Origin of the sequence: Flavobacterium faecale (assembly GCF_003076455.1) — a bacterium.
GTDB classification, from domain to species: Bacteria; Bacteroidota; Bacteroidia; order Flavobacteriales; family Flavobacteriaceae; genus Flavobacterium; species Flavobacterium faecale.
Genome location: NZ_CP020918.1, coordinates 3,851,101 through 4,621,116 on the forward strand (window position 1 = coordinate 3,851,101; position 770,016 = coordinate 4,621,116).

The 770,016-nt window shown below is 34.6% G+C and carries 610 protein-coding genes, 4 tRNA genes, 1 other RNA gene, 5 pseudogenes, 1 CRISPR repeat array and 2 riboswitches (1 of these 623 only partly in view); of the genes and pseudogenes, 290 read left to right on the forward strand and 330 right to left on the reverse strand.

What is annotated here, in order from left to right; all coding sequences use genetic code 11:
- The 3 genes in view from FFWV33_RS16120 to FFWV33_RS16130 are tightly spaced (each overlapping or abutting the next) and all read left to right on the forward strand, a layout consistent with a single transcriptional unit that may run on beyond the window.
- Window positions 1-58: the final stretch of a DUF6371 domain-containing protein gene (locus FFWV33_RS16120; protein WP_159086058.1), read on the forward strand. The gene continues 827 nt to the left of window position 1, outside the view; only the last 58 of its 885 coding nucleotides appear in the window; the start codon falls outside the window, past its left edge; its stop codon occupies window positions 56-58.
- Window positions 36-365, forward strand: coding sequence for a hypothetical protein (locus tag FFWV33_RS16125; RefSeq protein ID WP_108741849.1), 330 nt, complete (start codon window positions 36-38; stop codon window positions 363-365). Before FFWV33_RS16120 ends, FFWV33_RS16125 begins: the two co-directional genes overlap by 23 nt.
- Window positions 355-642 carry a hypothetical protein gene (locus tag FFWV33_RS16130; RefSeq protein ID WP_108741850.1) on the forward strand — a complete coding sequence of 96 codons (288 nt, stop codon included), beginning with the start codon at window positions 355-357 and terminating at the stop codon, window positions 640-642. Before FFWV33_RS16125 ends, FFWV33_RS16130 begins: the two co-directional genes overlap by 11 nt.
- Window positions 643-761: 119 nt before the next feature.
- Here the strand turns inward: FFWV33_RS16130 and FFWV33_RS16135 are convergent.
- The 3 genes from FFWV33_RS16135 to FFWV33_RS16145 all read right to left on the reverse strand — a co-directional run bounded on the left by FFWV33_RS16135 (window position 762) and on the right by FFWV33_RS16145 (window position 1,151).
- A tRNA-Arg gene (locus tag FFWV33_RS16135) sits at window positions 762-835 on the reverse strand.
- Between the two features lie 110 nt (window positions 836-945).
- A tRNA-Pro gene (locus FFWV33_RS16140) sits at window positions 946-1,020 on the reverse strand.
- 47 nt (window positions 1,021-1,067) lie between these two features.
- Window positions 1,068-1,151: transfer RNA gene (locus FFWV33_RS16145), tRNA-Ser, on the reverse strand.
- Between the two features lie 245 nt (window positions 1,152-1,396).
- Between FFWV33_RS16145 and FFWV33_RS16155 the strand changes: the two genes are divergently transcribed.
- Entirely contained in the window at window positions 1,397-2,575 is a 1,179-nt protein-coding gene (locus FFWV33_RS16155) for an acetyl-CoA C-acyltransferase (RefSeq protein WP_108741852.1), read from the forward strand.
- 69 nt (window positions 2,576-2,644) lie between these two features.
- The gene (locus FFWV33_RS16160; protein ID WP_108741853.1) at window positions 2,645-3,406 is read left to right on the forward strand and encodes a C40 family peptidase; all 762 of its coding nucleotides are present in this window, start codon (window positions 2,645-2,647) and stop codon (window positions 3,404-3,406) included.
- A gap of 915 nt (window positions 3,407-4,321) precedes the next feature.
- Here the strand turns inward: FFWV33_RS16160 and FFWV33_RS16165 are convergent.
- The 4 genes from FFWV33_RS16165 to dnaK form a co-directional block, all read right to left on the reverse strand.
- A complete protein-coding gene (locus tag FFWV33_RS16165; RefSeq protein ID WP_108741854.1) occupies window positions 4,322-5,500 on the reverse strand; it encodes an acetate/propionate family kinase in 1,179 nt (392 codons plus the stop codon).
- A 183-nt stretch (window positions 5,501-5,683) separates the two neighbouring features.
- Complete coding sequence (pta, locus tag FFWV33_RS16170) at window positions 5,684-7,777, reverse strand: phosphate acetyltransferase (protein WP_108741855.1); 2,094 nt, start codon at window positions 7,775-7,777, stop codon at window positions 5,684-5,686.
- Window positions 7,778-7,804: 27 nt separating this feature from the next.
- Window positions 7,805-8,872: a magnesium/cobalt transporter CorA gene (gene corA / locus FFWV33_RS16175; RefSeq protein WP_108741856.1), complete on the reverse strand. Its 1,068-nt coding sequence runs from the start codon at window positions 8,870-8,872 to the stop codon at window positions 7,805-7,807.
- A 257-nt stretch (window positions 8,873-9,129) separates the two neighbouring features.
- Window positions 9,130-11,013: a molecular chaperone DnaK gene (gene dnaK, locus FFWV33_RS16180; protein ID WP_108741857.1), complete on the reverse strand. Its 1,884-nt coding sequence runs from the start codon at window positions 11,011-11,013 to the stop codon at window positions 9,130-9,132.
- Window positions 11,014-11,701: 688 nt separating this feature from the next.
- Between dnaK and FFWV33_RS16185 the strand changes: the two genes are divergently transcribed.
- The 9 genes from FFWV33_RS16185 (at window position 11,702) to FFWV33_RS16225 (ending at window position 21,962) form a co-directional block, all read left to right on the forward strand.
- Window positions 11,702-12,091 carry a DUF1398 domain-containing protein gene (locus FFWV33_RS16185; RefSeq protein ID WP_108741858.1) on the forward strand — a complete coding sequence of 130 codons (390 nt, stop codon included), beginning with the start codon at window positions 11,702-11,704 and terminating at the stop codon, window positions 12,089-12,091.
- Window positions 12,092-12,348: 257 nt separating this feature from the next.
- Entirely contained in the window at window positions 12,349-12,786 is a 438-nt protein-coding gene (locus FFWV33_RS16190) for an acyl-CoA thioesterase (protein ID WP_108741859.1), read from the forward strand.
- A 136-nt stretch (window positions 12,787-12,922) separates the two neighbouring features.
- Window positions 12,923-13,222, forward strand: coding sequence for an HPF/RaiA family ribosome-associated protein (locus tag FFWV33_RS16195; RefSeq protein WP_108741860.1), 300 nt, complete (start codon window positions 12,923-12,925; stop codon window positions 13,220-13,222).
- Window positions 13,223-13,389: 167 nt separating this feature from the next.
- On the forward strand, window positions 13,390-14,208 hold the full coding sequence (panB, locus tag FFWV33_RS16200; RefSeq protein ID WP_108741861.1) for a 3-methyl-2-oxobutanoate hydroxymethyltransferase: 819 nt from the start codon (window positions 13,390-13,392) through the stop codon (window positions 14,206-14,208).
- Window position 14,209: 1 nt separating this feature from the next.
- Window positions 14,210-14,902: an RluA family pseudouridine synthase gene (locus FFWV33_RS16205; protein WP_108741862.1), complete on the forward strand. Its 693-nt coding sequence runs from the start codon at window positions 14,210-14,212 to the stop codon at window positions 14,900-14,902.
- A gap of 165 nt (window positions 14,903-15,067) precedes the next feature.
- Window positions 15,068-15,823: a hypothetical protein gene (locus FFWV33_RS16210; protein WP_108741863.1), complete on the forward strand. Its 756-nt coding sequence runs from the start codon at window positions 15,068-15,070 to the stop codon at window positions 15,821-15,823.
- Window positions 15,824-16,624: 801 nt separating this feature from the next.
- Window positions 16,625-19,981 carry a PAS domain S-box protein gene (locus tag FFWV33_RS16215; protein WP_159086059.1) on the forward strand — a complete coding sequence of 1,119 codons (3,357 nt, stop codon included), beginning with the start codon at window positions 16,625-16,627 and terminating at the stop codon, window positions 19,979-19,981.
- Window positions 19,982-20,011: 30 nt separating this feature from the next.
- Window positions 20,012-20,869: a KPN_02809 family neutral zinc metallopeptidase gene (gene ypfJ, locus FFWV33_RS16220; RefSeq protein WP_108741865.1), complete on the forward strand. Its 858-nt coding sequence runs from the start codon at window positions 20,012-20,014 to the stop codon at window positions 20,867-20,869.
- Between the two features lie 157 nt (window positions 20,870-21,026).
- Window positions 21,027-21,962 carry a phosphatase PAP2 family protein gene (locus tag FFWV33_RS16225; RefSeq protein WP_108741866.1) on the forward strand — a complete coding sequence of 312 codons (936 nt, stop codon included), beginning with the start codon at window positions 21,027-21,029 and terminating at the stop codon, window positions 21,960-21,962.
- A gap of 7 nt (window positions 21,963-21,969) precedes the next feature.
- Here the strand turns inward: FFWV33_RS16225 and FFWV33_RS16230 are convergent, their stop codons facing one another.
- A complete protein-coding gene (locus FFWV33_RS16230; RefSeq protein WP_108741867.1) occupies window positions 21,970-22,821 on the reverse strand; it encodes an NAD(P)H-hydrate dehydratase in 852 nt (283 codons plus the stop codon).
- Between the two features lie 173 nt (window positions 22,822-22,994).
- Between FFWV33_RS16230 and gcvT the strand changes: the two genes are divergently transcribed.
- The 4 genes from gcvT (at window position 22,995) to FFWV33_RS16250 (ending at window position 27,869) form a co-directional block, all read left to right on the forward strand.
- Window positions 22,995-24,077 carry a glycine cleavage system aminomethyltransferase GcvT gene (gene gcvT, locus FFWV33_RS16235; RefSeq protein WP_108741868.1) on the forward strand — a complete coding sequence of 361 codons (1,083 nt, stop codon included), beginning with the start codon at window positions 22,995-22,997 and terminating at the stop codon, window positions 24,075-24,077.
- The gene (locus FFWV33_RS16240; RefSeq protein ID WP_108741869.1) at window positions 24,078-26,120 is read left to right on the forward strand and encodes a S41 family peptidase; all 2,043 of its coding nucleotides are present in this window, start codon (window positions 24,078-24,080) and stop codon (window positions 26,118-26,120) included.
- A gap of 89 nt (window positions 26,121-26,209) precedes the next feature.
- Complete coding sequence (locus FFWV33_RS16245) at window positions 26,210-26,923, forward strand: YebC/PmpR family DNA-binding transcriptional regulator (RefSeq protein WP_108741870.1); 714 nt, start codon at window positions 26,210-26,212, stop codon at window positions 26,921-26,923.
- Between the two features lie 85 nt (window positions 26,924-27,008).
- Complete coding sequence (locus FFWV33_RS16250) at window positions 27,009-27,869, forward strand: DMT family transporter (protein WP_108741871.1); 861 nt, start codon at window positions 27,009-27,011, stop codon at window positions 27,867-27,869.
- Window positions 27,870-28,195: 326 nt separating this feature from the next.
- On the opposite strand, the gene FFWV33_RS16255 is transcribed toward FFWV33_RS16250, so the two are convergent.
- The gene (locus FFWV33_RS16255) at window positions 28,196-29,644 is read right to left on the reverse strand and encodes an IS1182 family transposase (RefSeq protein WP_108739214.1); all 1,449 of its coding nucleotides are present in this window, start codon (window positions 29,642-29,644) and stop codon (window positions 28,196-28,198) included.
- A 683-nt stretch (window positions 29,645-30,327) separates the two neighbouring features.
- On the opposite strand from FFWV33_RS16255, the gene FFWV33_RS16260 reads away from it, so the two are divergent.
- Complete coding sequence (locus FFWV33_RS16260) at window positions 30,328-30,969, forward strand: DUF4919 domain-containing protein (protein ID WP_108741872.1); 642 nt, start codon at window positions 30,328-30,330, stop codon at window positions 30,967-30,969.
- A 124-nt stretch (window positions 30,970-31,093) separates the two neighbouring features.
- The gene (locus tag FFWV33_RS16265) at window positions 31,094-32,083 is read left to right on the forward strand and encodes a hypothetical protein (protein ID WP_108741873.1); all 990 of its coding nucleotides are present in this window, start codon (window positions 31,094-31,096) and stop codon (window positions 32,081-32,083) included.
- 167 nt (window positions 32,084-32,250) lie between these two features.
- Here FFWV33_RS16265 and FFWV33_RS16270 read toward each other — a convergent pair whose 3' ends face one another.
- From FFWV33_RS16270 to FFWV33_RS16295, 6 genes are all read right to left on the reverse strand, one after another.
- Complete coding sequence (locus FFWV33_RS16270) at window positions 32,251-32,454, reverse strand: hypothetical protein (RefSeq protein WP_108741874.1); 204 nt, start codon at window positions 32,452-32,454, stop codon at window positions 32,251-32,253.
- 1,215 nt (window positions 32,455-33,669) lie between these two features.
- The gene (locus FFWV33_RS16275; RefSeq protein ID WP_108742584.1) at window positions 33,670-33,864 is read right to left on the reverse strand and encodes a hypothetical protein; all 195 of its coding nucleotides are present in this window, start codon (window positions 33,862-33,864) and stop codon (window positions 33,670-33,672) included.
- A 95-nt stretch (window positions 33,865-33,959) separates the two neighbouring features.
- Window positions 33,960-34,382: a DoxX family protein gene (locus FFWV33_RS16280; protein ID WP_108741875.1), complete on the reverse strand. Its 423-nt coding sequence runs from the start codon at window positions 34,380-34,382 to the stop codon at window positions 33,960-33,962.
- Between the two features lie 11 nt (window positions 34,383-34,393).
- Complete coding sequence (locus FFWV33_RS16285) at window positions 34,394-35,377, reverse strand: alpha/beta hydrolase (RefSeq protein WP_108741876.1); 984 nt, start codon at window positions 35,375-35,377, stop codon at window positions 34,394-34,396.
- 37 nt (window positions 35,378-35,414) lie between these two features.
- Window positions 35,415-35,927 carry a DUF421 domain-containing protein gene (locus tag FFWV33_RS16290; protein ID WP_108741877.1) on the reverse strand — a complete coding sequence of 171 codons (513 nt, stop codon included), beginning with the start codon at window positions 35,925-35,927 and terminating at the stop codon, window positions 35,415-35,417.
- Window positions 35,928-36,019: 92 nt separating this feature from the next.
- The gene (locus FFWV33_RS16295) at window positions 36,020-36,463 is read right to left on the reverse strand and encodes a hypothetical protein (RefSeq protein ID WP_108741878.1); all 444 of its coding nucleotides are present in this window, start codon (window positions 36,461-36,463) and stop codon (window positions 36,020-36,022) included.
- Window positions 36,464-36,730: 267 nt separating this feature from the next.
- Between FFWV33_RS16295 and FFWV33_RS16300 the strand changes: the two genes are divergently transcribed.
- The 18 genes from FFWV33_RS16300 (at window position 36,731) to FFWV33_RS16385 (ending at window position 58,225) form a co-directional block, all read left to right on the forward strand.
- On the forward strand, window positions 36,731-37,528 hold the full coding sequence (locus FFWV33_RS16300; RefSeq protein WP_108741879.1) for a DUF1853 family protein: 798 nt from the start codon (window positions 36,731-36,733) through the stop codon (window positions 37,526-37,528).
- Between the two features lie 473 nt (window positions 37,529-38,001).
- Window positions 38,002-40,326: a type IA DNA topoisomerase gene (locus FFWV33_RS16305; protein ID WP_108741880.1), complete on the forward strand. Its 2,325-nt coding sequence runs from the start codon at window positions 38,002-38,004 to the stop codon at window positions 40,324-40,326.
- Window positions 40,327-40,475: 149 nt separating this feature from the next.
- A complete protein-coding gene (locus tag FFWV33_RS16310) occupies window positions 40,476-41,012 on the forward strand; it encodes a hypothetical protein (RefSeq protein WP_108741881.1) in 537 nt (178 codons plus the stop codon).
- A gap of 243 nt (window positions 41,013-41,255) precedes the next feature.
- Window positions 41,256-42,836: a glycoside hydrolase family 10-like protein gene (locus FFWV33_RS16315; protein ID WP_108741882.1), complete on the forward strand. Its 1,581-nt coding sequence runs from the start codon at window positions 41,256-41,258 to the stop codon at window positions 42,834-42,836.
- On the forward strand, window positions 42,823-44,091 hold the full coding sequence (locus tag FFWV33_RS16320) for an MFS transporter (RefSeq protein ID WP_108741883.1): 1,269 nt from the start codon (window positions 42,823-42,825) through the stop codon (window positions 44,089-44,091). The genes FFWV33_RS16315 and FFWV33_RS16320 overlap by 14 nt, the downstream gene beginning before the upstream one ends.
- Before the next feature lie 562 nt (window positions 44,092-44,653).
- A complete protein-coding gene (locus tag FFWV33_RS16325; protein ID WP_108741884.1) occupies window positions 44,654-46,252 on the forward strand; it encodes a glycoside hydrolase family 3 protein in 1,599 nt (532 codons plus the stop codon).
- Between the two features lie 32 nt (window positions 46,253-46,284).
- Window positions 46,285-47,760, forward strand: coding sequence for a Na+/H+ antiporter NhaC (nhaC, locus tag FFWV33_RS16330; RefSeq protein ID WP_108741885.1), 1,476 nt, complete (start codon window positions 46,285-46,287; stop codon window positions 47,758-47,760).
- A gap of 457 nt (window positions 47,761-48,217) precedes the next feature.
- Window positions 48,218-48,856 carry a peroxiredoxin gene (locus tag FFWV33_RS16335; protein ID WP_108741886.1) on the forward strand — a complete coding sequence of 213 codons (639 nt, stop codon included), beginning with the start codon at window positions 48,218-48,220 and terminating at the stop codon, window positions 48,854-48,856.
- 176 nt (window positions 48,857-49,032) lie between these two features.
- On the forward strand, window positions 49,033-49,341 hold the full coding sequence (locus tag FFWV33_RS16340) for a thioredoxin family protein (protein WP_108741887.1): 309 nt from the start codon (window positions 49,033-49,035) through the stop codon (window positions 49,339-49,341).
- Window positions 49,342-49,483: 142 nt separating this feature from the next.
- Complete coding sequence (locus FFWV33_RS16345; protein WP_108741888.1) at window positions 49,484-49,741, forward strand: DUF6952 family protein; 258 nt, start codon at window positions 49,484-49,486, stop codon at window positions 49,739-49,741.
- 121 nt (window positions 49,742-49,862) lie between these two features.
- Complete coding sequence (tpx, locus tag FFWV33_RS16350) at window positions 49,863-50,360, forward strand: thiol peroxidase (RefSeq protein ID WP_108741889.1); 498 nt, start codon at window positions 49,863-49,865, stop codon at window positions 50,358-50,360.
- Window positions 50,361-50,370: 10 nt separating this feature from the next.
- Entirely contained in the window at window positions 50,371-50,745 is a 375-nt protein-coding gene (locus FFWV33_RS16355; RefSeq protein WP_170111552.1) for a diacylglycerol kinase family protein, read from the forward strand.
- Between the two features lie 18 nt (window positions 50,746-50,763).
- A complete protein-coding gene (locus FFWV33_RS16360; protein ID WP_108741891.1) occupies window positions 50,764-53,205 on the forward strand; it encodes a DNA translocase FtsK in 2,442 nt (813 codons plus the stop codon).
- A 49-nt stretch (window positions 53,206-53,254) separates the two neighbouring features.
- Window positions 53,255-53,899, forward strand: coding sequence for an outer membrane lipoprotein periplasmic chaperone LolA1 (gene lolA1 / locus FFWV33_RS16365; RefSeq protein WP_245891738.1), 645 nt, complete (start codon window positions 53,255-53,257; stop codon window positions 53,897-53,899).
- A 9-nt stretch (window positions 53,900-53,908) separates the two neighbouring features.
- Window positions 53,909-55,357 (forward strand): LptF/LptG family permease, encoded by a 1,449-nt coding sequence (locus FFWV33_RS16370; RefSeq protein ID WP_108741892.1) that lies wholly within the window; start codon window positions 53,909-53,911, stop codon window positions 55,355-55,357.
- An 8-nt stretch (window positions 55,358-55,365) separates the two neighbouring features.
- Window positions 55,366-56,499 carry a 3,4-dihydroxy-2-butanone-4-phosphate synthase gene (gene ribB, locus FFWV33_RS16375; protein WP_108741893.1) on the forward strand — a complete coding sequence of 378 codons (1,134 nt, stop codon included), beginning with the start codon at window positions 55,366-55,368 and terminating at the stop codon, window positions 56,497-56,499.
- A gap of 157 nt (window positions 56,500-56,656) precedes the next feature.
- Window positions 56,657-56,744: transfer RNA gene (locus FFWV33_RS16380), tRNA-Ser, on the forward strand.
- Between the two features lie 260 nt (window positions 56,745-57,004).
- Window positions 57,005-58,225 carry a site-specific integrase gene (locus FFWV33_RS16385; protein ID WP_108741894.1) on the forward strand — a complete coding sequence of 407 codons (1,221 nt, stop codon included), beginning with the start codon at window positions 57,005-57,007 and terminating at the stop codon, window positions 58,223-58,225.
- 77 nt (window positions 58,226-58,302) lie between these two features.
- Here the strand turns inward: FFWV33_RS16385 and FFWV33_RS16390 are convergent, their stop codons facing one another.
- On the reverse strand, window positions 58,303-58,608 hold the full coding sequence (locus FFWV33_RS16390; RefSeq protein WP_245891550.1) for a MerR family transcriptional regulator: 306 nt from the start codon (window positions 58,606-58,608) through the stop codon (window positions 58,303-58,305).
- 33 nt (window positions 58,609-58,641) lie between these two features.
- A complete protein-coding gene (locus tag FFWV33_RS16395) occupies window positions 58,642-59,085 on the reverse strand; it encodes a hypothetical protein (protein ID WP_108741895.1) in 444 nt (147 codons plus the stop codon).
- 936 nt (window positions 59,086-60,021) lie between these two features.
- Between FFWV33_RS16395 and FFWV33_RS16400 the strand changes: the two genes are divergently transcribed.
- The gene (locus tag FFWV33_RS16400) at window positions 60,022-60,414 is read left to right on the forward strand and encodes a single-stranded DNA-binding protein (protein WP_108741896.1); all 393 of its coding nucleotides are present in this window, start codon (window positions 60,022-60,024) and stop codon (window positions 60,412-60,414) included.
- Window positions 60,415-60,459: 45 nt separating this feature from the next.
- Window positions 60,460-61,527 carry a DUF932 domain-containing protein gene (locus tag FFWV33_RS16405; RefSeq protein ID WP_108741897.1) on the forward strand — a complete coding sequence of 356 codons (1,068 nt, stop codon included), beginning with the start codon at window positions 60,460-60,462 and terminating at the stop codon, window positions 61,525-61,527.
- A 356-nt stretch (window positions 61,528-61,883) separates the two neighbouring features.
- Here the strand turns inward: FFWV33_RS16405 and FFWV33_RS16415 are convergent, their stop codons facing one another.
- The 19 genes from FFWV33_RS16415 to FFWV33_RS16505 form a co-directional block, all read right to left on the reverse strand.
- Entirely contained in the window at window positions 61,884-63,599 is a 1,716-nt protein-coding gene (locus FFWV33_RS16415; RefSeq protein WP_108741899.1) for a HAMP domain-containing sensor histidine kinase, read from the reverse strand.
- The gene (locus tag FFWV33_RS16420) at window positions 63,599-64,726 is read right to left on the reverse strand and encodes a histidine kinase (RefSeq protein ID WP_108741900.1); all 1,128 of its coding nucleotides are present in this window, start codon (window positions 64,724-64,726) and stop codon (window positions 63,599-63,601) included. Before FFWV33_RS16420 ends, FFWV33_RS16415 begins: the two co-directional genes overlap by 1 nt.
- A gap of 134 nt (window positions 64,727-64,860) precedes the next feature.
- Complete coding sequence (locus FFWV33_RS16425) at window positions 64,861-65,421, reverse strand: potassium-transporting ATPase subunit C (RefSeq protein ID WP_108741901.1); 561 nt, start codon at window positions 65,419-65,421, stop codon at window positions 64,861-64,863.
- Between the two features lie 118 nt (window positions 65,422-65,539).
- Window positions 65,540-66,622 carry a porin gene (locus FFWV33_RS16430; protein ID WP_108741902.1) on the reverse strand — a complete coding sequence of 361 codons (1,083 nt, stop codon included), beginning with the start codon at window positions 66,620-66,622 and terminating at the stop codon, window positions 65,540-65,542.
- Between the two features lie 65 nt (window positions 66,623-66,687).
- Window positions 66,688-67,248, reverse strand: a complete 561-nt coding sequence (locus tag FFWV33_RS16435) for a K(+)-transporting ATPase subunit C (RefSeq protein WP_108741903.1) — start codon at window positions 67,246-67,248, stop codon at window positions 66,688-66,690.
- 14 nt (window positions 67,249-67,262) lie between these two features.
- Window positions 67,263-69,272 carry a potassium-transporting ATPase subunit KdpB gene (kdpB, locus tag FFWV33_RS16440; RefSeq protein ID WP_108741904.1) on the reverse strand — a complete coding sequence of 670 codons (2,010 nt, stop codon included), beginning with the start codon at window positions 69,270-69,272 and terminating at the stop codon, window positions 67,263-67,265.
- 12 nt (window positions 69,273-69,284) lie between these two features.
- Window positions 69,285-70,973, reverse strand: a complete 1,689-nt coding sequence (kdpA, locus tag FFWV33_RS16445) for a potassium-transporting ATPase subunit KdpA (RefSeq protein ID WP_108741905.1) — start codon at window positions 70,971-70,973, stop codon at window positions 69,285-69,287.
- A gap of 118 nt (window positions 70,974-71,091) precedes the next feature.
- Window positions 71,092-71,169, reverse strand: coding sequence for a K(+)-transporting ATPase subunit F (kdpF, locus tag FFWV33_RS16450; protein WP_108742587.1), 78 nt, complete (start codon window positions 71,167-71,169; stop codon window positions 71,092-71,094).
- Window positions 71,170-71,276: 107 nt separating this feature from the next.
- A complete protein-coding gene (locus FFWV33_RS16455; RefSeq protein WP_108741906.1) occupies window positions 71,277-71,546 on the reverse strand; it encodes a DUF7674 family protein in 270 nt (89 codons plus the stop codon).
- Window positions 71,547-71,708: 162 nt separating this feature from the next.
- Window positions 71,709-73,049: a sigma-54-dependent transcriptional regulator gene (locus FFWV33_RS16460; protein WP_108741907.1), complete on the reverse strand. Its 1,341-nt coding sequence runs from the start codon at window positions 73,047-73,049 to the stop codon at window positions 71,709-71,711.
- Between the two features lie 99 nt (window positions 73,050-73,148).
- Window positions 73,149-73,418 (reverse strand): molybdenum ABC transporter permease, encoded by a 270-nt coding sequence (locus FFWV33_RS16465; protein WP_108741908.1) that lies wholly within the window; start codon window positions 73,416-73,418, stop codon window positions 73,149-73,151.
- Window positions 73,419-73,593: 175 nt separating this feature from the next.
- On the reverse strand, window positions 73,594-74,535 hold the full coding sequence (gene traN, locus FFWV33_RS16470; protein WP_108741909.1) for a conjugative transposon protein TraN: 942 nt from the start codon (window positions 74,533-74,535) through the stop codon (window positions 73,594-73,596).
- A gap of 26 nt (window positions 74,536-74,561) precedes the next feature.
- On the reverse strand, window positions 74,562-75,824 hold the full coding sequence (traM, locus tag FFWV33_RS16475; protein ID WP_108741910.1) for a conjugative transposon protein TraM: 1,263 nt from the start codon (window positions 75,822-75,824) through the stop codon (window positions 74,562-74,564).
- Window positions 75,825-76,067: 243 nt separating this feature from the next.
- Complete coding sequence (gene traK, locus FFWV33_RS16480; RefSeq protein ID WP_108741911.1) at window positions 76,068-76,691, reverse strand: conjugative transposon protein TraK; 624 nt, start codon at window positions 76,689-76,691, stop codon at window positions 76,068-76,070.
- Between the two features lie 20 nt (window positions 76,692-76,711).
- Window positions 76,712-77,704, reverse strand: a complete 993-nt coding sequence (traJ, locus tag FFWV33_RS16485; protein ID WP_108741912.1) for a conjugative transposon protein TraJ — start codon at window positions 77,702-77,704, stop codon at window positions 76,712-76,714.
- A 2-nt stretch (window positions 77,705-77,706) separates the two neighbouring features.
- Window positions 77,707-78,339: a DUF4141 domain-containing protein gene (locus FFWV33_RS16490; RefSeq protein WP_108741913.1), complete on the reverse strand. Its 633-nt coding sequence runs from the start codon at window positions 78,337-78,339 to the stop codon at window positions 77,707-77,709.
- Between the two features lie 24 nt (window positions 78,340-78,363).
- Window positions 78,364-80,868: a TraG family conjugative transposon ATPase gene (locus tag FFWV33_RS16495; protein WP_108741914.1), complete on the reverse strand. Its 2,505-nt coding sequence runs from the start codon at window positions 80,866-80,868 to the stop codon at window positions 78,364-78,366.
- Entirely contained in the window at window positions 80,865-81,197 is a 333-nt protein-coding gene (locus tag FFWV33_RS16500; RefSeq protein ID WP_108741915.1) for a DUF4133 domain-containing protein, read from the reverse strand. The genes FFWV33_RS16495 and FFWV33_RS16500 overlap by 4 nt, the downstream gene beginning before the upstream one ends.
- Window positions 81,198-81,207: 10 nt before the next feature.
- Window positions 81,208-81,510 (reverse strand): DUF4134 domain-containing protein, encoded by a 303-nt coding sequence (locus tag FFWV33_RS16505; protein ID WP_108741916.1) that lies wholly within the window; start codon window positions 81,508-81,510, stop codon window positions 81,208-81,210.
- 359 nt (window positions 81,511-81,869) lie between these two features.
- Here FFWV33_RS16505 and FFWV33_RS16510 point away from each other — a divergent pair, with 359 nt between their 5' ends.
- Window positions 81,870-83,951, forward strand: a complete 2,082-nt coding sequence (locus FFWV33_RS16510) for an ATP-dependent endonuclease (protein ID WP_108741917.1) — start codon at window positions 81,870-81,872, stop codon at window positions 83,949-83,951.
- A complete protein-coding gene (locus FFWV33_RS16515) occupies window positions 83,933-85,864 on the forward strand; it encodes a UvrD-helicase domain-containing protein (RefSeq protein ID WP_108741918.1) in 1,932 nt (643 codons plus the stop codon). Before FFWV33_RS16510 ends, FFWV33_RS16515 begins: the two co-directional genes overlap by 19 nt.
- 33 nt (window positions 85,865-85,897) lie before the next feature.
- Here the strand turns inward: FFWV33_RS16515 and FFWV33_RS16520 are convergent, their stop codons facing one another.
- The 4 genes from FFWV33_RS16520 to FFWV33_RS16535 are packed head-to-tail and all read right to left on the reverse strand — an operon-like array spanning window position 85,898 to window position 88,664.
- Window positions 85,898-86,530 (reverse strand): conjugal transfer protein TraD, encoded by a 633-nt coding sequence (locus FFWV33_RS16520; RefSeq protein ID WP_108742588.1) that lies wholly within the window; start codon window positions 86,528-86,530, stop codon window positions 85,898-85,900.
- 7 nt (window positions 86,531-86,537) lie between these two features.
- Window positions 86,538-86,963, reverse strand: a complete 426-nt coding sequence (locus FFWV33_RS16525; protein WP_108741919.1) for a DUF3408 domain-containing protein — start codon at window positions 86,961-86,963, stop codon at window positions 86,538-86,540.
- 4 nt (window positions 86,964-86,967) lie between these two features.
- On the reverse strand, window positions 86,968-87,735 hold the full coding sequence (locus FFWV33_RS16530) for a ParA family protein (protein ID WP_108742589.1): 768 nt from the start codon (window positions 87,733-87,735) through the stop codon (window positions 86,968-86,970).
- A 35-nt stretch (window positions 87,736-87,770) separates the two neighbouring features.
- A complete protein-coding gene (locus tag FFWV33_RS16535; RefSeq protein ID WP_108741920.1) occupies window positions 87,771-88,664 on the reverse strand; it encodes an IS1595 family transposase in 894 nt (297 codons plus the stop codon).
- 753 nt (window positions 88,665-89,417) lie between these two features.
- Here FFWV33_RS16535 and mobA point away from each other — a divergent pair.
- From mobA to FFWV33_RS16560, 5 genes are all read left to right on the forward strand, one after another.
- Complete coding sequence (mobA, locus tag FFWV33_RS16540) at window positions 89,418-89,858, forward strand: conjugal transfer protein MobA (protein WP_108741921.1); 441 nt, start codon at window positions 89,418-89,420, stop codon at window positions 89,856-89,858.
- Window positions 89,855-91,171, forward strand: a complete 1,317-nt coding sequence (gene mobB / locus FFWV33_RS16545; RefSeq protein WP_108741922.1) for a conjugal transfer protein MobB — start codon at window positions 89,855-89,857, stop codon at window positions 91,169-91,171. The genes mobA and mobB overlap by 4 nt, the downstream gene beginning before the upstream one ends.
- Before the next feature lie 104 nt (window positions 91,172-91,275).
- Window positions 91,276-93,282, forward strand: a complete 2,007-nt coding sequence (gene mobC / locus FFWV33_RS16550) for a conjugal transfer protein MobC (RefSeq protein WP_108741923.1) — start codon at window positions 91,276-91,278, stop codon at window positions 93,280-93,282.
- 86 nt (window positions 93,283-93,368) lie between these two features.
- A complete protein-coding gene (locus FFWV33_RS16555) occupies window positions 93,369-93,659 on the forward strand; it encodes a helix-turn-helix domain-containing protein (RefSeq protein ID WP_108741924.1) in 291 nt (96 codons plus the stop codon).
- A 14-nt stretch (window positions 93,660-93,673) separates the two neighbouring features.
- Window positions 93,674-94,924 carry a type II toxin-antitoxin system HipA family toxin gene (locus tag FFWV33_RS16560; protein WP_108741925.1) on the forward strand — a complete coding sequence of 417 codons (1,251 nt, stop codon included), beginning with the start codon at window positions 93,674-93,676 and terminating at the stop codon, window positions 94,922-94,924.
- A gap of 430 nt (window positions 94,925-95,354) precedes the next feature.
- Here FFWV33_RS16560 and FFWV33_RS16565 read toward each other — a convergent pair whose 3' ends face one another.
- The 9 genes and pseudogenes from FFWV33_RS16565 to FFWV33_RS19610 all read right to left on the reverse strand — a co-directional run bounded on the left by FFWV33_RS16565 (window position 95,355) and on the right by FFWV33_RS19610 (window position 101,985).
- Complete coding sequence (locus FFWV33_RS16565) at window positions 95,355-97,436, reverse strand: type IA DNA topoisomerase (protein WP_108741926.1); 2,082 nt, start codon at window positions 97,434-97,436, stop codon at window positions 95,355-95,357.
- Between the two features lie 21 nt (window positions 97,437-97,457).
- Window positions 97,458-98,816: a DUF3945 domain-containing protein gene (locus FFWV33_RS16570; protein ID WP_108741927.1), complete on the reverse strand. Its 1,359-nt coding sequence runs from the start codon at window positions 98,814-98,816 to the stop codon at window positions 97,458-97,460.
- A gap of 83 nt (window positions 98,817-98,899) precedes the next feature.
- Window positions 98,900-99,205, reverse strand: a complete 306-nt coding sequence (locus FFWV33_RS16575; RefSeq protein WP_108741928.1) for a helix-turn-helix domain-containing protein — start codon at window positions 99,203-99,205, stop codon at window positions 98,900-98,902.
- A 270-nt stretch (window positions 99,206-99,475) separates the two neighbouring features.
- Window positions 99,476-100,321 carry an RteC domain-containing protein gene (locus FFWV33_RS16580; protein WP_108741929.1) on the reverse strand — a complete coding sequence of 282 codons (846 nt, stop codon included), beginning with the start codon at window positions 100,319-100,321 and terminating at the stop codon, window positions 99,476-99,478.
- Window positions 100,322-100,582: 261 nt separating this feature from the next.
- On the reverse strand, window positions 100,583-100,708 hold the full coding sequence (locus tag FFWV33_RS19700) for a hypothetical protein (RefSeq protein WP_281261790.1): 126 nt from the start codon (window positions 100,706-100,708) through the stop codon (window positions 100,583-100,585).
- A gap of 108 nt (window positions 100,709-100,816) precedes the next feature.
- On the reverse strand, window positions 100,817-101,023 hold the full coding sequence (locus FFWV33_RS19600) for a hypothetical protein (RefSeq protein ID WP_245891553.1): 207 nt from the start codon (window positions 101,021-101,023) through the stop codon (window positions 100,817-100,819).
- Window positions 101,024-101,041: 18 nt separating this feature from the next.
- Window positions 101,042-101,101 (reverse strand): annotated as a pseudogene (locus FFWV33_RS19795) (hypothetical protein); the annotation flags it as partial.
- 156 nt (window positions 101,102-101,257) lie between these two features.
- Window positions 101,258-101,680, reverse strand: a complete 423-nt coding sequence (locus FFWV33_RS19605; protein ID WP_245891555.1) for a transposase — start codon at window positions 101,678-101,680, stop codon at window positions 101,258-101,260.
- Window positions 101,680-101,985 carry a DUF4372 domain-containing protein gene (locus tag FFWV33_RS19610; protein WP_245891556.1) on the reverse strand — a complete coding sequence of 102 codons (306 nt, stop codon included), beginning with the start codon at window positions 101,983-101,985 and terminating at the stop codon, window positions 101,680-101,682. Before FFWV33_RS19610 ends, FFWV33_RS19605 begins: the two co-directional genes overlap by 1 nt.
- A gap of 1,456 nt (window positions 101,986-103,441) precedes the next feature.
- Here FFWV33_RS19610 and FFWV33_RS16590 point away from each other — a divergent pair.
- Window positions 103,442-103,834 carry a helix-turn-helix domain-containing protein gene (locus FFWV33_RS16590; protein WP_108741930.1) on the forward strand — a complete coding sequence of 131 codons (393 nt, stop codon included), beginning with the start codon at window positions 103,442-103,444 and terminating at the stop codon, window positions 103,832-103,834.
- A 22-nt stretch (window positions 103,835-103,856) separates the two neighbouring features.
- Window positions 103,857-104,432, forward strand: a complete 576-nt coding sequence (locus tag FFWV33_RS16595; protein ID WP_159086060.1) for an IS630 family transposase — start codon at window positions 103,857-103,859, stop codon at window positions 104,430-104,432.
- Window positions 104,433-104,632: 200 nt separating this feature from the next.
- Here the strand turns inward: FFWV33_RS16595 and FFWV33_RS16600 are convergent, their stop codons facing one another.
- From FFWV33_RS16600 to FFWV33_RS16625, 6 genes are all read right to left on the reverse strand, one after another.
- Window positions 104,633-105,925: an OmpA family protein gene (locus tag FFWV33_RS16600; RefSeq protein ID WP_108741932.1), complete on the reverse strand. Its 1,293-nt coding sequence runs from the start codon at window positions 105,923-105,925 to the stop codon at window positions 104,633-104,635.
- A 106-nt stretch (window positions 105,926-106,031) separates the two neighbouring features.
- A complete protein-coding gene (locus tag FFWV33_RS16605; RefSeq protein ID WP_108741933.1) occupies window positions 106,032-106,259 on the reverse strand; it encodes a hypothetical protein in 228 nt (75 codons plus the stop codon).
- Window positions 106,260-106,269: 10 nt separating this feature from the next.
- Window positions 106,270-109,089 carry a T9SS type A sorting domain-containing protein gene (locus FFWV33_RS16610; protein WP_159086062.1) on the reverse strand — a complete coding sequence of 940 codons (2,820 nt, stop codon included), beginning with the start codon at window positions 109,087-109,089 and terminating at the stop codon, window positions 106,270-106,272.
- A 298-nt stretch (window positions 109,090-109,387) separates the two neighbouring features.
- The gene (locus tag FFWV33_RS16615; protein ID WP_108741935.1) at window positions 109,388-111,757 is read right to left on the reverse strand and encodes a GumC family protein; all 2,370 of its coding nucleotides are present in this window, start codon (window positions 111,755-111,757) and stop codon (window positions 109,388-109,390) included.
- Window positions 111,758-111,762: 5 nt separating this feature from the next.
- Complete coding sequence (locus FFWV33_RS16620; RefSeq protein ID WP_159086063.1) at window positions 111,763-113,640, reverse strand: polysaccharide biosynthesis/export family protein; 1,878 nt, start codon at window positions 113,638-113,640, stop codon at window positions 111,763-111,765.
- Between the two features lie 206 nt (window positions 113,641-113,846).
- On the reverse strand, window positions 113,847-114,590 hold the full coding sequence (locus tag FFWV33_RS16625) for a LytR/AlgR family response regulator transcription factor (protein ID WP_108741937.1): 744 nt from the start codon (window positions 114,588-114,590) through the stop codon (window positions 113,847-113,849).
- Window positions 114,591-115,339: 749 nt separating this feature from the next.
- Here FFWV33_RS16625 and FFWV33_RS16630 point away from each other — a divergent pair.
- The 36 genes and pseudogenes from FFWV33_RS16630 (at window position 115,340) to FFWV33_RS16805 (ending at window position 156,061) form a co-directional block, all read left to right on the forward strand.
- The gene (locus FFWV33_RS16630) at window positions 115,340-115,603 is read left to right on the forward strand and encodes a hypothetical protein (RefSeq protein WP_108741938.1); all 264 of its coding nucleotides are present in this window, start codon (window positions 115,340-115,342) and stop codon (window positions 115,601-115,603) included.
- A gap of 126 nt (window positions 115,604-115,729) precedes the next feature.
- Window positions 115,730-115,846 (forward strand): hypothetical protein, encoded by a 117-nt coding sequence (locus FFWV33_RS19800; protein WP_425433146.1) that lies wholly within the window; start codon window positions 115,730-115,732, stop codon window positions 115,844-115,846.
- A 355-nt stretch (window positions 115,847-116,201) separates the two neighbouring features.
- Window positions 116,202-116,747: pseudogene (locus tag FFWV33_RS16640) on the forward strand (NAD-dependent epimerase/dehydratase family protein); the annotation flags it as partial.
- Between the two features lie 4 nt (window positions 116,748-116,751).
- Entirely contained in the window at window positions 116,752-118,140 is a 1,389-nt protein-coding gene (locus FFWV33_RS16645) for a nucleotide sugar dehydrogenase (protein ID WP_108741941.1), read from the forward strand.
- A gap of 155 nt (window positions 118,141-118,295) precedes the next feature.
- Entirely contained in the window at window positions 118,296-119,306 is a 1,011-nt protein-coding gene (gene pseB / locus FFWV33_RS16650) for a UDP-N-acetylglucosamine 4,6-dehydratase (inverting) (RefSeq protein ID WP_108741942.1), read from the forward strand.
- 3 nt (window positions 119,307-119,309) lie between these two features.
- Window positions 119,310-120,488 (forward strand): UDP-4-amino-4,6-dideoxy-N-acetyl-beta-L-altrosamine transaminase, encoded by a 1,179-nt coding sequence (gene pseC, locus FFWV33_RS16655; protein ID WP_108741943.1) that lies wholly within the window; start codon window positions 119,310-119,312, stop codon window positions 120,486-120,488.
- Window positions 120,481-121,170: a pseudaminic acid cytidylyltransferase gene (gene pseF / locus FFWV33_RS16660; RefSeq protein ID WP_108742590.1), complete on the forward strand. Its 690-nt coding sequence runs from the start codon at window positions 120,481-120,483 to the stop codon at window positions 121,168-121,170. Before pseC ends, pseF begins: the two co-directional genes overlap by 8 nt.
- Entirely contained in the window at window positions 121,157-122,170 is a 1,014-nt protein-coding gene (locus FFWV33_RS16665; RefSeq protein WP_108741944.1) for a GNAT family N-acetyltransferase, read from the forward strand. Before pseF ends, FFWV33_RS16665 begins: the two co-directional genes overlap by 14 nt.
- On the forward strand, window positions 122,170-123,210 hold the full coding sequence (gene pseI, locus FFWV33_RS16670) for a pseudaminic acid synthase (protein ID WP_108741945.1): 1,041 nt from the start codon (window positions 122,170-122,172) through the stop codon (window positions 123,208-123,210). The genes FFWV33_RS16665 and pseI overlap by 1 nt, the downstream gene beginning before the upstream one ends.
- Before the next feature lie 51 nt (window positions 123,211-123,261).
- Window positions 123,262-125,058 (forward strand): ABC transporter ATP-binding protein, encoded by a 1,797-nt coding sequence (locus tag FFWV33_RS16675; protein WP_245891560.1) that lies wholly within the window; start codon window positions 123,262-123,264, stop codon window positions 125,056-125,058.
- 36 nt (window positions 125,059-125,094) lie between these two features.
- A complete protein-coding gene (locus tag FFWV33_RS16680) occupies window positions 125,095-125,997 on the forward strand; it encodes a glycosyltransferase (protein WP_108741946.1) in 903 nt (300 codons plus the stop codon).
- 24 nt (window positions 125,998-126,021) lie between these two features.
- Entirely contained in the window at window positions 126,022-127,017 is a 996-nt protein-coding gene (locus FFWV33_RS16685; protein ID WP_108741947.1) for a hypothetical protein, read from the forward strand.
- A gap of 15 nt (window positions 127,018-127,032) precedes the next feature.
- Window positions 127,033-127,911 carry a glycosyltransferase gene (locus FFWV33_RS16690; RefSeq protein WP_245891561.1) on the forward strand — a complete coding sequence of 293 codons (879 nt, stop codon included), beginning with the start codon at window positions 127,033-127,035 and terminating at the stop codon, window positions 127,909-127,911.
- A 32-nt stretch (window positions 127,912-127,943) separates the two neighbouring features.
- Complete coding sequence (locus FFWV33_RS16695) at window positions 127,944-129,242, forward strand: EpsG family protein (protein WP_108741948.1); 1,299 nt, start codon at window positions 127,944-127,946, stop codon at window positions 129,240-129,242.
- 10 nt (window positions 129,243-129,252) lie between these two features.
- Window positions 129,253-130,416 (forward strand): glycosyltransferase, encoded by a 1,164-nt coding sequence (locus FFWV33_RS16700; protein WP_108741949.1) that lies wholly within the window; start codon window positions 129,253-129,255, stop codon window positions 130,414-130,416.
- Between the two features lie 9 nt (window positions 130,417-130,425).
- A complete protein-coding gene (locus FFWV33_RS16705; protein ID WP_108741950.1) occupies window positions 130,426-131,535 on the forward strand; it encodes a polysaccharide deacetylase family protein in 1,110 nt (369 codons plus the stop codon).
- Window positions 131,536-131,539: 4 nt separating this feature from the next.
- A complete protein-coding gene (locus tag FFWV33_RS16710; RefSeq protein ID WP_108741951.1) occupies window positions 131,540-132,622 on the forward strand; it encodes an acyltransferase family protein in 1,083 nt (360 codons plus the stop codon).
- Between the two features lie 319 nt (window positions 132,623-132,941).
- Window positions 132,942-134,072, forward strand: coding sequence for a hypothetical protein (locus FFWV33_RS16715; RefSeq protein ID WP_108741952.1), 1,131 nt, complete (start codon window positions 132,942-132,944; stop codon window positions 134,070-134,072).
- Window positions 134,065-135,207: a glycosyltransferase gene (locus tag FFWV33_RS16720; protein ID WP_108741953.1), complete on the forward strand. Its 1,143-nt coding sequence runs from the start codon at window positions 134,065-134,067 to the stop codon at window positions 135,205-135,207. Before FFWV33_RS16715 ends, FFWV33_RS16720 begins: the two co-directional genes overlap by 8 nt.
- Before the next feature lie 238 nt (window positions 135,208-135,445).
- Window positions 135,446-136,612: a glycosyltransferase family 4 protein gene (locus FFWV33_RS16725; protein ID WP_108741954.1), complete on the forward strand. Its 1,167-nt coding sequence runs from the start codon at window positions 135,446-135,448 to the stop codon at window positions 136,610-136,612.
- A 4-nt stretch (window positions 136,613-136,616) separates the two neighbouring features.
- The gene (locus tag FFWV33_RS16730) at window positions 136,617-137,735 is read left to right on the forward strand and encodes a glycosyltransferase family 4 protein (RefSeq protein WP_108741955.1); all 1,119 of its coding nucleotides are present in this window, start codon (window positions 136,617-136,619) and stop codon (window positions 137,733-137,735) included.
- A gap of 157 nt (window positions 137,736-137,892) precedes the next feature.
- Window positions 137,893-138,102 (forward strand): acyl carrier protein, encoded by a 210-nt coding sequence (locus FFWV33_RS16735; protein ID WP_245891562.1) that lies wholly within the window; start codon window positions 137,893-137,895, stop codon window positions 138,100-138,102.
- An 11-nt stretch (window positions 138,103-138,113) separates the two neighbouring features.
- Window positions 138,114-139,172 carry a ketoacyl-ACP synthase III gene (locus FFWV33_RS16740; protein WP_108741957.1) on the forward strand — a complete coding sequence of 353 codons (1,059 nt, stop codon included), beginning with the start codon at window positions 138,114-138,116 and terminating at the stop codon, window positions 139,170-139,172.
- The gene (locus FFWV33_RS16745) at window positions 139,172-139,933 is read left to right on the forward strand and encodes an SDR family NAD(P)-dependent oxidoreductase (RefSeq protein WP_108741958.1); all 762 of its coding nucleotides are present in this window, start codon (window positions 139,172-139,174) and stop codon (window positions 139,931-139,933) included. Before FFWV33_RS16740 ends, FFWV33_RS16745 begins: the two co-directional genes overlap by 1 nt.
- A gap of 53 nt (window positions 139,934-139,986) precedes the next feature.
- A complete protein-coding gene (locus FFWV33_RS16750) occupies window positions 139,987-140,613 on the forward strand; it encodes an MBL fold metallo-hydrolase (RefSeq protein WP_108741959.1) in 627 nt (208 codons plus the stop codon).
- Window positions 140,614-140,768: 155 nt separating this feature from the next.
- Window positions 140,769-141,416 (forward strand): acetyltransferase, encoded by a 648-nt coding sequence (locus tag FFWV33_RS16755; protein ID WP_108741960.1) that lies wholly within the window; start codon window positions 140,769-140,771, stop codon window positions 141,414-141,416.
- Window positions 141,417-141,566: 150 nt separating this feature from the next.
- Window positions 141,567-142,292 (forward strand): sugar transferase, encoded by a 726-nt coding sequence (locus FFWV33_RS16760; protein WP_245891564.1) that lies wholly within the window; start codon window positions 141,567-141,569, stop codon window positions 142,290-142,292.
- 76 nt (window positions 142,293-142,368) lie between these two features.
- Window positions 142,369-143,076, forward strand: coding sequence for a YdcF family protein (locus tag FFWV33_RS16765; protein ID WP_108741961.1), 708 nt, complete (start codon window positions 142,369-142,371; stop codon window positions 143,074-143,076).
- 44 nt (window positions 143,077-143,120) lie between these two features.
- On the forward strand, window positions 143,121-144,272 hold the full coding sequence (locus FFWV33_RS16770) for a LegC family aminotransferase (RefSeq protein WP_108741962.1): 1,152 nt from the start codon (window positions 143,121-143,123) through the stop codon (window positions 144,270-144,272).
- Window positions 144,273-144,380: 108 nt separating this feature from the next.
- Window positions 144,381-145,496, forward strand: coding sequence for a polysaccharide biosynthesis protein (locus tag FFWV33_RS16775; protein WP_245891566.1), 1,116 nt, complete (start codon window positions 144,381-144,383; stop codon window positions 145,494-145,496).
- 4 nt (window positions 145,497-145,500) lie between these two features.
- Window positions 145,501-146,172: a sugar transferase gene (locus FFWV33_RS16780; RefSeq protein ID WP_108741964.1), complete on the forward strand. Its 672-nt coding sequence runs from the start codon at window positions 145,501-145,503 to the stop codon at window positions 146,170-146,172.
- A gap of 17 nt (window positions 146,173-146,189) precedes the next feature.
- Window positions 146,190-148,040, forward strand: coding sequence for a glutamine--fructose-6-phosphate transaminase (isomerizing) (gene glmS / locus FFWV33_RS16785; RefSeq protein ID WP_108741965.1), 1,851 nt, complete (start codon window positions 146,190-146,192; stop codon window positions 148,038-148,040).
- Window positions 148,041-148,269: 229 nt separating this feature from the next.
- Window positions 148,270-150,579, forward strand: coding sequence for a PAS domain-containing sensor histidine kinase (locus tag FFWV33_RS16790; RefSeq protein ID WP_108741966.1), 2,310 nt, complete (start codon window positions 148,270-148,272; stop codon window positions 150,577-150,579).
- A gap of 11 nt (window positions 150,580-150,590) precedes the next feature.
- The gene (locus FFWV33_RS16795; protein WP_108741967.1) at window positions 150,591-151,562 is read left to right on the forward strand and encodes a response regulator; all 972 of its coding nucleotides are present in this window, start codon (window positions 150,591-150,593) and stop codon (window positions 151,560-151,562) included.
- Window positions 151,563-151,741: 179 nt separating this feature from the next.
- Entirely contained in the window at window positions 151,742-155,806 is a 4,065-nt protein-coding gene (locus tag FFWV33_RS16800) for an ice-binding family protein (protein ID WP_108741968.1), read from the forward strand.
- Complete coding sequence (locus FFWV33_RS16805; protein WP_108741969.1) at window positions 155,807-156,061, forward strand: hypothetical protein; 255 nt, start codon at window positions 155,807-155,809, stop codon at window positions 156,059-156,061.
- 184 nt (window positions 156,062-156,245) lie between these two features.
- On the opposite strand, the gene FFWV33_RS16810 is transcribed toward FFWV33_RS16805, so the two are convergent.
- Window positions 156,246-157,313 carry an ATP-binding response regulator gene (locus tag FFWV33_RS16810; protein ID WP_108741970.1) on the reverse strand — a complete coding sequence of 356 codons (1,068 nt, stop codon included), beginning with the start codon at window positions 157,311-157,313 and terminating at the stop codon, window positions 156,246-156,248.
- A gap of 445 nt (window positions 157,314-157,758) precedes the next feature.
- Between FFWV33_RS16810 and FFWV33_RS16815 the strand changes: the two genes are divergently transcribed.
- Window positions 157,759-158,517, forward strand: coding sequence for a response regulator transcription factor (locus tag FFWV33_RS16815; protein ID WP_108741971.1), 759 nt, complete (start codon window positions 157,759-157,761; stop codon window positions 158,515-158,517).
- Window positions 158,518-158,634: 117 nt separating this feature from the next.
- On the opposite strand, the gene FFWV33_RS16820 is transcribed toward FFWV33_RS16815, so the two are convergent.
- The 6 genes from FFWV33_RS16820 to FFWV33_RS16850 form a co-directional block, all read right to left on the reverse strand.
- The gene (locus FFWV33_RS16820) at window positions 158,635-158,994 is read right to left on the reverse strand and encodes a response regulator (RefSeq protein ID WP_108741972.1); all 360 of its coding nucleotides are present in this window, start codon (window positions 158,992-158,994) and stop codon (window positions 158,635-158,637) included.
- A 195-nt stretch (window positions 158,995-159,189) separates the two neighbouring features.
- Window positions 159,190-162,774, reverse strand: coding sequence for a PAS domain S-box protein (locus tag FFWV33_RS16825; RefSeq protein ID WP_108741973.1), 3,585 nt, complete (start codon window positions 162,772-162,774; stop codon window positions 159,190-159,192).
- 933 nt (window positions 162,775-163,707) lie between these two features.
- Window positions 163,708-164,553 carry an IS3 family transposase gene (locus FFWV33_RS16835; protein ID WP_245891567.1) on the reverse strand — a complete coding sequence of 282 codons (846 nt, stop codon included), beginning with the start codon at window positions 164,551-164,553 and terminating at the stop codon, window positions 163,708-163,710.
- 50 nt (window positions 164,554-164,603) lie between these two features.
- On the reverse strand, window positions 164,604-164,915 hold the full coding sequence (locus FFWV33_RS16840) for a transposase (protein WP_108741976.1): 312 nt from the start codon (window positions 164,913-164,915) through the stop codon (window positions 164,604-164,606).
- A 1,241-nt stretch (window positions 164,916-166,156) separates the two neighbouring features.
- Entirely contained in the window at window positions 166,157-166,732 is a 576-nt protein-coding gene (locus FFWV33_RS16845; protein WP_159085952.1) for an IS630 family transposase, read from the reverse strand.
- Between the two features lie 22 nt (window positions 166,733-166,754).
- Entirely contained in the window at window positions 166,755-167,147 is a 393-nt protein-coding gene (locus tag FFWV33_RS16850; protein WP_108739144.1) for a helix-turn-helix domain-containing protein, read from the reverse strand.
- 699 nt (window positions 167,148-167,846) lie between these two features.
- Between FFWV33_RS16850 and FFWV33_RS16855 the strand changes: the two genes are divergently transcribed.
- Complete coding sequence (locus FFWV33_RS16855) at window positions 167,847-168,095, forward strand: hypothetical protein (protein WP_159086064.1); 249 nt, start codon at window positions 167,847-167,849, stop codon at window positions 168,093-168,095.
- Window positions 168,096-168,175: 80 nt separating this feature from the next.
- Here the strand turns inward: FFWV33_RS16855 and FFWV33_RS16860 are convergent, their stop codons facing one another.
- Window positions 168,176-168,700, reverse strand: coding sequence for a DUF4252 domain-containing protein (locus tag FFWV33_RS16860; RefSeq protein WP_108741978.1), 525 nt, complete (start codon window positions 168,698-168,700; stop codon window positions 168,176-168,178).
- Between the two features lie 16 nt (window positions 168,701-168,716).
- The gene (locus tag FFWV33_RS16865; protein ID WP_159086065.1) at window positions 168,717-168,959 is read right to left on the reverse strand and encodes a hypothetical protein; all 243 of its coding nucleotides are present in this window, start codon (window positions 168,957-168,959) and stop codon (window positions 168,717-168,719) included.
- Between the two features lie 103 nt (window positions 168,960-169,062).
- On the opposite strand from FFWV33_RS16865, the gene FFWV33_RS16870 reads away from it, so the two are divergent.
- Window positions 169,063-170,454, forward strand: a complete 1,392-nt coding sequence (locus FFWV33_RS16870; RefSeq protein ID WP_108741980.1) for a S41 family peptidase — start codon at window positions 169,063-169,065, stop codon at window positions 170,452-170,454.
- 62 nt (window positions 170,455-170,516) lie between these two features.
- Here the strand turns inward: FFWV33_RS16870 and FFWV33_RS16875 are convergent, their stop codons facing one another.
- From FFWV33_RS16875 to FFWV33_RS16885, 3 genes are all read right to left on the reverse strand, one after another.
- Window positions 170,517-171,575, reverse strand: a complete 1,059-nt coding sequence (locus FFWV33_RS16875) for a YncE family protein (RefSeq protein WP_108741981.1) — start codon at window positions 171,573-171,575, stop codon at window positions 170,517-170,519.
- A gap of 4 nt (window positions 171,576-171,579) precedes the next feature.
- Window positions 171,580-173,409, reverse strand: coding sequence for a TonB-dependent receptor (locus FFWV33_RS16880; RefSeq protein ID WP_108741982.1), 1,830 nt, complete (start codon window positions 173,407-173,409; stop codon window positions 171,580-171,582).
- Between the two features lie 32 nt (window positions 173,410-173,441).
- Window positions 173,442-173,739, reverse strand: a riboswitch (cobalamin riboswitch).
- Between the two features lie 53 nt (window positions 173,740-173,792).
- Complete coding sequence (locus FFWV33_RS16885; RefSeq protein WP_108741983.1) at window positions 173,793-174,083, reverse strand: hypothetical protein; 291 nt, start codon at window positions 174,081-174,083, stop codon at window positions 173,793-173,795.
- A 98-nt stretch (window positions 174,084-174,181) separates the two neighbouring features.
- A riboswitch (cobalamin riboswitch) is annotated at window positions 174,182-174,404 on the reverse strand.
- 301 nt (window positions 174,405-174,705) lie between these two features.
- Between FFWV33_RS16885 and FFWV33_RS16890 the strand changes: the two genes are divergently transcribed.
- The 5 genes from FFWV33_RS16890 to FFWV33_RS16910 all read left to right on the forward strand — a co-directional run bounded on the left by FFWV33_RS16890 (window position 174,706) and on the right by FFWV33_RS16910 (window position 180,128).
- Window positions 174,706-175,845 (forward strand): ABC transporter substrate-binding protein, encoded by a 1,140-nt coding sequence (locus FFWV33_RS16890; protein WP_108741984.1) that lies wholly within the window; start codon window positions 174,706-174,708, stop codon window positions 175,843-175,845.
- A 71-nt stretch (window positions 175,846-175,916) separates the two neighbouring features.
- Window positions 175,917-176,870 (forward strand): iron chelate uptake ABC transporter family permease subunit, encoded by a 954-nt coding sequence (locus FFWV33_RS16895; protein WP_425433147.1) that lies wholly within the window; start codon window positions 175,917-175,919, stop codon window positions 176,868-176,870.
- A gap of 411 nt (window positions 176,871-177,281) precedes the next feature.
- Complete coding sequence (locus FFWV33_RS16900) at window positions 177,282-177,695, forward strand: GxxExxY protein (RefSeq protein WP_108741986.1); 414 nt, start codon at window positions 177,282-177,284, stop codon at window positions 177,693-177,695.
- 670 nt (window positions 177,696-178,365) lie between these two features.
- A complete protein-coding gene (locus FFWV33_RS16905) occupies window positions 178,366-179,151 on the forward strand; it encodes an ABC transporter ATP-binding protein (RefSeq protein WP_108741987.1) in 786 nt (261 codons plus the stop codon).
- A 116-nt stretch (window positions 179,152-179,267) separates the two neighbouring features.
- Window positions 179,268-180,128 (forward strand): DUF5602 domain-containing protein, encoded by an 861-nt coding sequence (locus FFWV33_RS16910; RefSeq protein WP_108741988.1) that lies wholly within the window; start codon window positions 179,268-179,270, stop codon window positions 180,126-180,128.
- A gap of 304 nt (window positions 180,129-180,432) precedes the next feature.
- On the opposite strand, the gene FFWV33_RS16915 is transcribed toward FFWV33_RS16910, so the two are convergent.
- Window positions 180,433-180,885 (reverse strand): tRNA (cytidine(34)-2'-O)-methyltransferase, encoded by a 453-nt coding sequence (locus tag FFWV33_RS16915; protein WP_108741989.1) that lies wholly within the window; start codon window positions 180,883-180,885, stop codon window positions 180,433-180,435.
- A gap of 25 nt (window positions 180,886-180,910) precedes the next feature.
- Window positions 180,911-181,501, reverse strand: coding sequence for a pseudouridine synthase (locus FFWV33_RS16920; RefSeq protein WP_108741990.1), 591 nt, complete (start codon window positions 181,499-181,501; stop codon window positions 180,911-180,913).
- Window positions 181,502-181,713: 212 nt separating this feature from the next.
- On the opposite strand from FFWV33_RS16920, the gene FFWV33_RS16925 reads away from it, so the two are divergent.
- The 5 genes from FFWV33_RS16925 to cas2 all read left to right on the forward strand — a co-directional run bounded on the left by FFWV33_RS16925 (window position 181,714) and on the right by cas2 (window position 191,488).
- Window positions 181,714-185,115, forward strand: coding sequence for a T9SS type A sorting domain-containing protein (locus FFWV33_RS16925; RefSeq protein WP_108741991.1), 3,402 nt, complete (start codon window positions 181,714-181,716; stop codon window positions 185,113-185,115).
- A 305-nt stretch (window positions 185,116-185,420) separates the two neighbouring features.
- Complete coding sequence (gene cas9 / locus FFWV33_RS16930; protein WP_108741992.1) at window positions 185,421-189,482, forward strand: type II CRISPR RNA-guided endonuclease Cas9; 4,062 nt, start codon at window positions 185,421-185,423, stop codon at window positions 189,480-189,482.
- A gap of 179 nt (window positions 189,483-189,661) precedes the next feature.
- A complete protein-coding gene (gene tnpA / locus FFWV33_RS16935; RefSeq protein ID WP_108741993.1) occupies window positions 189,662-190,093 on the forward strand; it encodes an IS200/IS605 family transposase in 432 nt (143 codons plus the stop codon).
- A 123-nt stretch (window positions 190,094-190,216) separates the two neighbouring features.
- Window positions 190,217-191,110 (forward strand): type II CRISPR-associated endonuclease Cas1, encoded by an 894-nt coding sequence (cas1, locus tag FFWV33_RS16940; protein ID WP_108741994.1) that lies wholly within the window; start codon window positions 190,217-190,219, stop codon window positions 191,108-191,110.
- A gap of 30 nt (window positions 191,111-191,140) precedes the next feature.
- Complete coding sequence (cas2, locus tag FFWV33_RS16945; RefSeq protein ID WP_108741995.1) at window positions 191,141-191,488, forward strand: CRISPR-associated endonuclease Cas2; 348 nt, start codon at window positions 191,141-191,143, stop codon at window positions 191,486-191,488.
- Window positions 191,489-191,603: 115 nt separating this feature from the next.
- Window positions 191,604-193,996: direct repeats of the CRISPR family, unit length 46 nt; unit sequence GTTGGGAATTATAAGCTAAAATACAATTTTGAAAGCAATTCACAAC.
- Window positions 193,997-194,281: 285 nt separating this feature from the next.
- Here the strand turns inward: cas2 and FFWV33_RS16950 are convergent.
- Window positions 194,282-195,316: a lactonase family protein gene (locus FFWV33_RS16950; RefSeq protein ID WP_108741996.1), complete on the reverse strand. Its 1,035-nt coding sequence runs from the start codon at window positions 195,314-195,316 to the stop codon at window positions 194,282-194,284.
- A 376-nt stretch (window positions 195,317-195,692) separates the two neighbouring features.
- On the opposite strand from FFWV33_RS16950, the gene FFWV33_RS16955 reads away from it, so the two are divergent.
- Both FFWV33_RS16955 and FFWV33_RS16960 read left to right on the forward strand, forming a co-directional pair.
- The gene (locus FFWV33_RS16955; protein ID WP_108741997.1) at window positions 195,693-197,093 is read left to right on the forward strand and encodes a DNA recombination protein RmuC; all 1,401 of its coding nucleotides are present in this window, start codon (window positions 195,693-195,695) and stop codon (window positions 197,091-197,093) included.
- A gap of 63 nt (window positions 197,094-197,156) precedes the next feature.
- The gene (locus FFWV33_RS16960) at window positions 197,157-197,747 is read left to right on the forward strand and encodes a YceI family protein (protein ID WP_108741998.1); all 591 of its coding nucleotides are present in this window, start codon (window positions 197,157-197,159) and stop codon (window positions 197,745-197,747) included.
- Window positions 197,748-198,138: 391 nt separating this feature from the next.
- Here FFWV33_RS16960 and FFWV33_RS16965 read toward each other — a convergent pair whose 3' ends face one another.
- From FFWV33_RS16965 to FFWV33_RS17005, 9 genes are all read right to left on the reverse strand, one after another.
- Window positions 198,139-199,047 carry a TIGR01777 family oxidoreductase gene (locus FFWV33_RS16965; RefSeq protein WP_108741999.1) on the reverse strand — a complete coding sequence of 303 codons (909 nt, stop codon included), beginning with the start codon at window positions 199,045-199,047 and terminating at the stop codon, window positions 198,139-198,141.
- Between the two features lie 70 nt (window positions 199,048-199,117).
- The gene (locus FFWV33_RS16970; protein WP_108742000.1) at window positions 199,118-200,413 is read right to left on the reverse strand and encodes a cryptochrome/photolyase family protein; all 1,296 of its coding nucleotides are present in this window, start codon (window positions 200,411-200,413) and stop codon (window positions 199,118-199,120) included.
- Window positions 200,413-200,874: an SRPBCC family protein gene (locus FFWV33_RS16975; RefSeq protein WP_108742001.1), complete on the reverse strand. Its 462-nt coding sequence runs from the start codon at window positions 200,872-200,874 to the stop codon at window positions 200,413-200,415. Before FFWV33_RS16975 ends, FFWV33_RS16970 begins: the two co-directional genes overlap by 1 nt.
- Before the next feature lie 239 nt (window positions 200,875-201,113).
- Window positions 201,114-201,815 carry a lycopene cyclase domain-containing protein gene (locus tag FFWV33_RS16980; RefSeq protein ID WP_108742002.1) on the reverse strand — a complete coding sequence of 234 codons (702 nt, stop codon included), beginning with the start codon at window positions 201,813-201,815 and terminating at the stop codon, window positions 201,114-201,116.
- A gap of 45 nt (window positions 201,816-201,860) precedes the next feature.
- Window positions 201,861-202,301 (reverse strand): sterol desaturase family protein, encoded by a 441-nt coding sequence (locus tag FFWV33_RS16985; RefSeq protein WP_108742003.1) that lies wholly within the window; start codon window positions 202,299-202,301, stop codon window positions 201,861-201,863.
- 34 nt (window positions 202,302-202,335) lie between these two features.
- On the reverse strand, window positions 202,336-203,175 hold the full coding sequence (locus FFWV33_RS16990) for a phytoene/squalene synthase family protein (protein WP_108742004.1): 840 nt from the start codon (window positions 203,173-203,175) through the stop codon (window positions 202,336-202,338).
- Between the two features lie 14 nt (window positions 203,176-203,189).
- The gene (locus FFWV33_RS16995) at window positions 203,190-204,647 is read right to left on the reverse strand and encodes a phytoene desaturase family protein (protein WP_108742005.1); all 1,458 of its coding nucleotides are present in this window, start codon (window positions 204,645-204,647) and stop codon (window positions 203,190-203,192) included.
- A gap of 35 nt (window positions 204,648-204,682) precedes the next feature.
- Window positions 204,683-205,582, reverse strand: coding sequence for a MerR family transcriptional regulator (locus FFWV33_RS17000; RefSeq protein WP_108742006.1), 900 nt, complete (start codon window positions 205,580-205,582; stop codon window positions 204,683-204,685).
- Window positions 205,583-205,762: 180 nt separating this feature from the next.
- On the reverse strand, window positions 205,763-206,734 hold the full coding sequence (locus FFWV33_RS17005; RefSeq protein ID WP_108742007.1) for an ion channel: 972 nt from the start codon (window positions 206,732-206,734) through the stop codon (window positions 205,763-205,765).
- A 647-nt stretch (window positions 206,735-207,381) separates the two neighbouring features.
- Here FFWV33_RS17005 and FFWV33_RS17010 point away from each other — a divergent pair.
- Window positions 207,382-208,035 (forward strand): dienelactone hydrolase family protein, encoded by a 654-nt coding sequence (locus FFWV33_RS17010; RefSeq protein ID WP_108742008.1) that lies wholly within the window; start codon window positions 207,382-207,384, stop codon window positions 208,033-208,035.
- 82 nt (window positions 208,036-208,117) lie between these two features.
- On the opposite strand, the gene FFWV33_RS17015 is transcribed toward FFWV33_RS17010, so the two are convergent.
- Both FFWV33_RS17015 and FFWV33_RS17020 read right to left on the reverse strand, forming a co-directional pair.
- Window positions 208,118-209,512 (reverse strand): di-heme oxidoreductase family protein, encoded by a 1,395-nt coding sequence (locus tag FFWV33_RS17015; RefSeq protein WP_108742009.1) that lies wholly within the window; start codon window positions 209,510-209,512, stop codon window positions 208,118-208,120.
- A gap of 67 nt (window positions 209,513-209,579) precedes the next feature.
- Window positions 209,580-210,749 carry an imelysin family protein gene (locus tag FFWV33_RS17020; protein WP_108742010.1) on the reverse strand — a complete coding sequence of 390 codons (1,170 nt, stop codon included), beginning with the start codon at window positions 210,747-210,749 and terminating at the stop codon, window positions 209,580-209,582.
- A gap of 206 nt (window positions 210,750-210,955) precedes the next feature.
- Between FFWV33_RS17020 and FFWV33_RS17025 the strand changes: the two genes are divergently transcribed.
- From FFWV33_RS17025 to FFWV33_RS17045, 5 genes are all read left to right on the forward strand, one after another.
- Window positions 210,956-212,176 (forward strand): DUF4856 domain-containing protein, encoded by a 1,221-nt coding sequence (locus FFWV33_RS17025; protein WP_108742011.1) that lies wholly within the window; start codon window positions 210,956-210,958, stop codon window positions 212,174-212,176.
- A gap of 124 nt (window positions 212,177-212,300) precedes the next feature.
- Window positions 212,301-213,413 (forward strand): imelysin family protein, encoded by a 1,113-nt coding sequence (locus FFWV33_RS17030; protein WP_108742012.1) that lies wholly within the window; start codon window positions 212,301-212,303, stop codon window positions 213,411-213,413.
- A gap of 39 nt (window positions 213,414-213,452) precedes the next feature.
- Window positions 213,453-214,811 carry an HTTM domain-containing protein gene (locus FFWV33_RS17035; RefSeq protein WP_108742013.1) on the forward strand — a complete coding sequence of 453 codons (1,359 nt, stop codon included), beginning with the start codon at window positions 213,453-213,455 and terminating at the stop codon, window positions 214,809-214,811.
- A complete protein-coding gene (locus tag FFWV33_RS17040; protein WP_342748661.1) occupies window positions 214,750-217,215 on the forward strand; it encodes a TonB-dependent receptor domain-containing protein in 2,466 nt (821 codons plus the stop codon). Before FFWV33_RS17035 ends, FFWV33_RS17040 begins: the two co-directional genes overlap by 62 nt.
- A 247-nt stretch (window positions 217,216-217,462) precedes the next feature.
- Window positions 217,463-217,672: a hypothetical protein gene (locus FFWV33_RS17045; protein WP_108742015.1), complete on the forward strand. Its 210-nt coding sequence runs from the start codon at window positions 217,463-217,465 to the stop codon at window positions 217,670-217,672.
- Window positions 217,673-217,677: 5 nt separating this feature from the next.
- On the opposite strand, the gene FFWV33_RS17050 is transcribed toward FFWV33_RS17045, so the two are convergent.
- From FFWV33_RS17050 to FFWV33_RS17075, 6 genes are all read right to left on the reverse strand, one after another.
- Entirely contained in the window at window positions 217,678-218,478 is an 801-nt protein-coding gene (locus tag FFWV33_RS17050; protein ID WP_108742016.1) for an ABC transporter substrate-binding protein, read from the reverse strand.
- A 26-nt stretch (window positions 218,479-218,504) separates the two neighbouring features.
- Entirely contained in the window at window positions 218,505-219,326 is an 822-nt protein-coding gene (gene pyrF / locus FFWV33_RS17055) for an orotidine-5'-phosphate decarboxylase (RefSeq protein ID WP_108742017.1), read from the reverse strand.
- A 306-nt stretch (window positions 219,327-219,632) separates the two neighbouring features.
- Complete coding sequence (pdeM, locus tag FFWV33_RS17060) at window positions 219,633-220,271, reverse strand: ligase-associated DNA damage response endonuclease PdeM (protein WP_108742018.1); 639 nt, start codon at window positions 220,269-220,271, stop codon at window positions 219,633-219,635.
- A gap of 10 nt (window positions 220,272-220,281) precedes the next feature.
- The gene (locus tag FFWV33_RS17065; RefSeq protein WP_108742019.1) at window positions 220,282-222,744 is read right to left on the reverse strand and encodes a ligase-associated DNA damage response DEXH box helicase; all 2,463 of its coding nucleotides are present in this window, start codon (window positions 222,742-222,744) and stop codon (window positions 220,282-220,284) included.
- Between the two features lie 5 nt (window positions 222,745-222,749).
- The gene (locus FFWV33_RS17070) at window positions 222,750-224,351 is read right to left on the reverse strand and encodes an ATP-dependent DNA ligase (RefSeq protein WP_108742020.1); all 1,602 of its coding nucleotides are present in this window, start codon (window positions 224,349-224,351) and stop codon (window positions 222,750-222,752) included.
- A gap of 11 nt (window positions 224,352-224,362) precedes the next feature.
- A complete protein-coding gene (locus FFWV33_RS17075) occupies window positions 224,363-225,385 on the reverse strand; it encodes a ligase-associated DNA damage response exonuclease (RefSeq protein ID WP_108742021.1) in 1,023 nt (340 codons plus the stop codon).
- Between the two features lie 247 nt (window positions 225,386-225,632).
- Here FFWV33_RS17075 and FFWV33_RS17080 point away from each other — a divergent pair, with 247 nt between their 5' ends.
- The 13 genes from FFWV33_RS17080 (at window position 225,633) to FFWV33_RS17140 (ending at window position 234,751) form a co-directional block, all read left to right on the forward strand.
- On the forward strand, window positions 225,633-226,100 hold the full coding sequence (locus tag FFWV33_RS17080) for a Dps family protein (protein ID WP_108742022.1): 468 nt from the start codon (window positions 225,633-225,635) through the stop codon (window positions 226,098-226,100).
- Between the two features lie 15 nt (window positions 226,101-226,115).
- On the forward strand, window positions 226,116-226,340 hold the full coding sequence (locus FFWV33_RS17085) for a hypothetical protein (protein ID WP_108742023.1): 225 nt from the start codon (window positions 226,116-226,118) through the stop codon (window positions 226,338-226,340).
- Between the two features lie 38 nt (window positions 226,341-226,378).
- Complete coding sequence (locus FFWV33_RS17090; protein WP_108742024.1) at window positions 226,379-226,564, forward strand: CsbD family protein; 186 nt, start codon at window positions 226,379-226,381, stop codon at window positions 226,562-226,564.
- Window positions 226,565-226,670: 106 nt separating this feature from the next.
- Window positions 226,671-227,744 (forward strand): AI-2E family transporter, encoded by a 1,074-nt coding sequence (locus tag FFWV33_RS17095; protein ID WP_108742025.1) that lies wholly within the window; start codon window positions 226,671-226,673, stop codon window positions 227,742-227,744.
- A gap of 118 nt (window positions 227,745-227,862) precedes the next feature.
- A complete protein-coding gene (locus FFWV33_RS17100; protein WP_108742594.1) occupies window positions 227,863-228,429 on the forward strand; it encodes a helix-turn-helix domain-containing protein in 567 nt (188 codons plus the stop codon).
- Between the two features lie 10 nt (window positions 228,430-228,439).
- Window positions 228,440-228,886, forward strand: a complete 447-nt coding sequence (locus tag FFWV33_RS17105) for a response regulator (protein WP_108742026.1) — start codon at window positions 228,440-228,442, stop codon at window positions 228,884-228,886.
- A 3-nt stretch (window positions 228,887-228,889) separates the two neighbouring features.
- Window positions 228,890-231,097, forward strand: a complete 2,208-nt coding sequence (locus tag FFWV33_RS17110; protein ID WP_108742027.1) for a PAS domain-containing protein — start codon at window positions 228,890-228,892, stop codon at window positions 231,095-231,097.
- Between the two features lie 132 nt (window positions 231,098-231,229).
- A complete protein-coding gene (locus FFWV33_RS17115; protein ID WP_159086066.1) occupies window positions 231,230-231,778 on the forward strand; it encodes a hypothetical protein in 549 nt (182 codons plus the stop codon).
- Window positions 231,779-231,783: 5 nt separating this feature from the next.
- The gene (locus FFWV33_RS17120) at window positions 231,784-232,743 is read left to right on the forward strand and encodes a YihY/virulence factor BrkB family protein (RefSeq protein WP_108742029.1); all 960 of its coding nucleotides are present in this window, start codon (window positions 231,784-231,786) and stop codon (window positions 232,741-232,743) included.
- 181 nt (window positions 232,744-232,924) lie between these two features.
- On the forward strand, window positions 232,925-233,575 hold the full coding sequence (locus tag FFWV33_RS17125; protein ID WP_108742030.1) for a porin family protein: 651 nt from the start codon (window positions 232,925-232,927) through the stop codon (window positions 233,573-233,575).
- A 26-nt stretch (window positions 233,576-233,601) separates the two neighbouring features.
- Window positions 233,602-233,754 carry a lmo0937 family membrane protein gene (locus FFWV33_RS17130; RefSeq protein ID WP_108742031.1) on the forward strand — a complete coding sequence of 51 codons (153 nt, stop codon included), beginning with the start codon at window positions 233,602-233,604 and terminating at the stop codon, window positions 233,752-233,754.
- Between the two features lie 19 nt (window positions 233,755-233,773).
- The gene (locus tag FFWV33_RS17135; protein ID WP_108742032.1) at window positions 233,774-234,049 is read left to right on the forward strand and encodes a YtxH domain-containing protein; all 276 of its coding nucleotides are present in this window, start codon (window positions 233,774-233,776) and stop codon (window positions 234,047-234,049) included.
- Between the two features lie 54 nt (window positions 234,050-234,103).
- A complete protein-coding gene (locus FFWV33_RS17140) occupies window positions 234,104-234,751 on the forward strand; it encodes a DUF6565 domain-containing protein (RefSeq protein ID WP_108742033.1) in 648 nt (215 codons plus the stop codon).
- A 63-nt stretch (window positions 234,752-234,814) separates the two neighbouring features.
- On the opposite strand, the gene FFWV33_RS17145 is transcribed toward FFWV33_RS17140, so the two are convergent.
- Both FFWV33_RS17145 and prfA read right to left on the reverse strand, forming a co-directional pair.
- Window positions 234,815-236,845, reverse strand: a complete 2,031-nt coding sequence (locus FFWV33_RS17145) for a DUF5723 family protein (protein WP_108742034.1) — start codon at window positions 236,843-236,845, stop codon at window positions 234,815-234,817.
- A gap of 176 nt (window positions 236,846-237,021) precedes the next feature.
- Window positions 237,022-238,098 carry a peptide chain release factor 1 gene (prfA, locus tag FFWV33_RS17150; protein ID WP_108742035.1) on the reverse strand — a complete coding sequence of 359 codons (1,077 nt, stop codon included), beginning with the start codon at window positions 238,096-238,098 and terminating at the stop codon, window positions 237,022-237,024.
- Window positions 238,099-238,949: 851 nt separating this feature from the next.
- On the opposite strand from prfA, the gene FFWV33_RS17155 reads away from it, so the two are divergent.
- Window positions 238,950-239,456 carry a hypothetical protein gene (locus FFWV33_RS17155; RefSeq protein ID WP_108742036.1) on the forward strand — a complete coding sequence of 169 codons (507 nt, stop codon included), beginning with the start codon at window positions 238,950-238,952 and terminating at the stop codon, window positions 239,454-239,456.
- A gap of 225 nt (window positions 239,457-239,681) precedes the next feature.
- Window positions 239,682-240,533, forward strand: coding sequence for a formate/nitrite transporter family protein (locus FFWV33_RS17160; RefSeq protein ID WP_108742037.1), 852 nt, complete (start codon window positions 239,682-239,684; stop codon window positions 240,531-240,533).
- Between the two features lie 152 nt (window positions 240,534-240,685).
- Here the strand turns inward: FFWV33_RS17160 and FFWV33_RS17165 are convergent, their stop codons facing one another.
- Complete coding sequence (locus tag FFWV33_RS17165; protein WP_108742038.1) at window positions 240,686-241,546, reverse strand: glycosyltransferase family protein; 861 nt, start codon at window positions 241,544-241,546, stop codon at window positions 240,686-240,688.
- 304 nt (window positions 241,547-241,850) lie between these two features.
- Between FFWV33_RS17165 and FFWV33_RS17170 the strand changes: the two genes are divergently transcribed.
- From FFWV33_RS17170 to FFWV33_RS17195, 6 genes are all read left to right on the forward strand, one after another.
- Window positions 241,851-243,128 carry a mechanosensitive ion channel family protein gene (locus FFWV33_RS17170; protein WP_108742595.1) on the forward strand — a complete coding sequence of 426 codons (1,278 nt, stop codon included), beginning with the start codon at window positions 241,851-241,853 and terminating at the stop codon, window positions 243,126-243,128.
- A gap of 183 nt (window positions 243,129-243,311) precedes the next feature.
- On the forward strand, window positions 243,312-243,731 hold the full coding sequence (locus FFWV33_RS17175; RefSeq protein ID WP_108742039.1) for a MarR family winged helix-turn-helix transcriptional regulator: 420 nt from the start codon (window positions 243,312-243,314) through the stop codon (window positions 243,729-243,731).
- Complete coding sequence (locus FFWV33_RS17180; RefSeq protein ID WP_108742040.1) at window positions 243,728-244,150, forward strand: organic hydroperoxide resistance protein; 423 nt, start codon at window positions 243,728-243,730, stop codon at window positions 244,148-244,150. Before FFWV33_RS17175 ends, FFWV33_RS17180 begins: the two co-directional genes overlap by 4 nt.
- 36 nt (window positions 244,151-244,186) lie before the next feature.
- Window positions 244,187-244,822 carry a nitroreductase family protein gene (locus FFWV33_RS17185; RefSeq protein ID WP_108742041.1) on the forward strand — a complete coding sequence of 212 codons (636 nt, stop codon included), beginning with the start codon at window positions 244,187-244,189 and terminating at the stop codon, window positions 244,820-244,822.
- Between the two features lie 261 nt (window positions 244,823-245,083).
- Window positions 245,084-246,100 carry an LLM class flavin-dependent oxidoreductase gene (locus tag FFWV33_RS17190; protein WP_108742042.1) on the forward strand — a complete coding sequence of 339 codons (1,017 nt, stop codon included), beginning with the start codon at window positions 245,084-245,086 and terminating at the stop codon, window positions 246,098-246,100.
- An 8-nt stretch (window positions 246,101-246,108) separates the two neighbouring features.
- The gene (locus FFWV33_RS17195) at window positions 246,109-247,164 is read left to right on the forward strand and encodes an L-dopachrome tautomerase-related protein (RefSeq protein ID WP_108742043.1); all 1,056 of its coding nucleotides are present in this window, start codon (window positions 246,109-246,111) and stop codon (window positions 247,162-247,164) included.
- Between the two features lie 91 nt (window positions 247,165-247,255).
- Here the strand turns inward: FFWV33_RS17195 and FFWV33_RS17200 are convergent, their stop codons facing one another.
- The gene (locus FFWV33_RS17200; protein ID WP_211316275.1) at window positions 247,256-248,032 is read right to left on the reverse strand and encodes an SHOCT domain-containing protein; all 777 of its coding nucleotides are present in this window, start codon (window positions 248,030-248,032) and stop codon (window positions 247,256-247,258) included.
- A gap of 209 nt (window positions 248,033-248,241) precedes the next feature.
- Window positions 248,242-248,688: a hypothetical protein gene (locus FFWV33_RS17205; RefSeq protein ID WP_108742044.1), complete on the reverse strand. Its 447-nt coding sequence runs from the start codon at window positions 248,686-248,688 to the stop codon at window positions 248,242-248,244.
- Window positions 248,689-249,049: 361 nt separating this feature from the next.
- Between FFWV33_RS17205 and FFWV33_RS17210 the strand changes: the two genes are divergently transcribed.
- Window positions 249,050-249,781 (forward strand): YoaK family protein, encoded by a 732-nt coding sequence (locus tag FFWV33_RS17210; RefSeq protein ID WP_108742045.1) that lies wholly within the window; start codon window positions 249,050-249,052, stop codon window positions 249,779-249,781.
- Between the two features lie 278 nt (window positions 249,782-250,059).
- Here the strand turns inward: FFWV33_RS17210 and FFWV33_RS17215 are convergent, their stop codons facing one another.
- Window positions 250,060-252,684: a TonB-dependent receptor gene (locus FFWV33_RS17215; RefSeq protein WP_108742046.1), complete on the reverse strand. Its 2,625-nt coding sequence runs from the start codon at window positions 252,682-252,684 to the stop codon at window positions 250,060-250,062.
- 416 nt (window positions 252,685-253,100) lie between these two features.
- On the opposite strand from FFWV33_RS17215, the gene FFWV33_RS17220 reads away from it, so the two are divergent.
- The 5 genes from FFWV33_RS17220 to FFWV33_RS17240 all read left to right on the forward strand — a co-directional run bounded on the left by FFWV33_RS17220 (window position 253,101) and on the right by FFWV33_RS17240 (window position 258,667).
- Entirely contained in the window at window positions 253,101-253,682 is a 582-nt protein-coding gene (locus FFWV33_RS17220) for a DUF1572 family protein (RefSeq protein ID WP_108742047.1), read from the forward strand.
- Between the two features lie 161 nt (window positions 253,683-253,843).
- Window positions 253,844-254,212 (forward strand): DNA topoisomerase IV, encoded by a 369-nt coding sequence (locus tag FFWV33_RS17225; RefSeq protein WP_108742048.1) that lies wholly within the window; start codon window positions 253,844-253,846, stop codon window positions 254,210-254,212.
- Window positions 254,213-254,280: 68 nt separating this feature from the next.
- Window positions 254,281-255,051 carry a TerC family protein gene (locus tag FFWV33_RS17230; RefSeq protein ID WP_108742049.1) on the forward strand — a complete coding sequence of 257 codons (771 nt, stop codon included), beginning with the start codon at window positions 254,281-254,283 and terminating at the stop codon, window positions 255,049-255,051.
- Window positions 255,052-255,371: 320 nt separating this feature from the next.
- Window positions 255,372-256,829 carry a PhoX family protein gene (locus tag FFWV33_RS17235; RefSeq protein ID WP_108742597.1) on the forward strand — a complete coding sequence of 486 codons (1,458 nt, stop codon included), beginning with the start codon at window positions 255,372-255,374 and terminating at the stop codon, window positions 256,827-256,829.
- 86 nt (window positions 256,830-256,915) lie between these two features.
- Window positions 256,916-258,667 (forward strand): cytochrome c peroxidase, encoded by a 1,752-nt coding sequence (locus FFWV33_RS17240; RefSeq protein ID WP_108742050.1) that lies wholly within the window; start codon window positions 256,916-256,918, stop codon window positions 258,665-258,667.
- 245 nt (window positions 258,668-258,912) lie between these two features.
- Here FFWV33_RS17240 and FFWV33_RS17245 read toward each other — a convergent pair whose 3' ends face one another.
- From FFWV33_RS17245 to ychF, 7 genes are all read right to left on the reverse strand, one after another.
- Window positions 258,913-261,624, reverse strand: a complete 2,712-nt coding sequence (locus FFWV33_RS17245) for a DNA gyrase/topoisomerase IV subunit A (RefSeq protein ID WP_108742051.1) — start codon at window positions 261,622-261,624, stop codon at window positions 258,913-258,915.
- Window positions 261,625-261,636: 12 nt separating this feature from the next.
- A complete protein-coding gene (locus FFWV33_RS17250) occupies window positions 261,637-261,915 on the reverse strand; it encodes a nucleotidyltransferase family protein (RefSeq protein WP_245891569.1) in 279 nt (92 codons plus the stop codon).
- Window positions 261,916-261,950: 35 nt separating this feature from the next.
- Complete coding sequence (locus FFWV33_RS17255; protein WP_108742053.1) at window positions 261,951-262,361, reverse strand: nucleotidyltransferase substrate binding protein; 411 nt, start codon at window positions 262,359-262,361, stop codon at window positions 261,951-261,953.
- Window positions 262,362-262,484: 123 nt separating this feature from the next.
- Window positions 262,485-264,347 (reverse strand): DNA topoisomerase IV subunit B, encoded by a 1,863-nt coding sequence (locus FFWV33_RS17260; RefSeq protein ID WP_108742054.1) that lies wholly within the window; start codon window positions 264,345-264,347, stop codon window positions 262,485-262,487.
- Between the two features lie 200 nt (window positions 264,348-264,547).
- A complete protein-coding gene (locus FFWV33_RS17265; protein ID WP_108742055.1) occupies window positions 264,548-265,069 on the reverse strand; it encodes an NADPH-dependent FMN reductase in 522 nt (173 codons plus the stop codon).
- A 7-nt stretch (window positions 265,070-265,076) separates the two neighbouring features.
- On the reverse strand, window positions 265,077-265,742 hold the full coding sequence (locus FFWV33_RS17270; RefSeq protein ID WP_108742056.1) for a hypothetical protein: 666 nt from the start codon (window positions 265,740-265,742) through the stop codon (window positions 265,077-265,079).
- 489 nt (window positions 265,743-266,231) lie between these two features.
- Window positions 266,232-267,326: a redox-regulated ATPase YchF gene (gene ychF / locus FFWV33_RS17275; protein ID WP_108742057.1), complete on the reverse strand. Its 1,095-nt coding sequence runs from the start codon at window positions 267,324-267,326 to the stop codon at window positions 266,232-266,234.
- A gap of 273 nt (window positions 267,327-267,599) precedes the next feature.
- On the opposite strand from ychF, the gene FFWV33_RS17280 reads away from it, so the two are divergent.
- Window positions 267,600-270,272: a TonB-dependent receptor gene (locus FFWV33_RS17280; protein ID WP_108742598.1), complete on the forward strand. Its 2,673-nt coding sequence runs from the start codon at window positions 267,600-267,602 to the stop codon at window positions 270,270-270,272.
- Window positions 270,273-270,463: 191 nt separating this feature from the next.
- Here FFWV33_RS17280 and FFWV33_RS17285 read toward each other — a convergent pair whose 3' ends face one another.
- Window positions 270,464-270,814 carry a 4Fe-4S dicluster domain-containing protein gene (locus tag FFWV33_RS17285; protein ID WP_108742058.1) on the reverse strand — a complete coding sequence of 117 codons (351 nt, stop codon included), beginning with the start codon at window positions 270,812-270,814 and terminating at the stop codon, window positions 270,464-270,466.
- A gap of 136 nt (window positions 270,815-270,950) precedes the next feature.
- Between FFWV33_RS17285 and FFWV33_RS17290 the strand changes: the two genes are divergently transcribed.
- From FFWV33_RS17290 to FFWV33_RS17335, 10 genes are all read left to right on the forward strand, one after another.
- Window positions 270,951-272,009 carry an acyl-CoA reductase gene (locus tag FFWV33_RS17290; protein WP_108742059.1) on the forward strand — a complete coding sequence of 353 codons (1,059 nt, stop codon included), beginning with the start codon at window positions 270,951-270,953 and terminating at the stop codon, window positions 272,007-272,009.
- 93 nt (window positions 272,010-272,102) lie between these two features.
- Window positions 272,103-273,173 (forward strand): 3-phosphoserine/phosphohydroxythreonine transaminase, encoded by a 1,071-nt coding sequence (serC, locus tag FFWV33_RS17295; protein WP_108742060.1) that lies wholly within the window; start codon window positions 272,103-272,105, stop codon window positions 273,171-273,173.
- A gap of 199 nt (window positions 273,174-273,372) precedes the next feature.
- Window positions 273,373-274,323, forward strand: coding sequence for a D-2-hydroxyacid dehydrogenase (locus FFWV33_RS17300; protein ID WP_108742061.1), 951 nt, complete (start codon window positions 273,373-273,375; stop codon window positions 274,321-274,323).
- Window positions 274,324-274,438: 115 nt separating this feature from the next.
- Window positions 274,439-274,993: a DUF937 domain-containing protein gene (locus FFWV33_RS17305; protein ID WP_108742062.1), complete on the forward strand. Its 555-nt coding sequence runs from the start codon at window positions 274,439-274,441 to the stop codon at window positions 274,991-274,993.
- A gap of 126 nt (window positions 274,994-275,119) precedes the next feature.
- Window positions 275,120-275,554 carry a DUF6146 family protein gene (locus tag FFWV33_RS17310; RefSeq protein WP_108742063.1) on the forward strand — a complete coding sequence of 145 codons (435 nt, stop codon included), beginning with the start codon at window positions 275,120-275,122 and terminating at the stop codon, window positions 275,552-275,554.
- Between the two features lie 31 nt (window positions 275,555-275,585).
- Entirely contained in the window at window positions 275,586-275,888 is a 303-nt protein-coding gene (locus FFWV33_RS17315; RefSeq protein ID WP_108742064.1) for a DUF6787 family protein, read from the forward strand.
- Between the two features lie 164 nt (window positions 275,889-276,052).
- Window positions 276,053-277,675: an OstA-like protein gene (locus FFWV33_RS17320; protein WP_245891739.1), complete on the forward strand. Its 1,623-nt coding sequence runs from the start codon at window positions 276,053-276,055 to the stop codon at window positions 277,673-277,675.
- Between the two features lie 90 nt (window positions 277,676-277,765).
- A complete protein-coding gene (locus FFWV33_RS17325) occupies window positions 277,766-278,953 on the forward strand; it encodes an aspartate aminotransferase family protein (RefSeq protein ID WP_108742065.1) in 1,188 nt (395 codons plus the stop codon).
- 124 nt (window positions 278,954-279,077) lie between these two features.
- Complete coding sequence (locus FFWV33_RS17330; protein ID WP_108742066.1) at window positions 279,078-280,475, forward strand: tetratricopeptide repeat protein; 1,398 nt, start codon at window positions 279,078-279,080, stop codon at window positions 280,473-280,475.
- Window positions 280,475-281,227: a shikimate dehydrogenase family protein gene (locus FFWV33_RS17335; RefSeq protein WP_108742067.1), complete on the forward strand. Its 753-nt coding sequence runs from the start codon at window positions 280,475-280,477 to the stop codon at window positions 281,225-281,227. Before FFWV33_RS17330 ends, FFWV33_RS17335 begins: the two co-directional genes overlap by 1 nt.
- Window positions 281,228-281,298: 71 nt before the next feature.
- Here FFWV33_RS17335 and FFWV33_RS17340 read toward each other — a convergent pair whose 3' ends face one another.
- Together FFWV33_RS17340 and gyrA are read right to left on the reverse strand one after the other, a co-directional pair.
- Complete coding sequence (locus tag FFWV33_RS17340) at window positions 281,299-282,573, reverse strand: tetratricopeptide repeat protein (RefSeq protein ID WP_108742068.1); 1,275 nt, start codon at window positions 282,571-282,573, stop codon at window positions 281,299-281,301.
- Between the two features lie 47 nt (window positions 282,574-282,620).
- Window positions 282,621-285,269, reverse strand: a complete 2,649-nt coding sequence (gyrA, locus tag FFWV33_RS17345) for a DNA gyrase subunit A (protein ID WP_108742069.1) — start codon at window positions 285,267-285,269, stop codon at window positions 282,621-282,623.
- 254 nt (window positions 285,270-285,523) lie between these two features.
- Between gyrA and FFWV33_RS17350 the strand changes: the two genes are divergently transcribed.
- The 3 genes from FFWV33_RS17350 to FFWV33_RS17360 all read left to right on the forward strand — a co-directional run bounded on the left by FFWV33_RS17350 (window position 285,524) and on the right by FFWV33_RS17360 (window position 290,133).
- Window positions 285,524-288,070, forward strand: coding sequence for an ATP-dependent Clp protease ATP-binding subunit (locus FFWV33_RS17350; RefSeq protein WP_108742070.1), 2,547 nt, complete (start codon window positions 285,524-285,526; stop codon window positions 288,068-288,070).
- Between the two features lie 158 nt (window positions 288,071-288,228).
- On the forward strand, window positions 288,229-289,602 hold the full coding sequence (gene rimK / locus FFWV33_RS17355; protein WP_108742071.1) for a 30S ribosomal protein S6--L-glutamate ligase: 1,374 nt from the start codon (window positions 288,229-288,231) through the stop codon (window positions 289,600-289,602).
- A 21-nt stretch (window positions 289,603-289,623) separates the two neighbouring features.
- The gene (locus FFWV33_RS17360) at window positions 289,624-290,133 is read left to right on the forward strand and encodes a DUF421 domain-containing protein (RefSeq protein ID WP_425433140.1); all 510 of its coding nucleotides are present in this window, start codon (window positions 289,624-289,626) and stop codon (window positions 290,131-290,133) included.
- Window positions 290,134-290,207: 74 nt separating this feature from the next.
- Here the strand turns inward: FFWV33_RS17360 and FFWV33_RS17365 are convergent, their stop codons facing one another.
- Window positions 290,208-291,548 carry an inorganic phosphate transporter gene (locus FFWV33_RS17365; RefSeq protein WP_108742073.1) on the reverse strand — a complete coding sequence of 447 codons (1,341 nt, stop codon included), beginning with the start codon at window positions 291,546-291,548 and terminating at the stop codon, window positions 290,208-290,210.
- Between the two features lie 34 nt (window positions 291,549-291,582).
- Window positions 291,583-292,227, reverse strand: a complete 645-nt coding sequence (locus tag FFWV33_RS17370) for a DUF47 domain-containing protein (RefSeq protein ID WP_108742074.1) — start codon at window positions 292,225-292,227, stop codon at window positions 291,583-291,585.
- Window positions 292,228-292,608: 381 nt separating this feature from the next.
- Here FFWV33_RS17370 and thrA point away from each other — a divergent pair, with 381 nt between their 5' ends.
- The 8 genes from thrA (at window position 292,609) to FFWV33_RS17405 (ending at window position 302,895) form a co-directional block, all read left to right on the forward strand.
- On the forward strand, window positions 292,609-295,059 hold the full coding sequence (gene thrA / locus FFWV33_RS17375) for a bifunctional aspartate kinase/homoserine dehydrogenase I (RefSeq protein WP_108742075.1): 2,451 nt from the start codon (window positions 292,609-292,611) through the stop codon (window positions 295,057-295,059).
- A 121-nt stretch (window positions 295,060-295,180) separates the two neighbouring features.
- On the forward strand, window positions 295,181-296,101 hold the full coding sequence (locus FFWV33_RS17380) for a homoserine kinase (RefSeq protein ID WP_108742076.1): 921 nt from the start codon (window positions 295,181-295,183) through the stop codon (window positions 296,099-296,101).
- 78 nt (window positions 296,102-296,179) lie between these two features.
- Complete coding sequence (thrC, locus tag FFWV33_RS17385) at window positions 296,180-297,472, forward strand: threonine synthase (protein ID WP_108742077.1); 1,293 nt, start codon at window positions 296,180-296,182, stop codon at window positions 297,470-297,472.
- Window positions 297,473-297,700: 228 nt separating this feature from the next.
- Window positions 297,701-298,009: a hypothetical protein gene (locus FFWV33_RS17390; protein WP_159086067.1), complete on the forward strand. Its 309-nt coding sequence runs from the start codon at window positions 297,701-297,703 to the stop codon at window positions 298,007-298,009.
- 55 nt (window positions 298,010-298,064) lie between these two features.
- A complete protein-coding gene (locus tag FFWV33_RS17395) occupies window positions 298,065-298,832 on the forward strand; it encodes a phosphatase PAP2 family protein (protein WP_108742079.1) in 768 nt (255 codons plus the stop codon).
- A gap of 8 nt (window positions 298,833-298,840) precedes the next feature.
- Window positions 298,841-301,249: a TonB-dependent receptor gene (locus tag FFWV33_RS17400; RefSeq protein ID WP_108742080.1), complete on the forward strand. Its 2,409-nt coding sequence runs from the start codon at window positions 298,841-298,843 to the stop codon at window positions 301,247-301,249.
- Between the two features lie 308 nt (window positions 301,250-301,557).
- Complete coding sequence (locus FFWV33_RS19350) at window positions 301,558-301,698, forward strand: hypothetical protein (protein ID WP_159086068.1); 141 nt, start codon at window positions 301,558-301,560, stop codon at window positions 301,696-301,698.
- A gap of 156 nt (window positions 301,699-301,854) precedes the next feature.
- On the forward strand, window positions 301,855-302,895 hold the full coding sequence (locus FFWV33_RS17405) for a tetratricopeptide repeat protein (protein WP_159086069.1): 1,041 nt from the start codon (window positions 301,855-301,857) through the stop codon (window positions 302,893-302,895).
- Window positions 302,896-303,177: 282 nt separating this feature from the next.
- Here FFWV33_RS17405 and FFWV33_RS17410 read toward each other — a convergent pair whose 3' ends face one another.
- Window positions 303,178-304,374, reverse strand: coding sequence for an NAD(P)-dependent oxidoreductase (locus tag FFWV33_RS17410; protein ID WP_108742082.1), 1,197 nt, complete (start codon window positions 304,372-304,374; stop codon window positions 303,178-303,180).
- A 261-nt stretch (window positions 304,375-304,635) separates the two neighbouring features.
- Here FFWV33_RS17410 and FFWV33_RS17415 point away from each other — a divergent pair, with 261 nt between their 5' ends.
- The 11 genes from FFWV33_RS17415 (at window position 304,636) to FFWV33_RS17465 (ending at window position 316,252) form a co-directional block, all read left to right on the forward strand.
- Entirely contained in the window at window positions 304,636-305,832 is a 1,197-nt protein-coding gene (locus FFWV33_RS17415) for a serine hydrolase domain-containing protein (protein WP_108742600.1), read from the forward strand.
- A gap of 82 nt (window positions 305,833-305,914) precedes the next feature.
- Window positions 305,915-306,311: a transfer-messenger RNA gene (gene ssrA, locus FFWV33_RS17420) on the forward strand.
- A gap of 505 nt (window positions 306,312-306,816) precedes the next feature.
- The gene (locus FFWV33_RS17425) at window positions 306,817-307,302 is read left to right on the forward strand and encodes a hypothetical protein (protein ID WP_108742083.1); all 486 of its coding nucleotides are present in this window, start codon (window positions 306,817-306,819) and stop codon (window positions 307,300-307,302) included.
- A 75-nt stretch (window positions 307,303-307,377) separates the two neighbouring features.
- Entirely contained in the window at window positions 307,378-308,088 is a 711-nt protein-coding gene (locus FFWV33_RS17430; RefSeq protein ID WP_108742084.1) for a tetratricopeptide repeat protein, read from the forward strand.
- A 678-nt stretch (window positions 308,089-308,766) separates the two neighbouring features.
- Window positions 308,767-310,935 (forward strand): cbb3-type cytochrome c oxidase subunit I, encoded by a 2,169-nt coding sequence (locus FFWV33_RS17435; protein ID WP_108742085.1) that lies wholly within the window; start codon window positions 308,767-308,769, stop codon window positions 310,933-310,935.
- 5 nt (window positions 310,936-310,940) lie between these two features.
- The gene (locus tag FFWV33_RS17440; RefSeq protein ID WP_108742086.1) at window positions 310,941-311,954 is read left to right on the forward strand and encodes a cytochrome c; all 1,014 of its coding nucleotides are present in this window, start codon (window positions 310,941-310,943) and stop codon (window positions 311,952-311,954) included.
- An 11-nt stretch (window positions 311,955-311,965) separates the two neighbouring features.
- Entirely contained in the window at window positions 311,966-312,226 is a 261-nt protein-coding gene (locus tag FFWV33_RS17445; RefSeq protein WP_108742087.1) for a hypothetical protein, read from the forward strand.
- A gap of 1 nt (window position 312,227) precedes the next feature.
- Entirely contained in the window at window positions 312,228-312,626 is a 399-nt protein-coding gene (locus FFWV33_RS17450; RefSeq protein ID WP_108742088.1) for a cytochrome C, read from the forward strand.
- A 6-nt stretch (window positions 312,627-312,632) separates the two neighbouring features.
- The gene (locus tag FFWV33_RS17455) at window positions 312,633-313,499 is read left to right on the forward strand and encodes a helix-turn-helix domain-containing protein (protein WP_108742089.1); all 867 of its coding nucleotides are present in this window, start codon (window positions 312,633-312,635) and stop codon (window positions 313,497-313,499) included.
- A gap of 229 nt (window positions 313,500-313,728) precedes the next feature.
- On the forward strand, window positions 313,729-314,109 hold the full coding sequence (locus FFWV33_RS17460; protein WP_108742090.1) for a hypothetical protein: 381 nt from the start codon (window positions 313,729-313,731) through the stop codon (window positions 314,107-314,109).
- Between the two features lie 46 nt (window positions 314,110-314,155).
- Window positions 314,156-316,252 (forward strand): TonB-dependent receptor domain-containing protein, encoded by a 2,097-nt coding sequence (locus tag FFWV33_RS17465; RefSeq protein WP_108742091.1) that lies wholly within the window; start codon window positions 314,156-314,158, stop codon window positions 316,250-316,252.
- A 19-nt stretch (window positions 316,253-316,271) separates the two neighbouring features.
- Here the strand turns inward: FFWV33_RS17465 and FFWV33_RS17470 are convergent, their stop codons facing one another.
- The 5 genes from FFWV33_RS17470 to FFWV33_RS17490 are packed head-to-tail and all read right to left on the reverse strand — an operon-like array spanning window position 316,272 to window position 318,897.
- Window positions 316,272-316,736: a methyltransferase family protein gene (locus FFWV33_RS17470; RefSeq protein WP_108742092.1), complete on the reverse strand. Its 465-nt coding sequence runs from the start codon at window positions 316,734-316,736 to the stop codon at window positions 316,272-316,274.
- The gene (locus FFWV33_RS17475) at window positions 316,733-317,332 is read right to left on the reverse strand and encodes a class I SAM-dependent methyltransferase (RefSeq protein ID WP_108742093.1); all 600 of its coding nucleotides are present in this window, start codon (window positions 317,330-317,332) and stop codon (window positions 316,733-316,735) included. Before FFWV33_RS17475 ends, FFWV33_RS17470 begins: the two co-directional genes overlap by 4 nt.
- Complete coding sequence (locus FFWV33_RS17480) at window positions 317,325-317,534, reverse strand: DUF6132 family protein (protein ID WP_108742094.1); 210 nt, start codon at window positions 317,532-317,534, stop codon at window positions 317,325-317,327. Before FFWV33_RS17480 ends, FFWV33_RS17475 begins: the two co-directional genes overlap by 8 nt.
- A gap of 1 nt (window position 317,535) precedes the next feature.
- Entirely contained in the window at window positions 317,536-317,913 is a 378-nt protein-coding gene (locus FFWV33_RS17485; protein ID WP_108742095.1) for a rhodanese-like domain-containing protein, read from the reverse strand.
- Window positions 317,914-317,916: 3 nt separating this feature from the next.
- Window positions 317,917-318,897, reverse strand: a complete 981-nt coding sequence (locus FFWV33_RS17490; RefSeq protein WP_108742096.1) for a Tll0287-like domain-containing protein — start codon at window positions 318,895-318,897, stop codon at window positions 317,917-317,919.
- A gap of 231 nt (window positions 318,898-319,128) precedes the next feature.
- Here FFWV33_RS17490 and FFWV33_RS17495 point away from each other — a divergent pair.
- Window positions 319,129-319,443, forward strand: a pseudogene (locus FFWV33_RS17495) (redoxin domain-containing protein); the annotation flags it as partial.
- 9 nt (window positions 319,444-319,452) lie between these two features.
- On the opposite strand, the gene FFWV33_RS17500 reads toward FFWV33_RS17495, so the two are convergent.
- Both FFWV33_RS17500 and FFWV33_RS17505 read right to left on the reverse strand, forming a co-directional pair.
- Window positions 319,453-320,028, reverse strand: coding sequence for an IS630 family transposase (locus FFWV33_RS17500; RefSeq protein ID WP_159085952.1), 576 nt, complete (start codon window positions 320,026-320,028; stop codon window positions 319,453-319,455).
- Window positions 320,029-320,050: 22 nt separating this feature from the next.
- Window positions 320,051-320,443, reverse strand: a complete 393-nt coding sequence (locus FFWV33_RS17505; RefSeq protein WP_108739144.1) for a helix-turn-helix domain-containing protein — start codon at window positions 320,441-320,443, stop codon at window positions 320,051-320,053.
- A gap of 70 nt (window positions 320,444-320,513) precedes the next feature.
- Between FFWV33_RS17505 and FFWV33_RS17510 the strand changes: the two are divergent.
- The 9 genes and pseudogenes from FFWV33_RS17510 to FFWV33_RS17550 form a co-directional block, all read left to right on the forward strand.
- Window positions 320,514-320,843: pseudogene (locus FFWV33_RS17510) on the forward strand (thioredoxin domain-containing protein); the annotation flags it as partial.
- Between the two features lie 424 nt (window positions 320,844-321,267).
- Window positions 321,268-321,564 carry a hypothetical protein gene (locus FFWV33_RS17515; RefSeq protein ID WP_159086070.1) on the forward strand — a complete coding sequence of 99 codons (297 nt, stop codon included), beginning with the start codon at window positions 321,268-321,270 and terminating at the stop codon, window positions 321,562-321,564.
- Between the two features lie 346 nt (window positions 321,565-321,910).
- Complete coding sequence (locus FFWV33_RS17520; RefSeq protein ID WP_108742098.1) at window positions 321,911-322,171, forward strand: hypothetical protein; 261 nt, start codon at window positions 321,911-321,913, stop codon at window positions 322,169-322,171.
- A gap of 244 nt (window positions 322,172-322,415) precedes the next feature.
- Window positions 322,416-322,793, forward strand: a complete 378-nt coding sequence (locus tag FFWV33_RS17525; RefSeq protein ID WP_108742099.1) for a hypothetical protein — start codon at window positions 322,416-322,418, stop codon at window positions 322,791-322,793.
- Between the two features lie 128 nt (window positions 322,794-322,921).
- Entirely contained in the window at window positions 322,922-323,989 is a 1,068-nt protein-coding gene (locus FFWV33_RS17530; protein WP_108742100.1) for a mechanosensitive ion channel family protein, read from the forward strand.
- Window positions 323,982-326,012, forward strand: coding sequence for a sensor histidine kinase (locus FFWV33_RS17535; RefSeq protein WP_108742101.1), 2,031 nt, complete (start codon window positions 323,982-323,984; stop codon window positions 326,010-326,012). Before FFWV33_RS17530 ends, FFWV33_RS17535 begins: the two co-directional genes overlap by 8 nt.
- A complete protein-coding gene (locus tag FFWV33_RS17540) occupies window positions 326,005-327,075 on the forward strand; it encodes a response regulator (RefSeq protein WP_108742102.1) in 1,071 nt (356 codons plus the stop codon). Before FFWV33_RS17535 ends, FFWV33_RS17540 begins: the two co-directional genes overlap by 8 nt.
- 492 nt (window positions 327,076-327,567) lie before the next feature.
- Entirely contained in the window at window positions 327,568-328,332 is a 765-nt protein-coding gene (locus tag FFWV33_RS17545) for an RNA polymerase sigma factor (RefSeq protein ID WP_108742103.1), read from the forward strand.
- A gap of 87 nt (window positions 328,333-328,419) precedes the next feature.
- On the forward strand, window positions 328,420-328,779 hold the full coding sequence (locus tag FFWV33_RS17550; RefSeq protein WP_108742104.1) for a hypothetical protein: 360 nt from the start codon (window positions 328,420-328,422) through the stop codon (window positions 328,777-328,779).
- A gap of 85 nt (window positions 328,780-328,864) precedes the next feature.
- Here the strand turns inward: FFWV33_RS17550 and FFWV33_RS17555 are convergent, their stop codons facing one another.
- The 11 genes from FFWV33_RS17555 to FFWV33_RS17605 all read right to left on the reverse strand — a co-directional run bounded on the left by FFWV33_RS17555 (window position 328,865) and on the right by FFWV33_RS17605 (window position 338,282).
- Complete coding sequence (locus tag FFWV33_RS17555; protein WP_108742105.1) at window positions 328,865-329,761, reverse strand: 3-hydroxyacyl-CoA dehydrogenase; 897 nt, start codon at window positions 329,759-329,761, stop codon at window positions 328,865-328,867.
- Window positions 329,762-329,850: 89 nt separating this feature from the next.
- Window positions 329,851-330,519, reverse strand: a complete 669-nt coding sequence (locus tag FFWV33_RS17560; protein WP_108742106.1) for a BON domain-containing protein — start codon at window positions 330,517-330,519, stop codon at window positions 329,851-329,853.
- A 233-nt stretch (window positions 330,520-330,752) separates the two neighbouring features.
- Window positions 330,753-331,229, reverse strand: coding sequence for a Dps family protein (locus tag FFWV33_RS17565; RefSeq protein WP_108742107.1), 477 nt, complete (start codon window positions 331,227-331,229; stop codon window positions 330,753-330,755).
- Window positions 331,230-331,466: 237 nt separating this feature from the next.
- The gene (locus FFWV33_RS17570) at window positions 331,467-331,967 is read right to left on the reverse strand and encodes a hypothetical protein (RefSeq protein ID WP_159086071.1); all 501 of its coding nucleotides are present in this window, start codon (window positions 331,965-331,967) and stop codon (window positions 331,467-331,469) included.
- A gap of 11 nt (window positions 331,968-331,978) precedes the next feature.
- Window positions 331,979-332,689 carry a 2,3-bisphosphoglycerate-dependent phosphoglycerate mutase gene (locus FFWV33_RS17575; RefSeq protein WP_108742109.1) on the reverse strand — a complete coding sequence of 237 codons (711 nt, stop codon included), beginning with the start codon at window positions 332,687-332,689 and terminating at the stop codon, window positions 331,979-331,981.
- Window positions 332,690-332,711: 22 nt separating this feature from the next.
- Window positions 332,712-333,530, reverse strand: coding sequence for a DUF1269 domain-containing protein (locus FFWV33_RS17580; protein ID WP_108742110.1), 819 nt, complete (start codon window positions 333,528-333,530; stop codon window positions 332,712-332,714).
- 465 nt (window positions 333,531-333,995) lie between these two features.
- Entirely contained in the window at window positions 333,996-334,382 is a 387-nt protein-coding gene (locus FFWV33_RS17585; RefSeq protein WP_108742111.1) for a hypothetical protein, read from the reverse strand.
- 172 nt (window positions 334,383-334,554) lie between these two features.
- Complete coding sequence (locus FFWV33_RS17590; protein ID WP_108742601.1) at window positions 334,555-335,232, reverse strand: ABC transporter ATP-binding protein; 678 nt, start codon at window positions 335,230-335,232, stop codon at window positions 334,555-334,557.
- A 1-nt stretch (window position 335,233) separates the two neighbouring features.
- Entirely contained in the window at window positions 335,234-336,490 is a 1,257-nt protein-coding gene (locus FFWV33_RS17595) for an ABC transporter permease (protein ID WP_108742112.1), read from the reverse strand.
- Window positions 336,487-337,578 carry an efflux RND transporter periplasmic adaptor subunit gene (locus tag FFWV33_RS17600; protein ID WP_108742113.1) on the reverse strand — a complete coding sequence of 364 codons (1,092 nt, stop codon included), beginning with the start codon at window positions 337,576-337,578 and terminating at the stop codon, window positions 336,487-336,489. Before FFWV33_RS17600 ends, FFWV33_RS17595 begins: the two co-directional genes overlap by 4 nt.
- Before the next feature lie 284 nt (window positions 337,579-337,862).
- A complete protein-coding gene (locus FFWV33_RS17605) occupies window positions 337,863-338,282 on the reverse strand; it encodes a winged helix-turn-helix transcriptional regulator (protein WP_108742602.1) in 420 nt (139 codons plus the stop codon).
- 89 nt (window positions 338,283-338,371) lie between these two features.
- Between FFWV33_RS17605 and FFWV33_RS17610 the strand changes: the two genes are divergently transcribed.
- The 4 genes from FFWV33_RS17610 (at window position 338,372) to FFWV33_RS17630 (ending at window position 341,836) form a co-directional block, all read left to right on the forward strand.
- Window positions 338,372-339,064, forward strand: a complete 693-nt coding sequence (locus FFWV33_RS17610; RefSeq protein ID WP_108742114.1) for a hypothetical protein — start codon at window positions 338,372-338,374, stop codon at window positions 339,062-339,064.
- Window positions 339,065-339,607: 543 nt separating this feature from the next.
- On the forward strand, window positions 339,608-339,874 hold the full coding sequence (locus tag FFWV33_RS19615) for a hypothetical protein (protein ID WP_245891570.1): 267 nt from the start codon (window positions 339,608-339,610) through the stop codon (window positions 339,872-339,874).
- A gap of 100 nt (window positions 339,875-339,974) precedes the next feature.
- Window positions 339,975-340,751 carry a hypothetical protein gene (locus FFWV33_RS17620; protein WP_108742115.1) on the forward strand — a complete coding sequence of 259 codons (777 nt, stop codon included), beginning with the start codon at window positions 339,975-339,977 and terminating at the stop codon, window positions 340,749-340,751.
- Window positions 340,752-341,578: 827 nt separating this feature from the next.
- Window positions 341,579-341,836, forward strand: a complete 258-nt coding sequence (locus tag FFWV33_RS17630; RefSeq protein ID WP_108742116.1) for a hypothetical protein — start codon at window positions 341,579-341,581, stop codon at window positions 341,834-341,836.
- 14 nt (window positions 341,837-341,850) lie between these two features.
- Here FFWV33_RS17630 and FFWV33_RS17635 read toward each other — a convergent pair whose 3' ends face one another.
- The 3 genes from FFWV33_RS17635 to FFWV33_RS17650 all read right to left on the reverse strand — a co-directional run bounded on the left by FFWV33_RS17635 (window position 341,851) and on the right by FFWV33_RS17650 (window position 343,670).
- Window positions 341,851-342,696 carry an IS3 family transposase gene (locus FFWV33_RS17635; protein WP_245891521.1) on the reverse strand — a complete coding sequence of 282 codons (846 nt, stop codon included), beginning with the start codon at window positions 342,694-342,696 and terminating at the stop codon, window positions 341,851-341,853.
- 50 nt (window positions 342,697-342,746) lie between these two features.
- Window positions 342,747-343,058, reverse strand: coding sequence for a transposase (locus FFWV33_RS17640; RefSeq protein ID WP_108739487.1), 312 nt, complete (start codon window positions 343,056-343,058; stop codon window positions 342,747-342,749).
- A 300-nt stretch (window positions 343,059-343,358) separates the two neighbouring features.
- Window positions 343,359-343,670, reverse strand: coding sequence for a transposase (locus FFWV33_RS17650; protein WP_108742117.1), 312 nt, complete (start codon window positions 343,668-343,670; stop codon window positions 343,359-343,361).
- Window positions 343,671-343,738: 68 nt separating this feature from the next.
- On the opposite strand from FFWV33_RS17650, the gene FFWV33_RS17655 reads away from it, so the two are divergent.
- On the forward strand, window positions 343,739-343,918 hold the full coding sequence (locus FFWV33_RS17655; RefSeq protein ID WP_211316276.1) for a hypothetical protein: 180 nt from the start codon (window positions 343,739-343,741) through the stop codon (window positions 343,916-343,918).
- A 344-nt stretch (window positions 343,919-344,262) separates the two neighbouring features.
- On the opposite strand, the gene FFWV33_RS17660 is transcribed toward FFWV33_RS17655, so the two are convergent.
- The 33 genes from FFWV33_RS17660 to FFWV33_RS17820 all read right to left on the reverse strand — a co-directional run bounded on the left by FFWV33_RS17660 (window position 344,263) and on the right by FFWV33_RS17820 (window position 401,156).
- The gene (locus FFWV33_RS17660; protein WP_108742118.1) at window positions 344,263-349,110 is read right to left on the reverse strand and encodes a P-loop domain-containing protein; all 4,848 of its coding nucleotides are present in this window, start codon (window positions 349,108-349,110) and stop codon (window positions 344,263-344,265) included.
- A gap of 557 nt (window positions 349,111-349,667) precedes the next feature.
- Window positions 349,668-350,864 carry an endo-1,4-beta-xylanase gene (locus FFWV33_RS17665; RefSeq protein ID WP_108742119.1) on the reverse strand — a complete coding sequence of 399 codons (1,197 nt, stop codon included), beginning with the start codon at window positions 350,862-350,864 and terminating at the stop codon, window positions 349,668-349,670.
- Between the two features lie 70 nt (window positions 350,865-350,934).
- Window positions 350,935-351,873 (reverse strand): SMP-30/gluconolactonase/LRE family protein, encoded by a 939-nt coding sequence (locus FFWV33_RS17670; RefSeq protein WP_108742120.1) that lies wholly within the window; start codon window positions 351,871-351,873, stop codon window positions 350,935-350,937.
- Window positions 351,874-351,887: 14 nt separating this feature from the next.
- Entirely contained in the window at window positions 351,888-352,652 is a 765-nt protein-coding gene (locus tag FFWV33_RS17675; protein WP_108742121.1) for a ThuA domain-containing protein, read from the reverse strand.
- A gap of 344 nt (window positions 352,653-352,996) precedes the next feature.
- Window positions 352,997-354,277 (reverse strand): sugar phosphate isomerase/epimerase family protein, encoded by a 1,281-nt coding sequence (locus FFWV33_RS17680; RefSeq protein ID WP_108742122.1) that lies wholly within the window; start codon window positions 354,275-354,277, stop codon window positions 352,997-352,999.
- A 5-nt stretch (window positions 354,278-354,282) separates the two neighbouring features.
- Window positions 354,283-355,296, reverse strand: coding sequence for a glycosyl hydrolase (locus FFWV33_RS17685; protein ID WP_108742123.1), 1,014 nt, complete (start codon window positions 355,294-355,296; stop codon window positions 354,283-354,285).
- 1 nt (window position 355,297) lies between these two features.
- Window positions 355,298-356,413, reverse strand: coding sequence for an endo-1,4-beta-xylanase (locus tag FFWV33_RS17690; protein WP_108742124.1), 1,116 nt, complete (start codon window positions 356,411-356,413; stop codon window positions 355,298-355,300).
- A gap of 5 nt (window positions 356,414-356,418) precedes the next feature.
- Complete coding sequence (locus FFWV33_RS17695; protein ID WP_159086072.1) at window positions 356,419-357,672, reverse strand: hypothetical protein; 1,254 nt, start codon at window positions 357,670-357,672, stop codon at window positions 356,419-356,421.
- A gap of 65 nt (window positions 357,673-357,737) precedes the next feature.
- Complete coding sequence (locus FFWV33_RS17700; RefSeq protein ID WP_211316277.1) at window positions 357,738-358,673, reverse strand: SMP-30/gluconolactonase/LRE family protein; 936 nt, start codon at window positions 358,671-358,673, stop codon at window positions 357,738-357,740.
- A 119-nt stretch (window positions 358,674-358,792) separates the two neighbouring features.
- Window positions 358,793-359,914 (reverse strand): alkaline phosphatase, encoded by a 1,122-nt coding sequence (locus FFWV33_RS17705; protein WP_108742126.1) that lies wholly within the window; start codon window positions 359,912-359,914, stop codon window positions 358,793-358,795.
- A gap of 426 nt (window positions 359,915-360,340) precedes the next feature.
- Window positions 360,341-361,360, reverse strand: a complete 1,020-nt coding sequence (locus FFWV33_RS17710) for a glycoside hydrolase family 43 protein (protein WP_108742127.1) — start codon at window positions 361,358-361,360, stop codon at window positions 360,341-360,343.
- A gap of 6 nt (window positions 361,361-361,366) precedes the next feature.
- Window positions 361,367-362,842: an MFS transporter gene (locus FFWV33_RS17715; RefSeq protein WP_108742128.1), complete on the reverse strand. Its 1,476-nt coding sequence runs from the start codon at window positions 362,840-362,842 to the stop codon at window positions 361,367-361,369.
- A gap of 42 nt (window positions 362,843-362,884) precedes the next feature.
- Window positions 362,885-363,892, reverse strand: coding sequence for a Kelch repeat-containing protein (locus FFWV33_RS17720; RefSeq protein ID WP_108742129.1), 1,008 nt, complete (start codon window positions 363,890-363,892; stop codon window positions 362,885-362,887).
- 185 nt (window positions 363,893-364,077) lie between these two features.
- Window positions 364,078-365,199: an endo-1,4-beta-xylanase gene (locus tag FFWV33_RS17725; RefSeq protein WP_108742130.1), complete on the reverse strand. Its 1,122-nt coding sequence runs from the start codon at window positions 365,197-365,199 to the stop codon at window positions 364,078-364,080.
- 38 nt (window positions 365,200-365,237) lie between these two features.
- Window positions 365,238-366,878 carry a glycoside hydrolase family 43 protein gene (locus tag FFWV33_RS17730; protein ID WP_108742131.1) on the reverse strand — a complete coding sequence of 547 codons (1,641 nt, stop codon included), beginning with the start codon at window positions 366,876-366,878 and terminating at the stop codon, window positions 365,238-365,240.
- Window positions 366,875-367,990 (reverse strand): hypothetical protein, encoded by a 1,116-nt coding sequence (locus FFWV33_RS17735; protein ID WP_108742132.1) that lies wholly within the window; start codon window positions 367,988-367,990, stop codon window positions 366,875-366,877. The genes FFWV33_RS17730 and FFWV33_RS17735 overlap by 4 nt, the downstream gene beginning before the upstream one ends.
- A gap of 10 nt (window positions 367,991-368,000) precedes the next feature.
- Window positions 368,001-370,628, reverse strand: coding sequence for a glycoside hydrolase family 3 protein (locus tag FFWV33_RS17740; protein ID WP_108742133.1), 2,628 nt, complete (start codon window positions 370,626-370,628; stop codon window positions 368,001-368,003).
- A 568-nt stretch (window positions 370,629-371,196) separates the two neighbouring features.
- Window positions 371,197-372,546, reverse strand: coding sequence for an endo-1,4-beta-xylanase (locus tag FFWV33_RS17745; RefSeq protein ID WP_245891571.1), 1,350 nt, complete (start codon window positions 372,544-372,546; stop codon window positions 371,197-371,199).
- A gap of 79 nt (window positions 372,547-372,625) precedes the next feature.
- Window positions 372,626-373,792 (reverse strand): IPT/TIG domain-containing protein, encoded by a 1,167-nt coding sequence (locus tag FFWV33_RS17750; RefSeq protein WP_108742134.1) that lies wholly within the window; start codon window positions 373,790-373,792, stop codon window positions 372,626-372,628.
- An 18-nt stretch (window positions 373,793-373,810) separates the two neighbouring features.
- Window positions 373,811-375,343, reverse strand: coding sequence for a RagB/SusD family nutrient uptake outer membrane protein (locus FFWV33_RS17755; protein ID WP_108742135.1), 1,533 nt, complete (start codon window positions 375,341-375,343; stop codon window positions 373,811-373,813).
- 12 nt (window positions 375,344-375,355) lie between these two features.
- Entirely contained in the window at window positions 375,356-378,487 is a 3,132-nt protein-coding gene (locus FFWV33_RS17760; RefSeq protein ID WP_108742136.1) for a SusC/RagA family TonB-linked outer membrane protein, read from the reverse strand.
- A 644-nt stretch (window positions 378,488-379,131) separates the two neighbouring features.
- Entirely contained in the window at window positions 379,132-382,407 is a 3,276-nt protein-coding gene (locus tag FFWV33_RS17765; protein ID WP_108742137.1) for a VCBS repeat-containing protein, read from the reverse strand.
- Window positions 382,408-382,427: 20 nt separating this feature from the next.
- The gene (locus FFWV33_RS17770; RefSeq protein WP_108742138.1) at window positions 382,428-383,897 is read right to left on the reverse strand and encodes a vanadium-dependent haloperoxidase; all 1,470 of its coding nucleotides are present in this window, start codon (window positions 383,895-383,897) and stop codon (window positions 382,428-382,430) included.
- A 263-nt stretch (window positions 383,898-384,160) separates the two neighbouring features.
- Window positions 384,161-384,700, reverse strand: coding sequence for a hypothetical protein (locus FFWV33_RS17775; RefSeq protein WP_108742139.1), 540 nt, complete (start codon window positions 384,698-384,700; stop codon window positions 384,161-384,163).
- A gap of 110 nt (window positions 384,701-384,810) precedes the next feature.
- On the reverse strand, window positions 384,811-386,292 hold the full coding sequence (locus FFWV33_RS17780) for a RagB/SusD family nutrient uptake outer membrane protein (protein ID WP_108742140.1): 1,482 nt from the start codon (window positions 386,290-386,292) through the stop codon (window positions 384,811-384,813).
- Window positions 386,293-386,310: 18 nt separating this feature from the next.
- Window positions 386,311-389,328 carry a SusC/RagA family TonB-linked outer membrane protein gene (locus FFWV33_RS17785; protein ID WP_245891572.1) on the reverse strand — a complete coding sequence of 1,006 codons (3,018 nt, stop codon included), beginning with the start codon at window positions 389,326-389,328 and terminating at the stop codon, window positions 386,311-386,313.
- Between the two features lie 633 nt (window positions 389,329-389,961).
- Window positions 389,962-394,119 (reverse strand): two-component regulator propeller domain-containing protein, encoded by a 4,158-nt coding sequence (locus FFWV33_RS17790; protein ID WP_245891573.1) that lies wholly within the window; start codon window positions 394,117-394,119, stop codon window positions 389,962-389,964.
- A gap of 362 nt (window positions 394,120-394,481) precedes the next feature.
- Window positions 394,482-395,465 (reverse strand): Gfo/Idh/MocA family protein, encoded by a 984-nt coding sequence (locus FFWV33_RS17795; RefSeq protein ID WP_108742606.1) that lies wholly within the window; start codon window positions 395,463-395,465, stop codon window positions 394,482-394,484.
- A 159-nt stretch (window positions 395,466-395,624) separates the two neighbouring features.
- Window positions 395,625-396,596 (reverse strand): transketolase family protein, encoded by a 972-nt coding sequence (locus FFWV33_RS17800; RefSeq protein WP_108742143.1) that lies wholly within the window; start codon window positions 396,594-396,596, stop codon window positions 395,625-395,627.
- Between the two features lie 121 nt (window positions 396,597-396,717).
- A complete protein-coding gene (locus FFWV33_RS17805; protein WP_108742144.1) occupies window positions 396,718-397,560 on the reverse strand; it encodes a transketolase in 843 nt (280 codons plus the stop codon).
- A 2-nt stretch (window positions 397,561-397,562) separates the two neighbouring features.
- Window positions 397,563-398,216 carry a fructose-6-phosphate aldolase gene (gene fsa, locus FFWV33_RS17810; RefSeq protein ID WP_108742145.1) on the reverse strand — a complete coding sequence of 218 codons (654 nt, stop codon included), beginning with the start codon at window positions 398,214-398,216 and terminating at the stop codon, window positions 397,563-397,565.
- A 121-nt stretch (window positions 398,217-398,337) separates the two neighbouring features.
- Window positions 398,338-399,663, reverse strand: a complete 1,326-nt coding sequence (gene xylA / locus FFWV33_RS17815; RefSeq protein ID WP_108742146.1) for a xylose isomerase — start codon at window positions 399,661-399,663, stop codon at window positions 398,338-398,340.
- Between the two features lie 8 nt (window positions 399,664-399,671).
- Window positions 399,672-401,156 (reverse strand): xylulokinase, encoded by a 1,485-nt coding sequence (locus tag FFWV33_RS17820; protein WP_108742147.1) that lies wholly within the window; start codon window positions 401,154-401,156, stop codon window positions 399,672-399,674.
- A 463-nt stretch (window positions 401,157-401,619) separates the two neighbouring features.
- Between FFWV33_RS17820 and FFWV33_RS17825 the strand changes: the two genes are divergently transcribed.
- Window positions 401,620-402,630 (forward strand): LacI family DNA-binding transcriptional regulator, encoded by a 1,011-nt coding sequence (locus FFWV33_RS17825; RefSeq protein WP_245891574.1) that lies wholly within the window; start codon window positions 401,620-401,622, stop codon window positions 402,628-402,630.
- A gap of 17 nt (window positions 402,631-402,647) precedes the next feature.
- On the opposite strand, the gene FFWV33_RS17830 is transcribed toward FFWV33_RS17825, so the two are convergent.
- The 3 genes from FFWV33_RS17830 to FFWV33_RS17840 form a co-directional block, all read right to left on the reverse strand.
- A complete protein-coding gene (locus FFWV33_RS17830) occupies window positions 402,648-403,106 on the reverse strand; it encodes an OsmC family protein (protein ID WP_108742149.1) in 459 nt (152 codons plus the stop codon).
- A 180-nt stretch (window positions 403,107-403,286) separates the two neighbouring features.
- Entirely contained in the window at window positions 403,287-404,729 is a 1,443-nt protein-coding gene (locus FFWV33_RS17835) for an arylsulfatase (RefSeq protein ID WP_108742150.1), read from the reverse strand.
- A gap of 23 nt (window positions 404,730-404,752) precedes the next feature.
- Window positions 404,753-406,648 (reverse strand): right-handed parallel beta-helix repeat-containing protein, encoded by a 1,896-nt coding sequence (locus FFWV33_RS17840; protein WP_108742607.1) that lies wholly within the window; start codon window positions 406,646-406,648, stop codon window positions 404,753-404,755.
- Between the two features lie 381 nt (window positions 406,649-407,029).
- Between FFWV33_RS17840 and FFWV33_RS17845 the strand changes: the two genes are divergently transcribed.
- The gene (locus FFWV33_RS17845) at window positions 407,030-408,478 is read left to right on the forward strand and encodes an IS1182 family transposase (protein WP_108739214.1); all 1,449 of its coding nucleotides are present in this window, start codon (window positions 407,030-407,032) and stop codon (window positions 408,476-408,478) included.
- Window positions 408,479-408,749: 271 nt separating this feature from the next.
- On the opposite strand, the gene FFWV33_RS17850 is transcribed toward FFWV33_RS17845, so the two are convergent.
- The 4 genes from FFWV33_RS17850 to FFWV33_RS17865 form a co-directional block, all read right to left on the reverse strand.
- Window positions 408,750-409,904: a hypothetical protein gene (locus FFWV33_RS17850; RefSeq protein ID WP_108742151.1), complete on the reverse strand. Its 1,155-nt coding sequence runs from the start codon at window positions 409,902-409,904 to the stop codon at window positions 408,750-408,752.
- A 33-nt stretch (window positions 409,905-409,937) separates the two neighbouring features.
- Window positions 409,938-410,936 (reverse strand): FAD:protein FMN transferase, encoded by a 999-nt coding sequence (locus FFWV33_RS17855; protein WP_108742152.1) that lies wholly within the window; start codon window positions 410,934-410,936, stop codon window positions 409,938-409,940.
- 1,104 nt (window positions 410,937-412,040) lie between these two features.
- Window positions 412,041-413,981 (reverse strand): FAD-dependent oxidoreductase, encoded by a 1,941-nt coding sequence (locus tag FFWV33_RS17860; RefSeq protein ID WP_108742153.1) that lies wholly within the window; start codon window positions 413,979-413,981, stop codon window positions 412,041-412,043.
- Between the two features lie 166 nt (window positions 413,982-414,147).
- On the reverse strand, window positions 414,148-415,749 hold the full coding sequence (locus FFWV33_RS17865; protein WP_108742154.1) for a sulfatase: 1,602 nt from the start codon (window positions 415,747-415,749) through the stop codon (window positions 414,148-414,150).
- Between the two features lie 171 nt (window positions 415,750-415,920).
- Here FFWV33_RS17865 and FFWV33_RS17870 point away from each other — a divergent pair, with 171 nt between their 5' ends.
- Entirely contained in the window at window positions 415,921-417,537 is a 1,617-nt protein-coding gene (locus FFWV33_RS17870) for a helix-turn-helix transcriptional regulator (RefSeq protein ID WP_108742155.1), read from the forward strand.
- A gap of 561 nt (window positions 417,538-418,098) precedes the next feature.
- Here the strand turns inward: FFWV33_RS17870 and FFWV33_RS17875 are convergent.
- From FFWV33_RS17875 to FFWV33_RS18140, 53 genes and pseudogenes are all read right to left on the reverse strand, one after another.
- A complete protein-coding gene (locus tag FFWV33_RS17875; RefSeq protein WP_342748663.1) occupies window positions 418,099-420,129 on the reverse strand; it encodes a glycoside hydrolase family 127 protein in 2,031 nt (676 codons plus the stop codon).
- Window positions 420,130-420,161: 32 nt separating this feature from the next.
- Window positions 420,162-421,178 (reverse strand): L-rhamnose/proton symporter RhaT, encoded by a 1,017-nt coding sequence (locus FFWV33_RS17880; RefSeq protein ID WP_108742156.1) that lies wholly within the window; start codon window positions 421,176-421,178, stop codon window positions 420,162-420,164.
- Between the two features lie 31 nt (window positions 421,179-421,209).
- On the reverse strand, window positions 421,210-422,664 hold the full coding sequence (locus tag FFWV33_RS17885) for an NAD-dependent succinate-semialdehyde dehydrogenase (RefSeq protein WP_108742157.1): 1,455 nt from the start codon (window positions 422,662-422,664) through the stop codon (window positions 421,210-421,212).
- 19 nt (window positions 422,665-422,683) lie between these two features.
- On the reverse strand, window positions 422,684-423,838 hold the full coding sequence (locus FFWV33_RS17890) for a mandelate racemase/muconate lactonizing enzyme family protein (protein WP_108742158.1): 1,155 nt from the start codon (window positions 423,836-423,838) through the stop codon (window positions 422,684-422,686).
- A gap of 132 nt (window positions 423,839-423,970) precedes the next feature.
- The gene (locus FFWV33_RS17895; protein ID WP_108742159.1) at window positions 423,971-424,609 is read right to left on the reverse strand and encodes a bifunctional 4-hydroxy-2-oxoglutarate aldolase/2-dehydro-3-deoxy-phosphogluconate aldolase; all 639 of its coding nucleotides are present in this window, start codon (window positions 424,607-424,609) and stop codon (window positions 423,971-423,973) included.
- A gap of 13 nt (window positions 424,610-424,622) precedes the next feature.
- Entirely contained in the window at window positions 424,623-425,579 is a 957-nt protein-coding gene (locus FFWV33_RS17900; protein ID WP_108742160.1) for a 2-dehydro-3-deoxygalactonokinase, read from the reverse strand.
- Window positions 425,580-425,798: 219 nt separating this feature from the next.
- Window positions 425,799-429,032 carry a glycoside hydrolase family 2 TIM barrel-domain containing protein gene (locus FFWV33_RS17905; protein WP_108742161.1) on the reverse strand — a complete coding sequence of 1,078 codons (3,234 nt, stop codon included), beginning with the start codon at window positions 429,030-429,032 and terminating at the stop codon, window positions 425,799-425,801.
- Window positions 429,033-429,403: 371 nt separating this feature from the next.
- Window positions 429,404-429,760: a hypothetical protein gene (locus tag FFWV33_RS17910; RefSeq protein WP_211316278.1), complete on the reverse strand. Its 357-nt coding sequence runs from the start codon at window positions 429,758-429,760 to the stop codon at window positions 429,404-429,406.
- A gap of 28 nt (window positions 429,761-429,788) precedes the next feature.
- Entirely contained in the window at window positions 429,789-430,781 is a 993-nt protein-coding gene (locus FFWV33_RS17915; protein WP_108742163.1) for a family 16 glycosylhydrolase, read from the reverse strand.
- A 2-nt stretch (window positions 430,782-430,783) separates the two neighbouring features.
- The gene (locus tag FFWV33_RS17920) at window positions 430,784-431,104 is read right to left on the reverse strand and encodes a VOC family protein (protein WP_108742164.1); all 321 of its coding nucleotides are present in this window, start codon (window positions 431,102-431,104) and stop codon (window positions 430,784-430,786) included.
- A gap of 21 nt (window positions 431,105-431,125) precedes the next feature.
- A complete protein-coding gene (locus FFWV33_RS17925) occupies window positions 431,126-432,574 on the reverse strand; it encodes an arylsulfatase B (RefSeq protein WP_108742165.1) in 1,449 nt (482 codons plus the stop codon).
- Between the two features lie 221 nt (window positions 432,575-432,795).
- Window positions 432,796-434,736, reverse strand: a complete 1,941-nt coding sequence (locus FFWV33_RS17930; protein WP_108742166.1) for a sulfatase-like hydrolase/transferase — start codon at window positions 434,734-434,736, stop codon at window positions 432,796-432,798.
- 377 nt (window positions 434,737-435,113) lie between these two features.
- Window positions 435,114-435,971 (reverse strand): AraC family transcriptional regulator, encoded by an 858-nt coding sequence (locus tag FFWV33_RS17935; RefSeq protein WP_108742167.1) that lies wholly within the window; start codon window positions 435,969-435,971, stop codon window positions 435,114-435,116.
- Window positions 435,972-436,270: 299 nt separating this feature from the next.
- On the reverse strand, window positions 436,271-436,774 hold the full coding sequence (locus tag FFWV33_RS17940) for a hypothetical protein (RefSeq protein ID WP_108742168.1): 504 nt from the start codon (window positions 436,772-436,774) through the stop codon (window positions 436,271-436,273).
- Window positions 436,775-436,790: 16 nt separating this feature from the next.
- Window positions 436,791-438,614, reverse strand: coding sequence for a RagB/SusD family nutrient uptake outer membrane protein (locus tag FFWV33_RS17945; RefSeq protein WP_108742169.1), 1,824 nt, complete (start codon window positions 438,612-438,614; stop codon window positions 436,791-436,793).
- A gap of 11 nt (window positions 438,615-438,625) precedes the next feature.
- Entirely contained in the window at window positions 438,626-441,751 is a 3,126-nt protein-coding gene (locus tag FFWV33_RS17950) for a SusC/RagA family TonB-linked outer membrane protein (protein ID WP_159086073.1), read from the reverse strand.
- Window positions 441,752-442,308: 557 nt separating this feature from the next.
- Entirely contained in the window at window positions 442,309-444,393 is a 2,085-nt protein-coding gene (locus FFWV33_RS17955) for a hypothetical protein (RefSeq protein ID WP_245891576.1), read from the reverse strand.
- A 183-nt stretch (window positions 444,394-444,576) separates the two neighbouring features.
- Entirely contained in the window at window positions 444,577-446,922 is a 2,346-nt protein-coding gene (locus FFWV33_RS17960; protein WP_108742171.1) for a glycoside hydrolase family 2 TIM barrel-domain containing protein, read from the reverse strand.
- Complete coding sequence (locus FFWV33_RS17965) at window positions 446,915-448,435, reverse strand: sulfatase family protein (RefSeq protein ID WP_108742172.1); 1,521 nt, start codon at window positions 448,433-448,435, stop codon at window positions 446,915-446,917. Before FFWV33_RS17965 ends, FFWV33_RS17960 begins: the two co-directional genes overlap by 8 nt.
- 8 nt (window positions 448,436-448,443) lie before the next feature.
- Window positions 448,444-449,802, reverse strand: coding sequence for a sulfatase (locus tag FFWV33_RS17970; RefSeq protein ID WP_108742173.1), 1,359 nt, complete (start codon window positions 449,800-449,802; stop codon window positions 448,444-448,446).
- A gap of 31 nt (window positions 449,803-449,833) precedes the next feature.
- The gene (locus FFWV33_RS17975; protein ID WP_108742174.1) at window positions 449,834-450,721 is read right to left on the reverse strand and encodes a sialate O-acetylesterase; all 888 of its coding nucleotides are present in this window, start codon (window positions 450,719-450,721) and stop codon (window positions 449,834-449,836) included.
- A 4-nt stretch (window positions 450,722-450,725) separates the two neighbouring features.
- Entirely contained in the window at window positions 450,726-452,312 is a 1,587-nt protein-coding gene (locus FFWV33_RS17980) for a sulfatase family protein (RefSeq protein ID WP_108742175.1), read from the reverse strand.
- A 303-nt stretch (window positions 452,313-452,615) separates the two neighbouring features.
- On the reverse strand, window positions 452,616-453,530 hold the full coding sequence (locus FFWV33_RS17985; RefSeq protein WP_108742176.1) for an alpha/beta hydrolase: 915 nt from the start codon (window positions 453,528-453,530) through the stop codon (window positions 452,616-452,618).
- 96 nt (window positions 453,531-453,626) lie between these two features.
- Entirely contained in the window at window positions 453,627-457,772 is a 4,146-nt protein-coding gene (locus FFWV33_RS17990) for a hybrid sensor histidine kinase/response regulator transcription factor (protein WP_159086074.1), read from the reverse strand.
- Window positions 457,773-457,961: 189 nt separating this feature from the next.
- Window positions 457,962-459,512 (reverse strand): sulfatase family protein, encoded by a 1,551-nt coding sequence (locus FFWV33_RS17995; RefSeq protein ID WP_108742178.1) that lies wholly within the window; start codon window positions 459,510-459,512, stop codon window positions 457,962-457,964.
- 1,745 nt (window positions 459,513-461,257) lie between these two features.
- A complete protein-coding gene (locus tag FFWV33_RS18000; protein ID WP_108742179.1) occupies window positions 461,258-462,667 on the reverse strand; it encodes a carbon starvation CstA family protein in 1,410 nt (469 codons plus the stop codon).
- 65 nt (window positions 462,668-462,732) lie between these two features.
- Window positions 462,733-464,670 carry an FAD-dependent oxidoreductase gene (locus tag FFWV33_RS18005; protein WP_108742180.1) on the reverse strand — a complete coding sequence of 646 codons (1,938 nt, stop codon included), beginning with the start codon at window positions 464,668-464,670 and terminating at the stop codon, window positions 462,733-462,735.
- Between the two features lie 501 nt (window positions 464,671-465,171).
- Entirely contained in the window at window positions 465,172-468,210 is a 3,039-nt protein-coding gene (locus tag FFWV33_RS18010) for a glycoside hydrolase family 2 TIM barrel-domain containing protein (protein ID WP_108742181.1), read from the reverse strand.
- Window positions 468,210-468,464: a hypothetical protein gene (locus FFWV33_RS18015; protein WP_108742182.1), complete on the reverse strand. Its 255-nt coding sequence runs from the start codon at window positions 468,462-468,464 to the stop codon at window positions 468,210-468,212. Before FFWV33_RS18015 ends, FFWV33_RS18010 begins: the two co-directional genes overlap by 1 nt.
- Window positions 468,465-468,978: 514 nt before the next feature.
- Window positions 468,979-470,781: a right-handed parallel beta-helix repeat-containing protein gene (locus FFWV33_RS18020; protein ID WP_108742183.1), complete on the reverse strand. Its 1,803-nt coding sequence runs from the start codon at window positions 470,779-470,781 to the stop codon at window positions 468,979-468,981.
- Between the two features lie 264 nt (window positions 470,782-471,045).
- Window positions 471,046-472,524 carry a sulfatase family protein gene (locus FFWV33_RS18025; RefSeq protein WP_245891578.1) on the reverse strand — a complete coding sequence of 493 codons (1,479 nt, stop codon included), beginning with the start codon at window positions 472,522-472,524 and terminating at the stop codon, window positions 471,046-471,048.
- 456 nt (window positions 472,525-472,980) lie between these two features.
- Window positions 472,981-474,741 (reverse strand): T9SS type A sorting domain-containing protein, encoded by a 1,761-nt coding sequence (locus FFWV33_RS18030; protein WP_108742185.1) that lies wholly within the window; start codon window positions 474,739-474,741, stop codon window positions 472,981-472,983.
- Between the two features lie 49 nt (window positions 474,742-474,790).
- Entirely contained in the window at window positions 474,791-476,170 is a 1,380-nt protein-coding gene (locus FFWV33_RS18035; RefSeq protein ID WP_159086075.1) for a glycoside hydrolase family protein, read from the reverse strand.
- A 52-nt stretch (window positions 476,171-476,222) separates the two neighbouring features.
- Window positions 476,223-476,408 (reverse strand): hypothetical protein, encoded by a 186-nt coding sequence (locus tag FFWV33_RS19355; protein ID WP_159086076.1) that lies wholly within the window; start codon window positions 476,406-476,408, stop codon window positions 476,223-476,225.
- 674 nt (window positions 476,409-477,082) lie between these two features.
- Window positions 477,083-477,580, reverse strand: a pseudogene (locus FFWV33_RS18045) (PIN domain-containing protein).
- A complete protein-coding gene (locus tag FFWV33_RS18050) occupies window positions 477,558-477,806 on the reverse strand; it encodes a UPF0175 family protein (RefSeq protein WP_108742189.1) in 249 nt (82 codons plus the stop codon). Before FFWV33_RS18050 ends, FFWV33_RS18045 begins: the two are co-directional and overlap by 23 nt.
- 423 nt (window positions 477,807-478,229) lie before the next feature.
- Window positions 478,230-479,486 carry an SIR2 family protein gene (locus tag FFWV33_RS18055; protein WP_211316279.1) on the reverse strand — a complete coding sequence of 419 codons (1,257 nt, stop codon included), beginning with the start codon at window positions 479,484-479,486 and terminating at the stop codon, window positions 478,230-478,232.
- A 1,031-nt stretch (window positions 479,487-480,517) separates the two neighbouring features.
- Complete coding sequence (locus FFWV33_RS18060) at window positions 480,518-482,035, reverse strand: sulfatase family protein (protein WP_108742190.1); 1,518 nt, start codon at window positions 482,033-482,035, stop codon at window positions 480,518-480,520.
- A 184-nt stretch (window positions 482,036-482,219) separates the two neighbouring features.
- The gene (locus tag FFWV33_RS18065) at window positions 482,220-485,057 is read right to left on the reverse strand and encodes a PQQ-binding-like beta-propeller repeat protein (RefSeq protein ID WP_108742191.1); all 2,838 of its coding nucleotides are present in this window, start codon (window positions 485,055-485,057) and stop codon (window positions 482,220-482,222) included.
- A 629-nt stretch (window positions 485,058-485,686) separates the two neighbouring features.
- A complete protein-coding gene (locus FFWV33_RS18075) occupies window positions 485,687-487,414 on the reverse strand; it encodes a DUF2326 domain-containing protein (protein ID WP_108742193.1) in 1,728 nt (575 codons plus the stop codon).
- Complete coding sequence (locus tag FFWV33_RS18080; protein ID WP_108742194.1) at window positions 487,407-487,646, reverse strand: hypothetical protein; 240 nt, start codon at window positions 487,644-487,646, stop codon at window positions 487,407-487,409. Before FFWV33_RS18080 ends, FFWV33_RS18075 begins: the two co-directional genes overlap by 8 nt.
- 3 nt (window positions 487,647-487,649) lie before the next feature.
- A complete protein-coding gene (locus FFWV33_RS18085) occupies window positions 487,650-488,576 on the reverse strand; it encodes an SMEK domain-containing protein (RefSeq protein WP_108742195.1) in 927 nt (308 codons plus the stop codon).
- Between the two features lie 489 nt (window positions 488,577-489,065).
- Window positions 489,066-491,636 carry a VPS10 domain-containing protein gene (locus tag FFWV33_RS18090; RefSeq protein ID WP_108742196.1) on the reverse strand — a complete coding sequence of 857 codons (2,571 nt, stop codon included), beginning with the start codon at window positions 491,634-491,636 and terminating at the stop codon, window positions 489,066-489,068.
- A 189-nt stretch (window positions 491,637-491,825) separates the two neighbouring features.
- Window positions 491,826-493,427, reverse strand: a complete 1,602-nt coding sequence (locus FFWV33_RS18095; RefSeq protein ID WP_108742197.1) for a sulfatase — start codon at window positions 493,425-493,427, stop codon at window positions 491,826-491,828.
- 12 nt (window positions 493,428-493,439) lie between these two features.
- Complete coding sequence (locus FFWV33_RS18100; RefSeq protein WP_245891580.1) at window positions 493,440-494,570, reverse strand: glycoside hydrolase family protein; 1,131 nt, start codon at window positions 494,568-494,570, stop codon at window positions 493,440-493,442.
- Between the two features lie 118 nt (window positions 494,571-494,688).
- On the reverse strand, window positions 494,689-496,803 hold the full coding sequence (locus FFWV33_RS18105; RefSeq protein WP_108742198.1) for a glycosyl hydrolase 115 family protein: 2,115 nt from the start codon (window positions 496,801-496,803) through the stop codon (window positions 494,689-494,691).
- 62 nt (window positions 496,804-496,865) lie between these two features.
- The gene (locus FFWV33_RS18110) at window positions 496,866-498,257 is read right to left on the reverse strand and encodes a sulfatase family protein (protein WP_108742199.1); all 1,392 of its coding nucleotides are present in this window, start codon (window positions 498,255-498,257) and stop codon (window positions 496,866-496,868) included.
- A 72-nt stretch (window positions 498,258-498,329) separates the two neighbouring features.
- A complete protein-coding gene (locus tag FFWV33_RS18115; RefSeq protein WP_108742200.1) occupies window positions 498,330-499,715 on the reverse strand; it encodes a sulfatase-like hydrolase/transferase in 1,386 nt (461 codons plus the stop codon).
- Between the two features lie 7 nt (window positions 499,716-499,722).
- Window positions 499,723-502,185 (reverse strand): glycoside hydrolase family 2 TIM barrel-domain containing protein, encoded by a 2,463-nt coding sequence (locus FFWV33_RS18120; protein WP_108742201.1) that lies wholly within the window; start codon window positions 502,183-502,185, stop codon window positions 499,723-499,725.
- 181 nt (window positions 502,186-502,366) lie between these two features.
- Window positions 502,367-503,842 (reverse strand): RagB/SusD family nutrient uptake outer membrane protein, encoded by a 1,476-nt coding sequence (locus tag FFWV33_RS18125; protein WP_108742202.1) that lies wholly within the window; start codon window positions 503,840-503,842, stop codon window positions 502,367-502,369.
- A 12-nt stretch (window positions 503,843-503,854) separates the two neighbouring features.
- Entirely contained in the window at window positions 503,855-506,980 is a 3,126-nt protein-coding gene (locus tag FFWV33_RS18130; RefSeq protein ID WP_108742203.1) for a SusC/RagA family TonB-linked outer membrane protein, read from the reverse strand.
- 723 nt (window positions 506,981-507,703) lie between these two features.
- Window positions 507,704-509,173, reverse strand: a complete 1,470-nt coding sequence (locus tag FFWV33_RS18135) for a RagB/SusD family nutrient uptake outer membrane protein (RefSeq protein ID WP_108742204.1) — start codon at window positions 509,171-509,173, stop codon at window positions 507,704-507,706.
- A gap of 11 nt (window positions 509,174-509,184) precedes the next feature.
- A complete protein-coding gene (locus tag FFWV33_RS18140; RefSeq protein WP_108742205.1) occupies window positions 509,185-512,313 on the reverse strand; it encodes a SusC/RagA family TonB-linked outer membrane protein in 3,129 nt (1,042 codons plus the stop codon).
- Between the two features lie 519 nt (window positions 512,314-512,832).
- Here FFWV33_RS18140 and FFWV33_RS18145 point away from each other — a divergent pair.
- Window positions 512,833-514,281: an IS1182 family transposase gene (locus FFWV33_RS18145; RefSeq protein ID WP_108739214.1), complete on the forward strand. Its 1,449-nt coding sequence runs from the start codon at window positions 512,833-512,835 to the stop codon at window positions 514,279-514,281.
- Between the two features lie 244 nt (window positions 514,282-514,525).
- Here the strand turns inward: FFWV33_RS18145 and FFWV33_RS18150 are convergent, their stop codons facing one another.
- The 7 genes from FFWV33_RS18150 to FFWV33_RS18180 form a co-directional block, all read right to left on the reverse strand.
- Window positions 514,526-516,001: a RagB/SusD family nutrient uptake outer membrane protein gene (locus FFWV33_RS18150; protein WP_245891582.1), complete on the reverse strand. Its 1,476-nt coding sequence runs from the start codon at window positions 515,999-516,001 to the stop codon at window positions 514,526-514,528.
- Between the two features lie 12 nt (window positions 516,002-516,013).
- Window positions 516,014-519,145 carry a SusC/RagA family TonB-linked outer membrane protein gene (locus FFWV33_RS18155; protein WP_108742206.1) on the reverse strand — a complete coding sequence of 1,044 codons (3,132 nt, stop codon included), beginning with the start codon at window positions 519,143-519,145 and terminating at the stop codon, window positions 516,014-516,016.
- 1,057 nt (window positions 519,146-520,202) lie between these two features.
- A complete protein-coding gene (locus FFWV33_RS18160; protein WP_108742207.1) occupies window positions 520,203-521,525 on the reverse strand; it encodes a T9SS type A sorting domain-containing protein in 1,323 nt (440 codons plus the stop codon).
- Between the two features lie 524 nt (window positions 521,526-522,049).
- Complete coding sequence (locus FFWV33_RS18165) at window positions 522,050-522,505, reverse strand: hypothetical protein (protein ID WP_159086078.1); 456 nt, start codon at window positions 522,503-522,505, stop codon at window positions 522,050-522,052.
- Window positions 522,506-522,608: 103 nt separating this feature from the next.
- A complete protein-coding gene (locus tag FFWV33_RS18170; RefSeq protein WP_108742209.1) occupies window positions 522,609-524,375 on the reverse strand; it encodes a RagB/SusD family nutrient uptake outer membrane protein in 1,767 nt (588 codons plus the stop codon).
- A 104-nt stretch (window positions 524,376-524,479) separates the two neighbouring features.
- A complete protein-coding gene (locus FFWV33_RS18175; protein ID WP_245891590.1) occupies window positions 524,480-527,590 on the reverse strand; it encodes a SusC/RagA family TonB-linked outer membrane protein in 3,111 nt (1,036 codons plus the stop codon).
- 742 nt (window positions 527,591-528,332) lie between these two features.
- Window positions 528,333-529,829 (reverse strand): sulfatase, encoded by a 1,497-nt coding sequence (locus FFWV33_RS18180; protein WP_108742211.1) that lies wholly within the window; start codon window positions 529,827-529,829, stop codon window positions 528,333-528,335.
- Between the two features lie 187 nt (window positions 529,830-530,016).
- On the opposite strand from FFWV33_RS18180, the gene FFWV33_RS18185 reads away from it, so the two are divergent.
- The 17 genes from FFWV33_RS18185 (at window position 530,017) to FFWV33_RS18265 (ending at window position 545,534) form a co-directional block, all read left to right on the forward strand.
- Window positions 530,017-530,508 carry a rhodanese-like domain-containing protein gene (locus tag FFWV33_RS18185; protein WP_108742212.1) on the forward strand — a complete coding sequence of 164 codons (492 nt, stop codon included), beginning with the start codon at window positions 530,017-530,019 and terminating at the stop codon, window positions 530,506-530,508.
- Complete coding sequence (locus FFWV33_RS18190) at window positions 530,498-531,091, forward strand: TIGR04282 family arsenosugar biosynthesis glycosyltransferase (protein ID WP_108742213.1); 594 nt, start codon at window positions 530,498-530,500, stop codon at window positions 531,089-531,091. The genes FFWV33_RS18185 and FFWV33_RS18190 overlap by 11 nt, the downstream gene beginning before the upstream one ends.
- On the forward strand, window positions 531,092-531,964 hold the full coding sequence (locus FFWV33_RS18195; RefSeq protein WP_108742214.1) for a sterol desaturase family protein: 873 nt from the start codon (window positions 531,092-531,094) through the stop codon (window positions 531,962-531,964). It abuts the gene before it with no gap.
- Window positions 531,965-532,032: 68 nt separating this feature from the next.
- On the forward strand, window positions 532,033-532,788 hold the full coding sequence (locus tag FFWV33_RS18200; protein WP_108742215.1) for a DUF547 domain-containing protein: 756 nt from the start codon (window positions 532,033-532,035) through the stop codon (window positions 532,786-532,788).
- Window positions 532,781-533,473 (forward strand): TIGR04283 family arsenosugar biosynthesis glycosyltransferase, encoded by a 693-nt coding sequence (locus FFWV33_RS18205; RefSeq protein ID WP_108742216.1) that lies wholly within the window; start codon window positions 532,781-532,783, stop codon window positions 533,471-533,473. Before FFWV33_RS18200 ends, FFWV33_RS18205 begins: the two co-directional genes overlap by 8 nt.
- A 14-nt stretch (window positions 533,474-533,487) precedes the next feature.
- Window positions 533,488-534,252: a hypothetical protein gene (locus FFWV33_RS18210; RefSeq protein WP_108742217.1), complete on the forward strand. Its 765-nt coding sequence runs from the start codon at window positions 533,488-533,490 to the stop codon at window positions 534,250-534,252.
- 63 nt (window positions 534,253-534,315) lie between these two features.
- Complete coding sequence (locus FFWV33_RS18215; RefSeq protein WP_108742218.1) at window positions 534,316-535,608, forward strand: NAD(P)/FAD-dependent oxidoreductase; 1,293 nt, start codon at window positions 534,316-534,318, stop codon at window positions 535,606-535,608.
- A gap of 5 nt (window positions 535,609-535,613) precedes the next feature.
- Window positions 535,614-537,206: a 4Fe-4S binding protein gene (locus FFWV33_RS18220; protein WP_108742219.1), complete on the forward strand. Its 1,593-nt coding sequence runs from the start codon at window positions 535,614-535,616 to the stop codon at window positions 537,204-537,206.
- A 316-nt stretch (window positions 537,207-537,522) separates the two neighbouring features.
- On the forward strand, window positions 537,523-537,915 hold the full coding sequence (locus FFWV33_RS18225; protein WP_108742220.1) for a toxin-antitoxin system YwqK family antitoxin: 393 nt from the start codon (window positions 537,523-537,525) through the stop codon (window positions 537,913-537,915).
- Window positions 537,912-538,601 carry a glycosyltransferase family 2 protein gene (locus tag FFWV33_RS18230; RefSeq protein WP_108742221.1) on the forward strand — a complete coding sequence of 230 codons (690 nt, stop codon included), beginning with the start codon at window positions 537,912-537,914 and terminating at the stop codon, window positions 538,599-538,601. Before FFWV33_RS18225 ends, FFWV33_RS18230 begins: the two co-directional genes overlap by 4 nt.
- Before the next feature lie 4 nt (window positions 538,602-538,605).
- Window positions 538,606-540,087, forward strand: a complete 1,482-nt coding sequence (locus tag FFWV33_RS18235) for a cellulose synthase family protein (RefSeq protein WP_108742222.1) — start codon at window positions 538,606-538,608, stop codon at window positions 540,085-540,087.
- Window positions 540,084-541,427 (forward strand): MptA/MptB family glycosyltransferase, encoded by a 1,344-nt coding sequence (locus FFWV33_RS18240; RefSeq protein WP_108742223.1) that lies wholly within the window; start codon window positions 540,084-540,086, stop codon window positions 541,425-541,427. Before FFWV33_RS18235 ends, FFWV33_RS18240 begins: the two co-directional genes overlap by 4 nt.
- 22 nt (window positions 541,428-541,449) lie before the next feature.
- Window positions 541,450-542,031 carry a sigma-70 family RNA polymerase sigma factor gene (locus FFWV33_RS18245; RefSeq protein WP_108742224.1) on the forward strand — a complete coding sequence of 194 codons (582 nt, stop codon included), beginning with the start codon at window positions 541,450-541,452 and terminating at the stop codon, window positions 542,029-542,031.
- A 36-nt stretch (window positions 542,032-542,067) separates the two neighbouring features.
- Window positions 542,068-542,319, forward strand: coding sequence for a hypothetical protein (locus FFWV33_RS18250; RefSeq protein WP_159086079.1), 252 nt, complete (start codon window positions 542,068-542,070; stop codon window positions 542,317-542,319).
- Between the two features lie 29 nt (window positions 542,320-542,348).
- Window positions 542,349-543,335, forward strand: a complete 987-nt coding sequence (locus tag FFWV33_RS18255) for an aldo/keto reductase (protein ID WP_108742226.1) — start codon at window positions 542,349-542,351, stop codon at window positions 543,333-543,335.
- A gap of 97 nt (window positions 543,336-543,432) precedes the next feature.
- On the forward strand, window positions 543,433-544,383 hold the full coding sequence (locus FFWV33_RS18260; protein WP_108742227.1) for a patatin-like phospholipase family protein: 951 nt from the start codon (window positions 543,433-543,435) through the stop codon (window positions 544,381-544,383).
- Between the two features lie 128 nt (window positions 544,384-544,511).
- Entirely contained in the window at window positions 544,512-545,534 is a 1,023-nt protein-coding gene (locus tag FFWV33_RS18265; RefSeq protein WP_108742228.1) for a glycoside hydrolase family 113, read from the forward strand.
- 61 nt (window positions 545,535-545,595) lie between these two features.
- On the opposite strand, the gene msrB is transcribed toward FFWV33_RS18265, so the two are convergent.
- Both msrB and msrA (FFWV33_RS18275) read right to left on the reverse strand, forming a co-directional pair.
- A complete protein-coding gene (msrB, locus tag FFWV33_RS18270) occupies window positions 545,596-546,132 on the reverse strand; it encodes a peptide-methionine (R)-S-oxide reductase MsrB (protein ID WP_108742229.1) in 537 nt (178 codons plus the stop codon).
- Between the two features lie 68 nt (window positions 546,133-546,200).
- The gene (msrA, locus tag FFWV33_RS18275) at window positions 546,201-546,818 is read right to left on the reverse strand and encodes a peptide-methionine (S)-S-oxide reductase MsrA (protein ID WP_108742230.1); all 618 of its coding nucleotides are present in this window, start codon (window positions 546,816-546,818) and stop codon (window positions 546,201-546,203) included.
- Window positions 546,819-547,471: 653 nt separating this feature from the next.
- Here msrA (FFWV33_RS18275) and FFWV33_RS18280 point away from each other — a divergent pair.
- The 11 genes from FFWV33_RS18280 to FFWV33_RS18330 all read left to right on the forward strand — a co-directional run bounded on the left by FFWV33_RS18280 (window position 547,472) and on the right by FFWV33_RS18330 (window position 557,959).
- The gene (locus FFWV33_RS18280) at window positions 547,472-547,810 is read left to right on the forward strand and encodes a P-II family nitrogen regulator (RefSeq protein WP_108742231.1); all 339 of its coding nucleotides are present in this window, start codon (window positions 547,472-547,474) and stop codon (window positions 547,808-547,810) included.
- Window positions 547,811-547,826: 16 nt separating this feature from the next.
- Window positions 547,827-549,059: an ammonium transporter gene (locus tag FFWV33_RS18285; RefSeq protein WP_108742232.1), complete on the forward strand. Its 1,233-nt coding sequence runs from the start codon at window positions 547,827-547,829 to the stop codon at window positions 549,057-549,059.
- A gap of 272 nt (window positions 549,060-549,331) precedes the next feature.
- Entirely contained in the window at window positions 549,332-549,592 is a 261-nt protein-coding gene (locus FFWV33_RS18290; protein WP_108742233.1) for a heavy-metal-associated domain-containing protein, read from the forward strand.
- Window positions 549,593-549,815: 223 nt separating this feature from the next.
- Window positions 549,816-550,076: a heavy-metal-associated domain-containing protein gene (locus FFWV33_RS18295; RefSeq protein ID WP_108742234.1), complete on the forward strand. Its 261-nt coding sequence runs from the start codon at window positions 549,816-549,818 to the stop codon at window positions 550,074-550,076.
- A 91-nt stretch (window positions 550,077-550,167) separates the two neighbouring features.
- Entirely contained in the window at window positions 550,168-550,500 is a 333-nt protein-coding gene (locus tag FFWV33_RS18300; RefSeq protein WP_108742235.1) for an ArsR/SmtB family transcription factor, read from the forward strand.
- Between the two features lie 257 nt (window positions 550,501-550,757).
- On the forward strand, window positions 550,758-551,225 hold the full coding sequence (locus FFWV33_RS18305) for a DUF6428 family protein (RefSeq protein ID WP_108742236.1): 468 nt from the start codon (window positions 550,758-550,760) through the stop codon (window positions 551,223-551,225).
- Between the two features lie 234 nt (window positions 551,226-551,459).
- Complete coding sequence (locus FFWV33_RS18310) at window positions 551,460-552,071, forward strand: arsenate-mycothiol transferase ArsC (RefSeq protein ID WP_108742237.1); 612 nt, start codon at window positions 551,460-551,462, stop codon at window positions 552,069-552,071.
- Between the two features lie 255 nt (window positions 552,072-552,326).
- Window positions 552,327-553,397, forward strand: a complete 1,071-nt coding sequence (arsB, locus tag FFWV33_RS18315; RefSeq protein ID WP_108742612.1) for an ACR3 family arsenite efflux transporter — start codon at window positions 552,327-552,329, stop codon at window positions 553,395-553,397.
- Window positions 553,398-553,935: 538 nt separating this feature from the next.
- Entirely contained in the window at window positions 553,936-555,207 is a 1,272-nt protein-coding gene (locus FFWV33_RS18320; protein WP_108742238.1) for a PAS domain-containing sensor histidine kinase, read from the forward strand.
- A gap of 179 nt (window positions 555,208-555,386) precedes the next feature.
- Window positions 555,387-556,844, forward strand: a complete 1,458-nt coding sequence (locus tag FFWV33_RS18325) for an FAD-dependent oxidoreductase (RefSeq protein WP_108742239.1) — start codon at window positions 555,387-555,389, stop codon at window positions 556,842-556,844.
- Between the two features lie 218 nt (window positions 556,845-557,062).
- Window positions 557,063-557,959 (forward strand): mechanosensitive ion channel family protein, encoded by an 897-nt coding sequence (locus FFWV33_RS18330; RefSeq protein ID WP_245891591.1) that lies wholly within the window; start codon window positions 557,063-557,065, stop codon window positions 557,957-557,959.
- Between the two features lie 74 nt (window positions 557,960-558,033).
- Here FFWV33_RS18330 and FFWV33_RS18335 read toward each other — a convergent pair whose 3' ends face one another.
- A complete protein-coding gene (locus FFWV33_RS18335) occupies window positions 558,034-560,205 on the reverse strand; it encodes a tetratricopeptide repeat-containing hybrid sensor histidine kinase/response regulator (protein ID WP_108742240.1) in 2,172 nt (723 codons plus the stop codon).
- 482 nt (window positions 560,206-560,687) lie between these two features.
- On the opposite strand from FFWV33_RS18335, the gene FFWV33_RS18340 reads away from it, so the two are divergent.
- Both FFWV33_RS18340 and FFWV33_RS18345 read left to right on the forward strand, forming a co-directional pair.
- Window positions 560,688-561,263: a DJ-1/PfpI family protein gene (locus FFWV33_RS18340; protein ID WP_108742241.1), complete on the forward strand. Its 576-nt coding sequence runs from the start codon at window positions 560,688-560,690 to the stop codon at window positions 561,261-561,263.
- Between the two features lie 190 nt (window positions 561,264-561,453).
- Window positions 561,454-562,335: an alpha/beta fold hydrolase gene (locus FFWV33_RS18345; protein WP_159086080.1), complete on the forward strand. Its 882-nt coding sequence runs from the start codon at window positions 561,454-561,456 to the stop codon at window positions 562,333-562,335.
- 105 nt (window positions 562,336-562,440) lie between these two features.
- Here the strand turns inward: FFWV33_RS18345 and FFWV33_RS18350 are convergent, their stop codons facing one another.
- A complete protein-coding gene (locus FFWV33_RS18350) occupies window positions 562,441-563,730 on the reverse strand; it encodes a sensor histidine kinase (protein WP_108742243.1) in 1,290 nt (429 codons plus the stop codon).
- Between the two features lie 304 nt (window positions 563,731-564,034).
- Between FFWV33_RS18350 and FFWV33_RS18355 the strand changes: the two genes are divergently transcribed.
- The 3 genes from FFWV33_RS18355 to FFWV33_RS18365 all read left to right on the forward strand — a co-directional run bounded on the left by FFWV33_RS18355 (window position 564,035) and on the right by FFWV33_RS18365 (window position 568,620).
- A complete protein-coding gene (locus FFWV33_RS18355; protein WP_108742244.1) occupies window positions 564,035-564,871 on the forward strand; it encodes a helix-turn-helix domain-containing protein in 837 nt (278 codons plus the stop codon).
- A gap of 185 nt (window positions 564,872-565,056) precedes the next feature.
- Window positions 565,057-566,559: an aldehyde dehydrogenase family protein gene (locus FFWV33_RS18360; protein ID WP_108742245.1), complete on the forward strand. Its 1,503-nt coding sequence runs from the start codon at window positions 565,057-565,059 to the stop codon at window positions 566,557-566,559.
- Window positions 566,560-567,273: 714 nt separating this feature from the next.
- Window positions 567,274-568,620, forward strand: a complete 1,347-nt coding sequence (locus tag FFWV33_RS18365) for a PAS domain-containing sensor histidine kinase (protein WP_159086082.1) — start codon at window positions 567,274-567,276, stop codon at window positions 568,618-568,620.
- Between the two features lie 245 nt (window positions 568,621-568,865).
- Here the strand turns inward: FFWV33_RS18365 and FFWV33_RS18370 are convergent, their stop codons facing one another.
- Window positions 568,866-569,453, reverse strand: coding sequence for an NUDIX hydrolase (locus FFWV33_RS18370; protein WP_108742247.1), 588 nt, complete (start codon window positions 569,451-569,453; stop codon window positions 568,866-568,868).
- A 7-nt stretch (window positions 569,454-569,460) separates the two neighbouring features.
- Here FFWV33_RS18370 and pyrE point away from each other — a divergent pair, with 7 nt between their 5' ends.
- Together pyrE and FFWV33_RS18380 are read left to right on the forward strand one after the other, a co-directional pair.
- Window positions 569,461-570,114 (forward strand): orotate phosphoribosyltransferase, encoded by a 654-nt coding sequence (gene pyrE / locus FFWV33_RS18375; protein ID WP_108742248.1) that lies wholly within the window; start codon window positions 569,461-569,463, stop codon window positions 570,112-570,114.
- A gap of 6 nt (window positions 570,115-570,120) precedes the next feature.
- Entirely contained in the window at window positions 570,121-570,513 is a 393-nt protein-coding gene (locus FFWV33_RS18380) for an orotate phosphoribosyltransferase (RefSeq protein ID WP_108742249.1), read from the forward strand.
- A gap of 68 nt (window positions 570,514-570,581) precedes the next feature.
- On the opposite strand, the gene FFWV33_RS18385 is transcribed toward FFWV33_RS18380, so the two are convergent.
- Window positions 570,582-571,313: a biotin--[acetyl-CoA-carboxylase] ligase gene (locus tag FFWV33_RS18385; protein WP_108742250.1), complete on the reverse strand. Its 732-nt coding sequence runs from the start codon at window positions 571,311-571,313 to the stop codon at window positions 570,582-570,584.
- 100 nt (window positions 571,314-571,413) lie between these two features.
- Here FFWV33_RS18385 and rsfS point away from each other — a divergent pair, with 100 nt between their 5' ends.
- The 7 genes from rsfS to FFWV33_RS18420 all read left to right on the forward strand — a co-directional run bounded on the left by rsfS (window position 571,414) and on the right by FFWV33_RS18420 (window position 577,190).
- Window positions 571,414-571,785 carry a ribosome silencing factor gene (gene rsfS / locus FFWV33_RS18390; RefSeq protein ID WP_108742251.1) on the forward strand — a complete coding sequence of 124 codons (372 nt, stop codon included), beginning with the start codon at window positions 571,414-571,416 and terminating at the stop codon, window positions 571,783-571,785.
- An 18-nt stretch (window positions 571,786-571,803) separates the two neighbouring features.
- Window positions 571,804-573,732, forward strand: coding sequence for an ATP-dependent zinc metalloprotease FtsH (ftsH, locus tag FFWV33_RS18395; RefSeq protein WP_108742252.1), 1,929 nt, complete (start codon window positions 571,804-571,806; stop codon window positions 573,730-573,732).
- Between the two features lie 303 nt (window positions 573,733-574,035).
- Window positions 574,036-574,638, forward strand: coding sequence for a lactate utilization protein B/C (locus FFWV33_RS18400; RefSeq protein ID WP_108742253.1), 603 nt, complete (start codon window positions 574,036-574,038; stop codon window positions 574,636-574,638).
- Between the two features lies 1 nt (window position 574,639).
- Complete coding sequence (locus FFWV33_RS18405) at window positions 574,640-575,485, forward strand: phosphatidate cytidylyltransferase (protein WP_108742254.1); 846 nt, start codon at window positions 574,640-574,642, stop codon at window positions 575,483-575,485.
- Window positions 575,475-576,125 (forward strand): phosphatidylserine decarboxylase family protein, encoded by a 651-nt coding sequence (locus FFWV33_RS18410; RefSeq protein ID WP_108742255.1) that lies wholly within the window; start codon window positions 575,475-575,477, stop codon window positions 576,123-576,125. Before FFWV33_RS18405 ends, FFWV33_RS18410 begins: the two co-directional genes overlap by 11 nt.
- A gap of 2 nt (window positions 576,126-576,127) precedes the next feature.
- Entirely contained in the window at window positions 576,128-576,424 is a 297-nt protein-coding gene (locus tag FFWV33_RS18415; protein WP_108742256.1) for an acyl-CoA-binding protein, read from the forward strand.
- Entirely contained in the window at window positions 576,411-577,190 is a 780-nt protein-coding gene (locus tag FFWV33_RS18420) for a superoxide dismutase (protein WP_108742257.1), read from the forward strand. Before FFWV33_RS18415 ends, FFWV33_RS18420 begins: the two co-directional genes overlap by 14 nt.
- A 45-nt stretch (window positions 577,191-577,235) precedes the next feature.
- Here the strand turns inward: FFWV33_RS18420 and FFWV33_RS18425 are convergent, their stop codons facing one another.
- Window positions 577,236-579,026, reverse strand: a complete 1,791-nt coding sequence (locus tag FFWV33_RS18425; RefSeq protein ID WP_108742258.1) for an alpha-amylase family glycosyl hydrolase — start codon at window positions 579,024-579,026, stop codon at window positions 577,236-577,238.
- A 290-nt stretch (window positions 579,027-579,316) separates the two neighbouring features.
- Here FFWV33_RS18425 and FFWV33_RS18430 point away from each other — a divergent pair, with 290 nt between their 5' ends.
- A complete protein-coding gene (locus FFWV33_RS18430) occupies window positions 579,317-580,183 on the forward strand; it encodes a DUF808 domain-containing protein (RefSeq protein ID WP_108742614.1) in 867 nt (288 codons plus the stop codon).
- A gap of 116 nt (window positions 580,184-580,299) precedes the next feature.
- Here FFWV33_RS18430 and FFWV33_RS18435 read toward each other — a convergent pair whose 3' ends face one another.
- The 5 genes from FFWV33_RS18435 to FFWV33_RS18455 all read right to left on the reverse strand — a co-directional run bounded on the left by FFWV33_RS18435 (window position 580,300) and on the right by FFWV33_RS18455 (window position 585,719).
- Window positions 580,300-581,643 carry a DEAD/DEAH box helicase gene (locus tag FFWV33_RS18435; RefSeq protein ID WP_108742259.1) on the reverse strand — a complete coding sequence of 448 codons (1,344 nt, stop codon included), beginning with the start codon at window positions 581,641-581,643 and terminating at the stop codon, window positions 580,300-580,302.
- A gap of 236 nt (window positions 581,644-581,879) precedes the next feature.
- Window positions 581,880-582,365 carry a hypothetical protein gene (locus FFWV33_RS18440; RefSeq protein WP_159086083.1) on the reverse strand — a complete coding sequence of 162 codons (486 nt, stop codon included), beginning with the start codon at window positions 582,363-582,365 and terminating at the stop codon, window positions 581,880-581,882.
- 236 nt (window positions 582,366-582,601) lie between these two features.
- Window positions 582,602-583,366 carry a TIGR02757 family protein gene (locus FFWV33_RS18445; protein ID WP_108742261.1) on the reverse strand — a complete coding sequence of 255 codons (765 nt, stop codon included), beginning with the start codon at window positions 583,364-583,366 and terminating at the stop codon, window positions 582,602-582,604.
- Window positions 583,363-584,997, reverse strand: coding sequence for a DUF8201 family protein (locus FFWV33_RS18450; RefSeq protein WP_108742262.1), 1,635 nt, complete (start codon window positions 584,995-584,997; stop codon window positions 583,363-583,365). Before FFWV33_RS18450 ends, FFWV33_RS18445 begins: the two co-directional genes overlap by 4 nt.
- Before the next feature lie 59 nt (window positions 584,998-585,056).
- Entirely contained in the window at window positions 585,057-585,719 is a 663-nt protein-coding gene (locus tag FFWV33_RS18455; protein ID WP_108742263.1) for an ABC transporter ATP-binding protein, read from the reverse strand.
- 192 nt (window positions 585,720-585,911) lie between these two features.
- Between FFWV33_RS18455 and msrA (FFWV33_RS18460) the strand changes: the two genes are divergently transcribed.
- Together msrA (FFWV33_RS18460) and FFWV33_RS18465 are read left to right on the forward strand one after the other, a co-directional pair.
- A complete protein-coding gene (msrA, locus tag FFWV33_RS18460) occupies window positions 585,912-586,460 on the forward strand; it encodes a peptide-methionine (S)-S-oxide reductase MsrA (protein WP_108742264.1) in 549 nt (182 codons plus the stop codon).
- 136 nt (window positions 586,461-586,596) lie between these two features.
- Window positions 586,597-586,899, forward strand: coding sequence for a hypothetical protein (locus FFWV33_RS18465; RefSeq protein ID WP_108742265.1), 303 nt, complete (start codon window positions 586,597-586,599; stop codon window positions 586,897-586,899).
- Here the strand turns inward: FFWV33_RS18465 and FFWV33_RS18470 are convergent.
- The gene (locus FFWV33_RS18470; protein ID WP_108742266.1) at window positions 586,896-588,005 is read right to left on the reverse strand and encodes a lactonase family protein; all 1,110 of its coding nucleotides are present in this window, start codon (window positions 588,003-588,005) and stop codon (window positions 586,896-586,898) included. The genes FFWV33_RS18465 and FFWV33_RS18470 overlap by 4 nt on opposite strands.
- Window positions 588,006-588,249: 244 nt before the next feature.
- Between FFWV33_RS18470 and FFWV33_RS18475 the strand changes: the two genes are divergently transcribed.
- The 4 genes from FFWV33_RS18475 to FFWV33_RS18490 are packed head-to-tail and all read left to right on the forward strand — an operon-like array spanning window position 588,250 to window position 592,434.
- Complete coding sequence (locus FFWV33_RS18475) at window positions 588,250-590,178, forward strand: vWA domain-containing protein (protein ID WP_108742267.1); 1,929 nt, start codon at window positions 588,250-588,252, stop codon at window positions 590,176-590,178.
- Between the two features lie 17 nt (window positions 590,179-590,195).
- Entirely contained in the window at window positions 590,196-591,452 is a 1,257-nt protein-coding gene (locus tag FFWV33_RS18480; RefSeq protein WP_108742615.1) for a dihydroorotase, read from the forward strand.
- Window positions 591,453-591,779, forward strand: coding sequence for a hypothetical protein (locus tag FFWV33_RS18485; protein WP_108742268.1), 327 nt, complete (start codon window positions 591,453-591,455; stop codon window positions 591,777-591,779).
- A 4-nt stretch (window positions 591,780-591,783) separates the two neighbouring features.
- Entirely contained in the window at window positions 591,784-592,434 is a 651-nt protein-coding gene (locus FFWV33_RS18490) for an alpha/beta hydrolase (protein ID WP_108742269.1), read from the forward strand.
- A gap of 369 nt (window positions 592,435-592,803) precedes the next feature.
- Here FFWV33_RS18490 and FFWV33_RS18495 read toward each other — a convergent pair whose 3' ends face one another.
- The 3 genes from FFWV33_RS18495 to FFWV33_RS18510 all read right to left on the reverse strand — a co-directional run bounded on the left by FFWV33_RS18495 (window position 592,804) and on the right by FFWV33_RS18510 (window position 595,542).
- Window positions 592,804-593,352, reverse strand: coding sequence for an REP-associated tyrosine transposase (locus FFWV33_RS18495; protein ID WP_108742270.1), 549 nt, complete (start codon window positions 593,350-593,352; stop codon window positions 592,804-592,806).
- A gap of 77 nt (window positions 593,353-593,429) precedes the next feature.
- Window positions 593,430-593,672 carry a hypothetical protein gene (locus FFWV33_RS18500; RefSeq protein ID WP_108742271.1) on the reverse strand — a complete coding sequence of 81 codons (243 nt, stop codon included), beginning with the start codon at window positions 593,670-593,672 and terminating at the stop codon, window positions 593,430-593,432.
- 568 nt (window positions 593,673-594,240) lie between these two features.
- The gene (locus FFWV33_RS18510) at window positions 594,241-595,542 is read right to left on the reverse strand and encodes a HEPN domain-containing protein (RefSeq protein ID WP_108742272.1); all 1,302 of its coding nucleotides are present in this window, start codon (window positions 595,540-595,542) and stop codon (window positions 594,241-594,243) included.
- A gap of 450 nt (window positions 595,543-595,992) precedes the next feature.
- Between FFWV33_RS18510 and FFWV33_RS18515 the strand changes: the two genes are divergently transcribed.
- Window positions 595,993-598,101, forward strand: coding sequence for a thioredoxin domain-containing protein (locus tag FFWV33_RS18515; protein ID WP_108742273.1), 2,109 nt, complete (start codon window positions 595,993-595,995; stop codon window positions 598,099-598,101).
- A gap of 87 nt (window positions 598,102-598,188) precedes the next feature.
- Here FFWV33_RS18515 and FFWV33_RS18520 read toward each other — a convergent pair whose 3' ends face one another.
- The 11 genes from FFWV33_RS18520 to FFWV33_RS18575 all read right to left on the reverse strand — a co-directional run bounded on the left by FFWV33_RS18520 (window position 598,189) and on the right by FFWV33_RS18575 (window position 617,355).
- Entirely contained in the window at window positions 598,189-598,704 is a 516-nt protein-coding gene (locus tag FFWV33_RS18520; RefSeq protein WP_108742274.1) for a GNAT family N-acetyltransferase, read from the reverse strand.
- 104 nt (window positions 598,705-598,808) lie between these two features.
- On the reverse strand, window positions 598,809-599,387 hold the full coding sequence (locus FFWV33_RS18525) for a hypothetical protein (RefSeq protein ID WP_245891592.1): 579 nt from the start codon (window positions 599,385-599,387) through the stop codon (window positions 598,809-598,811).
- A 667-nt stretch (window positions 599,388-600,054) separates the two neighbouring features.
- Window positions 600,055-600,642, reverse strand: a complete 588-nt coding sequence (locus FFWV33_RS18530) for a hypothetical protein (RefSeq protein ID WP_108742275.1) — start codon at window positions 600,640-600,642, stop codon at window positions 600,055-600,057.
- 692 nt (window positions 600,643-601,334) lie between these two features.
- Window positions 601,335-602,378, reverse strand: a complete 1,044-nt coding sequence (locus FFWV33_RS18540) for a TIR domain-containing protein (RefSeq protein ID WP_108742277.1) — start codon at window positions 602,376-602,378, stop codon at window positions 601,335-601,337.
- A gap of 353 nt (window positions 602,379-602,731) precedes the next feature.
- Window positions 602,732-604,186: a RagB/SusD family nutrient uptake outer membrane protein gene (locus FFWV33_RS18545; protein ID WP_108742278.1), complete on the reverse strand. Its 1,455-nt coding sequence runs from the start codon at window positions 604,184-604,186 to the stop codon at window positions 602,732-602,734.
- Between the two features lie 22 nt (window positions 604,187-604,208).
- Window positions 604,209-607,385 carry a SusC/RagA family TonB-linked outer membrane protein gene (locus FFWV33_RS18550; RefSeq protein WP_108742279.1) on the reverse strand — a complete coding sequence of 1,059 codons (3,177 nt, stop codon included), beginning with the start codon at window positions 607,383-607,385 and terminating at the stop codon, window positions 604,209-604,211.
- A 108-nt stretch (window positions 607,386-607,493) separates the two neighbouring features.
- The gene (locus FFWV33_RS18555) at window positions 607,494-610,826 is read right to left on the reverse strand and encodes a VCBS repeat-containing protein (protein ID WP_108742280.1); all 3,333 of its coding nucleotides are present in this window, start codon (window positions 610,824-610,826) and stop codon (window positions 607,494-607,496) included.
- 136 nt (window positions 610,827-610,962) lie between these two features.
- Window positions 610,963-612,603: a RagB/SusD family nutrient uptake outer membrane protein gene (locus FFWV33_RS18560; RefSeq protein WP_108742281.1), complete on the reverse strand. Its 1,641-nt coding sequence runs from the start codon at window positions 612,601-612,603 to the stop codon at window positions 610,963-610,965.
- Window positions 612,604-612,636: 33 nt separating this feature from the next.
- Window positions 612,637-615,672, reverse strand: a complete 3,036-nt coding sequence (locus FFWV33_RS18565; protein ID WP_108742282.1) for a SusC/RagA family TonB-linked outer membrane protein — start codon at window positions 615,670-615,672, stop codon at window positions 612,637-612,639.
- Window positions 615,673-616,077: 405 nt separating this feature from the next.
- Entirely contained in the window at window positions 616,078-616,578 is a 501-nt protein-coding gene (locus tag FFWV33_RS18570) for a hypothetical protein (protein ID WP_108742283.1), read from the reverse strand.
- Window positions 616,579-616,590: 12 nt separating this feature from the next.
- Window positions 616,591-617,355, reverse strand: coding sequence for an MBL fold metallo-hydrolase (locus FFWV33_RS18575; RefSeq protein WP_108742284.1), 765 nt, complete (start codon window positions 617,353-617,355; stop codon window positions 616,591-616,593).
- A gap of 98 nt (window positions 617,356-617,453) precedes the next feature.
- Between FFWV33_RS18575 and FFWV33_RS18580 the strand changes: the two genes are divergently transcribed.
- The 3 genes from FFWV33_RS18580 to FFWV33_RS18590 all read left to right on the forward strand — a co-directional run bounded on the left by FFWV33_RS18580 (window position 617,454) and on the right by FFWV33_RS18590 (window position 620,540).
- On the forward strand, window positions 617,454-618,914 hold the full coding sequence (locus FFWV33_RS18580; RefSeq protein ID WP_170111553.1) for a TonB-dependent receptor: 1,461 nt from the start codon (window positions 617,454-617,456) through the stop codon (window positions 618,912-618,914).
- Window positions 618,915-619,014: 100 nt separating this feature from the next.
- Window positions 619,015-619,914, forward strand: a complete 900-nt coding sequence (locus tag FFWV33_RS18585) for a hypothetical protein (RefSeq protein ID WP_159086084.1) — start codon at window positions 619,015-619,017, stop codon at window positions 619,912-619,914.
- Window positions 619,911-620,540, forward strand: coding sequence for a hypothetical protein (locus FFWV33_RS18590; RefSeq protein ID WP_108742287.1), 630 nt, complete (start codon window positions 619,911-619,913; stop codon window positions 620,538-620,540). Before FFWV33_RS18585 ends, FFWV33_RS18590 begins: the two co-directional genes overlap by 4 nt.
- Before the next feature lie 77 nt (window positions 620,541-620,617).
- Here the strand turns inward: FFWV33_RS18590 and bcp are convergent, their stop codons facing one another.
- Complete coding sequence (bcp, locus tag FFWV33_RS18595) at window positions 620,618-621,070, reverse strand: thioredoxin-dependent thiol peroxidase (protein ID WP_108742288.1); 453 nt, start codon at window positions 621,068-621,070, stop codon at window positions 620,618-620,620.
- Between the two features lie 374 nt (window positions 621,071-621,444).
- On the opposite strand from bcp, the gene FFWV33_RS18600 reads away from it, so the two are divergent.
- Window positions 621,445-622,095, forward strand: coding sequence for an endonuclease III domain-containing protein (locus tag FFWV33_RS18600; RefSeq protein ID WP_108742289.1), 651 nt, complete (start codon window positions 621,445-621,447; stop codon window positions 622,093-622,095).
- Window positions 622,096-622,153: 58 nt separating this feature from the next.
- On the opposite strand, the gene FFWV33_RS19405 is transcribed toward FFWV33_RS18600, so the two are convergent.
- From FFWV33_RS19405 to FFWV33_RS18635, 8 genes are all read right to left on the reverse strand, one after another.
- A complete protein-coding gene (locus FFWV33_RS19405) occupies window positions 622,154-622,297 on the reverse strand; it encodes a hypothetical protein (protein WP_170111554.1) in 144 nt (47 codons plus the stop codon).
- Between the two features lie 52 nt (window positions 622,298-622,349).
- Window positions 622,350-622,937 (reverse strand): RNA polymerase sigma factor, encoded by a 588-nt coding sequence (locus tag FFWV33_RS18605; protein WP_108742290.1) that lies wholly within the window; start codon window positions 622,935-622,937, stop codon window positions 622,350-622,352.
- A gap of 262 nt (window positions 622,938-623,199) precedes the next feature.
- Window positions 623,200-623,952, reverse strand: coding sequence for a glycoside hydrolase family 16 protein (locus FFWV33_RS18610; RefSeq protein ID WP_108742291.1), 753 nt, complete (start codon window positions 623,950-623,952; stop codon window positions 623,200-623,202).
- Between the two features lie 4 nt (window positions 623,953-623,956).
- The gene (bglX, locus tag FFWV33_RS18615) at window positions 623,957-626,257 is read right to left on the reverse strand and encodes a beta-glucosidase BglX (RefSeq protein ID WP_108742292.1); all 2,301 of its coding nucleotides are present in this window, start codon (window positions 626,255-626,257) and stop codon (window positions 623,957-623,959) included.
- Window positions 626,258-626,324: 67 nt separating this feature from the next.
- Complete coding sequence (locus FFWV33_RS18620; RefSeq protein ID WP_108742293.1) at window positions 626,325-627,971, reverse strand: family 16 glycosylhydrolase; 1,647 nt, start codon at window positions 627,969-627,971, stop codon at window positions 626,325-626,327.
- 12 nt (window positions 627,972-627,983) lie between these two features.
- Window positions 627,984-629,609 carry a hypothetical protein gene (locus tag FFWV33_RS18625; RefSeq protein ID WP_108742294.1) on the reverse strand — a complete coding sequence of 542 codons (1,626 nt, stop codon included), beginning with the start codon at window positions 629,607-629,609 and terminating at the stop codon, window positions 627,984-627,986.
- A 15-nt stretch (window positions 629,610-629,624) separates the two neighbouring features.
- The gene (locus FFWV33_RS18630) at window positions 629,625-631,103 is read right to left on the reverse strand and encodes a RagB/SusD family nutrient uptake outer membrane protein (protein WP_108742295.1); all 1,479 of its coding nucleotides are present in this window, start codon (window positions 631,101-631,103) and stop codon (window positions 629,625-629,627) included.
- An 11-nt stretch (window positions 631,104-631,114) separates the two neighbouring features.
- Window positions 631,115-632,200 (reverse strand): TonB-dependent receptor domain-containing protein, encoded by a 1,086-nt coding sequence (locus tag FFWV33_RS18635; RefSeq protein WP_108742296.1) that lies wholly within the window; start codon window positions 632,198-632,200, stop codon window positions 631,115-631,117.
- An 83-nt stretch (window positions 632,201-632,283) separates the two neighbouring features.
- Between FFWV33_RS18635 and FFWV33_RS18640 the strand changes: the two genes are divergently transcribed.
- A complete protein-coding gene (locus tag FFWV33_RS18640) occupies window positions 632,284-632,676 on the forward strand; it encodes a helix-turn-helix domain-containing protein (protein WP_108739144.1) in 393 nt (130 codons plus the stop codon).
- Window positions 632,677-632,698: 22 nt separating this feature from the next.
- On the forward strand, window positions 632,699-633,274 hold the full coding sequence (locus FFWV33_RS18645) for an IS630 family transposase (RefSeq protein WP_159085952.1): 576 nt from the start codon (window positions 632,699-632,701) through the stop codon (window positions 633,272-633,274).
- Here the strand turns inward: FFWV33_RS18645 and FFWV33_RS18650 are convergent.
- Both FFWV33_RS18650 and FFWV33_RS18655 read right to left on the reverse strand, forming a co-directional pair.
- On the reverse strand, window positions 633,271-635,229 hold the full coding sequence (locus FFWV33_RS18650; protein WP_108742297.1) for a SusC/RagA family TonB-linked outer membrane protein: 1,959 nt from the start codon (window positions 635,227-635,229) through the stop codon (window positions 633,271-633,273). The genes FFWV33_RS18645 and FFWV33_RS18650 overlap by 4 nt on opposite strands.
- A gap of 238 nt (window positions 635,230-635,467) precedes the next feature.
- A complete protein-coding gene (locus FFWV33_RS18655) occupies window positions 635,468-638,272 on the reverse strand; it encodes a triple tyrosine motif-containing protein (protein WP_342748664.1) in 2,805 nt (934 codons plus the stop codon).
- Between the two features lie 202 nt (window positions 638,273-638,474).
- Between FFWV33_RS18655 and uvrA the strand changes: the two genes are divergently transcribed.
- From uvrA to FFWV33_RS18670, 3 genes are all read left to right on the forward strand, one after another.
- On the forward strand, window positions 638,475-641,267 hold the full coding sequence (gene uvrA / locus FFWV33_RS18660) for an excinuclease ABC subunit UvrA (RefSeq protein WP_108742298.1): 2,793 nt from the start codon (window positions 638,475-638,477) through the stop codon (window positions 641,265-641,267).
- The gene (locus FFWV33_RS18665) at window positions 641,267-641,914 is read left to right on the forward strand and encodes an HAD family hydrolase (protein WP_108742299.1); all 648 of its coding nucleotides are present in this window, start codon (window positions 641,267-641,269) and stop codon (window positions 641,912-641,914) included. The genes uvrA and FFWV33_RS18665 overlap by 1 nt, the downstream gene beginning before the upstream one ends.
- Window positions 641,915-642,024: 110 nt before the next feature.
- Window positions 642,025-643,446 (forward strand): SDR family oxidoreductase, encoded by a 1,422-nt coding sequence (locus FFWV33_RS18670; RefSeq protein ID WP_108742300.1) that lies wholly within the window; start codon window positions 642,025-642,027, stop codon window positions 643,444-643,446.
- A gap of 16 nt (window positions 643,447-643,462) precedes the next feature.
- Here FFWV33_RS18670 and FFWV33_RS18675 read toward each other — a convergent pair whose 3' ends face one another.
- Genes FFWV33_RS18675 through FFWV33_RS18690 form a run of 4 tightly spaced genes read right to left on the reverse strand, consistent with a single transcriptional unit; the run spans window position 643,463 to window position 649,063 of the window.
- Window positions 643,463-644,926: an oligosaccharide flippase family protein gene (locus FFWV33_RS18675; protein WP_108742301.1), complete on the reverse strand. Its 1,464-nt coding sequence runs from the start codon at window positions 644,924-644,926 to the stop codon at window positions 643,463-643,465.
- 25 nt (window positions 644,927-644,951) lie between these two features.
- Entirely contained in the window at window positions 644,952-646,286 is a 1,335-nt protein-coding gene (locus tag FFWV33_RS18680; RefSeq protein WP_108742302.1) for a glycosyltransferase family 4 protein, read from the reverse strand.
- Between the two features lie 2 nt (window positions 646,287-646,288).
- On the reverse strand, window positions 646,289-648,733 hold the full coding sequence (locus FFWV33_RS18685) for a YfhO family protein (protein ID WP_108742303.1): 2,445 nt from the start codon (window positions 648,731-648,733) through the stop codon (window positions 646,289-646,291).
- Between the two features lie 48 nt (window positions 648,734-648,781).
- The gene (locus FFWV33_RS18690; protein WP_108742304.1) at window positions 648,782-649,063 is read right to left on the reverse strand and encodes a DUF4834 family protein; all 282 of its coding nucleotides are present in this window, start codon (window positions 649,061-649,063) and stop codon (window positions 648,782-648,784) included.
- A 125-nt stretch (window positions 649,064-649,188) separates the two neighbouring features.
- Here FFWV33_RS18690 and FFWV33_RS18695 point away from each other — a divergent pair, with 125 nt between their 5' ends.
- Together FFWV33_RS18695 and FFWV33_RS18700 are read left to right on the forward strand one after the other, a co-directional pair.
- Window positions 649,189-650,142, forward strand: a complete 954-nt coding sequence (locus tag FFWV33_RS18695) for a transporter (protein WP_245891594.1) — start codon at window positions 649,189-649,191, stop codon at window positions 650,140-650,142.
- 18 nt (window positions 650,143-650,160) lie between these two features.
- On the forward strand, window positions 650,161-651,279 hold the full coding sequence (locus FFWV33_RS18700; RefSeq protein ID WP_108742305.1) for a GTP cyclohydrolase: 1,119 nt from the start codon (window positions 650,161-650,163) through the stop codon (window positions 651,277-651,279).
- 196 nt (window positions 651,280-651,475) lie between these two features.
- Here the strand turns inward: FFWV33_RS18700 and FFWV33_RS18705 are convergent, their stop codons facing one another.
- The 4 genes from FFWV33_RS18705 to FFWV33_RS18720 form a co-directional block, all read right to left on the reverse strand.
- Window positions 651,476-651,952 carry a hypothetical protein gene (locus FFWV33_RS18705; RefSeq protein WP_108742306.1) on the reverse strand — a complete coding sequence of 159 codons (477 nt, stop codon included), beginning with the start codon at window positions 651,950-651,952 and terminating at the stop codon, window positions 651,476-651,478.
- A gap of 103 nt (window positions 651,953-652,055) precedes the next feature.
- Window positions 652,056-653,330 (reverse strand): cysteate-C-fatty acyltransferase, encoded by a 1,275-nt coding sequence (capB, locus tag FFWV33_RS18710; protein WP_108742307.1) that lies wholly within the window; start codon window positions 653,328-653,330, stop codon window positions 652,056-652,058.
- Between the two features lie 298 nt (window positions 653,331-653,628).
- On the reverse strand, window positions 653,629-654,012 hold the full coding sequence (locus FFWV33_RS18715) for a DUF3037 domain-containing protein (protein ID WP_108742308.1): 384 nt from the start codon (window positions 654,010-654,012) through the stop codon (window positions 653,629-653,631).
- Window positions 653,990-654,784: a HipA family kinase gene (locus tag FFWV33_RS18720; protein WP_108742309.1), complete on the reverse strand. Its 795-nt coding sequence runs from the start codon at window positions 654,782-654,784 to the stop codon at window positions 653,990-653,992. Before FFWV33_RS18720 ends, FFWV33_RS18715 begins: the two co-directional genes overlap by 23 nt.
- Window positions 654,785-655,006: 222 nt before the next feature.
- Between FFWV33_RS18720 and FFWV33_RS18725 the strand changes: the two genes are divergently transcribed.
- Window positions 655,007-655,795 (forward strand): NYN domain-containing protein, encoded by a 789-nt coding sequence (locus tag FFWV33_RS18725; RefSeq protein WP_108742310.1) that lies wholly within the window; start codon window positions 655,007-655,009, stop codon window positions 655,793-655,795.
- Between the two features lie 27 nt (window positions 655,796-655,822).
- Entirely contained in the window at window positions 655,823-657,334 is a 1,512-nt protein-coding gene (locus FFWV33_RS18730; protein WP_108742311.1) for an FMN-binding glutamate synthase family protein, read from the forward strand.
- A gap of 114 nt (window positions 657,335-657,448) precedes the next feature.
- Here FFWV33_RS18730 and FFWV33_RS18735 read toward each other — a convergent pair whose 3' ends face one another.
- The 3 genes from FFWV33_RS18735 to FFWV33_RS18740 all read right to left on the reverse strand — a co-directional run bounded on the left by FFWV33_RS18735 (window position 657,449) and on the right by FFWV33_RS18740 (window position 662,486).
- Window positions 657,449-659,818 (reverse strand): hybrid sensor histidine kinase/response regulator, encoded by a 2,370-nt coding sequence (locus FFWV33_RS18735; RefSeq protein ID WP_108742312.1) that lies wholly within the window; start codon window positions 659,816-659,818, stop codon window positions 657,449-657,451.
- Window positions 659,819-660,074: 256 nt separating this feature from the next.
- On the reverse strand, window positions 660,075-660,422 hold the full coding sequence (locus FFWV33_RS19620; RefSeq protein WP_245891596.1) for a response regulator: 348 nt from the start codon (window positions 660,420-660,422) through the stop codon (window positions 660,075-660,077).
- Window positions 660,423-660,476: 54 nt separating this feature from the next.
- The gene (locus FFWV33_RS18740) at window positions 660,477-662,486 is read right to left on the reverse strand and encodes a sensor histidine kinase (protein ID WP_245891598.1); all 2,010 of its coding nucleotides are present in this window, start codon (window positions 662,484-662,486) and stop codon (window positions 660,477-660,479) included.
- A 240-nt stretch (window positions 662,487-662,726) separates the two neighbouring features.
- Between FFWV33_RS18740 and FFWV33_RS18745 the strand changes: the two genes are divergently transcribed.
- From FFWV33_RS18745 to FFWV33_RS18755, 3 genes are all read left to right on the forward strand, one after another.
- Window positions 662,727-663,302 (forward strand): non-canonical purine NTP diphosphatase, encoded by a 576-nt coding sequence (locus tag FFWV33_RS18745; protein ID WP_108742313.1) that lies wholly within the window; start codon window positions 662,727-662,729, stop codon window positions 663,300-663,302.
- Between the two features lie 205 nt (window positions 663,303-663,507).
- Window positions 663,508-665,433: a DEAD/DEAH box helicase gene (locus FFWV33_RS18750; protein WP_108742314.1), complete on the forward strand. Its 1,926-nt coding sequence runs from the start codon at window positions 663,508-663,510 to the stop codon at window positions 665,431-665,433.
- An 89-nt stretch (window positions 665,434-665,522) separates the two neighbouring features.
- Window positions 665,523-666,293 (forward strand): carboxypeptidase-like regulatory domain-containing protein, encoded by a 771-nt coding sequence (locus tag FFWV33_RS18755; protein WP_108742315.1) that lies wholly within the window; start codon window positions 665,523-665,525, stop codon window positions 666,291-666,293.
- Window positions 666,294-666,718: 425 nt separating this feature from the next.
- Here FFWV33_RS18755 and FFWV33_RS18765 read toward each other — a convergent pair whose 3' ends face one another.
- From FFWV33_RS18765 to FFWV33_RS18775, 3 genes are all read right to left on the reverse strand, one after another.
- The gene (locus tag FFWV33_RS18765) at window positions 666,719-668,968 is read right to left on the reverse strand and encodes a hypothetical protein (RefSeq protein WP_108742317.1); all 2,250 of its coding nucleotides are present in this window, start codon (window positions 668,966-668,968) and stop codon (window positions 666,719-666,721) included.
- Window positions 668,928-669,977: a glycoside hydrolase family 18 protein gene (locus tag FFWV33_RS18770; protein WP_108742318.1), complete on the reverse strand. Its 1,050-nt coding sequence runs from the start codon at window positions 669,975-669,977 to the stop codon at window positions 668,928-668,930. Before FFWV33_RS18770 ends, FFWV33_RS18765 begins: the two co-directional genes overlap by 41 nt.
- Before the next feature lie 123 nt (window positions 669,978-670,100).
- A complete protein-coding gene (locus FFWV33_RS18775) occupies window positions 670,101-671,567 on the reverse strand; it encodes an aminoacyl-histidine dipeptidase (protein ID WP_108742319.1) in 1,467 nt (488 codons plus the stop codon).
- 813 nt (window positions 671,568-672,380) lie between these two features.
- Between FFWV33_RS18775 and FFWV33_RS18780 the strand changes: the two genes are divergently transcribed.
- From FFWV33_RS18780 to FFWV33_RS18790, 3 genes are all read left to right on the forward strand, one after another.
- The gene (locus FFWV33_RS18780) at window positions 672,381-674,033 is read left to right on the forward strand and encodes a T9SS type A sorting domain-containing protein (protein WP_159086085.1); all 1,653 of its coding nucleotides are present in this window, start codon (window positions 672,381-672,383) and stop codon (window positions 674,031-674,033) included.
- 147 nt (window positions 674,034-674,180) lie between these two features.
- Complete coding sequence (locus FFWV33_RS18785; protein ID WP_108742321.1) at window positions 674,181-674,666, forward strand: DNA-deoxyinosine glycosylase; 486 nt, start codon at window positions 674,181-674,183, stop codon at window positions 674,664-674,666.
- 23 nt (window positions 674,667-674,689) lie between these two features.
- Window positions 674,690-675,832, forward strand: coding sequence for a DUF3810 domain-containing protein (locus FFWV33_RS18790; RefSeq protein WP_342748665.1), 1,143 nt, complete (start codon window positions 674,690-674,692; stop codon window positions 675,830-675,832).
- 174 nt (window positions 675,833-676,006) lie between these two features.
- On the opposite strand, the gene FFWV33_RS18795 is transcribed toward FFWV33_RS18790, so the two are convergent.
- From FFWV33_RS18795 to FFWV33_RS18805, 3 genes are all read right to left on the reverse strand, one after another.
- Window positions 676,007-677,311: an NAD(P)/FAD-dependent oxidoreductase gene (locus tag FFWV33_RS18795; RefSeq protein WP_108742322.1), complete on the reverse strand. Its 1,305-nt coding sequence runs from the start codon at window positions 677,309-677,311 to the stop codon at window positions 676,007-676,009.
- A 104-nt stretch (window positions 677,312-677,415) separates the two neighbouring features.
- Window positions 677,416-678,225, reverse strand: coding sequence for a lysophospholipid acyltransferase family protein (locus FFWV33_RS18800; protein WP_108742323.1), 810 nt, complete (start codon window positions 678,223-678,225; stop codon window positions 677,416-677,418).
- A 137-nt stretch (window positions 678,226-678,362) separates the two neighbouring features.
- Window positions 678,363-679,019 carry an NUDIX hydrolase gene (locus FFWV33_RS18805; RefSeq protein ID WP_108742324.1) on the reverse strand — a complete coding sequence of 219 codons (657 nt, stop codon included), beginning with the start codon at window positions 679,017-679,019 and terminating at the stop codon, window positions 678,363-678,365.
- Window positions 679,020-679,111: 92 nt separating this feature from the next.
- Here FFWV33_RS18805 and FFWV33_RS18810 point away from each other — a divergent pair, with 92 nt between their 5' ends.
- Entirely contained in the window at window positions 679,112-679,546 is a 435-nt protein-coding gene (locus FFWV33_RS18810; RefSeq protein WP_108742325.1) for a DUF4268 domain-containing protein, read from the forward strand.
- 126 nt (window positions 679,547-679,672) lie between these two features.
- Here the strand turns inward: FFWV33_RS18810 and FFWV33_RS18815 are convergent, their stop codons facing one another.
- The 5 genes from FFWV33_RS18815 to mnmA form a co-directional block, all read right to left on the reverse strand.
- Complete coding sequence (locus FFWV33_RS18815; RefSeq protein WP_108742326.1) at window positions 679,673-680,626, reverse strand: gliding motility protein GldB-related protein; 954 nt, start codon at window positions 680,624-680,626, stop codon at window positions 679,673-679,675.
- Window positions 680,627-680,811: 185 nt separating this feature from the next.
- Window positions 680,812-681,231 (reverse strand): hypothetical protein, encoded by a 420-nt coding sequence (locus FFWV33_RS18820; protein WP_245891599.1) that lies wholly within the window; start codon window positions 681,229-681,231, stop codon window positions 680,812-680,814.
- On the reverse strand, window positions 681,231-682,178 hold the full coding sequence (locus tag FFWV33_RS18825; RefSeq protein WP_108742327.1) for an NAD(P)H-dependent flavin oxidoreductase: 948 nt from the start codon (window positions 682,176-682,178) through the stop codon (window positions 681,231-681,233). Before FFWV33_RS18825 ends, FFWV33_RS18820 begins: the two co-directional genes overlap by 1 nt.
- Before the next feature lie 11 nt (window positions 682,179-682,189).
- Window positions 682,190-683,824, reverse strand: a complete 1,635-nt coding sequence (locus FFWV33_RS18830) for a S8 family serine peptidase (RefSeq protein WP_170111555.1) — start codon at window positions 683,822-683,824, stop codon at window positions 682,190-682,192.
- A 110-nt stretch (window positions 683,825-683,934) separates the two neighbouring features.
- Window positions 683,935-685,122 (reverse strand): tRNA 2-thiouridine(34) synthase MnmA, encoded by a 1,188-nt coding sequence (gene mnmA, locus FFWV33_RS18835; protein WP_108742328.1) that lies wholly within the window; start codon window positions 685,120-685,122, stop codon window positions 683,935-683,937.
- 284 nt (window positions 685,123-685,406) lie between these two features.
- On the opposite strand from mnmA, the gene FFWV33_RS18840 reads away from it, so the two are divergent.
- Window positions 685,407-685,937 (forward strand): putative periplasmic lipoprotein, encoded by a 531-nt coding sequence (locus FFWV33_RS18840; protein WP_108742329.1) that lies wholly within the window; start codon window positions 685,407-685,409, stop codon window positions 685,935-685,937.
- A 39-nt stretch (window positions 685,938-685,976) separates the two neighbouring features.
- Here the strand turns inward: FFWV33_RS18840 and FFWV33_RS18845 are convergent, their stop codons facing one another.
- From FFWV33_RS18845 to FFWV33_RS18875, 7 genes are all read right to left on the reverse strand, one after another.
- Entirely contained in the window at window positions 685,977-686,681 is a 705-nt protein-coding gene (locus FFWV33_RS18845) for a toxin-antitoxin system YwqK family antitoxin (RefSeq protein ID WP_108742330.1), read from the reverse strand.
- A 291-nt stretch (window positions 686,682-686,972) separates the two neighbouring features.
- A complete protein-coding gene (gene yidC, locus FFWV33_RS18850; protein ID WP_108742331.1) occupies window positions 686,973-688,868 on the reverse strand; it encodes a membrane protein insertase YidC in 1,896 nt (631 codons plus the stop codon).
- Between the two features lie 68 nt (window positions 688,869-688,936).
- Entirely contained in the window at window positions 688,937-690,550 is a 1,614-nt protein-coding gene (locus FFWV33_RS18855; protein WP_108742332.1) for a CTP synthase, read from the reverse strand.
- A gap of 152 nt (window positions 690,551-690,702) precedes the next feature.
- Window positions 690,703-690,936, reverse strand: a complete 234-nt coding sequence (locus FFWV33_RS18860; RefSeq protein ID WP_108742333.1) for a DUF3820 family protein — start codon at window positions 690,934-690,936, stop codon at window positions 690,703-690,705.
- Between the two features lie 134 nt (window positions 690,937-691,070).
- Complete coding sequence (locus FFWV33_RS18865; RefSeq protein WP_108742334.1) at window positions 691,071-691,439, reverse strand: hypothetical protein; 369 nt, start codon at window positions 691,437-691,439, stop codon at window positions 691,071-691,073.
- Window positions 691,440-691,515: 76 nt separating this feature from the next.
- Window positions 691,516-692,694 (reverse strand): AIR synthase related protein, encoded by a 1,179-nt coding sequence (locus FFWV33_RS18870; protein WP_108742335.1) that lies wholly within the window; start codon window positions 692,692-692,694, stop codon window positions 691,516-691,518.
- Between the two features lie 228 nt (window positions 692,695-692,922).
- Window positions 692,923-694,182 carry an NAD(P)/FAD-dependent oxidoreductase gene (locus tag FFWV33_RS18875; protein WP_108742336.1) on the reverse strand — a complete coding sequence of 420 codons (1,260 nt, stop codon included), beginning with the start codon at window positions 694,180-694,182 and terminating at the stop codon, window positions 692,923-692,925.
- Window positions 694,183-694,412: 230 nt separating this feature from the next.
- On the opposite strand from FFWV33_RS18875, the gene FFWV33_RS18880 reads away from it, so the two are divergent.
- From FFWV33_RS18880 to FFWV33_RS18895, 4 genes are read left to right on the forward strand one after another with little or no spacing between them, the layout of a single operon-like run.
- Window positions 694,413-695,072 (forward strand): TetR family transcriptional regulator C-terminal domain-containing protein, encoded by a 660-nt coding sequence (locus FFWV33_RS18880; RefSeq protein ID WP_108742337.1) that lies wholly within the window; start codon window positions 694,413-694,415, stop codon window positions 695,070-695,072.
- Complete coding sequence (locus tag FFWV33_RS18885; protein WP_108742338.1) at window positions 695,072-696,376, forward strand: ABC1 kinase family protein; 1,305 nt, start codon at window positions 695,072-695,074, stop codon at window positions 696,374-696,376. Before FFWV33_RS18880 ends, FFWV33_RS18885 begins: the two co-directional genes overlap by 1 nt.
- On the forward strand, window positions 696,373-696,651 hold the full coding sequence (locus FFWV33_RS18890; protein ID WP_108742339.1) for a TIGR03643 family protein: 279 nt from the start codon (window positions 696,373-696,375) through the stop codon (window positions 696,649-696,651). Before FFWV33_RS18885 ends, FFWV33_RS18890 begins: the two co-directional genes overlap by 4 nt.
- Window positions 696,648-697,331 carry an SDR family NAD(P)-dependent oxidoreductase gene (locus FFWV33_RS18895; protein ID WP_108742340.1) on the forward strand — a complete coding sequence of 228 codons (684 nt, stop codon included), beginning with the start codon at window positions 696,648-696,650 and terminating at the stop codon, window positions 697,329-697,331. Before FFWV33_RS18890 ends, FFWV33_RS18895 begins: the two co-directional genes overlap by 4 nt.
- 114 nt (window positions 697,332-697,445) lie before the next feature.
- Here FFWV33_RS18895 and FFWV33_RS18900 read toward each other — a convergent pair whose 3' ends face one another.
- On the reverse strand, window positions 697,446-699,635 hold the full coding sequence (locus FFWV33_RS18900) for a glutamine synthetase III family protein (RefSeq protein ID WP_108742341.1): 2,190 nt from the start codon (window positions 699,633-699,635) through the stop codon (window positions 697,446-697,448).
- 272 nt (window positions 699,636-699,907) lie between these two features.
- Here FFWV33_RS18900 and FFWV33_RS18905 point away from each other — a divergent pair, with 272 nt between their 5' ends.
- Window positions 699,908-700,924, forward strand: coding sequence for a glutamine synthetase beta-grasp domain-containing protein (locus FFWV33_RS18905; protein WP_108742342.1), 1,017 nt, complete (start codon window positions 699,908-699,910; stop codon window positions 700,922-700,924).
- Window positions 700,925-701,062: 138 nt separating this feature from the next.
- Entirely contained in the window at window positions 701,063-702,016 is a 954-nt protein-coding gene (locus FFWV33_RS18910) for a TerC family protein (protein WP_108742343.1), read from the forward strand.
- A gap of 45 nt (window positions 702,017-702,061) precedes the next feature.
- On the opposite strand, the gene FFWV33_RS18915 is transcribed toward FFWV33_RS18910, so the two are convergent.
- Window positions 702,062-702,553 (reverse strand): hypothetical protein, encoded by a 492-nt coding sequence (locus FFWV33_RS18915; protein ID WP_108742344.1) that lies wholly within the window; start codon window positions 702,551-702,553, stop codon window positions 702,062-702,064.
- A gap of 191 nt (window positions 702,554-702,744) precedes the next feature.
- On the opposite strand from FFWV33_RS18915, the gene FFWV33_RS18920 reads away from it, so the two are divergent.
- On the forward strand, window positions 702,745-703,452 hold the full coding sequence (locus tag FFWV33_RS18920) for a DUF4197 domain-containing protein (protein WP_108742345.1): 708 nt from the start codon (window positions 702,745-702,747) through the stop codon (window positions 703,450-703,452).
- 22 nt (window positions 703,453-703,474) lie between these two features.
- Window positions 703,475-704,329 carry a formyltetrahydrofolate deformylase gene (gene purU / locus FFWV33_RS18925; RefSeq protein WP_108742346.1) on the forward strand — a complete coding sequence of 285 codons (855 nt, stop codon included), beginning with the start codon at window positions 703,475-703,477 and terminating at the stop codon, window positions 704,327-704,329.
- A 622-nt stretch (window positions 704,330-704,951) separates the two neighbouring features.
- Here the strand turns inward: purU and FFWV33_RS18935 are convergent.
- The 4 genes from FFWV33_RS18935 to def all read right to left on the reverse strand — a co-directional run bounded on the left by FFWV33_RS18935 (window position 704,952) and on the right by def (window position 707,733).
- A complete protein-coding gene (locus FFWV33_RS18935) occupies window positions 704,952-705,737 on the reverse strand; it encodes an alpha/beta fold hydrolase (protein ID WP_108742348.1) in 786 nt (261 codons plus the stop codon).
- Between the two features lie 34 nt (window positions 705,738-705,771).
- Window positions 705,772-706,545: a nucleoside triphosphate pyrophosphohydrolase gene (gene mazG, locus FFWV33_RS18940; RefSeq protein ID WP_108742349.1), complete on the reverse strand. Its 774-nt coding sequence runs from the start codon at window positions 706,543-706,545 to the stop codon at window positions 705,772-705,774.
- A gap of 105 nt (window positions 706,546-706,650) precedes the next feature.
- The gene (locus FFWV33_RS18945; RefSeq protein ID WP_108742350.1) at window positions 706,651-707,094 is read right to left on the reverse strand and encodes a DUF5606 family protein; all 444 of its coding nucleotides are present in this window, start codon (window positions 707,092-707,094) and stop codon (window positions 706,651-706,653) included.
- Between the two features lie 51 nt (window positions 707,095-707,145).
- Entirely contained in the window at window positions 707,146-707,733 is a 588-nt protein-coding gene (def, locus tag FFWV33_RS18950) for a peptide deformylase (RefSeq protein ID WP_108742351.1), read from the reverse strand.
- Between the two features lie 203 nt (window positions 707,734-707,936).
- Here def and FFWV33_RS18955 point away from each other — a divergent pair, with 203 nt between their 5' ends.
- Window positions 707,937-710,159, forward strand: coding sequence for an FUSC family protein (locus FFWV33_RS18955; protein ID WP_108742352.1), 2,223 nt, complete (start codon window positions 707,937-707,939; stop codon window positions 710,157-710,159).
- Between the two features lie 315 nt (window positions 710,160-710,474).
- Here the strand turns inward: FFWV33_RS18955 and FFWV33_RS18960 are convergent, their stop codons facing one another.
- Window positions 710,475-711,968: a malate:quinone oxidoreductase gene (locus FFWV33_RS18960; RefSeq protein ID WP_108742353.1), complete on the reverse strand. Its 1,494-nt coding sequence runs from the start codon at window positions 711,966-711,968 to the stop codon at window positions 710,475-710,477.
- 146 nt (window positions 711,969-712,114) lie between these two features.
- Between FFWV33_RS18960 and FFWV33_RS18965 the strand changes: the two genes are divergently transcribed.
- Both FFWV33_RS18965 and FFWV33_RS18970 read left to right on the forward strand, forming a co-directional pair.
- On the forward strand, window positions 712,115-712,507 hold the full coding sequence (locus tag FFWV33_RS18965) for a helix-turn-helix domain-containing protein (protein ID WP_108739144.1): 393 nt from the start codon (window positions 712,115-712,117) through the stop codon (window positions 712,505-712,507).
- Between the two features lie 22 nt (window positions 712,508-712,529).
- Window positions 712,530-713,105, forward strand: a complete 576-nt coding sequence (locus FFWV33_RS18970; RefSeq protein ID WP_159085952.1) for an IS630 family transposase — start codon at window positions 712,530-712,532, stop codon at window positions 713,103-713,105.
- 41 nt (window positions 713,106-713,146) lie between these two features.
- On the opposite strand, the gene ruvX is transcribed toward FFWV33_RS18970, so the two are convergent.
- From ruvX to FFWV33_RS18995, 3 genes are all read right to left on the reverse strand, one after another.
- Entirely contained in the window at window positions 713,147-713,566 is a 420-nt protein-coding gene (ruvX, locus tag FFWV33_RS18975) for a Holliday junction resolvase RuvX (RefSeq protein WP_108742354.1), read from the reverse strand.
- Between the two features lie 505 nt (window positions 713,567-714,071).
- Window positions 714,072-714,353: a type II toxin-antitoxin system RelE/ParE family toxin gene (locus FFWV33_RS18990; RefSeq protein ID WP_108742355.1), complete on the reverse strand. Its 282-nt coding sequence runs from the start codon at window positions 714,351-714,353 to the stop codon at window positions 714,072-714,074.
- On the reverse strand, window positions 714,343-714,576 hold the full coding sequence (locus FFWV33_RS18995; RefSeq protein ID WP_108742356.1) for a hypothetical protein: 234 nt from the start codon (window positions 714,574-714,576) through the stop codon (window positions 714,343-714,345). Before FFWV33_RS18995 ends, FFWV33_RS18990 begins: the two co-directional genes overlap by 11 nt.
- 97 nt (window positions 714,577-714,673) lie before the next feature.
- On the opposite strand from FFWV33_RS18995, the gene FFWV33_RS19000 reads away from it, so the two are divergent.
- On the forward strand, window positions 714,674-715,501 hold the full coding sequence (locus FFWV33_RS19000; protein ID WP_108742357.1) for a 2,3,4,5-tetrahydropyridine-2,6-dicarboxylate N-succinyltransferase: 828 nt from the start codon (window positions 714,674-714,676) through the stop codon (window positions 715,499-715,501).
- A gap of 59 nt (window positions 715,502-715,560) precedes the next feature.
- A complete protein-coding gene (locus tag FFWV33_RS19005; RefSeq protein ID WP_108742358.1) occupies window positions 715,561-716,625 on the forward strand; it encodes a glycosyltransferase family 9 protein in 1,065 nt (354 codons plus the stop codon).
- Here FFWV33_RS19005 and FFWV33_RS19010 read toward each other — a convergent pair.
- A complete protein-coding gene (locus tag FFWV33_RS19010) occupies window positions 716,612-717,451 on the reverse strand; it encodes a glycosyltransferase family 2 protein (RefSeq protein WP_108742359.1) in 840 nt (279 codons plus the stop codon). The genes FFWV33_RS19005 and FFWV33_RS19010 overlap by 14 nt on opposite strands.
- Window positions 717,451-718,218, reverse strand: coding sequence for a lipopolysaccharide kinase InaA family protein (locus tag FFWV33_RS19015; protein ID WP_108742360.1), 768 nt, complete (start codon window positions 718,216-718,218; stop codon window positions 717,451-717,453). The genes FFWV33_RS19010 and FFWV33_RS19015 overlap by 1 nt, the downstream gene beginning before the upstream one ends.
- Before the next feature lie 387 nt (window positions 718,219-718,605).
- On the opposite strand from FFWV33_RS19015, the gene FFWV33_RS19020 reads away from it, so the two are divergent.
- The 3 genes from FFWV33_RS19020 (at window position 718,606) to FFWV33_RS19030 (ending at window position 722,071) form a co-directional block, all read left to right on the forward strand.
- Window positions 718,606-719,712, forward strand: a complete 1,107-nt coding sequence (locus FFWV33_RS19020; RefSeq protein ID WP_211316280.1) for a glycosyltransferase family 4 protein — start codon at window positions 718,606-718,608, stop codon at window positions 719,710-719,712.
- An 82-nt stretch (window positions 719,713-719,794) separates the two neighbouring features.
- Window positions 719,795-720,766 carry a WaaS/CpsH family glycosyltransferase gene (locus FFWV33_RS19025; RefSeq protein ID WP_108742362.1) on the forward strand — a complete coding sequence of 324 codons (972 nt, stop codon included), beginning with the start codon at window positions 719,795-719,797 and terminating at the stop codon, window positions 720,764-720,766.
- A gap of 105 nt (window positions 720,767-720,871) precedes the next feature.
- Window positions 720,872-722,071 carry an LETM1-related biofilm-associated protein gene (locus FFWV33_RS19030; RefSeq protein ID WP_108742363.1) on the forward strand — a complete coding sequence of 400 codons (1,200 nt, stop codon included), beginning with the start codon at window positions 720,872-720,874 and terminating at the stop codon, window positions 722,069-722,071.
- A gap of 34 nt (window positions 722,072-722,105) precedes the next feature.
- Here FFWV33_RS19030 and can read toward each other — a convergent pair whose 3' ends face one another.
- From can to FFWV33_RS19050, 4 genes are all read right to left on the reverse strand, one after another.
- Complete coding sequence (can, locus tag FFWV33_RS19035; protein ID WP_108742364.1) at window positions 722,106-722,741, reverse strand: carbonate dehydratase; 636 nt, start codon at window positions 722,739-722,741, stop codon at window positions 722,106-722,108.
- Window positions 722,742-722,796: 55 nt separating this feature from the next.
- Window positions 722,797-724,455 carry a SulP family inorganic anion transporter gene (locus FFWV33_RS19040; protein ID WP_108742365.1) on the reverse strand — a complete coding sequence of 553 codons (1,659 nt, stop codon included), beginning with the start codon at window positions 724,453-724,455 and terminating at the stop codon, window positions 722,797-722,799.
- An 81-nt stretch (window positions 724,456-724,536) separates the two neighbouring features.
- Window positions 724,537-724,824, reverse strand: a complete 288-nt coding sequence (locus FFWV33_RS19045; protein WP_108742366.1) for a hypothetical protein — start codon at window positions 724,822-724,824, stop codon at window positions 724,537-724,539.
- A gap of 121 nt (window positions 724,825-724,945) precedes the next feature.
- Window positions 724,946-725,416 carry a Dps family protein gene (locus FFWV33_RS19050; protein WP_108742367.1) on the reverse strand — a complete coding sequence of 157 codons (471 nt, stop codon included), beginning with the start codon at window positions 725,414-725,416 and terminating at the stop codon, window positions 724,946-724,948.
- A 104-nt stretch (window positions 725,417-725,520) separates the two neighbouring features.
- Here FFWV33_RS19050 and FFWV33_RS19055 point away from each other — a divergent pair, with 104 nt between their 5' ends.
- A complete protein-coding gene (locus tag FFWV33_RS19055) occupies window positions 725,521-726,462 on the forward strand; it encodes a LysR substrate-binding domain-containing protein (RefSeq protein WP_108742368.1) in 942 nt (313 codons plus the stop codon).
- Window positions 726,463-726,533: 71 nt separating this feature from the next.
- Here the strand turns inward: FFWV33_RS19055 and FFWV33_RS19060 are convergent, their stop codons facing one another.
- The 3 genes from FFWV33_RS19060 to mnmC2 all read right to left on the reverse strand — a co-directional run bounded on the left by FFWV33_RS19060 (window position 726,534) and on the right by mnmC2 (window position 727,917).
- On the reverse strand, window positions 726,534-726,731 hold the full coding sequence (locus tag FFWV33_RS19060) for a hypothetical protein (RefSeq protein ID WP_108742622.1): 198 nt from the start codon (window positions 726,729-726,731) through the stop codon (window positions 726,534-726,536).
- A gap of 210 nt (window positions 726,732-726,941) precedes the next feature.
- The gene (locus FFWV33_RS19625) at window positions 726,942-727,139 is read right to left on the reverse strand and encodes a hypothetical protein (RefSeq protein ID WP_108742369.1); all 198 of its coding nucleotides are present in this window, start codon (window positions 727,137-727,139) and stop codon (window positions 726,942-726,944) included.
- Window positions 727,140-727,251: 112 nt separating this feature from the next.
- Window positions 727,252-727,917, reverse strand: a complete 666-nt coding sequence (gene mnmC2 / locus FFWV33_RS19070) for a tRNA (5-methylaminomethyl-2-thiouridine)(34)-methyltransferase MnmC2 (RefSeq protein WP_108742370.1) — start codon at window positions 727,915-727,917, stop codon at window positions 727,252-727,254.
- 297 nt (window positions 727,918-728,214) lie between these two features.
- Between mnmC2 and FFWV33_RS19075 the strand changes: the two genes are divergently transcribed.
- Window positions 728,215-729,285, forward strand: a complete 1,071-nt coding sequence (locus FFWV33_RS19075) for a branched-chain amino acid aminotransferase (protein ID WP_108742371.1) — start codon at window positions 728,215-728,217, stop codon at window positions 729,283-729,285.
- Window positions 729,286-729,458: 173 nt separating this feature from the next.
- Here the strand turns inward: FFWV33_RS19075 and FFWV33_RS19080 are convergent, their stop codons facing one another.
- The gene (locus FFWV33_RS19080; RefSeq protein WP_108742372.1) at window positions 729,459-729,845 is read right to left on the reverse strand and encodes a pyrophosphohydrolase domain-containing protein; all 387 of its coding nucleotides are present in this window, start codon (window positions 729,843-729,845) and stop codon (window positions 729,459-729,461) included.
- A gap of 80 nt (window positions 729,846-729,925) precedes the next feature.
- Between FFWV33_RS19080 and FFWV33_RS19085 the strand changes: the two genes are divergently transcribed.
- Window positions 729,926-730,114, forward strand: a complete 189-nt coding sequence (locus tag FFWV33_RS19085; RefSeq protein ID WP_108742373.1) for a hypothetical protein — start codon at window positions 729,926-729,928, stop codon at window positions 730,112-730,114.
- A gap of 70 nt (window positions 730,115-730,184) precedes the next feature.
- Here FFWV33_RS19085 and FFWV33_RS19090 read toward each other — a convergent pair whose 3' ends face one another.
- On the reverse strand, window positions 730,185-731,060 hold the full coding sequence (locus tag FFWV33_RS19090; protein ID WP_108742374.1) for a PPK2 family polyphosphate kinase: 876 nt from the start codon (window positions 731,058-731,060) through the stop codon (window positions 730,185-730,187).
- Between the two features lie 313 nt (window positions 731,061-731,373).
- Window positions 731,374-732,258, reverse strand: coding sequence for a L,D-transpeptidase (locus FFWV33_RS19095; RefSeq protein ID WP_108742375.1), 885 nt, complete (start codon window positions 732,256-732,258; stop codon window positions 731,374-731,376).
- Window positions 732,259-732,594: 336 nt separating this feature from the next.
- On the opposite strand from FFWV33_RS19095, the gene FFWV33_RS19105 reads away from it, so the two are divergent.
- The 5 genes from FFWV33_RS19105 to FFWV33_RS19125 all read left to right on the forward strand — a co-directional run bounded on the left by FFWV33_RS19105 (window position 732,595) and on the right by FFWV33_RS19125 (window position 741,572).
- Window positions 732,595-733,311: a 3-ketoacyl-ACP reductase gene (locus FFWV33_RS19105; RefSeq protein ID WP_108742377.1), complete on the forward strand. Its 717-nt coding sequence runs from the start codon at window positions 732,595-732,597 to the stop codon at window positions 733,309-733,311.
- Window positions 733,312-734,028: 717 nt separating this feature from the next.
- Complete coding sequence (locus tag FFWV33_RS19110; RefSeq protein ID WP_108742378.1) at window positions 734,029-734,529, forward strand: RNA polymerase sigma factor; 501 nt, start codon at window positions 734,029-734,031, stop codon at window positions 734,527-734,529.
- 2 nt (window positions 734,530-734,531) lie between these two features.
- The gene (locus FFWV33_RS19115; protein ID WP_108742379.1) at window positions 734,532-735,455 is read left to right on the forward strand and encodes a hypothetical protein; all 924 of its coding nucleotides are present in this window, start codon (window positions 734,532-734,534) and stop codon (window positions 735,453-735,455) included.
- A gap of 39 nt (window positions 735,456-735,494) precedes the next feature.
- Entirely contained in the window at window positions 735,495-737,639 is a 2,145-nt protein-coding gene (locus FFWV33_RS19120) for a VWA domain-containing protein (protein WP_108742380.1), read from the forward strand.
- A gap of 177 nt (window positions 737,640-737,816) precedes the next feature.
- On the forward strand, window positions 737,817-741,572 hold the full coding sequence (locus FFWV33_RS19125; protein WP_108742381.1) for a DUF3857 domain-containing protein: 3,756 nt from the start codon (window positions 737,817-737,819) through the stop codon (window positions 741,570-741,572).
- Between the two features lie 86 nt (window positions 741,573-741,658).
- Here the strand turns inward: FFWV33_RS19125 and mtaB are convergent, their stop codons facing one another.
- Complete coding sequence (gene mtaB, locus FFWV33_RS19130) at window positions 741,659-742,990, reverse strand: tRNA (N(6)-L-threonylcarbamoyladenosine(37)-C(2))-methylthiotransferase MtaB (RefSeq protein WP_108742382.1); 1,332 nt, start codon at window positions 742,988-742,990, stop codon at window positions 741,659-741,661.
- Between the two features lie 318 nt (window positions 742,991-743,308).
- Here mtaB and FFWV33_RS19135 point away from each other — a divergent pair, with 318 nt between their 5' ends.
- Window positions 743,309-744,313 carry a PDDEXK nuclease domain-containing protein gene (locus FFWV33_RS19135; protein ID WP_108742383.1) on the forward strand — a complete coding sequence of 335 codons (1,005 nt, stop codon included), beginning with the start codon at window positions 743,309-743,311 and terminating at the stop codon, window positions 744,311-744,313.
- A 290-nt stretch (window positions 744,314-744,603) separates the two neighbouring features.
- Here the strand turns inward: FFWV33_RS19135 and FFWV33_RS19145 are convergent, their stop codons facing one another.
- The 10 genes from FFWV33_RS19145 to hisS form a co-directional block, all read right to left on the reverse strand.
- The gene (locus tag FFWV33_RS19145) at window positions 744,604-745,401 is read right to left on the reverse strand and encodes a Cof-type HAD-IIB family hydrolase (RefSeq protein ID WP_108742385.1); all 798 of its coding nucleotides are present in this window, start codon (window positions 745,399-745,401) and stop codon (window positions 744,604-744,606) included.
- Between the two features lie 166 nt (window positions 745,402-745,567).
- Window positions 745,568-745,786, reverse strand: coding sequence for a DUF2007 domain-containing protein (locus FFWV33_RS19155; protein WP_108742387.1), 219 nt, complete (start codon window positions 745,784-745,786; stop codon window positions 745,568-745,570).
- Window positions 745,787-745,810: 24 nt separating this feature from the next.
- Window positions 745,811-746,626 carry an alpha/beta hydrolase gene (locus tag FFWV33_RS19160; protein ID WP_108742388.1) on the reverse strand — a complete coding sequence of 272 codons (816 nt, stop codon included), beginning with the start codon at window positions 746,624-746,626 and terminating at the stop codon, window positions 745,811-745,813.
- 77 nt (window positions 746,627-746,703) lie between these two features.
- Window positions 746,704-747,381 carry a DEAD/DEAH box helicase gene (locus tag FFWV33_RS19165; protein ID WP_108742389.1) on the reverse strand — a complete coding sequence of 226 codons (678 nt, stop codon included), beginning with the start codon at window positions 747,379-747,381 and terminating at the stop codon, window positions 746,704-746,706.
- A 332-nt stretch (window positions 747,382-747,713) separates the two neighbouring features.
- Window positions 747,714-748,877 (reverse strand): sigma-54-dependent transcriptional regulator, encoded by a 1,164-nt coding sequence (locus FFWV33_RS19170; RefSeq protein WP_108742390.1) that lies wholly within the window; start codon window positions 748,875-748,877, stop codon window positions 747,714-747,716.
- A 376-nt stretch (window positions 748,878-749,253) separates the two neighbouring features.
- Window positions 749,254-750,576: an ABC transporter permease gene (locus FFWV33_RS19175; protein ID WP_108742391.1), complete on the reverse strand. Its 1,323-nt coding sequence runs from the start codon at window positions 750,574-750,576 to the stop codon at window positions 749,254-749,256.
- Between the two features lie 74 nt (window positions 750,577-750,650).
- Window positions 750,651-751,568, reverse strand: coding sequence for an ABC transporter ATP-binding protein (locus tag FFWV33_RS19180; RefSeq protein ID WP_108742392.1), 918 nt, complete (start codon window positions 751,566-751,568; stop codon window positions 750,651-750,653).
- Window positions 751,569-751,836: 268 nt separating this feature from the next.
- Entirely contained in the window at window positions 751,837-752,958 is a 1,122-nt protein-coding gene (gene dnaJ / locus FFWV33_RS19185) for a molecular chaperone DnaJ (protein WP_108742393.1), read from the reverse strand.
- 47 nt (window positions 752,959-753,005) lie between these two features.
- Window positions 753,006-753,581, reverse strand: coding sequence for a nucleotide exchange factor GrpE (locus FFWV33_RS19190; protein WP_108742394.1), 576 nt, complete (start codon window positions 753,579-753,581; stop codon window positions 753,006-753,008).
- Between the two features lie 1,019 nt (window positions 753,582-754,600).
- On the reverse strand, window positions 754,601-755,971 hold the full coding sequence (hisS, locus tag FFWV33_RS19195) for a histidine--tRNA ligase (RefSeq protein WP_108742395.1): 1,371 nt from the start codon (window positions 755,969-755,971) through the stop codon (window positions 754,601-754,603).
- 912 nt (window positions 755,972-756,883) lie between these two features.
- Here hisS and FFWV33_RS19200 point away from each other — a divergent pair.
- From FFWV33_RS19200 to FFWV33_RS19220, 5 genes are all read left to right on the forward strand, one after another.
- Entirely contained in the window at window positions 756,884-757,561 is a 678-nt protein-coding gene (locus FFWV33_RS19200) for a vWA domain-containing protein (RefSeq protein WP_108742396.1), read from the forward strand.
- Between the two features lie 9 nt (window positions 757,562-757,570).
- Window positions 757,571-758,422 carry a protein phosphatase 2C domain-containing protein gene (locus tag FFWV33_RS19205; protein ID WP_108742397.1) on the forward strand — a complete coding sequence of 284 codons (852 nt, stop codon included), beginning with the start codon at window positions 757,571-757,573 and terminating at the stop codon, window positions 758,420-758,422.
- A gap of 2 nt (window positions 758,423-758,424) precedes the next feature.
- Complete coding sequence (locus FFWV33_RS19210) at window positions 758,425-760,467, forward strand: protein kinase domain-containing protein (protein WP_159086086.1); 2,043 nt, start codon at window positions 758,425-758,427, stop codon at window positions 760,465-760,467.
- Between the two features lie 2 nt (window positions 760,468-760,469).
- Window positions 760,470-761,861: a DUF4407 domain-containing protein gene (locus tag FFWV33_RS19215; RefSeq protein WP_108742399.1), complete on the forward strand. Its 1,392-nt coding sequence runs from the start codon at window positions 760,470-760,472 to the stop codon at window positions 761,859-761,861.
- A 316-nt stretch (window positions 761,862-762,177) separates the two neighbouring features.
- Window positions 762,178-762,393, forward strand: a complete 216-nt coding sequence (locus FFWV33_RS19220) for a YqaE/Pmp3 family membrane protein (protein WP_108742400.1) — start codon at window positions 762,178-762,180, stop codon at window positions 762,391-762,393.
- Window positions 762,394-762,589: 196 nt separating this feature from the next.
- On the opposite strand, the gene FFWV33_RS19225 is transcribed toward FFWV33_RS19220, so the two are convergent.
- Window positions 762,590-763,552 carry an IS30 family transposase gene (locus FFWV33_RS19225; RefSeq protein ID WP_108739654.1) on the reverse strand — a complete coding sequence of 321 codons (963 nt, stop codon included), beginning with the start codon at window positions 763,550-763,552 and terminating at the stop codon, window positions 762,590-762,592.
- A gap of 402 nt (window positions 763,553-763,954) precedes the next feature.
- Here FFWV33_RS19225 and FFWV33_RS19230 point away from each other — a divergent pair, with 402 nt between their 5' ends.
- Window positions 763,955-765,196 carry an ABC transporter permease gene (locus FFWV33_RS19230; RefSeq protein ID WP_108742401.1) on the forward strand — a complete coding sequence of 414 codons (1,242 nt, stop codon included), beginning with the start codon at window positions 763,955-763,957 and terminating at the stop codon, window positions 765,194-765,196.
- Window positions 765,197-765,930: 734 nt separating this feature from the next.
- Here the strand turns inward: FFWV33_RS19230 and prmC are convergent.
- The gene (gene prmC, locus FFWV33_RS19235; RefSeq protein WP_108742402.1) at window positions 765,931-766,806 is read right to left on the reverse strand and encodes a peptide chain release factor N(5)-glutamine methyltransferase; all 876 of its coding nucleotides are present in this window, start codon (window positions 766,804-766,806) and stop codon (window positions 765,931-765,933) included.
- A 114-nt stretch (window positions 766,807-766,920) separates the two neighbouring features.
- Here prmC and ribD point away from each other — a divergent pair, with 114 nt between their 5' ends.
- The 3 genes from ribD to FFWV33_RS19250 all read left to right on the forward strand — a co-directional run bounded on the left by ribD (window position 766,921) and on the right by FFWV33_RS19250 (window position 769,396).
- Window positions 766,921-767,967 (forward strand): bifunctional diaminohydroxyphosphoribosylaminopyrimidine deaminase/5-amino-6-(5-phosphoribosylamino)uracil reductase RibD, encoded by a 1,047-nt coding sequence (gene ribD, locus FFWV33_RS19240; RefSeq protein WP_108742403.1) that lies wholly within the window; start codon window positions 766,921-766,923, stop codon window positions 767,965-767,967.
- Window positions 767,960-768,562, forward strand: a complete 603-nt coding sequence (locus FFWV33_RS19245) for an HAD family hydrolase (protein WP_108742404.1) — start codon at window positions 767,960-767,962, stop codon at window positions 768,560-768,562. Before ribD ends, FFWV33_RS19245 begins: the two co-directional genes overlap by 8 nt.
- 201 nt (window positions 768,563-768,763) lie before the next feature.
- Window positions 768,764-769,396: an IMPACT family protein gene (locus tag FFWV33_RS19250; protein WP_108742623.1), complete on the forward strand. Its 633-nt coding sequence runs from the start codon at window positions 768,764-768,766 to the stop codon at window positions 769,394-769,396.
- Window positions 769,397-769,413: 17 nt separating this feature from the next.
- Here FFWV33_RS19250 and FFWV33_RS19255 read toward each other — a convergent pair whose 3' ends face one another.
- On the reverse strand, window positions 769,414-769,821 hold the full coding sequence (locus FFWV33_RS19255; RefSeq protein ID WP_108742405.1) for an acyl-CoA thioesterase: 408 nt from the start codon (window positions 769,819-769,821) through the stop codon (window positions 769,414-769,416).
- Window positions 769,822-770,016 lie beyond the last annotated feature (195 nt).

Here is a 770,016-nt window from a genome sequence, read left to right on the forward strand (position 1 = left end):
CCCAAAAGGAAGTGATTTTGCAGATGTTTTAATAAATGAAACAAAAAATAGTAAATAACAATCAAAATACAATTATAATGGCAGGATTTAAAGGAACAAGAAACGAAAACGGAAGACCAAAAGGAACACCTAATAAGAATACGGCACAAATTAGAGATAGTTTTCAATTATTAGTAGAAAGCAATATTTCAAAGTTAAAAGAAGACATTGACAAACTAGAACCTAAAGACAGAATTAGAACAATAATTGATTTAGCAAAATTCGTACTACCTACTTTAAAGGCAATCGAATATAATGACAGTATAGACGAGAGTAGATTTAAACCAGTTACTATAAATATTATACAGCCAAAAGATGACAATTAACAATTATGATGAGTTGGTTCTATTTGCAGAAAGCAACAAACTAACAAACGAACAATTAGCCGAATTAATAAAAATCTGTCTAGGAATATTCACTATTATTGAGTATGAAAGCAATGTTTTATTGGATTTAAAAGAATATTGGTTCAAGTTTGGACATTTAGCCAAAAATGAAAGACCTATGTTTTTATTTCAAACCCAAAGAGATTTTAATATAAATGACATCTACAAAATCCCCGAACTAAAAGAGATAATCGATAAATTAGAAGAAGATTACTAACCTTTCAGAAATGAGAGGTTTTTTTATGGTCAAAATAGTTATTAACAACTCGTTTTGTTACCTAAATTGTAACCTAAAAATAAAAACCCTTGTAAATCAGCGACTTACAAGGGTTTTAGTGAAGGCAGAAGGATTCGAACCTTCGACCGCCTGCTTAGAAGGCAGGTGCTCTATCCAGCTGAGCTATGCCTCCATTTTTTTTGTAACTTTCAGGACCGTCCCGATTCGTAATCGGGATGCTCTATCCAGCTGAGCTATGCTTCCATTTTTCTTTTAAAACTTAAATGGAAAAAGTTTTTACTGTCGGGGTGGCAGGATTCGAACCTGCGGCCTCCTGCTCCCAAAGCAGGCGCGATAACCGAGCTACGCTACACCCCGTAACAATATTTTCAATAATAATTTTAAAACCTAAGCTTTAAAATCTGCGGAGGGACAGGGACTCGAACCCTGGCACCGGTTACCCGATGACAGTTTAGCAAACTGCTCCATTACCACTCTGGCACCCCTCCTAAGCTCAGAAAAACTTGTTTCGTTTTGCGGTTGCAAATTTAAGACATCTTTACGTTTCCCACAAGTATTTTGGCGCTTTTTTTAAAAGTTTTTTAATAATAATTACAAAACCATTCACTATCAAATATATAGACATTACTTTTTTTAAAAAAAATTTTCACAATACTACAATCCCTAAATCAAAACCAAAAAATTGTCTAAAAAACAGTAAATTTGCTTTACTAATTCAAAAAACCAAACAAGTATGAAGTCAAGAATAGTGATTGTATCGGCAGTTCGAACTCCAATAGGTAGTTTCATGGGAGGCCTGTCCTCTATTCCAGCACCCGAACTAGGGGCAATAGCAATCAAAGGCGCATTAGCCAAAATTAATTTAGATCCTACATTAGTTGACGAAGTCTATATGGGCCAAGTCGTTCAAGCAGGCGCAGGACAAGCACCCGCAAGACAAGCCGCAATTTTAGCAGGATTACCTGCAACCGTTCCTTGTACAACCGTAAACAAAGTATGTGCCTCAGGAATGAAAGCTGTTATGTTTGCTGCACAATCCATTGCTTGCGGAGACGCAGAAATAGTAGTAGCTGGCGGAATGGAAAACATGAGCCTAATTCCGCACTATGCACATCTACGTAACGCCACCAAATTTGGTCCGGCTACCTTTGTTGACGGAATGCAGAAAGATGGCCTTACAGACGCTTACGACAATCAAGCGATGGGAGTATGTGCTGACTTATGCGCTACAGAATACCAAATTAGTCGTGAAGACCAAGATGCATACGCAATCGAATCCTACACGCGCTCTGCTACCGCATGGGCAAACGGAAAATTTGATAACGAAATCGTTCCTGTTGCTGTAAAACAACGCAAGGGTGACCCTATAATCATTACCAAGGACGAAGAATTCTCAAACGTAATGCTCGAAAAAATTCCGTCACTAAGAGCCGTTTTCACGCCTGATGGAACCGTAACAGCAGCCAATGCATCAACAATCAACGACGGAGCCGCTGCATTAATTTTAATGACAGAAGAAAAAGCAGCAAGTTTAGGAATCACTCCTCTAGCCTATATTAATGGTTATGCAGATGCGGCCCAAGAGCCAAAATGGTTTACAACAAGCCCTGCCAAAGCATTACCAAAAGCATTGGCCAAAGCAGGAATTACCCAAGACCAAGTAGATTTTTTTGAATTTAACGAAGCTTTTGCAGTCGTAGGACTAGCCAATGCCAAAATTTTAGGAATTGACACCAAGCAAGTAAATATCAACGGAGGTGCCGTTTCTCTAGGTCATCCACTAGGTTGTTCTGGTGCTCGAATTCTAGTAACATTACTAAATGTCTTAGAGCAAAATAAAGGTAAAATTGGTGCCGCTGCTATTTGTAACGGTGGTGGAGGTGCATCAGCAATGGTGATCGAAAAAATTTAAATAAAAATTAGTACTACCGCTTTTTCGAACAACAAAAAGCGGTAGCATTCAACTTATAAATTACAGTACATGTTCGGAATTTGCAATCTGGCTATAATCCCCCTTCGGTTTGAACCGTCGGATCGATCTGAAATCGTTTCTCAACTCCTCTTTGGAGAACACTTCAAAGTCTTAGAACAAAACAAACAGTGGTATCGTATTCAATTGCAATATGATGGGTACGAGGGCTGGATTGACTCCAAACAGTGCCAACCAATTTCCGAAACCAATTTTAATCAACTATCCAATGACACCATCATTCTAAATGCTGATCTCATTGAATACATAAGCACACCCACCAATCAATTGATCCCAATTCCGCTTGGAGCATCACTTTCGTTTATATACAATAGCGAAATAAACACTGCCAACTTCCAGTTTGAAGGAACCAAAGTCAATGGCATCAAAAACAAGTCCAACCTCATCAACTCAGCCTATTTATACCTTAATGCACCCTATTTATGGGGAGGAAAAACCCCTTTTGGAGTAGACTGCTCAGGCTTTACCCAAATGGTGTACAAATTAAATGGCTACAAACTCCTTCGCGATGCATCTCAACAAGCCGCACAAGGCGAACCACTAAGTTTTATCGAAGAAAGTGAACCAGGTGATTTAGCTTTTTTTGACAATGAAGAAGGGAATATCACCCACGTAGGCATCATCATGGAAGACAATTACATCATCCATGCCAGCGGAAAAGTGCGAATAGATCGCTTGGACCATCTCGGAATATACAATCCCGAGACCAACAGGCACACACACAAATTGAGAGTCATCAAAAAAATAATATAAAGAAAAGCGGAAACACTAGTTTTCGCTTTTTTTGTGCCTATTCCTGTTGTCCGCTTTAGCCTTCCCTCAAAAGCCTTTTTTTACTAGGTCATTGCAGGAGCTTCCTGCGGTCGCTCTGCAATTCCCGTAAAAAATAGTCTTTTTTCAGTCAGGGCTGCCACTACCACCAGGGGCAAATCCGTAATCAAGAACCATTCGATAAAAATTACAAAAGCTTTTTCCAAAACCCATTTGAACTAAAAAAGGAACACCAATTGATTCAATTCAATCTGTGTTCCTTTTTTTTATAGCAATACTTTGAAATTCTTTGCGTGAGATCCTTTCAGGATGACAAACTGTACGGCTTTGCTTTGTGTAAAGTTGAGTTCTTTCAAGCGTACCAAAACTTATATGCTCTTCAATTTCTAATATGGTTTAAAAATTCAGCACAATATACTTAAATGCCTCATATGGTAAAAAACCTTTTGCGAATCTCTGCATAACAAAACCTAGAGATTCTTTCAGAATGACAGAAGTCGCGGCTTTCCTTTGCACATAGTTGGGTGCTTATAAGCGCCCAAAACTTATATGCTCTTCTATATCTTATAGGATTTAAAAATTCAATACAAAAAACTTAAATGACTCATATGGTAAAAAATCTTTTGTAAATCTCTACATAACTAAACCTTGAGATTCTTTCAGAATGACAAAAGTCGCGACTTTACTTTGCACATAGTTGGGTGCTTATAAGCACCCAAAACTTATATGCTCTTCTATATCTTATAGGATTTAAAAATTCAACACAAAAAACTTAAATGACTCATATGGTAAAAAACATTTTGCAAATAGTTGGGCGCTTTTAAGCGTACCAAAACTTATATGCTCTTCTATTTCTTATATGGTTAAAAAAAGTTACTTATATTTTACATCCAAAAACTATAGTAATTCATACACCTGATTAGCAATCTCCAACTCTTCATTCGTCGGAATAACCAAGATTTTAGTCCTAGAACTTGCAGTATTTATCTCCCTAGTATCTTTTGAACGCAAGTCATTTTTGGCATCATCTAAGTCCAACCCAAAGAAATCCATATTTGCACAAACCGATTTACGAATATAAGAGGAGTTCTCCCCTATTCCAGCCGTAAATACAATAGCATCCAAACCGTTCATCGCAGCGGTATAAGCACCTATATACTTCTGAATACGGTACACGTTCATATCCAACGCCAATTGACACTCTCTATTTCCTTTACCAGCAAGCTCTTCAATATCTCTTAAATCACTATAACCCGTAAGACCTAACATGCCACTTTTTTTCAAGAGCAACGAACTCACCTCATCCATGGCATACCCTAACGTTTTGACCAAATAAAATATAACCGATTGATCAATATCACCTGCACGAGTACCCATAATCAAACCGTTTGATGGCGAAAAGCCCATACTATGATCAAAACTTTTCCCGTCTTTGACAGCAGTAATACTGCAACCATTACCCAAATGAATGCAAATTATTTTTTCGCTTTTATCCAAATATTTAATTGCTCGTTCCGATACATACTTCACACTCGTTCCATGAAAACCGTACAATCTTATTTTATGTTCGTCTAACATTTCATTTGGAATCGCAAACTTATAGGCCACTTCAGGAATAGTTTGATGAAAAGCCGAATCAAAAACAACCACTTGTTTTGCTTCTGGAAAAATCTCCTCAGCCACAACAATTCCTTCTAAATGTGCTGGATTGTGCAGCGGTGCTAATTGTGATAAAACACCTATTTCTTTCTTCACTTCTTCAGTAACCTCAACCGTTTTTGAGAAAGTCGCTCCCCCATGCACCACGCGATGCCCAACAGCTACAATCTCAGATTTAGAGGTAATAACACCCACTTTATCATCCAATAACAATTGGGCAATTTTTTCTAACCCAATTTTATGATTGGCAATAGCCACCACTTCTTCAATAGTATGATGATCTGTTTTATAGGTGAAATTTGAACTTTCGAGCCCAATTCTATCAATCATTCCTGAACACAATACCTTTTGCTCTGGCATCGTCATTAATTGATATTTGATAGAAGAACTCCCCGAATTTATAATTACTATTTTCATTTTGTATTTTTTTTAAAAATTCTAAGAAGTTAAGTTTCTTAGAATCTAAGTTTTTACTACTTTCTGCAAATTAAAATACTTACAACCTTGACTACCTAGTGATCAGCAATTTTTTAAAACAAATACTTTCTACAAAAAAAAGACTTAAAATCTTAGTCACTTAGTATTCAGTAGCTTTTTTCATTATAATCCCTGCGCTTGAATAGCAGTGATAACCACAGTGTTAATAATATCATCTACAGTACAACCACGGCTCAAGTCATTTACAGGCTTGTTCAATCCTTGCAACATTGGTCCAATTGCCAAGGCGCCTGTTTCTCTCTGTACGGCTTTATAGGTGTTGTTTCCTGTATTTAAATCTGGAAAAATAAGTACACTTGCTTGTCCAGCTACTTCAGAATTTGGCATTTTGCTCAATCCAATCACTTTGTCAACTGCAGCGTCATATTGAATCGGACCTTCAATTTTTAAATCAGGGCGTTTTTCACGCACAATTTCAGTTGCTTTTCGAACCTTGTCTACCTCATCCCCTTTTCCTGATGAACCACTTGAATAGGATAGCATAGCCACTTTTGGATCGATTCCAAATGCTAAACTAGTATCTGCAGACGAAATTGCAATTTCGGCCAACTGTTCAGCAGTAGGATTTGGGTTAATGGCACAATCGCCAAAAATAGAAACGCGATCTTCCAAGCACATAAAAAATACCGAAGATACCACAGACGATTCTGGTTTGGTTTTAATAAATTGTAACGCTGGCAAAATAGTATGCTGGGTTGTATGCGCAGCACCTGATACCATTCCGTCTGCATGACCTTTATACACCATCATTGTTCCAAAATACGAAACATCCTCCATTAAATCTTGTGCCATTGGCAAGGTGACGTTTTTAGCTTTACGCAATTCATAATACGTATTGGCATAATCCTGATAATTTGCTGATTCAATTGGATTGATGATTTTAATTTTATCAAAGTCAAAATCGATCCCCAATTCAATAGTTTTTTGTTCAATCTGTTTCTTGTTACCAATTACCGAAATGTCCACGACATCCATCGCTAGTAATCGTGAGGCAGCAATAAGGATTCGATCATCATTCCCTTCTGGCAAAACGATATGTTTACGATGCTGTTTGGCTCTTTTTACCAAATTATATTGAAACATTTTAGGCGTCATCCCTTCTACTTCAAAGGCACTTAAATTATTTGACAAGGCATCAACATCAAAATATTTTTCGAAAGTATTAATTGAGGTTTCAATTTTGTTGGTGTTGTCTGCGTATATTTTAGAATTTATGCTTCCAATTTTATTCGTAATCATATAGGTACCTTCACTCACCGCGATGATAGGCACGATACTAGTCAGTCCTTCAATTAATTTTAAGATACTGTCTTCTGGAATAATATTTCCGGTTAAAATAATTCCCGAAATCGAAGGATAATTTGCCGATTCATTGGCTTGTAAGGCTCCCATGATAATATCTGCACGATCTCCAGGAGTTATCACTAAGCCTTTATCTTTTAAGTGACGCAAATAGTTGTGCAGTTGCATTGCCCCTACACTGAAGGTTCCAACCTCATTATTCAAATATTCTTGGCCAAACAAAACGGTGGCGTCCAATTCTTCAATAATTTCTCTTATCGAAGGATTTTTTAAACTCGAAATTAACGGAATCGCATTCACCAAGACCTCGGCAGGCAATACAGCTTTTAATCCACTTATTGCTAAAGTTAAATTTTCGGGTTGTACTTTATTGGCGACCACAGCAAGAACTTCAACATCTTTTACTTTAAAAGTATTGTAAGCCAAATACATACTATCTACAAACTCCTCCAATGTTTTTCCAACTCCAGAGCTTACAATTACAGTAGGGATACCGAGATTTTTAGCGATTAAAACATTCATATCCAATTCGATCGCTGTTCCTTCTCCACTAAAACTAGTTCCTTCTACTAATACAAAATCGAATTTTTCTTCAAGTCGTTTGAATTTTTCGATAATCAAATCCAAAACCTCTCCGATTTTACCGTTATTTTTTTTCTTGATTAATTTGCTTTTTGTGATAGCATAAGCATCCTCAAAAGCCATATCCAAATTAAAATGAGAAAGCACAGTCTCGATGTGATTATCTTGTTTACCATCTTCAAAATCTTCGATAATGGGTCTAAAATAACCCACCTTTGCTGTTTTACCTATCAGCATACTCATCAATCCAAGAGTGACAATAGATTTTCCGCTATTAAATTCACTCGTTGCTACATAAATTGCTTTATTCATTTTTATTTAATTTTTATATGTACGTAATCAAAACCATTTTCTTTTCTTAAAGTAGAAAACCATCAACAAACCAATCACAAACATGATGCTAATGATGGTATAATAGCCGTTGTGGTATTTCAACTCGGGCATATTTTCAAAATTCATTCCATAAACTCCAACTATGAAGGTCATCGGAATAAATATTGCCGAAATGACCGTTAGTGTCTTCATAATTTCATTCATCTTATGTGCCTGAGATGAAAAAAAGAAATTAGAAGCACTTTCTAGCATGCCCATATCCGATTCTATTTGTTCCAACAATTCTATACTTTTTTGACTGAGACGAGAAAAATAATGAAAAGATTCTTTTTCGATCATCATATATCCTTCATTACCTTTCAGATTTTTGATGGCTAACAAAGAGTCTCGCAAGGGTACAATTGACCGTTTCAAAAAATTAAAATTGTCACGATGCTTTTCAATTCGTACCAATATATCCGGATTAGAACTCGACTTTGATATAGAAATTAATTCTTCCACCTTATCCTCTTCATTTTCTATGGTGATATAAAAATTTTCCATAATCGCATCCAATAGTAGGAACAACAAATAATCAGTACATTTTTCTCTCACTAATCCCGTGTGGGAACGAATTCTTTCGCGAATGTGAGTAAAAAAATCACTCTTCTTTTCTTGAAACGAAATCAAAACACCTTTCTTTAACAAAAAGCTAATTTGCTCCACATGAATATTATCGGTTCCCTTTGTAGGCAAAAGTGACTTGATATTAAAGAATAATGTATCTTCAAATTCTTCGTGCTTTGTCCTACGATTGGTATTCACAATATCTGAAAGTATGAAATGGTCAATCTTAAAAAAATGTCCAATATCCTCCATCAAAGCCATATTATTAAGACCGTGGAGATTAAGCCAATTGTTCTTAGAAAAATCAATCTTTTTAAAATCGGTTACTGTAAAATCTGGATCTTCTTTGTAGGTTCGATCATCATATACAAACAATTGCAAAGCCGACTCTAACTGCTTGTGCGTACCTGTGTACTCTAGCGGATTCGGTTGTGTTTTGCGTGCTTTTTTGTATTTTATCTTTCGCATTAAATTATATATTTACAGTAATATTACAAAAAAGAACGTTACAAATAGCCTAAAAATCTCCGTAGGCGAAAGAATAATGCATCTACAATCAATCGTTATAAAATTCGATTCAAAGATACTTTCAAATTAAAAGATAGATCATGAGAAATATCATATTGCGATATAAGTTTCATTTTTGGGAATAAAAAAACCGAGCCATTACTGACTCGGTTTTGATATAAAAAAGAGAGACGTGATAAATCACGTCTCTACTCAAATTATTTTACTTCTTCGAATTCAACGTCTTCAACGTTATCTCCTTGAGCTTCAGCTTGTGGTTCAGCACCACCTTGAGCTTGTTCTCCTTGAGCATACATTGCTTCAGTAGCTTTTTTCCAAGCAGCGTTGATGTTATCCAAAGCAGTTTGGATAGCTGGAATGTCTTGAGATGCGTGAGCCATTCTCAATTCAGTCAAAGCATATTCAACAGCAACTTTGTTATCATCTGTTATTTTATCACCTAATTCTTTCAACTGAGTTTCAGTTTGGAAGATCATTGAATCAGCTTCGTTTAATTTCTCAGCTCTAGATCTAGCAACTTTGTCAGACTCAGCGTTAGCTTCAGCATCTTGTTTCATTCTTTCGATTTCTTCAGAAGTTAATCCAGAAGAAGCTTCGATACGGATGTCATGAGATTTACCTGTTCCTTTGTCAGTAGCAGATACTTTGATGATACCATTTGCATCAATATCAAAAGAAACCTCGATTTGAGGAACTCCTCTTGGTGCTGGTGGAATACCATCTAAGTTGAAACGTCCGATAGTTTTGTTATCAGCAGCCATTGCTCTAGCTCCTTGAAGAACGTGTAGTTCAACAGTTGGTTGAGAATCTGCAGCTGTAGAGAAAACTTGAGATTTTTTAGTTGGGATAGTCGTGTTAGCCTCGATAAGGATAGTCATGATTCCACCCATAGTTTCGATACCTAAAGATAAAGGTGTAACGTCTAATAACAATACATCTTTTACATCTCCAGAAAGTACACCACCTTGAATAGCTGCTCCAATTGCAACAACCTCATCAGGGTTAACTCCTTTAGACGCTTTTTTACCGAAGAATTTTTCAACTTCTTCAACAATTCTAGGGATACGTGTAGATCCACCTACCAAGATAACTTCGTCAATATCAGATGTAGATAAACCTGCATCTTTCAACGCTCTTGCTACTGGAGCCATAGAACGTTTTACTAATGAATCAGCTAATTGCTCAAATTTAGCACGAGATAATTTTTTTACTAAGTGTTTTGGTCCTGAAGCAGTAGCCGTAACATATGGTAAGTTGATTTCTGTTTCAGCAGAAGCAGACAATTCAATCTTAGCTTTTTCAGCAGCTTCTTTGATACGTTGTAATGACATTGGGTCAAGACGTAAATCAATACCTTCTTCAGCTTTGAATTCGTCAGCTAACCAGTCAATAATAACTTGGTCAAAATCATCTCCACCTAAGTGAGTATCTCCATTTGTAGACAATACTTCAAAAACTCCGTCTCCTAATTCAAGAACAGAGATATCAAATGTACCACCACCTAAATCGTAAACTGCGATTTTTTGATCTACTCCTTTTTTATCCAATCCGTAAGCAAGTGCCGCAGCAGTTGGCTCATTGATGATACGCATTACTTTAAGACCTGCAATTTCACCAGCTTCTTTTGTAGCTTGACGTTGTGCATCATTAAAGTAAGCAGGAACAGTAATAACCGCTTCAGTAACTGTTTGACCTAAATAGTCTTCAGCAGTTTTTTTCATTTTTTGCAATGTCATTGCTGACAATTCTTGTGCAGAGTACAAACGACCATCAATATCCACACGTGGTGTATTGTTGTCTCCTTTTACTACTGAATAAGGAACTCTTTTTGCTTCTTCTGTAGTTTCAGCAAAAGATTGTCCCATAAAACGTTTGATAGAAGCAATAGTCTTAGTTGGATTAGTTACCGCTTGTCTTTTTGCAGGATCCCCTACTTTAATTTCTCCACCTTCAACAAAAGCGATGATAGATGGTGTTGTTCTTTTTCCTTCTGCATTAGGAATTACAACAGCTTCATTACCTTCCATTACAGAAACACAAGAGTTTGTAGTACCTAAATCAATTCCGATTATTTTACCCATTTTTAATATATTTAATTTTATTATATACTCGTTTTAATAACTTATTGACTCTAAAGCAATCATTGTGCCAACAAAAAACCCTATTGTAAATTGTCAGTTTTTGCAAATATGGCGGAAATACGGCTGACAAGATGACATTTTGCATGCACTGACAATAGCATTCTTGTACATGATTGGCTGTCATAGGATATGGAGGATTTTTAGATTTTTGGATTAAGGAATTAGGATTTGGAAAATGGGATTAACGATTGGGGAAATGAGATTAACGATTTTTGATTAACGATTGCTGATTTTTGATTTGGTATTGGTGAAATAGGATTAAGTAAATGGGATTAACGATTTTTGATTAACGATTGCTGATTGTTGATTTGATATTGAGGAAATGAGATTAACTATTGCTGATTTTTGATTTGGTATTGAGGAAATGAGATTAACGATTGTTGATTAACGATTGCTGATTTTTAATATGAATTGAGGATTCTATAAAATTGTTTTTTTTTGAAATTTGTAATTTCTTTTCGAAATTGATTTTTGAAATTGATTTTTGAAATTGTTTTTTGAAATTGATTTTTGAAGTTGATTTTTGAAGTTGATTTTTGAAGTTAATTTTTGAAATTGACTTTTGAAATTGACTTTTTAAATTGACTTTTGACTTTTAATAATTACAGTATATTTGCTAAAAAAAACTATGTTTACCCTACAACAAATTCAAGCAGCACATGATAAAGTACAAACTGGTGCTGATTTTTCTACCTATATACAAGATTTAATTCAGCTCGGGGTCAAAGGATACGATACTATTGTTGCCGACGGCCGTGTGTCTTATTATGGTGCAGATGATTTTTCGACGGCTACCGATGCGAAATACGAAACCTTGGCTACGGCAACTATCCCCAATAAGGAGCGCTTTATTGAATATTTGGTTATGCACCAAGATGGACAAACCAATTATTATACTTTTTGTCAACATGCGGCCCAGTGCGGAATTGCAAAATGGCGTATTAATATTATCGAGATGACTTGCACCTATCTTGATGCTAATAACAACCCGATCGTTATCGAAAAAATACCCGTTTAATTATGGTTTAATTTTCTAAAACCATTTATTGTTTTTGGAATTACACCTAAATAGGAATGCTGAAGCAAGGAAAATAATTGCTTCAGCATTTTTTTTTGTTCGGTTAAAAACAATATTGCATTTGTTTCTAGCCTTTTAGAAGAGATTGATTTTCTTTTTCTGATTTATTATCAAAACAACTTTGAAAACTACCATTGTATTTACTATTTTTACTAAACGACCAATTTCTATTTACTAATAAAATACAATAAAACAATATGACTTCTTTTAGCAAACAAATATCTTTTCGTTGGGCAGACCTTGATCCAAATTTTCATGTAAGACACAGTGTATATTATGATTTTGGAGCACAACATAGAATTGAAATCTTGGAAGGTCTTGGATTAACAATGAGAACTATGCAATCACAATTCTTTGGCCCGATCATTTTTAGAGAAGAATGTGTTTTTCGAAAAGAAATAAAATTATCCGATGCCATTTTTATTCATACCAAAGTAGCAAAAATGACTGCCGATGCATCACGATGGACTATTGTACACGAATTGAAAGATGGAAACGATACATTATGCGCAACTATATCTGTAGATGGCGCCTGGATGGATACCAAACTACGTAAACTTGTAAACCCAGTTCCAGATTCTGTAATGGAAGCACTTTCAAACATGCCAAAAAGTGATAATTTTGTTCAACTTTAATTTCGAATTACAATCTCCGTTAGGATTAAATATGTAAATTTGAGGATAACCACCTTACTATCGTCTTTGGAAACATACACAGTGCCGAATACCAAAACTATCTTTTAACCAATATCAAACCTAAATTTAACAATATATGGAATCAATCATTCAATTTGTACATGCTGAAACAAACAAAACTGCCGAACATATTGTGCTCAAAAAATTAGATTCATTAACGAATCATTTTGATTGGGTTATTCGTGCCAATGTAATTTTTAAAGAAGAAAAAGATTCTCATGGAAAAGGAAAAATTTGCGAAATAGCATTAAGTTGCCCTGGACCTCGCATTTTCGCTGTTTCGAATGAGTCTTCGTTTGAAATAGCGGCTGCTGAAACCATAAAAGACATAGAAGCACAGCTTAATAAACGAAAAAGTGAAATGAAAGCGCATTAATAACTTCTATTTATATACAGAATAAAAACAATGAACTTTGTTAAACTTTTGGGTTTGATAAAGTTCATTTGCTTTTTGAGCCTCACATGAAAATATTTGCTTAATTTTACAGGCTCAAAAATAAAAATGACCCTTTTTTATAAGGTTTCAATTAAAAACATAACAGAATGTCTGTAGCAAAAAAAGATTATAAAAGAATTACCACGAAGTCATTGATCGAAATGAAAGCCAATGGAGAAAAAATCTCGATGCTTACTGCTTATGACTATACAATGGCAAAAATTGTAGATAGCTCAGGTGTAGATGTGATCCTTGTAGGGGACTCTGCGTCGAATGTGATGGCGGGTCATGAGACTACATTACCTATTACATTGGATCAAATGATTTACCATGCTTCATCTGTTGTGAGAGCTATCGAACGATCTCTTGTAGTGGTAGATTTGCCATTTGGTAGCTACCAATCTGATCCTAAGGAAGCTTTGCGCTCTGCTATTCGAATCATGAAAGAAAGTGGTGGTCACGCCGTAAAACTTGAGGGTGGAAAAGAAATTAAGGATTCTATCAAAAAAATTCTTAACGCAGGTATCCCTGTGATGGGACATTTGGGTCTTACGCCACAATCTATCTACAAATTCGGAACCTATACAGTACGTGCCAAAGAAGAGCAAGAAGCAGACAAATTGATCGAAGATGCTTTATTACTCGAAAAATTGGGTTGTTTTGCCATTGTAGTCGAAAAAATACCTGCACATTTAGCTGAAAAAGTAGCACAAAGTATTTCGATTCCGGTTATAGGAATTGGTGCTGGTGGTAAAGTTGATGGACAAGTTTTGGTTATACACGACATGTTGGGTATGAACAACGAATTCAGTCCTCGCTTTTTGCGTCGCTACATGAATTTGTATGATGACATGACGGCTGCCATTGGTCAATATGTTGATGATATAAAGTCAATGGATTTCCCTAACGAAAAAGAACAGTACTAAATTGAAAATACTATCTACCAAAGATAATTTGCAAGTCTTGCACGAAGACAATCACATTATTGTGATAAACAAACGTGTTGGTGATTTGGTCCAAGGTGACAAAACTGGTGACAAACCCCTACCCGATGTTGTAAAAGAGTATATCAAAGACAAGTACAACAAGCCCGGAGAAGTTTTCTTGGGCGTTGTACACCGTCTTGATCGACCTACAACGGGTATTGTCGTGTTTGCGCGTACAAGCAAGGCTTTGACCCGCTTGAACGAACTTTTTAAAAACCGTGAAACGCAAAAAACCTATTGGGCTGTAGTAAAAAACAAACCACCAAAACAGCAGGACAACTTGGTTCATTACCTAAAAAGAACCGAGAAAAACAACTCTTCAAAAGCACATTTGAAAGAAGTTCCAGATAGTAAAATGGCCAGTTTGGATTATACAATTATTAAAGAACTGAATAATTATTTTGTTCTCGAAATAAACCTTCATACTGGGAGGCACCACCAAATTAGAGCCCAATTATCGGCAATTGGTTGCCCTATCAAAGGTGATTTGAAATATGGTTTTGATCGCAGTAATCCAGATGGAGGCATCCATTTGCATGCTCGAAAACTCAGTTTCATTCATCCTGTGAGTAAGGAACCTATCACATTGCTTGCACCTGTGCCGCAAGACACCATCTGGTCTGCAGTGGACTAAAAATTCAATCTCAAAATCAATTCTAATGGCAACGTTTATATTGATTTTGAGATTTTTTTATTTCAGATACTATCTACTGCCATTTGAAAGCATTTTCAGGCTATTAGAACTTGGAAGGTATTACCAAAATAGTCGTTCTTTATACCCTAAAAAACGAATTACAAAATGAATACGCAAAAATCTAGAATAGAGCAATTAAAATTGAATGGGTACAAACTAAACTTTGAAACCTCAATCACTCAGATATTTGAAAATTATAGAAAAATAGCGCTTTACGCAGGTTTATCGTTATTTGTATTTGGTATTATTTTGATTACCTTAATTTATGGTGGATTGCTCTCTTATTTCGGAATAGAAACTATTACCGAAATGACAAAACCAGAAAATCTACGTCCAGAGAATTTATCGAAAGAGTTCTTGATGTGGTACACCATTTTTGCTATTTTGTTTACGAGCTTTGTCAGTCCATTTTCTGCTGGGTTTATCAAAATGGCCTATTGTGCCGATCGTGATGAAGAATTTCGTCTCTCTGCAATATTCACTTACTACAGCTCTAGCAAATTTTTTACTTTGTTTACGGCTACCCTCATTATTTCATTGACCAATACTGGCCTGGCTACCATAGCAGAACAATTAGGCAATGGAGCTGCTGGATCAGTTGCATCTTTATTCATATCTTTTTATACGATTTTGACTGTTCCGTTGATTATTTTTGGTGATCTAGGTGTGTTTTCTGCTATACAGACTAGCGTTGCTCTTATTGCTAAGCAGCCCCTACTTATTTTGGGACTCCTTTTGATATCCCTCATTGCAACCCTACTAGGATTGATGTTTATCATAGTCGGAATTTTGTTTACTATGCCTTTTATTTACTCCTTTTACTATATTTTGTACAAAAACATTGTAGGCTTTGAAGAATAGCACTACATAATAGACAATAAAACACAGTATATTGTGATTATTAAGTAATTTTCATTACTTTCAATCTTTATAATTTCTATTTTTCTTTAAACGAAAAAACCAATTATGTCCATAGATCAATTGCTAAATACTATAATTATTTTTATAGGAGAAATCATTCCTATAAAAATCAATTATTTTTCGCCTCTGGATGTGATTAGTACCGATAAAAGTTTAGTACGAACAGTGGCTATATTTTTTATAGTATTGCTGCTGACTTTGATCTACAGTTATTACAGACCAAAGGCAGTATTAAGGCCTCAGTTTTCGACTAACTATTTATCAAAAAAGGCTCAAAATCAAGAATACCAAACTTTATTTCTATACATAGGCTTATTTTTTATCTTCGTTGAAACGACTTTGGAATTATTTCAAATTCGACCACAAAGTTTACTTTACCAGAATCTATTGGTCGGTATTTCATTAGTATCTATCTATTTTATTAGTAATAAGGTTCGATATGTTTTTGATAATTTACATATGATTTTCAAAATAATATTTTGCCTTTTTCTATTAATAGTAACTCGCAATCTAATTATCACTCCTACTGACAGTATCCCGTTTATAGGTTTTACAATATTGTTTTTATTTTCTTATAATGTATTAAAACCAGTTAAACTTTACTGGATGTTCTGTGGCCTAATATTTTCGATTCTGGGCTTTTTATTCAGTTTTGATTTGATTCCCGATCGATCCTTTATTGCTTTATTGAATTATTCCTTAATAGTATTTTGCGTTAATTTTGTCAGACACATTTCATTTTTGAACATTCGAAACGAATTTAAATTTTCGAATGAAATTCTAAACAATGGTAACTCGATTACCTTGGCTATCAATACACAAAAGCAAGTAGTATTTTGCAGTCAAAGTATCACCTCAATTCTAGGATATAGCAGTACCGAAGTAATGGGGTCTAACTTTTTGGAGATCACAAAAAGTAGTGATTTAATTGAAGAAATTTTCAGTGAAGATTTTATCGAAAACAAATTGTATCTCAAAAAAATAAAATGTAAAGACGGGAATTTCAAGCATATTCAATGGAGTTGTCAAAGATATTCTGAGAGTTTATTTATCGTGGTAGGACAAGACATTACAGAACAAATAAACATTCAAAAATCTTATGAAAATTTGGTTGAATCTGCAAGTGACCTTATTTACGAATTGGATAGTAAAGGGAATTTTATTTTTATAAACAAGACATCCGAGAAATATACCGGTTTCAAGATTTCAGAACTTGCTCAAGCTCCCTTTACAAAGTTAGTTTGTCCCGAATATAAAGAAAGTGTCTTGAATTTTTACAGAGATGTACACGAAGATTCTTCAAGCTTCCCGATTTTAGAATATCCAATTATTACAAAAGCCGGCGAAAAAATTTGGCTGTCGCAAAAAGTAACTATCAATAGAGATGACCTTAACCAGATTGTTGGTTACTATGCAATTGCACGTGATATTACTTATTTAAAATTTAATGAAAAAGAGAAATTAGATCGACAAAACAAAAATCAAAAGTACAGTACGGTTCTGAAACATTTTACTGAAATAAGTTATTCTAATAAGATTTCATTAAATAACAAACTCAAAAAAGTTCTCAAAACGATTGCGCAAACTACCGAAATAGAGCGTATTAGTTTTTGGGATTATAGCGAAGACCAACTAAGTTGCTCCAACTTATATCAACTAAGCAATGATAGTTACATCAATAACTTGTCCATCACAAAACAGCAAAACCCAAACTATTACACGATTATAAACACCAAAAATCAAGTTGTAATTTCGGATGTTTATCAAAACAATCTAAAATTAGAATTTAACCAAGATTATTTTCCGACCAATAACATTACCTCAATTTTGGATACTCCAGTAATGCTTAACGGGAAATTGAAAGGTATACTTTGTTTTGAGGCTACTCAAACCCCTCGTAATTGGGACAATGAAGACATCAACTTTGCTAGATCTGTATCTGATATTCTGTCCATTATTTTTGAATCTCGTATGCGCTACGATATCGAAAAAAAATTAAGATACAAGAGTGATCTCTTGGCTGCGATGACTCTATGTACAGAAAAATTTTTAAAAAGTAATGATCTCGATGCCATTTTTGAAGACGTATTGATCACAATGGGTAAAGCAACCAAATCTGACCGTGCCTATTTTTATCGAAAATCACCAATCGAAAATACCATCAGTCAAAAATACAGATGGATGATAAATAATACTACACTAACCGAGATTAATCCGAATCTCGAAAATTTACCGTTTGAGTATTTTGAAGATTTATTGATACCACTTTTAAATAATAAAATTTATAAAACGACGGTTTCAAATATAAAAAACGAATCGGTAAGGTCAAAAATTCAACAACTCAAAGTAGTCTCTTTAATTCTTTTCCCTGTTTTTGTTCGAAATGAATTTTATGGTTTTCTAGGATTCGACGACACTATTGAAGAAAGACATTGGTCTGAGGATGAAATACTAATCCTTCAAGCTTTAGCAGGTAATATTGCATCTGCCGTAGAGCGAATCGATGCCGAAATTGCCATTTATGAAAGTGAAGAAAAATTCAGACTGCTAGCCAATAATATTCCTGGAACAGTTTACTTATCTGAAAACGATCGAAACTTTACCAAAATTTATTTAAATGATGAAATAGAAAAGCTAACAGGTTATTCTAAAAGTGATTTTCTGGACAAAAAATTAGTATACACCGAATTAATCCATCCAGAAGACTTAAATAAGGTGCGACAAATTTCGTCTGAAAAACTTTCAAAGGGTGAGCCTTTTCATTTTAAATATCGCCTCATCAAGAAGGACAAAAAAATTGTTTGGGTCGAAGAGTTTGGCGATGCCGTAATCAAAAACGGAAAGATTACTTATATCGAAGGAATCATGCTAGATATCACCAAAAAAGTAGAATCGGATACCGCTATCGAACGTCAAAAATATGCCGAAGCAGCCAATGTAGCTAAGTCTGAATTTTTGGCAAATATGAGTCATGAAATTAGGACACCGCTAAACGGTATTATTGGTTTTACCGATTTGTTGATGAAAACAAGTTTAACAGAAAGCCAACAAAAACAAATGAATACCGTTAATTTATCTGCTCATACCCTACTCGGTATCGTGAATGATATTTTGGATTTTTCTAAAATTGAAGCAGGTAAATTGGAACTTTATATCGAAAAAACAGAAGTTAGAGACTTATTCAAACAGATTATCGACTTAATTTCTTTTGAAGCAAATGTAAAAAATCTAGATCTGCAATTGAATATCGCTGATAATGTTCCCGCCTTCTTTTGGATTGATATAGTACGTGTGAAACAAATTTTAATCAACTTATTGTCTAACGCTGTAAAATTTACAGATCATGGTTTTGTCAAACTTGAGATTGAAGCCATAGACACTAAAGCCGGTCCAAATTTCCCAATTAAGTTTGCAGTAATTGATTCGGGTATAGGAATATTAGAAGCCAACAAGGAACGAATCTTTAAGGCTTTTTCACAAGAAGACAGTTCGACAACCAAAAAATTTGGAGGTACTGGTTTGGGGTTAACCATTTCAAACAAACTATTAGGTCTTATGGGAAGCCACCTAAAACTAGAAAGTGAAGTCGATAAAGGAAGTACTTTTTATTTTATTCTAAATGTTCAAACTAGTAATGAAATAGATAAGAATGTAAAGTCATCCAATCCTATTTCTGAGGCGGAAGTTATTTCTCAATTTCAAGCAGTTCGTAACCTACAACCAAAAATCATGTTGGTCGAAGACAATAAAATTAATATGTTGTTGCTTAAAACAATTATTAAAAATATTTTTGCAAAGGTTACAATAATCGAAATTCCGAACGGACAAGAAGCTATTGACCATTATGAGGAGATTCAACCCGATCTTATTTTTATGGATATTCAGATGCCAATTGCCAACGGTTATGAAGCAACAAAGGCGATTCGTACCTTAGACACAGGCAAAAAGGTTCCTATTATTGCTATTACAGCAGGAGCCGAAAAAGAAGAAAGAGAAAAATGTATTAAAGTAGGAATGAACGATTATATTTCGAAACCAATCGTAAAGGGAGCTATCGAAGAAAAATTAGTCAAATGGCTAAATCAAAATGACAACTAAAACCAATTATAAAATTAAAACCAAACAGTAATGAAGTGGAAAGGTAGAAGACAAAGTGATAATATTGAGGATCGAAGAGGAATGTCTGGCGGTGGAAAAGCAATCGCTGGTGGTGGAGTAATCGGTATTATTATTTTGCTGCTCAATGTATTTGGTGGCGAAAATGGACAAATGGTCGGTAACATTTTGCAACAAACACAAGGACAATCGGCACCTACTGAACAAAGAGACTTGACTGCAGCAGAACTTGAAGAACAACAATTTGTAAAAACAATACTTGCCGATAATGAGGATGTATGGACAAAAATATTTCAAGAAAACAACCTTACCTACCAGAAACCAAAAATAATTTTGTTTGAAGGTGGCGTAAATACTGCCTGCGGATCTGCAACCTCTGCATCGGGTCCTTTTTATTGTCCTGGTGATCAAAATGTTTATATGGACTTAAAATTCTTTGAAGAGTTAAAGACCAAGTTTGGCGCACAAGGTGGTGATTTTGCTACGGCCTACGTAATTGCACACGAGATAGGACACCACGTACAAACGCTTTTGGGTACCTCTGCCAAAATGCGAGAAATGCAAGAAGGAAAAAGTAAAGCCGAAGCCAATAAACTGTCGGTAGCTTTGGAATTGCAAGCTGACTTTTATGCTGGGCTTTGGACCAACTACAATCAAAAAATGAACAACGTTTTGGAAATTGGTGACATAGACGAAGCCTTGAGTGCAGCTCATGCTGTTGGTGATGATGCTATCCAAGCCAAAATGCAAGGTCATATTGTACCCGAATCCTTTACCCATGGTACCTCTGAACAACGTAAATATTGGTTCATGAAAGGATACAAATCGGGAGATATCAAACAAGGAAATACATTTGCCGAAATACGATAGGTGATTTTAAACAGCATGAAGAGCCACTAGTTCAAAACATAAAAGTTTTTGACTAGTGGCTTTTTCGATTAAAAAAAGGTTTAGAATTAAAAATAAGAGAGTCAGCGACCAATAAAATGTATATTTGCACCATTGTTTACAGTAGCGCCTTAACAAAATGAAAAACTTTACTTTACTCCTTATTATTCTACTTTCTATCAATTGCTTTGCACAGACAGACAGCATTGCTAGCCCGAAACAAGGTCGTTTTAAAGTTGCATCGACCGTTTTAAAAAATAGTATTTTGAGTGTTCCTGGAGATTTTTCAGAAATGGGCCATACCGTTTCAAGCAACTGGAAACGTACCGCTATGTACGCAGGTGGAATCGTTGGTTTGATTGCTGTTGACAAAATCACAACTGGTTATCTTCATGACCATATAGAACCAACCATCGATTATCAATTACCCAAAATTGGTATTCAAGGAAGTACAAATCCAATTTTTCAAGGAAATGATCCGTACATCACCTACCCAATCATGGGATTGTATGCTGGCTCGGTTCTCTTCAATCATGAAAAAGGACAAGTTGTGGCTTTAAATGCTATCAAAACTTTGACTTACTCATATGTTATTTCACACCTTATATTAAAAACTTTAATCCCAAGACAAAGACCGCAGCGTCCGTTGAACGGAGATGAACCAGCTGTAGCGCCATGGACAAAAGACAATTGGGATTTTGGCAATTACCATAAACCCTATTTCAGTCCTGTTGCTGATGGAACTTCTTTTCCGTCGTTTCATTCCACTGCCTTTTTTGCCGTTGCAAAAGTTTTTCAAATGGAATATGATAACTATTGGATTCCGTATACCTTTGTTACTGCGGCATTTTTGGCGGATATAAAAGGACATAACCATTGGGTTTCTGATTTATTGGTAGGTGGACTTGTGGGTACCATTATCGGAAAATCAGTTGTGATTAGTAGTCGAAAGCAAATTGAAAAAAGTAAAAATACGGCCTTCAACAACACACCAAAAAAATTCAGAATGACCAAGCAACTCATCCCTCAAATTTCGACCAGCATGATCGGATTTCATTTTGTAGGTAGTTTTTAAGTTGCTCTCAACTCTTTTCTAAAGTTAAAAAAGCCTTACCTAGATAGTCTATGCAGTCAGAAGCTGTAAAAAAATGTGTTCCTGTTTCGGGTACTGCAATATCAGCCGATAACCCATGAAGATATACACCCAATAAAGCTGCATCAAGTGCATCATACGACTGCGCCAGTAAGCTCGTGATAATTCCTGTCAAAACGTCTCCACTACCCGCGGTTGCGAGTGCTGCATTACCAGTTGTATTCTGGTAAACCGTTGCTCCACTGATTACATGAGTAGGAGCTCCCTTCATGACTATGATCACTTTATGCTGCAGTGAAAAATCAATTGCTTTCTGCATCTTTTCGTCTTCTGTTTCCCATTCTCCAATTAATCGTTCTAGTTCTTTTTGATGGGGAGTCAAAATAGTATTTTCTTTTAACGAGCAAATACTATCCATATTTTCAGCCAATATATTCAAACCATCTGCATCGATCAGCAGCTTACAATTGCACTTACTCAAAAATTTCAAAACTGCCTTTTGCGTTTGCATTGCCGTACCAATTCCTGGTCCCAATCCTACAGCATCGGGTTTAAACATGAAGTGAATGTCGGATATTTGTTTTTCAACATCATCTGTATACGTCATGACCTCGGGGTTCGAAGCCTGTAAAATTTGGTAACCACATTTGGGGATGAAGGCAGTAACTAAACCACATCCTGATTTTAAACACGCTCGAGAGGATAAAACTGCAGCCCCTATTTTACCGTAACTCCCCGCTACAATTAAGGCGTGGCCTTGAATACCTTTGTGGGTATCACAAGGAACAGGTTTGTATCGTGCCAAAGCTTCCTTTCGATCAAAAAATTTAATCGTATTCATAGTGTTAATTTTTACTTAAAATTACAAATTATATTTCAATAACCTACAAATTGTATGTAGAAAATAACGGTGCCTTATAAAAAAAATATAACGTCTAATATCAGATGGTTTTGACTTTGGTCAGTCCATAAAAAAACAATAAATTAGCACCAACAAAATCATAGCAATACAAGATGAAAAATACTGCGCTTACACATATACACGAAGGTTTGGGAGCAAAAATGTTGCCTTTTGCAGGCTACAATATGCCAATATCATACGAAGGAATCAATATTGAACATGAAACGGTGCGTACTGCCGTAGGTGTCTTTGACGTCTCACACATGGGAGAGTTTTTATTATCTGGACCAAATGCTTTGGCTTTGATTCAAAAAGTAACTTCAAATGATGCCTCTGTTTTAATAGATGGAAAAGCACAATACTCTTGCTTGCCAAACGCAACTGGCGGTATTGTTGATGATTTGTTGGTTTATAAAATAAAAGACGAGCAGTATTTATTGGTTGTTAATGCATCAAATATCGATAAAGATTGGAATTGGATTTCGAGCCAAAATGATTTGGATGTCGACATGAAAAACCTATCCGAGGACTATTCGCTATTGGCAATTCAGGGACCAAAAGCTGTTGAAGCGATGCAATCTTTGACCTCTGTAGATTTGTCTTCAATTGAGTATTACAACTTTGTAGTAAGTGATTTTGCCGGAATCGAGCATGTAATCATCTCGGCTACGGGTTATACTGGTGCCGGTGGATTTGAAATTTATTGTAAAAATAACGAAGCAGAACAAATTTGGAACAAAGTATTTGAAGCAGGAGCTGCATTCGGAATCAAACCTATTGGTCTTGCCGCACGTGATACCTTGCGATTGGAAATGGGATTCTGTTTGTACGGAAACGATATCAACGACACCACCTCGCCTCTAGAAGCAGGATTGGGATGGATTACCAAATTCAGCAAAGATTTTACCAACGCTGCAAGTTTAAAAGAGCAAAAAGAAGCTGGAGTTACTCGCAAACTTGTAGCTTTTGAGATGCAAGAGCGCGCCATACCAAGACACGACTATGAAATTGTAGATGCAAACGGTACCGAAATCGGAATTGTAACGTCTGGAACCATGTCACCCTCTTTGAATAAAGGAATCGGTTTGGGGTATGTAACCATTGATAGTAGTAAAGTAGACAGTGAAATTTTTATTCGTATTCGAAAAAAAGATGCCCTTGCCAAAGTGGTTAAATTGCCATTCTATAAAATATAAATGAAAAAATTCACACTCTTATGTTGCCTTTTATCTGTTTTTGCTTTTGGACAAAATAGTTCAAAAACTTGCGAAACATTATCCAAGATAAACACCTTAATACAAAGTGAACATTTTCATCCAAAACCGGTAGATGACAGTCTATCGGTTTATGTTTTTGATACCTTTATCAATGATCTATACCAAAGTAGTACGTTGTTTAGCAAAGCTGAATACCAAAAACTACGAAAACATCGTTTATTATTGGACAATCAAATCTTGCAGCACGATTGTTCTTTTTTAATAGAATTTGTATCGACCTATCGAACTGCTTTAGAAAGAAAAAAAACGGCGATCGAAAAATTGCAAAAAGCAAATTTAAAGTATGATGGCTTAGATACTATACATTTTTCGAACAAGAAAAATCAATACGACTTATCTATAATTGGATTACAAAAGGTATGGGAAAAGAAACTGAAATTTGATATTTTAGAAGATATTTCAAAAAAAAGTACCGATATAGATTCCTTGAAATCCCATTTTTCTACCTTAGAAAAAATTGCTAAAAGCGATGTAACCGATCATAATTTATGCAAACTTGCAAGCATCTTAAACAGCCCAAAAGGATTGGATTATGATCTACAAAATGCATTCTACAATGTCTTCTGCAATTATTTTGACCCACACACCAATTATTTTACTACAGATGCGAAAGCAAATTTTATGGCGAGTTTGTCTAGCAGTGAACTTTCTTTGGGATTAAATGGTGAATTGAATGAAAAAAACGAAATTCAAATTACAGACTTAATACCAGGTGGTCCTGCGGCGAAATCAAAACAATTAGAAAAAGGTGATATTATTACAAAGGTTTCGAACAAAAAAGGAGAAGAACATATTATTTCCTGCACGCCATTTGAGCAGATTAGCCAAATGATGTTTTCGGATTCTAATTTAGAAATAGAATTAACTGTTCAGAAAAAAAGCGGAAAAATTATTGTGCTTACACTTCAAAAACAATTGGTTGCAACCACATCACATAGCGTTTACAGTTTAATAGCAGAAAACGAAACAAAAGTTGGCTATATCAACATCCCCACTTTCTATTCTGACTTTGATAGCAATGACAACACAGGCTGTGCACATGATGTAGAGGTAGAGCTTAAGAAACTTAATGCCGATGGTATAAAGGGATTGGTTATTGACCTACAAAATAACGGTGGTGGTTCGATGGAAGAAGCCGTCAAATTAACAGGTTTGTTTATCAATGCTGGACCGGTAACCTTATTAGTCAACAATAAAAAAAGTGTCACTGTCTTGAAAGATGACCTTGACAAAATTGCTTACAGTGGCCCTATCGTAATTTTAATCAATGGCAATTCTGCCTCAGCTAGTGAATTTTTTACAGCGGCTATGCAAGATTATAATCGAGCAATTGTAGTAGGAAGCACATCAGTAGGAAAAGCATCTATGCAAACCATACTCCCACTCGATAAATCAAAAGATGAATTTGTTAAGCTAACTATCGAAAAATTTTATCGCATCACAGGACAAAGTCACCAAATAAAAGGTATTGTACCTGATGTTATTTTACCAATGTTGTTCGAAGATATCAGCTTAAGGGAGTCAAGCTATAAAACAGCTTTGGTAAATGATTCTATTCCGGTAAGAGCCAATTACAAGCCGTTTCCAAAGGCTTTATTTGCCACTCCACTAGAGTTAAGCCGTTTTAGACTCGAAGATAATATACGATTTAAAGATATATCAAATTTGAATAAAGAAATAGATGCCGTTTTTACTAATCCAAAAGTAACGCTCGCACTCACTTTTGATTCCGTTTTTAAACATTGCAACACCATAACCGCTTTAAGGAAAAAAGTACAAAAAGCAGCTGTAATAGAAACCAACTGTCGTATTACAAATAATTCTGCTGATGCCTTAACGTTAAAAGAAGACGAAGCAAATTTAGAAATTAATGCTGTAAAAATAAGCGACCTTAAATATAGTCCCTATTTGCAAGAAGCAATTACGATCATAAATGATTTTAATATCTCAAATAGAGAATAATCAGCATAATAAATAGTAATTGATTACAAAAATATTTGATAAAATAACTAATAGCTGTATTTTTGCAATCGTTAAAACAATAATTAGAAATGGGAAGAGCATTCGAATTTAGAAAAGGAAGAAAAATGAAACGTTGGTCAGCAATGGCAAAAGCGTTTACACGTATAGGAAAAGATATCGTAATGGCCGTGAAGGAAGGTGGACCAAATCCTGAAGCCAACTCCCGATTAAGAGCCGTAATCCAGAATTCAAAGGCAGTCAATATGCCTAAGGATAACGTAGAACGTGCTATCAAAAAAGCAACCGACAAAGATACTGCCAACTACAAAGAGGTACTTTTTGAAGGTTATGCACCTCACGGAATCGCCCTTCTTGTAGAAACTGCTACCGACAACAACAACAGAACCGTTGCCAACGTACGCAGCTATTTTAACAAATGCAACGGAACATTGGGGACACAAGGTTCTGTAGAATTTATGTTTGACCACACGTGTAACTTCCGTATCCCGGCAGAAGGACTTGATCCGGAAGAATTGGAATTGGAACTTATTGATTTTGGTGCCGAAGAAGTTTTTGAAGACGAGGACGGAATCTTAATCTATGCTCCTTTTGCTAGTTTTGGAACCATCCAAAAAGAACTTGAGACACGTAATCTCGAAATTTTATCATCAGGTTTTGAAAGAATTCCGCAAATCACTAAAAAATTAACCGAAGCAGAAATGGCTGACGTTGAAAAATTGATCGAAAAAATGGAAGAAGATGATGACGTTATGAACGTGTATCATACCATGGAAGAAGCTTAATTCTTCACTCCTACTTATATACAAGAACTCTAGCGAAAGCTAGAGTTTTTTTCGTTTCTGATTTTACAATATAAAATATCCTGACATGTTATTTCTTATCCTTAGCATTTTATGCAGCGTTACCATTGGTGTTATTTTTAAAATAGCACGCAACTACTCCATAAATACCACCCAAATAGTAGCATGGAACTATGTTTTTGCCTTGCTCCTATGCTACCTTATCTTCAAGCCCGATTTACAATTTGTAGCAGCAAACGCACCGTGGCGTATATATATTCCGCTAGGTATTTTACTACCTACTATTTTTTTGTTTTTGGCAACTTCGATCAAGTACATGGGAATCGTAAAAACCGATGCTGCTCAGCGTTTATCGTTGTTTATTCCGCTGCTCGCCGCTTGGTTACTTTTTGACGAAGAATTCAGTAGCCTAAAACTAATCGCCTTTCTCATCGCACTACCTGCGCTTGTGCTTATACTCTCCAAAAAAACAGACAACACCAGCAGTAAATGGATCTATCCAGCAGTAGTGCTAGTTGGATTTGGTATTATTGATATCTTATTCAAACAAATTGCAATTGCTACAAGCCTGCCCTTTACCACCTCTTTAATCATTGTATTCAGTATCTCGTTTTCAATTATTACAGTGGTCGTACTGTATAATTTACTATTCAAAAAAGTCAAAATCACCGCACTAAACCTAGTCATTGGTGCCTTAGTAGGACTGTTTAATTTCGGAAACATATTATTTTACCTCAAAGCACATCAAGCCTTCGCCAAAAACCCTTCTACCGTATTTGCATCGATGAACATGGGTGTTATTATTCTAGGAAGCCTCATCGGATTAGTAGTATTCAAAGAGAAACTAAGCACCAAAAATTACATCGGTTTACTATTTGCCCTCGTTGCTATATTATTAATTACCTTATCGCAATTACAACAATCCTAACATAAATTTGCATTATAATCAATTCCACACAATATATTTTAGGACCTATTTCTAGCCGCCGAAACTTTGGTGCGTTCCCGCTTTTTTTATCTTACTCAATAAAAGCAAAACAAAAAAGAGCTCCACTGCTATCGAGGGCACTGAAAAACATCGCATATTTTGATTATCATCGTTTTTTAGACAATAAAAAAACGCTTGTAACAGGAGTTATATAATCCGTTGCAAGCGTTTTCCTTTTTAATCTTGATTTTTAATGTTGGTTCAATAAGGCTATTTTGAGTTTAGCTAGAGTCATTTTGAGTAATGCAGCAGTAGCTTTCATTTTTCTACATTAATTTGAGTATTCTTTTTAAGTTGACTGCGAAAATTGCTATTGCACCTTGCATTTGCATATTGGTAATGCCATATGATATTGCTCTATCATAACCATGTACATTTTTCAACTCACTATTTTTCGCTTCTATTTTATATCGATGTTTTGCTTTTTCTTTGTAATAGTCAGTTTCTTGAAAGCTGATTTGTTCTTGGTGTAAGTCCGATTTTATCGACACCGAATATGTTTTTGTCTTGGATCCTTCTTTATAACAACCCTCTTTTAAAGAGCAGGTCTTACATTTTTCCACATCAAAATAGTAGGTTTGTATTTGATTGGTTCCAACATTTTTTTTACCTTGGCGAGCCTTTCGTATGGCCATATGACCAGCAGTGCAAACAAATCTATCGGCATCTTTATTATAGTCAAATTTATCTTCGTCTTTTCTAGCTCCTTGTGCTATTGTAACATTTAGTCTGGCTACCACTTTAATATTTTGCTCCCTTGTGAGTTTGAGATTTTCTTTTCCTGTATAAGCTCCATCCCCAATAATAGTATCAACATCAATTCCGTTTTTTTGACTAATCGCTAAAAGTCTAGGTAATTCTGGTCCATCCCCTTTTTCACCTGATGTGACTACAGCCGCTGTAATGATGCGCTCCTCGGTCATAGCTAAGTGAGTCTTATATCCAAAGAAAGAACTATCAGCAGATTTATGACCCGTTTTAGCATCTGCATCTTTTGATAAGGTAAAATTTTCTTGAGTGTCTTCTACAGTTTCTTTGAGTAGATTTAATTTCTCTTTCACAGCTGGAATCGAACTTATTGACGGCTCATTTTCAATGCGTTTTTCCAACTCTTTACAATAAGCAAGTTCCTTCTCTAAGTCATTGTCTGTATTTTTTTCAGGCATATGTTCTTTGAATTCCTGCTCAAAGCTGTATACTGTTTTTCGCAGTAGCTTGGAACGTTCTCTCAATACATCGATGGCTAAAAATGGATTGGATCTTGATAAAGTATGTGTGGCATCAACGATGATAGACTTCGAACGAATAATACCTTTTTCGATAGCAATGGTGACTGTTTTGTTTATCAACAGATTTAATAGGTCGGTATCCTTTAGACGTAGTTTTCTAAATTTTGTTAACGAACTCGGATTGATAACATCGTCTTCTGGATTCATATCCAAAAAATATTTGAAGGACATATCGTATTGAGAACGCTCCACGACATCAATATCGGAAACAGTATAGATTGTTTTAAGTAGTAAATACTTAAACATACGAACGGGACTTTCTGCCATTCGCCCATTATTGGGACAGTACTTATTTAACAACTCATCGTAAATGAATGAAAAATCAATCAAATCATTAATTTTTCTTAATAGATTTTCTTTTGGAACTATTAAATCATACAACGAAGAATACTCGCTGAATTGTATTGTTTGTTGTTGTACTAACATCTAAAAAACACTTATAATTAGATTTAAATATAAGAAAAAAGGAGTAGAAATCCATAGATATCTACTCCTTTTTATGTGTCAATTTATTAGAAAGACTTTTTCAGTGCCCTCCTGCTATCTGGGCTACTGATTTTGAGAAGTAATAAAGTCCTATTAAATACTATCATAGCAAAGCATTTCTCGGAGGCGATTTAGATAAAAAAAAGCAATACTAAGGAACTGTAAGGAAGTCGAAATCAAAACCTTAAGTACAGCCATTATACAAATCATTCGGCAGGCTCAATTCCTAGACTTGAGATGAATAAAAGAACGTTCTGCTCGAAATAAAACAATAAATACACCAAAGAATCATGATTATACATGGTGTTGATGCATCAATTTTTTGGTCGATCGCATGATTATGATCACCACGGGTCCCTGTGCATGAATTGGGGATGTAAAGGATTGCAAATCTATTGCCTCGACAAAAGCATATACAAAGCGAACGTGACTATCAGGTAAAATAGTTTTCTCCAAACTAGAAAAAAACAGTTGATTACGTGGTATTCCTGTGATATGTCGCATACTTAAACATACAGCTTTTCTTTCAATTGCATTAATTAATTACTTATATTTGGGAGAAGTAAACGGAGTTTTTTTCACAGACTTATGTTGGCGGTAATTTTAAACACAAATACCTAAATATGGGACAATTAAGCCAGATATTTATTTTTTTTACTTCAGTTTTATTTGCTCAAGAAAATCAAGGCTCAATAACATTTGAAGAAAAAATTAAATTAGAAATAGAAAATCCATCTTCACAATACTTCTATCCTAATTTATTAACCAAAATAAATGAACTACCTGAAAGTACCTCGCAAGAAGAACTTAAGTTTTTATATTATGGTCAAATCTATAAGAAAGGAAGTGGATTATCTTTTTTAGACAATCCAAACGAAGACACTTTCAGAAAAGCAGTAATGCAGAAGAATTGTAATAAAATCTTGAAATTTGTATACTTAAATTTAAAGCAAAATCCAGTTCTACTTACTACATTAATGCCAGTTTGCGACTGTCAATCAAAAATAAAAGCAACAGAAAAAGATTACTTAAATACTAGGCTAAAAATATTAATAGAATTAATTTTAGATACCGGAAATGGATATTCTAAAGAAACTGCAATAAAAATAGCAAACATTGAAGATGATTTATTATTAAAAGAAATTTTAAAATTTAAAGACGGAAAAGAAACATTTGAAACTTTGAACAATAGAACATTCAGTGTTTGGAATAATGGAATTGAAAAAATTTACTTTGAAGATAGTTGGAATTATAAATACAACTGATTAAAAAAGGAAAAACTACCGCTAACAGCAAAGATTTCGTTGGACTTGAAAAGCCAACACTCGAGTGGTAACAAGCAGACGAAGTAATAAAACCTTTACTGATGGAGGTAATAAAAAAAACAAAATGTGGTTTGAACAATTAACTGGATTTAAAGAAGAATCCGCCGAGAATGTTAGGAACAATATTAAGATTAGTGGAAGCGAATTCATTTCATTAGTAAATTCTAAAAAGTTTTGTTTTGGTAAATTAGAAATACCAACACTATCAGAACTGAAAAAGCAAAACGAAGATATCAAAGGATACATTGGCAGGATTCAAGTAAAAGAAATTGTTGATGATGTGCAGAAATTACATTGCTTGGTTGAAAATTCAGATGTACTATTTCAAGCTGCTTCACAATTTAATTTGCTTGAAATGGTTAGCCCAGCCATAACCCCTGAACAAGGGATCGACAGCTATGAATTTGATTACACACAAGGTCCAGCTTGTGCAATTTCTTGTGGTGCTGGTACAATTTATCGAAATTATTTCGCAGATGTGAATGGGCAAATTGGACAGACAGAAAACAACCAAATAGATTGTCTAGATCTAATAGGTAAAGAATTTGAAAATGATAAGTTGAAGCTATGGAAAATGCAAAATGGTTATGCTTTGGTCAATCAAAACGGGCTTTTAGCTATCAATAAAAAGATTGCTCAACTATCTGAAGCTGGCAGAGAAAAACTGAAAGAAAAACTTAAAATTGGTATTCAATGGAATACCGAAGTTACTAAATCGGACACAAAGCATACAGTTTCTCAAATTTATTGTTCAGCTTTGCCAGTAGCATACAGCCAAACAGAATCATTTTATTGGGAATATTTTGCAAGAATCATTTTGGAAGCTACTTATGAAGCAACGCTATACGCTGCTGTCCTAAATATGAAAAATAATAAATCAAATAAAGTTTTTCTAACTTTAGTTGGTGGCGGAGCATTTGGAAATGAAGAACATTGGATTTTAGAATCATTACAAAAAGCAATCAGAAAATTCAAAAACGTTCCTTTGGATATTAAAATTGTAAGTTATGGCAAGTCTAATCCAAATTTGATAAAATGCATCAACGAGCTCTAGAATAATTACTAGCAGTTGGGTAAATAGGTTCGTTTACCGCAATGAATTTAGTTTAGATTATGCTTTCAGAATGACAAACTGTGTAGATATGCATTACGCATAGTTTGGCGCTCCCAAGTTTTATATGAGCTTCTATTCTAACCTAATAATTATTATTTATTTCATTTTTATTTGTGCTGATAACAATAAAAATCACCTGAATTCGAAACACAGTGCATACATTGATTTCCCGTGCTCTTGGCAGTTGCTCGACATTGTCCATAATTACAATCTAATTCAGATTTCTCCTTTACATTTTGATCTGCAGGTACTTTGACCGTAGTAAAGCTTAACAAACCAGTTGCTATTGCAAGTAAAAGTATTTTTTTCATGTGTTATATTTTTTCTCGAAACAAAGAGACAACTAATATACTGGTATAACAATACCCAATTTTAGGTATATTTAGAATATTTTACCTGCGCAAGGTTTGGCGCTCTTGAGCGTTCCAAAGCTTATATGAACTTCTAATGAATCCAATTATAGAGCCGCTACAACTTTATCGACAAAGAAAAACTTATATGCCTAATATGGATTAAAAAATTGCAAAGCATTCGATAATAAAGAAAATGATCTACTGTACGTGATTGCTTTCCCGAAAACGGGACAAGCACTTCGTCGCAACAGCCTTATTTTGCGTCCGTTTTTTATCTAGAGAATCTTTCAGAATGACAAACTTTGTGAATTTACTTTGCGCATGGTTTGGCGCTCTTGAGCGTTCCAAAGCTTATATGAACTTCTATTGAATCCAATTATAGAGCCGCAGTAAATTTTAGCGACAAAGAAAAACTTATATGCCTTATATGGTTTAAAAAATTGCAAAGCATTCGATAAAGAGCAAAATGATATACCGTAAGTGATTGCTTTCCCGAAAACGGGACAAGCACTTCGTCGCAATGACCTTATTTTGCGTCCGTTGTTTGTCTAGAGATTCTTTCAGAATGACAAACTTTGTAGATATGAATTGTGCATAGTTTGGCGCTCTTGAGCGTTCCAAAACTTATATGAACTTCTAGTGAATCCAATTATAGAGCCGCAATAAATTTTAGCGACAAAGAAAAACTTATATGTCTTATATGGTATAAAAAATTGCAAAGCATCCGATAAAGAGCAAAATGATATACCGTAAGTGATTACTTTCCCCAAAAGCTGGACAGGCGCTTCGTCGCAAGGACAAACTTTGTGGATTTACGTTGCGCATGCTTTGGCGCTCTTGAGCGTTCCAAAGCTTATATGAACTTCTAGTGAATCCAATTATAGAGCCGCTACAACTTTAGCGACAAAGAAAAACTTATATGTCTTACATGGTTTAAAAAATTGCAAAGCATTCGATAATAAACAAAATGATATACTATAAGTGTTGCACTTTTGAGCGTACCAAAAATTATAATAAAGTTCAATATCCTTAAATATCACCCCCCTAAAAATCGACAAAGAAATACTTAATTCGTTCAAAACGCAGCCTACCCAAATTGAACCTAAAAACAACTTTATTTAACCAAAAAAAAGCGCCCCAATATTTAATTATTGAGGCGCTTAGACTTTTAAACTATTTCTTTTCTTCATTGTTTAATTTATCATCAAAATCAGGTTCTTCACCTTTAAATTTTTGAGTATCAACATCGTAATTTTCATCGTTTGTTAATATCTCATCGTGATCTTTGTATTGATGTTTTCTCATATCACTTCTGTTGTCTCCTCCTTTGTGATTTTGATTTTGCGGATTGTGGTTGTTTGCGCTCATAATTTTTTGTTTTAATGTTTCCATAAAATTACTACAATATCAAAGGAATGCTGTTACGAAATTTCCTTTCAATATTACAGAATTTTAAACAAGCCTTATATGCGCTCACGATATGCCTTCCACGCGCCTGTTGACCAAATTGCCCACGCAATTAAAACGGGTTGAAAGAACAAACGCATCAATCGTGCTTCATCTGAGTTCAAGGAACCAAAAGCATCTTTATGATCCATATACTGAGCAATATTTCCCGGAAACACAAGGATAAAAAACAGTCCTAGAAACCATCCTATGTTGACACGTTGTGTTTTCCAGAACATTAAAGCCAGTCCTAAGGCAATTTCGACAATACCTGATAAAATAACGACTAGATCCTTACTCACAGGAACCCAATCGGGAACTTGAGCCTGAAAATCTTCTCTAAAAAAGGTTAGGTGACTGTAGCCTGCAAATATCATAAACGAGGCTAGCACGATGCGAAATATATCTTGTATCGTTGTTGTGTGTATGTAATTTTTCATAATTCTTACTTTTAGTTTTTATATTGTGTATTAATCCAACCAAAAATTTCGTTGTATACCTGCTGTCTCACTTCTAATTTTGACAACACAAGATCGTGCATTCCTTCTTTAATTTCAACCACTGTTACGTTCCCTTTTATCAGCTTTCCGTATTTGGCAATATGCTCTACGTCAAGAACTGCATCGCTCACTTTTAATTTGTCGGTCCAATTACTAACCATTATTGACTTATCACTGTGCAGTACCAATAACGGTACGGTTACGCTGCAATTGTTCTGTATGTTTTGCTGTGCCTCATATATAGCGTGTAAGAAACCTAGATTTACTTTTGAGATACTAATAGGTTTCCAGACCATAGAATATTCCCACTCCCCAAAATAATCTTTGTGCAAACTTTGCCCATACATATCGTTGAAGCCCGCAGGTAAAAGCGGATTTGGGAATTTCTCTCCTATCCAGGACAGTATTGGAATAGCAAATTTTCTTTCGAAAAAACTTAAATTATAAGCATAAAAAGGGCTGTTGCATATTAATCCCTGAAACAAAGTACTATTTGGGTTTCTTGAAGCGAAATAAGTAATGATTAATCCACCCGTAGAGTGCCCATTCAGCAAAATTTGCTTATTCCATTCTTCCTTTATAATGTCTAAGGCCAAAATAAGCTCTTCGTCATACTCGAGTAAAGAACGTACATTATTCAGTTTTTGATGTGGCAGATGCGAGCGGCCGTACTTACGTAAATCTAAGGCATAAAAATTATACCCTTTGGTATTGAAATTAGTGGCCAATTCTTCTTGAAAAAAATAATCGTTAAAGCCATGAATATACAATACGGCTTTGTTGGAAGTACTACTGCACAAGCTTCTAACTAAAGTAGCAATCGCTTTGCCCTCATAATCATTTTTTAAAGTAAGAGTACGATTTTCGAAATTTCCTCCAAGAACATCTCTTTTATAGGCAGTATTCTTAGGATCGCTATGTTGGTTATGTTGCATCTATTTTTTTTATTTATCGAAAGTAAATTACTTCCTTTTATAGTAGTTTTTCAATTGGTGGCGCTTTGGGGTCTTTTATGTTTTTGATTACGGATAAACTTCCATCGGTTTCTAAAATTACGGCATCAATATCTTGCAATGTAGCATAACCCGACTTTCGAATTACTCCCCAAATTTCGTCCTCGTCTATTCGTTCTTTGAGCATATTTGCTTTGATTAAACTGCCACGATAGACCATTAAAATGAGTGCAGATTTCACCAAATCACTTACTGCTTGACTTCGAGAAGACAGAAAGGTAATACCATATTGAAGAAAAATTAATAAACTAAAGGCTAAAACACCTTCAGATATCGAAATACTCTTCGTTAAAATCACCGACGCAAATATAGAACCTAATGCAATAGTAACGATAAAATCAAAAGCATTCATTTTTGACAATGTACGTTTCCCAGATACTCGCAACAAGACTATTATCGAAGGGTAAGCAATCACAGTGACGACGAAAATTCGTAGCAGTGGTTCCCAACCTGCAAAAAATATATTTTCCATTTTTAATCTTTTTAGTTTCGAATAATTTCTACTTAAAGGTTATCACTTTCGAATGAAAGCTATTTAGCAAACAAATACTGTTGTCAGCTTAATCATAGCAAACAATAGGTATAAACTGCAATGACGGTAAAAAGGATGTGAACCAAAAAAATCTGGATAAAATATCCCATATAATCCATTTTTGGTTTGTACCTGCAGATACTAAAAATTACTATCCATGACACAACACCAATTAAACCCGTACAAATGGCCAAAAAGACAAGATTCAATGCCATCTTATCAAGACCAATAGACTGCCATAACAAATGATAGGCTGTGACCAAAGCAATACCTATAATATAATGCAACGACCACGAAATGTAAATACGCATCGTTGGTGTTTGACCTATTGCATAAGAATCTAATAAATACCCCAACAATACAGGTTCACGATACTGCTTGTTTAATACATTTGATAACGCATAACTTACCAAGGTCATTACTGATGTGGCAACAACCGAAGCAAATACTACCTTAAATAGAGTATAAATATCCATAGCTGCTTTTTATACAAAAATAACTTTTTAACAACTGTTTCATGTTATAGCTTTAGGTCAATGATTTATAGTATTTTCATATTCTAAAATTTATTTTAATTATGGGACATCCTGTTTTGGAACTTTCTACAGAATTTACCCTTAAAATAAAGACGATAAGTACTAATGAAAATAAATGAGTATCATGGTTTAAAGGTAGAAATTCATCCTCAACTCCATTGATAAATAATACCTTTGCAGGCCCAATCATCAATAGAAAGTAATTAAATGCAAACCCATCCAAGAATAGCCTCAATTATAGAAGCAGATATTCTCGACTTTTCGGTTACGGGCGTACCTTCTTTTGATTTATCTGCTTTAGATCTTCCAACAGCATTGGATTTTGATTTACCAACAAATCTTAGGTTGGGGCATTTAGTCGAAAAGGCAGTATCAAAATTAATCCAATCGTCTAGCATTTTTGCGCTATTGCATGAGAATATTCAAATTATCGAAGACAAAAAGACTATTGGAGAACTCGATTTTATAATCGAAAATAAGCAAACACAAGAACTAGTACATTTAGAATTAGCGTATAAATTCTATCTACTTGACCCTACCCTTTCGACAGAAACTATACATAATTGGATCGGCCCTAACAGAAATGATTCTTTGAGTGAGAAATTAAACAAACTTAAGACAAAGCAATTTCCCTTACTATATAATGACTGCACCAAAGCCACACTTCACGATTTGCAAATCGATACAATTTCACAAGCACTCTGCTTAATGGTTTCTTTGTTCATTCCGTATCGCTTTGAAGGCAATTTAAGTTCTAGTTATCAAAAAGCGATTAAAGGGTACTACATCAACTTTCAAACCTTTATCAATCATCATAATGAGAGCAAAACTTATTATTTACCTGCAAAAAAAGAATGGGGAATTGATCCCGAGGAAAACAACAACTGGAGTGACTTTGACACTATTCAAAAAGCAGTAGGTAGTGCAATGGTCGAAAAACAATCTCCTTTGTGTTGGCAAAAATGCAATGATACCTACGTTGCATTTTTCATTGTGTGGTGGTAGCTGGAACCGTTTTTTTTTGAATGAGTAGGTAGCTAACTGTAAATTTTGAAACTTTTTAGAAATCTTTTATAAATTAAATCAGAACACAATCTGGATCTTTACAGTATTATTTTTATAAAACAAAAAAACCAAGTAGTACTTAAAAACCAACGATTATGAACAATTTATTTAAAGGATTATTAGCAGGTTACGGAGCAAAAAAATTAGGTGGTGGATGTTTCAGTACCGTCTTAATTTTTATCATTATTTGGGTAGTTTTAGGACAATGTAGTTAATCTTACGCTATACGAAAATGGATTACAGTTCTTTCTAATTAAGGATACGCCTCTATTGTAGATTTTTTTTATTCGAAAATGAAACTGTCTCTTAGAACTGAAACTATTTATGTTAACAAAAATCAGGCAAAGGACCGCTTTCTATTTCGATACCAATTTCTAAATTCCTAATTTGCGCCCTCAAAACAGAAGGAATAAATGAAGGTTTGTATTGCCGAAAAGCCCAGTGTAGCACGAGAAATTGCATCCGTTTTAGGAGCCAACACCAAACATGATGGCTACTTTGAAGGCAATGGCTATGCTGTAACCTATACTTTTGGCCACCTATGTACTCTCAAAGAACCCAACGATTACAAACCCTATTGGAAAAGTTGGGATTTGAACAACTTACCCATGCTTCCGGAAAAATTCGAAACTAAAGTTGTCGAGAATTCCGGAATCCAAAAGCAATTCAAAATCATTAAAAGTCTATTTGACAAAGCCACCTTGGTCATCAATTGTGGGGATGCTGGACAAGAAGGAGAATTGATTCAGCGATGGGTTATGAACGAAGCCAAGTACAAAGGCGAAGTCCAACGACTATGGATATCGTCTCTTACCACCGAGGCGATTAGAGAAGGATTTGACAATTTAAAACCCTCTGCAAACTACGACAATCTATACTATGCCGGATTTTCACGGGCCATAGGCGACTGGTTATTGGGTATGAATGCCACGCGCTTGTACACGGTCAAACATGGCGGATACAAACAAGTTTTGTCAATTGGTCGCGTGCAAACGCCTACACTTGCTATGGTGGTTGATCGCTGGAAAGACATTGAAAACTTTAAACCACAACCGTACTGGGAACTTCAAACCTTATACAGAGAAACCCTTTTTGCTTACGAAGAGGGTCGTTTCTTGAAAAAAGAGGACGGAGAATTGCTCGCAAATAAAGTCAAGGAAAGTGAGTTTGAAATCGTCTCTATCGAAAAAAAGAACGGAAACGAATATGCTCCCAAACTTTTTGACCTTACAGGGTTGCAAGTATATTGCAATACCAAATTTGGCTTTTCTGCAGAAGAAACGCTGAAAATTGCACAAACATTATACGAACAAAAAGTAATTACGTACCCTAGAGTTGATACTACCTTTTTACCAAACGATATTTATCCAAAAGTACCTGGTATTTTACAAAAACTAACCAATTATGCGGCTTTAACAGCACCGCTTTTGGGGAAGAAAATAAAGAAATCGACTAAGGTTTTTAACGACAAAAAAGTTACCGATCACCACGCTATCATTCCCACGGGAGTGCAATCAAACTTGCAATTCAATCAGCAACAGGTGTATGACATCATTACCAAACGTTTTATCGCTGTTTTTTATGATGACTGTTTGGTGGCCAACACCACGGTAATCGGTAAAGCGGCCGAAGTACTATTCAAAACCACAGGAAAAGTAATCTTGAAAAAAGGTTTTAGAGTAGTGTTCGAATCTTCGACAAAGAACGGTCCAAATGGTAAAGAAAAAGAAGCTGACTTATTACCCAACTTTGTTATTGGCGAAAAAGGACCGCACCAACCTTCTTTTTTAGAAAAAGAGACCAAACCACCCAATCAATTTACAGAGGCTACCTTACTTCGTGCTATGGAAACCGCAGGAAAACAAGTCGATGATGAGGATTTACGAGAATTAATGAAAGAAAACGGCATTGGGCGACCGTCTACTCGCGCGAATATTATCGAAACACTTTTTAAACGGCAGTATATTGTTCGAAATAAAAAACAAGTACTCCCTACTCCAACTGGAATTCAGTTGATTGATACGATTCAGAGTGATTTAATCAAATCGGCCGAATTGACCGGATCTTGGGAAAAACAATTAAAAGACATTGAAAAAGGAACCTATTCTGCTGCTGCGTTTATCAAAAACATGAAGCAAATGGTCGATGCGCTCGTGTATGAGGTACGTAGCGAGTCGGTACGTGCCAACATTTCGCATGCAGGAACAGTTCAAAAAGAAAAAGCAGTTGTTGAGAAAAAGAAAGCCGCTGGAATTACAGCGGAAACTTGCCCAAAATGCAAAAAAAACACCTTGATCAAAGGTAAATCGGCCTACGGTTGTGGTAATTACAGTTCGGGCTGTGACTTTGTATTGCCGTTTACTTTTGCTGATAAAAAAATATCCGAAAACCAATATCTACGATTGCTACAAAAAGGATCCACCGTAAACTTAAAAGATTTTAAAACCGAAGCCGGGACTGTAGAAGGATTGTTGCGCTTTGACGAAGAATTTAAAATTAAATTAGAACCTAAAAAAAACGCTGCTCCATCGCCAAAAGCAAAACCAGCTTCGGATGATTTGCCTTGTCCAAAATGTGGCAAAGGAATTGTAATGAAAGGCAAAACCGCTTATGGCTGTAGCAATTACAAACAAGGTTGCGATTTTAAAGTCCTTTTTGAAGTGGTTCGAGAAAACCTAAAAGATCAAAAACCTACCAAAGAATTGGTTTATCAGATCATGAAAGATCAAGTGCAATAAAGCTACGCTTGTTTTAGTAGATTGATTTTGAGTTTTCATCAGCGTTGCCTAAATTTGTAATTAAGGCAATCAATCGTACCTTTTTTCGTTACAATTGTACCTTTAGTAACTTTTTAATCACATAAACTTTAAGCTTAAAATTATATAGAATGAAAAAATTAGTCCTTCTCTTCTCATTAACACTATTAGTCGCTTGTAAAACCAGTAAAGTCGTTACTAAAGAAATACCGCTAGATCAAACCACTACGCCAACCGAGGAGGTTATTGAAGATTCAAAAAGCGAAGAACTTACTGAAATAGAAAAAGTTGAATTTATAAAACTAAGACCTGCAACAGTTAATGCGGCTCAAAAGCAAAAAGCATACGAGCTTGGAAAAAGAATTTTGATGACTTGCAATACGTCCAAATTCAAACCGTTTACCACAGCCGAAGCCACTCATTCGGTAATTAACAACATCACGATTGACAAACTTTCGACCATTTGCAATCGCTACCGTACTTACTATGGTACCTTCAACGATATTGAATTGGTAGAAGTGTTGAAGAGTACAAAAAATAGTTCAACCATATATAGGTATAAAGCATTGTATTCAAAAAAGGTAGCAAACAAGGAACTTAGAGTGACTATGAATGCCGCCAGCAAAGTGTCTGCTATACAAACGATGGACTGGAACAATAGTTTGTAAATTTTATTTTTCGAAAGTAAACAAAATTGTCGTCTTATTATTTTTCGAAATGAATTATTGCAACCTTTTTCCCTTTCAATAAAGAACATATTACTTCTAAAAAGTAGCGACTAAGTAATAGTACTCTTATTATTTTTTTGGCAAAGATATTGCGTATACATTTTTTCGAGAATTATATTTAGAAATTAACTCGTAAACTACAATAAAAAACTAATTTTGATTTTGATAATAAACCATTCGAAAATGATCCGCAATTTTTCTTTAGCTGTTGTAACGTTCTTCATAACAGCCCTTTTTTCAATGACCTATGCACAACCAAATCCTATGCACCCTAAAAACGAATTTAGAGCCGTATGGATTGCGACCGTTGTAAATATTGACTGGCCCAAAACGAGTACAGATGCTGTAGCCAAACAAAAAGAAGATTACATTGAAATTTTGGATGCCTACAAAAAACTAAATTATAATGTAGTGATTGTGCAAGTACGTAGTGTGGGCGATGCTTTTTACCCGTCAAAATTTGCGCCTTGGTCACGTTACTTGACCGGAAAAGAAGGTAAAGCACCCGACCCGTACTACGACCCGCTCGAATGGATGATTACACAAGCACACATGAGAGGTTTTGAGTTTCATGCTTGGTTTAATCCCTTCAGAGCCACTTTCGATCTAAAAAAAGAAACATTAAGTCCGAATCACGACATGGTCAAACACCCTGAATGGATGATCAAGTACGGCGAAAAATACTATTACAACCCAGGATTGCCAGAAGTGCAAAGCCAATTGGTTGCTGTGGTCGAAGAAGTAGTAAGGAATTATGATATCGATGCGGTGCACTTTGACGACTACTTTTATCCATACAAAATTGCAGGCTTAGATTTTAACGATACCGCTGCTTACAAAAAGTACGGTAACGGTTTATCTTTGGCCGATTGGCGCCGATTGAACACCAATAACTATGTTAAATGTACCAATTACGCCATCAAAAACATCAAACCATGGGTACAATTCGGAATTAGTCCATTTGGGGTTTGGCGTAATAAATCGGTAGATCCAAAAGGTTCAGACACGCAGTCTGGGCAAACAAACTACGACGATTTATTTGCTGATCCAATGGCGTGGATGGAGTACAAATGGGTAGATTACATTTTGCCACAATTGTATTGGAGTATCGAACACAAAACAGCATCCTATTCCAAACTATTAAAATGGTGGTCTGAAAACTCAAACGGAAACGCTGCGGTGTATATTGGGAACAGCTCGTACAAAATCAATACGGACTCAGACAAAAAATGGAACAATCCTACTGAGATTCCGAATCAAATTAACCTAAACAGAAGCTACAAAAACATTCAAGGGAATGGTTTCTTTAGCGCAAAATGGTTTTTGAATAACAGCAACAAAACCGTAACATCTATTTTGGCCAACAACCAATACAAATATCCTGCGTTACCAAATGTGGTACCCGGTTTCAGGTTCAAAGTCGAAGATATTCCAGTGGTTTGGGACATTACCACCGATGCCGACATCGCTGATATAATCTTGAAGTTCCCCGAATATGACAAAATGAGATACGTAATCGTGTATGGCGCAAAAGATAGTACTAAAATCGATGTAAGTAATCCAGCCAACATCATTGACAAAATAACAATTATAGAGAAAAAAGGTTCTATTGGTATCAGTGTACCAAAAATCTATTTGGAAAAGCATAGTAGTTGTGCTATCTCTTATATCGATTATTATGGTAACGAAAGTGAAGCAACCTTGCTATCAATGACCAAAAATTCTAAAACGATTTTAAACCAAATCACAAATGACAAAAAATAATAAACCTTGGTATTGGATACCCGTACTTAATTTTGCTTCGGGATTTCCTTATGCTATTATCATTGCGGTTTCGGTTATTATGTACAAAAACCTTGGGATTAGCAATGAAGATATTGGTGTTTATACCAGCTTACTCTACTTACCTTGGGTAATTAAACCACTTTGGAGTCCTTTTATTGACTTATACTCCACCAAAAGGAAATGGTTTATAGCCATGCAATTTTTGATTTCGATCGCTTTTACCATTGTTGGATTTACGATTCCGATGAATCATTTCTTCAACATCAGTTTAGCGTTCTTTTGGATGGCTGCCTTCGCATCTGCTTCCAATGATGTTGCTAGTGATGGATTTTATATGATCGCTTTAGAAAAAGACGAACAATCTTTTTTCTTAGGAATCAGGAGTACTTTTTATCGCCTTTCGATGCTGACTGGAAACGGATTAATTGTTATCATCGGTGGCTATTTAGAGCAAGAATATGGAGACAAACAAAAAGCGTGGTCGTATACCATGATTATCGTGGGAGTTATCATGGCTGTTTTGGCTGTTTATAATTTTTTCGCCACTCCAAAAACGGAGATTGCAACAAAAACTACTGTAGAAACTGCTACTTCAGACAAAAGCTTCTTCGTGGTATTTGCCTCCTTTTTTAGAAAAAAACAAATCGGAATCGTTCTTACCTTTATTTTACTCTTCCGTTTAGGAGAATCTCAGTTGTTAAAAATGCTAACGCCGTTTTTGATAGATGATGTTGCAGTAGGCGGGTTGGGATTAACCACACAAGATGTTGGAATCATTTACGGGACATTTGGAGTACTCGCATTGACTATTGGCGGAATTTTGGGCGGAATGGCCATTTCAAAAGATGGTTTAGGCAAATGGATGCTTCCTATGATATTAACCATGCATTTACCCATCATTGGTTTTATATTATTGGCTCATTTTCACCCTGCCTCAATCGTATATGTGTATGCGACAGTTATTGCAGAACAATTTGGTTACGGTTTTGGTTTTGCTGCCTTTATGATGTACCTCATATATGTAGCCGATGGCGAATCAAAAACGTCTCACTATGCTTTGGCAACTGGTTTTATGGCCTTAGGAATGATGCTTCCAGGAATGCTAAGCGGCTTTATTCAGGAATATTTAGGATATGGCAACTTTTTTATCTGGGTTTTTCTAGCCACTATCCCAGGACTAATTTTATCTCGATTTTTAATTTTCCCAAAAGATTTCGGAAAGAAAATAGATTAGAGGAAGTGAAAATTTCCTCCAATATCATTAAAATTTGATTCAAAATAAAGTTTTAATAATTGAATATTTAAAATTTAATGCAAAAACTCGAAAGTAATTCAATCAAATTTATATTACTATTCATCTTGTCAATTACCTTGTTATTTGTAATGAACAAAATTAATATTGGTATCGAATGGCTTTCAGTGATAACTATTCTAGCACTGATCGTACTACTTTGTTGCATCATAGCAAACCTGATTTTAATCACACTTTATAAAAGTGAATTAAGAAGTAAGATTCTAGCACTCACTTTAAGCGTTATTCCTTTAGTTATATCTCTTTATTATTTTTCTCTTATGTTAAGAAGCATTCGATGTTGAAAATAATCAAGAAAAAAAATCATTTAAATTCACCTCCAAAACTATAAGATCTATATAGTGCTATTTTTAAGCGAACTTGGAAATTTAACAGAATTACCATTTTAAATTACTATTTTCGTTTGGTCGCAAGCGCTCGATTTCTTAGTTTAAAATAAAACGAAGCAAAGGACGCAGTCTCAACACAATATTCAACTTTGGTAATGACATTAGAACAAAAAATAGGACAATTCTTTTTTCCTGCAGTATTCATTAACGATACTGAAGAAAATATTCAGGCCACCGAAAAAATGATCCGAGAGCACCACATCGGAGGGTTAACTTTTTTTCATTCCCGCGCTAGTGCCGCTACCAATTACGAAAGTAAAAAACCTATTGTCTATAATGACGATAGTTACAAACGCTTAAAGACATTGATCATTCGATATCAAAAAGCGGCCACTACTCCCCTTTTAATGAGTATCGATGCCGAATGGGGATTGGCGATGCGTGTCGAAAAAACACCGCAATATCCATATGCAATTACACTGGGTGCTTTACCAAAATCAAAAGCACACTTAGCTTTTGAAGTAGGAAGGCAAATAGGATTGGACTTAAAATCGGCAGGGATTCAGTATAATTTGGCACCCTTGGCTGATATCAACAACAACCCAAATAATCCCGTGATTGGTTACCGTTCTTTTGGCGAAGACAAAGACAAAGTGGCTTTGTTTGCCGTTGAATATCTCAAAGGGATGAACAGCGTAGGTGTTTTGGGCTGCCTGAAACATTTTCCAGGACACGGAAACACAAATGTAGATTCGCATTTAGGATTACCCATTCTTCAAGAGTCTTTGGACGAACTTCTAGAAAATGAATTGTATCCTTTTATCGAAGGTATTAAAGCAAATGTAGACTCGATTATGATAGGACATTTGGCTGTTCCCGCTCTCAATGATGGCAAAAATACCTCGGCCACCTTATCTAAACCTATAATTGAAACACTTTTACGAAAAAAACTGGGCTACAAGGGTTTAATCATTTCTGATGCTTTGAATATGCATAGCGTATCTAAACTATATACCACAAAAGGCCAACTAGAATGGGAAGCCTTCAATGCCGGAAATGATGTATTGTGTTTTGCAGAAAATGTCCCTGAAGGAATTCAAGCCATCATGCACCATGCAACGCCCGAGCGTATAGAAGAGAGTTATAACTGCATTCTTGCTTGCAAACAAAAAGCAGGACTTTTTGACTCAGAACCAGTAGTAGCAAATCAATTTGACTTTGAGGCAACATCAGACTTAAATAAAAAAATAGCACAAAATAGTATCACCACGATCAAAGACACGGCTAACTACCAATCCGTCCTTGATGCTTCAGAAAAAAATTCATTAGGACTTCTAACTATTTATAAAGAGAGTGATACACCATTTTCAAAAACACTGAACAAGCATTTTAGCACTCAAAAATTTTCGATAAAAGCGACAGAAAAAGTTCCAAACAATGACTTTTCAAAAAAAATCACTACTTTAGACACCATAATAATTGCCTTATTTGTTCCGAAAGCAAAACCAATGCAGAATTTTGAAATCGAAGATGCTGTTTTAAACTTGCTATCTGAATTATTCGAAACAAAAAAATGTGTTTTGTACCTATTTGGTAATCCGTATGCACTGCAAGTAATTCCGAAGCTCCAATTGGCAAACGGAATTGTACAAGCATATCAGGATTTTGAAGAATTTCAAGAAACTGCAGCAACACTTTTGGCAACCAACACAGCAACTATTGGGAGTTTACCCGTAGTTATTCAAAATATATAAATTAAAAAAATACCACATTACCCCTATAATTTATGAATACAAAAATACACAGAAACAAAGAGTTATCTATTGGCGAAGCGCTAATTCCAGTACTCGCTATAGTGATACTTTTAGGGTATAACGTTTATGTTTTTGGAGACGAAGCCCTCAGCGGCAGCAACCAGTTTGTATTATTACTAGGTGGTGCTGTAGCTGCAATTGTTGGTTTTTTCAATAAAGTTACCTTCGAAAAAATGATGGAAGAGGTAGCCAACAACATCAAATCAACAGTAGGTGCCATTTTGATTCTATTGATGGTTGGTGCACTAGCAGGAACATGGCTTGTGAGCGGTATTATTCCAACAATGATTTATTACGGCCTCCAAATTCTAAGTCCGTCCATATTTTTGCCAGCTACACTTATTATTTGTTCCATAATCTCCATCGCCACAGGTAGTTCTTGGACCACTAGCGCCACAGTAGGTATCGCGCTTATTGGCGTAGGAGGAGCACTTGGATTTGATTTGGGTATGGTTGCTGGAGCAGTAATTTCGGGTGCCTATTTTGGAGATAAATTATCCCCAATGTCCGACACTACAAATCTTGCACCAGCAATGGCAGGTACCGATTTGTTTACACACATACGTTACATGACCCTCACCACCATACCTACATACGTAGTAACTTTAATCATTTTTATCGTCATGGGACTTTCAGTAGACGTAAAAGGAGATGTGAATATTGATACCCTTTTACAAGATATCGAAGGAACTTTCAATGTATCATTATGGCTGTTCGCAGTACCAATTATAGTGATTGGACTAATTATTAAAAAGACAGAACCCTTAATTGCCTTACTTGCAGGAACACTTATGGCAGCTATTTTTGCTATAATTTTTCAACCACATATCATTAATGAGATTGCAGGAGTAAAAGAGATGACTTTTCAATCAGGATATAGAGGCGTTATGAACGCTATTACCCGAGACGTTGTAATTCCTACCGAAAACAAAACCCTAGCAGACCTTTTCACCTCAGGCGGAATGCAAAAAATGCTTGGAACCGTTTGGTTAATCATCTGTGCGATGGTTTTTGGTGGTATCATGGATGCCATTGGTGCTTTGGCCCGCATTAGTCAATCTTTATTAAAAATGGCTAGCAGCACATTTGGTCTTTTTGCCTCAACAGTGGGTAGCTGTTTAGCAATCAACGTTACCGCTTCCGATCAATATTTATCGATAGTTGTCCCTGGAAAAATGTTTGCAAAAGCCTACGAGAAAAAAGGTTTGGCACCCGAAAATTTGAGTCGTACCCTAGAAGATGCAGGAACCGTAACCTCGGTATTAATCCCTTGGAACACTTGTGGAGCCTATCAATCGAGTACATTGGGCGTCGCAACAGTAGACTATTTACCCTACGCCGTTTTTAATATTTTGAGTCCAATAACAACCTTGATTTTTGCTGCCTTTCAAATAAAAATCAAAATGATTCTCAATCCCGAATTAAAAGAAGATACCGTTACCGTTTAAAAAATTGGCCGTGCCACCAGCACCAAAAAAGGGCTACTATTGCAATCGCATAGTAGCCCTTTTTCGGTCCTGCTGTCGGGTGATCCATGCTACTTCGGTAGCTTATTCCTCCCCCTCACGCAAACCCCCACTCCATCCATTACATTCTGTTTTTATTTGATTGTTCAGTTTATAAAATCTCAGAAAATTTGTTTGATTTAATTTTCCTTAATTATAAAAAAACACACCTATCAATTACCTAAAAAATCAACAACTATACTATTTTACAATCCATTACCTAAAAAAAGAAAGAATAAAACATACCAAACTTAAATCACACATCCTAATAATCAACAATATAGCTTCTACAATAATCAAATACTATTGATATATAAATTTTTATAATCGAATGTGATACCTACAACCTCTTGTTATAGATTACTTTTGCAATCAGAAAAACAAATTAAATAAATATATTATGTCTTTAGTAGGAAAAAAATTCCCAAGTATTGCAGTTGACGCTATCTCAGAAATGGGCGATAATTTGAAAATTAACATTTTTGAAGAAGCTACCAAAAACAACAAAAAAGTAGTTTTGTTCTGGTACCCAAAAGATTTTACTTTTGTATGCCCAACAGAATTACACGCTTTTCAAGCTGCTTTGCCAGAATTTGAAAAAAGAAACACTATCGTAATTGGAGCATCATGCGACACTAACGAAGTTCACTTTGCATGGTTGAACACAGCAAAAAACAATGGTGGAATCGAAGGAGTAACTTACCCAATCCTTGCAGATACAAACCGTAACTTATCTTCTATCTTAGGAATTCTTGATATCGAATCTTCTGAGTACAACGAAGAAACAGATTCTTTAATCATCGAAGGATCAAACGTAACTTACAGAGCTACTTACTTAATTGACGAAACTGGAAAAATTTTCCACGAAAGTGTAAACGATATGCCATTAGGTCGTAACGTAAACGAGTACATCCGTATGATCGACGCATACACACACATACAAGAAAAAGGTGAAGTTTGTCCTGCTAACTGGGAAGCTGGTAAAGAAGCTATGTCTGCTGACAGACTTAGTACTGCAGCATACTTGAGTTCAAACTAATTAGTATAGAAGTCACTAAGATTCTAAGCTACTAAGTCAATACCATTTAAAGCTTGAATCGAATATTCTAAAATACAACTTATAAATAATTAAGTAAAAAGATTCTTAGTTGCTAAGTAATATAATTAAAAAAACTTAGCAACTCTGAAACTTTGAAACTTAGAAACTCATAAAATATGTTAATCGAATTAAACGAAGATACCTTAGCAAACTTAGTAGCTGAGAATAACAAAGTAGTAGTACAATATTCAGCTTCATGGTGTGGTAACTGCCGAATCATGAAACCAAAATTCAAAAAACTAGCAACAGAAAATGAAGCAGTAACTTTTGTAATCGTAGATGCTGAAAACTTTCCAGAATCAAGAAAATTGGCCAACGTAAGCAACTTGCCTACTTTTGCAACTTTTGTAGATGGAAAATTGGTAAACGAAACACAAACTAATAAACAAGAAGTTTTAATTGAATTGGTAAACGAAATTCTTTAAAAATTCAGGAACAAGGATTTTTAGATTTAGAATTTAACGCAAATCGTCTTCGATTATTAAAATCGTTTTAAAACTAAAATCAAAAATCGTTAATCTCAAATCGTTAATCCTAAATCAAACATTCCCAAATCCTAAATCAACTATGAAACTACCAGTAATAAAACACCTTACCCAATTTATTGAAGAAAATGACCAAGATTATATCATAGAAACAATTGAGGTATTGGAGGCAATGACCGTAATCAGTTCTTTAAAAGATGAAGAATTGGATGTAATTGGTGAACTAATCTCTAATATGTATGGCGCCCTTGAAGTTCAAAAATTGATCAAAAGTGGTTCCAATCAGAAAGAAGCTTTAAATACCTTCATGAAACGTGTTATGGGTTCTATCGATAAGTAATTGATAGTTCTTAACGGTTTTCACAAAGAAACGCATACTAGTTTTAGATGCGTTTTTTTTGTTTTAAATCCCAAGTCTTAAATAATTTTCATACTTTTGAACCTCAATAAAAATAAAAATTATGGCGGCAATTACATTAAAAGGAAATGCAATAAACACAAATGGTGAATTACCAGCTGTGGGTTCAAAATTAGCAGATTTTAAATTGGTTCAATCAGATCTTTCTGTAGCAACATTGAGCAATTTTACTGGAAAAAAATTGGTTTTAAACATCTTTCCTAGTGTAGATACAGGTACATGTGCTGCATCTGTTAGAAAATTTAACGAAAAAGCAGCCGCTTTAGACAATACTACTGTTTTGTGTATCTCTAGAGATTTACCATTTGCTCAACAACGTTTTTGTGGTGCTGAAGGAATTTCAAATGTAGTTAACCTATCTGATTTTGTAGATGGTAGCTTTGGAACTTCAAATGGATTACAAATCGTAGACGGACCATTAGCTGGTTTACTATCAAGAGTAATTATTGTTGCCGATGTTGATGGAACAATCCTTTATACTGAACAAGTTGGCGATATCGTTGACGAACCTAATTATGAAGCTGCATTAGCAGTACTTTAATCTCATTTTAATGGAGTTTCAAAAAGACAATTCATTTGTTACCGGAAGATTAAAAAGTGTGACTTATGCAGTCAAAGGTGCTATAAAATTAATCACCACAGAACACAGTGTGATGGTTCAATTTTCAATAGGACTAGTTTTGACAATTGCAGGTTTTTATTTTGGCATCACCTCCACGCAATGGCTTTTTCAAACACTAGCAATAGGATTAGTTCTAAGTATTGAAGGACTAAATACGGCAGTAGAGAAAATTGCCGATTTTATTCATCCTGATTATCATGAACGCATAGGTTTTATAAAAGACATAGCTGCTGGATCTGTATTTTTTGCAGCAGTCACCGCAGTAATTATCGGTTTAATCATATATCTACCCCTTTTTCTATAGGCAATAGAACAACCCATAATGGCAAAATCAAGAAAAGAAACTTTAGACAAGAAAAACGCTTCAGACCCTAAAGAGACAACACAATGGAAATTAACTAGACAGCACAAATTTGTTTTGGGCTGTCTTTTTCTGTTATTCTCAATCGCTTTATTACTAGCATTTATTTCCTTCTACATTTATGGTCAGGAAGATCAAAGTGCAGTAAACGAACTCGCTGATCGCTCTGAAAATGTGCAGAATTGGTTGGGTAAATTTGGTGCTTTCCTATCCAATTTAATCGTGTACAATGGTTTTGGACTTGCATCCTTTATCTTCGTACGGTTGTTTATGCTTACAGGTGCCTATTTAGTATTAGGTATTAAAGTGAGTAAGTTAAAAAACACTTGGTTTTGGGACCTATTTGCATTAATAGTTCTTTCGGTCTTATTTAGTTTTGCTGCCACTTCATTGCCAGAATTAGGTGGTGTTGTTGGTTATGAATTAAACTTATTTTTACAAGATTACATTGGAAAAACAGGAACTTTATTGACCTTGATTTTCGGGTTGATTGTATACCTTATTTTCAAATTAAAAATTTCTCCAGAGAAGATTCAAACCTTTTTCGAAAAAACAAAATCAGACCTAAAAAACAATTTAGCAGAAGCTGAAGCGGCCAAGAATAGCGAAGCCTACAATCTTGAGGAGTTTGCGGTTCCTGATGAAGATCTAAAAGAAGAAGAAATGGTACTTACAACCAAGCCTTCGCAATTTGAAATTAAAAAAGAAACGCTAAAACCTACCATTCAGCATTCTTCTGAAATTAAACTAGAAAAAGATACGCCTCCACCCTATGAGAAGAAAGCAGTCGTAGAACCCGTAGCCGCTGCAGCAGATTCATTTGTAATCGAATCAGCCCCAGAGGAAGATCTTATTGTCGAAAATCTAGCCTCAAAATTGGTGTCTGATTTCGGTCAGTTTGATCCTACCCTAGATTTATCAAATTATAAATTCCCAACCATTGACTTATTAAAAGAATATTCAACGGGCGGAATCACAATCAATCAAGAAGAACTAGAAGAAAATAAAAATAGAATTGTGGATACGCTCCGCAATTACAAGATCGAAATTGCACAAATCAAAGCCACCGTAGGACCATCGGTAACCTTATACGAAATTGTTCCAGAGGCAGGTATCCGTATTTCGAAAATTAAAAGTCTTGAAGATGATATCGCTTTATCACTTTCTGCACTTGGTATTAGGATTATCGCACCAATTCCTGGAAAAGGAACTATTGGTATTGAGGTTCCAAATAAAACGCCAACCATGGTCTCTATGAAATCTGTGATTGGATCGGCTAAATTTCAAGAAGCCGAAATGGAATTACCAATTGCTTTAGGTAAAACAATTTCTAACGAAACCTTTGTTGTCGATCTAGCAAAAATGCCTCACTTATTGATGGCAGGTGCTACAGGACAAGGAAAATCGGTGGGATTGAATGCTGTATTGACCTCATTATTGTACAAAAAACATCCTGCAGAGGTAAAATTTGTCTTGGTCGATCCTAAAAAAGTGGAATTAACTCTTTTCAATAAAATCGAAAGACATTACTTAGCAATGCTTCCGGACTCTGAAGATGCCATCATCACAGACAACACTAAAGTAGTAAATACACTGAATTCTCTTTGTGTCGAAATGGACAACCGTTACTCTTTATTAAAAGATGCAATGGTTCGAAATATAAAAGAATACAATGATAAATTTAAAGCAAGAAAATTAAATCCTGAAAACGGCCATCGCTTTTTACCGTATATCATTCTCGTTGTCGATGAGTTCGCCGATTTGATTATGACAGCTGGAAAAGAAGTTGAAATTCCGATTGCTCGTCTAGCACAATTAGCACGTGCCATTGGTATCCACTTGATTATTGCAACGCAGCGTCCGTCGGTGAATGTAATTACCGGTTTGATCAAAGCCAACTTCCCCGCACGTATTGCTTTTAGAGTTACCTCAAAAATTGACTCACGAACTATTTTGGATGCACAAGGAGCAGATCAATTAATAGGACGAGGAGATTTATTATACACCAACGGAAATGATGTTGTACGTGTACAATGTGCGTTTATAGACACCCCCGAAGTCGAAAAAATCACTGATTTCATTGGTTCGCAAAAGGCATACGCAACCGCTTATTTGCTCCCAGAATTTGTAGGAGAAGAAACTGGCATCAATCTTGATATGGATATCTCCGAAAGAGATACTCTGTTTAGAGATGCAGCCGAAGTAATTGTTACAGCGCAACAAGGTTCGGCTTCCTTGTTACAGAGAAAACTTAAATTAGGATATAACCGCGCCGGTCGTTTAATAGACCAACTGGAAGCAGCGGGAATTGTTGGCCCTTTTGAAGGCAGCAAGGCTCGAGCGGTACATATCCAAGATTTAACCTCTCTTGAGCACTTTTTAAACAATGAAAAAAACAGTTAAAACCATGCAAATCAAGATTAAAAACCTACAAAAAAACACAAGTCCAACAATGTCAAAAAGAATTATTCCTATATTATTTACACTTTTTTTAAGCTTCAGTAGTCAAGCACAAGATGCCAAGGCTAAAGCTTTATTAAATGACGTTACTGCTAAGGTTAAAAGTTATTCGAATATCACTATCGATTTTCGATACAGCCTAAACAACGCGAAAGAAAACATAAATCAAGATAGCAAAGGAAACGTAACAATGAAAGGCAATCAATATGTATTGAATTTCATGGGTATCACAAAGATTTTTGACGGAAAGAAAACGTACACTATTGTCCCAGAAGATGAAGAGGTTACAATTTCCAACTTTAACGAAAAGGACGATAGTGCCATTACTCCTTCAAAAATGTTAACTTTCTTCAACAGCGGATACAAATACTCAATGAATATCCTTCAAGACGTACGAGGAAGAAAAATTCAGTACATCAAATTGGTACCTACAAATTCACGTGATCAACGTAAAGAAATCATGTTGGGAATTGATGTAAAAACAAAACACATTTATAACCTCATCGAAATTGGAAAAAATGGAACAAAAACAACATTAACCGTTAATTCTTTTAAAACCAATCAGCCTTTATCAAAAAATCAATTTACCTTTGCACAAAGTAAATACCCAAATTACTACATCAACAAATTAGATTAAACCAGGTTAGTGAAGATACTTGATAGATATTTATTAAAAACATTTTTGGTTACGTTTACCACGGTATTTGTAATCTTATTTTTCATATTCATCCTGCAAACCATTTGGCTATTTATTGCCGAGTTAGCAGGTAAAGATTTAGATGCCGGAATGGTACTTAAATTTATTACTTTTTCAATGCCTAGAATTGTACCCTTGGTACTACCCCTGTCGATTTTATTAGCATCGATCATGACTTTTGGTAATCTTGCTGAAAATTATGAATTCGCAGCCATGAAATCAGCAGGGATTTCTTTGCAAAGAGCCATTTTTCCTTTATCCATATCCATTGCCTTATTAAGCATTGTTGCATTTCTATTTGCCAATAATGTGATTCCGTATGCCGAATATAAATTCATCAATTTTCGAAAAAACATTGCGCAAGTACAACCTGCCCTTGCCATTACCGAAGGACAATTTAGCGATGTTGGACTGTATAATATTAAGGTAAACAAAAAATCTGGCGAAAACGGTAACGTATTAACAGGAATCACAATTCACAAAAAATCGACTACGGGTGATGGTAGTAAAACAGTAATCAAAGCCAAAGATGGTGAATTGATCAGTAGCGAAAAATCAAGTATCTTGAAGCTCGAATTGAACAATGGTAATTACTACGAGGACGTTACACCGAAGAAGTATGAAGATCGCGAAAAATTACCTTTCGCAAAAAGTTCTTTCAAAAAATACACCATCAACATTGATCTATCCGAATTAAACAAAGTAGACGTAGACGAAGAGAATATTTCGAACACGAATACCATGCTTAATGTCAATGAGTTAAATTACACCTTGGATTCTTTGCATAAAAGTTTTAAGAATGAGGTCATTTCGTTTTCGGAAAATATAAATATTCAAACCGGTTTCACCTCTTTCGTCAACGATCAAACACATAAGAAAGATACCATCAAGAAATTGAAAACGATTCCTAAAGACCTATTATCCATCTTTACAAAAAAGGAACAACAAGCAATACTAACCAATACTCTGAGTAATTTGGTTAGTACAGGTTACAATATAGACGCTACACAAGTCAACCTAGCGACCAAACAAAAAACAATCAACACACATTACTTAGCGCTTTATGACAAATTTGTCATTGCTTATGCTTGCTTTTTGATGTTTTTCATAGGAGCACCACTAGGCGCTATTATTCGAAAAGGAGGACTTGGATTACCAATCGTTTTTGCGGTATTCATCTTTATCACTTTCCATTTCATCAATACGTTTGGAAAAAGAATTTCGCAAGAAGATGGTCTTACCCCTTTTCTAGGTGCATGGATGTCCTCTATTGTATTGACACCACTAGCATTACTGCTCACTTATAGAGCAACAAATGACATTGGATTGATCAACTTGGATGTGATCTTTAGCCCAATCCAAAAATTATTTAAAAAATTAATAAAAAAACAAAAATAAACGCCACTATGGACTCAAATACTATTGTACTCAACACCATTGAAGAAGCTATCGAAGACATTCGTCAAGGAAAAGTAATCTTGGTTGTTGATGATGAAGACAGAGAAAATGAAGGTGATTTTCTAGCTGCTGCTGAGAAAGTCACTCCCGAAATGATCAACTTTATGGCGACACACGGGCGTGGATTAATATGCGCACCTTTGACAGAAAGCCGTTGTAAAGAACTTGGCCTACATGCGATGGTGACTAATAATACAGATCCAATGGAAACTGCTTTTACAGTATCTGTGGATTTAAAAGGAAATGGCGTTACTACAGGTATATCTGCAGGCGATCGCGCTAAAACGGTTATTGCATTAACTGAGAAAGGTACTAAACCGCATGATTTAGCACGCCCAGGACACATTTTTCCGCTTATCGCAAAAGAAGGTGGTGTTTTAAGAAGAACAGGCCACACTGAAGCTGCTATTGACTTTGCAAGGCTTGCTGGTTTTCAACCTGCCGGAGTTATTGTAGAAGTAATGAACGAAGATGGAACAATGGCACGTTTACCTCAATTGATTACCATTGCAGCAAAATTTGATATTAAAATTGTTTCTATCGAAGCTTTGGTTGCTTATAGAATGCAACACGATAGTTTAGTAGTTAAAAAAGAAGATTTTGAAATCAATACTCGTTTTGGATCTTTCCGCCTACGTGCTTACGAACAAATAACAAACAAACAGATTCATATTGCACTTACTAAAGGTACGTGGAACCTGGGTGAGCCTATTCTAACGAGAATTCACTCCTCACAAGTAAACAACGATCTACTAGGTACATTAACCAATAATGTAGACCAACAATTGGACGCAATGTTTAAAGTGATTAATGATCATGGTAAAGGTGCTGTAATTTTTATCAATCAAGATATGCAAGCTGTAAATCTATTGAGCAGAATTACAGAACTTAAATCAATACAAGCGGCTGGCGAAATGAAAGCACCAAAAATTGTTATTGATAGTAAAGACTTCGGAATTGGAGCACAGATATTACATGATATCGACATTTCAAAAATACGTTTAGTATCCAATTCGCAACAAGGACCACGCGTTGGAATGGTTGGATACGGCCTTGAAATAACAGAATACGTAAATTACTAAATTAGGACGCTATTGATTCTTCTTCTATAAAACAAAGAGAATGAATCATTTAAAAAATACTTTCAAGAACAGTCGAAATTTTTATTAAAATTGTTTTTGAAAACCAAAAAAGCTCCTTACATTTGCAGTCGCAATCAGATAATGATTGTCGCTCACTGGAGAAATGGCAGAGCGGTCGAATGCGGCAGTCTTGAAAACTGTTGACTGTCACAGGTCCGGGGGTTCGAATCCCTCTTTCTCCGCCAGACTAAGTTTCAAAAGAAACTTTATGAATCAAAAGCCTCTAAATGCTAGCATTTAGAGGCTTTTCTCTTTTATGTGAGATGTCAAAATACACCTGTAATGTCAAAGTACAGTTACCCTATTGGTTACCCTGTGCTTTTTTAAAGACTGTGAGATAAAATAGGGTAACTAAAAATTTCGAATTCCCTGGGAATTCCCTATGGACACTAGGTTCTTAAGTGGTTTTAAATCAATTTTAATTATTAATTTAAATTCACAAACCATGTTAAAAGTAAATTTTTACCTCAAAGCAGACAAAGCCAACAAAAGTGGACTTTCTCCTATTTTCGCTAAAGTAATCCTCAATAACAAATCCACAACAATAAGCACAGGAAAGATGATTAGCCGTGAAAGGTGGCAAGCAACGAACAACCTACGGACCTCCTTACGACTCGAAAATGAAAAAATAATCCGAAATGCACTGGAAATATTCAAATTAAATTTAGAACGTAGAGTGAATGATCTGTCGAAATTCGGATCAGAAGTTTCTCTAGAAATACTAAAGGCGGGATTACGAGGAAAATTACCACCTAAAAAAAAGTCAGTAGGAATTAAAGAAATTATTGAAAAACACAATGTGTATTTTAAGAAAAAAGCTGATGCCGGTGACCGAGCTCCAGCATCACTGCAAAAGTACGAACGTGCAAAAACACTGCTTTCCACATTTTTAAAAAAACATTATCAAAAAAATGAAATGGATCTCAACACAATCGACGAAGCATTTATCTTCTCTCTAGAATCTTTTCTTCGGTATGATAGTGAATTTAAAGGTGTCGTAGGAATAAAGAATAATTCAGTTGTAAAGTACATGAGGATGTTTAAAACCGCTTGTAAACATGCTATTAGGACAGGATCAATTGAGAAAAACCCCTTTGACGTTTATGAAGGTAAGCTTAAAGTTTGTGATTCCGTATTTCTCACTCAGGAAGAATTGAATGCAATAGAATCAAAAGAGTTTGGCACCGAACGCCTGCAAAGAGTTAAGGATATATTCCTATTTAGCTGTTATACAGGATACGCACCTACAGATGCAACCTCACTTAATGAAACAAACATTATTAAAGATTCATCTGATAGTCTTTGGATAATGACCAAACGGGCAAAAACAGACATCAGAGCAAACGTTCCATTATTGCCACCAGCTATCAAAATAATCGATAAATACCGAGGAAAGCAAACGGCATTACTTCCATCAATATCTAATCAAAAAAGGAATGCCTATCTAAAAGAAATTGGTGATGTTTGCAACGTCCAAAAAAAACTAACATGGTATGTAGCCAGACATACCTTCGCAACAACGGTTACCCTTGGAAATGGAGTTCGCATTGAAAATGTATCCGCAATGATGGGACACACCAACATTAAACAAACCCAACATTATGCAAAAGTCATGGATCAGAACGTTTTACATGACATGGAAATACTTAAAGGTATCTACCAATAATAACGTAAAAAATAAAGAAGCCACAAAAAATATATCTTGTGGCTTTTTCATTAAATACAAATAGGATAAGTTTTAAATTATCCGTTTGTGCTTTCCTTGAGGCTTCTCTCAATCTTGGCTGCATCATATAAGAATATGTCCCCCATCTTTGTAAAAGGTAGGATACCTGTCTGACGATACTTGATTATGGTATTACTAGAAAGTCCAAATATGTTTTTTAGATCCTCATTTCTATAATACTTTGGAAAATTGTTCTTCTTATTTGTATCTATCTTGGAATCAATTTCATCAATCTTCAAATATAGCGGGGAAAGAGCTTTTTTTAATACTAAAACCAATTGTTCAAATTGCATTTCTTTTTCATCAATTTCTTTTCTTTCCATGGCTGTCAGATTTTAATAATTTAATTGTAAATACTATGTCCTATTAAGTTTTTCCTTCTTTGAATTTAACAATCTAATAAACTTTTCAAGATAGCGGATTTGTTTTTCCTTATAGGTAAATCCTCTACATTCCGAAAAATGCCTACTTGTACCCATTATATTATGCTGCACCTTCCCTTCTCCAGAGTAGGTAAAATGTCGCTCAATAAAATATTGAAATTGGCTTCTGTTCTTTTTCTCATCTATGTTATCAAAAAACCATATCCCTTCCTCCATCAAAATATGAAAAAGATAAATCAGTTCCCCTTTTTGCAAATTTGAACTGCATTTGGTATTTGTAGAACTTTCTACACCAATTGCCAGACTTCTACACCTACCTCCTTTACCAAGCAAAAATTCCTCAATACGAGTTATCCTCTCATTTAGAATCTGCATCTCGTATGGAGCTTCATCATTGTCGCTTATTTTATTTTTCATGATTTCTTGATATTATGGAAATAACAAATACAATCCTGTTTATCTTGTAAACACTTTAATTTTATAAAAATAGATTAAGCTCATAATATTCAGCTCAGTTAAAATTTGTTTGTCAGCACAAAATCATATAATATTAGACTAGTAAAACTCTCCATTTCAAGGTTAATATTAAAATTAGTCTAAACTATTATTAGTAATAACAAGTGTCACTATTTGGTCGTTTTTGGCATCAAAATGCTATCTATAAACTAAGAAACGGATAAACAATATATTAAAAATTTCGGCTAAAATTAGTTTCGAAATAAAATGAGCTTTTCCATAATTTTCCTTTTTTAACCCATTCAGATCCTCAAAGCACATTTATACCTTCGCTATGCTTCAGTATAAAAGAGCTTTAAGGATACTCAATAAAAAAATCTTAAAAATTAAAGCCACTAACTACGCATAATTTTCAAGATCCTTTTCCATGGCTTATTTAGCCATAATATTACTTCAAACTATAAGCTGATTAGTACCATCAAACAGTACTTTTAGTCGAGTACCTTCTTTCTTTACCATCACACATAATACACAGGACAACCTTGCTTCCATCCTATCTGTATTCAAAAGCCAGTATGCTAATTGTCCCATTTCAAGAGCAAAGGTATACTAGTGTTTTTAACGCAAAAAAAAGGTCTTGCCCTACGGGTTTATCAAAAAATCTCCATCCGCCGCGACGAATAGTATTTATTTGATAAAACCTTGTTTTTGCTAAACACTAACCTTTTATGCTCTCGAAACGAAACATAGCATACTCCGACTCTTTGGACGAATAAAAAAAATGTCAACAATGAAATGTAGTACTATTTATATTGGATTTAGAGTGAAACAAAACAGCTCCTCCTCTCATTACCGAATAAATTAATTTAAAAAAAATAACCCTAAAAACGGAAAATCATGAACATCCTCGGAAGATTAACAAAGGATGCGGAAATACACAGAACCCCGCAAGACAAACAAGTAGTAAATTTTTCAGTGGCTATCAATGATAGCTACAGAAATAAGCAAGGCGAACGCATAGAGCAAACAAGCTATTTTGATTGCTCCTACTGGAGAAGTCCAAATATTGCAAAAATACTAAACAAAGGCGCTTTAGTTGAGCTTACAGGCAGAGTAAGTGCAAGAGCCTGGACAGCTATTAACGGAGAATTAAAATCAAGTTTGAATTTTCATACATCGACTATAAAATTGTACGGAGGTAGCAAGAAAATTGAATTTAAACAAGGAATTACAAAACAGAATAATACAAAGATCATCACACCAGAACCTGTTGAGGATTTACCCTTTTAACACTAAGTATTTAATCATTTTTTCAACTTTTAAAACTTTAATATTATGGCACACAATTTAAATTTCAATGAAAGAACGGGACGCTATTCATTTTTTAGCGTACAACAAAAAGCTTGGCACGGCTTAGGGCAAATAGTAACAGACTATCCGACAAGTGCAGAAGCAATTAAACACGCAGGACTTGACTATGAAGTGATAAAAAGTCCTCTTTATTCCAAGGTATCAAACGTAATTGATTCTAATGACAGTATATCAATTAGAGACAATGAACTAAAAGTGCCTAATTATTTTGCTACTACCCGTACTGATAACAATACTGTTTTGGGTGTAGTCGGTAAAGAGTATCATATTGTACAAAATTGTGAAGCATTTAGTTTCTTTGATGCTATTGTAGGTGGTACAGATGGAATTATGTACGAGACTGCAGGCGCATTAGGTAATGGAGAACGCATTTTTATTACAGCAAAATTACCTAACTATATTCGTGTTGGTAATGGTGATGATATTACAGAAAAATATATTTTTCTCACTACTTCGCATGATGGTAGCGGCAGTATTACTGCAGCTTTTACACCTGTTAGAATTGTTTGCCAAAATACACTAAATGCTTCTCTTCGAAATATGAGTAATGTGGTGAGAATTCGTCACACTTCAGGAGCAAAACAACGTTTGGAAAATGCGCACAAAGTAATGGGATTAGCAAACGAATTTAGCAATCAATTAGAGGGTATTTTTAATAATTGGGCAAAAGTAAAAGTGAATGATAATGAGGTTAAGAAAATGATACAATTCGCACTATGCCCTAATAAGGAAACCTTACAGTATCTCAAAACTGGAAATGATGCTGAATTGTCCACCGTATTTAAAAACACGGTTGAAGATGCTTTTGCCTATGCTATGACAAGCGACTCACAACAAATGAACACCACAAAAGGAACTTTGTTTGGAGCTTACAACGCTGTAACAGGATACTATCAAAATGTGCGAAGCTATAAGGACAATGAAGCAAAATTGCAATCTATTATTTTGGGAGGTACTGCACAATTAAAATCTCAAAAGGCATTTGAAATCTGTACAAATTTTCAAAATATGGGTACCAATTGCTTTAATTAATATTCCCTTTTAAAACTATAGACGGCCCACTTTGATAGTGGCCGTCTATTTTTATTTGTCTAATTTTTTTGTTTTACTAAATACATTTGTTGCAATTTCGAACTTCAAAAAGACCTTCCCTTCCAAATGGTCGGGAAAGTCTTTTTGAAGAAACTAGTTGAACCACTTCAGAAAAAAGTAATCAGTACGCAACGCTTCCTTCTATTTTTTCTGAAAAGGTTCGAGTTAAATGATAGGATATTCTTTATCCTATTTATTTTAGTTGATTTTTTTTTTTCAAAAGCTAAAGTTATAATTACAATTTTAAACTTTAAACTATTTAAATTAAACAACTTATATATTTTAATTTAGTACAACTAAAGCAAGTTCATCACTATACTAAAAGTACTCCCAAAACCAAGTTCGCTGTCCACTGTGATCTTTCCTTGTTGTGCTTCGATGAATTCTTTACTGATTGCTAATCCCAAGCCAGTTCCAGATTTACTACTTCCTGGTATTTGAAAATACTTATCAAAAACTCTATTTTTATATCTAGAATCAATTCCTTTGCCTGTATCGATAACTTTGAATATAACTTGATCAACTGATTTTCTTACTTGTACAATAATTTTACTTTCTGTAGTAGAATAAGTAATGGCATTGGTTAAAAAATTGATTAATACCCAGGACGTTTTTTCACTATCTGCATTTATAAACGGTAAATTTTCTTCTTCATCAAGAACAATTTCAATTTGTTTATTTTCTGCTTGCATTTTTACAGCTTCAACAGCATAGTGAACTATTGAATAAGGACTTGTTTTCTCAATTTTCAAATTTATTTTTCCAGTTTCTAACTGTGAAATATCTAACAGCTCTCCCGTTAATTTAAGTAGTCTTTCACTATCCTCTTTTATACTGTCTAAGAGTTGCTTTTGCTCCTTGTTAATTGCTCCTGTTACTTCTTTTTCTAAAAGCTGTAAACTAAATTTTATAGAGGATATAGGCGTTTTTAGTTCATGTGATACGGTCGCTATAAAGTTGGTCTTAGCAAAATCTAATTCTTTGAAAAAAGTGACATTTCTTAGAATAATTACATTTCCAATAGCGATCTCTTTCTCCTCCCCTGTTGGCGTAATCGTAATATCGACCACTTCTTTTTCGAAATAGCTTTCTCTATCATCAGCAAAAATTTTTATTGGTAATACCTTTTCATTAATTTCTGAGGTGATTAGCATTCGTATTAAATCATTATTTACAGCCAAAGAACCTACATTTTTACCTACAACCTCACCTTGTTTTAAGCCAAATATAGCCAAAGCTTCATCATTAACAAATAATATAGTATTGCTCGTGTCTAATCCTATAATAGGATCATGCATTTTGTTAATTAATGTTTCTAATCTTTTCTTTTCGAAAGACAAACTATACAAATTGCTGTTGTTATACTCTTCTAACTTTTCGGCCATCACGTTAAAGGAACGAGCCAAGTCACCAAATTCATTGTGTTGTAAAAAATGTACCCTTTCTGAGTAGTTTTTATTGGCTATTTCTTGAATACTCGTTGTTAATTCTTTGATGGGATTAGCGATATTATTGGGTAAATTCACTAATAAGTTAAAGGCTATCAGGAAACACAAAGTTCCCAATATCATGATATAAAAATTTGCTGTTTCGGCAGTCTTCTGAGCGATATCGCTCTTTAGTTTTATGGCATCGGTATTCAGTTTCATGATCTGTAAAATTGCATCATTCATCTCCGCTTTAGCTTCAGCTGATCCATTTTCCTCCTTTAATGATTGAAAAGCTGTTTTAAGCTTATTGGTCATATTCGCTTCGTTTTTCTCCGTAATATTCAGAAGCTGTAAATCTAAATTTTTACCAAAAATCACAATAGCATCCGTATTATTCTCACCAATGCCCTCCATTGCCATTAACATATTCCTAGAATACTCTAAGGAATCATAATTGGCTTTAAGGATATTTTGGGTATCTTGTTTTATCGAATTGATATAATAGACACTAACAACTGAAAGTAAAATTATTAATGCAAATAATAAGCCTACACTTAAGTTTAATTTAGTTTTAATTCTCATTAGGATAAAATTATAAGGTCGACATTTGATGAAGCCAACTTATTTAATAATTTATTAAATATACTTGAAGACAAAATTACTTTAAATAAATTGAAATGTGGTTTTCCTATGCAAACCGTTGTAATCTGTTTTTGCTCTACTACTTCGAGAATAGCATCGGTAATTTTATTGCTTTCTTTTTTAATTACTTCGGCGCCTAATTGAGTTGCTAATTTTAAATTATTTATAAGATAGCGCTGCTTAGCAAGCGGAATTCTAATACTACTTTCTTTTGGTGTTTGCACATACAAAACCATCCACTTACTATTGTAATAACTTGCTAAACGCGCCGTTTTTCTGATAACAATTTTAGCCGTTTTGTCGTTACTACTAATACAAGCCAATAATTTATCTTGTCTAAAATTGGTATTTCTAGGCTTTTCATGCTCTACTTTTCGCACTACTTGACTCGCAACTTCTTTAAGTGCTAATTCACGTAATTGAAGAATCTGATCTGACTTAAAAAAATTAGTCAGAGCCAATTGTATTTTGTTCTCCGTATAAATTTTCCCTTCCTTTAATCTGTTTATCAATTCCTCTGCGGTTAGATCAATATTGACTACTTCATCTGCCATACTTAAAACCTTATCGGGTACCCGCTCTTGCACTTCAACGCCAGTCACCTCCTTGACAACGTTATTTAAACTTTCTATATGTTGAATGTTTACAGCAGAAATAACGTTAATACCAGCTTCTAAAACTTCCAAAATATCCTGCCACCGTTTTTCATTTTTACTACCCTGAATATTAGAGTGTGCTAGTTCATCTATAATTACGACCTCTGGCCTCAGATTAATTATTGCTTGAACATCTAGTTCCTCTAGTTCTTTACCTTTATAGAAAATTGTTCGCCTTGGTATTATAGGCAAACCAGTTAGTAATTCCTGAGTTTCTTTTCTAGCATGTGTCTCTATATAACCTATTTTGACATCAATTCCTTTTTTTAATAAAGAGTGAGCTTCTTGTAGCATTCTATACGTTTTACCTACTCCGGCACTCATACCAATGTAGATTTTAAACTTTCCTTTTCTGGATTTTTGAATCAAATCCAAAAAATACTGTGCATTATTCTGTCTTTCTTGTTCCATATTCGTTTTAATGCTTCAAATGATTTGAGCTGCTATCCTTTTTATTTTTTAGTAATGATTCATCTTTTGGATTGTACAATTCTCTTTTACAGAGATTTTGGTACCCCAATCAATTAGAGATAATGCCGCTGCTATTATTTATTTAATTTGTCTAGTTCTGAATTCAGCATCACTATGTTAATAGTTTTAGGCCCTAGACATGTAATTAATCTTTTTTCGGTATGGTCTACAATGATAGAGTCAATAATTTTTGTCACAATATTTCTAGCTCTCGCAATTCGTACCACTTGTTTTTTTGCACAATCTATAGTAATATTTGGATTCATAAACCTAGATTCGGTCGCGATAGATTGTGATTTTCCTTTTCTATGCAGCGTTAATTTTTTTTCAGAAATTAGTTTTTCTTTTACTGTAACGGGATAAAACAGTTCTGAATGCTGCACTACTTTACTGCTATCTATAATCCCTACTTCATCAACCACGTCACACAAAGCAGTATTCCTAAAATAGATGTCATCACTGTATTTCTTTTCTAGTGTAGGAGCGGTAATTTCACCTCCATGAATCGAATGAGGTTCTGATGAAGATTTGACTATTTTTTTTTTCTGACATCCTAAAAAGAGTACTAAACTTGCTATTCCAGCAACTAGTACACTCAGAAATGTACTCCTTTGTTTTAAAATTATTGTTTTCATAATAATTATTATATTTAGACAACAGCCTGCCTGCGCTTGTTCTCGTAAAAACTAAATTGATGGCTATTGCATTAGCTTTTGAAAAGCACTATTACTTATTATAAGCTATTTTAAATTTTTAGAATTTCATTGCTAAAGATGTCGAAAAAACCAAACTGTCATCAGCAGTTTCTCCTCCTCTTTTAATATAAATACCCTCTTTACTAGAATAATTTTTCACTTCCGTTCTCCAAACTAAATTGGAACTTATCTTATAATCTGAATTCACAGAAGCACCATACGTTTCAAAACCGTTTGGGGTTCCTATTGCGATAATTACTCCTTTTTTATCTTGGTAATATTCTGCCCTTATAGCCAAATTTAATTTATCCGTTACCGCAATTTGTGTCATTGCCGATGCTCCGTACCATTTGTTATAATGATTACTTTGAGCAATATCTTGTTCCCAGCCTAGATCGAAACCTGCCATCAATTTTACGCTGCTTGTTAGATCAAACTGACCGTAAAAATCATGAAAGTAACGCCTTTGACTAACATCGTTTGGTTTGTCATTTCCAATAAAAGAACTACTGTTCAAGGTTATTTTATTTGTTGGTTTATAAATTAGTTGATGCCCAAAAGCAGGAGAAGTATTCCCATCCACGCGCTGAATTCTTTGCCAACCATTTAAGTACAATCCTGACAATTCCCATTGTCCACTTGGCGAAACATAAGTAATTTTGGCTCCGGCCTCAAAATAAGGAGAATTCTCAGCCATTATACTTCTAGTTAAAGTAATACAGTCTGCACCAACAGCACTTTCAAAACCAATATGTGAAGGCATAATCCCAGCGGTAATCCATAGATTTTGATTTTTTAAAACTTTAAAACCCACATTTGCTTCATAAATATTTTTTAGAACTCCAGGCTCAGCGGAATAATTAGCATTCATATACGACCCAGCTCCTAAGGCCAAATTCGCGCGGACCATTCCTGTATCGTAGGTAGCTTTTAGTAAACCTAAATTTAAACTTACCTCATTATTACGGTTATGACTGTAAATAAAGCTCGGTCGTGAATTAGTTTCAGGGTTATTTGTATCGAATTGATAGTACGTTTCAACATATCCAGAAAAGGTTAACGGATTTTTTTTCTCTTCTTGCGCAATAGCAGCATTCGATAAAACAAGTGATAAGAACACTATTATTATTTTAGTATGCATGATAATATATTTTTTAGATTGAAAAAAGGGAGACAACATTACGTCTCCCTGATTTTATTATTTTCTTATTTGAGTTGGTCAAGCGCAATATTTAGTTTTAAAACATTCACTTTTTTAGGTCCAAAAGCGCCTAGAAAGGGCTGCTCTGCATTTGCGTCAATCAAATTATTTAATTTTTCACTACTAATTTTTCTTGCTTTTTGAACTCGCTCGATCTGTACTTTAGCACTTTCTACAGAAATATTTGGATCCAATCCGCTTGCACTAGCAGTCACCAAATCAACTGGAATTTCTGATTTTTTTACCGTAGGATTCTTTAGTAAAAAAGTATCAATACGGCTTTGTACTACTGCTAAATATTCTTGGTTAGAAGCACCTTTGTTACTTGCTCCTGATCCTGCAGCGTTGTAGTCCACAGCAGATGGTCTTCCCCAAAAGTATTCGTCTGCAGTAAAATCTTGACCAATGTTGGAGTATCCCTTACTTTGTTTGTAGGCTACCACTTCTCCTTTACCATTATTTGGTGCTAATTGAGCAACTGCCCAAACCGATATTGGATAAATTACCATGAAAAGTACAAGAAGGACAACGGTCATTCTAAGTCCTATTATTAAATTATTTTTCATAATTTCTATTTTTTTTAAATAAATAATGCAACTACAATATCAATCAATTTGATTCCTATAAACGGTACTATGATTCCACCTACCCCAAAAAGCAATAGATTTCTTCTCAGTAAAGCACTGGCACCAATTGGCTTATAACTCACTCCTTTTAATGCTAATGGTATCAAGAACGGAATAATGATCGCGTTGAAAATTACTGCCGACAGTATGGCACTTTCAGGACTGTGCAAATGCATAATGTTCAAACCCTGAAGCGCTGGAATTGCAGTAATAAATAGAGCTGGAATGATGGCAAAATATTTGGCTACATCATTAGCGATACTAAAAGTAGTAAGCGTACCGCGAGTCATTAATAGCTGTTTCCCAATTTCTACAATCTCAATTAATTTGGTTGGATCATTGTCTAAATCGACCATATTTCCTGCTTCTTTTGCTGCTTGCGTTCCGCTGTTCATAGCCACACCAACATCTGCCTGAGCCAAAGCCGGTGCATCATTTGTACCATCTCCCATCATGGCCACTAGCCTTCCTGCTAATTGCTCTTGTATAATGTAATTCATCTTATCTTCAGGTTTGGCTTCAGCAATAAAATCATCTACCCCTGCTTTTTCGGCAATAAATTTGGCTGTCAAAGGATTATCTCCCGTTACCATCACCGTTTTTATACCCATTTTACGAAGGCGTTCAAATCTTTCGAACATGCCCGTTTTGATGATATCTTGTAATTCAATCACTCCAAGTGCTACTTCATTTTCACAAACTACTAAAGGTGTTCCTCCATTTTCAGCAATCTTTTTTACTTGATCTAAAAGCTCGTTGGGAAAAGGATTTCCTGCATTGACAACCATACTTTTGATAGCATCAGTTGCGCCTTTTCTAATTCGAGTTCCGTCAAAATTGATACCTGAACTTCTCGTCTCGGCTGTAAACTTGATAAATTGTGGGTTACTCACTTGCAGTGTTAAAGGATCAATTTGAGCCAACTCTATAATTGATTTCCCCTCAGGAGTATCATCTGACATAGAACTTAAAACGGCTGCTTTAATCAATTGCTCTTGTGAAATACCTGGAGCAGCATAAAAATGAGTCGCTTTCCTGTTACCAATGGTAATTGTTCCTGTTTTATCTAGCAGCAATACATCAATATCTCCTGCAGTTTCTACTGCTCTACCGCTTTTTGTAATGACATTGGCTCTTAAAGCTCTGTCCATACCTGCTATACCAATGGCTGACAATAACCCTCCGATGGTAGTGGGTATCAAGCAAACAAATAATGCAATAAATGAAGCTATAGTAATAGTTACATTCGAATAATCAGCAAATGGTTTTAATGTTATACAAACGATTACAAATACTAACGTAAATCCAGCAAGCAAAATCGTTAAGGCAATTTCGTTAGGCGTTTTTTGGCGCGAAGCACCTTCTACCAAAGCAATCATTTTATCTAAAAAACTCTCTCCTGGTTCATTGGTCACTTCTACAACAATACGGTCTGACAATACTTTAGTACCACCAGTAACTGAACTTTTATCACCTCCAGACTCGCGGATAACTGGTGCCGATTCGCCTGTTATAGCACTTTCGTCTATTGTTGCGAGCCCTTCTACGATTTCCCCATCTGTTGGAATGGTATCACCTGCCTCGCAAACAAATAAATCTCCTTTTTTAAGTTGCGAAGAAGAAATTATTTCTCCACTTTTTAATCTTGCAGGTGTTTCTTCTCTTGTTTTTCGTAAACTGTCAGCTTGTGCTTTTCCTCGAGCTTCGGCGATCGCTTCGGCAAAATTGGCAAACAACAATGTAAATAACAATACTAGAAATACAACAAAATTATACCCAAAACTACCTTGCGATGTTTCACCCGTTAATGTCCAAATGGAGACAAATAGCATAACAATTGTTCCGATTTCTACCGTAAACATCACTGGATTTTTAAACAGTAACTTCGGATTCAATTTCACAAAAGACTGCGCTAATGCTTCTTGCACAATCTCCTTTTGAAATAATGATTGATCTTTATTCATTTTAAATTCTTTTTAGTAAATAGTAAAATATTCAGCGATAGGACCTAATGCAAGCACTGGAAAGAAAGCCAAGGCGGCTATAATAACAATAACAGTTAAGGTCACTACACCAAATGTGGCCGTATCTGTCTTGAGCGTTCCGTCGTTTTCAGGTATGTACTTTTTTTCTGCTAAGAGTCCTGCAATGGCTACAGGCCCTATGATTGGTATAAAACGTACAAGAAGCAGTACTATTCCTGTCGAAACATTCCACCAGAAAGTATTGTCTCCTAATCCTTCAAACCCGCTTCCGTTATTTGCTGATGCAGATGTGAATTCATATAACATTTCGCTCAGTCCATGAAATCCAGGATTATTTAATGTTGCAGTACCATACTCAGGCATGGCGGCCGTTATTGCAGTTCCAACTAATATAAAAAATGGGTGAATCAAGGCAATGATCATCGCTATCTTCATTTCTCTAGCTTCGACTTTCTTTCCAAAAAATTCAGGTGTCCTTCCTACCATTAATCCACTTATAAAAACCGCTAAAATTATGAAGATAAAGAAGTTCAAAATTCCAACTCCCACTCCACCATAAAAGCTATTAATCATCATCGCTAATAATTCATTCATACCAGAAAGTGGCATGGTACTGTCGTGCATGGAGTTGACCGAACCCGTCGAAATCACAGTAGTAGCAATACTCCAGTATCCGGTTGCAGCGGCACCTATTCGAGTTTCTTTTCCTTCCATGGCACCTAAAGTGGTATCTATTCCCATTTTTTGAATCATCGGGTTTCCTTGCATCTCTGAGATAACATTCGGAATCGTTAATACCAAGAATCCAACGGTCATCACGCCAAAAATCATCCACGAGAATTTCTTTCTTTTAATGAAATATCCAAAAGCAAATATCATTGCAAATGGAATCAACATTTGAGCAACCATTTCGACCATATTGGATAAATAGGTTGGATTTTCGAAAGGATGCGCCGAATTGGTTCCGAAAAATCCGCCTCCATTGGTACCGATATGCTTTATCGCTACAAAAGCAGCAACAGGTCCGCGAGAAACCTCTTGAGAACTACCTTGTAGCGTAGTAATCGTATCTTTTCCTTCAAAGGTCATTGGGGTTCCTTGAAAAGTCAATATAACTGCCACCACAAACGAAAGCGGTAGTAAAATACGTGTACAAGATTTCAAGAAGTAGGTATAAAAATTCCCTAATTCAGTTGTTGTTTTATCTCGAAAAGCTCTAAAAATGACAACAGCAGCAGCCATTCCCGTTGCTGCACTTACAAACTGGAGAAACATTAAATAGAACTGACCTAGGTAACTAACTCCTGTTTCACCTGAATAATGTTGCAGGTTGCAATTCACCACAAAAGAAATCACAGTATTAAAAGCTAAATCGGCAGACATACTTGGGTTTCCGTCTGGATTCATGGGCAAACTTCCCATACTCATCATAATGATCATTCCTATGAAAAACCAAACTATATTAATTGTTAGCAAAGCTTTCATGTGTTGTTTCCAATTCATTTCTTGCCCTCGGTTGACACCGCTTACTTTGAAAAACATTATTTCGATTGGGTTGAATATAAAATCCAGCCAAGTTTTCTCGAGTCCGTAAACATTGGAAATGTATTTCCCTAATGGAATTGCGAGTGCTAGCGTAAGCAGGAACATGACTATAATTCCAAATATTTCTGTATTCATTGTTATGTATTAAGGGTTAAATAAATTTTGGTTATAAAAGAGGTTAGAACGAAACTGTAGTAATAAAATCTATTATGATACAATTTGCTGTTATTACCTATTTCTTACCTTGATCATTTTAGAATTTTTCTGGTTTAAGTAAGACGTAAACCATATAGCCAAAAACAGCTATTGCGACAATAAAAAGTGCAGTCATAATTTTAGATTTTTTCGAATAATTCGATGGTTAAAAAACAGAGGCCAAATAGTAAAATGGCTAAGCCAAGTAATAAAATTGTTGCTATCATAATAATCGTAATAAGGTTAATGACATTGCTTTGCATATTCAATTTTCAAAACTTCAGGAAATAGGTTCGAAATAGTGCAGTGCTTCACGCTTAAAAAAGAAGCAATAGAATAGAGATACACATTGGTAATGATGCCCTTGGTTTCGGTACTGCCTGTAACAAATAATTTTTCGGCAATACGGATACATTTTTTTGCCCTTTGTACGTTTCCTGCGATTAGTGCTTTTTTAGTAACTTCAGCAAATCGTTCTGCATTTTTGAAAACATTGGTGACTTGATTTTTCATTTGAATGTTATTTATTTTCTACTGCAATGCCAAAAGACATTCCAAAAAAGCAACAAACTAATTAATCGTTTAGTTATCAACTAATTAATACATAAACGTGATTTTAGTCCACAAAAAAAGCCTATCAAAATGATAGGCTTTTTATTAAAATGATAGGTTTTGTTAAATTTTATATTCTTCTAGCTTTCGGTATAAAGTAGCTATTCCAATTTCTAACAATCTGGCAGCTTCTGCTTTATTGCCATTAGTGTAGTTCAATACTTTTTGAATGTGCAGTTTTTCCATACTGTTTATAGCAAAGGCAGATAGTACAGTATCCCCACTATTCTCTTTATAATTTACAATCTCATAAGGTAAATCGGCAGACGTTAAAGAATTTGAAGAGGCCAAAATTACGGCTCTTTCTATTACGTTTTTAAGTTCCCGTACATTCCCTGACCAATTGTATTTTTCTAGATGCTCTAAAAAATCGTCCTCAATTTTTAGTGTCTGCTTATTGATTGCAAGTGAAAATTTTTCGACAAAAAAACTCGTAAGCGCACGTATATCCTTTACACGAGCACGCAAAGGCGGCAAGTTTATTTCGAAAATATTCAATCTATAATATAAATCAGAACGAAAACGATGGGTCTCACTTTCTGTTTTTAAATTCCGATTAGTGGCTGCAATTAACCTGAAGTTGGATTTTTTTGGACTACTATCTCCAACCGTTATATATTCATTGGTTTCTAATACTCGTAATAATTTTGCTTGCAAATCAATTGGCATCTCTCCTATTTCATCTAAGAATAGTGTACCTCCATTTGCTTCTTCAATAAAACCTTTCTTATCTTTTACAGCTCCTGTAAAAGCACCTTGACGATGTCCAAACAATTCACTCTCTAGTAATTCTTTACTGAAAGTGCTACAATTTAAAGCCACGAATGACTTTCCTACTCGAGTGCTATTTTCGTGTATCGCTTGGGCAAAAACCTCTTTACCTGTTCCTGTTTCTCCTGTTAACAAAACAGTAGAATCAGTTATTGCTACTTTTTTGGCCAAGTCAATTACTTGTAACAATGCTTTGGATTTTCCTATAATAGCGTCAAAAGAATACTTGTTCATAATGCGCTTTTCCAACTGCTTCACTTTCTTTTGAAGTTGGACTTTTTCTAAGGCTTTATACAAAAGCGGAATTATTTTATCATTGTCGTCCCCTTTCACAATATAATCAAAGGCGCCATTTTTCATAGCTTGAACACCATCAGATATGTTGCCATAAGCAGTTAACAAAATCACTTCTATTAAAGGGAAATTAGTTTTTATCTTTTCAAGAAAATCTACTCCATTACCATCAGGAAGCTTTACATCACAAAGTACAACATCTATATCATTCTGTTCAAGTTTCTTGAATCCTGACTTCAAATCTGGAGCTTCAACGACCTCAAATCCCTCTGATTTTATAATCCTAGCGAGTAATCCACGAAGTTTTTCTTCGTCATCAATAATTAAAATATTTTTCAAAAGGTCCTGTGTTTTATTGATGTAAAATTAGCTATTATTTACTTGCAATAAAATTAAATAACAATACACCAATACGTAAAAAAATTATCTCAATCAAAATCACTTTTTAATTTCTTTTTGAATTATTAGGTTTTTATTCTTGGTATGATTCGAATAACTCCATAACATAAATAGTCCAAAAACTATTATTATAAAAGATATCCATTTTATCACTCTTTCAAAGAATGTTATTACTACTGCTTTTTCGTAACTCGAAAAACCTTCCACTCCCATTGGACTTCGTCTGTAAAACTTTCGTCTATTAATCCAATAACGAAGACTTCCACCTATAATTAGAGCAATTACACCTAAAAACAATGCAGGATTCATATTTAAATATTTAAAAATTCAACAGTGCCAATGTACAAAAAAGCAACAGAAAATACCCTAATTATTTCATTATTAAATAGTTAAATAAACAACTATCATTTAAAAACGAAAGTGATTGTTAAACTATAAATAGTAAAACAATCACTTGGTCATTCGTTTTTAAAAACAAGGGAAATCAATCGTTAAACCGTTTTGATCCTCTACCGTTTTTTTTAATTGGCTCCGTATTCTCCTGCTCGATTAGTTTAGATTTAAGTAAATCTGAATTCTTAATTTCTACTATTTGCAATCGGCTGCCATTCTTCTCATGGAGTTCAATTCGAAGTACTTTATCATCTGCAATCGTAAATTGATCCAAAACAAAAACATTTCTTGAGACTGTTTTTCCTAACACCTCATCTATGGATTTATAAACTCTTATTGGATGTTTTGTTACTTCTTGTATGACGGTGCGCTTTGCTTTCTTTTTATCTACTATTTTAAAATTAATAAAATCAATAGGAAATGAAACGAAGCTTGAATTCTTAATTTGTGTATGAAAATAATATTTGTCACCATTAATATAAATGCCTTTCAATAGAAATTCTATTCCAAATTTTCTTGCACCAATCTGCTTTATAAAATGCTTGTCTTTATTGTAGATGTCCTCCATAATTTCGTCAACCTGGTAGGGTGAACTTTTCCCTAGCTCTTCAAAAAGAACTTGATTTGAATAATACTTCCAATCGTTTTTCTTGTTTTTTGATAAACTATAATTGGTAACTATCGGACAAGAATTGTAGAAGACATTAAAGCTATAGAAGGTGCCATCTTCGGTAATTACTGAAAAATTGGTTTCTTCTTCAAAATCTCTAGTGGATGCTTTAACTCGTAAAACATTACCAGCATCATCAGCTTTACTCGCAACCAAGCTGTTGCTACCTAAATCGACATATCGAATAACAGAAGGAAACAGTAGATGACAAGTTTTATCGAATGTCACTTCTATAGTGTAGGGTTCTATTATACTTAAATTTTTCTTTTCGCTCGTACACAAAGAACCTTGTGCCTGTGTAATTGATGTGATTCCTAACATTAGAATTAGGATCATTAAAATATTTTTTACAGCTGTTTTCATTTTTATACAATTTAGTTTTTAAACAATTATTTTTTTGATACTAGCAACACTTGCAGTCCTGCTTTGATGGTAACTTTTGGAGTCTTGATTTTTTTCGAAAAATAATTTGAAACTCCTTGGACTAATCCTCGGCTTAAATCACCCGCAATCTGTTGTCCAGCTGAAGTTGACAGCATGATACTACTGCCAGAAGTCTGTCCCATATTTGCTGCCATATCGGTCATAGCAGTACGTTCTGGAGAATAAGGAACTGTTAATCCCTGTTGACCGTCCAAACCATAAACAGTCAATTCTATAGGCAAAATATTTTCCTCAAATGCAATAGAGGTAATTTTCAACTGCAATCTTCCTTGCTGAAACCTGGAATTTGCCGTTACTACAGTTCCGCTTGGGATAATCTTACCCTGTATCCTAGCGGACTCCAACAATCGTAAGCTAACACTGCTTTCCTCGGTTACAACTTGTGTTTCCTGAATAACAGCGCGAATACTATTCTTTGCTAGTTGTTGATTATTGCTATTGAAATTAGTACCAATCAGCGGTAAAAAGGGATCTGCTTCAATTTCTTGATGCAAAGTCGAAACAACATTGTGCTTTTCTGCAATTATGGACACAAAGGCTTCCTTAGATGGTGAAGAGCTGGTAATAGTTTTGTTTTCTGTATCAGCTGAATGGGTAGGCAAGTATTTAGCGGCCATCTGATAGGATTTTTCCATTAGCTCTAACTGATTGTCAACAATATTGGTCGGTGTTTCTTCCTTTCTTGCTAATTCTTTTTTCACCTCATCTAATTGTTTGCGTAATTCCTGCGTTTCAGAATTATCCTTATTATAAAAACTACCTAATGTATTTTGTGCATTGCGATAGCTATTCAACGATGCATTATTAGTAACTTCATCTTGCTTTTCAGGTACCTCCTGCAAAGATCCTTCTGTACTACCTTCATTCCAGTAATCCGATAGCGACGTGAGCGCATTTTGTTTCTCTTGATTTTTATGATCTAATATTTCCTGTTCATAGGCTTTTTGCTTATCCGTTTCTAAACTGATAGTTGTAGCTTGTGGAACAGAATCATTTAACCCTAGAATCTGAATGTTTTTTAAGTTTTCAGACGGTTTAAAGATCAAATACATACAGCCAAAAAACAGTATGCCCATCAGCGCAAAGATGATTGGCTTTTTCATTTTTTCTACTTTAGTCTCCCTGCTTTCTACAATCTCGTCAGAAGCAGTATTCATTCCAGCATCTGTAATAAAAACTGGATTATCAACATTTTCATTTTTTTTCATCTCTTCTATTATTTAGTTATTTACCAACACTACTCTTTACAATGATTTTGAGGCTCACATATCTTGCTCCACTAATTCAGATTAAACTAAAAATTAAACCTAGCAAGGTTGCTATTAGATATCCTACAAAGCCAATTACTATGTATCTATTTTGTTTTCGTGCGGGTAACTTTTTCCATTTTTGCTCAACTTCATTGATCCATAAATCAATTGTTATTCGAATTGCTTTCATCTTTTCAATAGTTAACGTTCGATAATTTCCAAATCCTTATTTTCCAAAACTGTAAATTTCTCGATGTTAAACCCTTGTGGATTGTTATCGGAACGAACAGAATTCACAAGGAAACAAGAAGTAACAAGATTCCGCTTGGTTACATTACTTGACCGAATGATGAACTGTTTTGAATACGTTTTAACAGCATAAGGATAGGTTTCGAAATCACATACCACACTATCAACTTCAAGTCGTTGTTGTACGTTACCAGAAATGATCCTGTTGTAATATCCTTTTTCCGCTAAGTCTTTGTAATAATCAAAAGCACTTTTATCTGCTAGATTAAATGCTCTTTTCATATTATTCTCAATCGCATTTTTGTCTGGTGCTAGTGTAAAGAAAAGATCGTGAAATCGTCGTACATGCTCTCGCGCTTCTACTGGTCGATTGATAGAAGCGTCTTGAGCAAGAGCCAACATTAGCGATTTTCCATTGTCTAATACATACACTTTCTGACGTTGCAATTCAGCGAATCTGTACGATTCCCAAACAGCATAACCTGATATACTAATACACAACACTGCAAAAACGAGTGCATAAAGTCTAATTTGCCTGAAACTATTTTCGATGTTTCTTAAAGTTTTAAATTCCATTTCACCTTAATTTTAAATTGTTATTTCATTAGTCTTCCACCAATATTCCCAGCGACAGAACCTGTACCAGCTCCAACAATATTTCCAGTTTTTGAGGTCGTTTGATTTATATTTCGAACAAAATTCCCTGCACCACCAGCCTGAATAATCCAGCCAGTCACGGTAGGAATAGTAAAATAGCCTATGATACCAATAATCATAAAGATGATGTAGACCGTACTGGAAGAATCAGGTATAAAATTGGGATCAGCCAAACTGTCAATATCCTTTTGGAGTATTAACGATTGGATCTTAGACAACATCGCACTAAACAGATCTGAAACTGGCAACCACAGGTACACACTAATGTATCGGGTTAACCACTGCGTCAAAGTAGATTGGAACCCATCCCAGACTGAAATAGCAAATGCAATGGGACCAAGTATGGAGAGCACTATTAAGAAGAATGTTCGAATCGTATCTATGACGAGTGCAGCCGCTTGAAAAAGCACTTCTAAAAATTCACGAAAACTATCCCGAATCATTTTCTTTACCTCGTACATTTCTCTTTCGATGTACATACCCGATATGGTTGCCAAATCGGAAGGTGTCCATCCGAGTTCCTCTAGTTTTTTATCAAATTCTTCATCAGATGCTAAATAAGCCGTCTCTGGATTTCGAAGCATAGCCTCTCTCTCCAGTAGGTCTTTTTGCTGTTGCAACGCATTCAAATCTAAAACTTGACTTTCTAATATGCTATGTGTTCCTTGCACTACTGGACTCAATACTCCATTAAGCGTTCCTAAAACAACGGTTGGGAAAAATGTAATGCACATGCCTATAGCAAATGGTCTCAGTAACGGAAAGACGTCTATCGGTTCGGCACTACTCAGAGCTTGCCACACTTTTAACGCTATATAAAACAAAGCACCCAATCCAGCCAACCCTTTAGCAATTGCAGCCATGTCTGCCGATAAGGACATCATTTCGTCATACAACGAACGCAATACTTCATGAAGATTACTAAATTCCATGATTACCAATATTTCTGATTAGCCGTTCCGTATAAATCCAACACTCTTTGGCTGTTATTGGCTTTCTTAGCTCGCAGATAACTAACCGAAATATTTTTATTCGTGAAGTAGCGAACCAAGTTATGGTACTCTTTTACTTTTACATACACTTGGTCAATAATGTCCATTCGCTCTTTATCATTGAGCGACAAACTAGAAGAATTTACAATTTGCTTTAGCTCTTTCAACAATTCTGTACTTTCATTGAGTAAGATCGAATACCCATTGGCAATGGCTGTTAGTTCTTGTTCATTGAAATTTGGATCGTTCAACATTTTACCAAAATTATTTACATACATCTCAGAAACATCACCAACAAGTAGCACAGTCTGCTGCACTTTTCGAGCATCTTTTACCAGATTGTTGACCGCCTTTAGCTTGTCATAATATTCCTTTCCTTGATTATACACTTTTTGCACTTCTTTAAAGTTGTTAATCATATTGGTCGCTGTGGTCGAAGTTTGAATAATCTGTCTTGCTGAATTGACTATTCCTTGCGCTAAATTGGTAGGATCTGTTACCACCCACTGTGCTTTAACGCTCGGCATGACAGTAACTAATAGTACCATACATACCATGATTTTTAAATTTTTCATTTGTATTCGTTATTAAAATGTTTACTAATTATTTTCTTTTTCTCTTTTATCAAGAGCTAACCTTTTAATAGCTTGCTCTACATTTCCATCCAGTTCTCCCGCAAGACGCATCACTTCCATCTTTTCCGTTTCTTCTGTGGTATAGGCTAAATATTCTTCGAAACTAACTTCTGTGGCATATACTGCAGAATGCGTTCCCCCTAGCCCAATCCATACTTCTTTGTAAAGTCTATTAGGATCATTGTTCATATTAATCGAAAGTACCTGCGCTTTCTCTTTTTCAGTAAGACCAAGCATAGCCTGTATGTCATCAAATTTGTTCATGTATTTACGCTGGTCAAGGAGTATTTTACAATCTGAATTATTGATAATACTTTCCTTTACAATTGGTGATTGAATAATATCATCTACCTCTTGAGTTACCACTATCGCTTCTCCAAAAAACTTCCGCACCGTTTTAAAAAGGTATTTGATGTATTCCGCCATTCCTTCTTTGGCGATCGCTTTCCAAGCTTCTTCAATCAGGATTAGCTTTCGTATTCCCTTCAAACGACGCATCTTATTGATGAAAACCTCCATAATAATGATCGTCACAATTGGAAAAAGAATTTTATGATCCTTGATGGCGTCAATTTCGAAAACAATAAATCGCTTAGAAAGTAAGTCCAATTGCTTCTCTGAGTTCAGCAGGTAATCATATTCTCCACCTTTGTAATAGGGTTCTAATACATTGAGAAAGTTGTCAATATCAAAGTCTTTTTCTCGTACCTTTTTATCTTCCAATACCTTTCTATATTCTCCTTGCACAAATTCATAAAATCCGTTGAAGGAAGGAAATTCATCCTTCTGCTTAATCCTTTCAATATAACCGCTCACGGCATTTGAAAGTGCCACTTCTTCGGACCGTGTTGGCGGTTCATCATCCCGTTTCCATAATGTGAGAATCAAAGTTTTGACACTTTCTCTTTTCTCAATATCGAATATGCCATCATCGGTGTAGAAAGGATTAAAAGCAATTGGATTATCTTCGGTGTACGTGAAATATACCCCATCTTCTCCCTTGGTTTTTCCTTTGATGAGTTCGCACAAACCTTGATACGAATTTCCCGTATCCACTAATAACACATGCGCACCTTGCTCGTAATATTGTCTGACCATGTGATTGGTAAAAAATGACTTTCCCGAACCTGAAGGGCCAAGAATGAACTTATTCCGATTCGTAATAATACCTCGTTTCATCGGCAAATCTGAAATGTCCAAATGAATTGGTTTTCCTGTAAGTCGGTCAGCCATTTTAATTCCGAAAGGAGACGGTGAACTTTTATAATTCGTTTCCTCCGTAAAAAAACAAAGGGCAGGTTCTATGAAAGTGTAAAAACTTTCTTCACTAGGAAAATCTCCTGCATTCCCTGGCATTCCTGCCCAATAAAGCGTAGCAACATCGGTTGTGTTGTGCCTTGGTTTGCATTCCATCAACGCCAAAGCACTACCTGTATCGTTCTTTAACTGTTTTAGTTCTGCTGGATTATCAGACCACGCCATTACATTGAAATGTGCTCGAATAGAAGCATGACCGAAAGAATGTGCTTCGTTCAAATAGCGTTCTATCCATTCTTTGTTGATTTGATTAGCTCTGCTATAGCGTGCCAACGAATGCATGTTTCGTGCGGACTTCTCAAACTTACGCAGGTTGTCCTCACTGTTATCCAAAAAAAGATACTGGTTGTAAATGTGATTGCAAGACAACAATAATCCGACAGGTGCGGCAAAAGACAAGAGACAATCACTCCTATCGGTGGACAGTTTTTCGTAACGAGTTTTTGCAGATACAGAACTTGGCAAATCATCGGTATCGGACAACGTATGCAAACACAATCTTTTGTTTCCAATACGAACTTCTTCCGCTCCCAAACCAATATCCTGCATTGGTGTTCCCTCCTCTCTTGATAGACTTAGGTATTGCTCCAATAATCCTTGTTTGTCATTTGTTCCTATGATGTCTTCTTCACTTAATCGCTCCAATTTTATAAAACCGGAATCATTGACGATACGCTCAAATTGCGCCACCGATTCCATAAAACGAGAAATGGTTTCCTTATCTCTTATTTCTTTTGGAATAAGTACCCCTTTGCAAAGCGATGAGAAATTACTCTGCATTCGCATGCGCTCTTTCGTAGTTTTTGTTAAGAACAGATAGCAATAATGATTGAGAAACGGACGTTCATTAAAATGTTGCTGGTACGATTTTGCCAAAAAACTCAAATCTTCTTTTGCAATTTCAGGAGCATAATTTTCCTTGATGTACCAATCCTGTTTGTGTACCACCGTATAATCAGGCAACGTTTTTATAGCCTTGTGCCAAGCGGAATGAATCGCTTCATATTCCGCAGAGGCTACTGTGAAAAGTTCTGGTAGCTGTACTCGAAAACATGCGGTGATATCAGCATCCTTGGAGATAATGCAATTATGTTCTACTGCCAACAACGGAAACTTAGATTCCAATGTCGTTGCTTTTGATTTATTTCTCATAGCTGGTACAATTTGGAGTTGAACTTGAAATAACGATACACAGGCTTAGGACAGATGATGTATCGTGGATGTCGTTTATTGGCTCCCACTTTCATCAAGCCATGTTCACCATACTTTTTATTTAGTGAAAAAGTTTGCCACACCAATAGCGATCCCCCACCGATTCCGATAAACAGACACAGATAAGAATTGACTCCAGTCATGTACAAGATCATTATCAGGATAAGCATCCCGAGCAGTCCACCTGCGAATAGGAACAAGTACTGTGCTTTAAGTCCTTTAAATTCTACCGTTCTTCCAATGCCTTTATTAATATTATACGTATTCATACCGCAAATACTAAAGGAAGAAAGAACGTAAAACAGTTGCCGCTACAATCAAAAAGATGCAAGCTCCAAACCAACTCGCCGCCGTCTTGCTCGTATCTGGATCACCACTACTAAATTTATTATATACTTTAACCCCACCAATAAGTCCTACCACTGCTCCAATAGCATAAATAAGCTGGGTAGCAGGATCAAAATAAGAGGTTACCATTTGCGTCGCTTCTGTGATTCCTGCAGTTCCGTTTCCTTGTGACATTGCACCAATTGTTGATAGTACAGTAGCTACCAGCATTACTTTTTTTCTTTGATTTCCCATGATTTGAAAAAATTAAATTGTTCTTTATTCCTGCACTTTGCAGGACTACGGAACAAAGGTGTTATAGAAAAAGAGGCGTTATAATAATTTGGCAGTGTGTGGAATCACTTGGTTGTGGCTGGCTATTACAACTTTGATTTGAAGGTGAATTTTGAAATGTTCTTGCTCAATTGTATTGAAACTTATTTAAGAAAATATGCTCTTGTCAAACTTGTGATTTATTATCCAATTTTGTTTAATTTTGAATTATTAAGACAAGTCTTAATATTCCAAATATCACTAGGAAAGCGCATAAAAGAATTAAGAGCAATCAAGGGTGACCATTTAGAATAATGGATAAGAAACTATAAACAGCGATTATGAAAATAAAAAAAATAGAAGTTGAGAATTTCAGATTGCTGAAGGATTTTTCAATAGATCTGGAAGACGAGCTTTCACTTGTCATTGGAAAAAATAATACTGGTAAAACTTCAATTCTTACGATCTTGGATAAATTTTTGAACGAAAAAACCAAATTTTCTTATGATGATTTTAATATTGATTTTAAGAATGAATTGGAAGGTTTAATATTATCTGCTGAAACGCCCCCAGATTTTTTGGATAAAGGTGTTAAACTAAAATTATTTATTGAATATAATGAAGCCGATGATTTGTCGAATGTTAGTAGGGTTTTAATGGACTTAGACCCTGATAATAATATAATTGTTTTGGGCTTCGAACATAAAATCAATTATGACGATTTTTTAAAAATAAGACGTGAGTTTAAAATTTTTTCTGTAAACGAGATAGCCAAGAATGCAAAAAAGAAAGAATACAAACCACGAGAACTAAAAGACTTCTTAAAACAAGAGTTGGACAAATATTTCCGCACTCATAAAATGTCTTTTGAATATAATATTAGCAACGATACAGTTAATGAAATGAATTTCATTAATCTTGACAAAGAAGGTATTGCTATAAAGGATATAATTAGCTTTAAATATATCAGCGCAAGAAGAGATGTAACCAATAAAGAAAAGGAAAATACACTTTCAAAACAAACTTCAAGCTTGTATAAAAAAGAAGAAGATAGTAATGATAAAACTCAGGCTACAGAAGATTTTAAAGACCAACTATCAGAAACAGATAGTACATTAAGTGATATCTATAAAGACATATTCAAAGGTGTTATAAAAAAAGTTCAAGATTTTGGTGGAATTAAACTCAACGATACGGAAATCGCTATAATATCAACTCTACAGCACAGAGAATTGTTGGAAGGGAATACCACGGTTGTTTATACGCACGATGACCATAAGTTGCCAGAACACTATAATGGCTTAGGTTATATGAATCTCATAAGTATGATTTTTGAAATTGAAATTCTTGTACAAGACTTCAAAAGAGGTAAAGACAAGAAACCAGCAGATATCAACTTATTAATTATAGAAGAACCCGAAGCGCATACCCATCCACAAATGCAATACGTGTTTATTAAAAATATCAAGAAGCTCCTTGGCGAAGGTGTAATTAGAGAGGATGGTATAAATAGACCTCTGCAATATATAATTACTACGCATTCATCACATATTGTTGCAGATAGTGATTTCGATGATATAAAATATTTGAAAATAATAGCAAAGAATAATGTAACTGCGAAAAATCTTAAAGATTTAAGAACTCAATATGATGCCGACCCAAAACAATATCAATTCTTAAAACAGTACCTAACAATTAGCAGAGCTGAAATCTTTTTTGCTGATAAGGCTGTTCTTATTGAAGGAGATACAGAAAGGATTTTAATACCAACCTTTATGCGAAAAGTTGACTTAGAAGAAGCTGCACGTTTAGAATTGGAAGGAAACGAGGATACATTCTTACCGCTTCTATCTCAAAATATATCAACTATCGAAGTCGGTGCATATTCACAAATTTTTGAGAAGTTTATTGACTTCTTGGGCATTAAATCATTGATATTAACAGATATTGATGCGATGAAGGTCGTGGGGAAAAATGACAAAGAACAAGATGTTTGGGGAGCGTGTTCTGTCAATGAAGGTACCAAAACAAGCAATTCTGCAATAAATCATTTTCTAAAAGCTGTAACGTGGGACGATTTAAAAGTCTTAGCAGTTAGCGATCGAACAATTACAGTTGGGAGTTCTACAATTTGTATATGTTACCAACAGGAAGAATATACTTATCACGCAAGAAGTTTTGAAGATGCTTTTATACATCTGAATAGAGAATTTGTAAAAGGAAATAAAGCTACTTTTCAAGGAATAAAAAATGCTTCTGATTTTGATGATGACACGAAAAGCCCCTATGTCTTAGCAGACAATTGTATTAAAAAGAAAACCCATTTCGCTTTAGATATTTTATATCACAGTGATGAAAAATTTAGTAATTGGAATATTCCGGCTTACATTAAAAATGGCTTGTTATGGTTGAAGAAAGATTAAATTTAGAACTCGAAGTAAAAGAAATATTTCAATCAATTGATGAAGGTAGAAATTTCCTTCTTAGTGGTGGAGCTGGTAGTGGCAAAACCTATTCTTTAGTAAGTGTAATTCGTCAGGCAATTTTAGAAAATCCAACTGCTAAAGTTGCTTGTATGACTTATACAAATGCGGCTGTTAAAGAAATTGAAGAAAGGGTTAATCATAATAACCTAAACGTATCTACAATCCACGATTTTCTTTGGGATAATATAAAACACTTTCAAAAAGAGCTTAAAGTAGCTATTATCTCATTGGCTAATGATGAAGAGGTTAGTAGAATTTCCATTGATGATGCAAACCCTATTCCTAATACTTACTATGAGGGTCTAAAAGATGGAATACAATACAAGGAATATGTCAAGTTAAGAGATGGTATTATATCTCACGATGAATTGCTTTTGGTTGCAAACTATCTTTTTGACAAATACCCAAAGCTTAGCCGTATAGTAAAGGATAAATTCCAATTCATCTTTATTGATGAATACCAAGATACAAGCAAAACTGTCGTAGATACCTTTCTTACTCATTTCGAGAAAAGCGAAAGGAAAAATATTATTGGTTTCTTTGGCGATGCAATGCAATCAATTTATGAAGATGGTATTGGTAATTTAGATGAATACAAAGGTCTAGATGCACATAAAGTAAAAGAAATTCCAAAGAAACAGAATAGAAGAAATCCTCAGCTTGTTATCAATCTTGCGAACAAACTACGGACAGATGGTATTCTGCAAGAACCTTCTATTGATACTAATGCACCTAATATGGCTGGAGGTTTGGTGAAACAAGGAACAGTTTTGTTTTTACATTCAACCGATGGAGATATTGACAAAGTAGAAAAGTTCTTAGCTAAAAATTATGCTTGGGATTTCAAAAACACAAAGCAAACTAAAGAACTGAATCTTACACACAATTTAATAGCTGGAAAAGCCGGGTTTAGAGCATTAATGAATATTTATGATAGTGATCCTATTATTGGATTAAAGACCGATATACTTAAAAAAATAAAGGATAACAAAAAAAATAATAAACCTGAAATTATAATAGATGATAATGACACTTTTGATGTTGTAGTCGATAAATTTCAGTTGAAAAATATACAAAAAAAATTAAAGAAAGACCTTCTATTAGCAGACCCAATAAAGGCAGAATTGTACAATCAATTAAAAGACAAGCTGTTTTCTGATGTAAGCAAAATTTATATGAATAAGGATGCTTTAACTGATGATAAAAAACAAGATAAAGATGATGTAAATAAAAAAGGATCAAAAAGAGATAATTTGATTAAGCATTTATTCAAAATTCAAAATATTATATCTCTTTATAAAAACAAGCAGTATAATGAATTTTTGAGAATAACAGATTATAGAATACACATAAGAAGTATTGCTAACAAAATATTGTTGAAAGAGAATATCGACAATCTTATAAATGTTGGAGAAAAAACAATTGAGGAAGTTATTACCGATGCTCACGAAAAAGGTATTTCCTTGATAGACGACAGATTACTTGTGTTTAAGGAGAAAAATGAATATTTATATAATCGTGTGAAAGATGTCAAATTTAATGAATTTCAGAAGTTGTACGAATACTTAGAAGGCCAAACTCCATTTTCTACGCAACATAAAACAAAAGGTGCCGAATTCGATAATGTCTTAGTCATTCTTGATAATGGAGGATGGAATAATTACAATTTTGAAAAAATGTTCTTAGGTACAGCTACTCAAAGTGTACAAGAAAGAACTCAAAAATTATTTTACGTGTGTTGTACAAGGGCTAAGGAAAGTTTAGCTGTATATTTTCATAATCCAGACGCAACGGTAACTTTAAAAGCCAAAGAATGGTTTGGAAACGATAACGTAATTAATATTGATTAGTTAACTCTTATTAATTTAAAGACAAAGGGGAGCCTATACAAACTCCCCAATATCAAACCCCTCCAAATCATTTTTATGCAAAGAAGAAGAACCAAAATCCGTTTCTGAAGAAAGTGTACCGTCTAGCAGCTTGGCTATTTTTTGAGAAGCATCTTCGATAGAATTTTCCAATAGGTCGAATAATTCGGTTCCTTGTATTTTCTGAAGTAGAACTGTTGCTGTTTCCTTTTGAGAGGGTCTCATTTTCTCTTTTTTTAACAACTTTTTTACAGTGCTTAATTCTTCAAAGGTAACCCCCTGGGTAAAACCATTTTCGCCATCGGATATTCCATAACTATTCCATTCTTCTTCTTCATTCTCAAAATCAGGTACATTTCCAAAAACTTCACCCAGTTCTTCTGGTAACATTTGTAATTCGACTTTTTCTTCGTCGATTTCAATATCAAAATTATCACTAATTTGTTCCTCTTTTTGCTCTTGACTTTCATTGTCGCTTTTTGGCACAGCAAGGCTTCTTTGAGGCTTGGGTTGCCCCATAATATCAGGTAGCTTTGGATTTCTTTTTTCTTGTACTGGCTTTTGTTCCTGATATTTTTTAATAACAATTTTATCTTGTAACAGCAGTACTATTATGATAAGCAAGCAAATTACGATCACTGTTTCCATAATTTCATTATAAAATGGGTTTGTATTTATCATTAAAACACTTGGTAATCTGCTCACCAAATTCCTGAAAATGGTAATCCAGTAAATTATCCAAATAAGCATAAATAGAGATCTTGTCTTCGCCTATCACCTGAACAATACGGGAAAGTTTTTCATGAAAATCGGGTCTGATATAGACCGTTTTTCCATCCCGTGCATTGGTGTCAATTCTTTTGAAAAAGATGCTTTCGTAATCCCCTTCGTTTGCCCGTTTGCCCCTACTCTTTTCTTTAATCGTGCTTTTCTCTTTGGGAGGTTCTTTATAATTCTCGTTTTCCCTTTCCTTTTCTATTGGAACTTGTAAACCTTCTTTTTTTATACCATCCACCATCAAGTTCATCATCAACTCTTCGTTGATATCAGGAGCATTTTTTTTCTTGTTTTCTTTCTCCATAATTCTATAATTGAATGATTTTTAAAAATTCGTTTATAAATTGATCTAACTGACAAGCTTTCATCAAACGTTCATCGGGAGGTATTACAGTAGATCGAAATACAGTTTTGCTATGTTCTTCACTTTCTTTACGAAAGCGAGTGCTGTTCTTAATTTGGCTTTGCATTAAACTTAATCCCAATTGCTCGATTAGTTGGTTGTAAACTTTGTACAAAGGCGTACTTTCCCTGCCATCGACCTGATTCCAAAACAGGTTAATCGTTTCTATAGAAGTTGCTCCTTTTTTCATAATTACATCTTGCAATAGCTGCGTAAAAATGAGCGTGCTTTCCATAACCAAACGATCAGCTGTAATGGGCGTAAAAATGTGGTGCATTCCTGCCAAAGCTTTTAAAATACCAGGTGTATTTACCGTTCCAGGGAGATCAAAAAACAGAACATCAATTGGTACAATAGCATTATTTAAAAATTCCTGAGCCGCTTCCAATACGCTTTCCGCTTTGTGTTGTACTATTGGATACGCTTTTTTGTTGATGGTGGTAAATTGTTTGTAGGCTAGTTTTTTCAAATGCTCATTTTCCATAACCATGGACAGATCACGAGATTTCATTTTGATTAAACTGTGCTGAGGAAAATCGGCATCAAAGACGGCTACGTTGTAACCCAATCGATAGTGCAATGTACTTGCAACTAATGTCGTAAAGGTACTTTTTCCGACACCGCCTTTTTGAGAAGAAAAAGCGATAAATTTTGTGTTGTGATTTGCATTCATAGTTCCATTGTTTTTAATTATTTTGAGGTCAGTAGTTACGAACATATGATTTTAGACTGATATATTTTATCCGACTTAACCATTCGTACTATTAAATTATTGAATATTGTGTCTTTGCTTTGAGAGCGATTAATTCGATAGCAAAATTCATCAAGATACCTGTTTATATTAAAATCACTTACTGAAGAATATGTTGTTCTAACCCATGATTTTACTTGATGTATCATCGTGTGTAATGCCATAAAATTCATCCCATTATTACTTTCTATTTGTGTGATATTGTAATGCTCAAATAAAGGACGATAGCCTTTCCATTTATCTGTAGTTATTTTTGCGCTTTTATCAATGTGCTTGTTAAATATTGTCTGTAATTCTTGAGCTGAATAATTATCAATTTTTAAGGCATACATCCTTTTAACTTTCCCCTTATCTGTTAATTCTACTGCGGTTACAATCTTTTTCTTTTTGCTGTCATAACTCCTTCCTACTTTGCCTTTTTCCTTTCCACCAATAACAAATTCATCAACATGAACGGCTCCATCCATTGGATGATTCTCACTAGACTTCATGGCTTCTCTAACTTTATGCATAAATAAACGTGCTGTTTTTTCTGTAACTCCAAAGCGAACTCCCATATAGCTAGCAGATAAACTTTTAGTTGTGGTTGACATCTCAAAACATATAAAAAAGGCTTTACGTAAACCAAACTTAACCTTATGAAATAAAGTATTTGCAGCTGCGGTTTCTGTATGACTACAAATATTACAAGTTCTGGAAAAATCTTTACGGATTTGACTCTTTGTATGCTTACATTTTAAACAATTAAATCCTTGTTCCCATTTATAATTTGCTAAATATTCCTTGCAGTTTTCATCTGTTTTAAACCGTTCAGCAAAATCTAAAAGGTTTTGTCCTGTAAATAAATCCATAATTCGCTTGTTTTATTGACTTCTAAGATATGAAATTATCTACTGACCTCAATAATTATTTATATCGGTAATTACTTGTATTTGTACTTCTTTAATTAGTTAACTACAGCAATAGGTGTGTACCTCTTTATCTATGATTTTATGTAGTTAAGTAGGCATTTAACAAAATATCTGCACATTTCGTTATGTATGTATATCTGTGGGCAATTCCATGAATATTTATCCACAGAAGTAAGTGCACCTGTACTTAATCATATAACTATCTAGTTCAATTCCTATCTAGTTATAACTATATGACTGTACTTTTCTACAGTGATACTTATATAATTATGTTGTTACGTACATAGCTAACTAGGTATTCTTGTTTGTTTATCAGTACAAAGAAACAGAGCGATATAAGTGCTTTTAACAGTGTGGTTGTTCTTGGCTTTTAGTGACACGATTTGTCCAATCCTTTAACCTCAACATTAAGACATTCAATAGCTTACTTTGTAAAAGGAGAAAATCAATGAACCAATGAAAGGATCAAATCAATTTCTGGATAACAACTGGAACGGCCTAAAGCCGTTTTTTCCCTGCTATAATAAATCCTGTTCCGCCGACAGGCGGACGGATTATCTGTTCACCAGAACAGAGCAAGTTGTGTTTTGAGGCACTCGAAATGAATTCCGTGCCTCAAAACAACTTGCCCTTGCAGGGGCTTAAAACTCCCTCCGAAGTCGGGGTTTTCTAAAAATTACAAATGGAATGATGATGGAAGATCAAGAGAACAAAAAACAACACAAAGGCGGTAGGAACCCCAAAAAGGATCCTAGCATACACCGTTATGTTTTTCGTTTAACGGATCAGGAAAATGCTAAATTCCTATCTCTTTTTGAAGCTTCTGGATTAGACAATAAAGCTCGTTTTATTACTTCAGTACTATTTGAAAAGCAAATCAAAACGGTAAAAGTCGATATGGCAGCAATGGATTATTATATGCGCTTAACCACTTTGTATGGTCAATTTCGTTCAGTTGGTGTCAATTACAATCAGATTGTCAAGATACTATACCGCAATTTTTCTGAAAAGAAAGCAGCAGCTTACCTCTTTAGATTGGAAAAACAAACAATAGAATTAGCCCAGTTGTGTCACGCTATCACTCAATTAACAGCTGAGTTTGAATTGAAACATTTGAAAAAAGAAGAAAAATGATAGCTAAAATTGGTCGTGGAGCAAATATAATTGGCGCGCTTTATTATAATCAACTAAAAGTTGACCAAGAAAATGGAGCAATACTAGCGACCCATAGAATAAGAGAAACAGTCAATGGACAGTTTACAGTTAACCAATTATACAGTTCATTTGAACCCTATTTAATGGCAAATAGACGAACAGAAAAACCTGTTTTACATATCTCACTTAATCCAAATCCAAAAGATAGTGTGACTGATGAAGACTTTAAAAAGATCGCGAAAGACTACATGGATCTTATGGGATATGGAGATCAGCCTTATGTAGTATTTAAACACACTGATATTGAACGAACGCACATTCATATCGTTTCGACTTGTGTAGATCGTTACGGTAAAAAATTACCTGATTCCTATGAGAAATTGCGCTCTATGAATGCTTGTCGCGAACTGGAACAAAAATATCAATTGCTTCCTGCTACTGAAAAGAACCAAAATTCAAAAGAAGTTATTTTTAAACCCGTTGACTACAAAGAAGCCAACGTAAAAAGTCAAATAGCATCGGTAATTCGGCATTTACCTAAGTATTATAAGTATCAAAGTTTAGGAGCTTATAATGCTTTACTTTCACTATTCAATATCACTGCCGAACAAATAACAGGAGAAATTCAAGGTCGGATTAAGCTAGGACTCGTTTATTTTGCATTGGATGAAAAAGGAGAAAAACCAACAAATCCGTTTAAATCATCTCTCTTTGGTAAACAGGCTGGCATGGAAAGTTTACAAAATCATTTTGAACAATCAAAAGTTAAAATGAAAACAGAGCCTTCGAAAGAGATTTTAAAAAATTCAATTGAAGTTGCCATGAACACCACTACCAATGAAATCGATTTTAAGAAACAACTAGTCGATCAGGGAGTGAATACCGTCGTTCGACGAAATGATAAAGAACGAATATATGGAATGACTTTTATCGACCACGAATCCCGCACTGTTTGGAATGGATCACAACTGAGTAAAAATTTATCTGCCAACATTTTTAATGAGTTATGGAAAAAGGATGGAACTCAAAAAGTTCCGAATCCTATTAAAATTGAAAATACAGTTTTACCTAAAAATAAAGAGAATGATTCAAAACCAGAAAATGAAAAACCACACGCTCTTTTCGATTTTCTTAATGGAAATAATTCAACCCATTCTAATATTGATTTTGGCCTTGTAGAAAGCCTTGGAAGTTTGCTGCCAAATGGACAAGGTGAAGATTATGAAGAGCAAGCATTTGCTAATCAAATGAAGAAAAAGGCGAAACGAAACAATCATCGCGGCAAGAAATAGTTTCAGCGAGACAAACAAGGTCAATTGATGCCAACGGAAGTCAATTAACTTAGATTCTTTAACGTTCGATCTATTTTCGCTCGTTACATTTTTAACTTTTCAATATGCAAGGAGAAGACGATTTAAGAGGACTCGCCAAAATAATGGCTTTCATGCGTGCGGTAAGTATCTTATTATTATTGATGCACTTTTACTGGTTTTGTTATAGTTTTTTCTTAGAAAAAGGTTGGACGCTAGAAATCATAAATAGAATACTAGGTAATTTTCAGCGTACGGCAAGCCTGTTCTCTCATACCTTATACACCAAGATTTTTGCTTTGATATTGTTAGCTTTAAGCTGTTTGGGAACAAAAGGAGTTAAAAACGAAAAAATTAGTTGGACAAAAATATACATTGCCTTAATCATTGGATTTATACTTTTCTTTCTCAATACACCTTTGTTGAAGTTGCCTGTTGCAAACGCTATCTCCTTGTACATCTTGACTACCTCAGCGGGCTATATTTCATTAATGATGGCCGGTGTTTGGATTAGCCGTCTGCTTCGTACCAATCTCATGGATGATGTTTTTAATAATGAGAATGAAAGCTTTATGCAAGAAACTACATTGATGCAAAATGAATATTCTGTTAACTTGCCAACCAAATTTTATTTCAAAGGAAAATGGAATGAAGGATGGATAAACGTGGTAAATCCTTTCCGAGCCTCGATTGTTTTGGGAACACCTGGTTCTGGAAAAAGTTACGCCATCATAAACAACTATATCAAACAGCATATCGAAAAAGGATTCTCGATGTACATCTACGATTTCAAATTCGATGATCTTTCTACAATTGCATATAATCATTTATTAAAGCATAGCGACAAGTATATTGTTAAACCAAAGTTCTATATTATCAACTTTGACGATCCTAGCAGAAGCCACCGTTGTAATCCCATCAATCCAGATTTCATGACTGACATATCAGATGCTTATGAATCTGCCTATACCATTATGTTGAATCTTAATAGGAGTTGGATCCAAAAACAAGGGGATTTCTTTGTTGAATCTCCAATTATATTACTAGCCGCTATAATCTGGTTTCTTAAAATTTATGATAATGGAAAGTACTGTACTTTTCCGCATGCCATTGAATTATTGAACAAGAAATATGTTGATGTATTTACCATCCTTACTTCCTACCCTGATCTCGAAAACTATCTTTCGCCGTTTATGGATGCTTGGCAAGGTGGTGCACAAGATCAATTGCAAGGGCAAATCGCTTCCGCAAAAATCCCTCTGTCACGCATGATTTCGCCTCAACTCTATTGGGTTATGACCGGAGATGATTTTTCGTTGGACATTAACAATCCTAAAGAGCCTAAAATTCTATGCGTTGGTAATAATCCAGATCGTCAAAATATTTATTCAGCGGCAGTGGGTTTGTACAATTCGAGAATTATAAAACTAATCAATAAGAAAGGAAAATTAAAAAGCTCAGTGATCATTGATGAGTTGCCAACCATCTACTTCAGAGGATTGGATAACCTAATAGCTACCGCTAGAAGTAACAAAGTAGCCGTTTGTTTGGGATTTCAAGACTATTCGCAATTGACTCGTGATTATGGCGATAAAGAAAGTAAGGTTATCCAAAATACAGTAGGTAATATATTTAGTGGCCAGGTTGTGGGAGAAACAGCCAAAAGCTTATCAGAACGGTTTGGAAAAGTGCTACAGAAACGCCAGAGTTTAACGATCAATCGAAATGACAAATCAACTTCGATATCGACTCAATTAGACAGTTTGATACCCGCTTCTAAAATCTCCACGCTTACCCAAGGGATGTTCGTGGGAGCAGTTTCGGATAACTTTGACGAACGCATCGAACAGAAAATTTTCCATTCGGAAATTGTCGTTGATAATGATAGAGTATCTGCAGAAACCAAGGCCTATAAAAAAATTCCCGAGATTTTATCATTCACGGACGACAACGGACAAAACAATATGAAGATCGAAATTGAAGCTAATTACAAACAGATAAAACGCGATATTGTTTTAATTATCGAAAGTGAATTAGATCGTATTAAAAATGATCCTGACTTACAGCATTTGGTTCAGGAGGTTAAAGATTAAAACTGTAGTTAAATAAATCATTATGTAATGTTTGTTATTATGTACATATTTGTTATTTTTGTTCATATTAATGAACATTTATAAAAATGAGCGCAAAAAAACAAATTGTCTTCCCTAAACACCAGCTCCTTCTAGAGCAAATGGGTGAGAATATTAAATTAGCTCGAAAAAGAAGAAAACTAACCGCCATACAAGTTGCTGAAAGAGCCGATATTGCTAGAACCACTTTATACCAAATAGAAAAAGGAAATTCAAGTGTGGCAATAGGTGCTTATTTCAATGTCCTTAGGGTATTAGGCTTACAAGATGACTTTCTAAAACTAGCAGCCGATGACGAACTAGGAAGAAAACTCCAAGACCTTGACCTCTTAAAATAATCAAAACATGCAATATGTCACCATCTAAAACCGATATTTACGTTTATGCCCATTGGCAGGAAATGAAGGAACCTAAATTGATAGGTGTCTTATCTGCACAACAAGCCAAAGGGAAAAAAGCTTTCAGTTTTGAATACGATAAAAATTGGCTTAAAACAGAACAAAAATTTCTTTTGGATCCGGACATCCAATTATACGGTGGTCCACAATACCCAAACCAAAAAGAAAACTTCGGTATTTTTTTAGACAGCATGCCTGATACTTGGGGACGTACCTTAATGAAACGTCGAGAAGCCCAACAAGCTAGAGAACATAATGAAAAACCAAAAACTCTCTATGATATAGATTTTCTGCTTGGAGTATATGACGAAAGTCGAATGGGAGCATTACGATTTAAAACCGATCCAAATGGAGATTTCGTAGATAACAATAAAACCGCTTCTACCCCACCCTGGTCTTCTATTCGAGAACTGCAAAACGCTGCAGCAAATTTCGAAAATGACAACAACAATGGAGAAGTGAACAAATGGTTATCAGTACTTATGGCACCTGGATCTTCATTAGGTGGTGCAAGACCAAAGGCGAATATTTTAGACAGTGACAAAAGTCTTTGGATTGCCAAATTCCCATCTAAAACAGATACTATTGATAAAGCAGCGTGGGAGTTTCTTGCCTATAAATTAGCTATCAGCGCCAGAATCAACATGGCTCCCTGTCGAATCGAGAAAATAATGGGAAAACACAATACTTTCTTTACCAAGCGCTTTGATAGAAAGAACGGTGAAAGAATTCATTTTGCATCGGCTATGACTATGACAGCTAACAATGAAGATACTATAAGAGACAATCCCGCAAGTTATTTAGATATTGCCGAATTCATTAGCAATTATGGCGCAAAGATAGAAGAAAATCTACACCAACTATGGCGTAGAATAATCTTTAATATTGCTATTTCTAACACCGATGACCATTTACGTAACCATGGATTTATATTGACCAAAGAAGGTTGGATCCTCTCCCCTGCTTACGATCTTAACCCCTCCATTGACAAAGATGGTTTGGCACTAAATATAGATATGGATAATAATGCACTAGATTTTGAATTAGCTAGAAGTGTCGGTGCGTATTTTAGATTGAACACTTTGCAAATGGATGATATTATTCAAGAAGTTACACAAATTACAAGTAACTGGAGAACGATTGCTGCAGAAATAGGAATTGCTAGAAGCGAGTTAGAATTGATGGAAAACGCTTTTATTTATTAGAGATAGTTTAAATAATCCGTCTCACTCCAGTCATTCTCTTTGCTCCGTTCGGCTGCTTCAGTCGGTATGCTTTCAATAGTAAGGTGTAAACGAAATTTGTTTTTCGGCATACCTACCCTACGCAGGCACTTCACAGCCAATAAAAAAACAGCCTCTTAAAAATAAGAAGCTGTCTTTTTACGCTGTTCCGTTCCTCAGCTGCACACGTTCATTCCTTATATTCGGTCAGGCTAAATCAACTGGATAAAGCTTCATTTCGTTATGCTCCGTTCCTACGCTCCACTGCATTCCAGCCCTATCCAATTGATAGCCTTCCTTTTTACAATATGAGTTGATACTCAAATAATTTGCCTCTTATTGTTTTACGTGAAGTACAGCTTTCATTCACAGTTACATTTTGCTAAAAACAAAGAGAACTAATTCAATGACTCTATCTCTTTTTCTTGTTATCCGGAAATACGAATGATGTTTCTCCACTTACATTCATTACAATAAAAGCGTCAAATTTTTTACCTGATTTACTAAATAATCCTTTAAGAAGACTTGTCTTTCCATTTGTAATCAGTGCTTCCAAATCTACTAGACTGAGTTGCAACCCACAGATATTTCGGAACTGGGTCCAATTGCATTTTTCATCCTTGCATTTCACTAGCTTGTCCCGAATAAATACTTTTTCGACCTTACATTTTGGACAAATCAGATTAGGTACTCGCTCTACTTCTATAGCTAGATCTAGAATCTCCTGTGTTAAACTGACTGTAAAATCCTCAATTTCCTTCTCGAAGGTGACTAAATCTGACTCACTATTCTCTATTTTTTGTAACGCTAGTTCCCACTTGGAGGTTAATATCACATTGGCAATATTTTTGTCTTTTACCAATTCATAAACCTTTAATCCTTTTTCTGTAGGTAGTAATAGTTTCTTATCACGTTTGACGTATTCTCTCTTAAAAAGGGTTTCAATAATAGCTGCTCTTGTTGCTGGTGTTCCAATCCCTACATTTTGAATTGCTTTACGCTCCTGCTCATTTTCAATCTGACTCCCTGCATTTTCCATTGCAGAAAGCAAACTTGCTTCTGTATAAATAATTGGAGCTTTGGTTTTCTTTGCTACTACTTTTGCTGCTTTAATTTTAAGTTCATCACCAATTTTTAGAGTTGGTAATTCCTGAATAGGATCTTTATCTTCATCACTAAAATTACCTTTGACAATCCTCCAACCTGCATCCAGAATTTTAACTCCTTTTAAGGTAAAATCGTAGTGAGAAACTTGTACCACAACGTTTGTTATTTCTTTAGTACAGATAGGAGAAACAGATTCTAATAACCGATAAACTATCATTTCGTAAATTGCATTCTCTTTGGCTGATAATGCAGATGGAATCTTATCGGTAATCAAGATACCATGGTGATCGGTGACTTTTAAATCATTGACGATTCGCTTATTCAAGCGACCTATTTTCATTTTAGCCACTGCAGCTTTAAATTTGTCCATCTCTTCTGTTATCCTTATTAACTTCGAAATTTCTTCCCACATGTCTTCAGGAATATATTTACTGACAGTACGTGGGTAACTAATGAACTTCTTCTCATAGAGACTTTGAGCAATTGTAAGCGTTTCTTCAGCTGTTAGATTTAGCTTTATATTAGCCTCTTTCTGCAATGCTGTCAAATCAAATAATAATGGTGGTTGTTCATTTATAACTTTAGTTTCTACAGCAGTTACTGAAGCCAAACCGTATTTATGAATTGTTTTCAATACATAATCTGCTTTTTTAGCTTCATCCCATTTCATGGTCGAAAGACTTTTAAAATCAAGGTATTCTTTGTTATGTTCCAGTTCTATTTGCCAATATTGCTCAATGGCAAACGCCTTATTTTCCAAAAAGCGTTTACAAATTAATGCAAGCGTTGGCGTCTGAACCCTACCTAACGAATAAACACCTCCTCTACTGGTAACCGTTAGTGCTTGCGAAGCATTAATTCCTACTAACCAATCGGCACGACTTCTGCCTAATCCTGCATGATATAGACTGTCAAAATTGCTTCCTGATTTCAAATTATCAAGTCCTCTAAGAATTGCCTTTTCAGTTAATGAGCTGATCCATAAACGTTCAAAAGGCTTAGTGCAGTTCAAATACTCGTATATGTAACGAAAAATAAGCTCCCCCTCACGTCCTGCATCTGTGGCTACAATAATACTTTCGCAGTTTTTAAATAGTTGATCAATAATGTTTAGCTGCTTCAAAGCACCTAGGTCACGGACATAACTTTTGTCTTTTTTGACCTTACGTACTGTCAATAAAAATGGTTTAGGTAATATAGGCAAAGTCTCCCTTTGAAAACCATTAATGCCATAATCATCTGGCATGGCCAAAGACACTAAATGTCCAAACGCCCAGGTTACCTGATATCCATTTCCCATCAGGTAACCTTCCTTCTTTTCTTTAGCTCCTAACAAGAGAGCAATCTCTCGAGCAACACTTGGTTTTTCTGCAATTACAACTTTCATTTGGACTTGTCTTAATAGTAATTACATTTTTCGACCTTTCGATTTAGCAGCTGCTTTTGGCTTCTCCTGTTCCTCTTGCTGCTTTGAGCTATCAGGATTAGTCTGTTTGCTTTTCAAGGGCTCTTTGCTGTTTTTAGTAGCCTCGTTGGTTTTACCTTCAGAGTTTACAGCAACCTGTGTTTTACTTTCTTCTTTAGTTTGCGCTTTTTCCTTTACTTTATTCGGATTATCAAATGAGAAACCTGTTTTACCACTGTCTTTATCGAATGTGATATAGCCTTGATATTCTTTTCCTTTTTTATCAAGCAAACCACTTACATAAACTGTTTGTCCTTCTTTGAATTTTTCAAATTGTGCAGCATCTAGTTCTTTCCCACGAAAGTTTTTAGGAGCTTCAATATTTTGATTTTCAGTTTGCTTGTTGATGCTTCCTCTGTCGAATAGAAACTCAACATATCGTTTGTCTGCGTTAAACTGTACTGAAGCGTTAAAAGGCTCTCCTGTTTTAGAAATCATACCTTCCAAATACAAAGGTTTTCCTTCCGATAATATATTTTTTTGTTGATCATCAAGTTTAACACCCTTGATTTCATTGGGTATCTTGATTAATGTTGTTCGAAGTGCGATAAGTTCGTTAGTCAGTTTATCTATACTAATAATCGACGGAATTTTTTCACCTGTCTTAGGATTTGTTAAATCAACTATTCTCCCCATATTTCCATTTTTCAACAAATTATCTTTGTCTTCTTTTGTAAATTCATGACCAAAGAACTTAAATTGTAATTGGGGTTCTTTTCGAATTCCGTGAATGGCTAGAACAACTTGTCCATCCTCTTTAGCTTGGAGAGAAAGTCTTGCATCCATTCGTGTAACTGATGTTCCCAAATCAAGACTTACGGGAACCAATTCATTGGTCTTAAATCCTTTTAACAGCGGGTCTAATAAGTTCATTTTTTCGAGACGCTCTTTGCTTAATCCCAGATTAGTCATTGCTTTCCAATCTATTTGCTCTACTTTATAGCGATAGTCGCTAGTTTCTGGGGTTGACTGTTTTGTTTCCATAATCGTATTGTTTTCTTGTTTATAATCTGTTATAGTTTTTACTGTTTCAATCATTCCTTTAAAAAAATGAAAATGTATTGGATCTTTAAGCTGTGAATAAAAATTGGAAAAAAAATTAGAAAACAAATCGCCTTGTTTGTCAACACGCATGAATTGATTTTCATTTTTTTTATTAGAAATTAAGGTTTGCAAATCTTTATTTTTACCATTTTCCTTTGAAGTCTCAATTTTCTTTTTGTTTTTATCTATTAGCAATGAAACATCTGAAAACTGTCCTTCTACTGGTACATTATCAATATATTTTTCGCTCGGCTCCATCCTATTTTTCAATTTGATTATTCGAAAATAAATAGATGAATAAGTACTATTTGAAAACTGACTTTTAGTGGAACAATTTGTCTTTAATTGACTCTTATGTAATGGCAAGGAGCGTTAAAACTATCTCGAATAAATTGATGAACATCTGATAATTTATAATAGATTTTTCCACTAATTGTGTAATAAGGTAATTTACCTGAAGATCTGTAACGTTGAAGTGAACGATTACTAATTTTTAACATCTGAAGTAGGTCTTGATTATCTAGCAGTTCTTCTCCGTCAATATTATTTCGATTCTTTTGAACATTATTAACTTGTTCATTTAAAATATCAAAACGATCCATGATACGCTCCATCCAGGCTATAAATTCAATTCTATCTATATTCATATGAGCTTAATTTTAAGATTAGTACAACAACTTACTGGTCTGGTACAAATTTGAATATGATTTTATAGTTATTCCGCCAATGACAACCAATTGAAAAAAAACTTTTTATGGATTAATAATAGTAAAAACGTTTATTTGTTCTAGATTTAAGTCCTATTAGCAAGTCAGTATCTAATGGAAATAGATACTGACTTGCCTACAGAGCAATTGGCGTTTATGGGTAAAAAAAACAGCGTAGAGACACGCTGTTTTTTTGAAGAATTGCATGAGTCATAAATTCTTATTCATATAATCTTCAAGTGATAATTTTAGCTGGTCTATGAAAGCTGTTCTCGAACCTGTTCTTTCTTTCATCCGGTGAAATGCATGGTGAATATCACCCAAATGAATTTTAAATAAAACGAAAAAAGCTAAATTGATTTTCCGAATACTTACTTTCCCATGAGAGATAGCTCCGCTAGCATGGAGCGCATAAATCAATTCTATAAGTGAATTTTTTGAATCAGTCCAAAACAAATCTTTGACCGATTCTGAATTTTGAAGTGTTTGATTAATCGTATGGTCAGTATCTGTTTTCGATAATAAGTAATGATAGAGTAATTCATTAGCTATTATTTTAGCCACTTTATAATCGTAATAAGTTGAAAAGCTAGAATCTATTTCGAATACTATACTACTAAGTCCGTTGTGATAATTGATCTTCCCTAATGTATAGTACTCATTATCTTTATCATTCCTACCCGACCGGTAGTATCTATAAAAATCCGAATTACGAATATGCTCATTGAAATCTTGCTTAAGTTCTTCTAATTCATTGATGAAATAGGCCTCATACATTTTTCCATTATATACAGGACAGGATGTTTCAATCCTAAATACTTTGTTGTAAAAAATTAACTTCCCTAATATTTGAGGCTTTATATTTTTAAAGAAATTAATTTCTTCGGACTCATCTTCAAATCCTTCTTCAAATATTTTGTCTTTTGTATCTTCTAAAACTTTACGTAAGTAGGTTGTTAATTTATACGATTCATCTATCAAGCAACAGTCACCTTCAACAAAAACTGACTCAACTTTCTTAATATCATCTAGTAAATAATTTAATGAGTTTTTCATAGCCTAATTTTTAAAAAAATTATATCCACTAAGAAAAAATTAATTGTACCGAGTAATCTTACTAATCTAAATTAAGAAATAAAGAGAAAAATAATACAACGGATAATAAATCTTTTCGATTATTTAATATTTAGTTAACAATGCGGTCAAGGTTTAAAAAATTAAATTTATTAAACTCGGAAGCTGTTTTTCCAAAAATAAAGATTAATAATCCCTCGCTTCACCATACTTAACTTTCTATTTAAATATCATTATTTTTAATTAACCAATAAATGGCGGTTCTATAGGTTGTCGAATCCTTCTTACTACTACTGAAAGCAAATCATCAGCTGCTTTGTCCCTATTTTTTTGAAATTCATATTTAAATCCTTTTAATGGAGTCATCATTATTGAGTTTTTTTTATTTTCCTTATCAATCCTGTCCTAAATAAAATTGGAGCATACTAAAGCCGACCATTTCATTTCATTTAGTTTAAGTAATAAAATACTAATTTTTTAAAACAGATCCCCTTGTATGTAACCAGGAGGAGGTTCTATATGATATTGAAATGGTCTATCTAACCATTTTTGCAAGTCAATTTTAACAAAAAGATTCAATCTGATGAAAACTACTAGATTGGACAAGTACCAATCAAATTTTGATTGTGCTTTTAACGCTTTTAGAATTAAAATGGTAATCAAGGCTGTCCATATTTGAATCATAACTGCATTTTCAGATGTTCATATAAATGATTTGATATGCAGTAACAGTTTGATGTCTCTAAAAAAAATTTCCACTTGCCATCTACTCTTGTATAATTCACTGACAGTATTGGGGGACCAACGAAATTAATTAGTAATCAGCTCGATTACTTGTCCATTTTCATCATTCCATGCAGATACTCTTCTTAAATTATTAGAGTATTTTAATTTTGAAGGGGCCTATGTTAATTGAATCTAAGATTCGATAATTTCATCTTTGATAATATGGTGATGACGATATTCGGGTACCTCATTTTCTTTGACTGTTGTGAATTGCAAATTTTCCTTATGTCTAATTACTAAAAATACCTCATTACTGTCCCAAATATTTAATAGTGAGAAATCATTATAAAATCTATTAGCAACAATAACTCTGCCCTTTAGTAGAGGAATCTCGTAATCCCCTTTGTTATCTGCCGTTTTGCCATTAGTAATGTTAATATAAGCTAGGAGATTACCCTCAAAATCGAATAATGTGTGCATTTTTATAGCTCCTTTGGCTCTCTTATATTTTGCCCAATCAAACAAACTTATTGTAGTTGAATGTAGTAAAAAAATCTTTGACTTAATTGTAAATTTAACTTGCTTAAATCTAGGATGCTGTCCTAAACTTTGCATCAGTTCAAAATAATAATCTCTAAAAGTTCATGAGAGCGATTTTTGTTTTGATAACTTATCGAAGACTTTGATGGAGCTTTATTTATTCCAAGATGATTTAGTTTCCCTGTTGCAGATCGAAGTCCATTGTTAATATATCGAACAGACTGACTCTTTGCAAATTGACAAAAAAGCATTGAAACTAAGTGATTCCAGCTGTTGAATCCTTTAATATGCTTGTCTGTTTCTATCTTGGAAACTATTTTATTGAATTTCGAACGGTCTAACTTTGAGATTATTTGAGAAAACAGCGTTATATTCGCCATAAGAGGGCGGATTTTTGTTATGCAACTTAAAGATAATTTGAGATACAAAATTCAACCCTCTTTTTTGCGCTTATTTTTTTAACTTTTAGGACACTATTGCTTCCATATCCAAAAAAAAAGTCTTGATTGATGTAAATTTTGTCTTCAAAAAAAAAATATTTGTTTTATTAGACCAAACCTCTTTAAATAGTGTTAAGTTATTTACCGAAACTGATATTATTTAAATTTCTTCTGCAACATAAATCATTTTATCAATCCAAAAGGCCATTTCGTGTAGCTTTTATCCAAAATAAGACAATCATTTATTAGAACAATTTCCTTTATTTGTAAGGCCCTTAACTATTTTAGCTAATCGTTTTTGAAAAAAAGTAATTATCTGCATACTATCGAGTAAACTCTGGTCTACGTGACGAACTTGAGGCATAAAATCTTCAAAAAGTGAACTCGAAATATTTCTAAATACTTCAAATAATTGATTTAGTTTATTTGATGAACTTGAATAAGAATCTAAATTGGAAACTAAGAATGCAAATAATACGATGCAAATCCATATGTTTTCTTTATCGTGAATTGATGTCCTTCTTCAATGAAAAATAAAAATATGGTCATAATATTTTGGTGCTTTAGATCTTGTAATGTCTAGTTACTAAATTTTTCACAAATCGTTAAATAGATATCTACTAATTTTAACACTTTAGACATAATAATAATAATATGTTAAAATGCATATCAAACATATTTTAATTATATTGAATTTTAATTTTTTAACATAATAATCTAAAAGATATTTTTTTTAATTTAATTTTCTCAACCGTTGATTAGTATAAATAATGAATTATGACCAATTATTCTAATTATATGCTCAGATCAAATGCGCTTACAGAATTAAAATTATATTACATAAAACAAAAAAACTTGCAAAAATGTTCCTGCAAGATTTAATTAATTAATTATGTGAGTCCAACACTATATCTTTTTTTTCAGAACTAGACAGACTAATTGAATACTTTGAGATTGCTTTATTTATTCCAAAAAGAATTAGGTTTCCTGTTACCAAGCGAAGCACATTGCAAATTTATCGAACAGACTACTCTTGGTGAATTGACAAAAAGCATGTTAACTAAGTAATTACAGCTATTGATTCCTATATTATATTTATATGATTCTTTTTGGGAAACTCTTTTGTTAAATTTTCGATCGGTCTAACTTTGATATTTTTCGATAAATTATGATATATCTAGCTTAACAGAGCATTTTTTTGTAGTCTAGCTCAAAAATGATTTAAAGATAAAAAATTCAAAACTCTTTTTTGTAGTAAGTTTTTAAACGTATAGGACATTATTGATAATTTATCTTTTAATTAAATTTTACAACATTATTCTAACTAAGTAATAAGAATAAAATAATGTCGTATTTTATTGTTAATACATAAAAAAATTACTATATTTATCTCATTATGAGATATGTAACACTAAAAGAAGAAGAGGTTTTGGTACTAGAGCACCTTTACCAAAATAGCCCTAATAATACCGTTAGAAAACGTAGTCAATGCCTTGTTTTATCACATCAAAGACACAAGATTAATGACTTGGCTTCTATTTTTAAAGTCAGTCGCAGAACGATTGAACGTTGGTTTGATAGTTGGGCTAGTATTGGGGTTGATTCTCTTGCTATATTAGAAGGAAGAGGAGCAAAAACTCTTTTAAAAGACTATACGGAAGAAGTTTCCAAGCAATTAGAACTTCACAATAGAAATTTAAAAAATGTATTAATTTACTTTGAGGAGCAACACAATATTGTCATCTGCAAAAAGACTTTGCAGAATTTTTTAAAAGTTACTGGGCTATAAGTGGAAAAGAGCTAGGCTCTCTTTGAAAGGCAAACGCAACGAAGAACAATTTAGATTTAAACAAGAGCAGATAGAAACATTAAAGAGTTTGGAAGATAGCGGTTATATTGATTTATATTTTGGAGACCAAAGTCATTTTGGACTCTCTCCTAATGTGCCTTATGCTTGGCAAACAAAGGATAATCCAATTTTGTTACCCGCTGCTAAAGGTAAATATCAGAATGTAGTTGGATTAATGACCCGTAAAAATAAACTCTATTTCGAAACACTTGAAACAACCTTTAATTCAGATAGAATCATCAGTTTTATGAATCGATTTGTGGAGCAAACCATTAAAAAAACCATTGTAATTCTTGACAATTCTCCCATACACAAATCAAAGAAGTTTATGGCTAAAATAGAAAAATGGAAAGAAAAAGATGTTTTAATTTACTTTTTGCCACCTTATTCTCCAGAGTTAAACCTGATTGAAATTCTATGGCGGAGAATAAAATATCAATGGTTAGATTTTGATGCTTATAAATCATTCGAAAACCTCAAAGAAAAATTAAATTTTGTCCTTACTAATTTTGGAACAAAATACGACATTAAATTTTAACCATTACTTATACAGTGAGCACAGGCCAAATAATAACTTATAAAATAAAAAACACTTACAAAAATATTTTTGCAAGTGTTTAAGTGACAATTATATATGTCACCAATTATCTACAATAAGATATTATTATAGCACTAAGATTACTATTTAGTTTATATATTTAATTAATCAGTGATAACAAGTTGAATTTTGAAACATACTTAATTAATTTTAAAAATAACCCTTCTAACTAATTGTCTGGCAACTTCTGACTCTTTAGGCACTGAATCATCTTCTCCCTTTGCAATAATAGTTAACCTACTAGCATCAATACCTGATTTTATAATAATGTCAGCTACATTGTTAGCTCTAATTTGTGATAATTTTTTGTTATAACTAGTGTCTCCCAATTCATCAGCATATCCAATTACATCTAATTTTGATTCAGGATTTTCCTTAAGGTATTTGAGTAAAAAGTTAATAACAGATATTGAACCTGTAGATACTGTACTTTTGTCAAAGTCAAAGAATACATTTACATATTGCGAATTTATCATATTACGTGCTTGTACATTGGTAACATTTTCATTCCCAGAAACTGCATTATTAATAATCTTTGAATTATCTACTTTAACATCTTTTGACTGCTCTAATTTAGCAGCAGTTACATTTTTACTTACATCCCTAAGTTTTGATTCCAGAATGTCTAATCTTGCCAACAAATCGTCCGTTTTTTCACTTTTACTCTCATTAAACCAATCAGCATGAATGTCTTTTTTACCCAAGTAGAAGGTTATGCCAGCTCCTGCAGAATAAATTATACCAGTTGCATTATTACTAAGATCTGCATTAGTTTTCCCGTCAAAGTTTAGCTGCTGTGAAAAATTCTTATTAATAGTATAATCTATATTAAGAGCTAAATGATCGGAAACTTTTACTAAAATCGTAGCTCCAGTAACTATACTATACATATTATCTACCGAAAAATCCTTTGCTTTATAAAAACTACTTGAAGACTGAACTACTTGACTTTGCAAAAAAGACAGTCCAGGGCCAAAATGTAATTGTAATCCAAAAGTATGTGTAAATTCTTCCCAGTTTAGCACTTGATGTACATTTATAACCGCTTGCAAATTTGAACTATACAAATTGTTACTGAATGGCATACTTTTACCAGTATTAGAAATATGGTCATAACCTAGTCCTAACATTAAGCCAAATTTTGTATTAAACATCTTTCGCAAGTTGATATCAAAATGATTGACCATTGGACTAGTAATATAATTTGATTTAGCAGAATAGTATCCTACTGTAAAAGGACCAGCAGGCATATTATAACCACTATTTGCACTTAATGACCATGTATTGAAACTTTTGCTATTTAAATCTGAATTTATTGATTTCTCATTAAATTTCCTATCCTTATGTAAAATAATATCCTTAGAAAATTCTTCTTGAGAAAATCCGTTTATAATGGTCATTGTTATTAGAAAAAGGGTAATAATATTTTTCATGTTCTTCAACTATAAGTTAAAATTCTTAGCTTGAATTATTTTTTTAAAATAGAAAGCAATACTCTCTGGTAGTGTCTTCTTGTACTAAAAAATACAAGAACATTTATTAATATATTTCTACTTCTCGGTTTTTTCTAATCAATACAATCGCTATAATTATACCTGTAATCAATAAAGGAAATTCTATACCATCAATGGGTAAAGGTACCGGATCCTCTGCCGGGTCTCCAGATCCACCACCAAATCCTGGGTCAGGACCTGGATCCCAACCTTGAGAAAAACATAGAGTAGAAAACAAAATAGAATACATTAAAATGAGTTTTTTTAAATTCATAACTAAATATTTATTTAATAATTATTTTTGTAGTAGATCGATCACTATTTTTTAAATTGTATATTTCAATAAAATATAGTCCAGCACCTAATTTACCATCAAGTTTTATTGATCCAACACCATTATCTATTAAAAAATCACCGTTACAAACTAACTGTCCTACAGTATTATATATCTTATATAAATAACTATCTGATGATTTTCCTTCTTCAAGATTTACCATAATAGCATCCTGACTATTGGCAGGATTTGGATATACACTGAAATTTGTAGTAACTACGTCTGCAGTTTTTAAAGATGACTCCTGCTGAAATACAACTTCAAAACGATTTCCAACACTTTTCGCATCAGTAGTAACTTGAAAAATATATTCAAAAATTGATCCATCTAAGGGTAATTCAGTTTTTGAACCGTTAAATAAATCTTTCAAATAGGCCTTCCCAGAGTAAGTGAAATTAGTACCATATAACTTCAACTTGTAATTAATTCCTACTAGAGCATCTGTTATACGGACTGTTAAAAAATCATTATCTACTATTGAAGCTCTGTGTTCAATTGACAATGAAAAATTATTTGTAAATAAGGCTAAGTTTTCACCTATATTACTAATTTTTCTACCATCATTAATATCTAAACCATTATTACCACCATCATAAAAAGCAGCTACACAACCATCCCTATTGGAATAAATATCATCAACTTGTTTTTCTAAAATTACTCTAAATAAAGCTGGTGATGCATTAATTTTAGTCGAACTAAACTTATTTAAGGTCGTATTAGCTACGGCACTACTTTTATGTGATTCTTTAATTGTTAATGAGGTTGTTGTAGAAGATGCCCTAACAAAAAAAGCTTGTCCTGATTGTAAAATTGTGCTTCCATTAAACACCGTACCCGCGTTACTATAACCTACGATAGGATCCCACGCAACATAGCTTCCTAATCCAATTGTTGGATCGATTACCCAAATCTTATTAACACCATTATTTTCAGGTTCATCTAAAACGGATTTAAAATCAATCGGACTAGCGTAAGGATTACCTATTAAATAAAATTTGTTGGAACCAATATTATTATAAGATACATCACCAATATTGAGTGTACCAGAAGCACTAAGTAAAGCTTGTGTGCTTCCAGTATTTGCAACACCTTCTAAATTACTTGATAATAAAAAGGAATTTGAAGCAAATAATAAAAACCCTTGGTTTATAGAAGCTGTAAATAAAGGTTGGGACAAAGTATTTGTTACATAAGACCAAGTACCTAGAGTATTATCAAATTTTCGTAAATTGTAACTTGAATTATTAATATAAGTTAAACCATTTCCAACAGAACTTACTTGTAAGGAAGATCCAGTATCTTCCGCAGTTAACGTACCGTCAGGCCCCCAAAGATCTACACCGTGATCTAATCCTGTATACGTTCCATTATTTTGCCAATTTTCCCAAACTGAATTCCCTGTACTACCTTTAACTGGTGCAGTCAAAAGCCTCCAACTTCTTTGATTATTTGGTAGATATCGTTCGACCATAACCTTTCCCTTTAATACTGTACCATTTAATAACGTTGCTACCCGTGCAGTTTTGAGTTCATTTGATGTTAAATAGATAAAATTATCTGCTATATTTACAGTTGAACCATTTGGAATATCTAGAACATCTGTTACACTGACTCTTCCTGTTCCACTTATCGTACAATTAACATTAATAATTAAATTTTCTACAACAATAGTGTTTGTATTTAAAACTACTCCATTAGTTGAATTAACCTGAACTGTTTTTATAGAATTTAATAAAGTACTTCCTGGATAATATGCAGGTAAATCATTTATAACTGTCGGAATAGAATTCTGTTCGTAAACAACGTTGTATTGAGCTGATTTTGTAGCCAATCTTAATCGGGAATTAGTACCAGATGCAAAAGTACCAACTGACCTATAAATAGTAGCACCATCGTTCAGTCTCATCTGATTTGCTGCTGACGAAGAAAAGACTCCTAATTTCAAATTCATACTTCCTCCGCTTACAATTGAAGTACTTGACCCCCCAGATATAAAAGTTCTGTTTGAATTTAGAATTAAATCTTTGTAAGCTAAACTCGGAAGTGTATAATTAGTAGTTGCGGTAGATCTAAATTCTACACTACCCCCAGTAAAATTAGGCCCCTTCTGAACATCTGTAGGAATTGTTGGATTGGTATTCCTGAATATTATAAATGGTGAACCTTGATTATCATTATCTGTTCTATATCCTAAGGCAGTCGGTCCTGAACCAACGGCTGGTATGGATAAAATACCATCAAGATCGATCACTCCAGAACGATGTCTAAGTCTTGACTCGTTATATAAACTTCCCTTTACAGGAGTCGTAGAAACAATATTTCCTGTAATTTTAAATAAGGTAACATTATCCACATATAGCGTAGTTAACTTGGTGCTAGTAGGGTAAGAATTATCCATCTCATCAAGTCCTATTATAACATTTAAAACTTGAAGACTACCTCCTCCAGAGATATAAGTATTATTGTTAACTATATTACTAGGCCTAACTGAAAAATTACCACTTACTATTAATGAGAAACCTTTATTTATAACTAATTGAGCTAGTGCAGTACCAGACAATGAATTAATAGAGGAACAAGCAGCATTAGCTGTGACGGTAACGGTGTGATTACCAATATTAACAATGTCCCCCGTGGTTGGCACACCACTTGGCGACCAAGTGGAAGAACTATTCCAATTTCCAGAAGCAGAACTTGTATAAGTAGCTGCTAACATGATGTTTGAACTACACAGCAATAAAGTAAAAAGTAAAGTGTAAAGTATTTTCATTCCATTTAAAATTTAAAAAAATTGACAATTTATAAAATATGGTAATTAATATAATTACTAAAAAAACTTTTTTACGGTATTTTATTTATATTATAATAGTTATAAGAACATTTAAAATACTTCAATAACCAAGCAAGCTCTAGTAAAATTACGATAATAGGATGTTCAATTTTGACCCTTGTAATAAGTGTTGCACTGGAGTAATAAGTGAATTTATAATTATTTTCGCTACATTATTTTCGATAAATAACTACTTAATATACTATAAGAGAAATATATAGTGCTCTGCAGCCTTTTATTAAGATCTATTATTATGTAAATAGGATTTAATAAATAAAAATGGATTTTTGAAGAAATTTCTACTACTCTCGATTTCATTATTATAACCATATCCATATCCATAATTATAGCTGTACCCGCCTTTTTCTTGAATTCCATTGAGTATAAAAACCATATTTTTAATTTTAGCACTCTCACTTAAAGTAGCTGCATAGGCAATTAACTGTTTTTCTGTATAGTTTTGCATAGTTACATACAAAGTTAAGTCTGCACTACCTGTAATCAAAAAAGTATCATTTACATATATGGTTGGAGCAGTATCTACTATAATATAATCGTACTCTTTTTTGGCCTCATTTATAAATTCTTCAAACCTACCATTTGAAATAATATTCGAAGGATTTGGTGGAATACTTCCTGAAAAAATGACATCCAAGTTTTCATTATAAGGGTTTCTATCTACTACCACCTCTTTCCATGACACATTTTTATTATGCAAGTAAGTCGACAAACCTTTATCTACATTAGCCATATCCAAAGAAATATGGAGCTTAGGTTTACGCAGATCTGCTCCTACAAGTAATACTTTTTTATTATAACTCGCAAAAGCAAGACTTAAATTTGTTGCGATAAATGTTTTGCCTTCGCTCATGATAGAAGAAGTTACCAAAATCACTTGCCCCACATTATTATCTTTTGACGGTAGTGAAAAATTAACATTAGAAGATAAAATTCTAAAACTTTCGGCGTGAACAGAACGGTCATTTTTATCTTTAAATAATTTAAAATCTTTAAAAAATGGAATCTCTGCAACAACTGGAATCTGAGATTTTCTAAAAAACAAATCTTTGGCATCCTTAACTTTAGTATCTAGTAAATTATAAATAAAAATAATACCAAATGGGAGGCCTAAACCTAGAAATAATGCCACCAATAGCGTTATATTTCTTTTAGGTGCAATAGGTCCTAGACTTGCATTAGCATATTCAATAATTTTAATCGAAGGAGCTGTTACAGCATAAGCTATTGCAGATTCTTCTCTTTTCTGAAGTAATAACAAATATAAATTTTCTTTGATTTGTTGTTGTCTATCAATACTCCTAAGTGTTTTCTCATTCGATGGAATTTGAAAAACTATCTCCGAAGATTTTGAAAAATCAAATTGCTGTTGTGATAAACTAACTTTTAGTTGTTTGTTGTAGGTAACCACAGATTCATTTATACTATTTTTTAACACAATAATTTGTGCATCCAATCCATTCAAAACTGGATTATCATTACCAGCAGTTTTTATCAATCTTTCTCTTTGTATAACTAATGTGTTATATTCATTTACTATGCTATTAATTATTTCATTATCAAGACCTATATTTGCTGGTAAAACAGAATATTTTGCACTATTTAGCGCATCTTTTAATATTTTAGATAGCTGTATCTGCGTTTCTATTCTAAATAAATTCTCGTCAGACTTTGACTTTCTAGAAATATCAATTGCTGCATCAGCCTCAATATAACTGATATCGTTAGCTTTTTTAAAATCTCTTTTATGACTTTCTATACTATCCAGTTCAAATTTTAAATTTTTAAAACGATCATCGATAAATTCTACAGTTTTTTTATTTACTAATCTGCGGTCATTTATTCCATCTTGATTAAATACCTCTACTATTTTATCTATTATAGCTATACCTCGATCTGTATTGACATCCTGTACTTTTATAGAGAGTATATCGCTATCTTTCCCTACGTTACCAATGGCAATCTTTCCAATTAATGATTCTAAAGCCGATCTAAATGTAACTATTTTTACCTTTATCTCTCTGCTATCTAATGTCGCCTTGGAATTTAAATTTGGTTCGATACTAATTTCAACATTATTAATTTTAGTTTTAACGTGGGTACCCTTTACGTAAAAATCTCTCTTATTTTCCTGCTTTATTGAATAACCGTCTTTTTTTAATGTAATAGATAAATTGATTGAACTAAATAAGACATCATCTGCCACTAGTGCAACTACACTTATCGGTGAATTCCAAAGTTGAGTATCTCTAAATCGACCAGTAGTAGAATAGGAAGTCATAAGGTTTAGCTGCGACACAACAGGTGCAAATAACCGTCTCGATTTCATCGTTTCAATTTCATTATCGAGGTTAATCCCACTCCTACTCGCCATCATCCCCAAAAGCTCTGAGGGTAGTTTCAATCCTTTGTTACTTTCTTCAAGAATCTTGATTTTGGATTCAATAGCGTACACAGGGCTTGTATAATGTAGATAAAAATAGGCTACAAATAGCGTAAATATTGCACTGAGTAAAAAATATTTCCAGTAGGATAAATAGCTAAATATTTCCTTCTTAAGGTCGAATTGTTCTTCAAATGTATTATCCAATGGTATTATTTTTTTATTAGTAACAATGCAGTGAGTAGAAAGGATATAACAGAGACAAAGGTTCCAGTATTTCCGATTATACCTGAGGATTTTATTTTGGACTCATTCGGGTTTACTATTATTACATCGTTTTTTTTTATGTAATATAATTGAGTATCCATCCAATTTTTAGAAGTTAAATCTATATGGTAAATGGTTTTAGTGTCATTTTCATTTCGTATTAACAAAACATCTTTTCTTTTGCCATTAATTGTCAGATCTCCAGCCAAACCAAGCGCTTGAAAGATGGTCAAATTCTTTTCATAAAAAGTATACATTCCTGGTGATCTAACTTCTCCTAAAATTGTAATTTTTGAGTTTAAAATTCGAACCTTAACAATAGGTTCTTTTAAATGCCCTTCGCCTATCAATTTATTTTTTAGATATGCTTCTAACTCTAAAGTACTTTTATTGTTTACCATTAAAGTCCCTAACACTGGCATTGTGATATCTCCTTGATCCGATACCAAATAACTTTTAAGTTTGATGATCTCAATACTATTTGCACTTGTACTACTTTCAAGTAAATCAATATTATATATTTTGGAAGACTCCGGGTCTAATGAATAAATTTTAATTGATAAAATATCATTAGATTCAATTTTTTGATTATTTAGTTTAATGTCACTAATAGCATTACTATTATTGTCATTTAAATATAGAATATCTTTTTTTGTAGCACAAGACTGCATTAGACCAATAGACAATACTATTACAAATGGTAAAATAGCATCCCCTAAAAAATTAAAAGTCATCGATCTCATTTTTTCAAGAATAAGAGGTAAAGAAAAGAGCAACATGCCTATAAGTATGATACTAAACAATTGAAAATAGATAGTTTCATTTATCATTAGTAAACTGATAAAAGCCAATACAAAAGTAAATAGCCCTACAAAAATAGATATTTGACAATGGTTAAACCCCAAAGCTAATAGCCTATGATGAATATGATTTTTATCAGCATTAAATGGACTTTTCTTCAAAATTACAAGCCTGACAAAAAATATCCTAGCCGTATCTACCAGTGGATAGAATAATAAAGCTATTAATAAAGTTGGACTGGTCGTATATGAAAAAAGTCCGAAATTTATTTCCTTTAAATTAAGAATATTAATTACCAAAAAAGATATTAAAAAACCAACAATCATAGAACCAGTATCGCCCATAAAAATTTTCTTTCTCCTAGAAAAATTGTATTGCAAAAAAGCTAATATCGACCCCATTAAAGTTATAGAAATGATGAGCAGTGTGATTGAATGGGAATTATAAAATAAAATGCTGCTAACACTTAGAAAACAAATAGCAATTGTTCCTGCCAACCCATCAATTCCATCAATAAGATTATATGAATTAATAATGAGTACATATACAAATGTTGTTAGCGCAATAGCAGGAATAATTCCTATTTTGTAGATGCCAAAAAGGCCAAAAAGGCTATTAATTGAAATACTAGAGTTCAAAGTAATTAATAAGCCTATGCCAAACTGAACTATAAATTTTGTTTTTGCTGATAAAACTAATATATCATCTTTTAACCCCAAGAAAAATAGAACAACAAGAGAACCTATCAAATTATAATTGGAACCAATATCAAATATGGAACCAAAACATGTAAAAGCTAATATAAATCCTATAAAAATACCTACTCCTCCAAGATTAGGTGTTTGTACAGTATGTGAACTTCTGTCTGATGGTATTGCAGTTAGCCCCTTTACTTTAGAAATATTGATAATTACCGGAAAACTAACATAACTAATTGCCCAAGCAATAATAAAAAAAAACAAGTACATGTTATCTGATGAAAAAAATGAGGTTATAAAAAATTTTGGTATCGTATCTTCCACTTTAGTTTAATTTAAGTTGTAAAAGTACTCTCCTACAACAATGTTTGATTTTGATTAGTAATAAGTGAACTTTAATTATTAATAAGTGGTCCTGATAACCATTTAATAATAATTTACACTACCTGTAATTACATAAATGCTATGGAATTGTTGATTTCATATTAATATATTCTAATAAATAAGAGAATCATAAAATCAATCTATCTTTAACTAAGGGTTTTTCCTAAGTTCAAAATAGAGTTCAAATTTTCAAGTTTTCTTTTCGAAACTGGAATATTTTTGTTGTTCGTCATTTCACAATAATATCCATCCGATTTCAAAATAGTAAGGAGGTTATTCATATTAATAATAAATTTGTGATGGATTCGGCAAAAAACATCCGGATTTAATAATTTTTGAAACTCACCAAGATTTTTACTAGCCATTTTACTCATACCATTGTTTAGATATACAATAGTATATCTGCCATCTGCTTCAAAATGACTAATGTCATCTATTTTGATTAATTCTATTTTTTGTACCGAATTTATTGAAACAAATTTTTGAAATTTCTTTTCAGCCAGTTGTACTTGATGAACCTCATTCTCTCCCGCAATCTTGTTTATGCATCTATTTATAATTGTTAGTACTAGCACCGCGTCAAGAGGATATGGTAAAAAGCCAAAAACATTAAAGTTGATGAATTCAAAAGCATCAATTTTAGTAGATGAAAAAATAATTAACTTAGAATTTGTTAACGCTGTTTTTTTTAACAACTCAATAATTTCATCCTTATTCTGACTCGGATCGATAATAATAATATCAAAAAAGTTCTTCTCATACAAAGTCTTAAATTCATCAACGTCATCTGTTGTCTGAAAATTTATTTTTTCACTAGAAGAACTTACTGCAAAATTTTCTATTTGCTCCCTAAGATGTGGTCCGATTCTAAAATAAAGCAGGTTTATCATAATTTTAGTGTTTGATTATCTCAAATTCTTAAAAGCTTTTATTTTCAGAATACATCTTCAGTAAAAACGAACAAGTGCAAAGAATATGTAATATGTGTTTTTCTAAGTATTTCGGAAACTTGTAATAAAAAAAATCTTTCTATAATTTTTTATCCTGCAGCAAATCTATTTTTAAAAAACGTTAAGTGATCTTTTAGTACTTATAAGTTAAAATAACTGAGTAATAATTTAAAGTATTCTCAATTAATTAATTAATTACATATTCGATTAACAAAGAAAAAAATCTTATCTGCTTCAAATGATTTGACTATCTATACTGTCAAAATTGAATTCTTCATTTTAAAATCTTTTATCAGAGAAAATATAAAAAACTAAAAGGAGAATTTGATGTTAGATAGTCTCTTTTAGCTAAAAAAACTACATAATATAAGAGCAGGTATTTACTTTATACTTTTTTATTCTTTTATTCCAAAAAACGAACATTAGAAAAACAACGCCATTAATACATCATGAACAACTTACATGCAATAGTGATACTACTAACATTTTTTGAAGACTCTTCAAAAAATAAATTTTATCTCTTAAAGTTTATTCCATAAAATCATAAATTTTTATCCCTTAAAATACTTGTACGCTATCACATTTACACCTATTACAATTTTCCATCCACTTACTACATTTCGTCTTATTACACTCCAAACATTACTCACTTTTGCACACTCAAGTTCCCTAACAAAAAAGTGATAGAAATGAATGATGTGAACCTATTATCGAAAGACCACTTCGCCGCACATCAACAAGTAGTTTCAGATTACAAATTACTTTTAATATGTGAGAATGAATTAACCACCTATTCAGGTAGGGAAAAAAACCCAATTTATGCGAGGCTTAGAAATGAAATGATTGTGCTACTCCAGCGAATAATTCTCAATAAAAATATAATAGCAGAGAATACAAAAGCAGATCAAGATTACCTACAGACCTTAACAAATGTTAAATATAGCAATTTGTAGCTGATGCTAAAATCTAATAAACAAAATTGGCCTAGTCCTTACTAAATGAAAATTAACAATAAAAAATAGTACATATTATGTACAAAACCACAACAAGAATTAAAGATTGCCGAAAGATTACAAAAAATCGAATTAGAATTTTATTGCCCTTATAAAGAGGAAATGCGGCAGTGGTCACATCGCAAAAAGAAAATTAAAGTACCCTTGTTAAAGTCTTATGTATTTATAAGGCTAAATAGTTAGGAACGATCAAATGTTTTCGAAATCCCTGGCGTAGTCCGGTACTTATTTTGGTTAGATCAGCCAGCGATAGCAACAGATAAAGAAATTTATGAATTAAAAGAATCGCTATCCCTGCCCTATTTAGCAGTAAGCATTGACAAATTAGGTGAAGAATAACGATTGGTTATTCCATCTGGACCATTTAAAGAGAAAGAAGGAATAATTATAAATGCTAATAAAAAATACGTGAGAGTTGCTTTAGAGCAACTAGGATTTTTATTGACTTTAGAATATTAAAAAAAACTTTTTCAAAAAAAACTTTATGAACACATTATGTGACTCATAGCGGCGAAGCCGTTTAAAACCTTCAATCAAGTCTCCTTACGCTATAACTAAGTACGTCAATGAGATGTATGCTGAAATTTTCAGTAACTCGTATGGACTACAAACGATAGGATTGCGTTATTTTAACGTCTTTGGAAGAGGACAAGATCCTAATGGAGCCTATGCTGCCGTAATTCCAATATTTGTTAAAAACTTGATAAATTATCAAAGTCTTATAATAAATGGTGATGGCAACAACACAAGAGATTTTACATATATAGATAATGTTATTCAAATGAATGAATTGGCAATGCTTACAAATAATCCAAATAGTATAAATACAATCTATAATACTGCTTACGGTGAATGTAACACGCTAAATGAGTTAATTATCATGCTCAAAAGTTGCTTATCAACTTATGATCCAAAAATAGCAACAGTTGAAATAATTCATGGTCCTAACAGAGCTGGTGATATTCGTCATTCTTTGGCTAGTATTGATAAAGCAAAAGAACTATTAAAGTATAAACCAAAGTTTTCTATGGAGCAAGGACTTGAAAAAGTTGTAGCATGGTATTGGAAAAATTCAAAAAAATAATTTCATGATAAAAAATATTTGCTGTATAGGAGCAGGTTATGTAGGTGGTCCAACTATGGCTATTATTGCACAAAAATGCCCTCATATAAAAGTTACTGTTGTTGATTTAAATGAAAAAAGAATTGCAGATTGGAATGATCCAAATGTAGATAATATTCCAATATATGAACCTGGTTTAAGTGCAATTGTTGCTGAATCAAGAGGACGAAATTTATTTTTTTCTACTGATGTTGATAGTGCGATTGATGAAGCAGATATGATTTTCATTTCTGTAAATACACCTACTAAAACCTACGGTGTTGGAAAAGGAATGGCCGCTGATTTAAAATACATTGAATTGTGCGCTAGGCAAATTGCTAAAATTGCTAAATCAGATAAGATAGTTGTTGAAAAATCAACATTACCAGTTAGAACTGCCAGTGCAATCAAAAATATCCTTGAACATACAGGAAATGGCGTAAAGTTTCAGATTCTTTCTAATCCTGAATTTTTGGCAGAAGGAACCGCTGTAGCTGATTTGTTGAATCCTGATCGAGTTTTAATTGGAGGGGATACCGATGCAGAAGGTCAAAAAGCAGTTCAGAAATTAGTTGATATTTATTCAAATTGGGTTCCAAAAAATCAAATTTTAACAACTAATATTTGGTCGTCTGAATTATCGAAGCTTACGGCAAATGCTTTTTTAGCGCAAAGAGTTTCATCCATAAATTCCATGTCTGAGCTATGTGAAAAAACAGGAGCTGAAATAAGTGAAATAGCTAAAGCCATTGGCATGGACAACAGAATAGGATCTGAATTTTTAAAATCTTCTGTAGGTTTCGGAGGTTCCTGTTTTAAAAAAGACATACTAAACTTGGTATATATTGCAAAATCATATGGGTTAAATGAAGTGGCTGATTACTGGGAACAAGTAATTATTATGAATGACCATCAAACAGCTCGCTTTGCAAAAAATATAGTTAAAAAATTATATAATACTGTATCAGGTAAAAAAATAGCTATACTCGGATGGGCTTTCAAGAAAGATACCAATGATACTAGAGAATCAGCAGCTATATATGTAGCAGATAATTTACTAGCGGAGCAGGCCAATTTAGTTGTTTTTGACCCAAAAGTTAAAGAACATCAAATATATACTGATTTAAATCATTTAGCAACAAGACCTCATGGAGAAAATATAGAAGGAGTAACCGTTGTAGATAATCCATATGAAGCTTGTAATGAAACTCATGCAATTGCAATTTTAACAGAATGGGAAGAATTCAAAACATATGATTGGGAAAAAATATACAATCATATGCAAAAACCAGCTTTCATTTTCGATGGAAGAAATTTATTAGACAAGAATGAATTGGAACGAATTGGATTTGTATATCAGGCAGTAGGTTCATGATGTTTAGTTAATACCTTCTTTGAATAACTAGCTATTATTAATTTAAAAATACACTATAGAATTCATCCGTATAATAAATTAATAATCTATAGTTCAGAAAAAATCTGGAAAACTAGCACATTAATAATATAAAAATAAATCATAATCAAATATTTATGTTAAACAATAAATCAATTTTAATTACCGGAGGAACAGGTTCTTTAGGTAAAGCTTTAACAGCTCATATCCTAAAAAATTATCCTAATGTACGAAAATTAGTTATTTATTCCCGAGATGAGCAAAAACAATATCAAATGGCTCAAGATTTTCCTTCTCATAAATACACCCAAATTCGTTTTTTAATTGGAGATGTACGTGATAAAGAACGTTTAATACGAGCTTTTAAAAATATTGATTATATAATACATGCCGCTGCTATGAAGCATGTTCCTATTGCAGAATACAATCCTGACGAATGCGTTAAGACTAATATTCATGGTGCACAGAATGTTATTGACGCTTGTTTACAAACAAGTGTAGAACGTGTAGTAGCACTTTCTACCGATAAAGCATGTGCACCTATTAATTTGTATGGAGCTACTAAATTAGCCTCTGATAAACTATTTGTTGCAGCTAATAACATTACGGGTTGGAATCCTATTCGATTCTCAGTTGTAAGATACGGAAATGTAATGGGTTCTAATGGGTCAGTGATTCCATTTTTTATCAATAAGAAAAAAGAAGGCATATTACCGATCACTGATCCAGAGATGACTCGCTTTAATATATCTCTTGAGGGAGGAGTTGATATGGTTATGCATGCACTTGAACATGCGTGGGGTGGTGAAATTTTTGTTCCGAAAATCCCCTCTTATAAAATTATGGATGTTGCAGAGGCCATTGGTCCTGACTGTGTACATAAGGTAATTGGTATCAGACCAGGAGAAAAGGTACATGAAGAAATGATTACTCCATCAGACTCATTTTACACCTATGATTTAGGGAAATATTTCACTATTCTTCCTTCACATCCTAAATGGAAATTGGAAGAGTTTGTAAAAGAATTTTCTGCAGACATCGTCCCTCACGGATTTGCATACAACTCTGGTACTAATACTGAATGGGAAACGATTGATTCCTTAAGAGCTTTAATCACAGAACATGTAGATGCAAATTTTATAGCTTAAACAATGAAAAATATTCCCTACGGACGACAAAATATTACCACAGAAGATATTGATGCGGTAATTGAGACCTTAAAGTCGGATTATTTAACTCAAGGTCCAAAAATCTTAGAATTTGAAAAAGCATTTGCAAATTATATTGGTTCAAAATATGCTGTGGCAGTTGCAAACGGAACGGCAGCTTTACATCTATGTACATTAGCATTAGACGTAAAAAAAGAACAAAAAGTAATTACCACACCCATCACTTTTGCCGCTTCTGCAAATTGCGTAAGATATTGTGATGGAGAAGTTGTTTTTGCAGATATTGACCCTGAAACGTATTTAATAGACTATAATGCAGTTGAAAAACTGCTCAAAGCATCTCCAAAGGGAACTTATAATGGGATTATTCCAGTAGATTTTGCAGGAAGAGCGGTTGATTTAGAAAAATTTAGAGCATTGGCTGATGAGTATAATCTTTGGATTATTGAAGATTCTTGTCATTCGCCAGGAGGTTTTTTTGTAGACTCAAAAGGGAAAGAGCAAAATTGCGGGAATGGAAACTTTGCTGATTTAGCTATTTTCTCCTTTCACCCTGTAAAACACATAGCATCGGGTGAAGGTGGTATGGTAACCACGAATGACGAAGCTTTATACCATAAGTTATTACAACTTAGGACACACGGCATCGTAAAATCTGAAGATGCATTTACAAATTCTATAGAATTTGCGGGAGGTGATACACAATACCCATTATGGTATATGGAAATGCAACATTTAGGGTTTAACTACCGCCTAACAGATTTTCAAGCAGCATTAGGCTTAAGTCAATTAAGCAGAGCTGATCAAGGACTTGCAAGAAGACGAGATATTGCGGCAACCTATTTAGAGGCTTTTAAAAATCAGTCTTTTGTCAAAGGGCAATCTGGAGTAATTGAAGGACACGCTTATCACTTATATATTCTTGAAGTCGAAGACCGTTTGGGTTTGTACAATTATTTACGAACTAAAAACATTTTCGCTCAAATCCATTATATCCCTTGCCATTTAATGCCCTATTACAGACAATTTGGGTGGAGAGAAGGAGATATGTCTCAAGCAGAAAAATATTATAAAAATTGTATTAGTTTGCCAATGTATCCCACATTAACAGCCGAAGAACAACAATTTGTAATTACATCCATACATGAATTTTATGACTAATATTTGTATCATTCCTGCACGAGGTGGCAGTAAACGTATTTTTCGAAAAAACATTAAAATTTTCTTAGGTAAACCTATTATTGCGTATTCAATTGAAGCTGCTATTGATTCCGGTATCTTTGATGAAGTAATGGTGTCAACAGATGATGCGGAAATAGCCGAAATAGCGCTACAATATGGAGCAAAAGTTCCATTTATGCGTAGTAATAAAAATGCAAATGATTTCGCTACTACTTATGAAGTAATAGAGGAGGTAATAGAGAGCTATAAAAAAAGAGGACAATCTTTTGACCAAGCCTGTTGTATTTATCCATGTGCTCCTTTCATTTCAACAAAAAAATTAGTTGAAGCAGCTAGAAAATTAGATAAATTCGAAACCGTCTTACCCATAGTACAATACGGATTTCCTATACAAAGAGCATTAAAAAAAAACGAAGCAGATAGCGTATCATTTATTCAACCAGAATTTGAACTTTCCCGTTCTCAAGATTTAAATGAAAGTTTTCACGATGCAGGACAATTCTATTTTTTCAACCTCAAAAGCTTGTTTAAAAATAAAAGTGTTTTATCAGAAAATACAGGGTGTGTAGTGTTATCTGAAATTGAAGTGCAAGATATTGATAATGAAATTGACTGGAAATTAGCGGAATTAAAATATAAATTACTGTATGGAGTTTCCTAAAAGATATAAAGTTTTAGAAAAAAAAATATTTTCAAAAGGCATTTTTTCACTTATTCCTATTCGCTTTGAGGATAGGATAACAATCATGCATTGGCGCAACGAACAAATTTATCATCTTCGACAAAACCAACCTCTTACCTTAGAAAATCAAGAAAGCTATTTTAAGAATATAGTTTCAAAATTATTTGAGCAAGACCAACCAAATCAGATCTTGTTTTCTATTTTAGAAAATGGAGAATGTATTGGTTATGGAGGATTAGTGCACATTAATTGGATAGATAAAAATGCGGAGATTTCATTTATCATGCAAACAAATTTAGAGCAAAATCGATTTGATGAAATTTGGAGTGAATACTTAAACTTAGTTGAAAAGGTAGCCTTTAGCGATTTGAAATTACATAAAATATTTACCTATGCTTTTGATTTAAGACCCAAATTGTATAGCATCCTATCGAAATCAGGGTATACAGAAGAAGCACGCTTAAAGGAACATTGTCTGTTTAATGAAAACTATATTGACGTATTAATTCATTCAAAAATAAATCATTCTCTTACCCTACGGCTAGCTTCTCTGGAAGATGAAAACATTACATATGATTGGGCATCGAATAAGATCGTACGCCAATATGCAATTCAAAAAGAAGAAATTTATTTTGAAGATCACAAAAACTGGTTTTCAAATAAAATAACAGCAGCAGATTGTATCTATTTTATTGCTGAAGTAAATAACACTCCAATTGGTTCTATCCGTTTTGATATAAACAATATTAAAGAAGCATTGCTGAGTTTCTTGTTAGACCCTCAATTTCATGGTAAAGGATATGGCAAAATAATTTTAGAAAAAGGGATTGAGGAAGTACTTAAATTAAAAGAATTATATAAAATAATTGGTGTTGTCAGTATTGAAAACATTCCGTCGTTAAAAACCTTTAAATCATTAGAGTTTCAACAAGTGAGTGAGATAGACGCATACATTACTTACGAAAAAAAATATAAATAATGAAAATAGGTACATACGAAATAAATAATAGCTCTAAAGTTTTTATCATTGCAGAACTTTCTGCAAATCATAATGGCAGTATCGAAGTAGCTCTGGAAACTATTAAAGCAGCAAAACGTGCTGGTGCTGATTGTATAAAACTACAAACCTATACCGCGGACACTATTACTTTAGATTCTGATAAAGAAGATTTTAAGATAAAAGGAACCATTTGGGAAGGACAAAATTTACATAAATTGTATCAGGAAGCCTATACACCATGGGAATGGCACAAACAATTATTTGATGCTGCCAACGCAGAAGGTTTAGTTTGCTTTTCTTCTCCATTTGATAAAACGGCAGTAGATTTACTGGAGTCCTTAAATACCCCAGCTTATAAAATCGCTTCTTTTGAAATTACCGATATACCATTAATTGAATATGTAGCTTCCAAGGGGAAACCTATCATTCTTTCAACAGGAATAGCCACTATTGAAGATATTGAATTAGCATTAGATGCTTGTAGAAGAGTGGGTAATAATGATATTGCTTTATTAAAGTGTACCTCAAGCTACCCTGCCCCTATTGAAGAAGCAAATATGTGTATGGTAAAAGATTTAGCAGAACGATTTAAAGTCATTTCAGGTTTATCAGATCATACTATTGGAAGTACAGTACCTGTGGTGGCAACCTGCTTTGGTGCAAAAATTATTGAAAAGCATTTTATCTTAGATCGTGCTATTGGAGGACCTGATGCATCGTTTTCAATGAACGAAGAAGAATTTACAGCAATGGTAAAAGCAGTACGAGAAGCAGAATTGGCTATTGGTAAAGTTGATTACACCTTGACAGATAAACAAGCTAAAGGAAAAGATTTTTCAAGATCCTTGTATGTAGTAAATGACATAAAAAAAGGCGAGCTATTTACCGAAGAAAATGTGCGTTCTATCCGACCTGGTTTTGGATTACATCCACGATATTTACCTGAAATATTAGGTAAGCAGGCAAGTACAGATATGGAAAAGGGAGACCGTTTTGAATTGCAAATGATTGCCAAATAAATATTTTTTTACTCAACTGTTATTTTAAAAGTTTTAAATTAAAAGCTACAAATGAATTTGATAAAACAACTTCTCACTAAGTATTTTGAAAACCTAGCCTATTTTTTTAAGCAACTGCGTTATCGCTTGCTTCTAATGATAATACTAGGTGTAGTAGTTGGTGTTCTAGATGGTTTTGGACTAGCGATGTTCATGCCGTTACTAGAAATGGTAAATAATACTGCACAATCTAACGGATCCTCTTTAGGGAACTTAAGCTTTTTAGTAGACGGGATAAAAAGTATGGGGCTTTCTTTGAACCTTGCTACAGTATTATCAATGATGGTGTTTTTCTTTATAATTAAGGGAATTGTTAAATATATCGCTGGTGTCTATAATGCTCTTTTACGCAGATTTTTCATCGACAAATTACGAAACAATTTGCTTTCCGCTTTCAATAAAATAAAATTCAAATATTTTGTTACCTCAGATGTTGGTCGGATTCAAAACACTATGTCTGTAGAAATTGAAAGAGCTTCTGCCGCCTTTTACAATTATGCCAATACATTGCAACAATCAATTATGGTATTGGTTTATGTCAGTTTTGCTTTTTTTGTAGACATACGGTTTGCACTACTTGTCACTATTGGAGGTGGTTTATCTAATTTTTTATACAAGTCTATTTATAAAAAAACAAAAGGGGCTTCTAAAGATTTTTCTACCGATTCTCATACATACCAAGGGCAAATAATCCAGTATGTAAGCAACTATAAGTATTTAAAAGCTACTGCTATTTTAGACATTTATGCTAATCGACTTCGAAAAAGCATTGATGCTATCGAGCAGAGTCGTTTCCGAATCGGAAAATTAGGTGCCATTTTAGAGTCTGCTCGTGAACCTATATTAATTGTAGTTGTTGCAAGTGTAATTTTGATTCAGACTAGGTTACTAAATGCTACATTAGGACCAATATTAATCAGTTTATTGTTTTTTTATAGGGCTTTATCTTCCTTAATGAATTTGCAAAACTCCTACAATCGTTTTTTGGAACTTTCCGGTTCATTGGATAATTTAATGGACTTCCAAAAAGAAATAAATTTAGAAAAAGAGCAAAATGGTAAAGAAATTATCAAGACCGTAAACAGTTCGATAGAACTAAAAAATGTTTTCTTGGCTTATGATAAGGTTGACATACTAAAAAATATTAATTTAAAAATTGATAAAAATGAAACGGTAGCTTTTGTTGGAGAAAGCGGCAGTGGTAAAACAACAGTAGTAAATATTTTAGCTGGTCTTATTCCTGCAGACAAAGGAAATGTATTTATTGATGGTATTGATCGCAATGATATAGACATCAAAACGTATCAAACAAAAATTGGATACATTACGCAAGATCCCGTTATCTTTAATGATACAATTTTTAATAATGTCACTCTTTGGTCAGAACAAAATAAGACGACGTTCAAACGTTTTGAAGAAGCATTGCAAAAGGCGGCAATCGCTGATTTTGTAGCCGAACAAACGATGGGGGCAGAAACGATTTTAGGAAATGATGGCGTTAACTTAAGCGGCGGTCAAAAACAACGGATTTCGATTGCCCGAGAATTGTATAAAGACATTAACATACTGATAATGGATGAAGCAACTTCTGCTTTAGACAGTGAAACTGAAAGAGCCATTCAAGAAAGTATAGATGCCTTAAAAGGAAAATATACTATATTCATGGTGGCGCATCGTTTATCTACTATTCGCAATGCCGACAGGATTATCGTAATGAATAAAGGAGAAATACAACAAATAGGTTCCTACCAATCGCTGATGGAAACTTCTTCATTGTTCAAGAGAATGGTAGACTTACAAGATTTGTAGCTTTTGCAAAATTATAAATATATTAAAAACTAAGTCATGTATAAAATTACAATTGGAATCCCCACATATAGGCGTTCCGAAGCATTAGTGAATCTATTAGAAAATATTAGTAGCTTATCCGGTTTAAAAATTGATTTTGATATAATAATTATTGACGATAGTGGTACTAAAGAATACAATCTAAAGAATAAAGAAGTTATTGAGTCATTTAAAGACTTAAAAATTAATTTTATAATCAATCAATTAAATTTAGGTTTCCCACGGACATTCTTAAAACTTCTAAAAGAATGTAATACTAAATACTTGATTTTAATGGCTGACGATGATCTACTTATAAAAGATAATTTAATAGAAATTTTTGATTTTTTGGAGAAAAAAAATCCTGATTTATTAAGTCCTCAGTGGTTGTATAAATCAGGTAAGTATGGTAGAGGTATAAATTCAACAAGAAAAGTAATACCAGAAGAACATAGACTTTGTTGTGGACATGCACCAGGTGTAATTTTTAATGTCATAAAGGGAAGAGAGTTTATTAGTGTTATTGAAGACAGAATTAATCAATCTTGTAATGCAACTTTAACTTATCCTTTAGTGTCATTGAGTATTGCTTTAATGCTATTTTATGATAATTGCTACTGGTATGCGAAACCAATAGCAATGGAAGGTCAAGCTTGTGAGAGCGGAATAAATGATTCGAAAGGCAATCATTACAGTAGTACAGCCTCTAGAATTCAACAAATCGCTGCTTTTGATGATTATATTTTAACATTCGCAGAATGTGAAAATAGGGAAAAAATATTATTGGCATCGCGCAGTTGGTCTTTTCAAAAAGTTTTAAACTCAAATAAAACCTTAAGAGAAAAAGTTTTACAATATATAAATCCATCTTTAAGTTTTAGAATACATAGAAAGATAAATTTATTATGTAATAAAAAGTAGTCCCTCATTTAATTAAAATCTAAATTGATCAATTCCATAATTAAATTTATTACAGGTAAAGAAATTATTCTTTGTGATAAGCACAGACAAATTGAACCTTTAGCTAAAAATTCTTCTAATAAAAAAAACTATTATTTCTTTGATATAGGTTTAATTTGGAGATACATTCCTTTTAAAACTTCAGATAAAAAAAAACATAAAATAATGTATTTTATTTTATCCTGTATTCAGCCAAAGTATATTATAAGCATGAATTGGCAAACACAAAGAGAAAGTTTATACAAAGTTTGGACTGCTAAACGCAATAATAGTAAATTTATCGTGATACAACATGGAGTCTATGTCGGGGGTACTGTGACTGATGTCCCTCATAAATATACAAAGTGTGACATTTTTTTAACTTGGGGACCCTATTTTACAACTGAGTTTAGCAAATTTAATTCCTTAAAAAAGGTAGAAGTTTTCAACTTCGGTAATTCAATTTACAACAACTTTAATAGAGATAACTATAAATATAAGAGTACTAGAACCAACAAAATACTAATACTTCCTACTGCTCTGGACGCTAAAAACATACTTTATGTAAATGTTTTGATAAAGAAACTTCAAGAGTTAAAGTTTGAAGTGTTTGTAAAAGAACATGGAAAGCAGGGAGTAGAAAAAGATAGAAATGGTCTTTTAAAATATCCAAACATAGAAGCTGTTACCAAGATAACAGGACAATTATATTCCATATTACAAAATAATGACTATGATTTCATTATTGCTGACCACTCTAGCTCGCTTTTAGATGCAATATTCTTCAAAAACAAAGTGCTTTATTGTGACCCTAATAATAAAAGTAACGGCTATACAACTCAGTATTCAAAGTATTTAGCTAATGTGTTTCTAGATAATTACAGTTTGAAATATAAAAATTATTTCGAAGACTTACTTAACATATCAAATCAAGAAGCACTATTAGCTGAAATGATATCCACAGGAAATAATGAGTTAGACAATAAATTTCATTCTAATTAAAAAAAAAAAAAAACAGTGATAGTAACTATCAAACAAAATATCGTCATAGCAAGAAATTATCTCATTTACAAAAGATTTGATATTTTATCCAAAATAAAACAGCGTAAATTCCGCATTAATCCACAAGCTAATTTTGTGGTCTCAATAGCTAGTTATCCAAAGCGAAGCCACTTATTGCCTGCTGTTTATGAAGCCTTAAACCAGCAGACTACCGTTCCTAAAAAGTGGAATTTAGTCTTATCTGAAGAAGAATGGCCGAAATTAATTTTACCTAAATTTTTAAAAAAATTAGAACAAAGAGGTCTAGAAATCATATGGGTTAAAAGCAATACCTATGCAGTAAAAAAACTAGTTCCTGTATTGATAAAATATCCAGATTTAGGGATTATAACTCTTGATGATGACATTATTTATGAATCCAATTTAATAGGCAACCTAGTCAATAATACTTATGCGAAAAAAGGAAATATAGTAGGACATGTGGGCAAAACATTAATAAAAAAGAATAATGAATTGAATATGATGTTTAGAGATACAGCTCCAACAAATATAAACACTAGTACCAATCAAGTATTTTTGATAGGTTGGGGCGGAATTTATTATCCTAATAATTCACTATCACCTAAAGTTAAAGACGCTGATGCAATAAAAAAAATCGTACCAGGAAGAGGTTCTGATATTTGGTTTTGGGCAGCAGCTCTTGCCCAAAACACAAAGCAATATTGTATAACACCACACAGTGCTAAAAATTTAGGAATACCAATACCTACAAACGATAATACTAAACCAAAAGATACACCCGCTTCTGATTTGCTTGAGCGACGTTTTCAGATGGCTATTGACTATTTTGAAATTCGTGAAAAACTATTAACCAACTTACCTAATAGAGCCTAACATAATGAGAATTACATACAATTACGAAATGAATGGATAGAGAGCAAAAAGGTTATCTGATATTATTATTTCTTTTTTCTCCCATTTTAGGTTTATTTAAACTATTGAAATTAAAAAATGAAAAGGACATCACCTTTTTTGGAACCTTTTTTTTTGGGTTAGTAGGGAGTGTATTTGTTTATATAGTAGGAACTGATGGGCATTCACACTTAATGAAAGCTAAAGAGTTCTACTTAGATATGTCTTTAGTAGAGTTTTTTAAGAAATCATACGAAATACTAACGTTTAATTCTACAGAAGGTTCTACAGATATATATTTACATTGCATTTCCTTTATTTCAGCCTCTCTATTACAAACACCAGAGTTAATTCACGTATTTGCGGGTTTAGTATTTGGTTATTTTTTCACAAAATCGGTATTACTTATTTTAAAAAATAATTTAGATATAAAGAAAACCTACATTCTAGTTGGTTTTATCATATTGTTACTTATCATTAGAAGTATTGGCGCACTCAATTCTATTAGAATGTGGACTGGAATGTGGGTACTATTTTATGGTACTTACAGTTGGGCAACAACAAAAAAAAGAAAGTATATATTAGTTATTTTATTTTCAGTACTGGTCCATTTTTCTTACGCGTTAATTTTACTGCCTGTTACGGCAGCCTATATCTTACAAAAAAATAAAAAAATTCTGGTAGCTCTTTACATTGTATCTTTCTTTACGACAGTAGGTTTTTCATTTGTTAAAGCTTATATACCACAATCTGATTTAATAGAAAAAAAACAAAACACATATGCTGTCGATTCTGATCAAGATGTGAAACGGTATGAGAAAAATAGCATAAATGCTAAAAAAGAGTCTGAAAATTCAAATTTTTATAAGGCATCTGGCGAAACAAATTATTTGAATTATAGCATTGTCGGTTTATCTATAATTTTAATTTTTTTTTACTTAAAAAAAGAGAGTGATAGGAACCTAATTTTTTTGGTAGCAGTTGGTATAGGAGTATATGCTTTCTCCAATTTAGTAGCATTTTCACCTTCACTTCAAGGTAGAACAAAAATGATTGCAGCTACTTTTATTTTGGCAGCAGCTATACATTTACAGCTTACTTTGAAAAAGTATAATTTAAAAATAAAATCAATAAAGAGATTAAATACAGCACTATTATTTTTTTTGATTTCATCAATTCCGATGTTTTTGTTTCAACTCTCTTATATACTACAATCCTTCAGTTTCTTTCTACTATTTCTACCTCAAGTATCATGGCTATTAGGTGATGGAGATTATTCCATAAGAGGAGTAATAGGATTATTTATCGATTAAAAAAAACTATATGAACATAGCTTTATTCTTAGAACAATCCTTTGATCCTGACGCAGGTGGAGTCCAAAGGAGTACATCAAAACTGGCAAAAATTTTTAAAGATGAAGGTCACAACGTAATTGTTATTACTTCAAACTACCAATCTTCAGAAATAGAATTGTGGAATCAAATTCCAATTATTTCTATAGATTTTAAAAAAAGAAAATCTGAATTAAAAAAAATATTAGAAAAAAAACAAATTTCGATTATCATTAATCAAGCTGGATATTCTTTAAAATTGACAAAAAACTTAATACATAGCAGCAACGACGGTATAAAGATTATAAATACACTTCGAATCAACCCATTAAATTTTTACACCAATTACAAACAGTTTATAGGATTGTTTTTAAATAGTAATAAACTGGGATTTTTAAATAATAAAATCGTACAGAAAATTATTCTGAGATATCATATTATTAAACAACGATCTGATCTTAATTACATTATAAAAAACACAGATGCGTTTGTAATGCTATCTAAAGGATTTACACCAGAACTTTATTTTTTAGCCCCCAATTTAAAGAAGTACAATCACAAGATACATAGCATCAGTAATCCTTTTGAAAAACCAATATTAAATATTGCTCAAATAGAGAAAGATAATATAATTCTATTTGTAGGTAGACTTAATATCTTGCAAAAAAGAGTGGATTTACTTCTCGAAATTTGGAAAAAACTACATAAAACATTACCCGATTGGAAATTCTGGGTAGTTGGTGAAGGCGAAGATCAAGTTTTTATGGAGAATTATTGTAAAGAAAACAATTTAAACAGAGTTACTTTCTTTGGCAAAAATAATCCAAATGAATACTATAAAAAAGCTAAAATATTTCACATGACATCTGCTTTTGAAGGTTTTGGCAATGTATTGGTAGAAGCACAAAGCTATGGTTGTGTCCCCATTTTATTTAATTCCTATGCAGCCGCTCAAGACATTGTAACTCATAATGAAAACGGACTGCTTGTAGCCCCTTTCAATAGTGATGAATACGTTGATGTAACAACTACACTAATTAATAATCCTGATAAACTTTCACAAATGGCTCTGAATGGGTATGAAAATGTAAATAGATTTTCATATGATGAAACATATAAAAAATGGGAAGAAGTTTTTAATAGTCTAAAAAAGTAATCAACAGTAATGCTAAAATCCATAATAAAAAACCTTTCCAATCTACCTGGTTGGCGAACCGATAGAAAAATTGTAATCATCGAATCGGATGATTGGGGAAGTATTAGAATGCCTTCTAATATAGCAAGAGAAACACTCCAATCATGCAATGTTTCGATGGGAGATTTAGAACGTCAACGTTATACAAATTTTGATACTCTAGCAGATGAAGCAGATTTTGAAGCACTTTATGAAACACTAACACAATTTAAGGATATAAACGGAAAACATCCTGTGTTTACGGCTGTGAGTGTGGTTGCAAATCCTGATTTTGATAAAATTAAGGAAGCTAATTTTGAAAAGTATTTTTACGAACCTTTTAATACCACATTAGAAAGGTACGGACATAAAAACACTTTCAAAATGTGGCAAGAGGGTATAGCACAAAACCTCTTTGTACCACAATTTCATGGTCGTGAACACTTGAATGTACAAGTCTGGATGAGACAATTGAGAGACAAAGAAGAGAGTACAATGGAAGCATTTAAACTCAATTGTTGGGGTTTTGAAAATAAAAATAAATTTAATATCGATTATCAAGCGGCTTTTGATTTGGAATTCGTTTCCGATATAGAATACCAAAAATCAGTTATTAAAGAAGGATTGCAATTGTTTGAACAAATCCATGGCTATAAAGCTGACTTTTTTGTGCCTCCTAACGGACCTTTCAATAATGAATTAGAAAAAACCGCAGCAGAGGCAGGTATAAAATATATGTCAACTTCAAAAATACAGTCAGAACCTCAAGGACAAGGAATACAAAAAAAGCGAATTCATTATTTAGGCAAAAAAAACGCTAGTAGACAACTTTATATTACCCGAAATTGTTTTTTTGAACCTAGTGCTCCAGGTAAAGATTGGGTGAGCAGTTGTATGAATGATATTGAAAATGCCTTTAAATGGGGAAAGCCCGCAGTAATTAGTTCACATAGAGTAAACTTTATTGGACGTTTGATAGAACATAATCGTACAGAAAGTTTAGCAGCCTTAACAACTTTATTGACTCAGATACAAACACAATGGCCTAACGTTGAATTTATGACATCTTCCCAATTAGGAGATCTAATTAACAGAAAATAATAAAATGAATATTAGCAATAAATTTGACATCTCTTTAAGCCAAAAATTAAAAGTTCTTTCATTTATATTAATGATATTTGTTGTATTTATACACTCCTATAATCTTGGTTACTCAACTACTAATCAATTAAATAGTATAAATTCACAAGTAAACCACTTTATTCAAAACTTTATTTCGCAAGGAATAAACAGAGTTGCTGTTCCTTTATTCTTTTTCATATCAAGTATTTTGTATTTTTATAAATTTGATTTATCATTAAGTACTTACCGAAAAAAAGTTCAAAGAAGGGTAGTAACTTTATTAATACCGTATATAGTATGGTCATTAATTGGAATATTTCTATATTTAATATTACAGGTCAATCCATTAACGAGCAGGTATTTTTCTGATAATAATCAATTAATTGTCAATTACTCTTTAATTAAAATACTTGACACAATTTTTATCGATCCTATACCATTTCAACTTTGGTTTATTCGTGATTTATTTATACTTGTATTAGTCTCACCAGTAATAGAATTATTAAATAAGTATTCTAAAGGTTATTGGTTAATCATTTTATTTATCGCATGGCTTTACCCATTATCTATAATTATTGTTAAGACTGGATCATTGTTGTTTTTTTCATTTGGAGCTTTCATAGTTAAAAATAGATTTGAATTACTTTTAAAGAAGGTTCCTTTTAGATTAGTATTTATTTCATCTATTATTTGGATTTTATTCAATATTTTATATGCAATAAATTACTTACATCATTCAAATTATATTTTTGCAATGATAAATAAGATTTTTATAATAATAGGCGTCTTTTCTATTTGGTCAATATATGACTATATAAGGAATAAAAATCTATTAACTCTTTCGGATTCAATTTTAAAAACGACATTTTTCTTATTCGTTATGCATGAACCTTTTCTTACGTTTTTAAGAAAATTAATGTTAGTATTAGTTGGTAAAAATGAAATACAATTATTAATGATATATTTTCTAAGTGCAATCACAGTAATAATAACTAGCATATGTGTTGGCTTGTTATTTAAAAAATATTTGAAAAAAATATACTTTATTTTGACTGGAGGTAGATGATTTTTGGTGCGAGAAATTGATAGTATACAACTAAATTTAAATTTTAACTAATATAGGTAATTTTAAAAAAAATACTCTTTTTAAGATGCTGAACTATTTAACAAATGCAATTTAAATATTTAAAAAATTGGATAGCATATTAAGGCAATAAATCAATACTATCCAAATCATAAAAAATAAATTAGATCAAAAACTTAGTATGCAAAATCGATATGATTGCTAAAAACTATTTGTATAATAAATTTAAAAAAAGTGAAAAAACTAAAATATATAACTACTCCTGAACTAGGAGATTTGATAACAAAAAATAGAAATTAAAATGTTTGAAAATCTAAATAAAAATTTAAGACGAAATTTACTTAACATTCCTGGAGCTCGTTCTAAAAAAAAAATTATTGTATTTGAAAGTGATGACTGGGGAAGTATTCGCATGCCTTCACGTAAAGTTTTTGAAAAAATAAAGAAGGAAAATTTAGCACCAGAAGAAGATCCTTATTTAAAGTACGATACCCTAGCAAGTGTAGATGATTTTAATGCATTGTTTGAAACTCTTAAAAGCGTAAGAGATAAAAATAATAATCATCCAATTATAACCGCTAATGCAGTTATGGGAAATCCCGATTTTGAGAAAATAGAGCAACATAATTTTGAATCTTATTTCTGGGAACCTTTTACAACAACATGGCAAAAATATCCACATTGTGCAGGAGTAGAAACTGCTTGGAATTATGGACAAGAAAATGAGTTCTTAAAGTTTCAATGTCACGGGAGAGAGCATTTAAATGTAGATCAATGGATGCTTAGTTTACAAAAGGGTGATAAACTTGTTAGAAAAGCGTTCAACAATCAAATGATAAGTATAAGTTCTCAACCCAGCAGCTTAAAATTTAATTATATGGAAGGTCTTGATTTTTTTTCCATATCTGAAAAGAAAAACAAAAAAAAGGTAGTAACAGAAGCTTTGCTAGAATTCAAAAATTATTTTGGGTTTGATTCAAAGTCATTCATAGCAAACTGTTATATATGGGATGAATCTATAGAAGAGGTATTAGCAAATTTGGGAGTTCTTTACTTGCAAGGAATGGCTAATCAAGTAATACCCGTATTAAATAAAAACACACATAGTTATCATTATAAAAAGCACTATTTAGGGCAAAAAAATAAATTTGGACAACAATATCTAGTTCGTAACGCTTTTTTTGAACCATCGTTAATGCCCTATACAGAATGGGTAAGCGATTGTTTGCAAAGAATTAATATTGCTTTTAGATGGAATAAACCTGCTATCATTGGAATTCACAGATTAAATTTCATTGGTTCAATTCACGAAGAAAATCGAACCAAAAATCTTAAAATGTTCAAACAATTATTAAAGGAAATTATTAAACGCTGGCCTGATGTCGAATTTAGATCTTCAGATCAAGTACTTAATGAAATGAGAGATGAATAATAATAAATCAAAGAAAAAAATCATTTTCTTAATCCCATCATTAACAGGAGGCGGAGCCGAAAGAACATTAATTAATCTATTGCAAAAACTAGATTATACTAAGTTTGAAGTTGACCTAGTAGTTGTGTTAAAAGATGGAATCTATCTAGAAAATGTTCCTAATGAAGTAAAATGTATTTTCTTGTTTCATAACAAGATGCTAGTACGAATTTTAGCATGGATGCAAAAGAAAATAGGTTTTAATTATCTTCTAAAAAAAACTACCCAAAATAAAATTAGAGGACAATATGATTTAGGGATTTCATTTTTGGACGGAAATTTTACGGATTTACTCTTTTTTATGAAAGGGCTAAAGAAAAGATTTACATGGGTTCATAGTTCGTACCAGACCAATCGAAATTTTGCTAGGTTCTATGAAAACACAAAATATGTTCAAAAATTAAAAGAGGAGCGATACGGAGCTTTAGACGGAATATATTTCGTTTCAAATGATGCAAAAGAAGAATTCATCGAAGTTTTTGGCGAATATCCTAAAATGGAAGTGATTTATAATTTCATTGATACCAAATCTGTTTTAAAAAAGGCAGAATTAGAAACCTACCCAAAGAGCAATTTATTTGAATTTGTTGCATTGGGAAGTTTATTAACAGTAAAAGGATTTGATAGGTTAATTAGAGCCTCAAAAATTGTTAAAGAAAAAGGGTTTAATTTTAAAGTATCAATTCTTGGAAGTGGTGCAGAGAAGAACAACCTAGAATCACTTGTAAAGGAAAATAATTTAAAAGATAATATTGATTTTTTGGGATTTGTTAGCAATCCATACCCTCTATTAAAAAATGCAGATGTTTTCATTATGAGTTCAGTCTCTGAGGCACTTCCTACTGTACTTTGTGAAGCAATGATTTTAGGAAAAGCTACTTTGGTTACAAATTGCAGCGGATGTAGAGAAATTGTTGCAAATGGCCAATTTGGACTAATGGCGGAGCAAAGTGATCAAAGTCTTGCAGAAAATATGATTAAATACATTTCCGATCCAAACCTAGTGATTCATTATGAACTTCAGTCTCTTAAAAGGTCCGAACTTTTTGATGATAAATTAGTACTAGCAGCTTATAATGAAATTCTAAGTCAATAAAGTTTAAAAGATCTTAGACCCCAGAAATAAATCGTCTCCTATTCTTCAATAAATTTTCTTTTTAGCCAGCGATAGACAAGTTTTCAGCATCGAATTCTAAGCATTAAAATCTAAAATAAAAAAAAGTAGTAGTCGTAACAAAAAAACCTATAGCATATTCATATCAGGAATTTGATATGAAAAATATCGATACTGAAATTCAGTTTATTAAGTTCATAAAAAAAAATAAAAAACAAAGATGAAAAAAGTTTTATTTGTGCATGATGGACCAATTTATACTAATGATGATAAATCCATTTTTTATGGTGTACATTATAACGATACTTTAATACAGCGCTATTCTTATTTTGGAAATTCCGTAAATTTCTTAATGAGACGTGCCGTAGTAAGCGAAAAAGATGGACAGAATTTCTCCATTATTAAGCATCCTGCTTTTTCGTTTATTGAAGTCCCAAATTTTAAGTCTATCAAAGCTTATTTTAAGAAAACTGAAGCAATAGCTATCATTAAAAAAGCAGTAGATGAACACGATGTAATTATTTTGCGTTTACCCAGCGCTATTGGAACAATAGCTTTTGAATACGCTAGCAGCATCAATAAACCTATCCTTATAGAAAAAGTAGCTTGTGTGTATGACGCCTTATGGAATTACGATTGGCGAGGGAGATTAATCGCTAGCCAAAAAATGAAAAAGTACCAAGACATTTTACAGAAGGCTTCTCATACCATCTATGTAACCGACCATTTTTTGCAAAGCAGATATCCTACAGAGGGTAAATCGATAGGATGCTCTGATGTAATTGTAACTGACTTAGATGATGCTATTCTAAATAAAAGGATAGTTAAAATTGTAAATCTTCCTAAAGTACTAACAATAGGAACTGTCGCGGCCATTGATGTTCCATATAAGGGTCAAGCCGATGTAATCCAGGCAATAGCTATTTTAAAGAAACAAAACATTCTCTTTAATTATAAAATCGTAGGTCAAGGAGATGCAAGCAGACTAAATAAAATTATTGAACAATGTCAAGTGGCTGATTTAGTGGAAATAGTAGGTCCTTTAAAGTCAGCTCAGGTTTTTGATTTTTTAGATACCATCGATTTATATATACAACCAAGTAAAACAGAAGGATTGCCAAGGGCTGTTATTGAAGCCATGAGCAGAGCTTGTCCCATTTTAGGATCTGATATAGCTGGAATTCCCGAGTTAATTAATAAAAACTCTTTATTTCAGGCTGGTAATATTTCCGAAATCGTAGAATTTCTGAAACAACTGAACAAAAGTACTTTAGAACAATGGGCAAGAGAAAATTTTATAAAAGCTGCAACGTTCAACATGGAAACCTTAAATATTAAAAGAGAAGAATTTTATAAAGAATTTAAAAAAGATTTTAATTTATTATAAAATAATGAAAAAGAAAGTTCTTTTTACCGCTTCTATAGCCAAGCATTTATTAAGATTTCATTTACCCTATTTAAAATGGTTTAAAGAGGAAGGTTATGAAGTACATATTGCGTGTGAAGGCGATGAAGAAGTCCCGTTTACAGACAAAAAATGGATGGTTCCTTTCGTAAGAAGTCCTTTTTCTATCGGACATATCACATCTTTCAAAATTTTAAAAGGAATAATTGAACGTGAACAATATAGTTTAATTCATTGTCATACACCAATGGCAAGTATCGTGACTAGAATCGCTTCAAAAGACGCGAGAAAAACAGGCACTAAAGTAGTATATACTGCTCATGGCTTTCATTTTTATAATGGAGCTCCTCTTTTAAACTGGCTAACCTATTATCCAATAGAAATTTTTACAAGTGTTTATGCAGATGCAATCATAACAATCAATAAGGAAGATTATGAGCGTATAAGTAAGAAAGGAAATAAAAAAACAAACTATTTTTTGATTCCAGGCATAGGTGTAGATAATAAAAGATTTAATCTCATAAGCAAGGACGAAAAAAATAAACTAAGAGAAGAAAAAGGCTTTAGTCAACAAGAGTTTATAGCCATTTACGCCGCTGAGTTTATTAGCAGAAAGAATCATCAATTTCTAATTGAAGCGATAGCGGATCATAAAGAAGAACTTTCGAACCTTAAAATTTTATTTTGCGGTAGAGGCAAATTGAAGAATCAAATGGAAGTCTTGGTCAAAGAGAAAAATTTAGAATCCATAGTTCAATTTATGGGTTTTAGAAACGATATTGATGAAATCTTTAAAATGTCGGATTTAGGAATTTCTTCAAGCAAACAAGAAGGACTTCCCATAAATCTTGTAGAGGAAATGATGTGTGGATTACCTATTCTAACTTCAAAAGGGAGAGGTCATAACGATTTGGTCATTGATGGCAAAAGCGGTTATTTATTTGAACAAGGAAATAAAAAAGAATTTATAAATTTCCTTAAGCATCTGTATGATAATCCAGAATTGAGGGAGAAAATGGGTGAAAATGCATTTGCTGTTTCCCACAAATTTGAAATTACCAATTCTCTTAAAGAGATGGCAATAATTTATAAAAAATTTATATAAATAAAATTAGAGACTTAAGGTATCTGTAACCTTATTTAACTACTTTTTTTAAAATAAAAGTGAAATTTTATTTTAAAAAACCAATCTTAATAAAGTAAAACCCTTATTTAAAAACATAATAATATAAATAAAAAACATGGAAGCAAAATTTTTAGAAATGATTTCAGAAGTATTTGAACTAGAAGATAAAACTATAGCAATGAGAGATACCTTTCGTGATTATGACGAATGGGATTCCTTAACAAGGCTTTCGTTAATTGCTGAAATTGACGATGTTTATGATACTGTCATTGAAGAGGACACATTCAAACACTTAACTACATTAGGTGATCTATTTACCGAAATTCAAAAAAGAATAAACTCTTAAATTGCAATCAAATGGCAACACTTTCCTTTAAAAACATAGGTATTTCAGGAATATCAGCAGCAGTACCAAAAAACACTATTGATAATTATGCCTACACAGAATTTTTCCCAAAAGAAGATGTTAAAGCTATTGTAGACAAAGTAGGCATTAAAGAACGACGATTTGCTACAGAAGGAATGTGCGCATCTGATTTGTGTTTTTCTGCGGCAGAACAATTAATTAGCGACTTACAAATAAACAAAGATGAGATTGATTTGCTAGTTTTTGTATCACAAACTCCTGATTATCGTATGCCTGCAACATCCATTATTTTACAACATCAATTGGGTTTAGGGAAACACACCGCTGCTTTTGATATTAGTTTAGGTTGTTCCGCATTTATTTACGGTTTATCTATAGTTTATGGATTAATGCAAAGTGGTGGTTTTCGAAAAGCATTACTGTTGGATGGTGAAACCCGATCTAAAGTCTATTCACCAAAAGACAGGAAGACCGCATTTCTTTTTGGAGATGGTGGCGTTGCTGCTATTATCGAACAGAATGAAAAATTTGGTAAAAGCTTTTTTTCTTTAAATTCTGATGGATCAAAAGCTGATTTAATAAAAATGGACGCAGGCGGTTATCGAAATCCCTCTACAACAGAAACAACTACGGAAAAGGTAGTAGATGAGCATGGAAATATTAGAACCGATGAACACGGCTACATGAATGGTGCCGATGTATTTAATTTTGTTTTGAAAGAAATTCCTAAAAATTTTAAATCGGTTTTGGAACAATCTAATAATACGAATGAATCAATTGATTTTAATATCTTTCATCAAGCCAACGATTATATGAACAATTACTTGGCAAAGAAATTAAAATTAGAGGAAAAAAAAGTTCCTTCAAGTATCGCTCAATTTGGGAATACCTCATCGGTATCAATTCCATTAACTATCGTGAGCCAACTACAAAATCAATTACAAGGTTCGAAAAAGTTAATGTTATGCGGCTTTGGAGTAGGAATGTCTTGGGCTACCGCCCAAATTAATTTAGTAGATTGTAAAATTAGTAATATAGTAGAAATTTAATGAAAAGTAACCCTTTTAGCCTTTCTGGAAAAAAGTTAGTAATTACAGGTGCTTCATCTGGTATTGGACAACAATGTGCGATTACGGCAAATGCTTTAGGTGCCTTCGTAATTCTCATAGGACGTTCGCAAGAGCGATTAGAAAAAACAGCTTGCCTGTTAAGTAATATGGATTATTTGATACTAGCAACTGATATTACTGATTATGAAACTACTACAACTCGTCTAGAAGAATCAATTAAAAACATGAAAATTGATGGCATCATTCACGCAGCAGGAATTTCTACTACTCTACCCCTACGCAACATTACACCACAAAAACTACAACCCTATTTTGAGACCAATGTTTTTGCAGCAATAAACATTACCAAGTTGTTAACCAAAGTAAAGTTTGCTCATCCACAAGGAATGAGTATTGTATTTATTTCTTCTGTTATGGGAATAGTTGGTGAATTAGGAAAAACAATCTACAGCCTAACAAAGGGAGCACTTGTAGCAGGAACAAAATCATTAGCTCTAGAATTGGCCAGTAAAAAAATTAGAGTGAATTGTGTGTTACCAGGCGTAGTCGAAACGCCAATGAGTGCAAGTGCCGTTTATTCACAAGATACGGAAGCGTATGACAAAATAAAAAGTTTCCATCCTATTGGATTAGGAAAACCCGAAGATGTAGCGAATGCCTGTGCTTTTTTAGTTAGTGATGGCTCCCGCTGGATTACAGGAACTAATTTAATAGTTGACGGTGGCTATACAGCCAGATAAAAATCATTAACATTCTTCATAGAAGCGCAAGCAATTATCATTATATACATCATATGTTAATAAAAATCCATGCGGTAACCAACAAACATTTTAAAGCCAACACCTACATAATAAAAAGTATTGACAATGAAACTGCTTGTTATTTAATTGATATAGGGAATTATGATGGTGTAATGAATATATTAGAAAATAATCAATACATAAAAGGTGTTTTTTTGACTCATGCACATTATGACCATATTTGCGGAATCAATGAAATCGTAAATCAATTCCCAGAATGCACCATTTTTTGTTCGAAATATACCAAGGAAGCACTACAAGACAGTAAAGTGAATTTATCTTTTTATCACAATACTCCTGTCACTTATAAAGGAAACAATATAAGAATTCTCACTGAAGAAGATACTTGTGACCTATTTGTCGATGTTAAGATTACAACATTAGAAACTCCTGGCCACAATGAAGGAAGCCTAACCTTTAAAATTGAGCAAGCGATTTTTTCAGGCGATTCCTTAATTCCTGAAACAGCTGTAATTACCAAATTAAAAAGTGGCAATAAAGCTGATGCAAAAAAGAGCATTATAAAAATACGAGACAATGCAAGTAAAAATGATGTCATCTATCCAGGACACGGAAATTTTTTTGAGGCTAATAAAATAAATTGGAACTTTTATCTATAGTTTATTCAATAATTGATAAAAGACTACAACCATTTGTAGTTAAAGCTATTTAACAAAAACTAACCTCCATTCTAAAGTCAAATATTTGAATAAAAAGTAAACAGCATTTTTTTTTCAAATCACAAAATTTAGTTTTAAAGAACAAATACAGTACAATGAAAAACATAATTATTATTGGCTGCGGTTCCCATGCCTCAGAACTTGTTGATTATATTGAATATATAAACAATCATTCCACCACCAAGCAATTCAATATTAAAGGTATGATTGATAATACAAATACTCATTACCTGCACTATAATTACAATTATACATTTTTAGGAAATATTGATGATCACCTAGTTGATTTTGATGTTTATTATCTACTTGGTATAGGAAATGTTTCGATTAGAAATAAGGTTTTGGAAGAATTTAAATCTAAAAACGCAAAATTCACAGGTATCATACATCCAACCGCATTAATTTCAAAATCAGCTGAAATAGGTGAAGGTACAATCATATCTCACAATGTTTCAGTAGGACCTAAAGCAAAAATCGGTTCATTTAATGTTATTAATTCTAGATGTACAATAGGCCATGATACCAGAATTGGTGATAGTAATTTTCTAAGTCCTCAGGTAGTATTAGGTGGATATGCAAAGATTGGGAATTCAAATTTTTTAGGTACAAACAGCTGTTTACTCCCTGAAATCGAAATTGAAAATAATAATAAAATAATGGCCGGTATGACTATCACCAGCAAAGTAAATAACGATGAAACGGTATTCTTTAGGTATAAGGAAAAGCTTATTATTAGACAGTAAAAACTTCTAAATATGCAAATGAAATAAAATTAGAAATAGTACCTAATTTAATATTATTTATCCTGCCCAACTTCAAATATTCATCAACTTAAAAACAGAAGTCAAACAAACTTAATTAACTGACATTAAGATTGATTAATTATAAAATTTATGAAAAAAACTGCAACTAATAGTATCTATTTTATGTTAAAAAGGTCTTTTGATTTACTAGTGTCGCTATTGGGAATAATAGCCCTTTCTCCACTATTAATTATCATTATATTGATCCTTAAGTTTAGTGGTGAAGGCGAGATATTTTACTTGCAAGAGCGCATGGGGCTCAATAAAAAGCCTTTTCATATTTATAAATTTGCAACAATGCTTAAAAATAGTCCAAATCTGGGCAATAAGACTTTGACCGTAAGAAATGACCCGAGAATTACAAAGACAGGTCAGTTTTTACGAATGACTAAAATCAATGAATTACCTCAGATCATAAACGTAATCAAAGGAGATATGTCGCTTGTAGGTCCAAGGCCGTTACTATCAAAAAGTTTTGAAAAATATGCTCCAGAAGTACAAAGTGTTATTTACAAAAATAGACCCGGTATAACAGGACTTGGTTCTCTGGTTTTCAGAGATGAGGAGCTATTGGTAACAATGTATAAGGAGCTGGGCAATGATCCCGTAGAATATTACAAAACCAATATTTTTCCACATAAAGGAGCACTTGAGGTATGGTATTATAACAATTGTTGTGTATTGATAGATCTCAAAATACTTTTTTTAACATTTTGGTCCTTGGTCAATCCTAAATCTCAATTAGTGTACATAATATTAAAAAATCTACCAATCAAGCCTACTTCATTAACTGTTGCAGGACTTAAAAACCTATAAAAAATTAAAAATAAACTTCTATCAGTAAAATATTAGAATACTTGTTTGCTGATAGTATTTTATACTGTTAATCATTATGGACCAAATAAAAAACAAAAACTATAAAATGTTTGTAGCTTATAGTCTAATAGGAATTGTACTTTTCTTAGTTTGTTCAACAAGCTATATCCCAAAAAAATTAATTAATTCTATAGAAATAAAATTCAAACCTATCGCTACCAGTACATTACACTCTTCCAGATTGTACTATGTATACGTGCTAGGTGCAGGGGCATCTGCAGACAGTAGACTTCCCCCCACTATGAACTTATCCTCCACTACCCTAACCCGCTTAGTTGAAGGAATAAGAATATACAATAGGTTACCACATGTTATTTTGGTGACGTCAGCAGCCATGAAAGGGCGAAGAATAAGTCAGGCTGAATTAAGTAAAGAAGCAGCAGTTTCACTGGGAGTAAAAAAACAAAATATTTTAATGTTGGAAACACCAACCTCAACTTTGGAGGAAGCCATGGCCTTCAAGCACAGATTTGGTACCAAAAAAAACATAATTCTGGTTACAAGTGCTATGCATATGCCAAGAGCTGTTGAAATATTTTCTGATCAAGGTATTAAAGTAATACCCGCACCTACCGACTATTTATACAAGGAGTTTGGCTCTATTCAAAGTGGTATAACATTTCCGTCTTTTAACTCAATAAATTTATTAACCATTTACCAAACTACAGTACTCAAACACCTGTATTATAAATGGATTAAAAAACCTAAAGACACAATATCTTAATAGACATTAAAAAAACTTTCCATTCACATTTTAATTTACAATTTATGATCCCATTATCAGTCCCTTTCCTAAATGGAAACGAGTGGAAGTATGTTAAAGATTGTCTCGACACGGGCTGGATTTCATCTGCCGGTTCCTACGTTAATCAATTTGAACAACAAGTAGCACATTATGCTGGAGCCAAATACGGAATTGCTTGTATGAACGGTACCGTAGGTTTGCATATCGCTCAAATTCTTTCTGGAGTAACAGCTGACGACCACGTTATTGCGCCCAATATTACTTTTATTGCCACATTAAATGCAATCAAATACACTGGAGCTTCCCCTATCTTAATTGATGTAGATCCTAAAAATTGGCAAATGGATTTGGACCTTTTAGATGCTTATTTAGGAGACAATACAATTGAAAAAGAAGTAGACGGTATATTGTATTCATTTCATAAATCTACTAACAAATGTATTAAAGCAATTATGCCTGTTCACGTTTTAGGAAATATTGGTGATATGAATCGCTTACAAGAAATTGCCACTGCCTTTCACCTTGACGTCATTGAAGACAGCACAGAAGCTCTTGGAACATTATTCCAAGGAAAACATGCTGGAAGTTTTGGGAAATTTGGTGTTTTTAGTTTCAACGGTAACAAAATTATCTCTACCGGTGGCGGTGGTGTTATAGTTACAGATGATGAAGAACTTGCCAAAAAAGCAAAACATTTAACAACGCAAGCAAAAGCTAGTGCGATGGAATACCTTCATGACGAAATAGGATATAACTATAGATTAGTAAATGTTTTAGCAGCAATTGGCGTTGCGCAAATGGAAGAATTCCCAACACTTTTAGAAAATAAGAAGAGAATGGATAGCTATTACCGTTCTCAACTTTCGGCAGTTGGTGATATAGAATTTCAATATGTTTCACCTGATGTGGAAGCCAATTGCTGGTTATTCACTTTTAGAACGAAACACATGCGAGAACTCTTAGCATACCTCAACGAAAACGGAGTACAATCGCGTCCATTTTGGGTACCGATGAATCAATTAGAAATGTTCAAAGAAGACATTTACGTATCTACCGATGACCATTCTAATCAAGTTTATCAAACCTCTATTAGTATTCCAAGTTCGGCAGGAATCTCTTTATCCCAAATGGAAACAGTAGTACAAACAATTAAGGCATTCTATACAACACACTAAACTTTATAAAAAATGAATATAATTGACATTCCAGAATTTATTAAAGGATATATTACTAAAAGACCAAAAAGCTTATTCGCTCTAGATATTGACAAATATAGCGATTTATTGTCTGACAAAATAAAAGGGAAAAATGTACTTGTAATTGGTGGAGCAGGTACAATAGGTTCCTCGTATATTAAAGCGATTTTGGCTTATGAGCCAGCAAAACTAGTTGTTGTAGATACTAATGAAAATGGACTAACGGAGTTAACAAGGGATTTAAGAAGTACACCAAATCAATTTGTTCCTGAGGAGTACATTACATACCCTATGAGCTTTGGTGACGCTGTGTTCGAAAAAATGTTTTTGTCTCACAGCCCATTTCATATCGTGGCAAACTTTGCAGCACATAAACATGTACGCAGTGAAAAAGATCAGTTTTCAATTGAAGCAATGATTGAAAACAATGTTTTTAAAGCAAAAGCCTTTTTAGATTTATTACTAAAAAACAAACCAGAACATTTTTTCTGCGTATCAACAGATAAAGCTGCTAATCCTGTAAACGTTATGGGCGCTTCCAAAAAATTAATGGAAGAAGTAATTATGGCCTATAGTTCAGAAATACAAATTACAACTGCTCGTTTTGCCAATGTCGCCTTTTCAAACGGTTCCTTGCTGGCGGGTTACATAGAGCGTTTGTTAAAAAAACAACCTATCTCCTGCCCTGCTGATATCAAACGATTTTTTGTATCACCAGAAGAAAGCGGCCAAATCTGTATGCTAGCTTGTATGCTAGGTCAAAGTGGAGAAATCTTTTTTCCCAAATTAGAAGAAGAAGAACAAGTATATTTCAAAACCATAACACAGGATTTTTTCAAAGCATCTAATCGCGAAATAGAAATATGTAATTCTGATCAAGAAGCGCGAGAAAAGTCATTATTATTATCAGAATCAGGTCCTTATCCAGTTTATTTCTTTAGTTCAGATACATCAGGTGAAAAGCTATATGAAGAATTTTACACTGATACTGACGAAGTCAATCTACTACAATTTGAAAGTTTGGGAGTGATAAAAAATGCTCGAAAACTTGCTGTTGCAGAAATTGAAATGTGCTTAAAGGATTTACAACAACTTATGAATTCGGGCAATTATGATAAACAAACTATAGTAGAAAACTTAAAAAAATATCTGCCTGATTTTGAGCATATAGAAACAGGTAAAAGTTTAGACCAAAAAATGTAAAACTATGTATTTAATATTCAAACGTTTATGCGATATCGCGCTTTCATCCCTTTTAATAATTATTTTTTCTCCATTATTAATACCTATAATTATTGGACTAAAACTAACGGGAGAAGGATATGTTTTTTATAAACAAGATCGAGTAGGTTTTAAAAATAAAAGTTTTCCTATCCTCAAATTTGCTACTATGTTGAAAGACAGTCCAAATATGACAGGTGGAGTTCTTACAACCAAAAAAGATCCTAGAATTACGCCTATGGGTGGTTTTTTACGAAAAAGTAAAATTAATGAATTACCACAATTATTTAATATTTTCCTAGGAGACATGAGTTTTGTAGGGCCACGTCCATTAATGGATGTGAGTTTTAAAACATATCCAATAAAGATTCAAAAAGAGATATACAACGTTAAGCCTGGTCTTACAGGTATTGGCTCTATAGTTTTTAGAGATGAAGAAAAATTAATAACAGATGCTAAAATTAGAGGAGAAGACATTTGGGATTTTTACTCAAACAAAATATATCCTTTCAAAGGTGAATTAGAAATTTGGTATCTGTCTCATCATAGTTTTCTCGTTGACTTCAAAATTATGGTGATTACAGCATGGGTTATTCTTAACTCAGATAGTCAACTGGTTTATAAGGCATTTAAAACGTTACCAAAAAGAAAATTTTAATTACTAAAAATAAAAATATGTGTGGAATTGTAGGATACATTGGTTTTAGAGAAGCTTATCCCATTGTCATAAAAGGATTAAAACGTTTAGAATATAGAGGCTATGATAGTGCAGGAATACTACTTTATGATGGAGCAGATTTAAAAGTTTCTAAAACTAAAGGTAAAGTTGCCGATTTAGAAGAAAAAGCATCAACTAAAATTACTACCAACGGTACTATTGGAATGGGGCACACACGTTGGGCAACACATGGGGTTCCAAATGATTTAAATTCGCATCCACATGTTTCTAATTCAGGTGATTTAACGATTATTCACAACGGAATTATCGAGAATTATGCACCATTAAAGAAAGAATTAATCAACAGAGGATATACTTTTTCATCAGATACTGATTCTGAAGTTTTGATTAATCTTATTGAAGATGTACAGAAAAAAGATAAATTAAAATTAGGTAAGGCCGTTCAAGTTGCTCTAAATCAAGTCGTGGGAGCTTATGCCATTTGTGTCTTTGATAAAAAAAAACCAAATGAGATTATTGCAGCACGATTAGGTAGTCCGCTTGCAATTGGAGTCGGTGAAGGTGAGTTTTTTATAGCGTCTGATGCTTCACCATTTCTTGAATATACTTCAAATGCAATTTATTTAGAAGATGAGCAAATGGCTATTGTTCGTTTGCATAAACCTTTAAAAATAAGAAAAATAAAAGACGATTCATTAGTAGACCCTTACATACAGGAATTACAAATGAATTTGGAACAAATAGAAAAAGGAGGTTATGATCACTTTATGCTCAAAGAAATATATGAGCAGCCAAGTGTAATCAAAGATACTTATAGGGGGAGGCTTCATGTAAACAATGGAATTATCCAAATGGCAGGAATTGAAGATAATCTTGAAAAGTTTCTCAATGCGGAGCGAATTTTAATTATTGCTTGTGGAACATCATGGCACGCGGGATTAGTAGCAGAATACATTATAGAAGAATTTGCTAGAATTTCAGTAGAAGTTGAATATGCTTCTGAATTTAGGTACAGAAATCCAATTATAACTAATAAAGATGTTGTAATTGCTATTTCTCAATCTGGTGAAACTGCAGATACATTGGCTGCAATTAAGCTAGCTAAGGAAAATGGTGCATTTGTATTTGGAGTTTGTAATGTTGTAGGTTCATCGATTTCAAGAGAAACGCACGCTGGAGCATACACACATGCCGGACCAGAAATTGGAGTTGCCTCTACAAAAGCATTTACGACACAAATAACTGTTTTAACAATGATTGCACTTCGATTGGCTAAAGCAAAAGGAACAATGTCTAACACAGAATTTCATACACATTTGCAAGAATTAGAATTGATTCCAGAAAAGGTAACCGAAACATTAGCATTAAGCGAGGTAATAGCCAAAGAGATTGCTGCTATTTACAAAGAAGTGCCCAATTGCTTGTATCTTGGAAGAGGTTATAACTTCCCCGTAGCCTTAGAGGGAGCATTAAAATTAAAAGAGATATCGTATATCCATGCAGAAGGGTATCCAGCAGCCGAAATGAAACACGGTCCAATTGCACTCATAGACGAAAAAATGCCTGTGGTTGTTATTGCGCCCAAACAAGGTCACTACGATAAAGTGGTTAGCAATATTCAAGAAATAAAGTCTAGAAGTGGTAAAATTATCGCAGTAGTATCCAAAGGCGATACTCAAGTAAAAGCACTTGCAGATCATTTTATTGAAATACCAGAAACTTTAGATGCCTTTACACCTCTGTTAACTACAATACCCTTACAATTATTGTCCTACCACATTGCTGTTATGAGAGGATGCAATGTAGACCAACCCCGAAATTTAGCAAAATCGGTTACAGTAGAATAAGTATTAATATTTATACTATGGCAACGAAATAAGTCTCAAATAAGAACAAGGTTCCTATAGTTAAAAGAGCTTTTTATTATCATAAGTTTTATAGTAAGAAAATAGTTTTTTGGCTAAACATATCTTTGTGTCTGACCTGTTGGAGTCGATGAGACGCATTATCTCACTTCGACTCCGGTGTGGTGGATTTGGCTAAACGCAATACAATTTGCCTATTAAGAGAATATATATGATAGAATTGGAATCTAAGAAGATAATAGAGGAACTAAGAATTCAAAATTCAGAACTTATACAGCAAAACAAAGCACTTCAATTTTCCAAAAACTATGCAGAGAAAGATCTAGAGCAATTAAACTTGCTCTGTGATTTCTCTGTTCTTGGTTATATTATTTTAGGATTGGATAAAAGAATAGTATCCATTAATCATAGTGGTAGTAAAATAATGGGGTTACGTAATGCTGAATTGGTGAATTTTAAATTTAAATTTAATCAATTTATACCATTGGAGTATCTCCCCACTTTTGATGACTTTTTAAAAAAGGCTGTAGATACAAAAAGTAAGCAAAATTGTGAAATCGAAATAATAACAAAAGATAATTTGCAAATCTTTGTTCAATTATTTGGCCTGTATCTTGAAAATGAAAATCAATACGCCATATCAATAAAGAATATTTCCAAAAAAGTAAACTTTAGAAATAAATTGAAAGAAAATATATTTTTTTTTAATGCAACGCAACGATTTGGAGTTATTGGTTCCTATAAAATAAACTTCACCACCGATATATGGGAAGTATCTGATGAATTAAAAACTATATTAGGATTAAAAATAGATGATTCTATAAATTTAGAATCTTGGATGTCTTTGGTTCATCCTGAAGATAAAAAAGATATAGAATTGTATATCTTAGAAAAAATTAAAAATAAAACACCTTGGAATATTGAATATAGAATTATTCGAAGATCCGATGGGAAAATAAGGTGGATAAATACTAAAGGAGCGACCATATATTATAAAAAAACAAAGGATTTTTTTTCCTTGGGATTAATGCAAGACATTACAGTTCGAAAGTCAGCAGCGGAAAAGTATAAAAATATTGAAGTCCATTCTAATAGTATTTTTAAATCTTCAAAAGAAGGAATATTAATTTTGGATGCTTTAACTGGACAAATAACAGATGCTAATCCCTCCTTAATCGAAATGATTGGCTATAATTATGTCGAATTAGTCGGAAAAGAGCTTTGGGAAATAGGAGTTTTTAAAAATATAGCAACTTCTAAAGAAGCTTTTATAAAATTACAAAACAACAAACATATTAGGTTTGATAACATGCCTCTCGAAACTAAAGCAGGCGCATCATTAGATGTTGAGTTTGTTAGTAATGTATATGTCGTAGGACAAAAAAAATTTATTCTGTGCCTTATCCGTGATATATCTGATAGAAAAAAAATAGAAGAAGCACTTACAGTAAGTCGCCAGTTTTATTTTGCAATGTTCGAGAAAAACCAAGCAGTACAGTTACTCATTGATCCTCTTAATGGTAATATTATTGATGCTAATTCTGCAGCAGCAAAATTTTATGGTTATTCATTAGCACAATTTAAATCAATGAACTTATCTGACATTAGTACCTTTCCTCCAGAACAAGTAATAGAGGAACTAGGAAAATTTGGATTAGCAGGCCAATCATATTTTCAGTTTATTCATAAGTTAGCTTCGGGTAAAATTTGCGATATTGAAATTTATACTAGTCCAGTACTAATTGAAGGTAAACCTTATTTAATATCCACAATTAATAACATAACAAAACGAATACTTAAAAAAGAACGACTAATCCAGTTAAACCATAAATTAAAGGAAGTGAACGCTTTAAAGTCACAATTTATATCGACGGTATCACATGAGTTTAGAACACCGTTGGCAGGAATACTATCTAGCGTTCAGTTATTAAAAATATACCATGATTCTTGGGACGAGGAAAAGAAAGAAAAAAAGTATAAACAAATATTTGACGCTATTCAACAAACAAAATCGTTACTTGATGATGTGTCTTTAATTGATGAAGCGCAAAATAGTAAATCTTTCTTTAGACCTGAGCATATAGATTTTGTAACTCTATTGAATGATATAATCCAAGAGAATTTAGTTATCTCAGATACCAATCATAAGGTAGTTTTAAAAAATAATTTGAATATTAAAAATTATTTCATGGACCCAGTTATGATTCGTCATATTTTTAATAACCTTATTTCAAATTCAATAAAATATAGTCCGAAAGAAAAACTAATTAATGTAGGTCTTGATAGAATAAACGATACTGAAATTAAAATAACGCTTAAAGACAAAGGAATTGGAATTCCACAAAATGAAATTAAATTTTTATTAGAACCTTTTTATCGCGCTTCAAATATTGGTGTAGTTAAAGGAACTGGTTTTGGATTATCCATAGTAAAACGATTTGTAGAACTTCACAATGGTACCATACTTATTAAGTCAATAATTAACAAAGGAACAACAGTTACCATTACATTACCTTTTTGAAAACAAATGATATGAAAAAAATTCTTATCGTTGAAGACGATACCTTGTTAAGAGAAAATATAGCCGAATTTATTGAAGGAGAAAAATTTCAAGTATTTGTAGCTAAGGATGGATTAGAGGGCATTCAACAAACATTACAGCACCTACCCGATCTGATATTATGTGATATTGAAATGCCTAAAATGAATGGTTATGACTTTTATAAAACAATTAAGCAGATTAAAGCTACATCCACAATTCCCTTAGTTTTTCTTTCAGCAAAAACTGAAAATGAAGATATTAGAGCAGGAATGCAGTTAGGCGCAGATGATTACATTCTCAAACCATTTGACTTATTTGATTTATTAAAAGTTATAGAGACGCGGCTTGCGAAATACGAAACGATTCAAAAATATAATGATGAAAAACTGCAGGCGCTAATAAAGCATCCTACCTTAGGAATGTTTATTTATCAAGAAGGTAAATTTTTACTATATAACGAAACACTAGCCTCTATATTTGGCTATACAAAAGAAAACTTCTCAAATATTACTTTTAAAGAGCTATTGGCAGAGGACCGGTTAAGTCAAACAAAAAAAATGACTGAGATAGATCAATATTTAAAAGACATTAATTCTACTATTTCTTTGAGATTATCAGCAAATCATAAAAATGAAGGGGAAATCAAAATTGAATTATTTGGAACTACAATTATTTATAATGGTATGCCAAGTATCGTTGGTAATATAATAAAATTGAATACTATAAAATCTACCATTAGTAATACCAAAGCAACTATTGAATCTAAATTAAGTAAGCGAGAATTGGAGGTCCTTGAATTGATCTGTGAAGGGAAATCTAATTTAGAAATGGCAGAACACGTTTTTTTAAGTCAGCGAACAATCGAAACCTACAGAGCAAGATTACTTTCTAAAACAGATAGTAAAAATAGTGCTGAACTTATTATTTATGCAATAAAGAATAACTTAGTAACATTAGAATAATCAAACTTCAATTATAAAATCACTTTTCTTAGCTTCCATCACAAAAAATTAATTCAACAACTGTATATGTCGGTATAAATACGGACATTTCCCATAGAGTATCTTTTAAAAAAGCGTAAGTATACTGACAATGAATAGAATATAATAAAGGAAATTTGCCCTTTATTAAATTCTCAATAATGTCATCAAAATTAAACGTTCTTATTTATACTATTTTTTGTACTCTTTTACCAATAGTGAGTTTTGCACAAATAAATCCTGCACCAATCACTGGTACTACAACTGATTTCCTTTTATTTACTGGAGCTGGAGCCATCACAAACGCAGGAACAACCTCTACTTATTTTGGGAGTATCGGTACTAATGCAGGAACTTTAGTAGGATTTGAAAGTTTAATTACACAACCCACAAATTTATATAGTGTTACAAAAGAAACTGCTCAGTGCGCAGTAGACCTAAATATACTTTACACAGATCTAGCTTCAAGAACAGGTACTAACAGAGTTGGTGTTTATGGTTCTGAAACTTTAGCTCCCGGGGTCTATACGACCGTTGGAGCAATTAGTGTTGCTACCGATTTGACGTTAGACGGTAATGGTGATCAAAATGCACGTTTTATCATCAAGACGGGAGGAGCATTCACCATGGCAGCAACTGCAAAAATTATTTTAACGAATGGTACGCAGGCCAAAAATGTATATTGGGTTATAGCTGGTGCTGCTAGTGTAGCTGCAAATTGCGAAGCCCGAGGAATATTTATTTGTCTAGGAGGTGCCATAAGTATGGGAGCAAATGCTACTATGCAAGGTAGCGCAATGACCATGGCTGGAGCAATAACTACTGTAGATGGAATGCATTTATCCATAGCATCACCTCCTGCATCCAATACTATGGTTTTATTGGGAAACCAAGAGATAACTTCAGGTACAACACCTGCAGATTTAGTGTTAGCTGGAAATATCAGTCCTGTCATAAAATGGCAAAGCGCATCAAATAGTACTTTTACTAATCCTATAGATATACTCCATTATTCAGAAATTCTTTCATTTTCTTGTACTGAAAATATTAATTCTACAACCTTTTACAGAGCTGTTATAGCTGTTGATGGGATTGATACTTATTCTAACAGCATCAAGATAACCGTTAATTCTATACCTAATTTAGCAGCTGCAGGTCCGTTTGTTCTTTATTCAGGAGCTGGTGCAATTACTAATACTGGATCTTCTTCTTACCTAAGCAGTATAGGAACTCAAGTAGGAGCCCTTACTGGGTTTCCAAATCCTACAGACCCTTTACTCCATACTTCTGATCCTTTGACACTTAAAGCTAAAGAAGACTTACAAGAGTTGTTTACTACTATTAATGCTTACCCTACCACTAATTCTTCACATCCAGTCGCATTTGGATCTAGCGAAATTTTACTTCCAGGTGTTTATTCAATTGGTGGAGCTGCAACTTTAAGAGGTAAGTTAACGCTCGACGGACAAAATAATATACAATCACTTTTTATTATTAAAATTAACGGCGCATTTGCTTTGGCTGCCGCTACTGAAATTATATTAATAAATGGAGCTGCAACTGATAGTGTGTTTTGGCTTATCGATGGGGCATTATCACTAGGAGTAAATTCTATAGCAAATGGAACTTTTATTTGTAAAGCTGGAGCTATTGCTATTGCTAATAATTGTTTAATTCATGGAAGAATGTTTACTTTGGCTGGTGCAATAACCTTGGCAAATAGCAAACTTACTTATGCACCAAGCAATACCTACACAGACTCCACCATCATCACTTCTGGAAATCAATCACTTACACCCAACACCATACCATCAACTCTAACTATTACAGGAAATATATATCCAGTAGTAAGATGGGAAAAATCTTCAAATATTCTATTTACAAACCCCACTGTAATACCTAATCCTTTAACAACATTGACGGGGTTAGAGATAGGAGCTATTACAGAAATAAACTATTGCCGAGCAGTAATGGAAGATGGAACTATTACAATTTATTCACCCTTGATTACCTTGTCTGTTTCTGCAATTACTATTCCGGGAATTCTAGAATCTAATCAATTACTGTGTGCAAATTCTCAACCTCATGATTTAGTATTAACTGGTAATACTGGTTCAATAACTAAATGGCAAAGCGCCCTGAGTCCAGATTTCTCAACGCCGATAGACATTGTGTCCAGCAATGCAACATTAACAGGGATAGAAATTGGCGCAATAAAAACTACAACTTATTTTAGAGCAGTAGTTCAAAACTGTACCTCTTCGATTGCGTACTCAAATATAGTTACACTTGCTGTTACCTCTCTACCTTCTGGAGGAATAATCTCATCAAATCAAGATTTTTGCTCGCCCTCTCAACCAAGTACTTTAAATTTATCAGGCAATACAACAACGGTAGTAAAATGGCAAAGTTCCTTAACATCAGATTTTTTACTTACAACCGACATCATTAATACAACATCAACTTTAACTGGAAGTTCAATTGGAATTATATCTTCAACAACCTATTTTAGGGCAGTAACAAATGACTGTAACTTGTCTTTCATTTATTCTTCTCCAGCCGTAATTACAATTGCAGCTGTCACAATCTGGAATGGAAGCAGTTGGAGTAATGGACTACCTTCTTTTTCAAATTCAGCTATTTTTAATGGAAATTTCACAGCAAGTGCTGACATACAGTCCTGCAGTATAACTGTAAATAGTGATGTTGCAGTAATTGTTGATTCAGGCCATAATATTACTTTAAACGGAGGTCTTACAATTGATCCTTCAGGTAGTTTTACACTAAATAATGACGCTAATCTATTGCAACCAGAAGGAGCCATAAATAATGGAATCATCACAGTAAAAAGAAATAGTGCACCACTCTATCGCTTAGACTCTACTTTATGGTCATCACCTGTTTCAGATCAAAATTTAAAAGATTTTTCAAATGGAACTTTGACAAATAGATTTTATTTTTATGACAGTACAGCATCTGTGAATGGAGCTTATGCACCAGTATTCAATAACAGTTTTTTTCCTGAGCAAACAGTAGCTAGCTATAGTTTTGAAACTGGCAAAGGATACCTTATTAGATCTCCCAATACTTTTGCAACATACATTCCCGCAATTTTTCCCGCAACTAAATCGGCAGTACCTGGTATTTCTTATCAAGCTCAATTTACAGGAACACCTAATAATGGAACTATAAATAGTTCACTAAGTACTGCTTTAAATGGATACAATTTAGTAGGTAATCCTTACCCATCATCCATTTCAGTAGAAACTTTTCTTAAAAGTAATAGCGCAGCTATAGATGGAACTATTTGGTTATGGCGAAAAATAAATGATTTAGGAACAGGAGTAGGTTATGCGACACTTACAAATGCTGGTCTTACAAGTGTTCAGCCAGACGTTAATGAAGGAATTTCAACTGGAACTGTTGCAATAGGACAAGGTTTTTTTGTCAAAGTTAAAAGAGGTCTACTTGCAGCAAACTTACAATTTAATAATTCGATGCGGTCTAGAGACGTTACACATACCTTCTTCAAAAATATAAATGCAGCTGTTTCAGAAAAGCATAGAATATGGCTGAATTTAGCAAATACAAAAGAAGTAATAAGTCAAAATCTAATAGGATACATTACTGGAGCTACAAATGGGGTCGATTATAGCTTTGAAGGTAAAGTTTTTGAAGGAATTCCAACTAGCTTATCGTCTATTGTAGACAATACTGAATACAATATTCAGGCAAGAAGTTTACCTTTTGATCCAAATGATGTGGTTCCCTTAAATTTCAGAACAAATGTAGCTGGAATGTATACGATTAGCATTGATCATGTTGATGGTCTTTTTGAAACCAATCAAGCAGTCATACTAAGAGACAATCTTACTGGTAATTTACAAAATTTAAAATTAGCTGCTTATTCATTCGACTCACAAGTTGGAAATTTTAATACTCGTTTTGAAATTATTTATCAAAAACAATTAGTACTAGATGAGCCAAGTTTTGATGCCAATAATGTTATCGTATACAAACAAAATAACACGATGAATATTAATTCCGGAAGTGAAATAATGGATAAAATTGAAATTTATGATATAATTGGACGCTTGCTTTATAGTAAAGATAACATTACTAGTTCCTCTATAAAATTACAAATAGACATAGTTGAAAAACAAATACTTATCATGAAAATTACGACTATTAACCATAAAATTATAAATAAAAAATTACAATACTAAATGTTTAAAAAGAAAAATATAAACAAAATCAAAAAAGATGTTTTTTATTTTGTTTTACTGGTATTATGCTCAACATCTACATTTGCACAAGAAGATCCATCGGGCTGGGACCCTAGTAGTGCAAGATACTACAATCCGGAAGGGGCTCCTAGTGATGATGATCCAGTAGGACTACCTATTGATGATCATATTTGGGTTTTACTAATGCTAGCCTTGAGCTTAGGTGTTTATAAAGTAAAATTAGAAGAAAAATAATACAAAACTTGTATTAAATATTTAATGCATTCAATATCAATACCAATAAAAGTTTTAAATACTTTTAACATATTAGAATGGCAGTAAAAAAATCAGTCATAATTAAATTTATAAATTTAATTATGACTGATTTTTTATTTAATCTGATTATTTTGTCAAGAAATTACACCCTGATACTACTGCTCTAAATAGGGAAATATAATGTAATTTCCGTCCCCATATTTACAGTTGAAATAATTGTAAAAACACCACCCAGCTTCTTTAATATCGCTCTAGTTAAAAAAATCCCCAATCCCAATCCCTGTTGTTCTCTTTTTTCACGATTAAATTGCTGTCCAGCATCTATTTTTTTTAATTCTTCCTGAGAAAAACCAATTCCGGAATCCTTAATAACTACCCTATAATATTTATCGTCAAAAGGCTTACCTATAACTGAAACAGACTTACTATCAGAGAATTTTAAAGCATTTTCCACAATCTCATAAAGAATAAAATATAAATACTCTTCACTAACTTTTATAGTAGCCTTTTTTATTCTGAAAAAAATTCTTTCGTCCGCATCATTATATGCTATTTGAATTGTATTTAAAACATTTTCAAACGTATCGCCGATATTACTTTTATCCTTTTCTGAATATCTTACTTCATTATTAATAACATTTTGATAAAGGAATAAGTTGAACATAGTTCTATTTAAATGGTAACCACATATTTTAATAATATCATGAAATTCTTTAATATTATCCTTTTCTAAATCATCTCCTCCATCTATTAACAAATTTATACTTCCTAAGATACCATTAAGAGAAGTATTGACTTCATGCAATAAATATTTTTTTTCTCCCACAAATAAATTACCAACTGTATTTTTTATTTTCTTGAATCTATTAATTTTTACCTCTACAATTTTTACTAATTCATTAATAATAAAAGGTTTAATCAAGAAATCATCTGCTCCCAGAAGCAAGCACTTTCGCATTAAATTATCCTCCTTTTTTGCAGTTAAAAATATAAAAGGAACAGCAGATAAAGGTTTGACTTCTTTCAATATTTCATAAAACATAAATCCATCCATTACAGGCATCATGATATCACAAATTATTAAATCTGGTACCCAATTATCTAATAAATCCAATGCTTCTTGTGCACTCGACAAAGAGACAACTTCATAATTCTCATTAGCAAGAATTTCATGTATTGTTTCTCGAAGGGTTATCTCGTCATCAATTAGTAGTATTTTACTTTTATACATTTAATTTTTAGTGTTTTTTTGTTTCATAAATCTGCAATACAAATTAATCATACGATTCTAATTTAAATTCTAAGAAACTCCAAAATAATAAAAAATATTTTTTTTTATATATAAGAACGATTCCTTACCTTTTAAGAATTATCGTACGTAAATTACAACTGCTTATCAATCCATATTTATACAACATATATACTCACAATCAATTAAAACTATCATTATTTAAATAGAAAATCACTTGATATACAGAACATACTTATAATGCTGGCTGACTATTATTATTTTTGACTTTAAAATAATGAATCGAATAGCTATTACAATTTGTACTTTTTAAGTATAAATTAAAGTCTCACAAAAGTATTTGTTACCGTCTCTAATCAATGAGCTTTTGTGTAAAAATTAAAAAAAAATACTTATAATTTAAAATACGAATCATTAATTTTACTAAATGAAAGTTAAAAAAAAAATAGTTTTAATTGAAGATGATTTAGCCTTGGGAATTTCTATTGTAGAGATATTGGCTTTCAATAATTATGATGTAGAGTGGTTCAAAGATGGTGCTGAAACAATAACTTATTTTAAAAAAAATATATGTGATCTCATCATAAGTGATTTTATGATGCCTACTATGAATGGCGAAGAATTATTTTTAAAGATTCACAAAGAAATAAAAAAAAACTCTATACCATTTATCATCATTACTGCTAATATTGATGAAGGTATTAAGTATAGACAGCTAGAAAATGGTGTTAATGACTATTTAACAAAACCTTTTAAGACAAAAGAGTTACTTTATAAAATCAAAAATATATTAGATTTCAAGCAAAACATTGTTAAAAAATTCACACCAGATCCATTTTCAAAAGTTACCATAAAATTGTCTCAAAAAGATTTTATTTTATCCCTAAATGAAATATTATTAAAAACAATGAAGTCAAAAATTGATACTACTGAATTATCAAAAAGACTTTTTATGAGTAAATCAACATTAGACAAAAAAATAAGAAAACATACGAATAAAAATACCAGCCAATATATAAGAGAATTCAAACTTGAATATGCAATTAAACTAATCAATCTGGGAGAAAAGAATATTCAGTTTTTAGTTGACGAAACAGGTTTTAATTCATTCTCATACTTTTCTACAAGTTTCAAATCATACACTAGAATATCTGCTCGAGAATACATCAAAGCATTAAAAGTATAATGTGAGTTGTGATTTTGTTACTAAAATAAAAACTAAATTATTAATTAAATATTTATCTGTCATCACAATTTGTAGACCCGATTCTATTTGCCTAAAAATAAATATACAATGAAAGTACTAAAATATATTGGCTTTAATAATTTGCTTTAGCTGTTCAAAGTTAAAAGGTTTACCAATATAACCTTTAACATTAAGTTTGCTACTAATTAACTCGTAATCCAGATTGACCATGGCTGTCATTACTATGACAGGAATATGTGAATGCTGTGAACAGTTATGCTGCTCTAGAAAACCATATCCATCAAGTTTTGGCATCATTAAATCACACAAAATTAATTCTGGAAGTTCTTTACGGACTTTTTCTAATCCGTCTTCTCCATCAATTGCCTCAACAACTTCAAACCCCAATAGAATAAGAAATTCTGAAACTAATATTCTTATTTCAGCCTCGTCTTCAATAAACAAAATTTTAGCCATTTTATAAACTTATAAGAAATTAAATAAAAAAACATGAAATTAATACAATAACTTGGTTTAATTTTCTTTTTTTTTTAAAATTTACAGTAACATTTAATAAGCTTATTAACAAGAATAATGCCAGTACGCTTTACAAACTCAATTACACATAGCTACCTCTTAAGTAAATTATAATATAAATATGCTAATACTTCATTAATTATTCGAAATATAAGTTGTTTTCAACTTTGGAAACTGCAATGTTATTTTGGTACCTTCTCCTAATTTACTTTCCAATTTTATCAATCCTAAATTTCTCTCCGTAAAGACTTTAACGATATAAAGACCTAGGCCTGTACCTTCTACACCGTAAGTATTACTTGCTCTGAAAAAAGCGTTAAACAATTTATCTTGATCTTTTTCGGGAATTCCAATACCGAAGTCAATAATTTCAACAATAACAAAATCTTTATTTGAAAGGAGATTAAAAATAACATCTTCGCAACCCATGGAATATTTAAATGCATTATTTATTAAATTAATTAACGTGTACTCCATTAGCTTTACATCAATAAATACAGGAAAATTATTTCCTTGAAATGATGTAATTAAATTTCTTCCTTTTTTTTGATCAATATCATATAATTCAAATACATCACAGCAGATTTTCTTTAAATCAGCAGAAACGGGGACAAAACCTGTCTTTCCTAAATTATCTTTGGAAATAATTAGTACTGTATTCATCAGCTCCACAAGACGGTCGATCTCGCCTAAAATAGTTTTTATCCTCTTATGTACAAGTATCTGATTTTCTATCTTCTGATTTGCAAGATACATTTCGATTAACTCAGCACTTGCTCGTATAGTCGTCATAGGAGTCCTGAATTCATGGGAAATTGTAGAAACTAAGTTTGACTTTAAATCGTTCAATTCTCTTTCTTTTTGCATAGTAATTTCCACTTTTTTTTCTGCAGTTTTTCTAGCTGTAATATCCCTAGTTGCAGAATGAAAACTTGTATCCCCAGAATCTTCTAACACCAAATTGGCTTTGGTCTCACACCAAACATACTCCCCTTTTTTATTTCTAAATCGAACTTCAACTGCTGTATCTTGTTTACCTGCTGTAAAATTCACTATGCTTTTTTGCAGTTTTTCTACATCTTGTGGATGAACGAAATAATCAGGAGACAATCCTACTAAATCTTCAGGAACGTACCCCAGTATACGATATATTGATGGTGAAACATATTTAAACCTACCATCTAAACTGTGTGTACAGACCAAATCAACCATGTTAGAAGCCAAAATACGATACATGGTTTTAGCTTCGTCCAATTGTATTATCTTTATTCTATTATTTTCTTCTACTAATAACCTATTTGTTTTTTCTAATTCTTGTTTTTTAGTAATATCTACAAACTGACTTATAAAGTGGATTAAATCACCTAAACTATTTTTTACTATCGCAACAGATAAATGTATCCAAATAATACTTCCATTTTTATGGATATATTTTTTTTCTCTATTCAAAATAGATATCTCCCCTGTCATTAACAATTCTAAATTAACCTGATCTTTTTCAATATCATCAGGATGTGTTAAATCTAAAAAATTTCTCACTTTAAATTCATCGCCTGTATATCCAAATATTTCTTCCATTTGGTTGTTTACGATCAACCAATTGCCTTTTAGGTCAATAATAGCCATTCCGACTGGTGAATTAATAAATGCTCCTTTGAATCGCTCTTCACTTTGTATTAACTCGTCTTTCAGTATTTTTTCATTAGTGATGTCTTGCTGAACACCAATCATACGAAAAGCTTCGCCATTATTATTTCTTAAGATTACTGCTTTATCTTTCACATAAGCATATGTATTATCAGATTTTAGATAACGGTATTCACATGACCATGTAGTATCTCCTTCTTTAATAGCCTTTTCAAAACTATAAATGACAGCAGATCTATCTTCAGGATGAAGAAAATCTAAACTTTCAGGAATCATTAAAGAATTATTTTCAAATTTATGTCCAAATAAAGTAGTACCCCTTCCTCCAAAAAACACAGAACTTGTTACAATGTTCCAATCCCACACAGCATCTGAGGTAGCTTTACTAGCATACTCAAATCTTTCGATACTGATTTTCAAAGCATCTTCTGCCGCCTTTAAAGACGTTATATCACTAAAAGAACATATTACATAAATTAATTCTTTGTTATCATCGAATACAGGAATTGCATTGACTAGCAACCAAACTAAAGTACTGTTCACAGGACGATAGACACCCATGACTATATTATTGCATGGTTTTAATTGTTTAATAGCTTTTGGGACGGGGTGATCCTCAGCTTTAAAGATAGTCCCATCCAAATGTATTACACTCCAGTCTTTGTCAAAGGAAGTCTTACCTACTAATTGGTCCTGTGTAAGACCCAACATTTCACAAGCAGCATCATTATTTTCTACTATTTCTGATTGTGGGCCTTGAACCAAAATTCCAACTCCTACATTCTTAATAACACTACTGGTAAGTTGTTTACTTTTAAGTAACTCCAATTGAGCATTTTTACTTTCCGTAATATCAACTCCAAAACCTATTAACATATCAAGTGTCCCATCTTTGTGAAATAGGGGGGATATTTTTCGACTATGATAGGTTTTTTGTCCAAGCTTGTCACAGAGTACTTCTTCCCATACTATTGTTTGTTTTTTTAGTATTGCTTCTTCATATTTACTTGTTCGATTTATTGCAAATGTAGCTTCTCGATTCGTTTTTTTAGCATAATCGAAGTCGTTTTTTCCAACAATAAATTTTCGGAGTCTTTTATTTACAATAGCATTAGGGTTCAAGTATATATATCTAAAATCACCATCAAATACCGCTACACCAGAGGGGATTCCCTTTATGATTTTTTCATAAAATTCTTTTTGCAGAACTAGTTTATTTTGACTTTCTACATAATCCGTTATATCTCTCGAAGCGCCAATAAAAAAGGTGCCTTTATTATTTTCTAGTAATTCTATCTTACATGAAAACCAAATATAATGACCATCCTTGTGCCTGATTCTGTATGCGTGCTCATTTACCACATTTTTCTTTTGCCCCACCTTATTTAAAAACTCCGAACTTGAATCAAGGTCATCTGGATGGATAAATTTACTGTAACTACTTCCTACAAGATCATCATTCGAATAACCAAGTGAACTGCTCCAGTTTTTCGAAACATAAATGACATTTCCTTCTAAATCAAATTGGTAAAAAACCTCTAACGAATTTTTGATAAGCAAATCAAAATTATTTTCCTTTTGATATACCGTTTCCTGCAGCATTTGATTATCAAGATTCAACTGAAGCAAGGATTCGATTTGAGAGATAGTCTGTTGAAGTGTTTTTAATTCAATTGAAGAAAGTTCTTTAACTTCTCTATTGAAAATGCAGACTGTTCCTGGTACTAAACTACCTGGAATATTTATAGGAAATCCTGCAAAAAATTTAAAGGTATTATTGACATCAATAGATTGGAATTTTGGATCTTTTTCTAGATCTGAAATTATTAAAAATTCATTGCCATTAACAAGCTCCTGAAAACAAATAATATCATTTAGATTAATCAAATAATCTAAACCAATTTTAGATTTTATGGAGTTCCCTTGAACATCTGCCAATGAAATAAATGCGTCTTTAACAGCACATATTTCTGTTACAAAGAGTAACATCCTAGCAAAATCATTATCTAATTTTAATAAATTTAAATCAATAACATTTGCTATATTATTTTTATTTGAAAAGGCATTATTCATTTAATTTTATTTTTTAGTAAATAGGATATTGCTACAAGGTAACTTTTGTTCACCTAATAAACCTCTAATTCATAAGTTAAAAAAAAATATAGGTTAACTATTTTAACTTATAGGTTAAATCAATATAAAAACGATGTTCATTATATATTTTTGTTAAACAATTTGGGGGATTTCTTGTTATACAGCTAAGTTAAATTTATTTTAATGATAAATTTTATGTCTTTTTTGTAGGTTATCAAAGACTATTAGCTGTATATACAAGATGCTTAAAAAATATTATGTGAATAACATTAATTTAATGTATAATAAACTTATAGAAATCGAAAAAAATAATAAGGAATTTTCATTAACAGAGAAAACGCTAGTAATTACAGCGAAAATTAGTACTACAACAATTGCTTTGAATAAGATTACTAATGTTAGGATTACAAAATGTAGATCGTTATTAATCAATTATCTTTTAGGCTTCCTTATATTACTATTCTATTACTTTTTGGAATCATTCATAGAAAACTATTCCACTTTACTTTTACTACTGAAAACAATATTTCTAATTGCGTTTGTGGGTTCTTTTAATATAAAAAACTATTCATATTCAGTATTAATTAACACCATTAATTTGAACTATGTAAAAGTTAAAATAAATACAAAAAAACAAAAACTTAAGTCTTATTTTATCCCGAAAACAGATTACTAAATATTTATAACCTTTCGTAAATTTATGAAGGAATGAAGAAAGTACAAAATAATTTGATTAGGGTATAACTGTGAAAACTATGATAAATTCAATCCGGCCGCTTCGTTATTAAATTTCTCACTTTAATTTGCATCACTAACGGAGAAATTTAATATGAAAAGGAATGTAATCTTTTTATATTGTAGCTGTTTTGACCCCTGTAAAACAAGAGTATTATTCTAAATTTCGATTATTAATTATGCGGTTAATTTTTCCATTAAAATTAGATCTTTATCCTGATTCCATTTTTCCATTGGTGTAATACGTCCTAATAGCCCATGCAGCCTATTATTGTTATAGAAAATCACATACCTTTTTAATATCTGTTCAATTTCTCCAAAAGTTCTATAATCAACCCTTTGGAACACTTCTTTCTTTAGGATTCCATGATAAGCTTCAATATGTGCATTTTCTTCAGGTGTGGCTACATGTGTAAATTCCTGCTGAACACCTATTATACCTAGGTATTCACGAACACTTTTAGCAATAAATTGACTTCCATTATCACTTCTAATAACAACGTTTTCAGGGTATTGGTATTCTAAAAATAAATCAGAAAGAAAAGTTATTACTTTGTTCTGTTTTATTGAAAAAGAAAAATAATCTTTTAAAATTCTACGAGTATGAACGTCTATGATTGATAGTAAATAGGCATTTTTACCTACACTAGGAATCCAAACCATCTTAATATCCATTTCTATACACTGAAACGGCCTAACAGTAATAACCTTTCTATATTTTACAAACTTACGCCCAGAACCACTCCTGTTTATCCTATTTTCGAGTTTTAACAAGCCTTCTTCTTTCATAATTCGGTAAAGCTTTTTGTGATTAATCTTATATCCATCTCGATGTAAGTAAGAAGTCATTAAGCGGTATCCGCAGTCTATAAACTCATGGCTTAAAATCTCTTTAACCGATGCTATAACAGTTTCTTGACTCACCATTCCCTTGGACTTATTATAAGTAAAGACACTAGGCTTATTACCTTTTTTGCCAAGACTTGGCCTTCGGTAATAGCTGCTTTGATTCATACCTAACATACAAATGACTTTGCTTTTACTGATTTTATGTTTACTACAAATACTATCAACTAAATCTTTCTTGGATCGGATGTCCCAATCTTTTTTTTTAAAAGTTCACGTCCAATCTCTAGTTCAATTTCTTTATTAGTTAATAATTTGCGTAGAATTCTGTTCTCTTCCTCTGCTTGCTTTAACTCTTTGCTACGATCGTCATAAGTAACTTTTAAGCCTGCCTCTCCTTGTTTTTCATGCTTCTTCTTCCAACTATACAAACTTCCTGTACTAACACTGTATTTACGACAGGTTTCTACAACGCCTAATTCTTCGCAAGAAGATAAAATTTCTAACTTCTCTTCTAAACTCCATTTCTTGTATTTCATATCTCAAATGTACTATTTGAAATTTAGAATATCACTCTGAACTTATAAGGGGCTAAAATAGTAGCAATCTACATCCTATTTAATTCCTCATTTAAGTGTTGAAAAGAACAAAGATGATAAGTGTACTAACATTCACAATTATTAGTTTTGCAAAACTTTATGCAAAAGTATTATCCCAGTAATTTCCTCGTCAACTTATACTATGCATTATTTTTCTATAATAAATAAATAGTTTTGTCATTTAATTATATGCATAATTGGCAACTCTGTCTGAATCAAAAACAAATCAATATGAACTTAAACTTCATAAATTTGGTTGTCAGAATTAAAGTCTGCATGTTATTAGCGTCAATTACGAAGTTATCATTATTACTTTTATTCGGATTTTAATCATGCTCCAAATATTGATTTACCATTTAATTTGTAATAATACCTGTACTGCAATACCCAAAACCTATTGCCCAATAATGTTCTGCCTCAATATCTTTTTTTAAAATCTGGAAGCTCACTTCATACATGTCTTGAAGAACGTCCTTTCATAGATTTAACCAAATAATTAATATCTTGAAAAGGTCGTTTTTAAAATGTGCATGTGAACATGATCATTTGAGACAACCGCTTTTAATTATTCAACTTATTTACATTCAAGCATATGCATTAAAATAGTTCTACAGCGAATTTTTATATCTCCCTGAAAAACTGCATATCTTTATTTTATTGAACAAACCTTATAAACAATTAATATCGATACTATATATACATTTATTCCTTGAAAATCCATATTTCACATGTGCATTTTTAGAAACTAAAGTTGAAATGCACTAAAGTGCATAGTTTTACCTTTTTTCGGGATCAATAAAATATTCCAAAAAGTTATAAATAATATGAGGCATTTTTTATAGAAAGTATCACAAATAAATAGAAGGTATCGATTTGGTTATATAGAAACATTATTCGAATGTTCTTAGAACCAATATTTAGGATTAATATTCAGTCACAATAATAGGGGCATTATTATAATCTTGATAATATCACAAAATAAAGCAGTTTAAATAAAAAAGCATTATGTGGTAAAAACATCTTCAAAAGTATTAGTCCCTCTTAATAAAATACCGACCACACAATAAATATTTTCTAAAGATTTATTTACAAGTAATTGGTCGTCTTGAATTTATTAAAATCAAATAACTAAAATATTGAATAATTAAATAATATTTATTGTACCTTGTAATAAGTAATGGTTAAAATTTAATGTCGTATTTTATTCCAAAATTAGTCAGGACAAAATTTAATTTTTCTTTGAGGTTTTCGAATGATTTATAAGCATCAAAATCTAACCATTGATATTTTATTCTCCGCCATAGAATTTCAATCAGGTTTAACTCTGGAGAATAAGGTGGCAAAAAGTAAATTAAAACATCTTTTTCTTTCCATTGTTCTATTTTAGCCATAAACTTCTTTGATTTGTGTATGGGAGAATTGTCAAGAATTACAATGGTTTTTTTAATGGTTTGTTCCACAAATCGATTCATAAAACTGATGATTCTATCTGAATTAAAGGTTGTTTCAAGTGTTTCGAAATAGAGTTTATTTTTACGGGTCATTAATCCAACTACATTCTGATATTTACCTTTAGCAGCGGGTAACAAAATTGGATTATCCTTTGTTTGCCAAGCATAAGGCACATTAGGGGAGAGTCCAAAATGACTTTGGTCTCCAAAATATAAATCAATATAACCGCTATCTTCCAAACTCTTTAATGTTTCTATCTGCTCTTGTTTAAATCTAAATTGTTCTTCGTTGCGTTTGCCTTTCAAAGAGAGTCTAGCTCTTTTCCACTTATAGCCCAGTAACTTTTAAAAAATTCTGCAAAGTCTTTTTGCAGATGACAATATTGTGTTGCTCCTCAAAGTAAATTAATACATTTTTTAAATTTCTATTGTGAAGTTCTAATTGCTTGGAAACTTCTTCCGTATAGTCTTTTAAAAGAGTTTTTGCTCCTCTTCCTTCTGATATAGCAAGAGAATCAACCCCAATACTAGCCCAACTATCAAACCAACGTTCAATCGTTCTGCGACTGACTTTAAAAATAGAAGCCAAGTCTTTAATCTTGTGTCTTTGATGTGATAAAACAAGGCATTGACTACGTTTCCTAACAGTATTATTAGGGCTATTTTGGTAAAGGTGCTCTAGTACCAAAACCTCTTCTTCTTTTAGTGTTACATATCTCATAATGAGATAAATATAGTAAATTTTTCATATATTAACAACAAAATACGACATTATTTTATTCTTATTACTTAAATAAACCATTTTAAATTTAGTTACCCTATTAGTTACCCCAATTTAATTACCACTTAGCAAAGCTTTATATTTATTGGCGTTTTCATAAAGGTCGCGGAGCCTCTTTCTCCGCTCAAAAGCCCGAAACGAAAGTTTCGGGCTTTTTTTATGCCTATAAATTATCCCAAAAGGCTACTATATTTTACACCTATTGCAGTAGTATAACTTTATTAGTCATTTAATACTAATTACCTAATGCCTCGCCAGTTTCCATATTCAGGCTCGGGTCAATATAATCCAATTACCTTATACTGTTTTAATATTGCATTGGCATTATACCAATAGGTATTGGAGCAAAAAACAAATTCATTTGGCACAACATAAAACTCATTTATCCCTAAAGAAAAACCGTAAAAATAACCCTATCCAATGTAAGAAATAGCGAATAATAAACATTAATTTTTATACTTTGTATAAAAAAAAGCATAAATAATTTGTAAAACAGCAACAATCTCGTATATTCGAACTGGAATAAGTTTTGAATACACAAATTACACGCATATCAACATGATTAAACCTTATTCTGCTTACAAGTTTGAACTACCAAGTTTCATTTTTGTCTGTACCGTGATGTTATATTCAAGCATAATGCAAGGTCAAGAAGTAAAAGTGGATTCGGTTACAAAAAAGAAATACATAACCGTAGATGTTGTAAAAACATACGAACGTATTGTAGCAAAAGGTTCATACAATCCTGAATTATTAGAATATTTAGGAAATCATTATTACAACGTTCATAATATAGTTAAATCGAAAATATACTTTGACCTCCTTTTTACAAAGTGTCAGAGATCCAAAATCTCAGCAAAAGCCGTTGCGATTTACAAAACCCTATAATACCAAAAAACCAAAATAACCAACCATTAAAAAAGGCCTCAGAACATTTCTGAGGCCTTTTTTTTATCTGTAATTGCTTATTATTTTTTTGTCGCTTTCTTAAGCTCATTCCCACCTGGGATTTTCATTTTGTCTGTTAGAATGGCAATTTCGTTTAAAGTAAAATTACCCGTCAAAGACATTAAAACCGACTCATTATCGCGACCACTCCCTTCGATAAACATCAAAAGTTCTTTTATTTGTGCTGCTCCGTCTGCCGATTTTACAACAATCTGAATGTTTTTACCTCCATCATTAACTTTCATTAACTCTTCCAAACCATTTGCTTTGGTGTACTTGTCAGCAGTGGCTTTCATGTCTAGAGCTTGTTTTGCATTGGTAGTTGTGAAAACTTTTAAATTGTCCAACTTTTTGATCAAGGCCATATATTGTTGTGTCTCTTTGTCAGAAGCATCAACTTTTACTTTACTCATCAATTCAAACATTTTTTTATTGACTACCACCGCAGTGATGCCATCTTGATCATTGAACTTGTCAAAAGCCGTTTGAGCAAAAATTGTGCTTGATATAAACATTACGAGTAGTACAAGTAGCTGTTTTTTCATTCTTTTTGAATTTTAATTATTGTTTTATAAAAATTTGGGCTTCGGTAACTTTGCATTCCTCTATATACAGTACACTTTTCATGCCAAGATTAAGTGGAGCCGCAATCACCTTTAGTGCTTTCTGAGTTTCTTTAAACGCAACTTCTGGATCTTCATACGTACCCAAATCATTGGTTTGCTTTTGGTTGTTATAAAAAACATACCCTCCTACCAATATCACCATACCAATCACAACTAGTAAGAGCTTTTCTTTATTCATTATCATATCGATGTTAAACTTATATAGTATTGCAAAATAAACCGCCTGTATTAAAACTAAAGATAGTATTTTTACGTTAATTACCTAAATCAAATTCCTTTTTATGAAACGCTATACCACACTCTTCTGCTTGCTAGCAGTACTCACTTTTGGATTTCAAAGCTGTACTGATAATGATGATGTCGCTACTCCCAAAGACCTTCAAATTAATGATTTTATATGGAAAGGTCTAAATGTGTACTACTTATGGCAAGATCAAGTTCCAAATTTAGCCGATAATCGCTTTAATAATACCAATGAATATAATGCGTTTTTGGGTAATTATACACCCGAAGCATTATTTGATGCTTTGCGAGTTTCAAAAACTATTGACCGTTTTAGTTGGATTGTAAGTGATTACACAGTGCTTGAACAAGAATTTCAGGGCACGACCAAAAATAACGGAATCGAATTCAAACTGACTTTAGATCCTACTGATAACACAAAAGTTTTAGGTATTGTAACCTATATTATTCCAAACTCTGATGCGGCTTCCAAAAACATTAAAAGAGGGGAAATCTTTAATGGAATTAACGGAACTACGTTAACGCTTTCTAATTACAGCTCATTATTATTTAGTTCTGCAGTAAATTATACAATCAATTTTGCAGATTACAATGGAATTGCAGTTACCAACAACGGGAAATCAATTGCATTTACCAAAACTACTTTGGATGAAAATCCGATTTTGGTGAATAAAGTTTTTGTTTCTGGTGGACACAAAATTGGGTATTTAATGTACAATGGCTTTTATTCTAACTACGACAGCTTATTAAACGATGCTTTTGGATCTTTAAAGTCAGAAGGGATCACCGACTTCGTTTTAGATTTACGTTACAACCCAGGAGGATCTGTATTATCTGCCACGAGATTGGCAAGCATGATTACGGGGCAATTTACAGGACAAGTTTTTGCAAAACTTACCTACAACAGTAAAAAAAGTAAAAGCAATTCAACCTATACCTTCCCTGACAAGATAGGAACAAGTACCATCAACAGTTTAAAACTAACTACTGTATATATTTTAACCACAAGCAGTACTGCATCGGCAAGTGAATTAATTATAAATGGTTTACAGCCATACATTCAGGTGGTTCAAATTGGTGACAAAACAGTTGGTAAAAATCAAGCCTCGACTACATTGTATGATTCGGCAGACTTTAGAGCAACCAATAGAAATCCTAATCACAAATATGCAATGCAACCTATCGTTGCTTATACGGTTAACAAAAATGGTTTTGGAGATTACCAAACCGGTATAGTGCCAACGGTAACTCAAAAAGAAACAGCGAGTACCTATGGCGTTCTTGGTGATTCATCTGAACCATTACTTAAAACGGCAATTTCAAAAATAACAGGCACGACCAAATTTGCCCAACAAAAGGCTGAGAAACCCTTTGAAGAAATTAGCGATTCTAAATCACAAGATAACAGAGGCGGAATGCATTTCGAATAAAACCAAAAAAAAATCTCGTTCTACAATTTAGAACGAGATTTTTTAATTTAAAAGAAACTCTTTTAGTTATTAAAGAAGAATCCACTAGGAATAATTCCAACCGTTGTCTCAAATTTTGAAACTCCAGTAGTATCATAAACTGCGATTTTTCCACTTGAAGCGTAATCTCCTGCATCTGCTAAGTACACTAGTGACCCATTTACAGCAAAACCATAAGGGCTAAAAGTCGCAGTAAAGATAGAGGTAGATGGCAAAGCAGTATCTGTCGTATTCATAGCGTATACCAGCTTCCCTTGCGTAAAGTAAATTTTATTATTTTCAATATCCATCTTACCAGGATGTGTTGTCAATGCAAAATTAAAAGTTGTGGTAACTTTATCTGTAGCTGGGTTTATTTTTTGCAATTTACCCGCAGACTCAGCCTTTGTCCATGCCGCTTTACCTTGACTTAAAACATAGATTACACCTTGATTTTCCTCAATTGATGAAGGGCTATCTCCTACTGCAATGGTAGTAGACAATTTATTGGTACTAGCATCAATAACCGATACCGTGTTACCAATACCGTATCCACCTTGATGTGCTACATAAATTTTATTATTGTACACAGTCAATTTTTCTGGACCTTCAGCAACAGCAATTTTTGATTCAACAGAATTGGTTGTAAGATTTATTACAGCAATATAATCATCTGTAGCTATGCCAGCATCACCCCAATTAGAAACATATCCTTTTCCGTTTGCAAAAACGATATATCTTGGGTTTTTTAAATCTGTTGAAATGGTTGCAATACTTTTTAAAGAATAGCGGTCAACAACTTTGATTGCATTTGAACCATTTAAAACAACATAAGCCGTCGAACCATTTGCATTAAAGTCTTGTGCTGTATCTCCAAGTAAACTTCCAGAATTAGCTGCTGAAAACAACTTGTTTACAGCCATAGTTGTATTATTTGCTATAAAAGAAATTTCTGCATTTCCTTTCGTGAAATTTCCTTCGTTCAATACAATCACTCCTTTATCATAGGTACCCATTGATTTATTTTCATTATCATCATTCGTACATGATGTAAGCGCCATAGCACTCGCTACGCAGGCAATTGTAATTTTTTTAAAGTTCATTTGTTTAGTATTTAATTGTTAAAGATAAATTATAATTAATTCCAGGCATTGGCCTAATTTCTACTGTTTGATAGCTCTTATTGAATATGTTCATGATCTGAAAACCAAGTTTATAATGCTCCTTCTTCCCTATTTTGTAAAAAGTACTTAGGTTTGATACTTGATATTCTTTCAATCTTGTCAAATTGTCTGTCGTGGTAAAAACAGCTCCGTTAAATAAAAGTTGGTAATTAAACGACCAATTCTTAATGCTATAATCCAATGCGCCCGTGACTTTATGGTACGGCACATAGGTTAATTGTTTGTCTCGCGCTTGATCAACCGCCGATGTATAGGCATAAGCAAGGTCAAAATCAAATTGTTGTTTGTTGATTTTTTTTCGAAAATGCCCTGTAATTTCAGCCCCTTTATTCTTAACGTGATCGGTATTAATTGGTTTCCAAATACCATTTTCATTGGGTAACCAGCGAATCATATCTCTCGTATCGATATAAAACACAGTTGCCGATACGTTAAAATTACCAAATTGTACTTCTTGCCCTAATTCTATCTGTCTCGAAAGCTCTGGTTTTAAGTCCAAGTTGCCACTACCCTGCCAATACAAATCATTAAAAGTGGGTACTCTAAAATTCTTTGAGGTGTTTACTCTTATTTTATAATTCTTTAAAGGGGTATAATAAATTCCTGCTGCATACAAAAAAGGAGTACTGTAATTTGATGTAACTTCTTGTCGTGCTGTAGCTTCTATTTTCACTTTCGAATCAATGGCATATTTCAGCAACATACCTGCTGAGGCGACTTCTCGTTTGGCATTGTTGATCGAACTCCCGTAGCCACGAATTGAGGTATACGATAAGATAGGATTTACCGAAAATACAGCTGAAGGAACATATTCGAAATCGTATTTAATCAATTTTGTTTTAGCGCCACCATTGGTATGATTGTCATTATTTTTGTTTTCGAAATACTTATAATCTTCCGTAATATAGGCCGCTTTCAAGCTCGAAGTATAAAAGTTTTTCTTATTAATCCATTCTAGCAAATTCCTAGAATTTAAATCTTTATACTTACTGTTCGAATCAAAAGCTAATGTACCCGAGAAATTTCGGTCTCCATCAAACAACTGACCGTAAAAATTTATGGTATTTGTCGCATTCCATCTGTAGCCTGCATTGGCACTGAAAGTCATATTTTCATATTCACCATTTTGATTCCGTTGATTTTGGTTCAGGTATTGGTAGTTGTTTGACGAACTATTTCTTGAAACATTAGCCTGCACAGTCCAGTTACGATCACCCGCTTGCAACCCATAGAAGTACCCTTGCGTATTAAAGCTACCAATGTTAATGCGTGCGGTATTTGTAAACTGTTTTTTAAATTGCAACTCATTGTTCAAATGGACACTACCGCCAATGGCCGCCGAACCATAAATTCCACTACCACCACCACTTCTCACGGCTATGGAGGAATACCCCACAGGAGTAATGGTATTGAAATCCGTCTGCCCCAATAGTTGCGAATTGATCGAAATTCCGTTCCAAATCACCGCTGTTTGTGAAGCCGTAGTCCCTCGGAAAGAAACAGAAGATACCATTCCGTTTCCGTTTTCTTTAAAATACAGCAAACTATTATAACGTAAAACGTTGGTAAGCGAATTGTAGTTTTTTTCGAAAACAGAATCAGACAAGGCTTTTACTTGTAAGCTATTGGAATATTTGGTCAATGCGGGATCCGTCACCAGAACTTCTTGCAAAGCAATTGGAGATTTTGATTGAGCGCTAGCACTATGCAAGGTCCAAAAAGAAATAATACAGAGAATTATCTTTACTTTCATACTATTGCAACCCCTTATTCCCGAGCGGTTGATGTTTGTTAAGTAAAAAGGCAGGTCTCCTGGCTTGCGTCTTGTTGCTTACCTTCCCATTTTTTAAAAGTGTTTGCAAACGAAAGAAATTCTCTCCCTTTACAACTTTTTTCAAAACAGTGGTTTTGTAGATAGCAACAAGCTTGATAGCTCACAGTTGCGGGAACAGCTTAGGATTAATTTGATTAACAAAGTTTTGATTGTATACAACCATCACTACTTTTTGCACAACTACCTAATTCCCATTTAATGCTATTTTCTTTTATTCGAAAAATAGCAACCTCAATACAGCGGCAAAGATAACGTAAATTAAAAGAGAAATAAAAATGAGTTTTAAAATATAAACCGACCCATTACTTTGATGGCATCTTTAAAAGGTAAAGATGATTAGTTTGTGATTTCTTAGGACTAATTACGATGGCAGGAAACCAACCGAAGACAGAATCTGTTAAATCTCCAGTTTTCACAGGAGTACTTGTATGTACAGTTCCCCATACATAAGGCTTCTCGATTTTAGTGGTATCCGCTACCATTAATTCGTTCAACTGAATTGCAGTTGCAACTATTCCTTTTTTTTGTTGGGAATAAGCAGCAGCAGCTGTACATAGGCAACAACCAACTGCAAAAATAATTTTATTTCTCATTGTGATAAATATTTAAATTGTGACCAAAATCACAATGTTGAATACTTGGGAGAAAAGCATAGAATGACCCATACCCAAACCTTTTTTCCCGAAAGTCTGATATTGATATGTAAAAGGCAGGTCTCCTGGCTTGCGTCTTGTTACTTATTGCGTTGCTCTTTCTATATTCTAATAAAAAAAGCACTACTACAAATAGTAACAATCTTGACTGCTTACAGTTGCGGGTACAGCTCAAGTTTTTACTCCAATGCTTAATTGGATCTTGATTCCCTTTTAATGTTTGTTGTAATTTCTAAACAAACAACCTAAATACGGCAGCAAATATAAATATTTTATATGCACGCACACTATTTAACTTAGTTTTTTATGAAAGACACAAACTATTCGCTAATTTTTGCGAAAGTCAAAGTTTATCATCTTTTTTTTTCGAAAGTTTAAATGCAAGCCATATAAAGCCCAGTGTAAACTGTAATATTATAACTGCCGCAACGGCATTTATAAAAAATTTGAACGCTCTCTGAAGTAGTCTTTTTGAAGTAAAGAAACATTTAATACTATATCAAAAGGCACACAAGAACAATTAAATAAAAACAAAACAATACTTTTGTAAAAAATATCTACTATGGTTTTAGCCAATAAAATGCTACTTTGCTCTTTTATCCTCCTCCTTTTTGTTCAATGCAAAAAAGAACCGAGTCAAGTAGCTACCTCCAACCCGACCCTTAATACAGTGCAGTATGCTAGCAGTTTGTCCATCTATAAAAATGAAGGCTATTCGATCATAAAAGTAAGCACACCTTGGCCAAATGCGACGCAAGCCTTAACTTATATACTGAAGGAAAAGCAAGGTACTATTCCCGACAGTTTACAAAAATACCCCTTGATAAATGTTCCACTGAATAAAATTGTAGTAACATCTACAACCATTATTCCCTATCTCGAAATACTGGGAGTAGAAGATAAACTGGTTGGTTTCCCTCATACAGATTACATTTCGTCACCAAAAACAAGATTACTAATTGATCAAAATAAAATACAAGATGTTGGACAAAATGAGTTATTAAACACGGAACAAATTATCGATTTGTCACCCGATTTGATTGTCACCTTTAGTATGGATGATCACAATCCAACCATCAAAAATTTAGAAAAAAGTGGTTTAAAAACCTTAATACAAGCCGATTGGATGGAACAATCGCCTCTTGGAAAAGCCGAATGGATCAAGCTCTACGGAGCACTTTTTGGTAAAGAAAAAGAAGCTAAGAAACAATTTGACAAAATAGTATCGGATTATAAAAATGCGATGGCACTTACTCAAAACACCCGTGCAACTGCCACAATACTCTATGGTTCAATGTATGAAGATCAATGGTTTGTACCCAAAGGAAACAGTTGGTCTGCCCAGTTCATGAAAGATGCTAAAGCCAATTATTTGTGGGCAGAAACAGAAGGTAGCGGTAGTCTTGCCTTGTCATTTGAGGTGGTGCTAGACAAAGCACAGACAGCTCAATTTTGGATCACGAGCAGTTCATTCAAGAATTTGAAGGACATGAGCACTGCTAATCCACATTATGCTCAATTTGACGCTTTCAAACACAAAAACGTCTATACTTTTGAGGCGAAACTCGGTGCTACAGGTGGTGCTATTTATTATGAATTAGCACCAAGTCGTCCTGATTTAGTTTTAAAAGATTATATCAAAATAGTGCATCCCGACTTACTTAAAGACTATACTTTTACCTTTGCACAAAAACTTCAATAACATTGGAAAGTAAACAACATACCACCTTATTATTTGCTACAATAGGTATTGCACTCTTAAGCTTATTTTTCATGAACCTCAGCTTAGGATCAGTGCAGATTCCGCTTCGTGATATTTTTCAAAGTTTGACCGGCGGGCAAGCAAGCAAATCAACTTGGGAGTACATTATCATTAATTACCGCTTACCCAAAGCCATAACGGCAATATTGGTCGGCATGGGACTTTCAATAAGTGGCTTACTGATGCAAACACTTTTCCGAAATCCACTGGCAGGCCCGTATGTATTAGGGCTAAGCTCAGGAGCGAGTTTGGGTGTTGCATTTGTAATTTTGGGAGCTGGATTATTACCTCCTTTTTTGTCTAGCATTCTGTTGTCCTCTTACGGAATGGTTTTGGCTTCAACTGCAGGAAGCACCTTGGTCTTGGTCGCTGTTTTGGTAGTAGCGCAACGCCTGCGCGATACGATGGCCATTTTGATTGTGGGCTTGATGTTTGCTAGCTTTACCTCAGCAATAGTAAGCACTCTTACCTACTTTAGCACTGCAGAACAATTACAAAAATTCACTTTCTGGTCCATGGGAAGCCTTGGCAACTTATCTTGGAATGCTATAATTATCTTAACTATTTCGGTACTGATTGGTTTGCTTCTTAGTTTGTACAGTATCAAACCCCTCAATGCTTTATTATTAGGAGAAAACTATGCCAAAAGCATGGGGCTGAATTTTGATAAAACGCGTTTTGTAATTATTCTGTCTACAAGCATTTTAGCCGGAAGTATTACTGCCTATGCTGGACCAATAGCCTTTGTTGGACTTGCTGTTCCGCACATTGCCAAACTTCTTTTTCAGACTAGCGATCATACTGTATTATTTTGGAGTACGTTACTTTTAGGAGCTAGCATCATGCTGTTGTGCGATAGTTTATCGCAGCTTCCTGGTTTTGAAATTACGTTACCTATCAATGCTGTAACGTCGTTGTTTGGAGCACCAGTGGTTATTTGGTTATTGGTACGAAAGAGTAACTAGATATTTATTTAAAAGGTTTTTAAACACATAGATTCATAGATTTTTTTTAAATGTAATAGTAACTATAGAGTTCATAATGTAAAAACTAAAGTTTTTCATAGAGGTGGTAAATAGAAAAGTTCTTAGGTACTTTATGTTTTGCTGAAACTGTCAAAATATTCTTTTTTTAAACACATAGATTCATAGATTTATTTTTATGATTTTAGTAGAGACGAAAGAGTTCATAGTACAAAAACTAAAGTTTTTCATAGAAATGGTAAATAGAAAAGTTCTTAGATAATTTTGAAACTGTCTCTTTTTTTAAACACATAGATTCATAGATTTTTTTTTTAAAATATAGTAGTGACGAAAGAGTTCATAAGATAAAAACTAAAGTTTTTCATAGAGGTAGAATTAAGACACAATAATGGTATGATAACACAGAAATATTTAGATGAACTGACCTACGAAGTAATTGGAGCGTCGATTGAGGTACATAGAATAATTGGACGTGGTTTGCTTGAAACGGTGTATCATCAATGTTTAAAGGAAGAATTGTCAATCCGAAATATTAATTTTAAATCTGAAATTAAAATTCCGTTAATTTATAAAGGAAAAGAATTGGTAACTGACTTTAGGTGTGATTTCTTCATCGAAAATTGTTTGGTTGTAGAATTAAAATCAGTTACTCAAATGATTCCGATCTATGAAGCTCAATTGCAAACCTATATGAATCTCTTAAAAGCACCAAAAGGAATTCTACTAAATTTTAATTGCTTTAATCTCTTCAAAGAAGGACAAAAAACATTTGTAAATGAACATTTTAAAAAGCTACCTTTAAAATAATAAGTTGATTTTGAAAACTTTAAGCCAATAAAAAGCTATATCCACTATGAAAGTAAATCGCCTAAAATAAACACAAACAATTCTATGATTCTATGTGTTTAAAAAATATGCTTTTTAAAATTTAACATAACGCTATGTAACCTATGTAAGTGAAACGCCTAAAAATAAACACAAACAATTCTATGATTCTATGTGTTTAAAAAAACTGACTCAAATAAGCAAACACAACACTATGTAACCTATGAGAGTGAAACGCCTAAATTTAAACACAAACAATTCTATGATTCTATGTGTTTAAAAAAAATGCTTTCTGAGATTAAACAAAACGCTATGTCACTTATGAGAGTGAAACGCCTAAATTTAAACACAAACAATTCTATGATTCTATGTGTTAAAAAAATTAAAAGTGATCAATTGAAAAATCAATTACAGAATAGCAAACACAACACTATGTAACCTATAAAAGTGAAACGCCTAAAATAAACACAAACAATTCTATGATTCTATGTGTTTAAAAAATTCTAAGATTAAACAAAACGCTATGTAACCTATGCAAGTGAAACGCCTAAAAATAAACACAAACAATTCTATGAATCTATGTGTTTAAAAATAACGCCTAAAAATAAACACAACCAATTCCATAAATCTATGTGTTAAAAAAAAGATAATAATGACAAATAAAACCATCCTCAAAGCAGCCAACCTCGGCATTGGATACATCCACAAAAAGGAAACCAAAACCATTGCCACAAACATCAACCTAGACTTAAAGCAAGGTTCACTAATCGCTTTAGTGGGTGGTAACGGAATCGGTAAATCGACCTTATTACGAACATTAACCGGAATTCAAAAACCGATTGATGGTAAAGTACTGCTAAACGATCAAGCAATTAGTAGCTACAGTCCGCTGGAACTAGCGCAAAACCTCAGCGTTGTTTTAACCGAAAAACTTCCGCCTAGCAACTTATCCGTTTATGAATTAGTAGCACTCGGTAGACAGCCTTACACCAACTGGATCGGAAAACTTACGGCAACCGATGTTCAAAAAGTACAACACGCCATGGAACTGACTCAAATAGACCATTTGGCAACAAAAAAACATTTTGAAATAAGTGATGGACAATTACAAAAAGTTTTGGTAGCCCGTGCTCTAGCGCAAGACACACCGCTGATTGTACTAGACGAACCAACCACACATCTAGATTTGCTTCACAAAGTCGCTTTGTTCAAACTTTTGAAAAATCTTAGCAAAGAAACACAAAAGTGTATACTATTTTCTACACACGATATTGATATGGCCATCCAATTAAGTGACGAAATGATTATTATGACCCCAGACAATTGCGTGCAAGATCAACCTTGCAATTTTATTGCAAACGGAACCTTTGATACTATTTTCAAAGACGATCATATTGCTTTCGATTCAGAAAAAGGGAAATTTATAATTCGAAATTGATAATACCTTTCAAAATCACTTCCACTATAATCTTCATGTAATTCTTATTAAGTTTCTATTTCATTTTGGATATGTATAATGTTTCACTAATTTTACGCCCCAATCTTAAACTTAATATGAAAAGAAACTTTACCTTATTTACCAAAACAGTTGTCCTTTTTGGTGTGCTACTAATACAATCTTGTACAGATGATGTCGTAGTACCAAACAACATTACCTACCTATTAAAAGGAAAAATTACAGAAACCAAAATGCGCATTTATGCAGGACCGGAAGTGGCTGTAGGAGATGGTCTAGCGCGTACTTGGGTTACCCTTGACTCCAAAGGATATCCAATGGAAATTGCAATCGAAATTAGTGAAGATGCGATAAAAAACCCTGGTGAAGATTCTGAAATGGACATGGCCGACGGAGCTATGGAAATGGAACACGGTCAAATGATTATGTTGCCCTTACATTCACAAGCACAAAAATCGACTCCTTTTAACCACGTAGGTATCAACTGGAACCCGCACGGACATCCGCCTGCACAAGTGTTTGACAGTCCTCATTTTGACTTCCACTTTTACACCATTCCACTAGAGGAGCAATTGGCCATCCCTGGTTGGTCTACCGCTACAGATGCACTTTTTAACACCTATCCAGACGCTGCTTTTTTACCTGCCAACTACTTCACGCCTCCAGGTGCCGATACCGCCGAAGCGCAAATGGGAAAACATTGGATCCCAACTAATATTGGCGATTACCTTCCTTTTTCAAAAATACTAGTTTACGGTAGCTATAACGGAAAAGTGAACTTTATTGAGCCAATGGTAACACAAGCGTATCTACTTCAAAAAATCAATACGAGCGAAAGCTATTCACAACCTTTAAAAGTACAGACAAAAGGAAACTACCCTACAAAATATAACATCTACCACGATACAAAAACTGGAAAAACCCAAATTACTTTGAGTGATTTTGTTACAAGAAACTAGTTAGTATTCGAAATAAAAAAAAGAGGAAGTCACCACTTGTGCTCCCTCTTTTTTTTTGAATACGATTTTCTACTCAATATAATTCACTCTCAAAAACTAGGAAGTTTTCATTGCCTCTTCATCTAGCAGCTCGCTAAAGTATTTTAGACCAAAACAGTAGCTTTCGAATAAAACTTCTATTTTTAGGAGCATTTTCCAGCTATCCGCTATATTCCCAATTAACAAAAACTACGGCAAAAAAGCCTTGTTTTTCTAAATCGAGAGATGCCGCTTCTATCTGGGCTAGGCACTAGCATACAATGAACTATCGCACTCCTATTTGACGTTTTGCCTCTCCTATCACAAAAGCAACCGAGTTAGCGATATTAAAACTTCTAATATTCTTTGACATGGGTATGGTTAAATGATTCTCAAATTGTGCTAAGACATCAGCACTCAAACCTTTACTTTCTTTACCAAAAACCAACCAATCACCATCCTGGAATTCGATATCCAAATACGACTTTTCAGCATGCGAACTCATTAAAAACACTCTCGAAAGATCCGGAATTTGTGCTTTCCAATCCGCAACAGTATTATATTCTGTTACATCAAGGTGTACCCAGTAATCCAATCCTGATCGTTTCAAATTTTTGTCATTTATCACAAATCCAAAAGGATGTACCAAGTGCAAGCGGCTTTCTGTACCCACGCACAAGCGACCAATATTACCAGTATTGTTTGGAATTTCAGGTTCTACTAAGACGATATTTAACATTTTAAAAAAGTTTAGGGTTTAGGGTTTAAAGAGACTTTTGGTCGTCCGCAGAAAAATTAGCTACTTCGATAACATCACCTGCCTTTAACGATTGCAAATGTACGTTTCCTATTCGAACTCTAACCAATCGCAATGTTGGAAAACCAACAGCAGCCGTCATTTTACGAACCTGACGAAACTTGCCTTCATTAACCGTAATTGCTGCCCAAGTTGTTGGTCCATGACGCTCATCGCGAATTTTTTTCCCCCTAGGACCAAAATCCGGAATTTCAGTAATCAAACGTGCTTCACATTTTTTAGTGGTGTACTTTCCGCCATCAAAGCCTATTTCGACTCCTTCCTTAAGTAAATCAATCGCTTCTTGCGTTATAATGCCATCCACTTGCACATAATATTCCTTCTCCACTTTTTTAGACCTAATCTCTTCGCTTACCTTTCCGTCAGTAGTTAGCAACAATAAGCCTTCAGAATCTTCATCGAGCCTGCCAATCGCCATAGTCCCAACAGGAAAATCATGAAGCTCGCCCAATAGCTTTTTCTTTCGTTTCAATTCGTATATAAATTGACTCAAATATCCGTAGGGTTTGTGGATAATAAAATGATGATGATCAGACATAAAAAAAATTTGATTGCAAAGATAGTGTTGTTTTAGAACTTGCTTCGCATACAACTTTCTTTTTTCACAAAAGCTGTTATTAAACAGTAAAAACCGCATATCTACTGGTCATTCGCACCAATAAAATTGGCATCCAAATTGACGTTTTAATAATACTTGCTTAACTTTGAACAATGTAAATTTGGATCCTAAAACAAAATTTTTTACCGCTTATGAAACTTCATTACACATGCAAAACTGCGTGGACAATTTTTGCATTTTTTGCAACTATTGTCGCCACCGTGCAAGCACAAGCTACAATGCCAACTGCACAAACAATCCCTTTTAGTCAAAATTTTGATGGCTTAGCAACTAACGCTACTGTCTATCCAGCAGGTTTTCAAGGCTGGAATACCGATTCTTCACCAGGATCTACCTATAACACTAGTGCTATACCTGCTGGTGACAAACCTTTAGCCCTTGGATCGGCATCTTCTTCAGCAGGAGCACTTTATAATTATAATGGAAAAATTGGTTTTCTGAATACTACTCCTCTTGATAATACAATTGCCTTTGCGTTTACAACCGCTGGCAAAAGTGCAATTCAAGTTCAGTACGATGCAATGACCATACGCAACCCGTACAGCGGATCTAATACTCGAATCAACGAAATGGTCTTGCAATACCGAGTAGGCAATTCTACCGCTTTTATCTCATTGCCAGATACTGCCTATAGTAACAACACAACTTTAGAAAATACCAGTGGAGGCACTACCCCACAAAATCTTCAAACGATTAAGGTTACACTTCCTTCGGAATGTGACAATAAAAGTCTTGTACAAATACGATGGATTTCTAGGCAAGTATCTGGTGCTGGCTCACGACCATCATTTGCAATCGATAATATATCGGTAATAAATGATATAACACCACCTGTTACAGCTGCTAGTTTCCCAAAAGCGTCATCTATTCTATCAGATGGTTTTGACTTTAGCAACCAAATTAATGAAATTGGAAAAACCTATTATGTGGTTGTACCTAGTGGCAGTGCAGAGCCAAGCAAATTACAATTAATGAATGGTCAAGATGCTAATGGCAATGCAGCCTTGAGCGCAGGAGTACTAACGGTTGCCAACGCAAACCAACCCTATACTGCTACCATAACAGGTTTGACAATTGGCACGGCTTACATTGTATATTCGGTATCTGAAGACGCCTACCAAAACTTACAATTAACTACTAATAGCCTAAATGTAAGTACGTCAAGTACCTTAGTTCCTTCCATTAAAATCACAACAGCTGCAGTAGCTTTTGGATTTCAAGAACAAGGATTTGACTCTAGTGCTATGACCTTTACCTTCAAAGGATCGCATATAACAAGTAACGTTATTGTAACTGCCCCTGCGAACTTTAACGTGTCAAAAGACAATATTACTTTTGACTCCACTGTTCTTTTTTCTGCAGCCGAATTTTTATCGAATGCAACTCCTACTGTTTACGTTCGATTTAAACCGACAAATACGTTGGCATACGCTGGCCAAATTTTGATAGAAAGCGATGGTGCAACCAGCAAAAATATTGCTGTATCAGGAAAAGGAATCAACCCTTACTTACAAGACTTTAATGATCCCGAAGTATTAACCAACAGCGGATGGACGAGCTACAATGAGCAAGGAACAAACAATTCTTGGTCAACTACAACAACTGCCCGCAACCTAAACAGTGCTCCTGGTGCGGTAGTGATGAACGGTTATTCTGATAATGGTGCAAGCAGTGACTGGTTTATATCGCCAAAATTGCATTTGGACAGCTTCAGTCAGTTTGCCCTTTTGTCTTTCTATAGTCGAAAATATTATAGTGGACCAAGTTTAAAGCTAAAGGTTTCTACAGATTATGATGGCGTAAGCAGTCCATCAACAGCTACTTGGACCGAGATTCAAGGTAACTTCCCAACAACTACTGATATTTACACAAAATCAGAATTCATTAATTTGAATGCGTTCAAGACATCACACACCTACGTAGCGTGGGTATATGAGACTACTGCTGGAGGTCCAAACAATGCAGCCGAGTGGTCTGTTGATGATATTGCAATCACTAACAATGCAGCCTTTTTAGCAGCCAATCCAGAACTGGATTTTGAAGATGTTACGGTAAACACGATTTCTACTTCAAAATCATTTACAGTTGTAGCAGGTGGATATGGTCCAATTACTGTAGCCGCACCAGCTGATTATCAAGTATCCCTAGATAATTCTACATTTACAAGTTCAGTACTTATCAGTGAATCAGATGCATTAGCCGGAAAATTGGTTTATGCACGCTTTACTCCTACATCAAAATCTATTGCGATCACAGGACCTATTACCGTTACAGGAACTGGATTAAACCAAGCAAAAGGGTTCTTAAAAGGTTCTTCTTTACCAAAATCAGAAACTTTTGATATTGTAACTTACAACTTAGAGTTTTTTGGTAGTGAAGTAATTGGTTCTACTGGAACCGAATTTGGCCCTGTAGATGATCCATTGCAAATTGACAATGTAGCCGCAGTAATGAACAAACTTGATGCAGATATTTATTGCGTACAAGAAGTATCAGATGATGCAGCTATGGAAACGCTACTTACAAAAATTAGCATCAACGGTAAAACGTTTGCCAAGTCGATTTCAACCTCATGGTCGTACTCTTTCAATGCACCAACTGCCGACTTTCCGCCGCAAAAATTGGTTGTACTCTACAACACTCAAACGGCTTCGGTAAAAAGCACCAAAGTACTTTTTAAAGATTTTTATGACCAAGTACGTGCCGGTACAGCAACATTACCAAATTATCCTGATAGCCCTTCAAGCTTCTTTTCGTCTGGAAGGTTACCTTATATGGTTACAATCGAAACCAATCTTGGTGGCGTGAAAAAAGACATTAGCTTAATCGATCTTCATGCTCGTGCCAATAGCGGATCTGACATTAACAAGTACAACATGCGTAAATACGATGCCGAATACCTAAAAGATGCTTTGGATGCCGAATATCCTAACGACAACTTAGTGCTACTTGGTGATTTTAATGATGACGTAAAAACATCTGTAATTGCGGGTAACGACTCATCTTACAAAAAATTTGTTGATGACACCACAAACTACAATGCATTGACATTAGGAATTAGCCAGCAAGGTGCCTTCAGTTACTTGAGTTCAAACGGTTTCTTAGATCATATCATTATTTCGAATGAATTAACAGCGGACTATATTCCGAATTCGACTGCTGTTTACGATCCACGTAATGATATATCCAATTATGTAAACACAACCTCTGATCATGGACCAGTGATTGCTCGTTTCAACCTTCAAAATACACTTTCAACAAAAGCATTTGGTACGGAGGTAAACTATGCAAAACTTTACCCGAACCCAACCAAAGATGTTGTAAACTTCACTCTTACCACACCTACTTCTGCAACTGTAACGTTCAAATTATATGATAGTTTAGGTAGAGAAATCGGAACTGATAAAGCTATAAATGCAAACGCTAGCAAACAAGCCTCTGTAAGTTTGAGCACTGTACCTGCTGGAACTTATTTTTATACTTTGACTTCAGCCAACAAAATAGTTCAAAAAGGAAAGCTGATCAAGGAGTAAAATCTTTTTTTATATTTGCTTAAAAAGCCAGATTCTTCGTTTAGAGAATCTGGCTTTTTTGTTTTTAAGCAAGGCGAAATATTAATTAGCTGAAATAAAAAAAGCGACACCAGTTAAGATGCCGCTTTGAATGTTTTCACAACGGAATAATCCTTATTGTGAATTGCTTCAAAATTGTAGTACAATAATACAACAAAAATTTTAATATTGGTTTGCGGTTTCCCGTAAGGATAGTAATTTTCTTTTCATTATTTTTAGAAAATTAAAATAAAACAGAAAAACCATCATAATTACAACTATAAAAAATGAAAAAAATATTAGGATTGGATTTGGGGACTACATCAATTGGATGGGCTTATATTAACGAAGCAGAAAATGAAAGTGAAATTTCTTCAATTATAAATTCTGGAGTTAGAATCGTACCATTGACTACAGATGAAGAAGCCGATTTTAAAAAGGGTAATACTATATCGATAAATGCAGACCGAACTTTAAAGCGTGGCGCTCGAAGAGGATTACAACGTTTTAAACAAAGAAGAAATGCTTTATTACAAACTTTCAGAGGAAACAATTTTATAACTTCCAATTATGTTTATGCCGAAACAGGCAAACAAACTACTTTTTCATCTTATAAATTACGAGCCAAATCTGCCACAGAGCAGGTTTCAAAAGAAGAATTAGTTCAGGTTCTACTAATGCTCAACAAAAAAAGAGGCTATAAAAGTAGTCGAAAAGCAAAAACTGCTGAAGAAGGAGATGCAATTGACGGAATGAAAATTGCCAAAGAATTAAATGATAAGAATCAAACACCTGGCGAATGGATTTATAATTCACTTTTGAATGGAGGTAAATTTGTTCCCGAATTTTATCGCTCGGATTTGCAAACAGAATTAGAAAGAATTATCCGTTTTCAAAATCAATTTTATCCAGAAATTTTCAATTCCAAACTACTTGAAGAAATCCAAGGTAAAACAAGAACCGCAACTTCACAGCATTTTACCAAAATCTTAAAAATTGAACTTTCCGAAAATAAAGGTACTAGAGAACAAACTAAATTACAACATTACAAATGGAGGAATGACAGCCTATCTTGTGCATTAGATCTAAAAGTTATAGCGTTTATTCTAACCGAAATCAATAATCAAATTAACCAATCTAGTGGCTATTTAGGAGCGATAAGCGACCGAAGTAAAGAATTATATTTTAACCAAGAAACGGTTGGTCAATTCCAATTTAAGCAATTGGAGCAAAATTCACATGCAAAACTAAAAAATCAAGTTTTTTACAGACAAGATTATGTAGATGAATTTGAGCAAATTTGGGAAACACAATCAAAATTTTATCCTGAATTAGATGAAAAATTGAAAATTGAAGTTCGTGACATAACTATTTTCTACCAACGAAAATTAAAATCACAAAAACATTTAGTTAGTTTTTGCGAATTTGAGAAAGGACATAAAGCTATTCCTAAATCGTCTCCTTTATTTCAAGATTTTAGGATTTGGCAAAATTTAAACAATATTGTTGTAAAAAACGAAACCACAAAGGAGCCTTTCCTTTTAGGTGAAGAGTTAAAAAATAATATCGCTCAAGAATTACTATTTAAAGAAAGTATGACCGATATTCAAATGTTAACTTTTTGTGAGCTAAAAAAAGGAACTCATACTGTTAATTTTAAAAAAATTGAAGGAAACAGGACAAACACCGCACTTTTTAAAGCTTTTGAAAAAATTTTAACAATAGAAGGTTATGATTTAGATTTTACTAAAATGTCACATTCAGAGATAAGAAACGCAATATCTCCTTTGTTTGAAACAATAGGAATTGATACTAGTTTATTATATTTTGACAATTCAATTGAGGGTAATGACTTTGACAAACAACCTTATTATCAATTATGGCATTTATTATATTCAGCTGAAGAGGATGAAGTTTTAAAACAAACTTTAATGAAAAAATTTGGTTTCAAAGAAAACCACATCCCTTTTCTTTTAAATATAAATTTACAAGCCGATTATGGTAGTTTGAGCGCGCGAGCAATCAAAAAAGTACTTCCTCATTTGATGGATGGTCATATTTATGACAAAGCTTGTTTACTAACTGGGTACAATCACTCTTCTTCACTGACTACAGAACAAAATGAGAGTCGAATTTTAAAAAATCAATTGGAATTATTGAAGAAAAACAGTTTACGTAATCCTGTGGTCGAGAAAATTCTCAATCAAATGATAAACGTTATCAATGCGATCATTGAAGACCCAAATATGGGTAAACCTGATGAGATTCGAGTGGAACTGGCTAGAGAACTCAAAGCCAATAATGAACAACGTAATGAGATGACTAAAGCAATAAACAATGCTACAAAAACTCATGACGATATTCGTAAATTATTAGCTGTAGAATATGGGATTGCTAGAGTTACCCGAAATGACATCATTCGATACAAACTTTGGAAAGAAACTGGTGGAATTTCTTTATATACCGGTAAACCAATCGAGCCCTCAAGATTGTTTACCAAAGATTATGATATCGAACACATTATACCAAAATCCAGATTATTTGACGATAGTTTCTCCAATAAAACTTTATGTGAAAGAACTTTAAATATCGAAAAGAGCAATAAAACTGCTTATTCTTTTCTACAAGAAAAATTGACAGAAGAAGAATTTGATCAATTTGAAAAAAGAATAAAAGGAATGTTCGGTAAAATTAGTAGAACGAAGCAAAATAAATTATTGATAGCTGACAATCAAATCCCTGAAGGTTTCATTGATCGCCAACTAAGAGAAACGCAATATATAGCCAAGAAAGCAAAAGAAATTTTACTAGAAGTCTCACGAAATGTAACCGCTACTATCGGAAGTGTAACCGACAAACTGCGTGAAGATTGGGAATTGATTGATGTTATGCAAGAACTCAATTGGAATAAATATGACACCTTAGGTTTGACCTATGAGGAGAAAGGAAAAAATGGGGAACGCTTGTATAAAATTAAAGATTGGACGAAACGCAACGACCATCGCCATCACGCTATGGACGCCATTACAGTAGCTTTTACCAAACCAGCTTATATTCAATATTTAAATAATTTGAATGCCAGAACAAATACAGATAAAAAAGGTAATTCAATAATTGGAATTGAAAACAAATACTTAAAAAGAGACAAGAATAACAAGCTACGTTTTATAGAACCTATGCCTAACTTTAGAAGCGAAGCAAAAAAACAACTTGAAAGTATTTTGATTTCGTACAAAGCCAAAAATAAAGTAGTTACCAATAATAAAAATATCACTAAGAAAATTGGAGGTACCAATCAAAAACTTCAACTTACCCCCCGTGGTCAATTACATAAGGAAACTGTTTATGGTAAAATGCAGCAATATGCCACAAAAGAAGAAAAGGTAAATGCTAATTTCACTCAAGATTACATAGCCAAAGTAGCTAAAAAAGAATATCGCGAAGCCTTATTGAAACGTTTATCAGAAAATGACAACGACCCGAAAAAAGCTTTCACTGGTAAAAACTCATTAGCAAAAACACCCATTTACATTAGTTTGGAAGATAACATTGTAGTTCCCGAAAAAGTGAAAATAGTTTGGCTAGAAGACAATTATACTATTCGTAAAGATATTACTCCAGATTTAAAATTAGAGAAAGTAATTGACGTTGGTTTAAGGCAAATTCTTCAAAATCGCTTGAATGAGTTTAAGGGAGATGCAAAAAAAGCTTTTGTAAACCTTGACGAAAATCCTATTTGGCAAAACAAAGCCAAAGGGATTGCTATGAAAAGAGTAACCATTAGCGGGGTAAGTAATGCGCTGGCTTTGCACACCAAAAAAGATAATTTTGGAAATGAAATTTTAGATAAAGACGAAAACCCTATTCCTGTTGATTTTGTAAGTACTGGAAACAATCATCATGTTGCCATTTATAGAGATGAAAAAGGAAATTTGCAGGACGAGGTTGTTTCTTTTTATGATGCTGTGGTTCGTAAAAACCTTGGCTTATCTATAATAAATAAAACGCATAAATATGGGTGGGAATTTCTATTCACAATGAAACAAAATGAATATTTTATTTTCCCATCAGATTCTTTTGATCCGCAAGAAGTTGATTTATTTAATCCTGCAAATTATCATTTGATTAGCCCTAACATGTTTAGGGTGCAGAAGTTTTCAAAAGTTGAATATGGAAATAGTTCTGTTAGAGATTATGTGTTTAGGCAACATTTAGAGACCACTTTAAATGATAAAAAAGAATTAAAAGACATTGCATTTAAATCAATCAAAAGCTTACCCTATTTTTCAAATATAATTAAAATACGAATTAATCATCTAGGACAAATCGTCCAAATAGGAGAATATTAGTTTAAAAACGATTAATTGAATAGGATTGGGTTTTAACCCATTCAACAAAATACAAACACACAGAACAGGCTTTAGCCAAAACACTTGGCTAAAGCCCTTTCTAAAATCAAATCTTTAATCCATCCATTTAAAAATAGAAGCAATTCAAGAAAAATTTAAATCATTTAAAATCTCGATTTATGCCTTATATCAAAACCTATATCCATTTTGTTTGGAGTACAAAAAATAGAGTTCCCTTTTTAGACAACAAAGAATTAAGACAAAAAGTTTGGCGTCATATCAAAGAAAATGGTGATAAGAAAGGAATTTACATTGATTTTGTTAATGGGTATTCTGATCACTGTCACTGTCTGGTTTCTTTGGGAGCAGATCAAACAATCCAAAAAACCATGCAATTAATTAAGGGAGAATCTTCTTTTTGGATTAATCAAAGTAAACTGTGTTTGAATAAATTTGAATGGCAAGATGAATACTTTGCAGTTTCGGTATCAGAATCGATACTTGACAAAGTTAGAAACTACATTAAAAATCAAGAGGAGCATCATAGCCAACATACTTTTGCAGAGGAATACAATGAATTCATAACCAAATATAAATTTCAAAAGGAATAAATTTTGGCTAAAGCCATTGTTGCACTTTCACATTTCACCTCCAGCTAAAGGTGGAGGCAATTCAAAAGCTAGAGCCACTTCACTTTATCCAAAATATTTTAAATGAATTTTAAATCTTAAAAAATGATAAAACGCACCCTATTTTTCGGTAATCCAGCTTATTTAAGCACCAAAAATGAGCAATTAGTCATTTCTTATCCTGACAAGAGCCTAGAAACCAAAACGGTAGCTATAGAAGATATTGGTGTAATTGTTCTTGAAAACCAACAAATCACCATTACAAATGGTTTATTAGAAAAACTAACCAATAATAATGTAGCACTGATCAATTGCGATCAATATCATTTACCAATTGGTTTGTTAATGCCTTTGAGTGGTCATACAGAACAAACAGAAAGATTTAAGAACCAAATTAATGCTTCTGTACCGCTAAAAAAGAATTTATGGCAGCAAACCATTAGTTCCAAAATTTCCAACCAAGCAGGTTTGCTTAAGGAAAAAGGTATTCCTTGTCGCAAAATGGAAATCTGGGCCAAAGAAGTAAGTTCTGGAGATGCTCTCAATCACGAATCAAGAGCAGCTGTTTTCTATTGGGCTAATCTGTTTACAATCGAAAATTTCACCAGGGGCCAAAAAGAAATAGCACCAAACAATTTACTTAACTACGGATATGCTATTCTAAGAGGAATTACAGCTCGGGCATTGGTGAGCTCGGGAATGTTACCCACACTAGGTATCTTTCACCGCAACAAATACAATGCTTATTGCTTAGCCGATGACATCATGGAGCCCTACCGCCCGTATGTAGATTTAATTGTGAGTAATATTATCGAAAATGAAGATACTATAGAAGAACTTACCATAGATATGAAAAAACAATTATTGAGTATTGCCTCTATAGACGTTTGTATAGATGGTAAAAACAGTCCATTGATGGTTGCAATGAGTCGAACAACAAATTCTTTAAATGAATGTTTTGAAGGCTCCTCACGAAAACTTTTATACCCTGTTTTTTAATTTAATATAAGGAATGTTAAATAACGTATTATGTATGATGAACATTACACACGTTTAAACCAATATAGAAGTTTGTGGATATTAGTATTTTTTGACCTGCCAACAGAAACCCGCAAGGAACGTAAAATAGCTTCTGGATTTAGAAAGAAATTATTAGACGATGGATTCTCTATGTTCCAATTTTCTATATACATGCGCTTTTGCGCTAGTAGAGAAAATGCCGAAGTACATACAAAACGTATAAAGAGCAACCTCCCAGAACACGGCAAAATAGGAGTCATGCAAATTACTGATAAACAGTTTGGAATGATGGAACTATTTTACGGCAAAAAACCGGTTGATCCAGAAAAACCATCTCAACAATTAGAATTATTTTGAAAGTAGGACTTAGAAAACAGTAACCCCCTGATAACTAATACTATAATTATCATCTTTTTTTGAATTCAAAATAAAGCCATAACTCACAACATATCAAACGATTAAACCGCGGTATGTTGGGAATTATAAGCTAAAATACAATTTTGAAAGCAATTCACAACGTATTCTGATATATGTATAAATCCATGATTGTTGGGAATTATAAGCTAAAATACAATTTTGAAAGCAATTCACAACATATCTTTCAATTGTCTAAAAGTAACTAAGGTTGGGAATTATAAGCTAAAATACAATTTTGAAAGCAATTCACAACATGTTCGTCCAGATAATTGGATTAGTATTAGTTGGGAATTATAAGCTAAAATACAATTTTGAAAGCAATTCACAACAGTAAATGAATCCTTAACAGTATCAATTGGTTGGGAATTATAAGCTAAAATACAATTTTGAAAGCAATTCACAACATTAGGGGGTTATTCTTATTGGCTATTCGAGTTGGGAATTATAAGCTAAAATACAATTTTGAAAGCAATTCACAACCTAAAGTTAATCGTATATTCCGATAATTTTGTTGGGAATTATAAGCTAAAATACAATTTTGAAAGCAATTCACAACACTACACCTACTTCTATCCTTGTTATGTCAGTTGGGAATTATAAGCTAAAATACAATTTTGAAAGCAATTCACAACTGTTCAGCAAATATACAAATAACAATTGGAGTTGGGAATTATAAGCTAAAATACAATTTTGAAAGCAATTCACAACTGTTCAGCAAATATACAAATAACAATTGGAGTTGGGAATTATAAGCTAAAATACAATTTTGAAAGCAATTCACAACACTGCATGAGTATCGCATCCTTGCGGTAACGTTGGGAATTATAAGCTAAAATACAATTTTGAAAGCAATTCACAACTTCCCTCTATACCTTTCATCAGCATATTCTGTTGGGAATTATAAGCTAAAATACAATTTTGAAAGCAATTCACAACATTATACCTACTTCTATCCTTGTTATGTCAGTTGGGAATTATAAGCTAAAATACAATTTTGAAAGCAATTCACAACTTCTATAAAGAAGAAGAAAGTACAAAAACAGTTGGGAATTATAAGCTAAAATACAATTTTGAAAGCAATTCACAACCCATATTGGGATGCAAACGGAGAAGGATTAGTTGGGAATTATAAGCTAAAATACAATTTTGAAAGCAATTCACAACTCAGCAGTTATTTTATTTAATGCTTCATTGTTGGGAATTATAAGCTAAAATACAATTTTGAAAGCAATTCACAACTAAAAACAATAGAACCCGTAGTTAAGGGCGGTTGGGAATTATAAGCTAAAATACAATTTTGAAAGCAATTCACAACTATCAATTAGCTCTGGTGTTAAAATATCCGTTGGGAATTATAAGCTAAAATACAATTTTGAAAGCAATTCACAACTTTTTCGTCTCCCCTTCTTACCCAATATTGTTGGGAATTATAAGCTAAAATACAATTTTGAAAGCAATTCACAACTGATAATGAAATACTATTAATATCTGTTACGTTGGGAATTATAAGCTAAAATACAATTTTGAAAGCAATTCACAACCTATTTTCACAAAGAAAACTTTCTATTTTAGTTGGGAATTATAAGCTAAAATACAATTTTGAAAGCAATTCACAACTATCAATTAGCTCTGGTGTTAAAATATCCGTTGGGAATTATAAGCTAAAATACAATTTTGAAAGCAATTCACAACTTTTTCGTCTCCCCTTCTTACCCAATATTGTTGGGAATTATAAGCTAAAATACAATTTTGAAAGCAATTCACAACTGATAATGAAATACTATTAATATCTGTTACGTTGGGAATTATAAGCTAAAATACAATTTTGAAAGCAATTCACAACCTACATTTACAATCTCATAATTTTATTTTGTTGGGAATTATAAGCTAAAATACAATTTTGAAAGCAATTCACAACATAGAAAAGAATTATGTCAAGAGAAATAAGTTGGGAATTATAAGCTAAAATACAATTTTGAAAGCAATTCACAACAATCCATTACAAACATGGTCTGAAGTATTCGTTGGGAATTATAAGCTAAAATACAATTTTGAAAGCAATTCACAACTATTTTCGCCTACCACAACACCTGCAACCGTTGGGAATTATAAGCTAAAATACAATTTTGAAAGCAATTCACAACAGAAGCTCCTGAACTAAAAGCAGAACCTAAGTTGGGAATTATAAGCTAAAATACAATTTTGAAAGCAATTCACAACAGTACGCTTAAAGCAATAATAAGTATAAATGTTGGGAATTATAAGCTAAAATACAATTTTGAAGGCAATTCACAACTTGTTACGTCTAAAATTTATGCTCCGGATAGTTGGGAATTATAAGCTAAAATACAATTTTGAAAGCAATTCACAACATATTGCACTAAATTCAATGGCTAAAATTAGTTGGGAATTATAAGCTAAAATACAATTTTGAAAGCAATTCACAACGGAAAAGTACGTCGCCTTTAACCAGCCTCAATACTTTTCCGTTGTGAATTGGATGTTTAAGAGGCCAAAATGGCTTTAATCCTACTTCGGTGGGATTTTTTTATTCTACACAATTACCTTTTTTAACAACTGTACCCCTAGCCCTGATTAAAACGGAATTCCTTATGCAATAGAATTGTATTTTTTCTTGACTATAAAGAGCGACTGAAAGAAGCTCCTTTATGGTCGTAGAAAAAAACAAGGCTATAAATAAGAATGAAGTGGAAAGCAGGAAATAGCTCCTTATCACTTCAAAAAACAAACGCAAACCGGTGAAATCAGGCTGTCTGTTTGTGAAATTAGTTCGCAACTACCGTCTTCTTGGATTTTGAAGGTCATAATTTGATCCGAAATTTGATGGCAGGCGATTAGGAATCGACCATCGGGGGTGATGTTGAATTCGCGTAGTTCTTCGCCATGGGTTTTAAAATGGTGTTTGAGTTGTAGTGAATTAGCTTGTACTTCAAAAACTGTAATACCATCATATCCGCGGTTGGCAGCATACAAAAAACGTTCGTTTGGGTGCAAACGTATCGCAGAAGCAATTGGAGTTCCTGCATAGGAAGCGGGCAATGATTCGTGGAGTTCTACAACTTCCCAATTTAAATTCTGCTGCTCCAAAACCGACACTTGCCCTGTTAGTTCGTGCGATAGGTACCCTAAAGTTCCAGCTTTGTTAAAAACCAAATGGCGCACTCCGCCACCTGCCACGGTTGTAATATCGAGATCTGGTTTTGGCTGTAGATAGCTACTACCTAACTCGTACACTTTTACAGTATCGATTCCGAGGTCAGGTACAAACAAGGTTTTTTGGTCGGGATGAAGCACGGCTTGATGTGCATGCGGTGCCTCTTGCCTACTCGCATTTACACCTTTACCTGTATGTATGTGGTGACTGGCGTGAGGCATAATTTTCCCGTCAGCTTGTGTTTGGTAGTGTAAAACATTGCCTGAACCATAGCAGGCCACTACAATATGACCATTGCAATAAACCAAATGGCAAGGTAAACTGCCCGGAATTAATTCTTGATTTAAAAACGAAAGTGAAAAGTCAGCATGAATAGTAAATGCTTTTACAACTGCATCCTGTTCTTTTTCGGTGATGGTATACAAAAACCGATTGTCATCACTAATTGCTAAGTACGCTGGATTTTCAGTTGGTACCGTATGAACCAACTCAACGGTGCCCTGCTCATCGATATGAACAACATAAATTCCGTCACCGCGACCACCAAAAGTAGGCGTAAGCATATGTGTATATGATCCTATAAAAAAATGCATGTGCAAACGGTACTTGGTGAGACAATATTTTAAAGCTAAAATATAACTTCTCTCTCAATTTCCAAAATTTAGTTGTTTACACAAAAGCGAAACGAAATAGCGGGAATTTAGTAGCTCCGTAACAACTTTTAACATTTCTTTTTATCTATATCAAGCTATAAAATCAACTTTCAGCAGGCTGAAAAGAGTATAGCGACTACATTTTAGTACGATAGCGACCATTTCTTTTACTAATAATAATAATAATAATGTCACTTATACTTTAAATAATAATCCCATCGTCCAACTCATAATTTAAAACTCATAACTCATAACTCCCACCCTCTCTATCAATTTAATTTTTACGTACTTTTACGATTCTAAAATCTCATCATACATGTCGGCACTTGTTATCAACTCTCTTATTTTTTTCATTGCTATTTTCCTTGGATTTATTATTGGTAAATTGCTTTCGTCTGCAAACTTTCGATCCGCAAAAAGCAGTTTAGACGAGCGCATATTAGGATTGCAGGCACAAGTTCAACAAACTAAAGAACAATTGGCAAGCGACAGACTCTCTTTCGAAAAAAAGCAAGAAAAAGTACAGTACGAAAAAGAACAATTACGTCACGAAAAGGAAAGTTTGGTGATTCAGTTATCCAAGAAAGAAGCTGATTTTGACAATTTATGGGAGCGCAACAAAGAGCAAAAACAAGAAGTAGAACAGTTACAAGAAAAATTCACTAAAGAATTTGAAAACCTAGCCAATAAAATCTTAGACGAAAAGTCAACCAAATTTACCGAACAGAATAAAGAAAACATGAAAAACATCTTGTCACCGTTGCAAGAAAAGATTCAGTTATTCGAAAAAAAAGTAGATGATACCCACAAAGAAAGCATTGACTATCATGCCGCTTTGCGCCAACAAATTTTGGGACTTAGAGAAATGAATTTGCAAATGAGCAAAGAAACCTTGAATTTGACCAAAGCATTAAAGGGTGACAGCAAGATGCAAGGCAACTGGGGCGAATTGGTTTTGGAGCGTGTGCTTGAAAAATCGGGTTTAGAAAAAGACCGTGAATACCATGTGCAGCAAAGTTTTACAACTGCCGAAGGCAACCGTGTATTCCCAGATGTGGTGATTAATTTACCCGATGGCAAGAAAATGATTGTAGACTCTAAAGTATCGCTTACTAGCTACGAACGTTTTGTGAATGAAGAAGATGATGCATTAAAAGCTAGCTATTTGCGTGAGCATGTACTATCGATCAGGCGACATGTGGAGCAATTGGGCGAGAAAAATTATCATGATTTATACCAAATTGAAAGTCCCGATTTTGTTTTGCTTTTCATCCCGATTGAGCCTGCATTTGCTTTAGCATTGAACGAAGACAATTCGCTGTACAATAAAGCTTTCGAAAAAAATATTGTGATTGTAACTCCTGCTACCTTGCTTGCTACTTTGCGTACTATTGATAGCATGTGGACCAACCAAAAACAGCAAGAAAACGCTTTTGAAATTGCTCGCCAAGCGGGTGCGCTATACGATAAATTTGAAGGTTTTGTAACAGACTTAATTAAAATCGGAAAGAAACTCGAAGAAACCAAAACAGAATACAGCGGTGCGATGAATAAATTAGTAGAGGGAAAAGGTAATTTGATTACAAGTGTCGAAAAACTGAAAAAGATGGGGGCAAAAGCCAAAAAGTCATTGCCCGAAAACATCATCAATCGCGCAGTAGCGAGTAACGATATACAGCCCGAAATTGAAGCATCAAATAGTTCAAATTCGAATTGATTTCACTTTCTTTTGACTTAAAAAAAGCGTAACTTTAAAGGAGCCCCCAAAAACTCTTTTATCATGAAAACAAATCTACTCCTACTCACGCTCCTACTCTCCCAAATCTGTTTTTCGCAAAAAACATTGACCGTATCCAATGCAACTGCTCAATTTGAAGCTTCTGTTCCCATTTTTGAACCTGTTGCAGCCAAAAACGAGCAGGTCGCCGTTGCGCTCAATACCAAACGAGGCTACATAAGCTTCTCTATCCCGATGACTAAATTTAGATTTGCAAGCAGTCTCATGGAGCAGCATTTTAACGATCATTATTTAGAAACAGATCGTTATCCAAATGCAAATTTTAAAGGTATTATCGAAAACTTCGATCTGAATGCCATAACTGATTATCCGACTAACTATTTGATAAAAGGTAAACTAAAAATTCACGGACAATCCAAAAACATTACGGCTACGATTCGTTTGCAACGTACTATGATAGGTTTTGTACTGACATCAAATTTTAGTGTTTTGACAGATGATTATAGAGTTGAGATTCCGTTTCTAATTCGAAATAAAATTTCAAAAACGGTAAATATAAGCATTGAAGTTCCCTTTCAAACCGAGGCCACGAACTTGGGAGCCATCACGGTACAAACAAAACCAACAAATTAATAATTTTGAAGAAAAGTTAATGAATTTGAAAAGTCAACTATTACCAAATAGAAATGAGCTGCTTTTGCACAAAAACACTTTTAAGCAGGTTCAATTAAGCTATATTCTATAGTGAAATTGCAATTATTTATAATGTTAAATCCTTGCATTTAAGGTTGATTTATAAAATTGTTACATTGAACTTGTCGCAATGTATACTAAAAGAAGTTTAGACTCCTGTCCCGAAGCTTTAATTCGGGACAGACTGCCTCTTTATTTGTACATGACTTTTAATTTAGATTATAATCGCTAATTTTTAGCGATTATAACTAATTTCATCCAATGTATAAAGTTCAGCACTTATACAGTGCTATTTTTATTTTTTTTCGAAAGTGAAATAGTAATTTGAGGATTATAAGCAAGAACGAATTGCTGAATCAAGATTGATATATTTAAAGCGGAAGCCTAACTTTTCGACTTTGCTTGCTGATACTCTCCTGCCTTCTAAAACGATCACTGCAATTTTCCCCAACAGAAGACGCAATACAAAAGCGGGCACCGCAGGAAACCACATTTTGTATCCTATAATCGCAGCCAATGTTTTCGAAAATATTTTGTTTGTGGTACTGTCTTGTATAGCCGCATTGTAAGCACCTTCCATTTCTGGTTTTTGAAGGGCTAGTAAATACATGGCACACAGATCGTCAATATGAATCCACGGCATATATTGCTTTCCGGAACCTAATGGAGATCCTATTCCCCATTTAAAAGGAGGAAGCATCTTTTTTAAGAAACCATCATTTTTGCCTAGAACCAGTCCAGTTCGTATTTTTACGATTCGGTTGGCATTGAGATGCATAGCATCTGCGGCAGCTTCCCATAGTTGGCAAGTTGTACCCAAAAAATCATTTTCGGGATCTGTGCTTTCTTTGCATATTTTAGCATCAGTAATAGCACCGTAATAGCCCACTCCCGAAGCTGAAATAAAGGCTTCCACCATTTTTCCATTCGCAGCCAAAACTGATTTGATCAATTCTACTGGTTCTACCCTACTGGCAATAATCGTTTTTTTTCTGCTCTCAGTCCAACGTCCACCAGCTATATTTTCACCAGCTAAATGGATAATGTAATCAGCTTCGAGCACTGCTTTATTGTCTATATATTGCGTTTCTAAGTCCCATTTGTAATACGATACTGCTGGTGTGTTTTTTCTTTTCGAACGACTTAATATACTTATTTCAAATCCGTTATCTACCAACAACTGCGTTAAGTGCTGTCCCACAAAACCTGTTCCTCCTGTTATTAAAACTTTCTTTTTCATAATCAAATGTATTTAGTGCATTCCCATTTATCCTAAGATTAACTAAAAGTAGCTGATCGATTATTATTTTTTACTTGACAATTCCGGCCTTGTATGTAGCAATAGCACGGTCACGTGCAAAGGCATGCTCCACCATTGGCCCTACGTAGCCAAGATCAAATTCTGGAATCCATTTGCGAATATATACCCCTTTTTCATCAAACTTTTTCATTTGAATTTCAGGATTAAAAACCCTAAAGTACGGTGCTGCATCACAACCAGTCCCTGCTGCCCATTGCCAGTTACCTACATTGGCAGACAAATCATAATCCAACAATTTTTGAGCAAAATAAGCTTCGCCCCACTGCCATGAAATCATCAAATGTTTACACAAAAAACTCGCTACGACCATACGTACACGGTTGTGCATATAACCCGTTTCATTAAGCTCGCGCATACCTGCGTCCACCATGGGGTAACCTGTAGTACCTGAGCACCACCTTTTAAAATCTTCTTCATTATTACGCCATTCGATTCCGTCATAGGCGCTTTTAAAATTATTCGTAACCACTTTGGGAAAATGAAACAAAATTTGCATAAAAAACTCTCTCCATATCAATTCTGACAAGAAAACAGCATTTGTTTTTTCTGCCCACACTGCCAGTTTACGAACGCTTACGGTTCCGAATCTTAAATGGGGAGACAAATACGAAGTTCCGTCAACAGCTGGAAAATCTCTCAGGTCTTGGTAATTTTTAATTTTGGTAAGATTGTGTGTTTTTACCTTTATACTGCTTTCCTCGAACCCGATAGTTGACAAGGTAGGAAACTCAAAATTAGAATTGAAGAAATTTGAAAAGTGTTTCTCTGTATCATAAATAGCCAATGGGCCATCGGTTTTGAACTTGGCCAACCATTTATTTTTGAAAGGCGTATAAACCGTGTACGGCAAACCATCGGCTTTGGTGATATCGCTTTCTTCAAAAATTACTTGATCTTTGAAACTAAAGCTTTCTATTCCGTTGTTTTTTAATTCGCTACTAATTGACAAATCTCGGGCAATGGCAAAGGGCTCATAATCTTTGTTCCAATATACGCCCTGAATATCATACTCAAGCATCAATTCTTGCCAAACCGCCACTGTATTTCCATGTTTGACGAGTAACGAGGTACCGCTGGTTTTCAAGGCTTCGTTTATTTTCTGTAGCGATTCGTGAATAAAAGTCACACGAGCATCATTTTTGGGCAAATTTTCTAAAATTGCCTTATCAAAAATAAAGATTGGAATCACAGGAACATCAGAGGTTAGTGCATTAAAAAGCCCAACATTATCTTCGAGTCGTAAATCCCTTCGAAACCAGAAAAAAGAAACTTTAGCTTTACTCATTATTTTGAATTAAATAGTTTATTAACTGCCATTTCGCGGTAGGCAAAAATTTCGTTTAACTTTGCTTTTACGACTAACGTATTCATTATTCGACCCAAAAAACCTAGTGGAAGTCCGTAGTGGACGACATCTGTCATTTTTACACCTGTGGCTGTAGCTTCAAAAAAGTGTTTGTGGTGCCAAATTACGTAAGGACCAAAACGCTGTTCATCAATAAAGTAGCTCTTATCTTTTACAGCAGTAATCTCGGTCACCCAAGATAATTTTAATCCCAATAATGGTGATACTAGGTACTGAATAATTTGACCTGGGTACATACTTTTTCCATCATAATCGGTGATTTGAAAGCCCATGTCTTGAGGCGTGATTTTTTGTAAATTTTTTGGACTCGAAAAAAAAGCCCAACATTCGTCTAATGTTGCATCAACATATTGAACAGATTCTTTTTTATATAATTTCATGATCGTAGGATTAAAATTGAACTTATGGATAGGATGTGAAGTCTCGGATTCTAATAATCTAGAATCACAAAACATATTTGAACACTCTTTACTTGGGTGTTCCAAATTATATGATAGAACAAAATAGGATGGTAATGCTATTTTGTGTGAAGGATGGTAGTGGAGCTCTTTTTTATCCGCCGCGGCGGATAAAAAAAGCGGGAACGTACAGCCTGACCCGCTCTAACCACAAAGAACTTTTAGCGGGGCACACCCAAATTATTTGGCTTGCGCTCGATCTTATCCATGATTACTAATGACATTAATAACATGGAAAAAGCGTATGCTACGTCCTCTACCGGAATGGTTCCTAATCGAATGCCTAAATTTTCGAGGTCATTGTAATACACCACAGGTTCATCGATAAAACTACCTGTTAGGATTCCGTTGACCAAAGCAAAAGGCACTAAAATAAGTAAGAACGTGATGAAAAATGTTTGTAAAACATGTGGCGCTTTTATAACGGTATAGGTCAACAAAATAATCAATAGACTGTAATTGACGGTTGTGTACCACTTACCAAAATTAAGCACTAAAATAGGTAAAACTATTGCTATAATTACCGCATAGATTCGAAAAACAGCCTTTGGGCTTAACGCTACTTTGGGTAAAAAATAATGAAACGCAAAGTGAATAAACAAACTCGCGTAGGGTATGCAAAAGAAAAATAACCACTCCTCTATGGGTAGGCCAAAAATCTCTAAACCTGTATGATACCTAGGATTGAAATGCCAGACACCTACTTTGGTGAAAAATATATCCCAACCGATAAAAAAAATGGCTGTGATGGCCAAAGATGGAATAAATGCTTTCCACCGATTGCTGAAACGCATTCGTTTTTCAAAACTGTATAAAAACGGAATTATAAACGATGCGATATTTAGAATAAGGTAAAGAGACATTTTCTTGGTATAAATTACGGTTTTTGAACTTAAAAATTGCGTTGCTTAGATCTTCCAATATTTAAAGGGAACAAATAGCATCCCGAAGCACTCCCCTTCTTCTTTGCCCAAATGTTTGTGGTGTACTTTGTGTCCTTTTCTTAGACCGATTAAATATTTATTTTTGCTGTTTTTGAACCATTTGAAACGTTGATGAATTAAAACATCATGAATCATAAAGTAGCAAAAACCGTAGATTGTGATTCCTAAACCTATGAAAAACAAATGATTAAAACCTGCTTGAGCACCAAGATAAAATAACACAATACTCGGAATGGCAAAAATCACAAAAAAGATATCGTTGCGCTCAAAGATTCCGGCATATTTTGGTTGGTGGTGATCGGCATGAAAATACCACATAAATCCATGCATAACGTATTTGTGTGTCAACCAAGTCACACACTCCATGACTAAAAAAACAGCTAATGTGATTAAAAATGAAATCATCTTATTTTATATTTTTATTTAATTCTAATCCTTGTTAAACCAACTTCAACTTATAAGATACAAACGATTTGGCTAGCAACCCCATTTTGGAGTAATTTGAAACCCTGATTCTTGTATTTCCGATTTGGTGCGAAGGTGTTTTTTCTAATTTATGAAGCAGTTTTTTGTAATACACATAGGCAGTGTACACACCAAACTTTGCCTCGATTGGTAACTTTTTGATTCCTTGGTGGGCAATTCTAAAATCTTCTTCGATCTCGGCAATAATTGCTTGCTTGCTTTTTTCGTCAAACGATTTTAAATCTACACCTGGAAAATAATTACGATTCAAAATCAAATTATCATCTTTTAAATCTCGCAAGAAATTTACTTTTTGAAAAGCAGATCCCAAACGCATGGCTTCACCCTTTAAAGCCTCATACTTGGCATTGTTTCCTTTTACAAAAACCTTCAAACACATCAAACCAACCACATCGGCAGAGCCATAAATGTATTCGTTGTAATCTTCGACCGTATCATAATTACCTTTGACTAAATCTAACTTCATACTTTTTAGAAAAGCCTGAATCAAATCATCAGAGATATTGTTCTCTTTTACGGTTTGCTGGAAAGAGTTTAGAATTGGATTCAAACTTATACCTGCTTTGAATGCTTTGTAATATTCTTTTTCGAAATCATTAATGAGGTCTTCTTTGTCAAATCCATGAAAAGAATCTACGATTTCGTCTGCAAAACGGACAAATCCATAAATACTATAAATATCATTCCGGATGCTCGGCGATAGCATGTACACCGCCAATGAAAAAGAAGTACTATAATTTTTGGTAACCAACTTGCTACACTTGAACGATACGGTATCAAATAAATTCTTCATATCTACGCTACTTACTATTGATTAATAATTAATTCTGAAACCAATTTTCCAGAAATTAATGCCGGTGGTACTCCTGGGCCCGGAACTGTTAATTGCCCTGTAAAAAACAAATTATCTACTTTACTACTTTTTAACTTCGGGCGTAAAAATGCCGTTTGTAATAAGGTATTTGCCATTCCGTAAGCATTTCCTTTAAAGGAATTATACTCTGATACAAAATCATTTTTGCAAAACGATTTTTTGTAAACAATGGCGTCTTTTACCTTCTGCTGTGTAATCTTCTCAAATCTAGTGATAATTTTATCAAAATAAAACTCTCTTAACTCATTGGTATCGCTTATACCTGGCGCAAGTGGAATCAAGAAAAACCCAGCTTCCATTCCGTCTGGCGCAGCCGTTGGGTCTGTAATCGATGGAAAATTAGCATAAAACAAAGGATCTGCTGGCCATTTTGGCTTATCATAAATATCTTTTGCGTGTGCATCAAAGTCAACGTCAAAAAACAAATCATGGTGTGCAACGTTCTTTATTTTTTTGTTAAATCCAACATAAAACAACAAAGACGATGGAGCAAACACTCTTGTTTCCCAATATTTTTCAGAGTAGGCTCTGTATGGTGCATCCAAAAGCGTTTCGGTGTGGTGGTAATCGGCGCCACTTAATACCACATCTGACAGTATTTTTTCTCCATTGACTACGATTCCTTTTGCAACCCCAGCTTCAACGATTATCTTGTCAATATTCGAATTGGTTTTAAAAACCACGCCTAGTTCTGTTGCTAAACTTGACATGGCTTTGACCACATCATACATCCCTGTTTTTGGATGCCATGTACCTAGACCAAAATCGGCATAATTCATGAAACTATAAAACGAAGGCGTATCTGAAGGTTTTGCACCTAAAAACAATACCGGAAACTCTAAAATCTGAACCAATTTTTGATTCTTGAATTTTTTACGAACATCTTTTTTGATGGTACTAAAAAATTGACCCAGCTTTTTTGTTGTTTCTATAGTTACCAACTCCAAAGGTGAAACTCCCGGACGATATACCAAATCTTTGATTGCAATATCATAATTGCTTTTTGCTTTGCCTATAAAATCACGTAATTCTGCGCCACTGCCTTTTTCTATGGATTCGAAAGTAGTTACGATGTCTTCCAAATTATCTGCTATGGCTATAAAATCTTGTTCTCCGTAATATACGTTATATGCAGGAGAAAGTTTTATTAACTCATAATAATCGGTTGTTTTCTTCCCGAAATCAGCAAAGAAACGTTCAAATACATCTGGCATCCAGTACCAACTTGGCCCCATATCAAATGTAAAACCCGCAGCTTTAAACTGTCTAGCTCTACCACCTATGCTATCATTTTTTTCAAAAACAGTCACTTTGTGACCCGCTTTTGCCAAATAACTAGCAGCAGACAATGCCGAAAATCCCGAACCTATAATGGATATACTTTTTTTCATGTGTTTAACTATTACTTAATGCTTACAAAAAAGCACTATAACTTTTGAATTAATTCTAATGCCGAATCAAATACGGTAATCTTTGAACTTAATTTTTCTCGATTAAGATTTTGTGTCATTCGACCTAAAAGCCAAAGTTGAGAATCATCTTCTAACAATTGTGTGTTCATTTCGTTCACATAGTCCTCCAATTCGTCAACAACAGGCTGTACGGTAAAGTAACTAATAAAAACAATATTTTTATAATGTGTTTTAAGATCTTTTAAACTTTCAATCGGCATACTCTCTCCCAAATAAATTACTTGATACCCCAAGTGAGCAATATCGTAATTAAGATACAACAAACCTAAATCATGTATCTCATTTAAAGGTAAAGCCAATACAAATGTTTGGTCAAATTTTGTGCGATCTTGCAGCTGTGCGTTGTGAATATTTAGAATGATTTTTTGTCTAATCAAATGACATACAAAATGTTCGTGTGCAGGTGTGATGGTATCCGTTTGCCATAAGTGCCCGATCTCTTCCATAAACGGAATAAAAACTTCGGTAAATATTTGACGAAAGGTTTTTTCTTGCGTCAACCAATCATAGGTTTTGGCAAATAATTGATGATCAAAATTCATCATTGCAATCTTGAAAATATTAATTGCATGATTTTTCGCATTTTTCTCAGATACAATAGTGCGCACCATTGCCGGAATTTCATCCTCTGCGTAAGTGGCTATTTTTGAAATCTTATATCCGTATTGATGCAAAAAATTGATATTTAAAAGTTTCTGCAAACTCTTTAAATCATAAATTCGAATATTAGTATCTGTTCGAAGCGGTTGAAAGACATCGTATCTCTTTTCCCAAATTCGAATAGTATGTGCTTTGACACCTGAAAGATTTTCAAGATCCTTAATACTGAAGGTTGTGTTTACTTTGTTTAACATAACTGGTTTAAATATTAAACAAATATAAGCTTTTATTCTATATTAAAAACTATTAGACTATAATTTTGTTTAAAGTTTACATATAATAGGTAAACAAAACCAAACAATTGGGATTTCTATACTGTTTCCGATGGTTTGAATTGAGAGCACAGCTAGTTTAACACCTTTTCAAAATACAACCTATGCCTGCGTTTCTATCTCAACAGGGACAAAATCATTCAGTTTATCCAAGTCCAAAATAGTTTTGGAATCATCAAAACTACGTTGGTACATAGGAACAAATTTGGCTCCGTAAACAATTTCACCAAAAACATAAGAAGTTCTCGCTGCCACAGTGCTACTAAACATATCATCGAAAGTTTTGATATAGACTAGTATTTCACCACTGATAGAGGCAAAATCTTCTTTTGTGAATTTGTATAGCGGACTCTGCTCATTAATAGGATGCACTAGTGTCCAACTCAAAATTAAGAAATTTATTTTTTGCAACTCTAAATCTAAGGTATAAAAACGATTGACCATTTGCCCGTTTTCTTCAATTCGCATACCAATAGTCATTTTGGCCTCAGCATCGGTGAAATTGGTATTTTTAAAAGGAACAAGTCGTACCATTAATCCTGTTCCACCTTCATAAGGTGTGATTAGAGCGTTGTGCGAAAACTTCAAGAATGCAGTTGGCTTACTAAAACGCCCAAAAAACAAACCAGTTGCAATTGCAAAACTCAACAAACCTATCAAAGCCTCGGCCGCAGAAATTGCGCTTGTCATAAACCCTACCGGACTTATATGCCCATAACCGACTGTAGTAAATGTTTGTGCACTGAAAAAGTAGGCCTTACCAAATTGCTCCCAAAAAGAATCGGACTTTGAAATCCCATCAAGATGCTCTACCCCGATAACAAAATAAATCATTGCAAAAAGCAAATTTATCGTGATGTAAAAGGTCAAAACTACCGTGATAAATTTCCAAACTGCCATATCAATCATGGTGTGAAACCATGAAATGCGCATCAAACGGTGCATACCTCTTTTCTCAATGTTGGCAACGCCATTTTTATTAATGAAACGTCCTCCGTAACTACTAGAATTGCTTCCGAAACCAGTATTTTTATCTGTCTTCGCTTTTAAATTGATATGATCGAATAATGCCATTGCCTTTTTATTTGAGGTAAAAATAGTCAATTAAATCAAAGCCGAAGGAGATTATATGCAATCACCAATCGATCTTTTATTCGAACTACTCTTTTAGAAACCTGATTTGACCTTTGTATGCATTCTTTTATTCGAAAGAAAAAATATCAGTGAGGATCCTTTTCGAAAACAATACCTTTTAAATGACTATAATTCTCTTATTTCTCCTTTCCTTTTTATCTAAAGTAAAAAAGATGGGAGTACTCTTTAAAAATTAGTTTGAAATCCAGAAGCTTAGTGTATTAAGTACAACTTCAAACTATTCCTTCAAATAAGAACCGTAACTAGCCGATTAATATTCGAGCAAAGAAAAAAATACATCCTTACGTTCACAAAATGAAGCTCTCATGCCAATTAGCCACTGATTTTCAGTATCTTTATAACATCAAAATCTTGGTACACCAGCAATTTCTAAATACCACCTTAGTCTGAATTGCGTAATCTGCCCTCTTAATTACAGCCCCCAAAGCCTTAGTTGCGACTAAAAATCAGTGTATCACAGATTGAATCTGCCTCAACACTTTCGATAAAAAACCAACAGCATTTCTTTTTTAAAGTGTACAACCTACCTGTACTGCCATTTTTTTAACCATAAAAAATAAACTAGCATGGGAAAACATGACATTAAAATACCATTAGAATCCGTTACCTTAAAAGGCAAACTGATGATACCACCAAAAGCAACAGGCATTGTCGTGTTTTGCAATTGCAGTAGTAGTTGCACGACCGATCCAAAAAATATCCAGTTAGCCGAATTGCTTCAAAAAGACAACCTTGGCACATTGATATTCAATTTACTTACCACTACCGAAGCAGCAAATTGCGAGAATAAGTTCAATATCGATTTACTCGTGGGCCGATTAATCAAAACTACCGATTGGTTACTTTTGAATCCCGCTAACAATGAATTGCCGATTGGCTATTTGGGTGCAAAAACAGGAGCGGCAGTGGCAATGCGAGCCGCAGCCTATTTTGGGACAGACATCAAAGCAGTAGTTTCAAGAAGCGGTCGCCCCGATATGGTAATGGATACGCTTAATCAAATTACAGCGCCTACCCTTTTGCTGGTCAATGGTATCGATATTCCTATTATTAGTTTAAACAAAATAGCTTACGACAATTTAGTTAGCGAAAAAGAGATGAAAATCCTGCCGCGAACACCCGCCGTAATGAACGAAGCCAATAAACTAAAGGAAGCTGCAGAAGTAGCTATCAGTTGGTTTCAAAAATATTTTGGCAGTAAAAATACTTACTCTTTCTAATATAGTTTACTTATTTTAATCCAATAAAAAAACCGTAAACAAATGTTCACGGTTCTCTTTCTAACTTTAAATTCTTTTAACTTTAAAGGGAATTTATAAAGGTTAAAAGTGCATCACGCTCTTTTTTTGCCAATTTCTTAAATTCTGATTTGGCATAAGTAGCTTCACCTCCGTGCCACAAAATAGCCTCCTCAACATTTTTGGCTCTACCATCATGCATTAAAAAAGTATGTTTGTTTACTGTATTTATTAAACCAATTCCCCACAACGGCTGCGTGCGCCACTCTGTTCCTGTAGCTAAATAATCAGGAGCATTATCTGCTAGGTTTGTGCCCATGTCATGCAAAAGCATATCTGTATACGGACGAATCACCTGACTACGCAAGGCTGCAATAGCATGTGTAGTACCTGTGGTCATTTTTGGAATATGGCAACTTGTACACCCAATGGTTTCAAAAGTTTTCTTACCAGCCAAAACGGTCGCATCGTTATAATCACGACGGGCAGGAACAGCCAATGTACTCGAGTAAAACACAACCTTATCAAAATTTGCATCTGAAATTTCAGGTTCACCACCATTCGGAATTCCACTTCCATTTACAGAAGCAGGAATATTTTCGGTTGGAAACAATGAACTAGTAATCCCCATATCTCCAGAAAAAGCAGCTGCAGCTTGTTGGCGAATAGTTGGTTGGTTGGCTTTCCACCCAAAACGTCCTAATACATTTGAATTGGAAACGATATCGTAAACATAATTTGCTTTACCTGATACACCATTTTTGGTATTTTGGTAAGCAAAGGCTAGAATAGTAGCTTCGGGAATCGCCTCTAGCAAACCTAAACCAATGACTTGATTGGCAACTCTTGGTGACACCTTAACATTGCTAGATAAGGCTCCAAAACCTAGATTACTAATAGTATAGATTGGTTTTTGTAAAGTAACTGTAGAACCATCTGCGTAGGTTTCGACTATAGGTGTGTAGGCAATAGTATACGTACCTTTTGTCGTTTGCCCCAAAATGGCATTGTCTTGCAACTGTCCTCCATAAATAGGATCTGGCAACGATGCTCCATGTGCATCCACGCCTGCAATACTCAATCGGAGCAAGAGTCCGTGACCTGTTTCATTGTCGGCATATTGGGGTCTTCCACGTCCATCTTTAAAGTGACAACTAGAGCAAGAAATAGCATTGAAATAAGGTCCTAAACCATCTCTAGCAGTTGTAGATGCAGGTGCAATGACCCAATTTTGTCTAAAGAAAGAATTTCCGATTCCGAAATTTGACTGCTCATCGTAAGTCAAATTGGGTGCAAAAAATCCGAAGGCTTCTTCTGATGTATTAAAAACGGTAACATCTCCACCTGAAAATTGTTCGTTGTCCTCTGCTTTCAAGTCCTCATAATCTGCATCTGATGAACTACAACTTACAAGAAGTGTAGCAGCCAAAACGAAACTTAATTTTATATAATTTTTCATGATATTTTAAACAGTAAAAGTGCCTCTTTTTAAGGAAGCACTTAGAGATTATTAGAAATAAAGAGATTTAGCTATTTACCAAAATTCCAATTTTTGTAGCACCATCTAATATATTTTTAGCTAGATTTTTGATCGCCACTACTGCAACTTTTACTTTAGCACCTTCTACAGAGCTTGCTCCACCAGAAATAGCATAATCAAACGGAATAGCCATTGCTGCTACAGATGATGTTGCTAGTGCAATTTGTGCTTGCGTTTCTGTGTAGGTTGTAGTATTTGCTTGTTGTACTAAATCTTCAAGAGACGGTCCGTCGATTGTACCGTAGGTTCCTTGATAAATATTAATAGCTCCTTGTAAATTCAATGCAATATCACGGTGCGTATTATCGCTAAAACATGAATGCTCATCTTCTTGATCTTCATTACCCAAAGCCACTTCCATACGCTCAGATGGTAATTCTGCAGAAATTAAAGTAGTAACACCTCTGTACATATTCTTAATGGCGTCATCTTCATTCATAGCCAAAAAGGTTGTACGATAAGCTCCGCCTGTTTTCCATTGATTAGCAACGTATAATAAGTGATCTGTTAGTAAATCAGCACACACCTTTAAATAGGTTGCACGCCTAGATTGATTAAGCGCTGTACCACCAACAAGAACATAGTCTGTATAAGGTCTTTGCCCAGGTAATTTAGCTGAAGGAGCAGTTAAATCTTGTCCCCAAAGTAAAAATTCGATTGCATGGTAACCAACTGTAACATACTTTTCGTTATCATTTTTTCCGTTTTCACCTTCCAAAACATCTTTACTGATGATCGGAAAACTAACCAGACTATTGATGATTCCTGCAGTTGGATTCCCTTGTACATAGTCAATATAGTTTTCGTCCAATGGCCATGAATTAATAAACCCTTCTGGACCATCTGCATTATCAATAGGTCCATCTGCAAAACGGAACGCCTCTGTAGTACCGTAACTCTCACGCGACTGTTTCCAAGAATTTTTTGCTGCTGTAAAAGTAGTTTCAGAAGGATTAGCTGTAAAAGTATTGATTGCTGTTTCCAAGACTACAGCATCTTCATACGCTTTTTGATAATTGGCATACGCTATATCAGCATAAGTTGTAATTACCTCTTTTTTAGAAACGGTTTGCCCATTAGTATCGTCTTTATCACAAGAGATAAAAAAAGCTAGTGCCCCTACAATTAATCCACTTTTAAAAATTGAAATCTTCATTTTATAGTATATTTATTATTTAGAATGATTTTACGCAGCGCAAAACTATAAGATACTTTTTATATTTCCAAAGATTATTTAGATTTAATTTAAATAAAAATAAAAGTTAAATATTATTTATAAATAATCTAAATAAAATTTGCGTGTGTTAAATTCGATGCTATCTTTGCAGAAAATTATTCTTATTCATTCTAAATAAATAAAAAATGACACGTTCGAATTTACTTTTATCAGCAATTGCAATAGCAAGTTTGACTTTTACTTCTTGTTCGAAAGACAATGACGACACTTTGACAAGTTATACCGTTCCTACCGACTACACCTTCGAAAGAAATAGCAGTACATCTGTAGATTTTTCAGGGCAGTCAAGTCGTTTGTTAATGTTGGGCGAAATGGGAACGTATATTAGTAATGCTGCAAAAAACAAAACATTAGCAAGCAATACGGTCTTGTCTAATATGTATTCAAATACTAATAATCAGTTTTCTACAACAGACCTTAATACCTCTGGAAAACAATTAAAAGATAAAACAGCGGCTTCAAAAGATTACTTTTCTACTTTTTTAGGTGGAGGAACTACTGCAGAAAAAATTGCTGTTCAAACCTTTTTCGAAAGTCAGTTGATAAATGCTTCATCTGCGAGTACATTAAAATCAGATAACACACAAGTACAAGCGTCTGCAGGAGTTGCAGGAGCCTACTTAGACGGTACATCTACACGATTGTTTGCTGCAAATGGTTTAGAGCCACAGCAAGTATTACTTAAAGGTATGATGGGTGCTAGCTTTATGGATCAAATAGTAAACAACTATTTGAGTACAGCAAAATTGGATGATGCCATGAACAGAGACAACAACACAAACAAAGTAGTTGAAACTGGAACAAACTATACTACTATGGAGCACAACTGGGATGAAGCTTATGGCTACATTTATGGTGCTGGTGGTGGAAAATATTGGGACAGCTACATCAATCAAGTTAACGCAGATGCAGATTTCAACACACTAACGGTTGATATAAAAAATGCCTTCATTAAAGGTAGAGCTGCAATTGTAGCTAATGATTACACTACAAGAAACGCACAAATTGACATTATCAAAGCTAAATTGGCAATAGTGCCTGCAGTACGTGCCGTATTTTATTTGCAAGAAGGTAAAGGAAAGTTGACTACCAACAAAGGAGCTGCTGCATTCCACGCACTTTCTGAAGCATATGGTTTCATCATGTGTTTACGTTACACAAACAAACCAGGAACAAATGCACCTTATTTTTCAAAAACAGAGGTTGACACCATATTAGCGACTTTAACAAAAGGAACTAACGGTTACTGGGATGTTGATTATTTGAATGCAAATTTAGATACGCTTTCTACTCAAATCGCAACTAGATTTGGTTTCACAGTGGCACAAGCTGTAACAGTAAACTAAAAAATAATTCAAAATCAAGAGTAGGCAACTACTCTTGATTTTAATGTACTTTTGCAAAAAAATTATAAACAGAAAATCAATTGTATTCTCTGTTTTGTTTTATTCGAAATAAAAATAGCAGATCATGAAAAAAATATTCTTTTTATTCAGCATTATAGCACTTGCAGCCGCATGTTCTTCTTCTGACGGAGAAACTTCTACCACTAACGATGGGTACGATAGAAAAGCATTGCTGACGCATTGGGCTAACAACATTATTATCCCTTCGTACACTAACTACCAAGTTAAATTGCAAACCCTTACAACAGATGTAAATAACTTCACTGCTACGCCTACTGTTGCAACTCTTGCTACAGCACGTGCTTCATGGGTAGAGGCATACAAAGCGTTTCAATATGTTGCTCCTTTCTCTTTTGGAAAAGCAGAGGATATTTATTTTAAAGAAAAATCAAATACGTATCCAACAGATGCTAGCGGAATCAATGCAAACATTACTGCAGGAACTTACGATTTTACTTTAATTTCGCAATTTAGCAAGCAAGGTTTGCCTGCTTTGGATTATGTGTTAAATGGATTAGGAACTACTGACGAAGCTATTGTAGCTTTTTATACTGGAGCATCTGCTGCAAATTATAAAAAATATGCGACCGACTTGGTAAGCAACTTAAAAACAAACAACGATACCGTACTTAACGACTGGACTGGAAGTTATAAAAACACCTACATTACAAACGATGGCAATACCATCACGAGTTCAGTAAGTATTACTGTAAATATGTTTATCAAAAACTTCGAGAAAAATGTTCGTGCTGGTAAAATAGGTATTCCTGCAGGAGTATTTTCTGGTGGAAAAACATTACCTGCAAGTGTTGAAGCATTTTATAAAAAAGACATTTCAAAAACGTTATACACTACTGCTATCCAAGCATCACAAGACTTTTATAACGGTAAAACTTTTGGAAGTACTGCTACAGGACCTGGATTAAAAGCGTATTTAGACTTTTTGAAAACGGTGCGTAGTGGTCAAAATTTGAGCGATGTCATCAATGATCAATTCACGACCATCTATGCAAAAGTAGATTTATTAAATGCTAATTTCAATACTCAAATCACTACTGATAATAGTAAAATGATTACTGCTTATGATGCTACACAACAAAATGTAGTGTACATGAAGTTGGATATGATGCAAGCCTTGAAAATTACTGTTGACTATGTTGATAGCGATGGTGACTAGAAAATCATATTAAAACTATTCTTCTTTAATTACAAATTTATGTTTCAAACGTATTTTAAACAATATACATCAGCCGCGACGCTAGCCTTTTTTAGGCTAGCGTTTGGTTTAATGATGCTTTTGAGTTTGATACGCTTTGCTAGTTACGGTTGGATCAAAAAGTTCTATATTGATCCTGCTTTCCACTTTACTTATTATGGTTTTGAATGGGTGAAACCAATCGGAATTTACACCTACCTCATCTTTATAATTTGCGCCGTTGCGGCCATTATGGTTGCTATAGGGTACCAATACAAATTGGCTATCGTTAGTTTTTTTCTGAGTTTTACCTACATCGAACTTATGGACAAAACTACCTACCTCAACCACTATTATTTCATAACGATTGTGAGTTTGGTTCTCTGTTTTTTACCCGCCAACTGCTATTTTTCAGTAGATGCTTATAAAAATGAGAAGCTCCGTTTTCAATCCATACCACGTTGGACTACTGACATTTTAAAAATACTACTCGCCATTGTGTACATCTACGCAGGACTGGCAAAATTAAACTCAGATTGGTTGTTGGAGGCTATGCCATTAAAAATATGGTTACCCGATAATACTAAGATTCCGGTTTTGAGTTATTTTATGAATCAAACTTGGGTACACTACGCCTTCAGTTGGGTGGGCATGATTTACGATCTTGGCATCGTATTTTTAATGCTAAATAAAAAAACCCGTAATTTTGGCTTTTTCTTGATTGTAGTATTCCATTTATTGACTCGAATATTGTTTCCTATCGGTGTGTTTCCATATGTGATGATTGTCAGTTCTTTGATTTTTTTCGAACCTTCGTTACATAAAAAAATACTCGGCCTAGCTGCCAAATTATTTTCATCTAGCCTTATATTATTCGAAAATGGAAAAGATAAAGTACAAAGCTTCTCTCCTATTAATCGATTGAAATTGGGATTTTTAGGTTTGTTTTTAGCTTTTCAGTTGTTGTTTCCTTTTCGTTACCTCTGTTATCCGGATGAATTATTCTGGACCGAAGAAGGCTTTCGTTTCTCTTGGCGCGTGATGCTGATGGAAAAAGCAGGTTATACCGAATTTATAGTCTCAGACAAATTAAATAACAAAAGTATTCGGGTAAATAACACACAATTTTTAACTCCGTTTCAAGAAAAGCAAATGTCTTTTCAACCCGATTTTATATTAGAATACGCACATTATTTAAAAGAATATTACCAACAACAAGGGTTTATAAATCCCGAAGTTCATGTGTCGAGTTACGTCGCATTGAACGGAAGATTAAGCAAACAATATATAAACCCAAACATCAATTTAGCAAAAGAAAATGAAAGCTTTACACACAAAACTTGGATTCTCCCGTTTAATGACGCTATCAAAGGGCTATAAAGTAGCACTCCTATTATTGTTTTCGATTACTAGTTTTGCGCAACACAAAATTGCAGGAACAGTGACTGATAATAAAGGGAACAAATTAGCACAGGTTGAAATATTCAGCAAAACAACTGGCATCAAAGAATTTTCTAATTCAAATGGGCAGTTTGAATTCAATTTTAAATCCCAAGGGAGTCACGATTTAGTGTTTTTCAAGAACGGATACAGCATCGTAGAACAAATTAGCATCACAACAGGAAGTGATTTGACAGTTGTTTTGACTAAAATCAATAATCTGTCTGAGGTAATTATTCGAAAACAAAATGACAGGCTACAGTCGATTCGAAAACTAAATGATATTGAGGAAACTGCTATTTATGCAGGTAAAAAGACCGAAGTAATCAATGTCGAAAAATTGACTGCCAATAAATCAACTAACAATGCGCGACAAATTTTTGCTCAAGTAGTTGGTTTAACGATTAACGAAAGCTCTGATGGTGGTTTGCAATTGAGCATTGGAGGTCGCGGATTAGATCCCAACCGAACCGCTAACTTTAATACACGTCAAAACGGTTACGACATAAGTGCCGATGTTTTGGGGTATCCTGAGAGTTATTACACTACACCAACAGAAGCCTTAGAAGAAATTCAAGTGATTCGTGGTGCAGCATCTTTACAATATGGAACACAGTTTGGTGGTATGATTAACTTCAAATTAAAAACTCCTTCTTTAAAACCGATTGAAGTTACAACCCGAAATACTATTGGTTCCTACGGATTGTACACCAACTTCACTTCATTAAGTGGTACTAAAGGCAAATTTAGCTACTACGCCTTTTTTAATTACAAACAAGGAAATGGGTACAGACCTAATTCTGATTTTGATAGCAAGAGCTATTTTGCCAATCTAAATTACAAATTCAACGAAAAAACATCCTTGCATTTTGACTATACCTATTATAATTACTTGGCGCAACAACCAGGTGGTTTGACAGACGAGCAGTTTAATGAAAATCCAAAACAAAGCAATAGAACTCGAAATTGGTTTGCTGTGAATTGGAATTTATATGCCTTACGTTTAAAACATAAGTTTGACGAAAACTCTGATTTCTCATTGCAATTATTTGGACTGGATGCCACTAGAAAAGCATTAGGTTTTAGAGATAACCGCATCACCACGCCCGATCCTATGGGTGCACGTGACTTGATTCTGGGTGATTTTGTTAACTGGGGTGCCGAAGCGCGCTACCTAAAACGCTATTATATTGGAGAACAAAAAAGTGCGTTTTTAATTGGTGCCAAATATTACCAATCCCGTAATACACAACAGCAAGGTCCAGGTAGCTCAAGTTCTGGCGCCGATTTTACGATCGCAAATACCGAATATCCTTTTTATGCCAATCAATCAAATTTTACTTTTCCGAATCTAAATCTTGCCATTTTTGGTGAAAATATTTTTAAAATCAATGCTAATTTTACAATTACACCTGGTTTTAGAATCGAAAAAATACGAACGCAAGCTAAAGGAACTTACCAGAAAATCAATCAAGATTTGGCAGGTAATGTTATCTTGAATGAAACCGTTTCAGAAGATATTGTTAAGGACAGAAACCTATACCTGCTAGGTGTAGGATTGAGCTATAAACCTAAAAAAGGAATGGAAATCTATGGTAACGTCTCTCAAAACTATCGTTCGGTAACTTTTAGCGATATTTTTACCGTTAATCCTAGTCAGGCAGTAGATCCCAATATAACAGATGAAAAAGGATATACATCAGATATTGGAATACGAGGAAATCTTGGTCAGAAACTAACCTTCGATTCTAGTATTTTTGGATTGTACTACAACAATAAAATCGGGCAATATGACGGTACCAATGCTTCCAATAACATTGTAAAAATCACCGCAAATACTGGAACTGCGTTTACGTATGGATTTGAAACGTTATTAGATTGGAACATTGCCAAAACCTATTTCCCTGCTAAAGAAAATTTGAGTTGGAATGTATTTACCAATTCCTCAATTACAGGATCTACTTATCTAAAATCAGATATACCGACGGTGAAGAAAGGCTACAAAGTAGAATTTGTGCCTAGATACAACATCAAAACCGGAACGAGCGTAGGGTACAAAAACTTTTTGTCAAGCGTGCAGTTAACGTATGTGTCCTCGCAACTATCGAGTGCGGGTAGCAATACATCCAACAATGTGCTAACTGGAATTTCAGGATCGATTCCTTCTTATTATGTAGCCGATATTTCGACTTCTTATAAATGGAAAAATTTTAAGCTGGAAGCAGGTATCAATAACTTTACAGACAACAGCTACTTTACCCGTAGAGCGACTGGATATCCTGGCCCTGGAATCATTCCTTCAGATAGAAGAACATTTTATACCACACTGCAGTATATGTTCTAGCTCATAGACGAACAGCATTTTAAAACCCATTTAGAAAAAGCAATCAACCGCAGTTTCTGAATGGGTTTCTTTTTTAAATAGGTTTAAACTTTGAAAGCAGTCTGGCAAATTGTATAAAAGTTATCCCATAAGACAGCTTTATATTTGTAACTGTGAACATCACGACTTTTCGAATGTAATATAGGTTGAAAACACAACTAATCGCTTTTTATTCGAAAAATAAAATAAAAATAAAAAATTAAATAGTATGAAAATGACAGGAATAGTACTCGTAATTATTGGAGCAGTAATGATGTTTTATACCGGTTTTAATGTAGTAACCAAAGAAAAAGTGGTTGACATTGGACCCATCGAAATCAACAAAGAAAAAAACAACCCAGTGAGTTGGTCTCCAATTTTAGGAGGTATTTTGTTGGTGGGCGGTATCGTTATGTACACGACCTCAACTAAAAAATAAATTGTTTACTGTATTTGAGAACGCAACATTTTGAAGTATTCAAATGCTTTTAATAATCGTGTTCCGTACCATGAAAACATCTCGCCATCAACCAATACGATGGGTGCTTTAAAATTATCTTCTTGCAGTTCGTACCCGTCTTCTTTTTTGAAAGGATAGGGTTCTGATGACAAGAATACTGCTTCAGGATTGGCCTCTTTTAATTGGTCAATAGTGATTTCGGGGTAGCGAATGGCTTCCCCGAAAACATTTTCGAACTTATTCAAAAGTAATAGTTCGTTGATATATGTTGAAGACCCAGCTACCATATATGGATTTTTCCAGATAAAATAGGCTACTTTTTTGGTGGATAGGTCTTTTACATTTTCTTTAAAATTCTTCAAACCGAAAGCCAACTTATCATTCCATTTACGAGCTTCAACACGACGGTTGAAGAGCTGACCAAAATCGGTTATCATTTGAAAATTATCTTCAATAGTCACGATATCAGTGACCCAAACTGGGCATATTTCACTCAATTGCGCAACCATTTCTTTGGTATTTTCCTCCTTATTACAAATTATAATATCTGGTTGGAGCAATTTTATTTTTTCGAAATGTATTTTTTTCGTCCCTCCTACTTTGGTCTTCACTGATTTCAAATGGTACGGATGAACACAAAATTTGGTGATGCCCACAAGTTGCGCTTCCAAGCCCAAATCATGCAGCAACTCCGTTTGTGAGGGTACCAACGAGATAATACGTTGTGGCGTTTTCAAAAAAAAATGTGCTTGTCCTATTTGGTCAATCAAAGTAGTGTCTTTCAAATCTAAAGAAATTTATTTTTCGAAAATTAAAATTTATCCGCCATGATTGTTTGCATTTCTTGTTGCATTTTCAAAGCTTCTTCTCTTGCTTTTTCGGCAAAATCGGCTTCTTTGGATGCATAAATTATTCCTCTTGAAGAATTAATTAACAAACCTATTTTATCATTCATTCCGTATTTGCATACCTCAGAGAGACTACCGCCTTGAGCACCAACGCCAGGAACAAGTAAAAAACTGTCTGGAACAATTTGACGAATGGCCGTAAAATATTCTGCTTTGGTCGCTCCTACCACATACATGAGGTTTTCGCTGTTTTTCCAAGATTTTGAAGTTTCTAGAACCTGCTTGTACAATTCGTTCCCGCCAACATTCAAGGTTTGAAAATCAAAAGCCCCTTCATTGGAAGTCAAGGCAAGCATGATGGTGTGTTTGTTTTCGAACGCTAAAAATGGCTCTACCGAATCCTTACCCATGTAAGGCGCTACTGTCACACTATCAAAATTTAAATCTTCAAAAAAAGCTTTGGCATACATTGATGATGTGTTACCAATATCGCCACGTTTTGCATCTGCGATGGTAAAAATATCAGGGTAGTTTTCATTGATATAATTAATCGTTTTTTGCAAAGCCACCCATCCTTTGATTCCGTAGGCTTCAAAAAAAGCAATATTAGGCTTGTACGATACACACAAATCGTGTGTAGCATCAATAATCGCTTTGTTAAACTCAAAAATAGGATCTTCAAGTGCTAATAAATGTTGCGGAATTTTGTTCAAATCGACATCTAGACCTACGCATAGGAACGATTTTTTTAGTTTGATTTGTTCTAATAGTTGTTGTGTTGTCATGAAGTAGTTTTCTTGTGGTGCAAATTTACAAAGTTTAATCGTTTTATAAATGCATTCTTCAATTATTCGAAAAATAAGACAATTGAAATAGTACAACATTATTTCTTGATCGAATAACAACTCAATTCATACATGAATAACACGGAAGTTCAAAATTTCTTACTGAACTAGTGCTAAAATATTGAGATAAGAATTTGAGACCTCTTTTTAACTATATTTCGAAAGCGTAATTTGCCATTTAGCTTTAAGACTAACTGTTTTCTAATATTCCCCCAGCTAAATTTGATTTCAAGTCTTTAACGGTTATTAGGTTTTAGCAATCTCAAAAACAGTAGTATCTGCAATGGCGTAGATGGTGTTTTTTGTTGTTGGCTTGATAAAGTACTTTCCGGTAAACGAGCCGAAAGCGGGCAATATCATTTGATTTTCGGATTGAAAGAAGCAAGCTAACTTCAGAAACTGTCTTCCAATCCCTTTCAATTCCACTCCCGGATGCAAGTGTCCACAAAAGTTGAATAAGGCTATCGTTTCTTCGGGATGGTGTGTGAGTAAGAAGTCATCTATAACCATTTGTGGGAGTACTTTAATTTGCAAATCGGTATAATAGTCGCGACCAATCACGTCATGATTCCCTTCGATCAATACAAACGAACAATTAACTTGGTTCGAAATCCATTCTTCAAACATGTTCCATTCATTATTGATTTTGCTATGAAATAAATCACCCAAAAAAACCACCTTTTCTGGAGTATAGGTGGCTAATAAAACATCCAAATTAGCGAAATTCTCCTTAATTATTGCGGTGGGAATCGCGATACCATATTTCCTGAAATGCATTACTTTTCCGAAATGAACATCTGAGACCAAGAGGATTTTCTTTTCTACCCAATACATGGCGCCCAGATGGTGGAGTATAAAATTTTGTTTTCGAATCGTAATTTGCATTCTTTTCTAATTATACCTTCAAGTAACTCGCTGTCATTTTGGCTATGCGTTCGGCAAGGCTTTCACTTGACAATTTTTCTCGCAGTCTGTCTGTGATGATCGGAAAACTAAAAGGTGTTGGTTTTTGGCATTTTCGAATAATGATCTCCTGCGAATTGATGCGCTCGAGTGCTTGGCGCAGTCGACCCTCTTCTAACTGGTGTTCAAATGTTTCGATATATGCTTGTTGCAAAAGTAAGTTATCGGGTTCATAATCTCTAAAAACTTCAAACAATAACTGTGACCCATTTTGCAAATGCTTGGTTTTGATAAATTTACCAGGCATACCCGTAAACAATAAACCTGAAATAATGGCAATATCCCTAAATTTTCGTCTTGCCATTTCGGTAGCATTTAGACTTTGCTGTAAATCTTCATGCACGTAGGAGGTCGAAAACAAATTGTTATCTATCACCAACTGCAAATCAATTTCTTGATCAGATAGCAATTCAAATCCGTAATCATTGTATGCCAACGAAAAAGTAATAGGAGACAACAACGAAATGCGATAGGCCATAATACTCGCCAAAGCTTCATGTACAAAGCGCCCTTCAAACGGATAAAACAAAGTATGGTAGCCCTCGCGCGTTTTGAAGGTTTCGATTAAAAACTCATTTTCGTTTGGTATGCAGCTTTCTAACTTTTGTCTTGTAAAAACAGGCTCCAATGCTAGTAGCTCGGGCGAAAGCGAATTGTGATTTACAGCATATAATTCCTCACGAAGCAAGGTACTCATTTGGGCAGAAAATGCCATTCGGCCACCCATCCAACTTACTGTTTTGGCTGTTTTTTTGGGTCCTGCTTTTCGAACATAAACTTGCATATCCTTAATAGCATAAAACTCCAACTTTTTTCCGGCGAAGATAAAGATATCGCCTTTACGCAATTTGGCTGCAAACCACTCTTCGATAAAACCAATATAGCCGCCACTGACAAACTTTATATTCAAAACGGCATCACTCACAATGGTTCCAATTTGCATGCGGTGCTGCATTGCCGTTTTTCGACTATTAATTTTGTACAAGCTATTCTCGTCAATTTCGACTTTTTTGTATTCATCGTATTTTTCTAAACTTTGACTACCGTTGGTGATAAAATTCAGAATCCATTGCCAATTCTCTGGTGTAATACTCTGGAAACAGAAGGTCGCTTTGATTTCATCATAAATAATTTTTGAATCAAAACCATTCGATACCGCAAGTGTATTGAGATACTGAATCAAAACATCGTAACTGTTTAGGTACGGAATTCGGTCTTCGACTATTGCTTCTTTTGTTGCTCTTTTTAGGGCTGATGCTTCGATTAATTCCATGGCGTGCGTGGCCAAAAAATAAATGACGCTTTCTTTGCCCGGTTGGTGTCCACTCCTACCCGCACGCTGCAAAAATCGAGCAACACCTTTGGGGCTACCTACTTGGATAATGGTCTCAACAGGCGCAAAATCGACTCCCAAATCGAGACTTGAGGTACAAACGACTACTTTGAGTTCTTCGTTTTTTATAGCATTTTCGACCCAGGCTCGGGTCTCGCGTGCAATGCTCCCGTGATGCATCGCCATCTCGCCAGCAAACTCAGGATATTTATCTAATAAAGCTTGAAACCAGATTTCGCATTGTGACCTGGTGTTGGTAAAAATTAAGGTTGTTTTACTACCTCGGATGATCGTTGCAACTTCTTTTATAAGGTGTAGTCCCATGTGACCGCGCCAAGGGTATGAATCTACCTTTTCGGGCAAGATCGATTCTACTTTTATCTTTTTGTTAATCTTGGCTTTAATCAAAACCGAATTGTTCAACGCTTCGGTATTATGACCTAGCAAAACGGTTTGTGCTAGTTCGAGATTTCCAATCGTGGCAGATATGCCCCAAACTTTCATTTTCGGGGCAACTGTTTTCAAACGTGACAAGGAGAGTTCCATTTGCACGCCACGTTTTGTCCCCATAAGTTCGTGCCACTCATCAACTACAATAGCCGAGCAGGATTCAAAAATTTTATCGTATCCCTTGGTCGCAAGAAGTAATTGCAAACTTTCGGGTGTGGTAATTAGCAAATCGGGCATGTTATTTTTCTGCTTTGCGCGCTCTTGCGAGCTAGTGTCACCTGTGCGTACCCCAACAGTCATCAAGGTTCCAAGATCTGCCGCAACACGCTCAGCTGCTTGTTGTATATCTGCAGAAAGTGCTCTAAGGGGTGTGATCCAAATGGCCTTCAATCCCTTTTTATGCTTGAATTTATAATCCTTATTAGATCGTATGTATTGTAAAATGATCGGCAACCACAAAGCATAGGTTTTCCCGCTGCCTGTTGGGGCATTGAGCAAACCGTTCTTCCCTTGCAAAAAGGCTTCCCAGGTTTGCTTTTGAAACGGAAAAGCTTTCCAATCTTGTTTTAAAAACCAATTTTCTGCTATTTCTATCTGTTCTTTCCTTGTCATTTTCGCTAGATTATCATGTTTTTTAAATCATCAATGGAATTCGCATCTTCTATTTTTTTGTCTTGTCGCCATCTCAAAATTCTTGGAAATCGTGTAGCAACACCGCTTTTATGTCGGCTGGACAAGGCGATACCTTCAAATGCAATTTCAAAAACCAATTGTGGTTTTACGCTTCGAACAGGACCAAATTTGTCCATTGTATTTTTCTTTATAAAATCATCTACCTTTCTAAACTCAGCATCCGTCAACCCTGAATATGCTTTTGCAAAAGTCACCAACTCTGGCTGACCATCGGCATTGTTTTGCCAGAGCGCAAAGGTATAATCGGTGAACAAATTACTTCGCCTACCCGAGCCTCGCATGGCGTAGGTAAGCACCGCATCTATGACCAAGGGTTCCAATTTCCATTTCCACCAGTCGCCTTTTTTTCGTCCTACTTGATAAGTGGAATCTAATCTTTTGATCATCAAACCTTCACTTCGTTTTTCTCTGGCCAATTGACGTTCCTTTGTCACCTCCTCCCAATCGTCAAAAACCATTCGGTCCGACAATTGAAATGGAATACCACTATCTTTAATTTTTTCGAATAAAAATTCTAAGATTTCTCTTCTGTCTTTATAACTTTTAGATCGAATGTCTTTGCCTTCCCATTCCAGAATATCGTAAGCTTTCAAGATTACTGGATTACTCTGCAAAAGTTTGGCTGAAACTGTTTTTCTACCAATACGTTTTTGCAAATCATTGAAAGTGCCTATTTCGCCCTCCCGATAGGCCAAAATTTCGGCATCAATCACGGTACCATTTGGAATAACACCTAGCAAGGACTGAAATTCAGGATATTTATCGGTTACCAACTCTTCTCCACGAGACCACACAAAAAGTTGATCGTCTCGTACAATGGTTTGTGATCGAATGCCATCCCATTTATGTTCTACTGACCACTGCCCTACATCGCCTAAATTTGAAACCTGACCTTCAATAGGATACGCGAGATAAAAAGGATACGGTTTTGAAACATAATCGCCACTTTTCTCCTCCAAAACCAACTCTTGAAAACTGATGGTATTAGGATCCCAATTCCCCATCAATTTGTAGGCGAGCACATTTTCATCAACTCCTGTTGCATTTGACAGTGCTCGAGTCATTAATTTTTGACTAACTCCAATTCTAAAACTTCCTGTTATTAATTTGGTAAACACAAAGCGTTCGTAATAATTCAGCGCTAGCCAATTGGTTTGTAAATAAGCCTTTTTCTCTTCCTCTGTTTTCTTTTTTAGGGCAATTATTTCTTGTAAAAAATTAGAAAGACTTTTATCAGAATGGTCTTTTGTTGTCGGAATGATTAAGGCAATGGTCTCCGCCAAGTCACCTACAATATGGTAACTTTCTTCAAATAGCCACATGGGTATAGCTGCCAATTCATTTGCCCAAACGCGCAGTAAAGTGGTATTAACTGGCCTTGGTGGTCTACGATGTGACAAAATAGCGATGGTCCACACTTTGTCCTCCGGACTAGCAACTGTGAAATAGTGTGCTAATGCGGCCACTTTAACAGTCGTTTTGTTGGTGCTATCTAAGCTTTTGATTAAATTGGCAAAAAGTTTCATAAAGCAATCATTTAGGTAAGCGTGTTTTCGTCTTTTTTATCCATTTCTGAAAGTTCGCCTTCGTATTGTGTTTTTTCAGTGCGAGCATCATAGCCCAACTCTCTCAAATATTTGGCAAAAATATCGGTGTAGCCATGGGTACAAATAATTTTTTCGGCACCCGTAGCTTTTATGCTGTCAAGAAGTGAGTACCAATCGCAGTGATCGCTCAGGACAAAACCTTTGTCAACAGCTCGCCTACGTCTCGCTCCCCTAAACGCCATCCAGCCACTAGCGGATGCTGTGACAAATGGTGTCATTTTCCGAATCCATGTAGTGCCGTGTGCGCTTGGTGGCGCAAGCACGATATTCCCTAGCAACTCTTCTTTTTTGGTTTCTCGAGTGATGAGTGTCGTAGCAGGAAATTCCATCATAGGGCGTAATACATTGGTCATATTCTCTATTGCACCATGGGTAAAAATGGTGCCAATTTCTGGATTTAAATGTTTGAGTAAGCGCTGGGCTTTTCCTAAGGAATACCCAAATAATATTGATGTTTTTCCTTCGGATTGGTTTTCTTGCCACCAATTATTTACGTCTGCCATAACTTCTGCTTGTGGAGTCCATTTGAATGCAGGCAAACCAAAGGTACATTCGGTAATGAATGTGTCACATTTGACTACTTCATAAGGAACTGCTACACCATCATCTTCTGTTTTGTAATCTCCGGTAAACACCCAAACTTCGCCCTTGTGCTCCACACGTACTTGTGAACTACCTATAATATGACCCGCTGGATGCAATGAAAATTTGACATTATTGATTACAAATGTTTCATTCCATTCGACACCATAAACCGAAATATCGCCCAATCGGTGCAAAATAATGGGCACATTGGTCACATGTGTAATGTAGCTCGCATGACCATAACGGGAGTGATCGGCGTGCCCATGTGTGATAATGGCATTTTGTACGGGTTTCCAAGGGTCCAAATATACGTTGGCAGCTGCACAGTATATTCCGTTTTCATTAAAAGCTAAAAGTGGCACTGACATAAATAAGTATTTAGTTCAAAAATAAGGCAAGAAGCACTTTTTTACTTACAGGATTAATTCAAAATATTATCAAATTCCAATGTCCTTTCAAAAACAGTAAAAATAAAATATAAAACATTAATAACCAGTGTTTTAAATACTAACATAGGAATTCTGTAAGTATCATATAAAATTGTGTAAGAAGAAATATCTACATCCACAATATCTTTGTAGAGAACATTAACAACAAATCAAAAATATATACAAGATGGATACTAAATTAGGAATGCCTCAGAAAGAAATGACAGCAAATGTGAAAAATTTATCTATTGTTTTGGCAAGCGAAATGGTGCTATATGTGAAAACAAGAAAATTTCACTGGAATGTTGCCGGATCTAGTTTTATGGAAATGCACAAATTATTTGAAGCACAATATAACGAGTTAGAATTAGTGATTGACGAAGTTGCAGAACGTATTGGGAAACTAGGCGAAAAAGCAACTGGAACAATGGCTGAGTTTATTGAAAATTCAGTTTTAGAAGAATGTCACAAAGACGAAACTAAGGAAGCTATGGTAGCTGAATTATTGGAAGATTATAGAACGATGATTACAAAAATTCGTGAAATGATCAAAGAAACTGAAGAAACTGACGATTTTGGAACAGCTGATTTCTTAACTGCCATTATTCAGAAACATGAAATGCAAGCTTGGATTTTGAGAAGATACAACAGTTAACCTAACACTTAAGTTATGATTTTGCAACTTGATCCATCCATATTAGTAAACACACCGCTAGGTGTTGGGCAAGCATTATTTTTAATTGATTACGGTATGCACCAAAACACCTGCTGGGTGGTCGCAATGCAAGAAAACGGAATCATAAAACATTTTGATTGCAATGACGTCATTCTAAGTACCAATTATACTTATGGGATGAATTTGAGAAAGAATAACTTCAAAACAAGCGAAAAATAATTACACTATAACATTTATTAATATTAAATTTAAATATCATGAACAGTACAGAAATCAAAGGAAATTGGAACGAAATGAAAGGTAAATTAAAACAACAATATGCTGATTTAACAGATGATGATTTGTTATTTGCCGAAGGTAAAGAAGATGAGATGCTTGGAAAACTAGAACAAAAACTAGGTAAATCTAAGGATGAAATCAAAAAAATGATTGCTGATTTGTAATATAAACATATCAGAGCAATAATCTAGAGGCCTATTGGTTTTTAATTCCTATTTTTAGGGATTTAAATCCGATAGGCTATCTTATCATTTACTAAACATTGGCATTATGGCTAAAAAAAATTACTTAGGATTACAGTTATTGGCGATTGTTTTAATCGTTTTTATCGCTTCGGTTTTACGAGACTTTATTATTCCGCTCCTTTTTGCTATTATTTTGAGCGTACTTATTTATCCTATAGTTCAATTTTTTGAGGCACGTTTGCGTATCAATAGAATTGTTTCGATAACGATGGCTATTCTAATATTTTCGATTATTATTTTTGCTGTATTTGTATTGATCGGGATACAGTTTGAAGATATAATGAGTCAGAGTGACAAATATGCTGTGCAAATTCAACAAAAGGTAACCCCACTATTAAAGCAGCTAGAAAGTACGATAGGAATAAAAAGTACAGATATTGTTGGTGGAGATAACATGAAAGCAAAAGAGATCGTAAAAAAGAACTCTAGTAAAATCTTGCAATTCTTGTCCTCATCAGGAGCTATTTTAAGTGATTTTATGCTCTCCCCTTTGTACATGTTTTTATTTTTACTGTATCGCAATTTTTTGGTCAGCTTTATATACAAAGCTACAGCAAAGGTGATGTCAAGATCAAAAATGAGAACCATGCTAGCCGAATTGTACAAAGTACAACAAAACTACCTTTTGGGACTGGTAAGCGTTATGTTTATTGTTGGTGTTATGAACAGTATCGGACTCTTATTGCTTGGTATTGATAATCCGTTTTTCTTTGGTTTTTTGTGTGCATTACTTTTATTGGTTCCTTATATAGGTATCATTATAGGCTCGATGTTGCCTGCCCTAGTTGCACTGGCTACCAAAGATTCGTATTGGTACGCAGTTGGAGTAATTGGTATTTTTGCTTTTATCCAATTTCTTGAAGGAAATTTTATTACACCAAAAATTACTGGGACCAAGGTATCACTTAATGCTTTTGTATCCATTTTGTCAATCGTACTGTTCTCGATGTTATGGGGTATTCCAGGAATGATTTTGGCATTACCAATAACAGCCTCTTTAAAAGTTATTTTTGATCATACAAAATCAATGAAATCAATTGGTTTCTTGCTAGGTGAAGCAAACGATAAATATTTTAAAACCAAGCCAAAAACAGAATAGCGTCCAAAAAAAGTGACTATGTTGAAAATGAAGCAGATGCTCTTATTCTACAAAAAACAAAATCGTGAGCAATGAATGTAAAAATAAATTTGACTAATTTAGTAACAAAATAATGCATATGAAGGTTTTTATAAAATTTGATTTCAATCGTATTTGCAATAAAATACTCCAAGAGAAATTGGACGAGTCCAACCTAAAATATCGAGTTTTAGGTTTTGGTGAAGTCGAATTTTTAAACGTGGTTTCAGAAGATCAATTAAAAGATTTTTCGAACTCACTTTTTCCATATGGTGTCGAAATTGTAGAAAATCAAAAAACAATTTTAGTACAGAAAATAAAAGACTTAATTGTCGAAATGATCTTTACGGAAGATGTAACAGTGAACGTAAAAAGCTCGGTATATTTGGCCGACAAATTAAATCATAGTTACGGCTATTTGTCCAACTTATTCTCGGAGGTAACCTATACTTCTATCGAGAATTTTATCATTTTACAAAAGATCGAATATACCAAGCAATTAATCATCAGTGGCCAATTGTCATTGACAGAAATTGCTTTTAAACTTAACTATTCAAGTGTGGCCCATTTGAGTTCACAGTTTAAGAATACCACCGGAATAACCCCTTCGGCATTTCAGAGAATTATAAAAAAACGTAGAGAAATAGCTTCTCAAAACCTTAACTAAACCCCCAATTATGCAAAACGATTCGATACTTATAACCCTGGCTGACGATGATGAAGACGACAGGTTATTTTTTACCGATGCCTTTGATGAACTCAAAATAAATACCATCGTAAATACCGTGAATGACGGAAAAGAATTGCTCAACTATTTGAACGATCCTGATACCATTTTGCCAAATATTATTTTTCTGGATTTAAATATGCCGATTCTAAATGGTGTAGATTGCTTAGAAATTATTAAAAAAAATAGTGCTTTCAAAGATATTGCCATTGCTATTTATTCGACTTCTTCCTCTGAAAAAGATATTGAAAACACCTTTGTACTAGGTGCCAATATTTATATCAAGAAGCCAAGTAATTTTAATGACCTTAAAAAAATATTATCTGACGTTGTGGTAACCAATTGGCAATTCCACACCAATGGACTTAATAAAGACAACTTTTTACTTCGAATGTAAATTATGAAAAATATCAAATATAAATCTTCCGTTTATCACAAAATTATATTTGCTATCAGTTTGATGGTATTGCTATTTATTGGCGTGATTACCATTAAGCACATCAAAAACATATCCGACTCTTCCAAGTTGCTCATGCATACCTATGAGGTCAACTTGGAGTTGGAACATTTATTTTCGTCAATTAAGGATTCCGAAAACAGTATGCGCGGTTTTATCATAACAAAAGACAGCATCTACCTAAAACCTTATCAAAAAGCAACTACAGATGTCAATACGTCATTTGTAATATTGAAGAAGTTAGTCGAGGACAATCCTATTGAACAAAAAAAGCTTCAATCTTTGTTCGAAATCATCAACAAACGCTATGAATTTATTTCGAATTACATCGAAGGAAAGGACCGCATAAATATGGATGAAGATTATTTTTTCAAGAAAAACTTTAGAGAAAGTAGTGAACTACTTGAACGAATAAGAAACAAGCTCAACGAAATGATTGCGTTGGAAGAAATGTATCTTAAAAACAGAAATGAACTTTATAGAAGTCAAATATTCTTGACCCCAATTTTGACGTTAAGTATTTTGTTTATCACACTGGTTGTTTTAATTTTTGCTTATTATAAAATTAATAAGGATGTAGAGAAATTACAAAATGCCAATTTATCCCTCAGCAAATCACAGTTTTTAAGTTACCAAGCAGAAATTTTATCTGAATTTGGAACTTGGGAATGGGAGATGCACGATAATAGTTTAATTTATTCTGATAATTTATATCGAATTTTGGGAGTTGAGCCACAGTCATTTGTTGCTACCAATGAGAAATTTTTAGAATTTGTACATCCCGAAGACATAAAACATGTAGATGACATTATTCAAAAAATAATGGACAATCATGAACTACCATATTCCTATTTTAGAATCATAAGAGCAGATGGTGCTATTCGAAATTTAAGGGCAACCGGAAAGTTGTTTGTTGACGAAAGAGGCAATAAATTAATTTTAGGTGTTACGGAAGACATCACCAATGAAAGTAATAAAACCGACCTATTAAAAACCAATTATGACGACTTGATTAAAGTCAATAATGATTTAAAAATCTTTGATCAGTCAAGTAAGCAAGCTGAAATATTGGGTAATTATGGAAGTTGGATTTTACATTTCGATAACTTAGAAGTTAGCTATTCAGATAACCGTTTTCGATTGTTGGGTCACAAACCGCAATCTTTCAAGCCATCAATAGAGCTATTCATTGATTTTGTTCATCCAGAAGATAAGCAAACTGTTGAAGAAGCTTTTATCAAAGCAAAGGCCGACAAAATATTTCCTGAAATCGATTATAAAGTCATTCGAAAAGACGGGAAAATTCGTCGATTTAAAACTAGCGGAACCTCGTTTGTAGATTTATCAGGTCGTCAAAGCATGATTGGAACCACGCAGGACGTAACAGAAGACTACAATAAAAGTTTACATATTAAAGAAAGAAACAAAGAACTGGAACAAAAAATAAAGGAACTTAATGAATTTAACCACGTAGCGAGTCATGATTTACAAGAACCACTACGAAAAATTCAGACATTCATTTCGAGAATAAACGATAAAGAAAAAGAAAACCTATCCGATTTTGGAAAAGAATATCTTTCTCGCATAGAAAGTGCATCCAATAGAATGCGTGTGCTTATCAATGATTTGCTTCAATATTCTAAAACCAGTCGATCAGAGGCGCAATTGGTTCCTATTGATCTTAATATTGTATTTGCAGATAGTTTACTTGAACTATCGCAAAATATTGAAGATACAAATGCTGAAATTACAAACACAAATCTACCGATCATTAATGGTGTAGATTTTCAAATGCAGCAGTTGTTTTCGAATTTAATAAGCAACTCTTTAAAATATTCGAAACAAGAAATCGCTCCTATTATTTCACTTTCGTATAAAATTGTAGTGGCAAAAGATGAAGAATTAATTAAAGATTATAGTCAGCGAAAATTCTTTAAGTTCGAATTTAAAGACAACGGAATTGGATTTGAACAAGAGCATGCCGAGAAGATATTTTTATTATTTAATCGTTTGCACGGAAAAACAGAATACCAAGGAACAGGCGTAGGATTGGCCATTTGCAAAAAAATTATTGAAAACCACAATGGTTTTATTTATGCTACGAGTGCGCTCAATGTAGGAACTACGTTTACGTTTTATATCCCCGTATAATTGCTTTTTTCCATTAGTAACTTGGATTAATTTTAGATTTACCCCTCTAACATGGGAATTATATAAAATTGACTACGGATTTTGTAAGTGTTTAAGTGGCTACATTTTCTAATTTTGTTTGAAAATTTAGCCATGAAACGCACTCTCCATACCATAGCAATCCCATCCAGTTTATTACTGATTGTAATAAGCATTATAGCCTCTTGCAGTCAAAAACGGCAAGACTACAGCAGCTTTGTAATTCAAAAAATGAGCCCTGATGTTACGGCCAGTTTAGATTTTAATAGCTTATCATCTTTAAACGAATCGAATAAAAAGGTCATTGATATCAGTTCGATTATTTATAAGCAAAACAAACGCATTCCTAATTTAGATTTGATTTTGAAGGTAAAAGAAGATCACCAGGAAAACGATCGCGACCTTAAAGAACTAAGCAAAGAAAATCTAATTGTAATTCCGAAACCTTTTTATCAGTTAAAATTAAACAAGGATTCTCTTCGAAATAAAAACTCTACAAAATATTTAGTAAAGTTAATGATACGAGAAATTGATGTACAAATTGATTTGCTCGAAACAATAAAAGATACCACAACCAATGCCGATTTTAGGTCTTTTGCAGCAAAATCGTCAAGCACTCTTAAGCAAAATCATGAAGATTTGGCTATGAGTTTCAATCTATAAAAAACATGAAAATATCAAAACAATATACCAAAGCATTGTGGGAAGTAATTAAACAAACCATTACAACTTTTTTGGAACATAAAGTTTTGAAGATGAGCGGTTCCTTGGCTTACGTAACTATGTTTTCTCTAGGACCATTATTATTAGTTATTTTATACTTATCTGATTTATTTTGGGGACGCGAAGCCGTTGAAGGAAAAATGTTTAGCCAAATTAAAAGTTTTGTTGGTCCATCTAGCGCACAGCAAATTCAAACCATTATTGAAAATTTATCATTATCACAAAGCAGTACTGTTGCTGGTATAATTGGAGTTGTGACATTACTTATTGGAGCGACCTCTGTATTTGCCGAAATTCAGGATTCAATTAATACCATTTGGGGCATTAAACCCAAAAAGCAATCAGGATTCTGGTTGTATCTTAAATCACGCTTATTATCCTTTGGAGTTATTGGTAGTTTCGGTTTTATATTATTGGTATCTCTCGGAGTATCTGCCATTATGGATGGACTAAGCACCCATTTTTTCTCCATGTTTTCTGATACCTTTTATTATGCTGTTTACGCAATCAACACCTTTATTACTTTTAGCATCATATCTTTACTATTTGGAGCCATATTCACCATACTTCCAGATGCCGAAATAAAGTGGAAACAAGTACGACTTGCCTCGTTTGCAACAGCCATTTTGTTTATGATCGGAAAATTTTTGATTTCATTTTATATAGCCAATTCAAATCTACAAGATGTCTATGGTACAGCAGGTTCTTTTGTGATCATAATGGTTTGGGTATACTATTCTTCTGTAATATTATACTTTGGAGCAGAGTTTGCAAAAAATTATGCAGTGCAGTTTTCATCTCCAATACAGCCGTCTAGATTTGCAGACATTGTACATAATGTAGAAGTTATTTCGAAAGAAAGAAATTTGCAAGACGCCAAAAAAGAACGCGACGCAATGATTTAAAGCACTACAATATAGTTACTTAACAATAAAAATAAATTAAACTCTTCAGCTATGGAGAGTTTTTTTTTGCTTTATTTTCATCAAAATGGTAATTCTATAAATCATCACAAATATCTTATAACAGCAAATCTTGACAACTGTCGCATCTTTGTAATGTAGAAACAAACAAACAATTTATCATATGAAAAAATCAATCAAAACAGTAGCAGCTCTTGCACTACTTATCGGACTAGGATCTAACAGTGCACAGGCACAAATCAATGACGGAACAGCACAATTTGGTGTAAAAGGAGGAGTTAATTTCTCTAACATGTACACAAACGATGTAAGTGACAACAATGTTCTTACTAGTTTTAATGCCGGTGTTTACGCAATGCTTCCTATTACTGATTTTGTAGCCATCCAACCAGAGGTTTTATACAGCCGAAAAGGATCTGAGCTTACGTATGACAACGCTTTTGCAACAGGAAAAGCAAAATTTAAATTAAACTACATTGAGGTGCCAATTTTGGTAAAAGCCAATTTGACCAAAAATGTAAGTGTACATGCAGGACCCTACTTTGCTTACCTAGTAGATGCGCAAGTAACCAACGAATCAAGCGGAGGTTCATTAAACTTTGAAGATACGTACAACAATGACGACTTTAACAAATTTGATGCAGGTTTGTCTGCAGGAATCGGATTTGACTTTGAGTCAGTTGGAATCGGAGCTCGTTACAACTATGGTTTGACCACAGTAGGTAAAGAAAGAACAGTTGCAGGCGCAACCTACACAGTACCAGACGGAAAAAACAGTAATATAAGCGTTTACATGACTTTAAAATTAAACTAATTATTCACCAATAAAAAATAGAAATTATGTCAAATTTATTATATCTAATCGCAGTAATATTGATTATCTCATGGGCACTTGGAGTGTTTGTATATAGTGCAGGATCATTAATCCATGTATTATTGGTAATCGCATTGATCGCCATCATTTTGAGAATCATCAAAGGAAGAGGAATTTAAACCCATAAAAAGAAACATCATGAGCACTAATAAAACAGTTATCGTAGTATTGGCAGCAACTGCCATTGGAACAGCGTTAGGAATCTTATTTGCACCTGATAAAGGATGCAATACACGCAAAAAAATTGCCAAAAAATCGGCACAAAAATCAGATGAGATCAAACATAAAATTGATCAATTGAAAGATACGTTGAATGATAAATACCAAACTGCTATTAAAAAAGGAGAAGATTTGGTTGATCAAGCAAGCAACGACATCCACAACATCAAAGACATGAATAAGCAGGTATTGTAATATTTTCTAAAGAGAATAGTACTTGTTTTTTATTAAATTCTAAAATACAAAATTATGAAAAAGATATCAGTAGCGGTAATGATCGCATCAACAGCATTGTTCTTTACATCATGTAAAAACGAACAGCAGGAAAATGCAGAGAAAAAAGTAGAAGCATACAATCACTATATCGACTCAGTAAGTACTATTGCAGAAGCAGAAGCAAGCAAAGACTGGGAAGCAATTGATGCGCGATACACCACCATGAAAGCAGATGCCGACATGGCGATTACTACCGCATCAGACAAAGACAAAATTCAAGCTAAATTGGATGAGGCTTCAATGAAATATGATGCTTTTAAAATGAAAGTAGTAGAGCAGCAAGAAAGTGTAAAAAATGAGTACAACAAAACGCTTTTTGGATCTGCATACGTGAGTGATGATATGCAATTCAACTGGGTAAACAAAGACAATATCCTATCGGTATATCAAAACTTTGTAGATACAGTACAAAAGAACAAGGATTCTTACTCTAGAGAAGATTGGGACAAGATAAAACTTGCCTACGAAGCTTTGGATAGCCGCAAGAATACTGTTGAAAACGAAGGTTTAACAGGAGCAGACAACAGAAAAATTGCATTATTAAAATTGAAATTTGCACCAATGTACACGGTAAACCGTATGGGAGCAAAGTCAGAAGAGAATGCTGAAGCTAAAAAATAATTTTAGGTTTAGAGCATAAAAAATGGGACCATTCGGTCCCATTTTTTTGTTTCTATATTTTTCTTATTTCACAAGAATAATTTCAACTCTACGATTTTCAGCTCTTCCTGCAACTGTTTTGTTTGATGCAATTGGCTTAATAATTCCGTATCCTTCAGATGAAAGTCTGTCAGCACTTATTCCTTTAGCAATCAAATACTCTTTTACAGCAGCAGCTCTTTCTTTCGATAATTGTAAATTTTTGGCAGCAACACCAGAGCTATCTGTGTATCCTTCTAATTTAAAATTAGTAGCGCTATATTCGTTCATCACTTTTACAATCTCTTCCAATTTAGCATTAGATTCTGTTCTGATAGTTGCTTTTCCTGAGTCAAACAATACCGCTTTCGAAAAAGTATTCAAACTTTTGATAACCTCAGCAGTAACTTCTGGACATCCTTTGTTTGCAGCAGTACCTTTTACTTTCGGACATTTATCATCTTTGTCCAAAACACCATCTCCATCAGTATCTGGCCAAGGACAACCTTTGTTTGCAACTGGACCTGCTACCTCTGGGCATTTGTCATCTTTATCCAAAACACCATCTTTGTCAGTATCCAATATCGGGCATCCGTTGTTTGTTGCTGGACCAGCTACGTCTGGACATTTATCATCTCTATCCAAAACACCATCACCATCAGTATCAACAGCGATAACTTCTTTTACAACAGTTTCTGTAACTTCAACTATTTGTTTTACTCTCTTACTCTTCTTTTGGTATACCGGAACTTTGATTCCTAAATGAAAGTCAGCTCCTCTTGAATTGTCTGAAACTATATTTGAAATCACAGACCCTGATCCAATAAAGAAAACTCCTGTACGTAGACCTACACCCACTTGTGTTTGCTTGCTATAATCCATGTATGATACAGGAACATAGAAACTAAACCATTTTGACTCAAAACGAGGCGTCATACTTACTCTATTGGCAATACTATTTTGGCTTAATTTGTCTTTGTCAACAATACCAAAATCTCCGTTTACGTTTAAGTAAAATTTGTTGTGAATATTCCAATCTACATCTGCATGTAGCGCAGTTGGCAAATAAGCCTTAACTGTTCCGTTGATTGGTGATCTTGTATAATTATTTTTCATGAACTCATCAAAATTATCAGCATTGTCATAGTTCGCAGCTGTAATTGTTTTGTTCAAGTTGTAACTGTTTACAATTCCTTTTTCATATTTCATAGAACCTAAGTCGGTTACCGAAACACCAAAACGAATTTTGTATTTGTTTACATATTTAAGGTTATTAATGTCTACTCTAGACGCATCATAGTCTGGTCTCCACTCGTACACCAAACCTAAATCAAGACCGTAACCCCTTGATTTACTATCAAAATCTATTTTATCATTGGTAGCAAAATCCTGGCTAGAACCATAAGTTGCAGTACCTGTTGTAGTATAGGTATCTAATAGAGGGTTTCCTCTATCGTCATAACGAACTGTGATGTTGTTTCCTTGTAAGTGGTAGTTGGCTACACCTTGCAAATACTTGGCAGTAATACCTCCTTTTAAGAAATGTTGGCCCCTTTGCATCAATACAGCTGCATAAGAAACTCCTAATTCTCCCCAAGAGTTACCCGCTGCATTTGGACTACCCAAAGTACCCGTTGGAAAACTGCTTGAGTTATCTTTGGTAATATCATTAATAACTTGACCGTTTACGTTCAAAACATTTACAAAAGCTCTCGCTCTAGTAAAAATGGCCAAAGAATGTTTTGGCGCAATGTTAAACATAACCGATGGTCCCATAATATCGGTATTCAAAACAGCGTTATTATTGGTAGAAAAGGACTTTTTTGCTTGAGTATCAAAATCGTAGTTTGATTTTAATGCATCAGATATACTTACTCCATAAGCGTCATTGTTTAAAGATGTACTGATCGAAAACAAATTAATATCTGTTTTAAAACGTGAATCTACAATTGAGGCTGGATTAAACAAAACGCCTTGTACACCCGCATAATTATCATGAGTGTACCCAAGATACGACTGCGCATTTGCAGAAACAAAACTTGTAAAAACAAGAATTCCTAATAAACTTTTTTTCATTTTCTTCGAATTAAATTCTATTTAATTAATCTTTAATTTGTGGCAAAAATAACAAAAATTTAAGAAAATTTAACTACAAATTTCTTGTAATTTATAACTTAACGATTTGGTTACATTAAAAAAAAATGCCATACTGAAAAACAGTATGGCATTTAGCACTATATCAACAGCTTGGTTTAAAAAACTTCGCTTGCCTCTTTTAATTTCTCCATGTTGTTAACCAACTGTAGTTCTTCAACAATTTTCTGAATATCACCATTCATGATGTTACCCAAATCATACAACGTCAATCCCACACGGTGATCAGTAACACGACCCTGTGCGTAGTTATAGGTACGAATCTTAGCCGAACGGTCACCCGAACTTACTTGAGACGTACGTTTTGTAGCGTCTTCTGCTTGTTTTTTGGCCAATTCTTGTTCGTATAAACGAGAACGCAATACAATAAAAGCTTTATCCTTATTCTTGTGTTGTGATTTTTGATCTTGACATTGTGCTACCAATCCAGTAGGAATGTGTGTCAAACGTACTGCTGATTTGGTCGTATTCACCGATTGTCCACCAGGTCCTGACGAACAAAAGAAATCCACACGTACATCATTCATATCAATTTGCACATCAAACTCCTCCGCTTCTGGCAATACCATCACCGTCGCAGCCGATGTATGCACACGACCTTGCGTTTCTGTTTGTGGTACACGTTGCACACGGTGCACACCAGCCTCAAACTTCAACGTTCCGTACACATCTTCACCAGTAACTTCAAAAATCACCTCTTTGAAACCTCCTGATGTCCCTTCGTTCATATCCACTACTGAAGTTCTCCAACCTCTATTTTCGCAATATTTAGTGTACATACGGAACAAGTCACCAGCAAAAATACTTGCTTCATCTCCACCCGTACCTGCACGAATCTCCACCATGACATTTTTAGCATCCTCGGCATCTTTAGGGATCAACATAAATTTAATCTCCTCTTCCAATTCCACCAATCTCTCTTTAGATTCATCCAATTGCATCTTGGCCATTTCGGTCATATCTGCATCACTATTATCGGCAATTATTTCATTTGCCTCTTCAATATTAGCCATTAAGAGCACATATTCGTCTCTCTTTTCAGCCAATGCTTTAAGGTCTTTGTATTCTTTATTAAGTTGTACATAACGTTTTTGATCCATGATCACGTCGGGTTGAATAATCAAATCCGAAATCTCATCAAAACGTTGCTTTACTATTTGAAGTCTATCTAACATATCCTTAGTCCTTTATTTGGAGTGCAAAAATACGAAAAACTATTCAAGTTTCCACTTTCCAAATTTTAGTTTTTTTGAGGAGCTATTTGTAACTAAAATTTTCCCATAGGAACAATTAAAATCTTTAGGGCGTGCCTGCCAAAAAAAGACAGCTTCGGTATGTTACAATCTTTTTATCAGGTCGCTACCGCTTCATGATAAAAAGGGGGTCGCCCAACAGTTGGGACTATTATTCAAGCAGTATTGAATTTTCAGTTTATACTTTCCTATACATTTATATTCTCACTAAAAATAGCCCAATTTTGTCAAGCAGAAAGCGTCTCAAATAAGTTACTCACATTTTTAGAAATACCCGATAAATGAGAAATTGCAATTTTACTTTGTGTTGAACTAATGCGGCATCATAAAAACAAAATTTCACTTCACTTTAAATATACTCAGCTTTCCTTAATCCATTTTTGCTCTTGAAGTATGCAGTGTTCCGCTTTAATGAAACTCTTGGAGATTGACAAGATTGGGTAAAAATCGTGAATGGTAAGTAGTAAGTCATCATCAGTACGTAAATAGTTCTAACAACTAAATAGTTTTACTACATTAGGCTTTCTCCTTCGATCAGCTAAAGGTGTACGCTATTTTAGTATGCTTCTCAGCATCTCTGTCTCTTGATTATTTGAAATGCTCAACTGGCGTTTTCAACATTGTGCCGATTTGTAGTAAGATTCAAATGCTTGTGCACTTTTATCAGCTATTATATTTAAATTTGTAGCTATCAATTACTATTCTTAAATTGAGACTTTAAAAAATAAACGTAGAGCATGTATATCTGATGCTCTTTTAAGCGATACTACATTATGGAAAAATATTTGCGCCAATTGATTTCGATTGAATTTGAAGATAAGAAAGACATTTTTACAGGTTTTTTAATTGATTGGACAGAGGATTGGATTCTGCTCAAAAACAATCCTGTAGATTTTATTATTGATGGTTTTACTATTTTGAAAAATAAAAATGTCAAAGCCATTATTCAGGATAAAGACCACGAGTTTACAGAGAAAGTAATTAAGCTAAAGGGACTTAAAACAAGTGCTGAAGAAATTATTCCGTTAACTAACTTGGAGTCTATCATTACCTTTTTGGCAAATAAATACCAGATTTTTCAGGTGGCTAAAAAATCGGATAAGGCGGTTTATCTAGGGAAATTAATGGAATTCACCGATAAGGAATTAGTAATGGATTTCTTGAGTCCTGAGGGTGAATTTGAGGGTGTGATGAGTTTTAAACACAGCAAAGTAAGAGTAATCGAATTTGATACTGATTACATTAATTCCTTAAAGTTGTTGATCAACGAGGATAACTAGCGTACAGTTCTCTTTGTGCGTAAATAGAAAATAAAAACGGACTTCCCTAGCCCTGATGGCAGCGGTATCGCCCGATTTAGTAAACAAGGCTTTTTTGCCGTAGTTTACTTAGCGGGAATATAGCGTACAGCAGGACGGATGGTTTTTTGAATGCACAATTGTTCTGCTGCTACTAATTGAGATTCCGTGCTTGTTATTAGCGACAAATTAAAATAACACCGTCGTATGAAAGCCGAGGAAAAGGACCAAGAAAAATATCAAGAGGAATTAGAGAAGACTTCAAACGAGGTTGGTGGTGTCAATGAATATCGTGACATTATTAGCAGGGTGATTCATGAAGGAGAAGAGATTTTTAAGATTAAAAATAGGGCGATTGCGCTAAGTGCCGTTATCGCTGGACTCGAAATTGGTTTCAGTTATATGTTGCTATGTGCGCTGCATCATGTGCTTAAAGGCAAGGTTGAGGAGAATACTATTTTTAAACTTTTTAGTTTTGTGTATCCTGTGGGTTTCATTTTGGTGATTCTAGGTAAATCGGCTTTGTTTACAGAGCAAACCTCGGTCCTAGCACTGCCTGTTTTGAATGGGCAACGGTCTGTTAAAGAACTACTGCGTATATGGGGTTTAGTGATTGTTGGAAATGTTGTTGGTGGGATTTTGTTCACACTATTCATAGGTTTCTTAGCCCCTCACCTCGACTTGTTTACTCCCGAAACGATGATTACTATAGGTAGTCATGTACTGCATCATGAGAATTGGGTGATTTTTTTGAGCGCCATTGTTGCGGGTTGGCTCATGGGATTACTAAACTGGTTATTGAACAGTACTAAGAACTCATTAACGCGAATCTTTTTGATTTTTATGATTACGGCTGTAATTGGTTTTGGAGGTTTCCACCACAGTATAGTTGGTAATATTGAAGTATTTGGTGCTTATGTGTTATCGGACTCAATAGGTTTAGGTGACTATTTATGGTTTTTGGTATTGGCTCTATTAGGAAATAGCATTGGGGGTGCTGTGGTAGTTGGTTTGTTTAAATACCGAATATTTGAATCTAATTATAGCAAAGAAAACTAAGATTACTTTAGAAATTTCTTGTGTGGAATGATAGCATAATGTCTTGACTTTAGATTCTTATTTGACAAATAGAAAAGACAATAGCTCACTAACCAAGTTTAATCTTAGCTTCCATTGGATATAAGGACGGTCAACATTAGTACTTTATCACATTAGAGTTCAATTTTTCCCATTTTTCCTGCTTTAAAATCTTTTTTTGCTTTCGAAATAAATTTCAGAATCGGAAAAAATTTTCTTGAATACAGAAGATTCGATTCTATTTGACTGGCATACCTCTTGGACATTTTTTGAACAAGTTCTGGAAAAACGTCACCAAACTTATCCTGTAAATACAGCAGATTTCTCTTGATGTAATAAATTCGAATGGGAGAATGAAGTTGCTTTTCTTTTTTAATTAAAAAAAGTGTTTTAATGGATGCAACCTTGGTCTTTTCGCCAAAGGAGTGATTGAAGTAATTATTCTTAAAAATTATATTCTTATATCCTGCTTTCATGGTCGAAAAAGAAAAATCATAATCGACACCATCAATAAAAAGTTTCTCATCAAAGCCTCCAATTTCTTGATAATTTCTTAAATTTAAAACAGAGCCAGAAGTTATTAAAAGGTTTGTTTCTTGGGGCACAACTTTTGCTGGCTGTACAACTTTTGCTTCTGTACTATAATCCAACCCAAAGCTTCCTACTTCGTGTAGCAAGGCATATTCTTGAATATTTATTAGGTACTGCTTGAAATTTTCTGGAATAAAATAAGAATCCTGGTCCATGGTCAACAAAAAGTCGAAGCCTTCTTCTAGCGCCAAATTGCAAGCATAGTTCAGCCTAACTGACAATCCTTTATTCTGATTATCGGACACATACAACACTTTATCATTATCTTCAAAAGGTAAAATAGTCTCAGCATTTTCAGTATTGTCATAAACATACAACCTATCCACATGAGGCAAGTAACTCAAAATATTATGTAAGTCCTTCTCTTTAGGATGGTATAAAATGACACAAGCGGCTATTTTCATTTTTGACAATTTTGCTCAAAAATAGACTTTTTTAGTTAATATTAACAAAATTTAAGGCGAAATAGTACTAAATAATGTTAAAATAAACATAGAGGATTGTTTGAAATTTTCTCTCAATTTGAACTCTTATTAGTTTTGCTATTTTCTTTGTAATCTCCTTCATTTTTTGAACCCTTATTTTTAGAGAAAATTAGTCACAAGAGGAGTTCGAATCTCCATGTTTGTTAACAAAAGGCAAAACCCTCGAGATCTTCTTTGTCTTTGCATAGGAATGTTACCTTTGTACAAACAAATTACAATAACAATGCAAATTTCTCCTAAGTACTCTTCGATACAAATAGAACCAAAATGGCTAGCAGATTATCTAGGTATCGATCTTTATTTGGCCAAATTAATTAGTCTTCCAATTGTTATTCTAGGCCTTTTGGTATTTTGTTTTTTTGCTTGGTACTTGACCAAAATGGTGATTGTGAGCAGCATTCATAACTTTTTTTTAAAAACCAAAATCACTTGGGACGATATCTTAGTGGAGAAAAGAATATTTGACAAACTCGCTCTTGTGGTCCCTGCCTTAATCATTACGTTTGCAGTACCTTCTATCTTAGCCGAATATCCCATTGTAGCAAAATATTCGGTAACACTATCCTCTTTGGTTCTACTACTAGTTATCATCTGGACAATAAATGCTGTACTAGCCATTTTTAATGAGATACTATCCCATTCCGCTATTTTCAAAGACAAACCTATTTCTAGCTACATACAAGTACTTAATATTGTTGTGTATTTTGTGGGTGGCATTCTTATTCTCTCCCTGCTTTTAGGTAAGAGTCCGTTTTACTTTTTGGGAGCGATGGGTGCCATGACAGCTATTTTGCTACTTATTTTTAAAGACACGATTTTGGGGTTTGTAGCCAGCATACAAATGTCTGTGTACGATATGGTGCGTGTAGGCGATTGGATTGCTATGCCCAAGTACGATGCAGATGGCGACGTATTATCCATCAATTTGAGCACTGTAAAAGTCCAAAACTGGGACAGAACCATTACTACGATTCCGACCTACGCTTTTATCAATGACTCTTTCAAAAACTGGCGTGGTATGAGTAATTCTGGTGGTCGTAGAATCAACAGATCGATTTATTTGAAGGTTAGTAGTTTTTGTTTTTGTGACGAAAAAATGCTGGAACGTTTCAAGAAATACACTTTAATCAAAGACTACATCTTAGAAAAGGAAGAGGAAATAAAAAAACTTAACGCTGGTCTAGCCGATGGAGAGGCAAACCCTGTCAATGCCATTAGTTTGACCAATGTAGGTGTTTTTAGAGTTTATGCAGAAAATTACATTCGAGCAAATCCACATATTAATAAGGAGATGACCTATATGGTTCGTCAATTAGATCCTACTTCCAAAGGGCTTCCTTTAGAAATTTATTGCTTTACTTTCGAAAAAGAATGGGTGCAATTTGAAAAAGTGAAATCAGATATTTTTGATCATTTGTTCACGATCACTTCTCAATTTCAACTTGAGGTCTTTGAAGAACCTACCGGACAAGATTTTAGAAGTCTAACTGCCATTCGATAATTATTTTTCGAAAATAAACACACAAAACATTAATTATCAGTATTTAAAAACCTTAAAACAGTTATAAAAGTCGCTGAATTCGTTAGGAAATAATCCCCAAATAGTTAAATAATTACTAAGTTTTCCTAAATAGATTGTACACAATTTAATTGTGCGCTATCTTTGTACAAGAAAATAATTACCATGAAAGACCAACTACATATTAGCGAGCAAGTTTGCTTTCCGGTTTACGTCTTCGCAAAGGAAATAATTAATCATTACCGCCCTTTGCTTGAAGCCGTGCACCTCACCTACCCGCAGTATTTGGTTATGATGGTTTTATGGGAACAAGATGAACAAGCTGTCAATCAAATTGGTGACAAATTGCAATTGGATAGCGGTACACTTACTCCTTTATTGAAGAGAATGGAACAAAAAAATTTTGTAGCCAGAATTAGAAGTAAAATTGATGAGCGATCAGTCAATATCATCCTTACCGAAGAAGGAAAGGCTTTGAAAGAACAAGCCGCTTCTATACCAGGACAATTGATGGAGTCGATGCATTTATCGCTAGAAGATTTATTAGTATTAAAAAACATAATTTTAAAAATTACACAAAAATGAAAACATTATATACAACACAAGCTACTGCTACGGGTGGTAGAAACGGTCAAGTAAAAAGCGAAAACGGAATTGTTGATTTAGAAGTAAGAATGCCAAAAGCTTTAGGTGGTAGTAACGATGATTTTGCAAATCCTGAGATGCTTTTTGCAGCAGGATACTCTGCTTGTTTTGATAGTGCATTAAACTTGGTTATCAAAAAAGAAAATATTGAAACTGGAGCAACTACTGTTTCTGCAAAAGTAAGCATTGGTCAAAACGACAATGGTGGTTTTGGATTGGAAGCGGAATTACATGCTAACATTCCTGGTGTAACAATAGAAGTAGCGCAATCGTTGATTGAAAAAGCACATGAAGTTTGTCCTTATTCTAATGCGACAAGAGGAAACATGCCAGTTAAATTGACTGTTTCAAACGACTAAAAAAATAAATTACAAGTACCTAAAATAGAAAAAAAAATGGCATTATTAGAAGATTTAAACTGGAGACACGCGGTTAAAGCATACGATGCAACCAAAAAAGTGAGTCAAGAACATGTAGATAAAATTGTTGAAGCAGCACGTTTAGCGCCAACTTCATCAGGTTTGCAAGCTTTTCAAGTGATTGTTGTTGAAAACCAAGAGTTAAAAGAAAAATTGGTAAAAGGAGCTCTAAATCCAGAATGTATGAGAGATTGCTCTCATGTAATTATTTTTGCAGGTTGGGATCGTTATACAGCTGAGCGTATTGACAAAGTTTACAACCATACAACAGATGTACGTGGTCTTGAAAGAGGACGTTTTAGCAGTTATACAGACATGTTAAAAAAAATGTATTTGGCACAATCTGCTGAAGAGAATTTTGCTCACATTGCGAGACAAACCTATATTGCTCTTGGACTTTCATTGGCACAAGCAGCAGAATTAAAAGTTGATACTACTCCTGTTGAAGGTTTTGATAATGCAGTAGTTGACGATATTTTAGGTCTAGAAAAATTAGGTTTAAAAAGTGTTTCTCTTATGTACGTAGGTCACGCAGATGCACCAAACGACTGGATTGGACAAATGAAAAAAGTTAGAACTCCAATGGAGGAATTTGTAATCGAATTGAAATAATTCTTTACAAGGCAAATAGAACCTTTTCTTCGTTTGCGTCTTCTTTATATAGTTAAAGAACCTGGATCAAAACCCAGTTTTGATTCAGGTTTTCTTATCTCTAAGCTACACTTCTTTTTACACCTACTTCGTTACCCTTTTTACAAATTCTTTTGCTCTTTTAAAAGTAGTACTTCTATTTCTTTTTAGATTATTTTAATATATCCTTATAGTTCTTATTGGGATACCAAAGTTACCTTTACACCTATAAATAACATTATCATGAACGACAAAAACATTGCTTATTCTATCTTGGATCTTGCGATTGTAACTAAAGGAAGTTCAATTAAAGAGACCATTGACAATACTGTTCACCTAGCACAACAAGCCGAAAAATTTGGTTACAATCGTTATTGGCTAGCGGAACATCACAATATGCCTGCTGTAGCAAGTAGCGCAACAGTAATTTTGATTGACCGCGTAGCACAAGCTACTTCTACTCTAAAAGTAGGATCTGGCGGTATCATGTTACCCAACCACTCCCCCTTAATTGTTGCCGAGCAATTCGGAACTTTAGGAACAATGTATCCCAATCGAATTAATTTGGGACTAGGTCGAGCACCTGGTACGGATCAAGAAACAGCTCGTGCCATTCGATCTGATTTTATGGATGCAGCCCATTCTTTTCCGGATCAAATCGAAAAAATACAGACTTATTTTTCGTCTAATAATGAAAACGGAAAAGTAAGAGCACCCATCGCAGAAGGAATAGATGTTCCTATTTACATTCTTGGTTCAAGCACTGATAGTTCTCACTTGGCGGCTAGAAAAGGATTGCCTTATGCTTTTGCAAGTCATTTTGCAACTGCACAGCTATTGCCCGCTTTGGCCATTTATAGAAAGGAGTTCATGCCTTCGCCAGAGTTAGCAAAACCCTATGTGATGACAGGAATTAATGCGTTTGTAGCCGACACAGATGAAGAAGCAGAGCGCATGGCGACCTCTTTTATCAAAATGATTATAAGCCTTTTGACAGGAGCTAAACGAGAATCACTTGATGAGCCCGCTGAAATGACAGATGATTTGCGTGAAACGATGGAACATCCAGCAGTGAAGCAAATGACATATTACACGTTTATTGGTTCGAAAGCGAAAGTGAAAAAAGAAATCGAAGCCTTTATCGAAAAAACTGCTGTGGACGAATTGATCATTACGACCAATTGCCACAACCAAGACGCACGTGTACATTCATACGAGTTGATGGCTGAAATAATGAACGAAATAAATAGTTCTAAATAAATATAAAAATGAAAAACATACTAGCTTTTTCAGTAATCCTACTAAGTTTAGCCGCTTGCAAGGGAAGAATTAATTCTAAAGCGGAACCAAAGACCGCACACCAAGTCACGCAAGTTGCGGAATTTAAAGGACAACAAGTAACCGGAATTGCCATAGCAAATTCAGGTCGCATGTTTGTCAATTTTCCACGATGGAGAGAAGGTGTCGAAAGTGCAGTAGTGGAAATTGACGGTAACAAAAACAAAAGCTACCCTAATCAAGAGTGGAATTCTTGGGAAATTGGCCAGCCGGTAGTTGCTGACAAATTTATTGCTGTACAGTCAGTTTTAGCGCATGATGACAAACTATATGTGTTAGATACTCGCAACCCACAATTTAAAACCGTGCTTGATGCACCAAGAGTATTTGTTTTTGATCTAAAAAGTAATACACTAACGGCAACGTATATACTAGAAAAAAATAGTTTTCATCCTGATTCGTATATCAACGATTTACGTGTAGACGGTGATAAAATTTATTTTACAGATTCTGGTCATGCTGGTTTGGTAGTGTATAATATTGCTACTGGAACATCAAAACGAATTTTGAATGATCACTTTTCAACTTCTGCAGAAGTGGCTTATTTGACATTTGCTGGGACGCAATGGAAACGATCTGTACATTCAGACGGAATTGAACTTGATGTAAAAAACCAAAGATTATTGTACCACGCTTTGACGGGTTATAGTTTGTATTCCATTCCAACCGCATCTTTTGACCTTGACAACAAGACAGAAATTGAAAAAACGGTTCGACTAGAGTCGAAAACAGCTGCGCCTGATGGGATGATTTTTGACAACAAAGGTTTTCTCTATTATGCAGATTTAGAAAAAAATAAAATTGATTATCGAAAACCAGATGGAACGATTCACACCTTGATTGAAGGAGTAGATGTACGATGGGCAGACAGTTTTAGTATTTACAAAGATGATTTATACTATACCAATTCTAGAATAAACGAAGTAACTGGACCAATTGATGAAATGGTTTTTACCATTAATAAAATCAAATTGCCTTTAAATTAGCAACCATCGACTGGGGACTTTCCATTCGATAAAAAACAAAGCCACTATTTTTTTAAAAACAGATAGTGGCTTTTTTTATTCTATTTGAAATTTACAATCTACTTAATAGTTCTGCTTTTTTATTTTCAAATTCTTCTACAGACAAAATATTTTTATCTTTCAAAGCTGCTAATTTTTCGATTTTCATAAAAATGTCTTCTTCAAAAGCAGTTGTTACCGGAGTAACTTCAGGCATCTGTACAGCTGCTACCTCATGTGGCATAGGGTTGTTTTGAGGAACAATTTGTTCTTGAGGTCTGTTTTCACCGCCAGATACAATAGGCAAACTATTCAAATTTACGGTACCGTATTGACTCGTAAATGTTACTGAATAACCACCACCTTGTTGTTGCCCAACACCACCAATTTGATTGTCAAGCGTATCAAAAACGGTAACTTTTCCATTTTCTTGAATCGCTAAGCGGCCAATATTTGAAAAAACTGCATAATTGGTATTGTTTTGACTCCCAGTAGAATTTGGTACACCCAAATCACCCCACCAGTTCCCTGATTGAGATCCATTTTGATTGGTAGTCTTAGGTAATGGTACATATTGTATAGCTCCTTGATTGATCAAATTTGACAATTCGATACAAAGACCATTGACTGTATTTTTCAATTGACTGTTGAACATATCACCAACCATCGTCATTCCGCCCTGCATCCATTGCCCACCGCCACCAAGTTCTGGAATATAAAATTGCGCCATAGTTCCGTTAGTTCTTATTAGAGCATGAGTCAATTCGGAAACCGCATTGGTGCTTACACCATAACGATTGGCAATCGCAACCATATTTTGAAAACTTGCATCTGTAAAAATTGCATTCATATTGTTTTGTCCTTAAATTATCTGAATCGTTATTGTAACAACACTTGTGCAAAGGTAGTCCAAACCAAATGCAATAGTGCGTCTTTTAATTTAAGTTTTTGATTTCCATGTTACTAAAACATTTTTAACTGAATGCGAAATAAAAATTTAGAATCTGACAACCTAATAACAATCCTACAAAGAATCTCATACTGATACTACTCTTGACTTTAGTTAATATCTTTAATCTCATACTCTGTTTCATTGAATTTAAAAGATTGTCCTTTTTCTAAACCTCTCATCGCAGCATATATAGGTGCTCGCGTAGAAATTCCAAAAATCGTATGTCCATCTACTTCTATTTGTTCGATGGACACACATATATACAAAGTCAGTTTATCAGTGATTACCAGCGCCCCAGGCTCTACAATTGTACATTGTTTTTCGGGTTGCAAGGTTTCTAAAAAATCCATTTCTCGAATCGCAAAATCAAGCTCTTTCCCTACTGCGTTAAAGAGTTCTACTTTGCCTCCAATGCGATCTTCTGTTTGACTAGGCGACTGATTGGCTTCGAGCACATCTGCCTGCATGGAGTCAACACGATTTTGAAAACTCTCTATTAGTTCCGTTTGTTTTTGAATGCAAGCTTGCTGAATATTTATTTTGGAGAACGTCATACAATTTAATTTAATGGTTAGATATAGTATTCTTATAAATATAAAGTATTTTACTCCAATAAAGTCGATTTTCACTAACAAACATATCTTTTCAGACTGTGACTTTGTCTGTAACAGATAAAGATTTTAACTCAATAATCTTTTTAAAATCAAAAAGACATCACTCTATTATAAAAAATGGAAATAATATGGAATAACAGGGCAATTTCCATCATCAAATCAAAGTTTACTTTATTGTATTTACATGGTATTTTCATTGTTAAACAGTCCTAGTTATTTTATAAAACCAAAAAAAAGACCTAACCTTGTATAGAATTACAAGTGATAAAAGGACAAAACTAGAACTTGACCCAAAAGAATCATGTTTAGACATCAAGGAAAAACAAGAACTTTAGAACACAATAAAAAAATTGCTTCTTTACTCTCATTTGTGGCAGGAATTGTAAATGTGGTCGGTTTTTTATCGGTACAGCGCCTTACCACTAATGTAACAGGGCATTTTGCGTTTTTTATAGATGAAGTTTTCAAACTCCATTTTTCAGAAAGTTTTATTTACTTTTTTTACATCTTATTTTTCTTCTTAGGTTCTTTTTGCTCCAGTCTATTGATAGAAATTATGACGCTTAAAAATGAGCGATACATATTTATTATTCCGACCATTATCGAAAGTATAATACTTTTTTGTATTGCCTTACTGGGACACTTACTCGTAAAAGAATACTCTAATTACATTGCTTTTAGTTTGCTTTTTGCCATGGGTTTACAAAATTCATTAGTAACCAGAATATCTAATGCAATTGTAAGAACTACCCATCTGACTGGTCTTTTTACAGATTTAGGAATTGAGCTTTCACAATTATTTTTTTATAAACAGAAAGAACAACAAGTTAAGTTACTTTCTACTATTAAACTTAGGTTCCGGATTATTACCTTCTTCTTTCTTGGTGGCTTTTTTGGCGGTACTTTTTATTCTTATTTTCATTTTTACTTACTGCTAATTCCTGCATCAATGTTAATTATTGGTCTGTATTATGACCACTTAAGATTTCAACTTCTAAACTGGAAGCATCAGTACGACATGAAAGAAAAATAAGTCTTCAAGCGAGAGTAAAAAAAGGTTCATTCCTCTTTACTATTTTTTTTTTCTGATGACAAAATAGTGAGAAATTTAAATTGTTAAAAACTGCAGATTATCATTTTCTCTTGTTTATTATTTTTTGATAATTATACCAACTTCCCCTAAGAATACAGTTTTTCAGCTACTTTATACACTTTCGTAAATTAGACGGCATCCCTACTTCACTTGTGTCTAAAGCAAAAAAAAACGGGAATACATCCCGTTTTTAATTTTATGCTGTATGATATACTTCTTTAGAATTTAAAGTTCAATCCTGCTGTAAATGTAGTACCGTTGATACCAAATTGACTTACTTCCCAAGGGTATTTGAAACGACCACCTAAGTTGGTCACAACATCTCCTTTTGGATCGATTTCATCTGGATAAACATTAAATAAATTGTTCACCATTACGTTAGCAGCAATTGTACTTGTGAATTTATAAGAGAAACCAAAATCGGTAATTACTTTTCCAGAGAATTTTTGATCTTTTGTTGGGTCAGTAGCATGTTGCCAGTTTACACTTCCAAAATAAGTGTTGTTCATGATAACACTCAATTTATTGATATCGTAGTTCATACCAAATAATACCTTTGTATTTGGTCTTGCATTCAAAATTCTTCCTTGTTCTTTTCTATTAAAAATATCGTATCCGTTTGCTTTCAAGATTGCTGGTGTAGCAATTTGACCTTGAATTTCATTTTTCGAAATATTGCTAGACAAGTTGAAAGTCATTTTACCAGCTCCTAAATCTAGATTTTTGTAGCTTAATACTATATCAGCACCTCTTGATACAGTGTTTACTGCGTTGATGAAGAATTTCATACTAGTAACGTTGTTAGCTAATAAAATTTGCTCTACAGGGTTTGTCGTAGAATTGTCGGCATCAAATCCAACTTCTCCAGAGAAAAGCACACGATCTTTAACTTTAATATGGTAGAAATCAAGAGAGGTTGAAAAGTGTGAACCAGATCTTAATGTAATACCTGTAGAAATATTTTGTGATCTCTCTGCATGTAGTTTAGGCACTCCAAGACCTATTACAGCAGGATCCACGTTGTTAAACGTTCCTTGGTTTGAAATTGTATTTCCAGATACCAATGTTTGAACATTACTCAAATAAATTTGGTGTAAAGCAGGAGCTCTAAAACCAGTACTGAAAGATCCTCTCACAGTAATATCTTTGGTTACTTTGTAACGAGAATTTACTTTGTATGAAAAATTATCACCAAAATCAGAATAGTTCTCATAACGTAATGATCCACCAATTAAGAAAGCATCAGAAACATCATAATCCAAAGTAGAATAAACCCCTACGTTAGTTCTATCTTTCTTTAATGCGTTTGCTGGCTGTAAACCAGGAAACGATTGTGCACCACCATTTATATATGATTCTTCTTGTCCAGCACGCGCTTCATATTGCTCTCTTCTTAATTCAGTACCAAAACCCAAAGTCACTTTATCAAAACTTCTCGAAAAATCAGCATTACCCACTAATTGGCTAAAAGTATATCCACCTGCATTAAATTCAGTCGGGCTATTAGCACCTAAGCTTGGATTCAAAGTGTTTGCAATAGTATAATCGACTTTATTAGAACCAGCAGTTACACTGAAATCAGAACTAAAACCAAGTAATGTAGATTTGATTCCAACACTTCCTAAGTTATCAAAAACGTCAGTATTAAATGTTGGTTGAAAACCGTTATAGGTTGTTCCAGCAGCATGCAATAAATTAAAAGGATCTGATACACCTGGCCAGTAAGGAACTCTGTACAAAGCAAAACTAGTTCCTTTTCTGATATTCAAATCTCCAAAAGCGTAAAGAGTTGTTTTTTCAGACAATGGATATTCTGCGTTTACAACCAAAGCACCCATTTTTGTATCCGGTTGCCCAATATTCATTCCTAATGTTGGATTATTTTTCAAATACTCTCCCCAAGTTGGGTCATCTGCAGCTACACCAAACAAATCATCTTTACCTGGCGATCCTGGTCTATTTGTTTTATTTTGATCTAAATAAGATACGTTGAAATTTACAAAACCTTTGTCTGCAAATTTAAATCCTGAATTTAAATCAGCTCCAAAATTAAATCCATCTCCTTGCGAAGTGATTCCAGAAGTCATACTAACCTCTGTAAAATTGGTTTGTTTTTTAAGGATGATGTTTACTACACCCGCAATGGCATCAGAACCATATTGAGATGATGCACCATCACGCAAAACCTCTACTCTTTCAATAGCAGAGAACGGAATACTTTTCATATCTGTTCCTACCTCTCCTTTTCCAGGAGTATCGTTAACATACACCAAAGCACTTTGATTTTTTCTTTTTCCGTTTACCAATACTAAGGTACGGCTTGGTCCTAATCCACGTAAATCTGCCGGATCAAAATGTGCAGTCGCATCTGAGATTGCTTGTGTACTTGAATTAAACGAAGGGATTTTGTAAGCCAACATTTTATCAAAGGTTACTTGTCCACTAGACTTTAGGTCTTCAGCATAAATTTTGTCAATCGGCACAGCAGAACTTAGTACAGTACGTGTTTTTGCTCTGTTACCTGTTACAACAACCTCGTCAAGACTATTGTTAGGAGCTAAATTTACTACCACTGCAGCAGCTTCTGTAGCAACGGTAAACGTTTTATTTTGGTAGCCTACATATTTTGCGATCAAAGTTGCAGGTAATGCTTTTACTTTAATTACAAATTTCCCGTTGGCATCTGTGGTTACTCCATTTGAAGTTGCTTTGTCCATTACATTGGAAAAAGGCATCGGTTGACCATTTTCATCTTGCACAACTCCCTTGATTGTCTGTGCATTCATTGCTAAAGGCATTATTAACGTCAATAATACGCCTAAAATAAATTGTTTCAGTTTCATAAATAGTAAATTCTAGTTATTCTTTTTAATTCGTTAACAAAACTAGAATTTTAAGTTAATATTATGCCAACATAGCAACATTTTTACACATATCTTGATTATTATACTACAATTGGCGCTTCGTTTACGATTTAGCTATATATGACCAACTAATTATGCTAATATCGCATAAATCTAAAGTAATAAAACGTGGTTCTCCATGCTAGCTTGTGCTATAAATCAACCATTTAATCGACAAAAAGCACCTAAAATCGGTATAATAACTAAATATCAATAGTAAAATGACAAGAAATACTGCTCCTATATTGAGGGAATTCTATCATGACTAAACTATAAGCAATACTACTTTTTTTTAAGTTAAATCAACTGCTATACATCAGACTAATGCGTATTTTTGTTACCATATACTTTTTAATATGGATCCTACTACAGTCTACCTCGAATCTAGCATCAAGCAATTTTTGTATTATAAAACAATTGGTGAAAAAGCAATGAAACAATTGCAACCAGAACAATTGTTTATACAAACTAATGCCGACTGCAATAGTATTGCAACGATGGTTAAGCATTTGTCTGGAAATATGCGCTCTCGTTGGACCAATCTGCTAACTAATGACGGTGAGAAGGAATGGAGAAATCGAGATGCTGAATTCGAAAACCATCCCGCAACCGTTGAAGAAGTCTTTGCTTGTTGGAACAATGGTTGGAATTGTTTGTTTGACACACTACAATCATTACAAACCAGTGATTTAATGAGCATTGTTTATATTAGGAATGAAGGGCATACGGTGCTTGAAGCCATAAATAGGCAATTGGCGCATTACCCATATCATGTGGGGCAAATAATTTTTTGTGCCAAAGAATTGAAGAATTCACCTTGGGAAAGCCTCTCGATTCCGAGAAATAATTCTAAAAATTATAACACCGATAAATTTGCAAAAGCGAAAGAAATTAAGAACTTTACCGAGGAAGAAATAAAACGATTGAATAACAAATAATGCCTTTTGCCCCTGATGGCAATGGAAAGCCCGGACGAGATTACCCTATTTTTTCTTGGCATAAAAGAGCGACTGAAAGAAGCTCCTTTTATGACAATAGAAAAAAAGGGGAAGCACGGAGGACTTGAAATGTACAGCAGGATTAGGCCTAAATTATAAAAATGACGAAATATATTTTAATAAGCAGCGTACTCCTATTGCTGTCATGTAAGGAACCCGAACGTAACTGTGCCGACTTTAAAACGGGGAAATTTAAGTTTGAAACTAAGATTGATGGTGTACTGAAAACTACTGTTTTTGAACGTACAGACAAAATTGAAATTGAAACCTATGAGGGGAAAACGGATACTGCCTCTGTACGATGGGTGAATGATTGTGAGTATATTTTGAAAAAATTGCACCCGAAGAATATGGCCGAAGAAAAATCGATCAGCATGCGTATTTTGTCAACAACCAAAGACAGTTACACTTTTGAATACGGTATTGTTGGAATGCCAGATAAACAAAAAGGGACTGCTTTTAGATTATAAAAAACAGTACACAATATCGACAGCATTAGACTGTTGACACTGAAAATTAAAACTAATTACTTATATATATGGAAGTGTTTTTGAATCCGGATGCTTGGATAGCCTTGGTCACTTTGACTTTTCTCGAAATTGTTTTGGGAATTGACAATATTATCTTTATCTCGATTGCCACGGGAAAATTGCCTGAAGAGAGCCGAAAAAAAGCGACAAAATTGGGAATGTTTCTAGCTATGTTTATGCGTATTGCATTATTGATGGGAATTAATTTTCTTATCCAAATGAAAGAGCCTTGGTTTACTGTGGATTGGAGTTGGTTTAAGGCCGGAATTACAGGCCAAAGTTTGATTTTGTTGGCAGGTGGATTGTTTTTAATCTACAAAAGTACCAATGAAATAAGAGAAAAAGTAGACCACAAGGGTGAAGAAGAGCACGACTTAGGAAAAGCCGCGGCAAAATCATTTCAATCGGTGATTATACAAATTATTATGATTGACTTAGTATTCTCCTTTGACAGTATTTTGACTGCTGTGGGTATGACCAATGGCGTACAAGGTGCGTTGTACATTATGATCACAGCCGTAGTAATTTCGGTTTTTATTATGATGCAGTTTGCTGTACCTGTTGGAACATTTGTAAATAAAAATCCATCAATTCAAATTTTGGGACTTTCGTTTTTGATCTTAATCGGAATGATGTTACTAACCGAAAGTGCACATTTATCAAATGCCGAAATTTTTGGTAGTCACGTAACGCCTATTCCTAAAGGATATTTGTACTTTGCCATAACGTTCTCCTTGTTTGTAGAAGTGTTAAATATGAAAAGTAGTAAAAAGAAATAGCACCAAATTTTATGCACATTTGAAAGCCCGTTTTGACAAAAACGGGCTTTTTTTGGTTTAAACCCAAATCGGTAGTTTACATTTTGATAACGATTGAAGATAATAAGAAAAACAAATAACCAACTCATAAACAATAACTTACGCTATAATTATGGCTTATACAAAAATAGTTATGTACGAAAAACAAACTACTTATGTAATGAAATTGTTGTCTTACAAAATTTTTGAAGCCATTCGTTAAATATTTCATAATATAGAATAAATCTTTCATTAATATTTGAATTCGTTCTTTGTCAAAAATAGTAAACAACAAAAACAAAATGAAAAAATTTATTTTACCAGCACTTTTGGCAATGGCAATTGTGTCATGCAACAAGGAGGAAGCAAGCGATACTTTTGTAGCAAACGCAGATGTAGTTTTGAAAAACCAATCGGTAACTCCTGCCTTATTAATTAAAAAACCAGGATTTGAAAATCTTGAATTATTTTCGTTGTTCAGCTCTGATGATGTATTTGAAAAAAGCCCAAACTATGTATTTGGTGGATCGGCTGATGGATCTGGATTATTGAAAAATGCAGATGGTACTTTTACTTTTTTAGTAAATAACGAAGACAACTTCTCTGTATCGAGAATCACACTTGACAAAACATTCAAACCAGTAAAAGGAGAATATTTATTGAACTCAAGCGGTAGCACATGGAGATTGTGTGGCGCTACGATGGCTACACCTGCAGAGCACGGTTACGGACCTTACTATTTAACTTGTGGAGAATCTGGGGAAGAATCAAGAACACACCGTTTAGATCCTTATGCAGATGCTGCTGGAGCTGCAGTTTCTAAAGAATTGGCTTCATTTGGTCGATTAAGTGCCGAAAACGCTTTACCGTTAAACAAAAATGCTTTTGCTGGAAAAACAGTAGTGGTAATTGGTGATGATGATTCTGGAACCTATGGTGGACAATTGTTCATGTATATGTCTGATAAACTGGGTGATCTTGAAAACGGTTCTCTTTATATGATGAAAAGAAACGATGACAATCAAAGAGAAAAAGATATGGTTGTTGGTCAAGACTACGCTGTATCATTTGCAAAGATTGTTAATCATACTACCTTGACTGGTGCTCAAATAAATGCATCGGTAAATACATTGAAAGCAATTAAATTTGGTAGAGTTGAAGACCTTGATTATAGAAAAGGTGGTCAAGCAGCTTCAAGCAGAGAAATATACTTCAACGTAACGGGACAAAACACTACAGGTAACAATACTGATGCTTCTAGAACTAAATACGGAAGAGTATATCAATTGAACTTGGACGAAAAAGATCCTTTAAAAGGTACTTTGAAAGTGATTCTTGATGGTGATGACAGAAATGGAATTGCTGGAAAATTCCAGAATCCTGATAATATTTGTGTGACTACCAATTACGTATACGTACAAGAGGATGCAAACGGATATGGAGACGAAACGCATGACGGATACATCTACCAATACGATATTGCAAAAAAATCATTAAAGGTAGTGGTTGAACTTGATCACCAACGTACAGCAGCAAATGCAGCTAAGTACAATGTAGGTGGTATCTCTAAATTTGGAGATTGGGAATATGGCGCTTTAATTGACGTATCAGATATTATTGGAGTTAAAGATGCATTTATGTTATCTGTACAACCACACACTTGGACGGGTACAAAATACAAAGGAGTAGATGGAGGATTACTTAGAACAAATGAGCAACAAGCTTCTCAAATTGTAGTAATCAAAGGTTTACCTAGATAGTACACCACTCAAATAGTTACAAATTCCACGATCCATAGGGGTCGTGGAATTTGCTTTTAAGTTTCACCACGGTTTTTATATTTATCATGAAAAAATATTTTTTACTATTGCTTACCCTCGCTATTGTTTCCTGCAATACAATGCCACCCAAACATACCCAAGTAAGCCAATTACTTCAAGAGAATATCAAGCAATTGGTTATAAATACAAAAAAGCTAAACGATTGCGTTGTAAGCAATAAAAGCACAGCCGAAATTCAGAAACAATTCAGTATCGCACATCAATCGTACAAAGAAGTAGAAGCTTTTAGCGAATACTATTTTCCCGAAGTCTCTAAATCTATCAATGGACCTGCCATCCCCGAGTTTGAAGAAAATGATGGAAAGATTCTACCGCCCCAAGGTTTTCAAGTAATAGAAGAGATGCTTTATCCTCAATACGACATCAACAACAAAGAAGAGTTGATACAGCAGTTGGATATGATGTCTGGAAACTTAATACGTTTAGAAAAAATAGCCGCCAACTCCGAACTCACAGATGCTCATGTATTTGATGCCTTGCGATTAGAGATGTTCCGAATTATCACAATGGGCATCACTGGTTTCGACTCCCCTATTGCACAACAATCCATACCAGATGCTAGGGTTGCTACTCAAAGTGTAGCCGATTATTACAGCTTTTATAACGATGACAAAGAGGACAAGACCTTATTATTATTCAAAAAAGCAACCGCTTATCTACAATCACACAATAACTACAACGCTTTTGATCGCGCCGATTTTATAAAAAATTACGCCAACCCACTTTGTGAAGCCTTGCATCAAAAAAAAATAGATTTAAAGATTCCGAATTTCGACGAAGTTCGTGGACTTAAAACCACTGCGGCCACACTTTTCGAAAAAAATGCTTTTGACCCAGAAGGCTTTTCAGGCTTTCCGGATTATAAAACAACTCCTCAAAAAATTGCCTTGGGTAAAATGCTTTTCAACGATTCCATTTTATCTGGAGACAACACACGTTCTTGCGCTTCTTGCCATTATGAGGACAAAGCATTTACAGACGGACTACAAACCGCCAAAGCAATGAACGGCAAATCCAATTTAAAACGAAACACCCCTACCCTAAAAAATATCGCTTACCAACGCAGCTTCTTTTCAGATTCTCGTGTGAGCTATCTCGAAGATCAAGCCGTAGCCGTTATAACTAACGAAGACGAAATGCACGGTGACCTAGACCAAGCGGCAAAAGAGATTCAAAAAACCAAAAAATACGATGTTGCTTTCAAAAAAGCTTTCCCAAACAAAAACATCAATGCCTTCGGAATCAAAAATGCCTTAGCATCATACATCCGTTCCCTTAGTAATTATGATTCTAAATTTGACCGCTATATGAGAAATGAAATCCCTTTTACAGCCGAAGAGAAACAAGGGTTTAACCTATTTGCAGGCAAAGCAAAATGCGCCAGTTGCCATTTCATCCCATTGACCAACGGAACAGTACCTCCAAAATTTGACAAGTCAGAGAGTGAAGTTTTAGGGGTTCCCAACACGGCAGGCAAACTAGATTCCGATCTAGGAAAATACAATTTAACCCAAGCCATTATTCACCGCAACTCTTTCAAAACGCCCACCTTACGCAACATAGCGCTTACGGCGCCCTACATGCACAACGGCGTTTTCAAAACCTTAGAAGAAGTTGTAGATTTCTACAACAAAGGCGGTGGCATAGGACTTGGCTTAGCGGTACCCAACCAAACCTTGCCAGCTGATCAATTGAACCTAAGCGAAAAAGAGAAAAAAGCACTAATTGCCTTCATGAAAACCCTAAACGATATTTAGTACTTCTATTTGGGCGTGCCACCATTGCAGCAAAAGGGCCCATTACTTTACGGTGATGAGCCCTTTTGCTGCAATGCTGTCGGGCTTTCGGTGCTACTTCGGTAGCTTACCTCTATCCCTAACGCAAAGCTTCACTGAAGTGCAATACAAATATTATAGTTCTAAAATACTCCTTCACAATTCCTTGCGCAACAAAAAAAAGGTCGTTCTCCTTGAACGACCTTTTCTATATATTCAAAAATATTTTAAAACAAAATAATCTGACCATCATCATCCAGCTGTACATCGCCGTCTTCATCATCACCTTCTTTGCGCTCTGGCTTTTCAGGAACAACCTCAACTGGTGGGTCATACGGTAAAGATTCTAATAAATTTACCTGCTTCAACTTATCCGTTGTCAATTGATTTCCGAGTGCTTTAAAACCTTTAACGGCGATAAAATCTTCCACATCAATAGTAATACTTTCTTTTTGTACTCCTTTTATTTTCGGAAAAACCAATTCGGCCAAGGGTCTGTAATCTGTCGAAACTATTTCGAGTTGCGAATTAGGATGTTCTGTTATAAATATCTCCTCTTTATTTTCGGTCTCCACCAAGAAACGCTTCAAATAATAACGTTCTTTTTCTCCATCATAATAAATCGCAGATATCGGTTTCTTCGGAATCCATTTTTCCAACACAATCATATCCGATTCAAAATGCGTAGTCAACTCAGGCGTTATCACTTTCAATTTCCCCGATTGCTGAATAATTAAGATCTTATCACTTGGTCTAAATTCACCTAGCAATTCACCTCTTGCATCCACATTCAGTCGTTGTACTGTTTCATCATACCAAACCTTACGTGGCAATAATGTCGAAATTCCTTTCTCCTTAATCTCAATTTTCTTGATTGGGTATTTACTAGCAATATTTCCTTTTGAAGAACGGCCTTTAATCGCCATTTTCGCAAAGTCAATATCAAATTTCAGTTTCTTAATACTTCCTATTTGACGCAATAGTATGGTTATCACCTCAGCTTCTCCATTTGGATTGTGTGAAAAATACAAAATTTGAGATCCTTTGGTTCCATTTGTCAAATCGTATGCCTTATCACGAGTCACGGCCGTTACATTAAAACGCTTAATATACGAAGGTCCCGATTTACCGTCTCGATAAATCAAGTTATAAATTGTGCGCTTATCACTTTTGTCAAAAATAGAAATATGAATAATATCTTTCCCAACAAAAGTTTTAGCATCTACTTTGGTAATCATCATGGTACCATCACGCATAAAAACGATTACGTCATCAATATCGGAACAATCGGTTACGTATTCATCACGTTTCAAACTCGTTCCCACAAAACCTTCCGCTTTGTTTACGTACAATTTTGTGTTTCTAAGGATTACTTTGGTAGCCTCAATATCATCAAAAACACGCAATTCTGTTTTACGTTCACGTCCTTTCCCGTATTTCTCTTTTAATTTTTGAAAGTAAGCAATAGCAAAATCGGTTAAATGTGCCAAGTGGTGTTCTACTTCACGCATTTCGTCTTCCAATTTCGCAATTAAATCATCTGCTTTATCCGAGTCAAAACGCGTAATACGAATCATTGGGATTTGCGTCAAACGCTGTAAATCCTCATCATTTATTGCTCGCACAAATGATTTCGAAAAAGGTTCAAAACGATCATACATATATTTGTAAAGCGCTTCTCTATCGGAGTACAATTTGAAATCGATATACATTTCTTCTCGAATGAATATTTTTTCAAGCGTAGAAAAATGCCATTTATTTTTTAATTCTTCCAATTGAATTTCGAGTTCTTGTCGCAACAAGTCCTGTGTTCTTGCGGTCGAAATTTTTAGCATGTGTGACACTCCAATAAACAATGGTTTATTGTCTTCGATCACACAGCCCAAAGGTGCAATTGATGTTTCGCAAGCCGTAAAAGCATACAAGGCATCAATAGTCTTATCTGGAGAAATACCTGGATACATATGAATTAAAATCTCCACATTTGCCGCCGTATTGTCCTCTATCTTTTTGACCTTGATTTTACCTTTTTCATTCGCTTTCAAGATACTATCAATCAAGGTAGTCGTATTGGTCGAAAACGGAATCTGGCTAATCACCAAGGTATTCTTGTCTAGCTGCGCAATCCTCGCACGTACACGTACACGACCACCGCGCAAACCATCGTTGTAGTTTGAAATATCTGCAATACCTTCCGTCAAAAAATCGGGATACAGCGTAAACGGTTTTCCTTTTAATATTTTAATCGAAGCATCAATTAACTCATTAAAATTATGAGGCAACACTTTGGTCGAAAGTCCTACCGCAATTCCTTCTGCTCCTTGTGCAAGCAACAACGGGAATTTAACCGGAAGGTTATTCGGTTCTGCACGACGACCATCATAGGAAACACCCCAGTCGGTAATTTTTGGTGAATACAATACTTCCAATCCAAATTTAGACAAACGTGCCTCGATATATCTCGATGCAGCCGCGCTATCTCCAGTCAAAATATTCCCCCAGTTTCCCTGGCAGTCAATCAACAAATCTTTTTGACCAATTTGTACCATAGCGTCACCAATACTCGCATCCCCGTGTGGGTGATACTGCATGGTGTGCCCAACAACATTAGCTACTTTATTGTAACGACCATCATCTAGCTCTTTTAGTGAGTGCATGATACGACGTTGTACAGGTTTAAACCCATCCTCAATCGCAGGAACTGCACGCTCCAAAATAACATACGAGGCATAATCCAAAAACCAATCTTTGTACATTCCTGTAACTTTGGTTATGGTATCAGCATCGTCATTAGTATTATCATAAAAGTGACCGCCTTCAAAATTCTTGGCATCAACTTTTATGATTTCCTCCTCTTGACTTTCTTCCGCAGATTGCTCTTCGGCGTTGTTCTCGTCGTCTGAGTTGGGGATGATATTTTCTTCTTCTTCGTCTTTCAAAATTATTTAAATTTATTTCAGAGATTCCGTTTTTCTTTTATAAAAAACTTGACCTACCCTATTTATGTGTTCTTTTAAACTTTCCGATTGTAATTCATTATAAACTGAGATATCAAATTTATATGGAATATAACTATCATCTAAGGCGTGCCATAATTTATTAATATCCGCTTTTTCAGGTTCACCTAAAATGGTAATATCAATATCGGAACCTTCTCTGTAATTTCCTTTAGCACGTGAACCATAAATAATTACTTGGTCAATCGACAAACAATTGTCAATAATTTCCATGATTTCTATATGACTTTTCGGGTATAATCCAAACATTATAAAAAACTAATCATTTTATTTTCAAAATCTGAAAAAACAGCTATATAATCATTTAATATCACCTCTAGGATTTTCAAAATTTCATTCTCGTCATAGATATGTGAAGTCAAGTTTCGACTTTTAATCATATCAAACCAAATTGCTCCATCAGTTATAATCCCGACATTAAAAGCTTCCTTTACAGCATTCTTACTCCCAAACAAATCAGTTTTCCCTTGCTCCTCCAGAAAGTCTTTCATCACCTTCCAAGACAATTCTTGTGAAACCTCAAAAGCTTGGATAACACCTTGAAGTTCTAATTCAGAAAAATCTCTTTCTTTTTGAATGGCCTTGGCATTTTTTAATTGTCTAAAGGCATTTCGAAAATGTTCAAACCTTTGTTTCCAACGTATGTCTTGATTTTCCATGCTGTAGGCTATCTATGATTTCAAAAATTTTATTACAAAATAGGCAACCGTAAATCCACCAACAAAAGCAGCGATCACATAAATAATTTGTTTTTTACTTAGCATACAATTTATATATAAAAATTATTCTTTATCTGCAACATCCAGTTCCACTTTCAAATTTCTGATGATGAACTCTTGACGGTCTGGGGTGTTTTTACCCATATAAAACTCCAATAACTTTTCGATCGAAGTTGCTTTATCAAGCATTACAGGTTCTAATCGAATGTCTTCTCCAATGAAAAACTGAAACTCATCTGGCGAAATCTCTCCCAATCCCTTAAATCGAGTGATCTCTGGTTTTGGCTTCAACTTTTCTATGGCATTGCGTTTCTCTTCATCAGAATAACAGTAGATCGTTTCTTTTTTATTTCGAACCCTGAATAATGGCGTTTGCAAAATATACAAATGTCCGTCTTTTATCAACTCAGGAAAAAACTGCAAGAAAAAAGTAATCAACAACAATCGAATGTGCATACCATCGACATCGGCATCCGTTGCGATTACAATGTTGTTGTAACGCAAATTCTCCATGTCATCCTCGATATCCAAGGCTGCTTGTAACAAGTTGAATTCTTCGTTTTCGTATACAATTTTCTTTGACATTCCGTAGGAGTTCAAAGGCTTACCACGCAAACTAAAAACGGCTTGCGTATTCACATCACGTGATTTGGTAATCGACCCCGAAGCCGAATCTCCCTCAGTAATAAACAAGGTACTTTCTAGGTAACGAGGATTTTTTATATCGGCAAGATGCACACGGCAATCTCTTAATTTCTTATTGTGTAAACTCGATTTTTTGGCTCTGTCTTTGGCTAGTTTTCGAATACCCGACAGTTCTTTACGCTCTCTCTCTGCCTGTAAAATTTTGCGCAATAGCAAATCAGCAGTTTCTGGGTTTTTATGTAAAAAGTTATCCAATTTTGTTTTCACAAAATCATTTACAAAAGTTCGTACCGAAGGCATCCCTTCCTCAGAACCCATATCGGTTGAACCTAACTTAGTTTTGGTCTGGGACTCAAACACAGGTTCCATTACCTTTATGCTCACAGCACTAACTATCGATTTACGAATATCAGATGGTTCGAAGTTTTTATTATAAAACTCACGAATGGTTTTCACAATCGCCTCTCTGTACGCTACCAAATGCGTCCCCCCTTGCGTTGTATTTTGTCCGTTCACAAAAGAGTGGTATTCTTCACTGTACTGCGATTTGCTGTGTGTCATCGCAATCTCAATATCTTCTCCTTTAAGGTGAATAATCGGATATACTTTGTCTTCTTCCGCTATATTTTCATCTAATAAATCACGTAAACCATTGTCTGAAAAATATTTTTCGCCATTGAATATAATGGTCAAACCTGCATTTAGGTAGCAGTAATTTTTCAGCATTTTGATCACATACTCATATCTGAATTTGTAATTCTTAAAAATCGCTTCGTCCGGAATAAAAGTAACTTTCGTTCCTTTGCGTTTGGTGGTATCAATAATATCTTCTTCGGCAACCAAATTACCAGCTGAAAATTCTGCTGCTTTTTGTTTCTCTTCACGAACCGATTCTACTCTGAAATAATTGGACAAAGCATTTACCGCTTTGGTACCAACTCCATTCAAACCCACCGATTTTTTAAAGGCTAGCGAATCGTACTTCCCACCTGTATTCATTTTCGACACTACGTCAATGACTTTCCCAAGCGGAATTCCACGACCATAATCACGTACAGCAACGGTTTTGTCTTTTATCGAAACTTCAATCGTTTTTCCTGCACCCATGACAAATTCATCGATACAGTTATCCATCACCTCTTTTAATAAGATATAAATACCATCATCTGGCGATGAACCATCTCCAAGCTTACCAATATACATCCCAGGACGCATACGGATATGTTCTTTCCAGTCGAGTGATCGAATGTTATCTTCGGTATATTGATTTTGATCTGACATTTTGGAATTTTAACGATTTGGTGCTAATGTAACACTTCTCGAACTATTTTGAAAGTAGCACGAATCAAAGTTATTAAGAATGATATTGACAACGAAAAATTTAAGAATTAAAGGAAATGGGATTAAGGAATTAGGATTGAGGAATTAGGATTTGGAATTGAGGATTTGGGATTGAGGATTTGGAATTTGGGATTGCGTGCTTAAAAATTAGCTACAATGTCTTTTAGTTCCTTATCGAATTCGGGATTTGAAATAACTCCATTTTCTTCGTTAAAATTATCATTAAAATTTGGTAACGAAAAAACACCTTTCAATTCGGTTCCAAAACGAGGGAAAGCAGCTTTTGCAATTTCTAAAACTGAAGCTCCTCCTCTACCACCTGGCGATGTAGCCATTAAGAGCATTGGTTTATGTTGAAAAACTTCTTTCTGAATTCGGGTGCACCAGTCGAATATATTTTTGAAAGTAGCGGAGTAATTCCCGTTATGTTCAGCCATTGAAACTACCAGAACATCAGCAGATGCAATCTTATTCAAAAAAGCTTGTGCCATTTGATGCTGTCCTATCTGTACCTCAACATCTACACTAAAATTAGGCATCTCAAAATCATTTAAATCCAAGACTTCAACTTGGGCGTTATCGAACAAACTAGCGGCATAGGTTGCGAGTTTTTTATTAATCGAATTTTTACTTGAACTGGCTGCAAAGGCTATTATTTTCATAGTTTTTTTATTTTTTGACTTTTATATATTCAGTACTTTCTCCAAGATTTTTCAAATTCAAAATTCGTTTAAATTCGTTCCTAGAAGGTTTAATAATAAATGACAAAGAATCAATCATTTTTGATTTCACTTTGGTTAATGAATCTATTCTTTTTAAATCGTTTTCCGAATAAATATATTGAATTTTGAGTTTGTTTTTTTCTATACTAATAGATTTTATCCTCCAAAAAATAGAATCTTTGTAATTAAGAATTAATTTACCATCAAACCTTGTAGCTTTCTGAAGATCTGAAAAAATAAAAAAAGTATCAATTTGTTTGTTTGAAAACTCGATAGAATCTTTCAAATACTTAACTTCAAATATTTCCTTATTCAATTTTGATATATAATTATTTCCAACAATATCAAAACTCTCTTTAATCGAATCTAATTCCTTGTTATGGATCCTAAATCTATTGTAATACTTTTTTATAATAAGGTTTTCTTTCACATTAACAAAAACGGAGTCTGAATTCATAAACAATCCCTGAAATTTATTAGGGATTTTATCTAATTCCGAATCATTTGATGGCTGTGGGATTTCGAAATAAAAACCAAGTCCGACGGGTTCTGCTTCAGTTCTTTTACATGAAATAGCAATAAATACCACTAGTACTAAAAAGCATTTTCTCATGTTTTTTTTTATAAAAATAGTAAAATTAACACTTACTTTTTCACCCTAGAGAAATTTCAGCTTTCAAAAACAAATAGCTGAAATGTTTTCGGTTTGGCAAACTGGGCTTGCTTGGCTTTTGTGGGACGCTTTCAGCGTGACAAACTTTGAGGCTACAACAGCTTTTTCATATTAAATCCCTACACCTTGTTCTCTTCTCTCTTTTCTCTTTTCTCTTTTCTCTTCCTACCCCCGATTGAAACGAAAAGCATTTTGAATGGATTGCCTATTTTTTCTTGGCTAAAAAGAGCGACTGAAAGAAGCTCCTTTTTTGACTTAGAAAAAAAGGTAAGACGGCAAAATCTTGTAGTGAAAAGCGGGAAATAGGTCCTGACGAAAGTTAGCAGTGTACAATTTTCAGTATTCAGTTTTTGATAGACGCCAAAAAACCCGCAAAATCACTTTTGCGGGTTCTCAATATATTCTTTGTTCTTTTCTCTTAGCTAAGAATTACACGTTAAAACGGAAGTGCATTACATCACCATCTTTTACGATATATTCTTTACCCTCTACTTTGAATTTTCCTGCTTCTTTACATTTTGCTTCAGAACCGTAATGAACGAAATCTTCGTAAGCGATAACTTCGGCACGGATGAATCCTTTTTCGAAATCGGTATGAATTACTCCCGCTGCTTGTGGCGCAGTTGATCCAATGTTGATTGTCCAAGCACGAACTTCTTTTACACCTGCTGTAAAATACGTTTGTTGTTTCAATAATTTGTAAGCAGCACGAATTAAAACTGATGCTCCTGGCTCTGTTAATCCCATGTCTTCAAGAAAAACTTGACGCTCTTCAAAACTTTCCAATTCTGTGATATCTGCTTCAGCACCTACTGAAAGGATGATTACTTCGGCATCTTCGTCTTTAACTAATTCTTTAACTAGGTCAACGTATTTGTTTCCGTTTACTGCAGAGTTCTCATCAACATTACAAACATACAAAACTGGTTTTGCTGTAATTAATTGAAACGATTCCATTAAAACCTCTTCGTCATTGCTTTGTGGTGTAATAGTACGAGCTGATTTCGCTTGTAATAATGCCTCACGTACACGATCCAGTAATGCTTTTTCGGTAATTGCTTCTTTGTTTCCTGTTTTTGCAGCACGGTTTACTTTTTCTAAACGCTTGTCTACTGTTTCTAGATCTTTTAATTGTAACTCGATATCAATCGTTTCTTTGTCACGAATTGGATTTACATTTCCGTCTACGTGAACTATGTTATCATTGTCAAAACAACGCAAAACGTGAATAATAGCGTTACACTCTCTAATGTTTCCAAGAAATTGATTTCCTAATCCTTCTCCTTTACTTGCACCTTTTACCAAACCTGCAATATCTACGATATCTACCGTTGCCATTTGCACACGCTCAGGCTTAACCAATTCTTCCAATTTATTGATACGTGGATCTGGTACATTTACTACACCAATATTAGGCTCAATAGTACAGAAAGGAAAGTTGGCACTTTGCGCTTTTGCATTTGATAAACAATTAAAAAGGGTTGATTTTCCAACATTAGGTAATCCTACAATTCCTGCTTTCATGGTTTTTATATTTTATAGTCCATATCCAATAATAGATATGCTTAGAAAAATTCAATTTAAAAAGTGCAAATATACCATTTAATAAATGTTTTATATAGCATTATTTTCAGTTTAAAGCAAATTATATCTATTTTTTACGGATTTGATAGTTTTCATGTATTTAAAGATTAAATTAACATTTAGAAGCCCCTATTGCCATTTTTAACAGTTTAAAACCAAAAGAAACGTTAAAATTACAGTATCTTGCGCAACAAAAACAACAAAACTAAAACAATGAAAAAAATCTATCTGTTATTTTTATTCTTAACGACAACTTTCTTGTTTGCTCAAAAAAGCATAACGGGAGTAGTAAAAGATCAAAACGGAGGCAGTTTGCCGGGTGTAAACATTATCGAGAAAGGAACCAACAAAGGAGTCTCTACTGATATTGACGGAAAATACAAGATTACAGTTGGCGATGGCGCAACATTGGTTTTTAGCTACATTGGCTATTCATCTATTGAAAAAGCGGCTACGGCTAGCGTGATTAATATTACATTAAAATCGGAAGGCGGAGAAGTTTTGCAAGACATTGTAATTGTAGGATCTAGAAATTCTAAAAGAACGGTTGTAAACTCAGCTGTACCAATTGATATTATTAATGTAAAAGATATCACCACTCAAAGTGGTAAAATGGAGATTAACGAATTGTTGCAATACGTTGCTCCATCCTTTAACGCCAACAAACAATCTGGTTCTGACGGATCAGATCACGTTGACCCTGCATCGTTAAGAGGACTAGGACCTGACCAAACCTTAGTTTTGATTAACGGAAAAAGAAGACACCAATCGTCATTAATCAACCTTTTTGGTACTCGTGGACGTGGAAACACAGGAACAGATTTAAATGCTATTCCGGCGAGCTCAATAAAAAGAATCGAAATTTTGAGAGATGGTGCTGCCGCACAATATGGTTCTGATGCTATCGCGGGTGTTGTAAATATTGTATTGAACGACAATGTTGACGAGTTTACAGGATCTGTAACTTATGGTGCCTACAATACAAATGCAAAAGGAGATTTTCCTGCAGGAACTGCTAATACAGATGACAACCGTTTGGACTTGAACGGTAACGGAAACTCAATTGGGAACAACCAGTCTTTTGATGGTGGATCGGTAAAAGTTGGAGCAAATTATGGTGTTGCTATTGGTGACAAAGGTGGTTTTGCCAATTTTACAACTGAATATATCAACAAAAATAAAACATTACGTCCTGGATTTGATTTTAGAAAAGGTTTTGGAGAAGCTGCAATACAAGGATTTAATTTGTTTGCCAACATGATGATTCCAGTATCAGACAAAACAGAATTCTATGCTTTTGGTGGTAGAAATTTTAGAGATACAGACGCATACGCTTTTACACGTAATGATGGAGCGAGAGTAGTAGAATCAATTTATCCAGGAGGATACAGCCCAAGAATTACTTCAAACATTTTGGATAATTCACTTGCAGTTGGTTTTAGAACGACTACAACGGGTGGTTGGAAACTAGACTTTAGTAATACGAACGGGAAAAACCTTTTTCACTATTATGTAAAAGGAACTTTAAATGCTTCGTTAGAAAATGCTTCGCCTACTGACTTTGATGCGGGTGGACATAGTTTGACTCAAAACACAACCAATCTTGACATCTCTAAAAATTATGACATACTAGAAGGTTTCAACGTTGCCTTTGGTAGTGAGTACAGAACAGAGAAGTTCACCATTTTTGCTGGAGAAGAAGGATCATATGCTACATACGACACCAACGGAAAGGTAATTACTGATCCAATAACGCAATCTGCTCCTATTGATGCCATCTCAGGTGATCCAAGACCAGGAGGTTCTCAAGGTTTCCCTGGATACAGCCCTGCAAATGCCGTTGATAAAACGAGATCTAACGTTTCATTGTATTCTGATTTAGAGTTAGACGTAACCAAAGCATTTTTAGTAAGCGGTGCCGTTCGTTATGAGCATTACAGCGATTTTGGAAGTACTTTGAACGGAAAATTGGCTGCTAGATTGAAAGTAAATAACAATATCAACCTTAGAGGTTCTGTAAGTACAGGATTTAGAGCACCATCTTTGGCTCAAGTATATTACAACTTACGTTTCACCAACTTTAATGCGGGAGGTGCATCTGAAGTTCTATTATCTCCTAATAGTAGTCCAGTAACCAAAGCATTTGGGATTAACAAATTAAATGAAGAACGTGCATTAAATGCTTCGTTAGGATTCACTGCTAATTTTGGTGACTTTACTGCTACAGTAGATGGATATTACATCAAAGTAAAAGACCGTATTGTATTGACTGGTTATTTTGACGCAACTGCATTCAATCTTGGAGTTGACAAAGCTCAGTTTTTTGTAAACGGTGCAGATACTAAAACAAATGGATTGGATTTGGTTTTTGCTTGGAAAAAGAAAATTGGAGCTCAAACTTTAGGCGCTACTTTGGTAGGAAACATCAATGACATGAAAATAGCTAAAGTAAAAAATGGAAGTCTAGACGAGCAAATTTTCTTTGGAGAAAGAGAAAAAGCATTCCTTTTGGCGTCTGCTCCAGCTAGTAAATTTGGTTTAAACCTTAGCTACGAAAGGAACAAACTAAACGCTGGATTAGCTTTCACTCGTTTTAGCGAAGTGAAATTATTAGATTATCAAGCTACAGAACCTACTGCAGATTATGCTAGTTTTGATGACAAAATTCAAAAAGCAACCGATTTGTACACAGCAAAAATCACTACTGATCTAACTGTAGGATACAAATTATCTAAAACAACCAAATTAAGCCTTGGAGCCAACAACTTATTCAACATCTACCCCGATCAACAAGATGACTGGGTTGAAGGTGGTGGATATTGGGATGCCGTTCAAATGGGTTTTGGAGGCGCATACTACTATGCTAGATTAGGTTTCAACTTCTAGTCCATACTCAGCATAATAAAATGTCATTTAATAATACGTATTTGTATTATTAAATGACATTTTTTTTGGTCGAAATATCAAATACTGAATAATTATTTCATCACTATGAATAATTATTAGAGAAGATTTCAAACAAAAAAATCCTGAATGAAAATTCAGGATTTTTTTGTTTTATACGAAATCGTAGAATACTAATCGTTATGTAAAAATGCTTGTCTGTTTAACAATGTTTCTTCATCTTCTACATGATTATCATCTGGAATACAACAATCAACAGGACAAACAGCAGCACATTGAGGTTCATCGTGAAAACCTTTACACTCTGTACATTTTCCTGGTACAATATAGTATACTTCATCAGAGATTGGAGTTTGAGCATCTTCAGCATCAACTTCAGTTCCATCAGGAAGCACTACTTTTCCACTTAATTTTGTACCATCTTTATATCTCCAATCATCAGCTCCTTCATAGATTGCTGTATTTGGACATTCTGGTTCACATGCACCACAGTTGATACATTCGTCTGTTATGATAATTGCCATTTTCTTATGTTATTGGTTTATCTAAGTTAAAAGATTAGAATCAAAAAAAACATTTGACACTAGACTTTTGACTTTCGACTTATTAAATCTTACTTTTGTGCAAAATTACAATCAAAACATTTCATAAACAAACATTATGACATTAGAAACTAAAAAAAATGCTTTTATTGAACTAGGAAAATTCTTGTCTCAGTTTACTGAAGCCGGAAACGCCCAAAAAGAAGATGTTTTGGGTAACGACATTTTTTTCGATTCTTTTGTAGATTTGATTCTGCTCACGCAATCCCACAATGGTTGGTATACGCCCGAACAAGTGTACTTTGCTTTGCAATCATGGTCTGAGGCGCTTACCCAAGAAAACCTTAATACTTGGCTAAATGCTTATGATCTAAATGCTGTTTCAGAAAAAACGGTGGCATTGATATTAGCAGGAAATATTCCACTAGTTGGATTTCATGATTTTTTATCCGTTTTGATTTGTGGCCATCGTGCATTGATCAAATTATCATCAAACGACCAACACTTGTTGCCATTTTTAGCAAAGTACCTTATACACGTACAAGCTGAATTTTCGAAAAAAATTATATTTGCTGAAGGTAAATTAGAAAATTTTGATCTTGTAATTGCAACGGGGAGCAACAATACTGCACGTTACTTTGAATTCTACTTTAAAGACAAGCCTTCTATTATTCGAAAAAGTAGAAACTCTATTGCTATTTTAAATGGCGGAGAAACTAAAGAACAATTAACAGCTTTGGGAGAAGATATCTTTAGGTACTTTGGCCTTGGTTGCCGTAATGTTTCGAAACTATTTGTACCTAAGGGCTACGTATTCGATCCTTTCTTTGAGGCTATGTTTGCTTACCAAGGTGTAATCCATTATGAAAAGTATGCGAACAACTATGACTACAACAAAGCGGTGTTTTTGATGAGTAATTTCAAATTGCTCGATAATGGCTTTTTAACAATAAAAGAAGATGCAAGTCACGCCTCACCTATCTCTAGCGTGTTTTATGAATTTTATGATAATTTGGCTGATTTAGATCAAAAACTACAGCAAGAGGAAGAAAACATTCAATGTATCGTAAGTAATAATCTAATTGCAAACAGTATTGCTTTTGGACAAACGCAAAAACCTAATTTATGGGATTATGCAGATAATGTAGATACTATAACGTTTTTGTTAATAACATAAGGAAAATTTTAAAAATTATTATGAATTATTTAATGCTTATTCCCGTGCGATTGCCGAAATTTGCATTTTAATTTTTTGGACATATACTACACCATGAAAAAACACAACTACAGCGCAGGACCATCAATTTTACCTCAAGAAGTTTTTGAAAAATCAGCTCAAGCTATTTTAGATTTCAACAACTCGGGATTGTCAATTTTAGAAATTTCACACCGTAGTAAAGATTTCGTTGCTGTAATGGACGAAGCTAGAGCTCTTGCATTAGAGTTACTAGGACTTGAAGGCAAAGGATATCAAGCACTTTTTCTTGCTGGCGGAGCTAGTACAGAATTCTTAAGAGCACCATACAACTTGATGAAAGAAAATGGTAAAGCGGCATATTTAGATTCAGGAACTTGGGCAACTGCAGCAATTAAAGAAGCTAAGCTTTTTGGAGAAACGGTTATCGTAGCTTCATCAAAAGATGATAATTATAATAATGTACCTAAGGGATATGAAATTCCTGCAGATGCAGATTATTTTCACTGTACCTCAAACAATACGATTTTTGGAACACAAATGAAATCTTTCCCACAAACGAACGTACCAGTGGTATGTGACATGAGTTCGGATATTTTTTCTAGAGTGATTGATTTTAGCAAATTTGATATTATTTATGCTGGTGCTCAAAAAAACATGGGACCTGCAGGAGCTACTCTAGTAGTTATCAAAGAAGAAATTCTTGGTAAAAACGGAAGAAGCATTCCAAGTATATTAGATTATGCAAAACATATAAAAGCAGACAGTATGTTTAATACTCCTCCTGTTTTTCCAGTATACGTTTCATTATTGACAATGAAATGGATCAAGGAAAAAGGTGGTGTTGCTGCTGTTGAAAAACTAAACAACGAAAAAGCAGCTTTGATTTACGGAGAAATTGATAGAAATCCTTTATTCAAAGGAGCTGCAGTTAATGAGGACCGTTCAAACATGAACGCAACCTTCTTATTAACAAATCCAGAGCATGCTGAAACATTTGATAAAATGTGGAAAGAAGCTGGAATTTCAGGTTTGCCTGGTCACCGTTCAGTTGGTGGTTACAGAGCATCTATATACAATGCTATGCCAATTGAGAGCGTACAAGTATTGGTAGATGTGATGCAAGCTTTAGAAAAAAACGTTTAAGACCTTATAGACTCATCTATAGAAGGGTCTTTGCAATCAAAACGTATTTCACTAGCAGAGGCTCTAGCCCCGATAGAAGTGGAAATCCTTGTGGCGGCAGACATCTACGCCGACACAAGATTGAAACGGATAGCGGGAAATAGCTTCTAAAACATTCAATTAATTTGTGGAGCATATCCTCGTAATTTAATAAAAGAACATGAAAGTATTAGCAAATGATGGGATTTCAAAAAGTGGAATCTTAGCTTTAGAAAAAGGTGGTTTTGAAGTAATCACTACAAAAGTCGCGCAAGAGCAAGTAGCAAACTACATTAATGAAAATAATGTAACTGTAATTTTGGTTCGTAGTGCTACTAAAGTTCGTAAAGACATTATCGACGCTTGTCCTGGTATCAAAATTATTGGTCGTGGTGGTGTTGGAATGGACAACATTGACGTAGAATACGCAAAAAGTAAAGGAATCAACGTAATCAATACACCAGCATCATCATCAGAATCTGTTGCTGAATTGGTATTTGGTCACTTGTTCTCTGGTGTACGTTTCTTGTATGATTCTAACAGAAACATGCCATTGGAAGGAGACACTAAATTCAATGATTTGAAGAAAGCTTATGCTGACGGAATCGAATTGAGAGGTAAAACTTTGGGTATTGTAGGTATTGGTCGTATTGGTCAAGCTACAGCAAAAATGGCTCTAGGTTTGGGTATGAAAGTGATCGCTGCAGATAGTTTTATTCCGCAGGTAGATGTTAAAGTAGAATTCTTTGACGGACAATCTATCACAACTACAATTGTTTCTCAATCATTGGAATCAGTTTTTAAAGAAGCTGACTTCATCACATTGCACGTACCTGCACAAGACGGATACATCGTTTCTGCAAAAGAATTTGCAATAATGAAAGATGGTGTTGGTATTGTAAACTGTGCTCGTGGTGGTGTAATCAACGAAGTAGACTTAGTTGCTGCTTTGGATAGCAGAAAAGTTGCTTTTGCAGGTTTAGACGTTTTCGAAAACGAACCAACTCCAGCTACTCAATTATTGATGCACCCAAACATCTCTTTGACTCCACATATTGGTGCAGCAACAGGTGAAGCACAAGATAGAATTGGAACAGAATTAGCATCTCAAATCATTGCTTTGATTGGATAAGCAACGTTAATTTATCATAATTTAAGGAGGATTAGTTACTATTTATTAGCTAATCCTCTTTTTTTTTATTAAATTTGAGATATAACTTAATAATAACAATAATTCGATATAAACTATGTTTGAACAATTAACACAATTAGCACAACAATTTGGAGTAGATTCAGTAGTAAATAATGCAGCTGTTCCTAATGAAAAAAATGAAGCAGTAATAGGAGAAGCAAGCAACTCGGTAATTAGCGGATTGCAAAAAATTGTAGCCGATGGTGGTATTGATCAACTAGCTGGTTTGTTTCAAGGTAACAATGCAAAAGACGCAAGCAACCCTGTAGTACAACAATTAACACAACAACTGTCTGGAAACTTAGGTTCTAAACTTGGATTGGATAGTGGCGCAGCATCTGGTGTTGCTGCGAGTTTGATTCCGCAAATCTTAGGTTCATTAGTAGGTAAGGCTAAAGATCCAAATGACTCAAGTTTTCAAATCTCAGATATTATTGGTGCAATCTCTGGTGGTGGCGATAATAGCGGTATCATGGATACCATTTCTAAATACGGAGGTCAATTTGGACTGGATCAAAACGGAGACGGAAAGGTTGATGTTTCTGATGCAATGGACTTGGCTTCAAAAAATGGCTTAGGCGGTGTTCTAGGTGGTTTATTCGGAAAATAATCTTTCGGAAAACGATACAAAAAAGAGCAACTTTATACGAGTTGCTCTTTTTTTTTGTTCGAAAATAACTTCAGTTACCATCCAATTATTTTTTTGTAACTTTATAATCATTACAAAAGATCAAAAATGAAAAAGGGATTAGTTCTATTTGCAATCATTTTGTTCCTGCAGTACAGCTGTACGGGAACCAAATCTGCTGTAGTGAATAATAATACAACGGGTCAGGTTCTCAATGATACCGTCAAAATTGTTAATGACTCCTTACAATATGAAGTAATCATAATTGACAACGGCTACAGCACTTGGCTTGCCAGCCGAGCCCTTCCTCGTAATTATCACTCCCAGCAATTTTTAGAATTAAAAAATCAGCTTTACGTTAACGAATGGAACAATCGCGTATTACAGCCGCAACGATACAGCCCTAGTTTGTACGAATTGACCATAAACTACGACCCCTCAATAAATTATGGTTATGAGGTAAATTACCTAATTTACAACTACATGATTTTTTTTCAAAATACCTACAAACAAAAACTTTATGGTTACGTTCCTCTAAGATAATGTTCTTATATTTGTATTCATTATAAATAAAATGAAGAAATTAAAAGAACGCTGGGGCATTGAATCAAACCTTCAATTAACCATAATATTTATCGTTTTTGCTATCACTGGCTCTGCCTCTGCTTGGCTGTCTCGCTTTGCTGTGGACTGGTTTGGGCTGACCAAAGCCATGTTGGGCTTACTATACACACCTGTTCGTTTGATTTTAATCTTTCCTATTTACCAAGTATTATTAGTCTTGATTGGCTTTCTTTTTGGGCAGTTCAAATTCTTTTGGGCATTCGAAAAAAAGATGCTTCGAAGCATGGGTTTGGGATTCTTATTCAAATCATAAGTTAGTATTAAACACTAACTGTACAGCAAAAAAATCAAAAGACAGACCAACCTTCCCAATAGAATCCTAAAATTGAAGTAGTCTACCAAAAACTTGAAAGCGTTTGCGGTGTGAATTGCTACCTTTTTCCTAAATTTGACCAAAAAATAAATCCCTTGACACGAATTTTTCAAATTATAACTTATTTGCTTATTGCCTTCAGCGCCACTTCTCTATCGGCTCAAGCTCCTAAGAAAATTATTATCGAACATTCTGATTTTGCAGATGTTAACGAAGTTGAATTACCCGATGCTTTTTTACTAACCGGAAATGTTAGTGTGAACCACGACGGAATTGTATTGACTTGCAACAAAGCGTACTTCTTTAAATCAGAGAATTACATCAAAGCTTTTGGAAACGTACAAATTGTTCAAGGTGACACCTTGTTTCTAAATAGTAAATACGCCGAGTACAACGGAAACATGAAACAAGCATTTGCTACTGGAAACGCTGTGATGAGTTCGCCAGACGCTACATTGGCGACAGACACAATCAACTTTAATCGAAACACTCAAGAGGTTTATTACAACACTCTCGGGACAATAACAAATAAAGAAAATGTATTAAAATCAAAATCGGGTCGCTATTTTGTAGCGCAAAAAAAGTTTCAATTCCTTACCGCTGTAACGATTACCAACCCCCAATATGTCATCAAATCCAACCATTTGGATTATTACAGTAACTCCGGTCACTCTTACCTTTTTGGGCCTTCGACCATTACTAGTAAAGAAAATTTTATTTATACAGAAAAAGGATTTTACGATACAAAGAAAAACCTAGCCCATTTTTTGAGAAAATCATACATTAAATATGATGATCGAAGGATTGAAGGCGATAGTTTGTATTATGATCGAAATAAAGAATTTGCATCGGCTACGCGTAACGTAAAAATTACTGACACCATCAATAAAGGAATCGTAAAGGGTCATTACGCAGAAATGTTCAAGAAGAAAGACTCCCTTTTTGTAACCAAAAGAGCTGTTGCAATTAATTTGGTCGAAAAAGACTCTGTTTACATTCACGGAAAAAAATTAATGGTCACCGGTCCAGAAGGCAATCGAATCATTCGAGCATTTAACAATGTTCGTTTCTTTAAGGTTGATATGAGTGGGAAATGTGATTCGCTACATTCGAGCTCAAAAGAATCTTTGACCAAACTCATTGGAAATCCGATATTATGGAATGGTGAAAATCAAATCACGGGTGACATCATGCATCTCATAGGTGATAATAAAACGCAGAAATTAGATTCCTTAAAAGTTTTAAACAACACTTTCATGGTCTCACGGGACACGCTTGGCACGGGGTACAACCAGGTAAAAGGATTAAACCTCTATGGAAAATTCTTTGAAGGTAAACTACATGAAGTTGATGTGGTTAAAAATGCAGAGGTGATTTATTACATGCGAAACGACACCCAAGAGTTAATCGGAATTAATAAAAATGTGAGTAGCCGAATCAACATGATACTCGAAAACAATACTGCCGAGACTATTACTTTCTATAAACAAGTGGACGGAACCATATTTCCAGAAGAAGACCTTTCGCCCTATGATCGGGTACTCAAAGGAATGAAATGGCGAGGTGACGAACGAATAAAAAGTAAAGACGACATCTTTTCAGACGAAGACAATGAACTCAATGCTAAGCTAATTAAAGAAGGTCAAATAGACGAAGCAAAGGTGAATGTACCGATGAAGGTGAGAAAAGAAACTTTGAACTACGATAAAAAGAAGAAGAAAAAATAAGTATCGTTATTACGAAATTTATAAAAAACACTTCTTTAAAGCTGTCTCGAAATAAAGCGGCAGCAACGTTTAATTACCAAGAATAAAAAAATGAATTCAGATTTTATAAAATACCAAGCGCAAACATCGCCATACCCATTAGGAATGGAAGTTTCGCATGCAAAAGGATCATACATTTATGACACCAACGCAAAAAAATATTTGGATTTTGTAGCAGGAGTTTCTGCTTGCACCCTAGGCCATCAACACCCTAGAGTAAATCAAGCAATAAAAGATCAACTAGACAAATATTCTCACGTGATGGTCTATGGAGAATATTCCCAAAGTCCTGCAGTTGAATATTGCAAATTGATGGCCTCACTCCTACCTGAACCTTTAAATAAAACATATCTCGTAAACTCTGGCACAGAAGCCATTGAAGGTGCTTTGAAATTAGCAAAACGTGTCACTGGAAGAAGTCAGTTGATATCGTGCCACAATGCTTATCACGGGAACACCATGGGATCTATGAGTGTAATGGGTTTTGAGGAAAGAAAACAAGCGTACAGACCATTATTACCAGACATTGACTTTATTACGTTTAATAACGAAGCAGATTTAGAAAAAATTACCACTAGAACTGCCGGAATCTTACTTGAGACTATTCAAGGTGGTGCTGGTTTTATTGAACCCCATAATGATTTTTTGAAAAAAGTTCGCCAACGCTGCACAGAAGTCGGTGCTATGCTAATTCTTGACGAAATACAACCTGGTTTTGGAAGAACAGGAAAATTGTTTGGTTTTCAAAATTATGATATGGTTCCAGATATCCTAGTAATGGGAAAAGGAATGGGAGGCGGAATGCCAGTAGGAGCCTTTACCGCTTCATCTGAAATGATGGATTTACTAAGTCATAGTCCGAAATTGGGTCACATAACGACCTTTGGCGGTCACCCTGTCATAGCGTCAGCCTGTTTGGCAACTTTGCAAGAATTAGTTGAAACCAACTTGATGCAAGAAGCCTTAGACAAGGAAAAGCTCTTCCGTTCTCTTTTGGTACATCCTTTGATAGAAGAAATAAGAGGAAAAGGGTTAATGCTTGCAGCGATGACAAAAGATGCAAACATAACAAATGAAGTGATTTTGAGATGCCAAGAAAAGGGACTTATATTATTTTGGCTATTATTTGAAGGTTGCGCCATTCGTATTACACCACCACTAACAATTTCTGAAGACGAAATTAGAGAAGGATGTGCTATTATAAAAGAAGTAATGGACGAGGTTTCATTACTGCACTAATCAAACTGCAATGGTTACTCCTAACCGATTGTTAATTAAATTGTTCAAAACAATATTTAGTTTTCTTCCTCATAAAAATAAGGATGCCTAACTTTAAATAGGCTAAATTCTAAAAACAAAAAGTATGCAATTAAGCGAAGAAGAAGAAGATTATAACTTATCGCTATCTAAATTTGAGTCGATGCTAAAAACGAATAAAGTTTTATTCTTCGACTCAGAGGAATTTGAAGAAATCATCCTTCACTATTTAGATATGGGCAAAACTGCTCTAGCAAAAAAAGCACTTAAATTAGCATTAGACCAACACCCGAAATCGACTGGATTGAAATTGGTTCAAGTAGAAATGCTGATTTTTGAAGAAAAGCTAGAAATTGCCGAAAAGTTATTAAATGAGTTGTATGCTATAGAACCAAACAACGAGGAAATATACATTCAAAAAGCAAATATTTGCAGTAAAAGAGACCAACACGAAAAAGCGGTTGAATATCTTAATTTGGCACTAGAATTCACAGAGGATTATGCAGATGTGTATAATTTGATGGGGATGGAATACCTTTTTATGGACAATCTAGAAAAAGCTAAAGATAGTTTTATCAAATGTCTCGAAGAAGATATTGAAGACCAATCTGCATTGTATAATGTTGTGTATTGCTTTGAATTTTTGGATCAAAACCTAGCTGCCATCACTTATCTTGCGGAATATATTGAAAAGAATCCGTATAGTGAAATTGCATGGCATCAAAAAGGACGTTTGCATTACGGTCTTAAAGATTATCAAGAAGCTATAAATGCTTTTGAATATGCTACTTTGATCGATGATGAGTTCTTGGGCGCACACATGGAAAAGGCCAAAGCATACGAACGTTTGAGAAAGTATGAGGAAGCTATAGAAAGCTATAACCGTACCATTGAGCTAGACGATGCAACTTCCTATGCCCTTTTACGCATTGGAAAATGCAATGAAAGACTGGGAAACACAGCCTTGGCTTTACAATTTTACAATCAAACAGTTCATGAAGATCCGTTGTTGGATAAAGGATGGATTGCAATTACCGATTTCTACGTACGCCAAAACAATTTTCAGAAAGCATTGTTTTTTGTCAATAAGGCGCTAGCTATTGACAATCAAAACAAACAATACTGGAAAAGATTTGCAACGATCAATAAACAAATGAACCTTTTTGAAGAAGCAGAATTTGGATATAGAAAAGCAGTAGAATTTGGCGACACAGAATTAGATACCTGGTTATTTTGGGTAGATTTATTGTTGTTTCTAGGCGAATTTGATGGTGCTATCCTAACCTTGCTTCAAGCAACTGAGTTTTATCCAGAATCAAACGAAATTGAATACCGTTTAGCGGGTCTGTATTTCATGACTCAAGACACTACGAAAGCAAAATTTCATTTAAGTAATGCTCTTCGACTGAACTTCGAAAATTACATTTTACTTGAAGATACTTTTCCAGTAGTATGGGCAAAAAAGAGCGTTCGAAACTACGTTGAAAAACATAAAAAACAATAATGAGTACAGTTCATAAAAAACGATTTGGTTTATTAGGAAAAAATATTAGTTACTCTTTTTCAAGAGGCTACTTTGCAGAAAAATTTAAAGAAGGAAATTATGATGGCTGTAGTTATGAAAATTTCGATTTAGCTGAGATTACTTCCTTCCCTGAAATTATATCAAATGGCAAAGAGGAAATCAAAGGTATCAATGTAACAATTCCATACAAAGAAGCAGTTATATTTTACCTTGATAAATTATCTAAAAAAGCAGCAAAAATTGGTGCTGTAAATACAATTAAAATCACCAAAAAAGGCAAACTAAAAGGATACAATACAGATTATTATGGTTTCAAGAAATCATTGCAACCGATGTTAAAGCCTCAGCACAAAAAGGCTTTGATACTTGGTACCGGAGGTGCGTCAAAAGGAGTTGCATTTGCATTGGGCGAGCTCGGTATTGATTATACTTTCGTTTCTAGAAATAACAAAGACAACACCATTGATTACAGCCAGTTAAATGAAGATGTATTTAAACATTATCATATTATCATCAATTGCACTCCCGTAGGAACAAGCCCAGATATCGACGCTTGCCCTGACATACCATACGAATACTTTACTAGCGAGCACATTGCTTACGATTTGATCTACAACCCTGCTGAAACAAAATTTTTACAACAGGCAAAAGAAAAAGGTGCTCAAATTAAAAACGGATTACGAATGCTAGAATTACAAGCTGAAAAATCTTGGGAAATCTGGAACAAGTAAAAAAATTATACCGCATAAAAAAACCGCTTAGATCAAATCTAAGCGGTTTTTTTATGTGGTAAAAAATAGGATTATAGTCCCATTTTTTCTTTTAATGCTTTTTTCTCTGCAGACATTTCTAATGCACCGTACACACTAATTAAAGTATTTGCTACATCTTTGTTATCTTTTTCAATCTCTAATGATTTTGTCAAGTAAGGAATAACACTTTGATACAGCTTTTTCTTCTCTGCTTTCAAAACTTCATATCTCTTGTTGTCTTTATCAGAAGTACCTAATTTGTTCATTTCAGCATTGATTGGAGTTTCAGCTTCCAACTTCACACCAACTAGATTAATGTAAGCATTCATGTAATTAGGATCAACCTCGATTGCTTTTTTATAATACATTTCAGCATCAGCTTTATTTTTAGCAGTTGCACTTACAACACCTAGGTTGAATAACAAATCGGCATCGTTTGGTTTTTTAGCTAAAATCTCAGTAACCAGCTTTTTGTATGAATCAAAATCTTTTGTTTCTAGGTACAAATTAGCTTCTGTCATTGCCAAAGAAGTATCCTCTGGATTCAATGTTCTTGCTTCAACAATTACTTTTTTAGCTTCTTCGATCTTCTTTTGCTGTACTAAAATAAGAGCAATATTTTTCACAATCTCACCTTCTTTTGAAGCAACTACTTCAACTCTTGGGTTTGTATGTGTTTTCAATTTTACCATTCTATCTCTGTCTTCCTTGGTAGGAAAACCTTCTTCTTTATTCGAAACCAAACTAGTAGCAACATAGGTTTTTGATTTTCCAGTAAAGCGAATTTTTCTTAGTTCTTGTAAATCAGCTAGAGCACCATCAAAATCTTTAGCATTCAATCTAAAGCTTGAAGCATAATACAAGTTCAAAGTATCTTTTTTATCTAAATGGTAAACTTCAGTCAGTTTTTCAGCACCTTCTGCATATTTTTCCGTTTTAGAATCAGCAATAGCACTGTTAAGTAATTTGTCCTTAACTTTAGAGATTACTTTAGTCACCTCTGCAGTATACTGTTGTTTTCCAGACGCTTTTTCGATAGCAATTACTTCTTTCGCTGCTTTTGCCGCTAATAATAAATTTTTATCAGTATCAACATTTTTCTCTACTGCATCCATGTATACCGTTTCTCTTAAGTAATAGTACTGTGCTTTTTCAGCATCAGAAGCATTACCCAAAACAGATTCTACTTGACTTAATAAAGCAGGAACTTCAGTCATGTTCCCTTTTTTAATCGCTTTTTCTGCTGCTTTTAATTGATCTTTTTGAGCAAAAGTAGCTACCGATACCAACAAAGCTGATGTTAATAAGACATTTTTAGCTTTCATAAATAAATTATTTTAAAAAATTAGTTAGTTTGTTTTCTTTTTAAATATTAAGATTCATCCTCTTCATCAGATTCATCGTCTCCCTCTTCATCATCTACCACCTCTTCATCGTCGTCTTCGTCATCCTCTTCTCCGCCTTCATCTTCTAAGACTTCCAATACTGGTTTAACACGCTCTATAGCTTCCACTTCAATTACATTTCCGTCTTCATCAACAACTACTTCTTCAGCATCGTCTTTCATCACTTTTGTAACTGCAGCGATAGAATCTTTACCTTTAAGGTTAATCAACTTAACCCCTTGAGTTGCGCGTCCCATAACACGTAGATCTTCAATTGCCATTCTAATTGTTAATCCAGATTTGTTGATAATCATTAAATCATCAGCATCTGTAACAGCATTGATCGAGATTAACTGTCCTGTTTTTTCAGTGATATTCAAAGTTTTCACTCCTTTACCACCTCTATTTGTAATACGGTATACATCTTCACCATCTTCATCAACAAGCTTGGTACGTTTACCGTAACCATTCTCCGTTACAACTAAGACTTGTGTATCGTTTACAGCATCTTTATCTACAGTAATCATACCAATTACTTCATCAGTATCATCTTTTAGCGAAATTCCACGTACTCCAGAAGCTGTTCTTCCCATAGGACGAGTCTTCGTTTCTTCAAAACGAACTAACTTACCAGACTTCACAGCCAAGATAATTTGACTTTCACCATTTGTTAATTTAGCTTCTAACAATTCATCACCATCTTTAATAGTAATCGCAGCTACACCATTTACTCTAGGTTTAGAATATTTCTCTAAAGAGGTCTTTTTAACTTGTCCTTTTTTGGTCACCATCACAAGGTTGTGAGAAGTGATATAGTCTTTATCTTTTAAATCTTGTGTACATATAAAAGCTTTTACTTTATCATCGCTTTCAATGTTTACCAAGTTTTGGATTGCTCTACCTTTTGCTGTTTTGCTTCCTTCTGGAATTTCATATACACGCATCCAGAAACATTTTCCTTTTTGAGTAAAGAACATCATATATTGATGGTTTGTAGCCACAAACATGTGTTCCAAGAAATCTTGATCCCTTGTACCAGCACTTTTCTGTCCTACTCCACCTCTATTTTGAGTTTTATATTCTGTTAGATTAGTACGTTTGATGTATCCTGCGTGTGAGATTGTAATTACTACATTTTCATCAGCAATTAAATCTTCGATACTTACATCACCACCAGAATATTCAATTTGAGAACGACGTTCATCACCGTATTTATCTCTAATTTCAACTAATTCTTCTTTAATCAAAGCAATTCTTAAGTTAACATCAGCCAATAAAGCTCTTAAATGATCAATCACTTTCATGATTTCTTCGTACTCCGCTCTTAACTTGTCTTGCTCCAGACCTGTTAATTGACGCAAACGCATCTCTACAATTGCTCTAGCTTGAATATCTGACAATTTAAATCTTTCGATCAATTTACCTCTCGCTTCTTCTGTGTTGCTAGATGCTTTGATCAAGGCAATAACTTCATCAATATTATCCGAAGCAATTATCAAACCTTCTAAGATATGCGCTCTTTCTTCCGCTTTACGCAATTCGAATTTTGTTCTTCGAATAACAACATCATGACGGTGCTCCACAAAATGATGAATCATATCTTTTAGATTCAACATCTCAGGACGACCCTTTACTAATGCAATATTGTTTACACTAAAAGAAGATTGTAATTGAGTATACTTATATAAGGTATTCAACACCACATTTGGAGTTGCATCACGTTTTAAGATATACACGATACGCATACCATTACGGTCAGATTCATCACGAATATTTGCAATACCTTCAATTTTCTTATCATTTACCAAATCAGCCGTACGCTTGATCATGTCGGCCTTATTAACTTGGTATGGAATTTCGGTTACAATGATACTTTCTCTTCCATCAACCTCTTCAAAACCAACTTTAGCACGCATAACCACTCTACCACGACCGGTTTTGAAGGCCTCACGAACACCTTCGTATCCGTAAATAACTCCACCTGTAGGGAAATCTGGTGCTTTGATATGTGTAATTAATTCGTCAATATCAATATCATTATTATCGATATAAGCGAGTGTACCATTTACAACCTCAGTAAGGTTGTGCGGTGGCATATTGGTTGCCATACCTACAGCAATACCCGTTGCTCCATTAATTAATAAAGTAGGAACACGTGTAGGCATTACTTTTGGCTCATATAAAGTATCATCAAAGTTCAATTGAAAATCAACTGTTTCTTTTTCGATGTCTGCCATAATATCTTCAGAGATCTTGCGCATTCTAGCCTCGGTGTAACGCATTGCAGCTGGACTATCACCATCTACAGATCCAAAGTTACCTTGACCATCAACTAATAAATAACGCATACTCCATTCTTGTGCCATACGAACCATGGCATCATATACGGATGTATCTCCGTGTGGGTGATACTTTCCTAAAACCTCCCCGACAATTCTCGCGGATTTTTTATGGGCTTTATTTGAAAAAACTCCTAAATCATACATTCCATAAAGAACTCTTCGATGAACTGGTTTTAAACCATCTCTAACATCTGGAAGCGCTCTGGATACAATTACCGACATCGAGTAATCAATGTAAGCAGATTTCATTTCATCTTCTATGTTAATAGGAATTAACTTTTCTCCTTCAGACATAAGTTGTTATATTAAATATTATATTAGTTTCAAAACGTGCCAATATACGGCTTTTTGAATTTTTTATGCACTTTTTTGACCGCTAATTTAAACGATTTATCAACAATACCAACTAGTATTTGTTTACTAAATTAACAATTGTTTGACGAAATTTGGTTATTTTTTTTGTCTATTAGCTGACAAGACTATACAAAGGAATGATTTTTGGATTTAAAATTCTAAATCACTAAATTTACTGATACCAAATTAAAAATATGGATGATAATTTTTCACCTAGAGTAAAAGACGTCATTACCTACAGCAAAGAAGAAGCTTTGCGATTAGGGCATGACTTTATAGGAACTGAGCATTTAATGCTTGGGATCCTAAGGGATGGTAACGGAAAAGCTATAAAAATATTAAATAATCTTTCTGTAGATTTAGATCATCTGCGGAAAAAAGTAGAAATTTTAAGCCCTGCAACCCAAAGTACAGAGACAAATATCGAGAAAAAAAACCTACACCTAACACGTCAGGCTGAACGTGCTTTAAAAACTACCTTTCTAGAGGCTAAGGTTTTTCAAAGTACCTCTATTAGTACCGCTCATTTGTTGCTTTGTATACTGAGAAACGAAAACGACCCTACAACCAAGTTACTGAATAAACTAAAAATAGATTATGATGTAGCTAAAGAACAATATTTAAATATGACACCAAACGAAGAAGAATTTTTAGAAAATTTGCCTAGAGCGACTGATTCATATAATGACGATTTAGGACAAGATGACAGTCTAAAAGAAGGAAATTTCAATAATCCCGCCAATAAGTCTAACAAAAAATCAAAGACTCCGGTCTTGGATAACTTTGGGAGAGATTTAACAGAGATGGCAGAAGAAGGAAAACTAGACCCTGTTGTTGGACGTGAAAAGGAAATTGAACGTGTAAGCCAAATTTTGAGCCGACGCAAAAAGAATAATCCATTATTAATTGGAGAACCAGGTGTGGGGAAATCTGCTATTGCAGAAGGTCTTGCACTTCGTATCATTCAAAAGAAAGTGTCACGTATCCTTTTCAACAAACGTGTCGTTACTTTAGATCTAGCAAGTTTAGTTGCTGGTACAAAATATAGAGGACAGTTTGAAGAGCGTATGAAAGCAGTGATGAACGAGTTAGAAAAAAATGATGATATCATTCTATTTATTGACGAAATTCATACCATCGTAGGTGCTGGTGGAGCTACTGGCTCACTTGACGCATCCAACATGTTCAAGCCTGCTCTTGCAAGAGGTGAAATTCAGTGTATTGGTGCTACTACTCTTGACGAGTACAGACAGTACATTGAAAAAGATGGTGCATTGGAGCGACGTTTTCAAAAAATCATTGTTGAACCAACATCTGTTGAAGAAACAATTTTGATTTTGAACAATATCAAAAACAAATACGAAGACCACCATAATGTGACGTATTCACAAGAAGCGATTGAGGCTTGTGTAAAATTGACTAACCGCTATATGTCGGAGCGTTTTTTACCCGACAAAGCTATTGATGCTTTGGACGAGGCAGGATCAAGAGTACACATCACCAATATTGAAGTTCCAAAACAAATTTTAGATTTGGAGCGTCAATTAGAAGAGATTCGCGAGCTTAAAAATGTTGTTGTCAAAAAACAAAAATATGAAGAGGCAGCGAAACTAAGGGATGACGAGAAAAAATTAGAAAAAGACCTTGCAATTGCTCAAGAGCAGTGGGAAGAAGATGCCAAAAATAACCGCATCGAGGTTACCGAAGATAATGTTGCCGATGTTGTCTCTATGATGACTGGAATACCAGTAAATCGTATTGCGCAAACAGAAAGTAATAAATTAGCCAAATTACCGCAATTAATCGAAAGTAAAGTAATTGGTCAAAACGAAGCGGTTACAAAAATAGCACGTTCTATTCAGCGTAATAGAGCTGGTTTGAAAGACCCTAATCGTCCGATTGGATCGTTTATCTTTCTAGGTCAAACTGGTGTTGGTAAAACACAATTGGCAAAAGTACTGGCCAAAGAATTATTCGATTCTGAAGATGCACTAGTTCGAATTGACATGAGTGAATACATGGAGAAATTCGCAATTTCAAGATTAGTTGGAGCACCTCCGGGATACGTTGGATACGAAGAAGGTGGGCAATTAACAGAAAAAGTGCGTCGCAAACCTTATGCTGTTGTATTATTGGATGAGATTGAAAAAGCACATCCAGACGTATTCAACATGTTATTGCAAGTTCTTGATGATGGTTTCTTGACTGATAGTTTAGGTCGAAAAATTGACTTTAAGAATACCATTATCATCATGACATCAAATGTTGGTGCACGCCAATTGAAAGATTTTGGACAAGGTGTAGGATTTGGTACTGCTGCTAAAGTAGCTCAGGCCGATGACAATTCGAAAAGCATTATTGAAAACGCTTTAAAGAAAACTTTTGCTCCTGAATTTTTGAATAGAATTGATGATGTAATTGTATTCAATGCACTTGAAAAAGAAGATATCAATTTGATTATCGAAATTGAATTGCAAAAGCTATACGACAGAATAACCGAACTTGGATACAGTTTAAAACTATCTGACAAAGCAAAAAGTTTTATTGCTGATAAAGGATTTGACAAGCAATTTGGTGCTAGACCACTAAAAAGAGCTATCCAGAAATATGTTGAAGACAGTCTTGCTGAGGAAATAATTACCTCAAAAATAAATGCTGGTGACGATATTTTCATGGATATTGAAGACGGTGCGCAAGAATTAACAGTTGCTATTCATAAGGCCGATGAAGCTGCTAAATAATCAAATATTTTAGTCTTTAAATAAATGACAAACCCGTTACGTTTTCTTAACATAACGGGTTTGTTTATTTTAATCATTTTCACTTTGAATTACCGAAACAATAACTACTTTTACCCTCTACATACGCAGTAAAAAATTCAATACAAAATAACAATTATATGTCTCAAAACAAAGTCATACTCGGAAGCGAAGAATGGTGCTCCTTCCCAGAATTAGGAATTCCTACTATAAAAGCTAGAGTTGATTCTGGTGCTAAAACATCTGCACTACATGCGGTTAACATTGCTCCTTTTATTAAAAATGAAGCCAATTGGGTCAAATTTGACATTAACCCAATCCAAAACAATCAAAAAACTGTAATTCATTGTGAAGCTCCACTGATTGATAAACGTATTGTTAAGAGTTCAAGCGGTTTTAGAGAACAACGCTACGTTATTCAAACCACTCTAGAGATAGGTGGTGACAAATGGGAAATTGAAATGACTTTGACCAATCGTGATTCCATGGGATATCGCATGCTTTTGGGACGCGAGGCTATGAGCGGAAGAGTGTTGGTTGATCCAGAACAACAATACCTATTAGGCCAACCAACAGCTGAAAATTTAAAAGAGTTATATAAAAATTCTGAAAAAGCCACTACAGGATTACGTATTGGGGTTTTGGCAAGTAACCCAGAACTATACAGTAACAAACGTATCATGGAAGCCGGTGAAATGAGAGGACACGAAATGCACTTTTTAAACATCAAAGAATGCTACATGAAACTCGATGCCGAAAAACCAGAAATACACTACCGTGGAGGTATTATATTAAATCAATTTGACGCCATTATTCCAAGGATACGTCCTAGTGCTACTTTTTACGGATGTACATTAACACGTCAATTTGAAGCACTGAATGTGTATTGTTTGAACTCCTCGATGGCAATCACACAGTCACGTGACAAATTGTATTCACTACAGTTACTATTGCATAGTGGTATTGGAATTCCAACAACAGGATTTGCAAATTCACCATTGGACACCAACGACCTGATTAAAATGGTAGGCGGACCACCTTTGATTGTAAAATTATTGGAAGGTACACAAGGTAAAGGCGTAGTATTAGCTGAAACAAAAAAAGCGGCAGAAAGTGTTATTAATGCTTTCAAAAGTTTAAACGCAAATATACTTGTACAAGAATTTATCAAAGAAGCTAACGGAAAAGATTTACGTTTGTTTGTTATTGACGGAAAAGTTGTAGCAACTATACAAAGAGAAGCAATGCCAGGAGAATTCAGAGCCAATATTCACCTTGGAGGAACAGCATCTGTAATCAAAGCTACTACAGAAGAGAAGCGTATTGCAATTAAAGCCGCAAAAGCAATGGACCTAAAAGTTGCTGGAGTAGACATTATTCGTTCAGCTAAAGGGCCGTTATTATTAGAAGTAAACTCGTCTCCGGGTTTAGAAGGAATTGAAGGAGCTACAAACAAAGACATTGCGGGAGAAATGATTAAAGCTATTGAAAAAAACTTTATCAAGTCAAAATAAAAAATTTTATACCTTAAAGAAGTGAACCAATACCTTGATATTATTATTCGATCCGGTGCGGTTTACTTTTTTATGGTTATTGCACTTCGCCTTTTTGGCAAAAAAGAATTATCCCAGCTTAACACCTCCGATGTTATTCTGATACTTCTCATCAGTAATTCAGTTCAAAATGCAATGGTTGGCAACAATACCAGCTTATTGGGCGGACTATTAGCAGCAGCTGTACTATTCTTGATCAACTTTATTCTAAAGAAGCTGATGTTTCATTACAAAGACTTTAGTACTTTATTGCAGCAAAAACCCGAGATTTTAATACATGATGGAACTTTAGATTTCAAAATCCTTAGCCGTTTAAATATTACTTCAGACGAATTAAGAGAAGCAATGCGAGAACATGGTATAGAATATTTTAGTCAAGTAAAATTAGCTATGTTAGAGGTCGATGGTAATATTAGCATCATATCGGGGGATAAGAATCTAAAACAAACGCACTACAAAAGAGTGAAAAAACTTAAAAAAACAGTTTCATAAAAAAATTAATCATACAAAAAAACCCATCCTATTTTGAAATAGGATGGGTTTTGTATTTAAAAGCATTTGTACTATTAGATAAATATATTAAGTATATAGTAGACAATTGCAGCTAACAATGCCGAGATCGGAATTGTTAAAACCCATGCCCATAATAAACTCACTGTTACTCCCCAACGTACTGCAGAAACTCTCTTTGTCATTCCAACACCGATAATAGATCCTGTGATGGTATGCGTAGTACTTACTGGAATTTTTAAATGCTCAGTAAAATATAAGGTTAAAGCACCGGCTGTTTCAGCAGCAACTCCTTCAAATGAGGTTACTTTGGTAATTTTAGACCCCATTGTTTTTACAATTTTCCATCCACCACTTAATGTTCCTGCTGCAATAGCACTATAACAAGCTAACGGAATCCAAGCTGGCATTCTAAAGGCTCCACCTTCAGACGGTAATACAACATCCAACCAAGAATCCATATGTATACCTGGATTAGCATTGATATATACTGCAACAGCAGCTGCAATAATACCCATTACTTTTTGAGAATCGTTACCACCATGTCCTAAACTGAAGGCAGCAGAAGAAAGTAATTGCATTTTCTTCAAAGCAGCATCTGCTTGATGCAGATTTAAGCTACTGAATATCAAACAGAAACAACTTACTGTTAATATAATGAAAGCAACCAAGAACCATTTGATATTATGTGGTTCAAACGCAACACTCCAAAATACAGAAGTAGCGAATCGAGGCGCTTTACCATCTTTTATAATCTCCTCATAAGGGATCATTTGCACCCATACAAACCAAATCGTCGCGATCATTAAAGCGATAGTAAACAATTTTGGATAGATACTTTTTCGAGAAGCATTAAGCAACCAAATAGAAATTAAATAAGAAGCGATAGCTCCCATAAGCGGTGCTAAAACAATAAAAGCAATAATGATAAGAACCCCAGAAGGCACTCCTCCATCTTTACCTGCTTTGTACCAACTTACAATCTCGTACCAGTAGTGAGTTGCTCCATCTGCTCCTAAGTATCCTGCAAATCCGTGCTGAGCGATAGAATGCGCCAAAGCCGCACCTGCAAAACCACCAATCAAGGTATGCGAAGAACTCGAAGGAATACCGAGCCACCAGGTTAGTAAATTCCAACATATTGCTGCAATAACTCCCGCAAGAATTACAACAAGCGTAATCTCCATCGAATTTGCTGTCTTGGCAACGGTATCAGCTACACCAAAACCAAAAACCCAATAAGCTAGAAAGTTAAAAAAGGCTGCCCATAGAACAGCTTGAAAAGGCGTCAAAACTTTTGTAGCAACAACGGTTGCGATTGCATTTGCAGCATCGTGAAAACCGTTGATGTAATCAAAAATTAAGGATAATACTATAATAACTATAAGTAACGTCATAAACTTTGAACTTCAGAATGAAATTAAATTGAATTTAAGAATGCTTAACAGAGATTGACTCCAATACACTAGCTACACTCTTACACTTATCTGTTGCTGTTTCCAAAACAGATAATACTTCTTTGTATTTAATGATGTTTTTGGCATCTGTTTCATTTTCGAAAATTTCAAAAACAGCTTTGTTATAAACGTTATCTGATTTATTTTCTAATTTGCTAATTCTAGCACATGCTTCAGCAATACTTTTTAGATTCTTTAAATCCTTCAATTCTTTTACTGCAGCATCGATATGCTGACATGCTTCAAGATTGATTTCAGTTAATTTTCTGATTGATTTTGTGATTTTATCAACTTGATACAAACGCATAATGCTTGATGCACCGTGCAATTTATCTGCTACGTTATCTATCGACGTAATTAATGAGTGAATATCTTCTCTGTCAAAAGGAGTAATAAAGTTTCTGCTCAATTCTAGATTTGTTTGACGAGTAATGTCCTCACCTCTTTGCTCTAAAACATCTATTTTTTGAAAAAGTGCTTCTCTTTCTTTCAATGGTAGATTAACTGCCTCATGTAAATCAGAAGCCAATTCAATTAAATTGCTTGATGCCTCTTCAAAAAGTGGAAAAAACTTTTTGTCTTTCGGAACTAAAAACTGAAAAATACTATTTAATGACATTTTTTATCTAAGATTAATTATTTTGTGGGCAAATTTAAATTAATTTTCACACCCTTTCACAGCCGAAACATTAAATTCATATTAACTTAACCTTATGATTACATTATAAACATTTAGCAAAAAAAAGAATTGAAGACCATATTGTTTTCAAAAAAATACGTACTTTTGGTCTTATCGTTATGAGAACTACTAGAAATCAACATACTTCATTATTAACAACTTCACCTGAAGTTGTGATTTCTGCTACATTTACAACAACCACCACCCCTTTGGGGTAAACTTTTCACATATAATCTTATATTTGCATTTTCCTTACTTTTTTTTCAGGAAAGTCTTGGACGTATAAAACATAATACCCTTTTTTTTAATAAAACAAACAGAATGAAAGTATTAAAATTCGGCGGAACTTCCGTTGCCAATGCTCAAAATATAAAACTAGTTTTAGATATCGTTGCCAACAAAGCCAACCAAGATAAATTAGTTGTAGTAGTCTCTGCCCTTAGTAAAGTAACTGATCTTTTACATTTGGCAGCGACCAAAGCAGCAGCTACTGACGAAAGCTATAAAGAAATCATTGCCGAAATAGAAAAAGCCCATTTAGATACGTTAAAACAACTTATCCCTGTTGGAGAGCAAAGTGGTTTATTGAGTCATATAAAAAGGATTATCAATCACCTTGAAACTTTGCTTGACGGTTGCTTCTTATTAGGTGAATTATCTGCAAGAACCTTAGACACTATTCTTAGTTTTGGTGAATTACTTTCTTCCTATATCATAGCCGAGGCTTTAAAACAAAATTTAAAAAACAGCGGTTACAAAGACAGTCGTGAAGTAATCAAAACAAATAGCAACTTTGGTAGAGCAAATGTAAATTTTGAAATCACCAACTTGCTACTTAAAACGTTTTTTGATGCCAATGAAAATCAAGTTGTTGTAATGCCTGGATTCATTTCGTCATCAACAGAAGGAATTAGCACTACATTAGGTCGTGGAGGATCTGATTATACTGCAGCCATTGTTGCCGCGGCTCTTCATGCAGATGACTTAGAAATATGGACTGATGTAAATGGAATGTTTACTTCAAATCCAAAAATTGTAAAGCAAGCTCAACCAATTGCTACAATATCCTATCAGGAAGCGATGGAATTGTCTCATTTTGGTGCCAAAGTATTGTACCCACCGACTATTCAGCCGGTATTGAGACAAAACATACCTATATATATTAAAAACACTTTTGCTCCAGAGGCAGAAGGAACTTTTATATCCAATAATCCATTGCCAAGTGCCAATCCTGTGAAAGGAATTAGTCATATTGGCGGGATTACATTAATTACATTGGAAGGACCTGGAATGATTGGAGTATCTGGTTCTTCAAAACGCTTGTTTGAGGTATTGTCTCAATCGCAAATCAATGTAATTTTCATCACACAAGCTTCATCAGAGCATTCGATCTGTATTGGAATTATGAATGAGGATGCAGACCAAGCAGAAAGTGCGATTAATAAAGCATTTGAAATCGAAATTGTTCAAAATAGAGTTGATCCTTGTATTGTTGAAAAAAACTTGTGCATCATTGCGCTCGTGGGCGAAAGCATGAAAAATCACCAAGGATTGAGTGGAAAAATGTTTAGCACATTAGGAAAAAATAACGTGAACATTCGCGCTATTGCTCAAGGTGCTTCAGAGAGAAACATTTCGGTAGTAATTAACGAAAGAGATGTGAAAAAAGCGTTAAACACTTTGCATGAACGTTTCTTTGAAGACAACACCAAACAATTGAACCTATTTGTGATGGGAGTTGGTAATGTTGGTGAAATCTTCATTTCTCAAATTGCACAGCAAAAGAAGTTTTTGAAAGAAAACCTAAAAATCAATTTGCGCGTTATTGCTGTTTCTAATTCGAGAAAAATGCATTTTGACGAAGACGGAATCGATCTTAAAAAATGGAAAGAAGCACTGGACGAAAAAGGAGTACCTGCAGATCAAGAAACATTTGTATCGAATGTAAAAGAGCTAAATTTACGTAACAGTATTTTTGTAGACATTACAGCAAATGAAGGAGTATCTAAGTTGTATGAAAAGTTCTTAAAACAAAGTGTAGGAGTTGTGACTTGTAACAAAATTGCATGTGCCTCTGAATACAGCAATTATATTCATTTGAAGAATTTGTCTCGTCAATACAATGCTCCATTTTTGTTTGAAACAAATGTTGGTGCCGGATTACCAATTATAGATACAGTAAAAAACTTAATCGCATCTGGTGATAAAGTAAACAAAATACAAGCAGTCCTTTCGGGAAGTTTAAACTTCATCTTTAATAATTTCGACGAAAAAAATTCTTTTCACGATGTTGTTAAAGAAGCCGGCATACAAGGATTTACAGAACCTGACCCTACAATTGATTTGAGCGGTGTTGATGTAGCTAGAAAAATATTGATTCTTATTCGCGAAAGCGGAAATAAAATGGATATCGAAGAAATTGCAAACGAGTCGTTTATGCCAGCAGCTTGTTTGGAAACAACGTCAAACGAAGCCTTTTTTGCGTCACTTATCGAACATGCCCCTCACTTTGATGCTATCTATCAAGAAGCATTGAGTAAGGATTCACGATTGAAGTATGTGGCTCAATTTGAAAACGGAAAAGCTAGTGTAGGATTGCAATTCATACCCAAAGACCATCCTTTTTACAACTTAGAAGGAAAAGACAATATCGTTCTATTTTATACGGATCGTTATGTTGACCAACCATTATTGATAAAAGGTGCTGGTGCAGGAGCAGCAGTAACGGCATCAGGTATTTTTGCAGATGTGATTCGAATTGGTAATGTTTAACCCCTAGCCTCTATTGGGAAAATATACAAGTTGCTAAGATTCTAAGTCCCTAAGTTTTTTTTAGAAACTTTAGAAAATTAGAATCTTAGGAACTATAAAAGCACTTAGAAACTACACAAAAATGAATGAAATAAAAGTTTTTTGTCCCGCAACAATTGCTAATCTATCGTGTGGATTTGATGTTTTAGGTTTATGCCTAGACAATGTTGGAGACGAAATGATTATTCGAAAAACAACTGAAAAAGGGGTTAAAATCGTAAAAATCGAAGGAGCAAATTTACCTTTAGAAACGGAGAAAAACGTAGCTGGAGTAGCTTTGCTTGCGATGCTTGAAGAAGTAGAAGCAGAATTTGGTTTTGAAATCGAAATATACAAAAATATCAAAGCAGGAAGTGGTATTGGAAGCAGTGCAGCAAGTTCTGCGGGAGCTGTTTTTGGTGCCAATGAACTATTGGGACAACCTTTCAGCCGAAAAGAATTGGTGAAATTTGCCATGCAAGGAGAAAAGCTAGCCTCGGGCAATGCTCATGCAGATAACGTAGCTCCTGCCCTTTTGGGTGGATTTACGCTTGTACGCAGCTCAACTCCTCTAGATATTATCAAGATCGAAAGTCCGTCCTTATTATATGCAACGGTGATACACCCACAAATCGAATTGAAAACGTCTGATGCGCGTTCGGTCTTGAAGCAAACCGTTTCGCTAAAAAGTGCTATTACCCAATGGGGAAATGTTGGTGGATTGATCGCAGGCTTGTACACACAGGACTATGAACTTATCGGTCGCTCATTGCACGATGAAATCGTAGAGCCTTTGCGCTCTGTTTTGATTCCGGGTTTTGATTTAGTGAAGCAAGCCGCATACGAACAAGGTGCTTTGGGATCTGGAATATCAGGTTCTGGACCCTCTATATTTGCTTTGAGCAAAGGAGCAGAAACAGCCGAAAAAGTAGCGAAAGCAATGTGTGCTGTGTATGATAGCATCAATTTGCCATATGAAATTCACGTTTGTAAAGTGAATGATGAAGGAATGAGAGTAATTTAAAAAAATTAAGGAATTACGATTTGGGATTTTAGATTTTCTAAATCCTAAATCACAATTTCTAAATCCTAAATAATAAAGATGAAGTATTACAGTTTAAACCATAATGCCCCAAATGTTTCTTTTGAAGAGGCAGTAATTCAAGGATTGGCATCAGATAGAGGTTTGTATTTTCCAGAAAATATCAGTCCTTTACCAGCATCCTTTTTTGATACTATAGAAAATCTAAGCAATGAAGACATTGCATTTGCTGCGATCCAACAATTTGTAGGGGATGAAATTCCGACAGAAAAACTAAAAGAAATCATCGCTGAAACATTGTGTTTTGATTTCCCGGTAGTTCCTGTTGAGAACGGAATTTATTCTTTGGAGTTATTCCATGGTCCAACAATGGCGTTTAAAGATGTTGGAGCACGCTTCATGTCGCGTTGTTTAGGCTACTTTAACAGAGATAAAAAAGACAGCAAAAATACGGTGCTTGTCGCTACATCTGGAGACACAGGTGGCGCAGTTGCAAGCGGATTCTTAGCCGTACAAGGTGTAGAAGTAATCATTCTTTACCCTTCTGGAAAAGTTAGTGATATTCAAGAAAAGCAGTTGACGACTCTAGGACAAAATATCAAAGCGCTCGAAGTTGATGGTGTTTTTGACGATTGTCAGGATATGGTTAAGAAAGCATTTTTGGACCAAGATTTAAAACACAAAGGATTAACATCTGCCAATTCGATCAATATTGCCCGTTGGTTACCACAAATGTTTTATTTTTTCTTTGCTTATAAAGCTCTGAAAAGCCAAAACAAAAAATTAGTTTTCTCTTGTCCTAGTGGTAATTTTGGAAATATCTGTGCTGGTATCATTGCTAAGAAAATGGGATTACCAATTCATCATTTTGTAGCTTCGACCAATGTAAATGATACCGTTCCTAGATTTTTGGTAGATGGAGAATACGATCCTAATCCTTCGATTGCAACCATCTCGAATGCGATGGATGTTGGAAACCCGAGTAACTTTATTCGAATTCAGGAAATGTACCAAAATGATTTGGCACAATTCAAGAAAGATTTCTCATCGTATAGTTTTTCTGATGCTGAAACAACGGTTGCAATGCAGCACATCTATAAAAACAACGGCTATATCGCAGAACCGCATGGTGCTGTTGGCTACTTAGGTTTGAAAAAAGAATTGGAAAAGCAAGACGAAAATACGATCGGAATATTTTTGGAAACAGCACATCCTATCAAATTTTTGGATGTTGTAGAACCAGCTTTGGGTGTAACTTTACCTATTCCTCCACAAATTCAAGCAGTTATGCACGATGAAAAAGTAAGCACCAAAATCAAAACATACGAAGAATTAAAAGCCTTTTTAGATTAATATCTCTTCTCAATTAGTAAATCGACTACCTCTATCTTTGAAGCGTAGTCGGTTTTTATTTTAAACCTTATTGATTCTTTAACGTCTAAACTGTAGAAATACTTTATTTTAGCCTAAACTTTTATAATTCTGAGACAAATCTCTTACATAACATTGTTGATTTACTACACATTAGGAGTGATTTGCCTTCCACTAGGCAACTTTTCTACTTTGGTGAGACTTCCTGCTATGTATGATCATTGTCAAGCTACAGAAGATCCTGATTTGGATTTAGCTGATTTCGTTTTTGAACATCTTATGAACTTGGATGGCATTTTCGAACCACATGAACAAGAAGAAGACGGCGACAAGCCCCACCAAATCGTTGATTATTATCAAAGTAATTCGGTTACTCCATTAAAAGAAAAAATACCGGTTTTTGAATTTAAAAATACATCTGTTGTTTTTTCATTCGATAAAAAACCAACCTCTATTTACAAAAACCAGCTGTACTCCTACCATCCTGGTTATTCGATATTTCGACCTCCAATAGTATAATTTCATTTGTTCGTTTTTAGATTATAATTAAGATAATTATCTATTTTACAAAAAAATGAAAAAACAACTTTATATATGGGCCTTATTGCTAACTGCAATATGCCAGAATAGTTGTGCGCAGGTGATAACAGCAGTTGATAGTATGGTCGTGGTTCCAACCAAAAGTAAACCATTCAATTACAAACAATTCATACTGCCCGTTACTTTGATGACCTACAGTATCATTGGTTTGGAAAGTGAATCGATCAAATCTATCAATTCAGGGCTGAGAGAAGAGATTACAGAACACATTGATAAGAAAATCACAATTGATGATTTCTCACAATATGCACCTGCTCTAACCGTATATGCGCTCAACAACCTAGGAATAAAAGGTCAACACAATCTGAGAGATCGCTCTATAATTTTGGCTACCTCCTATTTACTGATGACTTCGGTGGTTTTGCCTCTGAAGAACATATCGCACATTGAGCGACCGGACGGAAGTTCGTATAATTCTTTTCCATCAGGACATACTGCAACAGCCTTTGTTGGTGCCGAATTTTTATGGCAAGAATACAAAGACGTTTCTGTTTGGTATGGGATATCGGGCTATATTGTAGCGGCAGGAACAGGAGCTTTTCGGATTTATAACAACCGTCACTGGTTAACGGATGTCACAATGGGTGCCGGAATCGGTATTCTATCCACCAAAATTGCGTATTGGACTTTTCCGTATATTAACCGAATGTTCCAAAGGAAAAACAGTCAAAATACTGGAATGATTTCGCCATTTTATAATGGAAAACAATTAGGAATCGGAATGATTCTAAACACAAAATAAAAACAAGTATGAAAAATATATTTATAAAAACAATGCTGCTCCTGTGTCTCCTGACACAATTTTCATGGGCACAAACCAAAACCGCAACTGTCTCGGGATTAATCAAAGATGGTACATCAAAAAGCAGTTTACCCTTTGCAAATGTAGTGCTCAAGACCAATAAGCAAGCCTTTGTTATGGGAACAATCAGCAATGAACTGGGACGTTTTACGTTGACAAATGTAAAAAGCGGAAATTATGTACTCGAAATATCATCAATAGGCTTCAGTACACACCAACAAGAACTGTATATAGGTACTTTGTCTGATTTTTTAGATTTAAAAAGTATCGAATTGGTTGAAAACGTTAACTCTTTGAATGAAGTAATTGTAACATCAAAAGCGCCAGCCATTAGTAATGCAATGGATAAAAAAACCTTTTCGGTTGCAGATAATATTTCGCAATCCGGAAGTTCTGTTTTACAGGCGATGTCAAACTTACCGAGTGTAACCGTTACAGATGGAAAAGTACAACTGCGCGGAAGTGACAAAGTGATGGTGTTGATTGACGGTAAACAAACTGCTTTGACAGGATTTGGTAGTCAAAGTGGCTTGGACAACATTCCAGCTTCGGCAATTGAAAAAATCGAAATCATCAATAATCCGTCTGCGAAATATGATGCTAACGGAAATGCCGGAATAATCAATATCATCTATAAAAAGAATAAGAAAGAAGGGTTTAACGGAAAAGTTGGTCTAACGACAGGTCTTGGTGCTTTGTGGGTACGTAAAGAAAATTTACCTACCATTCGGCCACAGTATACCATGACGCCAAAGATCAACCCTTCCGTTTCTTTAAATTATAGAAAAAATAAAATTAATGCATTCTTTCAAGGGGATTATTTGTACACCGAAACATTAAATAAAAATGAGTTTATCACCCGTACCTATGATAACGGTGATATTATCAACTCCCAATTAAAAAGAAACAGAAACACCCATTTTACTACTATAAAAACGGGACTAGATTACACGATTGATGACCAAAATACATTGACCGTATCTGGAATGTTTGGTAGCGAAAAAATTATTGACCGCGGAGACCAGCCCTTTTTTAACGCCGATTTCTCTGAGAGAAGAAGGCTGTGGCAATTTTTGGAAGACGAACTAAAGACTACCGTTATGGCATCTGTAGCGTACCAACATAAATTTAAAGAGGCTGGAAGGTTGCTGAATGTTGGTCTGAATTATACCTTTCACCGTGAGGACGAAAAATATTTTTATGATAACATTTTAATCGGATCTACAGGAACCGATTCGTTCAAACTCCTGTCAGATGAAACGGTTTACGACTTTAATTTGGATTATGTAGAACCATTAAAAAATGGACGTATTGAAACTGGAATCAAATTTAGAAAAAGAGATATTCCGACCAATATGGATTTCATGCCTGGGCAAAACTCTGTAATTGATGCCAATGCCGGAGGACCTGCTACATACAAAGAATTGATTCCTGCCGTTTATGGAAATTATGTTTTTGAGAGTATAAAATGGGAAGCCGAATTGGGATTGCGATTGGAATATGTAGATTTGAATTATGAAGTGAATCCAAATCACAATACGTATAAAAGTGATGGCTACCATTATACACAACCATTTCCAAATATGAGGTTGGCTTACAAAATAAACGATAACAATAAGGTGTCGGCTTTTTTTAATCGAAGAGTAGATCGTCCTAGTGAAGTCGATATTCGAATTTTCCCGAAGTATGATGATGCCGAGATTATCAAAGTCGGTAACCCTGCTTTGAAGCCACAATTCACCAATTCCCTTGAATTAGGTTTTAAAACCACATGGGAAAAGGGAAGTTTGTACAATGCGTTGTACCACCATTTTGCAGATGGTACCATTACCAGAATTTCGAGCACCGTAGCAGGTAGCGATATTATTTATGCTACTTTTCAGAATGTAAATAAAAGTTACAATACCGGAATCGAAATGGTACTGTCGCAAGAAGTAAGTAAATTGTACCGCTTTAACGTGAACGTGAACGCCTATCGCAATCAAATTAATGCCTTTACGGTGGAGAATAAATATCCAACTACGCACTTATTTTCGGCGGACAAACAAGTGTTATACTCTGGTAATTTGAAATGGAATAACAACTTTCATTTTGGCAAAAAAATAGATGCACAACTTACTGCCGTTTATTTAGCACCAGATATTATTCCGCAAGGAAAAATAAAGTCGCGTTATTCTGTAGATTTTGGAATTAAAAAATCGGTTCAAGATGGAAAAGGAGAATTTTTCATCAACGCCACCGATTTATTCAACACCATGGTAATCAAGAAAAAAGTACAAGGAGACGGATTCTTCTATACAAGCAATGATTATTTTGAAACTCAAGTAATCAGGCTAGGATACAATTATAAATTCTAATCTTAATTAATTAGTAACAAAGCCTTTAGAACAATAGTTTTAAAGGCTTTTTTTATATAAATTTGCAAAATATAATGGTTGTTTTCAAAAGCAAAATAAATACCACTTCAAATTAAAAAGTACTACAGTTTATCTTTCGATAGAAATACTACTACTTTTTAGATCTCATTCTGAAGAGACACCTACAACATCTTTTTCGAATAAAATTTTGCACTCCCCAGATCGCACTAATTACAATTGACCGAGTTTTTTGACTAGGCTCTGCTGTAGTTTCAATTTTGAATTTAATTATTATATTCTTATTCACTATGAAAAAGGCAATCAAAATAGTATTGATCAGCATGACGGGTTTGGCTTGTAGCGAATTATACAGTCAAAACAATAAAGCTATTGTTACCACAGAAACTCGAAAATTACTTTATTATCAAGTTGAAGAATATGTCAATTAAAGTTTTGGTGGTACAAAAACAAGTTATACTGTCTCTGATTTAAGTTTAATCAGTAGTGACGAACTTGGTCCCAATAATGTGCGCACCATCACTCCCGTGTATAAGAAAGAAACATTTACCGAAAAAAAATATCCCACTCTAGCTACTACAAATTCTGTGATAATAGATCCAGACGCTAAAGAGGAATCCAGCGGAAACATATCAACGGCAGTAAGTTATGAACCGAACAAAGTTTCCAAAACTGTCGTAACTCCTGTAGAAAATAATAGTAGCGAATCTACTCCAAAAAAGGCAGAAGCAATCAAGACAGCTGTTACAGAAAAACCAAAAGTCATTGTTGCGAACAAAACTGTTGCAGAACCTAAAAAGACAGCAGTAACTAAGACTGCGACTGAAGCTAAAAAAGAAGTAATCATTGCCACAAATAGCTCGCAGAAAACAACTCTTTCTCCTAGTATAAAAAAAGAAGCAGTTACAAATACAACTGAAACGACCAAAGTTGCAGAGCAAAAACCATTACCTTCAATTTCAAAACCTACCTTAACAGCTGTTGTTTCAAAACAAGAAATGGTTCAAACTACCTCAAAGCCTATTGAAGCTGCAATTGAAAAACCAACTTCTAAAAGCAGTCCAGTAATCGAAGAAAAGAATGTAGTAACGACTGAAGTTGCAAAACCGAATGTTCGTAATTTGACTCCTGTTTTGAAGCTAGGTGATAAAGGTGCAAAGAATGGTGCAAGACCAGTTTTTACACCTGTTGGAAAAATTGAACCAACTGCAAAACAAATTGAAGAAAAAAAGGTAAATGAATATGTTCAAACAAATGAAAAGTACAATGAAGTTGATGAAGAGGCTGAAAAAGCAGCATTAAATGTATTAATTTCGAATATTAAAAAAGAAGAACGCAGAGAAAACGGAGAGAAAGTTACCGCTGTGTATGTGAACATTATTGAGACTTATGAACGAGTAGCTGAAAAAGGATACCGTTCTGCCTACTTGTTTAGAGTTATTGCCGATTCCTTTTACTTTAGTGGAAAAATGGACAAAGCTGCGAGATGGTACAACGAATTGTTTGGAATAAAAACTAAGCTAGAGCCCGTGTATTATTATCGATATGGTGCTACATTGATAAAGACAGGAGAAACCGAAAAAGGTAATGCCATGATTGAAAAATTCAGTGAACTTGAACACCAGTAATAAAAAAATAATTGGAGAATCTAAAATAGCGCCTTTGTAACACACTACTAGGAGAAAAATGACCAATTAAAAAAACAAGTCTTTCAATCCTGTATGAAGTATGCCTTACTTAAGTTCGAGTGAAGTCGAAAACCGCATATTACAGCTCGACTACACTCGATTAAACCCTGCTTCCACTTCCTTTTGATTAATTTTCGAGAACTAAATATCCCTGTAAAACCCTTTTTTGACTACTCCTCTACTATGTCGCAATAGGTGAAAAATATTCGCTCTAGTATTCTACTATTTACTGTACTCTTCTAAAAAAGTAAAGCGAGGCATCAATTTTCCTTTTTGTGTAATTTGAGCACATTCTAGAATTCCGTCCTTATCCTCATTAAAAAAGGCTGGCATAATATGCTGAATAAACATTTCGCCAAAACCTACGCTAGCATCCCTAGGCAGTTCACTTGGTAAATTACTAACTGCCATGACAACAATTGCAGCAGGATGAAAAACGTCCACTTCTTTGTTCTCTGATGGCAAATAACCATAAAAAGGTTCATCAACCGTTGAAGATCGTATTGTGCTTGCGATTGGTCCGTCAATATCACAGGAAATATCACCAATCACTTTAATATTGCTGTTTTTTGATTGTAACATTTCTCGAGACAAAATCTCTGGAGAACCCGGTGCATGAAAATGCCCCGAAACATACATTTCTGCTACCTGGCTGTATTTTTCAAAATCAGATTCGTGTGCCGATGGGTTCTCTTTAAAATCTAAAAAATCAAATGCATTACCCTCTTTATGCTTGTAATAATCTGAGACTGCCAATTGCGTAAAGACAGACTGCGCGTATTTTTTGGTTAAAAAATGATCTGGAGCTACTTCCTTAATTTTGATTTCTTCTAGGATTTCTTTTATTCCGTTGCTCACTTTTCCTTTACCTGTGATTACGATTTTTAACGGAGGTAATACCAATCGTTTTAAATGTCTAATGAGCTCCTCTTTACCGCTCAAAGTGGATGCTTTTGGTAATTTAAACAGTTCGAACTTTTGACCAAAAGCACGAAAACTATTGTAGATACCCACATAACCCGCGTATTGCCCAAAGCCAATTAACCTTCGATTATTTGCATCTACCATGGTCTCGAAATCAAACAAATTTATGTTTTTTCGAATAATAGACTGTAGCATTTCACGATTGTGCGCTTGCTTTTTTATCGTGTGAGAGAAAAAGATATAGGATTTATAGGCCATCAAATCATCAGCTGGAATTTCCTTGACACCAATCAAAGTGTCGCAGTCGCTTAGATTATCCACTACTTCAATACCTGCAAATTGATATTCTTCGTCTGTAAAAACTCTGTCTTTGGAGCTTTCTACAACAACAGAAAAATTTGGATACGCTAACTTAAGCTGCGCCAAAGCATCTGGTGAAAAAATAACTCTTCGGTCTGGCGGATTCTTTCTTTCTTTTAATATTCCAAATTTCATATATAATAGTATTGTATCATTAATTTTATTATCCTTTCATCACCTTTTAAAGTATAATAGGATCTTGTCTTTTTTTTTATTCGAAAATAATATCCAAAATAGGCCTCCAAACCAATTTTCAGCTCACAAACAGTGAAGTATTGAACCTCAACTCAATAGCTTTTTACAAATTTGTTTTCGAAAATAAAAACTTAAATGTAACCTAAATAATTATATCAAAAGATATCGATTCTTTATATTTGTGACTCTAGCACCATTATGATGATTCTTATAAAAAAAACAAATATACCACAATTACTTTTGCTCTTTTTCCTTTTTACATCATGTAAAGGAAAGAATGATGGTGATTATGACACAGCTGAAGGAGCAAATATAAAAAAGGAATTCGCTTTGAAGGAAGGTCCAAAATTAACTTCCGAATTTATCAACAATAAAAAAGCGGCTATTGATCGTTTTTACAACAAAAACTGGCCCAATAACAGTATGAATGGTGGTTTTTTGGTAGCCAAAAATGGTCAGATTATTTATGAAAAATACGAAGGAATAGCCAATAAAAAGACCAATACTGCTATGACTAGCACAAGTGCGCTTCATGTAGCCTCTGTATCAAAGGTTATTACAGCTACTGCTATTTTGAAATTGGTAGATCAAAAAAAACTGGCTTTAGATCAAAAAGTAACCACGCTGCTGAAAGGTTTTCCTTATCCAGATGTTACGATAGAAACATTATTAAATCACCGTTCTGGTATTCGAAAATATTCCTATTTTACAGATAAAAAAGAAGTTTGGGACGGTCACAAAATTTTGACAAACCAAGATATCTTGACGCTTTTAAGTTCAAAAAAAATAACTTTAGAATACAAAACAAATACTCATTTTAGTTATTGCAATACTAATTATGCGCTTTTGGCTTTGATTATCGAAAAAGTGACAGGACAGAAATATAAAGATGCCATGAAAACCATCATTTTTAAACCCTTGGGAATGAATGATAGTTACGTATTTGATTATGACAAGGATCGTCAAACCGCAAATCCGTCGTACAAAGGCAATCTTGTACTCTATGGTTGGGATTTTTTAGATGCTATCTATGGTGATAAAAACGTGTACTCTACACCTCGAGATTTATTGAAATTTGATATGGGCCGAAATGATCTCGAATTTTTTAATCCTGCATTATTAAAAAAAGCGTTTACCGGATATAGCAACGAACGTCAAGGAACTCGTAATTATGGTTTAGGAATGCGCATGATTAATTGGCCGACAGGTCAGAATTTTTATTTCCATACAGGCTGGTGGCATGGTAACACGTCTATGTACGTCACATTACCGCCAGAAAAAGTAACCATTATTGCTTTGTCTAATAAATTTACAAGAACTACTTATCAAATTAAAAATTTAGCACCTTTGTTTGGCGATTATCCGTTTGATGTGGCTAAATCTGAAACTGAGGAATGATTTTTGCTAAATAAAAAGTAGAACTAATTTGTAGTTCGGTTAAAAAGAATATCTTTGCACACGCAATTTTTTGCATCATACTGGGGTCGACTGGTTTTGACAGCAAGTCGAATTGAAAAGTAAGCAGGCCGAGCATTGAGACCTTGCTCGTTAATATAAGATCTCACCATTTTAAACGGCGAAAATAACTACGCTTTAGCTGCATAATCCGAATTATAGTACGATTACGCCACGTTCCTATCAGATAGGAAAGCTGGATTCTCCTTGAAAGCCTTGGTTTGTGGCGTTCTATTCAGGAGAACCGTAAAAATAAACCTAGATTTCCATGAGCTTCGGGTGGATTTCAAAATTAAGAAGATAAGTAATAAGTGGCTGTTTCTGGCCTAGCTTGTTATCGAAAATCCAATCAGGAAATAAGCCCGTAGAAAGCCTTTTAGTTGCTTGTTTGGACCCGAGTTCGATTCTCGGCGACTCCACAAAAAACCCTGTAAACAGCTTGTTTACAGGGTTTTTTATTCATAACATACTAAATAAATACTGCTCAATATACCTATTTATGCTTTTCTTGTCATCTCGAATCAAGCATTTATCGCACCTATTGCATCTAAGATATACGGAAACTCTCAAGCCATTGTTATTAACCTTTATACTGATAGCAAGAGTAACTCTAGCTTTTGCTATAAAATAGTGCAATGGACCTGTTCTTTAGTAAATAATTCCAAGTAGATACCACCTATTTCACTACTATTGGTATAAAATTTCACTCTTATTTTTATTGTTTCAGCTTCTAATAAGTTACGAATTTTGGCAAACTATCGTTTTTTATTCAAATTATGTACTATTTTTATGGGATCGATATGCTAGCAATTAGATAAAGAATTATAATGGAAATGGTAGCTACAAATGCACAACAATAACATGTTTAAATCTTATTTTATACTACTTTATTTTTTAGTTAGTTGTCATGGAGTCAAAAGGTCTACTTTGCACAATTCCAAAGGAAATAAACAAGAAAAATATAAAGACGTCAATTTAGATTCAAATTTGCTTTTAAAAACTAATGGTATCTATATTGCCTCTTCTGATGAATATTTCAAATATGAAGCAGCAAACTATTCCAAAATTTATTCTTCAAGAGGTCATCCAGCACTTAAGGGATTAATACCTGCAAAAGACACAATCGTCTACTTTACCAGATATTTTTATTATCATTTTTTTAAGAATGGAACTTGGAGTAATTCTGGAGGTTTTTATAGCAAAGAAGAAATGATAAATTTTTATAAAGGTAAAATTAGCGAAAGCTCTCCAAATATTTATAAAATTTGCGAAGATACATTAAAATTAAAAAGTTATAATTCTTATCGAAGAAAAAAAGAATTTTTCAAAGTAATTGTTAGAAAAGACACAATATTAGTATCTGGATTTAAAAATAGACATAGCTTTACCACATACACTTTTTTAGAGCTTTAGGTTCTAACCAACTTTCTATTTTTGATAAAATGTTAGCATAAAAAAAATTAAAATTTAAAGAAATAATTTTATATCATGAAGAAATCAATTTTATATTTTCTTTTATTCGTATGTATTTATAATCAAAAAACATACAGTCAAATTTTAGAATTTAAAGATTTTGACGATGTTTTCAAACAAGAATTATTACAAGAAAACAATGCTCTAAAAGAAAGAATTAGTCATTTTCCACAAGCAGCCAAGGATATTAACGCTTCCATTTCCTCTGCAGTAAAAATGAAGGATTTTGATAAAGCGATACTCTTAGCCAATCAATTAGATCAATTAATGCCCAAAAACGCAGATGTAAAAAATTTTAAGGCAAAAATGTTCCTAAGAGTTCAAGATTATGATGATGCAGTACATTTATTTTCAGAGGCGATAGCTTTAGAACCAAAAAATAAGTGGTTTTATGTAAGCAAAATAGGAGTATTATCGCAAATAAATAATTTTGATGATGCAGTTAAAACAGCAGATGAATTGATCAAATTATATCCAAATTGGAGTTTTGCCTATTTTTTAAAAGCAACTATTTTCGCAAATAACAATCAGGATGATTTAGCCGAAAAAGAATTTGATACCGCCTTGACTAAAGAGCCAAAAAGTGCAATGATTTATGTTAATCGAGGTGATTTATTTTTAAAAAAATCTAATATCAACTTAGCAATAGAAAGTTATCAAACCGCTTTAAAATTACAGCCTACATATATTTTGGCCTCCGATAGAATTACCTCTGTATCGAACTAATTTTAATCGAACTAAATATTAAAACTAGAGTAAGTATTTTTGGTGATGAATTTCCTCGTTTATTCAAACTTGTAATTCAATAATAAGCATAAATGCAGTCTACTTTTTCAGTGTTGAATTCTTTGCCTAAAGAATTTGTAAATTTCCCCATCTGTAAAGAAAAATTAATCCTATTAAGTCCATAGCCGTTTGAATATTAAACATTCTCAATAGTATCGAAGTTAATTTCGAAACATCCTGCGATCACCACTTAATATTATGTTGATCGATCTCAATCAGTTATTTGAACCTATAAACAAAAACGCAGATTTTAGTCAATCGCTACGACTGATTCACCACCTTGAAAAGCTAATTGACAAGTAGTATAAGGAGAAGCATTTTGTTAAAGATTATGCTTCACTTTTACATGTTAGACCTAACTACCTCAATGCTATTTGCAACGAGCTAACTAGCAGTTCTGCTGGTTGTTTTGACCCCACCAATTCTTCATATGTTTTCTGAATAAAATGGGTTCTAGCATTTCATTCATTAAACAATTCTTAAAATTTATTATTAAAAAAATGATATATCTCATGTTTTTATCTAAAAAGTAAAAAGTACCATCAATACGTCTTTTATCACCATTATAAAAGTCTCTTTTAGTTTCAAATTTGCATAATCATTTAAATAAGGATCATTATGAAATTCAAGACTAAAAAGCTTTTTTTTAAACCTAAAGTAAAGTTAATTACTCTCGCTCTGCTATTTTTTTTGCAGCCCATTATAACCTTTGCTCAAACAGATGAGGGTGTTAGTTTTTTCCCAAACAAGTCTATCGGTTTTATCGGAATATTAACAGGACTTGTTATTATAGCAGTTGTGTTGGTTCTTTTTTTAGTAGTAAAACTTTCTTCGAATACAAACTATTTTTTGGATCAGAAATCACAAATTCAAAAAGAGAAATTCAAAAAATACATCACTAATTTGAATGAATCTGATATTGAGGTATTGAAGAAAAAACGCAACCAAAATAGTAACCGAACTTCATTTTTGGTGCTTGGTTTTCTATCATTAGTACCACAAATAATGTCTGCTGAAACTGCTCCTGCAAAAAGGGAAGATCTTTTTTCGCAACCAGGAGTATTAATTACGTTGGTATTGATTTTTATTCCGTTGTTTTTGGCATTGGTTTATCTAGCTGCAAAGGTGTCTACTGGCTTTAAAAATTATGTCAATAATCAAAAAATAAACGAAGCGAAAGAGTTTGCTGCCTATATTTCTGAAACAGAAAATATTCCAAGTGATGCCGATTTAGATGAAATCAAAAATAAACTAGAATACACCATTAAACCAAATGAATTATCCGGTAATGAGACTGCAAGCGATTCAAAAGGGTTATTGAAAAATATTAGTACCGAAACTAATTATCGCTTTTTTGCCTCAAAAAGACCGCCAATTAAACGTCCTAAAATTGATCCCGAATTAACTCGATTAATTTTATGGTATTTGGGTACTGCCGTTTTTTGGCTTTTCGTTGGTAGTAGTGTTGGAGAATATGTTGGTATAAAATTTATTGTTCCAGATGCTGACAATTATAGTTGGTTGAGTATTGGTAGACTTCGTGCCGTGCATACGAACCTCGTTTTTTGGGCATGGTCAACGATAGGTATTATGGGATTGGGTTATTACATCGTTCCTATGGTTAGTAATGCTCCATTAAATAGTATTAAAAACGGATGGAAAGCACTTATTGCTGTCAATTCAGCTATGTTTGTAGGTGCTATTTCGATTATGGCCGGAATCAATAATGGTGGAGGTGAATACCGTGAAATCATTTGGCCAATTATGGCAGTGTGGGCCTACGGATTGTTGCTTACTGTGATAAACTTTATTAAAACTATAGCAAAACGTACAACGCACGAAATTTATATTTCGAACTGGTTTATAGTAGCTTCTTATATTTTCATCCTGATTGTAGCTACAATAGCATACATCCCGATGGGGCAAGACGGAATTGGTGAAACAATCGTACAGGGATACTATATGCATCAAGCGGTGGGAATGTGGTTTATGTTTTCTATGCTTGGTGTACTCTATTATCTATTGCCTCAGCAAGTCAACAAACCTATATATTCGTATAGTTTAGGTGTATTGGCTTTTTGGTCACAAATTTTATTTTACACCGTTATTGGAACACATCACTTTGTCTTTAGTGCCTTGCCATGGTGGTTGCAAACAGTAGCAATTGTTGGTAGTGTTGGGATGCTAATTCCGGTTACTTCTGGAACCATTAATTATTTGATGACTATGAAGGGATCTTGGAGCAAGATTAGTAATAGTTACTCATTGCCATTCTTTTTTGTTGGAATTATCTATTATTTCACTGGTTCTTATCAAGGAACAGCCGAAGCCTTTCGATCTACCAATTTAATTTGGCACTTTACTGACTTTACCATTGCGCACTCGCACATTACGATGTACGGAATTATAACTTTTTTACTTTTTGGTAGTATCTATGCTATTGTACCACGTCTTACAGGAAAAGAACCACCACAATTGGGAGTTGGTGCTCATTTTTGGTTGGCATTAATAGGATTACAATTTTATACTATTCCGTTGATGATTGGTGGTACTTTAAAAGGATTAATGTGGGCCGAAGGAAAACCATTTATTGATAGCGTTGTACTTATGGGACCTTACTGGTTATGGAGAGCTATTGGCGGAACATTGATGTGGTTGTCTCATATCGTTTTGGCTTATAATATGTACAAAATGATGCGCCCTTCTACTGATATAGATGTAAAAGAAAAAGCATTCGAAATAATCAATCAAGATTTAGAAGCTAATTCAGTTGAACCTAAAATTTAAATACGATGAGTATATTTCACGATCATAAAAAACTTTTTACGTTAGCTACTGCCCTATTTGGCACATTAACGCTATTTGTAGCCGTATTTCCATCATTATACAATCAAGAAAATAGCGCGCCTTTATATGGAAGTGTGCCACTTACAGAGCAGGAAGAAGCAGGAAGGCAAATATACATAAGCAATGGCTGTGTAGGTTGCCACACGCAACAAGTACGTAATGTAGATATGGATAAGACGTGGGGAAGTCGCCCCGGGATTGCCTCCGACTATGCTTACAGCACTAGAAAAAGTATTTGGCAAAATTCAGGTACTTTGATGGGAACTGAACGTACAGGTCCTGACTTAACCAATATTGGAGACAGACAACCGAGCCAAGACTGGCATTTAGTCCATTTATTCAATCCTAGAACGGTAATGCCTCAATCAATCATGGCGCCATATCCTTGGTTATTTGAAATCAAGGATAAAGCTGAAAAAGGCGATATCAAAGTTAATGTTCCCGAAGAATTTCTACACGGTCAAAAAGGAGTTGTGGTAGCTACTCAAGACGCATTGAACTTGGTGGCTTATTTAAAAAGTTTAAGACAAGTTAAATTACCTGACGGAACACCAGACCCTATCTTTTTATACAAAATAGAAAAGGCAGAAGCTACTGCAGCAGCTACGGGTGCTCCGGTAGAATTAAATGGAAGCGACTTATATGGTGCAAATTGTATGGCGTGTCACCAACAAAACGGAGAAGGGCTTCCGGGTGCTTTCCCTCCTTTGAAAGGAAGCAAAATTGTATTGGATGACAATCCTGAAATCATGGTTGGTATTATCATGAACGGTTACAATGCTAGAGAAGATTATGGCGAAATGCCAGCCGTGGGAACCAATGCTAATCTATCTGCAGAAGAAATTGCGGCCATTATGAATCACGAAAAAACAAGCTGGGGAAATAATGCTAAAAAAGTAACTCCGGATCAAGTTAAAAAATTGATGGAACTTGCCAAATTAAGCGCACCAAAACCTTAAATAAAACAAAGATGAAAAAGTCAATATACACAACACTACTACTGGTATTTTCGGGTATCACCTACGCTTGTCCGATGTGTGATAAACAGCAACCAAAGATTTTGAAAGGAATTGCTCATGGAGCTGGTCCAGAAAGTAATCTAGATTATGTAATTGTTTGGGGCATGGTTGCCTTTGTAGCTCTAACACTGTTTTATGCGGTGAAATACTTGGTAAAACCAAAAGAAAACAACGATAATCATATTAAAAGAACCATTATAAATTTTGAATAATATGGACCATAAAAGTAAAGTGATTATATTTGTTGATGATGATATTCAGCCAATAGGAGAGTTTGAAGCACCTGTAAATTTTGAATTAGATACTCGCAAATTAACCGATGGATTACACCAACTAAAAATAGTTAGTAAAGACCCTACTGGAAAAGAAGGAATTAGAGTGATCCCTTTTAAAGTTAGGAATGGTCCCGCAATTGCTGTTGAGGGATTAAAAGACAATGACGAAGTTGATGGTGTTTTACCGTTGATGATTAATGCGTACGGAAAAGGGAATCAAAAATCATTTTTGATCGATGGTAGCGAAACGCCTAAAAGTGTTCCTTCTTGGTTAATTTCTGGTATCATAGCTTTTATTGCTTGGGCGATCTATTATTTAATAACATCATTAGGATAAATAAATATGTGCGAAATAAAAAATGTCAGTTGTAGTGAAGTTGCTCAAAATGAGCTGAAATTTGCTGTTTATACTACTGCAGATTTTTTAAAATTTATGCATCAATTAAACACTCCACATCGTCATAATTATTATATGATTTTGCTTAACAAAAAAAATCATGGATCTCAATTAATAGATTTCAAAGAATTTGACATTGCCCCTTTTTCAGTAACTTGTCTGCATCTTGGGCAAGTACATCAATGGCTTAATTATGAAAGCATCGAAGGCTATGTTTTGGTATTCGAAAGTGACTTTTTTGCTTTAAGATATCAGAATTATCAGCTTAGTGAATTTTCATTTCTAAGCTATCGACATACTCAGCCATACCTAACCATATCTGAAGAAAAATTTAATCATATTGAGTCTATAGCCGTTTGGATGTTACGGGAGTTCAATAGTATTGAAGTTAATTTCGAAAAATCCTTGCGTTCGTTACTTAATATTATGTTGATTGATCTTAATAGATTATTTGAACCTGCAAACAAAAACGCAGAATTTAGTCAATCACTCCAACTGATTCACCACTTTGAAGAGCTAATTGACAAGTATTACAAAGAGAAGCATTTTGTTAAAGATTATGCTTCTCTTTTACATGTTAGACCTAATTACCTAAATGCTATTTGCAACGAGGTAACTAGCAGTTCTGCTGGTGATTTAATTCGCAACCGAATTCTAATTGAAGCGAAACGCTTGCTCATTCACGAAAAAAAGACAGCCTCTGAAATTGCATACGAATTAGGTTTTGTAGACAATTCTTATTTTGGACGCTTTTTTAAAAAATATGAAAATTATACCCCAGACGGTTTCAAGAAAAAGTATTTAAAAAATTAGCCTTTTGATCTAAACGAGAACCACAATTAAAGAGCTACACTGTAACAAATGTCACAGTACAATCTATCTTAACGATCTATCTTTACAATATATTAGCTATATCGATTTATAAGTAAAACAAACTATTGTTTTTACTCAAAAGAATCTGATTTTAGCAATATATACTCCTTTCATGTTGCTTATATTAAAGAGCAAAACAACCTTGAAAATCGCATAACTTTCAACAGGAATGAACAAATTAATTCAAAATAGTCTTCTCTTTTTAATCCTAATTAGCATTGTATGTTTTAATTTGAAAACGACCATTTTACAATTTGAATATTCATTTTTCAACGAAAGTTTTACAGAGCAATTTTGTGAAAATAAGGCAAAACCAGAACTGAAATGCAACGGTAAATGTCATTTAAAAAAAATTAGTAAAGAACAAGACAATCAGGACTCATCAAAAAAATCATTTGCAGACAATGAAGTTTTGTTTTTATGTCCTTTGACTGCCTATGCAAGTACTGATTTGATTCATTCACAAAAGAAAAAGATCTATTCTAAAAAAGATTTATTTCAGGTTCACATAAACTATCCGCCAGAACATCCTCCTCAAAATTTGGTCTAACAACGCAACAGCTTAATAGCTAGAATGTTTAATCAAATTTATTAAAATGAAAAAAATTATCTGTGCCTTAACGATATTAGGCGCGCTAAACGGTTATGCTCAAAAAGCACCACAAAAAATAGACTCTATCAAGGTCACGCTGCTTAACGAGGTCCTAGTTAGTGGTTCGTCTATAAAAAATCCCGCTCAAGTTATTGTAAAACAAGACTTCTCTGAAAAAGTCGTACAGCCTAAAAATTCAGGTGAATTGTTTGAAGATATCAATGGTTTTCATCTCATAAAAAGAGGCAATTATGCGGTAGACCCTGCTTTTAGAGCGTCACAATACGAGCAACTCAATGTTCAGATCGATGGCGGAACTAAAGCATTTCATGCTTGTCCCAACCGTATGGATCCTGTGACTACCTTGGTTAATCCTGAGGAAATTACTAAAATCGAAATCATAAAAGGCCCATTTTCTGTTCGCTACGGAAACACTTTTGCAGGACTTATTAATTTAGTTTCAAAATCTCCAGCTAACAACACTAAGCTGCTTAGTGGGAGTCTTTCTTCAGGATATGAAAGTAATGGGAACTCTATGGTAAACATGTTTACTTTAGACAGTAAAATTAAAAAGTTTGACTTTTCTGGAAACTTCAGTTATCGCGATTATGGGAACTATGAAGACGGAAATCAAAACGAAATTCCGTCCTCGTTTAGAAGTATTAGTTATGGCTTAAAAACGGGTTATCAAATCACAGACAACCAGCGTCTACAAGCAACATTACGTCAAAATTTTGGTCGTGATGTGCTACATGCTGGCTTACCAATGGATACAGATGAGGACAATAGTACGATGGTTAATCTAGATTATAAACTAGAAACAAACAGCAATTATTTCAAAGGATTAACTTCTAAGGTTTACTACTCGTGTGTAGATCATATTATGACCAATTCAAGAAGAGCTAGTTTTGCGAATTCAGAAGCAGTCTCAAAGGTAAATGCTCTAACCTATGGCGGGAAAATTGAAACAGAATGGAATTTTGGTTCCAAAGTGCAATTATTTACTGGTATCGATATGGTCAATTTGTCTCGAGAAGGCGGTAGAGATCGTTTGGTTAAAGTTGATATGATGGGAAATACGCTTGCTACTCCTATTGCTTTCTTTGATAAAGTTTGGCAAGATAGTTACTCGAATGACTTTGGTTATTTTGCAGAAACAAAAATTAAAGCTTCTGATAAATCTTGGTTGACTATTGGTTCTCGCTTGGATTTTATTACTTCAGATGCTAATGATTTAGACCCAACTTTTTCTGCTTTGTATCCATCTTTAGAAAAAAGAAATGAGACCATTTATAGCGGAACAGTTTCGTACCAATACCTTTTTAATCCCAATTATAAAGTAGAAGCTTCTTTTGGTCGAGGAACTAGAGCAGCCAATATAGAAGAACGCTTTATTGCCTTTTTCAACATTGGAAGAGATGCTTATGAATACGTAGGGAATCCAAATTTAAAACCTGAAGTCAACAATCAATTTGAACTGAGTTTTGACGGAAAAACAAACTTAAAAGGTTTCTTTAATTCGGTTCAATATGGAACATCAGTATTTTATTCTATTTATGAAAACTATATTCTAGGCGTTGTTGATGCCTCTTTAACTCGAAAATACAACTCGACTACGCCACCTGTAAATCCTAAGGTTTTTAGGAATATAGACAAGGCCTTGAAGACAGGTTTTGAAGCCTACGGAAACATTGCATTCCATGAGCATTTTAATTTTGGAACAGAGGTTTCATACACCTATACCGAAAATAAAGATTTTAATGAAAGCTTGCCACTAACTCCACCATTAGTAACGCGAATAAAATTGGGTTATGAATACAAGAAGTTCTGGGCCAAAGCGTTGTACACCTTGACAGCCAAACAAAACAAAATTTCGACTAGTTATGATGAAATTACTACCGCAGGTTATGAAGTGATGGATTTAAACATTGGTTACAAGCCTATAAAATCAGTCTCTATTGGAATGGGACTTTTAAATGTGTTTGATCAGTATTACAACAATCATTTAACCTTTGCTTTCAACAATGTAGCCGGTTTTGGAAGAGTTCCTATTACGGAGCCTGGTCGAAACTTTACACTCTTTGTAAACTATAAATTTTAAAACACAATAAAGCCTCAAGTTATTCTTGAGGCTTTATGATTTTAGGAAAAAATAGGTTTACTTTTTTCTGGTACTCTTTATAATCAGAAAATTTTTGAAGTAATTGTTGCTCTTCATATTTTGTTTTGAAATAAAATAAAAGCAATAGTACGAAAGCAATGACTAATTTTAAAAATGAAACTTTATAAAAGGCATATCCAAACGTAAACAAGATAAGTCCTGTGTAAATAGGATGTCGACTAAGTTTGTACATTCCAAAAGTGATTAACTCAGAATCAGTTTTAGGCGTTGGAAAAACGGTTAAATTTTTGTTGAGCTGCAAGACCGAAAGTGCTGAGATAATAAAACCTATAATGGCAAATAGCAATCCAATGTATTTTACTGATTGTGGAAGGTCAAAAGAGGGTAAAAAATCGAAAGCATACAATCCAAATAATAGGAATTGTATGCTTACAAATAAATAATCTTTCCAAGTTTTTATCATTTTTTCTTGCCTATAAATCGAACAACTGATCCTTTACCTTGATGATAAGGCCCTTCACTTAATTCGATAATTTCTGTTTTTAAGAAATCGAACTCAATGTTTTTAAATTCATCCTTGATCTCCTCTTCAGAAAATAACATCTCAAGATCTTTTGGTCCGCCAGAAGGATATTGCAATTGTTCTTTGCTAAATGCCTCAAAAATTAGTACTCCATTCGGTTTTAACAATTCTTCAATTTGCTTGTGAATCGTTGCACGAATAGATTTTGGAAAATGAGCATAAATAAAAACCGCTCCATCAAAAGAAGCGGGTTCAAAATCTAATTCTTCTAGTATCCTAACGCGATAATCAATCTTTACACCTTGATCATTAGCTAGCTTGTCTGCCTTTTTTTTACCTTCAATACTCGTATCAAAAGCAAAAACTTCAAATCCGTTTTTTGCTGCAAAAACGGCATTGCGACCTTCTCCTTCGGCAGGAAATACTATTTTTCCGTTTTCAGGCAATTTAGAAATCGATTCTGCAAAAAATTGATTGGGCTTAATTCCGTAAGCATACTCGTTTTCAGCATATCGTTCGTTCCAAAAATCACTCATTGTTTTCTTTCTTTTTTGGTGAAGTTACAAACATATTAAATAACAAACCACCCATTAAACCACCATATAAAGTACTATTTATCGGCTTTGAGGTAATGGCACAAGTACCTGAAGCGCAGCCTACAAAATGATAATAAGCATACCCCGCAATCAGACCTACCACTACTCCAACTCCTGTAAAAATATATTGTTTTTTCGTCATTTTAATTGCATTTTGATTCGCCTCCACAGCAGGACTTTTTTTCAATAGTAGTTTCCCCTTTTATAGGATAACCTTTTTGAGCCCATTTTGAAAGGCCCTTCTTCATTTGTAACAAATTAGTAAAGCCATAATCACTTAACAATGTTACTACTTGCAAACTACGCTCACCTAATAAAGACGCCACAATTACTTTCTCCTCTTTTGGGATTTCGTTCATTCTTAAAGCCAATTGACTCATTGGAATGTGTAAAACACGCGGAATATCAAACGAAAACTGATCAAATTCCTTTTCTTCACGAACATCGAGCAATAGATAATTTCGTTTAATTAATTCTAATGTGCTTGTTGGGCAAACCTCTTTTATTCTTAACTCTTCCATAACTTACTTTTTATCAAATACAATACTCCAAATTCCTCTTACTTCATTCTCACTATAACCCGTTGCCAAATCATTTGGATACAATCCTTTTATTTTCATTTGTACTTCTGGTTTAATATTATCAGACGTACCATGACATTGCAAACACATAGCATTAGTTGGTATAGGGTAGTAAAAATGTACTTTATCGCCTTTCTCTACGACGACTGGTTTAAGTTCTTTATTTGCTGCCAAATCTTTCTTGAATTTCTCGATATAAATCAATTCTTCGGCATTTGCTTTATTGTTTGGATTTCTATTTTTATCAGAAACACGTTTGATTTTTGCGTTGTAATTCACGGACATACTATCTGTTAATGGAATGGCCTGAATATTACAAAAAGCCATTGCTTCTATAGTTCCTTTCTTTTGGATGGTTCCCATTAGATTTTTACCTAAAACCTTTTGGGTTCCCAATGCGTATTCTAAACCTATATCTGCATAAGTTTTTTCTTTTGCAGCAGCAACAAACTCTTTACCTGATTGTTCCCAATCTGTATTTCCGTGACCTTGCCAATGCTCCTTGAACCATGCCGGCGCTTCCACTTTATAATCATACATAAATGCGGCAATTTTTACGGTAGCACTATCAGGGAAAACTTGTTTTGGCATCACGCCAAATTTTCTCACTGCTCCATATAGTAAAGCATTATCATCTGTAGGATTTGCTACAAATTCAGAAATTGCTTTTATAAATTCGGCTTTGTTATATCCTTCCTTATCAATATAACGTGCTTTAATAGCAACAAATGGCGGTGCGATTCTCCCTTCATCCTCAGCTGCAGTAGGACTATGGCAGGTGTAACAGTGCTTCTCCATTAAATCTTTGGCCTCTTGGGGTTGATAAACAAAACTAGTAGCGTTGTCAATATCTTGATACGAATGCTTCTTCATATTACAAGAGAAAAGTAGAACTACCGAAAAAAGTATAACGATTTTTTTCATGATGCGTTTTTAAGTTTTTGTAAAACTATTTATTAATAGCCAAAAGAAGTGTAACATTTATCACAAGAGTCTCTTTTTACTAATAGAGTATATTAATACAACTATAATTAGAAACTATTAATTACAATTTTACGATAAATTTAATTACTACAACATGACTCTTGTCACATAACATTAATTAAATCTACACTAAATTTGAAATGTAAAATAATCAACTAAATACATACAAAAATGGAAGATCAAATAATTTCAATGCCGAGAATTGGTGATATGGCTCCAGATTTTGAAGCGGTAACCACTACAGGAAAAATAAAATTTTCAGAATATAATAAAGGAAGTTGGGTGGTGTTTTTTTCACATCCTGCTGATTTTACTCCAGTTTGCACCACCGAAATGAGTGGGTTTGCTCTAGAAAAAGAGTTCTTTGCAAAACACAATACCAAATTAATGGGATTAAGTATCGATAGTATTCACTCGCACATTGCTTGGGTAAATGCCGTGAACGAAAAAACAGGTGTTTTATTCGAATTTCCGATTGTTGCAGATAAGTAATGGTTAAAATTTAATGTCGTATTTTATTCCAAAATTAGTCAGGACAAAATTTAATTTTTCTTTGAGGTTTTCGAATGATTTATAAGCATCAAAATCTAACCATTGATATTTTATTCTCCGCCATAGAATTTCAATCAGGTTTAACTCTGGAGAATAAGGTGGCAAAAAGTAAATTAAAACATCTTTTTCTTTCCATTGTTCTATTTTAGCCATAAACTTCTTTGATTTGTGTATGGGAGAATTGTCAAGAATTACAATGGTTTTTTTAATGGTTTGTTCCACAAATCGATTCATAAAACTGATGATTCTATCTGAATTAAAGGTTGTTTCAAGTGTTTCGAAATAGAGTTTATTTTTACGGGTCATTAATCCAACTACATTCTGATATTTACCTTTAGCAGCGGGTAACAAAATTGGATTATCCTTTGTTTGCCAAGCATAAGGCACATTAGGAGAGAGTCCAAAATGACTTTGGTCTCCAAAATATAAATCAATATAACCGCTATCTTCCAAACTCTTTAATGTTTCTATCTGCTCTTGTTTAAATCTAAATTGTTCTTCGTTGCGTTTGCCTTTCAAAGAGAGTCTAGCTCTTTTCCACTTATAGCCCAGTAACTTTTAAAAAATTCTGCAAAGTCTTTTTGCAGATGACAATATTGTGTTGCTCCTCAAAGTAAATTAATACATTTTTTAAATTTCTATTGTGAAGTTCTAATTGCTTGGAAACTTCTTCCGTATAGTCTTTTAAAAGAGTTTTTGCTCCTCTTCCTTCTGATATAGCAAGAGAATCAACCCCAATACTAGCCCAACTATCAAACCAACGTTCAATCGTTCTGCGACTGACTTTAAAAATAGAAGCCAAGTCTTTAATCTTGTGTCTTTGATGTGATAAAACAAGGCATTGACTACGTTTCCTAACAGTATTATTAGGGCTATTTTGGTAAAGGTGCTCTAGTACCAAAACCTCTTCTTCTTTTAGTGTTACATATCTCATAATGAGATAAATATAGTAAATTTTTCATATATTAACAACAAAATACGACATTATTTTATTCTTATTACTTATTAGTATGGAAGTTTCAAAAAAATACGGAATGCTGCAACCAGGTGAAAGTGAAACAGCAGCAGTAAGAGCTGTTTTTATCATGGATCCAAAAGGTAAAGTGCGCTTAATGATGTATTATCCCTTAAATGTGGGTCGAAATATGGCCGAAATCAAGCGTTCTCTACTCGCATTACAAACATCAGATGAGTATAAAGTTGCAATGCCTCTCGACTGGCAACCTGGCGACAAAGTAATTGTACCCGCTCCAAAAACAGTAGAGGAACTAGCAGAAAGAAAAAACAGTGATTTAGAAATGGTAGATTGGTATCTGGCCAAAAAATCTATTTAATAGTAGTAAATAAACAATTTGATTAAACCGTCTCAATAGTATTTTGAGACGGTTTTTTTGTTCGTCCTACTTACTACTATTCTACATCGCAATTGAAAAACATCGCCATTAGTTTTTTCTCAAGAAAAGAAGCAGAAAATTTTTAATCGAAATATAAAATATCTCTCTTGCTTGTTAAGGGTAAAACACCTACTTAAAGAACAAGCAATTTAACAGCGATAAAATTTATTCTTTTTATTATCACAAATCTTTATACTAACTGATCAAGATCATTTTCAATTTCAAAGTATTTGCTCAACTTTGAAAGATGATCAACACTTACAACATCAGTTATACAATTAGTAAAATAAACGATTTGTAATAAGGTAGTTCGTAAATGAAAATTGGAAGAAGTAAAAATTAATTTATCATGGAAAAAATAAAAATGGATAGTTTAATAACAGTATTAGCCTATGTAGAAAAGTTAGGATTTACATCTCAATTTGAAGTTAATGGAGACCTATTAACTTCGCTTAAAACAAAGAAAAAGTATAAGCCTAAGCAAATAAAAATAATACATTTTTATCGCTTTGAAGGAACATCAAGCCAAGACGATAGCGCTATTATGTATGCTATTGAGACTGACGATAATGAAAAAGGAACTTTGGTAGATGGCTATGGAAGTAGTGCTGACACAGCAACTTCTGATTTCATGCGTGCAGTAGATGACATTCATAAATAACATAATATTGAGTATAAACACTATAGTATTACGGCATTTAAGCTTGTTTGCAACATAATTTAGTGGTTGTCTATTGTAAGTACTATTTTCTGTCTAAAAATCAGGCCCAGAATTGACCACTGTTATTGGTAATAAAAGGACAAAAATGTAGATATCTTGATAAATAAACTTAGCTGACATATTTGTTAAGTAGTAGTTTTCAAATTTAAATATAAACTGTTTAAAATCAATTTTATAACTGATCTAGGTCATTTCTTCTTTTGTTATAATATTGGAACTTAGCTGTTATTCTCAGGAGAAACCTTTCACTCACCAATCCTGATAATTAACCATTTAAAACAAAGTTATGAAAGCAAAATCTAAAAAAATGACGGGCGAAATTTCTGCCGCTCTTACTAATGCAATTCTAGCAAAGGCTAGCACTAAGAAAATAATAAAGAAAATTGATTCGGCTGCTAAAAAATTAGCGAAAAAAATCAATAAAGAAACTAAAGGAACCATCACCAAAATTAAAAAAAAGAGTGCTAAAAAAGTCAAGAAAGTCAAAAAGGAGTTAAAAAAAGAAATCCTAAAAAACGAACCCATTCTTGAAGGTGCAGTTCTTTAATAAAGCATTAGTACACTTAGCATCATTTTAGCTTGATAATCGAGGATGTATCATAGCAGTACAAAACAGAATCTTTGTTTTATACTCTAATGCAATTCCTGAATGTTCAATTTTTAAAAAATTTTTTGGCAACAGCCAGAAACAGTTGTTTATGTAATCAGCATTTAGCAAGCAATCAAGCTGATAACGGTAAAAAAACAAACTGTACCACTACCCTATAATTAATCAATAAATAAAAAATAAAATGGAACTACATAAAAACTTAGGCATTTGGATGGATCATGAAAAAGCGTATTTAATTGATTTACATGATAAAGAAAACACCCATACGATCGTTTCTAACTTTACTTTTGAGACTAAAGAAGCTGCATTTAGTGACAGCGAAAAAGGAATGCACAACAAGCGTCAACAAATGCATGAGGCCTATTACAAAGAAATTGCCAAAGCCATATTAAACTACAATCAGGTCCTATTATTTGGTCCTACCAATGCCAAAGCAGAGCTACATAATTTCTTGAACAAAGATTTACATTTTAAGGAGATTAAAATCGACGTACAAGCTGCCGATAAAATGACCGATAATGAAAAAGATGCTTTTGTGAAAAATCATTTTAAAAACTAGAGAAATCCGAGTTTGAAATACTAAAAACCTTCAATTTCAATTGATTTTGGAGGTTATTTGAAATAAATAGAAAAGATGACCAATGTCATACTTTCTATTTAAACATTACTTTATTTTTGTTAGATCATATGAATCTCAACAAGATAATAACATCACTCCCTTACGAGCCCATTATTACTTACAGCGTAGTAATTTTAGGCAGCATTTTATTGGGATTACTTGTAAGGTGGGGATTATTTTGGCTTCTTACATTTAGTAACACAAAGAAACCAACCATTTTAAAAGCACAATTACTCAAGCATTTAAAAAAACCAGCTAAATTCCTGTTACCATTTCTATTCATCTACTGCTCTTTTGCTATTATTGGCTTGGCATCTTACTGGCAAACAATCGTCGAAAGTTTAATTATCATCAACTTCTCATGGATCTTAATTGCTTTATTAAATGCCGCCGAAGAAATTGTACAGCAAAAATTTACTATTGATGGCTTCCATCAAGCTAAAGAAAGAAAGGTCTTGACGCAACTGCGCTTCATGAAGAGTTTTTCAATTATCATTATTATCACTATTGCCATTGCTGTTGTTTTATGGAATATTCCTGCAGCAAGAAAATTAGGTACAACCATACTAACTTCAGCAGGTGTAATTGGTATTATTGCGGGTGTTGCCGCCCAAAAATCACTTGCCAATCTTATTACTGGTTTTCAAATAGCCTTTACTCAGCCTATAAAAATTGATGATGAAGTGGTCATTCAAGGTGAGTTTGGTACTGTTGAAGATATCACACTTACCTATGTTGTGATCAAAACCTGGGATTGGAGGCGACTCGTTATCCCTCTTAATTTTTTTAATGACAACTCCTTTGTAAACTGGACTTTTAGTTCTAGAGAATTAATTGGCAGTGTTTTTATCTCTGTAGATTATACTTTTCCTGTTGCTAAACTAAGAACAAAACTAATAGCACTTTTAAATGACAACCTGCTATGGGATAAAAAAATAGGGGAACTATTAGTTACAAAAAGCGATGATCGAGCAATGGAATTGCGTTGTACGTTTAGTGCTAAAAACGCCTCAGATGTTTGGACCTTACGCTGTCAAATGAGAGAACAACTCATAGGTTTTATACAAGAAAACTATCCTGATTCTTTACCAAAATTAAGACAAGTAGACGAATTTAAAAAAAGTAAAAATGAGTGATAGCGCCAAAGAAAACCTGCTTTTTAAAAATATTTTCCACTCCTCTGTGGAAGGAATTTTAGTCATTGATGAAAATGGAATAATAATTAAAGCAAATCCAGCTGGTGAGCAAATGTTTGGTTACAGTTCACAAGAATTAATTCATGAAGATGTAGAGAATCTTATTCCTTCTCGCTTTAAAAACAACCACCATTCTCATAGAGCTAACTATAATTCAAAACCCAAGGCAAGACGCATGGGACATGATTTGGATTTATGGGGATTAAAAAAAGATGGTACGCAATTTCAACTAGAAATAAGTTTAAGCCCTACAGAAATAGATAATAAAAAAGTAGTAATTGCTTTTATTATTGATGTTACAGAGCGTATGGCTGCAAAACATGCCTTAATCGTTAGTGAAAGCCGAATGGCTGAAGCACAGCAAATTGCACATGTAGGTAACTGGTATTGGAACTTACAAACAAATGAACGAAGCTGGTCAAACGAGTTCTATAGAATTTACGGTCTTGAACCTGGTGATGTGCGACTCAATAAAGACACTTTAAGTAGTTTTATTCATCCAGATGACAGAGAAAATACTTTAAAAATAGTGGCTATTGCTATCGAAAATCAAACAGATTATCAATACGAGAAAACAATTATTAGACCCGATGGTTCTTTAAGATATGTTTTAACCAAAGGAAAAATTGTATCTGATGCGAATAGTAATACAAAAGAAATGTATGGTACTATTCAAGATATTACTAAGCAAAAAAAAGCCGAAGAACAACTAAAAGATAGTGAAGAAAATTTACGGAATTACACCATTGAATTAAAAGAGAAAGTAACAGAACGCACTACTGAACTCAATGCTATAGTTCAAAAATTGACCAAATTAAATGTAAATCTCAATAACCAAATTCATGTCACCAAAGAGGCCGAAAAAAAAGCCTTAAGCAGCAAGCAATTGCTAGATAATGTTTCTCATAATTTCCCTAAAGGTTTTATTGCCGTTGTTGATTCAAAATTGAGGATCGTATTTATCGAAGGGGAAGAGGTTGTAGCATTGGGTTTTGAAAATTTGGTGGAGAACAAGACCGTACTTGGCGATGTTGTTGGAGTCTCAGATGAAATAAAGAAAATCACCAGAGAAAAAATTATAAAAACGCTTAAAGGGGAACATCTCTCCTATGAGATCGAATTTAGAGAAAATCATTACCTAATTAACACCACCCCTTTGTACAATGAAAATAATACTATTGAACAAGTTTTATTAGTTTATAATAATATCACTTTACAAAAGAAGACTGAATTTGAAATGTTTAATACCTTAAAAAAAGAACAAGAATTGAGCGAGTTAAAATCGCGTTTTATTTCTATGGCTTCCCATGAGTTTAGGACTCCGTTGAGCGCCATTTTATCTTCGGCTATTTTAATCGAAAAACAAAATGGTGTTGGAAAAGAAGCTAAAAGAATAAATTATGTGTCTAAAATAAGATCAAATGTGAAGAATTTGGTCGTAATTCTAAATGATTTTCTATCCCTAAGCAAACTACAAGAAGGAAAAATAATTGCTCAGCCTGTATTATTTGATTTGGTTGCATTCACAAAATCATTACTCGAAGAATTGGAGGACATCAAAAAAAAGGGGCAAACAATATGGCTACAGTCTGAAAATTCAATAATTGAAGCTTTTTTAGATTTAAAATTATTCAAGCATATTATTTATAATCTTGTTTCTAATGCCATAAAATACTCAGAAGAAAATAAAGAGATAATTATCAAAATAAAAAGGAATAATGAGCATGTAAACATTGAAATAATTGACCAAGGAATAGGAATTCCTATCGAAGATCAAAGCAATATATTTCAAAGGTTTTATCGTGCCAACAACGCATCAAATATTCAAGGAACTGGTTTAGGTCTCAATATTGTGAAACAGTATACTGAATTAATGGGTGGTACTATTACTTTTAAAAGTGAATTAAAAGAAGGCGCTACTTTTTATATTGAATTTCCATTAGATACTAAAAAAAATGAGTAAAATACTTATAATTGAAGACAATCAGGACGTACGAGAAAATACTGCAGAAATTCTTGAACTAGAGAATTACGTTGTTATTACTGCAGAAAACGGTAAAATTGGTATTCAAAAAGCCCTAGAGCATATTCCTGATATTATTATCTGCGATATTATGATGCCTGAAATAGATGGGTATGGTGTATATGATGCTTTAAGCAAAAACACGATAACTGCTCCTATTCCCTTTATATTTCTCACCGCTAAATCTGGACAAGCAGACATCCGAAAAGGGATGAATTTAGGAGTAGACGATTATCTAATCAAACCATTCGAAGAGGATGATTTATTAGGAGCAATAGCATGCCGCATTAAGAAAAAGAAATTTTTAGATAAGGAATATTCAAAAAGTATTCATGGTGTAAGTGAGTTTCTTAATGAAGCATCAGCTTACTTAAACCTTGAGGAACTTTCTAAAAACCGAATCTTAAAGAAATATAAAAATAAAGAAAATGTTTTTACAGAAGGTAGTGCTGCCCATCACTTATATTTTCTTGATAGTGGTAATGTAAAAACATACCGAACGACCGAAAACGGGAAAGAATTTGTGACAGGAATGTATGGACCGGGTGATTTTATTGGTCAGTTGTCTCTTCTTAATTCTACTGGCTCTTATATAGAAACAGCTAGTGCGCTAGAAGATGCTTCAATTTGTACTATTCCAAAAGCCGATTTTGTACAACTCTTATATAGTAATAAAGAAGTCTCTAATAAATTTATAAATATGATCTCTAACAATGCAATTGGCTTGCAAGATCAATTAGTAAACATGGCATTTTCGACCGTACGTCAACGCACTGCCAAAGCACTATTAGACCTTGATGACAAAGGAATGATGAAGGATGAAAACCATAAGGGAATGTCTATTTGTAGAGAAGATTTTGCGGGACTTATTGGAACTGCTACTGAAACAGCTATTAGAATGTTGACGGAATTTAAAAACGAAGGACTGATTGCTGTAGAACCAAACAAAAGACTAGTTTTAAAAGATAAAAATAGATTAAAACAAATTGCAGAAAATTATTAATAAACTAATATTCTAATTGTAAATTAATTTGGTTTTATACTACTTTATATAAAAAAAAGGAACTAAGACAACCATTAGCCTTAGTTCCTTTAAAGATAATAGTCCTACTTTATAATTGCTGCTTTTAATTAAGAACAACAAATAGCCAAAAACATTAATAACATAGCAATTACAAACAACTTCTACTACCTACAAGATTTTCAATACCACAACGAAAACCTATATTTTTAAATCTCTTTTCTCAATTTTAATAATGCAAATTTAGCTGCTATTTGGGTACTACTAAATGACCTAGATCAGTTTAACTTTAATTGAATGTAATATTGCATTATTATTTCATTTACTGTTTTGTTTATTTCTACAAAAGAGCACTTCAATAGCAATTAAAGCACTGAAAATCAAAATAATAATTCTACAATATACTGACCTCAGTCATTTTACAAGAATAAAGGAGTGTCTATCTTTACTATAAACTTATTAAAGTAATCACTCATGCAAACAAATATTTCTTATTATCAAGACAAAAAAGAGTTCCGTTTATTCGTAAGCAATACGTATCCGGATCTTATTAAACTAAAAAAAGAAGACGATAAACCTTCTTTCAATGCATTGGTGTTAAAAATAATGCCTGAAATAAAAAAGTATGTAAACGGGCAACTCAATATTGCAATTAAAAAAGGCCATTTCCCCAAAAATAAAATCAAAGCCGACGATATTATTGACCAACTTTTTATCGAAATCTATGATCACATTGATGAGGTAAAACAAGAAAAGGATTTTTATCTCTGGTTGTTTAAAAAAACCAATGAACTTCTAGAAGATAGCACTGTAGAAGAAGAGTTTGATGAATTATTCTTTAAAAACATAGATGATTATTCTAAGCCAGAATGGGATGCCATGCAAGAAAATTTTAGCACAGATGGAGATGGACATCTCTTGATGATAGAAGAACTTGATGATATTTCATACAATCATAACGACTATACTTTAAATCATGTATTTATAGAGGACAATCAAAAAGCATTGATCGAAAAAATAGACAAAGAATTAAGTGCCGAAGAAATACAAAATCACATTCAAATGGTACTCTACAATTTACCTTATTCCATGCGCAATGTATTTGAATTGTTCGCTATTGAACAACTAGAACTAGAAGAAATTGCCAAAATTAGAAACAATACGCTAAAAGAAGTTTCCCAACTTTTGAATGACGCTAAACAAGCATTACAGGCAAGTTTCCTTAAAAGATTTGCTTAAATTCTAATGTTGATGGTTCAAGTCATAAAAAATATAGTGCAGCAGTAAATAAAATCTCATTACATAATAATCTAGAAACTACAATCCATGGAACTATTACTATACAAGAGAAAATACAAAGTAAATAACAATATTCAAAATTTCATGCATTTTTACAATGCTAAAAACATGAAACATTTGGCTAGTGATTTATTAGATAAGGGATTATCGCCAGATCAAATTGCTAATGCATTTACAACGGCTATCAAAGTCGCAAATGTTTCAGGAATTGAAGTCGAAAAACATTTTATGCCTATTTATAGCGGCATCAATAACGAAATAATTCAAGATTGCAAACTGTCTGATTTAGGTTATGGTTTGGTACTAATGAACGCCGATTCCAATTTATCTACTGTTGGCGCATTCCAAATAGATATTTTAAAAGGATACCTTAAAAAACGTTCCTAACTCTTTAAATTAAAAGAGGATAAACAGCATTAAATCTGTTTATCCTCTTTTTTTACTTGAATTAGTAAGCTTAAATTAAATAAACCTACTTCAAAAAATCAGGATTTTCATATGCTGGATTAGGGTATTTATAAAACCCCTCACCTGTAGCAACACCTAGTTTATTTTTATCAATAAAATGCTCTTTTAAGTATTTTACCGTTTTTATTTTTAACTCATCTTCCGTTTTCTCCGCTGCAATTACATTGACATTATATGCCGTTGTAATGCCTATAACATCTAGAATTCCAAAAGGTCCTACAGGTGCACCCGTTGCTTTTATCCATGTTTTATCTATCGTCTCCACATCAGCAACTTCGTTCACTAGCAAGTTAGTGGCAGCAGCCAATAAAGGTACCAATAAAGAGTTAAGAATGTATCCAGGTTGTTCTTTAAGTACTGGCAAAGCGAGCATACCAATAGCCTTAGCAAAAAGCACGACATCTTTAAAAACGTTAGAATCTGTTCCAGCATGTCCCATGATTTCGGCTGTGTTGTGAATCCAAATCGTATTGGCAAAATGTAACGCCAAAAACTTTGCTGGTCTTCCTGTAGCGTCTGCAAAATCACTTGGTAAAAGCGTTGATGAGTTGGTCGCAAAAATTGTTTTTTCGGGAGCCACTTTGGCTAATTTATGGTAAAAATCAATTTTTATCGCTGGACTTTCTGGAACCGCTTCAATCAGTAAGTCGGCATTTGCAACTGCTGCGCCTAGATCTGCATTATAACTCAAGTTTTTAAAGGTTTGATCTAACTGTTCTTGTGTTGCCTTCAAATCTTTTTTATAGGATTCACTCAAGTCTTTGAATTTTGCTTTAGCTTTTTCTAATACAGCATCATTGATGTCATAAACGGTTACATTAAATCCATGAAATGCGGTTTGAAAAGCAATTTGGTATCCTAAAACACCACTTCCTGCTACGGTAATATTTTTATAGTTCATATCTATAGGTTTTAATTGTTTTCTATCGTGCTATATTTTTTTGTTCATTCTTAAGTAGCATGACGTTTTTCTTTAATAATTTCTTATTTTTACAGGTAAACAGGAACATATTCAACCTGTATTTCATTCTTAACATTAGTAATGCCTTTTGCCAAATAAGCCGCAACAAGTGCATCATCTTTTTCTTTAATTGAGTTTACTTTACCTTGTAAGATGGCAGTATTGCCTTCAATAATGACTGTGATTTTTTTGGAATCAATGCTGGCGGAACGTTCAAAAGCTCTATTAATATTTTCTCTAATGTTAGTAGGTGTTACATTTTCAGAAGTTATGCTAATCGTATTGGTAATACTTTTGATCCCATCGATATATTGTAAACATTTTTCGGATTCACTTTTTTGATAGGCCCACTTTACGCTACCTAATAAAAAAACATTTCCCTGTTCTACTTTTACACTAATTTTATCTTGAGGCACAGATGCATTCCATTTTAAATCAGAATTAATTTTTTCAGTAAGATCTTCATCACTAAAATTATTCTTGATTTTAACTTCAATTTCATCCACAACATCTATAACGCCAATTATTTTCTTTGCGGCATTTTCGGCAACTACTTTCTCAGCCAAATTACTAACAATACCTCTTAGCCAAACAACTCCTTCTTTAACCTCAACATTTAATTGTGTTTCATTGATAATTGGTTGCCAAGCTAATTCATCTGCTACATCTTGTTTAATTTCTACATCTGTTCTCATCATTTATATTATTTAAATTATGAATAATTATAGAACAAATATATAACGACTATAAAGTACTAACACTGATCTACATCAAAGCATTGATAATTTATAAAACTTTAACAAAAGATGAAAATCATTGGACATTATTCTATTATCGAATATAAAACTAGCCTATCAAAAAACAAAAACCCAAACAGAGCAAATCCATTTGGGTAAAAAAAAATTAATTAGTAAGCATTTATACAGCCTTTTTAATTTAAATGAGAACGCAACATCCAAGCTGTTTTTTCGTGTTGTTCCATTAATCCTGTAACATAATCGCTAATTCCATCAGCCTTCATTTGGTCGGCAATTGGTTTTATCTCTTCTCTGATAAAAATAATAATGCTTTCGTGATCTTGCAATAGTTCAGCAAAGATGCTTTGACTATCATTTTTACCCTGTGTTTCTTCCGTAAGATGCGTTAGCTCTAAATATTTCTTCAAAGTAGCAGGTGCATAATGACCTAATGCACGTATTTTTTCGGCAACGGTATCAACAGTTTCTTGTTGTTCTTGGTATAAAGTTTCTAAATATAAGTGTACAGAGTGAAAATCAGCTCCTTCAATATTCCAATGGAAATTAAGTGTTTTTGAATACAATATAAATTCATCCGCCAATATCTTTGACAATTGGTCTGCGATTGCTTGTCTGTTTTCAGTTGAAATTCCGATGTTTGGAGTTTTCATTATTTTTCGTTTTAAATTTATAATTACTCAAAGGTATTACTGTTCCAAAAAAAATAAAATGACCTAGATCAGTCTCCCCTATTTTATGATTTTTTTATAAAAACAACTGCGCAAAACTTACCCTATAAATATTTCTCAGCTAACTACTATTGACGTATTCACCAAAGTTTTATTCTATTACTACAAAAGACTCCCTTGCATTTAAAATTAAAATCGGCATAATTATCACTGTCTACGTTATTTCACATTGTCTTTGAAAAGATCTTTTAAAGCAGTCCCTAATTCATCCATATCATGAGTAAACTCTCTCTCAAATTCTTGCTCCTTTTCTTTGGTTGATTGGTTAATTTCATTAACATCCTCTTTGAACGCTGCGCCTCTTTTTTGTAATTTCTCTTTTAACTCTGCATTCTTTTTTTCCAGCTCATCTAATTTCGCCGTCAATTTTACTTTTTCTGCTTTGTCTACTGTTGCTACTTTAGTTCTAAGTTCTTTAATCTGAGCTTCTGAACTTTCGATCGCTAATTTTGAGGTTGCTTCAAACTTTTTCCAGTCTGCCTCTACCGCATCTTTGGTTTCTGTACCTGTATCTTTTGCTCCTTGTACTAAATCTTTGTTCAGTTCTGTTACATCTTCTTTTACGGCAGATGCGTCATCTTTTGTTGTTTTTCCACAGCTTGTTAAAATAGTTCCTGCCATCAATGTTATCATGGTTAAGGACAAAAAATTTGTTTTCATAGTTGGTTGTATTAAAGTTTAATTTTACTTTTTTCTTCTAGTTTGTATTTCTTTTTCAAAATCATATTAGTGTCAAACTCGTACACTTGCAGCACTCCTGTTGGCACAGTTACTTTCGGAATTTCTGAGGAGTTAATATTCTCAATATGCGCCATTAATCCTCTAATTGAATTTCCATGTGCAGCTACCAAAACAGTTTTTCCTTTTACCAATTCAGGTATAATAACCTCAAAAAAATATTCAACTACTCGCACTTCGGTTTGTTCTAAGGATTCTGAGGCTGGTAAATAGCTACTATTGACAGTATCATACAAATGATCAAATTTGGGGTGTCTTTCATCAGTAAGTTGCAAACTGGGTGGCGGAGTATCAAAGCCTCTTCGTACTTTTAAAAAAAGGTATTCTCCAACTTCTCTTTTTACCTCGTCTTTATTTCTTCCTTGCCAAGCACCGTAATTGCGCTCATTTAGTTTCCAACTTTTAATAAAATCTACATGCATCTTATCAGCATGTTCCAAAATGATTAGTCCTGTACGTATGGCTCTTTTTAGATAAGAGGAATAACAAATATCAATAGCAATTTCATGCTCTTTAATAATTTCACCCGCTATATTTGCTTCCTCTATCCCCTCTGGAGCAAGGTCTACATCTGTCCAGCCAGTAAATATGTTGGCTATATTCCACACACTTTTTCCGTGCCTTACCAGTATCAGTTTTCCCATTGTAGTTTAATTTATGATTTGCTTAATCTGTAATTTCTTCAACGAAATCGCCTAGCAACTGCCCCATTTTTTTTTTTTGCTTTTTCAACCTTGTTTCCAGTCTGTGTATTTTTGCTTTGGAATAGGCATCTTCAATAGCATTTTCATATCCTTCGAGACGGGATTGTAGTTTCTTAATTCTATCTTTTGTTTTATTTTTTATTTCTTTAAATACCGACTTCTTTTTGTTTTCGAACGCTGTGATTCTTGATTTTCTTTTTTCTTTTAAATCTGAAATCTTATCTTTAATTCTATCTTTTTCTTCGGCAGTTGCTTTTCTCAGTTTATTGCGTTGTAATTCAATTTTTTCTTCGATCTTTTCGATTTTTTCATCGATATAATCATCAAATTCGAGTCCGGCTTCACCTCTGATAATTTCTGAAGTAAAAGGTTTCAATGCGTCGTCAATAAATATAGAGCTGTCTTCGCCAACCTCAGCAATAATTGCGATGGTTCCAATGTTCATTTTATTACTCACTTTCTGGATGAGCTCTTCTTCAAAATCATGACGACTCACGTCCCATGCTGCTCCTGCGACCGTACCTGTATACAATCCTACGACGAGTCCTATGGGCCCTGCTAATGCGCCAACTAAGCCACCAAGAGCCATCCCTGTTACTGTACGCCACCCTTCCCCTTGTTCTTTGTAAAATAAAATTTCGTAATGATCGTGTTCTATTTTACGAATCATCATGTGTTCATAGAGCGTGATATCTCCATACCCATCTAGTTCTTTAATTTTATGTAAAGCTGCTATTGCATTTTCTTCTTCTGTAAACGGAATCACTATTATATTTGCCATGACTAGTATTTTATAATGTTATTGTTTTTTATTTACTACTGATGAAAACCATGTTATAGAATTACTATTCAATTATTTAAAATGCCTTTTACAATTATCGAATACTACCCTTGACAAGTTTTCAAAGCACAAAATTAGATTGATATTTAGACTACTGCACTGATCTAGATCAGCCTCACAAAAAAAAAAAAATTAATTAAATGCAACATCTCGACAAAGGTGCTGCGTGAGGGATTGAAGTGGAAATCCCACAGCAAACTCCCGATTTTTTTCGAGAGTGCAGCGAGGAATTGCAGCGGAAAGCCCGTTCGCCGCGGCGAACACGCCCAAACAATTTTTATAATTTAACCGCAGCACTATTTCTAAAAGTAGTGCTACAAAAAAAGGTTGGCTACCAAATTAAAATTAGTAGTCAACCTTTGTTTTTATTCTTCTTTTTCGAAAAACAAAATAGTACTTTTAGTATTACATGTACTTTTCAAGGAATCTAAAAAACTCTTTTTTAAGCTCGGCGTAAATATGTCTTTGCGTTTCTATTTTTTCTCTAAAGGCTAAATGCTCTTTGGTAGAAGCCATATCTAAGGCATCCTCACCCGTCATGCTTTGTCCAGCGATACGCTCCTCGTGTTTTTCGATAATTTCTTGTAGATCTTCGATTACAGCTCCGTGCAACACAAATTCGTTTTGATAATGCTCTAATTGAGCCAATACATCCTTGTCTGTCCAGCGTGTCACGAGTTCGCTCAATTTGTTATTGAAGAATACTAATTCGTCTTTCCAAAAGGCAAGTTCCCCTTTCCATTGTTCGTGTTCAAAATGCATATTGCTGTTGTATAAAACTTCATTTTTCATGATTTAGGATTTTAATGTTACTACTAGGTATACTATATATTCATCAAAAGTATCTCAATATGGCACTGTTTGAAATGACCTAGATCAGCTAGCAGAATTTATTCATTAATTTAGCACTATAGATTTTAAAAATTAAAAAAAAATGTAGAAACACTAGAATTAGATCTCATCTTTAAGAGATTATTTTACCATCTTCCATAGTAATAATTCGATCCGTTTTGTGGGCAAAATCGGGATCATGAGTAACAATTAGGATTGTTTGATTGAAATCGGTAGCTAATTTTTTGAAGATATCAAATACAACATCCCCGCTTTTTCGATCCAAGTTCCCCGTAGGTTCATCGCCCATGATAATCAAAGGATCGTTTATTAAGGCACGAGCAATGGCAACGCGCTGTTTTTCTCCACCGCTCAATTGATTAGGCATTTTTAAAGCATGCTGATCAATTTCCAGCGTTTTTAAATGCTTCAACGCTCTTTGCTCTAACTCTTTCTTAGAATACTTTCCTAGTTTTAAGCCCGGAAGCATCACATTGTTGAGCACATTATATTCGGGTAATAAGTAGTGAAATTGAAATACAAAACCAATTTTTTCATTTCTGATTTTCGCTAAATTTTGATCTGATTGTCCAGTGATTAGTTGATTATGAATGAATAATTGCCCTTCATAATCGGTATCCATGGTCGATAACAAATACAATAAAGTGGATTTACCGCAACCTGATTTCCCAACAATCGAAACAAACTCTCCTTGCTGTATCTTTAAATCAACACTTTTAATCACCTGAAATTTGCTGGGATTATAGAAATATTTAATTAAGCCTTTGGTTTCTAATATTGTTTCTTTCATCTTATTTTCCTCTAATAATTTCAACTGGATCTACTCTACTCGCTTTCATGGCTGGAAAAAATCCAGAGATGAGGGTTGTGAAAAGCGCAAATACAAGTCCGATAACATAGTAAATACTATTATAATCAATGGGGTACGTGGTTACCGAAGGGACTGATGGTGATGAAAAAGGAATCACATCAATTATACTCGAAAAAATAAAGCCAAAAATTAACCCAAATACACCTCCCGTAACACCAATAATTATAGAAAGGGATATAAAAATCCATTTTACATCACTACCGGAAAATCCTGTTGCTTTGAGAATTGCAATGCTATCCATTTTTTCGTAAATCATCATGTTTAAAATATTATAAATCCCAAAACCAGCCACGATCAATAAAACAATCCCAACTGCATACGATATAATGCTTCGGACTGTACTTCCAGTTTCAAATTGCACATTTGCCGCTAAATAATCTATAGTATCGACATCAAAAACGGTATGAAATTCGTGGGCAATAGCCACTGCATTTTCTTTTTTATATAAATTTACTTGTATATCGGTGATATAATTTTTAGGCTGACCAACTATTTTTTGGGCTGTAGCCAAAGAAGTATAACTCGCCATATTATCAATATCGGCGATGCCGGTCTCAGAAATTCCGACAATTTTCAAAGAGGATAAAGTACCGTTGGAAGTAGAAACTTTGATTATATCTCCAACCGAAAGCAACATTTTGTCCGACAATCCCTTGCCTATAATGATGCTATTATTCTGAAATAAATCTGATAATTTCCCTTCTTTGATGTAATCGCTAATCTTAAAAAGAGTATTCTCTGCCACCACATCGATTCCGTTCACCATACCAGAAATCTCAATAGTTCCCGAATTATATAAAACCGAAGCCATTACCTTTGGTGCGACATCAATTATGCGTTTGTCTTGCTTCAAAGTCCTAATAATCGACATGCTGTTGTAGATCGATTTCCCTCTGTCTTTTGGTTTTATCGAATGAATGAAAACAGCATTCCCTTTGTAATCTTTCGACAAAGACAAAGGTTGATTATCCGATGGTTTTACTTCATTAAACATTCGGATATGTGGCGTTCTATTGAGCATTAAGCCATCAAGTAAGCCATTCAAGCCGCTCATAAAACTGACCAAAGAAATAAACATAGCAATACTAAAAGTAACCCCAACTGCGGCAACAATAGTTTGTTTCAGTCTGGCTCTAAGCAAGTGAACAGCGATATCTAAAATTAGTTTGTAATTCACTTTTTGGGAGTATAAATAGTTTCTTCTTTTTTCAATCCTGCTACTATCTCTACTTTTTCGTAATCGCTCAATCCTATTTTTACTTTTCTTTTTTCATCCTCATTCACCAGTACATATTGGTTATCTATCAAATAACTTCTCGGAATAGTTATGGCGTTCTTCTTGGTTTTGATAACGATATTGGCTTCGGCCGTGAGGTTTGGATATAGTTTTTGAGGTGGATTTACAAAGTGCGCTTCGATTTTGAACGTACGGGAACGCTCGTCCATGATGGGATAAATTTTATCGACCGTAGCGTCAAAAGTTTGTCCTTTGTAACTGTCCATCGTTACCACCACTTTTTGACCAATAGCTACTCGAACCATATCATTTTCATCTACCTCTAATTCCAATAAAAACGAATCAGATTTACCAATAATGGCAAGCGGAGTCTGATTGGTCACCAAACTGCCTTCTTTGACCAAAACATCAAATAAACGTCCTGTAAAAGCACTTTTTATATTGTAATCACTCTGTGAATTTTGCGAGTATTTCAGTCGATTACTATTGCGGTTTTGATCGTTTTCTAATTGTGCTTTGAGTTGAGCCAATTGTTTTTTGGTGCTTTCGTAATTAATTTTAGAACTTTTATAGGTCAGTTCGATTTTTTCAAAATCAACCTCAGAAATTCCTTCGAGAGCCCTCACTTTTTTATTTCTGTTCAAAATAGATTCGTCAAGAGTGAGTTTGTCTTTTGCAGCCTGCACCTTCATTTCTATTTCCGCAATTCGATCCTGAATATATCGACTATTTTCTGTGCTCAATTGGTATGTCAATTGTGCGTTTTGGGTATCAAGGTCGGCTTTTTTGCTTTCTATTTCGAATAATAGTTGCCCTTGACTTATTGATTGTCCAGCGGTGACTTTTATAGCTTGTAGAATTCCATTTACGGTAGAATAAACGGTATATTGATCGTCTGCCTTAATGACTCCCGATGCATAGACACTTTCGGTTACGTCACTAACGGTGGGTTGTATTCCTTCTGCTTTTTTCGAACAAGAAAACACCACAAACAAAATGGTAAAATAAGAGCAATATCTGGATTTCATTCTCATGTATTTAATAAAAATCAATAATTAATGATACTATAAATTTACCGCTTTTTTCTGTTTTTTAAGGAGGCAACACTGATTTATATTCAAATAATCAGATCTGTTTTTTTAAACTATCCTACTTCTATTTGGAGAAAATAGTTTTGGGTTTACAAAATTAGCATCGTCATCTGTGGCATTGCGCCTGTAGCGGATAATTATAACATCCTATACCTAGGTATTCACTTTCAACTTTGATTAGGGGTTTTATAAAAAGGCAGACACGAATTTCACCTGGCACCTCAACAATGAGCAGTCACCATAGCACTATAACAATCCTGCACTGATTTTATAATATCCGACTTGTCTAAATTTAGTCCGTCGATATTATCAATGGTAGTGAACTCGCGCATATTATCAGTTCCCCACAAACTGAATTCGACAATAATCGGCGTTAAACTAATGCCTTTTGGGGTTAACAAATAAATGTTCTCTTTCTTATTTTTAGGAAGTTTTATTTTGAAGATTAACTTATAGGTTTCTAATAATTTTAGTCGGGCAGATAAAATACTCGGTGCAATTTTCTCATCAGAATCTGATATTTCTTTGAACGTCTTCTTGTGTTTAACGAGCATATCTCTTATAATTAACAAAGACCATTTGTCGCCTACAACATCAAGCGTAGAAGAGATTGGACAGCCTGAACGAAATTCTTTTTCCATTTTTTTTAAAATTATTACTATTGATTCGATAGTAATTGTTATTTTTGCTTTCGATTCGATAGCAAAAATACAAAATTTAAACAACAAATATGTTAGCAGGACATTTCACAACAGCATTAATAGCGAAGCAAAAGTATCCAAAAGGAGCTTTATTATATTTTTTAATCCTATCACAATTGCAGGATTTACTCTGGTTTACCTTTCATTATCTGGGATTGGAAACCACTACACCAAGTGATGCCTTTGATGCCACATTAAGCAATATGGCGGTAGATATGTTGTATAGTCACGACTTGTTACCACTATTGTTCTGGTTGGCTATTGTTTTCATCATAGGGAAATTAGTATTCAAAAGTACCCAAATAGGAATAGTCAGTATGTTTTTAATCGGAATTCATTTTGTTTTGGATTTCTTCTCTGGTCATATGCATCATGTATTTGGCGCAGGCACTACTGAGGCGGGTCTTGGTTTGTACGCTGCTTCTCCATACATTGCTATTTTGATAGAAGCCCTTTTTAGCGCTGTTGCACTCTGGTATTTCTTTACTGAAGAAACGAAAAATGGCGTTACACGAACTGCTACCAACAAAATAGCGATTATTGCCGTTTTTGGCTATGGATTAATTTTTATGTTACTGATCGCAACACGTTCTTTTAGAGAATTGTTGGGTATTCCAGAATTTGATTTGGGTTTTAATACCAATATGCCCACCTTAATTTTGACGTATGGCGCGATGCTATACTGTTTGAATTATTTTGTGCCGAGATACAAAATTGCCTAAATAATTACATGATGATAGAAGGTTTTATAGGTTTTATAAAAGAATTAAAAGTCCGTAACGACGCCTTGTTTTACTTTGGTTTGTTCTGCTTACTACTTTCAGTAATTTGTATTGTATTAACTAAGACAACAGCAACACAAATTCACGGAGTAAATGCTTGGTTCAAACCTTTCAAATTTGCAGTCTCATTAGGATTGTACTCGTGGACTATGGCTTGGTACTGCTACTATATATCTGATTTTAATACTTCCCCTTTTAACTGGACAGTCATTATATTGTTTAGTCTTGAACTGCTGTATATTATTTTTCAAGCATCAAAAGGGCAATTATCGCATTACAATATTAGCACACCAACCTATTCGCTGCTGTACTCACTAATGGGTTTAGTAGCCGCAGTAGTTACCTTGTATACTGCTTATATTGGATTGCTGTTTTTTACACAGTCTTTTCCCAAATTTACCATCCTATTATGTTTGGTCCATTCGTTTAGGAATTTTAATTTTCGTGGTTTTTTCATTCGAAGGAGGTTTAATGGGGTCGCGCATGAATCACAGTGTCGGTGCAATCAATGATAATTCAAATATGTGGCTGATTGGTTGGAGTAAAACGGTGGGCGATTTGAGAGTTTCTCACTTTATAGGCATGCATGCTTTACAGCTACTTCCACTACTTTCCTTTTATATTTTTAAAAACACCAAAGCAACAATAGTTGTTTCAATTCTATATGGACTTCTTGCAGTATCAACATTAGTTCAGGCATTAAATGGCAAACCGCTTATTACTGAAAAGAAAATAGAGGAACTGAAATAAAAAGGGCATCAATATTGTATAAAAGCAGTATAAATGTAGATCTAAACACAAAGCGTTATAAAAGCTTTTATCAAATTAACAACACAGAATAAATTATACTATGAAACATTTTATAAGTTTAGCCATACTAATTAGCTTCTTTTCATGTAAAAATTCAGAAAACAAAAATAATATTACTCAGAAAGAAACCGAATTAACTCAAAAAGAGAATAAGCTCGAAACGAAAACAAAAGAGATCACCGCAGAAAAACAAATGCTAAAACTCAATTCAGAAGTGGAGAATACTATTATCTACTGCGAAAATAAAAAGTTCATTATAAAAATAGACAATCTCAAAAATGGAGATTTAAGATACAGTTCTTGGGATAAACCAAAATCAATCGCTACCAAACCAACCCTTGTCCTCTACGACGGAAAAGTTGAAAACCAAGGAACAAGCGGAGGATCCCATTATATATTTAAAACCGGAGAATGGAGTTATATCATAGAAAATAATCTTGTGGGAGAAACTGCAGAATCAACGGGAGTTTTTCTAAAGTTGATTAATAACGGGAAACAACAGGAATATTCTAAAATGATAAATTTGACTGCAAAAAAAGATTATGACCTGGCGTCTTATTCGAAAGGTAATTTAATTGGAAATTGGATTACGCCACATTATGCAGTAAGAAAACTGAGCTTCTTCGATAATGGAAGATTTACATTCGATGAAGGTGATGGAAAAAAAATTGAAGGAAAATTTAAATTAATTGCAAAAACAGTAACCCTAAATTTCGATAACGGAACTGCTAAAATATTGAAAATTGGAAGTGGAAGAGCTAATACAAGCTTTTCATTAGTTGGTGAAGGGGAGAGTTTTTCTAAACAAAGGAAATAACAAAAACATTTTACAAAGTTGCGTGTATGCAGCTCGAGGGTTGATCAAAAAGTGTATTGGAGATTTCATTACAAGTGCGGAATGTAAAAGTACTGCTGTGACTAAAAAGGAAGAAGTTAATTAGAGAAAATAAGGATTTTATAGTATTCAGAATCTATCGCAAATTTTATATTGCTAACTATTCGGCATCATGAAGAATGAAAATCTATATCCTACAAACTATTACCAATTAACGCCAAATCACTTTAAAGCATCTCTCTGACTACTTTTGAATTGCAGATAATAATTCTACACCTTATGAGTAACATTTACTCGAGTATTGCGAGAATCAATTTATTTATTGACTTAGGTCAAATGGTTTAGCTCAAAACAAAGCTATTTTTGCTATTGTGAAAATTAGTAACAAGCGATCTAGAATTAGGAGAGTCAAATAGAATACCAACCACTGTTATTGGAAGGTAGCAACAATTAGAAACATCAGCAACAAAGCTGCAAAAAGGAAATCGAGTAATCTTACCTGATGCCAAAAACGGAGCAAATGAAGAATATTTACTATTTACAGCTCATGAAATGACCAATAAACAAATGGCATACATGATAAGAAATTGAAGTAGTAATGATTACCTTTGATAGACAAGCGAAAAAACCTATTCTCTTGAATTCCAAAAACATAAAAGCAAAGTACTAAAAATTTAAAGCCCCTTTTACAATGACTGTACAGGCAAAGGAAGGTTTGAATCTGGGCTTTTCTATTAACTATAGATTGACAACTATAAAAATAACTTGCAATTAAAATGCTAAAAACAAAAACTTAAAAAATTTAAAATATGAAATACGCATTAGTAATCGGACTCTTTTTAGTCCAAATCCTTGGTTATGCTCAATCAAATAAAGAAACTGTTCCTACTCCAAAACCCGATGACAAGTTGTTGTTGACCATTTTTCTTAAACATGATCAAAGCATGAATTTGAATGAGATCGAAAAGATTAGAACCGATCAAGGTTTTTATAAAAATTTCCCACCCGAGGGAGTTTCTGTAGTAAACTGGTGTTTTGACCCCTATAAAACAAGAGTATTATTCTAAATTTCGATTATTAATTATGCGGTTAATTTTTCCAATAAAATTAGATCTTTATCTTGGTTCCATTTTTCCATTGGTGTAATACGTCCTAATAGCCCATGCAGCCTATTATTGTTATAGAAAATCACATACCTTTTTAATATCTGTTCAATTTCTCCAAAAGTTCTATAATCAACCCTTTGGAACACTTCTTTTTTTAGGATTCCATGATAAGCTTCAATATGTGCATTTTCTTCAGGTGTGGCTACATGTGTAAATTCCTGCTGAACACCTATTATACCTAGGTATTCACGAACACTTTTGGCAATAAATTGACTACCATTATCACTTCTAATAACAACGTTTTCAGGGTATTGGTATTCTAAAAATAAATCAGAAAGGAATGTTATTACTTTGTTCTGTTTTATTGAAAAAGAGAAGTAATCTTTTAAAATTCTACGGGTATGAACGTCTATGATTGATAGTAAGTAGGCATTTTTACCTACACTAGGAATCCAAACCATCTTAATATCCATTTCTATACACTGAAACGGCCTAACAGTAATAACCTTTCTATATTTTACAAACTTACGCCCAGAACCACTCCTGTTTATCCTATTTTCGAGTTTTAACAAGCCTTCTTCTTTCATAATTCGGTAAAGCTTTTTGTGATTAATCTTATATCCATCTCGATGTAAGTAAGAAGTCATTAAGCGGTATCCGCAGTCTATAAACTCATGGCTTAAAATCTCTTTAACCGATGCTATAACAGTTTCTTGACTCACCATTCCCTTGAACTTATTATAAGTAAAGACACTAGGCTTATTACCTTTTTTGCCAAGACTTGGCCTTCGGTAATAGCTGCTTTGATTCATACCTAACATACAAATGACTTTGCTTTTACTGATTTTATGTTTGCTACAGATACTATCAACTAAATCTTTCTTGGATCGGACGTCCCAAACTTTTTTTTTAAAAGTTCACGTCCAATTTCTAGTTCAATTTCTTTATTAGCTAATAATTTACGTAGAATTCTGTTCTCTTCCTCAGCTTGCTTTAACTCTTTGCTACGATCGTCATAAGTAACTTTTAAGCCTGCCTCTCCTTGTTTTTCATGCTTCTTCTTCCAACTATACAAACTTCCTGTACTAACACTGTATTTACGACAGGTTTCTACAACGCCTAAATCTTCGCAAGAAGATAAAATTTCCAACTTCTCTTCTAAACTCCATTTCTTGTATTTCATATCTCAAATGTACTATTTGAAATTTAGAATATCACTCTGAACTTATAAGGGGCTAAAATAGTAAGTAAGAAGTCATTAAGCGGTATCCGCAGTCTATATACTCATGGCTTAAAATCTCTTTAACCGATGCTATAACAGTTTCTTGACACACCATTCCCTTGTGCTTATTATGAGTAAAGACACTAGGTTTATTACCTTTCTTACCAAGACTTGGTCTTCGGTAATAGCTGCTTTGATTCATACCTAACATAAAAATGATTTTGCTTTTACTGATTTTATGTTTGATACAGATTCTATCAACTAAATCTTTCTTGGATCGGATGTCCCAAACTTTTTTTTTAAAAGTTCACGTCCAATCTCAAGTTCAATTTCTTTATTAGCTAATAATTTGCGTAGAATTCTGTTCTCTTCCACTGCTTGCTTTAACTCTTTGCTACGATCGTCATAAGTGACTTTTAAGCCTGCCTCTCCTTGTTTTTCATGCTTCTTCTTCCAACTATACAAACTTCCTGTACTAACACTGTATTTACCACAGGTTTCTACAACGCCTAATTCTTCGCAAGAAGATAAAATTTCTAACTTCTCTTCTAAACTCCATTTCTTGTATTTCATCTCTCAAATGTACTATTTGAAATTTAAAATATCACTCTGAACTTATAAGGGGCTAAAATAACTGGTATGTGGTTATGGGGATTGGACAAATGGTGGTCTTAGAACTTCCTGCTTCCAAATTAGCAGCTGTCAATCTAGCCATTGAAAGAACCGCTTGGAAGGCTTTCAAAACCGAAATTTATCCAACCTACAACTTGTACCCTATTGTAGAACCTAAGTTGGAAAATAAAGCGAAAGTAGCTTATTAGAGAACATAAAAAAATAAGATAGTGCAAATTTGAGTTTGTACTATCTTATTTTTTTTTTACTATTGACAATATTGCTATTGGCGCTAATTTTGGGTCGAAAATGTTGTTGTTGTTGTTGTTGTTGTTGTTGTTGTTGTTGTTGTTGTTGTTCAAAAGTTGGTAATTTGTTTTATTGAGAATTGGATAGTCCTTCCTACCACACGAAAGACCTCGTGCAGTAGCTGAGACATTTACTATAAAAGAAACTATAAGGCTTAGAATTAAAAAATTACAATGGTTTACTTACAACACATTAACAAATACATTTATGCTAGTTGCTAATTTATGTAATTTGTCAAAATTACTTAAAATTGAAATGTGTCATAATTTATTCTTTCTTTATTAATAGTCCTATTTTTATCTATAATAAAATTTTGAACAATAGTATTATAGATATGCTGATATTCACTTCCTTCCAGTTTAGAAATTTCTGTTGCTTTTCTTATACCCATTTGATTATAAGAAGTGCCTAGTCTAAGAGCTTTTTTATTTTCCAACGAAAAAATATATCTATCATGAAAAGGAGATGTTTTGTCCTGTTTCGAAGCAAAAATAAACTCACTAATTGGGAAGTCTTCAGAAGATATTATTTTCCATTTTTCTAAAATTGTATTTTTGTCCGTTAATTTATTACCAAGCACAATTAGTTCCGTATCGTTATTTATTGAAGTTATTAATTTTATCAACTCAAGATCATCATAACTAAAATATGAATCAATAATAATGATGTTATTTTTAGCTTCATTTAGAATCCAGTCCTTTATATAATTTTTTCCTTTTTCACGTTCTCCAATCTCAATACTTAAGTTATTACTATTTATTAATTCAAATGTGATTTCAGTTTTTTCTTTAAAATTTTGCACATGCAGTCTTTTTAAGAACTCAAAATTATCGAATGTACACTTCAGGTTTTCTAATAGTAAGTCTTTAATTTTCAACTCTTCCGCTTTTGGATATTTTTTCTTCGATATATTTTCTAAATAATATAGATAAATGATTATTGATTTATCTATCGGAATACTATATGAGATATCAAGTATTTTGTTAATATCTATAATTTTCTTTGGAGATATTTTACCTGAATTTAAAAGCATTAAAGAGTTATAAATTGCATACAGTAAATTATTTTGATTCTCCTTTTCTTTTTCTTCAATTGTTTGATTGTTTTTAACTTTTTTAAGTAATTCTAAACGAGAAAGGTGCTTCTTAATAATATCTTTATTATCGATTTTGTCCAAACAATCTACAGACTCTATTAATTCATTACACAATTTTTCATCTATTTTATGAATAGTGTCAATAAGATTTCTTTGGTACTTGTAAATTTCATATTTGTCATCTAAATTATTTGAAAAGGTCAGAGCTGATTTTACTACTTTACTCCATGCTGAATTATTGACAGAATACATGGTTTCCGATATTTCATTTATGCGCTCAATATATTCAAAAGTAATATTGATTTCTTCTAAATCGTTTATTATATCATCAAATAATTGTTTTCGTTCAATTGGCGTTTTAGTTAAATCTCTTAAAATTATTGATTTAATAAAGATTCTGTCTGAAATATTTGCAACTTTGGAGCACTCAATTAGTGCATCTTTAGAATTTAAATAATTTTTATTTATTCTATTAAGTTGTACTTTACTTATTATTTTATAACCTTCATGTTGAATATTTATGCTGTCTGGTAATTTTGTTTCTATAATTGTGTCTAATTCATCAACAATATAACTTATTTGAGTAGTATTTAAATTAGCTTCTTTGTGGGAAATCTTATCAGCTATTTTTTCAATTACTCTAAATATTTCTAAATCCCTATCAACATTTTTAAAGGCTGATATGCATTTAGATAAATCGTTATAACTAAAATTTGAAATTGTTACTTTGTCTTCATATAATTTATATGGATTGTTATTGTCTAAATAAAATAAAGCAATTTTATAAAATGTTTCATTACGATAATGGTATGAAAATTTACTGATTATCTTTTTGGCATAGTCTTCATTATTGATATATAAAAATATAATAATATTGGAATCTTCTAAACTAATTTTTTCATTAGTTAAAAGAGGATAGATGTTCTTTTCTAATAATTGTTTACTATGGTTACTTTGATTGTGTAAATAAAAGATAAAACCTAATTTTGAAAAATAATCTAACTTCACCAAGTCAGAAGGTATTTTATTTATGGTTAAAATAGTCTGTTCAACATATACATCAACATTTATTTTTTTCTCAATTAAACTCTCTAAAGAGAAAATTAAATATTCCATGTTGTAATGAAAACTTTTGCAATAGAGTTCGGAATAGAAGATATCCTTGTCTTTTTTGTTTTTAATGATACTATAAATATCTTTTGAAAAGTTTAAATCATACTCAGTTAACTCTGAACAAATATTATTTACAACTTCATATTTAGTCCAATCATCAGAAAGATAAGAGATAAGAGTTTTAATTTTAGACTTAATATTTATTAAATCTTTGTTGTTTTTTAATTCTGCATTTTTTTTAAATATTTTAAACATTAAAATATTTAAAAAAATCAATGAAGTTGTGGAATTTATAACCTTTTCAATCGAAAAATAAATTTCTTTTATTTTCTTTAGAAAATAATTATTTAGCACATCCTCTTCTGAAAATTTTTCAAAAATAATAGATATCGCGAGATTCCTCAAATATATTTCTTGAAATGAATCCAAATAAATAATAATATTATCAATATTTATATCTTTCAAATCTACATTATAAAAATAATTTTCTAGAGCAGATAGTAGTGATTTATCTCTATTTAAAGTATTGTTTATTTTGGAAGATATTTCTACAGCAAACTTTATATCTACGGAGCTGATATTTTTGATTATATTTCTAAAAATAGAGTATTGATTCGCTGATGAATATATTAATAAATCGATACTTTTATTTAATAAGTTATAATTTTTTGATTTTAAACTTTTAAGTATATAGTTTGAGTTTTTATGTAAAGACTCGTAAACCAACGAGAAAGCTTCAGTTTTAATTAATAAATCATCTTCTTTTTCAATGTCCTGAATAATTTCATCTAATATTTCAAAAGATCTGTCTGGTGATTTAGAAAACTTGATACTAAAAATATTTATTTTATATTTTATTTTATTTATAAATAAACCTTTATCAACTATTAACTGATCAATAGAACTTAATTTTTTCAAAAGTGACTCCTTTTCCTCTAAGGAAACTACTAAATTAATTTTTGAAGACAAAAGAATTAGAATCTCTAAATTTATCAAATTATTAACATTTGTTGATAGTAAAATATCAAATGTTCGATCAATTAATTGTCCTAATCCTTCAGTGGATTTTTTGATGTTTTCTAAGTATAAACGAATAAGTTTGATTTTTTCTATCGAATCTTCTATTTTTTCTATCTCTGTTAAGATTTTATCTATTGAAAAATCGCCTAAAATTAGTGATAATGCCCTTGCAATCTTTCGAGACTTAGAGTTAGCAAATTTTTCTAATTTTTCATTAGTGGATTCTTTTTTATCATTATCGATTTCGTTGTTTAAAGACATAATTGAAAGTTTAGCAACAATCATATCATTAATGTTGGTACTACTATTCAACTCACTATTGTCAACTATTTTTAAAGCCATGGCGGGATCAATAATCAACATGTCAGATATTATATCATAAATTATGTCTCCCGCATTTGAGAAGTCGCTTTTCTCAAATAACTCTTCAATGTCAGAAAGTAAATTTTCATCAATTACATTATTATCTTTTTTCTGTTTTTTTGCTATTAAGCAGTATAATCTTAGTCGTTCAATATTAATAAATGATTTATTTGCAATATTTAAGGCTCCCTCGTAGTCTTTAAAAGCTAATTTTGTCACTACATCCGAAACTAATTCTAAGTTATTTTCAAGGTAATTAATGTAGCTACCTTTTAACGACAAATGAACTAAATTGTTCTGCGATTTCAATTGATTGGAAGCATTATTACCAATTTTTATAATTGAATTAATTTTATTCAAACTTCCAGTGTGTTTGAATGAATTTATAAGTAGATCATCATTTACTTCATTGCTAATGTCGGTCCATTTTTTCTTCTCAAATAATAATTTTATTAATTCAATTTTTTTGTCTAAATCATTAGTTTTGTTAAATAGTATGATCAAAGAATTTTCTACAGAATCGATATTTTTTTTGAATTTATCTGCAACATATTTCTTATAGGAATTTGAAATAAATGCTATTTCATTCTCTTTAATAATAATAAATTCCAGTGAATTGATTAGTACACTTATCTCTTCTAGTTCAATGTCCATTATAAATGAGATATCTTCGAGACAAAGTCTGTTTGGACTTAATGAAAGTATTGAAAGTATTTTTATGATTGATTCATTTGTTAAATCGATCTTATCTAATTCAATTTGTATCCATTCACTATAATCTTCAGATTCCATAATTTTGGATAAAAGAACTCCTTTTTCTAATTGTCGTTTAATAACAAAAAGTCTAGAAAAAAGACCTTTAGTTATTTTATATAAATCATTTTCATCATTACTGGTAAGATTAGTTAAATTTAAATAATGTTTTATCTCATAAATTGAAATTCCAACTACTTTTATATTCGTTGTAATCAGTCTACTAAAATCCTTTATCTCTTTTTTATACAGTTTTTCATCTCCTATTATGATATACTTAAATTCAGCTTGACCTAAATTTAAGTACTCTACAATTTCTTTCATCAGATTAATGTTTTCAGATAAACCATCAATAATGAAGTATATTCTCTTGTTTTTATATTTGTTTCTTAATTTATTAATTAAAGCTCTGTATCTATCTATATTAACTTCCGTATTTTCTATATCTCCAAGAAGAAATGAAATTTGATTGATAATATTATCCAAGAAATAATTTAGCGTATAATCCAACTTATTATTGGGGTTAAAAAAAACTGACAATGCAATTGTGTCATTTTTTTTAACAAACTCTTGGCATATTATTGTTTTTCCAGAACCTTCCTCACCATTTAAAAAAACTACTTGGTTTTCTTCGAGAAGTTCTTCTAATTCTCTAACATAGTGCTTTCTATTAATTGAAGGAATAATATTACTATTAAATCCTATCGAGTAATCGTATGTTCTTATTATTTTAGCTTCTTCAGACATATGTTTAATTTTATTATAACCAGTATTGCTGATTTTATTAAGTTTTCCCTCAAACCCTAACTATTCTTATTGAAAACAGCTCATTGAAATCTCATATATTTATCAGGCATTTCTACACCTTTAATAACAATCCTCTTATTTCATTTAGTACTAAATTTCCTTTTATAACTCGACCATTCAAACTGTTAAATAATTCGGTTAGACTTTATTTTATAAAATGTACTTACTAGTCAAGTATAAAAAATACTATTTCATGGATTTTGTTCTTCTTGATATATCTTGTTTTCCATTATTTATGATTATAATTCTGTAAGATTGTATTCCCTGCTAAGATATTGAAAAAAAATTCACACAGATTACGGAAAACCGCAAAGTGGATTTTTTTTAAAATTTAATCTTTAATTCAAACGTAAAAAACCCCGAAAACACTAAGATTTTCGAGGTTTATTAATTTGGAAATAAATATAAAACTGTAAACCACTTTATCATTAATTCAACCATTGTTGAATATTATGAGGCTAAAAACTTTAATTAAAATTTCCACCAACAATTAAATTTTACTTTACAGTCTCCAATACAGCCTGTCTCGCCAGTTTAGGTTGAAAATTTCTGTTGTACAAAAGTGGGTAATTTGTTCTATTGGGAATTGGATAGTCATTTTTCCAAGACATACCATCTTGCAGTCCCCACAATGTGACTCTGCTAATTTTATCTTTGTTCTTTACAAAAATTTCAAAGAATTCTTTGTAACGATTTGCTAGTTGCTGTTCTACAGATTGCGGCAAACCATTTTTGTAAGGGTCTAAAAAGGTTTCGAACTCCTCTAATTGATACTGAGGCTCCATCATGCTTTTCCCTGTTATTTGACCTTCCTTAGTGATTGGTAACACATCCACATCTAATTCTGTAATCATCACTTTAATTCCTAGGGCCGCATAAGCATCAATCGCTTGTTGAATGTATTCTGTTTTAGGGAAATTCAATCCCCAATGTGCTTGAATCCCAACACCATCAATTCTGACTCCGGCATCTTGAAGCATCTTGATCATGCGAACGATTCCGTCTCTTTTTTCTGGACGCCAAGCGTTGAAATCATTATAATACAATTCGGTGTTAGGGGCATATTCACTTGCATATTTGAAGGCCAATCGAACCATTTCATCGCCATCACCAATTCCATTTACCCATGTTGTAGGTCGGTATTTACCATTATCATCTATAACCTCATTTACTACGTCCCATGCTTGTACTTTCCCTGCATAGCGACCAGCAACCGCTTTGATGTGGGTACGTAATTGCTCTTTTTGTTCTTCTGGTGAATTTGGCGCTCCTTTATCATTCGTAAAAAACCATGCAGGCGTTTGGTTGTGCCATATCAAGGTGTGACCCATAACGAACATCTTGTTTTCTTTGGCGAAAGCAACATAGGCATCAGCCAATGTAAAATCATAAACTCCTGGTGACGGACATACAACTTCCGCTTTCATACAATTTTCGGGAGTTACGGTATTGAACTCCCTTTTTATAATTGTTTGTGAGGCGTTATCCTTACCCGAAACGATAGCATCATTTATGGCACTACCTAATAAAAAGTAGTTTTTAAAGGCGTCTTTTAATGTTACATTTTCAGTAGTTGTTACTGTTTTAGAAACAGCGGTAGTTTTCACTTTTTGAGCAGTACAAGCTGTAAATGATAGTGATAAAACACCCATAATTATGGCCATTTTATTTACTGTGAACTTTGGTTTTTTCATGGTTTTTTGTTTATTAATAGAAAAATGTATTGAAATTAACTACTTCAAATTTTTGGTTACTTACTTATACTTATCGCACTCCATGTACTGCCATGGCTAAGGTATATACCGAATCCAAGGCTGTAATAAAAAGAGTTATTTGCTTTGGCCCGCCAAAAGTGACATTGGCAGTCCAGTCTTTAGGCACAGCAATATGGTCTATTTGTTCCCCTTTTTTATTGAAAACAGTAACGCCTTTTCCGGTTAGATACACATTCCCTAGGTTGTCAATCGTCATCCCATCCGAACCCATATTGGCAAACAATTTTTTATTCGAAAGTTGGCCATTTTTCCCAATTGTATAGGAGTAGGTTTTTTTACCAGATTCGTCTGCAACATAAAGGGTTTTGCCATCGGGAGTACCTATAATTCCGTTGGGTTGATTGAAGTTGTCGTCGGCTACTATTGTTGGTATTTTTGTGTTTGGTGCTAAATAATACACCCTTTTTGATGCTTGCTGTGGCTCTTGATGTTGCCACCAAGCACGTTGGTAATAAGGATCCGTAAAATAAATACCATCTTTGGCATCGACCCAAAGATCATTGGGACCATTGAACTTTTTACCTTCAAAATTAGCAAGTATCACGGTTACTTTTTTATTTCCATCAATAGACCATATCTCATTTCTTTCATCGGCAACAGCCAATAAATTTCCTTTGTTATCAAAATAAAGTCCGTTAGAACGACCGGATGGTTTCATATAATCTGCAACCTTATTGTCACTGGCATTCCATTTCAGGATGCGGTCATTGGGCTGATCTGTAAAATAGACATCGCCATTTTTGTCTGCAGCAGGACCTTCGGTAAATTCGAATCCATCAGCAACCAAAGTAAGTTGAGCTCCATTAGCAATTATAGCTTTGTTTAGGTCTTTCTGCGCCTTGCAAGACATATTCATAATCAGTAGAAAACTGATGCCCATTAAATTTAGACAATTATTATAAATCTGTTTTTTTGATTTAGTTCTCATATCGTATTGTTAGTTTATTTTTTAATTGAATCTCCTTTAGCCCAGTAAATAGCGCCAAAAATGTGGTTTAAAAAGTTTTTGTCCTTAAACGATTCTGGTTTATGCCCCATAGCCGTATAAAACGATCGCCCTCCTTCATATTCTTGATACCATGAAATAGGATGTGCCTTTCCCATCCCTTTCAACGGAATCGCATCATAACCGGCAGTGAAATCATAAGAAGCTTCATCAACCGTCAATAGAATATGAAGTTTATCAAGGTTCATATTTTTAAAGTTGTACCACTCATCAGAACGAAGCCATTTATTGGGTAAATGCCATGTTGCTGGAAAATCATGATTGGCGACGTTTACAATAGCTGCTTGTAATTTTGGATGATTTACAAATTTCGCTCCTACTAGACCATCAAACCAAGCGTTATCGTTTTCACCATCTGCCGTACCGTGTATGCCTACAAAGCCACCGCCTCGTTTCATAAATGCTTTTAAAGCATCCATGTGTTTTGGCAGTAAAAAATTGGCATTGGCATTCATGAATATCACCACATCATATTCGGGCAATTTGGCTATAAGATCATCGGGTCTTTGGGTCCAATCAAACTTAAACTGATTTTCAGCTGCCATTTCTTTGAATGCTTCAACAGCGACAGGAATGGTGTTGTAATGCCAGGTATCATGCTGGGTAAACAATAAAACACGAAACTGATCTTGTGCATTTGTTTTTATCATTGTAAGGATACATAGGGTTAGCAAAAAGTATTTCATTTTAAATGGTTTCATAATTTAATTTTATTGGTTACATGCACAACTAAAACGATATGCTGTAGTTCATTTTGATTCTGTTTGAAAAAATATAGCCACAGATTATATACTGATTAATTATTGCTACCATTGTTCACTCTAGTTTACTCTTTTAAAATCTGCTACATCTGCGAAAATCTGCGTGATAAAAAATTGCACGCAGATTTGGCAGATTTTCGCAGATAATAATTTAGGTTTTAATCTAAATTAAAGCTAGCATCGCTTTGTCAAAGTGCCACTACTTTCTTATAATCTGTGGCAAAAAAAAGTTAATACAGCTTGCGTAAAATTTTTTCGATAGCAAACTTTCAGTCGGTGGTGGATTATTTCAATAGTTCATAATAAATATATTCCCAAGCCAAGTCGACACTATACAAAGGCGGAAAATTATAGTCTTCCACTTCCGCCAAGATGTATTGCACTCCAGCTATTTTTTGATAGTTGAAAATATCCTTGAAATATATTTTTCCACTTTCGCCTAATTCTTTATAATCTTTTACATGCCAACTAATAAATCGGTTCGGATAGGTTTTAAAATAATCGATAGGATTAACTCCTCCCCTGTGCATCCAATACAAATCCGATTGAAAATAGACATAGTCCGGATTGGTGTTTTGAAGAAAATAATCATAAATGGTTACGCCTTTTACCTTTAAAAATTCATCGGCATGGTTGTGATACACAAACTTAAGTCCGTTCTTCTTGCAGAGTTTTCCAACTTTATTGTAATAATTGCAATACTCTTGCAATTCTTTGATCGTCTTGATGCCTTTTAATTTACTATTTGAAGTCGATAGGTATTCAACACCAGCTATTTTATGGTCTTGTATCGTTTTGTTCCACCACGCATTGATTGCAGCATCATCGTTTTTGTCTTCGGGATCGAAAAAGGTCATTGAGCCTAAAAATTTCAACCCTGCTTTTTCAACCATCGCCCTAAACTGCATTGGACTTTGACCGTAAAAACCACCGTCTTTGTATACAAAAGTCTCCACATAGCTATACCCCATTCTGCCTAATTGAATTAGGGTTTGTTCTGGATTTTTAAGCATTTCTTTGTGAACAGAAACGAGCTGAATACCAATGTTTTTGTCTTTAGGATTGTTTTTAATGTATCTCGTTTTCCATAAACTCTTTTCATTAGTATCAAAGCCTTCCAATATAACATCCGTATAATTTTGAAAGTTAAAATCAACCTTCATTGTTTTATTACCATTGAGGTCTTTGTCTTGCATTGTCCAATGATTTTCTGAAGAAAATATGCCTTTTCCAGTAAAGAATGCGCCTTTTGCATTATGACCAGCAGCAAAAATTGACTTGGTACTCGTATCATAACCTATAATTTCATGCAATATTGGGTTGTATTTATTGGTATTTTCTTTTTGTAAAACTTCAACCGTGAGCGAATGATTATCGAAATTGGTCAAACTACTCATTTTTATTTCTGGATATTCTGCAACACTATCTGTACTAGGATTTATAGCACTTACCCATTGGCCCGAATATTGCCTGAGTCGGTCTTTTTGAGAAGAAATACCGTAGTTTTCTTGAGCAAAACCGACGAATGATTTTAGAAAAATAACTAAAAAAAGAACTCTTTTCATTTTTATTATTTTTTATCAAGGTGAATAAACAACGGACTTTCCATTTCTTTTTTATACGCTTCTAATACAAATGGATTTTTTTCGATACGGGCGTCTTTCCAATCGTGCCAAGGGAAACCATTTCTATTCGACCAATATTCCCAATCCCAATTGATGTAGCAAAATGCTTTTATCCCTGCATTGTCGTGCAGCATCTTGAAAAAAGGTTTGAACCATTTATCCCAAGAAACTTCACCATCCATTACACCCACAAATCGTGGTGTACACTCGCCTATCATCACTGGTTTTTTATGCTCATGAGCACCATCAAAAAAGTTTTGCAAACCATTGTTATCAAATTCTTCAGGGCTAAAAATATCAATACCCCACCAATCTACATATTGGTCACCAGGATAATATTCCATCAACTTTTCTGTACTTATAAAATCTGCCGAGCCACCACCTGAGCACCAAACTGTAGCCGATTTTATATTTTTCTCTTTAAAAGCTTTTGAAATAGTAATAAATATTTTTTTATAACTCTCAGGAGAATAGCCATTCCAATCGCCTTCAAATTCGTAACCAATTCTGGTAAAAGAGGGTCTGTCTAATTCCAAAAGCACTTTATAGAATGCTTGTAATTGTTGGTCATATTTTCCATCAGCAACTTCTTTATCCAAACCTGCTCCTGTATCTTTTCCACCCGTAAATCCCAAACCTATTTGAGGTATCATTCCTTTTGGTAAACTATCCAAGGCATATTTTAAATCTTTCCCCCAACGTTGAATCTTTTTCACGGATGACGTTACGTTAACATACGTCATATAAATTGCTGGCATTTTATCTTGTCCAACGGCATTAACATAATCATTAAAACCCTTTTTATCCTGACCAGCACCGTGGTAAATTCCGGTTTGGGGTTCGTATTTGGCATTGTAAAATTCACGGTTACCCTTTGTTTCTTGGCCATAAGACTTTACAACCAATAGCAAAAAAACTAGGGTCGAAAACTTCACAATATTATTTTTGATATACCTCATATTATTTGTTTTCTATTTTCATTTTTAGTCCTTCAAGAAAACCAAAATAAGCAGGTTTTGGTTTTAAATTTTCATCATAAATGGTAGGCCAATCTTTCATATTAAAAAAACCTTTAATCCAAGAATCTCTATCTGTAAAATCCCAAACTGTAATTCCGAATTGCTGATTCTTAGGAACAATGCTACGATACATTAAAACTAGATTTTTATATTTTTCAGCCTGTGCTTGCTTCATTTCATCGGTTACCGAAGTATATTTTTCGATACCACCTAATCTTTCGTCATTGTGCGAATTAAAAATAATATCAACTTCCGACAAGTGAATTTGCAAACCTGTTGCTGCCGCTTTTTTCAAAGAATAGGCAATGGCTTCATCTGGCGTATCCATACGAATGTGCATTTGAAAACCAATACCATGAATGGGTACACCCTCTTTTTTAAAGTCTTCGACCATTTTCAAAACAGCATTTAATTTTGTAGTATCACGCTCAATGTTGAAGTCATTATAAAACAACACGGCGTCTGGATCTGCTTCATGTGCATATCGAAAGGCATTTGCTATATATTCTTTACCCAAATTATTGTACCAGAACGTTTTTCTATATTCACCTCCTGCAGATTCAAAAGCTTCGTTAACAACATCCCATCCAGCTACTTTTCCTTTGTATCGGCCGACATATTTTTGAATATACTCTTTCATAAATTTGCCCAACCAGATGTTGTCTTTGGCCCCTTTTTCTTCAACCCATTTAGGTGTACTGCTGTGCCAAATAAGGTTATGACCAAAAAGACGTTGGTTGTGCTTGGTGGCGTAATACAATAAAGTGTCGGCCTTTTTCCAATTAAACTGGTTTTCAGCAGGTAAAATCGACTGCATTTTCATATCGCTAGTAGCGGTGATACTATTGAAATTTGAAATCTGCAAAGCCATTAACGCTTGGTCATTTATCAACTTATTGACATTAATTGCTGTACCAATTGGAAATTCTGAAGCATTTTTCAAACCTGCTTCAGACGAAGTTTTTTGGCTTACACTTTTACAACTTGTAAAGGCAAACACCGTTGAAACGAAAAGAATCGTAGCAATTTGAGGATAACGTTGTTTTTTATGTATCATGTTTTTTATTTTTTGACATTAGTTACAGATCCACTCACAATAGTTTCCGATCCGACGTTTTTCTTTATAGAAAATGCTTTTGAATTTTTAAGAACATCTTTTCCCTTTGACTTTGGAGCAAATACAATTCCTCCCCAACGTCCACGAGTAAATTCAGCTCCATCAGTTCCTACAGTAGCAATTACCGTTATTTTATCGCTTTTTTTGAGTTCAATGTTTTTCCATAATTTGTTGTATTCAATGCTTTCTTCGAAGGAATTCTTACTCAAAGGAGCAGAATATTTACCCACTTCTTTTCCGTTTACTAACATTTGAAAACCTGATTGTCCATCATTTTCTCCAACACCTATAAAAATGATATCGTATACCCCATTTTCAAAAGGAAAATCTGTTGTGACCGTAGCCTCTTTATGTTTTTCAGGATTTATTGCCAGCCATACATTATCCACATAAAAACTGGTATTTTCAATAGGAAAATCAATAGCTTTCATGATTTTCGTTCCATTCACAGTTTTTCCAATTTCGTCAATATAAGAAAGAGCTGTAAGTTGTTTTTTTATTTCTGTGGGACCTTCTCCATTTGGAACATAATCAATGTCTTTCGTTAGGAGAAATTTATCCAGTTCGACACCATCTTCGCGCATACTAAACTGGATATCGTGTATCCCTGCCTTTTCGATATCCAAATAAATTTCTTTGGCAACACCACAATGAATCAACTCTTTACGTTGTGCGCTTCCCCAAGTCCACTCATTCTTCCCTTCGCACCATTGCATGCGTTGTCCGTGTTCTGGCCAAGTACCATCAATGCCTACGTGTAGTCCATTGTCTTCTGCACCCATACTAAATATTCGCGCCCAAACATAATAGCGTCCGGGACTACTGATATTCACTTTATAATGAAGAATCCCCATCTGACCGGCTTCATTCGAAAAATTTTCGCCTACAATAAGTTCATCTTCAGCAGTTACTCTTGTGTCGGGTAGGATTTCTAAATAAGCATTGTTACTCGCTCCAAGATTATGTTGTTCATCTTCATCTCTACCTACTTTCGGAGCTTCTGTTGATGTTGTTCGGTACCACTGTCTGATTTCGTTTTTGCTTTGTTTATAGAAATGCTCTGCTTCTACCGCAATTGTTTCCTTATTTCCTTCGAAAACCGTTTTTTCGTTTACAGTTGGTTTTTCGAACTGCTGTGCTGTACTACTTAAAGAAATTGACAGGAATCCCGCCATCAGAATACTATTTTTAAACTTCATATTATTCGGTTTAGTTACTAGATTTATTAATCAATTCGGATATTAAAAAGTCAAATATTTAGTTTTTACTTCTCAATACTAACGGCATATATCATCCCTGCTAGCATATCAGGAACTAATAGTCGCCCTTTGTCCTCTTCTAAATAAAAGTCTGCAGCCGATTTTAAACCCTCAATTAATACCGTTGCTTTTTCGGTTTTTCCATCAATTTTCCAAACTGTTCCTGCCGTCCAACTACTAACATAATAATTGCCTTTACTATCTTGCTCTACTCCATCAGCACCTCGGAATTGCCCTTTCAATGGAGTTAATTTACCCTCGCGTTTCACTAAAAAATTACCAAGAAAAAAAGCACCCACCATAATATTACCCTTGTTGTCCACGCCTACTCCATTTGGGTTCAACATCAAGGGAGACGTATCTTGCGTTATGGATATATGTCCATCCAAATCAACATGATAAATTCGACCCAATTGCGGAATCAGCTTTGCCTGTTCACTATCAAGCGGCCAAAGCACTTTATTTGCGTCACGCATGTATTTTACTGCTCCCATATCTGCTACGTAAATTCCTTTACTTTCAGCATCAACTGCAACATCATTTAAATACAAAACTGCTTCGGGGAAATCCTCTTTTTTTACAAAGACATTTGCATGACCAGTACTATCGACTTTCCAAATTCGAGTTAGGTCCGATAAATACAAATGACCTTCTAGAAAGACAATACCTTTGGGTTCATCAAAGCCTTTTGCAAATACTTTTACGCCATTTTTAGAAATTTCAAGTATTTCGCCATCACCTATCTCTGCCCCGTTCATAAGGGTAACATAGTAATTGTCATTAAAACCTTTTGTAATACTTTCTGGTTTTACCCCCACTTTTAGAGGGAATTTAATTTCAGATTGTTGCGCATATCCAGACCATGAAAACATGGCCGTCATACATATACTAATAAGAATTTGTTGTACCCTTTGTTTAATAAAAATTGTAGATTTTTTCATTTTATGTGTTTTCGAAATTAATCCTTGTGAACATTTTATTAAACAAAATTGCTTAATGAATAATAAGAATTCAAGCGTATGTCTATTATGCCGACTAAATTATAACTGGTATTATTAGTTTACTTTTTAGAATCCCAACCTGTAAGTTTTACTATTTTCGAAAAAATTTCATTGTTTTCATAAATACCATTAAACTCTTCTGATCCTGGTCCAAAAGCAAAAACAGGAATTAAAGTAGCAGAGTGTCCGCCTGTAGAAAATGAAGTTCCTACCTTGCTATAATCATCATATTCCGTTCCGTCTGCTTTCTTTTTTCTTTTTGCAGATAGTGTGAAACCACCTGTTTCATGGTCAGAAGTTACCACCACTAAAGTATTACCCTCTTTCTCGGCGTAATCCAATACTTTACCAATTAGATTGTCAAAGTCTAATAATTCGGCAATTAAATAAGGAGCATCGTTATCGTGCCCGCCCCAATCAATTTGAGAACCTTCTGTCATTATAAAAAAGGGTGCATTGTCTTTACTTAAAAATTGGATTCCCAATTCGGTTGCATCCGAAAGAAAATCACCTCTACATTGAGACATTTTAGGCATCTGATCTTTTGCTAAAAGAAAACCCGCTTTTTGGCTTGATTTAATTTGAGCAAATTTCCCTAAAGCCGTCGTGTCAATTTTATAGTTTAGTGCTGTTAATTCAGTGACTAAATTTCGTTTGTCTTTTCGCTTTGTGAAATATTTCAATCCTCCAGCAGCAAAAAAGTCGACTTTACCACCTAATAAGTCTACTGCTATTTCGTCCCCCATACCGCGATTAATTTGGTGACCAAAAAAACTTCCGGGTGTTGCATGCGTAATTGCCGAAGACGCTATTAAACCCGTCTTCACATTTTTTGACGAAGCCAATTCAACAATTGTTTGTACTGCTGTAGAATCATTTGCAACTCCTATCGCGCTATTAAAAGTTTTGACACCACAGCTAAATGCAGTTGCACCTGCGGCCGAATCGGTTATATCCTGACCTGCAGAAGATGTTTTTATCAGTCCAATATTTTTAAATCGAGTATAATTGGGTTTTGAATCTTTGAAGAAAAATGCGGACGAAATTTGCGACAATCCTGTTCCGTCACTAATTAGCAGAATTACATTTTTGGGTTTTGGAGACTGCGTAGTTTTTTTGGTAGTGGAGCAAGAAAATAGTGTAAATGCTATAAAAACTGCCGAGATATTTTTATAATTCATAACGTTGTAATTATTATGGTTAGTACTCCTTTTAATAACTATTCAAGTTATAGTAGCTTTCATATAAGCCAAAACAGTAGTTGTTTTTGGCTACGAATTACATAAATTAGTCCCAATTATTGAGGATCTAAATTACAAATACACTAATTTTTTAGTAATTTTATGATTTGTGAAATTGTATACTTCCCCAAATTTATGTAGTTGCTTATCCTCATCGCTTTCGCAAGGATCTTGGTTGTTTTATTTTTAAAAACTCATGGGTTTACCCTCAGCTTTCGTATTAAAAACTGTCAGTATTGCTGAATTAAAACCCAACGCATACTGACAGTACCAACCAAATTGTTTTATTCGAACCAAAAGATGCGTACAGCAAATAGGCTCAAAAAATTGATCAACTTAAAAAGTTGAGACATTCGTATTTACTTTTTATTCCAAATACGGATCTAACGTCTGGATTTTACCATTTTCATCATAAGTGATTTCCGCTACTTTTACCGATCTTAAGTGGGTAACTCCTTCAGACAAACTAGAATCATGGTAGAACAAATACCATTTATTTTCGAACTCACAAATAGAATGGTGTGAAGTCCAACCAATTACTGGATTTAAAATACGACCTTGATATGTAAACGGCCCGTAAGGATTGTCTCCCGTAGCGTAGCAGATAAAATGTGTATCTCCTGTTGAATAAGAGAAATAATATTTACCATTATATTTGTGCATCCACGAAGCTTCAAAAAAGCGACGGTCGTTGTCACCAGCTAAAAGCGGTTTTCCGTTTTCATCCAAGATTACGAGCTCCTTTACCGATTCGTCAAAACTTTTCATGTCAGATGAAAGCTTTGCCATAATTGGATTTAGAGCCAACTCATTTCCTACTGGTTCTTTGTGGTTTACATCATAACTATTGTTTCTATAGTTTTGCAACTGACCACCCCAAATTCCACCAAAATACATATAATAACTACCGTCATCATCACAAAAAACAGCTGGATCGATAGAGTAACTACCTTCAATCGCTTCTGGTTCAGCAATAAATGGCCCTACTGGAGAATCGCTAATCGCAACACCAATCTGGAAAATTCCGTTGGCTCTTTTGGCTGGGAAATACAAATAATACTTTCCATTTTTAGTAGCAGCATCAGGCGCCCACATTTGTCTTTCGGCCCACGGCACATCTTTTACGTGTAGTGCTAATCCGTTATCTTTTGCTTCACCTGTTGGGCTATCCATAGAAATAACGTGGTAATCTTCCATCCCAAAATGGTCTCCATTGTCATTAAACGGAATTCCCGCTTCGATGTCATGAGAAGGATAAATGTATATTTTTCCGTTAAAAACATGTGCCGAAGGATCTGCGGTGTACATGTGTTTGATTAGCGGTTGTGAAATTGCTTTTTTGTTTATTTCGTCAAAATTGATATGACTGATATTTTCTTCTGGCATAATAATTTAATTTATATTTTTACTTCTTCTTTCTTTTAATTCACTTTCTAGCTGCACTTCCATTTTTTTATCGATCATATAAAAACATACCAAACCGGCACTTGCGATAAAAAATAATCCTGGATAAACACTTACGGCCAATTTAATTCCGTCAATTGCTGATTGTGCTTGGTTCGCTGCTTCGGCTACATAACCGTATCTCGACAATAAAAAAGCACCCAATGCACCACCAATACTCAAACCTACTTTTAGACCAAAAATCATAGCAGAAAAGATGATCGCAGTAGCGCGTCGGTTGTTTTTCCATTCGCTATAATCAGCTACATCAGCAATCATCGCCCATAGTAACGGAATCGTAATTCCGTACAAAAATCCATGTACGATCTGCGTAACAAAAACTAACGTTATAGAGGTAGGCGCATAAAAATTGAACTGCACCAAGCTTAAAGCAGACAAGAATATAAAGGCAATAAAAATGTTTCTTTTTCCAAATTTATCAGCCAATCCTTTTGAAAACATAATTCCGAAAATCATGAACAAAATCCCACCAGAATTAAACAAACTAAAGGCAGATGTAGGTGCATCTTTTGGCCATTGAAACTCGGTAAGTCCCATTCCGATTAATGAATCATTTAATCCAGCAATCATATTATTAAATCCGATATCCTGCAAAAACGTCGCTTGAGCAACAGGATCTAAGTAATATTTAAAGTAATAAATGTACATTCCGCCTTTTAGCGAAAGCGTAACAAAAATCAAAATTGTAACAAAAAGCATGATTACCCAAGGCTTGTTTTTAGACAAATCGAGTAAATCTTGTTTTACTGATGATTCTTGTTCTTTTTTAGGAACAATACGTTCTTTTGTAGTCAAGAATGTGATTATAAAACATATAACCCCCGCAATGGCAAAAATCATCATGGTTGTTTTAAAACCAGCTGCTTTGTCACCATGACCCAATATTAAAACCAAAGGCAACAACAATCCTTGAATGATAAATTGTGCAAACATTACAGCAACAAAACGATACGAAGACAAACTGTTACGTTGTCCCATATCTCCTGTCAAAACCCCGCTTAGAGCTGAATACGGTAAATTATTGGCCGAGTACACTAAAATCAACAAGAAATAAGTCACTAAGGCGTAAATTACTTTTCCGTCTGGACCAAAATCTGGTGTTGAGAAAGCCAAAATAGCGATGATTCCAAATGGCAAAGAAGTCCATAAAATCCAAGGTCTGAATTTTCCCCAACGGGTTCTTGTTCTATCGGCAACTGCACCCATTATAATATTAAAAAAGGCACCAATAAAACCTCCAAAAAAGATAATTGCACTGGCTGTTCCTGCTGGAATCTTATACACATCGGTGTAGAAAAATGCCAAAAAGGTCATCAAAGTTTGGAAAATTAAATTGGCTGCAAAGTCGCCTAAACTGTAACCTACTTTCTCTAAAACCGAAAGTTTTTGGGATGTATTATTCATTTTGTAATTTTATTTATGGTTATTCTTTCTAAACGTTTCCTATTATTTAATCGTTTTATCACTAAAGCGCTCGATCGATTTCAACTCTGGTTCGCCACCTCTTTGGCCACAGCCCGAAGCGATATACAATTCTTTTTTGTACCAAATAAATTGTGTACCATGTCTACCTCGCTCCAAAGAGGGTAGCGTACTCCAAATTCCGGTTTTTGTATCTAAAACTTCAACTTCATTATGTGCTAGTAATTGATCTGCATTTTCACCACCAGTAACTAAAATTTTATCACCAATACAAATTGATGCAATACCAGCACGCTGTGTAGGAACAGGATTGGCAAATGTGCTCCATTGTCCAGTTTTGAAATCAAACATATCCACCTCTGGAATTGTTAATTCAAAAACCTTGTCGATAGCGCCTGATGAAACCCTTCCTCCCAATACATATAATTTTTCTTTACAAACTACTGAGGTAGCATGATCACGAGCTCGAGGTGTATCAGTAAGTTTATCCCATTTTCCTGTTTTGAAATCGTAAACATCAAACCAGCTTACGTGTCCATCCCAGTGACCGTCAATAATACCACCCGAAATATAAAGTTTGTCCTTATAAACATTGGTGGTTGTAGAGGATCTTAATCTATTCTCTGGCATCGAAAACCCTTTTTCCCAACTGTCCTTTGCAGGATCATAAACATAAGCCGTAGCTACTGGCGTTTCGTGTGGGAATTGCCCCGTAGCAGCGCCAACGATATAAATTTTCCCTTTATAAGAAAAACTTTGAAAATGGTGCAATTCAATTGGCGGTTTGGCACCTGAGGTCCATGTATTTGTTTCAGGATTAAAAATGGACACTTCCTGAATACGTCGACCGCCAAGCAGATAAAATTTACCGCCAACTTCAGCAAATGCTGCTTCATGTCGTGCTGCAGGTTCTCCTGTACAGGCCAAGGTTTCCCATTTATAATTATCGAAAGATTGTGCAATTCCTTGTTGACAAAATAAAGTGAACAACGATAAAACCAATATTTTCGAAAGTCTAGAAAGTCGTATCATAATCTCTTTTAATTTTATTTAATTTGATTGTTAGCTTTACATACTAGAAAAAAAATTACACGCAGATTAGACAGGTTAATTACAGTTAATCAATTTTAAATCTGCGTGCTTTTTTAATTTTAGTACAAGTAACAAATAGTCCCATAATTTTAAGGCAGTTTGCACTACTACTAGTTACAATCGCTCTATTTTTTCTTCAAAGCCATTACTTGATCGTATGCTTTGTTGGTCTTATTATTTCGATCGAAAAGCAATGGATAGTTTGTTCTGTTTTTGATAGGCCAATTGTTTAACCACGACTGACTGTCATTTACTCCCCAGAAAGTAACACGACTAATTTTGTCTTTATGCTTCAAGAAAACTTTGAATAAATCTTCATATCGTTGCGCAAGTTTCACTTGGATACTGTCTGGAACTCCATTAGTGTATGGATTCATTTTGGCATCTTCTTCAAAATTCTGATCTACATTGGCACCTACTAACTTCTCCGGAACTGGTAAAACAGATATATCTAGTTCCGTAATCATCACTTTCAATCCTAATTTAGAATAAGCAATTATACTTTCTTCAATATCTTTTAATGGCAAACCATCAAGGCTCCAGTGCCCTTGAATTCCAACTCCGTCAATGCGAGCACCACTATCTTTTATTTTCTTTAATAATCGAATAGCACCTTGTCTTTTTACCGGTTGCTCGATATTAAAATCATTATAATACAATTCCGTATTTGGAGCTGCTTTTTCGGCTAATTTGAAAGCGGTTACTAAGAAATCATCGCCTAATTTTTCGAAAAATATAGATTTTCTATATGTTCCATCTTCGTTTAAAGCCTCGTTAACAACATCCCATCCATCAATTTTACCTTTGTATCTTCCGGCAACAGTACTAATGTGATTTTGCATAAACATGCTCAATGAATCTTTGCTTTTTATTGCAAGTACAAAGGGAGACAATTGCTCATGCCAAATAAGTGCATGACCTACAACAAACATGTTATTCTTTTTTCCATATGCCACATATTTGTCAGCTACATCAAAAGTGTACTCATCCCATTTTGGATGAATCATTTCGCATTTCAAATTATTCTCTGGAGAGATAGCACTAAATTGTGATTTGATCAAGTTATTTACATCAGCATCTTTTTCATTGATTTGGTCCGCACTAAGAGCGGTACCTATGTAAAAATCTTGTTTATAGGCGCTTTTTAATGTTGGTGCAGTACTTACAGCTTCCTTTTTAGCCTGACAACTCATCATTAAAACCCCTGCCAATATAATTGTAGCCGTTTTGCTATTTATTATTTTCATATTTTGTTTTTTAAATCAATTTTTATATTAACTATATCTTACTTTGTGTTCGAATTTTTGAACCAATTAAATTGGGCTTGATTAGCGCTTTCTTGTCCCATTGATGTGGTGTACATGGCATAAAATGCACCTACAAAACCACCGCCAACTTGCGTACTTAAAAATTTGGCATCCACTTGATCTGCCAGCGTAATCCATTTTTTATTATCGAATGAATATTCGAAACTATAAACCGGTCCATTGGCAACTATCTTCAAAAATAATTTTTCCTTACTATCAATTGTAACCGATTTGATTTCATCAACGGCTTCTCCATTGGATTTGTACAGTTGCACTACGTTTTTATCATTCTTTACCGACTGGCAGAAATAATAAAAATGAGATTCATTTTGGAAAGCAAGTAATCCTGATTTTTCATTTTCTTTCTTAGTCGAAAACTCCATTTCGGTGCTTACTTCGCCTACTAGATGTTGTTGTCTAAAGCCTATGAAACTAGGATTTCCAGTTCCCGAAACTGTTTCTGGTCTTGTTTTTAAAGTAAGAGCGCCTTTTTTAGAATCTAAAGAATACCATTTTTCATGTGGTGTTCTTAAAAACATCCATTGATAATCTAAAGACGTTCCATTAAATTCATCTACAAACAGATCGCGATTGCTTTTGATTGCTGTAGCAGGTTTCGTTTTTAGAGTGTAATTCTTTTTAACGACTTCACCTTCTAAGTTAATTTTTGGCCAACCCATTTCCCAAGATACAGGCGCCATAAATGTTTCTCTTCCGGTATTAAAAAATCCTCCCTCATATGGACGACAACCAAGGAAAACCGCATACCAATTGCCATTAGCGTCTTCAACAAAATCAGCATGACCTGTTGATGTTACAGGATCTTTGCGATTAGGATCTAAATTTCGTTGTGTCAAAATTGGATTTTGAGCATAAGATTCATACGGACCTAAAACATTTTTACTTCTAAAAACTACTTCCGAATGGTTAACGTCCGTTCCGCCTTCAGCAGCGATTAAATAATAAAAACCATCCTTTTTAAAAAGATGAGGGCCTTCAATCCAAACTGGTTTTTGACTTATATCAGCTCCTCCATTAACAATAATTTCAGGACTGCTGATTACTTTATTTGTGGCAACATCAAATTCCACTATTTTTATCGAGCGATGCCCGTCATAAACGTAAACCTTATTTGGAGGATCACTGTTGTAAATGATGTACCCACGATTTGTATCGTCAAAAAATAAGGAAGGATCAATCCCTTCGACTTCTGGAAGCCAAATGGGATCACTCCAGCCTTTGGATAAATCTGTAGTCGTAATCACAAAATTATTTCCGTTATCAATTAAAGTACAAGTGATGTAAAAAGTCCCGTTGTTGTAGCGGATCGCTGGCGCAAACAAACCTCTTGAGATTCCTAAACCATCTAGATTTAATTGCGTAGTTCTGTCCATTGCATTTCCTATTTGTTCCCAATGCGCCAGATCTTTCGAATGAAAAATAGGCAGTCCCGGGAAATAAGAAAAGGTAGAATTGACCAAATAGTAATCCTCTCCCACTCTGCAAATACTTGGATCTGGATAAAACCCTTTTAGAATAGGATTTTGAACCACCGTCGTATTTTGAGCAAGAATTACATTGGTACAAAAAAGAACTAATACAATTAAATATTTTTTCATTCTGCGCTATTTACAATGATTTTCACGTACTCAAAAAATGCTTTCTTTCGAACTGAACTCACTTTCCAATCTACAGGTACACTTTGAAATCCTTCTTCAATATTTGTTTCTCCTTCTCTTCTAAAATCAAAGAAACCCCAGGAAGCTTTGTTCTCGATTGCTGTTTTGAAATTGTTTTCCTCTTTATCAAATTCATAATGGTCATCTTCATTAAAAACAAGAGGTTTTAAACTGTAACCTGGTACTTGTTTCGTTTTTTCGATCATTGTTGCCACCCCTTTTGGAACTTCAACAGCGTTCGCATGAAGTAGAATATAATCAGACGCTTCTATCACACTAGAAGTTGGAATCGAAGCACCTTGAAAACTTGTGGATACTAAATACCTAAAGTTTCCTCTTTTGTTATTTTTTACTCTATTAATCAATGTCGCCATACCACTTTCCGTTAAGATTTTGTGGTCGTAATACGGTAAATCACATTCATTCACAACTTCGATAAGGATGTTTTTATAGCCCGTATCATGAAGTCCGTTTATTGTATTGTCCACAGCATTGATTACTGCTTTTTCATCTGCTAAAAGTTGGTCTTGTCCAAAATAAAATAATCCTATCATTACGACCATTTCTAACTCATCGGCCTTTTTAAGCACTTTTGTCAATCGATTCCAGTAGGCTGGTTTAATCGAACCATCTGCAGTAAAAGCCGAGTTGATCCAATTTTTATTACCATACCCTGTTGGACTACCACCTTGTAAATTCACGGTAATCGCGTTTAATCCATACGATTTCCATTCTGACATGGCAGCAACAAACTCGTCTGTATTGCGATCGGCACTCCATTTTTGAGTGTCGGGATATTTCCATAAAACAGCTGTTTCTGGATTCTCATCATCAAAAGTCGCTTGCACCATTCTGGAATTAAACAACAATCCTTCGATAGGTTTACCTTTCCAAGTTTTGCCCTTATTGATTATTTTACCGTTGATTAAAAAATTATCTTTTTCGATAGAAACAACGGTATGCGCTTTAGTTTTTTTAGTACTAACTTGACCATTGGTCGCTATACTATAAAGAAATAATGCCGTAATTGATAGACTATAAACTATTTTCATAATGTTTTAATTAAATTTTGAATGGGTTTCCTTTTAAAGTAACTGTGCTAACAACCACATTGGCTTCTTTTACTCTTTCCTCATTTGGTTGTGCTCCTCCTACAGAAAAAGTGTAATCGCCTGGACTTACTTCCATTTTTACATCAGCATTGATTTGTGCCAATTGTTTTGGTTGCACTTTAAACGAAATAGTCTTTGTTTCACCTGCTTTTAGAAAAGTTCTTTCAAAACCAACCAATGTTCTTATGGTATTTTGAAAATCGTCTTTGGCACTTTTCATATACAATTCCGTTACTTCGTCACCATCTACTTTTCCGGTATTAGTAACATCAACTGAAAGTAGAATTTCTTTGTTGGTTGCTTGTTTTTTGTCTAAAACCAAATTGCTGTATTTAAAGGTGGTATAACTCAACCCAAAACCAAATTCATACAAGGGTTTTCCTTGAAAATAACGATAGGTTTTGCCTTTCATGTTGTAATCATCAAAAGCTGGAATATCATTAATGTCTTTATAAAAAGTAAGAGGCAAACGTCCTGATGGATTGTAATCACCAAATAAAATATCGGCAATTGCAGTTCCTCCCGCTTGTCCAGGATACCAAGCTTCTAGAATTGCTGAAATATTATCGTTTTCCCAATTGATGGCAAGCGCACTACCATTTAGCAAAACCAAAACCATTGGTTTCCCTAGTGTGCTTATTTTTTTCATCAAATTAGTTTGAGAAGCTGGTAGTTTGATATCTACACGATCACCACCTGCAAAACCGTCTACTTTCACTTTCATTTCCTCTCCTTCTAAAAGCGGACTCAACCCCATACAAAAAACGACAACATCAGATGCTTCAGCCAACGCCATTGCTTCTTTTTCAAGATTTTCATTAGGCGCTTCCCATAAAAAACGCATTATAGCATGCTCTGAATTATCTTGTTTGTACTCTAATTTAATTTTATAGGCTTTGTTTGCTTCTAAATCTAAATACTCGTATTCTGTTTTAGGCTCGTAAACATTGTCACTTTCGACAATTAATTTGTCATCAACATACAATTTCATTCCAGAATAAGATTGTCCTCCTATCGCATAGCGACCTGATTTTGGAACCGAAAGATAGCCCGTCCAGCGAACTGAATATTTATCGTACGTCATTTCTGGAAATGGCGGTGTTGTTGCCCATAAAAAGTCAACGTTTTTATCGATTTGTTTGTGTGATGGGTTTCCTTTTAAAGTGGTATTCGAAAAATACTCGGCTTTCAAACCTTTATTTTTCAATTTGCTATCGGTATATAAAACAGCCTTAGGAACCGCTTCTAAAATTGGCAAACCATCTGCAAGTCTACATCCTTGTGCAAAACTCACATTGGCATTGGGTAGTTTGTTTTTAATCCCTTGTAAAGGTGTGATTGGTTGTGATGGAAAACCGTTGTAGTTCCCAAGCAAAACGTCTGCATCGTTTGCATTTGGACCAATAACCGCTACTTTTTTCAAGTTTTTGCTTAATGGCAGTAGATTATTATTTTTTAATAAAACCATTGATTTTGTAGCCGATTGCAACGCTAGTAATCGGTGTACTTCTGAATCTACTACTGAATATGGAATATCTTCATACTTCACATCGCCTTTTGGTGCAAACAAGCCAAGTTTTAAACGAGCTTCTACCAATCTTTCTACAGAAACGGTTAGTTCAGCTTCAGAAATCAAACCTTGTTCTACGGCTTTCACCAATGAAGGGTAAGAATCACCACAATTTAAGTCGGTTCCCGCTTGTACGGCCATTGCAGATGCTTGTTCCTTAGTTTGTACTACTTCATGAGCTCCTTTGTTATAGAAATCAGTCACTGCCCAACAGTCAGACACGATATATCCTTTGAAACCCCAATCTTTTCTCAATAAATCACTTAATTGTTTGTTCCCGCAACAAGGCACACCTTTGAAACTATTGTAAGCGCACATTACAGAATACACGCCCGATTCCTTCACCACTTTTTCGAATTGTGGACTGTAAGTATTCAACATATCAAAATCGGATGGGTCTACATTAAAACTATGACGACTCGCTTCTGGTCCGCTGTGTACCACAAAATGTTTGGCAGTTGCGATCAGTTTGTAATATTTTGGATCGTTCCCTTGTAAACCTTTTATAAATTGTACCCCAAGTTCTCCCGTTAAATAAGGATCTTCCCCATAGGTTTCCATTCCGCGACCCCATCTTGGATCTCTAAAAATATTGATATTCGGTGTCCAGAAAGTTAATCCTTGGTGAATACCTCTTTTATTTTTTGATACAAAATCATGATGTTTGGCTCTCGCTTCATCTGAGATTGCATTGGCATTTTCGAACATTTGCTTTCTATCAAACATAGCACTCATTCCGATTCCTTGCGGAAAAACAGTGGCGATTCCTGCACGAGCTACTCCGTGTAAACATTCGTTCCACCAGTTCATTTCAGGAATTTCTAATCTATCTATTGCAGCAGAGTTGTAGGTCATTTGAGAAACCTTCTCTTCCAATGTCATTTTCGAAACCAAAAAAGAAGCGCGTTCTTCAAAAGTTTTTGAGGCATCTTTGTGTACTGCTACCTGTGCACCACAAGTTGTGATGGCAAGTAAAAAGAAAAGACATATCTGTTTAAATGGAGACATATTGTATTTTTTAATTTATAATTGAGTAAATCTTGTTCGACTATTTGGAGCTGTTTTTATTTCGAAAACAGTCCGTTTTTTTTAGGATATAAAACTGAATTTTCAAGACAATTTTGAACTTACTATTCTTAAATTATTAGCTGTTATAAAACCGACTAGTAATTGTAAAAACTGTTTGGTAAAAGTAGTAGGATGTTGCGTGGTCGAATGGTAAAATTGAAGCTATAAATAATACAAATCGTGCGTAATTCACTATTTGAAGCCCTTCGTGAGTGGTAGCAATACAAAAATGTAAATTTTGACCAAGATTACAAGCATTGCATATAGTACCAATAAAGTTCATTATTATTTAGATAATCGTAAAAAAAACTACTTATTAATATTGATATTCATTTTAAAAAAGCTGTAATAAACGTGACCAAATGCACTCTAATGTATCGTTTTACTATTACTTTAAAATAGAATATAAAAAAAACGGACTCATTCAAACAAGGCACAATTTCGATGATAATTTATCAGTGAAAAAATGACTTGAATGTATGAATCCGTAATCTATATAGTGCTTAGACTATTTTAATCCTTCAAGGAAACCAGTATGTGCTTTTTTTGCACTGTAGTCTTCATTGTACATCAAAGGCCAGTCAATATGTCCCCAAAATGATAGTAACCAAGACTCACTATCTCTCATTCCCCAAACGGTAAGTGCATACTGATTGGCTGCAGGAATAGCATTGAAAATTTTCACTACTTCTTTGTACTTGTTTTTTTGAGAAATGGCTCTTTCAGGTGTCAAAGCAGTTAAATCATTGTCTGGATTTGCTTGAATATCTAATTCAGAGAAATGCATTAACAACTTTCTAGAAACCGTTCCATCTACTACCGCTTGAATTTCTGATGCAGCAGGGCCTTTGTAACTAATGTGCATTTGTGCTCCTAGACCATCAATAAGGTTATCTTTTTTCAAATCATCAGCAATTTTAAAGATTGCAGCTCTTTTGGTAGCAGAAGATGCGAAGTTGTAATCATTATAGAACAACTTACATGCAGGATCTGCATCTCTAGCCCATTGGTAACATTTTTTGATATAATCATCTCCCATTTTTTGTTTGAAGATAGAATTTCGCAATGGGTTACCACTACCATCATCAACAGCTTCATTTACAACGTCCCAAGATTTAATTTTCCCTTTGTAACGTGTTACTACGGTAGTAATATAATCTTTGACCATAGCCTCAAACTCAGCATTAGTCCCTACAAAATTAGTCACCCAACTAGGAACTGAATTATGCCAGATTAAAGCGTGTCCGTGAAGGTTTAATTTATTGTCTGTAGCATAGTTCACAATTTTATCCACAGCTGTAAAGTCATACGTTCCCTTACTTGGATACATTTTATCCATTTTCATTTCGTACTCAGAGGTAATATTATCAAATTCTCTTAAGATAATGTCTGAAGTAATTCCCGTCAGTCTGTTTGATCTTACAATCATACCTACATTAAAATTAGCTGCTGATTTTAGCGCCGTTGTAGGTTCAGGTCCCGTACTTATGATTTCTGCAGCAACTGCGTTTGAAAACACCGAAATCGACTCACCACGTACGGCTCTTACTCTATAATAATAAGTGATACCTGCAGTTAATCCAGATACATTTAACGTTAGAGCAGTTACTGGCAATGCTGTATAATTTGGTAAAAGAGTAGAAAAGTCAGCCTTTGTGGCTACATCTACCAGATACTTATCGGCGCGATATACTCGTGTCCAGTTGGCAGTAAAGCCATCATTGGTCAAATTTACTGCACCATATGCAGAAGGTACACCGGCGGTCACCTCTACGGCATCATCACTCTTTGAACAGCTTAGCACAAATAAACTAATGCAGAGTATCCATAAAGCTTGTCTTATTTTTATTTTTTTCATTTTCTTATTTTTTTATAAAAAGGTTGCCAAAAGATTGCAGCAACCTTCTAATTTCTAACACTATTTATTCGAAATTTAATTAACGTAATATCTTAAATTTAATGTTGTCAAATTGTACTTTAGAAGGGGTAACTGTTCCTCCATTTTGATCTATCGTCATTTTAACTTGATTGATTTTTGATGGGTTTACGACTCCTTGCGTAAAATTTGACGAGTTGTAATTAGCTCCAAAATTTGACGTTTTAGCCTCAATTGTTTGCCATCCTGTAGTGGCAATTGTATAAGAATAGGCCCAGTTCCCTCCATCGGTGTCCACAATAAGCAACGTGATTTTGGTTCCTACAGCCCCACCGCTATTTACATCGATTAGGTAAGATACTTTTGTAGGATCGGTTACAGTAGCAGCCATAAACGGACTTCCTCCATCAGATTGGCTTCCGTTGTATCCGTTTACTTTTGAACCCGTCCAAGTTAATTCGGCATAGTTCCCCACAGTACCTCCTACTGAAGAATAAGAAAGTGTAGCTGCATCACCATATTTAACCCAGTTGTTGCTTGTACGCAAACCACCGCCATCAAAATCAGCTACTTTGACTACATCAAATCCTTGATCAATATCCAAGAATCGTTTTACTGTTCCTCCAGGAGTTGTAATTTCGACATCACCTCCAGAAGTTGCATTTGCTGGTACAACAAAAGTTAAAGAAGTAGACGAAATACGGGTAAACGTAACTGCCGCACCTGCGAACTTAACAGAAGAAATGTTGAAAAACCAACTTCCATTTACCGTTACCGTCGTTCCCACTTTTGGGATAATTGGTTCAAATTTTTCAGAAATCGTAACCTTTGGCTGTAATATTTCGAAACTAGAAACGATTACTTCACCGTTTGATTTGGTGATTTTCAGCTCCTGAACGCCAAATCGGCTTCCTTTTTTATCATCAAAAAACACATTAAAGAATAATGCTTTATCAGAGTTCATTGCAGGATTGAAAATAACATTCACTAGGTTATCTAATACAACGCTTTTTACATTGGTCAATTGAGATCCCTCAATCTTTACCAAATCTCCAGGAAAACCTTTATCCTTATTTTCAGTTGGTGGAGAGGTTGTATTGTCTAAACTATACACCCCTTCCAACATTGCTGCAGCACCAGAATCATTGTCGTTTGAACATGATGATAGCACTAAGCAAACAATCAGGAATCCTAGTATATATCTACTATTTTTTATTATTTTTCTCATTGTTTTATATTTTAAAAATTAAAATTGAAAAGGAACTGGAGTCTCTCTAAGAAGTGGATTTGCATCTAATTCCGAAGCAGGGATCTGGATCACAAAAGAACTTGCAGTTGGTGTCACTTTTTTAGAATTTACTTGTAACAAAGAAATATTACTGTAAGTTCCTCTTTCTTGATTTGAAATGATATTTATAGCTTCCGCTCTATCTCTTCTCACTAAGTCAAACCAATAATCTCCTTCCATAACCAACTCGATTCTTCTTTCTTTAAAAATATCATTTTTTGTAATACTTGTTTTCGAAGGTAATCCTGCTCTAGTTCTAACTTTATTGAAAGATAGTAAAGCATCTGCAGATGATGTAGAAGCTGAAGTTCCTAAAATTGCTTCAGCATTAATTAGCAATACTTCGGCATAGCGCAACATTGTTGTATTTTGACCCGTTTGCTGCGGACAATTGTTAGCAAATTCAACAGTCGATCCGATAACATATTTTCTAAAACCTAAAGACCCACCAAAACCACTTGGTCCTACTGTGTAACCTCCTGATTTTGTAACCAATTCAGGATAGAAATCTCCAGGCAACATGATAGTAGCTTTTCTTCTTTTGTCATTTGCTTCATAAGCATTACGTAAATCAATACTAGGTAAAAAAGTTTTCCAACCCGTATAATCTCCTGTAATTGTTCCCGTTGGAGTAATATAAGCTTGAGCCGAATTACCGTATCCGTAGCCTTTACAGCCTACCCATTGCAAAGAAAAAATAGATTCTCTACTATTGTTGTTTGTTGGACTATTGAACATTAATCCATAATCGTCAATTAGAGAATAATCAAGACTTTTTATAACATTGTCAGAATAGATTTTAGCATTCGGATAATCTTTTAATGTAATGTACACTTTAGACAACATTCCGTCGCAAGCACTTTTTATTACTCTACCTTTTTCAGTAGTACTACCACCTGTTGCAAGAGGTAAACGCTTGTAAGCTTCTTTGTAATCGTTGATAATAAACTTGTATACATCGTCTACATTATTTCTATAGGTAGGAACTTTATCTGTGTATTGCTCAATTTTGTTTAAAATTGGAACAGCACCAAAGAGTCTAACCAAATAAAAGTAAGCTGTAGCTCTCATAAAATAAGCCTCCCCTTTTACTCTTTCAACCACTTCGGGAGTAGTTGCTGGTCCTGCATTTTTTTCTAAGTTATACAAAAGCGTATTTGATTGCGCTACAACATCAAACAATGATTGCCAGCCTTCAAAAACAAACTGATTATTTGCAGCTACTGCAAAGTTTTCAAATTGTGCCAAATCAGAATAACCACCTGAGGAGTTACCAGCGTAGGTATCCAATCCGTAAACAAACTTTTCATTAAAGTAGAACCACGGACGACCATATAGCCCAGCACCAGACCCTAAAATTTGCCCATCTGAAGTATAAAAATTATCTAAAACTAACTTATCCTCTGGCGGATTGTCTAAAAATTCTGTTGAGCATGATACTGTAAAAAATACAGCTATCAAAAGCACGAAATATTTAGTTGAATTTTTCATATTATTATTTTTTTAAAAATCTAAGTTTAAACCTAATGTAAACACTCTAGCGACTGGGTAACGACCATTATCAACACCTGATAATAAGGCATCTTGACTAAATGATCCTACTGCAGGATCCAATCCAGAATACTTTGTGATTGTGAACAAATTTTGTCCTGTCATGTACACTCTTAATTTACTGAAGAATTTAGTTCTGCTAATAACGCTCTCAGGTAGTGTGTACCCTACAGTAAGATTTTGAAGTCTCAAATAAGATCCATCCTCAACAAAACGATCAGAAACTCTACCGTTCCCATTAGGATCTCCATTCACGTATCGTGGTATGTTTGTGTTCTCGTTTACACCAGCAATAAAACGATTGTTCACTGCAGTACTTTGGTTTGCATATGGTCCACCTGTACCTCCCAAACTTTCAGTAAGTTTTCTGGTCCAGTTATAAATTTTATTCCCTTGAGTTCCAAGAAAAACAATAGACATATCAAGATTTTTGTATGAGATATTATTGATTACACTATAGGTAAACTTTGGAATTGGGCTACCGATATTCGTTCTGTCGCCAGCATCAATTTTTCCATTACCATTGATATCTTTAAATTTAATATCTCCAATCCAAACTTTTCCATCGGCTCCAACTGCATTATCTGGAGTAGGACTGTCAGCAATATCCTGAGCAGATTTGTATATTCCATCTACTTGATATCCATAAAACTGCCCTACAGGTGACCCTACGCCTGTTCTTGTAAGTGTATTATTAAACTGAAAGTTTCTAAAAATAGCAGAATTACCATCTCCAAACGACGTTAGTTTATTTTTGAATGTTGAGAATATAAAAGATGAATTCCAGTTAAAGTTATCATTAGAGATGTTTCTTGTATTTAAAGTTACATCCCAACCTTTATTTTCGATATCACCAAGGTTAACTACTTTTGCACCAAGACCTAAGTTTCCTTGTTGAGGATTTGTACCTAAGTAAGCTGGCACTGGCTCGCTAAACAAGAAATCACTTGAAACTTTCTTGTAATAATCCACTTCTAAACGGATAGCATCTTTAAAGAATCCCATTTCTATACCAAAGTTTGACGCTTTGGTTGTTTCCCATTGAACCGTTGGATTTTGAATATTTTGCTGTGCAAAACCAGTTCCAAAAGATGTTGGAAAACTCACAATTGAAGCGCCATATTTGTAGCTTCCAATATTTTGGTTTCCTACTTCTCCATAACCTGCTCTGAATTTGGCGTGATTTACTACATCTTTAATTCCTTCGAAAAAAGACTCATTACTAATTACCCAACCTGCAGCAAATGAAGGGAAGTAACCCGTTTTATATCCTTCTCCAAAATTAGAAGAGGAATCAGAACGTAAAGTAGCCGTTAACATATATTTACTGTTGTACGAATAGTTTAAACGAGTAAAATAAGAGTTCAAACTGTTTGTCCCTTTATAATTATCATTTGTTGCAGTTTTAGCATCTCCTAAACCTAGCGTTGTAATGTCATTCGACAAATATCCTGTTCTTGCTCCAGTTAAGCCTTCGTATTTTGACTCTTGAGCTTCTTGACCTAATAAAGCTACTACACTATGTTTACCAAAACTTTTCGAGTATGTAAAGTAATTTTGTATCGTCCAAAAAATACTTTGATTTTGTTGCTTAACAGATGCACTACTCGTAGTTGTTGTACCTATTGTAATATCCGGATAAAATACAGAACCATTTGTTGTATTAAAGTCATATCCTAATACAGATTTAAAAGTCAAATCTTTAGTAAATGAGATTTCGCCAAAAAGGCTTCCTACAATTTTATATTTATCAAGGTTGTTTCCTTTATTGATAGCCGTAGCCACAGGGTTTGATGCAGCTGTATTTCCAAAACCTTCTAAAGGACCACCAAAAGTTCCATCAGAATATCGTACCGGAATATTAGGTGCTTGAGATACAGCAGTACTAATTACACCGTCTTCTGTATCATTGAAGGCGATTTTTTGTTTTGTGTTTGATAAAGTAAGATTGTTACCAATTTTGAACCATTCATTAACCTTAGTATCAATATTCAATCGCATAGAATATCTTTTGAAACCAGAATTGATAACAATACCATCTTGTTCAAAATAATTCATTGATGTATAATATCTTGTATTGTCTTTACCGCCTGAAATAGTCAACTGATGATTTTGCATCTGAGCATTTCTAAAAATTTCTTTTTGCCAGTTCGTTCCTTGTCCTAATATTTCAGGATTTTGAAACTCATAAGGAACTTGTTGTCCTAATTCGTTGCTAACATTTGCTCTGTATTTTGCAAAATCTTGTAAATTAAGAACATCTAAGAATTTAGTAACCTGTTGTACACCTGTATAGGTTTCGTACGAGATTACAGATTTTCCTTTTTTTCCTTTTTTGGTTGTAATCAAAACTACCCCATTAGATCCTCTAGAACCATAAATCGCAGTTGCCGATGCATCTTTAAGAATATCCATAGATTCAATATCTGATGGATTTATTGATGTTAAAGCACTTGACTTTGTTTGTCCGCTTGCCCCACCTAAAGAACTATAACTAAAAGAGTCATTATTATCTCCTCCATTAATAGGTACACCATCAACTACATACAAGGGCTCATTTCCTGATAACGAAGCAATACCACGTATTCTGATAGAAACCCCACCTCCAGGAGTACCTGAGTTTTGAGTAATTGTTACCCCAGAGACTTTACCTTGCAAGGCTTGATCCAATCCTGTAAAAGGTTGATCCTTGATCGATTTAGCACTAACGGTAGAAACAGCTCCTGTTACATCTTTTTTCTTTACAGAACCATAACCAACCACTACAACCTCTTCTAGGTTATTTGTGTCTTCAACAAGACTCACATTTATAGTTTTTTTATTATCTACCGCAACTTCTTTGGAAGTAAAACCTATAAAACTAAAAATAATTCTACCGTTTGCAGGTACTTTATCTAATACAAAAGAACCATCAGAGTTGGTTACAACACCAGTAGGTGTTCCTTTGACTGAAACATTTACACCAGGCAACGGCAATCGAGCCTGATCTGTTACGACCCCTTGAATGGTCTTGGTTTGCGACAGCACCGACTGTGTGCAAATCATTGCCAACGCTATTAGTGCGTATTTTAACTTTATTATCATATTAATTTGGTTTTAACTAGTTCGTTAATTTGTTTTAATTGTCAATTAAAATGCTCATTTTTCATTTGTACAATTTTTAAAAAATAATTTTATTTAATCTGCTATGTCTGCCGAAGATTCTCGTACCAGATAGCCTATTTAAAAACTATATTTTTAGAAAGGTAAAATTTGATTTTTTCCGCATGGTTTGTTTTTTTGGTTTAATTAAAAATGGTTTGTTACATGTAGTTTATTAAGCCAAAATTAGGTTAAGAGAGAAGCTATCTAGTAGTAATAATGATGCAACAAATGGTTCATTTGATGCATCAACCACTTTTAAACCCACTGATTGCGGGACTTGAAGAAAAATCTTAAAAAAAAGTTTTATTAAACTATTAACAATCATTTACGATTTAATTATAGTAAGTAAAAAAAAATCTACTATTTATTATGTAGTATGTAATTATAAAAACTGTAGTATTACAATTTTTTTACCTTTTTTTGCTAGCAATTTTTCGCTCTAAAAACTGCAAATCAAAGGGGAAATTCATGAGTACCCTGCTTTAATTTTAATCGAAAGTAAGATTGCAAATAGGTCTAAAATAATAAAGCCAGGAAGAATAGTTCTTCCTGGCTTCTAATTGTCTTAGTAAAAATAATGCCCTTTAATTGATTTTAATGGACTGTAAAAATGAATTATTTTTGGTAATCAAAAAGTAGTTTTTACCCTTTACTTTTATTTTCTCCATATTCTTGACATCACCTGGCGTAAAAAATCCACTTTGCGTGGGCGGAATTGCTTTAAATTTCCCTTTTCCATTCCCTTTTAAGAATAAGCCGTGTCCTGCATCATTGCGCGGTGTTTCTACCTCAGAATTATACATGTTTCCGGCAATCAACACATCCAGATGTCCATCTTTGTCATAATCTTCTACCATGATCTCATTAATACAGGAAAGCTGGGCCTCAATAGGTAATTCGTGGACGATGAATTTGCCATTTTTATTTTCTAAATAAATACTTGCAAACGATTTCACCTCGTAATGCAGGGCTTCTTTCAGTGACTTTTTGGTATAAACATCTTCAAGGGTGGCTTCTGAGAAGCTTTCATAGTTTTTAAACTTCTTTTTTATCCCTGGAATTTGCTGCGATGAGCAACCTCTACCACGCACCGGATATTGTTTACCATCATTGTAATAACTCAGTACAATATCGTTGTGCTTATCATTGTCAAAATCTTTCACATAAATGTCAAAAGTCTCATCTGGAGTTGCTTTGTATTTATAATTCAAACCATTATTCCCTACAATATAATCCATATCACCATCGTGGTCAAAATCCCCTTGTTTTATACTCCACCACCAACCAACAGTATCATTCGTCAAACCTAAAGCATTCGAAACTTCCTTAAATCCTGTTTTTTTATTTTCAAATACCCGAATTGGCATCCACTCACCTACTACAATGATATCCTCTAAACCATCATTATTGTAATCAGAAATTACGGCACTAGTTGCCATTCCTAACTCTTTGAATTCAGGAGGTGCTTTTTTCGAAATTTCAAATTTTGCATTAGCGGCCGTACTTACATTGTGCAATAAGTAGGTTGTTGCAGGAGAAGGATATTGCCCTGGAATTTGTCGACCTAGCACTAAAAGATCTTTTTTTCCGTCTTTATCATAATCGAATGCATACACTCTTGATCCACTTGTTAACATAATGGGCAAAGAAGTTGTTGCAGCTTTGGTAAAATTACCTTTACCATCATTGAGGTACAATCGATTTTGTAATTTTGGATCGTTTACTAAAAATTCATAGCCACCACTCACTACATATAAATCATTGTCACCATCATTATCAGCATCAAAAATGATAGCACCTGTATCTTCGCTTGCTTGATCATCATTTAATGCAGTAATTGTTTGAGCAACAAAACCGGTTTTTGTTTGGGTGAAAACTTGTCCTGCAAAGCCAGCCGATCCACCTATGAAATAATCATCCAATCCATCATTATTCAAATCTCCTACGGCCAAAGTTGGTCCAAATGATGACATTTTGTGAGGTAATAATACTTGATCTTTGAAATCATCGTATTTATTTTCCTGATGTTTATAGGCTGGAAAAATCGATGTTTCATTCGAAAACAAGGAAGTTTTAACTCCAACCTTCTCACTATTTACAACAGCATCTTTCTCATTTAAAACAAGTTGCTGATTGACTTTTACATTTTTCAAAGTTTGGATTTTTCCAGAAGACCATACCACTTTCAACTCGTCAATCATTTTTATTTTATTCAAACCAAAATGCAGCTCAGGAGCAACAGCCGACTGAAAACCACGAGTTAATGTAAGTTCTTGCATTTGGGTATTCGCGCCAGTTTTTACGTAAACACGGTTTCCTACACCTTTAGTGTTTTTAGCGCTTCCATTAAACCTAACAGTCAGATAGTTATTTGTTTTGGAGCTAGTATTCTCAAAAATAGTGGCATAATCATCAATATTATTTGTGATGATTTCTAAGTCACCATCATTATCCAAATCGGCGTATGCTACCCCATTCGAAAAACCTTCGTACTCAATTCCCCATTGTTTATTGTATTGCTCAAATTTAAGACCACCCAAGTTCCTGTACATAAAATTATCAATCTTCTCAGATGGAATTGTATTTACCTTTTTCAGTAAATCGGTAGTTTCTAATTTTCCGTTTTCTAAACTATGAAAATAATCGTTATTGTTTATTTCGCGTCTAGTTCCATTTGTAATATATAAATCCTTATACCCATCATTATCAAAATCTGCAAACAAAGGTCCCCAACTCCAATCGGTTGATGAAGTACCTGTTAATCGAGAGATGTTTTCAAATTGCGGAATCCCATTTTCGACCATGCCCGTGTTCAACTGCATGCAATTGTGCATGTATTGCACTTGAAAACCGGCATCTATTACGTCATAAAACAACTGCGGATTCATGCTTGACATATTGGCTTTTTTTCGACGATTATCTTTTGCATCCATATCTACTTGAAAAAAATCAAGATTTCCGTCGTTGTTAAAATCAGCAATGTCCACACCCATTCCGTAAAACGAAGTATGTCCCGTTGCCTCTTTTACTGCCTCTCTAAATGTTCCATCTTGATTGTTGATGTACATAAAATCAGGAGAATTAAAATCATTCGAAACATAAATATCTGGCCATCCATCATTATTTATATCACCAACAGTCGCACTTAAGGAAAGACCATAATTTTTGACGCCAGCGGCTGCAGTCACATCTGTAAAGGTGGCGCCATCATTGCGGTATAAATGCCCTGATTCATTATCCTTTACATTATTCATCATTTGTACATACACAAAAGTCATAGAGTTAAACTTTGTAGACGGATAGTTAGCAACAAATAAATCTAAATCACCATCTCTATCATAATCAAAAAAAGTACCTTGAACACTACTACCTATGTCGTCAATTCCATATTCTTTGGCTTTTTCTGTAAAGGTACCATCGCCATTATTCATATACAATTCATTGTTTTTTGGTCCAAATTTACCTGATACGCTACAGTAAATATCCAAAAAGCCATCACCATTAACATCGGCCATAGTTACTCCTGTGTACCAACGCGAATCTCCACCCACGCCTGCTTTCTCGGTTATATCTTCAAATTTTAAATTTCCTTTGTTCAAGTACAATTTATTGGATACTTGGTTGCCTGTAAAAAAGACATCTATCAGTCCATCATTGTTTATATCACCGGTCGCAACACCACCACCCATATATATATAGGAATAGGTGAAATAATTTAGAGAATCATTTTCTGTGAGATTATTGCTAAAATCGATTCCTGAATCGCTGTGTTCGACAACCTTAAAAATCTTTTGGTCCTCATTAGTGGAACAATTCCAAAGGGAAATTGATCCAATGATTAATATTATAATCTTTCTCATTTTATGTATTTTAGAATGAACTACTTAACCGCTCCTATATGTTTGTTGTAAAATTGCCATGCCTCGTGTGCAACATTTCGACCTAATTTCAGCCCTTCAATATTATCACTTTGAATGTGATACCCACCCATTACTCTAGAAATACCTGCCATATTAGCTGTTTCTGTGAAGGTAGGAAACAGCAAAGTGACTTTGTTACCCAAATTATCTGGCTCTGTCATTGCACCTGGAACAACCTCCACTGAACTTCCAAATACATCGCTTCCAGTAAACAATCGTAAAGCTTCGGCGCAGCCGCCACTTATTGTACTGTGTCCTGAAACATAACCTGGAAAAGACGGACATAAAAAAGTATCTGGACTATATGGTCTCCAATTTTCTCCTTTCATGGTAACGATTCCTTTTCCTGGACCACCCCAAGCTTCAATATCTGTGTCTTTGTAATAATGATGTACTAAGGCATAAGGTCGCGCATAGTCATAAAAAAGTTTGGAATCCCAACACGCAATAAAACAATCCATTGCTGTAATTTCGCAAAGAAAATACATCTTTACATCTTGGTCCAAGGTATGTGCATCTCTAACTGAAACTTCCTGAGCTAATGTTAACCAATGTCCAGATTGTTGTACTGATTTTGGTCCGTCTCTCATAAACTCGATCAGTCCCTTTTGTTCACTGGTCAAATCTTCTTGCATTTTCACCACTTCTGCCACTTCTTTTTTTAATTGTTCAGACCCAACTAAGGGTGGAGGAACAGGGCGAAATTGATCAGCAGATTTTAAAGTAATTGGTTTTAATTTGCCCCAAAAAGGAGTCAAGCACGAAGGCGCAAATTTGCCACCTTTCCCATCAGAAAAATATTTAGGTTGCCAGTGATTTATATCAACGTTTGCATCAGGTGTATTGATAGGTGTGTACTTCATATAATTGAAATAAGCCACCCCATTGGATCCAACCGCTTCCCCTTCTTGATTTGAACCGTCATTTAACCTAGACTTTATTACGGCTAATGCAGCAAGATTACCAATTCCTTCTGGAGTATTTGGATCTACAGACTTGTTTTCTGGATCCAATCCTAACTCAATCATGTAGTTAGAAAAAAGCTTTGTATCCGAATAATAATATTTGCACAAAGCACCATAAGCCGCATAGCTTATTGCAATTTCTTTATTCTTTAATGTTGCGTTTTTTTGAGACTGTCGTCCAACCGAATTCAAGTAAACAGGAACTGCTTTGGCATCATATCGTGACCATGCGTCAAAAATAGCAATGAAAGTTAGCCCTAGATAGCGAGAAGTTATTGTTGGTCTTGGTTCAAAACGTTCAGTATCATTTGCCGTAGCTAATAATGCCATTTGACCCCATTTGTATGCTATATTTTCTTTACCAAGTGGCTCTTTTTCAACTGCTTTTTTGAGTGTTTGTGCATTTAAATTCGAAAACAAAAAGAGTACTGCCGCTAGTAAATAAAGGATTTTATATTTTTTCATTTTATTAATTTTTAATTGGTTAGAATAATAGATTCTATTACTTAATTCTGAAAAATAAGCAACAAAATATAGTATCAACAGTCCATATGAAGACTATTGTACGCTTTTTTTGGAAGGATCCAAAAGTTAAAAATTTGATTAATCTAAAGCATGATAAGGAAGTTTATTTTGCAAAATACTGGATGCAAAAAAGATGTACTTTTAAAAGAAAGTAACCTGTAATTAAACCTAATTAAGTAGACACTTTTAGACTAAAGTAAAAATTATATAAAATTGGGAGGAGGATGGTTTACTGTATAGTACCCTGAAAGTAAAATTGATTTTGGTAAAATAGCGTGACTCGCAACTAGCGCTTTCTGGCTATAATTCAATTGATAACAAAGCGTGTCGTTTTGAAGATAATCTTTAATAAAAGATTTTAATATTTTTTTTATTGGACTGTCATTATTTGATGAATGTCCAAAAAGTTGATGATCTACCCAACTCTGTATTTTTGCGCTAATTCCATTTTGCTGTACCTTTTTTAGACAGTACAGTTCTAAAACATTGTTTTGTATTCTATTTTTAAAGACATGAAACGTAGTATTCTTAACCACTACATCTTCATTTACATATTCAAATCCTGAATCTACTATATAGGCGTAGGGATTGATTTTTACTTTAAAAATTTTGAAATCTGAATTTTGAGTATTTTCCATAGCTGCCACCCATGTTTGCTCCTTTTGGTCTGCAAACATCATATAAAAACCAAATACATTATAAAATAATGTAAAGGTTAAAAATAGTGAAGCTAATTTTTTCATTTATTATTTTAATCTAACTTACAACTTGTTTTAATAGTAAAAAACAGCGTAATTTCTTACGCTGTTTAACCACAAAACTAACTAACCTAACCAACTACAGTTTAGGATTTTTAATATTTAGGATTTTGAACTCCTATAATTGGATTCGTTGCATATACTTTATCAGGTATTGGCCATAATTCATGTTTACCTTTGATAAAATTAGTTCCGGCTAAATATTTATCTGATAGGCCCCAACGAATGATATCATCAAAACGAACTTGCTCTCCAGCCAATTCTACTTTACGTTCATGTACAATTGTATTAAAAACAGCTGCTTTGTCCGTTGTGTAAGGCTTTTTTACTGAGAAACCAGCTCTCGCTCTTACTAGGTTCACATAATCAACAGCTTGGTCACGAGAACCAACCTCATTTTCACATTCTGCTTTCATCAACAACACATCTGCCCATCTAATAATTTTTACGTTAATTCCTGACTCTTGTGCTTCATCTGTTTTCTTGTAATAATTTTGATATTTTTTCCAAGCGGCTCTTCTAGTAGCTCCTCCTGCAAGGAAGTTAGCAGCAGTCATAGTACTGTTTCCATTGTTGTATTTGTCTCCTACAACATAAAAACTATCTGCAAATCTTTTATCACCTGCTTCAAATTCATTCAATAAATCGTCTGAAGGATACACATTGAACCAGTTTAAATTACCGTAATCTTGACCTCTAAATGTTGCCTCGTTTAAACCTTGTCCTGTCGTAGCCGAATCCCATTTATTTCCAGTTCCTAGTTTCACTTCATACTCAACTTCATAGATAGATTCTACTCCATGCTCTGTTTCTTCTTTGAAGTTATCATAATAGTTTGGCTCCAATGAATAACCTGAAATTTTATTGAAAGCATCCAAAGCCAGTTTATGTTTATTTTGATACAAATAAGCTTTTCCTAACATTGCTAAGGCAGCACCTTTTGTTGCTCTTCCTTTTTGTTCTACTGACTTGTCCAGTAAATTATCGGCAGCAAATTGAAAATCTTTAATTATCAAATCATAAATCTGCTCTTTTGTAGCTCTTGCTTTGCCAACAGGACCTTCAGGCAACTTTTCCCATAATGGAACACCACCAAAGCGATTTACTAATAGAAAGTAGTAATACCCTCTTAAAAAATGAGCCTCACCAACAAACTTATTTTTTTTAGTTGTCGTAAGTATTGACTCAGGAATAGCATTTATCCTGTCAACATTACTGATCACAAAATTAGCCTTTGTAACTCCTAAAAAACAAGTTGTATAGTAATCCAATATTTGAGCATTACTTGAGTCAAATGAAAATTCACTATAGGTTTTTTTATCTGCTTCAATTTGTGGGTTTACACTATTTTCTTGAGACATATTATCCATCATATAAAATACCATACGACCATATAAACCAAAGGTTTGTAAGTTTGCATAGGCGGCATTTACTGATGATTGCACTTGAGCTTCATTTTGAAAGAAGGTCTCTGGTGCAAGTTCATTTGGATTCGTTTGATCCAAGTCTGACTTACTACACGAATTCATAAGTAAAACTCCGGTTAGCATTAATGCTATATATTTTATTCTTTTCATGTTTTTTTTTATTTTTGATTAAAAGGCTACTTCAAGACCCATTAGAATTGTTTTGGGTTGTGGATATCCTCCTCGGTCTACACCTGCATTAAAATTAGACCCACCAATTTCAGGATCAAGACCAGAATATTTAGTTAAAGTCAATAAATTTTGACCACTAGCATATACTCTTAATTTAGAGAAATACTTACCTAATGCTTTACTTGGCAAAGTGTACCCAATAGTAATATTTCTAAGTCTAGTGTAAGAACCATCTTCTACAAATCGATCATTAACTCCAACATTTTGGATTGCTCCTTGTGCTCTTGGAATAGTAGCTGATGGGTTTGTTACCACATTATTTACAACAATAGCTCTGTCCAAAACGGCTGTACCTGAATTAAACAAACGTGTCATTCCTTCAAGGTCATATAAAGTTGTATTAAAAATTTGATTACCCTCAACACCTGTTATAAAACAATTAAAATCAAAACGTTTGAATGATGCAGAAAGGTTCAAACCATAAGTGAATTTTGGTGATTGATTACCAATTTTTGTTCTATCTGCAGAGGTAATATCTCCATCTCCATTTAAATCCTTGAAACGAATATCTCCAGGTTTAACTACTTGCTGTGTTGGATTTGCTGTAAAAACAGCATTTACTTCAGCTTGATTTTGATAAATTCCATCTGACACCAAACCATACATGTAGAAAGCTGGATCTCCAACAGTAAGTCTTGAAATACTTGCTCCTCCTTGCTTGAAAGCATCTCCTGCAACTACTTGATCAACTCCTGGTGCTAATCGCAATACTTCATTTTTAGTTGTTCCAATGTTAAAATTAGCAGACCAAGTTAAGTCTCCTTTAACGTAATTGTAACCCAAATTCAACTCTGTTCCTTGAGTTTGAACAGAAGCTATATTTCTAACTTGAGTACCTCCAGCAGAACCTAGTGAAGGATCTAATGGTACAGCAAATAGAATGTCTGAACTTATATTGTTGAAATATTCAATGCTACCCGTCAATTTATTGTCCAATACTCCAAAATCCAAACCTAAATTACGTCCCAATTTAGACTCCCACTTTAAACCTGGGTTGGACAAAGATCCTATCGTAGTACCTGCTGCTGCAGCTCCATCAATAGGGTAGATATAATTAGAATTTAAAGTCCCACTGTATTGATAATCACCAATTTTATCATTTCCTGTTGTTCCAACAGAACCTCTTATTTTTAAAACACTTACACCAGAATCTTCCATGAATTTTTCCTTAGCAATGTTCCATCCTAAAGATACTGCGTAAAAATTACCCCATCTAAAATTCGTACCAAAACGAGAAGATCCATCTGTTCTACCAGAAACTTCAAAAATATATTTTTCATCGTAATTGTAGTTTAACCTTGCAACAAATCCTAATTTATTCGTTTTTGAACTACCAGTACCTAAACCTGTAACAGTAGTTGAATTCAATTGATCAATTGCATCTGTAATCAAGTTTCTACTTCCTGCTCCAATATTTTCATATTTAGCCATATTACTTTCAGAAAGTACAAGTGCTTCAATATTATGTTTGTCTGCTATCGTAGTTTTGTAGCTTAAACTGTTGTTGAAAATAATTGTTTGTCCTTGAGCTAAGTTTCGACTTGAGCTAGAGAAAACTTGCCCAAAAGTTGTTACTCCTGGTATATTATCATCTCTAAATGAAGGTATAAAAGACCTGTCATTTGAATTGTAATAATCTAGAGCCACTTGTGACCTGAATTTTAATCCTTTGTACAATTCCAATTCGGCATAAACATTACCAATAATACTTAAAGACTTATTGTATTGGTAACCTAAATTTTGTACACGTACTGGATTTTCAGCATCTTGGCCGTCAACTGAGGTTGTAGGACCTTGGTATCCTCCTAGATTATCTGCATTATATACAGGTAAATAGGGTGCCGATTTAATAGCGTGCTCAATTAGAGTACGACCACCCGATGTACGCTGTTGATCTTGTTTTGAAAAAGAGATTCCGACATTGCTTCCAAGTGTTAGTTTCCCTAATGTTTGACTATTGTTTGCTCTAAAAGAGTAACGCTCAAACCCAGTACCAATAACGGCACCTTCTTGATTAAGATATTCTGCTGAATAACGGCTTGAAGATGTTTCAGTACCGTTAGAAAAATTCAAGCTGTAATCTTTAATAAGACCCGTTTGAAAAATCTCATCTTGCCAATTTGTACTATTATCTAAAAAAGATGCAGGTCTAGTGATTGTAACCCCTAAATCATTAGCAAATTTTAAATATTGTGCAGTATTCAATAAATCATATCTTTTTGTTATTTTTTGAAAACCAGTATAAGTACTGAAATTCATTTGACCAGGACCTCTTTTTCCTTTTTTAGTAGTAACAACAACTACTCCATTAAAACCTTGGGAACCATATAAAGCTGCCGTTGCAGCATCTTTAAGTACCGACATAGACTCAATGTCGTTAGCATTTAAACCAGATAAATTTCCAGTAATAACACCGTCAATAACATACAAAGGTGCACTGTTATTTAATGTTCCCAATCCTCTAATTAATACTGTAGGTGAACTTCCTGGAGAACCGCTACTTACCACAGTAACACCTGGTGCTCTACCTTGCAAAGCCGATTCAGCATTAGTTACTGGGATAGCTGCGATATCCTTACTAGTAACTGTAGCTACAGCTCCTGTTACAGTGGTTCTCTTTTGAGCCCCGTATGCAACCACAACTACTTCACTTAAGGTTTCGCTAGACTCTTGTAATGTTACATTTATAGTAGTTTGACTACCTACCGAAACGGTTTTAGAAACTGTTCCTATAAATGAAAAAACAATCTTGTTGTTTGGTTTTACATTATTCAAACTGTATTTTCCATCTATATCAGTAGAGGCACTATTTTTTGACCCTTCCACGTTTACGCTTGCGCCTGGCAACGGAAACCCCGTTTGATCTTTAACGACACCTTGAATGGTCTTGTTTTGCGATAGCACTGACTGCGTGCAAATCATTGCCAACGCTATTAATGCGAATTTTAACTTCATTATCATATTAATTTGGTTTTTACTAGTTCAATAAATTGTTTGTACTTTTTATCAAAATATTAGTTCTTTAAAATTTTATTGATTCTAAAAACAGTGCTCATGGGCCTCATTTTTCAATACCAATATTGCAATTTTTCTAAGCCGCTATAGACAGCTTTTCTATTGAAATTATAAAATTTTTTTCTCTTTGCATAGTTTGTTTTTTTGTTGGTTTAATTAAAAAAAAGTTTGATTAATACATTAGTTTATTAAACCAAAATTAGAGCAACTGCATCCCTATTTGATAGTAATTTTGATGCAACAAATAGTTCATTTGAAGCATCTACGCCTTTTAAACCCAATGATTTCAGGTCTTTATCCCAATTGGCTCAAAAATAGTATTAATGCGCTATTATCAACCAATGCCGTATCTTTTTTTATTATGCAAAAAAAAGTCCCCAACTAAATGCACTATACGCAATGAGACAGAAAACAAAAACTAGGACGAACAATGATTTGTATCGAAAGATACAACAATGAACAAATAAGTAAAGAGGAATCAATTATCAACGTATTTTTAAGATCAATTCCTAAATAAAAGGCATAAAAAAAGAGCTCCAGTAGCGCTCTTTTTTGTAATAATTAGTTATATTTTTATTCTAAATTAGGTTTATTTTTATCCAGCTGTGTGGGTAGATGTCCGTATTTTGCTTTGTAACATTTTGTGAAATAGGAAGCCGAAGTAAACCCAACCTGATAGCTTATTTCGTTAATACTACTATTTCCCAATTGTATTAATTCTTGCGATTTCTCCAAACGAACATTTCGGATAAATTCATTCACAGTAACTCCCGTTAAACTTTTAATTTTTCGATACAATTGACTACGGCTCAAAAATACATTAGATGCTAAAACCTCAACACTCAAATCGGACTCACTGATATTTTCATGAATGTAACTGAGCGCTTTTTGTATAAATTCATTATCAAGGGTAGTCGTTTTTTCTTTTGCATTTTTACTAATTCCTTTGTAGAATTTGTCAAACATGATTTGTCTACTATTGATCAATTGTCCTAAACTGGATTTTAATATATCCATATCAAAAGGTTTGCTCATGTACATATCTGCACCCGAATCAATTCCTTCTAATTTGTCTTGAACCAAGGCTTTGGCCGAAAGCATCAATAACGGAATATGACTTGTTTTTATATCTGCTTTGACTGCTTTACACAATTCAAGACCATTCATTACGGGCATGATTACATCAGTCAAGATCAAGTCGGGCAATTTTTGTTTGGCCAACTCTACCCCTTTTTGACCATTTTCGGCAACAATTACCTTATAACTTTTCTTTAATTCGTCTTTCAAGTAATTTCGTAATTCAGTATTGTCTTCAACAATTAAAATCGTGTGTGTAATTTCAATTGCAATATCTCCTACGCTACTCTCCTCGTTGTCATCAACCACTCCTTTTTTGATGGATTCCCTCAACACTACTTGATGTTCCTCGTCTAGAATTTCGGCTTCGGTAAAATATTCATTCCCCAACGGAAACACTACTGTAAATGTGGTACCTACTCCTAATGTGCTATCAACTTCAATCTTACCTTTGTGCAATTCGACAAAACCGCGTACCACTTCGAGTCCAATTCCTGTACTACCGTAGTAGGTTTTATTAAGATTGTTGACTTGGTAAAAACGATCAAAAATACGTTTGATTTCTTTCTTGTTCAATCCTGCACCCGTATCTTCTATGGCTATTTCAAATGTCTCAACTTTGCCTAAATTACTTGCCAGCGGTAAAAACATCTTTTTTTGCGAAGCATTAATACTGATCTTTATTTTTCCGTTATCAGCCGTTACTTTGAAGGCATTTGAAATAATATTAAAAATAATTTTTTCGAACATCTTAGGGTCTAACCAGTCCTGCAGCGATTCTACAGTAGATTCAAATTGTAAATCAATAGCGCGACTCGCAGCTTCTTCTTCAAAATAACTCACAATGTTTTTGGTAAAACTCACTACCTCTACTTGCTGTACATGCAAGGCCATTTTATTAAACTGTAGTTTATTAAAATCCATTAACTCATTGATCAATCGAGACAATCGATCTGAACTTTTGTGAATAACAAACAATTTATTCAACACTTCAGCAGGTAAACCAAAGCTTTTATTTTTTAAAATATCTTCTAGCGGATTGATAATTAGAGTCAGTGGTGTTCTAAACTCATGCGAAATATTGGTAAAGAACTGCAATTTCTTTGCATTTAGTTTTTCGATCTGAACGGCCTTATCTCTTTCGAATTGAATAGCTTGTTTTTCCTCAAAACGTCTTTGCAGGTATTTCTTCATGTAAATCGAAACTAAAACAAATGCCAAGATATATAAGAAATAAGCAAAATTTGTGCGCCAGAATGGTGGCAACACTTCAATGTGTAATTGTAAAGGTTTATCACTCCATACTCCGCCTCTTTTGGCTGCTTTTACATTAAAAACATAATCACCTGGAGGTAAGTTAGTATAGGTAGCAGCTCTTTTTCCGCCTACAAAATTCCATTCTTTTTCGAATCCTTCTAAATAATAGGCATATTCGTTTTTACCCGGATGCGAATAATTTAGTCCCACATATTCTAATGTAAAAACAGATTGATCGTGCGTTAAAACTAGGTGATCCGTCTCTGAAATCACTTTTGTAAGTGGCGAATCTGCATCATTGGGACTTACTGACTTATTAAACAGCTTTAAATCACTAAAGTACAATAAGGGTTGCTTGGTACTTTTTAAAATTTGTTTTGGATTGAAATAATTGATTCCTTCATAACTACCAAAATACAAATCACCATTTTGGACTTTTAAAACGGAATTGTTATTAAAATCGTTATCCAACAGGCCGTCGTCTTTGGTGAAATTAACCGCTGATTTTTTCTTCAAATCTACTTTGGTAATTCCCGCTTTACCACTGATCCAAATAGCACCCTCTTGATCTTCAATAATTGCTGCAACTGATTTTTCGACCAAGCCTTCAAAATTATAGTAAAAATCAAACGTATTACCCTTGGGTGTGTAGCTAAAAAGACCTGCTCCATCCGTTCCTATCCAAATTTGTTTGTTTCGAGACTCATACAACGACAAAACCGATTGGTTTTTTTGCATTTTTTTGTCCTTCATCATTTGGTTTTTCAAGGCTACGACCGTAAACTTAAAATTATTGTCATGTGTAACAAGAAATAATCCTAATGTAGACCCCACCCAAATTCTATTATTCGAATCAACCAATACTTTTCTAACATCGCCATTAATCAAACCATTTACCGAAAATGGTTTTGAGTCACAATGGTAGAATTTATTTTCGGACGGAACATAATAGTGAAGTCCCCTCAGATAGGTACCAATCCAGATGATTCCATTCGAATCTTCAGAGAAGCTAAGCATCCTGTTTGACGCGATGCCACTAGTATTGTTTGTATTAAAGTTGACAAAACTAGAAGCGCCTTTTTTTAGAAAATAAATCCCTCCATCCCAGCTTCCTAACCAAACATTTTCTTTGGTATCGACAAAAACAGTTTGAATATCATCACTTTTTAAACCCGATAAAAAGGAAGTGTTTTTACTATTGACATGCTTATTAGCACTCGTAATCGGATCATAATAATCAACGCCACCACCTTCGAGACTAATCCACAATTTACCTGCTTTGTCCTTTGCTATTCCTGTTACAGATTTTGTTTGAAGCGCATTTTCTTTATTATAAAGATTGCTACCTATAGCATTAAACTTACTGTATAATTTATCAAAAACATCAACTCCTTGATTGTAGTAACCCAACCATACTCTATTTTCTTTATCGGCAAATAAAGACCAAACCGAATTTGATTTTAAACTATTATTCTCTGCTTTATTATTGATGTATTTTTTAAGAATTGCGCCTTGCTCATCAACTAGAAACAACCCATCATTTTCTGTTGCGCACAAAATGGAATTGCCTTCTCCTTGCAGTAGCGCCATCACTCTCTTCTTGGTGATTGGAAATGACTTTTGAGAAAAACCTCCTGCATCTTTGCTTACTTTTACCAATCCGTCGTAGAATGTTCCCAACCATATATTTTGCTTTCGATCAAGAACAATTGATTCGATATATTGATTAAAAATAATTTTTCCGGCCTTATCTCGTACTTTTTTTGCAACTGTTGCCCCTGCTTGTAAAGACTTTAAGCCATAACTAGTTCCAATATAAATGGTACCGTCTTTACTCTTGGTCAAACAATTGATTTGATAATTTGTGTAAGTAGCCACTTCCGACTTTAAAAAAGTAACTTTTGCGGTCTTTAAATTGAATTTAAAAATACCTCTCCCGTAGGTACCAATTATCAAATTACCAAAATTATCTTGGATAATACTTTTGACAGCAACATCAACTTTCGCTCCTTTAGAATGAGTTATCTTCAGGTCAAGAGTTTCAAATTTATTAATTTCTCTATTGTAAAAGCAAATTCCTTGGTCTGTACCTATCCATAATTTATTGTTTGCATCGACGTAAGTACAATAGATAATGTTACTTATGATTGAACTTTCTTTTTGCCAGTCATTTTCAAAAACAGTATAACTTATTCCGTCATATTTGTACAAACCAGCACCATAAGTCCCAATCCATATGTAGCCATATTGATCTTGGGTAATGCAAGAAACACCCCTTTTCGATATTCCTTCATTGATATTTATAAATTGATAGCCCTCATACATTTTTTGAGAAAATGCAGCAGTAGAAATTAAACTTATCAGCAGTACTGAAAGCATTAATTTAAAGAAATTCATCGTTTTAATTATTTTCAAGCTAGGTTGTATTTTATTTTATTCGAAAGTGATATTATCCTTTATAATCGACATATTAACTGATGATGAATCAAGTCAAACAGTAACTCACAGCTTCTAATTTACGATAAATATCTCAACAATTTTTAACTAAATTTTAACTTCATAAAAAAAAGCATGTCTAGGCTCCTTATTGAAAGATGAATCCAAAATAAACCTCTCAACTTTAAGCAATAACAAATACTATTTTAAAACATCACCTACTATTTCCTGATTTATTCGAACTCATTTCTTATCTATTCAAATAAAACGAGACCGTTTATCGGATTCTTCCTTTATTTCGAAAAAAAACTTAAATAAAGCGTCTATATATTATCTACCGGATAAATAATTCCCGCCTCTTTGCGCACGTGGTCTGCGATAGTGATTAAGTCCAAACTATTTTGATGTGACCACATTTCGCTTTCAATTTTATTGGCAGCGATACATTTATGACATTCTTCGATTTCATAGGTAAAACCTTTTCCTTTTGTAGGTAAATCAAACTTCGTTTCTACCTCATCTTGAAACAGCGAAAAACTCTGAGCTTCATGCCAAAGAGGATCAATTACAATACGCCCTTTCTCACCGCTTATCGTAGCATGCATGTTGGTTCTAGCTATAAAACTACTATGTAAAACCGCTTGCGCTGTTGGATAATTCAAAAGCATGGTGGTTTGTTTGTCGGCTCCGCCTTCGTAAAAGAGTGAAGATGCCGCAGTGTTTTCGGGTTTTCCCAAAATCATATAGGATAAAAACAAGGGATAAACACCCATGTCTAATAATGATCCACCGCCCAGATTCACATCTTCTAGGCGGTTTTGACCATTGTTCATTATAAAGCCAAAATCAGCATTTATATATTGTATTTTCCCTAATTCACCCGCTCTTATTTTTGATAAAACAGCTGTAAAAGTAGGATTGAATCGGGTCCAGAAGGCCTCCATAAAAAAACGATTGTTTTTTCTAGCAGCTGCAATCATTTCCGAAGCTTGTACAAAGTTGATTGCAATTGGCTTTTCGCAAAGCACATGCTTTTTTGCATTTAGTGCCTGTATGCTCAAACTAGCATGCGAATCATGTGGCGTAGCAATATAAATAATATCAACTTGATCATCGTTAATGAGCGAATCGTAATCTCCGTAGCTTTTTACAGCACTAAATGTAGTACCAAATTCGGTCGCTTTTTCTAGTGATCGAGACGCTACAGCATACAACTGTGCATTTTCAACCAAAGCTAAATCACGCGCAAATTGCTCAGCAATATTCCCCAAACCTATAATTCCCCATTTGATTTTATTTTCGCTCATCTTGACAATTTTTAAAAGTTGAAATGTGTAAGGATTTAGCCAAAGGAACATAAATGTTTTGGCTAAAGCCCTATTGCAATTTAATAAGAACCGTTAACTAAAGTCAACGGCTATTGATGCCAGACTTCACCAGAATCACTGATGATAGTCAACAGCAATTTATTTACGACTCATCACTTTTTGAACGGCTGTTACAATAGCTTCACTATTCAAACCATATTTAGCCATTAATTGTGCTGGAGTTCCGCTTTCACCAAAAGTGTCTTTGGTAGCCACATACTCTTGTGGTGTAGGTGTATTTAAGGATAATAATCCCGCAACACTTTCACCTAAACCACCTAAATAATTGTGCTCTTCACAAGTTACAATACAGCCTGTTTTGGCAACCGATTTTAAAATCGCTTCGTCGTCTAAAGGCTTAATAGTATGAATGTTAATTACTTCGGCACTAATACCCATAGCGTCTAATTGCTCAGATGCTTGTAAAGCTTCCCAAACCAAATGTCCTGTTGCAACAATAGTTACATCTGTACCTTCAGTTAATTGAATAGCTTTTCCAATTACAAATTTATTTTCGTTTGCAACATCGGTATATTTAGGCATAAATATTGGCACCACTGGACGTCCAAAACGTAAGTATACAGGTCCGTGGTGTTCTGCAATTGCAATAGTAGCTGCTTCTGTTTGGTTGTAATCACAGGTATTAATAACAGTCATACCTGGTAACATTTTCATCATTCCGATATCTTCTAATATCTGATGCGTTGCCCCATCTTCACCCAAAGTTAATCCTGCGTGAGAAGCACAAATTTTTACATTTTTATCAGAATACGCAACAGATTGACGAATTTGATCGTACACTCTTCCTGTTGAAAAGTTAGCGAATGTTCCTGTAAACGGAATCTTGCCACCTATAGAAAGTCCTGCTGCAATACAAATCATATTTGCTTCGGCAATACCAATTTGAAAAAAACGTTCTGGGTTTTCTTCAATAAATTTTTCCATTTTAAGCGAACCAATAAGATCCGCACAAAGTGCAACAACATTAGGATTCGTTCTTCCTAATTCGGCAAGACCTGCTCCAAAACCAGAGCGCGTGTCTTTTTGTTCGGTAAATGTATATTTTTTCATTGTTTCCTCCCCCAACCCCTCCGAAGGAGGGGAGTCCCTATTGGGGTAAATAGGGTTTTATATTTTATTTGTTAAATTCTGTAGCTGTCCCTCTTCGCCGCGGCGAAAGTCTAGGTTGGGATTAATAATCCCCCAAAGTTTCTGGGTTTTGTCCTAATGCGTTTGCTAATTGCTCATCACTAGGTGCTTTTCCATGCCATGCGTGTGTATGCATCATAAAATCAACACCATTCCCCATCATTGTATGCAACAAAACACAAACTGGTTTTCCTTTTCCAGTTCTAGATTTGGCTTCTTTCATCCCAGCGATTACCGCTTCGATATTATTACCTTCTTTGATTTCGATCACATCCCAATCAAAAGCAATAAATTTATCTTTCAAACTTCCCATGCACAAAACAGTGTCTGTAGAACCGTCGATTTGTTGCCCGTTAAAGTCGATTGTAGCAATAAGATTATCCACTTTTTTTGCAGAAGCATACATGATAGCTTCCCAGTTTTGGCCTTCTTGCAATTCTCCGTCACCGTGAAGTGTATAGACTAAATTAGTGTCTTTATTTAGTTTTTTTGCTTGTGCTGCACCAATCCCCACAGACAATCCTTGACCCAAAGATCCTGAAGCAATACGTACACCAGGCAAACCATCGTGAGTCGTTGGGTGCCCTTGCAATCTTGAATTTAATAATCTAAAAGTACTTAATTCCGAAACAGGAAAATAACCACGTCGTGCTAGAACACTATAAAAAACTGGTGAGATATGACCATTAGATAGAAAGAATAAGTCTTCATCTTGACCTACCATTTCAAATTCTGGTTTCAATTCCATTAGTTCATTATACAATGCTACTAAAAACTCCGTACAACCCAAAGAAGCCCCAGGATGTCCCGAGTTTACTTTGTGTACCATTCTTAAAATATCTCTTCTGGTTTGAGATACATTATCTTGTAATTGTGAAATTTCCATAATTAGTTTCCTTTTTGGTAATCGGCTAAAAATTGTGCTAATCCGCTATCTGTCAATGGGTGTTTTAACAATCCTGTGATTGAAGATAATGGACCTGTCATTACATCTGAACCAACTTTAGCACAGTTGATTACATGCATTGTATTACGAACAGAAGCAGATAGAATTTGCGTTCCAAAATCGTAATTATCATATACTTGTCTGATTTCGGCAATTAAGCCCATTCCATCGGTACAAATATCATCTAATCTTCCTAAGAAAGGCGATACATAAGTAGCACCTGCTTTAGCTGCTAATAATGCTTGACCTACCGAAAATACAAGAGTTACATTCGTTCTAATTCCTTTATCAGAGAAATATTTACATGCTTTAATTCCTGCAGCAATCATAGGTAATTTAACCACGATCTGTGGGTGTAAAGCAGCCAATTCTCCTCCTTGGCTAATCATTCCCTCATAATCTGTTGCAATAACTTCAGCAGAAACGTCTCCGTCAACAATTTCACAAATTTTCACATAGTGCTTCAATATATTATCTGCACCTGTGATACCTTCTTTTGCCATTAACGATGGGTTTGTAGTCACTCCGTCTAATACTCCTAAGGCTTGTGCTTCTGCTATTTCGGCTAAATTTGCTGTGTCAATAAAAAATTTCATATTAGTTTGTTTTAGTTTATTATTGTTGTTTGTTCAAATTGTATAAAAAAAAAGTAGTAGCAAAAGCATCAAGAATACATGCTCTTACTACTACTCCTTAAGTCAAAAAATAGTGTAAAGACTAAATGTATTGGTTGATAATGTTTTCAAACAATTCTTGTTTACCACTTTGTAAGTTAAGCTCACCATTTTCATGTGCAATTTTGTATAAATCTTGCATAGATAATTTTCCATCTTCAAAAGCTTTTCCGTTTCCAGCATCGAATGAACTGTAACGGTCTGCTCTTAATTTATCATAAGCTGATGATGTGATAATTTTGTCAGCAGTCAATAATGCTCTTGCAAACGTATCTGCTCCACCAATGTGTGCGTGAAAAGCATCTTCCATATCCGTTGAGTTTCTTCTGATTTTTGCATCAAAATTAACTCCACCACCTTGAAGACCACCTGCTTTTAAGAAGACCAACATCGCTTCTGTAGTTTCTTGAATGTTATTTGGAAATTGGTCAGTATCCCATCCGTTTTGGTAATCACCACGGTTAGCATCCAAACTTCCTAACATTCCTGCTTGAGCAGCAACATCAATTTCGTGTTGAAAAGTATGTTGTGCCAATGTTGCGTGGTTTACTTCGATATTGATTTTGAAATCTTTATCTAAACCTTGTGCGCGTAAAAATCCGATTGCTGTAGCGCTATCAAAATCGTACTGATGCTTCATTGGTTCCATAGGTTTTGGTTCAATCAAGAAATTTCCTTTAAAACCTTGTGCACGTGCATAATCACGAGCAGTTCTTAAAAATTGTCCCATATGATCCAATTCTCTACCCATATCCGTATTTAGTAAAGACATATATCCTTCACGTCCACCCCAGAATACGTAGTTTTCACCACCTAAAGCAATTGTAGCATCCAAAGCCAATTTTACTTGACCACCAGCTCTAGCCAAAACATTAAAGTCAGGATTAGTAGCCGCACCATTCATGTAACGTGGGTTTGAAAAAGCATTTGCAGTACCCCAAAGTAATTTTACTCCTGAAGCTGCTTGTTTTTCTTTTAAATACTCAGTGATTGCTGCCAATCTACTTTCTGATTCTCCAAAAGTAGCACCCTCTTGAATCAAATCGTAATCATGGAAACAGTAGTAACCAAATCCCATTTTTGTAGTAAATTCAAATGCAGCATCTGCTTTTTCTTTTGCAGCAGTAAGCGCATCTGTAGGTTGGTCCCAAGGGAAATTTTGTGTTCCAGGTCCAAAAGGATCTGAACCTTGCCCACAGAATGTGTGCCAATATGCGATAGAAAACTTAAAGTGATCACGCATTGTTTTTCCAGCTACTACTTGGTCTGGGTTGTAGTATTTGAATGCTAACGGGTTGTCAGATTCTTTTCCTTCAAATTTAATATCTCCAATTCCTTTGAAGTATTCTTTATTTCCTAAAGTTGCCATGTTATATTTTATTTATTGATTATTAATTCTAATTCTTTTTTCCAAAGTTCGTATGCAGCCAAGTAAGGCGCTTTGTCCTTAAACGGCATATAGGTCATCACGTGGTCATTTTCCATTACCAGTTTGCCATATTGTTCAAAATTTCCTTCGTGTAATCCTGAAGCCCTTGCTGCTCCAATTGCTCCTGTAGTGTTATAAATTTCGATTTCGTGACCGATAAGCGTAGCTACAGTATTCGAAAAAATTTCAGAACGAAACAAATTGTCGTTTCCTGCTCTCATTACATTTACAGCAACGCCATCACCTTTCAAAATATCCATTCCGTATACAAACGAGAAGGCAATGCCCTCAAGTGCAGCTCTACACAAATGGGCTTTATTGTGGTTGTTCAAATTGACATTGACCAATCGAGTACCCACATCTTTATTATTCAACATTCTTTCCGCACCATTTCCAAAAGGCAGGATACAAACTCCATCAGAACCCACGGGAACTTCTGAAGCTAGATTATTCATCTCTTCATACGAACTCACTGCCAAATTGTTTAGCAACCAACGGTACTGAATTCCAGCGCCATTGATACACAATAATTTTCCAATTCTTGGTTCTGCTCCTTTTTTGTAATTCACATGGCCAAAATTGTTGATTCGTGAGCTCTCTTTACTTGACAAACTATCTGTCACCGCGTACACTACTCCAGATGTACCACCCGTTGCAGCTACTTCACCAGGATTAAAAACATTTAGTGCCAATGCATTATTAGGTTGATCACCTGCTCTGTAAAAAATTGGCGTTCCAGCAGCTAGTCCGCTTTCTAGTTCCCCTTTTTCGTCCACTGTCGATTGTAATCCAAACGTATCCACGATATCTGGCACCAAAGACGCATCAATGCCGTAATATTCTAAAAGAAAATCGGCTACAGTATCTTTTTTGAAATCCCAAAAAATACCTTCAGACAGTCCTGAAATTGTAGTATTGATTACGTTTGAAAGCTTGTAAGCGATATAATCGCCCGGAAGCATGAATTTATAGACTTGTTTGTAAATTTCAGGTTCGTTTTCTTTGACCCACTTCAATTTTGAGGCTGTAAAATTGGCCGGAGAATTAAGTAAGTTAGCAGCACATTTATCTTCTCCAATAGCTGTAAAAGCTTCTTGACCTAAAGCTACTGCTCTACTATCACACCAAATAATCGATTTACGAAGCGGATTACCACTTTTATCTACCAAAACCAAACCGTGCATTTGGTACGAAATACCAATTCCTTTGATTTGTGTTCTCGAGATAGCGTATTTCTTTTTTAGTTTAGCAACAGCATTACAACAGTGCAACCACCAGTCTTCTGGTTTTTGTTCTGCCCAGCCATTTTTTAGCGCTAGCATCTCCATTTCCGTTTCTGGTTCTTGGACTACTCCAATACTTTTTCCAGTCGCAATTTCGACAATAGCAGCCTTTACTGATGAGCTTCCTATGTCAAATCCTATGTAATACATATAATTTGTTATTAAATTATTCAATTCCAATATTTATCCATGTAAAAATATAGTATTCGTTAATAAATCAGATTAAAAATAGTGTTTTCTCATTTTGACTATTCGAAAAAGAGCCTAAAAAGCATCACGATCATAAAAATCATAAAACATTGAATACCAATACACTAAACCCTTATTAAGACCTAAAAAGCACCACTTAACTTTTTACGTAAAGGTTTAAGTAACTTTATTGTGAGCGCTATAGGCACAAAGGAATCTCGCCGCTTTATTTCCAATTTTTATGGTAGTATCACTTTGATTACTATTCGAATAAAAAAATCCAACTGGCTATTCTACTTTATTTTCGATACCAATTAAAAGAAGTTATCTTTGCAAAAAATAGCCGAAACTCCACAGCATCGGCAGAATTTTAGTTAAATTAGCCAACAATCACCTTCGTAAAGCCGTAGAAATGACTTCTAAAATGACCCTTAAAAAAATTGCTGCAGAGTTCAATGTGTCGATCGCTACGGTATCAAAGGCATTGAATGACAGTCACGATATAGGCGTAAAGACGAAAGAAAAAATTCAAGCTTTTGCCTTAAAGCACCACTATAAACCAAACAAAATAGCGTTGAGTTTATTGAATAAAAAAACAAAAACATTGGGCGTGATTATTCCCAATATCATGAATAGTTTTTTTACTGAGGTATTTGTGGGTATCGAAGAAAAAGCATCTGCTCTTGGTTACAACCTGATTTCGTGCATCTCCAATGAGTCGTATGAAAAAGAAGTCACCACCATCGAATTATTAAAAAGTGGTACTATCGATGGTTTCTTGGTTTCGATTGCAGAGGAAACGCAGATCAACAAAAACTTCAATCATTTTAATGAGGCTATTAGTGAAGGAATTCCGATTGTCCTTTTTGACAGAGTCACGGACGAAATCGAAAGTGATAAAGTCATCGTCAATGATCTTGAAGGCGCTCGCCATGCCACAGATCACCTAATAAAAACAGGTTGCAAAAAAATTGCCATAGTTTCGATTATTGATAATTTAAGTGTGGGAAAACTTAGGGTCGAAGGCTACAAAAAAGCTCTCACAGATCATGGGATGACTGTTAACGAAAAAATCATAGTACGCCTATCTAAAAATGAAGATCTAGAGACGGCCATGAAAATTGTACTGGCTGATAAGACAATCGATGGCTTACTTTGCCTCGAAGAAAGTTCTGCCATTGTTTGTTTAGAACTGATTAAGGCTATGAAATACAGCATTCCAGACCAAATGTCGATGATTTGTTTTACCAACGGTAAACTGCCACAACACGTGAGTCCAACCATTACCACTATCAGTCAACACGGCAAATTTATTGGAGAAACCGCAACGCTTATGCTCGTAAACCGACTAGAAAGCAAAACTGATTTGGAATTTTCTACTAAAATTATAAAAACGAGTTTGATCGAAAGAGAAACCACAAAGAGACTGCAATAACCTATTTTAAATTGCCACTATTCTACTTCACAACTGCCTTCATGCACTATCTTAAAATTGCACGAATTGGCAATAAAACACAATTCATTTGCTTTGGTATGCAACTCATTTGCCAACGCTATTTGCTCCTTATTTCGAATAACAACCTGCGGAAATAATCGTACCTCAACAAAGCGTCCTGATCCATTTTCTAATACTTCAAGCGTTGCTTCGGCCGCATCAGAATAGGATATGACTTCAATTTGGTGCTGTGCACACACATACAAATACGACATCATATGACAGGAGACCACGCTACTCAACAATAAATCTTCTGGATTGTACAAACTTGGATCACCTTTAAAAGCTTTGGCTGCCGAAACATTCAGAATCTCTTTTCCTTCGATAAAAATCGTGTGATTCTTGACATATCGTGTAGTTTCTTTTTTGTTCGAAAACCACTGTAGCTGCGCTTTAAAAAGATGTTTGAATGACATAGAGTATTATTTTTATCAGTTTAACCAAAATTAGTGTTTTTTGTCACTGATTGAAAGTTTAATTGCAGACATCCTCATTTTTAAATTTCCAATACTTTCTATCCTATAAAACAAAAACGACCCTAAAGGCCAAAGCCATCAGGATCGTCTTAAAGAAACCAAACTACTAATCTCTAACTTTTATTTGAATGGAAACAAAACCGAATCGGTATGTTCTTTTTTCATTATGTCCAACATTTGGGTTACTATTTTTGGGTTTGCTTTCGCAATATTTTTCGTTTCCGCTGGGTCCGTCGATAAATCATACAATTGAAATTCTGGATTTTCTTTTTGAGTCATATCATAGATTACACCTTTCCAATTGCCCAAACGCACTGCCTTACGCCCGCCTGTTTGCGGAAATTCCCAGTACATATAAGGATGCAGTTTTTGTGTTTTTTGTCCCAATAAGGTAGGTAATAAGGATATTCCATCTGTTTTTCCAATTTTTTTCTCTCCAACAATCGCTGCAAAAGTTGGTTTCATATCCCAAAATGCTGAGATCACGTTTGAGCTTGTTCCTCCTTTAATTTTGTTGGGCCAAACAGCCAAAAATGGGGCACGAATTCCACCTTCAAACAAATCTCTCTTTACCCCTCTTAATCCTGCAGTCCCGTCAAAAAATTCAGGATCTGCACCACCTTCTACCGCTGGACCGTTATCACTTGTAAAGATCACTAAGGTATTATCTGCAATTCCTAGCTCTACTAATTTTGACATAATTTCACCCACATAATTATCAAGCCTAGTCACCATCGTTGCGTAAACGGCATGTGGTGCCAATTGCGATGCATATTTGTATTCTACCATATTTGGTCCGTAATCAGACAGATAATTATTAGGCAAAACAAAGGGTTTACCCTCTTTATATTTCCCTTTAAAAGCATTATAAACTGCATCATTTGGCGAAATAATTTCAGCATGTGGTAACACAAATGGCACATAAGCAAAGAAAGGTTTTTTCTTGTTTTTCACAATAAATTCCAAAGTAGCTTTCTGTATTTCATCCGGCGCATAGGTTACTTTTTCAGTATAATCATTTCCTTTCAAGAATATTTTTTCTTTATTATGCCACAAATATGGAGGGAAATAACGGTGTGCTTTCCTTTGACAATTATAACCATAAAACTCATCAAATCCTTGATTCAATGGATCTCCTTCAGAATCTATAAATCCCAATCCCCATTTTCCAAAAGCACCAGTCGCATATCCTGCATTTTTAAAAATGTCTGCAATTGTAACTTCGGTACCATCCATTGCTACTTGTCCTTCAAGGTCATGACCTCTTTCGAGATTCCCACGTATAGACGTATGTCCTGTATGCAAGCCTGTAATCAGGGTAGAGCGCGATGGCGCGCACACTGCAGATCCACTATAATGCTGGGTAAATTTGATTCCTCTAGCCGCTAGTTTATCAATATTTGGAGTAGCAAACTTTTTTTGACCATAGCAACTCAAATCGCCGTATCCCAAATCATCTGCCAAAATATAAATTACATTGGGTTTTGTCTTGCTTTGTGCGTGACCCAAAACTGATACCAGCGAGAATCCAACCAATGTTAAAATTTTTACTATCGTTTTCATGCTTAGGTCTACTTTTCTGGCTATTATTTGAATTTTAGTTCTGGAATTGAACTGTCTACTTTCAAAATTTCTTTTGCCTTTCCTTTGTATTTATTTTTTTCGAAAATAATATTCTTGGATGTTTTAATCGAAAAAGCTGGATTCTCTGGAAACAACATTTTATACGTACCCGAGTTAGTAATTGTATTCCCAATAAACTTAAGTCCATCTGTATTGTTGACCTCCAAAATAGCATTATCAAATTGATTGATCACATTATCTGCAATCACAATATTTTTAAAAGCTACATTTTTACTTTCGTCATCTGTTTCAAACCTAATTATTCCGCGATTTAGACCACTAGTATTACAGTCTTGAAAAACATTATTACGAATAGTCAAATCTTGAGCACTACCCGACTCGTACCAATAGCCACTTTCTACAGGAACCAAAATCGCTTCCATTTCAGTACTAAACGTATTGTTTTCTACCACAATTTTTCTCGGTGTAGATAGCAATAATCCTCTAGCTCTGTTTTTACCAATAGTACAGTTTTGAACCAATAATTCAGGATAAGCAGAAAGGTTTTCAATATAATCGCCTACCTTCAAATTGGCTGGCACCTTCTCATTGAAGGTAATAATTTGATAGCGACTATTTACTTTTTCTATTGATTTCAAAGTCAGTTTTCCATATTCATAAAAAGAGTGGTGCAAGTTTACCAACCCAATTTCATCATTTGGAACCCCAATACTAAAACCTTGTTGTTGATAATGTCCCACTTTAATTCCAATTCTATTACCTCCCAAAAGATCAACTACCTCTTGATAGGTACCGTGTACATTTACAGCATCGTCAAGTTGATTATTAAAAACACAATTTTTAATCTCAATTTTCCCACGACAACCAACAAAATGTGTTGCATCAGCAGTAGTAGACACAATTCTACCGTTTGATGGCGTGATATTAAATTTATTCAACGTTATATTTTCTGTGTTTTCAACTATAATCCCCATTCCGCAAGCGTGATGCACATCAATATTTTCAGCAACAAAGTCTTTGCTCGCAACCACATGAAAGGCAGGTGCAAATCGGTTTTGACCCTGTTCTCCCTTCATGGTTAAAATATTACCCACCTCCGGAATTCTTTTAGTGTGACCAAAAACACGTACCAATCCCGGTTTTAGTTGTTCCACCACCAGCTTATCTTCCATCCCTACTCTAGAATTTTCAGGAGATTTTGGATCAGCTTTATATTTGTATTCAATATTTTTAACTCCAGTCTGAATTTTGGTTTTAGTTCTAGTAGTTAACGACGTGAAAGCTTCGGTGTTATACAAAACGCCTTTTGTTTTTGGATCAAACAAAATTGACTGTCCAATATTATGTTCATAATATTCTTTGATAAAAATCAATTGACCATTTCGTATCTCATATGGGTATTCTTTAGAGATCTGCATGTCAAATGTTTTCTTGGTCAAATCATTTGCCACAATCAAACCTTCACTATGAAAAGACATTCCCCAATCAACAGATAGGTTTTCAATTTTTATATTTGTCGAATTTTCTATAGAAAACGGAATAATAATTCCATGAAAAATAAAAGTAGATCCTTGGCCATCAATAGTCAAATTATTCATGCCAAAAATAGGAAAAGCTGTCTTAACCAACCCATTATTATGATTTGAGATTTGAGCATATATTTCTAACCCCTTGTCCGGATAAAAATGATAAATACCTTTCTCAAATTTAATCTCTGAAAAAGGTCGCTCCTTGGCAGCCATAAATTGCGCCAAAACCGTTGGCGTAGCGTCAGCAGCTATACTCGTATCAAAATAAAGCGTAGTTCCCTTTATAGTTTGACTCGTACCTAGTACCGAAAAGCCTATTACAAACAAAAAAAATATTGCTTTTACAAATGATGGTTTCTTCTTGATCATGTAATCTTTTGTTAATTTTTTAGAATTGTAAAGATTCATATTCACTACAAAAAAAATGTGTGTATCAGTAAATATATTGTCTCCACTAGTACAAATGGCCATTTGATATACAAAAAACAGGAAACACAGCCAAAATCGGATGTTATTCCCTGTTTCAATTTAAAAATTAAAAGTGACAATTTTATACCCTAATCTCAAAAATCTTGTACTAGACCAAAATCATGATAATTGTTTGGGCGTGCCCCGCAAAAAAAGCGGGTCGGGCTTTCCGAGGGCACTGAAAAAGTCTTTCTAATAAATTGACACATAAAAAGGAGTAGATATCTATGGATTTCTACTCCTTTTTTCTTATATTTAAATCTAATTATAAGTGTTTTTTAGATGTTAGTACAACAACAAACAATACAATTCAGCGAGTATTCTTCGTTGTATGATTTAATAGTTCCAAAAGAAAATCTATTAAGAAAAATTAATGATTTGATTGATTTTTCATTCATTTACGATGAGTTGTTAAATAAGTACTGTCCCAATAATGGGCGAATGGCAGAAAGTCCCGTTCGTATGTTTAAGTATTTACTACTTAAAACAATCTATACTGTTTCCGATATTGATGTCGTGGAGCGTTCTCAATACGATATGTCCTTCAAATATTTTTTGGATATGAATCCAGAAGACGATGTTATCAATCCGAGTTCGTTAACAAAATTTAGAAAACTACGTCTAAAGGATACCGACCTATTAAATCTGTTGATAAACAAAACAGTCACCATTGCTATCGAAAAAGGTATTATTCGTTCGAAGTCTATCATCGTTGATGCCACACATACTTTATCAAGATCCAATCCATTTTTAGCCATCGATGTATTGAGAGAACGTTCCAAGCTACTGCGAAAAACAGTATACAGCTTTGAGCAGGAATTCAAAGAACATATGCCTGAAAAAAATACAGACAATGACTTAGAGAAGGAACTTGCTTATTGTAAAGAGTTGGAAAAACGCATTGAAAATGAGCCGTCAATAAGTTCGATTCCAGCTGTGAAAGAGAAATTAAATCTACTCAAAGAAACTGTAGAAGACACTCAAGAAAATTTTACCTTATCAAAAGATGCAGATGCTAAAACGGGTCATAAATCTGCTGATAGTTCTTTCTTTGGATATAAGACTCACTTAGCTATGACCGAGGAGCGCATCATTACAGCGGCTGTAGTCACATCAGGTGAAAAAGGGGATGGACCAGAATTACCTAGACTTTTAGCGATTAGTCAAAAAAACGGAATTGATGTTGATACTATTATTGGGGATGGAGCTTATACAGGAAAAGAAAATCTCAAACTCACAAGGGAGCAAAATATTAAAGTGGTAGCCAGACTAAATGTTACAATAGCACAAGGAGCTAGAAAAGACGAAGATAAATTTGACTATAATAAAGATGCCGATAGATTTGTTTGCACTGCTGGTCATATGGCCATACGAAAGGCTCGCCAAGGTAAAAAAAATGTTGGAACCAATCAAATACAAACCTACTATTTTGATGTGGAAAAATGTAAGACCTGCTCTTTAAAAGAGGGTTGTTATAAAGAAGGATCCAAGACAAAAACATATTCGGTGTCGATAAAATCGGACTTACACCAAGAACAAATCAGCTTTCAAGAAACTGACTATTACAAAGAAAAAGCAAAACATCGATATAAAATAGAAGCGAAAAATAGTGAGTTGAAAAATGTACATGGTTATGATAGAGCAATATCATATGGCATTACCAATATGCAAATGCAAGGTGCAATAGCAATTTTCGCAGTCAACTTAAAAAGAATACTCAAATTAATGTAGAAAAATGAAAGCTACTGCTGCATTACTCAAAATGACTCTAGCTAAACTCAAAATAGCCTTATTGAACCAACATTAAAAATCAAGATTAAAAAGGAAAACGCTTGCAACGGATTATATAACTCCTGTTACAAGCGTTTTTTTATTGTCTAAAAAACGATGATAATCAAAATATGCGATGTTTTTCAGTGCCCTCGGCTTTCCGCTATATCTTTTTGGTCCCGAAAAAAATCGGGCCAAAAAAGGATACCGCTTCAATCCCTCACGCAAGTCCCTATAAACGTTCGCCATTTTTTTTCTGAAAAAGATCCAGTTGCGCTTTTTGACTTTCGGTTACTACTTTATTTTGAAGAAAGTAATAAGACGCACGAGCGATCAAAAATTGAGAATGGCCTAATAACTGTATCGCATTCTCAATTGCAAGGGAAGAAAGTGGTTTTTGCTTGTCCAGTATTCGAAACAACAATTGCAACTCCTGAAAAGAATCTACAGTCACTAATTGATTTGTAGCCCATTCAAAAAAGGCAGCCGAATCTGGTTTTACAAATTGCAATAACGAACTCAAAAAAATCACTCGATACGACTTGTCCGAGCTAACATATAATTTTTTTATCGCATCAAAATAAACATCCGAAGGTGATTTTTCGATATAATCCATCAAAAGTCTAGACAACGATGGTACATTTCCTATCTCTTGCAAAACCACCGCAACTGAAGTTGGATCATACACTTTTCTAGTTATCAATTCATTAATTATAAAACTTCGGTATTTTTCATCCTCCTGATGTAAGGATTGCACCAAGGCATCCGTAGATAATTCTTTGGCAGTTTGTTTTCTAATTACCTCAAAAATTTCTCCATTAGCCCAATGCCAAAGCGTACAACTCGTCCAAGCCGCTCCTTTGACAATCGAATTTTCATCAATACCCGAAGTCGCTCCTGTGGCGCCATCAAGTTCAATTAAGCCTTCGCTTCCGTGAGACGCAAGGTGTCTTTGATTTTGATAATATTCTTTTAAACTCGAATCCCTATCTCCTAAAATATTATCTAGTTTTTTATAGTCGGCTGCATTAAACGAAATCCCATCTGTTTTTTCCAATACAATACCTTTGGCCATTTCATATCGATTGTAAAAACCTAATTTGTCCCAAAACAAGCGTACTTGGACTATTTTACATTTATGATCCAAACAAATCACCGATTCGACATCCATATAATACTGAAAAGCCAAACCTTTTGCGTCTTGCAGTTCGATTAACTTGCCTTTTTGTTTTTCGGTAAAACTCAGCCCTTCGTGAATAATCGCAATATCATGTACAATTTCCTTATACGTTGGCGCTGGATTTTGAGCGTTTGTCACCAATCCAGTTAAAACAAAAAGGATTACTGTAAATAACTTTAGCGCACTATATTTATTTTTATGAAACATATATTTCTTAGTTTTTATATTTACCAACTTCTTTTATCTAAAAAAAGAATAGAAACCAGTGGTTGCGGTATCTTTTACCACGCCATTATCATCTTTGTAAATAAAATAGGCTTCTAGCTTCTTTCTTTTCGAAACAAATTGAAAAGCTTTTTTCAATCCCATAGCCATTAATGCATTATCATAACCATCGGCCGTAATCGCGTCTGGAGCAAAAACGGTTACACTTATCAAATCATTTTGAACCGGATAACCTGTTTTTGGATTCATCAAATGAGCGATTTTCTTTCCCTTACTTTCGTAGAATTTTTGATAGTTGCCCGAGGTCGTAATCGCTCCTTCGGGAATACTCACTATTTTTTGATAGGACTTTGGCAGATGCTCCTGATGGGTTGTCGATTCGATTCCGATTTTCATTAACTCACCACTGGGTTGTCGTTTTCCTTTTATTCGAATCTCACCTCCTATTTCGACCAAATAATTGACAATTTTCTTTTGTTCCAAAAAATCAGCGACCACATCTACCGAATAGCCTTGCGCAATACCGTTAACATCAATTCTTACTTTCGGATTCTTTTTCGAAAGGGAGTTTCCTTTTATTTGCAAAAGTTTACTACCTGTATTTTTCTTAATTTCTTTTATCAATTCTGAATTTGGCTCTGTTGGAACAATTCCTTTTTTACCAAAACCCCATGCTTCCATCAATGGCAAAACCGTAATATCAAAAAATCCATCGGTATCCTGATAAATTTCATGAGAACACTGGATTACATTTTTAAAATGGGTGTCCATTACTATTCCATCTTTCGAATCATTGAATTGACTTATCAACGATCTCTCATCATAAATAGAAAGCGAGGCATCTATTCGAGCAAAAATACTATCCAATTGACTTTCGCTCACTATCCGCTGCTGCGCATAGTAAGTAACCGAATAGGTCGTGCCTTGCGTAAACCCATTAATCTGGTATTTGCTCCAAACTTCTTGCGAGCTTGGAGGAAAAAAAAGAGCGATTATAAGGTTTATAAAAATCATTTTTTTATTTATTTGAACTATTCATTACCATAATAGTTTAAGATAAAGACTAACTACAAACACAGATTTCACAGTTAACTTGGTCCCTTCTATTTTGGAACACCGATTAGAGAAATAAGACAGGCATTCGCTTAGAAAAAAAGTTAAACATAAATTAAACCAATTTGCACGGATAATAATTTTTGAAGATTACGCTAATTCTTAAAATCGATAAAAATTCGAGTAATTCAATTTATGCAGATCAAAATTTGTGGCAATTTGTGTAATTCGTGGCAAAAAAACTTTAAAAACGACTGTTCTGGAATGAAGAGAAATAAAAATAAATTTAAACCCTTTTAATTTCAGACTGTATTAGTTCGTAATTTACATCTAGTCTATGATTCCTATGCAAGTGACACGCCTTTTCTATACGCAAAGAAAGATCTATGAATCTATGTGTTTCAGAAAACTAAGAATAACACCGAACTTCTCAACAAAATAAAAATCAACTTAAATCCTTTCAATTTCAGCCTAAATTCGTCCGTAATTTACATCCTGTCTATGATTTCTCTGAAAGTGACACGCCTTTTCTATACGCAAAGAAAATTCTATGAATCTATGTGTTTCAAAAAACCAAGCATAGCAACGAACTTTTCAACAAAATATTAATCAACTTAAACCCTTTCAATTTCATCCCAAATTCGTCCCTAATTTACATCTAGTCTATGATTCCTATGCAAGTGACACACCTTTTTTATACGCAAAGAAAGATCAATGAATCTATGTGTTTCAAAAAACCAAGCATAGCTACGAACTTTTCAACAAAATAAAAATCACCTTAAATCCTTTTAATTTCAGCCTAAATTCGTCCGTAATTTACATCCTGTCTATGATTTCTCTGAAAGTGACACGCCTTTTTTATACGCAAAGAAAGATCTATGAATCTATGTGTTTCAAAAAACTAAGCATAGCAACAAACTTCTCAACAAAATAAAAATCACCTTAAATCCTTTCAATTTCAGCCTACATGCGTTCGTAATTTACGTCTAGTCTATGATTCCTCTGAAAGTGACACGCCTTTTTTATACGCAAAGAAAGATCTATGAATCTATGTGTTTCAAAAAACTAAGCATAGCAACGAACTTCAAACAACTTCACGCTTTTCTTTCCATAAGTTTCTTTCAGTTTTAATCGAATAGCCGTTGTTTTAACGCTATCAAATTTGAACTTAATCAACCGCCTTTTATTATTATCCAAAGTTCCCAATTTAATCCAAGAACCGTTCACTCTTGCTTCCAAATCAACTGCTTTCAGCATTTCTTCTGGAACAGTGTTAGTGTAAATTTTATCATGGCGCTGGTCTTTTCGCATCATAATATTGCGTTTCACATTGGTATCACACTTGATTTCAACCGTGGATAAATCAATCGGATTATCCCACTCCATTTGCAGTTCGGCATTAAGCCCCTCTGATTCCCAATGATGAATTTTATCATTAATATCACGAGACCAACCATCATTCATCAATTTTGCATCACCAGAAATTGTAGAAGAAGCAAAAATTAAACTCGCTTTTTTGGCCAAATCCAAAGGATCATTAGCAGGACGCATCGGAATAAAGGCATCATCTCGCAACAATTGCTCTTGTAATTCATTTATAAATTTATTTGAAATATCACGCGGACTTACGTTTTTCTTTACGCAAATAGTAGCAGCTGTTCCCACCGCTTGTCCCATCAAAGCGCAAGTTGCCATAATACGGGAGGACGAAAGTGCAATATGCGTTTGACTCACGTTACGACCTGCGAACATCAAATTGTCAATGTTTTTGGAATACAAAGAACGAAAAGGCACTTCATAAATTTCATCAAAATGTGCATGAAAATAACTTGGCGGCTCCGATGGATTTTCTATTCCACCCGGATTGTGCTCGTCTAGCGACCAACCTCCAAAAGCAATGGCATCTTCAAAATGTTTGTGTCCTGTCATATCTGTTTCCGACATAATATAATCACCTATAAAACGACGAGACTCTCTACGACCAGGCAAATTCCCGACCCAATCCAATGCATAATTTGCAGCTTCAGGATGATTTCCGGAGTTTTTAATATAATCCCAAACACCGTGTAAATAGCCCATTAATTTATGGCGATTAATTTCTTGTTCGGCTATAATGTCGTGCTCACTTCCTACTTCGACCCACCAAATCCCTTCATCAAAACCTTTGATATATCTTTTTTTATGTGCTATTTCGGCTTTGTATCGAATGGCGTATGACGGTGCAGTGTATGGCATTGGTTTGCCCATATCTTTGGAAGACATCAATATCGAAGCTCCCATCTGCCAACCATCAGCTACTTTTGGAGCATATTTCTCCCCAAATTCAGATGCTGCTTCACGACCAGTACGATATTCTGCACCAGCAGTTGCAGCCAACAAACCATCACCAGAACAATCAATAAAAATGGGTGCTTTGATGGTAATCTCCGTTTCGGTATTGGATTGCCAGCAACGAGCACTTTTTATCTTATTTCCAGACATTTTTGCCTCTACCGCTTGGGTGTTGAGCATCAATTCTAAATTGGGTTCTCGTACCACAAAATCATACATTACATGATCAAAAACAGGAAACGAAGCTTGCGCATTATCAAAACGATTGAGTAATAACAATTCTTCTATAATTCCGGTTTCACGTTCGGGTAACCCACCCTTAAGATGATTTACACCGTTTAAATGCACACGAATCTCACTAGAAGCATTCCCTCCCAAAACCGAACGGTCTTGCACCAAAACCGTTTTAGCTCCGTTTCGAGCGGCAGCCACCGCCGCACAAATACCGGCAGCACCACCGCCTAGAACGGCAACATCAAATTCTTTGGTGATTTTACGTTGGGGTTTTATTTTTTTTCCACTTGCTACTTCTAGCCAATTGTCTTTTTTTCTATCGCCTAAATCATCTACTTGCAATGGGCTTTCTGTCGGAGTTGCACTAACTCCCAGCGGAATTAATGCCGCTGCTGCAATAGCACCTTGTGTTCCTTTGGTTAAAAAATCTCTTCTTTTCATAATTGTAGTTTGGTTAATTTATTTTATGATTGCTCGCTATGTAAACCAAAAAAAATGTCACGCTGATTTAGCTGATTTTAGCAGATCAGTTAACCTTGATTCTGCAGATACCTGCAAAATCTACGTGCCTTGTATAATTGTAGGTCTAGTAACGGATATTCAGTTTTTATTTAGCTTGGTTTCCTTTCCAACCTTTTTCAAATTGTTTCAAAAGTTGGTTTACTTCTTTAGGATTTGCAGAAGCAATATTGACTGTTTCTGTTGGATCTTTTTTATGGTCGTACAATTCTACATACAAGGGTTTTTCTTTGGGATGCTTCGTGTCCTTCCAAACAATTAATCGGTAGCGTTGGGTTCTCATAGTGTAGCCCATTAAATCATTTTCGAATAAATCTCTATTCCATTTTTCTTTTTGCTGATCAATTATTCTTTGTTCTACTTTTTCGATTAAAGGCTCAAAAAAAGTCTCGCGCATTCCGTCACGCAAAGGATAGGCGCCCCATTCGCGTAAAGCGGGATCGGGAAACTGACTAAAAGCAGCCGCTTTCCATTTTTTATTCGGTTGTTTGAGCAGGGGAACAAAACTTTGTCCTTCTACATGTTTTGGCGTTTCAATACCAGCCAATTCACACAAAGTTGGGTACATATCTACTAATTCAACCAATGCTTCTGAGGTTTTTCCTCGACTTCCTTTCGGCATATCCGGCGTCCAAATCATTAGCGGTACTCTAGTGGCAATTTCATAATCGGTTGCTTTTCCCCAAATACCCATTTCGCCCAAATGCCAACCATGGTCACTCCAGACAATGATAATGGTGTTATCACGAACACCTGCATCTTCTAATGCACCAATCATCTTTCCGATTTGCGCATCGACATAACTCACACAGGCTAGGTAAGCATGTTTTAATTTGATAGCTTGTTCCGGACTTATATCTCCTTCTTTCGGAATATCATAACGGGTTCTTAGTTCAAAAGAAGCATGCAAACCCATAGTAGCACCATCTTTTGGTCCGTTAACTTGCGTACTCAGATGAATGTTTTTTTCATCATACAAATCCCAGTATTTCTTAGGAGCAGTCCAATTCAAGTGCGGCTTATGAAAACCCAATCCTAAAAAGAAAGGTTTATCTTTGTTCTTAACTAGCTCTTTTAACTGTCCGATAGCTAGATTGGTATTAAATCCATCTCCATAACCATCATCTGGAACATCCGCAAACTCATAAGCAGGACCACTACCCAAACCTAATTTCGCTTGGGCGCCATACTTTATAGTCATGTCTTTAAGATTTTTTTTGGACAGCGCTATGTTTTCAGCCAACTGATAACCACCTGGTCCTCTTTCTTTGCTTGAAGGAATACTCCACGATAGTTGATCGTCTAGATCGCCGTGATGAAATATTTTACCAAAATAAACAGTTTCGTATCCATTGTTCTTAAATTGCTGTGGAAGCGTAATCACATCGGGATTCGCTTCCCTGAATTTAATATAATTATGAAAAACACCACTCGTTTCAGGTCGGTAACCTGTTAATAGACTTGCTCGAGAAGGCCCACAAATAGCTTGCTGACAATACGCTTTATTAAACAATAAACCTTGAGATGCTAAATGATCTAAATTTGGACTAATGGCCTCATCAGATCCATAACAACCTAACTCTGGTCGGAGGTCATCTATACCTATAAATAAGATATTAGGTTTTTGCTGCGCTTTAACTGAAAGAAAGGAGCAACTTAAAAAAGAAAATACTAAAACAGCTAATTTCATTTTGGTTCAAATTTAAAATCATAGTTATTGAGTTACAAAGCTACTCTCAACATGACAAACTTTATAAAAAATCGGCTTACAAAAACTTAACATCAATCAATTTTAAGGTAAAAAATTATTAACCTATTACTTATTTTGTACATTCGTAATATAACTAACAAACCCTTATTTATGAAGACCTTAAGTAATGTTAAAACTCCATATACCTCTCTCTATATTACTTTACTCCTCATCATTACCAACCTTACATGGTTAAATGCACAGCAATTTAAAAGTTATACTGCAGAAGGATTAATTAGTTATCAGTCGAATCCAAAAAATGCGATTGATTTACTAAAAAAGAAAAATAAAGAAGCACTTATAAAGAAAGATACTAGCCTTATCATTAAAACTTTAATTTCATTAAGTGCTGCGGATCGAGCAGGTTTAGCCTACAGAGATTCTTTTGTCAATTCTGGTGAAGCATTGTTTATGGCCCAGGAATTTAAAAATCCTTTATTGATTGCAAAAGCACATGAAGAATTTGGAACCCTCCACTTTCTTTTTAAACAAGATGATGAGGCTGGTGAACACTTTAAACAAGCACATGCTTATTATTCTAAAGTTAACTTGAAAGGCGCTGCTAGTTACGCTCAATTGTATCGCTCGCATTACAACTTAGCGATGTATTATCAGCGAATAAAAAATGTATCAGAACTAAAAAAACAAGTAGCCTTTTGTGAATCTCTTGCTGAAAAATTTAAAATTGATCCTATTTACAAAGTATATTTAGATGAAAAAGTAGTTTCTGAACATGAATTTGATTCCCAATTTAAAGAAGCTCTGGATTTATTATTGAATATCTGCAACCGCATGGAAAATTTGAAAGCCAACGGAAACCTAAGCGCTACAGACAATAGCTTTTTTATGATTTTGTATTGTAGGACGGCTATTAATTATGAGCGCCAAAACAACTATTCGGCAGCAAAAAGTTATTTCGAAAAAGCATTACAGATTAAAGACAGCAATGGTGAGAACACCTTTTACCGCTCTTTTATTTTTTTACGTTATGCTGATTTGTTATCTAAAATCAACGATTATAAAAATGCTTATCTTAATTTACAAGAATCCAAATTGATTAATGACACTTATCTTAATCCTCGAAATGAAGACACCCAAGGTTTTTTGACTATTAAAAACAGGTATAAAGATCAGTTACAAAATAAAAATAACCAACTGCGCGATCAAAGTTTAAAAATTGAAAAACAAAATCAGGCTTTATTTCGTTTCCGATTTTTCTTTTTTGGAATTGTTTTGATTGCTATCATTTTAGGATTGATCTTTCGTAGCAAAATGAAAACTATAAAACACGAAAAAGAGGAGGAAATCACCAAAAAGCAAATAGAGCTAAAAAACAAGGAACTGACTGCTAACATGCTTAAATTAATTGAAAAGGAAGAAATTATTCAGACCTTAAAATCGCACCTTGAAAATGCAAACACTGACCACAACACAAAAAAAGTAATTCAGCAGCTCGAAAAAAAATCGGTGAGTTTGTGGGATTCTTTCAATAATCAGTTCATGGAACTAAACGAACATTTCTACGATCGGCTTCAAGAAAAATCTCCAGATTTAAGCGCTGCAGACTTAAAAGTATGCGCTTTGATAAAACTAAACTTTTCGGGCAAAGAGATGGCACATTTATTAGGTATTTCTTTAGGTAGCGTGCATGTTGCTCGCCACCGATTACGCAAAAAAATGAACTTGGAGCGGGATATTAATTTGACTAATTTCATTAATTCCATATAGGGTAGTTTGCCACGAAGACAGTAAGGCTCGAAGGTTAAAATTAGCTAGCAGCTTTTTGGGACACGGATTAGAGAAATTGTAGAAATTTTCAATAATAAAAATCAGTCATTAGATCATTGCGCTAAATCGCATTTTACACACGTCAGTTCGAGTGCTTTTGTCTCCAAATGCGATAGCTTTTGGAGATAGAAGTGTATCGAGAACTTTTGTGGAAACAAAATGACTTATCGATACATTTTTATTCCCTTTCACTACATAAAAAAACTCACATTGGCGCCTTCAATAATAGTCTATGCTCACATTCTAACTATGTGCCCTATGAAAGTGGCACGCCTTCTTTGTGCGCAAAGAAAAATCTGTAAATCTATGTGTTTCAAAAACACAGTTCTTCTTTTTTTTTGCTTGAGGGATAGTCCCGAAGCTTCGGGAGCCGACCCGTCCCCGATAATTATCGGGCTTACGCAGGGTCACGCCCAAAATAGTATAAGCCTATGCCAAAAAAAAACGTTGACAGTATTGCTACTATCAACGTTTTAAAAGTTAAACCAACTTTAAAAAATTTTATTTCCAGATAATTGGTAAGAAAACTGTCATTTCAGAATCACCTCTGTTTGACCATGCGTAATACGGTACAAGTTGTACTTTGGCAGATTCCAAAACTGGTTTTGCAACGGCTTGATACATTGCATCTGTTTTTTTGTCTTTTCGAATCATCATATCTGTAGAAATTGCTGTAACACCACCTAAGAAATCAGGACGGTATTTTACGTCAAATTTAGAATCACCAGAAAGATAAACATCAAGAATACTAGCTCCTTTTGGTAAATCTGAAGATTCAGCACAGTATACCACTGGTCCTCTTTTTACCGCTACTTGGTTGCGTACTTCTTCGATGCGTCCGTTTCCTTCCATGTATTTTACTTCCATTGGCATTTCAAGAGTTACGATATCTCCTTTTTTCCATTTTCTGTTAACTACAGCAAACTCACCTGCCACAATAGTAACTCCAGCGTCAGCTCCGTTTACCATTAATGTACTTCCTTTGGCCCAGTTTGGAATTCTGAACATCATATCGAATGCCTCTTTTTTACATTCGTTAATAGTTACTTTCACGTTTCCATCCCAAGGGTAATTTGATACTTGTTCTAGTTTTAATTTAGAACCATCTACCAATTTAGTATCCAAAATGTTTCCACCATATAAATTCACAGAAACACCATTATTAGACAAACTATATGCCCATCCTGATACTTGTGCAATGGTACGCACTAAGTTTGGAGGACAACAGAAACACTCTAAGTACGATTGACGTGTTGGGTATTCTGTATTCATTTTAGAATAATCTCTGGATCCGTGAATCTTACGTAATGGATTTGAATAATAGTATTTATCTCCTTCAAGGTTGATTCCAGAAAGTGCACTATTGAACAATACATTTTCGATAACATCGGCATATTTTGATTTTCCGTTCAGTCCCATCATACGGTAACTGAACATTGAGTTACAAATATTAGCACAAGTTTCGTTGTAAGCCGTCATGTTTGGCATCATGTATTCATCGATGAAACCTTCTTCAATCATTTGTCTGTTTGTAGAAGCTCCGTAGTGTGTTTGTCCTACTGCTCCTGTAACATACATTTTCTTTTCTGTAACATTTTCCCAAAGTCTGTCTAATGCATCAACAAGTGATTTCTCACCGGTTTCGGCAGCTACATCAGCAGCACCAGCATAGTAGTACAAAGCCAAAACAGCATGTCCTACAGCCTCATTAGACTCGCGCAAAGGTGTAAACTCTTGCACCATATCTCCTACTGGGTAACCTTTGGTAGTTGAATTTTCTTCGATACCATTATGTCCTCTGCGGTTAATGAATTTTTCTGCTAATTCTAAGTATTTTTTATCCTTTGTAGTTCGGTACAATTCTACTAAACCCATAATTTGAGTTTGGTTGAATCCAAAACGAGCGTATTGCTTTGTGTCTTGAAAAAATACCGAATACAAGTTATCTGCATGTTTAATAGCGATATCCAAAAAGTTTCTTTTTCCTGTAACGCGGTTGTGAATACAAGCACTCGTATACAAGTGACCACTATTGTACATCTCGTGATACTTTCTGTTTTCGAAAGGATCAATTTTGTTATCGCTTAACTGAATTGTAGTTTGCAAATAACCGTTTGGCAATTGTGCTTTTGCAATAATAGCGATGATGTCATCTAATTGTTTTAAGATTTTTGGATCTTTATTTTGTGCATACACATAAGAAGATGCCTCCATCCACTTGTAAAAATCTCCATCATGCCATGCAAAACCTTTGTGCTTTCCTTTTTCAAGACCTGCAGTATATTTGAAGTTATTCAAACCATGACCTACATCTCCCATTAAAACCTCGCCCATATAAGGCAACATTTTTTCTTCACAGATTTTAAATTTATCTGCCCAAAATCCGTATGTCCAATGACAATCGCCAATGTTTATGCTCTTTAATTTTACGTTTGGACTATTTGTATTATCAACGATTCCTTTGTTTTGAGCAAAAGAAATCGATGTCAACAAAATCGCACCAAATGCTATAGCTGTTTTTTTCATTTTCATATCTTATTTTATTTAACAGATTCTTTCGAATCTTATCCGTTTAACGTTCCTGAATAACCTGTGATAACTACGGCGATGATTAATACAAACACACCAAACAACAATATACTAAAAGGCTTTTTGGCACCTTCCCATTCGTTGTTCATGTATGCCCAAACATTACCCACAATTAGAGATAATCCAAGCATGATAGGCCAAGCAATAATTTTACCAATATCTCCCATTAAAGTAGCACCTTGACCATATATACCAAGAGCACCAAACCAAAGTAAAGCTGCTACGATAGACCACAAATAGGCTTTGCCAGCATTTGGTGTAGAAAAAGAACTCCAAGTATTATTTTTTGCTAATAAAAACAAAGAATACCCTGCATTTACAACAAATCCACCCCAAAGAACGACAACCCAAATAGCCAAACTACCATTACGCGCAATTGCTCCAGAAGCTTCTGCCAACTTACCGATAGATTCTCCTTTACCAAAACCAATTGCCAAAGCAGCAGATAAAAGACCACTTAAAACGGCGATTATCAATCCAGTAGGAAGATTTACTTTCTCTGTATTTTCGTCTGCATGTGACATTTTATCTTTTTGAATTCCTGCGTAGGCTGTGATAGCAATTGCTACCAACATAACAAGGACTCCAACAATAATGTAAGGAAAAGAAGGTTTCTCTGTTTCTCCAGCGTTCATAAACAACGGAATCAAAGCTCCAGCTGCCGAACAAACTCCCATAACAATTCCGTAAGTCAATGAGATCCCGATATAAGGTACACTTTTCCCAAAAAGAATACCACCTATACCCCACAATCCACCATAAATCATGGCTTCAATAATCACGTCTGTTGGTGCACTTGTCACCACATCAAACAAATTTGGCACCACCATATACGCCCATGCGGTAGGTAATAGAATTAGTGCAAAAGTAGAGTGAACAAGCCACCAAGCTTCCCACTTAAGAGGAGCCATAAACTTCATTCCCAATCCAAAAGAACCTTGAAAAATACTTGCAAAAATCACAAGTAAAAAAGCCAACGTTACTGTATCCATTTTATATTAGTTAGTTAATAGTTAATTGTAATTAAAGTGCGGTTGACACTCTTTTCTTTACCAAATAATCGTCAAGTGCTAAATGTGAACAGTCGTGTCCGATACCACTATTTTTGATTCCTCCATGAGGCAAGTAGATGGCATATTTCACGCCGTTGATCTGAATTTCTCCAAAATCTAAATCCTCTGTAAAACGTTGGATTCTTTTATGGTTATTTGTAAAAATGTAAGAAGCCAATCCGTATTCGGTATCGTTTGCCATTTCTAAAACTTCGTCATCGGATTCAAAAGACATAATACCAGCAACGGGTCCAAAAGTTTCTTCTCTAAACAAACGACAATCGGTTGTGATTCCAGAAACTACAGTTGGCTCCATCCAGTTTCCATTTTCTGGCAAACCAGCAGGTATATTTCCTCCGTACTCTAATTTCGCTCCTTTGCTTACAGCATCGGCCACTAAATCAAACATTCTGTTTCTAGCTCTTCTATCTACTACAGGCCCCATATCAACGGTTTCATTAGGATCAATACTAAACCCTAATTTAATTTTTGAAGCTCTATCAATATAAGCTGCCAAGAATTTATCGTAGATATTCTTGTGTACAAAAATTCTGTTTGCAGCAACACAAATTTGTCCTGAGTTACCAAATTTTAATCCAATTGCTAAGTTCAAAGCCGTATCAAAATCAGCATCTTCAAAAACAATAAAAGGTGCATTTCCACCCAATTCCATTCCTAATTTTTTGATTGATGTTGTACTGTCTGCAATGATTTTCTTCCCAGTTGCTGTAGAACCAATCATGGTCAAAACAGCAGGGATTGTACTAGTTGTCATTGTTGTAGCCACCTCTGCAGATGGACCAGCCAAAATATTGACAACACCAGCAGGAAAATCGATACTGTGTAGTATTTCACCAAGGATATAACTTGACAAAGGCGACATTTCAGACGGTTTGATAATCAATGAACATCCAGCTGCCAATGCAGGTCCGATTTTGAAACCAACATTCAATAATGGAAAATTCCAAGCCAAGTAAGCCACGGCTACACCTGCCGCCTGCTCGACCATCTTATGTGTGTGAGTGTGCTCGTAATCAGGAATTTGCTCTTCTCTGCGGTTTTTCATTGCTGCAGGATACCATTCTAGTGCATTTGTAATTGCCTCAATATCTTCTGCAGATCCAGCATAGGTTTTACCCATTTCGTGAACCATAGCCGAACGTAATTCTGCTTCTCTTTCGAAAATAGCAGTTCTTAATTTGGTCATCCAAGCTGTTCTTTCAGCCAAAGATAATTTCGACCAAAATTTAAATCCTTTTTGTGCAGCGATCAATGCTTTTTCAGCATCTGCTTTTCCTGCTAAGGCAACTTGAGCGATAGATTCTCCAGTAGCTGGACAAATCACTGCTGCTTTTTCACCACTAACAGAATCAACTAATTGACCGTCAATGTATAATTTTTTATATCCGAAATCTTGTGTATTCATGGTAATTGTAATTTGATAATTATAGTACTAACTTAACACTATCCTTTGAAACAGCGTAGGCTCTCAGAACATCTTCATCCACATCTATTCCTAAACCTGGACGATTAGGGACCTCAATATAGCCATCTTTCATAACTATAGATGGGAAAGTTAATTTTTCTCGAAGACCATTTTCAGTCTGATCATATTCCATCAAGAAATTTGGTCGGTACATTCTACCCGGTATACTTTCCAAATTGGCAATAAAATGAAGTGCCACATGAATACCAATAGCTGTACCCCAGGTATGAGGAATAATATCTACTCCGTTTGCACTTGCTAACGCTGAAATACGTTTGGCCTCAGTCAATCCTCCACTAGAACAAATATCTGGTTGCAAAATATCAACCGATTTATTTTGTATCAATTGTTGAAATCCAAAACGCAAATATTCACATTCTCCTCCAGAAATCGGAATCGAAGTTTTTTGTCTTAATTCATTGTATTGACTATAAAATTCTGGCGAGATCGGTTCTTCAAACCAAGCAATATCATAAGGTTCAATCAAACGACACAATTCTATTGCTTCTCTTAATGTGTAAGCGTGATTAGAATCGACCATCAGTTGAATATCTGGTCCAATGATTTCACGCATCTTTTTAACGTTGGCGACATCAGCTTTGATACCTAATCCTACTTTCATCTTCATTGCTTTGAAGCCTTGAGAGATATACAACCTCGCTTCTGCTTCAAAGTCCTTGGATGGATTTTCATGACAGGTAAAATACAATCCTGTTGCATAAGGCTGAATCTTAGTTCTATGAGCTCCACCTAACAAAGTAGAAACAGATTGTCCTAAAATTTTTCCTTTTAAATCCCAAATTGCAATATCAATAGCACTCATCGATGCTACTAATATTCCTCTTCGAGCATAGTCCAAAGTTCTACGGTACATTCCGTTCCAAATAACTTCGTTTTCAAGTGGGTTTTGACCAATAACCATTGGTTTCAAAAACTCAATCCCAGCTTCCAAAATAGTAGCTGGTCCGTAACCTTCTCCCCAACCATGTGTCCCGTCTGAACAGGTAATTTTAACTACGCAAATACTTCTTTCTGCATATTCCCATTGCGAAAAGAAAAAGCTTTGTGAAAGCGTATCTTTTAAAACAAAGGTTTCAATTTTTTCAATTTTCATCTTCTTATTTGGTTTAAAAAGCAACTAGAATGCTGCTCCTATTTGAGTTTAGTTTCTTGTTTAATTGGCCGTATAAAGTTAATTTTTTAATGGGTTATTAGCAGCACTAACTTACCCTAAATCAAGTACATGTTACCTGATTGCGTTTACCTTATCACTTATGGCTTTAAAGTGCGCATATAGTCCTTCGTAATTTTTTGATTCAATAAGTTTTTTATCGAATAATGATCCGCCCATTCCTACTCCAATTGCTCCTGCTTGAAAAAAAGATTGAATGTTGTGAACATCAACGCCACCCGTAGGTAATAATTTTATTGTATTTAATGGACCCAAAATATCTTTTACATATCCTGCTCCCAATTGTGTTGCTGGAAAAATCTTCACAGCAGTAGCTCCCAATTTATTTGCATTGTAAATTTCTAAGGGTGTAAAAGCACCGGGAAATATCGGAATGTTACGCTCATTACAATAATTCATAACATCTACATCCATGATTGGAGTCACGATAAATGTTGCTCCCGCATCCAAGGCCATCATTAAATCGGCCATAGTACAAACGGTACCTGCTCCAACATTGATCTCAGGATGACTCTCAGCTACTGCTTTGATAATCTCACAAGCATTATCCGAGTTCATTGTAATTTCAAGGGTTGTCAATCCTGCTTTTTTATATTGAGGTAATATTTCTTCAATTACTTTCAAAGAAATATTTCTTATAATACCAACAATTGGCATTTTCTCAAACAATTCTGTTTTATAATTTGTTCCCATTTTTAGGTTGTTTTTACAATTGATTTTTTAAAATATTCCATTGTCCTTTTACTACAGACAAATCAACTAAGTTGGCTTGAATAATTTCCGTTTTAGACTCTAAGCCTAATACGCAAATTGCGCTATGATACAACTCAAACAGCTTTCCGCCGGCACACAATTTTATAGAATCACAAGGCAAATCTCTTAAGCTTTGCAATTCTTCTCCGATCAACAAACCACTTAAATAATAGTAGTTTTCAATATTTGTTTTCTCTTTAAATAAGTTATTGGTTCGCACTTTAAAAAGGGTATTCAATAATGATTTTCCCTCCATAGCTTTTTGAACCCCTTCTTCAAAAGCATTCAAAACAGTTTCGTCAAATTCGGTTTTTTCAATCGAAGCTTTCAAAATAGTATACTCAGAGATCACGCTGAAAACTTCACCCGTCATGAAGGTAAAAAAATTGGTTATCTCACCTTTCTCGCAAACTACATGTTTACTATGAGTACCTGGAGTAACAAAAACGACAGAATGATTTTTATCTTCTTCATTTACCAAGCCAATAATTTCGACTTCTTCTCCTCGAATAACATCAGAATCAGATTTGACTCCAGAAATTAAATGAATCATATTCGGAATGATATCAGACCTTATTTTTTCGATATAAAGTGATTTTCCATCTGTTTTGAATGGTAAGCTTGCATAAGGCAATTCTCTTAATCCAATGCTCGAAGAGGCCATTCCTGAAACTACAATGGCAACATCAGAAGTAATCGTATTTGAAAAAAGCGCAAGTTGTTTTTTTAAGAAAGTCAAAAAATAAGTTTCTTTGTCTCCACCACAATTCACCCACTCGTTGTAGATTGTTTTAATCCCTTTTGGAGAGACTACTTCTTCAATAATTTGTAGACTTGGAACTTCTACCAACCTCAAACGCAGGTTTGTAGTTCCCCAATCAACACTCACAAAAGTTTTTATAGTTGCCATTTTTAAATCTGATTAATAGATCCTTACAAATTTAAATGGTCTCTGGAGTATCCTGTATCCCTAATTTACCTAGTACTACCTCATTTTTACCCCAATTGAATCCCGCCATTTTAAACTGAGGTAAAATACAGCTAAAAAAAAAAGATTCAAAATGTAAAAAGCCACTCGATTAACGAATGGCTCTTCACACTTATTTAAACTAAAAACACTTGAACAAAATTATTTTTTTATGGCACTAATATAAAATTCAAAATTATATTTACCTGATTTCAAATCATATTCCGGCAATCTATTTGACAACGTTCCACCTAAAGCCATTTGAACTAAATCTAGATTTAGAGTATAAAAGCCTTGTGGTTTCAAATCATATGGATGTTTTGCTTTGTCAATATTGTCTGCTCCATATTTCCAGATAGAAAAACCAAACAATGGACTTCCGGTAAATTGAAGTCCAGCAGTTCCTTTTTCTTCCTGCAACTTCACCCATCTTGTATCTGTATGATTTCCGTTTTCTTGAGGAAAAATATAGTTATAAAAAATAGCATCTGTTTTGATACTAAACTCATCTACTTCTGCTGCTCTTTTGCGATCAGCATAATTCTCCCATGGTCCATTACCGTAGTAAGTGGTATTTTTCAATTGATCAGAAACCCCCATTGTAACTCCAAAACGAATTAAATTTGGTAATGAAGCCTCTGCATCCATCGTAACACCTACTTTGGTTGTTCCGTCATTTGACAGCGTATAAATTTTATTTAGACTTACTTTTTTATCTACATTCTGTTTCACTACCACTTGAACTCCCTGCTCTTCTTGGGTAACTGTAACCGAATATGTTTTAAGCAAACCATTAACCGTTGACCAAAAGTTTTTTGATTGTGCAAATGGTTTTGCATTTGCACCACGTATATCATTGTCAACTACAGGACGTGTGAAATTTAATTGCAATGGCGCTGCAACTTGCTCAGTACCTTTTATTTTGTACGAAATTAAATTTCCGCTTTCTTTAGCAATTACGACTTGAACCTCTTTAGCATTAAGACGCACCTCTGCAGCCGTTTCTTCATAAGATATTTTTTCTTTCGAAGCATTTACCACCGCTACCACTGTCTTTTTCGGCTGTAATTCGATTTGGTTTTTAGCTATCTCAAAACCTTTTTCTGCCCATAAACGATTTGTTTTCTCGTGCATACTCATTCGGATCCAGTAATCAGAACGGTCGTCAAACTTGTTATTTTTGATTGGTAACTTAACGGTTTTTGCTGCTCCTGCTTCCAACTCCATTGTTGGTAAAACGCCAGATTGAATTACTTTACCGTTTTCTGAAACTTCCCAACGAATTTCATATTTATCTAAATTTGAAAATGAAAAACGATTAATAATTCTAAATTCTGATTGCTGAATATTGGCAGCTTCAAAAACTACAGGTTGAAAAACATACTTAGCTTCAAAAGCATGCGGGTTTGGACTTAAATCTGGTGCAAAAACTCCATTGATACAGAAGTTACCATCGTTTGGAACATCTCCAAAATCACCCCCATAAGCATAATATTGTTCACCTTTAGCATTTTTGGCTACAATTCCTTGGTCTTTCATATCCCAAATAAAACCACCAATCAAATTGGGTCTTTTTCGAATTTGATCCCACATATCTGCAATTCCCCCCATTGAGTTCCCCATAGCATGCATGTACTCACACATGATAATTGGTCGAGTGATATGCGCGTTCTCAGACATGTTGACCAATTGCGCCAAATCTGGATACATTCTACTTAAAACATCTACATAGTTTTTATCATCAGGATTAGCATAAGTTGGCCATTTGGTCATTTCATTTGCAGCTCCTTCAAGATAATGTGGATCTTCAGGATCTCCTTGTGCACCTTCATAATGTATGAAACGTGAAGGGTCAAAATCTTTCACCCATCCAGCTGCCGCAGCAAAGGCTGGTCCTGTTCCACTCTCATTCCCTAACGACCATGAAATTATCGAAGGATTATTTTTGTCTCTTTCGACCATACGAATAACTCTAGTCAAAATTGGTGCTGCCCAAGTAGGTTGTTGCGGAATATAACTCCCTAAATGGTGTGCTTCGATATTTGCCTCATCCATTACATACAAACCATACTCATTGCATAACTCATAAAAATAAGGGTCATTTGGATAATGTGACGTACGTACAGCGTTAAAATTAAAACGTTTCAAGGTTTCAACATCTTTTCTTAAGTCTTCATGACTCAATGCTTTCCCCTTGGTTGGGTGATGATCATGTCGATTTACACCCATAATTTTCACTACTTTACCATTGATTAGCAATTCATTTTTCTTGCTGAATTCTACTTTTCGAAAACCTACTTTTTGACTTCTAGCCTCTACAACATCTCCATTTGCATTGGTCACTTTAAATACCAATTTGTACAAATAAGGATCTTCTGCAGACCATTTTCGTGGCGACTTGATAGTTGCCTCCATAAATGCAAATTTGGTAATATCTCTAGCTGGCCATCTTTCTTTATATACCTTTTCAAGATCTACAGAGAGCGGAGTAGGTAATACTTTATTATTATCTGCATCGTATAGTTCTGCCGAAATCTTATACCCTTTTAATTTTGATTCATCTTCTTGCATCCATAAAAGTGGACGGATTTCAAGTTTTGCATCTTGATAATTAACATCTAATTTGGTTCGAACAAAAAAGTCATTCAAGGCAATCTTAGGTTGTGCCATCAAGAACACTTCACGATGAATACCGCTCAAACGCCACATGTCTTGATCCTCCAAATAACTTCCGTCGCTATAACGAAATACCTGTACCGCAAGACGATTTTGACCCGCTTTTAAATATTTAGTCACATCAAATTCTGCTGCTAAACAACTTCCTTGACTGTACCCAACTTTTTCACCGTTTACCCACAAGTAAAACGCAGAAGTTACACCTCCAAAATGCAAAATAACCGATTGTTCTTTCCAGTCTGTTGGCACATCAAAATCCCTGTAATAACTACCAACAGGATTGTCTCTGTAAATTTTTGGAGGCAATGGCGGTTGAGGCCCTCTCCAATCGTATTTTAAATTTCCGTCTAAAATGTTGGGTGTAAATGGATAAACAATATTTGTATAAATTGCTTGACCAAACCCTTTCATTTCCCAGTTTGAGGGAACTTCAATATCTTTCCAATTACTAGTGCCATTGTAATTAGTACCCATAAAATCTGTAGGACGGTCCTCCGATTTATCAACATAGTTGAACTTCCAAATACCATTCAATGATTTAATTCTAGATTTATCACGATTTCCTTCAAGGGCATCTTTTTCATTTTTATACGAATAAGATGGTACGCGCGATTGCATTTTGTTTTTTTCGAAAACCAATTCGTTTTCCCAATCATTTTGAGAAATAACTAACTGCGAAAAAAACAATAAAAAACTAAGAAAAAGGAAACCTCTTTTCATATCTAAAAATTTATAAAATGTATTATAAGACAATATTAAAATATTCTGAACCAAATACCCCACTTTGCAAATAGACTAAAACTGTACAAAACCTAAAAATACAGCTTTACAATTGCTTATTTGTCAAAAAAACTACAACATGTAATGAAAATAGTAAAACATATGATCAGATACAGATCTAATTGAACAAATAATAATGAGTAGCTAACAAAAATAGCACAAAGGAGAAATAATAAACACAAGATAATTATCCTTCATTTAACCAATTTTACCCGTACTGCTAATCAGTCTTAAAACAAAAAACCAGTATTGCTATAACAGCAATACTGGTTTTACCAAATAAAATAAAACTACCTAAATAGGAAAGTGAATTAAATGCTACTTAACTCATCACGCATTCTTTCAAAAAATGGTTTAAGCTCTGCTTGCGTTTTTCCTGTTACTTTTGAAAATTCGGCATTAAACGCACTATTTACCTCGTTCATTTTTCCTTTTTTATCCTCTGCAGAAAGTTCACCGCTTTTGGCTTTTTTCAATACATCCATAAAATTGGTTATATAGGTATTTCTTGCGTCCAAAAGTTCTTTGGATTTTGATGCATCTAGTTTAAACTCGGTTGTTGCAGCATCTACAAAATACTTAATCTTTTTTTCTTGTGTTTTGTTTTGAGCAAATGCTGCTGAAAACGTAACCATCATCATTAATACTAATACAATTTTTTTCATCATTTTTAATTTTAAAGTTAGTTATAGTTAATTATTTTTTCTTTTGCCACACTCGAACATATTCGATTTCAAAGTCGACTACGCCATCGTCTTTTTTTCCTTCTGGACTGTTCAGTTCCAAATCTTCTTTTGTATCTGGAACGCCATGCCACGGAAACGTTTCTTGATCCAACCAGATAGAGATTGGCTTGGTTGCTACATATCCTTTTTCGAAACCCTTATTTTTTGCCCATGCATCAATTTTCTCTTTCGAAGCTTCGGTAAACAATTTTCCATCAATAAAGTATTTGATTCCGTTCTCATCCCATTCTACACCGTAAGTATGAAAAGCATCTGCTACTCTAAAATCTAAGATATGATGCTCAGTGTAAACACTATTTTCGCCTTTAAGTGTCCAATCGTGGATAGACCACCACAATTCTTTATCTAATTTCAACTTATTAGGTTGTCTATGATCACCAAAATGCTCAAACATATCCACTTCCAAACCTTGTCCCATAGCCCAAAAAGCACTTGTAACTTCAGCATCAGCGGCTTTACTTTTGATTTCCATATAACCATATTGAAAAAACTTTCGACCAATCAAACAGGCTGTTGTTAGGTTTTCAAATTTACTTCTGGTTTTATCTTTCCCCCAAGGTTTGTCTGGCTCTTGACTAAAAGGAAAATCAGGTTCCCATCTTGTCTCAAGCATTAATTTTCCATTCTCTAATCGGTAATTATTTCCGGAAAATTGAGAAGGTGCGCGACCGATCCATACTTTTTTGTTTGGAAAATCAGGGTGTTTGTAGACTGGTTTCCCATTTTCGAACTTACCAACTACAAACCACTTATTTTCATCCAAAGTAGGAGCATCAAACTCATCACTTACCTCGGTATTCAAAACCCATTTTCCACTGTTTGTTGGATCAGAAAGTGGCAGTACAGTAGCCGCTACTTTTCCGTTTGGATCCTTAGTACCTGACGTATGAGTGGAACAAGAGAGCATGGCAAGACTTAGACCTACATATATATACTTTTTCATATTTACTCTTTTACCTCCATAAATTCAACTGGTGAACCGTTGTGCACAATAAAAGCTACACGCACTCCCTCACCTGGAGAAAAAGTTTCAACCAAGATCTCTTTACCCTCTAATGCCTCTTCCATATTATCAACCAAATAAGCAACGTGCGGAATCGTACGCATCATTTCTGGCATAGGACTGTCTGCATCAAACTTAACCCATTCTACTCCGTATTCATCTTTGGAAAAGTCTGTAAAGTGAATCTTTCCTGGTTCGTAAAAACCGTCCCAATTTTTTTCTTCTGTAGTCGGAATTCCGATATGGCTAAATGCGTATTTCATAATTCTGTGGTTTTATTAGGGTTAGTTATCTAATTTGAAAGCTTTATCGTAGTTAGGCATATTGGTATCTTTCCACATTTGCTCTACTTTTTTATTGTCATACCACAGCGGTGTAATATGTGACTCACTCCATTTTTGGGTGCGATGTACCATATCTTTTAATACATCAGGATACTGTGCACTAAGATCTTTGGTCTCAGATGGGTCTTTGCGAACGTCAAATAATTTCCATTTATTTTGACCCGCTTTTACAATTTTAAAATCTTCATTTCGAGCACCTACATCAGAGAAGCCGCTTCTATATCGTACTGCGTAAATCAAATCATCTTTGTGCGTATCTTTTCCTGCTAAGAAGTTGGCCCAAATATCTTTACCATCTAAACTTTTAGACTTTGGAATCACTCCTCCTGCTAGATTAGCAAAAGTAGGATAGAAATCCAATGCAGAAACTACATAATCAAATCGCTTTCCTGCCGGTACAACTGATGGCCAGTGAAAAAACATAGGCACTCTATACCCACCTTCATAGGTATCTCCTTTTGTACCTCGCAACGGATAATTGTTGGCAGCATGTTCAATATTCCCTCCGTTATCACTCAAGAAAATAATTAAGGTATTGTCAAATTGTTTGTTCTCCTTTAATGTTTTTACAATTTCACCTACACCTCTATCCACAGCATAAACCATGGCAGCATACGTTCGACGATCTTTGTCTTTTATATTTGCAAAAACTTTCAAATCTTCCTCTTTAGCTTCAAGTGGAACGTGAGGTGCGTTGTACGCTAGGTACATAAAAAAAGGTTTTTGCTTTTGTTTAGCTTCTTTTACAACACGAACTGCTTCTCTTGAAAGTGCATCGGTCATGTACTCCGTTTCTTCGACTTCAGTATTATTATGGAGCAATGGTGTCAGATAAGCATGAATATGTTTGTTGCCATTTTTTACTTGAGCATCATATTGTGCTTTATATTCCGCAGGGAAATATTTATGCCCACCTCCTAAGAAACCATAAAAATAGTCAAAACCTCTGTTGTTTGGCTGAAATTCAGAACCATAACCAAGATGCCACTTCCCTATTGCGCTTGTGTAATATCCTGCATCATGCATCACGTTACTTATGAAATTTTCTTTAACCGGTATTCCGTCTTCCAAGTTCATTCCCACATCAGGTAAATTATACGGAGCACCTATTTCGTGCGGATAACGTCCTGTCATCAAGGCAGTTCTAGAGGGCCCACAAAATGGATGAGCCACATATGCAGAAGAAAAAATCGTACCAGCTTTGGCCAATTTATCCAATTCGGGAGTAATTATATCTTTCGATCCATTAAAACCGACATCTGCATACCCCAAATCATCAGCAAGAATTACTAAAATATTTGGCTTTTTTGACTGAGCAAAAGTTAATGAAGCTGTAAGTAATACTGCTACTACTGCTATCTTTTTTGTATGAAAGAATCTATTTTTCATTTTACTATATAGTTGGTTAGTTTGTTAGCACTTTCCCAATAGATTAATTTTGATCAAGATGCTACCATACAAACTAAAACAAAAAAAAGACTGAGGTACGGTACTATTTTACCTCATTCAAACGTTATCTTAACCTTAACGAACTGTTACCAAGGTAAAATACTGTTAGTCTAAGTATTCGATTACATCAAAAAACTTAAATTTTCTTAATCAAAGTTGATTTATATTTTGATCATTTTCTCAATGGTGGTTTTCCCATCAGCTTTAACTCGAACAATATAGGTACCCGCTGGAAGACTTCGTACATTTATGCGAGGTTTATTTTCATCTGTTCCTTTAACCGTTCTGACGATCGCGCCTGTAGTTGAAATTATTTGGATTTCGACCACACTAATAGGGCTGTTGAAATTTATATTCAAATAATCAGGAGTTGGATTTGGATACAATGTGTAATTCACTTTCTTTAGATCCTCAAGACCTAAAACCAATTCTGGACTTTCGAATAAAGAATCGTATCCTGGCAATGTTCCATCATCCCACATTCCTGAATGAGGATGCCCCACAGGACCATCAGGACCATCTTCGCCATCATTGTCATACCATGCCGGTTTTACATTTTTAAATTCTTTGCACCAAGCCACAGCCTGATCTAGTAATTTTTGAACAATTTGTTCCCCATCTGGCTCTGCTTTTCGAACATCATTGGTTTCTCCAGGATCATTTACAACATTAAACAAACGCCATTTTCCTTTACCCCCTGTTTTAACGATTTTCCAAGGATAAGACATTACAGCTGCATTATGAAAACCATTTTGTGGTCTCATAATATAAGTTGCTTCTCCATTTGGACGTACATCTTCGCCTGCGATAAGTTTATCCATAATATCTTTTCCGTCGATAATTTTACTGTTCGAAAGTGTTCCTCCGGCTAAATTGACGATTGTAGGATATAAATCAAGAGAACTTACTTGGTAATTATAAATAGATGGCGTTGTAATTTTGTTTGGCCAATGAACAAACATGGGTACTTTATGTCCACCTTCTAAAACACTCCCTTTTAAAGCATCAAGAGGAAAGTTAACAGCACCTTTGCTATAGGTGTACCCACCATTATCACTCAAAAATATAATTACAGTATTATTAAAAACAGTAGGGTCCTTTTTTAATTCGGCAACAAGTTTACCTATGTTTGTATCTAGATTGGTAACCATTGTGGCATAAGTGATCCTATCTTGAACAAACTCTTCGATTTTAGCGGCACGAGCATCAGCATCCTTTATTTTTGTGATGGGGTTGGATTCGGTTATATACGTACTGTTTCTAACCAAATTTTCAAAATCAGGATTATTTTGTTTGAAAAGGGCAATTTCGCTTTGCGGAGCCTCAAGAGGGGTATGCGGCGCATTGTAGGCTAGATACATAAAAAACGGATCAGCCTTCAGCTTATTTTGAGCCACATACTGTATAGCATCATTGGTCAACACATCTGTCAAGTAATCTTCGTCACCTACATTACTAAATTCAGCACGATCAACATAGGCTCTATTACGCTGCAACGGATCTTGATATTCGTTTGTTGTTGGGTTACTCCCTCCTAGTCTTCTATAAAAAAGATCTTCATACCCACTTTCAAAATATCCTTTTCCTCCTCCTAAAAAACCAAAAAAGTAATCAAAGCCTTTATCTAGTGGCTGATACAATCCTTCAGCAAATCCTAGATGCCACTTACCAAAAGCAGCAGTATTGTAATTTGCTTCTTGAACTAATGTTGAAAAATAGGTCTCATTTGTTGGAATACCGAGCGTTGAAGTAATGTCGTTTGGCAAATTGTACTGCGCCCCTATCCTGTGTGGATACATACCCGTTAGGATTGCGGCTCTACTTGGGCCACAAAAGGGATGAGCTACGTGAGCATTTTTACAAATAATTCCGTTATTGGCCAAAGCATCGATATTTGGTGTTGGAATTACACCTCGATCAACAGGAAAAGATGCTGTATTGGTAGCCCTATTAAAACCTACATCTCCATACCCCAAATCATCAGCAAGAATGACTATAATATTTGGTTTGGTAGCTTTTGTTTGTGCCGTTTGACCGTAGTTACAAATGGAAAAAAGCAATAAAAAATTAATCTTAAAAATGGTGTGTAATTTTTTTAACATTTTGGTGGTTTTGGTTGTAATTAATAGTTTGCAAGAAAATGAAATACGTAATAAATTATTTATTTTTAGTGGTATCGATTTAGCACCGTCCGACTATGAAATCAATCAGCAATAAATCTAAAAACAAAAGAATAGGCTACAAAAAAGAATAATTAAAATCAATTTAGATTAATAATCTCGCACGGCTATAATCTATAATACAATGCGTTACATTAACTTGTTTTACAAATAAACACTATTATTAAACCAAAACACCCCTACAAATTACCCTTTACAAGCACTATTATAACATATTGCTGTAAAAGGCAAAATCATCAAAATAAAAAAGAGATCCCTTTCGGAATCTCTCAAATTATATATATGATGCTATTTATTGCTTACAAACTGTATTTATAACTTTTGGGTGTACTCCCCATAATTTGCTTGAATTGCTTATTAAAATTGGTAATTGACTTGTACCCTACCATATGGCTCACCTCTGATACCGGTAAATCTTCTTGTACTAAAAGTCTGGAAGCGTTCCGGATACGAACTTCATTTAAAAACTCGGTAAACGATTTATTGGTCATTCTTTTGAAAAAACGACAAAAAGAATTGGTAGTCATACATGCTATATCAGCTACATGTGCTAGGCTAATATAATCGGCATAATTATCTGAGATGAATTTTATCACCGTATCCAATCTACCAGAGTCATCTGTTGCTAATTGACTCATATCTGAAGAGGATAAAACCTCCCGTTCACTCGTTAATGACAACTTACGCAACAAATCAAGTAATTTTATAGACTGTTCAGCTGGTGATAATTCGACTATATCAATCAATTCTGCATGTAAAGCATCACTAATGTTTTTACCAAAGGATACACCAAATTTGGATTGCTCCAATAAATGATTGATACTTGAAAATTCTGGATTATTAAAAGTGCCTTCTCCTAAGAAGTTTTTGGTAAATTTTAAAATAATTGTTTTCACATGTCGATCTTCATCTTCGTCATAATACGAAGGATCGTTACGCCATAGATGTGGCAAAAAAGGACCGACTAATACTAAATCTCCTGGCAAAAAATGAGAAACATTATCCCCTACAAAGCGAACGCCACTACTTTCTGAAATATACAATAATTCGTACTGAGAATGATAATGCCAAAAGGAATCTTTACACGCCACTAATGCAGCTCGAATGTTCAAACGTGCATTAACAAAACTTTCAGTATTTTTTAAAACTAATTTCATACAACAGGTTTCTTTCTATTATAATTGCTTTTAAAGACTTCAATTAAAGTTTTACATCTAGTAGTTCAAGCTTTTCACATTCGAAACAACTCTCAAATCCATTATAACTTTATTGAAAGTATAAAAATACGACATCTATTGCGATTTTTGTACTATAAATTGTTAAAAAAAACAGATTTGATATTTATACCCCTAAATAAAAGAATATATACAACCCAGCTATAGCAAAAAATTGAGGCTATTTCAAATAAACGAAATAGCCTCAACAAACTAACTACAAAAAAATCATTATTTATTCCTTAAATTACTTTGATTTTGAATGTTTGTTCAAAAACCCAAACGCCATCAATCAAAACTGCTTCAACTGGTACAGAACCTTTGTATGTTACCTTCTCTTTAAAAGTATCTCTTAAAGTTACTGTGTAATCACCTGCCGTAGGAAATAAAATGAATACGGTATAATCTGTTGTTGTCAATCCTTTTGAAGGATCGATGAACGCAGTTAAGTCATTAACTGTTCCTACAGGGCTAGCATTTTTAAAACCTGGAAGTAAAAAACTTGCTCCAGTACTAATTTTCCATTCGTGAGTCAAAGCTCCTTGCGAAAGATCATAGACTGACAATGCCTTGCCTGCAACAATTTCTGTTGGTGGAGGTGTTACGGTTGCTGTTGTAACGTTTAGACCATTACTAGCATACCAAGTAACATCAGAGTATGACGGTGTTCCTGTGATTGATTCTTTCTCACAACCCGTGAAAAAGAAACCAATACTCACTAATACTATTATTATTAATTTTTTCATCTTAATTGCTTTTATATTATTTAAGTATATTCGGATTTCTATTTAACTCACTATTAGGTATTGGTAAATAATCATTTTTACTACCTGCGATGTTATAATTACGAGAAGGGAAATCAAATTCATTCGGAATTAAAGTAGCGCCAGTTGCTGGAGCATTTAAAACAGATGCGTTATTTTTTACTGCAGTACCACCAGTTGATTTTGTATAGGTGAAGTTTTTAACATAATAATTAGTTGCTGCAAGCTCTTCGAAACGAGATTTCAATTTACCCCATCTTCTTAAATCTGAGAAACGTGAAGAACAACCCTCTGCAGAAAGTTCCAGTGGTTTGTCAACATACATTAATTGATCCATTAAAATATTTGCATTCAAGTAATCTTTTGAAGTATCATATGTTTTTCCAGCAAATTCTCCTGAACCTGCAGGTCCTAACAATACCAATCCCCATCTTTCACGAATTCTGTTCATTAACTTTAATGCTCCAGAAACATCTCCAGTTTTGATTAAACATTCAGCTTGCATCAAATACACTTCTGAAAGTCTATTAACCACAACATTTTTTGATGATTTTTGACTTCCTAAGGGTAGTGAATTCTCCCCAGTATAACCCGCTTGATCTGTATTTAAGTATTTTTTGTACAAACTTATGTTCCCAAAGAATCCACCTGTCGCTGTTGCGTTAAAACCAAGATTCAAACTTGGTGATGCAGAGTTTGGAGCTGCTGCTTCAATTCCGTTTGCAAATTTATAAACAGGAGTTTGCAAATCTTCTGGAAGAATAACCATTGCCGAAGCTCTTAAAGAAACCCCACGTAGGTTTACAGGTAGAATCACACCACCTTTGTAATTTCTGCTATCAAGTAAATCCATTTTCTCTGACTTGTATGCATAAGCTACCCAAGCAGGAGGTGAAAACATATTATTACTACTTATTGACAAGAAAGCTAATCTATTTGTAGTTGATTCTTCATCAAACAAACCTAAATCAGGACGTAAACTAATATCGTAGATTACTTCAAAAATAGATTCTTTGTTAAATTCACCCGCTGTAGTAAACATTTTAGACATATCTCTCTCTAAACTGTAGTTCGAATTTGTGATAACTTTGTTAAAATTAATTTTAGCTTTTTCTAGATCATCTCCTTCATACAAATAGCTAGTTCCCAATATAGTTGCTGCAGTAGCTTGATTCACGTGACCTTTCTCTGCATTGATATCTGGTAATAAGTTATCCACTGCATATTGCAAATCTTTTCTAAAGAATTCAATAACCTTTGCAGATGGTGAAACCGATCCAAACAAATCTTCTTTGGTTATTGGAGTATGATCTACAATAAGGACATTTCCGTTGTTATACGAATTATGTATGTAAAAATGGAATAAACCTCTGAAGAAACGTGCTTCAGCCATTTGTTGTTTCCAACGTACTGGATCCGATTTTGCTTCAATTTTATTTAGCGCTTCAATTACTTGATTTGCTCTGTAAATTCCTTTGTAACATCCGTCCCATTTTTGAAACACGGCTTTTACATCTCCATTAAAGGTTTGAGTAAAAAACGTTACCGATTGATCTCCTACAGATGCATTTGCATATGGGCGAGTAGCCGCATAATAACCCATATCTGATCGTACGGTCTCTTCTCTAACATTGAAAATGGTTGTGTTCAACAAGGTTACATACAATGCTGTAATTCCTTGACTGGTTTCATCTAAATTATTCCAGTATGAAGCTGTTGTGGAGTAATTTGGATTTATTTCTGTCAAGTCTGGGTTACAAGAACTTAAGGAAAGTCCAGCAACTAAGGCTAATGATATATATTTATAAAAATCTTTTTTCATCACTAAATAATTTAAAAATTAAAATTCAATCCTACTAAATACGATTTTACAAAAGGATAATTCCCTTTATCCAATCCTCTTCTACTAACATTACCACCTACTTCAGGATCATAACCTGTATACTTTGTAAATGTGAATAAATTTTGTCCTGTTAAATAGATTCTAAATTTATCAACTCCAATAGATTTAAGTGTTTTTTTAGACAAACTATACCCTAAAGTAATATTTCTAATTCTTAAGTAAGAACCGTCTTCTATGAACAAATCAGATATTGGTAAGTAATTGTCATGTGTTAAGAATGTACCTCTGTAGGCTGGCAATTTCCCTGTTGGATTTGCTTCAGAATACGAGTTCAAAATCTCTTCACTTCTTCCTAATGCTACAGCAGTTGCTCTAGAACCATTAACAATCTCCTGCCCTACAGCAGCATATGCATTTACATATAAATCGAAATTGTTATAATCTAAACTTAAGTTGTAACCAATTTCAAATTTAGGTAAACCACTACCACCATAAACTCTGTCTTGATCATCAATTTTCTTATCATTATTTTGGTCGATATAAATTAAATCACCCATTTTAGCTCCCGGTACAATAAGTTGGTAAGCAGCTAATTTTTCTGGAGTATCTACAAGTCCATTTGTTTTTCTGATAAAGAAAGCACCAGCTTCGTAGCCTCTTGCAATTGCAGTAATACTTGTTAAAGTTGAATTTGCACCTGCTCCAGGAACAATTCCTGAATCGGTTGTTAAACTATAAGGTGTATCTGTTGCAGTGTTGGTAACGACATTTTTATTCGTTGTAAATGTACCGTTCATTCTGTATTTCAATTTTCCGATTCTATCTCGGAAACCTACTGCTAACTCAAATCCTTTGTTTGTCATATTACCAACATTCAAAACAACTTGGTTATTGTTCGAAAGTGGTCTTACTGAAAAACCAGCACCGTTTGAAGTATCATTTAACCCTGTTGAACCAGGTAGAGATAATTGAAACAACATATCGTTTTTGTTCGTTTCATAATACTCTGCACTAACTGTTAATTTGTTTTTAAAGAAACCTAAGTCAATACCAAAGTTCTTTTGAACTGAAGTTTCCCATTTTACATCGGCATTACCTAATGCATTTTGAATTGATGCAGTAGAATTGGTAGCGAAAGGATATACTAAATCTCTATAAATTGTATTGGTATATGAATAGTCATCAAATGATTGATTACCCACAGTACCATTACTCAATCTGATTTTGAAGTTGTTGATTACATTACTCAATGGTTTAAAAAATGCTTCATCAGATACATTCCAAGCAGCAGAAACAGATGGAAACAATCCCCAACGGTTTTGAGCAGCAAATCGAGAAGAACCATCTCTACGAATACTTGAACTAATCAAATATTTCCCTTTGTAGTCATATTGCATTCTACCAATGTATCCTGCTAAACGAGTAACATAGTCTGGTCCTGATGTAATATTTGCTACACCGGTTGTACCATTAAAAACCTGAATATCATTATCAACAACTGTTCTTTTATTGGCTGTAAACTGATTGTTTTGATAATGCTCTCTAGAAGTAGCCAACGTCAATGTTAAGTGGTGATCTTCGTTAATTTTTGTATCATAATTCAAAGAAGCATCCCAGTTAATTGAAGTACGTCTCTGATCTTGGTTTTCTACATAACTAGAAATAGGATTGTTTACAGCAACTCCTGTTTGTGCATTAACAAAACTTTGAAACGGAATAAACCTTGCACGGTTAGAATAAAAATCATTAAAACCTGCTCTAGTTGTAAAATTCAATCCTTTTATTAATTCATAACCTAAACTAATATTACCAAAAGATCGTGTAGATTTAGTTATATCACTAATATTTAGACTATTCACAATACTTGTATTCGTATTTTGATCTGCTCCTCCAAAAGTATCTACTTGATCAGCATTTGGATCCAATAAAGGCTGTGTTGGTTGGTAACGGATTAATTGCTGAATAGTATTTGCAGCTCCTCTATTATTAGATTCTTTGGTAATACCAATCCCTAAATCAATCGTCAATTTATCCTTTTTGTAATTTACATTCGATCTTGTATTAAAACGATTAAAATTAGACTTTAAAATAACTCCATTTCTATCATAAAAACCAGCTACCATCGAATATTTAAGATCTTTAGATCCTCCGCTAACATTTACATTATAATTTTGAGTATATGCATTATCAACAAATAGCAATCTAGAAATATCATTGTCATACTGAAATCTATCTGGACTATTTACAAAATTCGAAATTCCGATAGCATTATCTTTTGTCCCATCATTTCTTTGCAACAATACGTCAGTGTACGTTTGATCTCTGGCATTAAGCAACGGAATTGCAGATCCTAAACGGTCAAAACTACGACTTGCATCAACCCTCACACTCATAGTTCCTGCTTTACCTTTTTTGGTAGTAATCAAAATTACACCTGCAGCACCACGCGTACCATAGATTGCAGCCGATGCAGCATCTTTTAATACATCAATAGTTTCTACTTCACTTGGAGCAATTCCAGGGTCACCCTCTTGCGGTATACCATCTACCACATACAAAGGAGTATTTCCTCCAATGATAGAAGTCACCCCTCTGATCAAAATTTCTGAAGGAGTTCCTGGTTCTCCTGAACTCACTACATTTACTCCAGATATTTGCCCTTGCAAAGCATTACCCAAATCAGAGGTTACGATGTTGGCAATATCTTCAGCCTTAACGCTCGCTACTGCTCCAGTTATTTCCTTTTTCTTTTGTGTTCCGTAACCAATTACAACAACTTCTGATAGATCTTGCGCTACCGACTTCATTCTAACGGTCATATTATTGGAAGCTTTCATATTAGTCGTTCTCATACCTACATAAGTAAAAACCAATAAATCTCCTTCGTTTGCTTTCACAGTAAATTTACCGTCAAAATCTGTTGCAGTTCCTTTTGTGGCACCTTTAACAACAATGGAAACTCCTGGAATAGGAAATCCATCCTCTTCCCCAACCACCTTACCTTGTATGGTGTTACTTTGCGCCTGAGCACCTAGCGTACAAAACAATGCAAGTAGGCTAAATAACAAAAAACGGCCCATTGCATTTTTTGACTTATTTATATTTCTAATTTTCATTTGATTCATTTTTATTGGATTCTTTTTTTATTTTCGTCTACTTAAATTGTTGGTTAAGTAGTAGCAGTTATCTTAAAACAATAACAAGGAGCATTTTTCGATATTAACTTTTACCGAAAGTGACTTATTTGTATTTTACACACATCAATCATTTGATTTACTTTTTGCTTCATAATAATTAGTTTTAGTTTGGTTTATACCGACTTTTTAACTTAAAATTTAATTGAATAGAGTTAAAATACTGTCATAAATTAAAAAATGAATATTTGTAATTTATTTTCTTCGAAAAGACAAATTCCACCATAATTCACTACAATCCGTTAATAATTTTATGATTTTAAAATAAATTATTAACTATTTTTACGAACTGCATAATTTCAAAAAAGTCGATTGTACAAATAAAGCCAAATTACACAGATATAATTTTACCTATTTTACCCTCTATTAACACTTTCTTACCTTTATATTACCAAATCATTAGCATTTTTTTAAGAACAAAAAAAAGCTACAAACCTCAATTGAGGTTTGTAGCTTGATTAACTACCAAATGTTTGTTACTAGTGCTTTAGCCCTACCTGAAAACTTCCTTTCGAAACCTTCCCATCTTTATAGGTTACTTCATAGCCAAAACCAGGAACTTCTTTACCTTCTTTTGTTTTTTGTTTCACTGGACCCAAATTTACAAGCACTACTGTACCTGAAGAGAATTTTGATCTTTGTAGATTAAAATCAGGACTTAAGTACTCATGCGATTTCAATTCGGCAAAAAATGTTTCCTTATTTACTGGGCTTACTACTTCGTTGGCCATTTTAATCATGTCTTTCATTCCATCAAATTCATAAGGCGAGAAGAATATAGTTGATCCAACACCAAACAAAATATTACGAAGTGATTTTACAGCAAAATCCCCATTTTCAGATATTTGATTGTCTGGATCCTGGATTTTACCAAAAACACCAATTGCATCATGAAACACCAAATTAAACAATGGTGCTCTATGTGATATTTGAGCCAAACTAGAATTGAGATACGTCATCCCTTCAAACATATCAAAATACGGAATATATTGTTGCTGACCATGTTCTGTTCCATTAACCAAATTTTTTGAATCAAGGTATTTAGCTAAATTAAAGTAGCCCGTATTATCTTCATCTGCAAAGTAAGAGAACGATATGTCGGTAATATCTGCTTCAAGACCTAAAGCAGCAATTTCTTTATCAAGACTTTTTTGCGCTAATCCCAATTGTTTATTTTGATCAATATTCGCCCAACGACTTCCTGTATTTTTCAAATTCCCTTTGTCATTTGTAGCAAACAGGCCAGTGTCAAATTTTGGGTCATTTTCCAATGTTGCCGAATACGCATGATAAGACGAATATAAGTATCCGTATTTTTTAGTTAAATCTACCGCTTCTTTCAAACCAGCAACACCTCCTAAATTCTCATTAATTGGCCAGCAATTTGGCACAAAATTAGAAAAAACACCCCACGCATGGAAAAATGCATTATCAACTTTTAATTCATCATGAGTTGTTTTAATCATATCAGACAATTCTTTGAAGGTAAATGTCATGCCTGGCATCTCTACATAATGAGGGTAACCACCGTACACACCCATATATACAGCACCAGCTAACTTTTTAACATCTGGATCTCTCTTTGCTTTATCCTCCAATGAAACAAAAAAGCCTCTCTTAACAGCTTCTTTTCTATAGACTTTTGCCATATCTACATAATTTCCATTAGGAATAAATTGATAACTCATTAGCTTAAGCTGATCTTCCTTTTTTAAATTCCAAATTGGCTCCAAGTAGGCAATTCGTTTGTTTGGTGACATCTTCCCTTCAGAGTTGTACAAGTATTGTCCATTATTGTTGATATTATAAAACATCTTAGGTCTTGAAGCTTCGTCAACTATACCAATTACAGCCGATTTTTCATTATAAGTTCCCCACCATGGCATTGATAAACCTGAGGCATTGAACAAATCTAGTGTTCCTGTAGATTTTGCAGTATAGGTAGCATCATCCCACATACAAAAAGAACCACCATTCATTGGGAAAATGTAGGACGGGCAGATAACTCCTTGCTTTTGAGGAATGACCGCCGCTCCTTTATCAACATCTGTCTCTAAGCTAAAAGCTCTTGTCGGATATCTTAGATCTGATAATTTGTATTTTCCTCCTTTATATGAAACCACTTCAATATCTAGTTTTGACATCGTTGGGTCCAAACGCAATTCAGTATCAATACTAATTCCTTCAAGTGTTTGACCTTCAAAGACAGGGTCTACAAACGAAATAGCTACAACATCCTTCGATTTCCTTTGCAACTTAATTGTTTTACTTTTCGAAATATTCAAAGTCTCCGATTTGCCATTCACGGTAACTCCCAAAATACCTGCCGCTTGTTCCCATGGATCTGGATTCCATTGTTGACCCGATATTTTTTCTAATACAGTAAAACAGCCATTTTTTTGGTCAACGGTAACTTTCAGATATTTATTTTCCAAAACGATTGATGATTCATCTCCTTTGCTAGTTACCCCTTTTTGCACGCCCGAAAAACTCGAAAACAGTACAATGCAACAAAACGCACCTAGTGCTTTCATCCCCAATATTCGGTTATTTATCTTTCTCATATTTTGATTTTTTTTAAACAAATAAAAATACACCTTATCAAACACTTTTACATTAGTATTTTTACCTTCTTATTCCTCATTTTTATCCCATCACTAAAACCTTTGGTATAAAAAAAGGCAGCAATAAATTTACATTTACTACTGCCTTCCACAAATAAACACTACTTTATTTTATTGATACATTTATTTAGCAGGTTTTAAACAGCTACTTCCTTTTAAGGTACTGCTTGCCGCTTGAAAAGTTATTTTCCCTCTTTTAGTCCCAATTCTTACCAAAGCTGTTGCAATTCCTGCTTCTGCTGTTATAGGGCCAACGTTCATAACTTCAGCATCTCCTTTTATTGAAAAATCTATTTTTTTATCGAAAGCAGGAACCACTGTTCCGTTTTTGTCTACGGCCGCTATGTAAACAAAAATAACATCGTTTACATTTGACTGTGGTTTTTTACCACTTTCGTCAAACCAAATCTTTAATTTATGAGGCGCTTCTGGTGTTTTGACAGACACTTTTTTTACTTCCTTTCCATCAATATAACCTACAGCCTTCAACTCACCTGCTTGAAAAGAAGGGATTTTAAATGTAAAAGGCGCATGGCTAATTTTTGTTGTGTTTTTATCAACATCCGGTTTTTGAGAAGCAACACTTTTTCCGTTCAAGAATAATTCGACTTGATCGCAGTTGCTAAAAACCTTTACATCCAAATTCGAATCGGCATTCCAATAACTAGCAATTTTCAGTACTACTACTTCTTTTGGACTTTTTTGACTAGCATAAAAATCATATCCAAATTTTGGCAACCTAAAAATATCCATGATTCCCGAAGACTCTATTTCGTCATGATAGCCACGGTTGTAATCATACATTACCCAGTATCCATCGCCCATCACGCCCGTTGCAAGATTGTCATTATGAGATTCCTGCAAATTATAAGCTTGCTGTACCAATGCTTTTTCACCTTCGGCTCTTAAATGGCGACTGCTTTTTTCAAGGCGTAAACCTTTAGGCATCTTATCTTGATTCAATCCACCATTAGAGGAATAATATTCCCAATCTCCATATTCGGATACAAAGTAAGGCTTGTCCGCATGGTTTTCGTTTCCATGAATAATTCTGTGTTGTCTTGACTGAAAATAGATATCGTATACTTCTGGCATCCATCCTGATGAAAATGCTTGACTTCCTGGATATTCTTCATGGACTCTTTTATTCAATTCTTCCATAAAAAAGATTGGCATTTTAGTTTCGTTCAATGAAACTTCCCAAGAAACAACCGATGGATGGTTGCGGTCTCTACGAATTAAATCTGTAGCGGCATTGTAGCAAAAATTTCTAAAAGCATCTGTATCTGCATAATATTGCCATCCTAGAATAGCATCAACAACAAAAATTCCTAACTCATCACAAGCGGCTAAAAAAGCGGGTGATTGTGGGTAGTGAGACAAACGAATACAGTTAAAACCAGCCTCTTTAATCTTTTTTGCATCACGGTATTGTGCGTTATCCGAAAGTGCATAACCAATAAATGGATACTCCTGATGACGGTTTACCCCTCTCAAAAACATTTTTTCTCCATTTACATACAATTGATTGTCTTTAAATTGTAAAGAACGAATTCCGAAAGTAGTCATTTCTAGATCTTTCAACTTTCCGTCTACTACAACCTTCGTTTCTAACTGGTATAAATTAGGATCCGTTGGAGACCATAATTTCGCGTTGTTAATACGAATCAAAGCATTCAGCTCAACCGATTTTGTGGCTGCTAAGCCGTTTGAAATTGTTTTATTTTCTGCTACTTTCTTTCCTTTAAGATAAATGGTTTGCACACACTCGATATCTTGCGATGTACTAGTTTCATTTACTATATCTGTTTTAATAGCAACCTCACTTTCGTCAGTTGCAACTTTTGGAAAGGTTACAAAAACACCACCTCCAGCTTTTTTATTTGCCAACATTGGATTCGAAATATAAATTCTATCCTTGTAGCTAATCCATGCATCACGGTACAAACCACCGTACATATTAAAGTCTAATATCTTCAAAGGTTTCGGACCTGAAACTGGATTGTCTGTATTGTCTAATTTTACTGCAATAGTATTACTTTGTCCTATTTTGACAAAATCTGTAGCATCAATAACCACAGGCATATAGCCCCCAAGATGATCTGCAGCCAATTTGCCATTGATCCAAACTTGGGCTCGATTCATAGCGCCTTCTAGCTCAATAAATACCTTTTTATTTTTATTAGCAGAAGCTATTTCAAATTCTTTTCGGTACCAACATATGCCTTGCCATTGGTCATTTACGACCAAGGGTTCAATATTTGCCGTGTGCGGTAAACTTACCTCCAGCCATTTTGAGTCATCAAACTCAGTTTTGCTTAAAGCTTCGTCTGAACTTGTAGCAGCATTGATTTTTGAAAATTTCCAATCGTGATTAAAATTCAATTTTACTGATGGTGATTTTTGTCCTGTGATGATACTAGAGAGTAGCACCGCACAGGTAAACATCAAATTTTTAAATTTATTCATCTGATTTTTTAGTTTGTTTATTTTTTTTGTTTGCTGCTTTGTATTCTTGACCCATTTTATGAAAACCTATTTCAACTCCATCTAGCATTTGTTGGTATTGCTCCGGTTTTTCTTTTTTTACCCATTCCAAAACTTGGACTGCATCTGCAATTTCTGGCTCGTAAACATCACTTACAGGTTTCATTTTTTTGTCAAACCGTAGCGTCTTTTTGCGTAATTTTGTTAAAATAGAAGAATATTTTGTATCCATAGCGAGATTATGTAATTCCTCAGGATCTTTCTCTAAATTATACAATTCCTCGACAGGCTTTTTAGGAGCAAAAAACAATTTCTGAGCTTCATTCAACTTCCCTTCTTCATTCAATCGTCGCATTACATGTATAGCAGGCCTGTAAAATTCAAGGTATGCTTGGTGTGCATCATACGGAATCTCTGGTTTATCATTTCGAATATACTTCCATTTATCCGAAGTTATCGCTCTAGATTTCTCTAAGATTTCGTCCCATAAATCACGTGCAGCATAAACATAATCATTTTTAAATCCTTTTTTCAAGATAGATTTTCCTGTCATAAACGATGGTACTTTTACTCCTGCCAAATCCAAAATGGTAGCCGTAATATCTACCGCCGAAACAATCTCTTTACTCACATGTGGACCTGCATAATTTTTAGGATAATGCATAATAAACGGTATATGCAACCCTGGATCTTCAAGATATCCTTTACCTTTAATATTACATCTACCATTGTCACCAATAAAAATAACGATGGTGTTATCTGCTAATCCTTTATCTTCCAATTCTTTGAAGATCATTCCAACTTCATTGTCCAAAAATTCAATTTGATCCAAATATTTAGCCCAATCCAATCGTATTGCTGGATCATCTGCTAAATACGATGGCAATTTCACTTTGGCTGGATCAACAGGATGCTTTGATTTTGCTCTTACTTCGTTCCACCAATCACCTCTATGACTAGCAACCAACTGTATTTGAGCAAAAAATGGTTTATCATCATTTACAATTGTATCGTATTTATCAAATAAACCAAACTGTGTTTTACCATCCCAAGGACCTATTTGCTCTGACTTAAAATTGACATCCGTTTTACGACCTAGTCCCATCACAGATTGATTTCCTAAAATTGTTGTGTAACCCGCATCTCTAAGCAAAGCAGTAAAAGGTTTAAACTTTGAATCCAAAGGTACTTCTCTATTACTACGGTGATGTTGTGCATTAATTTTTAACTGATGCGTACCAACCATCATTGCAGAACGACTTGGAGAACAGATAGGATTAGTTACAAAACAATTATCATAACGTATTCCTTCTGCGGCCATCTTATTCAAATTTGGCGTTTTTACAGCTTCCATACCGTAGCATTCCAAATCTAGGCTCATATCTTCGGCCATTATCCATATAATATTAGGCCTCTTAATCTCTTTTTGAGCTATTGCCGAAACTGTCAATAATGATACTACAGCAAGAGTAAGTGTTTTTTTAAAATTTATCATTTTTTGATTTATTTTTTATTGTAAGCAGGAACCGCCTTTTTCTCCCATTTTGCTATATCTTTTTTCAATCTAGCAGCTTGTCTTAATTCAATATCAATTAAATCATGTTGTTCTGCTTGATCCTTTTTGATATTGAACAAATGAAATAGCCCGCTGTGGTATTTAATCAATTTCCAATCTCCTGCAATAACGGCAGCATATTGATCCTCATAACTACGGAAAAAATACAAACTTCTATCTTCTTTAAATTTTTCTCCTTTAACAATTGGCAACAAACTTTTACCATTAACTTGTTTGTCTTTGCAAACTTTTCCTCCTGCAATATCAACCAAAGTAGGAAAAACATCTATTGTCTGAATTGGAATTGCAGTACTCGTATTGGCTTTTGTAACTCCTGGGTAATACATTATAAACGGTACTCTTGCTCCACCTTCACCCAAGGTATTTCCACCTGTTTTACCTCCGCTCAAAGGAGCATTGCTAAAAAAACCACCTTGATCTGATGTAAAAAGAATTACTGTATTGTCTGCAATACCTTTTTCGATCAATGCCTTTCTAACCCTTCCTACCGATTCATCAACTGCTGAAATCATTGCAGCATATTCGGCATCTTTTCCTTTTAAACCTTCTTTTTTGTATTGTTCTACCCAGTCTTTTCTACCAATTTGTGGTCCATGTACATCATAATGAAAATAGGACAACATAAATGGTTTGTCTTTTTTATAGTTCGAAATAAAATCTACCGCTTTGTCTGCCAAAACCGTTTCCAAGTACAAATCACTTTTATCAAAACTTGCCAAAGGGTTTACATCTTTAAAAAATGGTGGGTAGTACCCTTTTGGATGTCCGTAATTACAAACGCCATAATCTTCATCAAATCCTTGCTTAGATGGATAATAACGAGCATCACCCAAATGCCATTTCCCTAAGAAAAAGTTGTAGTATCCTAATTCTTTCAATCGTTCAGCATAAGTGATTTCATCCAAAGGCAACATATTAATCGATGGCATTTGCACAGGATCATTTGGCCATAAACTAAAGTTGTTTATTGAATTACTCTTATCGTCAAAATCAATTCCGTTACCGTCATCAATATGTCTCACCATTTGAAAACGAACAGGTTCTCTACCTGTTAAAATTGAAGCTCTACTTGGACTACAAGTTGGCGTAGCAATATAAGCACGGCTAAACTCCATTCCGTCTTTTTTCAATTGATCGATGTTTGGTGTATGGAATTTTGCATTACGATACCCCAGATCGGCCCATCCTAAATCATCCACAAAAAAAAGTACAACATTTGGCTTTTTTTGTCCAAAACTGGTTTGTAGTGCCATTAAAATTACTAAGGCTACGATTGATTTTTTCATTATACTATATCTTAATTTAAACTAATTGTAATTATTGTAAATTTAGTAACGCTTCCGCAAAAGCTGTACCTAATCGATACTGTCCTTCGGCATTGTAATGCACATTATCCGAGTGTTTAGGGTAATCATTATAGGGTGCATCGGCAGTAGTTTTGATTGTCTTTACTTTCGATACTATTTCTGAAACTTTCCACTCTGCTGCTCTTACCGTTGCAGGTCCTGCAGAGAAGTCTCCGTAATGTGAATTAATTTGTCCCAGCACAAAAGGCATGTCTTTTACATTCAAATCAGCACGAACACGTTTGATAAGATTGACCAAATTAGCCTCATAGCTCAAAGCCGAAACTTCTTTGGCTGCATCATTTTCTCCTTGCATCCACCCCATTCCAATAATTTTATACACTTTACCTTCTCCTTCGATTCTTTTTATATTTTCCTTGACATCATCAATAAAACTAGCGTACAATTTCAACTCTCTTTTAAAACCTTCTGCTTCAACTTGAGCTGCTTTTTCGGCAGTCCAATCAGGATTCCAGGCGCCATACAAAGCAGTTCCACCCTGAGCCGTTTTGATTAGCAAAAACTTGTCTTTTGGAAATTTTTCTGCTAATACAATTCCAATCAATAATTCTGGTCCAAAAGCCTCTTCGAAACCATATTTATTTTTATGGCCTTTGGACAAATAAAAAGATAATGGTGTTGGTGCTTTTCCGGAATTACTTATTTGAACTCTATCTACAACCTTAGCCAAACGTTCTTTTACTGATGCATCCAAAGAAGTATAGTCTCCGGCACCAGCCATATTTGACTGACCTGCTAGCAAAACTATATTTACGGTCTTCTTATTTGTTTGCGCAAATGCATTTCCATAACTCAAAATAAAAACAAGAAACGCTACCAGTTTGAATGTACTCTTCATCTTCTTACTTTTTATCCATCATATCCATATCGATATCTTCTGGATTAATTCTAGATTTCTTGTACGGTTTGCCACTCATATAATTGTTATATAAATTTTGAACACCTTCTCCAAAATAAGGGTAATGATCAAACACATCACCATTACCAAGGATTCTAGGGTCATTTTCTTTAATTAATTTTTTCGTCAACTTTTTATTCATATTCGCCATCAATTTCGAATATTTTTCTTCTGAAGCTAAATTAGTAACGCAATAAGGATCTTTTTTTATGTCGTATAATTCATTTTCACCACGCTTACCAAAGTTTAATTCCCAGTATTTCATAATTCCTTCTTTTCGTCTAGAATCTAAAACTGCTGTTTTTGTTGGACTCGAATCACAGTTCAAATACCCTAATTCAGGATTCCCAACTGGCCATCTGTCAATTTTAAAATTGTGTAAGTATAAAAATCCGTCTTTGATAATTCCGCGCACAGGATACCCTTCATCATTTGGTCTTCCAACATCATGACGTTCTTTACCTACCAATTGATAGTCGCGATCTTTACAAACAGTACCAGACTTTTTTGAATATAAAATATCTGTTAGACTTCTTCCTGATAGTTTTTCCATTCCAGACTTTTTTTCTGAGATCCCAGCTAACTCTAAATACGTTGGAGCAAAATCAATAAAGCTCACTAGATCATCTACAACACGACCTGGATTTTTAATCCCGTTTGGCCACATGATCGCTAGTGGCATGTGGTTTGAATATTCGTAAACTTGCCCTTTAACACGAGGAAAAGGCATTCCGTTATCTGAAGTCACGATTACAATTGTATTTTCAAGTTCGCCAATTTCTGCCAACTTATTCAACATATTTTGTAGGTGTTTATCAAAATACTCTACCTCAAATGCGTAGTCCAGCATATCATTTCGTACATCTTCATTATCCGGCCAGAAAGTTGGAACCTCATTGATTTCGTCAATTGTTTTTCCTCCTACTTTGGCACCAGAACGAAATTCATATCCACGGTGTGGCTCCTTACCGCCATACCAAAAACAGAAAGGTTCTCCTTTTGGTCTCGCTTTTAAGAAAGCATCAAAATTTTTGGTGTAGTCAATATTTGCAATTCCCGTAGTAGGTGGTTTCAATTTAAATTCATTGTATTCTGGACCAGCTAATTCACGTTCTTTCCCGTTAATTTCTCCAGGGTTTCCTGGGCCCCAACCTTTTCCTGTAAATCCAACAAAAAATCCGTTTTCACCCAAAACTTCAGCATAGGTTTTAAACTTCGTTGGGAAATCTGGAGAATGGTTTGCGGCCGCTTCCAACTGCCAACTATTGCGACCTGTGATAATACAAGCACGTGAAGGTGCACATTTTCCGTTGGGCGTGTAGGCATTGTTGAACAAGATTCCTTTTTTGGCCACTTGATCAAATCCTGGCGTTTTCACCCATTTGCATCCATAGGCACTGAAATGTTTCCAGCCCGCATCATCTGCGATTGCAAATAAAATATTTGGTCTTTTGGCTTTCTTTTCTTGTGCGATAGTAATTTGACCAAAACCCAGTAACGAACCGATGGCAATTAATAATAGTTTTTTCATTGTATAAATAAATAAAGCTGAATAATTTTAGTTTAACAAAGTTTCAATTTTAATGCTATGTTAATGTCTGTACCCGTTTTTCAATCGTCTCTCTGAGTAAATTTTATGTGTTTTTAATTCAATTTTCATAGCATAACCGCTTTTACTGCTCTAAACCCTTATTTTTTTCGAAAATATAAACTGGAGCTTTACTTTTCCCTTTCGAACAAAATCAATAAAAATAGGCATGCTAATTCTCATGGCATTAAGATAAAATCCCAACACCTTCCTTTTACTCTCATAAAAAAATGGAATAGTTCTTACCTACGGAATCATCTTATTTGCTTCTAACCAAGAAAGCATGGAGTCAAACCAAGAAGCTTTGGTGGTTCTATTATTCAAACCAAACCCATGACCACCTGCTTGGTACACGTGCAACTCGCCCTTTACTCCTTCTTGAATTAACTTGGAATAGAAAAGCATACTATTTTGATACGGTACCGCTTTATCATCTGCAGCATGAACCAAAAAAGTCATTGGACTTTCCTTAGTTACGTGCAATTCATTGGAATATAATTTTATTTCCTCTTCTGATGGGTTGTTACCAATCAAATGTACTCTTGTTCCCTTGTGCTGAAACTCCCCAAAAGAAATCACAGGATAAACCAAAACCATAAAATCCGGACGCAAATTGGTATTCTTAGGGTTATCTATCACCACTTGATTAAAATGAGTTCCTGCTGTCGAAGCCAAATGCCCTCCTGCGGAAAACCCCATAATACCAACCTTATTGGCATCAATGTGGTATTCTGTAGCATTTTCTCTAACCAATTTCAAGGCTTGCTGTGCGTCTTGCAACGGACCTATCGTTTTGTCAACCATAATTTCATCTGATGGCAAACGGTACTTTAAAATGAAAGCGGTAATTCCGTTTTCGTTTAATTTGTTTGCAATCGAATATCCTTCATTCGTCATCGACACAATGCCATAACCACCTCCAGGACAAATAACCACTGCTGTTCCATTGGATTTGCCTTTTTTTGGATAAAAAACTAGCATCTCAGGATTTGTAATATTTTTTATTCGTATATTACCATCTGCAGCCGTATCAGCACTTTCAACGTAACCTGACGTTTGCTTACTGTTTGGAACCTGATCGTATAATTTTACAACTTTATCTTGCGCCATTGTACTACACCATACTAATAGCGACATGAAAATAATTACATTTTTTTTCATACTGACTAATTGATTATTCAAAGAAAATAATTTTCTTAAAAGGTTAATAAATTGTTTTTATCATGTAAGGGTCTAAAATTACCCTCTTTTAGTGTCTTAACTTGGATCAGCATCTTTTGACCCGGAGTATTTACTAACCATTTCGGTAGCATATTTACCCGGAGTACTATCGTATTTCTCCTTAAATAATTTACTGAAATGGGTCCTACTTTTAAAACCAGTCATCATGTAAACTTCATTGACTGACAACTTTCCTTCGACCAAAAATTCAGCAGCTTTTTTTAATCGATAGGCTTTTAATAATTCAAATGGTGTGCAGTTGGTCAACGTTTTTACTTTTTGATAAAAGTGCGTACGATTCAAATATAAATCTTTGGCAAAATGATCTAGATCCAGATCTTGATTATCTAAATTTTCGGCCATCAAACTGTATAATTTCTCTAAGAAAACATTATCGTTACTATTGTCTTTTGTCGTCAATGTTAACGGCAGTTCTATTTGAAAACGTTCTCGTAATTGTTTTCTATTTCGTAAAATAGACTCAATTGTAGATAACAAATATTGCATGTTAAATGGCTTTTGTATGTAAGCATCTGCTCCATCAATCAACCCTTTTACTTGATCATCAATAGTGGTACAAGCAGTCAACAAAACTACAGGAATATGACTGGTTTTAATATCCGATTTGATTCGTTTACACAAATCAAAACCATTTAATTCGGGCATCAATACATCACTCAAAACCAAATCTGGCCAAGTACTGTCTAATGCTTCAGCACATTCTGCTCCGTTTACAAAAACGGCAATATTCATAAATTTAGAAAGTGTAGAGGAAATGTAATTTCGTAAATCAGCATTATCCTCCGCTATAAATATTTTTGCATCGGCAAAACTTTTATCAAACTGCAACGTTTTGTAATCAATAGAACTGAATGAAAAACTGTGCTTTACCATTTGCTCAGCAGACAGTAATTCATATTCTATTTCGCTTTGATCCTCGGTATATTCCGTATGTACAATAGGTAATTTGACATTGATTGTCGTACCGAGCCCTATTTCGCTTTCTGCATCAATGTAGCCATAATGCATTTCGACCAATTGTTTCGAAAAAGCCAAACCAATTCCTGACCCACCGATATAAATATTTTCCTTTTTCTTGGATTGGTAAAATCGTTCAAAAACATGCGGTAAATCTTCTGCATCTATTCCCCTCCCTTTATCAATTACCGAAATAAACAAATCATTTGCAACAGCATGAAAGCGTATTTGAATCGAATCATTTTCTTTGGTATACTTGAAGGCATTGGTTAGTAAATTATTAAATATCTTCTCGAGTTTGTCTTTATCTGCATACACGTACACCTTATCCGTCTCAGATACGGCATCAATTACTTTGTGCTCCATTTGTGCCAAAAACTGATACTCAGATAGCAACTCATTGACAAAGACATTGAAATTAAAATAGGAATAATTCATTTTCAACAAATTAGCATCTGCTTTTTGAAAATCATGCACTTGATCCAGTAATTTGGAAATTTTATGAGACTGTTTCTGAACAATTTTCAAGGTTTCCTCAACTTCTGGATTATTTTTAAAACGAGCATACAAGGTTTCTACAGGTCCTGAAATTAATGTTAATGGTGTTTTGATTTCATGCGAAATATTACTAAAAAAGCGGAGCTTGGCTGCATTGATTTCTTTGATATTGTTTCTTTCTAATTCTTCGATCTGAATGTTGTGGTTCAATCGTTGCATTCTCAAAATAAAATGCAAGGCAAAATACCCACCTACAATGACGGTCAAATAATAGAAAATATAAGCCCAAGAGGTTTTCCAGAAAGGTGGATCTATTATAATTTTTAGCTCTTTACTTTTGGTCCATCTGTTCAAGGTATTGGATGCCTTCACTTTCAGAACATACTCTCCAGGAGGCAAACCATTAAAATAAATATTACGTTGATCTGATGGGATTTCTATCCACTCTTTATTAATAGGCAACAATTGATACTTGATAAAGTGATTGCTTTGGGTGGAAAAATGCAGTGAAGTAACTCCTATTGAGAAAGCATTTTCGTTATAATTTAATTCCAATTCTGATAAATCGCTCAATCGCTTAGTCATCAAAACACGATCATTTAGTGTATCGCCCGCTTTTACGGCATTGTTAAAAATCTTAAGCTCTCCGAGTTCTAATCGGGGTAATTTTTCTCTACTTGGTAACTTTTTAGGGTCAAAATAGCAAATACCATCAAAGCCTCCCAATACTATACTACCATTTTTTAACCTAGCAACTCCATAATTAAAATTCTCAAATGGCAAACCATCAGAGGTGCTGAATTTTTGAAAACGATGTTCTACAATATCAAATTTATTCAGACCAATATTGGTCGTAACCCACAATGACTGCTTACCATCAAATACCATACTTTTTACGACATTATTTGATAAACCTTGTTTTTCACTAAAAGAGATAAATTCTGGATCTTTGTCACTATTTTCAACCTTACATATCCCCCCACGTTCTGTACCTACCCATAATTCTTTGTTTGGCAGTCTGATAATTGAAGTTACAAAACTACTAGGAAGTGATTTTTTATTATTCTTATCATTGGTAAATCGTTCAATTTTGACATTCTTCAAGCTTTTATTTTTCGAAAAATCGAGTCTGAATAATCCATCGGCATTTGTACCAATCCATAAAATATTTTTGTACAAAGGATCAGGATAGATTGCTCGAACCAGAGAAATCTTTAGCTCCTTAAAATAAGGGTTATCATTGAGTCTCTCTACATTAATCACGTTTTGATTAGCATCTAAATTAAAACGGTAAAAATCATCAGACCCGCCAACAAGTAAATTCCCAACTTGATCTTCAACCATTAATTTTACGGCATCGGTATTAAAATTAACTAGATTTTTTGCCTCCACAAAGGTGAGTTGATTACTACCATGCTTTACTCTAAACAAGCCTCTTTTGGCATCTTTCAACCATAAATTCTTTTTTGAATCGACATATATTGCTCCCACACGACTAGATTCTGAGCTCGAAAGCTGAAAAGGCAGGGGTTCAAATTGACTGGATTTGGTATTAAATAAGGATAATCCACCTTGAATAGTGGATATATATACTCGATCATTATCAATTGCATTCAAGGTCATAACCTCATTGGATGCTAGTCCGTAAGCTTGATTTTCACTTTTATTATAATACTTGAATGGGTTTTCATCCAAATCAAATTTAAAAACACCTTTATTAAAACTACCAACCCAACAACTGTTTTTCAAGGGAGCAAAACAACTTGTTCTGAATAAATTGGGCGCCAAATTAAAATCAGAAATTTTATACTTTTTTTGATCTGCAAGGAGTGCAGCATTCTTTATTCGAATAAAACCATCTGTAGCGGTTCCCAACCATAGATTCCCTACGCGATCGAGTGAGGTTGTAACAAATTCATAAGAGTCCAAATCGGTATGTGTAACCTGAAAAGAAGAACCTTTTGGATTTGCCTTAAAATTTATTACGGCTACCCCATGCGCAAGCGTTGCTAAGATTTTGCTACTACTTAACTTTACGATAGATTTACTGAAACTGATTTTTCCTTGACCTATTCTAGTGAATTTTTTGGTTGAAAGATTAAAAGTAATCAAACCAATGGAAGTTGAAAAAATGTAATTTGAATCGTCTAATGCTATTCCGTCAAAAAAAGAAACATTTGCATTACGTTTTTTGAATAATGGAATATACTGATGATTAAAAGAATAATCTTCGTTGAAAATCAAAATACCTTTACGCTCTGTGGCGCAAACTACTACTTTTTTGGAATCGTTAAAAAGTACTTTTCTAACAATGGGACCTGTCGCTCCTTTTTTCAATAAACTATTGGAAAACAAGGTTGTGAACTTTTCTTTGGTATAATTAAAAATAGAAATCCCCTCATCAGTACCAATCCAAAGGTTTCCTTTTTTGTCCTCAGCCAAGGTTCGAATACGATTGTTAACCAAAACATCGGTATCTACTGAATTTTTATAAATTGAAAATTCATAACCATCGTATCTATTTAGTCCGTCATATGTCCCTATCCATATATATCCTTTCGAATCTTCTAAAATAGCCGTAACGCCATTGTGCGCTAAGCCATTCGAAATTGATATATTTTTGGAATAGTTCAATTGATCTACTTGTGCCTGAAGTTGTAAGGCAAACAGTGTAAAAACAAGAGTTCGTAAGATTTTATAAAACATTTGGTGGTATGGTGTGGTTAGTTTTTTGCTAAGGGTAAATATAAACAAATACATCGGAATAACCCTTAAAAAGGCAAACTGATTACGACTCAAATCACAGCCTCAGAATGCTATAAAAAAAGCAACTCTCTATAAGTAGTACACTTGTAGAGAGTTGCTTATCAATCCTTTTTTATTCTTTTATTCTTTTTATTGCAATTTCAATTCTTGTACATTTTGGTAATCGGTACCTCTTAGTTTTTCAAATGTTTCTTTCATCTCCTTTAGTTTATCCGGAAATTGCTTTGCAACATTGTTTTGCTGACCGATATCTTTTTTAGTATTGTATAATTGGTAGTCATCAGATGGCCCCATTTCTATATTAACTTCAGTATTCATTTTAGCAGCACCTTTGTACGGAGGAATCATAATCCAATCACCTTTTCTAAGTAAAGTTTTTGAATTTGCCTCTAAAACCAATGCTTTTCTACCTACCGCACTTTTTCCTAGCAATGTGTTCATTACATTCTGACTATCAGCCAATTTAGTTTCTTTACTACCTACCATTGCTGCCAATGAAGCTAGTAAATCCATTTGGCACACAACAGCATCAGATGTTCCTGGTTTGATATGCCCTTTCCAATAGGTTAAAAAAGGAACTCTTGTTCCACCATCTAGCAAACTGTACTTCCCACCTCTTAATGGACCAGCAGGTTTATGAGTTCCAAGTTTTTCTACTGCATCGTCATAATAACCATCATTTAAAACAGGACCGTTATCGCTAGAAAAAACTATCAAAGTATTTTCTAACAAACCGTCTTCTTCCAATTTTTTCATTAATTCACCAACACACCAGTCTGCCTCAACAATTACATCTCCTCTTGGCCCTAAACCAGATGCTCCAACAAATCTTGGACTTGGTGTACGTGGTACGTGTGGTTGTTGTAATGCATAGTACATAAAGAAAGGCTTATTTTTGTGCCCATTTATATAATTTTTAGCTTCGTCCAAAAAGGTATCTGCCATATCTTCATCATGCCATTTTGCGGCTGTACCACCTTTCATGTACCCAATTCTCGGAATCCCATTTACAATACTTTGATTGTGACCATGATGCCATTTCATCTTCAACATTTCTGGGTTCGAAATCGCCGTTGGTTCTCCAGGAAAATTATTTTTGTAATCTACTTCAATTGGATCTTTTGGATCTAAGCCCACAACATCTCCGTTACGGATAAAAACCGTAGGTACTCTATCCTGAGTAGCAGCCATAATGAAGCTGTAATCAAAACCTACTTCATTTGGACCAGGACTAATGTGCTTGTTCCAATCTGTGTCACCGGTACCAAGACCTAAATGCCATTTTCCAACAATTCCAGTATCATATCCTTCTGATCTAAGCATTTTCGGAATCGTCATTTGTGCTGTATCAATTAACAAAGGAGCTGTTCCTGGAAGAATCTTCGCATCTGAATTGCGCCATGGGTACGTACCCGTTAACAACCCGTATCTACTAGGTGTACACGTAGCCGATGTTGCGTAACCGCTAGTAAAAAGCATTCCGCCATTGGCCAATTTATCAATATTTGGTGTTTTAATTCCTGTACCGCCATAAACTGCCAAATCACCATAACCTAAATCATCAGCATAGATAAATATGATATTTGGTTTTGCCTGTACAACGCTCTCGCTCTGTTTTTTTGGTGTACTTCCACAGCCAACAAAGGCAAAAACAGCCATTACAGCTATAGGTAATTTCATAGTACTAATTGTCTTAGTCATCATTTTAAATAATTTAGTTTAGTAATTTAATTTGTTTTTCCTGCAAAATACTTTTAGTACAAATACTATGAACAATGATACACCATAAACACTTTATATAAGAAACCATATGATTATTATAGCACTACAAATGTTTTTCAGTACTACTATTCACTGAAAATTACTGCTGCATCATCGTTAGTAAGACCGTGTTCATAAAAAAAGGTTTAACCTTCTACTTTCTTTTCGAAAACAATGACTTAGTGCTTACATCATTTATTTGCACCTTATCAACAAAACATTGAGTCTTCATACGAAGACCCAACGAAGTCCTGCAAAAACGTTCTTAGATATTCCTGCAATTAGTTTTGTTTTTATTTTAGTTTCAGAGTACCAAAATAAAGGATTTTGACATAAATATTTGTCTGCAAGGGTTTATCAAATGTCTTCTAGAATATTTTTTTTTACAGTTAAGTTTCTCTTTACGATAAAAGTACTCGTATTTATTTTCATAATCATTCATATAAGCTAAAGCCTAGATACAAAGTAAAATAATATAATATCAAGAAAAGCATTCTTTTCTATCTTATTTAAATACCATTTTACCCCTTATTAAAAAGTTATTTGCTAAAACAAAATTTAGATTATTCTTAAAACAGCTCCACCTGTACTAACAGTAATTTAGAAATTATTACACGACTTTTTGCCACGAATTTCACGAATTGTCACGAATTAGCAGTTATTTATAAATTACATGAATTTTTATTTAAGTGAATAGAATTCGTGTTATCTTTTAGAATCTAGCTTTGTGCTAATTCGTGTAATTTGTGTCTAAACTACTGCACATAGAACTAAAATAAGGTGTGTGTGTTTTTGCCACGAATTTCACTAATTGTCACGAATTAGTAGTTATTTATAAATTGCACTAATTTTTATTTAAGTGAATAGAATTCGTGTTATCTTGTAGAATCTAGCTTCGTGCTAATTCGTGTAATTTGTGTCTAAACTTTTGCGGATAGAACTAAAATAAGGTGTTTGTTTTTTTGCCACGAATTTCACGAATTGTCACGAATTAGTAGTTATTTATAAATTGTATGAATTTTTATTTAAGTGAATAGAATTCGTGTAATCTTGTAGAATCTAGCTCCGTGCTAATTCGTGTAATTTGTGTCTAAACTTTTGCGGATAGAACTAAAATAAGGTGTTTGTTTTTTTGCCACGAATTTCACGGATTGTCACGAATTAGCAGTTATTTATAAACTGCATGAATTTTTATTTAAGTGAATAGATTCGTGTAATCTTGTAGAATCTAGCTCCGTGCTAATTTGTGTAATTTGTGTAATTTGTGTAATTTGTGTAATTTGTGTCTAAACTTTTGCGGATAGAACTAAAATAAGGTGTTTGTTTTTTTGCCACGAATTTCACGAATTGTCACGAATTAGTAGTTATTTATAAATTGTATGAATTTTTATTTATGTGATTAGCATTCGTGTTATCTTCTAGAATCTAGCTTTGTGTTAATTCGTGTAATTTGTGTCTAAACTTTTGCACATAGAACTAAAATAAGGTGTTTTTTTTCCACGAATTTCACGAATTGTCACGAATTAATAGTTATTTATATATTGTATGAATTTTTATTTATGTGATTAGCATTCGTGTTATCTTGTAGAATCTAACTTCGTGTTAATTCGTGAAATTCTTGTCTGCATTTCACTTCCACGAAATCCAACTTTATAACTATACTGTCATTTATTTTTCGAAAGAACAAACCAAACTGATAAAAGCACTGCAACTACAATTCCACTACAATATGATAAAGTGTAATCCAATTTGAACCCTTCGGGAGCTACCAAAATATAGGTTACCACAACTGCAGTCATAAAAGCTGCTGGAGCTAACACAAACCAAGCGGTCTTTCCTTCTTTTTTAATATAAACTGCAGCTGCCCAAAGTACGACCGTTGCCAGCACCTGATTGGACCAACCAAAATACCTCCAAATAATCGCAAAATCTATTTCGGTCAATGCAATAGCAATGGCAAAAATCGGAATCGAAACCATCAATCGTTGGCTTAATTTTTTTTGATCTAATTTTAATGAATCAGCAATGGTTAATCGAGCGCTTCTAAACGCAGTATCACCCGAGGTTATTGGTGCTGCCACCACTCCAAAAATTGCCAGAATACCACCCACTTTTCCAAGCATGGTATTGCAAATAATATTCACTACCCAAGCAGCATTATGACCTTCCTCGGCCATAGTTGCTCCCAATTCTTTTACACCTCCAAAAAAAGCCATCGCCACAGCAGCCCAAATTAAGGCTACAATTCCCTCGGTAATCATGGCGCCGAAAAATACTTTTTTCCCGTGTGCCTCATTGGTGATGCAACGTGCCATCATAGGCGACTGCGTTGCATGAAAACCAGAAATCGCACCACATGCTATCGTAATAAACAATAATGGAAACAATGGATAATCAACAGGGTTGTTATGCATGTTTCTGAAAGTATCAACTGTTATTTCGGGAATTGTGTAACCTTCGAATAATAAAGCACCAAACAAACCCACCGCCATGATTAATAATGATAATCCAAACAAGGGGTATATTTTCCCGATTAATTTGTCGATTGGTAAGATGGTCGCAAGCAAATAATAAATAAAGATAATGACAATAAGAATTGAAGTATCTGTACCTGTTAACTCTTGTAAAATTGTGGCGGGTCCAACAACAAAAACAACTCCTACTAAAATCAATAAAAGTACTGCAAACACACGCATAAATTGCTTAACCGACTTCCCTAAATACACGCCTACTATCTCGGGAATCGAATCGCCACCATGTCGTACTGATAGCATTCCGGACAAATAATCATGAACTGAACCCGCAAAAATACATCCAAAAACGATCCATAAAAACGCAACTGGTCCCCATAAAGCTCCCGCAATGGCTCCAAAAATTGGTCCCAATCCCGCAATGTTCAAAAACTGAATTAAAAAGATTTTCCCCAACTGCAGCGGAACAAAATCTACGCCGTCTTCCTTACTAATCGCTGGAGTTACTCGACTAGAGTCGGCACCAAACTTTCTTTCGACATAATTGCCGTAGATAAAGTAGCCCGCCACCAAAATCAGAATACTAATTAGAAAACTTATCATATTATTATGTTATTAGAACTATTTTGATTTGCGACTACAAGTACGTATTTTTTTCTTTATTAGCATTAAGAATAACAACGAATCTCAAACATCTTTACGTTTTTGGCACCATGAGTATCTGCTAATTTTAAACGAACTGCAGTCGTAGTAATCTCTGGGAAACTAGTTTTCACCAAACGGGTTTTGTTATTAGTTACTTTCGCTACTTCTACCCATTTTCCGCTCACACGAGCTTCAACGGAAAAGTTTTTAATTAACTCTGGCGGAACACCTGAAACCTGACCTAATTCTGTCGCTTTATCTGGATTTTTATGCATCATAATACGACGCTGCAAATTGGTATCAAACTTCATTTCGACTTTTGTTAATTTAATCGGATTATCCCATTCTAATTGCAATTCGGCATTCAATCCGTCAGACTGCCAGTGGTGAATTTTTTCCACTTCGTCTCTACCCACGCCATCCAATAACAGTTTGGCATCACCAGAAGTAGTCGAAGAGGCAAAAATCAAACTCGCTTTCTTTGCCCAATCATTCAAATCATTCGCAGGACGATTGGGGAAATAAGAATCATCCCGTAACAATTGTTCTTGTAATTCGGTAATATGATTGGTTGCTAATTTCCGAGGGGTTATTTCTTTATTGATACAAAGTACAGAAGCCGTTCCTACCGCCTGCCCCATCATAGCACAGGTACTAATGATACGAGTGGATGACAACGCCATATGACTGACACTTACATTACGACCTGCAAACAACAAATTGGAAATATTTTTCGAATACAAACTTCTAAAAGGTACTTCATATATTTGTTTAAAATTCGAATGAAAGAAACTCGCTGGTTCATCCAAATTCTCAATTCCACCCGGACAATGCTCGTCCAAAGACCAACCTCCAAAAGCGACTGCGTCCGGAAAATGTTTGTACTCCTCCAAATCTTTTTGATTTAAGATATAGTCACCCATAAAACGACGTGATTCTCTACGCCCCGGTAAAGAACCTACCCAATCCAAAGCAATATTTTTGGATTCTGGAAAATCTCCCGAATTCTTGATATGATCCCAAACTCCATAAAAATACCCCATCAATTTATGACGATTCTCTTCGCGAGTATCTATAATATCGATATTACTGCCGACTTCAATCCACCAATAGCCTTCTTTGACATTCTTTATTTTTCGATGTTTATCTTTGAAAGCCTTTTTGGAATCAAATGGCAACATATAAGATGGCGGATAAAAAGGCACTGGTTTTCCCATATCTTTTGTACTCATCATAATGCAATCTCCCATTACCCAATTGTCTGGTTGGTCTGGTGCGAAAGATTCACCAAACTCTGCTTTGCCTTCACGTCCCGTACGGAACTCTGCTCCAGCCATTGCCGCCATCAATCCGTCGCCAGAGCAATCGCAGAACATTTTTCCTTCCAAGGTATATTCTGTTTCGCTGGTTAATTGCCAACAAATTACTTTTTTGATTTTGTCACCACTCATTTCTACGTCTACCGCCTGTGTGTTCAACATCAAAGTCAAATTGGGCTGACGAATGACAAAATCATACAAAACATGATCCCATACATGATAGGATTCTTGTGAGTTGTAATATAAATTTTCGATCATGATCTCCTCAATGATTCCCGTTTCTCGGTCTACTTTAAACTTATTTTGTAAACCTTGAACCCCATTTACAGTCACACGAACTTCACTCGACGCATTTCCGCCCAAAACAGGTCTGTCTTGTACCAATACCGTTTTCGCACCCGTTCTTGCAGCTGCCACCGCTGCCGATATTCCTGCCATTCCTGCACCAACCACCACGACATCGTAGCTCATGGTTTTTTTCTTTTTGTTAGGGCGTTTTATTTTTTTATTAGATTCATCCAAATCAAATAAATGTATGTCTTCTTCTTTAATAGGAGTCGCGCTGATATCACCAAATAATGGCAAAAAACTTGCTGCTATCGCTCCCTTTACTCCGGTTTGAAAAAACTTTCTGCGTTCCATAATTTTGTAATAGTTTTGGTTTTGGTTCTTGTAAAGTTAATCACTCACTCACCCATTTTTATAGTGAGGAGTAAATCAATTGTATTTACAGGTTCGTATTTACTGCAATTTTCTTAAAAAATCACCGAAATACCAATAATACGACCTTACAAAAACATTACATTCAATATAATTACGTTTTTCAGGGGTTTTTAGAGCTATTATTACAAATTGTTAACAGGAGAATAATACTTTGGGCGTGTCCCTTCGTTATCCCGAAGTTTCGGGACTACGGGCCGGGCTTTTCGCTATATCTTTTTGGCCCCGAAAAAAATCGGGCCCAAAAAGGATGTCGCTACAATCCCTCACGCGAACTGTGGTGGGATATATGATTTGATTTTTGAAAAGTAAAAATCAGAATACAGATACTAATAAATCCTCTGCTAAAACAAAAAAAAGAACTCCAACCCCAAAATCATCAGGGCTGCAGTTCTTTTTTCTTTTATAAATTAATCCAAACTATTACTTAATCACAATCTCATCAATGGCGAAAGTCGAGCCATCAGCAGGTTCGATTTTGTAGTTGTTGGCACCACGACCCAATTTGATTTTGACTTTTACGATATTCCAATCAGAGCCTAGGTTTTTGGTGTTGGGTAATTCAAGTTTTTCATTCAGTACTTTTCCGTTTACGGTGAGTTTTATAGCACTTGCTGTTTTACCTTCCACTTTGGCACTGTAACGAATCCATATTTCGGCTTTGGCTTCTCCCCCATCATTTTCTTGGCACCATTCTACCGCACCAGATTGCTTTTTATCAAAAAGTAAATAACCAGTTCCGTTGAAATCGGCTCCTTTTGTGACAATTGATACACCCGTAAATTTTGCTTGTTCCGCTTGATCACCAATCACTTTGGTGTTGGTCGGGTTATCGTTCCATACAAAACCTTCGTCTTCTGCAAAACGCTCGCTTAAAATTTCGCTTGGTTTTCCATCAATCAATACCAGTGCTTTGACTGTTGTTCCTAATGTCACAGCAAATGGTGCGCTGTATTTTTGCGACTGTACGGTTGGCGTTGTTCCATCCGTAGTGTAATAAGTTGCTATCGCTAGTTTTGGAGTTGTTCCACGCAATGCCAAAACTTGAGTGTCAATTGAAACCAAATTAGAGGTAATCAATTTCTTTTCGCCCAAAATTGCCGAGGCTACAAGCGTAACAGCTCCTGTCTCCTTAGTTGTTTCTACATATGCACGTGTGAGCCCGTAAAAAGCGATGCGATTAGAAGCTTCAAAATGTTTTTCAACATCTACCGGACTTCCATTGTCTAAGGCTCTTATTTTTCCTGCTCCTAATACCGTAAAATAGGTTCTATTTTCACCATACGGATACATTTCGCCCTTCGCATCTGTTGCCGTAATACGTACTTGCACGATGTCGTTTCCTGATTTCGATAATGGCTCTCCATCAATTGACAATCTATTTTCGGAAGGTGTATCCGCGGTGCGAATAGTTTCTTGACTTACGATTCGTCCGTTTTTGTAGCCCACTGCTTTTAGTGCTCCTGGTTGGTAAGGCACCATCCACTGGCATTGCATTTTGTCCCACTCGGTTCCTGGATTGATTTTCCCTAACGAAACTCCGTCAAAAAACAATTCGACTGTATCACAATTAGAGTACACCCAAACCGGAATCTCCATTCCTAATTTCATTTTTGGATGTGTCCAATGTGGTAAAATATGAACCATGGGTTTAGTTGTCCACTGGCTTTGGTACAAATAAAATAAATCTTTTTCGAAATTAGCCATATCAATTGCACCACCCATAAAGGATTTAAAAGGCCATCCACCATGTACATAACCCGCTTCGCCAAAGTAGTCGTGTCCTGTCCAACGGAAAGAGCCTGCGTAATTGGGAATGTCCCGTATCTGTGCAATATTGTGACGCGACGTCAATCGAACCGTAGCATTATCATAACTTGAATTGAATATTTGTTTTCTAAACTTACGATTCGCTTCTTCGATCCAATCGTGGGTAAAAACCTCTTTCTCGGTCAAATCCGGAATTTCGTACGGTTGTTGTTTTGTGTTGGGATAACCATCACGATACCAAGTTTTCGTTCGATAATACCCTCGTACTTGCCACGTATGTGTATTTTCGGTGGCGATAAAAACACGGTCTTTGGGTAAAGTATCAAACCATCCCATTTTTTCACTGCTTCCATTTACCCCAAAAACATCCATAAACTCAGAACCCGAATGGCCAGAAGTTACTGGTCGCGTTGGATCGTTTACATGACATTCTGCTACCAAATCCTTTCCAACATCGCCATGCGTTTCGTTACCAACACTATAAATCACAATTGAAGGATGATTGTGATCGCGACGAATCCAGTCTGTCAAATCTTTTTTCCACCATTTTGCAAAAGCTTGCTCCCCATAATCATGAGTTGCTTTTTGCTCCCAGCCGTCAAAAATTTCGTCCATGACCATCATTCCTATTTCGTCACACATAGCATAAAACTGTGGCGTTTGCGGATTGTGAGCCGTTCGGATGGTATTTACACCCATATCTTTTAATTGCTGAATTCGAAAACGCAAAATTTTATCTGGAACGGCAGCTCCCAAAGCTCCAGCATCTTGATGGTTGCAAACTCCTTGAATTTTCACGTTTTTTCCGTTAATCCACATTCCTGTTTCGGGAATCCATTTTATATCTCGGATTCCAAAACGGGTTTCGAAACGATCTACCAGTTTTTTACCCTCATAAATTTCGCTTACCGCTTTGTATAAAGTCGGTGTTTCAATTGACCACAATGACGGATTATCTATATGTGTTTGTTGCGCTACTTTTTGTGTCCCATTCGAATGTAACTTTAATTTGCTTTCGATCTTTTGTACCGATTTACCATTGGCATCCAAGAAAGTCGTTTTCAATATCACTTTTGCCTTCTTGGTAGTCGAATTTTTAATTTCTGTATCGATTTTGATTTTATTTCCTTCTGTTCGAACAAAAACACCATCGTTTACTACATGAATATTGTCGCGAATATCAATCCAGGTGTTTGCGTAGATTCCGCTACCGGTGTACCAACGTGCGGATGGTTGCTGGTCATTGTCCACGCGCACCGCAAAGGTGATGGTATTGGAAGTACGAACTTGTTCACTAATATCATAGCCAAAAGTTATCCAACCAAAAGGTCGAACACCTAGTTTCACACCATTGGCATAGACCGTACTATTCATAAAAACGCCATCAAAAATAATTTCGATCTGCTTTCCTTTCCATTCTTTGGGAACAGAAATGGTTTTGCGGTACCAACCAATTCCTGCTGGCAAGTACCCACATTTATCTCCCATCGGATTTTTTTCGTCGTACTCCCCCTCAATACTCCAGTCGTGCGGAAGGTTTAGTTTTCGCCATGATTGGTCGTTATAGCTTGAAACTTCACCACCAACAATGTCTTTCTGGATGAAACGCCACTGGTCGTTGAAATTTATTTTTTGTGTCTGTCCCACTATCCAGAACAAACAACTGGCAATAAGTATGATTCCTTTTTTCATTATAAACTTTTTACTTTTTTATCCTGACTCCATAAATACTCTGGATAATAATTGTGTGCCAATACTTGATCGGTAAATCCATAAAAATGGTCAAAACCTTGCGTCAACGGACTACCCAAATCATCGGCCAAAATGTAGATTACATTTGGTTTTGCTGCTATGGATGCAGTTGACTTTTTACTACCATTACACGACAAACTCAATAATGCTGCAGCTATAATTACTCCTACACTTTTACTTGGTGATATTAACACGCTATCTATTTTGTTATTTATTTTAAATTTAGAAAAGTAAATTTCACTTTAAATATTCTAAAGAATAAAGCTACCAATACATAAATTGTATCTGACAGTTCATTTGCCTAAAATTATAGTTGTACCAATTACTTTTATAAAATAGTCTGATTTGTCAGTTCGAGCGTAGTCGAGAACCCCTTGTACATCTCGACTACGCTCGATGAGACAAAAAATGATTGGACTATATTGAACAGATTTTTGGTATTATAAAATAAAAGGAGCCCGATTGTTCATCGAGCTCCTTTTGTAACTTATGTTCTTTTTGTTTTAACCGCTCTAAAAATGCCTAATTTTCTCCACTTTGGTAAGACCTTTATCAGGGTTTGGTGTTGGAAGTTGCGCCTCAACATATTTTCGCTAGACTTGCAATTATTGTAGCAATTAGTTCGCTTTTTATTCTTCTGTTTTTGTAGTCCAGTTCATTTCTCTATAAATACTGAAACTGACAGCCGAATTAAACAATCGCTATAATTTAAAACCCTTTATTTCCTTTTACTTTTAGATTTTTCTTAGAAGTTTCATCAGCATTTAAGATGTTTTTATTTTCTCCTTTATAGGTATTTTTTGAAATAGCTACGTTATTGCAATTGATCAAATCAAACATTGGAGAATTTGGGTATAAATCTACTGCTTCCTTCGTTTGAATAATGGTGTTTCCGGTGATTTTCAATCCATCCACACGATCTGCCCAAATTATGCGACTACCAAAAGTTTCTATAGTATTGTTTTCGAAAGTAATATTACGGTCAAAAAAAGCTTTATCGTCAAAGTCTTTTCCTAGTCTTGGTGTTACATACAAAATAGCCGATTCAGCTCCACCGTAAGCACAATGAACGAAATGATTGTTTCGAATACTAACATCTTCTACTGCACCAGACTCAAACCAGTAATAGTTATCACCACGTAACTGAATGGCAGACATCATCGAAGAGAAGTTATTGTTTTCGATAATAATTTTCAATGGCGTTTTGATAATCACATTACGCGCTCGGTGGTCATTAATCGTACAACCACGCATCGTAAATACAGGATTCCACGTTTTATTTTCTAAATTATCTCCTAGCTTTAAATTTGAAGGAAGGTTGTTTTCGAAAGTAATTTGAATGAAACGATCGTTAACCGTAAGCACTTTAGCGACTTTGTTTACGGCAACTCTATCAGGACTTGGCTGTTGAATGAACCACATTTCGTCCCCTATTCCAGCAAATTCAAATCCTAACTGCTCAAAATGTTTTAATTCGACCACTACCGTTTTGGAATCAACAATTTTATTGATTTCTACATAAGTACCATGGACGTTTGTACCGTCGTCTAGCATGTGTTGAAATTTACAGTTTTCGATCAAAATATTTCCTTTACAGTTGCTAAAGTGTGTTGCATCTGCAATTGTAGAAACTACTCTATCTGAACCTGGACGGACAAAAATGCCACATTTTGAGATTACAATTTCTTCAGATCTTTCGAATAAAAAACCCATTCCTAAAGCATGGTGAATGGTGATTCCTTCATAAAGAATATTTTGAGAATTCTTCGTTTGAAAAGCTGGTGCATAACGATTTTGCTCGCTTTCACCTTTCGAATTTAACACATTCCCTACAGAAGGATAATTTCTGAATTTATCATATATTCTAATGATTCCGTTTTGTTTTTTCTCTACATAACGAGGACCTACAGACATATCCAATGCTCCGTACGCCACTCTTTTGAGCTTTGGATCAAATTCCAATGTACTTCCTAATTCGAAAAATGAAAATCCGTCAATATCAGGAAACGAAAGTTGGTCTCTGTTTAATGTCCATGAATATCCTTTTGTAAAAGGTTTCACTTCAATCCAACCTTCTTTTTGATTTACAGTCATTACTTCAGATTGGAATAAAAACGGAATATCCCAGTCAATCGTAAAGTTTTTGGCGGTTACTTTCTTGCAATTTTCAATTTGAAAAGGAGCTACTTGACCATGAAAAATAAATTCAGACCCATTCCCTTCGATCGCAACCGAATCATATCCTTCTAATAAAAAAATGATCTTTTTGAGTCCGTTACCGTGATTGGTAATGTAACTGTATTTATCTACGGCATAGTCAGGTAGAAAAAGATACTTTCCTTTTTCGAATACAATTGAAACATCTTTATCGGTATTATCTTCTATAGCTTTTCGAACTATTGGTGTCATATCACCTTCTTGATGTTTAATGTTAATCACTGATTTTGCAGTCGATTGAAAAGATACCAACAGCACTGCGGCTGCCATTATTTTTAAAAAGAATTGATTCATTATTTATTTTTTAAAATTATAGTAATCTATTGCGTGTTGCTATACCAATTGTCTATACAATATAGTGCAATGTAATTTTGTCAGATCGGGCGCAGTCGAGATGCAATGTGTCGTTCTTGACTTCGCTCGAACTGACAGTAGGACTATTATATAAATAGTATTGGTATTGTTCAGTTTCTATCCCGACAATTCGAGACTAAGAATCTGAGTTTTGTATTTAATCTTAGTAGCTTAGTAGCTCAGGAACTCAGAAACTACTAAAAATTATAAATGTACTCCCGTTCCTTGAAAACTGTTGTCGTGGTCACCCCACATGATAATCCATGGATCTTGGGTGTTTTTTTGAAATTCTCGAAGTCTCGTTTTCATGTCATTCAAAACGGGTAGAAATTTATTATCAGTAGCCAAATTGACACTCTCATTTGGATCCTTTTTCAAGTCGAATAATTCAAATTGTGGGTGGTGTAAAAAGTCTTGAATTTTACGTTTTCCATAAAACTGCGCTTTATTTCTGTACACCGCTTGCCAAGTTGACGAATCCCATAAATCTGATGCAAATGGATATTCTAACGGATAGGCAATATTCCAAATCAACTTGTAATCTCCTTTACGTACTACACGCATTGGGTAATACATGGTGATCTCGTGAAAGGTGTGAGAAGCATTAATTTCGTCCCAACCTTTTGGATTTTCTTCGCCAATAATTTTTTCGAAAGAACGACCGTGGAATTTATTTTTTCCAGCATCTACTCCCGCCATTTGTAGAATAGTTGGCGTCATATCTACCCATGAAATCATTGCATTGTTCACAGAACCTTTTTTAGATTCGAAAGGATCTTTGATGATACAAGGCAATTTAATTCCGGGCTCATACACTGTTGTTTTAGCTCCTGGAAATGCCATTCCGTTGTCTGAAATATAGATTACAATCGTGTTTTTATCTTTTCCAGTTTCTTTTAACATGGCCATTAATTTTCCAAAACCTTGATCGATTCTAGAAATACTTTGGTAGTACTGCGCAATTTCCTCTCTACTTTGTTGGGTATCTGGCATAAAATCGGGTACTAAAACGTCTTTAGGATCGTAAACTACTGTTTTTACCCCTGGATAACCATCGGCTTTGTTTCCAAAACTGTTTGGCGTTTTCCAATCTACAGGACGAAAAGGTCCACCACGGTGCGGATCATCTGTACAGAAATACAAGAAAAAGGGTTTGTCAGAGTTTAAAACGTCTGCACATTTTTCTGCCATTTCAAAAGTACTTCTTGGATCAGCTTCTAACACTGTTTGAAAATGATAAACCGACTCAGGAGCTACATGGTATTTACCAATTCTAGCCGTTGCATAACCTGCTTTTTCTAATAAAACGGGTAATGATTTGATGGTATCATAGGTACTAAAGTGATGATAATCATGTACGTGTCCATAGGATCCGGTAGCGTGACCAAATTTACCTGTAAGTATCACCGAACGACTTGCAGCACAACTTGCACTTGTACAATAGGCATTGGTAAAACGAGTTCCCTCAGCAGCCAATTGGTCTAAGTTTGGAGTTTTGATTACAGGATTTCCGTAACAACCAAGTGCATCTATACCGTGATCATCAGCCACAAAAAGGATGATGTTTGGTTTCTTGGATGCTGAATCTTCCTTATCTTCTTTCTTTTCGCCACAAGAAGTCATCACTAGCGCTACACATGAGAGCAGGATCGCAAAACGAAGGATGTTAATTTGTTTTTTCATTATAATTACCTTTTTATTATTTTCGAATTAAAATAAAAAGTGAACGCAAGCTAATTCATAACCAACCTACTATTCTCTTCCTATTTACCCAAGATTGAGTTGTATTTAACTTATAATTTTTAGTACACTTTATTACTGTTAAATTCTAGACGTTGCGCTACTATTTTACATCACAAATTTAAAGTAATAGTTCTCTAAGGTATTCTTTGTGAGTTTATCTACTGTCTCTGTGAGTAAAAAATGTGCAGATTATGAGCATTTTGGCACCATTTTTAAGAAAATTATTTTTTTTTCCCAAATATTTTAGTGGTTGTGGCATGCCTGCTAAAAACTAGAAATGGCCGTGAATTTTAACATCACAGCCATTTTTAGATTCGTACAAAACGCATTATTGGTATTATTTTTAGCTACAATTTGCTTTGTTTTCGATTTTTATAAAATCATAAATCCAAAAGATTATTCTACAATAAGCTTTCTAACCGTTCTTTCTCCTGCCAACGAGATTTCGACAAAGTAGATTCCAGCACTTAAGTCGGATACATTTATTTTGGATTGCAAATTATTACTCTGTACCGACTTCAATAAAGCCCCAAGAGTATTGTAAATATTAATTTTACTATCAATTGGTGCAGTCACGGTTACGGTTGTTGTTGCAGGATTTGGCACTACAGTAATTTTATTACCTAGTTCAAAACTATCTGTACCCAAATTGGAGCAGTCATAATTAAAACCAAAACTAAAATCGTCACCAAAAAGCATGGAAGGATATCCTTCTGCACTATGTAGCATTGCACTACATGCGGCGGCAGGGTCTGTAAATCCTATTCCACTTATGTTGGTCATTTTCATGTAAAACTTTCCACCCATAGGATCACTTCTTGTACCTGTTGCCACTATACTCCCGTTTTCGAATTGCTTTTGTTGTGCCACATTATCTACAGAACGGTGGCCGATTACGGCAATAGAAGGACCTACTTTTAATTTGGGGTCATTATTAAAAAGAGGTAAACTATTTAACGGACTTTGGTTTCTATACACCTGCGGATAAAACTGAAAATCACTTTCTAGTTGTGCAGTAGTACTGCTGTATGTAGCAACAACATCATCTATAGTAATGTCTTTGTAATACCCTTCTATATAATTGGGGTCAGCATCTAACAAATTTTTACCTATATCAGCATCCAAAAATCCAGTTGGAGCATATACCGCAAAAGCAGAACCTATTGAACGAATATTTTTTGCCACTACTCTACCATTTATTCTTGAATGTGGTTGAAATAGCATTGCATTTCGCCCATTAATAGACGTTATACCTTCAGCATAGATATCATTTACAACTCCTAAATCGGCATCAATATTGGATGGCAAAAGTGCAATTGTAGCGCCTGTTTCTAATCGCAAGGTCGAACCTCCTTGAGCTGTACAGTTCTTAAACGAAATATTTCTACAAGATTGTGCTTGTACTAATCCATAACCGGGATGTGCATTCTGGATTTCTAAATCTTTCATTTCACCATTAAGTGGTGACCAACTAACCCCTGTGGGTATGTTATGCATGGCTGGGCTACCATCAGCATTAAAAACCTGAGTACCACTATTGGTATAGAGTTCGATGGAATAAAACCCTTTAAAACTTGGAGAAAAGGTTATGCCTGCAATTTTGGTTGCATTGTCCAAAATCAAAAATTTCGAAATTGAAAAATCTTGAACTTGTGCTATTCCAAATGCTTTATAATTACCTAGCGCACCGTCAGCATCAATGGTAACTTTTTCGTCTGTACCACAGTTAGTACATCCTACTTTTACATTCAGAACAACATCTAATGTTCCGTCATCATAACTATTACCAACATTAAAGATAGTCATGGATTGACTTTTATTACCATTGGAGAAAAAAGGTTTTATGATGGCCGCTTTATCAAATAACAGAAAAACATTTGATTTTAAATAAATATTTTTAAACCTGTAAGTACCCGCAGACACAAGTACAGTCCCACCACCAATATTTGCTGAAACTTCGTTTATAAGCGCTTGCAATGCAGCCGTACTATCGCTATCAACATTGGTTGCAGGCGCTAAGGTTCGTGTAAACGCAACGTTTACTGTACCTGTAAAAACATAAGGAATGAGCGGCGCCTGCCCCATAACTACTGTGAAATTTGCCAGTAATAAAAACAATACTAGTTTGAAGGATTTCTTTGTACTAAAGTTATTCATTTTATTTATTTTTTTAAGTTGTTAGAAGAAGTGCGAAAAAAATAACCAGCTAATTATTGCCCTTTTTCTTTCCTTTTTTACCTTTCCCTTCCTTCGGCTCCCATTGTTTTTTGCTAGACTCTTTTTTTGGGTTTTCTAAACAATCATCGCTTCTTTTGGCTGGTGTTTTATCACAACCGTTTACTGCCATGTTTTTATAAGTGAAATTTTCAGGCATTAAAAAATCAGGATTAGTTTTGGTGATTTTTCCAATAACCACTTCGTAACATCCACCATCACTACCCTCTTTACAACCACTCGCCAAAGTTGCATTAGTTCTTACCACACCAATAGAACGTCCAGGCGTACTCTCAAAATCAGGATTCTGGCATTTTGTTTCCATTTCTGTGCGCTCTTTGCAATCAAAATAGATAAAATCCTTCGATTTTACCTGTGCTCCTTTTCCGCCAGTAACCGTGATATCTCCTATGTACGAACGACTATCAAAAGTTCCTATATTATCTACTCCTGTTTCTTTTCTATCCTTGAAACCTGCGGCGATTTGCACTGCAAAAGAAGAATTTATTGCTGTAATTCCCTCAACATCAACACGACCTTGATCGACTCTATGCGGCGAAACGTTGAAAGCAGCATCACCATTTTTAACTTTAATATTTCGTCCAACAATATCGTCAACTGTTAGTACATTCTCCTTGCCTGTTTCACCACTTCCTGTCTCTACACGCATGGTCACTCCACCAATGCCTTCTAAATTTTTACACAAAATAGATTTCCCGGCTTGAATTTGAATTACTCCATATCCAACATGACTATTGGTTAGCAAAATATTTTTTACTATTCCACCAAAAGCCACTTCGTTACGATCTTTGCTATCTGGCAGATTCAAAGCAATACATGAAAAAGGAGTATAAGAATCTGTTATTTTAAAGCCAGAAAATTTAAAATTACGCACGTTACAACCCGTAATGATTTTCATTCTATAATCTCCCTTTGGAAAATTGACAGAGAACCAAGTCGATTGGTTTTCGTTATCTTCATCAGTATTGGTAATGGCTACATTTTCGACCAAAAACTCTTTACCAACTTCAAAGATATTTGAAGCTGCTTTTTTTGCATTTTTATCGAAATAAGGTTCAATCATCACGTCTTTATCGATTTTGATATGAATGTTTGATTGCAGTATTATATCAATAAGGTAATAAGTTCCTTTTTTGATTTGAATAATTCCACCACCAGCTTTGGACAAAGCAGCTATTTTTGAATTCAGCAATTCGCTATCTGTCCCGTCTTTCCTACCTGTCAATTTAAGTTCTGTTGTTTTATTCGGTATTTTATTGGTGTAAAACCGATTTTCATTGTCTGTTAAACGATCTTGTGCCATTCCAACAAAAGTTGTTAGAAATAGTAGTATTAGTGTTAGATTTTTCATGTTTATTTTTAGTTTGTTAGTTTGTTTTTTATTTAAATTACCGTACCACTTCTTAACTTCTAGCGAATACAAATGACTTTTTATTGTTGAGTGCCGTACACACTTTTGTAATCGTGTAGCCTGTTTCAATACTCAAAATTTCTTTGGGAGGAGCGGTAGAAACTTCTTTTGCGCTTAAGGAAGATCCTTGTATCAACCCTACTAGCACTAGTAAAAACAACGGGAACTTAATTTTCATTGATTCGGAAAATTTGGTTAAAGGTATAATAGTATTCGAACCAAATATAATTAGTTTAAAACAAGGTTATGTATGTATCCGTTTTTTAAATGTCTTTGTCGGTAATTTTATTAATGACAAAAAAAAGGGACTGTCCCGAAGAACAATCCCTTTCAAAATAACCAAATTTTGAAAGATAATATTAGTATTTATAATGTATTAGAATACTTTTTAGTTATTAGTAATTCTTATCCTCTACAACTACAGCCCCAAATAAAAGTAGCCAAACAATCGAAAATCAGAAAGTGTCAATATCGTAAAATGTGCAAATTGCACACCATTCTACTGTTCGACCATTGAGGTCCGCCTGTTTGCTATCTTGGCGGTAGCCAAAAATCACCTGCCTGCAAAAACTAGTTTGTGGTAGGGCAACGTATGCGATGATGTGAAAGAAAACACAATGAAACCAGTCTATTTACGGCTCAAAAAAAAAGAGGGCGCTTTGTCCTCTTAAATAACCTAAACTTGTTTATCGATATCCCCATAGTGGCGGAAATAGAGCGGTGAGCTTGTCCTGAGTGATAGCCGAAGGGTTCAACCGCGGTTTCATTAGTACGTCCGTTCCTATCGCTCAGGTGTTGGCTTTGCAAGCCCAACGAAACCTTAGCTGTTAGGCGACGGCAGATTTACCAGGTCTATTTTTCGTTAGCAAGTTTCAGCGCATTTTCAATAAAACTATCACTTAACCATACGTTTTTTGTTCTTAATTCAAAAAGCAAAGGTTTTAGTTCTGATATATATCCGAGTTGTTTAGCTTTTAGAAGAATTCCAATTGTCCCCGTAACTTTTATTCCAGTATGTTTAGCGTGAAATCTTCCTAAAGATTCATCAAGAATAATTAAGTCAGCTTCTCTTTCAGTAGCCAAAACAATAGCTTCAGCTTCTCCTTTATCTAAATCTAAAAAATATGACAAAGACTTTTCATTACTTATTTTGTCGATTTTAATCCATTCAATTTTGGACAAATCAGTATATTATTCTTTGTTTTTCCCTGCTTCAATTTCATTTAACACTTCTTGAGGAATAATAATTTCGCCATACAATTCTTTAAAAATTTGGAGTTTACCAATTTTTAAAAGGGAAATAACAGGTATGGTATTCGAAACAACTTTAAGCATTTTGAAAATCTTCATTTAAATCTTCAACATTCAAAAATCCAACACTATATTTTGCTAATAACTCCAAAAACTCAATTCTCGACAATTGTAAAACTTTTGAGGCAGTTCCAGATGAAATTTTTCCCAATTCGAAAAGCTTTACAAGACCAGAAATTTTAATTTCTCTTCCAAATTCACTTTTACTCATTCTCATTGAGTTTGCTAAAGAGTCAGGGAATTCTATAGTTATGATTTGTGCCATCTTTTTTTAATTTAATATTCTAAATTTACTAAATTTTTCTGTTGATTTAGCTTTATGGTTGTGAATTCTCAGATTTTCTGACTGCTTTCGCCTACGTCAGGCTGTGAAAAACGGAGTTTATTTCACCGAAACATAAGTGAATAATTGAAATGCTCAACAGAAAAATTGTATGTTTAAGTATGCATCATATCACAGGAATAGTGCGTAATCAGCTGTTTTTCTCTAGTTTAGAGGAAACTATTTTACCTAATAATCCCTAAACTTGTTTATCGAGATCCCCATAGTGGCGGAAGTATAGCGGTGAGCTTCTCCTGAGCGATAGCCGAAGGGTTCAACCGCGGTTTCATTAGTACGTCCGTTCGCTATCGCTCGGGTGTTGGCTTTTCAGGCCCAACGAAATCTTTGCTGTTATGACTCGTTATTTTATTTAATAATTTCAGTTAAAAGTTTTGGAATTTCATCGTAGCCTGTATACCAAATGATTGAAACACCTAGCTCTCTCATTATTTCTTCATTCAAATTATGATGTCTATCTAAAAATTTTTTAGCTCCATCTATATTATCAATTACTTTTTTGCCTTCTTTACTTGTAAAACTATCAATTGTCAATCTTTTCATAAAAGCAAAATGTCTTGTTTTATCACTATTTCGTGAAGAAATATCTAATAATCTTCTTAAGTTTGGATCAGTCATTGAAAGACCAACCATAAGACAATTATTATCTCTCAAGTTAGAAAGTTGGACAAGATTTGACCAGTGATAAGAGTCTGAATACATTAAGTGGTATCCTTCTTCAGAAAAAACCAAAGTAGATTTATCTAGAGATTCATATGCTTTAACATCTTCGGGTAAAAATCCATGGACATGATAAATTAGAAGTTCGTCGGGATCAATAAATTCATTATCAGTATAAATGCTATGATGTCTGATCGATTGTTTTTCGAGTTGTCTTTCTATTAGATCGTCAAAATTATATGTAATGACTGATTTTATTTTTGCTCCAGTTCGAAGTGGCATACACATTTCAGTAATTGATAGTATTAAATCCGAATCTATCTTTTTTGAAACATCTCTTAATTTGTATAAATTTTCCGTAATAGTTTTGTTAAATATTTCTGATTCGGATACACTATTATCTAATCCTTTTCTTAAATATCTTGCAGCCATCAATGCTGAAGGTTCGTCCATTTCATTAAGTCTTTCAACTATTTGATTTATATCAGTGTCTAATATTTTAGTTTCGTTATCGAATTCATTCGTCAAATAGGTTACAAATAAAGAATTAAGAAGTGTATTCCAATCAGGCATTCCTGCACTACTTGATACTCCAGCACCTAAAAAAAATGAAAATTGTCCTTTTTTGTATAAAAGCTTTAATATTTCAATTTTCTCGGTCCTTTCTTTTTCCCAATCTTTTGAAACTTGAACAACAGCAGATTCAATCCGAAGAGAAAATAAATTATTAGCAATATCATTTGCTTCTTTTTTATTTTTTGAAACAATTTTATTTATTTCTTCGGAACCCCATAGAACAACTTTAAAATGTATGTTTTGATCTAACATTCTTTTTTCAAACATTTCTCTAAATCTTGGAGAAATAGGAGTTGAAGTAATAAAAAGAATATTTTCAAATGGTTCTATTTCTGGATTTCTTTGCAGTATTCTTAATACTTGTTCCATTAACATTCTTGGTGGTAATCTCTCTATGTTGATTTTAATTTCAATTTGAGTTCCTCCACTAATGTTTTCAATTCCTTCAGGTGCATAAGCATCAAAACCTATTCTTCTTGGTTGGGATAAAAAAGGTTTGTTATTTTTATCTTGATGAACTTTTAATAAATTTAATACAAAAGTCTCAAATGTATAATATCCTCTGTTAGAGTCTTTAAAGTCTATTTTTTTTTAAAAGGTCGTCTATTAGCATTTCTGTTTTTTATAATGAGGCATAACTTGTATATATGCGAAACAAACCTTAGCCTATCCACTCCTATTTAGGTGCAAAATCGAAGGTTGGTTTCGCTTTAATTTCTTTTTCAAATATACAAAATATTCCTACAAATCGTAAATTAAAATACCAACTTATCCAATTTTAGTCCAGAACTTTTCAGAAGGATCGAATTATTTAAGTATCCGTTTTTAAAATGTCTTTGTCGGTCCTGTAGATTCGTGTAATAATAAACTTATGAATTACCGTCAAGGTTGGTTTTGCGTGAGGGGAAGTTCCGAAGGGTTGGAAGGAAAGCCCACAAACAAATGCAGCGATAGCGGAACTTGTTGAGGACTTATAATGGATGACCCGACCCGTAGTCCCGAAGCTTCGGGATTACGGAGGGGCACGCCCAAAGGATTCTATTTGTAAATTACAACCTCCTTTTCTGGTTTCAATTAATTAATGCAACCAACATTTACTCAACAGTTTTCCGCATCATTATATCTAAAATTTACTTTATTTATAGTCCGTTTTTTTACTCAATATCCATAAACGCAGATAATTTAAAAGGAATAGTTATGGTTGTAATATCGTGTGTAAGCATTTTTATAATGACTATTTTGATAACTTTAAAAATAAAAAAAGGGACTAATCCGTAGAAAAATCCCTTTCATTATACTTTATTCGAAATAAAAAAAACAAACCTTCTAAATACTGAGGATTTAATTGTTCGAATAAAAAAAATTATTGACTATACATCATTAAAACATACTAAAATGTATTATTCTGTAATGTAAGGTTTACTCATTTTTAAACCTGGCTCGTCATATTTCTCTAATTGTTTAAACAACTCTGTTTGCAACTTTTGAGCAATAGCTTTATAGTTTTTATCGTTGTAGAAATTGGTCAACTCGTCTGGATCTTTTGTTAAGTCAAATAAATAAGGACGCTCGTTTTTGTCGATTACCAATTTGTAACGATCGTTGACCGCTGTAACCCACCATCCACCAGATTTGGCATAATAGGTTATTCTATCGCTGTCAATTACTTTTTTATCGTTTAAAAAATCATCAGAACTGTCTAAACCATGAAACTTGGCTTTGGTTTTTATTCCCATAATACTCAAAATCGTAGGCGCAAAATCGACATTGGTATAAGCCGTATTAATCACTTTACCCGCTGGAATTTTATCTGGATAACGGATTACAAACGGAATTCTAGCAGAGGCTTCGTAAGGAACGCCTTTGTTTACACGATTATGTTCAAAAAACATATCCCCATGATCTGAAGTAAAAACGACAATCGTATTTTCTTCTAAATTATTATCTTTTAAAAATTTAAGAATTCGACCGACACTATCATCGATATGGCTTACCATTCCGAAATATTGCTTTAAAGCTTCTTTATCATTAGCGAAGGATTTTTTACCGCTAGCTTCATTAGTATCTCCTTTTGCTCCTTCGTCCTTAGCCCATGATGGTTTGATGGCGGTATATTCTGCGGCCATTGTCTTAGGCGCTTTAATGTTTAGATTTTCATACATGGTTTGATACGGAGGTTTTGCGTAATCAGGTGTATGTGGATCTGGAATAGACACCATTAAGGCAAAAGGTTTCTTTTTATCGCGTTCAAGTATTTCTAGTGTTTTGTCTGTGAAAAAATCGGTTAGATGAATCAGTTCTTCCTTAGGGAATTTATCTATTTGATTTTGATTGACAGCAGATACCTTATCACCTTCTAAATGAAAATAAGGAGCGTGACCGCCGTCCATCATAAAGCGATTATCTTCAAATCCACCATTATATTCAATTCCAAAAGCATACGTTCCATTTCCTGCCAAATGCCATTTCCCTACATAGGAAGTCGCATAACCATTGTCTATTAAAATAGAGGCAAAAGTTGGTATTCCTTTCTTCAAATGAAGTCCGTTTTTGGGTGCACCTGTCGCTTGCGGATACAAACCGGTCACCAAGGATGCTCTAGAGGGCGTACATACAGGCGAGGATGCGTAATAACTGGTACAAATTGCTCCGCCGTCTGCCAATTTATCAATGTTGGGAGTTTTGGAATTATTGCCTTTTCCCCAAACAAAAGCTTGATCTTCTGAAAGTAATTTTTGGTAACAACTTAGCGTTCGAAAATTATGCTCATCGGTATGGATGATAATCAGGTTGGGTAGTTTTTGGCTAGCTACTTTGCTTTTTACCAAGCTGTCTTCTATTGCCACTGGTTTTGCCGCACAACAGGACATCAGAAAAAAGGAAGCTAACGTAAGTGTCAGTGTTGTTTTCAAATTCATTTTATTTTAGTTTTAGTTATAGTTATTACATTAGACCGTCAATAGCTACAATGGTTTAGTCTGCACCTTTAAATACAAGGATTCTTCACGCAAATTATTAGAAAGTAAAAAACATCACTAATTTAGGAGAAGTACCATTATTTATTTTATCTTTTGATTTCTATCTTGACAAACCTAAAATAATCTATAAATTATCTTCTAACTCAATATCGATAAAACGAAATCCTCCCAATGGAATGTCAATTTCAACTGTAGAATTTGCAGTTCCTTTAAACTCTTCATTATTCAAAATATCTTTCATCTTCTTCACTTTGATATTATTGATTTTCACAATTGCTTTGGCATTATTTGGATTGATATATCCATTTTCAACCAATGTTAAACGCAATTGTTTTGGACCAACTTGTGCTACAACCCAACCTACATTTCCAGAAACCGTAATCGGAATCAAGGCAGCACTTTTCTTAATATCGTCTTCAATCACTTTGTAATACTCATTTGGCGCATAAGTCGTTTTTCCGTCAGCAGAAAAATAGTTTTTACCATCCGAATAATATTCTTTAGTGATGTTTTTGTACCAAGGATGAATATTATCGACCAATGGTTTTCTAAAAGCGGTTTTATCTGCAAAAACACCAAATTGTGGTGGCGTAATCAAAACCATCCCGTTACTGTATTTCGGAATAAAATTCAATCTTCTTTCGGTTGCACCGGCAGCATATCTAGAAAAATCCCATTCAGTTAACGGCGCTCCTGGCCATGTTCCGTTTAATCGACTGAAAGCAAAAGGTTCCTTGTCTTTTTTGTCTTTATCAAAAAACGTTAACCACTTTACATTACTGGCATCGTTTAGATAGTCTTCATTTGGATTAGCAATGCTTAAATGTACCGGTGAAAAACTTAAAATATCAGCACGGTTTGGCACATAAATAGCGCCTTCGGCTATTAGATCCCATAGCAAACTCATGTATTCCTGATCTACAGGGAAATTATCAATATACTGTGCTCCACTAGCAATAGAATACACCATTGTTCGTAGAAAATGGTTCGGTAAGGTTTGGTTCGAATGCTGACGCAAACGATCAAAACTAGTATTGTCTCTAGCGCAACGTGCTCCAAAACTATCTACTGAACCAGCTGCCCAAAGTCCTAATCGAGCAGTAAAACTCAGTTCCATAGATTTATCGGTGGTTTCTTCCATGGCAGGTACAAATACACTGGCGTATTTTCCAGAAACCAATGGTTTCCATTTGTCCATATACACGCTCGACTGCCAAAACAAATGCTTGTTACGCAAGTACAAACTACCATTTTTGGTTTTTGCATATTCTGCCAAGGGCAACATTAAGTCGTTCATCACAAAATTAAAGGCCTCCGAATGGTCTTCGACCTCAGGATAGATGATTACCGTTTTATTTCCGTTCGCTAAATCCAATCCTTTTTTGGTTGTTTCTACTTGGTACATATAAGGATCGTTACCATGTCCTCCCCAATAAGAAATTCCTTTTCCGTTGGATTCTTTATGTTTTTTAGCAAGGATATCTAAGACTTGTTCTTGTGATAATACGTATTTCATTCTGCCATCGCGTTTGTTTTTGTACACTTCGCTGGGCATGGCAGAACGGTCCCAATTTTCCTTATCAAAACTACCTCCGTTTAAGAAAACAGGATTTTTATACTTAGCCTCAATTCGGTCTATTGCTTCAGCAGCACCGTCTTTTTTTCGACTTTCGGACATAAAATAAACCGTCGCCGATTCTTTTTGGTAAGAAGGTTTTTCAAACTTCTTTAAATTGTCTTTTATGTTTTTTGTATTTGCAAGTATGTCTTGTATTTTTCCTGGAGGCATTAAGTTTTCAAAATCTTTTCTCCATTTTTTATCATCAAAATCAATAATATGAATGGCACTACCCCCACTTTGAGCACTTGCTAAAATAAGTTTATTCGAATTTGGATCCTTACACATATCATTGAAAGAAAATCTAGTTGGAACCACTTCTCCATCCGCATCTTTTTCACCGACATTGTTAATTATTATGTCACTCCCAAAAAGCGACACATAAGCACGTTTGCCATTATTATTGAACACCTCTGTTTGAATCACACGATACATCCCTCTACTGAGTGACGCCTTATTTTTTACATTTTTAAAATCAACCTGTGTCAATTTCTTAGGGTTTTCAATCTCAATTTTTATATAGCTCATTCCTTTTGCTTGTGCGCCGGTGCGTCCCATTAACACTTCACTTTTTCCGTCTAAATCTACATCGGTAATTTTTAAATCACCATAAGGACCATTCTTTTTTATGACTATTGTTTCATAAGGTAATTTGTCTAATGGGTTGAAAAAATAAACCGAACCATTACCACTCATACTGTTTTGAACTCCATGAACTACCACTATTTCTTTTCCGTTGGCTAGTTTTGCAGGTCTCAAAAAATTGGTAATGTGCAATCCGCTAGGTGGCAACTCCTTTGCCGCCTTGCTAGAAGCTTTTTCTACTGAATACGTTTTGGATGCTATTTCGCTTACCAACACTCCTTTTGGAGATACATAATAAAAACTATTGTCATAACCGCCACAGACCACATACGCCTTACCGTCTTTGTTAACCACACAAACTGAGTACATAGGTGCCTCATTTTGTTGGAACTTCCACAGTAATTTTCCTTTGCTATTCAAACAATAAACAGCACCATCTGCATTAGCAGCAAAAATTTCGTCAACGCCATCATTATCGATATCGCCAGTCCATAAATCATGGTTCATAAAACCAGACAAGGCATTTTTCCACAGAATTTTACCCTCATAGGAAACTCCCATAACTGTTCCTTCATAACTACTAGCAACAATAAATGATTCTTTTTTGTTGAGTGCCGTCCGTACTTTGGTGATGGTGTAACCAGTTTCTATGCTCAAAACTGCCTTGGGAGGAGCGGTAGAAACTTCTTTTGCGTTTAAGGAAGACCCTTGTAAAACCCCTACTAACACTAGTAAAAACAGACTGTAATTGATTTTCATTTATTCGGAAAATTTGGTTAATGGTATAATAGTATTCGAATCAAAAATAAGAAGTTTAAAGCAAGGTTATGTATGTATCCGTTTTTTAAATGTCTTTGTCGGTAATTGTATTAATGACAAAAAAAGGGACAGTCCCGAAGAACAATTCCTTTCAAAATAATCAAATTTTGAAAGATAGTTTTAGTATTTATAATGTATTAGAATACTTTTTAGTTAGTAGTAATTCTTATCCTCTACAACTACAATCCAAAATAAAAGTAGCAAATAAATCGAAAATCAGAAGGTAACAATGTTGTAAAACGGGCAATTTACACACCATAATAGTTTTCGACCTGCGAGGTCCGCCTGCTTGGTATCTTGGTGGTAGCCAAAAATCATCTCCCCGCAAAAAGTAGATTTGTGGTTAGGGCGTGTATGCGATGATGTGAAGGAAAACACAATAAAACCAGACTAATTTACGGCTCAAAAAAAAAGAGGACGTTTTGTCCTCTTAATCCCGAAGCGTCGGGACTAAACTTGTTTATCGATATCCCCATAGTGGCGGAAGTAGAGAGGTTCAGTTTAACCGCGGTTTCATTGTTGGCTTTTCAAGCCCAACGAAACCATTGCTGTTGGGTGCTGGCCCTTTTTTACTTTGTTTCGTTATACTTAAACCCTAAAAATCTTTTTTCTTTAGTATATGAAGATTTTTTAACTTCATCAATCGTAAATAGCAAATTAGCATCTCTACTTGCGGATTCAATTAAATCTCCGTTTAAAGTTACAATATATTGAAATTCATAGGGATTTTTTTTATTATATTCATATAGAAAATTTAAACTTTTTTCAATAGAATCGTCATCTTCAAAAATATTATCGTGAATTAAAAACCCTGGATGATTTTGTCTTGTATATTCGTTTAGCATTAGCGATACGTCATAAATAAAAACTTTCATTCTTTCAGTTGAGTGACTTCCGTCATCATCAGTTCTCATTATAAAATCAACTACATTTTTATTTTTAGTAGTTTTTATTTCAAAATGCGCTTCCCTATTACCCATTATCTTTTCGTGAATTTCAAGAATTGTTTCACGAAAGCTTTTTACTACATCATTTTTTTGATAAAGTTCTTCATCTAGGTCAGCTATAAAAACAGCTTTCTCTCCTTCTAAAATTTTTTTATCTCTTTCTGCAATGTCATATCTCTCAATTAATGCTCGAAGGTTGTTAAGTTCTCTATTTTTTTCATTAAAAATACTAATTGATGTTTTTAAATCTCTAAGTATTTCACCATTATCAATAAGAATAATTTTTTGAGAATATTCGTCATCTATTTTTCGAATAACTTCATTTAATTTTGTTAGTTCAGACTTTAAAGCTATTAACCTTTCATTTACAATGGAATTTCTAAAACCATCTATCTTATTTTTAAAATTCTTTAAATCTTCAAGTGATTTTTCAACTAAATCTCCTAGACCTTGTTTGAATTGATTAAAAATTATTGAAATTTCATTTTCATTTATATTTTCAGGTTTAGGTAAAGAATCAATTTGCTTTAACTCGTATTTAATAGATTGTTGTCTAGTTCTTAATTCAGATAATTTTGTTTCTAATTTTACTAAATCTTCTTGAATGATTTCAAATGATTCAAAACTTTTTAGCTTCTCAATTGACTTATTTACTTTAGTTACTTCACTTTCTAATTCATTTAGATGAGCTTTTGCATCTTGTATTTTTAATTCGTTATTGTTAGTAACTAGTTTTTTTGTTTCTGAAAAGAAAGCATTTTTCTTTTTTAAATCTTCATTTAAGCTTTTAATATCATTATATTTCTCAAGTCCAATATTCAAATAAAATAGATGTGGACTATAGTCTGCAGGTATAGATTTTTTTGTATCAAAACACTGTATTAAGTCTTTAAATTCTGACCTTTCGTCTCTAATAATAGGTTGTAAAAGATTTCTGAAACTCAATCTTTTGGTTTTTACTGGATAAGAGTCAAAATACAGGTTTCCAAGATAATCTGAAGCATCTTCTAATTTATCGAAAATTTTTTCTTCATTGTTAATAAAAATTGCTACTTGATCAGGATTTTGAATTGATCTAGAAATAGTAATTATCTTTGAGTTAAATTCAATGTCTAATTTTATTAGACTATTAATAATATCTTTATTGTTTTTAGGTATTAAACTTAATCTACTATCAGAAATTCTTTTCAATAAGCAAAAATTAATAAATTCAATACAAACAGATTTACCTACACCGATTTTCTTATTGGTACTTTCTGATTTTTCACCCATAATTATGTTTACACCATAATCAAATGATATAGGGTCAAAAATTTCTGGTTCACTATATAACTTATTAATTTTAATCATTTTTGTTTTTGATATAAATAAATGGTTCTTTAAAATCAATAATTCCTGAAGAAAATAAGAATGCAAGACCAAAAAACATATGCCTATATCTTGTGATATTATATTTTTTAAGTTCTTTAGAAATTTCAAAAATTGATATTTTATCAACCTTTTGTTTTTGAATTTTTTTTAGAATTAATGAGGCAACATATACAGCTGAAGTCTTGATATTTTCGTCTTTGGATACTAGCATAATTTATTTGTTTGGAAAAACATTACACATTATTAATTCATCAAGTAAATAATATTTTATAGCTTGCTTATCAAATTTTATCCCATTAGTTGAAAGTTTATTATAAAATATTTCGACTAAAGTTGCTAATGCTAATTTAGCATTATTATTTTCTTTTGTCAAACATAAATCACTTTCATCTCTTAAAAAATCTGAAATTATAGCCACATCAACAGTGTCAATTTTTGCTTTAGCTTCGATTAGAGCATTATTATACCTTCCAAATAAATCAGCATATTGCTGTTTAAGATATTCTGAATGTTCTGAAAATCTGTTTTCAATTTTATTTTTAGGATCAACATTAACGGAGTTATTTGTAATTATTCTATTTTTATTTTGACTTAAATAATCAATAAGAGTCATTATAGTTTCAAATTCTGTTGATTCTGTTTTTTTTCTTTCTTGAAGAATTTGTTTGTCTAAAAAATCAGCAATTTCTTTCGTTTTACTTAACTCTTTTATATCGTTAATTATAATTAAGAGTCGCTTAATGTCAATAACATCATTTTTATGATCAAAGTCATTGCCAAATTTGGTTCTATAAGCTTTGGCTTCTTTAGATATTAATAAAATTTTAAGTTTGAAACCTTTATTATTTGGGTCATTAAAAAATCCATTAATAGAATCTTTTATTTTTGCATTGTCGTTTTGTGAAGTAACTTGAATAGCTAATTTATTTTTTGTGTCAATTAAATCAATATGAGCATAGTTATTAGAGAAGAAGTTTGTATTCTCAAATTCATATCCCAACAAATTTAGGAAATCGCGATAAAAATTTTCAGCATAAACATTTATATCTGTTAAATTTAGTGAATTGAATATTTCAACTTCTGCCTTTAAGTAGGCAAGTCTTCTTCCAATGACCGTTAAGTAAATTTGCTTATTATCCATAGTTTTAAAATAAAGCAAAAATAGTTTTTTGATTCTAAAAAGAACTATAATTTTACTTAAGTTTTATTTTTACGTCGTCGCTTTTCGGCTTGCCACCAACTTGTATATATGCGAAACAAACCTTCGCCTATCCACCTATATTTAGGTGCAAAAGCGAAGGTTTGTTTCGCTTTAATTTCTTTTTCAAATATATAAAATATTCCTACAAATCGTAAATTAAAATACCAACTTATCCAATTTTGGTCCAGAACTTTTCGGAAGGATCGGATTATTTAAGTATCCGTTTTTAAAATGTCTTTGTCGGTCATTTAGGATCGTACAATAACAAACTTGGAAATTATCGTCATGAGTGTTTTGCGTGAGTGTTAGTCCCGTAGTCCCGAAGCTTCGGGATAACGAAGGGGCACGCCCAAAGGATTCTATTTATAAAAACCTGCTTTTGTTAAAATCAAAAAAGCCGATAGTTTGTTATAAACTATCGGCTTCAAATTATTTAGAAAGTATTCCTCTGGCAAAACCACTACCGTGGCAAGAACTCCAAAAAGTATTTTCATCGTAGGGGTCAAATTCAAAACCGGTCATTTTATCAACCTGTCCTAAACCATAATTGTATTTTGTCCAATTTTTTCCGTTGTCATTTGAAATATAGATTCCGCTATTTATTTCTTTGATCACCTTGGATGGTGCAACTACAACTGCAATTGTTTTTGAATCTAATGGCGAGACTTTGACCATTTTAATATGTGGCATATCAAAAATTTGCTCCCAAGTTTTACCGTCATTAGTACTTCTATACACACCACCCTCATTTATTGCCGCCTCACCTTCTCCGCAAGCAATGTAAATGATTCCGTTTTTGTCTACTTCGACAAAATTGATGCTTTTTATTTCCTTAGGTATGCTAACTTTCTCCCAAGATTCGCCATCGTTGATACTTCTATACAAACCACCAACCGACTTTTCGAAACTTCTACCCAAGGCTGCGTAAATATTTTTATACTTATTGTCATAGGTCATTTGGCTAACATTGGGACGATCTGGTAAACCTGTATTATTTGTTTTCCAAGTTTTACCACCATCGGTACTTAAATGAATACCAAAATCGGTAAAATCGGTCATTCTCAAGTAGCCATTCACCATCCAGTGGCTGGTGTGCCAACCTCTTTGTATATGCGACGGAATGGTAAACATCATTCTGTTGGAATCTTTTTTGTCGATTATATGACTAAATGAAAACAGTACTCCATTTGGATTGAATTTTACCATCAGTTTCTCAGAAACGGTAGACCAAGTTTTACCTGCATCTGTAGATTTCCTTAAAGTCCCTTCGTGATTTTGCCTGTTGGGCAAAATATAATAGGTGTTGGCATCATTTGGATCTATTGAAATTTCGGGAGCACTAGTTGCTCTTCTGTCTTTTTCTGTTAGCTCTTGCGTTTGCCCTTCTATTTGCTCTAACGCTACTGCTCCCTTATAAACCTTATCACCATCGGTGGTTGTTCTCCAAATTCCATGTTCTTCTGAGGCGAATAAATACTGTCCTTTCATTCCTGTTTTTACATTCAAACCAAAACCAGGTAAATTACTATTTCCGCGTCCAACCCAATGATTACTTCCCGGACTCGTTTCAATATCATCTCTTTGTTGCCACGTATTCCCGTTATCGACACTTATAAATAATTGCTGATCGTAAACGGTGAACACCTCTCCTTTTCCATTTATTTGTAAATCTCTAAAGGCTTTTGAATTCCCATAAGTATTCGCAGCTGCTTCTAAATGTGAAAAACTCATATTACCTCCCGCTGGATTATTACGGGTATCCCAATACGCTTTATCGACGTTTTTCTTCCAATAATCTCCTGGTCTCGCACATACAATCCATGTTTTTCCGCCATCTTCAGTTTTCATTACTTCTGCAGGTCCAAAACTAAAATCGTGTTTTAAGTTATTAGAAACATAAATAATATCTGGATTTAACGGATTTACAGCCAAACGATTGTAAACAGGTATTGTAGCAGTTGGAAGTTCCGGATATTGCGCTTGTACATCTTTCGCAGAATTTCCAAACCAATAAGCAATCGTTTTATAATACAAACTCTTTGATGAATAGTCGGTGATTTGACTCATATCAAAAGCCAAATTTCCAGTAACAGAAGTCCATTGCTCTCCATTGTCTACACTTTTATACACACCACCTTCTGTTTTAATACTTTTTCCTACCCCTTCGTAATGGGTTTGCATTAGCAGAAACAACTTGAATTCTTTGGTCGATTTGTTGTAATAGCTCTGTAAATCTCTCCCATCGTTATAGGGTAATCCTGATTTTTTTTCTTGCCAAGAACTTCCTTTATCTTTTGAGGTATAAAAACCAAAATTGGTTAAAACATACAATTTATTGGAATCTCTAGGATCAATAATAATTTTTAATACATCTAAATCTTTAGAGATATTATCCATGATTTTTGTCCAAGTCTTTCCTGCATCAATAGTTTTATAAATATAGCCGTACTCGGTATATCTATATTTTGTGCCATTGGGCTCTTTCAGACTTCTATGCACTCCTTTAACTTTCCAATGCTGTCCTGTACCTATATACCAAGTATTTTCGTCTTTTGGGTCTAAAGCTATAGCATCACATTTTTTCTTAGTAGGGAAATTTTCTATTTCTTCCCAACTTCTCCCTCTATTGTGGGTGGTAAAAATAGTCCCAGAGTTTCCGATCATAATCCCATAGTCAGGGTTTTTGGGAGAGAAATCGGTTCTAAAAGGTTTTATTTCACTTCCCAAACCGTCAAAATCGTTCAAAGTTGTCCAAGAATCTCCTTTGTTCCAAGTTCCATAACCGTTCCCCATGTCATAACTCAAAAACATGACATTGCTGTCGTAGGGATGAATGTTTAAATCTTCACTGTAACCCGATGTTCCTGGTCCGATTACCGTCCATTTTAGTTTAGGATCACTTTTGACTTTTGTAGTTTGTAAGGTTTTGAAATAGGCACTGTTTTGAGCAAATCCTATAAATTGAAATAAGACTGCAATAAATAAAAATGATTTTTTCATTGATTTAATAGTGGTTAAATGGTTATTATAGGAAGAGTTATTTAATTAGTAACTATTAAAATTCTTTAATTGCTAATCGAAAACTATTGCATTAGTTCGTAAACTCTTTAGTGTAGATTTGTAAATTGAACCAATTATCTTTTCTATTGTTTAGAAAAGATAATTTGGTAGAGAATTCAATCTTTTGCATCAATCTTTGGTTTGAAAACTTCCCCACCAATTATTTTTTGGATCAAAGTCTGGTGACAAATATAACATTCGCTGTTTTTCTAAACTTTCGAGTTTATTTGTTGCTATATTTTTTAAATATTTTGCCTCCAAATCAGCATTGTACATTGGATCTTCCACAGGAAATTTTGCTCCTACTTCTTTTAAATAATTGAAAAGAGTTGTTTGTAAGCCCGCTACAATTTTTCCGTTTTCCTTTGCAACATCCTTCATTTCAGTGGGGTCATTCTTCAAATTAAATAACTCATTTCGATCATCTTCATAGTAATGAATTAATTTCCAATCGCCCTTTCTAATGATCGAAGAAGGTTCACCTCCTTGATTTCCATAATGGGGATAATGCCAAATCAAGGGACGTTCTGCTATAGTTTGACCTTTTAGAAGCGGAACTAAACTAACGCCGTCTAAATGATTTTGGGGTTTTAATTTTGACCCTACCAAATCTAATAATGTTGGATAAAAATCAGATCCAGTTACAGGAGTATCATTCTCCTTTACCCTATTTTTAAACCAAGGAACTTTTATAAAATAAGGCTCTTTAATTCCGCCTTCGTACTGAAAGCCTTTACCGCCTCTTAACGGTAAATTTGAGGTAGAATATGAATCTCCTGAAGAAACACCCCCGTTATCAGAAGTAAAAACAACAATGGTATTTTTGTCCAATCCTAAATCTTTCAAACTTTTTAATACCACTCCAACAGCATCGTCCATTGATTCTACCAAACCAGCATAAATTGGATTATCCTGCGTTTCTCGCATTGGCAAAAATTTATTCATTTTAAACGAACTAGCTGCTATTCCGTTTTTCTCCGCTTTCAATCGATACTTTTCCCATTTATCTTTTGAAGTCGCTATAGCTCCATGCACAGCATAGAAAGATAAATACGCCAAGAACTTTTTGTCTTTATGCTCTTTCATAAAATTGACGGTTTCTTTTGCCAAACGCATAGTTAGATTTTCACCATCTTTTCCATCTGTCAATTTTTCATTTTCATAAGGTGAAAAATAACCTCCACGCGGTCCACCGGCACTCCAGCCACCCTTATTAATATCAAACCCATGATCTTCTGGCCACGATCCTTTTTCGCCTAAATGCCATTTCCCAGCAAAAAACGTAGTATATCCTGCTTCTTTCAAGGCTTCGGGTAAGGTGACACTTTTAAGATCTAGACTATGGCTATATGTGGCTGGCAGTAATTTTGAATATCTTTTTTGTTTTCTCCATTCCTCACCTTCAGGAGACCCTATCCAGTCTGTAATACCATGGCGTGCAGGAAACTGCCCCGTCATAATGCTTGCTCTTGAAGGACTACAAACTTGACAGTTGGCATAACCATTGTTAAAAACTGTGCTCTCTGTAGCTAATCTATCAATATTTGGAGTTTCATAAAAACTGTTGTTTCTATAACTCAAATCATTATATCCATAATCATCTACTAGGATAAAAAGAATGTTCTTCTGCTTAGGTTCCGGTTCTGTAGTTTTTTGTACAATTTTTTGATTTGCACTACAAGAAACACCTGTTACAATTACAGCAAATAAAAGTGTGGTTATTTTTTTCATTGTTTTATATTTCTAATTTTTATATTCAATAGGAATAGCAATATTTCCGTTTACATTATTATCATACACCGCCACATAAATCATAATGGGTTGTCCTTTTTCATTGGTTAATACAAACGGACGTTCCACACGTTTTGGTTTCCACAGCGTTCCATCTGATAAAATAAATTCTTTTTTCATGAAAATATTTCTTTCGTCTTGTTGCCAATCAAAACCATCTTTCGAATTAAACAATGCCAATTCGCTTTTTCCCATTACATGACAAACCATATAATATTTGTTTATCACTTGGTCAAACCACATACTTGCATCTTCCGTTTGAGCTTCAGCATAGACCGGTTTCTTTTTAAATTCGAAAGGTCCATTCGGCTTCATAGAAGTCCCAACCAATTGAATTCTAAATGGTTCTTCGTGTTTTAAATCATCCCCTTTCATGATCATTACATACTTCTTATCTTTATAAATGACCGCAGGATTAACTGCTATTTTTTTAAATTTAACATCATCTGGCGCTACGACAACATTCTCTGATCTTACAAAAGGCCCAGCAGGAGAATTTGCCACCGCAACACCTATTCGTTGACTGTCTCTTATTTCAGACCTATTTTCATCAAACCAATTGTCTGTTGGATCTGAACTTTTTTCTTTTTCAAGTAACGCTTTAATATCATTTGCAATGTAGTACAAACAAATTTTTCCATCTGCAACAACAGCATATGGGTTGTGCGAATTATTTACATCCCAACCTGAAGTTTTAGCAGCATCCAACACTACATTTACAAATTCAAAAGGTCCTGCAGGATTGTCAGAAACAGCATGTGCAATTTCACAATGAGTCATCCAACCTTTGTGTTCATATGTTTTCTTCCATCTTGAATAATAGGCATGGTATTTTCCTTCCCATTTTACAACACTTAACCCCCAAACAAAATTATCTGGCTCCACCAACACTTGTTTTGATTTGATATTATTTTGAAAACTAGCCACCGTTTCTGGTGAAAGTGGTATGAAACTTAAGTTTTTATAGTCTTTTACTTCTTGAACTAGATTTTTATTGTTCAAACTAGATTTACAAGACACTAAAGCTAAAAAGCTCATAGCAAGGACCATCGTTTTTTGAATCATAATAATATTATTTTTCATATCCATTTATTTCATAAAGTCAATCATTCCTATTTCCTCTACTTCAATAGTTTATTTTATAAAAAAATTGGATTTTTGCCAAATGTGATTTTTTTGATTATCTAAAATCCTTTACAACTTACTCTGCATTTTGCATAAAAATTAGCTCTTTCTGGTATTCGCTTTCGAAAAATGGCTGGTATTTATATTGGATACCTGGAGTTTTTGAATTGCGATTCATATATTCAAGGTTAAAAAATTTAAGGTCTTTTACATGTGAAATATAATTTTCTAAAACTTCCACAATGCGATACGTTAAGGCTGTTTCATCCCAACGGTACCAATCTTTGAATTTACCTGAACCATTTTGTTCTATCCTCTTTTCTATTTCTACGGCTTTTTTGGCATGCTCCAAAGCGGCATAAGCAGCTAATTGACTTTGGTGATAGTCTTTGTTTGCATAGTAATTTAATGACTTCGAAAAATCAGCTGCCATTGCTGTTAAATTGTACATTTTTTCTGTTGGAAGCGCCATGTCAATCGTATAAAAATTCAGTTTACTTCCTTTTAATTCTCCTTTAGCATCCAGCGTACGTTGCACCGAAACAGCCCATTTATCTTCCGTAGCTTCGTAAAGGTTTGCATAAGCATCCATAGCAAAATTCATTTTCGATTTAAAATCTTTCAACTTTAAATACTCCTTTTTGCCATCGCCAGGAAACTCTTTATCAAAAAATTTATCGTCCATTTCTTTTTGATATGCCATGTTTAATAATCGTTCAACATAATAAAAATACCACTCATCACCTGGATTACGTTCTGGATCTCCCAAATCAAACTGATTCGAAAAAAAGTCTTTGTAGGTTTGACTGATTGAAGCGGAGTTTGTATTGTACATTTTCTTTGCATACCAATCAAAGTAATAATCGCCTGTTGCCTGATTTTTATACGAATCAAAATCATTCATATAATTGACCATCTGTTGCACACCAAATATTTTTTCTTTAAAATTCCCAACATTCAGCACAATCATATCGGTTAAATTATGGCTGACGGCTTTCGCCATTTCGCGATGTAACACATTAGGATGAATGGTATTGATACGCAAATGTGTTCTGCGGTTATGATAAGATACGTGTTGATACACCCCTTTCATTAGCGTACATGCATCAGCTGCTTCCCAAGTCCCGTCTGGAAAGGTACCATAGCCTTGGTCTGCAAAAAGTATCATGGTATTTTTTGGATATTTAATCAGCCCTTGACGAAACATACCTCCAAGTTCGCCCCATAAATATCCACAAACCAATGGTTCTTGATTTCCTGTAATTTCACGAATGAGGTCGTACTGCGTTTGAATCACTTCGTTTACGATTTTAGCTTTATCGTTTATAGAGCTTTTATTGGACATACTTGGGTCATCATCCCAAAAAGCACGGTCGAGTAAACCTCTAAAATTTAAAGTCCAAATTACGTTTTTACCTTTTTGTCGCTCAATAGCATCCCTCCAAAATTTAACAAAATGCTCCTTTTGGGTAGACCAAGAATAAGGAATGCCTTTGGGCCAAAAAAGTGGTATACTTCCAACAGGTTCTGCATGATGTTGCGCAATATACAATCCCATGTCTGAAGCTAATTTAAGATGTGGTTCATCTGACAATATCAAAGTAGATGGAATTACACCTGTCATTTTAAGTCGTAACATGGTTTCGTAAAACTTCTCCATGAATTCAGGATTGAAACCATATTGTAATTTTTCCATTTGAAAACCGACAATTAAATCTTCGTCATTTACAAAAAACACACGATGTTTAAAAGTGTACGGTTTTGAACTAATTTTCCCTGTTTTAATTTGAATTGAGTTAGCGATCTCTGGAACTAAATCTGTAAAATAAACATAAGGATCTATTCCTAAATAATCTTCGGAAAAAGTATAGATGGCGTGTATCAATCCAAGTTCATCAGAACCATTAAATATGATTTTATTCTCTAAAATTTCAATCTGGTACTTATCAAAACCCAGCATATCCTTATTGATATTCAATTCAATATTGATGAGCTTTTTCGATGATTTTGTAGTACCAAACTTCAGATTAAAATCACTTTGCAAAGCCCTTGCAGCATAGCTCACCGCTTTTGAATTGCTATTATCATGTACAGAAATATTATTATAAATTGCTATGTTTTTGGCCATTATCCCATTCACCCAAAGGAGAATAGTAAGGAGGGCAATTGTATTTCTTAATCGTAATTTCATTCTATTTCTTGTTTAGAAAAAAAGCCTTTTGCTCATAGAATACAAACAAAAGGCTCTTTTTATTATTTAACCGTTTTTAACAATTCATAGTATTTTGGATCCCATGCAATTGGTGTTTTCATGTCTTTGAACCATTTAGCAAACTCAGTTTTAAAGCTCTTTTCGATTTCGGGATGTTGCTTGATTACGTCTTTGGATTCTGTCGGGTCAGTATCCAAATCATACAACATTGGCGGCCCAACATCCATCATTTGAACCAATTTCCATTTGCCACTACGAACAGCCCATGAAGGTGGTGCATCATCTTTTTTGTATGGAAAATCAGTTGCTGGCCTCGCATCGGCTCCTGGCACGTGCGAACCTGCCCAGAACAAATATGGATGTACGACTTGAGTCTCTTTTCTATTAAAAATAGGCAATAAATTGACACCGTCAAGCTGGTCTTTTTTGGCTGGTTTGATTCCGGCTGCAGCCATACTCGTTGGTAAAATATCCAAGGACGAAATCATTTCGTTACGAACTTGTCCTGCCTTAATCATTTTAGGCCAACGCATCATGTATTGCACATGGTACCCACCTTCCCATTGTTCTCTTTTAAAACCGTTCCATGGGGCATTGCTGCCTTTGTACCAATACGACAATCCACCATTATCACTCAAAAAGTAAATTAAAGTATTGTCTTCTAAGTTTTTTTCTTTTAAATAATCTAATAATTTACCAACGCTATCGTCCAATGCTGCGAGCATTCCTAGCATAGCTTTATCTCCTTTTCCAGCAGATTCGAATTTATCGATATACTCTTTTGGCGCCTGATTTGGGCCATGAACGGCATTATAAGCGAGATACATAAAAAACGGTTTGTCTTTTGCCGCTCCTATAAAATCAATGGCTTCATTGGTAAATTGAAACGTTAAGTAATCGTGTTTCAGTACTTTTGTCTTTCCTTCAAACAAAATGGGAGAATTGAAATAATCGGTTTGTGCACTATTAAAACCGTAGTATTTATCAAACCCACGATCTATAGGATGCTGTCCCGGAAGCTTGTCACCAATATGCCATTTTCCAATCGCAGCAGTAGTATATCCCGCTTCTTTAAAATAAGTTCCCATAACTTTTTCTGATGCGGGAACACCTGGACCTCTTTGGCTATCAAAATTAGCATACGAACCAAAACGCTGTTGGTAACGCCCCGTAAGCAATCCCGAGCGTGAAGGCCCACAAACCGATGCAGTCACATAGGCGTTGGTAAACTGCGCTCCCTCCTTCCCGATTCTATCGATATTGGGTGTTTTGATTCTATTGCCATCTTGTCCGTAAATTCCAGTTGTTGCATATCCTAAATCGTCTGCCACGATGACAATAATATTCGGCTTTTTTTCTTGTGCAAAAGCAGAATGCCCTATAAAAATAAGGCATCCAACTATGGTTTTGAATATAAGATTTGATTTTTTCACGTATCTATATTATTTCATTTTTACTAAAACTATATAACTTTTGCCAAAAGGCATTTCGTCGTAATTCTAAAACTATTTAACTGTTTTCAGTTGCTCATAATAAGCTTTATCCCAAGTAATTGGTGTTACCATATCTTTGTACCAAAAAGCAAAATCTTTGGACATTTTTTTGGCAATAGCGTTATTTTGGCTTATTACGTCTTTAGTTTCTGCTGGATCTTCTTCCAAATTGTATAACATTGGTTCTCCTTCGGCCATCATCTGCACTAGTTTCCATTTGCCACTACAAACAGCCCATGAAGGTGGTGCATTGTCTTTTTCGAAATCTTCATCCATCTTCGCACCTTCCTCACGGGGTACGTGTGAACCTGCCCAAAACAGTGATTCGTGTACCACTTGTTTTTTAGGTTGATTGAAAACGGGTAATAAGTTGGCACCGTCTAACTTATACGATTTTGAATTTTCGATTCCGGCTGCAGCCATACTTGTAGTCAGTACATCCAAAGACGAAGTCAACTCTTGACGTACTTGGCCTGCTTTTATTTTTGCTGGCCAGCGCATCATAAATTGTACGTGGCAACCACCTTCCCATTGTTCTCTTTTGAAACCTCGCCAAGGCGCATTACTCCCTTTCCACCAAGTTGGCAAACCTCCGTTATCACTCATAAAGAAGATTAAGGTGTTTTCTTCCAAACCTTTATTTTTCAATTCGTCCAAAAGTTTTCCAACGCTATCATCCAAAGCGGCAACCATAGCTGCTTTTACTTGATCTGATTTTGACAAATGCTTGAATTTAGCCATATAATCATCCGGAGCTTGATTAGGACCATGTACTGCATTGTAGGCCAAATACATGAAGAATGGTTTTTTCTTAGCTGAATCTATAAAACTAATCGCTTCATTGGTAAATTGAAAAGTCAAGTAATCGTGTTTTTTTACTTTTTCATTACCATCGTATAAAATAGGTGAATTGAAATAGTCCGTTTGCGCACTATTAAAACCATAATATTTATCAAAACCACGATCCAACGGATGCTGTCCCGGTAATTTGACACCTACGTGCCATTTTCCAATCGCAGCTGTTGTATATCCTGCCTTTTTGAAATAATAACCCATCACTTTTTCAGAGGCTGGAACGGCAGATCCTTTCTGTGTATCGGTATTGGCATAGACTCCAAAACGCTCTTGGTACCTGCCCGTAAGCAAGCCAGAACGCGAAGGTCCACATACAGATGCGGTCACATATGCATTGGTAAACTTAGCACCACCGCTGGCAATTTTATCAATGTTCGGTGTTTTTACATGTGTTCCATCACTTCCAAAAGCTCCTGTTGTAGCGTAGCCTAAATCATCGGCTACGATGACAATGATATTTGGTCGCTTCTCTTGTGCCATCAATGACTGTCCAATTAATAGACAGCCAAAGATTGCAACTTGTATTTTGGTACTTATTTTCATTAGAGAATTACTTAGTTTCAATAGTTACTTCCGCACTTTTTAATGATTTTGAAGTCGCCTTCAATGTAATTTTACCACTTGATTTTGAAGATTTCAAAATAGCCAAACACATACCGCTAAATGCTTTACGTTTTGGTTCAATAAAAGATTCCAAACTAATTTGATTTCCGTTATCCACACCAACTAATGTTCCCACTCCGTTAACGGAGAAGTTTACTAAATTATCGGCATCAGGCACTAGATTTCCGTCTTTGTCTTGAATTTTAACCGTTACATAAGCCAAATCTTGACCGTCAGCAGTTATTTTTGAACGATCAACAGACAAACTGATTTTAGCTGGTTTTCCTGCTGTTCTAATCACTTCTTCGTTTACTGCTTTCCCGTTTTTATAACCAACTACTTTAATTGTTCCTGGCTCGTAAGGTACATTCCATGACAAACGGTATTTCGATTGAAAAGTTTTTGGTTCGTATCGAATAAAATTCACTTTAATTTCTGTCAAATCTTTTCCTTTTACTTTTCGACCCATTGATTTACCGTTTACAAAAAGTTCGGCTTCATCCACATTCGTATAACAATAAACCGGAATTTCTTTTCCTTCCATTCCTTTCCAATTCCAATGTGGCAATAAGTGAATCATAGGTTTTGTTGACCAATGACTTTGATACAAAAAGAATCTGTCTTTTGGAAAACCAGCTAAATCTACTGCTCCAAAATAAGAACTGTGTGATGGCCAATCACCATTCCAATGTCCGTTGGTGGAATTATCTCTTCCTCCATAAGGTGTTGGCTCGCCTAAATAGTCAAAACCTGTCCAAATAAATTCTCCCATTACAAATGGGTTTTCTTCTTGAAAATGAAATTCAATATCTGGTGGATAAGCCCATGAAGGTCCAATGATATCGTAACTAGTTACATGTTTTGAGGCATGTTTTTCATATTTTTCAATTGGCAAATGATATACCCCACGACTACTTGTAATACTAGAGGTTTCCGAACCATAAATTGGAAGCTCCGGGTAATTAGAACGAATTTCAGAATATTTACTTGGCTTGTAATTTACACCAGCAATATCTACTTGCTGTGCAAAGTTATTGTCATAAGGATTTGAATAATTATTCATTCCCATCGTCGTTGGACGTGAAGGATCAACCTCTTTGCAGTAATCGTTTAACGTTTTAGCGACTTTCCAACCATTCTTTTTATCACCTTGTTCTAATATTTCATTTCCAGTGCTCCACATAACAATTGAAGGATGATTTCTATCTCTTCTAATCATATCTTTCAAATCACGCTCTGCCCATTCATCAAAAAACATACTATATCCGTTTTCTACTTTTGGCATTTTCCACATATCAAATGATTCGTCAAGAACTAATAATCCTAACTCATCACATGTTTCTAAAAACTCTGTTGAAGGTGGATTATGACTTGTACGGATAGCATTAGTACCCATATCTTTCATCATTTGTAACTTGCGCTGATCAGCTCTTTTATACACTGCAGATCCTAATGAACCATTGTCGTGGTGCAAACACACGCCATTAAAACGCACTTTTTTATTATTTAAGAAAAACCCATCTTTTGTAAAAGCGATAGATCGTAGTCCAATTTTAGTTTCATAGGTATCTACAATTTTTCCATTTTGAGTAATAGTTGTAACCGTTTTATACAAATTTGGAGTTTCTGTATCCCAACGTTCCGGCTTTAGAATAAAACTATACAAAGCGGAAACTTTTGAAGAATTAGGTGCGATAGTAATCGTTTCATCAACTGTTGAAACTGATTTTCCAGCTGGTGAAAAATATTCGTGTTTTACAACTACCGAAACTTCTTTATTTTCCTTATTTACCACCGTCGTTTCATTTTGAACTACCGCTTTTTCTGCAGTCACCGTTGGCGTAGTAATATAACTTCCCCAATGTCCTACATGTACTGTTTCATCAATCTTCATCCAAACCGAACGGTACAATCCCGCTCCTGGATACCAACGTGAAGCTAAATCTTGCGGACGTAAACGAACAGCAATTGTATTATTCGAACCATCATATTTAAGGTATTTCGAAATATCATATTCAAAACCGATATAACCGAAAGGTCTATTGCCAACCAACTGACCGTTTACCCAAACGTGCGCATCGTACATAGCACCTTCAAATTCAATTCGAACCACTTTGCCTTTGGCATCTTGTGGCATTTTGAAGTTTTTACGGTACCATCCAGTTCCTGTAACAGGTAATCCGCCGGTACGGGCGTTGTGTTTGTAATCGAATGGACCTTCGATTGCCCAATCGTGTGGCAAACTTAAATTACGCCATTTGGAATCATTAAAATTTGCTTGCTCGGCGCCATCGGCTTCTGCATTAAAAAATTTCCATGAATCATTAAAATTGATTTCTTGTGCTTGTGCTTTGGTCAGGCCACAACAAACAATTGTCATAAAGCAGACCGCTAAAAATAGTTTTTTCATCTTGAATTCCTACAAATTTTGGTTGTATAGTAAAGTACAAATCTAATGGCTTAATTTAGAAATAGGTCAAACATATGTTTTTTATACTAACATAAATGGGCAATTAGTTATAAAAGATAGTTTAACAAAAAAGGAGTATCAATCTATGATACTCCTTTTTAATTTAATGTAAGTCACCTGACTAATATCCCGTATTCTGAGTTATTACCCCTTGAGAAAGGGACACTTCAGTGTAAGGAATAGGCATTACTTCATTTTTACCTACTACAAAACCTAACGGAGCCAATACTGTACCAGCTCTACCTGTTCTAATTAAATCTTGATACCTATAGCCTTCACCTGCTAATTCTACACGACGTTCATGGTAAATAGCATCTAATAATGGTTTGCCGCTCATAGTATCAGCCAAATCTGGGACGACAGTTATTGGTTGTGTTCCTCGAGCTCTAGTACGCACTTTGTTTACATACTTAACTGCTGTTGCTGGATCCTTATCATAAATAGCTTCGGCGTACATCAAATAAGCATCAGAAAGACGAAGTACTCTAATATTATTTGCACTATTATTAACACCACCGACTGTAGGAAAAGAATAGTCACTATTTGGTGCCCATGAATATTTTTTATTGTACCAATTGGTACCATAATTCCCTGTTACATTATAAAAAGAAGCCATATATCTAGGGTCATTATCTTCAAATTCTTTCCTTAATTCATCTTTAACTTGCATGAAGCCGTATCCTTTCTGATTCCTCGGTGAAATAAAACGTGTTACAGTTGTTCCCAAATTACTGGTATTGGATGAACAAACTATTTCAAATATTGACCCTGAATTCCATTCTCCTACAGAGTTAAAAATTGAAGCATAATTAGCAGCTAATGTATAAGGCAAAGTAAATAATTGGTCTCCGTATTCTTTTACTTGATCCATTTTATTTTGGTATAACGAAACACGCATCATGTAACCTAATGCAGCTCCTTTGTCTGCATGCCCTAAATAAGATGCAGGACTATTAAATCTTGATGGTAGGTCAGCAATGGCTATTTTGAGATCAGCCTCGATAAAAGCATATGTTTCTTGGGTACTCGCACGAGGAATTGTATATTCCCCAAGCTTTAATAATTTATCAATTAATGGAACTCCTCCAAAGCTGTTCACTAAATCAAAATAATAATAGGCTCTTAAAAAATGAGCTTCGGCTAGAATTTGTTTTTTCCTGTTAGTATCTGAAAATTCGATATCTGGTATTTTCTTTATAACTAAATTAGCAAATAATATACCTTGATAATTTAAATCCCAAATATGCTGTAATGATATATTTGTTGTTGTAATTTCGTACGTTTCTTTTTCGTACAATGGAATATTATCTGAAATATTCGCTCCTGCCTTTAAAAAATCATCTGATCCCACGTCACCCATTAAAATATCTGATCCCATTCCTGCCCAAAAATCGCCTGGTCCATACATGGTATTCATAGGAGCGTAAGCCGCAATTAAGGCTTGTTCTGCATCTACTGGTGTTTTATAAAAATTTTCAGTAACAGGAGTTCCGTAGACTCCAACTTCTAGATAATCTTTACTGCATGAAATCATGCTTACAAAAAGAATAAGCGAACAGTATTTAACTTTTTTCGTGAATTTATTATATAATTTCATCTTCAATATTTTTTAAAAATTAACATCTAATCCTAAAGAAATTGTTCGTACCGATGGATATCTACCTCTATCGATACCTATATCCAAAGGACTATTTTGTGTATTATCAACTCCTACTTCTGGATCCAAACCATCATATTTAGTAAAGGTTAGTAGATTTTGTCCCGATACATATAAACGAAGCTTACTTATTGCTATTTTATCTAAAATACTATCTGGTAAAGTATATCCAATTTGAACATTTTTCAGTCTCAAATAAGAGCCATCTTTTACAAAACGACTCGAAATTTGAGCGTTATTCCCAGAGTTATCAAACGTTGCTCTTGGTACAGAGTTAGATGTCCCTTCGCCAGTCCATCTGTTTAAAGCATTAGTATTTGAATTTGATGCTAAATCAGCTTCCAACCAACGATCTGTAGAGTTAAAAATTTTGTTACCTTGACTTCCTTGAAAAAAGGCTGTGAAATCAAATTGCTTGTACGTCATATCTAGATTAATACCGTACGTATATTTTGGAAATGCAGAACCTATAAATGTTTTATCATTATCATTAATCACTCCATCTCCATTTAAGTCCTTATATTTTACATCCCCCGGCTTGGTATTTGGTAAAATTGCACTTGAATTTACTTCACTTTGGTTTTGAAAAATGCCTTCCATTTGATAACCATAAAATGATGCCAAAGGCTGTCCTGCAACAGTTCTACTGATATTATATAATGCATTTGCACTTCCTGTTTGGATAAGACTTCCTTCACCATTAAGACTTAGTACTTTATTTTGAATGAACGAGATATTACCTCCTAAACTAAACGAAAAGTCCTTGATTACTTTTTTATAATTTGCTGTCAACTCTACTCCTTTATTTCGAATATTTCCCGCATTTGTATATGGATTTTGTGAATAACCCGAAATACCAAGTATGGGAGTTGGCATTAACATATCTGAAGTATTTTTAATAAAATAATCTGCAGAAAATGTCACCGAATTATGAAGAAAAGCCAAATCAAGTCCTATATTTGACGTTTTGGTAGTTTCCCATTTCAAGTTTTGATTTCCTGGTTGTAATGGTGCAACACCTAACCCAGTATTTTTAGAATCACCAAAGGGGTAATTATTACCTATGTTTAATGTATTAAATGTAGATGAATTAGGAATGTTTTGATTACCTGTTTCTCCCCAACCTACACGAAACTTAAATTGATTAATAGCATTCGCATGAAAGAATTTTTCATTATGGATGTTCCATGCCAAAGCTAAAGATGGAAATTGTGCCCATCTATTATTTGAACCAAAACGAGATGAGCCATCTAATCTATAGGTACCCGTTAATAAGTAGCGATCATCATAATTATAGTTAATTCGACCAAAGAAAGATAATAACTTCGAATTTGAAATTCCGCCTCCATTTGTTGATGTAGATACTGCTCCCGATCCCAACGTAGGATTAGCAACACTTTCAGGTATTTGATTACGTTGTGCTGTTACATTGTTTGAACTTAAATCTTGAATTTCTTGTCCTAATAGTGCCGTAAAATTATGTTTTTTTGAAAAAGTAGTATTATAATTTAAAGTGTTAGACATAATTAAAACTCTGTCTTCATTTCTTTGCAAATAGTAAGTACTTACAGGTGAATTATAAGATGGAGAAACATTATATGCTGGTTTAAAGTTGTCTACTTTAGAATCATTTATTTGTAAACCATAATTAGATTTAAAAGTTAACCCCTTAATAATTTCGATCTCTAAAAACACATTACCCAAAAAGCTTTCTTTAGTATTAGGTGATTGTCCGAATTGAACTAATCCTAATGGATTGACAGCTAAAGAAGAAACATATTTTGGCTGCCCATAAGAACCATCTGCATTGTATATAGGGGATACAGGATCAATCATATAGCCTACAAATGCACTTTTTGTAAACGAATCTGGACCAAAAGATGGTACCGAATTGGTATTTGAATTTGAGTATTGAATATTGTGACCAACTTTAATTTTTGGCATTATTTGGTAGGTATTATTTACCCTGAAATTTGTTCTTTTATAAGAAGAATTTTGAAGAATCCCTGTCTGGTTGATATAACCGAATGAAGCGTAATAAGTTGTTTTATCTGTACCTCCAGAAACAGCCAGTTGATGACTTTGCATCTGACCAGATTTATATATAGCATCTTTCCAATTATAATTTGGTAGTGCCGAAGGATTAGCTAAAGCTGGATCTGCTGGTTTACCATCATTTGCATTTCCTTCATTATATAAGGTAGCCCATTGTTGTGAATTTAAGACATCTAAATTATCAATTCTATTTTCAACGCCTACATATGTTTTGTAAGTTATAACTGTTTTGCCTTTTGTCCCACCATTTGTAGTAATCAAAACAACTCCATTTGCTCCTCTAGAGCCATATATTGCAGTTGCAGAAGCGTCTTTTAAAACTTCGACTGATTTTGCATCTGCCATGTTAATACTAGAAATATCATTAATGGGAACTCCATCAACTACATACAATGGATCTGCGCCATTTACAGTACCTATACCTCTTATTCGCACTGTTGGTGTAGAACCTGGTCCTCCAGAACCCTTAGTTACTGATACTCCAGCCATTCTACCTTGAATAGCTTGCGCTAAATTTGTATTTTGTGTTTTATTTAATTCTTTTGTATCAGCAGAAGATACAGATCCCGTTAAATCTGATTTTCTTACTGTTCCATAACCAACTACAACTACTTCTTCTAATGCTGCGGCATCATTAGTTAAAATAGCATTAACAACCATTTTTCCATTAATTTTAATTTCTAATGATTTTAAACCTAGATAAGAAAAAACCAATGTTTGTCCTACTCCTTGAACTGCTAAAATATAGTTTCCATCAATATCTGTTGTAGTTCCAGTTGTAGTTCCCTTTATCATTACATTGGCTCCTGGAATAGGCATGCCATCAGTATCCCTTACAGTTCCTTTAACTTGGATTTGTTGTATTTGTTGAATATTTAATACCTCTAATTTATTATTTGCTTTTTTGTTGTCTGCTCTCATAGAATTAATAGTGATTCCAAAAATGATCACAGTTAATTTTAATGCTAAATTAAACCGGTAGTTGTAAGGACTCTTTTGTTCCTTTCGATTAATCTTTTTCATAAAATAATTTTGTTTTATTTCTTAATTTTTTTTTCGATACTAAAGTCAATTTTACAATAGCTTTTACATAGACTTTTATTTTTTTAGGTTAATTAATAGAATAGTTCTTAATAGTTTTCGAGTACAAACATTAATCAACAAAGTTTCATATGTTAATTAAGTTTCTTATTTGAACAAAATTACGGTATTAACAGAACTGCGTATTGCTAAAAAAAGTTAAAAGTTGAATAAAATAATGTACTCTGTTATTTCTCAATATTTAACATCAAAATAGATATATGATGCTATTTAATTAAAAAAATATAAGTTTTTACTACAAATTAAATAAATAGACATTAATAAATGCAGGATCATAAATCAATCATCTAATCGTTAAAATAATCATTATCTTAAATTAAGTTAAAAAAAAAATAAACAAATAAAAAAAATGATGAATTATCACTTTTCATCATTTTAAAGAGTATAAAAAAAGACAATAGCAAAACATCACCTTATTGCTGCCTTAAATATTTTAATTATTAAAATCTAAACACGTTATTAACCATAATCCATTTACTTTTCAGTGCTTTTTTTATCAAACTACCCCCACGCTCGTTATTAAGACCTACAAGAAATTGCATTAGCTAACAAATCATAATTAACTCTTCATATTTCAGTACATAAAAAAAAAGGGACTGTTCCGAAGAACAATCCCTTTTCAAACAACTAACTAAAACCAACTCATTAATAATTATTTTGAAGTAAAACACCTTGTGATAACTCTGTTTGAGAATACGGTATTGGCATTACTTCATTTTTGTTTTCGACAAAACCTAAAGGACTAAGTAGTGCTTTGGCTCTTCCTGTTCTAATGAGGTCTTGAAAACGCAATCCCTCACCTGCAAGTTCCACTCTTCGCTCATGGTATATTGCATCTCGTAGCGCATCACCGCTCAAAGTAGCTATCAAATCTGGAACTACCGTAATAGGTTGTGTTCCTCTTGCTCTTTTTCTTACCTTGTTTACATACGTCACAGCGGTTGCAGGATCAACTTTGTAAATCGCTTCGGCATACATTAAATATGCGTCTGCTAAGCGAATTATACGAATATTATTAGCACTGTTTCCAGTACCTCCTGTCGTAGGTTTTGCATAGTTACTATAGGGAGCCCAAGAGTATTTCTTATTATACCAATCAGTTCCGTAGTTACCTGTAACCGTGTAAAACGAAGCTGCTAATCGTGGATCATTCACTTCAAATTCATTTCTCAATTCTGGTTGTATTTGTCCAAAACCGATACCACCCTTATTTCTTGGCGTCATCATACTTGTTATGTAAGTACCTAAACTACTTGCATTGGAAGACATATTAATTTCAAAAATTGAACCTGAATTCCACTCTCCTTCTTGTCTGAAAATTGTAGTATAATCAGCCAAAACATAAGGTGTTGCAAACAATTGTTCACCATAAGTTTTCACCTGACCCATTTTATTTTGATACAGTGATACGCGCATCATCAAGCCTAATGCCGCTCCTTTGTCTGCGTGCCCCAAATATGTTGCTGGCTTTGCAAAACGAGACGGTAAATCGGCAATGGCAGCTTTTAAGTCATTTTCGATAAAAGTATATGTTTCAGCTTTTGAACTGCGTGCTACATTATAAGCTCCTTGTTCAAGTGGCTTATCAATTAATGGCACACCACCAAAAGTGTTAACTAAATAATAGTAGTAATATGCACGTAAAAAGTGTGCTTCGGCCAAGATTTCCTTCTTTCTATTAGCATCAGTAAAATCAACAGCAGGTACTTTTGCAAGGACTAGATTGGCATATAAAACACCTTTAAAATTGACTTTCCAAATTGCTTCTGCGGCAGTATTTGAAGTGGTTAATGCGTAGGTTTCTTTCTCAAATAATTGTGGTCCATCGTTTGATCTTGCACCACCTTTTAGCAAATCATCTGTTCCTATATCCCCAAATAGTAAAGTACTAGCAGTGGAGGCCAAGAAATTTTCACGCCCATATTGCTCTCTCATAGGCGAATAAGCTGCCGTTATACCTTGTTCAGCATCAACAGGGCTTTTGTAGAAGCTGTCCACTTCTGGTGTACCATAAACACCTACATCCAAATAATCATTATTACAAGATACCAAGGATCCTAAAGCTAGTACAGAACATACTACTATAGATTTTTTTATTTTTTTATATGATTTCATTTCAGCTTTTATTAAAAATTAATATCTAATCCTAAAGAAATAGTTCTAGTCGAAGGATATCTACCTCTATCAATCCCCATGTCCAATGGACTACTTAAGGCTGAGTCAACTCCCATTTCTGGATCCAAACCATTGTATTTTGTAAATGTCAATAAGTTTTGAGCCGCTACATAAAGGCGTAATTGATCTAATGCAATCTTTTCAACAATAGACTTCGGAAAAGTATAGCCTAACTGTATATTTTTTAAACGTAAATACGAACCATCTTTTACAAATCGGCTAGATTGTTGGGTATTGATTCCGTTATTATCGAATGTTGCTCTTGGAACTGAATTTGAAGTACCTTCGCCAGTCCATCTGTTAAGCATATTCGAACTTAGATTGGTTCCTAAATCACTTTCTAAATAATACAAACTAGCATTGAAGATTTTATTCCCTTGACTCCCTTGGAAGAATGCAGAAAAATCAAACTGTTTGTAATTCAAATCAATATTGAAACCGTAAGTAAATTTTGGAAAAGGTGATCCAATGAAAGTTCTATCCTTATCATCTATGACACCATCCTTGTTTATGTCATTATATTTTACATCTCCAGGTTTGGTATTGGCAAATGTGGCACTTTCATCAATTTCTTTTTGGTTTTGAAAAATACCTAACATCTCATACCCGTAAAAAGAAGCTATAGGTTGACCAACTTGTGTTCTACCAATATTACTAAAGCCTTGGGCTGGACCTGACTGAATAATACTCCCTTGTCCTGCCAATGCCGTAACTTTATTTTTTATGAATGAAATATTTCCTCCAACATTAAAAGAGAAATCTTTAATCACTTTTCTATAATTGGCTGTAAATTCCAATCCCTTATTCTCAATATTTCCAGCATTGGTATACGGACTATTTTGGTACCCACCTGTTAATAAAACAGGAGCTGCCAACAACATATCTGATGTGTTTTTGATAAAATAATCAGCAGTAAGCGTAATTGAATTATTTAATAAACCAACATCCAAACCAAGGTTTTTGGTGATTGTAGTTTCCCACTTCAAGTCAGCATTTCCTGGAATCAATGGAGCCACACCTGTAGATGTTGCTTCATCGTTCCCAAACATATAATTTGTACCAATATTCAATGTGTTGTAGGTTGCCGAGTTTGGAATATTTTGATTTCCGGTTTCACCCCAACCTAGACGAAATTTCAATTGACTAATTTGATCAACATGAAAGAAATTCTCTTTGTGAATGTTCCAAGCCGCAGCAACTGACGGGAATTTTGCCCAACGATTATTTGCACCAAAACGAGACGAGCCATCAATTCTATACGTACCTGTAAGCAAGTAACGATCATTATAATTGTAATTTAAACGTCCGAAGAAAGATAAAAGTTTTGATTCTGAAATATCACCGTCATTCTTAGAACTTGAAATATCACCTGCTCCAAGAGTAGGATTTGCAACACTTTCTGGAATTCCGTTACGTTGTGTGTTTACGTTATTCCCACTTAAATCTTGTATTTCTTGTCCCAGCAAAGCAGTAAAAAAATGCTTTTTGGCAAAAGTTTTGTTGTAATTTAAGGTATTCGATAAAATCATTACCCTACTTTCAGAACGGTTTAACGTGTACGTACTCGTTACAGCATTATATGTTGGTCCTACGTTGAATATGGGTACAAAATTATCTACTTTGGTATTGTTTATTTGTAACCCAAAATTAGATTTAAAAGTCAACCCTTTCAGAAGGTCAGCTTCGACAAATACATTACCCAAAAAGCTTTCTTTAATTTGAGGTGTTTTACCATATTTCACAGATCCTGCAGGATTAGTAGCTGAGGAATATCCTGGTACTCCATAGGTACCATCGGCATTGAAAATAGGAGAAACAGGATCAACCAAATACCCCACAAATGCAGACCTGAACCAAGGATTTTGTCCATATTCTGGTACTGAGATTGTTTTGGCAGTTGAGTACTGGATATTATGACCAAATTTTACTTTTGAAGTCAATTGGTAGGTATTATTAACCCTGAAATTTGTTCTTTTATAGGATGATTCCTCAACGATACCTTTTTGATTAATGTATCCAAAAGACACGTAATATGTTGATTTATCACTTCCGCCAGATGCAGATAATTGATGACTCTGCATCACTCCCGTTTGATACACTTGATCTTTCCAATTGTAAGATGGCAAGTTTTGAGGATTCAATAAGTTAGGATCCAATGGTTTTCCATCATTGGCTTTCCCTTCGTTATACAAAGTAGCCCATTGATTAGCATTCAAAACATCTAAGTTATCGATGCGTTCCTGAAAACCTGTATATGTTTTATACGATATAGTAGTTTTATTTTTGGAACCACCGTTTGTAGTAATCAATACTACACCATTTGCTCCTCTAGATCCATAAATTGCCGTAGCCGAAGCATCTTTTAAGACTTCTACAGATTTGGCATCGGCCATATTTATACTCGAAATATCATTAATAGGCACACCGTCAACTACATATAAAGGATCGGCATTATTTACTGTACCCGTTCCTCGTATACGTACCGTAGGTGTAGATCCAGGTGTACCCGAACCTTTGGATACAGTTACACCTGCCGCTCTACCCTGAATGGCCTGTGCGATGGATACATTTTGTGTTTTATTCATATCCTCTGTACTTACAGATGATAGTGAGCCTGTTACATCTGATTTTCTTACGGTTCCGTAACCAATTACGACTACCTCATCCAAGGCAGCAGCATCACTTTTTAAGGATACATTGATTACTTTTTTACCGTTAATAGCTAGCTCGGTCGTTTGCATGCCTAAATAAGAAAAAACTAAAATCTTTGCTGTTTCTGGAACAGAAAGTATATAATTTCCGTCAATATCAGTAGTGGTACCACCAGTTGTTCCTTTTACATTTACGTTTACGCCTGGAATGGGCATTCCGTCTGAGTCTTTGACAGTTCCTTTAATTTGGGTTTGCTGTACTAACTTTGTAGCAACCTCTATCTTATTGTATGCTTTATCATTCTCTGAATAGTTTGTTGCACTTTTGGCAACAACTGTACCCATGCAAAAAATAGCGGTCAATTTCCAAGTAAATTTCATTTGATTACAAAGAAATGTAGTGGTTCTTAAACGAGTAGTTTGTTTCATAAAAGTTTATTTTTGATTTTTTTTTTGTTGTTAGAGTAGTTGTAATTGTTTATTCATTTAGTCTATCATAGGCACTAATTGGTTTAAATTATTAGTAATTAATTATTGCCGTAAAATCACTTCTTACAGCACATATCTTCTACCTCACTTACTTAACCTTACGATCAAAAACGAAACGTGTGTCTGCTATTTTTTTTTTCGAATTATAAAAAAAATAACCCCAATCTTTTTTTGAATAAACTGCAAATTCTCTTGCAATATCTCATTCATTGTATGATCAGGGCTACAAATTTAAGCCGTAACATCGCTTTTTACCTACATCATATGTTTTTTAGAATGAAACATATGAGTTTTTAAAACCCAAATATTGTTAAAGTTTTAAGCAAAAAAAAAAGGGACTGTTCCGAAGAGGGCACTGAAAAAGTCTTTCTAATAAATTGACACATAAAAAGGAGTAGATATCTATGGATTTCTACTCCTTTTTTCTTATATTTAAATCTAATTATAAGTGTTTTTTAGATGTTAGTACAACAACAAACAATACAATTCAGCGAGTATTCTTCGTTGTATGATTTAATAGTTCCAAAAGAAAATCTATTAAGAAAAATTAATGATTTGATTGATTTTTCATTCATTTACGATGAGTTGTTAAATAAGTACTGTCCCAATAATGGGCGAATGGCAGAAAGTCCCGTTCGTATGTTTAAGTATTTACTACTTAAAACAATCTATACTGTTTCCGATATTGATGTCGTGGAGCGTTCTCAATACGATATGTCCTTCAAATATTTTTTGGATATGAATCCAGAAGACGATGTTATCAATCCGAGTTCGTTAACAAAATTTAGAAAACTACGTCTAAAGGATACCGACCTATTAAATCTGTTGATAAACAAAACAGTCACCATTGCTATCGAAAAAGGTATTATTCGTTCGAAGTCTATCATCGTTGATGCCACACATACTTTATCAAGATCCAATCCATTTTTAGCCATCGATGTATTGAGAGAACGTTCCAAGCTACTGCGAAAAACAGTATACAGCTTTGAGCAGGAATTCAAAGAACATATGCCTGAAAAAAATACAGACAATGACTTAGAGAAGGAACTTGCTTATTGTAAAGAGTTGGAAAAACGCATTGAAAATGAGCCGTCAATAAGTTCGATTCCAGCTGTGAAAGAGAAATTAAATCTACTCAAAGAAACTGTAGAAGACACTCAAGAAAATTTTACCTTATCAAAAGATGCAGATGCTAAAACGGGTCATAAATCTGCTGATAGTTCTTTCTTTGGATATAAGACTCACTTAGCTATGACCGAGGAGCGCATCATTACAGCGGCTGTAGTCACATCAGGTGAAAAAGGGGATGGACCAGAATTACCTAGACTTTTAGCGATTAGTCAAAAAAACGGAATTGATGTTGATACTATTATTGGGGATGGAGCTTATACAGGAAAAGAAAATCTCAAACTCACAAGGGAGCAAAATATTAAAGTGGTAGCCAGACTAAATGTTACAATAGCACAAGGAGCTAGAAAAGACGAAGATAAATTTGACTATAATAAAGATGCCGATAGATTTGTTTGCACTGCTGGTCATATGGCCATACGAAAGGCTCGCCAAGGTAAAAAAAATGTTGGAACCAATCAAATACAAACCTACTATTTTGATGTGGAAAAATGTAAGACCTGCTCTTTAAAAGAGGGTTGTTATAAAGAAGGATCCAAGACAAAAACATATTCGGTGTCGATAAAATCGGACTTACACCAAGAACAAATCAGCTTTCAAGAAACTGACTATTACAAAGAAAAAGCAAAACATCGATATAAAATAGAAGCGAAAAATAGTGAGTTGAAAAATGTACATGGTTATGATAGAGCAATATCATATGGCATTACCAATATGCAAATGCAAGGTGCAATAGCAATTTTCGCAGTCAACTTAAAAAGAATACTCAAATTAATGTAGAAAAATGAAAGCTACTGCTGCATTACTCAAAATGACTCTAGCTAAACTCAAAATAGCCTTATTGAACCAACATTAAAAATCAAGATTAAAAAGGAAAACGCTTGCAACGGATTATATAACTCCTGTTACAAGCGTTTTTTTATTGTCTAAAAAACGATGATAATCAAAATATGCGATGTTTTTCAGTGCCCTCGTTCCGAAGAACAATCCCTTTTTCAAACAACTAACTTTAACCTATCAATCCTTAATAATTATTTTGAAGTAAAACACCTTTTGACAAAGTGACCTGTGAGTACGGTATAGGCATTACTTCATGTTTACCAACAATAAAACCACGTGGTACAAGAACAGACTGAATCCTTCCGGTACGAATTAAATCGTGATAACGATAGCCTTCACCTGCCAATTCTACTCTTCGCTCATGATAAATGGCATCGCGCAACGGATTTCCGTTTAAGGTAAGTGGTAGATCCGGAACAACAGTAGCTGCTGCAGTACCTCTTGCACGTTTTCTCACTTTGTTTATGTATCCTACAGCTGTTGGAGCATCGGTTTTATAAATCGCTTCGGCATACATTAAATACGCATCAGATAAACGTAATACTCGGATGTTATTGGCACTGTTATTTGTTCCACCAATCGTTGGGCTTAAATAATTGCTGTATGGTGCCCATGAATATTTTCGAATATACCAGCCGGTTCCATAAGCAGTTGGCTCATTCATTTTATAAAAAGTGGCCGCTTTTCTAGGATCATTCGCTTCAAATTCGTTCAAAAGATCATCTGTAGCTTGCATAAAACCACCCCCTTTTTTTGATCGAGGCGAAATACGTTGTGTAATACCTGTACCCAATATACTTGCATTGGTTGCAAAGTTAATTTCATAAATCGACTCAGGACTCCACTCGCCTTCTTGTTGAAAGATGGTAGCATAATTTTGTAATACATAAGGAATCGCAAATAACTGATCTCCGTAGGTTTTCACCTGATCCATTTTGTTTTGGTACAATGAAACACGCATCATCAATCCTAGTGCCGCTCCAAGATCTGCATGACCGTAGTAGGTAGTTGCATACGTAAAACGAGAAGGCAAATCGGCAATAGCTGCCTTCAAGTCATTTTCGATAAATGTATAGGTAGCCGCTTCGGTTGCACGAGGAATATTGTACGCATCTGGTGCTTGTAGTTTATCAATCAACGGTACACCTCCAAAAGAGTTAACCAAATCAAAATAGTAATAGGCTCTTAAAAAATGAGCTTCGGCTAAAATTGCTTTTTTACGGTTGGCATCAGTAAAAGTAATATCAGATACTTTATTCAAAATCAAGTTTGCGTACAAAATACCTTTGTAATTGGTTTCCCAAGTTTGCTCTATTGCTACATTGGTAGTGGAAAGGGCATAACTTTCTTTTTCGAATAATGGTAAATTATCATTCAACCTATTTCCTCCTTTAATAAAATCATCCGTACCAATATCACCTTGAATGATATCTGTACCCATAACCGCCCAAAAGTTTTCTTTACCATAAATCTCTCTCATTGGAGAATAAGCTGCGTTCAAAGCTTGTTCAGCATCTGCTGGCGTTTTATAAAAATTTTCTACTACTGGCGTTCCAAATGATTCGATTTCTAAATAGTCTTTGCTACACGAGACCGTCAATCCTGCCAATGCAAGAGCCGAAAATGTTATGCTTTTTTTAATTATGTTATATGTATACATCGCTTTTACTTATTAAAAATTAATATCTAAACCTAAAGAAAATGATCTCACAGATGGGTATCTTCCTCTGTCTATTCCAATATCCAAAGGACTATCTTGAGAACTATCTACTCCCAACTCAGGGTCAACTCCATCATACTTTGTAAAGGTCAAGAGGTTTTGGGCAGCAACATATATGCGTAGGTTTTGTAACGAAATTGCGTTAAGAACACTTTTTGTAAAAGTGTATCCTAGTTGTACATTCTTCAATCTCAAATAAGATCCATCTTTGACAAAACGACTAGATTGTAAATTATTATTACCTGCATTAGTAAAAGTAGCTCTAGGCACTGTGTTTGATGTTCCCTCACCTGTCCATCTACCTAATACTGATGTACTCGAATTGGAGGCATAATCCCCTTCTAACCAATAATCTGTAGTATTAAATATTTTGTTCCCTTGAGAACCTTGAAAGAAAGCCGTAAAATCAAATTGCTTGTAGGCTAAATCTAAATTAAGTCCATATGTGAATTTTGGAAATGGAGATCCAATATACGTACGATCGTTATCAGTTATTTGTCCGTCGCCATCGATATCTTTATACTTCACATCACCAGGCTGTGTGTTTAATAAGGAAGGGTTATCGGTAATATCTTTTTGGTTTTGAAAAATACCAACCATTTGATATCCGTAAAAAGAAGCCAATGGATGTCCTACTTCTGTTCTTGAAATATTATAAAAATTATTTCCAAATCCAGTTTGAATAATACTTCCCTCAGAGGCTAAAGCAGTTACTTTATTACGGATAAATGAGATGTTCCCCCCTACGTTAAAGGAGAAATCTTTAATCGTTTTTTTATAATTAAGTGTTAACTCAAGTCCTTTGTTCTGGATATTACCAGCATTTGTATACGGGCTATTAGCATATCCTGATGAATATAAAATTGGAGTCGCCATCAACATATCTGAAGTATTCTTGATAAAATAATCGGCTGTAAGTGTAATTGAATTGTTCAAAAATCCCATATCAACACCAACGTTTGTAGTAATGGTAGTCTCCCATTTCAAGTTTGCATTACCTGGTGTTAAAGGCGCCACTCCAAGAGCAGTAGTTTCATCTTTTCCAGCGATGGAATTTGTCCCAACATTTAATGTGTTATAAATTGCTGCATTAGGGATGTTTTGATTCCCTGTCTCTCCCCATCCTGCACGTACTTTAAATTGACTGATAGCGTCTACTTTAAAAAAGTTTTCTTTGTGTACATTCCAAGCACCTGCCAAGGAAGGAAACTTTGCCCATCTATTATTTGCACCAAAACGAGATGAGCCATCCATTCTATAGGTACCTGTTAGCAAGTATCTGTCGTCAAAATTGTAATTAAATCTTCCGAAGAAAGATAATAACTTCGACTGTGATATAGATCCTCCATTGGTAGAAGAAGCAACATCCCCTGCATTAATGGTGGGTTGACCTACACTTGTTGGAATTGAATTTCGGCTAGCATTTACATTGTTTGTATTTGCATTTTGAATCTCTTGCCCCAATAATCCGGTGATATAATGCTTTTTAGCAATTGTTTTATTATAATTTAAAGTATTCGATAATATAATAGAACGATTTTCTGAACGGCTCAAATCATAAGTACTCACAGGTGAACTGAAAAGTGGCGAAACATAGTAAGCCGGTTTGTAATTATCAACCGAAGTATTGTTAATCTGTAAACCAAAATTAGATCTAAAAGTAAGGTCTTTTATAATATCTGCTTCTACGAAAACACTTCCTAAGAAATTTTCTTTTTTCTCTGGTGTTACCCCAAATTTGGTTAATCCAAGAGGATTGATTGGTTGTGCCGCATATTTAGGAAGAGAGTAACTACCGTCTGCATTATAAAATGGTGTTACGGGATCAATAAAAAAACCACTAAAGGCCGCCTTTGCATTTGAGTTTCCCCCGTAAGATGGAATCGATTGTGTATTTGAAACAGCATATTGAATGTTGTTACCTAACTTAATCTTAGGAGAAATTTGATAGGTATTGTTCACCCTAAAATTGGTTCTCTTGTAGCTCGACTCGTTAATAATACCTTTTTGATTGATGTAACCAAAACCAACATAAAACGTAGATTTTTCGGTACCTCCTGAGGCTGATACTTGATGGCTTTGAATACTACCACCTCTATAAGCGGCATCTTTCCAGTCGTAATTTGGCAATGATGAAGGATTTGCCAAATTGGGATCAGCAGCTTTTCCATCGTTTGCATTTGCTTCATTATACAATGTAGCCCATTGCTCAGAATTTAATACATCCAGGTTATCGATACGTTTGTCAAAACTAGTATACGTTTTATAACTAACTACTGTTTTTCCTTTTTTACCACCATTGGTCGTTATTAAGACAACTCCATTGGCTCCTCTAGATCCATAAATCGCTGTTGCAGAAGCATCCTTTAAAACCTCAACCGATTTTGCATCGGCCATATTTACACTTGAAATATCGCTTATAGGTACACCATCAACCACATACAATGGATCGGCATTATTCACCGTACCCACTCCCCTGATACGCACTGTTGGTGTAGCACCAGGACCACCAGAACCTTTGGCGACTGTAACCCCAGCTGCTCTACCTTGAATCGCTTGAGCGATAGATGTATTTTGCGTTTTGTTCATCTCCTCTGTGCTCACAGAAGACAAAGAGCCTGTAACATCTGATTTTCTAACCGTTCCGTAACCTACCACAACAACTTCCTCCAATGTTGCAGCATCGTTCTTCATCACAGTATTCAAAACTGTTTTTCCGTTAATTGCCACTTCAGTGGTCTTTAAACCCAAATAAGAGAAAACTAAAACCTTAGCCGTATCAGGGGCAGCAAGCGTATAATTTCCGTCAATATCAGTAGTGGTGCCAATAGTAGTTCCTTTTACATTCACATTCACACCCGGAATTGGCATTCCGTCTTCATCTTTAACTGTACCTTTTATAGTAATTTGCTTTAGACTAGGATTCGAAACTTCGGTTTGAATAAAGTTAAATTCCTTTTCGAAATGATCTGTAGCTGCTCGAGACCCTACAGTACCCATGCAAAATAGGGCCGTTAGCTTACACGTCATTTTCAATCTAGAAGAAAGAGCAGAAGCGCTTCTAAAATGTTTACTCTGTTTCATAAATAATAATTTAGTTTGTTTGTTGGTTTAAAAATCCAATTACAACAAGTATTATTCAGCGTATTATCAACTAAAATACCTCTTGTAATTGTCTTTATACTGAATAAAAAAAATCAGAAAATAGTTTTCTTAATTCCCTTTAAAACAGCAAACAAATCTATTTCATCACCATTCTTTTTTTGTATTTGTAGGTTATTTTATTGTCTCTTGAGGTTAATTTCTCACACATAAAATAGGACGCAAGCACTGTAGGGCACCAACATGTACATAAGAAACCTTGTACAAGTAATATAGTAGTCCTTGCAAAATTAATAGTGCTCCTATTGAGGAGAAATATTTTGTTCTTTTTCGAAATAAAAGACAAGATTTGTAACGAGATGTCAACCAAGAATTATCTTTTTTCGAAAAATAGTTAACTGCTTACAATCAAACTTCTGTAATTTCTTATCCTTTTTGATTTGTCAACACGCACACGCTACGGTATTACAGGAGTCGTAACTAGTTGAATATATTAGGTACGGAAGGAAGCTAAGTCATTATCTAAAGAGGATGTGATTTCTTTATTTGAAAGCACCAATTACAATGTATGCCATATCATGCTACCAAGTGGTGAGGGGCACACTTGTAAAACTTTTATAATAGTAAAAACATCTGAACACCACTTTTATGCCGCTTAATTAGGTGTTTCCATTTTATCCCTATTGCAGTAAATCTTTATATCTACTTAGCAAATTAATGATAGACCTTACATTAAAATTTTGATATGATAATTGAAAGGAAGAGGTGAAATATGTACTGCATTAATAAATGGCATTTAAATTTGAAAGAGCGTAATAGGCAACATGATTAAATAAGATTACAGAATAAAATCAACTCTTACATTCTAATAATAATTACAACTGCTAGATATTTAAAGTATATACATTTTGCATAAAACCTAATTAAAAAATTGAACAAAAAAAAACACTTGCAAAAAATTATTGCAAGTGCTTAATTGAAATATAAATCTACCGGTCAGGATTATTAACTCATCACCAGAAATATAGTATCTTTTAAATTATTTAATAACTAATTTAGAAATCGCTGATTTTCCTTCTGAAGTGAATTCTAAAAGATAAACTCCTGAGCTTAATCCTGAAACATTTAATTGATGACTTACAGATGTAGCTTTTTCAGTTAATACCTGTGCACCCAATGTATTGTACACTGAAATTAAACCACCATTTACTGAGTTTACATTTACAACTCCAGTAGCTGGATTAGGATAAACAGCTACCCCTTCTAATGTATTACCTTTTACTGATAATGATGGAGTATGATTTGCAGCTATATCATCAACATAAACAATATCACCAGCCATTAAGTCAGCACCACTAATTCCGTATCTAAACTGAGCATGAGTGTAGGCTGCAGCAGGTGTAAAAGCATATGTAATTTGCTCCCATGAACCATCAGTCTTTGTAGTTGTTTTATTTTGACCTAATGTAACTAATGAAGTTCCTACATCTGTTGTCCCAGTTCTTGCTTGACCTTGAACTGTAATCAATGGAGAAGTTCCCGGAGTTCCTGGTCGTACTACTTTTACCCACATAGTAGCTACTACATCATCAGTAGTAGAGGAACCAATACTATGAACATAATCATTAAAGACAAAATTGGTTACGCCTGCGTCTGGTGCTGAATAAGTACTTTTTAAACTATATGATCCTGTACCGTGACTATCATCAGAGCTAATAACTGTTGCTGCATAAGTTGAACTACTTGGATTCCATGGACTTACAGTACCATCATAATCTTCAAAACTTGGGTTCTTAAGTATTCCAGTTACAGTAGCTGGAGGAATAGAGTTTAAGAACTCGATAGAATCGACATATATTGATCCCGCTTCACCAGAAACCCAACCAACTCTTACGAGAATATCTAGATTATTAACATCAGCAGACCAATTTGCGACACCTGTCATATCTAAATAAGAAGTTGTCCAAACTCCTGAGCCTACTGAGCCAGTACCTGCGGCAATTGGAAATACTGTATTTGCTATAGTCCCTGCAGTACTAGAGCCTTGTACTCTAAACTGTGTTCCTAATGTTTCGTTTCTGTATCTTATTTTAATAAATTTCTTTGTAATTCCGTCAATACCAGGATTTAGTCCTGTATTATATCCAAAGTTTGCATTATTGCTTAACCTTGTAAGTTTTAATGCACCAGTACCTGCTTCGCCACCTGTTGGAGCATGTACAGGCATACCATTTGATGCACCCGAAAATCCATCTGCCCATCCTTCAAGGCCTGAGTTAAATGTAAAAACCTGTGCCGACATACTTGTGGCAGCAAATAATGCAACCAACATCAATAATTTTTTAAGTAATTGTGTTTTCATAATTTTAAATTTTTTGTTAATAATTAAGGTTTAGTAAATGAATACAAGAATAGAAGGTATACTTAATTTTAAAGTATTCGATAATAGAAAATTTTATTTCTAAATCAATAAGACTACAAACAAAGTTCTCTTACTACTAACTTATATCGTTAATACAAAGTAGCCGAAAATGGTACTAACGGCTGTTTCCAGTAGTAAATATTTTGTATCCCTCGGTAAATATTGGCCATAAAGTACCTAAAGAGCACTATTTAAATGAATTATGATAACAAATCAACCTACAGTGAAATAATAATCACAAAGCCAACTACATCTATCTTCTACTATAAATTCTAAAATAAGCGTAAAAGCGAAACTTATACAAGCACATAATTCATACTATTTCCCAAACATAAACATCAAAGGAAGTAAAAAAGCCTATAAAATATATTGATCACAATAGTATTCTATAGGCTCTTTTTATCTAAAGCTATTTTTAAAGTTTACTTTAAAAAATTTTAAAGTATAACCACCAATTGAATACTTTATGGTGTAACCGTAATGGTTACTATCGCTTCTGCTGTCCAAACTCCATTAATTTCTACAGCCCCAATCACCTTGCGACTATAGGTGTTTTTTATCTTGACTTGTTGAACTCCTGCTGTTTGAAACAAGACATAAACCAGTTTATCCGTAGTTACTAAGCCTAATTTAGGATTTATAAAACGCTCATAATTAGCAGTTTCTAATTCTGATAATGTAGTAGTTAAAAAGCTGTTACCGCTAGTAATACTCCATTCATGAGAAAGATCCCCTTTTGAAAGATCCTGAAAAGCGACATAAGTTCCCACAGCAACAGCTCCATTATTACTTGCATCAGGTCTGACTAAAGCATTATAAACTAATTTTGGCGAAGACCACCAAGTAAAGCTATCATAATCATTATACGGTAATTCATAGTCATTAGTACAGCTTCCTGCGAACAGAGCCAACACTAACATCGTGGATATAATAAAATATTTTTTCATCTTTTTACTTTTATTTTTAATAGAATTATAATTCCAAACAGGATAACTTGCACCTGTTTGAAAGTATAGTATTAAATTATTTAATGCTTGAATTATTAAGCGTTTCGTTTTGTGGTATCGGGAAGTAGCCTAAATCTTTTGCTGACCAAGCCGCTGACGATTCAACAAACTCTGTAAACTGTAAATTACCAGCACCTTTGACTAGCAAACTATTCTTTCTTACTGCTGTTTTAGCAGGTGTAGCTGTGGTTTTATAAGTATAATCAGTCACGCTATATACTTCTGTACTTAGCAAAAGTAGCCTTTGAGCTGTAACTCCCCAACGACGTAAATCATTAAAACGGGTATTAAAACCTTCAAATGATAACTCTAATGGATATTCTTTATACATCAACTGATTCATGATCGAAGTCTCATCATTATAAGTCTTACCATCATAATCATTAGCGGCAGTACTTGTAGGACCTAATAATTTCAATCCCCAACGAGCTCTAATTTTGTTTATTAAAGTTACTGCACCAGCATAATCTCCTGTTTTTGCCAAACACTCGGCTTGCATCAAATAAACACCTGCCAAACGATTAACAACAAAGTTTCTAGGCGATTTTTGCGGAGAAGTTCCTGTTTGAAATTCATTGGTAATACCTGGTATAGCATGACTAGTATATTTTTTCAAATAAGAAAAGAAGGTTCCTCCAAAATTAGTTACTTGAGGTCCTTTGAATCCGTAGTAAGGAGATATTTCATCATTTACAACTGCAATACTTTGAGAAGCTCTTAACGGAATGGTTCTCATTGGACCAGTTAAAAGACCATTTGTATGATTACGAACATCTTTGGTATCCATAGGCTCTTTTACGTATTCATAGGTTAACCATGCCGCTGGCAACATCGTGTTTTGACCTCCAAGAGTCTCACCATTTTCTAAATTTTTTCCTTGCGGAGCAGTCCATCTAGCCATTCTATTTGTAAATCCTTCCTCATTAAAGACATTATCTTCTGTTTGAATATTATCTGCATAATTAATTTCTAAGATTGATTCCGAATTAAAATCAGCTAATCCATTGAACATTTTAGAAACATCCTGTTGCAATGCGTATCCGTAATCACCTTTCACATTGTTGATGATATCATTAAAATATACTTTCGCAAGCAAAGGTTTTCCTTCATAAAGGTAACTCGTTCCCAATATGGTAGCTGCTGCTCCTGCATCAGCTCTTGTTTTAGGTAGCATTTGTGCTGGCAAATTGGCATAAGCATATTCTAAATCAGCTCTAAAGAAATCCATTACTTCCTGTGATGTTGACAGTGCCTTAGCATATTCAGCAACTGTAGTAGGCACTTTATCACGAATGATTATTTTTCCTTGATTAAATTCTGAATGCAAGTAAAAGTGCATTAATCCTCTAAAAAATCTAGCTTGTCCCATTTGTTGTTTCCATCTAGGGTTTGCTTTCAAAACATCAGTCATACTGTTTAATCCTTCAATTACTTGATTGGCTCTCCATATCACACGATACTTTGATTCCCAACGTCTTTGTAAATCAGAATCGTCAAACTGTACCGTCTGTTGGTACCACGGTACCCATGATAAATTTATATTCCCACTACCTCTCGTTTGTGGATGCGATATATCACAACGATAGGGCTCACGCTCCAAATCTAATATATAGCTGTCCAACATTCCTCCATAAACCGATGTCAAATTTGACTCTGATTCATCCAAAGTGGTCCAGTAAGTATCTGTTGATAAATTATTTGGATTGGATTCTTCCAAATACTCGGTACACGATTGCATTGATCCAATCAACACAACTATTAGTATTAAAACTATCTTTTTCATAATTTTCTTTTTATTTTTTTTATTGGCTAGTCGAAATTTACTTAGCTTCAGTTTTCCTGACTAGCAGCTCGTAGCTATACACTTTTCAAAAAACTTTTTCTCAGTTAAAACGTAACATTTACACCTAATGAATACAATGATGTCAAAGGGAATCTTGATAAATCTAGACCTCTTTGGGCTACATTATTACCACCAATTTCTGGATCAAAGCCACTATATTTTGTAAAAGTGATTGGGTTTTGTCCTGACACATAAAATCTTAACTTTGAAATACCCATTGCTGTAGAAACACTTTTTGGCAACGAATATCCTAATGTTATCAATTTTAATCTTAAGTAAGATCCATCTTCTAAAAATAAATCTGAGATTCCACTAGAATCTCTGTGCGTTCTTACTTTAGCCAATGGAATATTAGAAGTCGGATTATCCGCAGTCCACATATTTACTAAATCAGCGTGACGAAATCTTGCATAAGCATCTGCTTTGGTACCATTGATTACCTCAGCACCTACTGACGCGTACCAGTTCATTGACATATCAAAGTTTTTGTAATTCCAACTCATATTGAATCCCATCTCAAAATCAGGCAATCCACTACCAGAATACACTCTATCTTGATCGTTCAAAACACCATCACCCTTATCTGCAATTCCGTCGCCATCGCTGTCAACAGTTAATTGGTCTACAAAGCGCAAATCTCCTTTTTGAGAAGGTGTTCCTCCAGTCAAATTATTATAAGCAGTTACTTCTGCATCATTTTTTAAAACACCATCTGTTTGATACAGCCAAAAAGATGCTGCTTCACGGCCTACTTTAAAAACAGTAGCAGGATCACCTAAAACTTGTGAATTCGGATTGTAGATAATGTCTACTCCGTCAACAATTTTTGTAATTACGTTGGTGTTTTTGGTAAAAGTTAAGCCTAAATTAAATTTGCTTTTCCCTATTTTCTGCTGATAGTTTGCACCAATCTCCAAACCTTTATTGGTCATATTACCAATATTCAAAATTACATTTTGAGGCTCTCCATTTACTACACCCGTCGACCCTGGTAGACGCACAGGAAACAACATATCTTGTTTTTTTGTCACGTAATAATCTGCGGTAAGCGTAAATTTATTTTTAAAAAAAGCAAGATCAACACCTATATTGTTAGAAATAGAAGTCTCCCATTTCACTTCGGGATTCGCATAAGATACTACAGCAGATCCAAGCGTAAGTGCAGTATCATTTGTATCAAAAACATAGTTTCTTCTACCTGTAATAACAGATGAATATTGATAAGGATCAAAACTATCATTACCTACTGTACCACGACTCAACCTAATCTTGAAATTATTAACTGTCCCAATTAAAGGTTGCCAAAATTTCTCATCAGAAACGTTCCAAGCTGCAGATAAGGATGGGAATGAACCCCAACGATAGTCTTTACCAAATTTACTAGAACCATCTCTACGACCAAGTACTGAAAATAAGTATTTACCATCATAATTGTATTGGATCCTACCGATGAAACCAGCCGTTTTATTCACATAATTAACTCCAGAATAAGCTCCTGGATCTTGTCCTGCATTATTAAGAACCTCAATTTCATTGGAGATAACCCCGTTTCTTGTCGCGTAAAATTCTTGATAAGAACGCTCCTCAAAAGCAGATGTCACAATGGCATCAAAACCATGTTTTCCTATTTTCTTCTTATAACTCAAAGTACCATCCCAACTAAAAACACTTAATCTAGATGATTGTGCTTCAACCCCACTTTTCAAAGGATCAACTGATGAAGAACCTGTAGTTAAATCAACTAAGGTGTATTTTGGTCTAAATATATTTCTTATTTGACTAGAAGTATTCGCACCTACCCTTGTAGTAAAACTTAATTCTTTGGTAAGGTCTCTAGTAACACTTAAACTAGCATTTATTTTGTCTGTTCTTTCATTGTCTTTACGTTTAAGATCTTGTGCCAACGTATTCAAAGGTGTTTCAACTCCACCTGCTCCTTCTTCAGTATAAAAAACATCCGAGCTTCCATCTATAATAGGAAAATAAGGTTTGTAGCGAATAGCATCTGTAATTAAATTATTGGTAGCTCTATCTCTATCTTCCATTATGAAACCAATACTTGTATTAATTTTCCAATGATCGGTATTATATGATGTACTTGCTCTACCGTTATATCGTTTAAAAGAAGAACCTACCAAAACTCCATCGGCACTAAATAAACCACCCGCAACATTGTAAGTGAAATTTTTTGTACCACCAGATACGTTTAAGTTATATGTTTTACTCTCTGCATCATTTACTAAGATTACATCTCTAAGATCATTATTATTAGTCAACCATTCTGGTCTAGTTGGTCCCGGATCAAAGGCCGCACTGTAATTCTTTTTTTGTTGTACTTCAAAATACAATTGTTGTGAAGCGTCCATCAATGCAATTCCTTGTCCAAGACGTTGTACACCGTAAGTGGTACCAAAATCAACTTTCATTGATCCTTCTTTTCCTTTTTTGGTAGTAATCAAGATAACACCACTCGCACCACGTGTCCCATAAACAGCTGCAGAAGCGGCATCTTTCAAAACATCAATCGTTTCAATTTCATTGGTACTCAAACGAGGATCTCCCTCTTGCGGGATCCCATCGACAACAAATAATGGTGTATTTGAACCCGATAATGACGTGATTCCTCTAATTTGAATGTTTGATTGCGCTCCTGGCTCACCCGAACTTGCAGCGATGTTAACCCCTGCTATTTGTCCTTGCATTGCCGAACCTAAATCGGGAGTAATAAAACGCTCAATATCATCTGCTTTCAATTGTGATACCGCACCTGTTAATTCTTTTTTCTTAACGGTTCCATATCCAATTACTACTACCTCATCTAAATCTTGACTTTTTGATTTCAAAGAGATATTCATAAATTTGCTTGTCACAGGAACATTTTTGGTCAACATTCCGATATAACTTACCGAAATTAAATCACCCATTTTTGCTTTAATTGCATATTCTCCGTCAAAATTGGTAACTGTACCTTTTGTAGATCCTTTTACTATAACAGTCGCTCCTGGAATTGGCATTCCGTCATCGGTACTTTTGATAGTACCTTGTACAGTAATTTCTTGTGCTTGTACGGTATTAAAACAGCAAAACACAAGCATGACAATCATTAGAAAACTGAATGTTTTTCCGTTTGACTTACTTTTTTCTTTTATTCTCATTTGGTTAGTTTTTTATTAATGGCTTGATATTTATTATCGTAAAAATCGAGTCGTATTTTTTTCTTTATACAATGAACAAAATAGCCATCTTAAATTTTAAAAATTAGTTAAAGTAATTGAGAATAAATTCCTTTTTACTTTACATAAAATAACGTTTAATATATTTACGTTAGGTCGAGTTCAAGAACTCCTTCATTGATTGCTTCAACTTCATTGGTTAGTTTTGGTTTAGTTTATATTTATTCTTAGTTCATCGTTTTCAATTCCTATTTATCATTAGCCATATTGCATGGCACTGGTAGCGTGAAAAAAATTAACGAAGTTAGTACTTTAACAATTACTAAAAATCATGATTGCTTAGTAGAATGCTTATACTTGTTACGATAGGATAAAGGTTAAAAAAAACTTAAAACAACTTGTCTCCATGCGTAAAAAAAATGTCTTCATGCGTACAAGCGACTGAATACAAATAAGCAAAAACACTTAAGGTGCTGTAAATGAGTACTCAACAAAGATAAGGAACTATAATCCTTGAATGAAGCTTTTACTAATTTATGTTAAAAAAAATAGCAAATAATCTTCTACACCTTATAAAAGGAATGCATAAAAAAAATAGAGAATGTCTTACTTACCGTAAAACATCCTCTATTTTTTATTTTAATTATAACTAATATGTACTATCTAATTATTTTTCGGATTGTATAATTCCAATGAAACATAAAACATATAAATTGTTTTATTATTACTTCACAATAGCATTAGGAGGCAAAGGCACTTGGTTCGAATGACGCCATTGAACCAATTCAGCCAACAGCTTTTTGGCAACCTTAGTATTACTTTTCACAATATTAGTAGCTTCCAATGGATCTTTAGACAAGTCATACAACTCTAGTTTTCCATCGGCTAAAAACTGTATTAATTTGTATTCTCCCTTTCGAATGACTGAACAGGTTCCATGTTTATACTGACTCGAAACCTGCAAAAATAATGGACGTTTCTCAAAAAACTTAGTGTCTTTTTTAAATTCTGGCGTGATTGAGTTTCCGTCCAAAATACCTTTATAATTCTCAATTCCAGCCACATCCAAAAATGTAGGGAAGAAATCCATAACCGAGATCACAACATCTGTCCTCCTTGGATTTACTTTTCCTATCCAATTAACTAAGGTAGGTACTTTAATTCCACCTTCATAAATATAACCTTTTGAGTCACGCAGTAAGTTATTTGTACTTGGTCCTTCATTTTGACCATTATCAGAGGTCACGATGATCATTGTATTTTCACGCAAATTATTTTTGTCTAAATAATCAATCACACGCTGAATATTTTGATCAACAGATTCTACCATTGTGGCATATTCAACCATCGTTTGACGTCTTTTACCCAAACCTTGCCCCATAATTGGATCCCCTTCTTTCTTTGAATATTTATCCAACATCTCTTGATTTCGTGCCACAATTGGATTGTGTACAGCATAAAAGTCCAAATTTATTAAGAACGGCTCCCCTTTATGCTCATCCATAAATGCCAACGCTTCATCCGTTAATCGATCGGTTAACCATTCATCACCTTTTTTAGGTGCTATAAAAGGATTGCTAAAGGGTGCTTTATACCCCTTTGTTTCACTTTTGTATCCTCCTAACTCAAATGCTGGATCACCTCTAAACGTTCCTCCAACATTTTTCAAAAAACCTCTACCCTCTGGGTAATACTGTTGCACTTCTTTTGATTTGTGCAAAGCTACCCAATCATAATTACCTGCATCAGGTTGCCCCAATCGCTCTTTCAAGGGATAAGACATTTTTAATTCGTTTAAAGGATCAGGTCCTACGATATGCCATTTCCCTAAATGAATAGATTTGTAACCTGCCTCCGCCAACGGCTCAGCATAAATAGGATGCTCTCTTCCTACCGTCCAACGTGAAAATATATTTTCTTGATCTGTACCTTTTTCAAGTACTGGAACGGTATAAACACCAGTTCTAAAAGATTGCTTACCCGTTAAAATAGCTGTTCTTGAGGGAGAGCAAGTAGGATAAGTATACGAATTATCAAAAACCAAACTCTCCTTGGCCAAAGCGTCTAAATTGGGTGTTTCGTAAAACTTTGATCCATTAAACCCCACATCACCATATCCTAAATCATCCACCACAATAAAGACTATATTTGGCTTTTTTACTTGGGATTGCACAATTGTAAAATTCGCAAAAAGACCAATTAAACATATTATTTTATTCATATCACCGTATTTTAATTTAGTTATTCAATCTAGAACCAAAGTAAACCATTGATGGCGTAATTGTTGTTCTTACTAATTAATTGTTTGTATCTCTTGGTAAAAATTGCGTATTTTTATACCTAATTTCAGTCAATCCGTCAGGTTTACCGTTTTGTACGTCTCATTTATAAACTTAAAATCAACAACGATGCGTTTGCTCCTTATTACCTTTCTTTTTGCATTTAATCTAATGTGTAATGCCCAGAGTACTGTTGCTACCGTATTGAAGAAATACAATACACAATCGGTACCTTATATTACGAGCACACAATTGAAGAATAACAATTACATTCTTTTTGATAGCCGCGAATTTTCAGAATATAAAGTAAGCCATATTCCTAACGCTATATTTGTAGGTTTTAATCATTTTAAACCTGAAACAGTAACTAGCGCTGTTAAAAACCGTTCGACTCCAATTGTCGTATACTGTTCTATAGGTGTTCGGTCAGAGCAAATTGGTGAGAAACTACAAAAATTAGGGTACACCAATGTTCATAATCTCTACGGAGGCATTTTCGAATATAAAAATAATGGCGGAACTGTTCTCAACCAAGCCAACAAAAAAACAGACAGCATACATACCTATAACAAGCAATGGAGTGTTTATCTAAAAAAAGGAATTAAAATCTATGAAAACTAATGCCTTACTAATATTTACCCGAAATCCGACCCTAGGAAAAGTAAAAACCAGATTAGCAAAATCTATCGGGGACGAGAAAGCGTTGGAAGTCTACAAAGACTTGTTGCAACACACTATGCTACAAACGCAGTATTTGGACTGTGACAAATATGTTTTTTATGATAGTCAAATTATCGAAAATGATATTTGGGACAATAAAATTTATAACAAAAAGCTGCAAGCTGATGGCGATTTAGGTCAAAGGATGCAAGCTGCTTTTGAGACACTATTTGCACTAGGTCACGAAAAATGTATTATTGTGGGGAGTGATTTATTCGACCTACAAACTATTGATATTAAACATGCCTTTCATGCGATGGACTATAACGAAATTGCCATTGGACCCGCACAAGATGGTGGTTATTACCTCCTAGGATTGCAGAAAATGTTTCCTTCGATTTTTAAAAATAAAAAATGGGGAACTTCCTCTGTACTTGCAGACACCTTGAATGACCTGCCCTTGCATCACGTATACTTACTCAAGACCCTAAATGATATCGATACGATTGAGGATTTAGAACAAAGCAATTATCAGTTAAAATAAATGGAAAATTACGGCCACATACTTTTAGAATCCTACCAAGGATATTTCAATTATTTGAAAAACGAAATACTTTTCCCGAATTGGGACAACTACTTCTATGGATTAATTGTCATTTCATTAACCGTTTGGGCATTGGAATTGCTTTTTCCATGGAGAAAAGACCAAAAAATACTGCGTAAAGATTTTTGGTTGGACTTGTTTTACTTGTTCTTCAATTTCTTCTTGCTCAACCTTATTTTACTCATAGCTTTATCCAATGTAACTGCTCAAGTGCTCAATGATTTCTTGGGACTCGTAGGCCTACAATTGACCTCCATTCAGTTATTTTCAATTTCAGATCTTCCTGCTCCATGGTCACTTTTTATATTTTTTATCATCAGTGATTTTATTCAGTGGAACGTGCACCGCCTATTACACGCGGTCCCTTTTTTATGGAAAATTCATCAAACGCATCACAGTATCAAAGAAATGGGTTTTGCAGCGCACTTTAGATACAATTGGATGGAACCTATTGTGTACAAGTCCATTCTATATATTCCGATTATCATTATTGGTGGTGTAGCCATTCAGGATGTTTTTATTGTGCACTTTATTACCATCGCAATTGGCCACCTTAACCACGCTAATATTGGTTGGGACTATGGCTATTTAAAATACATTCTGAATAACCCGAAAATGCACATTTGGCACCACAGCAAAAAAATGCCAACTAAATATGGTGTGAATTTCGGAATATCATTAAGTCTTTGGGATTACCTTTTTGGCACCCATTACATCCCAAGTGACGGAAAAGATATTGAGCTTGGTTTTGCTAATGACAACCATTTTCCAGACGACTTTTTGGAGCAAGAATTCTACCCTCTTAAAAAATAATATTTTTTTTCTGTCAGGAAAGCCAAACTTCATCGACGGTTCTTACGTACATACTTAAAAACACAATCATGAAAAAAATAATTATAGCCCTGCTTTTTAGCCCTGCTTTCCTTTTTGCAAATGAAATTGCAACTGTTCAAAATAATACTGTAGATCAAGAAGTATCTATCGACGATGCTCGAAATGTAGACCACTCGAAATGGAATACTTTATTGAAGAAAAATGTATCAAGTACAGGCAAAGTAAATTATAAAGGATTTTTAAGAGACAAAAAAGAATTAGAATCTTATCTAGATGTACTTGAAGCCAACACACCAAACTCTTCTTGGAGCCGTAATGCAACTTTGTCTTACTGGATTAATGTGTACAATGCATACACTGTAAAGTTAATTGTGGACAATTATCCTGTAAAGAGTATTAAAGAAATTAGCAATCCTTGGGGTAAAAAATTCTTTAAACTTGGAGGAAAATCATATAGCTTGGAGCAAGTAGAGCACGAAATCCTTAGAAAAATGGGAGAACCTAGAATACATTTCGCTATTAACTGTGCCTCATATTCTTGTCCAAATTTATTAAATGAAGCTTATACTGAAGCAAAGCTAAGCAAACAACTTGCAGCCGTTGCCAAAGATTTCATTAACGACAGAACTAAAAATACAATTACAGCTTCAAGCGTAAATATCTCTGAAATTTTTAATTGGTTTGGTGGTGATTTCAAAACTAAAGGATCTATTGTTGATTTTTTAAACCAATACAGCACTGTAAAAATCAACTCAAACGCAAAAATTACTTTCAAAGATTACAATTGGACTTTAAATGAATAAACTCTCGATCATCATACCCATATATAACGAAGTCAATACAATTGCATCGGCTTTAATCGAAATTGAAAATGCAATTTCGAAAACAATTGGGTACGAAATTATCGTTGTTGATGGAGGCAGCACAGATAGATCGTTGTCCAAAGTCCGCACATCAAATACCATTCAGCTGCTTCATTCGCCGAAAGGCAGAGCGAAACAATTGAATGCTGGTGCAGCAGTTGCTACCGGAAACGTTTTGTACTTTTTGCATTGTGACAGCCTTCCGCCAAAGGATTTTGACTTGGCTATCACCCAGCAAATACAAAAGAATAACAAAGCAGGTTGTTTTCGAATGAAATTCGACTTACGACATCCTGTATTATTAGTATCGCAGTGGTTTACACGTTTTAACCACATAAGTTGTCGCGGTGGCGATCAGTCCTTATTTATCACCAAGGACTTGTTTACCGAAATTGGTGCCTTTAATGAAAACTTCACCATTTATGAAGACAACGAAATCATAGAACGTTTGTACGCCAAAAAGCAATTTACCGTCTTGCCTCATTATATTATTACTTCAGCTAGAAAGTATCAAATAAATGGCGTCTGGCGTTTGCAATTCCATTTCAGCATGATTCATCTCAAAAAAAGAATGGGCTATCCTGTTTCGAATTTGCAAAATTATTATCGAAAAAACATTATTTAACAATCTCTCACAAAATGAATTTATTAAAAAAAACAAGTCTGTCTGTAATCGCTTTATCATTTGCTGTATTAGGATGTAAATCTCCTGAGAAGGAAGAAACTTTTGTACAAAAAGCAGAGAAAGCACACCAAAAAGAAGCGTTTAACAATCAAGAAGCATTACAATTTGATATTAAGCTTGAATTTGGAGGAGCGGAACGAATGAATGGAACAATGACCTTGTTAACCAATTCTAGCAAAGGAATGATCGAATTAAAAAATGGTTCGAAAATTATTTATGATAAAGACAAAGTTTTTTATTCTCCCGATGTACCCTCAGAAAAATCTGTTCGTTTTGATGCGTACACTTGGGCATATTTCTTTATGTTTCCTTATAAAATGAGTGATGGTGGAACGATATGGTCACCATATGACAATAAAGCAACAAATAAAGAACAATTTGAAACACAAAAATTAAACTTTGAATCGGGAACAGGTGATGCACCAGATGATTGGTATGTAGTGTATACGAACAAAGAAACGCATTTGGTGGAACAATTGGCCTACATTGTAACATTGAAATCGAAAAAAGAAGATGCTGAAAAAGAACCACATGGCATCAAATACAAGAATTTTGTACCTGTAGATGGTGTACCCTTTGCAACAGAATGGGAGTTTTGTAGCTGGAACGAGAAAGACGAATTTGGACAAACTATTGGAAAAGCAAGTCTATCAAATATAAAATTCATCACCGTTACAGAGAGTACTTTTACTCCTGGTACTGATTTTAAGTCGATCTAAACCTTCGGCAAAGCCCCTTCAAAAGTAAAAAACTACACTATTAACGCTACTAAAACGAAACATATGGAACATATTGTCATCATCGGAAATGGGATATCGGGCGTTACGCTAGCGCGTCACATTCGAAAAAAATCGCAAGCAAAAATCTCGATTATCTCTGCAGAGACAGATTACTTTTTTTCTAGAACGGCATTAATGTACGTATTCATGGGTCACATGAAATTTGAACATACACAGCCTTACGAAAATGATTTTTGGAAAAAGAACAACATCGACCTTATCCATAGAAAAGTAACACAAGTTTTTGCAAAAGAAAAATCGATTGTACTCGATGGCAATACAACCATGACATTTGACAAACTCGTTATTGCTACAGGTTCAAAACCAAACAAATTTGGGTGGCCTGGTCAAGATTTAGAAGGTGTTACGGGATTGTACCACAAACAAGATCTTGAAAATATAGAAAAATGGGCACCAACCACAGAACGTGCTGTCATAGTTGGCGGCGGGTTAATTGGTATTGAGCTTGCAGAGATGCTTAGAGCGCGCAACATTGAAGTGACGTTTTTAGTACGTGAAGATAGTTTTTGGAACGGCGTTTTGCCTTCTGGCGAAAGTCAAATGATCAATCGTCATATTGTGGAGCACCATATTGATTTGAGGTTGGGCACCAGCATGAAAGAAATCATATCTGATGAAAATGGCCGAGCAAAAGCCATCATAACAGACAAAGACGAACTAATCGAATGTCAGATCGTTGGTTTGACTGCGGGAGTTTCACCTAACATAGATTTCCTAAAAGATTCTGGGATTGAATTGGGTCGCGGTGTCAAAGTGAATCGTTTTCTAGAAACCAATTTCAAACATATTTATGCCATTGGTGACTGTGCCGAACAACATGAAGGCATTGGGGAACGTAGACCTATTGAAGCGGTCTGGTACACAGGTCGCATGATGGGCGAAGCATTAGCTCAAACCTTGACTGGCAACCCAACAGAATACAAACCTGGACATTGGTTTAACTCGGCTAAATTTTTGGACATTGAGTACCAAACCTACGGTTGGGTTTGGGCCAAGCCGAAGGATCACGAAACCCATTTTTACTGGGAGCATAAAAGTGGCAAAAAAGCAATCCGAATTGCATTTGATAGCGTTACACGAACCTTTATCGGGATCAATACTTTTGGCATCAGGATGCGACATGAGTTTTTTGACACGGTACTTACCAAAAAAGAATCGGTGGACTATGTCATTGCAAACCTTACTGCAGCCAATTTTGACCCTGAGTTTTTTAACTCACATAAAAAAGAAATCCAAAACGAGTTCACCAATCAATGTGTGGGTCCTAAAAAATAAGCAATATGAGTAAAGCAATAAAAAATATATCACTAGCATCACACGAGCACACTACTCTTGCAACGATGCAAAAAATAGGAATGGCGATTGGACTAATCGGGTTATTTATCATGGCTCTAGCCTTGTTCAATGTTCATTTTCCAAATAAAACATACTGGCTTGCAGGTGCTATCGTATCCATATTTGCTGGAATTATACTTTATGCAAACAGTTTTTACCTGCACAAACCTGCAGGAATTAGTAATAACAACCTTTGGACTTCAAGCTTAACGCACAAAGGAACTTTGGGTTGGATGGTCGGTATTATTTTGACCTCTTTTTATGTGGCTTTGTATTGGTTTCCAAAATATTTGGGTCTAAACGAAACTGGTGGTGAGAACACTGGAATCGTAGGCTTCTTTGATCCTTTGAGTTATTTTTTGAACGGAAAAGCGGCAACACAATGGTTTGTGTATGGGACTTTGTACACGACCGCTATTCTTGGTTTGGGGTATAAATTTATTTTGAAATACAGACATAACAAGTACCAATTGGTACGAACTATATCTGTAATGTTTTTTCAATTGGGATTTGCATTTTTGATTCCAGAAATTTTGGCCAAATTAAATCCAGATCAAGCTTATTTTGCCAAGGATATCAAGAACATGTGGCCACTTAACTATTACTTTTTTGACGAATGGCATGTAAAAGGAATGTTGGCCGGTGGTAACTTCGGAATGTTTATGTTGATTTTTGGAGTTGCAATGATCTTTATTATTTCGCCAATTTTAACGTATTTCTACGGAAAGCGTTGGTACTGCTCATGGGTTTGCGGTTGCGGAGGATTGGCAGAAACTGCTGGAGATTCTTTTAGACACCTAAGCGATAACTCTGAAAAAGCATGGAGAATTGAACGTTGGATGATTCATTCTGTTTTGGTTTTTTCATTTGTAATGACCATCGCCGTGATTTTTACCTTTTTATCAAACAATCCCGATCTGAGTTTCATAACCAAAGATCAATTTGTTTGGGGTATCGTAATTTTCTTGGGTGTGTTTACCGGAGCGCTATATGCTTTTAAGAGAAAAGATATGGACAAAGACGCCGTGTACACGATGGTATCACTTGTTGCTATTATGATTTTGGCTATCTTGATGAATTACTTCTCTGGGAATCAAAATATATTTTTCTTGGACAGTTACAAATTAAGAGAATGGTATGGTTTTGCAATTGGATCTGCTTTTAGTGGTGTGATTGGAGTGGGCTTCTACCCTATTTTAGGAAACCGTGTTTGGTGTCGTTTTGGTTGTCCAATGGCAGCTATATTGGGACTACAACAACGTTTGTTCTCTAAATTTAGAATTACAACCAATGGTGGACAATGTATCTCTTGTGGAAACTGCTCTACTCATTGCGAAATGGGAATTGATGTACGCAGTTATGCTCAAAAGGGCGAAAACATTGTACGTTCCTCTTGTGTAGGATGCGGAATATGTTCTGCAGTTTGTCCTCGTGGTGTATTGAAACTAGAAAATGATACTCCTGCAGGCCGTATCAATGCTAACGAAATCTTGTTGGGTAATGATGTTGATTTGATGGATTTGATTAATCAAAAATAATAGTTGGACTAAATTAAAATGAAATTATTATAGGCAGAACGCTATTTTTGTGCTTCTACTAGATAATTTCATTTTTCTTTAAATAGCTTTAACTACTAGTTCTTAAAACTAGTTCTACAATTTACTCGTATATACTTATGTTCTGGGTTATGCTTTGCGTGAGGGATTGAAGCGGCATCCTTTTTTGGGGCTTTTTTTGCCCCAAAAAAGATACAGCGGAAAGCCCGACCTGCCATTTTTTTTGGCAGGGCACGCTCAAATTCAATTTTAGAACAAAACAATTTTATTTAAGAACTTTTTTAATAGTAATTTAAAAATGATAAAAGCACTATTTTTTCTGGTATTTATGACTATTTTCGGCAATTCGGAACCAAGAGAATATGCCAAAAATTATTATTCGAATGGGACACTGCAATCGGAAGGTTGGGTTTTACAAGGCAAAAAAGTAGATTATTGGTACTATTATTATTCCAATGGTACCAAAAAAGAAGAAGGCCATTTTGTAGCGAATAAAAAGTGCAAATGGTGGATTTTTTATACGTCTGAAGGAGTTATTATTCGAAAAACTGAATACCTAAATGATAAGGTAAATGGCTTGTCTATCGTGTACAAAGACGGTGATGTTGTCAAGGCCGAAAAATATAAAATGGGTACAAAAACAAATGAATGGACGAGCCTGTCGGCTTACCGAAACGATCAAAATAAATGAAAACTATTGTTGTAATTATACCCGCTTATAATGAAGAAAAAGCTATTGCGCATGTTATCAACGAGATTCCAGATACAGTAAGTGAAATTATTGTTGTGAGCAACAACTCTACTGATAATACTATTGCGGTGGCTCAAAATGCTGGGGCAACTGTTTTGTCTGAAAATAAAAAAGGTTATGGTAATGCCTGTCTAAAAGGTTTGGATTACTTCGCAAACAAAGAGCAAAAGCCTGATATTGTTGTGTTTTTGGACGGAGATTACTCTGATTATCCTGCTGAATTAACCAAATTGATCGCTCCAATTATAGCCGATGATATTGACTTTGTGATTGGTGCACGCGTAGCTGCATTGCGCGAAAAGAACTCCATGACGCCGCAACAGGTGTTTGGAAACTGGTTAGCAACCTTTTTAATGGGGCTTTTTTTTAATGCAAAATTCTCTGATTTGGGTCCGTTTCGAGCTATTAAGTACAAAAAATTATTAGCTTTGAACATGGAGGACAAAACCTATGGCTGGACGGTAGAAATGCAGTTAAAAGTCTTGAAACAAAAAATGACCTATATCGAAATTCCGGTGCGTTACAAAAACCGAATTGGAGTCTCAAAAGTGTCTGGAACCGTAAAAGGAACCGTAATGGCAGGCGTCAAAATAATAGGTTGGATTTTTAAATATACCTTCAAATAACACGATGATTTCACTTTCTTATATTATATTATTCCTTTACTGTTTGGCCATCATTTTGATTTTTTTCTATGGTTTATCACAATTTAATTTGATGTTGAACTATGTAAAAAGCAAAAAACAAAAAGACAACAGTCCCAAATATGACTTTGCCAATGGTGATGCGTACCCGTATGTGACGATACAATTGCCCTTGTTTAATGAAAAATATGTGGTTGAGCGCTTATTGACCACCATTGCCGCGTTGGAATACCCAAAGGATTTACTCGAAATACAGGTGCTGGATGATAGCACAGATGATAGCGTGGTCCTGACTGCTCAAATGATAGAAAAATTGGCACAATCAGGTCTAGACATTAAACACGTATGCCGATCAAATCGTGAAGGCTACAAAGCTGGTGCCTTGAAAGAAGGTTTGGCAGTTGCAAAAGGGAACTTTATCGTGATTTTTGATGCCGATTTTGTACCGCAGAAAAACTGGTTATTGGAGACGATTCCGTATTTTAAAGATCCAAAAATTGGTGTTGTACAAACAAGATGGGGACATTTGAACCGCAATTATTCTACTTTGACCAAAATTCAAGCCTTTGCTTTGGATGCACATTTTACCTTGGAGCAAGTAGGTCGTAACTCGCAATCACACTTTATCAATTTTAATGGAACTGCCGGTGTATGGCGCAAAACCTGCATTATCGATGCTGGAAACTGGGAAAGTGATACCCTAACTGAAGATTTGGACTTGAGTTACCGTGCGCAATTAAAAAACTGGAAATTCAAATACCTTGAAGATGTTGAAACTCCTGCAGAATTACCTGCCATAATTAGTGCAGCCCGTTCACAACAATTTCGTTGGAACAAAGGTGGTGCCGAGAACTTTAGTAAAAATGCCAAACGCGTTATGCAATCTTATAATATTGGTTTCAAGACCAAAGCCCACGGTATATTGCACCTTTTGAATAGCTCTATGTTTTTGGCTATATTTTTAATGTCGGTTTTGAGTATTCCTGTTTTGTACATTAAGCAAGCCATGCCCGAAATACATCAATTGTTTAATATTTTGATGTTTTTTATCCTGACTTCTGTGTTATTTTTTATTAGCTACTGGGTTACTTACAAAAAGATGCACGGCGGCGGATTTAAAAACTTTATCGAATATGTGCTTTTGTTTTTCACTTTTTACACCATTGCCATGGGATTCTCATTTCATAACACTATTGCAGTACTTGAAGGATTGTGGGGTAAGAAAAGTGAATTTGTGCGTACGCCAAAATTAAACATTGAAGGACTGAAAGACCAATGGAAAACCAACAGTTATTTGAATAAAAAAATATCAAAAAACGTAATTTTTGAAGCTGTTCTTATGGCTTATTTTGCCTTTGGGATCGGGAGTGCTTTCTACCTTGGTGATTATAGTATTTTGTTTTTGCATGTGATGCTTTGCCTTGGTTTTGTATACATATTTTCGCAATCAATAGCTGAATCCAAATGAGAATAACGGAATCCAAGAACATTGAAACTGGTATTTATCTCTTGATAAGTATGTTTTGCTATTTGTATTTGGGTTACGAGCTGGAGCGTCAAGAATTTGTTCCGATGGTGGTTGCTTTTATAATGCTATTTTTTTGCAGTTACCGAATCATCTATTTACAAAAGCACAATTTAAAGTTTTTGATTGGGGTGGCGATAGCAGTTCGAGTTGTGCTGTGGAGTGTCATTCCAAATTTGTCTCAAGATTATTTCCGCTTCATTTGGGATGGTAGACTCTTGCTTCAAGGCATTAATCCGTATTTGTATTTACCGGATAACCTGATTAAGCAACAAGGCTTTTTTATGGCCAATGCTCAGTCCTTGTTTGATGGTATGGGTGCATTGAGCGCTGGTCACTATTCTAATTATCCTCCTGTCAACCAAGTTTTGTTTGCTATTGGAGCCTTTTTTAGCAACAATACCATCTTTGGAGCGGTGGTAGGCATGCGCTTCCTTATCATTCTGGCCGATTTGGGAACCTTATATTTTGGTTCGAAATTATTAAACCATTTGGGGCTACATCGGCATCGTATTTTTTGGTATCTCTTGAATCCATTGGTGGTTATTGAATTAACAGCTAATCTTCATTTTGAAGGCGTCATGTTATTCTTTTTTGTTTGGAGTATGTATTTATTATCGAAAGCACATTGGAAAACAGCAGCCATTGTGCTCGCCTTGTCTATTTCGACCAAATTACTGCCACTACTACTACTGCCACTCTACTTGCAAAAGATAGGTTGGAAAAAAATTATTCCGTTTTATTGTATCGTTATTGGACTAAATGTTATTTTCTTTCTTCCGTTTTTATCGTCAACTTTGATCGAAAACTATACGAATACTATTGGTTTATGGTTCACAAATTTCGAATTTAACGCTAGCATATACTACCTAATACGTGCCATTGGTTTTTGGGTAAAAGGATACAACATTATTCAGACCACCGGAAAAATCATTCCTGTTTTGATCTTTTTATTTATTACCTACCAGGCTTTGATGGGGAAAAACAAAAGTACAAGTCAGTTGTTCAATAGTTTTTTATTGGTCCTAACCGTTTACTTTATGACGGCTACCACCGTTCATCCATGGTACGTTATAAATTTGGTATTGATTGGTATTTTTACCCGCTTTTATTATCCTATTATTTGGAGTTTGACTGCCATTTTGAGTTACAGTGCGTACCAAGATGTCGCCTTCAAAGAAAATTTATGGTTGGTAGGACTGGAGTACTTAATTGTTATTTTATGCATAATGTTAGAATTTCGTGATAATTTGCAACTAAAAAAATATGTACATTTGGACTAATCACATTTAGGACAAAAAATACATGAGTGTAACTACCGAAAATTCAAAGAAAGAGCTAGAAAATTGGGTCAATCAATATAGTGATGAACTTTACTCTTGGGCTTTGTACAAAACCTCATCCAAAGAAACGGCAGAAGATTTAGTGCAAGAAACCTTCTTAGCTGCATTTAATAAAATCGAAAGCTTTCAAGGGAAGAGTCAGCCCAAAACTTGGTTGTTTGCCATCCTGAACAATAAGGTAGTTGATTACTATCGCTTGAGCGCACGTACGACCAAAAATAATTTTAGTTTAACGGAAGAAAGTGGTTTTGAACTTTCGGATGGTCTGTTTAATACCACCGAGAATTGGATAAATAAAGATATAAATCCAATTTGGGACCAAGAAGAACAACTACTTGACAACCCTAATTTCAACTTAGTCCTTCAATTTTGTATGGATGACTTACCCGAAAAATGGAAACTGGCCATGACCTCCAAATATCTAACGAATAATAAGGCGGATGTAATTTGTAAGGAACTCGAAATTACAACGTCTAATTATTGGCAGATCATTCATAGAGCAAAATTGCTTTTGAAAAAATGTTTAGAGACCAAATGGGATTAACGGAATTCAACCAAATAAATGAATAAAATTATGCAAATGCTAGTCAAATCTTGCAAAATAACAACCGAATTAATTGACAAACAACAATTAACTCCCTTGACTATTAAAGAAAAATTGCAATTACAAGCACACAAAGCGATGTGTAAAACCTGTAGTGCCTACGAAAATCAATCCAAAACTATTGATAGTTTTATAACTAAATGGTTTGGCACGAATAATTCCGCTCCTCCAGAAAAAATGAGCGAGCAAAAAAAGAAGGCCATTATTGATCATTTACACAAAAAGTAAAAGACCACAAAACTCATATTAAATTACAGATGAACTACAGAAAATTAGGTAAAACAAATTTTGAAATCGCCGAAATTGCTTTAGGTACTTGGCAAGTTGGTGGAAAATGGGGATCTCCTTTTGATGATAAAAATGCTGATCAAATATTGAACGCAGCAATTGATCGCGGTATTAACTTTATTGACACTGCAGATGTTTACGAAAATGGCCTTAGCGAAAGCGCTGTAGGACGATTGGTAAAATCACGCTCAGAAAAAATATATGTAGCCACCAAATGTGGTCGACATATATCACCTCATACTGCAGATGGGTACCAACCCAAAGTGCTACAAAAATTTGTTGAAGACAGTTTGAAGCGCATGCAACTGGAAACCATTGATTTAATCCAACTACACTGCCCTCCTACCGAAGTGTATTTTCGATCGGAGATATTCGAACTTTTTGACCGTTTAAAAGAGCAAGGAAAAATTTTAAATTTAGGCGTTAGCGTCGAAAAAGTTTCTGAAGGATTGCAAGCCATGCAATATGATAATGTAACTACGGTGCAACTTATCTATAACCTTTTTAGACAAAAGCCAGCCGAATTATTATTTGAAGAAGCTAAAAAGAAAAATATCGGAATCATTGCTCGTGTTCCGCTTGCAAGTGGGTTACTTACCGGTTTATTTGATGCCAACACGACTTTTGATCCACAAGACCACCGCAATTTTAACCGTGAGGGTGCTGCATTTGATAAAGGGGAAACTTTTGCAGGAGTTAATTATGAACTTGGGCTGCAAGCTGTGTCTGCTTTAAAAGAATTATTTCCAGATACTACTAACCTAGCACCAATCGCCCTACAATGGATTTTAGCGTCAGATGCAGTTAGTTGCATCATTCCTGGAGCATCACACATACGTCATGTTGAATCCAATCTTTCGATTTATGATTTGCCGCCTTTGACAAAAGAGCAAATTGTAGCCATGAATGCTATTTATCAACGCTATATCGAGTCAGAAGTAGCGCATTTGTGGTAAATTGATACCGCTTCCCTTCGTGGTTTGCCATAGTTTTGCTATGTTTGTGTATACCACGACATAGCAAAACAACTATTAATCCAAAAAACAACCAAGGATGAAAGCATTAATTATTTCTGGAGGCGGTAGCAAGGGCGCATTTGCGGGTGGTATTGCCGAATATTTAATCAATGACTGCTGCAACAAATATGAATTGTTTGTGGGCTGCTCTACCGGTTGTTTGTTGTTGCCTCATTTGGCGTTGGGAGATATCGACAAAATAAAAAAGATCTACACCTCGGTTACTCAAGAGGACATTTTTAGTATTTCACCGTTTACAATTACAAAAAAAGACGATGGTTATGAAACTAAAATTAATCACTTTAACTCGGTTTTATCTTTTATAAAAGGTTCCCCAACTTTTGGCGAAAGCATCAATCTAAAAAAATTAATCCAAAATAAAATTACCGTAGACGAGTACGATCGTTTGCAAAAAGAGAACAAACAAGTCATTGTTACTGTTTCTAATTTAACCTTAAATCAAATAGAATATCACAATTCTAAGGACTGTACGCGAGACGATTTTTGTGATTGGGCATGGGCTTCGTGCAATTATGTACCTTTTATGAGTTTGGTACACAAAAATGGGTACCAATATGCCGATGGTGGTTTTGGTAATTTTGTACCAATATCATGTGCCATCGAAAACGGCGCTACAGAAATTGATGTTATTATCTTAGAAAACGAAAACCAAACGTTACAATTACCCGAGATTACAAATGCCTTTTCGCTTTTATTTCGAACATTCGAATTCATGAAAAATACCAACAATTCGAAAGATATAATTATTGGAAAATTGATTGGTCTGAATCGAAATATCAAAATCAATTTTTACTTCACGCCAGATAATCTTACTGACAACCCTCTAATTTTTGACACCCAAGAAATGACACAGTGGTGGAAAGATGGCTACGAATATGCCAAATCCAAGCAACCTGATAGTTTTTGTCATGTATCGAAAACAGACGACGAAGTGACTATCACTGTTACACAGAATACTACAAATTAATAATAGATCTTCTTCGTTTTGAATTATAACATAAACAATACACACTCTCAATAAGTTCAAACGTTAAAAATCAGCTAATTAAAATTAGAGGCAAATGTTTTCTCTAGCTTATGTTTATATTTGTATTTATGAAAAAAATGCTTCTTATACTTTTCTTTATCTCGCTTTCTATACTTGGATTAGTGGGTTACTGCAATTCTAATACTTTCGATAAAAAACCCAACAAAAAAGAGATTACATATAAAGGAATGAATCTTGTGGCGCCGATCAAAGGGATAAGCAACACTACTTTTGACGAATTGGTTGCTAATAATGTCAATGCAATTTCGCTCATTCCGTATGCATTTGTCAATATTGATGATGCTACAGTTACCTATAATCACAAGCGACAATGGTGGGGAGAAAGCACGGACGGAATCAAAGAATGTATTCAAAAAGCACATGAGCACCACTTGAAGGTGATGATAAAACCACATTTGTGGGTGAATCACCAATTCTACACAGGTGACTTAGACTTTAAAACAGTTGCAGAATGGGAACATTGGGAAGCTGATTATCAAAAATACATTCTTGAATATGCACATATAGCGCAGGAAGAAAAAGTAGATTTATTCTGTTTTGGTACTGAGTTACGTAATCCTATTGCAAAAAGACCGCAGTATTGGACACAGTTAATTACCGAAATAAAGAAGATCTACAAAGGCAAACTTACTTATGCTGCCAATTGGGATGATTATGATAGTGTTCCTTTTTGGAAACAGATGGACTATATTGGTGTGGATGGCTACTTTCCGCTATCGGAAAATAAGAACCCTACCATTGAAGAACTACAAGCTGGATGGAAAAAGCACTTAGCAAAATTGGAAAGCACCCATAAAAAATGGAATAAGAAGATTTTGTTTACCGAATTTGGGTATCGAAATTCAGATTACGCTGCACAAGAACCTTGGAAAGAAAATCACGACACCATAAACAATGAGGCACAAGCAAATGCTTTCGAAGCTTTATTTAATAGCGTGAATCATCAAGATTGGTACGATGGAGGTTTTACTTGGAAATGGTATGCAGACGATTATCATAAAAATAAAACCATCGATTATACACCGCAAGACAAGCCCGCTAAGGCAGTAATTGCCAAATGGTATAAATAATTCTGAACTACATAAGATTGTAAAAAAAGAGCCACAGCTAAAAAACTGTGGCTCTTTTTGTTTATTTAGATTCCTGAAACAACATCGCTCCAGAATTCATGCAGTAACGCAATCCCGTTGGACTTGGTCCATCATCAAATAAATGACCCAAATGTCCTTCGCATCGTGCGCATACGATCTCACCACGCACCATACCGAGGCTTTTATCAACCACTTCTTTGATACGATTTTTGTCTAAGACATCATAAAAACTTGGCCAACCTGTACCCGATTCAAACTTCGTTTTTGAAGAGAACAAAGGTAGTTTACAACCAGCACAAAAATAGTTCCCCTTTTTGTGGTTGTCGTGAAAGGCATTTCTAAAAGGATACTCAGTACCTTTTTCTCTTAGAATATGGTATTGATCTGCAGTCAATTCTTTTTTCCATTCCGCATCCGACTTCACTACTTTCTTAAGATCAGTGTCTGACAACGATAACTTTTCTTGCGTAGGCTCTGTGGTATATTCTTGATCTTGATTGCTGTTTTTGGCTTGCATGCAGGCCATAAAAGAGACCGCCAAAAAAGGCAAAGCCAATAGATATAAATAACGTTTCATAATTTTATTTTTTAAATTTTATACTCTTTACTACAATAAATAATCAAGGATGACTTCATCCTAATTTTTTATTTTAATCTCCCTTTAAATACTTTTTTGAATTTGTTGAATCTTGGTAGTGACACTCCTTGTACATAACCTTGATTTGGATTGTGTTTCACATAATCTTGGTGGTAATCTTCGGCTTCATAAAAAGCAGCAATCGGTTTCACTTCGGTAACAATTGGATTAGCATACACTTTGGCAGCTGTTAATTCAGCAATTTTATCTTGTATAATTTTCTTTTCAGCTGGACTACCATAAAAGGCAATCGAGCGGTACGAAGACCCTTTGTCTGGTCCTTGTTGGTTTGGCGTTGTTGGGTCTTGCGAGGCAAAAAAAGCATCAACTAATTGGGCATAGGATACTTTTTTGGGATCATAAAAAACGGCTACCGCTTCGGCATGACCTGTTTGATTACCTCCAACTTGGTGATAGGTCGGGTTTTTAGTGGTACCACCGCTGTAACCAGAAACGGCTTCGTCAACGCCATATACAGCTTCAAAAACATGCTCGCTACACCAAAAACAGCCTTCGGCAAAAACAGCTACTGCTTTTCCGGGCTTTGGTTTCAAGGACAATTCTTTGGTTTGTGATTGACAACTTAATACAGTCAAAATAATGGCTAAAAATGGTAATGTTTTCATCTTTCAGTGTTTTTACTAATATACGTCGGTTAATTGGGTTCGGTTTTAGAACAAACCCTAAAATTATGTTAGAATCCGCTTGTACTTCGACTGGATATTACAGTTCAATAGATTCAACTTTTATTTCGAAAAAGAAAAAACCAACTTGATCTAAGAAAATAATACTACTTAGCGAAGTCATTCGACATTCTTTTCAATTGAATAGACGATTAATCTTTTGTTTCCTGACTAAGTTCAATAAAAAAAAAATAGAAACCACACAACTATAAATTAAAAACACAAAACACACAGCACCCTTTAAATTTTAGGGGGTATGTACCTAAAATCGAATAAAAACAGATTAAAAAATGCTTTTTAACATACATTAAAACTAAAAACAATAAAAAAATAGGGGTACAAACCAAAAAAAGTCATTATTGATATCCCAATTATCATAGAAAATTTTGGGAAATATCAATTTATCAGGTTATGATTTTATAATATCAATAAAACGACCTGAAAATTAACAAAAAGTTACAAATATTGGCTTTGTCTTTCAAAAAAGTTGATAAATTCGCTCAAATCAAACAAATTATTAACAATTAAATAACAAAAGACGAAATATACTTTTAAAGGATAGTTGTAGTAATAATCATAATTCAAAAAAATTAAACATGAAAAAAATTGAAGCAACAATTAGGAAATCAAAGTTTTCTGATGTAAAGAAAGCATTACATGAAGTTGGAGTAAATTTCTTCACTTATTGGGATGTAACTGGATTAGGAAATGAAAAACAAGGACATGTATACCGCGGGGTTTCTTATAGCACTTCAGATATTCAAAGAAGACAACTTTCTATAGTTGTAAACGATGATTTTGAAGAGGTAACTATTAAAGCTATTCTTGATGCTGCATCAACAGGACTTGTTGGTGATGGAAAAATATTTGTTTCAGATATACAAGAAGCCTACAGAATTCGAACAGGTGCTAAAGGTGGAGATACATTAAAATAATTAAAAATAATTACACATGGATACAGGATTATTGACAACAAACAACGTATGGATGATGCTATGTACAGCATTGGTATTTTTCATGCACTTAGGATTTTCATTTTTAGAAATCGGATTAACGAGACAAAAGAACACAATCAATATTTTATTTAAAAATTTGTTCATTATATGTATTGGACTTTTATTATACTGCCTTGTTGGGTTTAACCTAATGTACCCAGGCGAATTTAATGGTTACTTTGGATTTGCAGGTTTTGGACTTGAGGCACCTATGAAAGATGGCGCACTAGATCTAGCCTATAATGAAGGATATACTTACTGGACAGACTTTTTGTTCCAAGGGATGTTTGCTGCTACCGCTGCCACTATTGTATCAGGAGCCGTTGCTGAGAGAATAAAAATTAACTCTTTCATGATTTTTGCTATCATATATGTAGGACTAGTATATCCTATTGCAGGTTCATGGAAATGGGGTGGTGGATTCCTTGACAAAATGGGATTCTATGACTTCGCAGGTTCTACTCTAGTTCACTCTGTTGGTGGATGGGCAGCATTAGTCGCTATCTACTTATTGGGAGCACGTATTGGTAAATTTGACGAAAACGGAAAACCAAAAGTTATTCCAGGACACAACCTACCGCTAGCTACTGGTGGAGTTTTAATCCTATGGTTAGGTTGGTTTGGATTTAATGGAGGTTCTGTACTTTCAGCTGATCCAGCATTAACATCATTAACTTTAGTTACAACATGTTTGGCTGCTGCAGCTGGTGGAGTTTCTGCTATGATGTTTACACAATTTTTATACAAAAACTTAGATTTATCAATGTTCCTTAATGGTGTATTGGCTGGACTAGTAGGTATTACTGCTGGTGCAGATCAAATGGGACCAACAGATTCTATCTTAATCGGTCTTATTGCTGGTATCCTTGTAGTAGGTGCTGTAGCATTGATTGATAAATTAAAACTAGACGATCCAGTTGGAGCAGTTGCTGTACACTTAGTATGTGGTATCTGGGGAACACTTGCAGTTGGAATCTTTGGAGCTATGGCTAGTGTTGATCAATTTTTGATTCAGTTGACTGGTGTTGCTGTTTATGGAGCATTTTGTGTAACTACTTCATTCATTATCTTAATTGTAATCAAGAAAACAATTGGACTGAGAGTTACTAAAGAAGAAGAAATCGAAGGATTGGATGAGCATGAGCACGGAATGAGCGCTTACCCTGACTATAGAATGAACGATAACTAATATATCTATATTCTTACTCAAAGGCCTATTCAATTTTTTTGAATAGGCCTTTGCTTTTTAAGGCAGGATCTAGATTTATTGATAGCATCCTATTTTAATAAATAAACATAATACAACGAAAACAGAACCGACGTAAACATATCACCGTATTTTAACAGAAAAATTATGTTTTATTTTAGAATAGAATAACTAAAATTTTAGATCTCGTAATCACAAATTGACTAATTTTAGATTAAATAAATAATATAATTAATTAATCTAAATACCGACCTATGTGTTTACTATCCAACAATGTGATTCCTGGTAATCGCGGTACAGCATTTGGCACCAATGCCAAAGAGGAAAAAGACTTACAAAACATTCAAAAAATGATCTTGACCATCGATGGAATCAAAGAGGTGCTGATCAACTTTTCGATCTTTCCGAGAGAAATTCAAGTGTTTTCAAGCAAATTAATTCCAGTACATTTAATCGAAACAAAAGTAAAAGCTACCGGTTTTCATGCCATTAGCAAAGATCCCTTTCATATTTAATAACAAAAATACGTTGGTCTGATAGCAATACAGTCGTAGAAAATTCATTAGGATTCAAATCCAAAAAAAACATCCTTTATCGCAAAAGCAGTAAAGGATGTTTTTTTTTACGTTAAATACAATCATAACTATCTCATTTTCAATATTTATTTGTAACTTTAGACTATTAAAAACCATTAAACTCAAACCACTGAAATATATATTAACTTAAAAAACAACTGTCATGCGTTTACTCACCAACAACATCGTACCCGGAAACCAAGGCCGCATTTTTGGCACCAATGCAACTGAACCAACAGATTTGTCAACCATCAAAAAAAGTATCTTAGCTTTGAGAGGTATCAAAGACGTAATTGTAAATGATCGCGTATACCCCCGAGAGATCACGGTATATTCGACTATAATAGTAACCATCGACAAAATAGAATCATTAGTAAAATCAATGGGCTTCAATGCCCTCCCGATCGAATACGGGCATTTATAAAACTCACTCATAAAAATTTAACGTAAAAAAAACATTCTTTTTACGTTATTTATAGTTTTATATCGTAATATTGCAATATAAATATATAACAATGGGAACTACAAAAGCAGAACACTTTACTACCGAACAAAATGAACTAGCGACTTTGACCAAAGCCATTGGGCATCCAGCACGTATTGCTATTATACAACACCTTATAAAAGTGAACAGCTGCATTTGTGGTGACATAGTAAACGAATTGCCACTCTCACAACCTACCGTTTCACAACATTTAAAAGAATTAAAAAACGCAGGTTTAATAAAAGGTAGCCTCGAAGGAAACACAATTTGCTATTGCTTGGACGAAGAAGGTTTTTCGAAAATAAAAAGCTTCTTCGAAATCATAGACACTTACTTAACCAATAAAAACAGTTCTTGTTGCTAAATATTTAGACACGAATGCCACGAATTATCACTAATTAATTTTTAAATAATTAAACAAAAAAAAAACAGACACAAATATATTAATTACCGACAGCGATGAAATTCGTGCAATTTTTATAAATATACAATTTGTGCTAATTTGTGTAATTAGTGTCTCTTTTTACAAATATAAATCCGCTTTTATCCGTGTCTTCGCGATAGCGAATCCGTTTCATCAGCGGACCATCAAACACTATACAAATTTAAAACTCATACAAAATGAAACTATCAGAAATTAAACCCATCCTAAGCAGCGTAGAAACAGTTGCATTTGTCTTACCAAACGGTAAATACGTGCCAGAACATTTTCACGTAACCGAAGTAGGCCTAATCACTAGAAACTTCATCGATTGCGGCGGAACCGTGCGTAAGGAATCTGTTGTCAATTTCCAATTATGGAATGCCAATGATTTTGAACACCGTCTAAAACCAGCCAAATTAGCAAGTATTATCGCTCTGTCTGAAAAAGTATTAGGTATCGAAGATTTCGAAATCGAAGTTGAATACCAGTCTGAAACTATTGGAAAATATGATCTTGGTTTCAACGGAACTGCTTTTACACTATTAAATAAGCAAACTGCTTGTTTAGCCGAAGACGCTTGTGGAATTCCACCTGCAAAACAAAAAATAAAAATAGCAGATTTGAGTGACGAACCATGTTGTTCTCCTGACGGTAACTGTTGTTAATACAACCACTGTCCGTCTGAGCTTGTCGAAGACCTCGTTTTAAAAAAACACTTCGACAAGCTCAGTGTGACAAACATTTTCAAAACAATAGTCAGTAGCCACCTGTCAGTCTGTCCCGAAATTTCGGGAGTCGAAGACCTCGCTACAACAAAGTACTTCGACTCCCGTCCCGAAGCGTCGGGATCGGGATAGTATGACAAATCGATAAAAGATCACATAAAAACCGAAACTTATATGTTATTCGAATCCATCGAAAATCTAGTCGCTACACTAGACTTTACTTCCATTTCTAAAGAGCGAAAAGCAATTCTACAACCACTTGTTGATTTCATTCAATCCAAGTACAATGAAAAAAAAGAAATCGGTCTAAATTTCATTTGCACGCACAACTCCCGACGCAGCCACTTATCACAAGTGTGGGCACAAGCAGCTGCAGCACATTACAATATTCCTCAAGTAGTTTGTTATTCTGGCGGAACTGAAGCAACAGCTATGTTCCCGATGGCAGCGAAAACTTTGGCAAATGCTGGTTTCCAAATTCAAATGCTATCCGAAGGTACAAATCCTGTATATGCCATCAAATACAATCAAAACCAACATCCTATTATTTGTTTTTCAAAAACCTTTGATGATGCTTTTAATCCGCAATCTGGTTATGCTGCAATCTTAACCTGTTCTAGCGCCGATCAAGGTTGTCCATTTATCGCAGGAGCCGAAAAACGAATTCCGATTGCGTTTGAAGACCCAAAAGCTTTTGACAACACACCGCTACAAGCAGAAAAATACCAAGAACGAAGCATACAAATCGCTACCGAACTATTTTATGTTTTTTCACAAGTCAAATAAAATTAGACACGAATTTCACGCATTAGCACGAACTAAATTGAACACAGATTTTACAGATTTAGTGTAAGCCCGTCACGTCAGTTCGAGTGTTTTTTACGCAGCGGAGCGGAGAAAAAAATGTATCGAAAACCCGTCTGTTTTACCACAAAAGTTCTCGATAAACTTCTACTTCCAAAAGCTATCGCATTTGAAAGCAAAAGCACTCGAACTGACGCTTACAATAACAAATCAGAAAAAATAAACGAATACAGAAAAATGTCAGCAAACAACTGCGCACCAGCCGCCAACCGAAAAAAATTAAGTTTCCTAGACAGCTACCTAACCTTGTGGATCTTTCTTGCTATGGCAATCGGAGTTTCAATTGGGTTTTTTATTCCGTCTAGTAGTGGGTTTATCAATTCGTTTTCCTCAGGAACAACTAACATTCCATTGGCCATCGGACTCATATTAATGATGTATCCACCGCTTGCCAAAGTCAACTACTCACAAATGGGAGCCGTTTTCAAAAATACCAAAATCCTAGGCGCATCCTTACTACTCAACTGGGTCGTTGGACCCATTTTGATGTTTGCCCTCGCCCTACTTTTCCTCAACGGCTATCCCGAATACATGATTGGTGTCATCCTCATCGGTCTTGCCCGCTGCATCGCTATGGTGGTAGTGTGGAATGACCTCGCCGAAGGAAACCGCGAATATGCCGCAGGACTCATCGCCCTCAACTCCATCTTTCAGGTGTTGTTGTACAGCGTATATGCCTATATCTTCATTACCGTTTTGCCACCTTATTTTGGTTACACAGGTTTTGAAGTCAACATCAGCATTGCACAAATCGCCGAAAGCGTCGGTATCTATCTCGGTCTTCCGTTTGCACTCGGCATCATCAGCCGTTACGTACTCATTGCGCTCAAAGGCGAAGAATGGTTCCAAACCAAATACATTCCGTTCATCTCCCCGATCACCCTCATCGCATTGCTGTTTACCATCGTCATCATGTTCAGTCTCAAAGGCGAATTGATCGTACAAATCCCAATGGACGTCGTACGCATCGCCATTCCGCTCGTGATTTATTTCACCTTAATGTTCGTGAGCAGCTTCTTTTTGGGCAAGTACTTCGGAGCCGATTATTCGAAAGCTACCGCAATTGCTTTCACCGCCACCGGAAACAATTTTGAACTCGCCATAGCAGTAGCCATCGGAGTCTTCGGCATCAACAGTGGCCAAGCCTTCGCCGGCGTCATAGGTCCATTAGTCGAAGTTCCCGCCCTAATCGCACTGGTAAACTTAGCCTTCTGGTTCCAGAAAAAATATTACACAGTTAGCTTCTAGAAATTATTTAGGGCTCCCGAGACTTCGGGGCCACTACCAAAAACGGGCTCCTTACTTTACGGTGAGGAGCCCGTTTTCAGTAATGCGGTCGGGCTTTCGGCTATATCTCTCCGTTTCACTGCGAGGATACCGCCTCAATCCCTCACGCGAGATTAGGACACACAGGATATTTATCTTTCATTTTCACACAGATTGTTGCAGCTAAAATCCACACCACAACAATAATTATCTCCACATCAATGTCTAAAATTCTAGTTAAGACAAAATCTCAGCGATACAAATACCTTTGTTAAAAAAGTAGCTTTAGCATAGCAATATCCCAAACACCAACAAAGAGGTGAATAGCTACTAAACTTCTCGTTAATCAATTCTTTTAAATTTGCTTTTTCTTTCCAAATAGCTAGCAAATAAAAAAAACATTGAATAACTCTTAAAATAATAGCATTTGTTTACTATATTAGCATGTCAAACTTTATTTTTCATCCAGATTATAAAAGCCAAATTGATAACACGTTGTTTCACTAAAAAATCTTTTTAAATGGAATATCCAGAAAAAACAAAAGCAGAAATAATTAAAGAACTCCGGCAATTAAAGAAAGATCATGCCATTTTGAAAGCCTCGTTTATCATTAGCACTAATGAAAAGAAATTGGCTCAAAACAACTTTCAAATGCTTTTTGAACAATCACTAGTTGGTATGGCTTTGGCTGATCATGAAACGGGTCGGTTTTTGTCTGTCAACAAAGCTGTATTGCTAACTACGGGCTATACCGAGCAAGAATTTTTAGACCTTAACTATTGGGATATTACTCCACGAGAATATGAATCGCAGGAGATTCAGCAAATTGAGGAACTTAATCTAACGGGACGTTTTGGACCCTACTTAAAAGAGTACATTCGAAAAGACGGAACTCGTTATCCCATTTCAATCAGTGGTGCACTTTATGTAGACCTCCACGGAAAAAAAGTCGTTTGGGGAATTATTCAGGATATCACTGAGCGTATAAAAGCAGAAAAAACAATAGCCAAACAAAATCTCGAATTAAAAAAACTTAACGAAGACAAAGACCGTTTTATTACGATTATAGCGCACGACCTTAAAAGTCCGTTTAGTACCGTATTAGGACTTCTTGATCTATTAAACAGCAATACATCAAAATATTCTTTACCTGAGATTGAAGAGCTGCTTTCCCTTATTACACAAGCAGCCCACAACACATCTCACCTACTCGATGACATTTTACATTGGGTCAAAGCAAATACTGATAACATAGCTTACAAGCCAGAAATAGTGAATTTTGAAAAATTATTTGCAGAGAGTATTAAAAGCTTGCATCCAAATAGTGAAGCAAAAGGCATAACTATAAACAATTTTGCCTCAAAAGAGGCAGTAGTTTTTGGAGACAAAAATATGCTCAAAACCATTGTTCGAAACATTGTATCAAATGCTATAAAATTCAACAATAATAATGGTCACATATCCGCTTTTCTTGAACAAACCAACAACGGACAAACCATCACTATAGCAGATACTGGTATCGGAATGTCAGCTGCCACCCTAAATTCACTATTTGACATTTCGTCAATTATGTCAACGACGGGAACAAACAACGAAAAAGGAAGTGGACTAGGTTTACTTATTTGCAAAGAACTTATTGAGAAACAAGGTGGTACCTTATGGGCTGAAAGTGATTCTAAAACCGGAACAAAAATTAAATTCACGCTTCCCACCGAAGTAACGGTAAGCGAGCAACTTTCGGAGCCAATCACAAAATATATTTCGAACTCAAATGAGTCTATCGAAAAGTGATAATTCTAGATCTTTAAAATCTTTATTTTCGAAAAGAAACCTGCTTACTACGGCCCATATTGTGGTACATTTGCGTTAGAAAGCATATCGATTCGAATCATATTTCATTTATTCCAGATAATAAATCGAATAAAGTTATGACTGAATTGCTATAGAAATATAAAACAATAGAACTACAATTGAAACCCATCGAAAATACTAAAACCAACTGGAGTGTTTGTCCGGATTGTCAAGGTCGAGGAAATATAAGCAGACGCATTACCAAAAAAGTTCGTTTACAGTACCTTCATGAACTCGCTATTTTCGAAAAAAATCCTACTGATGGCTTGGCTCCTATTCGACCAAAAGCACCACTAGACAAATGCGTAAAATGTGCGGGATCTGGATTACAACCCTCAGAAAAAAACACTGCTCCCGATACCGAAAATTTCCCTCATGTGGCTATTATTGGCGGTGGCATTGGTGGCGTAGCATTAGCCGTAGCTTGTTTACATCGTGGGATTCCGTTCACACTATATGAGCGCGACTACGGATTCGAGACCCGTTCGCAAGGGTACGGACTTACATTACAGCAAGCTAGCAAAGCAATTGAAGGTTTTGGAATTTTTACTTTAGAAAAAGGAGTTGTCTCCACCCGACATTTGGTTCACACCACTGATGGTGAAGTTATTGGGGAATGGGGAATGCGAAAATGGATGGGCGCAGCTTCCAATAAAAGTCCAAAACGAACCAACATACATATCGCAAGACAATCACTTAGATTGGCATTACTGGAACAATTGGGTGATACTAACTCTATTAAATGGGGACATCAATTGGTTGCTTTGGACCAAAAAGATAATAGTTCTATCGATTTGACCTTTGAAGTTAATGGCGAATTAAAGTCTCAAACTGCTGATTTGGTTGTTGGCGCAGATGGTATACGCAGTACTGTTCGAAAAATAATCATTGATGATCAACTAACCCCATTACGCTATTTGGACTGTATTGTTATCTTAGGAATTTGCCCAATGGAAAAGCTGGCATCACTACAAACTGATTTATTGGACTCTGCCACTGTTTTTCAAACTGCAAACGGAAATGAGCGCATCTATATAATGCCTTTCGACTCCAAATCTGTGATGTGGCAACTGAGTTTCCCGATGGAGGAAGAACAAGCTAAAAAATTAAGTGCTCTAGGTCCAAAAGCACTCAAAGAAGAAGCCAAACGCAGAACGCAATGGCACTCACCAATACCAGAAATCATCACAAATACAAACGAAACTGAAATTTCGGGCTATCCTGTTTATGACCGTGCCCTACTCTCAACTGATTTATTGAAAAAAAATAAAGGTATAACCTTACTTGGGGATGCAGCCCATCCGATGAGTCCGTTTAAAGGGCAAGGAGCAAACCAAGCTTTACTTGATGCGCTTTCGTTAGCCCGAAAAATTTTTAAAGGTTGCAAGCCAAATTCCAATTGGCGCGAGAAAGGAATTAGACAAAATGTCTTAAATGATTTCGAACAAGAAATGTTGGAACGCTCAGCTATAAAAGTGAAACATTCTGCTGAAGCTGCTCAATTTTTGCATTCTGACGTCGTGCTACATAAAGGAGATGAACCTAGAGGAAGAAATAAAGCAAACAAAGACCTTTAAAATTAGTCTTACTAAAGATTTCATATAAATAAAAGCACTACTTTATAACTGACCATTTGCAGAAACAATCTATAACACTGACTTACAAAGACTTGATACCCAAAGTATAAATATAAAAGAATTACAGGACAGCACAAATTGTAAAAATGGATTTGTAAAATAATAAATCAATAACTATCTTAGAATTTAATAATTACAAACTGACAAACAAATCGAATATGAATATGGATCTTTCTAAAATAACCTTTTTAATTTCTGATAAATTAACCGAATGGTCAGAGGCTGTAATTACCATGTTGCCCAACATTGTGATGGCAGCAATCTTTTTGGTGTTAGGGTTATATATTGCAAAATTTGCCAAAAGAGTAACTTTGAACCTAACCAATAAGGTTTCAAATAACATTACGCTAAATACTTTATTCAGTTCTATAATTTACATTTCGTTTTTGGGAATAGTGATTTTTACGGTTTTAAGTATTCTTAACTTAGACAAAGCAGTAACATCAATCTTAGCGGGAGCAGGAATCTTAGGACTGGCGTTGGCATTTGCATTTCAAGACATTGCTACCAATTTCATGTCTGGAATATTCATTTCGTTCAGAAAACCACTTAAGGTTGGCGATATTGTTCAGATTAAAGATTATATGGGAAAAGTTAAAAGTATTAATTTAAGAGATACCGTTGTGGAGACTTTCCAAGGGAAAACAGTAATTATCCCAAACAAAGAAGTGTTTCAAAACCCTATTGAAAACTATACTATTTTGCAAAAAAGACGTTTTGACTTGAATGTGGGTGTGTCTTATGGTGACGATTTAGAAAAAGTAAGAGAGATAACTTTACGCGCCGTAAGTGATATTGAAGAACTAACAAAAGAGGATAAAGTCAGCGTTTTCTTCAATGAGTTTGGAGATAGTTCTGTGAATTTAACGGTTAGAATGTGGGTCAATACGCCCGAGCAATCTGTGTATAATAAGGTAGGTAGCGAGGCAATTATCAAAATCAAAAAAGCATATGACGCTAATGATATTATGATTCCGTTCCCGATCAGAACATTGGATTTTGGTATTAAAGGAGGAACAACCTTAACAGAGACTCCAATTAATTTTAAAGGATAACTGATAACAAATAGAAATCTATCGAAGAGCAACTCATTATGGGTTGCTTTTTTTTTCGAAAGGAATTCTTTTTACTATAAAAACTTCGAAATTTTAGTGTAAAATTCTTCTGGAATAAAGGGTTTCGTAATAACGTCATTCATACCGAAAGCCATTAAGTCTTCTTTGTTTTCGAATAGTGAAATAGCGGTCAAAGCGATAATTGGAATTTTTATATTGAATTCTCTAATTTTGCTCGTTGCGATAGTCCCGTTTATCCCTGGTAAATGCACATCCATCAAGACCATGTCAAAATTATTATTTCGAACCGATTCTATGGCATCCTCACCATTATCAATTATTTGACAAATTATTCCTTTGCTTAACAACATCTTTTTTGAAACAAGTTGATTGATTTTATTATCCTCAACAATAAGTATGTGTTTGTCCTTTAAAAGTGCTTCATCGTACAATTTCTCTTTCACCTCCATTGGGTTTGTATCTACACCAAATTCCAACTGAAAGTAAAAACGTGCACCTTCTCCAATCTTACTTTCAACTTTAATTTTACCACCTAACAAAGCAACCAACCTCTTAACAATGGTTAGGCCAAGACCGGTACCACCAAACTTTCGATTAATTTCAACAGAGCCTTGTGCAAAACTTTCAAACACAACATTGAGTTTATCTTCTCTAATTCCGATTCCAGTATCTTTCACTTCAAAAAATAACACAACTGCATTTTCCTCCGATGAAATTAACTTTGTAACAACAGCCACCGATCCATTCGATGTGAATTTTAAAGCATTGTTAATTAGATTGATAAAAATTTGAGATAATTTAGTTGGATCACCTATTAAATGGTCTGGTACATCTTGATCAACTGTAACTGTAAAAGCATCATTATTTTTGATTGCCAATTCTTTAAGCGAATTTTTAATATTACAAAGCAATTCCCTAAGGCTAAAATTGGTCTTTTCTACTTCAACATTATTGGATTCTATTTTGTTGATTTCCAGTATATCATTTATAAAAGTAGTCAGATATTCACCCGAAAACTTTAGGGAATCTAAATATTGCCTTTGAGATTCTCTAGGATTTTCTTCCAACAACAAATGTGCAATTCCGTTGATGGCATTTAAAGGAGTACGCAATTCATGGCTCACAGTAGACAAAAATTCGCTACGAGCGTTTGAGGCTTTTTCTATCTTTTCTTTAGCGCGTACTAATTCTTTATTTTTATCTTCTAACAACAAATTTGACTTTCGTTTAATCCTATTATTTTTATACAAAACCAAACTCAAAAGAGACAAAATCCCGATTAAGGAACCTGCCAATACATTAATCAGTTGCGTAAATTCATTTGTTTTTTCTTGCTCCTTTTTTTCTTTGTTTAATTGTGCGATTTCTTTCAAGCGTTCTGTTTCCTTGAAGCTTTCATAATCATCAACTCCCAGTTTCTCATTGTCTGCAATAGAAATACTTTCTTTGAGATTGGTATGTTGTTTCAAATAATTATAGGCATTATTTTTGTCAAGCATTTTTTCGTAAACGGTACTCAGCGCAAATAAAATCCTAGATTTCTGCTCCAAGTTTTTATTCTTTTCGTTCAAATCCAATGACTTATTAAAATAGGTAAGTGCCAGATTATTGCGATCTTGAATCATCTCGATTGTTCCTATTTGGTACAAAGAACCGGCTTTAGTTGTATCAAGTAAATCATCAGTAGTAGACTTGACGATAATTGTATTGAAGATTGTAGATGCCAAATCGTACTTCCCCTCCATTTTATAAATGATTCCTTTTTGAAAATTAATAAGTTCATCGGCATCCTTTATTTTTAATGAATCATATAAGTCCTGCGATTTGTCAAAACTTTCACGAGCTCTTACAATATTTTTACGTCTCATATAACACAAACCCTGATAGTAATAGGCGGAAGCATGAGTTGTTGACATTTTTTGAGATTCAAACAACAGAATACTTTTTTGAAAAGCATCTAAAGCATCTTCATACTTTTTTACTCCAAAATAAATTTGACCCAATTTATAATTACACACCGCTTCGGCAACTTGATCTTTTGTCTCTTTACTAAAATTAATTGCTTTTTGAGTATTTTGTAGTGCTGCTTTAATATTACTTTTTGCAATATTGTCTGCTATGATTTTGTTATAGAAGGTGATACTGTCTTGTTCACCCACTTTTTTTATTTGTTGAGAATATAAAAAGGAACTAATTAAAATAAAGAAAATTATAAGTTGCTTCATTTACTTTGTTGTATCATGTTGAATTTCATAAAGATAACAAATTAATATGAAATACTATTTTTGATAGTTGATAATTCAGATAAAGATAAAATAATTCTGATAATTACATAAAAATAATTAAAATACACTTTTACTATTGCATTATTATTTTATTAGTAAACAACGACTAAAATAGCATTCTATTACACAATTTTGAATAAAAGTATTTATTACTCCTATATAAAGGTAAACAAACCAATTTTTTTGCTACTGAAAAAACAGAACTCTCTTACGATTTTTCAAAAAAAACTATCTTCAAGTTTTTTTACAAAATCTACTAACTACAAGAACTTAAAAATAAATAATTTTGTGTTAAATACAAAATCAACATCCAATAATGTTTAGATAATTGGTTATATTTGATTGTAAAAACGTAGCGTCCTACACACTTATTATCAAACAGATACCTAGTGACAACTATAAATCCTTAACATTTTAAAACAATGAAAAAAGTACTATTCTTAACAGGAGATTATACCGAAGATTATGAAACAATGGTTCCGTTTCAAATGCTAGAAATGATAGGTTATGAAGTGCATACAGTATGTCCAGACAAAAAGAAAGGCGATGCTATAAAAACTGCCATTCATGACTTTGAAGGTGATCAAACCTACTCTGAAAAGCCAGGGCATAATTTTATCCTAAATTACAGTTTTGATCAGGTTATTGTCGAAAATTATGATGGCCTTGTCATAGCGGGTGGTCGCGCTCCAGAATATTTACGTTTAAACGCTAAACTACTCGAAATGGTGCAGTATTTTTTTACTACAAATAAACCTGTTGCTGCCATTTGCCATGGTATTCAGATTTTGACCGCTGCCAATGTGGTAAAAGGTAGAAAATTAACTGCATATCCGGCCGTGGGACCTGAAGTGACGTTAGCAGGTGGTGAGTTTCAATCCATACCAGCAGATGCAGCATATGTAGACGGAAATTTGGTCACCTCACCAGCTTGGCCTGGTCACCCAAGTTTTATCCGAGAATTTTTAAAAATTATGGGGACTACAATTTCAATCTAAATCATATTCTTTTTGATGCTATTGGAAAACAGACAACGCTGCACTAGCTCGTTTTGTGCAGCGTTTTTTTTTCGAAAATAATAAATTGCAAGACCATTTACTCTTCTGCAAGCCAACACGTTATTGTTTTGATATATTTGCCGACAATGATAAAAAATCAGCTCGTACTGACTTTAATTTTCGAAAAAAAATGAAAAGAATCTTTCTAACTACCTTATTATTTATTGGCTTGACTGCCGCAGCACAAGATTTTGAAAAAATTGTAGTTTCACAAACAGATGAAAATGAACTTTATGTAAATGATGACGATGCTACCGAATTGTTTTATTACAAATTTGTCCCAAGCACGGAAATAAAGGGAGTTTTAGTACTTCTTCCGTCTGGTAGTGAACGGGTCGAAAACACTTTGAAAGCAGTCCATTTACATCAAGAAGCGGTAAAACATGGAATTATGGTTATTGTACCATCAATTAATTGGGGAACAGATTCTAGAGAAGCAGAATGTACTTTTCTGGATACTATATTTGATCAAATCGTTAGGAAGCACGCTATATCTAAGGATAAATTTATTTTGAGTGGCCTATCTAATGGAGGTGTTATTTCACTAACCTACGCACAAAAGGCATCCAAAAATCCACAAAAATCATTTTTAAAACCCAAAGCAATTCTTGTAGTAGATGCACCGCTTGACAAAGCTAGATTTTATCATTACTGTGAACGCGAAATTAAAAAAAACACTTTTGCACCTGCTGTCGAAGAAGCAAAATGGTTAAAAAAACGATATGATAGTTTATACGGGGGTTCTCCAGAAAAATATAAACAAAAATATATTGATAATTCTATCTACAGCTACGGTGCAAAACAAGGGGGAAATGCACGTTACCTAAAGGACATGCCTATTTTGATTTTTACTGACTTGGATACCGATTGGCTGATCAATCAACGACATCGCGATTTGACTGACTGGAACGGAATTGATTGTATTGGGATGATAAATGAATTACGCCTATTGGGCAACAAGCAGGCAGAAGTGATTGTATCTCAAGGCAAAGGTTATCGACTTGATGGGTAAAAAAATCCGCACTCATGGTCTATACTGAATACTGAAACAGCTTTGAAATGGATTTTAAAGCTTTTTGAGGAATAACTATAGTTCTTAAAGGAAAGCTTCTCGCTCTTACTTTTCCTTTTTCAAAAAGACAAAAAAGGTGCTTCCTTGGCCAAGTTCACTTTCTACCCATATTTTACCTTCGTGTTTTTGAATAAAATCTTTGCACAACATCAATCCTAATCCCATTCCTTGATTTTTAATAAGCTCTGGATTTGGATCTGTTGCTTTTTTATCTTCAAACAAATTTTTGACTGTTTTGGCACTCATTCCGATACCGTTATCTGAAATTTTGATGGTCGTTCCTTTGTCGTCTGTTGCGCATGAAATAGAGATCACACCATGATTTGAAGTAAACTTCAAGGCATTCGATACTAAGTTTCGAAAGACGGTTTCCATCATATTATGATCTACATAAATAGTTTCGTCATCTGGAATTGTAATTTGAATAGCAATATCTTTGCTCTTAGCGACTTGCAAAGGCGCCAATAAGGCATCTTCAACCAATTTACGTAAATTAATAGTGGTAGGAACAAACTGTAGACCATTTGTTTGTGCTAGCGACCATTCGAGTAAATTTTGCAGTAATACATAGGTCTTTTGCGAAGTTTCATAAATAGCCTCTATATATTCTGCTGTTTCTGCAGGCTCCAAAGTATCTGACTCCTCTTTCAGTATTTGACTTAGACCAATCAAAGCGTTAAAAGGAGACCGTAAATCGTGTGAGATGATAGAAAACAATTTGTCTTTGGTGGCATTGGCTTGCAAAAGTTCTTCATTTTTCTTTTTCAACAATTGCTGCTTTTCACGATAATTAACTTTCAGAAAACGAATGGTTAAGAAAACACTCATTAACAAAACTCCTGTAGTTATCGCCGTATCATAATATCGATAAGAAATTTTGTCATAGTGAACCATGATAATCTCAGGATAATTGTACTCTGCATATAATAAAGCGCAACATAAGGCAATGTGAATCAGTAAATAGACAAACATATGTTCATTCTTGATAATCGCAGCTTGCACCAAAAAGGTAACTCCAAATATCAAAATCATAGGACCATCAATCCCACAATTGAATAGATATCCAAAGATGAGTAGAAAATACATGAAGCTCAAATAAATAACGAGTGTAACTTTAGAATTCTTCTTGAATCTTGAAAAGTAAAATAATCCAAGTAAAAATAGTAAGGTTAGCATTAAAACATAAGCAAAGATGTCTAATCCAAGTAAAAAATTGGTTGGAAAAGTAATAATAAGAATTAAGGAAGTTATCAAACACACGGAGTGGAAAACTCTCTTCTCCAAAGAAAATTCTTCTTGATCACCTATTAAATCACTCCACTTTAATCCAAACATAATTAAGACTTTGTATGCTGTAAATTACAAAATTTTAATTTATAACAATTAAATACAGCCTGATTTTATTTATATATTTTTATTTCAAGAAAATACATATACAAATCGCAATAGCACTTTTGCTTTTATACTACTCCATACTACCAATTATAATTAATTTATTGAGGAAAAATTAGCCGCATACCAATACTACTTCATCTTTAATAGCATCCTGAAAACACAAATAAAACCTAAATGGCATCGAGAACTGTAAAAAAACATATAAACTTGTATCCTCTATTATTGATTCAACAAAGACTTACTTATGCCAATTGAAAACATTCCTGAAATTTATGTGACCAATTTACAACCCTCTCCAGACATTTTTGTTTATGATTTTAAGATGGAAAGTGATGTGGTAAAAAGCAAGGTTAATCTAAGTATGAACATGTTTAGTTTCTTACAAGTAGGAAAAAAACAAGTGCACTTTGCCAATAATGCCATTGCAGTTAACAGTCAACAATCACTTTTATTAAAAAAAGGAAACTGGTTATGGACCGAATTACTTGATACTGAATCCATTTATTACTGCAAACTTTTTTTCTTTTCAGAGAAAACATTAACCGACTTTTTAGGTAAGTACACCAATAATGTGCGTCCGTATCAGGAGGAAGAACCTTATTTTGTCATTGAAAATGATGATTACATTGCTGCCTTCATAACTACATTATCATCCAAAACATTCGAAAATCAACATTTTAGTGCTGCTCTATTAGCATTAAAATTTGACGAAATCATGTTGTACTTATTGAATAAATACGGCAATGCCTTTGAATATTATCTGCATTCTTTAATATCAAAAGAGATTTCACCGTTTAAAAAAATTGTAGAAAGCAGTATTGATTCTAATCTTAAACTTGAAGAAATCGCTTTTTTATGCCATATGAGTCTTTCTACCTTTAAACGTCATTTTGTAACAGAATATCATGAACCTCCTGGAAAATGGTTGCAAGACAAACGATTATTAAAGGCCAAAGAATTGCTACAAGGCGGTGAACTGAAAGCGTCCGATATTTATTTGGAAATTGGATATAATAATTTATCCAACTTCAGTACTGCATTCAAGAATAAATTTGGAATCCCGCCAACTGAGGTAAAATAAACAAAACACAATTAGCTCATTGTTAACTAAAAAAAGACCAGATAAGCCAATATATTTCTATTTGAACTCTTTTCATAAGTTATTGAGCCATATTAATAAATAGCGATCTCCTACTCCAGGCTATCTTTGCAGTGTCGCAAAACAATATTTGTTCTGCATAGTGGTAATCAAAAAAAATAAAAGATATGGCAAATGTAACGAAACCGGACTTTAAAGAAAGATACGGAAATTTTATTGGAGGTAAATTTGTTGCTCCCGTTAAAGGACAATATTTTGACAATATTTCACCCGTAGATGGTAAAGTATTTACGCAGGCAGCACGTTCAACACAAGAAGATGTAGACTTAGCACTGGATGCTGCACACGAAGCTTTTCCGTCATGGAGTACTTCATCAGCAACAGAGCGTAGCAATGCCTTATTGAAAATTGCGCAAGTGATGGAAGATAACGCAGAATACTTAGCAACACTAGAAACAATTGACAATGGAAAACCTATTCGTGAGTCACGTGCAGCAGATATTCCTTACTGTGTAGATCACTTCCGTTATTTTGCAGGAGTAATCCGTGCAGACGAAGGATCAATTGCTGAGCATGATAAAAATACAGTTAGTATCGTATTGCATGAGCCAATTGGTGTGGTAGGAGAAATCATTCCATGGAATTTCCCAATGTTAATGTTAGCTTGGAAAGTAGCACCAGCATTAGCTGCAGGATGTACTGCAGTAGTAAAACCAGCAGAACAAACACCTACAAGTGTAATCATGTTAATGGAATTAATTGGAGACCTATTGCCTCCAGGAGTTTTAAACATTGTAACAGGTTTTGGTGCAGAAGCAGGTCAAGCACTAGCAACTTCAAAAAGAATCGCTAAATTATCTTTTACAGGTTCAACAGCAACAGGACAGAAAGTATACCACAATGCAGCCGAAAATATTATTCCAGTTACAATGGAATTAGGAGGTAAATCACCTAATATTTTCTTCCCATCTGTAGCAGCTCATGATGATGATTTCTTTAGTAAATCAATCGAAGGAGCGTTAATGTTTGCTTTAAATCAAGGGGAAATTTGTACAGCTCCAACAAGAATTTTAGTGCATGAAGACATTGTTGATCTTTTTATCGAAAAAATGAAAGTGAGACTAAAAGCAATCAAAACTGGAAATCCTTTGGATCCAGAAACAATGATTGGCTCTCAAGTATCTAAACCACAATACGAAAAAATCCTTAACTATATCAACATTGGTAAAGAAGAAGGTGCTGAAGTAATTGCCGGTGGTGGAGCAGGAAACTATGAAGGAGAACTTTCTGAGGGGTATTATATCCAACCTACAGTTCTTAAAGGAAATAACAAAATGCGTATCTTCCAAGAAGAGATTTTTGGGCCAGTTGTAGCATTGACAACATTCAGTACTACTGAAGAAGCAATCGAAATCGCAAACGATACTCCTTATGGGTTAGGAGCAGGAGTTTGGTCTCGTGATGCACATGAGCTATACCAAGTTCCACGTGCTATTCAAGCAGGTAGAGTTTGGGTGAATCAATACCACACCTACCCAGCTCACGCACCATTTGGTGGAGTGAAAGAGTCAGGTTTTGGACGTGAGAATCACAAAATGGCATTAGATCATTACCGTGTTGTAAAAAACATGTTGATCTCATACGATAAAAAACCAATGGGTTTCTTTTAATCTAAAAGAACTCAAATACATTTTAAAACCTCGGATTTTCCGAGGTTTTTTTGTTTTTACTCTATAAATACGGCAAAACCTTTAACGACTATATCTATAACTAATTAACTTTCAACTAGAAACACAATTACAAAATAGTATAAGTGCTATATTTACCTAAAGTCCTTAAGGTTTCATTAACATTTCCTTATATTTGTAAATACGATCAGGTTTTATTGTAAGTGAATCTAGTGATTCACTTACACAACCAAAAACTTGTTAAACAGAGCAGTAATTTTAATATCAAACTAACTTATGTTTCCTATTGACATTCGCACTACTTACCTGAGTATTGTCCTCATTAACATCATCAATTTGATATTAATGATTTTGACGTACCTTCAAATCAAGAAAAGATTTCCAGGCACGCTATTAATACTTCTTAGTTTTTTAATGAGTGCCGTGGGTAACATACTAGTTTTTCTACGCACACTCATTCCAGATTGGTTATCAATTCCAGTAGGTAACTTTTTAATAGTTTCCTCTTGCATGATGCTTTTAATAGGATTCGAAAAATTCACAAGTAGAAAAAGTAATCAAATTCATAATTACATCCTCCTTACCCTTTTTGTAGTAGTTCATAGCTATTTTACTTTCGAACAACCTAGTTTATATTTTAGATTGGTCAATCTTGCATCTGTGTATGTGCTGTTTTGCTCACAGATTGCATACCTTATGCTTATAAGAGTATCAGAGGACACAAAAGAAATTACAAGGAAAATTGGAATAATTTTCATTCTAATAACTGCCATTCAATTATACAGATTGATTTATTTGTTAGGAAATCAAAATAATAATGAAAATTACTTTAATGGTGACTCAGCTGAATCGCTTTTTATATTGAGCTGGCAAATTATTGTTATTTTTCTTGCCTATAGCATATCGCTTATGTACAACAAGCGATTAATAACCGAACTAAATACCCAAGAAAAAAAGTTTTCAAAAGCGTTTCATACCACCCCTTTTATAACGATTTTGTCTAAAATATCTGATGGGAAAGTTTTTGAAGTGAACAATAGTATTGAAGAAATTGCTGGATACAAAGCTTCTGATTTGATAGGTCGTAAAGCCAGTGACTTGAAACTGTGGAAAAATGAGAAAGACAGAGAACAATTTATAACGACTCTTTTAAAGAATAAGATTGTAAAAGAACACGAATATGAATTTAAGAAAGCGAATGGTGACTGTTTTTCAGGTTTAATAAGCGCACAAATTATTACTATTAATGAGGAACAGTGCATGATTGCCTCGGTAAATGATATTTCTATTCGAAAAGAAGCAGAACAAAAACTCATTGAAAGTCAAGAGTCACTTCGGGAACTTAATGCTACCAAGGATAAATTTTTCTCCATTATCGCACATGATTTACGAAGTCCTTTTAATGGTATTATTGGCTTTACTGAATTATTAAAGAGTGAAGTTCAGGAAAGCAATTATGATGGAATTTTAGAATATGCCGAAATAATCAATAGCTCATCACATCATGCCATGGACTTGCTTACCAATTTAATGGAGTGGACACGTTCTCAAACTGGCCGAATTGCTTTTCACCCAAAAATGGTTGTTATAGATGATGTAATAAAGGAAACTTTGACGCTTTTTGAAACTTTAACCGAACAAAAAAACATTAAAGTAACCCTAAATTTACACATAAAAACGGAACAATATGTCGATCAATCGATGATTGAGGCCATCTTGCGCAACTTGATATCTAATGCTATTAAATTTACTCCAAACGAAGGTAATTTAATTATTAGCAGTATCGAAAATGAAAATGAATTTGAAATAGCGATAGCTGATAGCGGTATCGGAATTAAAGAAAAAGATATTTCTAATCTCTTCAAAATAGATAACACACACTCTTCTCTTGGCACTAATAATGAAGTAGGTACAGGTCTTGGTCTTATTTTATGCAAAGATTTTATTGACTACCATCAGGGTCATATTTCGGTCAAAAGTACGGTAGGTCTGGGTAGTACTTTTACCTTTTCGATTCCTAAAAAGAATGTACCAGCTTTATAATTTAAAAGATTTTCCAACAGCTAAGTTTTTTAAATAGTTAAAAATTATCTCAAAATAGCCTTTTAATTTAAGTTCAAAAAGCTTCGATAAGATGCTAAATTACGGTAGACCTTTTATGGTAATAATTAAAAGATAAAATTTAAAATTTAAAACAAAAAACAACAATAACACAGTAGTAACCTACAAAAAAGGCAGGCTGAAAAACAAAAAATGTGATCCGTTAAGATCACATTTTTTTATTTATCCTATTCTTCAAACAATAATTTAATGTTTTCGTATGAGTTTTTTAATATTTCTGGTATCTCATTTGGACTAAACCAAGCTACTTTTTCAATACCTTCATCCAACTGTCCAACCGGAATCCCTTCAAAGTCAGATTGCATTTCGAACCAATGCGTAATTTTCAATTTATAAACTCCGTTACGCTTGAAAACATGATACGTTTTTTGAAGTTTCTTGGTCACACGCAGTAAGTTAACGCCAGTCTCCTCCTCCACTTCACGCATGGCAGTATCTTCAATTTCCTCCCCTTTTTCTGTTCCTCCTTTGGGTAAATCCCACTTTCCATTGCGAAAAATAAAGAGTACCTGACCCTTTTTATTATAGACCAAACCGCCACCAGCTTTGTTTACAGGGATTTTTGTCTTTAAAGTCTTCAAAATTTCGCTCTCATCTGGGTGATACAGATACGCCTTTTGAATTTTATTTTGAAAGATTTTTACAATAAGTTGTTCGATATCAATACTTTCGAGTAGAAATAATTGAAAATCGGTTTCTTTTGATATTTTATTTGTCAAAAAAAGTGGTTTGTCGTTCACAAAAACTTTATACATTTGTACTATGATTTTTAATAAAGATACAGCCGAAAAAACAGCCGAATTGCTTTTACAAATAAATGCAATTAAATTGAATCCAGGAAATCCTTTTACATGGGCTTCGGGATGGAAATCGCCAATTTATTGCGATAATAGATTAATTCTATCTTTTCCAGCCATTCGAAATTATGTAAGAGATGAATTTTCTAAGAACATAGAAAAACAATTTGGAAAACCTGATGTTATTGCAGGAGTAGCTACTGGTGCCATCGGGATCGGAATACTTGTTGCTGAAAGCATGGGCCTACCGTTTGTATACGTTCGCCCAGAACCAAAAAAGCATGGTCGCCAAAACCAAGTGGAAGGATTTTTGCAAAAAGGTCAAAATGTTGTGGTTGTAGAGGATCTTATCAGTACAGGTAACAGCAGTTTAATGGCTGTTGAAGCACTGAGAGCTGCCGGAGCAAACATTAAAGGTATGGCAGCAATTTTCACCTATGGGTTTGAAGTAGCTGACAACAATTTCAAAGCCGCTAATATCGATTTGTACACCTTGAGTAACTACCAAAACTTATTGAACCTAGCGGTAGCCAAAAAATACGTAACTGAAAAAGAAGAACAAACATTGAGAGAATGGAGCGTAACACCTTCAACTTGGAATGTTGGAAATGATAAATAACCACGAATGAATTTAGAAAGCCCAAAAACAACCGTTGCTAAATCAGCTCAAGAATTATTCAATTCTTTATCTGATGTAAAGAACTTTGAACAATTAATGCCAGATAATATTGCTAAATTCGAAGTGACAGGAGAAGACTCTTTTATCTTTGGACTAAAAGGGATGCCAGAAATTAAATTGAAGGTGAAAGAAAAAATTGCACCTAGCAAAATAATTTTAGGAGCTGCTAGCGATAAATTACCTTTTACCCTGGTAGCCAATATCGAAAGTATATCTGAAAATTCAAGTGAAATCCAATTTAACTTTGATGGTGAATTTAATGCCATGATGGCAATGATGGTAAAAGGACCCATCAGTAAATTAATTGAAACGTTATCAGCTAACGCTGCAAAATTATAAAAACTCTTACTGAATATATAAACATCCCTTTTGGTTTCTAACTAAAAGGGATGTTTTTTTTTTATTAACTAATACAACATCTGAACTTCTTTAACTCTATACTTTTCGATAGTATCATCTTCCAATAGTACTTCAAGTTCACCTTCCTTATTTACACTTTGAATAATTCCCATAAAATCATGTCCAGTGATTTCTTTTCGAAAAGCCATTGGAATACCCTTTTTAAACAAAAGACTTAAATAACTATCCCACAATAGTTGTGGGTTATTTTTCGAAAGAGCACAATTCTTCTGCATTTCGAATAAAATACTATTTAAAATAGCATCACGATCATATAGTTTTTTGGTAATTACTTGCAATGAAGAGGCTTTGGGTAACGGTCCAAAATCAAGTTGATTTACATTTAGACCCAAACCAATGACGGAATTTATACTGCCATCAGCTTTTATATTATTTTCGATTAAAATGCCACCAACCTTAAAATTGTATGACATAATGTCGTTTGGCCACTTTATGCGCAACCCTGGTATTTCGAACTGCTGTAATGCCTCTATAATTGACACCGCTACAGCTATATTTAAATCAAAAACCGCAGTAATATCCTTAACAGAATTTTTAATAAAAACACTCATTATAAGGTTCTTACCCTCTTCCGTAACCCAAACAGCACCCATTTGACCTCTACCTTTAGTTTGTGATTCAGCAGTTACCACAGTAAAACTCTGCAAATCCTCTTTTACAGCTAATTGTTTTAAATAGTCATTAGTTGAATCTATGGCATTGAGTTTGATTAGTTTCATTCAGTTATTTTTTAGAAAATGCGAACTTAATATTATGTTAAGGTTCAAAAATAATGACAAAAAATGATAACTTTACAAACTTATACATACAAAATAGTTCATGGCGAAAAAAACAGTAAATAATGATGACCTTTTAGCAAACATCATTAAAGGAATAGAAGAAGTAAAAGGAAACGATATTGACATTCTAGATTTAAGAGACATAGATACATCAGTTTGTGATTATTTCGTTATCTGTAACGGTAATTCAAATACGCAGGTTAACGCCATTGTAAACTCCATCCAAAAAACAGTTTCAAAAGAATTAAAAGATAAGCCTTGGCATATTGAAGGGACTGACAATGCCGAATGGGTACTTATGGATTATGTTAACATCGTAGTACATGTTTTCCAAAAACACATTAGAGAATATTATAACATTGAAAGCCTTTGGGGTGATGCAAAAATCACTACAATCGAAAACAAATACTAAAAAGACTATACAAACAGAATGGCAAAAAGTAATAATCCCAACCCTAATAAATTTAAAATCAGTTCATGGTTAGTTTATCCTGCCATTTTGATTATATTTCTATTAATTAGTGTCGCAACAGGAGGTTCCAACATGCAGGAACCCGCTCAACTTACCTCCTCTAAATTCAACGTTTTTTTAGAAAAAGGGCAAATTGAAAAAGTAATTGTTTACAATAAGACAGAAGCAGAAGTATTTCTTAAACCAGATGCTTTAAAACTTCCTGAGCATAAAAAAGTTTCAAAAGATATTTTTGACAGACCAAATACAAAAGGACCACAGTATACTTTTGAAATTGGTAACGATCAAATATTTCAAACAAAACTAGAAGCAGCAGTTGCTGAAGGAAAATTGAAAGATTTCAATTTCCTTGCAAAAAGCAATTGGTCTGATATCTTGATTAGTTTATTACCTATCATTATTTTGATCGGTGTTTGGTTGTTCATCATGAGAAAAATGTCAGGCGGCGGCGGTGGCGGCGGCGGACAAATTTTTAACATCGGAAAATCAAAAGCGAAACTTTTTGACGAAAAGACAGATGTTAAAACAACATTTAAAGATGTAGCTGGACTAGAAGGTGCAAAAGAAGAAATACAAGAAATTGTAGAATTCTTGAAAAACCCTGAAAAATACACCAACTTAGGAGGTAAAATACCAAAAGGAGCACTACTTGTAGGACCTCCTGGAACAGGTAAAACATTACTTGCAAAAGCAGTAGCAGGTGAAGCTCAGGTTCCATTTTTCTCTCTGTCAGGTTCTGACTTTGTTGAAATGTTTGTAGGTGTAGGTGCTTCAAGAGTACGTGACCTTTTTAAACAAGCAAAAGAAAAATCTCCTGCCATCATTTTTATTGACGAAATTGATGCTGTGGGTAGAGCAAGAGGAAAAAACAATATGTCAGGTGGTAATGACGAACGTGAAAACACACTAAATCAATTACTGACAGAGATGGACGGTTTTGGAAGCGACTCAAACGTAATTGTTTTGGCAGCAACCAATAGAGCTGATGTTTTAGACAAAGCATTAATGCGTGCCGGACGTTTTGACAGACAAATATTTGTAGACTTACCAGACATTCGTGAGCGTGCAGAAATTTTCAAAGTACACTTAGCACCCTTGAAAAAAGTAGAAGGATTGGATTTGGACTTCTTGGCCAAACAAACTCCTGGTTTCTCTGGAGCAGATATTGCTAACGTGTGTAATGAAGCGGCATTGATTGCAGCTCGTTACAACAAAACAGCCGTAGACAAACAAGATTTCCTTGATGCCGTTGACAGAATAGTTGGTGGACTAGAAAAGAAAAATAAAATTGTAACACCAGAAGAAAAAAGAGCTATTGCTATTCACGAAGCTGGTCACGCAACAGTAAGCTGGATGCTTGAGCATGCAGCGCCGCTTATCAAAGTAACAATTGTACCTAGAGGTCAAAGTTTAGGAGCAGCATGGTATTTGCCAGAAGAACGTCAGATTGTGCGTCCTGATCAAATGCTTGATGAAATGTGTGCCACTATGGGAGGAAGAGCTGCTGAAAAAGTAACCTTCAACCGTATTTCGACTGGAGCTTTGAGCGATTTAGAAAAAGTAACCAAACAAGCACGTGCTATGGTTACAATCTATGGTTTGAATGATAAGATTGGAAACGTAACCTATTATGATTCTACAGGACAAAGTGAGTACAGTTTTTCAAAACCGTATTCTGAGGAAACTGCAAAGGTGATCGATAGCGAAATTTCATTATTAATCGAAGGTCAATACCAAAGAGCGATAACAATTCTAGAGGAAAACAAAGACAAATTAAACGAATTAGCTAACATTTTGATCGAAAAAGAGGTAATCTTTAAAGATGATTTGGAAACTATTTTCGGAAAAAGAACCTTTGACAAAAATTTAGGAGAAGTAGTTTCTTAAGAAAAACAACATGGCATTTGACCTTATTGTCTTTTGAATCTTCGACACTTGGTATTTCAATATCCTAGATAGTCGCAAAAAAAGGGATTATAAGGTCTCAGCACCAAACAATATATTATTCCGGCAATTTTAGCCCTATTTATGTTGGACTTTATAGTACACTTTTACAAGGATATTATACAAATCTTGTAAAAGTTACTAACATATTTATTTTAAAATCTTAATTCAAAAAAACACTTTTGAATTAAGATTTTTTTATCTTTGAACGTTTTTCAGATAATAAATAAAGCACCTTTTCAACATATGAATATTTTCAGTAAACTTTTTGGCTCTAGTAATGCAACTTCCAAAGAAGAAAATAATAAAGAAAATAAAGCTTCTTTACCTGAAAACAATCTGTCTATAGACGAACAGTTTATTTTTAACTTCAAGAAAAATGGCGGTAAATTTTTATATTGCGAAAATAGTGAAGAAGTAAAAGAGCAGTTCGAAAATATACTTCAAGAAAACGATTGGTACGAAAGTCAAGTTTTGTGCTACGAACCAACTCTTTTCACGCTTTTGGACGAAAACAAATTGGTGTACAATAAAGTAACCAACCCAAAATTTCTTTTCTCTACATGTGAAAATTTAATTGCAGAGGAAGGTTCAATTTTGTTCTCTTCAAAGCAAATCAAACAACACAAACCATACGAGTTACCAACAAACATCATTATCATGGCTAAGACTAGTCAGATTTTGGGTTTCAAAACTGATGGCCTAAGTGCTATCAAAAGAAAATACGAAGGAGACTATCCTACGAACATTACAGCCATTAAGTATTTCGAAAAGGCAAAGGAAGAAGATTTTACTCAATACGGAAGTTCTGCAAAGAACCTATATTTACTGCTTTTAGAAGATCTTTAAGATGAATGAGACCCTCAAGAGATCCATATCTGGCGCTGTTTATATTATTTTACTAATATCCTGCCTCTTATATTCCACCGAAAGCTTTTTTATCCTATTTGGTGCTTTTTTACTTATTGCTACTTACGAGTTTTGCGCTCTAGTACACATAAACAAAATCATTCCTATTATATTAGCATCAGTAACGTACGGTATATTTTGTGCGATTACATTTGCAGTTGACGGACCTTTATTTCTATTAAAATTCAATAGAACATTCGATCTTTCTATTTTATTCTCTACCCTATTTGTATCTGCTAAGTGCATCCATTTGCTGTTTGATACAAAGACAGGTAAAATAGATGCTTTCTCAAAATATGTGTATCTTATAGGATATGTAATTCTACCCTTCATTATCCTAACAAAAATACCTTTTGGAATCGCTGGGTATAATCCAAAGATTCTAATAAGTATCTTTATTTTGATTTGGACCAACGACTCCTTTGCTTATATTGTGGGGAAATCAATAGGGAAGACAAAATTATTTGAACGTATTTCTCCAAAAAAGACTATCGAAGGATTTTTGGGCGGTGTATTTTTTGCCGTTATTGCTAGTTACATTATAGCAGTTTACTACATTCAAATTGCTGAAGCTAAAATTTTCATTTGGATCATAATTGCCCTTATTGTTGGTTTTTTTGGAACCATAGGCGATTTAATAGAGTCCAAATTCAAACGAATTGCTGAAGTAAAAGACAGCGGAAAAATAATGCCTGGCCACGGAGGCGTACTAGATCGACTAGATAGTGTTATATTTGTAGCACCAATTGTATTTTTATTTTATCAAATTTTAAATTATGTTTCATAAAGAAGGAACCAAGACCATTTTATTAGGACTTATTTTTACCGTTGCAGCTTTATTGCTGTCAGATCGTTTTGTAGAAATATTTTGGGTACAAAAACTAATTCAAATCAGTGCATTCTTGATTTTGATCATCATTTTACAATTCTTTAGAAACCCTAAAAGAAATGCAATTCAGAATGAGAATCATGTGCTTGCACCAGTTGATGGTAAAGTAGTGGTAATTGAAGAAGTGTACGAAGGAGAATACTTTAAAGAAAAAAGACTTCAAGTTTCGATTTTCATGTCGCCTATTAATGTACACGTAACGCGCTACGCCATTAGTGGTTTGGTAAAATTCAGTAAATACCATCCAGGTAAATTTTTGGTTGCATGGCACCCAAAAGCAAGTGAAGAAAACGAAAGAACAACCATTGTAGTAGAGAATCAAACCTTTGGAGCTATTTTGTACAGACAGATTGCTGGAGCATTGGCTCGTCGAATTGTAAATTACGCAGTCGAAGGGACACAAGTAGTACAAGGTACAGATGCTGGATTTATTAAATTTGGATCAAGAGTTGATATCTTCTTGCCCATTGGAACACCTATCAATGTAGTTCTTAATCAAAAAGCTATTGGAGGAACGACCATTATTGCTTCTAAATAATAATGAGCACTAAAGATTTAGAAACTCAATTTCAAGAAGCCTTAGAAATTGCCTCAGCTATGACACAAGCCTCATTGCCGCAGGATGTTCAATTACGATTATATGCTTATTACAAACAAGCGACCAAAGGATCATTAAATCCTATGCAATTGAACACAAATAGTTTTCACCTTCGTGATGCTTTCAAAACAAATGCTTGGATGCAAATTAGACATATAAGTGCAGATGAGGCTAAAATATGTTATGTAGAAATTATAAACGCACTTTTAGAAAATCCCAATTCATATGAAAACGAATAAATTTTTTATAGTTAGTACCGCTTTTATACTTGTTTTACTTTCTTGCAACAAAAAAAAATATACAGAAGTAGTTGAAGTACCACTCCCTACTGCTCAAGAAAAAATTACAATCGGAATGCCTGAGGATGTTTCTGCAGCGGAAGGATCATTTTTAATGGACAAATTGCCTTATCCTTATGATGCTTTAGCTCCAACTGTTTCACCTCTTACATTAGAAACACATTATTCCAAACATTATTTAACCTATACAAACAACTTCAATAAAGCAGTTGCAGGTACAGGCTTAGAAAATTTATCGATTGAAGAAGTTCTTGCACAATTGGACTTAAACAATGCCGAATTAAGACAAAACGCTGGCGGATACTACAACCACGGACTGTACTGGAAATCTATGGCACCCAACGCCGGAGGATCACCAACAGATACCATTGCATCGGTGATTAATAGGGACTTCGGATCTTACAATGACTTTAAAACGGCTTTTAAAACGGAAGCTTCTAAACAATTTGGATCTGCTTGGGTATGGTTAGTAGTAGACAAAGCTGGTAAATTACATATAACTAGTACACAAAACCAAGACAACCCATTGATGCGTAATGCAGTGATCAAAGGAACACCACTTATTGCTCTTGATCTTTGGGAACATGCTTATTACTTGGGATACCAATACCGACGAAGAAGTTATATCGATTCCTTTTTTAATGTCTTGAATTGGAAAAAAATAAACGAAATGTACGAGAGTGCTACTCGAAAAAAATATTATTAAAGTATAAAAAAACGGATAGCAATCGCTATCCGTTTTTTTGTACTTTTATTTCAACTCCAGAATTACAGATTCCAAAGGCGACAGTTGCATCGCAATAGCTCCTTCTCCATTGCTGACTTGGAGACTCCATTTTATCTTTTTGTACAGCTGATCAACCACCTTATAAGTACCATCGGCTAAATTCCATTTCTCAATGACGAGTTTTGGTACTTTCAGGTTAAAAGTACTTGTCTGCTCTGCAGAGAAATTAGTAACAACTATTAGCTTTTGATTCTCAGACCAACGCGTGAAACTATAAATTGCTGTATCATATCCTTCTGTATGATATCGATTGGCAAACTGAATTTCTTGAAATTCGCCCATTAAGGCTGTACTTTCTAAGGTGAAATTCAGTAGCCTTTTATAGAAATCTCTTAGTGAGGCTTCCGCCGCTGTCAATTGTCCTCCATCAAACTTACCTTCGTTAATCCAACGTTGGTGCGAAGGAACACCAATATAGTCAAAAATTGAAGTGCGAGAATGCGTACCGAAACCTGCATTTTCGTTGGCTGGCTCGCCTACTTCTTGACCAAAATAAATCATGACAGGTGCACTGCTTATCGTTGCTGACACCACCATCATAGGTTTCCCTTTGTCAGCATCACCGGCAAATTCTGGACTTGCTATACGTTGCTCATCATGATTATCCAAAAATTTCAACATATGATGACTGATATCCCACATGTCATATTGTATCTGTGTCAGTTCATCAGGCCACGAACGTCCTTGTATGACATCTTTCAATTTATCATAGGTACCCACTTTGTCATACAAATAATCCATTTTTCCCATTTTGATATAATTGTAATACAAATCAGGATTATAAACTTCTGCCAATAAAAACGCGTCTGGCCTCTTCATTTTGATTGCTGAATTCATAAAACTCCAAAATTCAAACGGAACAAGCTCAGCCATGTCATATCGAAAACCGTCCACCCCTTTATCAATCCAATACAATGCGATATCTCTAAATTTGTACCAGGAGTCGGGCACGGTTTTGTCTTGCCAAAATTCAAAATGCTTTTCAAAAGATTCCGTATCGTATCCCCATGGCAAATACGGAAAATCAACCTGCCCGTCTGGACGTACACCATAATTTATTTTGGCAGTTTCATACCAATCATTCTTATCTGGACGTGCTTTTCTAGAACCGTTACCTGTCCATTTAGCAGGCATTTCGACAAAAGGGTGATCTAATAAAGGATTGGCTTCACCACCCAGTGGAGGCTCGATATCTGGCAACTCAAAAGCAGTATTAGGAATATAGTAAAAATTATTATTGGCATCATATTCTACTGATGTGTTATCATTCGAACCAAAATCAGTCACTCCTTCTGGATTGGTTTTACCTTCGTACTTGCGTGCTACGTGATTGGGAACAATATCAATAATCACCTTCATACCCGCCTTGTGTGTACGCGCTATCAAAGCTTCAAATTCTTGCAAACGATTGGCAGGGTCAACTGCAAGATCAGGGTTAACGTTGTAATAATCCTTGACTGCATAAGGAGAACCCGCTCTCCCCTTCACCACCGATGGATGGTCATTTGAGATTCCGATATCCGTATAATCATTAATCAAAGCATGATGTGGCACTCCGGTATACCAAATATGGGTAACGCCAAGTTTTTTAATTTCTCGTAGGGCTTTGGGTGTAAAATCATTAAATTTTCCTACGCCATTCTCTTCAATTGTTCCCCAAGGCTTGTTGGTTGTATTTGTGTTTCCAAAAAGTCGTGTAAAAACATGATAAACAACTTTTTTCCCTTCAGTACCCAGTTTTGTATCTTTCTCCATAACTCCTTTGTTTTTGTTTTCGAAAAATTACTATTCAAAAAACATCGCGTGTCTATTTTCAATTGTCTAAATATACAGTTTTCTAAAAAATATTCATTTGTAACAGGATCATTATTTTCAACTTGGCTACCTTTCGATCTAAAACATTTTCATTTTCGAAAAATAAAAAAAGAATCACTACTTAAAAATAGCAATATCCTTTTATTACTCCTTTTCTTGTACTAAATTTGAAACAATTTGATTTTCAAAATTCAAATTATCAGATTAACAATACACGTAAAAAAAACTATATGGCATCGGGATTATTTTTATTATTAGATGATATTGCAGCATTGATGGATGATGTGGTAGTGATGAGCAAAATTGCAACCAAGAAAACTGCTGGAATCTTAGGTGATGATTTGGCTGTAAACGCCGAAAAAGCTTCAGGATTTGTGTCTTCCAGAGAAATTCCGGTATTGTGGGCTATTACCAAAGGTTCGTTACTAAACAAATTAATTATTCTGCCATTTGCATTTATATTGAGTTACTTTCTACCTGACTCGATTACCATCATCCTATCACTTGGAGCGGTATATTTGGCATACGAAGGGGTTGAAAAAATCTACGAATACATTGTCCCTCATCATCATGCTGAAACAAGTACGACAACTATAGCGTTATCTGAAACTGAAATTTTGGCTCTTGAGAAAGACAAAATCAAGTCGGCTATTATTACTGATTTTATTCTATCTATCGAAATTGTAATCATTGCATTAGGTACTGTACTAGAGAAAGACATTGCTACTCAAATCATGGTAGTTTCATTTATCGCTGTACTTGCTACCGTAGGTGTGTACGGAATCGTTGCCATGATTGTAAGAATGGACGATTTTGGTATGTTTTTATCGAAAAAATCGAGTGGTGCTTTGAAGTTTATAGGAACTATTTTAATCAAGGCATTACCATTGGTCATAAAATCGTCGGCTATCATAGGAACAATTGCCTTACTACTTGTTTCTGGTGGAATCTTTAAACACAATATTGCTTACTTTCATCATTTCCTAGAAACTCTTCCGGCAATGGCTAGTGAATTTTTCCTTGGGCTAGCTGTTGGTATCGTTGCATTAATCGTAATTAGTGCTGTTCAATGGGCTTGGAAAAAAGTAAAGTCATAAAAAACAAAATCAGGTCTTGATCTGACTTTCACATACAAAAAAACCATTACAACTAGAAGCATTAATAAATGCTGCGTTGTAATGGTTTTTATTTTTATAAAGAAAAAGCGAATAAATTATTTCTTCTTTTTCTTAGCGGCTCTTGTTTTAAGCATATTTCTATTCACAGAACCATGTGTTTTCTTTTTCGTTTTTGATGGACCACCTAAATTAACTTTGGTGTTCTTCTTGGCCTTATCATGAAAAGCACCATCTCCGTCTGGCTTTTTCTTTTTGGCATATTTAATTACTTGACGGTCTTTTTCTGGTTCGATTAGTTTCAAAGAAATCTCTACTTCTTCAGGGAAATCTTCGATGTCTAACTCCATATTCATCAACACCTCTACCTCAACTTTGGATTCTTCTTCTCTAGGCGTTACAAAACTTACCGCTGTACCCGTAGCATCAGCACGACCTGTACGCCCAATACGGTGCATGTACAACTCACCTGCTTCTGGCATTTCGAAGTTAATTACGTGTGTAATATTCGATATATCAAGACCTCTGGCCATAATGTCGGTCGTTATTAATCCACGTAGATTACCAGCCTGAAACTCAGCCATGGTTGTCAAACGGTAATTTTGCGACTTATTGGAGTGAATCACACCAAACTGCCCTTCAAAATCTTCTTCCATTCTTTCGAAAACCATATCAGAGATTTTCTTATTGTTTACGAACACCAAAATTCTACTCATGTCTTCATTGGTAGCCAACAAATGCTTTAGTAAATTAATTTTGGTATTAAAGTTAGGTACATTATAGGTGATTTGCGTGATATTCTCCAAGGGTGTACCTGAAGCTGAAAGAGTAACCTCTTCTGGATAATCAAAGTAATCGTTCAAAATAGCATCTACCTCTTCTGTCATGGTGGCAGAAAACAATATGTTTTGACGTTTTTTTGGCATCATAGCCAAGATTGATGTAAGTTGAAGTCTAAATCCTAAATTAAGCATTTCGTCAAACTCATCAATAACCAATTTTTGCATCTCTTCAAATCGGATCACATTATCCAATGTTAAATCCATGATTCGTCCTGGCGTACCCACCAAGATATCGCAACCGGTATACACTGTTGTTTTTTGAGTATTGATATTCACACCTCCAAAAATACCAACAGTTCTAACCGACATATATTGGGTTAGTTTCTCTACTTCTTCCACCACTTGAACTACAAGTTCGCGCGTTGGTACTAGAATAACAATTTTGGGTGTATGACCTGGAGTAAATTTATACAATTTTAATAATGGCAACAGGTAGGCAAAAGTTTTACCTGTACCTGTTTGTGCAATCCCCATCATATCGCGACCGGACATGATTACTGAAAAAGATTTTTCCTGAATTGGAGTTGGTGTTACAAATCCCAAGTCATCAATTGCTTTTTGTACTGATTTTGGAAGATTAAATTGCTCAAAAGTGCTCATAAAACGTATATTTTGTGCAAAGATACACTAAAATAACTAGTATGCCCATGCCGTGGTGATTCTAAACCATCAAATTAGAAAGAGGTCATTACAACTTTCTCTTTCGAAAAAAAGAAATGAGGTTTATCTTTAATCAAAAAATGAAGGATCGAAAATAATTAAACAAAAAAAAACTAAATAAATCTCGAAAGATTTATCTAGTTTTTCTAAAACTAAGAACAAAAAACTAATCAAATTTATTTTTTACCAACTGCAATTTTAGACAAATAATCTTCGACTGATGTATAAAATATAGGTAGGAATGCAAATGGAATTAAATAGAAAACTGAGATATTATCGGATGCACCTGCAAATAAATTCTTTGGAGGGAAACCAATTAAATCAGCACCAAAATTTACTACGGATGTAAAATGGTATTTGGCCAAGGTAAATTGCAAGATTACAAGTACTGCAAATACGATGTTGATCATCATTTGAACCAAAGGCATTTTTAAGTAACTAGTTAAGTAGTGAAATGGAAAGATAATAAGTGAAACGATCACTACCGATTCAAAATCTGCTAAAATCTTATAACCAAATTTAAAAACTGAGGTGGAAAAAGAAGCATCGGAAAACAATCCGACTACCGATTCAAAAAAACTAATGAACCACAAGATCATTAATAATGAGGTTACTAAGGTGATGAAACTTGAATTACTGTTATTCTGTAATATTTTTTTCATGATGTTGACTTTTTAATTAATTTTTCGGGGCTTTCTTATAATTATACTTCAAAAGTAAAAAGAAAAACTTTTTAAACTCGTTAAAAAACACAAATAATCGACTAAATACATGTATTAGGTTTTAAAAATAGATTTATCTTACAATAAGAAATCTATCAATTAAGCTAACACAACTTTTTTGGATAATAATAAGGTTGTTAATTCCAAAACTTCAGCTGAGATATACGTAACCAACATCAAAAGCCTTCAAAAACTCCCAAGCCAAACAAAGCAAAATCATATTTTGAAGGATCGTTTGGATCAAGTTCTCTTAATGCTGCATCAAGTTCAGCAAGCGCTTTGGCATCATTTTGCTTGCGTGTAAGGAGTCCGAGCTTACGGGCTACGTTACCCGAATGCACATCAAGCGGACAGGAAAGTGCACGCATCGAAACGGTTTTCCAAATTCCAAGATCAACGCCTTTGGTGTCTTGACGGCACATCCATCTCAGATACATGTGCAACCTCTTGGCCGCAGAACCTTTGAGCGGATCCGAAACATGTTTCTCTGTTCGTACCAAATGCGGAATTTCAAAAAAGGTTCGCTTAAACTCTGATATACTTTTTTGCATCGAATGTGGCTCTTGATGCTTTGCAAAAACGGCTTCCAAACCTTGATGATTTTCGTAAATATTGCGGAGACTTTGGACAAAAAAGGTAAAATCTTGCGCATTAAAGGTACGATGCACAAAACGTTCTAATCGCTCAAGGTCATGATCGGTATGCGTCATCACAAAATCATAAGGCGTACTGCCCATCATCTCCATCATGCGATGACTATTTTTGATAATCATCGTTCGGTTTCCCCACGCAATAGTAGCACTCAAAAAACCTGCAATTTCTACATCTTCCTTTTGGGTAAAAAGATGCGGAATTTGAACGGGATCACTGTCTATGAAATCACGAGTATTGTACTGAATTACTTTTTGGTCTAGAAAATCTTTTAGTTCGTCTTTGTTCATTTTATTTTTTTTGCATAAAATCCGTCAGCTAGGTCTTGGGTGCGCATTTGCGGGACATAACCAAAATACTGTTCAAAATAAGCCAGTTCATATTTATTTGTAGCTGGCAAGGATGCGTTACCAATTTCCCAAAATAGAGAATTCGCATGGGGAGAAAAGTATAATAAATTTCCCTTTTGAATCCTTTCGAAAGAAAGTCCTAAACTACTATTGCTATGTGGATAAATAAGATTCTCGATCGAAAAAACGCGGTTGGTTTGAAAATTTGGATTTGCAGATAAGGATTGTAACGGTATTTTATTACTCAGCATTATAAGTACCAAAAATAGAGAACAAAACTGCAAAGCCATCAATATCCTTTTATTTTTCAGATAATAAACCACAAACAACAAAATAAATACTAGTATAAAATTGATGAAAAATCGGTATTGAGGAGACGTGAAAAACAACAATACTAGTTGGACTGTCATAATGCAATACACCACTCCTATTGCTTTTCTTTTTCGAAAAAAACCAAAAATAACTGGTACGATGAAAAGTAAAAGTACTGCCAAAGCATTAAAAAAACCATGCAAACCCGACAAAGTAATCCAACGATAGAAACGATCTACTGGACTAAAACTAGCAAATTGATCGGAGGTACAATTAAAGGCAACCAATTTTGTTTGTTCAAAATAAAATTGAGCAATGGGGATTGGCATAGCATAATCGACAGACATAAACTGAAATCCAACCACAGGAAAAAAAGGATAACCCGAGACAATGGTATTTTTACTTATAAACAGAAGTAACACCAAACCTCCCAGCACAGTCATCCGTAAAAGCACCGATTTTACTGTTTTAAATTGAGTACAGAGAATGTAAAAAGGGAACAATACCAGTGCAACTGCCGTCGGCTTCAAATAACATGCGAAAACCGCCAGTACAAAAGTTATAATAAAAACTTGTGGATAGCCATAGTTCTCTTTTTCGAAAAAAATATAAACAATTAAAAACGTACAACAATATATAGGTAAATCTGGTGAAGGAGCGCTCACAAACTGAAATAGGAAAAGCGCTAGAAGAGGCAATATTCCTATGAAGTTTAAAACTTTAGTTTCCTTGTTTAGATCTACATTGTATTTATCGAAAGCAAAACCCAAAAGAAGCCACAAACACAGGCCATTCAAATCATTAAAACGATCGTACAAAAACGAAAAATTAAAAGCCGCCTGTGTTACATGCCACCCACTAGAAACCGCCAAAAAAGGATGCAAATTTGCAATGCCCTTGACCAAACCATATTCGTTAAGCCATTTTATGGTTTGTATGTAATAAGATTCATTGTCCACAATAAAAGGTGCCGTAGCTGATTGTGCCAGTAATACAATAGAAAAACCGGCAAATAATACTTGTACAGGCCAATTCAAATTTTTTATTTGATGCAAAAAACGAGTATAAAGCTGTTTACAGTCTGACCATAGAAAATACAGCAGTAAGCCATTCAAAACCAATAAGAAAATATGGAATTCAATATTCAAACGACCAAATAATGACCACAAACTTGCTAAAACTGTTGCACCAAACAGCCCAAAAAAGGCGGTGAAGTAAAAATTGTCGATTTGGATTTTTAGCACTTTCAATGTTGCCATACCTATGTTTAGCAGGCTAAACAAAATGTAGCACCAACTAATCGCGATCAAAAGCATGACTAGCTAATGATTAATCCGTCGGACATGATTAATTTTCTATCTGCCATATTTGCCAGTTCTTCGTTGTGCGTTACAATGACAAAAGTTTGACCAAATTCATCACGTAGTTTAAAAAACAGCTGGTGCAAATTTTCGGCAGAGACTGTGTCTAGGTTCCCAGAAGGTTCATCGGCAAAAATCACAGCAGGTTTGTTAATCAAGGCTCTTGCAACGGCAACACGCTGTTGTTCTCCTCCCGAAAGTTCGTTTGGTTTGTGATTAATACGGTGTCCCAATCCTAAATATTCTAATAGGCGTTTGGCTTCGGCCTCTGTTTCTTTCACCGGTTTGTTGGCTATGAAAGCAGGAATACAGACATTTTCGAGAGCAGAAAATTCAGGAAGCAATTGGTGAAATTGAAAAATAAAGCCAAGATTTAGATTTCTAAATTTAGACAAAGCCTTATCGTTCATGTCCAAAATTGCTTGTCCATTGATGGTTAATGAGGCTTCTTTTTTTGCTGTAGGATGATCCAAGGTACCCAAAATTTGCAAAAGTGTCGTTTTACCAGCACCAGAAGCACCTACAATAGAAACGATTTCACCTTTTTGAATGTGTAAATCAACTCCTTTTAAAACTTGAAGTTGATCGTAGTATTTATGTAAATTTTTAGCATGAATCATAAGAAGCGGTTTCAAGCAAAGAAACAAAGATTTTATATATTTCGCACCTTTTTTGAAGGCTTAAAAGATAAATTTTAGTTAAAAACCCCGAATAAAAACCCCAAAATAGATTAATTTTGAATAAAATTAAAATCAATTACACAAACGTATTAAATACAACAAACAGCCATTGTTTGTAACACACTTACTATCATGAGCGAAAATATAAAAAATGAAGTTGCCATCTTTGGAGGCGGTTGTTTCTGGTGTACAGAAGCAATGTTTTTACAATTAAAAGGAGTACAGTCTGCTTTACCAGGATACATCAATGGTCATACCGTCAATCCTACATACAAGGAAGTATGTACCGGTGAAACAGGACATGCCGAAGCGGTAAAAATAAGTTATAATCCAGACGAAATAGGATACGATAAATTGTTGGAAATCTTTTTTGCAACACACAATCCAACCACTTTGAACCGTCAAGGAAACGATATTGGAACACAATACCGCAGTGAAGTTTTTTATGTCAATGAAGATCAGAAAAAAATAGCTGAAGCCTATATCGAATTTCTAACTGCCGAAAAAGTACATCCAGACCCTATTGTGACTGCAATCTCTGAAGCGGGGACTTTTTATGTTGCCGAAGATTACCACCACAATTATTACAACGGAAACAAAGAACAAGGATACTGCTCTATGGTAGTTACTCCAAAAGTGAATAAGTTCGAAAAATTGTATGCCGATTTATTGAAAAAATAATTCAAGTAATTTAAAACAAATAGCCAGCATTAGAATTTTTAATCAATTCTGATGCTGGCTATTTTATTTTATAAAATTACATTGGCCTGTTTTTTGCATTCGCAAAAGAGAAAAAGCCCCTTAAACTACCACACTCATGAAGACAACTGAAAAAGTAACCGTTCAAGCACCCAATAAAATCACCTATCTCCTTTTGAGTTTAGTTTTTGATGGAATTGGTATGCTGTCATTTAGTATTCCGTTTTTAGGGGAATTTTCAGATGTCATTTGGGCACCGATATCGGGCTTATTGATGGTTAAAATGTACAAAGGCAAGGTTGGAAAAATAGCCGGAATCTTTGGTACCCTCGAAGAATTGTTTCCATTCTCAGATGTGATTCCGACCTTTACATTAACTTGGTTTTATACTTTTTACATCCAGAAACGAAATAAAAATTAGATTTTGGTAAACACCAAACAAACCGGAGAACACAATTCCATTTTTTTGCCTGTAGGTGTTAATTTTCCTGTTTCTTTGTCTCTTTTGAAAATGATAACATTATTGGTATATTGGTGTCCTACCAACAAAAAATTACCTGATGGATCAATAGCAAAATTACGAGGACCATCGCCTAGAGTTGAAACGCGTTCTACAAACTCTAGTTTTCCGTTTTTTAGCATTTTGAAACAGCTTATGTCATTTGAGTCTCCTCTATTGGTTGCGTAGATAAATTTTTCATCTGGCGAAATATGAATATCGGCCGCAGTAAATTTACCTTTAAAACCATCTGCCAAAACAGTTTGCTCTTGGCACAATTTCATTTTTCCGTTTTTATATTTAAAGACTGAAAGGGTTCCATCTAACTCTTGCAACAAGTACATTTTTTTACCGTTTTTACTAAAGGTAAAATGTCTCGGGCCACTCCCCGCTTTGATGTCATTGGTCACTTTTAATTCTAATGGCTTTTCTGCATCAGCAGTCAACTTATAAGAATACACTTTGTCTGATCCTAAATCGGTACCCAACAAATACTTTTGATCTGGTGAAAACTGCACCATGTGCAAATGTGCTTTTTCTTGTCTTTTTTTGTTTGGTCCTTTGCCCTCATGTTGCTCCAATTGTTTCAACGGCGTTAGACTGCCGTCACTATTTTTCCCGAAAGCGCTGATGCTTCCACCTGTGTAATTGGCCGTAAACACGTTTTTGTCATTATTGGTGATATAGCATGGATTGTCGCTAGTTGTTTTTTGTTGGTTCAACAATTTCAATTTACCTGCTTTGGAATCGTATCCAAACGCTGAAACGGAACTGTTTGCACCATCAGAATTAACCGCGTACACAAACTTATTGTCTTTTGAAACCGATAAAAAACTAGGATTAGCTACGTTTTCAGATTCTGATCTAAATTTAAAATCACCGGTTTGGGTATCAAATTCATATACAAAAACACCTTTTTGTGTGCAATCTTGGTTGAATGTTCCTATAAGTAAGTTATAAGTTCCTGACTGTGCCTGCAAGAACATTGTAAATAGTAATAGTATGAGTACAGAAAATTTTGTTTTCATTGTTTTTAGTTTTTTAGAAAATCAAAATTACAGAAATTAAAAGTAAAGCGGACACGAATTTTACGAATTGTCACGAATTTACAAACTCAAAAAAAATTGCACGAATAACTGTTACAAATAATTCATTCGTGCTAATTCGTATAATTTGTGGCAAAAAAAACAGACGCTCTCTACTCAAAACTCTTTACAAATTTGTATTTTTGAACAATCAATACAATTTTCAAATCTATAATTGAAATACTAAATGCAGTTTAAACATCCCGAATTATTATACTTCTTGTTTTTATTGCTCGTACCTATTTTGGTGCATCTATTTCAATTGCGACGTTTTAAGAAAGAATATTTTACCAATGTTCGGTTTTTAAAAGCGCTAACGATTCAAACCCGCAAAAGTTCAACCATCAAAAAATGGTTACTTCTCGCCTGCCGAATGCTTCTCCTTACCTTTATAATCCTGGCCTTTGCACAACCTTTTTTCGAAGCCAAAGACAGTAAAAATAGTAGTAACGAACTGTATATTATTCTCGACAATTCCCTTAGCATGCAAGCCAAGGGGCAAAAAGGGGAATTATTAAAACGTGCTGTACAAGAATTATTGGAGAATATACCAGAGAATACTACCTTCTCTTTATTAACCAATTCTCAAACTTTTTGGAATACAACTAAGAAAGAAATTCAGTCGGACTTGCAAAAATTGCAATATAGTGGCATTCCGTTTCAAGCGGAAGCCTTACTCACACAGGTACAAGCGCACAAATCAGCTTATAAAAAAGACATCATTATTATCACTGATGCTGTAGGATTAGAAAAAAAACTACTACAAAGCATTCGAAAAGAAGATAACGCCTATTTTATAATTCCGAAAGCAGAACAAAAAAACAATGTTGCCATTGACAGCGTTTCGATCCAAGAAACCTTAGAAAATTTCTATGAATTAAATGTCGAATTATCTAGTCAAGGTGATAGCAATCAAAAAAGTTCTATTGCGATTTATAACGGAAACAACCTCATTGCCAAAACCATTGTCACTTTCGATAAAAATAAAAAAACAGTTCCTTTTACAATCCCGAAGCAAGAATTTCATGGTAAGGTTTCTATTGAAGACAACGGGCTCACTTTCGATAATGAATACTTTTTTAGCATTTTAAAACCTAAAAAAACAGCGGTTTTGAGTATTGGAGAAGCCGAAAAAAGCAACTTCTTAGGTAGAATTTATACTTCGGACGAATTTGATTTTATAAAAAGTCCGCTTCCGTCTTTGAACTACAATGCGATCGAAAAACAAAATGCTATTGTATTGAACGAGTTAGAGACGATTCCGACTGCCTTGCAAACGACCTTAAAATCATTTGTTCAAAAAGGTGGCAATCTCATAATCATTCCTGCCCCTACAGCCAATGTAACCAACCTGAACGATTTGCTGAATGCCGTTGGAAATATTCAAGTTAAACCGCTGGAAACTGTTGAAAAGCAAATTACCAAAATCAATTTTGCGCATCCTTTGCTTGCATCTGTTTTTGAGAGTAAGGTGAGTAATTTTCAGTATCCAAAAACGAAAAGTAATTTTGAGATTGTGGGGAATAATTCGGTTGCATTTTACTACCAAGACGGTAGTTCATTTTTGACATCGGTAGTCAATGCAACAAATTCTGTATCGGTATTTTCGTCACCGTTGAATACGACCAATAGCAATTTTCAGCAGTCACCGTTGATTGTGCCTACTTTTTATAACATGGCCACTTTGCACAGTAACAACGGCATTAATGCACGCACGATTGGCGATAGCAACCCGTATTTGGTGGCTACCAACTTATCCAAAGATGCTATTTTGAGTGTTAGAAATAAGGACGAAGAATTTATACCGATTCAGCAAGCTGTAAACGATAAAGTAAAACTGACCTTTAACGATTATCCAGCACAAGCAGGGAATTTCGAAATTTACAATCAAAAAATAGCTGTCGAAAATATCAGCTTCAACTATAACCGAATTGAAAGCCAGCAAAATACTCCCAACGAAGCGAGTTACTCTGACTATGAAACCATAGAATCCATAGCTGCCGTGATCAACCAATTACAAACCGACCGCACAGACAGTCAAATTTGGAAATGGTTTGTTATCTTTGCACTGCTTTTTCTATTGGCAGAGATGGCAATTATTCGATTTTTGAAATAAAAAAACAGCACTTACTTATGCAACTAATCATCCGAAACGCAAAAATTATCGACCCCGAAAGTAGTTTTAATACTCAAATTGTAGATATTTTAATTGAAGATGGCAGCATTTCGAAAATAGGAAATTCACTTTCGAACCCAAAAAATATTGAGGAGCTTAAACTTGACAACCTACACGTTTCTCAAGGTTGGTTTGACTCTAGCGTTTCGCTAGGCGAGCCTGGTTTTGAAGATCGCGAAACCATTGCAAACGGACTAAAAGTCGCTGCCAAAAGTGGTTTTACTGCTATCGCTTTGCAACCCAATTCCTTCCCTGTGATTGACAATCAATCACAAATTTTGTTTGTAAAAAACAAAGCTCTCGGGAACGCAACGCAATTGTACCCGATTGGCGCACTAACCAAAGGAAGCGAAGGAAAAGATATGGCCGAATTATTCGACATGAAAAACTCGGGAGCCATTGCTTTTGGGGATTATAAAAAAAGCCAAGACAATGCCAATTTGTTGAAAATCGCTTTGCAATACGTTCAAGATTTCGACGGACTTGTTATCGCTTTTCCGCAAGACGAAAAAATAAAAGGTAATGGTCTTGTAAACGAAGGAATCGTTTCGACCCGATTGGGATTGAAAGGAATTCCGAACCTAGCCGAAGAACTGCAAATTGCTCGCAACCTTTTCATACTTGAATATACCGAGGGAAAAATGCACATCCCGACCGTTTCAACCGCCAAATCGGTGCAATTGATTCGTGAAGCCAAAGCCAAAGGATTGCAGGTAACCGCAAGTGCAGCCGTGCACAACCTGGTTTTTACCGACGAAAAATTAGAAGAATTTGATAGCCGTTTCAAAGTCTCCCCACCGTTACGTACCGATATTGACCGCAAAGCATTGCTTGAAGGAGTACTTGACGGAACGATTGATATGATCACGACAGACCACAACCCTATCGATATCGAACATAAAAAAATGGAATTTGATGTAGCCAAAAATGGAACTATTGGTCTCGAAAGTGCTTTTGGTGCTTTGTTGACCATTTTACCGCTAGAGGTGGTTATCGAAAAACTAACTGCCGGAAAAGCAACTTTTTCTATTCCGTCACAACCCATTGCCGAAGGAGCAATTGCCAATCTAAGTCTGTTTAATCCCGAAGGAAAAAACACTTTTAGCACAGCAAACATCCTATCAAAATCAAAAAATTCTGCTTTCTTGGGTATGAAAACCAAAGGAAAAGCATACGGAATTTTCAATCAAGGACAATTAATAGTAGCCGAATAAATGGATTCATCAGTAGAAAAAGGCAAATCTGCCGCAATAACAAGTTACATCTTGGGGGTTGGCGTTTTTATCGCCATGTCTATGAATGCCGAAGACAAAAGTAGCTTCGCCTCTTTTCACATCCGTCAAGGACTCGGGCTTACCCTTACCTTCATCTCATTGGGATTAATCATCAGTAATTTTGACAATTTAATGATTTCGTCCTCCATGTGGGTATGCGTATTTGTCCTGTGGTCATACGGAATATTCACCGCCATCAAAGGCGAAACAAAACCAGTTCCATTAGTCGGAAACCTATATCAAAAATGGTTTGCCTCAATCTCATAACAACATGAATTTATCATTAGAATACCTCATCAGAGAACCAAAAACAATTCTGGACAAAAATCCTTTGATCCTATTATTGCACGGTTACGGCAGTAACGAAGCCGATTTATTTTCGTTCGCATCCGAGCTTCCAGATGAATATTACATCATCTCTGCCCGTGCACCTTATGATATGCAATACGGAAGCTATGCGTGGTACGCCATCAATTTTGACGCAGACGAAAACAAGTTTTCAGACTTAGATCAAGCCCGTGAATCCCGTGATTTGATTGCTAATTTTGTCGAAGAGTTGATTGCCAATTTCCCTATTGACAAAGACAATGTAACTTTATTAGGCTTTAGCCAAGGTGCCATTTTGAGCTACGCCATTGCCCTATCACATCCCGAAAAAATCAAAAACATCATCGCTTTGAGCGGTTATGCAAATGAAGATATCATGGAAACTAATTATGCTAAAAATGATTTTAGTAACCTACGCATCTTCCATTCCCACGGAACCGTAGATCAAGTAATTCCAATTGAATGGGCACGCAAAACAGGACCTTTTTTGAAGAATCTAAATATCAACGCTACCTACAAAGAATATCCAGTAGGACACGGAGTTGCGCCACAAAATTTTTACGATTTCAAAAATTGGTTGGTAGAAGGGAAATAATGCCGCTTCACTATGATATTAGTAGATTGTAATTGATATTTATTCAATAGGTAATCGGTATTATTTAAGATTTTTGATTAACGATTTTTGATTTCTGATGGGTTAGACCGATATAAATAAGTGGAATTAATTCTATCATCATTTACCAAAAAGAGTTTTACATTTCAATAAATGTAAAACTCTTTTTTTATACTAAAACATCTGGATTATAATAATCCGGCGTTGCAAACGCTACAATTATTGGATATAATTTAAGTAGCTACTCGACGCAGTCAAGCACCAACCAGGTTGAATGTAAGACTTTTTTTTAGTAAAATATTCCCGCTACATCTTTTCCGCTAGCGCGAGCGTCCCGCTCGTGCCCACAAACTAATTCATATCTATTTCTAAAGTTGTATGATCATTATTTCCATAATTTCTTGCACTGCTATATTTCCAATCTATAGGGTCCGTTACAAATCCAGCTTCAACCGGATTGTTATGTATATAATCTAATTTTTGTTCAAATACTTTCAATGACCAAATGGCAATTGGATTATTGTGCTGTTGCCAGAATTGTTTATTGGTAACATTACTATTCTTTTTGCCTGCTCTCTCAAACATCCAGAGCATCCATTCTTTCCTACTCTCTTGCGCGTTTTCTTCAATAATTTGCAACATTTTCTTTGACGTAAATCCTTTAAAATCTCGTATCAATCCTGAAGGGTCATTTAAAGCTGATCGAAAGATTAAATGAATATGACTCGGCATAATGCAATAACCGTAAATTTCCATTCCTTTGTTTTTTCTGCAAAATTCTAATGATTCTATTACAACCCAAAAATAAGCATCTGTAGTAAATACGTCGATCCAGTTCACAGTAGCAAAACTTATAAAATATGCCCCTGATTTTTCTGCAAATTTGTATTTTCTACTCATTGTGTTTGTGCTAAAAAGGATTTTATTTTGATGGCGGGTACGAGCGGGACGCTCGCACTAGCGAAGATAAACGACCGCTAGTGCCAGCAGGGAATTTTAGCTTTTAAATCAGAGGCTTTTATAATCCGCCCATTTTTAGAATCCTCCATCGCCTGATCAATTTCAACATCATATTGTTCCATTGTCATTGCTTTGAAGTTGTTTTCAGTCAATTCAGCTTTTCTTTTGCGCAATAACTTTTCTAGCCCACTAACGATTTCTTCGTTTTGCAGTCTTAAAAACTCTTGTACAAATGTTATCTTTCTTGCTTTTAAATCCACTGTAATTGATTTTTTTCAAATATACAAAATTAACGATTCAGTTATAAAATTTCATGAATTACCGAACATCATCTTCTTGTAGTCAATGTTTTGGGTATTTTATAAGGTGAGAAATTGAAGATTTAAAGTTGCTTTGATTATAATAATTGCTTTGATTACCAATACTTGTAATTCGCACATATCCATACTCCGCTAGCGCGAGCGTCTCGCTCGTGCCCACAAACTAACTCATATCAATTTCTAAAATTGTATGATCGTTATTCCCATAATTTCTTGCACTGCTATATTTCCAATCTATACTATCACTTACAAATCCGGATATTTCCATTCCTTTATTCTTTCTACAATATTCTAATGATTCTATTATAACCCAGAAATAGGCAACTCTAATAAATACCAGTCTGCTGACAAGCAGGTATCAATCCAGTTTACACTAGCAAAACTTATAAAATACGCCCCTTATTTTTCTACAAATTAGTATTTTCTACTTATTGTGTTTATAATAAAAAGGATCTTATTTTTATGGCGGGTACGAGCGGGACGCTCGCACTAGCGGAGGTCTCTGTTTTTAATAGATAATATTTTGAAAAATAGAATCTACGTACTTTTCCCAATATTTCATCCTCTTGGTTTGATTATTTGTTGTGTCATTTTCAGGAATATTTTTCTCTAGTATTTTCTCAAAGTTTTGATAATTTAAAATTATTTGAGCAATTATCTTTCTTCCTGCTTCAAGAAGTGTCGGCTCTGAATTTTCAAAATTGAAATCAATAGTAACTGATTCTCCACTATGTACAAAATTATTTCTTTTATGATATAATTCATCAAAATCCCTAGAAATTTTACTTTGTTTATTTTTTGGATATTTCATTAATCTTGGAATTATTGCTGAAATTCTTAATCTCTTTTCATTCCTATTTCTTGTCAGAATACTTTCCGCAATTGTCATCGTAATTATCGTTGAAATAGAAGTGTTTTGTTTTATGGAATCATTAAATAAAATCAAAGAGTTTAAAAAGCATACATTAAAATCATCTAAATTTCCATCAAAGTATATTCTTTCGATGAATTTTTTGAATTTGCTTTTCATTTCTTTGCTTTCTAGCCAACTAATATCAAAAGGAACACTTGAATCAAAATTTAAAGGTTTATGGTTTTGCCTCCAAGTTTCTTTAGAGTAAATAGCTAAGTGACTTGCTTCTTTTAGACTACTTTCTTCAAAACTAACCATAATTGATGTTTTGTCTTTTGATGTTTTATTTATGTTTCCATAATAAAAACATCTGATAGCAAATATAATTATTTTAGCAATGTTTAATGAATTGTAATGTACTGTACTTGTTTGATGTGTTTGTTTAATGCATAAAAGTGGATATTTTAAAAAATCTTGAGATCTAGATTTTTCAGTATGTTCAGCTATCCAAGTTGTTTCATCTAAAGTTTTTTTTGCTAATCTTGCTATTATTTTTAGTTTATCTTTTCGAGAATAGTTTTGAGGAATAAAAGATAAGTTATCAATTTTTATTAAATTTTTAAATTGAGCTGATTTTATTGGAATTACAATCAAATGGTCAGCTACATTGCTTTTAAGGGTTTCAACAATTTCTGTAACCATTTCTTCCACATCATTCTCATTAATTTGGACAGGAAGTACTTGATGTTTTTTTAAAATTTCTTTTTCAATTCCATATACTAAAATGTCACCATCATAAATTTCTTTAATCTCTTTAATTTCATATAAAGATTGCATCACATTTTGCAATGGTTTTCCATCATAATCAATTTCAATTTCACCATCTTTTAGACTTGAATTACCAAATGCGTTAATTAAACTAGCTAGTTTCTTTTTTTGTGTTAAAGTGAAATCCATTATAATTATTTATTGAATTAATTTATTGAATTCGAACTCGTTTGGTTAAAATAACATACAACTAGTGAACCCTCACAAGTTTACCCCTTTTACCCCAATTAAAAAAACAATCACTAAAGTTTTTTCTGTCTTTTATCATGTCTTAAAAATGCTGTCGATGACTTGCGTTAGGGATTGACGAGGAAAGCCCGCAAACTAGTGTAGCGATAGCGAAACTAGTTGAGGACTTGTAACATCCCGAAACTTCGGGACCGGTCCACCAAAAAATAAGGGCTATACGCAAACATCGTTGCCCTTATTTTTTTGGGGGAACGCCCAAATAAATAGACTACAAGCGGTTTAACTGATCTTCGCCTAGTATTACGGACTCGAAAAAGAGTTTTGCATTTGATACTTTGTACAAGTCTTTTTTTATACCTTTCCTTTTTTTAATATTGAAAACCAAACCAAATGTTTCCTAAAAAATATTTCTTCCTATTCTTCTGTTTTAGTTTGGCGCTGCTGGGTTGCAAAGAATCCAAAGACGGCGATTTTAAGTATACCAACGAATTGATCAACGAAACGAGTCCGTATTTGTTGCAACACGCGCACAACCCCGTGAATTGGCGTGCTTGGAACCCTGAAACCTTGGCTTTGGCTAAAAAAGAAAACAAATTGATTCTGATTTCGATTGGGTATTCGGCTTGTCACTGGTGTCATGTAATGGAGGAAGAGAGTTTTCAAAATGACTCGGTTGCCAAAATCATGAATGACAATTTTATTTGCATTAAAGTCGACCGTGAAGAGCGTCCTGATATTGATCAAATCTACATGAATGCCGTGCAATTAATGACCGGAAGTGGCGGATGGCCGCTCAACTGCATTGCATTGCCTGACGGAAGACCTATTTTTGGAGGCACCTATTTCCCCAAAGACGATTGGACAAAAATGCTGCTCAAAGTAGCCGATTTCTACAAAACTGATCCTAAAAAAGCAGCGGAATATGCTGATAAACTGACGCAAGGCATCAAAGAATCGGAGCAGATTGTTTTTAATCCGACTAAGGAAGCTTTTAGCGGTAGCGAACTTACTGCTGCTTTGAAAAACTGGCAAAAAAATATTGATGTTACCCATGGTGGATTGGCAGGAGATCAAAAATTTCCGATGCCGAATGCGATGCATTTTTTATTGCGCTATGGCTACCAAAAGAAAGACGCACAATGGCAAAATCATGTCACTACGACACTAAATGCTATGACCAACGGCGGTTTGTACGATCAAATAGGTGGCGGTTTTTCACGCTATACTGTGGATGCACAATGGCATATTCCGCATTTTGAGAAAATGTTGTACGACAATTCACAACTCGTGAGCTTGTATGCAGATGCGTACCTAGCGACCAAAAACTCTGCCTACAAACAAACGATTGAAGAAACGATTACGTTTGTAGAACGAGAATTGATGGCCAAAAATGGTGCGTTTTATTCTTCGTTGGATGCGGACAGCAAAGACAGTAAAAACAAACTCGAGGAAGGTGCTTTTTATGCTTGGACGATTGCCGAATTGAAAGCAGTGCTAAAATCGGATTTTGAACTTTTTAAGGATTACTATAACGTGAACGATACCGGATTCTGGGAAAAAGACAAGTATGTGTTGGTAAAAACAGCATCGGATATTGCTTTTTCCAAGTCGCACAAAATTGCGATTGGAACCTTGCAAACTAAAATCACGGAATGGAAAAAAGTATTGCTAAGCGCTAGATCAAAAAGAAGCCGTCCGCATCTGGATGACAAAACCTTAACGTCATGGAACGCCTTGATGATTAAGGGTTATGTACAAGCGTACAAGGCCTTAAAAAATCCGCATTATTTGGAAATGGCACAAAAAAACGCCGAATTTATTCGCACGACGCAACTACAAAAAGACGGTAGTTTGTACCACAGTTACAAGGACGGAAAGAGTTCGATCAACGGATTTTCTGAGGATTATGCTGCTGTGATTGACGCTTACATTGCTTTATACCAAGTAAGTTTGGACGAAAAATGGCTGAATGAAGCACATAATTTAATGAACTATACTTTGGCTCACTTTTTTGATGCCAAAACGCATATGTTTTATTTTACAGCTAATAACAGTCCCAATATCATCACTAGAAAAATGGAAGTGAGTGATAATGCGATTCCGAGTTCGAACTCTGTTTTGGCTGGCTCTTTGTTTCAGTTAGGTCATTATTTCTCGGATGCGAAATACAGCGCAATCGCCAAGCAAATGCTCAACAATGTTAAAAAAGACGCAATCGCCTACCCGACCGCTTATTACAATTGGTTGAACCTGATGCTCAACTATACAGATACATATTATGAAGTAGCAGTTTCTGGCCCTGCTGCCAAACAAAAAATTGGCGCGCTACAAAACTACTATTTACCAAATGTATTGTACGCAGGTGCAACCAAAGACAGCAAGATTCCGTTGATGGATAGCCGCTTTATGCCTGACGAAACCTATATTTATGTTTGTGTTGAAGGTGCCTGTAAACTTCCTGAATCAGATGTTGTAAAGACGGTGGAGAAGTTGAAGTAAAAAACAAGATGTGCTTGCTGTAGGTACGGGCAAGCACATCTTGTTAGACACCTGCAGCAAAGCAGGGTCAAATACTAATTACTGTTTTTAGCGTTTTTGTTCTAGCACTTTTTCGTATGCTCTTCTAGGCGTACCTCTAAAATAGACTTCACCACAATAGACATATCCCAAGCTATCAAAAATTGCCATCATGGCATGATTATCAAAATTAGTATCGGCTTTGATGCTGTAAATATTATTATTGATTGCAAATGCTTCTATGAACTGCATTAGTTTTTTTGCCAATCCTTTTCCTAATTGGCTTTCAGAAATGGCGACTCTATGAAAAACTACAAAATCATCATTTGTAATCCACTGCCCTTCTATGTTTTGATATTCAGGCTCATCATTAATCAATAGGGCACAATAGCCTATGATGGTTTGTCCTTCGATCAAAACGTAGGCCGCATTTTTGTTAATATCTGACTGAATCACTTCTGGATTGGGGTAACCGTCTTGCCATTGATCACTGCCATCAGCTTTTCTACGCGCAATAGCTTGTTGCAGAATAGTCCATATTTCGGAACTTTGGGTAACATTGGCTTTTTGGAAATGCTGACTCATTTATATTATGTTTGTATACAAAACTACTTTAAATATCCAAAAATAAACAGTTCAAAGCTGCCTTTCGAACTAAAACATTAGGGCCGTTTATAATTGTTAAGTTGTTAAAAACGGTATCCAAGTCGAAGATTTAAATTTACCGTCGTCTGCCCTTCGTTTTTCTGATAGCCCACACTTTTGGCAAAAATATATTGGTAACCAATTCCAATACCCGTTTCATAGGTAAAATGCTTTCCAACATTTCTTCTTATCCCCCAAGTTGGAACGAATGAGATTTGGTCGGCAATTTCTACATTATCATAATTAGAAATCACAAACCAATTGGGATGATAACTCGTTTTAAGTGATAGATAATTACCGCTATTGCCATCAATATTTCGTCCCTTTCTAACTCTTTTATTCAAGTTATAGTACCATCTTGGTTCCAAGGTGATAACAGGAGTCAATAAAAAACCGTTTTTTGGGTAGAAGCTTCCACTCCAAAAACCACCATCAAAACCAATTTCTTCGCGCAACGCAATTTGATTAGTAAGTTTCTCTTCACGGTGCGCCCAGATCCCCAAGAGCCCTGTTTGAATTCCGTACGTAGTTTCTTCAACACTTGCCTCTTGTGCTTTTGCTAGAAAAGTACTGAAGCACACAGCTACCATCAAAATCGATTTTACAGCCTTATTTGTTTTCATAAATCAAATTATTTATCAATGTTCGTTATTTTCCAATTACAGAAATCTCGTATACTATTGTCGAGTGCAAGAATAACGTTTTTTTCTTACTTTAAAAAATTTATAACCAACCTTTTATCTGTCTTTAGTACAGCTTATTTGTGTGAAATAACACAATTTGTCCCCAATTATTGGAGGTCCGATTGCTTTAAAGATATCGTTTATAAAAAGTACAGCTTTCGGTCAAAAAATCGAGTAGGAATCAAGTATAAACAGGAGTTAGAAAAGAGATTACCCTCTTTATTTTGTTTTAATAGCATCATGGGCGTGACCCGCTAAAATACGCGGGTCGGGCTATGCACTACAATCTTTTTTGGGGCAAAAAAAGCCCCAAAAAAGGATTTCCGTTCCTATCCCTCACGCAAAACTGCTGCTGTCAATTCAAAAATGTATTCCCTTTGTATTTCTATATCAGAATAACAATGTACCACAAACTGTCTTATTTACATCCGAAGTCTTCTTTAGCAGGAGCATTGTTTAGGCTGTTTTTTTTCTAACAATCTACTCTACAAACAAAATAAGGCCGTTGATTATTTTCAACAGCCCTTTTTTTTATTTATTTAAAATCTTGAGAAACCTATGATTTTCAATCTTTGTAGTTTTAGCAACACCAGAGAATTCTCGAGAACTATTTTTTCTGCTTATTCAGTTCGTCTTGCAATCTGCGCATCGCTTTTTGTTCGCGTTCTAATGCTTTTTCTTTGTAGATTTCAAATTCTTCTTGAGACTGTTTTAGTGCCAATTTCGATTCTACGGTAATGGCATTACTTCGCTTGTACATGAAAACTAAAAAGAAAACTGTGGCAATTAATCCAATTACGATCAAAAAAAACGATACTTTGAACACCGTTTTTTGGATTTGAATTCCCAAAACTGAAATACTTTCTTTTTCAGAAACCAAGTCAGAAACAATTGTTTGTGAAGCTGCAGATTTATTTTTTAAACTATCTATAGTTTTCTTTTGTGACTCTTGAAAAGCTTCATTTGCTAAAATCTTGCTTTTTGAAACTGCAAGCGAATCTTGAATATTAGTTTGTAACTTCAACAACCCCGATTTACTAATAACTTTATATTCCTGAAAGCTATTTGATTTCTCGATAAGGTTCTCAAATTGAGATTGCAAACTACCCGATTTGGCGGGCTTAACTGAGGTTTGACTAAAAATGTTTGGAGTAAAAAGTAATAAGGCCGTTGCCGTAATTATTATTTTCTTCATGAGGTAAAATCCTTTTAATGTATAACTTATTATTGTTATCATAAACAACGAACGATCAAACAAGTTATTGCTACTATTTAAAGATTGGGGTTTATTTAACGATTGCTTGGTATTTTTTCAGGTCGAAAAACTAACGTATGATAACTTTTGTTGTTCTTATTGTGTATAAGAGAACAAGGGTTCCTACTATTACGTTTACCGCTACAAATAGATAATAGGATAACCACTCTATACTAAAACCATATTCTAAATTTTTCAACAATCCTTGAACTAACTGAATTACCGAAAATGCAAGCAAAAAGAGGGTTGTCCACATGATTATTCCAATTCTTGCATATTTATGTTTTTTCACAATTAAAACTAATAATAAAATTTGCAATAAAACAGGTAAAACTCCAATTAATTGATTTAAAAAAAAAGTTCTAAAAATTGATTTCATTAATTATCCTGCAACTATTAAGATGACTATCCAATAGAAATTTTTATTCTCAAATTTTGTTTCTTTCATGATCGTATTTTATAGTGAATTTTACATCTAACGCATTAACTCCCAAATTAATTTTTACTAAAATGAGCGGATGGATAATTCCATAACCAATAATTTTTTGGACTTAATGAAAACTTGATGCGAAATGTAAACTCTTCTCAAAAATGTACCCAGTTTAAAAATGGTATTTACAGCTAGCCTTTATCTAGAAAGGCAAATCATCAGCTTCCTTTTCAAAATTCCAAGAAGTTTTTTGAGCAATTCTTGGGTTTCTCACCAGAGCTTCTTCAATTTTCAAAATAATTTCTTCTGGTAGCTCCAATAACAAATTTGTCAAATCGGGAACTAAAATAACCTCTCGGGGGTTATTACTACTGGTTAATTCTGTAACTTCCGTTAATTTTTTCAGGTCAAATCGTCGCATTGTTTCATCATATCCATTTGATAAATTTGAATTTAATGAGTGGATCTCTTCCCAAATTTTTATATTATCTATTTCACCGTTACTTTTCCAGCCAACTCCAAGTTTAAATCGTGCGGTATCCATGGAATAATGCAACAATAAAATCTCTTCATCCTTCAATTTTTCTTCCTGAAGATCTTTAAAAAACTTATTAACTTGTGACAAACTACCATTTATTTCAACATATTTTTTTAGAGATTTTTTCACAGAGATTTCTCCTGTTTCTTTTGGCAAATCAATTATGGTTGCGGGTCCAGCTTTATTAAAATTATTGATAATAGATAAACTTGACTTTGCATTAATATTAAACGAATTTACTTTAGCTACAAACTCTCTGATTTTTTGACTTACAAAAACTGTGTTACTGGATATCGGAAACGAACTGCGAAGATTCTCTATGAATTCAGTTATTCTATCTGGATTATTTATTATGAATCCCATTTCCCTGGGATCCAAAGCTCCATTTTGGAATTCAGGGCTCGAAGCCTTAAACTCTGGTGTAAAGACAATAGTATGTTCATTTTCTACAATCCAAGCGGCTCCCATTTCGTTTAAACAGGCTATACTGGAATAATATTCTGAGGAAAGTAAATAGATAACATGAGGTTTCTCAGTAATTCTAGCTTTCAACCAATTGAATATGTTTTGACCTGTGGGAATACCAAATGCATCATTACTTGTAAATATAATTTGTTCACTATTAATACCAACTGCGACCAAAAGATCAACGATTGCTTGTCCATAGTTTAGATTTTTTGAGGAATGAGAAATAAATATTTTCATCATAAATTTTATTAGATAAGCAAATATATATTAATTGATTGGAATTCTCTCTGCACATAATTTAGATTACCACCAACCACCAAATATACATAATATCATACGTTTTTATCTCATTAAAAAAGCAATTAACAATGATTTTTCTGTCTTTCTAAAAAACGTTCTCTATGACTTGCGTCAGGGATAGTCCCGAAGTTTCAGGAGAAAACCCCACAAACAAGTGCAGCGATAGCGGAACTTGTTGAGGACTTGCAACGTCCCGAAACTTCGGGGGCATGACTCCAAAAAAACAAGGGCTATCCGCAAACGGCATGGCCCTTATTTTTATGGTCGAACGCCAAAATTATTGAAGAAATTTGTTAAGGATTTGGAACTATTAATTTATTGGTGGAGATTTCGCCGCTCGGGATAGGCCAAATGTAATTGCTACTAGTAATCAGGACTAAAGGAGCAGTCCCGATGGCGCCTTTTTTGGATGGAATCGTCAAGAGGTTGCGCTGTAAGTCCATTAATCGAATACCTTCGCCTACGAATTCAATACGTCTTTCGTTCAAAATGGTGGCAATCAAAGCGGTTTGACTGTCTACTGTACCCGCAGGAAAAACATAAGCCGGATTGGAGCGGTTTCTAACGGCTTTGAGTAGATTTGTAGCGGTGCTCAAATCGTTGTTTTTGGCTTTTGCTTCGGCATAATTTAGCAAAACCTCGGCATAGCGCAATACAGGTACGTAGTCGCGGAAGGGCGCCGTAATAATATTGAATTTCTTGAGTAATTTTTGGTTGGCGCTGTTGGTTGCAATTAGCGTTGTGCGAGCATCGGCTGTGGTGTTGAGTGCAGGATCTTTGGCGATGCCGTCTGCAGCCAAAACAATGATAGGCTGCCCCACATAATTAAAAGCCAAGCTACTTTGAGAAGCCGGAGTTTCAGTAGTACTGTTGGCAAACGGAATAGAAAGCAGTGCTTCATTACCCATGTAACTGCCCGTAAAAATAGCCGTGAAATTAGGTTCTAACTGATGTGTTAAACTGCCCGAACTGTATTGGTAGGGCGCAGTGAGTGAAACTATTTTCTGCGCCTCCTTGATTACTTTGTCATAGTTTTGTTGTATCAAATAGACTCTTGTCTTAAGAGCTATTGCAGTGCTTTTTTTGGCTCTCGACACATTTAGCAAACTGCTGCTGTAATTGACTGGCAAATTGGTTTCGGCTTGGTCTAAGTCTGTAATGATTTGCTTGTATATCGCATCGATACTGGAACGAGCCAAATCATTGTTGCCAGCGGTCGTTATAGGTGCAAGACGCAAAGGAACACCTAATCCGTTTTTGTCGAGTGTGTAAGGCTTGGCATACGTTTGTACAAGGCTTAGGTAGCACAACGCACGCACAAATTGCGCTTCGGCACGATAATTTTTGGCTACTTGATCGCTCAGTACAGTTGTAGTATTCAGCTTGTCTATCAAAATATTGGACGCATTGATCGCTGTGTAGCAAACCGACCAAACATTATTTACAAAATCATTGGTCGAGGCTACGTTTTGATTCCAAACAGCTGATCCTGCTGCGGCATTTCCGTCGCTTTGGCCAAATTCGTCTGCTCTTTGTTCGTTAAAAACAATAAAACGACCGCCATACAAACTTTGGTTTTGAAGCAGCTTGTACAAATAATTTACTTGAGCTGCCATTTTTCCTGGCGTGCTGTAGGCATCGGCTTCCGGAATACTGGTTTTGGGTGTTGTGTCCAAAAGGTCTTTTTCGCAGCTGGATACTGCAAAAACAAGCAGAACTGTTAGGCTAGATAGGATGAATTTTTTCATTATATTATGCTAAATAAGGTCGTTAAAATCCGACGTTGATACCAAAAGTGATTGTTTGTGCATTGGGAGGAACATTTTGATCTTTGCCCGAATTGATCGAGTTTCCATTGATAGAAACCTCTGGGTCAGACCCTCGGTATTTAGTCCAAGTATACACATTACCGGCTTGCACATACAGGTAAGTGCTCGAAAGATGGTCACGCAAAAACGTTTTCTGAATCGGAAGATGGTATCCTACTGAAATATTTTTCAGTTTTATGTACGAACCATCTTCCACTTTTGACGTGCTAGTAAAAGAGAATCCTGCCGAAACATTGTCACCATAATATAATTTTTGAATATCGGTGATTTGGCCTGGTGTTGTCCAACGGTTTTTGATGAATTCACCATTATTAAAATAGCGCTGATCAGAGTTGGTCGCTCTCGTACCATTGTACAATTTACTACCCGATACAAAAGTAAAATTAAGAGTCATATCAAAATTTTTGTACGCAAAACTGTTGTTCAATCCTCCAAAAACTTTAGGCAATGACGGCCCCTGAATCACACCATCGGTATAATTATCAATTGCTGGAGCGGCTGTCCCGTCAAGAAAGGTCCATTTTGGCGAACCTATATGATTGTACTGCACCTCTTGCCCTTTGCTATTGATAAAAACCATTTGACCGTTGTCTGGATTAACTCCTTTGGTTGGAACAGCAAAAATGGACCCCACAGAATAACCTACACGAGTCATGTTTTGTACTCCAAAAACACTAGGAACAAACACATTTGTAGCGAGTGAAGTTACTTCGTTTTTCAAGGTCGAAAGGTTCAAAGAGGCATTCCACGTAAAATCAGATCCTTTTAAAACCAAAGCATTGATGCCCAACTCGATTCCTTTGTTGTACATTCCACCAATATTGGCATTGATGTAATTGTTCGGAATTCCTGCTGATAAAGCTTGCGGTGCTTTTAGAATCAAATCTTTGATGGTGTTTTTATAATAATCAAATTCGAATGTCACACGATTGTCTAGAATTGCAAAGTTCAGTCCTAGGTCCAGTTTACTACTAGTTTCCCATTTTAAATTGGGGTTGGCCGTTTGCGAATACCCGAGCGTTGGCGTTCCCGCATACGTACTCGAACTGTAGGTTCCGCTGGCAGGATAATCTCCGATTTCGCTATTCCCCACCACACCGTAACTAGCACGAAATTTCAAGGAATTGATTAGCTTACTAATTCTTAATTGCTGATAAAATCGCTCTTGACTTAAGGCCCAACTTACAGATCCACTTCCAAAATTCCCATATTTATTGCCGTCTGCCAGCGCAGAAAGTCCGTCTCTACGGGCATTGACACTTACAAAATAACGTTTATCGAAATTGTAATTTACATTCGAAAAATAAGAAGCCAATCCGTTCTCTCCAAAACTGTTTCCTATTGGCGAAATGTTGGTATAACCGCCTTGAAAATTGGTGTATGATGGATCGGTGATATTACTTTGTGATGCCCCCCAACTGTTGGTAGTGGTTTTAATTTGTTCCTGACCTGCCAAAATACTGATATGATTTTTGTTCGAAAAATCTATGGTATAGGTCAAGGTATTGATCCAATCCTTTCGAAGGTATTTTGTTTCGATATTGGTCGCCACACCATTTGATGAAGCACCACCCCCATGAAGTGGATTCAGAAATGAGCTGTTGGTCACCTGCAAATTATTTAGACCATAGCTGGATTTAAATTTTAAATTTTCCGATAGCGCTATTTCGGCATATACATTACCAAGCAATGCATTATTTTGTGATGAATTGGTGTCCAAATTCTGTACCATCGCCAAATTGTAAGCGTTAATAGTCCCAATCACAGCTGGAATATTAGCTCCATAACCTACACTAGTTCCGTTTTGAATACTGTACGATCCATCAGGAGCATAGACAGGTACGTTTGGCGGCAGTACATAGGTCATACGCCCGATAGGTTCATTGGTGATGTACTCGGTATTGTAGGCAGATGACGAGCTTGTGTTACTAGAAATGGCACCCGTATTTGGACTCTTGTTCAATCCGTTGCTGTAAGATAAGGTAGCTCCAACCTTCAAATACTGATTTACTTTGTGGTTGATGTTTAATCGGGAAGCATAGCGTTCAAAGCTATTGTTTCGAATAAAACTATTTTGATTGCTATACCCTACCGAAAAATAATAGTCGGTAGTTTCATTGGCTCCCGAAATATTCAAATTGTGATTGTTTGAAAAACCGGGTCTATACGCCACATCATACCAATTGGTATCTATTAGGCTACCATCTGGATTATAAGACAAGAAGTAACCTGGCGCTTTTCCAGCATTTACCAAGGCTTCATTTTTGATCATTACATAATCTTCCGCTCCTAATAATTTGGGTAAATTATACGGTTTATTCACACTGTACCAAGAGTCATAGTTGAATTTGGTCTTACCAATCTTTCCTTTTTTGGTCGTGATTACAATTACACCATTTGCTGCTCGTGAACCATATATTGCCGAGGCCGAAGCATCTTTTAAAACATCAATAGTCTGAATATCATTAGGATTAATGTCTGACAGCGGATTGTTTCCTGTCATCCCTCCTATCGAACCTACAAAAACGCTAACTCCATCAACCACAACAAGTGGAAAAAGTCCCGAAGTAATGGTATTCAGTCCTCGTATGCGCATTACGGGGGTAGAATTGAGCACACCACTGGATTGCAAAACATCAATACCTGTGGCTTGCCCTCCTAGCAATTGGTCAAAACTAGTAGTGGGTCTATTTTGAATTTGTTTAGCGGAGATAGACGCTACAGCACCTGAAATTTCTGTTTTCTTTTGGACGATATACCCACTCGAAACTACAACCTCATCAAGTGAATTGTTATTGCTTTCGAGTAAAATTGTAACAAAATCAGCCGACTTCAAAGCAACTTCTTTGGTGGTATAGCCTTCCAAATGAATTTTTAATCGCAATGGGAAGGAAGGTTTTGTTCGAATAGAAAAAATTCCGTTACTGTTGGTCAAAGCAGCATCTTTGGTCCCGACAACAGTGATTAAAACAGACTCTAAGGGTGTATTTTCCTTGTTTGTTATACTTCCTTTAATGACATTTCCTTGTGCAAAAACAACTATAGTGCTACTAAAGAGACAAAAAAGAACAAGAACGAACATAGATCGAGGATCTAAAATGGATTGGAATGCTTTCATTTTATACGAATGAAAAAGGGGTTGGTTAATTTTTTTGGTTTGGTCTAAAAAAAAGCTTCAAAATCTTTTTACAGTTTTTGAAGCTTTTGATTTGAAAGTAAATGTAATTTATTTTTTAGATACAACTTTAAATAAATCGTGCGTATTGTTATTATTTACAACCAAAATATATTTATTACCGCTGTTTTTTATTTCGATACAATTTCTCACGTCCTTGTCTGCAAAAAACCCAGATGTTTTATTCGAAACATAACTAAATTTATTCTTTGCGTTTTTCTTCAAAAAGTAGCCCAAACCAGCATCTGATCGGGTAGTTTCAATTTCAGACTGGTAATTATTCCCTGCCATCACTAAATCTTTTTTTCCATCACCATCAAAGTCATCATAAATAATACTGTTGATTGGAGCCGTTTGCACTTCATTCAAAAAGGGTTCAAAAACAAAATTTTCTGCGCCATTATTTATGAAAATTCCAGATCTAAATTCGGTTACCGTATAATGCAAAGCCGAATTAATACTCTCCCCTACGATTCCTTTTAAATCTGCGTCTGCAAAGTTTTTGTAGCTCGTTATTTTATTTTTCAAATGTGGCATTTGCTGAGCCGTACAGCCTTTTCCGCGCACGGGTACTTGAGTGTTATTGTACTCATTGGCTAGAAAAATATCCTCTACGCCATCATAATCAAAGTCATGCGTGTACACATGGAATGGCTTTTTGGGAGTGGCATGAAATTTATAATTCAGTCCCAAATTCCCTGCAACCAAATCAAGGTCGCCATCATCATCAACATCCGCTACTAGCAGTTTATTCCACCAACCTTTGCTATCGGCTAGTGCTTTGTAATCGTTGGTCGGCACTAAGAATCCGCCTTTGTTTAGGAACACTTCTATCCCCATCCATTCACCACAAACTACCAAATCAAGTTTTTTATCATTATTAATATCAAACCAAACTGCATCAGTCACCATTCCGATGGTTTGCAAAGTACCTGCTTTGGATGGTGTTTCATTTGTGAAGACACCTTTATTATTAGTCAACAAATAACTATTAGGTGCATAAGGATATTTGTTTGGAACTACTCTCCCACCCACAAACAAATCCATGTCACCATCATTGTCATAATCAGCGGCAACCACTACAGAACCTGCAGAAAACAGTTCAGGCAAATTTTTAATAGCGCGTTTGAACTGTCCTTTTCCGTCGTTCAGGTACAAACGATCTTGCAGCAATTTGGGTGTTTTATCAAATTCATAACTCCCACTCACAACATATAAATCTTGATCGCCATCATTATCAGCGTCAAAAAAACATGCACCTACATCTTCAAATTGCTTGTCGTAATTAAAATCTGCAACGTTAAGAGCCGAAAATCCGCCCGTGCTTGTACCCAAAAGCAATTGCCCCGCTTGACCGTGACCTCCGCCTAGGTACACATCTTCGATTCCGTCTTTGTTCACATCCGCTTTGGCTACTGCAGGACCTGTCTGAGATAGTTTATGTGGCAACAAAATTTGATCTTTGTAATCGTTTGTTTTTGGATCAGTATGCTTGTAGCTAAAAGGCATTTTTTTGAATAAAATAGCGCCTGCAACAGCTTTGGTCGTTCCTGCAACTGCATCTTGATACTTCACAACCAATTGCTGATTGTTTTTTGGTGCTTTGATGATTTGCTTTTTACCATCAGACCAAATAACTTCAAGATGATCAATCGTTTCCTCTTTCTTAATACCAAAATGCAATTGATTGGAAACTGCTGACAAAAATCCTTTGGTATTTATTAATTGACGGGTTTGTTTTTCGCCCGATTTCAAGACTAAATTTACAGTTGTTCCAACCCCAAAAGGATTGGTTGCAGGTCCTTTGAAATTAATTTCTAAAAACTCCCCTTTATCCAATTCTCTCGAATTATTTTTCAGCAAAGTCGCAGCTTCATTGATATTATTTACGACTAAATCCAAATCTCCATCGTTGTCCAAATCGGCATAAGCAGCACCATTGGAAAAAGTATTGGTTGCTGTACTCCATTTTTTCGAACTATCTTCAAATGTCAAATCTCCTTTATTTCGATAAAAATAATTGGTCAATTTTTGCTGCGGCAACATTTGTGCAAAGCCCAAGAAATCTTCTTTGGTTGGTTTTCGATTATTAGCTCTTAAAATGGCTAAAATTTCATTGTTTTTGTCCTTGTCAATTACGTCTCTGTAAACGCCGTTGGTCACATAAACATCATTGAACCCATCCAAATCAAAATCGGCTGACAAAATAGACCAGCTCCAATCGGTATTCGCGATTCCAGACATTTTACTGATTTCGCTAAAAGTTCCGTTACCATTATTCAGTTGCAACATATTGTGCATGTATTGGTGGTGGTACCCTTCGTCAACCATTTGATCGAAATTTTCTTTAGAGGTCATTCCCATCGTGGTTTTGGATCGAATGTAATCTTCGGGATTCATATCCAACGTCATGATATCCAAATAACCATCATTGTTGATATCGGCAATATCACCGCCCATACTATTAAAAGACATATGCTTAACCACAGCCTCACGCTGATCGGTAAACGTTCCGTTTTTGTTATTGAGGTAAACAAAATCAGGAATATTAAAATCGTTGCATACATAGATATCCAAATAGCCATCATTGTTCAAATCTCCAATTGTTGGGTTGAGTCCGAATCCTGTATCTGGCCCAATTCCGGCTTTTATAGAAACATCTGTAAAATGTCCTTTACCATCATTTTCATACAAGCGGTCACTTCCTTTTTTGGTGATTGTATTTGGATTTGTTTTTAAGCTCTTGAAATCACCCAACTCTGGTTTGCTAGTCATATCGGGCGTATTCGATACAAATAAATCCAAATCATTGTCATTATCATAGTCAAAAAACACCGAATTGATTCCGCGGTTGGCATCTGCAATTCCGAACTCTGCTGCTTTTTCGGTAAAAGTCATATTACCGTTGTTGATGTACAACATATTGGCAAACTTATTATCAGAGTCGTCCCAACCACCTCTTGTGATATAAATATCCATGAAGCCATCATTATTAACATCGGCAACTGTTATTCCTGCATCAAAACCGGCTCTCTTGGTAATTCCTGCTTTTGCAGTTATGTCTTCAAACTTGAAGTCACCTTTGTTCAAGTACAATTTGTTGTCGTGTGTATTTGACGTAAAAAACAAATCAATTAACCCGTCATTATTGAAATCGGCAGTTGCAACACCGCCACCGATGTACATGTAGTTGTACTGAAAATAATTTAGATCAAGATCTTCTTTGAGTTCGTTTACAAAAGCAACACCCGATTCTTCTGGCGTAATTGTCGTAAACAATACAGAATCATCCTCTGTATTGCCGTCTTTGTTTTTGCAGGAATTAAAAATTGTAGTTACTACTAAAGCAAATAATAGTATTTTATGAGAAGTAGATTTGAACATATGGTTTTAGAAAAATAGTTAGCTTTTGATATGGTTTTAAAAATACAATATTTAGATTTAAAACTAGAATAAAAACCTAAAAAACGGCACTACCCATGAGGCAGTACCGTTTTTAGATTCTATAACTTAATTTGTCCTATTGCTTTAAACTTGGATACAAATCTACTTCAGACTGCGGTATTGGCGCAAAGTAATTTGTATTTGTCAAAGATCCTAAAATTGCATTGACAGGTTTGGTTAAGGCTTGTGGAGTTTTGCTTCCATCAGCATTATATTTTGTACCGATTGTCACCTGCGGATCTCTTGCAGTTCCACCAAGTGCTTCGGCGACTTTTTCTCGTCTAACCAAGTCATTCCAACGTACATACTCTCCAGCAAACTCCCACTTACGTTCTATAAATGCGATATCCACTAAATTACCTGAAACCACATCAATTAGTGGAGCTGCAGTATTTATAGGTAAATTGTTTGCTCTACGACGTACTTTATTTAATGCTTCCCAAGCATCTGGAGGAACAACACCACCGGCTGCACCTGATGCTTCAGCATAGATCAAGTACACCTCAGACATTCTCATCCAGTAATCATTTCTAGAAGTATAAAAGTTTACACCTGCATTTTCAGCCAAAAGACCTACTACTTTTTTGAATACTGGTGTTTGAACATCTTTTGATTCTCTCCAACTCCAAGTCTTGACCGGAGCGCCTACAGCAGCTGCTGTTGGTTTGCCGTTTGCATCCAATGGTAACGTTTCATAATAGGTTGCATTTTTTCTGTAGGAGTTGAAATTGGTATAATTTGCCCCTTTATCGAAATCTTCGTAAAAACGAACTTCTGCAAAAGTCTCTCCCCATCCAAAAATATCTCCTGGAATTCCCAACATACCATATTTAGCATTTTGTAATCCACAAGGCTGACAAAATTCGACTGTAAAAACAGATTCCGTATTGTTTCTACCTGCTTCACTCCAAAGAGAATTTAAATCTGTTACCATTCCAAATCCAAAAGAGGCTTGATTATCAATAACAGCTTTAGCGCTAGATGCCGCATTGGTGTTTTTTGTCGCATCTTTTACTGGGAAACCTGCCCAATCCAAATACAAACGAGCTAAAATTGCTCTAACAGATCCTTTGTTTGGTCTAGCTGAACCTACTGTAGTTTTTGTAGGCAATAATGATTCTGCTAGTAATAAATCTTTTTCAATTTGCTTGTACACGTCTACTGTAGGAGATAAAACTGGATTTTCACTTAATTTGGTATCCAATTTAATTACAATTTTACCGTGGATACGCACTAAATGGTGGAACATAATTGCTCTTAAAAAATACGTTTCTCCTAGTAAAACATCTTTACGTGCTTGACTTGTAGTTGGCAAAGTTGAAGCAGCTGTGTTTTCTAAAACTGTATTTGCAGAGCGAATTAAACCATAAACATTTCTCCAAGTATCTAATGTTCTTGTGTTGTAAGGCGTTAAACTACGTTGGTCAAATTCTCTAAAATCGGCTTTGTTACTTAATGGATGTGTAGTGATATCATCACCTCCCCAACCACTAACATAGAAAGTCGACATTTGTGCCGCATCTCTAAATTTACCGTACATCCCTGTAACAGCTAGTTCCATTTCATTAATTGTAGAATAAGGCGCTACGATGAACTGTGACTCACCTGGATTTTCATTCAGATCAAATTGTTCGCAACTATTGAAGGCTCCTATTACTGATAATGCTACCAAGAAGGCTCCTGTATAGCGTTTTATTTTTTTATATCTTGATTTCATACTTTCTATACTTTATTAAACGAATAATTACTATTACAATTGAAATTTAAGTCCCAATGTATATGTTCTTGGCGTAGGAAATGCTCCTGCATTGATCCCCGCTGTAACATCAGATGTACCTTGTGTAGATCTTGTTGTAGTATTTTCTGGATCGTAACCTGAATATTTAGTAAACAAAAATAAATTTTGTCCAGAAGCATATACCTTAAGAGACGTATTTTTGAATCCTGCAACATCTTTAAAAGTATATCCAATATTTAAGTTGCTCAACCTGATAAAGTTTCCGTTCTCTAAGAATTTAGAGGAGTTTGAAAAAATTGAATTGGTTGGTACATTAGTTTGGTTTGCAGCCGTCCATTGATTTACTTGCTCTGCAGACATGAAACTTCTTGAATCTCCAGCACCTCCATTAATACCTGCTTGTGTCATGTTGTAAATATCAAACCCAGAAACACTTTGAACAAAGATATTACAGTTCCAATTTTTGTAAGTAATAGAGTTGTTCCAACCTAAAAACATTTTTGGTGTTCCATTTCCAATAGCACCAAAGGCTACGTTGTTATTGTCATCCAAAACATATTTTGCTTGTCCTGGAACACCTGCAGGAGTTCCTGTTGTTTTGCTTACTGGAATAACATCCTCTGTTTTCCATGTTCCTAAAAATGTAGCACCGTATAGCTGTCCTAATGATTGTCCTAATTCAATTACGTTTAATACCCTTGATTGACCTCCTGGTGCAACAAAAGTTCCATCAATTTTAGTTCTACCGTCGCTCAATTTTTCAACCTTATTTTTTACATAAGAAACTGAAACATTGGAGTTCCAAGTAAAATCATCATTTTTAAAAATATCGTAACCTAAGTTTACATCAATACCTTTATTACTTACTTCTCCAACATTATTAGTGATAAAACCACGAGCACTACCTCCGGCACCACCACCACCATCTAATCCAGATAATGGATTATTTAACAATAAATCAGTAGTGTTCTTTTTGTAAACATCAACACTTAAATTTCCTCTTCTATCTTGAAAACCTAAGTCAACTCCAAAATTGGATTGTGTAGTCGTTTCCCAATTCAAATCTTTATTTCCGTAATTTAAAAGAAAGATACCTGGCGAAGCCGTTGTTCCATCAAATGAATACGACACATTGTTGTATCTTGTATCCGTAGCATAAGCACCAATATTTTGATTTCCTACTTGTCCCCAACCCAATCGTAGTTTTAAAGCATGTACAAAACTTTCTTTCGGTAAGAATTCGTCAAGACTATACCCAACTGCTGCAGATGGGAAGTACCCAACTCTGTTATCTTTTGCAAAGACAGATGAAGCATCACGTCTAGTGGTTACAGTTACCGATAAGTTATTATTGAAGATATACTCTCCACGAAGCATGAAGGATTGTAACTCTTGTTGTGCAAAATTACTGGCGTACTTTTTACTAGAGGCATCAGCAAATTGATTGAAGTAATATCCTTTTGGTAAAGAAATATTCAAACCAGAAAAAGAGTTGATGTAATTTTTAGAGTTATTATACTCTTGCACTCCTGTTATTTTCAAATCATGTTTACCAAATTCTTTGTGCCATGTCAAGATATTTGACATTTGATACGAAGTGAATTTATTAGTATCGAATCCTGCAGACGGGATATTATTATTATTCTCCACAAAATAGTTTTGTGCACTATTATTGTTAATCGCAGATCCAAGGACTAAACTATACGTAAAATCTTTAGAAATATTATAACTTAAATTAAAAGTCGCATTTAACAGATCTTGTACTTGTTGAAAATCACTATTATCTAAAGTATATACTGGATTTTGATTCAAAGAAGCTACACTTCTAGTAGAACGCAAATTGTATTCTCCGTTTGCATTGTACACTGGCGTAGTAGGATCCCAAGTCAAAGCCTTGTAGATCAAACTTCCTTGATCACTTCCAAAAGTTTCAAAATTATTATGGTTTTGAAAACGATTCACAAACAGGTTCAATCCCACTTTCAACTTATCATTTACTTGTGCTTCTACATTAGAACGTGCTGCAAATTTCTCTGCATTGGTATTAATAATAATTCCTTCTACATTATTGTAATTTCCAGAAATAAAATATCTTAATTTCCCTTCAGAACCACTAGCCGAAATCTGTAAGTTTTTTGAAATTCCAGTTCTCAATATTTCTTTTTGGTAATTTGTACCACCTTGCGCTTCAATTGCAGTAATATCAGCAGCAGTAAAGAAAGCCGTACCTCTACGAGCATTTTCTATTCGAGCAAAATCACCTACATTATCAGCCAATGTTGGCAAATATTTTGGAATTGTTGCTATAGATGTAAAGTAATCTACATTTATTTTTCCTTTTCCCGATCCTTTCTTAGTTGTAATAACAATTACCCCATTTGAACCACGAACTCCATAAACAGCTGTAGCCGATGCATCTTTTAAAACATCCATAGATGCAATGTCATTTGGATTCAAAGAACTCAAGTCTCCTCCAATTAAACCATCAATTACCACTAGTGGATCATTACTACCTGTAATAGAGTTCACCCCTCTCACACGCACTTTGATCTCTCCACCAGGAGCACCACTTGACTTCGATACCATTACACCAGATGCTCTACCTTGTAATGCATCCTCTACACGCACGACTGGTTGATCTGCAAATGATTTTGCGGTTACCTGACTTACAGCACCAGTAACATCTTTTTTCTTGGCAGTACCATATCCAATAACTACAACTTCTTCAAGAGAAGCTACGTCTGGCGCCAATTTTACATTAATAGTGGACGACTTCCCTACCTTAATACTTTGGGGATTATACCCTATAAACGAAACTAATAATACATCTCCTTCTTTGGCAGCGATAGTAAATTTACCATCCAAATCTGTAGAAACGCCTGAGCTAGTTCCTTTTTTAAGTACATTAACTCCTGGAACTCCTTGACTGGTTTCGTCTGTCACTCTACCCGTTACTTGTTGGGCATAAAATTCTTGAACACTCATCAGTGTCAAGAAAAGACCTAAATAGGTACTTTTTTTCAAATACCTTGAAATTCTGTTTTTCATAATTTTTAGTTGTTTTGGTTTGTAATAATGTTTAATCTAAAAGCAATAATTTTGAAACCCTCTTTTGGTTTTAAGAGGTGATAAAAAATTTATATAAATGAACACTGATTTAAACTAAAATACTGATCTAATCTTACCTTGTTTCAAGCTAATTTTAACTTAATTTAACAAAACAAAATACATAAATCTTAATTTTACCCTTTTTAAAAAAAAAGAAATCTAGTCCTTCCTATAAAAATTAAAATTGTTTCAAATAGAAAACTACTTTCAATATTGAACCGTGTAAATATATAAAAAAATGTTAACGAATCACAAAATTCTTATAAAGATTAAAAAAAATCAAAAAAAAAGCAGCAACTATACGCTTGTATAATTGCTGCTTTTATTGCTATTTGATTATTGACCCTATTTCTGGTATAACAACGACTGTATTACTTCAAAAGACAAAGTTTGATCCTCATTTACAAAATATTTAAGCAAGGCCTCTCCCCAAATATCGCCATCGCTGTAGTCCACGATAATCCAACGGTGATTAAGAATTTTTATCTTATTGATGACGAATTTATTAGCTCCAATTTGATCTTGGCCGGTGTATGGATTCCCTTTTGGATTAGCATTTAAATCCATCAGTCGTTCTTTGATCACTGGAATCAATTTTTCGTACTGAATTGTCTTATCTGGATTGGAATCTTCGAAATAGTTTTGAGCATTTTCGTTTTTTTCTAAAGAAAAATAATTAGCATCTGTTAATTTTGAAGAAACAGAACTCAAGCTGTCTTTCAGTTTTTTGGTCACACGTGTGTAGCGCTCTTGTTCGAATTTTACTTCGGCAGAATAATAGGCATAGGTAAAAATATTTACCAAAACTAGCAGGATGAAAGCATAAAGCAAAAATGATCTTTTCATTTTAAATTTGTATTATAGTGTAATTTCTAAATTATCATAAGCCAAAAATACATTTTCTGGCAACTTTTTTTGTACCTCTTCATGAAAGCCCATAATATGACTTATGTGAGTCAGATAAGCCTTTTTAGGTTTAACCAAAGCTATAAAATCTAACGCATCTTGCAAATTGAAATGCGAAAAATGAGGCTCTTCACGCAATGCATTGATAACCAAAACATCCAAGTCATTTAACTTCGCTATTTCACTTTCTTCTATTGATTTTACATCTGTCAAATAAGCAAAACGATCAATTCGAAATCCAAAAACCTGCAAATCACCATGCAAAGCATCAATAGGAATAATGGATTTGTGTCCTAGTTCAAATGGATGGTTGTTGGCGATTTCAATAGTTCGCACTGAAGGAGCGCCAGGATATTTATTTTCTGTTTGAAAAATGTAGGCAAAACGCGACTTAATATTTTCAATTACTCGCGGATGCGCATAGATCGGCATTTCGCCCTGTCGAAAGTTAAAAGGACGAATATCATCAATACCCGCAGTATGGTCTGCATGCTCGTGCGTGAACAAGATACCGTCTACTTTTTTGCAATTGGCACGCAACATTTGCTGCCTAAAATCGGGACCACAATCTATCACATATGAATAGTCATCCCACCGGATCCAAATTGAAACCCGTAGTCTTTTATCTTTACTATCCGAACTCAAGCATACTGGATGATCACTACCAATTATCGGAATTCCCTGAGAGGTACCTGTACCCAAAAAATTTACTATCAAATCAATTTCATTTTTTTACAAAAATAACATTAATTAGCTTTCATTACTTATCAATTTCATTAACTTTGTGACATATAAGCCAATTTTACATAAAAAAAATGGGTACTGAGATCAAATTAAAGGGTGACAAAGTCATCGAGCAAATACCTTCAGTTAAGGATAAGGCGCTTCGCATCAATTTAAACGAAAACATTTACGGGACTTTTGCCGAAATAGGTGCTGGACAAGAAACAGTTAGGCACTTTTTTAGAGCTGGAGGATCTTCTGGAACCATTGCAAAAGCGATGTCGGCATACGACAAAGATTTTAGCGATGCCGTTTACGGAATAGAGCCAGACGGTCGCTATGTGACCGAAAGTCGCCTAAAAAGAATGCTTAATCATGAAGTAAATTTAATTGAACAACGTTTAAATCGTGAAAAACATCCCAATAAGATGTTCTTTAGCTACGCTAATACAGTAGCAACTATCGATTTTGCAAAACAATTTAAAGGACACGGATGGGTCGGGATTAGTTACCAAATTGAACCTGAAGAAGCGTATAACGAAATAATCTTACACATTCGTTTTAAAGAAACTGATGTACGTTTGCAACAAGAAACATTAGGTATTCTTGGAGTAAACTTAATATATGGCGCTTATTACAAATACAATGATCCAAAAAAATTGTTGCGTTATTTGTATGATCACCTTGACAAAGACCAACTTGAAATTGATACCATCAATTTTTCTGGACCTCGTTTTGCCGAAGTAGACAATCGTTTGATGAGTTTGCAATTGGTTAAAAACGGTATGACAGATGCCGTGATGTTTAATCCGCAAGGGAAAAACGTTTTGCCAGCTGCCATTTTGTACAAGAAGAACATCCTTGCTTTGAGAGGAAGTTTTCGTCCTGTGACCAAAGTTAACATGGACATGTACAAGAAATCCTTGGAGATGTTTATCCAAGAAAACAAAGTAGACGAAAAAAACACCTTGGCTATTTTTGAAATTACCTTGTCTAACTTACGTTCTGATGGTGAAATTGACGAGCGTGACTTTATGGACAGAGCCGAATTGCTTTGTGCACTTGGACAAACGGTAATGATCTCAAATTTTCAAGAATATTATAAAGTTGTCGAATATTTCTCTAACTATACCAAAGCCCGCATGGGATTGGCAATGGGAGTAAATAATTTAATTGATATATTTGATGAGAAGTACTACCGCCATTTAAGCGGAGGTATCTTGGAAGCTTTTGGAAAATTATTTTTTAGGGACATGAAAGTGTTTTTATATCCAATGGTGGACGAAAATGGAGAAATTGAAACTTCTCTCAACTTGAAAGTACATCCTAGAATGAAAGAATTGTACAAGTTCTTTAAATTTAATGGTAAAGTAATTGACATCGAAAATTATGATCCAGATAATTTAACTGTATTTTCTAGAGAAGTTCTAAAAATGATAAGCAGCGGAAAAACAGGATGGGAGCCTATGTTGCCAGATGGTATTCCGGAGATTATAAAAGCAGGTAATTTATTTGGTTACGAGCCGAATAACTTTTTAGAAGAAAAAAATTAAGCAGCACACTACAAAAGCAAGAATACATTGTGTTCTTGCTTTTACCATATAATAACTTTTGAACCTCAATAAGGCTTCAAAAAAAAAGAATCGCATTTACTTGAAAACGTACAGCCCCCACCGTCTTTTCACCTCAATTATTACATTGTTGCTCTTTTGCACTACGGCTACTGCTGCAAAACTGTCTCTACCCATTGACAGCTTGGCAACGCGAACTGGAACTACAACCAAGAGTGCCGCCAAAGCTACCTTGTTTAGAAGAAATCCGGACACGACTGCCAACAAACCCAAACTCAATGCAGTTGTAAAGCAAAAAGTAGAAATAGTAACCTATAAAATCTATTTTAACGGAAAGATAATAAAAGTAATACCCAAAAAAGTAAAAGAGGAATTTAAAGGAAAATACCGCTATGTCTACATTGATAAAAAGGGAAAGAAATATGAACTAGGAGATTATAAAATTTACAAAATACAAAAATACCGTGGTGAAGCTGGAGAAATAGTAAATCTAGTCAACCTTGAAGAGGTACCAAAATCATATAAAAATGGGACTTTTCAGTATCATTTTAACATGGACTCTCCACGATCGTATGTAAACGAGCAAACCTTAGCTAGTTTTTTTGGCGCAATGTTGGAGGTAAATTATTTGGATATTGGTTGTAATGGTTTTAGCCACAAAGACGGATCATCAAAACCAAGTCGAAGTCATATTAACGGAAATAATGGTGATTTTAAATATTTAAGAGCCGACAAAACACTAGAATGTGGCGTGGGCACAAGCTTGAACATCAACAAAGCGGCAGATTCTCTAGACTACCGAAGACAAAATAAATGGAATGATGCACTATACAAATTTGGATGGAAAAAAATGCTGGGATGGACAGTTACCGTCAATAAAAAAACAAAGTTTCTGCACCATATCACACACAAGACCACCAATCACCATCATCATTTGCATGTGCAAAATTATGAACCTCATTTTAAAGAAATAAAACTATGAGAAAATTGCTAATCCTAGGTTTGATTGCCCTTAGTTTTTCTTCTTGTAAAAAAGAGGTCAAGCCTACTCCATCTGTACCAACTGAAACGGAAACTAAAGTAGAAGTAGAAAATTTTTATAGTTCGAAAGACGTACAGCCGCATTTAAAATTTAATGCTGAATACAGCGAATATGATTTTATTGGATTACCAAATCCAACGGCATTTACAAAAGAAGAACTTTCTTTTAATGTAAAAGAAAACGATTTTGACTACAATAAAACGGCCGATTTTGATTATTATAATTTAAGCCAATTTGATTTGGATAAAACTAATTTTAAGGTAATAGCGTATCATTCTTTTGGCGAAAATGACTCGAAGGTAGTAAACGTGCAACTTAATAGTTATCAAGCTGGCGTACAAAAAGATGCTTTGTTAGTTGATTGCCGTTTTACCTTTGAAACTGAATATTATCGTAACTTTTTGATCGAAAAAGACGGAACTATAATCGTAAGGAAAACAGCTGTTGATGGTTTGGCATTTAATGAAGCCGGTGATATTGTTGGTAAAAAACAAGTAAGTGATACTACAACCCAAGTGATCAAATATAAAGTTGATAAATCAGGGATATTCAATAAAATAAAATAAAACTTCTCAAAATAAAAGTAAACAACAAAGGTCTGCAATCAAATTGCAGACCTTTTTTTATGAGATGAAGTTAGCGCTTACTTCAAAATTTGAGCAGCGTGTTCTTTTGTTTTTACTTTTTCTATCACCTCATCGATAACGCCTTCTTCGTTAATCACAAAGGTAGTACGGTGGATACCATCATACTCTTTTCCCATGAACTTTTTTGGTCCCCAAACACCAAAGGCTTCTATCACTGAGCGATCTTCATCGGCAAGTAATGGAAAAGGCAGTTCATACTTTTCTTTAAATTTTGTTTGTTTTGCAGCGGCATCTGCGCTTACTCCCAAAAGTGCGTAATTATTGGCTTCAAAACGGGCAAAATTGTCACGTAGGTCACATGCCTCAGCAGTACATCCAGGTGTACTTGCTTTTGGATAAAAGAAAACCACTAGTTTTTTGCCTGCGTAATCTGCTAGCGTATGTACGTTTCCGTCTTGGTCTAGTCCTGAAAAATTGGGTGCTTTATCTCCTTGTTTTAATGTTGTCATATATTTATGTTTTGCGTTAAGACGTATTGGTTAGGTTATTATAATTAACTGTTTAAAATTTATTCCGAAATTTGAATTTAACTATAAACTATAGAATTTGATTTTTTAAAATTGAAATTGAATTTTGAAATTTGATATTTGAAATTGACTTTTGATTCTTGACTTTTGACTTTTGACTTCTGATTCTGCCCCAGATGGTAATGGAAAGCCCGGACTGAAAAAACTTATTTTTTTCTTGTTTATAAAGAGCGACCGGCAGGAAGCTCCTTTATAAACTTAGAAAAAAAAGTTTTTGAGGGAGGACTTGCAATGAACAGCTGGATTAGGCACTAAGTAAAATTTATATTATTTTTACAAGATATAAAATTACACTAATGACTAAGCAAGAGCGCGTAACATTTGTTATAAATACGTTAAAAGAATACTACCCCACCATTCCGATTCCGTTGGACCATAAGGATCCTTATACTTTATTGATAGCAGTTTTGCTGTCTGCACAATGTACGGATGTGCGTGTGAACCAGATTACGCCTTTACTATTTGCCCGTGCGGATAACCCGTATGACATGATTAAAATGAGCGTAGAAGAAATAAAGGAGATCATACGACCATGCGGACTGTCGCCAATGAAATCAAAGGGAATTCATGGGTTGTCGCATATTTTGATCGATAAGCATGGTGGTGTGGTGCCGCAAAGTTTTGAGTATTTGGAAGAACTACCCGCGGTGGGACACAAAACGGCAAGTGTGGTAATGTCTCAAGCTTTTGGGGTACCCGCTTTTCCGGTTGATACGCACATTCATCGCTTGATGTACCGCTGGAATTTGACAAATGGTAAAAATGTGGTCCAAACAGAGAAGGATGCCAAACGTCTTTTTCCTGAAGAAATCTGGAACGACTTGCATTTGCAAATGATTTGGTATGGTAGAGAATTTTCGCCTGCGCGTGGTTGGGATCTTGATAAAGATATCATTACAAAGACAATTGGACGTAAAACAGTTTTGGACGGCTATGCTAAAAAATAAAATTCACTTAACTGACGAATCAGATAAGTGAATTTTACAAAAAAAAATAAAACAAAGTTTAATTTGAAATGATTTCAAATGTATGTTCGTTGCCTTTGATGATGGTTAAGGCTTTTGAGTAATTTATTAAAAAAGAAACGATTTCTTTTTTAGGTTTTAATGCTTTTGAAGCATCATTTTTCTTAGAGTAAATTTTTGCCATAATGTAGGTTATATTATTTTATAATAGAACGGCAAAATGTTGTACTTATTGTTTAATTGGTCAAAACAATTTGATGTTTGTCTATGACTTTTCGTAAGTTCATTAAGGCATATCTCATGCGACCTAATGAGGTATTGATACTAACTCCTGTAACCTCTGCAATTTCTTTAAAACTCATGTCTTGATACATGCGCATTAACAAAACTTCTTTTTGGTCTTGTGGCAACTCGTCTAATAATTTGCGCACATCACATTCTACTTGATCACTGATGATTTGGTTTTCTACATTGAGTGTATCGTCAGACATGATCGAAAAAATTGAAAAGCTCTCTGTTTCTCTAAACATTGGCATTTTTTTATTTCTTCTGAAATGGTCGATAATCAAATTGTGTGCAATACGCATTACCCACGGAAGAAACTTTCCTTCTTCGTTATACGAATCATTTTTTAATGTCTTGATTACTTTGATAAATGTATCTTGAAATATATCGTTGGATATATCGGAATCTGCAATTTTTGAATAGATGAAACCGTATATTCTTGATTGATGTCTTTTGATTAATGTTTCCAAGGCTTTTTCATTCCCTGCTACATAATCTTTGACCAATAAAGCATCTGAGTGTTCTATAGTAGTAGCCATAATAATACCTTTTAGTTTTCTTAATTTTTGTAACTGTCTAAAAAAAAGTATTGTTATGCTATAGGCTTTTGCTTTGTTTATGTTATTGTTAAAACAAATTTAACAAAAATTTATTTAAAATCACAACTAAATGTTGTTAAAATATGTTTGCTAAAATTATTTTTAATACACGCACCTTGGTCTAAAGTGTAGTGTAATAGTGTTTTTTGGGCTTTTTTAAAATAAAAAAAAAGAGGAGCAAAAACTGTTCCTCTTTTTAATATTACTGATAAACTTTTATATAATCTATTTCAAACTTTTGCGGAAAAATAGAGTCATCTACTTCGGGACCACCAAAATCACCACCTATTGCTAGATTAATCAAGAAATAAAACGGCTGATTGTACGGCCATGTCGCTTCTGTTTTAGTTTTTGGCTCAAAGGTATACACCAATTTGTTATCTACAAAGAATGCAATTTTATCTTTGCTCCAGTCTATTGCATACAAGTGGAAACCTTGTTCGATTGTTTCAATCTTGGTTTTCTTTGTATTAATAGTATTGCCATGACTGTCTTGCGTATGCAGGGAAGTAAAAACGATATTAGGTTCCTTACCCACATATTCTAAAATATCAATTTCACCACATTTAGGCCATCCAACTTGCTTGATATTTGACCCCAACATCCAAAAGGCAGGCCATACACCTTGTCCAACTGGTAACTTTGCTCTTGCTTCAAAATACCCGTACTGAAATTCCTTTTTTCCTTGAGTAGTTATTCGAGTAGAACTGTATTTATTACCCTCTTTGGTAGCTGTAATCACTAGGTTTCCCTCAACCAATTTATGGTTTTGATCAGAATACAGTTGGCGTTCATTGTTTCCCCAACCACAATTAGGGCAGCCATCACCTAGCTCAATATTCCAGTTTGAACTTAGTTCCTTACCTGAAAATTGTTCTTCCCATACCAGCTTTTTCCCTTTTGGTTGTGCAATGGCCAGCGTTGAAATCAAAAATAAGAGTGCATACTTCTTCATCTTTCTAGTTTTTTTGGTATTGAAAATCAGCCTCTAATGTTTTTGCAGAACTTCCGCCAACAAACACTTTAAAATCTCCTGCTTCAGCTTCCCATTTAGAATTTGCTGTATAAAACTCAATTGTTTTTTTGTCAATAACAAAAGTTACTTTTTTAGATTCGTTAGGCTGTAATTCGACCATTTCAAATCCTTTTAGCTCTTTTACAGGTCTTGTAATCGAAGCAAAAATATCATGGATGTAGAGTTGAACAACTTCTTTTCCGGCATACTTCCCACTATTTTTCAGCGTAACTGAAACCTCAATTTTTCCGTCATTCGAAAATGAACTTTGATTTAATTCAAGATTCGAATAATCAAATTTAGTATAACTCAAACCATAACCAAATGGATAAAGAGGTGTATTTTTTTCGTCTTGATAATGCGACCAAAAAACGCTTTCTGGTTCATTCATCATTGGGCGACCCGTACTTTTGTAATTGTAATATAACGGTAACTGGCCTACGTTTCTAGGGAACGTCATAGGTAATTTTCCGCTTGGATTGTAATCTCCATAAAGTACTTGTGCAATAGCATTACCACTTTCAGTTCCTAACTGCCAACCTTCAACAATGGCTGGTACATGAGCATCGGCCCAAGGAATAGCCAACGGACGACCATTATTAAGAACTAAAACTACATTTGGATTTACTTTGTACACCTCTTCAAGAAGTTCTTGTTGAACACCAGGCAAGCCCAAATCAGTTCTACTTCTACCCTCTCCAGATTGTAAACCATGTTCCCCTAATGACAACACTACCACGTCGGCATTTTTTGCTGCTGCGATTGCTTCTGCAAAACCGCTTTTGTCAGTCATGTTGATTTTGGTTTCCCATACAAACTCTGTTCTTCCAACAGCTACGTCAGCACCTTTTACATAGGTTAATGCATTGCCTGTATATTTTTTCATTCCCTCAAGAAGAGAAACTGCTGTATTATCATCAGCACCAATTCTCCAACTTCCAAGCGGACTCGTTTTATCATTGGCTAATGCACCAATAAGAACAATTTTTTGCCCTGATTTTTTCAGTGGTAAAAGCTCTTTTTCGTTCTTTAATAAAACGATTGATTTTTTTGCCATGTCCAAAACTGCTTCATGAAAAGCCGGTTTCCCTACTGTTTCTTTCTCATAGTTCTCATCACAATACAAATAAGGATTATCGAATAAGCCCAATTCAAATTTCACTTTTAAGATTCTGCGAGCAGCATCATCAATTAAAGCTTCTTTTACTTTGCCTTCTTTGACCAAAGTTGCTAAGTGCTCAACATAAGCACTAGACTCCATATCCATATCTGATCCTGCATTGATTGCAATCTCTGCGGCTTGCTTACTATCTTTAGCATGACCGTGAGCAATCATTTCGTTGATTGATCCCCAATCTGATACTATAAAACCATCAAATTTCCAGTCACCCTTTAAAATCGTTCTCTGCAAATATTTATTACCCGTGGCTGGAACCCCGTTTAATTCATTAAAAGAGTTCATAAAGGTGCGTACACCTGCATCCAAAGCCGCCTTAAACGGAGGAAAGATAATGTTTTGCAATGTAGATTCGCCTACATCAACAGTGTTGTAATCGCGACCTGATTCTGCAAAAGCATAACCAGCAAAATGTTTGGCACAAGCCAATATTGTATTTCTCTTGGTCAAGTCATCACCTTGAAAACCCGTTACACGTGCGACCGCAATTTGACTTCCCAAAAATGGATCTTCTCCAGCGCCTTCCATCACACGACCCCAACGGGCATCACGTGCGATATCTACCATAGGTGCAAATGTCCAGTTCAAACCAACAGATGCCGCTTCTTCTGCAGCAACAGCAGCCGACTTTTTGATTTCGGCCATATCCCAGCTTGCCGCTTCAGCAAGTGGAATTGGACTGATCGTTTTGTAACCGTGGATGACATCAAAACCAAAAATAAGCGGAATACCTAAACGGGTTTCTTCTACAGCAATTTTTTGAAGTGCTCTTACATCTTTAACACCTTTGACATTTAGCATAGAACCGACCAAACCATTTTTTAAATCGGCATATTTTTTTGCTGCCTGACCATCCTTTGGTGTTGGACCTGTGATTTCCCAAAAGCCGTTGTATTGGTTCAGTTGTCCAATTTTTTCGTCTAAAGTCATCAATTTCAAAACTGAATCTACTCTAGTGTCTAAATTATTTTTAGTTACAAAAGCTGCTTTTGGCTGTGTAATTTTATGACTACAACTAAGCACCGCAACGGCAGACAGGACAAATGATACTGTTTGTAATTTTCTCATTATCTATCGTATTTATAATCAAAAGGTCGAAAATGATTTCGACCTTTTAACTGCATTTTTATATAAATTATTGGTACACTCTTACATAGTCAATCTCCATAGCAGATTGAGCAAATGTTGGATCAACAGATCCTCCAAAAGTTCCTCCCATGGCTACGTTCAATATCATGAAAAAGTCTTTATTGAAAGGTAAGCTACTTGTATTTGCTACGGTGTGAAATAATACATCATCAACATAAATTTTTACCGATGCTGCACTCCACACTGTTTTGTAAACATGAAACTCAGTAGAGGCATTTGTGATCGTAGTTTTGCCTGTATTACCATTCCCACCAGAGTTCCCTGGATAATGAAGCGTTCCATGAATCACATTTGGTTCGTTTCCAATTGCTTCCATTATGTCGATTTCACCACATCCTGGCCATGTATTTGTTGCGTAATCAGAACCTAACATCCAGATTGCAGGCCAAGTACCACCACCTACAGGTAGTTTTGCTCTTACCTCTACTTTACCGTAAGTAAATTTGAATTTCCCTTCAGACTTCAAACGAGCAGAAGTATAACTAGAACCCGATTTTTTAGCTGTTATTTTTAAAGTTCCTGCTGATACGGCAACATTTTCTGTATTGTTAGTATAGGTTTGCAATTCACTATTTCCCCATCCACCTGCACCTAGGTCATAAGTCCATTTTGTTGCATCAGGAGTTCCATCTGTGTTAAACTCATCAGACCAAACTAATTTTGTGTAATCTACAGTGGCTACAGCTTGCGTAGGCTTTGTACTCACAAAAGTATGATACCAAGCTAAGGCAGGATTGTTACCCATAATAGCTCTAACTACCATTCTATTTTCAGTAATAGATAAAATCTCGTATGTACTTTGTCCAACATAATACCCCATAAATCCACCATCAGAGAATGTCATTAAAGTACCTCTTGTCTGAGTTGCAGCATTAGCATTTTTGGTGATAACCGAAGCCGATGGGCTCAAAGAAACCGCTTTTGTTCCAGTTGCCGAATAAGTCAAACAAGAATCATCTGTTCCAGATCCACCAGCAACACTTAAATAAGATGAATTAAAGAAAGTAGTACCACCATTATCCAAATTAAATTTCAATAGTCCGCCAACTTCAGAAAAAGTCAATACATTGTTATACAAACAACTGCTACTTGCTGCTCCCGCTTTTTCCCAAGCTGCTGCTTGGTAATATGCTCCATAGTAATTTTGTGTAGCATCTGAATTGTTAGGTCCTACTCCTAAATGTCCAACCTCTGAAGCAGAAAAGTACCATTTTTTTGATGTACCTCCAGTTAAAAAGGCAACAGCTTCGGCATCACTAAAGGTGCTTAAAACTTTTACATCAACAGTTGTGTTACTAGTTAAACCTGCTTTTCCTGAGGCTAAAACTGTTACAGTATAGGTATTTACACCCGTAGTTGTAAAACGTTTTTCGAAAACACCACTAGGAGAAGATTCTGAAGTACCATCTGTAAACACAAACTTATACGAAATTGCATTATCTGCTTTTACTGTAAATTTTACCAGACCACTACCATCACCATCGGGCATAGCAGCTGTCTTACCGACTAGTTCATAGGTTACCACTATATTTGTTGGTGCTATTAAAGATCCAAAAGAATAATCATCTTTGGCGCAATTTACCATCAATAACAAGGTAAAGAGAGCCATTATTTTTATTAGTATATTTTTCATCTTGTGTTTTTTTTAGTTGGATTGTTTAATATCATCAAAATAATATGTTGATCCTGAACCCGCAACATTAAAATCTGGGAACAATATTACTCTATCATATGCATTTGTAGTTTTGAACGAAGTTGCAGACGTAAGATCGAAAGTAAGTACTTGCCAAGAATTTGCAACTGTAGTAGTAGCTTGTACCTCTACAAAGACTGTTGGATTACCATTACCATCTTTTGTAGATGTAGATACTTCTGTTTTGAATAAAATAATAGCACCCACTTTTGGTGACCATACATTGACTTTTATGCTTGTTCCTTTTGTAAAATCCATTTTGGCATCCAAATCTAAACTTGCTCCTGCCCATACTTGCGCGCCAGCAGATTTTTCTATTTTAACCACTTTGTCTGATACATTATTTCCTGTTTTATCAGGATTGGTCACTATAGAAACTGGAATAGCACCAAAGCTTGCAGATCCAAAACAAGTCCAAGGATACGTTAGAGTAGACGATTCAAAATCTAAAGGCATACCTATAGTAGATGTTGCTGTTTTGTAGAAATAAATATTATCTACAAAGACACTTCCTCCAGCCCATGGCGTTCCTACTAATTTTAATTGTATAATGTCTTTTACAGTAAATCCAGTTTGACTTGTGAAGGCAGAAATAGGAATATCAATAGACGTCCATTGGTTTGCAACTAAGTCTTTTACAACTGGTCTCTCTCCTGTTTTACTAATTAAAGACGTCTCAATTTTTTGCAACTTAGCGGTCCATACATCCATGTGGATAAATTCCATTCCAGAAACATCAATTGAAGTATTGTCTGCTAGCGCAATCCCTTGGTAACTCAAGTTGATATAATTTAGCATTTTATCACCGTTTAAGTCAAACTCTGCCCAACTACTTCCTTGACCAGCTTGTCCCCAATCTGGAAAACAATTTGTACCTGCAACATTTGTATATTTCGATCCATAGATAGAAATCACATCTGAAGCTTGTCTGTTTGGAGGAGTTGCTGCTGATGTAAATGGTTTACTTACTGTTGTAACAGTAAACACTTTTGACAACTCAGTTGTTTTAATCGCTGCACTTTTTGAAACTACTCTAATGGTGTACACGCCTGCCTCTTGGTAGGTGTATGAAACCGATTCGCCATTATTTGCACTAATTGGATTTGGTTTTCCTGCTTCGCCAAAGTAAACATCATAAAACAAGGCAAAATCTGCTGTTGCTTTTACATTCACTTGTTTTGAAGTAGCCAAATCATTGTCAATAGTAACCACCAAGTTTTCTGGTGCTTTGAAAGAAACTGTTACTTTTTGAATTACAGATGTACTTTTTCCATTCACAGTTTTACCAGTAATTGTCGCATCATAAACACCTTCTTTGTAAATGTGATCTACTGTTCCACCTGGGCTTACAATTGCCGCTGTAGTTGTTCCATCACCAAAAAGAATTTCATATTGCGTAACCCCTTCACCGCGAGGCAAAAAGGTAACTTTACCTGTATTATCCTGAGTAACCGTAGTTAGGGCAGAAATATTTGTTGGTGCCGAAAGAGCATCCAAATCAATAAGATCATTCTCGGTAGCACAGCTAAAAACTACTGCAGCTACAATAAGACTTGCTATATATTTTAAATTTTTCATAATAGTTTTTTTTTATTAGTATCCAGGATTTTGTGCCCAGTTTCCAGCAGCAAACTGAATTTCTTCAATAGGAATAGGGAACAATTCATTTTTACCCGTTGTAAAACCAGTAATTTCTTTAGCTGCATTACCTGTACGAACTAAATCAAAGAAACGGTGTCCTTCACCCACTAGTTCTACTCTTCTTTCTGCATAAATAAAATCAGTTAAAGCTGCACCAGATGCAGTTATATCATGATTGTTATCACCAAAAGCTCTTCTTCTAACTTGGTTCAAATATCCTCTAGCAGTTGCATCACTAATACTACCTCTGTTATACGCTTCGGCAGCCATTAATAATACGTCAGCATAACGAATCGCTCTGTAATTTGCAGGGTTGGTTAAGTTTAAATCTCCCGCAGCAGTAGTGCTTCTTTTTCTTGGAATATACTTTCTGTTAAAGTAACCTGTATCCTCATATCCTTTTCCGTAGGTCGCTCCTGTTGCCAATGACCATGCTGGCATATCTAGAATTGCAACAGATTTACGATTATCACCCACTTCAAAAGCATTAACTACTTTGGCAGTAGGAATATTAAAACTAAATCCTGAAGTAAATACCGAACCGACATAGCTTCTAGGTCCGTTAAAACCAACTGCTACGTTACCTTCACTACATTGTAAACATGTAAATCCAGCACCCTCGACATCTGTATATTGAACTTCAAAAATCGATTCCTTACCATTTTCACCAGCTTCTTCAAACAGCGTATTATAATCTGTAACTAAAGAATAGGTTTGCAAACCAATACAACTATCAAATGCATCAGCAGCTTCCTTAAATTTATTTTGATATAAATAAACTTTTCCAAGCAATGCATAAGCGGCACCTTTGGTCGCTCTTCCTTGTTGAGCTGGACTAACACTTAGATTTGCAGCAGCAAAAATTAAATCTTTTTCAACGGTAGCACAAACTTCTGCAGCAGTAGAACGAGCAATAATTTTTTCGTCTCCGATTGTAAAACGAGCATCACCTTTAATTGGAATACCACCAAACCATTTTACCAATTCAAATTGATAATATGCTCTCAAAAAACGAGCTTCTGCAATTATTTGTGTTTTACCATCAAAATCAATTTTATTTTGAAATTCCAAAATGTAGTTAGCTCTACTTATCCCAGCAAACATCCAATTCCAGATATCTCTTAAATTGCTATTTGTTGGAGTATGAATCATGTCATCAATTTGTTGAAAACCGATAACATCCGTTTGACTTTCTCCACCACACAAGGTATTATCAGAAGCAATTTCTCCCAACATTACATTGACATAAGTAGATTGTAACAAATCATAAGCAGCTACAAGAGCGTTATCAAAATCTGTTTTTGAATTGAAATAATTTTCTGAATCAATGGAATAAACTGGCGTACGATCTACGAATTCATCACTACAAGAAACGGTAAGTAATGAAAAGAGAGCAATTGCTGTTAAACCTTTATATATATGTTTTTTCATTTTTGTTTGAATTAGAAGTTAATATTTAGACCAACCATATACGTTCTTGGAACAGGGTAAAAACCATAATCGATTCCACCACCAATTGGACTACCATTTGAAGCACCTGGATCAAAACCTTTATATTTTGTAAACGTATACAAGTTGTTTACACCTGCATACAAACGTAGTTTTGAAATTTTTGCTTTTTGAGAAATTTCAGGATTTAAGGTATATCCTAATTGTATGTTTTGAATACGGATATAAGAAGCATCTTCGACAAAATAATCAGAGAAAACATTGTTTGTAGTTGCTCCTGTAGTCACTCTAGGAACACTATTACTAGTTCCTTCTCCAGTCCAACGGTCTAGCACGTAAGTCAAACGATTAGCATTTGTTACATTTCTTTCATAATTTCTAACCATCTTATTCCCCACTGATGCAAAGGTATACATGGCGAAATCTAGGTTTTTGTAATTCAATTGCATATTAAAACCCATTGTAGCTTTAGGAATAGGGTTTCCTAAATTTGTTTTGTCCTTAACATCAATAACACCATCTCCATTAACATCCACAAAACGAATATCACCAGGTGATGCATTTGCTCCTAATGCCAATTGTGATGGCGCTGCAGCAACTTCTGCTTGATTTTGAAAAATTCCATTGGTCTTGTAACCGTAGAAATAACCCATTGGCAAACCTACTTGCATTCTTGATGGCATTGCCTGACCTACACCAAAGGCTCCTCCTTCAATATATCCTGTACCATTATTAACTTCTGTTACAGTATTTTTAATAAAAGTCACATTATAACCTAAACTCATATTAAAATTCTCTGAGAATTTATTTTTGTAGTTTGTTGCAAATTCTAAACCTGTATTTCTCACTGTCCCTGCATTTACAGTTGGTGAAGAAGACCCTGGTGCGTATACTCCTGTAATACCCGAAACCGGTATATTTTGAATTAATAAATCTTTACGAACATCTCTAAAGTAATCTACAACAATGTTCAGTTTATTATTGAATAGGTTTACATCCAATCCTACATCTAATTTTTGCGATTGCTCCCATTTTAAATTAGGATTAGCCAGTTGACCAATAGCAGTACCATTTACCAAAGAACCATTAAATAAGTAATAAGAATAAAATAATGTCGTATTTTGTTGTTAATATATGAAAAATTTACTATATTTATCTCATTATGAGATATGTAACACTAAAAGAAGAAGAGGTTTTGGTACTAGAGCACCTTTACCAAAATAGCCCTAATAATACTGTTAGGAAACGTAGTCAATGCCTTGTTTTATCACATCAAAGACACAAGATTAAAGACTTGGCTTCTATTTTTAAAGTCAGTCGCAGAACGATTGAACGTTGGTTTGATAGTTGGGCTAGTATTGGGGTTGATTCTCTTGCTATATCAGAAGGAAGAGGAGCAAAAACTCTTTTAAAAGACTATACGGAAGAAGTTTCCAAGCAATTAGAACTTCACAATAGAAATTTAAAAAATGTATTAATTTACTTTGAGGAGCAACACAATATTGTCATCTGCAAAAAGACTTTGCAGAATTTTTTAAAAGTTACTGGGCTATAAGTGGAAAAGAGCTAGACTCTCTTTGAAAGGCAAACGCAACGAAGAACAATTTAGATTTAAACAAGAGCAGATAGAAACATTAAAGAGTTTGGAAGATAGCGGTTATATTGATTTATATTTTGGAGACCAAAGTCATTTTGGACTCTCTCCTAATGTGCCTTATGCTTGGCAAACAAAGGATAATCCAATTTTGTTACCCGCTGCTAAAGGTAAATATCAGAATGTAGTTGGATTAATGACCCGTAAAAATAAACTCTATTTCGAAACACTTGAAACAACCTTTAATTCAGATAGAATCATCAGTTTTATGAATCGATTTGTGGAACAAACCATTAAAAAAACCATTGTAATTCTTGACAATTCTCCCATACACAAATCAAAGAAGTTTATGGCTAAAATAGAACAATGGAAAGAAAAAGATGTTTTAATTTACTTTTTGCCACCTTATTCTCCAGAGTTAAACCTGATTGAAATTCTATGGCGGAGAATAAAATATCAATGGTTAGATTTTGATGCTTATAAATCATTCGAAAACCTCAAAGAAAAATTAAATTTTGTCCTGACTAATTTTGGAATAAAATACGACATTAAATTTTAACCATTACTTACATAAGTAGCTTCTCCACCTAGTAAACCTACATATCCATTATTTGGAATTTGGTCATTACCCAATGTACCGTAACTCGCTCTCAATTTCATGAAATTAACTTTCTTATCTGTCCCGAAGAAACCTTCGTCAGAGATCACCCAACCTGCAGTAAAAGAAGGAAAGTAACCTACTCTATTATTTGGTCCAAATTTGGTAGACGCATCACGTCTTAACATAGCTGACAAAAGGTATTTCCCTTTGAAATCATATTGCATTCTACCAAAATAAGAAAGACGTCTTTCATCATATGCGTACGAAGCATTTGTTTTGGCATCCAAAATACCTGTAGTCAAAGATATATCAGCATAGGCCCATTCATTATTTGGTACATCATATCCTGTTCCAGTCAAACTATTTCCCCATTCTTTAAAAATGGTATTTCCTAGAGTACCTACAAAATTATGATCATTTACTTTTTTGGTATAAGTAAGAAATGCGTCAAAAGAGTAATTATTATCATTAACCGTTTGTTGGGTTACTGAACTTCTAACTACATCAAAAACTTTTCCTCCATAATGTACTTCTTTAGCAAATATTCTCGATTTACTATTTGACGTATTGAATCCAATAGAAGATGCAAAAACTAAACCAGTTGCAACTTTGTAATCCAATCCGAAATTTCCATTTATTTTCTTAAAATTATAACTATTGTAAGTGTTATCAATCTGCGCCAATGGATTAATAATTTCGTTACCAAATCCTGTTGTAATTGGAACCAAAGTAAAATTACCATCTGCATCTCTTGGAGCTATCGTTGCTGGTACATTCAAAGCATTAAATAAAACCGAACCTAAGCCGTTTTCGCTCAATGTTTTACGATCGAATTGTGTATAAATAACATTGGTTTTTAATTTTAAACGATCTGTAACATCTGCCCCTAAAGCAACTCTAGCAGTATTTCTTAAAAATCCTGATTTACTTTCGCCAACAATACCATTTTGATCTAAGTGCGATGCACTTACAGCATAAGTCATTTTCTCAGACCCACCATTAACACTCATATCGTGATTGATGATTGGTACACCTGTACTCATAACTTCTTTTTGCCAATTAGTTCCTTTACCCAATCCGGTTACGTTAGGATATTGTACTGCACCTCCACCATTTGCATAACTTTCATTCAAAAGCAAAGCATATTCGGTGGCATTCAATAAATTCAATTTTTTTGAAGCTTCTTGGAATCCTGCGTAGGTATTATATGAGATTCTTGCTTTAGAATTCTTTTTACCTGATTTTGTAGTAACCAATATAATACCGTTTGCACCAATAGTACCGTAAATAGCAGCTTGTGCATCTTTTAAAACAGTAAGTGATTCAATATCATTAGGATTTAGCAATCCTAATTCTCCAACATAACCATCAATAATAGTAGTTGGCCCACTAGTTCCATTTGTACCAACTCCACGTATTCTAATATCCAAGGCAGCTCCAGGAGACCCTGATTGTGTAGTAACATTTACACCGGCAACAGTACCTTGTAACGCTTGCTCGATTTTTACTGGTTTCAAAATCTCTAGCGTTTTACTGTCTATAACAGATACGGCTCCAGTTACTTCTCTTTTCTTTTGGCTACCGTAACCAATCACGACAACTTCGTCCAAAGTTTTTGCGTCACTGTCCATAATAACATCTAAGTTGTTTTTTGAAGCAGTCACTTTATATTCGAAAGTTTTAAAACCAATAAAGGAAACTACAACAACAGCACCCGAAGGTATTTTCTTTAACGTAAAATTACCATCAAAATCTGTAGATGTACCTATGGCAGTATTCTTTATTTGAACATTCGCTCCTGGTATTGTAAGCCCAGTAGCTTTTTCTTTTACTACTCCACTGAGATCATATCCTTGGGCGAAACCCAAAGTGGATAGCATTAGAAAAACAATTAGTAGATAATTTGATTTCATAATTAGTTAGTTTTTTGTGAATGATAAAATTAACACAGCAAAGTCCGAATTCCTCAAAAATAACCTCTACAAAAAACATACAATTCAAAAATAAACCAGTATTACTGCTAATTACAAGCATATTAAAAGATTTTTCCTATTATTAAAGCTAAAATCTAAATGTTAAGAAAATAAAAAAACCACAACATATTATAAATGTTGTGGTAATGTATAGTTTTTGACCGCTTAATTGGTAGAACTATACAGCCAAAATATACTCAGCAAGCCCTTGTTCATGTGCTAAATCCATTTTTTTACGCAATCGGTATCTTTTTATCTCTACAGAACGTACTGATATATTTAACAATGGAGCAATTTCTTTTGACGATAAATTCAGTCTCAAATAGGCACATAATTTCAAATCATTAGCCGTAAGGTTGGGATGAATCTCTTTCATTTTTTTCAGGAATTCTTTATCTGTTTTAGCAAAAGCATCTTGAAAAACACTCCAGGAATCTTTTCCGGTAATATTTTTATTAATTGTCGAGATGACCGATTTTATGCTTCGACTATCTCCATCTTCCGTACTCTTTTTTAAATCATCTTGAATAAAAGTCAACAACTCATTTTTACTATTTAAGTTCATCTCCGAGGCGGCTAACTCCTTATTAATGTCATCGACATTTTGAGACAGCTTTTCATTTTTTAAACGCATCAATTGTTGTTCATTCTCAAGCTCTTTAATTTCGAGCAAAAGATTATTCTCTTCTATTAATTTCTCCTGTTGTTTACGATGGTACAAATTGTATTGGTCCAACATTAACTTTACCGATATAAAACCTAAGATCAAATACATTATAACTGCAAAATTGGTTCCGTACCAAGGTTTCAAAATTGTAAAATTGTAGACTTGTGTATTTTCTAAATTTGAATTTGCAAACTTGGCCTTTACTTTAAACACATAATCACCGGAAGGAAGATTTTTAAAATTCACCGAAGACTTTACATTCCAATCACTCCACTCCTCTTGAAAACCCTCTAAGGCATATTGATATTCAGCATTAATGTACTTATTGTATTCTGGCACGGTATAATTAAAACTTATATTGTTTTCGTCATGATTAAACTCACCTTCAACATCAATCGGATTATTATGCAGTTCACCATTCAATTCATTCGAACTCACATTTGAAAGCAGAACGCTGTAATTTTTAAAAACGAGATCACTAATATTCATTGTATAATACCCATCTGTAGTTCCAAAAAAATAATTGGAAGGAGACAATTGCGTAATATTTTCGTACCCTAGCATAGAATTTGTCAAGGAAACCGGAATTGGAATACTGTTTTGTTTGAGTTGATTGCCTAGTTTGTTTGGTGCAAAATAACTAATATAATTTTTTGAAAATAGCCAAATACGATTGGAATCATCCACAATCATTTTTCCTGAGGTATATTCGTCTTTTTCAAAAACAGTACTTAGGATAGGCTCTTTTTCAAACTGCTTGGTTTTGGGATTGAGTTTAAAAACTCCTTTTTTATAAGCATAATAAATCGCACCATTAAAAGCGACTAGACTAGCATTCTTTCCTTTTTCTGGTTCTTTGTAGGCGAAAACATTTTTAATTTTCAGCAAATTCGCATCGGTCTGCAACCTGAAAACACCTTTATATTCATGACTAACATAAATTTCAAAATCTGAACTAATTTCAAAATATTTGGTCGAATAATCAAAGCCCATTATTTTATTTCGAAAATGCCATTGCCTATTTTTCTTTTCTAAAACAGATATTCCATAGTAATTTCCTTGTACTAACAAATTACTATTTCCTGGAACTTTCTCAAATTTCCAAGTCCCCGAACTAGAAAAAATAGACTGCGCTTGACCGTTTTGCACAATGAAGGTACCAGTATCATGTCCACAAAACAAAGTGTCGTCTGTTACAAACAAAGACCAAACTTGCCCCTTGGTTCCTTTTACAAACTGAAATTCTTCATTACTTTGAAAATTTTTACAAAACAATCCCTGATTGGTCCCAACATACAATTTACCTCCAAAAAGTTTTGAGGTATAAACCGTCCCCAAAACACCAGAATCATCTACATAACTTTGAATAGGCGATTTTAAATTGATACAATTAATACCATTATCCAATCCTATCCATAGATTTTTCTCATTATCTTCAAATAGTGACAGTGCAGTATTATTGCTTAAGCCCTTCCTTTGTGAAATGTGATACTGAAGCTTTCCTTCTTTCGAAACAATATAAATTCCATTTGAAACTGTTCCTATAGCATACCCGCCCGATACGAGAGCACAGCTATAAACGCTACCATCCTTTAATTGATCATCAATGTCTGTACTTAATTTAGATAAAACACCTCCTAATAATTTGTAAAAACCATTGGATTGCGTCATTAAAACTAAGCTGTCATCTTGCGGAAAAACATTGACTATCCTATTATTTTTTAATTGCGTATTGGAAGCGATTAATTTACTTTTACCGCTTTCTATCTCGTACAAACCTTGCCCGTGCGTTTGAAAATAAAGTGCACCATCGGATCGAAAAGATCGTACAATATTTGAACTAGGTGCTATTATTTTAAAACTCCCAGTCTTTGTATCATAAATATAAATTCGATTCAAGGATTGAAAAATTACCCATTGCTCATAGCTTAGAATATTCCAAAACTGTTCGTCGTCGAGAATTTTACTCTTTATGTAATGACTAATAGAATAATATTTTAAGGTACCATCAGATTTTCTTTTCCAAAAACCAAATTCCATGTAACTTCCTGTATATACACGATCACCAATCACTTTAACAGACCGTATAATTGCTTCGTTCGGTGATGGGTATAACTTCCAGTTTGAGCCATTAAACTCTAGTAAACCATCATTATTTGCAAAAAACACAAATTGATTATCTCCTTGCGAAATCATCCAATTTTGGTTACCTGCTCCATAGCTTATTGGACTATAATTTACAATCGGAGGTAGATCTTGACCAGAAGCAATGAATATTATAAAAACAGTAAATAATAGGTTGAGTTTTGTTTTCAATCTTATAAATTTTTTGAAGTTTTGCTAGTGTAAATTTAAGATTATAAATTAGTAGGACCTTAAAAACAATTAGATAATAACTATACAACAATTAAAAATGGATTTTTGGCTACAAAATCTGCAATTTTTAACCAATTTTATGACTTGTTCACCCCTATTTCTCTGTTTAAAATTACTTACTTTTGTATAAATTCGTTTTTTTATGCAAGTTGACCTTTCTACATTAGATCCCAAGAAAAATATTATCATTAAAGGTGCTCAGGTGCACAATCTTAAAAATGTTGATGTTGCCATCCCAAGAAATAAGTTGGTGGTAATAACTGGACTTTCCGGCTCTGGAAAATCAAGTTTGGCCTTTGATACGTTATATGCCGAAGGGCAACGTCGTTACGTAGAGAGTTTGTCCTCGTATGCGCGTCAGTTTTTGGGCCGTTTGGATAAGCCAAAAGTCGAATACATTAAAGGTATTGCTCCTGCCATAGCAATTGAGCAGAAAGTAAACACTACCAATGCCCGCTCTACAGTGGGGACCTCAACTGAGATTTATGATTATATCAAACTCCTATATGCCCGTATTGGTCGTACCTACTCCCCTATATCTGGGCAGGAAGTAAAGAAAAATACCGTAACCGATGTTGTAAATGCTGTAAAAGCTTTGGAACCAAATAGCAAATGGCTACTCCTAGCTCCTATCTTTTTGGAGAAAGGTCGAAAGCTTGAAGAAAAACTAAATACCCTACTTCAACAAGGTTTTGCTCGTGTTTTGATTGATAACGAAATGGTACGTTTGGACGAACTACCAGCTAAATTAGCTAAAAAAGAAATCCTTTTAATCATCGATAGAATTGTAGTCAAAGACGAAGAAGAGTTTTATAACCGCTTGTCTGATGCCGTGCAAACTGCTTTTTTTGAAGGAAAAGGAGAATGCTATTTACAAGATATAAACACTAAGGAACGTTTGTCTTATTCTAATAATTTTGAGTTAGACGGAATCACCTTCTTGGAACCAAATGTTCATTTATTTAGTTTCAACAATCCTTACGGTGCCTGCCCTGTGTGTGAAGGTTACGGAAACATCATAGGTATTGATGCCGAATTGGTGGTTCCCAATACCTCTTTGTCTGTGTATGAAAGTGCAATTTTTCCGTGGCGCGGCGAGAGCATGAGCTGGTACAAAGAAGAATTAATCAAGCACGCCTACAAATTTGATTTCCCTATCCACAAACCGTTTTTCGAACTAACAGCAGCTCAAAAAGAAGTAATCTGGACAGGAAATAGCTTTTTTCAAGGATTGAATGACTTTTTTCAGGAATTAGAAGCGAAAAATTATAAAATACAAAATCGTGTCATGCTTTCCCGCTACCGTGGCAAAACAAAATGTACCGCTTGTAAAGGGAAACGACTGAGAGTTGAAGCAAATTATGTGAAAATAAACGGCAAAACAGTATCTGAGTTGGTCGATCTACCGATTCAGCACTTGATTACTTTTTTCGAAAATATTGTTTTAGATATCTACGAAAAACAAATTGCCAAACGATTGTTAATCGAAATAAATAACCGTCTCTCCTTCTTGACCGAAGTAGGATTGAGTTATTTAACTTTAAATAGAAATTCATCTACGCTCTCTGGTGGTGAATCGCAACGTATCAATCTTGCTACCTCCTTAGGGAGTAGTTTGGTAGGATCGATGTATATTTTGGATGAGCCAAGTATCGGTCTACACCCTAAAGATTCTGAACGCTTGATTAAAGTACTACTTTCTTTGCGCGATTTAGGAAACACGGTGATCGTTGTTGAACATGACGAAGATATCATGAAAGCCGCTGATATGATTATAGATATTGGTCCCGAAGCAGGGACTTTTGGTGGAAATCTGGTAGCACAAGGAACATATGACGAAATATTAAAATCAACATCACTAACCGCTAAGTATTTAAACGGAGACTTAGCAATCGAAATTCCGAAAAAACGTCGACCTTTTAAGAATTTTATCGAAATTATTGGTGCCCGTGAAAATAATTTGCAAAATATTGATGTCAAGTTTCCATTAGATGTCTTGACTGTTATTACAGGAGTTTCAGGTAGTGGAAAAAGTACGTTGGTAAAGAAAATTCTTTTTCCAGCAATGCAAAAAAAGCTCGATAATGCGGGGGAAAAAGCAGGACAGTTTACCGAAATCAAGGGATCTTATTCGCACATTAAGCATATTGAATATGTGGATCAAAACCCGATTGGTCGTAGTTCGCGTTCCAATCCTGTGACCTACATCAAGGCCTATGACGATATTAGAGATTTATTTTCGAAAGAAAAACTATCGAAGTTACGAGGTTATTTGCCTAAACATTTTTCGTTTAACGTAGACGCAGGACGTTGTGAAACTTGTAGTGGAGAAGGAACAATAAATGTCGAAATGGTCTTTATGGCCGATGTGCAATTACCTTGCGAAACCTGTAACGGTAAACGTTTCAAAAAAGAAATACTCGAAGTACAGTTTGAAGGCAAAAATATCCATGACATTTTGAGCTTAACCATTGATGATGCAGTTGCATTTTTCGAAAAAAACAAGCAAGCCAAAATTACACAGAAACTAAAACCACTTCAAGATGTGGGACTTGGATATGTACAGTTAGGGCAATCCTCTTCAACACTATCCGGTGGAGAAGCGCAACGTATCAAACTCGCTTCGTTTCTAGTTAAAGGGGTTACCAAAGAAAAAGCACTTTTTGTATTTGATGAGCCAACTACGGGTTTACATTTTCATGATATCAAGAAATTAATGGCGTCGTTTGATGCTTTAATCGAAAAAGGGCATTCTATTTTGGTCATCGAGCACAATCTAGATTTGATCAAATGTGCCGATTATATTATCGATTTAGGTCCAGAAGGTGGTGAGCATGGCGGGCAACTGCTTGCGCAAGGTACACCTGAAGAAATTATAAAAAACAAAAAATCGGTTACGGCCAAGTATTTAAAAGAAAAATTAAAATCGAAATAATGACGTACAAAGCAGTAATTTTTGACCTTGACGGCACTTTGGTCAACTCTTTGAGCGATATTGCAACTGCCACAAACACCGTTTTGGCAAACAACAATTTCCCTACGCACGACGACCAAGCCTATAATTTTTTTGTAGGCAGCGGATTGCGTACCAGTGTTGCTCGTGCCTTACCCGCACATGCTCAAACTGAAACTGAAATTGATCGTTGCTACGATGAGATGATGCTAATTTATAACCGCGACTGTACTTTGACTACAAAACCATACAGTGGCATTATATCTCTCCTGGATCAATTGAAGGCGAAAGGAATAAAATTGGCCGTTTTATCGAACAAAGCAGATGCTCTGACAAAGAAAATCGCTGGTGAAATCTTTCCAGATTATTTTGAAATCATTCAAGGTCTAACCACCGAAGAATTTAAAAAACCGAACCCAGTCGTAGCATTGCAAATGGCTGCACAACTTGGCGTACAACCAAATGAAGTCTTGTACGTAGGTGATAGTGGCGTAGATATGGAAACAGCCGTTAACGCACAATTTCATGCTGTTGGCGTGCTTTGGGGTTTTCGACCGAAAGAAGAATTGCTAGCTACGGGAGCACAAACTTTACTTCACAACGCCGAAGAACTTCTGGAATTGCTATAAATTCTAAATCCCGTACTATTTTCTGTTCCTCTTTTTTTATTTCGAAAAGAAACCTATTTCAAGCATTAGATTCGCTATATTTATAAGGATTCATATAAACACACGGAAGCATGAAAATCTTACTAACAGGAGCTACAGGATACATCGGAAAAAGAATTCTACCCGCTTTGGTAGACGCGGGACACGAAGTAATTTGTTGTGTACGCGATGCAAAAAGATTTCACCCACCTGCTTCCTTAATAGATCAAATAGCTATTATCGAAATCGATCTTTTGGACAAAAAATCTTTAGACCGTATTCCAAAAGATATTGATGGTGCTTATTACTTAGTTCATTCTATGTCCGCTTCCTCGGATTATGAAGTACTAGAACAACAATCTGCAGAAAATTTCAGGGATGCACTTGCAAACACAAACGTAAAACATTTGGTCTATTTGAGCGGCATCGTGAATGAAACAGATTTATCTCCTCACCTAGCTTCTCGCAAAAATGTTGAACTTATTTTAAAAAAAGGGTCGTATCACTTTACCACTTTAAGGGCCGGAATCATCATTGGTTCTGGTAGTGCTTCGTTTGAAATCATTCGTGATTTGGTCGAAAAGCTTCCTTTTATGATCACCCCAAAATGGTTAATGACCAAATGTCAACCTATTGGTGTGACGGATGTAATCTTATTCTTGACTCAAACTATTTTTAACGTCAAAACATTCGATCAAAATTTTGATATTGGCGGGCCCGATATCCTTACCTACAAGCAAATGTTACTAGAGTTTGCTCAAGTACGAAATCTAAAACGCACCATCGTTATCGTACCCGTAATGACTCCAAAACTCTCCTCCTATTGGTTGTATTTCGTAACTTCTACCTCTTACAAATTGGCTACGGCCTTGGTGGATAGCATGAAGATAGAAGTCATTTGTCGCAACCACGACCTAAATACCATTTTAAACATTCAACCCCTTACTTACAGACAAGCCTTAAAAAAAGCGTTTCTGAAAATCGAAAGTAATTCGATCGTATCAAGCTGGAAAGACGCCTATGTGAGCAGTGGTAATACGATGACCATATCAGATTTTATTACGGTACCTTCTCATGGTTGTTTTGTTGACCAACGTGAAAAAATTATCCTTGATCGAAAAGCCAGCATTGCAAAAATTTGGGGAATTGGAGGTATTAACGGTTGGTATTATGGTAACTGGCTCTGGAAACTAAGAGGTTTCATGGATAAACTTGCTGGCGGTGTAGGACTACGTCGAGGACGCACCAATCCAGATGCACTTAATGTGGGTGATGCGTTGGACTTTTGGCGAATATTATATGCTGACAAAGAAGAAGGTCGATTGCTGTTGTATGCCGAAATGAAGCTACCTGGCGAGGCTTGGTTGGAGTTTAAAATCAAAGATAACAAACTACAACAAACTGCTACTTTCCGTCCACTAGGTCTTGCAGGCAGACTGTATTGGTATTCAGTACTGCCGTTTCATGGTTTCATCTTCAAGGGTATGCTAAATGCTATTATCAAAGGCAATTAATCATTCGATCTAAAACTTACTTTTTGATTTTTCGTAACAAACCATCAATAACACCATTAATTTCTGGTGAAATGGTGAATTTATAATTGAGATACCAATAAGCGATAGTCACCAAAATCGACTTTAAGGCAATAGCCACTAAAGGATACATTGGGAATTCCCAAAAGTAAAAAGCAAAAAATAGCCCAGCTGTCAAAAGTATAGACCAGACCGTTTGCTTAGAAAACGGATACAAATCCATACGTTTAACCACAAACATCAATTTGGCCAAACTATATAAGGTGATCGATAATAAGGTTGCAAAAGCAGAACCCGTGATACCAAAACGTGGAATAAAAAACATATTAAGCACTACAGTTAAGAACACTAGAAATAGCCCTAAAAATAAGACCATGCGGTAGTATTTGGAGTTGAAGATAATAGCATTATTATTCCCTAAAATCAGATCAAAATACTTTGATAGACCAATCATAAAAACAACTACAATTCCGCCACTGTATGCTTTTGGAACCAATTCATACAATTGATTGATATTTACAAAGATGCACAACATCACAAAACCACCCACAACCTGCAAATTGATACTTGTTTTTTTGTACAAACTGTTCAATTCATCATGCTTGTCTTCATGCATTAATTTAGCCGTGATTGGGTATACAATTTGGTGCATAGCACGACTAGGCACCGAAATCACCAAAGCAATGTAGGTGGCCACAGAGTAGTAAGCAATATTGTCAATTTTCATGTATTGGTTTAACATCAATTTGTCTCCATCTAATAGCAAATTGGCCACACTACCCGACAAAATAATGTAAAAAGTATATTCCAAAATCTCTTTGACGTTGTCTGGAATCACAAATTGAAAATTTGGTTTTTTTATTCGAAAGGCATATAGCATCGTAATTAGCAGCGCTAAAAAGTACAAACCAGCGGTTACATACACAAATTCTATAGGAGAAATGTATCCAAAATAAACGGCTATGGTGGCAAAAAATGAAAATATACGTAAGCCAACTTCTTTTATAAAATTACCAAAAACAGAATGCATGTGCACGCGTGCCCAAGCATAAAAAATCTCAAAATAGGCCATACAAATACCCACAAACGGAATCAACCAAATGAACTCTTTGACAATGGGGTTTTTCTTGGTAACAAAATACACAATGGTATCAAAATAAAACAATCCTATCAATCCTAGCGGAATGCATAAAAGTAGCGGAAACAAAACAGTAAACGACATGAAGCGATCACGTTCCTCCTCCGTTTTATATTGTGAGTAGTACTTGACCAGAGTATTTTGCATACCAATGGCAAACAGTGGCATGATCACATTGGCAGCCGAAAGTACATAATTGGTCACGGCATAATAGGTGGCTCCCAGAAAAACAGGATATAAGTAGAGCGTATTGATTGCTCCTACTCCAAAACCCAAATACGTAATGATGGTATTCTTTAACGACTGATTTAATACTATTCCCATGAAAAAGGTTAGAAATTATGGTTTATTATTGGTTAGAATTCAGCAACGAAGCTAATTCTTTGGTTAGATTTTTTCTAGAATATTGTTGTAATCCAACCGCATTCGATTGAAGTTTACCTTCCAAATACTGATTATAGAAATCTAGAATTTTATTCTTCAAACGCTCTTTTTCCGTGTATCGAAAGAAAACGCCTGTGTTTGTACTAGTGATAATTTCGGCAAAATCTGAATCTTCAGGACCAATCGCCACAATCGGACGGTTGGAAACCATGTATTCAAAAAGTTTCCCAGGTATGATGCTCTTGGTATCTGCTGAATCAATTTCGATAAGCAACAAAACCTGCGATTTTTTTTGGTGCGCAATGGCTTCCTCATGTGATATGTACCCCAAATTATTCAAATAAGAATCTAATTTGTAACTTGAAATAGTTTCTAAAACCTCTTGACTGACTGCTCCAATAAGTTTAATCTCTAAATGCGACTTAAAATTTGGTACCTCAGCAAGAATTTCAACCAAACTCTCCCACAAAATCGCTGGATTGCGCTCTGACAAAAAAGAACCAATATGCGCCAAAGTGAAGGCGATATCCAACTTTTGATTTCCAACCGCTTCATTATCGTAACCGTTGGTTATCACTTTAATTGGTTTTGTAGTAATCGCTTGAAATTCCGTTTTGGTTGTTTTACTAGTAACAATTATAGTGTCAGCAGCATTTAAAACTTGGTATTCTAATTTCTTATGTTTTTTAGCCGCATAAGTAGACAATCTTAACGATTTGTGGTATCCAATAGTAGTCCATGGATCGCGGAAATCTGCAAACCATTTTACCCCTAATTTTTTTTGCAGCTGTAGCCCAATCAGGTGTAAACTGTGTGGAGGTCCAGAGGTTATAATGGTTTTAATAGAATGTTCTGCAATATACTGTTCCAAAAAAGTAACCGAAGGCTTTACCCAATATTTTCGAGCATCTGGAATAAAAAGATTCCCTCGTATCCACAAGAAAACTTTATCCAAAAAGCTTTGCTTCTTTTTATTCGGAATAATTCCGGAGCTAATTTTTTTGGTTTTATTTTTCGAAAAAAAAGAGGCCAATTGATAAGGTTCGAAAATAGGTTGTTTTATGACCGTTACATTATCTGAAACCTCAGCAACCAACTTGTTGTCTACGATTGGATAGGTAGGATTCTCAGGCACATATACAATAGGTTGAAAACCAAAATCAGGTAAATATTTAGCAAACTTCAACCATCGTTGTACACCTGGACCTCCTGCTGGTGGCCAATAATAGGTAATAATTAAAACTTTTGAATCACTAGGCTTTAAAGGGTCATTTGATTCAGTACGGATTTTATTCTCCATAATTACTGTTCAAGACCATTGCTATTGGCTAGATTTTTTTTTCTTTCGATATAAATTCCGCCAATCAATAATAGTAAGATTACACCACAACTAGCCAAGGTAATTGCACTACCAGTTTTTATAACTTGAGGCTCAAATTTGAACTCAATTGTGTGTTTCCCTGGAGGCACCATCATAGCTCTTAATACATAATCTACAGGAAAATGATTGGTTAATTCGCCGTCAACATAAGCATTCCAACCTTTTTCATAATAAATTTCAGAGAATACAGCTAGACCTTCATTTTTAGTTTCAGCGGTATATTTCAAATAATTCGGCTTATAAACGTTCAACTGAATAGTTCCTGTAGTATCTAAATTTCGTTTTAAACGAGCGTTTTTAAATTTATCACCATACATCTGCATATTGAAAACGGCAGCTATTTTTGTATTTAATTGGTCCAAAGTCCTCATTTCGTCATTGGCCTTGTTCACCAACTTCAAATCATGTACAAACCAAGCATTCCCGTTTGCATTAGGGTTACTTGTTGGAAACTCTTTTCCTTCTTTATCCGTTTGAATCACATATTTGACGTTCAACATATTCAAGACTTGCATGTTGTTTTTTGAAATTTGATAATCAAAAAGCTGTTGCATTCTTCTTGGTTTAGCCGCGTGATAACCACCAATTGATTTGTGAAAATAAGATGATCGTGCACTTGAGAAATTCCCGTTAACTTCAAAAACACGATAATGAGACGTATCTTTTAAAATTTCTGCATCAGACGGTGTTTCTTGAAAAGGCACTGCCACTTCACGACCGCTTACAAAATCTTTGGCAGCCACATATCTTTTGTCAACAAAAAACAAATCAGATACCATGAACAAACCTACCAAAATTATTGCTGTATTTTGTGCTAATTTATTTTTTATCACTAACCATAATGCACCCGCAACCAAAAGTATAAAAAATGTAGAACGCAATAGATCGGCGCTATACAAACTTTTTCGATCTATTTTCAAAGCATCTACAAAATCAGGTCCATAAGATTCCATGAAGTAGGCGTCGCTTCCTCCTGAAAATTGAAATAAACCTTTGCACAAGAATAAAATAACCACTAAACCAATTCCGACAGCAGTAGTTCTAATCAATCCCTTTTGTTGTTGTGTTTTATCTGATGTGAAAAACGATTGTAATCCCATGACAGCCAAAACCGGAAAGCATAGCTCCAATAATACTTGTATCGAAGAAACTGCTCTAAACTTATTGTACAAAGGCACAATGTCTATAAAGAAATCTGTCAATGCTGGAAAGTTTTTCCCCCATGACAATAATAAAGCTACAATAGCACCCGATAAAAAGACATATTTAATTTTTCTTTCGTCAATAAACAAAGCCAAAGCAGCCAAAAAGAAAACAACTACACCTATATATGCAGGCGCGGCTACAATAGGCTGATCTCCCCAATAGGTGGGCATGCCTGAAACAAAGTCAGCTGCTTGTGCATCGGGCACTCCCTTGCTAATCATGAACTGATACATATTACTATCCGTCCCTACGTTTTCACTATTTGAACCACCAAATAATCTTGGCACAACCAAATTTAAACTTTCGGCAACGCCATAACTATATTCTGTAATGTAATCTCGTGAAAGAGCGCTTGAACTATTGTTTAATGAACCATCAGGATTGTATGTTAATTCACTTTTTCCTCTAGTGCTAAAGTTGGCATACTCTGCTGTTGCCATCAAGTTGGTTGCATTGGCACCAATAGCCAAAATACCCGCTATCACCAAAACACCAAATGATTGCAATAATGGCTTGAATTCTTTGCGCTTTATTCCTAAATAGGCGTAGTAGCCAGATACAATCAAAACCAAAATCAGTAAATAATACGTCATTTGAAAGTGATTTGCGTTTATTTCTAAGGCTGCTGCAAATAAGGTAAGGAGGCCTCCAACCACATAACGTCGTTGAAAAACCATTAAAATTCCAGCAATTACGAGTGGCATGTATCCTATCGCATGTGCTTTGGCATTGTGGCCAACACCGAGAATAATAATTAAATAAGTAGAAAAACCGAAAGCAATAGATCCAAAGAAAGCTTTTAGCGGATCTACTTTCAATACCAGCATAAGCCCATAAAAACCAAGGAAATATAAAAATAAATAATCGGCTGGACGAGGTAAAAACCGAATAGCATCATCCAATGCGCCTATGTAATCGTGAGGATATTTGGCACCCAACTGATACGTTGGCATACCACCAAAAGCTCCGTCAGTCCAATACGGCTCCGTATGATCTGTAGCTCTAAAATCATTTTGCTCTTTGGCCATACCCGTATATTGAGCAATATCTGACTGAAAGATCTGTTTACCTTGTAATACAGGATAAAAATAAACTAGAGAAACCAAAATGAAACCAAAAATGGCAAGAGCGTGCGGATAAAACTTCTGTATAATTTTCAATGTTCGAGCGTATTTATATAGGGTTAATTCGAAATATTTGAGGCAAATTTAATCTATTTCTTCATAATCCACATAATCACCTACTTTTTTAGTTTCCTTAGGATTTTTGGACTGTGTAGGTTGGTAGTATATATCGTTACTAGATTGCGTTTTATTCCACGAATTATCCTGAGCATTTTGGCGCTGTTGGTCAAAATTTGAACCTGCTTTTTCTACTACTTTCTTTAATACAAGTGGTAAAAACAACTTTACCAAAAATCTAAAAACATAGTAAAAAGCAATTATATATAGTAGGGTTCTAAAAAAACCTGCAAAAGAAGCTGTTTCCATAATTCATTGATTTTAGACAAAATTAGCAAATCCTACTGTCAAAATTAAACTATCTGCCTTAAATTAATGATAAAATATAGTACATTTGGACAGCGCAATGCTTGTAAACACTTAAAAACAACACTATGCACCAGTTCAAAATTGCTATTTTACTTGCTTTTTTAATGGCTCCTTTAGTTCATTACGGACAATACACAGACGAAATCAACTCCAACAGACCCGGAAAGTCCATGTCGGCTTTTTCCGTAGGAAAGTCAATTTTTCAAGTAGAATCTGGTATATATGGTATCAAAGAAAACCATAGTTTACTAAATTATGATGCCAATGGTTTTGGGCTCGACCTAACCTTACGCTACGGAGCAATAGTGGAGCAATTGGAATTTATTGGAGAATTGCAGTATCAAAATGAAAACTTTGTACAGCAAACTATTAGCACCAACAGATCTGCTTTGAAGCAAACCGTTTTTGGAGCGAAATATCTAATTTATGACCCCTTTAAAAACTACCAGAAAAAAGTAAATATTTACAGTTGGAAAGCCAATCGAGGATTTGACTGGCACCAAATGATTCCTGCGGTCTCTATATTTGCAGGAGCTAATTTTACTTTTTCGAATAATCCTTACTCGTTTTCTCCTGAGCCCAGTATTTCGCCAAAAATCATGTTTATTACACAAAACCATTTTGGAGATGGCCGTTGGGTTTTTGTAACCAATGTAATAGCAGATTATCTAACAACCGAGTACCCCAGCTACGGTTATGTATTAACTTTGACGCGTGGTTTTAACAAACAATGGTCTGGTTTTATCGAAAATCAAGGATATAAGAGCGACTTTTATAGCGATGCCATTGTACGAGGTGGTGCCGCTTACTTATTCGGAAAAAATATACAAATCGATGCTTCTATCAGTTCTAGTCTCAAAACTACCCCTTCTATATTGTATGGTGGAGTAGGTTTTTCATGGAGATATGATGGAAATTATAAAGAAGTACATATGAAATTAGATAAAAAAGGCGGATCGAAATCAGAAAAAAAGGCGACCAAAAAAGCAGCCAAAAAATCAAAAAAAGCCAAAATTTAAATAAATTACAGTCAATACATGATTACTATACAAGAAGTAAAAACTAAAAAAGAATTAACTGCTTATATTAAATTCCCTTTCGAATTATACAAAGACAATGAATTTTGGGTACCTCCAATCATTGCTGACGAATTGGAAACGTTTGACAAAACCAAAAATCCAGCATTTGAAAATGCAGAGGCCTACTATTATGTTGCTCTAAAAAACAATAAAATTGTCGGTCGTATTGCTGCTATCATCAATTGGGAAGAAGTAAACAATCAGCACAAGAACAAGGTTCGTTTTGGCTGGTTTGATGTTATTAATGACATTGAAGTAACCAAGTTGTTATTAGAAAAAGTGTATGAATTAGGTCGAAAAAACAAATTGGAATACGTTGAAGGACCTATGGGTTTTTCTAATCTTGACAAAGTTGGCGTACTAACGGAAGGTTTTGATCAAATGGGGACCATGGTTACCTGGTACAATCACCCGTATTATGCAACTCACTTTGAAAAATTGGGGTTTGTAATGGAAAAGGAATATATAGAAAGTAAATTTCCTTTCGAAAATGTAAAATTAGAATACTTTGACAAAGCCCAAGAACTCATCAAAAGAAGGTATCAATTAAAGGAATTAAACTTCAAGAAAACTAAAGACGTTTTGCCTTATGTTGACAAAATGTTTGATTTATTCAACGCTTCTTATGCCAATTTATCCTCGTTTGTAGCTATTACAGACGTTCAAAAAGAATATTTCAAGAAAAAATACATCAGTTTCATTAATCCGGAATACATTAAATTTGTAGAGGATAAGGATCATAATTTGGTTGCTTTTGCAATCGTAATGCCTAGTTTTTCTAAAGCCTTGCAAAAAGCGAATGGAAAGCTATTCCCTTTTGGTTTTTATCATTTGTTAAATGCGAGAAACAATAGCAAAGACGTCACTTTTTACTTAATCGGTGTACATCCTGATTACCAAAGTAAAGGTGCACATGCCATTATTTTTAAAGAATACCATACCACTTTTACTCAAAAAGGCATCCAAAATTGTATTCGTACGCCTGAACTAGCCGATAACCATGCTATTCACGCCATTTGGAAAAATTTTGACCCTAAGATTACCTGTAGAAGAAAAACATTTAAAAAAGACCTATAATAGTAGCTTATTATCAAGGTTGTTGACATTCTATATTGCTATTTTTAATGTATTGGCAAATCTCTGAAAAGATAACAGCAACAACTAGTTTTCGTAGCAGAAAGCGCTGCAACCTGCTAAAGCAGTAGTAATTACTAAAAACAAAAAAAACCATTAGCCCCCACTAATGGTTTTAAAATATTAAATAATCAGAAAGCTATTCTTTACAATCAATTTTATTGTAAACTACATTTCCGTCATATTTAATTTTACTTTTATCTTTGAATGCTACTTTACCGTTCATTTCAACTGTCGGGCCATATCCTTCAATTAAAGTAGTCGCATCTTTTTTCAAAAAAGCAACCTCTTTTATGCTTGTTTTTCCTTCAGACTGAAATTTGTAATCAGCATAAATGGTATCTCCTTTCACATTACCCAGTATAGTTCCAAAACTTTTATCTTTTTGTGCATACGAATAATCCAATTCACCTGTAAACTCATTGATACTGTTAATATCAACTGTTAGTGTGATAGTGTCTTTTTCGATAATAGCTTGAAAACATTCCTTAGTTATTGTTTCCAAGGGCGCTTCGACAACTACTGGTGCGATTACAACTTCTTCTTTTGAACTATTTTTACAAGATGATAGCAAGGCTACAAATGCTACTGTACTTAATAGGTATATCGTTTTCATGGTTATAGTATTATTGGTTTATACATGCAAAGTTATCTATAAACCACAAAAGCCATTCATACAATGAATGGCTTTTGTTATATAATTCCCATGAGGGATACTACTATTCTACTTCGGCAGCGTCTAAATCAACTTTTGTTTTACTTGCAATTTCTTTGTAAGTACCATTTACTAATTTTTCGCGAATAGCTTCAAAAGAAGTTAATGTAAGATCAATATCAGATAAAGAGTGAGATGCAGTTGGAATAACACGCAACAAAATAATTCCTTTTGGAATTACAGGATAGATCACAATAGAAAGAAAGATACCGTAGTTCTCTCTCAAATCATTCACCATCACCATAGCTTCTGGCACACTACCTTCAAGATATACAGGTGTTACACAAGTATTTGTATCACCAATATTAAATCCTTTAGATTTTAATCCGTTTTGCAATGCATTTACGTTTTCCCAAAGTTTGTCTTTCAATTCTGGGTGGTTACGCAACAATTCCAAACGTTTCAACGAACCAATTGTTTGAATCATTGGCAACGCCTTTGCAAACATTTGTGAACGTAAATTATATTTTAGGTAATCGATAATTTCTTTATCTGCAGCAACAAAAGCTCCAATATTTGCCATTGATTTTGCAAAAGTAGAGAAATAAACATCGATTTCATCTTGAACTCCTTGCTCTTCACCTGCTCCAGCACCTGTTTTACCAAGGGTACCAAAACCGTGTGCATCATCAACTAGTAAACGGAAATTGTATTTCTTTTTCATTTCTACAATTTCTTTCAACTTACCTTGTTGACCACGCATTCCAAACACACCTTCAGTAATAAAAAGAATACCTCCACCTGTTTCCGACGCTATTTTGGTAGCACGTTGCAGGTTTTTCTCCATACTTTCAATGTCATTGTGTTTGTATGTAAAACGTTTACCAGCATGCAAACGAACTCCGTCAATAATACAAGCGTGTCCATCTACATCGTATACAATTACATCATTTCTTGTTACCAAAGCATCAATAATAGACACCATTCCTTGGTAACCGAAATTCAATAAATACGCTGACTCCTTCATTACAAAAGCAGCCAATTCATTTTCTAGTTGTTCATGGTATTTTGTGTGACCACTCATCATACGAGCACCCATAGGAGCAGCTGCGCCAAATTCTAAAGCCGCATCAGCATCTGCTTTACGTACTTCAGGATGATTAGCTAGACCTAAATAGTCATTCAAACTCCAGTTCAAAACTTCTTTCCCTTGAAACTTCATTCTTGGTCCTAAATCACCTTCTAATTTTGGAAATACAAAGTAACCCTCTGCTTGTGAAGCCCATTTTCCTAAGGGACCTTTATTGTTCTGAATTCTTTCGAATAAATCTTTTACCATAATATCTCTAGTAATAATTTTAATTTTAAGCGTTTGCAAAAATAAATATTTAAATTTTATTACCACCTTATAACCTCATTTATTTTTCGGTTAGGTACACCTATCACTGCATTTTAAAAGAATCACACTACTTTTTACCTATAATATAAGGAAGAAAACGCACGTTTAAGTTTTAAAAACAGGCACTTCTCTACCGATTTGAGTACCGATTATTTTAAAGCGATGGTGCAAAAACCACAAAACAGAAAATTATTGATTCCACAGCACCTATATATGTAACCTAAAATGCTCCTTTCTTTTATAAAACTAAGTCTTCAAACAAACGCGCTGTTGTTCGATCCAAATCGTCACACAAACCAGGATGTGGTCTTGATGTTTGAATTACAGAACTACGCAAAGCAGTCAACCATCTAAATCGTGACGGAATATCCATCATAGCGATTGGGCCACCGTCTTTGGTACCATGACCTACTTTTTCAAAGGCTGAAATGTTAGCTACAATCTGTTCTACATCTGCTTCTGCAGACATTGCCAAGATTTTTTCGACCGCCACATGATGCAGTACCTTAATATACTTTGCTTTTTTGCAGAAAACTATTATTCCAACATTAAGAAACTCTTCGCGCTCTACCCTTGGTACAACCCGAATTACGGCATACTCATATAAGTTTTTCTCTTGCATCTTGGGCTTCCTTAACAAAGTTATCTGAATGTTTTAATCGAATGGATAGAAACTGAAAATAGACCTCTCTCAATTCTTCTGGGGTAGCTTCTACATCTTCCCATTGCAACCACTCTATCGGAATAAGTTTTACTATTTCGAGCAAAACTTCATCGGTCAATATGGCCTTAAAAGCTGTATCAACGGCGGCAAGTTGCGCTGCTTGTGGCAACAGAACATGATCCTTGATAAGGGCAAACGGACTCTGAGCATGCTTTTCCCAATTGGTCCAAGAATGATGAAAATACAAACTTGCACCATGATCAATCAGCCACAGCTCTTTGTGCCAAATCAACATATTGGTATTTCTAAAAGTACGATCTACATTGGTAATAAAGGCATCCAACCATACTATTTGAGAGGCCATAAGCGGCTCTACCGTTGTAACCACTGGATCAAAATTGATGGCTCCAGACAAAAAATGCAAGGCCAAATTAAGACCTTGACTTCCTTGAAGCAAATCCTGAATTTCTTCGTCAGCTTCAGTACGTCCAAACGCTTCTTCAAGATTAGCATACACCAATTCTGGAATTCTTAATTTCAGCACACGGGCGATTTCACCTCCGATTAATTCGGCAATCAATGCTTTTACACCGTGACCTGCTCCTTTAAACTTAAGAACATATTTAAAATCATCATCAGCCTCGGCCAAAGCTGGCAAAGAACCTCCTTCTCGCAAAGGTGTGATGTACCGCGTCACATTGACGGTACGAAGATTGAATTTGCTTATCATATTCGAAATAAATTGAACTACAAACTTACAAATAAGAAAAGTGGTATTTGATGACTATCGGGATCATTTTTTATTTCAAAAAAAAGAAAAAAGCAAGACTATTACAATGCTAGTAAGAAAATCAGGATTATTTTATAAAAAATTTAAGATTCTAGCCTTTCCAAAAATTTTTATCCTTAGACATTAATCGTGTATCTTTGAGCAACATTCATAAAAAACACAATGTCACAAAGCGATACAGAATTAAAACTAGCCGTACTTATAGATGCCGATAATGTTCCCTACAGCAATGTAAAAGGAATGATGGAAGAAATCACCAAATTTGGTACCCCAACAACCAAGCGTATTTATGCCGATTGGACCAAACCAAATGCCAATGGATGGAAAAGTGTTTTGCTAGAACACGCCATAACCCCCATCCAACAATACAGTTACACCGTTGGGAAAAACTCCTCAGACTCTGCGATGATTATCGATGCCATGGACCTATTGTATTCGTACAAAGTAGATGGATTTTGTATTGTCTCTAGTGATAGCGATTTTACACGTCTGGCCATTCGATTAAGAGAAGGTGGAATGAAAGTAATTGGAATTGGAGAAAAAAAGACGCCAAACTCTTTTATCGTTGCTTGTGATAGATTTGTTTACATCGAAGTTTTGGATGGTGCAATCAAGAAGAAGACGAAAAAACCGGCTACCTCATCAAACAATACAGCGACTGTAAACACCAAAAAACAAGCTCCTGCCAAAACACTTAATACCATTGACATTCAAACTATTGATCTTATCGAAGATACCATTGAGGATATTGGCGATGACAGCGGTTGGGCATTTTTGGGAGATGTAGGAAACCTAATTGTAAAGAAAAAACCTGAATTTGACCCAAGGAACTATGGTTTTTCTAAACTAACTCCGATGTTAAAATCGCTGACCGATATTTTGGAAATCGACGAAAGAGATTCAGATAAAAAAGGAATTAAACATGTTTATGTTCGTCTAAAAATCAACTAAAAATTTGTCAACTTTTATAATTTTCGCATGAGAAAGCAATTTTTTATCCTTGGTTTTACGCTTTTAATTATTACCGCATTGGTATACTATTATTTAAAGATTGGATTTCTACTCCTAGTAATTCTACCAATTCTATTAGTGATAGGTTACTACAATAGTGTTCAAAAAAAGCACGCAATTTTGCGAAATTTCCCTGTATTGGGCTACGCTAGGTATTTATTCGAATTGATTGCACCTGAAATTCAGCAGTATTTTATTGAGCGCTCTACCGATGGAAAGCCTTTTTCTAGAAACGAACGATCGCTAGTGTACCAACGTGCAAAGAATATTGACTCCAATACTCCTTTTGGGACACAATTGGATTTAAACCAAAATCATTACGAAGGTATAAAGCATTCCATTTTTCCATCTGTAGTAAATGAAGACTTGCCTCGTGTGTGGGTTGGAGGCGCAGACTGCAAACAACCGTACCATGCTTCATTACTCAATATATCAGCAATGAGTTTTGGCTCTTTGAGTGAAAATGCTATCATGGCGCTCAACAAAGGAGCGCAAAAAGGACACTTTTATCACAATACGGGTGAGGGTGGTTTGACCGAATTTCATTTGCAAGGTGGTGATATTACTTGGCAAATCGGAACGGGCTATTTTGGTTGTAGAACGGCCGAAGGAACATTTGATGCAGGGAAATTCTCTGAAAAATCAAATTTACCGAGCGTGAAAATGATCGAAATTAAACTCTCACAAGGAGCAAAACCAGGTCATGGTGGTGTATTGCCAGCAGCAAAAAACACAGAACAAATTGCAAAAATAAGAGGAGTACAACCCAATATCACTATTTTTTCGCCACCCTCTCATTCTGCTTTTAAAGATTCGAAAGGATTAATTTCGTTTATAAAAGAACTTAGAACGCTTTCTAACGGTAAACCAATTGGTTTCAAGCTTTGTATTGGTGATACCGCCGAATTTGAGTCCTTATGTATCGAAATGATTGCAGCAGATTGCTACCCTGATTTCATTACAGTTGACGGAGCCGAAGGAGGAACTGGAGCCGCACCTTTGGAATTTTCAGACGGAGTAGGAATGCCATTTGAACCGGCATTAATTTTTGTAAACAAAACGTTGATTGCTTACAAAATTAGAGACAAAATTAGAGTAATCGGAAGCGGAAAAATCATTTCGGGTTATGCTGTTTTACGAGCCATTGCCTTAGGTGCAGACTTGTGCAATAGCGCAAGAGGATTCATGTTTTCATTGGGATGCATCCAAGCGCTACGTTGCCACAATAATCAATGCCCAACTGGTGTAGCAACACAAGACAAAATGCTGATGAAAGGTTTGGTCGTTACTGATAAGTTTGAAAGGGTTTTTCATTTTCATAAAAATACGTTACATGCCGCAAATGAGTTACTGGCAGCAACTGGAAAAACTAGCTTTGCCGATATGGATATTAGCATTTTTATGCGAGGAGACGAATTCAGCCATTTATCTGACTTATATTTTCCTGATAATTTAAGGAAGCATACAACTCTTCAATAATTAAAAGTTATAAGAATAAAAAAAACTGCTGCACTTAATTGTTTCTCTAATTAAGTACAGCAGTTTTTAATTTTAATAGTAGTTCTCTACAACTTTAAAAACTAAAGTTAATTGTTATTTTGCACTAGCGGCTAAACACTTTGTAATGGTTTTGTATAATAACCTTTTGTCTATTGGTTTACTTAGATAAGCATCCATACCTATCTCTACTACTCGGGCTTTTGTCGCCTCCATAACATCGGCAGTAACAGCAATAATTGGTACATCTTTGTTTTCTTTGCCTACACTACCATTTCGAATAGCAATTGATGCTTCATACCCATCCATAACCGGCATTTGTAGATCCATTAAAACAAGGTCTATCTTCTCTTTTGTAAATGCATTAAGCCCTTCCAGTCCATTATTAGCAAAAATTACGTTGGTATTTTTCCATTGTTTAATGATCATTTTAATAATAACTTGATTCATCTTATTGTCCTCAACCACCAAAATCGTTTTCCCTTTTAAATCATAATCAATAGTCTCAACCACTTCTAGCAAAGGCTTTTCTATTTCTACAACTTCGAAGTCTACAAAAATCTCGCAAGATGTACCCTCACCTACTTTACTATCAATTTTAAATTCCCCTCCCAACATATCAACTAGATTTCGAACTAAATACAACCCAAGACCTAAACCTCCAAATTTTCGTTTATTATTTGTTTTATATTGAGAAAAAGAATCAAATATTTTACCCATTTTTTTCTCGCTAATACCTATTCCAGAATCAGATACACCTACAATTATGGTAATCTTACCTTTATTAACTTTTGTAACCGATAGTGACATCGTAACAGATCCAACTGGAGTAAATTTTAATGCATTATCAATTACATGATTAATAATTTGCAGATATTTCTTTTTATCTCCAGACACCAAACTAGGAAGCACATCTGAATGATTGAAAATGAATTGCAATCCTTTTTCTTCGGCTCTAGCCTGTGCAATTTGTTTTAAACTCAAAATAGCATCTAATGGATCAAACGTAACATTTTCCACTTTAAGCTCGTGTTTTTCGATTTTAGTAAAATCTAATATATCATCAATAGAATTTAGTAAATTTTCTGAAGAATTTTGAATACTAATACATTTTTCTAAGATGTCATTATCTTTGGTTTTTTCAAGAATATTTTCGTTGTAATTCATAATAACATTCAAAGGCGTTCGCAATTCGTGACTTATATTACACAACAGGTAACATTTTAAATCTCTCATCTCCTGCGCTTTTGACAGCGTATCTTGAGCAAGCATTTTCTTCGTTTTTCTTAAATTAAAAAGATAGAAAACCTCCTTAATCGTAAACAAGACTATTGTTATTGCAATCCCTATTTTGGTGCTTTCTTCAACTAAAAAACTGGAAGACAATACAGCGTATATTTTTAGAGTATAAATACCATAGCTCATTCCTAATACTGCAATTCCGAGGATGAAGAACAATTCTATCGATCGAAATTTATTTTTGAAGCAAAACATGGCAATTACAATTAAAACAAAAATAAAAAAACCAAGTACATTTGCTATCATCAATAACACGTTTAATGACTGTGGAAACAATAAACCAAGTGGCAGCAGTACTATATTAATAGTATAAAAAAGTTGAAACAGAAAATATAATTTTTTATTATTGCGCCTAACTAGCAGCGTTGACTCAGCAAATTTCCCCAAAAATATACCAGTAAAGACAATTGCCATCAAAAATATTTCAGTCACGATAGCATCATTAAATACAGTAAAATATTTCGAAAAATAACCATCCATTATAAAAGGTAAGAAACCGGAAGCCAAGATGAAACTTGACAAAAATAAGATCTTAACACTACGTAACGCAAAAAACAAGAAAAACATAAAAATCGAAAATTGTAATACTAAACCGTAAAAAAGACCATCTCTAAACTCTAGATGAACCATTTTTTTGTAAAAGTGATTATAACTATGTAATACCAAGGGTACTGCAATTACTTTTCCACCAGATTTGTAATGTACATACAAGCTCAATCGATCAGCTGGCTTGATGACCAAGCTAAAAAGAACCTCCTTGCTTTCTAGTACTTTAGTTGAGCTATGAATAGAAGAACCACTGATTGATTTCACTATTTTTTTTGTCCTTTCATCTACAATATACAATTCTACTTGTTGTGATGATGGCAGTGCCGTTTGAAGCAAATATCTTAATTTATTTTTGGTGTTATTTTGAACTGAAACTTGTGCCCAATAATTATCCTTTGAAAATCCGTAGTACACATCATGTAACAAATGTTGCTTGGACTTAACCGTATCAAATTGCGCAATAGCTGACTGAATATCAAGAGTTAAATCGTTTACGTTGATCACTTTTGCAAATTTTTGCAAGTTTACCATTTCAGGACATTTTTCACCTTCAAATATATATTGAGAAAATCCGCTTAGCGAGAATAATAATAAGGTAGCAAGTACAATTCGTTTCATAAAAAAAATTATCAGTGAACTATTTCAATTTAATAATGAACAAAGATAAACGTGTATTGCAGTTGATAGTAAAACTATCGACGAGACGACAATTAGCTATCGACGAACTGTAAAACACTGTAGATAATACGTTTAATAAACGCTTAAAACCCATTCGGCGAAGGAAAAAACACGACAAACTACATGATTTTAAAAAAAAAATCCCTGTAAACATATACGCATCTACAGGGACAAACCATTATTTTTTAATTAGTTATTAAGCAGAGAGGTCTTTAACATACGTCAACTGCAAACTTTTGGATATAGCCTCAAACAGCGTTTCTTTTTTAATAGGTTTGGTTAAATAATCATTCATTCCAATTTCAAAAGCCCTATTTTTTGTTGATTCCATCACATCAGCCGTAACTGCAATTATAGGTACATTGGCATTATACAACCCAGCAACACCATTCCGTATCGCAATTGTAGCCTCATAACCATCCATAACCGGCATTTGTAAATCCATCAAAACGACATCTATGGTCTGTGTTGCAAAAGCATCCAAAGCTTCTTGACCATTATTTGCAAAAACAACTGTGGTATTACTCCACTTTTTTAGAATCATATTAATCACCATTTGGTTGATCGAATTATCCTCAACGACCAAGATGGTTTTTCCTTACATATCATATAACTGGGGTTGCTCCTGCACAACTTTTATTTTTCCATTTTGTGTTAAAGGAAACTCTAGCGTAATCACACAACAAGTTCCTTTATTGACATAACTTGTCATATTAACAGTTCCGTTTTGCATGTTTACCAATGTTTTCACGATATACAGTCCCAAACCAAGTCCGCCAAACTTCCTTTTATTATCCACATTATTTTGACTGAAGGAATCAAAAATCGTCTCCATTTTATCTTTCGAAATTCCGACACCAGAATCTGAAACCGTTAGAATAAAACTTGCTTTTGAATCTGATTTTTGCACGGCTTCTATTTCGAATTTCACAAAACCTTCTGAAGTAAATTTTATAGCATTACTAATCACATTATTCAATACCTGAACCAAACGTGTCTCATCACCGGAAACCATTTCTGGAAAATTACCTCTCTTTTTAAATATAAATTCCAAGCCTTTATCTTTTGCACGAAGCTTAGCGCTGTCTTTGACTTGCTCCATGACCAACAAGGGATCAAAATCAACCGTATCCATCTTTATTTCTTTCTTTTCTATTTTCGAAAAATCTAAAATATCATTCACAGAGCTCAGTAAACTATGAGAAGAGTATTTGATTACTTGGCAATTCTTTTTTATACTTTCATCAACTACTTCACTAGAAACAGAATCAATTAAATTTAGGATCGCATTCAAAGGGGTGCGCAATTCGTGGCTAATATTCGATAAAAAATAAGTTTTTAAATCGCTCATTTCTTCCGCTCGAACCAAGGCCAAACGGTTTAACTCATTTCGCTCATTGCGGAGATTTCGAATTAAATTGGCCATAGATAAGGATAGAAAGATAACCTCTAGCCCTGTTCCAAATTTCGAACTATTTTGAACCAAGAAATTATTAGGCATCAAACCAAAATTATTCAAAATAAACACCCCAAAACCAAGTATTAAAAACAAAATACCAAAGGCAAAAAAGGCATCTACTTTTATTTTCTTTCGAACTAAAGAAACAATTGAACTAATGATTAAGATTAAAATAAACAGTCCGAGCACATTTGCAATAAGAGAACAAAGTGGCAAAGCAGCAGGCACAAATACAACTACAGCTAGAAGGACAAAAACCAAACCGAAAACGACATTAAAGGCAAGGTATATAAAACGGCTATGTTCTTTAATTTTCAAGAACACTTCGCTATACTTACCTAATAAGATACCGGTTGACATTGCAAAGATCAACACCGCATGCTGAGAAACCCAACCACCACTTGGATCGATATATTTATAAAAAAAGCCATCCAATGACAATTGCATACAGCCTACAAACAAAACATATAGACTATAATATAAAAAAGTACGCTCTCGAAGTGCATAATAAAAGAAGAAGTATATAATGGCAGCAATAAGTAAGATCCCATAAAAAATTCCGAAAATAAATTGCTCAAAAGCAGTAGCATCATTAAAACTATCCGAATCACTCAAAAGTAAAGGCATCTTAATCACCTCACCATCACTCTTGATATGCAAATACAAATCTACCTTTGAATTGGGTTGTATATCGAGTTTAAAAATGGTTTTACGACTACGGTAGGCGCGATCCTTAAACGGCATATTATCACCACTAACTGCTTTGGTCATGATACCGGTTTTGGAGTTCACCACGTACAATTCCACACGATCTGTGATAGGCCTTGCTGTTTCGAAATAATAATTTAAATGGGTATTGGTAGCATTTTGAAGCGGAATCTTGGTCCACCAATAGTGATTGGTGAAACCTAAATCGTCTGATTTTGGATTCATTACAGTAGGTTGTAATGCATCAAAGTCACGAATAACTTGTTTAACATCTAATTGTTTGAGTCCAACATCAACAACAGTTGCATAAGGTTGAAGCGAAATAGATTCTGGTATTGCGTCTTTTTGGAATACATACTGCCCTTGCACCACTGTAAAAAACAGCAGAGCAACAAATAGTAGGATCGTATTACAATTAGTCTTGGGGCTAAATAATTGCATAGATTTGTTTTATGTTTAACTAATCTACGTTAAATGTTTTTCTTAGGTTTTAAGAACCTTAAACTTTAACTAAAAAAACGTTAAAGTGCACACGGCACATACTAAAATTATAGGCGAGCCGTTTGGCTACGCCGTTTTTTGGAACAATTAAAAAAGTGTTCTATTTCGCCATATCGATTAGAATGCCAATCATTTTAAAAAAGACGTACCTTTGATGGTATTCATTTTAAAACTTTACTTATGCAACTTGTTTTTGCTTCGAATAATAAAAACAAAATCAAAGAAATTCAACAACTTCTTCCGGCAACGATCCAAATTCTAAGTCTAAGCGACATAGGCTGTACCGAAGAAATTCCAGAAACGGCAGCCACTATTGAAGGGAACGCCATATTGAAAGCCAATTATGTAACTGAAAAATATGGTTACAATTGTTTTGCAGACGATACAGGACTAGAAGTTGATGCACTTGACGGTGCACCCGGAGTCTATTCTGCACGTTATGCAGGCGAACCGTCAGATTCAAATGCAAATATGGATAAATTATTACTGAATCTAAAAAACACTGACAACCGAAAAGCACAGTTTAAAACCATCATCACACTGAACCTGAATGGCAAACATACCTTATTTGAAGGTATTGCAGCAGGAAGCATCACTACAGAACGATCAGGCTCAGAGGGTTTTGGCTACGACCCTATCTTTCGACCAAAAGGTTATGATGACACCTTTGCCGAGATGTCTGCGAACCTTAAAAACGAGATAAGTCACAGAGGAAAAGCCACACGCTTATTGATCGACCATTTAAACCGACTCTAATTATTGCTTTATGTCACAACATTTTGAAAAATAATTTGATTCATCAGACTATTTTGGGTTGCATAAAACAAAATCAGAAGCGAAATTTAAGGTTACCAAAATATAACATTCTGATTATCAAATGGCAATAAATCATTAAAACTTAAATCTTCATTAGTTTATATCGATTATTAACAGTACTTTTGCACCCTATTTAAAATTACATATGAATAAATTTGAACAATTAGGATTGAGTGAATCGTTACTGAAAGCGATTTTAGATCTAGGATTTGAAAATCCGAGCGAAGTACAGGAGAAAGCGATTCCCCTATTATTGGAAAAAGATACAGATATGGTTGCGTTGGCTCAAACAGGGACAGGGAAAACGGCAGCTTTTGGTTTTCCAGTTATCCAAAAAATTGATGCCAACAACAGAAACACTCAGGCATTGATTTTATCTCCAACGCGTGAGTTATGTTTGCAGATTACCAACGAACTTAAAAACTACTCAAAATACGAAAAAGGTATTAATGTGGTAGCAGTTTACGGCGGGGCTAGTATTACAGAACAAGCAAGAGACATTAAAAGAGGAGCACAAATTATTGTAGCAACTCCAGGAAGAATGCAAGACATGATCAATAGAGGATTGGTAAACATTACCGGTATCAACTATTGTATCCTTGACGAAGCAGATGAAATGTTAAACATGGGATTCTATGAAGACATTGTAAACATTTTATCAACTACTCCAGACGACAAAAATACATGGTTGTTTTCTGCAACAATGCCTGCTGAAGTAGCACGTATTGGAAAACAATTTATGACAGACCCTGTTGAAGTTACTGTAGGTGCTAAGAACTCAGGTTCTGCTACAGTATCTCATGAATTCTACTTAGTAAATGCTCGTGATCGTTACGAAGCATTGAAACGTTTAGCTGATGCTAATCCAGACATTTTCTCAGTAGTATTTTGTAGAACTAAACGTGATACACAAGCTGTTGCTGAAAAATTAGTTGAAGATGGATACAGCGCTGCTGCATTGCACGGAGATTTATCTCAAGCGCAACGTGATGGTGTTATGAAATCTTTTAGAGGTCGCCAAATCCAAATGCTTGTTGCTACTGATGTTGCTGCACGTGGAATTGACGTTGATAACATTACTCACGTAGTGAATTATCAATTACCTGACGAAATAGAGACTTACAATCACCGTTCAGGTCGTACTGGTCGTGCTGGTAGATTAGGTACTTCTATCGTTATTGTAACTAAAAGTGAATTGCGTAAGATTTCTTCAATCGAAAGAATCATCAAGCAAAAATTCGAAGAAAAAACAATCCCTTCTGGAATTGAAATCTGCGAAATCCAATTGTTACACTTAGCAAACAAAATTAAAGATACAGAAGTTGATCACGAAATTGACAACTACTTACCTGCTATTACAAATGTTCTTGAAGATTTGACAAAAGACGAATTAATCAAGAAAATTGTATCTGTAGAATTTAACCGTTTTATTGCTTACTACAAGAAAAATAGAGATATTTCTTCTCAATCTGGTGACAGACGCGAGAGAGATAGCGCTCCAAGAGAAGGTGGAAACGCTGGTGGAGCAACTAGATACTTTGTAAACATTGGATCTAGAGACAATTTTGACTGGATGTCATTGAAAGATTATTTGAAAGAAACATTAGACCTAGGTCGTGATGACGTTTTCAAAGTAGATGTAAAAGAAGGTTTCTCTTTCTTTAACACTGATCCTGAGCACACTGATAAAGTTATGGAAGTATTGAACAACGTACAATTAGAAGGACGTCGTATCAATGTTGAGATTTCTAAAAATGATGGTGGCGGAAGACGTGATCACAACGGAAGAAGTTCTGGTGGTGGTTTCGGCGGAGGTAGATCAGGTGGTGCACCAAGAAGAGAAGGAAATTTTGCCCCAAGACGTGAAGGTTCTGGTGGTGGAGGTTTTAGATCTGATAGAAACTCAGCTCCAAGAGAAGGCGGATTCAAAAGCGAAAGAAGTTCGGCTCCAAGAGAAGGCGGATTTGGCGGAAGAAGCTCTTCAAGATCAGAAGGTTCTTCAGATAGAGCTCCAAGACGTTCTGAAAGCTTCGGTGATGCACCAAGACCAAGAAGACCAAGAAGAGACTAACATTTTTTTGTTAATTTTCTTGTAATTATATAATGAAACTACAAAATATTTAAAGCTAGTTTAGTACTTTTAAAGTCTTAAACAAGTTTATGAAATATTTTGTAGTTTTCTTTTTTTTACTCCTATCCATTGCTACTCAAGCACAGGACAGCCCGCTTTCTCAAAAAGTTACGGGATATATTTATAACGATAATACCAAATTACCTCTTAACGATGCCAATGTCATCAATATAAACAAGGTTCGAGGTGCACAAACAGATATCAAAGGGTACTTTGAAATTGATGTCCAACCCAACGATACACTTCACATTTCACTTTTAGGATTTCAATCCCTTCGTGTAAAAGTTACCAATGACTGGTTAAAAAACAAAGTTGCCAAAATTTTCTTAACAGAACGAGCAATTGCCCTTGAAGAAGTCGTCATTAATCCATTCAATCTTACCGGTTATCTTGAAGTTGATTCGAAAACCATACCTGTAAAAGAGAATTACCGTTACAGTATTTCTGGTTTAACTAGCGGCTATGAAACAGGAGAATATGCTCCAAATGCTTTCAGTAAAATTTTAGGATCTATTTTCAATCCCGCCGATTTACTCTATAATACCTTTAGCAATAAAAGCAAGGAATTCAAGAAACTAAAAGACATGAAAAAGGACGACACCGTACGAAACCTTTTAGCTTCAAAGTTTGATAGAGAAACCCTAGCAGTATTGCTCGGAATCGATAAAAAAGATATTCCCGAAATTTTGCAACGTTGCAACTATTCAGAATCATTTATTCAAACCGCCAATGACCTCCAAATTATGGACGCCATCAGCGGTTGTTATGAAGAATACAAAATATTAAAAAAAGTAAAGTAATTTATTTGCGAAATAGAATCCTCAATTTGCTATTGCATTTTGGGGATTTTTTTTAACCTCTGATGAAATAGGTAAACAACACACATGAATTCTTGCCGTCACTTCAATCTATGACTAACACTATTTAAAAATAGCTATCGAAAAAAAATTTTATATCGCTTTATTAGTTACATTTACTTCAAACCCACTAATACTATATTATTATGTCAAAAGGTCAAGACACTAAGAAAACGGTCAAAAAAGAACCGCTTAAAACAGCTAAAGAAAAGAAAGAAGAAAAAAGAGAGAAAAAAAGTGCTTCGAAAAGAGACTAGAAATTAGTGTTCATTCACAATTTTTAGATTTCAGTTTGCAAACATCTCATACGCTAACACAATAAAAAATGCGCTGTTTACCCAACAGCGCATTTTCTATATAAACTAATGCTATCTTCTGGCATTAAAAAATTCCTTTAGACTCTCACAATACGAGAGATCACCATCAAATTGTGGATACTGTTTTTCAACACTATCAAATGGATCCATATACCCTCCTTTTGCATAGTCTTGCATTCTCAGACATAAAGCTTTAAATTTAGCTGTCTTAGCATTTTCGAATGCTAATTCGTAGTAATGTTGTGCTTTTTGGGCATTTTGATATTCTATTTGATCAATGTACGATTTGCTTCCTGAATCATTATACGAACTAGAAAATCGGCGCATCATCCAAGAATTTCCCGCTTGCGACATATTAAGGTAGCAATTGGCAACCAAAAAATAATAGTAATCACGATCTCTTGTATTTGGATTACTTGCCAAATTCAGATACTTAATCAAGTGTTGCGTCACCGATAATTTCGAAACCAAAAAAGATTCTTTGTGCGCTATAAAGTTGGCTGTATATTTAAAATCATAAAACGGATTTGAATCGAATGCATAATTCTCGTCAAGTTTACCTCTCTCCCATGCATTGTAATTGTCTTGCCAGTAAGCATCACCCATAGCGTTAAAAACAGCGTATGCACGTGTCAAATCATTTTCTCGAATGTATTTTGTACCCAACAAATCCATCAGACTTTCTTTGTTTTTTACTAATGAACGGTAAATTATCTTTTCGAAACTACTAAAAGGCTTTTGACTAATTCTATCTACAATTTTTTGTAAATCACTTGGTGCGTAAACAAAATCAAGATAATCAAAATAAGTATAAAACATTTTCAAATTACCAGAACCTGCCAATCGATTTCCTTGCCATTCAACTTCACTATTATACATTTTACTGTCATAAGGGTTTGCAGAAGCGATCAACGCTATACCATCGACTTTGTTATTTAAGAACTCAAGTTCGCGACCTAAAGCAAAGAGAAAACGGCTGTCTGATTGGTATTTCAAAATTATTGGCTCTACTGCTTGTGGAATTACAGCTTCGTTGTATGCTTGGTTTGAAACCAAACACAAAGCTTTTATTTTTTGAATTTGATCAAATACTTTTTCATTTGGATATTGTGCTTCAAATGGTGTTATCGCAGCAAGACATGCCTCAAATTTTTTAGTAATAAAGAGCAACTGAATTTTAGACGCCGAAACGAGCATTGCATTTTCAACAGCAGAAAGCGATAACGAATCCACAAACTCCAATACTTCCTGCGCATACAAACGATCATTCTCTGAGCGCTCACGTAGTAAATTGGTTGTAGAGATTACCGAACTTTCATAATTAGTGTTAGCAAAAGTAATTGACGGTAAATAGTTGGTATAGTAAGGTGTGTACACCCAATCTTCAATTTTGTTTATTTCGCGAAGCAATAAAAAACTAAAGATTCTAGATTTTGGATCTTTCACATATATTTCACGTAAAAAATCCAAATTCTTATCCACCTTTTGCACAGAGGCGTACGCATACACATTGGCTTGCTCCTGCTCATTTGACGCTTGAGCTAGTGCCTGCTGCAAATCAAAATCCTTATGAAAATAATAGTAGGTAGCTTCTCTTTTTTCAGCAGAGTTCGCCATTACATTGGCAATAGATACCGCTGCATTTTCTTTGCTAAAACAATCAAAATACAAACTCCAATAATACAGATAATCTTTTTTTTCGTTCTTAAATACGGTTTCATAAAGTGAATGAATTTGTTCAAAATCCTTTGCGTAATAGGCCACACGTATCGCTAGGAAAGCATACTTTCGCTTCAAGAAAATAGAGTTTTCTTTTTGATAAAGTTGCATTAATTGCTTAAAAAATGCTTTTCGATCTATTTGTATTTCAGCATCCTTCCGTTCCCAAGCATCATACAATTCGGCCGAATTTATAACTTCGCTTTTTTTGGCCATCGTCAGATACTGTAAAATAGCTGTAGCCTTCGTTTTATACAAATAATCTATAAAGTCATTGTTTGAGTCGGGATGAATATCTGTTATTTTGGCATCATACATAAACTCATTAATTGCATCCACCGATACTTTTTTGCCCACAAAATGGTACCAGTCAGTGACATTTGATTCGTAACCCGGACTGTATGCCGTTTCAAACCCAAACAAATTTGCATTATAGTTAAAAGAAGCGAAATCTTTATAATCAAAGTAGCTAGGCAAAAACAAACAATAGCGCACATCCTCACCATAAGGCGAGTATCCACAAGCAAGTAATTGTTGTAGGCTACTTACTAAAAGCGCTGTAAATACTAGAAATTTCTTCATTGCTAAATTGTTTGAATGTTCCGTCCTTTAAATCAAATAAACTGATAGTCGTTTCTCCATCAAAAACCACCTTCTCTTTAATCACCGCAATAGCTTCTTGCAACTGCCCTATTTTTATTTCTTCACTTTTAATTTGATCACCCGCTTTCAAGTAAGTTTCATAATTAATTGTGGTATCGTTTTGCACCTCATACCACAATGGCTTTACTTCTTTGGCAAAAGATTGCACTTGTTTGGTAGTCAAAGGTAATAAGGACACAAACTGATTATTTTGATACAACTGCGACCAATAAAAAACAGGTAAAGCCACGTCTAACGGAAGCTGATATTTCGTTTTTTGATCCAAATATTTTTTCAGCTCTTCTATATCCAAAATCGAATTTTTTCCACTCTCGCTCAATGGTTTAATCAAATTATAGCACATCAACATGGCTCTATCCACCGGCGGCACTCCCATAATATCAGGATATTTATAAGGATACAATCTCAAGGTACAACTCAATTTTTTACCCGAAAGCGCTTTTATTTTTTTCAATAGATAAAAATACTTGTCCTTTGTTGATTTTGTCCAATCACAGTCAATTTGGATTTCGTCATAATCAAATATAATTTCCTTTTCGTCGTAACTGTCCTTGTGGTATTTATCAATTAGGAAGACAATATTATCAGCCAGTTTGTCCAATTTTTTTTCATCGTTAAACTGAAAGATACCATTTCGAATAAAAATCGTCGGAACAATTTTTACCGAATCCATTTTTTGTAGTTCATAACTATTCAGTTTATTTTTTTCATAAGGAAAATTGCCTTGCACATCATTGTAATCCACCTCAAACATTTTTACATACAATTTATGAACGTTGAGATTTTTTAAATACGTACTTTCTGCTTCTCCCAATCCGCTATTGCTTTTCCAGAAATAAAAAGCAGGAGATACCTTCACTACTTGGTCCTTATCTTTACACGAAAGGAAAAGTGACAACACAAAACTGACTAATATTATTTTTCTCATATACGACATAGTTTACAAAATACCATTCAAAAATACAAAATCACTTTCAATTCGTACAAAAAAACTCGCTTATTTCTAAGCGAGTTGTAAACATATAAATGATGTGATAGCGAGTCGGCTTCCCTATTGTTTTACAGGAGTTGCTGCCAAAACTGCGATCAAATAATTCCAAAATTTCTGTGATGACGAAATACTAGCGCGCTCATCTGGACTATGCGCTCCTAGAATCGTTGGTCCGAATGAAATCATGTCCATCTCTGGGTAATTCACTCCAAGAATACCACATTCTAGACCTGCGTGGCAAGCTGCAACATTTGGTTTTTCGTTATACATCTTTTCATAAATCGGTAACATAGCAGCCAAAATAGCCGAATCTGGGTTTGGTGTCCATCCAGGATATGCACCGTTCATTTCAACCTCACAACCCATCAACTCAAAAGCCGATTGCAAACTCGTAGCCAAATCCATTTTTGCTGTCTCTACAGACGAACGTGTCAGGCATTTTACGGCCAATTTCCCTTGGCCAACAGTAACGATAGCAATATTATTAGAGGTTTCAACCAAGTTATCAAAATCGGCACTCATGCTATACACACCATTGTGCGCCGTGTACATAGAACGTACAAAGTAATATTGTGCCATCGATGGCATCACGCTTGTTGGCGTTTGCTCCAGTTTCTCAAAAACCACCTCAAGAGTTGGCTCCATAGTTCGTAGCTCACTTTTGATCTCATTAACTACCGCCTGCATGTCATACACAAAAGCTTCATCATAAACAGCAGCAATAATCACCTCAGCCACACTTTCTCTCGGAATCGCATTGCGCAAACTACCTCCATTAATAGTCGAAATCTGCAACCCAAAATCATCAAATCCGTCAAACAAAATACGGTTCATAATCTTATTAGCATTCCCCAAACCTTTATGAATTTCCATTCCAGAGTGACCACCTTTCAAGCCTTTTACTGTAATCGTATACCCTACAGAACCTTCGGGAGTTGGCTCCTCATCATATTCAGCAACAGCCGTAATATCGATTCCACCAGCGCAACCAATACCAATTTCGTCATCTTCTTCGGTATCCAAGTTCAACAGAATCTCTCCTTGCAATACACCCGCTTTCAATTCAAAAGCACCGGTCATTCCCGTTTCCTCATCTACAGTAAACAAAGCCTCAATGGCAGGATGCGGAATATCAGTACTTTCCAAAATAGCCATAATCGCAGCAACTCCAAGACCATTGTCAGCACCAAGAGTAGTTCCCTTCGCGCGTACCCAATCTCCGTCCACGTACATGTCGATTCCCTGCGTATCAAAATCAAAAACCGTGTCATTATTCTTTTGGTGCACCATATCTACATGCCCTTGCAACGTGACCATCTTACGATTTTCCATACCCGCAGTAGCAGGTTTACGAATAATCACGTTTCTAATTTCATCTTCAAAAGTTTCAAGACCCAATTTAGCTCCAAAATCTTTCATAAATTCAATCACACGTTCCTCTTTTTTAGACGGACGTGGCACTGCATTCAAATCGGCAAATTTATTCCACAAAGCTTGTGGTTCTAAGTTTCTTATTTCTTGACTCATAGTATAATTTCGTTTAAAAAACCAAAGTTACAAAGATCAAAAAACAATGCCTCGATTAATGACAATTATTTGGGCGCCCCGACACTTCGGGGCCAATATAAAAAGGGGCTAAAGCTACTTTGCACTCACAAAGCCCCTTTCTATACTGCTGTCAGGCTTTCAGCGCTACTTCGGCAGCTTGCCTCAATCCTTCATGCGACATTTGGTGGTCATAGTAGGATCATAGACTGGGTGCGAGATCCATTCACTAGCAAAATATTCGAACAGTTCATACATGACGTAAGTTGCTGATAAGCGACTAAACTTACATGAACTTCCCTTCTATTTTAAGGTATAAGAAAAGCTTATATGACTTAAATGGTAAAAAAAGATGGAGGCCGTGATTAATTTCTTAAAAAGGAGAACAAGCTCTTTGTCTCAATGATTATAATTTCCTTCTTCTAATAAACTCTCTAGCTATTATATATGAAAGAATATTAATTTAAATAAAATATCTAATTACAATAAACTATTCTAAATGTGATTTATACATTTTCATAATATTTCTCACCTCTTTTAATTATGAAAATCTAATAAATCTACTAATCCATAAAAAAACAACCTATAAATGTCATTTTTACAATTTATCCACAAATACATTTTAAGCAAAAACACGAATTATATTTAATTTTAAAAATAAAAAATAAAGTGAAGTCACCAGTAAAATAGAACATTACCCAAAAAACTAAATAAATACTTTAAAAATTATCCACAAAGACACGAAGTTTTTTCTGTTAAATTAAATTGGCCAAACTAACAATAAACAAAAATACAATGAAAACAACCAAATTTTTATTTTCAGCTATTACTTGCCTAATAGTAGGACTAAACACACAGGCCCAAAGAACAGACAGATTCGTAAATCTTGGAGGTACTGGAACTCAAGTTACAGTAAATGGAGGAGTATCTTTTCCAGACAAAACTGCAGAATTACAAAACCTCATTAATACCAACAAAAAAAATATTAAACTAAATGGAAACATGACACTAGGTGAAATTGCTTTAAGTAGTAACGTTCATATTGACATTAAAAAAGGAGTCGTTATTAAACTTAAAACAACAAATGGTAGAGGGCTTATGTTCCGAGGAGGTAAAGAGGTTACTGACGCAGCCATAGAAAATGTTAAGATTTACTGTAGTGAATGTAGTACTCTACCTAGTGATAACAACAAGTCTGCTGAACGATATACAATTGATATGAGTAGTGGTACTCCAGACGAGAACTGTAATTTTGTCTCCTTTGGTAAAGTAACAAATTTTTCACTTTCACAATTTTACGTTATAGACAACTACACTAAAATTAACGCTATAACACTAGCGACTAACGTCAAGGACAATACTGCAACTGGGGATGTATGGACAAGAAGCTATACAGTTCAAGCTGCTCCAACACAGGGGGACATAAAATTAGGTTACTTAAAAAATGGTCATGTAGGGTATGGATTACTGCAAGTACAGGCAGCAAAAAATGTAAATTTCCATAACTTGACCTCACAAGGCGGAGTATCATTACGCTTGGAATCTGGCTCTACAATTGCTGTAGTCCCAACTACAGAAGGATCTGCTGCAAATATGGATAATTTAGAAGGCTATAACATTGTTGGAATAAACGGATGGTCTGCCGTAACGCTATCACCTCATGGAAGAAGACACGGAGCAATTTCTTTAAAAAATATAACTGCAATCGGATGTAGTTCAGCTATTAGAATAATTGGTGGATTTCAAGACAGAGACGTTGAAGGTTTGCCGAACTTCCCTACAGCCAAATATAAAAGAGGTAATTTTGGATCAGTTACAATTACAGGAACAATCAAGCATACCTATGGTACTACAGCTCAACTAGAAGGAAGAGATTTCAGTTACTTCCCTCAATCCCTTATAAAAAATAAAACATTAGAACAGGTATTCCCTAAAGCAGCTCCATACATAGCACCATTTGACGGAGCAGATGCTAGAATAAACACTCCATCAATAGCAACGGTATTATACTTTTCTAAAGATAGTGCTGCTGCTAGCCCAAGAGATATAGATGGACAATATAGTGTGAATTTAACTGGAGCTACATTAGAAAAACCTGGATTTAATTCTTGTATTCCTACCACAATTTATGCAAATGACAAAAATAAAATATGCTCATCAACCTCTAAATTTTCAATAGATTATGATGAAACTGCACTTGATACAAAACGTGAAATTTTTTCTTTTGAAACCTTAGATAATACTATTAGTGTAAGCACTAAAGTTATCACTATTCATTTAACGAAAGATTCAAACATAATCATATACAATAGTATTGGAAAAACTATTAAAACTGTTATTGCATCAGCAGGGATTACTGAAATAAATGCTTCAAATTTTGCCAATGGTATATATATTGTATCAATTCAACAAGAAGGAAATATAATAAAAAAGAAAATCATACTTTAAAATTTTGGAAAAATTAGAAGACAATAAATTATTATTATTTTAAATAGAAGGAACTTAACAAGTTCCTTCTATTAGTTTTATATTAAATCAACGGTGTAGTCTCTTCTGTGTATCTTTGCGTAACCTAGAAACATAAGCGTAACTAAAATGGAAACCACCAAATCATCCTTTGCACCAATTTCAAATCCGGATATCGAAATTTTGATTTTAGGTTCCTTGCCAGGAGACAAATCCATTGAAGTCAACGAATATTATGGTCATCCTCGTAATCGATTTTGGAAAATACTTGCAACAATTTCCGAACAGAATCAACCGGAAAATTACAAGGATAAATTGGCTCTTTTGCAAAAACTAAAAATTGGCCTTTGGGATGTTGCCCAAAATGCCATTAGAAACGGAAGCCTTGACAGCGCTATAAAATCAGTAGAACCCAACGATATTGGAAACTTTATAACCAACCATCCAAAGTTGAGAATCATAGCATTTAACGGAAAAACATCTGAAGCACTCTTCAATAAATATTTCGATAAAAAACCACCAATCCACTACATTGCACTACCAAGTTCGAGTCCAGCAAATGCACGATTTGACTTTGAAACATTACGTGTGGCTTGGCAAAAAGTTTTGGAATAATCGATTTATAAAATCGCATAATTTTGAATTGTGTAGTTGCAACAACCGCTGCAAAATCAATAAAACCCATTATCTTTACCTTAACAAAATTCTTTTTCGTGCAGTCAAAATACTACCTACCCATTTTTTTACTTGTTCAAATAATTTTCTTGAAAACGTTGGCATTTTTTCCAGCGTTTGTAGAAAACTATTACAGTAATGGCTTGTACCAAACAATTTCAAAAACAGCAAGAATCACCTTTGGATTTTTCTCCTTTTCAATAGGTGACTTAGCCTACGGAATTTTAGTAGCATTAATTATCAAATGGTTTTGGAAACGAAGAAAGACTTGGAAACAGCAGTGGAAAAACAATCTATTGACTGTTTTGAGTTTTCTATCGGTTTTGTATTTTGTATTTCACCTTTTGTGGGGCATCAACTATTACCGTGAGCCTTTATTCGAAAAAATGACCATCAGTCGTGACTATACCGATGCCGATTTATTAATTTTCACCAAAAAACTAATCTCTAAAACGAATGCACTACAGCACCAAATTACCAAAAATGACAGCTTAAAAGTGATCTTTCCGTATACGCAAGAGGCAGTGTTTAAGATGAATTTGAAGGGATACGAAAACCTTTCTAAACAACATATTTTCTTTACCTATAAAAACATCAGTACAAAAAAATCACTCTTCAGTTTACCTTTGACCTATATGGGTTTTAGCGGTTACCTCAATCCTTTTACGAATGAAGCACAGGTCAATGACTTATTTCCTATGACTAATTTTCCGCTTGTTACTGCACACGAAATGGCGCACCAACTAGGATATGCCAGCGAGAGCGAGTGTAATTTTGTCGGATTTTTAGCTAGTATTAAAAACGAAGATATTTACATTCAATATTCGGGATATAGTTTTGCTTTGCGCTATTGCTTAAGCAATTGGAATAGAAGAGACGAAAAAACATTCAAAATATTACTAAAAAGCATCAACCCCGGAATTATAAAAAACTACCAAGAAACTGAAGCCTTTTGGGACAGTTATCAAAGCCCAATCGACACCGCTTTTCATGCTTTTTATGATCAATATTTGAAAGCCAACCAACAATCCGAAGGAATTGATAGTTATAGTAAGTTCTTGAATTTGTTGATTAATTATTCTGGAAAAGAGTCCCTAAGTTTCTAAGATTCTTAGCCGCTGAGTTTCTAAGATTTTGCAAAAATAATAACAGGTCACCGCTACTCAAACTGAGACTGATTATTGAGACTAATTACTGAAACTGATCACTGAGACTGATCACTGAGACTGATCACTGCGACTAAAAACTGCGACTAAAAACTAAACACCGAGACTAAAAATCTAAACCTCATCACTAGTAAAAGTCACAAAACTTTTCTTCTTGAAAGGTCGAATAATCAAGCGACTTTCGCGATCAAATCGGATGTAATTGTAGACCCAACTTAGAAATACAACTGCTTTATTTTTGAATCCAATCAATGAAAAAAGGTGGACCAACATCCATACAATCCAAGCGAAAACACCGCTAAAATGGAATTTAGGCAAGTCAACTACGGCTTTGTTGCGACCAATTGTAGCCATCGAACCTTTGTCGTTGTACTCAAAAGCCTCCATAGGCTTGTTTTGGATTAATCGTACCAAGTTCTCCCCTAATACTTTTCCTTGTTGCAATGCTGGTTGTGCCATCATTGGATGCCCTTGTGGGAACGCTTCAGTTTCCATGCAGGCAACATCGCCAATTGCAAATAAATTGCTATACCCTTTTATTTGACTGAACTCATTCACACGAATTCGAGCCGCTCTTTCGATCAATGAGTCCACTGGTAAACCTTGCACCAAAGCTCCTTGTACACCCGCCGTCCAAATTACGGTAGCAGCTTCAAAGGTCAAATCAGTATTTGTGGTTACAGTATGACCATTATAGCTTTTGACACGTACATTTTTCCAAATAGTAACGCCTAAACCTTTCAGAAATTTCTCAGCTGCCAGTGATGATTTCTCGCTCATTGTATTTAAAATATGATCCCCACTTTGAATCAAGTTAATTTGCATCTTGGAAACATCCAAATCGGGATAATCTTTTTGGAGCACAGCCTTTTTCATTTCGGCCAAGGCTCCTGCTAATTCCACTCCAGTAGGTCCTGCTCCTACCAGCACAAAATTGATTAAACTGTTTCTTTCGGCCTCTACTGTAGTCAATACCGCCTGCTCAAAATTTTCGAGAATCAAACTACGAATATTCAACGATTGCGGAATATTTTTCATTGCCATGCTGTTGCGTTCCATTTCTTTGTTGCCAAAAAAATTAGTCTTCGCTCCCGTTGCCATCACCAAATAATCAAAAGACAACTCCCCTATTTCGGTAATTACTTTTTGATTTTTTGTATCAATTTCTTGAACATTGGTCAGCCTAAAATAAAAATTATCATATTCCTGAATCACTTTACGCAGTGGATAAGCAATAGAACCAGCTTCAAGACCTCCGGTAGCCACCTGATAAAGAAGTGGTTGAAAAGTGTGGTAATTATTTTTATCAATCAACACCACTTGTACCGCTTGTTTTTTTAGCTTTTTAGCCAATGCGATTCCGGCAAATCCACCTCCAATGATGATGATACGTGGTAATGTTGTGTTAGGTATATTCATGTTATTTCAAATAAAATTAACGATAATAGCGCAAAAAAAAGTAACAGAATTACTGCAAGCTACATCTAAAGCTAATCACTGGATACTGCAACTGAAAAACTGAACTAAACTTCATATTTTCGCAATTTATCCAATCGCTCTTGCTCTTCTAAATCTTCTATCGAAATGACATTCAGAAAAGAAGGGTGCTGCTCAATGGCATATTCTACTTTGGCCACGATATCATCAATAGAATCGTTATCATAATCAATTTCTAAAGGTTCTTTGATTATAAAGGACTGCAAAATGCCCTTTTTCTTGATTCGTAATCCTTTTTTATCAAAAGATCGGCGAAAACCATCAATTACAATAGGGACAACAATCGGTCGGTGTTCTTTAATAATGTGTGCAGTTCCTTTTCGAACAGGGTTGAAAGACTTGGTTGTTCCTTGCGGAAAAGTGATTACCCAACCATCTTCAAGAGCCATTTTTATATTTTCGGTATCATCTGGATTCACATCTTTCTTTTCGACAACATCTACACCTTTTGCACGCCACGTACGCTCTACCGAGATAGCACCCGCATAGGCCATCATACGAGGCAAAAGGCCCGATTGCATAGTCTCTTTGGCGGCAACATAATAGATATTAAGTTTGGGTTGCCATAAATAGCATACATTTTTAATGCTGTCAGTACGACCACTTAAGCTGGCATTAAAAACATGAAACATCGCCACCACATCTGCAAAATAAGTTTGGTGATTGGAAATAAAGAGCACATTAGTATCAGGTAAATTTTTTATGATTTCCGACCCTTCAATTTGTAGTTCATTGAAGCCACGGTAGCGCCTGTGTGTCATTGCACCAAACAACCGAATCAACCATTTTTTTATAAAAAGGATATGTCCAAAGGGATTTCGTTTCAACAAACCCATAATTTTATTTTCATTTTACAATTACGTCACAATGTAGTGATTTTTTATTAGTATCTCGACGGAATTACTATGGCTCAAGCTAAAAGCAAATTAACCTAAATCTTTGTAGTGCATAAATACTTATTCTTACTTCGTCCCTATTGCCCTCTCTGTGACTGCAATACCGACTTGATTACATCTTTCAATTCGCTCAAAATCATCGCTGTGGCTCCCCACACAATTTGCTCTTCAATTTGAAAAGCGGGAACTTCAATCTCTTCTGCATACGAGGTTGGAATAGTTACGTTTACCAAAATTTCATCTTTCAAAAAAACATCCAATGGCAGCTCAATTATACGGGCTACCTCTGATGGATCTGGTGTAAAATCAAGCTCGGTATTACTAATTCCTAAAAAAGGGTGAACCATAAAGTTACTTGGAGGAATATAGATTGGTGTAAAATCTTTTTTGATTTCGACCAAATCAGGAATTACACCCACTTCTTCGTGCGTTTCTCTCAAGGCAGTAAAAGACAGATCCCGATCTTCAATTTCGTATTTACCTCCCGGAAAAGCGATTTGTCCCGAGTGGACGCCCTCATACACATTACGCACAATGAGAACGATTGTTGTTTGAGTGCCTTTTGGGTAAAACAACATTAATACGGCAGCTTTTCGGGGCATCTTTTTTGAAATATCAATTTTTAAAAGTTCCTCCATACGTTCCATAGGCGCCATTTTTGCATGTGAGGCTGCCGCAGGTAGTGAGGCTGAAACTATATGTGGAACAATTTCTAAAAAATAGCTGAAATCCATAATCAAATCTTATTTTTGCAATTCGTAGCAATGATAAATATAGTTTAGAAAAGTAGAGTTTACAAATTTTCTAGACCCAAAACGCATAACAGATGTATAGTAAAGTAGAGTCACAAAAATTAAAGAGAGAATTTTGGGTAAGTTTTGCCGACAAATACCCCCGCAAATGGGTTTTGTATGACACCAAAATCAAGGATTTTTCGTTTAAGTTTTTTGTTGACAATAAAAAAGCACAAGTTTTAATTGATATCGAGCAACGTAGCGCCGAAAAACGTACCGCCTATTTTGAAAAACTAGAAGCACTCAAAACTATTCTAGATGAGGAGTTTATAAAAGATTTAGTTTTCGAAAAAGAATATGTTCTCGAAAGCGGCAAAACAATCAGTCGTATTTGGGTTGAAAAAGATGGCGTTGGTTTTAGTAATCGTTACCACTGGGATGCTATATTTGATTTCTTTTTCGAAAAAATGAATGCGCTGGAGTTATTCTACTTGGAATATGATGAGTTTATAAAGGATATTGATTAATTTTTTGCTACACAGATATTTGCCAACAAACAAGAACAGAATTCCTTAATTACGGCCTAATCTCGGATCAAAAATAAATCAAGTTACTTATTGACAAATTATACGTTAAGCCTTAAAAAACATTTACTAATTGCTATTATTTTGAGATCGTTCAAAAAATTGCATTACGCTTTTTTGTGTATAATCTAACTCAATTATGTCTTTTAAAGCCTTCTTTTTATCCTTTGACGACTCATAGTATGATTTGCAAATTTTATATCCTATAAAATATCCCAAATCGGCAATACCATATGGAGCATTATCGCCGTTGTATAACCAGTTTTTTGTCTCGTCACCCAACATATCTGCCTGAAATAATTTCCAAATTTCCTCCTCATGTGCATGCCCATAGGTCATATAAGATGCCTTTATAGGTCTCTGTACTACCAATTCTGATATAAAATCGCAAGATCCTTCTCTAATGCATTTACCTAGTAGGTTTGAATTGTCATGATTTTCGTCGTCACTCATTTTTTGTTGCGTATGTCCAGCTTCATGAGCCACCAAACTTACGATATCACCATTTGCACTAAACATTGATTGAAGCCAAGGATTTAGTTCTGAAGCATCTACAGCAGAAGTTGCGCATGCAATTTCTGCACCTATCAATATTTCAGAATTTTTTGTTGTGCCACCAGAATTTAAACAACCAATTGTAAAATAAACATCCGGTTGTTTAAAGCTTGGATATAAGCTTGCAAACCGAAGCATAGCCGTTTCAATCTCCTTCTTTCTTCCTTGAATCTCCGTAGTAAACGATCTAAGCGAAATCCAAAATTTAGGATAATTCAAAATATTATCTAAAAGCAATTCAGCACTATGATTTCTAGACACCATAAAATGTTTTTCGCCTATTGTTGCTTGGTCTAAATATATTTCTTGAACAAAACGTAACTGTTTTACTCTATCGGTGGCTTTTTGAAGACTGTCGTAGGCTTGCCAATAGTGTGTTATATCAGCTGTTGAAATGACAAATTCAGGAGTTTGGCCAAAGGATCTACCAAAAATTAAAACAGTTAATAATAAAAGTAAGTTCTTCATTTTTAAATTAATTTTTTTTTTCAACAAAATTTGAACGGTATGCTATTTGCGGGAGGGATTGAAGCGGCATCCTTTTTTGTCTCTTTTTTTGAGACAAAAAAGATATAGCTGAAAGCCCGACCCGAAGTTGCGAGGAAGAATAACGAAGCAAACTGAGGGGCACGCCCAAATTATTTAATTAAACTTTAAGCGTTGAAAATATTATAAAGAATTATGCGATCGCCATAATTAATGTATAACTGTTTGCGATTGTCTTGATTTTTGCGAGTGATAATAGACAGTGTACATTCCTCTCCATCGATATTTCTGCAAACGAAAGAGTAAACAATGTCAGTAGCATTTTCTTCTACGGGTACAAAAGTGACAATGTCATACACTTGGATGATTCGTGAATAAACAACGATTCGCTTTTTGGTGGTATCTAAGTTAACAACCAAATTTACGAGTTCTAAATTGGACCATTCTCCCCACTTTCCTCTTTCATTTTTTTCTAAAACACTAACGCCAGAGGTAGTAAACTTATACGACTGACCAAACGATTTATGTGTAGCGATTGTGAAGAAAAAGAGTAAACAAATTACTTTAAAAATGGATTTTTTATTCATTATAGGAAACTATTATTTTGAAGTTCTATTCTTGCTTGTTCGTATTCTTTAAGTAGTGATGCTATAATTGCTGCGGCTGGCTTTACTTCGTCAATTAAAGCGGCAACCTGACCTATCTCTAGTTCTCCTTCGTCCAAATCCCCTTCAAACATTCCTTTTTTGGCTCTACCTCTGCCCAATACATCTTTCAATTCTTGAGCAGTTGGATTGTTTTTGTAGACGTTTTGTAGCGATTCGTAAAATTTATTTTTCAACAATCGTACGGGTGTAAGTTCCTTGAGTGTGAGTTCAGTTTGTCCTTCTGTACTGGCAACCACTAGCTCTTTAAAATTTTGATGCGCTGACGATTCGGTTGCAGTAACAAAAGCGCTACCAATTTGGACCGCCTCTGCTCCCAAAGCAAAAGCCGCTAACATACCGCGACCAGTTGCAATTCCGCCTGCCGCGATCAACGGAATAGTAAGTTCTTTGCTAACTAACGGAATTAGGGTAAATGTTGTAGTTTCATCTCGCCCGTTATGTCCTCCGGCTTCAAAGCCTTCGGCAACAACAGCATCGACACCTGCCAATTGCGCTTTCAAAGCAAATGCTAAACTGCTCACCACATGAACCACCGTTATTCCGTTTTTTTTGAGCATTGCAGTCCACGTTTTCGGATTACCTGCAGAGGTAAAAACTATTGGAACCTGCTCTTCTATAATGATTTTAAAAAGTTCTTCAAGATCAGGATATAACAAAGGTACATTGACAGCAAAGGGCTTAGTTGTTGCTTTTTTACATTTTTGAATGTGCTCTCGCAAGACATTTGGATACATAGAACCGGCACCGATTATTCCTAAACCACCTGCGTTACTCACAGCACTTGCCAATTTGTAGCCACTAACCCAAACCATACCAGCTTGAATTATGGGATACTGAATCTTGAAAAGGGCTGTTACTCTATTCATTAAAAACGAAATTATAATTTGACAATCTTACCCGTTTTCGAATAGGTGTCAAATTCAATTTTATACAAATAGGTTCCTGCTGCTAGAGATTCTAGTGAAACGGATTGATCAGAAACTAAATTATCTTTTTCTAAAACCTTGGCTCCAACAGATGAATAAAAAATTATTGAACCCGCTTTCATCGATTCTGGAAAAGAAATACGAACCGAGCTGGCCGTAGGATTAGGATATACTGCAACTTCTTTTTCAGTCTCCGCATCTGCAAATGGATCAGGAAGTTGGATACCTAATGCCAGGTTGAAATTTGGAATTCCGTAACCGTATTCAGAATTTGGGCTTGCGAATTTATCAGAGGATTGTAGTATTAAGTCTTTGATTTGTTGACTGGTTTTATTGGGAAACGCTTGCCAAATACACGCTACCATACCGGCCATGATAGGACCCGAAAATGAGGTTCCGCTTGCCGAAATTATGTTTCCAAATTCATCTGCTAACACATCAGCTTGCCCTTGGGCCATGACATCAGGTTTTATTCGTCCGTCAAAAGATGGACCAATCGAACTAAAGGTCGCTCGTGCACGAGAGGCTGTAACTGCACCTACAGAAAGTACTCCAAAAGCATCTGCAGGAGCACCAATATGCGGCTCTGATTCATTTCCTTCATTCCCTGCAGAAACTACCACTACCATTCCTCTAGAAGATGCCACATTGGCTCCTTTGGAAATGAAGGTAGCGTCACCCGTCATATCTGCATAAGTGAGGTCGTAATTTGGATTGGTATGACCATTCAAATACCCCAAAGAAGAATTTATAATATCAACACCTAAACTATCTGCCATTTCAGCGGCCTCTACCCAATAGGATTGTTCCACTGGACTTTCTTGCGAGTTATCTTCTGTAATGAACAAACAATAGGAAGCATCTGGCGCCGTGCCTACCAAGGCATTCTCTTTGTAACCTCCCATGCTTGACAATACATAGGTACCATGATGATCACCTGCATAAAAATTTGTGCTTCGACCTACAAAATTGTAGCCACCAATTATCTTGTTGTTATCACGCAATCGTTTGAAAGGTTGGGCCGTATTTACCCCAGGAAAACCCGCATCAATAATTGCAATTATCTTTCCGTTTCCTGTATAATTTTGTTGGTGCAAGTAGTCACCATTGAGCATTTTTATTTGATTATCAGAATTACCATAAGCGAAGTTAATATTGGACTGTGTACTAACCTCTATTGATTTTTGCTTAACGGTTTTTGCTGTTTTTGTTGTAGCAGTTGACGTATTCAATGCTTTATTAGCAAAAATCACTTTCGAAACAAAAGACAAACTAGTTAATGCCTTGACCGCTGCAAAATTTCCTTGTATGTGCAAGGCATTCATCCATTTTGACTTGGCCATTACCGTAATACCAGGACTTGATTTTACTTGTGTGATATAAGCAGGAGTGACTGGAATATCTTTGAAATCTAAGGAAATATTTTGGTTTTGACGTCTCTCAATAGCCCTTTGGGAAAGCATCGTAAGAGGAGCGTTGTAATACCCTTGCTCATTTGATTTGGCATTAAAGTATACCCACGCATCTTCTTGACAAAGAGCGCTCAACGAAGTGAGAAGCAGTAGTATGGAGAATAATCTATTCAATTTAAAAAAACAAAGTGTAACATCAAATATAGTAAATTAACATTAAACTTCGCCTTTTTAAATGCATCGTTAAAAGAATATTATTATTTTTTCAAGTTTATGAAAAATATTTAGGATATAACACCAGATCCTAACAACTCTTCCCCTTCATGCCAAGCTACAAATTGCCCTTCGGTAATTGCCGATTGTGGTTCGTCAAAAGAGATGTACATTCCGTTTTCTAATTGATGTAGGGTGGCTTTTTGAAGTGGCTGTCTGTATCGAATGCGTGCCATTACCTCACGTGTTTGTCCGTTGTGTAAACGTAAATCTTCGCGAATCCAGTGTACCTCTGATTGTTCTACAAACAAAGCAGAACGGAACAAACCTGGATGCTGTGCTCCCATTCCGGTATAAATTGTGTTTGTATCTACATCTGTAGCAATTACAAACAGTGCTTCCTTTGTTCCACCAACATTCAAACCTTTACGTTGGCCCACAGTAAAATAATGTGCACCTTGGTGTTTTCCAACCACTTTACCCATAGTTGGACTGTATAAAGTTTTGTTTGAAGAACTGATTAACTCCTCTTCTGGAGAACCAACCTCTGTAGTATCTTGGTTATAAATAGGATCGGCAGCGTCAATTTGAACTATAACACCGTCTTTTGGTTGTAATTTTTGTTGTAAAAACTCAGGAAGCCGTACTTTACCAATAAAACAAAGTCCTTGCGAATCTTTTTTCTCAGCGGTTACTAGCTCCATTTCAGCCGCAATTTCGCGCACCTCAGGTTTGGTCAACTCACCAATCGGAAACAAAGCTTTTGCCAATTGCTGTTGTGATAATTGACAAAGAAAATAAGACTGATCTTTATTGTTGTCTGCTCCCGCTTGCAATTGGTAAACAGTTTCGCCATTAACCTCGATTTCAGACTTACGACAATAATGTCCTGTTGCTACATAATCAGCACCAAGACTCATTGCAATTTTCATAAAAACGTCAAATTTAATTTCGCGATTACAAAGTACGTCAGGATTTGGAGTGCGTCCTTTTTCGTATTCGTTGAACATATAGTCCACAATTTTTTCTTTGTATTCTTCGCTTAAATCTACGGTCTGGAAAGGAATACCTAATTTTTCAGCTACTAACAGAGCATCATTACTATCTTCCAACCATGGGCAATCATTGGAAATGGTAACAGAATCGTCGTGCCAATTTTTCATGAACAATCCAATTACTTCATATCCTTGCTGCTGCAAAAGATAGGCTGCAACACTTGAATCAACTCCTCCAGATAGACCTACTACGACACGTTTCATTATTTCCTGCATTTTTTATGAGGGTGCAAAGATACAATGTTTTTATGGTTATCTTGTTTAACTATTGTTAATTCCAAGCCTTCAAAAATTACATTTATTTCTATAGAACTAAAACAATCGTTTTAAAAATAAACCTTATTTTAGTCTCAAATTATAGAAAAGCTACAACTTTAGTGACCGATAGCTTTAGTCTTGATTACACAGCTAGATTTTTTTTATAAAATTGTAAAAAACCTACGCAACCTTTCCGTATTAAATTCTCTATTATAAAAATAACCTCTACCATGAAAAAAATAATAGCTAGTATTGCACTATTGGGATTACTTACTTCTTGTTCTAATTCAACAATTGATCAAGAACCCTCAAATGAGATGAACTACAGTAAAAGTTTAGCAAAGTGGACAGAATTAAAAGCGGTAAACGGAAATTCATATACCTACAAAAGCAATTTCACCTCCTTTACAGGAAATGGTAACACAACCCAACTAACCGTTAAAAATGGTATTGTAACAGCGAGGGAATACGAATCATTCTCTATCGACAACTCACCTTCAAGAACCAAAACTATTACTTTATACTATCTTGAAGACGAAAAGAACTTAGGAACTCATACGGAAGGTGCTCCTACCATTACAATTGACGAAATATATACTTTGTGCGCTACTAATTATCTAAAAGTGGACGAAACTAATAATAGTATCACTTTCACCACCTTGCCATCTGGACTTTTGAATGTATGCGGTTACACTCCCAAAAACTGCATGGACGACTGTTTTGTAGGCGTGAATATCAGTGATTATAAGTGGGTTAAATGAAATAGATAGAGTATTAAAATTGAGATATTTAATCTTTATCTATTTAGCTTTGACCTTATTTGTATTCAATGGTGCACTCATATTAGTTTCTTTTTGCAGTTTTCCATTTTCGAAAAATTTCCAGATACCCACTTTTTTACCGTTTAAAAATTTTCCATGAGAGACTACTTTTCCATCAGCTTCCTTGTAAATAGCTTCACCGTCGTACTGATCTGCTTTGAACGAAGCCGATTCTAGAATAATATCATTCTCAGAATATTTTTTATATGGGCCTTCTTTTAAACCATCTTTATAATGGGTTTCTTCTGCCACTTTTCCACTTAAGTAGTAGACAGTTCTTAAGCCGTTCAATTTTCCGTTTTTGTAGTTTTCGGTTGTCATTACCACTGCTGATTCTTGGTGGTAATATTTCCATAATCCTTCAAATTGTTTATTTACAACACGTCCTTCACTCACCTTATTTTTCGATTGATCGTAAAATATGGTGTATGCGCTTCCGTCACCAGCACTAAAATCACGAGTCGCAATAACAGAACCGACTTTTGTATCATCAAAAAATTGGAACAAACCTACTTCTTGCCCATGTGCAAACGTACCTTCGTACTTAGGACGTTTTGAATCTTGGTAAAACCCCTTCCACAAACCGTCTTTCTTTCCGTTGGAATCTAACTTATTGTTGTTTTGTGCATTAACACTTAAATTTACGATTAAAAATAAAAAAATAATTCTCTGTACTGTTTTCATTGGTTTTCGCATTGAAAATATATAACTTCTAATTTATAATAAAATAGTATTGATAACAACTTATTTGCCACTGATATATAAAGTAGTCAGGATTGAAAAAAATTATTTTTCACTGGAATAGGAAAGCACATCCGGAAACTACGGGAAAAACTACTTCCTAGACCTAATAAAAAAAGAGATCATCCAATTGGATGACACCCTAAATGCATCCCTTTATAACGCAACTTAAAATTAATTATTTCACACCCTAAAACAAAAAAATCCCGAATGAACGAGATTTTTTTGATTGTATTATTTCTTTTTTTGTTGTGCCTTGGCAGCTTCTTGCTGTTCCATTACTTCTTGTAATTTTTGTTGGAACTTACCTGGTTTCTTAGGCTCTTTCTTTTTGTTTTCTTGAATTTGAGCGTGAATTTTATCTTCGTCCACAATGTAATTCTTAATCACCAATAACAATCCGATAGAGATTAGGTTGGAAATAAAATAGTACAAACTCAATCCTGATGCATAACTGTTAAAGAAAAACAACATCATCAATGGCGATACGTAAATCATGATTTTCATCATTTTGGCCATATCCGGCATTCCTTCTTGCGTTGGAGTAGCCATTTGTTGGTCTCCTGTTGTTAATTTCATATAAAAGAAAATAGCGATAGAAGCTAAAATCGGGAACAAACTAATGTGATTTCCGTACGCTGGAATATGGAATGGTAACTCGTAAACAGAATCGAATGAAGACAAATCTTTTGCCCATAAAAATGGTTTTTGTCTTAACCCAATAGCTGACGGGAAGAATTGAAACAAGGCATAGAATACTGGCATTTGCAGTAATCCAGGTATACAACCTGCCATAGGATTGACCCCGGCTTTGTTGTATAACTTCATTGTTTCTTGCTGTTTCTTCATTGGGTCTTTACTGTATTTCTCACCCAATTCTGCAATTTCTGGCTTCAATACTTTCATTTTTGCTTGTGACAAAAACGATTTATATGTAACCGGAGACATTAATAATTTGATTAAGATTGTAAACAAGATAATTGCCCATCCGTGCTCCATGAAAGCGCTCAAGAACCCGTATAAAGGAATGAATGCGTGACGGTTGATAAAACCAAATATCCCCCAACCCAATGGCACGATAGCCTCAAGGTTTTTGTCGTATGATTTTAATAAGGTATAATCCGTTGGACCAAAGTACCAATTCATTTTCTGATCTATTTCACCGTTTTTGAAAGCCAATGGTACAGTAGCCTTAAATTGTTTGGTGAAAATAGTATCAACTTCTTGGTCTTTTACTAAGTTATTCGAATACAATTCTGCAGAAGCAAAAGGTTCGTCACTTATTAAGATAGAAGAGAAAAAGTGTTGTTTGAAAGCGATATAAGAAACCTTTTCTGGATTATCTGTTTTGTCAGTTCCTTGACCTAAATAATCTGTTTTACCATCTTCGTACTCAAAATACATTTCGGCATAACGGTTTTCATAGGTAATACTTTTTTCATTAGCATAGGTTTTCAAATCCCACTCCAAGTTCAATGGCTTATTACTAACCAAAGTATTATTTAATCCTTGTGATTGAATTTCGAAATCCAACATGTAGTTATCTGCTTTCAATACATATTTAAATTCTAAATACGCATTGTCTGCTGATTTTAAACGCATAGAAAGAATTTGATCTTCTCCATTTTTGGTTAGAGTAGGCTCAAAAAACAAATCTTTGGTGTTTAAAGTATGATTGTCTTTGGTTTGCAATTGAATATTTAAATTCGAATTGTTATCCTTAATCAATTCTACCAATTGACCAGAATCTTTTGAAAATCTAGTGAAATCTTTTAAAGAGGCTTCTACAATATAACCACCTTTGTTAGCGATTTTAAGTGTAACCAATTTATTTTCGATAGTAGTAAAAGACTCGTTTGCTGAAGGAAGTGTTGCTGAATAAGCAAATCCACCTAAAGACTTTTGTAGTTTTGCCATTTGCAAAGTATCTCCAGGTGCAGCAGCCGCCAATGTAATGGTTTTGGCTACTTCTTTAGTCTTTACTGCTTGCTTGGTAACCAACTCTTTTTGTGCTTTTTCGGCAGCGATTTCGGCTTCATTTGGTTTATTTTGGTACATAATCCAAATTAAAATACCAAATATCAATATAAAACCGATTAACGAATTGGGGTCAAATTTTTTTTCTTCCATTATAATTTTTAAAAATGTTTAAAATATAAAAATTCCGTTTCCAATAATAGAAACGGAAGTTTTGGTCATTATTTCTTTTTTGATTGTACTGCTGCCGATACGAAATTCACAAAAAGTGGGTGTGGATTCACAACCGTACTTTTGTATTCTGGGTGGTATTGCACACCGATAAAGAATGGGTGGTTTTCAATTTCGACAATTTCTACCAATCCAGTATCAGGATTTACTCCCGATGCTTTCAAACCTGCACCTTCAAGCGCATCCAAATACTCGTTATTAAATTCATAACGGTGACGGTGACGCTCAGATATAGCAGTTTGTCCATATATCTTGTAAGCCAAAGTATCTGGTTTGATTTCACATTTCCATGCACCTAGACGCATTGTACCCCCTTTTTCGGTTACGTTTTTCTGACTTTCCATCAAATTCACTACTGCATTTGTAGTTTCTGGATTCATCTCTGTAGAATTGGCATCTTTCAATCCCAATACATTTCGAGAATATTCAATAACTGACATTTGCATACCCAAACAAATTCCGAAAAACGGCATATCATTTTCACGGGCATAACGCACAGCAGCGATCTTTCCTTCGATACCTCTTTCACCAAAACCTGGCGCAACAAGAATACCATCTAAGCCTGCAAATTTTTCAGCGATATTATGTTCGTCAATATATTCTGAGTGGATAGAAACCACATTTACTTTAGTTTCATTTGCAGCACCTGCATGTATAAACGCTTCCAAAATTGATTTGTAACAATCTTGCATTTCTACATACTTCCCGATCAAACCAATATTAATGGTGTGTTTTGGATTTTTTATTCTTTTTAAGAAAGTGTTCCATGTTTTTAAATCTGGAGCCGCTTTTTTAGGTAAATCTAGTTTTTTCAAAGCCACAATATCCAATCCTTCTTCAAGCATTAAATTTGGGACTTCATATATAGTAGAAGCATCAATAGATTGAATAACCGCTTCTCTTTTTACATTGCAAAACAAAGCCAATTTGTTTCTGATCTCATCAGAGATTTCATGCTCTGTTCTACAAACCAAGATATCAGCTTTGATTCCGCTTTCCATCAATGTTTTTACAGAGTGTTGTGTTGGTTTTGTTTTCAATTCCCCTGCAGCAGCCAAATAAGGAACTAAGGTTAAGTGAATAACAATTGCGTTGTTCTCGCCCATATCCCAAACAAGTTGACGAACAGACTCTATATAAGGTAAGGATTCAATATCCCCAACGGTACCACCAATTTCTGTAATCACAATATCATAATCACCTGACTTACCAAGCAATTGCATTCTATCTTTGATTTCGTTGGTAATATGAGGAACAACTTGAACTGTTTTTCCTAGAAACTCTCCTCTTCTCTCTTTTTCAATAACCGAAAGATAAATTCTACCTGTAGTAACGTTATTAGCCTGAGATGTAGGAACGTTCAAGAAACGCTCATAGTGTCCCAAATCCAAATCTGTTTCTGCACCATCATCAGTCACATAACATTCTCCGTGCTCATATGGGTTTAATGTCCCTGGATCCACGTTCAAATACGGGTCAAACTTTTGAATAGTTGTTCTATATCCTCTTGCTTGTAACAATTTTGCTAATGATGCTGCGATAATTCCTTTTCCTAAAGAAGAAGTCACACCACCGGTAACAAAAATATATTTCGTTTGATTCATTATGTTATGATTTGTGTATAATTGTCTAAAAAACGATGCAAAAATACGATTATATATTGGGATTATACTAATTTAAAAAAGAGATAATTCATAAAATTAAACCTCTTGCAGACCGTTTGTTTTTACTACAAATTGATGATTTACAATAGGTTTTAGCGAGGTTTAGGATACCTTTTTTTTATATTTCGAATTAAATCTTCTAAACCATTTAGTTTTAATTCATAAATAAGCGCTAGTTGTTGTCCCAACTCCCCCTTTGGAAAACCCTTATTGTGGTACCAAACCACATAAAACTCGGGCAAATCGATTAAAAACCGACCTTCATATTTACCAAAAGGCATTTTGGTGTGCGCCAATTTGATAAGCTGCTCTTGATTATCGTTCATCTTTTTATTCTATTAAAATGCCGTTGACCACTGAGTCAGAACTGCGACATCAGTAAAAAAAAATAGAAGACCAAAATAACTTGATCTTCTAGATTTATAAAAATATTTTTATAGTAAGAACCTAATTTAGGTTACTATTCGTCTTCGTCTTCGTAAAACTCATCATAACGAGCTGGAATTTGTGGATCAAACAACGGACATTTAAACTCTTCCATAATACTTACTAGTTTATCCATGGTTTTTCCTTGCGTACCGTAGCAGTCAATAGAGATACTTTCTGGAGTCGATTTTACTTGAAAAGCACCTTTCCCTTTTGGGTTTTGCCAACTGTCTTCATCTACTTTTTCCCAATCTGAGAAAACGGAACTAATTCTATTGCGAATTACTTGGATCGGAAGCACTTCTAATCCTTCGACAGCTTCGCCGTCAACTAGAGCTTCATAAACCAGTTGATGATTGAGATATATTTCTTCTTGATATTGCCAAAAAACGAGTTCGTACATATTTTTTAAGTTGCTAAGGTTCTAAGTTGCCAAGATTCTAAGTTACTTAGCCACTTAGAATCTTAGAAACTATCTTTTAATACTCGAAAGTACCGTATTCGCTGGTAATTGTTAATTTCTTAGTATCAGCTGCCTCTACTCTACCTACGATTTGAGCTACAACATTGAACGATTTTGAAATTGCAATTATATCTTGCGCTACTGCTTCGGGAACGTAAATTTCCATACGGTGACCGCAGTTAAATACTTGGTACATCTCTTTCCAATCGGTTTTGGATTGCTCCTGAATCAATTGAAATAATGGTGGTACTGGAAACAAATTATCCTTTATAATATGCAAATCATTCACAAAATGCAAGATTTTCGTTTGCGCTCCACCACTACAGTGCACCATTCCGTGAATATCCTCTGAATTGTATTTATCTAAAATAGTTTTAATAATCGGTGCATAGGTACGTGTTGGCGAAAGCACCAATTGTCCTGCATCGATGGGAGAATTCTCCACCGCATCGGTCAATTTCACTTGTCCTGAATAAATTAAATCATCTGGAACAGCAGCGTCAAAACTTTCTGGGTATTTTGTAGCCAAATATTTTTCAAAAACATCATGACGAGCAGACGTTAAGCCGTTACTACCCATTCCACCATTGTATCCTTTTTCATAAGAAGCTTGACCGAATGAAGCCAAACCTACAATAACATCACCTGCTTTGATATTGGCATTGTCAATAACTTTGCTACGTGGCATGCGCGCTGTAACCGTAGAGTCTACAATTATAGTACGAACGATATCACCCACATCGGCAGTTTCTCCACCAGTAGAATGTATGGTTACGCCAAAAGAATCTAATTCTTTAATTAATTCTTCGGTTCCATTGATAATAGCAGAAATAACTTCAGCTGGAATCAAATTTTTATTTCGACCAATTGTTGACGAAAGCAAAATATTATCAGTTGCCCCAACACACAATAAATCGTCAATATTCATGATCAAGGCATCTTGAGCAATCCCTTTCCATACCGATAAATCACCAGTTTCTTTCCAATACATATACGCTAAAGAGGATTTTGTTCCTGCTCCATCGGCATGCATAATCAAGCAATAATTCTCGTCCTGAGTCAAATAATCAGGTACAATTTTGCAAAATGCTTGTGGAAATAATCCTTTATCTATGTTTTTTATCGCGTTATGAACATCTTCTTTGGACGCTGAAACCCCACGAAGGGCATATCTTTTTGAAGTATCTGAACTCATGAATTGTTGTTGTGTAAATGGTTTTGACCAACTTGTTTGCGTGCGCAAAGATAAAAAAATTTATAGATTTTTTATTGTAGAATTAGCATATGCTTCTACAGAAAGACTATTTATAATTGAGATTATTAACAATTGTACCTAATATTGATAAGAAAATAGGATCCTGAACTAGTTAAAATTCTTCAATCCTTCCTTATTAACAGGTACAAGAATTTTTCGATCTATAAATTACAACTCATTAACATCGTTTAAAATCGCTTGTACAACTCCTAACGCTGCTCTTTCGCCTGAAATCATTGCAGCATTTAACGAACCATTCAATAACGTATCGCCAGCGACAAAAATTCCTTTTGACAACATTGTTTCTAAAGGCTCCATCTCGTATTTCAAGTTTTCTAAATTTGGTAATGCTTTTATGATCGAATATTGTTTTATAAATCGTAAATCATTAATACCACAGTATTGTTTGAGTTCTTCTTCTACTTGAATTCTTAAATTTTCTGATGTTAAACCATGATCTTTTACCACCGTTACAGATAACAAATCTTTGGCTCCAGAGGATTTTGTAGCGACACTAGTGTGGTAAAAAATATTATTTACCAAAGCGTCTTTGTCAGCTACTAAACCAATAATAGGTCTGGATAAAACCGCTTTTTCTGTTACAAAATAAAATGTTTCACAGGATTTCCAATCTACTTTATTATCGAGATCATTTTTGATTAAATCGTTTTTCTCTGTTGCAAGTATCACATAGTCACTATTTAATACTTCTCCATTTTCAAGTGTTATTTTTCCATCTTGTACAGAAGAAACTTTGGTATTAAAAAGGAAAGCAGTCTGCTTCAAATTAGCTTTTATTTGAATTGGGATAACCTCCATACCCGCTTTGGGTAGCGCAGCCGAACCTTCGCCAAACATTTTATATACAAATTCAAACATTCGACTAGAGGTTTGTAGCGATGGTTCTAAAAAGATGCCTGCAAAAAAAGGTTTAAAAAACGTAGTTATAATTTCGTCTGAAAAACCAAAATCTTTTAAATATTGCAAAGTAGTTTTCTCTGGCTTAGCAAAAATCACGTCTAAATTAGTCTTCTTTAGTAGTAAATTCAGTTTCAGAATTTTAATCTTATCCGAAAGCGAGCCAATTCCTGAAAAAAGCGTTGGAAACAATAACGAAATGGCACGCAAGGGATCACCAAGTGTTTTCTGTACACCATTTTTAAAAATAGTTGCACCAGGCAACAAATACTGCAAATCTAAATCGGCACTGTTTAAATATTTTTGAACTGCAGGATATGCTGTCAATAGCACCTGAAAACCGTGGTCTAATTGATATCCGTCTATAGTATCCGTCTTTACACGACCTCCTACTTGATCGGTAGCTTCAATAATAGTGGGACAAAAACCATTTTCCTCCAGAACTCTCGCAGCTATAAGTCCGCTAATTCCCGCACCTACAATATATATTTTGTACTCTTCTTTTTTCATCACAACTTTCTACCTTATATCTGTAACAAATATAAGCTATAGCGTAGCAAAGTACAACAAAAAATAAATTGATATTAAGTAAGTTTATTCAGCAGCTATCACAAAATTAGATTGTATCTTTAAGGAGCAAAACAACTTAGATAAAAATATTAACAAATATTTTGTTTAACCTTTTTGATTAATAGTTAAACATTACCTATCTTTACATCATCAATTAAACATTTATTGTTATGACAACTCAAAATAGTACAACAGACAGAGAAGGAATTATTTCCATGTATATGGATTACACTTTAGAAAACAGCAAAAAACCAGATTCAGTTTATCTCTTTGCGAAGGCAAACCATATCACCGAAGCTGACTTTTATAAAGAATTCGGAACCCTAGAAGCTGTTGACAAAGCTATTTTCGGTTTGTTTTTCTCTAAAACTGTTGATTTAATTGCAAAAGACCCAGCCTACCACGAATATGAAACTAAAAACAAATTGTTAAGTTTTTATTTTACATTTTTCGAAATGTTGACAATGAACCGTTCTTACGTGCTTCTTACTTTGAAAGAACACAAGAACATGTTGAAAAACATGTCACAATTGGCACCGCTACGCACAGACTTTAAAAATTATTTCGGCGAAATTTTAGATGATAATTATTTACTTAAACAAGAAAAAATTCAAAAAATTCAATTGAAAGGATTGCAAGAAAGTGCCTGGATTCAGTTTCTATTTACGATGAAATTTTGGATGGACGATGATTCAGCAGCTTTTGAAAAGACAGATATTTATATCGAAAAATCGGTGAAACTAAGCTTTGAACTTATAAACGTTGCACCACTTGATAGTTTGATAGATTTTGGCAAATTTCTTTTTAAAGAAAAAACACAAAAAATGTAATGAAGACACTAGACAGCATCCCCACATCAAAAATTGAACGCGCTACAAAACTGGTCCAAACTGGAGCAAAAATTGGCGTGAACTACATAAAATACTACGGAGAAAAAATCGTTAATTCTGATTTGACGAAAGATAAATTGAACGAAAGTAACGCGGCAGACATTTATGACGGACTAAAAGATCTAAAAGGAAGTGCCTTGAAAGTAGCTCAAATGTTGAGCATGGACAAGAATTTTTTACCGCAAGCTTATGTAGAAAAATTCTCTTTGTCTCAATTTTCTGTGCCACCACTCTCTGCACCCTTAGTTTTAAAAACGTTTAAAAATAGTTTAGGTAAAAATCCCAATGAAATATTTGATGATTTCAATGCCAATTCTGTAAACGCTGCAAGTATTGGTCAAGTGCATCAAGCTACCAAAAATGGTAAAAAATTGGCCGTGAAAATCCAATATCCCGGGGTTGCCAACAGCATCTCTTCTGATTTGGCAATGGTAAAACCTGTAGCGATTCGAATGTTTAACTTACAAGGAAAAGATTCTGATAAGTACTTTAAAGAAGTTGAAGATAAATTAATCGAAGAAACGGACTATAAGTTAGAACTCAAACAAAGTCAAGAGGTTGAAGCTGCTTGCAGCCACATACCAAATTTGATCATGCCACAATATTATCCTGAATATTCTACGGATAAAATTTTGACAATGGATTGGATGGACGGCGTTCATGTATCTGAATTTAAAAACACCAACCCTGAAGTTGCTAATCAAGTTGGACAGGCATTATGGGATTTTTATATGTTTCAATTGCATATTCTTAAAAAAGTACATGCTGATCCGCATCCTGGAAATTTTCTTATCAGTAAAGAGAATAAACTTATTGCACTTGATTTTGGTTGCATGAAAATTATTCCAGATTCGTTTTACACTCCGTACTTTGAATTGGTCGATCCTAAAATAATTAACGATCCCGTAATTTTTGAAGCTAAACTAACTTTATTAGAAATCATTAAACCCGAAGATACTAAAGAAGAGAAAGAATATTTCACTAAAATGTTTTATGACCTTCTGTCTTTATTCACAGAACCTTTTCAGGGAGAGACTTTTGATTTTTCGGATGGAATATTTTTCGGAAAAATTGCTCAATTGGGAGAACGTTTTGCAAAAGATACCAATTTGAAAAAAATGAATGGTAGTCGCGGATCTAAACATTTCATTTATATGAACCGCACCTTTTTCGGATTGTACAATTTACTATTCGATTTAAAATCAAAAATCAATGTTAACCAATATAAAACTTTAGCACGATGAGTATTGAATTAACTCCATTAGAAAGTGACCGCATAATCGAAATGGCGTGGGAAGACAGAACTACTTTTGAAGCCATTTTTATGCAATTTGGATTAAAAGAGCAGGAAGTAATCAACCACATGCGCCAAGAATTGAAGCCGTCTAGCTTTAAGCGCTGGAGAGCACGTGTACAAGGACGTAAAACCAAGCATGCCAAATTAAGAACCTTTATGGAAGGCCGATTTAAATGCAGTAGACAAAGACAGATTACCTTAAATAAAATATCAAAAAGATGAAAAACATCCTAATAATTGGAGGAAGTAAAGGAATAGGAAAAGCGATTCTAGAACAACAAATCGATACCAATACAATCATCAATCTAAGTAGAACCGCGCCAGAGGTTACTCATACTAATTTAACGCACCATACTATAGACATTAGTACCGATGAATTACCTGAAATAGATAGTATCGACACCCTTATTTATTGCCCAGGAACTATTAATCTAAAACCGATTAGTAGTTTAAGTCTAGACGATTTTAGACATGATTTTGAAGTCAACGTAATTGGTGCTGTAAAAGCCATTCAAAAATACTTACCAGCGCTCAAAAAAGGCAATAAGCCATCCATATTATTATTTAGTACTGTTGCTGTAAAACTAGGTATGCCTTATCACGCTAGTGTTGCTGCGTCTAAAGCTGCAATTGAAGGATTGGTAAAATCATTGGGAGCAGAATTAGCGCCAACGATTCGCGTGAACGGAATTGCGCCTACAATCACAGATACAAGCCTTGCCTCAACTATATTACGCAACGATCGCATGAAAGAAAACATGATCGAACGTCACCCGATGAAAGGGTACTTAAACACTGAAGAAGTTGCGTCGATGGCCAACTTCTTAATTTCAGACCAAGCACAATCAATGTCTGGTCAAATAATCCCAATGGATTACGGGATTGTTTCATTCAAACTTTAAACTGTACCACGTTTATTTTCCTTTTTTAGTCAAAAAAACTTTTGATTTTTAAAAACAAAAAAAAATGCTTGTCAATACATTATTGACAAGCATTTTTGATTTAAAAACAATACGCTATTTAGTAAGCAATAATTCTCTATATTTTGTTAAGGTCCACAATTCATTATCAACCAAAAGTTCTAATTTATCACAGTGCTCACGAATCACATCAAAATAGGGTTTCACTTTTTCGCAGTAAGCTTCAGCTATTAATTGCGCATCTTTCAAACCATTCGCCGATTTTCTCTCTTCGGTCATTTCACCTACTTTCGAATTAATTCCTTCGATATGTTTCGAAATGGTTTTTATCAATATAATTTGCTCCTTGGCAATCGATTCAAATTCTGCTCCAAAAATATCTTTTAATCCTTTGACATTTTCGATCAACGTATTTTGATATCGAATAGCAGTCGGAATCACATGATTCGTAGCGATATCACCTAAAACACGACCTTCGATCTGAATTTTTTTAGCATATTCTTCCAACTCTATTTCGTAACGCGCTTCAAGTTCGATTTGGTTCATGATTCCCATTTCCGAAAACAATTCCATTGCCTGTTTTGAAATCCTAGCTTTTAAAGCTTCGGGAGTTGTTTTAAAATTACTCAACCCTCTTTTTGCAGCTTCCTCTTCCCAAGCTTGGCTATAACCATCGCCTTCAAAAAGAATCTTCTTTAATTTTTTGATGTATTCACGCAAGACATTAAAGATGGCGTCATCTTTTTTCATGGCTTTGGCATCGATTAATGAATCTACTTCGATTTTAAAATCCTTTAATTGTTTTGCCACCATCGTATTTAGCGTGGTCATTGCATTAGAACAATTTGCAGACGATCCAACGGCACGAAATTCAAATTTATTCCCTGTAAATGCAAATGGTGACGTTCTATTTCTATCTGTATTATCCAAAATCACCTCTGGAATTTTACCAACTACATTCAATTTCAAATCTGTCTTTTCTTCAGGAGACAATTTTCCTTTGGTCACCTCTTTCAATTCGTCCAAAACCTTGGTTAATTGCTGACCAATAAAAACAGATATTATTGCTGGTGGAGCCTCATTTGCTCCCAATCGATGATCATTACTAGCCGTAGCAATTGACGATCTTAACAACGATTCATAGTCATTAACCGCCTTGATCGTATTGATGAAGAAAGTTAAAAACTGCAAATTGGTCATCGGCGTTTTACTTGGACTCAACAAATTGATACCCGTGTCGGTAGCAAGAGACCAGTTGTTGTGTTTACCCGAACCATTTACACCTTTAAAAGGTTTTTCGTGTAACAAAACTTTAAAATAATGTCTTTCGGCAACCTTTTGCATCACATCCATCAATAAGCAATTGTGATCAACTGCCAAATTGGTTTCTTCGAAAATAGGCGCAAATTCGAACTGGTTTGGCGCTACTTCATTGTGACGTGTTTTCACCGGAATGCCAAGCAACATACACTCCTGCTCCAAGTCTCTCATATACACAAGTGCACGTGTAGGAATAGCTCCAAAATAATGATCGTCTAACTGTTGCCCTTTGGCAGAGGTGTGTCCTAAAAGCGTTCTTCCGGTCATCATGATGTCCGGGCGAGATTCTGCTAAGGCTTTATCAATCAAAAAGTATTCTTGTTCCCAACCTAAGGTCGCAGTTACTTTTTTTACATTTTTATCAAAATATTTACAAACCTCGGTAGCCGCTTCATCGATGGCAGATAAAGCTCGAAGTAATGGAATCTTATTATCTAAAGCTTCTCCCGTATACGAGATAAAAACGGTAGGAATACACAAAGTAGTACCAAATATAAATGCAGGAGAAGTAGGATCCCAAGCGGTATACCCTCGCGCTTCGAAGGTATTACGTATCCCTCCGTTCGGAAAACTAGAAGCATCTGGCTCTTGTTGTACCAATTGTGCGCCTCCAAATTTCTCCACAGGATCTGAACCATCAAAAGATGTTTCAAAAAAAGCATCGTGTTTTTCTGCGGTAGCACCCGTTAAGGGTTGAAACCAGTGTGTATAATGAGTCACTCCTTTATACAAAGCCCACTCCTTCATGCCCATAGCGATATAATCCGCTAGTTTTCTATCAATTTTGGTTCCATGTTGAATAGCACTTTGAACTGCCTTGAAAGCATCAGAAGTTAAATATTGCTTCATTGCCTTTTCATTAAAGACATTGGTTCCAAAAAGGGCTGATTTTCGACCAGATTCTTCAAAATGAACTGGCTTTCTTGATGATGCTTCTCTCAAAGCTTGAAAACGTATTGTAGACATAAAAAGTGCTTTTTTCAAAAATATACTATAAAATACACAAAGATAGCAAACAAACAATGACAGCAATAAGAAACATTACCAAAAAGAACCTTGTTTTACAAAATAATTTGTTTTTAGACCTCAAAATGAAGATTTCTAAAATATACCCCCCAAAAACTACCATTTTCAAAATAATATATGACTCCGTCGCATTTAATACCCCCTTATTTTTGCCACTGAAAAAAAATCTTTATCTTCGCAATGTTTAAAAATCATAAAATATATACAACATTATGGCTAAAATAAAATTAGAATACCTTTGGTTAGATGGTTACGTACCAACTCAAAATTTAAGAAGTAAAACTAAGGTTGAAGAACACGAAAATTTTCAAGGGACTCTAGAAGAAATAGGTAACTGGTCATTTGACGGTTCATCTACTAGACAAGCTGAAGGAGGTTCATCTGATTGCCTTTTAGTACCAGTTGCTATTTATCCAGATCCAGCACGTATCAATGGTTACTTAGTTATGTGTGAAGTTATGAATGCTGATGGTACACCACACGCATCTAACGGTAGAGCTACTATTGATGATGATAATGACGATTTCTGGTTTGGTTTCGAACAAGAATATTTCATCATGGATACTAAAACTTTATTACCATTAGGTTTCCCAATTGGTGGTTATCCAGCTCCACAAGGAATGTACTACTGTTCTGTAGGTGGAAAAAACACACACGGAAGAAAATTAGTTGAAGAGCATGCTGACTTATGTATTGATGCAGGTTTAAACTTTGAAGGTATCAACCAAGAAGTTGCTGCAGGACAATGGGAATACCAATTGTTTGCAAAAGGAGCTAAAAAAGCAGGTGATGAAATTTGGGTATCTAGATACTTATTAGATCGTTTGACAGAGAAACATGGTTACTATATTGAATACCACCCAAAACCACTTGGTGATACTGACTGGAATGGTTCAGGTATGCACGCTAACTTCTCTAACGAAGTTTTAAGAACATGTGGTTCAAGAGAGACTTTTGAAAAAATATGTGAAGCTTTCCGTCCTGTAACTAAAGAGCATATTGCTGTTTATGGTGCACATAACGAAGAGCGTTTAACTGGTAAGCACGAAACTGCATCTATCCACGATTTCTCTTTCGGAATTTCAGATAGAGGATGTTCTATCCGTATTCCTTTGATGGTTGTACAAAAAGGATGGAAAGGATGGTTGGAAGACAGAAGACCAGCATCTAACGGTGATCCATACAAAATTGCTGCTAGAATTATCAAAACAGTTAAATCTGCATTGTAATTTCTATCTCATACATACAAAAATGCCTTCAATTTTATTGAAGGCATTTTTTTTTGACCTTAATTTCGATTTAACATTTTCGAAAGAAAAAAATAAATTCTAAAAAGTATCTTTGAACAGTAATTAAACCAATATATTATGACTGTATGGATCTGTTTTATATGTGCTATTTTGGCTTTCTTAGCCTTAGACTTAGGTGTATTCAACAAAACGCCTCATGAAATAACATCAAAAGAAGCCGGAAAATGGACTGCTATTTGGGTAGCGCTATCATTGATTTTTTCTGGCGTTATTTTTTGGTTGTATGATCAAAAATTGGTCGAAAATCCCGATCAGCTTAAACCTGCTGTTGCATCAATAAAATATATTACTGGCTATTTAATCGAACTCTCCTTGAGTGTTGACAACATTTTTGTCATAGCAATAATTTTTGCTGCTTTTAAAATTCCCAAAAAGTACCAGCACCGTGTATTGTTTTGGGGAATCATTGGCGCTATCGTTTTTAGAGGTGCTATGATCTATTTTGGTGTATTGATTATCAAAAAGTTTTCATGGACAACCTATCTTTTTGGAGCCTTCTTGCTCTACACTGCAATAAAAATGCTGTTCTCAAAAGAAGACGAAGAAACTTTTAATCCAAAAAAATCTTTTGTTTATCGCTACTTACGCAAATTAACACCCATTACTACAAAGATAGAAGGAGAACATTTTTTTGTAAAAAGACGTCACCTCACAGCGGCAACACCTCTATTTGTAGCATTAATTGTTATTGAAGTTATGGATGTAATTTTTGCATTGGATAGTGTACCTGCAATCTTAGCCATTACATCAGATCCTTTTTTAGTATTTAGTTCGAATATATTCGCCATTCTTGGTTTGCGCTCCATGTATTTTTTTCTAGCTAATATGCTCGAACGTTTTAGCTATCTTGAATACAGCCTTATTGCAATTCTGAGTTTTGTGGGAATAAAAATGCTAGCTCATGATTTTATTCACATTCCAGAATGGGGTTCTCTAGTATTTATAGCGTTAGCACTTATTGCCGGTATTGCAGTCTCGTTAATTAAAAATAAAGGAGAAATTGAAGCATAAAAAAAGAGAGCTATTGGCTCTCTTTTTTATTTTAAACGCTTAAGATTAAAATTCGATTTTTTGAATATCCTTCTCTTTGACATTCAAAGCAGCTATAACTTCGTTATAATTATTTTTATCAACTGCAATAGAGAAGTTTCCCGGAACTATTACTATTCTCAGCACTTGATTAACTCTGAAATCTGTTGAAACACTTTGCAAATTATTCCCAACCATATAAACATTTATGTCATTTCTGGTAAAATCAAATCGATATCCAAAATCTAATGTACCATTATCAAAGTAAAAATTTTCTGGAACGAGTGTCCAAACATCCTGTCCTTGAAACACAGCACTCAACCTGTATACCAATACCACATCTGAATCAAAAATAGAAGGATTTAAATCAACAACTGTACTAAAATTATTTGAAGTATTAAAGGACCTTGTTACTTCAAAAACTTCGCTTATAGTATCTGCATCTAGATTATCCTGAACGGTGCAACTTTGTAAGCTTAACAAACCCACAATTGCAAAAAGAGTAATTATTTTTTTCATGATAGTTATTTTTTAATGTTTATCTCTTAAGCTATATTCATTTACTATGCCAAACTTTTTCTAACTACTCCATTATAAACAGATAGAACAGCTAGTTCGAGCAAACAAATCCTTAGAAGGCCAAGTGTTTTCAAATAAAATAGTATTTTTGGCTAAATTCTAATAATCGACAAATACATAATTTTTATATCATGAAAAAAGCCCTCTTAATTTTACTTGTAATTTCTTTCTCTAGCTGTGCCGAATTGCAACAAATCGCCAATCAACTACCCGTAAATCAAGGTACAACCGGCTTAGACATTGCAGGAGGATTAAAAGAAGCACTCAATAACGGAATCACGAAGCAAGTAACTAAATTGACTGCAGCTGATGGTTTCTATAAAAATGAAGCCGTAAAGATTTTGCTACCGGCAGAATTACAAAAAGTAGACTCTGGTTTGCGTAAAATTGGCCTTAGTTCACTTGCAGACGAAGGATTAAAAGCAATAAATCGTGCTGCCGAAGATGCAGTTAAAGAAGCTACTCCTATATTTATAAGCGCAGTTAAAAACATGTCTTTCAATGACGCTACTGGCATTTTGATGGGAAGCAACAACTCTGCTACAGCTTATTTAGAAAACACTACAACAACTGCTTTGTATGCAAAATTCAATCCTGTGGTAAAAAACTCTTTTAGCAAAGTAGGAGCTGATAAAGTTTGGAGCAATATCATTACCAAATACAACAGCATCCCTTTGGTAACCAAAGTAAATCCTGATTTGAATGATTACGTAACCAATCAAGCGATGAGCGGTGTATTCAAAATGATTGCTGTAGAAGAAAAAGACATTAGAACAAACCTTAATGCAAGAACCTCAACTCTATTAAAAAGTGTTTTTGCCATTCAAGATAAAAAATAAGAATACTTAGATAACAAAAAAAATGCAAAATTTCACCTTACTTATTCACTGTTCCGATCAAAAAGGAATTGTAGCTGCAGTAACTAATTTTATAGTACAAGTAGAAGGAAATATTATATACCTAGACCAAAACGTTGTTATTGAGCAAAATGTCTTTTTTATGAGATTAGAGTGCGACCTTAGTAACTCTAAGCATACCGTAGCCTCTGTTAGAGAAGAATTTAGTTCCACCATTGCCACTCAATTCAACATGTCGTGGGAGTTTTACAACCAAGGCACCAAACCAAGAATGGCAATTTTTGTTTCGAAATATACACACTGTTTATTCGATATCCTCGGAAGACATAGTTCTGGAGAATTAAATGTAGAAATACCCGTAATCATAAGTAATCACGATGACTTACGCCCGATTGCCGAGCAATTTAATATTCCGTTTTACCATGTCCCTTTTTCGAAAGATAATAAGATCGAAGGAGAAAAGAAACAAATTGAATTGTTGGCCCAATACGAAATCAATTTTATTGTTTTAGCAAGATACATGCAAATCATTACTCCAAAACTGATTAGTATTTACGAAAACAAAATCATTAATATCCACCACTCTTTCTTACCTGCATTTCCGGGAGCAAAACCGTATCATTCGGCTTTCAAACGAGGTGTAAAAATTATTGGAGCCACAAGCCACTACGTAACCGAAGAGTTGGATGAAGGTCCAATTATCGAGCAAGACATCAGCCGAGTATCACATGTTAACTCTGTAGAAGATTTTATTATGAAAGGTAAAGATCTAGAGAGAACAGTACTCGCTCGCGCTATAAACCTACATGCAGAACGCAAAATTTTGACTTACTGCAATAAGACAGTAGTTTTTCATTAGAAACAAACATTAACGAATATCAAACAAAGTAATAACTAAATATTAACAAGCCAAAAAGCTTTTCTGTTGCACCTTTGTAACATAATAAATTGGTTATTTATTATTTGGTTTTGGTTAGTTAAAAGATGGCCGCTATTCAATGAATAGCGGCTTTTTTTTTGGATTTTTTTTTAAAAGAAAAGCTATACGCAAAACTTTCTATTTTATTGCATTGGCTCACTATGCAACGCACCCTTGTATGCACGCAACTCAACAAAATTATATTGATTTGGACCTTGTAGCTTTTTTGCTCGAAGTAGGCACTCCTACATTATTTTATTCGAAGAAAATAGAAATAGCAATAACAATTGTGATTTACCAACAGACGATATCGCCTCTAAACATAAAAATGAGTACTTTCTAAAATCTCAGTGATTAAAAATCAAACCCTTAAAACATAATCAACTTATTCGCCATCAAAACACACTAATTATTAACGTTAAAACAACACAATACTAACTAATTTTTAACAGCATTACACGTCTTATTGATGCATCTTTGTAGTGTAATAAACTGGTTATTTATTATTTGGTTTTGGTTAGTTAAAAGATTGCCGCTGTTCTGTGAATGGCGGCATTTTTTTTTAGGCTAATTTCTTTAAGTAAGACAACACCACTGAATTAAACACCCCTGGTCGCTCTACATTGACCACATGCCCAGTCTCTGGCACAACGACTAAGGTTGCCGTTTTTGCATGTGACCGAACTACATTTCGTACCGATGGTAAAAACATATAATCCTCCTCACCCATAACATACAAAGTAGGAATATTTAATTCTATTTGTCGAAAGTACCTCAACAATGGATTAACCTCTGCAGTAAGTTTAAACCATTTGATAAATTCTTTTTGGTATAATTTTTTAGCCTCGTTTACAAAGAGGATCCTTGATCTTTTATGATTCTTTTTGGGCATGATAATAAAGGCAAACAAACGGTACAAAATCAAATAAGGCAAAACATATTTGAATATACTACCCAATTTCATTAACAGCTGAGATCTAAAATTCATTTTCAAGATAGCGCCTCCCATAATCATTGAACTTATACGCTCTGGATGCATTTCTGCCAATTGACGAATCAAAATAGTACCCAACGAGATGCCTACAAAATGAGATTTTGCAATTTTTAAATAATCTAAGACCGGCAAAATATCATTGGCTAAATTGGGAAAATTATAACTGAACTTAGCTATTGATTTCGCATTCGTTTTCGAATTACCATGCCCTCTTAAATCGATTAACAGCACATTAAATTCTTTTTGAAAATCTCTAATTTGCTTGTACCATATAGCCGAACTGCCGCCAGCCCCATGAATAAATGTTACCCATTGGAGCGATTGCTTATTTTCATATATTGTATAGCTTAACAAGCTAATTGTAATTTAAAAGTAAAATTGATCATCCTTATAATTTTTTAGCTTCGTTCCAAAACACATCCATTTCTGCCAAGGTCATATCCATCAAAGGTTTTCCTAGTTCCCCTGCTTTACTTTCTAAATACTGAAAACGTTTTATAAACTTTTTATTAGTTCGTTCCAAAGCATCTTCTGGGCTGATATTCAAAAATCGCGCATAATTAATCATCGAAAACAATACATCGCCAAATTCGGCTTCCATTTTATCTTGGTCACCTGCTTTCACTTCAACCTGCAATTCTTCTAACTCCTCTTGCACCTTCTCCCACACTTGATGCGGCTCATCCCAATCAAATCCAACTGCTTTCACCTTGTCTTGAATTCGGCTCGCTTTTACCAATGCAGGCAGACTTTTTGGCACGCCCTCAAGCACCGATTTCTTCCCTTCTTTGAGTTTGAGTTTCTCCCAATTTTGCTTAACCTCTTCTTCATCTTTTACCACCGTATCACTGTAAATGTGTGGGTGACGATGAATCAGTTTATCACATATTTCATTACAAACATCGGCAATATCAAAATCATTGGTTTCACTACCAATTTTAGCATAAAAAACAATATGAAGGAGCACATCTCCAAGCTCTTTTTTTACTTCATCCAAATCATTATCCAAGATAGCATCACCTAACTCATAGGTTTCTTCAATTGTCAAATGGCGCAACGTTTGCATCGTTTGCTTTTTGTCCCACGGGCATTGCGCGCGTAACTCATCCATGATAGTCAACAATCGATCAAAAGCTTGTAATTGATTTTCTCTAGAATTCATAATGGTAGTAAATTTAATCTGTTGTTGCTGTATTGAGGTGTAAAAATAATAAATCCTGCAATCTATAAACAAGATTGCAGGATTTATTTGTGCTAGGAGTGTAAATTACTCTTTTACTTCTTCTTTAGTTTCTTCTGTAGCCTCAGTAGCTTCTTCAGTTGCAGGAGTTTCAACTGCCAATCCTTTTGCTTGCAATGTATTGTACCAGTTTACAATTTTCTTCACATCAGATGCATAGACTCTATCTTCATCATAATCAGGCAAAATTTCTTTGAAATAAGCCAATAATGTTGCATTGTCTTCTTTATGAGAGATTGATGGACCAAAATCATGTTTTGCAGCAATGCTGTTCATAATTTCTGTCAATGGTTTCTCTCCATCGTAAGTATAGATTGAAATTTCAGATAACAAACTTACATTACTCTTTAAACTTACAGTGATTTTTTTTCCATCAGATAATGATTCAGCTACAAATCCTGTACGAGTTTGTACTCTTAAAACATATAAACCTGGCTTACCAGAAATAGATAAAACTTTTTCTAAATTCATTTTAATATTTTTTACTTTTTATTTCTTATTGCTTTTTATTCGAATTAAAAACTACCTTCCTTTTTTACCAAAAAATTTCATTCGGTAATCTTGAAATGTTTTTCCTTCCAATATATTTTTTAATTTTTTCTGAATCAAACGTTTTTTCAAAGAGGATATTTTGTCTGTAAACAAGACTCCTTCAATATGATCGTATTCGTGTTGAATAACTCTTGCAATCAAACCGTCAAATACTTCGGTTTTCATTACAAAATCTTCTTCACAATATTCAATTGTAATTTTTTCTTTTCTGTATACGTCCTCACGCACATCAGGAATACTCAAACAGCCTTCGTTAAAAACCCATTCTTCTCCTTCTTCTTTTATCATTTTTGCATTGATAAAAGTTTTCTTAAAAGCACTCATTTTTGTTTTTTCTTCTTCAGCTAGATCCTCATCATCGCTAAAAGGGGTTGCATCAATCACAAACATACGCAATGCCATACCAACTTGAGGTGCTGCAAGGCCTACTCCAGATGCATTATACATCGTTTCGTACATATTTGCAATAGTTTCTTTCAAATTAGGATGTTCAGGTGTTATATCTACCCCAACTTTGCGCAAAACTGGATCTCCATATCCTATAATTGGTAAAATCATTGTTTTTTTATTTAGAATTCAATCGATTATTTTAGAATTTCCATTTCTAAAATTTAGCACGAATGGCAAAAATAGTAAAAAAATAGACAAGGACTAACCTCTACCAAACAAATGCTATTTTTTAACGTATTATCTAATTTCTAGCCTGAATTGTATGATGATTCTATTTTACAATTCATACTTTTGTGAGCAACCCATATGTTATGATTACAAAGATCCAAAAATTCACCGAAAGCACCGAATTTACCAATGCTTTGAAAATTACCATCGCAGGTGCTTTTCCAGCTTTATTATTTTCTTATTTAGGAGATATAGGCACCGGAATCACGATTGCATTGGGTGCATTTCTTGTTTTTCCGAGTGACATACCTAGTATTTTAAAACACAAAGTAAACGGATTAATCATCACTACTTTGATCATCTCGGGAATTACGTTGCTTATCAATCTCACCTATCCTTATCCGTGGTTGTTTTACCCCATATTTGTTAGCATCCTCTTTTTGGTCTCCATGCTTGCCGTGTATGACCAACGCGCTACAATGGTAGCTTTTTCTGCCTTAGTAGCTGTTTCACTTTCTTTTGCTCATGTATACACAGGAATAGAAATCTTTATACATTCGGGACTTATTTTGGTAGGTGGAATTTTCTACCTATTAGTATCGATTCTCTTCTACTTTATTAAACCCAATCGTTATGTAGAATTGCAAATAGCTGAGTGCATTAAACTTACCTCCCAATATTTAAAACTACGAGGAGATCTATGGAAAATTAATTCTGATCGAAAGGAAATCACCAAGAAACAGTTGCATTTGCAAGTAGAACTCAATGCCATACATGAAAATATTCGAGAAATATTAGTACGCCACCGCACCAACTACGGATCATCAAATCAAAACCGTAAGATGCTGCTATCATTCATGTCTTTGGTAGAGATTATGGAACTGGCTATTTCAACGTCTTTCGACCACAATAAACTGCACCAAAAATTTGATGACCATCCTGTAGTTCTTCATACTTACCAAAACCTTGCTTATAACCTAGCGAAGGTGTTGAAGCAACTTGCAAAAAGTATTTCAGACAAAAAGCCCTACCAATACAAGCACAACATTCTTGAAAATCTTCATGAATTGGAAGATGCCATCGAAGCGTACAAAACTGAACTTGGCCCAATAGATTCTATCGAAGGAGCTTTGATGTTGACTACAATGCTGCGCTATGCCGAGAATCAAGTTGAGAAAATTAAAATAGTAGAACGTGCTTTTACAACTGCAGTACAACTAAAAGATCTAAAGGGAAGGGATAAAGATTTAGAAAAACTTATTCAACACCATTACTATCCTATAAATACTTTGGTTGAGAATTTCCGATTTTCATCCACAATATTTAGACATTCCTTACGAATTACAGTCACCATCCTGATTGGATTTTTTATTGGAAAAATACTGCCCTTTCAAAATGTTTATTGGATTTTATTGACCATCGTTGTGATCATGCGCCCCGGCTACGGACTCACCAAAGAGCGTACGTACAACCGTTTTATTGGTACAGCCATTGGCGGCATCATCGCGTTTAGTATCTTGTACTTTTCTCCAAGCACCACGGTAATGGGATGCATTACAATCGTGTGTATGTTACTAGGATACTCTTTTAACCCTACAAATTATAAAATCGGGACGACCTTCATCACCATGTATGTGATTTTCATCTTTTCGATTCTGTCACCTGGGATAGAAAATTTGATTCAGTACCGAATCCTGGATACCGTTGTAGGTGCCATTTTAGCCATATTGGCCAATCATTTTTTGTGGCCAAGTTGGGAGTTTTTAAACATTCCCGAATATCTTGAAAAGTCTCTTGAAGCAAATCGAAATTATTTAAAAGAATTCTCTGCACTTTACAATAGCAAAAGTGAAGTATCGAGTTCTTATAGATTGGCTCGAAATCAAGCCTTTATAGGAGTAGGGAATTTGATGGCTTCTTTTCAGCGTATGGTTCAAGAACCGAAATCAAAACAGACCAATCTTCAGCTTTTTTACAAATTAACGGTTTTAAACAATGCTTTGCTTTCATCTGCAGCGTCATTGGGAACGTATACTCAATCCAATAAAACAACAGCAGCATCTGATGTTTTCAACTCTGCCATCACGCAAATTACTAAAAATCTAGACTATGCCATTTCCATTCTAAATCAGGAAGACACTAAGAGTACCGACTTTGTAGCTCCAGAGGATATGTCTCGAATTTTTGCCGAATTGCGAAACATTCGTGCTAAAGAATTAAATGAAGATTCAAGCATTAGCGAGGTCGATTTTAAAAACAAAATGCAAGAAGTACAATTGGTCATTGAGCAACTTATCTGGCTTACAAACTTGTCTGACAATATTGTAAAAAGCACCAAACAACTACTAATCAATCCGCAGTCATAAACAGCTAATAGGGTGGTTTTTTATTTTTTATTTTTTATCGAAAATAAATCGGATTTCTTAGTAAGTAAAAAGGTTAAATAGTATATCATAAAAGAAATCATACTTATTCAAAATACTCAAAAACAGCATATTAACCATTTTAGTATACTTTAAAAATGCAACAATTTATATCATTCAATACAAATTAAAATTTCCCAATACAATTGCAAGTTCATAAAAACAAAAAAAAGAGGCTAACCGAAGTTAACCTCTATCTATTATTATTTTCGAAAAGTACTCCAAACTAAATTACGTAACTTGGAATATTATTGTTGATTATTTTAATTTTAAAACTGTAGCAGTTTCTTCTCTAATTTTTTCCAAAAGCTCAGGATTATCATTAAGCTCTTGTCCGTAAGAAGGAATCATTGCTTTAAATTTAGCTTGCCATTCTGGAGTTTTTACTTCGTCTTTAAAACATCTAGAAATCACATCTAGCATGATTGACACAGCTGTTGACGCTCCTGGAGAAGCACCTAACAATACAGATAAAGTTCCATCTTGAGAGGTAATAACTTCAGTACCAAATTCTAATTTACCACCTTCTTTTTCGTCTTTCTTAATCACTTGAACTCTTTGACCAGCTCGCTCGATTACCCAGTCATCATATTTTGCACCCGGTACATATTCTTTCAACGCTTCGATACGATCCTCTGGCGATTGACGCACTTGATCGATAAGGTATTTGGTTAACGGAATATTTTTTACACCCGCAATTACCATTGGTACTATATTATCTAATTGGATTGATTTTGGTAAATCTGAATAGGATCCGTTTTTCAAGAAACGAGTAGAAAAACCAGCAAAAGGTCCAAACAATAATTGTTTTTCGCCATTGATCATACGTGAATCGATGTGAGGAACAGACATTGGAGGTGACCCTACACTTGCTTTTCCGTATACTTTTGATTCGTGTTGTGCAATTACTTCAGGATTAGTACATTTTAGCCATTGTCCACTTACCGGAAAACCACCAAAACCTTTTCCTTCTGGAATATCTGCTTTTTCTAACAAGGGTAATGAACCTCCACCAGCACCAATAAAAACAAATTTCGTGTATGCTTTTCGTTTTTGATCCGTAGCAAGATCTGTAATTTTAATACGCCATGATTTATCGTCACGTTGTTTTAAATCACGCACTTCACAATGAAAATGCAAGTTTACACCTTCCATTTGCGCAAGATGAGAGAACATATCTCTTGTCAAGACACCAAAGTTAACATCAGTACCAATACCCATTGAGGTTGCAGCAACTGACAGATTTTTTTCTCTACCTTCCATAACAAGAGGCATCCACTTTTCTAACTCAGAAAAGTCAGTAGAATAAATCATCTCTGCAAATAACGGATTGGCTTGTAGGGCTTCAAAACGTTTCTTTAAATACGCTACGTTTTCATCTCCCCATACAAAACTGATATGTGGAATTCTTTTTATAAAATGTTCTGGAGAAGATATTTTTTCTTGTTGTACCAAATAACTCCAAAATTGGCGCGACAGTTCAAAAGATTCAGCAATACTTATTGCTTTTTTCGGACTTATTGTTCCGTCTTCTGCTTCAGGAGTATAATTTAATTCACAAAAAGCAGAATGCCCTGTTCCTGCATTGTTCCAAGCGTCAGAACTTTCGGCAGCAGCGTTGTCTAATCTTTCGTAAATATCAATGGTTAATTCAGGTTGTAATTCTTTTAGAATCAAGCCGAGTGTGGCACTCATAATTCCAGCTCCAATTAGAACTACATCACTATTCGAACGTATGGTTGTATCAGGCATAATAATTTTTTATAAAGCACAAAGATACTTTATATTATGAAATTTAAAACACCAAATCATCCCTATTTAGTTACATAAGTAATAAGAATAAAATAATGTCGTATTTTGTTGTTAATATATGAAAAATTTACTATATTTATCTCATTATGAGATATGTAACACTAAAAGAAGAAGAGGTTTTGGTACTAGAGCACCTTTACCAAAATAGCCCTAATAATACTGTTAGGAAACGTAGTCAATGCCTTGTTTTATCACATCAAAGACACAAGATTAAAGACTTGGCTTCTATTTTTAAAGTCAGTCGCAGAACGATTGAACGTTGGTTTGATAGTTGGGCTAGTATTGGGGTTGATTCTCTTGCTATATCAGAAGGAAGAGGAGCAAAAACTCTTTTAAAAGACTATACGGAAGAAGTTTCCAAGCAATTAGAACTTCACAATAGAAATTTAAAAAATGTATTAATTTACTTTGAGGAGCAACACAATATTGTCATCTGCAAAAAGACTTTGCAGAATTTTTTAAAAGTTACTGGGCTATAAGTGGAAAAGAGCTAGACTCTCTTTGAAAGGCAAACGCAACGAAGAACAATTTAGATTTAAACAAGAGCAGATAGAAACATTAAAGAGTTTGGAAGATAGCGGTTATATTGATTTATATTTTGGAGACCAAAGTCATTTTGGACTCTCTCCTAATGTGCCTTATGCTTGGCAAACAAAGGATAATCCAATTTTGTTACCCGCTGCTAAAGGTAAATATCAGAATGTAGTTGGATTAATGACCCGTAAAAATAAACTCTATTTCGAAACACTTGAAACAACCTTTAATTCAGATAGAATCATCAGTTTTATGAATCGATTTGTGGAACAAACCATTAAAAAAACCATTGTAATTCTTGACAATTCTCCCATACACAAATCAAAGAAGTTTATGGCTAAAATAGAACAATGGAAAGAAAAAGATGTTTTAATTTACTTTTTGCCACCTTATTCTCCAGAGTTAAACCTGATTGAAATTCTATGGCGGAGAATAAAATATCAATGGTTAGATTTTGATGCTTATAAATCATTCGAAAACCTCAAAGAAAAATTAAATTTTGTCCTGACTAATTTTGGAATAAAATACGACATTAAATTTTAACCATTACTTATATCACGTTTCATACTGCTTTTAACAAAGAATTATAAAAAGATTTTTCTGGACAAATAGTCCTGCAACATAATCGTAGCTGATATTTCGTCAATCAAAGCTTTGTTCTGTCTTTGCTTCTTTTTTAAACCGCTATCTATCATGGTTTGAAACGCCATTTTTGAAGTAAATCGCTCGTCTACGCGCACTACTTTCATTTCTGGAAAGTGGTTGGTAAAGTGCGTTACAAATCCTTTAATGATCGATGCACTTTCAGAGGGTGTTCCGTTCATTTGTTTAGGTTCACCAATAAGGACCAATTCTACCTTTTCTTTAGAAAAATAATCTTTCAAAAAAGCTATTGCTGTAGCACTCGGAATCGTAGTTAACCCTGAGGCAATAATTTGCATTTCGTCTGTAACAGCTATTCCTGTACGTTTTTGACCGTAGTCTATGGAGAGTATTCTTGGCATTTATAGGGAGTCTTTGTATTTAATAAAACCGAACAGGGTAATCATTTGTATTTCTACATTTACTTCATAAATAGAAACATAATCTTTTACATTTTCATTTTTGATTTAGTAAGATTTTTTGAATGAAATGGATTTTTCAAATATTTTTTGATATTTCGCAGTAAATCTTTCCTGAATTTTAATGTGGCTATTGGTTTATCCTTATAAATATAACGAACTTGGTAAGTCAATAAAACCAAAAATTCATTCGAAATATTAACTATCATATTCTGAAAAAATTTCATCTAAATAGGCATCCGCTTCTTCGACTGTGTACATTTTTTCATTACCACTTTTCATTTTAGCATAAGCTATTTCAACTTTTTTCTTATCACTTTCAAATTCAACATCTTCCTAAACTATTTTAAGCTCATCGGAAGAAAAAGAACTCAATAATTCCAATATTTTGCTTTTAATATTCGAATTAAATTCAAGTCTAATGGTTTCCATCGCTCCTATTTTTTTATTAAAATGAATTTCTATGTTTCAAAATTGCTACTACAGTTACAGTTTCAAGTTCTTCTTCAACAGTAAAAACAACCGTATAACCTTTAAAGACATAATCTCTAATATTTAAATCATCAAAATATATTGATTTTTTAAATAAAAAAGGATGTTTGAAATCTTTTTTGATGTTTTTTATTAATTCTATTTTAAATTTCCTAGCCGCAAGAGGCTTATCTTTAGCAATAAAACTAACTATATCCTTTAAATCGTAATTAAAATCAACAGTTAATTTAATCCTCATATTTTGAAATAGTATCTTCTAATAAAACTTCCAATTCATCAAAAGTAGAATATTTCGCAGTCCCGTTTTTAATTTTATCAATTCTAGCCTGTACCATTTTCTTTTCGGCTTCAAAAGTAGAATGTTCAGTAACTATTTTCAGCTCATCTGAAGAAAACGAACTCAATAATTCTAAGATTTTACTTTTTATATTCGAATTAAATTCAAGTCTAATAGTTTCCATAATTCATGTCATTAATATACAAATATATAACATTTTCAGTATTTATATCTTTTTTGCTATTGGTTAAAAATGGTATATTTGCCAAAAAACATACAAAATGAACGCATTACAAACAATTATAGAGCAAGCTTGGGAAAACAGAGCTTTGCTACAAGAAGAAACTACAACAAACGCCATTAGAGAAGTAATCGAATTATTGGATTCTGGTAAACTACGTGTTGCTGAACCAATTGGCCCCGACGCTTCGGGAGGATGGCAAGTAAACGAATGGGTAAAGAAAGCGGTAGTAATGTACTTCCCTATTCAAAAAATGGAAACTTGGGAAGCTGGAATTTTTGAATACCATGACAAAATGGAATTGAAAAAAGACTACGCTGCCAAAGGTGTTCGTGTAGTTCCAGGAGCATCTGCTCGTTACGGTTCTTTTATTTCTAGCGGTGTAATCATGATGCCTAGTTATGTAAATATTGGTGCTTATGTAGATGCTGGTACAATGGTTGACACTTGGGCAACTGTAGGTAGTTGTGCTCAAATTGGTAAAGATGTTCACTTGAGTGGTGGTGTTGGTATTGGTGGTGTTTTAGAGCCATTGCAAGCTGCTCCAGTTATTATCGAAGACGGTGCTTTTATTGGTTCTCGCTGTATTGTTGTTGAAGGTGTACACGTAGGTAAAGAAGCAGTTCTTGGTGCTAATGTTTGCTTGACAGCTTCTACAAAAATTATCGATGTTACCGGTGATACTCCAGTTGAAATGAAAGGTTTTGTTCCTGCTCGTTCAGTTGTGATTCCTGGAAGTTATACTAAAAAATTCGCTGCGGGTGAGTTTCAAGTGCCATGTGCCTTAATCATTGGTACTCGTAAGCCATCTACAGACTTGAAAACGTCTTTGAACAATGCTTTGAGAGAATATGACGTAGCGGTTTAATTGCTAATCAAAAATATAATACTAATTCCTCCCTTGAACAGGGAGGTTTTTTTTTCGATATGAAAATACTGGTTATACAACAAAAAATGATTGGAGATGTGCTTGCAAGCAGTATTGTTTGCAACAACATAAAAGCGCTTTTTCCTGAGGCCAAAGTAGACTATCTTATTTACCCGTTTACTGCCGCTGTGATAGAAAACAATCCAAATATTGACGAAGTACTTTTATTCAAAGAGGAGTTCCGATCTAGTAAAAAAGCATTTTTCAACTTTCTTCTTTCTATTCGAAAGAGAAAATACGATATCGTTATTGATGCCTACGGCAAATTAGAGAGCAACTTAATTGTTGCCCTTTCTGGTGCTGATAAAAAAATAGGTTTTTATAAAAAGTACACACAATTTATTTATTCTAAAACGATTCATGAGATCGCAGCACCACTTACCCCTGCAGGAACAGCGTTAGAAAATAGAATGAATCTCTTAACTCCCTTATTGCAAAACTCTAATATTACTTTAGACCCTAAACCGAAAATATTCTTAACTGCTGCAGAAATTGAAAACGGAAAAAGACTATTGCAACAATACGAGATTGAACCTTCAAAAAAGATTTTCATGATTGGTGTATTGGGAAGTGAATTCAGAAAAACATATCCTTTTCCCTTTATGGCTACAATTTTGGATGCTATCGTGCAAGAAACGGATGCTACTTTGTTGTTCAACTACATGAAATCGCAACAGCAAGATGCTCAAAATATCTTTGATCTATGTGCACCAGCGACGCAAAAAAATATAAAAATTAAACTTGTGCCCGGAAGCATACGTGAGTTTTTATCAATTACCCATCATTGCAATGCGTTGATTGGAAATGAAGGTGGCGCTGTAAATATGGCAAAAGCGCTCAATGTGCCAACTTTTACCCTATTTTCTACCTGGATTATTAAAGAAGCATGGAATAGTTTTGAAAACGGAACCACAAATGTATCTGTGCATTTAAAGGATTTCAAACCAGAACTGTACGGTGAAAAAACTGCGAAAGAAATGAAAGCCGTTGCATTAGACTTGTACCAAAAATACACTCCTGATTTATTTGTTTTGAAAGTGAAGCAGTTTGTTAGAGAGAATTAGAATTGATTCCGTTTGGAGTAGCAATTACTTTGTTTGCCTTGGTGAAAGCTCTAATGTCATTGTTTTTTTTCCAAATTTCGTCAGATACATACCCGCGAGCGTGATCTAGGTGAATACAAATAGCGCTGTAACGTATTTGCTTTGCAGTCAACCCTTTATTAAACAAGCGTTCACCCAATTCACGGTCTTCGCCTCCGTACTTCATTTCTTCGTTAAAACCATTTACGGCAAGAATATCCTTTTTATAGCATGAGGCATTATGGCCATTCCAAGTGGCTTTTGTTGGTGTAATTTTATTCATTAAGGCAGCCAAAAAAGCAGATTTTGTCAATTTAATAGATTTTGAATTGGTTGTAAATCCGTTTGCGTTCAACCAATTTAAATCAAAACAATTTTGATTGTCAATATCCGATTTAGTAATCAATTCACTCACCGACATTGGCAACTTAAAATAGCCTCCAGACAAAAACGTATCCACAGCTCGATTGGCAAAATGTGCTGCAATAAAATCTTTTCGAGGCACACAATCGCCATCGGTAAAAATAAGATAATCAGCTGAGGACGCTAAAATTGCTTTGTTCAAAATTTTTGTTTTCTGAAAACCATCATCTTCATGCCATACGTGCACGATAGGAAATTTGACTATTTTTTGAAGTTCTGCTATTTTCGCTTTAGTTTCAAGACCTGATCCATCATCGGCAATGACGATTTCAAAATTTGATACCGTTTGACAATTGAAACCCCAAATCACTTTCTCGAGCCAAGCCACTGCATTATAGGTGCTAATAATCACCGAAGCTTCTATTTTATTTTGATTGAAGTCCATTATTTTTTCCAGAATTTAATGGTTTTCTTGAATCGTTTTTTACGCTCAAATTCTTCTTGAAAATTAGTGGTTGCCTCCCACATTTTGGTAAAAATTTCAGTTTCAGATCGATCTGAATATACTTTGGCATATTCATTACTCATTACTGCAATCATTTCTTTTTTGGGCGTCAAACGGCTAAAGTTATTCATGCGTTGCTCGAATGACATCTTATTATGAAAATTCATTCGATTTAAGTCTACTAGAAAAAAATCGTATTGACCATTAGCATTGGTTTTAATCAAGGTGTTTCCTGGAGAATGATCCAAGAATTCTATTCCTTTTTGATGTAAATCGAACGTAAAACGAGTAAAGGCTCTTAAAATCTGTTCGTTATTGGGATAATTTGGTTCTTCAACCAATTCGCGGTAAGTTAGTTCACAAACCAAATGTTCACTTAGATAATAACTTTCTCTTAAACCCAAAGCATTAAAATTCTCAAAATACCCAATTGGAGCTGGTGTTCCTATCCCATTTTTCAGCAATTCGGTAGCAAACTCATACGATCGCTTAGCTTTTGATTTTCGAAAATACTTATAAGCTACTTTGTTGATTAAATTCGGAATCTTAAATGATTTGATATTAACTGTCAAACCGTCTAATTGAAAGAGTTTGATTTTATTGCGTTGTCCATCACCAAAGAGAATCCCTTGGTTATTAAAATTTTCGATAAAAAAAATCAAATCCTTTTCAGATTTTTTGAATTGTGGATGAATGATACTAGTCATTAAAAAAATATTACAAAAGACGCAAAAGCGAATACATTAAAAAGAAAATCCATTATTACTGATAATTGCTTGGCTCGATATAATAAACCGTTCAATTTGTAGTTTTACTTAACCAAAACCTTTCGACAAGACAAAACCGACAAGACTTGGACAAAATAAAGTATAGCAATAGCCAACAAATAATGAGCGTGTAAATATAATACATTTGCTCCGACTTGAACTTTATAGCTCAAAAAACAGTAGGCTAAACTTGCGCACATTCTTGATAAAACCAAATAAAACTATATTTTTACATAAATTGGTACATTGAATAAACAAACTGACATTGCAACGACCATCAAATATAAAGCAAATACTACCCTAAAAAGCAAAAAACTAATATCACTTATGAATATCTTAAATGTAACATCAATACAGAAATGGAGAGGTGGAGAAGCACAAATGTATATGTATTTTGAGTTACTACAGGAGTATAAAGATCTAAACCAAATGATTTTGTGCCCCGAAGATTCTGTGCTTGCGGGAAAATGTAAAGAAAAAATGCAAAAGCATTTTACATACACTATTGAACACAAAGTTTTTTCGTTAATCAAGCCGATTATTAAAATTTGCAAAGCAAATAAAATCAACGTGATTCACGTTCACGATTCTAGTGCATTAACAGCTAGTTTACTTGCCTTGCCGTTTCTCTCAAATAAGGTACAAATAGTTTTAAGTAGAAAACGAAACAACAAGATAAAAGATAAATTCATAAATCGTTTTAAATACTCTCATCCTAGAATAATTAAAATTATATCGGTTTCTAAGGCAGTCGAAAAAATTTTCGATCCCATTATTAAAGACAAAAGTAGATTGACTACCATATATGATGCCATTGACGTTGCAGCATTTGTAGGCTTAGAGAAGCAACATTTAATTCATGAAGAATACAACCTGCCCAAAGAAACCAAAATAATTGGTAATGTAGCCGCACTTACAGTTCAAAAAGACCTTCATACTTTTATTGACACTGCAAAAATCATTCTAGCAAAAACCACAGACAAACAACAAATAAAATTTGTAATCATTGGTGAAGGACCGTTGGAAGATGAGTTGATAGCCTATGCCAAAGACCAAGGAATAGCAGAGCATTTACTATTTATGGGACATCGTAAAAATGTTAATCAGTTATTATCGGACTTTGATGTGTTTTTATTAACCTCCGAAACCGAAGGACTGCCCTTAACTATTTATGAAGCACTCGCATCACAGGTACCTGTTGTAGCTACATGTGCAGGTGGGATAGCCGAAGTTGTAAAAAATGATAGTACCGGCTTTGTAACAGACCTCAAAGACGCCAATAAGTTGGCAGAACATGTGCTAGAATTGCTTATCAACAATGAACTTGCCGACCACATTAAACAAAATGCATACAAACTTGTAAAAGAACATCACGATCTTAAAAACATAAAAGAGAGTTACTACGCCTTTTACAAATCATTGAAAATAAAATAACAAACAAACCTTTTTCCTTATATTCGTTTAAAATATTGCAACAAATGCAGTTATTTTTATCGAAAAACCAACCGCTATTAATATGAAAATTTGCCTTATTAGTTTTGATTTTTACGGATTTGATTATAATATAATTAAAGAATTAAGGAGAAGAGGCATTGACGCGCAACATATTGATATTTCAAAATTCAGATATACCTACCCCTCCACTGCTGCTAAATGTTCTAATTTTTTCAATAAATTAGTGCTAAACAAAAACGTTAAGAACATCGCAATGGAGGAACATATTCTTGAGGAACTTGATAAATTAGGACCGCAAGATATCATACTTTCTATACGCCCAGATCGTATTTGTAAATCAGTCCATTTACAAATCAAGGCGAAATGCAAAAAATACATCTGTTACCTATACGACAGTAGTAATTTGTTCCCGATAAAAAATATCACTACAGCAATTTTTGACAAAATCTATACTTTTGACAAAGACGACGCTGCCAAATATGGCTTCGAATCTATTTGCAACTACATCTATCTCGACAAAACTGAAATATGTCCTAAAAAAACCTTTGGCAATGATTTGTACATAGTGTCTGCCATTGACGAGAGAGTAACGTTACTAAATAAAATTGCAGCTATTTGCACCAAGCAAGAGATTCCTTTTAAATTTGTATTGGTAGGCAAAAAAAAGCCGAACAATTTGCATCCAGGTATTCAGTACACCACCGAAAACATTTCGTTACAACATTTAATTCCTGAATTAGACGATTCCAAAGTTTTTTTAGATTTGATTCGAAAAAACCAAAATGGGTTAAGTTTTAGAGTATTTGATGCGCTAGCTTTTCAAAGAAAAATAATCAGTAGCAATGCATCTATTAAAGAATACCCTTTTTACAACCCAAATAACATACTGGTAATTGACCCCGAAAACCCTGAAATTCCGCGCTCCTTTTTTGAAACTCCTTTTGAGCCTTTGCCTGCCGAATTGTATGGCAAATACACCATTGAAAGTTGGGTAAACACTGTTTTTGAACTGGAGAAAGAATTAAAATCATAAAAAGTAGATCCTTTTATTTTAGATTTCATAAACTAACCAAAATTTAATTCTAAGCGGGCTCATAGAGATGAAAAAAATGTAACTTTGTAGCTTCAATACAACATTATGATTAACCCATCTGCTCCAGGCTGGATCGATAAATATTTTGCAACTCAAGAACCAACAACAACCGTTTTAACTAACGATTTGGATGTTTTTTATCAAAAAATACGCAAGACTGGGTTTATTTATGGTCATGTAATTTCATTCGAAACAGAAACTCCTATCAATACCAAGGGTTGGGTTCAGAACGAAATGCCAAAAGTAGCGTTACTCAACATCTTGCACGCCACGTACAGGCTAGAGGTTTCAGATGACAAAACAGACTTGTTCATACTCAAGGCACTTGATTTTTATAATTCAATGAGTCCACATGGATTCAATTTTTTAAAAAAGATACTACCAAACAGTCCGCCTTCTTTCAATTTAGAAAAAATTATAGATGATCGTGTGCAGACTAATATAGATATGGTGAGCAAAAACTTTTCGCATATTGTGACAAATGCTTTGCTTTTTATTGATGTACTCGCCTTCAGGCAATACCTCATACATGGTGCTTTGCCTGAGAAATATTTAAAAAAGATTGAAGAAGCAGTTATCAGTGTTGTTTCGCTTTCGCTAAAGACCAAAACAAATCAATCTAAATACGATGATTTGCTAATTAAGCTTTTTGAAGCTTCTGTGCGATACAGCAAATTTTCGAACATTAACATTCAAAATATAGACGAACTCAATTTATCTCATTTAAGTTCTAATTTAGAAAAATATTATTTGCTCGACATGGCAGGTATGTCATTATGGAATGATGGAAAAGTCGAGAATGAAGAAGCTTATTTTTTATACAAATTAGCCGAAAAACTGAATATCAATGATGACTTTGTTGAAGAAAGTATTAAAGATACCGATGCTTTTATTTCGCAGTACAAAAAAGACATTCCGTATTTTAATTACTCCAATCCGGTTAAGCATTTTTACGACCAGACAACCAAAAGTGTCGAAACGCTTATTATTCGAAATAAAAATAGGCTGTTTAAAGAAATTTCTGGAAGCAAGGAGCTAATGATTTTATTGGCACATTCTACCACTAGAGATTTGGACGAAAAAGAAAAGAAAAAAGTAAAGAAGCAACTGTTAGACATTTGTAAAACGATTCCCTCTTTAACTATTTTTCTATTACCCGGCGGGAGTTTATTACTGCCTATACTCATCAAATTTATTCCTAAAATGTTGCCCTCAGCATTTAATGAAAATCTGGATAACGAATAAAAAAAAATCGCCTTGATGGCGATTTTCTTTTGTATTAAAACTTCAGTTGGTATACTTCGTCTAATTCTGCATTCGAACTAATATTCACTTCCAAGTCGGTTACATAACCTGAATTCAATCCATACACCCAACCATGTATCATAAGGTCTTGGCCATTTTTCCAAGCCCCTTGCACGATTGATGTTTTGGACAAATCAAATACTTGCTCTTTGACATTGATTTCAACAAAGGTATTAAAGCGAGTCGTTTCATCTTCAATAGAATCTAAATAGTCTTTGTGTAAACGGTATACATCTTTGATGTGACGAATCCAGTTGTCAATAATTCCGATAGAGGAATTACCCATTGCGGCTTTCACACCTCCGCAACCATAATGTCCACATACAATTACGTGTTTCACTTTCAATACATTCACAGCATAATCCAATACGCTAAGCATGTTCATATCAGAGTGTACAATCATATTGGCAATATTACGGTGTACAAAAACCTCTCCTGGTTTTGCACCTATAATTTCGTTTGCAGGCACCCTACTATCAGAGCATCCGATCCATAATAAAGGGGGATTTTGACCTTTCGCCAAATCGGCAAAATAGTTTTCGTCAATGGCTAATTTTGATTCTACCCATTGCTTATTATTTTCAAGTATTTGTTGATAAAATGCTTTCATATCTTTTTATTTGTTTCTTTTATTTCTTGGTATATAAAGGTACTCATTAAAACGATTATTTATCGTCAAAAGCGGTTTCTGCGGTTTCTTTTTTGACTAGTTTTCGCTTAGCAACATCATAATAATGCTCCACTGTCACATGATTATAACTTTCTGTAGCATTTTCTAAATCATAAGCGTCTTTGAACCCCTTCAGTTTCACTTTAATATTTTCTTCTTTTGCTCGAATTTCTTTAAACTCACTTATTAAATCCAAAATATCATGTGCAATGTACACTGTATCATGTGCATTGATGATCACACGCGAATTTTCTGGAATAGCATTTAAAGTTTGTTTTATAGAAGCCTTATTAAGAAACGAAACTTCTTGTGCTAAGTCAATATGAATAACGTCACCATCAACATATTCATCTTTCTTGAAACTGTAAGCTCTTTTCAGGTTTCCTTTCAAGATAAAAATAATACTAATTATCATTCCTAGCATTACCCCTTTTAGCAAATCAGTAGCTACTACAGCTACAAGTGTTGCTATAAAAGGTATAAATTGATATTTCCCTTTGTGCCAAAAATGAACAAAAGTAGCTGGCTTTGCCAACTTATACCCTACCAAAATTAATATGGTAGCCAAAGTAGCCAACGGAATCTTGTTTAGCAAAACCGGTATAGCCACTACACTCAATAGTAACAAAACACCGTGTATGATGGCAGACATTTTTGATTTGGCACCTGCATTATTATTGGCAGAGGTACGAACCACAACGGATGTCATAGGCAAACCACCCAAAAGAGCACTCACCATATTCCCAATTCCTTGGGCTTTTAACTCCACATTGGTATTGGTATATCTTTTTTGCGCGTCCATTCTATCTGCAGCCTCAATACACAACAATGTTTCGATTGATGCAACAATAGCAATGGTTATTCCGGTAATCCACACCTTAGGATTGGTAATTCCTGCAAAATTTGGAGTAACTATGATCTCTTTAAAATCATCAAACGATTTTGGAACTGGTAACGAAACTAAGTGCGTATTGGCAATTGCCAAATCACTACCTGTTAAAATGAAAAATTCATTTAATGCAATTCCAGCCAATACTGCAATCAACGCTCCAGGAATAAGTTTTAATTTTTTCAAAAATGGCACTCTATCCCATGAAATTAAGATAATCAATGAAACTACGGTTACAAGAACAGCACCAAGTTGAATGTGTCCGAAAATTTCGAACAGTGAAGAAAAGGAGTTATCACCATTTCCCTGTACAAACGATTGATCACCTTCAAAATCGGCATCATATCCAAACGCATGCGGAATTTGTTTTAGAATAATAATCACACCAATACCGGCAAGCATTCCTTCGATTACGTTGGTAGGAAAGTAGTTTGAAATACTACCCGCTTTGATAAAACCTAATCCTAATTGTAGTAATCCAGCAATAAAGACTGAGGTTAAAAAGATATCAAACGCTCCAAAGTCGGTGATTGCCGTAAGGATAATAGCAGTTAAACCCGCCGCAGGACCAGAAACACTAATATGCGATTGGCTTAAATATCCCACTACAAGTCCGCCTATAATACCTGAGATAATTCCAGAAAAAAGTGGGGCTCCAGAAGCCATTGCAATACCCAAACACAAGGGTAAAGCCACTAAAAACACGACCAACCCTGCAGCAAAATCTGACTTAAGGTTGGCAAAAAGATTGATTTTTTTTGACATACTACTTTTATATAAATTGAAAATAAAAACGACCGTAAATACAAATTTACAAGCTGTTTTTAACTTATTATTCGAAAGAAACTATGCTAAATCGGGAGGGGGAGAATATATTTTGGCAGAAACCTTATCATGCTTTGACAGGTTTTCAGAAAGAATTAAACTAGAATTATTGATTTTTACAATCAAAAAGTTGGGGTAAAAAACAATCGTATTTTCGACAACTTGAACATCATTATTATGTTCATGCTCCTCTTCTGAAAATTTACAGATAGACGAAATATCGCATTGCTTTTCTAGTAGAATCACCACAGTGGGCGCTAATAGAAAGGCAACAAACAAGAAAAATAAAAGTCTAGCGATTAATTTCATACGTTACAAAAATAAACTTATTCCTGAAAAAAGGACTCTCTTTTTTATAAAGTTAAAAAAAAATTAACACATTTCCTATGTTTTAGACACTAGACTTCTACAAATCAACTCACTATACTTATTATGCTAACCATGCTTTTAGCATCCAAGTTGTTTTTTCTTGTTCAGCGATAAAGTCACTCATCATTGAGTTGGTTCCTTCATCGTTCATTGCAGCCGCATCTTCCAAAACTTTGCGTTCTAACTGCAATAGTAAAGACAAAGAATCAACCACCAACTGTACTGCTTTCTCATCATTTGATATGTCTTTCCCCACTGGGATGATTGATTTCTGAATATAATCTTCAAATGTGTGCAGCGGTGCTCCCTCGAGTGTTAAAATACGCTCGGCTATGCTATCGATTTTTAATTGAGAGTCATTGTATAATTCTTCAAATTTAATATGAAGATCAAAAAAGCGTTTTCCTTTAATATTCCAATGTAAGCCCCTAAGGTTTTGGTAATAAATTTGAAAATTCGATAGTAAAACATTTAAACTTTCTACCATTTTTACTGATTCTTGAACTGCTAAACCTATACTATTCGTTTTCATACTTATTATTTTATTATTTATACCAACAAATTTACAGAGAAAACTAGCAAATAAACTATAAAGTAAATTGATAGTATTTATCTTTGTATCAAATAATACTATCAATGACCATCACACAATTGAAATATGTTCTTGCAGTAGCAGAACACAAAAACTTTACACTAGCTGCCGAAAAATGTTTTGTTACTCAACCGACCTTGAGTATGCAAATTCAGAAAATAGAAGAAGAGTTAAGCATCACCATTTTTGACCGTAGCAAAAAACCCATTCAATTGACTGATATTGGTCAGAAAATTGTAAACCAAGCCAAAAATATAGTAAACGAAGCCGATCGTATTCAGGATATTGTCGAACAACAGAAAGGCTTTATAGGTGGCGAATTTAGATTGGGAATCATCCCGACGATTATGCCAACCTTGCTACCTATGTTTCTAAGCAACTTCATCAATAAATATCCTAAAGTTAAATTGATTATCGAAGAATTGAATACCGAAGAAATTATAACCAAACTAAACAACGGACATCTTGATGCTGCAATTGCGGCTACCCCATTGATGGAAGAAAAAATTAAAGAAGTTGTTTTGTACTTCGAACCATTTGTTGCCTACATTCCCGAAAATCATGAACATTTTCAGAAGAAAGAGATCGAGATCAACGACTTAAACCTTGATGAAATATTACTCCTTCAAGACGGTCACTGTTTTAGAGACGGAATTATAAACTTGTGCAAAAACAGCAACAATAATGATACAAATCGATTTCAAATAGAAAGTGGTAGTTTTGAGACTTTAATCAAACTTGCAGACGAGGGTTTAGGAACCACACTCCTACCGTTTTTACACACACTTGACCTGAAGGAGAAAGACAAACAAAAACTGCGTCATTTTGTAGAACCAAAGCCAGCACGTGAGGTGAGTTTAATTTATCCAAAAAACGAATTAAAAATCCAGATTATTGATGCCTTGCGTAGTACCATAGCGGGTGTAATCAAGGGAGCGATTGTTTTTCAAAACGTACAAATCATCAGCCCATTGCAGAAGAAATAAAAAAAGGAACCTACAAAGGGTTCCTTTTTTTATTTCTTTCAGTATTCTTTTCGATGGGGCAAAAAGAGCGACTATTTGTTTACAATTGTGAGACATTTTTTTAACATGGGTTTCTCACTTGTAAAATATAAAAGCCAATTTCTTAAATGTTCGATCTCATACGGCAGTAAAATATTTGCTGCCTTTCTTAATTCTTTCGAAAAACGAATCGGATCCAAACTTGCTCTTTCGAGCATCCCTTTTGTGTAATCATAAATCATTCTTGACATAACAATTAGGTTTAAAAGATTAATTTTTTTATTCTTCTGCAAGGTACAAAAGAAGACTAGTTTTTACGTTAAAAAACACAAAATAATCGATTAAATACATAAAATATATTTAAATGTAAATTTTTACTTATAAATAAACTCAATCAAATAAGACTTTTAATTAATAAAATAGTAAAAAAAAAGGAACCCGAAAAGGTTCCTGATATACTATTATCGGTTAACGATGAGCAAACATTGTTGTAACTCCGGTTTCTCAACGACAAACACATAGAGCCACTGCTTTAATTCTTCCAATTCGAAAGGTAACAATGTTTTTATTGCTTTCTGTAATTCCTTACCAAACAATAAAGGATCGAAACTAACGCGCTCTAAGATAGACTTCGTGTAGTCAAACATTACTTTAGACATAACTAAAAAAATTGTTGTTTATAAATTACTTGTGAGTAAAAATACACATTTTGTACAATAAAGCGTGTATTTTTAACAATTATTTTTGAAAACGAAATACTACGAATATAATTTATGGCTTTTTAGTGGCCCTAAACATTTCTCTTTTACCAGGAGGACCAGCTAACTTTTCGACGGTAAAACCAACCTCGATCATGCTTCTTTTTACTACACCACGTGCAGCATAAGTGACCAAAACACCATTATCTTTCAAGGCATTATACATTTTTCTGAAAATTTCTGTACTCCATAGCTCAGGTTGCACGCGGTAACCAAAAGCATCAAAATAAATAAGGTCAAATTGTTGTACATCGTCAATGGCTTCAAAAAATTGTTGCCTTTTCTCTAAACTAAAAGAATTGTCTATTTGCACCCTCTCTCCCCAAGCAATTTGATGCATTTGATCATAAACTGGTTTTTGGTCATCTGCATTCAGTTCGGTTACATAATTCATAGCCTCTAACTCTTCCGCAGATATAGGGTAGGCTTCTACGCCGGTATAGGTTATAGTCTGCTCCATCTTTTTACTTTCCAAAAAAGTGATAAAGGCATTCAGACCGGTACCAAAACCAATTTCAAGAATTGAAACGGGCTGTTTTGCAAAAAGTGCTAACCCATTTTTGATAAATACGTGTTGCGCCTCTTGAATGGCACCATGTTTTGAATGGTAGTTTTCATTCCACTCCTTTATATGTATAGTTGTTGAACCGTCTTCAGTCTGTATAATTTCTCTTTCCAAAATAATCGATTGTTTAAATTTCTGCCATTCCTATTTTGGCGTCAAGCAAAATTAACCAAAACAAAAACAAATTAGATAAAAATAAAGTCTTATTTCAATTATCTACTACAAAACTCAAGTAAATCTTTTGGGATACTACACTAAAAATATTTAGAAAAATTTTAATTGCGAGAGCAGGTTTTTATTGTACTTTTTTCTTTATTTTTGCTTGAACGGAAATTTTTTAACAGTGATTCGCAAAAAAGAGGCCACTGAGAATTCATTTTCTAACAAAATAACACATAACATTACCTAATTATGAGTACAACTCAAGCTAACAAAATTGAAATAAACAAAGTAGCAACTTCAAAAATCAACCAAGTTGATTTTGACAACCTAAACTTTGGATCTGTCTTCACAGATCATTTATTGGAGTGTGATTTTAAAAATGGAGAATGGCAAACACCCGTCATTAAACCGTATGCACCTTTTTTGTTAGATCCATCTGCTCGCGTTTTTCATTATGGCCAAGCTATTTTTGAAGGTATGAAAGCATATAAGGATGAACAAGATTCTATATGGTTGTTTAGACCTGATGAAAATTTCAATCGATTTAATTCGTCTGCAGTTCGTATGGCTATGCCAGAGGTTCCAGAAGAAGTTTTTATGAACGGACTTAACGAATTATTGAAATTGGATCATGAATGGATCAAAAAAGGACTTGGAAATACATTATATATCAGACCTTTTTTGATTGCTACAGGTGAAGGCGTTATCGCAAATCCATCTGAAGACTATAAATTCATGATTATTCTTTCACCTGCAAAAGCATATTATTCAGGAGAAGTAAAAGTTTTGATCGCTGAGCACTATAGCCGTGCTGCCAATGGCGGAATTGGAGCTGCAAAAACTGCGGGTAACTATGCTGGGCAATTTTACCCAACTAGTTTGGCAAACAAACAAGGTTTTCAACAAATCATCTGGACAGACGATGCAACGCATACCAAACTAGAGGAAGCGGGAACTATGAATGTTTTCTTCAGAATCAACGATACCTTATTTACTGCTCCAGTAAGCGAAAGAATTCTTGACGGTGTAACCAGAAAGAGTTTGATCGACATGGCAAAAAAAGAAGGATTGGATATAGAGGTTCGTCCAGTTTTGGTATCTGAACTAGTTGAAGCATCTAAAAACGGATCGTTAAAAGAAATTTTTGGTGCAGGTACTGCAGCGGTGATCAGCCCAATTGCTGGTTTCTCCTACAGAGACGAATACTATGAACTACCGAAAGTTTCAGACTCTTTTGCTATGATTTTAAAAGAGAAATTGACAAACATGCAACACAAATTAATCGAAGACACTTACGGGTGGACGGTTAAAGTATCCTAATCAGTAAGATACTAAGCTTCTAAGATACTGAGTTTCTAAGTTTTTATTTTAGCGACAATTATATCTTTTATGATTGTGGTTTTAAATTTTGTGAACTAGAATAACTTTATAAAATCTTAGTTTAGTTTTACATAAAGCAAAAGAGCGATTTTCTGATAGAAAATCGCTCTTTTTTATTTGTCTAATATTTTCGAGAAATCGGGTTTAAAATAATTAGGGCCTTTCATTACTTTTCCATCTTCACGGTAAATTGGATTTCCGTCTGCACTAAGCTTACTCATATTACTACGCTGAATCTCGTCAAAAACTTCTTCGATTTTGTGTTGCAAACCGTGTTCGATAATGGTACCACACAAAATATACATCATATCTCCGAGCGCATCGGCAATTTCGACCAAGTCATCATTTTGAACTGCTTCAAGATACTCTTCATTCTCCTCTTTCATTAACTTATAACGAAGGATTTTTTTCTCTTCAGGCAAATTAGCAATAGGCTTATCACTGTGACCAATTTTAAATGCGGTATGAAACTCCTTGACTGCTTCTAATTGTTTTTGCATAATTTTTAACGTTTAAATGAAAAGGCAAATTAGCAACAAATACTATACAATTGCTTACTTTTGTCAAAAAAAATAAAACTATGTTTAGTTCAGGACAATTGGTATTTGCTGTATGTTTTTTTGTTGCCTTTGTAATTGCAGCCATCTACTCCTATCGCAAAGATTTGGCACTACACAAGGTGTATTACAAAGGGAATTACAAAGTTCTCTTGGGCTTTATCCTCTTCATAAGTTTACTGTTTATAATCAAAATCTATTTCAAACGATAATTCATAGACCGTTATCAAATTGGTATATAAGTAAAAAGGCTGTTTCATGATTTTGAAACAGCCTTTTCTATTATTCCTTCAATTGCTCTCGGTACATAGCAAAATTCATTTTTACCTTATCATCCAATTCAGGTTCTTTTATATCGGTGTATTTTTGCATTTCTTCCCAAATGATTTTGGCTACGATATAGCGCGCCATATCCTTATCATCTGATGGAACAATGTACCAAGGTGCATTTTCTGTAGCCGTCTTATTGATTGCTTCTTCGTAGTATTGCATATATTCGTCCCAATGTTCACGTTCCTTCAAATCTCCTGGCGAAAATTTCCAATGGTGTTCCTCATTTTCCAATCGGCGCAATAAACGTTTGCGTTGCTCCTCTTTGCTCATGTGGAAATAAAATTTGATCACAATCGTACCGTTTTGCGTAATGTGCTTTTCAAAATTATTGATTTGCTCCATTCTATCCTCCCAAAACTGTGGCGTTATATCTTGTATTTTTTCGATTCCAGGTAAATTCTCGTTCAATATATACTCAGGATGCACACGCGTCACAAGTACATTCTCGTAATGCGTACGGTTAAAAATCGCAAACTTCCCTTTCTCTGGCAATGCAATATAGTGTCTCCATAAATAATCATGCTCCAACTCCGTTGAGTTAGGTGTTTTAAAACTATTAACCACCACTCCTCTAGCATTAAACTCCTTAAAAACTTCTCGAATCAAACTGTCCTTACCCGACGTATCCATTCCTTGCAGGCAAATCAAAACCCCATAACGATTGTGGGCATACATCACATCTTGCAATTCGCTCAATTTTTCGCGTACATTATCAAGTTTATCCTCCTTATCATCATCACTTGCTTTGTTATTCAAGTCAGTCGGAATATCTTTTAATTGTATGGGTGCTGTTACTTTAAAGTCTTTTGGATCTATTGATTTCATCTGTTTATTAATTTTTGTTTACGTAAATATACTAGACATGGAGCAATTTCCTGCTTTCCGTTGCAATACTTTTTGCGCAATTGTTTTTTTGTTAGGTCGCCACAGGAGCTTCTTTCAGTCGCTCTGTTTCTTCCACAAAAAACACAATTCCACTGCAAAGTATTTTCACTATAATCAGGGCTAGGCATTCGAACGATCAAAAACGATCTTTGATAAATATCTCGATTCTGTTTTTTAAAAACCAAATTAGCCTAAAAAAGATAAACGACTAGTTGAAACAACTAGCCGTCTATCACCCCAAAAACTAAACCTACTATTTATTTTGTGCTACGAGCTTACTATTCTTTTGTTCTTTTAAAATGGTATCCATTTTTGGTGCCACAACTTGACTAATTTCATCTTCAGATAATTGAAAAGCATCTGGTGTAGTCAATAATTGCAACCAAGGTTTGTTCCCCTTAAACGGATATTCTCCAAAAACAATAACTGGCGTTCCTTTAGCCTTTACAGTTTCTTTGTCGGCCAAAACCCATTGGTTTGCCCAATCGTATAGATATTTTGCATCTTTCTCTTGTAATCTCAAGCACGAGTGCGACGCTGGATATCCTGGTAATGAGTATTGGTGAAAACCAACACCCAATTTATTTTCGATATTAAAATTCCATTTCAAATCCCACTCATCATTGAAGGTGCTAGTTGTTTTTTCGGCTTTCCAATTCGTGAAAAACAATCCCGTTGGTGTGGGGTCCTTTTCGCGCCCCATGTTGGTTGGACCTGTGTACACTAGTGATCCGTTTTGGTAAGCGGCAAACGTTTGTGTCGCATAAGAAAAAAACAAAATGCGATCGACACCTTTTAACGCCTGTACTTGCAAAGGGAACGGTAAATAATCCTCTCTCTTTCCATCTAACTTTGACGGAACTATAATAGAATCCATTGTTGCTAGATTTTTAGCATCTGTACGATTAAGGTCTGTCACGATTTGCATCGCACTAGCATTTTTTGCATTTGTTTTTAGCCATGCTTTTGTAGCTTGCTTTTTATATTCAATTCCTCCCATTTTTTCACGAACAGGAATTGGTTTTTCAGTTACGGCTTCAGTTTCGACCACATTATTTTGATCTTTATTAGCATCTATATTCTTGCAGGATAACAATCCAAAAGCAAGCGATAAGGGAAAAAGGATATACGTTTTCATAACTTTAATTTTGTTTTACAAAGATCAGCAAGCAGTGCTTGGTTGTTGTTATAGGATTTTTTAAAAATGTTATCGAATTTTCAGATTCTCTCATTTTACGACCGTACGCATGCGTAAGGGATCGCAGCGGCATCCTTTTTTGGGGCTTTTTTTGCCCCAAAAAAGATATAGCGAAGAGCCCGGCCTGCAGCCCCGACCCTTCGAGGGCTGCAGGATACGCCCAAATAGTGACATACATATATAGGAGTTGAAAAATATTAGCGTTTATTTCACACCGATTTGTTGTCATAGGAAAGATCAATACCGTAACTTTGATTTTATCAAAAAATAGGAAAAATGACTGATTTAAAAAATAAAACAGCGCTGATTACCGGTGCTGGAAAAGGAATAGGAAAAGCGATTGCATTGGCACTGGCAAAAGAAGGTGTAAACGTAGTTTTGGTAGCGAGAACGCAAGCCGAAATTGACAATGTGGCTGCCAAAGCAAGCGCATTGCGTGTAAAAGCTTTGGCAATTACGGCTGACGTTACTGACATTACATCTGTGAATGCAGCTGCAGAGAAGGCTTTGGCCGAATTTGGGACTATCGATATTTTGATCAATAATGCCGGAATTGCAGCTTTTGGAACTTTTATGGAAATGGAAGTGGCAGACTGGGAACGCATTATCCAGGTAAACTTGATGGGTACGTATTATATGACGCGCGCAATTTTGCCAAATATGATCGAGAAAAAATCAGGTGACATAATTAATATTTCGTCTACTGCTGGATTGAACGGAAATGCTGTTACAAGTGCATACAGCGCTTCAAAATTTGCGGTTTTGGGATTAACTGATTCGTTGATGCAAGAGGTCCGCAAGCACAACATACGTGTGACCGCTTTGACACCAAGTACCGTGGCAACTGATATGGCCAAAGATTTGAAACTTACAGATGGTAACCCTGAAAAAGTAATGCAATCTGAGGATATTGCCGAATTAATTGTAGCGCAATTGAAACTTAATCGTCGTGTGTTTATTAAAAACAGTAGTATTTGGTCTACTAACCCGTAGATTGTTTCGTAAAAAAATACAGAGGTCCACAGCGTTTATTTTTTAAACTTTGTGGGCTTTTTTTTTTGGCTAAGGCCAATGTAAATGTTTTGTTTCAAAAAATCAAATTCAAATGTCAATTTCAAAAATCAACTCCAGAAATCAAGCTCAAATAATCAATTTGAAGTACTAAATTCAAAATCTGGAAAAACATCAAAAATCAGAAATCGTTAATCAAAAAATTTCTATTCGTTTTCAACTTCAAATGTCAATCTCAAAAATCAACTTCAAAAGTCAAACTCAAAATTCAATTTGCAGCACTAAATTCACTATCTGAGAAAACATCAAAAATCAGAAATCGTTAATCGAAAATCGTTAATCAAAAAATTTCTATTCGTTTTCAACTTCAAATGTCAATTTCAAAAATCAACTTCAAAGGTCAAACTCAAAAATCAATTTGAAGCACTAAATTCACAATCTGAGGAAAAATCAAAAATCAGAAATCGTTAATCGAAAATCGTTAATCAAAAAATTTCTATCCCTTTTCAACTTCAAAAAATCAATTTGAAGCACTAAATCCACAATCTGAGGAAACATCAAAAATCAAAATTCATTAATCGAAAATCGTTAATTAAAAAAATATTTCACTCCTCTCCCAACCTTTTTGATTAATTTACTCTCTTTAATAGTAAAGACACTATTGTGATAAACGAAAATCTAATATTAGCGTGTAAAAAAATGCAGCGAGACGCCCAGCGTCAAGTGTATGAATTACTTGCACCCAAACTCTATGCGAGTTGCAAGCGCTACCTGAAAAAAGAAGAAGAAATTGAGGAAGCTTTGGCCGATGCTTTCTTTACCATATTTACCAAACTGGATCAGCTGAAAGAAATTGGTGCTTTTGAAGCTTGGGCACGTAAGATTGCAGTGAACCATTGTTTGGCAACCATCAAGAAGAAAACCAACTTCAATATGTATCTAGACGATGTAAAAACCATTGAGCTACCTTATACGGACGAAGACACGCATCTTGAAGAAAATGATTTACTAGAATTACTCAACCAGATACCGGACGGCTGCAAAACAGTTTTTAATCTCTTTGTGATTGAAGGCTACGGACACAAGGAGATTGCGAAAATGCTTCAAATATCTGAAGGCACATCAAAATCACAATTGAACGCCGCCAAAACCAAGTTGAAAGAATTAGTAAATAAAATGTATTACAAAAAATCGAATTAGTCATGGACAATCAAGATAAATTATTTAACCAAATCAAGCAGGCTGCTCAACAAGCCGAGAACCAAGCCTTTCCGGGTATGGACAAAGTTTGGGTGCGTGTGGATGAAAAGCTAGACCAAGAAGTTTTGGTTACCAAAACTAAGGTTTGGAAAAAATTGGCGATAGCTGCTTCTATTTTATTAGTTGTTTCACTAGGATATCAATTGACAAAACCAAAAACTACTTTTCCAATAATCGGAAAACCAGTTGTCGTGCAAGACAGCAAAACCAACAAAATAATAGAAGAAAAAGCCAATGCGCCACTATTGATTGATACTGTGCAAATTAAAAAGGTGATTGAACAACAAACGCAGGTCGTTTCTACCAAAGAGACCGACAAGACAAAAGCTGTTGCACTCCAAGAAGTAGAAGCAAAAGCAGAAGAGCTACAAATGGCTGTAGAAAAAAATAAGTTGCAGAGACAAAGCCAAGCCGCAAGCAGCAGTCACTTTCGAAGAGGAAAAATTTACGAAGCTATTACTGTTCAAAGTGCGTACGGTAAAAGTGAGCCACAAGCAACAGTTGCTGATATTCAAAAATCTCCCGTAGCCAATGCCCCTTTAGTGGTTATGAATGGTGATTTGGTTTCGAGTAAAAAATACAAATCGGTAGCAGATGCCAAAGAAGCTATTACGAACAAGTACGAAGACGAAGTAGAATCGTTGGTCGTTCTTGATGCCCCACTCTACATCATTAATGGTGTGGAATATGACGAAGAATCTTTGTTTGGGCAACATCCGACGAGTCCTTATGCGCCTTTGAGTAAACAAAAAATAGAGTCTCTTACCGTTTTGCAAAACGAACAAGCCATTGAAAAATATGGTCAAAAAGGAAAAAAAGGAGTCGTAATTATCGCTACTAAAAACGGTAAACCTCTTCAACAATAAACATTAAAAAATAATACTAACATTCTAAAAAACAACCATATGAAAAGTCTAAAACTTCTTTCATTAGCCATTGCTATGCTTTTTTCTGTCCTAACTTTTGGGCAAGAAATCACGATTACCGGAACAATAACCGACGAGTCAAAACTACCTTTACCGGGTGCTGCCATCACTGCAAAAGGAACCAAAACCAATGCCACTGCCGATCTTAACGGAAATTACACTATCACCGCTCAAATTAATGGCGCACTTGTATTTAGTTATATTGGCTATAATTCGAAAACTATAAAGATCAACAACAAAAAAACAATTAATGTCCAACTAGATCCTTCGGATGCTAAATTAGAAGAAGTTGTAGTCGTAGGTTATGGATCCCACAAGAGGAAAGAAGTAACCGGTGCGGTATCAATCGTTCGTAATAATGAGTATAAAAACTATAGCCCAAATATGGTTTCAGATGCTTTACAAGGACGTGTTGCGGGAGTGCAAATCACTCAAACTAACAATTCCCCTTCTCAAATCGTAATAAGAGGAGCGGCATCTATAAATAAGAACCAGCCGTTGTATGTAGTTGACGGTGTTCCGTATGCAAGCGAACCAAAAATAAATCCGCAAGATATTGAATCGGTGGATATTTTGAAAGATGCTGGTGCGGCGGCGATTTACGGAAATAGAAGTTCAAATGGTGTGATTATAATTTCGACCAAAAACCAACAATACAAGGGGTTAAGTGAAAAAGAGTTGAAAAAAGAACTTGACAAGTTGAAGGTCTCGCCTACACCAACACCGATTCCGAATCAAGAAGATTATGACAGTTTTGTCGAAAATCAATTTGAATCGCCAAAAAATGCGCCGCTTTCAACTTTTTCTATTGATGTGGACAATGCCTCGTACACCAACATACGCCGCATGATCAACAATGGACAAGCGGTTCCTAAAGATGCTGTGCGCATTGAAGAGATGATGAATTTCTTTAAATACAACTATCCGCAGCCTAAAACTGAACATCCGTTTTCGATCAATACCGAATACAGTAATTGTCCATGGAACCCTAAACACCAGTTATTGAAAATAGGTTTGCAAGGGAAAAACATTCCGACCGACGATTTGCCCGCGTCTAACTTAGTTTTTTTGATTGATGTTTCGGGCTCAATGAGTGACGCCAACAAATTACCTTTATTGAAACAGTCTTTCAAAATTTTGGTAAACGAATTACGCAAAGAAGACAAAGTGGCAATCGTAGTTTATGCAGGCGCAGCGGGATTGGTTTTGCCTCCTACAGCGGGAGATCAAAAACGTACTATTATGAATGCCCTTGACAAATTACAATCAGGAGGAAGTACTGCTGGTGGTGCCGGAATTGAGTTGGCGTACAATACCGCAGCTGAAAACTTTATCAAAGGAGGAAATAACAGAGTAATTCTAGCAACAGACGGAGATTTTAACGTGGGAAGTTCCGGAAATAAAGAAATGGAAACTTTGATCGAAGAGAAAAGAAAATCAGGCGTATTCTTGACGTGTTTAGGATATGGAATGGGAAATTACAAAGACAGCAAAATGGAAATTTTGGCCAACAAAGGCAACGGAAACTATGCGTACATTGACAACATACAAGAGGCGAACCGTTTTTTGAGCAAAGAATTTAAAGGCTCCATGTTTGCCATTGCCAAAGATGTCAAAATTCAAATTGAATTCAACCCAAAACACGTACAATCCTACCGATTAATTGGGTATGAAAACCGAAAACTGCGTCCAGAAGATTTTAAAAATGACGCTATTGATGCCGGTGAACTTGGGAGTGGGCATACCGTAACGGCATTGTACGAAATCATACCAACTGGATTAGAGAGTGAGTACGTAGTTTCAGATTTAAAATATTCGCAAACTACAACTTCTAATCCTACCTTTAATAATGAACTAGCCACAATCAAATTTAGATATAAAAAACCAGAAGGTGAAAAAAGTATCGAAATGGTTGAAACCATCGGTAACCAAATAATGAAAAATGCCTCATCTGACTTTAAATTTGCAGCATCTGTGGCGTGGTTTGGCTTACAACTACGAGATTCAAAATTAGTTTCAAATAAAGATCTTGAAGCGATAGAAACTTTGGCGTCAACAGGATTATCAGATGACAAAGGAGGTTATCGAGCAGAATTTATTCGATTAATTGAAGCTGTTCAATAATACATCTTTCTATACATTACCGATAAAACTTCAACCTTTTGAGCAAAGGTTGAAGTTTTTTGTTGCCTATGGTCTTAAGAACAATAAAATAATCAATAAACGTTACTTTTTTCGAAAATTTTGATTGTAAGGTATTTTTTAATTTAGGATATTTACCCTCTTATAAAATTACTGATAATGAAAAAAATCCTTTGTCTCTTTGCTATTGTCATTTCAAACTTGCTGCATGCTCAAACTCCTGTTAATTACAATGGAGTATTAGAGTTATTACTGAACAACAATCGAGCAGAAGCGCGTAAACAATTTGATAAACAATTTTCGAAAACCAAAAATACCAACATAGACTTGTTGTTATTGGATGCCTACATTGATGAAGAAATGGGTAAGTTGTTTTTTGATGAATCGTTTCTTAAAAGTATTGAAGCTTTGCCTAATGCAAGCTACTATATCACCCCATTAATCAATGATAGCCAAGTGCTAAACGACATAAAGGCAGAGTCACATAATGCACTTTCGTATAAAAAAATTGATTTTTTATCACAGTCAAATTCCTTTAAAAATCTACCTATCGTACAATACCGTAAAGGATATTATGAATGGAGACGCAAAATGTATGACCAATCAAAGGCGACCTACAAAAGTATTAATACCATAAAAGACTGGCAGTTCTGTGGTGTTTTTGAAAGTTTAAACGGCAGCGGTCTTGATGTAGAATATGAGCCTGAACATTACGCGAAAAATGATAAAACATTTGATGCCAATAGTAACGGTTTTGTGGGATGGTACGATCCCAAATACAAACAAGACAATCCGTATTATTTCTTTTCGAATGAAGGACAATATGGCAAAGGAATTATTTATGCACAAACCTTTATAGAATCGAAAGAAAAAAAGGAGTACCTACTTAGTTTTGGTTCAAGTCATGGTATAAAGATCTTTTTGAATGATAAAGAAATCTACCTAAACTCAGATATACTCAAAACGAATTTTGATGCTTATTCGATAAAAATTCCTTTAGAAAAAGGAGAAAATCGCTTGCTGTTAAAACTAGAGATTGGTTTTGACAACGACTATTTTAGTGCACAAATTAAAAATACAGATCAATCACCTACTACTGATTTGACATATACGACACAATACAAACCATACACCATCGCACAGGAGGAGTATGCTGAACGACCAGAAGTTGCACTTGATTATGAGGTTTACTTTAATCAATTGGTCAAAAGTCAACCTAACAATATCTTTTACAAACTACTGCAATTCAAGGCATATATGTCCAACAACAAGCGTGTACGAGCTTATGATGCGATTGAAGAGTTAGAAACAAAATACCCAAACAGTTCCTTTTTGTCTGGATTTTTAATTTCGTACTACAATGCCATGGACGATCGTGCCGAGAAGGTAAACGAGATTTTAAAAAATATCGAAAATAAAGATAGTGACCACTACCTTAATACAGTACAAAAATTGGTCGATCAAGAATGGTTGAAGAATACACCTTTGCAAGAATTAGAGAAATATAGAGACAAGACCAAAAAGTATAAGCAAGAATATCTTTCGATCATGTACGACTTTATCATTGCCTCTCGAAACGCTGATGTAAACGGAATGTTTGCTATGTTAGAAAAAATTGATGAAGCAGATTTCCAAAATGAAAATTTAAGAATGCTTACCGCTGGTTTATATTTAAAATTGAAAAACGACAAAGACAAGTATTTTTCAATTTTACAGGATATAGAAAAAACCAAAGAAATCTATGAACTCGATGATTTGCTGCTTAATTATTATAGTGATTTAAATAATAAGGAAGCGGAACAAGCTATTATTGACAAGAGAATGAAGCAATATCCGCATCTAAATTACATTCGAACTAAAAAAATCAAGAAGTTAATTCAAGAAAACAAGTACGACGAAGCTATGCAATTGGTTGATGAAAACTTAGCTAATTTTCCCTATTCGTTTACAGATATGGGCGAAAAAGGAAATATTTACAGTTTACAAAAGAAAAATAAGGATGCTGAAACGTTTTTCAAAAAATCGTTGGTACACAATTCAAACAACGAAAGTTTGAGAAAACAATTATACGATTTGACGCGTACTCCTGATGAAATAACTGAATATGGAGCCAAAGATCTATACAAATTGGCGAAGGAGAGAAAAAAACCATCGGTTACAAGTGATTATGGTGTATCTATTTTACTGGACGAATACATTGTAAACGTCTTGCCCGAAGGTGGACAAAAATCAAGAGTGACTTACTTATACGAAATCGTATCTGATAAAGGAATTGAAGAACTAAAAGAGTATTCGATAAACTACAGCAACTCAGTTTTAAAATCGGAAATTATAAAAGAAGACGGAAAAGTGGTGCCAGCCGAAAAAGGCGATGGTGTGCTTGTTTTTCCGAATTTGAAAGTAGGTGACATTATTTCTATACAATATGAAAACTTCAATAATGATACTGGCCGTTTTTACAAAGACTTTAATATTGCTAACAACTTCAATAGTTCGTACCCATCACAAGAGTCGGTGTTCATTTTGATCGCACCTAGCAATTTGAAGTACAGCACTGATCTTGCAAACGGAGAGCTCACTGCAACCACCAAAGTAGTTGGAGCCAAAACTATTAAAACTTGGAGAAAATCTAATGTTCCTGCTTTGGCCTTATTAGAAAGTTATGCTCCAAATTATAGCGACTTAACAAATAAACTGCAAATTGGAACTATCAAGTCTTGGTCTGAAATCTCCAATTGGTATGCCGATTTGGTAAAGAAAAGCTTGAAAGTGGATAAAATCACACAAGATACCTTTGCACAGATTTTCCCGAATGGGACAAAAGGACTTTCGCAGGATGAAATTGCTTTAAAAATCTACACTTTTATTGAAACTAACATCAATTATAGTTCGTTAGATTTTAGACAAAGCGGTCACATTCCTCAAAAACCATCTAAGACTATCACCACCAAATTGGGAGATTGCAAAGATGTTTCAACGCTTTTTGTTGCACTTGCCAATATGGCCAATTTACCAGCCAATTTGGTTTTGGTTCTGACCAATGACAATGCTTCTAGTACTTTGAACTTACCTTCAATCGACTTTAATCATTGCATCGTAAAAACACAAATTGATGGCAAAGAATATTTTATTGAGCTAACTGACAAATACCTACCGTTCAAGGCGCTTCCGGTTTCTTTGTACCATGCGAAAGCATTAGTAATATCTTTCGATAAAGAAATCAATGAAAAATCAAAGTTAATTTCGATTCCGTTTGACAATGCTTTGAAAAATATCAACAAGACAACAACCACCGTTGCCATTACTGAAAGCGGAAAAACATTTAAAAATAAACATTCTATTCAAGGAGCAAAAAAGAGTTATTACAACGAAATGTTCTCTGATGCTACAACAGACGATATTCGAAAAAAAGACTTTGAAAGTTACTACAACAATCAACTAGGTAAAGTGATCAGCTTGCAAGAGATTAAGAGCACTACAAAATCATTATTTGATAAAGAATTGATCTACGAAAGCACCTTTACCACTCCAGATGTGTTGAAAAAGGTTGGAAATATAAAAATAATTGACATTCCGTTTATCGACAAAGCCTATTCTAGAGACATCATTTCGACAGAGACTCGAAACTATGACATTTGTTATTATAATTATGAGATTTATAATGCTTATGATACCGAAATCATTCTAAATATACCTGAAGGTAAAACTTTTTCTGAAGTACCCGAAAACAAAAAACTGAGTTACAAGGGACATACTTTTGAGATGCAATTTGATTTATTGTTGAAAAATTCATTGAAGATAATTAGAAAAGTAACCACTCCTTGGGAAACAATTACTACTGCCGAGTATCCTGAATATAAAAAATATGTGGAACAAGTAATTGAACAAGAAGAACAAGTACTTGGTTTTAAATAAAGAGTGAAAAGTTTAGATTAAGAAAAAAGGTTCAGCTTGTAAAAACAAACTGAACCTTTTTTATTGTAATCAATCTAAGGATAACTTTACGCCATTACCGTCTCAACAAATTCTGTTCGCACAGCACCGTCTTCATCAATATGTGTAAGATTTACTAGTTGCAAGGTATTTGCCAATTCGGGATTCCAAGGTGTTTTTACTTTTACATAGTTTTCAGTAAAACCATGAATATATCCTTCTTTATTTTCGCATTCGAATAAAACAGTCCTTTTTGTTCCTAACTGACTTTCATAAAAAGCACGACGCTTTTTTACAGATAGCCCACGCAACATTTTGCTTCGCTTTGCACGTACATTGGCAGGAATAGCTCCTTCCATTGCTGCTGCTTCAGTATTATCTCTTTCAGAATAAGTAAATACGTGTAAATACGAAATATCCATTTCGTTCAAAAAATGATAGGTTTCTAAGAAATGCTCGTCAGTTTCTCCAGGGAAACCAACAATCACATCTACACCTATACACGCATGTGGCATCACTTCGCGTATTTTGTTTACACGTTCTGTGTATACTTCACGCTGATAACGACGTTTCATTGCTTTCAGGATATCATTACTCCCCGATTGCAACGGAATATGAAAATGCGGTACAAAAGTGCGACTTTTCGAAACAAATTCAATCGTCTCGTTCTTTAGCAAATTCGGTTCAATAGACGAAATTCGTAATCTTTCGATTCCTTCTACCTCATCCAAGGCTTGTACTAATTCTAAAAAAGTATGTTCGTGCTTTTTGTTACCAAACTCACCTTTTCCGTAGTCACCGATATTAACACCAGTGAGGACTATTTCTTTAATGTTTTGTTTCGAAATATCGTAAGCATTCTTTAATACATTCTCCAATTCATCCGAACGAGATATACCTCTCGCCAACGGAATTGTGCAGTAGGTACATTTGTAATCGCAACCATCTTGCACTTTCAAAAAAGCACGAGTACGATCACCAATAGAATAACTGCCCACATAAAAATCGGCCTCGGATATTTCGCAAGAATGTACTTCGCCCATATCGTTTTTACTCAAATCATTGATGTAATCCATGATTTTGAATTTTTCCGTCGCTCCAAGCACCAAATCAACACCATCTACAGCAGCCAATTCTTCTGGTTTTAACTGCGCATAGCAACCCACCGCCGCTACAAAAGCTTTGTCGTTGAGTTTCATGGCTTTCTTAACCACTTGTTTAAATTGTTTATCGGCGTTTTCAGTTACAGAGCAGGTATTAATTACATACATATCTGCAACGTCTTCAAAATCTACACGATCAAAACCTTCGTCTTGAAAATTACGTGCAATTGTTGATGTTTCTGAAAAGTTCAGTTTACATCCTAAAGTATAAAAGGCAACTTTTTTTCTATTTTCCATAAGTAAGCACTAACAATGAAATCGTTGTCAAAAATTAGCGTGTGCAAATTTACAAAAAAAGGAATTTAATTTGGATTTAATTTATTGTCTTTTTAGAAAGGCAATTAGGGCCATTTGAACCGATTTACTCACACCTATACGAAGCCAAACAAACTACTATTTAAACTAGCAAATTCATTTAGTAAATTACATTGTCTGTGTATTTTGCACTCATTTATTTTTAATATATTTACTACGCTTTAACTTATAAATCTGACAATTACAGATTAATCCAATTATGAACGCAGTGCGTTCACAATTCAAAACAAAAAATACGATATGTCTGAAATCGAAAATACTGTATTACTAAAAACCATTATCTCACTTATTGATAGTGCAAAAGAAAATGCCATTCGCTCGATAGATTTTCATCGAGTACAGCTTTATTGGAATATTGGGAAACATATATTCGAAGAACAACAACAAGGAAAAGATAGAGCAGATTATGGTCAATACGTAGTTAAATACTTAAGCACCAACCTTAAACCTATCTTCGGAAGTGGCTTCAGCATTCGACAATTAGAGACAATGCGGCAATTTTATAGAGTATTTCCAATTGCGAACGCAGTGCGTTCGCAATTGAACTGGTCACAGTATAGGATGTTAATTGCAGTAAACGATGAAGACAAAAGAACGTTCTATATCGCCGAAAGCATCAAAAATCATTGGACTGGTCGACAAATGGAGCGTCAAATTAATAGTTCCTTATATGAACGTCTTTTATTAAGCAATGACAAAGAAAGTGTATTGGCCGTTGCCAAAGGAGAAAAATACCCCAGCGATGCGAGAGAAATCATTAAAGATCCAATAACATTAGAATTTCTGGGTTTGAGAAGAGAGACTGCTTATTATGAGAAAGACTTAGAGGCAGCTATCATCACACATTTACACGATTTTTTACTAGAATTAGGAAACGGATTTTCATTTGTGGCAAGACAAAAACGAATTCGCTTAGAGGATGATGAATTCTTTGTAGATTTAGTGTTTTACAACAGACTATTGCAATGCTTTGTTATCATCGAAATAAAAACAAAAAAGATTACCCATCAAGATATTGGACAATTGCAAATGTATGTCAACTATTATGACCGAGTTGAAAAATTACCACATGAAAATAAAACAATCGGAATATTGTTGTGCGCAGACAAAAATGACACCTTGGTTAAATTTAGTTTACCAGAAGATGACAAAACTATCATAGCTAGTAAATATGAATTATATTTACCTAGTGCCGCTCAATTAATTGATGCTGTACAAGAAGAAATACAAAAAATAGGAGAATAAAATTAATTAAAACGTAAGAATAATATCCAAATAAGCAAACAAATAAAATGTAAATAAAAAGAAAACTTAGTTTCCCTTTCCATGTGAAAATATTTAATTCCGTTTACCAGCATTAAAATAAAACTTACTGGTCCAATAAGGAATATAGACAGAACATCTAAATTTGGTGTACAAGGTCCTGATTTAAACTTTCCAGAAATATTTACAAATAGAATACAAACAAATACGAATGCATAAAAAACTAAGGTTTTTAAAGTATTTCTTTTTTCTTCCTTCATAATATCTGAAATCTACCCCAAAATATACTTTTCGATAACCTCAGCAACACCGTGATTATTGTTTGATGCCACAATCACATTGGCTCTATCTCTTAATTCCGGCTCTACATTATCAACCCAAACACCTAACCCTGCATATTCTACCATCGTTAAATCATTTCCTGCATTCCCTACGGCTATGATTTCGCTTTGCAGAATATTTAATTTTTCTGCCAAAATTTTTATGCTGTATGCCTTATCAATTCCGGTTTGTGCAACCTCTAGAAAAAATGGTTTCGACATGCAAATACTGAAATGCGGCATAGTAGCTTTCAAATCTTTTTCGACCTCTTTTAAATACGAAGGTTCTTCGAGCAAAATACATTTTATAGCCGACTTGTATACCGCCTTTTTAAAATCAGGAACAACATTGTGTTTCAATCCCGTAATGTTCAGCTCTACATCGATATATTCAGAATTTGTTTCGCTCACAACCTCTCCATCCAAATAAGTAATTATATGCGTTTTACTTTTTTGACTGTAATCATATAGTGTATGTATTTGTTCCTGTGTCAGGCTTTGTTCAAATACAATTTCGTTTGTTTTCAAATCAGTAATTACTGCTCCGTTAAACGAAATCATATACGAATTCTCCATATTCAATTCCTTAGCATAGTCAAGCATTGCTGGCGTAGGACGCCCAGATGCAAGAATCACATATACACCCAATGCTTGCGCCTTGGTAATCATCTCTTTATTCTCTTTTGAAATAATATGGTCATCATTCAACAAGGTATCATCCATGTCCAAAACCAGCATTTTGTATTTCATATTTTATTCTAAAGGATTAATCTTCTTTTATTTTTATCACTTAGGTCAATCTGACAATTACTTTTACAAGTACGCTAGAAACATCTGTCAAGTCGAGCATTGTCAAGACAATTTTTCCAGAATAAAATCTAAAAAAGATCGCAACAACGCTCGATTTGAAACAGTATTAAATACTTAATCTAAATTCTTCTATTATCGGAAAAACTTTTCCGTATTCTGTTTCTTGAACAAACAGTTCAACTGCTTGACCGTAACTTCCAAAACCTGCCAAACGAGCCGACTGGATGTTGTCTTTCATTACTACATCAATATTTATCGCTTCGATTTTTTCTTTCAAAGCCAACGCCAAAACTTCACTTCCCGAAAACACTTTCATTAGTCCCATATCTCTATCTTTTAATCTAATTATTTAATTCAAAATCGTTTGTAATTCTTTCTGAAAAACTTCGTTCTCATTCATATCACCGTGGCCTTGGTTTTTTAGACCAAAATAATGTATGCCAGCACTCTTTAGCTTACTCAATTTAAGACCGTTGTCTACCGGAATTAATTCATCGTCCTCGCCATGAAAAATATAAATCGGCGCCTTAATCTTTGTAAAATACGAATAGCTCTCTAATTTAAATCTCTTTATAAAGTTAGGAAAATAAGGCGCAATTTTACTCGATAATTCAGTAAAACTATAATATGGAGACTGCAATAGTAATGCTTTGGGTTGGTTGTTTGATGCCAAAATGGTCGCCAAACCAGATCCTATAGAGTATCCAGCGATATAAATATCTTTTTCAGCATACCGTTTACACAATTTACTGTACACCAAAGCAACATCTTTATTAATTTGGGTTTCATCTACAATTTCGCCATCACTCTTACCAAATCCTCTGTAGTCCATGATAAAAATATCGTAACCCAAGTCAGTATAAATCTTAGAGATACTTCCCCATGTACCTAGCGTACCTGCGTTACCGTGCAAGTAAAAAACCAAACCTTTTGGATTTTCGGCTCTAAAAAGTAACCCATTCAAATTTACATTATCGAAAGACTTTGTATTGATTTCTTCAAATTTTTGAGGATAATCAAACTTATAATTTGCAGGCAACTTCTCCGTGTGAAAAATCATGCTCGTTTGATTGTAATACACATACACGAGCAAGAGCGCATATAGCACACCCACAAAAGGCACCACTGTACAAACCAAAAACTTAACTACTTTCACTACTTCCATCCTAGTACTCGCTCACTATCTTTTAACTATACAATTGCCATTACAAACAACATCTTAATACGAAAAGGTACAATTAATTACTTCTCCTCTACAATTTCGTCTTCCGTATCCTCTTCATCTTCGCCCTCTTGCTCTTCTTCTTCATCGTAGAATTCAAACTCAAACGGCTCAACCAACATTTTGTCAGCCAAAGCTTCTATACGCTCGGTCAAATCAGTTGCAAAAATGATTCTTTGTGTTTTGGCAATACTGCTTGAGATACGTGCAATTTTGGTTTCGTGACGTAATTTCAACATCGGGTCAGCGTCGTCAACAATAAACATTTTCAATCGGTTCACATTGTAACCAGCTGTGCTCAACATTTCGCTTAATTTATGTGGCGTTCCCACCAACACATCAATTCCGCCCGAAATGTAGTTTTTATCATAATCCGTATCCCCTTTATCGTGCGTACCATAAACAGTCAAATCGGTATGAGCGCCTAGTTTTTCAAACATTGCAAGCATTTCTACCACCTTTTCTTTGTCTTGAACCACGATCAAAGCTCTTGGAGATTGCTCCCCTTCTTTGACCAATTGCTGAATCACATTCAACACAATTGTTGTTGTTTTCCCAGAACCTGCTGGTGCCAAAATCAAACAATCTGCGCCACTTTTAATGGTCGAAAATGTTTCTTTTTGCATTTGGTTTGCTTCTGTCAACCCACAATCAATCAATGACTGCTGTAATCCCTCGTTTAATTTTTTTAATTTCATCTTTTTATTTAGGATTTTAGAATTAGGACTAAGGATTATATCGAAAAAGACTAGTTGTTTTCACATTCACCTCTTTCATTGTTCCACCTACCACTTTTATCTAAATCAATTCTTTACTCAATACTTATTCTCAATTCTATAAATGCCTGTTATTCATTTGGGCGTGACCCTCCATATTGCTTCGTCGAAACTCCTCGCAATGTCGGGTCGGGCTTTCCGTTCCCGCTTTTTTTTATCCCGTAAAAAAAACGGCATAAAAAAAGAGCTCCACTACAATCCCTCACGCAAAACATAAAAGGCACCAAAAATAGCACTTATTTATATTTCAAAACTTACTTTGAAGCAAAAAGCTTCACATCATCTTCAGATATTTCTGTTCCACCAAGTATAATCAAACGCTCGATTACGTTTCGCAATTCTCTAATATTTCCAGTCCAATCATAGGCCTGTAATAAGTTCACTGCTTTGACCGAAAATTTCTTAACTGCTGTTCCGTTTTCCGATGCTATTTTATTGGCAAAGTGCGTAATCAAAAGCGGAATATCTTCACGTCTGTCATTTAACGACGGTACTTTAATTAAAATCACCGCCAATCGGTGGTACAAATCCTCTCTAAAACGCCCTTCAGCAATTTCTGTTTTCAAATCTTTGTTAGTAGCCGCAACCACACGCACATCAACTTTGATATCCTTGTCTGCTCCTACTCTAGTGATGATATTCTCTTGCAGGGCACGCAACACTTTGGCCTGAGCCGAAAGACTCATATCACCTATTTCGTCCAAGAAAATAGTTCCTTTGTCTGCTGCTTCAAATTTACCTGCACGGTCTTTTACTGCCGATGTAAAGGCTCCTTTTACATGACCAAACAATTCACTTTCGATCAATTCTGACGGGATCGCAGCACAGTTCACTTCGATAAGCGGAAAACTAGCACGATCACTTTTTTCGTGTAACTGATGAGCAACTAGTTCTTTTCCTGTTCCGTTTGCACCTGTAACAAGCACACGTGCATCTGTAGGTGCCACTTTGTCAATCATAATTTTGATATGATCGATAGCCTCACTTTCGCCTATCATTTCGTAGTTTTTCGAAACTTTTTTCTTCAGAATTTTATTTTCAACTACCAATTGTTTTCTGTCCAATGCATTTCGAACGGTGTTTAACAAACGATTCAAATCTGGTGGTTTTGAAATGTAATCAAAAGCCCCCAAACGCATTGTATTGATTGCCGTTTCCATATCGCCATGACCTGAGATCATCACCATCGGAATTTCTGGCTTGATTTTTTTTACTGCTTCAAGCAACTCAACACCATCCATTTTTGGCATTTTTATATCGCAAAGCACTAAATCGTAATCGTTAATTTTAATTTTTTCGAAACCTATACTTCCGTCCTCGGCTTCTTCCACTTCATAAGTGTCATTTTCTTCAGAAAGTATTTTGGTTAATACTCTTCGAATAGCGGCTTCGTCTTCAATAATTAATATTTTCGGCATTTCTTATTTTTTTAAAGGCTGTTGGCTAGTAGCTTTTGGCTGTTGGCCTTTCTCCTGAATTTCTATTTTGTGTTTAAAAATGACTTTATAGGCATAAATCCCTTAAAATTCACACTTTAGTCCTTATCGTCCCGACGCGTCTGGAGCAGGTACTTTATTTACTGACAATAACCAAGCCATTCGATACTGAACATAATTTTTGGCTATTGGCTGTTGGTTGTTGGCTGTTAGCTTTTGGCTTAACGTTGTTTACTAATAACTTATAATTCCAAACTGATAACTTACAACTGTAAACTGATAACTGTAAACTGATAACTGAGAACTATAAACTGAGAACTGTTAACTGAGAACTGTTAACTGTATACTGAAAACTTCCTCACCCCGCATATTTCAACCAGCGGTACAATTCTTTCCACGATGGTTTTTTACCGTACATTAAGATTCCGACTCTATAAATCTTGGCTGCAAACCAAACTACTCCAAAGAAAGTTCCAAACAAAATCGATACCGAAACTACAATTTGCCATAGTGGTACGCCAAACGGTATGCGCATCAGCATCACAATAGGCGACGTAAGCGGAATCATAGAAAACACTACAGCAATCGTCCCTTGCGGATCGTGCACAACACTGAAAAAACCAATGTAAACACTCAGCATAAGCGGTATAATAATCGGTAATAAAAATTGTTGCGAATCGGTTTGATTGTCTACTGCTGCACCAATTGCTGCGTAAAACGAGCTGTACAAAAAGTAACCACCAATAAAATAGACTATGAATCCGAGTAGGATTGATGCTATTGGCAAGTTCCACAATTCTTTGATATACATTTGCACTGTAGTCATCATTTGACTTTGCTCTGCGGTCATCATTTCTGGGGTTAATCGTGCTGTTGGACCAACATTAACTCCAAAAAAGTAAGAAGCAAAAGTCATGATTGACAACCCAATTACAGCCCAAATCATAAACTGTAAAATTCCCGCTAACGAGGTTCCAATGATCTTTCCAATCATTAACTGAAATGGTTTTACAGAGGATATAATGATTTCGATAATACGATTTGTTTTTTCTTCAATAACCGATCGCATCACCATATTCCCGTACATAATGATAAACATCATGACCAAATAACCAAATGCACCACCAATAAAAATCTTGATTTCGTTCAATCCTTTTATCGTTTCTTCACCCGATGATTTAGCCAAACTAAGTACTACCGTGGACTGCGCTTTTTTGATGGCCAGCGTATCCAAATGTGCTTTCTCCAAGTTTAATTGGGTGATTTTTTTGCCTATAACGTTTTGCACTTTTTCGATAAGCGCAATACTCGGACTGGTATTGGCAATCAATTGTATTTTAGTCTCCAAGCTCGTTGCATCTGTTGTATTTGGAATCAGCAATAGACCTTCATAACTTTGATTGGCTATACTGTCTCTAAGATACTCCACTGGTATGGGCGTCAAATCGACATATTTATATTCTGCTTCTTCTTGGTTTTGAGCCACGAGTTCTTTGACAAAAACACCCGATGGATCATGAATGGCAATTTGCTTCGTATCTGATTTCATTGAGCTCAAGTAGCTAATAAAAACAGTGATTCCCACAAATAATAACGGACTCAAAAAGGTCATCACAATAAACGATTTATTGCGAACCTTGGATATAAATTCTCTTTTTATAATTAATGAAATGATGCTCATTATGATTTATAATTAAGGATTGAGGATTGAGGATTTTTTAGTTCCGTAATCTAAAATCGAAATTTGTATGATTACTAACTAACTGTTTGAATGAAAATATCATTGACAGACGGAATTTTTTCTACAAAATGGGTGACTTGCCCTTTTTGGACTAAGATATTCAGCAACTCGTTTGGTGTTGCATCCCCAATATGAATTTCGAGTTTTAATTCGTTATTCAACGTTTTAAAATTTGCCGGATTAACGCTGAACTTTTGGGTGATGGCAAACATCAAACCTTCAACGTCTGAACTTAATATCCCGACCTCGTAACTATTGGTTCGAAATTGACGTTTTACATCATTCAGTTTCCCTTCGATTAATTTGTTTGATTTGTGAATCAAAGCAATTTCGTCACACAACTCCTCTACACTTTCCATGCGATGCGTTGAGAATAAAATCGTAGTTCCTTTCTCTTTCAAAGCCAAAATTTCGTCTTTGATCACATTAGCATTCACCGGATCAAAACCTGAGAACGGTTCGTCTAGAATAAGCAATTTGGGCTGGTGCAAAACACAAACCACAAACTGAATTTTCTGGGCCATTCCTTTGGACAATTCTTGGATTTTTTTGTTCCACCAACCTTGAATTTCAAGACGATCAAACCAGTAATCCAATTGTTTTTTGGCTTCGGCCTTTGACAATCCCTTCATTTGCGCTAGGTACAAACACTGTTCTCCCACTTTCATACTTTGATACAAACCACGCTCTTCGGGCAAATAACCTATATGCTGAATGTGTTTGGACTGCAATTTCTCGCCGTCCAAAATTATTTCGCCACTATCTGGCAATGTTATTTGATTGATGATTCGAATTAAAGAAGTTTTACCAGCACCATTCGGACCTAAGAGTCCATAAATACTGCCTTTGGGGATGCTTAACGAAACAGCGTTCAAAGCAGTATAATCTCCATATTGCTTGACTACATTTTTGACTTCAAGTAAGTTACTCATGCTACGTTTTGAATTTGTGTAAAAGTAAAGAAATCAAAGTGAATTCCTTTCTTTTAGCATCAAAAAACCCATCCTCTTTACAGAAAAAAGGATGGGTTTTGTATTTATAAAAGACAAACACTTGTTTTACTAATTTTCACAAAACATTTCATGAAATCTTTTTCTCAGTAAAATCAATCATACGACAACTATAATTAGCTTTAATTCGTCCGATTGGTGTTTAATTTTTAGTTGTTATTTTGGTAAAAGTAATCCTCCAACTATTCCCCTAAGAGAACATATCTTTTACTTTTTCGAAAAACGATTTGTCTGATTTCTCAGGGTTCGGGATAAAATTATCGCTGTCCATATTTTTTTCAAAAAACTGTCTTTGTTCTTTATTCAACTCTTTTGGAGTCCAAACATTAACATGAACCAATAAATCTCCATTACCATAACCATTGATATTCGGAATACCTTTCCCTTTCAAACGCAAGATTTTACCCGACTGGATTCCGTCTTCTAGTTTGATACGTACTTTTCCGTTTACTGCTTCGATATCTTTCGAAACTCCCAAAATTGCTTCTGGAAAACTGATATATAAATCGTAATGCAAATTTTCACCTTCACGCTTCAAGAATTCATGTTCCAACTCTTCGATCGCAACAATCAAATCTCCTGGTACGCTGTTTCCTGGTGCATCGTTTCCTTTGCTAGAAACTTTCAATTGCATACCGTCTACAACACCCGCAGGTATTTTAATAGAAACTGTTTCATCTTCTTGAATCATTCCTTGTGCATCGGCTTCAGCTGGCTTTTTGTCCAATTGTTGACCCGCACCACCACAAGTAGGGCAAGTACTAGCTGACTGCATACGACCCAAAATTGTATTGGTCACACGCATCACCTGACCTTGACCGTTACAGGTAGAACACGTTTTATAGCTTACACCAGGCGCTTGCACCTTACGTTTCACTTTTACTTTTTTCTCCACACCATTGGCAATCTCCTCCAAAGTCAATTTGACTTTGATACGAAGATTAGATCCTTTGACTCTTTGTGGGCCACGAGAACCGCCACCACCAAAGCCGCCAAATCCACCGCCACCAAAGATATCACCAAACTGGCTGAAGATGTCGTCCATATTCATACCACCATGACCACCACCGCCGCCAAAACCACCAGAACCATCAAAGGCTTGGTGCCCGTATTGGTCGTACTTTTGCTTTTTGGCAGGATCACTCAATACTTCGTAAGCTTCTGCTGCTTCTTTAAACTTCTCTTCTGCCGTTTTGTCTCCTGGGTTTTTGTCAGGATGAAACTCAATGGCTTTTTTTCGGTAGCCTTTCTTAATCGCTGCAGCATCTGCACCTTTAGCTATACCTAATATTTCGTAAAAATCTTTTTTCATTGTATTCTTTTTTGTTGATAATTAAAGCCGTGTACTAGTGCACACCCTTATTGCCCAATTACAACCTTAGGAAAACGAATAATTTTATCTCCTAATTTGTATCCTTTTTCAAGAACATCCACAATTTTACCTTTCATATCATCAGACGGAGCTGGGATTTGAGTAATTGCTTCAGCAAAATCAGCATTAAATGCGTCACCTGCATTTACATCAACAACTTCTAATCCTTTAGAGTTTAATGTGTTTTTCAATTTTTCATGAATTAACTGCACTCCTTTAGTAACCGCTTCGTTTTCCGACTTTGCAATTTCGATAATCGCTCTATCAAAATCATCCAAAACAGGTAGCAAAGCCCCTACTACATCGGCATTAGCTGTTTTAAACAACTCGATACGTTCTTTAGTAGTTCTTCTTTTGTAATTTTCAAATTCAGCAAATAATCTCAAAAATTTATCTTTTTCATTTGCCAAGTCTTTCGTTAACTGTTCTTCAACACTTAATTCTTCTGCAAGAACCTGCTCTTCAGTTGCATTGTTATCCAATGTCACATCCTCTATTTTTTGATCGATTTCTGTATTTTCAGTAGTCATATTACCTTTATTTTTAAAAACATTCTTAAACATATTTTGAACTTTCTTTTGGAAAGCAAAAGTACTGCCAAAACGTTCTAAACGTCAAATTGTCAGTTCTCTTTTTGAAAAACACAAAAACGCCTGCTATTTTTTCATTATTAATTTAAATTTTAATATAATTTTAAGAATTATATCAATACTTTTTTTTATGTTTGTAATCTATTCTTTTTAGTTAAAGAATCTAAGGTTATTTATACACATTATTAATTCACCATACCTTATATCAAAAAAAGCTTTGTTTTCTAAAACAAAGCTTTTTTTATGCGTTATAGTTTTTGATTCTATCTTTTATCGATACGACTAAAGCGATTATTTTTGGACACGAATCAAGCGACTTTTTTTTTAGACACCAATTTCACGGATTTTCACTAATGCTGTTGGCTGTAAAATGAATTACACTAATTAGTTTGAGAATGAAGCGATTTTTTTCGGACACTAATTTCACGAATTTGCACTAGTGCTGTTGTCTGTAAAATGAATTACACTAATTAACCGATATTTTTTGGACACCAATTTCACGAATTCGCACTAATGCTGTTGTCTTTAAAAAGAATTACACGAAGAAAGCGATTATTTTTGGACACAAATTTCACTAATACTGTTCGTCTATAAAATCAATTACACAAATTTCTCTATAGCCTGCGTATTCAATACAACTGCATAAATCAAAATATGACTTTCCCCTTTACGTACTAAAAAAATATATCACGCAGATTTTGCTGATTTTAGCAGATCAGTTAGGTGTAATCTGCAGAAATCAGAAAGATCTGCGTGCCATTTCTAATGTAGACCAAGTAACAGATAGTCAAAATCAAAAAAATTCGTTTTTATTAGCGTTCCATTTTCCAAGTTAGGCACCAATCTACAACTGAAAAATCCGTGTTTATCAGCACTTTGGCGATAGCCAATCCGTTTTACCAGCGTTCCATCTTCCGAGTTAGCTTCTCCCTATATACAAATCCGTTTTATCATCGCTTTGGCGATAGCCAATCCGTTTTATCTGCGTACCCTTATTTAAGTGCCGCTTTCAATTCTTCTAAGTCTAACAAATTCTGCTCTCCAGTTGCCAAGTTTTTAAGTGCATATTTTCCTTGGCTCATTTCATCCTCGGCTGCGATTACTGCAAACGGAATAAAACGTTTGTCGGCATGTTGAAATTGCTTTCCAACTTTTGCGTTATCTGGATACAACTCTACTTTAATTCCCGCAGCTCTCAATTGTTTGATCGCATTCATCGCATAAAAAGACTCTTTTTCACCGTAATTAATAAACAAAGCTTTGGTCGAAACCGTTACCGTTTGTGGAAATAAATTCAGCTCTTCCACCACCAAATAGATGCGGTCTAGGCCAAACGAAATTCCAACGCCGCTCATGTTTTTCAAACCGAAGATACCAGTTAAATCGTCGTAACGACCACCGCCACCAATCGATCCCATGGCTACTCCTTTGGGTGCCGAAACTTCAAAAATAGCTCCTGTATAATAATTCAGTCCACGAGCCAAGGTCACGTCCAAATCCAGTTCTGCCGTAGATAATCCTAGGTTGATTACGTTTTCACAGATAAAACGTAATTCTTCAACACCTTTCATTCCTTCTTGCGAATCGGCTAATAATTGTGCCAGTTGTGCTAATTTTTCGGTAGTCGTACCAGTGAAATTAAACAAAGGTTGCACTTTTGTGATTGCGTCTTCAGAAATACCTTTTTCGATCATTTCTTTCTTTACACCATCCTCGCCTATTTTGTCCAACTTATCCAAGGCAACGGTAAAATCAATCAATTTATCCGAAGCTCCAATTACCTCAGCGATTCCAGACAATATTTTACGGTTGTTGATTTTTACGGTTGCACCTGCCAATCCCAAATCGGTAAAAACAGCGTCGTATAATTGCACCAATTCCACTTCTTGCCAAAGCGATTTGGAACCTACAACATCGGCATCACATTGAAAAAATTCTCTAAAACGCCCTTTTTGTGGACGATCTGCACGCCAAACAGGCTGAATTTGGTATCTTTTAAATGGGAATTCAATTTCGTTTTGGTGTTGTACCACGTAACGAGCGAAAGGAACGGTCAAGTCATAACGCAAGGCTTTTTCAGAAATACTTGCTGTTAATTTTGTACTATCTTTTGCCTCTAAATGTCCCGCATTGGCCTTCGCCAAATAATCTCCCGAATTCAGGATTTTAAAGATCAAGCGGTCGCCTTCTTCTCCGTATTTCCCCATCAGGGTTTCCGAATTTTCGAATGAAGGGGTTTCAATCGGTTGAAAACCAAATTTCTCAAAATTGGTTTTTATAGTTTGTATAATGTATTGTCTTTTTGCCACCTCAGCAGGTGAAAAATCTCTGGTTCCTTTAGGAATACTTGGTTTTGATGCCATTATAATAGTTTAGGATGTTAGATTTTGGTATTTAGTTTTCGAAAAACGAATAATTCAAAACCGAAATTTAAAATCTCTGCAAATATCTTATTTTTAATAGAAATCTGTTTATAAAAACAGAAATTAAATTTGGAGTTTTTTTTGAAACACATAGAATCATAGACTTTTGATTGAACCTAAAAGAAGGCGTTTCACTCTCAGAGGAAACATAGATTTTCTTTAAACCATAATTAGAAATTGAAGAACATTTAAGAGGAACGGATGTGTATTTAAACTAAAAGCCTGGAAAAAATAATTTAGGATTACATTGAGTATTGATTTGTTTTTTTTTGTGGCGCTTAATCCAATCCCGACGCTTCTTGACGCTATAGCCCTCTATCAAAATGCTTTTTTTACTAGGTCGTTACAGGAGCTTCTCCCGAAGCGTCGGGACTCGCTCTGTAACTCCCGCAAAAAATAGCATTTTTCAGTCGGGGCTGCCGCTACTACCTGGGGCATGAACGAGTTGTGTGTAAATTGGTATTTGAGGATATCTTTAGCACAAGAAAATTTCTTAATTTATAAGTTTTCTTTTATATATTTGAAGAAAAAAAACTAACCTTCGCTAACCTAACTTAACATGGGTGTATATACGAAGGTTTGTTTTGCTTAGATATTAGTTCAGTATCACTTTAAATAACAATATTGCTAAAATTAACAGAGTGAAAAATGAGCAAAAAAGCCAACACTTCGACAAAAGCAAAAAAGATGCAAGACTACATACCAGACAGCGCAAAGTTACACCACATTTGCTTTTGTCCCAACTCCACAAACACAACTTTACAAAAATTATTAGCGTTTTGTGGAAAACCGTAATGTGCATAAAAACTTAATAGTTACATTTACCATCTACTAATTTTAAAACTACAGAATATGGAACAAACAGGACTTATTATTGACAAACCCGAGGTGCCAAGAACATTTCATCAACTTGGAATCTTAGTACTAGATGGAAGCGGTTCAATGAATGCAACTGGCAGAGGACAGCTCACTAAAGCGCAAGAAGTTGAAATGGGTGTAAAAGAACTTTTTACACGTTTCGATGGTAGTAGCAAAAAAAGCAATTTTTCTTTTTCATGTATTAAATTCGACACTTCTTCTACTACAACATTACAACCAACACCTTTCCAAGAGATTGATTATTTTAGTGAAAATTTTAATCCATTGGATGGTAAAGGAAGAGGCACACACATTTTTGAGGCACTTAATGAAGCAAAAAAAATGGCGGAAGAGTTTCTTAATAATGCACCCCAAGATGGACTTAGACATAGTGTCGTTATTCTTTTAATGTCAGACGGCTTATGTTTTCAACCCGAAACTACAATTGCCGTAGCCGACAATATTAAATTAAATCCTAGTGTAGTAATTGCATCTGCATATTTTGCTGAATTAGGCAATAGCGATAATGAAGCAACCGAAATAAAAAATTTATTACAAAATGTTTCTACAAATCCTGTTAAATATTACGCTACTGTTTATGATGGAGAAGCATTAAGGAAATTTTTTGAAAGTTCAATAAGTCAATCAGCAGGTATTGGAAAAATCAATTAAAACCAAACAATGAACTCATACATCATTACAAAGTCAATCACGCCAAAAATAAAAAATGAAGACTATATTGAAAGTTTCAAAAATGAGAAACTTGGCATAAAAGGCTTTATTGTTGGCGACGGTATTGGCTCGCATTTCAAACCGAGCGAAGGTTCAGAGTTTTGCGTAAAAACTTTAAAAAGTTATATAGAAAATTGTTCTGCAATAGAAGAGCTTAATCTAACTCATTTTTATACTAAAGTCTATAATGACTTAAAGAATGAATTTACTGATAATGAAAAAGATAACTTGGAAATTGATAAAACTCAATCATACGGAACAACACTTATTTGCGTAATTGAGTTGGAGGAAAAGTTTATAATTTCCTATTTAGGAAATGGTTCAATATGGCACATCAGAGGAAATTTTTATGATTTTAGCCCTCAAAGATATTTGCCTTGGAATGCAATCAACGTTCTTAATCCTCATACAGTTGAAGAAAATGGAAAAGAAGCTTTGTATAAGTTTATTGCACTAGAATGTACTGAAAATCAGCTAAAACCAAGCATTTTAGAAATAAGCAAAGACAATGAGTTATATGGGGATATTATTTTGGCATCAACAGACGGATTATTTAGCAACGACCATAATCCAATTGCAAAAGACCGAGAAGGAAATTTATGGATAAGTGGCGATAAAAAAATTGAGTTGTTATTGAGTACTTTAAAAAAATCATTACAAGATAATTCAATAGAAGAAGTGAACATTAATGCAAATATTGATGAATATTTAAATCAAATTACTGAAAATAAATTGATTGATGATGACACTTCTTTTGGAATTATAATTCCATCTAAATCAACAACCATAACACAAGAATAGTCTTGAAAACCATACAAATATCAACTTCATTAAGCACCAACCTACTGTCTGAATTTCAAAATGTTCAGACAATTGAAATCGAAAATAAACCATTTGCAGAGGGTGCATTCGGCGAAGTTTATGTTTGTTTGAAAGTAAATGGTCAAAAACCATCAGTACCGCAAGTAATTAAATTATTCAAAGAAGATAGTCAGAACAAACAAGACCATAACTATAATACAATAAGGAAATTACAACAAAAAATAGATGTAAAAAATCAACAACTAAAGCAAAATTCAGGTAAAATAATAACTGACAGTTATCCTGCACTAAAAGGATTGCCTCAATTTAGTTTTGAAGGAAATATAAACGGAAAATTATATCGTGGTTTTGCTTCTACCAATCTAAAAAAGATAGGTTTTGAAGAATTTATTGACATTTTAGACAAGTCTTACAAAGAATATCAAAAAATAAGCATCGACAAGAAAATGCTTATTGCTTTTCATTTAGCATCAGGCTTCAAGCTTTTACAAGAAATCTTCTTTATTCACGCCGACTTAAAGCCCGAAGCGATTTTTATTAATACAAAATCAAATGAATGTGCAATCATTGATTTTGATAGTGGAACTATAACGGAAAATAAAGACGACACCCCAAATACTTGGGGTGCACCAAATGATTGGGTTGCACCAGAAATTTGGGAGCAATTAAAACAAATTGGTTCTGGCGGTTTGCAACAAGTAAAAGTAAACTTATTATCGGACCTATGGTCAGTTGCCGTTGGAATTCATTACATTCTTACTACTACTCATCCGTTATTTTATCTTAACGAACTAAGCCCAAGAGTTACTAAAGAATACTTCAAAAAATACAAATGGCCAGAAATAGCAGAAAATGAACCTTTCTTTAATGAAAGAAATAAGACACAATATATACCCGTAAAAAACTGGCTGCAAAACACTTTACCGAATTCTATTTATAAACAACTTTACAATACTGTTAATTACGGCTACTTAAACCCAATACAACGAACCACTTACAATGAATGGGAAAAAGTTTTATCTTCTGTTCAGGTACCGCCAATAATCACACAATTCAAATCTAATTCTAAGCAAATATTACTAGGAAATGAATTGACTTTGGAATGGGAAATACAAAATTCAACTAGCGTTAAAATTGATAACGGTATTGGAATTGTAAAGTCATCGGATGTTATATCCATAAAGCCAAGCAAAAACACTATTTATAAATTAATGGCTAAAAATGCCTTTGATAAAATAGAGCAAACCTTAGAAATAGAAGTTTTACCACCTCCAAAGATTGTAGAATTCAAAAGCAAGCATCAAAAAATAGGCTATGGAAACACTACACAATTGGTATGGAATATCGAAAATGCTCAAAATGTAGAATTAAATATAGGTGGCAAAACAGAGATTTTGACAAATAAAGATGAAAGAAATATAAACCCAACAGAGCATACAAAATATGTTCTAATTATTACCGCTTTAGATGGTATCACTAAAACTGAAAAAGAAGTTACCGTTAAGGTTTTCAAAAAAATTGAAATAAAGAGTTTTACTTCAGATTTTATATTTGTTGTCCAATCCATCCCAATAACTCTGACTTGGGAGGTAGAAAATGCTAGCAAAATTATTATTGAAGATGATTTTGGCAAACAAAGAGATGTTTCCAATAGTTCAAATTTAATTGAACATATAAAAAAAGATTGTACATATAGAATTCGATGTTCGAACGATTTATTTAATGCTGTATCTGAAAAAATTTCAATCAATCTTGTACAAAACAAATATGAATTAGATCTTAACGGGCTCGTACCACGATTTGACCAAATTCTTCCAGATATTGGGAAAGCAATAAACCTAGACCGCGATTTTATACCATCACTCGACTACGAAAAAGTATTAAACATTCAAACTATTGACTGTAATCTAAGCATAGATTTAAGCAACGGAGAAATAGAAACGAAGATTGCTAAAAAAATAACGAAACCAAAAATCATTAAAATAATTGTAGAGAAATTAAAATCCTATATACAAACATCCTAACTATGAGAGATTTTTTTATTTGGTGCAGTGGAGCAAGTGTAGAAATTGTAAAAAAATGCGATGACAAAGAAATTAGTAAATATGCCAATATCGGTATCGTCGTTTTTTGTGTAGCCTTTCTATCAATCTTTTCAGCAACTTACTTTTTATCATTTGCCTTCAATACCGAAGGTACTAATTTTGTATGGCTATATTTACCAATTGGCATCATTTGGGCTTTTATAATTTTGTCGTTAGACAGGGCAATTGTTTCAACAATCAGTAAAAATGACAGTTTTAATATTCAAATTTTAAAATCAATTCCTAGAGTTGCTTTAGCATTAATGATTGGAATTGTTGTAGCTACTCCACTTGAGTTCAAGATATTCGAAAAAGAAGTCAATAACGTTATAATTAGCAAAGTTGAAAAAATTGTCAAAAAAGATTTTGAAAAAGATTTCCAAGGAAAACTAAAACTTTGGGAAACTAAAGTAAACGATGAGGAAAAATCGTATTCTGAAGATAAGAGAACCTATGAAGATGAAATTACAGGTAAAAAATCAGGGATTCCAGGTAAAGGCAAACGTGCAGATGAATATATGCGGAACGAACTTAATAGTTTATCTAAACTAAATATAGCAAAAGATAGTCTAACACAAATACGTCAAACAATAGTTGAGGCAGACCAAAATATTTCTTGGCCAGATGAGATAGATAAATATAAATCAAAAAATATAGGCGTTATTGAAAGAGTAAATGTATTATATTCTTTAGGCGGAACACATTTAGCTATTACTATTTTATTTATTTTGATAGAATTACTTCCCTTGCTTACAAAGCTATTGAGCAATAGAGGTGGCTATGATGAATTAATTATTTCAGAGGAGAGAAACAAGCTGCATCAGGCAGATGTTAATCAGCTTAAAGAAAGTGAACTAAAAGAAGAAATATTATCTTTAGAAAACAAAAAACATACTCAAAAAGCCAAACTTAGAGTTCAAATCGAACAAAACTTACAAAAAGAAATTTTGACAGAGTTGTCAAAAGCTCAAAATGAGATTGCTTTAAAGCGTGTAGAAGAATTTAGACAGAAAAATCTAAATAATTTGAACTTACCGACAATTCAACAACCTGTGAACAAAGAAAAATTAGAAGACAAGTTCTGGTTACAAATAGGCACAACAGATAAAATTGAATATTTTTTTAGAAATGGAAAATTAAGGGATAATGAATTACTTTATAGCAAAGATGGTACAGTCAGTAAAGGATTATGGAACTTTAATCAAACAAAGACCGAATTATCTATCGAACTAGAAAATAATAAAACTGATTTTGAAATAGTTGAAATACTAACAAACAAATTGAAATTAAAAGATAAAGACCGAAATGATTTTTTAGAGTTTGAAAAGGCATGACAATTGACAACTCATTTGTTTTTTTTTCTGCCAGCGCGTAATACTTTTAAAAATTCAAAAAATCTTTTAAGTCAACACCCTGCTACCGCGCGAATCCTTTCGTGTAGTTCGTAGAAACAAAAATTTACTGATACCGAAAAACGTACTTCGCCCCAAGTTTGGAAGAAGCGTGATTAAGTAACGTGAAATTAAGATAACAAAATTAGATCATGTTTATTAGCGAGACGTTCGAGCAACCTATTAAATAAGCAATCACAAAAAAAATTGGGCGGAAACCGAAAAGCCAACGAGTAGGTGAATAATAAAAAAAGAACATATGTTATTAGCAATTTTAATTCCTTGGTTATCATTTTTTATAAATGGTAAAATCATTCGTGGCATCGTTTGCCTTATTTTACAAATTACAATAATTGGTTGGATTCCTGCGGCAATATGGGCGCTTAGTTCAAGAAATAGTAGTAAAATGGACAAAAAATTAAAGCAAATGGAAAAGAAAATAATCGCTTCCAATATTTCAAACTCTAAAGGCTAAAAACTGGATGGACATCAACTAGCAAAGAAATCATAATTGGTAGTTTTAGTTTCAATAGTTTCTTCGCTGGCAACAGCGTTATCTTTTTTTAATTTTGAATTAATCCATCAGAGAAAGGAATACTTCCCCTGCTACCGCACGAATCCTTTCGTGTGCTCCGTGAATGGAAAGGTGGATTCAATTAACAAATGCAACCTTATGCACATTGTTTAAGTTTTTGCTCAAAAATTTCATTTGGACTTTTAAAACCAAATCTTTTTCTGGGTCTGTTATTTAATTTATTTGTTACTCTTAAAACCTCTTCTTCTGTTATTAAATCAAAGTTATATTTTTTTGGAAAATATTGTCTTACTAAACCATTTAAATTTTCATTAGCACCTCTTTCCCAACTACAATATGGGTTGGCAAAGAAGTATGAGATTTCTAATATTTCAGATACTTTTTTATGGTTAGCGAACTCTTTCCCATTATCAGATGTAATGGTGTGCAAAATGGGCTTCCAATCCATTAATAATTCAATTAATTTCTCCTGAATTTCTTGTGATTCCTTACTGTTTATTTTAGCCATTTTAAGCACACCTGATGCTCTGTCATTTATTGTTAACAAAGCTCCTTTGTGATTTTTACCTATTACCAAATCAATTTCTAAATCCCCAATTCTTTGCTTTTCTTCTACAACCAACGGCCTGTTTTCAATACCAACTCTATCTTTAATAATACCTCTTGAGCCTTTTAAAGCCCCTCTTTTAGCATATCGCTTTCCTTTTGTGCGTAGGTGCTTATAATGTTGTCCGCCTTTCTTTTTGTCGCTCCAAATGAATTGATAAATTGTTTCAATCGAAACACATTCAAAGTTTTTATCACTGCAATATCCTACTATTTGTTCAGGACTGAAATCTTCTTCTAAAAGATGAATAACACGTGCTTTTATCTGTTCAGTAAAGCGTATTTTCTTAGCTTTTTCATGCTGTCGAATACTGGCCTTACTTTGGGCTAATTTAGCTTTATAAACATTATTTCTTTGATCGGAATTTCTGGATAGCTCTCTTGAAATTACAGATTTATCTCTACCTATAAACCCTCCAATTTTACTCATTGAAAATCCTTGTGAACGAAGTGTAGCAATTTCGTATCTTTGTTCAATCGTTAAATGTGACATCTTTTTTTTGTGCTTAGTAACCCAAAAATAAGAGAAATTTTTTTCGTAGCCTACTGATAAGTCTTGAAGATCTAGATCTTCAAGACTTATCAGTAGGCTTTATTTAAACAAATAAGGAGTGTTGCATTTATCACTTGAATCTAAGAAATAAAAACTTTCTAAAATCAAAAAACATCCTTTCCTTCTTAGCCCAGATAGCAGTGGAAATGATGCACGAAAAAACACTATTATTTTCTTGACCCAAAGAGCAGTCCCGACACTTCGGGAGAAGCTCCTTTGGGACAATGAAAATAAAGTGTTTTGAGAAATCATTGAAACGAATAGCTGGATTAGCTTCAAATAAAAAAAGACTATTTCTTGATATTGTGGCAAAATGTGTAATTTAGTAGCAAAATTACTAGGATGTTTAATTTGTTTAAGGAAAATATACAAATTGCGCTCGGATCGATTCGGACGCAGATTTTGAGAACGGTCTTGACGGTGATTATTATCGCGATCGGAATTACGGCTTTGGTTGGGATTTTGACGGTGGTTTCGGCCCTTGAGAACACGATTTCGACTGACTTTTCGTCGATGGGTGCCAATACTTTTTCGATTAAACAATATGAAAACGAACTCCGCAACCGCCGTGGGGAAACCAGGAAAATTATTAATCCTGTGATTTCGTACCCTGATGCGGTGGCTTTCAAAAATAAATTTCATTTTTCGCTGACCGAAACCTCTTTGTCTTTTAAGGCTACAAGTACTGCCGAAGTGAAATTTGAAACTGAAAAAACAGATCCCGAGATTGCAATTATGGGCGTTGACGAATATTTCTTGATCAACTCTGGCCTTGAGACAAGTTTGGGTCGCAATTTTACTAATTTTGATATTAGCAATAATACGTATTCCTGTATTGTAGGATCTGATTTTGAAAAGGGACTATTGAAGGACGTTAACCCAATTGGAAAAACGATTTCGATTCGTGGTGCGCGTTTCAAGGTAGTCGGCGTCCTGAAAGAAAAAGGTGCTACGTTTGGGAACAACCAAGATTTACGTGTTTTGATTCCGATTCAGTTGGCACGCTCCCTTTTTACAGCTCCAAATATCAATTATACTGTGAGTATTTTGACGCAAAAAAATGAGTTTTTGAATCAAGCCATTGACCACGCTATTAGCACGATGCGCAACATACGCGGGCTCAGTCCTGTGAAGGAAAACAATTTCGGAATTGTACGCTCGGATGATTTGATTAATAAAATCTTAGGTATCACTAAGTATCTCGGACTTGCTTCTTGGGGTATTGGTGTGATTACAATTCTAGGTTCGTCGATTGCATTGATGAATATTATGATTGTTTCGGTGACGGAGCGTACCCGCGAGATAGGTGTACGTAAGGCGCTTGGTGCAAAGAAATCTACTGTTGCTATTCAGTTTTTTATTGAAACTTTACTTATTGGTCAGTTTGGTGGTATAATCGGGATTATTTTGGGTATTTTGATTGGTTTTGGTATCGCAACGGCCATGAAATTTGATTTTGTGATTCCGTGGTTGGCTATCTTTGCGGCTTTTATGACTAGTTTTATTGTGGCTATTATTTCGGGATTGTATCCTGCTATTAAGGCAGCTACGTTGGATCCTATTGAGGCTTTGCGTTACGAGTAAGTTTTTATTAACGCATAGGGTTTATAGGTTTTTCTTTGAACTTAGTTTAGGCGTTTTACTCTCATAGCGAGCATAGATTGGTATCTAGTGAAATACGCTGAGTTTTTTTTTAACACGTAGAATCATAGGACTTTCTTTGAACTTAGAGTAGGCGTTTTACTTGCATAGCCAACATAGAGTGCAATCTAGTGAAATGCGCTGAGTTTTTTTTTAAACACATAGATTCATAGGACTTTCTTTGAGGTTAGTTTAGGCGTCTTACTTGCATAGCGAACATAGAGTGCAATCTAGTGAAATGCGCTGAATCTTTTTTTTAACACATAGAATCATAGGACTTTCTTTGAGCTTAGTTTAGCCGTTTTACTCCCATAGGAAATATAGAATAAAATCTGTGAAAATCTGTGGAATCTGTGTTTAACTTCTTTTTGAAACACGTAGATTCATAGGTTTTACTTTGAGCTTAGTTTAGGCGTTTCACTTGCATAGCGAACATAGAGTGGTATCTAGTGAAATGCGCTGAGTTTTTTTTTAAACACATAGATTCATAGGAGTTTCTTTGAACTTAGTTTAGGCGTTTTACTCTCATAGAGAGCATAGAATAAAATCTGTGAAAATCTGGGGAATCTGTGTTTAACTTACAGAAGGAACTTAGAATAAAATCTGTGGAAATCTGTGAAATCTGTGTTTAACTTTTTTTTTGTCTTGGTTTGTTTTTTTTCTTGGGATAGAATTATTTAGATTTCGCCGTACATCATTCGGTCGTTGCCGTAAATGTCTTTTTTTAATGCTATGTTTTTGAAATTGTATTTTTGAAGTAATTCAGTCATTTCCTTGCCTAGGTATTGATTGATTTCGAAAAACAATTTCCCGTTTGGGTTTAGATTTTTGGTGGCGAGTTGTGCTATTTTCGAATAAAAAATCAATGCATCATTATCTGCTACAAAAAGGGCTAAATGTGGCTCGTTTTCTAAAACGTTATTTTTGATTTCGGCTTTTTCGAGATTTCGAACATAGGGGGGATTCGAAACTATAATGTCAAATTGCTGTTCTAAGTCAAGAGTTTCTAGAATGTTTTTTTCTAAAAAAGTGACCGATACAGCATTATTTTCGGCGTTTTTTCGGGCAGTTGCCAAAGCTTTAATAGACACATCGATAGCAAAAACCTCTGCATTTGGAATATTTTTGGCCAAAGCAATCGCAATGCAACCACTCCCCGTCCCAATATCCAAAATTTTGATTTTTGCTGGTTCAGTCTGCTCGGTGTCCTTTTTAATTGGCAACTTTTGACTCTGAACAATCCAATCCACCAACTCTTCGGTTTCAGGACGCGGAATCAATACATTCTCGTTCACCATAAATTCCAGTCCAAAAAAACTAGTGCAACCTAGCAAATATTGAATCGGTTTTTGCTCTTCCAACTCTCCTTCAATTTGACTCCAAACGGCTAATTCTTCTTCAGAAAATGTCAGATCAGGTTGCATAGCCAAATCAACACGCTGCAACTGACGTTTGTTTTCTAAAATTAAATAAAAAAAACTCTCCGCTTCGTCTTCGCCATAAAGCGGTGCTAGTTTTGAAATGAATTGCGAGCGATACTGTCTAATGTTCATGGTGTGATTGATATTCGAAAATGATAAATCTAAAAGCCTACAAAAGTAACAATAGTTCACCGCAAATTGTGTTTTAATCTTTAAAACTACAATTCAAAACCTTATTTTTGTACTATGAACACCAACGAAAAATACATACAACGCTGCATAGACCTGGCAAAAAACGGCTTAGGAACGACTTATCCCAACCCCATGGTGGGCTGCGTGATTGTGCACAAGAACCGCATTATTGGTGAGGGTTGGCACAAAAAAGCTGGCGAAGGTCATGCCGAGGTCAATGCTGTGAACGCTGTCATTGATAAAGCACTATTGACCGAAGCAACGATATATGTGAGCTTGGAGCCATGTAGTCATTTCGGTAAAACGCCCCCTTGCTGTGATTTGATAATAGCTCATAAGATTCCGAACGTAGTTGTTGGAACGGTCGATCCCAATAGTCAAGTCGCCGGCAGCGGTATCAAGAGATTGATCGAAGCAGGTATAAATGTGACTGTTGGCGTTCTTGAGGACGAATGTAACGAACTCAACAAACGATTTTTTACTTTTCATCAAAAGAAAAGACCGTACATTATGCTCAAATGGGCAGAAACACAAGACGGTTTTATTGCACCCGCAACACGTAAGGAACAAAAACCGGTATGGATCACTGGTACAGCTGCGCGACAGCTTGTACACAAGTGGCGTAGCGATGAGCAAGCAATCATGGTTGGCACGCAAACAGCCATTGATGACAACCCAAAATTGGATGTAAGAGACTGGACAGGACACGCTCCTACACGAGTTGTTTTGGATCGACACAACCGCATTCCATCTTCACAAAACCTATTTGATGGTAGCGTTAAAACTATTGTAATTTGCGAATCTACGACTCAAAAAAGCACAGAAAATTGTATCTTTGAGAGTATTGACTTCGAAAAAGAAATTCCGAATCAAATCATCGCGGTTTTATACAAACATCAGATTCAGTCGCTACTTATCGAAGGCGGACGCCAGTTATTGCAAACCTTTATCGATAGTGGACTCTGGGATGAAGCCCTTGTTTTTACCGGCACACCATACTTTACAAGCGGCATACCCGCACCTATACTAACCCATCATTCGGTTGTGGATCAAAAAATGATTGGTCCTGACGAATTAAAAAAATATAAATATCATGATTGAAGCAATTGTATTTGATTTTGGTGACGTATTCATCAACCTCGATAAACCAGCCACATTTGACGGATTAAAAAAATTGGGCGCTACAGAATGGAACCATGACTTGGATCAACTGAACCAGCAATTTGAGATGGGAAAAATTTCTGAAGATGATTTTTTATCCGGTATTCAAAAACACTGCAACAACGCAACTATCCCAGAAATCAAAAAAACGTGGAATGCTATTTTGGCAGACTTCCCACTTTACCGCTTGGAGTTTTTGCAAATGCTGTCTCAAAAATACCGATTATTTTTATTGAGTAACACCGATGCGATCCATATCGCACGTTTCCAAAAGAAAGTTGGTGAAACGTTTTACAATGATTTCTACCACTGTTTTGAACACGTTTACTTTTCGTTTGAGGTAGGCATGCGCAAACCGAATATCGAAATCTATGAGCACGTACTCAACAACCATAGTCTCGAAGCAAACAAAACATTGTTTGTTGATGATAAACTTGAAAATACCGAAGCCGCAAAATCAATCGGAATGCACGTGTGGAATTTGCAAGTGGGTAAAGAAGATGTGGTAGACCTTTTCGAAAAAAATATTTTGTAGCTACTACTTTTTAGGATATAATGCAGCGAATTGGGACACGGATGAAACTGATTCGCTAAAGCGAAAGCGCAGATAAAAACTGATTTTTTCTTTTTTTTTATTTTACTCCTCCCAATAATAACCTCAACGTTATTTCTTCAGTCAAATTAAAAACAAACACTATTTTTGCAAATCAACTGTTTGCACCTTAAAAAAAACGAATTGAACATTAACGATACTTACAAAACGATTGCAGCACCAACAGAGGAAACTTTGTTTAAAGAAAAAAGTAGCAAGTTTTTTGGATATGCTTTTCCGATGGAGAATGAGGAGGAAGTAAAACCTATAATTGAAGGCATACGAAAAATTCATTCCGCAGCGCGTCATATTTGCTATGCGTACCAAATCGGGACCGAAACTGTTCAATACAGAGCCAACGATGATGGAGAGCCTAGCAATACAGCAGGCGCTCCCATATACGGCCAGATTCAGTCGTTTGGACTCACCAACGTTATCGTTATTGTTGTGAGATACTTTGGCGGTGTCAAATTAGGCGTTGGTGGTTTGATCTCTGCTTACAAAACATCTGCTCAACTGACACTTGAATCTGCTGATGTAATCGAAAAAACAATTGACGTACACTATATCCTCTCCTTCGATTACCAAAACATGAACAAAGCCATGCGTGTGATTAAAGAAAAAAAATTAGAAATTGTAACTCAAGAAATGGAAATGGATCCCGATACAACTCTACCCATCGGTAAAATTGAAATCAAAACTAGAAAAAAAAATGCCGAAATAATTTTCGACACTTTTTTAAATTTATATGAAATTGACATAAAAATCAAGGAATAATTAGAATAGTATTAGTATCATTTCGAGATCGATGCCAAACACTCTTTTATATAGTCCGGTGGTACCGTTGGACGACCCGTTTTCATGTTCACAAAAACCAAAACTGAACTCCCAATTGTTAACAACTCCTTTGCTTCGTTATGAATTTCATATTCGAATTCGATTTTTACAGACGTCTGACTTTTAAAGACAGTTTTAATCGTTAAAAGGTCATCGTATCGTGCCGGCTTTTTAAAATTAGTAGTTAATGATACCACTGGTAGCATCACCCCTTCCTCCTCCATCTTTTTATACGAAACCCCCATTTTCCTTAGCCATTCCACGCGTCCCATCTCAAAATACTGCGCGTAGTTACCATGATAAACCACACCCATTTGGTCGGTTTCTGAATATCTAACCCTAACTTCAAACTCAAATTCTTTCATTATTTTTTGATATAATATTTATTAAAAACGGCTCACTTTTTGATTACTTACAACAATATTTCGGGATATTCAACCCCCATAAATTTTTTTTTACAGAAAATTGTTCACATATTTGTTGTCCCAAAATAACGGTAAAAAACCATTACTTTTCCACGAAGTAATTATACACAAAATAAAATAATTTAGATAGAATTT

Excerpts from the sequence above, each read along its gene's own strand:
- FFWV33_RS17195 (WP_108742043.1), top strand. The coding sequence starts at position 246,109 with ATGAAAAACATACTAGCTTTTTCAGTAATCCTACTAAGTTTAGCCGCT.
- FFWV33_RS16575 (WP_108741928.1), bottom strand. The coding sequence starts at position 99,205 with ATGAATATAGATAGAATTGAATTTATAGCCTGGATGGAGCGTATCATG.
- traJ (WP_108741912.1), bottom strand. The coding sequence starts at position 77,704 with ATGGAATTTAGTAATCTTCATGAAGTATTGCGTTCGTTGTATGACGAA.
- FFWV33_RS19105 (WP_108742377.1), top strand. The coding sequence starts at position 732,595 with ATGACTGATTTAAAAAATAAAACAGCGCTGATTACCGGTGCTGGAAAA.
- FFWV33_RS16340 (WP_108741887.1), top strand. The coding sequence starts at position 49,033 with ATGTTAATCGAATTAAACGAAGATACCTTAGCAAACTTAGTAGCTGAG.
- FFWV33_RS18225 (WP_108742220.1), top strand. The coding sequence starts at position 537,523 with ATGATAAAAGCACTATTTTTTCTGGTATTTATGACTATTTTCGGCAAT.
- msrA (WP_108742230.1), bottom strand. The coding sequence starts at position 546,818 with ATGAAAACATTACCATTTTTAGCCATTATTTTGACTGTATTAAGTTGT.
- FFWV33_RS19120 (WP_108742380.1), top strand. The coding sequence starts at position 735,495 with ATGAAAAGTCTAAAACTTCTTTCATTAGCCATTGCTATGCTTTTTTCT.
- FFWV33_RS17825 (WP_245891574.1), top strand. The coding sequence starts at position 401,620 with ATGACCCTTAAAAAAATTGCTGCAGAGTTCAATGTGTCGATCGCTACG.
- FFWV33_RS16665 (WP_108741944.1), top strand. The coding sequence starts at position 121,157 with ATGGAGTTTCCTAAAAGATATAAAGTTTTAGAAAAAAAAATATTTTCA.
- FFWV33_RS17835 (WP_108742150.1), bottom strand. The coding sequence starts at position 404,729 with ATGAAAACGATAGTAAAAATTTTAACATTGGTTGGATTCTCGCTGGTA.
- FFWV33_RS17120 (WP_108742029.1), top strand. The coding sequence starts at position 231,784 with ATGAAAATATCAAAACAATATACCAAAGCATTGTGGGAAGTAATTAAA.
- FFWV33_RS17940 (WP_108742168.1), bottom strand. The coding sequence starts at position 436,774 with ATGAAAAAATTAATAATAATAGTATTAGTGAGTATTGGTTTCTTTTTC.
- FFWV33_RS18730 (WP_108742311.1), top strand. The coding sequence starts at position 655,823 with ATGAGAAAGCAATTTTTTATCCTTGGTTTTACGCTTTTAATTATTACC.
- thrA (WP_108742075.1), top strand. The coding sequence starts at position 292,609 with ATGAAAGTATTAAAATTCGGCGGAACTTCCGTTGCCAATGCTCAAAAT.
- FFWV33_RS19620 (WP_245891596.1), bottom strand. The coding sequence starts at position 660,422 with ATGATTCTAAAAAAGTGGAGTAATACCACAGTTGTTTTTGCAAATAAT.
- FFWV33_RS16790 (WP_108741966.1), top strand. The coding sequence starts at position 148,270 with ATGATAGAATTGGAATCTAAGAAGATAATAGAGGAACTAAGAATTCAA.
- cas1 (WP_108741994.1), top strand. The coding sequence starts at position 190,217 with ATGATAAAACGCACCCTATTTTTCGGTAATCCAGCTTATTTAAGCACC.
- tnpA (WP_108741993.1), top strand. The coding sequence starts at position 189,662 with ATGCCTTATATCAAAACCTATATCCATTTTGTTTGGAGTACAAAAAAT.
- FFWV33_RS18430 (WP_108742614.1), top strand. The coding sequence starts at position 579,317 with ATGGCATCGGGATTATTTTTATTATTAGATGATATTGCAGCATTGATG.
- FFWV33_RS17690 (WP_108742124.1), bottom strand. The coding sequence starts at position 356,413 with ATGATACATAAAAAACAACGTTATCCTCAAATTGCTACGATTCTTTTC.
- FFWV33_RS18265 (WP_108742228.1), top strand. The coding sequence starts at position 544,512 with ATGAAAAAAATGCTTCTTATACTTTTCTTTATCTCGCTTTCTATACTT.
- bcp (WP_108742288.1), bottom strand. The coding sequence starts at position 621,070 with ATGACAACATTAAAACAAGGAGATAAAGCACCCAATTTTTCAGGACTA.
- FFWV33_RS17030 (WP_108742012.1), top strand. The coding sequence starts at position 212,301 with ATGAAAAAAATATTCTTTTTATTCAGCATTATAGCACTTGCAGCCGCA.
- FFWV33_RS17380 (WP_108742076.1), top strand. The coding sequence starts at position 295,181 with ATGAATGAAATAAAAGTTTTTTGTCCCGCAACAATTGCTAATCTATCG.
- FFWV33_RS16415 (WP_108741899.1), bottom strand. The coding sequence starts at position 63,599 with ATGAGAATTAAAACTAAATTAAACTTAAGTGTAGGCTTATTATTTGCA.
- gcvT (WP_108741868.1), top strand. The coding sequence starts at position 22,995 with ATGAAAAATACTGCGCTTACACATATACACGAAGGTTTGGGAGCAAAA.
- nhaC (WP_108741885.1), top strand. The coding sequence starts at position 46,285 with ATGAATACAAAAATACACAGAAACAAAGAGTTATCTATTGGCGAAGCG.
- FFWV33_RS17995 (WP_108742178.1), bottom strand. The coding sequence starts at position 459,512 with ATGAAATTACCTATAGCTGTAATGGCTGTTTTTGCCTTTGTTGGCTGT.
- FFWV33_RS17305 (WP_108742062.1), top strand. The coding sequence starts at position 274,439 with ATGTTTGAACAATTAACACAATTAGCACAACAATTTGGAGTAGATTCA.
- FFWV33_RS18965 (WP_108739144.1), top strand. The coding sequence starts at position 712,115 with ATGAGATATGTAACACTAAAAGAAGAAGAGGTTTTGGTACTAGAGCAC.
- xylA (WP_108742146.1), bottom strand. The coding sequence starts at position 399,663 with ATGGCAACTTTAGGAAATAAAGAATACTTCAAAGGAATTGGAGATATT.
- FFWV33_RS17640 (WP_108739487.1), bottom strand. The coding sequence starts at position 343,058 with ATGAAATACAAGAAATGGAGTTTAGAAGAGAAGTTGGAAATTTTATCT.
- FFWV33_RS17215 (WP_108742046.1), bottom strand. The coding sequence starts at position 252,684 with ATGAAACTGAAACAATTTATTTTAGGCGTATTATTGACGTTAATAATG.
- FFWV33_RS18845 (WP_108742330.1), bottom strand. The coding sequence starts at position 686,681 with ATGAAAACAGTACAGAGAATTATTTTTTTATTTTTAATCGTAAATTTA.
- FFWV33_RS18085 (WP_108742195.1), bottom strand. The coding sequence starts at position 488,576 with ATGGATAATAAGCAAATTTACTTAACGGTCATTGGAAGAAGACTTGCC.
- FFWV33_RS17365 (WP_108742073.1), bottom strand. The coding sequence starts at position 291,548 with ATGACGTTACTTATAGTTATTATAGTATTATCCTTAATTTTTGATTAC.
- FFWV33_RS18060 (WP_108742190.1), bottom strand. The coding sequence starts at position 482,035 with ATGAATTTGAAAACAACACTGACACTTACGTTAGCTTCCTTTTTTCTG.
- FFWV33_RS16895 (WP_425433147.1), top strand. The coding sequence starts at position 175,917 with ATGAACCTCAGCTTAGGATCAGTGCAGATTCCGCTTCGTGATATTTTT.
- FFWV33_RS16555 (WP_108741924.1), top strand. The coding sequence starts at position 93,369 with ATGAGCGCAAAAAAACAAATTGTCTTCCCTAAACACCAGCTCCTTCTA.
- msrA (WP_108742264.1), top strand. The coding sequence starts at position 585,912 with ATGAGCGAAAATATAAAAAATGAAGTTGCCATCTTTGGAGGCGGTTGT.
- FFWV33_RS18255 (WP_108742226.1), top strand. The coding sequence starts at position 542,349 with ATGAACTACAGAAAATTAGGTAAAACAAATTTTGAAATCGCCGAAATT.
- FFWV33_RS17460 (WP_108742090.1), top strand. The coding sequence starts at position 313,729 with ATGAACAAATTAATTCAAAATAGTCTTCTCTTTTTAATCCTAATTAGC.
- FFWV33_RS17090 (WP_108742024.1), top strand. The coding sequence starts at position 226,379 with ATGAACAGTACAGAAATCAAAGGAAATTGGAACGAAATGAAAGGTAAA.
- ypfJ (WP_108741865.1), top strand. The coding sequence starts at position 20,012 with ATGAAGTGGAAAGGTAGAAGACAAAGTGATAATATTGAGGATCGAAGA.
- FFWV33_RS18005 (WP_108742180.1), bottom strand. The coding sequence starts at position 464,670 with ATGGAACGCAGAAAGTTTTTTCAAACCGGAGTAAAGGGAGCGATAGCA.
- FFWV33_RS16360 (WP_108741891.1), top strand. The coding sequence starts at position 50,764 with ATGGCAAAATCAAGAAAAGAAACTTTAGACAAGAAAAACGCTTCAGAC.
- FFWV33_RS17040 (WP_342748661.1), top strand. The coding sequence starts at position 214,750 with ATGAAAGCTTTACACACAAAACTTGGATTCTCCCGTTTAATGACGCTA.
- FFWV33_RS19045 (WP_108742366.1), bottom strand. The coding sequence starts at position 724,824 with ATGAAATTAATCGCTAGACTTTTATTTTTCTTGTTTGTTGCCTTTCTA.
- FFWV33_RS16800 (WP_108741968.1), top strand. The coding sequence starts at position 151,742 with ATGTCATCAAAATTAAACGTTCTTATTTATACTATTTTTTGTACTCTT.
- FFWV33_RS18355 (WP_108742244.1), top strand. The coding sequence starts at position 564,035 with ATGCCAATTGAAAACATTCCTGAAATTTATGTGACCAATTTACAACCC.
- FFWV33_RS18330 (WP_245891591.1), top strand. The coding sequence starts at position 557,063 with ATGAATATGGATCTTTCTAAAATAACCTTTTTAATTTCTGATAAATTA.
- FFWV33_RS18350 (WP_108742243.1), bottom strand. The coding sequence starts at position 563,730 with ATGTTTGGATTAAAGTGGAGTGATTTAATAGGTGATCAAGAAGAATTT.
- mobB (WP_108741922.1), top strand. The coding sequence starts at position 89,855 with ATGATAGCTAAAATTGGTCGTGGAGCAAATATAATTGGCGCGCTTTAT.
- FFWV33_RS16290 (WP_108741877.1), bottom strand. The coding sequence starts at position 35,927 with ATGGAAAATATATTTTTTGCAGGTTGGGAACCACTGCTACGAATTTTC.
- FFWV33_RS19245 (WP_108742404.1), top strand. The coding sequence starts at position 767,960 with ATGATTGAAGCAATTGTATTTGATTTTGGTGACGTATTCATCAACCTC.
- FFWV33_RS18055 (WP_211316279.1), bottom strand. The coding sequence starts at position 479,486 with ATGGAACAAGTATTAAGAATACTGCAAAGAAATCCAGAAATAGAACCA.
- FFWV33_RS19020 (WP_211316280.1), top strand. The coding sequence starts at position 718,606 with ATGAATATCTTAAATGTAACATCAATACAGAAATGGAGAGGTGGAGAA.
- glmS (WP_108741965.1), top strand. The coding sequence starts at position 146,190 with ATGTGTGGAATTGTAGGATACATTGGTTTTAGAGAAGCTTATCCCATT.
- FFWV33_RS18290 (WP_108742233.1), top strand. The coding sequence starts at position 549,332 with ATGTGTTTACTATCCAACAATGTGATTCCTGGTAATCGCGGTACAGCA.
- FFWV33_RS18890 (WP_108742339.1), top strand. The coding sequence starts at position 696,373 with ATGAGTATTGAATTAACTCCATTAGAAAGTGACCGCATAATCGAAATG.
- FFWV33_RS17975 (WP_108742174.1), bottom strand. The coding sequence starts at position 450,721 with ATGAAGAGTACATTCAAACTGGTAGCGTTTCTTGTTTTTATTTTGAGT.
- FFWV33_RS18295 (WP_108742234.1), top strand. The coding sequence starts at position 549,816 with ATGCGTTTACTCACCAACAACATCGTACCCGGAAACCAAGGCCGCATT.
- FFWV33_RS16240 (WP_108741869.1), top strand. The coding sequence starts at position 24,078 with ATGAAAAAATTCACACTCTTATGTTGCCTTTTATCTGTTTTTGCTTTT.
- FFWV33_RS16850 (WP_108739144.1), bottom strand. The coding sequence starts at position 167,147 with ATGAGATATGTAACACTAAAAGAAGAAGAGGTTTTGGTACTAGAGCAC.
- pdeM (WP_108742018.1), bottom strand. The coding sequence starts at position 220,271 with ATGCAAATTACGATTCGAAAACAAAATTTTATACTCCACCATCTGGGC.
- FFWV33_RS17680 (WP_108742122.1), bottom strand. The coding sequence starts at position 354,277 with ATGAAAAGAGTTCTTTTTTTAGTTATTTTTCTAAAATCATTCGTCGGT.
- FFWV33_RS16490 (WP_108741913.1), bottom strand. The coding sequence starts at position 78,339 with ATGAAAAATTTAAAAATCATGGTATGTATGGTACTATTAGTTACTGTC.
- FFWV33_RS17590 (WP_108742601.1), bottom strand. The coding sequence starts at position 335,232 with ATGAAAGAAACAATATTAGAAACCAAAGGCTTAATTAAATATTTCTAT.
- FFWV33_RS16390 (WP_245891550.1), bottom strand. The coding sequence starts at position 58,608 with ATGGAAAGAAAAGAAATTGATGAAAAAGAAATGCAATTTGAACAATTG.
- FFWV33_RS18230 (WP_108742221.1), top strand. The coding sequence starts at position 537,912 with ATGAAAACTATTGTTGTAATTATACCCGCTTATAATGAAGAAAAAGCT.
- FFWV33_RS17785 (WP_245891572.1), bottom strand. The coding sequence starts at position 389,328 with ATGAAGTTAAAATTCGCATTAATAGCGTTGGCAATGATTTGCACGCAG.
- ribB (WP_108741893.1), top strand. The coding sequence starts at position 55,366 with ATGGACTCAAATACTATTGTACTCAACACCATTGAAGAAGCTATCGAA.
- FFWV33_RS18855 (WP_108742332.1), bottom strand. The coding sequence starts at position 690,550 with ATGAATCAAACGAAATATATTTTTGTTACCGGTGGTGTGACTTCTTCT.
- FFWV33_RS16160 (WP_108741853.1), top strand. The coding sequence starts at position 2,645 with ATGTTCGGAATTTGCAATCTGGCTATAATCCCCCTTCGGTTTGAACCG.
- FFWV33_RS17225 (WP_108742048.1), top strand. The coding sequence starts at position 253,844 with ATGACGAAATATATTTTAATAAGCAGCGTACTCCTATTGCTGTCATGT.
- FFWV33_RS17390 (WP_159086067.1), top strand. The coding sequence starts at position 297,701 with ATGTATGATCATTGTCAAGCTACAGAAGATCCTGATTTGGATTTAGCT.
- FFWV33_RS16870 (WP_108741980.1), top strand. The coding sequence starts at position 169,063 with ATGAAACGCTATACCACACTCTTCTGCTTGCTAGCAGTACTCACTTTT.
- FFWV33_RS17450 (WP_108742088.1), top strand. The coding sequence starts at position 312,228 with ATGGACCATAAAAGTAAAGTGATTATATTTGTTGATGATGATATTCAG.
- purU (WP_108742346.1), top strand. The coding sequence starts at position 703,475 with ATGCAAAATTTCACCTTACTTATTCACTGTTCCGATCAAAAAGGAATT.
- FFWV33_RS17760 (WP_108742136.1), bottom strand. The coding sequence starts at position 378,487 with ATGATAATAAAGTTAAAATACGCACTAATAGCGTTGGCAATGATTTGC.
- FFWV33_RS18725 (WP_108742310.1), top strand. The coding sequence starts at position 655,007 with ATGTCACAAAGCGATACAGAATTAAAACTAGCCGTACTTATAGATGCC.
- FFWV33_RS16795 (WP_108741967.1), top strand. The coding sequence starts at position 150,591 with ATGAAAAAAATTCTTATCGTTGAAGACGATACCTTGTTAAGAGAAAAT.
- FFWV33_RS16395 (WP_108741895.1), bottom strand. The coding sequence starts at position 59,085 with ATGAAAAATAAAATAAGCGACAATGATGAAGCTCCATACGAGATGCAG.
- FFWV33_RS17650 (WP_108742117.1), bottom strand. The coding sequence starts at position 343,670 with ATGAAATACAAGAAATGGAGTTTAGAAGAGAAGTTAGAAATTTTATCT.
- dnaK (WP_108741857.1), bottom strand. The coding sequence starts at position 11,013 with ATGGGTAAAATAATCGGAATTGATTTAGGTACTACAAACTCTTGTGTT.
- FFWV33_RS16725 (WP_108741954.1), top strand. The coding sequence starts at position 135,446 with ATGAAAAAAGTTTTATTTGTGCATGATGGACCAATTTATACTAATGAT.
- FFWV33_RS16760 (WP_245891564.1), top strand. The coding sequence starts at position 141,567 with ATGAAAAAAACTGCAACTAATAGTATCTATTTTATGTTAAAAAGGTCT.
- FFWV33_RS18590 (WP_108742287.1), top strand. The coding sequence starts at position 619,911 with ATGAGAAAATTGCTAATCCTAGGTTTGATTGCCCTTAGTTTTTCTTCT.
- FFWV33_RS18475 (WP_108742267.1), top strand. The coding sequence starts at position 588,250 with ATGCAGTTTAAACATCCCGAATTATTATACTTCTTGTTTTTATTGCTC.
- kdpF (WP_108742587.1), bottom strand. The coding sequence starts at position 71,169 with ATGACTGCACTTTTTATTGTCGCAATAGCTGTTTTTGGCTATATGGTT.
- FFWV33_RS19030 (WP_108742363.1), top strand. The coding sequence starts at position 720,872 with ATGATTAACCCATCTGCTCCAGGCTGGATCGATAAATATTTTGCAACT.
- FFWV33_RS18540 (WP_108742277.1), bottom strand. The coding sequence starts at position 602,378 with ATGATGAAAATATTTATTTCTCATTCCTCAAAAAATCTAAACTATGGA.
- FFWV33_RS17700 (WP_211316277.1), bottom strand. The coding sequence starts at position 358,673 with ATGAAAAAATCTACAATTTTTATTAAACAAAGGGTACAACAAATTCTT.
- FFWV33_RS17260 (WP_108742054.1), bottom strand. The coding sequence starts at position 264,347 with ATGTCAGATCAAAATCAATATACCGAAGATAACATTCGATCACTCGAC.
- FFWV33_RS16925 (WP_108741991.1), top strand. The coding sequence starts at position 181,714 with ATGAAACTTCATTACACATGCAAAACTGCGTGGACAATTTTTGCATTT.
- FFWV33_RS18030 (WP_108742185.1), bottom strand. The coding sequence starts at position 474,741 with ATGAATAACTTTAGTACAAAGAAATCCTTCAAACTAGTATTGTTTTTA.
- FFWV33_RS17240 (WP_108742050.1), top strand. The coding sequence starts at position 256,916 with ATGAAAAAATATTTTTTACTATTGCTTACCCTCGCTATTGTTTCCTGC.
- FFWV33_RS18670 (WP_108742300.1), top strand. The coding sequence starts at position 642,025 with ATGAAAATCTTACTAACAGGAGCTACAGGATACATCGGAAAAAGAATT.
- FFWV33_RS18740 (WP_245891598.1), bottom strand. The coding sequence starts at position 662,486 with ATGCAATTATTTAGCCCCAAGACTAATTGTAATACGATCCTACTATTT.
- FFWV33_RS19010 (WP_108742359.1), bottom strand. The coding sequence starts at position 717,451 with ATGGACTTCAATCAAAATAAAATAGAAGCTTCGGTGATTATTAGCACC.
- FFWV33_RS18245 (WP_108742224.1), top strand. The coding sequence starts at position 541,450 with ATGAGTGTAACTACCGAAAATTCAAAGAAAGAGCTAGAAAATTGGGTC.
- FFWV33_RS16745 (WP_108741958.1), top strand. The coding sequence starts at position 139,172 with ATGAAAAGTAACCCTTTTAGCCTTTCTGGAAAAAAGTTAGTAATTACA.
- FFWV33_RS16955 (WP_108741997.1), top strand. The coding sequence starts at position 195,693 with ATGTCGGCACTTGTTATCAACTCTCTTATTTTTTTCATTGCTATTTTC.
- FFWV33_RS18210 (WP_108742217.1), top strand. The coding sequence starts at position 533,488 with ATGAATTTATTAAAAAAAACAAGTCTGTCTGTAATCGCTTTATCATTT.
- FFWV33_RS16890 (WP_108741984.1), top strand. The coding sequence starts at position 174,706 with ATGGTTTTAGCCAATAAAATGCTACTTTGCTCTTTTATCCTCCTCCTT.
- FFWV33_RS18385 (WP_108742250.1), bottom strand. The coding sequence starts at position 571,313 with ATGAAACTAATCAAACTCAATGCCATAGATTCAACTAATGACTATTTA.
- FFWV33_RS17265 (WP_108742055.1), bottom strand. The coding sequence starts at position 265,069 with ATGAAAATAATAGCCTTTGCAGCCAGTTCAAGTAAAAATTCGATTAAT.
- FFWV33_RS16255 (WP_108739214.1), bottom strand. The coding sequence starts at position 29,644 with ATGTTAGTACAACAACAAACAATACAATTCAGCGAGTATTCTTCGTTG.
- FFWV33_RS18360 (WP_108742245.1), top strand. The coding sequence starts at position 565,057 with ATGGCAAATGTAACGAAACCGGACTTTAAAGAAAGATACGGAAATTTT.
- FFWV33_RS18300 (WP_108742235.1), top strand. The coding sequence starts at position 550,168 with ATGGGAACTACAAAAGCAGAACACTTTACTACCGAACAAAATGAACTA.
- FFWV33_RS17010 (WP_108742008.1), top strand. The coding sequence starts at position 207,382 with ATGGGAAAACATGACATTAAAATACCATTAGAATCCGTTACCTTAAAA.
- FFWV33_RS16750 (WP_108741959.1), top strand. The coding sequence starts at position 139,987 with ATGTTAATAAAAATCCATGCGGTAACCAACAAACATTTTAAAGCCAAC.
- FFWV33_RS17395 (WP_108742079.1), top strand. The coding sequence starts at position 298,065 with ATGAAAAAACAACTTTATATATGGGCCTTATTGCTAACTGCAATATGC.
- FFWV33_RS18735 (WP_108742312.1), bottom strand. The coding sequence starts at position 659,818 with ATGAAACGAATTGTACTTGCTACCTTATTATTATTCTCGCTAAGCGGA.
- cas2 (WP_108741995.1), top strand. The coding sequence starts at position 191,141 with ATGTATGATGAACATTACACACGTTTAAACCAATATAGAAGTTTGTGG.
- FFWV33_RS19220 (WP_108742400.1), top strand. The coding sequence starts at position 762,178 with ATGTTATTAGCAATTTTAATTCCTTGGTTATCATTTTTTATAAATGGT.
- FFWV33_RS17435 (WP_108742085.1), top strand. The coding sequence starts at position 308,767 with ATGAAATTCAAGACTAAAAAGCTTTTTTTTAAACCTAAAGTAAAGTTA.
- FFWV33_RS17140 (WP_108742033.1), top strand. The coding sequence starts at position 234,104 with ATGAAAAAGATATCAGTAGCGGTAATGATCGCATCAACAGCATTGTTC.
- FFWV33_RS19700 (WP_281261790.1), bottom strand. The coding sequence starts at position 100,708 with ATGATGACTCCATTAAAAGGATTTAAATATGAATTTCAAAAAAATAGG.
- FFWV33_RS18135 (WP_108742204.1), bottom strand. The coding sequence starts at position 509,173 with ATGAAATCATATAAAAAAATAAAAAAATCTATAGTAGTATGTTCTGTA.
- FFWV33_RS16970 (WP_108742000.1), bottom strand. The coding sequence starts at position 200,413 with ATGAGTAAAGCTAAAGTTTCTTTTTTCTGGTTTCGAAGGGATTTACGA.
- FFWV33_RS17925 (WP_108742165.1), bottom strand. The coding sequence starts at position 432,574 with ATGAAAAATAGATTCTTTCATACAAAAAAGATAGCAGTAGTAGCAGTA.
- FFWV33_RS16905 (WP_108741987.1), top strand. The coding sequence starts at position 178,366 with ATGACAAATAAAACCATCCTCAAAGCAGCCAACCTCGGCATTGGATAC.
- FFWV33_RS17270 (WP_108742056.1), bottom strand. The coding sequence starts at position 265,742 with ATGAGAAAATGCTTTTTAGTACTAGTGGTATTTATTGCTATTTCATGT.
- FFWV33_RS18370 (WP_108742247.1), bottom strand. The coding sequence starts at position 569,453 with ATGTATAAAGTTTTTGTGAACGACAAACCACTTTTTTTGACAAATAAA.
- FFWV33_RS16720 (WP_108741953.1), top strand. The coding sequence starts at position 134,065 with ATGAATAATAATAAATCAAAGAAAAAAATCATTTTCTTAATCCCATCA.
- FFWV33_RS17605 (WP_108742602.1), bottom strand. The coding sequence starts at position 338,282 with ATGGAAAAAGAATTTCGTTCAGGCTGTCCAATCTCTTCTACGCTTGAT.
- pyrE (WP_108742248.1), top strand. The coding sequence starts at position 569,461 with ATGATTTTTAATAAAGATACAGCCGAAAAAACAGCCGAATTGCTTTTA.
- FFWV33_RS16855 (WP_159086064.1), top strand. The coding sequence starts at position 167,847 with ATGCAAGGTCAAGAAGTAAAAGTGGATTCGGTTACAAAAAAGAAATAC.
- FFWV33_RS19040 (WP_108742365.1), bottom strand. The coding sequence starts at position 724,455 with ATGTCAAAAAAAATCAATCTTTTTGCCAACCTTAAGTCAGATTTTGCT.
- mobC (WP_108741923.1), top strand. The coding sequence starts at position 91,276 with ATGCAAGGAGAAGACGATTTAAGAGGACTCGCCAAAATAATGGCTTTC.
- rsfS (WP_108742251.1), top strand. The coding sequence starts at position 571,414 with ATGGCGAAAAAAACAGTAAATAATGATGACCTTTTAGCAAACATCATT.
- FFWV33_RS17250 (WP_245891569.1), bottom strand. The coding sequence starts at position 261,915 with ATGGAAATTATTGACAATTGTTTGTCGATTGACCAAGTAATTATTTAT.
- FFWV33_RS16225 (WP_108741866.1), top strand. The coding sequence starts at position 21,027 with ATGAAAAACTTTACTTTACTCCTTATTATTCTACTTTCTATCAATTGC.
- FFWV33_RS16710 (WP_108741951.1), top strand. The coding sequence starts at position 131,540 with ATGAATATTAGCAATAAATTTGACATCTCTTTAAGCCAAAAATTAAAA.
- FFWV33_RS18990 (WP_108742355.1), bottom strand. The coding sequence starts at position 714,353 with ATGAGGATTAAATTAACTGTTGATTTTAATTACGATTTAAAGGATATA.
- FFWV33_RS18875 (WP_108742336.1), bottom strand. The coding sequence starts at position 694,182 with ATGAAAAAAGAAGAGTACAAAATATATATTGTAGGTGCGGGAATTAGC.
- FFWV33_RS18165 (WP_159086078.1), bottom strand. The coding sequence starts at position 522,505 with ATGTTAGTGTTGGCTCTGTTCGCAGGAAGCTGTACTAATGACTATGAA.
- FFWV33_RS18080 (WP_108742194.1), bottom strand. The coding sequence starts at position 487,646 with ATGCTAGTATCCAAAGACGAAAATATCAAGACTTCAGCTGTATATGTT.
- FFWV33_RS18260 (WP_108742227.1), top strand. The coding sequence starts at position 543,433 with ATGAAAGCATTAATTATTTCTGGAGGCGGTAGCAAGGGCGCATTTGCG.
- FFWV33_RS16730 (WP_108741955.1), top strand. The coding sequence starts at position 136,617 with ATGAAAAAGAAAGTTCTTTTTACCGCTTCTATAGCCAAGCATTTATTA.
- FFWV33_RS16385 (WP_108741894.1), top strand. The coding sequence starts at position 57,005 with ATGTTAAAAGTAAATTTTTACCTCAAAGCAGACAAAGCCAACAAAAGT.
- FFWV33_RS16630 (WP_108741938.1), top strand. The coding sequence starts at position 115,340 with ATGAATGATGTGAACCTATTATCGAAAGACCACTTCGCCGCACATCAA.
- FFWV33_RS17515 (WP_159086070.1), top strand. The coding sequence starts at position 321,268 with ATGGATAGTTTAATAACAGTATTAGCCTATGTAGAAAAGTTAGGATTT.
- FFWV33_RS18775 (WP_108742319.1), bottom strand. The coding sequence starts at position 671,567 with ATGAGTCAAGAAATAAGAAACTTAGAACCACAAGCTTTGTGGAATAAA.
- FFWV33_RS17740 (WP_108742133.1), bottom strand. The coding sequence starts at position 370,628 with ATGTCTCCATTTAAACAGATATGTCTTTTCTTTTTACTTGCCATCACA.
- FFWV33_RS17675 (WP_108742121.1), bottom strand. The coding sequence starts at position 352,652 with ATGAAACCATTTAAAATGAAATACTTTTTGCTAACCCTATGTATCCTT.
- dnaJ (WP_108742393.1), bottom strand. The coding sequence starts at position 752,958 with ATGAAAAAAGATTTTTACGAAATATTAGGTATAGCTAAAGGTGCAGAT.
- FFWV33_RS17565 (WP_108742107.1), bottom strand. The coding sequence starts at position 331,229 with ATGAAAACTCCAAACATCGGAATTTCAACTGAAAACAGACAAGCAATC.
- FFWV33_RS17750 (WP_108742134.1), bottom strand. The coding sequence starts at position 373,792 with ATGAGAAAAATAATAAAAAATAGTAGATATATACTAGGATTCCTGATT.
- FFWV33_RS17635 (WP_245891521.1), bottom strand. The coding sequence starts at position 342,696 with ATGTTAGGTATGAATCAAAGCAGCTATTACCGAAGGCCAAGTCTTGGC.
- FFWV33_RS17175 (WP_108742039.1), top strand. The coding sequence starts at position 243,312 with ATGAAAGACCAACTACATATTAGCGAGCAAGTTTGCTTTCCGGTTTAC.
- FFWV33_RS17465 (WP_108742091.1), top strand. The coding sequence starts at position 314,156 with ATGAAAAAAATTATCTGTGCCTTAACGATATTAGGCGCGCTAAACGGT.
- FFWV33_RS19125 (WP_108742381.1), top strand. The coding sequence starts at position 737,817 with ATGAAAAAAATCCTTTGTCTCTTTGCTATTGTCATTTCAAACTTGCTG.
- FFWV33_RS19115 (WP_108742379.1), top strand. The coding sequence starts at position 734,532 with ATGGACAATCAAGATAAATTATTTAACCAAATCAAGCAGGCTGCTCAA.
- capB (WP_108742307.1), bottom strand. The coding sequence starts at position 653,330 with ATGGTAAAAGATTTATTCGAAAGAATTCAGAACAATAAAGGTCCCTTA.
- FFWV33_RS18895 (WP_108742340.1), top strand. The coding sequence starts at position 696,648 with ATGAAAAACATCCTAATAATTGGAGGAAGTAAAGGAATAGGAAAAGCG.
- FFWV33_RS18345 (WP_159086080.1), top strand. The coding sequence starts at position 561,454 with ATGAAAAGAATCTTTCTAACTACCTTATTATTTATTGGCTTGACTGCC.
- FFWV33_RS19055 (WP_108742368.1), top strand. The coding sequence starts at position 725,521 with ATGACCATCACACAATTGAAATATGTTCTTGCAGTAGCAGAACACAAA.
- mnmA (WP_108742328.1), bottom strand. The coding sequence starts at position 685,122 with ATGAAACGTGTCGTAGTAGGTCTATCTGGAGGAGTTGATTCAAGTGTT.
- FFWV33_RS17475 (WP_108742093.1), bottom strand. The coding sequence starts at position 317,332 with ATGAGTGATTTTTGGAACGAACGATATGCTGAAAACGAGTATGCTTAC.
- FFWV33_RS19090 (WP_108742374.1), bottom strand. The coding sequence starts at position 731,060 with ATGAAATCAATAGATCCAAAAGACTTTAAAGTAACAGCACCCATACAA.
- can (WP_108742364.1), bottom strand. The coding sequence starts at position 722,741 with ATGAAAGCATTTTATCAACAAATACTTGAAAATAATAAGCAATGGGTA.
- rimK (WP_108742071.1), top strand. The coding sequence starts at position 288,229 with ATGTCTCAAAACAAAGTCATACTCGGAAGCGAAGAATGGTGCTCCTTC.
- FFWV33_RS16125 (WP_108741849.1), top strand. The coding sequence starts at position 36 with ATGAAACAAAAAATAGTAAATAACAATCAAAATACAATTATAATGGCA.
- FFWV33_RS17860 (WP_108742153.1), bottom strand. The coding sequence starts at position 413,981 with ATGAAAAGAAGAGATTTTTTAACCAAAGGAACACAAGGTGCTATTGCA.
- FFWV33_RS19175 (WP_108742391.1), bottom strand. The coding sequence starts at position 750,576 with ATGAGCATCATTTCATTAATTATAAAAAGAGAATTTATATCCAAGGTT.
- FFWV33_RS18600 (WP_108742289.1), top strand. The coding sequence starts at position 621,445 with ATGACTAAGCAAGAGCGCGTAACATTTGTTATAAATACGTTAAAAGAA.
- FFWV33_RS17235 (WP_108742597.1), top strand. The coding sequence starts at position 255,372 with ATGAAAAAATTTATTTTACCAGCACTTTTGGCAATGGCAATTGTGTCA.
- FFWV33_RS18905 (WP_108742342.1), top strand. The coding sequence starts at position 699,908 with ATGGCTAAAATAAAATTAGAATACCTTTGGTTAGATGGTTACGTACCA.
- FFWV33_RS16840 (WP_108741976.1), bottom strand. The coding sequence starts at position 164,915 with ATGAAATACAAGAAATGGAGTTTAGAAGAGAAGTTAGAAATTTTATCT.
- FFWV33_RS17000 (WP_108742006.1), bottom strand. The coding sequence starts at position 205,582 with ATGTTAAACAAAGTAAACACAACCTTCAGTATTAAGGATCTTGAAAAT.
- FFWV33_RS16820 (WP_108741972.1), bottom strand. The coding sequence starts at position 158,994 with ATGGCTAAAATTTTGTTTATTGAAGACGAGGCTGAAATAAGAATATTA.
- FFWV33_RS17900 (WP_108742160.1), bottom strand. The coding sequence starts at position 425,579 with ATGGCAACTATAAAAACTTTTGTGAGTGTTGATTGGGGAACTACAAAC.
- FFWV33_RS18195 (WP_108742214.1), top strand. The coding sequence starts at position 531,092 with ATGGAAAATTACGGCCACATACTTTTAGAATCCTACCAAGGATATTTC.
- FFWV33_RS17845 (WP_108739214.1), top strand. The coding sequence starts at position 407,030 with ATGTTAGTACAACAACAAACAATACAATTCAGCGAGTATTCTTCGTTG.
- FFWV33_RS17730 (WP_108742131.1), bottom strand. The coding sequence starts at position 366,878 with ATGAAAAAATATTTAATTGTATTAGTTCTTTTTTGTACCAATGTAATT.
- FFWV33_RS18555 (WP_108742280.1), bottom strand. The coding sequence starts at position 610,826 with ATGTTCAAATCTACTTCTCATAAAATACTATTATTTGCTTTAGTAGTA.
- FFWV33_RS18485 (WP_108742268.1), top strand. The coding sequence starts at position 591,453 with ATGGATTCATCAGTAGAAAAAGGCAAATCTGCCGCAATAACAAGTTAC.
- FFWV33_RS17480 (WP_108742094.1), bottom strand. The coding sequence starts at position 317,534 with ATGACGAAAAAACAATATATTTTTACAGGAGTTGGAGTAGTGGTAGGT.
- FFWV33_RS16815 (WP_108741971.1), top strand. The coding sequence starts at position 157,759 with ATGAAAGTTAAAAAAAAAATAGTTTTAATTGAAGATGATTTAGCCTTG.
- FFWV33_RS17015 (WP_108742009.1), bottom strand. The coding sequence starts at position 209,512 with ATGAAAAATTATATAAAATTAAGTTTCGTTTTGGCTGCTACACTTCTT.
- FFWV33_RS17710 (WP_108742127.1), bottom strand. The coding sequence starts at position 361,360 with ATGCCAGAAGAAAATATCAGTCATATCAATTTTGACGAAATAAACAAA.
- FFWV33_RS16210 (WP_108741863.1), top strand. The coding sequence starts at position 15,068 with ATGAATACGCAAAAATCTAGAATAGAGCAATTAAAATTGAATGGGTAC.
- FFWV33_RS16355 (WP_170111552.1), top strand. The coding sequence starts at position 50,371 with ATGGAGTTTCAAAAAGACAATTCATTTGTTACCGGAAGATTAAAAAGT.
- FFWV33_RS18515 (WP_108742273.1), top strand. The coding sequence starts at position 595,993 with ATGTTTCCTAAAAAATATTTCTTCCTATTCTTCTGTTTTAGTTTGGCG.
- FFWV33_RS18510 (WP_108742272.1), bottom strand. The coding sequence starts at position 595,542 with ATGGATTTCACTTTAACACAAAAAAAGAAACTAGCTAGTTTAATTAAC.
- FFWV33_RS18365 (WP_159086082.1), top strand. The coding sequence starts at position 567,274 with ATGCTTATAAGAGTATCAGAGGACACAAAAGAAATTACAAGGAAAATT.
- pseC (WP_108741943.1), top strand. The coding sequence starts at position 119,310 with ATGAAAAATATTCCCTACGGACGACAAAATATTACCACAGAAGATATT.
- FFWV33_RS16910 (WP_108741988.1), top strand. The coding sequence starts at position 179,268 with ATGAAAAGAAACTTTACCTTATTTACCAAAACAGTTGTCCTTTTTGGT.
- FFWV33_RS18125 (WP_108742202.1), bottom strand. The coding sequence starts at position 503,842 with ATGAAATTATATAATAAATTCACGAAAAAAGTTAAATACTGTTCGCTT.
- FFWV33_RS16515 (WP_108741918.1), top strand. The coding sequence starts at position 83,933 with ATGGTTGAAGAAAGATTAAATTTAGAACTCGAAGTAAAAGAAATATTT.
- FFWV33_RS18520 (WP_108742274.1), bottom strand. The coding sequence starts at position 598,704 with ATGAGTCAGCATTTCCAAAAAGCCAATGTTACCCAAAGTTCCGAAATA.
- FFWV33_RS16735 (WP_245891562.1), top strand. The coding sequence starts at position 137,893 with ATGATTTCAGAAGTATTTGAACTAGAAGATAAAACTATAGCAATGAGA.
- FFWV33_RS16835 (WP_245891567.1), bottom strand. The coding sequence starts at position 164,553 with ATGTTAGGTATGAATCAAAGCAGCTATTACCGAAGGCCAAGTCTTGGC.
- FFWV33_RS19180 (WP_108742392.1), bottom strand. The coding sequence starts at position 751,568 with ATGAGTAACTTACTTGAAGTCAAAAATGTAGTCAAGCAATATGGAGAT.
- pseB (WP_108741942.1), top strand. The coding sequence starts at position 118,296 with ATGTTAAACAATAAATCAATTTTAATTACCGGAGGAACAGGTTCTTTA.
- FFWV33_RS16280 (WP_108741875.1), bottom strand. The coding sequence starts at position 34,382 with ATGAAAAATTACATACACACAACAACGATACAAGATATATTTCGCATC.
- FFWV33_RS18140 (WP_108742205.1), bottom strand. The coding sequence starts at position 512,313 with ATGAAACAAACTACTCGTTTAAGAACCACTACATTTCTTTGTAATCAA.
- FFWV33_RS17545 (WP_108742103.1), top strand. The coding sequence starts at position 327,568 with ATGCAAACAAATATTTCTTATTATCAAGACAAAAAAGAGTTCCGTTTA.
- FFWV33_RS18525 (WP_245891592.1), bottom strand. The coding sequence starts at position 599,387 with ATGAAAACAAATAAGGCTGTAAAATCGATTTTGATGGTAGCTGTGTGC.
- FFWV33_RS18885 (WP_108742338.1), top strand. The coding sequence starts at position 695,072 with ATGAAGACACTAGACAGCATCCCCACATCAAAAATTGAACGCGCTACA.
- FFWV33_RS17775 (WP_108742139.1), bottom strand. The coding sequence starts at position 384,700 with ATGAAAAAATTAGCTTCACTATTTTTAACCTTTACATTATTTTATAAT.
- FFWV33_RS18780 (WP_159086085.1), top strand. The coding sequence starts at position 672,381 with ATGAAAACAACCAAATTTTTATTTTCAGCTATTACTTGCCTAATAGTA.
- FFWV33_RS17765 (WP_108742137.1), bottom strand. The coding sequence starts at position 382,407 with ATGAGAAAGATTATAATATTAATCATTGGATCAATTTCCCTTTGGAAT.
- FFWV33_RS19145 (WP_108742385.1), bottom strand. The coding sequence starts at position 745,401 with ATGAAATACAAAATGCTGGTTTTGGACATGGATGATACCTTGTTGAAT.
- FFWV33_RS18865 (WP_108742334.1), bottom strand. The coding sequence starts at position 691,439 with ATGTACGAACTCGTTTTTTGGCAATATCAAGAAGAAATATATCTCAAT.
- FFWV33_RS18700 (WP_108742305.1), top strand. The coding sequence starts at position 650,161 with ATGATTACTATACAAGAAGTAAAAACTAAAAAAGAATTAACTGCTTAT.
- FFWV33_RS19080 (WP_108742372.1), bottom strand. The coding sequence starts at position 729,845 with ATGCAAAAACAATTAGAAGCAGTCAAGGAGTTTCATACCGCATTTAAA.
- FFWV33_RS17455 (WP_108742089.1), top strand. The coding sequence starts at position 312,633 with ATGTGCGAAATAAAAAATGTCAGTTGTAGTGAAGTTGCTCAAAATGAG.
- FFWV33_RS17830 (WP_108742149.1), bottom strand. The coding sequence starts at position 403,106 with ATGTCATTCAAACATCTTTTTAAAGCGCAGCTACAGTGGTTTTCGAAC.
- FFWV33_RS19095 (WP_108742375.1), bottom strand. The coding sequence starts at position 732,258 with ATGAAAACGTATATCCTTTTTCCCTTATCGCTTGCTTTTGGATTGTTA.
- FFWV33_RS18205 (WP_108742216.1), top strand. The coding sequence starts at position 532,781 with ATGAATAAACTCTCGATCATCATACCCATATATAACGAAGTCAATACA.
- FFWV33_RS16265 (WP_108741873.1), top strand. The coding sequence starts at position 31,094 with ATGTGGTTTGAACAATTAACTGGATTTAAAGAAGAATCCGCCGAGAAT.
- FFWV33_RS17560 (WP_108742106.1), bottom strand. The coding sequence starts at position 330,519 with ATGATGAGAACAGATGTAGAAATTAAACAAGATGTAGCAGATGAATTA.
- pta (WP_108741855.1), bottom strand. The coding sequence starts at position 7,777 with ATGAATAAAGCAATTTATGTAGCAACGAGTGAATTTAATAGCGGAAAA.
- FFWV33_RS17955 (WP_245891576.1), bottom strand. The coding sequence starts at position 444,393 with ATGAGAAAGATAAATAACCGAATATTGGGGATGAAAGCACTAGGTGCG.
- FFWV33_RS16310 (WP_108741881.1), top strand. The coding sequence starts at position 40,476 with ATGAAAAAATTAGTCCTTCTCTTCTCATTAACACTATTAGTCGCTTGT.
- FFWV33_RS18625 (WP_108742294.1), bottom strand. The coding sequence starts at position 629,609 with ATGAAAAATTTAAAATATATAGCAAGTCTTATTGTAGCTGCAGTAGTT.
- FFWV33_RS17695 (WP_159086072.1), bottom strand. The coding sequence starts at position 357,672 with ATGAAGTTTAAAAATAGTATTCTGATGGCGGGATTCCTGTCAATTTCT.
- FFWV33_RS18450 (WP_108742262.1), bottom strand. The coding sequence starts at position 584,997 with ATGGCAACATTGAAAGTGCTAAAAATCCAAATCGACAATTTTTACTTC.
- FFWV33_RS18415 (WP_108742256.1), top strand. The coding sequence starts at position 576,128 with ATGAGCACTAAAGATTTAGAAACTCAATTTCAAGAAGCCTTAGAAATT.
- FFWV33_RS18130 (WP_108742203.1), bottom strand. The coding sequence starts at position 506,980 with ATGAAAAAGATTAATCGAAAGGAACAAAAGAGTCCTTACAACTACCGG.
- FFWV33_RS17070 (WP_108742020.1), bottom strand. The coding sequence starts at position 224,351 with ATGAAACTTTTTGCCAATTTAATCAAAAGCTTAGATAGCACCAACAAA.
- FFWV33_RS19050 (WP_108742367.1), bottom strand. The coding sequence starts at position 725,416 with ATGAAAACGAATAGTATAGGTTTAGCAGTTCAAGAATCAGTAAAAATG.
- FFWV33_RS16345 (WP_108741888.1), top strand. The coding sequence starts at position 49,484 with ATGAAACTACCAGTAATAAAACACCTTACCCAATTTATTGAAGAAAAT.
- FFWV33_RS17125 (WP_108742030.1), top strand. The coding sequence starts at position 232,925 with ATGAAAAAATCAATCAAAACAGTAGCAGCTCTTGCACTACTTATCGGA.
- FFWV33_RS18190 (WP_108742213.1), top strand. The coding sequence starts at position 530,498 with ATGAAAACTAATGCCTTACTAATATTTACCCGAAATCCGACCCTAGGA.
- cas9 (WP_108741992.1), top strand. The coding sequence starts at position 185,421 with ATGAAAAAAATATTAGGATTGGATTTGGGGACTACATCAATTGGATGG.
- FFWV33_RS16805 (WP_108741969.1), top strand. The coding sequence starts at position 155,807 with ATGTTTAAAAAGAAAAATATAAACAAAATCAAAAAAGATGTTTTTTAT.
- FFWV33_RS18720 (WP_108742309.1), bottom strand. The coding sequence starts at position 654,784 with ATGATAAGCAAATTCAATCTTCGTACCGTCAATGTGACGCGGTACATC.
- FFWV33_RS17965 (WP_108742172.1), bottom strand. The coding sequence starts at position 448,435 with ATGATAAATTTTAAAAAAACACTTACTCTTGCTGTAGTATCATTATTG.
- traN (WP_108741909.1), bottom strand. The coding sequence starts at position 74,535 with ATGAAAACAGCTGTAAAAAATATTTTAATGATCCTAATTCTAATGTTA.
- FFWV33_RS19190 (WP_108742394.1), bottom strand. The coding sequence starts at position 753,581 with ATGTTTAAGAATGTTTTTAAAAATAAAGGTAATATGACTACTGAAAAT.
- FFWV33_RS16420 (WP_108741900.1), bottom strand. The coding sequence starts at position 64,726 with ATGGAACAAGAAAGACAGAATAATGCACAGTATTTTTTGGATTTGATT.
- FFWV33_RS18915 (WP_108742344.1), bottom strand. The coding sequence starts at position 702,553 with ATGAAAAAAATAATTACTCTTTTTGCAATTGTGGGTTTGTTAAGCTTA.
- FFWV33_RS17990 (WP_159086074.1), bottom strand. The coding sequence starts at position 457,772 with ATGTTTTATAAAATCTTACGAACTCTTGTTTTTACACTGTTTGCCTTA.
- FFWV33_RS18715 (WP_108742308.1), bottom strand. The coding sequence starts at position 654,012 with ATGCAAGAGAAAAACTTATATGAGTATGCCGTAATTCGGGTTGTACCA.
- FFWV33_RS18425 (WP_108742258.1), bottom strand. The coding sequence starts at position 579,026 with ATGGAGAAAGATACAAAACTGGGTACTGAAGGGAAAAAAGTTGTTTAT.
- FFWV33_RS18050 (WP_108742189.1), bottom strand. The coding sequence starts at position 477,806 with ATGGCACAAATCATAACTATAGAATTCCCTGACTCTTTAGCAAACTCA.
- FFWV33_RS18010 (WP_108742181.1), bottom strand. The coding sequence starts at position 468,210 with ATGAAAAAAGGAATCATACTTATTGCCAGTTGTTTGTTCTGGATAGTG.
- FFWV33_RS17575 (WP_108742109.1), bottom strand. The coding sequence starts at position 332,689 with ATGGGAAAACTGATACTGGTAAGGCACGGAAAAAGTGTGTGGAATATA.
- FFWV33_RS18530 (WP_108742275.1), bottom strand. The coding sequence starts at position 600,642 with ATGAAGAAAATAATAATTACGGCAACGGCCTTATTACTTTTTACTCCA.
- FFWV33_RS19600 (WP_245891553.1), bottom strand. The coding sequence starts at position 101,023 with ATGATTCAAATATGGACAGCCTTGATTACCATTTTAATTCTAAAAGCG.
- FFWV33_RS18860 (WP_108742333.1), bottom strand. The coding sequence starts at position 690,936 with ATGAACGATAATCAAGAGCAGCTTATCAAATTGGCGCACACCAAAATG.
- traK (WP_108741911.1), bottom strand. The coding sequence starts at position 76,691 with ATGGAATTTAAAACTTTAAGAAACATCGAAAATAGTTTCAGGCAAATT.
- FFWV33_RS17115 (WP_159086066.1), top strand. The coding sequence starts at position 231,230 with ATGAAACGCACTCTCCATACCATAGCAATCCCATCCAGTTTATTACTG.
- FFWV33_RS17210 (WP_108742045.1), top strand. The coding sequence starts at position 249,050 with ATGTTTAGACATCAAGGAAAAACAAGAACTTTAGAACACAATAAAAAA.
- FFWV33_RS16590 (WP_108741930.1), top strand. The coding sequence starts at position 103,442 with ATGAGATATGTAACACTAAAAGAAGAAGAGGTTTTGGTACTAGAGCAC.
- FFWV33_RS18400 (WP_108742253.1), top strand. The coding sequence starts at position 574,036 with ATGAATATTTTCAGTAAACTTTTTGGCTCTAGTAATGCAACTTCCAAA.
- FFWV33_RS18145 (WP_108739214.1), top strand. The coding sequence starts at position 512,833 with ATGTTAGTACAACAACAAACAATACAATTCAGCGAGTATTCTTCGTTG.
- FFWV33_RS16825 (WP_108741973.1), bottom strand. The coding sequence starts at position 162,774 with ATGAATAATGCCTTTTCAAATAAAAATAATATAGCAAATGTTATTGAT.
- FFWV33_RS18675 (WP_108742301.1), bottom strand. The coding sequence starts at position 644,926 with ATGGGAATAGTATTAAATCAGTCGTTAAAGAATACCATCATTACGTAT.
- lolA1 (WP_245891738.1), top strand. The coding sequence starts at position 53,255 with ATGTCAAAAAGAATTATTCCTATATTATTTACACTTTTTTTAAGCTTC.
- FFWV33_RS16510 (WP_108741917.1), top strand. The coding sequence starts at position 81,870 with ATGAAAATAAAAAAAATAGAAGTTGAGAATTTCAGATTGCTGAAGGAT.
- FFWV33_RS18960 (WP_108742353.1), bottom strand. The coding sequence starts at position 711,968 with ATGCCTGATACAACCATACGTTCGAATAGTGATGTAGTTCTAATTGGA.
- FFWV33_RS18120 (WP_108742201.1), bottom strand. The coding sequence starts at position 502,185 with ATGAAAAAACTATTTTTAGCGGTCTGCTTTATGACAATTGTTTGTTGT.
- FFWV33_RS18445 (WP_108742261.1), bottom strand. The coding sequence starts at position 583,366 with ATGAACAAAGACGAACTAAAAGATTTTCTAGACCAAAAAGTAATTCAG.
- pyrF (WP_108742017.1), bottom strand. The coding sequence starts at position 219,326 with ATGACAACACAACAACTATTAGAACAAATCAAACTAAAAAAATCGTTC.
- FFWV33_RS18550 (WP_108742279.1), bottom strand. The coding sequence starts at position 607,385 with ATGAAAGCATTCCAATCCATTTTAGATCCTCGATCTATGTTCGTTCTT.
- FFWV33_RS17585 (WP_108742111.1), bottom strand. The coding sequence starts at position 334,382 with ATGAAAAATGAAGTTTTATACAACAGCAATATGCATTTTGAACACGAA.
- FFWV33_RS17160 (WP_108742037.1), top strand. The coding sequence starts at position 239,682 with ATGAAAGCCGAGGAAAAGGACCAAGAAAAATATCAAGAGGAATTAGAG.
- FFWV33_RS16320 (WP_108741883.1), top strand. The coding sequence starts at position 42,823 with ATGACAAAAAATAATAAACCTTGGTATTGGATACCCGTACTTAATTTT.
- FFWV33_RS17220 (WP_108742047.1), top strand. The coding sequence starts at position 253,101 with ATGGATCCTACTACAGTCTACCTCGAATCTAGCATCAAGCAATTTTTG.
- FFWV33_RS17895 (WP_108742159.1), bottom strand. The coding sequence starts at position 424,609 with ATGGGAACAAATTATAAAACAGAATTGTTTGAGAAAATGCCAATTGTT.
- FFWV33_RS16780 (WP_108741964.1), top strand. The coding sequence starts at position 145,501 with ATGTATTTAATATTCAAACGTTTATGCGATATCGCGCTTTCATCCCTT.
- FFWV33_RS17525 (WP_108742099.1), top strand. The coding sequence starts at position 322,416 with ATGGAACTACATAAAAACTTAGGCATTTGGATGGATCATGAAAAAGCG.
- FFWV33_RS17780 (WP_108742140.1), bottom strand. The coding sequence starts at position 386,292 with ATGAAAAGAATAAAATATATAGCATTAATGCTAACCGGAGTTTTACTT.
- FFWV33_RS18410 (WP_108742255.1), top strand. The coding sequence starts at position 575,475 with ATGTTTCATAAAGAAGGAACCAAGACCATTTTATTAGGACTTATTTTT.
- FFWV33_RS17885 (WP_108742157.1), bottom strand. The coding sequence starts at position 422,664 with ATGAATACACAAGATTTCGGATATAAAAAATTATACATTGACGGTCAA.
- FFWV33_RS17290 (WP_108742059.1), top strand. The coding sequence starts at position 270,951 with ATGACATTAGAAACTAAAAAAAATGCTTTTATTGAACTAGGAAAATTC.
- FFWV33_RS18305 (WP_108742236.1), top strand. The coding sequence starts at position 550,758 with ATGAAACTATCAGAAATTAAACCCATCCTAAGCAGCGTAGAAACAGTT.
- FFWV33_RS19625 (WP_108742369.1), bottom strand. The coding sequence starts at position 727,139 with ATGTCTAAAGTAATGTTTGACTACACGAAGTCTATCTTAGAGCGCGTT.
- FFWV33_RS16325 (WP_108741884.1), top strand. The coding sequence starts at position 44,654 with ATGACATTAGAACAAAAAATAGGACAATTCTTTTTTCCTGCAGTATTC.
- hisS (WP_108742395.1), bottom strand. The coding sequence starts at position 755,971 with ATGGCATCAAAACCAAGTATTCCTAAAGGAACCAGAGATTTTTCACCT.
- FFWV33_RS17875 (WP_342748663.1), bottom strand. The coding sequence starts at position 420,129 with ATGAAAATGAAAAAAACAGCTATAGCATTTGGTGCGATTTTGTTGACA.
- FFWV33_RS17325 (WP_108742065.1), top strand. The coding sequence starts at position 277,766 with ATGAATTCAGATTTTATAAAATACCAAGCGCAAACATCGCCATACCCA.
- FFWV33_RS17310 (WP_108742063.1), top strand. The coding sequence starts at position 275,120 with ATGAAAAAGGGATTAGTTCTATTTGCAATCATTTTGTTCCTGCAGTAC.
- FFWV33_RS19225 (WP_108739654.1), bottom strand. The coding sequence starts at position 763,552 with ATGTCACATTTAACGATTGAACAAAGATACGAAATTGCTACACTTCGT.
- FFWV33_RS16865 (WP_159086065.1), bottom strand. The coding sequence starts at position 168,959 with ATGAATAAAGAAAAGCTCTTACTAGTTGTGATTGGTATGGTGATATTG.
- FFWV33_RS17490 (WP_108742096.1), bottom strand. The coding sequence starts at position 318,897 with ATGAAAAAAATCGTTATACTTTTTTCGGTAGTTCTACTTTTCTCTTGT.
- FFWV33_RS18440 (WP_159086083.1), bottom strand. The coding sequence starts at position 582,365 with ATGAAAAAAATATTACAGAATAACAGTAATTCAAGTTTCATCACCTTA.
- panB (WP_108741861.1), top strand. The coding sequence starts at position 13,390 with ATGTCTGTAGCAAAAAAAGATTATAAAAGAATTACCACGAAGTCATTG.
- FFWV33_RS16960 (WP_108741998.1), top strand. The coding sequence starts at position 197,157 with ATGAAAACAAATCTACTCCTACTCACGCTCCTACTCTCCCAAATCTGT.
- FFWV33_RS19075 (WP_108742371.1), top strand. The coding sequence starts at position 728,215 with ATGAGTACAACTCAAGCTAACAAAATTGAAATAAACAAAGTAGCAACT.
- FFWV33_RS16455 (WP_108741906.1), bottom strand. The coding sequence starts at position 71,546 with ATGAAAAATCAAGTCACCAATGTTTTCAAAAATGCAGAACGATTTGCT.
- FFWV33_RS17725 (WP_108742130.1), bottom strand. The coding sequence starts at position 365,199 with ATGAAAATAATAAATAGCAAAACGGCTACAATTATATTGGCAGGGGTT.
- FFWV33_RS16885 (WP_108741983.1), bottom strand. The coding sequence starts at position 174,083 with ATGAGAAATAAAATTATTTTTGCAGTTGGTTGTTGCCTATGTACAGCT.
- FFWV33_RS16695 (WP_108741948.1), top strand. The coding sequence starts at position 127,944 with ATGGATAGAGAGCAAAAAGGTTATCTGATATTATTATTTCTTTTTTCT.
- FFWV33_RS19005 (WP_108742358.1), top strand. The coding sequence starts at position 715,561 with ATGAAAATACTGGTTATACAACAAAAAATGATTGGAGATGTGCTTGCA.
- FFWV33_RS16770 (WP_108741962.1), top strand. The coding sequence starts at position 143,121 with ATGATCCCATTATCAGTCCCTTTCCTAAATGGAAACGAGTGGAAGTAT.
- FFWV33_RS18150 (WP_245891582.1), bottom strand. The coding sequence starts at position 516,001 with ATGTATACATATAACATAATTAAAAAAAGCATAACATTTTCGGCTCTT.
- FFWV33_RS16965 (WP_108741999.1), bottom strand. The coding sequence starts at position 199,047 with ATGAAAAAGAAAGTTTTAATAACAGGAGGAACAGGTTTTGTGGGACAG.
- FFWV33_RS19205 (WP_108742397.1), top strand. The coding sequence starts at position 757,571 with ATGAACTCATACATCATTACAAAGTCAATCACGCCAAAAATAAAAAAT.
- FFWV33_RS18560 (WP_108742281.1), bottom strand. The coding sequence starts at position 612,603 with ATGAAATCAAGATATAAAAAAATAAAACGCTATACAGGAGCCTTCTTG.
- FFWV33_RS17035 (WP_108742013.1), top strand. The coding sequence starts at position 213,453 with ATGTTTCAAACGTATTTTAAACAATATACATCAGCCGCGACGCTAGCC.
- ruvX (WP_108742354.1), bottom strand. The coding sequence starts at position 713,566 with ATGCCAAGAATACTCTCCATAGACTACGGTCAAAAACGTACAGGAATA.
- FFWV33_RS17135 (WP_108742032.1), top strand. The coding sequence starts at position 233,774 with ATGAGCACTAATAAAACAGTTATCGTAGTATTGGCAGCAACTGCCATT.
- FFWV33_RS18185 (WP_108742212.1), top strand. The coding sequence starts at position 530,017 with ATGCGTTTGCTCCTTATTACCTTTCTTTTTGCATTTAATCTAATGTGT.
- FFWV33_RS17870 (WP_108742155.1), top strand. The coding sequence starts at position 415,921 with ATGAAGACCTTAAGTAATGTTAAAACTCCATATACCTCTCTCTATATT.
- FFWV33_RS18280 (WP_108742231.1), top strand. The coding sequence starts at position 547,472 with ATGAAAAAAATTGAAGCAACAATTAGGAAATCAAAGTTTTCTGATGTA.
- FFWV33_RS17790 (WP_245891573.1), bottom strand. The coding sequence starts at position 394,119 with ATGAATTTCTTTAAATTAATGCTTTCAGTACTGCTGATAAGTTTAATT.
- def (WP_108742351.1), bottom strand. The coding sequence starts at position 707,733 with ATGATTTTACCAATTATAGGATATGGAGATCCAGTTTTGCGCAAAGTT.
- FFWV33_RS17670 (WP_108742120.1), bottom strand. The coding sequence starts at position 351,873 with ATGAGAACTAAATCAAAAAAACAGATTTATAATAATTGTCTAAATTTA.
- FFWV33_RS16700 (WP_108741949.1), top strand. The coding sequence starts at position 129,253 with ATGAACATAGCTTTATTCTTAGAACAATCCTTTGATCCTGACGCAGGT.
- FFWV33_RS17535 (WP_108742101.1), top strand. The coding sequence starts at position 323,982 with ATGAGTGATAGCGCCAAAGAAAACCTGCTTTTTAAAAATATTTTCCAC.
- FFWV33_RS18640 (WP_108739144.1), top strand. The coding sequence starts at position 632,284 with ATGAGATATGTAACACTAAAAGAAGAAGAGGTTTTGGTACTAGAGCAC.
- FFWV33_RS16900 (WP_108741986.1), top strand. The coding sequence starts at position 177,282 with ATGATAACACAGAAATATTTAGATGAACTGACCTACGAAGTAATTGGA.
- FFWV33_RS17755 (WP_108742135.1), bottom strand. The coding sequence starts at position 375,343 with ATGAAAAATTCAACTAAATATTTCGTGCTTTTGATAGCTGTATTTTTT.
- FFWV33_RS16570 (WP_108741927.1), bottom strand. The coding sequence starts at position 98,816 with ATGGAGCCGAGCGAAAAATATATTGATAATGTACCAGTAGAAGGACAG.
- FFWV33_RS17715 (WP_108742128.1), bottom strand. The coding sequence starts at position 362,842 with ATGAATAATACATCCCAAAAACTTTCGGTTTTAGAGAAAGTAGGTTAC.
- FFWV33_RS19200 (WP_108742396.1), top strand. The coding sequence starts at position 756,884 with ATGGAACAAACAGGACTTATTATTGACAAACCCGAGGTGCCAAGAACA.
- FFWV33_RS18000 (WP_108742179.1), bottom strand. The coding sequence starts at position 462,667 with ATGATAAGTTTTCTAATTAGTATTCTGATTTTGGTGGCGGGCTACTTT.
- FFWV33_RS17850 (WP_108742151.1), bottom strand. The coding sequence starts at position 409,904 with ATGTTTCATAAAAATAAATATAGTGCGCTAAAGTTATTTACAGTAATC.
- FFWV33_RS18100 (WP_245891580.1), bottom strand. The coding sequence starts at position 494,570 with ATGAAAAATAATATTATTATGATTCAAAAAACGATGGTCCTTGCTATG.
- FFWV33_RS16610 (WP_159086062.1), bottom strand. The coding sequence starts at position 109,089 with ATGAAAATACTTTACACTTTACTTTTTACTTTATTGCTGTGTAGTTCA.
- FFWV33_RS17555 (WP_108742105.1), bottom strand. The coding sequence starts at position 329,761 with ATGAACTATAAAAATATTACCGTAGCAGGAAGTGGTGTTTTAGGATAC.
- FFWV33_RS17110 (WP_108742027.1), top strand. The coding sequence starts at position 228,890 with ATGAAAAATATCAAATATAAATCTTCCGTTTATCACAAAATTATATTT.
- FFWV33_RS16400 (WP_108741896.1), top strand. The coding sequence starts at position 60,022 with ATGAACATCCTCGGAAGATTAACAAAGGATGCGGAAATACACAGAACC.
- FFWV33_RS18880 (WP_108742337.1), top strand. The coding sequence starts at position 694,413 with ATGACAACTCAAAATAGTACAACAGACAGAGAAGGAATTATTTCCATG.
- FFWV33_RS18035 (WP_159086075.1), bottom strand. The coding sequence starts at position 476,170 with ATGAAAAATCTAACACTAATACTACTATTTCTAACAACTTTTGTTGGA.
- FFWV33_RS18900 (WP_108742341.1), bottom strand. The coding sequence starts at position 699,635 with ATGTCTACAATACGTTTTCAAGCTTTGAGAGAAGCATCATCAAGAAAG.
- FFWV33_RS18995 (WP_108742356.1), bottom strand. The coding sequence starts at position 714,576 with ATGGAAACTATTAGACTTGAATTTAATTCGAATATAAAAAGTAAAATC.
- FFWV33_RS19135 (WP_108742383.1), top strand. The coding sequence starts at position 743,309 with ATGTCTGAAATCGAAAATACTGTATTACTAAAAACCATTATCTCACTT.
- FFWV33_RS16985 (WP_108742003.1), bottom strand. The coding sequence starts at position 202,301 with ATGATTTCATTTTTAATCACATTAGCTGTTTTTTTAGTCATGGAGTGT.
- FFWV33_RS17230 (WP_108742049.1), top strand. The coding sequence starts at position 254,281 with ATGGAAGTGTTTTTGAATCCGGATGCTTGGATAGCCTTGGTCACTTTG.
- FFWV33_RS17855 (WP_108742152.1), bottom strand. The coding sequence starts at position 410,936 with ATGATTTTTATAAACCTTATAATCGCTCTTTTTTTTCCTCCAAGCTCG.
- ribD (WP_108742403.1), top strand. The coding sequence starts at position 766,921 with ATGAACACCAACGAAAAATACATACAACGCTGCATAGACCTGGCAAAA.
- FFWV33_RS16275 (WP_108742584.1), bottom strand. The coding sequence starts at position 33,864 with ATGAGCGCAAACAACCACAATCCGCAAAATCAAAATCACAAAGGAGGA.
- FFWV33_RS18705 (WP_108742306.1), bottom strand. The coding sequence starts at position 651,952 with ATGAAAACGATATACCTATTAAGTACAGTAGCATTTGTAGCCTTGCTA.
- FFWV33_RS17085 (WP_108742023.1), top strand. The coding sequence starts at position 226,116 with ATGATTTTGCAACTTGATCCATCCATATTAGTAAACACACCGCTAGGT.
- FFWV33_RS18105 (WP_108742198.1), bottom strand. The coding sequence starts at position 496,803 with ATGAAATTACGATTAAGAAATACAATTGCCCTCCTTACTATTCTCCTT.
- FFWV33_RS19405 (WP_170111554.1), bottom strand. The coding sequence starts at position 622,297 with ATGGCAAAAATTTACTCTAAGAAAAATGATGCTTCAAAAGCATTAAAA.
- FFWV33_RS16765 (WP_108741961.1), top strand. The coding sequence starts at position 142,369 with ATGGACCAAATAAAAAACAAAAACTATAAAATGTTTGTAGCTTATAGT.
- FFWV33_RS17890 (WP_108742158.1), bottom strand. The coding sequence starts at position 423,838 with ATGAAAATTGAAAAAATTGAAACCTTTGTTTTAAAAGATACGCTTTCA.
- FFWV33_RS17530 (WP_108742100.1), top strand. The coding sequence starts at position 322,922 with ATGAATCTCAACAAGATAATAACATCACTCCCTTACGAGCCCATTATT.
- FFWV33_RS17705 (WP_108742126.1), bottom strand. The coding sequence starts at position 359,914 with ATGAATTATAAAAATATCTCGGCAGTTTTTATAGCATTTACACTATTT.
- pseF (WP_108742590.1), top strand. The coding sequence starts at position 120,481 with ATGACTAATATTTGTATCATTCCTGCACGAGGTGGCAGTAAACGTATT.
- FFWV33_RS17415 (WP_108742600.1), top strand. The coding sequence starts at position 304,636 with ATGATTCTTATAAAAAAAACAAATATACCACAATTACTTTTGCTCTTT.
- FFWV33_RS17820 (WP_108742147.1), bottom strand. The coding sequence starts at position 401,156 with ATGTATTACATAGGATTTGACATAGGAAGCTCATCAGTAAAGGCTGCT.
- FFWV33_RS18420 (WP_108742257.1), top strand. The coding sequence starts at position 576,411 with ATGAAAACGAATAAATTTTTTATAGTTAGTACCGCTTTTATACTTGTT.
- ftsH (WP_108742252.1), top strand. The coding sequence starts at position 571,804 with ATGGCAAAAAGTAATAATCCCAACCCTAATAAATTTAAAATCAGTTCA.
- FFWV33_RS17800 (WP_108742143.1), bottom strand. The coding sequence starts at position 396,596 with ATGAAAAAATATACATTTACCGAACAAAAAGACACGCGCTCTGGTTTT.
- FFWV33_RS17180 (WP_108742040.1), top strand. The coding sequence starts at position 243,728 with ATGAAAACATTATATACAACACAAGCTACTGCTACGGGTGGTAGAAAC.
- FFWV33_RS17300 (WP_108742061.1), top strand. The coding sequence starts at position 273,373 with ATGAAAGTATTAGCAAATGATGGGATTTCAAAAAGTGGAATCTTAGCT.
- FFWV33_RS16525 (WP_108741919.1), bottom strand. The coding sequence starts at position 86,963 with ATGGAGAAAGAAAACAAGAAAAAAAATGCTCCTGATATCAACGAAGAG.
- FFWV33_RS19355 (WP_159086076.1), bottom strand. The coding sequence starts at position 476,408 with ATGAAAATTAAGTTCCCGTTGTTTTTACTAGTGCTAGTAGGGTTGATA.
- FFWV33_RS16605 (WP_108741933.1), bottom strand. The coding sequence starts at position 106,259 with ATGAATTTAAAAAAACTCATTTTAATGTATTCTATTTTGTTTTCTACT.
- FFWV33_RS16505 (WP_108741916.1), bottom strand. The coding sequence starts at position 81,510 with ATGGGAAATCAAAGAAAAAAAGTAATGCTGGTAGCTACTGTACTATCA.
- FFWV33_RS17200 (WP_211316275.1), bottom strand. The coding sequence starts at position 248,032 with ATGAATGCAATTTTTACAGATGCAAGTTTTCAAAATATGGTTGCGATT.
- FFWV33_RS17520 (WP_108742098.1), top strand. The coding sequence starts at position 321,911 with ATGAAAGCAAAATCTAAAAAAATGACGGGCGAAATTTCTGCCGCTCTT.
- FFWV33_RS16245 (WP_108741870.1), top strand. The coding sequence starts at position 26,210 with ATGGGAAGAGCATTCGAATTTAGAAAAGGAAGAAAAATGAAACGTTGG.
- FFWV33_RS16715 (WP_108741952.1), top strand. The coding sequence starts at position 132,942 with ATGTTTGAAAATCTAAATAAAAATTTAAGACGAAATTTACTTAACATT.
- FFWV33_RS17950 (WP_159086073.1), bottom strand. The coding sequence starts at position 441,751 with ATGAAAATTAGAAATATAAATAAGTCAAAAAATGCAATGGGCCGTTTT.
- FFWV33_RS18435 (WP_108742259.1), bottom strand. The coding sequence starts at position 581,643 with ATGAGCACTTTTGAGCAATTTAATCTTCCAAAATCAGTACAAAAAGCA.
- FFWV33_RS16130 (WP_108741850.1), top strand. The coding sequence starts at position 355 with ATGACAATTAACAATTATGATGAGTTGGTTCTATTTGCAGAAAGCAAC.
- FFWV33_RS17620 (WP_108742115.1), top strand. The coding sequence starts at position 339,975 with ATGAAACATTTTATAAGTTTAGCCATACTAATTAGCTTCTTTTCATGT.
- FFWV33_RS19255 (WP_108742405.1), bottom strand. The coding sequence starts at position 769,821 with ATGAAAGAATTTGAGTTTGAAGTTAGGGTTAGATATTCAGAAACCGAC.
- FFWV33_RS17745 (WP_245891571.1), bottom strand. The coding sequence starts at position 372,546 with ATGAAAAAAATAAAAATAAGACAAGCTTTATGGATACTCTGCATTAGT.
- bglX (WP_108742292.1), bottom strand. The coding sequence starts at position 626,257 with ATGAGAAAATTACAAACAGTATCATTTGTCCTGTCTGCCGTTGCGGTG.
- FFWV33_RS18610 (WP_108742291.1), bottom strand. The coding sequence starts at position 623,952 with ATGAAGAAGTATGCACTCTTATTTTTGATTTCAACGCTGGCCATTGCA.
- FFWV33_RS18605 (WP_108742290.1), bottom strand. The coding sequence starts at position 622,937 with ATGGCTACTACTATAGAACACTCAGATGCTTTATTGGTCAAAGATTAT.
- FFWV33_RS18170 (WP_108742209.1), bottom strand. The coding sequence starts at position 524,375 with ATGAAAAAGATAGTTTTAATACTAATAGTTGTGTTGATTGGATCAATG.
- FFWV33_RS18090 (WP_108742196.1), bottom strand. The coding sequence starts at position 491,636 with ATGAAAAAATCATTTTTATTTATTGCAGTCTTATTTCAATTTATAGGA.
- FFWV33_RS16165 (WP_108741854.1), bottom strand. The coding sequence starts at position 5,500 with ATGAAAATAGTAATTATAAATTCGGGGAGTTCTTCTATCAAATATCAA.
- FFWV33_RS19215 (WP_108742399.1), top strand. The coding sequence starts at position 760,470 with ATGAGAGATTTTTTTATTTGGTGCAGTGGAGCAAGTGTAGAAATTGTA.
- FFWV33_RS17440 (WP_108742086.1), top strand. The coding sequence starts at position 310,941 with ATGAGTATATTTCACGATCATAAAAAACTTTTTACGTTAGCTACTGCC.
- FFWV33_RS17255 (WP_108742053.1), bottom strand. The coding sequence starts at position 262,361 with ATGGAAAATCAAGACATACGTTGGAAACAAAGGTTTGAACATTTTCGA.
- FFWV33_RS16680 (WP_108741946.1), top strand. The coding sequence starts at position 125,095 with ATGTATAAAATTACAATTGGAATCCCCACATATAGGCGTTCCGAAGCA.
- FFWV33_RS18215 (WP_108742218.1), top strand. The coding sequence starts at position 534,316 with ATGGAACATATTGTCATCATCGGAAATGGGATATCGGGCGTTACGCTA.
- FFWV33_RS17020 (WP_108742010.1), bottom strand. The coding sequence starts at position 210,749 with ATGAAGATTTCAATTTTTAAAAGTGGATTAATTGTAGGGGCACTAGCT.
- FFWV33_RS16250 (WP_108741871.1), top strand. The coding sequence starts at position 27,009 with ATGTTATTTCTTATCCTTAGCATTTTATGCAGCGTTACCATTGGTGTT.
- FFWV33_RS16995 (WP_108742005.1), bottom strand. The coding sequence starts at position 204,647 with ATGAAAAAAAGTATATCCATTATAGGTTCGGGATTTTCGGCATTGTCT.
- FFWV33_RS17915 (WP_108742163.1), bottom strand. The coding sequence starts at position 430,781 with ATGAAAAAGTATATATATGTAGGTCTAAGTCTTGCCATGCTCTCTTGT.
- FFWV33_RS18630 (WP_108742295.1), bottom strand. The coding sequence starts at position 631,103 with ATGAAAAAACATATATATAAAGGTTTAACAGCAATTGCTCTCTTTTCA.
- FFWV33_RS18800 (WP_108742323.1), bottom strand. The coding sequence starts at position 678,225 with ATGGGTTTGTTGAAACGAAATCCCTTTGGACATATCCTTTTTATAAAA.
- FFWV33_RS16560 (WP_108741925.1), top strand. The coding sequence starts at position 93,674 with ATGTCACCATCTAAAACCGATATTTACGTTTATGCCCATTGGCAGGAA.
- yidC (WP_108742331.1), bottom strand. The coding sequence starts at position 688,868 with ATGGAAGAAAAAAAATTTGACCCCAATTCGTTAATCGGTTTTATATTG.
- FFWV33_RS19060 (WP_108742622.1), bottom strand. The coding sequence starts at position 726,731 with ATGTCAAGAATGATTTATGATTACACAAAAGGGATGCTCGAAAGAGCA.
- FFWV33_RS17315 (WP_108742064.1), top strand. The coding sequence starts at position 275,586 with ATGAAGAAATTAAAAGAACGCTGGGGCATTGAATCAAACCTTCAATTA.
- FFWV33_RS16565 (WP_108741926.1), bottom strand. The coding sequence starts at position 97,436 with ATGAAAGTTGTAATTGCAGAAAAACCAAGTGTTGCTCGAGAGATTGCT.
- FFWV33_RS16435 (WP_108741903.1), bottom strand. The coding sequence starts at position 67,248 with ATGAAAAATAATTTAATAATAGGACTTAGAATGACCGTTGTCCTTCTT.
- FFWV33_RS17630 (WP_108742116.1), top strand. The coding sequence starts at position 341,579 with ATGAAATACGCATTAGTAATCGGACTCTTTTTAGTCCAAATCCTTGGT.
- FFWV33_RS19350 (WP_159086068.1), top strand. The coding sequence starts at position 301,558 with ATGAAAAAGGCAATCAAAATAGTATTGATCAGCATGACGGGTTTGGCT.
- FFWV33_RS16230 (WP_108741867.1), bottom strand. The coding sequence starts at position 22,821 with ATGAATACGATTAAATTTTTTGATCGAAAGGAAGCTTTGGCACGATAC.
- FFWV33_RS19170 (WP_108742390.1), bottom strand. The coding sequence starts at position 748,877 with ATGCCGAAAATATTAATTATTGAAGACGAAGCCGCTATTCGAAGAGTA.
- FFWV33_RS16430 (WP_108741902.1), bottom strand. The coding sequence starts at position 66,622 with ATGCATACTAAAATAATAATAGTGTTCTTATCACTTGTTTTATCGAAT.
- FFWV33_RS17665 (WP_108742119.1), bottom strand. The coding sequence starts at position 350,864 with ATGAAAAAACCAAAGTTCACAGTAAATAAAATGGCCATAATTATGGGT.
- FFWV33_RS19110 (WP_108742378.1), top strand. The coding sequence starts at position 734,029 with ATGCAGCGAGACGCCCAGCGTCAAGTGTATGAATTACTTGCACCCAAA.
- kdpB (WP_108741904.1), bottom strand. The coding sequence starts at position 69,272 with ATGAATAAAGATCAATCATTATTTCAAAAGGAGATTGTGCAAGAAGCA.
- FFWV33_RS17770 (WP_108742138.1), bottom strand. The coding sequence starts at position 383,897 with ATGAAAAAATATAAAATCCTTTATTTACTAGCGGCAGTACTCTTTTTG.
- FFWV33_RS17945 (WP_108742169.1), bottom strand. The coding sequence starts at position 438,614 with ATGAAAAAAGATTTTTATAAATATATATCATTAGCCTTAGTTGCTGGA.
- FFWV33_RS17470 (WP_108742092.1), bottom strand. The coding sequence starts at position 316,736 with ATGATAAAAACTTGGAAAGATTATTTATTTGTAAGCATACAATTCCTA.
- tpx (WP_108741889.1), top strand. The coding sequence starts at position 49,863 with ATGGCGGCAATTACATTAAAAGGAAATGCAATAAACACAAATGGTGAA.
- FFWV33_RS17400 (WP_108742080.1), top strand. The coding sequence starts at position 298,841 with ATGAAAAATATATTTATAAAAACAATGCTGCTCCTGTGTCTCCTGACA.
- FFWV33_RS19165 (WP_108742389.1), bottom strand. The coding sequence starts at position 747,381 with ATGAAATTAAAAAAATTAAACGAGGGATTACAGCAGTCATTGATTGAT.
- FFWV33_RS17080 (WP_108742022.1), top strand. The coding sequence starts at position 225,633 with ATGGATACTAAATTAGGAATGCCTCAGAAAGAAATGACAGCAAATGTG.
- FFWV33_RS16980 (WP_108742002.1), bottom strand. The coding sequence starts at position 201,815 with ATGTCTCTTTACCTTATTCTAAATATCGCATCGTTTATAATTCCGTTT.
- FFWV33_RS18220 (WP_108742219.1), top strand. The coding sequence starts at position 535,614 with ATGAGTAAAGCAATAAAAAATATATCACTAGCATCACACGAGCACACT.
- prmC (WP_108742402.1), bottom strand. The coding sequence starts at position 766,806 with ATGAACATTAGACAGTATCGCTCGCAATTCATTTCAAAACTAGCACCG.
- uvrA (WP_108742298.1), top strand. The coding sequence starts at position 638,475 with ATGCAAGTTGACCTTTCTACATTAGATCCCAAGAAAAATATTATCATT.
- FFWV33_RS17880 (WP_108742156.1), bottom strand. The coding sequence starts at position 421,178 with ATGGATACAGTAACGTTGGCTTTTTTACTTGTGATTTTTGCAAGTATT.
- FFWV33_RS18680 (WP_108742302.1), bottom strand. The coding sequence starts at position 646,286 with ATGGAGAATAAAATCCGTACTGAATCAAATGACCCTTTAAAGCCTAGT.
- FFWV33_RS18490 (WP_108742269.1), top strand. The coding sequence starts at position 591,784 with ATGAATTTATCATTAGAATACCTCATCAGAGAACCAAAAACAATTCTG.
- FFWV33_RS17330 (WP_108742066.1), top strand. The coding sequence starts at position 279,078 with ATGCAATTAAGCGAAGAAGAAGAAGATTATAACTTATCGCTATCTAAA.
- FFWV33_RS17980 (WP_108742175.1), bottom strand. The coding sequence starts at position 452,312 with ATGAAAAAACTATTATTAATTGCCATCGGTTCGTTACTGGGTTTTGGT.
- FFWV33_RS16335 (WP_108741886.1), top strand. The coding sequence starts at position 48,218 with ATGTCTTTAGTAGGAAAAAAATTCCCAAGTATTGCAGTTGACGCTATC.
- FFWV33_RS17205 (WP_108742044.1), bottom strand. The coding sequence starts at position 248,688 with ATGACGTTCTCCAAAATAAATATTCAGCAAGCTTGCATTCAAAAACAA.
- FFWV33_RS19615 (WP_245891570.1), top strand. The coding sequence starts at position 339,608 with ATGAATCACAGTGTCGGTGCAATCAATGATAATTCAAATATGTGGCTG.
- FFWV33_RS18465 (WP_108742265.1), top strand. The coding sequence starts at position 586,597 with ATGAAGACAACTGAAAAAGTAACCGTTCAAGCACCCAATAAAATCACC.
- FFWV33_RS17970 (WP_108742173.1), bottom strand. The coding sequence starts at position 449,802 with ATGAAAAAATCAATCGTAGCCTTAGTAATTTTAATGGCACTACAAACC.
- FFWV33_RS18810 (WP_108742325.1), top strand. The coding sequence starts at position 679,112 with ATGTATAGTAAAGTAGAGTCACAAAAATTAAAGAGAGAATTTTGGGTA.
- FFWV33_RS17145 (WP_108742034.1), bottom strand. The coding sequence starts at position 236,845 with ATGAAAAAAAGTTTATTAGGAATTCTTGTTTTTACAAGTTTTGTTTCT.
- FFWV33_RS18240 (WP_108742223.1), top strand. The coding sequence starts at position 540,084 with ATGAGAATAACGGAATCCAAGAACATTGAAACTGGTATTTATCTCTTG.
- FFWV33_RS19160 (WP_108742388.1), bottom strand. The coding sequence starts at position 746,626 with ATGGAAGTAGTGAAAGTAGTTAAGTTTTTGGTTTGTACAGTGGTGCCT.
- FFWV33_RS16880 (WP_108741982.1), bottom strand. The coding sequence starts at position 173,409 with ATGAAAGTAAAGATAATTCTCTGTATTATTTCTTTTTGGACCTTGCAT.
- FFWV33_RS17095 (WP_108742025.1), top strand. The coding sequence starts at position 226,671 with ATGGCTAAAAAAAATTACTTAGGATTACAGTTATTGGCGATTGTTTTA.
- FFWV33_RS17805 (WP_108742144.1), bottom strand. The coding sequence starts at position 397,560 with ATGGAAATTTCACAATTACAAGATAATGTATCTCAAACCAGAAGAGAT.
- mazG (WP_108742349.1), bottom strand. The coding sequence starts at position 706,545 with ATGAATTCTAGAGAAAATCAATTACAAGCTTTTGATCGATTGTTGACT.
- FFWV33_RS16295 (WP_108741878.1), bottom strand. The coding sequence starts at position 36,463 with ATGGATATTTATACTCTATTTAAGGTAGTATTTGCTTCGGTTGTTGCC.
- FFWV33_RS19610 (WP_245891556.1), bottom strand. The coding sequence starts at position 101,985 with ATGGCGAATATAACGCTGTTTTCTCAAATAATCTCAAAGTTAGACCGT.
- FFWV33_RS18955 (WP_108742352.1), top strand. The coding sequence starts at position 707,937 with ATGATTACAAAGATCCAAAAATTCACCGAAAGCACCGAATTTACCAAT.
- FFWV33_RS18025 (WP_245891578.1), bottom strand. The coding sequence starts at position 472,524 with ATGAAAAAACAAATTAACATCCTTCGTTTTGCGATCCTGCTCTCATGT.
- FFWV33_RS16705 (WP_108741950.1), top strand. The coding sequence starts at position 130,426 with ATGCTAAAATCCATAATAAAAAACCTTTCCAATCTACCTGGTTGGCGA.
- FFWV33_RS17920 (WP_108742164.1), bottom strand. The coding sequence starts at position 431,104 with ATGAAATACGCATTTAGCCATATCGGAATTCCGACTACAGAAGAAAAA.
- pseI (WP_108741945.1), top strand. The coding sequence starts at position 122,170 with ATGAAAATAGGTACATACGAAATAAATAATAGCTCTAAAGTTTTTATC.
- FFWV33_RS18665 (WP_108742299.1), top strand. The coding sequence starts at position 641,267 with ATGACGTACAAAGCAGTAATTTTTGACCTTGACGGCACTTTGGTCAAC.
- FFWV33_RS18580 (WP_170111553.1), top strand. The coding sequence starts at position 617,454 with ATGGGTACTGAGATCAAATTAAAGGGTGACAAAGTCATCGAGCAAATA.
- FFWV33_RS16195 (WP_108741860.1), top strand. The coding sequence starts at position 12,923 with ATGGAATCAATCATTCAATTTGTACATGCTGAAACAAACAAAACTGCC.
- FFWV33_RS17005 (WP_108742007.1), bottom strand. The coding sequence starts at position 206,734 with ATGGCATTATTCGATCATATCAATTTAAAAGCGAAGACAGATAAAAAT.
- FFWV33_RS16645 (WP_108741941.1), top strand. The coding sequence starts at position 116,752 with ATGATAAAAAATATTTGCTGTATAGGAGCAGGTTATGTAGGTGGTCCA.
- FFWV33_RS17155 (WP_108742036.1), top strand. The coding sequence starts at position 238,950 with ATGGAAAAATATTTGCGCCAATTGATTTCGATTGAATTTGAAGATAAG.
- FFWV33_RS18920 (WP_108742345.1), top strand. The coding sequence starts at position 702,745 with ATGAAAAAAGCCCTCTTAATTTTACTTGTAATTTCTTTCTCTAGCTGT.
- FFWV33_RS18765 (WP_108742317.1), bottom strand. The coding sequence starts at position 668,968 with ATGAAGAAATTTCTAGTATTTACAGCGCTTTTAGTAAGTAGCCTACAA.
- FFWV33_RS18870 (WP_108742335.1), bottom strand. The coding sequence starts at position 692,694 with ATGAGTTCAGATACTTCAAAAAGATATGCCCTTCGTGGGGTTTCAGCG.
- FFWV33_RS17285 (WP_108742058.1), bottom strand. The coding sequence starts at position 270,814 with ATGGCAATTATCATAACAGACGAATGTATCAACTGTGGTGCATGTGAA.
- FFWV33_RS18910 (WP_108742343.1), top strand. The coding sequence starts at position 701,063 with ATGACTGTATGGATCTGTTTTATATGTGCTATTTTGGCTTTCTTAGCC.
- mobA (WP_108741921.1), top strand. The coding sequence starts at position 89,418 with ATGGAAGATCAAGAGAACAAAAAACAACACAAAGGCGGTAGGAACCCC.
- FFWV33_RS17445 (WP_108742087.1), top strand. The coding sequence starts at position 311,966 with ATGAAAAAGTCAATATACACAACACTACTACTGGTATTTTCGGGTATC.
- serC (WP_108742060.1), top strand. The coding sequence starts at position 272,103 with ATGAAAAAACACAACTACAGCGCAGGACCATCAATTTTACCTCAAGAA.
- FFWV33_RS18690 (WP_108742304.1), bottom strand. The coding sequence starts at position 649,063 with ATGGAAACAGCTTCTTTTGCAGGTTTTTTTAGAACCCTACTATATATA.
- FFWV33_RS17960 (WP_108742171.1), bottom strand. The coding sequence starts at position 446,922 with ATGAATAAATTTAAAAATTTGATGTTTACCTGTGCGGTGCTACTCTCT.
- FFWV33_RS18825 (WP_108742327.1), bottom strand. The coding sequence starts at position 682,178 with ATGAATAGAGTAACAGCCCTTTTCAAGATTCAGTATCCCATAATTCAA.
- FFWV33_RS17185 (WP_108742041.1), top strand. The coding sequence starts at position 244,187 with ATGGCATTATTAGAAGATTTAAACTGGAGACACGCGGTTAAAGCATAC.
- kdpA (WP_108741905.1), bottom strand. The coding sequence starts at position 70,973 with ATGAATACAGAAATATTTGGAATTATAGTCATGTTCCTGCTTACGCTA.
- FFWV33_RS18235 (WP_108742222.1), top strand. The coding sequence starts at position 538,606 with ATGATTTCACTTTCTTATATTATATTATTCCTTTACTGTTTGGCCATC.
- FFWV33_RS17735 (WP_108742132.1), bottom strand. The coding sequence starts at position 367,990 with ATGAAAATAGTTTATAGTCTATCAATTACGGCATTATTTCTTTATAGT.
- FFWV33_RS16600 (WP_108741932.1), bottom strand. The coding sequence starts at position 105,925 with ATGAAAAATATTATTACCCTTTTTCTAATAACAATGACCATTATAAAC.
- FFWV33_RS16755 (WP_108741960.1), top strand. The coding sequence starts at position 140,769 with ATGAAAAACATAATTATTATTGGCTGCGGTTCCCATGCCTCAGAACTT.
- arsB (WP_108742612.1), top strand. The coding sequence starts at position 552,327 with ATGTCAGCAAACAACTGCGCACCAGCCGCCAACCGAAAAAAATTAAGT.
- FFWV33_RS16920 (WP_108741990.1), bottom strand. The coding sequence starts at position 181,501 with ATGTCTGATCATCATCATTTTATTATCCACAAACCCTACGGATATTTG.
- FFWV33_RS16520 (WP_108742588.1), bottom strand. The coding sequence starts at position 86,530 with ATGGAAACAGTGATCGTAATTTGCTTGCTTATCATAATAGTACTGCTG.
- FFWV33_RS18840 (WP_108742329.1), top strand. The coding sequence starts at position 685,407 with ATGAAAAAAATAATAGCTAGTATTGCACTATTGGGATTACTTACTTCT.
- FFWV33_RS19015 (WP_108742360.1), bottom strand. The coding sequence starts at position 718,218 with ATGACTAGTATCATTCATCCACAATTCAAAAAATCTGAAAAGGATTTG.
- FFWV33_RS16495 (WP_108741914.1), bottom strand. The coding sequence starts at position 80,868 with ATGAGAAATAAATCAAAAGCAACGACATTGGAATCTAAGTTTCCGTTG.
- FFWV33_RS17130 (WP_108742031.1), top strand. The coding sequence starts at position 233,602 with ATGTCAAATTTATTATATCTAATCGCAGTAATATTGATTATCTCATGG.
- FFWV33_RS18805 (WP_108742324.1), bottom strand. The coding sequence starts at position 679,019 with ATGGATTTCAGCTATTTTTTAGAAATTGTTCCACATATAGTTTCAGCC.
- FFWV33_RS18180 (WP_108742211.1), bottom strand. The coding sequence starts at position 529,829 with ATGAATAAAATAATATGTTTAATTGGTCTTTTTGCGAATTTTACAATT.
- FFWV33_RS18480 (WP_108742615.1), top strand. The coding sequence starts at position 590,196 with ATGCAACTAATCATCCGAAACGCAAAAATTATCGACCCCGAAAGTAGT.
- FFWV33_RS16155 (WP_108741852.1), top strand. The coding sequence starts at position 1,397 with ATGAAGTCAAGAATAGTGATTGTATCGGCAGTTCGAACTCCAATAGGT.
- FFWV33_RS17840 (WP_108742607.1), bottom strand. The coding sequence starts at position 406,648 with ATGATCAAGAAGAAACCATCATTTGTAAAAGCAATATTTTTTTTGTTT.
- FFWV33_RS16425 (WP_108741901.1), bottom strand. The coding sequence starts at position 65,421 with ATGAAAACAATAATTTTAAAACAAAGGAGTACATTTCTGAGTGTACTA.
- FFWV33_RS18570 (WP_108742283.1), bottom strand. The coding sequence starts at position 616,578 with ATGAAAAGATCATTTTTGCTTTATGCTTTCATCCTGCTAGTTTTGGTA.
- FFWV33_RS17335 (WP_108742067.1), top strand. The coding sequence starts at position 280,475 with ATGAGTACAGTTCATAAAAAACGATTTGGTTTATTAGGAAAAAATATT.
- FFWV33_RS17580 (WP_108742110.1), bottom strand. The coding sequence starts at position 333,530 with ATGGCAAATATAATAGTGATTCCGTTTACAGAAGAAGAAAATGCAATA.
- FFWV33_RS18115 (WP_108742200.1), bottom strand. The coding sequence starts at position 499,715 with ATGAAAATAAGTACCAAAATACAAGTTGCAATCTTTGGCTGTCTATTA.
- thrC (WP_108742077.1), top strand. The coding sequence starts at position 296,180 with ATGAAGTATTACAGTTTAAACCATAATGCCCCAAATGTTTCTTTTGAA.
- FFWV33_RS16500 (WP_108741915.1), bottom strand. The coding sequence starts at position 81,197 with ATGAATACGTATAATATTAATAAAGGCATTGGAAGAACGGTAGAATTT.
- FFWV33_RS17570 (WP_159086071.1), bottom strand. The coding sequence starts at position 331,967 with ATGAAAACAAATTTTTTGTCCTTAACCATGATAACATTGATGGCAGGA.
- FFWV33_RS17410 (WP_108742082.1), bottom strand. The coding sequence starts at position 304,374 with ATGAAATTTGGAATATTAAAAGAAAGAAAGAATCCGCCAGACCGAAGA.
- traM (WP_108741910.1), bottom strand. The coding sequence starts at position 75,824 with ATGAAAAAAAATGAAAATGTTGATAATCCAGTTTTTATTACAGATGCT.
- fsa (WP_108742145.1), bottom strand. The coding sequence starts at position 398,216 with ATGAAATTTTTTATTGACACAGCAAATTTAGCCGAAATAGCAGAAGCA.
- FFWV33_RS16465 (WP_108741908.1), bottom strand. The coding sequence starts at position 73,418 with ATGAATCCTGCATTGTTTTTAGGTGTAATTGCTCTAATTATAGGTGGA.
- FFWV33_RS18075 (WP_108742193.1), bottom strand. The coding sequence starts at position 487,414 with ATGATTAAAATTAATAAGTTATATAGTGAACCAGAAATTTTTGACCCT.
- prfA (WP_108742035.1), bottom strand. The coding sequence starts at position 238,098 with ATGTTAGATAGACTTCAAATAGTAAAGCAACGTTTTGATGAGATTTCG.
- FFWV33_RS17075 (WP_108742021.1), bottom strand. The coding sequence starts at position 225,385 with ATGTCAGTGCCACTTTTAGCTTTTAATGAAAACGGAATATACTGTGCA.
- msrB (WP_108742229.1), bottom strand. The coding sequence starts at position 546,132 with ATGAAACGTTATTTATATCTATTGGCTTTGCCTTTTTTGGCGGTCTCT.
- FFWV33_RS16875 (WP_108741981.1), bottom strand. The coding sequence starts at position 171,575 with ATGAACTTTAAAAAAATTACAATTGCCTGCGTAGCGAGTGCTATGGCG.
- FFWV33_RS18650 (WP_108742297.1), bottom strand. The coding sequence starts at position 635,229 with ATGAAATCAAATTATCTACTAATTGTTTTTCTAATGCTATCCACTTTG.
- FFWV33_RS17045 (WP_108742015.1), top strand. The coding sequence starts at position 217,463 with ATGAAAATGACAGGAATAGTACTCGTAATTATTGGAGCAGTAATGATG.
- FFWV33_RS16305 (WP_108741880.1), top strand. The coding sequence starts at position 38,002 with ATGAAGGTTTGTATTGCCGAAAAGCCCAGTGTAGCACGAGAAATTGCA.
- FFWV33_RS18380 (WP_108742249.1), top strand. The coding sequence starts at position 570,121 with ATGAATTTAGAAAGCCCAAAAACAACCGTTGCTAAATCAGCTCAAGAA.
- FFWV33_RS17540 (WP_108742102.1), top strand. The coding sequence starts at position 326,005 with ATGAGTAAAATACTTATAATTGAAGACAATCAGGACGTACGAGAAAAT.
- FFWV33_RS18815 (WP_108742326.1), bottom strand. The coding sequence starts at position 680,626 with ATGAAGAACTTACTTTTATTATTAACTGTTTTAATTTTTGGTAGATCC.
- FFWV33_RS17025 (WP_108742011.1), top strand. The coding sequence starts at position 210,956 with ATGACACGTTCGAATTTACTTTTATCAGCAATTGCAATAGCAAGTTTG.
- FFWV33_RS18405 (WP_108742254.1), top strand. The coding sequence starts at position 574,640 with ATGAATGAGACCCTCAAGAGATCCATATCTGGCGCTGTTTATATTATT.
- FFWV33_RS18310 (WP_108742237.1), top strand. The coding sequence starts at position 551,460 with ATGTTATTCGAATCCATCGAAAATCTAGTCGCTACACTAGACTTTACT.
- FFWV33_RS17430 (WP_108742084.1), top strand. The coding sequence starts at position 307,378 with ATGAAGAAATCAATTTTATATTTTCTTTTATTCGTATGTATTTATAAT.
- FFWV33_RS18785 (WP_108742321.1), top strand. The coding sequence starts at position 674,181 with ATGGAAACCACCAAATCATCCTTTGCACCAATTTCAAATCCGGATATC.
- FFWV33_RS17685 (WP_108742123.1), bottom strand. The coding sequence starts at position 355,296 with ATGAGGTATATCAAAAATAATATTGTGAAGTTTTCGACCCTAGTTTTT.
- FFWV33_RS17165 (WP_108742038.1), bottom strand. The coding sequence starts at position 241,546 with ATGAAAATAGCCGCTTGTGTCATTTTATACCATCCTAAAGAGAAGGAC.
- FFWV33_RS16535 (WP_108741920.1), bottom strand. The coding sequence starts at position 88,664 with ATGGATTTATTTACAGGACAAAACCTTTTAGATTTTGCTGAACGGTTT.
- FFWV33_RS18545 (WP_108742278.1), bottom strand. The coding sequence starts at position 604,186 with ATGAAAAAATTCATCCTATCTAGCCTAACAGTTCTGCTTGTTTTTGCA.
- FFWV33_RS17280 (WP_108742598.1), top strand. The coding sequence starts at position 267,600 with ATGAAAAAAATCTATCTGTTATTTTTATTCTTAACGACAACTTTCTTG.
- FFWV33_RS16990 (WP_108742004.1), bottom strand. The coding sequence starts at position 203,175 with ATGAAGAATTTATTTGATACCGTATCGTTCAAGTGTAGCAAGTTGGTT.
- FFWV33_RS17370 (WP_108742074.1), bottom strand. The coding sequence starts at position 292,227 with ATGTCATTAAATAGTATTTTTCAGTTTTTAGTTCCGAAAGACAAAAAG.
- FFWV33_RS19155 (WP_108742387.1), bottom strand. The coding sequence starts at position 745,786 with ATGGGACTAATGAAAGTGTTTTCGGGAAGTGAAGTTTTGGCGTTGGCT.
- FFWV33_RS16975 (WP_108742001.1), bottom strand. The coding sequence starts at position 200,874 with ATGAAATTATATAAAAAAGAATCTGTTCAATATGTTGATGCAACATTA.
- FFWV33_RS17720 (WP_108742129.1), bottom strand. The coding sequence starts at position 363,892 with ATGATACGACTTTCTAGACTTTCGAAAATATTGGTTTTATCGTTGTTC.
- FFWV33_RS17795 (WP_108742606.1), bottom strand. The coding sequence starts at position 395,465 with ATGAGCGAAAATAAAATCAAATGGGGAATTATAGGTTTGGGGAATATT.
- corA (WP_108741856.1), bottom strand. The coding sequence starts at position 8,872 with ATGCGAAAGATAAAATACAAAAAAGCACGCAAAACACAACCGAATCCG.
- FFWV33_RS18745 (WP_108742313.1), top strand. The coding sequence starts at position 662,727 with ATGCAACTTGTTTTTGCTTCGAATAATAAAAACAAAATCAAAGAAATT.
- FFWV33_RS16740 (WP_108741957.1), top strand. The coding sequence starts at position 138,114 with ATGGCAACACTTTCCTTTAAAAACATAGGTATTTCAGGAATATCAGCA.
- FFWV33_RS18495 (WP_108742270.1), bottom strand. The coding sequence starts at position 593,352 with ATGAGTAGAAAATACAAATTTGCAGAAAAATCAGGGGCATATTTTATA.
- FFWV33_RS17660 (WP_108742118.1), bottom strand. The coding sequence starts at position 349,110 with ATGTCTGAAGAAGCTAAAATAATAAGAACATACGATTACTCGATAGGA.
- FFWV33_RS16530 (WP_108742589.1), bottom strand. The coding sequence starts at position 87,735 with ATGAATGCAAATCACAACACAAAATTTATCGCTTTTTCTTCTCAAAAA.
- mtaB (WP_108742382.1), bottom strand. The coding sequence starts at position 742,990 with ATGGAAAATAGAAAAAAAGTTGCCTTTTATACTTTAGGATGTAAACTG.
- FFWV33_RS18750 (WP_108742314.1), top strand. The coding sequence starts at position 663,508 with ATGAATAAATTTGAACAATTAGGATTGAGTGAATCGTTACTGAAAGCG.
- FFWV33_RS16675 (WP_245891560.1), top strand. The coding sequence starts at position 123,262 with ATGAATTTGATAAAACAACTTCTCACTAAGTATTTTGAAAACCTAGCC.
- FFWV33_RS18470 (WP_108742266.1), bottom strand. The coding sequence starts at position 588,005 with ATGAAAACAAAATTTTCTGTACTCATACTATTACTATTTACAATGTTC.
- FFWV33_RS18620 (WP_108742293.1), bottom strand. The coding sequence starts at position 627,971 with ATGAAAAATATACTAATAAAAATAATGGCTCTCTTTACCTTGTTATTG.
- FFWV33_RS17190 (WP_108742042.1), top strand. The coding sequence starts at position 245,084 with ATGAACGACAAAAACATTGCTTATTCTATCTTGGATCTTGCGATTGTA.
- FFWV33_RS16300 (WP_108741879.1), top strand. The coding sequence starts at position 36,731 with ATGCAAACCCATCCAAGAATAGCCTCAATTATAGAAGCAGATATTCTC.
- FFWV33_RS16190 (WP_108741859.1), top strand. The coding sequence starts at position 12,349 with ATGACTTCTTTTAGCAAACAAATATCTTTTCGTTGGGCAGACCTTGAT.
- FFWV33_RS18795 (WP_108742322.1), bottom strand. The coding sequence starts at position 677,311 with ATGAATATACCTAACACAACATTACCACGTATCATCATCATTGGAGGT.
- FFWV33_RS16315 (WP_108741882.1), top strand. The coding sequence starts at position 41,256 with ATGATCCGCAATTTTTCTTTAGCTGTTGTAACGTTCTTCATAACAGCC.
- FFWV33_RS18065 (WP_108742191.1), bottom strand. The coding sequence starts at position 485,057 with ATGAAAATCAATTACAGTCTGTTTTTACTAGTGTTAGTAGGGGTTTTA.
- FFWV33_RS17910 (WP_211316278.1), bottom strand. The coding sequence starts at position 429,760 with ATGATGAAAAAAATTGTATTAGTATTAATGATGATGGTTACGTTTTCA.
- FFWV33_RS16950 (WP_108741996.1), bottom strand. The coding sequence starts at position 195,316 with ATGCATTTTTTTATAGGATCATATACACATATGCTTACGCCTACTTTT.
- FFWV33_RS19025 (WP_108742362.1), top strand. The coding sequence starts at position 719,795 with ATGAAAATTTGCCTTATTAGTTTTGATTTTTACGGATTTGATTATAAT.
- FFWV33_RS16810 (WP_108741970.1), bottom strand. The coding sequence starts at position 157,313 with ATGTATAAAAGTAAAATACTACTAATTGATGACGAGATAACCCTTCGA.
- FFWV33_RS18335 (WP_108742240.1), bottom strand. The coding sequence starts at position 560,205 with ATGAAGCAACTTATAATTTTCTTTATTTTAATTAGTTCCTTTTTATAT.
- FFWV33_RS17100 (WP_108742594.1), top strand. The coding sequence starts at position 227,863 with ATGAAGGTTTTTATAAAATTTGATTTCAATCGTATTTGCAATAAAATA.
- FFWV33_RS17550 (WP_108742104.1), top strand. The coding sequence starts at position 328,420 with ATGGAACTATTACTATACAAGAGAAAATACAAAGTAAATAACAATATT.
- FFWV33_RS16260 (WP_108741872.1), top strand. The coding sequence starts at position 30,328 with ATGGGACAATTAAGCCAGATATTTATTTTTTTTACTTCAGTTTTATTT.
- FFWV33_RS17065 (WP_108742019.1), bottom strand. The coding sequence starts at position 222,744 with ATGACAAGGAAAGAACAGATAGAAATAGCAGAAAATTGGTTTTTAAAA.
- gyrA (WP_108742069.1), bottom strand. The coding sequence starts at position 285,269 with ATGTCTGAAGGAGAAAAGTTAATTCCTATTAACATAGAAGATGAAATG.
- FFWV33_RS17105 (WP_108742026.1), top strand. The coding sequence starts at position 228,440 with ATGCAAAACGATTCGATACTTATAACCCTGGCTGACGATGATGAAGAC.
- FFWV33_RS17600 (WP_108742113.1), bottom strand. The coding sequence starts at position 337,578 with ATGAAATCCAGATATTGCTCTTATTTTACCATTTTGTTTGTGGTGTTT.
- FFWV33_RS18340 (WP_108742241.1), top strand. The coding sequence starts at position 560,688 with ATGAAAAAAGTACTATTCTTAACAGGAGATTATACCGAAGATTATGAA.
- FFWV33_RS16915 (WP_108741989.1), bottom strand. The coding sequence starts at position 180,885 with ATGTTAAATATCGTCTTAGTAGAACCTGAAATTCCAAACAATACTGGT.
- FFWV33_RS17985 (WP_108742176.1), bottom strand. The coding sequence starts at position 453,530 with ATGAAAAAAAATGTAATTATTTTCATGTCGCTATTAGTATGGTGTAGT.
- FFWV33_RS16580 (WP_108741929.1), bottom strand. The coding sequence starts at position 100,321 with ATGAAAAACTCATTAAATTATTTACTAGATGATATTAAGAAAGTTGAG.
- FFWV33_RS18945 (WP_108742350.1), bottom strand. The coding sequence starts at position 707,094 with ATGAATTTAGAAAAAGTTTTATCTATTTCTGGTAAGCCAGGTTTATAT.
- FFWV33_RS17930 (WP_108742166.1), bottom strand. The coding sequence starts at position 434,736 with ATGTTAAAAAAATTACACACCATTTTTAAGATTAATTTTTTATTGCTT.
- FFWV33_RS17865 (WP_108742154.1), bottom strand. The coding sequence starts at position 415,749 with ATGAAATTAGCTGTTTTAGTATTTTCTTTTTTAAGTTGCTCCTTTCTT.
- FFWV33_RS17485 (WP_108742095.1), bottom strand. The coding sequence starts at position 317,913 with ATGGAAGAGTTAAGAATAAAAGAGGTTTGCCCAACAAGCACATTAGAA.
- FFWV33_RS17905 (WP_108742161.1), bottom strand. The coding sequence starts at position 429,032 with ATGAAAAGAGGTTTCCTTTTTCTTAGTTTTTTATTGTTTTTTTCGCAG.
- FFWV33_RS17340 (WP_108742068.1), bottom strand. The coding sequence starts at position 282,573 with ATGAAAGCTAAAAATGTCTTATTAACATCAGCTTTGTTGGTATCGGTA.
- FFWV33_RS18200 (WP_108742215.1), top strand. The coding sequence starts at position 532,033 with ATGAAAAAAATAATTATAGCCCTGCTTTTTAGCCCTGCTTTCCTTTTT.
- FFWV33_RS16270 (WP_108741874.1), bottom strand. The coding sequence starts at position 32,454 with ATGAAAAAAATACTTTTACTTGCAATAGCAACTGGTTTGTTAAGCTTT.
- ychF (WP_108742057.1), bottom strand. The coding sequence starts at position 267,326 with ATGAAAGCAGGAATTGTAGGATTACCTAATGTTGGAAAATCAACCCTT.
- FFWV33_RS18250 (WP_159086079.1), top strand. The coding sequence starts at position 542,068 with ATGCTAGTCAAATCTTGCAAAATAACAACCGAATTAATTGACAAACAA.
- FFWV33_RS17935 (WP_108742167.1), bottom strand. The coding sequence starts at position 435,971 with ATGAAATTAGTTTTAAAAAATACTGAAAGTTTTGTTAATGCACGTTTG.
- FFWV33_RS18285 (WP_108742232.1), top strand. The coding sequence starts at position 547,827 with ATGGATACAGGATTATTGACAACAAACAACGTATGGATGATGCTATGT.
- FFWV33_RS18820 (WP_245891599.1), bottom strand. The coding sequence starts at position 681,231 with ATGAATAAAAAATCCATTTTTAAAGTAATTTGTTTACTCTTTTTCTTC.
- FFWV33_RS18160 (WP_108742207.1), bottom strand. The coding sequence starts at position 521,525 with ATGAAAACACAATTACTTAAAAAATTATTGATGTTGGTTGCATTATTT.
- FFWV33_RS18095 (WP_108742197.1), bottom strand. The coding sequence starts at position 493,427 with ATGAAAAAAATAACCACACTTTTATTTGCTGTAATTGTAACAGGTGTT.
- FFWV33_RS18695 (WP_245891594.1), top strand. The coding sequence starts at position 649,189 with ATGCACCAGTTCAAAATTGCTATTTTACTTGCTTTTTTAATGGCTCCT.
- FFWV33_RS16860 (WP_108741978.1), bottom strand. The coding sequence starts at position 168,700 with ATGAAAAAACAGCTACTTGTACTACTCGTAATGTTTATATCAAGCACA.
- FFWV33_RS19230 (WP_108742401.1), top strand. The coding sequence starts at position 763,955 with ATGTTTAATTTGTTTAAGGAAAATATACAAATTGCGCTCGGATCGATT.
- FFWV33_RS16405 (WP_108741897.1), top strand. The coding sequence starts at position 60,460 with ATGGCACACAATTTAAATTTCAATGAAAGAACGGGACGCTATTCATTT.
- FFWV33_RS17610 (WP_108742114.1), top strand. The coding sequence starts at position 338,372 with ATGTTAGCAGGACATTTCACAACAGCATTAATAGCGAAGCAAAAGTAT.
- FFWV33_RS18320 (WP_108742238.1), top strand. The coding sequence starts at position 553,936 with ATGGAATATCCAGAAAAAACAAAAGCAGAAATAATTAAAGAACTCCGG.
- FFWV33_RS17505 (WP_108739144.1), bottom strand. The coding sequence starts at position 320,443 with ATGAGATATGTAACACTAAAAGAAGAAGAGGTTTTGGTACTAGAGCAC.
- FFWV33_RS18020 (WP_108742183.1), bottom strand. The coding sequence starts at position 470,781 with ATGAATCAATTCTTTTTAAAAATAATGGCAGCCGCAGTGCTGTTGGTA.
- FFWV33_RS16625 (WP_108741937.1), bottom strand. The coding sequence starts at position 114,590 with ATGATAAACCTGCTTTATTTTAGAATCGGACCACATCTTAGGGAGCAA.
- FFWV33_RS18175 (WP_245891590.1), bottom strand. The coding sequence starts at position 527,590 with ATGAGAATAAAAGAAAAAAGTAAGTCAAACGGAAAAACATTCAGTTTT.
- FFWV33_RS18755 (WP_108742315.1), top strand. The coding sequence starts at position 665,523 with ATGAAATATTTTGTAGTTTTCTTTTTTTTACTCCTATCCATTGCTACT.
- FFWV33_RS19085 (WP_108742373.1), top strand. The coding sequence starts at position 729,926 with ATGTTTAGTTCAGGACAATTGGTATTTGCTGTATGTTTTTTTGTTGCC.
- FFWV33_RS17350 (WP_108742070.1), top strand. The coding sequence starts at position 285,524 with ATGGATGATAATTTTTCACCTAGAGTAAAAGACGTCATTACCTACAGC.
- FFWV33_RS19605 (WP_245891555.1), bottom strand. The coding sequence starts at position 101,680 with ATGCAAAGTTTAGGACAGCATCCTAGATTTAAGCAAGTTAAATTTACA.
- FFWV33_RS18455 (WP_108742263.1), bottom strand. The coding sequence starts at position 585,719 with ATGATTCATGCTAAAAATTTACATAAATACTACGATCAACTTCAAGTT.
- FFWV33_RS18770 (WP_108742318.1), bottom strand. The coding sequence starts at position 669,977 with ATGAGAAAAATAATATTAGTCAGTTTTGTGTTGTCACTTTTCCTTTCG.
- FFWV33_RS19000 (WP_108742357.1), top strand. The coding sequence starts at position 714,674 with ATGAACGCATTACAAACAATTATAGAGCAAGCTTGGGAAAACAGAGCT.
- FFWV33_RS16185 (WP_108741858.1), top strand. The coding sequence starts at position 11,702 with ATGTTTACCCTACAACAAATTCAAGCAGCACATGATAAAGTACAAACT.
- FFWV33_RS17170 (WP_108742595.1), top strand. The coding sequence starts at position 241,851 with ATGCAAATTTCTCCTAAGTACTCTTCGATACAAATAGAACCAAAATGG.
- FFWV33_RS16285 (WP_108741876.1), bottom strand. The coding sequence starts at position 35,377 with ATGCAACATAACCAACATAGCGATCCTAAGAATACTGCCTATAAAAGA.
- FFWV33_RS18565 (WP_108742282.1), bottom strand. The coding sequence starts at position 615,672 with ATGAAAAACAGAATTTCAAGGTATTTGAAAAAAAGTACCTATTTAGGT.
- FFWV33_RS18155 (WP_108742206.1), bottom strand. The coding sequence starts at position 519,145 with ATGAAACAGAGTAAACATTTTAGAAGCGCTTCTGCTCTTTCTTCTAGA.